This window comes from Mucilaginibacter jinjuensis, from assembly GCF_028596025.1.
In the GTDB taxonomy this organism is placed as follows: domain Bacteria; phylum Bacteroidota; class Bacteroidia; order Sphingobacteriales; family Sphingobacteriaceae; genus Mucilaginibacter; species Mucilaginibacter jinjuensis.
This window is the reverse complement of the sequence record NZ_CP117167.1, coordinates 5,013,905-5,936,650: the sequence shown is the minus strand read 5'-3', so window position 1 is coordinate 5,936,650 and position 922,746 is coordinate 5,013,905. Positions and strand designations below refer to the sequence as shown.

Annotated in this window: 795 protein-coding genes, 14 tRNA genes and 9 rRNA genes (2 of these 818 only partly in view); 444 read left to right on the top strand and 374 right to left on the bottom strand. The window is 42.3% G+C overall.

Annotated elements, in window-relative coordinates; translation table 11 throughout:
* The 3 genes from PQO05_RS25685 to gcvH form a co-directional block, all read right to left on the bottom strand.
* Window positions 1–2,359: the 5' portion of a TonB-dependent receptor gene (locus tag PQO05_RS25685; RefSeq protein WP_273630366.1), read on the bottom strand. Its footprint begins 467 nt before the window's first position; 2,359 of the gene's 2,826 nt are visible here — the first part of the coding sequence; it begins with the start codon at window positions 2,357–2,359; its stop codon lies off the left edge, out of view.
* Between the two features lie 243 nt (window positions 2,360–2,602).
* Window positions 2,603–2,917, bottom strand: a complete 315-nt coding sequence (locus tag PQO05_RS25680; RefSeq protein ID WP_273630365.1) for a VanZ family protein — start codon at window positions 2,915–2,917, stop codon at window positions 2,603–2,605.
* Between the two features lie 74 nt (window positions 2,918–2,991).
* The gene (gene gcvH / locus PQO05_RS25675) at window positions 2,992–3,372 is read right to left on the bottom strand and encodes a glycine cleavage system protein GcvH (protein WP_273630364.1); all 381 of its coding nucleotides are present in this window, start codon (window positions 3,370–3,372) and stop codon (window positions 2,992–2,994) included.
* A 229-nt stretch (window positions 3,373–3,601) separates the two neighbouring features.
* On the opposite strand from gcvH, the gene PQO05_RS25670 reads away from it, so the two are divergent.
* The 5 genes from PQO05_RS25670 (at window position 3,602) to PQO05_RS25650 (ending at window position 9,797) form a co-directional block, all read left to right on the top strand.
* On the top strand, window positions 3,602–4,618 hold the full coding sequence (locus PQO05_RS25670; protein ID WP_273630363.1) for a Gfo/Idh/MocA family oxidoreductase: 1,017 nt from the start codon (window positions 3,602–3,604) through the stop codon (window positions 4,616–4,618).
* Between the two features lie 6 nt (window positions 4,619–4,624).
* Window positions 4,625–5,185: a TlpA family protein disulfide reductase gene (locus tag PQO05_RS25665; RefSeq protein ID WP_273630362.1), complete on the top strand. Its 561-nt coding sequence runs from the start codon at window positions 4,625–4,627 to the stop codon at window positions 5,183–5,185.
* A gap of 245 nt (window positions 5,186–5,430) precedes the next feature.
* On the top strand, window positions 5,431–6,243 hold the full coding sequence (locus tag PQO05_RS25660) for an oxidoreductase (protein ID WP_273630361.1): 813 nt from the start codon (window positions 5,431–5,433) through the stop codon (window positions 6,241–6,243).
* 8 nt (window positions 6,244–6,251) lie between these two features.
* Window positions 6,252–7,061: a helix-turn-helix domain-containing protein gene (locus tag PQO05_RS25655; RefSeq protein ID WP_273630360.1), complete on the top strand. Its 810-nt coding sequence runs from the start codon at window positions 6,252–6,254 to the stop codon at window positions 7,059–7,061.
* A 189-nt stretch (window positions 7,062–7,250) separates the two neighbouring features.
* On the top strand, window positions 7,251–9,797 hold the full coding sequence (locus PQO05_RS25650; protein ID WP_273630359.1) for a TonB-dependent receptor: 2,547 nt from the start codon (window positions 7,251–7,253) through the stop codon (window positions 9,795–9,797).
* A gap of 275 nt (window positions 9,798–10,072) precedes the next feature.
* Here the strand turns inward: PQO05_RS25650 and PQO05_RS25645 are convergent, their stop codons facing one another.
* The 7 genes from PQO05_RS25645 to gltX form a co-directional block, all read right to left on the bottom strand.
* On the bottom strand, window positions 10,073–10,867 hold the full coding sequence (locus PQO05_RS25645; RefSeq protein ID WP_273630358.1) for a succinate dehydrogenase/fumarate reductase iron-sulfur subunit: 795 nt from the start codon (window positions 10,865–10,867) through the stop codon (window positions 10,073–10,075).
* A gap of 110 nt (window positions 10,868–10,977) precedes the next feature.
* Complete coding sequence (locus PQO05_RS25640; RefSeq protein WP_273630357.1) at window positions 10,978–12,912, bottom strand: fumarate reductase/succinate dehydrogenase flavoprotein subunit; 1,935 nt, start codon at window positions 12,910–12,912, stop codon at window positions 10,978–10,980.
* A 96-nt stretch (window positions 12,913–13,008) separates the two neighbouring features.
* Window positions 13,009–13,785: a succinate dehydrogenase cytochrome b subunit gene (locus PQO05_RS25635; RefSeq protein ID WP_273630356.1), complete on the bottom strand. Its 777-nt coding sequence runs from the start codon at window positions 13,783–13,785 to the stop codon at window positions 13,009–13,011.
* A 354-nt stretch (window positions 13,786–14,139) separates the two neighbouring features.
* Window positions 14,140–14,703, bottom strand: a complete 564-nt coding sequence (locus PQO05_RS25630) for a hypothetical protein (protein WP_273630355.1) — start codon at window positions 14,701–14,703, stop codon at window positions 14,140–14,142.
* Window positions 14,704–14,878: 175 nt separating this feature from the next.
* On the bottom strand, window positions 14,879–16,420 hold the full coding sequence (locus PQO05_RS25625; RefSeq protein WP_273630354.1) for a YifB family Mg chelatase-like AAA ATPase: 1,542 nt from the start codon (window positions 16,418–16,420) through the stop codon (window positions 14,879–14,881).
* Window positions 16,421–16,621: 201 nt separating this feature from the next.
* Window positions 16,622–18,031: an MORN repeat-containing protein gene (locus PQO05_RS25620; protein ID WP_273630353.1), complete on the bottom strand. Its 1,410-nt coding sequence runs from the start codon at window positions 18,029–18,031 to the stop codon at window positions 16,622–16,624.
* Between the two features lie 282 nt (window positions 18,032–18,313).
* Window positions 18,314–19,834, bottom strand: coding sequence for a glutamate--tRNA ligase (gene gltX, locus PQO05_RS25615; RefSeq protein ID WP_273630352.1), 1,521 nt, complete (start codon window positions 19,832–19,834; stop codon window positions 18,314–18,316).
* A gap of 158 nt (window positions 19,835–19,992) precedes the next feature.
* Here gltX and PQO05_RS25610 point away from each other — a divergent pair, with 158 nt between their 5' ends.
* Window positions 19,993–21,231 (top strand): sensor histidine kinase, encoded by a 1,239-nt coding sequence (locus PQO05_RS25610; protein WP_273633554.1) that lies wholly within the window; start codon window positions 19,993–19,995, stop codon window positions 21,229–21,231.
* A 268-nt stretch (window positions 21,232–21,499) separates the two neighbouring features.
* Here the strand turns inward: PQO05_RS25610 and dcp are convergent, their stop codons facing one another.
* A complete protein-coding gene (dcp, locus tag PQO05_RS25605; RefSeq protein WP_273630351.1) occupies window positions 21,500–23,641 on the bottom strand; it encodes a peptidyl-dipeptidase Dcp in 2,142 nt (713 codons plus the stop codon).
* A 130-nt stretch (window positions 23,642–23,771) separates the two neighbouring features.
* Here dcp and PQO05_RS25600 point away from each other — a divergent pair, with 130 nt between their 5' ends.
* Together PQO05_RS25600 and PQO05_RS25595 are read left to right on the top strand one after the other, a co-directional pair.
* On the top strand, window positions 23,772–24,284 hold the full coding sequence (locus PQO05_RS25600) for a DinB family protein (protein WP_273630350.1): 513 nt from the start codon (window positions 23,772–23,774) through the stop codon (window positions 24,282–24,284).
* A gap of 220 nt (window positions 24,285–24,504) precedes the next feature.
* Window positions 24,505–25,017 (top strand): DinB family protein, encoded by a 513-nt coding sequence (locus PQO05_RS25595; RefSeq protein WP_273630348.1) that lies wholly within the window; start codon window positions 24,505–24,507, stop codon window positions 25,015–25,017.
* A 144-nt stretch (window positions 25,018–25,161) separates the two neighbouring features.
* On the opposite strand, the gene PQO05_RS25590 is transcribed toward PQO05_RS25595, so the two are convergent.
* Together PQO05_RS25590 and pdxA are read right to left on the bottom strand one after the other, a co-directional pair.
* Window positions 25,162–26,343: a DUF5009 domain-containing protein gene (locus tag PQO05_RS25590; RefSeq protein ID WP_273630347.1), complete on the bottom strand. Its 1,182-nt coding sequence runs from the start codon at window positions 26,341–26,343 to the stop codon at window positions 25,162–25,164.
* 95 nt (window positions 26,344–26,438) lie between these two features.
* Complete coding sequence (gene pdxA, locus PQO05_RS25585) at window positions 26,439–27,494, bottom strand: 4-hydroxythreonine-4-phosphate dehydrogenase PdxA (RefSeq protein ID WP_273630346.1); 1,056 nt, start codon at window positions 27,492–27,494, stop codon at window positions 26,439–26,441.
* A 144-nt stretch (window positions 27,495–27,638) separates the two neighbouring features.
* Here pdxA and rsmA point away from each other — a divergent pair, with 144 nt between their 5' ends.
* The 6 genes from rsmA to PQO05_RS25555 all read left to right on the top strand — a co-directional run bounded on the left by rsmA (window position 27,639) and on the right by PQO05_RS25555 (window position 32,063).
* Window positions 27,639–28,418, top strand: a complete 780-nt coding sequence (gene rsmA / locus PQO05_RS25580; protein WP_273630345.1) for a 16S rRNA (adenine(1518)-N(6)/adenine(1519)-N(6))-dimethyltransferase RsmA — start codon at window positions 27,639–27,641, stop codon at window positions 28,416–28,418.
* Window positions 28,419–28,704: 286 nt separating this feature from the next.
* Window positions 28,705–29,439 carry a hypothetical protein gene (locus tag PQO05_RS25575; RefSeq protein ID WP_273630343.1) on the top strand — a complete coding sequence of 245 codons (735 nt, stop codon included), beginning with the start codon at window positions 28,705–28,707 and terminating at the stop codon, window positions 29,437–29,439.
* A gap of 58 nt (window positions 29,440–29,497) precedes the next feature.
* Complete coding sequence (locus PQO05_RS25570) at window positions 29,498–29,743, top strand: hypothetical protein (protein WP_273630342.1); 246 nt, start codon at window positions 29,498–29,500, stop codon at window positions 29,741–29,743.
* Between the two features lie 228 nt (window positions 29,744–29,971).
* A complete protein-coding gene (locus PQO05_RS25565; RefSeq protein WP_273633553.1) occupies window positions 29,972–30,859 on the top strand; it encodes an NAD(P)-dependent oxidoreductase in 888 nt (295 codons plus the stop codon).
* A gap of 206 nt (window positions 30,860–31,065) precedes the next feature.
* Entirely contained in the window at window positions 31,066–31,539 is a 474-nt protein-coding gene (greA, locus tag PQO05_RS25560; protein WP_273630341.1) for a transcription elongation factor GreA, read from the top strand.
* A gap of 101 nt (window positions 31,540–31,640) precedes the next feature.
* Complete coding sequence (locus PQO05_RS25555) at window positions 31,641–32,063, top strand: HIT family protein (protein ID WP_273630340.1); 423 nt, start codon at window positions 31,641–31,643, stop codon at window positions 32,061–32,063.
* Between the two features lie 99 nt (window positions 32,064–32,162).
* Here PQO05_RS25555 and ruvC read toward each other — a convergent pair whose 3' ends face one another.
* Both ruvC and PQO05_RS25545 read right to left on the bottom strand, forming a co-directional pair.
* The gene (gene ruvC, locus PQO05_RS25550; RefSeq protein WP_273630339.1) at window positions 32,163–32,753 is read right to left on the bottom strand and encodes a crossover junction endodeoxyribonuclease RuvC; all 591 of its coding nucleotides are present in this window, start codon (window positions 32,751–32,753) and stop codon (window positions 32,163–32,165) included.
* Between the two features lie 117 nt (window positions 32,754–32,870).
* A complete protein-coding gene (locus tag PQO05_RS25545; protein ID WP_273630338.1) occupies window positions 32,871–33,749 on the bottom strand; it encodes an ATP-grasp domain-containing protein in 879 nt (292 codons plus the stop codon).
* A gap of 223 nt (window positions 33,750–33,972) precedes the next feature.
* Between PQO05_RS25545 and PQO05_RS25540 the strand changes: the two genes are divergently transcribed.
* Genes PQO05_RS25540 through PQO05_RS25525 form a run of 4 tightly spaced genes read left to right on the top strand, consistent with a single transcriptional unit; the run spans window position 33,973 to window position 41,069 of the window.
* Entirely contained in the window at window positions 33,973–34,722 is a 750-nt protein-coding gene (locus PQO05_RS25540) for a hypothetical protein (protein ID WP_273630337.1), read from the top strand.
* A 1-nt stretch (window position 34,723) separates the two neighbouring features.
* On the top strand, window positions 34,724–37,492 hold the full coding sequence (locus tag PQO05_RS25535) for a TonB-dependent receptor (protein ID WP_273630335.1): 2,769 nt from the start codon (window positions 34,724–34,726) through the stop codon (window positions 37,490–37,492).
* Window positions 37,493–37,497: 5 nt separating this feature from the next.
* Window positions 37,498–38,688 carry a DUF4249 domain-containing protein gene (locus PQO05_RS25530; RefSeq protein WP_273630334.1) on the top strand — a complete coding sequence of 397 codons (1,191 nt, stop codon included), beginning with the start codon at window positions 37,498–37,500 and terminating at the stop codon, window positions 38,686–38,688.
* 5 nt (window positions 38,689–38,693) lie between these two features.
* Window positions 38,694–41,069, top strand: coding sequence for a hypothetical protein (locus PQO05_RS25525; protein ID WP_273630333.1), 2,376 nt, complete (start codon window positions 38,694–38,696; stop codon window positions 41,067–41,069).
* A gap of 74 nt (window positions 41,070–41,143) precedes the next feature.
* Here the strand turns inward: PQO05_RS25525 and PQO05_RS25520 are convergent, their stop codons facing one another.
* The 3 genes from PQO05_RS25520 to PQO05_RS25510 all read right to left on the bottom strand — a co-directional run bounded on the left by PQO05_RS25520 (window position 41,144) and on the right by PQO05_RS25510 (window position 43,814).
* Window positions 41,144–41,695 carry a uracil-DNA glycosylase family protein gene (locus PQO05_RS25520; RefSeq protein WP_273630332.1) on the bottom strand — a complete coding sequence of 184 codons (552 nt, stop codon included), beginning with the start codon at window positions 41,693–41,695 and terminating at the stop codon, window positions 41,144–41,146.
* 139 nt (window positions 41,696–41,834) lie between these two features.
* On the bottom strand, window positions 41,835–42,932 hold the full coding sequence (dinB, locus tag PQO05_RS25515; protein WP_273630331.1) for a DNA polymerase IV: 1,098 nt from the start codon (window positions 42,930–42,932) through the stop codon (window positions 41,835–41,837).
* A gap of 168 nt (window positions 42,933–43,100) precedes the next feature.
* Window positions 43,101–43,814: a DUF92 domain-containing protein gene (locus PQO05_RS25510; RefSeq protein ID WP_273630330.1), complete on the bottom strand. Its 714-nt coding sequence runs from the start codon at window positions 43,812–43,814 to the stop codon at window positions 43,101–43,103.
* Between the two features lie 58 nt (window positions 43,815–43,872).
* Between PQO05_RS25510 and PQO05_RS25505 the strand changes: the two genes are divergently transcribed.
* The 4 genes from PQO05_RS25505 to PQO05_RS25490 all read left to right on the top strand — a co-directional run bounded on the left by PQO05_RS25505 (window position 43,873) and on the right by PQO05_RS25490 (window position 47,143).
* Window positions 43,873–44,559, top strand: a complete 687-nt coding sequence (locus PQO05_RS25505) for a class I SAM-dependent methyltransferase (protein WP_273630329.1) — start codon at window positions 43,873–43,875, stop codon at window positions 44,557–44,559.
* Window positions 44,560–44,561: 2 nt separating this feature from the next.
* Window positions 44,562–44,930, top strand: a complete 369-nt coding sequence (locus PQO05_RS25500) for a helix-turn-helix domain-containing protein (protein ID WP_273630327.1) — start codon at window positions 44,562–44,564, stop codon at window positions 44,928–44,930.
* A gap of 54 nt (window positions 44,931–44,984) precedes the next feature.
* Window positions 44,985–45,725 (top strand): SDR family oxidoreductase, encoded by a 741-nt coding sequence (locus tag PQO05_RS25495; protein WP_273630325.1) that lies wholly within the window; start codon window positions 44,985–44,987, stop codon window positions 45,723–45,725.
* A gap of 113 nt (window positions 45,726–45,838) precedes the next feature.
* The gene (locus PQO05_RS25490; RefSeq protein ID WP_273630324.1) at window positions 45,839–47,143 is read left to right on the top strand and encodes a DEAD/DEAH box helicase; all 1,305 of its coding nucleotides are present in this window, start codon (window positions 45,839–45,841) and stop codon (window positions 47,141–47,143) included.
* A gap of 97 nt (window positions 47,144–47,240) precedes the next feature.
* Here PQO05_RS25490 and PQO05_RS25485 read toward each other — a convergent pair whose 3' ends face one another.
* Window positions 47,241–47,459 carry a VF530 family protein gene (locus PQO05_RS25485; RefSeq protein ID WP_273630323.1) on the bottom strand — a complete coding sequence of 73 codons (219 nt, stop codon included), beginning with the start codon at window positions 47,457–47,459 and terminating at the stop codon, window positions 47,241–47,243.
* A 961-nt stretch (window positions 47,460–48,420) separates the two neighbouring features.
* Between PQO05_RS25485 and PQO05_RS25480 the strand changes: the two genes are divergently transcribed.
* The 5 genes from PQO05_RS25480 (at window position 48,421) to rrf (PQO05_RS25460) (ending at window position 53,908) form a co-directional block, all read left to right on the top strand.
* Window positions 48,421–49,942 (top strand): 16S ribosomal RNA (locus tag PQO05_RS25480).
* 239 nt (window positions 49,943–50,181) lie between these two features.
* Window positions 50,182–50,256: transfer RNA gene (locus tag PQO05_RS25475), tRNA-Ile, on the top strand.
* A gap of 94 nt (window positions 50,257–50,350) precedes the next feature.
* A tRNA-Ala gene (locus tag PQO05_RS25470) sits at window positions 50,351–50,427 on the top strand.
* A 249-nt stretch (window positions 50,428–50,676) separates the two neighbouring features.
* A 23S ribosomal RNA gene (locus PQO05_RS25465) occupies window positions 50,677–53,557 on the top strand.
* A 239-nt stretch (window positions 53,558–53,796) separates the two neighbouring features.
* Window positions 53,797–53,908, top strand: a 5S ribosomal RNA gene (gene rrf / locus PQO05_RS25460).
* The 16S, 23S and 5S rRNA genes sit together here with 2 tRNA genes alongside, the layout of an rRNA operon.
* 497 nt (window positions 53,909–54,405) lie before the next feature.
* On the opposite strand, the gene PQO05_RS25455 is transcribed toward rrf (PQO05_RS25460), so the two are convergent.
* The 3 genes from PQO05_RS25455 to PQO05_RS25445 all read right to left on the bottom strand — a co-directional run bounded on the left by PQO05_RS25455 (window position 54,406) and on the right by PQO05_RS25445 (window position 58,328).
* Entirely contained in the window at window positions 54,406–54,957 is a 552-nt protein-coding gene (locus PQO05_RS25455) for a carboxymuconolactone decarboxylase family protein (protein ID WP_273630322.1), read from the bottom strand.
* Between the two features lie 136 nt (window positions 54,958–55,093).
* Entirely contained in the window at window positions 55,094–58,090 is a 2,997-nt protein-coding gene (locus PQO05_RS25450) for a lantibiotic dehydratase (RefSeq protein ID WP_273630321.1), read from the bottom strand.
* Between the two features lie 88 nt (window positions 58,091–58,178).
* Window positions 58,179–58,328, bottom strand: coding sequence for a hypothetical protein (locus tag PQO05_RS25445; protein WP_273630319.1), 150 nt, complete (start codon window positions 58,326–58,328; stop codon window positions 58,179–58,181).
* A 62-nt stretch (window positions 58,329–58,390) separates the two neighbouring features.
* Between PQO05_RS25445 and PQO05_RS25440 the strand changes: the two genes are divergently transcribed.
* The 5 genes from PQO05_RS25440 to PQO05_RS25420 all read left to right on the top strand — a co-directional run bounded on the left by PQO05_RS25440 (window position 58,391) and on the right by PQO05_RS25420 (window position 66,617).
* A complete protein-coding gene (locus tag PQO05_RS25440; protein ID WP_273630317.1) occupies window positions 58,391–59,494 on the top strand; it encodes a sensor histidine kinase in 1,104 nt (367 codons plus the stop codon).
* Window positions 59,488–60,222: a LytR/AlgR family response regulator transcription factor gene (locus PQO05_RS25435; RefSeq protein WP_273630315.1), complete on the top strand. Its 735-nt coding sequence runs from the start codon at window positions 59,488–59,490 to the stop codon at window positions 60,220–60,222. The genes PQO05_RS25440 and PQO05_RS25435 overlap by 7 nt, the downstream gene beginning before the upstream one ends.
* Before the next feature lie 287 nt (window positions 60,223–60,509).
* Window positions 60,510–61,487, top strand: a complete 978-nt coding sequence (locus PQO05_RS25430; protein WP_273630313.1) for a FecR family protein — start codon at window positions 60,510–60,512, stop codon at window positions 61,485–61,487.
* A gap of 136 nt (window positions 61,488–61,623) precedes the next feature.
* Window positions 61,624–64,977: a SusC/RagA family TonB-linked outer membrane protein gene (locus tag PQO05_RS25425; RefSeq protein ID WP_273630311.1), complete on the top strand. Its 3,354-nt coding sequence runs from the start codon at window positions 61,624–61,626 to the stop codon at window positions 64,975–64,977.
* 26 nt (window positions 64,978–65,003) lie between these two features.
* Entirely contained in the window at window positions 65,004–66,617 is a 1,614-nt protein-coding gene (locus tag PQO05_RS25420) for a SusD/RagB family nutrient-binding outer membrane lipoprotein (protein WP_273630309.1), read from the top strand.
* Window positions 66,618–66,740: 123 nt separating this feature from the next.
* Here the strand turns inward: PQO05_RS25420 and PQO05_RS25415 are convergent, their stop codons facing one another.
* Window positions 66,741–67,469, bottom strand: a complete 729-nt coding sequence (locus PQO05_RS25415) for a hypothetical protein (protein ID WP_273630307.1) — start codon at window positions 67,467–67,469, stop codon at window positions 66,741–66,743.
* Window positions 67,470–67,591: 122 nt separating this feature from the next.
* On the opposite strand from PQO05_RS25415, the gene PQO05_RS25410 reads away from it, so the two are divergent.
* Both PQO05_RS25410 and PQO05_RS25405 read left to right on the top strand, forming a co-directional pair.
* Window positions 67,592–68,176 (top strand): Crp/Fnr family transcriptional regulator, encoded by a 585-nt coding sequence (locus PQO05_RS25410; protein WP_273630304.1) that lies wholly within the window; start codon window positions 67,592–67,594, stop codon window positions 68,174–68,176.
* A gap of 86 nt (window positions 68,177–68,262) precedes the next feature.
* The gene (locus tag PQO05_RS25405) at window positions 68,263–69,015 is read left to right on the top strand and encodes an SDR family oxidoreductase (RefSeq protein ID WP_273630302.1); all 753 of its coding nucleotides are present in this window, start codon (window positions 68,263–68,265) and stop codon (window positions 69,013–69,015) included.
* Between the two features lie 85 nt (window positions 69,016–69,100).
* On the opposite strand, the gene PQO05_RS25400 is transcribed toward PQO05_RS25405, so the two are convergent.
* The 3 genes from PQO05_RS25400 to PQO05_RS25390 are packed head-to-tail and all read right to left on the bottom strand — an operon-like array spanning window position 69,101 to window position 71,284.
* On the bottom strand, window positions 69,101–69,493 hold the full coding sequence (locus PQO05_RS25400) for a hypothetical protein (protein WP_273630299.1): 393 nt from the start codon (window positions 69,491–69,493) through the stop codon (window positions 69,101–69,103).
* Between the two features lie 10 nt (window positions 69,494–69,503).
* Window positions 69,504–70,415, bottom strand: a complete 912-nt coding sequence (locus tag PQO05_RS25395) for a helix-turn-helix domain-containing protein (RefSeq protein WP_273630298.1) — start codon at window positions 70,413–70,415, stop codon at window positions 69,504–69,506.
* Between the two features lie 56 nt (window positions 70,416–70,471).
* A complete protein-coding gene (locus PQO05_RS25390; RefSeq protein WP_273630297.1) occupies window positions 70,472–71,284 on the bottom strand; it encodes an SDR family oxidoreductase in 813 nt (270 codons plus the stop codon).
* A 191-nt stretch (window positions 71,285–71,475) separates the two neighbouring features.
* Between PQO05_RS25390 and PQO05_RS25385 the strand changes: the two genes are divergently transcribed.
* The 11 genes from PQO05_RS25385 to PQO05_RS25335 all read left to right on the top strand — a co-directional run bounded on the left by PQO05_RS25385 (window position 71,476) and on the right by PQO05_RS25335 (window position 81,205).
* Window positions 71,476–73,110: an ABC-F family ATP-binding cassette domain-containing protein gene (locus PQO05_RS25385; protein ID WP_273630296.1), complete on the top strand. Its 1,635-nt coding sequence runs from the start codon at window positions 71,476–71,478 to the stop codon at window positions 73,108–73,110.
* Between the two features lie 402 nt (window positions 73,111–73,512).
* Window positions 73,513–74,088: a TerD family protein gene (locus PQO05_RS25380; RefSeq protein WP_273630295.1), complete on the top strand. Its 576-nt coding sequence runs from the start codon at window positions 73,513–73,515 to the stop codon at window positions 74,086–74,088.
* Window positions 74,089–74,106: 18 nt separating this feature from the next.
* The gene (locus PQO05_RS25375; RefSeq protein ID WP_273630294.1) at window positions 74,107–74,772 is read left to right on the top strand and encodes a TerD family protein; all 666 of its coding nucleotides are present in this window, start codon (window positions 74,107–74,109) and stop codon (window positions 74,770–74,772) included.
* The gene (locus tag PQO05_RS25370; RefSeq protein WP_273630293.1) at window positions 74,772–75,500 is read left to right on the top strand and encodes an HAD family hydrolase; all 729 of its coding nucleotides are present in this window, start codon (window positions 74,772–74,774) and stop codon (window positions 75,498–75,500) included. Before PQO05_RS25375 ends, PQO05_RS25370 begins: the two co-directional genes overlap by 1 nt.
* Window positions 75,472–76,320 (top strand): phosphoribosyltransferase family protein, encoded by an 849-nt coding sequence (locus PQO05_RS25365; protein ID WP_273630292.1) that lies wholly within the window; start codon window positions 75,472–75,474, stop codon window positions 76,318–76,320. Before PQO05_RS25370 ends, PQO05_RS25365 begins: the two co-directional genes overlap by 29 nt.
* Window positions 76,310–76,864: a TerD family protein gene (locus tag PQO05_RS25360; protein WP_273630290.1), complete on the top strand. Its 555-nt coding sequence runs from the start codon at window positions 76,310–76,312 to the stop codon at window positions 76,862–76,864. The genes PQO05_RS25365 and PQO05_RS25360 overlap by 11 nt, the downstream gene beginning before the upstream one ends.
* 3 nt (window positions 76,865–76,867) lie before the next feature.
* Window positions 76,868–77,482, top strand: a complete 615-nt coding sequence (locus PQO05_RS25355) for a TerD family protein (protein ID WP_273630287.1) — start codon at window positions 76,868–76,870, stop codon at window positions 77,480–77,482.
* 88 nt (window positions 77,483–77,570) lie between these two features.
* Complete coding sequence (locus tag PQO05_RS25350) at window positions 77,571–78,698, top strand: toxic anion resistance protein (RefSeq protein WP_273630286.1); 1,128 nt, start codon at window positions 77,571–77,573, stop codon at window positions 78,696–78,698.
* Window positions 78,699–78,707: 9 nt separating this feature from the next.
* Window positions 78,708–79,670: a hypothetical protein gene (locus PQO05_RS25345; protein ID WP_273630285.1), complete on the top strand. Its 963-nt coding sequence runs from the start codon at window positions 78,708–78,710 to the stop codon at window positions 79,668–79,670.
* 40 nt (window positions 79,671–79,710) lie between these two features.
* Window positions 79,711–80,529 carry a TerC family protein gene (locus PQO05_RS25340; RefSeq protein ID WP_273630284.1) on the top strand — a complete coding sequence of 273 codons (819 nt, stop codon included), beginning with the start codon at window positions 79,711–79,713 and terminating at the stop codon, window positions 80,527–80,529.
* Between the two features lie 202 nt (window positions 80,530–80,731).
* Window positions 80,732–81,205: a hypothetical protein gene (locus tag PQO05_RS25335; protein WP_273630283.1), complete on the top strand. Its 474-nt coding sequence runs from the start codon at window positions 80,732–80,734 to the stop codon at window positions 81,203–81,205.
* 218 nt (window positions 81,206–81,423) lie between these two features.
* Here the strand turns inward: PQO05_RS25335 and PQO05_RS25330 are convergent, their stop codons facing one another.
* From PQO05_RS25330 to mqnB, 6 genes are all read right to left on the bottom strand, one after another.
* Complete coding sequence (locus PQO05_RS25330; protein ID WP_273630282.1) at window positions 81,424–82,560, bottom strand: hypothetical protein; 1,137 nt, start codon at window positions 82,558–82,560, stop codon at window positions 81,424–81,426.
* Window positions 82,561–82,721: 161 nt separating this feature from the next.
* Window positions 82,722–82,795 (bottom strand) — tRNA-Asp (locus tag PQO05_RS25325).
* 61 nt (window positions 82,796–82,856) lie between these two features.
* Complete coding sequence (gene prfA, locus PQO05_RS25320; protein WP_273630281.1) at window positions 82,857–83,930, bottom strand: peptide chain release factor 1; 1,074 nt, start codon at window positions 83,928–83,930, stop codon at window positions 82,857–82,859.
* A 108-nt stretch (window positions 83,931–84,038) separates the two neighbouring features.
* The gene (locus PQO05_RS25315; RefSeq protein WP_273630280.1) at window positions 84,039–84,800 is read right to left on the bottom strand and encodes a UDP-2,3-diacylglucosamine diphosphatase; all 762 of its coding nucleotides are present in this window, start codon (window positions 84,798–84,800) and stop codon (window positions 84,039–84,041) included.
* 63 nt (window positions 84,801–84,863) lie between these two features.
* Entirely contained in the window at window positions 84,864–85,712 is an 849-nt protein-coding gene (locus PQO05_RS25310) for a menaquinone biosynthesis family protein (protein WP_273630279.1), read from the bottom strand.
* Between the two features lie 42 nt (window positions 85,713–85,754).
* The gene (gene mqnB, locus PQO05_RS25305) at window positions 85,755–86,435 is read right to left on the bottom strand and encodes a futalosine hydrolase (protein WP_273630277.1); all 681 of its coding nucleotides are present in this window, start codon (window positions 86,433–86,435) and stop codon (window positions 85,755–85,757) included.
* 79 nt (window positions 86,436–86,514) lie between these two features.
* Between mqnB and PQO05_RS25300 the strand changes: the two genes are divergently transcribed.
* The 7 genes from PQO05_RS25300 to PQO05_RS25270 all read left to right on the top strand — a co-directional run bounded on the left by PQO05_RS25300 (window position 86,515) and on the right by PQO05_RS25270 (window position 95,067).
* Window positions 86,515–86,931: a 6-pyruvoyl trahydropterin synthase family protein gene (locus PQO05_RS25300; protein WP_273633552.1), complete on the top strand. Its 417-nt coding sequence runs from the start codon at window positions 86,515–86,517 to the stop codon at window positions 86,929–86,931.
* Window positions 86,932–86,939: 8 nt separating this feature from the next.
* Complete coding sequence (folE, locus tag PQO05_RS25295; RefSeq protein ID WP_273630275.1) at window positions 86,940–87,587, top strand: GTP cyclohydrolase I FolE; 648 nt, start codon at window positions 86,940–86,942, stop codon at window positions 87,585–87,587.
* A 194-nt stretch (window positions 87,588–87,781) separates the two neighbouring features.
* Window positions 87,782–88,669, top strand: coding sequence for an ACP S-malonyltransferase (fabD, locus tag PQO05_RS25290; RefSeq protein WP_273630273.1), 888 nt, complete (start codon window positions 87,782–87,784; stop codon window positions 88,667–88,669).
* 73 nt (window positions 88,670–88,742) lie between these two features.
* Window positions 88,743–92,477 (top strand): sensor histidine kinase, encoded by a 3,735-nt coding sequence (locus PQO05_RS25285; RefSeq protein ID WP_273630271.1) that lies wholly within the window; start codon window positions 88,743–88,745, stop codon window positions 92,475–92,477.
* Window positions 92,478–92,617: 140 nt separating this feature from the next.
* Window positions 92,618–94,138 (top strand): sensor histidine kinase, encoded by a 1,521-nt coding sequence (locus PQO05_RS25280; protein ID WP_273630269.1) that lies wholly within the window; start codon window positions 92,618–92,620, stop codon window positions 94,136–94,138.
* On the top strand, window positions 94,110–94,790 hold the full coding sequence (locus tag PQO05_RS25275; RefSeq protein WP_273630268.1) for a response regulator transcription factor: 681 nt from the start codon (window positions 94,110–94,112) through the stop codon (window positions 94,788–94,790). Before PQO05_RS25280 ends, PQO05_RS25275 begins: the two co-directional genes overlap by 29 nt.
* Window positions 94,791–94,896: 106 nt before the next feature.
* On the top strand, window positions 94,897–95,067 hold the full coding sequence (locus PQO05_RS25270) for a hypothetical protein (RefSeq protein ID WP_273630267.1): 171 nt from the start codon (window positions 94,897–94,899) through the stop codon (window positions 95,065–95,067).
* A gap of 71 nt (window positions 95,068–95,138) precedes the next feature.
* Here the strand turns inward: PQO05_RS25270 and PQO05_RS25265 are convergent, their stop codons facing one another.
* Window positions 95,139–96,056: a hypothetical protein gene (locus PQO05_RS25265; protein ID WP_273630266.1), complete on the bottom strand. Its 918-nt coding sequence runs from the start codon at window positions 96,054–96,056 to the stop codon at window positions 95,139–95,141.
* 266 nt (window positions 96,057–96,322) lie between these two features.
* Here PQO05_RS25265 and PQO05_RS25260 point away from each other — a divergent pair, with 266 nt between their 5' ends.
* Window positions 96,323–97,879, top strand: coding sequence for a glycoside hydrolase family 10-like protein (locus tag PQO05_RS25260; RefSeq protein WP_273630265.1), 1,557 nt, complete (start codon window positions 96,323–96,325; stop codon window positions 97,877–97,879).
* On the opposite strand, the gene PQO05_RS25255 is transcribed toward PQO05_RS25260, so the two are convergent.
* From PQO05_RS25255 to acpS, 3 genes are all read right to left on the bottom strand, one after another.
* Window positions 97,876–98,625 carry an SDR family NAD(P)-dependent oxidoreductase gene (locus PQO05_RS25255; protein ID WP_273630263.1) on the bottom strand — a complete coding sequence of 250 codons (750 nt, stop codon included), beginning with the start codon at window positions 98,623–98,625 and terminating at the stop codon, window positions 97,876–97,878. The two genes, PQO05_RS25260 and PQO05_RS25255, sit on opposite strands and share 4 nt — an antisense overlap.
* Before the next feature lie 293 nt (window positions 98,626–98,918).
* The gene (gene flxY / locus PQO05_RS25250; RefSeq protein WP_273630262.1) at window positions 98,919–100,196 is read right to left on the bottom strand and encodes a flexirubin biosynthesis putative acyl-CoA ligase FlxY; all 1,278 of its coding nucleotides are present in this window, start codon (window positions 100,194–100,196) and stop codon (window positions 98,919–98,921) included.
* Window positions 100,197–100,198: 2 nt separating this feature from the next.
* The gene (gene acpS, locus PQO05_RS25245) at window positions 100,199–100,573 is read right to left on the bottom strand and encodes a holo-ACP synthase (protein ID WP_273630261.1); all 375 of its coding nucleotides are present in this window, start codon (window positions 100,571–100,573) and stop codon (window positions 100,199–100,201) included.
* Between the two features lie 126 nt (window positions 100,574–100,699).
* On the opposite strand from acpS, the gene PQO05_RS25240 reads away from it, so the two are divergent.
* A complete protein-coding gene (locus tag PQO05_RS25240) occupies window positions 100,700–101,845 on the top strand; it encodes an alpha/beta hydrolase (protein WP_273630260.1) in 1,146 nt (381 codons plus the stop codon).
* Between the two features lie 221 nt (window positions 101,846–102,066).
* Window positions 102,067–102,318 (top strand): hypothetical protein, encoded by a 252-nt coding sequence (locus PQO05_RS25235; protein WP_273630259.1) that lies wholly within the window; start codon window positions 102,067–102,069, stop codon window positions 102,316–102,318.
* A gap of 182 nt (window positions 102,319–102,500) precedes the next feature.
* Here PQO05_RS25235 and hflX read toward each other — a convergent pair whose 3' ends face one another.
* From hflX to PQO05_RS25210, 5 genes are all read right to left on the bottom strand, one after another.
* Window positions 102,501–103,685: a GTPase HflX gene (gene hflX / locus PQO05_RS25230; protein WP_273630258.1), complete on the bottom strand. Its 1,185-nt coding sequence runs from the start codon at window positions 103,683–103,685 to the stop codon at window positions 102,501–102,503.
* A gap of 130 nt (window positions 103,686–103,815) precedes the next feature.
* Entirely contained in the window at window positions 103,816–104,598 is a 783-nt protein-coding gene (gene trpC / locus PQO05_RS25225; RefSeq protein ID WP_273630257.1) for an indole-3-glycerol phosphate synthase TrpC, read from the bottom strand.
* A 108-nt stretch (window positions 104,599–104,706) separates the two neighbouring features.
* On the bottom strand, window positions 104,707–105,324 hold the full coding sequence (locus tag PQO05_RS25220) for an anthranilate synthase component II (protein WP_273630256.1): 618 nt from the start codon (window positions 105,322–105,324) through the stop codon (window positions 104,707–104,709).
* 45 nt (window positions 105,325–105,369) lie between these two features.
* A complete protein-coding gene (locus tag PQO05_RS25215) occupies window positions 105,370–106,779 on the bottom strand; it encodes an anthranilate synthase component I family protein (protein WP_273630255.1) in 1,410 nt (469 codons plus the stop codon).
* Between the two features lie 233 nt (window positions 106,780–107,012).
* The gene (locus PQO05_RS25210; protein ID WP_273630254.1) at window positions 107,013–107,459 is read right to left on the bottom strand and encodes a cytochrome B; all 447 of its coding nucleotides are present in this window, start codon (window positions 107,457–107,459) and stop codon (window positions 107,013–107,015) included.
* Between the two features lie 159 nt (window positions 107,460–107,618).
* On the opposite strand from PQO05_RS25210, the gene PQO05_RS25205 reads away from it, so the two are divergent.
* The 6 genes from PQO05_RS25205 to PQO05_RS25180 all read left to right on the top strand — a co-directional run bounded on the left by PQO05_RS25205 (window position 107,619) and on the right by PQO05_RS25180 (window position 119,852).
* Window positions 107,619–110,738 carry an amidohydrolase family protein gene (locus tag PQO05_RS25205; protein ID WP_273630250.1) on the top strand — a complete coding sequence of 1,040 codons (3,120 nt, stop codon included), beginning with the start codon at window positions 107,619–107,621 and terminating at the stop codon, window positions 110,736–110,738.
* Window positions 110,739–110,759: 21 nt separating this feature from the next.
* Window positions 110,760–112,079 (top strand): amidohydrolase family protein, encoded by a 1,320-nt coding sequence (locus PQO05_RS25200; RefSeq protein WP_273630249.1) that lies wholly within the window; start codon window positions 110,760–110,762, stop codon window positions 112,077–112,079.
* A 144-nt stretch (window positions 112,080–112,223) separates the two neighbouring features.
* Window positions 112,224–113,420 carry an ROK family protein gene (locus PQO05_RS25195; protein WP_273630248.1) on the top strand — a complete coding sequence of 399 codons (1,197 nt, stop codon included), beginning with the start codon at window positions 112,224–112,226 and terminating at the stop codon, window positions 113,418–113,420.
* 65 nt (window positions 113,421–113,485) lie between these two features.
* Window positions 113,486–115,411, top strand: coding sequence for a glucosamine-6-phosphate deaminase (gene nagB / locus PQO05_RS25190; protein ID WP_273630246.1), 1,926 nt, complete (start codon window positions 113,486–113,488; stop codon window positions 115,409–115,411).
* A gap of 332 nt (window positions 115,412–115,743) precedes the next feature.
* Window positions 115,744–116,877 carry an acyltransferase family protein gene (locus PQO05_RS25185; protein ID WP_273630245.1) on the top strand — a complete coding sequence of 378 codons (1,134 nt, stop codon included), beginning with the start codon at window positions 115,744–115,746 and terminating at the stop codon, window positions 116,875–116,877.
* Between the two features lie 95 nt (window positions 116,878–116,972).
* The gene (locus PQO05_RS25180) at window positions 116,973–119,852 is read left to right on the top strand and encodes a M16 family metallopeptidase (RefSeq protein ID WP_273630242.1); all 2,880 of its coding nucleotides are present in this window, start codon (window positions 116,973–116,975) and stop codon (window positions 119,850–119,852) included.
* A gap of 181 nt (window positions 119,853–120,033) precedes the next feature.
* Here the strand turns inward: PQO05_RS25180 and PQO05_RS25175 are convergent, their stop codons facing one another.
* Window positions 120,034–120,657, bottom strand: a complete 624-nt coding sequence (locus tag PQO05_RS25175; protein WP_273630241.1) for a hypothetical protein — start codon at window positions 120,655–120,657, stop codon at window positions 120,034–120,036.
* A gap of 45 nt (window positions 120,658–120,702) precedes the next feature.
* On the opposite strand from PQO05_RS25175, the gene PQO05_RS25170 reads away from it, so the two are divergent.
* Complete coding sequence (locus tag PQO05_RS25170; RefSeq protein WP_273630240.1) at window positions 120,703–123,306, top strand: ligase-associated DNA damage response DEXH box helicase; 2,604 nt, start codon at window positions 120,703–120,705, stop codon at window positions 123,304–123,306.
* Window positions 123,307–123,523: 217 nt separating this feature from the next.
* Here the strand turns inward: PQO05_RS25170 and PQO05_RS25165 are convergent, their stop codons facing one another.
* The 3 genes from PQO05_RS25165 to PQO05_RS25155 form a co-directional block, all read right to left on the bottom strand.
* The gene (locus tag PQO05_RS25165; RefSeq protein ID WP_273630239.1) at window positions 123,524–123,982 is read right to left on the bottom strand and encodes a hypothetical protein; all 459 of its coding nucleotides are present in this window, start codon (window positions 123,980–123,982) and stop codon (window positions 123,524–123,526) included.
* A gap of 208 nt (window positions 123,983–124,190) precedes the next feature.
* Window positions 124,191–124,757, bottom strand: coding sequence for a DUF922 domain-containing protein (locus PQO05_RS25160; RefSeq protein WP_273630238.1), 567 nt, complete (start codon window positions 124,755–124,757; stop codon window positions 124,191–124,193).
* A 24-nt stretch (window positions 124,758–124,781) separates the two neighbouring features.
* Window positions 124,782–125,726 (bottom strand): SPFH domain-containing protein, encoded by a 945-nt coding sequence (locus PQO05_RS25155; RefSeq protein WP_273630237.1) that lies wholly within the window; start codon window positions 125,724–125,726, stop codon window positions 124,782–124,784.
* Window positions 125,727–125,790: 64 nt separating this feature from the next.
* On the opposite strand from PQO05_RS25155, the gene PQO05_RS25150 reads away from it, so the two are divergent.
* Window positions 125,791–125,979, top strand: coding sequence for a hypothetical protein (locus tag PQO05_RS25150; RefSeq protein WP_273630236.1), 189 nt, complete (start codon window positions 125,791–125,793; stop codon window positions 125,977–125,979).
* 85 nt (window positions 125,980–126,064) lie between these two features.
* Here PQO05_RS25150 and PQO05_RS25145 read toward each other — a convergent pair whose 3' ends face one another.
* A complete protein-coding gene (locus PQO05_RS25145; RefSeq protein WP_273630235.1) occupies window positions 126,065–126,634 on the bottom strand; it encodes a C40 family peptidase in 570 nt (189 codons plus the stop codon).
* Window positions 126,635–126,906: 272 nt separating this feature from the next.
* Between PQO05_RS25145 and pdhA the strand changes: the two genes are divergently transcribed.
* Together pdhA and PQO05_RS25135 are read left to right on the top strand one after the other, a co-directional pair.
* Entirely contained in the window at window positions 126,907–127,902 is a 996-nt protein-coding gene (pdhA, locus tag PQO05_RS25140; protein WP_273630234.1) for a pyruvate dehydrogenase (acetyl-transferring) E1 component subunit alpha, read from the top strand.
* Window positions 127,903–127,933: 31 nt separating this feature from the next.
* Window positions 127,934–129,607, top strand: a complete 1,674-nt coding sequence (locus PQO05_RS25135; protein WP_273630233.1) for a pyruvate dehydrogenase complex dihydrolipoamide acetyltransferase — start codon at window positions 127,934–127,936, stop codon at window positions 129,605–129,607.
* A 217-nt stretch (window positions 129,608–129,824) separates the two neighbouring features.
* Here the strand turns inward: PQO05_RS25135 and PQO05_RS25130 are convergent, their stop codons facing one another.
* Window positions 129,825–131,777: a vWA domain-containing protein gene (locus tag PQO05_RS25130; protein WP_273630232.1), complete on the bottom strand. Its 1,953-nt coding sequence runs from the start codon at window positions 131,775–131,777 to the stop codon at window positions 129,825–129,827.
* A gap of 86 nt (window positions 131,778–131,863) precedes the next feature.
* Here PQO05_RS25130 and PQO05_RS25125 point away from each other — a divergent pair, with 86 nt between their 5' ends.
* The 3 genes from PQO05_RS25125 (at window position 131,864) to PQO05_RS25115 (ending at window position 135,559) form a co-directional block, all read left to right on the top strand.
* Complete coding sequence (locus PQO05_RS25125; RefSeq protein WP_273630230.1) at window positions 131,864–132,436, top strand: RNA polymerase sigma factor; 573 nt, start codon at window positions 131,864–131,866, stop codon at window positions 132,434–132,436.
* Entirely contained in the window at window positions 132,426–133,703 is a 1,278-nt protein-coding gene (locus tag PQO05_RS25120; protein WP_273630229.1) for an energy transducer TonB family protein, read from the top strand. The genes PQO05_RS25125 and PQO05_RS25120 overlap by 11 nt, the downstream gene beginning before the upstream one ends.
* A 65-nt stretch (window positions 133,704–133,768) precedes the next feature.
* A complete protein-coding gene (locus PQO05_RS25115) occupies window positions 133,769–135,559 on the top strand; it encodes a DUF885 domain-containing protein (RefSeq protein ID WP_273630228.1) in 1,791 nt (596 codons plus the stop codon).
* Between the two features lie 230 nt (window positions 135,560–135,789).
* Here the strand turns inward: PQO05_RS25115 and PQO05_RS25110 are convergent, their stop codons facing one another.
* From PQO05_RS25110 to PQO05_RS25075, 8 genes are read right to left on the bottom strand one after another with little or no spacing between them, the layout of a single operon-like run.
* Window positions 135,790–136,515 carry a DUF4197 domain-containing protein gene (locus PQO05_RS25110; protein ID WP_273630227.1) on the bottom strand — a complete coding sequence of 242 codons (726 nt, stop codon included), beginning with the start codon at window positions 136,513–136,515 and terminating at the stop codon, window positions 135,790–135,792.
* 42 nt (window positions 136,516–136,557) lie between these two features.
* On the bottom strand, window positions 136,558–137,565 hold the full coding sequence (locus PQO05_RS25105; RefSeq protein WP_273630226.1) for an inorganic phosphate transporter: 1,008 nt from the start codon (window positions 137,563–137,565) through the stop codon (window positions 136,558–136,560).
* Between the two features lie 18 nt (window positions 137,566–137,583).
* A complete protein-coding gene (locus tag PQO05_RS25100) occupies window positions 137,584–138,234 on the bottom strand; it encodes a DUF47 domain-containing protein (protein ID WP_273630224.1) in 651 nt (216 codons plus the stop codon).
* Window positions 138,235–138,279: 45 nt separating this feature from the next.
* Window positions 138,280–139,344: a sensor histidine kinase gene (locus tag PQO05_RS25095; RefSeq protein ID WP_273630222.1), complete on the bottom strand. Its 1,065-nt coding sequence runs from the start codon at window positions 139,342–139,344 to the stop codon at window positions 138,280–138,282.
* 9 nt (window positions 139,345–139,353) lie between these two features.
* Window positions 139,354–140,052 (bottom strand): methyltransferase domain-containing protein, encoded by a 699-nt coding sequence (locus PQO05_RS25090; protein ID WP_273630219.1) that lies wholly within the window; start codon window positions 140,050–140,052, stop codon window positions 139,354–139,356.
* Window positions 140,053–140,069: 17 nt separating this feature from the next.
* Window positions 140,070–141,194 (bottom strand): NAD(P)/FAD-dependent oxidoreductase, encoded by a 1,125-nt coding sequence (locus PQO05_RS25085; RefSeq protein WP_273630217.1) that lies wholly within the window; start codon window positions 141,192–141,194, stop codon window positions 140,070–140,072.
* A 6-nt stretch (window positions 141,195–141,200) separates the two neighbouring features.
* Complete coding sequence (locus PQO05_RS25080) at window positions 141,201–142,307, bottom strand: type III polyketide synthase (RefSeq protein WP_273630215.1); 1,107 nt, start codon at window positions 142,305–142,307, stop codon at window positions 141,201–141,203.
* A gap of 18 nt (window positions 142,308–142,325) precedes the next feature.
* Window positions 142,326–142,856: a YceI family protein gene (locus PQO05_RS25075; protein ID WP_273630213.1), complete on the bottom strand. Its 531-nt coding sequence runs from the start codon at window positions 142,854–142,856 to the stop codon at window positions 142,326–142,328.
* Between the two features lie 142 nt (window positions 142,857–142,998).
* Here PQO05_RS25075 and PQO05_RS25070 point away from each other — a divergent pair, with 142 nt between their 5' ends.
* The 3 genes from PQO05_RS25070 to PQO05_RS25060 all read left to right on the top strand — a co-directional run bounded on the left by PQO05_RS25070 (window position 142,999) and on the right by PQO05_RS25060 (window position 144,808).
* Window positions 142,999–144,024 (top strand): UbiA family prenyltransferase, encoded by a 1,026-nt coding sequence (locus PQO05_RS25070; protein ID WP_273630212.1) that lies wholly within the window; start codon window positions 142,999–143,001, stop codon window positions 144,022–144,024.
* 58 nt (window positions 144,025–144,082) lie between these two features.
* Window positions 144,083–144,337 carry a hypothetical protein gene (locus PQO05_RS25065; protein ID WP_273630211.1) on the top strand — a complete coding sequence of 85 codons (255 nt, stop codon included), beginning with the start codon at window positions 144,083–144,085 and terminating at the stop codon, window positions 144,335–144,337.
* A gap of 270 nt (window positions 144,338–144,607) precedes the next feature.
* Window positions 144,608–144,808: a DUF308 domain-containing protein gene (locus PQO05_RS25060; protein WP_273630210.1), complete on the top strand. Its 201-nt coding sequence runs from the start codon at window positions 144,608–144,610 to the stop codon at window positions 144,806–144,808.
* Between the two features lie 139 nt (window positions 144,809–144,947).
* Here the strand turns inward: PQO05_RS25060 and PQO05_RS25055 are convergent, their stop codons facing one another.
* The 3 genes from PQO05_RS25055 to PQO05_RS25045 all read right to left on the bottom strand — a co-directional run bounded on the left by PQO05_RS25055 (window position 144,948) and on the right by PQO05_RS25045 (window position 147,345).
* Window positions 144,948–146,258 (bottom strand): carbohydrate porin, encoded by a 1,311-nt coding sequence (locus tag PQO05_RS25055; RefSeq protein WP_273630209.1) that lies wholly within the window; start codon window positions 146,256–146,258, stop codon window positions 144,948–144,950.
* A 129-nt stretch (window positions 146,259–146,387) separates the two neighbouring features.
* Entirely contained in the window at window positions 146,388–147,041 is a 654-nt protein-coding gene (locus PQO05_RS25050) for an HD domain-containing protein (protein WP_273630208.1), read from the bottom strand.
* A 37-nt stretch (window positions 147,042–147,078) separates the two neighbouring features.
* Window positions 147,079–147,345, bottom strand: coding sequence for a helix-turn-helix domain-containing protein (locus PQO05_RS25045; protein WP_273630207.1), 267 nt, complete (start codon window positions 147,343–147,345; stop codon window positions 147,079–147,081).
* A gap of 316 nt (window positions 147,346–147,661) precedes the next feature.
* Here PQO05_RS25045 and PQO05_RS25040 point away from each other — a divergent pair, with 316 nt between their 5' ends.
* From PQO05_RS25040 to PQO05_RS24995, 10 genes are all read left to right on the top strand, one after another.
* A complete protein-coding gene (locus tag PQO05_RS25040; protein ID WP_273630206.1) occupies window positions 147,662–147,943 on the top strand; it encodes a DUF427 domain-containing protein in 282 nt (93 codons plus the stop codon).
* Between the two features lie 3 nt (window positions 147,944–147,946).
* On the top strand, window positions 147,947–149,329 hold the full coding sequence (locus tag PQO05_RS25035; RefSeq protein WP_273630205.1) for a mercuric reductase: 1,383 nt from the start codon (window positions 147,947–147,949) through the stop codon (window positions 149,327–149,329).
* A 5-nt stretch (window positions 149,330–149,334) separates the two neighbouring features.
* Window positions 149,335–150,291 (top strand): ABC transporter ATP-binding protein, encoded by a 957-nt coding sequence (locus PQO05_RS25030; RefSeq protein WP_273630204.1) that lies wholly within the window; start codon window positions 149,335–149,337, stop codon window positions 150,289–150,291.
* A complete protein-coding gene (locus tag PQO05_RS25025) occupies window positions 150,288–151,859 on the top strand; it encodes an ABC transporter permease/substrate-binding protein (protein ID WP_273630203.1) in 1,572 nt (523 codons plus the stop codon). Before PQO05_RS25030 ends, PQO05_RS25025 begins: the two co-directional genes overlap by 4 nt.
* 5 nt (window positions 151,860–151,864) lie before the next feature.
* Window positions 151,865–153,016, top strand: coding sequence for an ergothioneine biosynthesis protein EgtB (egtB, locus tag PQO05_RS25020; protein ID WP_273630202.1), 1,152 nt, complete (start codon window positions 151,865–151,867; stop codon window positions 153,014–153,016).
* A 10-nt stretch (window positions 153,017–153,026) separates the two neighbouring features.
* Window positions 153,027–154,019, top strand: a complete 993-nt coding sequence (locus PQO05_RS25015; RefSeq protein WP_273630201.1) for an L-histidine N(alpha)-methyltransferase — start codon at window positions 153,027–153,029, stop codon at window positions 154,017–154,019.
* Between the two features lie 190 nt (window positions 154,020–154,209).
* Window positions 154,210–154,281: transfer RNA gene (locus tag PQO05_RS25010), tRNA-Glu, on the top strand.
* A 107-nt stretch (window positions 154,282–154,388) separates the two neighbouring features.
* Window positions 154,389–154,460 (top strand) — tRNA-Glu (locus PQO05_RS25005).
* A gap of 228 nt (window positions 154,461–154,688) precedes the next feature.
* A complete protein-coding gene (locus PQO05_RS25000; protein WP_273630200.1) occupies window positions 154,689–155,939 on the top strand; it encodes a PIN domain-containing protein in 1,251 nt (416 codons plus the stop codon).
* Between the two features lie 230 nt (window positions 155,940–156,169).
* Window positions 156,170–156,772 (top strand): peroxiredoxin, encoded by a 603-nt coding sequence (locus PQO05_RS24995; protein WP_273630199.1) that lies wholly within the window; start codon window positions 156,170–156,172, stop codon window positions 156,770–156,772.
* A gap of 139 nt (window positions 156,773–156,911) precedes the next feature.
* Here the strand turns inward: PQO05_RS24995 and yiaA are convergent, their stop codons facing one another.
* Window positions 156,912–157,379, bottom strand: coding sequence for an inner membrane protein YiaA (yiaA, locus tag PQO05_RS24990; RefSeq protein ID WP_273630198.1), 468 nt, complete (start codon window positions 157,377–157,379; stop codon window positions 156,912–156,914).
* A 131-nt stretch (window positions 157,380–157,510) separates the two neighbouring features.
* On the opposite strand from yiaA, the gene PQO05_RS24985 reads away from it, so the two are divergent.
* Together PQO05_RS24985 and PQO05_RS24980 are read left to right on the top strand one after the other, a co-directional pair.
* Window positions 157,511–159,013 carry a hypothetical protein gene (locus PQO05_RS24985; protein ID WP_273630197.1) on the top strand — a complete coding sequence of 501 codons (1,503 nt, stop codon included), beginning with the start codon at window positions 157,511–157,513 and terminating at the stop codon, window positions 159,011–159,013.
* A gap of 941 nt (window positions 159,014–159,954) precedes the next feature.
* Complete coding sequence (locus PQO05_RS24980) at window positions 159,955–161,169, top strand: dipeptidase (protein ID WP_273630196.1); 1,215 nt, start codon at window positions 159,955–159,957, stop codon at window positions 161,167–161,169.
* 59 nt (window positions 161,170–161,228) lie between these two features.
* On the opposite strand, the gene PQO05_RS24975 is transcribed toward PQO05_RS24980, so the two are convergent.
* Both PQO05_RS24975 and PQO05_RS24970 read right to left on the bottom strand, forming a co-directional pair.
* Window positions 161,229–162,011 (bottom strand): class I SAM-dependent methyltransferase, encoded by a 783-nt coding sequence (locus tag PQO05_RS24975; RefSeq protein WP_273630195.1) that lies wholly within the window; start codon window positions 162,009–162,011, stop codon window positions 161,229–161,231.
* 60 nt (window positions 162,012–162,071) lie between these two features.
* Window positions 162,072–162,560, bottom strand: coding sequence for a DUF2165 family protein (locus tag PQO05_RS24970; RefSeq protein ID WP_273630194.1), 489 nt, complete (start codon window positions 162,558–162,560; stop codon window positions 162,072–162,074).
* A gap of 109 nt (window positions 162,561–162,669) precedes the next feature.
* Between PQO05_RS24970 and PQO05_RS24965 the strand changes: the two genes are divergently transcribed.
* Window positions 162,670–163,149 (top strand): nuclear transport factor 2-like protein, encoded by a 480-nt coding sequence (locus PQO05_RS24965; protein WP_273630193.1) that lies wholly within the window; start codon window positions 162,670–162,672, stop codon window positions 163,147–163,149.
* Window positions 163,150–163,330: 181 nt separating this feature from the next.
* Here the strand turns inward: PQO05_RS24965 and PQO05_RS24960 are convergent, their stop codons facing one another.
* The 3 genes from PQO05_RS24960 to PQO05_RS24950 form a co-directional block, all read right to left on the bottom strand.
* Window positions 163,331–163,822 (bottom strand): SRPBCC family protein, encoded by a 492-nt coding sequence (locus tag PQO05_RS24960; protein WP_273630192.1) that lies wholly within the window; start codon window positions 163,820–163,822, stop codon window positions 163,331–163,333.
* Window positions 163,823–164,173: 351 nt separating this feature from the next.
* On the bottom strand, window positions 164,174–164,614 hold the full coding sequence (locus tag PQO05_RS24955) for a PIN domain-containing protein (RefSeq protein ID WP_273630191.1): 441 nt from the start codon (window positions 164,612–164,614) through the stop codon (window positions 164,174–164,176).
* The gene (locus tag PQO05_RS24950) at window positions 164,598–164,825 is read right to left on the bottom strand and encodes a UPF0175 family protein (RefSeq protein WP_273630190.1); all 228 of its coding nucleotides are present in this window, start codon (window positions 164,823–164,825) and stop codon (window positions 164,598–164,600) included. The genes PQO05_RS24955 and PQO05_RS24950 overlap by 17 nt, the downstream gene beginning before the upstream one ends.
* Window positions 164,826–165,184: 359 nt before the next feature.
* Here PQO05_RS24950 and PQO05_RS24945 point away from each other — a divergent pair, with 359 nt between their 5' ends.
* Window positions 165,185–166,468 carry an NRAMP family divalent metal transporter gene (locus PQO05_RS24945; protein WP_273630189.1) on the top strand — a complete coding sequence of 428 codons (1,284 nt, stop codon included), beginning with the start codon at window positions 165,185–165,187 and terminating at the stop codon, window positions 166,466–166,468.
* A gap of 188 nt (window positions 166,469–166,656) precedes the next feature.
* Here PQO05_RS24945 and PQO05_RS24940 read toward each other — a convergent pair whose 3' ends face one another.
* Complete coding sequence (locus tag PQO05_RS24940; RefSeq protein ID WP_273630188.1) at window positions 166,657–166,956, bottom strand: Dabb family protein; 300 nt, start codon at window positions 166,954–166,956, stop codon at window positions 166,657–166,659.
* Between the two features lie 303 nt (window positions 166,957–167,259).
* On the opposite strand from PQO05_RS24940, the gene PQO05_RS24935 reads away from it, so the two are divergent.
* Window positions 167,260–167,748 carry a hypothetical protein gene (locus PQO05_RS24935; RefSeq protein WP_273630187.1) on the top strand — a complete coding sequence of 163 codons (489 nt, stop codon included), beginning with the start codon at window positions 167,260–167,262 and terminating at the stop codon, window positions 167,746–167,748.
* A gap of 307 nt (window positions 167,749–168,055) precedes the next feature.
* Window positions 168,056–168,433, top strand: a complete 378-nt coding sequence (locus PQO05_RS24930; RefSeq protein WP_273630186.1) for a hypothetical protein — start codon at window positions 168,056–168,058, stop codon at window positions 168,431–168,433.
* 55 nt (window positions 168,434–168,488) lie between these two features.
* Here the strand turns inward: PQO05_RS24930 and PQO05_RS24925 are convergent, their stop codons facing one another.
* The 5 genes from PQO05_RS24925 to PQO05_RS24905 all read right to left on the bottom strand — a co-directional run bounded on the left by PQO05_RS24925 (window position 168,489) and on the right by PQO05_RS24905 (window position 174,303).
* Window positions 168,489–169,031: a YciE/YciF ferroxidase family protein gene (locus PQO05_RS24925; RefSeq protein ID WP_273630185.1), complete on the bottom strand. Its 543-nt coding sequence runs from the start codon at window positions 169,029–169,031 to the stop codon at window positions 168,489–168,491.
* Between the two features lie 109 nt (window positions 169,032–169,140).
* Entirely contained in the window at window positions 169,141–169,908 is a 768-nt protein-coding gene (gene ku, locus PQO05_RS24920) for a non-homologous end joining protein Ku (RefSeq protein WP_273630184.1), read from the bottom strand.
* 302 nt (window positions 169,909–170,210) lie between these two features.
* The gene (locus tag PQO05_RS24915) at window positions 170,211–171,611 is read right to left on the bottom strand and encodes a glycosyl hydrolase 53 family protein (RefSeq protein ID WP_273630183.1); all 1,401 of its coding nucleotides are present in this window, start codon (window positions 171,609–171,611) and stop codon (window positions 170,211–170,213) included.
* Window positions 171,612–171,651: 40 nt separating this feature from the next.
* On the bottom strand, window positions 171,652–172,977 hold the full coding sequence (locus PQO05_RS24910) for an APC family permease (protein WP_273630182.1): 1,326 nt from the start codon (window positions 172,975–172,977) through the stop codon (window positions 171,652–171,654).
* 216 nt (window positions 172,978–173,193) lie between these two features.
* Complete coding sequence (locus tag PQO05_RS24905; protein WP_273630181.1) at window positions 173,194–174,303, bottom strand: DUF3810 domain-containing protein; 1,110 nt, start codon at window positions 174,301–174,303, stop codon at window positions 173,194–173,196.
* A gap of 155 nt (window positions 174,304–174,458) precedes the next feature.
* Here PQO05_RS24905 and PQO05_RS24900 point away from each other — a divergent pair, with 155 nt between their 5' ends.
* The 3 genes from PQO05_RS24900 (at window position 174,459) to PQO05_RS24890 (ending at window position 177,027) form a co-directional block, all read left to right on the top strand.
* Window positions 174,459–175,427 (top strand): bifunctional helix-turn-helix transcriptional regulator/GNAT family N-acetyltransferase, encoded by a 969-nt coding sequence (locus PQO05_RS24900; protein WP_273630180.1) that lies wholly within the window; start codon window positions 174,459–174,461, stop codon window positions 175,425–175,427.
* Window positions 175,409–175,819, top strand: coding sequence for a DUF2000 domain-containing protein (locus tag PQO05_RS24895; protein WP_273630179.1), 411 nt, complete (start codon window positions 175,409–175,411; stop codon window positions 175,817–175,819). The genes PQO05_RS24900 and PQO05_RS24895 overlap by 19 nt, the downstream gene beginning before the upstream one ends.
* Window positions 175,820–175,890: 71 nt before the next feature.
* On the top strand, window positions 175,891–177,027 hold the full coding sequence (locus PQO05_RS24890; RefSeq protein ID WP_273630178.1) for a glycosyltransferase family 2 protein: 1,137 nt from the start codon (window positions 175,891–175,893) through the stop codon (window positions 177,025–177,027).
* Here PQO05_RS24890 and PQO05_RS24885 read toward each other — a convergent pair.
* From PQO05_RS24885 to PQO05_RS24845, 9 genes are all read right to left on the bottom strand, one after another.
* Window positions 177,024–178,229: a glycoside hydrolase family 88 protein gene (locus tag PQO05_RS24885; protein ID WP_273630177.1), complete on the bottom strand. Its 1,206-nt coding sequence runs from the start codon at window positions 178,227–178,229 to the stop codon at window positions 177,024–177,026. The genes PQO05_RS24890 and PQO05_RS24885 overlap by 4 nt on opposite strands.
* 110 nt (window positions 178,230–178,339) lie before the next feature.
* The gene (locus tag PQO05_RS24880) at window positions 178,340–179,056 is read right to left on the bottom strand and encodes a ferredoxin reductase domain-containing protein (protein ID WP_273630176.1); all 717 of its coding nucleotides are present in this window, start codon (window positions 179,054–179,056) and stop codon (window positions 178,340–178,342) included.
* A gap of 75 nt (window positions 179,057–179,131) precedes the next feature.
* Window positions 179,132–179,986: a helix-turn-helix domain-containing protein gene (locus PQO05_RS24875; protein WP_273630175.1), complete on the bottom strand. Its 855-nt coding sequence runs from the start codon at window positions 179,984–179,986 to the stop codon at window positions 179,132–179,134.
* A gap of 48 nt (window positions 179,987–180,034) precedes the next feature.
* Window positions 180,035–181,270, bottom strand: coding sequence for a DUF2252 domain-containing protein (locus PQO05_RS24870; RefSeq protein ID WP_273630174.1), 1,236 nt, complete (start codon window positions 181,268–181,270; stop codon window positions 180,035–180,037).
* A 112-nt stretch (window positions 181,271–181,382) separates the two neighbouring features.
* Window positions 181,383–181,691, bottom strand: a complete 309-nt coding sequence (locus tag PQO05_RS24865) for a hypothetical protein (protein WP_273630173.1) — start codon at window positions 181,689–181,691, stop codon at window positions 181,383–181,385.
* Window positions 181,692–181,761: 70 nt separating this feature from the next.
* Entirely contained in the window at window positions 181,762–182,313 is a 552-nt protein-coding gene (locus PQO05_RS24860; protein ID WP_273630172.1) for a hypothetical protein, read from the bottom strand.
* 58 nt (window positions 182,314–182,371) lie between these two features.
* On the bottom strand, window positions 182,372–183,622 hold the full coding sequence (locus tag PQO05_RS24855) for a BamA/TamA family outer membrane protein (protein WP_273630171.1): 1,251 nt from the start codon (window positions 183,620–183,622) through the stop codon (window positions 182,372–182,374).
* Window positions 183,623–183,677: 55 nt separating this feature from the next.
* Window positions 183,678–184,520, bottom strand: a complete 843-nt coding sequence (locus tag PQO05_RS24850; protein WP_273630170.1) for a transglutaminase-like domain-containing protein — start codon at window positions 184,518–184,520, stop codon at window positions 183,678–183,680.
* Window positions 184,517–185,272, bottom strand: coding sequence for a proteasome-type protease (locus PQO05_RS24845; RefSeq protein ID WP_273630169.1), 756 nt, complete (start codon window positions 185,270–185,272; stop codon window positions 184,517–184,519). Before PQO05_RS24845 ends, PQO05_RS24850 begins: the two co-directional genes overlap by 4 nt.
* 175 nt (window positions 185,273–185,447) lie before the next feature.
* Here PQO05_RS24845 and PQO05_RS24840 point away from each other — a divergent pair, with 175 nt between their 5' ends.
* Together PQO05_RS24840 and PQO05_RS24835 are read left to right on the top strand one after the other, a co-directional pair.
* Window positions 185,448–186,335: an oxidoreductase gene (locus PQO05_RS24840; protein WP_273630168.1), complete on the top strand. Its 888-nt coding sequence runs from the start codon at window positions 185,448–185,450 to the stop codon at window positions 186,333–186,335.
* Window positions 186,336–186,424: 89 nt separating this feature from the next.
* Window positions 186,425–187,234, top strand: a complete 810-nt coding sequence (locus tag PQO05_RS24835; RefSeq protein ID WP_273630166.1) for a helix-turn-helix domain-containing protein — start codon at window positions 186,425–186,427, stop codon at window positions 187,232–187,234.
* Window positions 187,235–187,700: 466 nt separating this feature from the next.
* Here the strand turns inward: PQO05_RS24835 and PQO05_RS24830 are convergent, their stop codons facing one another.
* A complete protein-coding gene (locus PQO05_RS24830) occupies window positions 187,701–188,624 on the bottom strand; it encodes an NADP-dependent oxidoreductase (RefSeq protein WP_273630165.1) in 924 nt (307 codons plus the stop codon).
* Between the two features lie 790 nt (window positions 188,625–189,414).
* Between PQO05_RS24830 and PQO05_RS24825 the strand changes: the two genes are divergently transcribed.
* Both PQO05_RS24825 and PQO05_RS24820 read left to right on the top strand, forming a co-directional pair.
* Window positions 189,415–191,976 (top strand): DUF5686 and carboxypeptidase-like regulatory domain-containing protein, encoded by a 2,562-nt coding sequence (locus PQO05_RS24825; RefSeq protein WP_273630164.1) that lies wholly within the window; start codon window positions 189,415–189,417, stop codon window positions 191,974–191,976.
* Between the two features lie 146 nt (window positions 191,977–192,122).
* Window positions 192,123–193,319, top strand: coding sequence for an aminotransferase class V-fold PLP-dependent enzyme (locus PQO05_RS24820; protein ID WP_273630163.1), 1,197 nt, complete (start codon window positions 192,123–192,125; stop codon window positions 193,317–193,319).
* Between the two features lie 818 nt (window positions 193,320–194,137).
* Here PQO05_RS24820 and PQO05_RS24815 read toward each other — a convergent pair.
* Window positions 194,138–196,018: a gamma-glutamyltransferase family protein gene (locus PQO05_RS24815; protein ID WP_273630162.1), complete on the bottom strand. Its 1,881-nt coding sequence runs from the start codon at window positions 196,016–196,018 to the stop codon at window positions 194,138–194,140.
* Window positions 196,019–196,133: 115 nt separating this feature from the next.
* Between PQO05_RS24815 and PQO05_RS24810 the strand changes: the two genes are divergently transcribed.
* Window positions 196,134–197,270: a TlpA disulfide reductase family protein gene (locus PQO05_RS24810; protein ID WP_273630161.1), complete on the top strand. Its 1,137-nt coding sequence runs from the start codon at window positions 196,134–196,136 to the stop codon at window positions 197,268–197,270.
* A gap of 57 nt (window positions 197,271–197,327) precedes the next feature.
* Here PQO05_RS24810 and PQO05_RS24805 read toward each other — a convergent pair whose 3' ends face one another.
* The gene (locus PQO05_RS24805) at window positions 197,328–197,483 is read right to left on the bottom strand and encodes a lmo0937 family membrane protein (protein ID WP_273630160.1); all 156 of its coding nucleotides are present in this window, start codon (window positions 197,481–197,483) and stop codon (window positions 197,328–197,330) included.
* Window positions 197,484–197,737: 254 nt separating this feature from the next.
* On the bottom strand, window positions 197,738–199,534 hold the full coding sequence (locus tag PQO05_RS24800; RefSeq protein WP_273630159.1) for a M61 family metallopeptidase: 1,797 nt from the start codon (window positions 199,532–199,534) through the stop codon (window positions 197,738–197,740).
* Window positions 199,535–199,805: 271 nt separating this feature from the next.
* Between PQO05_RS24800 and PQO05_RS24795 the strand changes: the two genes are divergently transcribed.
* Genes PQO05_RS24795 through PQO05_RS24775 form a run of 5 tightly spaced genes read left to right on the top strand, consistent with a single transcriptional unit; the run spans window position 199,806 to window position 206,631 of the window.
* Complete coding sequence (locus tag PQO05_RS24795) at window positions 199,806–200,885, top strand: efflux RND transporter periplasmic adaptor subunit (RefSeq protein WP_273630158.1); 1,080 nt, start codon at window positions 199,806–199,808, stop codon at window positions 200,883–200,885.
* Window positions 200,886–200,890: 5 nt separating this feature from the next.
* Window positions 200,891–204,025: an efflux RND transporter permease subunit gene (locus PQO05_RS24790; protein WP_273630157.1), complete on the top strand. Its 3,135-nt coding sequence runs from the start codon at window positions 200,891–200,893 to the stop codon at window positions 204,023–204,025.
* 4 nt (window positions 204,026–204,029) lie between these two features.
* Window positions 204,030–205,349: a TolC family protein gene (locus PQO05_RS24785; protein WP_273630156.1), complete on the top strand. Its 1,320-nt coding sequence runs from the start codon at window positions 204,030–204,032 to the stop codon at window positions 205,347–205,349.
* Between the two features lie 50 nt (window positions 205,350–205,399).
* Window positions 205,400–205,783: a response regulator gene (locus tag PQO05_RS24780; protein WP_174314849.1), complete on the top strand. Its 384-nt coding sequence runs from the start codon at window positions 205,400–205,402 to the stop codon at window positions 205,781–205,783.
* Window positions 205,780–206,631 carry an N-acetylglucosamine kinase gene (locus tag PQO05_RS24775; RefSeq protein ID WP_273630155.1) on the top strand — a complete coding sequence of 284 codons (852 nt, stop codon included), beginning with the start codon at window positions 205,780–205,782 and terminating at the stop codon, window positions 206,629–206,631. Before PQO05_RS24780 ends, PQO05_RS24775 begins: the two co-directional genes overlap by 4 nt.
* A gap of 69 nt (window positions 206,632–206,700) precedes the next feature.
* Here PQO05_RS24775 and lnt read toward each other — a convergent pair whose 3' ends face one another.
* Entirely contained in the window at window positions 206,701–208,302 is a 1,602-nt protein-coding gene (lnt, locus tag PQO05_RS24770) for an apolipoprotein N-acyltransferase (RefSeq protein WP_273630154.1), read from the bottom strand.
* Window positions 208,303–208,361: 59 nt separating this feature from the next.
* Here lnt and vapB point away from each other — a divergent pair, with 59 nt between their 5' ends.
* The gene (gene vapB, locus PQO05_RS24765; RefSeq protein WP_273630153.1) at window positions 208,362–208,565 is read left to right on the top strand and encodes a type II toxin-antitoxin system VapB family antitoxin; all 204 of its coding nucleotides are present in this window, start codon (window positions 208,362–208,364) and stop codon (window positions 208,563–208,565) included.
* A complete protein-coding gene (locus PQO05_RS24760; RefSeq protein WP_273630152.1) occupies window positions 208,565–208,948 on the top strand; it encodes a type II toxin-antitoxin system VapC family toxin in 384 nt (127 codons plus the stop codon). The genes vapB and PQO05_RS24760 overlap by 1 nt, the downstream gene beginning before the upstream one ends.
* Here PQO05_RS24760 and rsmI read toward each other — a convergent pair whose 3' ends face one another.
* Window positions 208,949–209,623: a 16S rRNA (cytidine(1402)-2'-O)-methyltransferase gene (gene rsmI, locus PQO05_RS24755; protein ID WP_273630151.1), complete on the bottom strand. Its 675-nt coding sequence runs from the start codon at window positions 209,621–209,623 to the stop codon at window positions 208,949–208,951.
* 127 nt (window positions 209,624–209,750) lie between these two features.
* Here rsmI and serS point away from each other — a divergent pair, with 127 nt between their 5' ends.
* Entirely contained in the window at window positions 209,751–211,022 is a 1,272-nt protein-coding gene (gene serS, locus PQO05_RS24750; RefSeq protein ID WP_273630150.1) for a serine--tRNA ligase, read from the top strand.
* 154 nt (window positions 211,023–211,176) lie between these two features.
* Here serS and PQO05_RS24745 read toward each other — a convergent pair whose 3' ends face one another.
* A complete protein-coding gene (locus PQO05_RS24745; RefSeq protein WP_273630149.1) occupies window positions 211,177–211,593 on the bottom strand; it encodes a hypothetical protein in 417 nt (138 codons plus the stop codon).
* A gap of 131 nt (window positions 211,594–211,724) precedes the next feature.
* Entirely contained in the window at window positions 211,725–211,961 is a 237-nt protein-coding gene (locus tag PQO05_RS24740; protein WP_273630148.1) for a hypothetical protein, read from the bottom strand.
* Between the two features lie 141 nt (window positions 211,962–212,102).
* On the opposite strand from PQO05_RS24740, the gene PQO05_RS24735 reads away from it, so the two are divergent.
* Window positions 212,103–213,794 carry an ArnT family glycosyltransferase gene (locus tag PQO05_RS24735; protein WP_273630147.1) on the top strand — a complete coding sequence of 564 codons (1,692 nt, stop codon included), beginning with the start codon at window positions 212,103–212,105 and terminating at the stop codon, window positions 213,792–213,794.
* A gap of 143 nt (window positions 213,795–213,937) precedes the next feature.
* On the opposite strand, the gene PQO05_RS24730 is transcribed toward PQO05_RS24735, so the two are convergent.
* Window positions 213,938–214,639, bottom strand: a complete 702-nt coding sequence (locus tag PQO05_RS24730; protein ID WP_273630146.1) for an SIMPL domain-containing protein — start codon at window positions 214,637–214,639, stop codon at window positions 213,938–213,940.
* Between the two features lie 339 nt (window positions 214,640–214,978).
* Here PQO05_RS24730 and PQO05_RS24725 point away from each other — a divergent pair, with 339 nt between their 5' ends.
* The 5 genes from PQO05_RS24725 to PQO05_RS24705 all read left to right on the top strand — a co-directional run bounded on the left by PQO05_RS24725 (window position 214,979) and on the right by PQO05_RS24705 (window position 217,957).
* Window positions 214,979–215,554, top strand: coding sequence for a phage tail protein (locus PQO05_RS24725; protein WP_273630145.1), 576 nt, complete (start codon window positions 214,979–214,981; stop codon window positions 215,552–215,554).
* 45 nt (window positions 215,555–215,599) lie between these two features.
* Entirely contained in the window at window positions 215,600–216,157 is a 558-nt protein-coding gene (locus tag PQO05_RS24720; protein WP_273630144.1) for a phage tail protein, read from the top strand.
* A gap of 38 nt (window positions 216,158–216,195) precedes the next feature.
* Window positions 216,196–216,750, top strand: coding sequence for a phage tail protein (locus PQO05_RS24715; protein WP_273630143.1), 555 nt, complete (start codon window positions 216,196–216,198; stop codon window positions 216,748–216,750).
* 35 nt (window positions 216,751–216,785) lie between these two features.
* Complete coding sequence (locus PQO05_RS24710; RefSeq protein WP_273630142.1) at window positions 216,786–217,709, top strand: methionyl-tRNA formyltransferase; 924 nt, start codon at window positions 216,786–216,788, stop codon at window positions 217,707–217,709.
* 101 nt (window positions 217,710–217,810) lie between these two features.
* Entirely contained in the window at window positions 217,811–217,957 is a 147-nt protein-coding gene (locus PQO05_RS24705) for a hypothetical protein (protein ID WP_273630141.1), read from the top strand.
* Window positions 217,958–218,036: 79 nt separating this feature from the next.
* Here the strand turns inward: PQO05_RS24705 and PQO05_RS24700 are convergent, their stop codons facing one another.
* From PQO05_RS24700 to PQO05_RS24665, 8 genes are all read right to left on the bottom strand, one after another.
* On the bottom strand, window positions 218,037–220,187 hold the full coding sequence (locus PQO05_RS24700) for a S9 family peptidase (RefSeq protein ID WP_273630140.1): 2,151 nt from the start codon (window positions 220,185–220,187) through the stop codon (window positions 218,037–218,039).
* Between the two features lie 751 nt (window positions 220,188–220,938).
* Window positions 220,939–221,544: a lipoprotein signal peptidase gene (locus tag PQO05_RS24695; RefSeq protein ID WP_273630139.1), complete on the bottom strand. Its 606-nt coding sequence runs from the start codon at window positions 221,542–221,544 to the stop codon at window positions 220,939–220,941.
* A complete protein-coding gene (locus tag PQO05_RS24690) occupies window positions 221,545–221,931 on the bottom strand; it encodes a TraR/DksA family transcriptional regulator (RefSeq protein ID WP_273630138.1) in 387 nt (128 codons plus the stop codon). It abuts the gene before it with no gap.
* Entirely contained in the window at window positions 221,931–225,548 is a 3,618-nt protein-coding gene (gene ileS / locus PQO05_RS24685; protein WP_273630137.1) for an isoleucine--tRNA ligase, read from the bottom strand. Before ileS ends, PQO05_RS24690 begins: the two co-directional genes overlap by 1 nt.
* A 121-nt stretch (window positions 225,549–225,669) precedes the next feature.
* Entirely contained in the window at window positions 225,670–226,236 is a 567-nt protein-coding gene (locus PQO05_RS24680) for an ACT domain-containing protein (protein WP_273630134.1), read from the bottom strand.
* A 249-nt stretch (window positions 226,237–226,485) separates the two neighbouring features.
* Complete coding sequence (locus PQO05_RS24675; protein ID WP_273630133.1) at window positions 226,486–227,025, bottom strand: glycosyl-4,4'-diaponeurosporenoate acyltransferase CrtO family protein; 540 nt, start codon at window positions 227,023–227,025, stop codon at window positions 226,486–226,488.
* 136 nt (window positions 227,026–227,161) lie between these two features.
* Window positions 227,162–227,938: an SDR family oxidoreductase gene (locus tag PQO05_RS24670; protein ID WP_273630132.1), complete on the bottom strand. Its 777-nt coding sequence runs from the start codon at window positions 227,936–227,938 to the stop codon at window positions 227,162–227,164.
* Window positions 227,939–227,983: 45 nt separating this feature from the next.
* Window positions 227,984–230,347, bottom strand: coding sequence for an efflux RND transporter permease subunit (locus PQO05_RS24665; RefSeq protein ID WP_273630131.1), 2,364 nt, complete (start codon window positions 230,345–230,347; stop codon window positions 227,984–227,986).
* Window positions 230,348–230,516: 169 nt separating this feature from the next.
* On the opposite strand from PQO05_RS24665, the gene PQO05_RS24660 reads away from it, so the two are divergent.
* Together PQO05_RS24660 and recO are read left to right on the top strand one after the other, a co-directional pair.
* Complete coding sequence (locus PQO05_RS24660; protein ID WP_273630130.1) at window positions 230,517–230,861, top strand: diacylglycerol kinase family protein; 345 nt, start codon at window positions 230,517–230,519, stop codon at window positions 230,859–230,861.
* Window positions 230,862–230,864: 3 nt separating this feature from the next.
* On the top strand, window positions 230,865–231,590 hold the full coding sequence (gene recO, locus PQO05_RS24655; RefSeq protein ID WP_273630129.1) for a DNA repair protein RecO: 726 nt from the start codon (window positions 230,865–230,867) through the stop codon (window positions 231,588–231,590).
* A 179-nt stretch (window positions 231,591–231,769) separates the two neighbouring features.
* Here recO and PQO05_RS24650 read toward each other — a convergent pair.
* A tRNA-Val gene (locus PQO05_RS24650) sits at window positions 231,770–231,844 on the bottom strand.
* 166 nt (window positions 231,845–232,010) lie between these two features.
* Here PQO05_RS24650 and PQO05_RS24645 point away from each other — a divergent pair.
* Window positions 232,011–232,283 (top strand): hypothetical protein, encoded by a 273-nt coding sequence (locus PQO05_RS24645; RefSeq protein ID WP_273630128.1) that lies wholly within the window; start codon window positions 232,011–232,013, stop codon window positions 232,281–232,283.
* Between the two features lie 115 nt (window positions 232,284–232,398).
* Here the strand turns inward: PQO05_RS24645 and PQO05_RS24640 are convergent, their stop codons facing one another.
* The gene (locus PQO05_RS24640) at window positions 232,399–233,121 is read right to left on the bottom strand and encodes a hypothetical protein (protein WP_273630127.1); all 723 of its coding nucleotides are present in this window, start codon (window positions 233,119–233,121) and stop codon (window positions 232,399–232,401) included.
* A gap of 340 nt (window positions 233,122–233,461) precedes the next feature.
* On the opposite strand from PQO05_RS24640, the gene PQO05_RS24635 reads away from it, so the two are divergent.
* Complete coding sequence (locus tag PQO05_RS24635; protein WP_273630126.1) at window positions 233,462–234,874, top strand: PAS domain-containing protein; 1,413 nt, start codon at window positions 233,462–233,464, stop codon at window positions 234,872–234,874.
* Between the two features lie 5 nt (window positions 234,875–234,879).
* Here the strand turns inward: PQO05_RS24635 and PQO05_RS24630 are convergent, their stop codons facing one another.
* Complete coding sequence (locus PQO05_RS24630) at window positions 234,880–235,908, bottom strand: LacI family DNA-binding transcriptional regulator (RefSeq protein WP_273630125.1); 1,029 nt, start codon at window positions 235,906–235,908, stop codon at window positions 234,880–234,882.
* Window positions 235,909–236,313: 405 nt separating this feature from the next.
* Here PQO05_RS24630 and PQO05_RS24625 point away from each other — a divergent pair, with 405 nt between their 5' ends.
* The 10 genes from PQO05_RS24625 (at window position 236,314) to PQO05_RS24580 (ending at window position 252,483) form a co-directional block, all read left to right on the top strand.
* Window positions 236,314–239,556, top strand: a complete 3,243-nt coding sequence (locus tag PQO05_RS24625) for a SusC/RagA family TonB-linked outer membrane protein (protein ID WP_273630124.1) — start codon at window positions 236,314–236,316, stop codon at window positions 239,554–239,556.
* Window positions 239,557–239,575: 19 nt separating this feature from the next.
* Window positions 239,576–241,354 (top strand): RagB/SusD family nutrient uptake outer membrane protein, encoded by a 1,779-nt coding sequence (locus PQO05_RS24620; RefSeq protein WP_273630123.1) that lies wholly within the window; start codon window positions 239,576–239,578, stop codon window positions 241,352–241,354.
* Window positions 241,355–241,420: 66 nt separating this feature from the next.
* Window positions 241,421–242,767, top strand: coding sequence for a pectate lyase (locus PQO05_RS24615; protein ID WP_273630122.1), 1,347 nt, complete (start codon window positions 241,421–241,423; stop codon window positions 242,765–242,767).
* Window positions 242,764–243,540: a rhamnogalacturonan acetylesterase gene (locus tag PQO05_RS24610; RefSeq protein WP_273630120.1), complete on the top strand. Its 777-nt coding sequence runs from the start codon at window positions 242,764–242,766 to the stop codon at window positions 243,538–243,540. The genes PQO05_RS24615 and PQO05_RS24610 overlap by 4 nt, the downstream gene beginning before the upstream one ends.
* Window positions 243,537–244,505, top strand: coding sequence for a pectinesterase family protein (locus PQO05_RS24605; RefSeq protein WP_273630119.1), 969 nt, complete (start codon window positions 243,537–243,539; stop codon window positions 244,503–244,505). Before PQO05_RS24610 ends, PQO05_RS24605 begins: the two co-directional genes overlap by 4 nt.
* Window positions 244,506–244,507: 2 nt before the next feature.
* Window positions 244,508–245,500, top strand: a complete 993-nt coding sequence (locus PQO05_RS24600; RefSeq protein ID WP_273630118.1) for a pectinesterase family protein — start codon at window positions 244,508–244,510, stop codon at window positions 245,498–245,500.
* A 174-nt stretch (window positions 245,501–245,674) separates the two neighbouring features.
* Window positions 245,675–247,369, top strand: a complete 1,695-nt coding sequence (locus PQO05_RS24595; RefSeq protein WP_273630117.1) for a glycoside hydrolase family 28 protein — start codon at window positions 245,675–245,677, stop codon at window positions 247,367–247,369.
* Window positions 247,370–247,372: 3 nt separating this feature from the next.
* Window positions 247,373–249,277 carry a glycoside hydrolase family 88 protein gene (locus PQO05_RS24590; protein WP_273630116.1) on the top strand — a complete coding sequence of 635 codons (1,905 nt, stop codon included), beginning with the start codon at window positions 247,373–247,375 and terminating at the stop codon, window positions 249,275–249,277.
* A 40-nt stretch (window positions 249,278–249,317) separates the two neighbouring features.
* Window positions 249,318–250,826: a tagaturonate reductase gene (locus PQO05_RS24585; RefSeq protein ID WP_273630115.1), complete on the top strand. Its 1,509-nt coding sequence runs from the start codon at window positions 249,318–249,320 to the stop codon at window positions 250,824–250,826.
* Window positions 250,827–250,830: 4 nt separating this feature from the next.
* Complete coding sequence (locus PQO05_RS24580) at window positions 250,831–252,483, top strand: UxaA family hydrolase (protein WP_273630114.1); 1,653 nt, start codon at window positions 250,831–250,833, stop codon at window positions 252,481–252,483.
* A 74-nt stretch (window positions 252,484–252,557) separates the two neighbouring features.
* Here PQO05_RS24580 and uxaC (PQO05_RS24575) read toward each other — a convergent pair whose 3' ends face one another.
* The gene (gene uxaC, locus PQO05_RS24575; protein WP_273630113.1) at window positions 252,558–253,958 is read right to left on the bottom strand and encodes a glucuronate isomerase; all 1,401 of its coding nucleotides are present in this window, start codon (window positions 253,956–253,958) and stop codon (window positions 252,558–252,560) included.
* Between the two features lie 415 nt (window positions 253,959–254,373).
* Between uxaC (PQO05_RS24575) and PQO05_RS24570 the strand changes: the two genes are divergently transcribed.
* Together PQO05_RS24570 and PQO05_RS24565 are read left to right on the top strand one after the other, a co-directional pair.
* Window positions 254,374–255,639 carry an Hsp70 family protein gene (locus tag PQO05_RS24570; RefSeq protein ID WP_273630112.1) on the top strand — a complete coding sequence of 422 codons (1,266 nt, stop codon included), beginning with the start codon at window positions 254,374–254,376 and terminating at the stop codon, window positions 255,637–255,639.
* A 92-nt stretch (window positions 255,640–255,731) separates the two neighbouring features.
* Entirely contained in the window at window positions 255,732–255,926 is a 195-nt protein-coding gene (locus PQO05_RS24565; RefSeq protein WP_273630110.1) for a hypothetical protein, read from the top strand.
* Between the two features lie 324 nt (window positions 255,927–256,250).
* Here the strand turns inward: PQO05_RS24565 and PQO05_RS24560 are convergent.
* Window positions 256,251–256,325 (bottom strand) — tRNA-Val (locus PQO05_RS24560).
* Between the two features lie 344 nt (window positions 256,326–256,669).
* Here PQO05_RS24560 and PQO05_RS24555 point away from each other — a divergent pair.
* Window positions 256,670–257,740, top strand: coding sequence for a BamA/TamA family outer membrane protein (locus PQO05_RS24555; RefSeq protein WP_273630109.1), 1,071 nt, complete (start codon window positions 256,670–256,672; stop codon window positions 257,738–257,740).
* A gap of 6 nt (window positions 257,741–257,746) precedes the next feature.
* Here the strand turns inward: PQO05_RS24555 and PQO05_RS24550 are convergent, their stop codons facing one another.
* Window positions 257,747–258,127 (bottom strand): VOC family protein, encoded by a 381-nt coding sequence (locus PQO05_RS24550; protein ID WP_273630108.1) that lies wholly within the window; start codon window positions 258,125–258,127, stop codon window positions 257,747–257,749.
* 105 nt (window positions 258,128–258,232) lie between these two features.
* Here PQO05_RS24550 and PQO05_RS24545 point away from each other — a divergent pair, with 105 nt between their 5' ends.
* The 3 genes from PQO05_RS24545 (at window position 258,233) to PQO05_RS24535 (ending at window position 260,753) form a co-directional block, all read left to right on the top strand.
* Window positions 258,233–258,811, top strand: a complete 579-nt coding sequence (locus tag PQO05_RS24545) for a Crp/Fnr family transcriptional regulator (protein WP_273630107.1) — start codon at window positions 258,233–258,235, stop codon at window positions 258,809–258,811.
* A 71-nt stretch (window positions 258,812–258,882) separates the two neighbouring features.
* Window positions 258,883–259,776 carry an SDR family oxidoreductase gene (locus PQO05_RS24540; protein ID WP_273630106.1) on the top strand — a complete coding sequence of 298 codons (894 nt, stop codon included), beginning with the start codon at window positions 258,883–258,885 and terminating at the stop codon, window positions 259,774–259,776.
* A gap of 173 nt (window positions 259,777–259,949) precedes the next feature.
* A complete protein-coding gene (locus PQO05_RS24535; protein ID WP_273630105.1) occupies window positions 259,950–260,753 on the top strand; it encodes a DUF5672 family protein in 804 nt (267 codons plus the stop codon).
* A 196-nt stretch (window positions 260,754–260,949) separates the two neighbouring features.
* Here PQO05_RS24535 and PQO05_RS24530 read toward each other — a convergent pair whose 3' ends face one another.
* Window positions 260,950–262,056: a glycosyltransferase family 4 protein gene (locus PQO05_RS24530; RefSeq protein ID WP_273630104.1), complete on the bottom strand. Its 1,107-nt coding sequence runs from the start codon at window positions 262,054–262,056 to the stop codon at window positions 260,950–260,952.
* Window positions 262,056–262,802, bottom strand: coding sequence for a glycosyltransferase (locus PQO05_RS24525; protein ID WP_273630103.1), 747 nt, complete (start codon window positions 262,800–262,802; stop codon window positions 262,056–262,058). Before PQO05_RS24525 ends, PQO05_RS24530 begins: the two co-directional genes overlap by 1 nt.
* Window positions 262,803–263,009: 207 nt before the next feature.
* Here PQO05_RS24525 and PQO05_RS24520 point away from each other — a divergent pair, with 207 nt between their 5' ends.
* On the top strand, window positions 263,010–264,236 hold the full coding sequence (locus PQO05_RS24520) for a dicarboxylate/amino acid:cation symporter (RefSeq protein WP_273630102.1): 1,227 nt from the start codon (window positions 263,010–263,012) through the stop codon (window positions 264,234–264,236).
* 39 nt (window positions 264,237–264,275) lie between these two features.
* A complete protein-coding gene (locus PQO05_RS24515) occupies window positions 264,276–264,776 on the top strand; it encodes a hypothetical protein (protein WP_273630101.1) in 501 nt (166 codons plus the stop codon).
* A gap of 6 nt (window positions 264,777–264,782) precedes the next feature.
* On the opposite strand, the gene PQO05_RS24510 is transcribed toward PQO05_RS24515, so the two are convergent.
* Window positions 264,783–265,397, bottom strand: coding sequence for a LuxR C-terminal-related transcriptional regulator (locus PQO05_RS24510; RefSeq protein WP_273630099.1), 615 nt, complete (start codon window positions 265,395–265,397; stop codon window positions 264,783–264,785).
* Between the two features lie 308 nt (window positions 265,398–265,705).
* On the opposite strand from PQO05_RS24510, the gene PQO05_RS24505 reads away from it, so the two are divergent.
* Window positions 265,706–267,748 (top strand): tetratricopeptide repeat-containing sensor histidine kinase, encoded by a 2,043-nt coding sequence (locus PQO05_RS24505; protein WP_273630098.1) that lies wholly within the window; start codon window positions 265,706–265,708, stop codon window positions 267,746–267,748.
* Window positions 267,749–267,756: 8 nt separating this feature from the next.
* Here PQO05_RS24505 and PQO05_RS24500 read toward each other — a convergent pair whose 3' ends face one another.
* The 8 genes from PQO05_RS24500 to PQO05_RS24465 form a co-directional block, all read right to left on the bottom strand.
* Window positions 267,757–268,620: a beta-1,6-N-acetylglucosaminyltransferase gene (locus tag PQO05_RS24500; protein WP_273630096.1), complete on the bottom strand. Its 864-nt coding sequence runs from the start codon at window positions 268,618–268,620 to the stop codon at window positions 267,757–267,759.
* A 222-nt stretch (window positions 268,621–268,842) separates the two neighbouring features.
* Window positions 268,843–269,751, bottom strand: coding sequence for a Nif3-like dinuclear metal center hexameric protein (locus PQO05_RS24495; protein WP_273630095.1), 909 nt, complete (start codon window positions 269,749–269,751; stop codon window positions 268,843–268,845).
* A 574-nt stretch (window positions 269,752–270,325) separates the two neighbouring features.
* Window positions 270,326–271,180 carry a TIGR01459 family HAD-type hydrolase gene (locus PQO05_RS24490; RefSeq protein WP_273630094.1) on the bottom strand — a complete coding sequence of 285 codons (855 nt, stop codon included), beginning with the start codon at window positions 271,178–271,180 and terminating at the stop codon, window positions 270,326–270,328.
* A gap of 33 nt (window positions 271,181–271,213) precedes the next feature.
* Entirely contained in the window at window positions 271,214–272,263 is a 1,050-nt protein-coding gene (locus PQO05_RS24485; protein WP_273630093.1) for a hypothetical protein, read from the bottom strand.
* A 24-nt stretch (window positions 272,264–272,287) separates the two neighbouring features.
* Window positions 272,288–273,643, bottom strand: coding sequence for a glutamine synthetase family protein (locus tag PQO05_RS24480; protein ID WP_273630092.1), 1,356 nt, complete (start codon window positions 273,641–273,643; stop codon window positions 272,288–272,290).
* 513 nt (window positions 273,644–274,156) lie between these two features.
* Entirely contained in the window at window positions 274,157–276,760 is a 2,604-nt protein-coding gene (locus PQO05_RS24475; protein ID WP_273630091.1) for a hypothetical protein, read from the bottom strand.
* Between the two features lie 148 nt (window positions 276,761–276,908).
* Complete coding sequence (locus PQO05_RS24470; protein ID WP_273630090.1) at window positions 276,909–277,298, bottom strand: hypothetical protein; 390 nt, start codon at window positions 277,296–277,298, stop codon at window positions 276,909–276,911.
* 441 nt (window positions 277,299–277,739) lie between these two features.
* Window positions 277,740–278,705, bottom strand: a complete 966-nt coding sequence (locus PQO05_RS24465) for a glycosyltransferase family 2 protein (RefSeq protein ID WP_273630089.1) — start codon at window positions 278,703–278,705, stop codon at window positions 277,740–277,742.
* Window positions 278,706–278,813: 108 nt separating this feature from the next.
* On the opposite strand from PQO05_RS24465, the gene PQO05_RS24460 reads away from it, so the two are divergent.
* Window positions 278,814–280,013: a nucleotidyltransferase domain-containing protein gene (locus PQO05_RS24460; RefSeq protein ID WP_273630088.1), complete on the top strand. Its 1,200-nt coding sequence runs from the start codon at window positions 278,814–278,816 to the stop codon at window positions 280,011–280,013.
* On the opposite strand, the gene PQO05_RS24455 is transcribed toward PQO05_RS24460, so the two are convergent.
* Genes PQO05_RS24455 through PQO05_RS24445 form a run of 3 tightly spaced genes read right to left on the bottom strand, consistent with a single transcriptional unit; the run spans window position 280,014 to window position 282,543 of the window.
* Window positions 280,014–281,789 carry an ABC transporter ATP-binding protein gene (locus PQO05_RS24455; protein WP_273630087.1) on the bottom strand — a complete coding sequence of 592 codons (1,776 nt, stop codon included), beginning with the start codon at window positions 281,787–281,789 and terminating at the stop codon, window positions 280,014–280,016.
* A gap of 15 nt (window positions 281,790–281,804) precedes the next feature.
* Window positions 281,805–282,260, bottom strand: coding sequence for a lasso peptide biosynthesis B2 protein (locus PQO05_RS24450; RefSeq protein ID WP_273630086.1), 456 nt, complete (start codon window positions 282,258–282,260; stop codon window positions 281,805–281,807).
* A 4-nt stretch (window positions 282,261–282,264) separates the two neighbouring features.
* Window positions 282,265–282,543 (bottom strand): PqqD family protein, encoded by a 279-nt coding sequence (locus tag PQO05_RS24445; protein WP_273630085.1) that lies wholly within the window; start codon window positions 282,541–282,543, stop codon window positions 282,265–282,267.
* Between the two features lie 217 nt (window positions 282,544–282,760).
* On the opposite strand from PQO05_RS24445, the gene PQO05_RS24440 reads away from it, so the two are divergent.
* Window positions 282,761–283,672, top strand: a complete 912-nt coding sequence (locus PQO05_RS24440) for a phosphoenolpyruvate carboxykinase (ATP) (protein WP_273630083.1) — start codon at window positions 282,761–282,763, stop codon at window positions 283,670–283,672.
* Window positions 283,665–284,546: a sulfotransferase domain-containing protein gene (locus PQO05_RS24435; RefSeq protein ID WP_273630081.1), complete on the top strand. Its 882-nt coding sequence runs from the start codon at window positions 283,665–283,667 to the stop codon at window positions 284,544–284,546. Before PQO05_RS24440 ends, PQO05_RS24435 begins: the two co-directional genes overlap by 8 nt.
* A gap of 20 nt (window positions 284,547–284,566) precedes the next feature.
* Here PQO05_RS24435 and PQO05_RS24430 read toward each other — a convergent pair whose 3' ends face one another.
* On the bottom strand, window positions 284,567–285,205 hold the full coding sequence (locus tag PQO05_RS24430) for an SET domain-containing protein-lysine N-methyltransferase (RefSeq protein WP_273630080.1): 639 nt from the start codon (window positions 285,203–285,205) through the stop codon (window positions 284,567–284,569).
* Between the two features lie 41 nt (window positions 285,206–285,246).
* Window positions 285,247–287,148, bottom strand: a complete 1,902-nt coding sequence (locus PQO05_RS24425) for an asparagine synthase-related protein (RefSeq protein WP_273630079.1) — start codon at window positions 287,146–287,148, stop codon at window positions 285,247–285,249.
* Between the two features lie 142 nt (window positions 287,149–287,290).
* Here PQO05_RS24425 and cysC point away from each other — a divergent pair, with 142 nt between their 5' ends.
* From cysC to PQO05_RS24345, 16 genes are all read left to right on the top strand, one after another.
* Window positions 287,291–288,193, top strand: coding sequence for an adenylyl-sulfate kinase (cysC, locus tag PQO05_RS24420; protein WP_273630078.1), 903 nt, complete (start codon window positions 287,291–287,293; stop codon window positions 288,191–288,193).
* Between the two features lie 176 nt (window positions 288,194–288,369).
* The gene (locus PQO05_RS24415) at window positions 288,370–290,802 is read left to right on the top strand and encodes an SLBB domain-containing protein (RefSeq protein WP_273630077.1); all 2,433 of its coding nucleotides are present in this window, start codon (window positions 288,370–288,372) and stop codon (window positions 290,800–290,802) included.
* Between the two features lies 1 nt (window position 290,803).
* A complete protein-coding gene (locus PQO05_RS24410; protein WP_273630076.1) occupies window positions 290,804–291,838 on the top strand; it encodes a GumC domain-containing protein in 1,035 nt (344 codons plus the stop codon).
* Entirely contained in the window at window positions 291,838–293,142 is a 1,305-nt protein-coding gene (locus PQO05_RS24405; RefSeq protein WP_273630074.1) for a nucleotide sugar dehydrogenase, read from the top strand. The genes PQO05_RS24410 and PQO05_RS24405 overlap by 1 nt, the downstream gene beginning before the upstream one ends.
* A gap of 89 nt (window positions 293,143–293,231) precedes the next feature.
* Window positions 293,232–294,008: a glucose-1-phosphate cytidylyltransferase gene (gene rfbF, locus PQO05_RS24400; protein WP_273630073.1), complete on the top strand. Its 777-nt coding sequence runs from the start codon at window positions 293,232–293,234 to the stop codon at window positions 294,006–294,008.
* Between the two features lie 33 nt (window positions 294,009–294,041).
* Complete coding sequence (locus tag PQO05_RS24395; protein ID WP_273630072.1) at window positions 294,042–295,553, top strand: lipopolysaccharide biosynthesis protein; 1,512 nt, start codon at window positions 294,042–294,044, stop codon at window positions 295,551–295,553.
* Entirely contained in the window at window positions 295,550–296,566 is a 1,017-nt protein-coding gene (locus PQO05_RS24390) for a glycosyltransferase (protein WP_273630071.1), read from the top strand. Before PQO05_RS24395 ends, PQO05_RS24390 begins: the two co-directional genes overlap by 4 nt.
* 11 nt (window positions 296,567–296,577) lie before the next feature.
* Window positions 296,578–297,138, top strand: a complete 561-nt coding sequence (locus PQO05_RS24385) for an acyltransferase (protein ID WP_273630070.1) — start codon at window positions 296,578–296,580, stop codon at window positions 297,136–297,138.
* 24 nt (window positions 297,139–297,162) lie between these two features.
* Window positions 297,163–298,269, top strand: coding sequence for a glycosyltransferase family 4 protein (locus PQO05_RS24380; protein WP_273630069.1), 1,107 nt, complete (start codon window positions 297,163–297,165; stop codon window positions 298,267–298,269).
* 77 nt (window positions 298,270–298,346) lie between these two features.
* Entirely contained in the window at window positions 298,347–299,228 is an 882-nt protein-coding gene (locus PQO05_RS24375; RefSeq protein WP_273630068.1) for a glycosyltransferase family 2 protein, read from the top strand.
* Between the two features lie 84 nt (window positions 299,229–299,312).
* Window positions 299,313–300,164: an FkbM family methyltransferase gene (locus PQO05_RS24370; protein ID WP_273630067.1), complete on the top strand. Its 852-nt coding sequence runs from the start codon at window positions 299,313–299,315 to the stop codon at window positions 300,162–300,164.
* A complete protein-coding gene (locus tag PQO05_RS24365) occupies window positions 300,154–301,110 on the top strand; it encodes a hypothetical protein (RefSeq protein WP_273630066.1) in 957 nt (318 codons plus the stop codon). The genes PQO05_RS24370 and PQO05_RS24365 overlap by 11 nt, the downstream gene beginning before the upstream one ends.
* Before the next feature lie 83 nt (window positions 301,111–301,193).
* Window positions 301,194–303,035, top strand: a complete 1,842-nt coding sequence (asnB, locus tag PQO05_RS24360) for an asparagine synthase (glutamine-hydrolyzing) (RefSeq protein ID WP_273630065.1) — start codon at window positions 301,194–301,196, stop codon at window positions 303,033–303,035.
* A gap of 16 nt (window positions 303,036–303,051) precedes the next feature.
* On the top strand, window positions 303,052–304,275 hold the full coding sequence (locus PQO05_RS24355) for a glycosyltransferase (protein WP_273630063.1): 1,224 nt from the start codon (window positions 303,052–303,054) through the stop codon (window positions 304,273–304,275).
* A complete protein-coding gene (locus PQO05_RS24350; RefSeq protein ID WP_273630061.1) occupies window positions 304,275–305,231 on the top strand; it encodes a glycosyltransferase family 61 protein in 957 nt (318 codons plus the stop codon). The genes PQO05_RS24355 and PQO05_RS24350 overlap by 1 nt, the downstream gene beginning before the upstream one ends.
* A gap of 70 nt (window positions 305,232–305,301) precedes the next feature.
* A complete protein-coding gene (locus PQO05_RS24345) occupies window positions 305,302–306,393 on the top strand; it encodes a glycosyltransferase family 4 protein (protein ID WP_273630060.1) in 1,092 nt (363 codons plus the stop codon).
* On the opposite strand, the gene PQO05_RS24340 is transcribed toward PQO05_RS24345, so the two are convergent.
* Window positions 306,390–307,760 carry a hypothetical protein gene (locus tag PQO05_RS24340; protein ID WP_273630059.1) on the bottom strand — a complete coding sequence of 457 codons (1,371 nt, stop codon included), beginning with the start codon at window positions 307,758–307,760 and terminating at the stop codon, window positions 306,390–306,392. The genes PQO05_RS24345 and PQO05_RS24340 overlap by 4 nt on opposite strands.
* Before the next feature lie 299 nt (window positions 307,761–308,059).
* Between PQO05_RS24340 and PQO05_RS24335 the strand changes: the two genes are divergently transcribed.
* The 3 genes from PQO05_RS24335 to PQO05_RS24325 are packed head-to-tail and all read left to right on the top strand — an operon-like array spanning window position 308,060 to window position 312,090.
* Window positions 308,060–309,250 carry a glycosyltransferase gene (locus PQO05_RS24335; protein WP_273630058.1) on the top strand — a complete coding sequence of 397 codons (1,191 nt, stop codon included), beginning with the start codon at window positions 308,060–308,062 and terminating at the stop codon, window positions 309,248–309,250.
* Window positions 309,251–309,303: 53 nt separating this feature from the next.
* Window positions 309,304–310,242 carry an NAD-dependent epimerase/dehydratase family protein gene (locus tag PQO05_RS24330; protein WP_273630057.1) on the top strand — a complete coding sequence of 313 codons (939 nt, stop codon included), beginning with the start codon at window positions 309,304–309,306 and terminating at the stop codon, window positions 310,240–310,242.
* 9 nt (window positions 310,243–310,251) lie between these two features.
* Complete coding sequence (locus PQO05_RS24325) at window positions 310,252–312,090, top strand: hypothetical protein (RefSeq protein WP_273630056.1); 1,839 nt, start codon at window positions 310,252–310,254, stop codon at window positions 312,088–312,090.
* On the opposite strand, the gene PQO05_RS24320 is transcribed toward PQO05_RS24325, so the two are convergent.
* The 7 genes from PQO05_RS24320 to PQO05_RS24290 form a co-directional block, all read right to left on the bottom strand.
* The gene (locus tag PQO05_RS24320) at window positions 312,052–312,249 is read right to left on the bottom strand and encodes a hypothetical protein (protein WP_273630055.1); all 198 of its coding nucleotides are present in this window, start codon (window positions 312,247–312,249) and stop codon (window positions 312,052–312,054) included. The two genes, PQO05_RS24325 and PQO05_RS24320, sit on opposite strands and share 39 nt — an antisense overlap.
* A 32-nt stretch (window positions 312,250–312,281) precedes the next feature.
* On the bottom strand, window positions 312,282–312,710 hold the full coding sequence (locus PQO05_RS24315; protein WP_273630054.1) for a hypothetical protein: 429 nt from the start codon (window positions 312,708–312,710) through the stop codon (window positions 312,282–312,284).
* A 219-nt stretch (window positions 312,711–312,929) separates the two neighbouring features.
* A complete protein-coding gene (locus PQO05_RS24310) occupies window positions 312,930–315,041 on the bottom strand; it encodes a glycoside hydrolase family 97 protein (RefSeq protein WP_273630053.1) in 2,112 nt (703 codons plus the stop codon).
* A 47-nt stretch (window positions 315,042–315,088) separates the two neighbouring features.
* The gene (locus PQO05_RS24305; protein WP_273630052.1) at window positions 315,089–316,711 is read right to left on the bottom strand and encodes an endo-1,3-alpha-glucanase family glycosylhydrolase; all 1,623 of its coding nucleotides are present in this window, start codon (window positions 316,709–316,711) and stop codon (window positions 315,089–315,091) included.
* Between the two features lie 84 nt (window positions 316,712–316,795).
* Complete coding sequence (locus PQO05_RS24300; RefSeq protein WP_273630051.1) at window positions 316,796–318,604, bottom strand: RagB/SusD family nutrient uptake outer membrane protein; 1,809 nt, start codon at window positions 318,602–318,604, stop codon at window positions 316,796–316,798.
* A gap of 11 nt (window positions 318,605–318,615) precedes the next feature.
* A complete protein-coding gene (locus PQO05_RS24295; RefSeq protein WP_273630049.1) occupies window positions 318,616–321,768 on the bottom strand; it encodes a SusC/RagA family TonB-linked outer membrane protein in 3,153 nt (1,050 codons plus the stop codon).
* 417 nt (window positions 321,769–322,185) lie between these two features.
* Window positions 322,186–323,787, bottom strand: a complete 1,602-nt coding sequence (locus PQO05_RS24290; RefSeq protein WP_273630048.1) for a DUF6377 domain-containing protein — start codon at window positions 323,785–323,787, stop codon at window positions 322,186–322,188.
* A 175-nt stretch (window positions 323,788–323,962) separates the two neighbouring features.
* Between PQO05_RS24290 and PQO05_RS24285 the strand changes: the two genes are divergently transcribed.
* The 3 genes from PQO05_RS24285 to PQO05_RS24275 all read left to right on the top strand — a co-directional run bounded on the left by PQO05_RS24285 (window position 323,963) and on the right by PQO05_RS24275 (window position 328,623).
* Entirely contained in the window at window positions 323,963–324,706 is a 744-nt protein-coding gene (locus PQO05_RS24285; RefSeq protein WP_273630047.1) for an NIPSNAP family protein, read from the top strand.
* Window positions 324,707–324,979: 273 nt separating this feature from the next.
* The gene (locus PQO05_RS24280; RefSeq protein WP_273630044.1) at window positions 324,980–326,860 is read left to right on the top strand and encodes an SPFH domain-containing protein; all 1,881 of its coding nucleotides are present in this window, start codon (window positions 324,980–324,982) and stop codon (window positions 326,858–326,860) included.
* Window positions 326,861–327,144: 284 nt separating this feature from the next.
* Window positions 327,145–328,623, top strand: coding sequence for a rhomboid family intramembrane serine protease (locus tag PQO05_RS24275; protein ID WP_273630043.1), 1,479 nt, complete (start codon window positions 327,145–327,147; stop codon window positions 328,621–328,623).
* A 165-nt stretch (window positions 328,624–328,788) separates the two neighbouring features.
* Here PQO05_RS24275 and PQO05_RS24270 read toward each other — a convergent pair whose 3' ends face one another.
* Window positions 328,789–329,292, bottom strand: coding sequence for a hypothetical protein (locus PQO05_RS24270; RefSeq protein ID WP_273630042.1), 504 nt, complete (start codon window positions 329,290–329,292; stop codon window positions 328,789–328,791).
* Window positions 329,289–329,756, bottom strand: coding sequence for a sigma factor-like helix-turn-helix DNA-binding protein (locus tag PQO05_RS24265; protein ID WP_273630041.1), 468 nt, complete (start codon window positions 329,754–329,756; stop codon window positions 329,289–329,291). The genes PQO05_RS24270 and PQO05_RS24265 overlap by 4 nt, the downstream gene beginning before the upstream one ends.
* 314 nt (window positions 329,757–330,070) lie before the next feature.
* Here PQO05_RS24265 and PQO05_RS24260 point away from each other — a divergent pair, with 314 nt between their 5' ends.
* The 5 genes from PQO05_RS24260 (at window position 330,071) to PQO05_RS24240 (ending at window position 335,047) form a co-directional block, all read left to right on the top strand.
* Window positions 330,071–331,774 carry an immunoglobulin domain-containing protein gene (locus tag PQO05_RS24260; RefSeq protein WP_273630040.1) on the top strand — a complete coding sequence of 568 codons (1,704 nt, stop codon included), beginning with the start codon at window positions 330,071–330,073 and terminating at the stop codon, window positions 331,772–331,774.
* Between the two features lie 35 nt (window positions 331,775–331,809).
* Window positions 331,810–332,496, top strand: a complete 687-nt coding sequence (locus PQO05_RS24255) for a hypothetical protein (RefSeq protein ID WP_273630039.1) — start codon at window positions 331,810–331,812, stop codon at window positions 332,494–332,496.
* Window positions 332,497–332,536: 40 nt separating this feature from the next.
* Window positions 332,537–333,499 carry a T9SS type B sorting domain-containing protein gene (locus PQO05_RS24250; protein ID WP_273630038.1) on the top strand — a complete coding sequence of 321 codons (963 nt, stop codon included), beginning with the start codon at window positions 332,537–332,539 and terminating at the stop codon, window positions 333,497–333,499.
* 8 nt (window positions 333,500–333,507) lie between these two features.
* The gene (locus PQO05_RS24245; RefSeq protein ID WP_273630037.1) at window positions 333,508–334,506 is read left to right on the top strand and encodes a PorP/SprF family type IX secretion system membrane protein; all 999 of its coding nucleotides are present in this window, start codon (window positions 333,508–333,510) and stop codon (window positions 334,504–334,506) included.
* Window positions 334,507–334,867: 361 nt separating this feature from the next.
* Window positions 334,868–335,047 carry a hypothetical protein gene (locus tag PQO05_RS24240; protein WP_273630036.1) on the top strand — a complete coding sequence of 60 codons (180 nt, stop codon included), beginning with the start codon at window positions 334,868–334,870 and terminating at the stop codon, window positions 335,045–335,047.
* A 461-nt stretch (window positions 335,048–335,508) separates the two neighbouring features.
* Here PQO05_RS24240 and uxaC (PQO05_RS24235) read toward each other — a convergent pair whose 3' ends face one another.
* Window positions 335,509–336,909 (bottom strand): glucuronate isomerase, encoded by a 1,401-nt coding sequence (gene uxaC, locus PQO05_RS24235; RefSeq protein WP_273630035.1) that lies wholly within the window; start codon window positions 336,907–336,909, stop codon window positions 335,509–335,511.
* Window positions 336,910–337,096: 187 nt separating this feature from the next.
* On the opposite strand from uxaC (PQO05_RS24235), the gene PQO05_RS24230 reads away from it, so the two are divergent.
* The 6 genes from PQO05_RS24230 to PQO05_RS24205 all read left to right on the top strand — a co-directional run bounded on the left by PQO05_RS24230 (window position 337,097) and on the right by PQO05_RS24205 (window position 348,643).
* Entirely contained in the window at window positions 337,097–337,990 is an 894-nt protein-coding gene (locus PQO05_RS24230) for an SdiA-regulated domain-containing protein (protein ID WP_273630034.1), read from the top strand.
* A gap of 18 nt (window positions 337,991–338,008) precedes the next feature.
* Window positions 338,009–341,608 carry a BamA/TamA family outer membrane protein gene (locus tag PQO05_RS24225; protein WP_273630033.1) on the top strand — a complete coding sequence of 1,200 codons (3,600 nt, stop codon included), beginning with the start codon at window positions 338,009–338,011 and terminating at the stop codon, window positions 341,606–341,608.
* A gap of 34 nt (window positions 341,609–341,642) precedes the next feature.
* Window positions 341,643–343,985, top strand: a complete 2,343-nt coding sequence (locus PQO05_RS24220; RefSeq protein ID WP_273630032.1) for a hypothetical protein — start codon at window positions 341,643–341,645, stop codon at window positions 343,983–343,985.
* 351 nt (window positions 343,986–344,336) lie between these two features.
* Window positions 344,337–346,922, top strand: a complete 2,586-nt coding sequence (locus PQO05_RS24215) for a BamA/TamA family outer membrane protein (protein ID WP_273630031.1) — start codon at window positions 344,337–344,339, stop codon at window positions 346,920–346,922.
* Between the two features lie 202 nt (window positions 346,923–347,124).
* Entirely contained in the window at window positions 347,125–348,069 is a 945-nt protein-coding gene (locus PQO05_RS24210; protein ID WP_273630030.1) for a helix-turn-helix transcriptional regulator, read from the top strand.
* 73 nt (window positions 348,070–348,142) lie between these two features.
* The gene (locus PQO05_RS24205; protein WP_273630029.1) at window positions 348,143–348,643 is read left to right on the top strand and encodes a DinB family protein; all 501 of its coding nucleotides are present in this window, start codon (window positions 348,143–348,145) and stop codon (window positions 348,641–348,643) included.
* A 319-nt stretch (window positions 348,644–348,962) separates the two neighbouring features.
* Here the strand turns inward: PQO05_RS24205 and PQO05_RS24200 are convergent, their stop codons facing one another.
* The 4 genes from PQO05_RS24200 to PQO05_RS24185 form a co-directional block, all read right to left on the bottom strand.
* Window positions 348,963–349,415, bottom strand: coding sequence for a 3-oxoacyl-ACP synthase (locus PQO05_RS24200; RefSeq protein ID WP_273630028.1), 453 nt, complete (start codon window positions 349,413–349,415; stop codon window positions 348,963–348,965).
* Between the two features lie 35 nt (window positions 349,416–349,450).
* Entirely contained in the window at window positions 349,451–349,762 is a 312-nt protein-coding gene (locus PQO05_RS24195; protein WP_273630027.1) for a hypothetical protein, read from the bottom strand.
* 103 nt (window positions 349,763–349,865) lie between these two features.
* Window positions 349,866–350,342: a thioredoxin family protein gene (locus PQO05_RS24190; protein WP_273630026.1), complete on the bottom strand. Its 477-nt coding sequence runs from the start codon at window positions 350,340–350,342 to the stop codon at window positions 349,866–349,868.
* Between the two features lie 78 nt (window positions 350,343–350,420).
* Window positions 350,421–352,256, bottom strand: a complete 1,836-nt coding sequence (locus PQO05_RS24185; protein WP_273630025.1) for a DUF6600 domain-containing protein — start codon at window positions 352,254–352,256, stop codon at window positions 350,421–350,423.
* A 188-nt stretch (window positions 352,257–352,444) separates the two neighbouring features.
* On the opposite strand from PQO05_RS24185, the gene PQO05_RS24180 reads away from it, so the two are divergent.
* Both PQO05_RS24180 and PQO05_RS24175 read left to right on the top strand, forming a co-directional pair.
* Window positions 352,445–353,407, top strand: coding sequence for an isopenicillin N synthase family dioxygenase (locus PQO05_RS24180; protein WP_273630024.1), 963 nt, complete (start codon window positions 352,445–352,447; stop codon window positions 353,405–353,407).
* A 232-nt stretch (window positions 353,408–353,639) separates the two neighbouring features.
* Window positions 353,640–354,296 (top strand): phosphatase PAP2 family protein, encoded by a 657-nt coding sequence (locus PQO05_RS24175; RefSeq protein ID WP_273630023.1) that lies wholly within the window; start codon window positions 353,640–353,642, stop codon window positions 354,294–354,296.
* A gap of 289 nt (window positions 354,297–354,585) precedes the next feature.
* On the opposite strand, the gene PQO05_RS24170 is transcribed toward PQO05_RS24175, so the two are convergent.
* The gene (locus tag PQO05_RS24170; RefSeq protein ID WP_273630022.1) at window positions 354,586–355,554 is read right to left on the bottom strand and encodes an AAA family ATPase; all 969 of its coding nucleotides are present in this window, start codon (window positions 355,552–355,554) and stop codon (window positions 354,586–354,588) included.
* 1 nt (window position 355,555) lies between these two features.
* Entirely contained in the window at window positions 355,556–356,929 is a 1,374-nt protein-coding gene (locus PQO05_RS24165; RefSeq protein ID WP_273630021.1) for a peptidylprolyl isomerase, read from the bottom strand.
* Window positions 356,930–357,104: 175 nt separating this feature from the next.
* Between PQO05_RS24165 and PQO05_RS24160 the strand changes: the two genes are divergently transcribed.
* Together PQO05_RS24160 and PQO05_RS24155 are read left to right on the top strand one after the other, a co-directional pair.
* On the top strand, window positions 357,105–357,674 hold the full coding sequence (locus PQO05_RS24160; protein WP_273630020.1) for a hypothetical protein: 570 nt from the start codon (window positions 357,105–357,107) through the stop codon (window positions 357,672–357,674).
* 1 nt (window position 357,675) lies between these two features.
* Complete coding sequence (locus tag PQO05_RS24155) at window positions 357,676–358,260, top strand: non-canonical purine NTP diphosphatase (protein WP_273630019.1); 585 nt, start codon at window positions 357,676–357,678, stop codon at window positions 358,258–358,260.
* Between the two features lie 278 nt (window positions 358,261–358,538).
* Here PQO05_RS24155 and PQO05_RS24150 read toward each other — a convergent pair whose 3' ends face one another.
* Together PQO05_RS24150 and PQO05_RS24145 are read right to left on the bottom strand one after the other, a co-directional pair.
* Window positions 358,539–359,570: an IS110 family RNA-guided transposase gene (locus tag PQO05_RS24150; RefSeq protein WP_273629386.1), complete on the bottom strand. Its 1,032-nt coding sequence runs from the start codon at window positions 359,568–359,570 to the stop codon at window positions 358,539–358,541.
* A 727-nt stretch (window positions 359,571–360,297) separates the two neighbouring features.
* Window positions 360,298–362,937 carry an OstA-like protein gene (locus tag PQO05_RS24145; protein ID WP_273630018.1) on the bottom strand — a complete coding sequence of 880 codons (2,640 nt, stop codon included), beginning with the start codon at window positions 362,935–362,937 and terminating at the stop codon, window positions 360,298–360,300.
* Window positions 362,938–362,988: 51 nt separating this feature from the next.
* Here PQO05_RS24145 and tilS point away from each other — a divergent pair, with 51 nt between their 5' ends.
* Together tilS and PQO05_RS24135 are read left to right on the top strand one after the other, a co-directional pair.
* The gene (gene tilS, locus PQO05_RS24140) at window positions 362,989–364,323 is read left to right on the top strand and encodes a tRNA lysidine(34) synthetase TilS (RefSeq protein WP_273630017.1); all 1,335 of its coding nucleotides are present in this window, start codon (window positions 362,989–362,991) and stop codon (window positions 364,321–364,323) included.
* On the top strand, window positions 364,323–364,805 hold the full coding sequence (locus tag PQO05_RS24135; protein ID WP_174314920.1) for a hypothetical protein: 483 nt from the start codon (window positions 364,323–364,325) through the stop codon (window positions 364,803–364,805). Before tilS ends, PQO05_RS24135 begins: the two co-directional genes overlap by 1 nt.
* Before the next feature lie 215 nt (window positions 364,806–365,020).
* On the opposite strand, the gene PQO05_RS24130 is transcribed toward PQO05_RS24135, so the two are convergent.
* On the bottom strand, window positions 365,021–365,893 hold the full coding sequence (locus tag PQO05_RS24130; RefSeq protein WP_273630016.1) for a Cif family virulence factor: 873 nt from the start codon (window positions 365,891–365,893) through the stop codon (window positions 365,021–365,023).
* 303 nt (window positions 365,894–366,196) lie between these two features.
* Here PQO05_RS24130 and PQO05_RS24125 point away from each other — a divergent pair, with 303 nt between their 5' ends.
* Window positions 366,197–366,874, top strand: coding sequence for a hypothetical protein (locus PQO05_RS24125; protein WP_273630015.1), 678 nt, complete (start codon window positions 366,197–366,199; stop codon window positions 366,872–366,874).
* Between the two features lie 2 nt (window positions 366,875–366,876).
* On the opposite strand, the gene cysS is transcribed toward PQO05_RS24125, so the two are convergent.
* From cysS to mutL, 5 genes are all read right to left on the bottom strand, one after another.
* Complete coding sequence (cysS, locus tag PQO05_RS24120; protein WP_273630014.1) at window positions 366,877–368,337, bottom strand: cysteine--tRNA ligase; 1,461 nt, start codon at window positions 368,335–368,337, stop codon at window positions 366,877–366,879.
* A 518-nt stretch (window positions 368,338–368,855) separates the two neighbouring features.
* Window positions 368,856–369,968, bottom strand: a complete 1,113-nt coding sequence (locus PQO05_RS24115) for an endonuclease/exonuclease/phosphatase family protein (RefSeq protein WP_273630013.1) — start codon at window positions 369,966–369,968, stop codon at window positions 368,856–368,858.
* Entirely contained in the window at window positions 369,969–370,862 is an 894-nt protein-coding gene (locus PQO05_RS24110) for a rhomboid family intramembrane serine protease (protein WP_273630012.1), read from the bottom strand. It abuts the gene before it with no gap.
* Between the two features lie 45 nt (window positions 370,863–370,907).
* Window positions 370,908–371,624: a rhomboid family intramembrane serine protease gene (locus PQO05_RS24105; protein ID WP_273630011.1), complete on the bottom strand. Its 717-nt coding sequence runs from the start codon at window positions 371,622–371,624 to the stop codon at window positions 370,908–370,910.
* A 24-nt stretch (window positions 371,625–371,648) separates the two neighbouring features.
* Window positions 371,649–373,517 carry a DNA mismatch repair endonuclease MutL gene (mutL, locus tag PQO05_RS24100; RefSeq protein ID WP_273630010.1) on the bottom strand — a complete coding sequence of 623 codons (1,869 nt, stop codon included), beginning with the start codon at window positions 373,515–373,517 and terminating at the stop codon, window positions 371,649–371,651.
* A 114-nt stretch (window positions 373,518–373,631) separates the two neighbouring features.
* Between mutL and PQO05_RS24095 the strand changes: the two genes are divergently transcribed.
* From PQO05_RS24095 to PQO05_RS24070, 6 genes are all read left to right on the top strand, one after another.
* Complete coding sequence (locus tag PQO05_RS24095; RefSeq protein ID WP_273630009.1) at window positions 373,632–375,281, top strand: amidohydrolase; 1,650 nt, start codon at window positions 373,632–373,634, stop codon at window positions 375,279–375,281.
* Window positions 375,268–377,091 carry a serine hydrolase domain-containing protein gene (locus PQO05_RS24090; protein WP_273630008.1) on the top strand — a complete coding sequence of 608 codons (1,824 nt, stop codon included), beginning with the start codon at window positions 375,268–375,270 and terminating at the stop codon, window positions 377,089–377,091. The genes PQO05_RS24095 and PQO05_RS24090 overlap by 14 nt, the downstream gene beginning before the upstream one ends.
* 301 nt (window positions 377,092–377,392) lie before the next feature.
* Window positions 377,393–377,863, top strand: coding sequence for a hypothetical protein (locus tag PQO05_RS24085; protein WP_273630007.1), 471 nt, complete (start codon window positions 377,393–377,395; stop codon window positions 377,861–377,863).
* A 202-nt stretch (window positions 377,864–378,065) separates the two neighbouring features.
* Window positions 378,066–378,236, top strand: coding sequence for a DUF6597 domain-containing transcriptional factor (locus PQO05_RS24080; protein WP_273630006.1), 171 nt, complete (start codon window positions 378,066–378,068; stop codon window positions 378,234–378,236).
* Window positions 378,188–378,874 (top strand): AraC family transcriptional regulator, encoded by a 687-nt coding sequence (locus PQO05_RS24075; RefSeq protein WP_273630005.1) that lies wholly within the window; start codon window positions 378,188–378,190, stop codon window positions 378,872–378,874. Before PQO05_RS24080 ends, PQO05_RS24075 begins: the two co-directional genes overlap by 49 nt.
* A gap of 63 nt (window positions 378,875–378,937) precedes the next feature.
* The gene (locus PQO05_RS24070; RefSeq protein WP_273630004.1) at window positions 378,938–379,315 is read left to right on the top strand and encodes a VOC family protein; all 378 of its coding nucleotides are present in this window, start codon (window positions 378,938–378,940) and stop codon (window positions 379,313–379,315) included.
* Between the two features lie 189 nt (window positions 379,316–379,504).
* On the opposite strand, the gene PQO05_RS24065 is transcribed toward PQO05_RS24070, so the two are convergent.
* A complete protein-coding gene (locus tag PQO05_RS24065; RefSeq protein WP_273630003.1) occupies window positions 379,505–380,032 on the bottom strand; it encodes a GNAT family N-acetyltransferase in 528 nt (175 codons plus the stop codon).
* A gap of 482 nt (window positions 380,033–380,514) precedes the next feature.
* Here PQO05_RS24065 and bshA point away from each other — a divergent pair, with 482 nt between their 5' ends.
* Entirely contained in the window at window positions 380,515–381,663 is a 1,149-nt protein-coding gene (gene bshA, locus PQO05_RS24060) for an N-acetyl-alpha-D-glucosaminyl L-malate synthase BshA (protein ID WP_273630002.1), read from the top strand.
* Window positions 381,664–381,737: 74 nt separating this feature from the next.
* A complete protein-coding gene (locus PQO05_RS24055) occupies window positions 381,738–382,208 on the top strand; it encodes a hypothetical protein (RefSeq protein WP_273630001.1) in 471 nt (156 codons plus the stop codon).
* Window positions 382,209–382,387: 179 nt separating this feature from the next.
* On the opposite strand, the gene PQO05_RS24050 is transcribed toward PQO05_RS24055, so the two are convergent.
* From PQO05_RS24050 to PQO05_RS24040, 3 genes are all read right to left on the bottom strand, one after another.
* Window positions 382,388–383,515, bottom strand: coding sequence for a lactonase family protein (locus PQO05_RS24050; RefSeq protein WP_273630000.1), 1,128 nt, complete (start codon window positions 383,513–383,515; stop codon window positions 382,388–382,390).
* Window positions 383,516–383,790: 275 nt separating this feature from the next.
* Window positions 383,791–383,955, bottom strand: coding sequence for a hypothetical protein (locus PQO05_RS24045; RefSeq protein WP_273629999.1), 165 nt, complete (start codon window positions 383,953–383,955; stop codon window positions 383,791–383,793).
* A 185-nt stretch (window positions 383,956–384,140) separates the two neighbouring features.
* Window positions 384,141–385,646: a pseudouridine synthase gene (locus PQO05_RS24040; RefSeq protein WP_273629998.1), complete on the bottom strand. Its 1,506-nt coding sequence runs from the start codon at window positions 385,644–385,646 to the stop codon at window positions 384,141–384,143.
* 230 nt (window positions 385,647–385,876) lie between these two features.
* Here PQO05_RS24040 and PQO05_RS24035 point away from each other — a divergent pair, with 230 nt between their 5' ends.
* The 6 genes from PQO05_RS24035 to PQO05_RS24010 all read left to right on the top strand — a co-directional run bounded on the left by PQO05_RS24035 (window position 385,877) and on the right by PQO05_RS24010 (window position 393,068).
* Window positions 385,877–386,638, top strand: a complete 762-nt coding sequence (locus PQO05_RS24035; protein ID WP_273629997.1) for a lytic transglycosylase domain-containing protein — start codon at window positions 385,877–385,879, stop codon at window positions 386,636–386,638.
* Between the two features lie 153 nt (window positions 386,639–386,791).
* Window positions 386,792–389,635, top strand: a complete 2,844-nt coding sequence (gene uvrA / locus PQO05_RS24030; RefSeq protein WP_273629996.1) for an excinuclease ABC subunit UvrA — start codon at window positions 386,792–386,794, stop codon at window positions 389,633–389,635.
* Between the two features lie 183 nt (window positions 389,636–389,818).
* On the top strand, window positions 389,819–390,802 hold the full coding sequence (locus PQO05_RS24025; protein ID WP_273629995.1) for a DUF6624 domain-containing protein: 984 nt from the start codon (window positions 389,819–389,821) through the stop codon (window positions 390,800–390,802).
* Window positions 390,803–390,862: 60 nt separating this feature from the next.
* On the top strand, window positions 390,863–391,099 hold the full coding sequence (locus PQO05_RS24020) for a hypothetical protein (protein WP_273629993.1): 237 nt from the start codon (window positions 390,863–390,865) through the stop codon (window positions 391,097–391,099).
* Window positions 391,099–391,509, top strand: coding sequence for a putative toxin-antitoxin system toxin component, PIN family (locus tag PQO05_RS24015; protein WP_273629992.1), 411 nt, complete (start codon window positions 391,099–391,101; stop codon window positions 391,507–391,509). The genes PQO05_RS24020 and PQO05_RS24015 overlap by 1 nt, the downstream gene beginning before the upstream one ends.
* 53 nt (window positions 391,510–391,562) lie before the next feature.
* Complete coding sequence (locus PQO05_RS24010; protein ID WP_273629991.1) at window positions 391,563–393,068, top strand: NAD(P)H-hydrate dehydratase; 1,506 nt, start codon at window positions 391,563–391,565, stop codon at window positions 393,066–393,068.
* Window positions 393,069–393,667: 599 nt separating this feature from the next.
* Here PQO05_RS24010 and PQO05_RS24005 read toward each other — a convergent pair.
* From PQO05_RS24005 to PQO05_RS23970, 8 genes are all read right to left on the bottom strand, one after another.
* Complete coding sequence (locus PQO05_RS24005) at window positions 393,668–394,495, bottom strand: anti-sigma factor (RefSeq protein WP_273629990.1); 828 nt, start codon at window positions 394,493–394,495, stop codon at window positions 393,668–393,670.
* Window position 394,496: 1 nt separating this feature from the next.
* On the bottom strand, window positions 394,497–394,979 hold the full coding sequence (locus PQO05_RS24000) for an RNA polymerase sigma factor (RefSeq protein ID WP_337942000.1): 483 nt from the start codon (window positions 394,977–394,979) through the stop codon (window positions 394,497–394,499).
* Window positions 394,980–395,072: 93 nt separating this feature from the next.
* A complete protein-coding gene (gene lipA / locus PQO05_RS23995) occupies window positions 395,073–395,951 on the bottom strand; it encodes a lipoyl synthase (RefSeq protein WP_273629988.1) in 879 nt (292 codons plus the stop codon).
* 102 nt (window positions 395,952–396,053) lie between these two features.
* Complete coding sequence (locus tag PQO05_RS23990; RefSeq protein WP_273629987.1) at window positions 396,054–396,512, bottom strand: hypothetical protein; 459 nt, start codon at window positions 396,510–396,512, stop codon at window positions 396,054–396,056.
* A 99-nt stretch (window positions 396,513–396,611) separates the two neighbouring features.
* The gene (gene ytxJ, locus PQO05_RS23985; RefSeq protein WP_273629986.1) at window positions 396,612–396,941 is read right to left on the bottom strand and encodes a bacillithiol system redox-active protein YtxJ; all 330 of its coding nucleotides are present in this window, start codon (window positions 396,939–396,941) and stop codon (window positions 396,612–396,614) included.
* A 296-nt stretch (window positions 396,942–397,237) separates the two neighbouring features.
* A complete protein-coding gene (gene ribH / locus PQO05_RS23980) occupies window positions 397,238–397,735 on the bottom strand; it encodes a 6,7-dimethyl-8-ribityllumazine synthase (RefSeq protein ID WP_273629985.1) in 498 nt (165 codons plus the stop codon).
* Window positions 397,735–398,412 (bottom strand): tetratricopeptide repeat protein, encoded by a 678-nt coding sequence (locus PQO05_RS23975; RefSeq protein WP_273629984.1) that lies wholly within the window; start codon window positions 398,410–398,412, stop codon window positions 397,735–397,737. The genes ribH and PQO05_RS23975 overlap by 1 nt, the downstream gene beginning before the upstream one ends.
* A gap of 285 nt (window positions 398,413–398,697) precedes the next feature.
* Window positions 398,698–399,522, bottom strand: coding sequence for a hypothetical protein (locus tag PQO05_RS23970; RefSeq protein ID WP_273629983.1), 825 nt, complete (start codon window positions 399,520–399,522; stop codon window positions 398,698–398,700).
* 186 nt (window positions 399,523–399,708) lie between these two features.
* Between PQO05_RS23970 and recF the strand changes: the two genes are divergently transcribed.
* Together recF and PQO05_RS23960 are read left to right on the top strand one after the other, a co-directional pair.
* Entirely contained in the window at window positions 399,709–400,815 is a 1,107-nt protein-coding gene (gene recF / locus PQO05_RS23965) for a DNA replication/repair protein RecF (RefSeq protein ID WP_273629982.1), read from the top strand.
* Window positions 400,802–401,092: a DciA family protein gene (locus PQO05_RS23960; RefSeq protein ID WP_273629981.1), complete on the top strand. Its 291-nt coding sequence runs from the start codon at window positions 400,802–400,804 to the stop codon at window positions 401,090–401,092. The genes recF and PQO05_RS23960 overlap by 14 nt, the downstream gene beginning before the upstream one ends.
* On the opposite strand, the gene PQO05_RS23955 is transcribed toward PQO05_RS23960, so the two are convergent.
* Together PQO05_RS23955 and PQO05_RS23950 are read right to left on the bottom strand one after the other, a co-directional pair.
* Complete coding sequence (locus PQO05_RS23955) at window positions 401,079–401,276, bottom strand: hypothetical protein (protein WP_273629980.1); 198 nt, start codon at window positions 401,274–401,276, stop codon at window positions 401,079–401,081. The genes PQO05_RS23960 and PQO05_RS23955 overlap by 14 nt on opposite strands.
* Before the next feature lie 187 nt (window positions 401,277–401,463).
* Complete coding sequence (locus PQO05_RS23950; RefSeq protein ID WP_273629979.1) at window positions 401,464–401,883, bottom strand: nucleoside-diphosphate kinase; 420 nt, start codon at window positions 401,881–401,883, stop codon at window positions 401,464–401,466.
* Window positions 401,884–402,002: 119 nt separating this feature from the next.
* Here PQO05_RS23950 and PQO05_RS23945 point away from each other — a divergent pair, with 119 nt between their 5' ends.
* The 5 genes from PQO05_RS23945 to PQO05_RS23925 are packed head-to-tail and all read left to right on the top strand — an operon-like array spanning window position 402,003 to window position 406,957.
* Window positions 402,003–403,013 (top strand): DHH family phosphoesterase, encoded by a 1,011-nt coding sequence (locus tag PQO05_RS23945; protein WP_273629978.1) that lies wholly within the window; start codon window positions 402,003–402,005, stop codon window positions 403,011–403,013.
* A gap of 9 nt (window positions 403,014–403,022) precedes the next feature.
* Window positions 403,023–403,997: an FKBP-type peptidyl-prolyl cis-trans isomerase gene (locus PQO05_RS23940; protein WP_273629977.1), complete on the top strand. Its 975-nt coding sequence runs from the start codon at window positions 403,023–403,025 to the stop codon at window positions 403,995–403,997.
* Between the two features lie 59 nt (window positions 403,998–404,056).
* The gene (locus PQO05_RS23935; RefSeq protein WP_273629975.1) at window positions 404,057–405,055 is read left to right on the top strand and encodes an FKBP-type peptidyl-prolyl cis-trans isomerase; all 999 of its coding nucleotides are present in this window, start codon (window positions 404,057–404,059) and stop codon (window positions 405,053–405,055) included.
* 59 nt (window positions 405,056–405,114) lie between these two features.
* Window positions 405,115–405,882: a TatD family hydrolase gene (locus PQO05_RS23930; protein WP_273629974.1), complete on the top strand. Its 768-nt coding sequence runs from the start codon at window positions 405,115–405,117 to the stop codon at window positions 405,880–405,882.
* Window positions 405,883–405,934: 52 nt separating this feature from the next.
* The gene (locus PQO05_RS23925; protein ID WP_273629973.1) at window positions 405,935–406,957 is read left to right on the top strand and encodes an asparaginase; all 1,023 of its coding nucleotides are present in this window, start codon (window positions 405,935–405,937) and stop codon (window positions 406,955–406,957) included.
* 516 nt (window positions 406,958–407,473) lie between these two features.
* On the opposite strand, the gene PQO05_RS23920 is transcribed toward PQO05_RS23925, so the two are convergent.
* From PQO05_RS23920 to PQO05_RS23885, 8 genes are all read right to left on the bottom strand, one after another.
* Entirely contained in the window at window positions 407,474–407,896 is a 423-nt protein-coding gene (locus PQO05_RS23920) for an SRPBCC domain-containing protein (protein ID WP_273629972.1), read from the bottom strand.
* Window positions 407,897–408,112: 216 nt separating this feature from the next.
* Complete coding sequence (locus PQO05_RS23915; protein WP_273629971.1) at window positions 408,113–409,051, bottom strand: proline iminopeptidase-family hydrolase; 939 nt, start codon at window positions 409,049–409,051, stop codon at window positions 408,113–408,115.
* A gap of 118 nt (window positions 409,052–409,169) precedes the next feature.
* Window positions 409,170–409,913 (bottom strand): hypothetical protein, encoded by a 744-nt coding sequence (locus tag PQO05_RS23910; protein WP_273629970.1) that lies wholly within the window; start codon window positions 409,911–409,913, stop codon window positions 409,170–409,172.
* Window positions 409,914–409,916: 3 nt separating this feature from the next.
* Window positions 409,917–410,294: a GntR family transcriptional regulator gene (locus tag PQO05_RS23905; RefSeq protein ID WP_273629969.1), complete on the bottom strand. Its 378-nt coding sequence runs from the start codon at window positions 410,292–410,294 to the stop codon at window positions 409,917–409,919.
* 1 nt (window position 410,295) lies between these two features.
* Window positions 410,296–411,090: a hypothetical protein gene (locus PQO05_RS23900; protein WP_273629968.1), complete on the bottom strand. Its 795-nt coding sequence runs from the start codon at window positions 411,088–411,090 to the stop codon at window positions 410,296–410,298.
* A 12-nt stretch (window positions 411,091–411,102) separates the two neighbouring features.
* On the bottom strand, window positions 411,103–411,942 hold the full coding sequence (locus PQO05_RS23895; protein WP_273629967.1) for an ABC transporter ATP-binding protein: 840 nt from the start codon (window positions 411,940–411,942) through the stop codon (window positions 411,103–411,105).
* A 569-nt stretch (window positions 411,943–412,511) separates the two neighbouring features.
* The gene (locus PQO05_RS23890; protein ID WP_273629966.1) at window positions 412,512–413,402 is read right to left on the bottom strand and encodes a helix-turn-helix domain-containing protein; all 891 of its coding nucleotides are present in this window, start codon (window positions 413,400–413,402) and stop codon (window positions 412,512–412,514) included.
* Between the two features lie 94 nt (window positions 413,403–413,496).
* Window positions 413,497–414,318, bottom strand: coding sequence for an SDR family NAD(P)-dependent oxidoreductase (locus tag PQO05_RS23885; RefSeq protein ID WP_273629965.1), 822 nt, complete (start codon window positions 414,316–414,318; stop codon window positions 413,497–413,499).
* A gap of 358 nt (window positions 414,319–414,676) precedes the next feature.
* Between PQO05_RS23885 and PQO05_RS23880 the strand changes: the two genes are divergently transcribed.
* The 4 genes from PQO05_RS23880 (at window position 414,677) to PQO05_RS23865 (ending at window position 418,961) form a co-directional block, all read left to right on the top strand.
* A complete protein-coding gene (locus tag PQO05_RS23880; RefSeq protein WP_273629964.1) occupies window positions 414,677–415,027 on the top strand; it encodes a TfoX/Sxy family protein in 351 nt (116 codons plus the stop codon).
* Window positions 415,028–415,435: 408 nt separating this feature from the next.
* Window positions 415,436–416,884 carry a circularly permuted type 2 ATP-grasp protein gene (locus tag PQO05_RS23875; protein WP_273629963.1) on the top strand — a complete coding sequence of 483 codons (1,449 nt, stop codon included), beginning with the start codon at window positions 415,436–415,438 and terminating at the stop codon, window positions 416,882–416,884.
* Between the two features lie 122 nt (window positions 416,885–417,006).
* Complete coding sequence (locus tag PQO05_RS23870; protein ID WP_273629962.1) at window positions 417,007–417,942, top strand: alpha-E domain-containing protein; 936 nt, start codon at window positions 417,007–417,009, stop codon at window positions 417,940–417,942.
* Window positions 417,943–417,971: 29 nt separating this feature from the next.
* Window positions 417,972–418,961, top strand: coding sequence for a transglutaminase family protein (locus PQO05_RS23865; protein WP_273629961.1), 990 nt, complete (start codon window positions 417,972–417,974; stop codon window positions 418,959–418,961).
* A gap of 127 nt (window positions 418,962–419,088) precedes the next feature.
* Here the strand turns inward: PQO05_RS23865 and PQO05_RS23860 are convergent, their stop codons facing one another.
* On the bottom strand, window positions 419,089–420,060 hold the full coding sequence (locus tag PQO05_RS23860; protein WP_273629960.1) for a quinone oxidoreductase family protein: 972 nt from the start codon (window positions 420,058–420,060) through the stop codon (window positions 419,089–419,091).
* 318 nt (window positions 420,061–420,378) lie between these two features.
* Here PQO05_RS23860 and PQO05_RS23855 point away from each other — a divergent pair.
* The 6 genes from PQO05_RS23855 (at window position 420,379) to PQO05_RS23830 (ending at window position 423,279) form a co-directional block, all read left to right on the top strand.
* Window positions 420,379–420,466: transfer RNA gene (locus PQO05_RS23855), tRNA-Ser, on the top strand.
* A gap of 120 nt (window positions 420,467–420,586) precedes the next feature.
* Complete coding sequence (locus PQO05_RS23850) at window positions 420,587–421,033, top strand: AAA family ATPase (RefSeq protein ID WP_273629959.1); 447 nt, start codon at window positions 420,587–420,589, stop codon at window positions 421,031–421,033.
* Window positions 421,023–421,811, top strand: coding sequence for a tRNA(His) guanylyltransferase Thg1 family protein (locus PQO05_RS23845; RefSeq protein ID WP_273629958.1), 789 nt, complete (start codon window positions 421,023–421,025; stop codon window positions 421,809–421,811). The genes PQO05_RS23850 and PQO05_RS23845 overlap by 11 nt, the downstream gene beginning before the upstream one ends.
* Window positions 421,812–421,976: 165 nt before the next feature.
* Window positions 421,977–422,294, top strand: coding sequence for an ArsR/SmtB family transcription factor (locus PQO05_RS23840; protein ID WP_273629957.1), 318 nt, complete (start codon window positions 421,977–421,979; stop codon window positions 422,292–422,294).
* Window positions 422,294–422,785, top strand: coding sequence for an SRPBCC family protein (locus PQO05_RS23835; RefSeq protein ID WP_273629956.1), 492 nt, complete (start codon window positions 422,294–422,296; stop codon window positions 422,783–422,785). The genes PQO05_RS23840 and PQO05_RS23835 overlap by 1 nt, the downstream gene beginning before the upstream one ends.
* Window positions 422,786–422,850: 65 nt before the next feature.
* Window positions 422,851–423,279, top strand: a complete 429-nt coding sequence (locus PQO05_RS23830; RefSeq protein ID WP_273629955.1) for a VOC family protein — start codon at window positions 422,851–422,853, stop codon at window positions 423,277–423,279.
* Between the two features lie 151 nt (window positions 423,280–423,430).
* On the opposite strand, the gene PQO05_RS23825 is transcribed toward PQO05_RS23830, so the two are convergent.
* The 5 genes from PQO05_RS23825 to PQO05_RS23805 are packed head-to-tail and all read right to left on the bottom strand — an operon-like array spanning window position 423,431 to window position 427,095.
* Window positions 423,431–424,216, bottom strand: a complete 786-nt coding sequence (locus tag PQO05_RS23825; RefSeq protein WP_273629954.1) for a fatty acid desaturase family protein — start codon at window positions 424,214–424,216, stop codon at window positions 423,431–423,433.
* 34 nt (window positions 424,217–424,250) lie between these two features.
* On the bottom strand, window positions 424,251–425,222 hold the full coding sequence (locus PQO05_RS23820) for an MBOAT family protein (protein ID WP_273629953.1): 972 nt from the start codon (window positions 425,220–425,222) through the stop codon (window positions 424,251–424,253).
* 8 nt (window positions 425,223–425,230) lie between these two features.
* On the bottom strand, window positions 425,231–425,665 hold the full coding sequence (locus PQO05_RS23815) for a hypothetical protein (RefSeq protein ID WP_273629952.1): 435 nt from the start codon (window positions 425,663–425,665) through the stop codon (window positions 425,231–425,233).
* A 56-nt stretch (window positions 425,666–425,721) separates the two neighbouring features.
* Entirely contained in the window at window positions 425,722–426,540 is an 819-nt protein-coding gene (locus PQO05_RS23810) for a DUF393 domain-containing protein (RefSeq protein WP_273629951.1), read from the bottom strand.
* A gap of 48 nt (window positions 426,541–426,588) precedes the next feature.
* Window positions 426,589–427,095, bottom strand: a complete 507-nt coding sequence (locus PQO05_RS23805; protein WP_273629950.1) for a GbsR/MarR family transcriptional regulator — start codon at window positions 427,093–427,095, stop codon at window positions 426,589–426,591.
* A gap of 109 nt (window positions 427,096–427,204) precedes the next feature.
* On the opposite strand from PQO05_RS23805, the gene PQO05_RS23800 reads away from it, so the two are divergent.
* From PQO05_RS23800 to PQO05_RS23775, 6 genes are all read left to right on the top strand, one after another.
* Window positions 427,205–428,104, top strand: a complete 900-nt coding sequence (locus PQO05_RS23800) for a helix-turn-helix domain-containing protein (protein ID WP_273629949.1) — start codon at window positions 427,205–427,207, stop codon at window positions 428,102–428,104.
* 97 nt (window positions 428,105–428,201) lie between these two features.
* A complete protein-coding gene (locus tag PQO05_RS23795; RefSeq protein WP_273629948.1) occupies window positions 428,202–428,816 on the top strand; it encodes a YdeI/OmpD-associated family protein in 615 nt (204 codons plus the stop codon).
* Window positions 428,817–428,964: 148 nt separating this feature from the next.
* Window positions 428,965–429,339 (top strand): hypothetical protein, encoded by a 375-nt coding sequence (locus PQO05_RS23790; protein ID WP_273629947.1) that lies wholly within the window; start codon window positions 428,965–428,967, stop codon window positions 429,337–429,339.
* 85 nt (window positions 429,340–429,424) lie between these two features.
* Complete coding sequence (locus tag PQO05_RS23785; RefSeq protein ID WP_273629946.1) at window positions 429,425–430,810, top strand: TolC family protein; 1,386 nt, start codon at window positions 429,425–429,427, stop codon at window positions 430,808–430,810.
* A 7-nt stretch (window positions 430,811–430,817) separates the two neighbouring features.
* On the top strand, window positions 430,818–434,060 hold the full coding sequence (locus PQO05_RS23780; protein ID WP_273629945.1) for an efflux RND transporter permease subunit: 3,243 nt from the start codon (window positions 430,818–430,820) through the stop codon (window positions 434,058–434,060).
* Between the two features lie 6 nt (window positions 434,061–434,066).
* The gene (locus PQO05_RS23775) at window positions 434,067–435,155 is read left to right on the top strand and encodes an efflux RND transporter periplasmic adaptor subunit (RefSeq protein WP_273629943.1); all 1,089 of its coding nucleotides are present in this window, start codon (window positions 434,067–434,069) and stop codon (window positions 435,153–435,155) included.
* A gap of 50 nt (window positions 435,156–435,205) precedes the next feature.
* On the opposite strand, the gene PQO05_RS23770 is transcribed toward PQO05_RS23775, so the two are convergent.
* Complete coding sequence (locus tag PQO05_RS23770) at window positions 435,206–435,871, bottom strand: Type 1 glutamine amidotransferase-like domain-containing protein (RefSeq protein WP_273629942.1); 666 nt, start codon at window positions 435,869–435,871, stop codon at window positions 435,206–435,208.
* A gap of 201 nt (window positions 435,872–436,072) precedes the next feature.
* Here PQO05_RS23770 and PQO05_RS23765 point away from each other — a divergent pair, with 201 nt between their 5' ends.
* On the top strand, window positions 436,073–437,686 hold the full coding sequence (locus PQO05_RS23765; protein WP_273629941.1) for a hypothetical protein: 1,614 nt from the start codon (window positions 436,073–436,075) through the stop codon (window positions 437,684–437,686).
* Between the two features lie 39 nt (window positions 437,687–437,725).
* On the opposite strand, the gene PQO05_RS23760 is transcribed toward PQO05_RS23765, so the two are convergent.
* The 4 genes from PQO05_RS23760 to PQO05_RS23745 all read right to left on the bottom strand — a co-directional run bounded on the left by PQO05_RS23760 (window position 437,726) and on the right by PQO05_RS23745 (window position 442,047).
* Window positions 437,726–438,796, bottom strand: a complete 1,071-nt coding sequence (locus PQO05_RS23760; RefSeq protein WP_273629940.1) for a PAS domain-containing sensor histidine kinase — start codon at window positions 438,794–438,796, stop codon at window positions 437,726–437,728.
* A gap of 460 nt (window positions 438,797–439,256) precedes the next feature.
* Entirely contained in the window at window positions 439,257–440,492 is a 1,236-nt protein-coding gene (locus tag PQO05_RS23755; protein WP_273629939.1) for an MFS transporter, read from the bottom strand.
* 42 nt (window positions 440,493–440,534) lie between these two features.
* Window positions 440,535–441,191, bottom strand: a complete 657-nt coding sequence (locus PQO05_RS23750; protein ID WP_273629938.1) for a FadR/GntR family transcriptional regulator — start codon at window positions 441,189–441,191, stop codon at window positions 440,535–440,537.
* 94 nt (window positions 441,192–441,285) lie between these two features.
* A complete protein-coding gene (locus PQO05_RS23745; RefSeq protein ID WP_273629937.1) occupies window positions 441,286–442,047 on the bottom strand; it encodes a restriction endonuclease in 762 nt (253 codons plus the stop codon).
* Window positions 442,048–442,840: 793 nt separating this feature from the next.
* On the opposite strand from PQO05_RS23745, the gene PQO05_RS23740 reads away from it, so the two are divergent.
* From PQO05_RS23740 to PQO05_RS23730, 3 genes are all read left to right on the top strand, one after another.
* Complete coding sequence (locus tag PQO05_RS23740) at window positions 442,841–444,031, top strand: PAS domain-containing sensor histidine kinase (RefSeq protein WP_273629936.1); 1,191 nt, start codon at window positions 442,841–442,843, stop codon at window positions 444,029–444,031.
* Entirely contained in the window at window positions 444,028–445,080 is a 1,053-nt protein-coding gene (locus PQO05_RS23735; protein WP_273629935.1) for a response regulator, read from the top strand. The genes PQO05_RS23740 and PQO05_RS23735 overlap by 4 nt, the downstream gene beginning before the upstream one ends.
* A 90-nt stretch (window positions 445,081–445,170) precedes the next feature.
* The gene (locus PQO05_RS23730) at window positions 445,171–445,635 is read left to right on the top strand and encodes a Rossmann-fold NAD(P)-binding domain-containing protein (RefSeq protein WP_273629934.1); all 465 of its coding nucleotides are present in this window, start codon (window positions 445,171–445,173) and stop codon (window positions 445,633–445,635) included.
* 131 nt (window positions 445,636–445,766) lie between these two features.
* Here PQO05_RS23730 and PQO05_RS23725 read toward each other — a convergent pair whose 3' ends face one another.
* From PQO05_RS23725 to PQO05_RS23715, 3 genes are all read right to left on the bottom strand, one after another.
* Window positions 445,767–447,557, bottom strand: coding sequence for a hypothetical protein (locus PQO05_RS23725; RefSeq protein ID WP_273629933.1), 1,791 nt, complete (start codon window positions 447,555–447,557; stop codon window positions 445,767–445,769).
* An 86-nt stretch (window positions 447,558–447,643) separates the two neighbouring features.
* Window positions 447,644–448,006 carry a hypothetical protein gene (locus PQO05_RS23720; RefSeq protein WP_273629932.1) on the bottom strand — a complete coding sequence of 121 codons (363 nt, stop codon included), beginning with the start codon at window positions 448,004–448,006 and terminating at the stop codon, window positions 447,644–447,646.
* A gap of 198 nt (window positions 448,007–448,204) precedes the next feature.
* The gene (locus PQO05_RS23715; RefSeq protein ID WP_273629931.1) at window positions 448,205–448,774 is read right to left on the bottom strand and encodes a fasciclin domain-containing protein; all 570 of its coding nucleotides are present in this window, start codon (window positions 448,772–448,774) and stop codon (window positions 448,205–448,207) included.
* Between the two features lie 330 nt (window positions 448,775–449,104).
* Between PQO05_RS23715 and PQO05_RS23710 the strand changes: the two genes are divergently transcribed.
* Window positions 449,105–452,011 carry a tetratricopeptide repeat protein gene (locus PQO05_RS23710; RefSeq protein WP_273629930.1) on the top strand — a complete coding sequence of 969 codons (2,907 nt, stop codon included), beginning with the start codon at window positions 449,105–449,107 and terminating at the stop codon, window positions 452,009–452,011.
* 71 nt (window positions 452,012–452,082) lie between these two features.
* Here the strand turns inward: PQO05_RS23710 and PQO05_RS23705 are convergent, their stop codons facing one another.
* Complete coding sequence (locus PQO05_RS23705) at window positions 452,083–453,060, bottom strand: YeiH family protein (protein WP_273629929.1); 978 nt, start codon at window positions 453,058–453,060, stop codon at window positions 452,083–452,085.
* 171 nt (window positions 453,061–453,231) lie between these two features.
* Between PQO05_RS23705 and PQO05_RS23700 the strand changes: the two genes are divergently transcribed.
* Window positions 453,232–453,630, top strand: a complete 399-nt coding sequence (locus tag PQO05_RS23700; RefSeq protein ID WP_273629928.1) for an OsmC family protein — start codon at window positions 453,232–453,234, stop codon at window positions 453,628–453,630.
* A 4-nt stretch (window positions 453,631–453,634) separates the two neighbouring features.
* Here PQO05_RS23700 and PQO05_RS23695 read toward each other — a convergent pair whose 3' ends face one another.
* From PQO05_RS23695 to PQO05_RS23685, 3 genes are read right to left on the bottom strand one after another with little or no spacing between them, the layout of a single operon-like run.
* A complete protein-coding gene (locus PQO05_RS23695; RefSeq protein ID WP_273629927.1) occupies window positions 453,635–454,045 on the bottom strand; it encodes a DUF6691 family protein in 411 nt (136 codons plus the stop codon).
* Window positions 454,046–454,049: 4 nt separating this feature from the next.
* Window positions 454,050–454,613, bottom strand: coding sequence for a YeeE/YedE family protein (locus PQO05_RS23690; protein WP_273629926.1), 564 nt, complete (start codon window positions 454,611–454,613; stop codon window positions 454,050–454,052).
* Between the two features lie 2 nt (window positions 454,614–454,615).
* Complete coding sequence (locus tag PQO05_RS23685; RefSeq protein WP_273629925.1) at window positions 454,616–455,512, bottom strand: LysR substrate-binding domain-containing protein; 897 nt, start codon at window positions 455,510–455,512, stop codon at window positions 454,616–454,618.
* A gap of 201 nt (window positions 455,513–455,713) precedes the next feature.
* On the opposite strand from PQO05_RS23685, the gene PQO05_RS23680 reads away from it, so the two are divergent.
* The 3 genes from PQO05_RS23680 (at window position 455,714) to PQO05_RS23670 (ending at window position 458,266) form a co-directional block, all read left to right on the top strand.
* Window positions 455,714–456,385, top strand: coding sequence for a hypothetical protein (locus tag PQO05_RS23680; RefSeq protein WP_273629924.1), 672 nt, complete (start codon window positions 455,714–455,716; stop codon window positions 456,383–456,385).
* A gap of 146 nt (window positions 456,386–456,531) precedes the next feature.
* Entirely contained in the window at window positions 456,532–457,563 is a 1,032-nt protein-coding gene (locus PQO05_RS23675) for an aldo/keto reductase (protein ID WP_273629923.1), read from the top strand.
* 130 nt (window positions 457,564–457,693) lie between these two features.
* Window positions 457,694–458,266: a hypothetical protein gene (locus PQO05_RS23670; protein ID WP_273629922.1), complete on the top strand. Its 573-nt coding sequence runs from the start codon at window positions 457,694–457,696 to the stop codon at window positions 458,264–458,266.
* A gap of 4 nt (window positions 458,267–458,270) precedes the next feature.
* Here PQO05_RS23670 and PQO05_RS23665 read toward each other — a convergent pair whose 3' ends face one another.
* The 5 genes from PQO05_RS23665 to PQO05_RS23645 all read right to left on the bottom strand — a co-directional run bounded on the left by PQO05_RS23665 (window position 458,271) and on the right by PQO05_RS23645 (window position 463,089).
* Window positions 458,271–458,828 carry a hypothetical protein gene (locus tag PQO05_RS23665; RefSeq protein WP_273629921.1) on the bottom strand — a complete coding sequence of 186 codons (558 nt, stop codon included), beginning with the start codon at window positions 458,826–458,828 and terminating at the stop codon, window positions 458,271–458,273.
* Window positions 458,829–459,076: 248 nt separating this feature from the next.
* Complete coding sequence (locus PQO05_RS23660; protein ID WP_273629920.1) at window positions 459,077–460,294, bottom strand: IS4 family transposase; 1,218 nt, start codon at window positions 460,292–460,294, stop codon at window positions 459,077–459,079.
* Between the two features lie 133 nt (window positions 460,295–460,427).
* Window positions 460,428–461,003, bottom strand: coding sequence for a DUF1572 domain-containing protein (locus PQO05_RS23655; protein WP_273629919.1), 576 nt, complete (start codon window positions 461,001–461,003; stop codon window positions 460,428–460,430).
* A 127-nt stretch (window positions 461,004–461,130) separates the two neighbouring features.
* Window positions 461,131–462,048: an SMP-30/gluconolactonase/LRE family protein gene (locus PQO05_RS23650; protein WP_273629918.1), complete on the bottom strand. Its 918-nt coding sequence runs from the start codon at window positions 462,046–462,048 to the stop codon at window positions 461,131–461,133.
* A 57-nt stretch (window positions 462,049–462,105) separates the two neighbouring features.
* Window positions 462,106–463,089, bottom strand: coding sequence for a polysaccharide deacetylase family protein (locus tag PQO05_RS23645; protein ID WP_273629917.1), 984 nt, complete (start codon window positions 463,087–463,089; stop codon window positions 462,106–462,108).
* Between the two features lie 101 nt (window positions 463,090–463,190).
* Here PQO05_RS23645 and PQO05_RS23640 point away from each other — a divergent pair, with 101 nt between their 5' ends.
* Both PQO05_RS23640 and gcvP read left to right on the top strand, forming a co-directional pair.
* Complete coding sequence (locus tag PQO05_RS23640; protein WP_273629916.1) at window positions 463,191–463,952, top strand: pyridoxine 5'-phosphate synthase; 762 nt, start codon at window positions 463,191–463,193, stop codon at window positions 463,950–463,952.
* 151 nt (window positions 463,953–464,103) lie between these two features.
* Window positions 464,104–467,013, top strand: coding sequence for an aminomethyl-transferring glycine dehydrogenase (gene gcvP, locus PQO05_RS23635; RefSeq protein WP_273629915.1), 2,910 nt, complete (start codon window positions 464,104–464,106; stop codon window positions 467,011–467,013).
* 184 nt (window positions 467,014–467,197) lie between these two features.
* On the opposite strand, the gene treF is transcribed toward gcvP, so the two are convergent.
* Entirely contained in the window at window positions 467,198–468,766 is a 1,569-nt protein-coding gene (gene treF, locus PQO05_RS23630) for an alpha,alpha-trehalase TreF (RefSeq protein ID WP_273629914.1), read from the bottom strand.
* A 130-nt stretch (window positions 468,767–468,896) separates the two neighbouring features.
* Between treF and PQO05_RS23625 the strand changes: the two genes are divergently transcribed.
* The 5 genes from PQO05_RS23625 to PQO05_RS23605 all read left to right on the top strand — a co-directional run bounded on the left by PQO05_RS23625 (window position 468,897) and on the right by PQO05_RS23605 (window position 471,618).
* On the top strand, window positions 468,897–469,493 hold the full coding sequence (locus PQO05_RS23625) for a YceI family protein (RefSeq protein WP_273629913.1): 597 nt from the start codon (window positions 468,897–468,899) through the stop codon (window positions 469,491–469,493).
* A gap of 116 nt (window positions 469,494–469,609) precedes the next feature.
* Window positions 469,610–470,029 (top strand): response regulator, encoded by a 420-nt coding sequence (locus tag PQO05_RS23620; RefSeq protein WP_273629912.1) that lies wholly within the window; start codon window positions 469,610–469,612, stop codon window positions 470,027–470,029.
* Between the two features lie 91 nt (window positions 470,030–470,120).
* On the top strand, window positions 470,121–470,450 hold the full coding sequence (locus tag PQO05_RS23615; RefSeq protein ID WP_273629910.1) for an ArsR/SmtB family transcription factor: 330 nt from the start codon (window positions 470,121–470,123) through the stop codon (window positions 470,448–470,450).
* 46 nt (window positions 470,451–470,496) lie between these two features.
* Entirely contained in the window at window positions 470,497–471,066 is a 570-nt protein-coding gene (locus PQO05_RS23610; protein ID WP_273629909.1) for a DUF6428 family protein, read from the top strand.
* Between the two features lie 135 nt (window positions 471,067–471,201).
* Window positions 471,202–471,618, top strand: coding sequence for an arsenate reductase ArsC (locus PQO05_RS23605; RefSeq protein WP_273629908.1), 417 nt, complete (start codon window positions 471,202–471,204; stop codon window positions 471,616–471,618).
* Between the two features lie 430 nt (window positions 471,619–472,048).
* On the opposite strand, the gene PQO05_RS23600 is transcribed toward PQO05_RS23605, so the two are convergent.
* The gene (locus PQO05_RS23600; RefSeq protein ID WP_273629907.1) at window positions 472,049–472,822 is read right to left on the bottom strand and encodes an MBL fold metallo-hydrolase; all 774 of its coding nucleotides are present in this window, start codon (window positions 472,820–472,822) and stop codon (window positions 472,049–472,051) included.
* An 87-nt stretch (window positions 472,823–472,909) separates the two neighbouring features.
* Between PQO05_RS23600 and recJ the strand changes: the two genes are divergently transcribed.
* From recJ to PQO05_RS23575, 5 genes are all read left to right on the top strand, one after another.
* On the top strand, window positions 472,910–474,616 hold the full coding sequence (recJ, locus tag PQO05_RS23595; RefSeq protein ID WP_273629906.1) for a single-stranded-DNA-specific exonuclease RecJ: 1,707 nt from the start codon (window positions 472,910–472,912) through the stop codon (window positions 474,614–474,616).
* Between the two features lie 52 nt (window positions 474,617–474,668).
* Complete coding sequence (lptB, locus tag PQO05_RS23590) at window positions 474,669–475,406, top strand: LPS export ABC transporter ATP-binding protein (protein WP_273629905.1); 738 nt, start codon at window positions 474,669–474,671, stop codon at window positions 475,404–475,406.
* A 19-nt stretch (window positions 475,407–475,425) separates the two neighbouring features.
* The gene (locus PQO05_RS23585; protein WP_273629904.1) at window positions 475,426–476,937 is read left to right on the top strand and encodes a GH3 auxin-responsive promoter family protein; all 1,512 of its coding nucleotides are present in this window, start codon (window positions 475,426–475,428) and stop codon (window positions 476,935–476,937) included.
* A 78-nt stretch (window positions 476,938–477,015) separates the two neighbouring features.
* Complete coding sequence (locus PQO05_RS23580) at window positions 477,016–478,047, top strand: acyltransferase family protein (RefSeq protein WP_273629903.1); 1,032 nt, start codon at window positions 477,016–477,018, stop codon at window positions 478,045–478,047.
* A gap of 66 nt (window positions 478,048–478,113) precedes the next feature.
* Entirely contained in the window at window positions 478,114–478,707 is a 594-nt protein-coding gene (locus PQO05_RS23575) for a hypothetical protein (RefSeq protein ID WP_273629902.1), read from the top strand.
* Between the two features lie 6 nt (window positions 478,708–478,713).
* On the opposite strand, the gene folP is transcribed toward PQO05_RS23575, so the two are convergent.
* Window positions 478,714–479,568 carry a dihydropteroate synthase gene (gene folP, locus PQO05_RS23570; protein WP_273629901.1) on the bottom strand — a complete coding sequence of 285 codons (855 nt, stop codon included), beginning with the start codon at window positions 479,566–479,568 and terminating at the stop codon, window positions 478,714–478,716.
* Between the two features lie 221 nt (window positions 479,569–479,789).
* Here folP and PQO05_RS23565 point away from each other — a divergent pair, with 221 nt between their 5' ends.
* The 3 genes from PQO05_RS23565 to PQO05_RS23555 are packed head-to-tail and all read left to right on the top strand — an operon-like array spanning window position 479,790 to window position 481,920.
* The gene (locus PQO05_RS23565; RefSeq protein ID WP_273629900.1) at window positions 479,790–480,272 is read left to right on the top strand and encodes a DUF1599 domain-containing protein; all 483 of its coding nucleotides are present in this window, start codon (window positions 479,790–479,792) and stop codon (window positions 480,270–480,272) included.
* Window positions 480,269–481,420, top strand: coding sequence for a BT_3928 family protein (locus PQO05_RS23560; RefSeq protein WP_273629899.1), 1,152 nt, complete (start codon window positions 480,269–480,271; stop codon window positions 481,418–481,420). Before PQO05_RS23565 ends, PQO05_RS23560 begins: the two co-directional genes overlap by 4 nt.
* Window positions 481,417–481,920: a shikimate kinase gene (locus PQO05_RS23555; RefSeq protein ID WP_273629898.1), complete on the top strand. Its 504-nt coding sequence runs from the start codon at window positions 481,417–481,419 to the stop codon at window positions 481,918–481,920. Before PQO05_RS23560 ends, PQO05_RS23555 begins: the two co-directional genes overlap by 4 nt.
* Window positions 481,921–482,163: 243 nt before the next feature.
* On the opposite strand, the gene PQO05_RS23550 is transcribed toward PQO05_RS23555, so the two are convergent.
* The 9 genes from PQO05_RS23550 to kbl form a co-directional block, all read right to left on the bottom strand.
* Entirely contained in the window at window positions 482,164–482,673 is a 510-nt protein-coding gene (locus PQO05_RS23550; RefSeq protein WP_273629897.1) for a phosphoribosyltransferase family protein, read from the bottom strand.
* 29 nt (window positions 482,674–482,702) lie between these two features.
* The gene (locus tag PQO05_RS23545) at window positions 482,703–483,092 is read right to left on the bottom strand and encodes a hypothetical protein (RefSeq protein WP_273629896.1); all 390 of its coding nucleotides are present in this window, start codon (window positions 483,090–483,092) and stop codon (window positions 482,703–482,705) included.
* A gap of 181 nt (window positions 483,093–483,273) precedes the next feature.
* Window positions 483,274–484,680, bottom strand: coding sequence for a 23S rRNA (uracil(1939)-C(5))-methyltransferase RlmD (gene rlmD, locus PQO05_RS23540; RefSeq protein ID WP_273629895.1), 1,407 nt, complete (start codon window positions 484,678–484,680; stop codon window positions 483,274–483,276).
* Between the two features lie 427 nt (window positions 484,681–485,107).
* A complete protein-coding gene (locus tag PQO05_RS23535; protein WP_273629894.1) occupies window positions 485,108–485,368 on the bottom strand; it encodes a hypothetical protein in 261 nt (86 codons plus the stop codon).
* A 98-nt stretch (window positions 485,369–485,466) separates the two neighbouring features.
* A complete protein-coding gene (locus PQO05_RS23530) occupies window positions 485,467–486,048 on the bottom strand; it encodes a TetR/AcrR family transcriptional regulator (protein ID WP_174314413.1) in 582 nt (193 codons plus the stop codon).
* Between the two features lie 3 nt (window positions 486,049–486,051).
* The gene (locus PQO05_RS23525) at window positions 486,052–486,471 is read right to left on the bottom strand and encodes a Rieske (2Fe-2S) protein (protein ID WP_273629893.1); all 420 of its coding nucleotides are present in this window, start codon (window positions 486,469–486,471) and stop codon (window positions 486,052–486,054) included.
* Window positions 486,468–487,505, bottom strand: coding sequence for a phenylalanine--tRNA ligase subunit alpha (gene pheS / locus PQO05_RS23520; protein WP_273629892.1), 1,038 nt, complete (start codon window positions 487,503–487,505; stop codon window positions 486,468–486,470). The genes PQO05_RS23525 and pheS overlap by 4 nt, the downstream gene beginning before the upstream one ends.
* Window positions 487,506–487,626: 121 nt before the next feature.
* Window positions 487,627–487,797 carry a DUF6364 family protein gene (locus PQO05_RS23515; protein WP_273629891.1) on the bottom strand — a complete coding sequence of 57 codons (171 nt, stop codon included), beginning with the start codon at window positions 487,795–487,797 and terminating at the stop codon, window positions 487,627–487,629.
* A 42-nt stretch (window positions 487,798–487,839) separates the two neighbouring features.
* Window positions 487,840–489,030 (bottom strand): glycine C-acetyltransferase, encoded by a 1,191-nt coding sequence (gene kbl, locus PQO05_RS23510; RefSeq protein WP_273633551.1) that lies wholly within the window; start codon window positions 489,028–489,030, stop codon window positions 487,840–487,842.
* A 217-nt stretch (window positions 489,031–489,247) separates the two neighbouring features.
* On the opposite strand from kbl, the gene trhO reads away from it, so the two are divergent.
* From trhO to PQO05_RS23480, 6 genes are all read left to right on the top strand, one after another.
* The gene (trhO, locus tag PQO05_RS23505; protein WP_273629890.1) at window positions 489,248–490,204 is read left to right on the top strand and encodes an oxygen-dependent tRNA uridine(34) hydroxylase TrhO; all 957 of its coding nucleotides are present in this window, start codon (window positions 489,248–489,250) and stop codon (window positions 490,202–490,204) included.
* A gap of 1,426 nt (window positions 490,205–491,630) precedes the next feature.
* Window positions 491,631–494,690 (top strand): SusC/RagA family TonB-linked outer membrane protein, encoded by a 3,060-nt coding sequence (locus PQO05_RS23500; RefSeq protein WP_273629889.1) that lies wholly within the window; start codon window positions 491,631–491,633, stop codon window positions 494,688–494,690.
* Window positions 494,691–494,701: 11 nt separating this feature from the next.
* Window positions 494,702–496,249, top strand: a complete 1,548-nt coding sequence (locus PQO05_RS23495; protein ID WP_273629888.1) for a RagB/SusD family nutrient uptake outer membrane protein — start codon at window positions 494,702–494,704, stop codon at window positions 496,247–496,249.
* An 81-nt stretch (window positions 496,250–496,330) separates the two neighbouring features.
* Window positions 496,331–497,686, top strand: a complete 1,356-nt coding sequence (locus PQO05_RS23490; protein ID WP_273629887.1) for a glucoamylase family protein — start codon at window positions 496,331–496,333, stop codon at window positions 497,684–497,686.
* Complete coding sequence (gene bglX / locus PQO05_RS23485; RefSeq protein WP_273629886.1) at window positions 497,687–499,990, top strand: beta-glucosidase BglX; 2,304 nt, start codon at window positions 497,687–497,689, stop codon at window positions 499,988–499,990.
* A complete protein-coding gene (locus PQO05_RS23480; RefSeq protein WP_273629885.1) occupies window positions 499,987–500,790 on the top strand; it encodes a carboxylesterase family protein in 804 nt (267 codons plus the stop codon). Before bglX ends, PQO05_RS23480 begins: the two co-directional genes overlap by 4 nt.
* Window positions 500,791–500,984: 194 nt before the next feature.
* Here the strand turns inward: PQO05_RS23480 and crtD are convergent, their stop codons facing one another.
* From crtD to PQO05_RS23450, 7 genes are all read right to left on the bottom strand, one after another.
* Window positions 500,985–502,457 carry a 1-hydroxycarotenoid 3,4-desaturase CrtD gene (gene crtD / locus PQO05_RS23475; protein ID WP_273629884.1) on the bottom strand — a complete coding sequence of 491 codons (1,473 nt, stop codon included), beginning with the start codon at window positions 502,455–502,457 and terminating at the stop codon, window positions 500,985–500,987.
* 161 nt (window positions 502,458–502,618) lie between these two features.
* Window positions 502,619–503,167, bottom strand: a complete 549-nt coding sequence (locus tag PQO05_RS23470; protein ID WP_273629883.1) for a type 1 glutamine amidotransferase domain-containing protein — start codon at window positions 503,165–503,167, stop codon at window positions 502,619–502,621.
* Window positions 503,168–503,217: 50 nt separating this feature from the next.
* Entirely contained in the window at window positions 503,218–504,123 is a 906-nt protein-coding gene (locus PQO05_RS23465) for a LysR substrate-binding domain-containing protein (RefSeq protein WP_273629882.1), read from the bottom strand.
* Between the two features lie 34 nt (window positions 504,124–504,157).
* Complete coding sequence (locus PQO05_RS26775; protein WP_420490375.1) at window positions 504,158–504,367, bottom strand: type II toxin-antitoxin system HicA family toxin; 210 nt, start codon at window positions 504,365–504,367, stop codon at window positions 504,158–504,160.
* A gap of 10 nt (window positions 504,368–504,377) precedes the next feature.
* Entirely contained in the window at window positions 504,378–504,584 is a 207-nt protein-coding gene (locus PQO05_RS23460; RefSeq protein ID WP_273629881.1) for a 2-oxoisovalerate dehydrogenase, read from the bottom strand.
* A 62-nt stretch (window positions 504,585–504,646) separates the two neighbouring features.
* A complete protein-coding gene (locus tag PQO05_RS23455) occupies window positions 504,647–505,429 on the bottom strand; it encodes a hypothetical protein (RefSeq protein WP_273629880.1) in 783 nt (260 codons plus the stop codon).
* 98 nt (window positions 505,430–505,527) lie between these two features.
* On the bottom strand, window positions 505,528–506,535 hold the full coding sequence (locus PQO05_RS23450; RefSeq protein ID WP_273629879.1) for an aspartate-semialdehyde dehydrogenase: 1,008 nt from the start codon (window positions 506,533–506,535) through the stop codon (window positions 505,528–505,530).
* A gap of 155 nt (window positions 506,536–506,690) precedes the next feature.
* On the opposite strand from PQO05_RS23450, the gene PQO05_RS23445 reads away from it, so the two are divergent.
* The 10 genes from PQO05_RS23445 to hemH all read left to right on the top strand — a co-directional run bounded on the left by PQO05_RS23445 (window position 506,691) and on the right by hemH (window position 515,719).
* Window positions 506,691–507,632, top strand: coding sequence for an NAD-dependent epimerase/dehydratase family protein (locus tag PQO05_RS23445; RefSeq protein WP_273629878.1), 942 nt, complete (start codon window positions 506,691–506,693; stop codon window positions 507,630–507,632).
* A gap of 160 nt (window positions 507,633–507,792) precedes the next feature.
* Entirely contained in the window at window positions 507,793–508,518 is a 726-nt protein-coding gene (locus PQO05_RS23440; RefSeq protein ID WP_273629877.1) for a YebC/PmpR family DNA-binding transcriptional regulator, read from the top strand.
* A 150-nt stretch (window positions 508,519–508,668) separates the two neighbouring features.
* A complete protein-coding gene (locus tag PQO05_RS23435) occupies window positions 508,669–508,887 on the top strand; it encodes a DUF2442 domain-containing protein (protein ID WP_273629876.1) in 219 nt (72 codons plus the stop codon).
* A gap of 151 nt (window positions 508,888–509,038) precedes the next feature.
* Window positions 509,039–510,019, top strand: coding sequence for a hypothetical protein (locus PQO05_RS23430; RefSeq protein ID WP_273629875.1), 981 nt, complete (start codon window positions 509,039–509,041; stop codon window positions 510,017–510,019).
* 353 nt (window positions 510,020–510,372) lie between these two features.
* Window positions 510,373–510,993 carry a 1-acyl-sn-glycerol-3-phosphate acyltransferase gene (locus PQO05_RS23425; protein ID WP_273629874.1) on the top strand — a complete coding sequence of 207 codons (621 nt, stop codon included), beginning with the start codon at window positions 510,373–510,375 and terminating at the stop codon, window positions 510,991–510,993.
* Between the two features lie 2 nt (window positions 510,994–510,995).
* Window positions 510,996–512,084, top strand: a complete 1,089-nt coding sequence (locus PQO05_RS23420) for a glycosyltransferase family 2 protein (RefSeq protein ID WP_273629873.1) — start codon at window positions 510,996–510,998, stop codon at window positions 512,082–512,084.
* A complete protein-coding gene (locus tag PQO05_RS23415) occupies window positions 512,063–512,704 on the top strand; it encodes a carotenoid biosynthesis protein (protein WP_273629872.1) in 642 nt (213 codons plus the stop codon). The genes PQO05_RS23420 and PQO05_RS23415 overlap by 22 nt, the downstream gene beginning before the upstream one ends.
* Window positions 512,705–512,947: 243 nt before the next feature.
* Entirely contained in the window at window positions 512,948–513,799 is an 852-nt protein-coding gene (locus tag PQO05_RS23410; RefSeq protein ID WP_273629871.1) for a 4-hydroxy-3-methylbut-2-enyl diphosphate reductase, read from the top strand.
* Between the two features lie 73 nt (window positions 513,800–513,872).
* On the top strand, window positions 513,873–514,601 hold the full coding sequence (locus tag PQO05_RS23405) for a fatty acid desaturase (RefSeq protein WP_273629870.1): 729 nt from the start codon (window positions 513,873–513,875) through the stop codon (window positions 514,599–514,601).
* 98 nt (window positions 514,602–514,699) lie between these two features.
* On the top strand, window positions 514,700–515,719 hold the full coding sequence (hemH, locus tag PQO05_RS23400; protein WP_273629869.1) for a ferrochelatase: 1,020 nt from the start codon (window positions 514,700–514,702) through the stop codon (window positions 515,717–515,719).
* A 122-nt stretch (window positions 515,720–515,841) separates the two neighbouring features.
* Here the strand turns inward: hemH and PQO05_RS23395 are convergent, their stop codons facing one another.
* Window positions 515,842–517,056 (bottom strand): 3-deoxy-D-manno-octulosonic acid transferase, encoded by a 1,215-nt coding sequence (locus PQO05_RS23395; protein ID WP_273629868.1) that lies wholly within the window; start codon window positions 517,054–517,056, stop codon window positions 515,842–515,844.
* Window positions 517,057–517,274: 218 nt separating this feature from the next.
* Here PQO05_RS23395 and galE point away from each other — a divergent pair, with 218 nt between their 5' ends.
* The 3 genes from galE to PQO05_RS23380 are packed head-to-tail and all read left to right on the top strand — an operon-like array spanning window position 517,275 to window position 520,124.
* The gene (gene galE, locus PQO05_RS23390) at window positions 517,275–518,297 is read left to right on the top strand and encodes a UDP-glucose 4-epimerase GalE (RefSeq protein ID WP_273629867.1); all 1,023 of its coding nucleotides are present in this window, start codon (window positions 517,275–517,277) and stop codon (window positions 518,295–518,297) included.
* A 16-nt stretch (window positions 518,298–518,313) separates the two neighbouring features.
* Complete coding sequence (rfbB, locus tag PQO05_RS23385; protein ID WP_273629866.1) at window positions 518,314–519,366, top strand: dTDP-glucose 4,6-dehydratase; 1,053 nt, start codon at window positions 518,314–518,316, stop codon at window positions 519,364–519,366.
* Window positions 519,367–519,368: 2 nt separating this feature from the next.
* Entirely contained in the window at window positions 519,369–520,124 is a 756-nt protein-coding gene (locus tag PQO05_RS23380) for a tyrosine-protein phosphatase (RefSeq protein WP_273629865.1), read from the top strand.
* Window positions 520,125–520,805: 681 nt separating this feature from the next.
* On the opposite strand, the gene PQO05_RS23375 is transcribed toward PQO05_RS23380, so the two are convergent.
* Together PQO05_RS23375 and PQO05_RS23370 are read right to left on the bottom strand one after the other, a co-directional pair.
* Entirely contained in the window at window positions 520,806–522,047 is a 1,242-nt protein-coding gene (locus PQO05_RS23375; protein ID WP_273629864.1) for an ABC transporter permease, read from the bottom strand.
* Window positions 522,048–522,114: 67 nt separating this feature from the next.
* Entirely contained in the window at window positions 522,115–523,206 is a 1,092-nt protein-coding gene (locus tag PQO05_RS23370) for a lipase family protein (protein ID WP_273629863.1), read from the bottom strand.
* An 82-nt stretch (window positions 523,207–523,288) separates the two neighbouring features.
* On the opposite strand from PQO05_RS23370, the gene PQO05_RS23365 reads away from it, so the two are divergent.
* On the top strand, window positions 523,289–524,053 hold the full coding sequence (locus tag PQO05_RS23365; protein ID WP_273629862.1) for a TlpA family protein disulfide reductase: 765 nt from the start codon (window positions 523,289–523,291) through the stop codon (window positions 524,051–524,053).
* A gap of 52 nt (window positions 524,054–524,105) precedes the next feature.
* Here the strand turns inward: PQO05_RS23365 and PQO05_RS23360 are convergent, their stop codons facing one another.
* Window positions 524,106–524,459 carry a HesB/IscA family protein gene (locus PQO05_RS23360; protein ID WP_273629861.1) on the bottom strand — a complete coding sequence of 118 codons (354 nt, stop codon included), beginning with the start codon at window positions 524,457–524,459 and terminating at the stop codon, window positions 524,106–524,108.
* A gap of 99 nt (window positions 524,460–524,558) precedes the next feature.
* On the opposite strand from PQO05_RS23360, the gene PQO05_RS23355 reads away from it, so the two are divergent.
* The 3 genes from PQO05_RS23355 to dnaA all read left to right on the top strand — a co-directional run bounded on the left by PQO05_RS23355 (window position 524,559) and on the right by dnaA (window position 528,462).
* Entirely contained in the window at window positions 524,559–525,089 is a 531-nt protein-coding gene (locus PQO05_RS23355; protein WP_273629860.1) for a DUF7935 family protein, read from the top strand.
* A gap of 2 nt (window positions 525,090–525,091) precedes the next feature.
* Window positions 525,092–526,630 (top strand): acyl-CoA mutase large subunit family protein, encoded by a 1,539-nt coding sequence (locus tag PQO05_RS23350; protein ID WP_273629859.1) that lies wholly within the window; start codon window positions 525,092–525,094, stop codon window positions 526,628–526,630.
* Between the two features lie 404 nt (window positions 526,631–527,034).
* The gene (gene dnaA, locus PQO05_RS23345; protein ID WP_273629858.1) at window positions 527,035–528,462 is read left to right on the top strand and encodes a chromosomal replication initiator protein DnaA; all 1,428 of its coding nucleotides are present in this window, start codon (window positions 527,035–527,037) and stop codon (window positions 528,460–528,462) included.
* A gap of 227 nt (window positions 528,463–528,689) precedes the next feature.
* Here dnaA and PQO05_RS23340 read toward each other — a convergent pair whose 3' ends face one another.
* From PQO05_RS23340 to PQO05_RS23325, 4 genes are all read right to left on the bottom strand, one after another.
* Entirely contained in the window at window positions 528,690–529,241 is a 552-nt protein-coding gene (locus tag PQO05_RS23340) for an NUDIX hydrolase (RefSeq protein WP_273629857.1), read from the bottom strand.
* A gap of 192 nt (window positions 529,242–529,433) precedes the next feature.
* The gene (locus tag PQO05_RS23335; RefSeq protein WP_273629856.1) at window positions 529,434–530,237 is read right to left on the bottom strand and encodes a TPM domain-containing protein; all 804 of its coding nucleotides are present in this window, start codon (window positions 530,235–530,237) and stop codon (window positions 529,434–529,436) included.
* 11 nt (window positions 530,238–530,248) lie between these two features.
* A complete protein-coding gene (locus tag PQO05_RS23330) occupies window positions 530,249–530,683 on the bottom strand; it encodes a TPM domain-containing protein (RefSeq protein ID WP_273629855.1) in 435 nt (144 codons plus the stop codon).
* Between the two features lie 126 nt (window positions 530,684–530,809).
* Entirely contained in the window at window positions 530,810–531,388 is a 579-nt protein-coding gene (locus tag PQO05_RS23325; protein ID WP_273629854.1) for a LemA family protein, read from the bottom strand.
* 147 nt (window positions 531,389–531,535) lie between these two features.
* Here PQO05_RS23325 and PQO05_RS23320 point away from each other — a divergent pair, with 147 nt between their 5' ends.
* Window positions 531,536–533,833 carry a GH92 family glycosyl hydrolase gene (locus PQO05_RS23320; RefSeq protein ID WP_273629853.1) on the top strand — a complete coding sequence of 766 codons (2,298 nt, stop codon included), beginning with the start codon at window positions 531,536–531,538 and terminating at the stop codon, window positions 533,831–533,833.
* Between the two features lie 153 nt (window positions 533,834–533,986).
* On the top strand, window positions 533,987–534,325 hold the full coding sequence (locus PQO05_RS23315; RefSeq protein WP_273629852.1) for a hypothetical protein: 339 nt from the start codon (window positions 533,987–533,989) through the stop codon (window positions 534,323–534,325).
* A 49-nt stretch (window positions 534,326–534,374) separates the two neighbouring features.
* On the opposite strand, the gene PQO05_RS23310 is transcribed toward PQO05_RS23315, so the two are convergent.
* Window positions 534,375–534,926, bottom strand: coding sequence for an RNA polymerase sigma factor (locus PQO05_RS23310; protein ID WP_273629851.1), 552 nt, complete (start codon window positions 534,924–534,926; stop codon window positions 534,375–534,377).
* Window positions 534,927–535,128: 202 nt separating this feature from the next.
* Here PQO05_RS23310 and PQO05_RS23305 point away from each other — a divergent pair, with 202 nt between their 5' ends.
* Window positions 535,129–536,679 carry an NAD(P)/FAD-dependent oxidoreductase gene (locus PQO05_RS23305; protein ID WP_273629850.1) on the top strand — a complete coding sequence of 517 codons (1,551 nt, stop codon included), beginning with the start codon at window positions 535,129–535,131 and terminating at the stop codon, window positions 536,677–536,679.
* Window positions 536,679–537,161: a DinB family protein gene (locus PQO05_RS23300; protein WP_273629849.1), complete on the top strand. Its 483-nt coding sequence runs from the start codon at window positions 536,679–536,681 to the stop codon at window positions 537,159–537,161. Before PQO05_RS23305 ends, PQO05_RS23300 begins: the two co-directional genes overlap by 1 nt.
* Window positions 537,162–537,182: 21 nt before the next feature.
* Here the strand turns inward: PQO05_RS23300 and PQO05_RS23295 are convergent, their stop codons facing one another.
* On the bottom strand, window positions 537,183–538,460 hold the full coding sequence (locus tag PQO05_RS23295) for an aminotransferase class V-fold PLP-dependent enzyme (RefSeq protein WP_273629848.1): 1,278 nt from the start codon (window positions 538,458–538,460) through the stop codon (window positions 537,183–537,185).
* A gap of 114 nt (window positions 538,461–538,574) precedes the next feature.
* Here PQO05_RS23295 and PQO05_RS23290 point away from each other — a divergent pair, with 114 nt between their 5' ends.
* On the top strand, window positions 538,575–539,036 hold the full coding sequence (locus PQO05_RS23290) for an Lrp/AsnC family transcriptional regulator (RefSeq protein WP_273629847.1): 462 nt from the start codon (window positions 538,575–538,577) through the stop codon (window positions 539,034–539,036).
* Between the two features lie 22 nt (window positions 539,037–539,058).
* Window positions 539,059–539,481 (top strand): EVE domain-containing protein, encoded by a 423-nt coding sequence (locus PQO05_RS23285; RefSeq protein WP_273629846.1) that lies wholly within the window; start codon window positions 539,059–539,061, stop codon window positions 539,479–539,481.
* Here PQO05_RS23285 and PQO05_RS23280 read toward each other — a convergent pair.
* Genes PQO05_RS23280 through PQO05_RS23270 form a run of 3 tightly spaced genes read right to left on the bottom strand, consistent with a single transcriptional unit; the run spans window position 539,478 to window position 540,685 of the window.
* The gene (locus PQO05_RS23280) at window positions 539,478–539,693 is read right to left on the bottom strand and encodes a hypothetical protein (RefSeq protein WP_273629845.1); all 216 of its coding nucleotides are present in this window, start codon (window positions 539,691–539,693) and stop codon (window positions 539,478–539,480) included. The genes PQO05_RS23285 and PQO05_RS23280 overlap by 4 nt on opposite strands.
* A gap of 18 nt (window positions 539,694–539,711) precedes the next feature.
* Window positions 539,712–540,113 carry a hypothetical protein gene (locus PQO05_RS23275; protein ID WP_273629844.1) on the bottom strand — a complete coding sequence of 134 codons (402 nt, stop codon included), beginning with the start codon at window positions 540,111–540,113 and terminating at the stop codon, window positions 539,712–539,714.
* A gap of 11 nt (window positions 540,114–540,124) precedes the next feature.
* On the bottom strand, window positions 540,125–540,685 hold the full coding sequence (locus tag PQO05_RS23270) for an RNA polymerase sigma factor (RefSeq protein WP_273629843.1): 561 nt from the start codon (window positions 540,683–540,685) through the stop codon (window positions 540,125–540,127).
* A gap of 180 nt (window positions 540,686–540,865) precedes the next feature.
* Here PQO05_RS23270 and PQO05_RS23265 point away from each other — a divergent pair, with 180 nt between their 5' ends.
* Both PQO05_RS23265 and PQO05_RS23260 read left to right on the top strand, forming a co-directional pair.
* Complete coding sequence (locus PQO05_RS23265) at window positions 540,866–541,231, top strand: CoA-binding protein (RefSeq protein ID WP_273629842.1); 366 nt, start codon at window positions 540,866–540,868, stop codon at window positions 541,229–541,231.
* Window positions 541,232–541,287: 56 nt separating this feature from the next.
* Window positions 541,288–541,785 (top strand): hypothetical protein, encoded by a 498-nt coding sequence (locus PQO05_RS23260; RefSeq protein WP_273629841.1) that lies wholly within the window; start codon window positions 541,288–541,290, stop codon window positions 541,783–541,785.
* Window positions 541,786–541,807: 22 nt separating this feature from the next.
* Here PQO05_RS23260 and PQO05_RS23255 read toward each other — a convergent pair whose 3' ends face one another.
* Complete coding sequence (locus tag PQO05_RS23255) at window positions 541,808–543,208, bottom strand: methyltransferase RsmF C-terminal domain-like protein (RefSeq protein ID WP_273629840.1); 1,401 nt, start codon at window positions 543,206–543,208, stop codon at window positions 541,808–541,810.
* 829 nt (window positions 543,209–544,037) lie between these two features.
* On the opposite strand from PQO05_RS23255, the gene PQO05_RS23250 reads away from it, so the two are divergent.
* From PQO05_RS23250 to rrf (PQO05_RS23230), 5 genes are all read left to right on the top strand, one after another.
* Window positions 544,038–545,559 (top strand): 16S ribosomal RNA (locus PQO05_RS23250).
* A 322-nt stretch (window positions 545,560–545,881) separates the two neighbouring features.
* Window positions 545,882–545,956 (top strand) — tRNA-Ile (locus tag PQO05_RS23245).
* 94 nt (window positions 545,957–546,050) lie between these two features.
* A tRNA-Ala gene (locus PQO05_RS23240) sits at window positions 546,051–546,124 on the top strand.
* A 238-nt stretch (window positions 546,125–546,362) separates the two neighbouring features.
* Window positions 546,363–549,243 (top strand): 23S ribosomal RNA (locus tag PQO05_RS23235).
* A gap of 239 nt (window positions 549,244–549,482) precedes the next feature.
* A 5S ribosomal RNA gene (gene rrf, locus PQO05_RS23230) occupies window positions 549,483–549,594 on the top strand.
* A gap of 597 nt (window positions 549,595–550,191) precedes the next feature.
* Here rrf (PQO05_RS23230) and PQO05_RS23225 read toward each other — a convergent pair.
* From PQO05_RS23225 to PQO05_RS23210, 4 genes are read right to left on the bottom strand one after another with little or no spacing between them, the layout of a single operon-like run.
* A complete protein-coding gene (locus PQO05_RS23225) occupies window positions 550,192–551,751 on the bottom strand; it encodes a hypothetical protein (protein ID WP_273629839.1) in 1,560 nt (519 codons plus the stop codon).
* Window positions 551,748–553,664, bottom strand: coding sequence for a glycosyltransferase (locus PQO05_RS23220; protein ID WP_273629838.1), 1,917 nt, complete (start codon window positions 553,662–553,664; stop codon window positions 551,748–551,750). The genes PQO05_RS23225 and PQO05_RS23220 overlap by 4 nt, the downstream gene beginning before the upstream one ends.
* Window positions 553,665–553,720: 56 nt before the next feature.
* The gene (locus PQO05_RS23215) at window positions 553,721–555,814 is read right to left on the bottom strand and encodes a cellulose biosynthesis cyclic di-GMP-binding regulatory protein BcsB (RefSeq protein WP_273629837.1); all 2,094 of its coding nucleotides are present in this window, start codon (window positions 555,812–555,814) and stop codon (window positions 553,721–553,723) included.
* A 22-nt stretch (window positions 555,815–555,836) separates the two neighbouring features.
* The gene (locus PQO05_RS23210; RefSeq protein ID WP_273629836.1) at window positions 555,837–557,189 is read right to left on the bottom strand and encodes a sensor histidine kinase; all 1,353 of its coding nucleotides are present in this window, start codon (window positions 557,187–557,189) and stop codon (window positions 555,837–555,839) included.
* A gap of 44 nt (window positions 557,190–557,233) precedes the next feature.
* Here PQO05_RS23210 and PQO05_RS23205 point away from each other — a divergent pair, with 44 nt between their 5' ends.
* Both PQO05_RS23205 and PQO05_RS23200 read left to right on the top strand, forming a co-directional pair.
* Window positions 557,234–558,397, top strand: coding sequence for a glycoside hydrolase family 5 protein (locus tag PQO05_RS23205; RefSeq protein WP_273629835.1), 1,164 nt, complete (start codon window positions 557,234–557,236; stop codon window positions 558,395–558,397).
* A 66-nt stretch (window positions 558,398–558,463) separates the two neighbouring features.
* The gene (locus tag PQO05_RS23200; RefSeq protein ID WP_273629834.1) at window positions 558,464–559,444 is read left to right on the top strand and encodes an acyl-ACP desaturase; all 981 of its coding nucleotides are present in this window, start codon (window positions 558,464–558,466) and stop codon (window positions 559,442–559,444) included.
* Here PQO05_RS23200 and PQO05_RS23195 read toward each other — a convergent pair.
* A complete protein-coding gene (locus PQO05_RS23195; protein ID WP_273629833.1) occupies window positions 559,441–559,770 on the bottom strand; it encodes a hypothetical protein in 330 nt (109 codons plus the stop codon). The two genes, PQO05_RS23200 and PQO05_RS23195, sit on opposite strands and share 4 nt — an antisense overlap.
* Before the next feature lie 97 nt (window positions 559,771–559,867).
* Here PQO05_RS23195 and PQO05_RS23190 point away from each other — a divergent pair, with 97 nt between their 5' ends.
* The 7 genes from PQO05_RS23190 to PQO05_RS23160 all read left to right on the top strand — a co-directional run bounded on the left by PQO05_RS23190 (window position 559,868) and on the right by PQO05_RS23160 (window position 568,727).
* Window positions 559,868–560,893 carry an aldo/keto reductase gene (locus PQO05_RS23190; RefSeq protein WP_273629832.1) on the top strand — a complete coding sequence of 342 codons (1,026 nt, stop codon included), beginning with the start codon at window positions 559,868–559,870 and terminating at the stop codon, window positions 560,891–560,893.
* Between the two features lie 130 nt (window positions 560,894–561,023).
* Window positions 561,024–562,775: an eCIS core domain-containing protein gene (locus PQO05_RS23185; RefSeq protein WP_273629830.1), complete on the top strand. Its 1,752-nt coding sequence runs from the start codon at window positions 561,024–561,026 to the stop codon at window positions 562,773–562,775.
* An 87-nt stretch (window positions 562,776–562,862) separates the two neighbouring features.
* On the top strand, window positions 562,863–563,816 hold the full coding sequence (mnmL, locus tag PQO05_RS23180; RefSeq protein WP_273629829.1) for a tRNA modification radical SAM protein MnmL/YtqA: 954 nt from the start codon (window positions 562,863–562,865) through the stop codon (window positions 563,814–563,816).
* An 83-nt stretch (window positions 563,817–563,899) separates the two neighbouring features.
* Window positions 563,900–565,105, top strand: a complete 1,206-nt coding sequence (locus PQO05_RS23175; RefSeq protein ID WP_273629828.1) for an acyltransferase family protein — start codon at window positions 563,900–563,902, stop codon at window positions 565,103–565,105.
* A 45-nt stretch (window positions 565,106–565,150) separates the two neighbouring features.
* On the top strand, window positions 565,151–566,020 hold the full coding sequence (locus tag PQO05_RS23170) for a hypothetical protein (protein ID WP_273629827.1): 870 nt from the start codon (window positions 565,151–565,153) through the stop codon (window positions 566,018–566,020).
* Between the two features lie 63 nt (window positions 566,021–566,083).
* Window positions 566,084–567,352 (top strand): acetylxylan esterase, encoded by a 1,269-nt coding sequence (locus tag PQO05_RS23165; RefSeq protein ID WP_273629826.1) that lies wholly within the window; start codon window positions 566,084–566,086, stop codon window positions 567,350–567,352.
* A 34-nt stretch (window positions 567,353–567,386) separates the two neighbouring features.
* The gene (locus PQO05_RS23160) at window positions 567,387–568,727 is read left to right on the top strand and encodes an acetylxylan esterase (protein ID WP_273629825.1); all 1,341 of its coding nucleotides are present in this window, start codon (window positions 567,387–567,389) and stop codon (window positions 568,725–568,727) included.
* On the opposite strand, the gene PQO05_RS23155 is transcribed toward PQO05_RS23160, so the two are convergent.
* The 3 genes from PQO05_RS23155 to PQO05_RS23145 are packed head-to-tail and all read right to left on the bottom strand — an operon-like array spanning window position 568,724 to window position 570,282.
* Entirely contained in the window at window positions 568,724–569,206 is a 483-nt protein-coding gene (locus PQO05_RS23155; RefSeq protein ID WP_273629824.1) for an SRPBCC family protein, read from the bottom strand. The two genes, PQO05_RS23160 and PQO05_RS23155, sit on opposite strands and share 4 nt — an antisense overlap.
* An 18-nt stretch (window positions 569,207–569,224) precedes the next feature.
* Window positions 569,225–569,755: a TlpA family protein disulfide reductase gene (locus PQO05_RS23150; RefSeq protein ID WP_273629823.1), complete on the bottom strand. Its 531-nt coding sequence runs from the start codon at window positions 569,753–569,755 to the stop codon at window positions 569,225–569,227.
* Window positions 569,756–569,808: 53 nt separating this feature from the next.
* Window positions 569,809–570,282: a ribonuclease H-like YkuK family protein gene (locus PQO05_RS23145; RefSeq protein WP_174313471.1), complete on the bottom strand. Its 474-nt coding sequence runs from the start codon at window positions 570,280–570,282 to the stop codon at window positions 569,809–569,811.
* 200 nt (window positions 570,283–570,482) lie between these two features.
* On the opposite strand from PQO05_RS23145, the gene PQO05_RS23140 reads away from it, so the two are divergent.
* Window positions 570,483–572,528 carry a M13 family metallopeptidase gene (locus PQO05_RS23140; protein ID WP_273629822.1) on the top strand — a complete coding sequence of 682 codons (2,046 nt, stop codon included), beginning with the start codon at window positions 570,483–570,485 and terminating at the stop codon, window positions 572,526–572,528.
* Window positions 572,529–572,643: 115 nt separating this feature from the next.
* Here the strand turns inward: PQO05_RS23140 and PQO05_RS23135 are convergent, their stop codons facing one another.
* Together PQO05_RS23135 and ettA are read right to left on the bottom strand one after the other, a co-directional pair.
* Window positions 572,644–573,174, bottom strand: a complete 531-nt coding sequence (locus PQO05_RS23135; RefSeq protein WP_273629821.1) for an REP-associated tyrosine transposase — start codon at window positions 573,172–573,174, stop codon at window positions 572,644–572,646.
* Between the two features lie 231 nt (window positions 573,175–573,405).
* Window positions 573,406–575,088: an energy-dependent translational throttle protein EttA gene (gene ettA / locus PQO05_RS23130; RefSeq protein ID WP_273629820.1), complete on the bottom strand. Its 1,683-nt coding sequence runs from the start codon at window positions 575,086–575,088 to the stop codon at window positions 573,406–573,408.
* Between the two features lie 1,129 nt (window positions 575,089–576,217).
* Here ettA and PQO05_RS23125 point away from each other — a divergent pair.
* Entirely contained in the window at window positions 576,218–577,216 is a 999-nt protein-coding gene (locus tag PQO05_RS23125) for a phosphotransferase (RefSeq protein ID WP_273629819.1), read from the top strand.
* A gap of 84 nt (window positions 577,217–577,300) precedes the next feature.
* Here PQO05_RS23125 and PQO05_RS23120 read toward each other — a convergent pair whose 3' ends face one another.
* From PQO05_RS23120 to PQO05_RS23100, 5 genes are read right to left on the bottom strand one after another with little or no spacing between them, the layout of a single operon-like run.
* Entirely contained in the window at window positions 577,301–577,879 is a 579-nt protein-coding gene (locus PQO05_RS23120) for a YdeI/OmpD-associated family protein (protein WP_273629818.1), read from the bottom strand.
* 30 nt (window positions 577,880–577,909) lie between these two features.
* On the bottom strand, window positions 577,910–578,464 hold the full coding sequence (locus tag PQO05_RS23115) for a DUF4256 domain-containing protein (RefSeq protein ID WP_273629817.1): 555 nt from the start codon (window positions 578,462–578,464) through the stop codon (window positions 577,910–577,912).
* 14 nt (window positions 578,465–578,478) lie between these two features.
* Window positions 578,479–578,868, bottom strand: a complete 390-nt coding sequence (locus PQO05_RS23110; RefSeq protein WP_273629816.1) for a DoxX family protein — start codon at window positions 578,866–578,868, stop codon at window positions 578,479–578,481.
* Between the two features lie 7 nt (window positions 578,869–578,875).
* On the bottom strand, window positions 578,876–579,340 hold the full coding sequence (locus PQO05_RS23105; RefSeq protein WP_273629815.1) for an SRPBCC domain-containing protein: 465 nt from the start codon (window positions 579,338–579,340) through the stop codon (window positions 578,876–578,878).
* 5 nt (window positions 579,341–579,345) lie between these two features.
* Window positions 579,346–579,669 (bottom strand): ArsR/SmtB family transcription factor, encoded by a 324-nt coding sequence (locus tag PQO05_RS23100; RefSeq protein WP_273633550.1) that lies wholly within the window; start codon window positions 579,667–579,669, stop codon window positions 579,346–579,348.
* Window positions 579,670–580,142: 473 nt separating this feature from the next.
* Between PQO05_RS23100 and aqpZ the strand changes: the two genes are divergently transcribed.
* Together aqpZ and PQO05_RS23090 are read left to right on the top strand one after the other, a co-directional pair.
* Window positions 580,143–580,874 carry an aquaporin Z gene (gene aqpZ, locus PQO05_RS23095; protein ID WP_273629814.1) on the top strand — a complete coding sequence of 244 codons (732 nt, stop codon included), beginning with the start codon at window positions 580,143–580,145 and terminating at the stop codon, window positions 580,872–580,874.
* A gap of 20 nt (window positions 580,875–580,894) precedes the next feature.
* Window positions 580,895–581,812, top strand: coding sequence for a DUF3078 domain-containing protein (locus PQO05_RS23090; protein WP_273629813.1), 918 nt, complete (start codon window positions 580,895–580,897; stop codon window positions 581,810–581,812).
* Between the two features lie 150 nt (window positions 581,813–581,962).
* On the opposite strand, the gene PQO05_RS23085 is transcribed toward PQO05_RS23090, so the two are convergent.
* Window positions 581,963–582,466, bottom strand: coding sequence for an Mpo1 family 2-hydroxy fatty acid dioxygenase (locus PQO05_RS23085; RefSeq protein ID WP_273629812.1), 504 nt, complete (start codon window positions 582,464–582,466; stop codon window positions 581,963–581,965).
* 583 nt (window positions 582,467–583,049) lie between these two features.
* On the opposite strand from PQO05_RS23085, the gene PQO05_RS23080 reads away from it, so the two are divergent.
* The gene (locus PQO05_RS23080) at window positions 583,050–585,587 is read left to right on the top strand and encodes an ATP-dependent Clp protease ATP-binding subunit (RefSeq protein WP_273629811.1); all 2,538 of its coding nucleotides are present in this window, start codon (window positions 583,050–583,052) and stop codon (window positions 585,585–585,587) included.
* A 214-nt stretch (window positions 585,588–585,801) separates the two neighbouring features.
* Here the strand turns inward: PQO05_RS23080 and PQO05_RS23075 are convergent, their stop codons facing one another.
* Window positions 585,802–586,953, bottom strand: a complete 1,152-nt coding sequence (locus PQO05_RS23075; protein ID WP_273629810.1) for an IS110 family RNA-guided transposase — start codon at window positions 586,951–586,953, stop codon at window positions 585,802–585,804.
* 583 nt (window positions 586,954–587,536) lie between these two features.
* On the opposite strand from PQO05_RS23075, the gene PQO05_RS23070 reads away from it, so the two are divergent.
* Entirely contained in the window at window positions 587,537–587,824 is a 288-nt protein-coding gene (locus PQO05_RS23070) for a GIY-YIG nuclease family protein (protein WP_273629809.1), read from the top strand.
* A 115-nt stretch (window positions 587,825–587,939) separates the two neighbouring features.
* Here PQO05_RS23070 and PQO05_RS23065 read toward each other — a convergent pair whose 3' ends face one another.
* Both PQO05_RS23065 and PQO05_RS23060 read right to left on the bottom strand, forming a co-directional pair.
* Window positions 587,940–589,112 (bottom strand): carboxypeptidase-like regulatory domain-containing protein, encoded by a 1,173-nt coding sequence (locus tag PQO05_RS23065; protein ID WP_273629808.1) that lies wholly within the window; start codon window positions 589,110–589,112, stop codon window positions 587,940–587,942.
* 150 nt (window positions 589,113–589,262) lie between these two features.
* Entirely contained in the window at window positions 589,263–590,477 is a 1,215-nt protein-coding gene (locus PQO05_RS23060) for a carboxypeptidase-like regulatory domain-containing protein (protein ID WP_273629807.1), read from the bottom strand.
* Window positions 590,478–590,648: 171 nt separating this feature from the next.
* Here PQO05_RS23060 and PQO05_RS23055 point away from each other — a divergent pair, with 171 nt between their 5' ends.
* Entirely contained in the window at window positions 590,649–591,098 is a 450-nt protein-coding gene (locus PQO05_RS23055; protein ID WP_273629806.1) for a hypothetical protein, read from the top strand.
* 98 nt (window positions 591,099–591,196) lie between these two features.
* Here the strand turns inward: PQO05_RS23055 and PQO05_RS23050 are convergent, their stop codons facing one another.
* The 11 genes from PQO05_RS23050 to PQO05_RS23000 form a co-directional block, all read right to left on the bottom strand.
* The gene (locus tag PQO05_RS23050; protein ID WP_273629805.1) at window positions 591,197–592,009 is read right to left on the bottom strand and encodes an enoyl-ACP reductase FabI; all 813 of its coding nucleotides are present in this window, start codon (window positions 592,007–592,009) and stop codon (window positions 591,197–591,199) included.
* 293 nt (window positions 592,010–592,302) lie between these two features.
* The gene (locus tag PQO05_RS23045; protein WP_273629804.1) at window positions 592,303–593,055 is read right to left on the bottom strand and encodes an energy transducer TonB; all 753 of its coding nucleotides are present in this window, start codon (window positions 593,053–593,055) and stop codon (window positions 592,303–592,305) included.
* A 13-nt stretch (window positions 593,056–593,068) separates the two neighbouring features.
* A complete protein-coding gene (locus PQO05_RS23040; protein ID WP_273629803.1) occupies window positions 593,069–593,848 on the bottom strand; it encodes an energy transducer TonB in 780 nt (259 codons plus the stop codon).
* 6 nt (window positions 593,849–593,854) lie between these two features.
* Window positions 593,855–595,513, bottom strand: a complete 1,659-nt coding sequence (gene recN / locus PQO05_RS23035; RefSeq protein WP_273629802.1) for a DNA repair protein RecN — start codon at window positions 595,511–595,513, stop codon at window positions 593,855–593,857.
* Window positions 595,514–595,669: 156 nt separating this feature from the next.
* Window positions 595,670–597,790, bottom strand: a complete 2,121-nt coding sequence (locus PQO05_RS23030) for a M56 family metallopeptidase (RefSeq protein ID WP_273629801.1) — start codon at window positions 597,788–597,790, stop codon at window positions 595,670–595,672.
* A 5-nt stretch (window positions 597,791–597,795) separates the two neighbouring features.
* Entirely contained in the window at window positions 597,796–598,179 is a 384-nt protein-coding gene (locus PQO05_RS23025; RefSeq protein ID WP_273629800.1) for a BlaI/MecI/CopY family transcriptional regulator, read from the bottom strand.
* A gap of 116 nt (window positions 598,180–598,295) precedes the next feature.
* Window positions 598,296–598,829 carry a DUF6886 family protein gene (locus PQO05_RS23020; RefSeq protein ID WP_273629799.1) on the bottom strand — a complete coding sequence of 178 codons (534 nt, stop codon included), beginning with the start codon at window positions 598,827–598,829 and terminating at the stop codon, window positions 598,296–598,298.
* A 16-nt stretch (window positions 598,830–598,845) separates the two neighbouring features.
* Window positions 598,846–599,745, bottom strand: a complete 900-nt coding sequence (gene porD / locus PQO05_RS23015) for a type IX secretion system protein PorD (RefSeq protein WP_273629798.1) — start codon at window positions 599,743–599,745, stop codon at window positions 598,846–598,848.
* Window positions 599,742–600,944, bottom strand: a complete 1,203-nt coding sequence (coaBC, locus tag PQO05_RS23010; protein ID WP_273633549.1) for a bifunctional phosphopantothenoylcysteine decarboxylase/phosphopantothenate--cysteine ligase CoaBC — start codon at window positions 600,942–600,944, stop codon at window positions 599,742–599,744. The genes porD and coaBC overlap by 4 nt, the downstream gene beginning before the upstream one ends.
* Window positions 600,945–601,415: 471 nt before the next feature.
* Window positions 601,416–601,769, bottom strand: a complete 354-nt coding sequence (locus PQO05_RS23005; RefSeq protein ID WP_273629797.1) for a DNA-directed RNA polymerase subunit omega — start codon at window positions 601,767–601,769, stop codon at window positions 601,416–601,418.
* 30 nt (window positions 601,770–601,799) lie between these two features.
* On the bottom strand, window positions 601,800–602,726 hold the full coding sequence (locus PQO05_RS23000; RefSeq protein ID WP_273629796.1) for an outer membrane protein assembly factor BamD: 927 nt from the start codon (window positions 602,724–602,726) through the stop codon (window positions 601,800–601,802).
* Window positions 602,727–603,153: 427 nt separating this feature from the next.
* Here PQO05_RS23000 and PQO05_RS22995 point away from each other — a divergent pair, with 427 nt between their 5' ends.
* The 7 genes from PQO05_RS22995 (at window position 603,154) to PQO05_RS22965 (ending at window position 610,959) form a co-directional block, all read left to right on the top strand.
* Window positions 603,154–603,366 carry a hypothetical protein gene (locus PQO05_RS22995; protein WP_273629795.1) on the top strand — a complete coding sequence of 71 codons (213 nt, stop codon included), beginning with the start codon at window positions 603,154–603,156 and terminating at the stop codon, window positions 603,364–603,366.
* 498 nt (window positions 603,367–603,864) lie between these two features.
* Window positions 603,865–605,386 (top strand): 16S ribosomal RNA (locus PQO05_RS22990).
* A gap of 322 nt (window positions 605,387–605,708) precedes the next feature.
* Window positions 605,709–605,783, top strand: a tRNA-Ile gene (locus tag PQO05_RS22985).
* Between the two features lie 94 nt (window positions 605,784–605,877).
* Window positions 605,878–605,951: transfer RNA gene (locus PQO05_RS22980), tRNA-Ala, on the top strand.
* A 238-nt stretch (window positions 605,952–606,189) separates the two neighbouring features.
* A 23S ribosomal RNA gene (locus tag PQO05_RS22975) occupies window positions 606,190–609,070 on the top strand.
* Window positions 609,071–609,313: 243 nt separating this feature from the next.
* Window positions 609,314–609,425: ribosomal RNA gene (rrf, locus tag PQO05_RS22970) — 5S ribosomal RNA — on the top strand.
* A 541-nt stretch (window positions 609,426–609,966) separates the two neighbouring features.
* Entirely contained in the window at window positions 609,967–610,959 is a 993-nt protein-coding gene (locus tag PQO05_RS22965; protein WP_273629794.1) for a glycoside hydrolase family 43 protein, read from the top strand.
* A gap of 48 nt (window positions 610,960–611,007) precedes the next feature.
* On the opposite strand, the gene PQO05_RS22960 is transcribed toward PQO05_RS22965, so the two are convergent.
* The 5 genes from PQO05_RS22960 to PQO05_RS22940 all read right to left on the bottom strand — a co-directional run bounded on the left by PQO05_RS22960 (window position 611,008) and on the right by PQO05_RS22940 (window position 617,806).
* Window positions 611,008–611,391 carry an acyl-CoA thioesterase gene (locus PQO05_RS22960; RefSeq protein WP_273633548.1) on the bottom strand — a complete coding sequence of 128 codons (384 nt, stop codon included), beginning with the start codon at window positions 611,389–611,391 and terminating at the stop codon, window positions 611,008–611,010.
* 115 nt (window positions 611,392–611,506) lie between these two features.
* The gene (locus tag PQO05_RS22955; protein ID WP_273629793.1) at window positions 611,507–614,818 is read right to left on the bottom strand and encodes a TonB-dependent receptor; all 3,312 of its coding nucleotides are present in this window, start codon (window positions 614,816–614,818) and stop codon (window positions 611,507–611,509) included.
* Window positions 614,819–615,265: 447 nt separating this feature from the next.
* Window positions 615,266–616,018, bottom strand: a complete 753-nt coding sequence (locus PQO05_RS22950) for an SDR family NAD(P)-dependent oxidoreductase (RefSeq protein WP_273629792.1) — start codon at window positions 616,016–616,018, stop codon at window positions 615,266–615,268.
* Between the two features lie 119 nt (window positions 616,019–616,137).
* Entirely contained in the window at window positions 616,138–616,959 is an 822-nt protein-coding gene (locus tag PQO05_RS22945; protein ID WP_273629791.1) for a helix-turn-helix domain-containing protein, read from the bottom strand.
* 52 nt (window positions 616,960–617,011) lie between these two features.
* Window positions 617,012–617,806, bottom strand: a complete 795-nt coding sequence (locus tag PQO05_RS22940) for an adenylate/guanylate cyclase domain-containing protein (RefSeq protein WP_273629790.1) — start codon at window positions 617,804–617,806, stop codon at window positions 617,012–617,014.
* Between the two features lie 210 nt (window positions 617,807–618,016).
* Here PQO05_RS22940 and PQO05_RS22935 point away from each other — a divergent pair, with 210 nt between their 5' ends.
* Entirely contained in the window at window positions 618,017–618,934 is a 918-nt protein-coding gene (locus PQO05_RS22935; RefSeq protein ID WP_273629789.1) for a bestrophin family protein, read from the top strand.
* Here PQO05_RS22935 and PQO05_RS22930 read toward each other — a convergent pair.
* Window positions 618,931–619,272 carry a hypothetical protein gene (locus tag PQO05_RS22930; RefSeq protein ID WP_273629788.1) on the bottom strand — a complete coding sequence of 114 codons (342 nt, stop codon included), beginning with the start codon at window positions 619,270–619,272 and terminating at the stop codon, window positions 618,931–618,933. The genes PQO05_RS22935 and PQO05_RS22930 overlap by 4 nt on opposite strands.
* 84 nt (window positions 619,273–619,356) lie before the next feature.
* Between PQO05_RS22930 and PQO05_RS22925 the strand changes: the two genes are divergently transcribed.
* The 5 genes from PQO05_RS22925 to PQO05_RS22905 all read left to right on the top strand — a co-directional run bounded on the left by PQO05_RS22925 (window position 619,357) and on the right by PQO05_RS22905 (window position 624,727).
* Window positions 619,357–620,265: a helix-turn-helix domain-containing protein gene (locus tag PQO05_RS22925; RefSeq protein WP_273629787.1), complete on the top strand. Its 909-nt coding sequence runs from the start codon at window positions 619,357–619,359 to the stop codon at window positions 620,263–620,265.
* A gap of 85 nt (window positions 620,266–620,350) precedes the next feature.
* Window positions 620,351–621,070 (top strand): SDR family oxidoreductase, encoded by a 720-nt coding sequence (locus PQO05_RS22920; RefSeq protein WP_273629786.1) that lies wholly within the window; start codon window positions 620,351–620,353, stop codon window positions 621,068–621,070.
* A gap of 162 nt (window positions 621,071–621,232) precedes the next feature.
* Window positions 621,233–621,793: a hypothetical protein gene (locus tag PQO05_RS22915; RefSeq protein ID WP_273629785.1), complete on the top strand. Its 561-nt coding sequence runs from the start codon at window positions 621,233–621,235 to the stop codon at window positions 621,791–621,793.
* Window positions 621,794–622,040: 247 nt separating this feature from the next.
* Window positions 622,041–624,275: a CRTAC1 family protein gene (locus tag PQO05_RS22910; protein ID WP_273629784.1), complete on the top strand. Its 2,235-nt coding sequence runs from the start codon at window positions 622,041–622,043 to the stop codon at window positions 624,273–624,275.
* A 74-nt stretch (window positions 624,276–624,349) separates the two neighbouring features.
* Complete coding sequence (locus PQO05_RS22905) at window positions 624,350–624,727, top strand: hypothetical protein (RefSeq protein ID WP_273629783.1); 378 nt, start codon at window positions 624,350–624,352, stop codon at window positions 624,725–624,727.
* 320 nt (window positions 624,728–625,047) lie between these two features.
* Here the strand turns inward: PQO05_RS22905 and PQO05_RS22900 are convergent, their stop codons facing one another.
* From PQO05_RS22900 to PQO05_RS22885, 4 genes are all read right to left on the bottom strand, one after another.
* On the bottom strand, window positions 625,048–625,590 hold the full coding sequence (locus tag PQO05_RS22900; RefSeq protein WP_273629782.1) for a lipocalin family protein: 543 nt from the start codon (window positions 625,588–625,590) through the stop codon (window positions 625,048–625,050).
* A 100-nt stretch (window positions 625,591–625,690) separates the two neighbouring features.
* Window positions 625,691–626,428 carry an SDR family oxidoreductase gene (locus PQO05_RS22895; RefSeq protein WP_273629781.1) on the bottom strand — a complete coding sequence of 246 codons (738 nt, stop codon included), beginning with the start codon at window positions 626,426–626,428 and terminating at the stop codon, window positions 625,691–625,693.
* A 70-nt stretch (window positions 626,429–626,498) separates the two neighbouring features.
* The gene (locus PQO05_RS22890) at window positions 626,499–627,392 is read right to left on the bottom strand and encodes an AraC family transcriptional regulator (RefSeq protein WP_273629780.1); all 894 of its coding nucleotides are present in this window, start codon (window positions 627,390–627,392) and stop codon (window positions 626,499–626,501) included.
* A gap of 53 nt (window positions 627,393–627,445) precedes the next feature.
* Window positions 627,446–627,808 (bottom strand): nuclear transport factor 2 family protein, encoded by a 363-nt coding sequence (locus PQO05_RS22885; RefSeq protein WP_273629779.1) that lies wholly within the window; start codon window positions 627,806–627,808, stop codon window positions 627,446–627,448.
* Between the two features lie 377 nt (window positions 627,809–628,185).
* Between PQO05_RS22885 and PQO05_RS22880 the strand changes: the two genes are divergently transcribed.
* Entirely contained in the window at window positions 628,186–629,007 is an 822-nt protein-coding gene (locus tag PQO05_RS22880; protein WP_273629778.1) for an alpha/beta fold hydrolase, read from the top strand.
* A gap of 58 nt (window positions 629,008–629,065) precedes the next feature.
* On the opposite strand, the gene PQO05_RS22875 is transcribed toward PQO05_RS22880, so the two are convergent.
* Entirely contained in the window at window positions 629,066–629,749 is a 684-nt protein-coding gene (locus PQO05_RS22875) for a hypothetical protein (RefSeq protein WP_273629777.1), read from the bottom strand.
* A 195-nt stretch (window positions 629,750–629,944) separates the two neighbouring features.
* Here PQO05_RS22875 and PQO05_RS22870 point away from each other — a divergent pair, with 195 nt between their 5' ends.
* Entirely contained in the window at window positions 629,945–630,124 is a 180-nt protein-coding gene (locus PQO05_RS22870) for a hypothetical protein (protein WP_273629776.1), read from the top strand.
* 42 nt (window positions 630,125–630,166) lie between these two features.
* Window positions 630,167–630,358, top strand: coding sequence for a hypothetical protein (locus PQO05_RS22865; protein WP_273629775.1), 192 nt, complete (start codon window positions 630,167–630,169; stop codon window positions 630,356–630,358).
* A 22-nt stretch (window positions 630,359–630,380) separates the two neighbouring features.
* On the opposite strand, the gene PQO05_RS22860 is transcribed toward PQO05_RS22865, so the two are convergent.
* From PQO05_RS22860 to PQO05_RS22845, 4 genes are all read right to left on the bottom strand, one after another.
* On the bottom strand, window positions 630,381–631,304 hold the full coding sequence (locus PQO05_RS22860) for a helix-turn-helix domain-containing protein (protein WP_273629774.1): 924 nt from the start codon (window positions 631,302–631,304) through the stop codon (window positions 630,381–630,383).
* A 63-nt stretch (window positions 631,305–631,367) separates the two neighbouring features.
* Window positions 631,368–632,219 (bottom strand): SDR family NAD(P)-dependent oxidoreductase, encoded by an 852-nt coding sequence (locus PQO05_RS22855; protein ID WP_273629773.1) that lies wholly within the window; start codon window positions 632,217–632,219, stop codon window positions 631,368–631,370.
* Between the two features lie 90 nt (window positions 632,220–632,309).
* A complete protein-coding gene (locus PQO05_RS22850) occupies window positions 632,310–633,122 on the bottom strand; it encodes a helix-turn-helix domain-containing protein (protein ID WP_273629772.1) in 813 nt (270 codons plus the stop codon).
* A 143-nt stretch (window positions 633,123–633,265) separates the two neighbouring features.
* The gene (locus PQO05_RS22845) at window positions 633,266–634,237 is read right to left on the bottom strand and encodes an aldo/keto reductase (protein ID WP_273629771.1); all 972 of its coding nucleotides are present in this window, start codon (window positions 634,235–634,237) and stop codon (window positions 633,266–633,268) included.
* A 213-nt stretch (window positions 634,238–634,450) separates the two neighbouring features.
* Between PQO05_RS22845 and PQO05_RS22840 the strand changes: the two genes are divergently transcribed.
* Together PQO05_RS22840 and PQO05_RS22835 are read left to right on the top strand one after the other, a co-directional pair.
* Window positions 634,451–635,257, top strand: a complete 807-nt coding sequence (locus PQO05_RS22840) for an SDR family oxidoreductase (protein WP_273629770.1) — start codon at window positions 634,451–634,453, stop codon at window positions 635,255–635,257.
* A 55-nt stretch (window positions 635,258–635,312) separates the two neighbouring features.
* Window positions 635,313–636,218 (top strand): helix-turn-helix domain-containing protein, encoded by a 906-nt coding sequence (locus tag PQO05_RS22835; protein ID WP_273629769.1) that lies wholly within the window; start codon window positions 635,313–635,315, stop codon window positions 636,216–636,218.
* 10 nt (window positions 636,219–636,228) lie between these two features.
* Here PQO05_RS22835 and PQO05_RS22830 read toward each other — a convergent pair whose 3' ends face one another.
* From PQO05_RS22830 to PQO05_RS22820, 3 genes are all read right to left on the bottom strand, one after another.
* Complete coding sequence (locus tag PQO05_RS22830; protein ID WP_273629768.1) at window positions 636,229–637,773, bottom strand: FAD-dependent monooxygenase; 1,545 nt, start codon at window positions 637,771–637,773, stop codon at window positions 636,229–636,231.
* 43 nt (window positions 637,774–637,816) lie between these two features.
* Window positions 637,817–638,635, bottom strand: coding sequence for an AraC family transcriptional regulator (locus PQO05_RS22825; RefSeq protein ID WP_273629767.1), 819 nt, complete (start codon window positions 638,633–638,635; stop codon window positions 637,817–637,819).
* Between the two features lie 77 nt (window positions 638,636–638,712).
* Window positions 638,713–639,090: a hypothetical protein gene (locus PQO05_RS22820; protein ID WP_273629766.1), complete on the bottom strand. Its 378-nt coding sequence runs from the start codon at window positions 639,088–639,090 to the stop codon at window positions 638,713–638,715.
* A gap of 220 nt (window positions 639,091–639,310) precedes the next feature.
* Here PQO05_RS22820 and PQO05_RS22815 point away from each other — a divergent pair, with 220 nt between their 5' ends.
* Window positions 639,311–639,652 carry a YciI family protein gene (locus tag PQO05_RS22815; protein WP_273629765.1) on the top strand — a complete coding sequence of 114 codons (342 nt, stop codon included), beginning with the start codon at window positions 639,311–639,313 and terminating at the stop codon, window positions 639,650–639,652.
* Between the two features lie 44 nt (window positions 639,653–639,696).
* On the top strand, window positions 639,697–640,950 hold the full coding sequence (locus PQO05_RS22810) for an RNA polymerase sigma factor (RefSeq protein WP_273629764.1): 1,254 nt from the start codon (window positions 639,697–639,699) through the stop codon (window positions 640,948–640,950).
* On the opposite strand, the gene PQO05_RS22805 is transcribed toward PQO05_RS22810, so the two are convergent.
* Together PQO05_RS22805 and PQO05_RS22800 are read right to left on the bottom strand one after the other, a co-directional pair.
* Window positions 640,915–641,937 carry an LLM class flavin-dependent oxidoreductase gene (locus PQO05_RS22805; RefSeq protein WP_273629763.1) on the bottom strand — a complete coding sequence of 341 codons (1,023 nt, stop codon included), beginning with the start codon at window positions 641,935–641,937 and terminating at the stop codon, window positions 640,915–640,917. The genes PQO05_RS22810 and PQO05_RS22805 overlap by 36 nt on opposite strands.
* Before the next feature lie 170 nt (window positions 641,938–642,107).
* Entirely contained in the window at window positions 642,108–643,295 is a 1,188-nt protein-coding gene (locus PQO05_RS22800; protein ID WP_273629762.1) for a clostripain-related cysteine peptidase, read from the bottom strand.
* Between the two features lie 375 nt (window positions 643,296–643,670).
* On the opposite strand from PQO05_RS22800, the gene PQO05_RS22795 reads away from it, so the two are divergent.
* The 4 genes from PQO05_RS22795 (at window position 643,671) to PQO05_RS22780 (ending at window position 648,845) form a co-directional block, all read left to right on the top strand.
* A complete protein-coding gene (locus tag PQO05_RS22795; protein WP_273629761.1) occupies window positions 643,671–645,311 on the top strand; it encodes a fimbrillin family protein in 1,641 nt (546 codons plus the stop codon).
* A gap of 33 nt (window positions 645,312–645,344) precedes the next feature.
* Window positions 645,345–646,775, top strand: coding sequence for a fimbrillin family protein (locus tag PQO05_RS22790; protein WP_273629760.1), 1,431 nt, complete (start codon window positions 645,345–645,347; stop codon window positions 646,773–646,775).
* 159 nt (window positions 646,776–646,934) lie between these two features.
* Window positions 646,935–647,915: an NmrA family NAD(P)-binding protein gene (locus PQO05_RS22785; protein WP_273629759.1), complete on the top strand. Its 981-nt coding sequence runs from the start codon at window positions 646,935–646,937 to the stop codon at window positions 647,913–647,915.
* An 18-nt stretch (window positions 647,916–647,933) separates the two neighbouring features.
* Complete coding sequence (locus PQO05_RS22780) at window positions 647,934–648,845, top strand: helix-turn-helix domain-containing protein (RefSeq protein WP_273629758.1); 912 nt, start codon at window positions 647,934–647,936, stop codon at window positions 648,843–648,845.
* Between the two features lie 212 nt (window positions 648,846–649,057).
* Here the strand turns inward: PQO05_RS22780 and PQO05_RS22775 are convergent, their stop codons facing one another.
* The 4 genes from PQO05_RS22775 to PQO05_RS22760 all read right to left on the bottom strand — a co-directional run bounded on the left by PQO05_RS22775 (window position 649,058) and on the right by PQO05_RS22760 (window position 658,466).
* Entirely contained in the window at window positions 649,058–652,042 is a 2,985-nt protein-coding gene (locus tag PQO05_RS22775) for a DEAD/DEAH box helicase (protein ID WP_273629757.1), read from the bottom strand.
* A gap of 492 nt (window positions 652,043–652,534) precedes the next feature.
* Window positions 652,535–654,718 carry a CHAT domain-containing protein gene (locus PQO05_RS22770; protein ID WP_273629756.1) on the bottom strand — a complete coding sequence of 728 codons (2,184 nt, stop codon included), beginning with the start codon at window positions 654,716–654,718 and terminating at the stop codon, window positions 652,535–652,537.
* A gap of 834 nt (window positions 654,719–655,552) precedes the next feature.
* Window positions 655,553–656,386: an HNH endonuclease gene (locus PQO05_RS22765; protein ID WP_273629755.1), complete on the bottom strand. Its 834-nt coding sequence runs from the start codon at window positions 656,384–656,386 to the stop codon at window positions 655,553–655,555.
* On the bottom strand, window positions 656,373–658,466 hold the full coding sequence (locus PQO05_RS22760; protein ID WP_273629754.1) for an AAA family ATPase: 2,094 nt from the start codon (window positions 658,464–658,466) through the stop codon (window positions 656,373–656,375). The genes PQO05_RS22765 and PQO05_RS22760 overlap by 14 nt, the downstream gene beginning before the upstream one ends.
* On the opposite strand from PQO05_RS22760, the gene PQO05_RS22755 reads away from it, so the two are divergent.
* Together PQO05_RS22755 and PQO05_RS22750 are read left to right on the top strand one after the other, a co-directional pair.
* Complete coding sequence (locus PQO05_RS22755; RefSeq protein ID WP_273629753.1) at window positions 658,441–658,977, top strand: hypothetical protein; 537 nt, start codon at window positions 658,441–658,443, stop codon at window positions 658,975–658,977. The two genes, PQO05_RS22760 and PQO05_RS22755, sit on opposite strands and share 26 nt — an antisense overlap.
* A gap of 39 nt (window positions 658,978–659,016) precedes the next feature.
* Window positions 659,017–659,601: a sce7726 family protein gene (locus tag PQO05_RS22750; RefSeq protein ID WP_273629751.1), complete on the top strand. Its 585-nt coding sequence runs from the start codon at window positions 659,017–659,019 to the stop codon at window positions 659,599–659,601.
* Here PQO05_RS22750 and PQO05_RS22745 read toward each other — a convergent pair.
* The 3 genes from PQO05_RS22745 to PQO05_RS22735 are packed head-to-tail and all read right to left on the bottom strand — an operon-like array spanning window position 659,555 to window position 662,377.
* Window positions 659,555–660,640: a beta family protein gene (locus tag PQO05_RS22745; RefSeq protein ID WP_273629750.1), complete on the bottom strand. Its 1,086-nt coding sequence runs from the start codon at window positions 660,638–660,640 to the stop codon at window positions 659,555–659,557. The genes PQO05_RS22750 and PQO05_RS22745 overlap by 47 nt on opposite strands.
* A 4-nt stretch (window positions 660,641–660,644) precedes the next feature.
* The gene (locus tag PQO05_RS22740; protein WP_273629749.1) at window positions 660,645–661,916 is read right to left on the bottom strand and encodes an XRE family transcriptional regulator; all 1,272 of its coding nucleotides are present in this window, start codon (window positions 661,914–661,916) and stop codon (window positions 660,645–660,647) included.
* Window positions 661,917–661,927: 11 nt separating this feature from the next.
* On the bottom strand, window positions 661,928–662,377 hold the full coding sequence (locus PQO05_RS22735) for a DUF6932 family protein (RefSeq protein ID WP_273629748.1): 450 nt from the start codon (window positions 662,375–662,377) through the stop codon (window positions 661,928–661,930).
* 884 nt (window positions 662,378–663,261) lie between these two features.
* On the opposite strand from PQO05_RS22735, the gene PQO05_RS22730 reads away from it, so the two are divergent.
* Together PQO05_RS22730 and PQO05_RS22725 are read left to right on the top strand one after the other, a co-directional pair.
* The gene (locus tag PQO05_RS22730) at window positions 663,262–667,143 is read left to right on the top strand and encodes a type IIG restriction enzyme/methyltransferase (RefSeq protein ID WP_273629747.1); all 3,882 of its coding nucleotides are present in this window, start codon (window positions 663,262–663,264) and stop codon (window positions 667,141–667,143) included.
* Window positions 667,144–667,507: 364 nt separating this feature from the next.
* Window positions 667,508–668,104: a master DNA invertase Mpi family serine-type recombinase gene (locus PQO05_RS22725; protein WP_273629746.1), complete on the top strand. Its 597-nt coding sequence runs from the start codon at window positions 667,508–667,510 to the stop codon at window positions 668,102–668,104.
* 238 nt (window positions 668,105–668,342) lie between these two features.
* Here the strand turns inward: PQO05_RS22725 and PQO05_RS22720 are convergent, their stop codons facing one another.
* From PQO05_RS22720 to PQO05_RS22695, 6 genes are read right to left on the bottom strand one after another with little or no spacing between them, the layout of a single operon-like run.
* Window positions 668,343–669,263 (bottom strand): hypothetical protein, encoded by a 921-nt coding sequence (locus PQO05_RS22720; protein WP_273629745.1) that lies wholly within the window; start codon window positions 669,261–669,263, stop codon window positions 668,343–668,345.
* Window positions 669,264–669,265: 2 nt separating this feature from the next.
* A complete protein-coding gene (locus PQO05_RS22715) occupies window positions 669,266–671,059 on the bottom strand; it encodes an ORC-CDC6 family AAA ATPase (protein ID WP_273629744.1) in 1,794 nt (597 codons plus the stop codon).
* Entirely contained in the window at window positions 671,046–672,245 is a 1,200-nt protein-coding gene (locus PQO05_RS22710) for a metallophosphoesterase family protein (protein ID WP_273629743.1), read from the bottom strand. Before PQO05_RS22710 ends, PQO05_RS22715 begins: the two co-directional genes overlap by 14 nt.
* A 1-nt stretch (window position 672,246) precedes the next feature.
* Window positions 672,247–673,092 (bottom strand): DNA adenine methylase, encoded by an 846-nt coding sequence (locus PQO05_RS22705; RefSeq protein ID WP_273629742.1) that lies wholly within the window; start codon window positions 673,090–673,092, stop codon window positions 672,247–672,249.
* Window positions 673,089–673,784, bottom strand: coding sequence for a hypothetical protein (locus tag PQO05_RS22700; protein WP_273629741.1), 696 nt, complete (start codon window positions 673,782–673,784; stop codon window positions 673,089–673,091). The genes PQO05_RS22705 and PQO05_RS22700 overlap by 4 nt, the downstream gene beginning before the upstream one ends.
* Window positions 673,777–674,709 carry a hypothetical protein gene (locus PQO05_RS22695; RefSeq protein WP_273629740.1) on the bottom strand — a complete coding sequence of 311 codons (933 nt, stop codon included), beginning with the start codon at window positions 674,707–674,709 and terminating at the stop codon, window positions 673,777–673,779. Before PQO05_RS22695 ends, PQO05_RS22700 begins: the two co-directional genes overlap by 8 nt.
* Window positions 674,710–674,988: 279 nt before the next feature.
* Between PQO05_RS22695 and PQO05_RS22690 the strand changes: the two genes are divergently transcribed.
* Both PQO05_RS22690 and PQO05_RS22685 read left to right on the top strand, forming a co-directional pair.
* Window positions 674,989–675,144 (top strand): hypothetical protein, encoded by a 156-nt coding sequence (locus PQO05_RS22690; protein WP_273629739.1) that lies wholly within the window; start codon window positions 674,989–674,991, stop codon window positions 675,142–675,144.
* Entirely contained in the window at window positions 675,141–676,598 is a 1,458-nt protein-coding gene (locus PQO05_RS22685) for a recombinase family protein (RefSeq protein WP_273629738.1), read from the top strand. Before PQO05_RS22690 ends, PQO05_RS22685 begins: the two co-directional genes overlap by 4 nt.
* Before the next feature lie 548 nt (window positions 676,599–677,146).
* Here the strand turns inward: PQO05_RS22685 and PQO05_RS22680 are convergent.
* Both PQO05_RS22680 and PQO05_RS22675 read right to left on the bottom strand, forming a co-directional pair.
* The gene (locus PQO05_RS22680) at window positions 677,147–677,413 is read right to left on the bottom strand and encodes a GIY-YIG nuclease family protein (protein ID WP_273629737.1); all 267 of its coding nucleotides are present in this window, start codon (window positions 677,411–677,413) and stop codon (window positions 677,147–677,149) included.
* 51 nt (window positions 677,414–677,464) lie between these two features.
* Window positions 677,465–677,538 (bottom strand) — tRNA-Met (locus PQO05_RS22675).
* Between the two features lie 332 nt (window positions 677,539–677,870).
* Between PQO05_RS22675 and PQO05_RS22670 the strand changes: the two genes are divergently transcribed.
* The 3 genes from PQO05_RS22670 to PQO05_RS22660 all read left to right on the top strand — a co-directional run bounded on the left by PQO05_RS22670 (window position 677,871) and on the right by PQO05_RS22660 (window position 681,008).
* Window positions 677,871–678,251 (top strand): START-like domain-containing protein, encoded by a 381-nt coding sequence (locus PQO05_RS22670; protein WP_273629736.1) that lies wholly within the window; start codon window positions 677,871–677,873, stop codon window positions 678,249–678,251.
* A gap of 30 nt (window positions 678,252–678,281) precedes the next feature.
* Complete coding sequence (locus PQO05_RS22665) at window positions 678,282–679,700, top strand: LptF/LptG family permease (protein ID WP_273629735.1); 1,419 nt, start codon at window positions 678,282–678,284, stop codon at window positions 679,698–679,700.
* 102 nt (window positions 679,701–679,802) lie between these two features.
* Window positions 679,803–681,008, top strand: coding sequence for a bifunctional 3,4-dihydroxy-2-butanone-4-phosphate synthase/GTP cyclohydrolase II (locus tag PQO05_RS22660; protein ID WP_273629734.1), 1,206 nt, complete (start codon window positions 679,803–679,805; stop codon window positions 681,006–681,008).
* Here the strand turns inward: PQO05_RS22660 and PQO05_RS22655 are convergent.
* A complete protein-coding gene (locus tag PQO05_RS22655) occupies window positions 681,005–685,444 on the bottom strand; it encodes a translocation/assembly module TamB domain-containing protein (RefSeq protein ID WP_273629733.1) in 4,440 nt (1,479 codons plus the stop codon). The genes PQO05_RS22660 and PQO05_RS22655 overlap by 4 nt on opposite strands.
* A gap of 75 nt (window positions 685,445–685,519) precedes the next feature.
* Between PQO05_RS22655 and tsaD the strand changes: the two genes are divergently transcribed.
* Window positions 685,520–686,521 carry a tRNA (adenosine(37)-N6)-threonylcarbamoyltransferase complex transferase subunit TsaD gene (tsaD, locus tag PQO05_RS22650; RefSeq protein ID WP_273629732.1) on the top strand — a complete coding sequence of 334 codons (1,002 nt, stop codon included), beginning with the start codon at window positions 685,520–685,522 and terminating at the stop codon, window positions 686,519–686,521.
* 204 nt (window positions 686,522–686,725) lie between these two features.
* Window positions 686,726–686,896: a hypothetical protein gene (locus tag PQO05_RS22645; RefSeq protein ID WP_273629731.1), complete on the top strand. Its 171-nt coding sequence runs from the start codon at window positions 686,726–686,728 to the stop codon at window positions 686,894–686,896.
* 36 nt (window positions 686,897–686,932) lie between these two features.
* On the opposite strand, the gene PQO05_RS22640 is transcribed toward PQO05_RS22645, so the two are convergent.
* Entirely contained in the window at window positions 686,933–687,775 is an 843-nt protein-coding gene (locus PQO05_RS22640) for an oxidoreductase (RefSeq protein ID WP_273629730.1), read from the bottom strand.
* A gap of 191 nt (window positions 687,776–687,966) precedes the next feature.
* Here PQO05_RS22640 and PQO05_RS22635 point away from each other — a divergent pair, with 191 nt between their 5' ends.
* On the top strand, window positions 687,967–688,119 hold the full coding sequence (locus PQO05_RS22635) for a hypothetical protein (protein ID WP_273629729.1): 153 nt from the start codon (window positions 687,967–687,969) through the stop codon (window positions 688,117–688,119).
* Window positions 688,120–688,288: 169 nt separating this feature from the next.
* On the opposite strand, the gene recA is transcribed toward PQO05_RS22635, so the two are convergent.
* Window positions 688,289–689,296 (bottom strand): recombinase RecA, encoded by a 1,008-nt coding sequence (gene recA, locus PQO05_RS22630; protein ID WP_273629728.1) that lies wholly within the window; start codon window positions 689,294–689,296, stop codon window positions 688,289–688,291.
* A 225-nt stretch (window positions 689,297–689,521) separates the two neighbouring features.
* Between recA and PQO05_RS22625 the strand changes: the two genes are divergently transcribed.
* Both PQO05_RS22625 and PQO05_RS22620 read left to right on the top strand, forming a co-directional pair.
* Window positions 689,522–689,842 (top strand): hypothetical protein, encoded by a 321-nt coding sequence (locus PQO05_RS22625; RefSeq protein WP_273629726.1) that lies wholly within the window; start codon window positions 689,522–689,524, stop codon window positions 689,840–689,842.
* Window positions 689,843–689,976: 134 nt separating this feature from the next.
* Complete coding sequence (locus PQO05_RS22620; protein WP_273629725.1) at window positions 689,977–690,504, top strand: hypothetical protein; 528 nt, start codon at window positions 689,977–689,979, stop codon at window positions 690,502–690,504.
* Window positions 690,505–690,509: 5 nt separating this feature from the next.
* Here the strand turns inward: PQO05_RS22620 and nth are convergent, their stop codons facing one another.
* The 3 genes from nth to PQO05_RS22605 all read right to left on the bottom strand — a co-directional run bounded on the left by nth (window position 690,510) and on the right by PQO05_RS22605 (window position 692,188).
* Window positions 690,510–691,271 carry an endonuclease III gene (gene nth, locus PQO05_RS22615; protein ID WP_273629724.1) on the bottom strand — a complete coding sequence of 254 codons (762 nt, stop codon included), beginning with the start codon at window positions 691,269–691,271 and terminating at the stop codon, window positions 690,510–690,512.
* 60 nt (window positions 691,272–691,331) lie between these two features.
* Window positions 691,332–691,532 carry a hypothetical protein gene (locus PQO05_RS22610; protein ID WP_174313830.1) on the bottom strand — a complete coding sequence of 67 codons (201 nt, stop codon included), beginning with the start codon at window positions 691,530–691,532 and terminating at the stop codon, window positions 691,332–691,334.
* A 71-nt stretch (window positions 691,533–691,603) separates the two neighbouring features.
* Window positions 691,604–692,188 (bottom strand): RNA polymerase sigma factor, encoded by a 585-nt coding sequence (locus PQO05_RS22605; protein ID WP_273629723.1) that lies wholly within the window; start codon window positions 692,186–692,188, stop codon window positions 691,604–691,606.
* 251 nt (window positions 692,189–692,439) lie between these two features.
* Here PQO05_RS22605 and uvrA (PQO05_RS22600) point away from each other — a divergent pair, with 251 nt between their 5' ends.
* Window positions 692,440–695,259, top strand: coding sequence for an excinuclease ABC subunit UvrA (uvrA, locus tag PQO05_RS22600; protein ID WP_273629721.1), 2,820 nt, complete (start codon window positions 692,440–692,442; stop codon window positions 695,257–695,259).
* A gap of 842 nt (window positions 695,260–696,101) precedes the next feature.
* Here uvrA (PQO05_RS22600) and PQO05_RS22595 read toward each other — a convergent pair.
* The 6 genes from PQO05_RS22595 to PQO05_RS22570 form a co-directional block, all read right to left on the bottom strand.
* Window positions 696,102–696,662 carry an REP-associated tyrosine transposase gene (locus PQO05_RS22595; RefSeq protein ID WP_273629720.1) on the bottom strand — a complete coding sequence of 187 codons (561 nt, stop codon included), beginning with the start codon at window positions 696,660–696,662 and terminating at the stop codon, window positions 696,102–696,104.
* A gap of 256 nt (window positions 696,663–696,918) precedes the next feature.
* Window positions 696,919–699,183 (bottom strand): aconitate hydratase, encoded by a 2,265-nt coding sequence (locus PQO05_RS22590; protein WP_273629719.1) that lies wholly within the window; start codon window positions 699,181–699,183, stop codon window positions 696,919–696,921.
* Between the two features lie 215 nt (window positions 699,184–699,398).
* On the bottom strand, window positions 699,399–700,160 hold the full coding sequence (gene map / locus PQO05_RS22585; RefSeq protein ID WP_273629718.1) for a type I methionyl aminopeptidase: 762 nt from the start codon (window positions 700,158–700,160) through the stop codon (window positions 699,399–699,401).
* A gap of 198 nt (window positions 700,161–700,358) precedes the next feature.
* Window positions 700,359–700,484, bottom strand: a complete 126-nt coding sequence (locus PQO05_RS22580) for a hypothetical protein (RefSeq protein ID WP_273629717.1) — start codon at window positions 700,482–700,484, stop codon at window positions 700,359–700,361.
* Window positions 700,485–700,493: 9 nt separating this feature from the next.
* On the bottom strand, window positions 700,494–701,099 hold the full coding sequence (locus tag PQO05_RS22575; protein ID WP_273629716.1) for a hypothetical protein: 606 nt from the start codon (window positions 701,097–701,099) through the stop codon (window positions 700,494–700,496).
* A 75-nt stretch (window positions 701,100–701,174) separates the two neighbouring features.
* Window positions 701,175–701,795, bottom strand: coding sequence for a polysaccharide deacetylase family protein (locus PQO05_RS22570; protein WP_273629715.1), 621 nt, complete (start codon window positions 701,793–701,795; stop codon window positions 701,175–701,177).
* 90 nt (window positions 701,796–701,885) lie between these two features.
* Between PQO05_RS22570 and PQO05_RS22565 the strand changes: the two genes are divergently transcribed.
* The 5 genes from PQO05_RS22565 to PQO05_RS22545 all read left to right on the top strand — a co-directional run bounded on the left by PQO05_RS22565 (window position 701,886) and on the right by PQO05_RS22545 (window position 706,487).
* Window positions 701,886–703,325 (top strand): TolC family protein, encoded by a 1,440-nt coding sequence (locus PQO05_RS22565; protein ID WP_273629714.1) that lies wholly within the window; start codon window positions 701,886–701,888, stop codon window positions 703,323–703,325.
* A gap of 24 nt (window positions 703,326–703,349) precedes the next feature.
* Window positions 703,350–704,702 (top strand): efflux RND transporter periplasmic adaptor subunit, encoded by a 1,353-nt coding sequence (locus tag PQO05_RS22560; protein ID WP_273629713.1) that lies wholly within the window; start codon window positions 703,350–703,352, stop codon window positions 704,700–704,702.
* A 67-nt stretch (window positions 704,703–704,769) separates the two neighbouring features.
* Complete coding sequence (locus PQO05_RS22555; RefSeq protein WP_273629712.1) at window positions 704,770–705,774, top strand: NAD(P)H-dependent glycerol-3-phosphate dehydrogenase; 1,005 nt, start codon at window positions 704,770–704,772, stop codon at window positions 705,772–705,774.
* A 25-nt stretch (window positions 705,775–705,799) separates the two neighbouring features.
* Window positions 705,800–706,123: a hypothetical protein gene (locus tag PQO05_RS22550; RefSeq protein ID WP_273629711.1), complete on the top strand. Its 324-nt coding sequence runs from the start codon at window positions 705,800–705,802 to the stop codon at window positions 706,121–706,123.
* Window positions 706,124–706,172: 49 nt separating this feature from the next.
* The gene (locus PQO05_RS22545; protein WP_273629710.1) at window positions 706,173–706,487 is read left to right on the top strand and encodes a hypothetical protein; all 315 of its coding nucleotides are present in this window, start codon (window positions 706,173–706,175) and stop codon (window positions 706,485–706,487) included.
* A 79-nt stretch (window positions 706,488–706,566) separates the two neighbouring features.
* Here PQO05_RS22545 and PQO05_RS22540 read toward each other — a convergent pair whose 3' ends face one another.
* Window positions 706,567–708,408, bottom strand: a complete 1,842-nt coding sequence (locus PQO05_RS22540; RefSeq protein WP_273629709.1) for a DEAD/DEAH box helicase — start codon at window positions 708,406–708,408, stop codon at window positions 706,567–706,569.
* 126 nt (window positions 708,409–708,534) lie between these two features.
* Window positions 708,535–708,990, bottom strand: a complete 456-nt coding sequence (locus tag PQO05_RS22535; RefSeq protein WP_273629708.1) for a DUF4293 domain-containing protein — start codon at window positions 708,988–708,990, stop codon at window positions 708,535–708,537.
* 94 nt (window positions 708,991–709,084) lie between these two features.
* On the opposite strand from PQO05_RS22535, the gene truA reads away from it, so the two are divergent.
* The gene (gene truA, locus PQO05_RS22530) at window positions 709,085–709,879 is read left to right on the top strand and encodes a tRNA pseudouridine(38-40) synthase TruA (protein ID WP_273629707.1); all 795 of its coding nucleotides are present in this window, start codon (window positions 709,085–709,087) and stop codon (window positions 709,877–709,879) included.
* A 114-nt stretch (window positions 709,880–709,993) separates the two neighbouring features.
* Complete coding sequence (locus tag PQO05_RS22525; RefSeq protein WP_273629706.1) at window positions 709,994–711,793, top strand: ABC transporter ATP-binding protein; 1,800 nt, start codon at window positions 709,994–709,996, stop codon at window positions 711,791–711,793.
* Between the two features lie 85 nt (window positions 711,794–711,878).
* On the opposite strand, the gene PQO05_RS22520 is transcribed toward PQO05_RS22525, so the two are convergent.
* On the bottom strand, window positions 711,879–712,115 hold the full coding sequence (locus PQO05_RS22520) for a hypothetical protein (RefSeq protein WP_273629705.1): 237 nt from the start codon (window positions 712,113–712,115) through the stop codon (window positions 711,879–711,881).
* A gap of 157 nt (window positions 712,116–712,272) precedes the next feature.
* Here PQO05_RS22520 and PQO05_RS22515 point away from each other — a divergent pair, with 157 nt between their 5' ends.
* From PQO05_RS22515 to PQO05_RS22475, 9 genes are all read left to right on the top strand, one after another.
* Window positions 712,273–712,605: a hypothetical protein gene (locus PQO05_RS22515; RefSeq protein ID WP_273629704.1), complete on the top strand. Its 333-nt coding sequence runs from the start codon at window positions 712,273–712,275 to the stop codon at window positions 712,603–712,605.
* Window positions 712,606–712,622: 17 nt separating this feature from the next.
* Window positions 712,623–712,958 (top strand): hypothetical protein, encoded by a 336-nt coding sequence (locus tag PQO05_RS22510; RefSeq protein WP_273629703.1) that lies wholly within the window; start codon window positions 712,623–712,625, stop codon window positions 712,956–712,958.
* An 83-nt stretch (window positions 712,959–713,041) separates the two neighbouring features.
* Complete coding sequence (locus tag PQO05_RS22505; protein WP_273629702.1) at window positions 713,042–713,350, top strand: hypothetical protein; 309 nt, start codon at window positions 713,042–713,044, stop codon at window positions 713,348–713,350.
* Window positions 713,351–713,510: 160 nt separating this feature from the next.
* Window positions 713,511–714,389: a cell division protein FtsX gene (locus PQO05_RS22500; RefSeq protein ID WP_273629701.1), complete on the top strand. Its 879-nt coding sequence runs from the start codon at window positions 713,511–713,513 to the stop codon at window positions 714,387–714,389.
* A 6-nt stretch (window positions 714,390–714,395) separates the two neighbouring features.
* On the top strand, window positions 714,396–714,665 hold the full coding sequence (locus PQO05_RS22495; RefSeq protein WP_273629700.1) for a DUF3098 domain-containing protein: 270 nt from the start codon (window positions 714,396–714,398) through the stop codon (window positions 714,663–714,665).
* Window positions 714,666–714,668: 3 nt separating this feature from the next.
* Window positions 714,669–715,460 carry an undecaprenyl-diphosphate phosphatase gene (locus PQO05_RS22490; RefSeq protein ID WP_273629699.1) on the top strand — a complete coding sequence of 264 codons (792 nt, stop codon included), beginning with the start codon at window positions 714,669–714,671 and terminating at the stop codon, window positions 715,458–715,460.
* Window positions 715,461–715,715: 255 nt separating this feature from the next.
* Window positions 715,716–716,438: a tRNA pseudouridine(55) synthase TruB gene (gene truB / locus PQO05_RS22485; RefSeq protein ID WP_273629698.1), complete on the top strand. Its 723-nt coding sequence runs from the start codon at window positions 715,716–715,718 to the stop codon at window positions 716,436–716,438.
* A gap of 17 nt (window positions 716,439–716,455) precedes the next feature.
* On the top strand, window positions 716,456–717,382 hold the full coding sequence (locus PQO05_RS22480) for a bifunctional riboflavin kinase/FAD synthetase (RefSeq protein WP_273629697.1): 927 nt from the start codon (window positions 716,456–716,458) through the stop codon (window positions 717,380–717,382).
* Between the two features lie 111 nt (window positions 717,383–717,493).
* Window positions 717,494–718,549, top strand: coding sequence for a DUF2157 domain-containing protein (locus PQO05_RS22475; RefSeq protein ID WP_273629696.1), 1,056 nt, complete (start codon window positions 717,494–717,496; stop codon window positions 718,547–718,549).
* On the opposite strand, the gene PQO05_RS22470 is transcribed toward PQO05_RS22475, so the two are convergent.
* The gene (locus tag PQO05_RS22470) at window positions 718,546–719,175 is read right to left on the bottom strand and encodes a LysE family transporter (protein ID WP_273629695.1); all 630 of its coding nucleotides are present in this window, start codon (window positions 719,173–719,175) and stop codon (window positions 718,546–718,548) included. The genes PQO05_RS22475 and PQO05_RS22470 overlap by 4 nt on opposite strands.
* A gap of 93 nt (window positions 719,176–719,268) precedes the next feature.
* Here PQO05_RS22470 and PQO05_RS22465 point away from each other — a divergent pair, with 93 nt between their 5' ends.
* Window positions 719,269–720,198, top strand: coding sequence for a cobalamin-binding protein (locus tag PQO05_RS22465; protein ID WP_273629694.1), 930 nt, complete (start codon window positions 719,269–719,271; stop codon window positions 720,196–720,198).
* 271 nt (window positions 720,199–720,469) lie between these two features.
* On the opposite strand, the gene PQO05_RS22460 is transcribed toward PQO05_RS22465, so the two are convergent.
* The 4 genes from PQO05_RS22460 to PQO05_RS22445 form a co-directional block, all read right to left on the bottom strand.
* Complete coding sequence (locus PQO05_RS22460; RefSeq protein ID WP_273629693.1) at window positions 720,470–722,554, bottom strand: TonB-dependent receptor; 2,085 nt, start codon at window positions 722,552–722,554, stop codon at window positions 720,470–720,472.
* 84 nt (window positions 722,555–722,638) lie between these two features.
* The gene (locus tag PQO05_RS22455; protein WP_273629692.1) at window positions 722,639–723,301 is read right to left on the bottom strand and encodes a hypothetical protein; all 663 of its coding nucleotides are present in this window, start codon (window positions 723,299–723,301) and stop codon (window positions 722,639–722,641) included.
* A 110-nt stretch (window positions 723,302–723,411) separates the two neighbouring features.
* Window positions 723,412–724,734 carry a PQQ-dependent sugar dehydrogenase gene (locus PQO05_RS22450; RefSeq protein WP_273629691.1) on the bottom strand — a complete coding sequence of 441 codons (1,323 nt, stop codon included), beginning with the start codon at window positions 724,732–724,734 and terminating at the stop codon, window positions 723,412–723,414.
* 79 nt (window positions 724,735–724,813) lie between these two features.
* Entirely contained in the window at window positions 724,814–725,335 is a 522-nt protein-coding gene (locus PQO05_RS22445; RefSeq protein ID WP_273629690.1) for an NADPH-dependent FMN reductase, read from the bottom strand.
* A gap of 159 nt (window positions 725,336–725,494) precedes the next feature.
* Between PQO05_RS22445 and PQO05_RS22440 the strand changes: the two genes are divergently transcribed.
* The 5 genes from PQO05_RS22440 to lepB are packed head-to-tail and all read left to right on the top strand — an operon-like array spanning window position 725,495 to window position 729,812.
* A complete protein-coding gene (locus tag PQO05_RS22440; RefSeq protein WP_273629689.1) occupies window positions 725,495–726,298 on the top strand; it encodes a ParA family protein in 804 nt (267 codons plus the stop codon).
* 6 nt (window positions 726,299–726,304) lie between these two features.
* Window positions 726,305–727,243: a ParB/RepB/Spo0J family partition protein gene (locus tag PQO05_RS22435; RefSeq protein WP_273629688.1), complete on the top strand. Its 939-nt coding sequence runs from the start codon at window positions 726,305–726,307 to the stop codon at window positions 727,241–727,243.
* 2 nt (window positions 727,244–727,245) lie between these two features.
* On the top strand, window positions 727,246–727,899 hold the full coding sequence (locus PQO05_RS22430) for a DUF5683 domain-containing protein (RefSeq protein WP_273629687.1): 654 nt from the start codon (window positions 727,246–727,248) through the stop codon (window positions 727,897–727,899).
* Between the two features lie 18 nt (window positions 727,900–727,917).
* Window positions 727,918–728,673: a 4-hydroxy-tetrahydrodipicolinate reductase gene (gene dapB, locus PQO05_RS22425; RefSeq protein WP_273629686.1), complete on the top strand. Its 756-nt coding sequence runs from the start codon at window positions 727,918–727,920 to the stop codon at window positions 728,671–728,673.
* A gap of 29 nt (window positions 728,674–728,702) precedes the next feature.
* Window positions 728,703–729,812: a signal peptidase I gene (gene lepB / locus PQO05_RS22420; RefSeq protein ID WP_273629685.1), complete on the top strand. Its 1,110-nt coding sequence runs from the start codon at window positions 728,703–728,705 to the stop codon at window positions 729,810–729,812.
* Between the two features lie 197 nt (window positions 729,813–730,009).
* On the opposite strand, the gene PQO05_RS22415 is transcribed toward lepB, so the two are convergent.
* The 6 genes from PQO05_RS22415 to PQO05_RS22390 form a co-directional block, all read right to left on the bottom strand.
* Window positions 730,010–730,630: a class I SAM-dependent methyltransferase gene (locus tag PQO05_RS22415; protein ID WP_273629684.1), complete on the bottom strand. Its 621-nt coding sequence runs from the start codon at window positions 730,628–730,630 to the stop codon at window positions 730,010–730,012.
* A gap of 3 nt (window positions 730,631–730,633) precedes the next feature.
* A complete protein-coding gene (locus PQO05_RS22410) occupies window positions 730,634–731,521 on the bottom strand; it encodes a UbiA prenyltransferase family protein (protein ID WP_273629683.1) in 888 nt (295 codons plus the stop codon).
* Between the two features lie 28 nt (window positions 731,522–731,549).
* Complete coding sequence (locus PQO05_RS22405; RefSeq protein WP_273629682.1) at window positions 731,550–732,836, bottom strand: metallophosphoesterase; 1,287 nt, start codon at window positions 732,834–732,836, stop codon at window positions 731,550–731,552.
* Window positions 732,837–732,845: 9 nt separating this feature from the next.
* A complete protein-coding gene (locus PQO05_RS22400) occupies window positions 732,846–734,345 on the bottom strand; it encodes a sigma 54-interacting transcriptional regulator (protein WP_273629681.1) in 1,500 nt (499 codons plus the stop codon).
* Between the two features lie 156 nt (window positions 734,346–734,501).
* Window positions 734,502–735,599 (bottom strand): vWA domain-containing protein, encoded by a 1,098-nt coding sequence (locus PQO05_RS22395; protein ID WP_273629680.1) that lies wholly within the window; start codon window positions 735,597–735,599, stop codon window positions 734,502–734,504.
* A 153-nt stretch (window positions 735,600–735,752) separates the two neighbouring features.
* Complete coding sequence (locus PQO05_RS22390) at window positions 735,753–736,622, bottom strand: carbohydrate kinase family protein (RefSeq protein WP_273629679.1); 870 nt, start codon at window positions 736,620–736,622, stop codon at window positions 735,753–735,755.
* Between the two features lie 70 nt (window positions 736,623–736,692).
* Between PQO05_RS22390 and PQO05_RS22385 the strand changes: the two genes are divergently transcribed.
* The gene (locus tag PQO05_RS22385; RefSeq protein ID WP_273629678.1) at window positions 736,693–737,112 is read left to right on the top strand and encodes a YybH family protein; all 420 of its coding nucleotides are present in this window, start codon (window positions 736,693–736,695) and stop codon (window positions 737,110–737,112) included.
* A 496-nt stretch (window positions 737,113–737,608) separates the two neighbouring features.
* On the opposite strand, the gene PQO05_RS22380 is transcribed toward PQO05_RS22385, so the two are convergent.
* The 8 genes from PQO05_RS22380 to PQO05_RS22345 form a co-directional block, all read right to left on the bottom strand.
* Window positions 737,609–738,016, bottom strand: coding sequence for a DMP19 family protein (locus tag PQO05_RS22380; RefSeq protein ID WP_273629677.1), 408 nt, complete (start codon window positions 738,014–738,016; stop codon window positions 737,609–737,611).
* 167 nt (window positions 738,017–738,183) lie between these two features.
* Window positions 738,184–739,065 (bottom strand): cupin-like domain-containing protein, encoded by an 882-nt coding sequence (locus PQO05_RS22375; RefSeq protein WP_273629676.1) that lies wholly within the window; start codon window positions 739,063–739,065, stop codon window positions 738,184–738,186.
* 146 nt (window positions 739,066–739,211) lie between these two features.
* Window positions 739,212–740,093 carry a cupin-like domain-containing protein gene (locus tag PQO05_RS22370; RefSeq protein ID WP_273629675.1) on the bottom strand — a complete coding sequence of 294 codons (882 nt, stop codon included), beginning with the start codon at window positions 740,091–740,093 and terminating at the stop codon, window positions 739,212–739,214.
* Between the two features lie 241 nt (window positions 740,094–740,334).
* Window positions 740,335–740,883 (bottom strand): fasciclin domain-containing protein, encoded by a 549-nt coding sequence (locus PQO05_RS22365; RefSeq protein WP_273629674.1) that lies wholly within the window; start codon window positions 740,881–740,883, stop codon window positions 740,335–740,337.
* Between the two features lie 311 nt (window positions 740,884–741,194).
* Window positions 741,195–742,316 carry a radical SAM family heme chaperone HemW gene (gene hemW, locus PQO05_RS22360; protein WP_273629673.1) on the bottom strand — a complete coding sequence of 374 codons (1,122 nt, stop codon included), beginning with the start codon at window positions 742,314–742,316 and terminating at the stop codon, window positions 741,195–741,197.
* Window positions 742,317–742,900: 584 nt separating this feature from the next.
* Entirely contained in the window at window positions 742,901–743,560 is a 660-nt protein-coding gene (locus PQO05_RS22355; RefSeq protein WP_273629672.1) for an HAD family hydrolase, read from the bottom strand.
* A 56-nt stretch (window positions 743,561–743,616) separates the two neighbouring features.
* A complete protein-coding gene (locus tag PQO05_RS22350) occupies window positions 743,617–744,276 on the bottom strand; it encodes an HAD family hydrolase (protein WP_273629671.1) in 660 nt (219 codons plus the stop codon).
* Between the two features lie 214 nt (window positions 744,277–744,490).
* The gene (locus PQO05_RS22345) at window positions 744,491–744,832 is read right to left on the bottom strand and encodes a winged helix-turn-helix transcriptional regulator (RefSeq protein WP_273629670.1); all 342 of its coding nucleotides are present in this window, start codon (window positions 744,830–744,832) and stop codon (window positions 744,491–744,493) included.
* Between the two features lie 334 nt (window positions 744,833–745,166).
* On the opposite strand from PQO05_RS22345, the gene PQO05_RS22340 reads away from it, so the two are divergent.
* Complete coding sequence (locus PQO05_RS22340; protein ID WP_273629669.1) at window positions 745,167–746,051, top strand: PhzF family phenazine biosynthesis protein; 885 nt, start codon at window positions 745,167–745,169, stop codon at window positions 746,049–746,051.
* A 19-nt stretch (window positions 746,052–746,070) separates the two neighbouring features.
* On the opposite strand, the gene PQO05_RS22335 is transcribed toward PQO05_RS22340, so the two are convergent.
* A complete protein-coding gene (locus PQO05_RS22335; protein ID WP_273629668.1) occupies window positions 746,071–747,369 on the bottom strand; it encodes a hypothetical protein in 1,299 nt (432 codons plus the stop codon).
* A gap of 147 nt (window positions 747,370–747,516) precedes the next feature.
* Between PQO05_RS22335 and PQO05_RS22330 the strand changes: the two genes are divergently transcribed.
* The 6 genes from PQO05_RS22330 (at window position 747,517) to porN (ending at window position 754,280) form a co-directional block, all read left to right on the top strand.
* Window positions 747,517–748,503: a DUF4271 domain-containing protein gene (locus PQO05_RS22330; RefSeq protein WP_273629667.1), complete on the top strand. Its 987-nt coding sequence runs from the start codon at window positions 747,517–747,519 to the stop codon at window positions 748,501–748,503.
* Between the two features lie 19 nt (window positions 748,504–748,522).
* A complete protein-coding gene (locus tag PQO05_RS22325) occupies window positions 748,523–749,281 on the top strand; it encodes a uroporphyrinogen-III synthase (RefSeq protein ID WP_273629666.1) in 759 nt (252 codons plus the stop codon).
* Between the two features lie 259 nt (window positions 749,282–749,540).
* Window positions 749,541–750,857: a T9SS ring complex lipoprotein PorK/GldK gene (gene porK, locus PQO05_RS22320; protein ID WP_273633547.1), complete on the top strand. Its 1,317-nt coding sequence runs from the start codon at window positions 749,541–749,543 to the stop codon at window positions 750,855–750,857.
* 56 nt (window positions 750,858–750,913) lie between these two features.
* Complete coding sequence (gene porL, locus PQO05_RS22315; RefSeq protein WP_273629665.1) at window positions 750,914–751,711, top strand: type IX secretion system motor protein PorL/GldL; 798 nt, start codon at window positions 750,914–750,916, stop codon at window positions 751,709–751,711.
* A 43-nt stretch (window positions 751,712–751,754) separates the two neighbouring features.
* Window positions 751,755–753,290 carry a type IX secretion system motor protein PorM/GldM gene (porM, locus tag PQO05_RS22310; RefSeq protein WP_273629664.1) on the top strand — a complete coding sequence of 512 codons (1,536 nt, stop codon included), beginning with the start codon at window positions 751,755–751,757 and terminating at the stop codon, window positions 753,288–753,290.
* 6 nt (window positions 753,291–753,296) lie between these two features.
* Window positions 753,297–754,280: a type IX secretion system ring subunit PorN/GldN gene (gene porN / locus PQO05_RS22305; RefSeq protein WP_273629663.1), complete on the top strand. Its 984-nt coding sequence runs from the start codon at window positions 753,297–753,299 to the stop codon at window positions 754,278–754,280.
* Window positions 754,281–754,320: 40 nt separating this feature from the next.
* Here porN and uvrC read toward each other — a convergent pair whose 3' ends face one another.
* The 3 genes from uvrC to porW all read right to left on the bottom strand — a co-directional run bounded on the left by uvrC (window position 754,321) and on the right by porW (window position 761,330).
* Window positions 754,321–756,129, bottom strand: a complete 1,809-nt coding sequence (uvrC, locus tag PQO05_RS22300; RefSeq protein WP_273629662.1) for an excinuclease ABC subunit UvrC — start codon at window positions 756,127–756,129, stop codon at window positions 754,321–754,323.
* Between the two features lie 189 nt (window positions 756,130–756,318).
* The gene (locus PQO05_RS22295) at window positions 756,319–758,574 is read right to left on the bottom strand and encodes a penicillin-binding protein 1A (protein WP_273629661.1); all 2,256 of its coding nucleotides are present in this window, start codon (window positions 758,572–758,574) and stop codon (window positions 756,319–756,321) included.
* Between the two features lie 5 nt (window positions 758,575–758,579).
* Window positions 758,580–761,330, bottom strand: a complete 2,751-nt coding sequence (gene porW / locus PQO05_RS22290) for a type IX secretion system periplasmic lipoprotein PorW/SprE (RefSeq protein WP_273629660.1) — start codon at window positions 761,328–761,330, stop codon at window positions 758,580–758,582.
* Between the two features lie 72 nt (window positions 761,331–761,402).
* On the opposite strand from porW, the gene PQO05_RS22285 reads away from it, so the two are divergent.
* From PQO05_RS22285 to PQO05_RS22240, 10 genes are all read left to right on the top strand, one after another.
* Window positions 761,403–761,633, top strand: coding sequence for an AtpZ/AtpI family protein (locus PQO05_RS22285; protein WP_273629659.1), 231 nt, complete (start codon window positions 761,403–761,405; stop codon window positions 761,631–761,633).
* A 409-nt stretch (window positions 761,634–762,042) separates the two neighbouring features.
* Complete coding sequence (gene atpB / locus PQO05_RS22280; RefSeq protein ID WP_337941875.1) at window positions 762,043–763,101, top strand: F0F1 ATP synthase subunit A; 1,059 nt, start codon at window positions 762,043–762,045, stop codon at window positions 763,099–763,101.
* 46 nt (window positions 763,102–763,147) lie between these two features.
* A complete protein-coding gene (gene atpE / locus PQO05_RS22275) occupies window positions 763,148–763,354 on the top strand; it encodes an ATP synthase F0 subunit C (protein ID WP_074490499.1) in 207 nt (68 codons plus the stop codon).
* Between the two features lie 80 nt (window positions 763,355–763,434).
* Entirely contained in the window at window positions 763,435–763,944 is a 510-nt protein-coding gene (locus PQO05_RS22270; protein ID WP_273629657.1) for a F0F1 ATP synthase subunit B, read from the top strand.
* 132 nt (window positions 763,945–764,076) lie between these two features.
* Entirely contained in the window at window positions 764,077–764,625 is a 549-nt protein-coding gene (gene atpH, locus PQO05_RS22265; RefSeq protein ID WP_273629656.1) for an ATP synthase F1 subunit delta, read from the top strand.
* 38 nt (window positions 764,626–764,663) lie between these two features.
* Window positions 764,664–766,238 carry a F0F1 ATP synthase subunit alpha gene (atpA, locus tag PQO05_RS22260; protein WP_273629655.1) on the top strand — a complete coding sequence of 525 codons (1,575 nt, stop codon included), beginning with the start codon at window positions 764,664–764,666 and terminating at the stop codon, window positions 766,236–766,238.
* Between the two features lie 81 nt (window positions 766,239–766,319).
* Window positions 766,320–767,207 (top strand): ATP synthase F1 subunit gamma, encoded by an 888-nt coding sequence (atpG, locus tag PQO05_RS22255; protein WP_273629654.1) that lies wholly within the window; start codon window positions 766,320–766,322, stop codon window positions 767,205–767,207.
* A 101-nt stretch (window positions 767,208–767,308) separates the two neighbouring features.
* Complete coding sequence (locus PQO05_RS22250) at window positions 767,309–767,497, top strand: hypothetical protein (protein WP_273629653.1); 189 nt, start codon at window positions 767,309–767,311, stop codon at window positions 767,495–767,497.
* Between the two features lie 73 nt (window positions 767,498–767,570).
* Window positions 767,571–768,446, top strand: coding sequence for a DUF4349 domain-containing protein (locus PQO05_RS22245; protein WP_273629652.1), 876 nt, complete (start codon window positions 767,571–767,573; stop codon window positions 768,444–768,446).
* Between the two features lie 9 nt (window positions 768,447–768,455).
* Window positions 768,456–768,701: a hypothetical protein gene (locus PQO05_RS22240; protein WP_273629651.1), complete on the top strand. Its 246-nt coding sequence runs from the start codon at window positions 768,456–768,458 to the stop codon at window positions 768,699–768,701.
* Window positions 768,702–768,935: 234 nt separating this feature from the next.
* Here the strand turns inward: PQO05_RS22240 and gldB are convergent, their stop codons facing one another.
* Complete coding sequence (gldB, locus tag PQO05_RS22235; RefSeq protein WP_475582066.1) at window positions 768,936–769,976, bottom strand: gliding motility lipoprotein GldB; 1,041 nt, start codon at window positions 769,974–769,976, stop codon at window positions 768,936–768,938.
* A 70-nt stretch (window positions 769,977–770,046) separates the two neighbouring features.
* Between gldB and PQO05_RS22230 the strand changes: the two genes are divergently transcribed.
* Together PQO05_RS22230 and PQO05_RS22225 are read left to right on the top strand one after the other, a co-directional pair.
* Entirely contained in the window at window positions 770,047–771,696 is a 1,650-nt protein-coding gene (locus PQO05_RS22230; protein ID WP_273629649.1) for an NAD+ synthase, read from the top strand.
* Between the two features lie 78 nt (window positions 771,697–771,774).
* Window positions 771,775–772,452: a DUF4136 domain-containing protein gene (locus tag PQO05_RS22225; protein WP_273629648.1), complete on the top strand. Its 678-nt coding sequence runs from the start codon at window positions 771,775–771,777 to the stop codon at window positions 772,450–772,452.
* A 711-nt stretch (window positions 772,453–773,163) separates the two neighbouring features.
* On the opposite strand, the gene PQO05_RS22220 is transcribed toward PQO05_RS22225, so the two are convergent.
* A complete protein-coding gene (locus tag PQO05_RS22220; protein WP_273629647.1) occupies window positions 773,164–773,679 on the bottom strand; it encodes a DinB family protein in 516 nt (171 codons plus the stop codon).
* Window positions 773,680–773,697: 18 nt separating this feature from the next.
* Window positions 773,698–774,141 carry a hypothetical protein gene (locus tag PQO05_RS22215; RefSeq protein WP_273629646.1) on the bottom strand — a complete coding sequence of 148 codons (444 nt, stop codon included), beginning with the start codon at window positions 774,139–774,141 and terminating at the stop codon, window positions 773,698–773,700.
* Between the two features lie 109 nt (window positions 774,142–774,250).
* Here PQO05_RS22215 and PQO05_RS22210 point away from each other — a divergent pair, with 109 nt between their 5' ends.
* Window positions 774,251–778,000: a S8 family serine peptidase gene (locus PQO05_RS22210; protein WP_273629645.1), complete on the top strand. Its 3,750-nt coding sequence runs from the start codon at window positions 774,251–774,253 to the stop codon at window positions 777,998–778,000.
* Between the two features lie 2 nt (window positions 778,001–778,002).
* On the opposite strand, the gene PQO05_RS22205 is transcribed toward PQO05_RS22210, so the two are convergent.
* The gene (locus tag PQO05_RS22205; RefSeq protein ID WP_273629644.1) at window positions 778,003–778,494 is read right to left on the bottom strand and encodes a hypothetical protein; all 492 of its coding nucleotides are present in this window, start codon (window positions 778,492–778,494) and stop codon (window positions 778,003–778,005) included.
* An 850-nt stretch (window positions 778,495–779,344) separates the two neighbouring features.
* Between PQO05_RS22205 and ggt the strand changes: the two genes are divergently transcribed.
* From ggt to PQO05_RS22185, 4 genes are all read left to right on the top strand, one after another.
* A complete protein-coding gene (gene ggt / locus PQO05_RS22200; protein WP_273629643.1) occupies window positions 779,345–781,039 on the top strand; it encodes a gamma-glutamyltransferase in 1,695 nt (564 codons plus the stop codon).
* Between the two features lie 49 nt (window positions 781,040–781,088).
* Window positions 781,089–781,532 carry a MarR family winged helix-turn-helix transcriptional regulator gene (locus tag PQO05_RS22195; protein ID WP_273629642.1) on the top strand — a complete coding sequence of 148 codons (444 nt, stop codon included), beginning with the start codon at window positions 781,089–781,091 and terminating at the stop codon, window positions 781,530–781,532.
* A gap of 135 nt (window positions 781,533–781,667) precedes the next feature.
* Entirely contained in the window at window positions 781,668–782,216 is a 549-nt protein-coding gene (locus tag PQO05_RS22190; RefSeq protein ID WP_273629641.1) for an FKBP-type peptidyl-prolyl cis-trans isomerase, read from the top strand.
* A 3-nt stretch (window positions 782,217–782,219) separates the two neighbouring features.
* Window positions 782,220–783,179, top strand: coding sequence for an FKBP-type peptidyl-prolyl cis-trans isomerase (locus PQO05_RS22185; RefSeq protein WP_273629640.1), 960 nt, complete (start codon window positions 782,220–782,222; stop codon window positions 783,177–783,179).
* Window positions 783,180–783,321: 142 nt separating this feature from the next.
* Here the strand turns inward: PQO05_RS22185 and PQO05_RS22180 are convergent, their stop codons facing one another.
* From PQO05_RS22180 to PQO05_RS22155, 6 genes are all read right to left on the bottom strand, one after another.
* On the bottom strand, window positions 783,322–784,629 hold the full coding sequence (locus tag PQO05_RS22180; RefSeq protein WP_273629639.1) for a cryptochrome/photolyase family protein: 1,308 nt from the start codon (window positions 784,627–784,629) through the stop codon (window positions 783,322–783,324).
* Entirely contained in the window at window positions 784,619–785,530 is a 912-nt protein-coding gene (locus PQO05_RS22175) for a TIGR01777 family oxidoreductase (protein WP_273629638.1), read from the bottom strand. Before PQO05_RS22175 ends, PQO05_RS22180 begins: the two co-directional genes overlap by 11 nt.
* Before the next feature lie 22 nt (window positions 785,531–785,552).
* The gene (locus tag PQO05_RS22170) at window positions 785,553–786,431 is read right to left on the bottom strand and encodes an NAD(P)H-binding protein (RefSeq protein ID WP_273629637.1); all 879 of its coding nucleotides are present in this window, start codon (window positions 786,429–786,431) and stop codon (window positions 785,553–785,555) included.
* Between the two features lie 801 nt (window positions 786,432–787,232).
* Complete coding sequence (locus PQO05_RS22165) at window positions 787,233–788,552, bottom strand: ABC1 kinase family protein (RefSeq protein ID WP_273629636.1); 1,320 nt, start codon at window positions 788,550–788,552, stop codon at window positions 787,233–787,235.
* 5 nt (window positions 788,553–788,557) lie between these two features.
* Window positions 788,558–789,217, bottom strand: coding sequence for an HAD family hydrolase (locus tag PQO05_RS22160; RefSeq protein ID WP_273629635.1), 660 nt, complete (start codon window positions 789,215–789,217; stop codon window positions 788,558–788,560).
* Window positions 789,218–789,323: 106 nt separating this feature from the next.
* Window positions 789,324–789,971, bottom strand: coding sequence for a TetR family transcriptional regulator C-terminal domain-containing protein (locus tag PQO05_RS22155; protein ID WP_273629634.1), 648 nt, complete (start codon window positions 789,969–789,971; stop codon window positions 789,324–789,326).
* 314 nt (window positions 789,972–790,285) lie between these two features.
* On the opposite strand from PQO05_RS22155, the gene PQO05_RS22150 reads away from it, so the two are divergent.
* The 9 genes from PQO05_RS22150 (at window position 790,286) to lpxB (ending at window position 802,793) form a co-directional block, all read left to right on the top strand.
* Window positions 790,286–791,578 carry a DASH family cryptochrome gene (locus PQO05_RS22150; RefSeq protein ID WP_273629633.1) on the top strand — a complete coding sequence of 431 codons (1,293 nt, stop codon included), beginning with the start codon at window positions 790,286–790,288 and terminating at the stop codon, window positions 791,576–791,578.
* Window positions 791,579–791,874: 296 nt separating this feature from the next.
* Window positions 791,875–792,048, top strand: a complete 174-nt coding sequence (locus tag PQO05_RS22145) for a hypothetical protein (RefSeq protein ID WP_273629632.1) — start codon at window positions 791,875–791,877, stop codon at window positions 792,046–792,048.
* Window positions 792,049–792,237: 189 nt separating this feature from the next.
* On the top strand, window positions 792,238–793,773 hold the full coding sequence (locus tag PQO05_RS22140) for a cryptochrome/photolyase family protein (protein WP_273629630.1): 1,536 nt from the start codon (window positions 792,238–792,240) through the stop codon (window positions 793,771–793,773).
* A gap of 490 nt (window positions 793,774–794,263) precedes the next feature.
* Window positions 794,264–797,074, top strand: coding sequence for a 2-oxoglutarate dehydrogenase E1 component (locus tag PQO05_RS22135; RefSeq protein WP_273629629.1), 2,811 nt, complete (start codon window positions 794,264–794,266; stop codon window positions 797,072–797,074).
* A 99-nt stretch (window positions 797,075–797,173) separates the two neighbouring features.
* Window positions 797,174–798,808: a 2-oxoglutarate dehydrogenase complex dihydrolipoyllysine-residue succinyltransferase gene (gene odhB / locus PQO05_RS22130; protein ID WP_273629628.1), complete on the top strand. Its 1,635-nt coding sequence runs from the start codon at window positions 797,174–797,176 to the stop codon at window positions 798,806–798,808.
* Between the two features lie 277 nt (window positions 798,809–799,085).
* Complete coding sequence (surE, locus tag PQO05_RS22125) at window positions 799,086–799,853, top strand: 5'/3'-nucleotidase SurE (protein WP_273629627.1); 768 nt, start codon at window positions 799,086–799,088, stop codon at window positions 799,851–799,853.
* A 25-nt stretch (window positions 799,854–799,878) separates the two neighbouring features.
* Window positions 799,879–801,387 (top strand): carboxylesterase/lipase family protein, encoded by a 1,509-nt coding sequence (locus PQO05_RS22120; RefSeq protein WP_273629626.1) that lies wholly within the window; start codon window positions 799,879–799,881, stop codon window positions 801,385–801,387.
* A gap of 34 nt (window positions 801,388–801,421) precedes the next feature.
* Window positions 801,422–801,679, top strand: coding sequence for a hypothetical protein (locus PQO05_RS22115; RefSeq protein ID WP_273629625.1), 258 nt, complete (start codon window positions 801,422–801,424; stop codon window positions 801,677–801,679).
* 1 nt (window position 801,680) lies between these two features.
* Window positions 801,681–802,793, top strand: a complete 1,113-nt coding sequence (gene lpxB / locus PQO05_RS22110; protein WP_273629624.1) for a lipid-A-disaccharide synthase — start codon at window positions 801,681–801,683, stop codon at window positions 802,791–802,793.
* Window positions 802,794–802,871: 78 nt separating this feature from the next.
* On the opposite strand, the gene PQO05_RS22105 is transcribed toward lpxB, so the two are convergent.
* The 3 genes from PQO05_RS22105 to PQO05_RS22095 all read right to left on the bottom strand — a co-directional run bounded on the left by PQO05_RS22105 (window position 802,872) and on the right by PQO05_RS22095 (window position 804,641).
* The gene (locus PQO05_RS22105; RefSeq protein WP_273629623.1) at window positions 802,872–803,036 is read right to left on the bottom strand and encodes a hypothetical protein; all 165 of its coding nucleotides are present in this window, start codon (window positions 803,034–803,036) and stop codon (window positions 802,872–802,874) included.
* A 35-nt stretch (window positions 803,037–803,071) separates the two neighbouring features.
* Window positions 803,072–803,251 carry a hypothetical protein gene (locus PQO05_RS22100; protein WP_273629622.1) on the bottom strand — a complete coding sequence of 60 codons (180 nt, stop codon included), beginning with the start codon at window positions 803,249–803,251 and terminating at the stop codon, window positions 803,072–803,074.
* A 193-nt stretch (window positions 803,252–803,444) separates the two neighbouring features.
* Window positions 803,445–804,641 (bottom strand): MFS transporter, encoded by a 1,197-nt coding sequence (locus PQO05_RS22095; RefSeq protein WP_273629621.1) that lies wholly within the window; start codon window positions 804,639–804,641, stop codon window positions 803,445–803,447.
* A 551-nt stretch (window positions 804,642–805,192) separates the two neighbouring features.
* On the opposite strand from PQO05_RS22095, the gene PQO05_RS22090 reads away from it, so the two are divergent.
* From PQO05_RS22090 to PQO05_RS22080, 3 genes are all read left to right on the top strand, one after another.
* Complete coding sequence (locus tag PQO05_RS22090; protein ID WP_273629620.1) at window positions 805,193–806,278, top strand: hypothetical protein; 1,086 nt, start codon at window positions 805,193–805,195, stop codon at window positions 806,276–806,278.
* A gap of 613 nt (window positions 806,279–806,891) precedes the next feature.
* Window positions 806,892–807,659, top strand: coding sequence for a hypothetical protein (locus PQO05_RS22085; RefSeq protein WP_273629619.1), 768 nt, complete (start codon window positions 806,892–806,894; stop codon window positions 807,657–807,659).
* Window positions 807,660–807,727: 68 nt separating this feature from the next.
* Window positions 807,728–807,801, top strand: a tRNA-Ala gene (locus PQO05_RS22080).
* Window positions 807,802–807,843: 42 nt separating this feature from the next.
* Here the strand turns inward: PQO05_RS22080 and PQO05_RS22075 are convergent.
* Window positions 807,844–810,831, bottom strand: coding sequence for a glycoside hydrolase domain-containing protein (locus PQO05_RS22075; protein ID WP_273629618.1), 2,988 nt, complete (start codon window positions 810,829–810,831; stop codon window positions 807,844–807,846).
* Window positions 810,832–811,200: 369 nt separating this feature from the next.
* Between PQO05_RS22075 and PQO05_RS22070 the strand changes: the two genes are divergently transcribed.
* The 6 genes from PQO05_RS22070 to PQO05_RS22045 all read left to right on the top strand — a co-directional run bounded on the left by PQO05_RS22070 (window position 811,201) and on the right by PQO05_RS22045 (window position 822,083).
* Window positions 811,201–811,782, top strand: coding sequence for an RNA polymerase sigma-70 factor (locus tag PQO05_RS22070; protein WP_273629616.1), 582 nt, complete (start codon window positions 811,201–811,203; stop codon window positions 811,780–811,782).
* Window positions 811,783–811,868: 86 nt separating this feature from the next.
* Window positions 811,869–812,891, top strand: a complete 1,023-nt coding sequence (locus PQO05_RS22065; RefSeq protein WP_273629615.1) for a FecR family protein — start codon at window positions 811,869–811,871, stop codon at window positions 812,889–812,891.
* 242 nt (window positions 812,892–813,133) lie between these two features.
* Entirely contained in the window at window positions 813,134–816,562 is a 3,429-nt protein-coding gene (locus PQO05_RS22060; RefSeq protein WP_273629614.1) for a TonB-dependent receptor, read from the top strand.
* Window positions 816,563–816,583: 21 nt separating this feature from the next.
* The gene (locus PQO05_RS22055; RefSeq protein WP_273629613.1) at window positions 816,584–818,110 is read left to right on the top strand and encodes a RagB/SusD family nutrient uptake outer membrane protein; all 1,527 of its coding nucleotides are present in this window, start codon (window positions 816,584–816,586) and stop codon (window positions 818,108–818,110) included.
* A gap of 152 nt (window positions 818,111–818,262) precedes the next feature.
* Complete coding sequence (locus PQO05_RS22050; RefSeq protein WP_273629612.1) at window positions 818,263–819,504, top strand: multiheme c-type cytochrome; 1,242 nt, start codon at window positions 818,263–818,265, stop codon at window positions 819,502–819,504.
* 347 nt (window positions 819,505–819,851) lie between these two features.
* Window positions 819,852–822,083, top strand: a complete 2,232-nt coding sequence (locus tag PQO05_RS22045; RefSeq protein ID WP_273629611.1) for an ATP-binding protein — start codon at window positions 819,852–819,854, stop codon at window positions 822,081–822,083.
* A 58-nt stretch (window positions 822,084–822,141) separates the two neighbouring features.
* Here PQO05_RS22045 and PQO05_RS22040 read toward each other — a convergent pair whose 3' ends face one another.
* The 6 genes from PQO05_RS22040 to PQO05_RS22015 all read right to left on the bottom strand — a co-directional run bounded on the left by PQO05_RS22040 (window position 822,142) and on the right by PQO05_RS22015 (window position 829,745).
* Complete coding sequence (locus tag PQO05_RS22040) at window positions 822,142–823,803, bottom strand: NAD(P)/FAD-dependent oxidoreductase (RefSeq protein ID WP_273629610.1); 1,662 nt, start codon at window positions 823,801–823,803, stop codon at window positions 822,142–822,144.
* A 25-nt stretch (window positions 823,804–823,828) separates the two neighbouring features.
* Window positions 823,829–825,229 (bottom strand): sensor histidine kinase, encoded by a 1,401-nt coding sequence (locus PQO05_RS22035; RefSeq protein ID WP_273629609.1) that lies wholly within the window; start codon window positions 825,227–825,229, stop codon window positions 823,829–823,831.
* 341 nt (window positions 825,230–825,570) lie between these two features.
* Window positions 825,571–826,005: a hypothetical protein gene (locus tag PQO05_RS22030; RefSeq protein WP_273629608.1), complete on the bottom strand. Its 435-nt coding sequence runs from the start codon at window positions 826,003–826,005 to the stop codon at window positions 825,571–825,573.
* Window positions 826,006–826,206: 201 nt separating this feature from the next.
* Window positions 826,207–826,662, bottom strand: a complete 456-nt coding sequence (locus PQO05_RS22025; RefSeq protein WP_273629607.1) for a MarR family transcriptional regulator — start codon at window positions 826,660–826,662, stop codon at window positions 826,207–826,209.
* A gap of 103 nt (window positions 826,663–826,765) precedes the next feature.
* Window positions 826,766–829,363 carry a DUF5686 and carboxypeptidase-like regulatory domain-containing protein gene (locus PQO05_RS22020; protein WP_273629606.1) on the bottom strand — a complete coding sequence of 866 codons (2,598 nt, stop codon included), beginning with the start codon at window positions 829,361–829,363 and terminating at the stop codon, window positions 826,766–826,768.
* A gap of 19 nt (window positions 829,364–829,382) precedes the next feature.
* Window positions 829,383–829,745: a hypothetical protein gene (locus PQO05_RS22015; protein ID WP_273629605.1), complete on the bottom strand. Its 363-nt coding sequence runs from the start codon at window positions 829,743–829,745 to the stop codon at window positions 829,383–829,385.
* 365 nt (window positions 829,746–830,110) lie between these two features.
* On the opposite strand from PQO05_RS22015, the gene PQO05_RS22010 reads away from it, so the two are divergent.
* A complete protein-coding gene (locus PQO05_RS22010; RefSeq protein ID WP_273629604.1) occupies window positions 830,111–832,693 on the top strand; it encodes a BamA/TamA family outer membrane protein in 2,583 nt (860 codons plus the stop codon).
* On the opposite strand, the gene PQO05_RS22005 is transcribed toward PQO05_RS22010, so the two are convergent.
* A complete protein-coding gene (locus PQO05_RS22005) occupies window positions 832,690–835,068 on the bottom strand; it encodes a GAF domain-containing protein (RefSeq protein ID WP_273629603.1) in 2,379 nt (792 codons plus the stop codon). The genes PQO05_RS22010 and PQO05_RS22005 overlap by 4 nt on opposite strands.
* 154 nt (window positions 835,069–835,222) lie before the next feature.
* Window positions 835,223–835,831 carry a phosphatase PAP2 family protein gene (locus tag PQO05_RS22000; protein WP_273629602.1) on the bottom strand — a complete coding sequence of 203 codons (609 nt, stop codon included), beginning with the start codon at window positions 835,829–835,831 and terminating at the stop codon, window positions 835,223–835,225.
* 135 nt (window positions 835,832–835,966) lie between these two features.
* Here PQO05_RS22000 and PQO05_RS21995 point away from each other — a divergent pair, with 135 nt between their 5' ends.
* The 4 genes from PQO05_RS21995 to PQO05_RS21980 all read left to right on the top strand — a co-directional run bounded on the left by PQO05_RS21995 (window position 835,967) and on the right by PQO05_RS21980 (window position 840,563).
* Complete coding sequence (locus PQO05_RS21995) at window positions 835,967–837,220, top strand: Pycsar system effector family protein (RefSeq protein WP_273629601.1); 1,254 nt, start codon at window positions 835,967–835,969, stop codon at window positions 837,218–837,220.
* Window positions 837,221–837,224: 4 nt separating this feature from the next.
* The gene (ppk1, locus tag PQO05_RS21990; RefSeq protein WP_273629600.1) at window positions 837,225–839,264 is read left to right on the top strand and encodes a polyphosphate kinase 1; all 2,040 of its coding nucleotides are present in this window, start codon (window positions 837,225–837,227) and stop codon (window positions 839,262–839,264) included.
* A gap of 475 nt (window positions 839,265–839,739) precedes the next feature.
* On the top strand, window positions 839,740–840,048 hold the full coding sequence (locus tag PQO05_RS21985; protein WP_273629599.1) for a phosphoribosylpyrophosphate synthetase: 309 nt from the start codon (window positions 839,740–839,742) through the stop codon (window positions 840,046–840,048).
* Between the two features lie 38 nt (window positions 840,049–840,086).
* Window positions 840,087–840,563, top strand: coding sequence for a Dps family protein (locus PQO05_RS21980; protein ID WP_273629598.1), 477 nt, complete (start codon window positions 840,087–840,089; stop codon window positions 840,561–840,563).
* Window positions 840,564–840,628: 65 nt separating this feature from the next.
* On the opposite strand, the gene PQO05_RS21975 is transcribed toward PQO05_RS21980, so the two are convergent.
* Window positions 840,629–841,420: a M90 family metallopeptidase gene (locus PQO05_RS21975; RefSeq protein WP_273629597.1), complete on the bottom strand. Its 792-nt coding sequence runs from the start codon at window positions 841,418–841,420 to the stop codon at window positions 840,629–840,631.
* Window positions 841,421–841,576: 156 nt separating this feature from the next.
* A complete protein-coding gene (locus tag PQO05_RS21970; protein WP_273629596.1) occupies window positions 841,577–842,086 on the bottom strand; it encodes a hypothetical protein in 510 nt (169 codons plus the stop codon).
* A gap of 222 nt (window positions 842,087–842,308) precedes the next feature.
* On the opposite strand from PQO05_RS21970, the gene PQO05_RS21965 reads away from it, so the two are divergent.
* From PQO05_RS21965 to PQO05_RS21955, 3 genes are read left to right on the top strand one after another with little or no spacing between them, the layout of a single operon-like run.
* Window positions 842,309–843,226, top strand: a complete 918-nt coding sequence (locus tag PQO05_RS21965; protein ID WP_273629595.1) for a TIM barrel protein — start codon at window positions 842,309–842,311, stop codon at window positions 843,224–843,226.
* A 48-nt stretch (window positions 843,227–843,274) separates the two neighbouring features.
* Window positions 843,275–843,982: a ThuA domain-containing protein gene (locus PQO05_RS21960; protein ID WP_273629594.1), complete on the top strand. Its 708-nt coding sequence runs from the start codon at window positions 843,275–843,277 to the stop codon at window positions 843,980–843,982.
* 4 nt (window positions 843,983–843,986) lie between these two features.
* Entirely contained in the window at window positions 843,987–846,137 is a 2,151-nt protein-coding gene (locus tag PQO05_RS21955) for an outer membrane protein assembly factor BamB family protein (protein WP_273629593.1), read from the top strand.
* Window positions 846,138–846,475: 338 nt separating this feature from the next.
* Here PQO05_RS21955 and PQO05_RS21950 read toward each other — a convergent pair whose 3' ends face one another.
* From PQO05_RS21950 to PQO05_RS21940, 3 genes are all read right to left on the bottom strand, one after another.
* Entirely contained in the window at window positions 846,476–846,916 is a 441-nt protein-coding gene (locus tag PQO05_RS21950; RefSeq protein ID WP_273629592.1) for a DUF983 domain-containing protein, read from the bottom strand.
* A 4-nt stretch (window positions 846,917–846,920) separates the two neighbouring features.
* The gene (locus PQO05_RS21945; protein ID WP_273629591.1) at window positions 846,921–847,796 is read right to left on the bottom strand and encodes an AraC family transcriptional regulator; all 876 of its coding nucleotides are present in this window, start codon (window positions 847,794–847,796) and stop codon (window positions 846,921–846,923) included.
* A 129-nt stretch (window positions 847,797–847,925) separates the two neighbouring features.
* Entirely contained in the window at window positions 847,926–850,268 is a 2,343-nt protein-coding gene (locus PQO05_RS21940; protein ID WP_273629590.1) for a tetratricopeptide repeat protein, read from the bottom strand.
* A 772-nt stretch (window positions 850,269–851,040) separates the two neighbouring features.
* On the opposite strand from PQO05_RS21940, the gene PQO05_RS21935 reads away from it, so the two are divergent.
* The 3 genes from PQO05_RS21935 (at window position 851,041) to PQO05_RS21925 (ending at window position 854,141) form a co-directional block, all read left to right on the top strand.
* The gene (locus PQO05_RS21935) at window positions 851,041–851,637 is read left to right on the top strand and encodes a hypothetical protein (RefSeq protein ID WP_273629589.1); all 597 of its coding nucleotides are present in this window, start codon (window positions 851,041–851,043) and stop codon (window positions 851,635–851,637) included.
* Between the two features lie 257 nt (window positions 851,638–851,894).
* Entirely contained in the window at window positions 851,895–853,781 is a 1,887-nt protein-coding gene (locus PQO05_RS21930; protein ID WP_273629588.1) for a DNA topoisomerase IV subunit B, read from the top strand.
* Window positions 853,782–853,961: 180 nt separating this feature from the next.
* Window positions 853,962–854,141 carry a hypothetical protein gene (locus PQO05_RS21925; RefSeq protein WP_273629587.1) on the top strand — a complete coding sequence of 60 codons (180 nt, stop codon included), beginning with the start codon at window positions 853,962–853,964 and terminating at the stop codon, window positions 854,139–854,141.
* A 25-nt stretch (window positions 854,142–854,166) separates the two neighbouring features.
* Here PQO05_RS21925 and PQO05_RS21920 read toward each other — a convergent pair whose 3' ends face one another.
* Entirely contained in the window at window positions 854,167–855,021 is an 855-nt protein-coding gene (locus PQO05_RS21920) for an alpha/beta hydrolase (RefSeq protein ID WP_273629586.1), read from the bottom strand.
* 157 nt (window positions 855,022–855,178) lie between these two features.
* Between PQO05_RS21920 and PQO05_RS21915 the strand changes: the two genes are divergently transcribed.
* Both PQO05_RS21915 and PQO05_RS21910 read left to right on the top strand, forming a co-directional pair.
* The gene (locus tag PQO05_RS21915) at window positions 855,179–855,667 is read left to right on the top strand and encodes a cytidine deaminase (protein WP_273629585.1); all 489 of its coding nucleotides are present in this window, start codon (window positions 855,179–855,181) and stop codon (window positions 855,665–855,667) included.
* Window positions 855,668–855,687: 20 nt separating this feature from the next.
* The gene (locus PQO05_RS21910) at window positions 855,688–856,350 is read left to right on the top strand and encodes a GDSL-type esterase/lipase family protein (protein ID WP_273629584.1); all 663 of its coding nucleotides are present in this window, start codon (window positions 855,688–855,690) and stop codon (window positions 856,348–856,350) included.
* A gap of 57 nt (window positions 856,351–856,407) precedes the next feature.
* On the opposite strand, the gene PQO05_RS21905 is transcribed toward PQO05_RS21910, so the two are convergent.
* Together PQO05_RS21905 and PQO05_RS21900 are read right to left on the bottom strand one after the other, a co-directional pair.
* Window positions 856,408–856,839, bottom strand: a complete 432-nt coding sequence (locus tag PQO05_RS21905; protein WP_273629583.1) for a nuclear transport factor 2 family protein — start codon at window positions 856,837–856,839, stop codon at window positions 856,408–856,410.
* A gap of 297 nt (window positions 856,840–857,136) precedes the next feature.
* A complete protein-coding gene (locus PQO05_RS21900; RefSeq protein ID WP_273629582.1) occupies window positions 857,137–857,571 on the bottom strand; it encodes a nuclear transport factor 2 family protein in 435 nt (144 codons plus the stop codon).
* 126 nt (window positions 857,572–857,697) lie between these two features.
* On the opposite strand from PQO05_RS21900, the gene PQO05_RS21895 reads away from it, so the two are divergent.
* Window positions 857,698–858,216 carry a YdeI/OmpD-associated family protein gene (locus PQO05_RS21895; RefSeq protein WP_273629581.1) on the top strand — a complete coding sequence of 173 codons (519 nt, stop codon included), beginning with the start codon at window positions 857,698–857,700 and terminating at the stop codon, window positions 858,214–858,216.
* 146 nt (window positions 858,217–858,362) lie between these two features.
* On the opposite strand, the gene PQO05_RS21890 is transcribed toward PQO05_RS21895, so the two are convergent.
* Window positions 858,363–858,770 carry a Dabb family protein gene (locus tag PQO05_RS21890; RefSeq protein ID WP_273629580.1) on the bottom strand — a complete coding sequence of 136 codons (408 nt, stop codon included), beginning with the start codon at window positions 858,768–858,770 and terminating at the stop codon, window positions 858,363–858,365.
* 95 nt (window positions 858,771–858,865) lie between these two features.
* On the opposite strand from PQO05_RS21890, the gene PQO05_RS21885 reads away from it, so the two are divergent.
* Both PQO05_RS21885 and PQO05_RS21880 read left to right on the top strand, forming a co-directional pair.
* Window positions 858,866–860,026 carry an aspartyl protease family protein gene (locus tag PQO05_RS21885; protein WP_273629579.1) on the top strand — a complete coding sequence of 387 codons (1,161 nt, stop codon included), beginning with the start codon at window positions 858,866–858,868 and terminating at the stop codon, window positions 860,024–860,026.
* Between the two features lie 236 nt (window positions 860,027–860,262).
* Window positions 860,263–863,040 (top strand): DNA gyrase/topoisomerase IV subunit A, encoded by a 2,778-nt coding sequence (locus PQO05_RS21880; protein WP_420490369.1) that lies wholly within the window; start codon window positions 860,263–860,265, stop codon window positions 863,038–863,040.
* 117 nt (window positions 863,041–863,157) lie between these two features.
* Here the strand turns inward: PQO05_RS21880 and PQO05_RS21875 are convergent, their stop codons facing one another.
* The 7 genes from PQO05_RS21875 to PQO05_RS21845 all read right to left on the bottom strand — a co-directional run bounded on the left by PQO05_RS21875 (window position 863,158) and on the right by PQO05_RS21845 (window position 867,860).
* Window positions 863,158–863,937: a class I SAM-dependent methyltransferase gene (locus PQO05_RS21875; protein WP_273629578.1), complete on the bottom strand. Its 780-nt coding sequence runs from the start codon at window positions 863,935–863,937 to the stop codon at window positions 863,158–863,160.
* A 16-nt stretch (window positions 863,938–863,953) separates the two neighbouring features.
* The gene (locus tag PQO05_RS21870; protein WP_273629577.1) at window positions 863,954–864,829 is read right to left on the bottom strand and encodes an aldose 1-epimerase family protein; all 876 of its coding nucleotides are present in this window, start codon (window positions 864,827–864,829) and stop codon (window positions 863,954–863,956) included.
* A 259-nt stretch (window positions 864,830–865,088) separates the two neighbouring features.
* Window positions 865,089–865,901 (bottom strand): 5'-nucleotidase, lipoprotein e(P4) family, encoded by an 813-nt coding sequence (locus PQO05_RS21865; RefSeq protein WP_273629576.1) that lies wholly within the window; start codon window positions 865,899–865,901, stop codon window positions 865,089–865,091.
* Between the two features lie 7 nt (window positions 865,902–865,908).
* A complete protein-coding gene (locus tag PQO05_RS21860) occupies window positions 865,909–866,370 on the bottom strand; it encodes a PIN domain-containing protein (RefSeq protein WP_273629575.1) in 462 nt (153 codons plus the stop codon).
* Entirely contained in the window at window positions 866,348–866,587 is a 240-nt protein-coding gene (locus PQO05_RS21855) for a UPF0175 family protein (protein ID WP_273629574.1), read from the bottom strand. Before PQO05_RS21855 ends, PQO05_RS21860 begins: the two co-directional genes overlap by 23 nt.
* A gap of 29 nt (window positions 866,588–866,616) precedes the next feature.
* The gene (gene msrA / locus PQO05_RS21850) at window positions 866,617–867,162 is read right to left on the bottom strand and encodes a peptide-methionine (S)-S-oxide reductase MsrA (RefSeq protein ID WP_273629573.1); all 546 of its coding nucleotides are present in this window, start codon (window positions 867,160–867,162) and stop codon (window positions 866,617–866,619) included.
* 71 nt (window positions 867,163–867,233) lie between these two features.
* Window positions 867,234–867,860, bottom strand: a complete 627-nt coding sequence (locus PQO05_RS21845) for a DUF4159 domain-containing protein (protein WP_273629572.1) — start codon at window positions 867,858–867,860, stop codon at window positions 867,234–867,236.
* Between the two features lie 180 nt (window positions 867,861–868,040).
* On the opposite strand from PQO05_RS21845, the gene PQO05_RS21840 reads away from it, so the two are divergent.
* The 8 genes from PQO05_RS21840 to PQO05_RS21805 all read left to right on the top strand — a co-directional run bounded on the left by PQO05_RS21840 (window position 868,041) and on the right by PQO05_RS21805 (window position 879,549).
* Window positions 868,041–869,036 (top strand): AAA family ATPase, encoded by a 996-nt coding sequence (locus PQO05_RS21840; protein ID WP_273629571.1) that lies wholly within the window; start codon window positions 868,041–868,043, stop codon window positions 869,034–869,036.
* Between the two features lie 86 nt (window positions 869,037–869,122).
* Window positions 869,123–870,001: a DUF58 domain-containing protein gene (locus tag PQO05_RS21835; protein ID WP_273629570.1), complete on the top strand. Its 879-nt coding sequence runs from the start codon at window positions 869,123–869,125 to the stop codon at window positions 869,999–870,001.
* Between the two features lie 138 nt (window positions 870,002–870,139).
* A complete protein-coding gene (locus tag PQO05_RS21830; RefSeq protein WP_273629569.1) occupies window positions 870,140–871,666 on the top strand; it encodes a BatA domain-containing protein in 1,527 nt (508 codons plus the stop codon).
* On the top strand, window positions 871,659–873,788 hold the full coding sequence (locus PQO05_RS21825) for a hypothetical protein (protein WP_273629568.1): 2,130 nt from the start codon (window positions 871,659–871,661) through the stop codon (window positions 873,786–873,788). The genes PQO05_RS21830 and PQO05_RS21825 overlap by 8 nt, the downstream gene beginning before the upstream one ends.
* 3 nt (window positions 873,789–873,791) lie before the next feature.
* The gene (locus PQO05_RS21820; RefSeq protein WP_273629567.1) at window positions 873,792–875,582 is read left to right on the top strand and encodes a hypothetical protein; all 1,791 of its coding nucleotides are present in this window, start codon (window positions 873,792–873,794) and stop codon (window positions 875,580–875,582) included.
* A 62-nt stretch (window positions 875,583–875,644) separates the two neighbouring features.
* Window positions 875,645–877,279 carry a TldD/PmbA family protein gene (locus PQO05_RS21815; RefSeq protein WP_273629566.1) on the top strand — a complete coding sequence of 545 codons (1,635 nt, stop codon included), beginning with the start codon at window positions 875,645–875,647 and terminating at the stop codon, window positions 877,277–877,279.
* A 5-nt stretch (window positions 877,280–877,284) separates the two neighbouring features.
* The gene (locus tag PQO05_RS21810; protein ID WP_273629565.1) at window positions 877,285–878,616 is read left to right on the top strand and encodes a TldD/PmbA family protein; all 1,332 of its coding nucleotides are present in this window, start codon (window positions 877,285–877,287) and stop codon (window positions 878,614–878,616) included.
* A 192-nt stretch (window positions 878,617–878,808) separates the two neighbouring features.
* Window positions 878,809–879,549, top strand: coding sequence for a peptidase associated/transthyretin-like domain-containing protein (locus PQO05_RS21805; RefSeq protein WP_273629564.1), 741 nt, complete (start codon window positions 878,809–878,811; stop codon window positions 879,547–879,549).
* Window positions 879,550–879,658: 109 nt separating this feature from the next.
* Here the strand turns inward: PQO05_RS21805 and PQO05_RS21800 are convergent, their stop codons facing one another.
* Window positions 879,659–880,441, bottom strand: coding sequence for a DUF4261 domain-containing protein (locus PQO05_RS21800; protein WP_273629563.1), 783 nt, complete (start codon window positions 880,439–880,441; stop codon window positions 879,659–879,661).
* A 234-nt stretch (window positions 880,442–880,675) separates the two neighbouring features.
* On the opposite strand from PQO05_RS21800, the gene PQO05_RS21795 reads away from it, so the two are divergent.
* The 3 genes from PQO05_RS21795 (at window position 880,676) to PQO05_RS21785 (ending at window position 885,460) form a co-directional block, all read left to right on the top strand.
* Window positions 880,676–882,310 carry a TldD/PmbA family protein gene (locus PQO05_RS21795; protein WP_273629562.1) on the top strand — a complete coding sequence of 545 codons (1,635 nt, stop codon included), beginning with the start codon at window positions 880,676–880,678 and terminating at the stop codon, window positions 882,308–882,310.
* Window positions 882,311–882,469: 159 nt separating this feature from the next.
* Entirely contained in the window at window positions 882,470–884,110 is a 1,641-nt protein-coding gene (locus PQO05_RS21790; RefSeq protein WP_273629561.1) for a TldD/PmbA family protein, read from the top strand.
* A 9-nt stretch (window positions 884,111–884,119) separates the two neighbouring features.
* The gene (locus PQO05_RS21785; RefSeq protein ID WP_273629560.1) at window positions 884,120–885,460 is read left to right on the top strand and encodes a TldD/PmbA family protein; all 1,341 of its coding nucleotides are present in this window, start codon (window positions 884,120–884,122) and stop codon (window positions 885,458–885,460) included.
* A gap of 184 nt (window positions 885,461–885,644) precedes the next feature.
* Here the strand turns inward: PQO05_RS21785 and PQO05_RS21780 are convergent, their stop codons facing one another.
* The 4 genes from PQO05_RS21780 to PQO05_RS21765 form a co-directional block, all read right to left on the bottom strand.
* A complete protein-coding gene (locus PQO05_RS21780) occupies window positions 885,645–886,253 on the bottom strand; it encodes an RDD family protein (RefSeq protein WP_273629559.1) in 609 nt (202 codons plus the stop codon).
* A gap of 222 nt (window positions 886,254–886,475) precedes the next feature.
* Entirely contained in the window at window positions 886,476–887,495 is a 1,020-nt protein-coding gene (locus PQO05_RS21775) for a LiaI-LiaF-like domain-containing protein (protein WP_273629558.1), read from the bottom strand.
* Window positions 887,495–888,070, bottom strand: coding sequence for a PspC domain-containing protein (locus tag PQO05_RS21770; protein ID WP_273629557.1), 576 nt, complete (start codon window positions 888,068–888,070; stop codon window positions 887,495–887,497). The genes PQO05_RS21775 and PQO05_RS21770 overlap by 1 nt, the downstream gene beginning before the upstream one ends.
* Window positions 888,071–888,096: 26 nt before the next feature.
* On the bottom strand, window positions 888,097–888,801 hold the full coding sequence (locus tag PQO05_RS21765; protein WP_273629556.1) for an SDR family oxidoreductase: 705 nt from the start codon (window positions 888,799–888,801) through the stop codon (window positions 888,097–888,099).
* An 84-nt stretch (window positions 888,802–888,885) separates the two neighbouring features.
* On the opposite strand from PQO05_RS21765, the gene PQO05_RS21760 reads away from it, so the two are divergent.
* The 7 genes from PQO05_RS21760 (at window position 888,886) to PQO05_RS21730 (ending at window position 895,685) form a co-directional block, all read left to right on the top strand.
* A complete protein-coding gene (locus PQO05_RS21760; protein WP_273629555.1) occupies window positions 888,886–889,617 on the top strand; it encodes an MlaE family ABC transporter permease in 732 nt (243 codons plus the stop codon).
* Window positions 889,614–890,366: an ABC transporter ATP-binding protein gene (locus PQO05_RS21755; RefSeq protein ID WP_273629554.1), complete on the top strand. Its 753-nt coding sequence runs from the start codon at window positions 889,614–889,616 to the stop codon at window positions 890,364–890,366. The genes PQO05_RS21760 and PQO05_RS21755 overlap by 4 nt, the downstream gene beginning before the upstream one ends.
* Before the next feature lie 152 nt (window positions 890,367–890,518).
* Window positions 890,519–891,406, top strand: coding sequence for a class I SAM-dependent methyltransferase (locus PQO05_RS21750; RefSeq protein WP_273629553.1), 888 nt, complete (start codon window positions 890,519–890,521; stop codon window positions 891,404–891,406).
* Window positions 891,407–891,524: 118 nt separating this feature from the next.
* Entirely contained in the window at window positions 891,525–892,601 is a 1,077-nt protein-coding gene (locus PQO05_RS21745; RefSeq protein WP_273629552.1) for a hypothetical protein, read from the top strand.
* Between the two features lie 7 nt (window positions 892,602–892,608).
* Window positions 892,609–893,574: a Gfo/Idh/MocA family protein gene (locus tag PQO05_RS21740; protein ID WP_273629551.1), complete on the top strand. Its 966-nt coding sequence runs from the start codon at window positions 892,609–892,611 to the stop codon at window positions 893,572–893,574.
* A gap of 412 nt (window positions 893,575–893,986) precedes the next feature.
* Window positions 893,987–895,096, top strand: a complete 1,110-nt coding sequence (locus PQO05_RS21735) for a serine hydrolase domain-containing protein (protein ID WP_273629550.1) — start codon at window positions 893,987–893,989, stop codon at window positions 895,094–895,096.
* A gap of 118 nt (window positions 895,097–895,214) precedes the next feature.
* Window positions 895,215–895,685, top strand: a complete 471-nt coding sequence (locus PQO05_RS21730) for a DUF6252 domain-containing protein (protein ID WP_273629549.1) — start codon at window positions 895,215–895,217, stop codon at window positions 895,683–895,685.
* A 102-nt stretch (window positions 895,686–895,787) separates the two neighbouring features.
* Here PQO05_RS21730 and galB read toward each other — a convergent pair whose 3' ends face one another.
* A complete protein-coding gene (gene galB, locus PQO05_RS21725) occupies window positions 895,788–898,223 on the bottom strand; it encodes a beta-galactosidase GalB (RefSeq protein WP_273629548.1) in 2,436 nt (811 codons plus the stop codon).
* Between the two features lie 57 nt (window positions 898,224–898,280).
* On the bottom strand, window positions 898,281–898,763 hold the full coding sequence (locus PQO05_RS21720; RefSeq protein ID WP_273629547.1) for a DUF6702 family protein: 483 nt from the start codon (window positions 898,761–898,763) through the stop codon (window positions 898,281–898,283).
* Window positions 898,764–898,823: 60 nt separating this feature from the next.
* Here PQO05_RS21720 and PQO05_RS21715 point away from each other — a divergent pair, with 60 nt between their 5' ends.
* From PQO05_RS21715 to PQO05_RS21695, 5 genes are all read left to right on the top strand, one after another.
* The gene (locus tag PQO05_RS21715) at window positions 898,824–899,414 is read left to right on the top strand and encodes a HupE/UreJ family protein (RefSeq protein WP_273629546.1); all 591 of its coding nucleotides are present in this window, start codon (window positions 898,824–898,826) and stop codon (window positions 899,412–899,414) included.
* Window positions 899,411–901,747, top strand: a complete 2,337-nt coding sequence (locus PQO05_RS21710; RefSeq protein WP_273629545.1) for a M1 family metallopeptidase — start codon at window positions 899,411–899,413, stop codon at window positions 901,745–901,747. Before PQO05_RS21715 ends, PQO05_RS21710 begins: the two co-directional genes overlap by 4 nt.
* 279 nt (window positions 901,748–902,026) lie before the next feature.
* Complete coding sequence (gene ispG, locus PQO05_RS21705) at window positions 902,027–904,117, top strand: (E)-4-hydroxy-3-methylbut-2-enyl-diphosphate synthase (RefSeq protein WP_273629544.1); 2,091 nt, start codon at window positions 902,027–902,029, stop codon at window positions 904,115–904,117.
* Window positions 904,118–904,157: 40 nt separating this feature from the next.
* The gene (locus PQO05_RS21700) at window positions 904,158–905,171 is read left to right on the top strand and encodes a hypothetical protein (RefSeq protein WP_273629543.1); all 1,014 of its coding nucleotides are present in this window, start codon (window positions 904,158–904,160) and stop codon (window positions 905,169–905,171) included.
* 141 nt (window positions 905,172–905,312) lie between these two features.
* A complete protein-coding gene (locus PQO05_RS21695; protein WP_273629542.1) occupies window positions 905,313–907,052 on the top strand; it encodes a thiamine pyrophosphate-dependent enzyme in 1,740 nt (579 codons plus the stop codon).
* A 105-nt stretch (window positions 907,053–907,157) separates the two neighbouring features.
* On the opposite strand, the gene PQO05_RS21690 is transcribed toward PQO05_RS21695, so the two are convergent.
* Together PQO05_RS21690 and PQO05_RS21685 are read right to left on the bottom strand one after the other, a co-directional pair.
* Window positions 907,158–908,162, bottom strand: a complete 1,005-nt coding sequence (locus PQO05_RS21690) for an MBL fold metallo-hydrolase (RefSeq protein ID WP_273629541.1) — start codon at window positions 908,160–908,162, stop codon at window positions 907,158–907,160.
* A gap of 168 nt (window positions 908,163–908,330) precedes the next feature.
* Window positions 908,331–909,206 (bottom strand): alpha/beta hydrolase family protein, encoded by an 876-nt coding sequence (locus PQO05_RS21685; protein ID WP_273629540.1) that lies wholly within the window; start codon window positions 909,204–909,206, stop codon window positions 908,331–908,333.
* Between the two features lie 63 nt (window positions 909,207–909,269).
* On the opposite strand from PQO05_RS21685, the gene PQO05_RS21680 reads away from it, so the two are divergent.
* Complete coding sequence (locus PQO05_RS21680) at window positions 909,270–909,467, top strand: DUF2683 family protein (RefSeq protein ID WP_273629539.1); 198 nt, start codon at window positions 909,270–909,272, stop codon at window positions 909,465–909,467.
* Window positions 909,458–909,691: a Txe/YoeB family addiction module toxin gene (locus PQO05_RS21675; protein ID WP_273629538.1), complete on the top strand. Its 234-nt coding sequence runs from the start codon at window positions 909,458–909,460 to the stop codon at window positions 909,689–909,691. Before PQO05_RS21680 ends, PQO05_RS21675 begins: the two co-directional genes overlap by 10 nt.
* Before the next feature lie 56 nt (window positions 909,692–909,747).
* Here PQO05_RS21675 and PQO05_RS21670 read toward each other — a convergent pair whose 3' ends face one another.
* On the bottom strand, window positions 909,748–910,122 hold the full coding sequence (locus tag PQO05_RS21670) for a DoxX family protein (RefSeq protein WP_337941843.1): 375 nt from the start codon (window positions 910,120–910,122) through the stop codon (window positions 909,748–909,750).
* A gap of 160 nt (window positions 910,123–910,282) precedes the next feature.
* On the opposite strand from PQO05_RS21670, the gene hemA reads away from it, so the two are divergent.
* The 9 genes from hemA to PQO05_RS21625 all read left to right on the top strand — a co-directional run bounded on the left by hemA (window position 910,283) and on the right by PQO05_RS21625 (window position 919,694).
* Complete coding sequence (gene hemA, locus PQO05_RS21665; protein WP_273629536.1) at window positions 910,283–911,509, top strand: glutamyl-tRNA reductase; 1,227 nt, start codon at window positions 910,283–910,285, stop codon at window positions 911,507–911,509.
* 277 nt (window positions 911,510–911,786) lie between these two features.
* Window positions 911,787–913,361, top strand: coding sequence for a hydroxymethylbilane synthase (gene hemC, locus PQO05_RS21660; protein WP_273629535.1), 1,575 nt, complete (start codon window positions 911,787–911,789; stop codon window positions 913,359–913,361).
* Between the two features lie 110 nt (window positions 913,362–913,471).
* Window positions 913,472–914,443: a porphobilinogen synthase gene (hemB, locus tag PQO05_RS21655; RefSeq protein ID WP_273629534.1), complete on the top strand. Its 972-nt coding sequence runs from the start codon at window positions 913,472–913,474 to the stop codon at window positions 914,441–914,443.
* 86 nt (window positions 914,444–914,529) lie between these two features.
* A complete protein-coding gene (hemL, locus tag PQO05_RS21650) occupies window positions 914,530–915,903 on the top strand; it encodes a glutamate-1-semialdehyde 2,1-aminomutase (protein WP_273629533.1) in 1,374 nt (457 codons plus the stop codon).
* Window positions 915,904–915,906: 3 nt separating this feature from the next.
* A complete protein-coding gene (locus tag PQO05_RS21645; protein WP_273629532.1) occupies window positions 915,907–916,776 on the top strand; it encodes a sensor histidine kinase in 870 nt (289 codons plus the stop codon).
* 12 nt (window positions 916,777–916,788) lie between these two features.
* Window positions 916,789–917,490 carry a response regulator transcription factor gene (locus PQO05_RS21640; RefSeq protein WP_273629531.1) on the top strand — a complete coding sequence of 234 codons (702 nt, stop codon included), beginning with the start codon at window positions 916,789–916,791 and terminating at the stop codon, window positions 917,488–917,490.
* A gap of 47 nt (window positions 917,491–917,537) precedes the next feature.
* Entirely contained in the window at window positions 917,538–918,020 is a 483-nt protein-coding gene (locus PQO05_RS21635) for a tetratricopeptide repeat protein (protein WP_273629530.1), read from the top strand.
* A 35-nt stretch (window positions 918,021–918,055) separates the two neighbouring features.
* On the top strand, window positions 918,056–919,081 hold the full coding sequence (gene hemE / locus PQO05_RS21630; RefSeq protein ID WP_273629529.1) for a uroporphyrinogen decarboxylase: 1,026 nt from the start codon (window positions 918,056–918,058) through the stop codon (window positions 919,079–919,081).
* 127 nt (window positions 919,082–919,208) lie between these two features.
* Window positions 919,209–919,694 carry a CopD family protein gene (locus tag PQO05_RS21625; RefSeq protein ID WP_273629528.1) on the top strand — a complete coding sequence of 162 codons (486 nt, stop codon included), beginning with the start codon at window positions 919,209–919,211 and terminating at the stop codon, window positions 919,692–919,694.
* Window positions 919,695–919,869: 175 nt separating this feature from the next.
* Here PQO05_RS21625 and PQO05_RS21620 read toward each other — a convergent pair whose 3' ends face one another.
* The gene (locus PQO05_RS21620) at window positions 919,870–920,388 is read right to left on the bottom strand and encodes a GNAT family N-acetyltransferase (RefSeq protein ID WP_273629527.1); all 519 of its coding nucleotides are present in this window, start codon (window positions 920,386–920,388) and stop codon (window positions 919,870–919,872) included.
* A 185-nt stretch (window positions 920,389–920,573) separates the two neighbouring features.
* On the bottom strand, window positions 920,574–921,836 hold the full coding sequence (locus PQO05_RS21615; RefSeq protein ID WP_273629526.1) for a metal-dependent hydrolase family protein: 1,263 nt from the start codon (window positions 921,834–921,836) through the stop codon (window positions 920,574–920,576).
* Between the two features lie 115 nt (window positions 921,837–921,951).
* Between PQO05_RS21615 and PQO05_RS21610 the strand changes: the two genes are divergently transcribed.
* Both PQO05_RS21610 and PQO05_RS21605 read left to right on the top strand, forming a co-directional pair.
* The gene (locus PQO05_RS21610; protein ID WP_273629525.1) at window positions 921,952–922,521 is read left to right on the top strand and encodes an RNA polymerase sigma factor; all 570 of its coding nucleotides are present in this window, start codon (window positions 921,952–921,954) and stop codon (window positions 922,519–922,521) included.
* Window positions 922,505–922,746, top strand: partial view of a hypothetical protein gene (locus PQO05_RS21605; RefSeq protein ID WP_273629524.1) — the 5' end (the start) only. The gene runs 649 nt beyond the window's last position; only the first 242 of its 891 coding nucleotides appear in the window; the start codon lies at window positions 922,505–922,507; the stop codon falls past the right edge of the window. The genes PQO05_RS21610 and PQO05_RS21605 overlap by 17 nt, the downstream gene beginning before the upstream one ends.

Here is a 922,746-nt window from a genome sequence, read left to right as displayed (position 1 = left end):
CCAAACTTAAGCCAGGAGCCACGCGCAATACCGCATTTTTATTATTGTTGATGTAGTTTACATTACGGTTAATATTGCCGTTGAAGCCCAAATTAAAACGCAACCCTTTTATTTTACTTGGCATGCCCGAATTGATACCGAAGTTAGAAGTAAAGTTGCCATCAGTATTCACCGGGCGCGATGTGGTAATGCCTGTGTTGTCATAATAACTCTCGGTCGAAAACCCTTTCCAGGTTTCTACAAAATTGGCGTATATGTTAAAATAGTTATTGGTTTTAGGATCATAACTATTCATGTTACCATTAAAGCTTAACGAGCGCGACATCCGCAGATCGGGATTGCCTATCTTTTTATACGTAGTGCTGGTGGTATTAATAATAGGCAACAAGTCGGTAACCGAAGGCATGGTTACATCGCTTCGTAAACTCATATAAACATTAGTGCCTGGTTTAGGTCTGTATGAAAAACTGGCATTGGGCACCAAAGCCCAACCCTGGCGATCTACATTGCTGGCTTGTGCACCGGTAAAATCACCTTTCAGGCCCAAGTCGGCCAGCTCTGCATTTATAGTCAGGTTTGATTTGGGGCTGTTCTTATTTAACCCCACGGTTGATGAGTAACGATAATTGGTATTATCATATACACCGCTAAGGTTTGGAGCCAGTATCTCATATCGACCGGTTACCTGATTATAATCCACTGTGGTTTGGTTGGCATTATCATTACGATATTGCAGACCCTGACTAACCGTTAAATTAAGCTTGTGCACTTTACTCAATTGCCTGATGAACGATAGGGTAGTATTGCTGATAGTCCCATGATCAGTTTGCCCGGTTTGCAGGTTAGCTGTACTATCGGGCAGGGTGCTGTTGGTAGGGTAGTGTAAGTTGAAGATGTTGGTGGAGTTGTTCTTATAAGGCGAATAACTATCTGTAGTAAACAAATTGACAGAACCTTTGCCATGCTGAAACTTATGGTTAGCGGTAAATTGAGCACCGACAACAGGGGTATGGATAACCTGATCTAACGACTGATTAGCCTGGTTAAGCAAAGCGTTGTTTAAATCGCTGCTGGTAATACCGGTTACGTCATTATTGTGTGTATAACTGCTTGACAGGTTGGGTTTAAGCGTCAATGTATTTAAGGTATCCGGCTTATACTCCAGTTTCATGTTAAGGCGATAGCTGTTATAAGTATTGTTGCCGATGATGTTTTTATTAGTGAGTAGGTTTTGAACAGGATCTTGTATATTATCTGTCTCGGTTAAATTGTTGGATGATAGTACCGTAATAAAGTTGGCGTTAAACTTTAGCTGGTTCTTTTTACCCCACATATCCGAGTAGTTTAAACCGCCGGTATGGTTAGTAATTAAGCCACCGTTTATACCTGCAAAAGCACCATTGATGTTAGCCCTGCCATTGCTGTTGATATTTATGTTGATAGAACCATTATTACCAAACGCATCGAATATATTGCCGTTGGTAAAGGCGTTTAAATCTTCCATCGTAAATCCCGATTCATTCACATTATTACTAAGGAACAAGGCCGAGAACTGGCGCTTTTTATCAAAATGATTAATGTTAAACTGACCGAGATAACGATCATCTGTGCCGCCGGCAGCAGTGGCATTACCAAACCAGCCGCTCTTTTTATCGTCCTTTAAAGTAAGGTTCATTACCTTATCGCGCTGGCCATCATCAATACCTGTATTTTTGGCTTTCTCGGTTTTATCATTAATGAACTGCACTTTATCAATCGCGTCTGCAGGCAGGTTCTTAGTGGCGGCTTTGGGGTCGTTGCCGAAAAATTCTTTACCATCAACCAAAACTTTGGTTACCTGCTGGCCTTGTGCGGTTACTTTACCATCCTTATCTACATCAACCCCTGGTATCTTTTTTATCAGCTGTTCTACATTATCATTTGGTTGGGTTTTAAATGCAGCGGCATTAAATTCGGTGGTGTCGCCTTTAATGGCAGCAGTTGCTTTAACACCTTTTACGGCAACTTCATCCAGAGTTTTTACATCGGGTACCATAATTAGAATGCCCAGCTGAACTGATGGGTTTTGATTGCTTATGCTAAAAGGGTGTACCAGCTTTTTAAAGCCAAGCTGTGAAACCACAAGTTTATAGTTCCCGGTTTTCAACCCATGGATATCGATATTACCTTCTTTGCCGGATGCGATGCTCTTTACTGCTGACGAATCGGCTGCATTTACCACCGTAGCGGTAGCATATTCTATAGCTTGTTTCTTTTGATCTATTATTGTGGCGTGTACACTACCACCCGGTTTTTGTGCAAATACAATTGATGCTGATAGAAGGCAGAAAATAGGGATGAGGTAAAGTTTTGCTTTCATTATGCGTTGTTAAAGGTTAAGTCAAATTTAAACTAAGAATTTAGTTGAAAAAATAATTTAACATTTTTTAACTAAATTCTTAGTTTAATAAAACTAACCAACAGACGCTATTAAGCGGCTAACGTTGCACGTGAAGATGATTTTTTAACAGTATTGCTAAAATGAGGGCAATTACAGCTTTTATGAAATAAGCCGCATGAAGGGGCAGTCATTGAAATAACGACCAGTAGAAGCAGAAGTATTTTAAGCCTTGGCATAGCTGAAAGCAGATTTTAGCACTAAGATACTAAATGTAGCCATACCCACGCCAACGGTATCGGCAAAAAGATCGCCCCAGTTACCATCGCGCCAGGTAAAAACATAGAGTTGGAGTATTTCGATCAGTGCACCGAAAAATACGCCTAAGAAAGCAATGAGGAAGATAACGGGAATGGAGATACCTTTATTTTGCCTGATTAAACCATTGCTGGCCAGCAGTACAAACATAAAGAAGAAACCACAGTGCACCATTTTGTCAAAGCCGGGGAAAAACAAATGTGATTCCCCGACCTTGCCCATGGAAATGCTGCACATAATCAATATAAAAAGCGACCACAGGATTGTGAATCGCTGATACTTGAAAAATTGCAGCATTAAGCGCCTATGATCGATTGATAGTCTTCAGCAGAAAGCAGTGCGTTAACATCATCTGCATTTTTAAGCGTAACTTTTACCATCCAACCATCACCGTAAGGGTCAGTATTTACCAGTTCTGGCTGGCTCTCCAGTAAAGGATTGGTTTCTTCGATGGTTGCTGTTACCGGTATAAACAGGTCTGATACAGTTTTCACTGCTTCAACGGTACCAAAAACATCATTTTCTTCAATTTCTTTACCTACAGATGGTACGTCGATGTAAACGATGTCGCCTAATTCGCGCTGTGCAAATTCGGTAATGCCAATGTATGCGGTGTTACCTTCAACACGGATCCATTCGTGGTCTTTGGTGTATTTTAGTTCGGCTGGAAATTCCATATCTTTTGTTTATTTGAGCCCAAAAATAAAAACTTTTAGCGTACTGTCGTACGAATTTGTCAATTAGTTAATTTGTCGATTTGTCAATGATGTAAAGTTTGAGATTGCTAATTTTCGAATTACTTAATTGACTTAAAAATATTCTCGTTAATTTGTTCTATTCGCAAAATCATTGTCTAATAGCGAATGGCATTGACAAATTACCGAATTGACAAATTATCTAATTAAAATGGAAAACCCCATAGTTACAGGATTATTGGCTTATGGCATGTCGGGCAAATTGTTCCATGCACCGTTTCTGAGCACTAATCCGCATTTTAAATTTAAGGCTATTGTAGAACGCCACGAGAAAAAGGCGGCCGAACGCTATCCCGATCTCATCAGCTACGATCATACCTTCGAATTGCTGAACGACAAAGAAATAGAACTCGTTGTTATTAACACACCAAGTTATACCCACTACCAACTGGCTAAAGAAGCGATGGAAGCAGGCAAGCACGTTTTGCTGGAAAAACCTGCCGCTGCAACCTTAGAAGAAGTAAAGCGCCTGTTTGATATCAGCCGCGAAACGGGCAAGAAACTAATGATCTACCAAAACCGCCGTTACGATAGCGAGTTTCAATCGGTAAAAGAAGTGATAGAAAGCGGCAGATTGGGCGAACTGGTAGAGGTACATTTCCGCTATGATCGTTATCGCCTCAGCATCGGCCCCAAAGCATTTAAGGAAAGCAGTGGTTTCCCGGCCAATGGCTTAATGTATGATCTTGGTCCGCACATGCTCGATCAGGCTTTTGTATTGTTTGGCAAACCGCTGAGTTATGATAAAGTAACCTCAACCCATCGCCCTAATTCGCAGGTGCCCGATTACTTTCATTTCAGGCTGAGCTATCCTAACGGCTTGAATGTGTTTTTAACCGGAAGTTTACTGGTGGCCGAGCGTTTGGAATCGTCTGTAGTACATGGTACAATCGGCAGCTATATTAAAGGCCGAACTGATGTGCAGGAAGCCCAGTTAATCGCGGAGATGCTACCAACAGACCCAGCCTACGGCATTGAAGCGCCTGGCAGCGAAGGTAAACTGGTAATTATGGGAGCAGATAACGAGAAAGAAACCTTTATGATCCCTTCAGCGCGGGCAAATTATAATGATATATTTGAAGCTGTATATCATACTGTAAGGGATAATGCGTTATTCCCTGTAAGCGAAGAGCAAATTGCATGGCAAATAGAAATGCTGGAAGCCTGATAAATCATGACCAAAAAATTAAAATCGACAACCAACTATAATCCCCTGACTATAATGAAGCAATTCTTTCTTTCCCTGTTAGCTATCGTAGCTATTACAGGCTGTACATGGGCACAGAACCAATCAACGTTCACCCAAACCCAACCACAGCGCATCCAGAACCTGCCGATGTACCATATTTTAAATACCGACAGTGTTAATGTGACCACCACTAAACTGAAAAAAGATAAGTCGGTAATGATCATTTATTTTTCGCCCGATTGCAGCCATTGTCAGCACCTGATGTATGAGCTGAAACCAAAATTGAAAGAGTTATCCGGCATACAGATTGTAATGATCAGCTTTGTGCAATACAAAATGATTAAAGAATTTTACCGCGATTTCGGTTTATCAGCTTATCCTAACATTACTGTTGGTACCGAGGGTTATACTTACGAAATGCAAAAATACTTCGAAATAAAAACCACACCATATATTGCCATTTATGATAAACATGGCAAACTGGTTAAGGCTTACGAGAAAGCACCAGATGTAAAAGAATTGGTTGATGTTGCTAAGAAAGCATAGTATTTAAACATTCTCCATCTTGTCATTTCGACCGTAGGGAGAAATCGTCTGCGTCTCGTTAATCAAGAGATACAAGATTTCTCCTCGTACCTCGTTCGAAATGACAAAAAGAAAAAGGCCGGTGTTATTCAATTAACACCGGCCTTTTTTGTGAACCATACACCAAAGTAAAATTGAGCTCCACAGCAAACCTGTTCGTCTATTTATCGCCGACCTTTGGTTTAACAAATTAAAGATCAGAACTAATGAAAAAAGTAATATTGATAACCGGTGCCTCAGCTGGTATGGGTAAAGATTTTGCACGCGAACTATTAAAAGATGGCCACACTGTTTACGGTGCTGCCCGCCGGTTAGACAAGATGGATGACATTAAAGCGCTTGGCGTAAAAATTATAAGTATGGATGTAACCGATGAAACCTCGATGGTTAACGGGGTAGATGCTATAATAAAATTAGAAGGCCGTTTAGATGTGCTGATTAACAACGCTGGCTTCGGTTCTTACGGCGCTATTGAAGATGTACCGATTGAAGATGCTAAGTACCAGTTGGATGTTAACGTATTTGGTGCGGCGCGCCTTTCGCAATTGGTAATACCGCAAATGCGTAAACAGCATTTCGGGCGCATTATTAATATCTCATCCATAGGTGGTAAACTTGCTATGCCCTTAGGTGGTTGGTATCATGCCAGTAAATTTGCGTTAGAAGGCCTGAGTGATGCCCTGCGTAATGAAGTTAAGCCTTTCGGTATCGATGTAGTGGTGATTGAACCCGGTGGTGTAAAATCTGAGTGGGCTGATATTGCGATGGATAACCTGGTAAAAATTTCGGGCAACGGCGAGTATGAAAAGATGGCTAAAAAGTTTGCCGCCATGTCTAAAGAGCGAGGCCATAGTGTTGCTGAACCTGATGTAATTACCAAATTGGTGAAAAAGGCCATTGAATCCCAAAACCCTAAAACAAGATATTCGGGTGGTTTTATGGCTGGGCCTTTATTGTTTCTGCGGAAAATACTGTCAGACCGCATGATGGATAAGTTATTTATGAGCCAGTTAAAGTAAATTTGGTTATGGTACAGGATAAGGATCATATACTGTTGAATAACCTGCTATACTCATGCGTTGACGAAACCAAGCGGAGTAACGAACAGTTTGTGCACGAGCATTCGCTGGGTTACATTATATCCGGCTCTGTACTCTGCGCAACAACCGAGGGTGAGGCTATTGTTAACGAAGGTATAGTAGGCCTGGTTAGGCGAAATCAATTATTAAAGACAATTAAGATCCCGCCGGTAGGCGGCGGCGATTTTAAGTCGATCAACATATTTTTTAATCAGGACATTCTGCGCAGGTATAGCCTGGAGAATAATATAAAAGCAGTAGGGCCTTATACCGGCGATAAGTATAGGATGTTGCCCGATGACCCCTTTATTAAAGGATATTTTGAATCACTGCTGCCTTATTTTAACCAACCCGACAGGCTTAATAATGCATTGATCGAACTGAAAACAAAAGAAGCTTTAGAGCTGGTATTAAAAATTGACCCATCGCTCAAAGATCTACTGTTTGACTTTGCCGAGCCCTACAAAATAGACCTTGAGGCCTTTATGAACAAGCATTACATGTATAATGTGCCGGTTGATAATTTCGCCAAATTAACCGGGCGCAGCCTGGCAAGCTTTAAACGCGATTTCGGGAAAATCTTCAGTACCTCGCCGGGGCAATGGCTTCAGCAGAAAAGATTATCTGAAGCCTATTATCTGATTAAAGAAAAAGGCGCCAAACCTTCGGCGGTTTATCTGGATGTTGGGTTCGAAAACCTGTCGCATTTTTCATTTGCTTTTAAGAAGGCCTTTGGGGTGGCTCCCTCGCTTTTATGAGCAATTAATTCGGCATATTTTTCAGGGTATTATTGTCAAAATTTACTTATGAGGTTATTATATATTCTTATTAAAAGGATATAACTACGCATTTAGGTAATAGAAATTTTACCTGAAATTAACCCTGAAATATCAACAAAGTTACACGCTTTATGGCTTATCGATGTTAAAAACGTTGATTTTTGCAGCATGAATTCACGTGTACTATTAAAATTACTTTTTATAACCGGCTTACTGTTTGTTGCTTTTAATACCCGGGCGCAAACAACCGGTGGTTCTATTTCCGGAAAGCTGGTTGATGCTTCTACCGGCAAAATACTCGACTTTGCCACTGTAGCTGTTGTGCGCAAGTCAGATAATCAGCCTGTTAAAAGCATGCAGACTGATTTACAAGGTAACTTCAAACTAAGCGGGATACCAGATGGCTATTACTTATTCCGCGCTACATTTGTTGGATATATTTCTTTTACAAAAGATAGTTTAAATATTAAGGGCAACGCCGTAAACCTGGGCAATATTAAAATGCATGGGTCAAAGGGGGTATTAAAAGAAGTGACTGTAACCGCACAACGCAGCCAGATCCAGTTAAGCACCGATAAAAAAGTTTTTAGTGTTGACCAAAGCTTAGTAAGTCAGGGCGGTTCTGCTACCGACTTATTGAGCAACGTACCATCTGTACAGGTGGATGTTGACGGTAACATTAACCTGCGTGGATCGAGCAGTGTGCGCGTGTTAATCAACGGTAAACCATCGGCCTTAACAGGTGCCAACCTAAGCGACATCTTGCAATCAATCCCGGCAAGTTCAATCGAGAACATCGAGGTGATAACCAACCCATCATCTAAATACGATGCAGAGGGGCAATCTGGTATTATTAATATCGTGCTGAAAAGAAATGCGCAGGTAGGTTTCAACGGTTCGGTTACGGCTACTGCAGGTACGCAGCATACTTATAATGGTTCGGTAAACTTAACCTATCAAAATAAGCTGATTAATATTTATACCAACTATAGCTACCGTAAAGGTACCCGTATTGGTAACGGTGTAACCAATACTACAACCTTAGATAGCTTACGCCGCACCATTCAGCAAAATGCGATCAACGATCAGGAATTTAAAATCACTTCTAACAACATTCGTAGTGGTATCGATTTTAACCTGGATCGTAAAACCACGTTGAGCTTCTCGAACAACATCAACATCCGGGATAATAACCGTTACCAAACCGGTACAACAAGCATTATGGGTGGTGGCATAAACCAACAGCAAACCCAAAACAACGTAAGTTCTGGTAATGGTAATAACCTGGATTTTAACCTGGATTTTGATCATAAATACAAAAAGCCACAACAGGAGTTTACGGCTAACATTGGCTACTCAACCAGTAAAAATAACAGTACTGATAATTTAAATACAGGTTACAATACCATCCAAAACGGCATCGATTCTATCTCATCATTATTGCAAAACAACTTAACCATTGGCCGCCAGCACAACTGGAACATCCAGGCCGATTATGTATTGCCGCTAAACCACAATAATCGTTTAGAGATGGGTTACCGCAGTACCTTCAACAAAAACGATAATAACTATTTGGTTGATACGCTTAATAACTTAAGTAACCAATATGTATTTGCTGATACATTGAGTAACCATTTTATCTATAATGAGCAGATCCACTCGGTATATACTAATTATCAGCAGCAATTTGGCAAGTTTGGTATTCAAGGTGGTTTACGTTTGGAAGATGCCCGTATCAACACTACTACCTATTCGGCTGGTGTTACCGAGCAGCATAAGCAAGATTACTTTAGGGTTTACCCAAGTTTGTTCTTAACAGATAAGATCACAGAAAACCAAACTTTGCAGTTAAGCTATAGCCGCCGTGTAAGCCGCCCGCGTGATAGGCAGATCTCTCCGTTTTTGGATAGAAGTAACCGCCAGAACTACCAGCAAGGTAACCCGGATTTGAAACCGGAGGATACGCACTCAATTGAATTAAGCTATATTAACTATTGGAAAAGCCTGACGCTGACCTCATCGCTATACTACCGCTTAACCAATGATAATATTCAGCAGATCCGTACGCTGTATGATAATAGCAGCACGGTAACCTTAACCAAGTTTGAAAATCTGAAAAGCGCATCTAACGCAGGTTACGAGTTAATTGCCAAAGTAAACGTAGGCAGCATGGTTGATTTAACCGGTAACGTAAACGTTTACTACCGCAACATACAGGGCGACCCAGAACTGGGTGTTCAATCAACCTCTGGTTATGCATGGAATGCCAACTTAACCGGTAACATTAAGCCGTTCAAAAAATTCGGAATCCAGTTACGCGGCGATTACCAGGGACCGCAAGTAATTGCACAGGGTAACATGAAAGCCATGTACGGTATGGATGGCGGCTTAAAGTATGATATTACTAAAACCTTAAACTTTAGCGCCAATGCTCGCGACATCTTCAATACCCGGAAGTTTACTTCGGTAGTGGTGAGCGATAATGGTGCTTTAAACCAGTACTCAGAGCGCCGCTTTGCTACTCGTATAGTGTTGTTTACACTGGCTTACCGTTTTGGGGCTAACACACCGGCAGGCCGTCAGCGTCAGCAAAAGAAACAGGATCAACAGCCAGATCAACAGGATACTAACCCTGATGATGTGCCTCAAAATGGCGGTGGAGCCGGTCCGGGCGCTGGCAAAGGTGGCCAGCCGGGCGGTCAGATTAAAATGTAAATAGGGTTTAATAAATTAATATATGTGTAAGCCCTCAAACGAAAGTTTGAGGGCTTTTTTTGTTCCAATCTTCGCATTGTAATTATCCACCCGTCATGCCGAACTTGTTTCGGCACCCCACAGGACAGGTAGTAGACTTTAATAAAGCGTGCTCGGCGAACTTGATACTTAGCGTGTGGGGTGCCGAAATAAATTCGGCATGACGTGCGGAAAGGCAAACAAAAAAGGCGGTTCTTAAATAAAGAACCGCCTTTTCAATATCATAAAGCTATTGCTTATGCACCTTCATGTTTAACTTCATGCACTTCTTCCTGGCGGAATAGTTTAGCGCTTAAGAAATCGTTGTTCATGAACGAGATGTTGGTAAGCGAAATCTCTTTAGGGCATTCTGCTTCGCAGGCACCGGTGTTAGTACAGTTACCAAAGCCTTCTTCGTCCATCTGTGCTACCATGGTTTGCACACGGCGGTAACGCTCTGGCTGGCCTTGTGGCAACATACCCAGCTGAGATACCTTAGCTGATACGAATAACATGGCAGAAGCGTTTTTACAAGCTGCTACGCAGGCACCGCAACCGATACAGGTAGCAGAGTTGAAAGCCTCATCTGCAATGGTTTTTGGGATTGGGATGGCGTTAGCATCTGGCACACCACCGGTGTTGATAGAGATATAACCACCAGCCTGCTGGATACGGTCGAAAGCAGAACGATCAACAGCCAGATCCTTAATTACAGGGAATGGCGCAGCGCGCCAGGGCTCAATGGTAATAGTTTCACCATCGTGGAAACTGCGCATGTGCAGCTGACAAGTGGTAATGGCTCGTTTAGGGCCATGCGGGTGGCCATTGATATACAATGAACACATACCGCAAATACCTTCACGGCAGTCGTGATCAAAATGGATCGGCTCCTGTTTGGCATGTGTAAGGCTTTCGTTAACCACATCAAGCATTTCAAGGAATGACATGTCTGGCGAAATATTTTCAGCTTTGTAAGTTTCAAACTTACCAGCGGTTTTTGCATCTTTTTGACGCCATACTTTAAGCGTCAGATTCATATTTGCGTTATCCATCTTTTTGTAAGATTAGAATATTGTTAATTAAGTTGATTGAGTTGGATTAAGTTGATTATGTTATGAAAGCAGAACTACTCACCTAATCAACCTTAAACTAATCAACCCCCTTATTTATAGTTCCTTTGTGCTAAATGTACGTTTTCAAATACCAGCTCTTCTTTGTTAAGTTCTTCTGGTTGGTTTTCGCCCATAAATTTCCAGGCAGCAACAAATGCGAAGTTTTCATCATCGCGTAAAGCTTCACCTTCTGGTGTTTGTGATTCTAAACGGAAGTGGCCACCGCATGATTCTCTGCGCATTAAAGCATCATCAACCATCAGTTCACCCAGTTCGATAAAGTCGGCAACACGGCCGGCGCGCTCCAGAGCTGCGTTGATCTCGTCATTTTCGCCGGTAACAATGGCGTTTTTCCAGAAATCAGCTTTCAGCGCAGCAATCAGGCCTTTAGCTTTGGTTAAGCCTTCGGCTGTACGGGCCATACCACAATATTCCCACATAATTAAGCCCAGTTCGCGGTGATACTCAACCACGGTTTTGGTACCTTTTAATGCAAGAAGTTTGTTTACATGAGCAACAACATCAGCTTTTGTTTGAGCAAAAGCAGGGTGGTTAGCATCAATCGGTTTCGGGCCAATGGTAGCCAGGTAATCACCCAAAGTGTAAGGGATAACAAAGTAACCGTCAGACAAACCTTGCATCAAGGCCGAAGCACCAAGGCGGTTAGCGCCGTGGTCAGAGAAGTTAGCCTCACCCAGGCAATATAAACCAGGTACGGTAGTTTGCAAGTTATAATCAACCCAAAGGCCACCCATTGTATAGTGTACCGCAGGGTAAATGCGCATTGGTTGCTGGTAAGGGTTCTCGTCAGTAATCTGGATGTACATATCAAACAGGTTACCATATTTAGCCCTAACGGTTTCTTCGCCTAAACGTTTAATCGCGTCAGCAAAATCAAGATATACCGCTAAACCTGTTGTACCAACACCACGGCCTTCGTCGCTCATTTCTTTGGCGTTACGTGAAGCCACGTCGCGCGGAACTAGGTTACCGAAAGCTGGGTATTTTCTTTCCAGGAAGTAATCGCGATCGTCATCTTTAACGTCGCTTGCCTTAATCTGTCCTTTTTGCAGTTTTTCTGCTATCTCAACAGTTTTAGGCGCCCAAACACGGCCATCGTTACGTAACGACTCCGACATTAGGGTTAACTTACTCTGGTGTGTACCCGTTACCGGGATACAAGTTGGGTGAATTTGTGTATAGCAAGGGTTAGCAAAGTAAGCACCGCGTTTGTGTGCACGCCATGCTGCAGTAACGTTTGAACCGATTGCATTGGTAGATAAATAGAATACGTTACCATAACCACCTGTACATAACAATACAGCGTGGCCGGTGTGCGTATCAATTTCGCCTGTTTTTAAGTTACGGGTGATGATACCTTGTGCTTTGCCGTCAACAACAACAACATCAAGCATTTCGGTACGGGTATACATTTTTACTTTACCCTCGTGGATCTGGCGGTTTAGGGCAGAGTATGCACCTAATAATAATTGCTGTCCTGTTTGGCCACGTGCGTAGAAAGTACGTGATACCTGTGCACCACCGAATGAACGGTTATCTAATAAACCTCCGTATTCGCGGGCAAAAGGGACACCTTGTGCAACGCACTGGTCGATAATATTTACCGATACTTCAGCCAAACGGTGTACGTTAGCTTCGCGTGCGCGGTAATCGCCACCTTTAATGGTGTCGTAAAATAAACGGTAAACACTGTCACCATCGTTACGATAGTTTTTAGCAGCATTTATACCACCTTGCGCAGCAATAGAGTGCGCACGGCGTGGACTATCCTGAAAGCAGAATGCTTTTACATTATAACCTAATTCGGCCAGTGAAGCTGCTGCCGATGCGCCTGCCAAACCTGTACCTACAATAATTACATCGTATTTACGCTTGTTGGCCGGGTTAACCAGCTTTAAGTTAAACTTATGCTTGCTCCATTTTTCGGCCAATGGACCCTGAGGAACTTTTGCATCTAAACCCATTTCTTTTCTAATTTATTTTAGTGAGTGGTTGATTGTGTTGATTAAGTGAGTAGTTCTGCTTAAGAACCATTTGCTTAAGAACCTTTTCAACTAATTCTACTTCATGAAAAAATAATAAACCGGCATTGCGGCAAAACCAAGCGGGATAATAGCCCCGAAAAACCAGGTGCCGATAAACTCAACAATTGGAGTGTATTTGCGGTGTACCCAGCCCATAGTTCTGAACGCGCTTTGGAAACCATGTACCAGGTGAAAGGTTAATGACCCCATTGCAATTACATAGATAGCTACATACCACCATAAGCTAAAGCTTGCCTGCACACGTGCATGTAAATCTTTAACACGGATAACTTCGGTATTGCCATCAAATGATTGTGAGTGCTCAAAATCAGCTTTCTCTGGTGTGTAGGCTGCTTCGGTTCTTTCGCCTGTAGCCAGGTTGGTGCGGTACTCTTTAAAAGCTACCGTGTTGGTAAACTTGTACTTGTACCAGAAATCGCCCATGTGGATTACGATGAACAAAAACAGGATTGAACCCAGAAGGCCCATGTTTTTTGACGACCATGTTGCAGGCGCTTTGGTTGCTACTGCATAACCAATTGGCCTGGCCTTGCGGTTTTTGGTGGTTAAGATAATTGCATACAAAGCGTGTACCAGTATACTGGCATACAAAATGTAAGCGACAACCTCAATCGGTGGAAAGTGTGTCAGGAAATTGGCATACATGTTAAAGCTGTAACCGCCATCATTACAAAAAAGTAACAGGTTACCGCCAAGGTGTACAATTAAAAATGTACACAAAAACAAGCCCGTTAAAGCCATAATCAGCTTTTTTCCCAGTGACGAGTTAAAGGTTTGTTTAGTTTCGCTCATTATTAACAGATTTATTGGGGCAAAATTATTTATTTATGCCGGGAAAGATATAAACGCTTTACACTTATTATAGCGGAATTGGCTATTTAGAAACGTTCTAAGTATTTTACAGTTGGATGACAGGGTGTTTTGAGAATTATAAGCCCCGGAACGTCATTGCGAGGAACGAAGCAATCTTCGTCCTACAAAGAAGATGCTGAAATATAGCAGGATACGAGCAAAATTTATTGAGTAATATTGTTTGTAAAGCAATGCCAGTACTCATCGGTTACAGCAGCCCCGTGTTCCGCTCATACTGCACAGGCATTAGCCACATGGCCGGTATCCGCTTCACCCAGGTTTAGGGATTGAAGGTTATTGCAACTCCAGATCATAAAAGGTTACAAAATCATAGCCCAATGCGCCATGCCTTACGCCGCCTTTCACGTTGTCGCCAAGTTTTAATGTTTGGTAAACCCACTTGTTAATGTTAATATGCTTATCTATCTGATCGTAATGAAGAAATACATGATAGTATGACCTGCCTTTTGAGGTACTGATATTTTTATTCTCAACCTTAAAGATGTGATAGATAACTGCCGGGTCAGCATATTTATAATTGACATAACAAGCAACCGAAGGTACAAGTAAGCCAAGCCCAATTATTAAGTAACCACAAACTCCATTTTTAAGGGAGGGAATGGTAAACACATCAGGCTGCTTAGATCTTATTATTAAAATAAGAAGCAGTGCCAGCAATAAGCCCGCAGAGGCATAAAGTAACAGAAACTGAATGTTGTTTACAATTCCATGAGCGTAATAAGTGCCATACGATGCAAGAGAAATAATGCCAGCACCCATAACAACCATACAGGAAATGTAGATACGCTTGTTAACCGGGCTTGTTTCTGATACTGTTTTGTAAAGCGATTGTGCCATTATTTTAGGGGTATTTATGGAATGAAGTAACTAAATTTTTTTGTCATTCTGAACACAGTGAAGAGCCTTCGCGCTCTATATAGCCGCTTGCTACCATCCGCACCACACTTCGAGTGCCTCAGTGTGACAGCCAAGATATGATCTTGTCTCTTGTTTCTCGCCTCTTGTCTCTCTTCTACCCGGCCCATCCCTCTCTATCTAAACTCCTGAATTGTATTGCCTCGGCCAAATGTTCTATTTGAATATCTTCGCTTGCAGCAAGGTCGGCAATGGTGCGGGCTACTTTCAGGATGCGGTCGTAGGCACGGGCAGAGAGGCCCAGTTTTTCCATCGCTTTCTTAAGTAGGTTCTGCCCGGCGGTACTGATCTTACACAATTCGCGTACCATTTGCGGGCTCATTTGTGCATTGGCATGCAGGTCTGGCCTATCCACAAAACGTTCTATCTGGACTTCTCTTGCTTTAATTACCCGCTCGCGGATCAATTCGCTTTCTTCCGCCTTGCGTTCGGATGATAGTTCATTAAAATTTACCGGGGTAACTTCTACATGCAGGTCGATACGATCTAATAACGGGCCGGAGATTTTACTCAAATATTTCTGCACCACACCCGGCGGACAAACACATTCTTTCTCGGGGTGATTATAATAACCGCACGGGCATGGGTTCATACTGGCCACCAGCATAAAGCTCGATGGATAGTCAACAGTAAACTTGGCGCGCGAGATGGTAACCCGGCGTTCTTCCAATGGTTGGCGCATTACTTCCAGTACGCTGCGCTTAAATTCGGGCAACTCGTCCAGAAACAAAACGCCATTATGGGCCAGCGAAATTTCGCCCGGTTGCGGGTTGCCACCACCGCCAACTAAGGCTACGTCCGAAATAGTATGATGCGGCGAACGGAATGGCCTAACCGTAACCAAGGCATCTGCTGCCGAAAGCTTCCCGGCAACTGAATGGATCTTGGTGGTTTCCAGTGCTTCCATCAAACTCAATGGCGGCAGGATAGAAGGCAACCTCCGCGCCAGCATGGTTTTACCCGCGCCCGGCGGGCCTATCAGTATCACATTGTGCCCACCAGCTGCGGCAATTTCCAAGGCGCGTTTAATATTTTCCTGGCCTTTTACCTCACTAAAATCGCTGTCGTAGTTGCAGAGGCTGTTGTAAAACTCATCTCGGGTATTTACAATTTCGGGTTCCAGCTTCAGGTCGCCATCGAAGAAACCTACAAGCTCTTTAATATTATCAACCCCATAAACTTCCAGGTCGTTTACAATGGCAGCTTCGCGGGCGTTTTGTTTGGGAAGGATGAAACCTTTAAACCCTTCTTTACGTGCTTGTATCGCAATAGGCAAAGCACCTTTAATCGGTTGCAGGCTACCATCAAGAGATAGTTCCCCCATGATGATATACTTATCCAGTTCTTCAGTAACCACCTGGCCCGATGCCGCAAGTATGGCGGTAGCGATAGTTAAATCATAAGCCGAACCTTCTTTGCGGATATCAGCCGGGGCCATATTAACCACAATTTTTTGCCGCGGCATCCTAAAGCCGGATGTGCTTAAGGCGCTCTCAACCCTTTGCATTGATTCGCGCACGGCATTATCGGGCAGGCCAACTATAAAATATAAAGGTTTGCCGCCGCTAATATTAACTTCTATGGTAATGGTTGTAGCATCGATACCGTAAACAGCGCTGCCAAAGGTTTTAACTAACAAGGTGATAAGAATTTATGAATTGCTAATATAATTGGTTTGAGGGAGAATTAGCAAATGGAAAATAGTGTTTTCCTATTTTGTCATTGCGAGGTACGAAGCAATCTCGTAGCTGTGTAAATCGAATAAGCACTGGCGACGAGATTGCCACGCTAACGCTCTCAATGACAAGAGGGGGGGATCGATATGTAATATAATCAAAAATTAATCAACCAACTCTCCAATCCAATCAACCAAACCTTCCGCATCAACAATCGACCAGGAGTGCGGGTGTCTTGTACCATCAAGCCTGTAACCTTTACCAAGCGCCGGTATAAATGATGCATTCTTATTACCGATTATATTCAGAAAGTTAATCATGGCCGATTGGTCAACGGCATTCATGTCGTAATAATCACGGTTGCGTTCTTTCATTTGCCATAATATATCGGGGTCGCAGTAAATTCTTACCGGCACATCTGTAAGATACTTGGCATTACCTCCGTCCACCTGCGACCGGGAATACATAGAATGTTTGATATACTCATCAGGAAATTGGTCGGGCGAACCGCCATAAATTTTATTAAATGAATTAGCAAGCCATTTGGCTTCTGCCAGTCCGTTCATCATTCCCTGACTTAAGTTGGCCCGGCCATCGTTCATGGTTATAAAACGTTTCGAAGTATTATACAGCCCAGCCATATCAACAGGAGGATCGGCACCAAATACGGCTTTAGGGATAATATAAGTTTTGTTGCCGCCTGCTTTTGCAATTTCGGTATACCTTAATGCAAGCATGCCGCCGCCTGATAATCCACCAATTATAAATTTATCTTTAGGCAAATGATAACGATCTGTTACTTGTTGAAATGTGTTGTTTAAAAATTTAAGGGTTAGATTATCTTCATCAATAGCAGCGTTATTAATAGATAACAATATGGTAATGATATGCTGATCTGATGCCTGTTCAACTAACTTTTTATTGTTGCAAATAACACTTTCTACCGATTCGCCGCTGCTAGGTAGCAAAACCAATACGCCTTTAATACTGCCCTCAGGTAATACGGTGTAGTAAAATAACGAGTCAGTCTTTTTAACATCGCTATAAATATGTTCTGTATTCTGAAGGTTTGATTTAACCTTCGCAAGGCGATTCAAATACTGATTATCCAGGTTGATAAACTGCCCGTCGAGAAAATGTCCTTTCATTGATAGTCTGGTTTTAAAGGTCATAGTTCCCGGACCTTGTAAAGTATTATTTACAAATTGAGCTTTCATTACATTCCCATCATCATTGATCAGGCCTTTACCTTGTAACCGGCCATTTTTAAATGTGCCTTGCAAGGTATAATTATCGCCATATGCTAATTTACCCCGGCCTTCGGGTTTGCCGGCTTTTAGATAGCCGGTGTATTTGCATGAATCTTGTCCGTTCTTTTTCCAGGTAGCAATGCCATAACCATCGGCATAATTGCTCAGGCAGGTTCCTGTCCAGGTAACGGTGTCTTTAGTAGTGTAATTATAATCGAAAATCAGGCAATTGGAATTGTTGATTTGAATGTATTTTCCGGGAGGGCTTTGTGCGAATACGGTAAGTGAAAGAAGTGAAATAAGGAAAGTAAAAATTAATTTCATACAGGTTTAAGCATAAAGCTTAAATGTCTGTAATTTTAAGAAGCGAGCGGATTATTTAACGCTTTTTAACTTTTCAAAAATGGACCTTGCAATAACGAGATGTATTTATCCAATTTGTCATTGCGAGGTACGAAGCAATCTCGTAGCTGTACAGATCGAATAAGCATTGGCGACGAGATTGCCACGCTATCGCTCGCAATGACAAAATGGGAAGTATCAAACAAAAAAAGCGGCTCATCGCCGCTTTTCAAAATATTGTTTCCTGATTCTTGCTTCTGAAGCCTAAGCTGTAAACGCTTCTAAAGCCAATCCAATCCTTTTCACAGTTTCATCCTGGCCAAGTAGTGCAGCAATATCAAACACATGCGGACCGAATTTACCACCAACCAGCATAATGCGGAAAGGTAGCATTACATCACCAATCTTCAATGCTTTTTCTTCGGCTAATGCTTTAAAGGTAGCTTCCAGTTCGGCAGGTTGCCAAACGGGGGCGGCTTTGTAAGTTGCTATTAATGCGTTAAAGAAATCGGTTTTAGCGTCAGTCCATTTTGGTTTTACGGCAGCCAAATCATACTCGGCAGGCACTGCAAAAAAGTAGGCCGATTGCTGATAAAAATCCGGCAGTAAAACCACACGGTCTTTAATGGTATCTATTACTTTTAACAGGTAGGCATCATCGCTAATAACAATACCCTTATCTGCAAGTATCCCTTTAACTTCGTCCTTTATCTTTTCTCCTTTTTCCTTTTTGATCCACTCGGCATTGAACCATTTTGCTTTTTCGAAATCGAATTTTGCACCGGCTTTGCTTACGCGGTCAATCGAGAATTTTTGGATCAGTTCTCCAATCGTAAATAACTCCTGGTCGGTACCATCGTTCCAGCCTAAAGTTGCCAGCAGGTTAATAAATGCTTCGGGTAAAAAGCCTAACTCGCGGAAACCCGGGGTTAACTCGTCGGTTTTAGCATCAAACCAGTTCATGGCATAAACCGGGAAACCCAGACGTGCACCATCACGTTTGCTTAGTTTGCCGTGGCCGTCTGGTTTTAATATTAATGGCAAGTGTGCCCATTGCGGCATTTGCTCCTGCCAGCCCAGGTATTTCCAAAGCAGCAGGTGTACAGGGGCGCTTGGCAGCCACTCTTCGCCACGGAAAGCATGGGTAATCTTCATCAAAAAATCGTCTACCACCACCGCAAGGTGATAAGTGGGCATGCCATCAGCTTTCAACAGCACTTTATCGTCAACCAAATTGGTATCAAAACTTACCGCGCCGCGAATCATATCGGTAAAACCAATCTGTTCGTCTTCCGGCATTTTAATGCGGATCACGTGCGGGGCATGTGCATCTAATAAGGCATCAACCTCATGTTGGCTTAATGAAATGGAATTGCACATCTCGTTACGATGTGCCTGGCCATATTGAAAGTTAGGGATCTCTTTACGTTTTTGCTCCAGCTCGGCCGGGGTATCAAAGGCGTAGTAAGCATGGCCTTGTGCAACCAGGCGTTCGGCATACTCGCGATAAAGCGGTTTACGTTCGCTCTGGCGGTACGGCGCATAAGGGCCGCCAACCACAGGGCTTTCATCGGCTTGTAAACCGCACCATTTAAGGCAGTCTAAAATATATTGTTCGGCACCCTCAACATAGCGGGTTTGGTCGGTATCCTCAATCCGTAAAACAAAAGTACCATTGTGCTGCTTTGCAAAAAGGTAGTTAAACAATACGGTACGTACGCCGCCGAGGTGTAAACCACCGGTTGGGCTTGGTGCAAAACGCACCCTTACTTTCTGGTCACTCATATCGGGTGCAAAGATAGGTTTATAGTTGATTAGGTTGAAATGTTGATTAAGTTGAGTGGTTGCCTAAAACTTAATCAACCCAATCAACAACTCAACTAAATGAACCCTCGTATACTAACTGAAAAAAAATTACGTAATTTGAGAAGTACCACAACATGATGAACCCTTACGAACAAAGAAAACGCTGGAAATATTTGCTGCTTGCTTTTGCTGTAGTTATAGCCAGCGGATCATTGTTATACACCAAATACCTTGTTAATAACCTGGTTAGGGCCGAGCGTACCCGTGCGCAGGTGTGGGCGTTGAGTATGAAACAATTGCTCTCGTCTGATGATAATGATAATGTAAATTATGTTTTGTCTGTACGCGACAGCTTGTCGGTACCTGCCATTGTTGTTGACGAAAAAGGAGATTTAAAATTTTCGAAAGGACTGGATACCACTAAAACATTTATACCCGAAGTAGTATCTGCCGGGTTAAAGGATAGAAACTTACCCAAATACGACCTGCAATATTTTAAAGATGAGTTGGCCAGCATGAAAAAACAACATGAGCCTATTAGGGTTGATGTTTTTCGCGGAAGCTATTGGCTGGTATACTATAAAGATTCACCGTTGCTTACCCAGTTAAGGGTATTTCCTTATATCCAGCTTTCTGTTATTGCCGTGTTTTTAATGGTTGCTTATACTGCATTTAACTCTTCACGAAAATCTGAACAGAACCAGGTTTGGGTAGGGTTGGCTAAAGAAACCGCCCACCAGTTGGGTACGCCAATATCTTCATTAATGGCCTGGATTGAGTTGATGAAAGAGAAATTTAATGCCGAGGACGACCCGCTGATTGCCGAAATGGAGAACGACGTGCACCGTTTAGAAATTGTTGCCGACCGTTTCTCGAAAATAGGTTCGAAGCCGGTACTGGAGCCACAATATGTTTATGATGTGGTGAAAGATTATGTTGATTATTTCCGGGTACGTGTAAGTAATAAAATAACCTTCGAGGTAACCGGTAACCGCAACTTAAAGGCCGGCCTCAATATCCCGTTGTTTGATTGGGTGATTGAAAATTTACTTAAAAATGCCGTTAACGCCATTGATGGCACCGGAAGCATCAGGGTAGACATATCTGGCAGCAAGGCCGAAAAGAAAATTTATATAGATGTAACTGATACCGGTAAAGGCATCCCGCGTAATAAGTTCGAAACCGTATTTAAGCCAGGTTACACTACCCGTAAGCGAGGTTGGGGCCTGGGCCTCTCACTCACCCGCCGTATGGTGGTTAACTACCACAACGGGCAAATATTTGTAAAAGATTCTGAACTGGGTAAAGGCACCACCTTCCGCATTGCGCTGAAAAGTATGATGAAGGAAGTGGCAGAACCTGCTGTGGTGGCGTAAGGTTTTTTCTCACTATGCATTTAATCCATCCCGCCATGCTTCGAGTGCCTCAACATGACATCCTTTCCTTTATTTAATTTATGAAGATGCAAAAAGAGCGCTGTTATGCTGTCCCGACTCCGTTGGGACGAAGCATAAGCGTTGGCCTCTACGATATGTTAATAAAAAAGGGTGTCATCCTAAAGCCCGAAGCGCAGGGAGCAGAGACCCTGCCCACCATGCTTCGAGTGCCTCAGCATGACACCCTTTCTTTTATTCTCTTTTTTCCTTACTTCACCAATCCCCTGCTCTTCAACATCGGGTTAATATCCGGGTTGTGGCCGCGGAAGGCTTTGAACATATCTGCGTAGCTTTCGGTATTACCTTTAGACAAGATCATATCGCGGAAACGCTGACCATTAGCGCGGGTTAAACCACCGTTTTCTTCAAACCAGGAGAAGGCATCATCATCCAACATTTCAGTCCATGCGTAAGCATAGTAACCGGCGGCATAGCCATTAGACCAGATGTGCAGAAAATAACTTGAGCGGTAACGCGGCGGTACCTGCGATAAATTCAATCCGGCTTTTGCCAGAGATGCTGCTTCAAATTTATCTACATCCTGTTTGGCATTATCGGCGCTAAGGGTGTTCCATGCCATATCAATAGCATCACCACCCAAAGCTTCGGTTAAGGCATAGCCCTGGTTAAAGGTGCCTGCTTTTTTAATTTTATCAACTAAAGCTTGTGGCATTGGCGCACCAGTTTGGTAATGTACAGCGAAGTGGGCAAATACTTTAGGATCCATCATCCAGTGCTCATTAAATTGCGATGGGAATTCTACATAATCACGCGCAGTATTCGGGCTGGCCAGGGTTGGGTACTGCTCATTAGCGAACAAACCATGCAACCCATGACCAAATTCGTGGAACATGGTTTTAGCATCATCGGCGCTAATTAAAGCCGGTTTACCTGGTGCTGGTTTGGTAAAGTTGCACACGTTATAAATTACCGGTTTCTGGTTCAGTAATTTAGATTGTCCTACAATGTTGCTCATCCAGGCACCACCGTTTTTATTATCGCGTTTAAAGTAATCGCAATAGAAGATACCTAGCTGGCTGCCGTCTTTGTCAAATACATCAAATACACGTACATCAGGTTGGTATACAGGTAAATCTTTACGCTCTTTAAACGTTAATCCGTACAGTTGGTTGGCTGCATAAAATACACCATCCTTTAAAACCTTATCCAGTTCAAAATATGGTTTAATCTGGTTCTCATCCAGGTCATATTTTGCTTTGCGCACCTGCTCTGCATAAAAATTCCAATCCCAGGGCTCCAGTTTAAAGCCACCTTTTTGTTGATCTATCACAGCCTGAATATCGGCAGCCTCAGCTTTTGCTTTTGCAGTAGCGGCTGGTACCAGTTTACCCAGAAATTGCTCAACAGCTTCTGGTGTTTGGGCCATTTGATCGCGCAGTTTCCAGTCGGCATAGTTTCTAAAGCCTAACAACTTAGCTTCTAAAGCGTGCAGTTCGGCAATACGTGCAATGGTTTTGCGGGTATCGTTGGCATCGCCTTTGTCGGCACGCGTGTATGATGCTTCAAATAATTTCTGACGGGTTGCCCGGTTACTCAGCGACTGCAGTAATGGTTGCTGGGTAGTATTTTGTAATGATAATAACCATTTACCATCCTGCTTAGCGGCTTTTGAATTCTCGGCAGCAGCCTGGATTTCGGCATCTGATAAGCCGGCTAATTCGCTTTTGTCGGTAATTAATAATGCACCGGCTTTGTTAGCTGCCAGTACCATGTTGGTGAATTTGGCGCTCAGTCCGGCTTCTTCCTGGTTGTATTTCTTAAGCGTATCTTTTGCACTTTCAGATAGGTTAGCCCCGGCCAGCTCGAACCGTTGTTCGTAATATTCAACCAATCGTTTCGATTCGGCATCCAGTTTTAAATCGTTGCGTTTTTGGTAGATGGCCTGTACACGTTTAAACAATTTGGTATTTAAGAAAATGGCATCGGTGTTTGCAGCCAGTTTAGATGCTTCATCTTCCTGTACCTTTTGCAAGGTGGGGTTGGTATTGGCACTGGTTACGAGGTTAAAAACGCCGTTTACACGGTTAAGCAATTGTCCGCTTTTTTCCAGGGCCACTAAAGTGTTTTCGAAAGTAGGCGCTTCTGTATTATCTGCAATTTTGCTGATCTCGGCTTGCTGCTGCTTCATGCCTTCTTCAAGGGCAGGCTGGTAGTCGCTATCTTTTATCTTGGTAAAATCTGGTGCCTGCAAGGGTAGCTTGCTTGCCTCGAAAAACGGATTAGTGGCTTCGCCATTATCTGCGCCTGCGGTGCTTAAACGTTTGCAGGATACACCCGCAACAGCGAGCAGTGCCAGTGCCGACAGACCGGAAATTTTTTTCAGGTTCATATTTTATAGTTAGTTGTTTGTTAGTAAATTATGAGACGTTTCTATTTGCGCAATATTGCATCTAAAAAAATAGAAGCGGGTAAAATTATAATTTATATTTGATGCTATAAAGCTATTGTTACAAGCCCTTATGAGTACACCTTTACCAAATGAATATGCCCCCTTGCAGGCCAACTATGTACAAATTGCCAGTAACCGCGGTGATATTGTTAAACTGTTAAACAAGTTAAAAGACGATACCTACGAGTTTTTAACCCAGATACCCCGCGGTAAAGCAAGCTTTGCCTACGCCGAAGGTAAGTGGACTGTTAAACAGGTAATAAGCCATTTGATTGATAGCGAACGGATATTCGCCTACCGCTTGCTCTGCTTTTCGCGCGGAGAAAGGACGGAACTGCCAAGCTTTGACCAGGACCAGTATGTATTTGCGATAGATGCTGAGAGCAGAAGCATAAAAAGCCTTGCAGACGAATTTAAAGCAACGCGCGAGGCCAACATGTATCTTTATGAAAGCCTAACCCCCGAGCAGCTAACCCTTACCGGCAGCGCCAATGGTTATTTTATGACCGTTAACGGTTTGCTTTATGTAATAGCCGGGCACGAAATACATCACCTGGGTATTTTAAGAGATAGATATTTGTAGAGGAAGAGGAGAGGACAAAAGAGAAAGGAAGAAAAAGAAACGAAAGTTTTGCAGTCGCTCGGCTCTTGCCGAGTGACGACTATCAACAGGCCTCAGGCCTATTTTAATAACGGCCGGAGGCCGCGCAATACAGGTCACCCGGCAAGAGCCGAGCGACTGCGGAGGAGAGTAGGGCTATTCAAATTATTTTATATTTGATGGTACACCAATACCACAATTTATGAATGCACCCCAACCCGATGAATACTCGCCGATGCAGGCCGGTTATGTACAACTGGCCAGTGAACACGGTGATGTTATTGAATTACTCACTGAGCTAAAAGACAGCACCTATAATTTCTTTATGCAACTGCCTCCCGAGAAAGGAGACTATGCCTACGCCGAAGATAAGTGGACGGTAAAGCAATGCCTGAACCATATAATTGATACCGAAAAAATCTTTGCGTATCGCCTGCTCTGCTTCGCCCGTGGCGAAAAGCAAATCATGCCGGGATTTAGTCAGAATGATTATGAGGCAGCAGCGCACTCTAATACCCGCACATTACCCAGTTTGGCCGAGGAGTTTAAAACCGTGCGTGCCGGTAATCTATTTTTCATCAATAGTTTAACGCCTGAAGAATTGGCCATCAGAGGAAATGCCACCGGTTATACCATTACTGTTAAAGCATTACTGTATGCTATGGCTGGGCATGAACTGCACCATTTGAATATTTTGAGAGAAAGATATTTGTAGGGGATGGACGGAAAGATTTGTTAACTTTCTTTTGTCATCCAGAGCGATAGCGAAGGATCTTCTTCGTAATGCATTGCTGCTGTACAGGGCGCAGAAGATTCCTCGTACCTCGGAATGACAAAAGGGGTACAACCACTCACCAAATTAAATCTTCAACCTAATCCCAATCTTATTTAACAATCCGGCCAGCCAGATCATCAGGAATGAAAACACCAGGCATTTAATTAAGCCGCCTGTGCCTTCGCTCAGGTATTCGGGATAACCCAAATCGGTCATTTGATAGATAGGGTAGAAGAGGAAGGGCACCAGGTAGCAGGTAAAAGTTTGCTTGCCTGCGGGTTCTATAATTTTAACCCAGTTGTACTTGTGTTTAAAATCGACCACAAAGGCAAAGAAAGCATATACCACTAAACTGATACCGGTACAGATAAATACCCACGATGGCGTGTCGTGCGCTTTAGAAATACCACCGCTAAAGTAGCGTACAATAAAGCCGAGGTTGAAAAGGATAATGGCCAACAGGATCATCCCTGCCCAAAGCAATTTGACTTCCTGGCTTTGTTTAAGGCGCATATACATTACAGATACAAATATGCCTGCCATGGTAAAGGCTTGCATAGCGCCATTACCGGCTATCCAGGCATATTTTTGCACACCGCTCAAAAAGTTAAGCATGCCGAAATGAAAATCAAGGTTGAAGAACAGGAAGAAGATCCATGCTGCGGCCTGGATCCACAACAACCCACCAGAATAGTAATAAATAAGGCTGCACAACAAATACGACCAGCCAATTAAACCCAATATACCCCACCAGGTTAAGTGTAACCATGATTGACCGGGATCGCTGGTTTTGTAGAGGAGTGACATTACGATCAGCAAACCAATTCCAAAACCTTGTAGTATATATCGTTTTGCCTTTGTGATCTGGCTGTAATCGAGAAATATGAAGAAGAAACTAAAGGTGAGCAGGCTTTCCCAAACGGGTTGAGGGAGTAGGGCAGCATGTTCATCGTAGGTTTCCATATTGGCATGATAAAAACCAATGAGTATCAGGGCAAATGAGCGGGTAAAGATCCGCATCGGGATTTTGGTATCACCCTGTTTCATCCGCTTTTCGAAAGCGAAGGGTATAGAAAGGCCTACTATAAATAAAAAGGCCGGGAAAATAGTATCGGCAAGGCCAAGGGCATCTGCATTAACTCCGGCGTGCTTAAGCCACGTTGGTACTTTGGGAATCCCGTCCAGATCATTTACAAAGATCATCAGGAACATGGTAACCGCGCGGAACGCATCTATTGACCTTACCCGGTTGTAAACATTATTCATTAGGTAGATAGATGTTAACGGGCATGATTTTGTTTTAATGTAAACGCAGTTTTACATTAAACTGTATGTTGTAAGTTAAAAAACAATCGGGGTAGTTAATCCCGGTCGCGGCTTAACTTGGTAAACTTCAATGGATTTTCGTTCAGTTCGGCTGTCTCGCGTCTGTGTTTTACAATATGGATAGCTGTAAACAAAGCTTCGCGGAATGAAATTTCTGAGGCCTGGTTTTTACCTGCAATATCATACGCCGTGCCATGATCGGGCGATGTGCGTACAAATTTTAATCCCGCAGTGTAGTTAACACCCGATTCAAAAGCGATGGTTTTAAACGGAATTAATCCTTGGTCGTGGTACATGGCCAGCACTGCATCAAACTGCATGTAAGTGCCGTTGGCAAAAAAGCCATCAGCCGGGTAAGGGCCAAATGCCATAATATCATTGGCACGGGCTTCTTCAATAGCCGGAATGATTGTAGTTTGTTCTTCGGTGCCAATTAAACCGTTATCACCTGCATGCGGGTTTAAGCCCAGCACGGCAATACGTGGTTTCCGGATCCAGAAATCGGTTTGCAATGAAGCGTTCATCAGCTTCAGCTTACCCAGTATTTTCTCAACGGTAATACTCTCTGCTATTTTAGTAACAGGTATGTGGCCGGTAACTACGCCAACACGCAGGGTATCGCTTACTAAAAACATTAATGACTCGGGCGCATTATCACGCTCCTGCAAATATTCGGTATGTCCCGGAAATTTAAACTCGTCGTTCTGGATGTTTTCTTTGTTGATGGGGGCGGTAACCAACGCATCAATATCGCCGTTCACTAAATCATCAGTGGCTTTCTGCAAAGAAAGGAACGCGTATTTGCCGCCGGTTTCGTTGTTAACGCCAACTTCTATCTTCACGTCCTCTTCCCAGCAATTAATCATGTTGGCTTTTTTGTGTACAGCCTGCGATGCATGGCTGATAACGTTAAAGTTGAGGTCGTGTACGTTGCTTAAACGGCGGTGAAATGATGCAACTTTAGTATGCCCGTAAACAATAGGTGTACAATAATCAAAAACGCGCGCATCGGCCAAAGTTTTTATAATTACTTCGAGCCCAATGCCGTTTACATCACCAATACTAATACCTACTTTAATTTTTTCGCTCATACTTACAGAATTACACCGATAGAAAATTGATTGCACCGATATCGTGTCGAATCAACATAATCGCTGCAAATAAAAGATTTTAACACCAATATTCATGACAAAAGCGTAAATATCACGTAATTTGCTGCAAATAAACTCACGAATATGTCATTGGTCAGAGCGAAAAAGCACCTGGGTCAGCACTTTCTGACTGATAAAAACATTGCTGCCCGTATTGTAAACGGACTAAATCCGGAACGAGGCTATACCCAGGTACTTGAAGTTGGGCCGGGTATGGGAATCCTGTCGGACGTGCTGTTACAGAAGACCGAATACGAAACTTACCTCATCGATATAGATACCGAATCGTATGAGTTTCTGCTGAAACAATACCCCACTGCTGCTCCGCGCATAATCAATGCTGATTTCCTGGAGATGGATTTCAACACCATATTTAAAAAGGACTTCGCCATCATCGGCAACTTCCCCTACAATATTTCTTCGCAGATCTTATTTAAAGTATTGGATAACCGCCACCAGGTTGTTGAGGTGGTTGGTATGTTCCAGAAAGAAGTGGCCGAACGCTGCGCTGCCAAAGCCGGAAGCAAAGAGTATGGCATATTAAGCGTTTTTCTGCAAGCCTATTATAAGGTAGAATATTTGTTTACCGTAAAAGCCGGTGCGTTTAACCCGCCACCAAAGGTTTTATCGGGCGTAATCAGATTAACCCGTAATGAGGTATTTACTTTAGATTGTGATGAAAAACTATTTTGGCAGGTGGTAAAAGCAGGCTTTAACCAGCGCAGAAAAACTTTGCGTAACGCGCTATCGTCACTCATCAATAAAGAAAAAATGGGCGAGGAGGCATTACTTGAATTACGAGCAGAACGTTTAACCGTTGCTGATTTTGTGAACTTGACTAATAAAATAAGCGAAACGAGGTAAACCCCTCCTAAATCCTCCCTGGTATAGAAGGCTTTTCTACCCCTTGTTAATGTTAGGAGTGGTAGCACAGTCATTGCATTCCCCTAAATTAGGGGAACACTACTGTCAGTGCAACTTGCCCAAATGTTAAAAAGGGGTATAACGTTAGGCCGACCAAACTTGTGAATGCACCATAGTACCGGAGGAGACTTAGAGGGAGCTAATAATGAAAATCGCAATACTGATTAAGCTCGGTAATAATTAAAGGCAGCCTATTCCGTTACAGCTAATAAAATCATAAGCTTAGATGAAATATTGCTTGTTAGCTATTCTGTTTCTAATGGCCTACCAAACTACTTATGCCCAAACCAAGCCGGGCAGCGATATTATAATTTCAACCAAAACGGTTTTTATCCATTACCAGGGGCAAAAGGATAGCCTGATGTTTCCGGAAGTTTCAACTAAGTATCCGGCACTAACAGAGGCCCTATCCCCAAAGAATTTATTGCAGGGCGACAAGCTTGAAGATGTTGTGGCTAATTATCAAAAATGCGGCTGTGGTATAACGGGTGTAACTTATAGCGTTGGGTTTGTAAATGCCGATGTAATATCGATCGAAATATATTATAACCGGATGGACGACCACCCAACATCATTCGGTGAGTGGCTAACGCTTGATGTGCATACCGGGAAACCATTTACACTCGATAACGAAATTACCCAGGCTGGTGTTGATTATTTAACAGCGCGTTATAAAAAATGGCTAACGCAGAACATCAACGATGAAAAAATAGTAAAGGAGGATGAAGACGCGCAGAAAGATGTTTATGATGATTTGCTTAATTCGACAGAAGCATTAACCCCCAAAGTGATTACGAGCGACTACATTTTTGCCGACAAGGGCATACTGCTAAAAACAGATACCGTATTACCGCAGGAAGCACAGGACCACGAGCCTAACCGTGTTTTGCTGATTACTTATGCACAGCTTAAACCATATATAAAATCAACTTCGGTAGTGTTAAAGAACATACATAAATAGCATTAATTATCAGGTAGTTAATTGTGTTTGTGAGGTATATTTTTATGTATATTTGATTATGGACCTGCAAACCGAAAAATTAGAGTTGATAAAACAGCTGCTGGAGGTAAATGATCCCGATGTGCTGTGTGAGATTAAAGCCGTGCTGAAGCGTAACAGTACAGACTTTTACCATTACCTGCCCGATGCCGTTAAGCAAAGCATTGAAGCCGGGTTACGGGATATTGAAAACGGAAACTTCCACTCGCATCGCCACGTGCCGCATGAGCTCGAAACCCACTATGGTGTTCATGAACATCATTGATCCTAAACGGGCTTTTACCAAATAGCTAAATCTTTTGCCGGGGAGTTGAACGGCCCGTTGTTGTGTGCTTATACCGATTGGAGGGCACATTCTGTCAGTTGATTTGCATCTTTTTTGCTATCTACACTAATTATCAGGGTTTACATTATTTTTGCGCCTCAATATTAGCATAATAAGGCCTTGGATAATAAAAACATACTCATTGTTGATGATTTGCACCCCGCCTTTATGGAAGGTGCCGAAGCTTTAGGTTTCAATTGCAACTATCAGCCTAAAATAACAGTACAGGAAGCACTGGCCATTTTGCCGGAGTACGCAGGTTTGGCTATCCGCTCTAAATTTCAGGTGAGTAAAGAGGTGATAGACCTGGCCACTAATTTAAAGTTTGTAGCCCGTGCCGGTGCCGGTATGGATAATATTGACGAGGCTTACGCACTTGAGAAAGGCATAACCCTGCTTAACGCACCCGAAGGAAACCGCGATGCCGTTGGCGAACATGCCATTGGTATGCTGCTATCACTCATGAATAATTTTAACCGTGCCGATGATGAAGTGCGTGCAGGCGAATGGCGTAGAGAGGCCAACCGTGGTTATGAGTTACGCGGTAAAACCGTAGGTATAATTGGTTATGGCTTTATGGGCAGCAGTTTGGCCAAAAAGCTTTCGGGTTTTGGGGTTGATGTAATTGCTTATGATAAGTATAAAACCGGCTTTAGCGATGGTTATGCCCGTGAAGTAAGCATGGAGCAAATTGTAAAGCTTAGCGATGTGCTGAGCTTGCATATCCCCCTCACCAAAGAAACCAAAGGCATGGTTGATGACGAATATTTATTCCATTTCCGCAAGCCTATCTTCTTTTTAAATACAGCCCGTGGCCCGATTGTAAAAACTCAAGCGGTGCTAAACGCCATTAAAGATGGTAAGATTCTGGGAGCAGGGCTGGATGTGCTGGAGGTAGAGAAGTTTCCGGGTTTGGGTGAACAGGCCTGGTATGAAGAGTTGCGCACTTCGGGCAAGGTATTACTAACCCCGCACGTAGCTGGCTGGACATTCGACTCGTATCGCCGGATAAGCGAGGTTTTGGCCGATAAATTAAAAACAATTGCACAGCCGTAGCTGTACTTATAAACACACGTGAACATTAGGCGGTTAAAAAATTTGGATTTTAAAATTTAAATCGCTTATCTTCGTTTTACACCAAACAAGACTATGCCGGTATGCCGTTATAGTCTTGTTTGTTTTTAAAGCCCTTGCGTAACGTAAAATCGGAAGGGCGGTTTTATTTAATGACATTAAGAGAAGTTTTAATATAATATTGAGTTATGGCAGATGTTGCATACTACACCAAAGAAGGTTTAGAAAATTTAAAGGAAGAATTACAGCAGTTAAAAACTACAGGGAGGGCTAATATTGCTAAAGCAATAGCAGAGGCACGTGATAAGGGTGATCTTTCTGAAAATGCAGAATATGATGCAGCTAAAGAAGCACAGGGTTTGCACGAAGCCAAAATTGCCAAACTGGGCGAATTGCTGGCCAATGCCCGCTTACTGGATGAGTCGAAACTGGATACATCAAAAGTTTTGGCTTTATCGGTAGTTAAAATCAAAAACGTAAAAAACGGCGCTACCATGAGCTATCAGCTGGTATCAGAAAATGAGGCCGATCTTAAAACCGGTAAAATTTCTGTAGCATCACCAATAGCCAAAGGTTTGTTAGGTAAAAAAGTAGGAGAAAAAATAGAAATCACCGTACCTGCCGGTAAAATGGAATTTGAGATACTGGAAATCAGTAGATAGATTTTAGTTATTGAGTGTATTAAGTTATTGGTTGTTAAAACAAATTATTACAACTGCGCTTAGTACACTCATTAACCCAATAACAAATAACTTAATAACCAATGCCCACCATCTTCTCCAAAATCATAGCAGGCGAAATACCCGCACACAAAGTTGCCGAGAGTAACGAGTTTCTGGCTTTTATGGATATTAGTCCGCTGGCTGAGGGCCACGTACTGGTGATCCCCAAAAAGGAAGTTGATAACCTGTTCGATCTGGATGATGAGACTTATACCGGCCTGCAAATGTTTGCCAAAATTGTGGCAGGTGGTATTAAGCGTGCCATCCCTTGCCTTAAGGTTGGCGTTGCAGTAATCGGGCTCGAAGTACCGCATGCACACATCCATTTAATCCCGATTAACAAGGTGAGCGATATCGATTTTTCGCGTCCGAAATTATCGTTCAGCAGCGAAGAGTTAGCTGCAACAGCAGCTAAAATTAAGACGACGATTCACAACGAAATTAGGGAAGAAGACGGCGAGTAACTGCAGTTAGTTATTAAGTTACTGGTAGGATGTATAGTTTCGTACCATTTATTACGCTCACAAATAATAACTCAATAACCTAATAACAAATAACTACAATTACTTCTTAAACTTAATCGGCGCGTTTACCCGTGATTTATTCTCTTTCGCGAACGATTCCCAACCCGAATAGCTGATCTTACTACCCCTGCCTGTGGTTATTTTCTGGAAGCTGTGGCAAACGGCAACAGCCAAGCCATCGGTGGCATCTAAAAACTCAGGCGTTTCTTTAAATTGAAGTAATTGCTGTAGCATAGCGGCTACCTGCTCTTTGGTGGCATTACCATTGCCGGTTATAGCCTGCTTAATTTTCCGCGGCGAATACTCATTCACCGGGATATTGCGAGATAACGCCGCCGCTATACAAACCCCCTGCGCCCGGCCCAATTTTAACATTACCTGGATGTTTTTGCCGTAAAAAGGAGCTTCAATGGCCAGGCAATCAGGATGATACATGTTGATTAGTTCAACCGTTTTTTCGAAAATGCGCTGCAGCTTAATCATGTGGTCATCGCCCGCCGGTATTTTCACAATGCCGAGGCTTATCATTTCGGTTTTAGAGCCCAGCTCCTTAACCACCCCATAACCCATAACCTGTGTACCGGGGTCAATCCCTAAAATAATGCGCTCTTTGCTGCCTGGCAATCCCATAGGGCGTAAAGATACGGGTTGTCAGTTGTCAGTTGTCAGTTGTCGGGACCTTTTTATTCGTTATTTCTTGTAGAATGCGATTATTATTTTCCCGACAACCGATAACTGACAACCGAATCACACCACCGCAACATCATCCGTCAGTCTCACCATTTCGTGTTCCAGGAAATCAATTAATTTTTCAGTTGGGTTAAAGCCGGGACCATTCTCTGCATTATTAACAAAGTTCGATGTTGTATTTACTGCGGTGTAAAGCACTTCTTCGGTGCGTTCGTCAATAATATATTCTACACCGCCAACATCAATGCCTGCATTTTGCACAATGGTTTCCACACACCTGATGATGCTCGCCGATGGTGTGCAGGTTTCCGTTTCCGACTTATGAATATGATTTTTTGTGGCGTATAAATATTTGCCGCCAATGGTTTCTACCCGGGTAATATAACCACCGGCGGGTTCAATAAATTCCTGCACTAGGGCGCTATGGTCGGCACCAAGGTCAATGCGGTTATTAATAACGGCATCGTTTATTTCATCGGTCGAATTAAAATATTGGGCCAGAGTATTGTTGCCATCCACATTAGGTTTAATTACGATGGGGAAACGCAACCCATCGCAAGCTGCCTTCAATTCAGATACATGGTTTATTACATGCGTTTTAAGGTGTTTTATGCCCAGTTGCTGCAATAAAATTAATTGAAGTGCCTGAGATACATCGTGCGAGAAGGCCCTCGAACCATTAATAACCCGCACGCCATGCTCTTCCAGGTGCCTTAAATAGCCAAACATATAGAATACGCTATGCATGCCGTGGTGCAGGTAAGCAGAGAGCCCCATCAGGTTATAAAATACACCGAAGCGGGGCGCCTTTTCTTCAATACAAAAATGATGTTTAAGCTGGTTACTGGTTTGGTAAGGTATCACTCGTATTTCCAGTTCTTGCAGAAATGACCGGAGCTTTTCGGGTTGCTGGTGAGCTATAATGAAGGGCCGCATAGTAGTATGGATTTAGTGAATAAACCGGTTTAATAACATACAGCGCAGTACAAATACAGGTATTGCAGGTTTATAACAATTAATACATCGATGTTGTTACAAATGATAAATACTAAAAAGTCATTTTTTTACAAATAAACTTAACTCTTTATAGTATTAATTATAGATTTGGTTTTGAGACGATAACGTCTCGGGATATTGCATCTTTCTCCTCTTTTTTGCAATGAAGAAACCAATTATAAGCGCACTGGCCCTTGGCCTGTTGCCTCTTTTTTTTATGACCAGCAGCTATGCCCAAAAAGCAAGCGCCGACAGTACTGCAAGCAGTTATGTTGAAAGTTATATCGTAAGTAATTACAATAAAGCCGTTGGTGAGCAATCGCGGTTATATAATGGGATTGAATATACGGCCTATAGCCCGCTGATAAAAAGCAATGCCAATTTTCACGATTTGAAAGACCTGGTTGCGGGCACGGTAATGTTTGATGGCTATACTTTTACCAAGGTACCCATGCTTTATGATTTAAATAAAGATTTACTGGTAGTACAACTTTACAATAAAGTTTCGAATTATATTTTGGCGAGTGACAGGGTTTCGAGTTTTGATATTGACGGCCAGCATTTTGTATACATATCTGCCGATACGGTTAACAATAAGACTTTTTCATCTGGTTTTTACGGTCAGTTTTACAGTGGTAAAACCGAAGCCACTGCGCGGTATAGCAAATCAATCCAAAACCTAACCTCGGGTAATGATATTGAAACCTATTTTACAACAACAAAAAAGCAATTCTATATTAAACGCGGGGCAGATTATGAGGCAGTAAGCAGCGAAGGTGATATTTTAAAACTGCTTAAAGACCATAAAAAGGAATTGCAGCAATACATTAAAGCCAACGATCTGAATTTCAAAAAAGCACCAGAAAAGTCAATAGCCGCTATCACTTCTTATTATGACCATCTAAACCATTAATATGAAGAAAATCTACCTGTCACTTTTGTATTTATTGTTTAGCTGTACTTTATTAATGGCGCAAAGTACAAAACCAATCAGTGTTGATTTTAAACAGGCAACTATTGATGAAGTAGCGGCCGATCTGCAAGCAAAAACCGGCCTTCATTTTTATTACGATGCCGCCCAGTTTGATAGCCTGCGCGTTACCCTGCAACTAGCAGATAAACCACTGGCTACCATTCTTACCCTGGCATTTGCCAATACCAATTATCATTTTGCTATCAGTAATGAGCACGACGTTTTCCTGACCCGCGAGCGCCAGCTACAGCCACAGCTTGCCGCAGGATTTTATAACAAAGCCACAACAGCAAACGGAGGTGCGGCAGCTGTGGCTATAACCGATTATACCGCAGATATTGCTGAGAAAAAAGTTACCGAGGCTACAACAGAAAACAAGCTTTACGAGGTTGGTATAAAAACCAATAATATCAAAGGTGGCAGTGTTACCCTGGCGGGCTATATCCGTGATATTAAAACCGGTGAGGCCGTTATTGGTGCGAGTGTGATGATAGCAGGTTCTAAGAATGGGATCGCTACCAACCAGTTTGGCTATTATTCTATTGTATTGCCACGGGGCCGCAATATCATTAATATTAAAGCTTTGGGCATGAGCGATACGCACCGCCAGGTTGTAATGTACTCTAACGGAAGCCTTAATATTGATGTGCGCGAGCAGGTTACCACGCTGAAAGAAGTGAAAGTATCTGCCGATAAAGTAGCTAACGTGCGCAGCGTTGAACTGGGTGCTACCCGGCTCGATATAAAAAGTATTAAGCAAGTACCCGCCGTTTTTGGCGAGGCTGACGTGCTGCGGATTGTGTTAACATTACCGGGAGTAACCTCGGTAGGCGAGGCTACCACAGGTTTTAACGTACGCGGCGGCGCGGCCGATCAGAATTTGATTTTGCTGAACGAATCGACCGTTTATAACCCTGCTCACTTCTTCGGTTTCTTCTCGGCCTTTAACCCGGATATTGTTAAAGATATCGAACTGTACAAAAGCAGTATCCCCGAAAATTATGGAGGCCGGCTTTCGTCAGTATTACAGGTAACAGACCGCGAGGGAAATAAAAAGAAATTTACAGGTTCGGCCGGTATTGGTTTGCTCACCAGCAGGCTAAATGTGGAAGGCCCGATAGATAAGGATAAGACATCCTTTATTTTTGGAGGAAGGACTACCTATTCGGATTGGTTGCTGCATTTATTGCCTGATGCTTATAAACATAGCAGCGCATCTTTTTATGATCTTAACCTGGGCATTAGTCACCAGATTGATGAGAAAAATAACCTGTACTTTACCGGCTACATGAGCCACGATGCGTTTAAATTAAACAGCGATACCACTTATAGTTACAGTAATAAAAACGCAGCTATAAAATGGAAGCATACTTATAGTAACAAACTGTTCAGCCTTATTTCTACCGGGGTTGATGATTACCAGTACAGCGTAAGCAGCGATGCCAACCCGGTTGATGGGTATAAGTTGAACTTCGACATCAGGCAAATCTACCTTAAAACAGATTTTACCTATTACCTGAGCCGCAAACACACACTCGATTTCGGCCTAAGCTCATTGTTGTATCATGTAGAAGGCGGCAATTATACACCGGAAGGAAGCGGATCATTAGTGGTACCCCAAATGCTGGAGCCCGAGCATGCACTGGAAAGCGCCCTTTACCTCGGCGATAAATTTGATGTAACCAACAGGCTGTCTTTTACCGCAGGGATCCGTTATTCATTATATAATTATCTGGGCCCGCATACGGTTTATGATTATGCACCCGGACAGCCTAAAACAGAAAATACCTTAATTGATAGCACGGCCTACGGCAAAGGCAAAAATATCAAGACTTACGGCGGGCCCGAGATCAGGCTATCAGGCCGGTATAACTTTACCGACGATTTTTCGGTGAAGGCCGGTTATAATACCTTGCGCCAGTACATCCACCTGTTATCAAACACTACGGCTATTTCGCCAACGGATGTTTATAAACTGAGCGACCCTAACATTAAACCACAATATGGCGACCAAGTATCACTGGGTTTATACAAAAACTTTAAATCGAACACCATCGAAACTTCGGTAGAGGTTTATTATAAACGATTAAGGGATTACCTCGATTACAAGAGCGGCGCTGTATTGGTAATGAATCCGCATATTGAAACCGATGTGCTGAACACTCAGGGCAAAGCTTATGGTATAGAATTTCTGATCCGCAAAAATGTAGGTAAGCTGAACGGTTGGACCAGCTATACCTATTCACGCACCTTCCTTCGGCAGGACGATCCGAATGCAGGCGAGCTGATTAATGAGGGGAATTACTACCCGGCAAATTATGATAAGCCACACAACTTCAACTTTACCGGTAATTATCGTTTTACCCACAGGTACAGCATGTCGTTAAACCTGGTATATAGCACCGGTCGGCCAATTACGTTGCCAATTGCCAAATATGAATATGCTGGTGCCGAGCGGGTTTACTATTCCGACCGTAACGAGTACCGCATCCCAGATTATTTCCGTTCCGATTTTTCGATCAATATAGAAGGTAACCATCGCGTGCATCAGCTTACACACAACTCGTGGACTATCGGTGTTTACAACTTAACCGGCCGAAAGAATGCTTATTCAACCTATTTCACATCAAGTGGCGGCACTATCAATGGCTATCAGCTATCCATATTTGCCACAGCCATACCATTTATAAACTATAATATCAGATTTTAAGGACGATGAAAAATTGCTGGAAGATATTATTTGTACTACTTATAACAAGTGCGATAGGGGCTTGTAAAAAACCATATTCGCCCACTATTATAACCCAGGCACCTAATTACCTGGTGGTAGAAGGCTTTATTAACAATGGCGACTCAACTACGATTAAGTTAAGCCGCACCGTACAACTCTCTGACACGGCCAAATCAAAGCCCGAGCTTGGGGCTGTTATTTTAGTAGAAGATAATTTAAATAATCACTACCAGCTTGCAGAGATAGGCAATGGGGTGTATAAAAGCGCTGTTATTAATTTAAGTAATGCACAAACCTGTAGGCTGCATATTATTACGACAGATAAAAAAGAGTATGCATCAGACATGGTGGAGATTGATAAAACCCCGCCAATTGATACCATTACGCATGCTGTTATTAACAACGGCATACAAATGATGGTATCTACCCACGATGCTGCCAATAAAGTGAAATATTTTAGGTGGGACTTTACCGAAACCTGGGAATACGGCTCATATTATAACAGCCGCTACAAATATGTAAATGGCGCTATAACTTATATGACCCCGGACGACTACGACAATATTTGCTGGATCAATGGTAACGGCAATCAGATTCTGGTGGGTTCGGCCGAGAATTTGAGCCAGTCTGTTATCAATAACCAGATCATCACTTTTGTAGATGAATCGACCGGTAAGCTTGCCCTGGGTTACAGTATATTGATAAAACAATATGCACTAACCAAAGAGGCTTTTGAGTACTGGCAAAAACTGAAAAAGAACACCGAGCAATTGGGCAGCATATTTGATGCCCAGCCAAGTGATTTAAAAGGTAACCTGCATAACCTTAACGATGCCAATGAGCCGGTAATGGGCTACATCAGCGCCTCAAACACAACTAACAAAAGGTTTATAATTGGGCATAACAGTATACCGTTATATACACCTAACTATTATCCACCGCCCAATGAATATGGTTGTGTGGTTGGCCATTTACCATTCGACCCAGCCGATACTTATAATGATCGTTTAAACAGGCTATACACACAAACCGACTCTATTATTTATACAACATATGGATCGGGGCCGGTTACGCTGGGGTATCAGTATGCTTATGGCGGTTGTGTGGATTGCCGGTTAAAAATACAAGGCGGATATAATAAAAAGCCAGCTTATTGGCCGGATGTTTTACCATAATAGCTATGAGAAACAGGATACTTCATATCGCCGTAGTTTGTGCATGCCTTAATTTAACAGGTATGTTAAATGCAAGCGCGCAGGTAAATACTATTGAAACCAGTTTTAACCAGTATCAGCAAAAAAACCTGCACGAGAAGTTGTTTGTGCATACCGATAAAAGCTTTTACCTAACCGGCGAAATATTATGGGTTAAAGTGTACGATGTAGACGGTGCAACTAACAAGCCCTTAAAAATTAGCAAAACAGCTTATGTTGATGTGTTGGATAAAGCCAACAATCCGGTAATGCAGGCCAAAATTGCGCTGAACAATGCAAGCGGCAATGGATCGGTATACATACCTGTTAACCTGGAAAATGGCAATTACAAACTGCGGGCTTATACCAGCTGGATGAAAAATTATAGCCCTGATTATTACTTTGAAAAGCAGATCAGTATTATAAACCCGCTAAAATCGCCCGAACAATCAATCGCGGAAGCACCGGTTATTAATTATGATGTTCAGTTTTTCCCGGAAGGGGGGAATTTATTAAGTGGCGTGGCCAATAAAGTAGCGATAAGGATAGTAGGTAGCAATGGTAAAGGCGCAAATTTAAAAGGAGCAGTAATTAATCAGCGTAATGATACCGTGGCCCGTTTTCAGCCTGCTAAATTCGGCCTGGGTAGTTTTATGCTTTCGCCGGTTAAGGGTGATACCTATCGTGCCGTAATTAAACCGGGTAATAAGAACATAGTTAAAGATTTCCCAGCAGTTGCAGACGAAGGCTATGCCATGCAATTGAGCGATGATGGTGCGGGCAAGTTGACTATTAAGGTAAATACTAATGCTACGGGACAGATTTACTTATTCGCCCATGCTGCCCGGACGGTTAAAGTGGCAGAGAATGTTTATTTAAATAATGGATCAGCAACATTTACCATAGATAAAAGTAAGCTGGATGCCGGTATTACCCACTTCACTATATTTAATAGTAACAAGCAACCGGTTTGCGAACGCTTATATTTTACAAGGCCGAGGCAGAAGTTAACGGTAAAAGCCAATGCCAATCAGCTATCCTACGGTATCCGCAAAAAAGTAAGCATTGCCTATAATTCCCAAACACAGGATGGTAAGCCGGTAACGGCCGATTTATCGATGGCTGTTTTCAGGATTGATTCTTTGCAGAAGCCGGAGCAGTTAGATATTCAAAGCTATTTATGGCTAACGTCTGAGTTACGGGGAAACATCGAATCGCCTTCTTATTATTTTGCTAACGCGACTGCCGAAACTGATGCTGCCTTAGATAACCTGATGCTCACCCAGGGTTGGCGGCAATTTGATTGGAATAACGTATTAAGTAATACTGCACCATCTTTTAAATTCTTGCCTGAGTATAATGGGCACATAATTGTAGGCAGGATGACAAATATTGCCGATAACACACCGGCGGTAGGGGTAATTGCTTATCTCGGTATTCCGGGCAAACGGGTGCAAATGTATCCTGCCGTAAGTGATTCAACAGGGCACCTCTTGTTTAATACCCGCGATATGTACGGGCCGGGCGAAATTATTGTGCAAACCAACACGCAGAAAGATAGTACTTACCATATCGAAATACTCAGCCCTTTTTCGGAGCAATTCTCAAACACAACTTATCCAGCCCTGCAACTAAATACTGCTACACAGCCATTGCTAGAAAACTACAGCGTGGCTATGCAGGTACAAAATCTGTATTCGTCAGCTAAAATTAAGCAGTTTTATGCCCCGGCTATTGATACCAGCGCGTTTTACTTTAGGCCCTATAAAACTTATATGCTCGATGACTTTACCCGCTTTACCACTATGGAAGAGGTGTTGCGCGAGTATGTATCAGAAGTGAATATTGTGAAGCCGAAGAACCAATATCATATTAAAACGTTAGCAGAAACCAGCTTCTTAGGCAGCGACCCGATGGTATTGGTTGATGGCATCCCGATTTTTAATACCAACAAAGTAATAGCAATGGACCCGCTGAAGGTGCGTAAACTGGAAGATGTACGTTCCCGTTACTTTTATGGCCCAACTGCATTAGATGGTATTTTTAGCTTTACCACCTACAAAGGTGACATGGGCGGCGTAGAAATTGACCCGCGCGCCGTAGTACTTGATTATGAAGGCATGCAAATGCAGCGCAAATTTTACTCACCGGTATACGATACCGATGCCCAAACCAACAGCCACCTGCCCGATTTTAGAAATGTACTTTACTGGCTGCCTACCGCCGGCACAGGTATCAACGGTAAAAATGAGGCATCGTTCTATACTTCAGATCAGCCGGGTAAGTATATCGCTGTTATACAGGGCATTACTGTCAATGGTGAAGCCGGGATGGGGTATGTGAGTTTTGAAGTCTCTAAATAGTAGCAGTGGCGAGTGGCAGTAGCAGTTTCCTTTGTTCAACAACTGCCACTGCCACTAAAAAACTGCTACTAACCTTACGGTCTTAAGCAAGTTTTCTGCAATACAATGGTATCAATCCATTGCTGTTGTTTCTCTTCGCTGAAAAATTTGGCAGGAGTTTCAAGTTTACACATCCTGATATCTTTGGCATGGCAATGTTTGGCAATGGTAACAACCTGGCCGCGCATGTTGGCAATGCCGTTAAAGGTTTTGCGGGTAAAGTAAACTGCTTTTAATTTGGGCAGGGTATCAATGAGGGTAATAATATCTTTCCACTCGTGTACGTGAGTGTCTTCAAAAGCATCGTCTACATTGCCATCTTCACCTTCGGGGATTTCTAATGAATGTATAATATCGGCAAAGTCTATTTTGTGCTCAGCCATAAAAGCTTGCTTGTCGGCAAGCGGCGCATCTTTAAGCGAATCGAGTTTCCAGCAAATGGGCAGTAAATGCCACAAGAAGTTGCGGGGACGGCCATGAAAGAAATCCGTCTTATCATCAGTATCCGGACTAAATGTACCCAGGATCAAAATCTCTGTATCTGCACTAACCTTGTGATCCCTGAACTTGTGTAATATAACCGGCATAATTTCTCTGATTTACTGAAAGGCGCAAATTACGAAAGATATATTATAAAGGAGGGTTGTCGGTTTTCAGTTGTCGGTTGCCTGGATTTAACGGTGTTTGAATGTCATTATCAAATTGCCGAATCAACAAATCGACAAATTAAAACAACCTTAACTGCCCGTTATTCTCCTTAAATGCAGGCGATACCTCATTAAAGTTAGATAAGGAAATCCCCAACAGGCGGATCTTCTTATCTTGATCTGTCTGTGCCAGCAGTTGTTTGACAGTTTGCACAATCGTTTCCAGGTCAGCAATTGGGGTAGTGAATGATTGGTTGCGGGTGATCTGTTTAAAATCGCTGTATTTAATTTTGAGCGTAATGGTTCGGCCTTTCAATTCATAGCGCTGCAGGCGCTCGACTACTTTAATAGCCAGTTTATCCAGTTCGGCGTGCATTTCATCAATGTCGGCAAGGTCATAAGCAAAGGTATCTTCGGCACCCATCGATTTGGTTTCGCGGTGTGGTTGCACAGGGCGGTTATCAATACCACGCACTATTTGATAATAGAATCGTCCGGCTTTGCCAAAGTGGCGTGTCATCTCAGCCTCGCTTAATTGTTTCAGGTCAAAACCCGTGTGCAGGTTCATGCCTTTCATTTTTTGCGCGGTTACTTTACCAACGCCATGAAATTTCTCTACCGGCAGTTTCTCCATAAAACTTTCGATAGAGGAGGGGCCGATAAACTTCAGCCCATCAGGCTTATTAATATCCGAGGCAATTTTGGCCACAAACTTATTGATAGATACCCCTGCCGATGCGGTAAGGTTTAACTCATCTTTAATGGCCTGTTTAATTTGCTGGGCAATTTCAATCGCCGAACCAATGTTTAGTTTATCCTCCGTAACATCCAGATAAGCCTCATCCAATGAAAGTGGTTCAATCAGATCGGTATACCTCGAAAATATTTCGCGGATGTGGCGTGATACTTCTTTATACTCTGCAAACCTCGGCCTTACAAATATGGCGTGGGGACAAAGTTTCTTAGCCACTCTCGCCGACATGGCAGAGTGGATCCCATACTTCCGCGCCTCGTAACTGGCAGTAGCCACAACACCCCGCCCATCCGGCGAACCGCCAACAACCAAAGCCTTGCCGCGCAATTCAGGATTATCCCGTTGCTCAACCGAAGCATAAAATGCATCCATATCAATGTGGATGATTTTGCGGTGGGTGGTATGTTCGGGTTGCTCGGTCATTAATTGTTATAAACTCAGTTTTTTTCTCTCTGCTTACGTTTTACCCCTTATTAACATTGCTGCAAATTGCAGGAACAGTAGTATTCCCCTAATTTAGGGGAAAGCAGAGGCAGTGCTTTAGCAATAACTTTCATAAGGGGTAAAAATCTTGAATGATTACAAATTCTGTTACATCATCTTCCACAACAATAAACACACCACAGCACCAATCAAGGTATTTAAAAAATTAACTACATTATTACCTATCAAATTTTTGCGTTCCAACGTTGCACCTAAAACAGAATCGGCCAGGTTGCCAATGGCGCCGCCAATCATAATCCACAAAAAACTAATACCCCACCCAAAGCCGATAGAATAAACTAAGGCAATTAGTGCTGCACCAATAATACCTATTAAGGTGCCTTCCAAACTTACAACGCCGTCCAGCCCGCGCTGGTCTTTCTTAAAAGTAATAATGTTGTAAAACCGTTTGCCGTAAACAGTACCCAACTCAGAAGCCAAAGTATCTGCAGTTGCGGCGGCTAAACTGCCGGCCATCATAATGCGGTGGCTGACTGCAGCTTCTGGCATACGCCAGATAATAGCGCCAATGAGTGCAGCTACACCTCCGTTGGCAATAACCTGTCCGGCGGTTCTGCGGCCTTTGTCTTTCTCGGCAGCGCCAATTTGTTGTTTGCTGCGTATTTGCCAGCCGGTAGCGCCCGATCCTAATATAAAGAATAGTGTAAGCATGGCTATGCCGGTTAATCCTGCGCCCTGGTAAATAAGCAGACCGGTTATTCCACCGGTTATGGCTGCTGGTATGGTGAGCTTTTTAAAATATATGCTCAATAGCATTCCAGCTATCAGAAAAGTATACACGGCGTAATTTTGAATGGGCATATTTTAAATTATATCCAAATATAAAAATTGAATGCCCTATGCTTATACCTTTGTATTAATGAGCGACATTTTAGGCCAGGCACTGCACGGCTACCATCATCAAAAAGCTAAACATAAACTTTGGATCCACAACCAATACGGCCCCAAAGAGGAAATGCCCATTGCTATCTATTTTAGGGAAGAAGATGACATGCCCGATTTAGAATGGCTTGCCGTTGAGCAATGCCGCGGCAAGGTGCTCGATATTGGCGGCGGTGCCGGGAGCCACGCCTTGTTGCTGCAGGAAGAAGATATTGATGTAACTGCGATAGATATTTCACCGCTTTCGGTAGAAGTAATGAAGACCCGCGGCGTAAAACAAGCCCTCGTAGCAGATATTTATACCTATAACCAGGGTAAATACGACACGTTGTTATTGTTGATGAATGGTATCGGCCTGGCTGGGAACATCGAAGGTCTGAAACGCTTACTTGCACACCTTAAAACCCTGATGAACGAAGATGCCCAGCTGCTATTCGATTCGTCCGACATTACCTATTTATATGAAGGCAACCTGCCCGCAGAAGGTTACTATGGCGAAATAACTTATCAATACGAATACAATCAACAAAAAACAGATTGGTTTAATTGGCTTTATATAGACGAGCACACCATGCAGGCTATTGCCGAAGAAATGGGTTTTACCATGGAGGTGTTAATTGAAGATGAGCACGGACAGTATTTGGCGAGGCTGACGGTTAATTAATAATGGCACCTGTTCTGCAACATACCCGTCCCGAAGAAATCACCCGTGATTTTTTGTACGAAGTGGATAAACACCTGCAGGATATTGTTACGGGTAAGGCAATCGAAATGTATGAGATAGAAACCTTTGCCGATTTGCTGCATATACACCCTACTCATGTGAGCAATACCATTAAACAATATACAGGTAAATCGCCCTGCCACTTCTATCAGGAAAAAATTATGGAAGTGGCAAAGCAGTTGTTGACTACTACAGATCAATCGATCAGGGATATTGCTTTTTTGATGACTTACGATCCGTCAAACTTTAGCAAAGTATTTAAACGTTTTGTTGGCGTTACGCCTAAGCAGTACAGGACTGCAAATACTTAAATCATCACCATTTTAAAGAATTACTGGTGCCGAGCTTTGTAAAAAAGTTAGTTAATGAAAAATTCGACAGTAAAAACCGCCATTGTAACCGGCGCATCAAGGGGTATAGGCAAAGCTATCGCCATAAAACTGGCAGCAAATGGCTACCAGGTAGTTGTTAATTATGCCAATAGCGAAGCCGAGGCACAGCGGGTTGTAGCGCAAATTGAACAAGCCGGAGGCATAGCCATTGCTGTACAAGCTGATGTATCAAAAATTCAGCAATTTGAGAATCTCTTCGATATGGCCGAAAAGACCTATGGCCCGGTTGATGTGCTCATCAATAATGCAGGTGTGTCTAAATTAAGCCCGATTGCTGATAGCGATGATGATTTGTTCGACTATCTCTTCAATATCAACGTTCGCGGCACGGTTAACGGGTTAAAACTCGCTGCGAAAAGATTAAGCCAGGGAGGTCGTATCGTTAATTTTTCGAGCACCGCTGTCGCTACATCAACACCAGGTATGGGGCTATATGTAGGTACAAAAGCTGCGGTTGAAGCTATTACCAAAGTATTTGTGAAAGAATTACGGGGCCGGCAAATCACTGTAAATATGATTGCGCCGGGATTAATTCAGTCCGAAATGTTTTTCGAGGGTAAAACGGCAGCACAAATTGCACAAATGGAAAAACTATCACCATTAGAACGTTTCGGTAGTGTTGATGAGGTTGCCGATGCTGTAGCTTATCTTGTGAGTGAAGATGCAGGTTGGGTAAACGGACTGCTAATTAGGGTTAATGGTGGGGTTGCTTAACGGCTAACCTCTTGATATTAAGCCACTATTTTAAACCAATTTCAGTCAAAAGCTAAAAATGCGCCTTAAAAAGGGTAAATTTGTCGCCCCTCCGGGATTTTAAAATACAAGATATGGCGTGGTTAGATAAATTGAAGCTGAAAAAAGGATTAATACAATCATTAAACGAAGTAGGTTTCGTAGCTCCTAAAGAAATACAACAAAAAACACTGGCCCGCATTATGGGCGGGCAGGATGTAATTGGCGTTGGCCCCGAAGGATGCGGAAAAACCACCACCTATATACTGGCTGCACTCAATAAGTTTAATTATACGCCCGATGGCGTACCGAGAGTTTTGATTTTGGTGCCCGATAAAGAAAAGGTTGAAGAGGTTATTGCCCAGATCAATCAGATCAATAAAAACAAATCGCTCAGGATAGTCGCCCTGTTTGCAACTCCGGGTATAGAAGCCCAGATGGATGCCATGGCCGAAGGGGCCGATATTGTAGTGGCAACACCCGATCGTGCACGTGCCATTTACCTAAAGTTGGGGCTCGATGTAAATAAGATAGAACTACTGATTATCGATGATGCCGAACTTGTTGTTAAGCAGGGCCTGCAATTGCCGGTGGTTGAACTGGCAAACAGTATCCCTAAATGCCAGCATCTTGTTTTTACAGAGGTAATCCATGATCGTTTAAACAAAATGACTGCGCCTTTTATGAAACAGCCCGCCATTGTTGAGGTTGAAGAAGTAGGAGAGCCCCTGTTTGATACGCATCCGCAGCTGTTATACCTGGTACCCAACTTCGGCACCAAAGTAAACTTGCTCAACCTGTTTATGCAGGATGAAGACCTGTTTACCAAAATAGTGCTGTTTGTAAATACCCGCCCAACAGCCGAGAAATTATACAAAAGCCTGCACGACCGTAAAACTACAGTTGGTTTATTAAATCCGTGGTTTTTCGAGATGAATGGTTTTGAATCAATCTATGATTTCAAGAGTGTTGATACCCGGGTGTTAATTGTGGTGAATGATGCAGAACAGAAACTCGATCTGGATGATATTCCCTTCCTGATCCATTTTGAACTGCCGGTTGAAAAGGAAACTTACATCGATCGTATGATCAATGATTCGCCCGAGGTTGAAGATGAAATCATGGCCATTACCTTCGCGACTGATCTGGAATTAACGGCAGTTAAAAAGATCGAGCAAGCCACTGGTCAGAAGATCCCTTTGGCAGACCTGCCCGAAAACCTGATTATCGAAAAAGAACGAAAAAGCGGAGACGCTGCCGAAAAGAAAGCAGCCAAAGCTAAAGCCGATGAAGATGCCCCGGGCGCAGCCTTTCACGAAAAGAAAGCCAGCAATGCTAAAACCTATAACTACCGTGCAGGCTTAAAGGCTAAAATGAATAATAAGAAAAAGCATTCGTAGGTTATAGTTGATGGTTTATAGATTATAGATCAAAGAAATGATTTATAGTTTCGGTTCGTCTATGGACTATCAACTATGATCTATGAACTAAATAATATTAAAACGAGGTGGAAACGTAAAGGTCTTCCACCTTTTTTCTTGCCCAATCTGTTTTGCGGAGAAACTTCAGGCTCAATTTAACGCTCGGATCGTCATTAAAACAATTGATGCGGATGCGGGATCCCAACTCAGGCCAGCCATAATGGGCTACCAATTCATTTAAAATCATTTCTAAAGTTTTACCATGGAGTGGATTATTGGCTTGCTGTTGCATCATTTACAAAAGTACTATAAATAAAGAAGAGTGGTTTTTGGGCAATATGTTAATTAGTTGCTGCCTTTTGCACTCAATATATGATAGCTTTTATACCACTTAACATTTAATAAAGCGCCCTTCTATATATACAGTAACGTACTATTTATGTTGGATACAAAATTGGGAATGTAGTTGTTTGGATAATCTGTTGATTTTTTAGAGCTGATAAACAGCGCATTGCAACTATAGTGTGTTATTATTATACGAATGGTTTGCAAAAACAAAAAAGGTTCATACCTTTGCAGCCCGCAAACGAGATAGCGGGATGTTCATTGAAAGGGTAAAGAGGGGTTGAAAAAGAGGTTAAGAAAATGTTAAAAAACATTTCCGGATACCAAAAAAGATTCTCATCTTTGCAGCCGCTTCGGAAACGAGGCGAAGTTCTTAAAAAGGCAGATGAAAATGAGGTTAAGCAAAAGCGATAAGCGGATGGGAAACTGAAGAGAAAAGCAAATGAAAATGCGCTGATCATCATCGAAAAGAAAGCTAAAAAATTCTTCAAATAAAATTTGGAAAAAACAAAAAGCTTCTTACCTTTGCACTCCCGAAACGGGGAAAGAAAACGGAGAAAAGCTGGTGATAACCAGGGAAGTAAACGGAAAGAAAAAGCGAAGCGCAATGCCTAGCGAATGACAAATGAAAGGTTAACAATCGCAATGATTGTAAAACATAAAGCTGAACCGTGAGGGGAAGTGAAAAGTTCTTTTTTTAAGATATAACATGTAGCGAAGCGGAATGGAGATCGAAAGATTGAAGTTCAGTTTTAAGAAAACAAATCTGATAAGCTCGTAGGATACTGTATAAAGATACGAAGATGATAAGGGAAGCAGAGTTCTGGTAACGGAGCTCGGATTACCGGCCTCATCAGATTAATACAGATTTCTATTTTGAGTAATAGGGTCTGGACAAACAAAAACATTTTACAATGGAGAGTTTGATCCTGGCTCAGGATGAACGCTAGCGGCAGGCCTAATACATGCAAGTCGGACGGGATTTTGGAGCTTGCTCCAGATGAGAGTGGCGCACGGGTGCGTAACACGTATGTAACCTACCATTGTCAGGGGGATAGCCTCTCGAAAGAGAGATTAACACCGCATAAAATCACGGAACGGCATCGTTTTTTGATCAAATATTTATAGGACAATGATGGGCATGCGGGACATTAGCTAGATGGTGAGGTAACGGCTCACCATGGCGACGATGTCTAGGGGATCTGAGAGGATGACCCCCCACACTGGTACTGAGACACGGACCAGACTCCTACGGGAGGCAGCAGTAAGGAATATTGGTCAATGGAGGCAACTCTGAACCAGCCATGCCGCGTGCAGGAAGACGGCCCTACGGGTTGTAAACTGCTTTTGTACTGGAATAAACCTTTTCACGTGTGAGAAGCTGAATGTACAGTAAGAATAAGGATCGGCTAACTCCGTGCCAGCAGCCGCGGTAATACGGAGGATCCAAGCGTTATCCGGATTTATTGGGTTTAAAGGGTGCGTAGGCGGCTTATTAAGTCAGGGGTGAAAGGCGGTAGCTTAACTATCGGAGTGCCCTTGATACTGATGAGCTTGAATGCAGCTGAGGTAGGCGGAATGTGACAAGTAGCGGTGAAATGCATAGATATGTCACAGAACACCGATTGCGAAGGCAGCTTACTAAAGTGCGATTGACGCTGAGGCACGAAAGCGTGGGGATCAAACAGGATTAGATACCCTGGTAGTCCACGCCCTAAACGATGAATACTCGATGTTGGCGATATACGGTCAGCGTCTAAGCGAAAGCGTTAAGTATTCCACCTGGGGAGTACGCCCGCAAGGGTGAAACTCAAAGGAATTGACGGGGGCCCGCACAAGCGGAGGAGCATGTGGTTTAATTCGATGATACGCGAGGAACCTTACCCGGGCTTGAAAGTTAGTGAATGATACAGAGACGTATCAGTCCTTCGGGACACGAAACTAGGTGCTGCATGGCTGTCGTCAGCTCGTGCCGTGAGGTGTTGGGTTAAGTCCCGCAACGAGCGCAACCCCTGTGTTTAGTTGCCAGCACGTAATGGTGGGGACTCTAAACAGACTGCCTATGCAAATAGAGAGGAAGGAGGGGACGACGTCAAGTCATCATGGCCCTTACGTCCGGGGCTACACACGTGCTACAATGGGCAGTACAGAGGGCAGCTACCTGGCAACAGGATGCCAATCTCAAAAAGCTGTTCACAGTTCGGATCGGGGTCTGCAACTCGACCCCGTGAAGTTGGATTCGCTAGTAATCGCGTATCAGCAATGACGCGGTGAATACGTTCCCGGGCCTTGTACACACCGCCCGTCAAGCCATGGAAGTTGGGGGTGCCTGAAGTGCGTAACCGCAAGGAGCGTCCTAGGGTAAAACCGATAACTGGGGCTAAGTCGTAACAAGGTAGCCGTACCGGAAGGTGTGGCTGGAATACCTCCTTTCTGGAGCAGTATCCAAGATTACGGGTCAGATAGCAAAGCTAAAACGCGCTTTGCAACATGTTATACTTAAAAGATATTCAGATTTAGTGGTGAGTTTGAATGAGTGAGTGGTGAGTAGTTAATACTCGAAACTCAAAGCTCAAGACTCGCAACTAGATTAAAGGAAACCCAGAAGATGAAGCCATCAGGTTGGTTGGCTTTAACCAGGCATCTGGCTTACGGATGCTATTGAATAGAATAGTCTCGTAGCTCAGTTTGGTTAGAGCACTACACTGATAATGTAGGGGTCAGCAGTTCAAATCTGCTCGAGACTACAGGGGGCAAATGATAGAAGGAAGGAATGATAGAATGATAGAGTAGTAATATTCACTCATTCACTCATTAAAACATTCACTCATTAGATTTTCCGGGGGATTAGCTCAGCTGGCTAGAGCACCTGCCTTGCACGCAGGGGGTCAACGGTTCGAATCCGTTATTCTCCACCAAACCCTCCATAACCCTACCAAGGGATGGATATTGACAAAAGCCCCTTTAGGGGTTGGGGTGAAAGTTCTTTGACATATTGGAAGAAGTAATTGAATAAACTGAAACAACAGTAAGGACAGTTACGAAGTTAGAAGTTATTAAGTTAATAGTTACTCTCGCAAGAGAGCTACGAATAACTCAATAACCCAATAACTGAATAACTATCTTAATATAAAGACATACCATATCGAGCAAAAGCGATAATGGTAGAAGAAAGTAAATAAGGGTACACGGGGGATGCCTTGGCTCTCAGAGGCGATGAAGGACGTGATAAGCTGCGATAAGCTGCGGGGATTAGCAAATATGAATTGATCCGCAGATTTCCGAATGGGGAAACCTATCCATTTGAAGAATGGATGCAAATGCGCAAACCTGTTGAACTGAAACATCTAAGTAAACAGAGGAAGAGAAAACAATAGTGATTTCCTGAGTAGTGGCGAGCGAAAGGGAAACAGCCCAAACCGGCTTTGTTACGGCAAAGCCGGGGTTGTAGGACCACAATATACGATAACTTAGTGAAGCTGAATGGGGTGGGAAACCCAGTCATAGAGCATGAGAACTGCGTAAGCGTAAGCGAAGTTAGGTTAGTGGAATCCTGAGTACCGCGAGGTCGGAGACGCCTTGTGGGAACCAGCCGGCACCATCCGGTAAGGCTAAATACTACTGAGAGACCGATAGTGAACCAGTACCGTGAGGGAAAGGTGAAAAGAACCCCGAACAGGGGAGTGAAATAGAACCTGAAACCGTGTACTTACAAGCGGTCGGAGCAGACTAGATCTGTGACGGCGTGCCTTTTGCATAATGAGCCTACGAGTTACTCTTCTCTGGCAAGGTTAAGTGTTGAAGACACGAAGCCGAAGCGAAAGCGAGTCTGAATAGGGCGTGCAGTCAGAGGAGGTAGACGCGAAACCTTGTGATCTACCCATGACCAGGTTGAAGGTGCGGTAACACGTACTGGAGGACCGAACCGATAAACGTTGAAAAGTTTCCGGATGAGTTGTGGGTAGGGGTGAAAGGCTAATCAAACTGGGAAATAGCTCGTACTCCCCGAAATGTTTTTAGGAACAGCCTGGCGGTTGAGTTATTCAGAGGTAGAGCTACTAATTGGGTGCGGGGGAGTCAAATCCTACCAAATCCAGATAAACTCCGAATGCTGAATAACATACGCTGGAGTGAGGCTCTGGGTGCTAAGGTCCAGGGCCGAGAGGGAAAGAACCCAGACCATCAGCTAAGGTCCCCAAATTACTGTTAAGTTGAACTAACGAGGTCCGACTGCACAGACAGCTAGGATGTTGGCTTGGAAGCAGCCATTCATTTAAAGAGTGCGTAACAGCTCACTAGTCGAGCGGTCGGGCATGGATAATAATCGGGCATTAAACAGTATACCGAAGCTATGGATTTGCAGTAATGCATCTGGTAGGGGAGCATTCTATCGCCGGTGAAGCGTAAGGCGACAAGCTAACGTGGAGGTTATAGAAAAGCAAATGTAGGCATAAGTAACGATAAGGCGGGAGAGAAACCCGCCCACCGAAAGACTAAGGTTTCCTGATCAACGCTAATCGGATCAGGGTTAGTCGGGGCCTAAGGATAATCCGGGTGGAGATTCCGATGGACAACTGGTTAATATTCCAGTACTTTTTACAACTGCGATGCAGTGACGGAGTAGTGACACATCCGCGTTCTGACGGAATAGAACGTTAAAGGCCGTAGGTATAGGACGAGTAGTAAAGTACGCTTGTTTTGCTGAAAGCTGATAGTACAGCGAGCCTTCGGGTAAGTTGATAGTGATGGTAATCAGACTTCCAAGAAAACCTGCTAAGCTTCAGGTTGTAAAAACCCGTACCGTAAACCGACACAGGTAGTCGAGGAGAGAATCCTAAGGTGCTCGAGTGAATCATGGCTAAGGAACTCGGCAAAATGGCCCTGTAACTTCGGGAGAAGGGGCGCTGGCAGCAATGTCAGCCGCAGTGAAAAGGCCCAGGCGACTGTTTAACAAAAACACATGGCTTTGCAAAATCGAAAGATGACGTATAAGGCCTGACACCTGCCCGGTGCCGGAAGGTTAAGAGGGGATGTTAGTCGCAAGGCGAAGCATTGAATCGAAGCCCCGGTAAACGGCGGCCGTAACTATAACGGTCCTAAGGTAGCGAAATTCCTTGTCGGGTAAGTTCCGACCTGCACGAATGGTGTAACGATCTGGGCGCTGTCTCAGCCATGAGCTCGGTGAAATTGTGGTATCGGTGAAGACGCCGGTTACCCGCAACGGGACGGAAAGACCCCATGCACCTTCACTACAACTTAACATTGATATCGGCTACAGGATGTGTAGGATAGGTGGGAGACTGTGATCTGGCTTCGCTAGGAGTCAGTTAGTCAACGTTGAAATACCACCCTTTCTGTATTTGGTGTCTAACTCTATACAATGGAGGACATTGTTTGGCGGGTAGTTTGACTGGGGTGGTCGCCTCCAAAAAGGTAACGGAGGCTTTCAAAGGTAAGCTCAGTACGCTTGGTAACCGTACGCGGAGTGCAATAGCAAAAGCTTGCTTGACAGTGAGACAGACAAGTCGAGCTGGGTCGAAAGACGGATATAGTGATCCGGTGGTTCTGCATGGAAGGGCCATCGCTCAAAGGATAAAAGGTACGCTGGGGATAACAGGCTGATCTCCCCCAAGAGCTCATATCGACGGGGAGGTTTGGCACCTCGATGTCGGCTCGTCACATCCTGGGGCTGGAGAAGGTCCCAAGGGTTGAGCTGTTCGCTCATTAAAGTGGCACGCGAGCTGGGTTCAGAACGTCGCGAGACAGTTCGGTCCCTATCTGTTGTGGGCGTTGGAAGTTTGAGTGGGGCTGACCTTAGTACGAGAGGACCGGGTTGGACTAACCTCTGGTGAATCTGTTATGCCGCCAGGTGTACTGCAGAGTAGCTACGTTGGGAATAGATAAGCGCTGAAAGCATCTAAGTGCGAAACTAGCCACAAGATGAGACTTCCATTGAGGGTCGTAGCAGACTACTACGTTGATAGGTTACAGGTGTAAAGGTGGTGACATCATAGCCGAGTAATACTAATTGCCCGAAGCTTTCTTCGACAACGGATAATGTGGTTATTGAGTTAATAGTTACAGGTTAGCAATAACTAATAACCGAATAACTTAATAACCACAGAAAACCAAAACAATAAGCTGTTTAACAGTGAAAATCAATACTTCTTTCAATAATATGTCATTGTTCTTAGTGAATAGAGAATGGTTGACTAAGTGAGTAGTTACAAATGGAACTACTTAACCACTTAACTCAATCAATTACTCACTACTAACATTAAAGATATTCAGGTGCCTATATCGGCGGTGTCCACCTCTTCCCATTCCGAACAGAGAAGTTAAGCCCGCCAGAGCCGATGGTACTGCAGTAACATGTGGAAGAGTAGGTCGGCGCCAAACCTTATCAAGAAGCCTTTGCTATACAGCAAGGGCTTTCTTGTTTTATGGGGATTGGTGAGTGGTGAGCAGTTGATTAAGTGAGTAGTTCTGCTTTTAGAACCTATCAACATAGGCAACCAATCAACCATAACCAACAAACAGAACAACCAGTTATGCCCCAGATGGGAAGGGATGCGGGCGCTTAACTAACCACCATAATATAATACCAAAGGCAGCATGGGAAACCACGCTGCCTTTTTTGCTTAATGCTATGGCAAATTACCTGTACTACAATAGCTAAGACCAATGAACTATTGAACCAATAAACCAATAAACCAGTGAACCTTCACCCTAAACCTGATAGCAGCGGATACCGGCCTGGTGAATAAGGCCGGTGCAGTATGAGTGGATAGCGGGACTGTAGCTGCCTATGAAATGCTGACAGATCGTTTACTAATAAAAACCACACAAAAAGGCAGCCTTAATTGAGACTGCCCGTATATCTAACAGAAATAATATTAAGCTCCTTCCAGCACTTTAATATAGCCTTGGTGGGCAAGGCGTTCGCCCATTTCGGCGTAGGCTTCATTAGGGCCGGGCGCCCAGGTGCCTAAGTCATCTACATAACGGTTATACATACAAAAGGCTGCAGCAATTAACACGGTATCGTGTATCTCCAGGTCTGTTGCGCCTTCGTTACGTGCTGCAGTTATATCTGCTTCGGTAACGTTTTTGCCATTGCCCTGTACCTGGTGGGCTATGTGTAGCAGCGCCCTTAATTTATCTGAAACGGGGGTGTTAGGTAAACCCGCTTTAATGTCGTCGATAAGTGGCAGGCCACTATTTAAATGGGCAACGGCTGCCGCTGCGTGCGAGGTATGGCAGAAATGGCATTGATTCCAATAGGAAACGGAAGCTGCAATAATTTCACGTTCGCCACTGCTCAGGCTTGATGGGCCGCGTAGTAGAACTTCGGCAAGCGCCGACATAGGTTGTGCTGTTTCTGTTCTGTAGTCGAACAACCCGACTATACCCGGTAACTCTTCATTATGCAATTTTATGTGCGCCATAAGTTTATTATTAAAGGTTATATATAATTGGTAATTATAATTTACTGCTGATATGGTTAGGGCAGTATGGGTTATATCATCAATATATAAATGAAACATGTATTCTCAAAGTTCGGCACAGTATTTAGTATGATGCTTAAATAGCATAAGTTGTTTCTTTTTGCCTGGCTTTAGCTTTTTGGGCAGTATAATATTTGTGCAGTATATGATAAATGCAAAGTTCCTGTTTACGCTGTTGCTCAAAAAATATCCGGTTTAAATGCATGTGGATGATATCGGCCACCAGGCTTATCTTTTGATCGTTGTTTATATTTAAAGCTTTATTTTTTAAGATAATGCATGCATCTGTAAACTCATCGAATTCTTTATCCAGCTTTAACTGGTTATATAAAGTGTTATTGTTTAAAAGCTGCTCTATCTCAAGCTTCATTCCCCGGTACTTTTGATCGAGTGAGATCTGTAAATTTTTAGTGTTCGAAAATTCGCTGTACAAACTCTTTGCTATGGCGTTTGTAAAAGTTATTTCATCAGGTATAAAGTCGCTAAACAGGTTAATGATATCATAGAAGCTTACTAAGGCTAAGCTATAATAGCTGAAAGTGTTGGGTACGGTGTTTAGTTGCTTAATGTATCGGCATATCAGTTTGCTGCTGTAGTAAAACACGGTTTCAACCTCATCCATTAATAATGAACTGTAACGTTCTACTTCACGGCGATATATATCGGCCTGGTATCCCTGTATTATATTGTATTCAATATTCTCTTTTAAGGCGTCATTAAGTTTTTTTAAGATAAGGCCCAGGTGTTTGGTTTCTGCCTGGATACGCAGCCTGATATGTGGCTTAGGATCTGTATAACGTATAAAGAACCATTTTTTAATGATATGGAGATCAGGCCTGTTTAAGAAATTAAGCAATTCATTACCAAATAAATTATTGGCAGAGTGCTCATGGCAGTAAATTTTTAGGTAGATCCATTCGCTGCCTAAGCTAAAGTTACGTTCGATATCTGGCTGATTGTTGGTAACACCAGGTAAAAGAGGGTTATATGATGGTTTATTATTAAGGTAAAAAGCTATAAACTGGTTAATAACCGGTTTATTGTAATGGCTTTTTACCGTTTTATCGCTTAAAAAATACTCCTGTATTTGTAAGTTTTTTAGGGTATGAATGCAGGATTGAAACAAGCTTATATCGGCATCGATAGATAAATTGAAAACCAGTTGCTGGTCGTTCTGCGTAAGGGCGATGTATTGTGGCCAACATTTTTGTTGGCGGATCTCATTAAAATCCCCCATCGATTTACCTATCTTTTGTATCTCAGGCTCAGTTAAGAACCATTTGGCCGGGCTGATAATAACATTGCCTATTTTTACACGCGGATAGGCGCTGAGACCAGGGAAAAAACTATCGATACTGAACCCTAAATTACTTTGTACTCCCTGGTATTGCATATCGCACAAGAAACGAAATAGTGCAAGATCGGTGTGTGTGTAGTTATAGGCCGATGTTAATCGTGGGATAATTTCTTTTCCTAATTTTTTATTCCTGATAACAAGCCGGTTTCCCTTAACGGATAAATAAAGATCCTTTAACTGTATTTGATTTTTGGCAGGGAGGGATGAAATGGTATTAACCGGGATTTCATAATCGTACAAATGCGGGCGTTTATTGATATTATCTACATGCATACCAGAAAGCTGACCAATCTCCGCAAAAACTACATTTGGATTGATGGCCTGTTCGGCAGAGGTTATTTTGCGTGCAATACTTTTTAATTCCAGGTCAAAATTGGCGAAACGGCCGATAAGCGAACACCCCGTTACCCCACCGGCAGATTCGAGCAGGATTTGATCGCCCAACACCCTAAACATAACTGCCACAGAGGGGGGCATATTAATTGTGGTCTTATTTTGCTCACGTATTTCGGGTTCATCGAGGTCTAAAATAATTTCGGGGATACTTGCTGTTTGTTTGTTCCACTTTCTAAGTAACAGTTGGTGCATAGCTACCCAGCTAATGTTATTGCTTACAGGTTCGGCTGATGAAAAATCAAGATCGGCCAATAGCTCATTAGTTGTACTTTTTATGGCAAGGTTTGCATAATCTATCCCGCTTTCGGGATCCAATGCATTTAATAAAGGAACTTCTTCCTGATCGTACCGGGCTTTAAATGCTTCTATAAATAATTTTAATGCAGAAGGTATTTGTGGTGTTTGCATTTTGCTCAATACTTCGAGTACCGGCGACAGCTGGTTTTGAATAGCCGGATTTAATCCGCCGCTAACAAGCCTTTGAGTATTAACATAAAATGTATGCTGTGGGGCTGTAAGATGGTTTTTTTCAAAAACATGATTAAGCATATTTTGAGCAGCTTTCGCTTTCTTCAGATCTGGCAGATCAAGAGCGGGTTTGTTGATAATGCCCGGCGCTGTAGTGCTCGCCCCCAAAACCTTCGGATGCGAATCTGGTAAAAGCAGCTGTGTTTCTAATAAAAAAAGTACATAATCATAGGCCTCGTCGGGTCTAAAATTAAGTTGTTCGCAAAGTGTTGCTAATAATTGCCGCGTAGTTTTTGTTGGTTCAACAAGGCTAAGTACTTCTTTAATTAAAGGATCTGCATAAAGCGCTTCGAGTGAGAAGTTGATGATCCGCGTTTCGAAGTTAAAATGAGTACGCATGTACCGGTATTCATCTTTTATTTCATAAAGCGTATGGTTAACGTATAGCAATTCATCTTCCCATTTTTCAATATTATGGGCAGATGAAAGCTTTAGTGAAATCTCATGATCCCATTCTACGTGAAATTTTAAATCGGTTAAGCCGGCTAATTGGATTTGATTGCATTCATCCCATTGTGTAACAGAAAAAGCAGAAAAGCTGCCGAATGGAGTGGGGCGATAATGCATCCGGTTGGCGTATTTTAAGAGGCTTAATTGCTGGCTTTTGTTTAAGAATTGAATATCATAGTTTGCATCTTCTACAATTTTATGCAGTTGGGGCGATGCCAGGTAAATAGCTGCGATAAAAAATGGGTCTTTTAATAATGAAGGTAGTTTTTCGGGCCTGTAATCGCAAAAACTGTAGATGGGGGTGCGTAATATTAAACCGGGTAAGCAAGTAAAGTTTTGCACAATAAATGAAAGCTAATAGTTTAAGAAGGCTAACAAGAAAGATAGAAAACGCCCCGGCTAAGTGATTTTAGCCGGGGCGTTAAAAAAATTAGTTGATATTGTAGGCTACCGAACTAATTGAGACAGTAGTAGCAACAGTGTTAGTGTTTCCACTTGGGGCTACGTTGTTACCTGGTTTTGATTTCGCGAAATGAAATAATGTTTTCACTTTCGGAGCTAATTTGTTATTGGTTTTCATTTCCATGTTTTTTTTATCAATTTTAGGGGTATAAGCGATAGCACACAAAAACATTACGTGAAATGGGGACAGGGGTAGGTAAACTTAAAAATGGGAGAGGTGTATATTCTCGAACGAAAATAATATATGCTCATATTATAGTTTGGGCAATATTTATAGCCTATGAATTATCAGCCCTTTACTATATTATACCTCATTTTACTTCGCCTTTGGATATTGCTATCCACTACTTACTAAATATTGGGCTGTTTTATTGTAACTCGCTTTTTTTATTTCCAAAGGCCTATAAAAGTAAATCAATATTACAGCTACCGTTACTTGCCGGTATTATACTTGAAATAGTTTTATATCTCGTTTTACTTTACTCGCTCGACCATTTCCTGGCTTTATTGAAGATCAGCACCCTGCCAGTCAGAAGTACCAATTCTTTCATAGTTACAAGTACGTACAGAGCCTTTTACATGATACTAATAAGCACCGGTTACTGGCTTGGGGGATATTTACTGAAATCGAGAATAGAGATTGATGTGTTAATTCAAAAACAATTAGAGGATAAGAACGAACAACTCGAGCTTCAAAAGAAAATAATTGTTTCTGAAAACGCTTTTTTAAAGGCGCAGATTAATCCGCATTTTTTATTCAATTCATTAAATTTCGTTTATAATACTATTCATAAAGTATCGGCCAGCGCCGCAGAGGCAGTTATGTTACTTTCTGATATCACCAGGTATTCTCTCCGTAAATCTGATGCAAACGGCCAAATGCCTATTCATGAAGAAATTGAACAGATCAGCAATTTGATTGAGCTTAACCAGTTACGGTTTAACGGAGAACTTCAAATAAAATTCGAATTAGGCCTTATTACGCCATCTTTTACTATACCGCCATTATTATTAGTTAGTTTTGTTGAAAATATATTTAAATATGGTAAATTGAATGACCCCGAAACACCTGCTGTTGTAAGCATAAAAGAGGCGGATGGGGTTCTGCAATTCCGTAGTAAAAATGTAATTCAAAAACGTAAGGGAACAGAAGGTTATGGCGTTGGCTTGGAAAATACGAAATTGAGACTTAATAATATTTTTGCTGATAGACACAGGCTTGATATTGCCACTACAGAGAATATTTATACTGTAGAACTTGACATACAAATGTCCCCATGCTGAAAAGCTTTATACTGGATGATGAGGCACATGCGATTGAATTATTAACAGACTACATTGAACGGACATCTGGGATTGAATTAGCCGGATCGGAAACTAATCCTTTGGAAGCACTGAGGAAAATAACCGAGCTAACTCCTGATGTCTTGTTCCTGGATATTGATATGCCCGAAATATCCGGTCTGGAATTTATGAAATTGCTTGGCCAAAAAATACATATTGTTTTTACCACCGGCCATGCAGAATATGCTGTAGAGGGCTATAACCGGGATATTGCCGATTATTTGCTTAAGCCGATCTCTTATTCGCGGTTTGTTACCTGCTGCGATCGGGTGGCGCAAAAAGTAGCCGATGCTGCCGGAAAGAAAAAGGACGCCTCAAAAAATTTCTTTTACATACAGGGAGATAATAAAAAGATGATTAAGATTAACATGGAAGAGCTATTCTATGTGCAAAGTCTTAACAACTATGTTATTATTTATCACCAGAGCGATAAGCTTGTTACTTATTTAACCATGAAAGAGGTTGAGCAGTTTTTGCCAGCCGATAAATTCTCGCGCATTCATAAATCATATCTGGTAAATGATGCCAAGATCAAAACCATCGAATCTGGCCATGTGATACTCCATAGCCAACCCGTTACGGCCTTACCTATAGGGCTAAAATATCGCGATCAATTTTTTTCAAAAATCAGAAAAGTTACCCTAAAGCGAGGTGATTGGGAAAAGTAGACGGATAAATTGTCAATCACGTGAAAGTAATCACGGCTTTTAGTTTACTATTTAAGGTTGCTTTTGTTGAATAAATATGAAATTATCGATGATTTACTTTTGTTTGTTCAATTTTCATAAGTATTTCTATGTTTTTTAATGCTATTTTTAATCAATAGTTGCTTTTATTGAGTGTTTTGTACTTGTAGGTTACTCCTGTTAGAAGTATTTGAAAAAATATCGGGTAATATTAAGGGTATTTGCTGTAAAGTATACTCTATATGCTAAATAGGGTACAAATACTTTCGATGGGACTTAACGAACTGAAGTTATTAGCAAAAAAGTATCTAAATGGTACAGCATCTGCCGAAGAAAAGGAGCGGATTAACCAATGGTATGAAGCCATTTATGCCGGCGATGCTGAAGAAGTAGATACAAATGAAACAGAAGCCGAAATAAAGCGGCGGATATTTGAAAATATCCGGCAAAGAATGCAGGAAAGTGCGGCGCCTGCGGCAGTTATCAACCCAAAGTATAATGTGAAGCAACTATGGCTGCGTGTTGCTTATGTTGCTGCGGTTTTAGCCATCGTTTGTTATTGTATATGGCCTGCCGGTAAAGTAGCCGTTAAAGAGGTTGAAAAGCAAGTAGTAAATGTACCCGCTAACCGGGTACTGCATGTCACACTACCAGATGGGTCGCGGGTATGGCTTAACGTGGGATCTATTTTTAAATACCCTAAAAGCTTTTCGGGTAAAACCCGCATGGTAGAACTGGTAGATGGCCGGGCGTTTTTTGATATCCGCCATGATGATAAACATCCTTTTATTGTAAAAACCCGCCGTGTAAACATTACCGTGCTAGGTACATCATTTGATGTAAGCAATTATAAGAAGGATGGCCAAACACGGGTAAGTGTGGTTACAGGCAAAGTTGGGGTTTCATTAACTAACAGAAGTAAAGATGTGCTGATGTTACTGCCCCAACAGCAGATAGTATTAAGCAACATCACCAATCAGTTAATTAAGGAGCCTGTGCATGAGGCTATGGTAAATGCGTGGTGTAAAAACAGTTTCGTATTTGAGCAGGAGAGCCTGGCCAATGTATTTAATGCGCTCGAGAAAGAATACAATACCAAAATAACAGTAGAAAATAAAGAATTACTGAATGAACGGATATCTATCAAATTAGGTAACCAGCATTTAGATACAATAATGGAAATACTAAGCTTCACCAAACACTTTAAATATCAGATTGCCAATGATAGTACAGTAGTAGTAAAATAATTATCCTGTTTTAGCAGCTAAGGCAGGAGGTAGGGGATACTGCGAATATTCCCGGCAATAAGATTAGCCATTGCAAAATGCTTGAGACCCATAATGCATCCGGCTTAGTTAAACTATGACATTAAACCCATTAAACATGAATAATTTTTACGGCAAAACACTGCCTATAGTCCGAAAATGCATGCGCATTTCTACAATAATTATTGGCATACAAATGTGTTGTACTTCACTGCTGATGGCTACCGGAACCCGTGCCCAGGAGATGAATTTAAACGTTACAAAAGCGAGTGTAAAACAAGTTTTTAAACGTATTGAACAACAGGCAAAGGTGACATTTGTTTACGATGAACAAGTGATCAATACACTGCCAGCATTAACTCTTCATATTAAAAATGAGCAGCTTCCGGCTGTATTAACCCAATTACAAAATAAAACCCAGCTACAGTTTAAAGTAGTAGGCAATTACATCGGCGTAGCACAAAACTTGGCCGATATTCCTCAACTAGCGCCAACTGCTACTGCAAATACCAGCAGTGCTGCCCTTAAAATTGGCGGTATGGTAAGAGATGCCAATGGCCAGGTGCTTATTGGCGTAACCGTTACGGTAAAGGGTACATCAAAAGGTACCCAAACAGATGTGAACGGAAAGTTTGCTATTGATGCCAACGTTGGCGATGTATTGGTTTTTAGCTATTTAGGTTATTTGCCTAAAGAAGTAACCATTGCTTCACCGGCATCATTAACAATATTGCTGAATGAAAATTCGAAAGAGCTTGGCGAAGTTGTTGTAACCGCGCTGGGTGTTAAAAAAGAAAGAAAAGCTTTAGGTTATTCTGTTACCGAAGTAAAAGGCGACGAGTTAACCCAGGCCCGCGAACCTAACGTAATTAACTCGTTAGAGGGTAAAGTAGCCGGTTTAAACGTTACCCCAACAGCGGGTGGGCCGGGTTCGTCATCAAATGTTATTATACGTGGTATTTCAAGCTTATCGCAAACCAACCAGCCATTATATGTGGTTAACGGCGTGCCGATGGAAAACAACCCCAACTCTGCAATGGGTAACCAGTATGATAACCAACCAGATTTGGGTGATGCCATCGGTAACATTAACCCTGATGATATTGAAACCATGTCTGTACTAAAAGGTGCTGCGGCATCTGCATTATATGGTTACCGTGGTAAAGCCGGTGTAATTTTAATTACTACCAAAAGCGGTAAAGACAGTGGTATCGAATTTAACTCAAACTATGTAGCCGAAACCGTTATAGACCAAACCAACTGGCAATACGTTTACGGTAACGGTGCTAACGGGGTTAAGCCTGCCAGTTTAAACGATGCATTTCAATCTGGCCAGTCAAGCTGGGGTGGACGTTTAGATGGCTCGAGCGTAGTTCAGTTTGATGGCGTAGCCCGACCGTATATCGCTCAAAAAAATAACATTAGTAACTTTTACCGTACAGGTGGTACAGCAACCAATACCTTAGCTTTCAATAAAAGCTTCGATGGTGGTTCGGTACGTTTTTCGGCAAGTGATTTACATAATGATGCAATTACACCAAACTCTGGTTTAAACCGCCAAACATTTAACCTTGCAGCAAATTATAACGTTACCAAAAACCTGACCCTGGATGTAAGAAACAACTACATTTTAGAGCAGGCGCACAACAGGCCGTTTTTAAGTGATGGTCCGGGTAACTCTAACTACAACGTAACCCTGTTACCTACCAGTGTTGATGTACGCACTTTAGCAAAAGCAACCAATGCCGATGGCAGCGAATATGCTTATTCTGCAAATGCTTACGCTACAAACCCATACTTTGCGGCCAACAATTTTGTTAACAATACCAACCGCGAGCGTTTAATTTCATCAGCAACTTTACGCTATAACTTTAACAGCGGTTACTTTATACAAGGCCGTGCTGGCCGCGATGCTTATAACGATCGCTATACCGGCGTTGTGCCAACAGGTACTGCTTACCGCCCATTGGGTTCGATAACAGAAAATACCACCAATTTTTCTGACATCAACACAGACGTATTGTTCGGAAAAACTTTTAAAATAAGTGATTTTGCTATCACACCTAATATTGGCGGTAGCTACAGAAGAACCAAGCAGGAGTTTTTTGGTATGGCCGGCAGCAACTTTATTGTGCCTTACGTATACAATATTGCCAACGTTGGTCAGGAAGCTACTACGCAATATCTTCCATCTGATCAGGAGGTTGAATCTGCTTACGGTACTTTAGAGGCTGATTACAAAAGCTATTTATATTTAACAGGTTCATTCCGTACCGACTGGTACTCTACACTTGCAACGCCGGGTACTAAAAATGCATTAGATAAATCTTACGGTGGTGTAAACGGCTCGTTCGTTTTCTCTGAACTGTGGCACCCAACCTGGTTAAGCTTCGGTAAATTACGTGCGGGTTATGCACAGGTTGGCCAGGCTACTACGCCATACCAAACCCAATTAGCTTATAACTTTAATAATGCATCGCTTAATGGTTCGCCGCTGGGCTTAATTGCAAACCTTAACGTGCCAAACAGCAGTTTAATTGCTTCAATAGCAACAGAGCTTGAAATTGGTACAGAGCTGCGTTTCTTTAAAGACCGTTTAAGTTTAGACCTTACCTGGTACGATAAAAAATCAAAAGACGAGATCCTGAGCGCACCTGCATCTGTAACATCTGGTTACGGTGGCGCTATCCTTAACATCGGCCAGTTACAAAACCGTGGTTTGGAGATGTTGATATCAGGTACTCCTTTTAAAACTACTAATTTCCGCTGGACTACTTCCCTAAACGGATCAATGAATAACAACAAAGTTGTTTCATTAGCTGCCGGCCAAACTTCATTGCCGGGTGGTACCTCACGTACAGGGAATGGTTTTACCGAAGATATTGTAGGCTTACCTGCAAACCAGATCATGGCGTTTGATTATAAACGCGATGCATCAGGTAAAATAGTTGTTGATGCCAACAACATCCCGGTTCAGGGCGACCTTAAGCCTTACGGTTCTGCTTATGGCAAATGGACTGCGGGCTGGAGCAACGAATTCGCTTACAAAAGATTCTCTTTAACAACTTTAATCGATGGTAAATTTGGTGGCAAGATCTTCTCTGCAACAGATTACTATGGTTATGTATTAGGTTTACACCAGGCCACTTTAGTTAACCGCGATGCTTTAGGGCAGGGCGCTGCTAACTACTACACTACTTTGGCCAATAACGTTTCGAGCTTGTTTGTGCAGGATGCCAGCTTCATCAAATTCCGTCAGATCACTTTCGGATATAGCTTCCCTGCTAAAATGTTTAACAATGTAATTAAAGGCGCTACACTTAGTTTAGTTGGCCGCAACTTGTTTTACATCCACAAGAAAACAGACAACATTGATCCTGAAGCAGATTACAGCCCTAATGCAGCTGGTTTAGAATTGGGCGGCGTGCCCCCAACCAGAACTTACGGCTTAAACCTGAGTGTTAAATTATAATTCTATTAACGATTAATCTTACTAAGATGAAAAAGACATACAAATATGCCGCTGCAGTTATGCTGGCGGGATTGTTTATAAGTTCGGGCTGCAGAAAGGATTTTGATACCATTAATACTAACCCGGCTACCTATAACCAGGCCAACTTCGATCCAAATTATTTATTAACCAGTGCACAGTTAGGTTACTCGGGCAGTATGGATTTTGCCTATGATACCTGGCGCGGAAACCTGATCTATTGCTCAACCATGATGCAGGGTTTATCTACCGTAATTGGCTATTGGGCAGGTGATAAGTATATACTGAATGCCGGTTATACCGCAGCTTACTGGGGCTTTGCCACCAGTACTCCAACCGGTGGAGACGGTGCATACCCAGAGCAGGTAAGGCCAATTGTTGATGTGGTACAATCAACCACAGGCAAGGCGCAATACAAAAACCTGCACAATATTGCCCGTATTATGAAAGCCCTGATCTTTGAGCGTATTACCGACCTGTATGGCGATTGCCCTTACTCTGAAGCTGGTTTAGGCTATTACGATAAAAACTACTTCCCTAAATACGATAAGCAACAGGATATTTATACCGACCTGTTAAAAGAAGTAAGCGACGCAACTTCGCAATTAGACCCTGCCGGTGATAAACCGACTGGCGATAGCTACTACAAAGGCGATATCACTAAATGGAAACGTTTTGGTAATACTTTGCTGTTACGTATAGCTATGCGTTTAAGTAAAGTTGATCCTGCTACCGCACAAACTTATGTGCAAAAGGCGGTAGGCAATACCATGGCAAGCAATGCTGATAATGCTTACTTATTAGGTGATATTACAGGTGGCCGTACTACTCAAAACCGCAATAGCCAGATTTTATTAGGCGATGGTGGCCAGGAGAATTTTTATGTACGTTGGTCAAAAACCTTTATCGATCAGCTTAAAGCTACTAACGACCCTCGTTTAGGCGCGGTTGCCGTTACGCAATTATACCTTACAGACGGTACCAAAACCCAGAACCCTGCAGCAAATGCAAGCCCTGCGGTACAAAAAGGTATGCCTAACGGTAAGGATCTGAGTGCAACAGCTGGTATCTCGATCTATAGCGACCCAAGCTTTACCACGTTTACAGATTACTCATCACCGGCTCCGGCCTTGATTAAACGTAATGGCCCAACCTTCGTATTAACTTATGCCGAGTCTGAGTTATTACTGGCAGATGCTGCACAGCGTTTTGGCGTTGCAGGTAGCGCATCACAACACTACCATGATGGTGTAAAGGCGGCTATTACCTACTTAAGCCAGTATGACCCAACAGCTACCGTGAGTGATGCTACCGCAGAAACTTATGTAACCGCACACCCATACAATGCGGCTGATGGTTTAAACCAAATTAACACCCAATACTGGTTGTTAACCAACACCATGTTAGATTTTTATGAATCATGGGCTAACTGGCGCCGCTCTGGTTACCCGGCTTTAACACCGGTTGTTTACCCGGGTAACTCAACCAATGGTACTATACCACGCAGGTTCCCATATCCAATTATTGAGGCCGGTACTAATACGGCCAACTATAACGCAGCGCACAATGCTGTACCAGGCGGCGATGTACTTACTTCGCGCGTATGGTGGGATAAGCAATAGTTAGTGTTTGTTAGATTGTTTAGTTAAGAAGTCCCCCGCGCAAGCGGGGGCTTTTTACGTTTATACAACAAAAGGCTTAGATTTTTGATCTAAGCCTTTTATGTTTTGGGAGATGCCTGTAAATCAGGATATATGATATTCAGTTTTTAAAAGCTTAATTAATTCGATGCATGATTTATTCACCTGTTTCAAATCGTTCAATACATAAAACTGTTCGGCAATTTTCATTTGCGTTAGTTTATTAATGTATTTAACCATGGTATCGTGGTCGCGGGTTATTAATTGCTTGTTGGGTGTTTTAGGTTTTAGCCCATACTGAAATATAAAAAGGTTTTGTGCGTACTGAAAGCAATCGTCGGCCGAGGTATTGTTTAAGGCCACCTGGGTACCGGCATCTTTTACCCTATCGTAATAGTCAGAAATTTTATTGGCTACTTCCTGCTTTTCAATCAACCTTAAATTACCCGTACTCAATAATTGCGACATGGTGCGGTCAGTCGAATTAAATACCGCTATAGAAGTACCGTATTTGAAGAAAAGCCGGTAAGCATTATCAGTAAAATTGGGGGAAGACGTACTGTCAGAAAGTACGGCGATCAGCGAATCTTTGCCTTTATCTAATAGCTTCTGTTCCGCAATTACTTCACTAAGTTTAATTGAATCTTGCTGTAAGTCCCTAACCAAACTGGCGGCATACTCTTTCTCTTTTATGCGGTCGGTAATATGTTCGCGAATGTTTTCGGCAATAAAGCCCATAAATACGGCAACAAAGATCATTAGGCCTTCTTTCAGGTATTCTTTAAATTTTTTTCTGTGTTTATGATGTTCTTCGGGGTGATAATGCACTTCCATTTGTGTAAGGATTTGGAAACCAAGATAATAAAATGAATGGTTATTTTTAGAATGTTGTACAACAGGTTAATTTTCGCCCTGATTTTGAAAACGTTTATATTGCAGCCGATAATTTATCCGGAATGACGCCTGCAGAACTTCTCATCAACCATATACAACAAAGAGTAAGGCTTAACCCGGAAGAGGCCGAATTACTGCTGCCCTATTTTACACTCAAAAAGTACAAGAAAAAGCAATTTGTAGTACAACCCGATTTTGTGGCGAAATACCGCAGTTACGTTATTGAAGGAGCTTTCCGTGCCTATGTAATTGGCGAAGACGGGGAGGAGCACACGATACAGTTTGGTATAGAAGACTGGTGGATCTCTGATTATAACAGCTACATATTTCAACAACCGGCTACCATGTTTGTGGTGGCTCTGGAGGATAGCATTGTGCTACAGATTGATCATGAAAGCGAAACCAGGCTTAAAGGAGTTTTACCCAAATACGCAGAGTTTTGCCTCATCACAGCCGAGCGCACGGCAGCCTTTCAACAACGGCGGGTTATCAATAACCTTACATTAAGCGCCGGGCAGCGGTACGATAAATTTATGCAGCAATACCCCAAAGTATCGCAGCGTATTCCGCAATATGCACTGGCTTCCTACCTCGGCATGACCACCCAATTCCTTTCTCGCCTGCGCAAAAAACAGGCAAAAAGTTAAACTGGTTTCACTTGATTTTGTAAACCAGGTCAACTTTTTTTGGCTGAAGTTAGCCCAACTTTGAGGTATCAAAATTTAAGAAAATCATGAACTCAAAATTAGCAAACAAAGTTGCCGTTATTACCGGCGGCAGTGCAGGTATAGGATTAGCAACAGCAAAATTATTTGCCGCCCAGGGCGCAAAAGTGGCCATTACCGGCCGTAATGCCGAAAACTTAAATAAGGCAGTTGAAGAAATTGGCAACGGTGCCATCGGCGTACACAGTGATTCGGCTAGCCTTACAGATCTTGAACGCTTATACACAACCGTGCAGGAAAAACTGGGTAAGGTAGATATCCTGGTTGCCAATGCGGCAATCTATGTATTGGCCCCGTTAGCAGATTTTACCGAAGAAATGTTCGACAGGCAAAACAATGTAAACTTTAAAGGTACTTTCTTCACCGTACAAAAAGCTTTACCTTATTTAAATGATGGCGCTTCTGTTATCCTGCTATCATCAGTAGTGAATGAGAAAGGTGTGCCTAACCACGCTTCGTATGCAGCAACTAAAGCAGCCATCCGCTCATTGGGCAGAAGCTTTGCTACCGAATTATTGCCAAGAGGTATCCGTGTAAACGTATTAACTCCCGGCCCTATTGATACTGATGTGTTTAAGCAGGTAGTTTCAACCAAAGAAGAAGCCGATGCTTTTAAAGCCAATATGGCCAACTTTACCCCGATTAAAAGATTGGGCAGCGTAGATGAAATTGCCGCAGGTGCACTATATCTCGCTTCGGAAGAATCTGCCTACATGGTAGGTGCAGAGCTGTTATTAGATGGCGGATTGCGCTCTTTGTAATAGGTAAACTATTGGCTTAATGCCTTTTTATTTTTAAACACGTGCCTCCATATAGGAAGGCGCGTGTTTAATTATTTGTATCTGATTATGAATCTAAGTTTAATCTGGTAAATTGAGCGGCCTTCTTCGTCGCTTTTCCAATCCTTTTGTCTCTTTGCGAAATCAGTTCACAGATCTGGATTGCGGCTTCCTCGAAATCATCATGCCCGTCGCGAAGCTGCAACCAGGCGGGTTCAAAATTTTCGCCTTCATCAAACACAAAATCGGTAATAGCCAGGATGGCTGCTTTAAGGCTGGCGTGATGTTCCTTTACCGTGGCAATCCATAAACCATTATGCTGCGGGTTTTTGTTGACCTTCCGGAAGATCAGCACGATCTTGCCTTCAAAATAAATATAATACATACCGATAGCCGATTTAATGAATACCGTTGCAGGCAGGTAATCCAGTAAAAAATCGTAGGGCATTGGCTTTTTCATCACGATATATTTAATTCATGTTTCTAAACTCAATGGGCGTTTTCCCGGTTTTTTGTTTAAACAGTTTGTTGAAGTACTGGGGATATTCAAAACCCAGGGAATAAGCAATTTCGCCAACGGAACGGTTACTGCTCAGTAATATATTTTTAGCCTCTTCAATCAGATAATAATGGATATGATCCTGCGCGCTTTTACCTGTTTCTTTCTTCAACAAATCGCTTAAATAATTAGGCGATAAGTATACATGTTCGGCCAGGTATTTTACACTCGGCAAGCCGCGTTCACTGATGTCGCTTGTTCTAAAATACTCAGTCAGCAGTTTTTCAATTTGTACAACAACGGTATTGTTGGAGTTTTTGCGGGTTATAAACTGCCGGCCATAAAAACGGGAGCAGTAATTAAGAAGCATTTCTACACCAGATACAATGATAGACTGGCTATGCACATCAATATTTTCCTGCAGTTCGGTGTGAATGTTTTGCACACAGTCTGTTAAAATCTGTCTTTCTTTTTCGGATAGATGGAGCGCTTCCGAGATTTCGTAGCTGAGAAAGCTGTAATCCTTCATCTTATCATTCAGCGAAGTGCTACGGATCAGGTCCGGATGAAAGAAAAGCCCCCAGCCCGACATCTGAGGGGATGATTCTGTATCGTTATCCATTTCCAGCACCTGGTTGGGCGACATGCAAATTAAACTGCCATCGGTAAAATCAACCAGCTTACGGCCGTACTTAATATTATTACGGTTATAATTCTTAAAAATTAGCGTGTAGAAATCAGCCGATACTTTTGTGTCCTCTGTGATCTCTTCTTTTACCTGGCTAAAATCAACCACGGCAATGAGCGGGTGCAGCACAGGCTGATCGAGCTTGAAAAACCTGAACAGGTCTGGAATGGTACGCATGTGAATGAATGTGCTCATACAGAAACAAATATAGCCTCATTGCAGGGCAATGAGGCTTAAAATAATCAGTAAAATTATAATCCGAATTGTGCTTTCATGCCACCGATAAAGTTGGCATCATCTAACTGCTGGCGTTGCGCTATAACTGCTTTCGCATCCTCACCAGCTGTGTAACGTAATTGATTTTTGCCGTCGGTTGCAGCCTCATAAATTACACCTGCCACAACACTGGCCGGAGACGCCTGGCTAAACATAGTTTCTACAGCTGCCAATACTTTACCAACAATCGGCTGGTATTCTGCTATACTTTCATCGTTGCTAAAGTCCATCGAACGGCCTGTAAACTCGGTAGCTATAGCACCTGGTTCAACTATCTTTACCTGTCCGCCAAATTGTTCTACCTCGTAGCTCAATGATTCTGAAATACCCTCTACCGCAAATTTGGTCCCATGATACAGTGTTCCTAAAGGGAAGGCCATTTTGCCGCCAATAGAAGAAACATTAATAATAATACCGCTTTTGTTATTACGGAAATGCGGTAGTAAAGCTTTGGTTACATCCAACAAACCAATTACGTTGGTATCAAACTGGCGGATGATTTGTTCCCTCGAAAAAGATTCGAGGATGCCGTAAGCGCCGTAACCGGCATTGTTCAGTAAAACATCTATACTGCCAAATTTGGCAATGCCTTCATTTACTGCATTATTGATAGATACCGGGTCGAGCACATCAATTTTGGTAACCAACACATTATCCAGTCCCTTTAATTCTGTTTCGGTATCTGGGTTACGCATGGTTGCAATAACGTTCCAGTTTTTAGATTGAAATAATTTGGCGGTTTCTTTACCTATGCCGCTACTGGCTCCTGTTATTAAAATGGTTTTCATTGTTTTTGATTTTAAATGATAACCAAAGGTGCGCCTAAAAATGAGGCAGCAGTTAACACGAATTCAGGGATGTTGTATACTTTTTACTGATGTGGTTATTAAATGAGATGTGGCTTGCAGCATCTCGTTATACGCCTGCCATAATTCTACGTCTTTCCCGTATCTTTGCGGCAATTCAATATTAGCATACAGTGATTAATGTAAATAACATTTCCGTTTCATTTGGCGGAACTACCTTGTTCAGTGACGTAACCTTCTCTATAAACGAGAACGATAAGATCGCTCTGATGGGTAAAAATGGTGCAGGTAAATCGACCATCCTTAAAATTATTGCCGGGGCGGCCAAACCGACTACAGGTAACGTAACCGGACCAAAGGATGCGGTAATAGCTTACCTGCCACAACATTTGCTTACCCAGGATAACGTTACCGTTTTTGAAGAAACGATGAAAGCTTTCCACGAGGCCAACCAAATGCAAAAGGAGCTCGAAGAGGTGAATGAGCAACTCAATACCCGCACCGATTACGATAGCGATGATTACATGAAGCTGATTGAGCGTGTGTCGGAATTAAGCGAAAAGTTTTACTCACAGGAGGAAGTTAATTACGATGCAGAAGTAGAAAAAGTGCTGAAAGGCTTAGGTTTTGAGCGCACAGATTTTAACCGCCAAACTTCCGAGTTTTCGGGCGGCTGGCGCATGCGGATCGAGTTGGCTAAAATTTTGTTAAAGAAACCGGATCTGATCTTATTAGATGAGCCTACCAACCACATGGATATCGAGAGTATCCAATGGCTGGAAGACTTCCTGATCAACTCGGCAAAGGCAGTTATGGTGATCTCGCACGACCGTACTTTTGTGGATAATATTACAAACCGTACCATTGAGGTTACCATGGGCCGGATCTACGATTATAAAGCAAAATACACCCATTACCTACAGTTGCGTGCTGAGCGCAGGGTACACCAGTTAAAAGCCTACGAAGAACAACAGCGTTTTATTGCCGATAACCAGGAATTTATAGACCGTTTTAGAGGTACATACTCTAAAACATTGCAGGTACAATCGCGTGTAAAAATGCTCGAAAAGCTCGAGGTTATTGAGATCGATGAAGTGGATACTTCGGCATTACGCTTGAAATTTCCGCCATCACCACGTTCTGGTCAATACCCGGTAATGGTTGAAGACCTGACAAAAACGTATGGTGACCATGTGGTGTTCGAAAAAGCTGCGATGGTGATTGAGCGTGGTGAAAAAGTTGCCTTTGTTGGTAAAAACGGCGAAGGTAAATCAACCATGATCAAAGCCATAATGGGTGAGATTGATTTTGAAGGGACTTTAAAGGTAGGCCACAATGCCAAAATAGGGTACTTTGCCCAAAACCAAGCGGCTTTGTTAGATGAAAATTTAACTGTATTTGATACCATTGACCAGATCCCTTTAACTGACGGCACCGTAAAAATTAAGGATCTTCTGGGTGCATTTATGTTCAGTGGTGATGATACTACTAAAAAGGTAAAAGTGCTTTCGGGGGGCGAGAAAACGCGCTTGGCTATGATCAAACTGCTGTTGGAGCCTGTAAACGTATTGATCCTCGATGAGCCAACCAATCATTTGGATATGAAAACTAAGGATATTATCAAAGATGCCCTGAGGGATTTTGATGGAACATTGATTTTAGTATCGCACGACCGGGACTTCCTGGATGGCCTGGTGCAAAAAGTATTTGAGTTTGGTAATAAACGCGTCCGCGAACATTTTGAGGATATCAAAGGATTTTTGGCCTACAAAAAAATGGACAGCTTAAAGCAGATTGAGCAAAGCTAAATCTGTAATATAAATAAAAACAAGCCGCACATGCGGCTTGTTTTTTTACAGCCTGTCGGTAGCAATAGCCAACAGGTAGTTTGCTTTTAGAATGCACGTCTAGTGATACAAGAGGATTTTCCCATTAATTCTCTACCGGGGCAATCCACATACAACGTTGTGTAGTGTCTAACACCTTCTATTGTCCCCGCACAATTCTATAATAGCTTACCACATCTTTACCTTCAACATTTTATAGCTTAATATTATTATTTGGCCCAGGTTGTTCGTAATAAAAAAATCGCTTACCTTTCAATCAATAAATCTTGTCTTTCAGTAATTAAAAATGTTGATTTCTGTAATAATTATCCAGAATATTACTCTAATTAGCGTTTTAATTAAAAGAATAAATAGCAAAACAACATGGCTATAAATTTGCAAAAAGGCCAACGCATTGACATCGGTCTTTCTAAAATAAGCGTTGGACTTGGCTGGAACCCCAATGAGGGCACCGGCTATGACTTTGACCTGGACGCATCGGCATTTATGATTGATGCAAACCGGGTAATACCCGCCGAAGAATTCTTCATTTTTTATGGTAATACAGACTCTCCGGATACCGCACTGCACCATACAGGTGATGACCCAACAGGCGGAAACAGCGATGGCGGCGATGACGAAACCATTACGGTTGACCTTACCAAGGTTGATAACCGCATTACAGAAATTTTATTTGTAGTTACCATTCACGAAGCTAACACGCGCCGCCAAAATTACGGACAGGTGAGGGACTCTTACATCCGTTTAGTTGATGATAACACCGGAACTGAAATTGCCAAGTATGAACTGGGCGAAGATTTCTCTATCGAAACCGGAGTGGAGTTTGGGCGTTTATACAAACGTGACGGTAAATGGAAATTTGAAGCATCGGGAGTAGGGTATCGCGAAGACCTGGCTTTCTTTCTTTCAAAGTACTTTAAAGGACAGATTATTAAATAATAAATAAAAGCATACGTTATGGCAATTAACCTGGTAAAAGGGCAAACCATCGACCTTCGTAAAAATGATAAAGGCGAAAGCTACGATCTTTCATCTGTTACAATTGGGCTGGGTTGGGATGTAAAGCAACAAAGCGGCGGTTTTTTAGGTAAACTGTTCGGCGGCGGCAAAGAAGAAGAATATGACCTGGACGCTATTGCGTTTTTGTTGGACAACAACGGCAAAGTAGCTAACCTGGGGCGCTCTGTAAATAACAATGGCCGTCACATCAACTTCTTTGAGGGCGATATCATTTTCTTTAATTCATTAAAACATCCATCGGGCAATATATGGCTTACAGGCGATAACCGTACCGGCGAAGGTGACGGTGATGATGAGCAAATTATCGTAAAACTGGATGCGCTGGATCCTAAATATGATAAAATCCTTTTTATCGTATCTATTTACCAGGGACGCCAAAAAAACCAACACTTTGGTATGGTTGATAATGCGTTTATACGGGCTGTAGATAGCAAGGGGCACGAGATAGCGCGTTATAGTTTATCGGGTAATTCATCATACAATGGTATGTGCGCCATGACTTTTGCCGAAGCTTACCGTAAGGATGGTACCTGGAAATTCCGTGCCATTGGCGATCCGCACCATACCGATAGCTTTGTTGATATACTGGAGAAGTATAAATAATGCTTAACCCCATGCATGCCTATAAGCATTATTCGTTCGATCTGTGGTTAACGCTCATTAAATCAAATCCTTCATACAAAAAACAAAGGAGCCGGTATTTTTTTGATCATTATAACCAGGCGAACAAACCATTGGCCGAAGTTGAAGCCGTTTTTAGGCAGGTTGATTTGATGTGCAATGCCATCAACGAAAAAACAGGCAAAAACATTGATGCCGATGAACTGTGTTTAATGGTAATCAGCCTTATGAACGATAACCAGTTCCCGTTGCATGAGGTGGATATTAACGCCCTTTGTGCCGAAATGGATCAACTGGTATTTGAACATCTACCGGTTTTATACAGTGATAATACAGCCAGTACGCTTGCTTATATAAAAGACGATCTGGGTAGCTCTGTAAGTTTGTTGAGTAACACCGGTTTTATAAAAGGTGAAACATTACGCCAGGTACTGAAAGAGTTGGATATTGATCAGTATATCGATTTTCAGCTTTACTCTGATGAAGCCGGTATGTCGAAGCCTAACCCCGATTTTTTTAAGCTGATGATCGACCGTGTTTTCGAACTTAAAAATGTTCAGTTAACCGACATTATCCACATAGGCGACAACCCTAAAGCAGATGTTGATGGAGCAAACGCTGTTGGTATAAACAGTTTGCTGATTAACTCCAATCATTTATCAATTACAAATTTGATACCCAATGCAACACAACACCTATTCTCTGCATAAAATTAAAAGCAGTACCAGCTTTGGTTTTAGTGCCGGTGATTACAGCCGCTTTAAATTTGGCGATGATGTGGTTTCCGCTGCATTTGGTACCGATTTGGCTAATGGCTTTATTGAGGAGGTATTGGCGCATCAGCCCATCCATCAGCAAATTGTGGTGATATCAAGCCCTTATGCTTTTATACCAACCGCCACCTTTGCCATGAAAAACTATTTTGTTTTTCAGCTCAATAAATGGCTGGCCGGGCATGGCTACCCCGTAGTGCAGGAAACCAAAGTACACCGCACCATCACTTATAAAGAAGATTACGGCGAGCTCAATGCAGAGCAGCGCATGAGTTTGATCGGCAATGATTCATTTCATATCGATGCCAACTTCCTGGAAGATAAAACACTGCTTTTTCTGGATGATATTAAAATTACGGGCAGTCACGAAAGGATGATCTCGAAAATGATAGCGCAGTATGGCATGGATAATGATATCCACATGCTTTACTTTGCCGAGCTGGTTAATACCGACATCCACCCTAATATCGAAAACTACCTTAATTACCACGATGTAAAATCGATATTCGATCTGGATGCTATTGTTAACAGCGGGCACTTCTGCATCAATACCCGTATCGTAAAATACATCTTAAATTACGAGCATAACAGCTTCCGCATTTTTATGCAAAACCAAACCGAAGGTTTCATTAATCATTTATACAATATGGCTTTAGGCAATAGTTACCATACCATGGATAGCTATGCCCTGAACCTTAATTATATCAAAGAATTATTATTTTCTAACAAGCAAAAAATAAAACAACATGGCAATTAATTTGCAAAAAGGCCAGCGCGAGGCTATAGATGCCCCTAAATTTGTGATTGGCTTAGGCTGGGATACCAACAGTTCATCAACAGGTTCGGCTTTCGATCTGGATGCATCGGTATTCATTTTGGGCGAAAATAAGAAGATGCTGTCAGATGAGCATTTCGTTTTTTATAACAACTTAACATCGCCTGATGGCGCTGTAGAACATACTGGTGATAACCTTACCGGTGCAGGCGATGGCGATGACGAGCAAATCAAAGTGGACCTGTCTAAAATAGACAGCCGCGCAACTGAGATCTGTATCGTAGTAACCATTCACGAAGCCGAAGCCCGCCGCCAGAATTTTGGTCAGGTACGCAATTCATTCATCCGTATTTTTGATGCTGCTACCAATGCAGACATATTGAAATATGAGCTGGAAGAAGATTTTTCGATCGAAACAGCTGTCGAATTCGGCCGTATCTACAAACGTAATAACGAGTGGAAATTTGAAGCCGTTGGCGCAGGTATGAAAGGCGGACTGAAAGATTATTTAACCAAATACAACTAAGCCATGGCTATTAACCTGGAAAAAGGGCAGCGCATCAGCCTCGAAAAATCAAACGGCAGTAAGCTGCAAAACATTTGTGTAGGCATAAACTGGGGCGCTATTGAGAAGAAAGGCTTATTCGGTCTAAGTTCTGGCAAAGAAGCTGTTGACCTTGATGCCAGCTGTGCATTGTACAGTGCCGATAAACAGTTAGAAGAAGTGATTTACTTCGGTAACCTGAAATCAAAAAATGCTGCTGTAAAACACAGTGGTGATGATTTGACCGGTGACTTGGATGGCGATGATGGTTTGGATAACGAAGTGATCACTGTAGATTTTTCTAAATTGAGCGACAGTACCAATTATGTGGCATTTGTGCTTAACAGTTTCCGTGGGCAGGATTTCGGTAAAATACCATTTGCATCTATCCGTATTTATGAAGGCACACCCACACAAGTAAACGAGGTGTTTGCCAAGTATGATATTGCACATGGTGCAGGTTTTGCCGGCCACGTATCAATGGTAATGGGTGTTTTCTATAAGCGTAATGGCGAGTGGAAATTTAATGCCATTGGCGAACCTACCAAAGACAGAGAACTGAAAGGCACAGTTGCAACAGTAACCCAACAATATTTATAATCTGTATATTTAAATCATTAATCTGCAGTATGCTTAATTAAAGCAGTGTTGCAGATCATCAAACAATACCTTTAAAACTTACCCAATTATGGATATTACACCAGTTGATACTAACGAATTAACCCCGGTGCCGGAGAATAATAATACCCCGTCGCAATTAAAGTTAGATAAAGACGGTAACGTTAATCTAAACCTGATTACACCCGAGGATGAAAAGAAATATACCGAGTTGAGCAAAAACCTCAACCCATCGGATGTTAACTCGATCCTGAATTACGGAACCGAGGTACAAAACTCGATGGAGAAGTATAGTAACCAGTTTTTAACATCGGTGCGTACCTATAATTCGGGCGAGGTAGGAGGTCTAATTACCGATTTGCTTACAGAGCTTAACTACATCGATGTTGACGAGCTTAACCAAACCGGTATTAAAGGCTTTTTAGCACACATCCCTTTTATTAAAAAACTGATGTTTGATGCCGAAAAACTTTTCGCCAAGTACGATACGGTTGTAAATAACATTGACAAGATCACCAATAAAATAAAAGCGGGCAGGGTAAACTCTATCAAAGATAATAGCTCGCTGCAAACCATGTTTGATAGCAATGTAAGCTACATTAAACAAATGGAGGAGCTGATTATCTCGGGCCAGTTAAAGTTTAACGAGCTAAGCGCAAAGCTGGCCGAAATGGAAGGCCGCCCGGCAGACTATAACGACTATGAAATTGCCGACCTGCGCGATTTTGTGAATCGCCTTGATAAACGTATGGCCGATTTAAAAGTGGTACGTTTTATTATGATGCAATCGCTGGCGCAAATTAGGGTTGTGCAAAACAATAACACTTCTATTGCAGAAAAAGCGCAGTCAATTATTTCAACCACTATCCCGGTTTGGAAAAATCAGCTTACTATTGCAGTTGCATTGCAAAGGCAAAAAGCCAATGTGGAGATGCAGAAGAAGATCTCTGATACAACTAATACCATTTTGCAAAAAAATGCCGAGCTGCTTAAACAAAACAGTATCGATGTTGCCCGCGAAAATGAGAAAACCGTTGTGTCCATTGATACCTTAAAGAGAACAACCCAGTCATTGATCGAAACCCTGAGTGAGGTAAAACGTATCCATGACGAGGGTACTCAAAATAGAAAAGTGTTAAATACAGAGTTACAGAATTTAGAAACAGAGCTAAAGAAAAATGTAACCAATATTGCGTAAATTAAGTAGATGGATGAAAATCGGATAGCGATATTAAATGACTCAGGCAGGCTTATAAGTAAACTGCAACTACTTTCGGTTTTTTTTGAAGAGGAGATCATCTATAAGATCTATCTGCGCAGCCAGGTTATCCATCAACTATTTGCAAACAATCCCGAAATTGATATTAATAAACTGGAGCTGTTTCATCTCCAGTTTACCACCAGTTTAATTGATCTGTTAAAAAAAATAAAAAAGAACAACGAAAAAAGCATCAGCCTGCTGCTTGATGAGATTGAGCTGAACAAAAATCTGGTTGAACAGATCCATAGTTCTGCATATACCATGCAGGATTATAAGATAGAGCAGCAGCGGCAAGCACTCAAAATAAATACATCCTTACGCAACTTGTACAAGGTACTGTCTGATGACACGGCCGATTACCCATTCTCAAAAAATATCAACCTGTTTAGTACCCGGTTTTCGCACGACTTTTATTACGAGGTTTCACCGGCAATGATCAACGATATTGTTAAGTATGATGCCGCTGCAGTATACAGTAACGCTTATGCCATCATCCAGAAAAAGCTGATGGGGGTATTATGCAAATACGATTTCCGCACCAGTTTTTATTGCGGTATAAGGGCCGATGAACAGATAGCGGAGATCTATAAGTTTAATGAAGAGGATCGCTACTTTTTGTATTATCCTTTAAAAAACTTGTTTCTGTTTATGGATATTTCTTTGCTCAACAATATGGAGTTAACTACCGAATTGTCGAAAAAGGAGAGCTTTGTGCAGGAGATTATTGATAAGAATAATCAGTTGCAAAACACTATTAGCAGCGTAAAAAAAACTATCCCCTCAGAAATTAAGAGTTTGTTGGTGGATAACTATAAAAAGCTGAACGATATTAACTTTTTAACCAGTATAAGCGATATTGATGTACAGGCTAATATTTTAAAGAGTATGCTTAACACCGATATTATTTAAACAACAAATAGATTAAACAACATCCAAAACTTTACACGATATGGATTTTTTACACACGCTTTTAGGAAGCGACATTAAAGCAGGCTTACTTATTATATTAAACCTGATAGTAATAGAAAGCTTGCTTTCTGTTGATAATGCAGCCGTGCTGGCAACCATGGTAATTGATTTGCCTGCCAAACAAAGGAGTAAGGCACTTAGATACGGTATTATTGGCGCGTATGTATTACGGGGCACCTGCTTGTTTCTGGCGGCCTGGCTGGTTAAAATATGGTGGTTAAAACCACTAGGTGGTTTATACCTGTTATACCTGGCCTTTGATTATTTTAAAGGCAAAGCATCGGCAGGTGATGAAGGTGAAGACGAAAGCGTTGACAAAAGTAAGAACTGGGTTTATAAATCAACCGTGGGCTTAATCGGCACCTTTTGGGCAACCGTGGCTTTGGTTGAGGTGATGGACCTGGCGTTCTCAATCGATAACGTTTTTGCCGCAGTAGCCTTTACCGATCACGTTTTTCTGATTTATACCGGCGTATTTATCGGTATACTGGCCATGCGTTTCGTAGCCCAGGGCTTTGTTAAACTGATGGAGAAATTCAGTTTCCTGGAAACCGTTGCCTTTATTGTAATTGGTTTACTGGGCGTAAAGCTCGCCGCCTCATTATATACTCACTTTTACCCGGATGCATCTTTCTCTAAATTATTAGAGGGAGAAAAGGCCGATATTTTTGTATCGGTATTTACGGTAGGCATATTTATTATCCCGGTAATAACGTCGTTATTGTTCAACTTCCCTAAAAAGCGATTAATAAAGCCTGAAATTGCTGAACAAGCTGAAGGGGTGTTAGATAAGAGTTAATGGCTCTCAGTCTTTGGCATTAGGTAGGGCAAGAGATGTAAAGGCTCATTGCCCTCCTTATCAAATTCTGGCATAGTTATGCAGTGTTGAATTATGACGTAGAGGTACTTGTTCTTTACAGATTCTATAATGCATAAACAAAAAAGCTCATCATATAATGATGGGCTTTTTGCGTCATTAACTTCTCGATAACTTCTAAATAATGAAATGGTTAGTATATATTATCATCTTGATTAATGTTTTTGCCTGCAATCAAGGCTCCGGTAAAAAAGTTGATGATTTTTATACTAATAAAGGAGGATTTGACTTGGCCCGAATACCTTTAGTTAAACCATATGAAGCCACTACACCATCAACGAAACCTAACTGGATTATTACTTCGATAGATACTAATGATATTCCTGCTCCTGTTAATGGCATAGAAGATATTAGAGTAATAAAAGGAATAATATTAGCTCATGGTAAAAACACGACTGTTAATTATAAGCCAGCAAAGGACGCCTGGTTTATAATTGTACCCACAAAAAGGCTTGTTGCGGGTTTTAGGAAGCATGGTGATTACGTTGGTTCTTTAAAAAATTTAGGATTTGAGAAAGAGCCGGACTTATTTAAAATAATCAAGGTCTTTAAATATTTTGATTGTAATGATCACATAAATTGGGAGCTGATAAAGTAGCAAGATCAATTTCTGAGTTAGCTTAAGTTGCCACAATGTGATTTATTGATAAAGCACCGCCATACTGGTTGATCTATTTCTTAGCTTTTAGAATCCCCTGCTTTGGCTCCTTCAATTCTGGCGCAAGTATGTAGCATCGGAATATGAAATTGAAGTATTCGTCTATAGTCATAAACAAAAAAGCTCATCACTACCCGATGAACTTTTCGTGGAAAACTTTAATGTACCATCACCCGAGGCCGTTTGGTTAGCTGGACCACGAATAGGGTGACAAAGATTAGATAATATCCTATATAAAAGCGATCTGCTATAACAGGCTGTAATAAGAACCGGGCTGCTATCGCAAACAGCAGAGAAATTATAATCAAAATGGCCATGTTGCTCTTCAATTCGTAAAGGCGGTATTGCAGTAATGTTAGTGTCGCGATCAATAACAGCCAAACGAAATGGGAGTGATACAGCGCTGTCATAACCTGCGCCTTTAATAATTCCCAATAATCATGCATCGAGAAGGCAGACCGCACCTCATGCTTTGGGTTGAGGGTATGGAAGAATGACGGAAAATATAACATGTTCCATCCGTATCCCAAGGCATTGCTGGCAATCAGTAAATAAACAACCACAGCAATGCTCATGAATGCAATAAGTTTTCCTACGGAAAGTTCTTTAGCCAGAAACGTTAAGGCCGGTAGTAAGATCAATAGAGGTAAAATAAAGTCTATCCGGCTCAAAACAGCAAGGATGCCGAATATAAAAAAAGCAGTTACCGATGCTTTCTCTACCATAAAATAAACGCCGTAAAACAACAGCATTCCTGCTAAAAAGTCTGGTGTTGAAAGTTTAGCTGCTTCCAGTACCGGCGGCAGCAACATGATCATCGAACAAGTGATGGTCGCGTGAACGGGCTTCAGATATTTATTCAGCCAGATCAGTAATAATATCCCAGTCATGATATAGGCAATAACTGAAGGCACCACCGTTGCCTTGAATATAGGTATCCCCAATTTATAAAAGCCGTATGCCATCATGGTGTATAACGGCTTAATTACATAAACGGGGAGTTTTTGGTGAAATGCTGCGTCATTTTCCTTCCAGTTTTTTCTTTCAGGATTTGAAGCTCCTGCCAATTGATCATAAGTATCCGCTGGCAGCTGCCTTGATGCTAATTGATAAACCATTTGATGTACATCTTTCGTCTGAGCGTCATATTGAAGTATGACAGCTGTATATGCCAACATATCCCAGTTGTAACTTGGTTTCTTAAAAGACAATACACCTACGCCCAATAACAAGCATAAATAAAACAAGCAGGGTGTAATAGAACGTGAAAAAACATTGCTAGGAAAGGCCTTCATGATATTGAAAATCAAAGTTTAGGATATATCAGAAGATACGTTTCAACAAGCTTAATGGTTGCCGGGCTCCCAGCGTAGTATTGTGAAGTGAAGTACTTGCGCCGTTGCTATAACAAAAGGCATAAACAAAAAAAGCCCATCATTATCTGATGAGCTTTTTGCGGAATGGACGGGACTCGAACCCGCGACCCCATGCGTGACAGGCATGTATTCTAACCAGCTGAACTACCACTCCTCCCGTTTGGGATTGCAAATATAGGAATTGGATTTGCAATCCCAAAAAATATTTGAAAAAATTAGGCTACGGTGCCTTCTTTCAGTTTTTCTGCGTTTTCGGCGAACTGTAATGATTCCATAATCTCCTGTAAATCACCGTTCATAACGTTTGGTAGGTTATAAATGGTTAGGCCGATACGGTGTTCGGTAACACGGCCCTGAGGGTAATTATAGGTACGAACTTTGGCCGAACGATCGCCGGTTGATACCATGGTTTTGCGTTTTTTAGAAACTTCTTCCAAATGTTTCTGCAATTCCATTTCGTAAACGCGCGAACGTAGTACCTGTAAAGCCTTATCGTAGTTCTTTAATTGCGATTTCTGATCCTGGCATTGTGCCACAATACCGGTAGGGATGTGGGTTAAACGCACAGCAGAATAAGTAGTATTAACCGACTGTCCGCCCGGGCCCGAAGCACAGAACAGATCTTTGCGAATATCACTCACCTGCAGGTCAATATCAAATTCATCAACCTCTGGCAATACTACCACGGTTGCTGCCGAGGTATGCACACGGCCCTGGGTTTCGGTATCAGGTACACGTTGTACACGGTGTACGCCCGATTCGTATTTTAAAGTACCATAAGCATCATCAGCCAAGATGTTTAATACAACCTCTTTGTAACCGCCGGATGTACCTTCGGTATAATCAACCAATTCGGTTTTCCAGCCACGGCGTTCGCAATAACGCATGTACATACGGTAAAGGTCGCCGGCAAATAGGGCAGCCTCGTCGCCACCTGTACCACCACGGATCTCGATGATAGCGTGTTTCGCATCTTCTGGATCTTTAGGGATCAGCATCAGGCGGATAAACTCTTCCTTCTCATCACGCTGCACCAAAAGCTCATCTAATTCAGATTTAGCCATCTCGCGAAACTCTTCGTCCTTCTCAGTAGCCAGAATCTCTTTGTTAGCATCAATATTGCTCATGATGTTTTTGTAGATATTATATTCTTCTACAACACTGGTGAGGTCTTTATATTCTTTGCTCAGCTGGGCAAAACGTTTCATGTCGCTCATTGCATCAGGGCTGCTAAGCTCGCCTTCAACTGTTTGCCAACGCTGTTTTATCGCTTCTAATTTATCTAACATATTATTATGGATCTTATTGGCAGTGCCTGCCAAAGGATTTGCAAAAGTACGGCTTTTAGCTTAGATATTAAACAGATACATCGCATCGCTGGTAAGCCTGAAGTAAAATTATTGAGGAATAGGCTGTGTGTACGTATGCAGGGTAACATCCGTACCGTCAAACATTGCATAGGTGCAGGCCTTTACCCACTCGCCAAGGTTTATATAGCGGCTTTTTTCTCCAACTTTAACATCCATTGCCAAGTGGCGGTGACCAAATATCAGGTAGTCGTAAAACTGGGTTTGTAAAACCTCTTTGCTGTAAACTATCAGCCATTCCTGTTCATCTATGCGGCGTTGTTTATCATTATCACCGGTATCGCGGCTATGCTGTGACCATCTGTTTGCAATACCCACACCAAAGTTAGGATGGATACGCTCGAACAACCACTGGCAAAGCGGACTGCGGAAAATCTTTTTCAGAAACTTATACTTGGCGTCCCCCGGGCCAAGTCCATCGCCGTGGTGCAGGTAGAATTTTTTACCGTTGCGCTCAATCACCAGTTCGTTGCTGATGATGGTTGCGCCTAGTTCTTTCTCAAAGTAACCGAACATCCACATATCGTGGTTGCCTTTAAACAGGGTGAGCTTAATACCCATGTCAGCCAGTTCGGCCAGTTTACCCAAAAAGCGGATATAGCCACGCGGAACAACAGTTTTATACTCGAACCAAAAGTCGAAGATGTCGCCCATTAAATATAGCTCGCTGGCGTCGGCTTTGATCATGTCGAGCCAGCTCACAATCTTCTGCTCTTTCTCGCGGTGGGTAGTATAGCTGCCTGAGCCCAGATGAAAATCGGACGCAAAGTATATTTTGTTACGGATGGACATACCCCGCTAAATTACGAGTATCTGTTGAAAAGCAGAAAAGTCATTTTGGGTCATAATCCTCGCTTAAGTCAAAAATATTTCCTTACTTATTTGAGGTATAATTTCTTTCCGTTTTGCGGTATCAAATAGCAGATTAATTGCTTTTCTGCCTTCTTCGCCAAGGTCAACCGAGTACTTATTTACATACAGTTCGATGTGCTTGTACATCACCTCTTCGCTCATTTCCTGGGCATGAGATTTGATAAACTCCAAACCCGATTTTGGATCGGCAAAAGCAAACTCAACAGATTTTCTGATCAAGCGGTTCACCTTAAGCTGAACATCCAATGGCAAATTCCGGTTCACTACAATACCTCCCAACGGAATGGCGCAGCCGGTTTCTTTTTCCCAGTAATCGCCCAGGTCCATGATCTTTTTCAGGCCTTTATCCTGGTAAGTAAAACGGTTTTCATGGATAATCAAGCCCACATCTATTTTACCGGTTAACACGGCATCTTCAATTTCAGAGAAAACTAATTCTTGCTTGTTGGTAGCTTCGGGGAAAGCTAAGCCTAAAAGGAAATTGGCCGTAGTATATTTACCCGGTATACCGATTTTTACACTTGCTCCATCGGTTTTAAGTTTTTCGCGTAATTCATCCGGGTCGCCTTTACAAATCAGCATTGGGCCAACGCCGAAACCTAAGGCACTGCCAGCATCCAGCAAAGCATATTGGTCTACCATATAGGCAAAGGCATGGTAGCTTAGCTTTGTAATATCCAGTTCGCCGCGGAAGGCTTTTTGGTTCAGGGTTTCCACATCATCATAAAATACTTCGAAGTCTAATCCTTCGGTATCAATTTTATGGTGAATAAGGGCATCAAAAATAAAAGTATCGTTAGGGCATGGCGAAAAGCCGAGTGTTAGTTTCATAGTAGTCGGTTGTTGCGTGTGTTCAGTTGCGAGTTGCGTGATTCAGGCATCAGGCAACTGGGAGCCCATAACACGCAACATCTCTCCGGCAAATGTATTCAGATTTTTAACGGCTAAACCTATCTTCCAGGCATCGCGGTTACGTTTTTCTACATAATTTGACACAGCCCTGATTTGCACACAAGCCACACCCGCCTGGCGGCAGGCATAAAATACAGCAGCGCCTTCCATGCTTTCCAGTTGGGGGTTAAGGCGTTCCACTATTTTATCTATCGAAGCCTCGTTGCCGTGCACCTTATTTACCGTGATGGCTTTAACCTGTTTAATATTTAAAAAGGGATGTCCATTGGGCTTATAAGTAATTTCACCAAAGCCAAGTGTGGTTAGGGAGAGAAAGCAATCATCATCCTCGGCACCCAGTTCAGAGAAGGTATCTTCTATTATTTCAACCACATCGCCCAGGGCAATACTGCGGTCAAAGCTACCTGCAATGCCCAGGTTAATTACCAGATCATATTTATTGGTTACCAGATGAGTGCCTAACGCATAAGCCGTGGCTGTCATACCAACGCCGGTAATTAGGAAGTCCAGTTGTCGGTTGTCAGTTGTCCGTTTTCGGTCCTCGTCTTGATTCTTGCTTCTCGATTCTTGACTCTCTTTCAGATGGCTCTCTCTCAACAAACTGATCTCTGCTTCTGTGGCGGCTACTATTAATATGTGCATGGCTTGGCTTTTTTGTTATGCTAAGATAAAACAACCTGCCTGTTTTTGTTTTGTATATTTGCACCAATTATTAGTTATGATGATACATATTACGCGCAAAGAGCATTTCAATGCTGCTCACCGCATGTACCGCGAGGAGTGGAGCGCCGAGAAAAATCAGGAAGTGTTTGGCAAATGCGCCAATCCTAACTGGCACGGGCATAATTACAACCTGTTTGTAACTGTAAAAGGCGAAGTAACACATGCTACAGGGTACCTGATAGACCTGAAAGAGCTGAAGGAAATTATCCACGAGTATGTGATCGAAAAACTCGATCATAAAAATATTAACCTGGATGTACCTTTTATGGCAGGCAAAATGGCTTCGACCGAATTGCTGACCATCGGGATATTCAACCAACTGAAAGGCCCTATCGAAGCTTATCCTGGCGTGTTTTTACACTCTGTTAGATTATTTGAAACCGAAAACAACTCTGCCGAATACTTCGGCGATTAATTATACCTATGCACCAGCACGACGATGATGACAACCTTCCGGACCGCGATGCGGGCATTGAAGGATACCAGAAAATAGACCGTTATAACCCTGAACTGATTGAAAGCCTGAGCGGCCACTATCATGAGGTGTTAAAACAAATAGGCGAGAACCCCGAGCGCGAAGGCTTATTAAAAACCCCTGAACGCGTTGCCAAGGCACTGATGTACCTTACGCATGGTTACGATTTGGATGCACAACAGATCCTGAAATCGGCCATGTTTAAAGAGGAGTACAGCCAGATGGTGGTGGTGAAAGACATTGAAGTTTACTCGATGTGCGAGCACCACATGCTGCCATTTTTCGGTAAAGCACACGTAGCGTACATCCCTAACGGGCATGTAGTGGGCTTAAGCAAAATACCACGCATTGTTGATGTTTTCGCCCGCCGATTGCAAGTTCAGGAACGTTTAACCAACGAAATCCGCGATTGTATCCAGGATACGCTTAACCCTATCGGGGTAGGTGTGGTAATAGAGTGCCGCCACCTGTGTATGAGCATGCGCGGCGTACAAAAACAAAACTCGGTAACTACTACATCGGCTTTTACCGGTGCGTTTTTGATGGATAAAACCAGAACGGAGTTTTTAAATTTGATATCGTCAAAGTTGTCATAACCACAAACGTCATTGCGAGGTACGAAGCAATCCCCTCCCGATAGCTATCGGGACTACAGAGCCGCTCCGTACAGTTCGCGATTGCTTCGTACCTCGAAATGACGAGCTTAAATAAATTCGAAATCGAACATTCGAAATCGAACATTCGAAATCCGAAATATAAATCAATCACTAACTCAAAATTCACAACTAAATTGAAAGCATACATATTCCCCGGTCAGGGTGCCCAGTTTATTGGGATGGGAAAAGACCTTTACGATCAGTCTGAGCAAGCACGTTCATTATTTGAGCAGGCAAACGAAATTTTAGGTTTCCGCATTACCGACATTATGTTTAACGGCACGGATGAGGAACTGAAACAAACCAACGTTACCCAACCCGCTATATTTTTACACTCTGTAATACTGGCTACTGTTTTGGGTGATGACTTTAAACCAGAAATGGTTGCTGGCCACTCGCTTGGCGAATTTTCGGCACTGGTAGCAGCAGGTGCATTATCGTTCGAAGATGGTTTACGTTTGGTAGCAGCACGTGCCAATGCGATGCAAAAAGCCTGCGAAATTCAGCCATCAACCATGGCCGCAGTTTTAGGTCTGGATGATTTTACGGTTGAAGATATTTGCCACCGTGTAAGCGACATCGTTGTTCCGGCTAACTACAACTGCCCGGGCCAGTTGGTAATATCTGGTACGATAGCTGGTGTAGATAAAGCCTGCGAACTGTTACTGGCTGCCGGTGCAAAACGCGCATTAAAATTAAATGTAGGTGGCGCATTCCACTCTCCTTTAATGGAATCGGCACGTGTGGAACTGGAGGCCGCTATTTTGGCTACCGAAATTAAAGCGCCGGTATGCCCCATCTATCAAAACATCGATGCTAAACCATATACAGATCCTGAGCATATTAAACGTAACTTGATTTTGCAGTTAACAGGAGCTGTAAGATGGACCCAAATTGTTAAACATACATTAGAGGACGGAGCCACCTCATATACCGAAGTTGGCCCGGGTAATGTACTGCAAGGCCTGGTAAAAAAGGTAGACCGCGCCATACCAACCAGCAGCGCAACCATAGCACAATAAAAAATTTAAAAGCCACAAACTAAAGTGGCTTTTATTTTTTATACTAAATTTACCAATCAACATTGCTCCTTTTTTGACCGCGATAGCCAAAATACGTTTATTACTGGCCCTTATTTGTGCCAGCCTTTTGCTTACAGCTATAGTTGTACAGAAAACCTATACCCCGCAAAATAACCTGGAGCAACCTGCGCAGGCGCTCGAGCGCTCATTGCATACCAAAGAGGCTTACGTAAATAGCATTATCAATAACAAGGCAAACTTTGATAGTTTACGCACACTGCCCAATAATGAAAACGCTGCCCTAAATTTTATTGATGATTTAACAAGCCAAAAAAGAGTGTGGTTAACCACCATGGTTAATAACCGCTTAACATTTTGGACGGGGGTTAAAATATTGCCAGATACTTCGAGGCCTGTTAAGGAGGGGCGTTCATTCATTAAGGTAGCCAATGGTTATTATGAGGCTATCCGCAAAACGTCAGGCAATTTTACGGCTATATTTTATATCCCGGTTAAATGGAGCTATAGCTTGCAAAACAAGTACCTGCAAAACACTTTTGACGAAGGACTTAACAGCGATACCAGTTTAGCCCTGGCCGATATTACAGATAAAGATGTTTATTACATACACAGCATAGATCATCAGTACCTTTTTTCGGTAAAAATTAAGCCTAACCATACCAACCATAATTTTTACCTGTTTGTCACCATTTTATGGGTTCTCAGTTTTGCCACACTATGCATGCTGATCCATATTTTGTGCAACTATATAGCGCAAAAGGGCTATCTGCTGCTTTCATTTACAACACTGGCGGTGTTTATCATACTGCTCAGAACGGTAAACCAGGCACTGCACTGGCCTGGTTATGTATCACAGTTTGATTTGTTCGATCCAAAGTATTATTCTGATGGGCCACTGTTTCCGTCCCTGGGCGATTTCTGTGTTAACCTGCTCATGGTTTTCTGGCTGGCAAGTTTTATATATAAGTACAGGTTTAAATTGCTTAAGCCTATTCAAAATAAGGCTATTGGCTATGGCATTATTGCAGGCTGTACTATTTTTATGTTGTTGGGGCTGGGCACGTTTGTAAACCTGTTTTACCACATGATTATTACATCGAAGATAAATTTTGATGTAAGTAATGTACTCAACCTTTCTGTTTATAGCCTGGTGGGTATTATCATGGTATGTTTCTGCTTCCTGATATTTAACCTCATAGACGAGATACTGTTGGTAATGATAATGCGGGTTAAAATACCGGTTATGCATAAAGCGCTGATATTCTTTACCGGTGTTTTAATAGCAACTATTATTAACAGCATTACGGCACCATTTACCTTATTCTATATACTTGCCGGGTTTGTTGTTGCCATACGGGCTTATATTGTTTGGTATAAGAACGGGCAGCTAACTGCTACCTCATTTTTGTGTGTGCTGATATTGAGTGCCCTTATAGCATCCGTTAAACTCAATGCTTTCCAAAACCAGCGCGAACATGAAACCCGCAAATTGCTGATTAAAAAATTGGAGGCCGCCGACGATAAAAGCGCCGACTATATTTTTAAGCATATTGAAAAGCAGATGATTAACGATAAGTTTCTCATTGAGTATTTCGAAGATACTGCCCATAACAGTAATTACCTGCGCACGCATTTCCAGAAAACGTATTTTGATGGATACCTCTCTAAATACGATTTCAAGATTTATGAGTTCGATAACGAAGGTAAATCGATCTCGACCGATAAAAGTTACATACTGGATAACTTTAAGGATATGGTTGTTTTTAGCGCCTTTAAAGTATCCAATTACTTTTATCGCGAAAATGATTCGTTCGGTTTTCAAAGTTATTTTGCCCTGCTGCCTGTACAGGTAAACAATAAAAGCCTGGGCACTTTTGTAATTGCCTTAAAATCAAAACCGCTGCAATACACCAACGCATTTCCCGAATTGCTGGTAGATGAGCAGCTGAAACTTACTAACGAGTTTAAAGGCTACTCGTACGCATTTTATAGTGATAACCACCTGTTAAGCCAAAGCGGGCAGTATACCTATTCTCTGTTAAATAACGAGTTTAGTGCACAGCCGCATCAGTATGCGTTTAAAAACACATCGTCGAGCGGGCAGCCATGGTATAAGGCTTTTACCAATTACAATCACCTTATTTATAAGCCGAGTGCCCGCAAAATGATCATCATCAGTAAGCTGGAGTACCCTGTACTGTATGGTATAACCTCGCTTACCTTCTTTTTTGTGCTGATGCTTATTTTCAATTCTATTGTAATGGGCACCCGTTGGCTTTGGCGGCGTGTGCGGTTTATCCGGATAGATGAGAATGAGATTATCTGGGATTTTCATATCAACTTCGATAGGATTCTCTATAAAACCCGCATCCAGTTTTCGATGATATTTGCAGTGGTGGTTACCCTGATGCTGGTAGGTATTATCACCTGTTTCTCTATTATTGCCCAGTACCACGAGCAGCAGGTAAACTCTATTACAGACCGTATTACCCGCATAGCATCGGCTTTTGAAAATCATATCGATAACCAGTCTTCGCCGTTTAACCTCGAAACGCAGGTTAGTTTTAACGCTTTTGCCGATGCCTACTCTACCGACCTTACGCTTTACGATAAAGACGGCGTTTTGCTTTACACCACGCAGCCTAAAATATACAACCTGGGCTTGTTGCAACCACGCATGAACGGCCGGGCATTTGTTTATTTAAGCAAGCTGCAAAAATCTGAACTGGTAAATAAAGAAAAGATAGGCGGGCTTGATTATGCAGCCGGTTATGCACCTATCCGCAATGCCAATAACGAGACCGTTGCCTTTTTACAGTTGCCGTTTTTCTCTAACGAGGCAGAGTTAACTGAGCGCATTGGGTCATTGCTTAACGCCATGATTAATATTTACGCGTTGATATTTATTGCCATTGGTTTGTTTGCCATATTGGTGGCCAGGCAAATTACCAACCCGCTTAGCTTCATTCAGCATAGTTTGAGTAAAACCATTTACGGCCGTAAAAACGAACCTATTGTTTGGCGCCGTAATGATGAGATTGGCTCGCTGGTGAAAGAATATAATAATATGATTGCCGCGCTCGAATATAGCGCGAGCAGGCTGGCACAGTCTGAACGTGAAAGCGCATGGCGCGAAATGGCCAAGCAGGTAGCCCATGAGATTAAGAACCCGCTTACGCCGCTTAAATTGGGCTTACAGCTGCTCGAAAAATCATGGAAGGACAAAGATCCTAAGTTTGATGCCAAGTTCGAGCGTTTCAGCAAATCATTTGTTGAGCAGATAGAAAGCCTGTCATCCATTGCTTCCGAATTTTCGGCCTTTGCCAAAATGCCCGATACCCGGATGGAGAAACTGGACATTATTGAATTGCTGAGCCAGGCGGTTACCATTTTTAAGCAAATGGATAACGTGACCATCAACTTTAATGCACCCGAAGAGCCTTTCCTTATTATTGCCGACCGCGACCAGCTTTTACGCTGCTTTAATAACCTGTTGAAGAATGCGATTGAAGCCATGCCGCCGGGCCGCCCGGGACTTATAGATATTGACTACAGTATTGAAGGAAGATCTATCTTAATCAACCTGCGCGACAATGGTAACGGTATCCCCGAAAGCTTGCGTACCAAAATTTTTGAACCCAATTTTACCACCAAAAGTTCGGGTACTGGTTTGGGGCTTGCATTCGTGAAAAACTCTATCGAGAATGCCGGAGGTAAAGTGTGGTTCGAAACCGTGATTAACGAGGGTACGGTATTTCATTTAAACCTGCCGCAAGCGCAGGGATAAGAGAGGCAAGAACCGGGGATCAGGAATCAGGAATTAAGACTCGCCCGTGCTAATACTTTTTTATTCGTGTTTCCACATCAACGTTAATTAGTGTTAACGTTTTGATTATTTGCCGTTCCCTATGATTATTTTGCAGCATCATGAATAAAAGGATTAACCTTGTAATTGGCCTGATGACTTTATGTACAGGCTTTTTGCTGGGTTTGCAATTTTATTGGAACTATGCGGCCTACCAAAGCAGTGTACGTGTTTTTAAGAGTGATATTAATGATGCGCTTGATAAAGCTGTAAACCACCTGATGGATCTTAGGCGCGATGAATTTGCCGCACAGTATAAAACATGGCTTGCCGATACCAACTTGGTTGTGGTTACTGCCCATTACGATGCCCGTTCGGCAAGTACCCAGTTTATTCTTCAGGATAAACACCCTGTTGAAGAACGCAGCCCGTTTTACATTGGGTTCGATTACAAAAAACGTATTACGGCTATTACGCCTGATGCCAAAGCATTCTTTATAGATAAATTCATCGAAAGCCTTTTAGCCAACGATCTTAAAAACGGCTCGTCATATTATTACACCGAAAAATTAGGTGATCTTTTATCAACCGTTTATAAAAATGACCGGCTTAATATTAAAAGATTAGAAAGTATTTACCGGCAGGAGTTACGCAAACGGGATATATACGACAATTTCGACCTTAAATTTACCCGGTACGTTTTTAAAAAGTGGAGTACACCCAATGAGCCGCTCTCTGGTTACAACTATAGCACCCGGCGGTTTAAATATGGATTCCATCACCCATTAATAGGTATCAACGCTTATTTTATCAACCCCAATCTTATCTTTTTCAGGAAGATGAAATGGGTGATCATCAGTTCGCTGCTACTTGTAGCTATTACCATCGGCTGTTATACCTACACGGTTAAAACTATGCTGTCGCAAAAAAAGCTGGCCCGGCTTAAAGATGATTTTGTGAACAACATGACCCACGAATTGAAGACACCCGTAGCCACCATCAGTGTCGCTGCGGAAGCTATTCAGGATTTTAACCTGAGTAAAACTTCGGCAGATGAATACTTGGGTATTATCCGTTACCAGGCATCTAACCTCACCAATTTGATTGACCAGATTTTGAAAAGTATCCTGAACGATCAGGGTATTGCCAGCTTTAACCGGCAGCAGATCTGCTTAACAGACGCAATTAAAAACTGCATTCACCAATACCAGCCGCAATTGCAGGCTAAAACTGCAACCCTTAATGTAGTCTTACCTACCGAAGAACTTTATATTACAGGCGACACTATACACATTGGCAATGTATTGGCCAACTTGCTTGATAATGCCATTAAATATGGGAGCGAACAACCTGTAATTAGTATCGAAGTAAATGTTATAAATGATTGGGTGCATATCAATTTTTGCAACGACGGGCCTGGTATCCCGGCAGAGTATGCGGATAAGGTTTTCGAGAAATTTTTCAGGGTTTCAACAGGTAATACACACAATGTAAAAGGTTACGGCCTGGGGCTAAGTTATGCCCGCACTGTGGTGCAGCAACATGGTGGCAGCCTCACCTTAACAAGTGCAAATAAGGCAACTATATTTACTATAAAACTTCCTTTAGCTACTCATGAAATCGGCCAGCGTATTGTTTCTTGAAGATGAGCTGCAACTTGCCAAAATTGTAACAGAAACGCTGCAAAGTCGCGGGTTTGGTGTTACTCATTTAAATAATGGCCAAATGGGATTGCAGGCTATCTATAAAACCAATTTTGATATTTGCATTGTAGATGTAATGATGCCCTTTATGGATGGTTTTACCTTTGTAAAGGAGTTTCGTAAAATAAACCAAACAACCCCCGTTTTATTTTTAACCGCCCGTTCGCAGGATAAAGATGTGGTTGAAGGCTACGGCAACGGCGGTAATGATTACCTGAAAAAGCCTTTCAGCCTGGAAGAATTGATTTTGCGTGTTAATGAATTACTGCGGCGAAACACCACTACCGATACAAAGGAAACATCGGTTAACATCGGTGCATTTTGTTTCTATCCTAAACGGCAGGAACTGATAAGCAAGGGGTCAATCATTAAGTTATCGCACAAAGAGAGTGAACTTTTATACTTATTGGCGCAACACAAAAATCAGTTGCTCGACCGCAAGGCCACTCTATTAAAATTATGGGGAGATGATACCCCGTTTAACGTTCGTACCATGGATGTGTTTATTACCAAACTACGTAAACATTTACATACCGATACAACAATCCAAATTATCAATATACGGGGCTTAGGGTATAAATTGATAGTATAAGTACCACACATCAACCCATCTGCCATTAATTAGGAGTGAAAAAAAATTACGATTTTTTTTGCGAATGTAATTTTTTCATTACATTGTGTTACCTAATTATAAACTAATGAATAAGCAATTAATTGTGCTCGTTTACGTATTTGTTGCGTTAACGGGGCTCTCTGTTTTTATCCATCGGCACTTGCCCGATGCTGCGGTGAATAGCCACCTAACCTTTAAAAAAAATCTGCACGTCACGGCACATGAGTCGAGGCAAATATTAAGTGCCAGGCTTTAATAAGCTAAAGTTATAAATAAGAAAGCCCTGCTGTAATTACAGCAGGGCTTTCTTATTTATATAATATTAAATTATTTTAATGTTACAGTGGTTTTACCCATAGTAAAGCCATCGGCATATAAAATTACGGTATAAGCTCCTTTTTGGAAAGGTGTTGGATTTACCCAGTCAATTGTATAACTGGTATCGTCATTTTTATACTCGATAGAAGTTTTGTAGGTAAACTGCAGATCCTGTCCATCAGAACTAAAAGTACCCGAATCATCCTGTGTTATTAAATTGCCGGCCGGGTCAATTACACGTACATAAATATCGTGCATGCCCTGCGTTGCAATTGTATTATTAACAACAGTGAAAGTGAGCTTTAATTTCTTAACGTTTTTAGCTTTTTCATTGGTTGATTCTTTGCCATTGTCTTTTACTTTATAAGATACAGCACTTAAGCTCGAAGTTTTTAATGCCGAACCTACCTGTACTTTTGTACTCAGGTCTTTGTTCTCTGTTTCCAGCGTAGTCGCCTTTGTACTTACGGTAGCCAGGTTAGTTTTAAGTGTATCTCTTTCTGATGTCAGGCTGGCATTTTGTTTTTTCAGCTCTTCCAGGTCGGCGGTGTATTTGGTTACAAAATAGCGTAACTGTTTTACATCTTCCTGTGCTTTGGCTAATTCTGCCGCGGTTAGCTTGCCTTTTGCCAGTTGTACGCGCAGATATTTAATTTTGGTTTGCAACGAATCGTTTTTAGCGATCATCTCTGCATTCATTTTGGTTTTGCTTGAGTTTACCTGTTGTATCTGTGCTTCCAGACTGTCAAGCTCGGTTTGTAAGCGTGTTTTCTCATCGTTTTGGTATACAACTTTTTCGTCGGTACCTCTTTTTTGGTAGTAGAGGTATACATCCGTGCCGAGTAAAGCCACTACAACCACAATTAAAAAGTAAATAACGTTTGAGTTTTTTCTGGAATTTGAATTTTGTCCCGATTGGTTCTCCATAAGTATCTCTTTAAGTGATAAATGTGTTAATGCCGTTTATAAAATTGGTTTATCAGCATCGCAAACTGCGCATCAACGTTTTGCGATAATACAAAAATTATATTAACTGAAGCCTTGTTAACTATAACAGAAACCCCATTTGCCGTATTTAGTTTAAAATAAATACTATATCATAAAACACAAAATACATCAAATTATTGCATTTAATACTAAAACCCCATTGTATAAAGTTTCTATATCTTTGCAGCTCTTAAAAAAATAGGATAATGTTTACAGGCAAACGATTGATTTTTATACTACTTACAGCGGTGCTTTTTACGCAGGCACAAGCGCAGGTAGATACAGCAAAAGTGAGACAAAAAGCACCCAAGCGCGAATTTAGAGGCGTATGGGTTGCCACTGTAATGAACATTGACTGGCCCAGCAGCGTAAACCTTACCAGCGATAAGCAGAAAGAACAGCTGATCCGGATCCTTGATTTTCACCAGCAAAGCAATATGAATGCGGTAATGTTCCAGGTGAGGCCTGCTGCCGATGCCTTTTACGCCAAGAGCCGCGAACCCTGGTCGAGGTGGTTAACGGGTAAGCAGGGGCAAGCGCCAAATCCATTTTACGATCCCTTAGAGTTTGCCATTACCGAAGCCCACAAACGTGGCATGGAACTGCATGCCTGGGTTAACCCATACCGTGCCACTGCCGATGCCAACTATAGCAACATAGCAGCCAATCATCCCACTAAAACGCACCCGGAGTGGTTCTTTATTTATGGAGGACAAAAACTGTTTAATCCAGGATTGCCTGAAGTGCGTGAGTACATAGTGCAGGTGATACTGGACATTGTGAAGAATTACGATGTAGACGGCATTCACATGGACGACTATTTTTACCCATACCTCATAGCCGGGCAAACTATCCATGATGCTGATGCCTTTAAAGAATACGGTGCTGATTTTACCGACATCCGTGCCTGGCGCCGTGATAACGTAGATAAGCTGATTAAAATGGTTGGCGATAGTATCCACAAGTATAAGCCAAACCTTAAATGGGGTATAAGCCCGCGTGGTGTGTGGCGTAATAAAGATGAGGATGTAGAAGGTTCTGACACACACGGAGGCCCATCATACTCAGAAAACTATGCTGATACCCGTAAGTGGATCCGTGAGGGATGGATTGATTATATTAACCCGCAGGTGTACTGGCAAATTGGTAATCGTGCAGCAGCATTTGATAAACTGGTTGACTGGTGGGGTAATAATGCGAACGGGCACCATGTATACATAGGTCAGGCGCCATACCGCATGGCCGAAGCACATTCGCCCGCATTTAAAAATCCGCGAGAACTGCCTAACCAGGTACGGTATGTACGCGGCAACCCCCGTGTACAGGGGAGCGTGTATTTTAGTTCGAACTCGCTAACCAGTAATTTTATAGGTTTTACAGATTCGCTCCGTCAAAACTTTTATAAATATCCTGCCTTGCCGCCTATTATGCTGTGGCGCGATTCTATCGCCCCAAATACGCCGCAACAATTAACCGCAACCAGCGGGCCGAAAGGTGTATTATTAACCTGGCAGGCTCCTGCACCGGCTAAAGATCTGGAGCCTACCTTCGGCTACGTGGTTTACCGCTTTAATGGCGATGAGAAAATCGACATCGATGATCCATCACATATCCTGCTGATCAAATACAATACAGACCCTGCGCTGTTAGATAATACTGTCGAAAAAGGTAAAAAATATATCTACGTAGTAACGGCCATTGATCGAATTAAAAATGAAAGTGAGCATTCCGAACCGTTTAGTATAACGGTGCCGCTGCTCTAACTGTTCATTACAGCGCCACCGTTGATATCAAAAGCCTGCCCGGTTACCGAGCGTTGGTTAACGAGGTAATTTACAAGGTCAGCCACTTCTTCAGGGTCGCTCATGCGGCGTAGGGGTACGCTTTGCATGGCTATGTCATAAAACTCCTGTTTGGTAACACCAATGCTGTCGGCAATACTTTGCAAGCCGCTTTGGGCCATGTCTGTATCAACCCAGCCCGGGCAAATGGCATTCACCAAAATGTTTTCTTTGGCATATTGGGCGGCCCATACACGCATCAGCCCCAATAAGCCAGCCTTAGAAGCACAGTAGGCCGAATAATCAGGCACGCCTAAACGTGCCAGTACCGATGAAGTAATTACAATATATTTTTCTGCATCTGCATTGCGCAGATTGGGTAAAAAGGTATTTACAAAGTTATATGTACCGGTAAGGTTGGTATCAATAATAGCATCCCAGCGATCATCATCGCCCCAGTAGTTTTCGCCTCCGATGCCTGAGTTGGCAATTAATCCGTTAACGGCAACATCGCCCAGTTGTGTGGCTGCATTAGCCAAACTTGCTTTATCGCGAATATCGGCCACCAAAACCTGGTGATTGGTACCTTCGAGCGTAGTTAGCGTCTGTAATAATTTATCGAGGCTGCGACCCAATAATACACAACGATTACCTGCCGATGCCAGATTTTGAGCGATAGCACGGCCAATACCAGTGCCCGCACCGCTAATGATATATGTTTTAGACATGAAGCGAAGTTGGGGAAAAGAGAAGCAAGAATCAAGAGGCAGGTAAGAGAATCAAGAATCTAGAGACAAGAAACAAGACTTATGTAACTCCCGTCATTGCGAGGTACGAAGCAATCTCCGACTTGCAGAGCCACCTTGTATAGTTCGCGATTGCTTCGTACCTCGCAATGACGGGCGCGGGATAAAGGCGTTACAAACGCTTAGAAGTGTTAAGCACGCGTTGCAAACGCGCGCAAGTTAAAAATTCGCAAATAATCTTCCGTACTTCCTGTCTTTCCGACTCCCGGACTCTCCTATATCCTCCTGTCAATAAACTTAACCGCTTTCCTAACCGTTTCCGGAAACTGCATTTTCTGAATCTCTTCGGCAGTAATATATTTAATATGCGGGCTCACTCTTAAGCGGGCTTGCAAATAAGCACGGATTTGGTGGTCGCACTCTTCACTGATTACGGAAGGGACGATGTGTAATAGCACTTCATCCAGCCCAACTTCATTAGGGTAAACTTCTACCACATAGTCCACAATTTCCTCACGCTCGTTCAATAAATCAAACAAGGCGGGTGGATAAAGGGTAGTTCCTTTAAACTTAATCATTTGTTTTTTGCGGCCAAGAATAGGAGATAACCTCCAGCTTGATCGTCCGCAGGCGCAGGGCTCATCAAAGTACATGCAGATATCGCCTGTTTTGTAGCGGAGCAGCGGCATCCCTTCTACACCAAGTGTGGTAATGGTTAACTCTCCGGCAGTGTACGGACCAACCGGGTTTTCGTCATCATCCAAAATTTCGGCAATCATTAAATCGGACTGATAGTGCCCTCCGTGACCTTCGCCGCATTCAGTAAAGGCGGTTTGCATTTCGGTTGATGCGTAGGTTGAATACAATTTGATGTTCCAGGAATCGGTGATCTTCTTCCCTAAAATATTCAGCGAAGAATCTGTATTCCGGATATTTTCGCCTATACAAATTGCCTTTTTAACAGATGATGCATTCACATCAATGTTATTCTCGTTGGCGTATTTAATCAGCTTTAAAATAAAGGATGGTACGGCTACAATTGCCGTAGGCTTTAAACGCTTAATGGTTTCCCATTGCAATGATGGTACACCTGGCCCCAGGCGGATAGCGCCAGCCCCCAGTTTGCGTAAACCTAAATAGTAGGCCATGCCTGCCATAAACTGCCTATCCAGCGTGAGCATAAGCTGGAACAAATCATCTTTGGTAGCACCGGCGCTTAAAAATGAGTTGTACTCGTTTAAGGCCAGGCGATCAAGATCTTTATCTGTTAAGGCAACGGTAACAGGGCCGCCTAATGTGCCCGATGTTGATGTATACTCAATCACCTTCTCGGCAGGTACGCATAAAAAATCGTGGTTGCGCTGTTGCAGGTCTTCCTTGGTGGTGGTGGGTATGCGGGTTAAATCGGCAACGGTTTTTATATCGTTAATATCGATTTCGTTCTGAGCAAACAGATCTTTATAAAACGGCGAATGCTGCGAAAGGTAAACTAATAACTCGCGTAATTTCTGTTCCTGTACAAGGGTGGCTTCGTCGGCCTGCTGTTGTATCATCCTTATTTTTCTATAATTACCACTGCCGATGCCATTGCCTTTACATGTGTAAGTGATACCATGATGTTGGTAATACGCATGGGGTTTAGGGTATCGGCCGTTTCGCCCGAGATAAATATTTCGGGTTTCCCGTCCTCATTATTAACTATTTCAATCTCATTAAACACTGTTCCGGTAAGCCAGCCTGTACCAAGCGCTTTAAAAAAAGCTTCTTTGGCGGCAAAACGGGCAGCATAATGTTCGTATTTGTTTGTTTTTGATTCGCAATAAGCAATTTCGGTGGCCGAGAATATCATTTCACGAAAACCCGCCTGCTTTTCCATCGCTGCAGCAATTCGTTCCACTTCTACCAAATCTGTCCCTAATCCTGCAATCATTTTTTATTATCTTGCATCTTCAAAATTCAAATGTAGTAAAAAAGCCAAAAGCTGTATTATTGGCCGATACTGCAACAACTACGAAGCAATTTTGTAACGTATATATTCTATTTTTTTACAGGAATTATGTTGATCAGAAAATTTTTAACCGGTGCTGCATTTCTACTTACCATGAGTACCTATGCCCAAACCACACAGCACAGGTATAAAGATATGCTGTTTAAAGACGTAACTATCGACGAGAATATTAACTACGCCAACAGCTCTGATAAAAAAGCACACCTGTTTGATATTTACCAGCCACATGATGATAATGCCAAAAAACGCCCGTTGATTATATGGATGCACGGCGGCGGTTTCAGAACAGGTTCTAAGAACGACAAAGGCATTAAATTGTGGAGCAAAGAATTTGCACAGCGTGGCTACGTATCTGCAGCTATTAATTATACGCTGAGTAAAAAGACTATCATCTTCGGTATCAGCGCCAGCGAACTGCAAAAAAGCTCATACTATGCCATTCAGGATTTAAAAGAAGCCATCGCCTATTTTAAACTCAATGCCGATAAATACCGGATTGATACCTCGAAAATAATTTTAGCCGGAAATTCGGCAGGCGCTATTATGGCTTTGCAAACCGCATATACCAATAATGTGCAGCTGGGCGAACAGGTTGGTCTCTCGAAAAGCGATGCAGATCTGCACTCGACCGAGTTTACCAAAGTAGCTGCGGTTGTTAACTTTTGGGGGGCGATATTTGATATCCATTGGCTCGAAAATGCTAAAACACCTATTGTAAGCGTGTATGGCAGTACTGATGGCATTATTGATCCCGATCATAAAGGAACACCAATGTATGGTTCGATAGCGATTAAGCGTAAGGCTGATGAGCAGAAGATCCCGAACGCTATAAAATCATTCGAAGGTTATTCGCACGAATTGCAAAAACATTTTAATCCGATTTTTTCCGCCGATAAAGAAACACAGGAACGCTGGACCCAGGCCAGCCAATTTGCTGCCGATTTTTTATATGCCCAGCTATTTGAAGAAAAAACCAAAACCAAAGCCAAAACCGGCACTACTTTAGATTACCGCACCATAGGCGCGCCCTACGAAACCAAAACGGTAAAAAAGAAGAAAGAGACAACCGCTACTGCCGCCAAACCTAAAACCACAGTTACGCCAACAACAAGTACAGATACAGGCGGTACATCGTTAGATTATCGTACGATGTGGCAAGGCACTGAGCCAAAGACCAAAAAGAAAAACAAATAATTAGGGACGGAAGGATTTTAGGAGAAAAGAGAAAAGACTTGAAAAGGACAGAACGACGAAAAGTAGTCTGTTGCTCAGCAATCTTTATTCCTTTGTCCCCAAATCCTTAATCTTTATAAAGTGTCCTTTGTCCTTCCGTCCATTATCTTTTCTCCGCAACGCAAAACCAAAACTTCGAAATAACGTTATAGTACTAAATACATATAGTATTAGTACAGATCATGAAGTTCAATAAAATAATTATAGCCACCGCCTTAACCGCCATGAGCATTAGCTTTGCGGAGGCTGCTTCTGTTAAGGAAGTATCGGCAAGCACTGCAGCAACTTTTCAGTTGCCCCCACCGCCGCCAAGGCCGCCGGCGCCACGTTTTCATCGTCGTTATGTGAGGCATCATTACGCACCTCGCCACCATAGTACATTACGCATACACTTGCCACCGCCGCCGCCTCATCCGCCAGGCCCACGCTTGTAAAAGATAATTGTGATTTATTTTTTTAACGCAGTACCGATTTTTTGGTGCTGCGTTTTTTGTTAGAAGAGTTTATAAAACAGAGAAAGGCGATCGTATCACAATCGCCTTTCTCCTTTTAAATTGTCTTGATTCCCGATTCTCGACTCTTGATTCTCCTACTCCCCCTTTAGGGGGCCGGGGGGCTAATAGAGCAAGTGATCGTAAGGATACCTCACGCTATGTATCGCCAGGATATGATCGTACAATAATTTTCTGAATTCATCTACATTTTCTTTTTTCAAAGCCGAGATAAATATAGCCGGGCTGTTATTATTAGCCATCCAGCTGTTTTTAAACTCTTCGAGTGTTAACACATGTGCATCATCCTCTGGGTGGACTTGGATGGGTTGATAAGCATCTATCTTGTTGAAAACGGTGATCATCTGCTTATCTATCGCGCCAAGCTCTTTCAAAGTTTCGTTTACCGTGCGGATCTGGTCTTCAAAGTTAGGATGCGAAACATCCACCACGTGCACTAAAATATCAGCTTCGCGAACTTCATCCAGGGTAGATTTAAAGCACTCTACCAAATGGTGAGGTAATTTGCGAATAAATCCAACCGTGTCTGAAAGCAGGAAAGGTAAATTCTCAATTACCACTTTACGCACTGTAGTATCCAATGTTGCGAACAGCTTATTCTCGGCAAACACATCAGATTTGGAGATCATGTTCATGATGGTTGATTTACCAACGTTGGTATAACCTACCAATGCCACACGCACCATCTGGTTACGGTTTTTACGCTGCGTTTCGTTCTGCCGGTCTATCAACTTCAGTTTATCCTTCAACAAAGAGATCTTGTTCAGGATCAAACGTCTGTCCGTCTCAATCTGCGACTCACCCGGTCCACGCATACCGATACCACCTTTTTGGCGCTCCAAGTGGGTCCATAAACGGGTTAATCGTGGCAGTAAATATTGTAGCTGGGCCAGTTCCACCTGCGATTTTGCCTGCGCCGTTTGTGCGCGACCTGCAAATATGTCGAGGATTAAGTTATTACGATCCAGTATTTTAACACCGAGTTCGCGTTCAATATTACGCAGCTGCGATGGCGAAAGCTCGTCATCAAAAACCACCATATCAATCTCTTCGGCAACAACGTATTCTTTTATTTCTTCCAGCTTACCGGTACCTACAAATGTGGCACGCTCTGGCCTTTGCAGTTTTTGGGTAAACCACTTCACGGTCTCTCCACCGGCGGTCTCCACCAAAAATTGCAGCTCTTCTAAGTATTCTTTCTGCTGCTCGTCGGTTACATTGGGTGTAACTACACCCACCAACACAGCTTTTTCCTGCTTCACAGCAGTATCATAAAATTTTTGCTTCATTAATATAAATATAACAATAGAAATGCCAAAAAGCCTAACTATGCCCCCTAACCCCCTAAAGGGGGAATAAAATCAGTACGGCGGCAACTTTGTCATGTTCCTGCTCCCCCTTTAGGGGGCTGGGGGGCTTTTATAGTCCTTTCACAAACTCAGCCATTGCCTCGCCCGGATTTTCTTGCTTCATGAAATTCTCGCCAATTAAAAAACCATTATATCCGGCCTGTTTTAATTCTTTAATCACCTGTGTGTTGCTGATGGCGCTTTCAGATACCTTGGTAAATTCTTCCGGGATATGCTCGGCTAGTTGAAACGAGGTTTCTACCGAAACTGTAAAATCGGCCAGGTTGCGGTTGTTTACACCTATTGCGCTCAGGTTAGGATCAATACTGCGCTGCAATTCTTCGAGGTTATGTACCTCGAGTAACACGCTTAATCCTAAGCTTTTGGCCAATTCGGCATATTGCTTAATCTGCACCGGCGTTAATATCGCGGCAATCAGCAAAATAATATCTGCACCGATAGCTTTGGCTTCGATGATCTGGTATTCATCGATCATAAAATCCTTGCGCAATAACGGGATGCTATTTACCTGGCGTGCAGCCATCAGATCATCCTCATGACCCATAAAGAAATCATGATCGGTTAAGATGGATAGAGCAGATGCGCCCGCAGTGTTATAGCCGGTAGTTACATCTTCAACTTTTACCTTATCGTTAATAACCCCTTTTGAGGGCGATTTGCGTTTAAACTCAGCAATAATACCCGTCCGCATAGGGTCGAGCAGAAACTGGTTTAATGAATAGGGCTGGCGTGTAAACAACGACGACTCTTCCAGTTCTTTATAAGAGCGTAGTGCCTTAGCAACTTCTACCTCAGTTTTTTTATGAGCGACTATTTTATCAAGTATGGTCATAACTAATTAGCTTGTCATTGCGAGCGATAGCGTGGCAATCTCGTCGCAAGTATATTCGATTTGCATAGCTACGAGATTGCTTCGTACCTCGCAATGACATAATTGGGGTTATCCTTTTAACCAGTTCTTCATCATCTCCTTACCGTATTCCGTCAATACAGACTCCGGGTGAAACTGTACGCCGCGAACATCATAATCCTTATGGCGCAGTGCCATAATAGATTGATCTTTCTCGTCGATTGCAGTAACTACCAGATCCGAAGGCAAATCTTTTGGCGCAACAACCCACGAGTGGTAACGGCCAACGTTGATGTGTTCGGGCAGGTCGATGAATAATTCTTCGTTTGCATCAACCACCTTAATTGGTGTGGCAATGCCATGCATCGGTCGGCTCAGATTGTGCAGCGTACCGCCAAAAGCCTCGGCAATGGCCTGCTGGCCCAAGCACACGCCAAAGATACTTTTCTTCGATGCATATTCTTTAATCACATCCAGCAGTAAACCAGCTTCCGAGGGTATACCCGGCCCCGGCGACAGGATGATCTTATCAAACTGTGCTACGTCTTCCAGCTTAAACTGGTCGTTTCTCCAAACCTCGCACTCCAGGCCAAGTTCGTTAACCAAATGCACCAGGTTGTAGGTGAAAGAATCGTAGTTATCTATTATTAGAATTTTACCCCCCGACCCCCTGAAGGGGGAGTTGGTAGTTGTATTTTGAGTTTCCATTTTCTTAATGTCTTTTGTCCTTTATCCTAAAGTCTTTTGTCCGTCCTATAGTTCTTCTGCCAGTAACAACGCTTTGTGCAGTGCAGCTATTTTATTACCTACTTCGTTTAACTCCATTTGCGGTACCGAATCTGCTACGATGCCTGCACCAGCCTGGTAATGCAACGTGTTGTTTTTGCTTAAGAACGAGCGGATCATGATGGCATGGTTAAAGTCGCCGTTAAAACCGATAAAGCCAATCGCACCGCTGTAAAAACTGCGTTTGATGTTTTCGTTGGCATCAATAATTTCCATCGCGCGGAACTTTGGCGCACCGCTCAACGTGCCTGCCGGGAAAGTATCGGCCACAATTTTGAAGGATGATACGCCATCATGCAATCTGCCGGTAACGTGCGAAACCAGGTGAATTACGTGCGAATAATACTGCACTTCTTTAAACGCCTTAACAGATACCTGCGTACAATGGCGACTTAAATCGTTACGGGCTAAATCAACCAGCATAACGTGCTCCGCCGATTCTTTAGGATCGTTCTCCAGGTTGCGGGCCAGGGCTGCATCTTTTTCGTCATCGCCTGTACGTTTAAAAGTGCCGGCAATTGGGTAGATGCTGGCTACGCGATTTTTAATAGTGATCTGCGCCTCGGGCGATGAACCGAAGATGCGGAAATCGCCATAATCAAAATAGAATAAGTAAGGTGATGGGTTGATAGAACGCAATGCGCGGTACACGTTAAATTCATCACCCAAAAACTGACGGGAGAATGCTCTTGATGGTACAATCTGGAACACATCGCCGCGGAAGATATGCTGCTTCATCTTATCAACCGTATCCATAAACTGCTGGTCGGTTAGGTTCGATTCTTCTTCACCGTTCAGTTGGAAATGGTATTCGGGGAAGTTTTTATTCTTGATCAGATATTCCAGTTTTTCTAAACCATCGGTTGTAGTATCATCCGCAGTTTGGTTGTTGAAGATATACAGCTCATTCTTAAAGTGATCAATCGCGATAATGTACTTATAGATATGATACTGCATGGTCGGGATCTTCCGGTAATCATCCGCATCCTTTTTTAGTTTGATGGTTTCGAAGTGCTCTACTACCTCATGGGTAAAGTAACCGAATAAACCGTTCGAGATAATCTTCAACCCCGGATCGTTCACTTCAAAATCTTTCAGAAACTGATCCACCTCGGTCACCAGGTCAAACTGCCCGGCTTCTAGGTTAACGTGTGTACCGTTGGGGTATTTCTTTTTAAGTTGGCCGTCGGTTAAAACGAGGCCTGCAATGGGTTCGCAGCAAACATAGCTCATGCTGTTCTCGCGGCTGTGGTAGTCAGAGCTTTCCAGCAGTAACGAGTTGGGGAAAACATCGCGCAATCTTAAAAAGATGCTTACAGGCGTCGTCGTATCGGCCAGTAGCTTTTTGTAAGTTGTTTGTATGGTGTGCTTGTTCATTTTTATGTTTTTCGTAATATTTTAAAATAAAAAACCCGGCAGAGGTTGCTGCCGGGCTAATATCAGGTTTACAATTGTTTAGTAAAGTCTAATCAATAATCTCCTCCGGCTATCGTAGTTTTACGGTGCCACCAGCTTTTGGTTATGAAGGTGATTTTGATCATGTTGGGAAAACAAATATTATATATTTATTTGAATGTGCAAATTATTTTGTTAAAATAATGTTAAATTCTTTAGGCCGACATTCCCAGCAAAGGTACGTGCCCGGCAGAAAGTGCCACTACAACAATAATAACCGCTATTATATAGAAAATTGCAATCGTTTTGTGCTTAGCCTCAGGGGTGTTAGCTCGTTTCGATTTAGCATGGCCGATGGTAATAACCACCAAAGCGATGATCATCATACTGATGTGTTCAACCGTCCAGTAACGGGTGGTGGCATCTTTCATAGTGTTGGCACCAAACTGTACAAACGGGCTTAAAAAATAAAGCACGATACCGAACAACAATTGAGTGTGTGCCGAGATCATAGCAAATAAATTAACCTTGCGGTTGCCTTCTGTGTAACTTTTTTTACCAAACCAACCAGCTAACGACTGGATGATGGCCCATAATAACAGGATTACAACGATAAACCTTAACCCAGAGTGGATATACTTAAAAATAGTATAGGCGTTCATGCTTTTTAAATTAGTTTTTGCGAAGATACAATAAAATTGAAGGGCTAAAATCTAAAATTAGCGTGTAACAAATGTATTATCAAGGTAATATTATGATAGTTTGAGCGAAATGTTAAATAATTTAGAGCGATTAAACTTAACTAAACAAACAAATTGCAAATGAAAAAAATTTTACTTTTCTGTTTTGCTCTTTTGGTCGTTCAACTCACCCGCGCGCAAGAAACCTTTCCGGTTAATGGTGCATGGGATGTTAGGCCGGGGCAATACGCTTTTACCAATGCCACTATTGTGGTTAATGGAGAGCAAACATTAACCAACGCTACCTTGCTGGTAAAAGACAGGGTGATTGAGGCCGTTGGTGCAGGTATAGCCGTACCTAAAGGCTACGTAACAGTAGATTTGAAAGGCAAATACATTTATCCCGGTCTGGTTGATGCTTACAGCAGCTACGGTATGCCCGAAGCCCCCCGCCAAACTGCTGCCTTTAACTTTGGCGGCCCGCGTGTATCGGTTCCGGTATCTACCAAACCAGGCGCTTTCGGCTGGAACGAAGCCATCCGCCCGGATGTAAACGCTAAAACTATTTTCCACGTTAACGCTACAGCTGCCGAAGAATTAAAACGTAATGGTTTTGCTGCGGTTAACGCATTAATTCGCGATGGTATTGCCCGTGGTACATCGGCTGTTGTTGCACTGAGCGACGAGCGCGACAACCTCGTTTTTATTAACGATCAGGCAACAGCTAACTACTCTTTCAGCAAGGGTACTGCTGCTACCAACTACCCATCATCACTAATGGGTACTATTGCTTTAATCCGCCAAACTTACCTGGATGCTGCATGGTACAAAACTCAAAAAACAGAGTATAACATCTCTTTAAATGAGTTTAACCGTACACAGGCATTACCTCAGGTTTTTGAGGTAACAGATATGCAGAGTGTTTTGCGTGCCGATAAAATTGCTAAAGAATTCGGTAAACAATACATCATTAAATCTGATGGTAAAGAATACCAGAACATTGCTGCTATAAAAGCAACAGGCAGCAGCTTTATTATCCCGCTTACTTTTGCCCAGCCTTTTGATGTGGAAGATCCATTGGATGCCCGCAGCATTTCTTACGAGCAATTGAAAGACTGGGAGCTGGCCCCAACCAACCCGGCAGCTCTGGAAAAAGCAGGCATTAAATTCGCTATTACTTCTTACGGCTTAACCAGCTCTAAAGATTTCTGGACTAACCTGCGTACTGCAATCACCAACGGTTTAACCGAGAAACAAGCTTTAGTTGCTTTAACCGAAACCCCTGCCGAAATGCTGGGTGTATCTGATAAAGTGGGTACGCTTGCAAAAGGCAAACAGGCTAACTTCATTATTACTTCTGATAACCTGTTTAAGGCAGATAACGTAATTTACGAAACATGGTCTGAAGGCCGCCAGTTTGTAGTAAGCAAAATGGATGTGACAGATCTGCGTGGTACTTATGCTTTCAAAAGCGATGTATCAAACGGCAGCCTGGCTATCAGCGGTACCCCTGGTACTTATACTGTAGCTTTTGGTCCGGATAGCACACGTACCCCAGGTACAATTACCCGTACAGGTGATCTGGTAGGTATCTACTTTAACTCTCGCCAGCCTAACGGTACTGTTCGCTTAAGCGGATATATCGCTTCTGTATCGCCTATTACTTTAAGCGGTACAGGTACAGCACCAGATGGCACAGAATTTAAATGGACTGCTGCTTACACAGGCCCGGCTCCGGCTGCACCTGCCGGTGGTGGTTTTGCTCGTGGTGGACAAGGTGGCGGTCAGCAAGGCGGCCCTCGTCAGCCTGCAACACCTTCGCCAGTTGGCCCGGTTGTTTATCCTTTTGCTGCTTACGGTTATGTTGAAGTACCTAAAGCAGAAGCAACCTTATTTAAAAACGCTACCGTTTGGACTAACGAGAAAGACGGTATCCTTAAAAATACCGACGTATTAATTGAAGGTGGTAAAATTAAAGCGATTGGTAAAAACCTGCCAGCGGGTACAGCTAAAGTTATTGATGCTACCGGCAAGCACTTAGCGCCAGGTATTATTGATGAGCACTCGCACATTGCAGCAACCGGTGGTATTAACGAAGGTACACAAGCTGTAACTTCAGAAGTACGTATCGGCGACGTGTTAGATGCTACCGATGTTAACTTATACCGTCAGTTGGCTGGTGGTGTTACTATCTCACACATCCTGCATGGTTCGGCTAACCCAATTGGTGGCCAAACCTATATCATCAAACACCGCTGGGGCGTTACGCCAGAGCAAATGAAGTTTGAAGGCGCTCCGCAGTTCATCAAATTTGCATTGGGCGAAAACGTAAAACAAAGTAACTCTCAGCAGCAATTCGGTAACCCTAACGTGCGTTTCCCGCAAACCCGTATGGGCGTTGAGCAGGTTTATGTTGATGCCTTTACCCGTGCTAAAGAATACAAAGCTGCACGCGCTGTAAAAGGGAACAACGTTCGCCGCGATTTAGAATTAGAGGCTTTGGCTGAAATTCTGGACGATACCCGCCACATTACCTGCCACTCTTACGTACAATCAGAAATTAACATGCTGATGCACGTGGCAGATAGCCTGGGCTTCAAGATCAACACTTTTACCCACATTCTGGAGGGTTACAAAGTTGCCGACAAGATGAAAGCTCGCGGTATTGCTGCTTCTACCTTCTCTGACTGGTGGGCTTACAAAATGGAGGTACAAGATGCTATCCCTTACAATGCCAACATCATGAATTCTGAAGGTTTAACAGTTGCCATCAACTCTGATGATGCTGAAATGGCCCGCCGCTTAAACCAGGAAGCCGGTAAATCGGTAACTTATGGTAAAATGAGTGAAGAAGAAGCATTGAAACTGGTTACCCTTAACCCTGCTAAAATGCTGCACATTGATGGCCGTGTAGGCAGTATCAAAGCCGGTAAAGATGCCGATTTAGTATTATGGTCAGCAGATCCGCTTTCAATTTACGCAGTAGCCGAAAAAACTTATGTTGACGGTGTGCCTTACTGGGATTACGAAAAAGATGCAGCCCGCCAAAAAGAAATGAAGGCAGAAGAAGGCCGCATTATCCAAAAAATGCTGCAGGCTAAAAATGCAGGTTCTGCAACACAACGTGCAGGTGCTCCACGCCGTCGCCAGTTATATACTTGCGATGATATTGAGGATGCAGCTTACGTAGTTGCCGATTCGTACAACAACATGGTACAAGATCAAACTGCAACCCAGCAATCAGCTCAAAATAAAAAGTAATCCTTTAAGACAGTTTCAATCATGAAAAAGAAAATATTATTAGGTTTTGGAGGATTGCTGCTCTCAACGGTCCTCGCATTCGGACAGGAGACCATGTCGCCTGCCAAACCGCAAAGCGGCCCTATTGTAATTACCGGTGCAACTATCCACGTGGGTAACGGCAAGGTAATTAACAATGGTTATGTTGCCTTTGATAAAGGAAAAATAACCGCCATTGGCGAAGGTGCTGCCCCTGCAAGCGCAGGCGCTACCGTAGTTGATGCAACCGGTAAACAAATATATCCGGGCTTTATTTGCCCTATTACCACTTTAGGTTTAGTAGAAATTGAAGAAGGTGCACGCGGTACCGTTGATGATACCGAAACCGGCGAATTAAACCCGCACGTTCGTTCATTAATCGCTTTCAATACCGATTCTAAAGTTATTCCTACTGTGCGTTCAAACGGTGTTTTATTGGCGCAGCCAACCCCAGAGGGTGGTACCATCTCTGGCCAGTCATCAGTAATGATGTTAGATGGCTGGAACTGGGAAGATGCTGCTTACAAAAAGGACATCGGTATCCACTTAACCTGGCCGGTTGCCCGTGCAGCCCGTGGCCGCAGAGGTGCAGGTGCGCAAACTCCGGGTCAGGAAACTCCTGCCGAGCGTGCTCAAAAACAAATCGATGCGATCTATAATCTGTTTGGCCAGGCACAAGGCTACGCCGCCGGTGGTAAACCTACCGTACACAACCTGCGCTTAGATGCAATGGTTGGTGTATTCAATGGCACTAAAAAAGTATTTATTAATGCTGATGGTGCTAAAGAGATTGAACAGGCCGTGGCATTTGCTAAAAAGTTCAACCTGTCTGCGGTTATTGTAGGCGGTAAAGAATCTTATCTGGTGGCCGATCTGTTGAAACAAAACAGCATCCCGGTTATCATCAAAGAAACCCAGACTTTGCCTGATAAAGACGAAGATGATGTTTACCTGCCCTACAAATTGCCGCACCTGTTACAGGATGCCGGTGTATTGTACGGTTTAACAGGTATCGGTTTCTGGCGTCAGCGCAACTTGCCTTTCGAAGCTGGTGAGGCTGTAGGCTACGGCTTAACTAAAGAGCAGGCCTTATCGATGATCACCATCAACAACGCCAAAATTTTAGGTATCGATAAAACTACAGGTACCTTGGAAATTGGTAAAGATGCAAACCTATTTGTATCAAACGGTGATGCTTTAGATATGCTGGGTTTAGATGTTACCAATGAGTACATCCAGGGCCGCACCATCGACCTTAATAACAAGCATAAACAACTTTACAAGAAGTTTAGCGACAAGCTAGGTCTTCCTACCAAATTGTAAAGATTAGAGCAATTAGTTGTGAATATTAACCCCGGCAATAAGTTTGCCGGGGTTTTTTTATGTTTAATTGAATTTATTAATACTTTTTAAATTTTTTTAAAAAGTATTTTGTTGTTATTAAAAATTTAATTTAAGTTTGTGTAAATGGAAATCAAGACAAAAAACGATAGGCAAAGTGGGTTGACTGATAAAGTCTTGAAGCATTTCTATTTCAATGATGAACTTTCGTGTGCCGAGGTAAGCGAGCATTTGGATAGAAGTATACCTTTGGTAGCTAAATCTATCAGCGAACTGGTGGTAGATGGTTTTGTTGTTGAGCAAGGCTATGCACAATCGAGCGGTGGCCGCAGGCCGTTAAAGTATAGCATCAAAGCCGATGCACTTTATATTGTAGCCGTGGCTATGGATCAGCTGTCGGTGCGTATTGGTTTATTTAACCTGTTGAACGAGCCGGTTGTGCCCGTACAATCGCACGAATTGAGATTACTCAATAATGATGTGGCGCTTAAAACGCTCATCAAATACATCAATAAATTCATTGATTCATCTGGCATTGCAAAAGAGAAAATTGCAGGTATAGGTATTGGTATGCCGGGCTTTATCAATATCAGCGAAGGTATTAATTACACCTATCTTGATGCCGGGGGTAAAAACCTGCGCGAGTATATTGGCGAAGCTACAGACCTGCCCGTTTTTATCGATAACGACTCGAGCTTAATTGCCCTGGCCGAACAACGTTTTGGTGCTGCCAAAGCTCAGAAAGAAGTTATGGTAATTAACCTGGGCTGGGGTATAGGTTTGGGCATGATCATCAATGGAAAACTTTTCCGCGGTCACGATGGCTTCGCGGGTGAGTTAAGCCACATTCCGTTATCGGAAGATGGCGCATTATGTAGCTGCGGTAAGCAAGGTTGTTTGGAAGCAGAAGCTTCGATGCTGGCAGTTGCAGAGAAAGCTATTGCAGGTATTAAAGAAGGTAAGATCTCGAGCCTGCAACACATTGTTGAAGACCATGATAAACTGGCCGGTGATGCCATTATGGATGCCGCCAATAACGGCGATCATTTTGCGATAGACCTGCTTTCGGAAGCAGGGTATAAGATCGGTAAAGCACTGGCTATCCTCACCCACATCATGAACCCACAGACTATTGTATTGAGCGGTCGTGGTGCAAGGGTAGGGAAAATTTTACTGGCACCCATTCAGCAGGCCATGAATAAATATTGCATTCCGCGTTTGGTGAGCAATACAAGGCTTAAAGTTTCCGAACTCGGTTTCGATGCCGAACTGGTTGGTGCAGCGGTGCTGGTTATGGAAAATTACAATAAAGAAAAAGTATAAGTGCTCCGTTTTAACGGAGTTTTTTATGCAGATAATTTTAAGATACAAATACTAAAAAGCTAAATATGGCACGTTTAAATCTTCTGGAAGAAACCCGGTACGAGAAATTACCGGTAACGGTATACCCTAACCAGCAAATTGCTTCGGTACAGGTAGCCAAACGTATTGCTGACCTGATTAAAAGCCGCCAGGCAAGCGGTGGTAAAACAGTTCTGGGCTTAGCAACCGGTGTTACCCCAATAAAGGTGTATGCCGAACTGATACGTTTACACAAAGAAGAAGGCCTGAGCTTTAAAAACGTAATCACCTTTAACCTGGACGAGTACTACCCTATGCAGCCAACTGCCGCACAGAGCTACGTAACGTTCATGAACGAAAACCTGTTCGATCATATCGATATCGAGAAAGCTAACGTACACATCCCCGATGGTACATTAGGTACTACCGAAGAGGTTGCCGCTTTTTGCTTAAACTACGAAAAGCAAATTACCGATCTGGGCGGTTTGGATATGCAAATTCTGGGTATCGGTCGTACCGGCCACATCGGTTTTAACGAGCCGGGTTCGGCACCAAACTCGGGTACCCGTCTGGTAACGCTGGATGACCTGACCCGCAGTGATGCTGCCCGCGATTTTGGTGGTAAACAAAACGTGCCAACCAAAGCCATTACCATGGGTGTGGGTACTATCTTCAAAGCCCGCGAAATTATCCTGATGGCCTGGAGCCAAAAGAAAGCGCCGATTATCAAAAAAGCAGTTGAAGGCGAAATCTCTGGCGAAGTACCTGCTACGTACCTGCAATTGTCTGACCACGTAGAATTTGTGCTTGATGAAGGTGCTGCATCAGAATTAACCCGTTTTGATACGCCGTGGTTGGTTAAAGATTGCGTGTGGACCAATACCCTGAAAAAGAAAGCAGTGATCTGGCTGGCCACAACCGTTAAAAAACCAATCCTGAAGTTAACTGAAGATGATTATAACAATAACGGCATGGCGCAACTGGCAGTAGAGCAAGGCCCGGTTTATAACATCAACATCGATATTTTTAACCAGATCCAACACACCATTACCGGCTGGCCGGGTGGTAAGCCCAATGCGGACGACTCACAACGCCCGGAAAGAGCTAACCCAGCCAAAAAACGTTCGATCGTATTTTCTCCGCATCCTGATGATGATGTGATCTCAATGGGTGGTACATTCATTCGTTTGGTAGATCAGGGGCATGATGTGCACGTAGCCTACCAAACATCTGGTAACACTGCTGTTTGGGATGATGATGTTTTACGTTATGTAGAATTTGCCATCGATTTTGAAGAGAGCCGCGGCGGTGACAGTACTGAACTGAAAAAGACTTACGATGATATGCGCACCTTCCTGGAGTCTAAACAACCGAACCAGATTGATACGCAGGAGATTCGCAACGTAAAAGGTTTCATCCGTAAATCTGAGGCTATCTCTGGTGCCCGTTACGCCGGTGTGCCTGATGAGAATATCCACTTTATGGCCTTGCCTTTCTACGAAACCGGCAAAACCCAGAAGAACTCAGTTGGTGAAGAAGATATCCTGCTAACGATGGAATTACTGCAAAAAGTAAAACCTCACCAGGTATTTGCCGCAGGCGATTTTGCCGACCCGCATGGAACACACTTAGTTTGCTTTAACATTATCCTGGCTGCATTACAACGTTTGGCTAAGACCGAAGATTGGGTTAAAGATTGCTGGATGTGGTTATACCGCGGTGCCTGGTTTGAGTTTGAAACCTATGAAATTGAAATGGCGGTGCCGCTTTCTCCACAGGAAGTATTGCGCAAACGTAACGCTATTTTCAAACACCAATCACAAAAAGACAGGCCGGTTTTCCCTGGCGACGATGCCCGCGAATTTTGGGTACGTGCCGAAGACCGTAACGCAGAAACAGCACGTTGCTACAACGAACTTGGCTTAGCCGAATACGCTGCAATGGAAGCATTTGTGCGGTATAAATTCTTGTAATAACGATAGGGGGCTTAGCAATAGAATACCCTTATCAGCACAACTGCAAATTGCACAGGCTGGAGCATTCCCCTTTAAAGGGGAAAACAATGGTAGTGCTATAGCAATGACTTAAATAAGGGGTAAATCGAAAATGATTCATATCCCTAAAGATCTCTCACTCGGATCAGGGTTGGGTTCGGATTTATCATCCGGACCTGACTATGGCCCGAATACCAAAAAGGCTTCTTGTTAACATTCAGGAAGCCTTTTTACATCAACCTAAAATTTGATTAATACCACAAAAACCTTAAATTACATCCCAGTTTATAAACCAGATTAACCCCAACCTAATGACTTCAGAAATTACCGGAAAACCGCCGAGGCTGCTTTCACTTGATATTTTTCGTGGCTTTACTATGGCCTGCATGATATTGGTTAATGATCCCGGCGATTGGGGGCATATTTACCCGCCGCTGGAGCATTCGGTATGGAATGGTTGTACACCTACTGATCTGATTTTCCCTTCATTCCTGTTTATGGCAGGTGTATCTATCGTATACGCCATGCAAAGCAAAAAGGCTGATACCAGTGGGCATACTAAGTTATTGTTGCATGCTTTTCGCCGTATGGTTACGCTGATCATCATTAGCTTAATGATCCAGTTTTTTTATCACCCAAGCTTAAGTCACCTGCGTTTCCCGGGTGTATTGCAGCGTATTGCAGTGGTTTACTTTATTGCGACATGGTTGTATTTAAAAAGCACCCAAAAGACACTCGACTGGATCTTCGCTATATGCCTGATTGGCTACTATATTATTATGGCGTTTATTCCAACACCTGATGGGCATCCCGCTAATCTTGATCCCGAAACTAATTTCGGTGCCTGGTTAGATCGAACTGTGTTTACCACCAACCACCTTTGGCGCTCATCAAAAACCTGGGACCCGGAAGGTTTGCTGGGTTTAATTCCATCCATAGGTACAGGCTTGTTCGGGATGCGTGTGGGCGCATGGCTGAAAAGAACTGATCGCGATAGCAATACCAAAACAGCCTGGTTATTTGTTTACGGTATACTAGCTATTGTAGTAGGTATGCTTTGGGATTTGTTTTTCCCTATCAACAAAGCTTTATGGTCGAGCTCGTTTGTGTTATACGCCGGTGGTATTTCTACCGTAGGCTTAACACTGGCTTACTGGTTTATTGATGTACTGGGGCATAAAAAATTATTCTGGCCGTTCTTGGTGTTCGGTACCAATTCAATCAGCGCCTATATCCTGGCAGATATTGTACCGGGGCTCATCAATCTTATTAAAGTTACCTACAACGGTAAAAAAACGGTTGGTATGGAGTATATCTATCAAACTGTGTTTGCACCACATTTTTCGCCGGTTAATGCCTCACTGGTTGATGCCCTTGCGTTTGTATTATTAATATGGCTGCTGATGTACCCGTTATATGTTAAAAAGATCATCATCAAGGTTTAAATAAAGCGCAATAAAGCTTCGTTATTATTCATTTAATTATATTTTTGGGTTTAAGCGTTCTATAAAAAACACGTAACAAACCCTATCCATTTTTTATGAATTTTAATAAGAGGTACATATATGCAGCAATGGTGCTGTTTGTGGCTGCCAACAGCTCATTTGCCCAGGTAAAACACAAACCCGTTGTATCGCCGAAAGAGAAACCGGCGGCGGCAGCTTTAAAAGAAAAAGGTGAACCTATCCCGGTTGATAAGGCAGTAATAATCGGTCATTTACCTAATGGCTTAACCTATTACATCCGCAAAAATACGGAGCCTAAGAACCGTGCCGAGCTTTACCTGGTAAACAAGGTGGGTTCTGTATTGGAGAACGACCCGCAGCAAGGCCTTGCGCACTTTACCGAGCACATGGCCTTTAACGGTACCCGCGATTTTCCTAAGAATCAGTTGGTAGATTATCTGCAAAAATCGGGTGTGAAATTTGGAGCCGATTTAAATGCTTATACCTCTTTCGATGAAACGGTATTTCAATTGCCATTGCCTACAGATAGTGTTAAACTGTTCGAAAAAGGGTTTGCCATTTTGGCTAACTGGGCTGGTTACGTAAGTTTTGATACTGACGAAATTAATAGCGAACGTGGCGTGGTTCTGGAAGAAGAACGCCTGCGGGGTAAAAATGCCCAGCAGCGTTTACAGCAACAATGGTTGCCTGTTGTATTAAACAATTCGCGCTATGCACAGCGTTTACCGATTGGTAAGGTAGATATCCTCAACAACTTTAAGCCCGAAACCATTAAGAGCTTTTACCACGACTGGTACCGCCCTGATTTGCAGGCAGTAGTTGTTGTGGGCGATTTCGACCCAAAACGTGTTGAGCAACTGATAAAAGATAATTTCTCAGCCCTGAAAAATCCGGCTAACGAGCGTGCACGCACCAAGTACACTGTACCTTATGAGGCTGGTACCAAAGTGAAAATTGCTACCGATAAGGAGTTTCCTTATACCATGGCGCAGATCTTCATCAAACATCCAAAAGATAACGATAAAACCACAGCCGGTTATATGCAGGGCATCCGCACCGAGATATTTAACCAGATGCTGAATAACCGCTTGGGCGAATTAACCCAAAAGGCCGATCCGCCGTTCTTGTTCGGTCAGGTGAGTTATAGTGGTTTTTTGGGTAACCAGGATGCATTGACCGAGCTTGCTGTAGCCAAATCAGGCGACCAATTAAAAACTGCTATCGATGCTGTGTTAAATGAAACTGAACGTGCCCGCAAATTCGGCTTTACCGAAAGCGAGTTTACCCGTGCTAAAGAAGCTACTATGGTAGCCATGGAAAACGCCTGGAAAGAACGTGATAAAACTAAATCTTCGTCTTTTGTAGGTGAGTATCAGCGTAACTTCCTCGAGGCTGAGCCAATTCCGGGTATCGACTGGGAGTATAACTTCTATAAAGACAACATCGATAAAATTAAGCTGAGCGATATTAACGCATTGGCCGGTAAGTTTATCAGCGACCAGAACCGTGATATTATCATCATGGCCCCTGAGAAAGAGAAAGCCAATTTACCAAGCGAAGCTACCGTATTAAGCTGGGTGAATACTGCCGGTAAAGGTGTTACTGCTTATGTTGATAATGTAAGCAACAAACCATTGTTGGCTACACCTCCTGTTGCCGGTAAAGTTACAGATGAGCGAAAAGATGCGCTGATTAATGCTACTACGTTAACCCTGTCAAACGGTGTTAAGGTGATTTTGAAGCCTACCGATTTTAAGAACGACGAGATTCTGATTACCGGTTACAGCATGGGTGGAACATCATTGGCGCCTGATGCTGATTTTATTTCGGACAACATGGCTGATAATATTGTAGGCAGCAGCGGTATTGCCGATTTTAACCAGATCCAGTTAGGTAAAATGCTGGCAGGTAAAAATGTAAGCGTATCGCCATATATTAATGAAACTACACAGGGTATTTCGGGCAGTGCATCGCCAAAAGATTTTGAGACGGCCTTGCAATTAATCTACCTGTACTTTACCCAACCACGTAAGGATGCTGATATCTGGGCTTCTACCATAACACAAACTAAATCGGTATTAGCTAACCGCAGCCTCGATCCGCAGAGTGTTTTTGCCGATACCGTTGCAGCTACTTTGAGCAGAGGTAACTTTAGAAGGATTACACCTACTGCAGCACAATTGGATAAAGCCAGCCTTGATAAAGCTTATGCTTTTTACAAAAGCCGTTTTGCCGATGCCAGCGGGTTTACCTTTACCCTGGTAGGTAATTTTGATGTACAGCAGATTAAACCTTTGTTAGAGCAATATCTGGGCGGCCTGCCATCAACCAATAGCCACGAAACATTTAAAGATCTGGGCATCCGCGCACCGGAAGGTTTGGTTACCAAAACCGTACATAAAGGCATTGGCGATAAAAGCGTAGTGCAGCTGGTATTTAGCGGCAACTATGATTATAACGAAAGCAATAACCTGCAGGTAGATGCACTTGAAGAAGTGCTGAACATAAAACTGATTGAACGCCTGCGCGAGAAAGAAAGTGGTGTATACTCACCACGTGTTAGTGCAGCTTACAGCAAAATACCGGTTGGCCGTTACAACTTTACAGTGAGTTTTAGCTGCGCACCGGTTAATGTGGATAAGCTGATTGCGGCAACAATGGAAGAGATTGCCAAAATTAAAAGTGATGGCGCTCAAAAGGTTGACGTTGAGAAATTTGCTGCCGAAGAAAAACGCTCGACCGAAGTGCAGTTAAAAGAGAACAGCTTCTGGATCGGTCATTTAAGTGGTTCATCAGAAACAGGCACCAACCCCGATCTGGTTTTAGATCACATTAAAAACCTGGACCAGGTAACCCCACAAACGGTTAAAGATGCCGCTAACAAATACCTGAGCGGTACCAATTTGATTAAATTGATTTTATATCCTGAGAAAAATAGTCAGGCTGGAAAATAATTTAACATGTAGAGACACACATAAAGAGAGACACAAAATATTGTGTCTCTACAAGAAACCGCCCTCAACAGAGGGCGGTTTTGTTTTTTATATCAACCGTAGAGACACAATATTTTGTGTCTCTCTAAAATATTTTATATGATGTACAGAGACACAAAGTATTGTGTCTCTACGGAGATGTTTATTTCTTCACCCTCAAATACTGACTTCCCGGATGCAGCGACAAATACCCTGTAGAAGCATCATTAGGTTTATGCACAGATACGCCGGTACACTTACCGCTCTTATCAATTTCGAACGAGATCCCCTCCTTGGTATCGTCATAAACCATTAAGGTGTCGGTTGCTTTAATGTAGTCTGCAATGTGTTCTACTTTAAAATGTTTACCGATTTCGGCAAGCGATAATCCTGTACCCACACCCTGCACCGTTTTAAAATAAGGCGAAGTAACGCGGATCAGTTTTACATGATTAATATTCTCATCTGGTCCACCCATTGTGCGGTGCGAGTAGATATCGGTTTCGTGCCCCAGGGTATCGTGTTGAGCAAACCAGGTGGTAAAGGCAGCACCCATAGCAGCATCGCCACGGTCGGGTTTACCGAGGTGGAGGATGACGGAGTCGAGGCTTTCATTGAGGTGAGTTAAGCCGATACTTTTACCGGGATCTATCAGTTGGGCTGCACTTATCTGCGGCAGTTTTGTAGTATCTTTAGTACTGGTTACAGCGTGTAAATTGGTCACAGTTTTCTGTTTGCAGGCAAAAGCAAGGCAAAGCAGCGGCAGTATAAAATATTTTTTATGCATACCAATGGTAAACAACTATTGTACCGTTAATGTATTAGTAGGTAGATGGATAAAGGTCAGCAGGTAATAAAAGAATGGTTTAAGTACAAAAAGTGGAAGCAGTTCCCGTTTCAGCTCGAAATGATGGATGCTTACCTCTCCGGCTATTCGGGCCTGCTGAATGCACCTACGGGTAGCGGTAAAACATTTGCGCTGTTTCTGCCTTTCCTGGCCGGGTATATTAATAAATATCCCGATACCTATCAAAAGCAAACCAGCAATGGCCTGCGCATGCTCTGGATTACGCCATTACGAGCCTTAACCAACGATATTCGCAAAGCCATGCAAGAGGTATGCGACGACCTCGACATCCCCTGGACTATTGCCACCCGAACAGGAGACACCCCCGCCGCCGAGAAGCAAGCCCTTAAACGTAAACTCCCCGAAGTACTACTCACCACTCCCGAAAGCCTGCACCTGATGCTGGCCCAAAAGGAATATCCCAAGATGTTCCAAAACTTAGAAGTGGTAGTGATTGATGAGTGGCATGAGTTGTTGGGCACGAAGCGGGGAGTACAGGTGGAGCTGGGATTATCTAAGTTGCGAGTATTGAGTAGCGAGTTGCGAATTGAAAATGACGGAGCAAACTACTCACCACTCACTACTCACCACTCACTACTAAAGTTGTGGGGCATCAGCGCAACCATCGGTAACCTTGAACAAGCGGCCGAAGTTCTTCTCGGTAATAATTTCCCTACGGATCGCATTAAAATGGTTCGTGCCAATGTGGATAAGAAGATTGTGATTAAATCGGTGATTCCGCAAAGCGTGGAGAACTATTCGTGGACGGGGCATATTGGTTTGGCTTTATTGCCCGAGGTGATGAAGATTGTGGCTAAGAGTAATACCACGCTGATATTTACCAATACAAGGGCACAGTCGGAGATTTGGTATCATGCCATTTTAGATAACTACCCTGAGTATGCTGGTATAATGGCTATGCATCATGGTTCGTTGGATAATGAACTGCGGAATTGGGTAGAACAGGCTTTACATAATGAGGCATTAAAACTGGTGGTTTGTACCTCGAGTTTAGATCTGGGTGTCGATTTTCGCCCGGTAGATACGGTGATTCAGGTGGGTAGCCCCAAGGGTGTTGCCCGGTTTATGCAGCGTGCAGGTAGGAGTGGTCACCATCCTGGAGCGACATCCAAGATCTGGTTTATCCCCACGCACTCCATGGAATTACTGGAAGGTGCGGCCCTTAAACAAGCCATGATCAACGGCAATTACGAAAGCCGTGACCCGGTTCTGCTGGCTATGGATGTGTTGATCCAGTACATGGTTACGCTGGCCGTGTCGGATGGGTTTCGGGCTGAAGAATTGTTTAACGAAGTGAAATCTACCTATGCCTTTGCAGATATTCGCCGGACTGAGTTTAACCAGTTGCTCGATTTTATTACAACCGGCGGCGCTACGCTTTCGCAATACGACGAGTTTTTAAAAGTAGAAATTGAGAACGGTTTATATAAAGTAAACAACCGCCGTGTAGCCATGCGCCACCGGCTAAGTATCGGTACTATTACCAGCGAGGTAAGTTTGCGGGTTAAGTTACTGCATGGTGGCGGACTGGGTTCTATCGAAGAATATTTTATATCCCGCCTAAAATCGGGAGATACTTTTTGGTTTGCCGGCCGCAGCCTGGAATTTATAAGGGTGAAGGAAATGACGGCCTATGTCAAAAAATCCAACGCTAAAAAAGGCTTGATCCCAAGCTGGTTGGGTGGGCGGATGCCGCTTTCATCGCAACTGGCAGCTGTGTTCCGCGATAAACTGGATGAAGTAGCGAGAGGTATTGAGCAGGATGAGGAGGTGATTGCGCTTAAACCACTTTTCAACCTGCAGTCAAAGCTTTCACATTTACCACAAAGCCATGAGTTTTTAATCGAATCATTTCGTTCGAGAGATGGGCACCATTTGCTGTTTTATCCGTTCGAGGGTAGGTTAGTGCATGAGGGGATGGCTTCGTTGATTGCGTTCCGCCTATCTAAATTGAAAAATGCCACCTTCTCTATCGCCATGAATGATTATGGCTTTGAGCTGCTGACCGATGATGATGTATTGTTAAAACAAGCGCTTGAACAAGATTTGTTTTCGATCAATAACCTATTGGATGATATTCAGCATAGCTTAAATGCTAATGAAATGGCACGCCGTAGATTCAGGGATATTGCACATATTGGCGGGTTGGTATTTACAGGGTACCCCGGTCAGCCGGTTAAGAACAGGCACTTGCAGGCATCAACCTCGTTGCTGTTCGAAGTGTTTAGTGAGTACGAACCAGATAACCTGTTGGTACGCCAGGCATATAATGAAGCGTTGGCTTTTCAGTTAGAGGAGTTTCGTTTGCGTGAGGCCTTGCAACGCATTAGCAAGCAGCAGGTTATTATCAAAGAAATTGATCGCCCTACACCATTTGCTTTCCCGATAATGGTTGATAGCCTCCGTGAGAAACTAACCACCGAAAGCCTTGAAGAACGCGTAAGCAAAATGGCCCGAGATTATGATGTGGAAGTGAAAACCAAGAAACAAGCGCAAGAGGATGCACCAGCTGAACCCAAGCGACAAAGCTTTTTTATTGGGTATCCGGGTAGAGGGAAGAAGAAGTAACCCCTCCAAACCTCCCCGAAGGGGAGGCTTAAAAACCTTTGTCATTCAGAACGTAGTGAAGAATCTTCTGCGATTAGCATAGAAGAAATACAGGGCGAAGAAGATTCCTCGTTCCTCGGAATGACAAAGGAGGCTGTCACACTGAGGGTCTTGAAGTGTCGCGCGCAGAGGCCAACCCACCATACTTCGACGGGGCTCAGTATGACACCCTATAGTTCTAATTCGCCATCTTTACCTTATGCGTCTTAATCATCACGCCATAAGTTTTATTAGTGAAGCCGTAAAGCTTATGTAGGGTGGCCTGGTCAATGATTTTTATGCTGTCGAAATTCTCATCATTGATGCCAAAAAGGGTCATTTCGTAACCGGTATTGAGCATGTTACCGTTAAGGAAGTAAATTACATTGCTATCGTCGTCGGCATTGGGTACGGCTTTGCTGTAGTCGGGTGATTTGGCGCTGAGGTAGCTCCAGTATTTTTTACGCACAACGGGTTTGGTATAATAATGTGCCCCGTCGTTATCCATTTGTACGGATGCAATATCGTCCTGCTTTAGCTTGGTGGTTTCGCGTTCTGTTGCTTTTACGCCATCTATATAATAAGCCTTGGGCGATTTTTGTGCAAAAGCCGCCGAGCTTATCAATATAAATGCATAAAATACAACAAAGTGTTTCATTCGCGAACGGTTATCGTAAAATTTGCCCGGTATGAAACCGGTAGAGGATATTACTGCAAGGTTGAGGTGCAGTTTCTAAGCAAATATACTTCGCCGAAGGGCAGAATCAATGAAACAATTTCTAAAAAATGCTTTTAAGGGGATGGTTTGCGCTTAATATTAAAATTATTTCGCAGCTGTTTTGTGGGTTTAATTATTAAGCACGGGTTTAACGGCTATTACTGGCAAGCGCTGTATTATTATACTGATTTCCTAATTGCGCTTTAAAATACAAATCCCAGCTGTTTTGTTGTGTGCGGTTAAGCATGTGGTTGGTATCGTCGTCGTAATCGAGGTTTAGCTGGCTGTATTTCTTTTTGATGCTGTTGAATACAGTGCTTACTTCCTGGTCGTAATTACTATCGAAACGCATGTTGTTTAAAGTGCGCTGCAACTCCTGCTGCATCAGGTAGGCAAAAATATAATGGCCTTGCTCGTGTTTTAAAACTTCGGCTACCATACCGGGCGAGTTAACCTTGGTACGATCTATCCACGAGCGATCTTTATTCATCTTCATTTTAATATAAAAAGTAAGATGATAATAGCCGCGGGTATAAACCGGCTGATAACTAAAATCTACCATGCAATTGGTATAGGCAATATCGCCGGTATTGCGCTGTGGTGTGCCCTGAAAATCGTTGATACTTAATTGATGATAGCTTTGCGCCTTTACGGAGTGTGCACCGATAAAACTTGAGGCCACAACACAAATTACCCACACAAATCTCAGGTTCATAAAATTAATCAGGTGTAAAAGTTTTTATTGCCTTTTGGACTGCTGATCGTGTAAAAGGTTTAAGCTCATCATCTCTTTCATGGTGTGCTGCATGCTATCGGCCGAGCCATCCAGGAAGATCACGTTGCCTTTAGAGTTTTCAGAAAAATGCTTGATGGCCTCAGTCCACATCGTGAACAAAATTACCGAAGTATCCATATTGGCATGCTGCATTTCTTTGGCGGCAACCGTCATACCCTTAGCCACTTCCTCGCGGAATAAAGCCACACCTTGCCCGCGTAATTGCGATGCCTGTCGCTCTGCTTCGGCGGCAATTTTAATGGCGTTACCTTCAGCTTCAGCGGCTTTGGTTTTGGTGATGAGTAATGCCTGACCCTCGTTTTCGGCAGCAGCTTTTAAGTTGCTTGATGCTACTACCTGGCTCATCGATTTCATAATCACGTCGTCGAAAGTAATATCGTTCAGTTGCAGATCTTGCAAGTGATAACCCCAACCTTCCAGAATAGTATCGATCTGATCTTTTACGTGTTCAACAATATCCTTACGTAGTATCAATACGTCCGACTGGCGTTTGGTGGCCACAAATGCACGGATCGAACCTTCAATAGTACGCACCAGGGCCTGCATCAGGTTGCGGTCGTCAATAAATTTAAAGGCTACGTTTTTAATAGTTTCCTCGTTCTGGTCCATTACCGAGTAAAGGAGCATGGCTTTGAAGTATACGTTAGCCTGATCTATAGTCACGGCCTGAAATTCCAGTTCTACCGAACGGTTCTGTATCGAAATACGGGTGTAAAGCTGCTCAACCAACGGGATCTTGAAGTTTAAACCCGGCAGCATAATACGGCGGTACTTGCCAAAAACAGTTACCACACCTATAGTACCCTGTTTAATAGTTACGGCTGTTGAAAACAGTACAACTATTACAATTATTATTAAAAGATAAAACAATATCGCTGTTGGTGCCATTATAAGCTAATAATTAAAAGGATCAATAATTTCAGTTAATATACTCAATTTTAAATATTTACCAATGAACTTAAAACGTACTTTCGGAGCCATTTTAACCATTTTAGGTATCGTAGGGCTAATTTATACCGGCATAGGCATTATACAACACAGCGGCGGGGTTACTACGCTGGTAGTTGTGGGCATTATATCATTGCTGTTCTTTTTCTCAGGCATTGGTTTAGTACGCGATACTACGGATAATGCTAAATAGTATTACAATTTTTGGTTCAAAAAAAAATCCTTTCTGTTACGAAAGGATTTTCTTTTTAGTACTGTTGTGATTTCAATTAGAGGTTTTATTGTACGTCGCTCGATTTTTCGAGTTGCTCTTTAAACACATCTAACAAACGGCCGCCTTTATAAAAGTAGCGGTTATAATAAGGATCGTCGAGGTTGCTGATGGCCACACCTTTCATAGAGGCATGAGCAAACCTGCCGTCGCCAAGGTAAATACCTACGTGCGAAATGCTGCGGCTATGTATTTTGAAGAAAACCAGATCGCCTTCTTTCAGCTCGTCTTTACCCACCGGGCTAACCATGCTGAAAATATCGCGTGAGTTTCTTTTGATAGTTAAATTAAAAACGTTGGTGTAAAGTTCTTTAGTAAAGGCCGAACAATCGATGCCTTTTTTAGAGTTTCCGCCGAAACGGTAAGGGGTACCAATCCAATCGTAAACAAATTGAAATAACTTTACGTTTGAAGTTGCTGATAAAGCTACACCCATCACCTGTGAAAAATAATCTTTTGCTAAGCTTTGCTCTTCGTCAGCAGGTTTATCTGCTGTAGGGGTTGGAACAGTTTTTGTTTGAGCCTGAGAACCGAATACGCTCAAAATCAACGCAATAACAAGGACGTATTTCTTCATTTAAATCAGTTAATCTTATAGTTTAAACTTAAGTTGTACTTTAAACGAGACACAGGTGTCTATTGTTTCATACAAAGGTATATTTATTTCTAAAGAAACAAAATCTGAAATGAAATAAACTTTAAGTTAATTACCAACACTTCTGGATTAACAATAGTCATCCAATTGTCGGCCAATAATAATAATTCATAACAAATGTGTTGTAGTTTCCTTTTTTTAACAGATATAATTAGATTTGCGCTTTCTCTAAAAAGAAACGGATCGTTTAACAGATGAGTTCAATCGAAATAACTAAGGACACCTACCTATATTGGTACGAGTCAATGCTGCTGATGCGCAAGTTCGAAGAAAAAACCGGACAACTATACGGACAGCAAAAAATCAGAGGTTTTTGTCACTTATATATAGGTCAGGAAGCAGTGCTTGCTGGTGCTATGTCTGTGCTTAAACACGAGGATAGTTTGATAACCGCATACCGCGATCACGCACATGCTATTGCAAAAGGTACACATCCAAATGCTGTAATGGCCGAGATGTATGGTAAAATAACCGGTTGCTCAAGAGGCAAAGGCGGTTCAATGCACATGTTCGACAAAGAAAACAAATTCTTTGGTGGTCATGGTATCGTTGGCGGCCAGATCCCATTGGGTGCAGGTATTGCAATGGCCGAGCAGTACACAGGTACTGATGCTGTATGTGTTACCTACATGGGCGACGGTGCCGTACGCCAGGGTGCATTAAATGAAACCTTCAATATGGCTGCATTATGGAAACTGCCTGTAATTTTTGTTTGCGAAAACAATGGTTACGCAATGGGTACTTCTGTAGCGCGTACCACTATCGAAACTGATATTTACAAACTGGGTATCCCTTACGGTATCCCTTCATCACCAGTTGATGGTATGGACCCGGTTGCTGTTCACAATGCGATGAACGAAGCGGTTGACCGTGCACGTGCCGGCGAAGGACCAACCTTTTTGGAAATGCGTACCTATCGTTACAAAGGACACTCAATGAGTGACCCTCAAAAGTACCGTACCAAAGAAGAGGTTGAAAGCTACAAAGCGAAAGACCCGATCGAGATCGTTAAGCAAGCTATCGAAGCTAATAAATATGCTGACGAGAAATGGTTTGAGGAAATCGAAGCTAAAATTAAAGGACAGGTTGACGAGGCAGTTCAATTTGCTGAAGAATCACCTTGGCCGGAAGCTTCTGAACTTTACACAGATGTGTACGTACAGAAAGATTATCCTTACATCAAAGACTAATTTTACATAACAAAATATTTATCTATAAACTATGGCCGAAGTAGTAAAGATGCCTAAAATGAGCGACACCATGACCGAAGGTGTTGTTGCAAAGTGGCATAAAAAAGTTGGCGATAAAGTTAAATCGGGCGACGTTTTAGCCGAGATTGAAACTGATAAAGCCACCATGGATTTTGAATCATACCAGGATGGTACTTTATTATACATCGGTGTGCAGGAAGGCAGCGCTGTACCTGTAGACCAGGTTATCGCTGTTTTAGGTAAAGAGGGCGAAGATTACAAAACTGCCCTTAATGCAGAAAGTACAGTAGCAGCACCAAGTGGCAGCAGCAGCGAAAGCGCACCTGCCGCTACTAAAGAGACTGCTCCTGCAACTGCCGCTGCTCCTTCGGCTCCTGCTGTTGATCTTTCAAGCATCCCTGCAACTGTTATCCGTATGCCGCTTTTAAGCGATACCATGACAGAAGGTACCATTGAAAAATGGAACTTTAAAGTTGGTGATAAAGTAAAAGCTGATGATTCACTGGCTGACGTAGCAACCGATAAGGCTACTATGGAAGTTGTGGGTTACGAAGCCGGAACCTTACTTTACATTGGTGTAAAAGAAGGCGAAGCTGCCCAGGTAAACGATATCATCGCTATTGTAGGTAAAGAAGGTACCGACATTACTCCGTTATTAAATGCTCCGGCAGCAGGATCAAGTAGCAGTAGCAGCGAAAGTACACCTGCCGCTACACAAGAGACTGCTCCTGCAACTGCCACTGCTACCGAGTCTGACTCAACTGGTTCGCCGGAAGATGACAGCCGTGTTAAAGCATCGCCGCTTGCCCGCAAAATAGCTAAAGATAAAGGCATCAACTTAAACGATGTTAAAGGCAGCGCAGAAGGCGGCCGTATTGTTAAGAAAGATGTTGAAGAGTATACGCCATCAGCTAAACCGGCTGCTGCCCCTGCAGAATCTGCAAGTGCTGCGCCTGCTGCTAAAGCTGCTGCGCCAATTACTTTACCAACCGTTTTGGGCGAAGAGAAATTTACTGAAAGACCGGTTACCCAAATGCGTAAAACCATTGGTAAACGTTTATCAGAAAGTTTATTTACCGCTCCGCATTTCTATGTAACCATGTCAATCGATATGGATGCAGCTATTGCAGCACGTGGTAAAATAAACGAAGTAGCCCCGGTTAAAATATCATTCAACGATTTCGTAGTTAAAGCTTGTGCTGTTGCCTTAAAACAACACCCTGCTATTAACTCAGCATGGTTGGGCGATAAAATCCGTACCAACGAGCACGTAAGCATCGGTGTTGCCGTTGCGGTTGACGAAGGTTTGCTGGTACCGGTTATTAAATTTGCTGATAGTAAATCATTAAGCCACTTATCTGTTGAAGTAAAAGAATTTGCTAAAAAAGCGAAAGACAAAAAACTTCAGCCGGCTGAAATGGAAGGTTCAACCTTTACCATCTCTAACTTAGGTATGTTTGGTGTTGATGAGTTTACAGCTATTATTAACACGCCAAATGCAGCTATCCTTGCGGTTAGCGGTATCCAACAAGTGCCTGTTGTTAAAAACGGTGCAGTTGTACCAGGTAACGTAATGAAAGTAACCCTAAGCAGCGATCACCGCGTAATTGATGGTGCTTCTGCAGCAGCTTTCTTAGGTACCCTTAAATCATTACTGGAAGAGCCGGTTAGGTTATTAATCTAATCACAGCATTTCATATAAATATTAAAGCCCTTTGGATATTTTCCAAAGGGCTCTTTTTGTGTTTTGTCATTCAGAGCGATAGCGAAGAATCTTTGATTTTTGGAGCTGTCATGCTGAGGCACTCGAAGCATGGTGCAGAGGGGCCTACGCTTATCCTTCGACGTAGTTCAGGTTGACAACGCTCTTTTTCGCCAAGCTAAGGAATGTTTAGAGCCAATCATTCTTTCGCAGCCAATCCACTTTGTGCCATTAGCTTGGCACTCTCGGCCAATTTTACAAACTCTGCACGGTAGCCTTCATGGTCGGTTCCTTTGGCGGCGCGGGCCATTTCAATAGCTTGCTCGAAGGTTGAGTTTTGTTTATAGTCAGAGCCACGCAGCAGCATCCCGAACTCGGCCACAGCAGCAGCAAAACGGAAATCAACAGAAGTATTGGCCGAGGCTATCGGTTTATCCATTACCACAACCTGGCTAAGTTTGCTCTTATCAGACTCCGGTTCTTTGTAGCGGAACTTAATAGTTACCATATCTTCAGAGGTATAAACACTTGGTGTTTTCTGCACTTTCTGATATTTGAGCGGATCAACACTATTGGTAAAATTATCTTTTACGCCAACGGGGATAATCTCATAAAGCGCAGTAACCGTATGTCCTACGCCCATGTCGCCGGCATCTTTCAGGTCGTTGTTAAAATCTTCTTTGTTCAGCATGCGGTTCTCGTAACCAATCAGGCGATAGGCTTGTACTTTGCCGGGGTTAAATTCCAATTGCAGTTTAACGTCTTTTGCTACGGTAAACAAGGTGCCCCCAAACTCGCTTACCAGGGTTTTGCGGGCTTCGGTAATATTATCAATATAGGCGTAGTTGCCGTTGCCTTTGTCGGCCAGGGTTTCCATTTTGCTGTCCTTGTAATTACCCATGCCGAAACCTAAGGCAGATAGAAATACACCGCTCTTGCGCTCGTTTTCAATCAACTGTTCCATGTCTGCATCTGATAATGCACCTACGTTAAAATCACCGTCGGTGGCCAGTATTACCCGGTTGTTGCCGCCTTTAATATAGTTTTCTATCGCGGTTTTATAAGCCAGTTTAATACCTGCACCTCCCGCGGTTGATCCCCCTGCAGTCAGGCGGTCAATAGCATCTTTAATGGTCGTTTTTTGATCGCCCGAAGTAGGCGGCAATACTAACCCCGCAGCACCGGCATAAACCACAATGGCTACCTTATCTTTAGCACGCAGCTGGTCAACCAGTAATTTTAATGAGGATTGTACCAGCGGTAATTTATTAGGCTCCCACATCGAGCCCGAAACATCGATCAGGAATACCATGTTAGATGCGGGGAGTTTAGCGCTATCCACAGCTTTGGCTTTCAATCCAATACGCAGTAAACGGTGTTGCGCATTCCAGGGCGCAGCACTAAGTTCAGTATGGATAGCTACAGGCGAATTACCGGTAGGTGCAGGCAGATCGTAGTTGAAGTAGTTAATCATTTCCTCAATCCGTACGGCATCTTTTGGTGGCAGTTGCCCGCCATTAATAAAACGGCGAACGTTGGTATAAGATGCTGCATCCACATCAACAGAAAAAGTAGAGAGCGGGTTATCGAGTGGATTTTGAAAACCATTTTCGGTTACGCCCTTATATGATTCATCGGCAGGAGTAGCTACATTAGATGGCGGTGCAGGGAAAATCATCATAGCGGTAGCCTGCTGTTTCCTTCTGGATGTTTTCGTAACCTGCGCACTTGTAACACGACTTGCAGAAGGTTCAACTATGGCTTTTGAATCGCTTCTGCCCACGGGTTCATCAATCCGTACTTCGGCATTCGCATCTGCGCTGTAACCCATTGCGGTAACTTCAAGCAGTGCCTGCTGGCTTGGTTTTAAATACACAGTCACACGGTCTACCGTACTTAAACGCACTTTTTTTGCAGCATAACCTATATAGCTAAAAGTAAGCATTTCCTTACCCTGTGGCACGGTGAGGGTAAATTGCCCCTGAACATTGGTTGTTGTGCCCTGTTTGGTTCCATCGATAGTTACCGCCACGCCTACCAGGGGGTTTTTATCTGTTGCATCATACACAGTTCCGGTAATGATGCGGTTGCTGCTTTGGCTAAACCCGGTTAAGCTGATTAGCAGCAAAAAAAGTAATGCAAGTTTTTTCATGATTATTATTGGTTGGTTTATCATAAGGATGCAGGCATATTATCATTTCCATAAATCATTTTAAAAAATTATTTTACAGCCAATAAATGAGTTGGTTTAACAAAAAAAGCAAGCCGGATGAAACAGGGGACGAAAGCCTGTTAGCAAGCTATCGCAACACCGGCGACCTGGCCTTGTTGGGCAAACTCTATGAAAAATATATGCCCCTGGTTTACGGCGTATGCCTCAAATATTTGCAGGATGATGAGCAGAGCAAAGATGCCGTAATGCAGATATTTGAAGAACTGGTTGAGAAGGTTACCAAACACGATATTAAACAATTCAGGAGCTGGCTTTACGTATTAAGCCGTAATTATTGCCTGATGCAGCTACGATCATCAAAAAAGATGGAGGTGGTTAATGTGGATGATGTTATGGAATCGGCCTTTGTTTTGCATCCAGAAAGTGGTGATAAAGAAGAATACCTGCAAAGCCTGGAGCGTTGTATGCAAAAACTGATAGCTACACAACGCGAAAGTATCGACCTGTTTTATTTGCAGGAAAAATGCTACAAAGATATTGCCGAGCAAACCGGCTTTAGTATGAACGAGGTGAAAAGCTTTATCCAGAACGGCAAGCGGAACCTGAAAATTTGCATGGAGAAAAATAGTGAGCACTAAAAAGACCGACATATCGCAAATCAGGAAGTATCTCAACGGAGAGCTTGATGCCCGCGCCATGCATAAACTGGAGCGCGAGGCACAAGACGATCCGTTTTTGATGGATGCCCTGGAAGGATATGCCGGTAAAAAAGATCAGCAAGCTAACCTTAATGAACTCCAGAAACGCCTTAATCACCGTATTGGCCGAGGCAATAAAAAGATTGTGGCTTTATGGCCTCTAATTTCAATAGCTGCCACAGTTTTGGTGATGTTGGGTATCGGTACATGGTGGCTCATAGCGTATCAACCTTCGGCTAATAAAACGCTCCCGTCTGTGGCCGACAAAACAGTTGTTGCCATGGTTCCTGCGCCTCCTCAACAATCAAAATCAGCCCCGGCAATACAAGCTCCGGTTCCGCAGCATCATGAATTAGTAAAACAAGCCCCGTTAACAAGCATGGCTACGGTTGCTTCGGCCCCGGCATCGGTTGAAAGTGATGCCAATGCTGAAATAAGGATAGATGAACCTGTGGCCAAATCGGATGTAAAAGCGGTTACAGAAGATAGCGCAACCAAAGATGCGATGCTGAAAGAGGTGATTATAACAGGTTATGCAACCCAGCGCAAAAAAGATGTTACGGGGGCTGTATCTGCTGTTCAATCAACCACTATCGATACACAATTACAAAACCGGGTTGCCGGTGTAGAAGTTAAAACGCCAAATGCAAAAGACCGTTTTTATAACCAACTGATTACCGGTCGGGTTATAAGCGCTGATGATAGCCAGCCCTTACCTGGGGTATCCGTAAGCGTTTTAGGCAAAAACAGAGCGACGATGACAGATGCAAACGGCTATTTTAAAATGGAGGCCGGGAAAAATGATAATCTTAAATTAGGTTACGTTGGATACGAAAGTAAAGAGGTTAAGGTAAAGGGTGATAGCATTAATGTGGCGTTGAAGCCAAGTTCGCGCTCACTATCCGAAGTTGTGGTAACCGGTTACGGAGCCGCTAAAGATATAATCGAAGAAGCACATCCACGTAATGGCTGGGATAGTTTTAAAAAATACCTGGCCGATGCCAGTTCGCCTGATCATAAAATCGGTAAAGTACGTGTACGCTTTGTGGTGAATACAGATAATACGCTCACTGATTTTAAAGTTACCAAAAGCCTAAGCCCCGATGCTGATGCTGAAGCCATACGCCTCATTAAAGAAGGCCCGGCCTGGATCCATAATGTAAATGGCGAACCGGAAACTGTAACCGTAACTATAAAGTTTAAATAATACCGGCTTTGGTCGCTATTGGTTTATTACCTACTTTTAAGCATTAACTCCCAACAACCAACACCATGAAGAAAATTTATATGCTGCTATGCGTAGCCGCTTTGTTTACAGCATGTAAGCAGAAGCCCGATGCAGGCACATCTGCACCAACAGAAGGCAATAAGGATATTGCCAAACTGTTTAATGACTATTACGAAGACCGCCTGAAGCTTTACCCGCTGGAGGCTACATTTGCAGGAGATAACCGCTATAATGATGAGCTACCTAATGATGGCTCGGCTGAATTTATTAAACGGTCGCACGATTTTTATATCAGCTACCTTAACAAACTTAAAAACTTTAAGCGCGAAGAACTGAACGAAGAAGATCAGCTATCGTACGATATTTTCAATTACGAAATGGGTATTAACATTGCCGGGTACGATTATCATTTCGAATATCTGCCGATGAACCAGTTTTTTTCATTGCCGCTTAGTTTCGGTCAGCTAGGCTCTGGTACCGGTGCACAGCCTTTTAAAACAGTTAAAGATTATGATAACTGGTTAAAAAGAGTTGCAGCATTTAAAGTTTGGGCTGATACAGCCAAAGCAAACTTTGATAAAGGTGTTAATGCTGGCGATGTGCTGCCTAAAGCATTGGTGGTAAAAATGATCCCGCAGATGGAGAGCTTTGTAGTTGCATCGCCAGAGAAAAGCTTATTCTACGGGCCGATTGACAGCCTGCCAAAAAGTTTTTCTGACGCTGATAAAAAGCGCCTGACTGATGCTTACAAAACAGCCATCATGACCCAGATCGTCCCTACCTACAAAGGCCTGGCAGACTATCTGAAAACTACTTACCTGCCAAACGCACGCACTACATCGGGCTACTCGGCCATGAAAGATGGGGCAGGTATGTACAAGTATTTAGTGAAGCAACAGACCACTACTGATAAAACTCCAGAAGAGATCTATCAGCTGGGCTTAAGCGAGGTTAAACGTATCCGTGGGGAAATGGATAGCATTAAAACTAAAGTTGGCTTTAAGGGCGATTTAAAAGCGTTTTTCGAATACATGAAAACCGACCGTAAGTTTATGCCATACAAAACGCCTAAACAGGTGCTTGATGCTTTCGAAAATATCCACAAACGTATGGAGCCAAACTTGAAGAAGATGTTTAACCATGTGCCTAAAACACCATTCGAAATCCGCCAGACTGAGGCTTTCCGTGCTGCATCTGCCAGTGCCGAATACAACCAGGGTAGCGCAGACGGTAGCCGTCCGGGTATATTCTATGTGCCAATTTTGGATGCGACTAAATTCAACACTACGTCGGGTATGGAGTCGTTGTTTTTGCACGAAGCTATCCCTGGTCACCATTACCAGATCTCTCTAACTCAGGAAAATACTTCATTACCTAAGTTCCGTCGTTTTGGTGGCGATAACGCTTATGTAGAAGGCTGGGCGCTGTATTGCGAATCGTTGGGTAAAGAACTGGGTTTATACACCGATCCATACCAGCACATGGGCGCACTGGGTGATGAAATTCACCGCGCTATCCGTTTGGTGGTTGACGTAGCCATCCACACCAAAGGCATGACCCGCGAAGAAGCCATTAAATACATGATGGATAACGAAGCCATCAACGAGCAAGGCGCAACTGCCGAAATTGAGCGCTACATGGCCATCCCTGGTCAGGCATTGGGTTACAAAATTGGCGCACTTAAAATCCGCGAACTGCGTACTAAAGCAGAAAAAGAATTGGGTGCTAAATTTGATCTGGCCGAGTTCCACAATCAAATCTTAAAAGACGGTTCAATGCCACTGGCAGTACTGGAAAGTAAGATTGATGCCTGGATTGCAAAGCAAAAAAATTAGAAGCAAGAGACAAGAATCAAGAAACAAGACTTGAACAAGAAAGGCCGATGCACGCATCGGCCTTTCTTGTTTTCCTTTAACCTTAACCGTCATTGCGAGGAACGAAGCAATCCCCGACGTGCAGAGCCGCTCTGTACAGTCCGCGATTGCTTCGTTCCTCGCAATGACGTGATGGGTGGTTGCAGCGTTTATAAATCCGAAATCGAAAATCCGACCTCCGAAATCAAATCTTACTTTTTATCCAGCGCCCCAAACACCTTCTGTAATATCGGCGTAGTACGTGCAGTTAAATTTTGGCGGATGTTTAACTCTTCTAAAGCGATCTGGTAAAATAAACCATCGATGGCTTTCTGGGTAACATAATCGTCCAGATCTGGATTCAGTTTGCTGAAGTTAAGCGGAATTTTGTTGTATTGGGTAGCCATTTGGGTATACAGATTGGTTGCGCCAACTTTACCCAGGCTTGTATGAATAACCGGTTTAAACTGTGCAGAAAGTGCAGTGGTAGTAGTGCGTTTAAAGTATTGCGTAGCTGCATCATTACTGCCGGTTAATATATTGGCCGCATCCTGTACGCTCATTTGTTTAACGGCATCCACAAAAATAGGAGCAGCTTGTTTGGCGGCATCTTCGGCAGCGCGGTTAAGGGAAAGTACTACATCATCACAAAGCTTGTTTAAACCAAGTTTGCGTAAAGCCTTCTCAGCCTTTTGAGCTTCGGGCGGCATTAATATTTTGATGGCAGCGTTGCCGAAATAACCATTAAGTGCAGATAGTTGGGTGGCACTTTTGGTGGTGCCTTGTTCAAGTGCTTGTTTTAAGCCGCTAATAATTTCGGTATTAGTAGGCAGGGGTAAACCTGTAACTGTAGCCAAATTATGGCTTGGTGCATAATCAAAACTGGTAAGCGGCAGGCAGGCTGCTGCAAGCAATAAAGTAACTATTCCTTTCTTCATAAGTTAAAGAAACAAATAAATTTCGTCTTGTTTGAGTACTGATTAAAAGAAGCGGATAATGCTGTAAACAATTGCAGCAAAAACAGCTGATATTGGAATGGTGATTATCCATGCCCATACCAGGTTAATGGTTACTCCCCATCTAACAGCTGATGCACGTTTGGTTAAACCAACACCGATGATAGAACCTGTAATAGTATGCGTGGTTGAAACCGGGATACCTAAACGCTCAGTCAGAAACAAGGTAATTGCACCTGCAGTTTCGGCACTCACACCTTCTAACGGTGTAACCTTGGTAATTTTGGTACCCATGGTTTTAACGATTTTCCAACCGCCAGACATGGTGCCTAATGCGATAGCACTGTAACAAGCCAAGGGAATCCACTCTGGCATGTGTGCGCCGTTAGTAATAACCTTTTGCGATACTAAAGCTACATATATAATACCCATAACTTTTTGCGCATCGTTACCACCGTGTGCAAAGCTTAATGCGCCAGATGATACCAGTTGAAGGCGTTTAAACCAACGCTCGGCCGTGGATGGCTTGGCGTTTTTACAGATATGAAGTATAAAAATATTGATAACAACCCCGATGACTAAACCGATAATTGGGGCCAGGAAAATAAAGGCCATAATTTGCAGCGTTGGGCCAAGGTTTACAGCCTCGATGGGGTTAACGTGCATGTAGAGCGCATTGGTCATACCAGCGCCTGCAAAACCACCTATAAGCGTATGCGACGAACTTGATGGGATGCCAAACCACCAGGTAATTAAGTTCCAGGTAATAGCGGCTATTAAACCGGCCAGGATCACATGGATGGTAATAAAATGCTCGGGAACGGTTTTGGCTATGGTATTAGCTACCTTATGATCTTTAATTAAGAAAAAGGCCAGGAAGTTAAAGGCTGCTGCCCAAATTACGGCCTGGAAAGGTGTTAACACCTTTGTTGATACAATGGTTGCAATAGAGTTGGCCGCATCGTGAAATCCGTTTATAAAATCGAATGCCAGTGCCAGGCAAATTACCGCAACGAGTAGTGTAGTAACCATGTATTTGGTGGTATGTGGTTATGCGTTTTTAACTAAGATAGATTCCATAACATTGGCTGCATCCTCGCACATATCAGTGGCTGTTTCCAAAGCAGCCAGTATCTCTTTATGTTTTATCACCTTCAAAGCGTCTTTTTCATATAAAAACAGATCAGCAACTGCACGGTCGAATACGTAATCGGCCTGGTTTTCGATGCTGTTGATACGGATACATGAATCGGCAATAGCGCGTACGTTGCGCAGGTCTTTCAACTCGCGTACTGCTTTTTCCAGGTCGATGCTGGCTTGCAGGATCAGGTCTGACAGCTTGCGGATCGGTTCTGTAATTTCATCAACATGATACAACAGCATCCGGTTGGCCGAACCCTGGATATTATCAGCCACATCATCAATTGCTGATGCCAGTGCGTGGATATCTTCACGATCAAAAGGTGTGATGAAATTTTTACCCAGCTCAAGGTAAACCTGGTGGGTAATATCATCGCCTTTGTTCTCTAATTTGTCAATTTGTTTAAACAGTTCTTCGCGGGTTGCAGAATTGTTATTGTTCACAGCCTCAACCAATACCGTAGCCATTGCTACTACATTGCTGGATGCTTGTTCAAATAACGGGAAAAATACTTTCTTGTCTTTTGGTACAAAGTATTGGAATATACTGTTTAATGACATATTAAAAATTTTAGCAAAGGTAAGTTCTGCAATGTTAATTTAGTGTTAACTCTTTAACGTGGGTATGCCCGGAAAAGGTATCTGTTGTTTCACCTTTTTAAGCGTGAAACCAAAGGTTGAACCTATGCCCTCGGTGCTGCGTACGTTAATGGTTTGTTCGTGTGCTTCAATAATGTGTTTTACAATGGCCAGCCCAAGTCCCGAACCGCCAATATCGCGCGAACGGCTCGAATCGGTACGGAAAAATCGTTCGAACAGGCGGGGTAAATATTTTTCTTCAATACCGTTGCCATCATCGGTAACTTCAACCAAAACCTGGTCATGCAGTTCAAAGAGACTTACCGAGGTTGTGCCGTTTTCGCGGCCATACTTAAAGGAGTTATCCATTAAGTTAACCAGCACCTGGCTAATTTTATCGCGATCGGCAGTTACCAATATCGGCTCATCATATTTTTGTTTGAAAACCATTTTGCTGTTATGCTTTTGGGCTTTCAGTTCCACCGTTTCAAAAACTTCTTTTATCAGGTCGTTAATCTTAAACTTGGTATAATTGATCGGCATCTCGCCAGATTCCAGTTTTGAAATTTCGTCGAGGTCCTTAATCAGATAAGTTAAGCGTTCCACATTGCGCGATGCCTTGCGGAGAAATTGACGTGCCATATCGGTATCATCGAAATCATCATCAGTAATGGCATCGATATAGCCTTGTATGGCAAAAAGTGGGGTTTTGAATTCGTGGGAGATGTTAGACAGAAACTCGCGTCTGAATTTTTCCTGGTTGCGGAGGATTTCAATTTCGCTTTTCTTTTCGCGAGCCCATTCTTTTACTTCTTTCTCTACATCATTAATGGGGTCGGCGCTCATACTTTCGCCAAGGGCTTCACGCAGGTCGCGCCCCAGTTTAAGGTTGTGGATCAGTTTGTAGATGAGCTTGATCTTAGAGTAAACGTACTTTTCGATGAGGTAATAAAAAACTACGAAGCTGGTTACAAAGCTTACCCCAAATGTGATACTCAGATCAAATAAGTTATGCCTAAAGTAGTAGTTAACACATGATATGGTAATGGCTACTGCCAGGGCATTGATTAATATGAGTACGCGTAGTTTCATGCTATAAATTTAAGTTTTATAAATTACGATTTGCCATCTGAAGGCCCACATCCATTGTAATTTATAGTTTTTGATACCGGCTTTAGCCAGTAAAGCCATTAGTTCGTGCTTTTTAAAGCTGCGCTGCACCGAAAGCGGGCCATCATTTTGCGCCATTTTGTTACTGGTGAACAACCGTGTGATCATCTTCACGGCGTAATACAATACCCAGTGGCGGTGCAGATCGGTAATAATAACACCGCGACTGGCTGTGTTATTCATTTTGCCTATCAGCGCAATCCATTCCTCATCCGCAAAGTGGTGGGTGAACAGGCTCGAAAGAATGATGTCGAAACTGCCCGGCTCAAAATCGTCCAGCAATACATCAGCCTTTACATAGCTGATGTGCGTAAACGCTTTAGATTGCTGACGGGCAAAGTTAATAGCCGCGGGCGCAGCATCTACACCGTTCAACTTTAAATTTATGTTATTTTTTTGCGCCCATTTGGCAATGGCTATCAGTGCATCGCCGCCGCCACAACCCCAGTCGCTAATGGTATTGCCGCTTTTAACGGGGAATAATTTAAGTGCTTTAATGAGTGATTTATGCCCGCCAAACAGTGCGTTCATTTTACCCAATCCATCCAAAACCGGGTCAATCTCTGCCGAAGGCAAATCAAAATCGTCCATAATTTCGGCTGTTACCGAACGTGTAGATAAATCAATCATAATAATATAAGCAGGTGTTAAGCAAAAGGTTTGCCGTGTGTTTTGCCAATCAGGTAACGGGTTAGGGGAGGTATACCGTTCAATAAATTTAAAGTGAGCGCGGTAGTGTTGTTATTGCCGAATAGTTTCTGCAATTGCCTGCCTGTCCACAAACGTTGGGCAAATTGCTTGTTCCATTCGGTGGTGTATTCCTGTTCGATGATAGCTCGTTTAGCCGGACTAAATGTATCGGCCTTATAATTTCTGGCGATAATTCCCGAGAGTATTTTTGCCGAATGAATAGCCATCGTCATCCCGTTACCGCAAAGCGGAGCTATCATGCCGGCGGTATCGCCACTCATCAGGATATGGTTATCTACGGGCTCTTTTTTCTCAAAAGAGATTTCGTTGATTACCTCAGGTTTATCTAAAAGAAATTCGGCTTTCTCGAAAATCTCTTTGAGGTAAGGATTTTTGAGAATCACGTTTTCTTCCAGCCCTTGTAAATTACCGTATTTGCGCAGATCATCACGATGTGCCAGGTAGCACATACAATGTTTATCGCCCTCAATCTTACTGATACCGCAATAACCGTTATGGTAATTATTAAGCTGGATGAGATCATAAGGAAAATCGACCCGGACATGAAACTTAACAGCCAGATACGGACTGCGGCGATAAAAGAATTTACGCTTGAGCTTTTGATCGAGGTTAGATCGTTTACCGAAAGAGCCGATAACCAATGGTGCCGTCAGCGTTTGATTAGGGATAGTTACCTCGAACTGATTGTTGATGAACTGCACATCCTCTACCCGTGTTCCCAATAAAAAGTTTACACCCTCAGAGGCTGCTTTTTGATAAAGATAATTATCAAATGTATAACGGCTTAGCCCGAAGCCTCCTAAATCCAGTTGCTGACTGAGTTTAGTGCCAGATACTGCTGTAACCTGTAACCGATTGATGCTTGATGCACCGAGCTGATGCACATCAATATCCAGAGCTTCTAAAAAAGGCAATACTTCGTTACTGATATATTCGCCGCAAACGCGATGGAATGGATATGTTTTTCGTTCGATGAGGGTAACACGTAAACCGGCACGATTTAAAAGGATGGCATTAAATAAGCCCGCCAACCCGCCGCCGATGATAATTACGTCGTTCATGGGCTGTTAGTGCATTTGCAAAACCATACCCTCAACCGTTAAACCCGGACCGAATGCAAAGCTCAGGATGCGTTGATCGATGAGTTTGCCAGCCTTCAGCATTTTATCCAGCACAAATAATATCGTGGCTGACGACATGTTGCCGTATTGCTGTAAAACCTCGTAGGCTACGGCATTGCTTTCTTCGGGCAGTTCCAGGGCATCTTCAACAGCCTCCAGAATCTTTTTACCACCGGGATGGATGGCATAAGCGCTAATCTGGCTATAATCTAAACCCGCATGTGCCAGCAAATTGTTGGTAATCGGTTTAATGTATTTTTTAATCTGACGCGATACTTTTGACGTCAGTCGCATTTCGAAACCGGTATTGCCCACATACCAACCCATTTCGTCACGGGCTTCGGGCAAAAATTCGGTGTAAAAACTTTCCAATTCGATGACGGTAGAGTCGGAGGTCAGAGGCCCGTTGGTTATGAGTGCTGCAGCTGCACCATCCGAAAATAAGGAGTTAGCCACCCAGTTATCCAGTGTATTTTCTTTTTGAAAATGCAACGTACAAAGTTCAACGCTAACTACCAGTACTTTGGCTTGGGGGTTCGAGCGGCAAATGTAATCGGCCGTTTTTAGCCCGTTTACAGCACCATAGCAGCCCATAAAGTTAATGCAGGTGCGTTCGGTGTTGCGGTTGAGGCCGAGTTGCTCCACTAAGTCGATATCCAATCCCGGCGCATACATGCCGGTGCAACTTACGGTGATGAGGTGGGTAATTTCTTGATAGATCCCTTCGCCCAGATCTTTCAAACAGGCTTTAACTGCATCGGCCGCAACCGTAGCTGCTTTTTGCTGATAAAGTTGCAGTCGTTTTTGAGTAGAAATAAAAGGTTCGAGTGCGGCGTTTTGCTCAAAAAAGGTAAAATAATCACTATCGGCAAAGCCAAAATCTGGGATTACCGAGTAACGCTGACTAATGCCTGCATGATCGTATATGCTTTTTAAACGGGCGCGATTGGTATCATCAAGCGCGAAGGCATTGGCCATAAAGCGGAATATATTTTCCTGCGGAATTTTATGCTCCGGATTTGCTGTGCCTAAAGCGCTTATGCAACTGCCCATTTATTTTTTCGTGTTTATTTATTTTGTGGTTTCTACCTCCACCGTAATTGTAGCGTCCTTAGCCAGCACCATACTGCGGCCTCCAACACCAAAATCCTGACGGTTGATGGTAAAATTACCTTTAAACGATGCTGTGCTTCCGCTCTCGGTATAAGTAAAAGGCACTTCAACAGTTTTTGTTTTGTCTTTAATAGTTACGTTAAAAATGCCTGTATAGTTGCCGCCGCTCTTATGTTTAAATGAAACAGATTTCATGGTAATCTTCGGGTACTTAGCGATATCGAAATAATCCTCGCTTTTAAGGTGCTTATCGCGCATCTCATTATCCGAGTTTAGGGTAGCTGTTTCAATATTTGCTTCGATACTGCTGGCAGCCAGGTTTTGGGCATCGAACTTTATATCGGCAGTTAGGCCGCTGAAAGTACCGTGGGTACCAATGCCCATATTTTTAATCTCGTACGTAACGGCCGACTTTGTTACTGTGTGTTTAATCTGTGCAAAGGCGTTTGTGATGGTGAGCAGGGCGATAAATAAAAAAAATCTTTTCATGTAGTCTTTTGTCTGTTTTGGAACGTATCTATTGTAATTACGTTGCAAACGGTGAAACGTTGTATGGGTTTTTAGTTTAAATTGAACCGGTGCAGCCCAAACTTAATAAATTTATTGACCTTAATATGGCTACTTTAGTTTAATGATGCTGAAACATTTAGTCCCCACCAAATCGGCCATTGCGCACCTGCGCTTTGTGTTTTCGATTTTCCTGCTGCCTGTATTTTGCTTCGCTTACAGCCAGGCACCGCAGGTGGATCTATTGAAAGCAATTATCATATTTATAGTCTGGCATTTGCTTGCTTTCCCGGCCAGTAACGGTTATAACAGTTATTTTGATAAAGATGAAGACAGCATCGGCCTGCTCGAAAAACCACCCGAGGTAGATCTTAGCCTTTATTATTTTTCGATACTGCTGGAAGTGCTGGCTTTTGGGCTGGGTTTTATTGTGAGCTGGCAGTTTGCCTGTGCGGTTTTGCTGTACGGTATTATGTCTAAAATGTACAGCCACCCGTCAACCCGCTTAAAGCGTTTCCCGATCATTAGCTTTTTAACTGTATTTATTTTCCAGGGCTGTTTTATTTACTGGACTACCTTTTCGGCTCTATCCGGTGAAAGCTTATTCAGGCATTGGGATGGCAGCTTTATTATTGCCGGGGCAATTTGCTCTTGCCTCATCGGTGCATCGTACCCACTAACCCAGGTTTACCAGCACGAAGAAGACGGCCGCCGTGGCGACCGTACCATTAGCCTGTTACTGGGTTATAAAGGCTCATTCATTTTTTCGGGGTCGTTATTTGCCAGTGCCATTATCCTCACGTTTATTTACTGGCAACCTATTTCGCTAAAGCCGTTTTATAGCTTTTTAATCTGCTCATTACCTGTGTTTCTTTATTTTAATTACTGGTTTTACCTGGTGGGGAAATCAACCGCCAATGCCAATTTTAAGAATGCCATGCGCATGAATTTTATCAGCGCTACTTTTATGTTGATTTATTTTGCAGGATTGATGGTGATACCGAAAGCAAGTTTCTTGCCTCCTGAAAGTGTATTAAAAGCTACAGTAACTTTCGTTCCTCGCAATGACGTTCATGTGGGTAAATCCGAAATCGAACATCCGAATTCCGAAATCAATCTTCGCTTTCTAATCTCAAAGTCACATCCCTAATTAATTTAACACTATTTACAAAAGCTGCCGTTGTATTAATAAACAATAAAATACCACTATGAAAAAGGCAAGCTATATTCTGTTAGTAGCAGGAGTTGTGATTATGATTGCGGGGTTATTTGTATTTGGTCACATAAACCAGGATAACGCTGTGGATTCGCATGTAAGAGGGGTTTATATTAATGGGATCCGCTCGTTTCCATGGCCGGTGTTTGCCGGGTTTGTGTTGTTTATGATTGGTGTAACCTTTAATATATCTGATGAAAAGCGCGTTGGCCAAAGATTTGTAAATGACCATGCAAGACACGCTTAGTTTATAGAGCCAAGAAACTAGAGCCAAGAGACAAGTTGGAAATCAAAACGTTATTGCGAGGAACGAAGCAATCCCCGACCTACAGAGCAGCTCTGTAAAGTTCGCGATTGCTTCGGTCCTCGCAATGACGTGCGTGTAGAGTAAATTCGAAATCGAACATCCGACATCCGAAATGTAAATCCTTTCTACTCTCAAAGTCATAATATAATCCGTACATTACATTTGTGTTAATAAAGCGTTTAACATATAAACATCAACGAAATTGATATTATGAAGAAATCAAATTATATCCTGTTACCAATAGGAGTTGTTATCATACTAATCGGGATATTCATATTTAACCAGGTGAATATCGCAACGATGCTATTATCTGTATCTACCGGGCTTTTATTCTTAGCCGGTGGTGTGGGCGTAATTATGGCTAATAAAAAGAAGCGCGAGCAGAAGCTTGCTTATGTACGTGTAAAATAGAATCAAGAGACAAGAGCCAGGAAACAAGATGCTTTGCGTGTTGGATTGAGCTTTAATAAAATAGGAAAGGCTGCAATTTATTGCAGCCTTTCCTATTTTATATGTCTTGATTCTTGTCTCTTGTTTCTTGCCTCTGAGCTTAAAACTCTATGTGTGCCCTAACCGAAAATACATTCACCGGTCCGCGGTCTTTGTTATAGGCCGGGTTCATGATAAACTGGTAATCGGGGGTGATGAAAAACTTCTGCTGAAAAGCATCGATCTTGTAATAAAGTTCGGCAATCATCTCGGTGCTGTAGTTTAGTTTACCATCACCGATGATGAAACCGTACCCGCCTGCTGCCAGATAATCGCGGTGATCTTTCGATATGCCGTTGCCTACAAAGGCCAGGCCTATCTCATCGTTTTTGCGTTTCCACGACTGGCCGTTTAATATACCACCGAAGCTGATCGATCTGTCGATCTCAGTAAAAAACCATGTTTCAGTTTTACCATCGTTATAACTTGCTTTGGCAAACACGCCAAAATCTTTGGTGATGTTTTGTTCGGCATTTAAACCGAAACCATATTTGTGGCGGCCGTAACGTTGGGTGGTATCTACAACCGGGTTAACGGGCGAGAGCGCTAATGCATCTTTGTAGCTTCCCATTTTGCCATTGTTTAAAAAGCCTAACACGCGGAAAGTGCCTTTTTTGTCGCCATCGCCATAGCGTTTTTCATATTCTAAGGTTTGTGAATTGGCTTTGCCGATCTTGGCATCCCATACTGCGCCGTTGGCGGTGGTGGTTACCATGGTGTAAGCAAAACGGAGGCTCCACGTCGGCTGGCCTAATTCGGCATACAAACCAATTACATAACCACGGGTATTGGCTGGGTAATCCCAGGCGCCATTGCTCATCAGCGACCAGTTCATGAACTGCGTACGCGGATCGTGGCTAAAGGCATTACCATCAAAATAATCGGCCATACCGAATTTACCTGCGGTTAACGATAGGTAACGTTTACTTTTTAAGCCGGCCAGTTGGTTCTGATCGTCCTTTATAGTGTCCTTTTCTTTACCCCATTCAAAATTCTGGGTGAGGTATAAGCGGGCAATATAGATCTTAGGCTCAGCTTGTCCAACACGGAAAGTTTCACCATTTGGGAAACCGGCCACGCCCAAAGTTTTACTTAAACCCGCACCGCCCGACATTTCGGGATTAAAAAAGGCCTCGGCGCCTTTCCATAACCGTGCACCGCCAAAGAGGGTAGTGGTTAATGACGTTTGGGTTTCTTTAGCGGTTGATAAACTGTTTTGTCCGCTATAATCAGCGCTAAAACCCGGTTTACTTTGTGTAATAACCGTTTGCTGGAAGTGAAAGTTAAAGCGTTGTTGCTTCAGTGTATCCTGTGCATTAGCATACTTTAAAACTGCAAAGCAAAATATCAATAAGAGTATTTTTTTAATCATAAGCTTCTGTTGCGTGAAATTAATACAAATGTTTGGCGTAAGGATGTAACCTTATCTATACAAAGATAGATAAATTAAATTAATCTAAAATAATTTTTAGACTTATCTAAAATTACAATGTTGCATTCATTACAACTTACCATCCCACTCGTTATAAAACTGTTGCAGGTACAGTTCCATAAAATCGTGCCGGTTTTGAGCCAGTTGTTTACCGGTGCTGGTATTCATTTTATCTTTCAGCAGTAACAACTTTTCGTAAAAATGGTTGATGGTAGGTGCGGTACTATTTTTATAAGCCTCTTTGGTAAGGTTTAAATCGGGCTTGATTTCTGGGTTGTACATTTCGCGGTTTTTGTAACCGCCGTAAGTAAACGCACGGGCAATGCCAATAGCGCCAATGGCATCCAGGCGGTCGGCATCCTGTACCACGGCAAGTTCGTTCGAAAAGTAAGTTTGTCCATCGAAACTGGCCTTGAACGATAAATGTTTGATGATTAAAGCTACCTGCTCAATCACAGTTTCTTCCGCACCAATTTCGCGCAAAAATTTTGCTGCTGTTTGGGGGCCAATTTCTTCGTCGCCATTGTTAAACTTACTGTCAGCAATATCGTGCAGCAAAGCAGCCAGTTCAACAATGGTCATATTCACGTCTTCAGTCTGGGCAATCAGCTTTGCATTGTTCCAAACGCGTAAAATATGCCACCAGTCGTGCCCCGATTCGGCGCCGGCTAAAGTTTTTTTAACGAAATTTTCGGTTGATGTAATTAAGAATTCGTGAGTCATATTTGCAGCTGTTAAGGCTGCAAATATACTACGCTATTTATAAGGAAACGGCACGCGGTTGCTCTATCGATAAAGATGATTTAACATCACCCATCAAGGTAATCACTTCTACTTCTATTATTTTGGCAATCTGGAAAAGGCGTTCGAGCGTAATTTTGGTATAACCCAACTCTATTTTACTATAGGCGTTTTGCGAAATACCCAACTTCATGGCCAGATACTCTTGCGTATAGCCCTTACCCTCTCTGATGCGGCGAATGTTGCCCGCTATGTTTTTAACTTTATAAGCTACGTCTACAGTCATAACTACACAGAATATATTTCTATTAAATACGGGATAGAACTAAGCTTGGATTTAACTCAAGCCTAATTTTATTAAATACTAAATTAAATTACTTGGAAATGATAGATGGATCGGCGTTCGAACACGTAACGTTAATTATTAAAAACGAATAAGTGAAGAATAACAACCTGCCGTTGTAAAGAACTACAAACCAGCTATAATTCGAACTTTTATATAGTTTAAATGTTAAAAAAAGCAGCTTTCCTAAAATCATATTATGTCATAAAAAGAAAGTGTACCTTTATAAATCAACCATCCAACCCTAAGAATAAAAAACATGAAAGCAACCTGGAATAATGAAGTTATTGCCGAAAGTAATGACACCATAGTTGTAGAAAACAACCACTACTTCCCATTAGAAAGCGTAAAAAAAGAATACCTGCAAAGCTCGGAAACGCATACCACCTGCCCGTGGAAAGGCCTGGCATCGTACTATACCTTAAACGTAAATGGCGAGCAAAATAAGGATGCCGCCTGGTATTACCCCGAACCTAAAGAGGCCGCCAGCCAGATTAAAGATTATGTTGCCTTTTGGAAAGGCGTTAAAGTAACCGAATAAGTTATGAAGCATTATGATGCTATTGTAATTGGTGCCGGGCAGGCAGGTTCACCGCTGTGCCGCAAACTCGCCAATGCCGGTAAAAAAACCTTAATTATAGAGAAGCGCTGGATAGGCGGCACATGCGTTAACGATGGTTGCACGCCAACCAAAGCAATGGTGGCCTCGGCGAAAGCAGCTTACCTGGCTAAACGCTGTACCGATCTGGGCGTTACTATCGATAGCTTTCATATCAACATGAAGCAGGTTAAAAAGCGCAAGGACGAGATCGTATTAAAATCACGTAATGGCGGGTTAAATGCAATTGAAAAAACCGAAAACCTTGACCTGCTGTTTGGCGAAGCATCTTTCACCGGACCTAAAACCATCAAAGTAAAACTAAATGATGGGGGCGAAGAAGAAGTACAAGCTGATCTGATTTTCCTGGATGCCGGTGCAACGCCTGTGATCCCTGAGATTGATGGGTTGAAAGATATTGATTACCTGACATCAACCAGCATTCTTGATCTGGAAGAAGTGCCGGAACATATCCTCATCATCGGTGGTAATTATGTGGCTTTGGAGTTTGCGCAGATGTTCCACCGTTTTGGCAGTAAGATCTCCGTGCTGGAACGCAGTGAGCGCATTATGGCTAAAGAAGACGAAGATGTATCAGACGGATTGAAAGATATATTGGTTGAAGAAGGCCTCGGTATTTATGTTAAAGCCGAGGTGCATCGTTTCGAAAAAACAGCTGATGGGATAAAAGCCTCGACAATTGTAGGTGGTGAGCAAAAGGAATTTACCTGTTCGCACATACTACTGGCAGCAGGCCGTAAGCCATTGACCGAAGCATTACAACTGGATAAAACAGGTGTTGAACTTGATGAAAAAGGCTTTATTAAAGTAAACGAAAAACTGGAAACCAATGTGCCCGGTATTTATGCTTTGGGTGATGTAAATGGCGGGCCTGCTTTTACGCATATTGCCTATAATGATTATACCATTGTATACCGCAACCTGGTAGAAGGTACTAACTATAATACAACCGACAGGCCATTGCCTTATTGCATGTTTACCGACCCGCAACTGGGCCGTGTAGGCCTGACAGAAAAGCAAGCCCGTGAACAGGGTTATGATATTAAGGTAGCCGTGCTGCCCATGAAACACGTGGCTCGTGCTATTGAGGTGAGCGATACCCGCGGTTTTATGAAAGCTGTTGTTAATGCCAAAACCAAAGAAATTTTAGGCGCGGCTGTTTTAGCTGAAGAAGGCGGCGAAATTATGTCGGTACTGCAAATGGCTATGGAGGGCGGCATTACCTACGATAGGATAAGATACTGTGTATTTGCGCACCCAACCTATTCAGAGTCGCTCAATAATTTGTTCATGAAGATTGAGGACTAACGGGTATGATTTCGGTACGGCAACTCAGTAAGCACTATGGCGATGTTAAAGCTGTAGATAATATCTCATTTGAGGTTAATGAACACGAGAACCTTATTTTATTGGGCACCAGTGGTTGCGGCAAAACCACCACGCTTAAAATGCTCAATTGGCTGATAGAGCCCACATCGGGCGAAATATTTTTCGATGGGAAAAACATCAAAGAACAATCGCCCGAAAGTTTGCGCCGCGGTATAGGCTACGTGCTGCAAAATACAGGCCTGTTTCCACATTATACCATTGCCGAAAATATTGCCGTTGTACCCCGTCTACTCAAATGGGACAAAGCCAAAATAGAAAGCCGCACTAACGAGCTTCTGGAGAAGTTGCATCTGCCGGCAGATAGCCTGCATAAATATCCATCGCAGTTAAGTGGTGGGCAGCAGCAGCGGGTGGGCCTGGCGAGAGCCTTGATTGCCGATCCACCGGTTTTATTAATGGATGAACCTTTTGGTGCTTTAGATAATATTACCCGCACTAAGGTACAAGCTGAGTTTAAAGACCTGGATGAGCTTACCCGCAAAACCATCATCATGGTTACCCACGATGTGCAGGAAGCCTTTGAACTGGCAGATCGCATTTGTTTAATGGATCAGGGGCATATCGTGCAAATCGGCACCCCGCAGGAATTATTGTTTAGCCCTGCTAATGATTTTGTGAAGCAATTTTTAGATGCGCAGCGTGTTCAGTTGGAGTTTAAAACGGTAACTATCGGCAATTTGTGGGATCGGTTGCCCGAAGGCGGACTGGCATCCATATCATCAAGCTTAAACCAAAACACCAGTGTATGGGCAAGTTTGGCCGCGTTCGAAAATCAAACCCAGCAACAGTTAACCATTCAAAATGCCGACGCTATTAAAACAGTAACGTTCGAGCAGTTGATGTCGGCTTTTCATCAATATCAACAACGCCCGCAGGTATGAACGAACATCAACAAACCCTGTGGGAGTTTATGCAGCAGCAGTCGGACAAACTGCTAACGCAAACTATGGAGCATATCGGGCTCACGTTTATAGCTCTCTTGTTAGCAATAATTATTGGCTTACCATTGGGCATTTTCATCGCCCGCAGGCAAAAATTCTCTGGCATTGTTCTGGGCATTGCAGGGGTGCTGCAAACCATTCCAAGTATTGCCTTATTAGGTTTTATGATCCCGGTTCTGGGTATCGGTCCCAAACCCGCAATTGCAGCTTTGCTGATCTATGCACTATTGCCTGTTATCCGCAATACCTTCACTGGTATAACCGGGGTTGATCCTACCATTAAGGAAGCTGCCCAAGCCATGGGCATGAGCAAGCAACAGATATTGTCACGAGTAGAGCTGCCTTTGGCAATGCCGGTAATACTGGCAGGTATCCGCACCGCTGCGGTAATTAATGTGGGCGTGGCAACATTGGCTTCGCTAATAGCAGCCGGTGGTTTAGGTGAGTTTATTTTCGGCGGCATCTCGCTTAATAATACCAATATGATTTTGGCCGGAGCTATTCCTGCTGCATTACTGGCAATCATATTCGATTTTCTGCTATCATTGGTGCAAAAGTTAAATGCGAAGAAATTGAAAGTGGCAGTGCAGGTGTTGCCTGTAATTATTGTTCTTTTATCCTTCATCTATCTTGTTCCATCGGCTTATGGTAGCAAACTCAAAGCGGGGTTTACGCCTGAGTTTATGGGTAGGCAGGATGGCGATCTCGGCCTTAAACAGAAATATGGCCTGAAAATCCATACACTGGTAATTAGCGATGCGGTGATGTATAAGGCGGCCTATCAAAAGGAGTTGGATGTGATAAGCGGCTATTCAACCGACGGTAGGTTGATGGCTTTTAACCTGGTGGTGCTAAATGATGATAAAGCGATCTTTCCACCGTATTATGCCGCGCCTGTAGTTCGTGAAGATGCTTTAAAACACTTTCCTGAACTGGAAAAAACATTGAACCTTCTGGCTGGCCATATCAATGATTCGATCATGACGACGCTGAATTACCGTACCGATTATCTGCACGAAACTCCCGAAAAAGTGGCTAAAGATTTCCTGGTCGCGCAGCATCTGTACAAAGCAGATCGTAATGGATCAGGAGATATCGTACGTATCGGTTCTAAAATTTTTGGTGAGCAATATATCCTCGGCGAGATGTACAGTATGCTGATTAAGGGCTATACTGATTATCGGGTATCAACTAAAACAGGTTTAGGCGGTACCAAGATTTGCTTTGATGCACTGACTAATAACCAAATCGACCTCTATCCTGAATACACCGGGACAGGTTTGCTGGTGATGCTTCAACCCAAACAAAAAGTGATTGATTCCTTATCAATCGATAAAAATAAAACCTACCAATACGTAAAAGATGAGTTTGAAAAAAGGTATCAGCTAAAGTGGCTGAAACCCATTGGCTTTAATAACGCCTACGCTTTAATGATGCGAAAACAACAAGCGGATGACTTAAAGATTAAAACAATTTCAGACCTTAAACGATATTTGGATAGCAAGTAAAAGCAATGAGCGTATTAGGCGACCGTTACAAAAAAATAAGGCAGCGAAGCGAAACTATCTGTAGCCCGCTGCAAACCGAAGACTACGTGGTGCAACCCATTGTGGATGTGAGCCCGCCTAAATGGCATTTGGGGCACACCACCTGGTTTTTTGAAACCTTTATCCTGAAGCCCTATTTTATGGGTTACCAGGAGTTCAATCCCGAGTACAATTACGTTTTTAATAGTTATTACGAAACCGTAGGTGCACGTGTAATCCGTACAGATCGTGGCAATTTGAGCCGCCCAACCGTGCAGGATGTTTACAAATACCGCGCTTATGTTGATGAAGCGATGTTCCGCTTTTTGGCTACTGAACCATTTGCCGAAATTAAAGAACTGCTAATACTGGGTTTTAACCACGAAGAGCAGCACCAGGAATTGCTTTATTACGATATCAAATATATCCTCGGGCATAACCCATTATTTCCGGCTTACGATTTAAACTATGCTTCGCCCAAAACGGAGCGTGTTGATGGCGATTTTATCAGCATGCCCGAAGGGATTTACGAAGCTGGTTTTGAGGGCGAAGGTTTTAGTTTCGACAATGAGTTAAACCGCCATAAGGTTTACCTCAATGCTTACGAGATCAGCCCTAATCAGGTAACTAACGAAGAATATTTAGCATTTATTAACGATGGCGGTTACCATGATTTCCGCTACTGGCATGCCGAAGCCTGGGATTGGGTTAAAACCAACAAAATTGAAGCGCCGCTTTACTGGCACTTAATAGATGAACAATGGCATAACTATACCTTCCGTGGGTTGGAGCCATTGAACCTGGATGAGCCGGTAACACACATCAGTTATTACGAAGCCTACGCTTATGCTTCGTGGAAAGGCCTGCGCCTGCCAACCGAGTTTGAGTGGGAGGCTGCTGCCGCTCAATTTAAATGGGGTAAAAGCTGGGAGTGGACCGAGAGTTCCTACCTGCCTTATCCCGGTTTTGCCAAAGCACCTGGTGCCATTGGCGAGTATAATGGTAAGTTTATGGTGAGCCAAAAGGTACTCCGCGGCGCATCAGAAGGTACGCCGCCGGGGCACAGTCGCCCAACTTACCGCAATTTCTTTCATCCAAGTATGCGCTGGCTTTTTAATGGTATCCGTTTAGCCAGATAATTTAATCACAATGCAAGCTACCCAATTGAAAAATCAAGAACCTATAACCGCTGTGGATACCGCAACCAGTCAGTTTTATGACGATGTAATCGGCGGCCTTACTTCTACGCCCAAACATCTCGATGCCAAGTATTTTTATGATACCCGTGGCGACGAGCTGTTTCAGGACATTATGAACTGCGACGAATATTATCCAACCGATTGCGAGATGGAAATATTTAAAGAGCAGACCACAGGGCTGGTAAAAGCGCTTAAGGCTGATGGCTCGCCGTTTAACCTGATTGAACTGGGGGCTGGCGATGCTACCAAATCAATCCACCTGTTGAGAGGTTTGCTGGATGCAGGTGTTGACTTTACTTACCTGCCGATAGATATATCCGGCCACGTAATTGATTCTTTAAATGAAACGCTGCCTGCCCAGCTTCCCGGTTTGCAGATTAAAGGCCTGCAGGGCGAATACTTTAAAATGTTGAAACAAGCCGCCGCCGGATCTGATAAACGTAATGTGGTGCTTTTCCTGGGCTCTAATATTGGTAATATGCCGGTGCATGAGGCTGAAGATTTTTGCAAGGTGCTGCACATGCATCTTTCAAAAGGCGATATGGCGCTGATTGGTATCGACCTGAAAAAGAACCCGAAGATTATTTTGGATGCTTATAACGATAAGCAAGGCATTACTAAACAGTTTAACCTTAATTTGTTAGATCGCATTAACCGTGAGCTGGAGGCCGATTTTGACACCACCCAGTTTGATCATTACCCAACCTACGATCCTGAAACCGGTGCCTGCAAAAGTTACCTGATTAGTTTAAAAGACCAGCGGGTTAACGTTGGCGGGCAGGAAATCAGCTTTGTTAAGGATGAATATATCTACATGGAGGTATCGCAAAAATACACCCTCGCACAAACCCGAAAAATGGCTGCCGCCGCCTGTTTTAAACCAATGAAAGATTTTTATGATAGTAAAAAGTGGTTTTTAGATACAATTTGGGTAGCTATTTAGGCCTTTTTTATAGTTATAAAGTAAGTTTGAAATTTTTTTTCAATTCGATTATTAATTTTTGATTCAAACTTATATCTTTGCAATCCCAAAATAAGGGAAACAGTTCTTTAAAAGCGTAGTCATTAGTCAATATTCATCAGTCATTAAGGCTGCCGAATAAAACACTAAAGCCTTTTAAATTAAAATAAAAGGCCCGTTCGTCTAGGGGTTAGGACGTTAGATTTTCATTCTAGAAACAGGGGTTCGATTCCCCTACGGGCTACTATAACAGTTTTGAGGTGTGAGTACTGAGTTTTGAATTATCTTGTGTAATTTGAAATGAAATCATTCACTAATCCGCAGCTTTAAAACTTACAACTACAAAAATGCGGCCCGTTCGTCTAGGGGTTAGGACGTTAGATTTTCATTCTAGAAACAGGGGTTCGATTCCCCTACGGGCTACTAAGCCGCTTTACGAAAGTAAAGCGGCTTTTTTGTTGGGATATAATATGGTACGAGTGCGCCATACTCGCACGAGATCAGAGGTTTAATGTATATGTAAAAACTCTAGGAACATCATCAATAACAATTATTTATAGTTTCTTAGCCGCATAGTAATTAAATGCCCAAACCTGATTTAGGAAATTAACCTATATTTATAATCTAAACTTTATCTATCACAATAACGCAATGCCAGAAGAGAAAAACTATTTCCTTTATAAGAAGCAATATCCCGATCACTTATCGATATTATCCGGTCACAAGCTTGACCTTAATAAGTTTATCAAAAGCGCGATATTCGTGATCGATGCGAATTCTCTTTTAGTTCCTTATAATTTAGGACAGGAAAGTCTGAAAGAGATCCGCCGCATTTATTTGGACGTGCTGAAGCCCGAGCGGCTAATAGTCCCGGCACACGCCCTGCGTGAATTTGCGAAACACAGGTCAATAAAGATCAGTGAGCTTTTCACCGAAGTAGACAAAGCATTATCGACCATCCCTGTAATTAAAGACCTAAATTACCCGATATTAGAGGACTTGAAGCCCTATAAAGATTTATTAGCCTTTAAAAAAGAATTCGCGGAGCATATTAAACCATATAAAACCATCTTAAAAGACTTACAGGCCAGTGTTAATGAATGGAACTGGTTTGATCCCGTTACCCAACTCTACCACGATGTCTTTACCGCATCGAATATTATTGAAACTACCTTAGATGAAGTCAACCTGATCAAAGAGTTTGAAGACCGCATGAACAATAACATTCCTCCCGGAAACCAGGATAAAGCTAAGGATGTAAACTCAATAGGCGATTTTCTGATTTGGAAATCAATTTTGGAGTATGCGAAAGCCAAAAAGGTTGACATTGTATTGGTTACTAATGATGAGAAAAATGATTGGATGCTAAAAGGCAACAAAAAGTCCATCTCCACACGGTTCGAACTGGTCGACGAATTTTGCAGATACACCGATGGGCAGCAATTTATCTGCCTGAATTTCGAGGATTTTCTGAAGATACAGGGAGCACAAGAATCTGTTGTAATTGAAGTGGCCACAGCTGTTGTACAAAGCAATCAGGTGAACGATTATTATAACCGCCTTGGAAATGGACTGAATGCCGTAAATACCATCATCACTAGTTTTTTAAACAACCCTACTGGCCCTGATGACAATTATATGAATAGTGACACTTTCAGTTCGCTATCTAAAAATTTAATTGAGCTTTTGAGGAATGAAGAAATTAATGTTTTTTTAGGAAAAAGGGCGGAATTGGCTGATAAAGTGATTTATAACTTAACGATTATGAATAGTCTCAACTACGAGATACATTACCAAGCCATTCGCATGAAACGAAACACGTTTAATCAACAATCAGATCTACGTAAGTTATGTCAACTTACCCTGCCTTTAATTGAAGAAATTGAATTTTACCTAATCTGATATCTATTTTCAGTATTTAAAAAAATCCAACGGCTGATACTCTTAATCATCAATTATGAAGGTCACATTTAGTCGGCTTATTGCCGACTAAGCTGCTTTACAAAAGTAGAGCGGCTTTTTTGTTCTGTGATTAAGGAGCCCCCCAGTAAAATTTTAATGACAGGCAACCTGATGGCCCAGACTATCGTAAATTAGATGACAACATCATTAACAAATCAAAACAATCCATCATGATCAAGAAATATTATTCCCTGTCTTTTTTATTTTTCAGCTTTTTACTCTTGACAACCCGCTCTGGCTTTGCCCAAACGAAAATGTTAACCAAAGGAGATGCAGCACCAGCATTTACCGCCCCAGCCAGCCTGGCGGGTAAGGAATTTGATTTCTCGTTGAAAAAATCTTTGGCTAAAGGGCCTGTTGTAGTTTATTTCTATCCTTCTGCCTATACCGGCGGTTGCGATGCGGAGGCACATGCTTTTGCCGAAATGAAGGATAAATTTACAGCGGCAGGAGCTACCATTATCGGTGTTTCTGGCGACGATATACAACGACTGAATACCTTTTCTGCTGATCCTAATTACTGTGCAGGCAAATTTGCGGTTGCATCAGACGCTGATGGTAAAATTGCAGCAACATACGGGCTTGTTATCAATCCGCCAAAGCTTGGCATGAAAGACGTGCGTGGTATGGAGGTTAACCACGGGTTTATTCCGCGAACCACTTATGTTATTGGTAAAGACGGTAAAATTGTAGCTGTTTTTTCATCACAAACTGATCATATTTCACCTACCGACCATGTTGAGAAATCGTTGGAGGTTGTAAAGGCACTTTAATGCTATATATATGAGCTAAAAGCTGCTTTGCGAAAGTAGAGCGGCTTTTTTATTGATAGGAGGTTTAAGAATCTAATGATATAAATAAAAACCCCGCAGGTTTGCTAAGCAAGGCGCTGCGGGGGAAGCAACCGCTACGTTACAGTTCTTTGTCCTCAAACATTTTTGCGTCGCGGGTATTTTTTTGTACGGCAATGGCCGAGAACATGCTTAGGCAAAATGCCATGGCGTAAAATCCTTTCTCACTTAAGGTGATACCGGCATTCCAAAGGCCAACAGTTAATAAAACCATTGCCGCAATAGTGGCAAACCAACTGATGCCGTAGTAGAGGTCTGTAACGGCAAGCCCTTCAGATCTGTCCCTCACGCTTTTTTGTACAGATATTACAGCGAATAAGCCAAATAATAGGATGGTGAAATAATAGCCTTTTTCGTTCAGGGCCATGCTTGCGTTCCATAAGCCAATGCAATATCCGGCTGTACCTGTTAATAAAGCAAACCATGAAGCGCCAATAAATGCGCCGGTTGGTTTAAACGGGTTTCTAACATTTTCACCAAATTTTACGGTGTTTAAATTTTCTTCTGTTTTGTGTTGTAGCGGTTCCATTTTAATTTGTTTTTGTGATTAGTATGGAAGCAAATGTCGGGTACGGAACAGACCCAGGAAAGTCAGATTTTGTAAATTACTGACGATATATCTTTATATTTAATGTAATTTAAATGCATAATATATTCACTATGGATTCACTTTCGAAACTGCTTAATTTGCTCAATAACGCCGATAAAAAGCTATTCAGGCAATTTTTACAACAAAAAAACAAAAGAAGTGATGTAAAAAATTTGCAGTTACTCGATTTAATAGAAACTGACGATATAGATAATCTAAGCAAGCTCTACGATTCGAAAAAAAATAATGATGCCTATCATGCTTTATATAAAAGGTTGCAGGATAATTTACTGCTGTTTTTATCGCAGAAAACCTTTGAAAGTAGCCATTCTGATACCTATGATGCCTTGCGCCTGGTTGTGGTGGGGCGTTTTTTGTTAGAGAATGATGTAATTAAAATAGCCTTTAAATGTTTGGATAAAGCCGAACGCCTGGCCGGGCATTTAGAACAGTTTAATTTGCTGAATGAGCTTTTGCTATTGAAATTACAGTACGCCCATTTGCCGGGTGCAGAAAACTTCGAGACACTGAGTGAACGCTTTCTGCATAACCAATTGCACATGCAACGTGAGGCCAAGCTCAATATGGCTTATGCCTTTCTGAGGTTGGAATTACAGGAGATCCACCTGAAAGGGAAGATCGTTAATTTGACTGACCTGATGATAACCACGATCAGGAAATACAAGATTTCTGAACAGGATCTGATGACCTATAAATCCATCTACCAAATTCTTTTCATCGCTAATGAATATGCAGCTATCCAACAAAACTATGGATTGATAGAACGTTACATCAACCGAACGGATCAGTTTATGCAAGGCCAGTCGCATATAAAACAGTCCTATCTTTTTTATCATATATCCATTTTGTATTTCTTGGCGAACTTTCATCTGCGGCAGAAAAACTTCGCAAAGAGTGCACGGTATCTCAGGGAAATGATGGGCTTAATGGAAACGGATAGCCGTTATTACACACTATTTTATTTGCGACATCAGCTGCTTGCCGGGCTCAACCTGTTTTATACAGGCTTTGCTAATGAGGCGATCGCACTGTTACAAAAATCGCTCGCTAATGCAAAACATCGGTCTAAACCAGAAGATGTTGAAGATCTACGAATATGCCTGGCCATGTTTTTAGCACTGTGCGATGACCGCGGAAGTTTGAAACAGCTGACTTTATTAACACGCACTGATGCCTGGTACGAAAAAAAGATGGGAATGTTATGGACCATCCGGAAAAACCTGATGGAGATATTGGTACAGGCGCAGTTCTCCAATATCGAACTGGCTATGTCGAGGCTAAGCAGTTTCCGTCGTCGGTATAAAAAATATCTGCTGAAAACTTCGGAAGAACGCGTGCTGGTGTTTCTGAGGCTGGTTGAAAAATACCTGCTTAAACCTGATGTCGTTTTTGATGCGACGTATAAAAGGACAGTTTTAAACCTGCTGGCAGGTACAGAGAATAACGATATTTTCACCCTGAGCTTTATTGCCTGGTTGATGGCACGATGGGAGAAAAAAACAGCTTATACAGTAGTGCTCACACTTATGCAGGATAACAGCAATACGAAATAGTAAAAATTTATTTAATAATTTAATAACATCAGGATGTTGTTTAGTAAATAGCTGACAGGTATTTTGGTGTCAATTGTGTTGAAAGTGTTGCCAATTATAAAAAAGATAACTATTAAGCCATTTGCAATGTGTACTGCATTGCTGTATCTGCTTTTTGCATGCTTTTATGTAATTGCCTGCCCCGACAATATCCACACATATAAAGGCAATCAACAAAGTATTTCTATAAAAAGCGGTAAGTCTGTTGGAACGGATTGTGCTCATCAGTTTAAATTTCTGAGCAGGCCTCGCCTTATCCTCAGCAAAAAAATACCGTTCTCAATTACGCAATTTACCCGGGATGGGTTCGGCAGAAATTCAATTTCAATACCAGCCATAACATCAGGGGCTTTCTCAAATTCAGCCAACAAAGCACAAGTTTTTGTTGCCTCTAATTTGCTTTTTTGCCGCTGGCAGGTATAGCTCTTTTTACTCCCATTAATTCGGGCTTGTGCATTACAAGCCTTGTTAAAGTACAACTCAACTAATCTTTCCTGAAAATATTTGAATCTCCGGATTCACGGTTTCCGCGTTTGCCGGAAACCATTAAGGCTAATACCCGCGAGGGGTGTTTTATGTATATACTTTTTTTAACCAGTTATTCCAGATTTGGGGTAGCTGGTTTTTTTATGGCCTTTGGATAACGAGACTATTTGAGGGTGATAAAACTTATTTATATGTTAATATTGCTGTGCGTTTTGCTCAAGAATTCGTCATCAACTTTCGTTTTACCTTTGACTTTATCTGCGCAAAATCTATTGTTGCAATTTGTACAAATACGATTAAGTATCACGCATCTTATCCTCTTCGTCGGTAAAAAACACCTGAACGCCGATTATTGTATTCGCGGTTTAGGATGCCGGTTATATTTGGATAAGTTGCATTTACTTATTTAAAACAGGATGAAGTTTCAGGAAAATTGGTCGAGACGAAAATTTCTCGCGGCGCTTGCCATTGGAGGAGCTGGCTCAGCAATACTAATGGATCCGCTGGCAGCGTGGGCTTTAGTTGATATTGACCCACGGGTGGCTAAAATTGTTGCTGATACTATTGGTATCGATACACATAACCATATTGATGTACCGCTTACTGCGGGCGACATACCTGGCCCAAATATCGATCTGGCTGGCGAAATGAAAAAGTCGGGCCTATCCGCCATCTGCATGACCTTTGCACTAGACTATCAGAAAATGCAAAACCCCGGTGATGCTTACGAAAAGTTCAAAAACGGCTTTGCAGCCATTGATCTGCAGCTTAAAAATAACGGCATGAAGCGTTCGATCAATCTGGCAGATCTTCGCGAAGCTCATAAAAAACATCAGCCTACGGTTATCCAATCTATAGAAGGTGCACATTTCCTGGAAGGGCATTTAGAACGTGTTAGCGAAGCTTATGATAAAGGTTTGCGCCATCTAGGTTTACTGCACGATAGTGATGCATCTGTGCCCCTTGGCGATGTTTATACCAACCCTGCCGTGTTTGGCGGCTTAACAGCCTTTGGTGCCGATGTTGTGAAAGAATGTAACCGTTTAGGTATTCTCATCGACCTGGCGCATGCCAATCAGCAAACAGTAGCTGCTGCCTTAAAAATTACAAAACACCCGGTGCTGATTTCACACACCGGCCTCGATACCCAATTGGGGCAAAACCCCAACATGGCACGCATGATGAAGCCGAGACTAATCAGCAAAGAGCAAGCGAAAATAGTTGCCGATGTCGGTGGTGTAATTGGCGTTTGGACGCACTTGTCTGATACACCACTGGAGTATGCCCAAAATGTGCGTGCACTGGTTGATGTGGTAGGTATTGATCATGTTTGTATTGGTACCGATACCAAGTTAACACCGTCATATAGGCCTGCGGGTGCAGGCGGTTTCGGTGGCCCGCCTCCGGGTGGTGGTCAAGATAAAGGTCCGGGTGGCCCCTCTCCGGGTAATGGTCCTGTTCGCCCGAGAGTAGGTGAGCGTACCAATGAAGCATGGGCAGATCAGAAAGCCGGGTTCTATTACGCCGTGGTTGATGCCATGTTAAAAACCGGCTTTAATGCTGATGAAATTGGCAAGTTTGGTGGCGGTAATTTCTGCAGGGTGTTTGATGCGGCTACGGCAGGGCATTAATAAATAAAGAAGCCGCTCTACAAAAGTAAAGCGGCTTCTTTTTTTATAGATCGAAATGTTTACTGCTTTTTACAAAGTACAATACGGTCGTAAGGATTAAATCCGAAGCGTTGGATATCGTGTTCCATAAAGTTCTCGGCGTAACGGTCGGCAGTTACTTCAAAACCGGCAGAACGCAGTCGATCTAAATAATCGCGACCGTATCGTCGTACATGGTCATATTGCCCAAAAGCTTTTCGGCGCTCTGAGGGTTTGGTGATCGAAGGATCTTCATACGTTTCTTCGTTTCTGAATATTAGCGGTACCATAAAAATACCCCATCCTCCCGGGGCCATTACCCGGTACAATTCACGCATGGCTTGCCTGTCATCAGTAATATGTTCCAGTACATGGTTACATAATATCACATCAAAACTATTATCAGCGAAAGAGAGTTGAGTTATGTCGGCCTTTTTTATATCCTTCACTTCACGGAAGTCGGGCGATTTTGGAGAGAGATCGCAAGTTGTATATTCAAGATCGGGTTGCTTTGCAAGCAGGGTATAAAATTGAAACTCCGGCGCAAAGTGCAGTACCCGCAGTTTTTGGCCGCGGTTAAAAATATTGGTGCGTTGCTGTAAATAAAAATACAGTAGCCGGTGTCTTGGTAACGACCGGCAATTGATACAGCGTGTGTTTTTCCTGCCCGATGGCCGGTATGTGGCAAATTTTTCGAACCGTGAATTACAGATAGGGCAAAGCACTTTATCGCCTTTCAACTTCCGGCTTTCCCAACGCCTCAAAACATTTCTGTGTGCTTTTATCAGCGGGTATGGAATATACTGCTTAAGTAATTCGATCATGTTTTGAAGATAATTAAAGCCTGATCAATCGGGTAATTTTAACTTATAATTCTTCCTCTTTTAGATGCAGAATAGCAACACTAACACCAAAAAGCTCACAATCCTTTCGGCGCTGCCCAAGCCATTCCATGTTTGGCTTTGCCACATGGCAAACCATTCGCCGCCTATAACCTCAAACCCCAGAAACCAGATGGTGATACCGGTAATAATGCCGGCTATTGCCCAGTTTTTGGAAGCATGAAACTGAACAGCACTGCTGTTACGGTTTTTGAAAAGTAACCAGCTCCCTTTGATGCAGCAAAAAGTCATGGCTGCTTCCATTAAAATAATGAAGATATAGGCTGCGTGAAAAATGAATATGCTGTGTATGCTCCGGTATAAGATATGGCTATTGGGAAATATGGTATCCATCTTCAGTACATGTTCTACAAAAACATAATTGGTAAAATAATCTGTGGTATTGCCAATAACAATCAATAAAGCCATTAAACCAATGGTGGCAACGGCAATAAATTTGGCTATACGTAACAAGAGCGGGGTGGTGTACATGTTGTGATGGTTTGTTGATCTAAATTAGTTGTAAATTTCTAATTGTCAGGTAATTAATTATTATATTCAATAAAAATAAACCTTCAATTTAACCTTTAAATCTAAAAACATGAAAAAGCTCCTTGTTATGTTATTTATGCTGGTTACATGCAGCGTTTTTGCCCAGGTAGAAAAAAATGGCACTATCTACAAAAAGCACCCTTACATTACTATTGTTACCAACAGTACTGCCTTGTTTGTAAAACAAGATTGGGTTGGTTTGGCTAAAGTTTATGCCGATACTGCCAAATTTTACGACCCATCGAGTCCCAGGAAGCAAACCCTTGCCGATGAAAAAAAAGCCTGGGCAGATATTGCCGCCAGGTGGACTAATATAAAAGTAGTGCAGGTGGGCTACCCCGATGGTTTGGCTTATGATAAAGACCCCTTCACCGTACAATCATGGTGGAAGGTAACTGCGGTAAATAAAAAAACAAAGAAAACTGCCACCTTCGAAATGGTGCAATTTGATATGTTTAATAAAGCAGGAAAAATAGGCACAGAGGTTAGCTATTACGACCTTACCCCACTGATGAATGCTGCGAAGTAGATATTAGTTTTGAATGAGTGAGTTAGCGAGTTAGTGATAAGTAAGCAGTTTTGAATGAGTGAGTCTTGAGTTAATGATAAAGAAGCAGTTTTGAATTAGTGAATTTTGAGTTAGTGATAAAGAACTTTTAGCCACTCACTAACTCAAAACTCACTAATTCGCTAATTCACAACTCACTAACTCAAAACTGATTCAACAGTTCATCAAGGTTACCCAAGCCCATCGTAAAGCCTGCCTCGAAGCCTATGGCTACTATTTTTTCCAGGTCTTCATCTTTATCGAAACTGATAACTACGTCAACTTTCGATCCTGTATCGGTTGATTTAAACTCGAGTACCCAATGCATGGTAGGAAAGCTTTCATCAATGTTGCCGTCTTCATCACAAAAATTAGCAGAGTAGGTGAAGCCATGTTGTAGGTTAACTGTTTTAAAATCGACCCGGCAATATGATTTTTCGCCATTAGGGCCAGCCATGTAGTAAAGCCATAAGCCCCCGTCTGTAAAATCCATAATTTTTGTTATGGCTTTCCATGGCTTGGGTGCCCACCATTGGTCTAACAAGGTTTTATCGGTCCATGCTTTCCAAACCTTTTCTACAGATGCGTTAAACTGGCGTGTAACGTTAAGTTTTTTGTTCGCCAGATCTTTGGTGATCGTTGTTTCGTTCTTCATGATTTTTTATTGATTTATAAGTTCTTTAATACATCGTCTAACTGGTCGAAAAGGGTTGCCCACAATTTACGGAAGCGGATAACCCATAAATCTATCTTTTTCATTTTTTTAAGATTAATTGAAAATATGCAACTATTTGATTGCAAATATAATGCAACCATTTGATTGCGCAAGTGTTTTTGAAGAAAAATAAGGAGGATAATTAACTTACAGATTATTAGTTATAGATGTCTGGGTTTCGGGTTGGTTGCCCGCTCACTCGCTTATTCATAACTCGAAACTAAGTTCCTGTCCGTCCATTTCCCCAATCGTACACGATGTTACAGAACGGACATTATTCGCCGGCAATTGTTAAAATTTCCTGCAATACTGTTTGTGAATACCTGAAATTGGTTGTTGTATTTTTTCTACGATAGGTTTTATAGAGGATATATTTCCGGCTTTTTTTGCTTTTAAAAATATGCCGAGGCTTCCGGTGATATTTAAATTTAGCCTTCTTGCTGCTTTCCTTCCTTTATTATCATCAATAATAAGCAGCGAAGGTTCTGATTCTAATGCGAGCGCAATGGCGCTTGCTTCTCCGGCATCAACATCTAATGTGTTCTGAAAATGTAGATCTTTAACCGATCTGATTTCTACCCACTCTGGTAAATCAGAACCAAATTCGCGGGCAATTACTGTGGTGGTAATTACATTGCCGAATAGAGATTTCAGTATTTCCAGTTCGCCAATCTTGTCCAACAAAATAAAGCAACTGGTATCCGCAATAACAATTTTATATGCTATCTGCATCGCTCAGCATCTCAGACACCGGGTAGTTTAATAAAGAAACCCCATAATCTCCCAGCAACTCAGCGAAAGTTCGTTTTGATAATCCAACCATATCGGCAGCTTGCCCTAATGATAACTTGCCAGATTCATACAGCTTGGCAGCAATAAATCTAACGGTATCATTTTGATACTCACCCAGGCTATCAGGAACTTGAAGTGTGATCGTTGTCATAATGTAAATATACAAATAATGTGAAAGATAGTTGTGAGGGAGTGAGTTGTGGATTTTGATTTGATAGCACTCATTGCCCCCCCAATAATTTCCTGTCCGTCCATTTTCCCTTCCGTACAGGATGCGACAGGGCGGACATCATTGAAACTTAATCATTTCTACCCCTTATTAATGTTAGGAGTAATAGCACTGCCATTGCATTCCCCTAAATTAGGGGAACACTAAGCCGGTGCAATTTGCAACAGCGTTAATAAGGGGTAGAAATTGGGTAGATCAGACTTAAAACTCAGTACTCAAAACTAAATTTTGCTATAGCTCTGCTTATTAGCTAACTTACTCCAATACTACAGTTTGTTATTATGCCCCTAAAAACAACAACCGAAAAACCGGCTAAAAAATCGATCTGGAAATGGTTTACTGTGCTGGGACCCGGCCTTACCACCGGTGCTGCCGATGATGACCCATCGGGCATAGCCACCTATTCGCAAACAGGGGCCCAGTTTGGCTACGGGCAATTGTGGACCGCCCTTTACATGCTACCCTTTATGATGGCCGTACAGGAAGCCTGCGCACGTATTGGCCTGGTTACAGGCAAAGGTATAGCTGCCGTGGTTAAAGAGCATTACAGCAAGCCTGTGTTGTATATAGTGGTAAGCCTGGTGGTAATTGCCAACACCATTAACATTGGTGCCGATATTGGCGCTATGGCTGCCGCAGCACAACTATTGGTACCTGTACATTTTGTGGTGCTTACCATGCTGTTTACGGTTATTATTTTATTGCTCGAAATATTTACTAACTACAAAATTTACTCGGGTATATTGAAATGGCTGGCTATAACATTACTTGCCTATCCCATTACAGTATTTATTATTCACCAGGATTGGCCCACTGTATTAAAGGCAACCGTAACACCACATATTGAGTTCAGCTTTGCTTTCCTGTTTATTATTACCGGTGTATTTGGCACTACCATTACGCCTTATATGTTTTTCTGGGAAGCATCGCAGGAGGTAGAGGAAGAAAAAGCCAAAGGGAAGCACAGTGTTAGCTGGCCTAAAATACATGCCATGCGGAAAGATAATACTTTTGGTATGGTTGTTTCTGAAATTACAACCTGGTGCATTTTACTGGTTGGTGCTACCGTTTTGCACAACAGTGGTATAAAAGATATTAAAACAGCAGCCGATGCTGCTAAGGCACTGGAGCCGCTGGTGCACTCGTTTCCGCATGCGGGGTATCTGTCGAAGCTGGTATTTTCTATTGGTATTATTGGTTTGGGCTTACTGGCGGTGCCGGTATTGTCAGGCTCAGCTGCCTACGCCGTTGCCGAAGCTTTTGATTGGAAGGCGAGCCTCAACCTTAAATTCAGAAAAGCAAAAGGGTTTTACGGGGTTATAATTGTAGCCATGCTTATTGGCCTTGCCATTAATTTTATAGGGATAGATCCGGTTAAAGCCCTGGTATATACCGCCGTATTAAATGGTGTGGCTGCAGTGCCGCTGCTATTCCTCATCATTAAAATTATGTGCCGGGATGATATCATGGGCGAATACAAAAGCCGCCTGACATCTAAAATTTTGCTCTGGGTGACCTTTATTGTAATGGGCGGTGCTGCCGTGGCTATGTTTTTCACAATATAGTTAGGAGAGAGGCAAGAGACGAGAAACAAGTAATTTCGGATGTCGGATGTTCGATTTCGGATTTAGCTATCCATTTTGTCATTGCGAGCGATAGCGTGGCAATCTCGTCGCCAATGCTTCTTCGATCTGCATAGCTACGAGATTGCTTCGTCGTACCTCCTCGCAATGACAAAAATATAAGTCAAACCTTACTCTGCATCATAAATAACAACCCTGTCGAAATAAACACGGTTCTCATCTAAGAAAGCTTTGTGTACCGGATGTACCTGGTAAACATCGTGCGCAGCCAGATCCTCGAAAAACAGTACCAGGCTAAAAGTGTAAGTGGTATCAACCACGGCACGGTCGATAGACGGAACCGGTGTGCCGATGTGCAGGGTTTTAATAACTTCAATATCTTGTAACGATTGCAGGCCTTTGCGGAAAGAGGCTTTCTGTTCGTCGGTAGTGTCGGCTTTAAGCCAGAATAATACGTGGTGGGCTATCATGGTAATTTAAATTTGAGGGCAAAGATATGGGAGGAGAGGCAAGAAACAAGAGACGAGAATCAAGACTGGAATAAATCTGGAAAGAAAATCAAGATGCACCTTGTCATTTCGACGATAGGAGAAATCTTATAGGATAGATGAGCAAATAGTACAAGATCTCTCACTATCGTTCGAGATGACAAAACGGTTAGTACTCCTTTTATCACTTCCGAAATAATTTCCCTCATCAAAACTCATTTCATAACTGATTGTTGGTATGCGGAGGCTAAATGGGCCTCAACCATTTTAACGCATATAAACCAAATGAAAAAGATATCCCTTATAATCTTAGCAGCCCTATTTTCAATTCAGCTTTACGCACAGGATACTAAAAAAGACAGTACCTACCCAACCAGCATTACAGATCTTGTGGATTGCTTTAATAACGTTAACTCGGCACATCCCGATCCTTATTTTATACAAAAAGGGTACAAATATACCGGGGGTAAAGTAACACGCGATACGGTTGCGAGGGTGTATACATCCACAACTTCTACCGATAAAATTAGCTTTGATAAAGTAAGGGGCAAAGCTTACGCGCTTGCTTTTTTTACAACCAGCAAAGCCGAAGCCAGAAAAATAGTGTTGACCTTTGCACCCAACGGATACGGCATCGTAAAATCGAACCTCAACGATACTATTGCCGTTTATCGGTATAATGGGCCAGAGTATAGCGTGTATTATGGTTTCCGTAAAACAAAGAAAGAAAACGGGAATACAGAGTATAGCTTTAATTTGTATAAGAATAAGTAGGTTTTATTTCGGAATTCGAATGTTCGATTTGCAATTCCCCTCTTGAGAGGGGGTGCGGAAGATGGTGTGATGGCAGGGGTGTGTTTATACGTGAGTTAACCTAAGGACACACCCCTGACCCCTCTCGAGAGGGGAAGCATATTCATAACTATACAAATCGAATAAGTATTGGCGACGAGATTGCCACGTCGTACCTCCTCGCAATGACAAAATGGGGCCGAGCATCTCTCCAACCCTGTATTCCTCACAAATATTTTATTGATATAAAATAGAATTTATATCTTTATTTTTTAATTAGAAATAAACTATGTCAATTATAAGGAAAATTGAAGAAGAGGGCCCCGCATTCAATTTTACTCAAAGACTCGAAAATACCTTATTCCATTTGCTTGATGACGACGACCCGGTCAACATCTATATGCTTACCGAAATTTGTAAATTATTGGGTGTTGATATAGCAAAATACTTCCCTGTTTTATATAAATCTGGCGCTTACCAGCTTACTATATTAACTAATGGCGATTTTGAAACCGCGCTTAAGGTAACCGAAGCTTTGTATGAAACCTGTATCCGTTTCCAGAAATTCGATTTGGCGATAATTGTTAACTCAGAAGTAACCCGCGGCCTCTTAGATACCGGGTTGCCGCTTGTTTGGGTTGATGGCAGGTTTATAAACAAAAGTTAAACAACAAGGGCCCTGTTAAAGGGCCCTTTGCTGCATTAAAAGAAATAACGTCGCCTTACTTCTTCTCGCTTTTTGCAGATGTGTTGATGCTGCTTTCGGCAATGCGGGTAAGCAGGGCATCTGCATTTTTCTCTTCTTCCAGGGTTTGGCCTAAAAGTTCGGCAGCTTCGGTATAACCTAAAGTTGCAGCCAGGGTTCTTAATGTACCGTAAGAGGCAATCTCATAATGCTCAGATTTTTGAGCTGCCGAAATAATACCGGCATCGCGGGTAATGCTGCCATCTTCGGTATCTTCCATAATTTCTTCCGATTCTTTAATCAGGCCGTTCATAGCTTCGCATTTTTTGGCAACAGCTTTTTCGCCAATTGACTCAAATACTGATTCCAATCGGGTAATTTGTCCTTCGGTCTCAGTCTGGTGGTTTTGCAATGCCTGGCGTAATTCGTCTGAAGTTGCGTTTTTAGCCATTTTGGCTAAAGCCTTGGTCAGGTGTTTTTCGGCCCAGTAAATATCTTTAAGCTCGTCTATAAATAATTCGTTCAATGCCGACTCTTCTACTTCTGTAGTGGTTTCCGGGGTCTTGGTTTTAGTTGCCATGATGATGTTTTGTTTTAGTTATTATTTATAACATTAAACTAAAACGAAAGTTTCGTGGCGAATAAATTAAATATGCAATTGAAATTTAGCCCGGTATGATGTTTATGATTTATGCACCTTTCTTGCTCAGGCTTGCCATTAACTGGTCGTAAAGGTCATCACTGGATGTTTTAACCACCTTCATTTTCTTAACAGTTGGGTGCTTGCCTTTGGCTTTTGCTTTAATGATTTTCAGCAAGTCATCGCTGTACTGATCTTTGAATTTCGATACATCAAATTTCTCAGCATACTGGTTAATCAAGGCTAAGCCCATATCCAGTTCTTTTTTGCTGATTGCGCCTTCTTTCGGGATGTTCAGATCTTCCGTATCCCTGATCTCCTGTCCAAACCGAATGCGTGTAACCACCAGCACATTATTTTCGGGGTGAATGATGCATAGGTTTTCGGTATTACGCAATACAAAGCGTGCCAGGCCTGCTTTCTTGCTTTTTTTGAGGGCTTCAACCAACAGGGTATAGGCTTTACTGTTTTTTTGCTCGGGCTCGGCATAGTACGATGTTTCGTAGAACATGGGGTTTACCTCGCTCATTTCCACAAAGCTTTCTATCTCTATGAGTCTTGTTTTTTCGGGGCTGGCGGCTTCAAAATCGGCTTCTTCAACTACTACGTAATCATCGTCGAGTTTATAGGCACGCACAATCTTATCATAAGGCACTTCTTTTTTGGTGTGCTCGTTAACCCGCATGAAATGGATTTTCGCATGGTCGCGGCCATCCAGCATGTCCAGATCGAGCGAGCTGTTTTGTACTGCCGAATATAATTTAATGGGAATATTTACCAGCCCAAACCCGATGGAGCCCTTCCATATCGATCTCATAATTAGCTTGTTTTAATGCAACCTAATTATAACTGATAAAGAGCTTTTGTGTTTGGGATCAGAATTTACTGAATTAAAGAATTTTCAGAATATTTCGTCTTGGATCAGAATTTACTGAATTAAAGAATTTTCAGAATATTTCGTCTTGGATCAGAATTTACTGAATTAAAGAATTTTCAGAATATTTAATCTTGGATCAGAATTTATGGAATTAAAGAATTTTCAGGATTAAAAATCAAATCATTCTGTTAATTCCTAAATTCTGAGAATTCTGGTTCAAGACAATTCAGTAAATTCTGATCCTACTTGGTGATGTATTTCTTCGCAATGCCATCATACAAATCAATGTATGCGTTGGATTTACCATCCTTATCAAAAATCTGCTCCCAGGTACTCAATGGCTCCCATATAAAAGTACCTAAAGCCTTGTTGTTGGGTATACTGAAGGCTATGTCATTTACTTCAGTTTTAAGCTGCGTGTATTCGGCAACCATCACCTGGCGGTTGTAACGGGTAGATAGATCAATCATGTTAGCTTTCAGGTCATCTAGAGTACCATGCCATTTAGGGTAGTATGATAAGCCGATCACATCAAAAGGCACATTACGGTCGAGCATCTGATCAAGGAAGTAGCGCGATTCTAAATTTTGCCCTCCCAGGGCAATGTGCAGCATCACCGGCGTAGATGGGTCAACCGCCTTTACGCCTTGTACCCCCATGTAAAGCAGTTCGGCTAAGCTATCCAGGTTATTGATCTCGCCCTCGGGCCATATCATACCATGGTTAATTTCGTTACCAACCTGCACCATATCTGGCAGCGTACCTTGTGATTTTAGCTGTTGCAGCACATCAACAGTGTAGGCATATACGGAGTGTTTAAGGGCGTTAAAATCCTGACCACGCCATGCCGCAGGTTTGTATTGCTGCTGTGGGTCGGCCCAGTAATCGCTGTAATGAAAATCGAGCAATAGCTTAAGCCCCGCAGCTTTAACACGCTTAGCCATTTGTTTGGTATGTTCCAGATCACAAAATCCTTTTTGGGGCGAATAGCCACTATCGCGCGCCGGGTTATTAAATATACGGAGGCGGATGTAGTTAAAGCCGTGATCTTTCAGTATTTCAATGGCATCTTTTTGCACGCCTTTATCAGAGAATTTAACACCTTTGGCTTCCAGTTCGGGCAGGAAAGAAATATCTGCCCCTAAGATTTTACCTTCTACTTTTTTGGGTGTATAACCTACTGTGGTAACCTTGTGTGCAGCGCTGGGCTGTATCATCCTGATTTCTGTTGAGCCCGGGTACAGGCTATCTGCTTTAGCCTCGAATTTTACAACCCCCTTTTGATGGCCCGAACGTAGCGTAACCCACAAAATGCCATTGTGTAAATGTCCCTGGGTTATAACATGGTTAGGCAAACCTATTTCATTGTATTTTTGATGATCGCTTAGTTTGCTGATCATCGCATCGCCGGTAATGGTAAACTTGATAAGCTGACCGGCATCAGGGACATCTTTCCCGCTTTTATTAATAACAACAACTTTTATTTGGGCTTCATCCTTGCCATCGGCCAGCATAGTGGTTTTGTAAGGCGTTATTACTACTTCGCTTGGTTTAGTTGCAGCAGATTGCGCCACCGAATTATAATTCAGCCCGAATAAATTTAATGCAATGATAGAAAGGGCGGTTAATGCCTTAATTTTCATAGGGTTGTAGATATAGGGTTAGGGGGTATGCCAAAGATACCTATCTTTTTAACGCAAAACGGCGCTTTAAGTTGATGATTTGCCAAAATAATTCTGCGGTAGATAAGGCCAGAAGTGCAAATATGGCTGGCTTTATGGCTTGTTCTGTCGAATCAAATGCACCTGCCATAGCTATAAAATAAACCGCTGTTGGCAATACCAGGAATACTAACAAGCCACCAACGCCTAATGGTATTTTAAATGGACGATGTGTATCGGGCTGTTTAATGCGCATTACAATCAAGGTTGCATACTCTAAAAATAGGCCTGCTCCGTATACAGTAACATCAATAATCAGCAATTCATCAAACGACCACAGGATCATTAAACTAACCACCAGTGAGCAAATGATAATAGATAAATAAGGCGTATTGTATTTAGGGTGAAGCCTGGTTAATGCCTGAGGTAATAATTTATCATCGGCCATTACTTTAGGGATGCGCGATACCGAAAGCAGCACCGCCGTGTAAATACCCAATGCGCTTGCCATACCGCCAATGGCAATTAAGGCACCCAGCCAATGCCCGCCAATTAGTTCGCCCAAAGCGGGGAAACGGTTATCACTTAATACCTTTGGGTTAATTCCCGATTGCTGAGCCACCAATATAACCACAAAATAAATTACAATAACCAGGGCAAACGCGCTGAACACAGAGATGAGATAAGAGCGAACGGGCTTTTCTACCTCGCCGGCATACGTGGTTACATTATCCCAGCCAAGGCAGTTCCACATTACGGTATACAAAGCCATGGCAAGTGCCGGGAATTTTAAATGGCTTACCGATGGTGCAGGCATGTGAGGGCTTAATGAATGATGCATCAGCGCAGCGATCAGCAATATTACAAAAGGCCCAAGTACAGCCACGCTAAGTATCATTGAAGCCCTGCCAACCTGCACAATACCCAGAATATTAATTAATGCCGATAGCCAAACAAATACCAAACAAACCGGCACCTGGTAAGTAACCATCCAGGGGAAAAAGAAAGTGGCATATTGAATAAACATTACCGGGTATATCGCCAGATCGATAAAGGTATACAGCCAGGTCCACCAACCCTCGTAAAACCCGAAGCGCATACCTAAAGCATTTTTAACCCATTGGTAATAGCCGCCTTCAATCGGCATCATACTGTTTAATTCGGCAACGGTAAGTATGGCCGGTACATCCCAAAGGATAGGGGTAATTAAAAGCAAAAGTAACGTAGCATGCGATTCCGCATAACTAATCAGCGACTCCAACCCATACGGCCCACCCGATACCGTAAAAAAGATAATAACGATGAGTTGAAGCGGTCTTATTTTTTTGGAAATGGGTTTGGCGGGCATGGTTTAAAAATAGTATAAAATTGCATTTTCTCCACCCGGCATGCTAAGTTATAAGCATAGAACAATGACAAATTTAAAATAAGACCGTCATTGCGAGGAACGAAGCAATCGCGAACTGTACAGAGCCGCTCTGCTAATCGGGGATTGCTTCGTTCCTCGCAATGACGGTGAAGTTTGAATATCCATTGGTTATTAACATTCATAGGGGTGTGCCTTCTACTTTCGGACTTCCATACTCACCGACTTCCGGACTCTCTTTCTATACCAGGCCATCGTCAGCCTAATCATCCGGTTATAAGTGCGCAATCCCGCAGGTTGGTTATTCGCCTTTAAAAAACTATCATAAAATTTGCCGCTGATTAAGCCGATTTGCCCGGCATATCCTTCCCAATAAGCGCTGTCTGTTTTCAGATCTTGCCTAACGGAGGCATTGAGCATAGCCTTTAATTCATGATGTGCAATGGTATCCCTGCGGTGCAGGTAATGCAGAAATTCGGTAGCGCCTTCGTAGTAGGCAGAATATTTCAATAAGCGATCTGACGAATGGATACCTGCCAGGTAACCCACAAAATTAGCTTCATCCTCGCGCCCAAAACCCATCTGGTGCGACATTTCATGACAGGCTGTAAACGGACGATCGAATACCGGCATTTGCCAGTTAATTTGCGCTTCGCCGGTAAAGGGGTTGTAATAGCCCGAGGTGCTGAGGTAATTCAACAGCGGACTAATTAACGACGGTTTAACACCCGGCATAAAGGTTTTAAACTGGGGTGATGTTTTTGATAAACTATCAATCGCATTAACTGCCGTTGTATAAATGGCTTTATTTTGTTGACTGAGGTCGGCTTGTGTTAATGTATTGCGGCTTTCATTTACACTGTCAACCAGCATGCGGGTTACGGCTTTTACATCATTGAGGGTATAAGACGTGTCCTGAAGATCGAGTCGCTCAGCAGCAGAAGGACGGAAATAATTTAAGCCCCAGCACATATAAAACAGCACAATGCCGATCTGAAAACCAATGATGAGTTGCAATAGGTAAATGCCGGCAGGTTTAAACCGTTTTTTAAATAACAAGATCAGTAGGTGCGCTGTAGCATAAAGCAGATAAGCAATTACTGCCATGTACAGTACATCGCCAAAGCTAAAGGGCAACCAGCCTACAAGTAGATGAAGTACAAAACAGATTGCACGGTATAAGCCTTCTGAATAAAATTGATTTACAAAACGCGGAAATGCATCCAGGTTAACCAGCAATATAATTAACACACTGAGCGCACCTGCAGTGAGCAATTTGTTTTTAAAATGTAGGCGGTATTGAGGCATTGGTTTGTAAATATAGCAGAAAAGCAATAAGTGCTTTGTTTGCGCACATTGCAAATCGGCTTAGAGATCAATTCAGCAGAAATTAAAAATAACTATTGGCATAATAATCCATAAAATATAAATTTGCGTAATTGATTACGTAATTTACTATTTCGATGGAGTTTTATAACAAAGTCGGCCGCCTGGCATTAGGCAGCCGGATGCGCAGGTTAACAGAATTGCACATGGACCAAGCCAGTAAAGTGTACGCACTTTACAATGTAGAAATGCAGCCCAAATGGTTCCCGGTGTATTATTCGTTATGTAACGGCGAAGAAAAAACAATTACACTCATAGCGCAGGAAATTGGCCATTCGCACCCATCGGTGAGTACTATTGTTAAGGAAATGACCAAGAAAGGCATCGTAAAAGAAAGCCCTTACAAAGGCGACGGCCGCAAAAACTACGTAATGCTAACCGAAAAAGGCTTGAGCTTTGACGAGCGTTTGCAGGAACAGTTTATGGATGTAAACACCGCCATTGAAGAAGCCCTGGCCGAAACCCAGCACAACCTTTGGAAAGCCATTGAAGAATGGGAATATATACTGGAACAACGTAGCCTCGACAAGCGCGTAATTGATGCCAAAAAGCAACGCGAAAGCCGCGATGTAACCATTGTTGAGTACGACCCTAAATACCAAGCCGACTTTAGGCGCTTGAATGAAGAATGGATAACCACCTATTTTAAAATGGAGCCTGCCGATTACCAATCGCTCGACCATGCTAAAGAATACATTCTGGATAAAGGCGGTTACATTTATCTCGCACTGCTTAAAGGCGAGCCCATTGGCACCTGTGCTTTAATTAAGATGAACGATGATACCTACGAGCTGGCTAAAATGGCAGTATCGCCTCTGGCTAAAGGTAAAGGAGTCGGTAATTTGCTGGGTAATACCGTTGTGGAGAAGGCAAAATCATTAGGGGCGAAAAAAATATACCTCGAGAGTAACATGATCTTGAAGCCGGCTATCAACCTCTATCAAAAACTGGGTTTCAAAAAAGTATTGGGCAACCCCTCGCCTTACGAAAGATGCAATATACAGATGGAATTAAACCTGGCTTACCTATGCACGGAAATAAGATAGCCATCGTTTTACGCGATGATTTAAAGAGCTGGCAAAAGCTAAATGTAACCGCATTTCTGGCCAGTGCCATAGCCATTGAGTTTCCCGAATTGCATGGCAGGCATTTGATAACGGCATCGGGCAATACCTATCTGCCGTTTTTAAAGCAGCCGATGCTGATTTACAAAGCGGTTGACGGCGAACAAATTAAACGGGCATTTAACCGCGCTAAAGAACGGGAACTACAAATCGGCATTTACTCCGAACCCTTGTTTAGTACCATGACCGAGGAAGATAACCTGAAAGAAACCGCCAACCATACCGATGATGAGCAGGACCTGGTAGGCATTATTGTTTATGGCGAAAATAAGAAGGTGAATAAAGCGCTGGATGGCCTGAAGTTTCACGACTAAACATCCGATATAAAACGGGCTGATTAATAGGGCAAATTTGTTCATCTTTATGGCAGATTGAACCCGCTCTGATGGCCTTTTTTTATTACAGTTTATTTGCAACCTTATGTTGGGTTGGCGTTATTATTTACCTGCTCATTAACGGTAGAAAAATGGCTCCCCTTGACCTGCAGGCAGCGGCAGAAGTTGAACCGTCTGTGGCCATTATCATTGCTGTAAGAAACGAGGAAGCCGACCTGGAAAAAGCATTGCAAAGTGTATGCAAGCTCAATTATGCTAATTATCGCATTGTTGTGTTGAATGATCGTTCGACCGATGGTACCGCGGCTATTCTGGAAACCTTTACAGGCAAATATCAGAACCTCTCGGTAACCCATATTACCGAACTGCCTTATGGCTGGCTGGGTAAAAATCATGCTTTGTACCAAGGCTATTTAAATAGTACCGAAGAGTGGCTGCTTTTTACCGATGCCGATGTGGAGTTTCATCCCGATGCTTTGAGTAAAGCGGTTGGGTACGCTACCAGAAACAGAATAGATCACCTCTGTATTTTGCCGGAAGTTATATCGAGGTCAGAAATGCTGAACGCTATGCTGGGCACTTTCACCATGCTGTTTACACTGCAATTCAGGCCATGGGCATCAAGTAATCCAAAATCAAAGGCTTCTATCGGTATCGGTGCGTTTAACCTCGTTCGCCGCGAGGCTTATGAGCAGGCGGGCACACATCAGCAAATTAAATTAAGGCCGGATGATGACTTGAAGCTGGGGCAAATGATTAAAGCTGCCGGCCTGAAACAGCATGTATTGATTGGTAAAGGATACATTGGTTTAGAATGGTATCATAACGTACAGCAGTTTGTTAACGGCTTAATGAAAAACTCCTTCGCCGTAGCTGATTATAGTGTTCTGAAAACTATAGGAGGTATTATCCTAATTCTTATCCTAATAGCCTTACCTGTACCATTGATGCTATTGTTCGGTACAAAGACAGAGCAGGGGATGGCCTGCCTGATCCTGATATTCCAGTCTATTTATATGACTTCGCCTGTATTACCCAATAAATGGTGGCATGCTTTGATGATTCCATTTGCCGGGCTTTTAATGGCGTATATCTCTGCCAGATCAGCTTTTATAACCCTAAAGCAAGGCGGCATTTACTGGCGTGATAGTTTTTATTCGCTCGATATGCTGAAAGGAAAAGTTTAGTTTTTAGCAAAGGACTGGTAGCGCATCATGGCTTCTACAAAATAATAATCGGCATAGGTTAAAGGCTGATCTATTTCTGTACCGCCGGGGATATTGCCTACGCTATGCGCTAACAAATAACCACCGTTTGTACCATTAGCCGCTTTATATGGCGAATCAGATAATGATTTGATAAGTGTTTGCGCCACATTAAAATATTCGCGGCCGCTTTTAGCATCAGAGTATTTGCAAAGTTCCAGCAATGCCGAAGCCATTACCGCACCGGCTGATGCATCGCGCAAAGCATCAGGGATATTGGGTGCGTTGAAATCCCAGTAAGGAACTTTGTCTTTAGGTAGATTTGGGTTATGCAATATGAAATGGGCAATATGCTCTGCCTGCTCCAGGTACTTTTTGTCATGAGTTTCACGATACATTAAGGTATAACCGTATAATCCCCAGGTTTGGCCCCGTGCCCAAGCCGATTCATTGGCATAGCCCTGTGCGGTACGTTTCTGTATTACGGCACCTGTTTGCGGGTCGTAGTTAATCACATGGTATGAACTATAATCGGGCCTGAAATGGTTTTTCATGGTGGTATTGGCATGGGTTACCGCTATTTTATAATAGCTCGAATCGCCGGTTACTTTGGTGGCCCAGAACAGCAGTTCGAGGTTCATCATGTTATCGATGATGACCAAAAATTCCGGTTTCTTAGAGTCCCACGATTTAATACAGCCTACCTTAGGGTTAAACCGGGTAGATAATGATTTGGCACTGTTAATCAGGATCTGCTTGTATTTAGCATCGGGTGCTATCTTTTCGGCAGTGCCAAAACTGCAATACATCATAAAGCCCAGATCGTGCGTGTTTTTATTGTATTGCTCGTTACTGAGCAGGCCTAACATACGTTTGGCCTCGCTTAACAAAACGGTGTCTTTAGTTTCCTTATAGATGTTTAACAGAGTTCCGGGATAGAAGCCACTGCACCACCAGTCAGATCCGCTGGTTTCCAGTACACCTGTTTTAGGATTAAATGTTTTGGGGAACTGGCCGGGTTTCAGGCTTTCCTTCATCAGCTTATACTGTACATCAGCATCCTTAAAATTTTGATTGATGGTTTGCAGAAGCGATTGATCTGTTTTAAAAGTATTTTGAGCTGAGGCAAAATTGATAGCAATACTGCACACAGCTACAAGGCAGGTTTTTAACGTATTCTTCATTGATATAGGTTCACCCGGAGGGAGATGCACTGCATAAATAGTACTTTTATGTCAATAAAAAAAGCCTGCCACAATTAAGTAGCAAGCTTAATACATTTAGCAAGCTGTTTTTAGGACCAAAATCCCTGTACCCTGATCTGTCCCGAAGCATAACCCTGCTTGCGTAACAGTTTCCGCAACTGATCAACCATAATGTTATTACCGGCCAGGTAAAACATGGTATTCTCAAGACTATAGTGCTGGTTAACCAGCCATTCGTTTAAGCTGTGGTAGCCATAAGTATCATGCCTTGCAATAGCTTTTAATGGCGATTTAAAATATTGACCGAATAAATTGCGATGTTCTTCATTACCCATTACAATGGCTCCGCTAAATCTGCCGCCTGGGATAACGGTTTGCTGTAATGCCAGCAGGTGCCCCAGGCTGCTTTCATCTCCCAAACCAATTATGGATGATGTACCAATGGGGCAGTGGCGGGTTTCGCCAACTTTAAGGTAGCTTATGGCGTTCCCTTTTTGCAGGCTGCGTGCCCATAAGCTGCCGGGGCCGTTGTGTGCTGCATCAACAAAAATGGTGCAGGTGCTTGTCTCGGCATCCCAGCCCGATGGGGTATAATCGCGATAGGTAAGATCGGCTACTTTAAATTTGATGTAGGGTATGTTTTCTACCCAGGCTGTCATATCTGTAGTGGGTAAATGCAGGTCGATCTCTATGATAGTGCAAGGCTCCCATTGGCGTACTTCAAGCACGGTTCCGGCTTGTAACATGCGGCCTTCGAATAACTTTGCGGCTTTGCTCTTAATTTTGTTTAAAGTGGATGTTTCCATGCTCTTTGCTTTGATGATACAAATAAACATGCATTTTTAGCCCTAAAAAATGGAATTTTTAAGGTATTGATTGGACTATTTGCGGTGCTGTGTACGAAAGCCTAATGGTGTTTCGTCAGTGCTTTTCTTAAACAGGCGTGAAAAATAGGTGTGATCGTCATAACCCAAATTATGGGCAATTTGCTTTACATTAAGTTCACTGTAGTATAAAAGCCGCTTGGCTTCCATCACCACTTCCTGCGTTATCCAATAGCTTACAGAGAAACCCGTTGCTTTTTTTAACGCCTCATTGAGGTATGATTCTGACACATTTAACTTAGCCGCATACGCCGAAGGGCTTTTAACAGTATGGATGTTTTCGCTCAACAGTTTTTTAAATTGCTGCGATAACTGTAAAGGGCGTGTGAGTTGGATACCACCGGTTTGCTGTTGATTATAGCAGCAGGCCACCATACCAACAAATGATTGTAACAGCGAATGGAGAATTTGAATCTGAAAGGTGCTTTGCTGATCTTCCTTATGTTTTTGAGAAAGCAGGTTGAGCAGGCTTTGGCATTGCTGCATGTGCTTTTCGTCCAGTACGTAAGGCTGTTGCAGTATCAACTGGGTTTCAAATACGTTGCGGTATTCGGGCGATATCAACATCGGGTCAACAGCAATATACCATCCATGGGCAATATCACCTTTTATACGGTGATGAACCTGGCCGGGGAGTATGTAATAGAGTGAATTGGGATAAAAATCCATTTTATGAAAATCGATCATCAGTTCGGCATGGCCATCTTCTAACAGGAAAAACAAATAATGATCGTCGCGATGGGCACCGAGGTCGCCAACTTTTGCAGGCAGCTCCCCCGGTACAAAATGATGCATATCTATCCCCGATGGAACGCCCCTGTCTTTTAACTGATGTACCGGAATAGTTTTCATTCGCCCCAAATGTAAAAATTCTTAGGTGTTAAAAGAATGTAATGGGGTTTAACTTGCTTTCTGCTCTTCTATCTCAGGTTCGGTATTAAAAACGCCGTTCTCAAAATCTTTCAAAAATTCCTGGTAGTAAGTTTTAATCTGCCCGGCGTATTTCTGTGCATAAGTAACCAGGTAATCCTGCCAGTCGGGTTCTTTGGCAAAGGCAATCAGATCGTCAATTGGGGCAGTGCCATCCATCCCGGCACTACGTAACTGGGACGATGCCGTAAGCATGGCCATATCATCAATTACCCGGTAAATATCACGGTAGCGGTCTTTAATCAGCTTAAATTTAATACTGTCTTTTACGGGCTGAAGCTCCTGCAATACAAAAGGCTGCTCCCTGAAAACCGTGGTGCTTAACAGGGATGAAGAAATATATTGCATGCGCTGCTGCACGGTAACAATGCGATCGGCCTGGGTTGTCCATTCGGGTTGGGGTATATCAGTATAGGGAGCCAATGCCGAAGTGGTAGATTGTTTCATATCCAGCAGCAAATATTTGCCTTTGGTGTTGGTACTCTTCAACAAAAATAAATACCGTTTAAGGCCGATACTGCCCGTGCCTGCCAACCTGAACACAGCATCTTTCACCTTAAAATTGTAAGGGCCATCGCTGCTGTTGGTAATCCAGTCTTCAATATGATTTACCAGTTCGGCACGCAGTTTCTTTTTTATTTTGATGTGACGCTCATCAGTTAGCGACAGCACAATTTTGTGTTTCTTCTCTTCGGTGCGCTTACGCAGAATAACTTTCTGGTTGTTATTCTCGGCTGCAGTTAAAAAGTCGCATACAATGCCCTGTGCAGTACGTGGGTCTATGCTGTAAGCCTTTCCTTTTGTTAAAGTTTCGGCATAAGTTTTTAAGAAAAGCTTGGCCATACTTAAAGCTTTCTCCTGCTCGATATCTAAAGAATCAAAAGCTATAAAAATACTGGTGATCAGTCGCACTACCTCCCAGGTGGCAGGGGCTTTAGTACTCTCGTCGAAATCATTTAAGTCGAAATATACCAGTTTATTATCAGCTGTGTAACTGCCAAAGTTTTCGAGATGTAAGTCGCCGCAAATCCATGCCACAGGCGATTTTGGAAATTTCTTAACCTTTGCCAGGTCTTCGTAAAACAGGTTACAAGTGCCCCGGTAAAAACGATATTCGTTTTCGGCCATGGCCTCATATTTGAGTTTAACCATGTCGGGCAATAAGGGTTGATTGTATGCGATCAGGCGTTCGGAAAGTTTTAACATATAGGGGTATAATTTCAAATATAATACAGCAACAGACTGTGATTATGTATGAACCCCGATGTCGGCTTTTCGTTTTAACTTTCTTATTAAATTAATAAATAAATTAAAACGATTATTCTTTGTCTTTGCTCTGAAAACGGATACTTAGCATTATACCCATTGCCGCAATACCGATAAAGCAGGTAATTAAAGCAGCCGGGTGCTCGTTATTGATATTTCCTTTACCCAACAGCAGATATCCGATTACCAAATTTGCCAGCGCCCAGATTACATTGGTAGTAGGAGATGAAAGCCCTTTACCCGGCGGTTTGGCAAAAGGCGTAGGGAACTTATCGCCACAAATGCCTTTTACAAAATGCGGCACAGTGTTAGCTAAAAATGCGCCTGCGAAAAACGCGGCCAGGTATTGATACCATTCCATAATAGGGGGTTTTAAATGACTGTAAGTTCTGCTAAAAGTAATAAACAATGGCCGAACTGATTGTCACAATTTAATTGTCCAAGCGATGCAGCAGCAAGCTAAAGCCATGATAGATCTGCCTTAAGGTTTCATAATCATCATAGGCCTCATCACTGCTAAACTCCAGCCACGGGTGGTCAATATCGCTGTTTTCGGCATGGTGGTTATGGATGCCAAGCGTAAAGTTTTCCAGCTTCGAGAATATGTCGCGTACATCGGCATCGGCAAATAGTTCATGTACCCATGTTTCGTTATTAGTACTTACTATAACCTTTTTATCAAATTCGGGATAGCCGGTTATTACATCCTGCATACCAAAAAACTTACCCACGGTATCAATAACCCCCTGGTGATGTATAGCAAATTTAAATACGGTGCTCACAGGTAATGGGGCTTTTATTTGAGTAAGCTCAGATCCGCCCTCGAAACCGCCTCCGGGGTCAATATCAATATATAATTGGATCCGTTTGCCGCCCTGCTCAATCAGCACGTCGTAAGTGTACTCATCTGTGGTAAGATTTGCCTCAATCAGCGGCCAAACTTCCTGTTCGTTTCTGCCTGATATAATTTTTTGATCTTCCATAATATTAGATAGTTAACAAAAACAGTACCATTGAAAAATTAAAATGTTAGGCCGTTTGTTAAAAAACTTCGCCGACGCAAACAAATAAACCGCTGGAACCTCCAGTACCGAAGCCATAATCGAGCCCGATATTGGTTTTGGATACCTTGTTGAGTTTAAGCCTTAACCCCGGGCCAAAAGCCGGCTGGATAGATTGCAAGCCCGAACCCGGTGCGGCCGAGAAACTTTCGGCATTAGCGAAAATTACGCCGCCCAACAGGCCGTTTTTTGTGAGTCGAAAACGATATTCTGATTCGAGGTAGATCATTTGGGCGCCTCTGAAACGCCCCTGCACGTATCCCCGGCCGGTGGTTGAGTAAGAATCCCAGGCGTTGGCGGGTAAATTAAGGTAGGGTGGTTTGCCGCTGATCACTACCCAATCGTAATTCCAGAAAGCCAGTACGTTTTTACTGCCGGCCGGGAAGTTAAAATACTTGCGGGCATCTATAATTAAAGATTGCCAGCCCGAATTACTGCCCAGAAACTCGAAATTAGTACGGAGTTGCATAGAAGCATAAGCACCTTTTGATGCATTGATAGCATTATCACGGCTATCAAACAGCGCATTTAAAGTTAAGCCCGATGATACCGTATGCGGCAACATACCATATAGCTCATAAGCCGATGGCGCACCGCTTTTGGTTCCTTTTTCAGAAATGTTGGCGTAGTAGTCGATAATATACCCTGCGCCGAGATAAAAATTGCCCGTGATTTTTCTGAGCAGTGTTTCATAAAACCTGATGTAATTAAAGTTCATCGGGTTTTCGTCTTCCGGTTTTGAATTGGTACCGAGGCCGTACGTGCTTTGCGGATATTTATAAAAGCGGTAATCGCCAATTAAAACATAATTGCTGTTTTTTAGCCAGATGGTTGATTGTACAGGTATAATGAGCTGCTTATTTGTTGATACCGCAGCGCTGGCCGTTACTGTTGAAACACGTGCAGTAGAATCCAGCCTGAACTGCATATTGCCTGATAAACTAAGTGCAAAACCGGTTGTAAGGGTATAGCCCACTGCAGGGATGAGGGAAATATTAGGTTTGGAGGTAATGGTGTCTTTATGCGGAACCGTTGGTTTGGGTTTACCCATCCAACTCTTTAAAACATCATAAAGATCTTTTTGAGGTACAGGCTCTTTGGAGGCCAGGCTATCTCTTTCTCTTTGTAAATCGCGGACAATCGGGATGCCCCTGTTTCCCTGGGCCCATAACTGAGCAGAAAAACAAAAAAATGCAGATAAAGCAAAAATGAATTTGATAAGCTTACTCATTTATCAGTTAAGAACCCAAGATACGGTTAACTGTTTAACGATGTATGTTATCATTTTATAAATAAGTAAGCCCTATAGGGTTATTGCTATCGTAATAAATAGGCTCGAAGCTATCGGCAGCCAATTGGCACGAGGCCGATATAAAGGTGCTGGTAACATCGCCAAAAATACTGGCAATGGCAGCTTCTGCGGCATCGCGGCCGGTTGCTATTTTTACCAGGCCGTTAAGCGGCACCAGTTTAGTGGCATCAAATATTACCCATTGGCCACCCATAAAGGCTTCGAAACAGGCATGAAAATCGGGCGGGTTTAGTTGATAGGCGTAGCCGGTAAAATAACGTGCCGGGATATCCAGCGCACGGCAAAGGGCGATACCAAGGTGCGCAAAATCGCGGCAAACACCGGCCTGCTCGGTAACAGTATCATACGCCGAAGTTTGTGAAGTGGTAGAGCCGCTCAAGTATTCCACATTATCGTGGATCCAATCCGTAAGCGCGCATACCTTCTCAAAGGCGTTATCAATTTTGCCAAACTTGTTATGTGCAAAGCGGAAAAGCTTGTCGGACTGGCAATACCTGCTGGGGAAAAAATAGGGTATCACAGTGTTGTCCATCTGCATTACCGGTACATCTGTTAGCAGGTGCCCGGCAGTTTGTTTATACGAGGTATCGATAACTGCATGATAGTTAACGTTTACATAGGCGGATTCGGTTACCTCGAACCGTACAAAACGATTTTCGGTTTGGGCAACCAGCTCTTCCGAATTGCTATGCGGGTCTACAGTAAAAGTTTCTTTTAGCACAGACTGGTCCGGCGTGCGGAGGGCATGTATATTTAAAATAAATGTTGCGGCCGATTTGACCTGATAACTTAATGCCCCCGAAACGCTGAACTTCATGCTTTTTTACTCTTTTTCTTTTTAGTCTTTGTTATATCATTAAACGTCGCATCCATCCATTGGTTTGAGATGTTTTTTAGCGCTTTTTTTAGTTCCATATCCCATTGTGCCGAAACTTTACCGAGGTCATCCTGATCATAATGGTGCTCAATCATTTTAAAACTGTTGGTCTCATACACCGCCACATCAATCGGGAAATCAACATCTGCAGCACTGATACGGGTAGAGTCGAATGATAGAAAACCGGCCTTTAAACAAAGTTTCAGGCTCGATTCCCGGTTTAAGCTGCGGTTTAGTATTGCTTTACCCTGTGCAGCGTTGCCAATAATTACATAAGGTGCGCCCTCGCCCAACTCAACCCAGTTACCTTCGGGATAAAGGAGGAAGAGTTTGTGCTCTTCATCATTCTTCATCTGTCCGCCAATAATGGTATTCAAGTTAAATTTAAACCCAGCCTTTTCGAGCGACTCGCGGTCTTCCTCGCCAACACGTTTCACCTGCTCGCCAAAGGCATTTACGGCTTTGTATAGTTTATCGTAATCGGCAAGGTTACTATCCAGCAGTTCTTCAAAATAAACCATGGCTTTGTCGCGTACAGAACGTAGTCCGCTGGTCATGATAAACATCGAGCATTGCTCTTTCTGCAATACAAAAAGCTTCTTTTTAATGGTTACATCGCTACCCGAAGTAATGCGTGTATCGGCAATGGCAACCAGCCCTTGTTTTACTTTAATGCCTAAACAATAGGTCATAACTCAATTAGAAAATGTTACGCTGCAAAGTAGCTCTTATTAATTGTCATTATCAAGCATAATCATCTATTCTTTTAATGAGCTTTTTAACAAAATAGATTGAGCTTTCTAACAAAACGGCGGGTTGTTATTCACCCTACCTTTGATTCAACAAAAACATAAAAAATCTACAACAATGGCAAATACATGGTTTATAACCGGCAGCTCCCGCGGATTGGGACGTAGCCTTACCGAGGCAGTACTGGCAAAAGGCGATAACGTAGCCGCAACAGCCCGTAACCCCGAACAATTAAATGACCTGGTTGAAAAATACCCCAACCAGATACTCCCCATAAAGCTCGATGTAACTAATTACGATGCCGTTTACGATGCCGTAGCCCAAGCTGTTAAACACTTTGGCCGTATCGATGTATTGGTAAATAACGCTGGTTTCGGTATAGTTGGCGCCGCAGAAGCTTTTACCGACGAACAGGTGCGAAGCCAACTGGAAACCAACTTATATGCACCTATTGAAATTACACGCGCGGTATTGCCTTACATGCGTAAACAGCGCGCAGGCCGCATTTTGCAGATCAGCTCCATTGGTGGCCGTGTAGGTAACGCGGGCGTGAGCATTTACCAGGCTGCTAAGTTTGGTTTGAGCGGATTCACCGAATCATTGGCTAAAGAAGTTGCACCGCTGGGCATACTGGTTACCAGTGTTGAGCCTGGTGGTTTCCGTACCGATTGGGCAGGTGCTTCTATGACTTACGCGCCTGCAATTGAAGGCTACGAAGACACTGTTGAAAAACGTACCGAGCTATTTAAGAGCGGTGCATTTGTACCCATGGGTGACCCGGACAAAGCCGCAAAAGTGATGATCGACTTAGTAGAAAATCCTGAGCCACCAATGCACCTGGTATTAGGTAGCGAAGCCATCGGCATGTTGAAAAATGCGGATGCCCAACGAACAGCCGAAATGGAAAAATGGTTGCCGGTAAGTATTTCTACCGACCATGACGAGGCCGAAAACTTCCTGGAAACCGATGCAGGTAAGTTTTTTTTGAAGGAAAGAAGCAAATAAGCATTACTTAAATAAGGTATAAAAATTTAACCATAAAATGCAGAAATGTGGGCTAAACCCTGCATTTCTGTTTACTTTTATAATACATTATGCCAGCAAAAACAAGCCACCAAACAGACGACCGGATTTTGTATTCCTGCTACTCCAACACCAGCCGGGAGGGTGAACAATTTGTGGCCGAACACATTTTTAGCTACGGTATTGAGGGCTGCAACGACCTGTTTATTAACGGCAAAAATTACGTGTTTAAGGCGGGCGATTTTCGGTATATCCGCCGTAACCAACTCGCCAAATTTACCAAGCACCCCGTGCCGGGCGGAGAGTATAGGGCACTATCAATTCGGTTGGATCAGGCAACTCTGCACAGCCTGAGCGAGGAGTTTAATCTGCATCCATCCAAACCCTATAATGGCGAAGCTGCCCTGATTTTAGAGCCGAATAAAAAGCTGTTAAACTTTGTTGAGTCGCTGCAACCCTACGTTGATGGCACCGGTGAGCTGAACCAAATGATGGTAAGCCTGAAAGTAAAAGAGGCCATCATGATTTTGCTCGAAACCAACCCCGACCTTAAAGATGCCCTCTTCGATTTTAACGAACCCGGCAAAATAGACCTGGAGGCCTACATGACCGAGCACTACAAGTTTAATGTAGACATCAGCCGCTTTGCTTACCTCACCGGCCGCAGCCTGGCCACTTTTAAACGCGATTTTGAGAAGATCTTTAAAACCTCGCCCAACCGCTGGCTGCAGCAAAAACGTCTCGAAGATGCCCACTACCTCCTCAAAGAGAAAGGCTGGAAAACCTCTGATGTGTACATGGAAGTCGGGTTTAAAGATTTTTCGCACTTTTCATTCGCCTTTAAAAAGGCTTATGGAGTTGCGCCATCGAGGTTGGTGTGAGGAAGATTCGTAGGCTGCCGTTCCCTCTCTCACGTCATTGCGAGGTACGAAGCAATCTCAGACCGATTAGCGCTGCCAATACTAACGCATAAGCCGTTTTTCATTAGGAAGGGTAGTGGCTGGGATTGTCGTCAGTGGATGTACTTCTTTCTTTCCGCAAGAAAGAACTACCAAGAAACTTAGCGTAGCGATCTCATGAACACCAATAAAAACAAACACTACGTGAAAAACAAACTCGTGGCTGCTCAATTTTCTATTAAAGGGTGTAGTGCTGCCCGAAAATTAAAATGCCACAATTGTTAGGTTATTTACGGTTAGTGAGAGCATTTCTTATCGGTACAATTAAATTTTGTCATTGCGAGCGATAGCGTGGCAATCTCGTAACTAATGCTAATTCGATCTGCATAGTCACGAGATTGCAGCATCGTTCCTTCTCGCAATGACAAAATTTTATGAACAGTTAACTTTACTCCCCAACCGTCAACACAATCTTACCTCTTGTATGCCCTTCTTCGCTCAGTTTATGCGCCTGGATAATATTTTTTAGTGGTAATACTTTGGCTATGATGGCCTTTACTTTGCCGGCATCAACCAGTTCGCCGATTTGTTTTAAGTCATTGGGGGTAGACTGTGCCATGTATGCTACACCTTCAATATTTTTAGGTTTAAGGGCTTCTTTATCTTTTATGCCAACGGTGCTTACCAGTATACCGTTCTGTTTTAGTACTTCGATAGATTTGATCTGGGTATCGCCGCCGCGGGTATCAAACACTACGTCGATGTCTTTTAGCTTTTCTTCAAATTTTTCTTTCTTGTAGTCTATCACCTCGTCTGCGCCAAGTTCTTTCAAAAAGTCGATGTTATCGCCAGAGGCGGTACCGATTACATAAGCACCTTTCCATTTGGCAAACTGTACGGCAAAGGTACCCACTCCGCCAGATGCACCGTGGATCAGGATCTTTTGCCCGGCTTGTAACTTACCATGATCAAAAATTCCCTGCCATGCGGTTAAGCTCGCCAGAGGAATGGCCGCGGCGGTAGTATGATCTACAGATTTTGGTTTGAAGTAAATTTCGCTTGCCTTAACAGCTACATATTCGGCATAAGTACCGTTGCGTTTTAAATCGGGGCGGGCGTAAACTTCGTCGCCCACTTTGTAATCGTGTACATCGCTGCCCACTTTTGTAATCACTCCCGAAACATCCCAACCCAATATAGCCGGGAATTTAATGTCGCCATGTTCGCCTTTGCGTATTTTCCAGTCTACCGGGTTTACGCTGGTGGCTATTACTTTTATTAAAACGTCATTCGGGTTAATGATTGGCTCGGGGGCATCTTCGTATTTTAATTCTTCGGGGCCGCCGAATTTGTAGATCAAAACAGCTTTCATAGGTAGTATTGTTTAAATTTTTTAATTCGAATGGAATACTGCAAAAACCTATCCAATAAAAATGGGCATGCAGACTTTCACTCCTCACTCACGTCATTGCGAGGAATGAAGACAACCGACCGTTGAGTGCTCACTAATACCTATAAAAACAAACACTACATTAATAATCCCGACCTACAGAGCCGTTGCTTAATAGCGCAATCAGTTTTTCATTAGGAATGGTAGTGTGAAGCATTGTCGTTAGTGGATGTCACTTTCTTTTTTGAGAGAAAAAGAAAGTACATCCATAGGCTAAACATGCACCAGGCACCCTTCCTAATGAAAAATGGATTGTGCGAAATTTAAACAAGCGTCCATAATATCTTCCTCCACATCAGGGTAATCCCTTCTTTCCGTGTCCTATTCAAGATGATATATTAAAAACATCACCATAATGTCAGGTTTAATATATGATGATATTTTTTGGTAACTATCTTTGCAATCTTTCATCTAAATAATAACGTTTATACAGTGAACTGTTTCATATCGACAGTTTAGTGTAAAAAAACGGTATTCCGTTAATTTATGATATAAGTATTATTGATAAATAATTAATAATAAGTATGTTGTGTTAATGGCATGATCTTGGTCGGCTGAACAAGAAATTACTATAGTGAATTGGGATTATAACTGTGTTTGGGATAGTAATATTAAAAGGCTAAGGTCATTAAGTTTTAACTTTATGCATAAAATTATACCAACACATTCAAAAAAATCTCCGTTTATATATAGCCGGATTATTTTTCTCGTAATGGCCGTGCTTTTTGCACTTCCATTAAAAATATACGCACAGGATGCCACTCCACCACCGGCTGCAACAGCTCCAACTGTAATCAAGGGTGTTATTACCGATGCCAAAACCAAAGAGACGTTACCTGCTGTAACCGTAACCTTTGTGGGTACAACCATAGGCGTAAGTGCCGATGCTAACGGTAATTACACGCTAAAAGGCACCGGGCCATATACCCAGGTTAAGTTTTCGTTCATTGGCTATAAGTCGGTATACGTAACGGTTACCCCAGGGCAGGAACTGGTTAAGAACATTGTAATGGGCGAGGATACCCACCTGCTTAATGAGGTGGTGATCAAATCGGGCAAAAAAGTTCGTTACCGTAATAAAGATAACCCGGCTGTTGAGCTGATCCGCAAGGTTATCGAGCACAAAAAACAAAACAGGTTGGAGAGTTATGATTATGCCGAATATCACCAATATGAAAAAATGATATTTGCGCTGAGCAACTTATCTGATAAGTTCCGCGATAAAAAAATGTTTAAGAACTACCAGTTCTTATTCCGCGAACAGGATTCGACCCAAATTGGCGGTAAAACACTGCTGCCTTTGTATATGGAGGAGAAGCTTTCGCACAACTTTTTCCGCAAGCAGCCCTATACTAAAAAGCAATTTATTGAGGCCAACAAACAGGTTAAGTACGACGAAAGCTTTGTAGATAACCAGGGTTTAACAGCCTATTTTAACCGCATGTACCAGGATATTGATATTTACGATAACAATGTCTCACTGTTGGGTAACCAGCTGCTAAGCCCAATTGCCGATGCCGCGCCTTCGGTTTACAAATTCTTTATTACAGATACGCTGAAAGATGTAAGTCCGAACCTGATTGAGTTAAGCTTTACGCCACGCAGTACTACCGATTTATTGTTCGAAGGAAAGATCTACATCACCATGGATGGTAACTATGTCGTTGAACGTGCTGCCTTATCTGTCAACAAAAACATCAACCTTAACTTTGTAAGGCAAATGCAGGCCGTGCTTGCCTTTGATAAAAATACCGATGGCCGTTACCATTTAAGCCAGAGCGATTTAAAAATAGACTTCGGCCTGAGTAAAAATAAAGGTGGTGGTATTTTGGGCGAACGTGTGGTAATGTTAAGCGATTTTGCCACCAACGTACCACGCCCTGCGAAAACTTACGAAGGCCCGGCCGAGGTAATAGCCCCAACGGCTGCAGATAGGGGTGATGATTATTGGAATAAAAACCGTCCGGATACGCTGAAGGCATCTGAAGCAAGCATCTATAAAGATATTGATAGTTTACAAACCATCCCATCCTTTAAACGCACGATGGATATTGTGACGCTGGTATTGGCCGGTTATAAAAACTACGGCCCGTTTGAGGTTGGCCCGGTAAATACATTCTATAACTTTAATCCGATAGAAGGTTTTAGGTTGAGGCTCGGTGGGCGTACCACCACAACTTTAAGCAAACGGTACTATTTTGAAACCTATGGAGCTTATGGTTTTAAGGACGAAAAATTTAAATACTTTTTAAGCGGCACGTATTCGCTCAACAATAAATCAATCTACTCGTTCCCGCAAAGTTATTTACGTGCCAGCTATCAGAAAGATACCCAGATACCCGGGCAGGAGTTGCAGTTTGTGCAGGAAGATAACTTTTTGCTTTCCTTTAAACGTGGGTATAACGACATTTTAACCTATAACAATATTTTCAGGTTAGATTATGTGCACGAGTTTCTGAACCATTTTTCTTACAAATTTGAGTTAAAGAATTGGAAGCAAAACCCGGCAGGCCCGGATGTAGGCGGCGCTTTGTATTATCAAAATACAGTAAACGGCCAGCCTAATAACATTAACTGGCTAACCACAACAGAGCTATCAACCGAGCTACGTTACGCCCCTCATGAGAAATTTTACCAGGGAAAACTATATCGTACACCTATTCCTGATAAGTACCCTATTTTCACACTTCGTTACCAACAAGGTATTAAAGTACTTGGCGGCGATTACCATTACGAAAACTTTACGGGCAATATCAGCAAACGCTTTTATTTATCGCAGTTAGGTTTTGCCGATGTAAGTACCGAGGGTGGCTACGTAGTCGGTAAGTTGCCGTTCCCGTTGCTGGATATCCACCATGCCAACCAGACTTACGCTTTGCAGCTACAATCGTACAACTTAATGAACTTCCTGGAGTTTGTGAGCGATCACTATGCAGCCATTAACATTGACCAAAATTTTAACGGGTACTTCTTTAACAAAATCCCGTTGCTTAAGAAGTTGAAATGGCGCGAAGTAGTATCGTACAAAGTGCTTTGGGGCGGATTGCGGGCAGAGAATAACCCGGCTAACGATCCATCATTAATACAATTTCCTGAAAGAAACGGGCACCCGTTTGTTTATACCTTAAACAATGGGCCTTATCAGGAGGGCAGTATTGGTATTGCCAATATATTTAAGATCCTGCGGATTGATTATGTAGAACGTTTCAGCTACCTCGATCACCCGGATACTTCTAAACATGGTATCAGGTTCTTTGTGGTGTTGCAGTTCTAAATATATTATTTAAGATATTTAAACCGTTCCGAAATATCGGGACGGCTTTTTTGTGGATGTAAATCTGTTATAATTATATTTATATAATCTGCATCTGTTTTACTTATTGGTTTAATACTTACTTTGTTTAAAAGGACTTATACAATATGGCAAATACAATATTCAGCGAAGAGGAGATACAACAGTTCAGGGCCGAAACTAAGGGTGCTGCTCATAAAATCCATTTCAACAATGCAGGCTCGGCATTGCCACCAGATGTGGTAGTTGATACCGTAATTAATTATTTGCAGGAAGAAGCCATGAACGGTGGCTACGAAACCGAGTTTAAATACAAGGATGAGCTGGAAAATACCTATAACCTGATTGCCCGCCTGGTTAACGCCAACCCTGATGAAATTGCCATTTTAGAAAATGCCAGCACAGCCTGGAGTGCCGCTTTCTACGCCATTAATTTTAAACCGGGAGATGAGATCATCACTTCTGAAATGGAGTATGTAACCAACCTGATTGCTTTTGCCAACGCCGAAAAAAAGTCGGGCATCAGCGTTAAGGTTATCCCAAATGATGAGCAGGGCAATTTCCCCCTGGCCGAATTAGAGAAAGCCGTTACACCTAAAACCAAACTAATTGCCGTAACCCAGATCCCGTCTACCGCAGGTGGTATGGTGCCGATTGTGGAGATTGGTAAAATAGCCCGTAAGCACAACATTTTGTATTTGGTTGATGCCTGCCAGTCAGCCGGGCAGTTACCGCTGGATGTAGCCGAAATTGGCTGCGATATGTTTTCTGTAACGGGGCGCAAATATTTACGCGCACCACGGGGCACCGGGTTTTTATACGTGCGAAAAGAAATTCAAAGCCAGTTGAACCCCATTTTTATGGATGGGTTTACAGCAGAACTGGTTGGTCAGCACGAGTTTAAGATAAGAAATGATGCCCGCCGTTTCGAACTGTATGAAAACAACCGTGCCCTGGTTTTGGGCTTGGGTAAAGCTGTTGAATATGCCCTTAATATCGGTATAGATAAGATTTGGCAACGCATCCAATTTTTAGCCAATAAGTTGCGCCAACAATTAAAAGCTATTGATGGAATAACCATTCACGATTTTGGCGACGAGCAATGTGGTATTATAACCTTCTCTGTAAAAGGTATCGACAGCACCGAGGTAAAAACCAAACTGTTTGAAAAGAACATTAATGTATCAGTAGGTAAAGCATCATCCACTTTAATCTATATGGATAAAAATCAGCTGAGCAGTATTGTAAGGGCTTCGGTGCATTATTATAATACAGAAGAAGAGGTTGGGGTTTTGTGTAGAGAATTGAAAGAGATGATGCAATAGAAGACGTTAACCCACACGCACGTCATTGCGAGGAACGAAGCAATCTCAGACATACAAGGCACTTACTTGAATGGCACACAATCCGTTTTTCATTAGGAAGGGCAGCAGAGGTTTATGCTAAGCCTGTGGATGTTACTTTTCTTTTCTCTCAAAAGAAAAGTAACCAAAAGAAAAGTCGCAGCCGGGCCCTGTTGCTATGAACTTGTAGTGGTTAGGCAGGCACAGTGGTTGCCGCAACATTGCCAATGCTGCCTTGAGGAGAGGTTATGTTAAGGTAGTGGTGGGTTGTGGCAATTATAAAATTTGTCATTGCGAGGAGGAACGACGTGGCAATCTCGTAACTATACAGGGCGAATTAGTCCTACGACGAGATTGCGTCGTACCTCGCAATGACAAATTTTTAAATAAAGGTCTTTCCAGCGTCGTGCAAACAGCTTCGGCCAAGAGCGGGCAGAACAATTATGGCCTTGTGCGAAGGAAGAGGCATTGGAGATTTTGCAGAAGGGTAAAGGCCAGTGCGAGCGTTAGCCGGGCAAAAGATCCCGGCCTGTGGTTCTGACTGCTTGTGCGGCATGGCTTTGTGTGTAAAGAAGCCTTTTGCCGACAGGCGCTTTGGTTACTTTAGCGCCCCAAAGTAACAGCCCAACCCGCGGCGATTGAGCGGGACTGAAGAGAATAGTGGCACAGCCCACTCATAGTAGCTTCTGATTTATTTAAGCTACTGCGAATAGGTCTGAGATTGCTTCGTACCTCGCAATGACGGTAAGAAGCAAATGAAGTTCCCTCACAACTCACCATTCACTCCCTCACAACTAAACTTACCATCCAATCCCATAATCCTCACCATGATTACTAGATCCACCCCAAAGGCTGCCATGTTTCCAGTCGAAGTAAACGGCGTTGATGGGGCCGCTGGTACGTTCGGTAAAGCTGAGGGTGTAACCCATTTTCTGGAGCTGATCACGCACTTCCTGTTTGGTGTTGGTGTTCAATAATATCTGGCCGGGTTTAGGTTCACGGTCGGCAGTTTTGGTGCCGCCCAGTGAGAGCCAAAGCTGGTTGGTGTTAAAGTTAGGTGCTTCGGTGGCGCGTTGTACGGTCATGCCGAACTCGGCCACATCCAGGAAAAACTGGATGAGGTTTTGATCTTGCGTATCGCCGCCTTGTACGGCTGCAGAGAGGTAAGGCTTGCCATCTTTCAGGAACATGGATGGTGATAAAGTTACCCTCGCCCTTTTACCCGGTGCAACCACGTTGAAAGGGTTCAGGGTAGAATCGAGCACAAAACTTTGCATCCGCTGGCTCATGCCTATACCCGTGTTACCCGCAATGCAAGCCGGTAGCCAGCCACCGCTTGGGGTTACAGAAACCACCCAGCCATCTTTATCGGCTGCTTCTATCGAGGTGGTGCCGCGCCATAGGCGGTCTTCATAAAGTTCTTTTGGTGTGTTGTTCCCTAAGTCATGTTTAGGGGCGAAGTTGCGTTTGGTGGTATCCAGTTCAAAGCCGCGGTTCTTCAATAAATTGATAAAAGGGTTCACCTTACCTTCGAACGGATAGGGGTTACCCGGACCAATCTTCGCATCATTCTTATCATACTGAATTAAGGCCGCGCGTTGTTTCGCATATTCTTTACTCAACAAACCTTTCATCGGCTCATTAGGGTTGGCATAAGGGTCGCCATAATAAAAATCACGATCGGCAAAAGCCAGGTTCATAGCCTGGTAAACGGTGTGGATATATTTAGCGCTATTGAACCCCATCCCTTTCAGGTCAAAATTTTCGAGGATATTTAAAGCCTGTAACATAACCGGGCCTTGTGTCCATTGCTGTAGTTTGTAAACATCGATGCCCTTGTAGTTTACCATTAGTGGCGCTTCTTCAACAGGTTTCCACTTAGCCAGATCCTGCATGGTTATTAAACCGCCTTGCTCTTTACTGCCGCGAACAAACTCTTCAGCAATGTCACCTTTGTAAAAGCGATCGTAAGCAGCCATTAACGCTTCTTTACGGCTTTTGCCTTTTTTAAGGGCCGCAGTTTCGGCTTCTACCATTTTGGTAAGTGTGTTTAGCAGATCTTTCTGCACAAATATTTCGCCCGGTTCAGGTGCCTCGCGTTTTTCGCCCGGGGGGGTCAGGAAAACCTTTTTGCTGTAAGGCCAGGTTTTCAGCATTTCTTTATCTTTTTCGATGGTGTTGGCTGCCTGTGCTTCAATGGCATAACCTGCAGCCATGTGCATGGCAGGTGCCAATACCTGTTTAAGGCTCATGGTGCCATAGTTCATCAGCATATAAATTAATCCGCCCGGTGTGCCCGGCGTGGTTGCTGCCAGCGGACCGTATTCCGGAGGGAAATTGTAGCCTTTGCTTTTGAAGAATTCAACGGTAGCGCCGGTAGGTGCAACGCCCATCGCGTTAATGGCAATTACCTTCCCGGTTTTAGGGTTATAAATAAGCGCCTGGGTTTCGCCGCCCCAACTTAAAGTATCCCACATGGTGCAGGTAGCAGCAAGCATGGCACAAGCCGCATCAACCGCGTTACCGCCCTGCTGAAATATCATCGAACCCGCCGTAGCTGCCATCGGTTTTCCGGTAACGGCCATCCAGCTGGTGCCATACAACATGGGTTTCTGGGTTTGCTGCCCAAATGTGGTTAACGCAAAACTGGCAAGGATAATTAATGCTGATAAACGCTTCATAAGAACTAAGATAAGGAATTTGGAAGGTTGCGGATTGTAAATATTTAGTGAGGTAGTTATTCTGTTATCGAAAAGATATTCTTAATTTCAATCACCAAAGCTCTAAACCTATTTCATGAAGAACCTTTTCTTATCGTTTCTTTTCGCTATGTTCATTTCTAATAGCTATGCTCAGCAAGTTAATATATCCGGCAAGGCTGATTTTTTAAAGAATGGAGATACAATCAAATTAACTCAACAACATTTGAGCCGGATGCCTGCCGGTGTTGCTTTATCCACCGCAGTTAAAAACGGGCGTTTCTCGTTCTCATTTAATCAACCCGCGGCAGAATTATATGCGTTAAGCTACCACCATAACAGTAAAAATGTTTTTCTCGATGCGGGTAACCTGGAGATTGATTTAGTAGATAGTTCTCTGCAAAAAGCAACGCTTAAAGGCAATACGGTTACCAATGATGAGTACGAAGCTTTTTCGGAAATTATAAATGAAGACGAAGCAGGGGCCAAATTTTATGCCACTCGCAAAAAGTTCTTTTTAGCTACTGGTGGTCACATGGATACAGCCCTATATGCCAAAATAAAACCCCAAATGGATTCTTTACTGGCGATAGCCAAACAAGATAAGGTAAATAACACACTGGCCTGGATAAAGGCACATTCTACATCGCAAATAAACAGTTATATCTTGATCCAAAATACAATGGGCAGGGTGCATATAGATGGGGTTTTGCCTGGCGATCAATTAAGAACAATTTTTAATGCTTTGCCAGATACCGTTAAAAAAAATAGCTGGGGAAAAGAACTACAAGAAGAGCTCAATGGACTGGTTGTTGGCGGCACCGCACCTGATTTTGCAGAAGTAAATCCTAATGGTAAACTGATCAAACTGTCCGACTTTAAAGGCAAATATGTGTTACTCGATTTCTGGGCTTCGTGGTGTGTGCCTTGCCGTGCCGAAAATCCTAATGTGGTTGCTGCTTACCAGAAATATAAAGCTAAGAATTTCGACATACTGAGTGTATCGCTTGATGTTAATAAAGCGGATTGGATTAAGGCAATTAAACACGACGGCATGCCCTGGAACCATGTTTGCGACCCGCATCACTCCAACCACTGGGATAGCCGGGTTGCAAAATTGTACAATGTGGGCCTTGTCCCCTCCAATTTTTTGATAGACCCGAATGGGGTTATCATCGCTAAAAATTTACAAGGCGAAGAATTGCAGCAAACGCTTAAAAAACTATTTGAATAAGATAAAACAAAAAAGCCCGGCATTGGCCGGGCTTTTAAATAATATTAAAAGCAATTATTAAACAGTACTTGGGCTTCTGATAAATCCCAGTAATAAAGAAATAATAGCGATTACAAGCAATACGTGGATTAATCCCGTTGCTGAGTATAAAAACACGCCTAATGCCCATCCTATAATCAGGATCACGGCAATGATATACAATAATGATCTCATGGTAGACTCCTTTTAGTTAATTAATAAATAATTACTATAATATATAAGTTAACTAAATGAAAAAGGTTTTCAATTTTTTACGATTGAAAACCTTTTGGGTATACAGGTGGCTTACCTGCCTTGAATATCCAAAGTCTACCCCTTATTAATGTTAGAGGTATTAGCACTGTCACTGCATTCCCCTAAATTAGGGGAACACTAAGCCAGTGCGACTTGCCCAAACGTTAATAAGGGGTAGAACAAGCTATCTCGATCTACAAGCTCAGCCATTTTTTGCGCACGGCCAGTTGCTCTGCCGATGGCGCATCAATGCTTACTATCTTGTATTTAAATTCGTTGTTGCGTAACAGGGTAACCGGTAATTGCAAGGTTTGGCCATCGCGGGTTACGGTTACAGTGATTTTGTCGCCTACCTTTTTGCCTGCTACCAGGTTTTTAGGGTCGGCAATGGGTTGTCCGTCAATGGCGGTAATTTCATCGTTAACGTTAATGCCGTCAACCCAGCCTGCGCTGCCACGGCTCACTGACGTTACTTTTAACGGACCGGTGGTAGCTGTTTTAACGCCCAGGGTTGGGATGTTGCTATCAGCATATTCATCGCTTAATTTATAACCGGCGTAGCCTAAATATTTGTTATAATCGATGGCATCTAAGCCGTTAACGTATTTCTTGTAGAAATCGTCCAGGTTTTTACCGGCAAATTTCTCGAGGCCTTGTTTAAACTCGGCATCAGTGTAGCCACGTTTTTTGGTTTTGTAATACTCGGTGTACATGTATTTCATTACATCATCCAGGCTGTACTTGGTTTTGCTGTCTTTAATGATCTCCAGATCCAGCAAAAATGCAGCTACTGAACCTTTGTTGTAGTAAGAAATGGTGGTGTTGGCCGAATTCTCATCCGGGCGGTAGGCTTTAATCCAGGCATCATAGCTTGATTGCGATAGTGGCTGAATTTTAGCACCCTGAGAATTCTCAACAATATTAATATCTGCCGCCAATACACCCAGATAGTTTTCTGTGCTGTAAAGCTTGGTGCGGTTTACGATGATGTTATCGTAGTAAGCGGTAAAGCCTTCGGCAATCCACAGATCAGTAGTGTAATTTTCGTTATCATAATCGAATGGACCTAAAGCGATAGGACGCAAACGCTTCACATTCCACAGGTGGAAGTGCTCGTGCGATACTAAAGCTAAGAAGTTCTGATATCCGGTTTCAGTATTATAGTTATTACGCGATGCTCCTAAAACAGTAGAGCTTAAATGCTCCAGACCGCCGCCGCCTTTGCTATAGTTGTGTACAATAAAGGTATAGTGCTTGTTAGGGTTCTCGCCATAAACGGCAGTTTCCAGCTCCACAATGTGGGCCATATCTTTTTTCAGACGCTCTTTATCGTAGTTGCCGCCGCCATACATAGCCACCTCGTAATCAACACCGGCTGCTTTAAAGCCAAATACATCCTGGTTACCCACCTCAATCGGCGAATCAAACAGAATATCGTAGTTAGGCGCAGTGCGTGTAAACGGATCGTTATTTACCATCTCTAAACTGGTAGAAACCTTATCCCAGTTTTTGTAAGGCACAATGTGGATGGTTGACGGGTGCATCAGCATACCATCGGGATACAAAAACATACCCGAGGTTGACAGGAACGCATGTGTAACATCAATAAACGCAGTACGTACCGAAATTTCGAAACTGTACATGCGGTACTTCACCTTAACGGCACTAATGCCTGTAGTGTTAATATGCCAGATGTTTTTGCGGGTCTTTACAAACGGGATGTTTTTGCCATTGGCCTCTACACCAAACGATTCGAGATTTTTGGCAAACTCGCGCACCAGGTACGAGCCCGGCGTCCAAACGGGCATTTTCAGGTCCAGCGAATTTTGCGCCAGTCCGGTTATATTCATTTCAATATCAGCGTAATGTGCCTGCGCTTCGGGGAAGGTAACCTCGTAGCTGATCTTCACATTACCGGCTGCGTGGGTGTCGGTAAAATCAGTCATTATAATAGTTAACAGTGCAATAGTAAATAAAGCAAATTTTTTCATGAGGCCAATTTATAAAAAACTACGTAGGGGTGATTTATTGTGGCGATAATTTATGTTGTAAAATGGTTGATACAAGTAACTATTTAAAATTGTAACCATTATTTTAGCCCCGCACTATTTATGGCTATAACTCAAAGTAATCGCATAAAATACATCTACCCCGGGTGTATTGCTGTACCCGTATTAGCCGCAGATGAGCAACAAAATGTAGCTGCAAACCGCAGTTAAAAACCCAATAAAATAAATCATAAAAGCGAGACCAAACCCATACATGAAAACCCGCTACATTGTATACGCAGCACTGGCCTTAGTTGTAGGCTTTTTAATATTTAACAAGCTGCATGGCGGCAAAGGCAAAGAAGCTCAGGGCCAGGCATCAGGGAGCAAAGACGGCAAAAAGAAAAACGGCCCTGTACCGGTTAAGGTAATGATTGTGAAGGATACTGCCGTAACCAACAACATTGACCTGACAGGCACCATCGACCCTAACGAAAAAGTAAACCTGGTAAGCCAGACCGCAGGCAACATTACCGGTATTTATTTTGAAGAAGGCAGCCACGTGAGCAAAGGCCAGGTACTGGTTAAAGTTTACAACGCCGATTTGACTGCCTCGCTAAAGCAAACCCAATACCAGCTTACACTGGCGCAACAGATAGAATACCGTAACAAAATATTGTTGCAAAAAGAAGCGATAAGCCAGCAGGAGTACGATACTTCGCTTTCGGCCTATAACTCATTAAAGGCGCAGGGCGATGTGATTAAGGCGCAGATTGCCAAAACTGAGATCCGCGCGCCTTTTTCGGGTGTTATCGGATTAAGGAATGTAAGCCCGGGCGGGTACTTATCGCCGCTAACTTCTATCGCAGTTTTGGTGAATACCGACCCGATGAAATTGACTTTTTCAGTACCTGAGCGTTACCAGCAGTTAATTAAAACGGGCAGTAAGGTAAGTTTCAGTATTGCCAGTTCGCGCGAAACTTTTACGGCTGTGGTTTATGCTATCGAGCCATCTATCGATCAAACTTCGCGCTCGATAACCGTGCGTGCTAAAGCAGCTAACCCTAAAAATCTAATCACCGCCGGAGGTTTCGCCAAGATCAATTTAACGCTCGACCAGATCCCGAAAACCATTATGGTGCCGACAGAGTGCGTGATCCCCGATCTGAAAGCCAGCAAGGTATACATTGCCCACAACGGTACTGCTGTTGCGGTGCCAGTGAAAACAGATATGCGTACCGATACTAAAATAGAAGTGGTGGATGGTTTAAAAGCGGGCGATAGTTTAATCGTATCGGGTTTAATCCAAATGCGACCGAAGGTTCCTTTGAAAATTACTAAAGTTATTCAGTAAGCAGCATGAGTTTATCCTCAACCAGTATAAAACGGCCGGTATTGGCAACGGTGCTCTCGGTAGTCATCGTTGTGTTCGGTATTATCGGCTACAAATTTTTGGGCACGCGGGATTTTCCCTCGGTCGATCCGCCTATTATTACTGTGCAAACCAGTTACTCGGGTGCCAATGCCGAAGTAATTGAATCGCAGATTACCGAGCCTTTAGAGAAAGCCATTAACGGCGTACAGGGCATCCGTAATATTTCTTCAACCAGTTCAGTAGGTTCGAGCACCATTACGGTTGAATTTACCTTGGATGCCGACCTGGAAACTGCCGCCAACGACGTGCGCGATAAGGTATCGCAGGCCCAGCGCCAGTTACCGCAGGATATTGATGCCCCGCCGGTTGTTACCAAGGCCGATGCCAACTCTGATAACATTATCACCCTTACCGTGAGCAGTAACACCCGCAACATTACGCAGGTTGATGATTATGCCGAAAACGTGTTGCAGGAAGGTTTACAAACCATCCCCGGAGTAAGCCAGATCAACATCCAGGGCCAACGCCAGTATGCGATGCGTCTGTGGATCGATCCTGCTAAACTCTCGTCATACAAACTTGCTGCTACCGATGTGCGCGATGCTTTGAATGCAGAAAACGTTGAGCTGCCAGCCGGTAAAATAGAGGGTAACAATACCGAGTTAACCATCCGTGCGCTGGGTAAGCTTACTACTGAAAAAGAATTTAACAACCTCATTATCCGTGCCGATAGTAACCGGGTGATTCACCTGCGTGATATTGGTTATGCCGTAATGGGTTCGGCCAATGAGGAAACTGCGCTGAAAGAATCGGGCGTGCCCGAGGTTGGTTTGGCCATTGTGCCGCAACCGGGTGCCAACTACGTGCAAATTGCCAAAGATTTTTACAAACGTTTAGAACAGATTAAGAAAGATTTGCCGCCCGATATTAGTGTGAAGGTTGCTTTGGATAATACAAGGTTCATCAACCAGTCGATAGAGGAGGTAGAGGAAACTTTGGTGATCTCTTTTATCCTCGTAGTAATTATTATCTACCTGTTCTTTAGGGATTGGCTGATCGCATTCCGTCCACTGATTGATATCCCGGTATCGCTTATCGGTACGTTTTTTATCATGTACATCTTTGGCTTCTCTATCAATATTTTAACCCTGCTGGGTATTGTACTCGCTACGGGTTTGGTGGTGGATGATGGTATTGTGGTAACCGAGAACATCTACAAAAAAGTAGAAGAAGGTATGCCGATCCGCAAGGCAGCGTTCGAGGGTTCGGCAGAGATTTTCTTTGCGGTAATCTCCACCTCGGTTACGCTGGCGGCTGTGTTTTTACCAATTGTATTCCTCGAAGGATTTACGGGGCGATTGTTCCGCGAGTTTGCCATTGTGGTAGCAGGTTCGGTATTGATCTCGGCTTTTGTGTCACTGTCGCTTACGCCAATGCTAAACGTGAAGCTGATCCGTAAGAATCAGAAGAAATCAAACTTCTATTTAAAGACAGAGCCTTTCTTCCAACGGATGAATAATGCTTACACCGAAACATTGGTGAGCTTTATGAAACGCCGCTGGGTCTCTATCGTAATTATTGTGATTTCGCTGGGGCTGATCGGCATCCTGGCAAAAACTACCAAATCTGAACTGGCCCCGCTGGACGATCGCAGTTTGCTGCGTTATTCCGTAACCGGGTCTGAAGGTGCCAGCTACGAGTTCATGACCAAGTACATGAACAACATTTCGCAATTGGTTGAGGATTCGATCCCTGAGGCTAACGTAAATATCTCGGTAATTTCACCGGGAAGTGGTGGCGGTGGTTCTGCCAACTCTGGCTTTGGCCGTATTGGTTTGGTTGCGCCCGATAAACGTAAACGCAGCCAGCAGGAAATTGCCGATTGGTTATCTAAAAAATTAAGTAAATATTCTGATGCCCGTGCGCTGGTAATCCAGGAGCAAACCATAAGCGGTGGCGGTAGCGGTTCGCGTACCTCGTTGCCGGTGCAGTTTGTAATCCAGAACCAGGATTTCGAGAAGATCCGTAAAGCACTGCCAACTTTCTTCGCCGAGGTATCTAAAGACCCAGTTTTTGCTGGCACCGACGTAAACCTCAAATTCACCAAACCCGAACTAACCGTAGTTACCGACCGCGACCGTGCCCGTGATTTGGGTGTGAGCGTTAGTGATATTGCCAGCACTTTGCAGTTGTATTATAGCGCAGGGCGTATCAACTACTTTTTAATGAGCGGTAAGCAGTACCAGGTAATTGCACAGGTAGACCGTGCTAATCGTGATGCCCCGCTCGACCTGAAATCTATTTATGTACGCAGCAACCGTGGCAACCTGGTGCAGCTGGATAACGTGGTGCATATTTCAGAAGATGCTACGCCGCCATCTATCTATCACTTTAACCGTTATAAATCGGCCACCGTACAGGCAGGTTTAGCACCGGGTTACACCGTGGGCGATGGTATTGCCGAAATGCAGAAAATTGCTAACCAGACTTTTGATTCCTCATTCAGTACCGCCCTAAGCGGACCGTCTCGGGATTATGCAGAGAGTTCATCTAATATTTTATTTGCATTCGGTTTTGCTTTATTACTGATCTATCTGGTATTGGCAGCCCAATTCGAAAGCTTTATCGATCCATTTATCGTGATGTTTACCGTGCCGCTGGCTATTGCGGGGGCGTTTGTGTCGCTCTGGTTGTTTGATCAAACGTTGAATATTTTCAGCGAGATCGGGATGATCACGCTTGTGGGTTTGGTTACTAAGAACGGTATCCTTATCGTGGAGTTCGCCAATCAGCGCATGGAACATGATGGCCTTAGTAAATACGATGCAGTTGTTGAAGCTGCGGGGGCTCGTCTTCGCCCAATTTTGATGACCAGTTTGGCCGTTGTTTTGGGTTCGGTGCCAATTGCCTTTGCTTTGGGTGCAGGGGCAAAAAGCCGTGTATCGCTGGGTATAGTAATTATGGGCGGCATGCTGTTCTCATTGATTCTTACCCTATACGTTATCCCGGTAATGTATATGATGTTTGGCTCTAAAACACGCCGCGATCCGGATAAAGAACCGCTGGAAACTACTGACGAGTTAGCACATGTTGAACCTAAACTGATAGAAAATTTATAAGGTTATGAAAATAAGACTAAGCCTTTGCTTGATGACGGCGTGCCTTGTTTTAACGGGTAACCTGTACGCGCAGGATGCGCCCATGCTGAGCATTAAAGATGCCATTGAAATAGCGCTGAAGAACAACTATAATATTAAGCTGTCGCAGAATAATGCTGCGATAGCTAAAAATAACGTAACGCCGGGTGCGGCGGGGATGCTGCCGGTGGTAACCGGCCAGTTTACATCGAGTAACAGTATCCAGAACACCACGCAAACCCGTGCCGATAATACGGTGAATGTGATTAACCACGCCAACAACACCGGTACCAATTACGGGGCAGATTTAAACTGGACCATTTTCGACGGCTTTAACATGTTTGCCAATTACAAAGGTTTAAAACAACGTAACGAGCTGGGCCAGGTTTTACTGCGCGATACCATACAGGCTACTTTGGCTAACGTGCTGGCCAGTTATTATGACCTGGTAAACCAAAATGAGCAGATCAATGCGTTAAAAGGCGCTATGGCTATTTCTCACTTACAGCTGCGCTATGCTAATGATAAGTTTAAAGTAGGCCGTGTATCGCGCCTGGATGTGTTGAATGCGGAGGTAAACTACAATACCGATACGGCCACTTACATTACCCAGCTACAGCAATACAAAACCGCGCAGATCAGGCTCAACCAATTATTGATCCGCGATTTGCAAACCGATTTTAAGGTGGCCGATACCATTGTGGTTGACCAGAAATTGGTATTGGGCGATATTTTAACCCAGGCGCAAAACGAAAACCCGGCCATCCTGGCTTCGCAGATTAACCAGCGTTTGGCTGAGATTAGTTTAAAACAGGTACAATCAACCCGATACCCGCAGGTTGCTGTTAACACGGGCTACACGGTGAGTAATAACAATACGCCTGCCGGTTTCGCCCGGGTGCAGCAAAGTAATGGCATTAGTTATGGCTTTACGGCTACCATCAATATTTTTGATGGCTTTAATCAGTGGCGCAGGGAACGCAATGCTAAACTGCAAATGAATAATGCAGGGATTAACTATGATCAAACCAAATTGGGCATTAATTCGCAGGTGAGTACGTTGTATGTGAGTTATTTAACCGGGTTGGATTTGATTAAGTTGGGCGAAAGCAATGTGCGGATTGCCAAACGGAACCTGGATATCTCGTTAGAAAAATACAAGATCGGGAACATTACACCATTGGAGATCAGGGAAGCACAGCGTAATTATCTGGATGCCCAGTCGAAGTTTTTTTCGGCTCAATATCAGTCTAAAATCGCTGAAATCACATTAAAACAAATTACGGCGACTGTTAACATACAGTAAGTTTTATAAAAATAGATTATTAATACTAAAAATAACTATTTTTGAATTTAATGCCCGTGACCTACAAAAAGTGTTTATTAATTGACGATAACTATATCGACAATTTTGTTACCCGCCGGATTTTGGAGAGTAGCAATTTTGCCGAAGAAATTGCTGTACGTCAATCTGCCACTGAAGCTATCAGCGCATTGAAGGATGGCTCTGTAAAACCGGATGTAATTTTCCTGGATTTACGTATGCCGTTAATGAATGGTTTTGAGTTTTTGACTGAATTTGAAAAAATTGAGATTGAAGGCAAAGACAGCATTAAAATTTTTATGCTTTCATCATCGCTCGACCCCACCGATGTAAAGCGCTCTACCGAGAACAAGTACGTGGTACAATTTATTCACAAGCCCCTTACCCATAAAATACTGGAAGAACTTGGTTCATGATCTTAGTTGCAGATAGCGGTTCGTCAAAAACAGATTGGTTACTATCTCTCCCGGATCAGGAGCCATTAAAATTTAAATCCAGCGGATTAAATCCCTACTTTTTAACAGAGAAACAGATTGTAAAGATATTGCAGGATCAGGTTGCTGATCTGATATCGGGATACGGTCAGGCTATAACCGAAATTTATTTTTTCGGTGCAGGCTGCTCCAGTCCGGACAGGCACGAGATTGTATCTAACGCCCTGAGCGCATTATTTACTAAAGCCTATATTAGTGTGGATAGTGATCTGTTGGGATCAGCCTACGCCACATGTGGTAACGAGAAAGGCCTATGCTGTGTGCTGGGCACAGGCTCCAATATTTCGTTTTTCGATGGTGAAGATATCCACGCCGGTAAACATGGTTTAGGTTTTGTTTTGGGCGATGAAGGTTCTGGTACGTGGTTCGGCAAATCACTGGTTACCGATTTTTTGTACGGTAAAATGCCTGCTGATATTTACACCCAGTTTAAAGAGGAGTACAACCTCGACCGGGATATCGTGATGACTCACGTGTACATGAAGTCGAACGCAAATACTTACCTTGCTTCATTTACCAAATTTTTAGGCCACATTAAAGATACCCAATACGCCAAAGCCATGGTAACAAAGGGCCTGAATGAGTTCATTGAAACCAACATTAAATCGTACCCCGAATACCATAAGTATAAAAGCCACTTTGTAGGCTCTATTGCCGATACATTCGGTGCAGAGTTAATAGCCCTTTGCGCTGCTCAGAATATTGAGGTTGGTAAGATTATTAAGCATCCTATTAATGATCTTTTACAATTTATATTGAGCCGCAATTAGTTCTGAGTTTTGAATGAGTGAGTTAGCGAGTGTTCTAAATTCACTAAATCACTCCCTCACAATTCACAACTACCTAAAACGAATCCTTACCAAAATCCACATCATTCCCAACAACGCCAAAAAGGTTCCAATCTTGGCAATATAATCGCCGTGTTTGGTGTAGAAAGTTAGGTCAGAATTTAAATTAATATCTTGTTTGATTGCTGTGCGTACCCACCAGCCGGTATGTTTGACAATATCGCCGCGCTGATTAATAAATGCTGAAATCCCCGTATTGGCCGAACGGCAAACCCATCTACGTGTTTCAATAGCACGAAGTTTAGCATAATCCAGATGTTGGTCTTTGCCTGATGTGTTTTCCCACCAGCCATCGTTGGTAATAATGGCAATGAATTGCGCACCTTTTAATACGGCCTGGCCAACATACTCGCCCCAGATAGATTCATAACAGATCACCGGGTCGCTGCCTATGCCGCTTTGGCTATAAAATACACTCGGTTCTGCCTGTCGGCCATAACTACCTGCTGCGCCACCCAAATGGGCAAATACCGGCTTTAAAAAGGATAACGAAGCAAAGGGGATACTCTCGGCACCCGGTACCAGTTTCGATTTGTGGTAGAACTGCACGTTCTCCGAATTTTCGATACTTAAGGCCGAGTTGAAGGCATCGTAAAATTGCCCGCCATCCATTGGGCTGGCTGTTTCTGTTTGCTGGCTGTTGTAAATCTTATACGTTTCGGCGCCTGTAATTACGTTGGCGTTCTTGTACTTATTCAGAAAGCTTTTAACCTGCTGGTACGAATTATTGCTGCGGATGCTTTCTTCTGCAAAAGGGGTAGGGATGGCAGTTTCTGGCCAGATAAAGTACTCAGTGTTTTTCTGCGCCAGCGAATCCGACTCATGGGTAAGGATACTCAATTGCTGATAAACCGGTATTTCAGCCGCCTTAGCGTAAGGATCAATATTGGGCTGGGCAACCACCACGTTTGATGGGTTAACTTGTTCCTGGTAACTATAATATCGCGTTAGTGAAAAGCCAAGCGGAAGAACAAGAATAGCAAAGAAAGCAATCACAATTTTTGTGCGATAAGCCTTCGTTTTGGCCTCGCTCAAACTCATGTAGAATAAGAAGATCAGGATATTAATCACCCAGATCCAAATTGTGCCGCCGTATACTCCCGTGTATTCGTACCATTGTACGTACTGGTGGCTTACTGCAAAACCGTTGCCCAAAGTCATCCAAGGGAAGGCCAGGGGCCAGGTTTGGTGCAGGTATTCGTAAGCAATCCAGAAGCAAACCAAGCCAACTAAGCTAATTGAGCGGTTGGTTGCTACCCGTAATCTGAAGTAAAGCCAACAAGCCGATGCCATCAACAAAGGCCCCAGCGAATATGGGATTAAGCTGATAGGAATAGCTACAATTTCGCCCACCATTTTTACCGAATTGTACACCCAGTAAATAGAAAGCGTGTTCCAGATAAAGAAACCGAGGAAGGTTGCGGCAAAAATTTGCTTGCCTTTATTTTTGGCTGTGGATAGGATAATATTCTCTATCGCCAGCAGCATAGGCACCAAACCAACAAATAATAAAAAGCTTAAATATTGGGTAGGCGGCCAGGCCAGCCAAAGCAACAGGCCAGAAAATATAGCGAGTATCAGATTCTTTTTCATAGGTAAACTATTGGCTAAAATTATGCTTTTATTATAAATGATTCGTAAATTAGATTACAATGAGCGATTTAGATTTATATAATAGCATCATAGCGCTGCCCGAAAACCTAAAGGAAGAGGTTTCTGACTTTGTGGAGTTTTTAAAGCAAAAAGCTGAAAAGAAAGCCGAGAAGAAAGAGCGTGTATATGGATATGCAAAAGGTTTTTTTATAATTCCTCCTGATTTTGATGAGCCATTAGATGTTTTTAAAGACTATATGTAATGGATTATCTTTTAGATACTCATATACTGTTGTGGTTCATTAATGGCGAAGAATTAGATCAGGATTTAATTAACAAAATTAAAGACCCTGATAATAAGATTTTTTTAAGCATTGCAAGTTTGTGGGAAATTGCGATTAAACACAGTTTAGGAAAATTACCGCTCCAATCTGAATTTAGTGAGCTAAAAGAGATTTTGCGTAATACAAATATTGAAATTCTACCAATTGAGTTCTCTCATCTTCAAGCATTATTAGCACTGCCTGATATTCATAATGACCCTTTTGATCGTATTATAATAGCTCAGGCTATTCATGAGAAATTAAAACTAATCACACGAGATAGCAAGTTTAAGAATTATCCCGCTGATATAACTTGGGTATAATTATTCTTTCCCCTTCACACAAATCACAAATTCACCTTTAATAGGGTGGCTTTCAAAATAGGTTTTTACTTCTTCTACCGTACCGCGTACGGTTTCTTCGAACATTTTGGTGAGTTCGCGCGAAACGGAGATCTGGCGATCGGCACCCCAGTACGTGATCATTTCTTCGAGTGATTTCATTAACCGGTGTGGTGATTCGTAGAATATAATGGTGCGTTCTTCTTCAGCCAAAACCTTGTAACGGGTTTGGCGGCCTTTTTTCAACGGTAAAAATCCTTCGAAACAAAAGCGATCGGTAGGGAAACCCGAGTTTACCAGTGCGGGCACAAATGCCGTAGCGCCGGGCAGACATTCTACATCAATCTCATTTTTTATGGCTTCGCGGACAAGAAAGAAACCCGGGTCGGAAATAGCAGGTGTGCCCGCATCAGAGATGAGCGCAATATTTTTGCCTTCCTTCAAAAAACGGACAATCTCGGCAGATGCCTGGTGCTCGTTATGCTGATGGTGGGCGAATACTCGTTTCTCAATCCCCAAATGTTTAAGCAGCGGGGCAGAGGTGCGGGTATCTTCGGCCAAAATAATATCGGCCTCCTTTAATATGCGGATGGCACGGAGGGTAATGTCCTCCAGGTTGCCTATGGGCGTGGGTACTAAGTAAAGTTTACCGGTCATTGTTCAGTTGCGTGTTTTTTTGTGCGAGTGTCTGAGGTGTGTTGGTTATTTAACTTAAAAAACTGGCAACAGACAACACGCAACAGACCTCTGATTATTATATCTTTGTTGTTCAAAAAATAAAATAATGCTGCAAGTTAGTTATATCCGCGATAACAGGGAACAGGTTTTAGAACGTTTGGCTGTAAAAAATTTCAAGCAAACGGACCTGGTTGATGAAGTAATTAGATTAGATGATAACCGTCGCCAGACTCAGAACCGTTTAGATAATGTATCCGCCGAGGCTAATGCAGCAGCAAAGCAGATTGGCGAGTTAATGCGTACCGGCAAAAAAGAAGAGGCCGAAGCTATTAAAGCTAACTCTGGCGCATGGAAAGAAGAGATTAAACAACTGGGCGAAGAGCTAAGCCAGATAGAAGCAGAACTGCAACAAAAAATTGTATTGTTGCCTAACCTGCCGCATAGCTCTGTGCCTAAAGGTATCACTCCCGAAGAAAATGAAGTTGTTTTAGAGAACGGTGATAAGCCAACTTTACCGGAAGGTGCATTGCCACACTGGGAGCTGGCCGCAAAATATAACCTGATTGATTTTGAATTAGGCGTTAAAATTACCGGAGCAGGTTTCCCGGTTTATAAAGGTAAAGGCTCAAAATTGCAACGCGCTTTAATTGCTTTCTTTTTAGATGAAGCCGAAAAAGCGGGTTACGATGAGCGTATGCTGCCATTACTGGTTAATGAAGCATCTGGCTTTGGTACAGGGCAGCTACCTGATAAAGAAGGCCAGATGTACTACGTAGGCGTAGATAACCTGTACCTGATACCTACTGCCGAGGTGCCGATCACTAACCTTTACCGCGATGTAATTTTAAAGGCCGATGAGCTGCCGGTAATGAACTGTGGTTATACACCATGTTTCCGTCGCGAAGCGGGATCTTACGGTGCTCACGTGCGTGGTTTAAACCGCTTACATCAGTTTGATAAGGTAGAAATTGTACAGGTTGTAAACCCCGAAACATCTTATGATGTGCTGGAACAAATGAGCTTACACGTGCAAAGTTTATTACAAAAGCTTGGCCTGCCTTACCGTGTATTACGTTTATGCGGTGGCGATATGGGCTTTACATCGGCCTTAACTTACGATATGGAAACCTACAGCGCCGCACAATGCCGCTGGTTAGAGGTATCATCAGTATCAAACTTCGAAACCTTCCAGTCAAACCGCTTAAAATTACGTTTCCGTAATGCGGAAGGTAAAACACAATTGCCGCACACCTTAAATGGCAGTGCATTGGCTTTACCGCGTATTGTGGCTACACTATTAGAAAACAACCAAACACCGGAAGGTATTAAGATCCCTGAAGTGCTGGTGCCTTATACTAAGTTTGAGTGGATTAATTAGGATTTCGGATGTCGGAATTTCGATTTTTCAGGTTTCAAGCTGTTTTTTAGAGGCCTTCAAGAGGGCTGTGCCGTTTCGGATTTACATGTAATAAAAAGAAAGGCTGCTATGTAATTACATAGCAGCCTTTCTTTTTATTATTTTATATGCCGATTTACGACATCGAGATATTCAGCACTGCCGATTTAAACAGCATGCTGATGCTTTCGGGCAGGGTGAAATTACTGGTGTAATAGTCGGTATAGGCAGGGGTAACAGTTTCGTGCAAGAAATAGTTAACACCTAAGGCAGATAACAAGCTGTCCGTTTTACGTTCTGCTTTGGGTTTATAACAGCAAATTTTTGTTTTGTCATAGAAAGAATTTGTTCTGATGCGTCTCAGTACTCTCTCAAAATCGGGGCCTAAATGCTCGTAATCAAACACGATCAAATCGGGGTTCATATCATACATCACCGGGAAAATCTGACTGGCATGGGTTACATGCTTCACTTCATTTTTGGTATTTAGCAGCGGCTTCGAAAAAATCTCCGGCGCAACCAATAGTATCTTCTTGGCCTTAATACGGATCATCGCAAATAAACAAATTAGGAGTGATAAAGGTAACGTGCAAAAACCAGTTTGTCAAGCACTTATCTTTAATTTAATTAAAAACTTTCCTCTCTACGTAAAATAATAACAATAAGTTATGTTATTGTTAAACATTATTTACGTTTTGTTGTATCACCACCCATTTGCCCTGTTGGGTTAGCGTTTCCATGTACAGTTGAGTCGGTACCTGAGCTTTTGGCGGTATCATGAGATGAGGTTTCAGAACCACCTTTTTCTACGTTAGTAGTATCGGTACTATTGCCTAATGTGGCCGAATTGCGGTTTTCGTTACACGCCGCTATGCTAAATGTAAGCACTGAGGCAAGCGCGATATATTTGATTTTGCTCATAGTGTTTCGTCATTAGATAAAATATTAACGTAGGATATAAGTTAATGTTTTGTTAAGGCCAAGAGGCAATACTGATTATTTGCTTAATTTTGCACCTTAACACGGGTAACGGTATAGAGCTGTGGCCGTTATATTTTAAGCATGACTCATCAAAAAATTAACGTTTCTGTTTATTTCTGGTTATTTGCAGCGCTGTTTGTGGCTTATGTGTTCGGGTTATTTGTGCCCTTGATGGACGAAGATGCCTCGCACCACGCCAACATTGCCCTGCACATGTTTCAGCACCACGACTATGTGAATTTGGTTGACGACCTCGGGAAAGACTACCTCGATAAACCTCATCTGCATTTCTGGTTGGTGGCCTTATCGTACAACATATTCGGTGTAACTGATATGGCTTACAAGATCCCATCATTTCTGATGAGCATTTTGGCCGTATACTCAACCTTTCGTTTAGCCAAGTTGCTTTACAACCAGGAAACGGGTTTGCTGGCAGCTTTAATAGTAGCTGCTGCACAAGCCGAATTTTTAGCCAATAACGATGTACGTATGGATGCCCTGCTAATGAGTGGCATTGTGCTGGCAACCTGGCAACTGGTAGAAGCTGTGTATTTGAACAAATGGTATAATTACATACTGGCTGCTTTGGGCCTTGCCATTGGCTTTTGTACTAAGGGAATGATAGGCTTTGTGATGCCTTGTGTAGCCCTGTTCTTTTTACTGCTGTACCAACGTAACTGGAAACGTATGTTCGACTGGCAGTGGATTGTGGTGCTGTTGCTTTGGGGCGTATTTATTTCGCCTTGTGTGTACTGCTATTATCTACAGTACGATTTGCACCCCGAAAAGATAGTGCGCGGAATGAACCATGTGTCGGGTGTAAAGTTCATTATGTGGTCGCAAAACTTTGAACGCCTGGAAGGTAAGAAATGGGGTAAGGGGCATAAGGATTACTTTTTCTTTTTCCATACCACACTTTGGGCGTTTTTGCCCTGGTGTCTGCTGACCTATTATGCATTTTTCGATAAAGTCGCTTTCTTTATCAAAACCAAGTTCGCCTACATTAAAAAAGCAGAGCTGCTTACTGTGGGTACCATCGTAATCATCTTCGCTATTATATCGTCATCGGGCTACCAGTTGCCGCATTATTTAAATGTGCTGTTCCCCATTTTTGCGGTGTTAACGGCAGGCATGCTGGTGCAAAAGGCCGATGAAAATAAAGTAACCACTTTAAAATACAGCTTGTACGTGCAATACTTTGTAATGGGCGCAGTGTTGTTTCTGTTGATATTATTGAACCTGTGGTGTTTCCCGGTGCAATCTGTATTAGTAGGTATTGTATCGGTTGCATTGTTGGGTATTATGGTTTATGTGATTATTAAGCCTAATGTACCGTTTAACAAAATTGTTATTGTATCAACCCTGCTGGCTTCGCTTACCAATGTGTTGCTTAATGGTAACGTTTACATGCAATTGCTAAATGATTATCAATCGGGTGTTTCATTGGGTAAAATAGCTTATGAGAAAAATATCCCGCAAGGCTCTATTTATAACTTCAATATCCATAGCTCTTCGTTTAACTTTCATTCGCAGCATTTAACACCAGCCATGAATGGCATTGATACGGTTAAGGCTTACGCCGATACCACCAAAAAGCAATTCTGGATTTACACCACCGAGCAGGGTAAAGATCAGCTAGAGCAGGTAGGTTTAACCACTACAACCGCTTTCGGGCACGATGATTATGGTATTACCCGCCTAACCGCTAAGTTTTTAAACCCGGCTACAAGGCCGCAGGTTTTAGAGAAGCATTATTTGTTGAAGATAAAGTAGATTTAATAGTAGAGACACAATACTTTTTGTCTCTGATGAGAGGGTTTACAGGAGACACAAAGTATTGTGCCTCTACGGAAATAAACAACAAAGCCCATCAGCGTAAACTGATGGGCTTTCTTCGTAAAAATATTATTCGACCGTTACTTCACAATCTCGAAAGTAACATTCATCTGTGAACTTAATTTAATCTTCTTAACGTCGATATCATCTGGTTGTACGGTATCTGCTGCTAAGGCATTACTTTTCATCATCATTACATTAGTACGATAAACCGGCTGAGGATAAACATCATTTGACACTTCCTGGATATCCAGCGCACTACCTAAATGATCGCCAATGGCGGTTAACAGATAGGTAGCTTTTTCTTTGGCAGCTAACAGGGCTTTAACTTTCAGGTCTTTTTTTAACGACTCAATTTTCGAGTAATCGTAGCTGTCGATGTTAGTGCTTTGAACACCTTTGGCATCAACAGAAGCCATAATCTGGTTAAAAGCATTCAGGTCGTGAAACTTAATGCGGTATTGTTTGCTGGCCAGAAAGTCGGGGTTCTTTTTCTTCTGAACGGTGTAGTTGTAAGAAGACAGGTTATTGATGGTAAAATCTTCCTTAGGTACACCGGCATCGGCAACAGCTTTTTGCAACTGACGCTCCAGCGCATCAATAGTGGTTTTGTTTTTACCATCGATATATTCTTTCAGGGAAATGGATACATAGATAATATCTGGGGTAACCTCCTGTTCGGCGGTACCAGATACTTCAATTTTGCGGCGAAGGTCGGGTGTTTGTGCAAACGCAGCGAATGTAAATGTAGTTAAAGCTGCAATTAATAGTAATCGTTTCATTTGTAAAGTTTGTTTAAAGTTTTAGACGGGGTTAACCTTTGAAGTGTAACTCGTCAACATAAATTATCGTGTTAATGTTTGATAATATGACTCACTTTAATGGTGAAGGATTAATATGAAAACTTATCAACTTCGGTTAGTAATTCACTATAAAAAAGTTTGTAATTTTTAAGATATGCTATTTGAATATTGAAATATGTATTCTAAATTGCTATAAATCTAACCAAAACCCAATACTAACCTAAATCAATAGAAATCAAATACTGACCCATCCCGAGTTAGTAAACTAATCTTTAAACAATCTTTAAACATATTTTTTAACACTTAATTTTTAATTGTATGGCAGACTGTTATACCGGCGAAATCAGAGCATTCGCATTTTCGTACCCACCCACTCAGTGGGCTCAATGTAATGGGCAACTCGTGTCAATAACACAAAATCCGGCGCTTTACTCTATCCTGGGCACCATGTATGGCGGAGATGGAAAAAACACTTTTGGCTTACCTAATCTTAATGGCAGGGTAGTAGTAGGTACAGGAACATCGCCCACCAGCGGCACTGTTTACACGTCCGGTGGTGTTGGTGGGGTAGAAAACGTTACCTTGAATAATCAGCAAACCAACCATAGCCACACGTTTAATGCTGCAGTAGCAAGTAGCCCGGTAACTAAGGTAACTAATGTGCCTGCCACAACGGCTCCTGGATCTTTTTTATCTAATATGTACGAACCGCACTCTCCTAACCCTCTTGTTGTAAGAACATATTTGCCGGTTCCGCAGGCAGATATCCAGCAATTGAATGGAGCTGCAATTTCGCCTCTGGGCGGTAACGGCGCACATTCTAATATGCAACCATCTGTTGCTATAAATTATTGTATTTGCCTTTACGGAGAAGAGTATCCTGTTAAACCGTAGTTTTAGTTAAACAACCAATCACAAACATCTCTTAAATTTAATATTATGGAACCTTTTGTAGGCGAAATACGTGCATTTGCATTTAATAAAATACCTAATGGCTGGGCCGCATGTAACGGGCAGCTTCTGCAACTTAATCAATACCAGGCCTTATATGCGTTGATAGGTACAACCTATGGAGGTACGCCAGGTACAAATTTTAATTTACCTAATTTAAATGGTGTAACCATGGTTAATTATGGTAATGCCCAAACTGGTACCAGTTATGTGTATGGTAAAACAGTTGGCACCTCAACAGTACAATTAACTATAGCTCAAACGCCATTACATACCCATAATTATAACGTGGCTAATGGTTCTGGTACAGCTACCCTTTCAACCACAGTTGCTGGAAACGAATTAAGTGCTACCCAACCTAATATACTTAACCAAACAACAGATACAATTAATTTATTTGTACCGCCGGCTCCTGTACCAACACTGGTGCCCCTGACAGCAACTACTATTACTGGTGGCGGCAATGGTGCACATAACAATATGATGCCTTATTTGCCTGTAACGTTATGTATTGCATTAACCGGAATATTCCCAATGCGTAATTAATAATAGGAAGAAATTGTAAACTTAAAAAACTTAAAAACATGGATACGTTAGGAGAAATAAGGGTTTTTGGTGGAAATTATGCGCCAAACAATTATGTAATATGTGATGGCAGGTTATTACAAATTAGCCAGTACCAAGGGTTATATGCATTGTTAGGTACACTGTACGGAGGTAATGGTTCAACAACTTTTGGTGTACCAGACTTAAGAGGCCGGGTTATGGTAAACGGTTTCAATGCCACAGGCTATCCTGTGGCGCAGCCCGGAGGTTCAGAAACTGTTGTATTAACACAGGCAGATATCCCAACACACTCGCACTCATTTAATGTAGCAATTGGGGCTGCAACAGTAAATGTTGCAACGGGTAACTTTATAGGTGCCCCGTCCGATCCTGGCACAGGGCAGCAAGATTTGATGTACTTGCCTAACAATGCATCAGATACAACGCAGGAATTAGTGGCATTGAATGATACAGCTATCTCGAATAATATGGGTTACACGGGGGGGGCAAGTACAGCCCATGAAAACAGACAACCATTTATGGGGCTTACTTATATGATATGTGTTATTGGGCTTTACCCCGACTTTAACTAAAGCTAAATTTTACCAGCCAATTGAATTAAGAATACATGAAAGTAGGGGTAATTTCGAGCGTTGAATTATGTATACCTTTATTACAGCTTCTGCAGGCCAATAAAATTGCAAGCCTGCTTTTTGCAGATGTGGAAGATAGAGCCGATTTTACCGGTGTAGCCTATTTTTGCAAAGCGGCAGGCATCAATGTGCAGGAGAGCGGTGGATCAGACAACGCTGTTTACCAATGGCTTGATATGTATGAACCCGATGTTGTATTTGTTTTAGGTTATAAACACCGGATAGATGTTAAACAGCTGCCATTAAAGCTTAATGGCAGGCTGTTTAATATTCATTTTGGTTCGTTGCCGGCCTACCGTGGCCCTAACCCTGTGTTTTGGCAAATTAAAAACGGAGAAGCCGAAATAACAGCCACCATACACCAGGTTACTGCTAAATTTGATGCCGGCCCGATAGTTTGGACTAAAGCGATAACAAGGGAAGATTATTTTACGTATGCACAGGTAAACCGTATACTGAGTTATGCTTGTGTTGAAGGTGTCGGCATCATATTGCAGCACATTATACAGGGTAAAAGTATTAATGGGTATGCACAGCCTGTCGCCGGGATAAGTTATCACCAGCGGCCGGGTATTGCAGAGGTAAGTATTGATTGGAGCAAAATGACTGCGCGTGAGATCGTGTTGCTTATTAATGCCTGCAGTTCATGGAATAAGGGGGCTATTACCTATTATAACGGGCAGGAATTAAAAATTATGGATGCATTTGAGGCAGATGCCGGGATAAAAGAAGAGAATAACTACAATCCGGGTACCATTATTGAATGTGCCGATAGTTTTAAAATTGCGTGCATTAATGGTAGGATTTTACAAATAACTATGCTAAATTTATCAGGCATATTTATCCCTGCACGAAATGCTCAGAGATTTGGATTTGTTGAATTGCAGCAGTTGGATTAAAAGGCTGAATATTAAATATTAAGTTGAAAATATTGCAATGATGTTAAAACAATTTTCTCATATATTATTTTAATTATAGACGATACTTTAAACACTAAATTATGGAACAAGAAAAACAAAAAAAACAGTGGATCGCCCCTGAAATTGAAGTGATAAGCTCATATTCTATTGAAGGCGGGTCTGTTCCAGGACCATCAGAGGGTGCAGTAGGACCGAAAAGTAGTAAAACAGGGAATGGCCTTTCTTAAATGAGCGCCATCTCTATTAATGATTTGATCATTATGCATTAAATAAGAAATCCCCGCCATGCCGGCGGGGATTTCTTATTTAATGGGTTATGTATCGTTCAAAAAACTCATAGATCCTCAGCATCTGGTCTATGCGCTGGCGCACATTGCCCGATCGGCTTAGCTCATGTGTACCTCCGGGGTGCTGGATATATTCCACCGGACGGTTTAAAACCTTTAATGCTTTATACATCATTTCGCCCTGTACAATACCCGTGCGCAAATCTGTTTCGCCGTGTATGATCAGGTATGGTGTTGTAATTTGATTTACATAAGTAAACGGCGATTCGCGTGCCAGTATCGGGCGGATATTCTCTTCCCAGGGGTAGCCTCCAAAATACATCGGTACTAATTGCCAGGCATTGCCTTCACCGAAGAAAGTGGTTAAATCATATACGCCGCGTTGCGATGATATAGCTGCGAAGCGTTTTGTATGGCCGGCGAGCCACCCGGTTAAATACCCTGCGTACGAGCCGCCTGTAGCTACCGTTTTGTCTTTATCGCCCCATCCTTCGGCTAATGCGCCATCAAGGGCTGCCAGTACATCTTCGGTTGGGCCGTTACCCCAATCCTGGTAATTGCCTTTCAGGAAGTCGATACCGTAACCGCCCGAACCACGAGGGTTAGAGTATACTACGCCATAACCCTGTGCGCAGAAGAATTGATACTCATGCCACATGGTGTTTTCGCCCGGTCCCCACATGGCGCTTGGCCCACCGTGGATTTGCAGCATAATCGGGTATTTCTTATTAGGGTCGAAATTGGTGGGTTTCATCACCCAGTACTCCACTTTCATGCCCTTGCTATTGGTATAGTATTTCTTTTCGGGAAAGCTCAGTTTCTTATCCTTCAGCCACTCGTAGTTGAATGAGGTAATGCGCTTGGCCGATTTATTATTCAGGTCGGCAGTATACAATTCATAAGGATTGGCTACCTCTGTTTTTACATAAGCAATCTGTGTTGCGCTTACATCGAGGCTACCGTCGCCTTCATCAAAAGTGCTGATCAATTCCGGTTTCAGCGTAGCCATATTTACTTTATAAATAGGCACGCCACCGTTTGATTGTGCGGTAAAGTAAAGCACCTTGCTATCCTTAGACCATGCGAAACCTGTAATACTGCGATCAACCGGAATGATGATCTTTTTGCCTGGGTTCTGGAAATCATAGATAGCCAGCTGTGGGATATTGATCTGCATTTCCTTACCGATCTGGTAAACCAAATATCTGCCCGATGGCGAAATAGAGCTGTTGCCTATAGACATGCCATCCTCACTGATTAATACTTTAGGCGCACCGCCACTAACCGGCATGGTATAAACAGCAGATAATCGGCTGCGATCAGGATTTACCAAAGTATCTGGAGCGGCGCTCAGGATAATGCTTTTTCCATCTGGCGTAAAAGTAGCACCGTTGTAATTCTGGAAGCCGAATGTAAGTGGTTTTGCTTTTGCGCCGGCTTTGGCCTCAATAATCATATAATGATTAAAGTTGAAGTCTGGCTCTGTCGAAGCTTCGCCTTCGAAATTCAGCTTGGTGAAAACTTTTACTTTGTTATCAGCCTCATCTTGTTTTAAGTAAGCACGTACTTCATCTAAGCTGCCATCGGCATTTTGTTTGGCTTTCGATACAGGTTGGTTTGCCTTAAAACCAGGCTCTTCGATACTCCAATAAGGTACTTTTTTCCCTGGGTTTAAAATCGAGTCCTTCAACATCTCGGGGTAGGAGAGGTTAACCGAATACATGATCTTACTACCATCCGGCGACCACTGCGGCATGCTTGCGCCATAACTATCATTCGTTAACTGAATAGGTTCGCCGCCGTTTAACGACATCAGGAATATCTGTGTGTGCCCTTTAACTACACGTGTAAAAGCCAGCTTGCTATCATCCGGCGACCAGGTGGGCTGTCCGCTACTGGAAGCTATAGCTGTTATCGCCCTTGCCGGTGCGCTGCCATCGGCAGGTACCAGGCATATTTGGTTGCGGTAAGCATATTCGGCTTTTTTTTCTTCATCGGGCACAATAGATGTTACCCTGAAGGCAATCTGCTTGCCATTATGCGAAAATGAAACGCTGTTAATTTGTTTAATCTTAGCCATATCGGTAACCGTAATAGCCTGCTTGCCCTGCTGGGCCTTGAGACTAAACAAGCTGCCGCTAAGTAAAAAGAGGAGTAGAGTTTTTTTCATGCTGAAGGATTGTTGCCTAAAGATAGGATTCTTTAATTTGATAATTTATTGATTTGGCAATTTGTTAATGATGCGCAGATGTGAGGATATCTTGAAATACAAAAAGTAATAACCTTAAACGATGTCATTAAATGATTATATTTCTACGGCTTTTAGTTAATATGAGAAAGAGATTGTATCGTTCAATACCAATATGGTGTGTGCTATGTAGTTGTTTGGTATCATGCAATTCTAAACAAGCCGTGTTTAGCAAGAAAGATACCCTGGAGGTATTTAGAACAGCCATATCCTCCGGATATTTATAAAAAATTTTGATGGCTTAATTCCAACAGCGGATACTTTGTATTTTGTTAAATCAAAGATTGATTATAACGTAGACTGGCCTGTTTACATTGCGCCATTTCATATTCAATATATTAAGAACTTACCCGAAAACAGATTGCCAATTACATCACCCAATGGTAATCATAAACAACGTTTAGAAATTTCAAAACTGACTTTTAATGGGGATTCTGCACATCTGATCATCTTTAATTTAAGTTCTAACAGGGATGATCATTTTAAACTTGTAAAGGATAATGGTAATTGGCGTATTACAAAAACCTTTTACGGTGTAAATTGATTTGCCGCGAAATTCAAAACTACCATCAAGAATTACTAACAAAAAAGCCGCCTCGTTTTACGAGGCGGCTCAAATATTCTATAAGTTACATTAACAAATTGCCAAATCGACAAATTAGCTAATTGAAGATTATTCTTCCAGTATTTCGCTGTGTGGACTGCTTATTTCAATTTCCTGGTGTTTGAAATATCGTTTCTGATAAATCAGGATCATAATTACACCGATAGAAATGGCAGAGTCGGCAACGTTAAATATCGGGCGGAAAAACTCGAAATCCTGCCCACCCCATACCGGCACCCAGGTTGGGAATATACCGCGGATAATAGGGAAGTAAAACATATCAACCACACGGCCCTGAAATACGGGTGCATAGCCGTAAACCATGCCGTAAACGGTTGAGTCGATAATATTACCAACAGCGCCGGCAAATATGAGCGACATGTTCATGATCAGCCCACGATGGTATTTGTGTTTAATTAAGTATACCAGGCCATAACCTATACCTACCACAGCGCCAATGCGGAACAGGGTAAGTGCAAGCTTGCCTAACTGGCCGCCCAGTTCCCAGCCGAAGGCCATGCCGTTGTTTTCGGTATATAAAAGCATACCACGGCTGCCTAAAAACTCAATACGTTCGCCAAGGTACATGTGGGAGTGAACCCATATTTTAACGATCTGATCTACCAGGATAACAAGTAGGGCAGTAAAAAACGGTTTAGTATAAACGGGCTTCATTTATTGCCTTAATTTTGCTTCCATACTTAAGGTAGTATGTGGCACTGCGCGTAAACGCTCTTTTTGAATTAGTTTACCCGTTTCGCGGCAAATACCGTAAGTTTTATTTTCAATACGTACTAAAGCAGCTTCTAACTGGTCGATAAATTTTTTCTGACGTGCAGCCAACTGGTTGATAGATTCTTTCTCTAACGTAGCCGATCCGTCTTCTAATGTTTTATAAGTACCTGCAGTATCATCAGTACCGTTTAAGTTAGGGTTACTTAATGATGATGCAAGGGCATTTAATTCTTCGCGGGCACCGCGCACTTTGTCTAAAAGCAGTTCTTTAAACTCCTGTAATTCTGAGTCAGAATATCTGGTTTTTTCTGGTTGTTCTGGTTTCATTATATTTTACTTATAGCAATCAATATTTCAATGTCATCAATAACTACGGTCTCAGCACCAGTTAAGTTGCTGTCGAACTGAATGTTATCAGCTAAAATTTCGGCGCAAATATATGACAAATTGTTTTTTACCGCTCCGCTGATCAACGGATGCTCGCTTAGGCGGACGTTTATCTTGTCAGTAACTTCAAAATCTTTGCTCTTACGCAGGTTCTGTATACGATTTATCAGTTCCCTTGATATGCCTTCTTGTTTTAGCTCGTCGGTAATGGTAACATCTAAAGCAACGGTTAGTTTTCCTAAACTCGCAACTTGCCATCCCGGTACGTCTTCGGCAGATATTTCTACTTCAGATACCAATATAGTGTATTTTCCATCAAGTATTGCAATCTCACCCTCATTTTCCAATAAGGCAATGTCCGCATCAGTTAAGGCAATAATGGCATCGCCAACCGGTTTCATGTCCTTACCCACTTTTTTGCCTAAGGCTTTAAAGTTAGGTTTGATTTTCTTCTTGATGAACCCTGCTGTATCGGTAATGTATTCGATGTCCTTGATGTTGGTTTCAGTCAGGATCAGATCCTTAACGCCATCAACCTGGTGCTGGAAGTTGGCATCCAGTACCGGTAACAAGATTTTGCTTAAAGGCTGACGAACATTGATACCCACTTTTTTACGCAGCGATAATACCAGCGATGAGATATCCTGTGCCATTTGCATACGTTGCTCCAGTTCGGCATCAACCAAATCTGCATGGTAAACAGGGAAATCGGCCAGGTGGACTGATTCGAAATTCTCTTTACCTGTAGTGCTGTTTAAATCGTTATACAAACGTTCGGCAAAGAACGGTGCAATTGGCGACATCAGTTTAGAGATGGTAACCAAGCAGGTATATAAAGTTTGGTAAGCCGAAAGCTTATCGTTTGAGTTATCTGATTTCCAGAAACGGCGACGGCTTAAACGTACGTACCAGTTGCTCAAATGCTCATCAACAAACGACTGGATAGAACGTGCGGCTTTAGTCGGCTCGAAATCGGCATAAAATGCATCAACCTCCAGGGTTAAGGTATTTAATAACGAAATGATCCAGCGGTCAATCTCCGGTCGGTCTGCAAATGCAATTTCGGCTTCGCTATAGTTGAAGTTATCGATATTGGCATAAAGTGAGAAAAATGAATAAGTGTTGTAAAGCGTACCGAAGAATTTACGGCGCACTTCATCTATACCTTCCACATTAAATTTCAGGTTATCCCATGGTGATGCATTGCTGATCATGTACCAGCGGGCAGCATCGGCACCATAATGCTCAATAGTTTCGAACGGATCAACACCATTGCCTAAACGTTTAGACATTTTGTTGCCGTTTTTATCCAGCACCAATCCGTTTGATACCACGTTTTTAAACGCCACACCGGGGTTGTTAACTACGGCGTTAACCGCTTTAATTTCCGGGCTGCACTCGCTCAGCATTACTGATATAGCATGCAGGGTAAAGAACCAACCGCGGGTTTGATCCACACCTTCGGCAATAAAATCGGCAGGGTAGGCGTTGGCAAATTGTTCTTTATTTTCGAATGGGAAATGCCATTGCGCATAAGGCATAGCGCCCGAATCAAACCAAACGTCGATCAGATCCGGCTCGCGATAATAATAATATGTTTTACCCTCGTAGGTTTTGGACAAAACAATATTGTCAACATAAGGTCTATGAAGATCAAATGGGATGCCTCTTTCTTTAAAGTATTCTTCAATTGGAGTTGAGAATTTTTCAAAAAGCACATCTCTGTTTGGGCAAAAATCAATAAGGTTTTTTAACGAAATCGATTTATCTTCAATATCATAGATAAACTGTTCTATGATAGTCCAGTCTTCCTGGCTATCTTCGTTATATGGAATTCCAAGAAACTCTAATATTTCATCTGCATGATGAAATCTAAAGTATTCTATAGCCTTTTCATAATGGAAATATCTTCCTTGTTCCTTTAATTCCTCAATGTTACCAACGCAAATTTCGTTTTCTTCAATATTGAGATTATCACAACGCCAGATAGGCAGTGGTGTACCCCAATAGCGCGAACGCGAAAGGTTCCAGTCAACCAAATTTTCCAACCAGTTACCAAAACGGCCGGTTCCGGTTGCTTCCGGTTTCCAGTTGATGGTTTTGTTCAATTCGATCAGTTTATCCTTAACGGCAGTGGTTTTAATAAACCAGCTATCCAGCGGATAATATAAAATAGGCTCATCAGTACGCCACGAGTGTGGGTAGCTGTGCTCATATTTTTTAACGTCGAATGCTTTATTATCTTCTTTCAGTTTGATAGAGATCAGCACGTCAGTAGGTTTAAAACCTTCTACCGCGCGCTCTTCTGCACTGTAATATTCTTCTTTAACGTAACGGCCTGCAAAGTCGGTAACCTCGTCAACAAAACGGCCTTGCTTGTTCACCAATGGAACTTCTTTGCCATTTTCGTCCAGCACCATTACAGATGGTACGTTATTTTCTTTACAAGCTCTAAAGTCATCCGCACCAAAAACAGATGCGGTGTGTACTATACCTGTACCGTCTTCGGTAGTCACAAAGTCGGCCGGGATAACACGGAAAGCGTTTTCTTCCAGGTCGGCATTGGTTACATAATCCATCAGTTGGTGGTAGTGTAAACCAATTAAGTCTGTACCTTTAAATTCGGCTTTGGTAACCCATGGGATCACTTTATCGCCGCCTTTGTAATCTTCAAAAGATGCGTTTTCGCCTTCGGCTTTAAAATATTTGCTCACCAGTACTTTAGCCAATACTACGCTTACCGGTTGGTAGGTGTAAGGGTTAAAGGTGCTGATTTTAACATAGTCGATTTTCTCGCCAACAGCAAGCGCACAGTTTGATGGCAGGGTCCACGGGGTAGTGGTCCATGCTAAAATTACGGTGTCTTCATCGGCGTTATCAAACAATACTGGCATCAATGGATGCTGCTGGTCATTCTTTAAGTGAAATTGGGCAACAATGGTCGTATCTTTCACCATCTTGTAAGTACCCGGCTGGTTCAGCTCGTGCGAACTTAAGCCTGTGCCCGATTTTGGTGAGTAAGGCTGCACGGTATAACCTTTGTACAGGTAACCGGCTTTATAAAACTCTTTCAGGATCCACCAAAGCGATTCGATGTATTCGTTTTTGTAAGTGATATACGGATCATCAAGATCAACCCAGTAACCCATCTTTTCGGTCAGGTCGTTCCACACATCGGTAAATTTCATTACCTCTTTACGGCAGGCTTCATTATAATCTTCGATCGAGATCTTTTTGCCGATATCATCCTTAGTGATGCCTAAGGTTTTTTCAACGCCAAGCTCAATCGGCAGGCCGTGGGTATCCCAACCGCCTTTCCGTTTTACCTGGTAACCTTTAAGGGTTTTATAACGGCAAAAAATATCTTTAATAGAGCGTGCCATAGCATGGTGGATGCCGGGCATACCATTGGCACTCGGTGGCCCTTCGTAAAAAGTGTAAGGGTTATCGGCAGGGCGGCTGCTTATACTTTTTTCAAATATGTTGTGCTGTTTCCAGAACTCTAATACCTCTTTGCCAATCTGGGGTAAGTTAAGTTGCTTATATTCCTTGTACATCAATGTGTTCGCCTCAATTTTAAGAGGTGCAAAAATACGGAAATTATATATTAAAAAGGAATTACCCCGCCTAATTCCCTATAAAGCGGGGCATTCTGTATGTTATGTTTCTATTAATAAATTAGCAGGGCACACAGGCTAAATCATTAGCCAACAGCGTTTCATCAGGCTGACTAAAAAACTGATCGAGCTGCAGCATGCTCTGCTCGGCAATGAGAGCGCTTTTGCAGAAACCGAGCAGGTGTTTACCATCCAGCTGATTATACAAATCAGTTAAACTCTCATCAGTGCCGATTTTTTGGATCATCAGCGATTCATCAAAGATCTTGGTGATCGTTGCGCCTTGCTTTTGCAGTAAAGCCCACAAACTATCGCCAAGCAGCTGTAATGAAACACGATAAAAACCAATCTTATTTAAGCTTACAGTTTGGGCATCCCAGGCCAGTGCGCGGTACACCTCGATAATGTTTTCAATTTTGCGTAAAATGGTTTTAAGCTCATTGTCGGGGATACTAACTTCAACCGTAATCAGAATAATATCCTGAATATCGGTACGCGAAACGTTTAAACAGCCCAGGCTGTAGTCGCGTTTGTTAAAAATGTTGAGGATTAGTGCAAGTAACCCTTTTTTATCATCGGCATAAATGGTAATGATGTTTGGTGTACCCGTTATCGTTCGTGCTTTCATGTTTTGATTGGTTTTTTGATCAAAAAAAAAGCCCTCCGGGTTTCGGAGGGCTTTTTCTATATCGTTGATTTTATATAGTTATAACACCCTCCATTTGTTGTAAATGACAGTAATAATAATTACAATAATGCTTGCAACAGGCCGAACAAAAGCTGGCATGGCAGTAATTATTGATAAACTATTATTGTGCTGTTTCATATTTACGTTGGCAAGGTAGCCATTGACAGAGATTTCTGCAAATAAATATTGCTACGCTTTAAGTTTAAGGCGGATGTATTGTTGTAACAGAATGGGATAAACATTATAAGCTATGTTGATAATAAACAACGCGGCAGCCCAGCCCCTGTAGGCTTTTATTAAAGCATAAACCATAAGCAAAGCAAAAAACACCAGCATGCTGTAATGGAATTTCTCGTTGATATAAGTTTGCGCCAGTAGCTTGTTGATAGAAGAACGTTGATAGAGTACAGCTTTATATTGCGGATACTTTCTTCTGATGAGCTTATTAACAAAACCCCCATTCTGCGCCAGTTTATTAACTGATATTACACCCAGTTTCTTGTAAATAACCGGCGTGCTACCTAACTGAATTTTATTGAAAAATGCATTCGGCAGAAAGATTGGCACAATACCGATAAGCATAAAAGTATAAAGCAGGTTACCCGCAAGCAATGTATAGCAAAAGCAAAATACAGGTACAAATGCCAATGCCGACCAGATTACATTGAGCGCCATATTGTATACAGCAAGCAGTCTTTTTATTTTAGAAAGATTGTTGTCGACACGCATAGTACTAATATACTCTACGAATATCGAATAATGAATATCGAATGTTGAATCATGAAGTGTGATGAATATCGAATAATAAAATGAGCTCCTTCATTATTCGATATTCAACATTCAGTGTTCATGATTCTAAGAGGGCTTAATATATCGCCCTGCTTCCACCTCCATCAACCTGTAAAGTTACGCCGCTGATGTATGATGCCTGCTCTGATGCCAAAAACGCCACAGCCGCAGCAAACTCCTCGGGCTGACCAATACGGCCGAGCGGAATATTCTTTGCTTTCTCTTTAATGGCCTGATCCGGGTCTTTGCCTTCGGGGATGGTATGCTTAATTCTATCGGTTAAAATAAAGCCGGGAGCAACGTTGTTTACAGTGATGTTGTAAGGCCCAAATTCATCGGCCATCATTTTGGCCATGCCAACCACGCCCATACGCATAGCAGTTGAAAGTACCGAATTTTCGAGCACAGCCTTAACCGAACCGCTTACAATATTGATAATCCGCCCGCTGTCTGATTTTTTGAGATAGGGTAGTGCCAGTCTGCTATTACGTGCAAAGGCCAGCAAAATATCATCAAAGGCTTTTTTCCATGCAGCATCGTCAAAGTTTTCGAATTTGTCAAATGGTGGGCCGCCGGTGTTGTTAATGAGGATATCTATTGCGCCGAATTTATCAGCAACTTGTTTAATGAGCGATTCAATAGCTGCCGGGTTAGATACATCGGCAGCTATGGCCGTTACGCTTCTGCGGGTCTCTTTTTTAATTTCTTCGGCAGTGGCATCCAATTGTTCCTGGCTGCGCGAACTGATGATTACGGTTGCGCCTTCATCTGCCAGGATAGTGGCAATGGCTTTGCCCAGCCCTTTACTTGCGGCCAGTACAATGGCTATTTTATTGCTTAGTTTTAAGTCCATAGGTTGATAAAATCTAACGCAATAACAACAAACTTAGGGCCTTGTTTACAAAACAGGCGCTTCCATATCGGCAAGCGGCTCTGTAATGGCTTCTGCCTTTTTATTGCGTTTCTCTAAACTAAGTAAAAAAGCCGGTAGTAAAGTAAGGTTTGTGATCATGGCGATAAGCAAAGTTATCGACAATAAAATACCCAATGCCACAGTACCGCCAAAAGTAGATGCAGCAAAAATTCCGAAACCGAAGAACAACACCGTTGCAATGTAGATCATACTGATGCCGGTTTCCTTTATCGTGTCAGATACCACCTGCGAAATGCTTTTGTTGCTGTTACGGATTTCCTGGCGGTAGCGGGTTAAGAAATATATCGTTTGATCGGATGAAATGCCCATCGCAATGCTAAAGATCAAAATAGTAGATGGCTTTAACGGAATGCCGAAGAAGCCCATAATGCCAGCTGTAATAATCAGCGGAATAATATTCGGCAACAAGGAGATCAATACCATTTTAAGGCCACGGAACAAGATCCACATGATAATACCGATCAGGAAAATAGCTAAAGCTAAACTCTCGTAAAGGTTTTTAATGAGGTAGTTATTGCCCTTTACAAAAATCACGCTCGAGCCTGTTAGTTCTACGTGAAAGTTTTTAGGATTGAAAATAGAATCGATACGTGGCTGTAGCTCAGTAAAAATGCTGTTCAGTTTTTTAGAACCAGCATCCACCATCTGAAAGCTAATGCGGGTAGTTTGTTTGGTGCTGTCGATATAGTTTTTCAGCGCACCACCAGCATTGATGCCGTTTTTACCAGAGTTTGCAGCATAGCTTAAAATAAAGTTTTGCTCCAGTCCATCAGGCAAACGGTAAAATTCGGGATTGCCGCCATAAAAGCCCTGGGTACTAAATTTAAGCACCTGGATTAGCGATAATGATTTGCTGAATTCTGGGTATGACGAGATCAGTGTTTCCAACTTCTCTATCTTGCGCATGGTAGCCAGGTTCATCAATCCATTTTTATGTTTCGACTCAACACTAACTTCCAGCGGAAGCACACCTTTAAAGCTGCTTTCGAAGAAACGCAGATCGCTTAGTATCGAGCTGCTTTTAGGCAAATCATCAACAATATATCCATTTACATTAATGCGGCTCATGCCATATAAACATACCACCACTAATGCTGCGGTACCTATATAAATAGCAGGGCGCGAATGTTGAACAATGTAATCTGTTTTCGATAAAAAGTACTGAATAAACTTTTGATCCTTAATACCGCTTTGGCGTGGTTTAGGATTAGGCAGATAGCTGAAAATAACCGGAATTAACACCAAACTTAAAGCAAATGTTGCCATAATGCTGAGTGAAGCCACCAAACCAAACTCCATCAGAATCTGGCTGTTGGTAAAGCATAATACGCCAAAGCCAATAGCAGTAGTAACATTGGCGATGAAAGTTGTGATACCCACTTTCTCAATAACGATGTACAACGATTTCATTTTATCGCCGGTAACGCCAAACTCGTGGTAGTATTTATTGAGGATGAAAATACTGTTTGGGATACCAATAACCACCACCAACGGCGGGATGATGCCGGTAAGCAGAGTGATGTTAAAGTGGTTTAATACCAGCAAACCCAGGCTCCAAAGCACACCCAATATCACCACGAATACCGGGAATATAACCGCATAACCTGTGCGGAAAAACAGCAAAAGAATGATGGCTGTAATCAACAAAGATAAACCCAGGAACAAAGCAAATTCATGCGAAACCAAATCACTCACCACAGTGCGAATCAGTGGTAAGCCAGATGCATGTACCTGTATATTATGCTTGTCGCCAAAGGCTTTAGCCTGGCGCATAATCTCGTTAATAACCGGAATACGGGCAGGCGAGTTAACTGTTTTGTTATCGAAAGAGATAGCCATTAAGGTAGACTTATGGTCTTCGCTTAAAACCAGGCCATCGTAAAATGGTAAGCCTAAAATTTGTTTGCGCACACTGTCAACTTCCTGATCTGAGGTTAATTTGTGGGTAATCAGCGGCTTCAACACAAAACGATGCTGAACAGTGTCTTTTTTAAGGTTATAAATGTTGGCGTATGATATAACAGCTGTAATACCTTTAAAATGCTGGATGTTGTTACCCAGTTGGTACCAATCATTAAAAATATCTTTCTGGAAAAGGTTGTCAGCTTTAATACCCAAAACCAGAGCTGTACCATCCTGGCCAAATTTGCTTTGAAATTGTTTGAACCTGATGTATGCAGAATCGGTAACCGGTAAAACTTTGCCTGCGTTATAAGTCAGTTTAACCTGGCTGGCTTTCCAGCCCATAAATGTACTTAACAGGGCAACTATAATGATAACCGCTAAACGGTTTTTGAGGATGAGATCAGCAATCTTTTTCCAGATCATGCTTTATAAAATACTAATGAACAATGAGTCGGCAAAACTACAAAAATATTCAACGTGGGTATTTGCTGAACGATAATGTGACAAAGCATTGGCATAGAGGGTTGTTGGCGATAGTTGTCTGTTATCGGTTATCTGTTGTCAGTAAGTAAGAATGCGTACTTTTGGGTTGATGAAGAAATTAATTAAAGGTTTTGGATATGCTTTTAAGGGTGTAGCGTATGCTTCGCGAACCCAGCTTAATTTCAGGGTTCACCTATTAGCGATGATTGTGGCAATTGGATTAGGCCTTTATCTTCATATCTCAACTGCCGAGTGGTGCTGGATTGTGGCCTGCATTGCATCGGTATTAACTACAGAGTTGCTAAATACGGCTATCGAAATCCTGGTCGACCTGGTTTCGCCGGGTTACAATGAAAAGGCCGGACATATTAAGGATGTTTCGGCAGCAGCTGTTTTAATCACCGCTATTTTTGCGGCCATTGTAGGTGCTATTATTTTTATCCCCAAGTTTTAACCCATGCTGCACAAAACCCGCGGAATAGTTTTTAAGGTGACCGACTACCAGGAGAGCAGCGTAATTGTACAGATGTTTACCGAAAAATTCGGTATGCAATCATACATTATCAACGGTATTAAAAAGCCAAAGGCTAAAATATCGCGCAATATGCTGCAGCCCCTGCACCTGTTGGATATGGTAGTTTATCATAAAGGATACGATACGGTGCAGCGCATTAAAGAATTAAAGAGTGTGCCCGTTCTGCAAAGCATCCCTTATGATGTGGTGAAAAGCAGTATGGTAATGTTTTTGAATGAAGTGGTATATAAGTCGGTGAAAATGCAATCGCCCGATGAGCAGTTGTTCGATTATATATTTCATTCTATCGAATGGTTGGATCACCGCTCAAGTCAGTTGGTGAACTTTCATCTTGTATTCCTGATTGGCCTAACCCGTTACCTTGGTTTCTACCCGGACGATACTAATACAATAGATTGCGATTATTTCGACATGAAAGACGGTGTGTTTATCCGTTACAAGCCCGAAGGCAGGCAATATCTGTCGCAACCGCATACGCAGCATTTCAGTGAACTTTTAAAATATGGCTATGATGATATGCATGAACTCAAACTCTCGAACGATGAGCGAAGGTATTTGATCAATAAACTAATGGATTATTATGCCCAGCATGTAGAAGGCTTTGGCAATATCCGTTCGGCCGAGATATTGGAAGAGGTGCTGAGCTGATTATAAATAAAAAGCCTCTCAGATTTCTCTGAAAGGCTTTCTCAAAAGTGGGAACTACTGGGTTCGTCCCGATAGCTATCGGGACAGTGACCACTCCCGATGTAAAATCGGGATGCTCTGAACAGCTGAGCTAAAAATATCTTAAACCAAAAAAGCCTAACATTTCTGTTAGACTTTCGTGGGAACTACTGGGTTCGAACCAGTGACCCTCTGCTTGTAAGGCAGATGCTCTGAACCAGCTGAGCTAAGCTCCCTTTTGGGACTGCAAATATAGGAGCCTTGATTTATTATTCAAAATAAAATTTCATTTTTATTTAACGGTATTTTAATGTGTTGATTTGCTGTTATTTATTCTGCTTTAGTATTGCACAAATAAAACATCGGCACATTATTAGTGTTATTCAGATAAACATCAACACTATGACTGATAACACAAATAACACGCCTGATGGAATACAGAAGTTTTCCATGAATTACTCTGAGCGCGAATTAGAATGCACAGTAGAGAAAGAGGGCAATATTTTACACCTGCATATTGACAATAACATTAATGCAGACCTTGAAATACAACAGGATGGTTCGTTGATACAAACCTCTGGACCAGAACTGCCACCATCAAATATTGATTTTATACGCAAGCACGTACTTGGCCAGGATGCTAAGGGTAGCGTGGTTGCTACATCTGGCGAATAATTTATAGTAGGTAATTTTTGGACCTTAGTCGGTTATATGATTTTCAATAGGGTTCAAAATATCCCACTTTTGAAAAAGCCTTTCAGAGAAATCTGAAAGGCTTTTTAGTTTTTAGTTAATTGCCGGTCGAAGTAATAAAGTAGTCGCCCCGGCCACCCCGAAATGCTTCGAAACTTTCGGGGGCAACGGATGATCTGGTAATTTGCGAAATATAAAAATCATGCGTGTAGGCTTTAAACTTAGGTGTATTACCATCAAGCGTATAAACGGTCAAATAGCTTTTAAACAGGTATGGGCTGTTATCTTTATCAAACTTGGCAATCTTTACATTCTCATCGCCAAGGCCATAACCCGGCACTTTGGTTTTTACAAAACTGTCGCCTGCAATATACTTAAGCTTGTTTTTATCAAGTTTTGAAACGTTTTTGGTGATTTGTGTATGCGGTGGTATAAACACCACATTTTGAGGCAGTGTAGCCTGTGCATTAACACTCGAACTCGAGTAAGCAATACCACGGCCTACCGAAACACCGGATATATCGCCATTAATCTGCACAGCATCATCGGCATAACTATAACTTTGATTGTCGCTAATCAATGCAGAGCGTTTCCAGTCTACATAAACAGGTTCGTTAAGCTTATTATAAATGGTAACATGGATAGGCATATCCTGCCCGGCAAAAGCATAAGTAATTTTTAAAGAATCATTCTCAAATTTAAATCCACCGGCTTTTTCGTCCAAAAATGTATTAGTACTGCTAACGGTGTTCATCTGGTATGTACTGCAGGCCGACAGCAATCCTATTGCTGCCAGTGATATGATAAGTAGCTTTTTCATAGGTTTTATTTTGTAATACTAATATAAACCTAAAGCCACCATGTTGCTTCATATTAGTGCAACATATACGTTATACTTTAGCGTAAGCGCATTATACTTTAGTTAAGTTTTGTTGGCGAGATGTTAATAATGCGCAAATATTTAACATTCGGTTAATAGATTAGCCCGATATTCGTTGCTATTTAACAAAATGATTGGTAGCTTTAATTGCACCTAATCCGGAATGTTGCCCCTAAAAACATTTCCTTATCATAATTGCTTCTACCATGGCTACAATGCTGCTTACATGTTTGTACACCAAGTTTATAGCTGTTTTTTCACTGTCTATAATTGCAACTAAATGAGACAGAAAATTATCGATAGCGATCTGCTATTTAGTAAACTGATGGAAAACAGCCAGGCAGGCATAGCTCTGCTTGATCCGAACTTTAACATTATTTACAGAAGTTCATCGGTAAGGCTTATTAATGGTTCGAAAGATGAAATGCGGTCAAAGCATTTGATGGATTTAGTCCACCCCTCAGACCGCCAAATGCTGCATATATTTCTGAATGAAATTTTAGCGGAAGAGAACCTATCTAAAACATGCACATTTAGGGCATTACATGCTGATGGGCATTACATCTGGCTGGAATGCGTTTGCACCAACATGCTTCACGAACCTCTTATCGAGGCTATCGCACTCAATTTCATCGACATAACCCATAAAAAGCAAGTTGAAGAAAGCCTGCACCAAACCATCAATGAGCTTTATGCTTACAAATACGCGCTCGATCAATCTGCTATTATAGCGATAACCGACCAGAAAGGAATAATACAACATGTTAATGATAATTTTTGCCAAATCTCTAAATATACAGCCGAAGAACTGTTAGGGCAAGACCACCGCATTATTAACTCCGACTATCACGACAAAGCCTTTATAAAAAACCTCTGGCATACCATAGCCAATGGAAAAACCTGGCGCGGCGAAATAAAAAACAAAGCCAAAGACGGGAGCTTTTATTGGGTTGATACCACCATTGTGCCCTTTTTAAACGAGCAAGGCAAGCCATACCAATACCTGGCCATACGGTCGGACATTACAGAACGTAAACTATCAGAAGAACGCCTGATGGCACTGAACCAGGATCTGCAAAATCATGCACGGGAACTATCTGTTTCAGAGAGAAGATATAGCGAATTGTTTCATTTAAGCCCGCTGCCGATGTGGGTTTTTGATCTTAACACCCTGATGTTTCTGGATGTGAACTTGGCCGCTATAAACCATTATGGTTATAGCAAAGAGGAGTTTTTATCTATGAACATTAAACAAATAAGGCCTGTCGGCGAAGAAGAGAAAGTTGATATTGCCCTTTCTGCAGCAAAACATAAAGGAGAATTTTATGCACATGATTATTTTAAACATCAAAAGAAAAATGGTGAAATAATTAGTGTAGATATTCAAAACACAGCGATTGAATACAAGGGTATGCCCGCACAGTTGATTTTAGCTATCGACGTAACAGAGCGCCTGAACTATACCAGGGCAATAGAAGAACAAAACAAAAAACTCACAGAAATTTCCTGGATCCAATCGCACGTGATCCGGGCGCCATTGGCAAAAATAATGGGGCTGATACCTTTAATTCTGGAGATGAAAGATAACGATGAAGAGAAGGAAAAGCTACTCCGGTTTCTGAAACTTTCTGCAGACGAACTTGATGATGTAATTAAGAACATTACCTCAATTACAAAATTGAGCTCCGAATAAAATTCTTATACCTTTTCAGACGAAGCCCTCTTAATCAATACCGTATCCAGCGTTTCGGTCACAAACTCGGTTACGGGGTACTTGCTTTCTATCACCTTAATCAGCATCTCGGTAGCAATTTGCCCGATCTGAAATGCCGGCTGGCGCACCACGGTCAGTGGTGGGTCAAACAGTTCGGCCACGTCCGAATTTGTAAAACCCGATATGGCAATATCTTCGGGCACCTTAACCTTAAATTTCTTTAAAATAGCCATGCAGCTGGTAGTAAGGCGATCGCTGGCTATAAATATAGCATCGGGGCGCTCATCTAAATTCAGGAGTTCTTTAATGGCTTCTTCTACCTCTTCCTGTATCATACCGCCGTGGTTGCAATGCTTAATCAGCTCGGGGCGATAGCAAACATTATGTTTCTCCAGCGCATCTTTATAACCCTCTAACCTTTTTTGGCTGATCATTAAATTGGCCGAATTGGTAAGATGCGCTATTTGCATAAAGCCAGAGTTTATTAAATGCTCAGTGGCTTCGAATGATCCTTTATAGTTATCTGCTGTTACTTTATGCGTATCAATATCAGCAGCAACCCGGTCGAAAAACACAATGGGGAAGCCTTTTTCGTGCAGGTATTTATATTGGGTAAGATCTGTTGTTTCTGATGATAGTGATACCAGCAAACCATCTACATGTCGCGACAATAAGTGCTGCACATTCGCGCTTTCGCGCGCGGCCGATTCATGCGTTTGCGTAATAATTACGTGGTAGCCACGGTTGTAGGCAATAGATTCGATCCCATTAATGGCTTGCGAAAAATAAGTATTGGCAACTTCGGCAACTACCACACCCAGCGAATGGCTTTTCTGATCTTTTAAACTAAGCGCAATAGGGTTTGGGCGGTAGTTAATTTTCTCGGCATACTCTAAAACCAGCTTCTTGGTTTCATTGCCAATTTCATAACTCCCGTTTAATGCCCTGGATACCGTTGAAGTTGATAACCCAAGCGCCTTCGCAATATCTTTAATAGTATAAGCCTGAAACATAATCAAGAGCTAATGTAGGCTTTTGGCCATACATAAACCATAAGTTATGCATGTTTATAATACAATTAATAATTTGCCCCGGGTACATTAAACGATTTCGCTTAACGAAAAACGTAAAATAAATAGTGTACTTTTTACATGCAATCGTTTCCGGGAACGATTGCACAGTTTTTATCTCCGATATTCTTTTTTTATTTAATTGGAGTAGTTAACCTTGTTTTAATTAAACCAAAATACAGGCAATTTTTAGGGCTCCATACGGGGGCTGTTGTCTCGAAACCAATTATAAAAAATTAACACCTTTTCGTTTTTGACGGCTGTATCATCCGATGTCAATTCGTTGGGAATGTTATATGTATTTGTGTAAAAACCAGAACCGAATTAAACGCACATATAAACCGAATTATGACTAAAACTTTACTTCACATTTGCTTATTGCTGATCCTATCGGTACCGGCGTGGGCGCAAAACCGGCAAATAACCGGGCAAGTTTTTGATAATGACACCAACGACCCCATTATTGGTGCCAGCGTAATTATCAAAGGCACTGCACAAGGTGGCCAAACAGATGTACATGGCGGGTTTAAACTTAGCATACCATCAAACGGTAACACCGTATTAATTATCCGTTACCTGGGTTACAAAACCGAAGAGGTTACCGTGGGCGATAAAACAACCCTCAGCGTAAAACTGAGCAGCAACTCACAACAACTTAATGAGGTTGTTGCCGTGGGTTTTGCCACCGTTAAACGCCGCGACCTTACCGGTGCTGTATCATCAGTAACCGCTAAACAGTTGAAAGATATCCCGGTTGCTTCGGCAGGCCAGGCACTGGCAGGCCGTTTGGCCGGTGTGCAGATCACCCAGTCAGAAGGTTCGCCTGATGCCGATATCCGGATCCGCGTACGTGGCGGCGGTTCTATTACCCAGGATAACTCACCGCTTTATATTATAGATGGTGTGCAGGTTGAAAATGGACTTAACAACATTGCTCCACAGGATATTGAATCGATCGATGTTTTAAAAGATGCTGCATCAACCGCTATTTATGGTGCGCGTGGTGCTAATGGTGTTGTAATTATCACCACCAAAGGCGGGCACGAACAGCGTACAACTGTAAGCTATAACGGCTATGTGGGTGTAAGCAATTTGGCGAAAGAATTAAAAGTAATGAGCCCTTATGATTTTGTGGTTTATCAATACGAGCGTAACCGTTTCAGCCCAAGTTCAGACAGTACAACCTATATTAAAGATTATGGCCGCAGTTTCGATTCGCTTTCGAGATATAAAAATGTACCTGCTGTAGATTGGCAAAAGGAAGCTTTAGGCCGTAGCGCATTGCAACAACAACACAACGTAAGCATCACTGGTGGTACCAAAACCACCCAGTTTAATATAAGCTTTACCAATGATCAGCACCAGGGAACAGTGCTGAACTCTAATTATACCCGTAACTTAATCAACTTTAGGTTTGATCATACCGCTTCAGATCATTTCAGGGTTGGTTTTAATGCCCGTTACAGCGCACAGGATGTTGATGGCGCGGGTACCTCAAACTCAGGTAGTTCGCCATATAACAACCTGCGTAATAGTGTTAAATACAGACCATTCAGCGTGCCCGGAGTACCAGACGACAGTATTGACCCTGCATATTTTGATGAAACCAACCAGGCAGGTAATAATATTGGTGTAATTAACCCTGTTGCCAACTCTAATGCGCAGTATCGTAAAAACTATCAAAACGTATTAGACCTTAACGGTTATGCAAATTATACCTTTAACAAATATTTTGCTTTCAAAACAACATTAGGGGTTGATATTAATACCCAAAAGCAAAACGCATTTGATGATGCCATTACCTTTAACGCCCGCATTAATGGCGGTGGCCAGCCTATGGCAGGTACCGTTAACAGCAGTACCAATACGCTCGATGTTTCGAACGTATTAACTTTTAATAACGCTGCCGCCAACTCAAAACACCACGATATTAATGTGATATTGGGTAATGAGTTTTATAACCTGCATACAGAGAGCACATCAAATCAATTTAAATTATTCCCGATAGGTATTGATCCGGTGACAGCCTTAAACCAGCTTAACCTGGGTACAATTATACCTACCTATCCATTGCAAACGTATGCTACCAGCCACCTGCTCTCTTTCTTCGGCAGGGCTAACTATGCGTACGATAAAAAGTACCTGGCATCATTTACCCTCCGTGCAGATGGTTCATCGAAATTTGCACCTGGCCGCCAGTGGGGATACTTCCCTTCAGGTTCATTCGCATGGAAACTGTCTGATGAGAACTTCATGAAAGATTTCCGGGCCTTAACCAACATCAAAGTAAGGTTAAGCTATGGTACATCGGGTAATAACCGTATTGCCGATTATCTGTACCAACCAGCCTTTAATGCCAATGCTTTATATGGACTGAATGAAAGCACTACAAGCATCGGCTTTAGTCCGGCATATCTTTTCAATCCATTATTGAAATGGGAAACTACCGTATCAAAAAACTTAGGTCTTGATTTCGGTATCCTGAAAGACCGAATCCAAATCTCCCTGGATGCTTATAACAATATCACCAAAAACCTGCTGATTAACGTACCGGTGCCTACCAGCTCTGGTTACGCAACCCAGTTACAGAATGTGGGTAAAACCGGCAACAAAGGGGTAGAGGCACAGATTAACGCAACCATTATCCAGAAGAAAAACTTTAGCTGGTCGGCCAACTTTAATATTTCTTACAACAGCAACAAAGTGTTGGCATTGGCTCCCGGCCAAACCTCTTACTTACAAAATTCAGGATGGGGCGTATCTGGCCAGCCTGCAGATTTTATCGTAAAAGTAGGTTCGCCGGTGGGTAGCGTATATGGTTACCAAAGCGATGGTTTCTACAAAACATCAGATTTTAACTATAATGCCGCAACACAAACATATACCCTTAAAGCAGGCGTTGCAGATCCATCTAAAGTTATCGGTACGGCGCAGCCCGGTTTAATAAAGTATAAAGACTTAAATGGCGATGGTGTAATTACCGATGCCGATAAAACTATACTGGGCACAACCAACCCACAAATTACAGGTGGTTTAAACCAATCGTTTACCTTCTGGAATTTCGACATGAGCGTGTTTGTAAACTTCCAGGCCAAAGCCAAGGTGCTTAACGCCAACGAAATTGAGTTTACCAACGGTTATACCTCAAATACCAACTTACTTGCCCAGGAAACAAGCCGCTGGAAAACTATCGACGCCAACGGTAACCAGGTTGAAAAAGTGGCAAACGGTGTAGTAACAGGTGCAGCACCTGGCGTACTTGATGCCTTAAATGCTAACGCTAAATATCCAATCCCGGTTACAGGAAGCGCGGCTTTCTACCCAACCTCATCGGCGGTTGAAAATGCAGCATTCCTGCGCATCAACAATATTACTTTGGGTTACTCTTTCAGAGGTGCATTCTTAACCCGGTTAAAAATAAGCAGGCTAAGAGTATACGCAACAGGCAACAACCTGGGCATTATTACCAGCTATTCTGGTTATGATCCCGATGTAAATACCCGCCGTGGTACGCCGGTTACACCGGGTGTTGATTATGCTGCTTATCCGCGCAGCCGCAGCTATTTATTTGGTGTCAACCTTACTTTATAATATTTGATTTATTACGATCATGAAAAAATATTCGCATAATTTACTGGCAGTGGTACTGGGTGTAACCCTTACCATGCTTGCCTCTTGTAAAAAGTATCTCGAAGAAAACCCTGTTGCATCATTCTCAACAGAATCAGCCTTTAGCAATGTAAACACAGCTACTGATGCTGTACTGGGCGTATACGCAAGGCTGGCCGGCGATAATGGTTATGGCATCAGGCTTAGCATGTATTATACAGTTGATGCCGATGATTTTGTTGGCCCCACAAGCAACGCAGCTCCCGACAATGACCGCCGCGATATTGCACGTTATGTTGCTACGCCATCTAACGGACAATTAGAGTTGCCGTTCGAAAATCTGTATACCGGTATCGAAAGAGCCAATATCTGTATAAAGTATATTCCGCTGATGTCGGCTTATACCAATGGCAGCGCTTCAGACCAAACTGCTTTAAAAAGATTATATGGTGAGGCTTTAACCCTGCGTGCACAATTCTATTTCGAACTGATCAGGAACTGGGGCGATGTGCCTGCGTCTTATATCCCATCTGCCGATCAGCCCACTTTAAAGATAGCCAAAACCAGTCAGAACGATATTTATGATCATATTATAGCCGACCTGTTAACCGCAGAAGGTCTGGTGCCTTGGCGTACCGAAATTGCTGCACGCGATGAGCGTATTACCAAAGGTGCTGTAAAAGGCTTACGTGCCCGTATTGCTTTATTTGCCGGTGGCTATTCATTAAAAAGCAACGGTACAGTCGACCGCCGCAGCGATTACTTAAAATACTACCAGATTTGCCACGACGAATGTGCTGATTTAATGGCCCGCCGCGATGCCCATAATTTGAACAGCAGTTTCCAAACCCTGTTTAAAAACTATGTTGATGCCCACACGCTCGACCCTACTTATGAGATTATGTTCGAAGTAGCAATGGCCGGTGGCTCGGGTGTTGCCGATAGTAAACTGGGTTATTACGATGGCCCGCGCAGTGTTAACGGAAGCACCAGTTATGGTAACTCGAGCTTAACAGCTACACCAACTTATTTCTATGCTTTCGACCAAAATGATACCCGCAGAGATGTAACCATTTGCCCGTATTTTACCAATATTGATGGGACCAAGGCATTACAAAAATTTACTACCATTACACTTGGTAAATTTAGAAGAGACTGGATTACCAACCCTGCAATAGCCCCAACATCGGCAGCGCAGTATTTTGGTATCAACTGGCCGATCCTTCGCTTTGCAGACATCCTTTTAATGTTTGCCGAAACAGAGAACGAAATTAATGGCGGTGCAACTGCCGCTGCTGTAAACGCTTTAAAAGAAGTTAGGACCCGTGGCTTTGGTGGTAATGCGACCTTAATTGGCACCATCCCTACTGATAAAGCGGGTTTCTTTAATGCCATTAACAACGAACGTTTATTTGAGTTTGGCGGCGAGGGTATCCGTAAGTATGATCTGATCCGTTGGAACATCTTCCTGCCAACAATAACAACTGCACGTAATAACATGACGTTAATGCTGAACAAGCAAGCGCCTTATGCCAACCTGCCGCAATCAATGTATTATCAAAATGCATCACAAACTTTGGTTTATGGCAATTCCTTATATGCGCCAACACCATCGGCAACGCCAACCGGTTATACCAAAGTTGCCTGGATAAGCAATATTACTGCGGCATACATTACCAGTGATGCACAGGCTTATAAAACAGGGCATAGCGAGTTGCTGCCGATACCACAGCAATCTATCGATGCCAACCCGTTACTAACTCAAAACCCAGGATACTAATTATTGATTTATTATTTAAGGCTGCCCCAATTTGCGGGGCAGCTTTTACTATTTTAAACATCGCCCATGAAAAAGCTACCTATCATACTTACCCTGCTTCTTTTTATCCAGCTGCATCACGCCTACCCGGCAGATCGGGACAGCACGCTGGCTTTCCCCGGTGCCGAAGGTTACGGTAAATATACCACCGGTGGCCGCGGCGGTAAGGTGTACGTAGTTACCAATTTAAATGATAGCGGCGAAGGCAGCTTACGCGATGCCATCCAGCAAAAAGGCCCGCGCATTGTGGTATTTGCCGTGTCTGGTACTATTGCGTTGGAGTCGAAACTCACTATCAGCAATAATAATATTACCATAGCCGGACAAACCGCACCTGGCGATGGTATTTGTTTAAGAAACTACACTACAACTATTAACGCAGATAACGTAATTGTACGCTATATGCGTTTTCGTATGGGCGATGAACGTAAGTATGAGGATGATTCTTTCAACGGGCGAAGCCATAAAAATATCATTATTGATCATTGCTCTATGAGCTGGTCGATAGATGAAACGGCTTCGTTTTACTACAATAAAAACTTCACCATGCAGTGGTGTATCATTGCCGAAAGTTTAGATCATTCATTTCACTCTAAAGGCCCGCACGGCTATGGCGGTATTTGGGGTGGCGAACGCGCAACCTTTCATCATAACTTACTGGCCAGCCATACCAGTCGTAACCCTCGCTTCAGCGGTTCTGAAACCGTACCTAACCCAGCTGATGAACTGGTTGATTTTATCAACAACGCCATCTACAACTGGGGTGGCAACAGCACTTATGGTGGCGAGCGGGGCAAATACAACATGATTAACAATTATTACAAACCTGGCCCGGCTACTACTAAAACATTCAATCGCATTTTAAATCCCTGGGCGCCATTCGGCAAATATTATTTAACCGGAAATGTGTTAGTAGGGAATGCAAAAGTAACAGCCGATAACTGGCAGGGTGTGCAAGGCCAAAAGGACGAATCTGTTGGGATTGCCAAAGCAGATACAGCATTGAAGACGGCGTTGATAGATCATATCCAATCTGCCGAAGATGCTTATCATTCCATCCTACAAAAAGCAGGCGCAAACCTGCACCGCGATCCGGTTGATTTACGCACTTTACAGGATGTTGCCACCGGCACAGCCAAAGAAGGTAAAGACCGAAATGGTATTATCGATTCGCAAAAAGATGTTGGCGGCTGGCCCGAGCTAAAATCGTTACCAGCACCTGTGGATACCGACCACGACGGCATACCCGATGCCTGGGAAAAACAACACGGCCTTAACCCGAATGATGCTGCCGATGGCGCGGCTTATAAACTTGACAAGCAATACACTAACCTCGAAGTTTACCTAAACAGCTTAGTAAAAGACGTAATATGAATACCCCTATATTAAAGAAATATCTCGCTTATAGTCTTGTTATTGTTGGATTAGCTTTTGCCGCTTTTAAGCTGCCGCAAAAGCATATTACCGTCTACATGATCGGCGATTCTACCATGTCTATCAAAGAAAAACGTGCCTACCCCGAAACCGGCTGGGGTATGCCTTTTGCCAATTTCTTCGATACCACAGTTACCATTGATAACCGCGCCAAAAACGGCCGCAGTACCAAATCATTTATTGCCGAAGGTTTATGGCAGCCTGTTGCTGATAATTTGAAAGAAGGTGATTACCTGTTTATCCAATTCGGGCACAATGATGAAGTAAAAACCAAGGCCACCTATACTTCTGAAGAAGATTATAAAAAATATCTATTACAGTTTGTAACTGTTGCCCGCAGCAAAAAGGCGATCCCGATTTTGATTACCCCGGTAACCCGCAGGCAGTTTGATGCGAATGGAAAAGTAATCGCCACACATCCTATCTACACCCCACTGGTAAAACAGGTAGCGCAAGAAAATCATGTGTTACTAATAGACCTCGACCAAAAAAGCCAGGATCTATTACAGGAATTAGGCCCTGACAAATCACAGCTACTTTACAATTATTTAGTAGCCGGCGAACATCCTAACTATCCCGATGGTAAGCAAGACAACACCCATTTCAGCGAACTCGGCGCCCGCCGTATAGCCGAGTTGGTATTGGCCGAAGTACGTACAGTAGCACCTGAATTAGCCGAACGCATTATCAAACCAAAACCAGTTACCAAATGAGATTCGGGTTATTAATGCTGTTTTGCGTTTGTCTGTCTGCAACCTTCGCCCAAACCAAACGGTTTGTTGTTGCTGCGGATGGCAGTGGTAATTATAAAACCGTACAACAGGCTATTAATGCCGTGCCCGATAGCAGTAAACAGACTACCGTTATCTATATTAAAAAAGGAATCTATAAAGAAAAACTGGTATTGCCTGCTACCAAGCTACATGTGCAAATGATTGGTGAAGACAAGGATAAAACCATCCTTACTTACGATGATTACCACGCCCGTAAAGACAGTACCGGCAAAGAGATTGGCACCAGCGGTTCGGCCAGTTTTTTTATTTATGGCTCTGATTTTAGTGCCGAGAATTTAACTTTCGAAAACTCTGCCGGGCTTACGGCTGGTCAGGCTGTGGCGGTTTGGGTGGCGGGCGATCAGTCGTTTTTTAAGAACTGCCGCTTTCTTGGCTTTCAGGATACATTGTACACCTTCGGGCCAGGCAGCCGCCAATTTTATTTGGACTGTTATATCGAAGGTACGGTCGACTTTATTTTCGGGGCTGCTACGGCTTGGTTTCAAAACTGCACTATCTATTGCAAAAAGGGCGGTGGTTATGTTACCGCGGCATCAACTCCTAATGGTGCAGCTTACGGCTATGTATTTAAAAACTGCAAGATAACCGGCGATGCGCCTGATGAAAGTTTTTACCTCGGCCGGCCGTGGCGGCCATACGCCAAAGTGGTTTATATCAATTGCGATTTAGGCCCACAGATCAAAGCCGTAGGCTGGGATTTCTGGAGAAATGAAGCCAATAAAGCAACTGCCTATTATGCCGAATACAAGAATACAGGTGCAGGTTTTAAACCTAACGGGCGGGTTAGCTGGTCGCATCAATTGACTGATGACGAAGTAAATCAATACACCGCTAAAAAAGTTTTAGGCGGCACAGATAACTGGAACCCTTTAAAAGATAAATAGGTATGCGAAAAATACTATTTATTTTCTGTTGTTTCTTTGCCTTGCAAGTAAAGGCGCAAACCATCACTTACCCTGCCGAACTAACCGTATCTGCCGATGGTAGCGGCAGTTATAAAACTATACAGGAAGCTGTGAATTCGGTACGTGACCTTTCGCAGAAACAGGTGATCATTCATATTAAAAAAGGGATTTACCACGAAAAACTGATGATCCCATCGTGGAAAACCCATATCTCATTAATTGGAGAAGACGCGGTTAATACCATCATCACTAATAACGATTATTCGGGCAAGGCTTACCCGGATGGTAGGGATGCTTTTGGGAAAGATAAGTTCAGTACCTATACTTCATACACTGTGTTGGTGCAGGGCAATGATTGTGTGCTCGAAAACCTGACCATCGAAAACGCCGCAGGCCGGGTTGGGCAGGCCGTTGCTTTACATGTAGAAGGTGACAGATGTGTAATTAAAAACTGCCGTTTACTGGGCAATCAGGACACCTTGTATGCAGCTACGAGTAACAGTCGACAGTTATACCAGAACTGTTATATCGAAGGCACCACCGATTTTATTTTCGGCGAAGCCATAGTGGTATTCCAGGATTGCACCATTAAAAGTTTAATCAATTCGTACATCACGGCAGCAGCAACTTCACCCCAACAGCAGTTTGGTTTTGTGTTTTTGAGTTGCAAGCTGATAGCTGATACATCGGCTACCAAAGTATATCTCGGCAGGCCCTGGCGGCCTTATGCCCAAACGGTATTTATCCATTGCGAACAGGGTAGCCATATTTTACCTGAAGGCTGGAACCCATGGAAAGGCGATGTCATGTTCCCCGATAAAGAGAAGACCACCTTTTATGCAGAGTATGGAAATACAGGTGCAGGCTCATCTACTAAAGACCGTGTAAAATGGTCAAGACAACTAAGCGCAAAAGAAGCACAACGTTATACCATTAAAAATGTATTGAGCGGCTCAGACCATTGGGAACCATGAGCCAGATAAATGATAAAACGATAGTTAACCGTGCAATCGTTTCCGGGAACGATTGCATAAATAATTATACCCGATTAATATTTTAACCGTAAAAAACTAATTAGAATTGCTTGAAATGAGCTTTTTCGAAGGCCATCCAACCAATCAGAAACCAAATTATCTGAAGAGATATTTATGAAGATATTTAATAAAACCGGCAGCTGTTTGCTGTTGGCCGTACTACTTTTTACTGGCGCAGAAGCACAAAATACATCTCCCAAAAAACAAGTGCAATCTGCTGCCTTTGGTGGTATGGTTTTGCCCAAAGTGCAGCAACCTATGTTTAAAAAAGATACGATCAATATTATACGTTTTGGTGCCAAAGCCGATGGTATCACATTAAATACCTCGGCTATTAATAGTGCTATTAACGCTTGCAATAAAGCAGGCGGCGGCGTGGTGGTAGTACCAACAGGGATTTGGTTAAGCGGGCCAATTGTATTGAAAAGCAATGTAAACCTGCACATCAACCGCGATGCTATTTTGCTCTTCACCAAAGATTTCGATCAATACCCATTGGTAGCCGGTAACTGGGAAGGCTTGCCATCAGCACGTAACCAGTCGCCTATCTCGGGTAAGAACCTGGAGAACGTGGCTATCACCGGTTCGGGCATTATAGATGGCAATGGCGATGCCTGGCGCATGGTTAAAAAAGATAAATTAACCGATACGCAATGGAAAAACCTGGTGGCATCTGGCGGTTTAGTGAGCGAAGATAAAAAGACCTGGTACCCATCAGAAAAAACGGTTAAAGGCACACAAACCAAACAGCCGGGGGTATTGCTGAATGGCAAAACGGTTAAAGATTTTGAGGATATTAAAGACTTTCTTCGCCCTAATTTGATTGTACTGGAAAGTTGTAAAAAAGTATTGCTGGAAGGCGTTACTTTCCAAAACTCACCGGCATGGAACCTGCACCCTTTATTATGTACCGATATTACCGTGCGCAATGTACAAGTTAAGAATCCCTGGTATGCACAAAATGGCGACGGCATAGATCTGGAATCGTGCAAAAATGCTCTGATCGAAAACAGCACTTTTGATGTTGGCGACGATGGCATCTGCATCAAATCGGGCCGTGATGAGGAAGGCCGCAAACGCGGTATCCCAACTGAAAATGTGATTGTGCGTAACTGCATTGTTTACCATGCACATGGTGGTTTTGTAATCGGCAGCGAAATGTCGGGTGGGGTGAAGAATATGATTGTATCTAATTGCTCTTTCATCGGCACAGATATTGGCCTGCGTTTTAAAACTACCCGCGGTCGCGGTGGTGTGGTGGAAAAGATCTATATCTCAGACATTAATATGAAAGATATTGTAGGCGAAGCCCTGCTGTTCGACATGTATTACGAAGCTAAAGACCCGGTGCCCCTGGCTGGCGAACAGCGTGCTGCACCAGTGGTAGAAACGTTCCCGGTTACTGACGCTACACCTTTGTTTAAAGATTTTCATGTGCGAAACGTAGTTTGCAACGGTGCAGCCAAAGCCATTTTTGTGCGCGGCTTACCCGAAATGAACATCGCTGATATTTACCTCGATAACATGGTGATCAAAGCTAAAAAAGGTATGGAATGTACCGAAGCGACAGGCATCCATTTAAAAAATGTGCAGTTATTAACAGATAATACCAACCCGGTTATCAGCATCAATAACAGCAATAACATTACGTTCGATGTTTTGAAATATCCCATTGGAGGCGACCTTTTATTTAAAATAGGTGGAGAAAAAACTAAAGGGATCAGTGTAAAAAACACATGGGCAGGTGGTGTCAAAAACAATGTTGAGTTTACTGATGGCGCCACCGAACAATCATTTATAATGAATTAACGGATGAAGAAGATCATTTATATATTACTACTTCTTGGCTGTGTGAAATTATCCAATGCACAGGAAAAGCCATTGTCACAACGCATGGCTGCTACGGCTATGACTTTGTGGAAAGATACCCTGCCATCGGGCAAGTGGACTTACGACCATGGTGTAATATTGAAAGGTGTTGAAGGCGTTTGGATGCAAACCGGCGACGGCATGTACTTTAAATACATGCAGCATTGTATGGATCAGTTTGTGACGGCTGATGGAAACATTAAAACCTACAAACTTGAAGATTATAACCTGGATAATATTTTATGCGGCCGTATCCTGCTTACCCTCTACAAAGTAACCGGCAGCGAAAAATACTATAAAGCTGCCACCCAATTACGGGAGCAATTAAAAGGGCAGCCCCGCGTACCCGAAGGTGGTTTCTGGCATAAAAAGCGTTATCCTAACCAAATGTGGCTGGATGGGCTTTACATGGGCGAACCGTTTTATGCTGAATATGTAGCTACCTTTCATGATGATGCTGCATTTGATGATATAGCCAATCAGTTTATCCTGATGGAAAAACAGGCGCGTGATGCAAAGACTGGGTTGCTTTTCCATGCCTGGGATCAAAGTCACCAGGAAAAATGGTCTAACCCGAAAACCGGTGTTTCGCCAAATTTTTGGGGGCGTGCCGATGGCTGGTATGCGATGGCATTAGTTGATGTGCTGGATTATTTCCCGGCTCAAAACCCAAAACGTGCTGAGTTGATTGCTATCCTGAACCGCTTATCCATCGCCATTAAAAAATACCAGGACCCGCAATCAGGATTATGGTATCAGATCCTGGATAAAGCCGGTGTAAAAGGCAATTATCCCGAAGCTTCTGTATCCAGCATGTTTGTGTATGCTTTAGCTAAAGGCACGCGCAAAGGTTATTTGCCAGCCACAGATATGGTTGTTGCACAAAAAGGATATAAGGCCACAGTGAGCAAATTTATTGAGACAGATGCCAACGGCTTGGTTAATTTGAACGGCACGGTTAGCGTTGGCGGCTTGGGTGGTAAACCTTACCGCGATGGCAGCTATGAATATTATCTGAGCGAAAAGGTAGTACAAAACGACCCGAAAGGCGTTGGCGCTTTTATATTGGCCAGTGTAGAGATTGAACGATTAGCCCACCTGAATGAAGGCAAAGGAAAAATTGCCTTATTAGATAGCTATTTTAATAATGAGCACAAAAATGATGTAACCGGCAAAAGCATGCCTTTCCATTACAAATGGGATGAGGTGTCGAATAGCGGTTTTTCATTTATGGCTCATTTGTTTAATAACGAGGGTGTAAGTACGCAAACGCTCTATGATGCCCCGGATGCCGATAATCTTAAAAAGGCTAACATCTACATCATTGTAGACCCCGACATTCCGAAGGAAAACCCTGATACCAAATACATCGAAACGCCACACATTAAAGCCATCAGCGAATGGGTAAAAGCGGGTGGCGTATTATTGGTGTTGAACAATGATACCGGAAATGCTGAGTTTAAACATTTGAACCAGTTGATGGCCAAATTCGGCATCCAGTTTAATGAGGATAGCCGTAACCATGTGCAGGGTACACAGTTTGAGCAGGCTGCTATTACCATCCCGGCAGGTAACGCCATATTCCCCAATGTGCAGAAGGTTTATATCAAGGAGATTAGCACGCTGAAAGTTACCGCGCCTGCACAATCTGCTTTGACGGATAAAGGTGATATAATTATCGCGACGGCAAAATATGGCAAGGGTACCGTGTTTGCCGTGGGCGACCCCTGGTTTTATAATGAGTATGTAGATGGCCGCAAACTGCCTGCCGAGTACCAGAATTACGAGGCTGCAAAAGAACTGGTGCAATGGGCGGTGAAACAAATACCAACCGCTAACAAAAAGTAAAGCCGGCAGAAAGAACGATACCCCGAATAGAAAAAACGATATGATTTTAACCCGATATAATCTTAAAAAAATTGATGTCCCGGATCTGGTGGTGCCCGATGAAGAACTTTTCGATTTGCCCGAAAAGGTATTGCAATTTGGCACAGGTGTGCTTTTAAGAGGCTTACCGGATTATTTTATAGATAAAGCTAACCGCGAAGGCATTTTCAATGGCCGTATTATGGTTGTTAAATCGACTGACACTGGTTCGGCATCCGATTTTGAGCGCCAGGACGGGTTGTATACTTTATACATTAAAGGCATACAGAACGGTGTAGAGATTGATGAGCAGATCATCAATTCATCCATAAGTCGGGTGCTTTCGGCTACTAAAGATTGGGAAACTATTTTAAGGGCTGCTCATAACCCACATCTGCAGGTCATCATCTCTAACACAACAGAAATTGGCATCCAACTGGTGCAGGATGATATTACGCGCCACCCTCCGGTATCATTCCCGGGTAAGTTGCTGGCTTTACTTTACGAGCGATACAAAGCTTTCGGTGCAAGCAGTAAAAGCGGTTTGATTATCATTCCTACAGAATTGATTGTAGATAATGGCAAAAAACTGGAGTCGATCGTACTGGAACTGGCCCACCTCAATAAGCTTGAACCTGCATTTATGGATTGGCTGGAAAGCCACAATCATTTCTGTAACTCGTTGGTAGACCGCATTGTGCCAGGCAAACCACAGTCAGAACAAAATGATGCTTACGAGCAGGAATCGGGCTACGAAGATGGCCTGCGAACCATTGCCGAGCCTTATTGCTTATGGGCTATTGAGGGTGATGAAAAGGTTAAAGCTATATTGTCATTCGCGCAAGCGCACAAGGGTGTTATTGTTACTCCTGATATTGGCATTTACCGCGAATTGAAATTGCGCTTGCTGAACGGTACACATACGTTAAGCTGCGCCATCGCTTTCTTATCAGGATTTAAAACGGTGAAAGAAGCGATGGATAACCCGGAATTTTTGCAATTCATCAATCAATTAATGGTGAACGAAATTGCTCCGGCTATTCCTTATGCAATTGATGAACAAGATAAAACGGAGTTTATCCAAACGGTAATAGATCGTTTCCGTAACCCGAATATTGAACACCAATGGTTGAGCATTTCGGCACAATATTCGTCGAAAATTAAGATGCGGGTATTGCCTTTGCTGCTTAATCATTATCAAAACAGTAATGCCGTGCCCGAAAGTTTTGCGTTTGGATTTGCTGCCTTTCTGAGATTTGTGAAAGTTACAGCTGATGCAGATGGTAATTATACGGGCAGTATTAACGGTAATGGCTATACCGTAACTGATAGTAATGCAGCATTTTTTGCCAAAGCCTGGGCTAATGCATCTACCAAAACCGTAGTAAACCAAATATTAAAAGATACCATCCTTTGGGGAACCGACCTTACCCGTTTAAAAGGATTTAAAGAAGCTGTGAGCCAAAAACTGGAAACAATACTGGAGTTGGGCACATTACAAATACTAGCAGATATTGAACTAAAAAAATAGCCCGATGAGACAATGGATATTAAAGGTGCATCCGGCAGATAACGTACTGGTTGCCCTGACAGATTTGAAAGCCGGGGAAGAAGTAAGTTACGAAGACAACACCTATAAGCCTGCGGAGTTTATACCCGCCAAACATAAATTCGCCATTAATGCTATCCCTGCAGGGGCGAGCATTACCATGTATGGCGTGCTGGTTGGCAAGGCACAATCTGACATTGCAGCAGGTGGTTTGTTGAGTACTGCCAATGTAAAACATGCGGCCAATAGTTTTTTAACAGAACAACATCAATACAGCTGGCACAAGCCAGATAACAACAAATTTGCTAACCGCACTTTCAACGGGTTTCATCGCGAAGACGGCAGCGTTGGCACGGCCAATTACTGGCTTATTGTGCCGATGGTATTTTGCGAGAACCGTAATGTAGAGGTTTTGCAGGAAGCATTGATTAAGCCTTTGGGCTATGGCCGAAAAAAATCGTATGAATTAAAGGCGCAAAACCTGATTAACAAAATTAAATCGGGCGTAAGCGTTGATGAAGTATTATACACTGAGATTGAGCCCGACATTGAGGTGGTGGGGAGCAGCAGGTTATTTCCGAATGTAGATGGTATAAAATTTTTGAATCACAGTGGAGGATGCGGGGGTATTCGCCAGGATTCTATTACCCTTTGCGGATTGCTGGCCGGCTACATAACCCACCCCAATGTTGCGGGGGCAACTGTTCTTAGCCTGGGTTGCCAGAACGCGCAGGTAAGCATTTTGGAAGAAGAAATTAAAAAACGCTCTCCCGATTTTAACAAGCCGATTTACGTGCTTGATCAACAAAAAACCGGAACAGAGACTGATTTATTGGATAAGGCCATTCGGCAAACCTTGGCCGGTTTAATGCTGGCTAACCAAAACACACGTAAACCTGCGCCATTGAGTAAACTGACTATTGGATTGGAATGTGGTGGTTCTGATGGCTTCTCTGGCATCTCAGCAAATCCGGCCATTGGTTATACGTCAGATTTGCTGGTGAGTTTGGGCGGTTCAGTGATCCTGTCCGAATTCCCGGAACTTTGTGGTGTAGAGCAGAACATTGTTGACCGCTGTGTAGATACGGATAAGGCAGAACGTTTTACCAATCTGATCCGCACATACAGTCAGCGCGCTGAGGAAGCAGGTTCGGGCTTCGACATGAACCCTTCGCCGGGTAATATTAAAGATGGCTTGATCACCGATGCTATCAAATCGGCAGGGGCGGCAAAAAAAGGCGGCACTTCGCCGGTTGTGGATGTGTTGGATTATCCCGAAAAAGTAACCAAACCGGGGCTTAATTTATTGTGTACACCGGGCAACGATGTAGAGTCAACAACGGCCGAAGTAGGCTCCGGGGCTAACATTGTTTTGTTTACTACCGGCCTCGGTACGCCAACAGGTAACCCGATTGCGCCAGTGGTTAAAATTGCCAGTAATACCACACTTTACAAACGCATGAGCGATATCATCGACATTAATACCGGCACCATTATAGAGGGCGAGGAAACCATTGAGCAGGCTGGCGAACGCATCTTGGATTATGTAATTAAAGTTGCCAGCGGCGATATTGAGGTAAGCGCTGTAAAACACGGTCAGGATGATTTTATCCCCTGGAAACGCGGGGTATCTTTATAAAAGAGATTTGTTATAAAACAAAAGGTCTGCTATAAAATAATAGCAGACCTTTTTATTGGGAGCGTTTTTGTTTATTAAAATTTAAAGTACGACTCTGCATTAAAGTAGCAGATGTCTTTGATGATCTTGCCTATCCATTCGGGATTATCGGGCAGTTCACCATTTTCTACATCAGTACCTAACAGGTTACATAGTAAACGTCTGAAATACTCGTGGCGTGGGTACGATAAAAAGCTGCGCGAATCGGTAAGCATGCCAACCAAACGGCTTAGTAAACCCATTGATGATAGCGCGTTCAGTTGACGGGTCATACCATCCTTTTGGTCTAAAAACCACCATGCCGAACCAAACTGTATTTTTCCGGCAACTGATCCATCATTATAATTGCCAATCATGGTGGCCATTAATTCGTTATCAGATGGGTTTAAATTATAGAGGATAGTTTTGGCCAGCTGATCTGTGCTGTCTAATCGGTTCATAAATTTGGCGATAGATTGTGCCTGTTTAAAATCGCCGATAGAATCGTAACCGGTATCTGGTCCGCTTAACTGGTAGGCACGTACATTGTTATTGCGTAAAGCGCCGAGGTGATATTGCTGAACCCATCCTTTCTCATGGTCCCACATCGCAAACTCGTACAGCATGGCCGATTTAAACTTCAGGATTTCGCCCGGCATTAATACTTTGCCTGTACGGATCTTATCAAAAATTATGCGGATCTCATCCTGTGTATAGTCCTCAGCATAAATCTGTTCAAGCCCATGATCAGATACACAACATCCATTGGCTGCAAAATAATCGTGGCGTTTTTTTAATGCTTTCAGGTAATCGTTATAATCAAAAATTGCGATGTCGCTAACAGCTTCCAGCTGATTGATATAATTATTCAGCGCTGTTAAATCATCGGCATTCATAGCTTTATCCGGCCTGAAGGCCGGGAATACTTTAGTGCCCCAGCCGCTACTTGCTATCTGTTGATGGTGTTCTAAATTATCAATAGGATCATCAGTTGTACAAATCACCCTCACATTCATTTTGCTAACCAGGTTGCGCACGCTGTATTCGGGAGTTGCCAGCTTTTCATTACAACGCTCGTATATGCTTTTAGCCGTTTCGGGCGAAAGCAGGTCGTGAATATCAAAGTATCTTTGCAGTTCAAGGTGGGTCCAATGATATAAAGGGTTACGCAGCGTATAAGGTACTGTTGCAGCCCATTTTTCAAATTTCTCCCAGTCAGTACGCTTGCCGGTAACAAATTCTTCGGCAACGCCATTGGTACGCATAGCACGCCATTTATAATGATCGCCACGCAGCCATACATCGGTTAAGTTGCTAAACTGTATATCGGCTGCAAGCTGTGCCGGATCCAGATGGCAGTGGTAATCTATAATGGGCATTGCCGCAGCATAAGTATGGTACAAATGTTCGGCAGTTTTATTCTCAAGCAGAAAGTTTTGATCTAAAAAAGATTTCATAAAAGGCATTACGTCAATACCGGCATCCATCAAAATATAGCCGGATAAATACTTGGTTTATACTTTGTAAACAGTAAATGTAATGCGGGGGCAATGGTTTAGCAAGCTTAGCGGAGGGATAATTTACGCAAACGTTTCCGTAGTAATGAATTGTCTGCCAAGTCTCATATTTCTGAAATAATTCAGTTTTTATTAAATAAATTTTGGAGTTAATAAACTTAGTGTTACTTTTACACTAAGTATTAAAAACGTCTTCTCATAATTTTAGGTTTATAATTGGTTAGTAAAAGCTCCTGCCCATCAGGAGCTTTACTTATTTTATAGGGTTTGATAAAGTATCTTGAATTTCACTTCTCTTTAATTTTTTTAATACATTCGCCGCCCTTTAATTTTTTTTATCTTATTTTCTGCTGATATGAGTTTTCTATACGGAATTGATTTTGGAACAACCAACTCTGCGCTCGCTATTTATAATGAGGAAACCAAAGAGATCCAGGAGACCATCATTATCCCTTCGCTTATCTATTTTTACCGCCAACCAGATCCAGCAAGCGATAAAAATTATGTAGTAGGCGAAGAAGCAATTTCGGCATACCTTAACGATGATATGAAAGGGCGTTTCATTAAATCGGTTAAGCAAGTTTTATCAAGAAGCAGTTTTACAGAAACGCGGATCCACAATAAACGCTATAATGCTGCCGACCTGGTGGCTATTATTCTAAAAGAGCTTAAAGAAAGAGCCGACCAATTAATTGGTGAAGATTGCCGGAAAGCAGTAATTGGGCGCCCTGTTTTTTTTGATGACGATGACGTACAAAAAGACACCTTAGCACAAACCCGCCTGAGTAAAGCAGCCGAACTTGCAGGCTTTAACCAGGTACGCTTCCAATTTGAACCTATTGGGGCTGCTTTTGCCTATGAAAAAACACTGGCACAAAAAGAAAATGTATTAGTAGCCGATTTGGGTGGCGGTACCACAGATTTTACTTATTTAATCCTCGATCCGCAGAAAACAGGGAGCAAAGACCGGAAGAACGACATGATGGCTACAGGTGGTATTTACATCGGCGGCGATAGTTTTGATTCTGCCTTTATGTGGGAGAAGGGCACACCATATTTCGGCAAGCACACACAATACGAGGCCACGCCCGGCAAAGTGCTAATTGTACCTAAATCGCTTTTTGCCAACATCTGCTCATGGGAGCAAATGAACTTTTTTAACGGACCGCGCATTAAAAAGGATATTGAGGATTACTATTATTACTCGGGTAACGACCGCAAATTTAAAAATCTGATCACCCTTATTGATAACAATCTGGGTTATTCTGTATTTCAATCTATCGAGAAAACGAAGGTTACCCTTACCAGCGCTGATAGCGCCACATTTAGTTATCATAATATGGATATTGAGATCGAAGAGGAAATTACTCTGCCGGTTTATGAGCAGATTATAGCCAAAGATGTAGAGCGGATTGAAAATTACCTGAATGAGTTTATGATGCAGAATAATATAAAAGCTGAAAATATCGACAGTCTTTTTTTAACAGGGGGTACATCAATGGTTGGCAGTATCCAAACATTATTTCAAACTAAATTCCCGAATGTTAAACTAAATTCGGGCGATAACTTTAAAAGTGTGGCTAAGGGTTTGGCTTATAGTGGCTACTTGTTTCAGGAGTGATATTTATATACTCCTAAACAGAGTGAGTAAACGTCCAAGAATCTACAGGTTAATGTTATCTTTATGCTCTGCACAAACCTCAGGAACCCAGCATGGAAGCTCAACAAAAAAGACTTTGGCAAAAACCAGAGGTGATCATTATATCTGCAAACCGCGAAATTAATGGGGGTGCGAGCTCAAGATATCATGAAGCAGGCCACTATGGAGGTCACTTTTATATATCAACCACTGTAGTGGGTGGCATGAAAGATACTGGTAGTATGGCTTTTAACAACGCCCATTCGTAATTATTGAGATGCTGTTTACTCAATCATGATTGGTTAAATATTTAACAGAATATTTGGCTAAATTGATCTCGCGCTAAACCAATCATGAAAACATTTTTTACGCTGCTTATCGGGCTTTGATCGCTTCCGATGTAAAATCGGGATGTTCTGAACCAACTGAGTTAAATATCTTAAACCAAAAAAGCCTAACATTTCTGTTAGGCTTTCGTGGAAACTACTGGGTTCGAACCAGTGACCACTCCCGATGTAAAATCGGGATGCCCTGAACCAATTGAGTTATAAGTAAAAAGCCTCTCAGATTTCTCTGAAAAGCTTTCTCAAAAGTGGGAACTACTGGGTTCGAACCAGTGACCCTCTGCTTGTAAGGCAGATGCTCTGAACCAGCTGAGCTAAGCTCCCATTGGTGGATTACACTTCGCGTTCCCGGTGATCACTTCCGATTTAAATCGGAATGCTCTGAACCAGCTGAGCTAAGCTCCCTCCTTATATATTTGAATTGCTTTTCAAATCAGTCCCGATTAATCGACGGGGATGCTCTGCTTTACTCTGCAACGTTCCCAAATGTTTTGGGACTGCAAATATAGGATGTATAATTTATTTTGCAAGTACGCTCGTCAGAATTATTGCATTTATTTGTTTCAGCACACCATTAGCTTCACTACAATTTAGGTTCAAATAAAAATATGCACCCACTTAGGGTAGCACAACAGCCTCTTTCTAAGCAGGCGGCAGTAAATTTAAATATGAAACAAATGCTGTGGTTGCTGTGCTTTACTTTTTGCTATACCTGTGTATTTTGCCAAACTCGCACAGATAGCTTACCGAACCCAAAGAAAGAAGAAAAAAAGGTAGAGTTACGGGTGATGCCTTATCTGAGCTACAACAGAAACCTGAAGGCGATGGTTGGGGCTATCCCCATGATGATGTATAAGCTTAATGGTAAGGATACTGTTTCCCCTAAATCATTGTCGGGCATGACGGGGATTTATACCACCAATAATTCTTATTTTGTTTCCCTTTTTAATAAATGGTATTTCGCCGAAGACAGGTGGCGTTTAAAGTTATTTGCACTAACCGGCAATAAAAACTCACAGTTTTTTGTTGATGATATTGATGTGCCCGACTTTTATAATTACGGTACCAAAACCACTGTAATTAGTGTAGGTGTGCAGCGCAAAATTATAAAGGCTCTTTATGGTGGCTTATCTTATACCTATGCACATTACAATACAGTTTACCAGGATAGTATAGCGCCGGCCAGTACATCGCACACCAATGGCTTGGTATTAAATTTATTATATGATACCCGGAATACGGTGTATTATCCAACTAAAGGCGACAAAATAAACGTAGGCTGGACAACCTATCCCACTTGGTTCGGTAATGCGGTTGAGGCGAATAAAGTTTCGTTAGAATATGATAAATATTTCCCCGCCCGTGCCAACCACGATGTTTTTGCCGCCCGCCTGCTTGGCAAATTTGGGTTGGGAAATATATCATTTGAGCAACAGGTTACGCTGGGTAATAATGATATAAGGGGCTACTCAGAAGGTAAGTACCGGGGCGATGGTTTAATGGATATACAGGGCGAATACCGTTTTAACTTTGGCAAAAAGATGGGATTGGTGGGCTTTGCCGGTTTGGCTACCATTTATGGTTCTGATACGCCAAGCTTTAACTGGAAGCTTTACCCCGGCGTTGGGGTTGGGTACCGGTATAATGCCTTTAAAAGCTCTAAATTTAACGTGGGGCTTGATGGTGCCGTGGGGAAGGGTGATTACGGTATTTATTTTAGAATCGGAGAAGCATTTTAGTGTTTATCAACTCTTTGGCCTGCCAAAAAACAAAATATAACCATCTGTATCACTAAGCTCAAATCCCCGCAAACCATCGGTATCATCCTGAAGGGTTTGGCTGAAAACAACGCCGGCAGCACGGTACTCCTCATACAAAGCATCCGGATCGGAAACAGAAATAAAAGCATCCCAGCGCGCCCAGTTATACCTGGTATGGTTGGGCAGTGGTTCGCCACTTGATTTGAGCATAAGCGATATCGGGCCGCGGCCAATCATGGCAAAATATGGTTCCTCTTCAGGGCCTATATACAGAATCTTGAACTTTAGCTTATCTATATAAAATGACACCGATTCGCGCAGGTTGGCGACGATAAGGAAAGGTGAAACAAATGCAAAATCAGACATAAGATCTAATATTTATAATCTAAATCTACAATAAAAACAAATTGAACATGACCAGATGCTGACAAGACTTTTTTTCGCTGTCGGAAATGTTTGGTAATTTAGGTTATGCATAGTGAATTTGAAACATACCTCAGAACGTATGGGTTGCCTGATGAATCGGTGTGCCGCATCAGCAGCCTTGCCATGAGCCGTACTTTGCGACGCAATGAGTTTTTGATGAGTACAGGAGATGTATGCAGGCACAAAGTTTTTGTAATGAGTGGGATGCTGCGCATCTTTAATATCACTGCCGATGGTAATGAACACATTCTGCAATTCTCACCCGAACATAGCTGGGTGCTGGATGTAGAAAGTTATGACATGCAGATCCCATCAAAGGTTAACATTGGTGCGGTTGAACCCAGTGAAATACTGTACTGGCATAAAGCCGATTTTGAAAAATTGCGGATTGAAGTGCCGGAGTTAAGATTATACGCCGAACAATTGATCTCCAGAAATATTCACCACAGCAGGGACCGTATCCTTAGTGCCCTGGGTGCCACGCCAGAAGAAAAATATGAGGACTTTGTACAGAAGTTTCCCAATCTGTTAAATCGCTTGCCGCTTCGGATGATTGCCTCTTATCTGGGCGTTTCATTAAAAACGCTCAATCGGGTTCGTCACGATCAGCTGCAGCGTATTTGAAAATAGCGTCAAATGACCTCTTTTTCTAAACCGCATACCCGCAATTTTGTAGTAAATAAAATTACTATCCTATGCGAGTATTTGTAACAGGGGCCTCTGGATTTGTAGGTTCCGCAGTAGTAAAAGAATTATTAGATAATGGCCACGAAGTACTTGGCCTGGTGCGGTCTGACAAGGGCGAAGAGCAATTGGCAGCCACAGGTGCTGAAATATATCGTGGCGATGTAAATGATCTGCCATTTATCCAAAAAGGGGCTGCGGCCTGTGATGCCGTTATCCATACAGCTTTTAATCACGATTTTTCGAGATTTAAAGATAACTGTGAGGACGATCGTAAAGTGATCGAAGCACTCGGTGATGCATTAGCTGGTACAGGCAAGCCGTTGGTCGTTACTTCCGGAATTGGCTTGCTTAACAATTTAGGTCGCCTGGGTACCGAAGATGATACAGTGCCGGGTTCTGACGCAATACCAAGAGCGGCATCAGAAGAAGCTGCTTTTGCAACGGCAGCTAAAGGTGTAAATGCTTATGCGGTGCGCCTCCCGCCAAGCGTACATGGTGCCGGCGACCACGGTTTTGTGCCAATGATTATTGATATGGACCGCGAAAAAAATGAATCGGCCTACCTGGGCGAGGGCAATAACAAATGGCCGGCGGTTCAGCGTTTTGATGCGGCTGCGCTTTACCGCTTAATTGTTGAGAAACAACCAGAGCTTAAAATTTTACATGCCGTTGCCGAAGAGGGTGTTGCCTTCAAAGAAATTGCAACCGCTATTGGTGAGGGCTTAAATATCCCCGTGGTTAGCAAAACCGGCGATGCCGCCGCTGCACACTTTACCTGGTTTGCGCACTTTGCTGCGATGGACTGTGCTGCCTCGAGTGCAAAAACAAAAGCAGCACTAGGCTGGGAGCCAAAAGGTACCGGGCTTATTGATGATATTAAGAATGCCGGTTATTTGGCATAAGCTAAGCTTGTCGTCATTTTATTATAGCCCCGAAGACTAAAACCTTCGGGGCTTTTTTGTGCGGTATGCAGCTAATCAGCTCATACTTCTTAACCTGATTAAAACTTTATACTTTTGCCGGGTGTCCGGGATAATTTCGAACTTGTGACGCTTTATAAAAGAGGCTAAATAATATGTTGAAGCAGGTTGCCGTTGTTATTCCATTTTATCGTGATACCATACCGGCTTACGAGCAAGTGGCTTTGCAACAGTGCGAACGTATATTATCGGCTTATCCTAAAATTGCAGTAAAACCGGTAAGCCTAACACTGCCTGACACGGCTGGCATTATAACCTTTGCCGATACCATCAGCTTTAACGACGATTATTTTAAAAGCATTGCAGGTTATAACCGCTTAATGCTTTCGGCTGAATTTTACGAAAGATTCTCTGATTACGAATATCTCCTGATCTACCAGGCGGATGCATTCGTTTTTCGCGATGAGCTTGGCCATTGGTGCAGCCAGGACTGGGATTATATTGGTGCACCCTGGATCAGAAAGTCGGAAGTAAAGAATCCGGTTAAATCGCTTATTTTAAAAATTCAGCAAGAGCTGTCTACAAGCTTTAATTTAAAGAAAGACGGTGTGCCCAATAAATACCAGTTCGAAAACAAAGTGGGTAATGGCGGCTTATCGCTGCGCAGGGTAAAGAAGTTTTACGAAGTGTGTATAGCGATGCAGCCACAGATTGAAGCTTACCTTGCCGAAACGGCTCATCAGTATAATGAAGATGCTTTTTGGAGTATCGAAGTAAACAGGAAGAAAAAGTTCTTAAACATCCCCGGTTGGAAAACCGGATTAAAGTTTGCTTTTGAAACTTACCCTCAGCACGCTTACTATCTCAATGGCCAGCAACTACCATTCGGTTGCCACGACTGGGACCGGTATGCCGATTACTGGCGGCCTGTTTTTAAGAGCTTCGGTTACGAGATTTAGAGAATCTTAAAAATTTGTCATTTCGAACGAACGTATGATGGGGATTGTGCGCCGGAGTGAGGAGAAATCTTCTGCGCATTGCTTAGACAGCAGTGCATATCGTATAAGATTTCTCACCCTTGCAGGCCGCTATTCCCTACGCCTCAAGGGTTCAAAATGACAAATTCTTTATTAGAAAAATATAAGAAGTTACCTTCTAAGCCAATGCCTTGTACAAATTCACAGTTTGATCCATGCTGTCTTGCAAGGAAAATTGCAAAACTCGTTTCTTTCCTGCTTCAATCAATCGCGTCCGTAAACTATCATCGGCCAGAATCTGAAGTATAGCTTTGCTCATTTCATTTGTGTGAGTTGGATCGAAATACAATGCCGCATCGCCGCCAACTTCGGGGAAACTACTGGTGTTGCTGCAAACTACCGGGCAGCCATTCTGAAATGCTTCAAGGATAGGCAAACCAAAACCCTCGTACAGTGATGGGTAAATAAACGCCCTGGCACGTTGGTATAGTTCAGCCAGTTCATCGTCATTAACATCAAGCCTGATGCAACGTTGGATAATGTTAAGCTCAGTTAAATACTTCAACTCATTATCGTTAAAACGGCTTCCTCCGGCACAGATCAGGAATAAGTTTTTATGTTGCTGCATTACGCTTACCATTGCCCGTGCAAAGCGATCGAAGTTTTTATACGAGTTGCGGTTGCCTACATATAGTATAAATTCTTCGGGTAAGCTTAATTGCTGTGGGATATTGATTGATGAATTAGCAGGTGCTATGCCGTGGTAAATCAATTCTATCTTTTCTTCGGGTACATTTAAAAGCTCGATCAGGTCGCGTTTGGTGGAGTGGGAGATGGCGATAATTTTATCGGCTTTAGCCACAACCTCGCGTTTATAAGCAGCGATGGGTGCATCGTGCCGGGTATTAAAGTCGGCAGCAAACTTTTCATGGATCATGTCATGAACCGTAATTACAAAAGGCTTTTTGTTATACTTTAAAAAGTAGGGGTGGTAGTATGTTGGATGAAAAACATCGTAATGCCCGGCTTGTAACAGGTATTGGCTGTAACGGCGGTTCCATTTTATCCGGCGTTTAAGTTTGCGTTCAAAAAGGAAATCGCCCGCAGGGTTATTTAAAGGAAATTTTAGATGATTGAGGTAATAATTGCGTGTATACAATGCAGCAACCTGGTAATCAACATCAGCACGGTTCTCTATGTCGTTAATCAGGTTAGCAAAATAGCGTGTTATACCACCGTGTTGTTGCTCGGTAAAGTGCTGGTAATCGAAGAGTACTTTTAACATTATTGCACGCGTTTTTTGCCCCGGTGTTTCATCCTCCTGAAACGGTATCGCAAATATATCCACCAGCCCAGTTGCCTGCGCAAATTATGGTGATAATCTTGTTCAAAGGCAAGGTCTTTCGTAGTTGAAGAGTATCCCCGCGGATCAAACACGGCCATCAGTTCATCTATAAACTGCCACAGGTAGCGTTTATCGGTAAAACAACACATGTTTAAATAATGATCGGCAAAAACCTTGTACGCAGTATTATATTGGTAATGCGTAAATACCGATGCGGGGTAAAATATACTTTGATGGCAAATGTTGATCTTGGCAAAATCGTACCGCTTAAACTGCTTATCAAAAACCTCGCCCCTAAAAATCACCTTGCCGTAATAAACAGTGTTTGATTTTGTGAGATAGGTAAGCGCTTTATTGAAGCCGGGCAACAATCTATCGTCGGCGCCTATAAAGTAAAGCCATTGGCCGCGGGCATATTGGGTGGCATGGTTCATGGCATCGTAAATACCTTGGTCGGGTTCGCTTCGCCAATAATCAATCTGGTTGTTATATTGCTGTAAGATGTCGCGGGTGCCATCTGTACTGTTGCCATCCAGTATAATCAGTTCTACATCGGGCGAGCGATAAGGGAGTACGTTTTTAAGAAAATCCTCAAAAAACAAGGCTACGTTGTAAGTTACCGTAATAATGGTGACCTTCGGCCTTGCCTGTTCAGCCTTATTGATGCGTATACCGCCCTCTGCCATTTGGGTGAAATAATTTATCCTGTACTCTTTTGAGGGGTTAAGATGTGCTAGCTTAATCTATAAAAGATGAATGAGCATGCAAATATAATGTTAGGTTATGATCATAAAATGAAGATTACCTATAAATACCGGCAAACAATAAATTTTTACATTATATCTTTATCTTTTTACGCATATACTGGTTTCATAACCATATAACAGGTACAAATGGCACATTGGATTAAAAATTATACGGGGATGATATGGCTCATAACCGGTATTGTTGTTGGCAGCATAGCCGGGATAGTACTGGGTAAAAGTGCTGAAGTAATTAAACCCATTGGCGATATATTTTTAAACCTGTTGTTTGTTGCCGTAATTCCGTTGGTTTTCTTCGCCATATCATCGGCAATAGCCAATTTGCATGGGGCGCAAAAGCTAAGCCGTATTATGGGCATTATGACGGCCGTATTTGTAGGTACTGTAATTGTAGCGGCCATTATAACCATTATAGCCATGTGGATGTTCCCGGTACATCAAACAATAGTATCAGCTACAGATGCGGCATCGCAGGTGGTCGGCAAAAAGCTTTCAGGCGATGACATAACCCAGCTGTTTACCACCAGCGAATTTTTCCAGCTCCTCTCGCGTAAAAATATGCTGGCCCTCATCATTTTTGCTATACTGGTTGGTTTCGGCACTTTACGCGCCGGCGAAAAGGGGCTGGTTTTTGCCAAAGCCTTAAACTCGGGTAACGAGGTTTTTAAGAATGTGTTCGTTATTATTATGAAGCCTGCACCAATTGGTTTAGGGGCTTATTTCGCTTACCAGGTGGCTGTGTTCGGGCCTTCATTGTTTGGTACCTATGCCCATACTTTAGGGGTAGGTTATGGAGTTAGTATTTTTATTTACGCGATAATTTATAGTGTTTATGCCTTTATTGCAGGCGGTGTAAAGGGCATTAAAAGATATTGGGAAAACAACATTATCCCATCGGCCACAGCTATTGGTACATGCAGCAGCATAGCCACCATACCTGCCAACCTGGATGCGGCCAAAAAGATGGGTATAACAGATGTTATTGCCGGTATAACCATACCATTGGGCGGTACGTTGCATAAAGATGGTTCGAGCGTGTCATCCATCCTTAAAATGGCTGTTGTGTTTGCCATGTTCGGTAAAGGTTTCGATAGCCCCGGAGTGATCCTTATAGCCCTGGGGATGACCATACTGGTAAGCATTGTTGAAGGCGGTATACCTAACGGTGGTTATGTAGGCGAACTGCTTTTTATCTCTGCTTATGGTTTCCCGCCAGAGGCGCTTCCTCCGGCCATTATTATCGGCACCCTGATTGATCCTATCGCTACTTTGTTAAATGCCACCGGCGATACTGTTGCCGCTATGATGATTAACCGCTTTGCAGAAGGCAAACTGGTTGATGTTGCGGATGATTGATGGATAAAACCTTTCGCATCTTCAAACGTCTTTTAGGGTATGAAAGCTATTATTCTATGTTGCGCTGCCTCGCTGGCCATTGTTTCGTGCTCATCTAACCAGGATAAACAATCTAAAACGGATAGTGTAGTGGTAAGCGATACGGTGATTAAAACCCAGTCGACCGTGCAAACCAATAATGTACAGGCAGCAAGTTCATTATGTTTTTTGCGTACCGATGGCAAAAGCAACCAGGATAGTACAAGCATCGAGCTGGTAATAAAAGGCAATGAAGTAAGCGGGCAAATGAACTGGCTGCCCTACCAGAAAGATAGCCGAAAAGGCAAGCTTGATGGCATAATTGCAGGCGATAGTATCAAAGCCACCTGGACATTTATGCAGGAAGGTATGACAGATACCCTGGGCCTGAAGTTTAAGCTGGATAAAGATCAATTAACACAAAAGCCGCTAAAGCTAAATATCAAAACAGGCCGCGAGCAAACGGATGAGTCTGCCGGATATCGCCTTACTTATCAATCGAGCAATAAGCTTAAAAAATAAGCACGTTTACTTATTCAGATACCAGGAAATCAGCTCGGATTTGGAGTTGATTCCCAGTTTCTTATAAATATTCTTCAGATGCTGGTTGATGGTAAAGTAGGTGACGTTTAAACGGTCGGCCGCAGTTTTATTGGCCAGGCCCTCGCTTAACAGTTTAACCAGTTCTAATTCTCTTTTGGTAAGCTCGCTTATTTCGGTTCGCGATTCGCGCTGGGTAGTCTGCACTACATGGCTAATAGTAGCCGGCGAAAACGGGATTCCGCCTTCATCCAACTTCAACAATGATTCAGTAATATAAGCCAGGCTGCTCGATTTTAGCATGTAGCCAGTAGCGCCGTTCTCAATAGCCAGCCGGGTTAAACGTGCATCTTCCATGCTGGAAAGGATAACAATTTTGCTATTAGGGAAACGTGACGATAGTACTTTAATGCCATCGATGCCCGAACCAGAGCGCAGGTTAACATCCAGTAAAATAATATCAGGGTGTAAAGTGCCGGGGCTTAACGCATCGGCAATATCAGGAACTGAAAAAACAACTTTAAAGGTTTGAGTGATTTTAAAGTACTTAGCGTAAGCATTCCTTAAAATGTTATCATCTTCTATTAAACCAATCTCCTTCATTCGCTTGTGTTAAACATTAAATTATAATACGATGCCCGGCTAAAAAATTATTAGGAAAATACAGAGGATTTACAGCGGCTGTAAAAGCTTTTCAGGTTAAATTAAAGTTTTTTGTGGCAAGGTATTTTAATCATTAGATTACAAATATGATTAATTAAACAGAAGTTGCGTATTACTTAAATAAGTAACAACGAAATCTATTTTAAGTAATTAAGCAACAGTGTTTAAATTTTTCGTAAAATTAGTAATTGTGTCTGCGTCACAAAATATAGACTCAAATTACTAATAAAAATTGCGCTAAACCGTATATGTCTAAGTATTTCTTACGCCCTGTGCTGCTATTGCTGCTCGCTAATTTATTGGCAGGTTGTAAGAAAGATACTGAACAAAAAATAATAACCCACCCTGAGGCCACCGAGCTTATTGCCAAACTAACCAATGTGGGCGTAAACCATACTGAAGAAAGGCTTTATGCTATCGATTCGGTTTACACCCAATTTAAACAACCCGGAGTTGGTGATTTATGGGAAAAATATAATTTTTTAGCCCTTTGCAGTAAACACGACAGAAAGTTTCACCAGGCTGTGGTTTATGCAGATAGTGCTATCTGGGTGATAAGAAACTATACCCATGACCCCGAGTATAGCATATTGTTTACAAGGGCAAATATTACAAAAGGCGGCATTTTGCTGCGTATAAACAGTTACGATGAGGCTTCGCAGGTGTTTTATAAGGCTAAGACCGTTATATCTGCCGACCTAAGTACTTGTAAACACCGTTACCTTCTGGCCTTGGTTAACAATAGTTTGGCCGACGTAAATTACCGGCAGCAACATTATAAAGAAGCTATAAAGCTTTACAAACGCACTGTAGAAAGCCTGCCGGATTGTGGAAATGGCATAGATTATTTTGCAACAATGCAGGGCAACCTGGATAATGTTGGCTTAAGCTTTATGGGTAATAACCAGCCCGATAGTGCCATTGTATATTATAATAAAGCTTTAGCTTTTATTGAAAAAAACGCAGCACATCACATAGAAAAGAATGGATATGTAGAAGGGGCGAAAGGGGTTGTTTTAGGTAACCGTGCAAAAGCGTACAGGCAAGAAAATATGTACGATAATGCTGCCCGGGATTATAAGGAAAGTATCAGGATAAACTCGAGAAAAGGTTATGAAAACGGAGATGCCATTTATGCGAAAATTGGCCTGGGTGGCTTGTATCTCGAAACGCATAAGACAGATAGTACTAAAATAATTTTAAATGAATTGGAGCCAGATGTTAAGACGGATACCGTTGCCCTGCTCAGGTATTTAAAGTTAAAATCGGACTATTTAAAGGCCACGGGTGATTTTAAACTGGCTACCCGGCAACTGGAAACGTATGTGCAGGTAAAAGAGGAAGATGACCTTAGGATGCATGATTTAAATAAACTCGACCTTAATAAGGAATTTAAATTGTTAGATCAGAAATACAAGCTGGAGAGCCTGGAGAAAGAAAACCGTCTTAAAACTACCTACCTGATAAATGCCATTGTGTTTTGTTTTATGTGCATGGTGGTTATTGTGTTTTTTATAAGAACACGCAACCGTGCCTGGACTATGATGGATAACATGGAACAGGTTAAAATTCAGCTTAGGCTTGCTGCGCATGCCATAGAACAAAAAAGCCGCGACTTTGGCCAGGTATTAAATGCTTTAGAACATGATCTGAAAAACCCCTTAACTGCTATTAGCAGCATGGCCGAAATATTATTATTAGAATATGGCAGGCCCGAGGATGAAAGTGAGATGATTGACCTGATAAGATTAACAAGTGTAGACCTGGTTGAAAATATTAACAGCTTACTGGAAATAGGCAATAGCCCAGATGTAACTGATGCAGAGCAGGAAATAATTAACGTTGAAGAATTACTCTTCAGCAGTGTATCAATTATGAAGTACAGGGCCCGTGAAAAGGATCAAACCATTTATCTGAGCACGCCCGGTGAGGTTTATGTGAAAATTAACCACGTGAAACTTTGGAGAGTAATTAATAACCTGCTGGTAAATGCCATCAAATTCAGCAAAAGCCATTCTGAAATTTATGTTGATATGCAGCGTAAGCAGGATACGGTAGAAATAAGTGTTAAGGATACCGGGATAGGCATACCACAAAAGTTTAAAAACAAGCTGTTTACTATGTTTACAGAAGCCAAACGTACAGGCACGGCAGGCGAACAATCTTTTGGGCTGGGGTTATACACATCTAAACAGATACTGGATGGGTATGGAGGTAAAATATGGTTTGAAAGCGTCGAAAACTCGGGCTCTATATTTTATTTCTCGTTGCCTGTTCAGAAGATGTTTTAAAAGCAGTGTTATTTTTGCTGGCTCCGGTATGAAATCTTGATCTGGTTGGCTTTGTCAATCATGTCCAGAATCTCGGCATCTACCTCAATGTCAAATTTGCCGGCAAAAATACTGTCAGCAAAAATGATCTTGTTGAAATCTTTAGCTGTCAGTGTTTTAACTCCCTTACCATCCTCCGTCTGATCCCGGTAACGGTAATTATTATTAATAACCTCTTCGTGGTAAGGCGAATTCATGATAATGGATTGGAATATAAATTCATCGCTCCCCAGGGTGTATTTTAAGAAACTATCCAGTTCAAGCCGTTCAATATAGGCTAAAATGTAGGTTGCGCAATTAGGCGTAATGGTCCAGTAAGCTGATTTGCCTGCAAATTTCAGCATTTTGGGAATCTCCGGCTTACCCAAAAACTTGTTAAATAATTTCTCGAAAAATTGCTTACCGTTAAAATTATAATCGGCCAGGTAATACTTATTAATTTTTTCTGGGATCGAGGTGCTCCAGTCTTCATCAAAGGCAATCAGTTGCTTGCCTTTATTGATGTTCAGGAAATCGCAAATTTCATCAGCCCGTTTGGTAGGGTAGTCGCTACCGTTAACAAGGCTGATGGAATGGTATTTAATTTCAGATTTAATGATTTGGGAGAGGCCTGTCATAGTGGCTTTAAGCGCACTGTAACCGCCCGGATGTACATTAACTCTTTTATTGATAAAAAATACGTTGCGGATATCTTTTAATTTCTCGTAGGGCTTAGCGTCAGTCTTTTTATCAAGCTGTATGTAAAAGTCGAAATAGTCGTTATTTAGGCGTTCAATTAATCGCTGGGTTTGTTTGGGTGAAACATGGTTAATAATCAGGAGTGCATATCTCATAAAACCTTCAGCTTAATAATTAAATAACGATCAATAAATTTGTTGTATTTAAAAAGCACGGTTGAGACAAAGCTATTGCAGGTACCATCGAGCTACTTTCTTGTAAATTAATAGAATTAGGGCTATTTAACTAATATCAAAGGTGGCTTTTCGGAAGGTAAAAGTCAATTACTTGTTTAAGTAAGATTTAAAGTGCTGAATAGTATCAAATTAGCTGGATATTTACATAAAAGATAAAGAATTGCCCGAAGGTATATGTGTTGTTTTAACACCCGGAAATTTATCCCTAAGCCATTGTGCCATAAACTCAGAACCCGGCTCTTCGCTTGCAATGTGACCCATTACTACAAGCGAAAGTTGCTTGCCTTTGGCGCGTGCATCGCGTACATATTCCGCAGTTTCCCATTCAGATATTTCGCCGCATACCATCACATCGGGCTGGTATTTTATGAGCGCCTCAATTTGCCGTGTACCCCCGGCCGCACCTGCAAATAGCAGCACTTTTTTACAAGATTGATTAACATCCCCAACATAGCGGACCTGCGGTATATTAAGCTTGGATTTAACGTATGCTATCAATGCTTTTAAGGTAACAGCTGGTTCCAAATTATATACACGGCCACCCGGTTCGCCAAATTTTTGCCAGCCCAATTGCTCGGCTAAGGCTTTAAATACGCCATCAACCTTCAGGCTGTGAATATCATCGTGGTTGCGCCATACGGTAATATTGTGCTGTTTTAACAGGTCGGCTTTGTAGTTGTAAACGTCGTCGTTCTCCAGCCATTTGGTTGCATCCTGGTGATTATAAAAGGTAGGCTCGTGGGCGATAATGAAGTTGGCACCCAATGCTATCGCTTTGCGGATCACATCAATCGTAGCAAACATCGTGGTAACTATACCGGTGACTACGATATCGCGACTGCCACTTTTCAAAGTATCAACGGTGCCCGGGAATGGTGCGCCGGGTACTTCCTTAATAAATAGGTCCATGATCTGGCCTACCGTAACGGGTTCTGTCGTTAGTAAATTTGATGCTGACGTTATTAAAGGTGTTGTTAGCAGTATTGCCGAGCCAAGTGCTGTTGTGCTGATGAATTTTCTTCTGTTGAATTCAGGGGTATGGTTTGTCATGGTATGATGGTTATAGTATCAAATATAGGGAATAGGTAGAAACAAGAGACAATAACGGAGGCGAATGATCCTGCACGTCATTGCGAGGAGGTACGACGAAGCAATCCCCGACCGATTCGTAATAGCTTTCATATAGCAGAAACAATTATGAGTCGGTTATACTCCTATTAATGTCAGTCCCGCTCAATCGCCGCGGGTTGGGCTATTACTTTTTAGCCAAAAAGTAATCAAAAGGCTCATTGGCAAAAGGCTTCTTTACGCACATGGCCATACCGCACAGCGTTCAGAACAACACAGGCCGGGATCTTTTGCCCCACTACGTTCGCACAAGCCTCGCTTCTGCAAAATCTCCAATGCCTCTTCCCGACGCGCAAGGCCACCATTGTTCTGCCCGCTTTTGGCCGAAGCTGTTTGCCGATGGGAAAAGGAATAATAAAAAATTGTCATTGCGAGGTACGAAGCAATCTCGTCGCTGGCAGATCGAATGGGATAGCTTAGGTCGGTTGTCCATGCTATCGCTCGGAATGGCATGTTGCGGAAACGGCCTGTTTGTCTCGATTCTTGATTCCCTAACTTAACCTATCACTGCTTTCTCACAAATATAAGTAGGCACAATACCTGTTGATGTAATACGTGTTTCGGCGTCGGTAGCGAGGGTGTTGCCGCTTAATACCAACATAGTATCTAATCCGAATTTGTTGCCGCCAAGGATATCAGTTTGCAGGGTATCGCCAATCATCAGGATTTCTTTTTTTGTTATTTCGGGATTGGTTTTGCGCACCTGGTCGTAAGCGAAGGTAAACATCAGCGAATCGGGTTTGCCGAAGTTGATGAAGCGTTTGCCTACAATCTGATGGATCATACTGGCAATACCGCCGATAGCAATGTTAACATCGTGCATATTAAGCGGGTAGGCATAATCTGTATTGGCCACAATGGTTGGGATATTGCGACGGCGGAGGATGTTTACTGTTTTATTGAGATCCCGGAACCAATCGAAGCCCTCATCGTCCAAAAATACAAGGGCGTTTACCTGGTCGATGTTGCTTTCGTCGATGGCACTAACAGGTAGGGTGTGCAGCCCTGAATTATCAATATAATGTGCCGAATTTGCCGTGCCGAGGTAAGCTACAATGCCATCATTAACTTTCAGGTCGAGATATTCTTTGGCCAGCATGCCCGATGAGATGATCCGCTCGGGCGTAATCATTTTCAAACCCAGTTTTTTGAATGATGCTGCCAGTTGTAGCGGACTGCGTGAAGCATCGTTAGTAACAATGTAATATTCTTTCTGGGTGGCTTTAAGATAGGCAAAGGTCTCGTCCATACCCGGCACCAAACCCTTGTAGTTTTTAATAACCCCGAAGGCATCAAAAAATATAACCTTGTACTGGTCTATTATGGTTTTAAAGTCTTCTGTCTGGATCATCTTACTAAGGGGTTGGGAGCTGCAAATAGGTTGTTAATATTTAATCTTTAAAGCATCTAAAATTATCTTGGCATCAAAGTCACGATCTACCGATGGCAGATAAATATCGTAGGCTTCCTGCTGCAATTTTTTGGCGTACTGTTCATGAAAAAAGTGTTTGCCGTCCTTAATCACATAATTGAGGATAAAGAAACGATAGGCTTCTTTCATAAAATAAACCTCGTTAGCAGTAAGCGGATTTAGCTTATGGTATTCCTGCAAGAAGAGGATAAAGCGGTCTTCTGTCAATGTGGTGATGTAATAGCTGAAAACGGTACGGTCGCCCACGTCTGATGCTACACGGCTAAAGAAGTAGAAATCCATAATGCGGTTACTCATCCTAAACCAGTCGTAATCCCAGCGCGAGTAAAATTCCTGCTTATTGGTTACCGAGAAATTACCAATGTTCCAATCGATAAAAACCGGAATGGTTTCGAAAGTGTTGGCAGCGTATTTGGCACGGCCTTTCAGATACAAATCGCAATGATATTTCAGCATATCAACCTGGCTGCGGGTACCAAAGGCGCTTTCGTCTTTTTGGATTTGTTCCAGCAGCGAGTTAATATCCTTCCGCATGGTTTTGGATGATTTAGGCAAAATTTTACTGGCCCGCGAACAAGCCTTGTGAAATTTTGCTGCCTGTTGTGCCAGCTTGCGGATATGGCTTTCTTCCAACCTACGCGGCATGCGCTCCATAATACGGGTAGGATTATAAAAAACAACCCATGCATCTGTTTTACCGTGGCGGTAGCGATACATATAAACCCGGTTGTTTTTCAGGAGCGACCGGGCCAGAAAATTTTCGAAAGGATAAAGCAGGTTGTTAGACAGGCTTTGTATAATGCGGTGGTCTTCTTTAAAATAATCATAATGGCCAAAGCTCGATAGTTTGGCTATAATAATATCATCATCCTCAAACGTAATGCGGAAAACCTGGTTGGTTGATACGTTGGCGCTAATATCTTCAATACTACGTATTGTGCGCGACGCATCATACCCTTCCCATGCTTTTCTGATGATAAGCGTGCTTAATTCGTGTTCCATAATTGGTGTTTAATCCCTTGGGGATTAAATAATTTCAAAATATCTTTTTAGTTCCCAGTCGCTTACATGTTTAGCAAACTGGCGCCATTCCCATATCCGGGTACGGCAAAAATGTTCTGTAAAGGTATCACCAAATAATTCTTTTGCAACACTCGAATTTGCCATAGTTGTAGCCGCATCCAATAAATTACCTGCAATGCTGCCGTTGCCTTTCTCGGTATAACCATTGCCTACAACCGGCGGGATAGTTAGTGGTAGTTTATGTTTGATGCCATATAGACCCGAAGCCAATGCGGCAGACAATGCTAGATAAGGGTTAGTATCAGACCCCGGGATACGGGTTTCAAGCCTGGTATATTTAGGCGAGGGGTTTAAAACGCGGAAAGCAGTGGTACGGTTCTCAACGCCCCAGGTAATGGTGGTTGGCGCCCAGGCACCCTCAACCAAACGTTTGTAGCTATTAATAGTAGGAGCATACATAGGCACAATATGTGGCAAACAATAAAGCTGACCGGCCAGGTAATGCTTCATCAGGTCGCTCATTTTGTGCTCGGCGGTTTCTTCGTAAAAAAAGTTAGTGCTTTTATCCTTGCTCCACAAACTCTGGTGCACGTGGCCGCTGCAACCCGGCAGGTTCTCGTTCCATTTGGCCATAAAAGTGGCGGTGATGCCGTGTTTGGATGCAATTTCTTTCACTGCGTTTTTAAACAATGCGGCTTTATCGGCGGCGGCCAAAACATGGTCGTGAATAATTGCTGCTTCATACACACCCGGGCCGGTTTCGGTATGCAAGCCTTCGAGCGGAATGCCGAATTGCTCTAACAGGTTAACCAGATCAAAATAAAAATCGCTTTGCTGTGATGGGCGGATGATGGAATAGCCAAACATACCCGGCGTAAGCGGCTCCAGATTGTTGAAGGATTTCTGTTCGAGCGATTGTGGTGTCTCTTTAAAGTTGAACCATTCAAACTCTTGTGCAAACTCCGGGTGGTAGCCCATGTCTTCACATTCTTTGGTTATGCTTTTTAATAAAGTACGCGGACAAGGCACGGTTTCATTTCCCTCACCACTAAAATCGCCCAGAAAAAAGGGAATATTATTTTGCCATGGGATAGTACGGAATGTTGATAAATCGATGCGGCAAGGCTTATCAGGGTAGCCTGTGTGCCAGCCAGTAACGTTCACGTTATCGTAGCAGGCATCGGTACTGTCCCAGCCAAAAACCACATCGCAAAAACCATAACCAATGTCCAGCCCATCGGTAAACTTTTGGGTGTGAATTACCTTTCCGCGCAGTACGCCGTCAATATCTGCAAAGGCAAATTTGATGTGCTTTATATCGTGCTCTTTTAAATAATCGAGTATTTGCTGTTTATTCATTGGTGATTGCGCTATGAGTAAGGACAAGTTAGGAAAATAGAAGCAAGTTTAGAGAAACAAGATACAAGAATCAAGCCTTCCTTAATATAGCACGTCATTGCGAGGAACGAAGCAATCCCCGACCTACAGAGCGCTGATTTCAATGTCGCACAATCCGCTTTCCATTAGGAATGGTAGGGTGAGTTATGAATCGTCAGTGGATGTACTTTTTCTTTTTCCCCAAAAGAAAAAGTACCAAAAAGAAACTTAGCGTAGCGATCTCATGAACACCTTAAAAAAAACAATAACATGTGAATAAACTCGTGGCTGCTCAATTTTCTTTGAAAGGGTGTGCTGTGGCCAATGTTGTGCTGTCCGAAAATTAAGATGCCACAATTGTTAGGATATTTATGGGTAGCGAGAGCACATTAACTTTCTTAAAGCCATCCCCCTCGGGGAGGTTGGGATGGGTACAAAAAAAGGCAGGTGTTTTACCACCTGCCATCACTTCAATGGAGCGCCTTGCTTTTAAATTCAAAGCGTTTGCCGGATAATGGTACTGGTAAAATTATCCTGGGGGTTTAGTTCATCATAATAGTGCACAAAGCTTTTGGGGTTAAACCCGTTAGAGCGCATAATTTTTATAAACTTAAAGTACAAGGTTTTGTACGCTGACGAGCCCTGATCGTTTTTATCAGCCACTAAATAATAAGCCAGTGTATTTACCTGCATCAGTTTGTAGTTTGATGGCTCAATGGTATTTGCCATTCGTTCTACCACATTTGAAATATGTTGCTGATCAGCCGTAAACCTGATGAGATGGGCGGCCAGGTTATCAAGGCAGGCACGCATATAAGGGGTAAACTTGTTTTCATCGTCGCGATAATCCATCATCAGGAGCTCGTAAATGCTCGATGCTTCGGCAATTTTACCCAGATCAACGTAGATATGGGCTTTGTTAATGAGCAGGAAGAAATGGTATTCGGGCACAAAATGATCGTTCTGGTGATGGATGTTATGCAGCACCCTGATAAAGCGCAACACCTTTTGCGGGCTACCTGCAACCGAAAGTGTATGCAATGCCAACAGGTTTAATACATAGTTGGAGCCCAGCTGATTGAGTTGCTTGCGGTTGGTTGGCGGGTTAAAGCAAAAATGGGTGATCTCGGCCAGGGCTTCTTTTTTAACCACGTTGTATTTTAAATAGAAATACAGGGTTTCAATACAATTAAGCGGGTTAATATGGAAGGTGGAGAACGCTTCGGCCGGGAACCTTTTTAGTGAAGCAATGCTGCTTTCTAAGCCTTCGGCGTTTAATGAAATCACATGGTTAATGGCCACACTGGTGTGGATCCATATTTTGCTGCTATCCTGCAGGTTTAATTTGAGCAGGCTTTGCAGCGCTTCGCTATATTCGGGTGATATAAATTCGATACCCAGAAAGTAATTAAACAAGCCAGGGCGGGTAATATCAAATGGCGTTTCATCGGCTTCATCTGTATTGGTGTTAAAGAAACCCTGTTCAATAACCTTGCTCAAAAATTTAATAAGCCTTGCTTTTTCTGATGCCACCAGTTCTATGCGTGGCAGTGCATCAAATATGCTGTATTGCTTGTTTTTGAGAGCAATAAAAATACACCACTTTAATATCCGCAGCCTGATTTTGCTTTCGAAGGTAAGGCTGATCCTGTCGATCAGTTTCTCGTCAAATGCATCCTCATTATCATAAATCAGCTTGGCTGCTATGCAATAGGTTAATATACGTTCGTGCACAAATTCAATGCATTCGGTATAACCGCTTTCGTCACTAAAATTTATTTCGCGGATAATGCCAATGCTAATCATATCCTGGTAAGCGGCATTGTAATTTTTCAGCTCCTCATAAACCTTTATTTTATCAACACAGAAATTGCCTTTTTTAAAACGGCCCTGTTCTATCAACAGATGGATCAGTAAAACCTTTTCTGTGCAGTAACGGCCGGTATATATTTTATCGAGGATGAAATTATAGATCACCTCATAAGTACTAAATACATCCAGCTCATTTAAAGCAAAGTTTTTAGGGTGCTTTTGATAGTAGTATTGAAAAAATAACGGGTAGCCAAAAAGCGATACAATTTCAGAGTCGAGTGTTGGCGATAGTTTAACGCCAGGTTTTATTTTATTGCTGATGAGCTGTATTTCGTGCCCGGTAAACAGGCTTACATTACTTTCCTCATTCTGATCGCTCATAAAGCCCACAAAGCAATCGTCGAGTTTGTTTTGCAGCTGCAGCCCGCGTTTAAAGTTAAGCCACGAGGGTGAGCGCATGGTTAAAATGATCTTAAAATTGGGGTTACCCTGGTAAATAGAGATCACATCAGTAAGCATGCTGAACAGCGTATCCAGTTGCTCCTCGTTAAAGGAAGTATTATCAAAACTATCAATAATGAGATAAAACTTGTGCTCCTTTATCTGCTGCTGAAAGTTATCGGCCAGCATGATATTGCCCATCGGTATGCCCAGCAAGGCAAGCAGCCAATGGTGCAGATCTTCCTGGTTACTAATACGGTTTAAAACCTTGCCACTTAAAAAAAGTATAATATTACCATTGTTTTCCTTCCTGTTAAAGTTAAGTTGTTCTTCTACCCAATGGCAAAGACCAATGGTTTTACCGTAGCCTGCAGGGGCGGTAAGTATAGTAACCGGGTACTCGGTATGCGAAAATATCTCGAGGTGCTCATCCAGAAAATCCCGGGGGATGGTTAATGAAAAAGGTATGCCCGATTTGTTTTTTAATGCCTGTAGGGTATGGTGTGAAATTTCGGAGGCTTTGTACAGTACATCGCTTTCGGTTGGCAGTTCGTTAGTTCTGCCTGATGCTAAGGCAGTTTGTTTGTTCTTTGCACAAAACTCGCCCCAGCTTGCAAAACCGCAAAACTCGGCCAGTACATTTAAGGTGTACAGTGACGGCTGGAAGGTATAAGCGGCAAAACCAAAGATGCGCTTCAGTGTAGAGTCGCTCACCTGTTTTTTGGTCGATTTATAGATCAGGAAAGAAAGGTCCCTGAAAATTGCCGGGGTAACCGAGTGAATACCGGCAGTGTCTAATAGGCACTGCTTTAAGTTTTCGAGATCATGTTGCAATACTATTTTCATCTTCTATTGTATTGATCATGGTTATGGCTCTCTATCAGAAGCCTTTTACTACCCATGAAGGTTAGGTTATTAGGTTATTACAGCGCTTGGTTTAAGATGAATCCGGTAGGGGGGGCAGGGGACCGAATTATTGATTAAGGTTTGGCCATTAATTGCTCCAGTGTTTTTGTGTGAATAAAAATTTAACAAACAGCACCATAAATTCCAATGCCGAATACATAAACCTGAATACCGCCCATATAAAAAATACGGTGCTTTTAGTGAACGACCAGATGCGCAGTAAAATGCGCTTCATCATCATGAGGGTTGTATTAAAAATACTGGTACGCATGGTTAATAAAGCATCGTCTTTCTTAACATCCTGTTGCAGTTCCTGTCGATATTGTACCTGTAATGCCCGGGGATAGTTAATACTATCGTAAATGTTGTCCGAAATTGTTTTGTTCAGTTGGTTGGGATAATTATCAACCAATCTTAATGAACGTGGGCCTCTGTTATGATTAATCAGCGGCATACCTGTAATCTGTTTAACTCTCATATCTCTCTCTAATTAATTTGGGTTTACATTGGTGTTCAGGTAAATGTAACGTGATAGTGCTGAAAAGGGTTCAAACACTTTGTTCACGTATCATTCATTTTATCCAAATTGTACAAGTACAACTTTTCGAAAACCGGGCATAAATTTATTTCGTACGTATTGATTTTTTGCGTTTTTTGATGCTGAAATTGCATGTAAAAACAGTCTTTAGGTTCTTTAAACGGCATATTTGAACCGCATACACTATGGTAGGTATTTTATGAAAGATTTGAAAGTTTTTTACACGTACGTGGCCTGTACCTTGTTTATCTGCCTGTAAAATGACTTAAAATGAACAGCCATCGTAGCAAGATTAAAACTTTTAGTTGTGATAGCTTAGTGTATCGAGATGTTAATATGTGATGAAATTTAAAGCGACAGGCTTAGTTTGTTAATGCAAATTTAACTACGGTGGGCCTGCTTGTTTTTGCGGCGTTGTGAAAACGAGATCAGTAAATGATATAAAGAGAGGTACAGCATGGGGCTAAGGCTTACCAGTTTATATTTTAATTTAAAAGGTAAGCCGGGCGTTTTGTTGAAGTCTTTTTTTAGTGTTTTTACCATTTCGGCATAAGGGGCATTGCTCATACCGAAGCATTTGCGCCAAATGTATACCCCTTCGGCATAGTCATAAATTTCATTGTCAGCGGTTTGGCCCCAGCGGGCAATTAAACGGTGCTTAAAATCATAGCTGATTAAGTGCTGAGACGACATCCGGGTTTCGGGGTGCAGGTTGATCTGTACCAGCGGTAAAGGGATCGATCTTACTTTTAAGCCTTTCTCAATTATTTTGCGGCACAGATCGTAATCTTCCATTCGGCTTAATTGCTCGTCGAAATGGAGGTTGTTGCGATCAAAAATTTCCCGGTTGATCATGATGGATGAACATGACATCATCATCAGCTTGTGCTGGTGTAACTGCTTGCTATAATGATAATACCGGTACATTTTAAACGGATAAGGGTACACTTTCGAATAACCTGCGCAGTATAGCAAAGCGAGACCGGCATCAGCACTCATTTCATGCATGCGCAGTTTAATGCTGTTGGACAGTAGTTCGTCATCATCATCTAAAAAGATAATGTACTTTCCCTGTGTTGCGGCAATGCCATCGTTACGTGTACCGGCGGCGTATGGCTTGTTACTATGGATGTATAGCCATTTTATCTGTGGGTATTGGTTTTCGAAATGGCTTACCGTAGCCTTTACCTGCCTGCTTATTTCGGCATCGGTATTATTATCAGCAATGCATACTTCAAAGCCTGGATAATTTTGCAGGGCAACAGAGGCCATTGCACGTTGCAATAGGTGTGGGCGGTTTTTGGTAGGGATGATAACAGATAAATTAATATTATCAAGTTCACTCATGTCATCAACGTTTATTAGCTTTGGTTCTATAACAGGCACGAATATAGTATACTTACTGATTTACCTGATTAATGGTGTAAAATTTGAACACCCTGCCTAAATTATAAAATGTTAGATACACAGCAACTAAAATCAACTTACAATAACGAACAGATTTTGCTGGTGCTTTTATCCCGTCTCTATTTTTCGACGGGCGAGCGTGCTGACGTTGAAAGTTTTATAGTCAATCACACCATCAACTGGCAAATTTTTCAACAGATATTAAGGGCACATGGGCTGAGATCATTTGTTTACGGAATAATTGTAAACCACCAGATTAAACTTAATGAGCAGGCTGAACAAAACCTTAAAAAGCGTTATAGCAACAACCGCCTTAAAAACTTTAAACAAATTAAGGCTGCTGCCGAAATCGTGGCTGTTTTGAAGCAACAAGGCATTGTTGTAATATCTTACAAAGGGGCCATTTTTGCACAAGGCTATTATTCCGATATGGCGCTGCGCGAAAGCAGTGATATTGATTTCCTGATTTCGAAACGGGATATCAAAGCCATTGAAGATTATTTCATCAACCAGCAGTATGAAGCCCGCACTACTGTGCCCCGCCCTTATCTTAACTATTACAGCAGTTTTTTTAAAGACATTGTTTATTATAAAGAAGCCGTTGTGCCGGCAAGTATTGAAATGCATTGGCGATTGGTTGACCGCTATGCAGGCAATTATCCCGGATACGATTTTTTTGAGCCCCACTTAGTTACCGCATCAATTGGGGGGTTGACTATAGATAAACTATCGCCCACTTATGATTTTCTGGCTGTGGCCTCCAACCATTTTGTAAAAGATATGGGTATTAAGTTTAAATACATGGTGGATATGGCCTGCATGATTACCCGCGAAAGGGAAGCGCTTGACCTGGACGTGATTATTGGATGCGCCCGGCAGTACGGTTTTGAAAAAAAGCTGGGTGTTGGCTTACAATTGGTTGATGATTTATTAGGGATTGAATTAATAGGGCACAGGCAACAACCATTATCAACCCAATTATTAAGAACCCCACTCCAATACCCTATTCATTTAACACGGCTTTATATTAATGAGCCTGCGTTTATAAAACGATCATTGTTATTGCAGGATAACGCATGGAATAAATGCAAATTTTTACTGAGATGCTTTTTGTATGCATTTTTGCCTACGTATGCTGATATTAATGAACTGAAGCTGCCGGTTTATTTGTTGCCGGTGCTGATTATTATTCGTCCGTTCAGGTTGTTGTACCAGATGATACGGCCAAAGAAAAGAGCAGAATTCTGATTATAACTTTTGGGTTTCGTACAGTTTTTTAAACTGGCCTTCGGCGTTAATTAAGGCCTCGAAATTTCCTTCCTGGTCAATTTTGCCATCTTTTAAAACATAAATGTAATCGGCCATTTTAAGGTTGTAAAGGCGGTGGGTAATTAATATTACCATCTGGTCTTTCATGTGTAGTTTCACATTCTCAAACACATCCGATTCGGCCGAGGCATCCAGTGCGCTGGTGGGCTCGTCTAAAATAACCAGTTTGGCCTGGCGGTAAAAGGCACGGGAGAGCGCCAGTTTTTGCCACTGGCCGCCGCTTAACTGTTCGCTGCCCCTAAACATGCGGCCCATACGGGTTTTGTAACCATTGCTCAGGTTTTTGATAAAAGCATGTGCTCCCGATAATTTGGCTGCTGCCTCGATATTTGTATCATTTTTGTTTTCGCGAAAGTCGCCAAGGGTAATGTTTTCTTCCACAGTTAAAAAATACTTTTCAAAATCCTGAAACAGGAATACTGTGTTTTCGCGGAACGCAGGCATATCAATGTCTGATAGCAGGTCATCATCTACCCGGATATCGCCCGTCTGTATTTCGTATAGCCGGGCCAGCAATTTTACCAATGTTGATTTACCCGAACCATTTTCGCCTACAATGGCTATAATACTGCCGGGCTTACAGGTCATAGAAATATGGCTAAGCACTTGTTTATGGGTGCCAGGATAGGTAAACGATACATCATTTACTGTAATACCTTTTACAACCGGAGGGAAAGGTTTACTGTCAGTTATGTTTTTATCGGTCTTCAGATCAAGAAATGCAAAGAGATCTTTCAAAAACAACCGCTGCTGAAAAATTTGAACCAGTGCCTGCAGAAAACCCTTCGATGTACTTTGCAGGCGTTGAAAGCCTTGTATATAAATTACAAACGCCCCAACCGTTATTGCTTTTTGCCACGTGTATTTAGCCAGCAGCCCGAAAATAAAGGCCATCACAATAATTTCGCCGGCTTCGGCAAAAAGGCTGTACCACGTAAGCCTGGCGTTGAGTTTTAGTTTCTCTTTTTGTACCAGGTGCCGTATGGCTTTAAATTTTTGAATAAAGTAATCGCCAAAGCCAAACACCCGTACTTCTTTGGCCGATGTAATGCCGGTTAACGTTTGATGCAGGTAATTAGCTTCGCGCTCTAAGGGGGCAAACTTTTTCTCGAGCTTTAAAAGTGCAAAGCCCGAATACCATTTAATAGCAGCCAGCGGGATAGATAAAGCAATAAACAGAAGGGCGAATAAAGAATGGAGGGTGAAAAAGAAACCCACCAGGAATACTAAAGACAAGCAATTAAGTAATATGCTGTTAAAATTACTTAACAACTGCGAGGCCTTAAAAATGGCTTGTTGCTGCGCCAGGTGCAAACTGTCGTGATAGGCCGGGTTTTCGTAATACTCATAATCAACCGCAATGGCTTTCTCCAATACCTCGGCAGATAGGTTGTCGGTTAATTTGTGCTGATGGATGGTGCTGATGTAGGATGCGTATTGCCCAACCATAGCTAATAGCAGCTGTATTAAACCATAAGCAATTATAAGCGGGATAACTTCATTAAAGGGTTTATTGGCATGTACCACAGCCTCTATCATCTTCTTCATAAAATATAAAGAGAGGATGGGTAACAGGGCCTGCACCGCCTGTATTGCAATGTTAATGGTAGCAATAGCTTTGTCGGCTTTCCAAAGCAAGGCCGAAGCCCTCGCCAGATCTTTAAAAAAGGAACCGATACTGTCTTTAAATTTCAAATCAGATAGTTTCTGTTAGCTAAACCTAAAATTAACTGTAAATCCCTTCGATTCTTTAAACCCCGAAATATAAATGTCATTTGCCCTTAACCAGGCGTGGCCTTTGTATTTTCCTGCTTCATCTTTCATAAAGCCTACATACAGGGTGCTGGGGAGTTTACGGCGTTTAAGCATAAGGCGCCCGGTAAGCGACATGGTGTAACACTCGGTTCGCCAGGGGGCATATTTACGGCAAAGGTCAATAGCGGTTTTTATCTGGCGGCGTAAAACAAGGCTTTCTACATCAACTTCTGTGCTGCTTTCTGTATTGGTTGTACCCAGCCAATGCATAACCCGGTTAAAGGGAAAAATGGTGAGGCAAAACTTAACCCAACCCGAAGTAAAAAAGGCTTCGATAAATAACAGTTTAGTTTTAAAGGGCAACGCAGTTAATGTATTTATTTTACTGCCCAGCTTTTTTAAAACCTTCATTACTTTACAAAACTACAATAATACCCTGTTTTTCCATTTTTTCGAGGCATTCCACGGTTTGTGGCTCACAGTTTTCGCGGCTAACATCATAATCGTTTAACAGCAGATCGATAATTTCGCCCACTGTTCGTTCGTTTTCGAGATAGTTCCAGATGTTACTGCTCACTTCATTGAGGCCAATATAAGTGCCGTTGGTTGTGTTCATCATTACAATTTCATTGCCGAGGCTGCTGGATAAAAATTTATCGCTGTTTCGGATAATCTTTGACGTAATGTTTAACATGTGCAGGTAATAAATTTAATGAACAGATCTATTAGTTATTAGTATAAAATTGGTGATAAATAAGATAAAGATATCTTAAGCCGTACTGACCCCGCTGAGCGCAATACTGAGCTAAAGTAAAGATTAAGTTGAAAATTGTTGAATAACTAACAAAATATTTGCGATACTTATATCCGGCAAGGCACCAATTTTTTACTATCTAATAATTATCCGTCTTATGTATACCTACTGGGGTTTTGGGTTGAACATCAAATCTGATATACCTTTTCCTGAATTATTAGCTGCAGAGTTTGAGAATGCAGACATTAATATAATCACAAAAGAAGTGCCCAAACAGTTGGATGGCGCCGATGTAGTTAAGAAAGTAAATGTTTCTATGAACCTTACCGAATATCTGCATTCTGTACCCAATATTGCTGATTATTATGTTGCCAATGGCAACGAAATTTGCATACAGCAACAGCCGGGCGCCGATGAAAAAAGTATCCGCCTTTTTTTACTGAGTAATGCCATGGCTGCCATTTTGCACCAGCGAAGCATGATCCCGCTGCACGCATCGGCTGTGTATCATGATGATGGTATTATACTATTTTGCGGGCGATCAGGCGCCGGTAAATCAACTACGGCAACTGCCTTGCAACAAAAGGGGTATACTGTTTTTTCTGACGATGTATGCGTGCTGCAGAACAATGCCAATAATGAATTAGTTGCCCTGCCTTCGTACCCGATGATAAAACTATGGGAAGACAGCTTTATTAAGATAGGCCTGGATGCGGCTGTAGAAGAGGATAAAATACGCCCCGAAATGAACAAGTATGCGCGCTTTTACCACGATGAGTTTAACATTGCAGCTCAAAAAGTAAAGCGTGTATTTATTTTAGAATCGGGGAATTTGAATGAGACTATCGAAATAAAAAAGCTGGGGCCTATTGCAGCTTTTAAAAACTTACAGCAAAATACTTACCGCCATGTACAAATGAACGGCATGAAAAAGCGCGATGTACATTTTTCCATGATCTCTAAGTTGGCAGGAGAGGTATCGGTATATAAAATTAACAGGCCGCCCATTGGAAATACGATAGAAGAATTAATTACCATCGTTGAATCTAATTTAGCGGGGAATGACTGAGCCGGTAACAGATCATAAAAAAATTATATGGCTGGCCTCGTATCCTAAAAGCGGCAATACCTGGTTCAGGGCGTTTTTAACCGCATTGCTGGGCGATGGCGACCTGAATATTAACGAGATGAAAACCGATGGCATATTTTCATCGCGCGCCATTTTTGATAATTGTACAGACATGGATTCGACAGAGCTGTACGATGTAGAAGTTAAAAACCTGTTGCCCGAAATATTTAAGCACCAGGCCGAATTGTACAAGAAAGACAAGCTATTTATAAAAATACACGATGCCTATACTTTAAATAATAACGGAGTGCCCATTGTACCGGCCGAACCAACTTTGTGTGCCTTATATTTTATACGTAACCCGTTAGATGTAGTAGGTTCATTTGCCAACCACAATGGCAGCACGCTGGATGAGGCTATCCAATTAATGAACAGCCCGCGCGGAACGTTGGCCAAACAACCTAAAAACCGCAATGTAAATAATCAGTTTGCGCAATTAATGTTAAGCTGGAGCGGCCATGCCAGCAGTTGGACCAATGATTTACCTTTCCCTGTTTTAGTGATAAGATACGAAGATATGCTGGCCGATACGTTTAACACCTTTAGCCGTGCGGTAGAATTTATGAAGATAGATGTGCCCGCAAGCCAGATTGAAAAAGCAATAGAGGACACCAAATTTGAGAAACTGCAAAAACAAGAGAGCGAGGGTGGGTTTATGGAAAAAAATAAACGCAGTGATAAGTTTTTCAGAAAAGGTATTGCCGGTAATTGGGTGAACGAGTTAAACCCCGAACAAATTAAATTAATTATTGATAACCACGCCGAGGTAATGAGGTTATATAATTACCCTGTCGACGTAATTACAAGCGCTTAAAATAATAACGGTTGGTACGTTTAATCTGCTTTTTGCTGCTTGGTTATAAAATTTTCGAGCTCGTTATTTTTGTGGACGTTTTTCCAGAAATTACGGATCATAAAATACTTTTTGCCATAGGTAACAAATATCTCCTCTCCTTTTTGAATAGGTTGCCGGGCTTTTATGGTCATTACCTCTGTATCGAAATCGAGGTTTTGTATCGTATTGGGTTGATCAGAATGGTTATATATAACTCCTAAACCTAAAGCCAGGTACTGGTTAAGCCCATGAAGTTTGGTTTGCTCACCATCATCCCTGCCTGCCCATACGTAATCTTTTAATACCGGGTCGTGATTGTAATTTGCACGGTAGCCTAATTTTAACAGGCGGCATTCCTCAATTAATTCTCCGGCTTCAATCAGTTCTTTAGCAAAAACGCCATACCCATGCACCGGCGATTTCCTAACCTCAACCTTTGCCGTGTGTCCGGCAATAATATCAACCAGGTACCCAGGTTTGTTAACAGTATCGCTATGATCTGCTTTTTCTACAGCTAGGCTTGTTTCTTCAGCAGCATTCAATGTTATCTGGCCATCAGCAAAGCTTATGTTGCCGTTGTTGAGTTCAGGATGTTGCTCCAACAGTAATTGTAACTGCTTTTTAAGTGCGTCGTTCACCGTTAATTTTTTATAGGTTAATTGGGATATGATAAAATTAATTATAAATCAGCTATTTTATCTTTGTTTTTTATCAGCCATAGTAATACTTCTACCGGCGGGTATGGTTTATCTTTTTTAGAATTCCCCGGCGTATAGGGACTGTCAAAACCGTCAAATCTCTCCTTACTTAAAAAAGCAACCTCCGGGCTTTGTTTTATCAGGTTCTTAACTTCGTCGGTTGTTATTCTCTTGTTTACTGATAAAAAAGGTGCAATGCTTCCGTATTTGTCATTGCGTTTCATAAGCATATCCGGTAAATATTTACTAACTGTATTACGGTAAAATGTACGGGTTAACTCACCTTCGTATTTATACTCATTAGGCATCGATAAATAAAACTGGGTGAGCCTGATATCAGCCATCGGGAAACGGGGCTCGGTTTTAAAATAGATGCCGAAGCGGGTTTCGGCCTCTAAGCGGTGGTTTACCTGCGGTTTTAAGAGCCTGTAACGCTGTAAATGCCGGTAGCTTTTAAATTGTTGCTGATAAACAGGATCGAGCCAGATACAATCTCTTAAATGCTTTCTATAATGATCTGGTACATTAAAAGTTTCGAATGATTGTTTAACCCGTTCATGGGTACCCACATTAAGTGAACGCTTAAGTTTGCTGTATTGGTATTTGATACCATGCGGGATAAATGGCTCAACCTTATTAAAGCCTGGGTATTTCTTTTTCGCTAAAAAGTATTTGAGGTATTGGCCCTTATCAAGGTAATCCATAAAATAGTACTTACCCCGGTACGTTACCAGTTCGTCGCCGGGGAAGCCGGATAACAGCGTGCGTACCCCATGCTCCATCGCCGACTTTTTGAGCGGGAGTTGCCACAGCGGATTCCACCTTTCTAAACCATCGTTTACTTCTATGGCAAAGTTTAGTTCGTCTATAAGGTTATCAAATGCGGTTTGGGTAACGTAAACAAAATCTTTGATGTTATTAAACTCCAGTACGGCATCAATATAACGGCGTTCATCCAGTTTGGTGATCTCAGGGTTGTCAACATCGTCTGATAAGGTGTTTGAAAACGTAATGAGATTTTTTTCCTGCGTTTTAAGATAATTATTGGCCACACCTGTAATAGCCGACGAATCCATCCCCCCACTTAACTCAACACCAACGTTATAATGCGATAGCGAACGGCACTGTACCGCTTGTTCAAAATGGTACAGCAAACCTTCATGATATTCGGCTTTAGTGGCAAACCTGGTTTCGGTTTCTGCATCTAGATCCCAATACCGCTGTAGTTTTCGGTGTCCGTTGGTTAAATTTAAAACAAGGGTATATGCGGGTGGTAATTTTTTAATATGCTCATATAAAGTAGTGTCGGTAGCCTGCTCTGGCGGGAATACAAGCTGGTTAAATAAAAACTGCTTATTAATAGCCAAATCAACACCCTCAATGGCCATAATTCCTTTTTTCTCTGATGCGAAGGCAAAAAAATCGGCACCGGTATAATAGAAGAAAGGCTTTACACCCATTTGGTCGCGGGCGCAAAAAAGTTGTTGTTTATTACTGTCCCAAATAGCAAAGGCAAAATCGCCGATCAGATGCTCGGTACATCGTTCGCCAAATTTTTCATAAGCTTTTAATATCAGGATGCTATCTGGTATGGTGGTCTTTTCTATAGCAGGGATACCTAATTTACCAAATAATTCGTCGCGGTTATCAATACGTGCATCGGCAGTAATGGTTAGTTTAGGGCCATCATGGTGGTAAGGTAAAACTTCGGTTAATGATGGTGTGGTATTATATAGCATTAAGTGGCCCAGTCCAACGTTGTTGTTAATCCAGATGCCTTTATTATCGGCCTGCCAATGGTTAAGCCGGGTTTGCATAACCGACAACTCATCATTAGCAATTGGTTTATTATTAAAATGGCACTTGCCAAAAATAACGCTCATAAACAGGTTGTATATTAGGTCTTGTTATCGCAATATACAAACTTGCGGGTATTTGCATTATGATTAAATATTGTAAGAATTGATATTGTTAATTAATAAGTATTTTAGATTTGAATAAATAAGTTTTCAATACATTAGCTTTATGATCACCGATATACTATTAAAGGTATTAAAGAAAGATCCGCTGATTAAACGAAATGTAATAAAAACCGTTTCGTGGCGGATAGTGGGCTCGGTGGATACTGTTATACTGGGCTGGCTCATAACCGGGCAGTTTAGTTTAGGGGCTAAAATTGGCTTAACAGAATTGTTAACCAAAATGCTTTTATACTATGCGCATGAAAGGGCCTGGCAGAAAATAAAATTCGGGCTGCCCTCAAAACGCAGGCAAACACAGATTTTGCAAAAAGAAATTAAACCTAACTTATTTAAACAAACCGGTAAAATAACCAGGGGCGACCGCGAGAGGTTAAACAACAACAGATCCTTTACACTTTGGTTAACGGGCTTGTCGGGCTCGGGCAAGTCAACATTGGCAACAGAAACAGAGGCCTGGTTGCACGGGCAAAATGCGAGGGTATATATTTTAGATGGTGATAACACCAGGTTGGGGATCAATAAGGATCTGTCTTTCTCTGATGAAGACCGGGCCGAAAATATAAGGCGTGTGGCCGAAATGTGCAGGCTGTTTAACGATGCCGGTATTATTGTAATTGCATCTTTTATATCACCTTTTGAGCAGGACAGGGCAATTGCTGAAAAGTTAATTGGCGATGAAAGTTTTGTAGAAGTGTATATTGACGCAAGTATTGATACCTGCCAGAAGCGCGATACCAAGGGCTTGTATAAATTGGCATTGGCCGGTAAAATCAAAAATTTTACAGGTATTAGCAGCCCTTATGAAACACCGGCCAACCCCGATGTGCATTTAAATACCGAAAGCCAAACGGTAGGGGCTTGTTTGGATGTGTTAAAAAAATATTTAATTACAAACAAAAACATAGGAATAAGCTTACCCACTACAGTATCATCTTTTACTGATTAATTGGTTAGTTTATTAAAAGTGAATAAAATGCCTGTTTTAAGGCACTAAATAATAGTTATGTTTAAAAGCAATGATAAGGCGTACTGAATTATTTGTAATATTGAAATAATTATAAACAGCCGGGAGCTAAAGCCGGCTAATCATTATTTAATAGTGTGTTTTCGGATTTTTATAAAATGTATATCGATAAAAAATTTATACTCTTTCTTGCCTTTTTTGTTTATATAAGTATTTCTAATACTATAGCCCAAACCTCAACCAGTACTGATTGGAGCCAGGTGAAGGTAGACCAGTTATCTGACTCAGATCTGGCCAAAATGCAGGGTCAGTTACAGGGAAGCGGCATGACGCCTGAGCAGGCAAAGCAAATGGCGCTATCCAAAGGCTTGCCAGAATCTGAATGGGGTAAATTAAAAACGCGTTTATCCAAATCGGGCGGGGCAAATGCAGGGAAGCAAGGAGATAATAACACTACAGTTATGCCGGCTGTAGAACGGGAAACAACGCCGAGCGATTATAAATCTACCCCAAAAACTTCAACATCAAATATTTTCGGGGCTTCATTTTTTGACAGCGAATCATTATCGTTCGAACCTAATCTGCGTATTGCAACACCCGTTAATTACGTGCTCGGCCCTGATGACCAGGTAGAAATTAGTGTTTCGGGCTACCAGGAAACAAATCTGGAAACTACAATTGGGCCCGAGGGCACAATTGCTATACCACAAGTGGGTACAATTAGTTTAAGTGGTTTAACGGTTGAGCAGGCTACGGCACGTATCCGCGCTAAAATGTCGTCTACGGCTTATGGCTCGTTAAGAAATGGCACCTCTAACCTTATTGTTTCCTTAGGCAAAATCAGGAGTATCCATATTACTATTGTGGGGGCTTCAAAACCGGGTAACTATACGGTTTCTTCATTGTCAACTGTATTTAACTCACTTTATCTATGCGGCGGCCCGGGCGATATTAACACCTATCGTAATATAGAGCTCATCAGAAACAATAAAGTATACCAGCGAATTGATCTCTACCAGTTTTTAACCAAAGGCGATCAAAGCGGTAATATTTTGTTGAAAGAGAACGATGTAATTAATTTTCCGGTATACAAAAAACATGTTACCATTAATGGTGAGGTTAAAAGGCCGGGTGTGTTTGAATTAAAAGAAGGCGAATCGTTTGAGAACTTGTTGTTTTTTGCGGGTGGTTATACAGATAAAGCCTTTAGGGCAAGTGTAAAAGTTAAACAGATTACAGATACCCAAAGGCAAATAAAAGATATTTTAAAAGCAGGCTTTGCAACCTACATACCATCAAATGGGGATATTTTTCAGGTTGACGCCGTGTTGGAGCGTTTTGAGAATGCCGTTAGCATAAACGGTGCAGTATACAGGCCGGGCCAATTTGAATTAACGCCAGGTATAACGATAAGCGGGTTAATAAAAAAGGCGGGCGGGTTAATGGAAAATGTGTTTACAGACCGGGCGATTTTGAGCCGAAGCTACCCGAACGGTATTAAAGAAAATATCACCTTTAATGTAACTAATGTGATTAATGGCGGTGCGGCAGATATCCCATTGATTAAGCGCGACTCTATAACCATTGCTACTGCCACACAGTTTATAAGTAATTATAAAGTGCAAATTTTGGGCGAGGTAAAAAAGCCGGGCCAATTTGATTACCGTGAGAACCTGACGCTGAAAGACTTGTTTTTTATGGCTAATGGTTTTACCGACGCCGCGTCATCATACCACGTAGAAATTAGCCGCCGGTTTGTGAGCGAACGATCAAATAAGAGTGCTGATACAATTGCCAAGGTCTATGACATCAGCACGGCAAAGACACTGACGATTGAGAATGATAAATTTGTTCTTAAACCTTATGATGTAGTTACAGTTAGGCGTAACCCGGGTTATGTAGAACAAGAAAGAGTTACCATAAGCGGTGAGGTAAATTACCCCGGCAGCTATACCATCCAATCTAAAAAAGAGCACATCAGTGACCTTATCAGGCGATCAGGTGGCTTAACCTCACAGGCTTATCCAGGAGGGATATTCTTGGTAAGAAAAGATATTGATACCACCGGGCAAAGGCAAACTGTAAGAAATATACAGAACAGTATTAAAGATACCAGTGCAAAAGTTATTCAGGATGTTGCAAGAACTAATGACAGGATAGCAATAAACTTAAAGCAGGTTTTAGAAGCCCCGGGTTCGATACAGGATTATATACTTGAGAATGGCGATTCTGTACAGGTATTAAAACTCGATCCTTTAGTAAAGGTAAGCGGTGAAGTATTGGCATCAACTAAAACCGGTTATATCGATGGGAAATCACTGAAATATTATATTACCCAGGCTGGCGGAACTACCGATAATGCCCGGAGACGTAAAATTTATGTGTTATATCCCAATGGGCTTGTCGGCCGCACGCACAATGGTTTATTCGGCTTATTCCGCTCTTATCCCAAAGTGGTAACCGGTTCAGAAATTGTGGTACCACGTAAGCTGGATACGCAGGGTATGTCTGTTGCCGAAACAGTGGCATTAACCTCAACCGTAGTGTCATTAGTAACATTAATTATAGTTGCCATTTCTAACCTCAAGTAATATGCCAGGGGATAAAGACCAAAATGCAATCAAAGACTGGCGGGCAATAGCAGTAAATACGCTTAAGTATTTGCTTAAATACTGGTATTTGATAATACTGGGGGCTGTGTTGGGCGGAGCAATTGGATTTATAAAAGTTTATAAGAAAAAGCCGGTTTATATATCAACCTTTAATTTTGTATTATCTACAGATCAGAAGGATAGAAATGCTTTTGCAGGCCTTGCTTCACAACTTGGTTTCGATGGGATAACATCGAGCCCGGATAATATATTTTCTGGTGATAACATTATCGAACTGTTTAAATCACGCAAGCTTATAGGCAGTGCGTTGCAATCTGTAGTGGATAGTGCATCCCACCAAACCTTGTTAAATTATATTGTCCAGAATGAGTACCCGAGGATATATAAAAATTTAGGGCCGTTTAGCCAAAATCCGGCTACATACAGCCCAATTAAAACTAAGCTTTACAGACGGATTATTACAGAAGTAGGCCTCTCATTTACAGTGTTTAAAAAAGATAAAAAATTAATTTTTTACTTAATAAGTGCCAGCTCAACTAACCCCAATATAGCTTACTATGTATCTAAATACATGCTTGGTGAAACATCCGACTATTTTATTGATACCAAAACCAAGGTAGCAGCAACCACTGTTAAATTGTTGCAGCACGAAGCCGATAGTTTGGCAGGCGTACTAAGCGGCACGGCTATTAATACAGCTGCCACTATAGATCGTACATATAATTTAAACCCTTCGCTTAGTATACAACGCTCGGGCCTGATGTTTAGCCAAGCCAAAGTGACCGCCTTTAGTGGTGCATACGCTGAAGTAATGCGTAATTTGGAAGTTGCGAAAATAAACCTGCAAAAAGAAACCCCATTATACAGAATTATTGATGAGCCCGAACTACCCCTAATTGCCGAACCAACCGGTAAAACAAAGCATGTTTTAATAACTACGATTATTGGGTTTATTTTAATAACGCTATTACTTGGGGGGGATTATTTGTACAAAAACCTTAACGCACACAATTAATGACAAATACATACGATAATTCGTTTACCCCGGCTATTGCCATAATTGGCCTGGGTTATGTTGGCTTGCCGCTGGCAGTTGAGTTTGGAAAAAAATACAAGGTTGTAGGGTTTGATATTAACAACCACCGGATTAATGAATTACAACAGGGGGAAGACCATACACTTGAAGCCAACCCCGAAGAGTTAAAAAAAATAACGCGATTGAAAGACGGCGTAGGCGGAGTGTATTTTACCTCAGATAAAAATGAGCTAAACACTTGTAATGTATTTATTGTAACAGTGCCCACACCGGTTGATCAATACAACAATCCCGATCTCACCCCGCTTCTTAAAGCCACAGAAACCGTGTCTGGAGCATTAAAAAAAGGAGATATTGTAATTTATGAATCTACAGTATATCCGGGATGCACGGAAGAAGCCTGTATCCCTATTTTAGAAAAACATACAGGGCTACTATTTAATACCGATTTCTTTTGCGGTTACTCGCCCGAGCGCATAAACCCGGGCGATAAGGCACGCACCTTACCCAACATTAAAAAAGTAACCTCGGGTTCTACGCCGGCTTCGGCCCAGGTTATTAATGAACTGTATAAATCCATTATACCGGCAGGTACGCACCTGGCACCATCTATTAAGGTAGCAGAAGCGGCTAAGGTTATTGAAAATGCACAGCGCGATATTAATATTGCCTTTGTAAACGAGCTGTCGAAAATATTTTCACTTTTAGATATTGATACCAATGAGGTATTAGAGGCAGCCGCAACCAAGTGGAATTTTTTACCCTTTAAACCAGGCCTTGTTGGGGGCCATTGTATTGGTGTCGACCCTTATTATCTGGCACAAAAAGCAATTTCGGCAGGGTACTATCCCGAGATTATATTATCAGGCCGACGTATCAATGATGGGATGGGTGCTTATATCGCCGATGCGGTTACCAAACTAATGATTAAGAAAGAAATTAAGGTTTGGGAAGCTGATATTTTAGTTTTGGGTATCACATTTAAAGAAAATTGCCCCGATGTACGCAACACCAAGGTAGTTGATATCATCAAAGAGCTCGAACATTATAAAGCCAATATTACCGTTTATGACCCATGGGCAAGCTGTGCGCAGGTAAAACACGAATATAATATAACATGTGTGGATAAATTGCCCGAAGGTAAAACCTACCATGCTGTTATTTTAGCCGTATGCCACCAGGATTTTATCGCGCTCGATTTTAAAGCATTGCTAAAAAAACCGGGTGTACTTTACGATGTAAAAGGCATATTAGCCCCGGCAATGGTTGATGGCCGGTTATAAGCAGAGAAGATTAGCCGATCTACCCTATCACAATAAAACCTATATGTACATACTTTAAAAGGTGTTTACCAATTATAACCTTTGAATAAATGAAAGTAGTATTACTTGCCGGTGGCTTAGGTACCAGGCTGGCAGAAGAAACATCAATAAGGCCTAAACCTATGGTAGAAATAGGTGGCAAGCCCATTTTATGGCATATCATGAAAATTTACTCGCATTACGGCTTTAATGAGTTTGTGATATGCCTGGGCTATAAGGGCAATATGATTAAAGAGTATTTTATCAATTACTTTTTATACAATTCAGACATTACGGTTGAGTTACACAACAATCAACTGGATGTGCATTACTCTAATTCAGAATCATTTAAGGTAACACTTGTTGATACCGGAATAGATACGAATACTGCAGGCCGTATAAAAAAAATAAAAAAATACATCACAGAAGATACTTTTATGCTGAGCTATGGCGATGGGGTATCTAATGTAAATATTGAACAATTATTGGCTTTTCATAAAAAGCATGGCAAATTAGCTACGCTCACTACTATACAACACCCTGGCCGTTTTGGTAATGTAAGCCTTAACGATGATGGAATTGTAACTGAATTTGCCGAAAAGCCCGATGATGAAGGCTTCTGGATTAATGGAGGATATTTTGTACTTAGCAATAAGATATTTGATTACCTGGAAGGTGATGTTGAATTAGTACAATGGGAGCGCGAGCCATTGGCCAGTATTGCCAACGACGGCCAGTTAGCAGCATTTAAGCACAAAGGCTATTGGAAGGCAATGGATGCCATGCGCGATAAAATTGAACTGGAAGCAGAGTGGAGTTCGGGTAGCCCAAGGTGGAAAATATGGTAATAGTATATTGCTTAAATAATTATCACCACTAACTTGAAGTTATCAACAAACATAATTGCCAATTTAATAGGCCGTATCTGGATAGCTGGCTTGGGGATGATTATGGTTCCTTTATATATTAAATTTTTAGGGATCGAATCATACGGCTTAGTTGGTTTTTATGGAACCCTTATAGGCTCATTGTCTATACTTGATTTAGGGCTTAGTATCACATTAAACAGAGAGCTTACCAAAGCTATAGTTGAAAAAAGAGATGCGACCGATATAAGAAGCCTTGTTTTAACTGTCGAATGTATTTATTGGCTAATTGGTTTGGTGGCAGCAGCAGTTATTATTTTACTGGCACCTGTAATAGCAACTCACTGGCTCCATGCGCAAAAAATAGATACAGGAGTGGTAACACATGCTGTTATGTTGATGGGATTGGTTGTGGCTTTTCAATGGCCAATTAGTTTATATAACGGTGGTTTAACAGGCTTAGAACGCCAGGTTACAGATAATATCATAATGGTTACCATGACAACCATTAGGTCGGCAGGTGTTATACTTATCTTATGGTTTGTGTCGCCAACAATCAACGCTTTTTTTATATGGCAAGCTGTAACCAGCTTTTTGTACGTATTTAGCATGCGTGTAGGCTTGTGGTATTATTTACCTAAAAGTGCCGTAATAGCTAAATTCTCTAGGCAGTATTTAATACAAATATGGAAGTTTGCTGCCGGTGTTACAGGTATAGGTGTTGTTTCATTTTTTCTTACTCAAATTGATAAGATCGTTTTGAGTAAAATGCTCCCTTTATCAGATTTTGCATATTATACCTTAGCGTTTACCATAGCTAATTGCTTTGCCATGTTTGTGGTGCCTATAAACATAGCAGTTTTTCCGCGGCTTACTGCTTTTGTAACAGCCGGAGACAAAGCAGGTTTAACTATTGAATATCATAGAGGTTGCAGAATTGTGGCATCAATAATTTTCCCTGTTGGTTTGGTGTTAATTGTTTTTGCTAAAGAGGTTTTGTTGCTGTGGGTTAAAGATCCTGTAACTGTAGCTCATAGCAGTTTATTAGTTCAGATAGTTGTTGCTGGGGCAGTTCTTAATAGTTTAATGGTAATGCCTTTTTTTTTAATGCTGGCATACGGGCAAACTAAATTTACAATATATCAAAATACCATAGCATCAATTATATTGGTTCCATTACTTTTTTGGTGGGTACACCTGTATGGTTCGATAGGTGGTGCTTTAGTTTGGTTCTCTGTTAATGTTGGATACATACTTTTCAGTATCCCACTCATACATGCCGGCTGGATGAAAGGTGGATTAATAACCTGGTATATAAAAGATACTTTAATACCCTTGTTACCGCCGTTAATTACTGTTTCATTTCTAAAAATAATGCTATATAATTATATGCCCCATTTTAAAATGAACATTATTTCGCTGATGTTTTTAAGCTTGTTAGTACTAACATCTGCACTGATTTTTATGCCCGAATGCAGAGCGTTGATAAAAGAAGTAATGGGAAAATTTAAGAAACAATCTGTATGAGTGACTTACCTTTAGTTAGTATTGTTATACCTACTTATAACCAAAAACCCGATTTTTTACGGGCTTGTATCGCTTCTGCTGTAAATCAAACTTATAGTAATTTAGAAATTATTATTTCTGATAATTGGAGCACTAATGTAAATGTGCAGGCAGTATTAGATGAGTTTATTAATGTTAAGAACCTGTCTGTAGCAAAGCCGGCCGAGCACGTTTCTATGATACAAAACTTTTCTTTTGCAGCTGGTTGTGCAAAAGGAGAATATATTAGTTTTTTAAGTTCGGATGATACGTTAGAACCTGATTGCATATCACTTTTGGTAGAACTGGTTTTGTTAAATCCCGCGATCACTTTTGCTTTTGGGAATATTGAATTTATTGAGTCTGTTACCGAAGAACATATCTCCTATCAGCGAACTGATGCGTTCCGCGAAGGTGTTTACACTACAAAAGAATTTCTGGACTTTTTCATCCATCTAAAAAATAGTGTATGGATGAACGGTAACCTCATTAATGCCCGTGACTATAATGCTATTGGGGGTGTTGAATATGAGCCGATATTATACTCCCACGATAATGCGCTTGCGCTTAGGTTATTAGCAGCCGGCGCCACGGTTGGGTATGTTAATAAACCATTAGGCCGGGTAAGGATCTGGAGAGCTAAAGAATTAGAAGAAAAGATAGTGAAACTTAATCTTTTAACTGAGGTTAATGACATTATAGAGTGCTTTAATATTGTTTTAAATAGCCCGCTGCTATTAAAACTTACTGATGGCGGTAAGCAAAAAGTACTTGATATCAGAAACGGATTATTAGAGGAGAAAGTTGAATATGCCTGTATCAGTTATATCAAAAAGTATATAGATGAGGATACATTTCTTGAGATTAAGAAAAAAACGCTAGACAATATGCATTCCAATAAAATACAGCTATACTTTTTGGCGTGCAAGCCACCGGTAAAACAGATTTTATCCGGGATAATTAAAGCGAAAAATTACTTCAACCCACGGAGGTAACACCAAAATATATGGTTAAGATTCTTAGACTTATAGTTCGTATCTGTTTTTATATTGCCAATGCGTACAGGAAATTTTTCCTGCGGATGATGTATCCCGGCCTTAAAATAGACGGGCAAAGTATCATAGAGAAGAACTGTAAGATTGTTTGTGTTGATGGTGGTAAAATGATAATTAAAAACACCCATATCAGTATAGGTGTACACTTGTTTGCAGATGTAGGTGCTACAATAAGTATCGAAAATAGTTCTGTCGGCAGATATTCAGTTATTGCATCAAAACAAAGTATTACAATAGAGAAGGGCGTGGCTATTGCAGAAATGGTGGTAATTAGAGACCAGGACCATGCCATTGATGTTAATAACGCTGAGGCAGGTTTTAGTCAATATACTACCGGGCCGGTGCACATCGAAAAAAATGTATGGATCGCATCAAAAGCTACCATTTTAAAAGGCGTTACTATAGGAAATGATTCTATTATTGCGGCCTCGGCAGTGGTTACAAAGCCTGTACCGGCAAATGAAGTTTGGGGCGGTGTACCTGCCAGGTTTATTAAAAAGGTGCGTATTTAAATAATTATTTATTTCAAAAAGAAATTGAAGGTCGTATTCATTCTGCATAATATTAAAAAATCATTTGGCATCGAATGGCTTACGAGCGGGTTATTAGATAATGGCTTCGACCTATATTTTATACTGATAAATAAAGAACATAGTGAAATGGAGGCTTTTCTCGAAGCAAGAGGTATTCTGGTTAAACGCCTTACTTACGAAAGCAAAAAACAAGCACCTCTATTTCTCTATAAATTATACCGCGAACTTTCGCGCATTAGCCCCGATGCTGTACATACCCACCTGCGCAATGCAGATTTGTACGGCCAGGTTGCCGCATTTTTATGCAGGATTAAAAAACGTGTTTATACCAGGCATAGCTCTACATTTAATCATCTGTATCATAAAAGATCGGTACTTATAGATCGGGTTATCAATTCACTGGCAACAAATATTATTGCTATTTCGGAAGTAACCAAAAAGGTATTGATAGAAATGGAAGGTGTGAGCGAAGATAAAATTTCACTTATTCATCACGGCTTTGATATAGGTAGTTTTACAAACGTAAACCAAGGCCGGGTTAATATGATCAGAAATAGGTACGCTATCCCTGCCGGTGTTAAAATTGTAGGTGTTTTTGCAAGATATACCGAATGGAAAGGCTATCAATACATAATACCTGCCTTTGGAAGGCTCAAACAAAAATATCCTGATCTGTATTTTGTTTTTGCTAATACCACAGGCGAATATCAAGCCACTATTAAAACCTTGCTCAACGAGCACCTGCCTGCAGAAAGTTATACCGAGATAAGATTTGAAAGTGATGTGCAGGCCTTTTACCAGGTTTTGGATATTTATGTGCACACGCCTATAGATAGTATGGTTGAAGCATTTGGCCAAACGTATGTAGAGGCACTTGCCGCCGGCATCCCTTCTGTATTCACACTATCAGGTGTGGCCAATGAGTTTATCGTTAATGAAAGAAACGCTTTGGTTGTGGATTATAAAAGCAGTGAACAGATTTATCAATCTGTTGAAAAACTGTTGATGGACGGAGCATTGCGGGCCCGGTTAATTAAAAATGGTAAAGAAGATGTTAAACAATTTAACCTCGATAGTTTTATCAAAAAATCTATAGCAGTATATCAGTAAATGAAATCTGCTTATTCTATTTCATGAAATAATATACTATTTATATATTGCTTTTTATCAATACGTAACTACAAAAAATGCCCATCAAGTTTTCAATTATAATACCAACATATAACCGGGCTGCATTGCTTAAGGTAACACTGCAATCTTTATTGGCGCAGCGTTACCCGCATTTCGAAATATTGGTAATTGATGATGGGGGCAATGATAATACAAAAGCAACGGTAGAGGCCTTTGCTGATGAACGGCTAAGCTACCATTGGAAAACAAATGCAGAGCGGGGCGCTGCACGAAATTATGGCGCTGCATTGGCCAAAGGCAGTTACCTTAATTTTTTTGACAGCGATGATCTTGCTTATGATAATCACCTGGAAACAGCGGCAGATTATATAACAGCTAATCCGCAGGTAATCGCATTTCACTCCAGTTATGATTGGAAAAGCCCGGAGCAGGAAGTAATCCGGCCGTCGGGAATTTATGAGGGCGAGCTTAATAACCGTGTTTTTAAAAACAATATATTAAGCTGTAATAATGTGTTTGTACGTAAAGCAGAATTTGATGCATTAAAGTTTTCGGAAGACAGGGCACTTTCTGGTACCGAAGACTGGATGCTTTGGCTAAGCATTTGCTGCAGGTATCCGCTTATGGGTGTTAAGACAATAACATCAGCCATTATACAGCACGATACCCGTAGTATGACCACTGCAACCGGCGATAGCACGCTAAAACGCACACAGGCATTTCAAACCAATCTTAACAAAGATGCCTGCATTGTAAATAAACCGGCGGTATATCATTCGGCCATGGCCGAGATGTATTATTTATCAGCACTTTATTATGCAATAGAAGGCAAGAAACGAAAATGTATGGAGTTTGCTTTTAAAGCTTTGAAGATAAAACCAGGCGTTATCTATACAAAAAGAACCCTGGGTATTATTAAGCACTTGTTGATAAAATAAATAGTATCTTTTGTTGGGATTTGGTTACCGATTTTAAATATTAACATTTTGCAATTAAATAGCAGTTACACAAAAACTAAATAAATGGCTTCAGTTAAATCACCTATAAGGACATTGGTAAAACCTTTTTTATTTAGGCTGCTTGGAAAACGAGGTTACAAATACGCCCAGTTTTATGGCAAAAAGCGCGACATACAGCACCGTTTGGTAGAAGAGAAAGAAATGGAGCTGCTGCCGTATTTTGTAAAACCGGGTGATTGTGCAATAGATGTTGGCGCAAATTATGCATACTATACAGATCGTTTATCGGGCTTGGCCGGTAACGAGGGTAAAGTATTTGCATTTGAGCCCATACCCTTTACTTATATGGTTTGCGCCATGATTGTTAAGTCAAACAAACTGGGTAATGTTAGCCTGTTTAATTTAGGGGTATCAGATAAAAACCAAACGTTAAAATTTAGTGTGCCTAAATTGTCGTATGGCCCAATCAGCGCAGGGCAGGCGCATATCGCTACAAGAACAAATGCCGAAGAAGACAAACAGAAGTATTATAATTTTGAGCAGGAAGAAGAGGTTACATGCGATGTTGTAGCCCTAGATACCTTTAATTTAGAACTATCAGGCAAAAATGTATCTTTTATAAAAATTGATATTGAAGGGGCCGAATATTTTGCTTTAAAGGGCATGGAGCAACTAATTAAAAAACACCTGCCGGTTATTTTAATTGAAGTACAGCCTTATTTCTTAAATGGCTTTAATATCGAGGCCTCTGACCTCGAAAGTTATATCAGCCAAACACTCGGCTACAACATTTACTATTATGACGAGGAGTTAAAAAAATTAAAGCCGCTTAAAACCGAACTTTTTGACGCTAATTTCATTTTAATCCCTGTCAGCAAAATTGATTCATACCAACAAATTATATATGATAAATAATGAGTGGCTTAATGAATTGAGGCAGATCGTAAAGAACGAGCCCGACAGGTATGCGGTGCATGCTAAATGTAAGCCTCTGTTAGAAAAGATGAGCATTTCTAAAGAGTTTTTGTATGATATTATCAGGCAAAATTTAAGCACGCCGGAGTATCTGCTCCGCAAGCGTACTTACCCAACCCTGTCAATGGTTATTGAAGAGAATAATGACTTTAGTTTCGTAGTTAATATTTTCCCCTCCCTGCCAGATAAAAAGGCGGATGTTTCTTTTCAAAGCATCCACCATCATGGATCGTTATTGTTAAGTACAGTTGGTGCTTTTGGGCCGGGATATCAATCTATCCTTTTTAAGAAAGGGTACAGTATTAATAAAGAAACAGGCGATGCCAAAATGGAAATTGCCAAACAGTATCAGAATAAGATTGGAGTAGTTGAATTTGTGGACTGCTATCAACCCCATATTGTGTTTTATCCTGTGGATATTACAGCAACTTATGCGTTTTGGTGCGATGATAAAAAGAAAGCTAAAGAAGCAATTAAAAAAATAGGGCTGTTAAAAAGGATCAGGAAACCTGCTGCGAAATTAATTAACAGCCTGGGCTTATCTAAAATACTTGGCTTAAACAAAATTGAGTATTTCGATTTTTATGTTGATCAAAATAAAGTAATAGCCCTAAAAGACAGGCTTGCTTATGATGTAGTGGGTAGTAATGATAATTTTTTAAAAAATATATTTTTCTTTATCCAGCAAACAGGCTTTGCTGATAAAGATTTTCTTGCGCAACTATCCCAGGCAGAACATGTACCCGCCGGTGCCAGAATTTACATTGATAAATTGATAAAAGGTGAGCGCATAGAAGACGAGTTCTTTTCGGGCCATCTGGATATACCCAAGGTAAATTTGAAACAGCAGGATGTTTTAAAAGCTGTTGCGAACAATCAAGTATGAACCTAATATATAAAGCTTAGATGTGTGGAATAGCGGGTTTTATTGATTTCAATAATAAAAGTAGCAGAGAAACATTAGCGGCCATGACCGCTGCTATGGGCCATAGAGGGCCTGATGGCCAGGGGGTGGAAATGTATCAGAAAGATAATTTGTTGGTGGGCTTCGGTCATCGCCGGCTTTCTATTATCGATTTGAGCGCTGTTGCCGGTCAGCCCATGTCCTATAATGGTTTACATCTTGTATTTAATGGCGAAATTTATAATTACCAGGAGATCCGCGATCAGCTGACAGAACTGGGGCATGAATTTAAAACCCATTCAGATACCGAAGTTATTTTACATGCCTGGCGCCAGTGGGGCGAAAGTTGTATTGAACAATGGCGCGGAATGTTTGCCATTGTGTTATATGATGAATACACCAACGAGATTATTTGCATTAGGGACAGGGCAGGTGTAAAACCTTTGTATTATTATTTTTCGGATGGTTTGTTCTTGTTTGCCTCCGAGCTAAAGGCCATATTACAGCACCCCGATTTCAAAAAGCAGATCAACCCGGAAGCTGTGGCCTCTTATTTACAATATGGTTATGTTTCCTGGCCGCATTGTATTTACAACTATACGCATAAGCTATCGCCGGGGCATATCTTAAAAATGAACCTGGGGACCAGGGTTCTTGATATTAAACAGTACTGGAATGTTTATGATTATTATGATAAGCCTAAACTATCCATTACCCTGCCCGATGCCATAGGTGAAACAGAGCGTATCCTGCAGCAATCGTTCCAATACCGGATGGTGGCCGATGTGCCCGTAGGCGTTTTTCTGAGCGGCGGTTATGATAGTGCCTGTGTTACCGCATTGCTTCAAAAAAACAGCACCGAAAAAATTAAAACCTTCACAATTGGTGCCGCAGACAGCAAATTAGATGAGGCGCCTTTTGCCAAAGAAATAGCAGCCCATTTGGGTACCGACCATACAGAATATTACTGTACTGCCCAGGAAGCCTTGGATATTATACCAGATTTGCCATACCATTATGACGAGCCTTTTGCCGATAGTAGCGCTATACCAACAATATTGGTTAGCCGCATGGCGCGAAAAAGTGTAACAGTAGCCTTATCGGCCGATGCAGGCGATGAGATTTTTGCAGGCTATTACCGGTACGATTATATTGCCCGCTATGGCGATAAAATAAAATCTGTTCCGAAGGTTTTGCGTACGGCATTATCTGCTGTTATGGGTAATATTTCGTCAGAAAGCATCCCTGTTTTGCGTAATAAATATAATTTTCACGGCCGATACAACAAGTTTAGAAATTTGCTGGAAGATCCCTCGCCTGCCGAAATGATGCGTAACCTTACACAAACATTTACGCAATCAGAGATCAATAGCTTGTTTGCTACTCCCGTACAGGAGCAGTTTACAGCCCATCGCACTAATAAACTGGTAGAGGGTTATGATGCACTATCATACATGATGGCGGTTGATTACCAGACTTATATGGTTGATGATATTTTGCAAAAGGTTGATAGGGCTACCATGGCTGCAAGTTTAGAAGGCCGCGAACCTTTTTTAGATCAGCACATTATTGAATGGGCGGCACAGTTACCCACAGAATATAAATACTACAATCGCCAAAAGAAGTACATACTGAAGCAGATTGTACATAAATATATCCCGCAGCAAATGATGGACAGGCCCAAAATGGGGTTCGCCATCCCGATAGAACATTGGTTAAATCATGAGTTGAAAAACCTTGTTCAAACCTATCTCAGTAGCGAAAAATTAAAAGAACACGGCTTGTTTAACATCCCGGTTGTGGAGGGGATAATAAATCAATTTTATGGCGGCCGCACAGAAAAGCATTTGCAGGTATGGTATCTGCTCATGTTTCAAATGTGGTACGAGAAATGGATCGGCAATTAATTACTAACCTGTACTTGTGAGCAGCAATAAACAAATACTCTATATTTCTTATGATGGGATGACTGACCCGCTGGGCCAGAGCCAGGTTATTTCGTATATGCGGGGTTTAAGCAAGCAGGGGTATTTATTTACGATTATAAGTTTTGAAAAGCCTGATAAGTTTAGGCAAAAAGGCGATGAAATACGCGCTTTGCTTACCCGGCATAATATTACCTGGCACCCTTTAATATATACCAAAAAACCGCCGGTGGTATCAACCTTGTATGATTTTTGGCGGATGAATAAGTTGGCTTTTAAATTACAAAAGGCCAATAATTACGCTATTGTGCATTGCCGCAGTTACTTATCGGCATTAGTGGGGCTTAATCTTAAGAACAGGTACGGGCAAGCTATTAAATTTATTTTTGATATGCGCGGCTTTTGGATTGAGGAACGTGTTGATGGGAAAATGTGGAACCTTAACAACGCATTATACAAACGGGTTTACCAGTTTTTTAAAGCCAAAGAGCAGCAATTTTGGAAGCATGCCGACCGGATTGTAATACTCACCAACGCCGGCAAGCAACACATGGTTGATCAGGAAAATATCCCCGCCGAAAAAATTGGCGTTATACCAACTTGTGTCGATTTTGATATTTTTAAATTAACCACACCAACCGAACAGCTTCAATTGAAAAAACAGTTAGGTATTGCAGAGCAAGCAAAAATATTTATATATGCAGGGGCTGTAGGTGGGAGCTATAGTATTGATGTGGTGTTTAAGGCTTTCGCTTTATACCGGCATTACTTTAAGCAGGCACATTTGTTGTTGCTTACCAAAGATGCCGTTGCGATAAATACAAGCCCGCTATTGCAGCAATACCAAATTAATGCTAATGAATTATCGGTTGTAGAAGCGCCTTTTACCTCGGTATACCAATATTTAAATATAGGCCACTTAGGGTTTGTGTTTTATAACCAAGGCTGGTCTAACATTGCACGCAGCCCTACTAAAATGGGCGAATACCTGGCCTGCGGTTTACCGGTATTGGTTTATGGCAGCATTGGCGATATTGACGACCTGCAAAACAAGCTTAACATAGCCATTGTAAATGAACTTACAGAGAAAGAATGTTTTACAGCTTTTGATAAAATTAATGTAGATAAAGATGTGCAAAGCATTAGGGCTGCTGCATTTGATTATTGCAGTTTAGAAAGCGGTGTGGCATTTTATTCGGGTATTTATCAGGAAATTCAATAATGAATACTGAGCAGCTATCGGCACATTTAAAAGAACTTGGAATTGTTTGCGAGAACAACGACAGGGCTGCTCACAAACTTAAAATTACCCCGCATAGCAATTTTTACCTTACTTCAACAGGTGTAGGGTTTAAAAACCTAAAGCTCATCCCCGACTTGTTATTTGGCAACTTTAACAAGCTTTACTTCCGTTTGTATGCAGCGAAAAATAAGCTCCGTTCACCTAAAATAAAGCTGAAGGATAGTGATTATTTAGTTATACATAATTTCTGGTCGGGCGGGTACCATCATTGGGTATGTGAAGCTTTGTTAAAATTGGTGGTTTCTGATCTGGATTACAGCCAATACACGCTGCTGCTACCAGAAGATTATCCATCGTTTGCCTGGCAGTCACTCAAGAAATTTCAGTTTAAAGACATTGTACTTTTAAAAAAAAATCACACTTATAAAATAGCCGGTGCGCTGGTTATCAGTAACCCGGTTTCGGGATATTACGATAGAGGGCAGATCAGGAAGATGAAGGAGCTGTATGCGCAGCCTGTTGAGGTGCCTTTCCGTAAAATATATATCAGCAGGCGAAAAGAGAAATTACGGGTTATTGAAAATGAAGAACAATTATACCCGGTTTTGCTCGCAAACGGGTTCGAAATTGTAGAAACCCAATTGTTAAGTTTTACAGAGCAGGTTGCATTATTTGCAGAGGCGGCTATAGTTATTTCAATTCACGGGGCGGCTCTTACTAACATGGTTTTTATGCAGCCAGGCACAAAAGTGATTGAATTGTATCGCGAGTTATCTGTTAACGACCAGATGAACCTTTGTTATTGCAGGTTAGCCGAAGCAGCCATGCTCAATTATAATTGTTATTTTTTTAAATTAGGAAGGAAAGATAATGATATTGACCGCTCTAATATTGTGGTTGATGAAAGGGAGTTTAAAGCAATCCTCGAAGTTTAATGTGTGCGGCCCTGTTTTATAAAAAAAGCTATTATACCATTGTATTAGTAAGTGAGGGTAGATACCAAAAATGAGTTCAAAAATACTTTTCATTGTTCCGTATCCATACGGCTGTGCGCCAAGCCAACGATTAAAATTCGAGCAATATTATAGTGCTTTTGAAAATAGTGGCTATGAAATAGTTCACGCACCTTTTATGGATAAACCCATGTGGGACGTAGTTTATAAAAAAGGGTACACGTTATCTAAAATACTTTTTACCTTAAAGCGATATGTAAAAAGGATTGGTTTGCTATTTACAATCCACCGGTATGATATAGTTTATGTGCATCTGTGGTGTACACCTTTTGGTTTGCCCCTTTACGAATGGTTGGTAAAAAAGCTTTCTGCCAGGTTAATCTATGATATTGATGATCTTGTTTTTCTAAAGAACATCAATCACGAGAATAAATTTCTGGCGCTTTTGAAAGGTAAAAACAAGCCGGTTTATTTGATGAAACATGCAAACCATGTAATAACCTGTACACCATATCTGGATGCTATTGCCCAAAAGTATAATATCAATACTACTGATATATCTTCAACAATTAACACAGATACCTATGTGCCGGTTAATAATTATAGCAATGATCACCAATTGGTTATTGGCTGGAGTGGGAGCCACACCACTTCGCAATATCTGTATTTGTTAAAAGATGTTTTACTTGAGTTACAAAAAGAGATACCATTTAAGTTATTGGTAATGGGCGATGCAAACTTTAACATACCCGGCCTAAATATTGAAGCGCTTGCCTGGAAAGAAGAATATGAAATTGCTACGCTGCAAAAAATGGATGTCGGCGTTTATCCCCTCCCGCTTAATGAGCAATGGGTTTTAGGAAAAAGCGGTTTAAAGGCATTGCAATATATGGCATTGGGTATACCTACTATAGCAACAGATGTGGGCTGTAATAACAGGGTTATTGAAAATGGGGTAAGCGGTTTTTTAATACTTAACGATAGTGAATGGCTTAATACCCTTAAATTACTATGCCTTGATGCCAATCTGCGTAAAACGATTGGAAAGGAGGCCCGGCTGAAGGTAGAAAGGCAGTTTTCGATAAAACATACAGCACCCGTATATCTTGATGTTTTAAACAAAACCGCTTTATCTGTGGATTAAGTTAGGGGATGGTTTAATGCAGGTTCTTCAAGCGTTTCAAGTGTTTTGGCCTCGGGCTTGTCTTTAAAAATAAGGATCATTAAAAAAAGCATATAAAAAGGTGTACAAGGTATTTTGTACCTGGATAATGAACCGAAATTATAAGTGGATACCCCTACAATAAATGCGAACAATAGTGTAAAGGTTAAACACATGATAAGGTTAGGATCTGTATAGATATTTTTCAGCGTTTTAAAAGGATTTCGTGTAAAAAGCAAATATAATGTTAGTAATAATACACCTGTTGATTCGCTGGAATTGAAAAGCTGAATCAAGCTTTTTGATTCCCATGGATATGGCCTGAATAAAGTTACATTAACCGCCGGGATAAACATTTTAAGAATCCCATTTATTGATGGATCAAAATCGCCAAGATTGTAGGCAGAGCCATCCTGGGCAAGAGAAACGCGGAGTAAATAATCTTTTTGATGTTGAATGGTCTCTATTACGTCTTCGGGCGTAATTGTTATGCTGGAGATTATCTTTTTGGCAGCAAAAACAGCACCGATGCTCATGATACCTAACAAAATATAAAACTTCACCCTCCCGCCAAATCTGGCAGATGTCTTCTTTTTGTATACTAAAATTATTTTCAAAATCATTGCAGGCAATAACATAGCAATGATGTAAGCTTTGATGAAAACTAATAGAAGAATCGAGATGATTAAAAGAACTATCAATATAAATCTGAAATTCTTTTTTTCGAAAAGTATATAGGCGCTATAACATAAACAGCCTATAGCGAACATACAAAGGCTATCTTTATACAAGCCGGAACCCCACACTGTTGGCCCGGGCATAAATAATATGGCAATAGCTATCTTTTTTATGAGGTGCGTGTACTGCTGTGCAAAACATATAAATAACAGCCATATACCATTGAATGAAATAACAGCGACCAGTACATTAATTATTAAGTATTGAGTAAAACAAAATAAGCCTAAAAAGGCACCAACGCGTGCCACTGTATAAGAGGCGACATCGTTATACCAATACATCTGCGACAATGCCATGCTATCTGTTAAATTTTGGTCATCGGCCTGGTGGGTCATTAGTCTTAGCCAGGTATCGGGTGCGCTAAGAAAAGTTGAATTGATAACCCTGGAATGAACGAAAAAAGTATATGAGTCGCCACCTCCGTAGTAGTACCAATAGAACATTGAAATAAATATGGCACCGAAAATTTTTGCAGTTAACCCTGGGATAAAATAAGGGCGATAGGCGTGCCCTTCCGGATAAAATTTATCACGATAATAATAGGCAACCCTATAAATAAGCCACAAATAAAAAGGTAATAAAATGTAATCAAGTGCAGTAATGCCCTCCATGTTATCTGATAAAGTTAGTGCCTATCTATAAATGGTAAAATAACAAATATAATCTGTATCAAATTCCATAAAAACTAAAAAACAAATTTTGAATAGTAACGGCAGGTATGTTTTATAGTTATATACAGAAGCAAGCATATCCTTGCCATAATTTTAGAAATTAAGGCCAGTTAATATGAATAAAATGAATGTTTATTTTAATTGTGAAAATTGAAAATATATTGTTCAATTTGGTTAAACCTAAATTATTTACAATAGCCGGTTACAACCCTAAATACATAAGTCAATATTAATAACGTATGCCTAAAATTTTAAGGGTGCTAAACAGGTTAAATGTTGGCGGCCCCACTTACAATGTAGCCTATTTATCAAGGTATATTGATACGCAATATCAAACTACCGTATTGGCTGGCATAAAGGAGAGTCATGAAGGCAGTTCTGAATACATATTAAAGGATTTAGGTATTGATTATGAGTTTGTGCCCGATATGTTCAGGAGCATTAATCCGTTGAAAGATTTCCGGGCATTTAAACACATACAAGATAAAGTGAACGAATACAGGCCCGATATTGTACACACGCATGCAGCAAAAGCAGGGGTACTGGGCCGACTGGCTGCTTATCATAGTGCACACAGGCCTAAAGCCATATTGCATACCTATCACGGCAATGTATTTGATGGTTATTTTTCTCCTTTAAAAACAAAGGTTTTTTTAGCTATAGAGCGTTACCTGGCTGGTATTAGCAATGCTATTATCGCAATTAGCGATCAGCAGAAATACGACCTCGTAAATAAATACAATATTGCACCGGCTGATAAAGTTCACGTGATAAAGCTTGGGTTCGATCTGGATAAATTTACAGAGGGAAATACCGAAAAAAGGCAGCGCTTCAGGCAGTTTTATAACCTTGCTGATGATGTAACTGTAATAACCATTACAGGCCGCCTGGCACCCATTAAAAACCATTTTTTATTTATTGATGCATTAGCAATATTGAAAAAGGATAATCCTACCCTTAAATTTAAGGCTTTTATAGTAGGTGATGGAGAGTTGATGAATCCTATCTTGCAGAGAATCAGGGAGTATGAACTGACATTTTCTCGTGCAAATGAAAACAATTACGACGCAGATGTAGTATTTACATCATGGCGTAAGGATATCGATGTAATCAATGCCGGCTCAGACATTATTGCGCTTACCTCCTTAAATGAGGGTACCCCCGTAAGCATTATAGAGGCCCTGGCATCAGAAAAGGGGGTTATATGTACCGATGTAGGCGGTGTTGGGGATGTAGTTAAGGATGGATATAATGGGTTTTTATGCGAACAATCGGCTGAAAGCTATGCAGGCAAGCTTGAAGAGTTGATCGTGAATAAAGAGCTTAAAAACAGGATGGCTGCAAACGGAAAAAAAATTGCGCTACAGAATTATTCTTATAAACGATTAGTAGCTGAAACTCAGGACTTATATAAATTTTTGTTAGATTAGACATTATTAATTTCAGGTTAATATTTCTACCATTATAACTATAAACGTATACCATGATTAAAATTTTAATAACAGGGGGTGCCGGTAATGTTGGAGGGGCGCTTGCATGCCATCTTGTTCAAAAAAAACAATACCATATTGTTGTGGCAGACAATCTGATTACAGGGTCTTTAAAAAATTTACCGAAAGAACAAGACAACTTTACCTTTATAAAGTGCGACGTAAATAATTTCAGTGATTTATCGGCTGTTATGCTGGCCTTTAAGTTCGACTATGTATTCCATTATGCAGCCCTTGTAGGCGTAAAACGAACGCTGAGCCATCCGATAGCCGTTTTAGAAGATATTGAAGGGATAAAAAATATACTCAATTTATCAAAAAATACAGGTGTAAAACGCGTATTCTACTCTTCGTCGTCAGAAGTTTATGGCGAACCTGTTGAATTTCCGCAGAATGAGCATACAACCCCTTTAAACTCGAGGTTGCCTTATGCCATAGTAAAAAATGTGGGCGAAGCATTTTTTAAATCGTACCATAAAGAGTTTGGGCTCGATTTTACAATCTTCAGGTTCTTTAATACTTATGGGCCTAAACAAAGTTGTGATTTTGTTGTCTCGAAGTTTATCGAATTAGCTATGAATAACCAGGATATTACCATTTATGGTGATGGCTTGCAAACCCGCACATTTTGTTATATAGATGATAATATTGAAGCTACAACTAAAATATTTGAAGAAGAGCTGCATTTAAATGAGGTGATTAATATTGGCAATTCGAAAGAAATTAGTGTAGCAGGCCTTGCCGAGAAAGTAATTAGAATTACAGAGTCATCATCATCAATAATACACCTTGATCCATTAAAAGAAGGTGACATGACCCGCCGGCAGCCCGACAACTCAAAAATGCTGAGCGTTTTAAATCGTGATTTATTAACCGTAGAAGAAGGTATAGCCAAGATACTGCAACTTAAATATAGTTTAATGAGCAAATAATCTACCAACATGTCTTTTTTGTTAAAGCCGGTTATTACAGGCATTGTATCATTAATTGCTTGTTTGGCAATTACTCCGCTAATTATAAAATTGGCAACTTATAAAGGCTGGGTTGTTTACCCCAGAAATGATCGCTGGCATAAAAAGCCAACAGCGTTAATGGGGGGCATTGGTATTTTCGCAGCCTTTAGTATTGCCATATTTAGTACCGATTTTGCTCATATCCCATGGTTACTTTACGGGGCTGCAACAGGCATGTTTTTAATTGGCCTTGTTGATGATATCTGGGAATTAAAGCCCGTTATTAAGCTTTTGGGCCAAATAGCCTGTTCTTTTGTGCTGGTATATAATGGTTTAATGTTTGGCGGGGGCTTGCTTGGCTGGGCTGCAATCCCCTTAACTTTTATATGGGTAATAGGCATTACCAATGCTATTAACCTATTAGATAATATGGACGGGCTGGCATCGGGTATATCTGGCATTGTGGCCTTTATATCAGGCGTGTTAGGTATTATAAACGGGCAATATGCGCTGGCAGGCATGGCTTTTGCCATTACCGGCGCTACAGTAGGTTTTCTGTTTTACAATTTTAAACCGGCCCGCATATTTATGGGCGATTCGGGAAGCTTGTTCCTGGGTTATTCTTTATCATTTCTAAGTGTGGCCGTACAAACTAAGTTAGGGTCGTCATCGGCTATATTGGTACTGCTTATCCCTATTAGCTTAATGGCCATCCCAATCATGGATACCACACTGGTTACCATCAAGCGCCTTGCAGCCGGCCGGCGTATTGATCAGGGTGGGCGCGACCACACCTCGCACCGCCTGGTAGCTTTGGGCTTAAGTGAAAAGAAAGCGGTTTTAACACTTTATTTTATTAGCGGCATTTGGGGCCTGCTATGTGTTTTAATGTATAAAGTGCAAATTAACAACCTGTTTTTCTGTGTACTGCTGCTGGCCGTTTTTTCGGTTATATTTTCTGTATTGTTATCTAAGGTAAAAGTATATAACGAGTCGGAGGAGAAACTAAGCTATTTGCTTATGCGCGGGCAAAAGGGCGGCAACAATTTAATGCTGCGTTTTTTCCTCTTCCATAAAAAACTCATTATAGGTGTATGTACCGATATCCTGATTATTTATAGCGCCTTTTTAATAGCAACCAAAGCTATCCATATTGATGTAGAGAACGATTATATTATACTGGCTACATTTATTTGCGTTAAAATATCCATGTTTTATATCACCAATCTGTATTATCGGATGTGGCGGTATATGGAAGTTTTAGAGGCCGCGGGTTACTTCATAACTATTGCTTTATCAACAATGGTGTTAGTGGCCATTTTGTTTTATAAAGGCAAAACAGATTATAATATCTATTTCTTTCTGATCGATTTCTTAATCACCTACACCGGCGTAATGTTTACCCGCTTATTTTACCGCTGGCTCAGTGATTTAATAAACAGAAACAGGCATATCGAAAAAAAGGTACTGATATATGGTGCAGGTGATAGTGGATATTTATTGATTAAAGAACTTTTGCAGAATCACCGTCATGAATTAAGGCCGGTTGGCTGGATAGATGATGACGAAACCAAGCATAATATGTTTTTGCATGGTTATAAAATATACTGCGGTAAGGAAAAACTACTTGCCGTTTGCCGCAGGCTTAAAGTTGATATGGTTTTAATATCAACAAAATCAATTGATGCCGAATGTGAAGAAGAAATAAAGGAAATGCTGGATGAGCATAATATTGGCCTGGGGCGTTTCAGCCTTACTTTAACATATACTGCCAGGGCAAATGTAAAATTACCTGATAACGTGACCCTCGACCTGCCAATAGATTAACTCTACATACAGATTGTTTTTAATGGCCAGCTCGGCACGTTTCTTTTGCAGTTTTGTAGCCAGTTCTCTTTCAGACGTATCGGTTGGTACAGTAAGGTAACAGATCACGTTACCGGTTTGAGAGTTAATAAATTCATAATGATCTAATTGCTTTTCCATGGCTTTAAGAATTAAATCACAGCAAGCTATTGTTATTCCATACTTTCAATGGCTGTTGTAATGGCCTTTAATAATGTTTTGTCAATATTGTTTCCCAGTAGCACATCCCAATTTTGCTCGTTTTGCTGCAACCAGCAAAGTTTGGCTTCACCATTACTTAAACGGCTGTTAAGCACAACTTTGTACATATAAACAGGTCTTTTATAGCCCGAACCTATTCTAAGTACTTTGGTGCGGTGTAATTGCTGCGCATAGCTAAAAGTTATAGTGAAATTATCAGCACGTTGCTGCGTTTCAACTACCTGCAAAGCCGGTTCTGATTTACCTGCCGATGGTTTATTTACGGCCTCAGCCTTACGGGCAATGGCAAGCAATAATTGTTCATCGCTTATGGCGTTATTAGCATCAGTTACAACTTTTAATGGATGTTGTTCAGGTTTTTGAAATGCAGACACTAACATATTGATACACTATTTATAATCAGGCTTTTTATTAAGCGCTGTTGATATATAAACCAGTGAGATGAGGGTTTGGTTTTGTGTCGTGTTAATTAAATTATTTAATTGTGTTGATTTTCTGTCATAAAAGAGTGGTTCCTCAAGGCTGCAAAAAGGCAAGCAAATAAAAACCCCTTTGGTGTTGGCCAAAGGGGTTGTGGTTAAAGTTTAAGGTTTCGACAATTATTTCGATACAGGCTTAATGCTGATAGCAGCTCCGCCGCCTGCTGCAAGCTTTAAGTTTAGTTTGCTATTACTTGTTACAGTTATCTTTTTAATCTGGTAGGCTTCGGGATTAGCCTTCCAGTTGGCATTGTCAGCATCGGCATAAATAGTAGCTTCGTATTTTTTGCCTTTATCTAAGAAGGTGAGCGACAGGGTGGTGCTTCGGCCATTCTCGTCAGTAATAGCACCTATAAACCAATTGTCTGTACCTTTTGCTTTACGGGCAGTAGTAATATAATCGCCCGGTTCGGCTTCCAGTACTTTAGTGTCGTCCCAATCGGTAGCTACATCTTTAATGAACTGAAAAGCATCCGGATGGGCCTCATAATTCTCTGGCAGATCTGCTGCCATTTGCAGCGGACTATATAGTGTTACATATAATGCTAATTGCTTAGCCAAAGTGGTGTGTACCTGGCGCGTTGGGTCGGCCGAATAACCTTTTAGTTTAAAGATTCCCGGGGTATAGTCCATCGGGCCACCCATTAGGCGGGTAAAGGGCATGATGGTTTCGTGCTCAGGCGGGTTGCCATTGCTAAAGGCATTGTACTCATTACCACGGCCAGCCTCACAAGCCATCCAGTTAGGGTAGGTGCGTTGTAAGCCGGTTGGGCGCATAGGTTCGTGCGCATCAAGCATAATATGGTGTTCTGCTGCTTTTTGGGCTACGCGCAGGTAATGTTGCACCATCCACTGCCCATCGTGATGCTCGCCACGCGGGATGATCTTGCCCACATAACCCGTTTTAACCGATGGATAACCATACTTATTCATAAAGCGATAAGCGGTATCCAACTGGCGTTCATAGTTAGTGGCCGAGCCCGAAGTTTCGTTATGCATAATCATACTTACACCCTTTGATTTAGCATAGCTGGTAATTTCGGCCACATCAAAATCGGGGTAGGGGGTTACAAAGTCAAAAACCTTCTCTTTCCAATTGCCAAACCAATCTTCCCAACCCACATTCCAGCCTTCAACCAATACCGCCTGGATACCGTTTTTGGCAGCAAAGTCGATATACCGTTTTACATTAGCTGTATTAGCACCATGCAGGCCGCTTGGCTTTAGTTTACCGTTGGCATCCACATCGTCCATACTTTTGGCATAGCTCCATGTGCTTTTGGCTATCTGCATTTCCCACCAAACACCTACAAATTTCATAGGTTTAATCCAGCCGGTGTTTTCAAGCACCGATGGATCATTCAGGTTCAGGATCAGTTTCGATTCTAAAATATCTGTTGCTTTATTGCTGATGATGATGGTTCTCCACGGCGTATGATCCGGCGCGTGCAGATAAGCTTTGTTACCTACTGCATCGGGAACGAGGCTGCTGGTTAGTTTGTAAGTGCTGTTATCTACATGCAGCTGCATCGATGAGTAGTTCATCAAACCCGCCTCGTGGATGTTGATGTAGGTGCCGTCATCAGTTTTCAGCATTAAAGGTGTTTGTACAGCTTTACGATCAGGGGCAACACGCACAGCAATATCAGTAGCTTCGGTAACCTGTTTGCGGTTATCAACCTGGCTGATTTTGGTAGTATTATACAGGTACTCATTACTGTCATAATCACCCGGGATCCAGAATGCTTTATCGTCTCCAGCTAAAGCAAACTCGGTGCGCTCGTCAGAAACTATAAAGTAATTTAAATTAGGCTGTTTGGGGAATTCATACCTGAAACCCACACCATCGGCAAACACACGGAAAACAATATCGAGTAACCTTTGCTGACCGGCCGCTTGCTGCAAATGCACAGTTACCTGGTCGTAATGATTGCGGATTTTGCTTACCTCGCCCCAAACGGGAGTCCAGGTTTCATCAACCTGTTTACTGTCGGTACCTATCCATTTAAAACCTTTGTAAAAGGTGCTGTCATCAGCCAAAGCAAAACCGAGGTGTGATGTTTTGATGACGGCCTTGCCATCATAATCCACCTTGTAATCGGGGCGGCCTTGTTCATCAAGCATAAATTCAAGCTTAACTTTGTTCATGCTTGCGCTGATGCTTTTATTCTGCTGGGCAAAGGCGTTATTAAATATGGCCATGCCGAATAAACAGATAAATACTTTTTTCATCAGAATAAATTGTTTTTAGTTCTTAAATAGTTTAATCCGTGGTGTTATCATTTAGCGGTAAACTGCGGATTGTATTCGTGCGAGTATTGTGGCTTAAAGCCGGGATATAAGTTGTTATAAAAGTTATCGAACTCGCTGCTGAAGGTATAGGTGATCCGGTCGGCGCGGTAAGGCTTGCCGGTAATACCCTCGGGCGTTTTAAAGTGTAATGTTGTGCTATTGTTTCGGGATACAGATACATCTACAGGCCCGTTTTGCATTTGAAATTTGTTAACTGAAAACCCGGCAACGGCATTGGCCTTATGGCCGTTTACTACAACCTGCGCGGGCGATTTAAGCAGGCTCACCACTTCGATAGAATCTTCCCACGATGGCGGGATCACTTCTTTCTGAAACGGTACTACCGGGATATTATAAGGTGACGGCTTAACATCGTGCTTATACTTTTTAAAGAATACCACGGCTACATCCCTATCAGCATAAGGCGAAGGCACGCCCTGCCATTTGCTTTTATAATAATTGAGCAGGATAGAGAAGCCCTCGTTATGATTAATTTCTGGTGCCAGGTGATGGCCTTCGGGATAATCATTCCAGGTAATTACATTGGTAATGGGTACATTATTGGCGATGTTAAACTCCCAGAGCTTGCGGAAGTTGTACGATAAGCCACAGGTAATATACTTGCGGTCCATTTTATCGATGCCCGCAGCCACAGCCTCATTGACACTGCGAAACATATCCCAGGTGCCTTTGTGCTGAGTTTTAGAAGTATAAAAATCATTAAATACCGAGCCGGTAAATGTGCGGTGGCGCTTGCGGCATTCATCGGCTACCATGTAACCTAAATAATCTTTACCTCCATAAGGCAAAGTCCAGATCCAGGTGGCGGGGAAATAATCCAGAAACTCGTTTAATTTTTTACGGTCTATTTCTTCATTAATGGTGAACAGACAAGCAAATTTCTCGTGTACAGCATCGGCCAAATGTTTGTAGGCACGTGCCACGTAGTAAGCATCAGGTAAACCCTTTTTATCCTGCGGGATATCTGCCAGCGGTTCGCCCAGCCATTGATATACAATTAACCGACCATCCGGCGTACGCAGCCAGTGTGAGTTGTTGTGACCAACCTCGTCCATAATGCCGTTAATACGACGGGCAAACTCGGCAACTTTTATAGCTTCGGTGCGGCCTTTTGGGTGAGAGATACAGAAAGTAAATTTAAAATTGATATGTTTCTGATCAGCCACGCGGAAATAGGCTTTAATAATATTGTCCCAATCGGTAGCGCCAAGCACATAGTAAAACTGGAAACCATCGATACCCGATCTGATGGCGGCGCGCATTTCAAACTCTACTGTTTCATCAAGTGTAGCGTTTGCAAGCAGGCTGTCTTCCATTGGTTTTACCTGGTTCATGCCGCCAATAGGGGCCGATATATTGCCGGTAGGCGGGTAATAATCAGGGTTGCAAACATCCTCAAACGGGTGCCCTTTAAAGCGGATAATATTAGTCATGCAGTGCGCAATAACCAGCTTTTTGCTGGTAAGCGGCAAACTGTACTCGGGCAGGTTCTTTAACGAATCCTGCGCAAAGCCGGTGCTGCAGTTTAGTAAAAGCAAAAAGATACCAGGCAGTAAACTAATGTTTACCCTCAAAGCTTTAAATGGCATGTATCGGATAGTTTTGGATGTGTGTGTTAAATAAATGCAAGGCCCCCTGGGGGGCCTTACATTCATCTCAATCAACTATATTTATTAATAACCCGGGTTCTGTTTAATTTTACTGTTGCTGTTAAGCTCGGTAAGCGGAATAGGCCATACATAAGACTTGCTATCGCTCCATGCAGGTTTAGCACCATGGAGGTTCAATGCAGTTACATAGTAAGTGGCTTCAGATTGTCCTATCCTCCAGCGGCAAACATCAAACCACCAGTGGCCTTCGTTAAATAACTCGGCAAAACGCTCGTAGTATAATGGGTTGTTCCCCAGTACAGGATCATTAATGGCCGAAGTTTGATCGGTTAATGATTTATAATCAATAGCTGATGCTGCGTTGATCGGTAAATCATAAGCGCGGCGTTTAACCTTGTTCAGGTACTCTAAAGCGTTTACGTTATCGCCAGAGTTTTTGCAGGCTTCAGCATATAACAAGTACACATCGGCTAAACGTAGCAGGTAATAATTCCATGCATCGGCAGGGCCATTGTTGTTGATGTTATAATTAACCGGTGAATATTTACGGAAACTGAAACCATAAGTATTAACCTGACCCGAAAAATAGTTTGGTTTAGCGGCCGGGTATTGGGTTACACCATCCGGTTTAACCACATCGATCCAGGGCTGAACTGTATTTACAAACAAACGCGGATCGGCTGTTTTATTGGTCCGTACAGCTAAAGCCTGTGCACGGTAGGCCGGATCCATGATTTTTTGCGGGTTTTTATAACTTGGGTTTGAGCCTGTGTAGGCAGGGTTATTAACCAGGTTATAATAGCCAATGCTGTAACCAAAACGGGTAATGTTTTTATCGTGTACAGCCTCATTGCCATAACCCAGCGGGCTTGCAGCATTTTCTGTACCATCGGCTCCTAAAGCCCAGGCAGGCCAAACTAAACCATCAATGGTAGTTGAGTTGGCGGCTTTTGCACCATAGATACCATAATCATTACCTTTGGCATCGGCATCAACGTTAAGCTCAAATAATGATTCTTCATTAAACTCATTAGCGCTGTTGCCATCAAATGCATCAGAATATTTGGCAAACGGCATCAGGGTTTTACCGCTGTTTTGGATTACATCGATCAACGTAGTTTTAGCGTTTGTCCAATCCTGGGTATATACATAAGCCTTGCCTAATAAGCCTTTGGCTGCCCATTCTGTAACGCGGCCAATATCATTGCCGGTCCATTGTTTGCCTTTTAGCAGGGTTGCAGATTGTTTAAGGTCACTTTCGATAAAAGCCCAAACATCTTTAACGGACGAACGTGCAACCTGTGTTTCGGCCAGGCTGGTAGGTACGCTGCTGTAAATAGGCACGCCCATTTTATCGCCGCCGCCGGCGCTGCTGATATAGCTTTCGCCAAATAAGCATTCCAGCCACATATAATAGTAAGCACGTAAAAAGTAAGCCTGGCCACGGATATAGTTTACAGATTCTTTATCATTGGCCGATAGGGTACCAGCCGAAAGTTTATCGGCAGCGGCAAGGGTTACGTTGCAGTTTTTAACACCGGTAAAAAGTGATGTATATGCACCGGTAGAGTAGGCATTGGTGATACTTAAGTTAGTATTGGCCATCTCGTTCCAAGAGGCATCGCCATCATATTGCGCATCGGCAGTGTGCGTAGCGTTTGATAAAGCCTTTGGCAACAGGAAAAAGCCGAACAGGTTTTGATCGCGTAGGTTTGAATAACCGGCTGCCAACACGCTTTGCAGATCGCTTACCGTAGCAGGATAGCTATTTGCAGAATAAGTGGACGGATCGCTGGTTGTGAGCGGGCTCTTTTTGCAACCTGCAAATATCGAGACCGCCAGTAATGCTGATATATAGAATTTCTTTGTCATGTTTTTACAGATTAAAAGTTAACATCAAGGCCTATAGAATAAATTCTGGTCTGTGGGTATTGCGATACCGCATCAACACCACGGGTAGTTGCACCAGTATAGCCTGATGGAGAGGCAGCGCTGCCCAACTCTGGGTCGAGGCCTTTGTAGCTGGTAATGGTGAACAGGTTGTTAGCCATCACGAAAACCCTTGCGCTTCTGATTTTTGCTTTTTGCAATAAGCTTGCACCAAATGTGTAGCCTAATTGTGCATTTTTCAATTTCAGGTAGTTGCCGCTTTCAACAAAGTAGCTGCTCACCGTCTGGTAGTTTTTGTTCGGGTCCATAGTGAAAGAACCATCAGGGTTTTTAACACCCAAACGTGGCTGGTTAGTTAAGCCATTTGAGCCCAGGAACGAATCGTTAAATACCTGGCTGGTAGTGTTACCATCAGAGAAAGGGAATTGCTCGTAAGCTTTAACGCCGTTAAACAGATCAACACCTGCAACACCATTAAATAATAAGGCCAGATCTACACCTTTGTAGTTAAACTTGGCGTTGATACCGTAAACCAGTTTAGGGTTAGGGTTACCAATTACTTGGCGGTCGTTGTTATCAATTTTGCCGTCGTGGTTGTAATCTTCATAAATTAAATCGCCGGCATGTGCAGTTGCTTTTTGCGGGCTGGCTGCTGCCTGTGCATCAGTCTGGAAAATACCTGTTGATTTAAGACCGTAGAATGAACCGAACGGTAAACCTGCTTTAGTGATGGTTAAGTTTTGGTTCGGCATCATGTTAAAGCCGGCATCGCCAATGCTGTAGTAGTTGTAACCATCATAAATAGCATCTGTTGCTAAACCACTCAGGCTAACTACGTTGTTTTTGTTGAAACCACCGTTAACGCTTACATCATAGCTAAAATCTTTACCGGTATGGCGGTAGCCTAATAAAATATCCCAGCCTTTGTTGTTTACCTTACCAATGTTGGAGATAAACGGAGCGGTAAAACCAGAGCTTAAAGGCAATGAGATGTTATAAAGCATACCATTGGTGTTTTTGTTATAATACTCCACAGTGTAGTAGATGCTGCCATGTAATGCCTCGCCATCGATACCTATACTGGTTTCTTTAACAGTTTCCCAATGTAGGTCTGGATTGGCAATACCATTGGCCGATGTTGCAATAATGAGCGGACCACCTGGTGAGAAGTTTTGCGCACCTGATGCAATACCGTTGGTAGCCATAAACTGGCTGTAAGTTAAGTTATACAGGTATTGGTTAATGCTGCTGTTACCCAGTTCGCCATAGCTACCGCGCAGTTTCAGGTTGTTGATAACAGGTAATAATGGTTTAAAGAAACCTTCTTCGCTGATGTTCCAGCCTGCTGATGCAGCACCGAAAGTACCTTTTTGTTTATCGGGACCGAATACAGTGTAGTTAGCATCTTCACGAACCGAACCTGATAAATAGTAACGGCTGTTGAAGTTGTAGTTTAACCTTGCAAATTTTGATTTGATTAAACCGTTAGGGTCGTTTTTACCCTGGATAGATAAGTTGGAAGCCGAAGTCTGGATAAATGAATAGCCTGGTAAACCGATAGATGTTTCGGCTGCAATGCTATTGTTAAAGTGGTTCTGAATTTCTTCGTAACCTGCAATTGCACTGATGTTGTGTTTGCCATAGCTATGGTTCCAGCTTAAAACCTCGTTAGTTAAAAATTGAGTGCTTTGGATAAAGGTTTTGGTTAATGAATTGGTTGCCGAACTGGTTTGCCCGATAACGAATGCATTCTGATAATAATCCTGGTTTTCAAGGTAGTAGTTATAGCTTACGTTAGTTCTTAAATCGAAGCCATAAGGCAGGATAATGTCTACATAAGCGTTTGATTGCAGGTTGTTTTTGTAATCGAGCGAATTGGCATTCGCTGCGCTACCAACCGGGTTAGGCCCGCCAAATTGCGATACGCTGCCATAACCCTGTGCTACAGTACCATAGTTGCCAAAGCGGTCAATTACCGGGATGATAGGCAAGGTACGAAAAGGCGCATTGTGCAATTGTGCTTCTGTACCTACCGGAGGCGCAGTTTTGCGTTGCGAAATAGCTAACTGCTCGCCAAATTTTAACCATTTAGCCAGTTTGTAATCGGTGTTAACACGTGCACCGCCAATGTTTGAAAAGTTGTTGATGTAAATACCTTTTTGCTTGTTGTAAAAACCCGATACCAGGTAATTTACAGCAGGTGTAGCGCCAGAGATTGATACATTATAATTTTGCTCGTAAGCGTTACCATACAATGCTTTAACCCAATCTGTATTAGCCAGGGTATCGATACCTGCTTTAGGTACACCCGGAGAGGTTTGGAAAGCAGTTGGGTTAACAATGTTTTCCAGTTTAATGTAATCGGTTTTATTAAGCAGCTTAACCAATTCTGGTTTGGTAATACCGTAACGGGCGCTTAAGCTAACCTGTGGTGTGCCTGTAGTGCCGGTTCCTTTTTTCGTGGTAATTAAAATTACACCACCCGCCGCCGCAGCACCATAAATGGCTGCTGAGCTGGCATCTTTCAATACATCTATCGTGGCAATATCCTGTACGTTGATGTTGTTGCCATCCGGTACACGCACACCATCAACAATGTAAAGCGGTGCAGGTTGGTTTAACGAAGCTACACCACGGATGATGATAGTTGGCGTAGCATCTGGTGCACCCGAGTTTTTAACTACGTTTACACCGGCAATACGGCCTTGCAGGGCTTCGGTGGGGTTGGTAATTGGCTGGTCTTTAAATGCTTCGCCTTTTACAGATCCTACAGAGCTGGTGAGGTCTTTACGTCTTTGCGTACCGTAACCCACTACAACAACCTCGTTTAATGATTGCTGCTCTGCGGTTAATGATAGGTTGATAACGGTACGTGCGCCCACAAGTTCTTCTTGTTTGCCGTAGCCAATCATCGAGAATACTAATGTTTCTTTGCTGCCGGCATTAATGGAAAATGTACCATTTGTGCCTGTATTGGTGCCTCTTGTGGTACCTTTTACCACAACGGTTACGCCCGGTAGCGGCAGCCCTCTCTCGTCGGTAACTTTACCGGTGACTGCTGTACCCTGCGCCATGGCTGCTGTACAGTACAGCAACAGGAGCAAAGGGCATAAGAACAATTTTTTAAGTAACAGTTTTTTATACATAATTCTTGGTTTTTTTAGGTTCTTTCTTTAGAGATTGATTGGTTTGATTTGAAAAAGCAGAAGAACTATGCCGACGACCAGTAACTTCTGCGAACCACGTGGTGATGCAGCAAAAGTTTAGACGGCAAAATTTTAAACGCAGGCCCGCAAAGCAGGTGCTGTACGCCTTTAGTAATGCTCATGAATAATTAATTTAAAATTGGTTTATAATGATGAAGACAGGCTGATATGGCACCAGTTGTTTATCACCACTCAAAGAGAAAATTTTATTGGGGTTGAAGCAAGGGCTGAAAACAGAATATAAATCATATCGGTTAAAATATAAAATTATATTATTGAATATCAGATATTTAATATCTTGTTGGGATGTAGAAAATATAAACGAAATACAAGCCTATCTAACAGAAAAGTGACAAATTAGATGGCTTTTATGCCCATAATGGCAGCCTCAAACCCATCCGGATCGTTCGATTTATTCTTAATTCGTGTACGGTAGTTGTAAATTGTGCTTAAAGAATACTCCAGAATGCGTGCAACTTTGTCTGTGTCATTGATTCCCAGGCGGATAAGTGCAAAAATGCGCAGGTCGGTATTCAGTAACTGATTGGGTAGCAGGTGGGTTTGATGTTCGGGCGGGAAAAGTGCATTAAACTCGTGTACAAAGTTGGGGAACAGCTTTAAAAAGGCTTTGTCAAAATTGATGAACAGCTCTTCGCGTTCTTTTTTAAGGTTGATGTTTCCAACCAGGATCTTAATATCATCAAACCGCTTCGTGGTCAACCTTTGCTCGATAGAACATTTAAACTTCTCGAGCTTATTCATATAATCGGATATGATGTTGAGATAATACCCGATATATTCTTCCTTAATTTTTTCGGCCTCGTTTAGCTTGTCAATGGTATGCAGCAAGTTGGTATTGGCTTCAACAACCAGTTTATCAGCAGCTTTAATACGTTTAAGCTGTTTATAAATGATGATGGCGAAGATGATAATGGTAGCAGAGAGGATGGTTAACAATGAAGCATAAAATATCAACGCACGCTTTTGTTCCTGCTCATACAAGATTCTCGCCCCGGCAACCACAGGTAAAATTGCGCTTACCTGTACCTTGCGCTGGCGTGCGCCGTAATAAACGGCATCATCCATAGCCTGCTTAATAAACAGGTAGGCATCCTGGGTATTCCCCTTTTTATCGAGCAGCTGCGCCAGGTTTAGCATGGCCGCTGCTTCTTTGGTGGATGATTTAATATCGGCAATAGCTGCTTTAATCAGCAAGGTTACGGCACTATCAGGATTATTATGCTGGATGTAAATATCACTTAATGTAGAAGCCGTAACCGCGTATTGATGGTACGAGAGTTTTTGATTATTAATAAGATACTGCAAATTGGATACAGCCTTTTTCAAATCCCCGCCTTTTAAATAACGAAGCCCATCATAATAAATATATTCAAATGATTGCTTGGGGCATAGTTGCAATGCCGAGTCTATATAAGTAGCAGCCCGTTTATTATAAATGCGCGTATAATAATCGTCCTTATCAAAATCAGCCAGATCGTAATAGGTTCGGGCTGTCAGAAAGTAGTATTCTTTTTTTACCGAATCGGGGAGGAGTTTAACCTTAACGGTATTCAGCGTATCAAAAGTTTCCTTAAACATCCCCGACGATAGCAGGATAAATCCCAGTTTAATTTTACCATAAGCAATTTTGGCGGGATCTTTTAACTGCTCGCCCACACGCTGTAACTGATGTGCATAGTGGAAAGCTCGGTCGTATTTAAAGGTTTTGTATTCGTTGTAGAGGTTGAGGTAGATGTTATATTGTTGGGCGAGGCTAATTTGCTCGTCTTTATCCAGCTGGGCTTTCAGGTTATCAATTTTTTTGATCTTCTGAATGTCGTAATTAGCTTTATCATTCAATACTGTCTTTAGCGAGGCAATTTCCTGCTCATGTGGCTGAGCTGCAAAAGCAAAATAACCGATAAATAATAACGACAAATTAAGTATCAGGTATTTCATACCGGGCTAATAGTATTGATTGTTAGGTAATATAATTTGGTTGCATTTGGCCACAAGGCGGGCGCAAATAAAAAGCTAATATAGTTAAATCCTCAATTTGCGTTTAAGGAAATTTGACGATTAAAATTTCCAGCCTGAATAACTAATCCTTAACTTGTTTCGCAATTAAACCGTCATGAAAAATCCCCTTATTAAATTAATCGCGGTGTTGTTTATTGTAAGCAGCACGCTCACGGCCTTCGCCCAAAACAGTAATAAATCATACGGTGATTATTACCAGATCAGCATTTACCATACCACAAGTAAAGCACAGGCAGATTCATTAAGTCAATATTTCGAAAAGGTTTACCTGCCGCAACTGCATCAAGCTGGCTTTAGTAAGGTAGGTGTGTTTACGCCTTTAGCTAATGATACAAGTGCTGATAAAAGAATAGTGATCTGGCTTCCGCTGAAAGCATTGAACGATCTGCAAAAGATCAGCCTCAATAATGATTGCCCTAAATACAAACGACTCGAAAATATCATCCTCACAGCTTTCGAAAAGGCGCCGCATTATAAAATACTAGGTTTAAATGGTAATTCATCCGACCATATCTATGAACTCAGAAGCTACGAAGGCCCAACCGAAGAACGCTATCTACAAAAAGTAAAAATGTTTAATGTAGGCGATGAAGTAGGCTTGTTTGCACGCCTCGGTTTTAACGCCGTTTTCTACGCCCATGTATTGGCCGGCTCCCGCATGCCTAATTTGATGTACATGACCAGCTTCGATAACCAAACCACCCATGATGCCCATTGGAAAGCTTTTGGCGATGATGCTTACTGGAAGAAATTGTCGGCTTTGCCTGAGTATCAGAATACGGTATCGAAAGCGGATATTATTTTGATGCACCCGGCGGGATATTCTGATCTAAAGTAATCCTTTTCTCTTTTCCCCTCCACCGCGTCATTGCGAGGAACGAAGCAATCGCGAACTTTACAGAGCCGCTCTGTAGATCGGGGATTGCTTCGTTCCTCGCAATGACGCGTTGGTGAACCCTCACAAAAAATAATTTTCAAAAATTCTGTAACAACCGTAGTGTTCGGTGCTCCAATGTATCGTTAATAGCTAAGGTACTACAAAAGCTATTCGATTTTGTGAGGAGTCCGCACCTTAAGGGCCCCGTTTAAGCAAAGAAAAGAATCAAATAAAATGGCTGATTTAATTTTTAAACTCTGGTGGGTGCTGCCCCTTGTTGTGGCGCTCCTTTTGTACAAATCTGTACTTCGTATGTTTTTTGGTATGATCATCGTGCCTGATGACCGTATTGGTTTGGTGGTTAAAAAGTTTGCCCTTTACGGCAACGATATGCGCCTGCCCGATGGCCGTATCATAGCCACCCGTGGCGAGGCCGGTATGCAGGCCAAACCGCTTGCCCCGGGTTTATACTGGCGCATGTGGCCGTGGCAGTATGCTATAACTATGGCGCCTTTTACTATTATTGAGCAGGGGAGCCTGGGGCTGGTAAAGGCCAAAGACGGTGCTTCGCTGGATACCGGCCGTGTACTGGGTAAACCGGTAGAGTGTGACAAGTTTCAGGATGCGCAGGCTTTTCTTGAAAATAATGGTCAGAAAGGTCCGCAGGCTGCGTTTTTAACACCGGGTAGCTATCGTATCAACAACTTTTTGTTCGAGATAGAAAAGGTCCCGATTACGCAGGTACACGAAAACAAAGTGGGGATTATTACCACGCTGGATGGTGAACCTTTAGAAAAAGGTGACATTGCCGGCGGATCAGTTGAAGGGCACCGTAACTTCCAGGATCCTATTGCCTTTATTAATGCAGGAGGTAAAAAAGGTTTGCAGGAAGACGTGATCCTGGCAGGTACTTACTACCTGAACCCCTGGTTTGTACTGGTAGAGCAGGTAGAAATGATGCACATCCCGATTGGTTACGTGGGCGTGGTGAACTCCTTCGTTGGGCCTGAGGGTAAAGACACCAGCGGCGATAACTTTAAACACGGTAACATTGTGATTAAAGGCGAAAAAGGTGTTTGGGAAGAGCCACTGGACCCAGGTAAGCACCCGGTAAATATCTATACCCACGGTGTAGAAGTTGTGCCAACCACCAACATTGTACTCAACTGGGCCAATGCCCGTAGCGAAGCACATGAGCTGGATAAAAATCTGAATACCATCAGCGTGCGGTCATTCGATGGGTTTACATTTAATTTGGATGTATCACAGATTATCCACATCCCGCGAAACGAAGCGCCTAAGGTGATAGCCCGTTTCGGTAAAATGCAGAACCTGGTTTCGCAGGTACTGGAGCCTACTATTGCCAACTACTTCCGTAACGCAGCGCAAAAAAGTGATGTTATCGGTTTCTTAACCAACCGTTCGCAAAGGCAGGATGATGCCAAGAGCCACATCAGCAAAGTACTGGCCGATTATAACGTAGTTGGTGTAGATACGCTGATTGGTGATATCATTCCGCCAGAAGCCCTGATGAAAACGATGACCGACCGTAAGCTGGCTGAGGAAGAGCGCCACACCTACGAGATCCAGAAAAGTGCGCAAATTGAGCGTAAGGAATTTGAAAGCGCCAAAGCAGGTGCCGATATGCAACCAGAGATTGTTAAATCGACCCGCCAGGTTGAGATCAACACCCAGATGGCTGCAGCCAAAGTTGCCGGTGCGAAGGGTGATGCCGAATCGCGCGTGATCAACGCCAAAGCCGATGCAGAGAACCGCACCATTAATGCGAAGGCTGATGCAGAAGCCCAAACTATTATAGCCAAAGCCAATGCCGCAGCTACCGAAGTAAACGGTGCCGCCGAAGCCGGTAAAATTAAAGCCGTAGGTTTGGCCGAAGCCGAGGTTACTAAACAAAAAACCGAAGCTATGGGTACAGAGCAATACGCCATTGTACGCGTAGCTGAAGCCCTGGCCAGCAACGGCATTAAACTGGTGCCGGATGTACTGGTGAGCGGTAAAGACGGCGGCAACAACGGTATGGTTGATGCCCTGATAGGTACCGAGCTGTTTAAAAAGCTGCAAAAAGATAACAGCAAAGAGAGCGAAGAAGCATAAGTTTCTCTATGATGTTTTGATGAAAGAGCGCCCGGAGGGGCGCTCTTTTTTGACTAATAAACACGTCATGCCGAATTTATTCGGCACCCCACATGCCTAGTAAATAAGATGCAAAGATTGTGCTGGTCTGCGACTATCAGCACTGATCTGCCAAACCGTTCTGTACAATCCGAGATTGTCTCGTACCTCGCAATAACGATAATGTTCATTCTTTCAGTTTTTTATCACCCTGATCAATATTCCAACTATCTTAGAGCTACCTAATAATTAACATATTACAATTTATGGCCTTTGGATTACCCCCTAAATACATCCAGACTATTCCGCTGGATAATATTACCCCACACGAATTTTTAGTTATTGCTGTAGAAGCCGCCAAAAAACTTGGCTGGGAAATTAGCATCACCAACGAGGTTGGCTTTATAGCTTACACAGGTTTCTCCATGAGCTCGTGGAGCGAAGAGGTTCGTGTTAAAATTGATGCTGATACCGCAACATTAAAAAGCGAATGCCTGGGCAGCCAGGTGGCCGACTGGGGTAAAAATAGAAGCAACGTAAATGAGCTGATCAACACAATTGAAGAATTAAAAACGGTTTATACCCCGGAAGAACTGGCAGGCAAATATGAAGAGCTTCAATCAGAATTTGTTTCGAAAGAAGAGCACCCTATTAGCCAGGAGCCATTAACAGGCAGGGAAAAACTCAAAAACTTCTTTTCAATCTTTGCACCAACTACGGGCTATTTTGTTACCCCAATTTTAGTGAATCTTAACATTGCCATATTTATTGCGATGGTAGCTACGGGCGTAAACTTTTTACTACCCGATACCGAAAGCCTGATCAAGTGGGGATGCGATTTTGGCCCGGCAACCTTAAACGGGCAATGGTGGCGGCTGCTAACTAATTGTTTTATACATATCGGCATTATGCACTTGTTGCTAAACATGTATGCATTGATTTATATCGGCTTGTTGCTGGAGCCTTATTTAGGGCGTGTGAGGTTTATTGTGGCCTATCTGCTCACCGGCATTAGTGGAAGTCTGGCCAGTTTATACTGGCACCCATTTACCCTAAGCGCAGGCGCATCTGGTGCTATATTTGGCTTGTATGGTGTGTTTTTAGCGATGCTTACTACCAACCTTATACATAAAGCGGCACGCAAGGCATTGTTAACCAGTATTGTTGTTTTTGTGTTGTATAATTTGGCTAACGGGTTAAAAGCGGGAATAGATAACGCCGCCCATATAGGTGGCCTGGTAAGCGGGGTTATAATCGGGTATGCGTTTATCCCGGCTCTGAGATCTGGGGATGATGCCAATGTTAACTTTACCGTAAGCAGCCTTTTAACAGGCGTATTTTTGATCGTTTTTGCGCTTGTGTTTAGAAGATTGCCGAATGATTTTGGGAAGTACGATGCCTACATGACGCAATTTGCCACAACAGAATCTATGGCATTAGAGGTTTACAAGATGCCGCGCAACACAGTTAAGGAGCGGGTGTTGGCCGAGATAAAGGAACGCGGGCTTTATTACTGGAACGAGGATATTAAAATAGTTAAATCTGCCGATAGTTTAAATATACCGGATGAACTGCACCAAAAAGATTATAAGCTGCTAAAGTACTGCGACCTGAGGATACAAAGCTATAAGCTGATCTACAAAGCCGTAAGCGAAGACTCGAAGCAATACCAGGTACAATTGACTGATTATAATAAACAAATCCAGGAAATAATTGATGATCTGGGAGCGAAGAAAGGGAAGTAATAGCAAAATAAATGGCCTGTCACACTGAGCTCCGTCGAAGTGTCGCGCATAGAGACCTGCCCACCATGCTTCGACGGGGCTCAGCATGACAGCCATCTTATACCCCCAAAACAAAAGCGGCATTCCATCAAAGAATGCCGCTTTCTAATATCTAATTATTGAAGTCTACTTAGTATGCTGCAGTTGTTTTATCTCTAACCGCATATCATCAATCTCGCGGCTGAGCTGGCGGTTTTCTAAGTAAAAGTAAATGGCGCAGCCTAAAAATATCTTGCCCAAAACAAATATCGCTGCCAGTACCCAGCGCCATGATTTATGTACGCGTATATGGCTCGATTCTGATTCTACTTCGATGTATTGCTGATCGCGTTTGCGTTGATAAGGCTCTTGTGGTGGAGGCAGTTCTTTTAAACGAAGCGGCTCGGGCTCGGGCATTTCAATCAGCTCATTCAGGTTTTCCTGAATTTTTAACCAGGCAGTTGGCGGCGGTTTAATAGCCATTTGCTCGGCAATACGCTCCATATCTGTCTCCAGTTCAAAAAGGGCTTGCTTTACCTCAGGGAACTTTTCCTTATAGGTAAGCAGTTCGCGTTCCTCTTCTTCAGAGACCGAGCCCAGCACATATAGTTCAAGTATGCCGCTTTCTATGTATTCCTGAATATCGTTCACGTCCCCTTTCTGATTATGGCAAACGCCTCTCTCAAAGCCTTGCGTATTAACTCCTCTGGTTTATTTAACTCATCAGCCAACTGCATTATTGTTTTGTGGTTGTAATAAACGGCACAAAATACGGTTTGCTGCTCATTGCTCATCTGGTCAAGAAATTTATTCCTGCCTTTTTCAATGATTATGCCATTGCCAACCTCATGCCCACCGGTCTCCTTAACAGATGAACCAGTTAAGTGTTTTTTAGCTAAACGCTGAAGCTGGCACCATGTGTTGGTATCAGCAGTATTCAGCTCATCTAAATGCTGCGGAATGATGTTAAAAATATTCACCAAATGTTGTTCGGCCAGCTTCCTGTCTTTCACTGCTTCTGAAAGATAGCCTAACAACATGCCTGCATACCTGTCGTAAAGGTCATGTAAACTGTAGGGCGCTTGTTTCAGTATAATTTGCCTTTGCGGTTCCAAATAAATTAATCTAAGTATTCTAATCCAACTCTCCTTAAGCCTATAAAATATTTAGGTTGATGCGTGCTTTATGGTTAAGTAAATATTTATCAAAGTAAAAATAACTAAAATCTGTTAAAAACAACAAGCTTATTTCTACCCCAATTAAGAGTGCACAGGCTGAACAGAATGGGGGTTAATGAACAAAATGAATCGTCGTAACGGCCTGTTTCTTAGGTAATTTTAGTGGATAGTTCCCCGATTTAATGCGTTTCGTCAGGTTTTTTTGACGAGATTTTGAGGCATCGGGGATAGCCAAACTGTTATCACCCGTTGTGCCCGGATTTGTAAAATTGACCACCCTGTACCGCTGCCTGACTTTGCTATTCTGCATCGTCAGCCTGCATGGTATTGTGCGTGGGCAGTGTACTGTTTCCACACGGAATTATGCCAATAGTACACAAACTAATTTTACGCCGCTGCTGGCTTCGGTTACAAATCCAAACTATGCGATAGATACTGATCCTTCAACTGCTTCAGTATTATCGAGTGTAATAACCATAGGGCAGGTTATTACAGTAACTCAATTCATTTCGTTCCAAACTCAAATTACTGCAGGTACGCCGGTCACCGTTAAATTGGGTGTTCCAGCTTCCCTTGTATCGTTGCTTGGTGGTGTGACTATACAGCCATTTACCGGTTTACAAAATAACATATTTACGGGTTGGCAGGCTACAGCTGCTGGCGATCCTTTAACTAACACTTCATTACTTGGCCTTATTGGCGGGGGAGGGGACGTAGAGATTACTTTTACCCCTAAATCGGGCTCAACCAATGTAGCCTATAATGGGGTGTGGGTAACCTTGTCGGGTGTGGCAATAGGGCAAAGTTTAAAAGTGTACGATGCCTACGTAATGCAAACTACACCAACCGCTAACGCTTGCGGCCCGGCGATTGATGTGTTGTCTGGTGTACGGGCGGGTGGTATTAGCCTGGCTAATGCAACAGGGACAGTTACTACCCCAACAAATGCTATTGACAATGACCTTACAACCGCAGCCACACTAAACGTAGGGGCACAGGTTTTAAGCGATGTTTTTTTAACAGCTGTTTTTAATTCCCCATCGCAGCCGGGTGATGTGGTGCGGATATTAATGACCAACCCGGCAGGTAACAACCTGCTCAGTTTGGGCGCATTGGCAAACTTTACCGTACAACTCTATAATGGCAGCACTGCCGTAGGCTCGCCCATTACGAGTAGCAGTTCAGGTTTGCTTTCGTTAAGCCTGCTTACCCCCCCTTCTGCTTCCACCCAAATGTATCTTGATATTAAATCGTTACCGACAGATCCTCCTTTCGATAGGGTTGATATTCAATTAGGTGGTTTATTATCGGCTGGTACATCGCTTTCTATTTATGATATAAAACGCATACCTGCTACGCCTATAACTTCAATGGACGGAACGGTGTCTTCTTCAAAGTCTGTTTGTCAAGGTAATACTTCGGCGTTATCAGTAAGTAATCCGCAAAGCTCATGTACCACTTATAACTGGTATAGTACCGCAACCGGGGGCACTTCTCTGGCAACCGGTACTTCATATACTCCACCAGCAGCAAACCTTACCGGTACAGCTAATACTTATTATGTAGAAGCCAGCCGTACAGGCTGTGGCGAGGTAAGCGAACGCACACCGGTAACCATCAACATAAACCCATTACCGGGAATCACATATTCGGGCACACCCAGAACCTGTAAGGGCACAACGGCCGCAAGCATAGCCTACACGCCATCAAATTCGCCAACTACCTACAGTATTGTTTGGGATGCCCCGGCTATAACTGCAGGTTTTACCAACGTAACCAATGCAACATTACCGCCGGGCACACTTACAGTAACCGTACCCGCCGGCGCAGCCCCCAATACTTATACGGGTACTATTACGGTAAAAAATGGCAATGGCTGCTTAAGCACAGGCGCGCCCTTTAGTGTAATTGTGGACGATAAGCCAACATCGCCGGTACTCACATTAGCAAATTAAAAATTAAGAAAATAATCCCTCAAAAATCCAAAAACATGAAAAAGTCGACTCTATTCAGAACCCTGCTCCCTATCATAATCGTGATGGCGGGCATTACAGCAAAAGCTCAAATCACTACTTTGGCTGGCTTGCCTGGTGCGGCAGCAGTTTATTGCGCAGCCGAGGCCGTTAAATTACAAGGTAACTCAACCGGTACCACCTATGTATGGAAAAGGTACCCGGGTAAAGATTTAACGGGTACACCGGTAACTTTAACCGAAACCACGAACAACCTAAGTGATGTGCCGCCGGCACCGGGCTACTATACCTATGTATCAACAGCATCGAATACGAATTGTACGTCTGACGTATCTGCACCAACTACCATTTACGCTTTACCAACTATTAATGCTGCTGTAACCGGCCCGGCAACTGTCTGCGTCAGCGCTGTAGGATCAACCATTTTAACTGCAACCGGCAGTAATGTGGAAACTACAGATACCGATATATTTGGCTATACCTACAAATGGTTTAAAAACGGCACCGCGATTACAGGAGCTACAGGCAGCACTTACACACTAAGCGCAACTAACGACGCTACAGTGGGGACCCAGGCATTTACAGTGCAGATAAGTTATGTAATTACCAGCCACGGTGGTAGTAATTGTGGTGTAACCTCATCTGCAGCCAATGTTGATGTACAGGCTAACCCAACCACACCAACTGTAACTATTATGCCCTAATTAATAATTATATAAGCCGACTAATTGACCGACTATATAAATGGTTAACCTAAAAGTAATTACTGCTTTTATGGTTTTACTGATGCTTGCTTTAGCGGGGAGTGGCGTAAATGCAGCTCCCCCTCCTGCAAGTCAGACGGTAACCATTACCCAGGGCCAAACGGTAACCTTAAAGGCTACTGCAAGCGCTGGGTTGGCATTTCAGTGGCTAAAAAATGGTGTGCCCATTAGTGGTGCTACCAGCAATACGTACACGATTAGTACTGCCGGCACTTACCAGGTACAGAGTGTTAACAGTAGTTGCGCGTCAGATTTATCTGATCCGGTTATTGTGGTAATTGGGACTAAATCGGCAGAGGCTGCGGACATGGCTATCAGTTTAACCTCGGTGGTATCATCCATGAACCTCGAGAGCCCTGTTAATTATACTATTATGATTAAAAATAACGGCCCATCAACCGCAACGGGTATTAATGTGCAAAACATGCTGCCTATTGAAGTGGCTTTTCAGCAGGTAACGTCGCCCGAGATGGGGAGTGTGGTTTATACTGATTACAACAAGAAAATAACCTGGACAATGGACCAGTTACTAAGCGGACAGTCGACCTCGCTTAATTATACCGTAAAGGCGCTTCAATATGGCAGCATCACCAATACGGCCAGTGTAAGCGCCACGCAAACTGATCCGGATTTGAGTAATAACGTAGCAAGCAACACCATACAACTGTTAGGCTTAACCATACCGAATGTATTTACGCCCAATGGCGATGGTGTAAACGACACGTTCGAGATCCCCGGCCTTAACAACTATACAGCCAATGAACTAACAGTGATGAACAGGTGGGGATCTACCGTGTATCTGAAGAAAGGGTATCATAACGAATGGAATGGAGAGGGACTAAATGAGGGTACTTATTTCTACCTGCTGAAAGTGCAGGAACCCGGTGGGCATTGGGATGTGTATAAAGGGTATATCACCCTATTGAGGGCTAAGACTAATTGAATTGAGTGATGAAAAAGACCATTTTGCTAATCGGGTTTATGCTGGCTGCTTTTTGTGTAAAGGCACAGCAGGATACGCAGGTTAGCCAGTATGTATTTAATGGGCTTTATATTAACCCGGCGTATGCGGGGTATAAGGACGATCTGTTTATCCAATCGTACTACCGCTCGCAGTGGGTGGGGGTTACCGGCGCGCCTAAAAGTTTTGCCGTAGCCGGCGATGGTTCTTTTGCCAATGGGAGTGTAGGTTTGGGCGTGATAATAACCAGCGACCAGATCGGTGCGCAAAGTGTGGTAACGGGCTATCTTAATTACGCCTACCGCATCCGTTTGGGAGAGAATGAAAACTCAAAACTGGCTTTCGGGCTGGCAGCAGGCATGATGCAGCTGGGTATCGACGGCTCTAAATTAAATGCCGTAACCCCCGGCGACCAGGCCGTGCCGGTAGGCTCGCAAAGCAGGTTAACGCCCGATGCCAACTTCGGGATCTACTATAGTAATGAGAACTATTTCGCAGGTATTTCGGCCACCAACATTCTCGGGCATTTTATACTGCAAAAAACCGAGTCGAACATCCTGGTGCCTATCCCACAACCACACTTTTATTTAACTGCCGGTGCATTAATAAGTATGAACGACCAGATGAAATTTAAACCGGTAATATTATTGAAAGACGATGTGAAAGGCCCTACATCTTTAGATATAGATGGTTTTGTGCTGATGAATGAACGCCTGTCTATCGGCGCTTTCTACCGCACATCGGTTAAGTTATACCAAAAAAATAACCTGCAAAGCGATCTGCCGAGTCAGAATGCTTTCGGTGGCATTGTTGAATTTTTTGCCACACCCAACCTGCGCATCGGCTACTCGTATGATCATGCGCTGAACGCCCTCAGTAACTACAATTACGGCAGCCATGAAATATCGATAGGTTTATATTTGGATAAAGGATCGTCGAGCACATCGAAGTATAGTGGTAGTGATGGTTCGAGGTGTTATAAGTTCTAAAAGCACGTCATTGCGAGGAACGAAGCAATCCCCGACCTACAGAGACAGTGCTTTAATTAACGCAATAATTTTGATTATGCCCCTGTGCTACTATTAATGCCAGTCCCGCTCAATCGCCGCGGGTAGGCTGTTACTTTGGGGCGCCAAAGTAACCAAAGCACCTGTTGGCAAAAGGCTTCTTTACGCACAGGCCATGCCGCACAAGCGGTCAGAACACACATCCCGATAGCTATCGGGACGGGATCTTTTGCCCCACTAACGTTCGCACAGGCCAGCCCTTCTGAAAAATCTCCAATGCCTCTTTCCGGTGCTCAAGGCCAGCATTGTTCTGCCCGCTTTTGGCCGAAGCTGTTTGCCGACTTTGAAAGAGAAACAAGAACCGAGAGCCAGGAAACAAGATAAAAATAAGGAAAAGAAAGCCGTAGGACAATCAAAAAAAGCGGTGGCCCGGACGCAAAAGCGTGGCCGTGTAGTGGAATTGTGCGGTGGAGCTTTTTTGCGTCTTGATCTTTTGGTTACTTTTGGATCAAGCCAAAAGTAACAGCCTACCCGCGGCGATTGAGCGGGACTGACATTGATAAATGCACTAACCATTGCTATGAGTAATAGCGTTAATAAACGCACTAACTCTGTAAAATCATATAGTTGCCATGCTATCCCTATTTATGCCAAATCCTCGTCACTAAAATGACTTTTAAGTCCAATTAAAACTAACTTATAAGTCATAAAAGTGGAACATAGGTGTCAATCAAAAATAACCGAAATTTGGCTTTAAATAATTGATTATAAAATAATTATAAATATACTAAATGGTATAATAATACTTTTAAGTCTGTAACATGGAACAGGTGGAACATGTGGAAGTTCCACTAATTTGTCATTGTGTGGCACAGCCTGTCCCGAATTTACTTCGGGGAAGCAATCTCGTCGTAAGTAAATCCGATCTGCATAGTTACGAGATTGCCACGTCGTTACACTCCTCGCAATGACAAAAAGAACTATTTAAAAACTAAAATACCCTTTCGCATTATTGTAACAGATATCCTGTACAATCTTACCCGTCCATTCAAAATCGGCGGGTAATTCACCTTTCTCCATATCGTCCCCTAAAATGCTGCAAAGCAACCTGCGGAAATACTCGTGGCGCGGGAACGACATAAAGCTGCGCGAATCAGTCAACATACCTACCATGCGGCTGAGTAAGCCCATGTTAGAGAGCGCGTTGATCTGTCGGGTCATGCCGTCTTTCTGATCATTAAACCACCAGGCCGAACCGAACTGTACCTTACCTGCAACCGAGCCATCATTAAAATTGCCAATCATGGCGGCCATCATTTCGTTATCAACCGGGTTAAGGTTATAAACGATGGTTTTGGCTAAGCGGTCTTCACTATCGAGCTTATTCAAGAAACGTGATAAGGCTTTGGCCTGACTAAAGTCGCCGATAGAATCAAAACCGGTATCGGGGCCAATGGTACGGAAAGCACGGGCGTTGTTGTTTCGCAAAGCACCCAGGTGATATTGCTGCACCCAGCCTTTTTCATGATCCCACAAAGCAAACTCAAACAGCATAGCCGATTTAAATTTCAGGATCTCGAGTGGCAATAACGGGTGGTTAGTTCTTATCTTTTTAAAGATGCTTCTGATCTCTTCTTCCGTATAATCTTCGGCATAAATATGTTCGAGGCCATGATCTGATAGGCAGCATCCATTCTCCGCAAAGTAATCGTGGCGGCTTTTTAGGGCTTGCAGGTAGGTGTCGTAATCTTCAATAGAATTATTAACAACCTGCTCCAGCTTATTGATGTAAACGTTTAGCGCTTCAATATCATCGGCATTCATCGCCTTATCCGGGCGGTAGGCAGGCAATGTTTTTACGCTGAAACCATCCTGCTTAATTTGCTGGTGGTATTCAAGGTTATCCAGCGGATCATCTGTAGTGCCTACAGTCTCTACATTCATTTTGGTGAGCAGGCTGCGTACGCTGAACTCCGGCGTTTGCAGTTGGGCGGTGCAATCGTCATAAATTCTTTTGGCCGATGATGGGTTTAGTATATCGTGAACGCCGAAGTAGCGCTGCAATTCAAGGTGCGTCCAATGATAAAGTGGGTTACGCAGGGTGTAGGGCACGGTATCGGCCCATTTTTCAAACTTCTCAAAGTCACTCTTGTCGCCGGTTATGTAGGCTTCGTTTACGCCGTTGGCACGCAGGGCACGCCATTTATAATGATCGCCGTAAAGCCAGATTTGGGTCAGGTTTTCAAAACGAATATCCTGTGCAATCTGGTCGGGCGGCAGGTGGCAATGGTAATCGATGATCGGCATTTGCCTGGCATAATCATGATACAAGCGTTCTGCCGATTTATTGGGCAGTAAGAAATTGTCGTCTAAGAAGTTTTTCATAATTGGTTTGCGTACGCAACACAAATAAATGGGATTATGGGGAATGACACGAATGTGAGTTGAAATTTTTACGAAAACGTTTGAAATCTCCCATCCATGTAAACATTGAAGCCCGATGCGTGTATATATTTAACTATTCTTTAATATAAACTGAATGAAAGAAATTTACCCCTTAGCAATAAATAACATGTTATCGAAAAATAGTACTACTAAAATAAGTAAGAGAATAAAATATGTCAGCGTAGCGATGGGAGTGTTTGCAGTATTCGCGCTGCTGTCGTGTGTAGAAAAGGTTAATTATGAAAGCCCGCAAGGATATAACCTTAATAAACCGAAGAAATTCTTTATGCCCGATAACCTCGAAGAAATTTCGGGGCTTGCATTCAACAAAGGCGACGCTAACAGGATGTATGTAGAAGAGGATGAAAACGGCCGCGTTTACTACATGAAGCCCGGCGAAAAGGAAGCTAAATTCTCGACCTTTAAACAAACCGGCGATTTCGAAGATATAGCCATTGCCAACGGACAGGTAATTATGCTGCAAAGCAAAGGCAAGCTGTACACCTTTCCGCTAAGTGAAGTGAACGGGCAAAAAATCACCAACGCCCAGGAGTTTAAAGACCTGCTGCCCAAAGGCGAATTTGAAGGTTTATACGCCAATGAAGAAGGCAAGGTATATGTAATGTGTAAACATTGCGAAATGGATAAAACCAGCAAGCAAACCACCGGCTTTATATTCAATCTATCGAATGATGGTAAGTTGGCTGCCGCCGATACCTTTAAAATCAACGTAAAGCATATTGCCCAGCAGTTGAATAGTAATCAGAAGGTTACGTTCCACCCGTCTGCACTGGCGCAAAACCCGAGGAGCAAACAATGGTATGTGCTATCGTCTGTCAATAAATTACTGGTGATTTTGAATGAGGATTTCAAGGTAATGCAGGTATTTAAACTGAACCCTTCTGTGTTTCTTCAACCCGAAGGTATTGCGTTCGACAGCCAGAACAACCTCTACATCTCTAACGAAGGCGATAAAATTGACCCCGGAACGGTATTAAAATTTACTTACTCGGGTAAATAAGCGCTCTAAAATATATCTATGAAGAAACTGTTGTACTGCTTATTGCTTTTAATCCCTATTGCTGTACAGGCACAGGATAATGTAGTACAACGTATTATTTATATAGGCGATGCCGGCGAAGCTGACAAGCAGCAGGGCGGCGTACTTACCCACGCACAAAGCAAAATCCTCAGCGGTAAAACCACAGTAGTTTATCTCGGTGATAACATTTACCCAACAGGTATGGGCTTGCCCGGTAGCAAGGAGGAAAAAGAAACCGAAGAGATCCTGCAATCGCAATATCAACCTATGCGCAGTAAAGGTGCGCCTGTTTACTTCATCCCCGGCAACCATGATTGGGACAGGATGGGTCCGCAAGGGTTGGCCAAAATGAAACGCCAGTGGGAGTATATTAAAGAGCAAAAAGATTCGCTGCTGAAAGTGGTGCCTGAGAACGGCTGCCCCGGTCCTTACGAAATTAAGATCAATGATAACCTCGTAGTTGTTGCTTTTGATTCTGAGTGGTGGGTTTATATCTACAGTAAAGAAAACCCCGATGCCGATTGCGATTGCAAAACTACCGATGAGGTTACCGCCCGTTTCCGTGAGATCCTGAACCGTAACCGAGACAAGGTAATTATGCTGGCCGATCACCATCCGTTCTGGTCGTATGGGCACCATGGTGGATATTATGATATTATGGATTACTTTTTTCCATTGACTTCGGTTCAGCAAAATCTGTACGTGCCATTGCCTGGATTAGGTGCTCTTTACCCATTATTACGCGGTACGTTTTCGGTAACTGAAGATCAGGGTCACCCGCTGTACCGCAACATGATCGAAAAGATCGACGGCGTGTTTAAAGATTTCCCCAATGTAATCCATGTATCCGGCCACGAGCATGGTTTGCAGTTTATTAAAGATCATGAACAGATCCAGGTGGTAAGCGGCTCTGGAGCTAAAGAAGCTTTTGTAAAAAAAGGTAAATATGCCCTCTATGCCCAAACCAAACCCGGTTTTGTAACTGCGGATTTGCTGACCGATAAAAGCATTAAGTTTACTTACTACGCCGGTGCCGATACTGTTTTCAATGAAGTATTCTCGTACACCAAACCTTATAAACCTGTTGCTCCGCCGGTAATAAGTACCAATAAACCGATAACAGCCGATAGCATCACTGTAAAAGCCAAGCCCGAATACGACCAGGTGAGCAGTTTGCATCGCAAATTATATGGCGAAAATTACCGTAAAGAATGGGCTGCGCCTGTGAAGTTACCGGTGATAAAAGTGAGTAGCTTTAAAGGTGGTTTAACACCAATACAGTTCGGTAGCGTGCATCAAACCAAATCATTGTTGTTAAAGGATGCCAATGGTAAACAATGGATTCTAAGCAGCATCGAAAAATATCCTGAAATACTATTACCCGAAGCCAGGCGCGAAACTTTCGCCAAATCGTGGGTTGATGATGCCATGTCGGGCCAGCACCCTTATGCCTCGTTAATGGTACCGGTTTTGGCCGATGCGGTTAAGGTAGCGCATACTAAACCGATAATCGGCTGGGTATCGCCGGATAGGAAACTGGGCTTTTACGAGAAAGATTTTGCCGGAACAATTTGCCTGCTCGAGGAAAGCGACCCCGGTCATAAATCAGACAATACCGGTTTAATGATGCGCAAGCTAAACCGGGATAATGCCAACCGGGTTGACACTTTAGAGTTTTATCGCGCAAGGCTGCTCGACTGGTTTATTGGCGATTGGGACCAGCAGCAGGACCAGTGGCGCTGGGTTGATAAACAACGCGGCAAAAATAAATACTACAGTGCTGAGCCCCGCAACCGCGAAGCCGCATTCTTTATCAACGAAGGCGCTGTGCATCAGCTGGCATCTGCCTCGTGGATGTCGCCTTACCTGCGGGGATATAAGGCTAAGAAAGATAACATCAACGATTTTTACTACAATGGCCGCGAGCTGGATGCGCGCTTCTTATCAGGCATCAGCTATGATACCTGGATGCAGACTGCTAAAGAATTTGCAGCAGCCATGACGGATTCTGTATTGAACAGATCATTAAACCAATTACCCAAAGCAGCTTACGACCTCCGACACCGTGAACTATTAAAACTCATGCAGCGCCGTCGCGATAACCTGGTAGCTGCTGCCGATAGGTATTACAGGTTCTTTAACCGTATTGTTGATATTAAGGCTACCGATGTGGATGAACTGTTTATCATTAAAGATACAACTGACAATAACGTGCGCGTCTCAGTTTATAAGCGAACTCCCGATGGCGGTATCAGCTATGCGCTGTTCTCTAAAGTATTCGACCATACCATTACACAAGAGCTTCGAATATATGCCAGTAAGGGGAACGATAGTATTTCTGTCGACGATCAATCGACCAACATTAAAGTGAGGCTGATAGGAGGGCAGGGGACGAAAAGTTATCATGTCATCAGCTCAAATCAACATACCAAAGTTTATGGAAAAGGAGCAAATGCCGTGTTTAGCGGCCCGGCGGCAAATCAGATTACTAAGCATTTTTCAAACGACTCAACTACGGTAGGCTATGTGCCGGTTAATTTGTTTAATAATACCATTCCGCTGGCTTCAATAGGCTACAATCCCGATGATGGTTTTTGGCTTGAAGGTGGGGTGAAGTTCATCAGGCAGGGTTTCCGCAAAGCGCCCGGCAGTACGCAGCAGGTTACTTTAATGCATGGCTTTGGTAATGATGCCACTCGTCTGCGCTATACCGGCGAGTGGTTCAACGCCATGGGCAAAGCCGACCTCGAATTACAAGCCAGGGTTTACACGCCTAATGTGATCAACTATTTCGGCCAGGGTAATAATACACAGTTCAACAAAACAGGCGATTACCAAACCTATTATCGGGCAAGGTTCGATCTCATTGGGTTCGATGCCAATGCACGTTTCCATAACGCAACAGGGTCTGAAAATGTGCGCATCGGGCCAACGGTGCAATACTACCATTACCTCGGCGATGATAATATCCGCCTCATCGATAATCCATCTCTCATCCATAATTATGATAGCGAAACCATCAATAAAGACAAAGTTTACGCCGGTATTAATGCTACTTATATTGATGATAAACGTAATAAGCAAATACTGGCCGACTGGGGCCTATACCTCAGCCTCAAATTGCAAAGCATGATCGGTTTAAATACTTATTCTAACGCTTATACTCAGTTGATACCAGAATTGCAGTTGTATAAAAGTGTAACTACCAAATCAACCTTCGTGATCAGTGATAAAATGGGCGGTGGCTTAACTTTTGGCAAAACGCCTTTTTATCAGTCCATGTTTTTGGGCGGGCCCGATAATATGCCGGGTTTCAGGCAATACCGCTTTGCGGGGCAGCAAATGTTTTATAATAACTTGTCGGCAAGGGTAAAAATCAATAATTTGTCGCCTTACATTTTACCGGGTCAGTATGGCGTAACTGCCACTTACGGTTTGGGTAGGGTTTGGGGGAATGATCAGCCGTCGCATGTATGGCATAACAGTGTGGCAGGTGGCTTGTATTTTGCGCCGGCCGATTTAATGTTGTTGCAATTACAAACCGGTTACTCTAAAGATGGCTGGTATCCGTATATCATCTTAAAACTTAATATTTAAAGCAGAAAAGCCTAAGGCTTGTTATTAATAAACGATGCAGATCAACGTATATAATATCGACGAAAAATTAAAATCGACAGAGATTGTTGATGCTGCATTTTCTTTTCATGTATTTACTGAGGAGATTAAACGGAGGATAGTTACAGAACAAACCGTTAAATCAGAATTCTACAAATTTGTACTGTCTAAGATAGAAGAGCATCCCGAACTGCAAGAACCTATACCTATATCTGATGCTGCTAAATATAAAACCATACTGGAGTTGGTATATGCTGTGCTATCGCCCCCCATGGCAAACGAAACAGACTTTTACTGGGGCTTAGGTATGCCTGTGCCCGGCGATGTAGTTTACGGTACAGATGCGTTTCAGCAGTTTATCAGTATATATAATACAGACCCTAAAACCATCACCAACCAGGGCTCAGAAGCTTTTACCAAAAGGGTTAAAGAGTATATCTACCGCCTGATACTGGCCAAAGTGTACCATATATCGTCACAGGTAAATAGTAATAACCTTTATACCAAAAGCGATACCGAAAATGGTTTAGAGCAATACTATAACATTAACCTGGATACCACTTACGTAGATATTAAAGTTAAAGGGGAGCTGCCCAAACTTAAACCCGAACTGATAGAACTCTTTTTACAGGAATCTACAGGTGCTGAAGTGTTGGAAGAAACCTTACCGCTGAGCATGTTCAGGTTCGAGGGTTTCGCCATAATTACGGTTAAGGATATTACCGAAAAGCAATCGATAGAAAACATCAGGTTGGCGTTGAGTAATGACAATACCGATCAGGCCGCGCTGTTTGAGCAGGTTACCCGTTCTTTGCAAACACTTACCGGTAATAATAATATTGAATTTGGCCTGTTGCCGCTTATAAAGGTGAACGGGAAATTTGTGTATGATACCGAGGAGTGCTATAACAGCGTGCTTGTTAAAGCGTACACACAACAAAACGTATCGGAAGAGATTTACAATACCTTAACCGAAAACTATGTTAAAAAGCCCATATCTACATTTTACAACGAAATTACCGGCGATAATGTAAGGAACCATTTCTACCTTAAATCATTGCACAAAGCTGGTATTGTATCTTACGCCGTGTTGCCCGTTTTTTATAACAGGAAACTGGCCGGAGTAATGGAGATCTATTCAAAAAAAGCACCTATTATTTTCGATAAGCTGCTTTCTAAACTGGAAGCTGCTGCGCCTTTCCTGGCGCAATTACTGCACAATAGCATTGAGCAATTTAATGAGCGGATAGAAGAGGTGATCAAAGATAAATTTACCACGCTGCAGCAGTCTGTCGAATGGAAGTTTAATGAGGTGGCCTGGAACTATATCCGTCAGCAAAAAGAAAACCCCGAACAGCGGGAAATGAAAACGGTATCATTTAAAGATGTAAACCCGCTTTATGGTGCTATTGATATCCGGAGTTCTACCGCTAAACGCAATATTGCGCTGCAGCAGGATCTGAGCACTCTATTAAATCGCTTATCTACCGTATTTGTCGAGATAGAAAAAATTGAAGGGGCATCTATTGAACAGGAACTGATTAAACAATGCGAGGCCTGGCTTGTACGTATTGGCAAACAAATAACGGATAGCGATGAGCTGAACATCAAAGAGTTTTTGGAGATCAGGATTTACCCGGTATTGGATAAGTTGAAAGTAGAGTTTCCACAAACAAAACCTTTAATTGATGCCTATTTTGAAGCTTCGGACGAATTAAAGGGCGAGGGTTTTGCCGGCCGCCGCGAATTGGAGGAATCGATGCAGATGATTAACACCGCGCTCAATAATTACTTTGAGCGGGCACAAGCTAAGCTACAACAGATCTATCCCTGCTATTTCGAAAAATTCAGGACTGATGGGGTAGAGTATGATATTTACACGGGGCAATCCCTTGCGCCTGATCTGCCTTTTGATGAAAGCCATTTAAATGAATTTCGCCGCTGGCAACTGAAAGCGATGATCAAGATCACCAGGATCACCAATAAGCTTACCGCCCTGATGAAATGTAAGCTCGAAACCACCCAGCTGATCTTTGTGCACTCGGCACCTATTGATATCTGCTTCCGTAAAGACGAACGCCGTTTCGATGTGGAAGGAACTTATAACATCCGTTACGAAGTAATTAAAAAACGCATTGATAAAGTACTGATCAAAGATACCGACGAGCGTTTAACCCAGCCCGGCAAAATAGCATTGATCTACTCGAGCGAAAGTGAGGCCGATGAGTTTATGAATTACATCAAAGAGTTTCAGGATAAAGGCTCGTTATCGCCAGTTATAGAACGTTATGATCTGGAAGAGTTGCAGGGGGTTACAGGCCTAAAGGCTATCAGGCTGGCGGTGATAATGGAAGAATAACTATTGCTCATATTTAGCGTTTTATTTGCTCTAGGTTATCTTTCCTCCACAAAACAACCATCCTATATCCGCAAGTTGATCTGCCTAAATTCTACCCCTTATTAACGTTACTGCAAATTGTATAGACATTAGTGTTCCCCTAATTTAGGGAAATGCAATGACAGTGCTACTGCTTCTAACATTAATAAGGGGTAGAATTTTGGTATAGGACTGTATTGTGTATTCTTATTGGTTGCTATATTCAATTAATCTACATTAAACCCCGCACAAATGTTAAGTATTTGTGTTAATGTATTAATTTGCTGCAAGCAAAGTGTTAAACCTATAAAAACAACATCGATATAGCCGTACATGTACCTCAATAAAACCCTCAGAATTTTCAGCGTATGTTTCGCTCTTTTAATCTATTGCGGCATTATAACAGCCTCGGCACAGGTTATTAAAGGCGATAGTATAAAAGTTGCCGTAGCTCCAGAATACGATAGCGTAAGCAATTTTCATCGCACCTTGTTCGGCGAAAATTACCGTAAACTTTGGGCTACGCCGGTAACCATGAAGGTTTTTTATCTCGAGAAAGAAAAAGGCGGCTTAACCGTTGTTGGCAAAGGCGGTGGTAAACAAACCCAATCACTGCAATTAAAAGATAAACAAGGTAACGAGTGGCGCTTGCGTACTGTGCAAAAATATCCCGACCGTGCATTACCGCCTGATTTGCGCAAAACCATTGTTAAAGATATTTTGCAGGATGAGGTATCAACCTCGCATCCATTTTCAGCCTTGATAGTCCCACCACTGGCGCAGGCCTTGGGTATCCCGCACTCAGAACCACAGATTGTTTACGTGGCCGACGACCCGGGACTGGGTAAATACCGAAAGGATTACGCCAATAAAGTTTTCCTTTTTGAAGACCGTGACCCACTCGATGTGGACAAAAGTGATAATACCGAAAAGGCCGAAAAGAAACTGGAAGCTGATAATGATAACCGTGTTGAACAAAAACTGGTGTTACGTGCGCGTCTCTTAGATATTGTAATTGGCGACTGGGACCGCCACGAAGACCAATGGCGCTGGGTGCATGATAAAGGCGATACAGGTATTGTTTACACCCCAATCCCCCGCGATCGTGATAAGGTATTTTATACTACCTCAGGTATTTTCCCCTGGGTTTTGGCTCACCAATATTTAAAATCTCAGCTACAACCTTATGCAGGCGATATCCGCGATGTACCGGGATGGAATTTTAATGCCCGTTACTTCGACCGTTATTTTTTAACCTCTTTAAGTGAGGATGACTGGAAAGAGCAAATTGCCGATGTGCAACGCCTGCTGACCGATAGCCTGATAGCAAGTGCGATGAAACGGATGCCCGATAATATCTATCGTATGTCGGCCCCTCAATTGATCCCGGCGCTGGAGGCGAGAAGAAATAATTTGCTGAAGATTGGTTTAACCTATTATAATTTCCTGGCCGACCATGTGGACATCCCCGCCACTAATAAAATGGAACGCTTTGATGTGGATGAGCAGGCAGGTGGCAAGGTAGAAGTAACCATCCATAAAATTAAGAAGAGCGGCGATACGGCGCAGGTAATTTACCATCGCATATTCGACCCATCGGTTACCAAAGAGATTCGATTATATGGCTTGGGTGGTAAAGATGTTTTCAATGTAACCGGTACCGAACCATCACCCATTAAAGTACGCATGATAGGCGGCGATGGCGTAGATAGTTTTTATGTAGATAAAAAGCTGAACAACCGGAATGATCTGTATGTGTATGACCGGTCGGACGAAAAAAATAGCCTGCCCCCACGCGCTTATGCCAAGATTCGCACGGCGAAGGATACACTGGTCAACTCCTTTGATCGCACTGCTTTTAAATATAATAATACATCGCCCATTGTACTGGCCAATTACAGTACAGACGAAGGCATTATCCTGATAGGCGGTATGTTGTTTGAGAAGCAAGGCTTCCGCAAAGAACCTTATGCGTATAGGCAAACCGTAGTATTGGGTTATTCGCTCGGCAGGCAATCGTTTATGATCAATTATAATGGGGACTTTAAAAAGGCCATCGGTAACAGCGATTTAAATGTGGCTATCAGTTCAAAAGGCCCGCATAATATTGCCAACTTTTTCGGCATCGGTAATAATACTGTATTTAATAAGGATGATAACCACGGCATAGAATACTATCGCAACCATTACAACTATATTAATATAGATACCCGTTTGTTCCACACCTACAATAACTGGCAGGTAAGCGGGGGTATAGCCGGGCAAATCTATTATGCATCAGAGTCTGATAACGTAAACCATTTCCTGGGTACCTACAGCCAGCAAAACCCCGATCAAAATAATTATAGCTCCAAGCTTTTTGCAGGTGCAGTAGTTGGGCTTAGGTATGATACCCGTAACAGCATTACTAATCCCAGTAGCGGCGTGTATTGGAATACCAACGTTACTACCTTAACAGGTGTGGCTAATGCAAATAATACGTTTTCCTCTGTGCTGTCGGAGTTTAACACTTATTTTACACCATTCGGCGATTCCACATTTATAGTTGCTAACCGTGTTGGCGGGGGTACTATTATCGGTCATGCACTGTTCTTTCAGGATATGCGCTTGGGCGGTCCGCAAAACTTACGTGGTTTACACACTAACCGTTACACCGGCCGTACGATGGCTTATGATAACTTCGAGATCAGGATGAAGCTGTTTAACTTCAACTCTTACCTTTTACCGGGTACAGTTGGCTTGTTAGGCTTCAACGATATTGGCCGTGTATGGGAACCCGGCGAAAAATCGGACGAGTGGCATGATGGCTATGGCGGCGGTATATTTATTATCCCGGCACGGGCCTTTACTTTCTCGGCTGTAATGGGCTTCTCTAAAGATGGCGCATTGCCTTATCTGAATTTTGGATTTAGGTTTTAATCGCTTTAATTCCCCTCTTGAGAGGGGTTAGGGGTGTGTTCTTTATGCGCATAAACACACCCCTGCCACTGCACATCCCTTCGCGCCCCCTCTCAAGAGGGGAAGTAAAAAAGTTTCAAAAAGGCCTCTCCTTTGGAGAGGGCTGGGGTGAGGTTATTTCAATTCTTTTGCTACTTTTGTTAGCAATCTACCTCTGTCCGCCATGAACCGTATTGACCGTATCTCTGCTATATTAATTCAACTGCAATCGCGCCGAACGGTAAAGGCCGGCGATATTGCTTCGCGGTTTAATATCAGTTTGCGCACGGTTTATCGGGATGTTAAAACTTTGGAAGAGGCCGGGATCCCCATCATTGGCGAAGCTGGTATAGGATACTCTTTAGTCGACGGATACCGCCTGCCCCCGGTAATGTTTACCCGCGACGAAGCTGCCGCTTTTTTAACCGCCGAAAAGCTGGTAGCCCAGTTAACAGACGATGCCAATGGAGCCAGTTACAGTTCGGCGATGTATAAGATTAAAGCTGTGTTGAAAAGTGTAGACAAAGATTACCTGGAGGTTATCGATAATCATATCGAGGTTTTAAGATCCCGCAATCACCGGGAACTGAAGGAAGATGTTAACCCGCTGCAAATTATATTAGAAGCGATAGCCGAAAAAAAGATCTTATCTATCACCTATACTGCAGCCTATAAACAAACGCCAACCAGTCGCGAAATAGAACCTGTTGGCGTGTTTTACCTCGATAATCATTGGCACCTGATTGCGTATTGCCGGTTGAGAAATGATTACCGTGATTTCAGGTTCGACAGGCTGGATTATATTTCGGTTACCGGCGAAAGTTTCACAAAAGCTCATCCGCCGTTGAAGGAGCATTTGAAGAGTTTGTACAAGGCCAATGACCTGATCACAATTGTAATCCGCATTAAAAGAGATACTGCGCCTTATATGAGTGAGCAGCGTTATTACCATGGTTTTGTATCAGAAACTATTGATGGCGATATTGTTGAAATGCAATTTTTAACCCCTTACCTCGAAGGTTTTTCGCGCTGGTATATCACCTTTGCCGATCATTGTACCATAGTTGAACCGGCTGCCTTGAAAGAGCGGATTAAGGCCATGGTAGAAAAAATTTCAATTAATTTATAGCAGCAAAAACATGCTGACATAGGGCTGTCACTATGGTGTGGTTACTTTGAATATAAATCAAACACACCATCACATGACACTATTAAAAATCTTCTCTGAAGAACTGGCAAGCGAAGCCCAAATCACACGTAAAATGCTGGAGCGCATCCCCGATGATAAATTCGGCTGGCAGCCCCATCCTAAAAGCATGACCATTAAACGGCTGGCTACCCATATCTCTGACCTACCCAACTGGATTGCCATGGCATTGACCACCGAAGAACTCGATTTCCAAAATAACAATTGGGAAGAACCTGATCTGAATACCACTGCCGAACTATTAGCCAATTTAGAAAAAGCAGTTGTTAACGGAGAAAATGCGCTGGCCAATGGCAAAGAAGAAATCCTGGATGAGCCATGGGTACTCCGCTCTGGCGACCAAATTTTTCTTACCACCAAAAAGCGCGAAATGATCCGTACATCGCTTAACCAGATTACGCATCACCGTGCACAGTTAGGTGTATTTTTAAGATTGTTAGACATCCCAATCCCCGGCAGTTACGGGCCAAGTGCAGATGAGAATGGCTTCGCATAAACATTTAATAATACAGGCAGTAGTTTTCTGCCTGTATTACCTCTACGAAATATTGTGTACGTTTAGGGGATTGACAACATGAGAAGCATACTTGCACGTCATCCCGAATTTATTTCTGGATCCCATCTGCTAAGCTTAATATGCAAAGTCTGCGACCTGTCCTGTGGGGTGCTGAAATAAATTCAGCATGACGAAACGTTTATGATAATTTTGTCATTCAGAGCGATAGCGAAGAATCTTCTGCGCTAAATGCATTCAAGATCTACAGGGCGAAGAAGATTCCTCGTACCTCGGAATGACAAAAAGATATTATAGAAACTTACAACACCTCTACCACCTCATACCCCATCCCATTAACTTCAAATTTATCCCCGGCTTTTTTGCCTTTAAGTTTGGTGCCGATGGGTGATGCAGGCGAAACGGCAAAATAATTATCGCCATTAAGGGTTAGTGTGCCTGCGCTTATGGCCAGGTAAAAGCGACCTTTATTGGTGATAACAATGCTGCCGGTATCGGCAATGGGCGATGAGCCTGCGGTGCTTACCGCATTGAGGGCCACCATTAACTTTTTAGCTTCGTTAAGTGTGCCGAGGTTGCGGTTTATTTCCTGCTGCATCATGGCGCGGCCTGTTTCGTATTTATCGCCGGCACTGCTTTTGGTTTCCTGCTGCTGGCCCTGTTGGGCTTCGTCAATAGCATGCTGTGCATTGTTGATGCGCGTGTTAATATGGTCGGCGCATAGTTGATGCAGCAGAAGCTTGGTGTTATTCATGCTGCTAAGTTAGGAAAGAAAAAAGTTAAGATTAATTACATCGCCAGGTGATGGCCCTCGCGAGGGTCTTCGGGCAAAATTTCCATATCCGGAAAATGGATATAGTTGGCGTACCATTGTATGGCTGCAACTACATCAAGCGCATCATCGGGCGTAATATTAATAGTTTCAAATGCGTATAATTTATCCTGTGCATAGCCGTATAGTTGAATTTCATTCGTATCTGGCGAGAAATTCTCATTGCTTACGCAAAACACTTTCACCTTCAAATCTGTGTCGCGCGAGTGAATAACATCCCTGCATGGATCCTTCGGATCGGTGGCTAATAAAAATACGTTATGATCCATAATAATACCTAACAATATATGTATGAGAAAGTTTAGTTTAAGTGTATAACGGGTTGTAGTAGACTTTGATTAATACACCACAATACCGTTTTCAGGCAGGTTATTAGTGTGCAGGCACAGGTTTTTTGCTTAATGCTTTCTGTCCAAATTTAATCAGATCATTAGCGCCGATATAGCCAACCGTACCCAATACCGGGTTACCTGCCGAATCAAAGATAATTAAAGTTGGATAAGCCTGCATTCCCCACGCCGAAGCCAGTTCAGGCCCCTGGCCTTTTTCCATGTCAATGGCTACGTTCACAAAGTTTTTGTTGAAAAAATCGGCAGCTTTGGCATTTTTAAAAGTGGTTGCTTTTAGCATTTTACATGGGCCGCACCAGGTAGCGTAGGCATCAACAAAAATATATTTATGTTGGGCTGCCGCTTGCTTAAGTGCTTCGCCCCAGGAGTCTTCTATAAAATTGATCTGCGTAGCCGGAGCTGTATCTATGCGGACTGCTTCGGGTTTCTTAACCGAGAAAAATAAGATAGCCAATCCCATAAGGACAGCCACAGAAAGTAAAGCAGATAATTTACGCATCAGGAAATAATTTGGATATAAAAATAGCACATATCTGCTATTAAACAGATATGTGCTTTATAATAATATCAACAATGGTTAGCGCTGGTGGTGTTCCTGCGGCTGTTGCTGCGGTGGGCGTTGTTGCCTTTGCTGTTGCTGCATCTGCTGTTGCTGACGTTGCTGTTGTTGTTGCATTTGCTGTTGTTGGCGCTGCTGCTGTTGCATTTGTTGCTGCTGACGTTGCTGTTGTTGAGCCTGCTGCTGTGCTTGTTGCTGTTGACGTTGGGCTTGCTGCTGTGCCTGTTGTTGCTGGCGTTGCTGCTGTTGAGCTTGTTGCTGTTGACGCTGTGCTTGCTGTTGCTGACGCTGCTGTTGTTGAGCTTGCTGCTGTGCTTGCTGTTGCTGACGCTGCTGTTGTTGAGCTTGCTGCTGCGCTTGTTGTTGCTGACGCTGTTGTTGTTGAGCTTGTTGCTGTTGACGCTGAGCCTGCTGCTGCGCTTGTTGTTGAGCCTGTTGTTGCTGCGCCTGCTGCTGTTGGCGTTGTTGCTCTTGTTGCTGCTGATGTTGTTGCTCTTGTTGAGCATCACGGGTTGGGCGGGCACCAGGCTGATTAGGCTGTGCCCCCGGCTGACCCGGTTGTTGATGCCCTTCCTGACCGTGTTGGTTAGGATTATTATGTTGCCCAGGCTGGTTAGGCTGTACACCCGGCTGACCCGGTTGCTGGTGACCTTCCTGACCGTGTGGGTTAGGATTATTATGTTGCCCCGGCTGATTAGGCTGTACACCCGGCTGACCCGGTTGTTGATGGCCTTCCTGACCATGTTGGTTAGGATTATTATGTTGCCCCGGCTGGTTAGGCTGTACACCCGGCTGAACAGGTTGTTGATGGCCTTCCTGACCATGTTGGTTAGGGTTATTATGCTGAGCAGGCTGCCCTGGCTGATTAGGTACATTCGGACGACCCTGTTGCCCCGGCTGATTAGGCTGTGGATGGTTACCGCCTGGTTGGTTGGGCCTATTATTTACCCGTACCATATTATGGTTAGCTGCATCATTACTACGGGCTACGGCAGCCAGTTGCGCAGCATTATTATGGTTAATGTTGCCAGTGTTGTGGTTGCCAATGTTTGCAGCAGGATGTGCATTACGATATGCATTAGCATCAACCACACGGGCCGGGCGGGCTGTAGTTACGTGGGTAACCGATGGCCTGTAAATGTTAACGGCATGGTTATTTATACCCGGTCTGCCCGGTCTTTCGGCATTGTTAATACGGTAAACCGGTGGCGCAGTGTGGGTATAACGCTGTATATCCTCGCGGCGCGGGCCTGCATAATACCTGCGGTTGTTGTTTACATAAACGTTGGTGATGTAGGTTGTTTGATGTATATAAGTATTTACCCGTGCGCGCGGTACGTAGTAATTGTAAATACGCGGACTGTTAATATAGGCTGCGGCTGCAAATACCCAATAACTTTCGGGCACGTCATAGCCACTGCCGAATGATACGCTTACACTCAGTCCGGGGCTTAAGGGTGCCCAGCCATAATAGCCGCCGCCACTACGCCAGTTAACCCAGGCTGGTCCCCACTCGTAACCGGGTACCCATTCCCAACCGTAATAATCGTCGAAACGCCAGCGGCCGTAGTGGAAAGGTGCCCAACCCCAGTCGTAGTCAGATACCCAGGTATTGCCATAGTCGGTTAACACCCAGTGGCCATCGCTGGCATAGGGCCTGAAATCGGGTCCTGCATCGGGCACCCATACGTTGCCGTAATTGGGATCATCTATCCAGGTACCGTAAGGTGATAGTTCATCATAAAATGTTTGGAAAGATATAGCGTCTCCTTGTGCGCTACTCTTATTGGGCATTGCCAATATGATGGCAAATAGCATTAAGCCGTGCCAGATATATTTTTTAAGGGTTTTCATAGTTGTTGTTATTATTAAGCCTGATTGGTTGAGGTATATAACTTATCCGACTGTAATTAGTGACAAGCGTTTAATCTTAAAAATTGTTTGTGCTTTTTTAAGATGATTATATTGTCAAATAAAACTTATTAACATTCTTTATCATTGTGTTAATAAGTTTTATTTTTATCCGCGATAAAATATTTTATATGAGTACAGTAAATATCCCAAGATTAGATCTTAACGATTATATTAATGGTACCGAAGGACAGCGTAAACGCTTTTCGGACGAAATAGGTAAGGCTTTCAACGAAACCGGATTTGTGACCATCACTAATCATGGTTTAAGCAAAGAGCTTATTGATAAACTTTACGAGCAGGTTAAAGAATTATTTGCCCTGCCCGAAGATGTAAAATTGAAATACGAAAAGGCAGAATTGGCCGGCCAGCGTGGTTATACCAGTAAGGGCAAAGAAACTGCTAAAGGGTTTAAAGTACCCGATCTGAAAGAGTTTTGGCAAATTGGCCAAACCGTTACCGATAACGACCCGGTTAAATTTGAATATCCTGAAAACGTACACGTGGAAGAACTGCCTGAATTTAACGCCGTAACAGGCGAAGTTTACCAACGCCTTGAAGCAGCCGGCAAGCATTTATTACAGGCAATAGCTGTTTATTTAGGTTTAAACGAACATTATTTCGATGCAAACGTACATAACGGAAATTCAATTCTGCGTACGTTGCATTACTTCCCAATCACAGACCCGGATGCATTACCAGATGACGCTGTACGTGCAGGTGCCCACGAAGATATTAACCTGATTACCCTGTTAATTGGTGCAAGTGCGGATGGACTTGAACTATTAACCCGCGAAAATACCTGGTTCCCGGTTAAAGCACATGGCGAAGACGTGGTAGTAAACGTTGGCGATATGTTACAGCGTTTAACCAACGGTAAACTGAAATCAACTACACACCGTGTGGTTAATCCACCACGCGAAATGATGAAGTTTTCACGTTTCTCAGTACCGTTCTTCCTGCACCCAAAATCGAGCATGGATTTAACAAGCTTACCTGAAACCATCAGCGAAGAGCACCCAAAACAATTTAGCGACATGACTGCCGGCGAGTACCTCGACGAGCGTTTACGCGAAATTGGCTTGAAGAAATAAGAGCCCCTGGCCCCCTAAAGGGGGAGAAGGAAAAATAAAGAAAGCCATTCATCACTGAATGGCTTTCTTTGCTTTTATAAATTTGTCATTGCGAGGAACGAAGCAATCTCGTCGCCAATACTTATTCGCCCTGTATAGCTACGAGATTGCCACGTCGTTCCTCCTCGCAATGACAAAAAGTGGTAACTTCATTCATCCAAAACATTAATAATTAGCAAGCTGTTCAATAAAAATGATCCCTGAAAGAAGAAAGAAACTTATAGCCATTGTAATTATCATCATTAGCATTGGTTTTTTAGGATTGAGTGCTTTTATCGCTCATTTCCCTACCACGCTTCTGGACGAGCATTTTTCGAGAAAAGTACAATCCTACCAAAGCCCAACCTTGAGTATTGTAATGGAGCAGATCAGCTGGTTTGGTTACTTTCCGGGTTCTATTATTATGGTAGTGCTTGCAACACTGGCGTTTTTGGTGTTTAAATACAAACGTGAAGCCTTGTTTATGTTACTTACGGCTTTAGCAGGCTTAGTAAGTACTATTTTTAAAGTTATGGTTAACCGACCAAGGCCATCTGAGCCATTGGTACATGTTTTTAAGAAAGCGGCACAACAAAGTTTCCCAAGTGGGCACGTGTTGTTTTATGTGGTTTATTTTGGGATGCTCACTTTGCTGATGATCCAGCTGAAGGAAGTTTCAAAAATTATCAGGGTTGTAGTTTCGGCTATATCCCTGTTCTTAATATTTACTATCCCTTTCTCGCGTATTTATTTAGGTGCACACTGGTTTACAGATGTGGTAGGAGGGGCATTGTTAGGGATTGTATGCCTATATACTTTAAGCTATTTCTACGAGCGCAAGGCAACAAAGGCTTATGAGAATGAGGCGTAAAGGGGATTGCAAATCCCCTGAAGTATTAAGCACTCGTTGCAAACGAGCGCAAGGTTAAGCAAGTATCCACTTCACCGTCATTGCGAGGAACGAAGCAATCGCGAACTACACAGAGCGGCTCTGCATATCGGGGGCTTCGACGGGGCTCAGCATGACAAAGCTTCGTTCCTCGCAATGACGCGTGGTGTTACAGGCCATAAAAACAAAAAAGCATCCTGTTCTGCGGATGCTTTTCTATAAATCTTTCGTCTTTTCTTAACTCACTCCCTCACTCATTCACAACTCGAAACTAAAACAGCTGCTCAATAATCTGGTCTGTGCTCATGCCCTCGGCTTCGGCCTGGTAGCTGCGTACAATGCGGTGCCTCAGAATGGCTTTGGCTACGGCCTGTACATCTTCAATATCGGGCGAATATTTACCGCTGATTACAGCGTGGCACTTGGCGCCCAGTATTAAGAATTGTGACGCACGCGGTCCAGCACCCCAGCTTAGTAGGCGCTTAACCATTGGTGTAGCCAGTTCGCCTTGCGGGCGGGTTTTTGCAACCAGTTTAACGGCATATTCCAATACATGATCAGTAACAGGGATATTGCGTACCAGTTGCTGAAAGTACATGATTTGTTGTCCGTTCAGTATTTTATTAACCTCGGCAACAGATGTACCAGTGGTGTTTTTCACCACCTGCAATTCTTCTGCAAAGGTTGGGTAGTTTAAGGCTACGTTAAACATAAACCTATCCAGTTGTGCTTCGGGCAGGGGGTAAGTACCTTCCTGCTCAATAGGGTTCTGGGTAGCCAGTACAAAAAATGGCTGAGCCAGTTTATAGGTAACACCCGATGCCGTTACAGATTTTTCCTGCATGGCTTCGAGCAGCGCTGCCTGAGTTTTAGGTGGCGTACGGTTTATTTCATCGGCCAAAATAATGTTCGAGAACACCGGGCCGTGGATGAATTTAAAGTTGCGGTCTTCACCCAAAATCTCCGAACCGATAATGTCTGACGGCATTAAATCTGGGGTAAATTGGATGCGCTTAAAATCGAGGTCGAGCACGCGGGCTACGGTTTGTACCAGCAGGGTTTTAGCCAGACCGGGTACACCTACCAGCAAGCAATGCCCGTTGCTGAATACGGCGATCAAAACAGATTTAACAACCTCATCCTGCCCAACAATAACTTTCGCTATTTCGGCACGTGTAAGTTCATAGGCCCGCTTTAAGGCGTCGGCCGCTTCTACTTCTGATCTGTATTCTGCTTGCATATTAAGGTTTAGCTGCGGCTACGGCAGGCGTTGCTGCCCATGATTTTAATTGCGGACAAGTTTGATACTCAGGGTCGATACGGATAAATGTTTCCTTGCGTTTTTTCTCAAACCAGGCACTTACCGTACGGTTAAGTTTATCAGAGTAAGCAACCTCTTTCAGCTTAGGGAAATCCTGTGCCAGGTTGGCTTTATGCGCATCGGTAACAGAGCGCAATAAAAATAATTTGTAGCTTTTTTTAGTGTCCTGGCCGGTAAATAAGATAGGTTTCGATATTTCGCCTACTTTCATGGTATCAACCACTAAAGCAATTTGCGGGTCTAATTTATCAGTAGGGATAAAGGTAGTACGTGTTTGCACGTTATCGGCATTCAGCATCATACCGCCATTGTATTTGGTTTCTTTATCGTCAGAATAATAAGCAGCTGCGCTCGAAAAATCAACCTGCTTGTTTTTGGTTAACAGGGTATATACGCTATCTGCTTTTAATTTGGCGCGGTCTAAACTGCCTTGGGTAATTTGTGGCATAATCAGGATGTGGCGCACGTGTACCTGCTCGCCGCGGCGCTCAATTACCTGTAAAAAGTGGAAACCGAAATCGGTTTCAAACACTGGTGAAATTTCGCCGGCTTTTAGCTTAAAGGCCATTGCGCTAAATTCTTTCACAAATGTACTACGATCGGCAAAGCCTAAATCGCCACCCTCAACTGCCGAACCCGGATCCTGAGAATACAGACGTGCCAGCGTACCAAAGTCTTCACCTTTCTTTACACGGTCATGCAATTCCTGTGCTTTTTGGCGGTATACTTCTTTTTCTTCTTTACTTAAAGTTGGGTTAAAGGCAATTTCGCCCACCTCAACTTCTTTATTATATGACGGCAAACTGTCGGCAGGGATTTTTTTATAAAAAGTCTCTACTTCTAACGGTGTAACACTAATTTTTTCGGTGATTTTACCACGCATACGGTCGGCTACCATACTTTCGCGGATCTCGTTACGGATCTCATCTTTATACTGGATTACCGAACGCCCCAGAAATTGTTCCAACCTGTCTTGTCCGCCGGCGCGTTGCAGCATGCTGCGCATTTTACGGTCAATCTCATTGTCAACCTCGTCTTCTTTAACGGTAACGCTATCAATAACGGCTTGCTGGGCTAATATTTTTTGGGTTAGTAAGTTTTGCATTACCTGGCATTTAATGCTGGGGTTTGGCGCGCCACCTTGTGCAAGGTACTGGGCATATTGCATTTCGATGTCCGACTGTAAAATAATACCACTGCCTACAACACCCGCAATTTTATCCATCGAACGTTGTGCCTTTGAAACTGACACGATCAGTAAAAAGCCTAATATGGCTATTCCGAATTTTCTCATTTATAATTTTAATAATCCCTAATCAATCCCTATGGGACGATTAACCTTCAAATTTCGCAAAATTTATTGAACTGCAGCCCCTTAAAAGTTATTTTACTCCTAAATACTGATATTTTACGAATATGCAGATAATGGCTCGCTTGCTTTAACTATTTTTGGTTAAATTTTGTTAAATATGGCACCCGATAATCCGGCTTTACTACACTACTTTTTACAGGATGATCTGTACCTGCTTAATGAAGATAAAAACGCCTACAACGGTGAATCAAAGCAAGTATTTACCTCACCGGCTGAAGCAGAAATTTTACCTGTAACGCAAGCCCCGGCAGTGCCTGTAACCACACCTGTACCTGAAACGCCGAAACCTAACTTTAAGTACTTAGGCGGCAATAAAAAGCAGTTTTTAATACTGGTGAATTACATAGCCGATGAGCACATGGCCGAAGCACATTTAAAAGCACTGGAAAGCACCCTCGGTCGGAAAACCCTTGCTATTGATGATGTGGCTATTTTAAATACTGCCACATACACAGCTAACAACCACCATGATTTTATTGCTTTCTTTTCACCTGCGAAACTATTGATTCTGGGTACACCTGCTATACCCGCTGGATTGGTTTCGCCGCAACTCAATGTGATTCAGCAAGTAGAAAACCGACTGCAATTATTTACCCATAGTTTTGATGAAATGCTGGCCGACCGCGACAAAGCCAAAGCGTTTTGGGAACAAATGAAAAACCTGTAATATGCCTTACCAATTAGTATTTGCCACCAATAACCGCCACAAACTTGATGAGGTTGCTGCCAAAACAGGCGATAAGTTTAAACTGCTAACCCTTGATGATATTGGATGCACCGATGATATTGAAGAAACCGGCAGCACTTTCCATGAAAACGCATCGATTAAAAGCCATTATATTTTCGATCATTATCAACTCGATTGTTTTGGCGATGATAGCGGCCTGGAGATAAATGCCCTTAACGGCGAGCCAGGTATATATTCGGCCCGTTATGCCGGTACACATGGCAACCATGATGCTAATATCAAAAAGGTATTAGCTAAGCTTGGCGATAATCCCAACCGCACAGCCCGTTTCCGCACTGTAATTTCTTTAATATGGAAAGGTGAAGAGCATTTTTTTGAAGGCACAGTAGAAGGTACCATCCGCCACGAACGTTCTGGCGCCGAAGGTTTTGGTTACGATCCGATCTTTCAGCCTGATGGTTACGAAATTACTTTTGCCGAAATGGAGATGGAGGAGAAAAATGCGATTAGTCACAGGGCCATTGCTATGGAGAAATTGTTGGCGTTTTTGAAGTTACAAGAATAAGAGATTCAGGAATAGCCTTTCATAAGAGCCCGTCATTGCGAGGTACGAAGCAATCTCAGACCGATTAGCACTGTCCCTGAATAAAGCAGAAACTCTTATGAATGGGTTGTGATTTAATCAATGTTAGTCCCGCTCAATCACCGCGGGTTGGCTCATTACTTTGTAGCCACAAAGATTCTGTGTTAAGTATCAAATATATTTTACATTTGTTTTATTAAAGGCGGCTTATGTCAGCTTGTTTAGGGCGGTCAACTTTTTAGTTGTATCGCCCTAACTCTTTAAAATGGTATTTCAATTGCTTTGTGCAGGTATCCAATGTCATAAATTTGACCAGTCTTTGCAATGATATAAGTTAGCTCCAGCAGCTTTCTCTGTATGGCTACTATGGCTTTCATTTTGATCCCATGCTTAGCTATTAACCTGGCGAATACAGCCCTAAAGCGTTCATCGTTTCTTATAGCAGCCAATGCGGGCAAATGCATGGCCTTTCGCAAATGTTTGTTCCCTTTTTTAGATATCCTTGGTTTGCCCTTTACAGAAGTTCCGGATTGCTTTTCCTGGACATCGAGCCCGGCGTAACTGACCAATTGTTTTTTACTTCGGATGAGTTCAAAACCATTCGTTTCAGCAAGTACGGTTACTGCTGTGAGGGTTCCTATGCCGGGTATGGAGGTAATGGTCTTAACCTGCTTAACCAATTGCGGATCATTTTTTATTAATTCTGCCAGTTCTGCTTTGATGTCTTTCTCCTGTCTGTTGAGTAATGTTATCCGCTCATTAACCCTGCTAATACTTCTTTCATTAGGAAAAGCTTCTGCCAGTTCAGCGTGTAGCTGATTTTTAAGCATAGTACGTTCGCCTATCAATTGGTCCCGCTCACGGGTCAGCTGCCTTAAGTCTTTGAATACTTTTTTGGGCCGCTGCCAAATCTCCAGCTTCCTTTCCAGGCCAAACCTGGTTATCGCCTGAGACGCGCTTTTGTCCGTGATCGTCTTAACATCAAGTGTTCTTACATAATTACTGATCTTGTTCGGCAATATAATACTTACCAAGTCTCCCCGATCTGAAAGATAATAAGCCAGGGCTTCATGATAAACCCCGGTGGCTTCCATCGCATAAAGTATCTTTACCTGATCTGAAAATAGCTTCTCTGTCCATTGTATAAGTTGGGAAAAGCCTTTCTTATTGTTACTAAATGTTTTGCCGGCGATCAGTTCGATATTGGTATCCTGGTCCATTTGACCAAGTGATACAACTAATTCATCCTTTGCCACGTCGATTCCGACTGTTTGTTTGAGTAGATTGATCATGTGTTCGCTAAGTTTAAACCTTAAGTGATAACCTTCCTTCGTCTTTTCTCCTGGTGGATATACTGGCTGTATAGATATACCATACGCCTTACATTCTGTTCAGACGCTAAAAGGCAAAAAAGAGGAGGCAGTATCTTTGTGTGAACATGCTTGTAATTGCTGTTTGTAACCAAACCTGCTCTCACTCTTCTTCACTTAATTAGAATACAAACATAGGAGTAACCAAAAGGCTCATCGGCAAAAGGCTTCTTTACGCACATACCCATGCCGCACAAGCGTACAGAACAACACAGGCCGGGATCTTTTGCCCCACTAACGTTCGCTCAGGCCAGCTCTTCTGCAAATCTCCAATGCCTCTTTCCGGCGCTCTGGCCGTCATTGTTCTGCCCGCTTTTGGCCGAAGCTGTTTGCCGACGTTAGAAGAGAAGCAAGAATCGAGAGCCAAGAAACAAGAACAAAGACCGTATTAAGTAGTACAATCAAAAGAAGCGGTGGCCCAGACGCAAAAGCGGGGCCGTGTAGTGGATATGTGCGGTGGAGCTTTTTTGCGTCTTGATCTTTTGGTTACTTTTGGATCAAGCCAAAAGTAACAGCCAACCCGCGGCGATTGAGCGGGACTGACTTTAATAATAGCACAATACATTCATAATGACTTCTGCGTTATTAAAGTCTGTAACCTGTCGGTCTGAGATTGCTTCGCTATCGCTCGCAATGCCTCTCTTCTCCACTAATGCTTTACCGTATCAACCTTAGCCGGAATCTTCTTCAGAACAGAATCCTTAGCCGATTTAATAGCCGGTTGCTTCAACAACAAGGTAGTATCCTTTAAATTAACCTTTCCCGATTGTTTAATCGCTTTGTTAATAAGCGTATCCTTTATGGCTTTGCTGCCGGGTTGCTTCATCAGGTTATTCAGGCTATCTTTTACACCTTTGGCTCCGGGTTGGGTCATTAGTTTATTTAACAGCGAATCTTTCCCGGCAAGGCTCCCTGGCAATCCTTTCACAGGCGGCGGGCCTGTGGTTTTGCCTTTTGCTGGTGGCTTAGCTGTTGGGTGCTTGTATTTACCTGTTTTATCCAGTTCGGGGATAATCTGTTCTTTAGATAACGGCCGTTCTTTTGGCTTCCAGATAAAGCCTTTTAATATTTTTTCATCCTCGGTAAACTTAGCTGGCGGGCCGTACCGGTGCTCTGTTTTTACAATATCAAGCACGTTAGAGATCTTGTTATCCTTAAAGTTAGCACGTATTCGACTGGATAACGAGCGGTACATGCCATCCACTTTTTTAAGGCTATCCCTCGAAAAATAGATGCGCTCAGCATTACCGTCTACAAACATGCGGCTTAGCTTATCATTAGTGAAAAAGCCCCGCATTTTTTTACCGGCAACCTGGTTAAAGTGGGTGGTATCGTTATCCTCCACATTCACAATAAATGAATTATAGAAGATGTCCATATTGTCCAGCTTCTTATTCTTCATCTGCAGATACAGTGTATCCCCGCTCATCTGCGAACCTTCGGCCCAAATGATGGGGTTTACATAGCAGCGAATAGTGGAGTCGCTGGAACTATAGAAGATAGAATCGGCCTTGGCCTGCAAATCCGACTTGTAAATTTTGGCATTATGGTGCCCGAACAGGATCCGGATGCGTGAAGTGTCACTCAATACCAATGGTTTGACCGCCAGGTTAACCGAATCGACTGTCGCTTTCACTGCTGCTTTTTTATCGTTTGGCGACGGCTCTTTACCACCAGATTTAGGCGGTGTCTTTTTTACAACCCGTACAGGGGTTTTTCTCGGCGGACCAAAGAAATCGCTATGCCTGTAGCTGGTATCGGGCATCAACTTAGGCGGTGTAATTTCTAAAAATTTAGATGGCTTTTTATTTCTTGCTGCCCGCTTGGCCAGCCCCGCTGCCGATGTATCGATAATAGATGCCAGGCGATGGGCCTCCTGCATTTCTTTTAAAGCCTTGAAGGTCATTACGCGGGTTTCCAGCGTATCGGCCACCATGTAAATGGTATCGCGCTTGGTACGGGCTGCAATAGTATCTTTAGTAGCAGGTTTTACTTCAGCAGTTTTGGTGTCTTTATTTTTCTTGTTATCTTTTTTTGTAGCAACCACACTGTCTTTCCCTGTAACAGGTTTAGCGGGTTCAACTTTCGGCTTATTATTGGCCTTAATACTTGCCGTATCTTTAACGGGAGAAGTAACGGTACTTACCTTAATTGTAGTATCTTTTTTGGTAGGCGGTTTTATGGACGAAGTATCTGCAACAGTTTTGGGTATATCCCCTTTAAGTGGCGTGCCGGGTGGTACAGCGTTTTTAGTATCGGTACTTTTAACCTGGGTAACATCCGCTACCGGTTTTGTATTAGCTGCGAGCTTTAGCGTTGGTTTATCTTTATCGCCTTTAACTTTCGCCGCGGGTTTGGATGCCGCACTATCTGTTTTCGTCGTGTCTTTTTCTTCGGTTACAATGGTTACCCAGGGGTTTTGTGTTACTACGGTTCGCTCTGGGTTCTGATAATAAGTGCCGAGCTGACCGTGTAAGGTTATTTTTTGCTCGTTATCATTAAATACCACATTTTTTACTGCACGGCCGTAGCCTTTCAGCCTGTCGTAAAATAAACTGTCGCCTTTTAATGATTTGGTGTTTTGAGTATATAAATTGTTTTTGCCGAAGGCTGCCTGCTCTGTAACCGTGTTGTACGTTCCGTTTTCGGTATACAGGGTATCTTTGTTCTTTTTACCATAAATATGTGTGGGGCCATAGAAGTAAGCGATACGGCTACCGGTATTATAGCGTAGCGTATCGGTTTTAATAATGGCATCAACCGTGGTTAATACGGCATTGTACCTAAAATATGAATCGCGCGAGTAAGCGAAGTAATAGCCATTAATGCTGGTAAGTGTATTCTCCTTATTAACCAGTTTACCGCCGCCTGTATAGGTGCCAATGCGGGTTGCAGTATTATAGGTAAGGTAATTGGTGGTAAGCGTAGCATCTTTATCCACCATTTTAACATTATCTGTAAGCAGGGCAACATGGGTATTACCGTTGTAGTTCAGCTTGTCCGAATAGATATTCAGCGTATCGCCCTGGTTGATGTTCACATGGCCAAAGGCATCGAAAGAGTTGATGGCCGGGTAAAAGTAAGCACTGTCTGACCGCAGGATCGAATAATCCTGCTTAAAAACACCGTGGTATACTTTAATTACATCGGCGCCATTGCGTTTAATACCCTGGCTCCGTTCAGAAGAAATAAGGTTCACTACCGAGGCTTTTTTAGGCTGGGGCTTAGGTTGGCATATTCCATCAAGCCCAACAAACAGTAATAAACAGATTAACACGTATCTTATCACAGTACAAAATTACTTTTTTGGTTGCGGTTATTAAATTAAATAATTTTGAGCATGCTACCACTTGCCCTTTTTAATGCCTTTGCCCAACAAAACAGCTTGTTTGCACGGCAAACAAAAATAATTGCGGCCGTAAGCGGTGGCATGGATTCGGTATTAATGGCCCGTTTGCTGCATGCAGCAAGGCACGATTTTGTTATTGCCCATTGCAATTTTCAACTCCGGGGCGATGAAGCCCTGCGCGACCAAGCCTTTTGCCAACAACTGGCCGCCGATCTTAACGTACCTTTCCATACCATTAACTTCGATACTACAACTTATGCCACCACACACAAAATATCTATACAAATGGCTGCGCGCGATATGCGTTATACGTGGTTCGAAGAATTAAGGCTACAGTTGGGGTTTGATGTGATTGCATTGGCTCACCATCAGAACGATACGATTGAGACGATATTGTTGAACCTTACCCGCGGTACCGGGATTGCCGGCCTGCATGGCATCAGGCCGAAGGTTGGAAATTTGGTGAGGCCGCTGTTGTTTTTATCGCGCGAGGAGGTGATTGCAATAGTTAAGGCTGAAAAAATTGACTATGTGGAAGACAGCTCTAACGCATCGGTTAAATATGCACGAAACAAAATCCGGCATGAAGTGGTGCCGAAACTCAAAGAACTAAACCCCAATCTCGAAAATACTTTCCAGGAGCATCTGCAGCATTTTGCCGAGCTGGAAGAATTATTCGAAATGCAACTGGAAGATTTAAGGTCGAAGCTATTCGTTAAACATCTGCAGGAAATCCAGATCCCGATTAGCGAACTTCAAAAATTAAAGCCACAACAGTTGCTCATTTTTGGCCTGCTGAAACCATTCGGCTTTAATGTAACGAGTGTGAATGACCTGATTGATTCGCTTGGTAAACATGCGGGGCGAAAATTTGAGGCTACAGACTGGAACCTGATTTTAGACAGGGACAAGGTGATTATCAGTCCGGCACAAACAGAACAAAATCTTACCGCTACGATAGATGAACAAACTGACCGGAGCCAATTTGGTAACAGCCAGTTTACCATAACGCATACCATACCGCCTTACGAGATCGTTAATAACCTTAATATTGCTGCTGTTGATGCGGCGCTGTTGAACTATCCCCTAAGCATCCGTACCTGGCAGCTGGGGGATTATTTTTACCCGCTGGGGATGAAAACGCGCAAAAAGCTAAGTGACTTTTTCATCGGGCAAAAAGTGCCGGTGCATCGTAAAAGCCAGGTCCCGGTGCTGGTTAATGGTAATGGTGATATTATTTGGGTGGCAGGCTTTAGGGTTGATAACAGGTATAAAATAACTCCGGGAACTAAAAAAATTTCTATCTTCGAACTAACAGAATTATAATGGCCGATAAACCCGTTTTTACCGAAAAGCAATATCTTGGACGCGAGTGGATACCAGTTACCATAAGGCTGATGCTGGCCCTCATTTGTTTTGCGGTTTACTTTTTTACCGACGAACGCGAACGTAACGGCGATCTGCTGGTAGTGGTGGGCTTCGGTATTGTGATCATCTCTATCATCATGGGGTTTATGCTGCATTTCCGCACCCGGGTAATTAATAAAAGCATTTTGTTGGATGGCCTTTGGACCAGCCGCCTGGTTAAAATAGACCTGAACAGTATTGTAAAAGTAGAAACCGGCACCTATAGCCGTTACCTGTTTAACAACCCGGTTTATAACCTGCATAAAAAAGGTACTATCCGCTTTTTTACTGCTGGGAATGATGCCATCCATCTTACCGACCGTGATGGTTTGCTTTACATTATCGGCTCACAACACTGTAATGAATTTTTGCGGGCGATTAAGGAAGAGATGAAGAAATAAGCCCCCCAGCCCCCTGAAGGGGAGTAGAAGAGGGGCAAGAAACAAGAGACAAGAACCAAGAGTTGGATCCGAAGAAGGGAATCAGGAATAGAGAGCCAGGAATCGGGACATCAACAACGCTAAAATAAAAAGGCCTCAGCAAATTTTGCTGAGGCCTTTTTATTTTATTGAGGTGTTTTAAAATCTGCACATCTGCATATTCACACATCAGCACATTATTCGTTCTCTATGGCCGAAAATATTTCGAGTACAATGTTCCAGCGGTGGTTGGCGTCTGGTTGCCAGATGCGTACATAGCTGTAGTTACTTACAATGTTGCCTTTTTTAATGCGGGCTTTGCCATAGCTGTAAGCCAGGTCGCCACTGCTTGACCGGCCTGCGTTTACGGTTTCGGCAGTAATGCTGATACCTTCGTTGTTTAAAAACTTCATGGTTTTATCAACCCCAACAATGGGCTGAAAACCAGGGAAATAAAAGCGACCTTCTGAGCTAAAAAACTCTTTGTAAGTAGCCAGGGCCGAAATATCGAGCGTATGGTTAAAGGTTTTATCGGTGTTTACAATAATGCCTTTTCCTAAAAACGGGTCTTTACTCGGTGTTGATTTAGGGGCTTCCGGTTCTTTAAAATCGGTTGTAGCCTCGTGGTCAGGCTCCGGGTGTTGTACGCCAAGATCAACCAATAACTTTAATTTATTATCGGCATCAGTACGCCAGATAGATACATAATCGCCATATACCTTATCCTCGTCGTTTTTACCATTCTGATAAACGTAAGGGCCGGCTGTAAAGGCCAGGTCGCCGGCAGATGATATACGGGCATATTTAGGTACCCATGTTAGCGTGCCCGGCTGTCTGTCAACCTTGCTGTAAAACTCATTAATATTAACGGCTTCTGGTTTAAATACAATACCTTCTACATCTGCAACAGCTAAAAAGCCGTCTTTGATGCCTTTTTTGGCTACCAGTTTATTAAAGTTGTCTTCGGCAGTTATAACCGTTTGTACCTGGGCTGTTTTTTGTTGTGCCAGTACGGTAAGCCCGTAACAGCTAAATGCTATAATAAGTGTGGGTAGTTTATTAAATTTCATATCTGATTGAGAAGTGATATTAGATATAGTTGTATTATGTAATGCAATGATAGTAAAGTGATAAACTTAAAACCTAATTAATTATTATATATTTTGAATGTTTTATATATAAAGAGTTGATTATTAAGCGTATCGTGAGTTTTATGTAATCCGGGGTAATTTTTACATGCCACCTCAATTAAATTGTATGGTTTATACAAGTGGTTTGCAATTTTGGTTTTTAAAATTAGTGCCTTATATTAGGATACCACTACAGCGAGCCTGTAACACAGGGCTATAAATTTTATTTTACACCCATCTTATATGCAACAATACGTATCAAAATTCATTATACTGATTTGCTTCATTTTTAGTTTTACAGCTGCCCATTCGCAAGATTTAGGCCTGGATGTTTACACGGATTCGCACGGTATTGCATTTTACAAAAAAGCACTTGAGGATATAGATGGTGATCCCTATATTTTTAAAAACTGGTTACCCGGGGTAGTAGAAACAACTGATGGCAAGCGTTTCGATAAGCTGAAGTTAAAATATGATGCTTACACTAATAACCTGCTGTTTGTTTACGATGAAAACGATGAACCGCAGTTGTTTAAGGATAATATTAAGACATTCACCCTCATGTCTACCAGTTCAATTGTGTTTGCAAAGGGTTTCCCGGCAACGGGCGATTTAACACCACAGTCTTATTACCAGGTTTTAAGCAAAGGGAAGGTAACTTTGCTTAAACATTATCAAAAAATAATTCACGAAAAAACAGAGTATAACAACCCTGTTGTATATAAAAACTTTCAGGATGCAAACGGGTACTATGTTTACACTAATAACAGTGTTGTCCCGCTAAAGCGAAATAAAGAAGCTATACTCGAATTATTTGCCGATAAAAAAGAAGCGGTATCCTCTTATATTAACAGTAATGCTATTAATATAAAAGATGATACCGCTTTGGTTAAGGTGTTTAATTATTATAACACGCTTTAGGGTTATATTTTAGTCCAGGTGGTGCCTTCCTTGCTGTCTTTAAGCTGGATGCCTATTTTCTGCAGGCCATCACGTATTTTATCAGATGTGGCATAATCACGATTTGTTTTAGCCTCGTTGCGCAGGTTTACAATAAAGTCAACCACTTTTGGAAGCTCATCTGTCGAGGCCTGTTCGTTTTTAAGGCCTAGTATTTCGGTCACAAAAACATTCATCAGGTCTTTTAATTGTTGCAGGTTATCTGCATCAATCGCCATTTTGCCATCATGTACCGAGTTGATGATACGCGATGCCTCAAACAGTTCGGCGATTAGAACCGGGCTGTTAAAATCATCGTTCAGTGCTTCGTAGCAACGATCGCGCAATGGGGCAATCTCCACTTCTGTTGTGGCCGATGCTTTTAATCCATCCAATAAGCTAAAGGCATTCATCAGGCGTTTAAAGCCTTTTTCTGATGCCTCCATAGCTTCATTACCAAAATCTAAAGTACTGCGGTAATGTGCCTGCAGCATAAAGAAACGCACCGTCATCGGGCTGTAGCCTTTATTGAGGATGTGGTTATCGCCTGTAAACAACTCATGAGGCAAGAAACTATTACCTAACGATTTCGACATTTTCTGGCCGTTAACCGTTAGCATATTAGTATGGATCCAGTAACGCGCAGGCGTTCTGTTAAAGCATGCTTCGTTCTGGGCAATTTCGTTGGTATGGTGCGTAGGCACCAGATCTAAACCGCCGCCATGAATATCAAACTGGTCGCCCAAATATTTATGGCTCATCGCCGAGCACTCCAAATGCCATCCCGGGAAACCCAGCCCCCAGGGCGAAGGCCATTTCATTAGGTGCTCTGGTTTGGCTTTAATCCAAAGCGCGAAATCAAGCTTGCCGTGCTTCTCATCCTGTCCGCCGAGGCTTCTGGTATTGTTCAGCATATCCTCCAGGTTACGGCCGCTTAGTATGCCGTAATCGTGATTCTGATTGTACTTTTCAACGTCGAAGTAGATCGACCCATCAACCTCATAGGCAGAACCGTTGGCCAGCATGGCTTTCACCAGTTCAATCTGCTCAATAATATGTCCAGTAGCAGTAGGCTCAATACTTGGCGGCAGGGTATTAAAAATACCCAATACCTCACGGAAACCCACAGTATATTTCTGGGCAATTTCCATCGGCTCTACTTTGGCAATTTTTGCTTTTTTAGAGATTTTGTCCTCGCCGGTATCAGAGTCGTCTTCCAAATGGCCTGCATCGGTAATATTACGCACATAACGCACCTTGTAACCCAGGTGGTTAAGGTAACGAAATATCAAATCGAACGAGATATAGGTACGGCAATTGCCCAGGTGCACATCGCTGTAAACCGTTGGTCCGCAAACATACATACCCACGTGTGGGGCGTTTAGCGGTATAAACTCTTCTTTTTTACGTGTTAAAGTGTTGTAAACAAATAGGCTTTGTTTCATAAGCCGCAAACTTACGATTTTTTCGATGTGTGTGTGAAGTTAAGGGTGTGGGTATTTTATTTTGATGAAGAAATGATGATTGTTCATTCTTTCGTAATTGCGAGGAACGAAGCAATCTCGGTACTACATGTTTAAATAGCGTAGATGCCACTATGAAAGGTTTGTGTTTTAAATCAATGTCAGTCCCGCTCAATCGCCGCGGGTAGGCTGTTACTTTGGGGCGCCAAAGTAACCAAAGCGCTCATCGGCAAAAGGCTTCTTTACACACAAAGCCATACCGCACAAGCGTTCAGAATACACAGGCTGGGATATTTTGCCCAGCTAACGCATCGCGCAGCCCGCCCTTCTGCAAAATCTCCAATGCCTTTTCCGTCGCACAAGGCCAGCATTATTCTGCCCGCTTTTGGCCGAAGCTGTTTGCCGATTTTAAAAAAGAAGCAAGATTTCAAATTTGTCATTGCGAGGTACAGCTTGTCCCGAAGTAAAATCGGGACAAGCTGTACCTCAATGAAAAAATTTTACTTCAACACCAAATCACTATAAACCGGATAATGATCAGACAACCGTTTCTCAATCACCCTATAATCTTCTACATTAAACCTCGGGCTGGTTAATATATAATCAATTTGATAATTCGGGAAATCGCCATTATAAGTCCGGCCGAGGCCGTTGCCTTTTTCGCGGAAGGCGTTTTTCAGGCCTGTCGACATTTCGTGGACGGCATAAGATGATGGCGTATCATTAAAATCGCCGGCTATGATGTAAGGGTAGGGGCATTGCTTAATCTGTTCCTTAATTAAATGCACTTGCTTGCTGCGGGCAATAAAGGCTTGCTTTAACTTGCTGCCAATGCGGCGGAAAGAGTGCATATCGGTTTTGCCCTTTTTAGATACGCTGTCGAGGTACTGATAATCTTCTTTCTCAAAGCCAATCGATCTAAGGTGTACGCAGTAGTAGCGGAAGATCTGCTCTTTATTTTTTACATCAATAAAAATGCACTGGTTACCGTTGCCTTTTTCCGAAATCTGGATAAAGCCTTTATTAATGATAGGATATTTAGAAAAAACAGCTACACCCTGGGCATCACGGCTATTATCGTAATTAACGGCTTCGAAATAGAGGTTCGCTTTATTGAGGATGCTTTTGATGGAATCCGTCATATCGTACTCTCCCTTTTTTCGGGTATAATACTCCTGGAAACCTAAAATATCGGGTTGATGTTCGCGAATGATATCGAGGATCTCGTGCTTGGTCCAGATGTCGTTTTTTGAACCGTATTTTTTGAACGAATGCACGTTATAGGTCATGATGCGGATGGCATCGGGGCTTTCTTTCCGGGTATAAGTACGTGCCGAATTAAAGCCGAAGCTGTTTTGCATTACACGGTAACCAGCCAGGATGCTTAATAATGAAATAAACGCGAACCAGCTTCGCTTAAACATCCAGAAAATGATGATCAACACATTAATTAACAAAAGCGGGGGATAGGCCAGGCCAAAGAATGCCACAAGCCAGATATTGGCAGGGTCGGTTACCGGTGCAAGGTAGCTGATAAGCAATGCAAGCGCAAAGCCAACATTAATGCCAACAAGAAGTTTTGTGATAAAACCCAGCCTTTTTTTAGCCTTCATTTAATCGTTGTTACTGGCGCGGAACAGCGTTTCTTTTTCGCTCTTGTTCAGGCTGTCGTACCCGGTTTGGGAAATTTTATCCAGGATGCGGTCTATTTCATCCTGCTGTGGCGCGCTGTTGGTGTTTCTGCCCGATTTCTGATAGCTGGCATTTTTACTTACCACTTTAATTTTAGGGCTGGCTTTAAACACATTGGTGATGTTCTCGCCCCAGTTATTACCTCGCTGTATTTGTTTAATGTAGATAAAGCCCAGCAAAGCGCCACCCAGGTGTGCAATTTCGCCACCTGCATTTGGGCCTGCAATGCTCAAAAAATCAAACACTACATAAAACAGGGCAATCCATTTCAGTTTAACCGGACCTAAAAACATCAGGAACAGGGTATAGTTAGGCACCAGCGTAGCTGTAGCCACCACAATAGCCATTACACTGGCCGATGCACCCGCAACGGTAGTTAAAGGCAATACTTCTGAATGTGAGAAAGCTGGTATTAAATTAAAACTTACCACATAAGCCAAAGCACCCGCCAGGCCGCCAGCAATGTATAAACCAACTGTTTTTTTTGTGCCCAAATATTCTTCGAAAAGTTGACCCAGCCAGTACAGCCAAAGCATGTTAAACAGGATATGGAAAATACCTTGGTGCAAAAACATATAGGTCAATGGCGTCCAGAAACGGATGGCCAGTTTGGGCAGATAGGCAGGCATAGCCAGGTAATCATAAGCATAAGCCAAAATGCTGCTAGGCTGACTAAGGCCGGTAACAAAAAGCTGCTCCAGGATTGCCGGGACATTGATAAGCAAAAATACGATGACGTTAATGCCGATAAGCAAATTTAATTTGCTGCCCGAGTGCAATAATTTATAGCGTATATCCTGCCAGGTGGTATTCATTTCGATGTTTTTTAGGATAGTGTGTATCTATATAACTTACATTTTTTAGAAAAAATTGTTTGGTCTTTGTACACGCCACAATTTAAGTAAAAGAAATCCAAAAAGTGCGCCCCCAAGGTGTGCAAAATGCGCTATCGAATCTCCGGCAAACTGGCCGACTCCCAGGGTTAATTCGATTAAAATATAAACCGGGATAATGTATTTGGCTTTAACAGGTACAGGTATAAACATGATCATCAATTCGGCATTAGGGAACAACATCCCGAAAGCGATCAGTAAACCGAAAATTGCTCCGGATGCACCTACCATCGGCCCGAAATAAATCTCCTGCAGTTTTTTCATACCTGCTGCATCAACAGGTACATCGGCATTAAGATTTAATGTAAAGTGGCCGGTTAACGCGTGTACTTCGTAAGCCTGTATAGCCATTTGTAAGGCAATAGCACCCAAACCGCAAATGAAGTAGAAGTTGAAAAAACGTTTAGACCCCAAGGTATACTCTATGGCCTGGCCGAAAGAGTAAAGGGCAAACATGTTAAAAATAATGTGCATCCACCCGCCATGTAAAAACATATAGGTGATAGGCTGCCATGCTTTAAAAAACGGCGAGTTAAAATAAAATACGCCAAAAAGCTGAACGTACTTATCGTACATATCTGCGCCAAAGATTAAAAAGGGTATAAAACAGATCACGTTAATGATCAGTAAGTTTTTAACTACCGGTGGTAAATTGGCTAAGGGGTTTTGCCTAAGTGCGCTCATATATAATGTTAAGCTTGGTTAAAGCTATTTTTCAAATCTTTCTGCTAATTCATTTAACGTAAAAGTACTGATCACCGGTTTTCCGTTCAGGGCTTGGTTAGGGCTTTGGCAGGCAAATAATTGGTCAATCAGTAAATTCATTTCCTCGAGCGATAACTTGGTGCCTGCTTTGGTGGCCGCATTACGCGCCAATGTGCGGGCAAGGGTATCGCGCTTGTCTAACTTTAATATCGCGGTATTGTTCTTAAACCCTTCCAGCAGGCTTTCCAGTAATTCGTGCTCGCTGTTGTGGTTTATATCTGCCGGGATACCTTCAACAATAACGGTGTTGGGCCCAAATTCGCGTATATCGAAACCAAGATTACGTATATCTGGCAAAAGTTCCTTCAATAATTCAAAATCGCTGCTGTTGAGGCTCACCGTTTCAGGAAATAAACTTTGCTGACTCAGTCCAGAATGATTCTGCAATTGCGTTAAAAAACGTTCATACAAAATCCGCTCGTGTGCCGATTGCTGATTGATCAACATAAATCCCGACTTAATTTGCGACAGGATAAACTTATTATGGATCTGGAACAGTTGTCGCTCACTGGTTTTGCTTACCTGCTCTTCTTCTAATTTTACATTGGGCGAATCCTGGTGCAGATCGATGGTTTGCTGCTCTTCCGTATCATCCCGTTTACTGATCTGGTACAATGTGTCCCAGTTTTGCGGGATGCCTTTCTTCTCAAAATAAGCAGATTCATTGCTATAGCTGCGCTCGCTCTTTTTCTCGCCCGGTACGCTAAATGGATTAAAATCGGGGTTGAAACTGATGCTCGGCTGCACAATTTCCTCGAATGGTTTCGGGGTTATTAAGTGCTCGATGCTGTTCTCCTGGTCAAAATCCAAGCTCGGCGTAATGTTATATCTACCCAAAGAACGCTTAACCGCCGAACGGATAATTGCATAGATTGATTTCTCGTCCTGGTACTTAATCTCAGTCTTGGTAGGGTGTACGTTAATGTCAATCTTCGACGGATCGATCTCGATAAACAGCACATACAGCGGAAAGGTATCATCGGGCAATAATTCCTCAAAAGCCGTCACTACTGCATGGTTCAGGTAAGCATCCTTAATAAAACGGTTGTTTACAAAAAAGAACTGCTCGCCACGGGTTTTACGGGCAAATTCGGGCTTGCCTACAAAGCCTGTCAGTTTTATGATAGAGGTATCTTCCTCAACAGGCACCAACCGCTGGTTATAATTGTTGCCCAGCAGGTGCACAATGCGTTGTTTTAAGGTTGTACCCGGCAGGTGATAAACCTCCTGACCTTCGTGATGCAGGGTGAAAAATATCCTGGGGTTGGCCAAAGCCACGCGTTGAAACTCGTCGAGAATATGGCGCATTTCAACCGGGTTACTTTTTAAAAAGTTACGGCGTGCTGGCGTATTGTAAAATAAATTTTTTACTGAGATAGAAGTACCGGCCGCAGTAGCACAAGGGTCCTGGCTAATTACTTCGCTTCCTTCTATACAAATGCAGGTACCCAGCTCATCTTCATGGCGGCGGGTTTTCATTTCAACCTGCGCAATAGCGGCGATGGAAGCCATTGCTTCGCCGCGGAAACCCATCGTACGGATGGCGAACAAATCATCAGCCTTGCGGATCTTGGATGTAGCATGGCGTTCGAAGCACATACGCGCATCGGTAATGCTCATACCTGCGCCATTATCAATAACCTGTATCAGCGCTTTGCCTGCATCTTTAAGTATCAGTTGGATCTTATCTGCACCGGCATCAATGGCATTTTCAACCAGTTCTTTTACCGCCGAGGCCGGGCGTTGCACCACCTCACCGGCTGCTATCTGGTTGGCAACCGCGTCTGGTAAAAGCTGTATGATATCAAACATTTATATAATTTCCCTTCAATTTCAATTCCGGATGCTAAATTAAATATTTGATAGCATAACTTTAGCTTCTGATAGTTGTATATACTTTTGTAAGTACTCTGTTAACTGACCTCTATGCGTGAAAAACTGAAACAAATATGCCCCCTGTTGCTTGGTATAGCCTTTGCATCGTGCCAACAAAAAAAAGAATATAATGCCGATCTGCTAATTAAAGATGCAGTTGTTTATACGGTTGACAGTAATTTTACCATCGCCAATACCATTGTAGTGAATGGCGGCAAAATTGTAGCTGTTGGCGATGCCGACTCTCTCGAAAATAAATATAAAGCCCGTAAAGTGGTTGATGCAGGCGGTAAAGCGGTTTACCCCGGCTTTATTGATGCACATGCCCACTTTTACGAATATGGAATGAGCCTGCAGGAAGTGCACCTGGAAGGCACCCAAAGCTGGAAAGAAATTACCGACTCGGTGCAAAACTTCGCCAAGCGCAACACCGAAGGCTGGATCATTGGCCGCGGCTGGGACCAAAACGATTGGAAAGACAAGCAATTCCCAAATAAAGCAAAGCTGGATTCACTGTTCCCGGTGAGGCCGGTGATATTATCGCGGGTGGATGGGCATGCAGTTATTGTGAACCAGGCTGCGCTAAACATTGCAGGCATTAAACCCGGACAAACCATTGCCGGTGGGCAAATTGAAACCATCAATGGCAAACTAACCGGTATTTTGGTTGATAACGCCACGCATCTGGTTCAGCATAAAATCCCGGAGCCAACGGATGCTTTGGTACAGGAGGCTTTTACTGATGCCCAGCGCAATTGCTTTGCCGTAGGTTTAACCACGGTTGATGATTGCGGTTTACCCTACACCATGATTAATACCATTACGCAACTGCAGCATAAAGGTGCGTTGAAAATGCGCATGTACGTAATGCTGTCAGACAACCCGGATAATTTCGAATACCTGTTTAAACATGGCGTATATAAAACCCCCGGCCTGGATGTACGCGCGTTTAAAGTTTATGCCGATGGCGCTTTAGGTTCACGCGGTGCCTGTTTGCTAAAACCTTATGCTGATAAACCGGGCTGGAATGGATTTTTGTTAAGCAGCCAAAAACACTTCGAAGAGGTTGCCACCAAACTTGCCGCTAAAGGTTTCCAGATGTGTACGCATGCCATTGGCGATTCGGCCAACCGGGTGATGCTGAAAATTTATGCCAAGGCGCTAAAAGGTAAAAATGACCGCCGCTGGAGGATCGAGCATTCGCAAATTGTATCGCCCGAGGATGTTAAACTTTTTGGTGAGTATAATATTATCCCATCGGTACAGCCTACCCATGCTACCTCTGATATGTACTGGGCTGGGCAGCGTTTAGGTGCGCAACGTTTAAAAACTGCTTATGCCTACAAAGATTTGTTAAAGCAAAATGGATGGATCCCATTGGGTACCGACTTCCCGGTGGAGAATATTAACCCCATGTTTACGTTTTATGCAGCAACCGAGCGGATGGACCAAAAAGGTTTCCCTGCCGGAGGTTTCCAGAAAGAGAATGCATTGAGTCGCGTTGAAGCCCTGAAAGGTATGACCATCTGGGCTGCTAAAGCCAATTTTGAAGAGAAAGAAAAGGGCAGTATTGAGCCCGGAAAGTATGCCGATTTTGTAATCCTCGATCAGGATATTATGAAAGCCGCAGGTACCCAATTACCAAAAGTGAAAGTGCTGAAGACCTATGTTAATGGTGAAAAAGTTTATGAAAAGAAATAGGCATCGCATTGCCGTATTGCTGCTGAATATATTTATTGGTACGCTAACAGCTTGCGCGCAACCGCCACAGGCTAAAAATTTGACCAACCAACAGTTTTTGGCCGAAACCAAAGCTGCTGCAAAAACTACCGTACTGCTTAACAACCAGTATAACCTGGTGCCCTTAAAAAATCTGGAGCAAATTAAGGTAGCGAGTATCCATTTCAACTACTCGTATTCGGCAGCTTTTGATAGCATCCTGACTAAGTATACCGCTATTAAGCTCATCAATGGTAATACCTACGGTAACAAAATAGCAGCTTTGGGCGAAGACCTAAAGTTGTATAATACGCTTGTTTTTCAACTGACTGAGGCCGATGTGAATAATAGCCAATTAATGGCCTTTATCACATCCACCCAAAAAATCAAAAATGTAGTGATCGCATTTTATGGTCCGGGTAGGGCATTAACTATGCTGAATGATGTGATGGCGCCTATCATCTGGTGCGAAACTGTTTCGGCAGTTACAGCCCAGTATGTACCGCAGATCATCTTTGGCGGTGTGGCTGCCACGCAGAAATTGGCAAACAGCTTCTCATCAAAATATACTTCGGGCGAAGGCTTTGAAACCACTAAGATACGCTTAGGTTATAGCTTGCCCGAAGATGTGGGGATCAACTCACTCAATCTATTGGGCATCGATCAGATTGCGCAGGAAGCCATTCGTAACCATGCTACACCGGGCTGCGTGGTACTGGTAGCTAAGGATGGTAAGGTGATCTTCAATAAAGCTTATGGTAACCATACTTATGATACCAGCCAGTTACCCGATAAAGTGACTGATATTTTCGATATGGCATCGGTAACCAAAGTTTCGGCTACAACACCTGCCGTAATGCAATTGGTAGAGCAGGGCAAACTCAACCTCGATTCAACAATGGGTAGTTACCTGCCCGAAGCCCGTCATACCAATAAAAACGATATCCACCTGCGCGAACTGATGCTGCACCAGGCAGGCTTGGTACCCTACATCCCGTTCTACGAAACATTAAAGCCGGACGATCATAGCAGTGATTCATCAGCAGCCTACCCAACCAAAGTTGCCGATGGTTATTATGTGCGTAAGGATTTTTACAAGAATGTAATGCTGCCACGTATGCTGAACACCGCTTTGCGAACCCGCGGCCAATATGTGTACAGCGACCTGAGCATGTATTTTACCAAAGAAATTGTGGAAACGGTTACAGCCCAGCCTTTGAACGAATATGCGCAGCAGCATTTCTATAATCCGCTCGGTATGCAAACCGCAGGCTTCTTACCACGTAATCGCTTTACCCGCGATCAGATTATCCCTACTGAAGAGGATACTTATTTCCGCCATACTCTATTAATTGGCTATGTACACGATCAGGGCGCTGCGTTGGTTGGAGGTGTATCTGGCCATGCAGGTTATTTCTGCAGTGCGAATGATGAGGCCATCTTGTTCCAGATGTTACTGAACAAAGGAACTTATGGCGGTGTACAATATATGAAGCCCGAAACGGTAGACCAGTTCACCTCGCGCCAGTCAAATGTAAGCCGTCGTGGTTTGGGTTTTGATGGCTGGGGGCCTATTGCAGATAGTCATTATCCTTCATATAATGCTAACCCTGGTACTTACGGCCACACCGGCTACACTGGTACCTGCGTTTGGGTTGATCCAAAAGATAACCTGATCTATATTTTCCTGTCCAACCGCGTTTATCCTAAGGTGACGGATAAGCTTTCGAGCTTGAATATCCGTCCACGCATTATGGATACAATTTATGAGGCGATAGCGAAGGGATTGTAATTTGTTGATTTGGCAATTTGCTAATTTGTCAATGATCCAACAGCATTTTGTCATTCAGAGCGATAGCGAAGAACTGACCGTAGGGAGCTCATTAATATCGATAAAAACAAATATCTTATTAATAATCTTCTGCTACTTGATTGGAGGGCTGTCACACTGAGCTGCGTCGAAGTGTAGTGTGCAGAGGCTATCTGCACCATGCTTCGAGTGCCTCAGCATGACAGCCCTTCCAGCCAGCAAATTGCTAACCAAGGGTAAATTCCTTAAATTACCCTCTGTATATCAAACCAATTAGCTCGAAATGAAACCTTACAACTTACTTGCAATTTTTGCGCTTGGCTTTGCTGCGTGTAATCAGCCTAAAGCCACAGAAACCAAAACCGCCGGACAATCACCAATTATCGGTACCTGGCAATTGATCTCTGACAAGGTAATCACCAATGGTGATACCGCCGTTACCTACCCGGTAAAAGGCAAACCAGATGAGATGATCAAAATGTATAACGACACGCACTTTGCCTTCACCCAGCACGATCTAAGTAAAGGCAAAATCGATACACCATTCTTTAGCTCAGGCGCAGGTACGTATACCTTAAAAGGCGACGACTACACCGAGCACCTGCAATATTGTACCGACCGCGTATGGGAAGGCCACGACTTTAATTTTAAACTCACCATCCATAATGATACACTTGTGCAAAAAGGCATTGAGCGTTTGGATAGCCTGAAGATCAATCGGGAGATAGTGGAGACTTACGTGCGTAAAAAATAGTTTTAAGAGAATCAGGAATCGGGAGCCAGGACAGGAAAAAGGTTGTCATACTGAGCCCCGTCGAAGTATGGTGCAGAGGGCCTACGCTTATGCTTCGACTGAGCTCAGCATGACACCGCTCTTTTCACAATCGTAGAGGCACAATACTTTGTGTCTCTTTTTATTAATGGCAATTCATTAACTTGCAATAAGCCAAGTAAGTATGAATTACTACACCATCCCACCACCCGAAAACCTGAAACCTTACGTAAGGTGTTTCTGGGTATTAACGCATGATTTGGAGGCGAATGAACCTGCCTATGTGTACCGTTCTGTAGCCGATGGTTGTGTGGAAATGGTTTTCATTACCAGGGTGATTTTGCTGAAATTATAAACGAGCAGCATGAAGGTGGCTGGAAAGCAGGATTGCACTTTCAATCGGGAGTGTACAGGCGGTTTATCACCACGCAAAACTTTGGCATTTTTGGGGCTTATGTGTATCCTTACGCCATTCCGCAATTGTTGAATATGCCATCAAGTGAGGTAACCGGCGAAATGCTGGATGTCAAAGAACTGTTTGGATCTGATGGTCATCGGCTCGAGGAAGAAATGATGCTGGCGGCAGATAATACAAACAGAGCTAAAATTCTCAGCGCGTTTTTAGAGCGGCGTTTATTGTTCTCGTTCACAAAGGATACTCATATTATTACCGCCATTCACCAGGTAATTAATCATACGCAAAGTGTGGGTACTGTAAATGCGTTGGCCGATAGGTATGCGCTTTCAACCCGGCAGTTCAACCGTAAGTTTAAAGAGTATGCAGGTTTCAGCCCTAAAATGTATTTGAGGCTGATGCGTTTGCGGAGTGCCCTCAATGATTATGGCAGCACTAAATCGCTCACCCAGATTGCCTTAGATTGCGGTTATTACGATCAATCGCATTTTATACATGATGTAAAAACTTTTACTGGTTACCATCCCGGCCATTATTTTTCGGGCAGGGCCGAAGGGCAGGAGTATAGAAATGTGTAAGATGTCCGTTTTTTACAATTTTGAAGATCAGTGCCCTGTTAAATTTGATTAAAAATAAACGATATGAAACCAGTAAACATTCCCGAAGGCTCTCAGCAGGTAATGCCCTATTTAGTTGTACCTGGCGCCACTAAATTCTTCGAATTTATGCATCAAGTTTTCGATGCCGAAGAAGTGTACAAAGCCATGCGCGATGAAACCACTATTCAACACGCCGAGCTGATGATAGGGAACCACAAAGTAATGTTTTGCGACAGTACCGATACCTATTTGCCCCAACCCGCAGGTATGTTTGTTTATGTAGATGATTGCGATGCGGTTTACCAGAAAGCCCTCGCTGCCGGCGCCACTTCGGTTATGCCGCCATCTGATATGGATTATGGTAGATCAGGCGGAGTGAAGGATCCGTTTAATAATATTTGGTGGGTAACGGCGGTTTAGTGAATGAATGAGTTTTGAATGAGTGAATGATAGAATACTCCGGCACGTCATTGCGAGGAACGAAGCTTTGTCATGCTGAGCTCCGTCGAAGCATCCGATAAGCAGAGCGGCTCTGTATAGTTCGCGATTGCTTCGTACCTCACAATGACGCGCTTAATGATTTGTCCCGATTCTTGATTCCTGATTCTCTTACAAGAGCTCTTTTCTCATTTTTACAATTTCCAGTATTTCACCATCAGGCATCGGTACGTCAACATCCTCAATGGCATCGTATCCCATCGCTTTATAAAGCGGTACGCCGGGCAGGGTTGCGCCTAACTCTATACTGCGGAAACCATCGGCCAGCGCGGCATCTTCACATACTTTTATAATTTGCCTGCCTATCCCTTGCCGGGCGTAGCCCGGGTTTACAAAAAATGCCCTGATACGTGCTGCGTCTTTAGCTGGATCGAGTAAGGGGTCTTCAATATTTTTATGCTGATCGCCTCCGAAAAGCGTTTGGCGTTTGCTCCAGCCACCGCAACCAACAAGTATATCGTCTTTTTGGGCTACGTAATAAGTGCCATCTGTAATTAATTGGCTATCAATTCCGAAAATATAATTAAGTGCGCTTTCTATCTGGTGGCTTGTATAAAAATCGGTACTAAGGCTCCGTACCGAAAGGTTAATTAGTTGCTGTAAAGCAGGGTAGTCTTCAAATTTAGCAAGGCGGATCATTGATTTATTAACTGGTTGTTTTGAACTATAAATTTAAAGTTAATGATAATTATCATTACAGCTATATAACGCTACAATGACGTGAATTAGTTTTGCCGCAGTTAACCTGGTTAAAATGCATTGGCAATAAGAGTTTGTTGATTTATTAGTTAATGCATGGGGTTCCTTTCTGATCTTGCTGACGAAGTGATCAGCATACCCTCCCGGATATTAATCCTGAATAGACGCAACTAAGATCGAAAGCAGTTTTGACATTTTTCGTGGCGTAAGTGTGTCAGTAAATAATTTGTCAATTTGCTGAATAAAGTGGCAAACTGCTACTGCCACTCGCTACTGCTACTTTTTTGCTTCCAGACTCTATCATAATCTTTACATCCGCATAACACTTTTGCCGTAAATTGCTGTTAAACTTGCAGCGATATATCAAATCCATGTTTTGTGTGGGATTGCGTTATCACAATTTAAAAACGTATCCAGATTAAATGAAAATCGGAATTGTATGTTACCCAACGTTTGGCGGCAGCGGCGTTGTGGCTACAGAGTTGGGTAAAGCACTGGCTGACCGCGGTCACCAGGTGCATTTTGTTACTTATAACCAACCTGCCCGTCTCGACCTGTTTTCAGAGAACCTTTTTTACCACGAAGTTACCGTAAGCAAATATCCGCTGTTTGATTTTCCGCCGTATGAACTGGCCCTGGCCAGCCGTTTGGTTGATGTAGTGCGTTTCGAAAAGCTGGATGTACTACACGTGCATTACGCTATTCCGCATGCCTCAGCAGCGTTTATGGCTAAGCAGATATTGGCTACTTATGGCATCAGCATCCCGGTGGTTACCACACTGCACGGTACCGATATTACTTTAGTGGGTAATGACCGTACTTACAAGCCGGTGGTTGAATTTTCGATCAATAAAAGCGATGGCGTTACCGCTGTTTCTGAGCATTTGAAGAAAGATACTTACCGCTTCTTCGATATTCAGAAAGATATCAGGGTGATCACCAACTTCATCGACCTGAGCCGTTTTAGCCTGAAACCGAAAGATCATTTCAAAAAAGCAATAGCTCCCGAAGGAGAAAAAATACTGGTGCATACCTCCAACTTCCGCCGCGTAAAACATGCGCAGGATGTGGTAAGGATTTTTGCTAAGGTGAATGCCGTTATCCCCTCAAAATTACTGATGGTGGGTGATGGGCAGGATCGCCCGGAATGTGAGCAACTGGCCCGCGATTTAGGTGTAAGCGGTAATGTGCGCTTTTTAGGTAAACAAGATGCGGTAGAAGAAATCCTGTCGGTATCGGATCTGTTCCTGATGCCATCGCAATCAGAAAGCTTTGGTTTGGCAGCGCTGGAAGCAATGGCCTGCAAGGTGCCTGTTATAAGCTCAAACACAGGCGGCTTGCCTGAATTGAACGTGGAGGGTGTTACCGGATTTTTACGTGATGTTGGCGATGTTGATGGTATGGCCGAGCGCGCTATCTATATTCTGGAAGATGAAGAAAGACTGGCAAAATTCAAAGAAAATGCTTTGGAGCATGCCCGCACTTTCGAGCTTTCGAATATATTGCCGCAATATGAAGCCATGTACCAGGAGGTTATTGATAACCTGCAACCTGTTACCACAGCACCTTGATTGGGCAAATAGTTAATAGTTAAAACTTCTTAGCAATTGTTTTGTATTATAGTTGATACAAAAACCATATTACTATGAAAAGAATTATTACGCTGGCACTCGTTATGTCTGCCTTTGCTTTGCTGATCTCATCGTGCTCTGCCACTAAAAGCGTTGTTAACGGAGGTTCAACCCGGTCTAAATTTGTGGGTAAGTGGACATTGACCGATGTTGGGTATGAGCGCCTGGTAGAGGCTGCCGTGCAAACCGTGTTCGATCAGGGCCCTCCAGCTTCATTTGTAAACAGCACCTGGGAATTTACCAATAGTGGTAACGGATCTTATACTATAAGTGACGGCACAGCGCAAAAAATATACTGGTCGCTTAACGGTGATGCTTTTCAGTTTAAGAAAATATTTGAGGGCGATAAAGCCAAAAATGTAGCCGAAGGTTATAGCCTGCAAGTGGTTTCAAACGATGGCACAAACATGAAATTGAAAGCGCCTATTACAATCAGCGGCAACAGCACAGGTTACGTAGTTTATACCTTTAGTAAGAATAAATAATCACAATAGTGAGCATGTACAAGAAAGGCTTTCCAATTTGGAAAGCCTTTCTTGTTTAAATCTGTGCCGTCATCCCGAACTTGTTTCGGGACCCCACGTGCTAAGCGACCTTGCTAAGTCTACGACCTGTTCTGTGGGGTGCCGAAACAAGTTCGGCATGACGACTCGTGGAATATAATCTACTGCGCCGGTGTAAACTTCAGACAAACCGGGTTACCAATGGTTAGCGTAACGCCTGCATGCATAAGTTTTCCGGTAGTTTTATCTATCTTATAAGTAATTACACTGTCGCTATTCTGATTGGCAACCAGCAGGAACGAACCGGTTGGGTCGATTACAAAGTTACGCGGGCCTTTACCCAGGGTTGATACGCGATCAACATAAGTCAACTGACCATTCTCCTGATTAATGGAATAAGTTACAATATCATTTGCCGAGCCACGGTTTGAAGCATAAAGGAAACGACCATCAGGCGAAACATGAATATCAGCAGCACCCACATCACCGGTAAAGCCATCAGGCAACATGGTGATAGATTGAATCTGTTTTAATTTACCGCCATGGTACTCAAAGCCAAAAACATTACCTGCCAATTCAGTGATCAGGTATACGTATTTATGATCAGGAGTGAAATCGATATGACGCGGGCCACTGCCTGCAGGTATGGTAATCAGATTTTCTGGCAGTGGTGTTAATGGCTGTGCATCTGATGCTTTGTAGCGTGTAGCATTCAGCTTATCGGTACCCAGATCGCTGTAGAATACATATTTCTCATCGGGCGACAATACAGCCGTATGTACGTGTGGGCCTTCCTGGCGTGAAGCGTTTGCACCTTTGCCTTCATCTTTAATGTTCTGCTTAACCGCACCCAGCGAGCCATCGGCATTAACAGGTAATACAGACAGGTTACCGCTTGAGTAGTTAGCCACAAAAACGTTTTTCTGCGCTTTATCAACCGAAATATAGCAAGGATCTGCTCCTTGTGAAGGCTGATTGTTGATGGGCTGCATTACCCCGGTTTTAGCATCAAAAGTAAATGAGCTAACGCCGCCATCTTTGCCATCTTCATTAACAGCATAAACAAACTTGTTGTTGCTGCTTACTGTAAGGTACGATGGGTTGCTGGTAGCCACCTGGCTCAAATAAGCCAGCTTGCCACTTTCGGTATAAAAACGGTATACATAAATACCCTTGCTGGTGCCTTTGGTATACGTGCCGATAACAAGATCTAATGTTTTTGGGGCAGGCTTCTGGGCATAAGTTAAGCCCGAAGCCAGGAGCATTACTATAAGCAGTAATTTTTTCATCGTCATAATTGTTTTTTTTAAGGTGATGAAGCTATCATTAGCAATTAATGTTTTTTTGAAATAGCTAATGGTGGTTTCATAAGAGTAGCTTTTAATTGATTTGGCTGCAAATTAGTAAAAAAAATACTTGTCATTCTGAGCGATAGCGAAGAATCTTCTGCAATGTGTCTTGAACCAGAATTTACTGAATTAAAGAATTAACAGAAAGTAACTACATCTCTTATGCTGTCGAAAGTTTAGCGAAGTTTAACTTATGACTTGGATGTTGTAAGCCTTCAGTTTATGCGAGTAGAATCATCTTTCGCCAGAAACAGCTGTAGAATTTCCTCGTGGCTTTCTTCTTCACTAATCATAGCTACTTGGTTACCCTTGTAGTCTTCATAGCGCTTATCAAGTATGTATTTAACTTCATCATTATATTGAAGTTCTGATTTTTCCATAAATCAAATATAATAATAACCATTTGTTATTCAGATCGATAGAGAAGAGTTTTCTGCTGTAGACATGCGGCTATACAGTGCGAAGAAGATTTCTCGTACCTCGGAATGACAAAATGATTGTAAGAGAATGACAAAACATCGTAAAGCAAAAAATGCCCGGCATTTGCCGGGCATTTTCAATATGATTAAACCAAATGTTTCAGTTGGATCACCTCTTTTTCGTCAAGGTATCTCCAGCGTCCGCGGGGTAGGTCTTTTTTGGTAAGGTTGGCGTAAACAGAGCGGTCGAGTTTTACAACTTCGTAGCCCAGGTGTTCAAATATACGGCGAACAATACGGTTGCGGCCGCTATGGATCTGGATGCCCACTTCTTTTTTGGTGCCACCGGCTACATACGAAACAGAATCCGGTTTAATAAAACCATCTTCCAGCTCAACTCCGAAGCCTATTTTATTTAAATCGCCTTGAGTTAAACCTTTGTCAAGTTCAACCATGTATAATTTAGAGATGTTATTTTTTGGATGCGAAAGTTTATCGGCTAAATCACCGTCGTTGGTCATCAGCAATAAACCTGTGGTGTTACGGTCTAAACGGCCAACCGGATAAATGCGTTCTTTGCTGGCTTTGTCAACCAGTTGCATAACGGTACGGCGCTCCATCGGGTCATCAGTAGTGGTGATGTAGTCCTTCGGTTTGTTTAACAGTACATAAACCATTTTTTCGCGTTTCAGGGTTTCGCCGTTGTATTTGATTACATCCTTGTATGGATCAACTTTGTGGCCCAACTCAGAAATAACTTCGCCGTTAACAGAAACCACACCTGCAATAATCAGCTCATCAGCTTTACGGCGAGAGCAGATCCCTGCGTTAGAGATATAACGGTTCAGGCGCATCAAGCCGTCATCTTTCGGCGTTGCTGTGCTTGGTTTTTTAGCTCTTAACGTACGCTCTGGTTTATTACCGTTGGCATCATAATCGCCCGGGCGTGATCGCTCACGTCTGTCGATAGTTTTGGTATAGCCACGGTTATTTTTATCACCTTGCTCTGATGCAGGGCGTTGGGTTGAAGGCGGACGGCGCGAAAAGCTTTTTTCGCCTAATGATGGTTTGCGGAACGGGCGGTCGCCTGCCGGTTTGTCAAAGCCACCGCGTGATGGGCGGCCTCCGGTTGGCCTGTCGCCACCTTCGCTGCGCTCTGGGCGGCCGCTGTATGGCCTGTCAGAACCGCCGCGTGACGGGCGGTCAGAAGAACCACTGCGTTCAGGTCGGCCACTGTATGGTCTGTCTGATGAACCGCGTGATGGTCTGTCGCCAAAAGAAGGCTTGTCAGATCCACTGCGTTCTGCACGTGGGCTGTAAGGCCTGTCTGATGAAGTGCGTTTTGGACGGTCGCCAAACGGTTTGTCGGAAGCACCACGCTCTGGGCGGCCGCTGTATGGACGCTCTGATGATGTGCCTCTTGACGGGCGATCTCCGTAAGGTTTGTCTGTATTACTTGCACGGTCTGCTGCACCTGCATTTGGCCTGCGGCCTGCACGTGGAGAATCTTTACTGTTTCTGTCGTTTGATTTTGGAGCGGATGATCTGGAATCTGAAGGTTTGTTCCAATCTTTCTTTCCGTCTCTGGCATTTCTACCGGTAGATCCTGAAGGCCTGTCGTCGCGACTATTGCCTGGTTTTCTAAAAGCCATACTTTTTGGGTTTAACGCTATCTCAGCGGGAGGGTAAAGGTACGAAAAACAATTAAAATTGAAAGAAAATTTTTAACAAAAAATCTGTGTTTAAACTGCTTTAAACCGTTGTTTTTAAAAGTTTTCAACAGGTTGTTTACACTAAGCAAAAGCCAAATGCTTGATATTGTGCTCAATATACGTATCTTTGCAGCCACATCTAACCTCAATGTTGAATTAAAATAGATTGAATGATTAAAAAACACTTATTTACGTGCTCCGTAATATTGGTGTCGGTTGTCATTTTAAAACTGTTTGTCTGCAGTACAACTGAAAGTAAGAACGTAAAAACAAATGCCCGCTTTGCAGGCTATTTGGCAGTACGTCCGGAAGTAAACGAAGGCTATAATTTTGCCCATGAGGCTATTCCTGTTACCAATAAAAAGGTTGGGAAAAAGTTCAAAGTATCCCTTTGGCGCCATAGCTACAACACCGTGGGTTCTATAGTACTTCACAAAAAAGCCAGTAAATTATTTCCAATAATTGAACCCATACTATTAGCGTATGGGATTCCCGAAGATTTTAAGTACATCCCATTAGTGGAGTCGGGTTTAAAATCAGGCACATCTCCGAAAGGAGCGGCAGGTTTGTGGCAATTTATGCCCCAAACAGCGCGCGACTACGGCCTGAAGGTTGGCAAAGGTGTTGACGAGCGTTTAAACGTTCGTAAATCAACCATTGCCGCTTGTAAATACCTGCGCGAGCTTTATGGCGAGTTTAACAGTTGGACGCTTACGGCCGCCGCATACAACGGTGGTTCGCCGCGTGTGGCGCGTGCTATTAATAAGCATAACCAGGGTAATTATTACCTGATGGCGTTAAACCCCGAAACAGCGAGTTATGTTTACAAGCTGATTGCCATGAAAGCGGTAATCCAAAAACCAAAAGACTACGGCTACCATAACGTGTATGCCTCTTATTTACAGCCTGCTGAACTGCTGGCGGTAAACTAAAAGTAAAATTATTACGGAGCATCTGAAGGTGGCCCTGCACAACTGCAAGGCCACCTTTTTTTTGTATATTTGTGCCTCTTTTTCTGCCATTTACAGCAAGGGTAAAAACCAAGTTGTAAAGGCAGGGTTACTAATGTTTCCTGACATAAACTTATGAATGAAAATACGGTAGATCTGGGTGAGCAAAGTGCAGTTGAAGTTTTTGGAGCCCGGGTACACAACCTTAAAAATATAGATGTTTCCTTTCCGCGCAATAAGCTGGTTGTTATAACCGGGTTGAGCGGCAGCGGCAAGTCATCGCTGGCATTTGATACCATTTATGCCGAAGGGCAGCGCCGTTATATGGAAACATTTTCGGCCTACTCGCGCCAGTTTATGGGCGGTATGGAGCGGCCTGATGTAGACAAGGTATCTGGCCTGAGCCCGGTTATTGCTATTGAGCAAAAAACCACCAGTAAAAACCCACGCTCAACTGTGGGTACTATTACCGAGATCTATGATTTTATGCGTTTGCTTTTTGCACGTGCCGGCGAAGCTTATTCGTATGTAACGGGCGAGAAGATGGAACGTATGTCTGAAGACCAGATTTATAATACTATCCTGACACGATTCGATGGGCAGCCAGTTAATATACTTGCACCGGTGGTTAAAGGTCGTAAAGGGCATTACCGCGAGTTGTTTGAGCAGATCCGGAAGCAGGGTTTCCTGAAGGTTTGGGTTGATGGCGCTATTATAGATGTTGAACCCAAAATGCAGGTAGACCGCTACAAGATCCACGATATTGATATTGTGGTTGATCGATTAGTGGTTACCGATAAGGATAGCAAACGTTTATATACTTCCATCCAGTCAGCCTTAAAAACGGCTAAAGGTATTATCCGCGTAAGCGATAAAGATGGTAATGTATCTTACTTCAGTAAGTATTTGATGGACCCGGTTTCGGGTATTTCTTACGATGAGCCTCAGCCTAATACATTCTCTTTCAACTCACCTTATGGTGCTTGCGAAAAATGTGATGGTTTGGGTTATATCTTCGAGGTAGATGAAAATTCGGTAATCCCTAATCCCAAACTAAGCATCATTAATGGCGGTTTGGCTCCGATAGGCGAGTACAAAGAAACCTGGATTTTCCAGGTGCTGAAAGCTCTGGCCAAGAAATACGAGTTCTCGTTATCTGTGCCGATTGAGAAGATTCCGCGTGAAAAACTGGATATCATCCTCAATGGTTCGCACGAAATTATTACTGTGGCTGTTGAGTACAACAAATGGAATGTACAAAGCTACCAGGTTACCTTCGATGGTATTATCCGCATGCTCGAAGAGCAGCAGGAAAAACGGAGCGAAGAAATTTCTGACGATATGGAGGCTTACCGGGTGCTTAAAACCTGCCCGGTTTGCGAAGGTGCAAGGTTGAAGAAAGAGTCGCTGCACTTTAAAGTCGATAATAAAAATATTTTCGAACTGGCTACGATGGACATTACCACCCTGCAACAATGGTTTGTAGGTTTGGAAGATAGGTTCAGTGATCGCCAGAATATCATCGGTAAAGAAATTCTGAAAGAGATCCGTTCACGTATCGGTTTCTTGCTCGATGTGGGTTTAAGTTACTTAACGCTCGATCGTACTGCACGTACTTTATCAGGCGGTGAAGCACAGCGGATCCGTTTAGCTACGCAAATCGGTTCGCAGCTGATGAATGTAATGTACATTCTGGATGAGCCAAGCATCGGCCTGCACCAGCGCGACAACGACCGTTTAATAAACGCACTCAAAAACCTGCGCGACCTTGGCAACACCGTATTAGTTGTTGAACACGATAAGGACATGATACTCGAGGCCGACTATGTAATTGACATGGGCCCGGCAGCCGGTGTACACGGCGGGCAGATTGTTGCCGAAGGCACACCTGCCGAGTTGATGAATACCCACACGCTTACCACCCAATACTTAAACGGAGAGCGTGAAATAGCCATCCCTAAAAAACGCAGGGAAGGCAATGGCAAAACCTTGTCGCTTAAAAATGCAACCGGGCATAATTTAAAGAACGTATCGGTTAATTTTCCATTAGGTAAACTGATTGGTGTAACCGGCGTATCGGGAAGCGGTAAATCAAGCTTAATTACCGAAACTTTATACCCGGTATTAAACCACCATTTCTTCCGTGCTAAAAAACATCCGCTGCCTTACAAAAAGATTGAAGGGCTAGAGGATATTGACAAGGTAATCGAGATCGATCAAACACCTATCGGTCGTACACCACGTTCAAACCCGGCTACGTATACAGGTGTATTCTCAGATATCCGTAATCTGTATGTGGCATTGCCAGAGTCTAAGATCCGCGGGTATAAACCCGGTCGTTTCTCATTCAATGTAAAAGGCGGAAGGTGCGAAACTTGCCAGGGTGCAGGTATGAAGCTGATAGAAATGAACTTTTTGCCTGATGTACATGTACCTTGCGAAGAGTGCGGTGGTAAACGCTACAACCGCGAAACGCTGGAGGTGCGTTACCGTGGTAAATCAATCAGTGATGTGCTGGATATGAGTATTGAGGATGCTACCACTTTCTTCGAGCACATCCCATCTATCTACCGCAAGGTTAAAACATTGAACGATGTGGGTTTGGGCTATATTACATTAGGGCAATCGTCATTAACCCTCTCGGGTGGTGAGGCACAGCGTGTAAAACTGGCTACTGAGCTATCTAAAAAAGATACCGGTAATACCTTTTATATCCTCGATGAACCAACAACCGGTTTGCATTTCGAAGATATTAACGTACTGCTTGGCGTATTGCAGCAACTGGTTGATAAAGGCAATACCGTGCTGGTTATTGAGCACAATCTCGATGTAATTAAAGTGGTTGACCACGTGATTGATCTTGGCCCAGAAGGCGGATCTGGCGGTGGTACTATCTTGTACTCAGGCACACCAGAAGGTTTGTGCAAGGTGAAAGAAAGCTTTACAGGTAAGTTTTTGAAGAAAGAAATGAAGCTCTGAGTTTAGAGGTCAGAAACAAGAGCCAAGTGTATCATGCAGTCGCTCGGCTCTTGCCGAGTGACGACTATTTCGTGGCCTCTGGCCGTGGCTAATAAAAGAATAAAATATTTTCAAATAGTAACTAACTGTTTAGTTAAAAGGTATTAGATTTATAAATCTAATACCTTTATTTTTTTATAGACTATGAGACCCAATTGTACAAAACTTATTATCGCTTGTGTAAGCTTTTTAGCGTTATCATTTACAGCCAAAGCGCAGGGGCTGCCGGTGCAATATTTTAGATATATCCACAAAGGCGATTCTTTATACCAGGCTAAAAATTACCAGGCATCGGGTATGGCTTATGCCAGTGCCTTTAAAGTTGCCAAAGGCAAAGGCACAGCTAACGACCGATATGATGCGGCCTGTTCATGGGCAGCAGCTAATGTACCGGATAGCGCTTTTGCAAGCTTGGATTACCTGGTGAAGAAATTAGACTATAGCAATAGTAAACAGCTTTTCCAGGAAAGGGACCTGATGTCGCTTTTTAACGATAAGCGATGGCTGCCGCTATTACAGCGGGTAAGCGGGAACCGGATAGTAGCCGAAGCCGGATACAATATGCCTTTGGTAAAAGATTTGGACACTATCCATTACGACGATCAATTCTATCGGTTGCAGATAGACTCGGTTCAGAAGAAATATGGCAGTAGTTCAAAAGAAATGGATGCGTTGTGGAAAGTGATGGCGGATAAGGATTCTGTTAACCTGATAAAAGTTAAAGCCATATTAGATAATTATGGCTGGCTTGGTGCAGATGCGGTTGGCCCTGTTGGTAACATGACTTTGTATTTGGTGATACAGCATGCTGATAAAGATACTCGTGTAAAATACCTGCCCATGATGCGCGATGCAGTAAAAGAAGGCCGTGCCGAAGCATCAGACCTTGCACTAATGGAAGATCGTGTTGCCCTGGAAGCTGGTAAGAAACAACTTTATGGAAGCCAGCTGGCACAGGATACCAAAACCGGCAAGTATTATTTCAGGCCGATTGAAGATGAACCTAACGTAGATATCCGCCGCGCCTCAATGGGTTTAGAGCCTCTTGAGTATTATGCACAGCAATGGGGGATGGTTTATAAATTACCGAAGGCTGCGGTGTCAGAGGTGCATAAGGCGAAGAAATAGCTTAGCAAACTAATTGGCCTCTCTTGTCGTTTTGTAATTAGTAATGTTTAAATTTGATATATGAAGGGTAATGAAGCACTTATGGAATCATTAAATGAACAACAGGTAATGATGTTGCGTTTGTTCAAAAATCCTTTATCAGATGAGGACTTTACTCAAATTCGTAGGCTTGCAGTAAAACTGCTTGCCAAAAATATGGATGAAACACTTGATCAATGGGAGCAGGAGAATAATATTGATGAGCATACTTACGATCAATTAAGTAAGGGTCACTTCCGTAGTTCTAATAATAAATAATGAAGGTTGTATTGGATTCAAATGTTCTATTGGTTGCGATAGGACGAAAAAGTCAATACAGACCTATTTGGAACACCTTTATTGAAGGGCAATACCAACTCATTATCTCTGAGGATATTATTCATGAATATGAAGAAATTCTTATTCAACATTCTGCCCCGGGCATTTCTGATTATGTAAAAGAAATTTTTATCGAATCTCCCGATGTAATCGTTCAGAATATCTTTTATAAATGGGGTGCTATTGAAGCCGACCCGGATGATAACAAATTTTTTGATGTCGCTGTAGCTGCTAATGCCGATTATTTAGTAACCAATGATGCCCACTTTAATATCATCAAAAATTTGCCATTCCCCAGGATAAAAGTTATTACAGCAAAAGATTTTTTAGATATTGTTACCTTCCTGTAATTAGGACGATAGCATTATCAAACAAAATTCCATAATTCTTACTTTTAAGAATTATGCAACCTCTACTCAACGCCCAGCAAATCCACGACGCAGATACCTATACTATTGCTCACGAACCGATCTCATCGGTCGATTTGATGGAACGTGCAGCCAAAGCTTTTGAACAGGCTTTTACAGCACGTTATGGCGATACAGAAAAATCAATCGCCATCTATTGCGGTACAGGTAATAATGGTGGCGACGGATTGGCTATTGCCCGCTTGCTAACCGATTATGGTTTTGAAAAGGTTGATGTTAAGATTGCCCGGTTTGCAAATAAATTTTCGGATGATTTTAAAAGCAACCTGCAGAGGTTATCACAAACGCGCATCCCTATAACCAATTTTACAAGCGTCGCAGAATTAAAAACCGAACCTGCCGACATTATCATCGATGCTTTGCTGGGTAATGGGCTTAATAAACCATTAGCCGGCGAGTACGCACAACTGGTTCAGCAAATCAATAACTGGCATAAGACTGTAGTTGTCGTTGATGTACCCACTGGTTTTTATAGCGAAGGTGAGATAAATCCCGATGCCATTGTAATTAAGGCTGACTTGGCAATTACGTTTCAACAACCAAAAATTAATTTTTTACTACCCGATTCTAAGCACGCCATCAAAAATTGGGTTGCGGTTGATATTGGCATCGACCGAAATTTTACACAGCAGCTTAACTCACCTTATCAATACCTGGAAGAATCTGATATTAAAAAGATCCTGAGGCCCCGTGAACGTTTTAGTAATAAAGGCACTTATGGGCACGCGTTGATTGTGGCGGGGCAACCCGAAACGATGGGGGCGGCGTTGTTATGTTCATCGGCCTGTGTGCAGGCAGGGGCGGGTTTGGTTACAGCTTGCATCCCACAAAGCGGCCTGGTTGCTTTAAATAGCTATATGCCCGAAATTATGGCCATTGTGCGCGAAGGTGATTTACAGCCAACGATAGATTGGACAAAGTTTAGCACCATGGGTATTGGCCCGGGTTTAGGTAAAGATGATAATGCCCTTGCCCTGCTTACTGATATATTGACTAATTATACAAAGCCGGTTGTAATTGATGCCGATGCACTGAACTTACTTGCAACGCATAAGCAATTGTGGGCATGTTTACCTAAAGGGAGCGTACTTACCCCGCACATGAAAGAGTTTGATCGTTTGTTTGGCGAGCATAAAAACTGGTGGCAACGCCTGCAGACTGCAATGCAGAAAGCAAAGGAGCTTCAAATACACATTGTATTGAAAAACGACTATACCATTATTGCTTCGCCTGATGAAAAGCTATATTTCAACTCAACCAGTAATGCGGCAATGGCAAGCGGTGGCATGGGCGATGTGTTAACAGGAATTATTACGGCTTTGCTGGCTCAGAAATATTCGCCGTTGGAGGCCTGTTTGGCCGGCGTATATCTGCACGGAAAAGCAGGTGATGACTTGGCTTTGCCTGGGAAATTATGGGTGGTGCTACCAGATAAAGTAGCGGCTCAGGTACCTGTGAGTATGGCTGCACTTATGGTTTAAAAAGAAGCGGTTTTAGTATTATCAACCGCTCGTCTAACTAACTGACCATAAAGAACAAATACTATCTATAAGATGTCACAACTTAATAAATAGTTACAGAAAAAATTAAAAATATTAAAACTATCTTCTAAGTAGTCTTTGTGCGCATAAAAACATGCCTATATGTGCAGTATGGGGCGTTTTTTAATTACCTGTTTTTGCGACATTTTACCTCCAAAGGCTTGTTTTAGGGCGAAATATTGCTGTTTGTGCTGATAATCAGAGGTTAATAAATGATAAATTCTGCGTAAAATGACTAAAGTTATGTGATTATTGTCATAGTTATGTATGCTTCCGATCCCAATCTCGGGCACTTGCCTGTTCATTAATCGCTTAGTTAATTGCGGTCGCTCGGCTCTTGCCGAGTGACGATTATCAAACGGCCTCGGGCCGTAATTCAATAAGTTATCGATTAAGATAGGCCAGAGGCCTAATAACAGGTCGTCACTCGGCAAGAGCCGGGCGACTGTATCTGGAGGGGCTAATCAAATTAGATCTCAACAAAAAACGCCTGAAGTTTTACCTCCAGGCGTTTTTCCTCTATGTTGTTTTTGTATTATCTATTCTGTTTTACCAACCAGTACCAAGTTAGCCATTGTTGGTGACGGAACACCGCCACGTTGCTCAAGTGTTACTGCGAATGCTTGTGCACGGGCTATCGATTTCATTTCGAGTAATCCTGTACTATCATCTGCAGCGTTGAATACACCCAGGTCAACCGGTTTACCATCAACCAATGCCCATAATTGGTAACTGTGCTGATCGTCATTGGCTGGCAGCCTCATACGGCCCAGATCAATCATTACTTTTTGTTTAGCAGGGCTCCAGGCAACAGCCAACTTAGCGTTAGGTGTTTTAGCTGTACCATCCAGTTTGATGATCTTGAACGATGGATCGCGGAATATATCCAGCTGATGATCCATCAGGTTAACCTTATTGCTAAACTTTTGGGTTTGCAGTTGCATGGTTACCAACTGGCCGTTCGCGCTTTTTAACTTGTTGTATACCGCAAACAGCGTTGCAATACTCAATATTAATAATGTTAAACATGCCGCAAAAGCATATTTAAAAAAGTTAACAGATTTTTGCTGCGATAATTCCACCACTTTTGCTCTTTGGTTTGATGAATGGCTTGGTTTAAAACTTCTATCGTCGCCCAGGTTGGTTATTAAAGAGTTGAGCACCTGGCCTCGGATATCTTCTGAAGGTTCTATAGCATATATTTCCGCATATAACTCCATCGATTTTTCGATCGACTCCAGCTCAGCTTTAATAACCGGATGTTGCAAAGCCATTGCTTCAACCTGGTGCTTCTCATCCTGGTTTACATCGCCCAGAACGTATAGCTCAAGTATCCCCGATTCCATATATGCTTTTACGTCTTCCACTTTAATTAAAACTTTTTCTTAACTGCTGAATAGCCATTCTTAATCGTGTTTTAATAGTCCCCAAGGGCACGCCAAGTTCATCGGCGGCTTCCACATGGGTATAACCTTTAAAATACACCAGGTCAAGAATCGACTTTTGTTCAGGCTTCAGCTTTTGCACTAAATCCCTTATACCGAGCAACTCAGGTTTGTAAACCGTGTTTTTTTGCTCGTCTATAAAAGTTACGTTATTTTCAAGTTCCTGGTTTTTCGTTTGGTTCTTAAAGTCTTTGGAGCGGATCTTGTCTATAGATAGATTACGGGCAATATTGACCATCCAGGTAAACAGACGGCCTTTTTCGGCGCTATAGCTGGAAAAGGATTGCCAAATTTTGACAAAACTTTCCTGCAAAACGTCTTCGGCAACGGCAGTATCAATTACGATTCTTACGATAACACCATATAATGAAGCAGAGTACATATCGTATAATGCTTCGGCCGCCATTTTTTCACGGTGGCGTAATGCATTTATAAGCTCCTCTTCAGTTAATGATATTTTAGTTCTTCGGCTCAATGATGTGAATGTAATAAGGATTTCTCAGATTTCAAACAAATGTTTTTCTGCATGATAAGATGAACGAACCAGCGGCCCGCTTTCTACATACTTAAATCCTTTTTCTTCACCTATTTCTTTGTAACGTTTAAACTGATCAGGGTGTATCCAATCAACAACCGGGTGGTGGTTGCGGGTTGGTTGTAAGTATTGTCCTAATGTTAATATATGTACGCCTGCTTTTAACAAGTCGTCCATAGCTTCAAATACATCTTCTTCTGTTTCGCCAAGGCCCAGCATAATGCCAGACTTGGTGCGTAAACCTGCTGCCGAAATATGGCTCAGGCACTCTAAACTACGATCGTATTTAGCCTGGATACGTACTTCGCGGGTTAAGCGGCGCACGGTTTCCAGGTTATGCGATACAACCTCTGGCCTTACATCGGTAACACGCTTAAGGTTATCCCAGTTGCCTCTAAAATCGGGCAATAAAGTTTCTAATGTAGTCTCAGGGCTTTCGCGACGGATGGCATTGATGGTTTCTGCCCAGATGATAGAGCCGCCATCTTTTAAATCGTCACGGTCAACAGATGTAATTACGCAATGTTTAACCTGCATCAATTTTACTGAATTAGCTACGCGGTTAGGCTCGTCTGTATCAACAGCCAAGGGCCTGCCGGTTGCCACCGCGCAAAACGAACATGAACGGGTACAAATATTACCCAGTATCATAAAGGTAGCCGTACCGGCTCCCCAGCACTCGCCCATATTAGGGCAATTACCACTCTCGCAGATGGTGTGCAGCTTGTGTGTATCAACCAAACTGCGTACATGAGCGTATTCTTTTCCAACCGGTAACTTCACTCTTAGCCAATCTGGCTTACGTTGAACCTGGTTGGCTGGTATTACGGGTAAATCAATCATTACACAAAAGTAATTAAAAGAATTAATGCAAAGTATATCCTGAAGTGCTATTACATCACGACTAAATGTAATGCTTGCAATTGGATGATAATAACACTGGTGTTAGGCAAGCAGCCGTTCTATCATTTTAATAGCCGCATCTCTCGACCGGCTATACATAACAGATAAGAGCAGGCGGAATAGAACGATCATGATAACAAAAGAGATAATCATACTCAAAGCCGGCCTGCCTTGCGAAATTATAGCATATACAAAAGCGCCGCTTGTAAATATCGACCAAACAACAAACAACACAATAAATGCTTTAGGTAGTTTGGTTTCAATCCGGATTTCTGTTGATGCGTCGTCGGCACTTGTAATAATACCACTGATGGCACAGCTTATGCCAATGGGTGAGGATGATATGATGTAGAAAGAATCTGAGCCAACTTTCCCAATAAACAGTTTGTTCGTTTTTTCCCTTCTCAGTGTTTCCCTGTCCAATGTGTTGTTATCCAGAATTTGGCTTATCCCTGAAATGGTTCTGGGGGTTTTTAAAACGTAGTTGTTTTTATTGAACATGATCGATGCCCTAATTTAATGCGCTGAATTTATAATATAAAAGCAAAAAAGCCCGTAAATATTATTTACAGGCTTTTCAAATATCTTGATGTGGTATACTTATTGAACCATTACCAATGCTTCTTCAACCGAAATGCCGCCGTGCGACTGGTCTAAAATGCATTCGCCTTCTTTGATTAGCAATAACTGCGGTGATTCGTGGTGAACCTGGAAATCTGTAGCCACCTTGCCTGAGATTTCGCGGAATTTAATCAGATCTAAGAAATAAAGCGGGATACTGTCTGGCATCTGGTCCCAGTCCATCTCGAACTTTCTGCGGGCCATCATGCTGATAGAGCAACGGGTGCTATGCTTAAAAATAATGCTGTAACCTTCGTGCTGCTTTATCTCACTTATCTGTTCAGCACTCTCCAACGGTATCCATTTCATAATAAATCTGCGTATTAACTATTATGCAAAAGTACTTGCAAAACAGCGAAATTGTTTGGTTGGATTGTAAAAAGATGGTAAAAAGAGTAGGGAGAAGCAAGAGACAAGAGCCAAGAATCGAGACGCTTAGTTAAAGTGCTCATTGATTAACTTATACCTTGGGGTTATTTTTTAGAATGGTAAGAACCGTAAGCAGGGCACAACTTGTTTGAGCAAGATGTAAACACGCAACCTAAAGCCACAGTAACCAGCGCTAAGTAAATCAACTTTTTCATGTTGTTTATATAAGAGTGTTATTAGAGTTTAAAACTATTTGCCAAATCAGCCATTTTAATAGCTGTTATAGCACCTTCATCACCTTTATTGCCGTGTTTGCCGCCAGAGCGGTCAACAGCTTGTTGCTGGTTATCGGTAGTAAGCACCCCAAAAATTACGGGCTTGTTATATTTTAAACCAACATTGCTTAAACCATTGGCTACAGCATTGCAAATAAAGTCAAAGTGCCTTGTTTCACCTTGTATTACACAACCAAGGCAAATTACTGCATCTAAGTTAACGATATTTTTTAATAAAATATCTGCTCCCGAAATTAATTCGAAACTGCCGGGTACGGCGTAGGTGTAAATATGATCAGGTTCGGCACCATGATTTATCAGGCTCTGGTATGCACCTTCGTAAAGGGCGCTGGTGATGGCCGCATTCCATTCGGCTGTTACAATACCAAAGCGGTACGGAGCAGCCGAAGGGACTGTGGTGTCAGAAAAATCTGATAGGTTCTTGAGTTGTGTAGCCATTATTTTTTTGCTTCGGCACGAGCAATATACTCGTCGATGTTCTGTGCTTCAGGGCTTTCGCTATAATCAGATTTGATTTTTTTGTAAGTATCAGCAGCATCAGAGTTGTTCTTTTGCTCTTCGTACACTAAACCAAGTTTCTTTAAGTATATAGGCGATAAAAATTTGTTATTGGCTTTATCAGCAGCTTTTTTGAAATAGCTTGCTGCTTTGTCAAGGTCTTTTAACTCCACATAAGCATCACCGGTACCACCCAGAGCTTCGGCAGCAACCATGCTATCGTCGCCACGGTAGTTGCTTAAGTTGTCAATTGCTTTTTGGTACTCGCCTTTGTTAAGGTAAGCAATACCAAGGTAGTAGTAAGCTAAGTTAGCAGCTTTGGTATTGCTGTAATCAGCAACAATTTTTTCGAACCCAGGGTAACCGGCATCGCCTTTAATAGCTTTATCCCAGTCTTTTTTCGCCCAGTTTTCTTGCGCTACGTGCATTTGGTCAGCAGCTTGTGTTTCGCGTGGACGCAGGTATACATTCTGATAAACAAAATAAATTACAACCAATGCAACAATGGCTGAAAGAATAAATGTTAGGCTTTTTTGGTTCTCGCGCACAAACTTTCCGGTTTGCCCAGCATCTTTTGTTTGGTTCTCTACCTTAGTATTCACCTGAGTATTCGACATTTTTATTTTAAAATTAGGAGTGCAAAAATACGTTTTTATAATTTTTATACAATAGCTTTTAAGTTAAATAGTTATACTTAGTTTGCTAATGCACGCAGAAAGCAGTATAATATTGTTTTTAAGGTGGAAAAAGATAGTTGTATAAAGGCGTTTGTGAATAAAATTGAATTTTTCGCTTTAGAAGTGCTAACCTAACTCCAATAAATAATATAATTATAAAATCGATAACAATGCAAACAAGAAGCTGACTGTATTAAAAGCTTAGCGTATTATTGCATTTGTTAATTAAAACGCGACCGAATATTGTTTTGTCTTGTCGTCTAAATCGCCAAAAGTTATAACCTTTGGTAGCTTATTATGATAAGTAATATAGAATGATTGTTGTGGAGTGCATGGGCCGGCCACACTTCTAACTACCATTTTAATTATTTGTCCATCTTTAAGTCTAAGACTTCCTGATGACCACTTTTCGCCCATTATTACACCGCTTGAACTATTTAAGCCAATTTTAGTTGTGGGGTCATCTTCGTCGGGATAGGAAATGAAAACTCGTCCCCAACTACCGTGCAATGGATTTATTTTCAATGCAGGAAATCCCCGAAAAGTTGTGTCTATAACAGAGAAATTATTTTCAAGTGGTATTTCTTTGTCTTCTGGTACAATTACAGTATGTGCTGTAATGCCACCAGATTGATTTTTCGATATAACAACATCGCCTGTAACATGGTTAACGTTAATGGAGGAGTCTATGGTTGGCTTGATTTTCTTGAACATCGGTGACGATTTATGAGTTGATACAGGTCTCGATGGTTGTTTTTTAGTAGTATCGTTAAGAGACGAAATTATTATTGATTTATTATTTGGCTTCAAAGGGGCTTCAATTTTGTTGTTTTTGTATTGATAACCAAAGAATCCAAGTATAGTAAGTACAGAAGAAATGAGTCCTATTATCCACCAAATGCGCCATTCTGTAAATGATGATTTTGACTTGACTGGGTGATCATTATGTGTTGAAATATCATGCGCTGTTGTTCCGCCGCTTTGATTTGAGGATATAATAACATTTCCTTTAATATTTGTAATTTTAACTTTACGCGGCTGCTTGTTCATTATGCAGTAAATCAATAGTTTATCAAATATACCAATTGGCTGCTGCGTTTTGAAAGAAGGTAGCAAATAATTTAAAGGTGAGATTGCATATAATGCTACATTCTCCAATAAATGCTTTCCCCCTCACTATAAAATCTTCACATTGCCTAAAACCCTACGGCTAATTGCTAACTTTGAAACCTTATTATGTACCTGCAGCAATTATCTGTTATCAACTTTAAAAATTATGCCGAAGCCAGGCTCGAGCTTAGCCCCGGTGTAAATGCTTTTACGGGCAATAACGGCGCAGGTAAAACCAATTTGCTGGATGCCATTCATTACCTGTCGCTCTGCAAGAGTTATTTTAATCCGATAGATACCCAACAGATTAAACAAGGCACCGATTTTTTCATCGTAAACGGCACCTTTATTAAAGGCGAACACCCGGATACCGTAGCCTGCTCGGTAAAGCGCAACCAGAAAAAACAGTTTAAGCGTAATAAGAAAGATTACCAGCGCCTGGCCGATCATATCGGACTTTTTCCGCTGGTGATGGTTTCGCCGTATGATGTATCCATTATTATAGAAGGAAGCGAGGAGCGCCGCCGTTTTGTAGATAATGTGATTTCGCAAACCGATAACCAGTATCTTGATGAACTGATTGCCTATAATAAGCTGCTGGTAAACCGTAATGCCGTTTTAAAACGGATGAATGAAAGTGGCCGGTTTGATATCAGCCTGCTCGAAGTTTTCGATGAGCAGTTGGTTGTACTCGGCACGCGCATCTTCGAAAAGCGTAAGGCTTTTATGGATGTGTTTACACCTATATTTAACGAGCATTACCGTTTTATAAGTGGCGAAGCCGAGCAGGTAGAGCTGATCTACGAATCGCAATTATTACAAGATAGCTTGGCTAACCTGCTATTAAAGTATGCAGATCGCGACCGGGTACTGCAACGCACCAATGCAGGCATCCATCGGGATGATCTGTTGTTTAGTATTCACGGCATGCCAATGAAAAAGTTTGGATCGCAGGGGCAGCAGAAATCTTTTTTAATTGCGTTGAAACTGGCACAGTATACTTTTCTGTATCAGCAAAAAGGATTTAAGCCGCTGTTGTTGCTGGATGATATTTTTGATAAGCTTGATGAATTACGTGTTACCAAGTTGATGCAAATGGTATCAGACCATAACTTTGGGCAGGTTTTTATTACCGATACCAGCGAGCAGCGCGTGGCAGGGGTGCTTAACGGCATTGATGTAAATTATAAATTATTTAAAGTAACCGGAGGAGAAGCAGATGCGCAAGACTAACGATAAAACCCTGAAAGATGCCATTGAGCAAATGATGCAGGTGTACAAGATAAAACGCAAGTTTGATGAAACCGGTATTGCTGCGCTTTGGCCCGAGCTGGTGGGCAAGTCTGTAGCTAACAGAACAAAAGAGCTTTTCATCAGGGATAAAAAGCTCTTTTTGAGATTAGAATCTTCGGTTATTAAGAATGAATTGATGTTGGTTCGTACGCAAATTGTTGCGAACATCAATGAACGGTCGGGCTCAGATCTGGTTGAGGATATTATCTTCCTTTAACCAAACGCAGGCGTTGGTATAAATCATCGCGGATAAAAGAGTAAGCGATAAGTACCAAACCCGGTACCCAAAACGCCAACTGCACCTCAGGGTGATTTACGAACAAATCGAAACTCCCCATAACGATCAACGGGATCGAAACTATATAGAGGAGATATCTTAGTATTAATTTAAGATTATTCATTGTAGTACTTTTTGGAGGTTATTATTAGTTAATAGGGGCTTTATCAGTTGGTTATCAGCTTATAAATATACTTTATTTGCCGATTAATGTAAAGCTACCAATAACATTTTTTAAAAACTACAACATACAAAAATAACGAATAGTTTTTCGCTATTCGTTATTTATATTTCTTATAAAGAAATTAAAGTTAAACTCTTTCGAAAGCCGAAAAGAAGAAGCTGCCTTCAATAGCTGCATTCTCGTCTGAGTCAGAACCGTGTACTGCGTTTGCTTCGATTGACTCTGCAAAACGGTTACGGATTGTACCTTCTTCTGCTTTTTTAGGGTCAGTTGCACCAATCAGCTTACGGAACTCTTCAACAGCGTTATCTTTTTCTAAGATAGCAGCTACAATTGGTCCGCTCGACATAAATTTAACCAGGTCGCCATAAAAAGGGCGCTCTTTGTGCACTGCATAAAATTCACCTGCTTTTTCAGCGCTAAGTGAAGTTAATTTCATGGCTTTTATACTGAATCCGGCTTTGATGATCTGATCTAATATACCTCCGATATGTCCGTTAGCAACGGCATCGGGTTTAATCATTGTGAATGTTTTGTTACTTTCCATTGTGTTGCAAAATTGGCGCAAAAGTAGGGTTTTATACTGATAACTAAAGACTTTAACTCAAATAAAGCTAATGGCTATTTAATTTATTTAATTAGCTTTGCACTTCGTTTTTTTGATTAATGTTAGATATTGCTTCGCTTGCGGCCCTTTTAGAGCAGCCTAAAAAAATAGTTATTACCACCCATCATAAACCCGATGGTGATGCTTTAGGCTCGTCTTTGGGCTTATATAATTATTTAATACAACGTGGCCACCACGCAAAAGTTATCACCCCTACAGATTATCCGCAATATTTTGACTGGATGCCTGGTAACGAGGAAGTGATTATTTACACCGATACTGTTGAACAATCGAACCAATTAATTGCCGAAGCCGAACTTATTTTTTGCCTTGATTTTAACGCCCTCGGTCGTATCAACGAAATGGGCGAGCAGGTACAAAACAGCGGCGCTTATAAAATAATGATCGATCATCACCTGGAACCACAGGATTTTGATGATTACCGTTACTGGAATATCAATGCCTGCGCTACCGCACAATTAGTATACGATTTTATCGCCACAGAGCTTAATGATAAAGCACTGGTGAATAAAGATGTGGCCACTTGCCTGTATACAGGTATCATGACAGATTCGGGCTCGTTCCGCCTGCCTAATACCACAGCCGCAGTACACCGCGTAGTTGCCGATCTGATTGATGCAGGTGCCGTAAACTGGAGAATCCACGAACTGGTATACGATAGCGCGACCGAAAACCGTTTACGCTTTCTGGGCCATTGTTTAGCTAATAAACTGGTAGTTTTGCCAGAGTTTAACACGGCTTATATTTCTGTTACACAGGATGAGCTAAAAAAATACGATATTAACACCGGCGATACAGAAGGTATTGTTAACTATGCACTATCCATTTCGGGCATAAAATTAGCAGCCTTTATGGTGCAGCGTAAAGATAAGGTAAAGCTTTCTTTACGGTCGCGCGGCGAGTTTCCGGCCAATGAGATCTGTAAAAAGTATTTCAACGGAGGAGGCCACCGTAACGCGGCAGGTGGGGCAAGTGATGAACCTTTAGAAACGGTTATTGAACAATTTAAAGCACTATTACCAAATTATAAAACACTTTTAATACAATAAGAAATAGAAATGAAAAAAAACCTAATGCTTTTCGCGGTTGCAGCTATTGGCCTGGCCAGCTGTAACGGTGGATTTAAACAAGGAGACGGCGGATTACTTTATAATATAGTGGATGACAAAACCACTCCTGTTATTAAAGGTGGCGACTTTATCAGCGCTAACATTATCACCAAAACCGATGGCGATTCTGTATTATACAGCAGCTACGATGCCGGTAAACCGGTAGCTTTTGCAATGCCGGCTAAATTACCTTACAAAGGTGATGTGTACTCGGCTTTATTAATGATGAGCGAGGGCGATAGCGCGGTTATCAAAATTAACGCCGACTCATTATTTAAAAAGAATTTACCTAAGCCCCCAGGCTTTAAAGGTAAATACATTATTTACGAGGTTAAGGTAAACAAGGTAATTCAAAAAGGTAATTTAACAGATCAGCTGTTCTCTGCCAAAGTTGAGGATTACTTTAAGGCAGAAGCTGCTAAGGTAAAAGATCTGGAGCCTGGTAAAATCACTAAATACATTGCCGATAACAAGCTGAATGTTACCAAAACAGATTCTGGCTTATACTACCAAATCACTACCCCGGGTAGCGGCCCTGTGCCTGCCAAAGGCGATACTGTTGTAGTTAACTACACCGGTAAATTCTTAAACGGTAAAGTATTTGATACCAGCTTTAAAGAAGTAGCACAACAGGCTAAAATATTTAACCCAATGCAACCGTACAAACCAATCCACATCCCTGTTGGTGTAGGTGGTGTTATCCCGGGCTGGGACCAGGGTTTACGTTTGTTAAACAAAGGTTCAAAAGCAACATTTGTAGTACCATCAAGCCTGGCTTATGGCGAACGTGGTATGCAGGCAATTGGCCCATACACGCCGCTTGCGTTTAACGTAGAGATTCTGGATATCATCCATCCAAATCCAAACGCACCAAAAGCGCAATTGCCACCGGTGCAAATGCCAACACAACCGGCTACAAAATAATTTGAAAATAATTAAAAGGCTGTACATTTAGGTGTGCAGCCTTTTTTCTGTACTATACCATGAAAAGATTTTTCTTATACGTATTAGGCCTTAGCCTTTTAGGCACAGCGGCAAGTGCACAGGTTACCACTATAACCCCTAAAGGCGCGCAGTACCAGATTTTTGCGCACGGTACCGGGCCTAAAATTAAGCAGGACGATATTATAACGTTTAATGTAATTGAAAGGACAGACAGGGATTCTGTACTGTTTAATACTTATACAGCCGGCCACCCTATCCAGATTAAAATACAGCCATCGCAAAACGTTGCCGATATGATGGATATTTTCCCATTGCTATCAGCTAAAGACAGTGCTATGGTAAAGGTGCCCATTGATTCTGTTTTTAAGGGACATGAAACCGAACGCCCGGCTTACCTAAGTGCAAAAGGCTACATTACTTTTGCTATTAAGATAGAGAAAGTACAATCACTTGCCGAAGCCATTGCCGAACGTAATGCCGGTATTGCTAAAATGCAGCAAGATGAGTTGGTTATTGCTAATAAATATATTGCTGATAACAAGCTGGCTGTAAAAGCTACCCCTTCGGGTTTAAAGTATGTAATTACACAGCCATCAACCGGCCGCAAACCGGTAGCCGGCGATACCTTACTGGTAAATTACACAGGCCGTACATTAAACGGTAAAGTTTTTGATTCGAGCATACAATCTGTAGCACAAGCCTCGGGCTTGCAGCAACCCGGCCGTAACTACGAGCCAATTAAAGTAATTGTTGGCCAGGGCCAGGTTATACCAGGTTGGGACGAAGGCTTGTTGTTACTTAACCAGGGTTCAAAAGCCACCTTTGTAATCCCGTCTACGCTGGCCTACGGGGCACAAGGTGCGGGCGAGGATATTGCTCCTTTCAGCACGCTGATATTTGATGTAGATGTAGTAAAAGTTAGCCCGGCACCGCATAAGGCCCCGGCAGCGAAACCGGCCACAACTGCGAAAAGCACCACGGCAAAAAAATCGACAACAACTACGAAAAAGTCGACTACCGCAAAAAAGACAAACTAATAACAAAAATAAGTTGAAAAGCCTTCTGCCAATAACAGAAGGCTTTTTACATTTGCAGCATGGTATACACCGATACGCATACCCACTTCTATTACGAAACCGATGAAGGCAAGCAGGCCGAAATGCTGCAGCGCTGCCTTGATAACAATATCTCCCGCTTATTTTTGCCAAATGTTGATGTTAGTTCTGTTGGGCTGATGTTTGATATTGTTGATCGCTGGCCTGATAACTTTTTCCCGATGCTGGGCCTGCATCCATGCGATGTAAAAGCCAACTGGCAGCAAGAAATAGAAAAGATTAAGCAAGCCGGAGCAGGAAGAAAGATCTACGCCATTGGCGAAATCGGTATCGACCTGTACTGGGACAAAACCTTACTGGACGAACAGCTACAGGCCTTTGAGCAGCAGATCAACTGGGCGAAGGAATTGGATTTGCCGATTGTGATCCATTGCCGTGATGCTTTCGACGAAACTTACGAAGTATTGCAACGTTTAAACGACGATAAGCTGCGTGGTATTTTCCATTGCTTTTCGGGCACGGTAGAGCAGGCGCAGAAAGTAATTGACCTTGGTTTTTATCTGGGCATAGGCGGTGTGGTTACCTACAAAAATGCAGGATTGGATAAAGTAGTGGCCCAGATTGATCTGAAACATTTGGTTTTGGAAACAGATTCGCCTTACTTAACGCCGGTGCCTTTCAGAGGGAAGCCCAATGAAAGTTCGTACCTCAAATACATAGCCGAAAAAATTGCCGACCTGCACCAGGTCGATGTAGCCGAGGTTGCGCGCATCACAACAGAGAATTCGAAAACGATATTTGCAATATGACCCTGCAATATTGACTTATTTTTATATTTTTATCAATAAACCATAATAATACATGTGCCAGATACTGATCATTTATACCGGAGGGACAATAGGTATGATGAGCGATCCAAAAACGAAGGTGCTAAAGCCCATTAACTTTGAGCAGATCATGGATAATGTGCCCGAACTTGAAAGGCTGAACTGCCGTATCAAGGTGCATTCTTTCGATGAGGTTATCGACTCATCCAACATGAACCCAGCAATCTGGAGCAAGTTAGCCGGATTAATACAAGAACATTATGACGATGTGGATGGCTTTGTGATCCTTCACGGATCTGATACCATGGCCTTCTCTGCAGCTGCCTTGAGCTTTATGCTCGAAAACCTGGGCAAACCCGTAATTTTCACCGGTTCACAACTGCCGATCAGCGCCATCCGTACTGATGCCAAGGAAAACCTGATGACCGCCATCGAGATTGCCAAAGCCAAAAAGAACGGCGTTGCACGTGTACCAGAGGTTTGTATCTATTTCGATTATAAATTATTCCGCGGTAACCGCGCGTTTAAATACAATTCATCTAAGTTCGAAGCATTCCGCTCACCTAATTATCCAATACTGGCCGAGTCGGGCGTGCATTTGCGTTTCAGCATCAATGATATCCGCCATCCACAAAACGATGAGAAACTCATCATCCACCAAAAACTAACCAGCGATGTAGCGGTATTGAAACTTTACCCCGGCATTAGCGCCAAGGTGGTTGAAAATATCCTTTCGGCCGATGTTAGAGGCGTGGTAATGGAAGCCTTCGGTGCCGGTAACACCAGCACCGATCAGTGGTTTATTGACCTGCTTAAACAGGCGATAGACAGCGGTAAGGTAATCATCGATATTTCGCAATGTAAAGTAGGCACTGTTGAGCTTGGCCGCTACGAAACCAGCAAGCAACTCAAAGACATCGGCGTAACCAACGGCTACGACATGACCTACGAAGCCGCCATAACCAAAGCCATGTACCTCTTAGGCAACTACGACGACCCTAAACAGGTTAAAGAGTATATGGAAATGGATTTGCGGGGTGAGTTAACGGTATCGTGAATACTCAGCACACACAACAAGCGTAAATAAAGCACGTCATTGCGAGGAGGTACGACGAAGCAATCTCAGACCGATTAGCACTGGCTTCAAGAACACACAATCCGTTTTCCATTAGGAAGGGTAGTGTAAGTTATGAGTCGTCAGTGGATGTACTTTTTCTTTTTCCGCAAAAGAAAAAGTACCAAAAAGAAAACTCGTGGCTGCTCGATTTTCTATGAAAGGGTGTGCTGTGGCCAATGTTGTGCTATCCGAAAATCAAGAGGCCACATTAGTTAGTTTATTAAGGGTTTGTGGGTGCAGCTTTCTCAATGACGTGTAAGGTATAACAGGAAAGGCAATTCAATTTGAATTGCCTTTCCTGTTATGTTCAAAGCAGTCGCTCGGCTCTTGCCGAGTGACGACTATCACCCGGCCTCCGGCCTTAATTAATTTGATCTACTGCTTACTATAAACGGCCAGAGGCCGCTGGATATCCGTCACTCGGCAAGAGCCGAGCGACTGCGTAGAATAGGTTTTTTATTCCCTTTCGGCATACCTCTTAAAATTATCCAGCACTGCCTGGCAAAAACGCTGCTGCATTTCAATAGGCTCGTTATTATCCGGGTCGAAAGTTTCTGATATGGTAACCGGATTGTTTGATGAAAATACAGTAGTGTTTTTTCGGCCGTCACTAAGGGTGCATGTAATTAACTCGTGAGGTATCACCTCGTCATAAGTACCCGTATAATCAAAGCTGAAACTGCCATCTTTAAGCCCCATTACAAACAGAAATTTGCCGCCAGGCCGCAAATCAATTTCTACTTTACTGGTGTGCCAGTCTTCCGACATGTTATTCCACTGCTTAATATGTTCAGGGCCTGTCCATAATTCCCAAACCTTTTCTATCGGAGCATTGACAGTAGTTGTTGTGCGAAGCGTTGCTGGGTTCGAAGTTTCCATAAATTTAGCTATCTGGTTGATACAAAGCTCGTTTATGATGTGCCAATCCTGGATGGTTATAGCAGACAATTGATGGGGTGATTCGGGACAATATGGATTGTGTCATTCTAAATCTGCGGGTGTCATGTTGAGGCACTCGAAACATGCGGGCGAGGCCTCTACACCATCCTTCGAGTACCTCAGGATGACATCCTCATTTTGGAGCAAAAAAGCTTCTTATTTCCCCTTCAAAAACTTCCTGATCTCCCCAATATAAGCCTCCGGGTTATCCTGTAATTTATGGTGCCCGGCATTAGGCACAATGGCCACTTTTGAGCCCTTTATCATTTTCTGAAACTCGTACATCGTTGCTGGACGGGCTTCGTCGTACTGGCCGGCTATGAAAAGCACGGGCTGGGTTATGCGGTGTAGGTCGGGGATGCGGGTCCAGGTTTGGAGGGTACCGATGCAGTTAAACTCGGTTGGCCCCCACATGTAGTTGTATACCTCGGTGTTGAAGCCTTTAGCGCCTTCGCAAAGTGGTGATTTAGGTGCGGGATATTGCTTATGCTCCAGGTAACGGGCATAGAATGAATCTGTTGCAGCTACATAAGCCGGGGCGTTGTATTGTTTCAGATCTTCGTACTTATGGATGGTATCCTGCAACTTTTTAGGCATCTGGCCGAGCAGGATCTGCGCATCCTTAATCCACCGCGCTGTACCCAGCAGCGGGCCGGCAAATATCACCGATTTAACACCTGTAGGTTTCCTTGTAATCATATACTCGATGACCACGGCTGCGCCCCATGAGCTGCCGAGGATGTTGATCTCTTTCAAGTTCAAAGCTTTGCGCAGTGCTGTAACCTCATCAACAAAACGGGGGAGAACCCATAAAGTGGTATCAGTAGGACGGTCGGAAAAGCCTGAGCCCAGTTGATCGTACAAAATCACCGGACGGTCATTGCCCAAAGCAGAGTAGCCTGCTATGTCGCCGCAACTACGACTGCCCGGCCCGCCATGTAAAATGAGCAGGGGAGTGCCTTTGCCAGTACCCACTATCTTGTACCAGATGCGGCCGCCTTTTACCTGCACGTAACCCTCGTGCGGTTTGAGTTGGCCGCGGCTGTCGAAGAATAAAATAGCGAACAGTGCAAGTAAAAAGAGGCGTAATTTCATACTTAAAATTTGTGCTTTAAGATAGCAACAAAAAGACGGTCTTGTTTACATCTACATACTACAAAACACAAAAAAGCCGGTAAAAACCGGCTTAAATTTATTACTTAAATAAGGTATACTATTTGTGCAGTTTACTTACCGATTTTCCTGATAAAATGATCGAACTGCTATCGGCCATGTTTAGTTTCAGATCGTTGGTGTAGCTTCGGCCGGCATCAAGAAAAGAACCGTCGTTTAAGTTGGCGTTGATGTGCTGGAAGTCGATTACGTTGGGGCCTTTAAAATTGTCGGTAACATTAATATGCACTTCGGCGTTGTTATGTTCTACCACATTGAGCGAATCAAATTTATTGTTGAGGCTCTTTACCCAAATTTTTGATCTGCCGGCTACGTTTAGGTTAAGCTTATTCTGTTTGAGGTTTTCTATAGCCAGCTGCACATTATTAACCTCTACAGATAAAAGTTCGGACGTGCTGATCCTAACTGCTTCCGTGTTCTCTAACCACTCTTTGTTACTGTCTTTCTGCGGATGGTAAACCATGCTGATGTGCAGGGTATCATTACTTACATAGGTTTTAAAACCACCCTCCATTTTGTAATCAGACCAAAATTTGGCTATGCGTACGGTTGAGGTTGGAGCTTGCTCAAAAATAATACGGGTTACGTTGCCGCCATCAATTTTCAGGTACTTAAATGGCTGATTTAGCACGGTGGTATAATTCCAGTACTTGTCATTTTTATCGAGCTTGGTGTACTCGGTTTTAAGCGCCATGTTTGATGCAAACAGGCCAATTGTAACTAATACCAGCGAAACAAGCAGTATCATCGTGCTCATTTTCAGGGCTGTCCTTTTAAATATCATGATCTATTTTTCTTTAAAATTGTCGTCAATAAATTGATTATAGCGCTTTTGGATCTCATCAAGCGGCATTTTAAGCAGGTATACGTTCCTGAAAAATACAGGCAGCTCCTGCTCAATAAATTGCTCTTTGCGCAGGGCTATTACTTTATCAATTGCGCTTTCTTCTACAAAATAACCTACGCCGCGTTTGTTCACGATGATTTCGCGCTGCTGCAAAAAATCATAGGCGCGTTGTACGGTGTTGGGGTTAACTTCCATCATAACGGCCAGATCGCGGATGCTTAACACTTTGGCGTTTAACGGCCATTGTTTCAATAATATCTGTTCGCACACATACTCGGCTATTTGCAGGTATATGGCTTGTTGTTCTCTAAATTCCATGTTAAATTTCTTTTTCGCGCAGGCGGATGTAAGCAGTAAGCCAAAGTATAGCCGGTACTACATATTTAAGGCACGTTGTAAACCTTTTTTCGGCCTCGGAAGATACGTTGATCATGCGGTAATCGTTTCCAACCTGCAAGCCTACGCTCAGGTAAGGGAACGCCGAATCAAGATTGGAGAAAAACATGCGGGCAATCAAATAATTAACACCCATCATAAATAATATTACCGCAATAATAACAAGTGTTGTTTTGATAAAATTGGCCTTGTTAAAGTATAACGAACCCAACAGCGCAGCCCCTGCAAAGTTTAGAAAAACGTAATAAGCAAATTGGATTTTTCTATCGTTGAACTCAAAGATATGCGCCTCGTTGTACAAAAATTGATAATTGGCTATTGTTTTATCTAGGCTGCTGTGATAAACAATTACGGCAGATGCATCCATGATACGGTAAAACAGCAGGAAGATAAGGGTAAATAAAACACCCGAAATAAGCACCCCGCAAAGCCACTTCTCGAAAGAGGAAGCGGGGAGGGTTAAGTAAGCCGAACCGCTGGCATTGGTATTAAAATAATTAAAAACCACAGAAGCCAGGATAATGCCACCACCCAGATATCCCCAGGTAAAGGCCATAATATGTCCATCGTGCCAGTGATTAAAATAAATACAGAAAGAAAAAATGGTTAACGTAGCGATAAGGGTAAGCGCCATAATACCTACTAACTGCATAGGGCGTTCTAAAATGGTTTTCTTAAACAGGAAACCAAATCGTTGTAAGTTAAAAGTGTCGTTCATGATTGATAAGGTTTAGGCAGTTTCAAATATTTTTTTGCTGAGTGCAGGGTTTTCGATAATACCATTGAACAAATGCTCAAGGTTTAGTTTCGAATCCTCGCCCGTTGTATTTTCTATTACAATGGCACTTCCCTGCAAGCTGCGTTCCTGGTATAGTACTTTGGCACCTGGCGGTATTTCGCTCACGGTTTTAAAGCAAAGCTTGCCTGTAATATTACCTACAGGCTCGTGCAACAGCACATTGCCATTATCAACGATGATGATATTATCGATCATATTTTCCAAATCGCGCACCTGGTGGGTGGAGATGAGGATAATCCTGTCCTCATTCATTACCGAAGCAATCAGTTTCCTGAACTGCGATTTGGATGGGATATCCAGCCCGTTGGTAGGCTCGTCCATCAACAAAACCGGCGTATTGCAAGCCAGTGCAAAGGCTATCACAAATTTTTTCTGCTGGCCGAATGATAGCTTGTTCAATTTGCTATCCACGTTTACTTCAAACTCTTTTAAATACTGGTAAAAGCTGTCTGAATTAAATTTAGGATAGAAGGGCGCAAACAAATTCTTGTACCTCCGCACGGTTAAATGTGGCACATACACATCCTCGGGGATGTAATAAATACTTTCTAAAAACGAGGGCTTGCGCTTTTGCGGTTGCATACCATTAATGGTAATACTGCCCTCGACAGGGAAGAGCGTGCCTGCCATGTTTTTGAGCAGGGTTGACTTGCCCGCGCCGTTTTTGCCGAGCAGCCCATAAATGCTGCCGCTTTGGATGGATAGGTTTAGGTTTCTGTACAGCAATTTATTGCGACTATAACCAAAGGATAAATTATCAAATTGTATCATTAGTGTATTAGTTTAGTAGTACACTACAAATGTATGTGTAAAATTTAATGTTGCAAGTGTTTTGTGAAATATTTTTATCTAAAGATTTGTCATTTCGAACCCTTGGAGGGCGGCAATAGTAAAGCAAGGGTGAGAAATCTTATACGATATGCTTATTTTAAAGCTCCTTCTCCTGGCGCAAGTATGCAGCGTAGGTTTGTGCAGTGGCGTACTTGTGCCTAGCCAAACTGTATAGGCACAAGTACTCAGCCCGCATTCCTATCGCTGCATACTTGCGCCAGGATAGGGGCCAGAGCCAGGGAGAGACCCTGCTGGGACGGAAGATATTTTTACTTACACCAACTTGTCATTTCGAACCCTTGGAGGGCGGCAATAGTAAAGCAAGGGTGAGAAATCTTATACGATATGCTTATTTAAGCGAGGCGCAGAAGATTTCTCCTTCACCACTTACGCGCAATTCCCTCGCTTGGTTCGTCGAAATGACAAAATTTAATGTGATAATCAGACTTATATAAAACAACAAAAGCCGGCGTAAAGCCAGCTTTCACTATATATTGAAATGGTAAATATCAATTCAAAATCTGTTTCCTAAACTGCAGCGGACTAACCCCCACTTCTTTTTTAAACAACCTTGAAAAATAAGGCAGGTTATCAAAGCCCAAAGAATAGGCGGTTTCGGCAATGTTATTATCCGAGCCTTTTAAAATATTTTTAGCTTCAGAGATCAGGAAAATATGGATCAGTTCCATGGCGGTTTTGCCGGTTTCCTGTTTCAGCAAATCACTGAGGTAGCGTGGCGAAAGATTTAATTCCTCGGCCATAAAATTAACCGTTGGCAGGCCTTGCTCCAGCAGTTTTCCTTTTTCGAAGTAAGCCGAAAGCGCATCATTAAATTTAGAAGCCATTTTGCCCGATGCCACCGTGCGGTTCATAAACTGACGTTTATAAAAGCGTTGCGAATACTTGAGTATAGAATCGATGTGGCCGAGAATAATATCGCGGCTGTACTCATCCTGGTTATTATAATACTCAGTTTCAATTTTATCCTGAAGTTCTTTGATGGTTTTTTCTTCACTTGGCGATAAGTTTAAGGCCTCGTTGGTTTCATACTCAAAATAACCATACTTCTTAATTTCGGTATGAAGCGGGTGGCCGTTTAAAAAATCCTCATGAAAGAAAATTAAAAAGCCATCTTCTTCAAACTCCAGGTTCTTCATTTCAATGATCTGACGCGGTTTCACAAACGACATATAACCCGAATCATGATCGTACTTGGTTCGGCCGTACAAGAAAGTCCCGCTGATCAGCTTTTTAAACCCGATCATATAAAAATCGGAAGTAAACTCCCTGTCGCCAATGGTGCAGGTTTTATTGCAACGATAAAGGCTCAGTAAAGGATTTTCGGGTGGCGGAAACCCGTTCCACCGGTTCATCTCTGTCAGCGTTTTAAAATGTTTCATGCCTCTTAGCTATTTAAAATAAAGCAGTATCAGTAATATAAAGTTACTGATACTGCTGCGGTACTTAGTCGTACCCTTGTCAATTTATTTGGGCTTATTTACCGTGTGCAGCTGCAGCTACATCAGCCCATGATTCCCACTCGGCTATACGGCCTTCGTAAACTTGTTTAGCCCAAGGTAAAGCAACTTTACCCAGGAATAAACGTAACGGAGGGTTCTCTGCATCTACCAGTTTCAATACAGCTTCTGTGGTTGCTTCCGGGATACCAAAAATATCAGCATCGCTCATGCCCGCCTGGAAAGCATCTCTAACTGGTTGGTAAACATCCATAGGCGTAGTTTGAATGGCTGACGGACCAGCCCAATCAGTAGCAAAACCGTTAGGTTCAATTAAACTGATGTTGATGCCGAAACCTTTAACCTCTGTAGCCAAAGTTTCGCTCAAACCTTCAACCGCAAATTTTGAAGCGTTGTATATACCTAATACCGGCAGGGTAGCAATACCCAATACGCTCGATACCTGGATAATGTGGCCGTGGCCTTGCTCGCGCATTACCGGTAATACTGCTTGTGTAGCCCATAATAAACCAAATACGTTGGTTTCAAACTGGTCACGTGCTTCTTGCTCGGTAGTTTCTTCTATGGTACCGAACAGGCCATAACCAGCATTGTTAATTAAGGTATCGATAGTACCGAAGTGTGCTTTAGCTTTAGCTACTGCTGCAAATACAGCGTCGCGTTTGTTTACATCCAGTTGGATAGGCAATATGCTATCACCGTAGCTTTGTACCAAATCGTTTAATGTTTCTATGTTTCTGGCTGTTGCGATAACTTTATCGCCGCGTTTTAAAAATGCTTCTGCCCATATTTTACCAAATCCGCGTGAAGCGCCTGTAATGAAAATTGTTTTTGACATTGTCTTATTTGTTAATTGTTGATAACAAAGGTAAAGCGGATACTCCGGGAGAATTTATACAGAAGTGGGAAGTACTGATACAAAATAACCTTGTAGGAATAGAGTCAAGAATCGAGAGTCAGGAATCAAGACAAGTCTTAACAGACACGTCATTGCGAGGAACAAAAATAGAATCAGGAATCGAGAGCCAGGAATCAAGACAAGCTCCAACACGCCGTCATTGCGAGGAACGAAGCAATCCCCGACTTACAAAGCGAGCATGCAGATTCGATCTGCACAGTTCGCGATTGCTTCGTTCCTCGCAATGACGTGACTTTTTATTCTCTCTTTCCTTATCTTTAACCAAAAGCAAACCTCAATGCCTTACGACGAATACCTTGCCGAGCGCCTCCGCAATGCACTGAGCCGCGCACCCAATGTGGTAGAGCAAAAGCACATGGGCGGTATCACATTCCTGGTGAACGATGTGTTGTGTACCCGCGCTCACCGAAGCGGCAGTATTATGCAGCGCTGCCTGCCCGAACTTACGGATGAGCTATGCCAAAAGCCCGGTGTAAAAGCAATGGAAATGAAAGGTAAAGATTTAAAAGGCTGGCTGCTGATAAGCCCCGAAGCTGTAGATAGCGAAGATGATTTTGATTTCTGGATGAAAGTTGCGCTTGATGCAGCCAAAGTTGCTACGCCTGCCAAACGAAGGGTTAAAAAGTAAAGCGCATTGCGGGAAATAGAATCAAGAATCGAGAGTCAAGAATCAAGACAAGCTCTAATAATGCACGTCATTGCGAGGAACGAAGCAATCGCGAACTTTACAGAGCGGCTCTGTATACCGGGGATTGCTTCGTTCCTCGCAATGACCTGCACGGTGTCCTATAAATTCATTAATTCTTTTACTTCTGCCTAAAACATTCTACCATTTTAACTATTAAACTTATAACCGGCGTGTATTTCCTGCCGGATACCTCCAAATTTTTAAATTAACTTTTTGCAAAAAATATTAAATAATGCTTCATTTTTAATGAATTTATCAGTTATTTAATTGTTAAATTTAAAAGGTGTAATAAAAATTGATATTTTAACACAAATTTAAATTCAATTTAAAATAAACTGATAAAATTATATGTATAAGGCTGCGCATTTCGATGGTTATCATTCAATTCCAGGTGTTTGGGACGAAATGTATCTTCAAAATTCCGACATCAGGGCTCATTATCAGAAGGTAATAGAGTATCTGTCGCAGGAATCGCCCGATGATTTGGGTAAAAAAGAGGAACTGGCCCAGCGTTTGTTCATGAAACAGGGGATCACCTTTACCGTGTATAACAGCGGTGAGGGGATCGAGAAAATATTTCCTTTTGATATTATTCCCCGCATTATTACCGGTGCGGAGTGGGATCTGGTAGAGAAAGGGATTAAGCAGCGCTTAACCGCACTTAATTTATTTTTGAAAGATATTTACCACAACCAGTTTATTATTAAAGATGGCATTATACCCATTGATGCCATTTACTCGTGCCCGCACTTTTTGCGTGAAATGTACCAGGTTGATGTGCCTTACGATATTTATGTACACATAGCAGGTATCGACCTTATCCGGGACGAGGAAGGTACCTTCTATGTGCTGGAGGATAACCTGCGCACACCTTCGGGCGTGAGCTATATGCTGGAGAACCGCGAGATAACCAAACGCTTGTTCCCGGATCTGCTGCCCAATTGCGGCGTGCGCAGTGTTACCGAGTACCCTAACATTTTGTATAAGAACCTGCAGTCGCTTTCGCCGCGGCGGGTAAGTAACCCTACCATCGTGTTGCTTAGTCCGGGTATTTACAACTCGGCTTATTTTGAACATACCACACTTGCCCGCTTAATGGGCGTGGAATTGGTTGAGGGGCGCGACCTGGTGGTAAACAACCAAAAGGTTTACATGAAAACCACCACAGGTTTACAGCAGGTAGATGTAATTTATCGCCGGGTTGATGACGAGTACCTCGACCCGCTGGTGTTTAACCCTAACAGCATTTTGGGTGTTGCCGGTATTATGGGCGCTTACCGTAAAGGAAACGTGGCCATTGTAAATGCCATTGGTAATGGCGTAGCCGATGATAAGGCCATCTATATTTACGTGCCCGATATGATTAAGTATTACCTTAACGAAGAGCCAATACTTAAAAACGTGCCTACTTACCGCCTCAATAACCCCGATGAGCAGAAGTTTGTGTTTGATAACATCGATAAAATGGTGGTAAAAAAAACCAACGGAAGCGGCGGTTACGGCATGCTGATGGGCCATGCAGCCAGTCAGCAGGAAATTGACGAATACAAGCTGGAAATACTGAAAGAGCCCCGCGATTTTATTGCGCAGCCAACCATCAGCCTATCAGCCGCACCATGTTATATCCAGGGCGCATTGCGCCCAAGGCGGATCGACTTGCGCCCTTATGCCCTTTGCGGCCCGGATGGTATTGAAATTGTACCCGGCGGCCTGACCCGCGTAGCGCTAAAAGAAGGTTCGCTGGTGGTAAACAGTTCGCAGGGTGGGGGGAGTAAGGATACCTGGGTGCTGACATAGGAAAAAGAGAGCCAAGAGTCGAGAATCAAGAACCAAGACAATGGGCGTAGAATCCCAATCCAGACAAAAAATAGTCGGTAAATAAATCCGAAATCGAAAATCCCAATTCCGAAATATAGAAGATGTTAAGCAGAGTAGCAGCAAGTTTTTATTGGTTAAGCAGATACATAGAGCGTAGCGACGGTATTTTAAGAATGCTGAAAATTAATTATGCTTCATCGCAGGATGCTATACAGGGTTTTACCTGGGAGCCTGTGGTACGTATTTTTGCAGGGTATGATGAAGAAGTTATGGCGCGTTTAAACAACGAGAGCCGTACCGTAATTAATTTTATGGTGACGGATAAAACTAACCCGAACTCGATCATCAGCATTATTACCCACAGCCGCGAGAATGCACGTGGCGTGCAGGAACACATTAATACCGATTTATGGCAATGCCTTAATGAGTATTATCACTGTGTAAAAGACAGCAGCTTGGCATCGAAACTAAGAAAGGATGACCCCATTAGCGTGCTCGATGTGCTGATTAAACAGGTGATGCTCTACTACGGTACTGCCGAAGTAACCATGGAGCGCGGCCCCGGCCGCAGTTTTATGAATATCGGTAAGTACCTGGAGCGGGCCATCCAGTCGATAGATATTTTGGATATTAAGTTTGGATCGATCAACAACAATCCCGATTTGCTGACCGATACTACCTACTGGAAGCATTTATTACAATCACTGGGCGGCTATGAGCTTTATCTGAAAACCTATCGTGATGGCCTTGAAGCCCACAATGTTCTGGAACAGGTAATTTTAAACAATGATTTTCCGCGTTCGGTTATTTATTCGGTAAACAACATCCAGCGGTATTTCGACCGTTTGAAACTGGACAGCAGCATGACCGATTACCAGGAGCTGTCATTCTTTATTGGCAAGTTACAGAGCCATATCAAATACAGTTCGGTAAAAGGCATCCAGAATGATGGCCTGCACCTGTATTTAACCCAATTGAAAGATCAGCTTTACCAGATCGGGAACTTGTTGAACGAGCGTTATTTCGCCAATTCCTGATCAACCAAAAGCATTAAAATATTTGAGCCATGCCAGAATTTAAAATTCAACATATTACCCGTTATACTTACGATGGCGCGGTGCGCGATAGCGCCAACCAGATTATCCTGTTCCCGATAGTGGATGTTTGCCAGAATGTATTAAAGCACGATCTGCAGATTTCGGGCAACCCCATTGTGGATACGCATATCGATTATTACGGTAACGAGGTGGGCAGCTTTACTTATTCAGTACCGCACAACCAGATGATCATTAACTCGCAACTGGTGGTTAATACGCATCACAAGGCCTTGCCGGTTGATGATATTTTCCCGGCACAACAATGGGAAACGCTTACCAGTTTGCAGTACACCGTACCCTATATCGATTTTTTAAAGCACGAATATTTTGACGGCCTGCCCGAACTGCAAGCCATTGTAGCTGTTGAAAAAGGTAAAGATGACACCCCTTACCAGATAGCCCTGCGCTTTTGCCAGTATGTGTATAAAAATTTCGAATACATAAAAGGTGTAACCACGGTTGAATCGAAACTGGATGAGATCTGGAAACTGAAAGCCGGCGTTTGCCAGGATTTTGCACACATGCTTACGCAGATGCTTCGCCTGGTAAATATCCCTGCCCGGTATGTGAGCGGCTACATTTGCCCTAACCACAGCGGTATGCGTGGCGAAGGCGCAACCCATGCCTGGGCCGAAGCCTACATCCCTAACTATGGCTGGCTGGGTTTAGATCCTACCAATAACTGTGTGGCCAATGAAACCCACGTGCGCCTGGCCGTAGGCCGTAACTTCCTGGATTGCTCGCCGGTGAAAGGGGTTTACAAAGGTTCATCGGGCCATCATTTGGAGGTTGCCGTATCCGTAGGTTACCAGGACCATGAGCCTGAACCAGCTATCGATCAGTTTGTAGACCGTGTAACAAAGCCCGGCTTATTTGCAGGGAACAGTAGCGATACTTCTAAAAACAGCTACCAGCGCTATATGGAGATGATCCAACAGCAGCAGCAACAACAGCAGTAGCTTGGGAGGAAGGACTTTTGGACAAAAAAAAAGACTTTTGGATTAAGGACTTTTTGGAAAAGGACTTTTTGGGAAAAGATAAAGGATAAAATAAAACGCCGCTCATTATTTGGGCGGCGTTTTTATTTTAGATAGTTACAACGAGGCGTTTGCCTCCGTCTACATCGAGATCCCAGAGTTCGGCAATATCCTCGAGTTTAACATTGATAGTTTCTACTTGCAGTTTGCCTTTTGCCGCTAATTCAAACATTTCGGGGAGGATTTCTGTGAAGAACTGACCGACCTGTTTCTTAGACCAGGCACCCAATCCCGAGCCGCTTAGCTGCAGATCAACGCTGCGCAGGTTGGCAGCTGATAGCTGGATCGAATCACCTGCCATAGCACCTACTGATACATATCTTATCCTGTTGGTAAATGAACCATCGCCTTTAATGCAGGCCAGTATCATTTCGGCAGTGTGGCCCCACAGGTAATCCATAATTACATCGATGGGCGTTTGGGTATGGATGGCGTTGATCTGCGCCTTAAATGCTTCGTCATCCTGCAGTACAGAAATTGCTTCATCGGCCCCAAGCGTCAGCAAATCATCGAGCGATTGCTGGTTTCTGCCGGTTACTATTACTTTACCGGCGCCGTAATGTTTGGCAATTTGCACGGCTACCCGTCCGGTAAAGCCGGTAGCGCCATTAATAAGCACCACATCACCCGGCTGAATATCGGCCTTAAACTTAAAACCCATTGCCGAACCAATTACAGCATTGGGTAAGGCTGCCGCTGTGGCATCATCCAGTGTGGCAGGTATGGGTACTATGCGGCTTTTATAAATGGTTGCCTTTTCGGCCAGCATGCCACTTACACCCATGCCGTAAACCCGGGTATCGTCATCGAGCAGGCAAACGCCATCGCCGCCAATTACGCGGCCGCTCTGTTGCGGTGCATCACTCGAATAGTGGCTGCCATTTGCACGCCCTTTATCGAAATGTTTAATGGCTACTGCTTTTACACTCACCAATACTTCATCATCGTTTTGGATAGTTGGTTCGGCAAAATCAACATATTGAGGCAATTCGCCTTTTTGATATATTACTGCTGCTTTCATTTTCTTCTAATTTGTTAATACAAAATTAGAATGGCCGCAGCCCCCGCACGATAACATTTGTTATCAAATGCAGAAGCATAATTTATCTCCGGCAACTATCACTCAAGCTTGTAAACGGCTTGTCTCCTAAATATTTTCAATCGAATTAAACTAATTGGATAAAAAATAATCTATTAATATATAAGAGCTATGATAGTAAAATAAGATACTGACTATTGATTGATGAGTGTGATTGAATGAAGGCGGGGCTGTAAAAGGCTTCGCCTTTTTTGTTGTTATCCCTGCGGATTATTATACTTTTGCAAACTTGTTAAAATCGGAGAGGTGTCTGAGTGGTCGAAAGAGCACGCCTGGAAAGTGTGTATGCGCCAAAAGCGTATCGAGGGTTCGAATCCCTCCCTCTCCGCAACATAATAGGTCGCAACTTGCGAGCCTATTATGTTGATATAGCTATCCAAATTAAACAAGTACCGGAGTAACCAATTTCTGTTTTACTTAAATCCATTAAACACTTACATTAGTAAAAATGGAAGCAGTAATATTTTGCGGAATTCAGGCAACCGGAAAAACCACTTTTTTTAAAGAGAAGTTTTTTAAAACACATGTGCGTATTTCCTTAGATCAGCTAAACACAAGAAATAAAGAACTCAGGTTTATTGAAACTTGTATCCATACGTCCCATCCATTTGTAATAGATAACACTAATCCATCCTTAGAGGAAAGAGCTAAATATATTGCCATTGCAAAAGCAAATAAATTTAAAGTGATCGGGTATTATTTTCAATCCAAAGTGGCTGTTGCCTTAGAACGTAATAGCCAACGGACTGGTAAAGAAAAGATTCCGGAAATTGGCATAAAAGGAACTTTTAAACGAATGAGCCTGCCAAAAATGGATGAAGGTTTCGACGAATTATACTATGTAACAGCGGAGGGTAACACCTTCACAGTAAATAAATGGTCGGATGAAATTTGATGATTTAGATGTAAAAATGAGGGTTTATGAAACCTCGCAAGACCGTTGTGTGCTACCTGATATGTACATTGTGGCCAGAATTGATGGACGAGGTTTTACCCGACTGACTAAGGAAGTTCATAAATTTGAAGCCCCTTTTGATGAAAAATTTCGGGATTTAATGGTTGAAACAGTAAGGCATTTAATGAACTGCGGTTTTAACATCATATACGGTTATACAGAAAGTGATGAAATATCATTACTGTTTCATCCTAACGAAAATGCTTTTGGTAGAAAAACGAGAAAGTATATTTCTATACTGGCAGGCGAAGCCAGCGCAAAATTTTCTGCACTACTTGGAAGTGTTGGAGCTTTTGACTGTCGCCTTTCTGAACTTCCCAACAAAAATCTGGTAAGTGATTATTTTAGATGGCGTAATGAAGATGCGCACAGAAATGCACTGAATGCGCACTGCTACTGGCGTTTGAGGCAAGATAATTTAAACGTTAGAGAGGCTACTTCTAAAATTGAAGGAATGAGCGTTGCCGAAAAAAATGAATTATTATTTCAGTATGGCATTAATTTCAATAACGTTCCCACTTGGCAAAAAAGAGGAATTGGCAATTATTGGAAAGAGGCAAAAAAAGAAGGCTTTAACCCCAAAAGCAATGAGCCTGTGTTAGTAAACAGACGAATTTTGCACACTGACTTTGAGTTACCCATGAGGGCGGACTATAACAAATTTATACATGATCTTATAAGTAGATATGAAGGCAGTGTTGCTTTGCCATTATTATAATGTGTTCCCTTAATCAGTATCTCTAAAGTCCATCTGCGTGTTCTAATAGATTCCGATACACCAAACTTCCCATTATTTATTATATCAAAAAGTGTAAATTTATTTGCGCAACTCAGAAGTTGCGTATATATTTGCAACTCCAAGGTTGCTAATTGATAAACAAAGATGAAACAAGATATATTTCAGGCTATATCAGATCCAACACGCAGGGCTATTTTAACGTTGATTGCTATCCAGGCATTAACACCTAATGCCATGGCCGAAAAATTTGATATGACCCGCCAGGCTGTATCAAAACATATTAAAGTATTGCACGAATGTGAATTGATTAAAGCCGAGCATAGCGGCAGGGAAATCTATTATCACTTTAATGCCAAAAAGATGCAGGAGTTTGACCATTGGCTAGCCCAATTCAGGCAAAACTGGGAAACTCAATTTAACCAACTCGACCAATTATTAACAACAATTAAAGAACAGAAGTAATGAACAACCATTTGCTATTTGATTTTAACGTTGACAAAGCCGCGAAGACGGTTTACATAACCAGGGAGTTTAACGCCGGGCAATCATTAGTATGGGATGCCTTTACCAAAGCCGAACTGCTGGACCAATGGGGGGCGCCCGCGCCAATGCGCGCCCAAACCAAGTATATGGATTTTAAAGTAGGCGGGCGCAGGTTTTACGCAATGATCAGTCCGGATGGGCAGGAGCGCTGGTCGGTGCAGGAATATACGTCCATCACCCCGAAAACAAATTTTAAGATGTACAACGCGTTTGCCGATAAGGACGAAAACCGGGAACTGCCGGGATCGGAGTGGGATCACAACTTCAGCGAGCATAATGGCATCACAAGGGTTGATATAACGATCTACAATGAATCGTTCGAGCGGTTAGAAAAATTATTGGAGGGCTTCAAAATAGGCTTCACCATAACCTTGAAAAACCTGGAGGAACTGTTAGGTACCTTATCGTAACCATCACACATTAATGTCGAAATACGGAAAGTTTGACTATAAATTAATCATCTAACAAAAAAATCATGAGAACAATTAATCCCTGGATCAACTTCAACGGTAATGCCGAAGAAGCATTCACTTTTTACAAATCGGTTTTTGGCGGCGAGTTTACTAAGATCATTCGTTTCAAAGACCTGTCAGGTCCTGAATTTTCGATACCGGAAAGCGAAGCAAATAAAATAATGACCATTGTTTTGCCTATCGGGAAGCACAATGAATTAAGAGCCAACGATGTTCCTGAATTTATGGGACGGGTGAATGAAAACGAAAACAGGTCTAAAATATCAGTTAGTGCAGAAAGCCGGGAAGAAGCAGACCAGATTTTTAACGGATTATCAGCAGGCGGAGATATCGAAGGCCCGATAGGCGACAGCCCATGGGATACGTATGCCGGAATGTTTAGGGACAAATATGGTATTGAATGGATCGTTGAATTTGACCCCAATTATTAACAGGTAAGCTTTTAATGCCGAAATCGCATACAGATATCAGATTATTAATGTATTGATAATCTGATATCTGTATATTTTATGTTAGAATTAAACCTGTCAACCTTAGAAGAAGTCCGGGATTATTTGTCTGAATGAATCAAGCCCATCTTATCTAGAATGTCTGTTTCTTCTGTATATCAGGCAATGCCTGGTCAATTCTTTTAGCCAGTTCGGGCAGTTTAATGGTGGGTACTCCGGGAAACAGGTGATGTTCCAGGTGATAAAACATACTAAACGTGATCTTATTTTTCCACTTGCTTCTTTGGGTCCGTGCCAGTTCGGGGCTTTCATGCGTGTCATGGTGCACGGTCCACACGGCAAAAAAGGCCATCAAAAATTCGCCGAAGATCATCACTATAATATGATAGATTAAAAAATGAACGTCGAAGTAAAAAACGAGAAATAAAAACACACTGATCGAGATGAGCTCGGCAACCAGGTTCCCTACATATTTTTTATCGCCAAGCTGCAGGGTGATTTTATGGATTAAAAACATGTGTACCGGCCCGTATAAAATTGCACCATACCAGCTCATTCGGGCAGATTTTCCTTCATAATCATCTTCGGTTAAACAGTATTTGTGATGCCTGATGTGATTAAATTTAACCGCATGGATAGATACTATCATCAATATACTGTTACTGTAAAGTGTAAACCAGGTAAGAAACTTGTTGGTGCCTAATGAGTTGTGAAAGCCGTTATGTACCTGCCTTAAACCGGTAAGAAAGAAAAAGGCAGAGAACGGTAACGCTAAAATATAATAACCATTATAGGCCAGCAGCCATGAGAGCAACACCCAGGGGATGGTAAGGTTATTCTCGATCAGCATTTCGCGGGCGCTTAAGTTTTTAAGGTCCTTCCATTCAACTTTCTTTACAATTTCGGCATGTGTCATCATGTGGTGGTTTTAAGGTTGGTGATATTGGGTTCTGTTAAAAATTATAATGCAAGCCGGCCAATGGCCAAACAATTTGTTTAATAAACTGCGGGTGAAACAGCAAAGGAGCCGGTACAACCAGCCAAAAGAAGAGCCATATTTTGGCAACAACTTTATGCTGTAAAAACGTATTTTTTCTGATGGTTAAAAACTTCTCAAATAATACCAAAGCTCCCTGAATTATAAAGTAAAGCATAGGCAGGCCGTAGCCGCTGTTTACAGGTACGCTTAATGCCAGCTCATGCAGTAAACCTGAGAAAGCAAAGGCCAGCAGTAATGCTACCGGGCTGCCTGTTTTGGCTTTTAAGGGACGAAATATGGCAACCGAGGTCATTTCGCTAAAGGCGATGTTCCAGCGTTTGCTCCAAAATTCGGTAAGGCTTATTGCTTTGGCCGGTTGCCTGAAAAGCAGGTAGGTATTAGCTCCACTAAACCGCCACATCCCCGCACTAATGCTAAGCATGCCGAAGTGTAGTATCAGGCTTAAGCCTATTAATAAAATGGCGCTTACCAATATTATGGTTGCTGTGCTATGAGAAAAATGGAGTAGCAGGTGTGCTAAAAGTATAAATAATGCCCCTGCAATAACCCGGCTAACCCCTTGCCAAACCAGTGGCCAAGCATTGGGCAAGGCGGCTTGCCCTAAAGTTTCGAAAGGTTGTGCCCGCATACCGGCCCAACCGCCTGCAAAGGCAAGCCATTGCTTGAAACTAAGGTTTAGTTTTTGATGCTTATAACTTTCGGCTACGGCAATTACTTTCATGGCGGTAAAGGTTGTTGCTATAATGGCCAGCATCCTGATGATGGGATGATCGTGCATAAATAGGAGGTGCACCGTAAGAATAGCGAATACAAACATAAACCAGCTTGCGGCAATCAGCCTTTTTTTGATGATGAGATAGCCCAGCAACAGAACCAGCAGGTTGATGCAGGCAAAGTAAAACAGATGAAATAATAAGATATACATGATGAGGTTTAGGTGTTATGAAAGTTAAAATAAAATGCCAGGCTGTAAACAATACTCAGAAAGACAAAGAGCGTAACTAATACCGTTTCTCCAATTTTATTCCAGATCCCCGCAGGGAAGTTAGTTCTGTCGAAGTATAAAAACTGAATTAATACTCTCGAAATCCAATATACAGCAATAAATGCATCAACCAGTATAGCAAGCTTTGAGCCGTTGCTTAATTCCCCGGTAGCAAACACAGAAAGCAGCCCGAAGCATAAATTGATAACCACGATATATCCGGCATAGGTCCAAAACATTTGTTTAATTAAGGGCTGAACCTTAGCCAGCTCTGCACGCCAGTTTAGTATTCGGGGGATGGCCAGGCTTCCTGTTACCAAAGCAATCTGGGCCAAGCCTGCCAGGTAAATTAATTGTTGTAAATGTGTGCGGAGTATCTCCATAGCGTTTAGCTCAAAATATTGTTGATAGCTGCTACTTCTTCTTTTTATAAGGCATGTTATTTGGCTAAAAAGATGAACAGTAAAACCAACAGGCGATAGCAAGCCCAGCTAACAGTAAGTGTCCAGCCCAGACTGAGTAGTTTGGTGCGGCGGATGTGTTCCAGAAACATTAAACCGGCCATAGCCATAAAGTAGCACACATAAAAAACAGGAGGGAGGCTAAACCAGGTGGCTAAGAGTAAGCCCGGCAATAACAACAGTGCACCTGCGAAAGAAATAGTCATCATATTACCCAGGTAGGCCCACTTTTTATCGCTGGCAAACAGGCTGATTATTATTCCCTGGAAGAAGATCTGCCCACCGCAGATCAAATACTCGCGATAGCTGGTTCCCACCGGCAGCAAGCCATACATCAAATGCACATAAGCAGTTAAAATATAAGCGGTAATTGCCCATGTAAATAATAAATAGGCTACGCGATAGTGCAGTTTAAACGTGGGCTGATAGGCGTATTGCTCAGTTGCAGCCGGGATAATTACCCTTCTGTTATAAGAAATAAATGCATAAACTTTACTCATTAGCCATACAAAGGGCGCAAACTCAAACAGCGGTTTAAGTGCAGGTATGGCTACCGAAAATACTTTAAATAAACTTTTAACACCGTAAGTAACTTCGCCGGTTTCCTGGTTTACCAGGGCAATTTCATTAACGGCGCGTTGCCTGTCAACCAGGGGGCAGGTTTCAACAGCGGTTTCCTGGTAAGCAGCCCTGCCATCTTGCTCCAGCAGGCCGGTACTTACAAATGCTTTAGTATACAGGCTGCACATGGGGCATTCTGCATCGAAAAGGATCAGGTGATTTTTTAAAGTATTCATAATATTGAAATTTCAGTAATTAATGAAAGTTTAAGTGCAAAAAAAATCTTACTTGAAGATTTTAAAAATTGAACCCCAAAACCAATTTTCCTCAGCCTTGAGCATGGTTTCTAAAGTTTTATCAACGTTTTTAGCTAGTTTATTAATATCTGTTACCGATTTATGAAAGGTTTGATAAGCAGGATCTTTTTTATCGCCCTCAACTTTCGTCAGCTCATCCAGTACTTTTAAAACCGGGTCCAATTCTCTTTTGCGGCGTTCTTTGGCAACCTGGCGGGCAATATTCCAGGTGTTTTTATCAGCATAAAAATATTCTTTGCGCTCACCTGCTTTGTGTTGTTTTTCTACCAGGCCCCAGCTCATTAAATCGCGCAGGGTCATGTTGGCGTTACCTCTCGAAATGCTTAGCGCCTCCATGATATCTTCGGTAGTTAGCGTTTCGGGGGTTACCAGTAGTAGGGCATGTACCTGTGCCATGGTGCGGTTAATGCCCCACTCAGAACCCAACTTGCCCCATGCCTCAATAAATTTCTGTTTTGCTTCAGGTAATTCCATGTACAAAAGTATATATAATATTGAATTTTCAAAATTTATTGAAAGTTTATTTTTATGAAATAATGAAATTTCTTTTTCTATTTTAGGATCAGGCCTTGCGGCTAACGCTATGGGGACAATAAAAAATGCGCTGCCTTATTATACAGAAATTAATGATTTTTTGGCCTCGATCCCTTGGCCGGGACAAACTACAGATCCCGATTTTTATTGTTTGCGATTAAAGCCTCTCGAGCAAAACCGGGCAGTATACAGGCCGCCTTTTAAACGTTCATTTTACTTTTTTGCCCTGCTGATAAATTCAGGGAAGATAGAGGTTAACTATGGTGCCCAAACCGTTCATGATCCGGATTCTTACCTTGTTTTTCATTCGCCAAACCTGGTGTATAGCTTTGCGCATAATAATGCCCTCGAAGGGTATGTGATTTATTTTAAGCCCGAATGTTTCTTATTCTTCAAGCCCGACTTTCACCAGCAATTTCCGCTGTTTGATATATTGCATACCAACCTGTTTAAGTTTGATCATGCTACCTTTAAACAACTGGCGCCACATTTCGAAACGGTGTTTCGCGCTTATGAAAGGTCGGCTAAAGGGCAGCATATAGAAGCAAGGGCAAAGTTGCTTGGCCTGCTCTATTATTTGGAAGATTTTTGGTTAGCAAGGAAAAAGGATACTCCCACGGTTTCAACGCAGCAAATATTGTTACGCAAATTTATTCAGTTGATCGATAATCATTATATCAACAAACATACTGTGCAAGAGTATGCAGATATGCTTTCGGTTACTGCCAATTATCTCTCCCAAACTGTTAAACAGGTTTCGGGCAAAAATGCGCTTTCATTTATTGCCGAACGTTTGGCCGCCGAAGCCAGATCGCTCATTCAATACACCGATTTTGAAGTAGCCGAGATTGCCTGGCAGCTCAATTTTTCAGACCCTGCCAATTTTGGTAAATTCTTCAAAAAGCAGGTAGGTATGTCGCCATCAGCATTTCGTAAACAAAACAGGTAATTAAATTAACCAGTATCCCCAATTTTTTAACCAGATCTTCTGCCTTAGTTTAGTTTTTTTTGCTGCAACAATTGTAATTACTAAAAAACCACATATCATGAACTATAACCCGGCTGTAGATGATTATATAACCAATGCAGAAGATTTTGCAAAACCTATTCTTGCGCACTGGCGCACGCTGATTCATCAAAATTGCCCTGGGGTAGAAGAGGCCATAAAATGGAGCCTGCCCCATTTTGAATTTAACGGCGATAATATGTGTGTGATGGCATCCTATAAAAATCATTGCGCTTTCACGTTCCTGAAGGCCGACCTGATGACCGACCCGCGCCTGAAGGTAAATAAAGACTTAAAACCGATCCAAAGGTTTTTAGGGAAGATTACCAAGCCAACCGACCTGCCGGCAAATGACGAATTTGTTGCCATGCTTAAAGAAGCCATGCAGTTAAATGAAAAAGGCATTAAGGTAAAAAGGGATAAGCCGCAAACTGATAAGCCCAAAGTGTTGGAAACTCCCGATTATTTGTTGGCTGCATTAACAGCTAATGGCAAAGCAAAGGAGGTTTTTGAAAGCAAGTCCAACTCTTTCCGCAAGGAGTACATTATTTGGATTACCGATGCCAAGACCGACGAAACGCGACAAAAAAGAATAAATGAAGCCTTAGAATGGATAGCCGAAGGGAAAGGCAGGTTTTGGAAACACCAGAAATAGATATGAAGGATGACTGCTTATTGAGTGTAAGAAATAGTTTATAGCTAATTCATCGTCTAAAATAGCCGGAACCCCTCCATTGCAACATTCCCGTTACCCTTAAAACAATATGCAATTAATATTCATTTTTGCACGTATATAACTATATATGTCGAGGTTAAAGGTGATAAAATTCATATTAGTGTTTGCAGCATTGCTTTTTGTTGCCAAACCTTTTTTGGGTTTTAGCGGACTTAAACTTTTAAAGGAAAGCAAAGACAATACGATTATACTGGTAAAAGCATTTACCAAACGTGTACCCGAATACCTGGAAGAGGCCGAAATTAAAAAGGCCACGATACAAAAATTGCTTATCAACCCGCCGGCTAATTTAGTGCTGGCTATTACTGCATTATTATCCTTATTATTTCCGCTGATTTATAAGATCAGAGAAAATATTACAGGTCAGTTTATTGACCAACTCTCTTTTAATAGTTTACAGGATGAGCGTACTTACTTGCTCACCGGTAAATTAACCATCTGATTATCGGCTTAAAATAACATGCTCCTGGGCGTTCTGCCGGGGCTGTTCGATAATCAATCCAATATTTATTTTATACAAATTCAGCATGTCAGGCTTTAAAAAAGTCGTGGGCGTTGCGGTATGTTTATTTATAATAATACATGCGCAGGCCCAGCAAATACCTCCAGCTATTTCATTAAAGCAACTGCTCAATCAGGTTGAGCAAAAAGCGCCAACCTTAATTACAGATTCGGCAGCCATATTAATAAAGCGGGCGCAAGCCACAGAAACTAAAAGTAACTGGTTGCCCAACCTCAGGCTAAATTACCAGGCCGATATAGGTACCAATAACAACGTTGCCGGCCCGTATTTTGGTTTCGGCATTATCCCGTCAAATTCGCGCGGTGTACGTACCGAAAGCAATGCCACAGCTACAGGCGCTAACTTAGGTATTGCCGCTTTAGATTGGGAGGTTTACAATTTTGGCTCTTATGGCGCCCAAAACAAGGTAGCCAGTTCTGATATTAAGGTTGAGCAAAACCAGTTTGCGCAATCCAAATATCAATTGCAGGCTTATACTATCGGCAGCTATTTACAGCTAACCCGTTTGCAGGATTACCTAGCTATACAGCAGCGTAACATTAAGCGTAACGAAGAAATCAACCGCTCTATCCGCTCACTGGCTAAAAGCGGCGTAAGGCCTGGTGTAGATACCAGTATTGCAGAAGCCGAGCTCTCTAAAGCGCGCTTAAATTATATCGAATTAAATAACCAGTTAAAGCAGGTTCAATTACAACTATCGGCCATAAGTGGCTTGCCTTATGCTACCATTATACCGGATACTTCGGCCGAGACTAACCTTATCAGCCAGAATGCGCCATCAGCTGTTGCCGATACCGTTAACCATCCGCTTATTAATTATTATCGCTCTGTTTACCAGAACAGTTTACAGCGGGAGGATATGGTGCGTAAGCAATACAACCCCAAGATTTTGTTAGAGGCCGCTGCCTGGGGCAGGGGTTCGAGCGTTGATGCTAACGATAATTTCAACAGCGTAGGCAGTGGTTTCGATTTTCAGCGGGGGAACTACCTTGTAGGCGTAGGTATCTCTTACAACCTGTTCGACCTGCGGCGTAAACAACTCAAACTTCGCACCCAAAAAACGGAGACTGATTACGCTCAAAAGAAACTGGATGAGCAAAAGCAAATGCTTGCCATTAGTGCCAACCAGGCTTCGGTGGAGCTGACCACCGCACAACAACGTTTGCAGGAAATACCGAACCAGTTAAAGGCGGCTAATGCCGGGTATCGCCAAAAGCTTTCACTTTATCGCAGCGGCTTAACTGATATTATCGAATTAAATGCGGCTCTCAGCATCCTTTACCGTGCCGAAACTGATTATGCACAGGCGCGCTATGCTTACGTTAATGCGCTTTTCCAAAAGGCCATTACAGAGAACCAGGTAACCGCTTTATTGAACACCTTAAAATAGAATAATTATGTCAATGGTCACGTCTGCATTAAAAAGGCCGATAACTACGATGGTTATCACCATGAGCCTTTTGATATTTGCAGTGCTTAGTGCAATAAAAATACCGATAGATATATTTCCGCAGTTAAACCTGCCCACTATCTATGTCATCGAGTCGTACGGTGGTATGTCGGCCCAGCAAATGGAGGGCTTCTTTTCTACCGGCTTGCAAAACCAGTTTTTGTACATCAACGGGGTAAAAAGTATCACCAGTAAAAATATCCAGGGCTTAACACTTATTAAGCTGTCCTTTTACGAAAGCACCAACATGGCCGAAGCTTCGGCGCAGGTAGCTTTGCAGGTAAACAGGGCAACAAGCTTTTTCCCACAGGGTGCATTGCCGCCGCAGGTAATCAGGTTCGATGCTTCTTCGCTGCCGGTTGGTCAGCTGGTATTTTCGAGCCCAACCAAAAGTTTGAAAGATATTTATGACCTGGCCGCAACCCGTATCAGGCCGATGTTTTCAACCATTCCGGGTTTATCTGCCCCGCCACCGTTTGGTGCTAATGCAAGGTCGATCACCATTAATGTTGATCCTGATAAATTACGTAGCTATAACCTAACAGCCGATGAGGTGGTTGATGCCTTGTCGAAATTTAACGTAATGGCGCCTTCGGGCAATTTAAGGTTGGATAATACCATGTACCTAACCACCATGAACTCGTTGATCAAGAGCTCCGATAACTTTGGCAGTATCCCGGTTAAAACGCAAAATGGTGTGCCCATTTTTGTTAAAGATTTTGCCCGTGTTGCGGATGCCGCCGATATTACAGTTGATTATGCTTTGATTAACGGCAAACGTTCGGTGTACATTCCCGTAGTTAAAACGGCCGATGCTTCTACCTGGTCGGTGGTGCAAAGTTTGAAACAGAAACTGCCCGAAATGCAATCGCTGCTGCCCGATGATGTGAAACTATCTTACGAGTTCGATCAATCGGTATTCGTGGTAAACGCAGTAAAAAGTCTAATGACCGAAGGTGGACTGGGTGCCTTGCTTACCGGCTTAATGGTACTCCTCTTTCTGCGCGACTGGCGAAGCAGTTTAATTGTGGTAATTACTATCCCGGTTTCTATTTTAATAGGGGTGTTGCTGCTCAGTTTATTCGGCCAAACCATCAACATCATGACCCTAAGCGGACTGGCATTGGCTATCGGTATCCTTGTGGATCAGGCAACGGTTACGATTGAAAATATCCACCAACACCTCGAGATGGGTAAATCGAAACGGAAAGCAATTTATGATGCCTGTGAGGAGATTTCGTTCCCGCTGCTGCTTATTTTGCTTTGTATCCTCGCTGTATTTGCGCCATCGTTTATGATGAGTGGTGTACCGAAAGCGATGTTCTTGCCGCTATCGATGTCCATCGGGTTAACCATGATCGTGTCTTACATTTTGGCGCAAACGGTAGTGCCTATTTTAAGTAACTGGTTAATTAAGGCAGAGCGTTACCAAAACTATCATCACCGCCACGTTCATGCGCATGCAGGCGAATCGTTAGATAACCCGGAAGAAACGCAGGTTCACAATCATTTACAACACGAAAATGAAGAGCCCGAGCAAAATGATTTCTTCGAAAAAGTAAAACTCCGCTTCATGAACATCCTGAAAAAATGGATGCCGAATAAAAAGGTTATCGTGCCGGTTTACCTTGTAGCCGTAATTGTGCTGGCTGGGTTATGCTTTGTTTTTATCGGTAAAGATATGATGCCGAAGATCAATAATGGCCAGTTTCAGATCCGTATGAAAGAGCCGCAGGGTACACGACTTGAACGTACCGAAGATAAGTTTAAACAGGTGCTGGCCATCATCAATAAAACGGTGAATAACCATGTGGAGATTACCTCCGGCTATATCGGGCTAATTCCAAGCAGTTACGGTAGCAGTAACCTTTACATCTTTAACACAGGTACGCACGAAGCCATTTTACAGGTAAACCTTGATGAAAGTTACCATGTTAATATGGATGAGCTAAAGGATGCCCTGCGCAAAAACATTCATTACGCCCTGCCCGAAATGCAGATCACCTTTGAGCCGATTGACATGACCGAGAAAATCATGAGCCAGGGTGCATCAACCCCAATTGAGGTGCAGGTTGCCGGTAAAGATATGGTGCAGATTGAAGGTTACGCCAATAAGGTAATGGCCCGGCTGAAAAACATCAAATACCTGCGCGATGTGCAGATTGAGCAGCCACTAAGGTTCCCGGTAATTTCAATTACTGTTGATAGATTGAAGACTGCACAGCTGGGTTTAAATATGAAGGATATTGCCCGTACGGTTGCGGCAAGTACAATCTCAAGCCGTTTTACAGAGAAGAATTTGTGGCTCGATGAAAAAGGCGCATATACCTACCAGGTACAAGTACAGGTGCCCGAGTATTCGATGAACAGTATGGATCAGCTGAAAGAGATCCCGCTGGTAAAAGGCCAGAGTAGCCCGGTACTGGGCGATGTTGCCGAATTTAAAACCGTATACGTACCGGGAGAATATGACCGCGACGGCCCACGGCGCTACCTAACAGTAAGCGCCAATATTTATAAAATGGATTTGGCACAGGCAACATCAGATGTGCAAAAAGCAGTGGCAGCCGTAGGCACACCACCTAAAGGATTGATTGCCACAATAGGAGGAATGTCGGGCTTGTTGACGGATACTTTAACCAGCTTGCAGAATGGTTTAGGCTTTGCCGTATTGGTGATCTTTTTATTGCTGGCTGCCAATTATCAATCGTTTAAAGTTTCGTTAACGGTATTATCAACTGTGCCTGCTGTAATTTTGGGTTCGCTCACGGCATTGTTGATTACGGGGTCAACGCTTAATCTGCAATCGTACATGGGGATGATCATGTCCACCGGGGTATCGGTAGCCAATGCCATCCTGATTGTTACCAATGCAGAAAACCTGCGATTGGATTACCGTAATGCCACCCGTGCCGCGGTAACCAGTGCATCCATCCGTTTAAGGCCAATTTTAATGACCAGTTTGGCCATGATTGCCGGGATGATCCCAATGGCATCGGGTATGGGCGAGGCCGGCGAACAATCGGCTCCGCTTGGTCGCGCTGTAATTGGCGGCCTGTTTGCCTCAACATTGGCAGCCCTGTTTATTTTACCGCTGGTGTTTGCCTGGGTACAGGATAAAACCACTTACACATCGCCTGCGCTGATGCCCGAGGACGAAATTTTAACCGAAGAACCTATTAATGCTTAATCTATCATGAAATACAATAAATTAATATTATGTGCTGCCATCAGCACCTCGCTATATGCCTGCTCTGGCAACCAAAAACCGGTTGATCTGACTGAAAGTAAAACTGCATCATCTGCTGTATCCGCCAATCAATTTGGTAATGTGGCAGAAAAGGCGCTATCAAGCTCGGCGCGTTTGCCCGGTCAGCTGAAACCCTTTAATGAGGTTAACCTGTTCCCCAAAGTGAACGGGTTTGTAAAGCAGCTTTATGTAGATCGTGGCTCTATCGTAAAAAAAGGCCAGCTCCTGATCACGCTCGAAGCCCCCGAAATGGAATCTCAATACCAGGCTGCTAACTCGCGCTACTTACAGGCGCAGGAAACCGCCTTGGCCAGTAAAGAGAAATACCAGCGTTTAAAAGAAGCTGCCGCCGAACCCGGTTCGGTATCGCCATTGGAATTGGATAATGCATCGGCCAAAATGAAAGCCGATGAAGCCATTGCCAATTCAGAACGCTCAAATGTGGCATCGGTGCGTACCATGCAGGGTTATTTAAATATTTATGCCCCTTTTGATGGCATGATCGTTCAGCGTAATGTATCACCAGGTGCATTGGTAGCGCCGGGTAAGGCTACAGATCAACCCATGCTGGTATTGCAGGATATTCGCAAAATGCGTTTGGAAGTTTATATCCCCGAAGATTATGTGGATAAAGTTGACCTGACCCAGCCGGTAACTTTTATCTTTAATGCCATGCCGGGCAATGAGTATACGGCTAAGATCAGCCGCTCGGCAAATGCCCTGGGCAGCATGCGATCAGAAGCTATTGAGATTGATGTGGATAATGCCAAACAATCATTAAAGCCGGGTATGTATGCCGAAGTGAAGATCCCTATGCTGTCGGGCGCAAAATCATTACTGGTGCCGAATAGTGCTATTGTGCGTTCAACAGAACAAGAGTATGTGATTGCTGCACGCGATGGCAAAGCAGAACTGGTGAGTGTAAAAGAGGGCTTAGCCACACATGATTCTACCGAAGTATTCGGCAGCCTTAAAGCCAATGATCGCGTTTTGCTGCATGCCAGCGACGAGATTAAAAACGGCGATAAACTTTAATCAACAACCAAACCCACTGCCCGGCTTAGCGTTGGGTAGTGGGTTTAAATTCAGGGAGTAATCAGCTTCCAGTTTCCCTCAGAAATCACTTCGACTACACCGTCGACCACTTTAATGGCGGTTTGGTCATCAATGGCATACGATGGCATCGGTAGGGTAGCGGCCAGCTTCTCAATATTAGCCATAGAATTTTGCGGAAACGTTGGGTAGTCCAAGTGTGGGTGAATTGCAAAATCAATCAGTCCTAATGATTTAGCACTTTCTGCCGGCAGCGTGTGGTTACCGAAGGTGCTTCCATGACTGGTCATGATCATGCTCCCGGCGCTTAGTCCTACATACACCACTTTTTGCAGCAGCGAAGGTAACAGATCTGCCACTCCAGATTGCTTCATCCAATAGGTGAGATACTGGCAATCGCCGCCGCCAACCAGCAAAGCGTCCGTCTCATTTAGCGTGGATAGCCAGAATTCTTTTTTGAGGCTGGGCAGCGTTGTAAGCTCGAATAAGCTCAACGATTTCCAGCCCAATTCGCAGAAAGGGTCGCCCAATGTCCCGCAAATCACCCGCCGTAATATATCACCGCCATTGGGTATACCATAAACTGCAGTTGGGATAAAAAGAGCGTTGGCTTCGGCAATCGGTTTACCCAAAAGCACGATCAATGCATTACGGATGCTTTGGTTGCTGATACCGGCTGAAGTGAGCAGAAGTTTCATGGTTTCTTCGATTAGCCTATTTCGTTAATTATCAATAACTAATATTAGTTTAAGAGTGAAAATTAATCATAAATTTCAATATTCAAATTAATGCTCAATGCAAATTACTTTGAGCGATTTACCGTTTAATAGTATGGTGAACTAAAACTAAAAAATACATCATGGCGTTATAAAATAATTACCCCTTGAAATAGCATCATAATGAATACCTCGTCGTTATTAGCATCAATTTTAGTATTAAAAAAAATACTTACAGTTTCATCCCCGAACATAAAAACGATAGTAAGTTTAATTGCCATAGTGTTTATTGGGCAACCATTATTGGCTAATGCAGAAAGCTTTAAGTTTAAAGTAAAAAATACTGATAAAACTAATGTGGTTGTATTTTATAAAATTAATAAAAAGTCGGGTGGCTATAAACTGAAAAGTTTGTTGAGTTTGAAACCGGGCGAAGAGAAAATCAAAGAGATTTCGCTGAATAAGGCAGATACTATTGCCTTTTACGGACAGGATCCGGAAGAACAAACTTCTGTAATTGTTAAGAAGGATTTTGCAACCCTTATTCAAAATAAAAATCAGGTTGTTTACATCCCAATCATTATTCCTGAAAAACAGGCTACTAATTTCGAATCGCTTGAAGGCTTGAGTGTAAAACTGGAACATAATAAGGTGCTTAACTTTCTACTGAAGATTGATTCGGCTTCTATGAGCAGCTTATCGATGCTTGAAAATAATTTTCAGAATATTTATCCACTGGGTACTTTCATTTTTGTGGATACTAAAAATAACCGCTTGCTGCTGCCTCCTTTAGAACCATCATTCTGGAATACGAATGAAACTTATCTCACCATTCAGGATAGCCTGTATGCGATGGTTAACAAAGATAAAAGAGGCATGGCTAATGCACAAGTTGCTTATTTTGTTGCCAAAATGTTCGACTCATTAAGGGTCAATAATTCGGCTGAACTGGAGTTTAAAGCGAAGCTTTCTTTACTAAGGTGGAAGCCTGCGCCTAATGCCAACATTTATCAGATATTTAACGATAAAGCGGTACAGGATTTCTTGCAAAACTGCTATGCGCAAATCGATAACCCTGATCAGGAATATCAGCGTTACCGGCTCTATTTCCTTTCATCGTATGAAAGAATAGATGATTTGGAAATTTACGGTAAACAGTTTTATAATTTCGGTAACGAGGCAGATTTATCAATAAGTTCGCCCGCACAGGTTTTTAGTACTAATATGGGCGTAATGTATACCAAAAATAAAACCCTGAGTAATTATTATTCGGTACAAGGTGCAGTGTTGCGAACTAAAGCTTATGATTTTACTTCATTATTATTCAATAGCTTTAAAAATAATGTCAGAAATAAAATAATTGCTGATTCTTATTCTAATCAGCATAAAACTACGGTAGCCATAATTGATGAATATAAAAGTTTGGTTGCCTATAATCCCGATCCGGTTAGGCTTAGTTTGCAAGCTTTAGATCCTAAGGATGCTGATCCGTCATTGATACCCATTGAAACTACAGTAAGTAATTTATCCGCCTATAGTTACATGCCTTCTGATACTTCGAAGCAAGCTGCCGCAATAGCCAATAACTATAAGGCTGATACCTATAACAACAAAGTGAAAATGTTTAATTCGCATTTAAGTAAAATAAACAGCTTAATAAAACAGCTCGATCAAACCAGTATAGATATAGACCGGATATCGCAAACCAATCCCGACAAAAGTTTTAGTAGTACAGTTAGTGCGCAGTCGCTTTTGAAAGAAGTTGAAGTTAATAGCCAAATTGTGCGAAAGGAGTGAGATTCAGACCGAATATGACTAAATTTAATAAAAACGGTATTAATCTTTAAAGGAGATTATAAACTTAGCGCCTTCATCTGGCTTGCTTTCTATGGCAATGTGGCCGCCCAGGCTGGTAACGTGGTTGTAAACAAGGTACAGGCCGATGCCCTTACTATCGGCATGGTTATGAAATTTTTGATTGAAGCCGAAGATGCGGTCCTTCACCTTATCCAGATCAAAACCAATGCCTTCATCACAAAATACTAACTGTTTGGTGCCATCCACCATGCACGATTTAATGCTGATTACCGGAGCCAGCTCGGGTTTGGTATATTTGATAGCGTTGGTGAGCAGGTTTAGAAATATACTTTCGAGGTAGGCTTTGTTGAAATTGATCTGGGGCAGATCGGTAAAATCGATATTGATGGTTACTTTGGCATCATGCAGCAACGAGCGGATTGATTGTAGCACGGTTTGCAGGCATTGGTCGAGATCAATAGCTTCGATCGAAACATTTAGTACATGTTTTTGGCTTAAGGCATCAACATAATTGTTGAGTGTGGTTTTAAGGGTTTCGGCGGTTGATTTTAAGATGCCGATATATTCAAGTGTGTCTTCATCACTTATTTTAGATATATCCATCATATCAAAAGCCAGCAGCAGGTTATTCACCGGCGAGCGCAAGTCGTGCGAAGTAGTGTAGTTAAGCTGCTTAAGGTCGTGGTTGGTTTTGGTTAAATCGGCCAGCAGGATATTGCGGTCGTCTTCCAGTTTCTTTTTATGGGTGATGTTTTTGGCGATGGCAAACACCAGTCCTTCGCTTTTAATGGGCATTGATGTCCACGAAAGCCAAACTATCTCACCTGTTTTGGTTACATACCTGTTTTCGAAATTTAACAGTGGCGTGTTTTTGGTAAGGTTGTTCCGCTTTTTGGCAGTAATATCCTGATCGTCGGGATAAACAAAAGAGTTGATTGGACTGGCGAAAAGCTCCTCGTTAGTATAGCCCAATATTTTAGAAACCGTTGGGTTAATGCGCTTAAAGTAACCATCGAAACCTGCAATGCAGATCAAATCTTGTGATAGCTCGAAAAAGAGTTCTAAGTTGAATTGGTTATTAGTAGTCACGCTAAAATATACTTTGGTCTACAATTAGGGGACACGGCAATTGGTTCTTCCAATATACGTAATTGATAACCGGAATAGTATTTAAAAAACGTGTAACAATGTCTTTAAGGTAATTTATTTTCTGAAAATATAAATGTTTGTAATTGAATAGAAAATAGATGAATCTTTACAACTATTGGGAGTGGTTTTTTTATTGGGAAAGCACCTGTAATCACCCATTGTCGCAAATGCGACAAATGTTGATAGATAAGTCTTATTTAAATTTAGCAGCTTTTTGAGAGACGTTCCAAGGTAGAGTCACATTAGATATAAGGGGCCTAAATTAGGCCCCTTATTAACGTTAGTGCAAATTGCACTGACAGTCGTGTTCCCCTAAATTAGGGGAATGCAATGACTGTGCTGCCACTTCTAACGTTAATAAGGGGTATAAAATGAAGGGTGTAATATCCCCTGTTAATTTTTATTTAGCTAAAGCTTTCTTCCCTTCAATATTGGGCAGTAAGCCGGTGAAAATACCGATGAGCGGTAAAAATGCACATACTTTAAATACATAATCTATACTGGTTTGGTCGGCCAGTTTACCCAGTACAGCCGAGCCGAGGCCGCCCATACCGAAGGCAAAACCGAAGAACAAGCCCGCTATCATACCTACCTTACCGGGTACTAGTTCTGTAGCATAAACCAGTATGGCTGAGAATGCCGATGAAATGATAATACCAATGATGACAGATAAAACACCGGTCCAGAATAAACCTACATAAGGCAGCAGCAAGGTGAACGGTGCTACACCTAAAATAGAGATCCAAATAATGTATTTACGGCCAAAGCGATCGCCCAACGGGCCGCCTATTAACGTACCTGCGGCTACAGCGCCCAAAAAGGCGAAGAGATAGATCTGTGATTCCTGTATCGATACATGAAATTTATTGATGAGGTAAAAGGTGTAGTAGCTTGTCATACTGGCCATGTAGAAGTACTTGGAGAAGATGAGGATCAGCAGAATACTCAGAGAGAAGTAAACCCTTTTTTTAGATAACGAATGATGTACCTCATCGGCAACAACAACCTTATTAAGCGAACGCTGATATAAATGCGCTTTGTACCATTTGCCGATATTGAGCAAAACAATGATGGCCAAAATTGCACCGAGACAAAACCAGGCAATATTTTGCTGACCGAACGGCACCACAATAATGGCCGCCAACAGCGGACCGATTGCACTACCCGCGTTACCACCCAGCTGAAATATAGATTGCGCCAATCCCTTTTTTCCGCCCGATGCCAGGTGCGCCACACGCGATGATTCGGGGTGAAAAATAGAAGAACCGATACCGATTAAGCTAACGGCCCAAATCAGGTTTACAAAACTATTGGCAAAAGCCACCGCCAGTAAACCCAGTAAAGTAAACCCCATACCAATGGCCAGCGAATAGGGGCGTGGCTTTTTATCGGTATACATACCCACAAACGGCTGTAGCAGCGATGCGGTAAGTTGGTAGGTAAGCGTAATTAAACCAATTTGCGAAAATGTAAGGTGAAACCTGTCTTTAAACACCGGGTATACTGCCGGTATTACAGCCTGCAATAAATCATTAAGCAGGTGCGTAAAACTGATAGTGAACAGGATAGAATAAACCGTTTGCTGTGCAACCTTTTTTACATCAACGGTGGGTGGATTGAGTTCTGCTGTTTTCATAATATTAGATCAGATCATCTGATGAATTTGGGTAAAAAATTTTTATTGACGGATGATTTTTGCAGCAATATTCCAGGCTTTTTTGGCATCGCCTGCAATGATGCTTTTATAAAGTTGTTCGTGTATAGCGGTGGTTTCAATAAAAATACCGGTATCGGGATAAATTTGGATGAACCACTTTTTTAAGTGCACAGAAGTAGCCTTATACAAATCGGCCAGGATCTCGTTTTTCGATGCCTCAGCAATAGAAACGTGGAATTGGATATCGGCATCAACACAAGCTTCGAGCAAACCGGCTTCTGCCGCAATTTTACGGGCAGCAAGGTGGCCTTTCATGGCGGCAATATCTTTATCAGTACGGTTTAGGGCGGCTTTTTCGGCAATCTTCATTTCCAATAGCTGTCTCACCTCGTCCAGGTCATGCATACTGGCGCGCTTCAGGCGCTGGTCCATCGGCTCGCGGCTCGCGGTTATTTGCTGCACAAAAGTGCCCACGCCCTGCTGTACACGCAGTAAACCCGAGTTGGTGAGTATTTTAATCGCTTCGCGGATGGTTGAACGCCCAACCCCAAAATTTTTCATCAGTTCGGGCTCAATAGGCAATTTATCATTTACCTTATAATGCCCCAGCGAAATTTGCTCCTGTAATTTAGCAGCAACCTCGTCGGCCAGTGATTTTTTTTGGATAATGGTGTTCATTGTTATTCATCATATCATCAGATGAATTACGAAGGTAAGAGGTTTGTTTTGAAAATGCAAATTGTTTGAGTGAGTTGGAATATAATATTATCTATTAAATATAGTAATACTCTTTTTTTAAATCTTCAGGTGAGATATCGAAGCCAATGAAATTAGTTTCGGTATCTCCTGGAAGAATAATAATCGAAAACATGGCCTTCAGACGAGTGGCCATTAAAATTACATGATCATAAGATTCTTGTTTCAATGCTCTTGGCTGTAAGTCTTCTATCTTTTTATGCGAAAGATATTTTTCAGCATGTTTTTTAGATAAAAATAAGAAAATGAAGTTTTTATGATTTCGTTCAATTATTTCATAGCTTCCAGTTAGATTATTGTATTGATCAATTTCCATTAAGATATAGAAAGGCTCTCCGCGCTGTTTAGGATTGGGTAAAAATACGTTAGTAAGTCTAATACTTATTAATTGCATAAAATTAGGAAGATCGCTTGCTAATAAAGTTATTATGCCTTTTTCGTCAGCAAACATTTTTGCCCCATCTTGGAAACCTGATAATGAAATAATTGCGCCAATGATATTATTTAAGTCTCTAAGCTTAGATTCAAATTCTTGTACACGTCCTTTATTTATTGGAACATTAGTGTTTTTACATTCTATTGCAACCCGATGTGTAATACCTGCTTTCTTAAATTCATAGTATATATCAAATTCATGAGTGTAATTGCTTTTCCTGATCTTAGCATTTTTCGTAACTATGATTTCTTCAGTTTGATCAGTGTCAATATTTAGCAGGAAATCATATATATAATGAACATACTCTTCAAACTCACGTCCTTTATTTTCAATATTGAGCATTTTGTTATTTTAATAGAATATTTAAAAAAACGAATAATAATCAATAGTGAAAAATGAGTTGTGCTATATTTTAGTTTGCATCTTTGTAGGTCGGGGATTGCTTCGTTCCTCGCAATGACGCGCTTGATAGGAAAGTCTACACCCACAACCCCTCAATACCCTAACCATTGTGGCATCTTAATTTTCGGATAGCACAATACCTGCCTCCACACACCCATTAATAGAAAATTGAGCAGCCACGACTTTTCTTTTTGGTTCATTTTCTTTTGAGAGAAAAGAAAAAGAACATCCAATGACGATTCATAATTCACACTTCCATCCCTAATGAAAAACAGATTGTGCGTTATTGTGGGGTAGTAATAATCGGTCTGAGATTGCTTCGTACCTCGCAATGACGTGTTCTGTGGAAAGGATACTGCCATCACAACCCCTTAATACCCTAACTCCTGTGGCCTCTTAATTTTCGGATAGCACAACATTGGCCTTCGCACACCCATTAATAGAAAATTGAGCAGCCACGAGTTCTATTGGTTACTTTTTCTTGCGGAAAGAAAAAGTGACATCCACTGACGATTCATATCACTCACACGTCCACTCCTAATAGAAAACGGATTGTGCGTTAACTAAGTCGGTGGTAATCGGTCGGGGATTGCCACACTATTGCTCGCAATGACGTGTTGGGGGGGCGGATGACAAGAAAAAATGACCGTCATCATTTTTCCCTCAAACCTTTATCACTTTTAATTCGCCGGGTATTTCGATATTTGTGATAAGCCTCACTATTTAGGATTTTATGGAGAATGCCGCCCTGCTACAAGCTATTATCGAGAATGCCATCGACGGTATTATTACCATTGATGACAGAGGGCATATCGAATCTATTAATCCCTCGGGATGTAGGTTATTTGGTTATTCGCCCGATGAAGTAGTGGGTAAAAACATTGCCATGTTGATGCCACCGCCCGACCGCGACCGCCACGACCAGTACATTAGCCGATACCAGCACACCGGCGAAGCGCATATTATAGGCAAAGGCCGCGAGGTACAAGGCTTGCGTAAAGATGGTTCTACATTTCCGTTCCGCCTGGCGGTAAGTGAGGTGCAGTATTCGGGGCGAAAAATTTATACCGGTTTTATCCACGATCTGAGCAAAGAAAAAGAAGCCGAAGACCGCCTGAAAGATTATGCAACCCATCTCGAAGATTTGGTGCACGAGCGTACACAATCGCTCAAAATGTCGGTAGAGGCTTTGCAGCATGCGAAAGAAGAAGTGAGCCAGTCGCTGGAGAAAGAGAAGGAATTAGGCCAGATGAAGAGCCGTTTTGTATCGATGGCCTCGCACGAATTCCGTACGCCGCTCAGCTCTATCCAGCTTTCGGCGGTACTGATCGAGAAGTACGCGCAGGATTTTAACAACCCCAATATCACCAAACATATTGGCCGCATTAAAAATTCGGTAGGGAATTTAACCGGGATCTTGAATGATTTCCTGTCCCTCGAAAAACTCGAAGCCGGTAAGGTGGAAGCGGTGATTGATGCCTTTGATATTGTAAAATTTAGTGAAGAAATTACCGAAGAAATGCAGCTCACAGCCAAACAGGCGCAGCATATTATTTACCAGCATACGGGCACGGCCAGCATGGTTAAGCTCGATCAGGCGCTGTTGAAAAATTGTATCATCAACCTCATCAGCAATGCCATCAAATATTCGGGCGGGGATAGCTTTATCGAATTTAATACCGAATTGAACGATAAGCAGCTGATTGTGGTGATAAAGGATAACGGTATCGGTATCCCCGAAAGCGATCAGAAACATTTATTCGAAGCATTTTTCCGGGCACATAACACAGGTAATATTCCTGGTACCGGCCTGGGTTTAAATATTGTTACCCGATATGCCCGGCTCATGAATGGCACCATCGATTTCAAAAGCCAGGTTAACCGGGGCACATCGTTCACCCTTACATTCCCCATCGTACAATGACTAAATGTATACTCATTATAGAAGATAATAACGACATCCGCGAAGACACAGCAGAAATTCTGGAATTGAGCAGATACAAAGTTTTGCAGGCCGAAAATGGTAAGATCGGCGTAGAAATGGCCGTGACCCACAAACCCGACCTGATACTTTGCGATATTATGATGCCCGAACTGGATGGCTACGGCGTGTTATACCTGCTCTCTAAAAACCCGGAAACGGATGCTATCCCCTTTATATTCCTAACCGCCAAGGCCGAACGGCCAGATTTTAGAAAAGGCATGGAAATGGGAGCCGATGATTATCTTACTAAACCCTTCGACGATGTGGAACTACTGAATGCGATTGAAAGCCGGTTCAGTAAAAAGCAAAAGCAGGAGAACTTTTACAGCAAATCATTACAAAGCATAGAGAGCCTGGCAACCGGTACAGGCAATGGTTCGGCAGAGTTAAAGGCATTGATAGCCGGGCGAAAAATTAGGCATATTAAAAAGAAACAGGTTTTATATTACGATGGCGATACGCCGCAGGGAATTTACCTGGTACTGGAAGGCGGTATTAAAACCACCAAGCTTGCCGAAGATGGCCGCGAGCTGATGACCGGCCTGCACCGCCCCGAAGATTATCTCGGCGTAAATACGATTTTACTGGATAAACCTTTTACAGAATCGGCAGAAGCTGTTGAAGATTCAGCAGTTTGCCTGCTCCCTAAAGATACCGTGTTGGAGCTGTTGAACCGTTACCCGGATATCGGCAGGCAGTTTTTAAAGATCCTGTCTAATAATTTAAAAGACAGGGAAGAGCAATTGATAGAAATGGCTTATCACTCGGTGCGCAAACGTTTGGCGGGTGTTTTGATCAGACTTAGCAAACTATCGGCGGATCAAAACCAATTTAAAATTTCGCGCGAGGAACTGGCTGCAATGGCCGGCATAGCCACAGAAACCGTGAGCCGTACCCTTACCGATTTTAAGGATGAAAAGCTGATTGAAAAGAAAGGATCCACCATCAGTATTTTGAATATTGATAAGCTGTCGAAAATGAAAAACTGATCAGCGTCACTTTTTTGGATGACGCTGCGCATAGTTTAAGCAGGTTGCTAAGGGTAGTTTTGATCTGATTAAAACAGCCTTTAACCCCAAATGAAAGTAGTAGCTTATAGTATTAAAGATTTCGAAAAGGTATTTCTGGCCATGGCCAATTGCCGTAAACACGAAATTACCCTCATCTCTAATCAGTTAAACCCAGAAACCGCCATTTACGCCGAAGGCAAAGACGCTGTAATTGTTTGCAGCAATGATGATGTATCGGCCCCGGTTATTAACCTTCTGGCCGATATGGGCATCCGGTATATTACCACCCGCACCTCTGCTACAGATCATATCGATAAGCAAGCTGCTGCCCTAAGAGGTATTAAACTGGCGAATGTGCCCCCTGTTTCACCGCTAACCATTACAGAACATACCACCATTCCACATCATCTGCTCACCAGTGATGCCCTGCAACAAATAGCCAACCAAACCATCAAAAACCTCGACCTATGGCAACAAAACAAATGCGTAGGTAAGGCCTGTATTTGTGCTAATGGGTGTTCTGTTGGTCATTAGTTCACTGGTTCATTTGTTCAATAGTTCATTAGTTTATTTGACATAATTTGAATGATAGAGCATATTCTATCATTCAAAACTCTATCATTCACTCATTGATTCTTTATTCTATCATTCACTCATTGCTTTACTCACTCCTTCACAACTAAAATAAGATTTAGCTCAGCTTCTGATAAACTAAGCAGGCGATACATATCCTGTATGCTTTCCTGGGTTTCATTAGTAATTTGCGGGATGAGTTGTTTGTAATAATCAATGCCCTGCTGTAGCTGCTCTTTAAACTTGCTGAAGTATTTCTCCTTTTTATCTGTAAGGGTTTTCAGATGCATGGCGATGTCTTTCTTCAGGTAATCGATATAAAGGTTCAGCTCGTTGATAAACAGGTTGGGCCTGCTTACATTTTGCAGCAGGTTAATACCTCCGTAAATGTGTTTCGCCATCTGGTCTAACGAGTAGGTACTTTTAAAGTAGGCGAGATTTGGTCCGGGGCAAATGGCTACAGCATTGTTTTCGCGGGGTTTAAGCATATCGTTTTTAATATATGCCGATGCGCACAGGCCTTCGCATAAACAGATCTTCTCTGTAATGGCATCGTATTGCTGCTGATAATCTGCCGCTGGTAATTGCTGTGCCTCCAACTCCTGTATTTTCAGATGCTGATATTGGCGAGATGCCGTGCAGATAGCCATTTCGGTAAACTCGGTGTTGTTACACAAAAATTTTTTGGTGCATGGGCTTCCTGGTCGGTTATGCTCAATGCGGTTTAATCTTTGCTGTTCTATACTGCTCTTCTTGAAATTATTAAACAGAACCCCAAGCGGCGATGAGGCGCTGAGGTAGAAATCATCAGTATTGGCAGTGGTTAAATTGGTTAAAGTATCATCATCAACATTAGTAGCTTCGGGTACCAATAAAAACGGACTACCCCAGCCGGTAGCATCCAGCTGATAATAGTTAAGTAAAAAACTATTCTCATTGCCGGTGCCAATTCCGCCCTGTACGCTTATACGTTGGTTTGGTATGGTTTGGGCAAAATAACTCTTATGCTCAAGTACAGGTTGGCAGATAGCCCACAATTCGGCCAGCATTTCCTGGCGCTTTTGTTTAAACTCTTCGAGTATCGGGCCTAACAATAAACCATCGGTGGCAAAGGCATGGCCACCGCAATTTAAGCCCGATTCGATCCTGAACTCAGATACCCAAATACCTTTCTTCGCCAAAAATTTAGCCTGTATTAAAGCCGACCGGAAATCACTTACTTTAAGGATTACCTTTTTACGCAGCCTGCCCGTTGCGTCTGGAAAAAAGTCGTCGAAATGCTCAATATAGCTATAAAGCTTAGGGTTCATCCCTGCCGACATGATTACTGATGACTGCAATTTACTCATGGCGAAACCACGCAGGGCAGCCAGGGCGTCTGTATTTTCGTCGCCCAAAAACTCGTCATCACTATTGTAATTCAGCTTATCCACTTTCGCCATAATATTTACATCGGTAGCGCCCTGCTGCATGCGCCAGCGCAAATGATATTTCATCATTTCCTGCTCATGTAGATTGGCGCAAGCCATCATGCGCAGGTAATCTTGTTTTAAAGCCGATGTATCAGGCAGGAGGTCGAAGTACCGGGTAATATCATTACCTGGTTCAAAAGGTTGGTTCTTTAGTTTATCAAATTGTTGGTTTACAAGATCGTGCATCAGATTCAAGTAGGCGGATATCCTGCGTGCGCGGCTATCGGGTTCGTGACTGTTAATTGGGAGATACTCCATATTGTTTTGTGAGGTATGATATTGGCGCATCCGCTCTATCAGTTCGTCATCAACAATAGAGGCTACTGATGAAATACCATAACGGGCAACTTTTAAAGGGGTATCGATAGAAAAACCAAGTCCTAAAACCGGGATATGGAAGGTATGGGGCATGTATATTTTATTAGAGAGGTTTATAGAAATAAAAAAAGCGGCATTGCACCGCTTCTTTCATTAAATTGATATTACGAAAACACTATTTATAAAACTACGGCCAACACCATTGCAATGTGTATCAACACGCTGGCTGTTAATAAGGTTAAAGTTGTACGGATGCCTTCGCCACCCATGTTGGCAATAATGGTAGTAAAGAAACACACCATGGTAATGGCCAGTACCGCTATATTGGCATCATAATAATACATTAATACGGCAGGTATCGGTAAAAACAGTACACCCTGGCCAATTAGCGTAATAAAGAACCAAAGTGTTTTATTTGGTTTCTGGCTATCGGCATAGGCCATAAATTTGGCCCATAAGTTAGTGTGAGTAGTATGGTTTGTACTTGTTGTATGATTTTCGGCCATCCAGCTTACTTGATCAATTGCTTTTAGAGTTGCCATATCGTTGTTGTTTTGATATAACAAAGGTGCCCATAAAGCACTACCTGTACCATGATGGGTGTCAGCTTAAAATATGATCTTAGTCACTTTTTAGAAGCATTATAATGCAGTAATTTGCTGGTGTTGTGTGGGATAAAATGCAAAACCCCAATAGCTTTAGGGCTATTGGGGTTTTTGCTGTTGGTTAAAAAGGGTGTATTATTTCAATACACCGTTAATGCCGTTTACAACGCCGTTGGTACCAACCATGTCATATAAAACAACTTCGGCACTTCTGCCTGCTGCATTGGTTAATTGCAAAGTTTTATTAGGGCTAACAGAAAGGGTTAACACCTGGCCATCCAGCGTGGTTAAGGTAGCTTTACCTTTACCTGCGGTTAATGCTTTAATAATTTCGGCTTTGGTATAGTGGCCGGTTACTACGTGGCCTTTTAACAAGGTGGCCAATTTGGTTGGGTCTTTCATTAAGTTGTCCAGATCACCGGCGGGCAGTTTGCTAAATGCTACGTTGTTTGGGGCGAAAACCGTATACGGGCCAACGCCTTTTAAGGTAACATCCAGTCCTGCTGTTTTAACTGCAGTGGCTGCTGTAGAGTAATCGGGATTGGCAGTTAGTATGGTTGCAACATCCAGCGCAGGGGTAGTGGTGGTTGTTGTAGTGGTAGTAGTTGTGGTTTTGTGTACGGTATCTTGTGTTTGTGCAAAAACAGTACCGGCAGTAAAGCACGTGAATAAAGATGCGGCTACTATTAAAAAGGACTTTTTCATGGTTGTAAGTATTTAAAAATGATAGTTTCTGTTAATAAATAAGTAATGTTTATTCGATATGCTGCACGTTAAAATAAATACTTTCTCGATTTTTTATTAACTGTAACTTAAATAATGACAGGATTGTTTAACCTTAATCTACATCAATGCTTTATCGGCTTGATAATCAACAGAAAAAAATCGATCTTAATATACTATATTTTGGTGTGAAGGATGCTCAATTTTCCGTCATTTAGGCCACTTTGTAATTAAAATATTATAGGTAAATGGCAGGTGTTTTTTAGCATTGCTGAAATTCATGCTTTATATTGTAGCAAAAATCAGATCCGTATGAAGCGCTTGCTTATTTATGTTGTGTTGCTGTTACCGGTTACGGCTAACGTTGTAAAAGCCCAGTCCCTTAACCCCGATAGTGCGGTATTGGCACTCCGTGATCTCAAAACTATTCAGGCACAATTGGTACAGCAGCCAACCGTAAAAGGCCCCGCACAAATTGCATTGATTAGCAATATGCTGAAACTTGGCGTATGGGATAAAGCGCTGCAACTGATTAATGCGGGTAACCTCTCATCAGCCGATTACAAATTATTAAGGGCCGACTACCTCATCTTAAATAACGATTTTAAAAACGCCGAACTTTTAGTGAATAGCGTTTTAGCCACAAAAGGTACTAACGAAAAAGCTATCCGGCTGAAAGCATATTTACAGATCCAGGCCTGGCGTTTACCGCAAGCCATTGCTACGTGCAAAAAATCGCTGGCACGCAACCATAACCAGGAAGAAACTGAACTATTGATGGGCCGTGCCTTATTGCTGCAGAAAAAATATCCGCAGGCTTTAGATATCGCCAAAAAACTGGAAGCTAAAAATGCCCAAAACGCAGGTGCTTATTTATTAGAGGCCGATGTTTATTTCTGGAACCAGCACGCCGATCAGGCAGAGGCTCCCTTGAAAAAATCATTAGCCATCGACCCGTATAATGCCGATGCCCGCTTTAGCTATGGTTATGCCATTTGGCGCCGCATTGATGCCACTCAGTTAAATGCAATGGCTGCACAATGGGAAATCGCCTTGGCTGTAAATCCGCTGCATTTTTCTACCAACTGGCATTGGGGTAATGGGCATACCAACTTAACCTATGCCGATTATGCCGAAAAAAATGATGAAGAAGTAAGAAAAGCTTTAGCGCCTGCCGATTCTTTGTTCAGTGCCAATAAAATTAACGAAGCCATTGCCTTCACCCATGTTATCCAAAAAAAATATCCGAATTCGGTGTTACCGTTGATGCACCGCGGCTCGCTGTATTACAGCGCTTTTGATACTAACAGGAAGCTGAGGCTGGATTCGGCAGAGAAAATATTCCGCCAGATTTTGGCTCGCAAAAAGCATTATGGTCCGGCTCATAATGGTTTGGCAGCGGTTATTAAATCAAAACGTATTCCATACCTGTACCTTTACGATTCTGTAACCCATGTGCTGAATACGCTGAAGATAGCCGATGAAAAAAACTTCCTTAAAGTATTTCCTGATGTATCGTACTACCCCGGCCATTTGGCTAAGGCTATGGTTTATAACCAGCTGTATGCGGCTAAGGTTTATTTTCCGTTTTTGGCTAAAGAGGGCAATGCTTTTAGGGTTTCGCCCTTGCATATCGATTTGGCGATAACCATGAAATCGCCAAGTTTCCGGTATTCAACCACGTTTGATAACCGTCAGTGGATGGATATTCGCGGTGTGGGTAGCGGCGCAGCCGATATTGAGTATGTAGAACGCGGCGCCTACGAGGAGCGTAATGTTATTTTGCACGAATACACCCACTTGTATGACGGGAGAGTGTTTACCGACGAGGAGACCCGTGCGGTAAGGGCGCATTATTACAAAGCCATGGCCGAGCATCGTACATTAGATTACTACTCACAAAATAATGAATCGGAGTACCTGGCGCAAACTTACCCTGCTTATTTTGAACCGGTAAAGGTGCATCCACTTGATTTTAAATCGATGAATACCCGCGCCGACCTGATTGCTAAAGACCCCGGCATGTACGAGTTTATCGACAAACTGGTTAAACGCCAGCGTGCTTACCTGGCAGGCGATAAAAGCGCTATGGCCAGTAACTGGGCCGAGGTTTATCTGAACTTAAGCAACCGTTCGGCCAGGAGAAAGGATTCAACAAAAACCGCAGCTTATCTGGATACCGCGCTTACTTATGATAGTAAGTACCTGCCGGTTTACCTGGCCTACTCGCATTTAAAAACCAAACGAAAAGACTTTGCATCGGCTGCACAATGGTTGCAAAAGGCCGAAGCGGTTAACCCAAATTACGCCCCGATTTATGTAGCCCATGCTGATTTAGCAGAGGCGCAGTATAATGCCGGGTTGATAGATCAGCCCACTGCCGTAAGCCAGCAGGCAGATTATTTAAATAAAGCCGCCAAAATAGAAGACGATTATATGGAGCAGGCTGGCATTAACAGGCAACTGCGCGAAATGTACCGCGATAACGGTTTGATTGCCGAGGCAATTGATGCAGCGGCTTATTATGCAAAAAACGGCGCATCGGTATCAACCTATTTAAGAGACCAGCGCGATGATGCGGCTGCATTTGTGGATGTTAATAAGTCGGAACTGGGTTACCCCGAACCGATTGCAGAGTTACAACATCTGGTAGAACAGAAACCGCAAAACTTCGAGTTCCGCAGTATGTATGCCGAAGCTTTGGCTGCCAATAAGCAATACCCTAAAGCCATAGAAACTTTGCAACAGGCCCAACGTATTTTAAAAGCCGGGGGCGAGGGCAGCGCATGGTTTAACCTGCAAATCGCAACTTATTATAACGAGCTGGGCCAAAAAGATTCGGTAACCAAATATTTACCGGTCGCTACTAAATTTAAAAATTCTAAAGATGAAAACGGCTTGTATTATATCCGTTTACTTAACGCTACCGGCAAAGCCGCTGAAGCTACAGAAATACTGAAAGCTTTCCCGCTTACCGGTAGTCAGGCTTATTTGAGCGATTATGCTTACACCCAGGGTAAAATACTGGAGGCTGCCCAGCCCGAACTGGCAGCCGTGAGTTATGAAAAGGCCATTAAATACAATCCTTATATTTTTAAGGTCTATCCATGGTTAATTACCTACTACAACAAGAACGGGCAAGCTGTTAAAGCCGATGCATTAAAGAACAATTTAAAGCTGTTGAAAATTCAACCCGGCAGTAGCTTAAGCATGATGTAAGCACCAAACTAACATAAATAGAGAAGCCCTAAATGTTTAGCATTTAGGGCTTCTTGTTTATATAGAATTTATTAAGCCAGGTGCATAACCGCATATAAGGCTGTGGTTGATATTAAGATCCAAAGGGCAACGCCCTGCGCCAGTGGTTTAACACCAACTGATGCCAGCACCTTGCGTGATAAACCTGCGCCAATTAAAAATAAGGTCAAGGTTAAACCCGCCTTGGCAATCATAATTAAATAAGGGCTTATCATACTTACCGCCGGGATGTAAGTATTAACCACCATCGCTAATATAAACAGGCCGATGAAATAAGGTATCTTGATCTTTTTTGATTTATTCTTGAAAATAAAGGTCGACATAAAGGCTACGGGGATAATCCACAATGCCCTGGCCAGTTTAACGGTAGTGGCTACTTCTAAAGCATGCGGGCCATATTTGGCAGCTGCGCCGACTACAGAGCTGGTATCATGTATTGCGATAGCACACCATAAACCAAACTGGGTTTGTGACAGGTTGAAGTGATGGCCGATAACCGGAAACACAAACAGTGCTATAGAATTGAGGATAAACACACAGCCTAGTGCAACCGAGATCTGCTTTTCTTCAGCCTTAATTACCGGTGAAATTGCTGCAATGGCACTACCGCCGCAAATGGCAGTCCCGGCTGAGATAAGATATGATGTTTTTTTCTCGATGTTTAACCAGCGACCCATCAGGTAACCGAAAACTAAAGTGCCGCTGATAGAGGCGATGGTAAATAGTATACCTTCTTTACCGGCCTGCATGGCGCTATGCACATTCATCCCAAAGCCTAAACCCACCACAGAAACCTGTAATAGAATATGGGTGGCCTTATGATTAAGATGCAAATAAGGGTGACCGATAAATTGAGCAACTACCAAGCCCATTAAAAGCGCAACCGCCGGACTAATAAACGGCGTTAAACACAGCGCAATGCCGAAAATGAAAATCACTTTACGTGTATTATCATTCATATTAAACAGCAATGCGCTGCTTGTTTTGCCGATTTGATTTGAAGTATCCATAACCTTGTTTTGTTTTGATACTTCAAATGTCTATCAATTTACGATTGTATTTTTATCATTAAATCCTATGTTTGATAACTTAAAGTAATAGATATTTACTTCTTGTAATTATTTTTTATACTTAATTGCCTATTAATAAATTTGTTAATCATAAACCATTGATCACCAATCATGAAAATTTCGGCAAGTATAGATAGCAAGTTAAATCAGCATAAAATCTCGGTTCAAACCAATGATGCGGCAAAAGAAGTACACATAGAACCCAAAGTTACAGGCTATGGCTCGTCCATTAATGGAGCCGAATTGTTATTGCTTTCTCTGGCTACCTGTTTCTGTAATGATATTTATCGCGAAGCCGCAAAAAGAGATATTAAGGTAACAGGTGTAGGAGTTGATTTTACAGGCGAGTTTGGCGCAGATGGTGAACCCGGCTCAAATTTTAGTTACAAGGCAAACGTTATTTCGGATGCACCCGCAGAAGTAATTAATGAATTAATAGATCATACCGATAGGATAGCCGAAATTCATAACACTTTACGTAAAGGCCTGGCTATTACTTTGAATAAATAGCTAATTAATGCGGCAATTTATCCCTCAACAAACCATAAACCCAGGTGCCGGTAATAGCGCTTAGTAACGTTACACTAATTACCAGAAAGCCGCTGCCAATTTGCGCAAACAGCGGACCGGGGCATGCGCCGGTAATTGCCCAGCCGAGGCCGAAGATTAAGCCGCCCCATACATTACCCCAGTGAAATTTTTTGTCGTGGATAACAACGGTTTCGTGGTTGATGGTTTTGATGTGGAAACGTTTGATGATCTGAATGGAGATCATGGCAACCACAATGGCACTACCAATAATACCATACATGTGAAAAGCTTGCAGCCTGAACATTTCCTGGATACGGAACCAGGATACCACCTGCGATTTAATGAGTATAATGCCGAATAGCATGCCGATGATAAGATATTTAATGTTGCGCATACTGTTACAATTGAAGTAAATAAGGTAAAATAAACCAGGTGCATACAAAGCCACCAACCATAAAGCAAATAGTTGCCATCAGCGACGGCCACTGCAAAGACGAGATGCCCATAATGGCATGCCCGGAAGTACAGCCACCTGCGTACCGCGTACCAAAGCCCACCAGAAAACCGCCAACTACCATAAATACCAACCCGCGCAGCGTAAATAATTGGCCGAAGCTGAAAATATCAGCAGGCAATAATCCGCTGAAATCTTTAACACCCTCGTGTTGCAGGATTGTGATGGTAGCTGGGTTTATCCCAACCTGGCCGGGATTCGACAGAAAGTAAGTGGCAATGAAGCCGCCCAGCGCAATTCCCAGTACAAAGAAGAGGTTCCAGCTTTCTTTCTTCCAGTCGTATTTAAAAAACGAAATATTAGCCGGGATACAGGCTGCACAGATATGTCGCAGTGAAGACGATATGCCAAAAGTCTTATTGCCCAGCAAAAGTAAAGCAGGCACTACCAGCCCAATCAGCGGACCGGCTACGTACCAGGGCCAGGGTTGTTTTATCAATTCAATCATAATTAGTTCGGTTTATAAGTGCGTGCAAAGCGCATAAACAGTTCGGCCAGCGAATGCGGTTGCCCGTGTTGCTGGATAAAATGAAAAGGCCGTTCGATACTCAACCCTTTTACATCCACTATCCGGCATTCGTTATTCCTTAGTTCATTTAAAATACTGTGTACCGATAAAAACGCCAGGCAATTGCTATGCAGCAGATACGATTTTATGCTTTCGGTATCACTCAGCTGCATTTCTATTTGCAGATCGGCCAGTTTAATATTGTGCTTTTTCAGGGCGTGGGTTATTACGTCTAAAGTACCCGAGCCATGTTCGCGCAATAACAATGCATAGTTCTTTAATTCTTCGGGTTTTAATACATCCTTTTTTAGCATAGTATTATTAGTCGCGCTCACCAGTACCAGTTCGTCCTCCAAATATTCTTCGTATTTAATTTGCGGGTTGCGCGATATGCCTTCTATAATGCCAATTTCAATCTCCTTATTTAATAATGCCTGCTCTACCTCTTCGGTATTACCGGTAATGAGTTGAACCTGTATATCTTTAAACTTTTTGTGAAACTGAGCCAGTACCGGTGGTATTACATATTGCGCTACCGTTGTGCTTGCGCCAATACGCAGATGGCCGCCGTGCTGTTTTACCAGCAGGTTCATATCATATTCCAGTTCCCGGTAAACGTTGAGGATTTGTAGCACATGCTGTAATAAGATTTCACCGGCAGGAGTGAGGCTGATCTTCTTGTTGCCGCTTCGCTCGAAAAGGGAAACCTTAAACTGACTCTCCAGCTCTTTAATGTGCTTGGTTACCGCGGGCTGCGTAATAAATAACTCGGCAGCAGCTTTGGTAAAGTTAAGCCGCCGGGCTACGGTATAAAACACTTGCAAACGGAAATCGAGCATGAGAGCAAAGATTGTTATTAAGATCGAAATTAAGTATTTGTGAGAGGATATTGATGATATGCTCTTTATTCATGTAATTGCATTATCAAATCAATTGAAATGCTTAACCGGATAATTATTATCCTAATCTGTGTTATAAATCTGGAATCGTGCTCAACACAAACGGATACAGCATTGGTAGCCAATTGGCATACTTATCCCGTGCCTACTAATAAAGATTCAATTTATAAATTAGGCTTTGCATCCGTCAAGTGGAATGTGTTCTTACAAAATAATGAAGTGCATGTAATTAACCATGACCTTATTACAGATAGTGGCCTGATTCCCTTTAAGATCAAATTACCTAAAGATGAAATAAAAAACGCGCATGGAGAACGCTCTGTTTTGAAAGTAGATGATGGCTATTTGGTAGGGTTCTTTGCAGGAGAATGGGGTGGATGTTTATATTGGTTTTCAAATGATGGTAAACAGCAGTATAAAATATCGGATGATGAGATTGTGCAATTTGTAAAAAGAAATAATAAAAATTACGCTATCCAGGGCGTTGCTCACATGGGTATGTCAGAGGGTAGCATTATTGATATTGAAAGGATTAATGGCAAATGGCAAGCAAGCCAATATCTAAAATTACCAACAGCCGCTGCCGCAATTGCAGTAGATGCTCAGGATAATTTTGTTATTGTTACATCTAAAAGCCTTTTAAAGATTGACACTGCAAAAAGCATCATTCCGTTAGTTGAAAAAGGCATTTGGAACGCACTCTATCCAACATCAATTGTAATTAAAAATAATCTTGCTTATGTCGGTATGTCTAAAGGTATTTTTAAATACGATCTGAATACCGGTAAACAAGAGTGGCTGCTTAAAGATTAAGACACGTTCTTATGCCCCCATCCTCCTAATTTCATTTCTTTTCATTACCGTGACACACAAGTTAACACAAGGCTGTTAAATTTGAGATATACGCTTGGTTATGTACGGACCGGGCGTATAATTTTTTCATCTTTTAACCACACACTATGGAATACAGACAATTAGGTGCCTCGGGACTGCATGTGCCGGTACTAAGTTTCGGCACGGCTACCTTTGGCGGCGGTAACGAATTTTTTAAAGCCTGGGGCAACACCCAGCTCGATGATGCCAAAAAACTGATTCACCTTTGCCTTGATGCCGGGGTTACTTTGTTCGACACTGCCGATGTTTACTCGAGCGGGATCTCTGAAGAAATTTTAGGTCAGGCTTTGGAAGGGTTGCGTAACCGCGTATTAATTTCGACCAAAGCAACTTTCAGAATGGGTGAAGGGCCGAATGATTATGGTTCATCACGCTTTCACCTCATCGAATCGGTAAACAACAGTTTAAAACGTTTACAAACCGACCATATTGATATTTACCACCTGCACGGTTTCGACGGGAATACCCCGGTTGAAGAAACCCTGCGCGCATTAGACGACCTGGTAACCAGCGGTAAAGTACGTTACATTGCCTGCTCTAATTTTTCGGGCTGGCATTTAATGAAATCGCTTTCGATATCAGAGCGTTATGGCTGGGCACGTTATGTAGGCCACCAGGCGTACTATTCATTATTAGATCGCGAGTTTGAGTGGGAATTGATGTCATTGGGTATCGACCAAAAAGTAGGAACCATCGTATGGAGCCCGTTGGCAAGTGGACAATTGGGCGGTAAATTCCGCAGAGGCCAACCGATCCCCCAGGATAACCGCCGCAGTCAGGGTGGTAGCCATGGTCCGGAAACAGATTTTGAACATCTATACAAAATTGTTGATGCTTTAGACGAAGTAGCCGAAGAAGTTGGCAAAAGCGTAGCGCAGGTAGCACTAAACTGGTTGCTGCAACGCCCAACAGTAGCCAACCTGGTAATAGGTGCACGTAACGAAGAGCAACTGAAACAAAACCTTGCCGCAGTAGGATGGAACCTTACTACCGAGCAGGTAAAAAAACTGGATGACGCCAGCTATAAAGATCCGATTTATCCGTACTGGCACCAACGCCAGGATACGAGATTGAATCCGCTACCGAAATTCTATTAAAAACTACCCCTCCCTAACCCTCCCCAAAGGGGCGGGTTAGGGAGGGGTTTTAACCTTCTTTAACATTAAATAACATATTTTTACAACTGATAGGAGTAGCTTAGATGGTGCAACCTTAAACACCATCATTATGCGTATCAAGTTGTTTTTCATGTTCCTGTTTTTCCTGCTGTCGAAGTGTAACGATGGCTTTTGCCAAACTGTATACTTACTAAATGCACCACCGGATTGGACGGTAGAACGCTTTGCCCTGCCGCCTGTATTTGCGCCTGGTTTGCCGATTAAAGGGATTGAGGATATCCGTTTTTCGCCCGGCTGGAGCAAAAAGAAAGGTGACGGTTACTGGACTTACTGTTACCTGTGGACTTTAGAAAGTAATGAACCACTTACGCAGGCAGATATTGAAACCTGTTTAAAGTATTACTATACAGGATTGGTGAAAAGTAATTTAAAGGACGCCAAAATAGATAGTACCCATACCATCCCCGTAACGGTAAACCTACATAGCATCCCCAATGTTGCTGCCGGGAAAAAAGCTTTTGAAGGCGAGTTGCACATGCTCGATTATATGACGCAAACTCCAATAACATTGAACTTCAAAATTCACCAGAGAGGTAACTATATCTTTTTTGAAGCTTCGCCTTTACCTTATTCAAATAAAATATGGGCGGTTATGGATTCGGCGCTGAAAGAAGTAAGGTAATAGCTTAGCTTAATTGATATTGGATGAGGTAAAAAGCCTCATCTCCATCATCTGTTATTTCATTTATAACTTGCGTATCCGCCTCCGTGTATTCATCGGGCGATAGGTACATGGGGATTGATGTAGTATTTTCGTTATGCAAAATCTTGTTTTGCGGAATAGTAACTTTAACAATTTGCTGTGGAATAACTTTAACTTCTTCCACACCCATGTTATAGGGATATTCGCCCAGGGTTAAGCGTCCTTTTCCCTTTACAAACTTGCCGAAATAGCCGTTGTTAATCACGCCTTCAGAAGCCCGGCCATTTTCGATATAAAACTGCATTTCACGGGCATCAACAACCAATACCAGTGTGCCGTTAATGGTCATTTCAGAAATTACCTTGCCGCCAAACTCATACTCTGCCGATACTATATTGGTTAAATAGCTATCACCAATTTCGCGAACCTGTAACCTGCCTTCGGCTATCATCCAAAACTTAACATATTTAGCCTTGCCGTTTTTAACCGGCAGATGCTCGTTTACACTATAACCCGCAAGGTGCGCCCAAATGGTAGCCATATTTCTGTGTTATTATTAAGCTGCAAAGTAAAGGGAAAATTGGGAAGGGGAAAGAATGGATTGGGTTTGTTTACAATTGAGTGGTGATATTTCAAATCACGTCATCCCGAACTTGTTTCAGCACCCCACTTGCTAAGCGGATATGCAAAGTTTGCTACTTGTTCTGTGGGATCCCGAAATAAATTCACTGTTGTCCGGTAAAAAATGAAGGAGATAGTAAAAGAGGCATTGAGTGGGTTTTAGAGGGATTAAGTTTTAAAACCAAATTGTGAGCCCCCTAATTTTAATTGCTTTTCCCCGGTGATTGTAGTGGACAGCCTTTCAGGATCGTTCAGAAAATTGAATAGATGTATATAACTCATCAGATGTAACCTGATAATAGCACTCAAATTGGAGAAAGCCCATTTCCTTTTAAGTTGAACCTGTACAAGTTTAATGAGCAGGTCGGCAATAAAAGCACCCCATATTTGGATCTTGATCGCATTTTCATTGTCTCCCAGGAAGTATTTGAGGGGGAAGTTTTGTTTGATCCTTTTAAACAGGATCTCGATTTGCCAGCGTTTTCTATAAAGATCAGCTATCTGTAGTGGTGATAATGAAAAGTTATTAGTGAGGAATTCAAATTTTCTGGCTTTTTGCTTATCGAAAAAGGTAATTTGACGGCTTTTAAGCTTGATTTTTTTACGATGGGTGCGTGTGCCGAGGGTGATCAAACGGTCAGCAATTATACCAGATGCCTTGTCTTCAGGGCTAACTTCATTTGAACCAGTAACCACATACCGGGCATCTTTTTTCTGGCGGGTGACAAAAAATACCCCTTCATTAGTTAAACGTTCATATTGACTGTAATCTACATAGCCTTTATCAAAAACGATAAATGAACCGGCTTCCAGGTTGATCTCCTTTAGAAAGGTCATATCATTTGCACTCGCTGCCGTGAAACTAACCTGAATGGCAACGTCATCGGTTGCATCGATCAGCGTATGTACTTTAATACCGCCTTTCCTTTTACCGTTGAGCTTACCCGGACTGGGGGCTTTGAGTATTTGTTGAAACAAAGTGATGGTAGAGGCATCCGCTATAAAAAGTTTGAGGTTATTTACCGACCGGCTGTCCGGTAAAAGTTGCTTATGCCTGCGATAAATCTGCTCATATAATAACTCGAAAACCTTATAGGAACGTTTCATATTGGCATCGCATAGTGTGCTCCTTCCCGGCGCCTTTTGTATACCTGCATGTTCGAGTTTATTACTACAGGCTTTCATCCCGCTAACCACTTCCCGGCTGCTTGTACACTTGTTTAACACACAATAAAGCATGGTGACTAAATGTGTATGCGTATCAAAATAACGATAATAACGGTCATATTGTCCCGCTCTTGCCAATGCCTTTACTGAATTGCGGTCAATCAAATTCAGCAGCTGATTCAATACCGGCTGTCCGGTAAAAAAAGTACTTTTGCCCATGTTGAATATTGAAGTGTGGTAACTCTAATATCAACACAAAAAAGGGGTAGCCGAAAAGCTACCCCTTATCTTTTTCAAAAAAATCGTTTACCGGACAACAGTGAAATAAATTCGGGATGACGTTAGTGAAGTATTATTCCTCCTTCTCCTCACCCAAAAATTCATCCGTAAAATGTTCTTTATGCTTTGGCTGAGCAAATTTGCTTGCATTATATGCTGCCGAATTGCCACGTGGAATAGATAGCGATTTCCACTGCTCGTTCATCACCATTTTACCGATAAAAACAATTTGGCCAACGTGATACGGGTAATGCGCCAGTTGCCGGTTAATGGCTTCGGTAACCGTATGCCCCATGTTGCGGATATAGATGGTAGTGTCGATATTCTCCGCATTGATAGAATCGATCGCATTGAGTAAACATTGCCAGCCTTCGTTCCATTTTTGCAGAAGTTCGGCTCGGTCTTTAATATCGTTATCAAATTCAGTTTCGCGGTCGCGATTGGGTTTCTCGCCATCGGTGGTTAAGAAGTCAGTCCATCGCGAAAGCATATTGCCCCATAAGTGCTTTACAATAGTGGCAATGCTGTTACTTTCGGGATTGTACTGCCAGAAAAGCTGCTCATCACTAAGTTGCTCGAACGTTTTTTCGCCCAGCATTTTGTAGTATTCAAATTGCTTGCGGGCGCTGGTTAGGTAATCGGGTTGCATAGGTATTATTGATTTGATATTATACAAAGAGCGCTGTCATCCTGAGCCCCGTCGAAGGATAAGCGTAGGCCATTTGCACCATGCTTCGACGGGGCTCAGCATGACATCCCTCCATTTATCGGGTAGATTACTCTACCCCCTTCACCTTCATCTTCAAAGTATAAATCGCTTTCGAAGCGGTCATAAACAATACATCCTTATTCTTCCCGGCAAAGCAGATGTTAGCTGTCCAGGGTTCTGGTATATCAATATGAGCTATTTTAACACCAGCCGGACTATAAACCGTTACGCCTTTACCGCACAGGTAAATATTACCCAGAGCATCAATCGTCATCCCGTCCGATCCCTGGTTTACAAAGACTTGTTGGTCTGTTAATGAGCCATCAGCCTGGCGGGTAAAACGATAGGTCTTATTGCCGTTAATATCGGCTACGTATAAATATTTGCCGTCGGGCGTACCGGTAATGCCATTAGGCTTTTTTAGCTGATCGTTTACAATGATAGCTTCTTTAGCGCCTTTGGGTAGATAGTAAACCTTCATGCCATCTAAGTCAGAAGTTTGGCGGGTCCAGTAATCGCGCTGATAGTAGGGGTCGGTAAAATAAATGCCGCCGGTGTTACGGTCAACCCACACATCATTAGGACCATTCAATAATTTGCCGCCGAATGACTTTACCAGTACAGTCACCTTTTTATCGGGTGCGATAGACCATAGTTCGTCATGCTCATCGGCACACGAAATCAGGTTGCCTTTTTTATCAAAATACATCCCGTTACTTCGGCCGGCACTATCCATAAACAGGGTAAGCTTGCCATTGGTATCGTATTCCCAAATCTTATTATTAGGCTGATCGGTAAAAAACACATTGCCTTTTTTATCAGTAGCCGGCCCTTCGGTAAAGCTGAACTGGTTAGAGAGCATTTGAGCCCTGGTAGTGGTATCGTACAGTGAATTGGCGTTGCCTGGTTCTGTATGATGAACGGCGGCTTGGGCGGTTATAAAAATAGCGAGTGCGCTTAAGGGGAGTATGGTTCTGAATTTCATTTATAGAGGTTTGTTGGATGCAAATGTAGTAGGTGAGGGGGAAAAAGAAGAATGGTGTTAATTGCCTCCCTCAAACTCCTCATCAACACTCTCCCGCAGATCATATAATAACCACTGCTTATTGGCGATAGATTTTGTTTCTGATTGCAGCAGTTTGATAAAGTCATTTACACCTACAGGTTCATTTCCGTTACCATGGATCAGTACAATGCTTCCGGCCTGTGGTTTCTGCCCTTTGGCCAGCCAGGCATCGGTACCGATTGGGATCAGCCCAAAATCGGTGATGCTGAAAACCAGTTTCTGATCAGACACTAATCCCGGGAACCGGAAGAAAACAGATGGTAACAGACCGTTTGACAACATATCTTTTTCGGTTTCTAAAACTTCGTAGTTAATGTTGGTGCCTGGTTCTAATAGAAAATTTTCTTTCAATGGTGCGCTTTTGCTTACGCGATGGTTGTAGGAGTGATTGATCCAGGTGATATAAATTTCATGCTTAGCCTGCATTTCTTTGAGCCAGGCCAGGTCTGCATGGTGCGTGTTCATCCAGAGTCCGGTTACAGATAAGGCAACCGGTACAGGTTGTTCTACTTTTTTAAACTCGTTGAAGATATCGGTAAAAATGCGGCGGTCTAAAGGTTTGTGCGATGGGCAAAGATCTGCGGTTAAACTGATGCCGGTTTCTTTAGGCAGGCCGCGTTCTATCCCGGCATCCTGGATCATAATGGATGCGCTTTCGGCCTTGCGTAATGCTTTTTGGTAAGGAGTGGTGCGGAAGTAATTTTTGGCTTCATCCACACTCATTGGTTTTACCTGGTAAAAACTGCTGTCGTCAATCTTGGTTTCAAGCGTTTGGGGGTTTACCAGCAGGTAATAGCTTTTGTTGCGGTCGGTAAACTTGCGGATCACCATCCAATCCTGCGGGGCGTGGTGTGCCCAGCCGAAGTAAACTTTATAGTCTTTGATCTGCGTGTAACGGGCTTGCGCACCGGCCTGCAAAGTGTATAACAATAAGAAGAGGGTGAGTAATCTGAATTTCATAAATAGCGGATCAGCAATATTTCAAAATAAAATAATCAGAAAAATGTTTGCGTTGTTAAACTGTTGTGAGATATTTACCTCCGTACTTCAATATTACAACAATGACCCGATTATCTGTTAATATCAATAAAATAGCTACGCTGCGTAATTCAAGAGGCGGCAACAATCCCGATCTGATCCAGGTTGCTAAAGATTGTGAAGCTTTCGGCGCACAGGGCATCACCGTACACCCTCGTCCTGATGAGCGCCACATCCGTTATGCTGATGTTTACGCACTGAAACAGATTTTAACTACCGAGTTTAATATTGAAGGCAATTGCGACGAAGATAAATTTGTGGAACTGGTACTGGCCAACAAACCCCACCAGGTAACCTTAGTGCCCGATGCTTTAGGCCAGCTAACCTCAAACCACGGTTGGGATACCATTACCAATAAAGCTTACCTAACCGATATGGTGAAACGCTTTAAAGATGCCGGGATCCGTGTATCTTTATTTGTTGACCCTATTGCCGAAATGGTTGAAGCCGCTGCTGAAACCGGTACCGACAGGGTAGAGCTTTACACCGAAGGGTATGCCATCCATTATGCACAAGGGCATGAACTGGCTGCTGCTCCTTACATCCTTGCTGCCAAAAAAGCGCAGGAAGTAGGATTAGGCTTAAATGCAGGCCACGACCTCGACCTGAATAACCTGAAATACTTTGCCGAAAATGTACCCGGCCTACTGGAAGTAAGCATAGGCCACGCACTCATCAGCGATGCTTTATATTTTGGTTTGGAGAATACAATACAGATGTATTTGCAGCGATTATCAAGTATCCCGTCTGATGGGGAAGAGGTTGGTACCGTAGGGACGATCTAAATATGGGCTAAAATGGCCCATACTCTACAAAATCTGTCGTTTTTGGGGTCTAATATTAATGTCAATTCTATTGTAAGTATTGCTTTACCTCATTGTTACTCAAGTGTTAAAATCTTACCTTTGCGGCATTAAAACGTGAGGGGTTCTGTACATGAGTATCAATATCAATTACCAGGAAAAATTTCAAGCCAGACACATCGCGCCTAACGAAACAGACACAGCTAAAATGCTGAAAACTGTAAAGGCCGATTCATTAGACCAGCTCATTGAGCAAACCGTGCCTGCCAAGATCAGGTTAAAGAAACCGCTTAACCTGCCCGCAGCAAAAAGTGAGTTTGATTACCTGAACACCCTAAAGCAAACCGCTTCAAAAAACAAGGTGTTTAAATCGTACATCGGCCAGGGTTATTATGATGTAATTGTACCGGGCGTTATTCAGCGCAATATCTTGGAGAATCCAGGATGGTACACCCAATACACGCCATACCAGGCCGAAATTGCACAAGGCCGTTTACAGGCTTTGTTAAACTTCCAAACGATGGTTATTGATTTAACCGGAATGGAAATTGCCAATGCATCTTTACTGGATGAAGGTACTGCAGCCGCCGAGGCTATGTTTATGCAATACAGCTTGCGTAAAAATTCGGCAGCCAACATTTTCTTCGTTTCTGAAGATGTGTTCCCGCAAACTATCGATATTTTAAAAACACGTTCTGAGCCTTACGGTATCCAATTACAAATTGGAGATCACCGCACGGTTGAACTAACCGACCAAATGTTTGGTGCCATAGTTCAATACCCTGCAGGTGACGGACAAGTTTACAACTACACTGATTTCGCCAACGCAGCACATCAAAAAAATATAAAACTTACAGTAGTAGCCGACTTAATGAGTTTGGTACTATTAACGCCACCGGGACAATGGGGTGCTGATATTGTGGTTGGTACTTCGCAACGCTTTGGCGTGCCAATGGGCTTTGGCGGCCCGCACGCTGCGTTTTTTGCTACCAAGGAAGAATACAAACGCTCTATCCCAGGCCGTATTATCGGCGTAACTATCGATAGTGCGGGCAACTACGCATTGCGTATGGCTTTGCAAACCCGCGAGCAGCACATCCGCCGCGATAAGGCAACTTCAAATATTTGTACCGCGCAGGCATTATTGGCTATTATGGCTGGTATGTATGCCGTGTATCATGGCCCGCAAGGCATTAAGTTAATTGCCGAGCGTATCCACGGTTTAAGCGTTTTACTGGCCGAGTCATTAAAACAATTGGGTTATGAGCAGTTAAACGATACTTACTTCGATACCCTTAAATTTGAGTTAGGTCATTTAGCTGGTCCACTGCATGGCGAGGCGTTGAACAACGAAATGAACCTGCACTACAAAGGTTCAGTAGTAACCATCTCTTTAGATGAAACTACCAGCGTGCAGGATATCGAAACCATTGTTCGTTTCTTTGCTAAGGTTAAAGGCAAAACCATTAACGATGTAACTTTCGACGAACTGAAAGGCAGCATCGAAACTGTGATCCCAACTGAACTGCAACGTACAGGCGAGATCTTAACCCACCCAATCTTCAACTCGCATCATTCAGAACATGAAATGCTGCGTTATATTAAATCGCTGGAGGCAAAAGATCTTTCATTATGCCACTCGATGATTGCCTTGGGTTCATGTACTATGAAACTGAATGCTACTACCGAAATGGTGCCTGTTACCTGGGCCGAGTTCAGCAAAATGCACCCCTTTGCACCAACTGACCAGGTTGGCGGCTACATGCAGATCTTTAGCGAACTGAACGATTGGTTAAGTGAAATTACCGGCTTTGCAGCCATGAGCTTACAGCCAAATGCTGGTGCACAAGGCGAGTACGCAGGTTTAATGGTTATCCGTGCTTATCATAACGATAAGGGCGATAGCCACCGTAACATTGCGCTGATCCCTTCATCTGCACACGGTACTAACCCGGCTTCGGCAGCAATGGCTGGTATGAAGATCGTGGTTGTTAAATGTGATGAGTTAGGTAATATCGACGTGGCTGATTTAAAAGCCCGCGCTGAGCAATACAAAAACGAACTATCATGTTTGATGGTAACTTACCCATCAACCCACGGTGTGTTCGAAGAATCTATCATCGAGATCTGCGAAATTATCCACGCTAACGGTGGTCAGGTTTATATGGATGGTGCCAACATGAACGCACAGGTAGGCCTAACCAGTCCTGCCAATATCGGTGCCGACGTTTGCCACTTAAATTTGCACAAAACCTTCTGTATCCCTCACGGTGGCGGTGGCCCAGGCATGGGCCCAATTGGCGTAGCAGCTCACTTAGTGCCTTACTTACCAGGCCATGCTGTGGTTGATATTGATAAAGGAAAATCTATCCCAGCTGTATCTGCAGCGCCTTGGGGTTCTGCATCTATCCTCATCATCTCTCATGCTTACATAGCCATGATGGGCAGCGAAGGTTTAACCAACGCTACCAAATATGCTATCCTGAATGCTAACTATATTAAATCGCGTCTGGAGGCTCATTATCCTGTGCTTTACACCGGCGCTAACGGCCGTTGTGCACACGAGATGATCTTAGATTGCCGTTCATTTAAAAACTTTGGCGTTGAGGTTACTGATATCGCCAAACGTTTAATGGATTATGGTTTCCACGCACCAACAGTTTCATTCCCGGTTGCGGGTACGGTAATGGTTGAGCCAACCGAATCTGAGCCTAAACACGAGCTTGACCGTTTCTGCGATGCCATGATTGCCATCCGTTACGAGATTGACAGTGTAGAAAAAGGTATTTCTGATAAAACAGATAACCCATTAAAAAATGCACCGCACACCGCAGCTGTAATTACAGCCAACGAGTGGGAGCACCCATATACCCGCCAAAAAGCAGCTTTCCCGCTGCCTTATGTGGCGCAATACAAATTCTGGCCGTCAGTTGGTCGTGTAAACGATACTTATGGCGATCGTACCTTAATTTGCTCATGCCCTCCGTTAACGGATTATGAGTTTGAAGAAAGTGAAATTACTACACCAGAATTTGGTACTTGAGAATAGAATTTTCTTGAACCAGAATTTATAGAATTCAGGAATTGCCGGAATGTTAAAAGCATTCCGGCTTTTTGTTTTTGAACCAGAATTTACTGAATTATAGAATTTTCGGAATGCCTGCGTACCTATTTCAATAACCTACATTCTGTTAATTCCTTAATTCAGTAAATTCTGATTCAAGACTTTATCTTTTTTCTCCCTCCACCCCATAATCATTCATCAGCTTCAGCAAAACGCCATTAGTCCAGCCGAAGCCATCTTGTAACGGATACTCTCCGCCGCCGGCAATAGCACCGTGGCTTTCCAGATCATATTTCTCCAATAGTTTGCCAGTTTGTTTAAAGCCGGTAGTGTTTACCTTGATCCATCGCAGGGCAATAACATTGGCGAGGCTATCCTGGTGATAATTCTTTAAGCCCATAATGGTAATGTACTGTAAAGGCGCCCAGCCATTTGGTCGGTCCCATTGCTGGCCGGTTTTAAGGAGAGTTGTTGACACGCCGCCTGCCTGCAAAAATTTATTATTGACCAGCGCTGTAACTTTTAGTGCCTGATCCATATCTGCCATAGCAAAATACAGCGGGAAAGTAGTCGAAATATTAATTAATGGTGATTGGGCTTTGCGTTTCCAGTTATAATCTACATAACAATTTGTGGTGTTATCCCAACAGTATTTGTTAAGCGCAGCCTTACGTTTATAAGCTTTAGCCATATATAGTGCAGCCGACTTTTTATTACCCTTTAACTGGTACGATTTGGCAATTACAGTTTCGAGGTGGTACATCAAACAGTTTAAATCAACAGGGACTAAATTGGTAGTTTGAATAGTGTACAGGTTCTTTCCATCGGCCAGCCACCTGCTGCTAAAATCCCAGCCCGACTCGGCCGCTGCACGCATGTTACGGTAAAGGTCGGCCGGTTTCTGCTCGCTTTTTTTAGATTCCAGTACATCTTCACGATAAGATTCCTCACGGGGTTGATCGCTTGCATCGTAGTAACGGTTAAGTAAGCTGCCATCATCGAGGCGTACAATGTGCTCGGTTGCATTGCCGGGTTTTAATGCATCGCCTCCATGCATAAAATATTGGTATTCTTTTAATAATTCGGGCTGATAAGTAACCAGTGCTTTCTGGTCTTTAATTTTTGCCAGCAATTCCACCATTAACGCAAAAAACGGAGGTTGAGAACGGCTGAGGTAATAAGTACGGTTACCGTTAGGGATGTGCCCGTAAGTATCAATTAAGTAAGCGAAGTTTTTAACCTCATCTTCAACTACCTTGTACCGATGGCTTTGTGCCAATCCCAGCATGGTAAAGTATGAGTCCCAGTAATAAACTTCACGGAAACGCCCGCCAGGTACCACATACGAGTGGGGCAGGGGGATTAATGAAGTTCCTTTAACGGTGTCGGCTACGCGCTGCAAAACAGTCCACAGCGTATCTATATGTTTGCGAATGCCAGCGTTAACGTCGCTTTTAAAAGGTGTGCTGTTGGTAGCAGGTGCATTGAAATTTTGCTTTACAAAGGCATCAAGGTTAAAGTCAGGCTTATCCTTTTGAGCCATATAATCCTTCATGATCTTTTCGGGTGCCCGGCGCGGTGAGGCATCGGGGAAGGTTTTGCCGTCAGGATATATTTTCTGCATTTGCACGGCATTAAATAATTCGCCGTATAATTGTGCAGGTGTTTTGGGTTGCGCGTGTGCAAAATAAACACCGCAATTTAATATCAGTAATACCAGTATCTTTCTCATAAGTATTTTTCTCCCTGGTAATAACCAATCTTCCGGCCAATTGTCAGCAAAAAGCAAAAAATAATAATACATGTTGTAACATCTATTTTTTGAATTACCTTTGTGTCACAATTTTGAAACAGAAGAAAAAATGAAAGCACTTAAATCAATCGCTGCAGCCTTAGTAGTAACAAGCATGTTTGCTTTTACAGCAGCTAAAAACGAAACTTATAAAGTAGACACTCAAAAAAGCAAAATCGAGTGGACAGGTAAAAAAATCGGTGGCGAGCATCACGGTACCATCAAAGTATCAGACGGTAACGTTGTAACCAATGGTAAAGCACCAGTAAGCGGTACTTTTACTATCGATATGAAAACCATTGCTAACACCGACTTAACTGACGCTGATTACAATGCAAAACTGGTTGGCCACTTAAAATCTGACGATTTCTTTGGTGTAGATAAATATCCAACTGCAACATTTGTAGCTACTAAAATTACCCCTGCTGGTAACGGTGTTGCAAACGTAACCGGTAACTTAACTATCAAAGGCACAACTAACCCGGTAACTTTCCCTGTTAATTATACTATCAGCGGTAACACTTTAACTGCAACTGCTAAAGGTGTAGCTATCGACCGTGCTAAATACAATGTTAAATACGGTTCTAAAAGCTTCTTCGAAAGCATTGGTGACAAAGCTATTGAAGACAACTTCATCTTAGACATTACCCTTGTAGCTCAAAAATAATTAGCTAAAAAATAAGATTTTATGCAAAAACCCGGAATAAAAATTTGTTCCGGGTTTTTTATTTATCACATTTGATAATAAAACCTTTTATTTGCTATTGGCGTATAAACATCTATATGAGTAATAATCCCCGTTCCGTTAGTATTTTGCTTGTTGACGATGATGAGATAAACAACTTTATCTCTATTAAACTGATTAAGAAGGCATTAGTCAGCAGCGAAATAAAGGCTTGCCTTAATGGGAAGTTTGCTATTGATGAACTGCTGAAGATGCAGGCAAGTGGAGCAGATAATCTACCAGATTATATCCTGCTTGACATTAATATGCCCTTAATGAACGGCTGGGAGTTTTTGGATGAGTACAAAAGATTAAACATTGATCCTGAAGGTAAATCGAAGATCTTTATCATCTCTTCATCGGTATTCAGCAACGATATTAATAAGGCAAAATCATATAGCCTGGTAAAAGATTTTATTTCGAAGCCGTTGAACATCGATAAGATCCGCGAGCTGTTCGAAGCAGAAAAGCACGCTTAATAAACACAGCTAAACTGCATAAAATATAGTACCTCAATATTTATTGAGGTTTTTTTGTTTAATAATTTATTAATCGTAATATTGCGATACAATGGGAGCTACCAAAACAGAAATATTCTCTGACGAGCAAAATAGGCTGGCCTTGTTGCTGAAGGCTATTGCCCATCCGGCCCGCATTGCCATTCTGCAGCATATTATTGCAGCCAATGCCTGTATTTGTGGGGATTTGGTAGAAGAGCTCGGCCTGGCGCAGGCAACCATCTCACAACACTTAAAAGAGTTGAAGAACGCAGGCATTATACAAGGCACAATTGAAGGCGTAAAAGTCTGTTACTGTATAGAACCTAGAACATGGAAGCTGTTGCAGGCACAGTTAGGCGAATTCTTCGGATCGTATAAAGGCGAAACAGGCTGTTGTTAAAATTTTTTGATTAAATCAATCGTAATATTGCAATAAATAAAAGACTATGAATACAGGCGAATTAATGAACTGGCAGACTTTTAAAGAAAAGCTACTGCAACACCCGGGGCTTACATTACAATTTCAATACGCATCTGATACCTGGGTAGATGCTTCGTATCATATCACCGAGATTAAGCAGGCGCCAATTACCTCGGTAGATTGCGGCGGTAAAATGAATAGCTGGACCGAGATCATCGTACAACTATGGGAACCTGCCGAGAGTGATGGTAGCCGTGCTATGCAGGTTAATAAAGCATTGTCGATCATCCAGCTGGTAGAAAAAGCACTGCCCTTAAATCCATTGGCAACGGTAAAGATAGAATTTGGGAATTCGCAATTTGATACCCGCCAGATGTACCCTGGTGATGTGATTGTTGATGGTGAAAACCTGATCATCGATCTCAATCCCGATTTTACACAATGCAAAGCCATAAGCAGGGGAGGCAGTTGCGGCACCAATGATAAGGGTGAAGAGTGTTGTGCGCCTGCTACCGCTGAGGCTAAGCCTAAAGTGGCTTTAGTAAACCTGGCCGCAAACAGTAGTTCTTGTACACCGGGTTCAGGTTGTTGTTAAATGCGGGCAAAGCTAATCAGATACAAAAAGCCGGTTATAATTACCTCATCGGTACTGGTATTGCAGCTCATATTTGGCTGGGATGCCAAGTTTTGTATCATCAACATTATATGGTTATTCGTTTAAATAAATAAGATGAAAAAAGTATTGGTACTATGTACCGGCAACAGTTGCCGAAGCCAGATTGCCGAAGGCTACCTGAGAGCCTTTACTGGTGATAAGGCAGAGATATACAGCGCCGGCATAGAAACCCACGGGGTAAACCCACGCGCTATTGAAATTATGAAAAGGGACGGGATTGATATATCAGCTCATACCTCAAACAATATCAATGAGTATATGGATAATGATTTCGATTATGTAATAACCGTGTGCGATAATGCCAAAGAAAGCTGCCCGTATTTCCCCACGAAGGCAGTGAAGCTACACTATAACTTTCCTGATCCGGCTAAGGCCACAGGCAATGAAGAGCAGGTAATGGAAGCTTTTCGTGAAGTGCGTGAGCAGATCAGAAGCTATACCAGGAATTTTGTGAATGAGAATTTTAGATAATGTAGGGACTTATATTTTGATCGACATAAATCTACCCCTTATGAATGGTTGTGCAAATTGCACAGGCTTAGTGTTCCCCTAAATTAGGGGAATGCAGTGACAGTGCTAATACTTCTAACGTTTAATAAGGGGTATATTTAGGCAGATCAGCTTTGCAACATCCCTCCTTTTTTCCCGCGCAGGGTCTCTTGTAAAGGACCCTGCGATGCGTAGTTCGATCTGCATTAAGTGCTCAGGGTACTCTACGAGAGACCCTGTGGAAACAAAAAAATCTTCTGCGCTATGCTTCAATGACATAGCGTATAAGATTTCTCACCCTTCTTCTGCAATTCCCTGCCCTTCAAGGGTTCGAAATGACAAGTTGACTAATAGAGGGCTTATTTAGGACAAATCGCAACTACTCACCTAATCAACCCAATAAACCATTCACCTAAACCGGCGTTACCGTAAACGCATCCTGCGCCGATAACTGCACATTACCAATAGGCATACTCTTGGCATGGTAAAATAAGCAAGTCCAACCTTCGGCAGCAGCTTTGTGGCCATAAATATCGCGCAGTTCCATCGCCTTACGGCCATCAAAGTCGTATTTAGCAATAAACTTGCGTAATAATTGCTCAGGTTCTGGCAGCTCATCTCCACCAAAAAACACTTTCTTACCTTCTATATCAAACCAGAAAACCTGGTGAAAAGGGCAGTGCCCGCCTGATAATTCGTAATTAATGCCTGGCATAAATTCGCCCGAACCTTCGAGAAAAGTAACCTCAGCAGATCGTTGTAGCGATTCAAATATCTCCGGTCGGTATGAGTATGATTTACCCGCAAAAGCAGTTTCCCACTCGCTGCGTTGTATCACGTGCTCTGCCTGTGGGAAGCTGGGATGCAGGCGGCCGTTCTCTTCATAAACCAAACCGCTGGCATGGTCGTAATGCAGATGCGACATTAATACCTTGGTAACATCATGCGGGTCGAAACCATGCTTGCGGATATTTTTGTGGAGAATTAATTCGCCATCCTCGGCTTTCATGCCTAAACCGGTATCCAGCACCATCAAGTCTTTCTCGGTTTTAATTAAAAAAGGATTAACATGGATAAATATAGAGCCGGGGCGCGATTTGGCGTCGTCCTTAGCGGGGTCGAAGGGGATAAACTTTTTTGTAGAATCAACCGAATACGAACCTTCTCCCAATGCAAAAACTTCCATGTTGTGTTATATATGCTTTTTTGACCTTACCTTTGTTTGTTAAATTAACCGGATAATTATATCATTACGGTTTAAACACACAAAGATATGCAAAAACGGTGGTCGGTGCGCGAAATGCCGGATCAGGGAAATGTAGAAAAGCTGGCGTCCGAACTAAACATCGATCCGGTACTGAGTGCTATACTGCTGCAACGCGGTATTGCCGATTTTGAAGAGGCACGCTTCTTTTTCCGTCCCGATATCCGCCACCTGCACGATCCGTTCCTGATGGCCGATATGGAAAAAGCCATCAACCGGATAGAAACTGCCCTTGCCAACAACGAAAAGATCATGATCTACGGCGATTACGACGTAGATGGAACCACCGCCGTAGCTATCGTATACAGCTTCTTTAAAAAGCTAACCGATAACATCGAATACTATATTCCTAACCGCTATACCGAAGGTTACGGAATTTCGACCCAGGGTATCGATTACGCTGCCGAAAATAATTTCGACCTGATCGTAGCCTTAGACTGCGGCATTAAATCGGTTGATAAAATTGCCCATGCCAATGACCTTGGTGTAGATTTTATTATCTGCGACCACCACTTACCCGGCGATGAACTACCGGCTGCAGTAGCCGTGCTCGATCCCAAACGTAGTGACTGCGAATACCCATACAAAGAACTTTCCGGCTGCGGCATTGGCTTTAAGCTGATCCAGGCCTATGCCGAAAAGAACGGCATCCCATTCGAAGAGATCAGCTGCTACCTCGACCTGGTAGCCATTAGCATAGCCTGCGATATTGTACACGTTACCGGCGAAAACCGTACGCTGGCTCATTATGGCTTGCAGCAGTTAAATACCAACCCTTGTACAGGCGTGAAGGTGTTGATGGAGGTAGCAGGCCGCAAAGAGAAAGTAAATATCTCTGATGTGGTATTTCTCATCGGTCCACGTATTAATGCTGCTGGCAGAATTGATGATGCCAAGCATGCCGTTGCCTTGTTAATTGCCGATTCTATTGAAGATGCACGGGAGAAAGGTGCGCTAATCAACATTCAAAATACCGAACGTAAGGGACACGATCTTTCTATTACCGATGAAGCCTTGAGTATTATTAAGCAGGATGAGGTATTGATAAATCGCAAATCGACCGTGGTTTTTAATGAAACCTGGCATAAAGGGGTTATCGGTATTGTGGCGTCCCGCCTTACCGAAAAATACTATCGCCCAACGGTAGTGCTTACGCGCTCTAACGGGCACGTGGCAGGCTCGGCAAGGTCTGTGGTAGGGTTCGATCTTTACGAAGCGCTGAGTGGCTGTAGCGATCTGTTAACACAATACGGCGGCCATAAGTATGCGGCAGGTTTAACCATGCCGCCCGAGAATGTACCAGCCTTTATGGATAGGTTTGAAGAAGTGGTGGGCATGACCATTACCCCAGAGCAATTGATCCAGGAAATAAAGATCGATGCCGAGATAAAGCTGGATCAAATCGACAGTAAATTTTTTCGTGTACTGAACCAGTATGGACCATTCGGGCCGGAGAATATGACGCCTGTATTTTTATCGCGCGGCGTAAGCTTGCACGGTCAGCCATCTGTTGTAGGTGCCGATCATTTAAAAATGTGTGTAATGCAGCAAGGTTCGGCTATATTTGATTGCATTGCCTTTGGGCAGGCCGGTTGGCTGATGGATTTAAAAAGAGGCCTGCCTTTTGATATTTGTTATTGCATTGAAGAACATGTTTGGCGCGATAAGCGTTCAATCCAATTAAACATTAAAGGGATTAGATTAAGCGAACAATAATTCCGTTTATAAACCTGGCCGCTATTTTGTGTAAAAGGCCTAAATTTAAGATATGATATTACGTGCAGAGCACCTGGTAAAAAAGTATAAACAACGTACCGTTGTTAATGATGTATCATTTGATGTTGCACAGGGCGAAATTGTAGGTTTGCTTGGCCCCAACGGTGCTGGTAAAACCACTTCGTTTTACATGATTGTAGGTTTGATTAAACCTAATGAGGGCCGCATATTTCTGGATGAGAAAGATATTACCGGCGACCCAATGTACCGCCGTGCCCAAAAGGGTATTGGTTACCTGGCGCAGGAGGCTTCTGTTTTCCGTAAGTTATCGGTAGAAGATAATATCAAGGCTGTGTTGGAAATGGGCACTATGCCTAAAGATAAACAGCAGGAAAAGCTGGAAGAACTGATTGACGAGTTTAGCTTGCATAAAGTACGCCGTAACCGTGGCGACCTGCTTTCGGGGGGTGAGCGCCGCCGTACCGAGATTGCACGCGCGTTGGCTGCCGAACCTAATTTTATTTTACTGGATGAGCCCTTTGCCGGGGTTGACCCAATTGCGGTAGAAGAGATCCAGGCGATGGTAGCCAAATTAAGGCACCGCAACATCGGCATCTTAATTACCGACCACAACGTGCAGGAAACTTTGTCTATTACCGACAGGGCGTACTTGTTGTTTGAAGGCAAGATCCTGGAATCGGGCGTACCCGAGGTATTAGCTAATAACGAAATGGTACGTAAAGTGTATCTTGGAGCAAACTTTGTTTTAAAGAGAAAGACCTTTTTATAAGCCTGACTAGTAATTATATATGACACTCATTAACTCCGTTGCTACCTGGCTCATGAAGAAACGCATGCACCAGATAGAGCTTTTTATGAAGTACCCTAACGAGGTGCAGGAGGAGTGGTTTGAAAAATTAATATCGGCAGCAGAGAATACAGAATGGGGGAAAGCCCATCATTATAAAAGCATCAGCACTTTACAAGAGTTTAAAGAACGGGTGCCGCTGCAAAATTATGATACCCTGAAGCCCTACATTGAGCGCATGCTTAAAGGCGAGCAAAATGTGCTTTGGCCTTCAGAAATTAAATGGTTTGCCAAATCATCGGGTACCACTAACGACAGAAGCAAGTTTATTCCCGTAAGCGAAGAAGCGCTGGAGGAGTGCCATTTTAAAGGCGGCAAAGACATGCTTACCATGTACTTTAATAACCGGCCTGATTCTAAGCTTTTTACAGGGAAGATCCTGACGCTTGGCGGCAGCCACCAGGTAAGCCAGCTTAATGCAGATACCTTTTTTGGTGACCTATCGGCGGTGATTATGAAAAACCTGCCGCTTTGGGCGCAGTTTTACCGTACCCCGCATCTGGATATTGCCCTGCTGGAGAATTTTGAGGAGAAGATCGAAAAAATGGCCCGTGCCACTATCGATTCTAACATGACAGGCATCAGCGGTGTACCTACCTGGAACATCCTGTTGTTTAAACGGATTTTAGAAATTACGGGGAAGGACAATCTTTTAGAAGTTTGGCCCAATCTTGAATTATACTTTCACGGTGCGGTTAATTTTACGCCTTACCGTGAACAGTTTAAAAAACTGATCCCCGACCGTGAAATGTATTACCTCGAAACCTATAATGCTACAGAAGGTTTCTTCGGAATACAGGACCTTGAAGAGCCGGGCGAAATGCTGTTAATGCTGGATTACGGCATCTTCTACGAATTTTTGCCGGTAGAAGACCTGGGTAAAGAAAACCCGCAGACTTTAACATTGGATGAAGTACAGCTGGGCGAAAATTATGCGCTCATCATCAGCACCAATGCCGGTTTATGGCGATATATGATTGGCGATACTGTGCGGTTTACATCGCTGGCGCCATTCCGCATCCAGATAACCGGGCGTACCAAGCACTACATTAATGCTTTTGGCGAAGAAGTGATTGTTGACAATGCTGACCGTGCCCTGGAAGAAGCCTGCCGCCAAACAGGTGCCATTGTACAGGAATATACAGCTGGCCCTGTTTATTTTTCTGATAATAAGGCAGGTAGCCACGAGTGGATCATCGAGTTTGAGAAAAAACCCGCAGAGTTTGAACGTTTTGTTGATCTGCTGGATGAAAGCCTGCGTAAACTTAACTCAGACTATGATGCCAAGCGCTTTAAGGACATGGCCCTGCACCGCCCGCTGGTGCATGTGGCCCCGCGCGATACCTTTTTTAAATGGATGAAGGAGAAGGGTAAACTGGGCGGCCAGCACAAAGTGCCACGCCTGGCTAATAACCGCGAATACATCGAGAGCATTTTAAAGTATTTGAATTAATCTTTAAGTGGGCCCGGTTTTTTGAATGACCTGGTTATTTTAATATATATTTGATAATACCTTGTACCTGAATCATTGATGAAAGACAGGCTTCATGAACTGGATATTCTTCGTTTTATTGCAGCATTTTCTGTAATGATGTTTCATTACTATGCCGGCTTTTATAACAGCCAACATGTGCTTCTGGTTAATAATAATATTTTTAATAGTATTTGGGCTTATGGTAACCAGGGTGTATCCTTGTTTTTTGTGATCAGTGGTTTTGTTATTTTGCTTACTGCAAATAAGCAATCACCTAAGCAATTTGTTATAGCCCGGTTTATACGGCTATATCCGGTTTTTTTACCTTTATGTATTTTCTCGTTCCTGGTGGGTAAAATATTTACGCCGTCAATATATCATGTAAGCGTAAGCGAATTCTTGATCAATACCACATTGATAGGATCTTTTTTTACCAAACACATGGTTAGTGATGTGTACTGGACACTGCGAGTAGAAATATTCTTTTACGCCATGATTTACGGCCTGCTTTATTTCGATCAACTCAAATATATCAGGAAGTATCTCAATCTTTGGCTAATCCTGTCATTGATTACTTACATAGGCGCTCTATACTTTAATTACTTCAAAATATTCTCGGCGGTTAGGTACGTTTTTCTGACCCAATATTCGTATTTCTTTATCGCGGGCTGTTATTTCTATTTCATAAAATACGACCGCAAAAAATATGATATTTTATATCCCGTTGTTTGTGCCATTGGTGCAATGCTTGCTACTCGTTACTTTACCGGGCAAAGCAGGGTAGTAGGAAGTATAATCATCAGCTGCATATTTATACTTTTTTACTATCTATGCCTCAAAAAAGCGTCAGTAAAAAATAATTCTTCTTTTTACTATTATCTGGGCGAGATCACCTACCCTTTATACCTGGTACATGATATTACAGGTACGGTTTTACTGATTTTTTTCTCTAAATACATACCGGGGTGGTTAGCACTTATTTTGGTAAGTTTTTTAATCATCTTATTTGTGCTCCTCGTATATCTGTATATTGAAAAGCCGGTACGAAGAATATTGCGGGAGCGATTATTAATTAAAACAACAACGTAAAGTATTTAATACCTCAACTAATTAAAAACCTTGATTTTTTGGGCTGCAATGCGTATTTTCATGCCCATGAAAAAAATATTTCTGCTACTGATATTGTCATTATGCAGCTATACTGTTTTTTCACAAACCGTTATCCCCGATTTTGTACCCAATCTGCGGTACGTAGGCCACGTTGATACCCTGTTACGAAACCACGTTAAACAATTTGATCTCATTATAGCCTTCAGGGTACACTATGGTTGGAAATATGATTCTGAATATCATTTACTGGTGCTGAACAACGGCCACTGGCAAAAAATGAACTTTCATAACAAACAGGGTAGCCTGGCTAAATATGATCCTCCTGTTCCTGTTCGGGATAGGTATAAAGGCGAGGCGGATTCTTTATACTCCAGGATGTTCGCCAACAATGTGCTTACCATTGATGATGACGATGTTTATCCCACCTGCGCAGAAGCAGATACGGTGATAAACGGCAGGCACCGTAAATTTAAGGTTGGTATTGATAATGCAGCAGCCTATTCTTTCTGGTTTATTAGGGCAGATAAAACGCGTCAGTTATATTTTTATGCTCCGGAGTATTTTATCCAGTACTGTTCGCCCTATTGGGACAGGCGAAATGCTATCGACATTATTACACTCTTCACCCGTAACTGGTAAGCAAGGTTATTGTTGTAACATGTTGTAAATTTTTATAGCTTCTACAACTTCTTTTACATCATGTACCCGCAAAATGTTGGCGCCTTTTGTTAAAGCTATGGTATTTACCACGGTAGTACCGTTTAAAGCATCGGTAGCAGTACCGCCGGTAATGTTATAGATCATCCGCTTGCGCGAAACGCCAACCAGTATAGGTAAGCCCAGTATATCAAAATCATGCATACGGTTAAGCAACTCGTAGCTTTGCTCACTCTTTTTTGCAAAACCAAATCCCGGATCAAGGATCACATCTTCTACGCCAAGCTTTTTCAGTTCCGCATATTTTTGCTGCAGGTAGTCGAATACATCGGTAAAAATATCATCGTAATCAGTTAGCTGCGTCATGGTTTGCGGGGTACCGCGTGTATGCATCAGGATATAGGGTACCTGCAAGCGGGCAACGGTTTCAAACATTTGCTCATCCAGTTGTCCACCCGAAATATCATTGATAATATGTGCGCCGCCCTTAATGGCAGCTTCGGCAACAGAGGCGCGGAAAGTATCGATTGATAAAATAGCCTCCGGGAATGCGCCTGAAATAGCCTCAACAGCGGGTAATAAACGATCCATTTCTTCCTGTACCGAAATATCAATAGCGCCGGGGCGCGATGAGTAAGCGCCGAGGTCTAAAAACGCAGCGCCATCAGCCAACATTTTTTCAGCCTGCATTAGTGCATCGGTAGCGTGAGGTTTGCGGCTTTGGTCGTAAAAAGAATCGGGGGTGAGGTTAATGATGCCCATTACTTTTGGTGTACTCAGGTCGATGAGTGTTCCGCGTGCATTCAGGGTTGTCTTTTTGCGAAAATATGTATCTTTAGCCACGATGATTTTATATGCTTTTTAATAGATGCCTGCAAAGGTAAATCAATATTTTAAGATAGCTTAGAATCAAAGAAATGCGACCCCTTTCTCAAAGGAGCAAAATGGAACTGTAATGTTCTTGCAATCGCATCGACCGTAATTCAGAAAATTTTAACACTACCGTTTTGAGTAAAACAACAACAGAATACGACGCAGTTATTAATGTATGCAAGGGTTTATTTATGAAAAAAACCCGCGATTACGGCACTGCATGGCGTATTTTAAGGCTACCATCTATAACCGACCAGATTTTTATTAAAGCCCAGCGCATCCGCACGCTCGAAGAAAAAAAGATTTCAAAAGTAGGGGATGATATTACGGGCGAGTATATCGGCATTGTTAATTATTGCGTTATAGCCATGATGCAATTAGAATGCGGTAACGAAACTTCGACAGAATTGGCACCCGACCACGTGGAGCACATGTTTGATGCCAAGGTAAAAGAAACACAGGAACTGATGTTTGCCAAAAACCACGATTACGGCGAGGCCTGGCGCGATATGCGCATCAGCTCACTGACTGATCTGATATTGCAAAAGATTTTCCGTGTTAAACAAATAGAAGACAACAAAGGCCTAACCGAAGCTTCTGAAGGTGTAAAAGCCAACTACCAGGATATGTTAAACTATGCTGTTTTTGCATTAATAAAATTGGATGTAAAATGAAAGCATTAGTTTGGATCTGCCGCATAGCCGTGGGCTTGCTGTTTATATTTTCGGGTTTAATAAAGGCCAATGACCCGCTTGGGTTCTCTTATAAATTACAGGAATACTTCGAAGTATTCCATATCATGTTTTTAAACCCGCTGGCATTAACCGCGGCTATCACTCTGTGTGCCCTGGAAATATTGTTGGGCTTTGCCTTGCTGATTGGCATCCGAGCCAACGCTGTAGCATGGGGATTGTTGCTGTTGATTATCTTCTTCGGCTTTTTAACTTTCTACTCAGCCTTTTTTAAAGTAGTGCAAACCTGCGGCTGTTTTGGTGATGCTATCCCGCTTACGCCCTGGCAGTCATTCAGTAAGGATATGGTGTTACTGGCTTTGGTGCTGGTGATATTTGCTAAACGTACTACCATTCAACCTTTGTTTAACCCATCGGTAAGCAATGGTTTGTTTGTAGCTGCCGTGGTGTTCGCATTCGGTTTTGGGTTATATACTTATAACTTTTTACCGGTGATGGATTTTCTGCCGTATAAAGTAGGTGCTAACTTATTGGATGAAATGAAAACGCCACCTGGAGCCAAGCCTGATGAGTTTGAAATCACCTATCAGCTTAAAAACAAACAGACTGGCGGCACCAAAACCATGACCGATAGGGAGTACATGAAAACCGGGATTTGGAAGGATGCCAACTGGCAGGTAGTAGGTAACCCCGAATCGCGTTTGGTGAAGGCGGGCTTCGCGCCTAAGATACGTGATTTGGCTATACAAGACGCACAGGGAGTTAACTATACACAAGAGTTGTTGGGTAACCCATTTTATAATCTGGTTATTGTAGCGTATGATCTGGGCCATACCGACGAGCAGGCTATCCGTCGTATTAATGCGCTGGCTGTGAACCTGACGGATAATTATAACATCCGTACCATATTACTGACTTCAAATTCTGCACCGGATGCTATGGCATTTGCTAAAAAGAATCACCTAATCTCAGAGATCTACTATGCTGATGGTGTGCCGTTGAAAACCATTGTACGCTCTAACCCCGGTATTTTACTGATGAAGGGCGGAACTGTAATTGCCAAATGGCATTACCATAGCCTGCCTAAGTATGATGATATTGTTAAACAATACCTACGCCAGCAGCCATGAAAATCTTTTTAGTAGGCTTCATGGGCTGCGGTAAATCGACTTTAGGTCGCAGGTTGGCAGCACGGTTAAACTATCAGTTTGTTGACCTGGATGAGCTTTTTGAGCAGCGTGAAGGCACTACCATTGCCAAATACTTTGTAAGTCACGGCGAAGACGCTTTCCGACAGGAGGAATCAAAAATATTAAAGGAGACGGGGTTTACTGATAATACCATTATCTCGACTGGCGGCGGCTTGCCCTGTTATTTCGACCACATGGAGTGGATGAATGCCAATGGCAAGGTGATCTATATCCAGATGTCGCCCAAAGCCTTGACCAGCAGGTTGGAGCATGGCAAAGAGGAGCGGCCTTTACTGCACGGTAAACATGGCGATGACCTGGTTACTTTTATTGCTGAGAAATTGGCCGAGCGGGAAGTGCATTACCTGAAATCGGGTATTGTAGCTGATGGCATAAGCCTTACTGCCGAAAAATTGGAGGAGATATTGGCGAATAGCTAACCAGATAAGAGCTATGTATTAATATCGAACATCGAATCCTGAATTTCGAATAATGAAGTGAAATACTTCGGTGTTGGATAATTGAATAATATCGAACATCGAATCCTGAATTTCGAATAACGAAGTGAAATGCTTCGATGTTAGATAATTGGATAATATCGAATAATGAATTCTGAATCTCCAATGTCGAAGTTTCCTTCATTATTCAACATTGGATATTCAGTGTTCGATATTTTCTTCTAACTACCCCAGCCAAACTGCATCACCTTCGCCGGTTTCGGTTAGCTGTACATCTACGTGCTCATTTAACAGCGTTGATAGCGCTATGCCCGAATAATCTGTAGTAACCGGGAAGCTTTTGTGGTTACGATCTACCAGTACCACTGTGCGCAGTTTTTTAAGCGGTACATCCAGAAATACGCCGAAGCCGTAAGCCAGGGTTTTGCCGCTGTTCATTACGTCATCAACCAAAATAATTACTTTGTTGCTACACTCTTCAATCGGGGTATCCAGTTTAAAGTGCAGGCTGCTCACATGTTTTTCTAGTTCGATGTTGATGAGCTTGCTCTTAAAAGGGGCAATCTCATCTAAAATATTTTTTATCCTGATGGCAATATTGCTGCCTTGCGGTAAAATACCGGCAATAACAATCTCCTGTTCCTCAAAATTATCTTCGAGGATCTGGTAAGCAATACGATCTATCTTTTGCTGAATTTGCTTTGGGTCGAGTATAAGCAGCCTTTTTTCTGACATAGCTATTTTAGATAAAACCGAAACTACTATTATTCTTTTGAATATGGAAAAAATACAAAATTGGCACCCTCGGGTACAATTACAAACACGCACATAAAGTCCTCAGGGCTTTTGTAGGTATCTATAAAACGTTGTTTTAACTCCTTTTTAATGATACCGCGCTCTACAAATTCTTCGAGGGTAGATGCGTTGATGTTCCACTCAGTATTCAACTCGTCTTTATTGAAGATCTCTTCGCCCAGTTTTACCTCGTGCTGGTGTGCAATAAAAATAGGGTAAAGCGAAAGTCCCTCTACCATAATTTCGACCGCAACCTCACGCAACGATTCACTGAATAATTTCAGATCAACCCGAAGGCTGGCTAATGGGCTATCTTTTTGGGGTTGGTTACCCTCGTTTAATAATTCTTCCGGATCCATTTGATCAATGTTTTTATTTTTCACCGTCATCCCGAACTTGTTTCGGGATCCCACATGCTAAGCAACCTGCTTGGTATGCCGTATACCTGTCTTGTGGGGTGCCGATCCCAACAATAGTCGGGACGGCATGACGGGTGGTGAGAGTCTGTTGTCTTTTTTCCTTAATCCTTTGTCTTTCTTCTTACTTTCTCAATTGCAACAACATCACATTCTCCACGTGCTGGGTATGCGGAAACATATCCACCGGTTGAATTTTAACGCTGTCGTATTTTTCTTTCAGTACCAGCATATCGCGTGCCTGTGTGGCGGGGTTGCAGCTTACGTACACAATTTTTTCTGCTTCAATTTCCATTAGGCGGGCTACCACATCCGGGTGCATGCCGGCACGTGGCGGGTCGGTGATAATAACATCCGGCTTACCGTGTGTTAGCACAAATTCGGCATCCAGTACATCTTTCATATCACCAGCGTAAAAATCGGTATTGGTAATGTTGTTAATTTGCGAATTGATCTTGGCATCTTCAATAGCCGAAGGCACGTACTCAACCCCAACTACTTTGTTTACATGCTTGGCCACAAAGTTGGCAATGGTGCCTGCACCGGTATATAGATCATAAACCAGTTCGCTGCCGGTAAAGCCTGCAAAATCGCGGGCTATTTCGTATAGTTTTTTAGCTTGAATTGCGTTTGTTTGATAGAATGATTTAGGCCCGATGCGGAACTTAATTTCATCCATACCTTCATGAATATATTGCGGACCTTTCCAGCTGATCACATCCTGATCAAAGAAGGTATCGTTTTTCTTTTGGTTGATGATGTATAACAGCGAAGTAATTTCGGGGAAACTTGCCTCTACAAAATCCATCACCATTTTAACCTGTTCTTCAGTTGGGTAAGCAAAAATGACAATCACCATCAGTTCACCTGTTGATGAGGTGCGAATCACGAGGTTACGCAGCGCACCTTCGTGGTTCTTTAAATTATAAAAGCTGATGTTGTTTTGCTTGGCAAAATCGCGCAGACTTAAACGCAATTCGTTCGATGGATCGGCCTGTAAATAGCAATGATTAATATCTAATATTTTATCAAAGCGACCGGGAATATGGAAGCCAAGGGCGTTCAGATCCAGTGTTTCGTTTTCGCGGTTCTCACCGTCGTTAAGCCAGCGTTTATCAGAGAAAGTATATTCCAGTTTATTGCGATAATACCTGTCTTCAGGAGAGCCTACAATCGGCATAATATCGCTTACGTCGAGTTTGGCTAAACGGCCTAAGGCATCAGCAACGGTTTTTTGTTTAAACTGTAGCTGGGCAGGGTAGGTCATGTGTTGCCATTTGCAACCGCCGCAGGTGCCAAAGTGTTCGCAAAATGGCGTGGTGCGGTGCTCAGATTGTTTTACAAGGGTTTTAATGCGGGCTTCGCCAAAGTTTTTCTTTTTGCGGTAAACCTCTACATCGGCAACATCGCCGGGCACAGCTTTCTCAATAAAAAGCACCAGATCATCGGCCTTACCAACGCCCTTACCTTCTTCGGCAATATCAATTACAGTAACGCCTTCAATCAGTGTATAATTCGCAGTCTTTCTCATCAGGTTGCAAAGTTAACCCAATTATTTAAAACCTTAAATGTAAAACCAATCTGCCTGCGTGGTAATTAGCGGGAGAAGAGTGATACCAAAAGAAACCAGAAGCTATTAGTGTCAGCGTACGCCAAATCGAACTGTTCATCAATCTGTGCTGAAAAATCGTTTAATTCTCGGCTCATGATGTAAAAATTTATTATGCTAACATAGTAATTTTATACCGAAAACCAAAACGGTATTTTGAATTTTTGATAGAAGGATTTTGGGATGAAGGAATAAGGACGAGTTACAACTAAGGTGTCATGCTGAGGCACTCGAAGCATGTGCGTGGGGCATCTGAATTATTAATTAACGATAGACAGGGCGAAGGCTTGCCCGCATGCTTCGAGTGTCTCAGCATGACACCCGGCATGTATTAATGAATAAACAGAAATTACTTCATACAAAAGTACATGACAATAACAGCTAATATTTGCACACAAACTGCAACTGCAAGCCTTTTAATTCCCTGAAATTTAGAAAGTAAAAATGTATAAGCAGCTAAGGACAAAAGATATATAGCTATTGCCAACCCTATAACCACAACAAGATTTGGACCTTCAGGATCATTAAAAAAGAAGAACAATGTTCTGGAACAAAGGATAGCCGTTGCGCCCAGAAGCACCAGCGAAGTCTTTTTTGATTGGAAATTCATTTTCGTGACGTTATTGTTAGATTTTAGGAATTGAATAAAAGTACTTTGTTTTACAAAGTAAATTAATCTGATTGATTAATGCAAGGGAATAATAAAAATTAAACTGTTATGGCTGCTTTTACCAAATAAGGAAGGATCTCTTTTTGGAAGGATACGAAGTTTTTACGTACGTCGGCATCGCTAACCGAGGTAAATGCGAAGCTGAAAACGATGCTCTTGCTGCACTTGATCAAAAAGCGTAAGCGCTGGTGGTAGCTTTCCATTTTGCGCATACCGCTTAGTTTGGTGAATGAGCTAAGCAGTAATTCTTCGAGTTCGTTAGAGAGGTTTTTGAGGAACTCCTGTGAGTTGGTTGATTCGCGGATAAAATCCCACCCGATAAATTCGTTACAGATGGTGTACGATAAGCGGCTGGTTTTAAGGATAAGATTGGTGAGGTGCGCTTCCTCATCCATCTGGTGGCTGTCGCTGTTAATCAGTTCATCCACACTCACTTTAATATAGTCCATTAGCAAGGCGTGAAGAATTTCTTCCTTGCTGTCGAAGTACTTATAAATAGTGGCTTTGGCTATTTTAGCGCGCTTGGCAATCTCGTTAACGCTGGTTTTGTGATAACCGAATTTGCGGAACAACTCCTGCGCGGCCCGCTTAATGCTTTCTTTTATTTTATCGGCTTCCATGTATCAATTAGACACAAATATAGTATTATTAGATACTTGAATGTAGTACGATTTTAACGACACGCTTGCCGGACCCTTTACAGGGGTGCCATCGGCTAAAGAAAATTTAGAACCGCTGCAAGGGTCAACCACCTGAAACCCCGTATCATCGATATTAACAGCGCACTTGGCACCGGGATTATAGCTGCTGCAGCGATCAAAAGCTTCGAAGGCACCATTGGGGTTATGGTAAAGCACTAAACCTGCTACACCATAACCACTTACGGTAACGGCACCGCCAATAATATTCAGCTTGCTGTAACGCGGATCTGACAGGGGAGCCTGGAAGTTAACCGAAATATTAGGAATGCCCGAAGAGTTATCCTTACCGCACGAAACCAACGTCATTAAACTAATCAGCAACAAACCTAAACGGTACCTCATATCATTTCTGTTTTAAATTGTTTTAAGAAACGAACATCGTTCTCAGAGAATAAGCGCAGATCGCGGATCACATATTTTAAGTTAGTGATACGCTCTACACCCATACCGAACGCAAAGCCGGTATATTTCTTACTATCGATGCCACAATTTTCTAAAACGTTAGGATCAACCATGCCGCAACCCAAAATTTCAACCCATCCAGAGTATTTACACATATTACAGCCCGAACCTTTACAGATGGTACATGAAATATCCATCTCGGCAGATGGCTCGGTGAACGGGAAGTATGAAGGGCGGAAACGTACCTTTGTACCTTCGCCATATAATTCCTGTACGAAATGGTAAAGCGTTTGCTTTAAATCTGCAAATGATACGTTCTCGTCGATGTATAAACCCTCTATCTGGTGGAAAAAGCAGTGTGCACGGGCAGAAATTGCCTCGTTACGGTAAACACGACCAGGCATAATAGCGCGGAACGGTGGTTTGCCGTTCTCCATCATACGTACCTGCACCGATGAGGTGTGGGTACGCAAAGCGATATCATCTTTACCACTGTTTTTCTTGATAAAGAAAGTATCCTGCATATCACGTGCAGGGTGCTCATCAGGGAAGTTGAGGGCAGAGAAGTTATGCCAATCGTCCTCAATCTCCGGTCCTTCGGCAACAATAAAACCTAAGCGTTTGAAGATATCTACAATCTCGCTTTGTACTAATGACAGTGGGTGGCGTGAGCCAACCTCAAAACCATTACCCGGCAGCGTTAAATCTTGTTGTTGTCGGTTGTCGGTTGTCAGTTGTCCGTCTAAGCCTTCTTTCAGTTCGGCATATTTAGCTTCGGCCATTTGCTTAAACTGGTTAAGCACTTTACCAAACACCCGTTTTTCTTCCGGGCCAACGCTTTTAAACTGCTCAAAAAGGTCTTTAATAAGCCCCTTGGTACCTAAGTATTTAATCCGGAAAGCTTCCAGTTCATCTGCATTAGCAGGGTTGAAAGCCTCAATCTCGGCGGTATATTGATTGATCTGATCTTGCATATCAGTTATAATGTATTTAAAAATTGTTCGGCCGTTAAAACAGGTATGGCCGAATGTTTATAGTCTTAATATTTCGGGTGATAATATATTCTGCTTTGATATTTGAAGCTATTTGAGAAACTTAATGACCAGGATTAGAATTTGGGTCGATGTTAAAAGGTTCCTCCCCCTTTGCAATCATCTCTTTAAAGAAATTTTCTACAACCTGAGACATAGTTTGCTGTTTTTTCACAGCAATTTTATTTATAATATCGATAACATCCTGTTCGAGGTACAATACCAGCTTTGCCATAATACTTGCCTCCCTTATACAAAGATAAGTAATTTACATGTATTACTTAATCACCTCCAATGCCTTGCCCACCTTGGTAAATGCCGCAATAGCTTTATCCAAATGCTCCACATCGTGCGCAGCAGAAATCTGTACGCGGATGCGTGCCTTACCTTGCGGAACAACCGGGTAGTAAAAACCGATTACATAAATGCCTTCTTCCAGCATTTTGGCGGCAAACTCCTGGGCCAGTTTGGCATCGTATAACATAACCGGTACAATAGGGTGTATACCCGGTTTAATATCGAAACCGGCTTCGGTCATTTTTTCGCGGAAGTATTTGGTATTGCTTTCCAGCTTGTCGCGCAGGTCGGTGGTTTCGCTCAGCATATTTAATACGCCGATTGATGCGCCTGTAATTGCCGGGGCCAACGTATTAGAAAACAAATACGGACGAGAGCGCTGACGCAGCATATCGATGATCTCCTTACGGCCAGATGTAAAACCACCTGATGCACCACCCAATGCTTTACCCAATGTGCCGGTAATAATATCAATACGGCCCATTACATTATGGTGCTCATGCGTACCACGGCCTGTTTTGCCCATAAAGCCCGAGCAATGGCTTTCGTCAATCATCACCAAAGCTTTGTATTTATCGGCCAGGTCGCAAATTTTATCCAGTTGAGCAATGGTGCCATCCATAGAGAAAGCGCCATCTGTAACGATGATCCGGTGGCGAAGGTTCTGCGTTGAAATTAGCTTTTCTTCCAGATCGACCATGTCATCATGTTTGTAACGCTGGCGCTGAGCTTTGCATAAACGTACACCATCTATAATAGAAGCGTGGTTCAGTTCGTCTGAGATAATCGCGTCTTGCTCGTTGAACAAAGGTTCGAATACACCTCCATTGGCATCAAAAGCAGCCGCGTAAAGTATGGTATCTTCTGTCCCTAAAAAATCAGCAATTTTAGCTTCCAGTTCTTTATGGATATCCTGCGTGCCGCAAATAAACCGAACAGACGATAAGCCATAACCGTGTGTATCCATCACCTTTTTAGCCGCCTCGATCACTTTTGGGTGACCCGAAAGGCCCAGGTAATTGTTAGCACAGAAGTTTATTACTTCTTGCCCGCCTTGTACCGTAATATCGGCACCCTGCGGCGAAGTAATAATGCGTTCTCTTTTATATAATCCGGCTTCTTCTATTTGGGCAAGTTCCTGTTGCAGCACAGGTTTCAGCGTATCATACATAGCGTTGTAAATTAAGGTGGCAAAATTAAGCATTACCAAATTATTTAACGGGTTAATATGATTTATTAGTGCCCACAAAAATTCAATAACTAAAGACTGCCACTGCCACTCGCCACTGCTACTTAAAACTTCCCGACTTTCGGTCTTTCTGACTTCCGGACTTTTTGCTAAATTTGCGCCTCATTTAACGCTGTTTGCAGCAGCATCAATGTACGTAATGACACAATATCAAACACTACTGTACTATTGTTATTCAACAATAGCCGAGGCGGAGCAATTTGCCGCCGATCATCTTAAATTTTGTAAAAGCCTGGGTTTAACCGGCCGTATTATTGTTGCCGACGAAGGCCTTAACGGCACAGTATCGGGCACCGCAGCAGCTTGTGAAGCTTACATGGCTGCCATACATGCCGAAGAGCGTTTTGCAAAAACAGAGTTTAAAATTGATGATGTAGATCAGCCTTCGTTTGTAAAAATGCATGTGCGCTACAAAAGCGAAATTGTACACTCCGGCCTGCGCGACCCGAATATCATCAACCCACAGATTCAAACCGGTAAACACCTCGAGCCTAAAGACTTTTTGGCGATGAAGGATGATGAGGATGTAATTATCCTCGATGTACGCTCTAACTACGAGCATTCATTAGGTCGTTTTAAAAATGCGATCACGCTTGATATTGATAACTTTCGCGATTTCCCGGCGCAGATCAATGAGCTGGCCAAATACAAGGATAAAAAGGTATTAACCTATTGCACCGGCGGTATTAAATGCGAAAAGGCATCGGCCCTGTTACTGCATGAAGGTTTTACAGATGTTTACCAGCTGCACGGTGGTATTATTAAATATGGTAAAGAAGCAGGAGGTGAGGACTTTGAAGGTAAATGTTATGTGTTTGATAACCGTTTAGCTGTTGATGTAAACTCTGTTAACCCAGTTACCATTTCAGTTTGCTGGAATTGCGGTAAACACACCGAGAAAATGATTAACTGCGCCAACCCGGAGTGCAACGAACACTTTACCCAGTGCGACGAATGCGGCACCTCAATGGAAGGTTGCTGCAGTAATACCTGCAAAGAGCATCCACGCAAACGCGTTTATGATGGTACGGGCTACTATGTAAAAGTGCCGCAACCTGTTGCCCCTAAAAAAGCAAAAGTTCAGTTAGCTGAATAAGTATAAAGAGAAAATATAATGGAGCCTGTTAGTTAAAGCTGACGGGCTTTTTTATGGCATTTTGCCGCTTACTGTAGAATGGGTGTCATACTGAGGTTACTCGAAGTATGGTGTGGTGGGATTTCTGCATTATATCATGGCGTAGCGGCCTGCCCCTATCCTTCGACGGAGCTCAGGATGACAACGCTCAAATCAAACTGCTCGCCGTTGTTGGTGTTGTCACCAACAAACTTTTCTAAATTAGTTATTCAATTTAGCAGCGATGATTTTAACAATAAAGAACAATGGAGCTGCCTGTGCTACGATACCTGCGATTACGATTGAAGTGTTCATGATTTCTAAGATTTATTGGTTCTCGCCGTTGTTGGTGTTGTCACCAACAACCTTTCTAAAATTAGTTATTGAACTTTGCTGCGATAGTTTTTACTACTAAGAATAATGGGGCTGCCTGTGCTACAATGCCTGCGATTACGATTGAAGTGTTCATGGGTTCTAAGATTTATTGGTTAGTAAAAGTGTTGACCGATTAGTTATTGAATTTAGCAGCGATAGTTTTTACTACTAAGAACAATGGTGCTGCTTGTGCTACGATACCTGCGATTACGATTGAAGTGTTCATGATTTTTATATTTTAAATGTTTTAATTAATGTTTGATGTATAGGTTAAGGCAACATCAATGCCGATTGGCAATAAAACTTAAAAATTGGCTTTACATAGTCATAAAGGCCATTTTTATTAAGTGTGGAATATTTCCCCAAAATAAAAACCGGGGAAAATATTGTGGAAATGGGGAATTTGTTACTTGCATACGGTGTGGCGTTGCAAACGCCGGAAAGTATTGCGCACGCGATGCAATCGCGCGCGAGGTTATACCACTTGTCATTCAGAGCGATAGCGAAGAATCTTCTGCGCTGCACACGGTTTAAGGTTACAAGTCCTACTTCCGTGCACAATGAAGAAGATTCTTCGCTATCGCTCTGAATGACAAAATAAGCGTAAAAATTTGCTTGCCATGCTACTTCTTGCGCGCGATTGCATCGCGTGCTTAACACTTCTTCGTGTTTGCAACGCCTCTGCGCAATATTATTATTATCGCGGAATAGGGATGAATAAGGGTGCCTCAGCGCGACATCCCTTGTATCTTGCGCGTGATTGTATCGCGTGCTTAAAACTTCATAGCGTTTGTAATGCCTCTACGCACTGCCATTGGCTATCGCGATTCTAAAGACTTTCTTTAAATGTAAAGCCTGCCAAATTCTGACAGGCTTTTGTTTCGTGTAGGTAAATTAAAAATTTCGTAAAAAATAACCTAAACATTCCCTTTAAATTGCTGTTTCTCTAATTACTGTCAGCTATTCGTAGCATTTAAACGCCCCGTTTTCTACTTTTTTAACCGTTAGGTTTTACTTAAACGAAACTGTAACTATGAAACAATCTTTTACTTTTCTATTTCTTGCGCTTTTTATGTGTTGGGGATTAAGTACCCATGCCCAAAACACTACCATAAAAGGCAAGGTAACCGACGCCACCAACGGCGAAGCGCTTATTGGGGTATCCGTGAGCATTAAAGGCACAACAAGCGGTACACAAACAGATGTTAACGGCGCATTTTCGCTCAGCGCCCCCGCTACTGCAACATTGGTTTTTAGCTACATTGGCTACGCCTCGCAAGAGGCACCGGCGGGTAATGGCCAGGCGCCGCTCGAAATTAAGTTAGGCGCGCAGGCACGCGAACTACAGCAGGTTGTTGTTGTAGGTTACGGCGTGCAGCGTAAGCGTGATGTTACCGGTTCAATCGGTAACGTTAGCGGATCTACCATTACACGACAAGTGGTAAATACACCAACACAGGCTTTGCAAGGCCAGGTTGCCGGTGTGCAGGTTATCTCATCCGGTCAGCCTAACTCTACGCCGCAATTGAGGATCCGTGGTACGGGGTCATTATTGGCTGGTGTTAACCCGCTTTATGTGGTTGATGGGGTTTTAACCAATGATATCCGTAACATCAACAATAATGATATTGTGAGCGTGGATGTTTTGAAGGATGCATCTGCCGCCATTTATGGCGTACGTGGTGCAAACGGTGTGGTTATCATCACCACTAAAAAAGGTAAAAAAGGCCCGCCTGTTATTGCGTATGATGCCAACCTGGGATTCCATGAAGCTGCCAAGACTATCCAGATGGCAGATCGCCAACAATATACATCCTACCAAACTGATGTTAATGCAGGTGCACTTACGGCAGATAAATCGCCATTAACCTATCCGGGCAGTACCAACTGGTATGATGCTGTTTTACGCAAAAGCTTCGAGATGGATCATAATATTTCCGTATCAGGCGGTGGCGATAACAATACCTATTTTTTGAGTGCCAGCTATTTGGACGATGATGGTATCGTAAAAACAAACGGTTACAAACGCTTTACCTTACGTGCCAATAATGAAGTGCAGCTCACTAAAAAGCTGAAATTCAGCGAGCAGTTATCCTTAAGCCGATCGGCAGAAAATCCTATCGATGCAGTAAGCATTTTTAGCAACGTATACCGGGCAGCGCCATTAGTAATCCCGCAGGATGATAATGGTTTGTATGGTAACACTTCGGCCTGGGGTAACGTGGGTAACCCTTTGCTGCAACTTAATAAGATCAATAATTTTACCAGTACCAACAGGGTGCAGGGTAATGTGGCTTTAGATTATGATATTATCCCCGAACTGCGTTTCCATACCGCGTTTAACGTGGATGGCACCTGGGATAACCAGCGTAACTACTTAACCCAGTTTGCGGCCGATGGCAGCACCTTTACTACCGGCGGCGGTAACCAGTATCAGAACAATAGCTCATTGTTTATCCAGCAGGATAACATGTATAATTTTAACTGGGATAATACATTAACCTACGATAAGCATTTTGATAAACACCACGTAACCGGGCTGGTAGGTTACACCAGCGAAAAAAACAGGTTTAGCTTTATTAATGGTACACGTTTAAATGTACCCAATAATTCCGACCAATGGTACCTCGACCTGGGCGATCCAAGTTTAGCTACATCATTAAATAATAATGGCGATAAATATACCCGCCAATCTGTACTGGCCCGCGTTAATTATGATTATGCAGGTAAGTATTTAATTACAGGATCATTCCGCCGGGATGGCAGCTCTAAGTTTGCGCAGAAATGGGGAAACTTTTATACCGTAGGCGGTGGCTGGGTAATATCCGAAGAGGATTTTATGAAAGATCAGAAGATCTTCAATTATCTGAAACTGCGCGCCAGTTACGGTCAGCTGGGTAATGATAACATTGCATCAAGCTTATACATTGTAACTGGTACACCTAACCTGCCTTACTATTATAATGGTCAGCTGGTAGAGGGTACGGCCATTCAGCAAATTAAAGACCCTAATTTAAAATGGGAGGTTACCAACCAGCTGGATATTGGCTTTGAATATGCTTTCTTAAACAACCGCTTAACCGGTGAGGCCGATTACTATAAAAAGAAGGTAAACGACGCGCTGATCAACGTAAGCATCCCGGCTATTTTGGGTTCAAGTTCTACTACTTACACCACCAATGCGGCATCATTCCAAAATCAGGGTTTTGAGTTTGCTTTAAAATGGGCTGATAAAATTGGCACCAAGTTTTCATACTACGCCAGTGCCAATATCAATATTAACCATAATAAACTGCTTGGGTTAAACGGGGGCCAATACCTGCCGGGTGGTGGTATTAACGGGCAGTACGTTACCCGTACAGATAACGGCCAGCCTATTGCCAGTTACTATGTGCTGCAGGCCATTGGCGTTTTCCAGAACCAGGCCGAAGTTAATTCTGCCCCACCAAATTCATTGGGCGAAGCCAACCACGTAGGTGGCCTAAGATATGCCGATACCAATGGCGACGGCAAAATTGACGGTAACGACCGTATTTACGCAGGCTCTTATCAACCTAAATATTATGGTGGTTTTAACCTGGGTGTTAAGTACAGCGCATTTGATCTCAGTACCGATTTTTACTACAACTGGGGCAACAAGATCTACAACGGTAATAAAAATGTGAAGAGCGATTTGCGCGATAATATAGATGCCGATTTTGCCGATAACCGTTTCACAGCAGCCAATCCATCGAGCTCTGTACCTAACGTAATTACATCAAATACACCACCATCAACCTATTTTATTGAATCAGGCGCCTTCTTGAGGTTAAACAACTTAACCTTCGGTTATACCCTGCCTGCCGATGTATTAAAGAAAATTGCAATCAGTAAACTGAGGGTGTTCCTAACCGCACAAAACCTGTTTACCATTACGGGCTACAGCGGTATCTCGCCAGAGCTTACCCCGGCTAATACCAACGTAACCGCAGTAAATGCATCAACTGCAGCAGGTGTGGCAGCCTCTTCGGCCAGTATCTTGTCGTCGGGGATCGATCAGGCAGTGTACCCGGTTGTGCGCACGTTTTCATTTGGTGTTAATGTTACATTCTAATCAGAAAGTATATGAAAAAGATCTTCAACATAAAGTTTATGGCATTGGTTGCAGTGTTTACCGTAATTATAATTGCTGTTAATGCCTGCAAAAATTACCTCGATGTGCCACCGCAAGGGCAAATAACGGCATCACAAATTATCACAGATCCGGTACAGGCTGCTAACCTGGTAACCGGTATTTATAACATATTTTACATCGGTGGTTTCGACCCGGATATTGAGAGTTTTCAATATGTGATCATGACTGATATAGCGTCAGACGATGCGGATAAAGGCAGTTCGCCCACAGATTATGGCGATGCCCTACAGATTGATAACCTGACCACTACGCCTACAAACGCCAATATTAACCTAATCTGGACAGGCTACTACCAAGGTATAGGTCGTGCTAATCAGGCTTTGGGTGTTTTGCAAAATGCCCAGTTTGATGCCACTACTAAAAACAAACTGATAGGCGAAGCCCGTTTTCTGCGTGCCTGGTTTTACTTTAACATGGTAAGGTTTTTTGGTGGAGTACCACTGTTAGATCACGTGCCTACAGCTGCCGAAGCCAATCAGGACCAGTACCAAACCCGCGCTTCGGTTGATGACATTTATAAATTGATTACCGGCGATCTTGACTTCGCAGTAGCCAACCTGCCAGAAAAAGGCTCAACAGACGTAGGCCGTGCCACCAAAGGCGCCGCTGAAGCATTGGAGGCTAAAGTTTATCTGTACCTGAAGAATTACCAAAAAGCTTATGACCTATCTGAAGCCGTAATTACCGGCGGCAAGTACAGCCTAGTGAAAGATTACTCACTGATATGGCGCGAAAACGCTGTTAATGGCGATGGCGGTATCAACAATGCCGAATCTATCTTCGAAATTCAGGCCGGTATCAACCAAGATTGTTCATCGGGTGTAAACCTGTACGTGGTTTCACAAGGACCAAGGGCTGGGGGCAAATTTGGCTGGTCGGATCTGGGTTTCGGTTTCAACAACCCATCGCAAAGCCTGATTAATGACTATGAAGCTGCCGATGTTCGTAAGAACGGAACCATTATATTTATTAAGCCTGGTGGTACGGTGCTGTTCGATGGTTTCCGCATTCCCGGTCAGGATTCGGTGCAGAACTCAACCTATAGTTACAAAGCCTACCATAGCCGCACAGCAGAAAGAAATTGCGGGGGCAACACTGATCACCTGCCGAAGCAACTGCGTTTGCTACGTTATGGCGAAGTTTTGCTGATTAATGCCGAAGCTGCTTTCCAATTAGGTAAAACCGGTGACGCAGCTACCGATATTGGTTTACTGCGTACCCGTGCCGGTTTATCGGCCACACCACCGGCAGGTATCAGCCTTACTTCTATCTGGCACGAGCACCGTATGGAGATGGCCGAAGAGCACGATCGCTTCTTCGACCTGGTTCGTCAGGATGGGGTACAATCCGGCCGGGCAGCTGCTGCTTTTGCTGCCGATGGTGGTAAAGTCTGGAAGTCGACCAACGCGCTGTTCCCAATTCCGCAACAGCAAATTGACCTGAGCGGTGGCCGCTTAAAACAGAACCCCGGCTATTAATTTTATTGCATTTATCAGCATTTAATCATCGCTTGTATATTACTTATTTAAGGTATATAAGCGATGCTCATTTTTATCAAAATGAAGAAGATATTCACAATTATCGCTCTGCTTTGCATTGGGTTTTATGCCAGTGCGCAGAAGAAAAGTAGTACCCCCACAGATGGTATCAAACCGGTCGGCACCATCAAAAATTTATCGGATAGTGCACTGCTCGATGTGGTGCAACGGCAAACTTTCCGGTACTTCTGGGACTTTGGCCACCCCGTTAGTGGATTGGCCCGCGAGCGTAGTAATGTAGCTTACGACTATGGAAACGAAGTGGTAACCACCGGCGGCTCGGGCTTCGGGATTATGGCCATGCTGGTTGCCGACAAGCGCAAATGGATCACCCACGACCAAGCAGTTGAGCGCATGACTAAGATCGTAGAGTTTCTTTACAAGGCCGATTCTTACCACGGTGTGTTCCCGCACTGGATGGATGGCAAAACCGGTAAAACCATCCGATTTAGCCGCAAGGATGACGGGGCCGATCTGGTAGAAACCTCATTTCTGTTTCAGGGCTTGCTGTGTGCCCGCCAGTACTTTAATGCCAACAATGACCAGGAACGCCACATCCGCGATGTAATTAACTGGATGTGGGGTGAGGTGGAGTGGAACTGGTTTACCCGCGATGGGAGGGATGTGCTATACTGGCACTGGTCGCCTAACAATGGCTGGGCGATGAACTTTCCGCTGCGTGGATTTAATGAGTGCCTGATCACCTATGTGCTGGCAGCATCGGGTGAACGTTACCCGGTATCGCCTGAAGTTTACCACCGGGGCTGGGCGCAAAGCGATTTCTTTAAAAATGGGAAAACGTTTTATGGCCATGTACTGCCACTGGGCTTTGACTATGGCGGCCCGCTGTTCTACACGCATTATTCATTTTTAGGATTGAACCCTAAAGGCTTGAAAGACCGCTACGCCGACTACTGGGAGCAAAATCTCAACCATACGCTCATCAACCATGACTACTGTGTAGATAACCCCAAAAAGTTTAAAGGTTATGGCCCCGACTGCTGGGGACTAACTGCGAGCGATAACCATGAGGGCTATAATGCCCATTCGCCAACTAATGACCTGGGGGTAATTACGCCGACTGCTGCGCTATCGGCATTCCCTTACACACCCGAATATTCGATGAAAGCATTGCGCCATTTTTATTATGATCTGGGGGATAAGATCTGGGGCGAATATGGTTTTACGGATGCTTTTAACGAGAGTAAAAATTGGTACGCAAAATCGTATCTTGCCATCGATGAGGGGCCGATTGTGGTAATGATTGAGAATTACCGCAGTGGCCTGATCTGGAACTTGTTTATGAGCTGCCCCGAAGTACAACAGGGTTTGAAGAAACTGGACTTTCAAAGCAGTACGTACCATATAAACCAATAAATGCCTTCAAAAATTAAGATGATGTACTACAGAAAAATCAGCTGTGCAGTTATTGCCACGGCGATTACTATGAGCGGATATGCGCAGACTAAAAAAACTGCACCGCAAAGCAAAATGGATCAGTTTGTAAGCAACCTGATGGGTAAAATGACCTTGGATGAAAAGATCGGTCAGCTTACGCAATACACCAGCGATATGGCCTTAACCGGGCCGAGTATCCGCGCAGGTTATAAAGAAGATATTCAAAAAGGTATGGTGGGCTCAATATTTAATGCCTATACCCCGGCCTATACCCGCCAATTACAGGAAATGGCGGTAAAGAACACCCGCCTGCACATTCCGCTGATTTTTGGGTACGATGTTATCCACGGACATAAAACGATATTCCCTATTCCGCTGGGTGAAAGCTCGAGCTGGGATTTGGCAGCGATGGAAAAAAGTGCACATATAGCCGCGGCAGAAGCATCGGCAGATGGCTTGCACTGGACATTTGCCCCAATGGTTGATATAGCCCGCGACCCACGCTGGGGCCGTGTTGCCGAAGGTGCTGGTGAAGATGTTTGGCTGGGCAGCCAGATTGCCAAAGCCCGTGTAAAAGGTTTCCAGGGCGCAAGCTTTGATGGTACAACCGTTATGGCTTGTACCAAACACTACGCCGGTTACGGTTTTATACAAGGCGGCCGCGATTACAACGTGGTTGATGTAAGTAACCGTACCTTATGGGAAACCATCTTGCCTCCGTTTAAAGCAACGGTTGATGCAGGCGTGGGCAGTTTCATGACCTCGTTTAATGAAATTGCAGGCGTACCATCTACCGCTAACAAATGGCTGGTTGATGATGTGCTGAAAAAGCAATGGAATTACAAAGGTTTTGTGGTGACAGACTATACTGCCATTAACGAAATGGTGAACCACGGCAACGTAGCCAACGAAAAAGAAGCCGGTGAAGCTGCTATTAACGCAGGCATCGATATGGATATGCAGGGTTCTGTTTTCGCGCATTACCTGAAACAATCAGTTAGTGAAGGCAAGGTAAAAGTGCAGACTATTGATGAGGCTGTTCGCCGCGTACTGGAGGCTAAATATAAACTGGGCTTATTTGCCGATCCTTACAAATACTGTAACGAAGAGCGTGCCAAGACCGAAATTATGAGCGCCGCTAATCTGAATGATGCACGCGATATCGCCCGCAAATCATTCGTATTGTTGAAGAATTATCAGCAGGTGTTACCTTTGAAAAAATCAGGGTCAATAGCCCTGATTGGTCCGCTGGGTGATGATAAAAGGGATATGATCGGTAACTGGTCGGGCGCTGGCGACTGGCATAAAGCCGTTGGCCTGTTAGAAGGTATGAAAGCCGTTGCAGGCCCGGGTGTTGAAATTACTTACGCTAAGGGTGCTAACATTGCCGACAATAAATCTATCGTAGACCAGATGAACAGCCAAGGCGGCGAACTGGTAAATGATGACCCCGACGCGCTATTGAAACAAGCTATGGATGTTGCCCGCAAAGCGGATGTTATTGTAATGGCTGTAGGCGAATCGCAGGGGATGACCGGTGAGGCTGCCAGTCGATCAGATATCAGCATCCCCGAAAGTCAGCAACGTTTAATGCGTGAAATTTATACTTTGGGTAAACCTGTAGTATTAGTGTTGATGAACGGCCGCCCGCTTACCTTAACCTGGGAAGATGCCCATTTCCCGGCCATTTTAGAAACCTGGTTTGCAGGTACCGAGGCCGGTAATGCCATTGCTGATGTATTGTTCGGTAACTATAATCCGGCAGGAAAATTGACTGTCAGCTTTCCGCGCAGCTTAGGTCAGATCCCGGTTTATTATGATATGAAGAAAACCGGTCGACCGGCTGATCCTAATAACAAATACTCATCTAAGTATCTGGATATTGCTAACGACCCGTTGTATCCATTTGGTTATGGTTTGAGCTATACCAGTTTTACTTACACCCAACCGGTATTGGATAAAAAGACCATTAAAACAACCGACAAGCTGAACGTAAGTGTAACGGTTACCAATAATGGTAATTATGACGGCGAAGAAGTGGTACAACTTTACATTCGCGATGTGGTAGGTTCTGTAACCCGCCCAATGAAGCAGTTACGTAACTTCCAGAAAGTATTTTTGCGCAAAGGCGAATCAAAAGAGATCAAGTTTACGTTAACAAACGACGACCTGAAATTCTACGATGCTAATATGAAATATACCAGTGAACCTGGCGATTTCAAGGTGTTTGTAGGCACAAACTCGCGCGATACACAAGAAGCAGACTTTAAACTGACCCTATGATAATTGTAAAAAAGTATTTTTTAGTTGTAATGCTGGGCTTAGGCCTGGCATTACCTGTTTTAAGCCATGCCCAAAGCACCGGCAAGTTTGAAAAAGGTTTGTATGCCGAAAAAAAGGATACACTGCCTTACCAGATTTTAATGCCCGAAAATTTCGATCCGCAGAAAAAATACCCGCTGGTTATTGTATTGCACGGAGCTGGTGAACGTGGTAATGATAACCAGGCGCAAATGAAATACGGAACCGGCTTGTTTTTAAATGCAACTTCGAGAGAAAAATACCCGGCCATTGTTATTTATCCGCAATGTCCTGCAAACGGTTTCTGGTCAAACGTGAAGTATAAAAGAGATACCGTGGCCAATAAAAACGTATTTGATTTTCAGGAAGGTGGTGCGCCAACCAAAGCGATGACTGCATTGATGGGATTGATAGATAACTTTTTGGATAAGCCTTATGTGAACAAACACCAGGTTTATATCGGTGGTTTATCAATGGGAGGTATGGGCACGTTCGAGATCATCCGTCGCGAGCCGAAGATATTTGCCGCAGCATTTGCTATTTGTGGCGGCGACAATACCAACAACGCGAAGATCTACGCCAAAAAAGTGCCGCTTTGGATTTTCCATGGCGCTAAAGATGATACCGTTTCGCCAGATCATTCTATCGTAATGGTTGAAGCCATTAAAGCCGCCGGTGGCGATCCGAAGTTTACCCTTTATCCAAATGATGGCCACAATAGCTGGGATGATGCTTTTGCAGAACCTGATTTATTGCCGTGGTTGTTTGGGCATGTGAAGTGACCTCTCCCAAACCCTCTCCAAAGGAGAGGGCTTTAAAAAATAATCGCTGTCGCAAGTTTAGCATAGCGTAACTTGTGACTTATCTATTGTAAGCTTTCAGCTTACGCAAGGTGAAACCTTACATAAGTATTACCACAAGTTAGAAACTTGCGGTAGCGGATTATTTTTTGTCTTGATTCCTGGCTCTCGATTCTTTATTTCACCCATTCCCCTACAATCTTCGCCGATAGCAAAGCCAACGGAATCCCTCCGCCAGGATGCACGCTTCCTCCGCAGAAATATAGATTCTTAATTCTGGCAGACCGGTTAGCATGCCTTAAAAACGCAGCGAATTGTGTGTTAGAGCTATTGCCGTATAAAGAACCCTGATAAGATGAAGTTTTACTTTCGATACTTCGGGGATCAAGAATGCTTTCAGAAGTAATCAACTGTTTAACATCTGCGCCCAAAATGCGGAATAGTTTTTTACGAATGTTTTCCCGCGCTTCATCGATCAGTTTATCCCAATCCTGCCCGGTATTGTTGGGTACATTGATCATTACAAACCAATTCTCGTGCCCGGCAGGTGCATCATCAGGTTTATATTTAGAGCTGATATTGAGGTAAATGGTAGGATCATCGCTGATATTTTTTTCCTGCCAGATGTGATTGAACTCGGCCTCGTAATCGGCGCTGAAAAATATATTGTGCAGGTCGAGTTGTTTAAACAGCTTTTTAATTCCCCAATAAAATATCAGGGCAGAGCTGCTGCGTTCTTGCTGTAGTATTTTTTTAGGTTGAAGTGCAGGATACTTGCTGAGTAATTTTTGATAAGTAAACCACACATCCATATTAGAGACCACAACATCAGCCGGAAGAAAAGCATCCTTTATCTTTATCCCTTTCGTCCTTTTGTCTTCAATAACTATTTCCTCAACAGGCGAGTTATAGTGAAATTTTACCCCTACAGATTCGGCCAACTTTACAAGGCTGTCGGTTATAGCCTGCATACCCCCTTCGGGAAACCAAGCGCCGTAATGCTGCTCGAGGTGAGGGATCACATTTAAGGTTGCAGGTGCACTATATGGGTTCGATCCGTTATAAGTGGCATATCTGTCGAAATACTGCACCATGCGGCTATCCTTAAAAAAGTTCTGATTGGCTTTATGCATAGTGCGCATAGCATCAATCTGCAATAACCTTAAAATAGATTTGAGGGTATTAAACCGCAGGTAAGTTTTTATTTGATGCAGGGATCGCTCTAAAAAAACATGATTGGTGATTTGGTAAATTCTTTTACTATTGGCAGCAAATTTCTGCATCGCCTCGGCAGCTTCACCGGTTTTGGCAGCTATTTCATTAGCCAGTTTTTGCTCATCAGCGTAAGCCGTTAGTTGCGTGCCATCCTCGTAAAAGTATTGGCAAACTACTTCCAGTTTTTGATAGTTAAAATAATCGCGCGGGTTTTTACCGGTCAGTGTAAACAGCTCATCCACATACTGCGGCATGGTAAATAGACTGGGGCCTGCATCGAAACGGTAACCGTCTTTTTGTATCGAAGTAAGCTTACCACCCGGATAACTATTGACCTCGAAAACTTCAACCTCGTACCATTTTACTGCCAAACGTATGGCAGTAGCAATTCCGGCAATTCCGGCTCCGATAATGAGGGCTTTTTTAGTGGGCACGTGCAAATATATAATAACTCAAAAAAGAACGTCATTGCGAGGTACGAAGCAATCGCGAACAATACAGAGCGGTTCTGTAGGTCGGGGATTGCTTCGTACCTCGCAATGACGTGTATAGTTTGTGCAAGAAGGGTCTTGATTCTTGTTTCTTGACTCTCTCCTTACGCGTGTACGCCCTCTGCAATTTCTTCAATCGCTTTGCGGTTAAAGGCTGGTAAATCGGCAGGCGTACGGCTGGTTACGAGGCCGTTGTCTACAACAACTTCTTCATCGACCCAATTGGCACCGGCATTAACTAAATCGGTGTGGAGTGATGGATATGATGTTAATTTTCTGCCTTTGATTAAGCCGGTCTCGATTAGCATTTGCGGGCCGTGACAGATAGCGGCCAGTGGCTTACCTTCTTTTAAAAATGCAGCTACAAAGGCAACAGCATCTTTATTTTGGCGAAGCTTGTCGGGGTTTAACACGCCGCCGGGTAGTACCAGGGCATCATAATCCTCGGGATGCACTTCGCTTAGTTGTTTATCAACTTCTACTTCAATACCCCAGTGGTCGTGGTCCCAGGCTTTAATTTTGCCGCTTTTGGGCGATATAATATGTACGGTAGCACCGGCTTCTTCCAACGCTTCTTTAGGGCTGGTTAACTCTACCTGCTCAAATCCTTCTTCGGTAAGGATGGCTACGTTTTTGTTATTTAATTGTCCCATGGTTGTTTATTGTTTAGTATTAATAACAACCGGGGGAACGGGGCAAGGTTTTAGATTTTTGTACTTTGATTTTGCATAGCGTAATCGATAAAATTACTGGTGAGGCCGTAATCTTCGGTACCTTTTCTACGGATAAAATAGAAGTCGCGGGTAATTTTCAAACCCTCAATCGGAACCTCTACCAGATCGCCTTCGGTAAGTTGGCGCACTATCGATGGCCTCGGCATAAAGCCCAGGCATTGATCGGCCAGCAAGAAGTTCTTCAAAGCCTCGGTACCACCTAAACGAATTTTTACCGAAAGATCGGCCGGGGTAATCTGATGACCTGCCAGAGCTTTCAACAGCGCATTCAGCGTACCCGAGCCACGCTCGCGCAGGGCAAGCGGTGTTTTTAGTAATTGTTTAAGCGTCAATTTCTTACCCGCCAAGGGGCTGTTTGCCGAACAAACCGGGATCACCTCATCGCTCATAAAAGGCTTGTAAGAAACAGTGGTAAGCTTGTTATCTACCTCAATAATACCCACATCAACCTCGTGGGTAAGCAGGGCGTTTAAAATATATTCGGAGTTACGGTTTACCAGCTGAATATCCACATTGCTGTATTCGCGCTGAAAGCCTGACAATATCGACGGCAAAATATATAGCGCAATGGTAGTACTGGCCCCCAAACGCAAATGCCCCGCCGCGTGCGACAGGTTGCTGAGAATCGACAAATCGTATTCTATCTTTCGCTCAATCTCGGTAGCCTGCAAAAGGTATTCGTTCATCTTTTTACCGGCCTCGGTCAGGATGATACTGTTACCCTTGCGCTCGAAGAAAGGTACTTTGTAACGGTCTTCCATCGCCTTAATATGTTTGCTGATGGCTGGCTGGGTTACAAAGAGTACCTGTGCCGCCTTAGAGAAACTCAGGTTGGCAGCAACTTCTAAAAATACGCGGTGGCTAAAGGAGATCATTATAAGTTCTTTAAAAGTTATTCGCGGGTTATTTCTAAATATTGACAGACCTCATTAAGTATTCCAGAAAGTGTCCGAGCTTTAAAGGATCGTGGTCGGGAATTGTTATATGATGAGTTGTTGACTTTGAAGAATTAGTTAAACGAATATGACTGCCCTTTTGCCTTGTGCTTTCATATCCATATTTCTGAAGAACTTTAATTAACTGCTTACCCGATATATTTCGGGGTGTTTTTGGAGACATGTATTAGAAGCTATACAGTAATTATTTCTTCTTTAACTAAATGTAAACGAATAATTTTAGGAGCCATACCTTCATCGTAATGAGCTAAAACGGCTTCTTTAATGTTATTCTTTAACTCTTCAATGGTTTCGCCGTCTGTAAATATAGATTCGCCCATTGCTTTTGCGGTAAAGCCTCCCTCCAAAGCCTCCTCAACTAAAAAAAACACTTCGTTCATATATCAAATTTACTTATAAAAAACGAATTATTAATTTGCTTTAAGGATTATCAAATTAGATGTCAATTTTTTACACGCTCAAAATACTGACCGGTAAATTTATATATAATTCTGTTGCGGGTTACTTTTCCTTTGGCAACAACTACAGGTAAGGTAAATGTTTGGGTGGCATCGTTGTACTCAATATCGGGGTTGGGCGGGTTGCTTTCTTCCGAACCTCCGTTATAGGCATAATTTATTGAATTATGCAAGCCTGATGTTGTTTTGATGATCTTTACCTTATCGTCCAGCACGACATTATTAATGGCGAACATTTTTATGGCTTCCTCATTTCCAGAATCTCCAAGTGCCCGCGATACAAGCGCCACATAGTAATTTTGCCCATTAATATTTAACGAGTGGAGTTCAAAAAAATAGTTCTGGTTAAATTCATCCATAGTACCAATATCAAGTATCGATTTAACGACCGGGCCCGCTTTATACTGAATAACATTGCCACAGTTACCGATAGTGCCACTCATGCCGGTACTCCATGAATAGATCCTGAATTGCTGATCTGCAGAGGTCAGTATCTTAACATCCGGAGACAAACTTTTTAACGACATTGTAAGTATCGCAGGGTAAGCGGTGGCATAATTTTTCAGCTTTGCAGCAAATACCTGGTTCGCTTTGTTTAAAGAATCCATTGATGTGTCGCTTTTCATTCGGTTTTCGTCAAGCTCCCAATAATTTATTTTATTAAAGCATTTACGAAGGTCTGCTTCAACAGCTTTTTCTTTTACCGGTTGGGCAAATGCATTTAAAAATGAAAATGTAATTAGTAGTGATAAGATTAGGGGTTTCATGCAGCTAATATAATTAAAGCCAATAAAAAAGGGATAGCTTTCGCTATCCCTCAAATATTATAAATCCGAAATCGAAAATCCGACTTCCGAAATCAAGCTTACGCTTCTACAGCCTGCCCAACCAGATGATTGGCAACCAGGTACTCTGCAATTTGCACGGCATTGGTAGCAGCACCTTTACGCAGGTTATCTGATACGATCCAGCAGTTCAGCGTGTTCGGCTGGGTTTCATCACGGCGGATGCGGCCTACAAATACTTCGTCTTTATCGTGTGCCTCAAGCGGGGTAGGGTATTGCAGGTTAGCAACATCGTCAACCACAATAACGCCAGGGGCTTTGCTCAAAATATCGCGAACTTCTGCCAGGTCGAAATCGTTGGCAAATTCAATGTTAACAGACTCAGAGTGGCCGCCCATTACCGGGATACGCACGGTGGTAGCTGTAACACGGATGCTATCGTCGCCCATAATTTTCTTGGTTTCCAGCACCATTTTCATTTCTTCTTTGGTGTAACCATTTTCTTGGAAAACATCGATATGCGGCAATACGTTCAAATCAATTTTGTACGGATAAGCCATCGGGCCTTCAATACCGGCGCGCTCGTTCATTAACTGGTCAACCGCTTTTACACCAGTACCGGTTACAGACTGGTAGGTTGATACTACCACGCGTTTAATTTTATATTTATCGTGCAGTGGTTTTAAAGCCACTACCATTTGGATTGTAGAACAGTTAGGGTTAGCGATGATCTTATCTTCGGCAGTTAAAACATCAGCATTAACTTCTGGCACAACCAGTTTTTTGGTTGGGTCCATACGCCATGCAGATGAGTTATCGATAACGGTGATACCTGCAGCTGCAAATAATGGGGCTTGCTCTAAAGAAGTGCTTCCGCCGGCAGAGAAAATAGCAATTTCAGGCTTTTGCTTTATCGCATCCTCAGCAGAAACAATCTTATATTGCTTACCCTTATAAGTAACTTCTTTACCTACACTTTTTGCCGAAGCAACCGGGATTAATTCTGTGATTGGGAAGTTGCGTTCTGCAAGAACCTGCAACATTTTGGTGCCTACTAAACCAGTAGCACCTACTACTGCGACTTTCATTTTTGTTGTTAAATATAATTTTTAAATAAAACCTGAATCCAAATATGCGACTTTTTTCTGAAATATGCTACCAAACAGGTCGTTAATGATTGTGACAGCATTATTATAAAGGCATTTGATGCATTTTTTTACCTTTGCGCTTTATTAGATTTTGCATGAGCGAGAAGATTTTAGTGATAGGCGCAAACGGCCAGATAGGGACAGAACTGGTGTTGGCTTTGCGCGGTATTTACGGTGCAGAACAGGTTATCGCCTCTGACATAAACAACGCAGCAGACGTTATTAAAGACGGCCCTTTTGAATTTGTAAACGTACTGGATAAAGATAACCTGCGTAACGTTTTCGAAAAATATAAACCTACGCAAGTATACTTGCTGGCAGCCATGTTATCGGCCGTAGGCGAACAAAAACCCAAACTGGCCTGGGATTTAAACATGAACGGCCTGTTATCTGTTTTAGACCTTGCTGTTGAATTTAAAACGGCTAAAGTTTTCTGGCCAAGCTCAATCGCGGTGTTCGGTCCGCATTCTCCTCAATATAATACACCACAATATTGTGTGATGGACCCTAATACGGTTTACGGTTTCAGCAAACTGGCCGGTGAGCGCTGGTGCGAATATTACCACGCCAAACATGGTTTAGATGTGCGCAGCATCCGTTACCCGGGGTTAATCAGCTGGAAGGCTGCACCGGGCGGCGGTACTACAGATTATGCTATCCACATTTTCCACGAAGCTTTAAAAACTAAAACTTATACCAGCTTTTTATCGGCACACACAGCTTTGCCGATGATGTATATGGACGATGCCATCCGCGCTACCATCAGCTTAATGGATGCACCTGCCGAAAACATCAGCATCCGCTCGAGTTATAATTTGGGCGGTATCAGCTTTACTCCCGAGATTTTATCGGCCGAGATTAAAAAACATATCCCGGAATTTGAGATCAGTTATGCAGATAACGACCCACGCCAGGCCATTGCGGATAGTTGGCCAAAATCAATTGACGACAGCCAGGCTCAGCAAGATTGGGGTTGGAAGCTCGAATTCGGATTGGAGAAAATGACCGAAGAAATGCTGGGTAATCTTAGTAAATAGTTATTCAGTTATTTGTTATTGAGTTATTAACTTTGTTGTTCGTACAATTCGCTATAATTTGTGAAATTCGTACCATCAATTAAATCAGTCACTATAAATTAATGGAATCACTGACAAATCGGTGAAATCATAAGGTATCGGTGAATTCATAAAAAATACTATGGGAAGAGCATTCGAATTCCGTAAAGAAAGAAAGTTTAAGCGTTGGGCCAAAATGGCCATCCAGTTTACCCGTTTAGGGAAAGAGATTGTAATGGCGGTTAAAGAAGGTGGCGGCAGCCCCGAAACCAACTCGCGCTTACGTACTGCTATACAAAATGCCAAGGCGGTAAACATGCCTAAAGACCGTGTTGAGGCTGCTATTAAACGTGCAACCGATAAAGACGCATCAAACTACGAAGAATTTGTATACGAAGGTTATGCGCCACATGGTGTAGCCATATTGGTTGAAACCGCTACTGATAACACCAACCGTACCGTTGCCAACGTACGCAGCTACTTCACCAAAGTGGGTGGTACTATGGGTAAAACAGGCTCGCTGGATTTTATTTTCAGCCGTAAATCGATCTTCCGTTTTGTACCCGGCGACCGTGACCTGGAAGAACTGGAGTTTGAATTGATCGACGCCGGACTGGAAGACCTACACGTTGAATCTGACGAAGAAGGAAACGATATTGGCGTAATTACTGCTGCCTTTGAAGATTTTGGTAAAATGCAAAAAGCTTTAGAGGAGCAAGGTTTCGAAGTAAAATCGGCAAAGCTGGAGCGTATCCCGTTATCAACCACCGAAGTTACCGAAGAGCAAGCCGCAGATGCCCTTAAACTAATTGATAAACTGGACGAAGACGATGACGTACTTGCCGTTTATCATAATATGGCAGAATAATTTGGCAATTAGCTAATTCGATAATTTGTCAATGATTTTTTTCAATTGGATAAGAATCATTGACGATTATTAAATTCGATAAATTAGCTAATAATTTAGTTAGCAAAGCCATTGCCGAATTAGCTAATTGACAAATCAACAAATTGAGATATGGCCGTATTCACCTCACGTAAGCAACAGCAAAACCTCAAAATTACTTTTGAGAACGATATGCTTTTTGTTGAAATGCCTGATGGTAAACAGCAGGTGTTCCCGCTGGCGTTTTTCCCTGCCCTGCGTGATGCCAGCGAAGAAGATCGTGCCGATTGGACGCATGCCGGAAATGGTATCCGTTGGAATAAGCTGGGAATCAATTTGGCAATTAGCTAATTTGTTAATTAGCCAATTTGCTAATTCGGCAATTTGTCAATGTCTTTCAAATTGATAAGAATAATTAGCCAATTCAGTAATTTGTCAATGTCCTTCAAAATGATAGGAATAATTGACAAATTAACAAATCGACAAATTAGCACATTACAGAATGTCTTTCGAAGAGTTTTTTAAGAAGAAAAAGATCAACCTAACTACCTTACAACAGGCGGAGGGAACTCTTTTTGCTGAATTTAAAGAGCACTTCGAACTGATGGGCGAAAAAAGCTTCGACCATACCAAAAAGTATTGGTTCAATAAACTACGTCGGCAATTCCCTGTGCCGGTTGAGGTTAAGACTGAAAAGGTAGTGATTGAAAACCCACTTGCGGAGCAAACTATTACCGAAACGCTTACCGAACCTGTTATTGAAGAAAAGCCTAAAGTTGGGTTTACGCCACGCTTTAAGGCTGGTGCAACCGCTGTAAAACCTACTGAGCCTGTAGAAAAACCAACGCCTGAGATTAGTGAAGAGAACACTAATACCGATAAATCTGCGACCATTGCTAAGCCCGGGTTTACACCGCGTTTCAAAGCAGGTGTAACGGCCAAGACACAAGAGCCGGCAACTGAACCCAAAGCCGAGGATGCAAAACCTGCAGAAGAACCGCCTAAAACCACTCCGCCAGCCAAAGTTGGTTTTACACCACGTTTTAAGGCTGGAGTAACTAAGCCTGTAACGGAGATACCGGTTGAAGAGCCGAAGGTTGAAGAAGAGAAACCTGTTGAACCCGCCCCACCAGCCAAGGTTGGTTTTACACCGCGGTTTAAAGCCGGAGTAACCAAGCCCGCGACAGAAGCACCTGCTGAGCAACCAAAAGTTGAAGAAGAGAAAGTCGAGCAGTCTGCTCCATCAACCAAAGTTGGCTTCACGCCACGTTTTAAAGCAGGAGTAACCAAAGCTGTACCTACTGTTGATACGCCGATAAAACAGCCTAAAGCAGAGGATATTGATGTTCCTTCAAAAGAAACTCAACAAACAGAGGGCGTTGCTATAATACCTCCTATAGAAGAAAAAGCTGAAGAAAAGCCCGAAGCTACTACACCTCCCAAAATTGGGTTTAAGCCACGCTTTAAACCTCCGCAGCAATAATTTGTATATTTCTTTTAATTTTTGTCATTGCGAGCGATAGCGTGGCAATCTCGTCGCATGCATATCAAATAAGCATTGGCTACGAGATTGCCACGTCGTTCCTCCTCGCAATGACAATTTTGATTAAGCTATTTGTAGGACTTGTCACATTGAGCGCTGTTGAAGTGTCGCGCGCAGAGGCCTACCCACCATACTTCGACGGAGCTCAGCATGACACCCGCGTTTTTTACTCATCGCTCTTGCGCGCGTTTGCAACGCGTGCTTAAAACTTCCGGGCATTTGTAATGCCCGATAATCTTGTTTCTTTGTCTCTCGGTTCTTGCTTCTCTTTTTTCCCTATCTTGGCTGGCAGCATGATCCGCCCTCAAAAAAATATTTTTATCAGAGGCTTTTTTACCCGGTATATATCTTATATCATCGGTCGGCACTTTCATGCTTTTAATTTTAATAGGGTAGATATTGATCCGCATAAGTCTATCTTATTGCTGCCGAATCATTATAGCTGGTGGGACGGTTTCCTAATGTTTCAGCTCAATAAACTGTTGTTTAAAAAGAAGTTTCATGTAATGATATTGGAAGAGACAGGTAGGAAAAATTCGTTCATGAAGTACCTGGGGGCCTACACGGTGCAAAAGGGAACGAGGGATATTATCGCTTCATTAGATTATACGGCCAGTCTGTTGGCCGAGCCTGATAACCTGGTGCTGATCTTTCCGCAGGGTACTTTATATTCTAACTTTGTGGATCAAATCCAGTTTCAAAACGGCTTATCGCGGGTAATTAAACAAGTAGCCGGGCAATTTCAATCCGTTTTTGCAGTTAGTTTTATAGAGCATCTGCAAAATAAAAAAGCTACCGTTAATGTAAATTTGCAGGTGCACACAGAAAGCTTTGCAGACATTAACGAACTGCAACAAACCTTTCAATCTTATTATCAAACTGCTAAACAGGAGCAAAGCAAAAACGTTGTATAAAGGTGATCATCATTCTCTCGGTAATATTCTTCTTCCTGATCCTGCGGTTTGTGGTAACCCTGTTCAATTTTATATCTAACCCCAAATTAAGGCGGGTTGGTAAGCGATATCACGATAAGGTATCGATATTAATCCCCGTTCGGAACGAGGAAAAAAATATTCTCTTTTTACTCGAGTCTATCGTCGAGCAGGAATATGATAATTACGAAGTGATTATCCTCGATGATGATTCGACAGATAATACCTTCCAGGTCTGCGAAGCGTTCATCGCACAAAACCCCAAATTCAGTATTGTAAAAGGTAAACCCCTGCCTGCCGATTGGCTGGGTAAAAATTATGCCTGCCATCAGTTGGCGCAACTGGCAACCGGCCGTTACCTGCTTTACCTGGATGCAGATGAACAAATAGCACGCGGCTTAATTAACAGTTCTGTACACCGGATGGAAACCAATAACCTGGCTCTGCTCAGCTTATTTACCGACCAGGAAATGCTGACCCTGGGTGAAAAAATAGTAGTGCCACTGATGCATTATATTCTCATTAATTTATTGCCCATTCGCTTGGTTTATCTGTCTAAAAATCCTGCGTTTGCGGCAGCTAGCGGTCAGTTTATGCTGTTCGACGCTGCCGTATACCGTCAGCAAAGATGGCACCAGCAGGTGCAGCATAAAATAGTGGAGGATGTAGAGATTATGCGGTTAGTGAAATCAAATGGATTAAAGGGCGAAGCATTGCTGGCCAACGGGATGATTAGCTGCCGCATGTACAACGGCTATAACGATGCTATTGATGGCTTCAGCAAAAACTTTTTGGCGGCTTTTAATTATAGCATAATAGGCTTTTTGCTTTATTTAGTGGTAATTATTGGCGGTCCGCTTATTGTAATTTCAACCCTTAATTTGCAGCTCATAGTTTTTATGTGCGGCATTATTATGCTTACCCGCAGTATGGTTTCCTTACTCTCTAACCAAAGCAACGGGCAAAATACTTTTTTACATCCGCTGCAAATGGGCAGCATGGCTATTATTGGCTTTTTCGCCATTCAAAAACACTTAACAAAAACAACACTATGGAAAGGCCGCCGTGTTTAAGCGCAAAAGCAGCAAAGGTTATTATTGTGTTGTTTCACACAGTGGGGCTAATCGGACTGATGCTCCCCGCTACACATGTCCTGTTTTTAAAAATTGTTCCGTTTCATTTATTGTTGATGTTGCTGGTAGTTTTCTTTAACCACAAGTATATCGACGAGCGTTTTTTAGGCTTTGTTATCCTGATCTATGTATTAGGCTTTTTTGCCGAATGGATAGGTGTACACAAAGGCTGGCTTTTTGGCGATTATGTTTATGGCGAAACATTAGGTATAAATGTTTTCGAGATCCCGTTAACCATCGGCATCAATTGGTTCCTGCTTATTTATTCAGCAGGGGTAACCATGCAGCGTTTGCGGATTAAAAGCAACTGGGCACGAATTATTTTAGGTGCATTGGTACTGGTACTGCTCGATATGCAGATTGAACCCGTTGCCGTAAGGTTTGATTACTGGCATTGGGCTGACAGCATTGTGCCAATGAAAAATTACGTCAGCTGGTTTTTGGTGAGTGGTTTAATGCTTTGGATCTTCGAACAATTTAAATTTAAGAAACAAAGCTGGGTAGGGCCGATACTGTTGGGTGTGCAGTTTGTGTTTTTTGGGGTATTGAATTTGATGTAAGGATATTTTAATCTCTGCGCCGCTGTTGGTGTTGTCACCAACAGCCTGCTTGGTAACATGTCCTATAATTGTTGGTGACAACACCAAAAATGGCGAATCTTTAACAAAAGTTTTGTCATTTCGAAGGAGGTACGACTGAGAAATCTTCTGCTCCATACATTTGCGATTTGGATTAACGCATAAGATTTCTCCTATCGTCGAAATGACAAAAAATAAGAAAAATTTTAGCGTAAATTTGCAGGCATGGGCGAGTACAATCTTCAGGTAACTATCGATCAGGATTCGGGCTTTTGTTTCGGGGTGGTTTATGCCATTGACATGGCCGAAGAAATTCTGGAAGAGCAAGGCTATTTATATTGCCTGGGCGATATTGTACACAATGATGAAGAGGTTGAACGCCTGAAAGCCAAAGGCCTTCGCATTATAGATCATGACGATCTAAAAATGCTGCACAACGAGAAAGTGCTGATTCGCGCGCATGGCGAGGCTCCGGATACTTATCGTACCGCGCTCGAAAATAATATTATGCTGATTGATGCTTCATGCCCGGTAGTGTTAAAACTCCAGCACCGCATCAAAACCTCGCACGACTCAAAAGAGAACATCATCATCTTCGGTAAACATGGCCATGCCGAAGTAATCGGTCTACAGGGCCAAACCAATGGCGATGCCCTGGTATTTCAGGATATAGCCGAGCTGGATAATGTTGATCTACCTAAACAAATTACCCTTTATAGCCAAACCACCAAAAGCACCGAGAAATTTTACGCCATTAAAGACGAACTGATTAACCGCGGCTATGAGTTAAAGGCTAACGATACCATTTGCCGACAGGTATCAAACCGCGACAAAGACCTGCACACTTTTGTAACCAAGTTTAACAAGATTGTGTTTGTATCGGGCAAGAAATCATCAAACGGTAAGGTACTGTTCGAGGTGTGTAAAAAATATAACCCGGATACTTACTTCGTTTCTTCGGTAGATGAACTTCATCCCGAAATGTTTGCCACTGGTGATACCATCGGTATTGCAGGCGCAACATCAACCCCAATGTGGTTGATGCAGGATGTGAAGGTCGCGCTGGAAAAGTTTTAACCCCCTAACCCCCTAAATGGGGAACAATAAAAAGATTACGGAACAAATGATAAACAGATAAGTTAATCTTACAATGGATACACCCAAGAAGATCGACTTATCAACTTCTACTTCTCCGCCTATCGGCGGAGGCTGGGGAGCTTTCTTTGCCATTCTCATCATCGGCGGCTGGGCCTTATCTACCATCCTGTTAATGCAATGGCATTTCAGCTTTACCAATCCTTTAGTTTATCTTTTTGTGTTGCTGCAAATGCATTTGTATACCGGCTTGTTTATTACCGCGCACGATGCGATGCATGGTACAGTATCATCAAACAAAAGCATTAATAATGCAGCTGGTTTTATAGCCACTTTTGTTTATGCTGCTTTCTGGTATCCAAAGTTGTATACCAAGCACCATCAGCATCATCAGCATGTGCATACGGAGTTAGATCCCGATTATCACCAAGGCAATTTCATCAGTTGGTATATCCGTTTTATTAGAAACTATTTATCTATATGGCAGGTGGTGTGGATGGCAATATTGTTTAATATCCTAAAGATCTGGCTCCCTCAGCCCAACCTCATTATGTTTTGGGTAGTGCCATCGTTACTAAGCACTTTACAGTTATTTTATTTTGGTACTTATCAACCACATAAGGGTGAGCACAATAACCAATACCATTCGAGTACGCAAAAACGCAATCATGTACTGGCATTCCTGTCGTGCTATTTTTTCGGTTATCATTATGAGCACCATGCTTCGCCGGGTACGCCCTGGTGGATGCTTTGGAAAACGACGCCTCCAATTGACAAACAATAGAATTTCTCTATAGGGTATGAAAAAAAGTGATCTCCATCATCTACAGGGAGTATTACAAATAGTTGACAAAAAATATTCGATATTTGCGGCACTCAATTATGTCGAAAAAAGGAATACTGTTAGTCAATTTAGGTACACCGGATAGCCCGCAAACGGCGGATGTTCGCAAATATTTAAACGAGTTTTTAATGGATGGGAGGGTTATTGATGTTAACCCTGTGCTGCGCACCTTTTTGGTACGAGGCGTAATTACGCCTTTCCGCAGCCCTAAGTCGGCTAAGTTGTACCAGGAGATCTGGTCGAAAGAAACCGGTTCCCCGTTATTGTACTACAGTATTATTCAGCAAAAATTATTGCAGGAACGCCTGGGCGATGAGTACCAGGTTGAGCTGGCTATGCGCTACCAAAGTCCATCAATTGAAGAAGCTTTAGGCCGACTGAAAGCTAACCTGGTAGAAAGCATCCGCGTAATTCCGATGTTTCCGCAGTATGCCTCGGCAAGTACAGGTTCGGTTATCGATAAGGTGATGGAGCTGGTGCGCACCTGGCAAACTATCCCTAATATTTCGTTTGTTAACTCGTTCCATAACGAGCCATCAATGATCAAGGCTTTTGCGGAGAATAGCAAAAAGCATGGTGTCGAAAACTTTGATCACGTATTGTTTAGTTTCCACGGCTTACCGCAACGCCAGCTGATTAAGTGCGACCATACCGGTAACTATTGCCTTAAAAAAGATAGCTGCTGCGAAACCCTTAACGACGTTAATAAATTCTGCTATTCGGCACAGTCGCATGATACCGCCCGTTTAATTGCCGAAGAACTGGGTATCCCGAGAGAAAAATATACCATCTGTTTTCAATCGCGCCTGGGTAATGATCCCTGGGTGCAGCCTTACACCAGTGAGGTAATTAAAGAACTTGCTGCACAGGGTAAAAAACGTATGCTGGTATTTTGCCCGGCGTTTGTGGCCGACTGCCTGGAAACTGTTTACGAAGTATCTGAAGAGTACAATACCGAGTTTAAAAACCTCGGCGGCGAGCATATTCAACTGGTAGAAAGTTTGAATGATAACCCGCTGTTTATTGATACGCTGGAAGGTTTGGCAAAGGGTAAGTAAGATTGTTTTTTCTTTAAAATAAACGGTTTGTCATCTCGACGATAGAAGAGATCTTGTACGACTATAAGTCCTGTTGCATAAGATTTCTCCTGTCGTCGAAATGACAACCTGGAATAAGCGGATTACCCAATCGCCTCTAAAATCTTATCTGTAGCCCCAACATTCTGCTGTACATAAGCTTTAATTTTCTGCGATGCAAAACCACGATACTCCGTATCCAGCATCAATAAATCTGTAGCTTCAATTAACTGCCCGGCATTGCTAATACTGATCCCTGCTTTCAAATGTACAATATCCCGCGCTTCTTTAAACGCCGAGTAATTAGGCCCGAAAATTACAGGTAAGCCAAAGGCCGCCGCTTCTAAAGTGTTATGTATCCCCCGGCCAAAGCCGCCGCCTATATAGGCTACTTCGCCATATTGATAGAGGGATGAGAGCATGCCGATATTATCAATAATGAGTATTCGGTTGTCGGTTATCGGTTGTCGGTTGTCGGTGATTTGCGAAAATCTTATGGTGCTCTCGGATGGTAAAATATCCAATAATTTCACAATACGCTCTTCGCCAATTTCGTGTGGGGCGATTATCCATTTCCAATCCGGGTGGCGGGTAATGATGGTTGAGAGCAATTCCTCATCCTGCGGCCAGGTACTGCCGGCTATAAATACTTTTTGGTTGTTTTTAAATTCGGCTATAATTGGCAGTTCTTTTGGCGAGTTGGCATTAGCCCAAACACGATCGAAACGGGTATCGCCACTTACGGTTGCGGTGTTAATGTTTATTAATTTAAGCAAATTAACAGAGGCCTCATCCTGCACAAAAAAGTGGGTTGCCATTTTTAGCATGCTGCGATGCAAACCGCCATACCATTTAAAAAATATTTGTTTCGGCCTAAAAATTCCGGATACAATGTAAAGCGGGGTGTGCTGCTGGTGAAGTTGGTTAAAATAATGATACCAGTATTCGTACTTGGTAAATATGGCAGCCTTGGGTTTTATAGTATTAATGAAATTGCGGGCATTAGTAGCAGTATCCAGCGGCAGGTAATAAACGGCATCGGCCAAAGGCGTGTTCTTCCTGATCTCATATCCCGAAGGAGAAAAAAAAGTAATAACTATTTTGGTACCAGGATCTTTGGCTCTGAGTGCTTCTAAAACCGGCCGGCCTTGTTCAAACTCACCTAATGAGGCAAAATGAAACCAAATACAACCTTCTGTTGTTGCAATGTGTTGGTTACTGCGCCCTTTTATCCAGAGCTTAGCCTTTGCATTAAAAAATGAAGCCGCGTATACAGCTAAAAAGTAAAGGCGTATGCCAATGTTATATAACAGCAACATTAAAAAATGAAATTCCTTATATTCGTCCGGGGGTAAAAATAGTTGTTTTAGTTCATTCCCAATGTATGTCATCCTGAACTTGTTTCAGGAACCCACAGGACAGGTTTAAGCCTTGCTAATTGTATACTTAGCATGTGGGGTGCCGAAACAAGTTCGGCATGACGGGAGGGATAATTAATTGACAAATTACTTCATCAACAAATCGACAAATTAAAAAAATGAGCAAAATATTAGTTACCGGCGGCCTGGGTTTCATAGGTTCGCACACAGTTGTAGAGTTAGTAAACGCGGGTTACGAGCCGATTATCGTAGACGATCTATCGAACTCTAATATTAAAATATTAGACCAGCTGACCACCATCCTGGGTTTCAGGCCAGTATTTCACCAATTAGATCTGTGCGATGAAGCTTCTGTGCAAACACTGGCTACTGCTGTTCCCGATTTATCTGGTATTATCCATTTTGCTGCATTTAAGGCAGTAGGCGAGTCGGTTAAATTGCCGTTGAAATATTATCGCAATAACTTTTATTCCTTAATTAATTTGTTGAATGCTTACTACGGTAAGCCCTTAAATTTTGTATTTTCATCAAGCTGTACCGTATACGGCCAGCCCGATCAGTTACCTGTTACAGAAGATGCGCCTGTAAAACCGGCACAATCCCCTTATGGTAATACCAAACAAATAGCCGAAGAAATACTGACCGATATGGTAGCTTCGGGAACTAATTATAAAGTGATCTCATTGCGTTACTTCAACCCGGTGGGGGCACATGAGTCGGCCTTGATTGGCGAATTACCAATTGGTGTGCCACAAAACCTGGTGCCGTTTATTACCCAAACGGCTATTGGTAAACGCGAAAAATTAACCGTACACGGCGACCAGTATAATACACCCGATGGTAGCGCCGTTAGGGATTATATCCACGTGGTAGATTTGGCTAAAGCACATGTTATCGCCCTTAAATTAATGGAGAAAGATAGCTTTAAAGGGTATGATATGTTTAACCTGGGTACCGGTAATGGCAGCTCGGTGTTAGAGGTTATTAATGCCTTTGAAAAAGCTACCGGCGTTAAATTACCTTATGAAATTGGCCCTGCCCGTGCGGGTGATGTTGAGCAGGTTTGGGGCGATGTAACCAAATCGGCCAATGTACTGGGCTGGCGTGCCGAATTGAGTTTAGATACCATGATGGCATCGGCCTGGGCATGGGAGAAGTACCTGAACCAAAATCCTTTATAATACGTATTAACTATATATGAAAAAAATTATCATCACAGGAGGCGCTGGTTTTATTGGCTCGCACGTTGTGCGCCGTTTTGTTAAAAACCACCCGGAATATCATATTATCAATCTAGATAAATTGACCTATGCCGGTAACCTGGCCAACTTAAAGGATATTGAGAACGAACCTAACTACAGTTTTGTTAAAGGCGATATTGTTGATGCTGCTTTTATTCAAAACCTGTTTGAGCAGGAACAACCTTATGCAGTAATTCACCTGGCTGCAGAGTCGCATGTAGATCGTTCTATCGTTAACCCACTGGAGTTTGTGATGACTAATGTGATCGGTACCGTTAACTTATTAAACGCTGCCCGCCACATCTGGAAAGATAAATATAACGAACACCGTTTTTACCATGTATCAACCGACGAGGTTTACGGTACACTGGGCGAAACCGGTATGTTTACAGAGACTACAGCTTACGATCCGCATTCGCCTTATTCGGCATCAAAAGCAGGTTCAGATCATTTTGTGCGTGCTTACCATGATACTTATGGTATGGATGTGGTGATCTCAAATTGCTCTAACAACTATGGTTCATTCCATTTTCCGGAAAAACTGATCCCGTTGGCAATTCATAACATCAAGCAAAATAAAGCCGTTCCTGTTTACGGTAAAGGCGAAAATATCCGCGACTGGTTATGGGTGGAAGACCATGCCCGTGCCATCGAATTAATTTTTCACGAAGCTAAAGCCGGCGCTACTTATAATATTGGCGGCCATAATGAGTGGAAAAATATTGACCTGATCCACACCCTATGCGCTATTTTGGATAAGAAATTAGGTAGGGAAGAAGGTGAATCGGCCAAGCTGATCACTTTTGTAACCGACCGTGCGGGGCACGACTTACGTTATGCCATCGACGCTACTAAACTTAAAAACGAATTAGGCTGGACCCCAAGCGTAACTTTTGAAGAAGGTTTGGAAAAAACAGTTGATTGGTTTTTAGAGAATGAAGAGTGGCTTAATGATGTAACTTCTGGTAATTACCAGCAATACTATCAAAGCCAGTACGCAAACAGATAAATATGTTCGGGCTTTTTAAGCGAAAGAGAAAAGAAGAGGTTGATACCCGCATAATTGAGTTTTATTACGACACTATAGCCGTTGATATGCACTCGCATGTGCTGCCGGGTATAGATGATGGCGCGCAAACGGTAGAAGAATCTATCGTCCTCATCCAAAAGATGATGGATTTGGGGATTAAAAAGATCATCGCCACGCCGCACATCATGGCCGATCTGTATAAGAATACGCCCGAAACGATTAGCGCTTCGCTCGATTTGCTAAAAGCTAAACTGGTAGAAGAGCGGATGGATATTGACATCAGCGCTGCCGCCGAACATTTGTTTGATGAATTGTTCGAACAACGCATAGATGAAGGCTCATTGCTAACAATGGGCGATAACTATGTATTGTTCGAGCTTTCTTTTGTAAGCAAGCCACTCCACTTAATTGATACTATTAAAAAAATGCGTGCAAAAGGCTATCAGCCTATTCTGGCGCATCCGGAACGGTATCCCTATTTAACGATGAAAGAATATGTGGAGATAAGGGAGTGGGGGAGCTTATTACAGATTAACACAAATTCACTTTGCGGCTATTACGGCCATGCAGCCAGGCAGGCAGCCGAAGAGCTGATAGATGCCCAAATGATTGATTTTATATCGAGCGATATGCACCACCCACGCCATGCAGACGCTTTTGAGCAAACCTTAAAAGAACCCTATTTGAAAAAGTTAATTTTTGAACAGGAGACGTTGAAGAATAAGTTGTTGCTGTAAACTTTATTTCCTTTTGTCATTGCGAGGAGGAACGAAGCAATCTCGTCGCAGAAAGTGCATCTTGCAGAAATCCGTTTTTCATTAGGAATGGTAGTGTGAGTAATATGATCGTCAGTGGATGTCACTTTTCTTTGACCGCCAAAGAAAAGTAACCAAAAGAAAGCTCGCAGCCGGGCCCTGTTGCTATGAACTTGCAGTGGTTGGGCAATACCTGTGGTTGCCGCAACATTGCCAATGCTGCGTGAAAAGAGGTTATGTTAAGGTAGTGATGGGCTCGGCATAAAATTCCTTCTATTTTTTTGTCTTGATTCTTGACTCTCGATTCTTGTTTCTCTTCTCCGGCAAACAGCTTCGGCCAAAAGCGGGCAGAACAATGGCGGCCTCGTGTAGTGGAAAGAGGCATTGGAGATTTTGCAGAAGGGCCGACTTTGCGCGCGCGTAGCGGGGCAAAAGATCCCGGCCTGTGTGTTCTGACCGATTGTGCGACATGGCCCGTGCGTAAAGAAGCCTTTTGCCGGTGAGCCTTTTGATTACTTTTTGGCTAAAAAGTAATAGCCCTCCCCGCGGCGATTGAGCGGGACTAACGTTGATTGTAGCACAATCGATTCATATTTACATCTAAGTATTTAAGTCAGCGCTAATCGGTCTTGGGGTTGTTTCGTACCCCACAACAAATTTTATCTACTCATACCTCAACGCCTCTACAGGGTCAAGCTTCGAAGCCTTTTTCGCAGGATAATACCCTGAACCCAGGCCAATACCGGTACAGATCACCAAAGCCATAAATAACCACATCCAGGGTATTACAAAGTGGCCGCTTATCTGGATGGCTATCAGGTTACCAACGCCCATACCCAATACTATGCCGCCGGCGCAACCCATCAGGCAAATTACAATGGCTTCAATTAAAAACTGCTTACGGATAATAGATGGCGTTGCGCCGATAGCCTTACGTACACCAATTTCGCGCGTGCGTTCTGTTACCGATACCAGCATAATATTCATGAGGCCGATGGCGGCACCCAATAAAGTAATAATACCCACAGCAAACCCTGCCAGTTGTATCCCCGCCAGCTGACCGGCAAGTTGTTGCTGTATGGAGTCGCTTCGGGTAATTTCGAAGTTGTTGTCTTTGTCTATCGTTAGGCCACGGATATTGCGGAAGGCTGATGTAGCTTCACCAATGGTTGCCTCCAAAGCTCCGGGGTTATTTACCATTACACTCACGGTAAACGAAGGGTTAGTACTGGTAGTTATCTGCTTGGCTTTAAATACGGGAATAATACAAACTTTATCGCCACCCAAACCCGCACTAGATCCTTTGGATTGCAATAGGCCGATAACCCTGAATTTATTGGCGCCGATTAACATCAGTTTATTGATAGGGTCGCCGGATTTAAACAAGCGTTTACGAATATCATCGCCAATAATTACAACATTGCTACCATGCTCTAGTTCAGACGATGAAAAATTACGGCCTGAAGCCAGTTTATAACCGCCCGTTAACAGGTAATTTTCATCAGCCCCCAGAATCACAATATTGGGGTTCGTTTTCAGGTCGCCATATTTTGCAGTGGCAGCTTGTGAGGCGTAAGTGTTAATGGAAATCTGTACAGGCAGTTTGAAATTTTTCTTAAACCGTACAGCCTCGTCATAACGGATAGCTTTATAATATTTACGGTTACCGCCATTGCCAAAGCTAATGCCCGAGCCCCGGTTACGGATGGTAAAAGAGTTGGCCCCCATACTCGAGAAAGCCTCGTTAGTCCATTGGCTAATACCTTCAATAGCGGTTAAAATGCCAACCAGCGCCATAATACCAATGGCAATAATAAGGGCGGTAAGGGAGGTGCGCAGCCTGTTGCCACTGATGGATTGCAGGGCTATAGCCACATTCTCTTTAAAGCTGGTTTGTACAGGCATGCTATAAAATTAATGAATTTATATGGGGGTTAGACCGCGTGCCTGTATGCTTTGTTACAGTAGTTTATCAGTTATGTAAATAATTTTGTTCGGTAAGGTAATAATAAGGGTAAAACAGGTGATGCAATACCAGGTTTTTAGGATCAGCCGGGAAAACTGTACCGTAGTTAGCATCGGGTTTTAAGATAATAGGCGTGCCGCAGCGCATGTAATTGTTGGTGGCTGCATATTCGGGCTCAACATATTGCGGCATCTCTTTTTTAATAAAGCCGTAAACCTTATGCCCGAGATATTTCTCGTAGTTTTTTTGTGCTTTGTATGAGGGCTTTTTGAGCCGGTTATAAACATGGTTTAAATACAAGCGTACAAAAAACTTTTGCTTGCCTACAATCTTGCTCACATCTTTAAAAGGGTTTACCTCGTTAAAATCGCTAAGGGTTTGTACCGAGAACGGTGTTTCGGGCACCCAATCTAAAGTATTTTCAACAGCCAGCCCCCAGCCACCGTGGGTTAGGTATTCATAATCGTAAGCATAATAAAGGTTGCCCGGTTTGGGCGGTGCGCTGCTATATGTTTTAAAGATGATGTCGGCAGGAATAATCTTACGGCTTTGGAGATCGGCCAGATAAGATCGCAGCAGGTAAGCAATAGCCCCGCCCTGGCTATGCCCGAAAATGATAAAGTCTTTAATATGCTGCTCAGTATAAAGCTTATTGATTTGTGGAACGATGGTTTTTGACAGATAAGCCATCCCCAACAGCCAGCCTATATGCACAGCTGCTTTAGGGTTGTCAGCCAGGTGATATTTAAAAGTAGTGCTATCGTCAATATGCAATTGTCCGCTGGCGGGAACCATAGCTGCATAGAAGTTCTCCATCCAACTGCTTGCATCAGCAGTAGTTCCACGGATTACGATGGCGGCAGTTTGTCCGTCGGTAAATAAATCCCAGCGGTTTTTAAGCGGACCTGCAGGCGAGTGGTAGCGTTGTTTGAAATGTAATGGAAGAGGCGTTTTATCATGCTTTAATGCGGTATCGCTTTGTTGTTTAGAAGCACGGAGCATTTCCAGATATTCCTGTGCATCAAAACCGGGTTTTAACTGGGCGTATGCGCCTGTATATATCAGTAATAAAATAATAAAGCTCAACAATGTTTTCATACGGGTATTATAGCAGCAGATTAATGATTTGTTTGAGAGCAATAATATAAATATATTAGATGTAACCCTATTACAATGTTTTATGAAAAAACTAACCCTATTGCTTTCAATATTATTCTGTTGTTTGCTTGATGTAAACGCACAGGAGATAAGCCCGAATACATCTGATCCATCACTTACTAAACGCAAGGCACTTGGCCCGGAGGCCATAGTTAAAGACTCGAGCGGAATGGTATATCCTTATATAGCGTGGACTAAATTGATGGCATCTGGTGAGTATATGTTAAAATCTACCGGTCCAAGAACAGACTCGACCGTGTACTTTTTAGTTAAAAGATCACGGAGGGAAAAGGATGCCAGTATGGCCCGGATACCCAAGCCTGAAGAAAGCAAACAGTTTGTCAGTGGCACAAGCTTTAGCCCTTTCAAAGAAAAAGATATGAATGGCGAAAAGCTCGATCTGAGGAAAATGCCGGGAAAGGTGTTGGTTCTCAATTTCTGGTTTATAGGCTGCCCGCCTTGCCGTGCCGAAATACCCGAATTGACTGAAATGGCAAACAAGTATAAAAATAACCCCGATGTTGTGTTTATTGCTGTGGCTTTAGATGAGTCGTACGACTTGAAGGATTTTCTGAAAGATCACCCCTTAAGCTACCATGTGATAGATAATGGCCGCTATATTGCCCAAAGGTACGGTGTGCATTTATACCCGACCAATGTGGTTATCGACAGGGATAGCAAAGTAGCCTACTCGAGCGAAGGCGGCCATCGTAATAATATATACTGGATGGAAAAAACGATAGATGCTGCTTTGGCATCGGCACAAAAAACAACAGCAGCGCAATAGTAATTACGCTGCTGTTGTCCGTCTAAGAATTATTGGTAAACTCTTTTATCTTTTATACCGAGAATGAAGTACCGCAACCGCAGGTGCTTGCTGCATTAGGGTTGTTAAAGGTAAAACCACGTGCATTTAAACCATCCTGAAAATCGATTTGCATACCGGCAAGGTACATGCCATGTGCTTTGTGCATGTAAACTTTTACACCTTCAATATAGTAAGTGTTGTCGCCGTCTTTAGTTTGGTCGAAACCCAGTATGTAGTTCATACCTGCGCAACCGCCACCTTCAACGCCAACACGCAGACCAAAATCGTCGCCGATTTCTTGCTGGTCTTTTAATTTTTTTATCTCTTTTACAGCACCATCGGTAAAAGTAACAGGCGCCACTAGGTTTTCAACAACAGTACTCATCTTATATTTTTATTTAGCTATACAAATATAAGCTAAAATGCAGATTTTTGTTCGAGTAACCTTTTATTTGACCGTTACCTAACATTTTTAAATTTACCCATGATTTCAATCAGTTTACTGCTGGACGTATTAAAGTATCTTATTGCCGGTTTAGGCGTTGTTGGTATTTCCTTCTATTTCATTAAACCTTACATTATGCGCAGCGAGCGGATCCAGATCCTGGAAATGAAACGCGCTATCAGCAACCAGGTTTTACCATTGCGTTTACAGGCTTACGAGCGTATGGTATTGTTTATCGAACGCCTTAATCCATCTAACCTGTTACTCCGCGTAAATGCACCCGATTATACTCCGCACGAATTATATAGCATGATACTGGCCGATGTACGTAATGAATATCAGCATAACATTACCCAGCAAATTTATGTAAGCAACGAAGCCTGGCAGGTGGTAAAAAAAGTTAAAGACGATACGCTTAACCTGGTAAATAATGTAGTAAGAAGCCTGCCGCCAAATGCAACAGGTATTGATGCCAGCAGATTGATACTCGCACACATGAGCCAGATGGAAGAAGACCCTTATGAGATTGCTGCAACTTTAGTAAAAAAAGACCTGGATCTTATATTTTAATTATGGCTGATAAAAAGTTCACCTCATCGGGTATAGAAATTAAGCCTATATATAAAGGTGAGGGGAGCGAAGCGCCCGGAGAATTTCCATACACGCGCGGCATCCAAGCCGATATGTACCGCGGCAAGCTGTGGACCATGCGCCAGTACGCAGGTTTCTCTACCGCCGAGGAATCGAACAAGCGTTATCATTACTTATTAAAGCAAGGCACAAACGGTTTATCAGTAGCGTTTGATCTGCCCACTCAAATCGGTTACGACTCTGACCACGAACTGTCCGAAGGTGAAGTAGGTAAAGTAGGCGTAGCTATCGATTCGTTAGAAGATATGGAGATTTTGTTTGATGGCATTACGCTGCAAGACATTACCACTTCCATGACCATTAACGCCACAGCCTCTATACTGCTGGCTATGTATATTGCCCTGGCGAAAAAGCAGGGGGCGGATCTGAAACAGATCTCGGGCACCATCCAAAACGATATATTAAAGGAGTACGCTGCACGCGGTACCTATATATACCCGCCTGCACCATCCATGCGTTTAATTACCGATGTATTTGCTTATTGCAGTACGGAGGTGCCTAAATGGAACACCATCTCGATATCCGGCTACCACATCCGCGAAGCAGGCTCGACAGCAGTGCAAGAACTAGCCTTTACACTCGCTAATGGTAAGGCTTATTTGCAAGCCGCCCAAAGCAAAGGTTTAGATATTAATGTATTTGCCAAGCGACTCTCCTTTTTCTTTAATTGCCACAATAACTTTTTTGAGGAGATAGCCAAGTTTAGGGCTGCACGAAGGATGTGGGCAAATATTACCAAAGAACTGGGCGCAACAGATCCATCGGCCCAGAAGCTGAGGTTTCATAGTCAGACTGGTGGCTCTACATTAACAGCCCAGCAACCGTTAAATAATATAGTACGGGTAAGCAACCAGGCTATGGCTGCAGTACTGGGCGGTACGCAATCGCTCCATACCAATGGTTATGACGAAGCCTTGTCGCTACCTACAGAACAGGCTGCTAAAATTGCTTTACGTACCCAACAGATCATTGCTTTTGAAAGCGGCGTTGCCGATACGGTTGATCCTCTGGCAGGTTCATACTTTATAGAAGCACTTACTGATGAGATGGAAGCCGCCGCGCAGATCTACATCGATAAGATTGATGCGATGGGCGGTTCTGTTAAAGCCATTGAGCAGGATTATATGCAGCAGGAAATTGCAGCGGCAGCCTATCAGTACCAGGCCGAAATAGAAAATGGTGATCGAATTTTGGTAGGTGTTAACCGGTTTACAGAAGAAGCCGCGCCGCTTGCTGATGTGTTTAGGGTTGATGATTCAATTCGTGAAAAACAGATAAAAAAGTTAAAACATTTAAAAGCCAAACGCGTTCAAAGGGAGGTTGATCTTTTGTTGGATCAGCTCAAGGCAGCGGCCGCAGGAAATGAGAATTTAATGCCTTATATATTAAGAGCGGTTGAAGCTTATGCCACCCTGGGCGAGATAGCAGATGTGCTGCGGACTGTGTTTGGTGAGTATTAGATAGGTCGGTTATTTCAGATGCTTTTACCCCTGCATCAGTTGGCCAAAAATGTATTTACCGCCATTACAGACACTTGTAATTTTGTGTGTAAAAACAACTAAAATTGGAGCAAAAGTTGCTACTCAAAGTTGTTAACATTTGTTAGTTATTCGTCTGGTTGTATATTTTTCTTAAGACGAAAATCGTGAAACATAGAATTAAGGAGAAAATTGAGGATTCTTAGAAATGTTTGTTTTTGAGGTCTTTAGGCCATTTTTTGACATTATTATAACATAAATTTAATGTTAGAAAAATTTAAAATTTAATTTTTTAATCCGATTTTTTTCTGAATATTCGATGTTCCGTAGCGGGCACTAACAGAGTTTTGTTGTAGGTTACTAATCAGTGTTTTATTAAAATATTTATGGAAAAAACTTGTACTAACGTTTGGAATAACTGTCTTCAGATCATTAAAGATAATATCCCGGCCCAGAGTTTTAAAACCTGGTTCGAGCCGATCAAAGCTTTAAGGGTTGATGGGAGTGTCCTTACAATACAGGTACCAAGTTTATTCTTTTACGAATGGCTGGAAGAACATTATGTAGGCCTGCTTCGTAAAACAATTAAAAAACAATTGGGCGACGAAGGGCGTTTGGAATACAATATTGTTGTAGAACAGTCGTCATCAAGCAAACCATACACCACCAATATGCCGTCTAACGGTAATGGTGCCGAAGCGAAAAATCAGTCAATGCCAATCCCCATCTCTATCAATAAGGATATTAAAAATCCGTTTGTAATACCGGGGCTTAAAAAGCTGCACGTAGACCCGCAACTTAATCAGAATTATACCTTCGAGAATTTTGTTGAAGGAGATTGCAACCGTTTAGCACGCTCTGCAGGTTATGCCGTAGCAGCCAAACCAGGCGGTACTTCTTTTAACCCTTTAATGATATACGGTGGTGTTGGTTTGGGTAAAACCCACCTGGCACAAGCCATAGGTAACGAGATTAAACGTACACTGCCAGATAAGCTGGTACTATATGTATCGTGCGAGAAATTTACCCAGCAGTTTGTTGATGCCTTAAAGCATAACAACATTAATGATTTCGTTAATTTTTACCAGGCTATTGATGTGTTGATCATGGATGATGTGCACAATTTTGCCGGTAAAGAGAAAACTCAGGATTTCTTCTTCCATATCTTTAACCACCTGCACCAATCTGGCAAGCAACTGATTATCACATCAGATAAAGCGCCTAAAGATCTGGCCGGTTTAGAAGAGCGTTTGTTATCGCGTTTCAAATGGGGCCTTTCGGCAGATTTACAGATCCCTGATCTGGAAACCCGTATGGCTATCCTTAAAAATAAGATCTATCAGGATGGTATCGAACTATCAAATGATGTAATCGAGTATGTAGCCCACAACATTGACAACAACGTACGTGAGCTGGAAGGTGCCATGGTATCTTTGTTAGCGCAATCAACCCTTAACCGTAAGGAAATTGATTTGGCTCTGGCTAAGCAAATGCTGAAAAACTTCGTTAAAAACTCAACTAAGGAGATCTCGATGGAATACATCCAGAGCCTGGTTTGCGAGTACTTCGAGGTACCTATCGAAATGCTGAAATCACAGACCCGTAAGCGCGAAATTGTACAGGCCCGTCAAATCTCGATGTACCTGGCAAAAGCCCATACCAAAAGTTCGCTTAAAACTATCGGTCATTTCTTCGGCGGTCGCGATCACTCAACCGTAATCTATGCCTGCCAAACTGTAGAAGATCTGATTGATACCGACAAGAAATTTAAAGGCTACGTAGCCGATATTCAGAAAAAGCTAAAAATGTCCTAATCAATTATAAACCCAAAAACGAGAGGCCTTGCAATTTTGCAGGGCTTTTTTGTTTTGTGGAGATAAAGCGCAAGGCCTTATAAAAGGTAAGGCCTTGCGCTTTATCTCCAATTTTGTCATTGCGAGGAGGAACGACGTGGCAATCTCGTCGCCAATGTTTATTCGATCTGTATGGCTACGAGATTGCTTCGTACCTCGCAATGACAAAATTAGAAGATTGTGGGATATTACTTCAATTCACCCAACCTCACCAATGCCTGAAACAAAGCAGTACAATGCAAGGCCTGTGGGATTTTAAAATCAAGCAATAGCTGTTTTACTTCTTGAATGGTATATTCTTCGATGATAATTTCTTCGTGTTCATCTAACGATTGTCCGCTTACCTTTTTGCCGCCGGTTGCCAGGAAAGCGTAGGTAATGTTGTTGGCAGTTGCCGGGTTGGCAAATACGGAGCCCATTAATTCTACATTATCAAACTGGTAACCCGTCTCTTCCAATAGTTCGCGTTTAACGGCATGTTCTGGTGATTCGTCGCCGTCAATTACTCCGCCAGGGATTTCGAGCGAAACAATATTGCCCGCATGGCGGTACTGGCGAACCATAATTACTTTATTATCTTCAGAAATGGCTACTGCGTTTACCCAGTTTGGGTACTCGAGCACAAAGTAATCTTCAACTATGCGGCCATCAGGCATTTCACATTTGTCCTGACGAAGGGTAGCCCAAGGGCCCTTATGTACGTAGGTGGATGATAATTTTTTCCAGGTAAGGTCTCTCATTAAAATATATAGTAAGTATGAGCAAATGTGTGAATAAAAAATAAAAGGTGCCTGTTAAATACAGGCACCTTCTTAATAATTACAAGTATGTAAATTTGAGTCTCATTTTCTGACTCTTTATTGTAAACGTTTTAATTATTGAGGATAAGGAGCTAAGTCTCGATTCTTGGTTCTCGATTCTTGACTCTGAGCTTACCAGCTCCCGCTGCTGCCGCCACCGCCGAAGCTGCCGCCGCCAAAGCCGCCGAAACCACCACCGCCTCCGCCGCCAGAACTACCGCCACCAGAGAAACCTCCCCAGTCGCTGCCGCCACGGCCGCTATTGCCCAGCATATTGCCGGCCAGGAACCACCAGAATGGATTAGCACCACCACGACGACCAATAATTTGACCGCCACCACCGCCGCCCCGGTTTTTGAATACGATGATCAGGATCACAACCACAATAATGATAATAAAACCGGCACTGCCCCCACCACTATCTTTATCCTTTTTCTTCCGGTTAGGGTCAGCTTTGTATTCGCCTTTGGTGTATTTGATAATGTGATCTGTTGCCACGTCGAGACCGCCAAAGTAATCACCCTGTTTAAAGTGCGGCTTAATATCCTGCTGGATAATCTGGTTTGTTATGGCATCGGGCAATGCACCTTCTGCACCATAACCGGTTTGTATGGTAACTTTATGATCGTCAATGGCTACCAGTACCAGTACGCCATTGTTTTTTCCTTGTTGGCCGATACCCCACTTGCGGCCCAGCATGGTGCCGTATTCGTTGATATCGTAGTCGCCTACCGATTTAATTAATACCACGGCTACCTGTGTAGACGTAGAATCATCAAAGGCGACAAGTTTTATTTCCAGAATGCGCTTTTGACTTTCGGTAAGTGTATTGGTATAATCGGTAACTAAAGTGTTTGGTTTTGGCGGAAATTCCTGTGCCCAACTGAGGCCGCAGGTTAATACCAGGCTAAAAACCAGTAATATTTTCTTAAACATTATAATAGGGGTTAATTGCCATCCATAAAGGCGATATCATCAGGCAGTTCGTTTTTATCGTCTAACTGATGCGGGAAATATTTTTGCAATTGCAGGCCTGCACGGTTTAAGCCCGTTAGGATACCCTCAACCATATTGCCTTGTTTAAACTGCTCCAGCATGGCATGTTTGGTCTCATCCCAAAAATCAGCCGGAACAACTGAGTTAATACCCGCATCACCGATAATGGCAAACTTACGGTCGACAGTGGCCAGATAAATGAGTACACCATTGCGCAGCCTTGTTTTCTCCATATCCAACTGATAAAAGTACTTGGCCGCACGGTCGAGCACTTCATCGCTGCAATTTTTTTCGATACACACCCTTATTTCGCCTGATGTGTTTTTCTCGGCAGCTTCAATCGCCTTGCGTATCTGCTGTTGTTCGTCGTCGTTAAATACGGGCATGGAGATTAGTTTTGAGTTATGATTTGTGAATGAGTGAGTAAGTTTAGTTATGAGTTTTAATTTTTGAATTAGTGAGTTATATCTCGTTTCGATAACTCACTAATTCAAAACTCACTCCCTCACTAATTAAAAGCTTACTTTCGGCGCTGCTTGTGAAGCTGCATCTGCCTGGAAGTAGCCTTTGGTTGTAAAGCCAAACATTTTAGCTGTTAAGTTAGCCGGAAATTCGCGGATAGCGCTATTGTAGGCCTGTACTGAAGTGTTAAAATCCATACGGGCAACGCTAATGCGGTTTTCTGTACCTTCTAACTGTGCCTGTAAAGCGGTAAAGTTATCGTTAGCTTTCAGGTTAGGATAGTTTTCTGATGCTACCAGTAAGCGGCCCAAAGCAGTACTTAACTGGCCTTGTGCTGCCTGGTATTTCTGGATAGTTTCCGGAGTTAACTTAGTTGGGTCAACCTGTATAGAAGTTGCTTTGGCACGAGCCTCAGTCACTGCTGTTAGTGTGCTTTTCTCAAAATTGGCTACACCTTTAACAGTTGCAACCAGGTTAGGGATTAAATCGGCGCGGCGCTGATACTGGCTTTGTACAGTACCCCACTTGGCTTTGGTATCTTCATCCATTTTAACAATACTGTTGTAACTGCATGAACTTAAAGACATTACTGCTACTAAGGCAAATATTGCTGTGAATAATCTTTTCATCTTAGATCGATTTTTATTTTGTTGAATTTAGTGATTAGATACAAATTATATACCGTTGTTACATTGCTTAAATGTAATGACATAATGGCAATATACATACATTAATACTTAACGCTAAGTTTTATATTTGGCCAATAACTGATCTGCATGAAAAAAAAGCTGCTTCTATTAGCGTTGGTGCTGGGTAATATAACCGTAAACGCCCAGTCTGTTAAAAACGAAAACCTCATTCAATATGTAAAGCCCATTATCGGTACCCAGCGCATGGGGCATACCTATCCGGGTGCAACGGTTCCGTTCGGAATGGTGCAGTTAAGCCCCGAAACTGATACCGCAAGCTATGTGCTCAATGGTAAATACAATCCCGATGTATATAAATACTGCGCGGGTTACCAATATGATGATAAAACCATTGTAGGCTTTAGCCACACGCACTTCAGCGGAACGGGGCACTCTGATTTGGGCGATATATTAATTATGCCAACCACCGGTAAACTGCAATTAAACCCCGGCACGGCAGATAAACCAATGAGCGGTTACCGTTCGGCTTTCTCGCACCAAAATGAAGTGAGTGAAGCTAATTATTATAAAGTTAAACTGGACGATCATCATATTACTGCCGAATTAACTACCACCACGCGTGTTGGTGTTCATCAATATACTTTCCCCAAAGCCGATGATGCCCACATTATTGTGGATATGACGGCCAACCTGTACAATTACCCCGGCAAAAATGTGTGGACTTATCTGCGTGTGATTAACGATAGCACGGTTGTAGGTTACAGACAAACCAATGGCTGGGCACGCACCCGTACGTTATATTTTGCGATGTCGTTCTCGAAAGCATTCATTGGCCATGGTTTTAAAAAATACGATGCCAAAAGCGTTTACGGTGGTTTCTGGGGAAAATTCAATTCGAACAAAAACTTCCCGGAGATAGCTGGTCGTGAAATTAAAACCTGGTTCGATTTCAAGACTGAAGAAGGGGAGAAGATCAAAATTAAAGTAGCCTTATCTCCTGTAAGCATGGACGGTGCCTTAGCCAATATGAAAGCCGAAGCACCGGGATGGGATTTTAACCAGATTAAAGAAGCCGGCCAGCAGCAATGGGAAACCGAACTGCATAAAATTGTGATCCAATCGCCGAGTGTAGCCGAGAAGCAGAATTTTTATACCGCCATGTACCACGCCATGATAAACCCTACCATTTATATGGATGTGGATGGTAATTACAAAGGCATGGATCAGAATGTACATAATGCTAAAGGTTTTACTAATTATACCACCTTCTCATTGTGGGATACTTACCGTGCATTGCACCCGCTGTTCAACATCATTGAGCCGAAGCGTAATACCGATATGATTAACTCAATGCTAATGCACTACGATCAAAGCCCGGAACACATGCTGCCGGTATGGTCGAACTCGGGCAACGAGAACTGGTGTATGAGCGGTTATCATAGTGTTGCCGTAATTGCCGATGCTGTGGCAAAAGGCAATGTTGATTTTGATGCCAATAAAGCATTGGATGCCTGCGTGGCAACAGCCCGTCACCGCGATTACGAAGGTATTGGCGAGTATATGGACAAGGGTTATATCCCGGATGAAAGAAGTGCTGTATCTGTTTCATCAACCTTAGAATATGCTTTTGATGATTGGGCGATTGCGCAAATGGCTAAAAAACTGAATCGTAACGATATTTACGAAGAGTTTATTAAACGCTCGCAAAACTATAAAAACGTGTACGACCCGAAAGTTGGGTTTATGCGCCCTAAACTGGCAGATGGAACCTTCCGCAAAAACTTTGATGCGTTGACAACCATTAATCAGGGTTTTATCGAAGGTAACTCATGGAACTATACGCTGTTTGCCCCGCAAGATCCAAAAGGATTGATTGAACTGCTGGGTGGTAATAAGCGTGTGGTTAGATATCTCGACTCATTATTCACCATGCAATTACCGGATAAGTTTTTTGCTGAGACTGAGGATATTACCCGCGATGGTATTATTGGTAATTATGTACACGGTAACGAACCAAGCCACCACGTAGCCTATTTATATAACTGGACTGATAAGCCCTGGAAAACGCAGGAGCGCATCCGTATGATCCTGAAAAAAATGTACGGACCAGCTCCGGATGGCTTGGGTGGTAATGATGATACCGGCCAAATGAGTGCCTGGTATATTTTCAGCACCATCGGTTTTTACCCTGTAGCGCCAGGATCGGATGAATACTCGATAGGTAGCCCGGCTATTAACAATGCGGTTATTAAGTTGGACAATGGCAAAACATTTACCATCAGCGTAAAAAACCAAAGCGATAAAAACGTTTACATCCAAAAGATGACTTTAAACGGGCAGCCGCTTACCGGCTTAACCATAAAACACAGCGATATTACCAATGGTGGTGAGTTGGTGTTTTATATGGGTAGCAGCCATAAATAATTTTAGAAAATAAAGAATCTTTAACCCCTTATGGCAATAGTTTATAAGGGGTTATTTGCTTAAATGGACATGAGCGGCACGTTTGCGCCGGCACGGGGCACTGCTTCTTCACTATACCAGAGTTTGTTCATTTCTATCTAAAGATGTATTTCAATGAAAGAAAATTATCAACTGAAAAAAAAGGAAACAATCGCCTTTATTATTTTGATTATTGTTGCAATCAGCTTTTTTGAATTTTACGGGATTAAAGAAGATCATGAAGCTGACCGTAAAAATATAAATTTGGAATTCGCTGGGAGAGTAGAACGGATCGAATATAATATTAAGCAATTTCCGACTGTCACTGTCGGAGATAGTGCATATCATATTGGTAGTGGTTATAACACAGATCACCAGATAGGTATTGGTGACTCTATAATTAAGAGAAAAGGGTCAGAGGTGTACACATTGATAAAATACAACACCAATAAAGTAATTGAATTTAGAAAATAGCCTCCATGCTGGCGCGAGCGTGCAGCTCGTGTCCATTTAGGCATCACAATTAATTAGCCTGATAAGCTTCCAACTGTAAAACTTTCTTTTTCAAAATACCACGGGCACGGTGCAGGGTAGTGCGCGATAATAGTTCTGTAATACCCAGCATGGTGCCTATTTCCTGGTGGCTGTATCCTTCAATGGCATATAAGTTAAAAACAGAACGGTAGTTGCCCGGCAATTGCTGAATAATGGTCATCAGTTCCTGCGCTTCCATTTTATTGTTTTGGTTTGATGCGTAGCAAGGCACGCTGTTTTCAGAAATTTCTTCGCTCAGCATCATTGGTTTTAATTTGCGGTAACGAGATATAGCAGTATGCGCCATTATCCTGCGGATCCATCCTTCAAGGCTGCCTTCGCCACGGTAGTTGTGTAAATTTTTGAAGATTTTGATAAAGCCTTCCTGTAAAACATCCTGTGCTTCATCACGGTCGGTAGTGTAGCGCATGCACACGGCCAACATTTTTGGGGCTAACACTTTATATAATAATTCTTGTTGTTTACGGTCGTTAACTTTGCAGCCTTCCCAAATCCGTAATAATGTATTTTCAGCGATCATGACATTGTTTGTTTGATATATACCCTATGCCAATTTTAACACCATTTAGTTAAGTATTTGAAAATCAATTACTTTATTTTGAAATGACAATTAAAACCGTACGTTACCGTACACCAAGCGTACATGCCCGAACACTTTTGCAGCAATAAAACTGATTTTGCTAACTTTGCATCATCCGGGATAAAAACCCGGCAATAGCATTATGATAAAAGAAACAGAAATCGTTTGTTCGCCCGAACAACATGAAGATATGGAGGCGCTAAAGCTCATTACAGCTACAGCGCTTAAAACACCCGCCCAACAAATTACCGGCATTAAAATATTAAAGCGTTCTATTGATGCGCGTGGCCGTAAAGTGGTTTACCGTATGCAGGTTCGTGCTTATATCAATGAGCCTGTACCACAGGAGCACCAGGTAGTAAATTACCCCAATGTGAAAGAAGCCCGCCCGGTTATTATTATAGGTGCAGGCCCTGCCGGGTTATTCGCCGCTTTGCAATGTATAAAGCAGGGGATGAAACCCATTGTGCTGGAGCGTGGTAAAGATGTAAAACAACGCCGCCGCGATTTGGCCAATATCAATAAACAAGGCTTGGTTAACCCCGACTCCAACTATTGTTTTGGTGAAGGTGGTGCGGGAACTTATTCGGACGGCAAGCTCTACACCCGCTCAACTAAACGTGGCGATGTAAATGAAGTACTCAAAGTATTTACCGACCACGGTGCTACCGAAGATATTTTGGTAGATGCCCGTCCGCACATCGGTACCAACAAACTGCCGCAAATTATCACTGCCATGCGCGAAACCATCGAAAATGCCGGTGGTGAAGTGAGGTTTGATGCAAGGGTAGTAAACCTGTTGGTCAACTTCAGTAAAATAGAAGGCGTAGAACTTTCATCAGGCGAAAAGCTCGAAGCAAAAGCGGTGATCCTGGCAACAGGGCACTCGGCACGCGATGTATTCGAAATGTTGCACCGCCAAAATATATTGATAGAAGCCAAAGCATTTGCACTGGGTGTCCGCATAGAACATCCGCAGCAGATTATAGATCAGGCGCAATATCATTGTGCCGATAGGGGTGAATACCTGCCGCCATCTTATTATAGTTTGGTAGAGCAGGTTGATAACCGCGGGGTTTTCTCGTTTTGTATGTGTCCGGGCGGCATCATCGCGCCTTGCGCAACAGATCATAACGAAATTGTGGTTAATGGTTGGAGCCCATCAAAGCGTAACAATCCTTTTGCCAACTCAGGTACAGTAGTGCAGGTTAACCTCGAAGATGTACCGGGAAGGGATGATGATCCTTTCCGACTGTTGAATTTTCAACACGATATAGAAAAACTGGCTTTTACAGCGGGCGGTGGCAATTTAGTTGCTCCCGCGCAGCGGATGATTGATTTTGTGGAAGGCCGTATATCCCGCGATCTGCCAACAAATTCTTATTTGCCGGGTTGTAAAAGTGTTGATCTGGTAAACGTATTGCCAGATTGGATCCATCAGCGTTTGCAAAAAGCTTTACCGGTGTTTGGTAAAAAGATGAAAGGTTATTATACAAATGAGGCTATATTGGTAGGGGTAGAGTCGCGCACCTCATCGCCGGTAAAAGTGCCGCGCGATAAGGAAACTTTGCAGCACCCGCAGGTTGCAGGATTATTTCCATGCGGTGAGGGGGCAGGTTATGCCGGTGGCATTATTTCTGCTGCAATAGATGGGATTAACTGTGCCGATGCGGCATTTAAATTTTTAAACTAATGAGCACCACGGCCGAAATTTTAGAGAAAAAACTGGACAACGTATTATATGGCGAGCCCTGGTACGGTACACCGATATATGAGATTATAGAAAATGTAAGTTTTGAAGCTGCGTTTGAACGACCGGCTAAAGCTGCGCATACCATTGCCGAAATTGTGCTCCACATGTTCAGTTGGACAGAAGAAGTGCTGGACCGACTGAACGGCAAAACAGCGGGTAACCCGGTTAGTGGAGATTGGCCCCCGCCCGGAACTCCCGATGAAGAAACCTGGAAGCTCTGGGTATCGGACTTGAAACTGGTTAACGTAAACCTGGTAAAAGCGATCCGCAACCTGCCTGCCGACCAATGGGACGAGCCCATTAACGACGAGCGCGGCGGTGAACCGGTTACCACCCATGCCGAATTGGTGGATGGTTTTATCCAGCATCAAATTTACCACGCAGGGCAAATAGCTATCTTAACTAAGATCATCAACGGATAATCTTAGTTAAGATGGGCTGTATTAATTAGCAACGATCTCTTTTATAGCCTCGATAAACTGATCGATTTCTGATAGCGTGTTATAATAATGTGGAGAAGCTCGGATAGCCCATTCAACCTGCTTGTTGTCAAAATCGATCACGGCAAACCTTTTATAACTGGGTACCACATTAATATGCTTTTCTTTAAGGGCATCTAAAATAGTTGCCGGTTTAAAACCTTTGATATGGAAGGTAACCAATGCGCCTTGTTCCAATCCCCGGTCTAAAACGCGTACGCCATTTATGGCCGCCAATTCGCGTCGTGTATAGTCCGATAAGTATTTAACTTGTTGCCAAATTTTATCTTCGCCAATATTTAAATAGTATATAATGGCCTCGCTCATGCCTAATATCAGGGCATAAGCAAATTCCCAATCTTCGTAACGTTTGGCATCTGGTTGGGGTAGGTACTCATCCTTCGCTACCCAATCGGCACCGCGCATGTCGATAAATAAAGGTTCGAGCCCGGCTTGCAATGCTTTGTCGGAGATATACAGGAAACCTGTTCCGCGAGGACCTCTTAAAAATTTTCTACCCGTAAGGCTCAGAAAGTCACACTTCAATTCCTCTACATCCAATTTCATTTGCCCGGCCGACTGGCAGGCATCTAAAATGTACCAGGTTTGGCCGGGATTTGTGCTGATGTATAGCTCATATATTGCTGCAATTTGTTTAACCGGCTGAATGAGGCCTGAATTGGTAGGAATATGCGTTATGGCCAACAAACGGGGTTTTAGTTTTATTAGTTGATATTCGAGATCTGCTAAATCTACACCACCTTCTGGAGCGTCCTTTATCCTTACAATTTCTACATTGAACCTTTTCTTGCAGGATAAAAACTGGATTTGGTTAGAAATGAAATCATCTGTATCGGTCAAAATAATATCGCCCACCTCAAATGGGATAGATGATAAAGCCCTGGTGTATGAGTCAGTTGCGCTGGCGGTAAAGGCGATGTTAGTTGGTTTGCAATTGAGCAGCTTACCGGCTTGTATATAAAACTGCTGCACAGCATCGGCTCTTAATGCAGAAGCTTCGTAACCGCCGATTTGCGATTCGAGAGTAATATGTTCTAATACTGCTTGTGTTACTACATTTGGCATTAAACCTGCTCCGGCATTATTTAAATGATTTACATTGGCCGTGCCGGGTGTGTCGTTTCTGAAAGCTGCAACTTCTTCATCAGAAAAAGCGGGCGTAGAATCCAGTGAGTGCGATCCCAAAGGTTGTAATGTTTTGTCGGAATTAAATTTGTTCATTTGTTTTATTGTTATTGATGAACAAAGCTATTGCCGGGTGCCTGCTTAATTTATGCAAATACGATATGGAGCACGCAGCATTCGGGCAAATTTTAATATAAAAGCGGGTAAAAGATGCATCAACCAGATGACTATGATAAAAAGCTGCTGAACCATTTGCAGCGAAACAATAAACTATCGGCCGAAGAACTGGGCGAGGCCGTTAGCCTGAGTGCCAGTGCTGTGCAGCGCCGACTCAAGAAACTGCGCGATGAAAAAATTATTGAGGCTGATGTATCCATCATTTCGCCACAGGCTGCGGGCTTAACCATAACCTGCGTGGTAGATGTGATATTACAGGATGGCAACTCCAAAGCATTAGAGAAATTTAAAGCTACCCTACGCGATTGTGCAGAAGTAATGCAGTGTTATTTTGTAACAGGTGCTTATGATTTTGTTCTAATAGTAAACACCAGGGATATGCAGCACTACGAGGCTTTTTCTAAAAAATGGCTGATGGATAACCCCAATGTTAAGCATTTTTATACCCACGTGGTAATGGATAAGGTTAAAGTTGGTTATAGCATCCCGATATAAGTTGAATTAATATTTCTTAGCTATGGAAAGTAAATATTGGATAACTGTTGTATCAAAAGATCATGCTTTGCGTGCTGCTGCCGGTGGCTTTATTCAGATTAACCACGGCAAAGAAGTTCCACTTAAACGAATGATGCCGGGCGATTGGCTCCTTATTTACTCATCCAAACAATTTTTAGATGGTGATGTGAAAGTGCAGGCATTTACAGCCATTGGGCAGGTTACTGACGATGAGATCTATCAGCATAAAATGTCTGAAACTTTTATCCCTTTTCGCAGGAATATCAGGTTTTGCGATTGTGTAGAAACCCCGATAGCGCCGCTTATTCCAGACCTTGATTTTATCAAGAATAAGCAGTCCTGGGGTTATCCTTTCCGTTTCGGTTTTTTTGAAATAGATAAGGCTGATTTTGAATTAATCAGAAAGCAAATGCTTCCTGATTAATCCTCCAGTTCCTGGCAGCTGATGCCGGCGGTTTGCAATACAGATTCAACCTGTCTTGGAGAGAGCTGATCGGCAATAACCCGTAGAATATTCTCCGGATCATCCAGATCAAAATTCCATTTAATAATATTGGGGATAGAAGTTAGTAAGGTTTTTACCTTACTAACTTGTTGTGCTTGCGTAACACTTGTTTTAAACACCAGTATATTCATAACGTGGCTAATATTTTGTTAAACATTCGGGGTTGATTCGTGGGCAGCACTCTCATCATCCCAATCAAAATCTCTCCAACCGCGCGGGCCGCACATGCGTTTTTTCATTTGTTCTTTAAAGCGTGCCTTTTCTTCGGGGCTCATGTTTTTAAAGCGCTCTTCCATACGTTTGCGCATCCACGGTGCACCACCGCCCGGCCTGCCGAAACGGCCTCCGCCTTTACCAAAGCCAAACAGTATTTTGCTTAAAATAAACAAGCCCATGGCCTGCCAAAAGGTAATTACGCCTACGTGGAAAATATCGGGCAGTAAATGGTTCCATAACTGCATAACCACTAAGCTGATGAGCGACAGAAAAGCTGCCACTGCTATCGGGATAAATATGAACCTTGCTGGTCCTTCAAAAAATACTCTTTTCATGTTTTTAATCTTTAATATTTTGTAATGTCTTCATACAATTGTTTCAACCGTTTGCGCAGGTGTAAAACCGCATAGCGTTTGCGCGATACCAGGGTTTGCACAGGCTCGCCGGTCAGTTCGGCAATTTCCTGGAAAGATAGATCGTCTAGTTCGTGCCATACAAAGGCTTGCTTTTGTTCTTCGGGCAGTTCGTCCAGGGCTATAAATAACTCGTCCCAAAAAAGGTTGCGCATATATTCTGTTTCGGGCGTGCTGGTTTCGGGCATTAAAATCGCGGTAAAATCTGTGCCTTCATCACTGTCTTCATCATTATCAATAAACAGATCTTCAATTAATGACTCCGACCGCTTTTTGTGCTTGTCCGTAATTTTATTGCGCGCTACCTTATAAAGCCATGCACCTGTTTGCGCTATTGGCTCGGCATTTACTACAGAACTAAACTGGTACCATACATCCTGCAGAATGTCTTCGGCATCGGCATCGTTCTTAACCCGCCTGCGGATAAAAGCCAACAGACTTTTACCATACGCTTTGATGGTATTAAGTGTATGACTGTTTTTATCTTCGGGCATTAGGGCTGTTGTAACCAATTGTATTCTCTTTTAATAGAGAAGACGATTGTGGTTTGAGAACATTTTAAATAAATTGAAATTGTTTTTGATAGACTAAAATTAAGCTTTTCTGTTACATGGTTTTACATCCGGCCGACATCTATATAAACCCACGGCGCGATATTTGAGTATATTAATATTATGGCCGATAAAAAAACATTAGTATTAGGGGCGACACCCGACCCAAGCCGTTATGCTTACTTAGCATCTAACCGTTTGGTACGAACCGGACACACTATAGTTAACGTGGGCATTAAAACCGGCGAGGCCGCCGGCGTAGAAATTGAAAAGCCCGAAACTATCCACGATGATATAGATACCATCACTTTATATGTTGGCCCCCAAAACCAACCTGCACTGTACGATTATATATTGGCGACAAACCCTAAACGCATCATCTTTAACCCCGGTACCGAAAACGGAGAGCTGCGCAGAATGGCGAGAGAGAAAGGTATAGAGACTTTATCTGCTTGCACGCTGGTGATGCTGAGTACGGGGGAGTATTAAGGCTCGAAGTTTATTAACTAAAATTCTATATTAGCTATGATCACATTATAGTTAATATGACTGAAGCCGATGCTCTTCTTATCCATCAAATAATCTATTCAATTGCGGGTATTATTTGGATTATTTTGATTGCTGGGATATTATACAATATCATCAAGAATGCGAGCCAGAAAATAAAGCTTAATGTTTTATACCTTATTAATTCGCTCGTTTTCCTTGTTGGGATAGAATTTTATTTTCGATTGGCGCTTATAACGCAAGGGCCTAAGCAAGCCACAAGGGAAGCGTCCATCAAAATACTTCAGGCTCAATGTTTAGAAGAAATGTTAAGATTTTTATTAATATCTCTCCTTATTAGTGTCGGGTTGATTGGTATTAATATATTTTATCAAAGAATTGTAACTAAAGTTATAGACCGAAAGCTTTTGGTTAGATTAGCTTCGATTGATTTTTTAGTCCTTTTGGTCTTATCTCTCAATTCCATCTTGGGCTATTATATTGGGATGATAAGGGAAATAAATAGTTATCATCACCATTATTTATTAATGAGATAAAAATTCCTCTCCTTGAAAGTGCTTATCTTGTTTCCTGTTTCTTGTCTCTTGCTTCTAAAGTAGACATAATCCTCAACTCCTTCGGGTAATAATTATTAATCCTGTTCGGCAATAACTTAGCCCATCCCAAAGGTTCACCTTTATAAGTCATCAAACTCCAGCCTTTTTGTGTGATTTCCATATCTATATTATCCCGGCGTAAATAAGCTATAGCCTGATCTTCGGTCAACTCGGTTTCCTGAAATTCATCTTTATTAATAATAAGGCTTAATGCCAGCTCGTGATCGGGGATTAAATCCCGGCCTGCCAGTTTACCAATTCGCACGCCCGATTTTTTGATGTACAGTTTATCCTGCAAGGCCAGCATACTGTCGCGATGTATATCCGGGATCACCATCCAATCGTCAGCTACTTTAAAAAAATGATAGTTTTCGCTGTCCTTTATATATGGTCTCAGTGGATCGATCTCTTTAGCATTCAGTTTCTGGAATTTGTTTTTATGGGTTGATGCCTTGGGCGCTTCCTGTCGTTTAATCAAACATGATGCAAACAAACCTTCGCCTTTAACTTTGTCAGGATAAAAACGATAACCCCAGGCTTTATGCCCAACACTCTGGGTTTCTACAATATCCCAATTGCTATCTATATTAATACGTACGCTTTCCATCCCGAAGGCTTCGCAAAGCCAATCGAGGATATTTTCATTTTCTTCAACCGAATAAGAACAGGTACTATATATAAGGTAGCCGTTTTCTTTAAGCGCCGGGTAAACATCGGCCAATATCCGTTCCTGGCGCTGGTGACAAAGTTTTACATTCCCTTCCGACCACTCATCCATTGCAGCAGGGTCTTTCCTAAACATGCCCGAACCCGAGCATGGCGCATCAATTAATATAGTATCGAAAAAACCGGGCAAGCGGGCAAAGTCTTTTGCATCATTATTAGTGACGATTATGTTGGCATTTCCCCAGCGTGTTAAATTATCAGTAAGCACAGGTACACGCGTTTTGATGATCTCATTGGCAACTAACAGATCATCTTTGGTCATGGTAGATGCCAATAAAGTACTTTTACCACCAGGCGCCGCACATAGATCGAGGATTTTGAAAGATTCTTCAGGATCATTTTTTCTGATCTGGCGCATAATCGTATCTATAAACATAGACGATGCTTCCTGCACATAATAGCTTCCCGCATGAAATAATGGATCGAAGGTAAAGGATGGGCGCTCATTTAAATAGTAAGCATCCTGGCACCAGGGTACAGGTTGTGCATTGATAAATGAAGTTTTTTTATTCGGATTGATGCGAACCGAGGTAGGAGCGGCAACTAATTCGTGAGCTTTTACAAAGTTTTCGCGATCAAAACCGGGCGCTTGCGCCAGGTCATCCAGAAAATTTTCGGGGAAATGCAGGTTATCCATATACATTTCAAAGATACAAATTACTTATAATGGATAGTCGGTAGCATGTCAAAGCAAAAATCGAGCTGTAATACTTGCTAATTTTCAGCTACTTACATTTGCTTACAAAAAAATGGAAAATTTGTTTTGGCAGATGTGCAAAACCGGTGTATATTTGTAACCCGCAAATGAGAAAGCGGGACGTTCATTGAAGAAGTAAAGAGAGAAAAAGAGTTTCAAAAAAAGCGAAATAAAATTTGCGGGAAACTAAAATAATCCTCATCTTTGCAGCCCGCCAGGAAGGAAAAGCGGGATCGTTCATTAAAGAGTTAGAGAAGTTAAGCAGATGGTTGAAAGACTTGATGCTGAGGTTTGAGAAGAAGATAAGTGATATAGAAAACCTCAAAAAAACCTTCCAAATTAAATGAAAATAAAATTTGGAAAAAACAAAAAGCTTCTTACCTTTGCACTCCCGAAACGGGGAAAGAAAACGGAGAAAAGCTGGTGATAACCAGGGAAGTAAACGGAAAGAAAAAGCGAAGCGCAATGCCTAGCGAATGACAAATGAAAGGTTAACAATCGCAATGATTGTAAAACATAAAGCTGAACCGTGAGGGGAAGTGAAAAGTTCTTTTTTTAAGATATAACATGTAGCGAAGCGGAATGGAGATCGAAAGATTGAAGTTCAGTTTTAAGAAAACAAATCTGATAAGCTCGTAGGATACTGTATAAAGATACGAAGATGATAAGGGAAGCAGAGTTCTGGTAACGGAGCTCGGATTACCGGCCTCATCAGATTAATACAGATTTCTATTTTGAGTAATAGGGTCTGGACAAACAAAAACATTTTACAATGGAGAGTTTGATCCTGGCTCAGGATGAACGCTAGCGGCAGGCCTAATACATGCAAGTCGGACGGGATTGAGGAGCTTGCTTCTCATGAGAGTGGCGCACGGGTGCGTAACACGTATGTAACCTACCATTGTCAGGGGGATAGCCTCTCGAAAGAGAGATTAACACCGCATAAAATCACGGAACGGCATCGTTTTTTGATCAAATATTTATAGGACAATGATGGGCATGCGGGACATTAGCTAGATGGTGAGGTAACGGCTCACCATGGCGACGATGTCTAGGGGATCTGAGAGGATGACCCCCCACACTGGTACTGAGACACGGACCAGACTCCTACGGGAGGCAGCAGTAAGGAATATTGGTCAATGGAGGCAACTCTGAACCAGCCATGCCGCGTGCAGGAAGACGGCCCTACGGGTTGTAAACTGCTTTTGTACTGGAATAAACCTTTTCACGTGTGAGAAGCTGAATGTACAGTAAGAATAAGGATCGGCTAACTCCGTGCCAGCAGCCGCGGTAATACGGAGGATCCAAGCGTTATCCGGATTTATTGGGTTTAAAGGGTGCGTAGGCGGCTTATTAAGTCAGGGGTGAAAGGCGGTAGCTTAACTATCGGAGTGCCCTTGATACTGATGAGCTTGAATGCAGCTGAGGTAGGCGGAATGTGACAAGTAGCGGTGAAATGCATAGATATGTCACAGAACACCGATTGCGAAGGCAGCTTACTAAAGTGCGATTGACGCTGAGGCACGAAAGCGTGGGGATCAAACAGGATTAGATACCCTGGTAGTCCACGCCCTAAACGATGAATACTCGATGTTGGCGATATACGGTCAGCGTCTAAGCGAAAGCGTTAAGTATTCCACCTGGGGAGTACGCCCGCAAGGGTGAAACTCAAAGGAATTGACGGGGGCCCGCACAAGCGGAGGAGCATGTGGTTTAATTCGATGATACGCGAGGAACCTTACCCGGGCTTGAAAGTTAGTGAATGATACAGAGACGTATCAGTCCTTCGGGACACGAAACTAGGTGCTGCATGGCTGTCGTCAGCTCGTGCCGTGAGGTGTTGGGTTAAGTCCCGCAACGAGCGCAACCCCTGTGTTTAGTTGCCAGCACGTAATGGTGGGGACTCTAAACAGACTGCCTATGCAAATAGAGAGGAAGGAGGGGACGACGTCAAGTCATCATGGCCCTTACGTCCGGGGCTACACACGTGCTACAATGGGCAGTACAGAGGGCAGCTACCTGGCAACAGGATGCCAATCTCAAAAAGCTGTTCACAGTTCGGATCGGGGTCTGCAACTCGACCCCGTGAAGTTGGATTCGCTAGTAATCGCGTATCAGCAATGACGCGGTGAATACGTTCCCGGGCCTTGTACACACCGCCCGTCAAGCCATGGAAGTTGGGGGTGCCTGAAGTGCGTAACCGCAAGGAGCGTCCTAGGGTAAAACCGATAACTGGGGCTAAGTCGTAACAAGGTAGCCGTACCGGAAGGTGTGGCTGGAATACCTCCTTTCTGGAGCAGTATCCAAGATTACGGGTCAGATAGCAAAGCTAAAACGCGCTTTGCAACATGTTATACTTAAAAGATATTAAGATTTAGTGGTGAGTAGAGAATGGGTGAGTGGTGAGTAGTTAATACTCGGAACTCGGAACTCAAGACTCGCAACTAGATTAAAGGAAACCCAGAAGATGAAGCCATCAGGGTGACTGTAACTTTAACAGGGCACAGACACATAACTGGCAGTTAAGTCAAGAGTAAAAGGAAAAAGAGTTAGCAGTTAGCAAAAGCGACTAACTCAGAACTCGGAACTCAAAACTCAAGACTGCAAAAGAATAGTCTCGTAGCTCAGTTTGGTTAGAGCACTACACTGATAATGTAGGGGTCAGCAGTTCAAATCTGCTCGAGACTACAGGGGGCAAATGATAGAAGGAAGGAATGATAGAATGATAGAATAGCAATATTCACTCATTCACTCATTAAAACATTCACTCATTAGATTTTCCGGGGGATTAGCTCAGCTGGCTAGAGCACCTGCCTTGCACGCAGGGGGTCAACGGTTCGAATCCGTTATTCTCCACGACGTTTGCTACAGATACTATTATATAGGTGTCGTTATAGATGCGAACATAAGTTCTTTGACATATTGGAAGAAGTAATTGAATAAACTGAAACAACAGTAAGGACAGTTACGAAGTTAGAAGTTATTAAGTTAATAGTTACTCTCGCAAGGGAGCTACGAATAACTGAATAACCCAACAACTGAATAACTATCTTAATATAAAGACATACCGTATCGAGCAAAAGCGATAATGGTAGAAGAAAGTAAATAAGGGTACACGGGGGATGCCTTGGCTCTCAGAGGCGATGAAGGACGTGATAAGCTGCGATAAGCTGCGGGGATTAGCAAATATGAATTGATCCGCAGATTTCCGAATGGGGAAACCTATCCATTTGAAGAATGGATGCAAATGCGCAAACCTGTTGAACTGAAACATCTAAGTAAACAGAGGAAGAGAAAACAATAGTGATTTCCTGAGTAGTGGCGAGCGAAAGGGAAACAGCCCAAACCGGTTTTGTTACGGCAAAACCGGGGTTGTAGGACCACAATATACGATAACTTAGTGAAGCTGAATGGGGTGGGAAACCCAGTCATAGAGCATGAGAACTGCGTAAGCGTAAGCGAAGTTAGGTTAGTGGGATCCTGAGTACCGCGAGGTCGGAGACGCCTTGTGGGAACCAGCCGGCACCATCCGGTAAGGCTAAATACTACTGAGAGACCGATAGTGAACCAGTACCGTGAGGGAAAGGTGAAAAGAACCCCGAACAGGGGAGTGAAATAGAACCTGAAACCGTGTACTTACAAGCGGTCGGAGCAGACTTGATCTGTGACGGCGTGCCTTTTGCATAATGAGCCTACGAGTTACTCTTCTCTGGCAAGGTTAAGTGTTGAAGACACGAAGCCGAAGCGAAAGCGAGTCTGAATAGGGCGTGCAGTCAGAGGAGGTAGACGCGAAACCTTGTGATCTACCCATGACCAGGTTGAAGGTGCGGTAACACGTACTGGAGGACCGAACCGATAAACGTTGAAAAGTTTCCGGATGAGTTGTGGGTAGGGGTGAAAGGCTAATCAAACTGGGAAATAGCTCGTACTCCCCGAAATGTTTTTAGGAACAGCCTGGCGGTTGAGTTATTCAGAGGTAGAGCTACTAATTGGGTGCGGGGGAGTCAAATCCTACCAAATCCAGATAAACTCCGAATGCTGAATAACATACGCTGGAGTGAGGCTCTGGGTGCTAAGGTCCAGGGCCGAGAGGGAAAGAACCCAGACCATCAGCTAAGGTCCCCAAATTACTGTTAAGTTGAACTAACGAGGTCCGACTGCACAGACAGCTAGGATGTTGGCTTGGAAGCAGCCATTCATTTAAAGAGTGCGTAACAGCTCACTAGTCGAGCGGTCGGGCATGGATAATAATCGGGCATTAAACAGTATACCGAAGCTATGGATTTGCAGTAATGCATCTGGTAGGGGAGCATTCTATCGCCGGTGAAGCGTAAGGCGACAAGCTAACGTGGAGGTTATAGAAAAGCAAATGTAGGCATAAGTAACGATAAGGCGGGAGAGAAACCCGCCCACCGAAAGACTAAGGTTTCCTGATCAACGCTAATCGGATCAGGGTTAGTCGGGGCCTAAGGATAATCCGGGTGGAGATTCCGATGGACAACTGGTTAATATTCCAGTACTTTTTACAACTGCGATGCAGTGACGGAGTAGTGACACATCCGCGTTCTGACGGAATAGAACGTTAAAGGCCGTAGGTATAGGACGAGTAGTAAAGTACGCTTGTTTTGCTGAAAGCTGATAGTACAGCGAGCCTTCGGGTAAGTTGATAGTGATGGTAATCAGACTTCCAAGAAAACCTGCTAAGCTTCAGGTTGTAAAAACCCGTACCGTAAACCGACACAGGTAGTCGAGGAGAGAATCCTAAGGTGCTCGAGTGAATCATGGCTAAGGAACTCGGCAAAATGGCCCTGTAACTTCGGGAGAAGGGGCGCTGGCAGCAATGTCAGCCGCAGTGAAAAGGCCCAGGCGACTGTTTAACAAAAACACATGGCTTTGCAAAATCGAAAGATGACGTATAAGGCCTGACACCTGCCCGGTGCCGGAAGGTTAAGAGGGGATGTTAGTCGCAAGGCGAAGCATTGAATCGAAGCCCCGGTAAACGGCGGCCGTAACTATAACGGTCCTAAGGTAGCGAAATTCCTTGTCGGGTAAGTTCCGACCTGCACGAATGGTGTAACGATCTGGGCGCTGTCTCAGCCATGAGCTCGGTGAAATTGTGGTATCGGTGAAGACGCCGGTTACCCGCAACGGGACGGAAAGACCCCATGCACCTTCACTACAACTTAACATTGATATCGGCTACAGGATGTGTAGGATAGGTGGGAGACTGTGATCTGGCTTCGCTAGGAGTCAGTTAGTCAACGTTGAAATACCACCCTTTCTGTATTTGGTGTCTAACTCTATACAATGGAGGACATTGTTTGGCGGGTAGTTTGACTGGGGTGGTCGCCTCCAAAAAGGTAACGGAGGCTTTCAAAGGTAAGCTCAGTACGCTTGGTAACCGTACGCGGAGTGCAATAGCAAAAGCTTGCTTGACAGTGAGACAGACAAGTCGAGCTGGGTCGAAAGACGGATATAGTGATCCGGTGGTTCTGCATGGAAGGGCCATCGCTCAAAGGATAAAAGGTACGCTGGGGATAACAGGCTGATCTCCCCCAAGAGCTCATATCGACGGGGAGGTTTGGCACCTCGATGTCGGCTCGTCACATCCTGGGGCTGGAGAAGGTCCCAAGGGTTGAGCTGTTCGCTCATTAAAGTGGCACGCGAGCTGGGTTCAGAACGTCGCGAGACAGTTCGGTCCCTATCTGTTGTGGGCGTTGGAAGTTTGAGTGGGGCTGACCTTAGTACGAGAGGACCGGGTTGGACTAACCTCTGGTGAATCTGTTATGCCGCCAGGTGTACTGCAGAGTAGCTACGTTGGGAATAGATAAGCGCTGAAAGCATCTAAGTGCGAAACTAGCCACAAGATGAGACTTCCATTGAGGGTCGTAGCAGACTACTACGTTGATAGGTTACAGGTGTAAAGGTGGTGACATCATAGCCGAGTAATACTAATTGCCCGAAGCTTTCTTCGACAACGGATAATGTGGTTATTGAGTTAATAGTTACAGGTTAGCAATAACTAATAACCGAATAACTTAATAACCACAGAAAACCAAAACAATAAGCTGTTTAACAGTGAAAATCAATACTTCTTTCAATAATATGTCATTGTTCTTAGTGAATAGAGAATGGTTGACTAAGTGAGTAGTTACAAATGGAACTACTTAACCACTTAACTCAATCAATTACTCACTACTAACATTAAAGATATTCAGGTGCCTATATCGGCGGTGTCCACCTCTTCCCATTCCGAACAGAGAAGTTAAGCCCGCCAGAGCCGATGGTACTGCAGTAACATGTGGAAGAGTAGGTCGGCGCCAAACCTTATCAAGAAGCCTTTGCTATACAGCAAGGGCTTTCTTGTTTTTATGGGGGTTGGTGAGTGGTGAGCAGTTGATTAAGTGAGTAGTTCTGCTTCAAAAACCTATCAACTCAATCAACATAGTCAACCAATCAGCCATAACCAACAAACAGAACAACCAGTTATGCCCCAGATGGGAAGGGATGCGGGCGCTTAACTAACCACCATAATATATAATACCAAAGGCAGCAGGGGAAACCACGCTGCCTTTTTTGCTTAATGCCATGGCAAATTACCTGTACTACAATAGCTAAGACCAATGAACTATTGAACCAATAAACCAGTGAACCTTCACCCCTAAACCCGATAGCAGCGGATACCGGCCTGGTGGCTAAGGCCGGTGCAGTATGAGCGGATAGCGGGACTATTGTAACCTATGGAACACTGACCTACATTTATAAAAATTTCACATCAATCCGATAACGTGTAAATTAGATTTCGGATTAAAGAAAACTGTTTAGATTAAACTGCTTACTAGCAAAAAAGCAACCAGGTTATCCTGGTTGCTTTTTAATTTAATACTCCGGACAACTTATTAAATCGCCCTAAATAAGTTTAATTATAGGATTTGGTACAGTATCCAATTCTCGGTCTCGAATACCTTACGTAAGCTTACGTTACTATTTGCCGATTTATATAAAGTAACATACTTTAAATTAAGCTCCGTGTAGCTGTTAGCATCGTTTTTGTTGCTGGCTATCAGAACATACCTGTCGTACTTTTGTGGCGCTTCTATGGCGCTTAAATACTCATCCTGATAGGGTAAAGTAAGTGAGCGTATATCTCTCGAGAAACTGGCTATCGGATATGCAATAGCATCATCTAATAACACGTGCGACGTTTCGGGTAAATTATTGATGTAATTAGCTACGCTTTTAACTTCTTCCTGGCTATCTATCACTTTTTTGTGCAGCAGGGAAGATATAAAATTACGTTCTTCTGAAATGGCCGATGTATTGATAATGGCATAACCTGTATAAACAGAAAGGGCCACCATTATAATTAACGTCACCTTAAAAACACCTTCGTTACGCACTGTACGAATTTTGGTAACTATGCACAGCAATGCAAGTATCAGAAATATGATGTAGTACTGTTGTGGGATAAATACTTTAGCGTATTTGATTTTAAGGAATTCGATAAAGAAAAATGGCGTTAACAGGGTCAGCATCTGGTAGGTGTTATCCCTGAAAAGATAAAAAGCCAGCAATATCAAGGGGAAAAATATAACTACCCGTGCAGATACCAGGATCGAAATTTCCGGCAGTTTATGGGTTACCGTATCCTGAAGTGTGCTGTAATCTATTTTTTCGGCCAGTACGCTCCAGTTCGAGTAAGGGCTATCAATAAAGTAGTTCAGATCGTTGGCGTGGGTAAGATTAAGCATCTTATAGATTAATACAGACGCCAGCGGAAGTATGAACAGGATTACAAATATGGCCATCGACTTACTGATAAGTTTACGCCTTAACGAAGGGTTATTGAAACTGAGGAAGAGCCTAAAGATTGATTCTTTCTCGCCCAGATTTAAGGTATGGATGGATATTGATAATACCAGCGGAATAAAAAACAGGGTAAGCCACACAAACTTGTAATCGCAAAATATCAGGATTACCAAGCAAATACTTGATATAGATACGTGGAATGTGGTGTTAGAATTGTAGAATTTAAAGATGTTGAGATAAAACAGGTAAAAGAAAATCAATACCATATAGATTGATTTCCCTGAGCTGCCAACATATAAAAGCCCCGGATGAAACAGGAATAATAACAGGATTACCAGGATATAAAATTCATCACCTGTACGTTTAAGCAGGGTACTACAGATAAGATAGAACAATATGCCCGTACCAAATGCCGAGGCCATAATTGGGGCTACCGTATAACTAATTGTTGTGAAGATAAATGTACCGTAAAAAGGAAGCAGGGGTGATGTTAAACCCATTACTTTTAACCGGTTACCTATGCCTTCGAAAACAATTTTGGCTTTCTCGATCAGGAACAGCTCTTCTTTATTAAAGTAGCCAAGTTTGGCTAAGTAAATTCCCCACACCAGGTAATAAACGGCAAGTATGAGGGCAAGTATAGCAATGTATAAGGTTTTATTCTGCTGTTTCATTTAACTACGTTAACGGCATTATTAACCTTACTTAAACCATGGTTGGTTTTTTCCCAGTAAAATGGTTTAACAATTAATTGATATAAGCCTTTGTAAGCTGCTATAGAGTGCATTAACCAGTAAACAGGGTTAGCGATGGCAAACAAAATAAGTTCGTAATAGCGCCTTTTAAATACGGCCATCATGTTTACATAGATCATGAGGATGTTACCGATAAGCAGGTTAAAGATCGAAATAAATAATACCCAGTCTGGGAACAATAAACGTATAGTACGTAAATCGAATACCAGGTAAGCAATGAAAACGCTGAGCAGGAAAGGGTACAATAAAAACGTTATTGGTGTTGCACCGATAAAGAAATTAAAACCTAAAAAGCCTTTCCAGCCAATTTTACGCCATAGGGCTACCGGGTTGCGCATGTGTACCAGCCAGGTTTGCATGTAGCCTTTAATCCAGCGCGAGCGTTGGCGGATCCAGTTAAAAGGCTCGTTATTGGCTTCCTCATAAGTGGTTGAATTTACGATGGCTATTTTATAACCTTTTGCATAAGCACGCACACCTAAGTCGGCATCTTCGGTAACGTTGAATGGATCCCAGGCACCTAAATCAATCAGGGCATCCAGTTTAAAGTGATTGCTGGTACCACCTAACGGGATAGGAATATCCAGTGTATCGAGGCCGGGCAGCATATAGTCAAACCAGTAAGAGTACTCCAGGGTAAACATACGGGTAAGGAAATTCTCATTACGGTTAAAGTAGTTCAACGCGCATTGCACGCAAATAAAGTGCGTAGGGAGCTTATTAAACAGTTTAACTACTTTTTTAAGCTGATCGGTATCCGGGATATCTTCCGCATCGTAAATAGTTAAATACTCGCCACGGGCAAAGTGCAGGCCATAGTTACAAGCTTTAGGCTTGGTTTTAGGCATGTGGTAAGGCACAACAATTACCTCAAAAACTGCAGGGAAATCGAGGTTACGAACCGCATTCAGGGTTTTATCGTCATCTTCTTCTATCAGCAGTTTAATATCCAGCTGTTCGCGCGGATAATCCAAACTTTGCAGGTTCCATACCAGCTTTTTAATCAGTTTATCTTCGCGGTATACCGGTAACAAGATAGTGTAAATGGGCAGATCATCATTCTCTACCTGTTTTACTTCTTCTTTGGTTACTGCCTGGTGCAACTCAAACCGCGAACCAACCAGCGCCAGGAATAATTTAAATGTAATAGCCACCAGGAATATAACACTGATGAATACATTAATGATAATGGATGTTAACGTGAAACTGAGTACCAGGAAAATACAAGTTACCGCAATTAACGAAAACATGGCGATAAGCTGCGGGTTGGTAAACGTAATTAGGGCCGAGCTTTTAGGATCGTGATTAAGCAGTTCAAACACAGCCGATTTTACGTAAGGCGTACCTATAAGCTTATGGCTTAACCAGGTAATATCCAGATCGGCAGCCAATATAATTTCCGGCTCACAATCGTAGGTTGATTTAATGAAATCAATAAATGGCTGATCGCTAGGATCGGCCATTAGTACAATTATTTTACCGTTTTCTTTACGGATAGGGAGGGCCACGTGCTCGTCGGCAAATTTCAGTTCAATTTGCTCCAGTATCTCCATATCATATTCTTCTTCCCTTATCTGGTGAAAAACATGGCCGGCATTGGTTAACGAACGCTCGTAATTTTTGCGCGAAACGTAACCAAAGTTCAGGATGATCTTGATCATAGACAGGCCGGAGCGTTCTGAGAATGCTTTAATTTTGATCAGATCGGCCACAGACATAAAGCCATCCTTAACCAGCAGATCTGGTATGGGCATGCTTTTATAGTTTGTGGAAGCGCCGGTATACCCAGCGCCCTGATCCATAGCACTTAACTCGTTAATATCTTCCGGCATGTATGTTACGTTACAAAAAATTATTAAATGCTCGCTTACAGTGTGTGTTGTTATGCTTATTCGTTGATGATCTCTTGCGATTTCTGAACCTTAAACCTTACATAAAGGAATGAAACCAGGATCAGGATCAGGATACCCAACAGGATAAACAGGTTGTAATTTTCCCAGAAACGTGACAGTGCACTCTTGGTATCTACATACTCTAAGTTTTCGCTCGATTTGCTGATGTTAAACAGGTATTTGTTATTGTTAACATCGGCAATACAAACGTTGCTCGATAGGGTCGACAACTGCTCGGTGATAGAACGTGAGGCTGCCAGGAAGGCATTGCTCAGGTTTTTACCGGTTGCGGTAAGTACTAAACAGGCGTTGTTGCTTCGCCCATAAAATATCTGTGCCAAACCGTTGGATACGGAATCGGATACGGTGTAGACGACCTCGTTGTTATTGTTGTTGTAAAGCCTGAAATCATGGTCGAACTTGATCGGCGCATCCGGAAATTCTTCGATCAAGGGGTCGTTTCGCGACAGGAGTGCTACTATGTTATATTTCTTCAGATCGCCTTTGTTGTTTTTCAGGTCATCAGAATAAATAAACTCAGGGAAGTTATTAGCGTTGATGTTGTTGTTCAACTCATAGATAATCTCGCCCATTGCACCTGCTGCATATTTAGCATAGTCGCGGCTTACCACGATACGGGTGGTACCTGCGTTAAATGCTTCAGGATATTGGTAGAAACTTAAGTCGTTAGAGATAAATGGATTTTTTGACTCCAGGTACGATTTATCAACGTCAATCTCGGCAAAGAAATTGGTGAAGCTGCTGGTACAGTTACCACTGGTTGGGTGGAACCTGAACTCCGCAATCAGCGTATTGTATTTATGGTGCTGGTAACGGTTAATGGTTACCGATGTATTTAACTTGCCCGATGCATCCAGTTTTTCACTGCTGATGAGCATACCGTTAAGGTAAACGTTAAAGTAACCACGGTCGTTTAATGCCAGCGCACTATAGTTAGCCACAAAACGGATCTCAACTTCTTTTGGTGTAAAGCTGAAATCACTGTTTTTAAAGTTATAAACTGTTTTTAATGAACCCACACCCGATGCAAAGTTGGTTAAACCACCCAGCTGACGTAGTGTTAATTTAGAACGGTTTTCATCAATAGTTTTAAAGAAGTTGTTGGTAGCGTTGTTAATTAACAGGTAATCGCCAAAGGTTGAGTTAAGGATGTTCATATTACCCAATGCGGTAATTGTTTTCTCATAACCCGGTTCGTCGCCACCGGTAACAAATAAAATTTCTTCTGGTACCTGGTGCGTTTCTACAGAACGAGCAGGCATAATTTGTCCGTTAACGGTAACCAGGTTAGTAACAGTATCAGTTACGCTGATAACCGCTTTATGCAGATAAAACAAACCCTGGCCGCTGCCCGGATTAATTTTAATGAGGTTGCGTTTGTCGGCAGCTATCTGGCCTATCGAACCCACCATAATGTAATTGTGGATGGTATCTGGCAGGTGACCGGCTTCAACTACCTGAACGTTTTTAATGTCTGATTTCTTTAAACGTGCGTAAGCCCAAGCCACAGCCTTTAAATCGTGCAGGGTTGGGTTGGCTGGATAAACAATAGCAGTTTTTGACTCGAATGAATTGGAGATATTAACGTTATTGAAGAAGTTGGTATTACTTTTATTAAGCGCCAGGTAAGAGTTACCTTTTACCTTTAACCACATGGCAGGGTTATCCAAATCGTGGCAAATATCGTCTGTAATGGTTAACAGCGTGCGGATCTGTATTTTAACGTAGCGACGGTCGGGCGATAAATCGGCACGGCTTAAGCCCAGTGTTACTTTCTGGATAGAGTCTTTACTTAAACGGGCACTGTAAACAGGCTTATCATTAATTAATACGTTGATGTACGATTTATCTTTGATAAGTGCTTGTGATGGCTCAAAAAACAGAACCAGCTTGCTGCCGTTCATTTCCATAAACGGATCAATTTTTACATAGTAAGCGCTCGAGCCGCTCATGCCGGTAATAGCATCATCATCGCGTCCAAGTGATTTGAACGTTATAATGCTTTGCTGGGCCGAGGCTGCATTGCCAAAAAGGACAATAAAAAACAGGAGTGATAAAAATTTATTCATCGGGTTGTGTGCTATTCTTCTATTAATTGATCACGTTAAATTCTACTCTGAAATAGTTGCCGTTATAATCGCTACGGTAGCTTAGTTCGCCGCCCATTTCCTGGGCCATTAATTTGGCTATTGATAAACCAAGGCCTAAACGGCTGCCGGTGGCATTGCCGCTGTTGGCATCGTTTAAAGTTTTTAGTTTATTAAACATAGTATCCAGCTCTTCCTGGCCAATGGCTATGCCTTCGTCAATAATCTCGAATACAAATTTTTGGCGTTGCAGGCTGGTAGCCACTTTAATATTATTGTTGGTTTGCGAAAACTTAATGGCGTTTGAAAGCAGGTTTTGGAAAACCTGTCCGGTAAATACTTTATCCAGTCTTACATTAAGCGGCAGTTTCAATATATTATCAACCAGGGTGATGTTTTTCATCTGGGCAGTTTCCTGCAACCCCTTAAATACATATTGTACTTCTGAATTGATATCGAAAATCTCGGCGTTGAATTTAATCTCAGGCGATTCGATCTCTTTTACATCCATCAGCATATTTAACATGTACTGCATTTTCTCTGCCGATTCCTGGATGTATTGCAAAAATTCTTTCTGATCTGTACTCAGACGGTATTCCTCGTCCTTAATCATGTTATTACTCATAATAACCGAGCCGATCAGGTTTTTAAGGTCGTGGCCTGCAATGTTAATGAAGCTGTTTTTTTGCTCATCAAGCTTACGCAGTTTCTCATACTGCATATCAATAATGTTGTTTTTCTCAACAATATCCTTGTTTTGCTGCTTCAGTTGCTCGTTCGATTTCTCGATCATGATCTGCGATTTCACATCACGTTCAGTCACTTTATAACGGGCGCTTACAATAAGGCATGATATTACGCTGATGATAAAAAAGTATTGACCGCCGTTGCTGATATACAAATCTAACGAGTACTGGTTAAGTGTATTAAAAAATACTGTTAACAAAACCAATGCAATAATTACCTGTATTACTGAGTTAATAGGCTCCCAAAATACTTGTAGATTAAAAAACAGGATGATGGCAGAATATATTAGGAAGAAAACAGTTAACTCTTGTATGTTTACCACATTACAAAGTACTGCCGAGGGGATGGATAAAAGCAGGAAGGCAATGTGGAGCAATATGCGATAGTCGTACTTGCGGGTTTGGAAAAAAGTATAAAGCCCCAGTATAACTAAAACCAGGATTATCCTTACAATTAAAAATTGGATCCAGACGTCGGTTGCATAAATAAAATCAACAATGCTTAAAAGCGGGTACAGAAATATAATTGTCCAAATGATATTATTAGTCTGGTACCAGGCCTTTTTGTTGCTTTCTTTAGCAAATTCTTCTTTACTTATTTGAACAAACATTATCTAATATCGTAAATTAATCAGTCTAAGCAATGAGTTTGGGTGTGAAGATAAACCGAAAAAACCAGTTTTTGAAGCAATTAGCAGGTTTATTTAAACCTGCCTTACACCTTTATATGGTTTTATTGGTATTAATGTTTCACCTAAATGCGCACTGTCAAACTGCAAAAACTAAACCAATTGATAATAGTCAGCGCAATGTCTTGTTTGCTAAAGCAGCAGGATTAAACAATGGGGTAAGCATATCATGGCTCGAACAGACCTGGAATACCAGTGCCCTGTACCACAAACCCTTCGGCGATGCAGATTTCGTATTACTTAAAAAACTGGGCTTTAAAAGCATCCGCCTACCCGTTGCCTTTGAAGATTATAACCGCAAAAACATTTCAACAGCCCGCATTTTAAGATACATTAATGCGGTATTTAAACAATGTAAACGTTATGGATTTAAGCTGGTTATTGACTACCACGATGGTGAAATAAACGACAATAACTATGCTGACGCTACAAAAAAGGCGATTACTAACTGGTTGCAAATAAGCAGGCATTATAAAAAAGAAAGCCCCGATTATCTTTTTTTCGAGATTTATAACGAGCCGCCGCACATGGATCCGCAGAAATGGAAAGATGCTGCTTACAATATAGTAACGGCTATTCGTACGGTTGATAAGCAACGGATATTATTAGTAGGGGCCTCAAATTTTAATAGTATTTATGAGCTAAGCCGCTTTGTAAGGCTGAGCGATGAGCATATAATTTACACCTTTCATTTTTATGAACCTTTTTTCTTTACCCACCAGGGAGCAGCGTGGGGAGGCGACCAGGTGAGTACAACCGGGGTGCGTTTTCCTTACGATGGGAAAAATTTTCCCCAATTGAATCCGAAAGCTAAAGGTACCTGGGGCGAAACCAATTATTACCAATACCAACGCGATGGTAATGAGCAATCTGTAAAAGATAAACTGCAGATAGTGAAAAACTGGAGTATAAAATATGATGTGCCCATACTATGCAGCGAGTATGGCGTTTATAATAAGTATGCCGATGCAGATAGCCGCGCCCGTTACATTAAAGCGGTGAGGAAAACGCTTGCAACATTGCATATACCGGGCATGTTGTGGGATTATAATACAAACTTTTCTATTTTTGCTGGCAAGCCGTCTCCGGAGCATCTATCCCCTGATTTTAAGGATGCACTTGGCTATTGATTTAAACTAATATAAAATAGGTATAAGTAGTTAAAACCACTAACTTTACCACCTGTTATAAAGATTATGAAGTTTTTTGCTGAACAGCGTAGAGAAGTAATGATGCATATTGAAAAATATATGCTCGAAAAAATGTGGGATTTCTTGAAACCCATCGACGAGAACTGGCAACCGTCTGATCTGCTGCCGGATTCAACCCGCGACTCTTTCTTCACTGAGATCAAAGAACTTCAGGAAAGCGCCAAAGGTTTATCTTATGACCTGGTTGCCGTGCTTATCGGTGATACCATTACCGAAGAAGCTTTGCCAACTTATGAATCGTGGTTAACCATGGTTGATGGTGTGGATATGAGCGAAGACAATGGCTGGATGAAATGGACCCGCCACTGGACTGCCGAAGAAAACCGCCACGGCGATTTATTAAACAAATACTTATACCTGAGCGGCCGTGTTGATATGCGTGCCATGGAGGTATCAACCCAATACCTGATTGCTGATGGTTTTGATATTGGCACAGGAACAGACCCTTACCGTAACTTTATATACACCTCTTTCCAGGAACTGGCTACCAATGTATCGCACAGGCGTGTAGCTGCTTTGTGTAAAAAAGAAGGTGATAATTTGCTGGCTAAAATGTGCGGTGTTATTGCTGCCGATGAAGCCCGCCACGCTAAAGCCTATAAACACTTTATGACCAAAATTTTTGAAGTTGACCCTAACGAAGCTATGGTTGCCTTTGAAGATATGATGCGTCAGAAAATTGTAATGCCGGCACACTTCCTGCGTGAGGTTGGCTTAAAGATTGGCCAAACATTCGGTCACTTTACAGATGCTGCACAACGTTTGGGCGTTTATACCGCTTTGGATTATGTAGACATTATGAAAAGCCTGATTGAGGAATGGCACATCGAAAGTATGCCAGACCTGAATGAAGCCGGTGAAAAAGCACGCGATTACATTATGGCCCTGCCAGATCGTTTGGTGCGTGTAGCCGAGCGGATGAAAAACCCAGGTTTAGAGTACAAATTCAGCTGGATAGCAGTTTAAGAAGCATCCTCAATATTCTTAATTTTCTTTCTGCCCGGATATTCCAGGAACAAACCGTTTAGGATTTCTTCGAGGGTTAATGAGTTAACATCATCTGTATAATGTTCAGATTTGATGATGTGCATCTCTGTACCCTGTATTTCTATGCGGTACAAAAAGCTGTCATATAACTCGGGGTTAGTGATCTCGATTGCACCATCGTTATTTACAATGCTAAAGCTGATATCGGCATGGCGTTGCTCCTGAAACAGCGGGTTAAGCTCCTCGTTCAGGAAATGCTCTAATTCATCGGCATGCACCGGTTGGGTTGTTTTAATGATTTTCATGGTAATATAATTACAAGCAGTTGAGAGATATTGTTTTGCCGCTTTATTTAGGTTTTAAAGTTTAAAACAGATATAATTGGCAAAACGTTCTATCACTATGCAATACAAATTATTGGGCCGCTCGGGCCTTAAAGTTTCTGAACTGTGCCTGGGCACAATGGGTTTTGGTACCGAAGGCGGCTGGGGTGCTGATAAAGAAACCAGCTTTGCCATTATGGATGAGTTTGCCAACGCCGGGGGGAATTTCCTGGATACGGCCAATGTATACAAGCTCGGCACCAGCGAAAAGATAATCGGCGAATACATCAGCAACCACGATCGCGATTATTTTGTACTGGCTACTAAGTACACGCTAAAGGATAATATGACCAACCCCAACGCATCGGGCAATAACCGCAAAAACATGATGCGCAGCGTGGAGGAAAGCTTAAAACGCTTAAATACCGAATTTTTGGATGTGCTATACCTGCACATTTGGGATAACATTACGCCTATTGATGAAGTGCTGAGGGGATTGGATGATCTGATCCGCCAGGGTAAAATTAATTACGCTGCCATTAGTGATACCCCGGCATGGGTAGTAGCTAAAGGAAATACGCTGGCCGAACTAATGGGTTGGAGCCAGTTCATTGCTTTACAAGTGGAGTACAGCCTGATACAACGCACGCCAGAACGTGAGTTGATCCCTATGGCTAAACATTTTGGGATGACGGTTACGCCCTGGGCCCCACTGGCTGGCGGCGCATTAACCGGTAAATATCTGCGTGGCGAACAAGGCCGCATTAAAGCCGAAAGCAACCGCCGCGACGATAACAGCGAACGCATAACCAAAGTAGTAATGGCCATTGCCGATGAAGTTGGTGTATCACCGGCCCACGTAGCCTTAAAGTGGACTATGCAGCAAGGCTTCTCCTGCACACCAATTGTTGGTGCCACTAAGGTTGATCAGCTCAAAGATAATTTGAAGACTATCGATTTAACCTTAACTGCCGATCACCTGAAACGCCTGGATGAAGCCAGTGCCATTAAACTTGGTTTCCCCGGCGACTTTTTTAACGAAGATGCTGTGAAGGTAAATTCGTTTGGCGGGTTTTATGACAGGGTGGAAAAAAGAGGAAGGTAGTTTCTGTTAAACAGGGACTTAGGTTTTGAAACTGGTATATTATTATTTATCTTGTAGTTAATTGTATATCTGATAATTGATAATCAATTACTGGCTGTAAAATTTGTGATATTACCAAACCTAAGCTTTTATGAAATCTCACGACAATAAAATCAAAGAGAGTAAAACGTATAGCCCTGTGCAAACCCAGCAAAAACCGGTATCGGGGCTGGCGCTTAAAGATAACCGGCAAGGTGCTACTGCTCAGGCTAAATTTTCACATCATACTTCGGTGCAAATGACTGGCAAGAGCAGTTTGATGGATAATAGACCGGTGCAGATGAAGGGCAACAATACAGGGTTACCTGATCAGCTAAAAGCAGGAGTTGAAAACATTTCAGGGCATTCGCTCGATGATGTTAAAGTTCATTACAATTCAGCAGAACCTGCAAAGATGCAGGCGCATGCGTATGCACAAGGCAATCAAATTCATATAGCGCCCGGCCAGGAGAAACACTTGCCGCACGAAGCCTGGCACGTGGTTCAGCAAAAACAGGGGAGAGTGAGGCCAACAATTCAAATGAAAGGTGGGCTGCATGTAAATGATGACTATGGTTTAGAGCATGAAGCTGACACCATGGGGGTATTGGCCCTAAAAGCAGATTCGCAAAATAGTTCACAATCAGTTAAAAATACGGATACGCCGAATAATGTCATTCAGCAATCGCATATAAAAACAGCTGGTTTAGAGTTAGAATTAAAAGGCGCGGCTTTGGTAAAAGAAGATGAAACAGGGAAAAAAATAGGATGGGGAGCGCATGAAAAAATTATAGATAAAAATAAGTGGTGGATTGAGATAGACTCTAATAACGCTGAACTGGTAACTAAGCCAACTAATTCATCAGCATTGTTGTTTGAATGGCTAACAGAAGGACTAAAAACCTTGAATGATATTCAATTGTATGCAGCACAATCTGATTTTGTTAATAAATTATCGGATGTAATCCCACCTAATGAAGAGGAAGATGCTGAAGTAAAAAAATTCATAGCAACAGGCCAAAAATTGGGCCTCGGCATAAATGTGTTAGTAGCAACTAATAAAGGCTTAGAGCACCATGCTAAACCACAAATAACCTTTGGTATTCATAAAGGAGAATTGTTTGGCTTTACATCTAAAATTAGAGGTGGCAAAATAAAATACTCTAAAGGGAAAAATAAAGATAATACCAAAACTCATATTCATGAAGAATGGCCAAGGGTACATTTAAATGTAGATTGGATTAAAGAAGATAGCCCTCTTTTTGCGACTGAAAAGGGCAAAGAATTTGGTGCTGCTTTAAACAGCTCGACCCCTGCCGCAAGCGGCCTTTGCTTGATGACCATAATTGCCATACTGTTTGCAACCCGGCAACAGGATGAAAAAAATGACTGGGAATATTATAAAGCACGTTTTAGTGTTATGCCACGCGTGCCACTAAGTGTGTTATATGACGAAATGGAGCTGGCAGATCAGGGGAAATATGATGCACTTGTTGTTTTATGGCATAATGCCGTTAAGGATTATAATGCTAAAGGGCCGGAAAATGCACATCCAACAAGAATGCAAAATGCTACAAAGGATAACACTGCTTCTTACACCGCAGAATTAGCTTCTGTAATTGACCCTACAAAACGACATAAAAAAACTTTAGAGGGTGGAGATAAACAGGTTGATGCAATTTCATCAGATGCTATGGCATCTACCAGTAATGTTGGCGCCTCAGTTGGTGCTCTCGATTTGCCTGCCGGTACTGATGGTGTTTTCGAAATAAGGACAATGCCATATATATCTATTAATGTTCCGGCGGAAGTTTTAACAATATACAGAGAGGTAATAAATGCTTATGGTGGAATGGAAGAATGATAGGTTTTCTTCCAAAATTGACAACCTCTTAACACACCTCCCTGAGCCTAAGCCCAATTAGCTGTTATAATTTGTATCTTTGCGCCGATGGAAGTTAAAGAGGCTGCAGTTGCGCAAGGTTTTAAGGGTTACAATAATTACGGTGCCTGGTTACGTGAAAAATACGATGGCCAGCGTGTATTTAAGGTTATTGTTGATGGCGGGTTTACCTGCCCCAATCGTGATGGCTCTAAAGGTTATGGCGGTTGTACCTATTGCAATGTAGACTCGTTCACGCCATCGGTTTCGCGCCAGGCACCTTCGCTGCGCGAGCAGGTGATACAGGGAATGGAACGTGCCCGCAAGGGTAACAAGGCCGATAAATTTATTATCTATTTTCAGCCTAATACCAACACCTACGCACCTACGCATTACCTCAAAATGCTTTATGACGAAGCATTAAGTATCGATACCGAAAATATTGTAGGCCTATCTGTAGGTACCCGACCGGATTGTATTGATGCGGAGAAGATAGCATTATTGGAAAGTTATACCGACCGCTTTGATGTGGACCTGGAAATGGGCATGGAATCGATCTATAACGAAACGCTGGATCAGATTAACCGTGGTTGCAGCCACGAAGATTTATTGAAGGCTTTGGCTTTGGTTGAGAATAGCAAACTGGATATCTGTGTACATACCATTTTCGGTTTCCCATGGGAAAGTAAGGAGATGATGCTGAAATATGCCGATGAAATTAACCGCCACAAGCAAATCAAATTTGTGAAGTTTCACCACCTGCATATTGTAGAAGGATCGGTAATGGGCGTAAAATACAAACGCGAACCATTTAAGTTGTTTACCCTGGATGAGTACGCCAACTTTTTGTGCGAGCTGTTGCCACTGGTGAGGCCTGATGTTGTTGTGCAGCGCCTGTTCGGCCTTTCAGATCGTGAGCTATTAATCGCACCAAACTGGCAGCTCAAAAAATCTGAGATCCAATATTATATCGACCAAAAAATCATCAATAACGGTATTATACAAGGTTCGGCTTTGTTATAGCAGCGTAAGCTGGTTTGTGGTATCGTAATTGCATTTGTAGTTCAATAAATTTAATGGCCTATTAATAAATAATACAAGATACTTTGTCACAAAAAACGCTGCAAAATTATGTACCTGCCCTAACAGGTGTGCGCGCTTTAGCTGCATACCTGGTTTTTATTTCCCATTATGAGTATGCTTTTGACGAATCTTTTCCCCAGGGTGTGAAAAGATTTCTACAAGAGTTCCATTTTGGGGTAACCATTTTCTTCGTTTTATCGGGCTTTTTAATTGCTTATCGTTATTATGATAATTTTTATTTAACCAAAGACTGGTTTAAGCAGTACTTCAAAAACAGGGTGGCGCGTATCTATCCCATGTACTTTTTCCTCACTATCGGGGCCTTTATTTATTATTACTTTTCCGGCGATCCGCAGGTCACAGCAGGTTTCAAGCAGCCATTTGTATTGCTGCTCATGAATATCACCTTTCTGCGTGGTTTTTTCCAAGATCTTAAGTTTACGGGGATCGCACAAGGCTGGTCGTTAACGGTGGAGGAATGTTTTTACTTCTCGGCACCGTTCATCTTTCTCGTCGCTAAAAAGTACAATAAATTCTATATACAACCTTTGGTTTTAACCGGTCTGGGTGCTTTACTGGTATTGATTTTCAGCCATTTCAATTGGTATGGTTTCTTCGGCAGCTTTACCTTTATGATGGTTTACACGTTCCTGGGCCGTTGTTTCGAGTTTTTTGTGGGGATACAACTGGCGCTTATCATCCATAAAAAAGGAATTGGACGTACTAATAATTTGTGGTATACCTATATCGGTATCGTGATGGTGTTTATCTGCCCGTTTATCATGTCGAGGTTAAGCATTCCGCAAGGGTGGACTGCTGGTTTGCACAACCCTTGGGGCATTGTAACCAACAACTATTTGCTGGCTATTTCTATCGCTATTTTCTTTTACGGACTGTTGACTGAAAGTACCATTTTAAAGAAGATCTTATCCAACAAGTTTGTAGAGCTTTTAGGTAAAAGTTCGTACATATTTTACCTTATCCATTTGGGTTATATGTACAAGTATTTACACGAAGGTGTGAACTGGCTGAACGATAAGGTATTTGTGTGGTACGATAAATGGGGTGTTGAATGGCACTCACCATTCGAATACGATTGGTTGAATCTGATCTACATATTCATTATATTGAATGGCATATCCATTTTGTTATTTAAAACGATAGAGGAGCCGCTTAATCACTACATCCGCAAGTCGGACTTTTTGATTAAAGCCAAGAAGGCAGATTAGTTGAACCGTAACGGTTGTGTTTATAATATTAATTGAAGAAATAATATGTATCAAAAGCTTACGCTGAAAAATTACCGGGCTATATTTTTAAACTTACTTACAGCCATAGTACTGCTTGGTGTATTCGGCATTCAAAAAGCCGAAGCCGGAGCATGGCCTGTGCGCCCTGGTAAAGTTTTGGTTTCATTAACCGGTAGTTATTTTAACGCCAACCAGATCTGGGATAAATACGGCAAAAAGACTGATTATCCTGATGGTGGTTACTATCGCTCGTACGGTTTAAGTTTATATGCCGAAATTGGCGTTAGCCGTAACCTTACCATTGTAACGTCTATCCCTTATATCTCAAACACATTTACCAACAATACCTATAAATCTACAGGTTCTGGTTTGGGCGATGCCGAGATTGGGGGCCGTATTTATATCACCAACATTAAGTTTAAGTTTTACCTGGCAGCACAGGGTACTATCATTGTGCCTATGTATACCAACAATACCAATGGCCGTAACTTAGGCTACCAGGCTTTCGGTACCGATGCCAAGATCATCGGTTCGGGCAGTGGTAAAATGGGCGGCACCAAATCATTCTACTATACGGTAGAGCTGGGTGGCAGGCAATACTCATCGGGCGAAGGTCCGCTGCAGTTAAGAGGTACAGCATCCTTCGGTTTAAACCTCGATCCTAAAAATCAGATTGCATTAAGCGGAAACGGTGTATACTCGAGCAGTGATGATAAAAACTTTACCGGCAACATTGCCCAGGTAAAAGATTTCTCTTACGTGCAGGCATCCATCAACGGAGGCCACTCTTTCACTAAAGATTTCTCAATGTTTGTAGGTTACAGCCAGTTTTTTGTAGGCCGTAACACTGGTGTCGGCAGCAATTTTACAGTATCTCTCGTTAATAAATTTTAAGACCCCTTCGTTATGTTCCGCTACTTCAAAAGTTTAAGTTTAGTTTTTACAGTTGTATTGCTAATGTCATTTAGCGATACTTTCGCTTTTAATCGAAATGTTAAAGCTTTTGAAGATGAAATCACTTTTACAGCCAAACCATCGCGTAAGGATGCTATTTATGATGCCAAGGAGAAAATAGCTTATGATGTAGACCTTAAAAATAATACAGGTGCAGAGCAGAGCGGTAAAGTTGGTATAACTGTTTTATCATTAAAGGATGAAGTATTAAGCCAAAGCTCTGTTGATGTAAAGATGAGCAAGGGCGATACCAAATCTGTAACGGTAAAAGCACCCGGGCAAAAAAGTGGTTTCTACAAAATAAACATCACCATCAACGTTACCGATTACGATGATACCATCCGTAGAATGGTGGGCGTTGATCCGAAGAAAATAAAATCGGCCACACCTAAGCCAGATAATTTTGATGGTTTCTGGCAAAGCACCAGAGATACCCTGGCAACCGTACCGATGGATGCCAAAGTTACCCTGCAACCCAGCATGGAGCGTGATGGTATTAGCTGTTACCTGGTAGAAATGCATTCGTACCAAAATGTGATAATCCGTGGTTGGCTTACCATTCCCAAAAAACATAATCCCAATCATAAACTGGCCGTGTGGTATGTTTTGCCGGGTTATGGGCCCAAAGGCACCAAGCCGATATACGGTACAGAAGATTTAGCCGTATTTGCCTTAAACGTGCGTGGTGTAGGTAATAGCCGCGATAAAATAAGCCCTACAGAAGAAGCCTACGTTACCGTTGGCATAGAAAGCCGTTACAAATACATTTACCGTGGTGTAATAATGGATTGTTTAAGGGGGATAGATTATATCTGCTCGCGCAAGGATATGGATACCGAAAATATCCTGTGTTCTGGTGCAAGTATGGGTGGTTATTTATCTATCGCGGTGAGCAGTTTGGATAAACGTGTTAAGCTGTGCTCGGCCAACAACCCTGTTTTTTGCGATTACCGCTCACTGGTAGGCAGCAAAGAATGGCCAATGAAGAGCTTTGTAAAGTATACCAGCCAAAGGCATATTGCCATGGATAAGGTGCTTAACAACCTTGATTACTACGATCTGAAAAACTTTGCGCCAAACCTGCAGTGCAAAACTTTAATAGGGATAGGCTTGTTAGATAACCTGGCACCGGCCTATAATGAATATGTAATGCTGGGTAATTTAAAAAATCAGTATAAATTATTTGTTTATCCTAACTTAGCGCACGAAGTACCGCCTGAAATATATGCGTACTTGAGCAACTGGATGATGGATGAGTTTGCACTTTTTTAGGCCAATTAGTATACCGAAGATATAGGGTTTTAGCGTGATAAGGTTTTTATTGAAATGGATAGCTCCGTTTGCAATTGCTATGCTGGCAACTGTGAGTCAGCAATCATTTGCGTTTGTTAAGGCCACCCGGGTTGTGGCACATCAGCAGGATGATGAATTTGGCTTTACCGCACAGGCGCGTAAAAAGGATGCGCTTTTTAACTTGAATGAGAAGGTAGAGTATTCGGTTGATATTAAAAATACCGAAGACGCCCAGAAGGGGACACTTGGCTATGCTATCCTTTCGAGGGATAATAAGGTTTTAAGTCAGGATTCGAAACCTATCGAACTCAAAAAAGACGAGTCGACAACACAGACTTTAAAAATGCCGGGGCAATCTACCCCTGGTTTGTATACACTTTATATTATTATACACCTTACCGATTATGACGATACCATTCGCCGTGCTTTTGCGGTAGATGTTAAAAATATAAAGTCGGACACGCCAAAGCCTGAAGACTTTGATGAGTTTTGGGCTTCTACCCGCGAGGAGTTGAGAAAGGTTGATCCCCAGTGGAAAATGACCATTCAGCCCAACATGGAGAAGGATAATACCAGCGTCTATCTAATCGAAGGCCGGTCGTTAGGTAACCTGTTGGTGCGTGGCTGGCTTACTATTAAAAAGAACCGCAAGCCACACGAGAAATTTCCGGTCTGGCTTGTTGTACCCGGTTACGGCGGTATAGGGGTTAAGCCAATATATGGATCGACCGAAATTGCCGTGCTCTCATTCAATGTACGTGGTCAGGGTAATAGCCGCGATGTAGTGCATCCCACAAAAGAAGCTTATCTCACAACTGATATCGAGAATAAAACAAAATATGTTTACCGGGGCGCCATTATGGACTGCATCCGCGCGATGGACTTTATCAGCACCCGGCCAGAGTTGGATTCGACCAATGTAATTATCTCGGGTGGAAGTATGGGCGGTTACCTGGCCATAGCAGCGGCCAGTCTGGATAAACGGATTAAATTATGTTCGGCCAACAACCCGGTGTTCTCGGATTATCGTGCATTAGTTGGCAGCAAAGATTGGCCTATGAGCGATTTTGTGAAGTATATTAAAGCCAGACATGTGCCGCTTGATAAATTGCTGAATGTACTGGATTATTACGATCTGAAAAACTTTGCACCTAACCTGAAATGTCCATCGCTTATAGGGATCAGCCTGATGGATAATCTGGCGCCACCTTATAATCAATACGTGATGCTCAACAGCATCAATAAAAATACCAAGTACAAATTGTTTGTATATCCCGAATTGGGGCACGAGGTACCGCCATCGCTTTTCGCCTACCTGAGTAACTGGATGATGGACCAGTTCGCTATATTTTAAGCTTCCTTATTATAGTAAGGGCCGAACAATTCAATCACTGCCTTTTCCCTGTATTTAAAAATATCATTAACTTTTTTGGCTACCAAAGCGCTGTTAGCTATTGAGCCGATAGGGCCGTAACCAATGGCGTAGGTGAGCAGATCTGTCATGTGCACACCGCCGTTAATTTCTTTAAAATGATGTTCGTGGTGCCACAAGGCGTAAGGGCCGAAGCGCTGCTCATCGATAAAATATTCCTTGTCTTTTACGTGAGTGATCTCGGTAACCCAATCGAGTTTAATGCCCATTAGTGGCGAAACCTTGTAAGTGATAAGCATGCCGGGATACATCACCGTTTGATCGGTATAGCTGGAGGTAACAACAAAATTCATCTCGGCCGGCGTAATTTTACCGAGGTTTAAGGGCGACGAAAAAAAGTCCCAGGCTTTATCCAGGCTGATGGGCATGGATTGTTCCCATTTTAATTGGTATGTTTTCACAAACTACTTAACCCGGTATTAAGGTAAAAGTTTGTTGATGTGGGTATCCAATACCTTAAGCAATTCGGCAAAATCCTTTTCGCTGTAACCTATGGATTGATAAATGATCTTACCATTTTCATCCAACACTACATTTCGCGGTATTGACTGGGTTGCAAACAAACTGAAGATCTTACGGCCTTCATCAGGCAAAATTGGGAATGTGTAGTTATTGGTTTCTTTAAAAGGCAGTACCTTATCCCAACCCTGCTCACGGCCAAATACAAAAAGGGCAAACTTGGGGTTGTCTTTATACTTTTCCCAGATCTCTTTTTGTACCCGTGGCAGCTCTAAGCGGCACGGCGGGCACCAGGTAGCAAAAAAGTTAAGTAGTACAATTTTGCCTTTATAGCTTTCTATGGTAGCTGTTTTGTCTTTATCGGTATAAAATTCAAAAGCAGGCGTTTGCTGACCCACCTTGGTAAGGGTAGTTTTATCATCGGCGGGTGCTTGCGCTTTTAGGGTTATTGCACTAACTAAAAGTGCAAAAAACAGGGCGTACTTTTTCATGGCAGATCAAAATGTTTAAGCCAATATAGCTAAACAAATAGATCTAAACGTAATTACTGTACCATTTTATTGGCGCAGTACGAGCTTGCAAACGCTTCGGGCTTAGCCTTAAACACAAAGCCCATACTTAAAATGTACCCCATAGCCTCATGCAAAGCCTGGTTTGATTTAAACATTGGATTAGTGTTAATGTCGGCATGCACCTCCAGGTCAACTTCATACACATCCAGTAGGTCGCAAAGTTTGTAGGCAATATCAATTGACTTTTGCACTTCGGTAAGCATTCTTTCTTTGATGCTCATTTTTTGCGATGTACGCTCCTGATGGATAAACATAAAGCCGCCACGTTGCTCGCGTAAAAAAACAATAACAGTTGCAAAATCGGTAACAGATCCCTTCACTTGCGAATCTGTACCAATGCAAACTTTAAGCTTGTTACCCAACAGGGTTTCACGCTCAATTGTTCTTTCAACTTCTTCAATAATGGGGGTTTGCAGTATTTCACCGCTAAATTTTCTCCAGGTCATAAAAATTGTATTTAGTATAAATTTTCAGAAACCTTGCCAGTGGTTTATAAAAGTAAGTAATTAGTTTTCAGAATAATATTCGCTGCGTATTATTTATTTGTTAACATGGAGCTAATTATCAACAGTTTATGGCCGTTTAATATGTAATTAACGTTTGCTTAATTGAGTGCGGTTATGCATCTTTAAAAAAACATTTACTTATGAAATTAAAACCTTTGATATGGCTTGCTGTGCCTGCCGTACTTGCGGCTTGTAATAACAAGCCAACGCAATCGGCAGATGCCCCCCCTCAACGCACAGTATTTTTTGATAAGTCGGGAATGGATACCACCGTTAAGCCCGGCGATGACTTTTTTAGTTATGCTAACGGCACATGGATTAAAAACACCAAGATTCCGCCATCAGAAAGCGGATGGGGGTCTTTCTATATCCTGTATAACGATAATATTAAAAACCTGCATCAAATATTAGAGGCCACCGCCAAGCAGGATAACAGCAAAGGCAGTAAGGAGCAAAAAGTGAGCGACCTGTACCTAAGCGGTATGGATACTGTTACCATTGATAAATTGGGTTACGAGCCGGTTAAGCCTTTACTTGGGCAGATAGATTCGTTGAAAGACAATAAGCAATTATTGCAATTTTCGGCCGATAAATTTAAGAACGGAGGTGGATTTTTATTAGGCTTTTATGTTGGCCCCGACGATAAAAACAGCAACAAAAATATGGCTCAGTTTGGCCAGGCCGGTATTACCTTGCCGAATCGTGATTATTACTTTAAAACAGATTCGGCCAGTGTTAAGATCAGGGCTGCGTTTGTAAAGTATATCACCACTTTATTTACACTTACGGGTACTGATGCTGCAACTGCTGCTAAAAATGCAGATGTGGTTTTGAAACTGGAGACTGAGATTGCAAAATCACATTCGACCCCGGTTGAACTGCGCGACCCGGTAAAGAATTACAACAAATTTGCTGTAAGCGAGATGCAGAAACAAGTGCCTGATATGGACCTTAATGATCTGTTTAACCGTATGGGCTTTAAAACCGATACCATTTTGGTTGGTCAGCCTAAATATTATGTGGCGCTTGATAATCTGTTAAAATCGCAGCCGGTAGATGTATGGAAAACCGAATTGAAGTTTGCATCGTTGGATAAGTCTGCCGGGTATTTATCTAAACCTTTCAGACAGGCTCGTTTCGACTTTTATAATAAAACCCTTTACGGACAAAAGCAACAAAAAGAACGCTGGAAAAACATGGTTGCTACTGTGGATGGCGGCTTAGGCGAATTGTTAGGGCAACTGTATGTAGAAAAATATTTTACCCCTGAGGCCAAAAAGCGTATGCTTGACCTGGTGAATAACTTACAGGATGTTTATGGCGAGCGTATTAAAAAGCTGGATTGGATGAGCGATGCCACCAAGCAAAAAGCGATTGAAAAACTACATGCTTTCACCAAAAAGATAGGATATCCGGATAAATGGAAAAACTACGATGATGTTGATATAGATAAGGGCGCCTTTTATAAAAATATGAAAGCCATCGGTAAACATGATTATAACGAGGAGCTGAAAAGAATTAATAAGAAAGTTGATAAAACAGAATGGGGTATGACACCACCGACTGTTAACGCTTATTATAATCCAAGCTTTAACGAGATCGTTTTCCCTGCCGGTATTTTACAGTTTCCATTCTTTGATAAGGATGCCGATGATGCAATTAATTACGGTGGCATTGGTATGGTTATAGGCCACGAAATGACACATGGTTTTGATGATCAGGGCAGCCAGTACGATAAAGAAGGCAACCTGAAAATGTGGTGGATCAAAGAAGATGACACCAAGTTTAAAGCTAAAACAGCAGCCATTGCAACGCAATATGATGCCTATACCGTATTTAACGGAGTACATGTAAATGGCAAGCTTACTTTAGGCGAAAATATTGCCGATAACGGCGGACTAGCCATTGCATACGAAGCCTTTAAAAGAACCAAACAAGGAAAAAGTAATGATAAGATTGATGGCTTTACCCCAGATCAGCGTTTCTTTTTAGGTTTTGCACAAGTATGGCGCGAGAAGGTGAGCGATGAGTCACTTCGCTCACAAGTGAGCGGCGACCCGCACTCGCCCGATATGTACCGTGTAAACGGGCCGCTTGCCAATACCGATGCCTGGTATAAAGCATTTAATATTAAGCTGGGTGACAAATTATACAAACCGGATAACCAGAGAACCAAGATCTGGTAAGATCAAAAATTACATAAACGACGAAAGCCGCTCATTGAGCGGCTTTCGTCGTTTAAAAGTATTGCAGTCGCTCGGCTCTTGCCGAGTGACGACTATCCGCGGCCTCCGGCCGCAATTAACTTTCATCAACAACCAATGGTGAATCTGGATTAGCACTACTATAAACATAACCAGCTTCGTCATTTACCATCATGGCTTTTACTGGATTTTGATGAATGTAATCTTTTTTCTGATCGAATACATCTACAGTTAAAAGCTCAATAGGATGCGATGTCTTTTGCCAGAACATGTACTCGCTATTTTGCTTATAAGATTTTGCGAAATATTTAAACAGATGTAACATCCATTCCTTACGGCTTTCTTGTGGGTTATTAGTAATCAGCTCAATGATTCTTTTCGAAGTATAACTTTTAAGGTCTCTTAAAAGATCGGAAAGAGATCCATCTGATCGGGATATAATCAAATGGATATGATTACTCATGATGCAGTACTCATAAACTTTTAATCCTTTGTATTTGCGGCAATATTCGAGATTACTAATTATTTCATCGCAATATTCATGTCGAGTAAATACATCAATCCAACCAACTACGGTAAGGGTAATGAAATAAGCGTGATCGGTATTGGCTTTTCTGAGTTCGGACATTAGGTTTAAAACTAACGTATATCGTTTTATTAAGCAAATACGTAATTAAGCAAGGCCAGAGGCCTCAGGATAGTCGTCACTCGGCAAGAGCCGAGCGACTGCGGGGTCTGTAACACAAAAAGCCTGCAAGTGCAGGCTTTTTGTGTTTGTATAATTATAAAATGAAAAAGATATGCAGTCGCTCGGCTCTTGCCGAGTGACGACTATCCTGCGGCCTCCGGCCGCAACTATTTATCCAACTAACTTTTTATACCTCAACCTTTTTGGTGCAATATCACCTAAACGTTTCTTGCGGTTTTCTTCGTAATCAGAGTAATTACCCTCGAAGAAGTAAACCTGCGAATCACCCTCGAATGCCAGGATGTGCGTACAGATCCGGTCAAGGAACCAACGGTCGTGACTGATCACTACGGCGCAACCGGCAAAGTTTTCTAAACCTTCTTCGAGTGCGCGCAAGGTGTTTACATCGATATCATTGGTAGGCTCATCCAGTAATAATACGTTCGAGCTTTTCTTTAAGGTAATAGCCAGGTGAACTCGGTTACGCTCACCACCTGATAGCACACCCACTTTTTTCTGCTGATCGGCTCCGTTGAAGTTAAACTTCGATACATAAGCACGTGAGTTAATGGTGCGGTTACCCAGCATCATGTTGTCCAACCCGTCGGTTACGTTTTCCCATACCGATTTCTCTGGGTCAAGGTCGTCATGGTTTTGATCCACATAACCCAGTGCTACAGTTTCACCCACGCGGAAAGTACCTGCATCAGGCTCTTCCTGACCGGTGATTAACCTGAATAGCGTAGTTTTACCAGCACCATTCGGGCCAATAATACCTACGATACCATTTGGTGGTAGCGAGAAAGTAAGGTTATCAAACAAGATCTTATCGCCATAAGCCTTGGTTACGTTGTTGGCCTCAATAACGATATTACCCAAACGTGGACCAGGCGGAATAAATAGCTCCAGTTTGTCTTCTCTTTCCTTAGTTTCTTCCGAAGCCAGTTTCTCATAGTTTGATAAACGGGCTTTACCCTTAGCATGGCGTGCTTTTGGCGCCATACGTACCCACTCCAGCTCACGCTCCAAAGTTTTCTGGCGTTTGCTTTCGGTTTTCTCTTCCTGAGCCAGGCGTTTCGATTTTTGATCTAACCATGATGAGTAGTTACCCTTCCATGGGATACCCTCCCCGCGGTCAAGTTCAAGGATCCAGCCGGCCACGTTATCCAGGAAGTAACGGTCGTGGGTTACGGCAATAACTGTTCCCTTATATTGTTTTAAGTGTTGCTCCAGCCAGTCGATAGATTCTGCATCCAGGTGGTTGGTAGGCTCATCCAGCAATAATACATCCGGCTCTTGCAGTAATAATCGGCATAAAGCCACACGACGGCGCTCACCACCCGATAGTACGCCGATTTTAGCATCTGGATCAGGGCAGCGCAGGGCATCCATCGCACGCTCCAGTTTGGTATCCAGTTCCCAGGCATTTACGGCATCAATTTTATCCTGCAACACACCCTGGCGGGCCATCAGTTTATCCATGGCGTCAGCATCTTCGTACACCTCGGGTAAGCCGAATTTTTCGTTGATGTCTTCGTACTCTTTCAGGATAGCGGTAATTTCGGCAACACCTTCTTCAACCACTTCACGTACGGTTTTTTCAGGATCAAGGATAGGCTCTTGTGCTAGGTAACCTACGGTATAACCCGGTGAAAACACCACTTCGCCCTGGTAAGCTTTATCTAAACCGGCAATAATTTTTAATACCGATGATTTACCCGAACCATTTAAACCGATAACGCCAATTTTAGCGCCGTAGAAAAACGATAGGTATATGTTTTTTAATACTTGTTTTTGAGGCGGGTAAATTTTGCTTACGCCGGCCATCGAGAAGATTATTTTTTCGTCTGCCATTTTTAGATTTATGTAGAGAGGCTCAAATATCCGTTTTAAAATTTTGGATTACAAGCAAAACCGGGCGATTTGCAGGTTGCACATTTTTACACAAAAAATTGGAACGTTCCACTTCAGCTATATTTATTTTATGACCATCCGCACCCAGCATGAAATAAGCCATCCGATGTGGTTTATCACTTTTACCTGTTACAACTGGCTGCCATTGTTTGACATTTCACAATCGTATGATCTGTTGTACAATTGGTTTAAGCTTATCGCACATAAATACAATATCCATACTTGCGGATTTGTGATTATGCCTAATCATGTGCATTGCCTGCTTTATTTAGAAGATGACAAAGTGAATCTAAATACAGTAATAAGTAACGGGAAACGATTTAGACTATATTCATCATAATCCGGTTAGTGGTAAATGGAATTTGTGTGCAGAATATACTGGTTATCCACATAGTAGCGCAATGTTTTATGTAGATGGTACATTACATCAAGATGTAGCAATTGCTGATTATCGGGGACTGGAATGGTAATCGCAGACTTGTCCTACGGCGCAGGGGGCCTCTGCGAGAGACCCTACGGAGACTGAAAAACTTAGATTCTATTCCGGTGGGTTCTAAAAATCATTATTATACATGCGACGAGATTGCCACGCTATTGCTCGCAATGACACATTGGGTATTTATGGGATTAACTGCACTCACAACCCGTGAACACCCTAACCATTGTGGCCTCTTGATTTTCGGGCAGCACAACATTGGCCTACGCACTAACTTTAATAGAAAATAAAGCAGCCACGAGTTCTGTTATTCACCTGTGTTTGTTTTTTATTGGTGTTCATGAGATCGCTCCGCTAAGTTTGATTACTTTTTCTTGCGGAAAGAAAAAATGACATCCACTGACGGTGAATGACGCGCACTGTCATTCCTAATGAAAAACGGATATGCAAGCGATTCCCACCGCACATACTTCGAGATCCTCAGTATGACACCCGACACGTTAATAAAAAGGATTGTTAAGTGGCTCTGTACAATTCGCGATTGCTTCGTACCTCGCAATGACGTGGTAAGAGAGTAGATTTTTTTGGATTTTAAAAGGCCAACCATTTCATCTTTTTAAAGTAATTTGCTGTATGAAAACCTTTCCGGCGCAATACTCAACTTTAGCAGCATCAGCATTAAAAGAGCATATCGAAGAAGTTTATGGGTTTAGAGGCCTCACATGCCGTTTGCTGGTACACAATGTAAGCGATACTTATATTTTGGAGAGCGAACAAGCTAAATATATCTTTAAAGTATACCGGAAAGATTACAGGACCTTGAATGAAATTAAGGGTGAGGTTGAGTTGCTGAATATTTTAAAGGATAACAGCATCCCTGTTTCGTACCCGTTAACCGATTTGGCCGGCAAACAGATTCAGTATTTTAAGGCAATTGAAGGTATGCGCTATGGCGTACTATTCACCTTCGCTACAGGCAAGGTGGTGCTTAACCCCGATGATGAGCAGTTGAAAATTATTGGCCGGACTATGGCCTTGATGCATCATGCTACTTCAACATGTAAACTGAAACACGAAAGGATTATTTATGATATTTATTCGACGGTTAGAGGTCCGTTGAAACTAATTCGTTCACGTTTTGAAGATTTGTCCCAGGAGTATACGTATTTGCAGGATCTGGGTGCTAAAGTAGTTGCAAAACTCGACGAGTACGACCTGACTAGGTTTAGTTACGGCTATTGCCATTACGATTTGTTACCTAAGAATTTTCATTTCGATGATGATAATAACATCACCATTTTTGATTTCGACTGGGCTGGCAAAGCTTTGCTGGTGAATGATGTGATGACTTTTATGGTGCAACTATTTTTTATGGCCCGCCACCAAATGATAACCAAAGAAGAAGCAGATCATAAACTAAAGATCCTTATTGAAGCTTACCGCGAAAACCGAAGTTTATCAGATCCCGAAATTGAGCTGATCCCATACCTGGGTATTATGTACTGGATCCACGCTTTCGGGTTTTATGAAGCAAACTATGATGATTTTGCCATCACCTTCTTCACGCCGCGATTTATAAAAGAGCGGGTAGAGTTAATTAAGGTTTGGGTAGAGTGGTATTGTAAGTTTTAGAGAGGTTTCCAGGGTTGTATTATTCGCTCGAATAACTGCTACTGCCACCTGCCACTGCTACTATCGCCACTGCCACTAAAAAAACTAATCATCCAAGCCCTTGCCATCCAAAATTTGCGGAATAGCTTTTTCAACCCTGGCCTCGCGGGTTTTGGCTTGTTTGGCTGCCGAGAAATAAAGTTTATAAGCCCGTTGTCTGCCGGGTGTTAAAGCTTCAAAAGCTGTTTTAAGAGATGGCATTTCATCCAGTTTGGTTTGAAACTCTTCGCAGGTAACGAAATCTTCTGTTTTCTTAAGTTCTACTTTTAGACCTGCTTTTTCAACTTCAATGGCTTCGTAGATATAGGCTTTCAGGATAGCTTTCCGATCAACAATCTCCTTAACGTTGGTGAACCTGATTTGCCTTGCTGCCTGCACATTCTTGGTTTGCTGAATTAAAATGCCTTCGGCATCATTTAACAAAGCGCCTTTAAAAAATAGGAACGCGCAATATTCCTTAAAATCATGTATCAATACAATGTTGTTATCATTATAAGTGTAGCAAGGGCAGCCCCATTTTACTTCTTCGGTTAAATTGCAATCAAGGGCAATTAGTCTTAATTGTTTTAGTTCTTCATGCCACTTTTTGTCTTCTTTAAAAAAGAAATCAACCTTCGTATTCATACTGATTTTATAATACTGTTATAAGCAAATTTAAACTTTTAATGAACCACGGAAACCTCTGGCAGCATAATATGATTCGGCCCCGTTGTGGTATAAGAAAACGGTATTATATCGACGGTCGCAAAATACAGCGCCACCCAGTTTCCTGATATCCACAGGTGTTTTTATCCAACTCGATGTTTTGGTGTCGAAGCTGCCGAGTTTCTGTAATTCGCGGTATTGCTCTTCTGTCAGTATTTCAATACCCATTTCGGTTGCCATATTAACAGCGCTATTGCCGGGCTTATGTTCTTTACGGGCTTCCAGCGCTTCATGGTCGTAACAGATGCTTCGGCGGCCTTTTGGGCTTTCGACAGCACAATCATAAAAAATGTATTCGCCGGTGCTGTTATCAAAACCAACTACATCGGGTTCACCGCCAGTGGCTTCCATCTCATCAAGCGACCAAAGCTTTTCGGCATTGGCTTCCAACCGGGCTTGTACCTTAGTCCAGTCCAGATCTTTATGGCGGTTTTTATTTTTCTCAAAACGGATTTTCAATACCGCGATTAATTCTTCTGTCTGCTGTGATGATAATTTGTTCATCTTGCTTAGCATTATTAATTAACCGAAAGAACTTTCCTATCCGCGGGCCTGAAATACCAGGATACGATTGTTAGCACCAATAATAATACTGAAGGCAAAATCTCACCCACTGCACTGCCCGATGCTAAATGCGAAAATATAGCCCCCGACATGGCGAAGAAGAAACCTGCATAAGCCCACTCCTTCAGTAACGGAAATTTAGGGATCAGTATAGCTACAACGCCCAGAATTTTCCAGATACCTAATATAGTTAGAAAATAGGTGGGGTAACCTAACCGGCTTACGCTATCAACACCGCCAGCACCCGCTTTGGCTTTTAGTAATTGCACTGCCCCGGTTGATACCATGCCCAATGCCAGCCATAAGGTGGCTATCCAGTAGATAATTTTATTTCGTTTGCTCATGATATGGTTATTTTAATTGTTTTAAAATTTCCTCCATACGGTTGTGTGCCATATTAATGCCCTTGGCAAATGGCAGCTGCATCACCTGGTCGCGCAGGGCGGCCGATTCATAGATGACATGCATGATGAGCTTGCTGGTATCATCTGTCAGTTTTTCAAATTCATAAAACTCCAACTGGATGCCGAAGGGGGTATTCTCCATCTCGAACGTGCGGGTAATTTTACGTTCCGGTATAAACTCATGGATCACACCGTTGAAACCATGCTTGTTACCCTTAGGGTCAGTGGTTTCAAACTGATAACTGCCGTGCTTTTTGCTTTCCAGTTTCAGCACTCTAGTACCCATCCATTGCTCTACAATTTCGGGCTCAACGTAGGCTTTGAAGAGTAATTCCAGTGGCAAATCAAATTCACGGGTAATCACTAAATCCTGCTCGCCGTTGCGGGCATCTATTTTGGTTTTCAGTTCCATGTGGCTTATGCTTTAGGTTTATAATTTTTCATGATACTCTCCAGTTTATTGAAACGCTCATCCCACATCTGGCGGAATGGCTCGATAAAATCGGCTACTTCTTTCATTTTTTTTGCGTTAATGTTATAGTAAATCTCCCGGCCGTTTTGCTTTTGCTCCAGCAATTCGCACTCGGTGAGTATTTGCAGGTGTTTAGAAACCGTAGGCCTCGCGGTATCGAAATTAGAAGCTATCGAACCTGCGGTCATGGCTTGCGTGGCAACCAAAAGTAGTATTGCCCTACGGGTAGGGTCGGCTATGGCCTGGAATACATCTCGTCTTAAATTCATCATGTAGTTATTTGACTACAAATATATATGTAGCTATTTAACTACGCAAATTATTTTTTCATTTATTTGAATTAAGTGACTTGTTTTAATATTCGGTATTTTGAAAACCACCTGACAATGCTACTATTATCGCCAGCCCCGTGTTGCGCCAATACTACACGAGGCCTTAAGCGTAGGCCGGTATCCGCTTCACCCGGGTTTAGAGAAGCAAGGCAAATTACTCACTCATTCACAACTCACTCATTCACTCATTAGCTTAAATCAGATTCAGATTAAAATGTGAAACACGTATACCATCGCATAATCATCCTTGCCTTATAAAAATCCTTAATTTTATTTCAGGCGTTATTTACGCTTACCCTATCCTGTTTAATGTAAGCGGCATGCAGTTCTGGCCCCCCATTAATTCTGCATGCTTAAATCAAAAACCTTTTATAAACACATTAATATCTTCACTTAAAAACAATTAAAAAATGGAAAAGAACAATTACCACAAACTGGTAGCCGAGTTTTTAGGAACCATGGTACTGGTATTAATGGGTTGCGGTAGCGCTGTAATCAGTAGCACCAGCGGGGTAATAGCCGGAGTTGGGCTTTTGGGTATTTCGTTTGCTTTCGGGCTATCGGTGGTGGCTATGGCCTATGCTATAGGGCACATCTCGGGCTGCCATATTAACCCGGCTATTAGTATTGGTATGGTGGCTGCAGGCCGCATGCGCGCGTCTGAATGTATAGGTTATGTTATTGTACAAATTTTAGGCGCTATTGCCGGTGCGGGTATCCTTTATTTAATTGCAAGCGGCAGGCCCGACTGGAATATAGCCACATCTGTAGCCGGGTTAGGCCAAAACGGTTACGGACCAGGTTCGCCACGGCATTACGACCTCACATCGTGCTTTATTGCCGAATTTGTTTTCACTGCCATATTTTTATTAGTTATTTTCGGTTCAACATCATCTAAAAACATACATGGTGGTTTTGCCGGTTTAGCTATTGGTTTAAGCCTGGTGCTTATCCACATTGTGGGTATCCCGATTACCGGTGTTTCGGTAAATCCTGCACGCAGCATTGGTCCGGCTGTATTTGTGGGCGGGCAGGCACTCGAACAAGTATGGCTTTTTGTTGTTGCGCCAATTGCAGGTGCCATAGTTGCGGCTATTATATGGCGTTATTTTGTAGAACGAACTGATAATCTTTCAGCATAAAAACTAAAATCTATTTATATATGATCAGCAAATTTATACACCGGTTAAAGTACACTTTATTATTATCAGGGTTCGGCATTGCGGCTTATGCGCAAACACCAGCGCCTGCCCCACCGCCCGATACTGCCAAGGTTTGGATCATTCATGGCCAAAACACTATATTAATAAACCAAAGCTCATTTTCTAACTGGGCTGCCGGTGGTATAAATTCGCTTGCTGCCAATGCAGTGCTCGATTACGATTTTAACTACAAACGCGATAAATGGAGCTGGGACAATAAAGTTATTATGGCCTACGGACTAAGCCGCCAACCCGACATCGGCTGGCGTAAAAATGATGACCGCGCCATATTAAATAGCTTACTGGGTTACAAGGCTGCCAAATATTGGTTGTATACCTTTCTGGTAAACTTCCAAACCCAGTTTGCAAACGGTTATAACTACGATAGTAATAATTTACGAACTCTAATATCTGCACCGTTTGCGCCCGCATATTTAACCTTCGGGCCGGGTTTTGCCTACAAACGGTCTGACAGTTTGCGGATCAATATTTCGCCCCTGGCTTCGAGGTTTACGTTTGTGAGCAACAGCTACCTTTCGGCGCTCGGTTCTTACGGGGTTGATCCTGGTAAGAAAAACCTGTACCAGTTAGGTGCTTCGTTGGATGCTTATTATAAAGTAGGTATCGCCAAAAACATCACCCTCGAAAACATCCTGAAACTATATTCAGACTACCTGAAGAAACCACAGAATATTTATGCCGATTATGCAGCCAACTTGTATATGAAAGTAAATAAAGTAGTAACGGTAAATTTAGGGGTAGAATTAATTAACGATCCGCTTGCCCGCATCGCCCAGCAAAAAGATGGCGTAACCGAATACCATTCGCTTTTACAGGTGAAACAGATTTTTGGGGCAGGGTTAACGTATAAGTTTTAATCTCCATGTGTGATGTTGAACTTGTTTCAACATCACACATGCTAAGCTGCGACATATAAGTATCAGACATGGCTTGTGAGGTGCCGAAACAAGTTCGGTATGACGTAGTTTGTTAAGTTCCCTCCCCGAAAGGGAGGATTAGGGAAGGGGTTAATACTTAATCCCCGCCTTTATCAGCACAAAATGTAAAAGCCATATCGGCCCGATGAGTAAGAATTTAATGTCATCAAAAAACGAAGGCTTCTTCCCCTCAATTTTGTGCCCGATAAACTGCCCCACCCACGAGAGTACAAATATAGCCAGGCAACTCTGCCAGAGCATTGGCCCGCCATTATGCTGCCAGTTTAGCAGCGCGATAATGGCACATATAAACACCACGATAAGCAGCAACATAAAACCCGCCAGCACAGGCGACAGCTTAAAATAATAGTAAACTGCAAACGCGATCAGCAACCATGCCCAGCTTACATAGCCGTTTAACCTACCTAAAAAGCTGAGGTACGGAAAGGGTATCGACCAGATGAGCCCCACCAAACTAAACACAATCAAAGGCACACAGATCCAATGGATCAGCTCGTTTTTGGGGTTCTGATGGCTTTCGGCATATTTGTCAAAATAAACATCAACCAGTTTTGGGTGCATGTTTTGTTCCATGAAGTTTATAATTGGTTGTATGAAGTTAACAATTTTCAGTCAATGTCGAGTGGCTTATCTTTCTTATACAATCAACTACTTTCAGTCACTTTATTCATTCCATAGTAGTCTGTAACATAATCAAAACATGGCACGTCAACATATTGTAGAAATGTATATACGGTATGGCTACATACTTGCCCGGTGTGGCAACTATATAAACAGATATATCGTATATTAATTTAAAGGGTGTTCTTTGATAATAATGTTAACTAAATGTGGAAATGTATAAAACTTGCATGCCTTAATGTCATATTTAATGCCGAAATTGCTTGTATAAACAGATCTACTAATGGTTTATGTCATTAACGAATAAACCATTTCGCAAATAATTAATCAAACAAGTAGTTAAAAGGTAAAAAACTGCTAATTGATTAATAATAATTATCGTTTTAAAGCAATATTTAATAGATTGCCTGTCATTAAAGCGAAGTATCAGGAGCGGTAAAAAAGTTGGCAATATTGTTGTAATCACTAATTATCCGCACCTGGTAGAACAAACTATATCAACAGGGCGTTTAACAATTAATTTGAAAGGTATTTTATGGAAGCTAAATTTTCGCCACGTGTAAAAGACGTTATCTCGTATAGCAGGGAAGAGGCTTTACGCTTAGGCCATGACTATATAGGTACAGAACATCTTTTGCTCGGGCTTATCCGCGACGGAGACGGGATAGCTATCAAATTGCTGAAAGGCTTAAATGTTGATACATCCAGACTACGCCGTGCCGTTGAGGATGCAGTGAAAGGCACATCAGGAACTAATGTGCACATTGGCAGCATTCCGTTAACCAAACAAGCAGAAAAAGTATTAAAGATCACTTATCTTGAAGCTAAAATATTTAAGAGCGATGTAATTGGTACAGAGCATTTGCTGCTGTCAATCCTTCGCGATGAAGATAATATAGCATCACAGTTATTGATGCAGTTCCACGTTAACTACGAGATATTTAAAAGTGAGGTGGAAGCCCACAAAAACAATATCACAGACGAAATGCCAGGTTCATCAACCGGCGGCGATGATGACTTTAAAGAAGAAGAATCATTCAGCCAGCCTAAAAAGGTGTCTGACATTAAATCAAAAACCCCTGTTCTTGACAACTTTGGCCGTGATTTAACCAAAGCTGCCGAAGAAGGTAAACTTGACCCGATTGTAGGCCGCGAAAAAGAAATTGAACGTGTGTCACAAATCCTGTCACGTCGTAAAAAGAACAACCCTATTTTAATCGGTGAGCCGGGTGTTGGTAAATCTGCCATTGCAGAAGGACTGGCATTGCGCATCGTTCAGCGTAAAGTATCAAGGGTATTATTTAACAAACGCGTTGTTACGCTCGATTTAGCTTCGTTAGTGGCAGGTACCAAATACCGTGGCCAGTTCGAAGAACGTATGAAAGCCGTAATGAACGAATTGGAAAAATCACCAGACGTAATTTTATTTATCGACGAGATACATACAATTGTTGGTGCCGGTGGCGCTTCGGGCTCGTTAGATGCTTCGAACATGTTTAAACCTGCATTAGCCAGGGGCGAAATCCAGTGCATCGGTGCTACTACATTAGATGAGTACCGCCAGTACATTGAGAAAGATGGTGCGTTAGACCGCCGTTTCCAAAAGGTAATGGTTGAGCCTGCTACACCAGATGAAACCATCGAAATATTAACCCGTATTAAGGATAAATATGAAGAACACCACGGTGTAACTTATACAGACGAAGCTATTAAAGCTTGCGTTGCCTTAACTGCACGTTATATTACAGACCGCTTTTTGCCAGACAAAGCTATTGATGCTTTGGACGAATCGGGCTCACGCGTTCACTTAACCAATATCCATGTGCCTCAAAACATTTTGGATATCGAATCTAAAATTGAGCAGATTAAGGTTGAAAAAAACCGTGTAGTTCGCAGCCAGAAATATGAAGAGGCAGCAAAACTACGCGATACCGAAAAACACTTATTAGAAGAATTAGAACAAGCTAAGGGTGTTTGGGAAGCCGAAACAAAATCTAAACGTTACACCGTAACCGAAGATAATGTGGCCGAAGTTGTAGCCATGATGACAGGTATCCCGGTTCAGAAAGTTGGACAGGGTGACAGCCAGAAATTACTACAAATGGGCGAAAGCATCCAGGCAAAAATTATTGGTCAGGATGATGCGGTTAAAAAATTAACCAAAGCTATCCAACGTACCCGTGCTGGATTAAAAGATCCTAAAAAACCAATTGGTTCATTTATATTCCTGGGCCCAACCGGTGTTGGTAAAACAGAGCTTGCCAAAGAGCTTGCCCGGTTTATGTTTGATACCGAGGATGCGCTGATCCAGATTGATATGAGCGAGTACATGGAAAAATTTGCTGTGTCTCGTTTAGTTGGAGCGCCTCCGGGCTACGTAGGTTACGAAGAAGGCGGACAATTAACCGAAAAAGTACGCCGCAAACCTTATGCTGTTGTATTGCTGGATGAGATTGAAAAAGCTCACCCGGATGTATTCAACATTCTGTTACAAGTGTTAGATGAAGGCCAATTAACTGATTCATTAGGCCGCAAGGTTGATTTCAGGAATACCATCATCATCATGACATCAAATATTGGTGCCCGTCAGTTAAAAGATTTTGGTCAGGGTGTTGGTTTCAGCACTTCGGCAAAAACTACACAGGCTGATGCACACTCACGTGGTGTAATTGAAAACGCTTTACGCCGTGCATTTGCACCAGAGTTTTTAAACCGTATTGATGATGTGATTGTGTTTAACTCTTTAACCAAAGAAGACATCTTCAAAATTATCGATATCGAGTTAGCTGGTTTATTCGGTCGTATCAATAGCTTAGGTTACAAAATTGAACTTACGCTTAACGCCAAAGAAGCCATTGCCGAAAAAGGATATGATTCGCAATTTGGTGCACGCCCACTAAAACGTGCCATCCAAAAATACCTGGAAGATCCAATTGCCGAGGAAATACTGAAAGGCGAAATGGCCGAAGGTGATACCATGGAAATCGACTTCGACAAGGAAACCGAAGCCATTAAGATTGTTGCCAAAACAACTAATGACGAAGGTAAACCTACTGAAGAAGAGCAAAAGTAACCTCTCCAAACCCTCTCCAAAGGAGAGGGCTTAAAATACAAAAGCCCGTTGCCAAAAGCAGCGGGCTTTTTTTTTCTGAAAGTAAATAGCAAATCATATAATCCACCATGGTTAAAAGAATTTTTTCTACGTGCTCTTAGGCAACAACCGTTGGTTCCTGATGGATTAAATCAGTTTTGTTTCCGACCTCTAAGGGATCAATAAAAGCTCGATTTCAGGATGTTATTCTAAGTACAGGTTCTTTGAAGGGTGAATGGGTTGAAAGAACATGATACACAGCTAACAGTATTTTGTGCGCGACGGCCATTAAAGCCCGTTTCTTACCCCGCCTGACAGACAGCGCGTAATATTTATTTCGGAGCCATCCCTTTTTCATTTTTACAGCAGACCATGCTGCCTCAACGAGCGCTGTTTTGAGCGATCTGTTACCCTGCGTGACCCGGCTGCTCATCTTCTTGCCTGCGCTTTCATTATTACCAGGGCATACACCAGCCCATGAGGCTAAGTGATTAGCAGTAGGAAAAACGCTCATATCGAAACCAATCTCTGCTACAATACCTTTAACTGTTTCGTGACTGATACCCGGAATGGTTTCCAACAATTCCACCTCGGTGGTATGATGGCTGAGGTATTCGTTCAGCCTGCGATCTATGCGATCAATCTGTTGTTGGATATTTTCCAGTGCCAGTCTGCTGGTCTGTAGCATAAAGCGATGGTGCTCTGTTATTCTGCCGTTTAAGGCACAGATAAGTTGAGGTATCTTCTTCCGTAAACTTCCTTTTGCAAGTGATGATAGCGAAACAGCATCTGTCTGCCCATCAATCAGTGCACAGATAACCGCCCAGCCGGTCTTTCCGAAAACATCACTAACTACGTTTCCCAGTTTAAGATTGGCATCTTCCAACACCTTCTGCAAACGGTTTCGCTCGGCCACCCGTTGACTGATCAGTTTCTTCTTATATCGATAAAGTTCACGCATTTCCCTGATCTGCTGCGGCGGAATGAAACTTCCTTTCAACAAACCGCTCATTAACAATTTGCCGATCCATGCGCTGTCCTTGCAATCGGTTTTGTGACCCGGAACATATTTGATATGGCGGGCATTAACCAGCATGATCTCAAAATCTTCTTCCAGAATATTAAACACAGGCTTCCAGTAAACACCGGTGCTTTCCATCGCAATATGACCCACCTTAAGCATTAACAACCAGTCTTTAAGGTCGATAAGGTCTTCCGTGAATGTACCGAATGTGCGCGTTTCATCCGAAGATTTATTAACTTTAACTGTTACTACGACGCTTTCCTTGTGCACATCTATTCCTGCGCAACGATCAAATAATAAAGGGAATTCTACCTGGGTTGACATGTTAATTGAAGTTTGGTACCTACAATTTAACACTTTCATGCCCGTTGGTGAATTCCCCTTTCATGAATGTTTTGTTTTCAAATATGGTGGTTGGGTGTCATACTGAGTCCCGTCGAAGTATGGTGCAAAGGGCCAACGCTTATGTTTCGACGGAGCTCAACATGACAACGCTCTTTTGCAAATCCGCGTTCGGGGCTGTCATACTGAGCTCCGTCGAAGTATGGTGCAAAGGGCTAACGCTTATGTTTCGACGGAGCGCAACATGACAACGCTCTTTTGCAAATCCGGGTTCGGGGCTGTCATACTGAGCTCCGTCGAAGTATGGTGTAGAGGGCCAACGCTTATGTTTCGACGGAACTTAACATGACAACGCTCTTTTGCAAATCCGGGTTCGGGGCTGTCATACTGAGCCCCGTCGAAGTATGGTGTAGAGGGCCAACGCTTATGTTTCGACGGAACTTAACATGACAACGCTCTTTTGCAATCCGGGTTCAAGGCTGTCATACTGAACCCCGTCGAAGTATGGTGGGATGGGCTTCTGCACCCTGTTTTAAATATTATCCAGTTTTTTTATATTAGAATAATGAACCAATACTTTGTCTATATTCTTCTTTGTTCGGATATGTCTTACTATACAGGTATAACCAATAATTTAGAAAGAAGAATATATGAACACGATACAGGAGTGAATCTGCAATGCTATACATATAAGAGACGACCAATAAAATTAGTTTTCAATAAAAATTTTCCGGATGTGAATCAAGCCATCGCTTTTGAAAAACAGGTTAAAGGATGGAGCAGGGCAAAGAAGGAAGCTATAATTAATGATAAGTGGGTGTTATTACCTCAATTGTCTAAAAAGAGAAATTAAGAAAAATGTGTCCTTAAGGTATGATGTATAGGCCAACGCTTATGCTTCGACGGGGCTCAGCATGACAAACGCTCTTTTCTCAAATTTTTGATCTCCTACGTCCTTTTTCCTTCCTCTATTTTCTTTTCTCCACCGGCTCCGGTTCATAATCAACAGGCAACATTCCGGCTACGCGGCTTTTACCCCAATTACCTTCAAACATCAATGATGATGGGTTAATGACCGAACCATTCTCATCAAACAAAGTTTTAGTTTCGCTAAAGCTTACAATGGTTATGGCGTAATTAGGAATATTTAAGGGATGAAAACTGAGGTTGTTCGAGCTGTCATCATGTGCTTTGGTATACATTACGTATAGATAGTCGGGATAGCTAAGCGTGTAAATTCCCGGCTGTTCTGTTTTGGCAATAAGGTTGCCTGGGTTTACCGGTGGGTTTTGTACTAAGTAAGAAACGGTTTTTGGCATCTGATTAAACTTTGCCCATTTACTAATCGAATCATTTGCCATGCGATTGTTGGTAAATATCAATTTACGGAAGTAATTGATCTTAGATTTGATCAAGTCTTCAGGTGGGCGCTCTGGATTAGGCTTCCTGATCAATTGCAGAACCCTAAAACCTTCCTCTGTGGTTTGGTTGCGTAGAGTTGCCCTTAAAAAATGCTGAAGGGAACCATAATATGCTTTCTCACGTGCCTTTTTCCACTTCTTTTTTTGCCCTGAGGAGTTGGTCTTAATATCTTCAAATAACATAAAGCCCTCGTAATAGAGCATATTATTGGCATAGTCTTTAATAAAATTGGTGAGTTGATATTTGATGTGATAACCTAAAGCCGGGTTCTCGATCTCCATAAAATCGTAACTGGATGCTGTGAGCTTTCGTTCGGTATTATCATAGTTTAGTTGAACTACATCGGGGTTTAATATTTTACATTGTTTCCCTTCGGGGCCATCACCTAAAAGTTCGGCTTTAAAAATATCGTAATTACGTGCCCAGTTGGCATCGGGCTTAACAACCACCTCGTTAAGGGTAATGCTTTTAGGCAGCAACTCTACAAGCGGAATGGTAATGTTGCTGTTGCTCACAGTAAGGTTCAGATGAAAGGTTTCGTAACCAACAATAGAAACAACCATGTCATACTGCCCGGCTTTAACAGCCTTTAAAGTGAATGAGCCATCAGCTGCGGTTCTGTTACCTATAGTGGAGTTACTTAAAATAACACTTGCATTTTCGATAGGCTTATGCGTTGTGAGGTCGTTTACTGTACCTGTAACATTAACCTGTGCCATTAAGCAGGCTGGTAGTAAAAGCAGCAGAACAAAAGTAAATCTAAACATACCGCCAATTAACTAAATATTTAGTTAATTGGCGGTATGTTTAAGAAAAATTTTGCGCGAAAGTTTTATCTTGTTTACTGTCTCTCAGCTTTTGCTTCTCTATTATTGCGCCGGCGGCCCCGAAGGCTCGTAATCAATAGGCAGCATACCCGATACCCGGTTTTTACCCCAGGCACCTTCGGTAATAACAGATAATGGATTCATGATATGCCCGTTATCATCAAAAAATACATGAGGCTCAGAGAAAGTCATGATACTGGTAGAATAATTTGGCGTATTAGTAGGGCGGTATACCAATTGGTTTGAACTATTGTCGAGCGTTTTGGTATACATCACATATAGGTAATCAGTATAAGTCATCACATACACCCCAGGTTGATTGGTGCGCTTAACCAGCATAGACGGGTATACAGGCGGATCTTTAACTACCGAAAAAATAGTTTTAGGCAAACGTTTTAAACGCTCCCAATTATATAATGAATCTTCTGACGAACGGCTGAAATTACCAATAGTGTTAAAATAAGCCATCTTAGATTTAATCTCCTCGTCGCTCGGGCGTTTCGGATTCGGGATCTTCACCATTTGCAGTACCTTAAAGCCATCATCTTCGCTGGTATTATGCAAGGCGGCTTTCAGAAAATGCTGCATCGATCCGTAGTATGCTTTCTCGCGCATCTTCTTATAATGCTCGGCCTGCTCGGGCGAACTTACCGGCAGGTCTTCAAATAATACCGAACCTTCATAAAAGATCATGCTTTTGCCGTAGTCTTTGTTAAAGGTATTCAGTAAATATTTTACCCGATAGCCAAGCGCCCGGTTTTCAATCTCAATAAAATCTGTACTGGAGCCAATCAACTGGTTTTTATTTTCGTCGAAATGGAGTTTTACCACATCCGGGTTCAAAATTTTGCAAAGTTTAGCCTCGGGGCCTTCGCCTAAAAGCTCAGTCTTAAAAATTTCGTAATTGCGGAACCATTCTGCATCCGGCTTAATTACAACCTCCTGCAGGTTAATGCTTTTGGGTAGTAATTCTATATTAGGTATAGTAATATTGGCATTGCTCACCATAATGGTAACCTGGTAGGTTTCGTAACCCACAATAGAGGCAACCAGATCATATTGCCCTGGCTTAACATTACGCAATACGAAAGTGCCGGTTGTATCGGTGCGGTTACCCACACTCGAATTACTTAAAAGCACCGTTGCATATCCGATACCTTTATGAGTAGTAATATCGGTTACCTTACCGGTAATTGATACCTGTGCAAACACAGTAAACGGAAAAATGATAAGCAGGAACAGGGTATACTTAAACATACTGCAAAATAACTGCAATATTAGATAGTTAGTATGAAGAGGTTATGAGTTTTGATGAATTTATTGTAACGGTAATGATAGAATGGCTCACCTCCCTGATCGTCATTGCGAGGTATGAAGCAATCCCCGACCTACAGAGTACTGACTTAAATGGGGCAGAAACTATTATGAATGGGTTCTGTAACTATTAATGGCAGTCTGCTCATTGCCGCAGGGGCTACCTACTTTTGGCTTGATCCAAAAGTAGGCAAAAGATCAAGAAAGAAAAATGCTTCCCCGCTCAAGGCCAACGCATGGCCCGCTTTTCTTTCAGGCCACCGCTCTTTTGATTGTCCTAATGTTTACTTTTTTGATTTTTTATCTTGTTTCGTGGCTCTCGATTCTTATTTCTCTTTCCTGTTGCAAACAGCTTCGGCCAAAAGAGGACAGAACAATGATGGCCTTCGTGAGGGAAGAGGCATTGGAGATTTTGCAGAAGGGTGGGCCTGTGAACGCAAGTGGGCCAAAGATCCCGTCCCGATAGCTATCGGGATGTGTGTTCTGGACGCTGTGCGGCATGGCCCGTGCGTAAAGAAGCCTTTTGCCAACAGGCGCTTTGGTTACTTTGGCGCCCCAAAGTAACAGCCAACCCGCGGCGATTGAGCGGGACTAACATTGATAAAAGCACAAGACTCAAAACTTGCAGATACTCCGTATTGAGTCTTGGCTCTTTAATTCTATTACTTCTCCATTTGCTCAATCACATCCTTAGTAACACCGGTAAAGGAGAAACCACCATCATGAAACAAATTCTGCATGGTAACCATACGGGTAAGATCAGAGAATAGCGAGATCACATAATCGGCACACTGATCTGCTGAAGCATTACCCAGCGGACTCATTTTCTCGGCATAATTAATAAAGCCATCAAAGCCTTTTACACCCGTGCCGGCCGTTGTGCGGGTAGGCGATTGCGAAACTGTATTTACGCGTACCTTGTTCTCAACAGCATAGTAGTACCCAAAATTACGGGCAATACTTTCCAGCATGGCTTTGTTATCGGCCATATCATTATAATCAGGGAACACGCGTTGGGCGGCAATGTAAGTAAGCGCAACAACAGAGCCCCATTCGTTAATAGCTTTGTTTTTCATGGCGTATTGCAGCACACGGTGTAAACTCAGTGCAGATATATCTAAACCTTTGTGGGTAAATTCATAATTGTTTTCGGGATAGGGAATGCCTTTACGTACGTTAACACTCATGGCTGGGGCATGCAAAATAAAATCGATGCCGCCGTTAAAGTGCTCCATTGTTTTGCTGAACAGGTTTTGTACATCATCATTACTGGTAACATCGGCAGCAATAACCGGGGCATTACATTGCTCGGCCAGTTTGTTAAGTTCGCCCATGCGCAGGGCAATGGGGGCGTTGGTTAATACAATCTCGGCACCTTCTTCGACAGAACGTTGTGCCACCTTCCACGCAATCGACTGCTCGTTAAGGGCACCAAAAATGATCCCTTTTTTACCTTTCAATAAATTATAAGCCATAAAGTAAATATTAAATTGGAATAATAAAGGTAGAAATTATTTAGGTTTAGTTATTGGTTATTGAGTTATTAGGTAAGTTGGCCTGTCATGCTGAGCTCCGTCGAAGCATGGTGGGTAGGGCTTACACGCGACACTTCGAGTATCAGTGTGACAGCAATTCCAAATATTTGAAAACGGGTAGACACTGCTCATCGGTTACTATAGCCCCGTTTTCCGCTCATACTGCGCAGGCCTTAATCACATGGCCGGTATCCGCTTCAACCGGGTTTAGTTGCAAACGCGCGCAATTGTGTTTATTTATCAGTCAAAATAAATTCAACATTTACCGAACTTTGCATTCTTAAGGGCCTTCCGTTTGAGAATCCTGGTTTCCATCTGGGGCTTGTTTTAACTGCATTTAAAACCTCTTCGTCGCATCCATAACCAATTCCGCGTAAAACTTTTAAATCAATTAATGAGCCATCTCGTTCTATGGTAAAGCCAATTTCAACATTGCCTTCAATGTTTTTATCAATAGCTTTTTGTGGGTACGTAATTTTAGAATTGATAAATTTCACGAAGTTTTTAACACCTCCGGGAAATTCCGGTTGTTGATTAGCGAACGGAAGTATACAGTCAAATTGATATTCAATGATCTTGAATGAAGGCGTTTTAGGTTTATATTTTCTGACAGCGGTTACTTTAATGGTATCAGCAATTGTAACCTTTGGTTCAGGAGGCAGCGTTATTACCATATAGCGTGCACCCCTGTTTGGCATTTTTAAATTATAAGTGGCTGATTGTAGTGCTAAAGTATCGTTTAAACGTGCACCATTAAGTGTAAAGCATCCATCTTCATCGGTCATCGCCACCTGGTTATATGTATCGTAAGTAAGATCTTTATTTCGCGATGTAATATATATACCTCGTGCCGCAGATGTGCCATCATATTTCAGAACATAACCTGTAATATTAATAGTATCTTTTTTAATAGTCTTTATAACCTTTTGAGCTTTGCTGATATGGGATATAATTAACAATGAAAATATCAGGATAATATATTTCATAACGCTATTAAGTCTATTTATCAGTTAATTTAAAATTGATAGTTACCGAAGACTGGGATTTGACGGGGCGTCCATTATTAATTCCGGGGTGCCGTTTAGGTCCGTTTTTAATGGCGGTAATTACTGCTTCATCGCAATCATATCCTATTCCACGGATGATTTTAAAATTGTCGAATTGCTCATCTTTTAATATATCAAATCCGATGATTACGGTGCCTTCGATGTTGTTTTTAATGGCTTTCTCCGGATAGTGAACTAATAATTTAATGCTGTCAAGATATTTAGGATAATCTACAAGTTGATCTGAATTCACGATCATATCTCCCGCTACTCCATAGTAGTCAGATATATCCGAGTTGGTGATCACATTGAATGTCGGAATTGTTCGTTTTTTTACTCTTTTGGCAGTTACCTCCGCCGACGGTTTTCTACTGGTATCAGTTGTTAGTAAAGGGAGATGAATTTCTAAATAACGACTACCATTATTAATAACACTCATCTTCTTAAGCCGAAAGCAATCGAGTGTATCGTTAATCAGCGCCCCACGCAATTCAAATCTGCCTTGTTTGTCTGTATAAGTATATGGATTAAGGCCTTCATAGAAATAGTGCTTATTCTTCGATCTGATTTGTAATTCAGTAACAGGATTATTTAGTATATCTAATACAATGCCCCTGATGTTAATTGTGTCCTGCTTTACAATTTTATACTTAGGTTTATAAGGAGGAATAAATTGTGCATGACATGCAGATAGGATAAACAGCAGTAAAACAAATACTAAAATAGTTTTCATAGCATCTTAAATATTCAACAATTCCCTCGCATTTTGCAATGCACTTTCACCAGGTTTATCGCCGCTTAGCATTTTGGCAATTTCGGTTATGCGCTCCTGCTCGGTTAGTTGTTTAATGCGGGTTTTGGTAACGTCGGCTTCGTCATCTTTGTAAACAAAGTAGTGGCTGCTGCCTTTGCTGGCAATTTGCGGCAAGTGAGTAATAGTTATTACCTGTAAATTTTGCGCCAGTTGTTCCATAATTTGACCTACTTTGTTGGCCACCTCGCCAGATACACCTGTGTCGATCTCATCAAAAATGATAGTCGGCAAGGCGGTGTAGCGTGCTATCAGCGATTTAATGCTGAGCATCAACCTTGATAACTCACCCCCAGATGCTACCTTACTCATTTCGGATAAAGCATGACCTTTATTCGCCGTAAACATAAAACGGATCTGGTCGGTACCTGTATTGCTTAATTCGGTTAATGTTTTATGCTCAATGCTCAATACGGCATTACCCATGCCCATTTCGGCCAGGGTTTGCATTACCTGTTTTTCAATATCTGGGATAGCTGTTACACGGTGGGTAGATAACTGGGTAGCCAGTTCTTCCAACTCCTGTTTTTGTTCAGTTATTTCTTTTTGCAGTTTATCGATGGCATCATCGCTAAATAAAGCCTGCTGTATTTTCTCCGAAAGCTCGTTTTGCAACTGCAGCAGTTCGGCATTAGTATTTACGCGGTGCTTTTTTTGCAGGTTATAAATCATGCTTAGGCGGGTGTTCACCTCCTCGGCGCGGGCTTCGTTGGTTTGGGTATGCTGCTCCAGCAGATCTGTTTCTGCCGAAATATCTTTCAGCTCAATGATCACGCTGTTCAGCCTTTCTTTCAACTCACCTATTGCCGAATTAAATTTCTCGAGCGCACCTAATTGCTGGGCGGCTTCCTTCAACTGTAACAATGCAGCGCTTTCGCCATCCTGCATCAGGTAATTAGCGCCTAATAAATTGCGTTTTATTTCTTCGGCGTTGTTAAGCGTGTACAGTTCCTGCTCCAAGGGCTCTTGCTCATCAGCATCAAGGTTAGCTTTTTCCAGCTCATCAAACTGAAACTGGTAATAATCCAGGTCAGCTTTGGCTTTGTCGCTTTCAGCAATCAGTTGTTGTAATTGGGTATTGGCTTTTTTGTACTGACGATATTTGGTTTGATAATCACCCAGCAACGCTTCGTGTTTGGCAACCGAATCAACTACCAGTAATTGAAATATCGGATCATTAATTTCCGCAGTTGCATGCTGCGAATGGATGTCGATCAGTTTCTCGCCAACCTGTTTTAGCAACGTAAGATTTACCGGGCTGTCATTAATAAAAGCTCGCGATTTACCATCTGCCGAAATTTCGCGGCGTAGGATGGTTTCATCATCGTAATCCAGGTCATTTTCTTCAAAGAAGCTTTTGAGGTGCAAGAATCCGCCAATAGCAAACTGGCCTTCTATCACACATTTTTTTTGCTGATTGAAGAAGTATCGGCTTTCGGCCCGCTGACCCAGAATGAGCGACAACGCACCCAGGATGATGGATTTACCTGCTCCGGTTTCGCCGGTTAGGATGTTTAAGCCCTTGTCAAAACCAATCTGCAGGTTATCAATTAAAGCGTAATTATTTATACTGAGCTGTTTAAGCATAAAAAAGTATCCCCGTTGTGAGGATACTAAATTACAAAATCAATATTGAAGGAAAGGGATTTGTTTTACTATTATTTTTAGTAAAAATTAATTTGTTGATTTGATAATGTACTATACAGGTTCATCTTCATATTTTCAAATTAACATATTTTCAAATTAAAAAGGTTTTGCAGGTACTGCGGGTACTGGTGGTACAACAACTGTAACAGGAGCCGGTGCCGGAGCTATTTTGATTGAAGGTAATACATCTATAGCAGGAACCGGGGGTATAGGTGGCACGTCCACATTAATCTGATTGTCCATGTCGAATTTAAAATCATAATTCCAGTTCATGGCTTTCATGTTCTTTTTCCATTCTTCCATGCGTTTTTTAAAATCGGGGCTGTTGGTGTAAGCACGCATTTGTTCGCCCAGTACTTTCATTTGCTGTTGCAGCTTTTTAATTTCGGGGTTGCTATTATAGGCACGCATTTGTTCACCCATTTTGCGCATTTGTTCTTGTTGCAGTTTTATTTGTGGGTTGTTAAATGCTAAACGCATGCTATCGCCCATTAAACGCATTTTTTCTTGCGCTGCTTTACGCTCTGGTGCGTTAAAATGATCGCGCATTTGTTGGCCCAAAGTTCTCATTTGGTCGCTATAGGCAGTTACTTCGGCAGGGATATTTTTCTTTAATTCTGCCTGGTACTTTCTATAATTATCATCTTTACTGTCGTTAAAATAATTTTGATCCTGCGGGATGTTGTATTTCTTTCGCAAGCGGGCATCCATCTCTTTAAACTCAGCACTATTATAATAGGTTTCCATCTTTTTGCCGATGGCCTCCATTTGCTTACCTAATTTATCTGCTTCGCTGTTGTCGCCATACGCTGCTTCAAAATCGCGACCTAATTTTTCCTGGTTTATTTCAAGCTGTTTTAATCCGGGGTTATTATAATAATCCTCTATGTCTTTGCCGCTTTGTTCCATTTGCTCTGTCAGCTTTTTATAATCGGCACTATTATAATAGGCTTCTATCTGTTTGCCGTAAGCTTCCATTTGCTTGCCCATAGCCTCCAGTTTAGGATCTTCCATACCGGGGCTATAGTAATAGGTATTGCCGTCTTTATGGTAAACTTTTGCAGATTTTGGAGGTGGAGGCAGGTTGCTTTTTTTAGCAACAGAAGCTTTTGGTGCTGCTTTCGCCGCTTTTTTAGTACTATCGGTAAGTATATTCAGACTGTTAATAATGCCCGAAAATTTGGTTGTTTTTACAGACAGTTTGCCATTACCTATGGCGGGGTTAAACCAGGCTATGCTGGTAATGCTACCCATGAGTATAGTAAATGCTAACACCACGTGACGGATGTTGGCCATTGGTTTTTTAGTTTTCATGATACGTTCAATTCGGTTAAGTAAATGATATTTCTTACCCGTAGCGGCCAAGGCCAGCGGCAGGTAGCGCACATTGTTTTGTTCTATTTTTAAAAGCGCTTGTGCATATACCAGGGGTTGGCCGGTTAGGGCAACAACCACGTCATCGCAGCTGTTTTCGCGTTCCTGGTTTACAATGCGGTTCATCAATAAAACAAAAGGATTAAAGAAAAGGATCACTGACATCACCTGCTGCAGCAGGTTAATTAAGTAATCGTTACGTTTTACATGGGCAAGTTCGTGCAGTAAAATGGCCTCCACCTCATTGGCCGAAAGATAGGTAGAGAGCGACAGTGGCAACAGTATTAATGGTTTTAAATAACCTGTAACACAAGGCACATCAATACGGTCGGCATAGCTTACAATTACTGCGCGTTTATTGTTTAACAGGGCCGAAAGCTCGTTTAACCGCTTTTGCAATTGGCTATCGGGCACGGCGCCTTGTTTTATTTGTTGCATTTGCACCCAGGCCGATAGTAAACGAAGCGAATGGAACAGCAAGCCCGCTATATATATGGTAGTAATATAAGGCAGGTAGTGCTCGATGGTTAGTTCGTAGCGCTCATCGGCATGGGTAATTTGTTTAAGTGTAGTTATGAGCGGTAAATGCTGCGGCGCACCTGTAATTGCCTGATTGGTTAATTGCCAGCTATAATGCGAGGCTTCATCAAACAAGGTATAAATGAACCAGCCGGTAGCGGCAAAAAGCGCAGTAACTGTGATATTATATTTTACTGCTGATGATAGCCTGACGATATCGGCCAGGAAAATGCGCAGCAGTAGATAAATAATAAAGCACTGCCATAACGAATGGATAATGCTTACCGCAAAAACTTCACTTAAATTATGCAACAACGTTTCCATAAAAATTACTTTTCAGGGTTTTCAAATTGGTTAAGGTAGTTCTTAATAGCTTCAATTTCGCTTTGCGATGCCCGGTGTGTACCCAATGCCTGGATCACCAGGTCGGCCGTTGAACCGGTGAACACAGTATTCAGTATTTTATCGAGCGCGCTTTTCTGGGCATCCTTACGGGTTACCAATGCTTTATAGACGTGTGTTTTGGTTGATGTGTTACGCTCAACCAAACCTTTTTCGTGCATAATCTGCATCAGCTTTAAGGTGGTGGTATAACCCGAATCTTTGCTTTTGGCTATTTCTTCATGTACTTCGCGTACGGTACAAAGGCCTTTGTCCCATAACACTTGTAAAATCTCAAGCTCTCCTTCGGTTGGTTTAATCTCACTGCTCATGTTTATACGAATTTCTTCGTACAAATATCTACGATAGATTTCGTATATGCAATAGGCTGATGAAATATTTTTTATTTTTTTCTGAAAGATATGTCTAATCGACTATGATAATGAGCCTATTGAAGCTTAGGTGCAGCATTTCTTAACCTGATGATCGAAAAATTTAAAGTCGATTTGGCTACTTCATTTGCCAAATGATGGAGATTCGGCAACAGGCGCAGCTCAATATTTCTTTTAAATAATTCATCCAAAGTATTATCAATAAGTTTTACAGTAGTTGGAATCACCTGTTGATAAGATACATAATAACCGGCGCATTCATCCAATAATGAAAATGTCTCAGCCGGAAATTCATAACAGTAAAGTTTGATGTGCTGGATAGCAGGAAGCCATTTTTGCTCGACGGCTATTATATAGTTGGCATCAGATGAGCTTAAGAATCGTTCTTTATCCGCCGATGAAGTATTCTTACCAGCGTAAAAGGTAACCCGCGGGCAATCGCGCGGTAAAAGGTAGTTATGCAGCAATTCGCCGGTAATGGCAAATACTACATCTCTCGTTATTTGATCATAATGCGAGGGAGAAGGCTTGGGGATAAACCTTTGAATGTTGCCCTCTTCACTGATATGGAAAAGTGTACCGGGTTTCATATCAGATTTAGCAAGTTTAGTTTTTCTGCAGTATTTGATACTTAGGCCCATTAGCAGGATCAGCCTTCATTAACAGATTATAGGCGGCCAACTTTTCAGCTGGTGGGGCTCCTGTAAAAACACCAACCAGTTCATCACTTTTAGCGGTAAAAAATAGCGTTGGCAGGGTTGCGCCCAAACGCTGACGATCTAACTGGGTTAGCACGGGTAAAACAGCATCAATGTTTCTGCGGCCCATTTCGGCATTGTCAACCATCAGGTCGAGGCCTTTGCGGTGGTAATCGTAATAAAAGCTGCGTAGCGGAATATAGGTTTTGTTCACCAGGTTTTCTGATAACCAGTAACGGTTAAAGTTATTACTGTCGAAAGCTTTCCAGCCGTTATAACCCGAACTTTGGGCATTAACCACTACCGTTTGCGCATTGGCAAAATAAGGTGTACCGCCATAGCGCGAAAAGCTATCGTAATCGAAACCTAAAATAGTATAGGCATAATAGGCCATGATTGAGCTTAGGTTGCTTTGAAAATTCTGAGCATTAAAGTCGATAGTCTGGCCTTCGGTATAAGTAAAATCAACATCCTTATCATTAATGCTGAACAGGGTAGAGGTGTAGGATGAGTTAAACACCGGCCTGCTCGATTGTACCTGCAATTCACCACTGAAAGTGCTGTTGCCATCCCATGAGGTAATGTTGAGTACGAAATTGCAGTCTATTTTCTCTGCCGGGGCAATTTCGTCGGCGCTCCATTTGCGGCCATTTAAAAAATCTTTCATGGCTGTTTCCAGCACCTGGAAGATACGCTTATTGGTAGTCTGAATTTTGGGTGATAGTACTTGCACCCGTGCGTTCAGATCTTGGGCGTATAAACTGCCCGTTAAGCAAATTAAAATGGCTAATGCAAACATCTTTCTCATGCCAGTATCAGTTCGGTTAGTTTGGCGCAAATATCCTGCGCTACCTGTGTTTTACTTTTTAGGCTATACGTGGTTTTATTGAGTTTGTTATCAATAATGGTGATTTTATTGGTATCGGTTTTAAAACCCGCACCGCTATCGTTTAACGAATTCAGCACAATAAAGTCGAGGTTCTTTTTATTCAGTTTACCGATGGCATATTCTTCCTCATGCTCGGTTTCCAGTGCAAAACCTGCCAGTATCTGGTCGGGGCGTTTTTGGCTGCCCAGGGTTTTTAATATATCAACCGTTTTTTTAAGTTCGATGTGCAGGTTAGCATCCTGCTTTTTAATTTTCTGCGGTTCGGCATAAACAGGCGTGTAATCAGCCACTGCAGCACTCATTACACAGGCTTTAGCAGTTTTAAAATGCTTTAAGCAAGCATCCAGCATTTCTTGTGCCGATGTAACATCAATGCGTTTAATATTACGATGATGAATTACCTGTGATGTTGGCCCCGAAACCAGCGTTACATTAGCGCCCATCTCGGCCAGTTCGTTTGCAATAGCAAACCCCATTTTGCCTGATGAATGGTTACCGATAAACCGCACCGGGTCAATGGCCTCATAAGTAGGGCCTGCGGTTACCAGTATGCTTTGGTTAACTAACAGAAACTTTTTACTAAGCGATGCCGTCAGAAAATCAACAATATGTTCTGGCTCGGCCATGCGGCCTGCGCCATGTAAACCGCTTGCCAGTTCGCCGCTCTCGGGCGCAATCATGATATTACCGAATGATTGTAAGCGGGTAACGTTATCCTGCGTGGCAGGATGTGCCCACATATCCAAATCCATAGCAGGGGCAAAATATACCGGGCATTTGGCCGATAGATAAACAGCAGTAAGCAGGTTATCACATTGCCCATTGGCTATTTTGGCTATCGTATCGGCACTTGCCGGGGCAATAAGCATCATATCAGCCCAGAGGCCTAATTCTACGTGGTTATTCCACACACCGGTTTCGGGAGCAAAGTAGTTAACCAATACCGGTTTTTTAGACAGGGTTGAGAGCGTGAGCGGGGTAATAAAATCTGTGGCGCTGTTGGTCATTACTACTTGTACCTCGGCACCGGCTTTAATTAAGTCACGTACCAATGTGGCCGATTTATATGCTGCGATACTGCCGCAAACGCCTAACAGTATTTTTTTGCCCTCAAGCATATCGCTGTTTGTGTATTTCATTTCCATGTGCTTTTAATAAAGCGCGGTTTAAAGATACTTAACATGGATGATACCAGCAAAAGAGGAAGACAATGAGTGAAGGAGTGAGTTGCGAATGAGTGAATATTTTGCGTTAGGGATAGAAGCGGATACCGGCCTGTGTGTAATGCCTGTGCCACGGGCATCCCTTTGGGGCAGGCGTATGAGCGGATAGGCCGGCCCGCCGATAGGCTGGAACGCCCGTTAAGAGAATCAAGAATCGAAAGATAAGAATCAAGATCTTCCTTTAGTATGTCATTGCGAGGTACGAAGCAATCGCGAACTGTACAGTTCAGATATACAGGACGGCTCTGCAAGTTGGGGATTGCCACGCTATCGCTCGCAATGACGTTCTTAGTGGCTACCCCAATCTCTTTAAACAAAGAAAGCCCCGCCGCATTAACGGAGAGGCTATATATCATTTAACTGAACTTACAATAGTTCTTTTAAAGCTTCTTTCTGAGGGTTACGGTAGTAAACTTTCTCCTCTAAAAACTCGTTGATTGCAACTAAGGTTGGCTTAGGCATTTTTTCGTAATGCTTAGAAATTTCAATCTGCTCACGGTTTTCGAAAACCTCTTCCAGGTTATCATTTGATGAAGCAAATTCAGATAATTTCTGGTGCAGCTCTTCCTTGATGTTGTTAGAGATCTGGTTAGCACGTTTCGACATAATTACGATCGACTCGTAAAGGTTGTCGGTAGTTCTGTCCAGTTCGCGTAAATCGCGGGTTACTGTACTGCTTGCTACAGTATGCTTTGGTGTAGTATTGCTGGTATTGCTCATATTCTTCCTTTATTATCTTGTATTAACCTGTTACGGCATTTTTTGATTATCGTTACCTTTTTCTGAAGGTGGCTGTGTTTTGGTGGTATCCTTCTTAGCTAATTTTTTGGCCAGTTTAGGGTCGTAAGCTGCTTCTGCAATTTGGGCTTTAGCATGTTTTATACCATACTCGCTGTCTGATTTAATGCCCTGTGCTTCGTGCAGGAACTTACTTTGCGGATATTTTTCGGCAAACTGATCATAAAAACTGATTGTTTGTCCAAAACGCTCTTCCTGGCGATAGTCGGTACTGGCTTTAGCGTATTTATATTGGGCCCTGATGGTAAGGAACTCCATTTCCTCTGCAAACTTAGTATCCGGGTAATCGCGCAGTGCATTACCGAAAGCAATTACTGCCGATTGATAGTCGCCAATTGTTAAATATAACTTAGCGTTGGCGTAAGCTTTTTCTTCCAGTTTATCGCGCAGGTTTTGGATCAGTTTACTGGCCTCAGCAACACGCTCGCTTTTTGGATACAAGTTAATGAACAACTGTAGGGTCTCGATAGCTTTTAAAGTATTTTCCTGATCTAACGAAAATATCGGCGAATCAAGGTAGTAGCAATAAGCGGCCATAAAGCGGCATTCCTCTGCACGGCTACTGTTTGGATAGGTATCGGCAAAGTTTTTAAAGTGGTACCTGGCCGATGTATAATCCTTTAACTTGTAGTTGGTATAAGCATTATAGTAAAAAAGGTCCTCAGCCTCGGTTTGTCCACGGTAACGCTGGGTCAAGCCGTCAAACAGGTCAAGCGCTTTAGAATACTCCTTTTTATTGTAGTACTTCATGGCCTCCTGATACTTTTTAGCGTTATCATTACTGGCCTTCAGTTTTTCAAATTTGCTTTTGCAACTGCCCAATGCAAGTAAACTGCATATAATTAAGCCTGATATAAGTGAGCGTTGTTGTTTAAACATCCTGCAAAGATAGTTGATTATTGTAAATGAGTCAATTATTTATTTGGGTACTAATATAGCTATGCTATTTTATGGCAATCTACAAACACAGTTTTATTTAACATCTTTTAACTAATGACTGCTATTTCTGATTAGGCTATACTATATAGTATATATAAGCAAGCTCTTGTTATATAGTATAGGCTGTATAACGGTTAAGCTGTGATTGTATTTTATAGTGTATTCTATATAGTGTAGTATATAAGATGTAATTCCTTAAAGCTGGTATGCTATATATATTGTAGTGTTTTGAGGTTTGAAAAATAGAGGAATGCGCCCCGAAATGTTAATAACCCACCATGCCTGTTGGTGATACCACATTTTTAGAAATTTTCAGATTGAAAAACAGACTGTTATAAACAAATAATGTTTATAACTTCAGAAATGTTTGGAAAATCAAAATCCTTGGCTACCTTTGCAGCCCGCAAACGAGGAAGCGGGGATGTTCATTGAAAGGGTAAAGAGGGTTGAAAAGGAGGTTAAGAAAATGTTAAAAAACATTTCCGGATACCAAAAAAGATTCTCATCTTTGCAGCCGCTTCGGAAACGAGGCGAGGTTCTTAAAAAGGCGGATGAAAATGAGGTTAAGCAAAAGCGATAAGCGGATGGGGAAACCGAAGAGAAAAGCAAATGAAAATGCGCTGATCATCATCGAAAAGAAAGCTAGAAAATTCTTCAAATAAAATTTGGAAAAAACAAAAAGCTTCTTACCTTTGCACTCCCGAAACGGGGGAAAGAAAACGGGGAAAAGCTGGTGATAACCAGGGAAGTAAACGGAAAGAAAAAGCGAAGCGCAATGCCTAGCGAATGACAAATGAAAGGTTAACAATCGCAATGATTGTAAAACATAAAGCTGAACCGAGAGGGGAAGTGAAAAGTTCTTTTTTTAAGATATAACATGTAGCGAAGCGGAATGGAGATCGAAAGATTGAAGTTCAGTTTTAAGAAAACAAATCTGATAAGCTCGTAGGATACTGTATAAAGATACGAAGATGATAAGGTAAGCAGAGTTCTGGTAACGGAGCTCGGATTACCGGCCTCATCAAATAATACAGATTTCTATTTTGAGTAATAGGGTCTGGACAAACAAAAACATTTTACAATGGAGAGTTTGATCCTGGCTCAGGATGAACGCTAGCGGCAGGCCTAATACATGCAAGTCGGACGGGATTTTGGAGCTTGCTCCAGATGAGAGTGGCGCACGGGTGCGTAACACGTATGTAACCTACCATTGTCAGGGGGATAGCCTCTCGAAAGAGAGATTAACACCGCATAAAATCACGGAACGGCATCGTTTTTTGATCAAATATTTATAGGACAATGATGGGCATGCGGGACATTAGCTAGATGGTGAGGTAACGGCTCACCATGGCGACGATGTCTAGGGGATCTGAGAGGATGACCCCCCACACTGGTACTGAGACACGGACCAGACTCCTACGGGAGGCAGCAGTAAGGAATATTGGTCAATGGAGGCAACTCTGAACCAGCCATGCCGCGTGCAGGAAGACGGCCCTACGGGTTGTAAACTGCTTTTGTACTGGAATAAACCTTTTCACGTGTGAGAAGCTGAATGTACAGTAAGAATAAGGATCGGCTAACTCCGTGCCAGCAGCCGCGGTAATACGGAGGATCCAAGCGTTATCCGGATTTATTGGGTTTAAAGGGTGCGTAGGCGGCTTATTAAGTCAGGGGTGAAAGGCGGTAGCTTAACTATCGGAGTGCCCTTGATACTGATGAGCTTGAATGCAGCTGAGGTAGGCGGAATGTGACAAGTAGCGGTGAAATGCATAGATATGTCACAGAACACCGATTGCGAAGGCAGCTTACTAAAGTGCGATTGACGCTGAGGCACGAAAGCGTGGGGATCAAACAGGATTAGATACCCTGGTAGTCCACGCCCTAAACGATGAATACTCGATGTTGGCGATATACGGTCAGCGTCTAAGCGAAAGCGTTAAGTATTCCACCTGGGGAGTACGCCCGCAAGGGTGAAACTCAAAGGAATTGACGGGGGCCCGCACAAGCGGAGGAGCATGTGGTTTAATTCGATGATACGCGAGGAACCTTACCCGGGCTTGAAAGTTAGTGAATGATACAGAGACGTATCAGTCCTTCGGGACACGAAACTAGGTGCTGCATGGCTGTCGTCAGCTCGTGCCGTGAGGTGTTGGGTTAAGTCCCGCAACGAGCGCAACCCCTGTGTTTAGTTGCCAGCACGTAATGGTGGGGACTCTAAACAGACTGCCTATGCAAATAGAGAGGAAGGAGGGGACGACGTCAAGTCATCATGGCCCTTACGTCCGGGGCTACACACGTGCTACAATGGGCAGTACAGAGGGCAGCTACCTGGCAACAGGATGCCAATCTCAAAAAGCTGTTCACAGTTCGGATCGGGGTCTGCAACTCGACCCCGTGAAGTTGGATTCGCTAGTAATCGCGTATCAGCAATGACGCGGTGAATACGTTCCCGGGCCTTGTACACACCGCCCGTCAAGCCATGGAAGTTGGGGGTGCCTGAAGTGCGTAACCGCAAGGAGCGTCCTAGGGTAAAACCGATAACTGGGGCTAAGTCGTAACAAGGTAGCCGTACCGGAAGGTGTGGCTGGAATACCTCCTTTCTGGAGCAGTATCCAAGATTACGGGTCAGATAGCAAAGCTAAAACGCGCTTTGCAACATGTTATACTTAAAAGATATTAAGATTTAGTGGTGAGTAGAGAATGGGTGAGTGGTGAGTAGTTAATACTCGGAACTCGGAACTCAAGACTCGCAACTAGATTAAAGGAAACCCAGAAGATGAAGCCATCAGGGTGACTGTAACTTTAACAGGGCACAGACACATAACTGGCAGTTAAGTCAAGAGTAAAAGGAAAAAGAGTTAGCAGTTAGCAAAAGCGACTAACTCAGAACTCGGAACTCAAAACTCAAGACTGCAAAAGAATAGTCTCGTAGCTCAGTTTGGTTAGAGCACTACACTGATAATGTAGGGGTCAGCAGTTCAAATCTGCTCGAGACTACAGGGGGCAAATGATAGAAGGAAGGAATGATAGAATGATAGAATAGCAATATTCACTCATTCACTCATTAAAACATTCACTCATTAGATTTTCCGGGGGATTAGCTCAGCTGGCTAGAGCACCTGCCTTGCACGCAGGGGGTCAACGGTTCGAATCCGTTATTCTCCACGACGTTTGCTACAGATACTATTATATAGGTGTCGTTATAGATGCGAACATAAGTTCTTTGACATATTGGAAGAAGTAATTGAATAAACTGAAACAACAGTAAGGACAGTTACGAAGTTAGAAGTTATTAAGTTAATAGTTACTCTCGCAAGGGAGCTACGAATAACTGAATAACCCAACAACTGAATAACTATCTTAATATAAAGACATACCGTATCGAGCAAAAGCGATAATGGTAGAAGAAAGTAAATAAGGGTACACGGGGGATGCCTTGGCTCTCAGAGGCGATGAAGGACGTGATAAGCTGCGATAAGCTGCGGGGATTAGCAAATATGAATTGATCCGCAGATTTCCGAATGGGGAAACCTATCCATTTGAAGAATGGATGCAAATGCGCAAACCTGTTGAACTGAAACATCTAAGTAAACAGAGGAAGAGAAAACAATAGTGATTTCCTGAGTAGTGGCGAGCGAAAGGGAAACAGCCCAAACCGGTTTTGTTACGGCAAAACCGGGGTTGTAGGACCACAATATACGATAACTTAGTGAAGCTGAATGGGGTGGGAAACCCAGTCATAGAGCATGAGAACTGCGTAAGCGTAAGCGAAGTTAGGTTAGTGGGATCCTGAGTACCGCGAGGTCGGAGACGCCTTGTGGGAACCAGCCGGCACCATCCGGTAAGGCTAAATACTACTGAGAGACCGATAGTGAACCAGTACCGTGAGGGAAAGGTGAAAAGAACCCCGAACAGGGGAGTGAAATAGAACCTGAAACCGTGTACTTACAAGCGGTCGGAGCAGACTTGATCTGTGACGGCGTGCCTTTTGCATAATGAGCCTACGAGTTACTCTTCTCTGGCAAGGTTAAGTGTTGAAGACACGAAGCCGAAGCGAAAGCGAGTCTGAATAGGGCGTGCAGTCAGAGGAGGTAGACGCGAAACCTTGTGATCTACCCATGACCAGGTTGAAGGTGCGGTAACACGTACTGGAGGACCGAACCGATAAACGTTGAAAAGTTTCCGGATGAGTTGTGGGTAGGGGTGAAAGGCTAATCAAACTGGGAAATAGCTCGTACTCCCCGAAATGTTTTTAGGAACAGCCTGGCGGTTGAGTTATTCAGAGGTAGAGCTACTAATTGGGTGCGGGGGAGTCAAATCCTACCAAATCCAGATAAACTCCGAATGCTGAATAACATACGCTGGAGTGAGGCTCTGGGTGCTAAGGTCCAGGGCCGAGAGGGAAAGAACCCAGACCATCAGCTAAGGTCCCCAAATTACTGTTAAGTTGAACTAACGAGGTCCGACTGCACAGACAGCTAGGATGTTGGCTTGGAAGCAGCCATTCATTTAAAGAGTGCGTAACAGCTCACTAGTCGAGCGGTCGGGCATGGATAATAATCGGGCATTAAACAGTATACCGAAGCTATGGATTTGCAGTAATGCATCTGGTAGGGGAGCATTCTATCGCCGGTGAAGCGTAAGGCGACAAGCTAACGTGGAGGTTATAGAAAAGCAAATGTAGGCATAAGTAACGATAAGGCGGGAGAGAAACCCGCCCACCGAAAGACTAAGGTTTCCTGATCAACGCTAATCGGATCAGGGTTAGTCGGGGCCTAAGGATAATCCGGGTGGAGATTCCGATGGACAACTGGTTAATATTCCAGTACTTTTTACAACTGCGATGCAGTGACGGAGTAGTGACACATCCGCGTTCTGACGGAATAGAACGTTAAAGGCCGTAGGTATAGGACGAGTAGTAAAGTACGCTTGTTTTGCTGAAAGCTGATAGTACAGCGAGCCTTCGGGTAAGTTGATAGTGATGGTAATCAGACTTCCAAGAAAACCTGCTAAGCTTCAGGTTGTAAAAACCCGTACCGTAAACCGACACAGGTAGTCGAGGAGAGAATCCTAAGGTGCTCGAGTGAATCATGGCTAAGGAACTCGGCAAAATGGCCCTGTAACTTCGGGAGAAGGGGCGCTGGCAGCAATGTCAGCCGCAGTGAAAAGGCCCAGGCGACTGTTTAACAAAAACACATGGCTTTGCAAAATCGAAAGATGACGTATAAGGCCTGACACCTGCCCGGTGCCGGAAGGTTAAGAGGGGATGTTAGTCGCAAGGCGAAGCATTGAATCGAAGCCCCGGTAAACGGCGGCCGTAACTATAACGGTCCTAAGGTAGCGAAATTCCTTGTCGGGTAAGTTCCGACCTGCACGAATGGTGTAACGATCTGGGCGCTGTCTCAGCCATGAGCTCGGTGAAATTGTGGTATCGGTGAAGACGCCGGTTACCCGCAACGGGACGGAAAGACCCCATGCACCTTCACTACAACTTAACATTGATATCGGCTACAGGATGTGTAGGATAGGTGGGAGACTGTGATCTGGCTTCGCTAGGAGTCAGTTAGTCAACGTTGAAATACCACCCTTTCTGTATTTGGTGTCTAACTCTATACAATGGAGGACATTGTTTGGCGGGTAGTTTGACTGGGGTGGTCGCCTCCAAAAAGGTAACGGAGGCTTTCAAAGGTAAGCTCAGTACGCTTGGTAACCGTACGCGGAGTGCAATAGCAAAAGCTTGCTTGACAGTGAGACAGACAAGTCGAGCTGGGTCGAAAGACGGATATAGTGATCCGGTGGTTCTGCATGGAAGGGCCATCGCTCAAAGGATAAAAGGTACGCTGGGGATAACAGGCTGATCTCCCCCAAGAGCTCATATCGACGGGGAGGTTTGGCACCTCGATGTCGGCTCGTCACATCCTGGGGCTGGAGAAGGTCCCAAGGGTTGAGCTGTTCGCTCATTAAAGTGGCACGCGAGCTGGGTTCAGAACGTCGCGAGACAGTTCGGTCCCTATCTGTTGTGGGCGTTGGAAGTTTGAGTGGGGCTGACCTTAGTACGAGAGGACCGGGTTGGACTAACCTCTGGTGAATCTGTTATGCCGCCAGGTGTACTGCAGAGTAGCTACGTTGGGAATAGATAAGCGCTGAAAGCATCTAAGTGCGAAACTAGCCACAAGATGAGACTTCCATTGAGGGTCGTAGCAGACTACTACGTTGATAGGTTACAGGTGTAAAGGTGGTGACATCATAGCCGAGTAATACTAATTGCCCGAAGCTTTCTTCGACAACGGATAATGTGGTTATTGAGTTAATAGTTACAGGTTAGCAATAACTAATAACCGAATAACTTAATAACCACAGAAAACCAAAACAATAAGCTGTTTAACAGTGAAAATCAATACTTCTTTCAATAATATGTCATTGTTAATGGTGAGTGAGCAGTGAGCGGTTGATTAAGTGAGTAGTTATTAAACTATTCAAGAACCTAATCAACACAATCAACCACTTAACCAGTAACTAAAAAATATTCAGGTGCCTATATCGGCGGTGTCCACCTCTTCCCATTCCGAACAGAGAAGTTAAGCCCGCCAGAGCCGATGGTACTGCAGTAACATGTGGAAGAGTAGGTCGGCGCCAAACCTTATCAAGAAGCCTTTGCTATACAGCAAGGGCTTTCTTGTTTTTATGGGGGTTGGTGAGTGGTGAGCAGTTGATTAAGTGAGTAGTTCTGCTTCAAAAACCTATCAACTCAATCAACATAGTCAACCAATCAGCCATAACCAACAAACAGAACAACCAGTTATGCCCCAGATGGGAAGGGATGCGGGCGCTTAACTAACCACCATAATATATAATACCAAAGGCAGCAGGGGAAACCTCGCTGCCTTTTTTTGCTTAATGCCATGGCAAATTACCTGTACTACAATAGCTAAGACCAATGAACTATTGAACCAATAAACCAGTGAACCTTCACCCCTAAACCCGATAGCAGCGGATACCGGCCACGCGGCTAAGGCCTGAAGGCGTATGAGCGGATAGCGGGGCTACTGTAACCTATGAGATGCAGCCCACTCGTTTACTAAAAAACTATATTGTTCTGTTTACCACTAATCTATAATTCACTACAAACTTGCCCTATTACATTAAACTGTTATTTTTACGGTTCATCTATTAACATTGAATGAGAACGAAAATACTTTTAGGGTTAATGTTGTGCGGTGGCATTAATGTTTACGCGCAGCAGGCAACAAAGAATAGTAATAATCAGCAAACTTCTGGCAACCCGATATTCCCAGGGTGGTATGCAGACCCAGATGCTGCAATTTTTGGGGATAGTTATTGGGTTTATCCAACTTATTCGGCAAAGTATAATGAGCAGGTTTTTCTGGATGCATTTTCGTCAAAAGATCTTGTGCATTGGACTAAGCACCACGATATATTAGATACGGCTAACTTTAAGTGGGCGCATAAAGCGATATGGGCACCGGCTATTGTGCAGAAAGATAAGAAATATTACCTGTTTTTTGGCGCTAATGATATGCACCAGGGCGAAGAAGGCGGCATAGGAGTAGGCGTTGCTGATAACCCGGCAGGCCCGTATAAAGATCATATTGGCCATGCATTGATTGATACGGTGGCTAACGGTGCGCAACCGATAGATCAGTTTGTGTTTAAGGATAAAGACGACAAGTATTACATTTTTTATGGTGGCTGGGGGCATGCCAATATTGCTCGTTTAAATGATGATTTTAAATCGCTGGGTAAATGGCCCGATGGTAAGACATTTAAGGAAATAACGCCAGAGGGTTTTGTTGAAGGTATCTACATGATCCGTAAGGATAATAAGTATTATCTGATGTGGTCTGAGGGTGGGTGGACTGGTCCTGATTATTCTGTAGCCTATGCGATTGCAGATTCTCCTTTTGGGCCATTTAAACGGATCGGGAAAATCTTACAACAAGATATGGCTGTAGCCAGGGGTGCAGGCCATCATTCATTAATACATAACACTAAAACAGGTGATTGGTATATTGTATATCATCGCAGGCCGCTTACCGAAACAGATGGTAACCATCGCGAGGTTTGCATCGACAGGTTATATTTTAATAAAGACGGATTAATTGAGCCTGTAAAAATCACTACTACCGGTGTACCGGCGCAAACCGTAAAATAACGTGATTATAATAAGGTTGTATACCATTTAAGTATACAACCTTATTATCTAAATTACCCGTATAGGGTTCTTATGCTCGTCTACAGCTACGAAGGTAAATGTGCCTGTAATGGCTTTATCGCGCACGTCTGAATACATTTCTTCAATAAATATCTCTACCGATACTTTAAGGCTGGTATTACCAATGTAGCTTATACTGCCTACCAGTTCAATGATTGTACCGGCGGGGATGGGTTTGGTAAAATCAATCCTGTCTGATGATACGGTAACCATTCTTTTGCGCGAAAAGCGGGTGGCGGTTATAAAAGCAACTTCGTCCATCAACTGCATGGCCATGCCGCCAAACAGGGTATCGTAATGGTTGGTAGTGTTAGGAAAAACGGCTTTGAAAATACGTGTTTCTGAAAGCTGTTTTCTTTCCTCAATGGTCATTTCTGGTAAGTGCATTTGCAAGGTTACGTTTTTTGTAGTTATTAAATAATACGGTTGTAATAAAAAAGCCGTCCCGGGTATCCGGGACGGCTTTTTTATTAATTGATGGATAATCTTAGTTAAAGATGTATCTAACACCAATTTGTGCTTGCCAGCGTGAAAGTTGGCTAATATCGGGTTTGTAAGAGTTAACCAATGGTACCTGATTAGTTGCATCAGCAAACGGGAAAGTATAAGTAGCTTTTCCGTTAACAGCACCCATGTACTTTAACACGGTAGATGTACCGTTGTTAAACCCACTGAATGAGTTTTGGTAAATACCCCAGTTGCGGTTTAAGAAGTTACCAAGGTTAATGATGTTAAACTCTAAACGGATAGTGTTTCTAACTTTACCAGATTTAACATAAAAATCTTGAGTGAAGTTAAAATCAGCTCTTTTAAAGTAAGGTAAAATAGCACCGTTTCTTTGTGCATACTCACCTCTGTGCTGGCTTAAGTATTTATCCTGGCTAATGAAAGCGTTTAACTGGTTCCAAAGTTGATCTGGAGTACGGTTATCACCTGCACCGCTTGAAACTAAGGTAATGTCACCTTTGTTTTTAGGGATGTACATTAAATCGTTGGTAGCACCGTCATTGTTAGGGTCGCCACTGGTGATGTAAGATACTGCACCGTTGTTAGCCTCTTCGAAAGTGATACCGAATGAAGATGCGAAGTTTTTAGCATATTCTTTGCGGTAAGCAAACGTTGCAATAAGGCGGCTTGGTGTAATGTAAGTACTGTTTGATAAGTTATCAGCATTTGGATTGCCAGATACAGGACGGCTGCTCCAGATAGTACTTGCGGTTGAACCACCGTCGTTTACGTCTTTAGAGTTGCTGTAGGTATAAGCGATGTTAGCATAAAACCCACTTGCAAAACTTTTCTGTAATTGAGCAGTAGCAAAGTATGAATAACCTTTGTTGGTGTTAGTCATGTAATAAACACCGGTAATTGAAGGGTTACTTGCAGTTGGAGCAGATTGCAGATAAGCATTTTTACTATCGTAACGGATTTGACCTTCAGGACCACCTAATGTAGTGTAAGTGTTAGAAAGAACTAAGTTTTGGTGATAGATAGCGTTGATATCTTTAGTGTAAGCACCTTCTAACGTACCTACGATACCGAATGGTAATTTTTGGTCGATAGCTAAGTTACCTCTTAATACTTTTGGATATTTTAAGTTCGGATCAGCAACGTCAAGCTCGTAAGACGCGTTAGCTGCAGCAACTGCAGGGCGGTTAGCGTTAACGTTAGGGTTGAAAATTAACTGAGAGTTAGTTGGAGTAGCTGCTTTGGTAACAGTGTATGAACCAAATAATAAACCGTTGTTAGATGCCTGGTTAGAGATCCATACAAATGGAACTGTACCTGCAAATAAACCGGCGCCACCACGTACCTGGGTCATTTGATCGCCGTTTACATCCCAGTTAAAACCTACACGAGGAGATAATTGAACACGGTTTTTAGGCAATTTTCCTGGATCAACATGGATACCTTGTTGAAACGTAATACCCGCAGCAACAGGGTTTGGTGCTAAACTTGTAGGGAAAGCATCATAATCTGCACGTAAGCCGTAAGTTAAACGGAAGTTATCAGTTAAATGAACTTTATCCTGTACATAAGCGCTGTAGATAGACGCTTTGATTTTTGCATAAGGGAATTCGCCTGAAGGTAATGCTGAATAACGGGTTGTATAAGCTTGCGCAGGTAAACCGTTAATGAAATCAGAAGCTGAGTTATAAGTATATAAACCATTATAATCAGGAGCAAAACCGTTAGTATAGCTTTGGATCTGGTCGTTAGTACCGATGGTGATCTCATGTTTTCCAGCGTAGATGGTATAATCATCAGAGAACTGGAAAATGTTTGTGTTTAATAAGTTACCGGCAGTGTAAAGCTCGTAACCAAAGCTGGTTGCAGTAGCAGAAGCACCGGTAACAATATTGCCGTTAGCATCAGATGTACCGTTACCAATATCAACCATTGGTATAGCGTTGCCACCTAATGAAGCACGGTAATCGCGCAGGGCAGAGTAACCAACAGTTAATTTGTTGTTCATGGTGTTGCTTACACGGGTATCTAACTCAATAATACCGATATTGAAGTTGTTGTTGATACGGTAACCAGAGCCATAAAAAGGTAGAGTAGTTGAACTTGGTGCACGTGTTGTTCCATAACCTACACCATTGTTGGCAATACCAGAGTTACTTGCTGGTTGATCTTTGTACGATTTCAGATAAAAATATTTAGCACTTAAAGTGTTGTTTTTATCAATGTTCCAGTCCAATTTGGCTGTTACCTTGTTACTGTAAGTATCGTAGTTGTAGCCTTGGTATGCTCCTGGATCGTAACCATATTTAGTTTTCAAAGTGTTCGCAATAGCGTCAAGCGTAGAAGCCTGTACTTGCGAAACGTTAGCACCACTTACACCTGGCGCACCTGCAATGTAGTTTGATGACGGCGGTTGGCTGATTCTTTCTTCTTCACCAGAAATAAATAAGAATACTTTGTTTTTGATGATTGGGAAACCAACTGCAGCACCTAAAGAGTGGTAGTTGAAAGGAGTTTCAGGAACACGGGTTGTACCTGCTTTGTAGCCGGTTAAACCCGGGCCACGGATGTAATCATAAACAGTACCTTTTACTTCGTTAGTACCAGATTTAACTACGGTATTAACACCGGCACCGGTAAAGTTGCCCTGGCGAACGTCGTAAGGTGCAATATCAACCTGGATCTGGTCAATCGCATCTAACGAAATTGGCTGTGAGCTGGTTTGGCCACCCAAAGTACCAGATAAACCGAATGAGTTGTTAAACAAAGCACCATCAACAGTAATGTTGTTGTACAAGTTACTACGGCCGGCAAAGCTGTTTGACTGGCTACCGCTTGCAGATGGTGTTAGTTTAGTGTAGTCGCTCAATGAACGGTTAATGGTAGGTAAGGCTTCAATTTGCTGACGGTTGATAGTCTCTCTTGCACCTGTGCGCGAAGAGTTGATTACTTTACCGGCAGTACCAGAAACGGTTACCTCTTTAAGCGTTGTGTTGTTTTCCTGAAGTTTTGCATCAATTCTTTGATCCTGACCGATAGACAGGGTGATGTTTTCCTGGATAAACGGATTGTAACCAATAAAAGACACTTTAAAAGTGTACGGGCCACCTACCCTTAAGTTGGGTATGTTGAAACGGCCATCGCCACGGCTTACAGTTGAGTACGTTGTACCTGTAGGCAAGTGGGTAATAGTAATGGTTGCACCCGGGATAGCACCTTTACTGTCGGAAACGATACCGTTTACGCTGGCGGTGGTTACACCCTGTGCATTAGCATTATTATTAAATAATACTACGCCAAGAAATAATGAAAAAATAAGTAAGATTTTTCGCATACTTTGTTGATTAAACGTTTATTAATTATGTTTCCGGCAAAGTTAGTATTATTATAGTACTAAATCTTTAAAGTTGTATTAAGTATTTTTGAATGTTGTTAACATTGAATTAACATCGCGCTAATTTTATATAATAAGTGTTTTTATATGTGGAAAACTTCATACACAACCTTAAGAAAGTGCTATTTTAAGCAAAAAGGGAAGTTTTTGCCTTTTTAAAGTCTATAATATTGGTAGATTATGCTTTTTTATTAACATATATATTATTAAAAATCATTTTATTCATTTTCTTCCTCATTAACGATATGGTAATTATATGTTATATATCATAAAAAAATCCCCCGCGCTGTTAAGCCACGGAGGATCATCAAAATTGAAAACAAAGAAAAACTTTTAGGCCTGCATACCACCGTCAATTATACGGACGCGTTTATCATGTCTGCTTTATTAACGGGCTAGGTAGCCACCATCAACATTATAATAAGAGCCGGTAACAAATGAGGCCTTGTCTGAGCTTAACCACAATACCAGTTCGGCAACTTCAGCTGATTCGCCTAAACGGCCTATTGGGTGCAGGGCAACTAATGCATTGCGTGATGCTTCGTCCATCGATTTTTCTACCAGTGGAGTTTTAATAAAACCAGGGCCAACTGCATTGATGCGGATACCTTTCGATGCATATTCAATAGCAGCAGTTTCTGTTAAGCCAATTACCCCATGTTTAGATGCTACATAAGCAACAGAGTTGGCGAAACCTACCTTGCCAAGTATAGAAGCCATGTTAACAATATTACCACCGCCCGATTTTAGGATGGCCGGTATCTGATAGCGCATGCCATAAAACACACCCGATAAGTTTATGCTGATTACTTTTTCCCAGGCATCAATAGCGTATTCACCGGTTGGGGCAGCGGGGCCACCGATACCTGCATTGTTGCAGGCAATATGCAGTGCGCCATATTTTGCAATAGCTTGTTGTACCAGGTATTCATTGTCTTCGGCTTTGCCGGTATCGGCCATTACAAAAAATGCTTGGCCGCCTGCGGCTATAATTTCGTCAACGGTTTCTTTGCCGCCTTTTTCAACAATATCGCTCACTATAACTTTGGCACCTTCGGCTGCATATTTTAACGCAACGTGTTTACCAATACCAGAACCAGCCCCGGTTACAAGGGCAACTTTATCTTTTAAAATAGACATGACATTTATGTTTTAATTGTATGTCTATATAACGCCCGGAACCGCGAAATGGGTTAAATAATCGATCCCACAATTGTCTACTCTGTTAGCACAATCTGGAAACGGTTTATATTAAAAGTTTAAATGTTTTCCTGGCGGAATTGCTCGGGGCTGAGGCCGGTTTGTTTTTTGAAGAACCTGCTGAAATACGACTGCCCGTTGAAACCAAGCTCAATGGCTATTTCTTTCATGGATTTGGTACTATGGCTAATCTCGCGCTTGGCCTCAATCAGGGTGTAATTATAAATAAGCTGGCTTACGGATAGGTCAAGCTTTTCTTTCACTATTTGGTTGAGGCGTTTGGCGGTGAGGCCAATTTTATCGGCATAAAAATCAACCAGCTTTTGGGTTTTATAATTAGTGCTGATGAGGTCGAAAAGTTTTCGAAGGCGCTCATCATGATACGCAGAACGCGCTAAAGAATTATTGCTGAACCTGTATAAGTGCAGCAATAAAGCATTGAGATAATAATGTAACAGGCGGGGCTCATTACTACCAGAGTTCTCTAAAATAATAAAATTGAAGAGTTCGGCAAGCGGTTGCTCCATTTCATCAGGAATAGTTATGCCTTCATTATTAAAAGGAACAAAGAGGAAACGAAGATCATCATCCTCAATGCTATCAAAAAAAGTTTTAGAGAGTATGATAACCCGCGACTGTGGCCGGTTGCCGGGCAGTGCGTGTACCTGGTTGCGGGCCAGCAGGTATACCGTGTTCTTTTTTACGGGGTAGGGGTTAAAATCGATATAATGTAAACCCTCGTCAGACCCAAACCATATCAAGGCAAAAAAGTCGATCCGGTGGCTGATACTGAAATCGCCCAGATTAATACCGTCAGTATGCGAAGCATAAAAATCGGTATCATCCAGGCGATGTACAGGTATTTCGGTTGTCTTTTTCAATGGTTATACAGCAAGCTGATGTTCAAATATACAAAGGCAGGCTGTATATGGTTTATCCCGCCATTGCGATATAGTAATCAAAGTTATCGGGCAGTGAAGGTTTATTAGTAACCTTGTGGCCGTAAGGTATACCCATCAGGCGAACATCAACAGGTTCGGTAACACCTTTCAGATGCACCGTTTTTTGTTGATGCTCATCGCTTTGGTTATTTAATAAGCTGTAAGCTTCTTCAGAGATCAGCATATTATTGTTCAACTCTTTGGTTTCTGATTGCAGGCGAGAGGCGATATTTACCGGCAGACCCATTACTGTTGTATGCTCGTTAAATTCCATATCGTACTCGCCAACTATTACATTGCCTTTGTGCAGGCCAACACCTATTTCGAAATTAAGGTTGAAATAAGGCTGGGCATAAGTGGCATTAAAGATTTCAAGATCATGAAATATGGCTGATGATGCATCAACTGCCGATTGTACAGCTTTTTTGATACTGCTCTCTAACCCAAACACCGCATAAATGCTGTCGCCTGCAGTTTCAATGATGCGGCCGCCTGCTTCTTTAATTGAGTCGCTAAACAAAACGAATAACTGGCGGATTACATAAATCACATCATAAGCAGAGCGTGATTCCATAAACGCAGTAAAATTGCGGATATCTAAGAATAACAAGCCCAATTCTTTCTCAATCCCTAATGAGGTATGCGGAACAGAGCGATTATTTGAATGATCCCTGCACAAAATGTTATTATCAGCCATCTTAATACAAGGATTTGGATTACTTTCTGTTGATGGCGCAAAGCGGGCCAGGGTGTTTATATTTTTATATGCTGGAGTACAAATTTTCATAGTGTTTTATTTTGATGATATAAACGTAAACTGAGTTGACTATTTATTACTTACGAAATTCAAACATTTTATGTCGATTTCATGAGTGTGAAGCTTTATAACATTTGGCTGACTTTCGCCGGAAACTGGGATGACAATTGTACACATCTACCCCAAACAATTTTAAACTTGATGAACATGTTTAATAATTAATACTGATTTTTGATCTGTATGATCCAGCGAAAAAATGAGAATTGGTTCAGGATGCTTTTTATATGGAGAGGCTCCGTTTTACCCAAAGTGCTGCCCAGGCTTATCTTGTTGCTAATCCTTTCCATCAGCATTGTTTATTTTAAGGGAAAACTGTTCGAATATAAAATCCCGCTTAACCCGGCACCTTTCACATTGTTCGGTATTGCGCTGGCACTGTTTCTCGGTTTTAGAAACAACGCCAGCTACGATCGCTTTTGGGAAGCCCGCAAAATATGGGGCGCTTTATTAAATGATACACGCTCATTGGCCCGGCAGGCATTAACCATGAGCGGTTATGCAGAGGATAGTAAAGAAGTATCAACGTTTATTAATTATTTGATAGCATTTACTTACGCGCTGAAACATCAGTTAAGACATACAGATGCGAGTGTTGATCTTACGCAAAGGCTAGACCCCGTATTGGCACAACAACTAGATACGGCAAAATACAAACCCATTATGCTGATGAAAGCAATGGGCAACTGGGTACAGCAAGCAAAAGAAGCCGGTAAAATAGATACTATTGTACAATCGGCATTTGATGATAACCTCAATAAGCTCTCAGAAATTGTAGGTGGCTGCGAGCGTATTGCCTCAACACCCATACCGTATTCATACCGGGTGCTTTTGCATCGTACCGTATATATCTATTGTTTTTTGCTGCCCTTTGGTTTTGTAGATAGCCTGGGCTGGATGACGCCCATCATCGTAACCTTTATTGCCTACACCTTTGTAGCCCTCGAAGCCATTGCCGATGAAATAGAAGAACCCTTCGGCACAGAGCCCAATGATATGGCCCTGAATGGCATGTGCAGTATGATAGAAAATACGTTATTAGAAATGGCCGGAAAACCAATAATAGATAGTCCACCTGTTAAGGGTTACACGATTGATTAATCCAAACCCGGCGCTAATAATTCAGGATCAACAGCGCCATCATTTGCACGGGTAATTTTGCTGAGGTTGTAGGTGGTGGTATCGCCTACCGTTGAACCTTTAATTAATCCTTTCTCGTACAGGATGTGTAGAACAGATGCCGCTTTGGTTTTAAAATATTCGAGATCAACAGCCGAATCGTGTTTTGAAATTTCTGTGGCAACATCGTCCGGTGTACCTTCTTCAATTTGTGCCAGTGCGTAAATAATTTTATCCTCATCGCTATCAGCCGGCATATAATGCGCGGGGATGTGCAAAGGCTTAAACTCGTCGCGAAAATCCTGATCGGTGCTGCTCATATTGATATAAAGCTTTTGGGCTGAAAATGTTTTGATGCCGCGTTATACTTTACAATAACAAAATAGTAGGCTATCTTAGTTTACGTGAAAAAGAAATCCGTCCCACAATATTCGTTCGAAAGCTATCGTCCGGTTCACCGCCAAATAACCCAGCAGGGCGAGTTTGGCTATGCTGCGGTTGATCCCTCAAAATATATTGCGGGTTTCGAGGCATATTCAAAGAATGGGATCCGCCCGGCGTTCGGTCCGGTAAAGGTGAATGCCTACCGCGTAGGTTTTACCACCTGTGGCTCGGTTGAGGTTGATCTGGGATTAGATACCTTTATTCACCACAAGGGCATTATTACCATTACGGCACCCGGCTCTATTTTCTCGTACCGGAATGCAAGCGCCGATTATGCCGGGTATTATTGCCTGTTCGAAGGGACTTTCTTAGAACCCTTGCTGCGCAACCTGGATACAGCTTTTCCTTTCTTTAATGCAGAAGGTATCTCGTCTTTTCAACTTTCGGATACCGAGCTGGATAAGTTTGTAAAACTGATGTGGGAAATTGACGGAGAGATAAAAACCGATCAGTCGGATAAACGGCAGGCCGTGCAGCATTATTTATACCTGATGCTCATTGAAGCTAAACGATGTTATGAGCGACAAATTCCCCAGCCCCTAACTGCCGAACCTCATCATTTAGTAGCTGTTTACAATAAATTGGTTAGTCAGCATTTTTTGGAAAAGAGAAATGTGGCCGACTATGCCGATATGATGAACGTAACACCGAACCATTTAAACAAGGTAATTAAAGAGCATACCAGCCAAACAGCTTCCTCCAAAATCAGCGAGATGTTGCTGCTTGAAGCAAAAGTGCGTTTAAACTATACCAAATTAAGCGTTGCCGAATTGGCTTATGATTTAGGCTTCAGCGAGCCGTCGGCCTTTAACCGGTTCTTTAAGAAACATACCAGTATTACCCCGCTTGAATACCGCACATCGGCATAAATGGGTATATACAAAGCATAATCGGGTCAGTAGGCTGGCCTGCAATTGCCGGTAGTTTTGCTTTACAATATTTATTAAAAGCAAAATGAAAAATCTACAGAACAAAAGAATTGTAATTGTTGGCGGCACATCAGGCATCGGCTTAACTACAGCAACCATGCTTGCAGCCGAAGGAGCCGAAGTGATCATAAGCGGAAGGGACGAAGCCAAACTTCGGCAAGCCATTAAAGAAAGCGGGGCATCTCCACTTTCACAATCAGTAAATGCATCCGATCGAAATCAATTAGACTCGTTTTTTAAAAGCATCGGTAATTTCGATCACCTTATAATTACCGTTAGCGGCGGCAAAGGAGCCGGGGCGTTTAAAGATTTAAACCTCGGCGATTTGCACGATGGTTTTGAAGATAAATTCTGGCCGCAGCTAAATACGCTGCAATCTGCCCTTCCTTATTTAAGTAATACGGGTAGCGCTACTTTAATTACTGCAGTTTCTGCAACTTCTGGCAAGCCCGGCTTTTCGGGTTTGGCGGCTATTAATGGGGCGATAGAAATTATGATCCCGGTTTGGGCTAAAGAATTGCAGCCGCTGCGCATTAATGCTATTTCGCCCGGAGTAATTGATACCTCCTGGTGGAATGCTTTCCCGGCTGATGTGAAAAATAACTTGTTTGAACAATTTGCTGCCGAAACACCGGCAGGCCGGAACGGCAAGCCCGAAGATATTGCCAAAGCCATTATGTTTATGATTGAACAAAGCTTTATAACCGGCCGTGTTTTACAGGTTGATGGCGGGTTTGGGCTGTAAATAGTATTAAATATCTGGTGCGGATGTGCGGTTGATACAGCTAACCACGCATCCGCATTTTTGTTTTTTTATTTATTAATAATTTACCTATGTTTACTTATATAATAATGCTGCTATAAATCTGAGTTAGAAGCATTAATACCAATTATATAGAACCACGTATTGAAAAAGCTATTTGCGATAATATTGCTTAGTATACACCTGCTAAATATTGGCGGGCAGCTGGCTGTGTATCAATATTTGCGTTTTAAATCAGATTTGTTTTATAATGAGCAGGTTGGTAAAAATAAGTACAACATTAAAGATGTAACTGAAATTAGCATCCCTGTAAACTTACCCAATATTACAGAATGGGCAGCGTATGAAAATATATCGGGGCAGATTAAGTTTAATAACGTAAGTTACAACTACGTAAAAATGCGGATGACCCGGCACGCTATGTATTTAATATGTGTACCTAATTACTCCACAACGCATTTATCAAACAATAATATTATTGATGCCAGGCAAGCCAAACAGGTACCGCCAGTTTCTAAAAAAGAACACGTGCCTGCGGGCAAAATGCTTTTAATTGCCGCAGTTAACCATCAATTACAACATTACAGGGTTACATTGCCCACTATAGTATTTCAAAGAGCTGTACATGGCAATCCGCCTAATGTGCCAACCTGCATGATTACCGGCCCCGGGCAACCACCCGATGCTATCGCCATCCTTTCTTAATTCCGGAAGTGTTTAAATGTATCGGATGTGCATTTATGCATGGCTGATCGTATTCATCCGGTATCAAAATCCAAATAACGTTTTATTTAATTATTGCCAATAACGGTGTGTTATTGTTTAGCCTGATTGCATTATAGCATTGCGAACATCGGGGCTAACAATACCATAAAGGCAATAATTCAACATTAAGAATTAATGGCTAATGTATGCGCAGTTTAATCGCTTGCGCTGCATCAATTAACCAATCATGATTATCAAGATCAAATCTATAGCGATAGTATTAAGTATATCAATACTATTTTCGGCGTGCCAGCAATCATCACATGAGCAAATGGTAACCCTGCTGCAACAATTAAGCAAGCGAAACCATTCGGCTTTAAATCCTTTCCACCCCGAAGTAAAAGTGGCTTTTTATGATTCTATCATCAAAGCTAATTCGGGCAATGTTAGTCTGAAGTTATTAACCTCTAAAGCTGCGCTGGGCTTACAAACCGGTCAGGAGCAGCAATCTGTTAATACCTACGACTCGATAGTCAAAAAATCGGATTATATGTCGATAGGCGAAATGATGCCCGATGTTGGCATAGCTTACATGCGCCTGGGCGAACGCAGCAATTGTATGCTTAACCACACTAGTGCCTCATGCGTGTTCCCCATTAAAAATGAAGGTGTACACCGCCTGCAAACAGGTTCGCAAAAGGCGATTGAAACTTACAAGGCTATCTTAAAGGCTAACCCGAAAGATGTAGAATCTAAGTGGCTGCTTAATATTGCTTACATGACTTTGGGCGAATATCCCGAGAGCGTGCCTGCCGAATTTTTAATCCCCGGCTTAAACAAGCAGGATGCTAATCCGATGAAGCCTTTTAAAGACGTTGCATCTGACCTTGGCCTCGATATTAACAGCCGTGCGGGGGGCGTTATAGCTGATGATTTTAATAATGATGGATATATTGATATTATAACTTCGGGCTGGGACCTGGATGATCCGATGCATTATTTCCAGAACAATAAAGACGGCACGTTTACCGATATGACCAAAACCAGCGGTTTAACCGGCATAACCGGCGGGTTAAACATCCAGCAAACCGATTATAACAATGATGGCAATATCGATATTTTTGTTTTGCGCGGTGCCTGGAACATGGGCGGTTTTGGTAACCAGCCAAGCTCGCTGCTGCGCAATAACGGCGATGGTACATTTACAGATGTAACCACGTCGGCCGGTTTGCTTTTCTTTCATCCAACGCAGGCTGCTGTATGGGCCGATTTTAATAACGACGGCTGGCTGGATGTATTTATCGGCACAGAAAATAACAACATGATGGATGCGGGTGGTACCCACGCTTGCATGTTATACATGAACAACCACGATGGTACATTTACCAATGTTGCAGCAAAAGCCCATTGCGAAATTACGTCGTTTGTAAAAGGAGTAACCTCTGCCGATTATAACCACGACGGCTGGGCTGATATTTTTGTTTCGACCATGGATGGCCGAAAATATCTATTGAAAAACAAAGGTAAAAGCGGGAAGGGCGTTGATTTTGAAGATGTAACTGTACAGGCGGGCATTGACAAGAACCGCGAAAAAACCTTTACCACTTTCTTTTACGATTATAACAATGATGGCTGGCCGGATATTTTGGTTAGCAACTATCACTTTCAGCAAAGTCTGGCTTATTATGCAGGTGCCGAAGCTACAGGATATCCGATACCAGAAGCCGGTCACGTTTATTTATACCGCAATAACCACGATGGCACCTTTACCGAAATGAGTAAAGAGGTAGGCTTGGATAAAGTGGTGTACAGCATGGGCGGTAATTTTGGCGATTTTGATAACGATGGCTGGCTGGATATGTATTTCGGTACAGGCTCGCCCGATTTTAAATCGTTGGTGCCTAACCGTATGTTTCATAATATTGGTGGTAAACGCTTTGATGATGTAACCAATTCATCGCGCACGGGCAATCTGCAAAAAGGCCACGGTGTAGCCATTGCCGATTTCAGGAATACAGGGATCCAGGATATTTATGAAGAGATTGGCGGCGCTTACGCAGGCGATTCATACAACAGTGCCTTATACATGAACCCCGGCCAGAATAATAATAATTGGATAAGCTTAAAATTGCATGGTGTAAAAGCCAATGCTTCGGCAATTGGCAGCCACATTAAGGTAAGCTTTACCGAAAACGGCGTTAAGCGAAGTGTTTATAAAGATGTAAACTCGGGCGGCAGTTTCGGTTCATCACCTTTACAGCAGGAAATTGGAATAGGCCAGGCTAAAATGATTGATGAAATTGAGATTACCTGGGCAGGCAGCAACGCCGTTCAGAAGTTTACACACATCGCACCCGATCAGTTTTTGAGGATAACCGAAGGCGATAACCAGGTATATGTAAACCATTTGGCCAAACTGGTGTTTAAAACCAAGAGTGCCAAAGCAATTTGCATACCTATGGTAGCCAATTTAAATAATTGATGTTTAATGTATTGCTTTATTAGAAACGCTACGTAAATTAGAATTAATAAACTCAATTAAATAAACTCAAAAACATGATGCGTAAAATTTTATTACTGTGCGGCCTTATTATTGGCTTAAGCACAGCAGGTTTTAGCCAGGCTAACACAACAGATCCGGCTGTGAAAGCTAAACAATTGCAAAAGCAACTGAAATTGAGCGACAGCCAGACTAAAAAGGTGACCGATATTTATGAAGAGTCGGCTAAAAAGTACAGTAAAATTAAAGCCGATAACCACGGCGATACCAACAAGATGCTCGTTGATATAAAGCCATTACGCGCATCTACCATCACTAAAATTAAAGCGGTATTGACCCCTAAACAATCTGCCGAATACGATGAACTGCTGAAAAGCAAAAAAGGTGAAGACGGCAACGGCTGGGGCGACGGTTGGAGCTCGACCTCAAACTAAGCAATAAGATATGTATAAAAAGAGCCGCTCAAAATGAGCGGCTCTTTTAGTTTTTATAGTGTATAAAGTTGTTCAAAGGAGTTCACTAATCCACTACGGGGTCATACTGAGGCACTCGAAGCATGTGCGTGAGGCATCGTGAACTATTAATTGACGGATAGCAAGGGAGTAAAGGCTTGCCCACATGCTTCGAGTGCCTCAGCATGACCCTGCCTTTCAATCTCCTAGACATATTAAAGTGTCTTGATTCCTGATTCTCGATTCTTGACTCTCTTCTAAGAAGCGTGTCTTGTTTCTTGGCTCTTGTCTCTTGCTTCTCCTCAAGAGTGTTTCGTCCAAACCAATTTATCGGTATCATATCCCAGTTGCCTGGCCTTATGTAGGTAGCTTGTTTTTATTGTTTCTGGGATAGTTGTTTTGCGCGATAGGATCCACATATAATCTAAATCGTTACCCACAACCAAAGCATACTGATAATTTTTATCAATAGCTATTACATTATAACCCGCATAAAACGGCCCGAAGAATGAAACCTTTAAACGGCCCACGTGCGGTTCGGCAACAAATTTGGCTTTCCCTATGCTTTGTTCCCATTGTTGCTTAATATAGTTGTGTCCACGGTTATCAACCTTAATGCTGCCATTGTTATTGAGCGAATAATTGGCGGTTACATTATCAAGGTCTTTTTCATATTTAAAATCGAGCCTTGCAATTTCATACCACTGGCCCAGGTATTTGTCTTTATCAAACGGCTGTACGGGTTTAGCGCCTTTAGGTATGCTAACGCGCGAAGTATAAGTTGCCGCCAGTGCTGCTGCCCCGGCGCCTAAAGCCAGTGCCAAGTACCATTTGTTTGCTTTCATAACCAATGAACTGCCAGAAGAGGAAGATTGTTTGGTTGGCCAGTATCACTCCAAAAAAAGAAAGCCACCCAAAGGGTGGCTTTTCAATAGCTATAATATATTACCAGGGAATTTCACCCGTTTGTGCGTTATTCTCATAACTGATGAATCGCCCTGTAGGGCCGTCCTCGCCAAAGGTGGCGCATCTAACAACATACTCTGCCGCAACAGAAACATCGGTAGGGCCGCGATGGTTGTTAAAATCCGTTTTTGTATATCCGGGATCAACCGCATTTACTTTAAAATTGGTATCCCTTAACTCGTAAGCCAATACGGTAGTGTAAGCGTTTAATGCAGTTTTTGAGGGGCCATAAGCCACTCCTTTTATATTATAATATTGCCAGCTTGGGTCGCTATGCAAGGTAAGTGAACCGAGACCAGAGGTTACATTAACTATACGTGGTGCGTCTGATTTTTTAAGCAGATCTAAAAATACCTGGGTAACATCGATCACGCCGAAAAAGTTGGTGTTAAAAACTTCGCGAACGGTATCTGTACTTGTTCCCTCAATAGTTTGCGGAAAACCGCCACTTATGCCTGCATTATTAATCAATACATCAAGCGAGCTGAGTTTTTGACTTAAGGTATTTTTCGCGCTTTCTATCGATGCCTTATCGGTTACATCAATCTGTATGGCTTCAATGTTGGTTAAACCTTCGGCTTTGAATTGCTTTACAGCCTCTTCGCCTTTATCAAGTGTGCGGCTGCCGAGGTAAACAAAATATCCTTGTTGTGCCAGTTGTCTTGCCGTTTCGAAGCCGATACTTTTGTTGGCTCCTGTTATTAATACTGTTTTCATTTGGTTCTTTTAAATTATACAGTACAAAAGTATGGCCACGGTTAAAAGTAATACGGCACTCCTAACGGTTTCAATGGTACATTTCGCGGATGGCGTTTCTGAAGTTAACCGGCGTAGTATCTGTAAGCCGTTTAAAGAATCGGTTAAAGTACGATGCCTCCTCAAAGCCAAGATAAAAAGCAATCTCTTTCACCGCAAAATCGGTATGGAATAACAGTCGCTTGGCTTCAACAATCAACCGTTCGTGGATATGGGTAATGGCGGGTTTACCGCTTTGCTCCTTCACCAGCTCGCTTAAATGACCGGGCGAAATATTCAACATATCGGCATAGTCAGCCACCTCGTGGTTATTGGTGTAAGCCTCGTCTATTTTAGCCAGGTACTTTTTTAGCAATAATCTGCCAGGAGATTGTTCCTGATAAGTGAACTGCTCGGTATACAAACGGCTTAAATAAATCAACAATACTTTCATGTAAGCCAGCAGCATGTTATGCTGCCAATCGTTTTTGCTATGGTACTCGGCGAAGATTTTTTCGGTCAGATCGTCAACGAATTTAAAATCTTCATCGCTCAGCAACAGCTCGTGTCCGTTATCAGGATTTTGGATGATGGGTAAGTTTTTGAGCGAATTGCTTTCATCCATTGCCAGAAAATCATCTGTAAAACTGATACTTACACCAGTAAAGGGCTCGCTCACTTCTTTCAGATGCACCTGGTGCGGAACGGTAAAATAAAAGGCTTTTGATTTGATGGTGTATGGCGTGGTATCTATCCAGTGGCGGTTACGGCCATCTTTCACAAAGGCCATAAAATAATAATTCTTACGGTGCGGCACCAAAAAGTCCGACTTGCGGTAGTTAACCACACAATCGTTCTGCGTAATACGGAACATGGTATTGCCCGTCTGTTGATCAGGCTCAAAGGGATATTTGGGAATTACCTCGTCGGTGATAAATGCATCCATTGATACAAATCTAAATAATCAGGGTATCAGATATGTTGATGTAATGCCACCTTTCACTTGCTGCTATAGTGCGCCCGCACCTCGGTAACCTTCCCCTCATCATTCAGCTGCATAAACTCAGCACTCATGGTATTATTGATACTTTCATAATATAATACCACCGAACCCAGTCCCGAAAGCACATACTGCAAATTAAAATGAAGATCTGGGTAAGCAGAAAGGCCTTTCAGAAAATACGCTTTCAAATCTTCCTTATTACTGATCTTGCCTTCCGCATTAATATTTAACCTGATAATCACCGGCGAATAAAATTCAATATCATCGGCGTAATGGCTCATAATGGCATCAATATTATGGCTATTCCAGGCCGAAATCCATTCATTGGCAAAGGCTTTATTAAATTCTTCGGTTGGCATGATTGAAAATTGGCTTGCTTTAATTAAAGATAGTTCAAATAGCGAGCTTTTCATCCATGCAGTACTGGTATTAATTTTTGCTGCCTTTTAATAGGCCTTCGTGCCAGTAAATCATATATCGGGCATCATGTGATTTATGAAACGAAATATTTAGAAAATTATTAACAAACCTTGAGTTATTTTGAGTAATTTGATTTATAACTCAACTTTAATTTATTAATTTCGATTATCAGCCGGTGCGATGCTGGATAAATCAGCATAAAGGGGAGTGCCCCGATATTTGTAATGGAGTAAACGTGGTTTTACATCTAACCTATTTTTGAAAAACAAATAACAGCTACATTTTCTATAATCACACATATCCAAATCAAACACACATGAGCACAATTAAAGCAAAAGACGGAACCGAACTTTATTACAAAGATTGGGGAACCGGGAAGCCACTTTTTTTTCATCACGGATGGCCATTATCAAGTGATGACTGGGATGCACAACTGATGTTTTTCCTTAAGGAAGGATACAGGGTTATTGCTTACGACCGTCGCGGCCATGGCAGATCGGGCCAGGCTTCTGAAGGGCATAACATGGATACTTATGCATCAGATGTTGCTACAATTACCGAAGCGCTTGATCTGCGTGATGCAGTACACATCGGCCACTCAACAGGTGGTGGCGAGGCTATCCATTACGCTGCAGGTTTGGGTAAAGACCGTGTTGCTAAGGTGGTATTAATTAGCGCTGTTACCCCAATAATGATACAAAGCGAAAGCAACCCGGATGGTGTGCCGGTATCAGTATTTGATGAAATCCGTGAAGGTACAGCTTATAACAGGGCGCAATATTTCCAGGACTTTACCATTCCGTTTTACGGTTACAACCGTGAAGGTGCAAAAATATCAGAAGGGATCAGACACAACTGGTGGCGCCAGGGTATGATGGGCGGTGTTAAAGCACACGTTGAAGGTATTAAAGCATTTTCTGAAACAGACTTTACCGAAGACCTGAAAAGTGTTGACATCCCTGTATTGGTATTACATGGCGAAGACGATCAAATTGTTCCGTTCGCGCTTTCTGGTGCAAAAGCTGTTAAGCTTGTTAAAAACGGTAAGCTGATTTCATATCCGGGTTTCCCGCATGGTATGCCTGCTACCGAAGCAGCAACGATTAATAAAGACCTGCTGGAATTTATTAAATCATAAACAAAGCTCCTTTACAATTATAATAAAAGCCCTGAAAGGTAATCTTTCAGGGCTTTTATTATTTCTTTACCGGTCTTAACCGCGAAATTTCATCGGCCAGTAATTGGGTATACTGCTGGCTCGCTTTCTTGATACCCGAAGGATTGGCTGCTTTTGATTCGATAGAAATAATCAGCTTCTCGGTTTTGGCATCGTAGATGTTGGCTTCTAAGGCATACTTTTTATCTACCGAGTAATAACCCGGATCGTAGTAAATCGCGCTGTAGGCATAGTATCCGCCAAAGCTCCCATAATAGGGATAAGTAGGATAGCTGCCATTATAATATCCGCCGCCTCCATAATACCCTCCTCCAACCACGGTGGTTGAAGCCGGGCGATAAGTAGTTGTGATTTCTTTATCAACCAATGCCACGGTAAAAATAGCCTCACAGCCAAGCTCGGCCACTTTTTTAGAAACAATATCTTTTGCTGGTATGCTCGACTTGCCCGAGAACGGGCCGAAAACTACAATGCTTTTATAAACTTTCAAGCCCCTTGCTTCGGCAGCAGTGGCGAGGTCGTTTTCAATAGCCCTTTTGGCTTCGAGGTTGCCGGTGAGCGCAATAATGAAAACGCTTTTATAAGGCTCGGGCTTTATTTCTTCGGTGTTTACCCACGAGGCAACAATTTTCATGGGGCTGCTGCACGAGCCGAGGCATATAGTTACAGCAAGGGCAGATAATAAGTATAAGTTTTTGATCATCCTGATTTGATTATCTGCTAAAATTCAGGCTTTATAATCAAAGAATGGACTCTTGTTAAAGTTTAGAAGTTGCAAGTTGCAATTTGAAACAAGTATACATGCTTTTAAAAAATAAAAGGCTGTATTCTCTTTTGCAGAAATTATTGTAAATTAAAATTAATTATATGGGTTTAAGTCATTGGTTAATAAAGCGCTATGGCTATAAAGAAAGCATGGCATACGCCAGAGGTGATAATAATTGCCACAAATAATGTTAATGGAGGCGGCCCTAACCCCACTTTTCATGAGGGGGCATCTCAGCATATTACAAAGGTAAATGCTCCTCATTCCGTAATTGCCGTCAGCCCCGCTACTTTTAACAGCTACGTATCCTGAAGAATTAATATTTTTAGAACTCGATTAATAAGTTGATTAATAATGGAGAATAAAAACACTACTGCAATTAAAAAGATGTGGCAAATGCCAGAGGTGATCATCATTGGTAGAAATGATATTAAGGGAGGTGCTGTAACTTCATTTTATGAAGGGGGAAGCAGCCACATAACCGCGAAAACTCCGAATCATCATCGTTTTACTATTGGTCCTTCATCGAAAAACTTTGTTTCCTAAAAAAACGGATTGTAGCCCTATCTTAATTAAACGACTGCCTGAACTCCAATGGCGATAAACTCGTTTTGCTTTTAAACAGCTTACTGAACGATTGTGAATGTTCGAACCCTAACTGGTAAGCAACTTCACTTACCGATAAGCTGGTGGTTGATAGTTTTTCTTTCGCTTTCTCTATCAGTTTATGGTGAATGTGTTGCTGCGCATTTTGCCCGGTTAGCGAACGCAGCATATCACTCAAATAACTTGGCGATATATTGAGCTCGGCGGAAAGGTACTGAACGGTTGGGATACCTTCGCTTAATGATTTTTCACTGTTGAAGTATTCGTCCAGCGTTTCCTCCATCTTCTCTAAAAGATTATGGCTTACGGCCTTGCGGGTAATAAACTGGCGTTTGTAAAAGCGGTTGGCATAATTGAGCAGCAATTCAATTTGGGAGATAATTACGTCCTGACTAAAATCGTCTATCCGGCTGTTTAACTCTTCTTCAATATTTTTGAAAATGGCGATGATGGTCGTTTTTTCCTTATCAGATAAATGCAGTGCCTCGTTAGCAGAATAAGAAAAGAACCCGTACTGCTTGATCTTTTTAGCCAGCGGATAATTCCACAAAAAATCGGGGTGGATAAGTAGGGTATATAACGAACACGCCCGAGTAGGGTCATCTTCGTGCCCGCCAACTATTTGGTTGGGGGCGGCAAATAATAAGCCTGCTTCGTCAAAATCATAATAATCCTGCCCGTATTTCAGTTTTCCAGTTGATCGGGGCCGATACGAGATCTTATAAAAACTCAACACATGCGAACCCGATGGCCGGGTTACCACCAACTCCTGATCAGCTCCATTAAGCAGACTGATTAGCGGATGCAACGGCTTTGGCAAACCAAAAGCGCGGTGAACCTCTGACAGCGAACCATATTTGGGCGGGGTGTTTTCTTCCTTCTTCATGCCGAAAAATTTAAAGCAATATAACCGATAACGTTTTAATTACCGGTTATATTGGCTACTGTTTTATTTGGGTTCGCCCTGTGCCGAGTTTGATACCTCTTGCCATGCTTCCCAGGTTGCCAAACGCTCGTTGTACGCATCGCGCACCCAGCCTAAATTGTGACTACCGAGGTTAAATCGTAAAGGTGGGTTTTCTGCATCAACAATCTGGAAAAGTGCTTGCGGCGTAGCTTCCGGGTCGCCACGCTCTAAAGTTCTTAACCGGTCTACAAACTGTGTTTTAAAATCGGTGTAGATCTCCATACCGGCTGCAAACTTTAAAGAATCCTGGCTGCCGAACTCAGTGGCATAAGCACCCGGCTCTATAATAGTAACCTTAATGCCAAAAGGTGCAACCTCTGCCGCCAGACTTTCGTGAATGGCCTCGAACGCCCATTTCGAAGAGGCATAATAGCCGATAACCGGCATAGTTACATGCCCAAGCCCGCTTGAAGTGCCGAGGATATGGCCGCCACCCTGCGTACGCAGTAAAGGCAATGCCGCCTGTATAACCGCAAGCGTACCGAAAATATTGGTTTCGTACAATGCCCTTACATCATCTGCACTGGCTTCCTCAATGGTACCCACTAAAGAGTAGCCGGCATTATTAAGCACAATGTCCAGCCTGCCGAAATGTGCGTGGGCTTGTGTTACGGCAGCTTTTGCCTGGTCTGCATTGGTAACGTCGAGCTCAAGGGTTAGTACGTTTTCGCCATACTTCTCTTTTAAATCAGCAATGCTTTCCAGTTTGCGTGCAGTGGCAGCAACCTTATCACCACGTTTTAAGGCAGCATCGGCCCAAACGCGGCCAAAGCCACGTGATGCACCTGTTATAAACCAAACCTTAGCAGTCGAATTTTCATTTTGATGTGTCATGTTGTCTTTCAATTAATGATACATCAAAGGTGGTTAGATACAAGTTTTGGGATGTAGCCTAATTGAGGGATTTTGTAGGCGAAATGAGAGTTACTGTAGCCACTCAGTTGGAGCCTTTCCAAACTTTTTCTTAAAAGCGTGCGAGAAATGAGAGAGGCTTTCAAACCCCAGGTCGAGGTAAATGGCAGATGGTTTCTTGTGCCTGGTTTCTATAATATGTCGGGCTTCGGTCAGGCGTTTTTCCTGTAACCAATGACGGGGTGCCATGTTGAATATTTTCTGAAAATCGCGCTTAAAGCCCGCAAGGCTTCTACCAGTAAGTTGTGCAAATTTCTCGACAGGGATATTGAAATGGAAATTGCTGAGCATAAACTTTTCCAGATCAATTTTATAAGGCTCAGAAAAATCGAATAAGAACGCTTTGAGTTCGGGCATGCTATGCAGCAATAGCTTTACGCCTTCGTGCACTTTTAAAATGCCCATTTCGGTTGTTAACTTTTCTGAAGCGTTCCGCACATAAGGTATTACAGATTGAAAGTAGCCCTGCAAAAAATCGTTCCCGGGGATTAAAATATTTGACGGACCGGTGTATTTCTGCGGTAATTCAATGTGTTCATCGTGCGCAATTTTTCTGAGCAGATCTTCCTGCAAGGAAATAACGATAGTTTCGTAATCCTCATCAGGCAGTGGGGTTTTGGTAATTTGCGCCAGTTGGTTTTTACCGATCAGCAACATTTGACCACCTCTCATCGAAATTTTCTGACCAGATGTTTCCAACGTAAACTGCCCCGAAACCTGCATTACCAGGGTGTTATGCGACAGAAACCCAACCTTATCCTTTCGCGCGGTGGAGAGGTAAGAGTAAAAGATCACGCCCGGTATTATTTCGGTTGGGTTAGTCATGGATATAAAGATATAAAATAGGAGGGGTACACATGAGTTGTATAATATCGAATAATAAATTTTGAATATTCAATATCGAAGCATTCCTTCATTATTCAATATTGGATATTCAGTGTTCGATATTGTGTAACCCCTCCTAATATTTATCGTTGTAAATAAGTGCTGCCAACTATGGCACCCGGTGCAAACTGGGTGTTTAAAGTATTCATTTCTTCAGGCGTGAATTCAATTTCCATAGCTTGCATGTTTTCAGGCAAACGTGTTCTGCGGCTCATGCTCACCAATGGCATAATATCATTGCATTGTGCATTTACCCAGGCAATAGCTAGTTGTGTTGGCGTAAAGCCTTTGTCTGCTGCCATTTGCTTTAGCACTTCCACTTTTTCGAGGTTCTTAACCAGGTTCTCACCCTGAAAACGCGAGAAATGATTATGATAGCTATTAGCAGGCAGTGGTGCTTTCATTTCGCCTGTTAACAAACCTTCGGCTGTGTTGGCAAAGGCTACTACACCTATGCCCAGTTCTTTGGCTGTGGGTAACAGGTCTTTTTCTATTTGGCGGTCTGCCAATGAATAACCTATTTCCAATGCGCTTACAGGATATACACTGTTAGCCTGGCGCAATTGATCGGCTGTTATTTCAGATACGCCGAGGTGGCGTACTTTGCCTTCTTTAATCAGGTCGGCTACTGTGCCAATCACATCTTCTACAGGTACGCTATTATCTAATCGGCATGGTTGGTACAGGTCGATGGTATCGATACCCAAACGTACCAATGAGTAATTGATAAAGTTTTTGATAGCGATAGGGCGAAGATCCAAACCCAGCCATTGGCCATTGTGAAATATAGCGCCAAATTTAACGCTGATAAAAGCATCGTCCCTACGGCCTTTAATGGCTTTGCCTACCAGCAGTTCGTTATGGCCTGCACCATAAAAATCGCCGGTGTTTAAAAAATTGATGCCGTTATCTAAAGCTGATTGAATAGTAGCGATGCTTTCATTTTCATCATTAGTTGGTCCTCCCCAAACAGACGACATGCGCATGCAGCCCAAACCCAGTTTAGAAACAAGGGGGCCATTTTTGCCCAGTTGTATTTTTGTTATGTTTTTCATTGTTGACTATGTTTATTAACAGCACAAAGATCAGTCGTTTAGTTTATCGGCTGTTTCCTGTACAGCTCAAATTACTTGCTTGTATGGCTCGGTTTCTTTCGAATCCGACTAAAAATAATATCCGCAGTTTGGATACAATTATACCCGATCTGGAAACACCCGTCATTAGCATTTGTTGGATTTTTGCGGTGTGAATTTTAAACACGTAGAAAAATGCAAAAAACAATATTTATAACAGGGGCTTCAACAGGTTTAGGAAAAGCTACTGCTAAACTATTTCAATCAAAAGGCTGGAATGTAATTGCCACCATGCGAAACCCTGAAAAGGAAACCGAGCTAAGCCAATTAGAAAATGTAACCTTATTGCCGCTGGATGTAACCAATACCGAGCAAATTAAAAACGCGGTTACTACATCTATTGCCCTGCACCCAATAGATGTAGTGTTTAACAACGCAGGATATGGGTTAATGGGTGCTTTGGAGGCCTTGAGCGATGAGCAGATTTTAAAGCAGGTTAATACTAACCTTTTGGGTGTAATAAGGGTTACGCATGCTTTTATCCCACATTTTAGGGAAAAGAAAAGCGGGTTGTTTATCAGTACAACCTCTATGGGTGGTTTATTGGGTTTTCCCTTAAATTCTATTTATCATGCTACCAAATTTGGTATAGAAGGCTGGTCAGAAAGTATGTCGTTCGAATTGGGTTTGCATAACATAGGTATCAAAACAGTAGCGCCCGGCGGTATTGCAACCGATTTTTTAGACAGATCTCTCGACCGAAGCTCGCACCCCGCCTATAAAGATTTAGATGATAAGTTGTTTGGCCTTGTTGAAGCCATGATGCAGAATGCTGCAACAGCCGAACAAATTGCAGGGGTTGTTTACGAAGCCGCCACTGATGGTAAAGACCAGGTCCGTTATGTTGCAGGCGATGATGCAAAGGCCATGTATGCCAGACGCCTGGAAATAGGAAGTGAGGAATCGAGAAAAGAGATCAGAAAGCAAATTTTAGGAGAATAAAAAACAAAGAGCAGGCCTGTAATGCTTTATCGTGTAAATTTGAAGAAAAAGAAAGATGCATCTCATTAATTCTATATCAGAAAACCATCGTTTATTATCACTGCCCGAGCCGCTGCACCCTTTAGTGAGTGTAGTACGGGTAGGGGATATTAAGTTTACGGATGAATTGATATGGGAGCGTTTTGCAATGAATTTTTATTGTATCTCTTTGAAAAAGAATATTAACGCCAAAACTAAATATGGGCAGCAATATTATGATTACGATAAAGGCCTCATGACTTTTGTTGCGCCTAAACAGGTGCTCTCGTTAGATAGCCCCTTTGCCGATGCGCTGAGCCCTTCATCCGGGTATGCTTTGTTTGTGCATCCCGATTTTTTGTACAAGCACCCCCTTGCCACCACCATTAAAGGTTATGGTTTTTTCTCATATAAGGTTAATGAAGCACTGCATCTTTCGGAAAAAGAAGAGAAGAATATTGTAGAGATTTTTCAAAAAATTGAAGAAGAATACCAGCATATCGACAGGCACACGCAGGATATTATTCTTTCACAGATCGATCTGTTACTAAACTACAGTAACCGGTTTTATGAAAGGCAGTTTATTACCCGCAAAGCCGTAAATCACGATATACTAACCAGGGTGGAAACACTTTTGAATGAATATCTTGACAACAAGAGCAGTTTGGAAAAAGGGCTCCCTTCGGTTGAAGCACTGGCCGATCAACTGCATCTGTCGCCTCATTATTTGAGCGATGTATTACGGTCGCTTACCGGGCAAAGTGCCCAACAGCATATTCAGGAAAAGTTGATTGAGAAAGCAAAAGAATACCTTTCTGTAACCAACTTTTCCGTTGCTGAAATTGCTTACCAGCTGGGGTTCGAACATCCGCAATCATTTAATAAGCTCTTTAAAAAGAAAATGAATGTTTCCCCGCTGGAGTTTCGGCAAACATTTAATTAGTATTCACAGGCTATTGCTTAAACCAATGCGCAATAGCCTGTTTTATCGATTGCTGATCCACTTCATCTTCAGCAAGCCAGGCAACAATACCATCGGGCCTTATCAATACGGCGCTTAAGCCCAGTTGCTCTTTGGCATGGCCTGTAACATATTTTAGCTGATCACCATACTGCCCGGCTAAAGTTTTGAGTGAATCACTCGCTCTAAAATCAAGCAAAATGCCCAGCCCATTGTGCATTAAATCGCCTATAGTTGTGCCATCCTCCAGCTCAAAATTGGGTGTACTGCGACCAATAAGCGGATGGTTACCACCGAGGTTGTATTGTGTGTTAATGCCCCATACGCGGCCTGCAAAATAGGTGGCACCATCGGGAGTATTCATTAAATCACGAATGACGGCATGCATGGCCTGTGCTTGCGGGGTTGGCTCCATGATGTAAACCTGTGCACGCGACCAATCCAGTACCTGTACACCAATAGGGTGGCGTTCAGTAAAATAAGTATCCAGTAAACCTTCAGGGGCTTTATTATGGATCGTTGCGGCAAGTTTCCAACCCAGGTTCATGGCATCACCCAGGCCGAGGTTAAGGCCTTGCCCGCCCAATGGTGCGTGGATGTGTGCAGCATCGCCTGCTAAAATTGTCCGTCCGTCCAGGTAGGCGGTAGCTTGTCGCGCCCTGTCCGTCCAGGTGGTAGCGGCATGCAGGGCGGTGAGGGTAACGTCGGTGCTGGAAATACGGCGTAGCACCTCCTGCAGATGTTGAAGCGTTATCTGCTCATCCGAACTATGAAATGCCCCGGCATCAAAATCCTGGATCATCAGGTAGCCCGGTTGCGATTGCATGTACATACCATTCGGCGTAACGTTTCTACCGGGTTTAAGCTTCTCGGGGTCGGCAATATCAACCTTGGCGGTATAGCCGGTAAATTGCGGCTCGGTACCGGCAAATTCAAAATTGCCTAGCTTGCGTACAGCGCTTCGGGCACCATCGCAACCTACCAGCCATTTGGCTCGGAAAGATTGATCGCCTGCTTGAACCGTTACCTCTTCCTCCGTTTGCTCGTAGCCGGTAATAGCCATTCCGCGTTTGATAACCACACCCAGAGCTTCGGCACGATGGGCGAAAATGGATTCGAGCTCCTGCATTTCAGACATTAAGCTGGTAGGGGTAGCGCTGGGTAAACGGTATTGCCAGTGTGAAGCATCGATATCACCCTCATGGAATGGGATACCCGCGAAATGCCCAACCTGCCTGCGTGAGCCTTCACCAGCGTTTTGGTGCGGGCTTTTAAGGCGTTTATAGAGTTGGAGCTCGTTGAACATATTGCGGCGGTAAAGCGTTTCGATAGAAAGGGAGGATAGCCCCCGGATACCGAAAGGCATTTGCTTGAGGGGCGAGTGCGGGTCTGCCGCCTTTTCAAGTACCAGTACCGAGCATTTGGCCAGAGCCAGTTCGCAAGCCAGGAATAAGCCTACAGGACCTGCGCCGGAGATGATAACGTCGTAAATAGATTGAGTTTGTATTGATTTATGATGTTGATGTGTTGTGTTCATGGTTATGAATTATTACAACACAAAGGTGAGGAACCTTACAGCCTTAGGATTGTACAAACGCGACAAAATCATCGCCCAGTTCCTGCTTATCTTTCTTTGCTTTGCGTGCAAATGCTGCGGGTGTGCTGCCGCTGTAGCGTTTAAATTCCCTGCTGAGATGTGATTGATCGGTGTAACCAAACTCATGCGCCAGGGCAGAGAGGCTGGCACCCGGCTGTTGCCATAAACGGTTGCGCACCTGCTCAAAGCGCATTAATGCCGAAACATCTTTAACCGTATAGCCGGATGATTGCTTGAAATTCCGTTCCAGTGTGCGCACGGTGGCATGTGCTGCGGCTGCTACTTCGCTTACCGGTATAGTACCGTTGGCATTGCGCATGGCAACACCAGCTTTAAACAACATGCTGCTATTGGCAATAGCCGACCGTGCATTCAGCAAAAATTGTTTAATCTCGGTTAGGGATTCCTCTATTTGGCCAGCCTTAATCCACTTGCTTAATGTAGGTTGCAACTGGGCTATAGGATGCTCAAATATATGCACGCTACCTTTATCAGAAGGCAGGCCGAGCAAGTCGAACACCGTCCAGGGGAAACATCTAATGCCGATAATCTCTAAACGGTTTTGGGCGTAAAATAGGGCAGGCTGGTTAAGTAGCCCCATCATAAATGGCGAAGGCAAGGGCTGCAAGTCGCCATTATGAACGTAGCTGATAGTACTCCCGAAGTAAAAAATAATTTCGGCATAGCCATCGGGCTGAACTTCGAAAGCAGCTTGTTGTTGGGCACCGTCTCTTCTGTTATACCAAAAGCAGTTAATGGTATCGCGGAGTTCTTCGGGAGGGGCAAATTCCTGGTGGTGCATTTTTAAAGATAGGATATTGGTTTGATCACATGCGAATATAGTGGAACAAGAACCCGCATAGAGGGTGTAGATATTTATTATTGCCCGTAATATTTAAGATAATGATGTACAAATTCATTTTGCATTATTTCCGATGAAATACCACTAAATTGAATTTCAAAACCATCCGCTTCCGTGCCGTTTATTGCTCCGCCCCAACCCATTAGTTCTTCTCCACTTGGTAAAAAAACTTTTAACCGGGGAATTATAACCGTATCTATAAAACGATGATTAGGATCGTCTGAATTTATTTGAACATTATATTTAACACAATGATCTTTGAGAAAATCATAAGGAAATTTGATCCCATTAAATAATATTTTTCCATATACAACACCCATTGGAGGATCTGCATATTCAAATTCAGTATGCCCGATTCTTTTTTTATCAACTTCTAAGTAATAAACTTTTTTCATTCGAGCCAAAGTTTTGTTTAGCTGCCTTCATGATACATCGAACACAATTTAGTAAACAAATTGATGATTCAGAACAAAGGCTATAGTTTTAGACTATATTGTCAGGTCAGTACTCTTTCTTAACTTAACGGCAGAATCATCGTTCAATAAAAATATATCATAGTTTGTCCCCATCCTGGTATAAGGATCGTCATCAGGGCAAAACTTAAATAAATAAAACATGAAAGACTTCTTATTAATCTTCAGAGCAGATTACAAAGCGATGCCACAGCTATCGCCAGAAGAAATGCAGGCCTTAACTCAAACATGGATGAACTGGGTAGCCGGTATTGCAGCCAAAGGAAACCTGGCCGACCGGGGCAACCGCTTAATGCCAGCCGGTAAAGTAGTAAACGCTGACAACGTTATTTCTGACGGGCCTTATGCCGAGATCAAAGAATCAATTTTAGGCTACATAGTGGTAAAGGCTGAATCATTGGATGAGGCGGCAGAACTGGCCAATGGTTGCCCGGTATTATTGCAGGGCGGTAATGTTGAGGTAAGAGAAATTAACCCCTTATAACAATTACCCAGGCCTTTGCGTAAAGGCAAAGGCCTTAATCTGTTATGCAGCAACATGAAATAACCCCGCACCTGTTTAGAACCGAGTATAGTAAAATTGTAGCTGTACTCTGTAAGAAATTTGATTTAAGGGATATTGAAATTGCCGAGGATATTGCTGCCGATACTTTTTTAAAGGCATCAGAAAGTTGGCCCATTAAGGGCATGCCCGAAAACCCCACAGCCTGGCTTTATACCGTTGCAAAAAATAAAGCCAAGGATTACTTTAAACACATTGCTGTTTTTGAAAGCAAGGTTAAGCAGCATATTGCTACCGATGAGCAGGAAAGTGTTAACGATCTTGAATTTGATAGCAAGGATATTGCAGATAGCCAGCTGGCTATGATTTTTGCGGTTTGCAACCCCGTTAACTCGGCCGAAGCGCAGGTTTGCCTGGCGCTTCAAATCCTTTGCGGTTTCAGCATACAGGAAATAGCCAATGCGTTTGTGGCAAAAACGGAGACCATTAAAAAGCGGTTGCTAAGAGCGCGGGAGGTATTACGTAAAGATAGATTGCATGTTAAGGTGCCGCCCGCGGCAGAAATTACATCGAGATTAAGCACAGTGCTTACCACGCTTTACCTGCTGTTTAACGAAGGTTATTTTTCTAAAACAGCCGATCTGTTTATCCGCAAGGATCTTTGTTCTGAAGCCATGAGGCTGTTACTGGTGCTTACAGAAAACCCGTTGACCAATACCTCGCAAACCAATGCGCTGCTGGCATTAATGTGTTTTCAAAGTTCGAGGATAGGCTCGCGTATTGACGATAACCACGAGGTTGTTTTGCTGGAAAACCAGGACAAAAACCTGTGGGACCAAAGCCTTATTGAAAAAGGTAACTTCTACCTCATTAATGCCTTCGAAAGTAATGATGTGTCTAAATACCACCTCGAAGCTGCCATTGCCTATTGGCACACCACCCCGGTAGCCGAAAACAAATGGCAGAACATTTTACAGCTTTACGATAATCTCTTAACCATTGCTTACTCGCCTATGGCAGCACTTAACCGTGTCTTCGCCTTAGCTAAGGTACAGGGGAATGAGTGCGCCATTACAGAGGCCGAACACTTGAACCTGACGAACAACCACCAGTACCATTCGCTGTTAGGGTATCTTTATACTTCGGTTGATGCACAACACGCCATCAGCCATTATCAGCTCGCCATTCAATTATCGGCATCGAAAACAGAGAAGCAAATGCTTCAGCTTAAGATTGCACAATTACTATCGCCAGCCGAGACCAGGGGCAACGTGCTCTAAAATTGCAGATAGCACATGGATATTGTAATCAACCCCTAAAGTATTGGGTATGGTTAAAAGTACGGTATCTGCTTCCTGTATTGCTTCGTCATTAGCCAGTTCTTTGATAAGCTGGTCGGGTTCGGCAGCGTAGCTTTTTCCAAAAACTGCACGTTTATCGGCTTCAATGTAACCAAAGCTATCAGCCCCTTTGCCTTGCTGACCGAAGTAATATCTATCCTGCTCGCTCACCAATGCAAAAATAGACCGGCTTACAGAAACCCTCGCCTCACGCTGGTGACCTGCTTTTTGCCAGGCTTCTTTGTACAACCTGATCTGTTCGGCCTGCTGGATGTGGAATGGTTTACCGCTTTCATCAAACTTAAGGGTTGAGCTTTGCAAGTGCATGCCTTGCTCGGCTGCCCAAATTGCGGTTGCGTTTGAGCCCGCTCCCCACCAGATGCGTTCGCGCAAACCCTCAGAATGTGGCTCCAGCGATAACAACCCCGGCGGATTGGGGAACATCGGGTTAGGGTTGGGTTGGGCAAAGCCCTCACCGCTTAATTTATCTAAAAATTCTAAAGCTTTTTTGCGCCCCATATCGGCATCGGTTTCGCCCTTGGCAGGTTCGTAACCAAAATAGCGCCAGCCGTCGATCACCTGCTCTGGCGACCCTCTGCTGATGCCCAGTTGTAGTCGGCCTCCCGAAATAAGATCGGCAGCGCCGGCATCTTCTACCATATACATTGGGTTTTCGTAGCGCATATCAATTACACCTGTGCCAATCTCTATTTTGCTGGTTTTAGCCCCAATAGCCGAAAGCAGTGGAAATGGCGAAGCCAGCTGGCGTGCAAAGTGATGCACACGGAAATAGGCGCCATCCAAACCAATTTCTTCGGCAGCAACAGCCAGATCAATAGATTGCAACAGGGTATCGCCTGCGGTACGGGTTTGGTAGGCAGCATGGTTTGCCCAATGCCCGAACGATAAAAATCCAATTTTCTTCATCAGCAGCTTTATTAGATCAACAAATGTAAGGATACGGGCGGTGGGTGCAAGTCATGTATTGGTAATAATGACCTTCCGGGCGTTTGTATCAGGAGGTTAATATATGAGAAAACTTTAACCGCGTTAGTTATGAAAATTCTTTAATCGAATAAAAGCGTGGCGACACCAGGTTAATTTCTGAACAATAGATCAAGACCCGCACCTGTGTACCATTGTAGCTTTTGATAGTAACTCAAATTTGCATCACCGGTGTAAGGTATAGCGCAGGTTAGGCCAGAGAATTTTTTAATAGGCACACCAATGAAGTTAGCCGTGGCGGCTTTGTAGAGAATTGTTTTATTTAATTGCAAGTTGATGCTGCTTAAATCAGCTATGGTAAAATTGTGATCCAGATAATCTCCGAAATCATAGTTAGCCACCGGAAAGTTTGCGGTATAATCCAAACGCTGAACGCCGGTGCTAATCAACTGATCTCCGTATTTTTTTTGCTTGTGCATTAGCGTATTCAACCCGGTAGCCAGAGGTGTCAGTTCACTTGTTTTAACCAATACAACTGTTGCCGATTGCCGGTCATCTGTATAGGCATTATAGTAGTTAAAATATGCTTTGGCAACCGAACTCAGATTCTCGTCGTCCTGAAAAAGCAATGGAACGATCTTCTGATAAGGGAAACTTTCGGAAAGCGTTTCGGTGGGTGATGCAATGATGTACTTTGCCTTATCCTTAAACTCGTATAGCACCTCTACACCGCCCATAGAGCAGGCATCAAAAACAATGAAACTTAAATTGTCTGGTAAAGCATTTTTAAGATCAATAATATCCATTTCCTTGCCCGAGTCTGACCCGAAAGATTGAACTTTAACTTTTGTACTGGCCGGTGCCCATGATGTGGCATGCGACCAAAGTATCAGTCCATAACTCTGCGCCGGAAATTCGGATTGCGCATAAAGCATTACTTGCTTAACTACATTAGGATCGGAAGGCGCCGTATAGCCGAACGTTTTAACGGTATCGCTCACAATCCTGTTGCCATCTTCGTCGTGTTTTATTTTAAGCAGATAAGAGTTACTGCTATTCGTTTTAATATAAACCAATAATGTGCCGTCTAAATTTGCAGCACCTTTCTCCATGCTGTTAATGCTGTTCAGTGCATCATACCTTAAATCGTTATTGGCTTCCATATAAACCAGCACCATCTTTTTGCTCACCGGTTTCACGTCAGTACTTTTTTTACAAGATACACCGAGAGAAATGATCGCCAAAAGAAACAGTAACTGGCAGTACCGTTTAATGAATATTATTGCAGCGGCACCAACACTCGTTTGGTAATTGATTTTAGAAAGATTTGATGGCCTCACCAGATTAAATGATTTATAATCAAAACAGGTGACGAAATTAAGCTTACCTACGCAAGCTCTCTGTTAATACGTTATTAAGTTTTTTGCATCTTGAGCCGCTCTAATCACCCATAATTGCCCTGCCAACACCTGGTTCAATTACCTCTTGGTAAAGCCAATTTTAATAATGGTTATGTCACATAACTAAATCTAACGAAATGCTATTGCGGGGTTGACCCAAAGCCTATATCGCCACCCTTTCTTTGAACCCGGAACTTTTAAACTTTTTCATGGTCGCTCAACTCAACAAAATATTAAGCTATAAAAGCCCTTTTAACCTCTCATTATATCCTGCCTGCAACAGGTTTTAACACGCAAAACTTTACAAAAACATATATGAAAATTAGAAATCTACAATTTACAGTCCTTGCTGTGTCCATTTTTATGGCTTCCTGCCGGAAGGATAACACAAGGGATGTGATCAAACAATCCGGCACCGAGGTGAAGTTCTCATCAACCATCAACGGCCAGATTAAGACCAAAGCCGTTAATGATGCCTGGGAAACTAATGATGCTATCGGTGTTTACATGAAAACCGGTACAGGATTAAACCAAATCTTAGCTAACAATAAATCTTATTTTACTATCGGTGATGGTACATTCAAGTCATCTTCAACAGACCAAACCATTTACTATCCGGAAGATGGTTCGCAGGTAGACTTTGTTGCTTACTATCCCTACAAGCAAACGCTTACTTCTAATACTTACCCGGTAGATGTAACCAACCAAAGCAGCCAGGGTGCTATAGATTTAATGTATGCTAACGCGACAGGTTTAAGCAAAACCAGCTCTAACGCGCAGTTAGTTTTTTCGCACCAATTGTCTAAAATCGAAATCACGGTTACCAATGGCCTGGGGGTTGCCAGTTTAACTGGTTTAACCACCAATATTTCGGGTTTAAAAACAGTTGCGGCATTCGATTTAGCAACCGGTACATTAAGCGCCCAAAGCACGCCTGCCAACATACTTGCAAAAACCAACATCGGTAGCGCAACAGTTGCCGAAGCTATTGTGATACCAACTACAGATGAAACCGGTATTAAAGTAGTTTTTGCCATTGGTTCAAAAACCTACACCTGGACGCTGCCTGCAGATACCAAATTTGAAGCCGGAAAGAAATACAGCTACCAGGTTGAGCTAAGAGGTTCGGGTGTTGTTGACAGCGGGGTTGCTGCTTCACTAAAAGCAACTGTAAATAACTGGACAGATGTTCCGGCAGGTTCTTATCCGCTGGATATGGAAGATGTGGTTAAAAACCCACCAACAGTATCGGGTTATATGGAAACACCTGTAATTACCACAGATGCAAACATGTCTTATGTTTTCCACAATTTCCCTGGTAAAACCAATGTAAGAAACTATGCGATGCTGTACGACAAGAAATATAAAGTGGCGTACTGGGTGGCTTATCCACTGCATGCATCTTATATCGGCAGTACAAGCCGTACTGATGCATGGGCTTTTGATCCTTCAATCCCATCAGGTGATCAGGTTGATCTGAGCAGCTCTTTCGGTAATGGATATGACCGTGGGCACCAGATCCCAAGCGGCGACCGTACTGCTTCTACAGACCTGAACAGAACTACTTTTTACTACAGTAACATGACTGCCCAAACTTCTTCAATGAACCAGGGAATCTGGAACAACCTGGAGCAACAAGTAAGAACCTGGATGGCTAAAGGAGATACTTTATATGTAGTAACCGGTGCATCTATCAAATCATCAACAGATCAAACCATTACTTACGCAAAAGGATCAGCAATACCAAAATACTACTACAAAGCATTAGCATTGAAAAAAGGCGATACTTATTATACCATCGGCTTTAAAATTGCTAACCAGGTTATTCCATCACCCAACACTTACAACAGTTTCCGCATATCTGTAAGCGACCTGGAAAAAGAAACCGGCTTTACTTTCTTCCCTAAGCTTACCGCCGAAACCAAGGGAACTATCGATAGCACCATCTGGAACTAACTCATACTAATAAACTTTACAACAATTACAAAAATGAAAACTCAAAACATCCTCATTGCTTCAGCAATGACGTTACTTGCCCTTGGCAGTTCTTGCAAAAAGGACAACAAACACGACACGGTTACCCCAAATCCAACCTTGGTTAAATTTACCGCAGCTATCAATGGCCAGATTAAAACAAAGGCTACAAATGACAAGTGGGATACTAATGATGCTATCGGTGTATTTATGAAAATCGGTACCGGTTTAACTAACATCCTGGCTGCCAATAAATCTTATGCAACAACTGGCGACGGCGCGTTTGCACCCACTAATACAGATCAAAACATCAACTACCCGGAAGATGGCACTGTTGATTTCATTGCATACTATCCGTATAAACAAACTTTAACTAACAATAAATACCCGGTTGATGTAGCAACACAAACCAACCAGGCTGCAATTGATCTGTTATATGCTAACAATGCAACCGGCTTAAGCAAAACCAGCACTGTTGCTAACCTTGTTTTTTCTCATCAGTTATCAAAAATCGAGTTTACTGTTAAAGCCGGAACAGGCGTAACAGATTTAACCGGTTTAACCGCAAGCCTTGCAGGCTTAAATACTAAGGCTGATTTTGATTTAGCTACCGGCGTGCTTTCAAACGCGTCTCAGTCTGCCGATGTTAGCGCGAAAACAACTGCTCAAACTGGTTCAGTCTTAGCAGAAGCCATTGTATTACCTGTAGCTGATGCCAGCGGTAAAGTAGTAACTTTCACACTTCCGGCCGGTCAGTTTAAACTAACCTTACCAGCAAACACCAAATTTGAAGCTGGTAAAAAATACACTTACGAAATTTCATTAACCACGGGCTCTACTCCTCAGCCAACTGCAGTTGCATTAAGTGCTACCATCACCAACTGGACCAGCGTACCTTCTGGCAGCTATACCGTAGGCGAAGACCAGGGCAGCACAACACCACCAACAGGTGTAGAAACAGTATTATTCACTGAAACTTTCGGAACCGGTACAGCAAGTACTAAACCAAAAGTAAGTGCTTACACTGCCTGGGATAATGCATCTTTCACTTTTACCGATACTTACGGTAACGCAGATTTACGTACCATTAGCACCTATCCAAATGATATCCACGTATGGTTACCTGCAACTAAAGATGCTTCTTTAAAAATTGCGGGTATTCCGGTAACCGGCTACACTAAGCTTAAACTTAAATACGACTTAGCACCTAACGCACCATCTGCAAGTTCAACTTCAGATTTTAATGTAATTACGGTGAAAGTTAATGGTGTAAGCATTGCGGTTCCAAGCAGCCCTGTAACTAACGCTAATAACAATAAATTTACTACTATTGAACTGAGTGATATTACACCTCAGGCAACCAATACAATTGAATTTATGGGCTCTGCAACCACCAATACTTTAGGCATGCGACTAGATAACGTTGTTATTATCGGTATAAAATAAAATATAAATCTGCCTTAAATAACTTGACAGATTTTATAAAAAGTCCCAGCTATGAAAGTAGCCGGGACTTTTTACTTTAAACAAAACGGCTAAGACAATCACAGGTTTAGCTACGTTCATCTTCATGATTACGGGGACATTTGTTAAAAATTAAAACAAATGAAAATAGTTATAACAGGGTCTTTAGGCCACATTAGTAAGCCACTTGCAGTGGAGTTAGTTCAAAAGGGGTATACTGTAACAATTATCAGCAGTAACCATACCAGGGAAAAGGATATTGAAGCTATTGGTGCAAAAGCAGCCATTGGCTCAATAGAGGATGTTAGTTTTTTAGCAAAAACTTTTACAGGCGCCGATGCGGTTTACACGATGTTGCCGCCCTTTAAATTTGAAGAAAACCCCAACCTTGATGCAAGGGAAGAAGCACGTCGGCTCGCAACCAATTATGTCGAGGCCATCCGCCAGGCAGGTGTAAAAAGGGTAGTTCACCTCAGCAGTATTGGGGCTCATACAGAAAAAGGAAACGGGTTGCTTGCCTTTCATTTTGTTGCCGAGCAAATTTTGAAGCAATTACCTGCCCATGTCGCAATTACCTTTATGAGACCTGTTGGTTTCTACTATAATTTATACCAGTTTATGGATATTATTAAAGGGGAAGGCTTTTTAAAAGGTTTTATAGGTGTGATTTTAACCATTCGTCATTATGGTTTGACTGGATTTCTGCAGGGGAAAAAGGGGCTTATCGTATCTAATTATGGTGCTGATGATAAAATGCCCTGGGTTTCGCCCATTGATATTGCAGCTGCAATTGCCGAAGAACTGACACTACCATTAAATGGCCGTAAGGTGCGTTATGTAGCCAGCGAAGAGTTAACTTGTAATGAAATTGCTAACACCCTTGGAGCAGCGGTTGGTAAACCTTATCTGAAATGGATAACTATTGACGACAAACAAATGCTGGATGCGTTAATAAAGTTTAAATTGCCGTTGAGCCTTGCGAAAGATATTGTTGAAATGAACGCCAGCCAGCGTAATGGGGGGATATTATTTGAAGATTATTACAAAAACAAACCAACTCTGGGTAAAGTAAAAATGAAAGATTTTGCTAAGGAATTTGCGGCGGTTTACCAATCGAAATAAATTAAATTAGTAAAAAACATGGAGCCCTATAAAATTAAAACCATTGGCCAATACCACCAGGCATTGGGGCTTACTAAGCCGGAACATCCTTTGGTGAGTGTTATTAGCCTGGATGAATTCAAACCACCGGAAGGTAACACCCGGATAAGCGTTGTATTTGATTTTTATATCATTTCTTTGAAGAAAAATTTAGGAGGTACGATAAATTACACCTACGGCCAGCAGACCTACGATTTTGATGAGGGTGTCATGTTTTTTATTTCTCCTAAACAGGTATTTTCATTTGATGCTGATCATGATTTTAAAAGCTCAGGCTGGATGTTGCTCGTACACCCTGATTTTCTCTGGGGTACACCACTTGCAAAAACAATCAGGCAATATGAATTCTTCAACTATTCAACAAATGAGGCGCTGTTTTTGTCAGAGAAAGAAGAGGCAACAATTGGAGGCATTGCTCAGCTGATCAAGCAGGAATATCATGCCAATATCGATAAATTCAGTCAAGGTTTGATCGTAGCGCAGATTGAACTATTGCTTCAGTATTGCGACCGGTTTTACAATCGCCAGTTTTTGACCAGGAAAATAAGCAGCCACCAGGTACTTAACCGTGTGGAAGAAACGCTCGACACGTATTTTAACAATGATGATCTGGTTAAAAAAGGATTACCAACAGTTAACTTCATAGCTGAGACTTTAAATATTTCGCCAACCTATTTAAGCGCATTGCTAAAAACACTGACCGGCCTAAGTACGCAACAACACATTCACGAAAAACTGATAGAAAAGGCAAAAGAAAAGTTATCCGTTACGGGTTTGTCAATCAGCGAGATTGCTTATGAATTGGGTTTTGAACATCCGCAATCATTCAGCAAATTATTCAAAAGCAAAACCAATCTTTCGCCATTGGAGTTCCGTGCGTCTTTCAATTGATGTGTGAAAGAAAGCGATTGTTTAAATCGGATGTATAACTGATATAGATTTGGCTCTGCTTTTGAGAAAAGAGCACATAGACAGTAAACATGAGATAATATAAACAAGAAAAGCCACTCTTTCGAGTGGCTTTCTTTCAAAGTAGAGTCGAGCGGCAAAAGTTCTAACTTTCATGGTGATATTGAAGCTATTGTAGATGCAAAAGACCTGTATCAAAATAATTTCTCTTCTAACAAGTCTTTCCAAACGATAAACCCTTTATGATCATTTGTATAATCATGTACGATGCGACTAAATTGTTGAGGATTAGTTTCAAGATATCGCTGTCTGCCATTTGTTCGTATCTGTCCAAGCAGTCCATCTATCCGCTTTGTACTTCTTTCAAGTTCATAAATTGATTTATCAATATGCCATATATAAGTAGCCTCTTCGGTATCCAAAGTTTCCCAAACCAAGTGGTACTGATTATTCCCCGACAGCAAGAACACAAATGAAAAGGGCTCTAATACAAAACGGAGCTTTAATATAGATCGTTCATGTTTTTGGGAAAGGTAACGGAGATGACGATGATGCTTATACTGCTTAAGAGCCAGTATGTTTTCCAATAGATCATCCTCGTTTGTGTAAATCAATTGTTCACTGCCGCCTTGCACTTGCCCGACATCCAATAGATTTTCTTCACCTACCGGGGTACCTTTAATAATTTCTTTATTTAAGAACCGGAACTTTACACTTTCAATGACTTCGCGGTTTATTTTATCAAGATCACTGGAGGATGCTGATTTAAATACCAATCTGTTGTGCTGGAATGTAGCCCGTATGTTTACCAATACCGTAGTACTTTTCAGGAACCGAATAAAGTAGGGCTTAAGCACGGTAAACTCCGGCCTGACATTTAAATTCTCTATCTCAAATTCAACTTCCTTACCGTTAAAGTCAGCAATGATATGTTTAAACGCAATACTGCCAAACCTGAATTCTAATTGTTCTATTGATACCTCAATATTCTCATTTTTTTGACCACTTACCGTTTCACTTTCATCTACCGGATTCGTTAGGCCACTTTGATCAAGCTTTTTATAATACACGTTCCTTTTCTGAAACAGTCTTTCCAGGTAGCTGATCTTATGGTCACGGTAATCATAAATAACAGGTGACACTTCTGATCGTTGTACCCTGCCAATGTATTGAATCAGCTTACCCTCAAAAGCAAATGGGTAAACTAAAAATACGCACTCTATATTCTGGATGTCGGTTCCTTCGCCAAAATACTGTCCTGTTGTGATCAGCACTTGGAAATCACCTCTATTTATGGCTGCCCATTTAGATTTTTTAGATAAGTCGGAATCTTCGCCACTTAACGCAATGGTATCGTAATGTTGTTTTAGATATTGTTGGAGAGAAGTAATATGCTCTTTTCGTTCTGTGATGATAACAGCTTTTCTACTGGCATTTAGTTGTGATACCACATCATTTAAAATGAGTTGATTTCTTGCTGAATCATGGATCAAGATTTTAAATAGCGTTTCGAACTTGTCTGTTTGGGTATTAAAGGGAACAAACAAATCGGTATCCCTAATGATAATCTGCGTACCAGTTTGATTTTGCATCTCTGGTGCTTTAACCTCATGGATTATTTCACCTAAATGAATAAATATTAACTTGCCATCGTTGTATTTCCTAAATGGGGTTGCGGTAAGCCCGTACATATAGTAACTGTTCAATTTTCCAATAACTCTTTGGTATGTTTCCGCAGGCACATGGTGGCATTCATCAATGATAACGGTACCAAAAGCATTTATTAGTTCTGTGGATTCCGTAGATTCCAAAGCTTTTTCCATACTTTGGATCATTGCTACAGTAATGTGTTTACCGGGCTTGTTCTTTCCTTGCCCGATACGTCCAATATCCTTATTAGGAATCCCCAGGAACGATTCTATACGTTCCTTCCATTGATCTGCCAGTTGCTTGCGGTGAACTAAAATGAGGGCTGGTTGCTGCTTGTCTTTTATAATAGCCAAACTCAATACCGTTTTACCAGAGCCAGGCGGAGCGACAATAATTCCAAAATCTTTTTTTGTAGCTGCTTGCTGCGCGGGTAATTGATATTCCCTTAATGCAATAGAACCTTTGAAATTGATTAACTCTGCTTTCTTTCTTTGATCTTCGAGCACATATTCAATTTGCTGCTCTTTACAAAACCGTAATAACCTACCAATAAATCCACGAGGAACTGAAATAGAATCCGGTGTTTCGTGCAGCAATTTAAAGTAACGTTTTACGCCAAAGGTATTTTTATTGATATTCTTTTTTACCTGGTATTCATTGTTGGCGAAGTTTAATTCTTCCTTTAAAAAACTAACAAGTGAAACAGGCAATCTTATGCGGCTAATATGAATTTTATTGTTTAAGATAATTTCTAACTTATCTGTTATAAACCGTTCTTTTTGAAATAATCCAGTTGAAAGTTCGTTGTGATCAGTTTGTTCTTTGTAGATGTAATTGAGCTGGTTTATCGTAATCCGCTTAATCGTTTTTAAAAACACCCACTGGTCATCAAAGGGCTGTAAGGTTTCAGGATCAATGAAACAGCTATTGCCATCATTTAAGCTCGTTTTGTTTAAGGGTAAAGCAATAAGATTCCCCAAGCCTTTTTTTGAATGGTAATCCTGATTGGGAAATAACCTGTCAAAACTTGAGTTTTTATCGAATACTGAAATTAAACCTGCTTTCTGTAGCAATGCCGTCATTATTTTTCTGCTTCTGAATGCCTCATAAGGTTCTTCAAAAAATATCCATACATGGCCGCCTTTACCGGAACGAGAACGCTCCAAATAAGCACGTATATCATACTCCTCGCAAATTTTAATAAATGTCCGGCATTCCTCAATCCAATCAGCTTCGTCAAAATCAGCTGCAATGAACCAGGATGTGTTATCCTGTAATAGAGGGTAGAGACCTACAATCTGCTCACCTTTGAGATGTTTAATTAAATGCTCATTTGTTAAGGGTTGGTATGTTTTATCAGTGAAGGTTTGAAAAGTGCCACCTTTCATTTGATGCAGCCGATATCGGTGAGGGTCAAAACTGTAAGCAGGAATATAACTGCTTTTGCCACTTTTCTCCCATCTTAATGCAAATACATCTTCTCTACCTTTGAATAGGGATTTGTATAGATTTAATCGGTTATCTTTCATTAAAGTAGAAACTTTAGCCTGTTTCAAATTTAGGAAACAAACTATCCCTTTTATAATCGATTTAATTTGCCATAACTTGGGTAGTATCCAACTTTTTTTAATACAGCCTCTATTTTTGTGAGCGACAAATCCACAGCAGTTTGTGGGAAAGATTGTTGATAAGCAATGATAAGGACAGCGTATTGGCTGTGGCTCGTAACGAAAAGCAACCATCTGATGCTAAAGAAATCATTAAAGACACCATGTACCTTGAGTTTTTAGGATTGCATGATCGGTTTTGTCATCAATTCCGATACGAATTCAATAGCGTCAAACTTGAAAACTAGAGGAACTGGCCATTATTCTTTGACTAGTCCCTTCAGTGCGGCAAACTTTAGCGGGACAGCTTATAATTTCAAAGCTCCCATGAACACGCAGATGCCTCTGCAATAAACGTGTATCATCTTTTTTTTGATTTTAAAGACATTGTCGAAAATTCTGTAAAAAGTTAACTTACATAGGGTTAGCCTTTTGAAACTCTTCCTCCCAGTTTTCGAATTTTATTAAATCAGCCCTGCCCAGGATGCTGTAAAACAAAAATTCAGGTATTGAGGCTGCCAAGTTTGGACCAATTCCTTTAGTCATTTTAGTAAATATTTGCCGGCGGTGATAGAAGGAAAGTAAATAAGTATAGTCATTACTTTGTGCATCAGGTGAACCTAAGGGATCTCCTGTATTTTTTTGATAATGGTGCCGGTAGGCCGCTCCCACCGCCGAAGTGCGTAGCATATGAGAAATAAAGGCCAGCCAATTTTGATGCATAGGTTTTTGCGAGGCAGTAATCAGATTATTTAATATTCGGATATATAATATGGAACCTGTATCGACACCGATTGGCAGGTAGGTCGTGGTGACAGATAATGCACCTCTCTCAAAAAAAGCATTAGCAATTGTATTGATCGTCCCGTAAGTTGGCGCTGTACTGCAAGCTGAGAGAAAAACCAATGGCGCGGAAATCCCTAACTCGATTACCATGTCACCTGTTAAACGTTCCTTCCCAAAAAACAATACAGATGATTTGCTTTCCTTATCATAGCTACCATGGCTATCAATAATTAAAAAATCCGGACTTACTTCGTCTACAGCCTTTTTTAAAGCCGCAAGCGAATAACATTCTCTCATAATCACGCCGTTCTTTTCTCCAACCATACAAACGCCTGGATACCATTTTCTGAAAGCTGGCTCATCACTACCGAACACCACCAATGTTTTCTTCAGTATATCCTTCGGCACCAAGTATTGCCATTGTTCATGACTGACAAAATTTGCCATCAGGCCGTGAAGGGCGGTTTCCGGTAACCTGCAAATATCATGGGTGAAAGCCATCGGAATCCCCTCTATATCCATCCATTCGACGGGGAGGTCGCTTATTGCGACGATTTGTCTGTTTTCATCCCGTAGCTTTTCTGTTAATTCTTTGGATAAGGTCCTGTGGCGGAGTTGCTGGCCGAATGATTGAATCGTTTTGAAGATTTTATTCCTGCTGCCAGGTGCAGTAATTCTACCAGCCGCCTCATTACGAAAAAAGGAAAGGTTTCGGTACATAGTTTTGCCTTGAGTGGGAAGACGTACGATAGGCGATGAATAAAACGAACTATGAAGAAATGCAATATCATCCAAAAATTGGGTTTTTAGTCCCATTAAACGAGAGCTAATTAAAAATGCTTCTGCACTTTTTGGTGGGCGTATGGAGTTGATGTAATTTTCGGTTTGCTCAAAATCCAATTCTGATAAATATTCTTTGTATTCAGATTTGACGCCCTCACTTAGAAAGTCCCTCATATCGGGGTTCTGAAATGGAGCAACCAATATCAACGGAACCAAAAAAGGTTCAATTTCATGAACGGGTTTTATCAGGCCCTCATCAAAACAGGTTTCAGCGAAAAAATCTATTTTGTCGATTTCCTCAATGATTTGTAGTTGCCTGGAGAAACTGTTGGGGTTTTTGTGCCCCTCGTTCGAAGCTTTTCTATGCGCCAGAATTTTCTCTTCAGTAATTTTACCATCATCCCTGCTGTCCTCATAGGTAAAGTTTCCGGTGATGGTATTTGCAATTCGATAATTTGTTTGAGCGGGAATGAAAGAAGGGAAATGATAAAATCCATTCCACCCGATTGCGGTCTCTGGAGAAAGCCATTTGTCTGGCATGCCCATTAGATTAAATAAATCCTGCTGTTTAGTATAAAGCTCTCGCATAAAATGCCCTGGCCCGGAAATTTGGTTTGGTAATATGGTTGTTTTATTTCCCTTATCATTGAAGAAATAATAAAACCGGCCAACGGTATGGTACTTTGCAAAGAGGGTGACATTTTGTTTAATTAGCGATGATTTTGAATCAATGAAAAATAGATATATCCTATTGATCGGCATAAGTTTTAAGTATTCTTCCAGATTTACACTATACTTAATGTGAAAGCGGTACGGATCGTCCAAGCTATTGCGCTTAACGAGTTCATAATATGTGAGAGACTCACTGATTTGCAGAATATCTTTAGGCAGATAACTAATGAAACGGATTATCTCATTTTGAAACTCAGTTGGAGGTACAAAAGAATATGTTTTAGGCTGCTCATCTATTACCAAAACGTAATTTATAGAACTTCTTTGCCCGTGTCGGTACAGTAGGTTTTGATGCATGCCTGATAAAGTATTAGGGTTAATTTATATGCTAAGATAAATATTCAACGTTATAAAAACCTGTCGGGAAGGTGATGCAAATTATGATATTTTAGTCCGAGCCTAACCTGATTTATCCGGCTACGTTTATTGCTGCTAAACCTTTAAATTAGCACTTCCGGCCTAAATGCCTTAACTTGATCTATGGTGTGCAGTTAAATTGGTATAATAAGCACTGGCAGCTTTGAAAACCGTTAACAAAATGAAAAAGTCTGAAATTTTTTCATGTAGTAGGTTGATTTACAAGCATATTCAAGTGTCAAGAGTTCTAACTTTCATGCCGATAGAGGCAGTAATGGATGCCAAGAATATAGATCAATACAATTTCTATTCTAACAAGTCTTTCCAAACAATAAACCCTTCATGATCATTTGTGTAATCATGTACGATGCGACTCAATTGTTCAGGCTCTCGAAACGCCAGATAGAACTATTCCGCCAGTTTTACCGCACATTGCCAATACACTGTATTCGCAATTGGCAATGTGCAAAATATGAGATCGTATCATAATCAGGCTCGGTGACCAAAAATCACAGAAGAGCACATTATTCCACGTTGAGTCTTTGCAAAGGACTCCAAGGCATTTTCAAGGTTACTCTTAGCGAGTTGGGTCAAACTTACAACAAAACGGCCATATCAACCTGTCAACCGTGTAATTCTGACTTGCTGAATGACCAGGAACGGCTACTTCAACAATTATTTACGAGTCCTATTGTTAGTAAGGGCCGGTTCTACTGGGTAAGATACAGAAGATTATCAGATGGCTGGGACTCATCAGGAAAATCGTGTTAAAGCTTACAAATGTCGAACGACTGGCAGCGAACTGGCAATAGCCGGATAGACCAGGCTTTCCCAATAGTTCGGGCCGTATTGTCTTACCGAGCTCCGATACCGGATCGTTAAGTCCTCTATAATACTGGCATTAGTCCGTCCGGCAGCCATAAAGTCTTTGATACTTTGAATTTCTGCTGTCAGCCGGTTGTTTGATTTCTTGGCATATTTCACCAAAAGTTCAAGGGCCACGAAATGACGGTTGATCAATGCAAATTGGTCATTGGTAATCTGCGCAGGTTGCGATAGTCTGAATTGCAAGCTCGGTACCCCCGCATTTATCATCAGGTCGGCAAAAAGAAACCTATGTTGCAGGAAACGATCATCGTAAAAATTAATAAACGTTTTAACGCTATTGGTGCGCCAGCCCTTGTTTTTCTCATTATTACACCGAAGGCAGCACGGCACCAAGTTCTTGGTTAGGATCGAATATTCAGGAAATTCAGTCTGACCGACATAGTGATCAAGTGAATACGGAGTGTCAATCATACAATATGGGCATAGTTCTACGATAGCTGCTGGTTGATTGTCATAGTAGTCACTTTTAAATTGCTTAAAGCTTAGGGTGGGGCTACCATAGCATTTTTGCAGGACATCTCTTACTTCCGGCAGATCTGCGACGAACAATGAAGCCGGTTGTAAGCACAGTGCCGCAAAGTTGTTCAGGTAAGTTTGGTAGGCATTGGTCACACGGGGAACCAATGGATTCAATGCGCGCTGTGATGCCTGTTGCTTTTCTCCGACTACTGTAATAAAAAACTGATATTCGTCGATGGCGGCGTAATTACAATTGATCATTGCCTTGGTTGATTATCGTTTGCAAATAAACCCTGGCGTTGAGGCTGAGTTGGTCGTTAAATATCCGGTGGATCTGGTCCAAAGTAAAGCGCTTAGAAAGTTCTTCTAGCAACGTCTTATACAGCGCGCTATCCTGATCGACGTGAAAAATATCGTTATTGATATTGGTCAAATTTTCTCCCAGCACTTCTATGAGGGGGCCACGAATCAGTGGGATATCGTCCTGTCGTTCGATGATGCGAATAAAACGGGACGGGATTTCCTGTACTATTACCGGGGAGTGGGTGGCCAGTACGCATACAGAACTAAAGTTGCGCAATAAATAACGTAATGCTGATATTTGTTTGCTGACGATATTGGGGTGCAAATGTGTTTCCGGCTCGTCGAAGATCACGATAGAATTCTCCTCGATCACTGCTACCAAGCGCGTTATAAAATGAAAAATGATGTGCTGCCCCGAACTTAGAGCACTGTTCAACTGTTGTTCGAATTGTTGTTTGGTTCGTAATGTTTCCAATTGGGTGATATCGATGCGCATGAAATCTACGTCCAGGTAATTCCGGATGCAGTTGAGCCAGATCGCTTTCCGGGTACGGCTTTTTAATAATTGGTTATATGCCTGCCATAATACCTGTGAAGTTTCGTCTACATTTACTAGGCCCTTTTTATCCTTGAAACTTATAAGTTCATAACTAATCAATTCAGCGCTTGGCGTATCGAAGTTGTCAAACAAGCTAAAGCTTACGGCGATGACCTTCGTAAACAATGGGCGTTCGGGAATAAATTTACCTTGTTCGCTACTGTTGCAAAGCTTCTTTGCCAACTGCGTGAGTACCTGTGTCTTTCCTGTGCCATTTTTTCCGACCAAGCAAAAAAAACTGTTGGGTATCTCCGAATCATTATTAAACGAAAAATCAATTTTGTGGGGAAGAGCAGCCCCTGGTACCGTATAATGAAAGGTAAATTGAAATGATGGCTCAGGGTTTGCGAGGCCACTTTGCAACAGATCACCGGTCTCGTAGAGCACACGTTGGGCTTCGCTCGTGCGAATCAAGGACTCGCGAAATGCCGGCTCGTGCTCGAAAGGGGCGCGGATTTCAGGAAAAAATACGCAATCTTGCAAGGCCCTGCCGATCTCCATATATTCTGAGGGAAAGAACTCCTTGAGATCTTTATAAAAGGCCAATGTTTGACCCAAGGAGCAATATTGCGGTCCAAGCTCGGTAAAATGCTTATCGAGCCTAGTAATATTAGTACCTAATTGCATGATCTTAATCTCACCAAAGCCCTGTCGGTTCTCTCGGTCAGTGTAAAAGAAGAGATCAAAACAGGTCTTAAATTCATAATCCTTCCATTTATTGGGGATCAGTACGAGACAGGGATATCGCCACCCGTCGTCATATTTTTCATTGGATTCTTTAACGTAAAAGTTGACCTGGTTGTAAGTTAATCCGCGGTTTTCCCAAATATCGAGTACTCGGTGTACTACATCTTGCTTGCTAACTTGCCTAATCCCTTGCCGTAACTTATATAGAAACATTTGGGATTCAGTCAGGTCATACCATTCCACTTCACCAAACAACAACCAGCTTTCGAAAGGAACGAGCCTGTTTTCCAATGCATCCTGAAGTTCCGGCCGCTCCGTAATCGGCCTGAGTTTCGTTTTAACCTTGCCCAATGCGACGACGGTAAATCCCTCTGTGATCAAGACGATATCACCTTCGCCGTAGGGGAACTTATCTACGGTGATTACAATACTATACTCATGAATTAGATCAAAAAAACTTGGTGAACCTGAGTCCCAGTTACAACCTAATTTCCAGAGTTTGATCTTTCGCTCTACCGGGAAACCGAGATTACTAAGGATACGATTCACCTGCTCCCCGCCATACAATGTGCCCGGCTCTTCACCAGTTGCTATGCGGTAGGCATACCGAATGATTTCCTTTGGAGGATATCGTTTCTGATTGATAACTACTTCATAGCCGGTCGAGGGATGCAATACAAGACTACTAAGCTGGATATCAGCAACGGCATCGTATACGTTTTGCTCCGTGATTGAAGATAATTGGATAGCCATGACAAGGTTTTGGGTTAAAAATAGGACTTTAATTTCGATGTGTCAAATAGCTTCACCCGCTGCTAATTGGTTAAGAAAAGATCTCGTTTTAGACAAATTTCGCACTGAGTTATCTGCAGCTTTAGGAAAAATGACAGAATTAAACTTATCGCTTCAGATTAAACGTAAGAGAATTCATTTGAGCCCAAATTTGGCAGTAGTACCTTCAATATCGGCTACTGAAATGTTTCATTTATGCATGCTTTATAATAACGAAGCGACATTCCCGTATAGCGCCAATGGGAACTTTTCAAGAAACTTTGACATTAGGTCTCACTTTGCAGTGAGCATTCTACAGCGTACAAAAGATGCAGGTTGGTTCGGGAATAACGGACACGCCGGTTCTACCACGGGTGCCATTGCAGAAATAGGACACGGGATGCGAATACTTCCTGAATTAAAACGAAAACGATTGGAAGATTTAAAAAAGAATGTTTTGTTAGTTCCTGTAACAGAATTTGTGATTTTATAATGGATTGATGGTGTAAAACTCTATTTTTGAAACCCAGCTATGCGCGACCACATCATTAGAGCAATATTTCATCAAACTGTATTGTCCAAGGAACATCTGGACGATAATACGATTGTTATAGATGAATTGGGCTTGCAAAACGGTCTTGTCAGAGCTGACATCGCCGTGTTAAATGGCTGTATGGTGGGTTACGAGATAAAGACTCAAAATGATAACCTGAATCGGCTACCTGCACAAGTAGCAGCATATAGTGCCATTTTCGATAAAGCTTATATTATCGTAGCTGCTAAACATTTAACTAAAGCACTAACTATTTTGCCGGAATGGTGGGGGGTATATGTCATTACCGGGGATGAAAATGCCGGTTATGCGTTTGAAGATTACAGGATTGCAAGCAGGAATGATCAACGAGATATTATTTCAATTGCCAGATTACTTTGGAAAGATGAGGTTAACGAAATTCTTATCTGTCATAGCGGAAAATCTATTCCCAAAGGCAGGAATAAGCAACAACTTTACGAGCTAGTTGCTGAAAGATATACATCGGAACAGTTTGGCCCCATTGCACTTGCTTATATTAAGCAACGGAGCGGCTGGCGAAAAGGTCATTCACTACTTTCGTAATATGGTGATTATTGCCGACCCAGTTCCAGGTGGTTGCAGTGCCAGTGTTTTTTTGATCGGTACAACAGCGTTTTAATTGCCAGTCACCAGCGGAAAATTGTTCACCCAAATAATAATCGGCGTTTACGATTTCAGAGGCTTGATCGATATATTGTCGAAATCCTTTATTTTTCAATGATTTACCTTTAAGGAATATATAATTTTCTGTAGTAGTGTAGATCATCTTGGCGGCTGTGGTCATTCTGATGGGATCGAAATCAAAATGACCAGGCGCAACGATACTGTAGTCACCATAATTGATTTCTCTGTAAAAGGATTTTCCGTGCATTTCCTCGGCAATTTGTCCATATAATACCCATTCATGTCTGGGAAAGTAATTGATTTCTTTTTTGACCAGCTTAGGATCAGGGTATGCGCTGCTGCAGACGGAGACAGAGGCCCAGTTCTGAAAGTAGGGGAAGACTTCCATTCTGGAGACAATGGCATCGCTTAACGCATCCAAGTCTTCAAAATTTTCCGGTGCTGCCAGATCGATAACTAAATGAATATCTGATATGGACGCCGATTGGCCTGCAATAGCCTTGTCCAAATTAGATTTTAACTGGGGAGAGGATAGGTCTGTTAGCGTAATGCGAATTCCGGCTCCAGTGATACTGTATTTTTTCTGAATCTTGGCAATTCCCTCTAATAATAACTCAGGACTATTTATCCGAAAGACGGGCAACGGCGTCAATCCCTTTTCAAAGAGACGCTTATAGAAATATTCGATCGTGCTGTTACCATCAGCCTGTAGGTGCGCAATTTGTGTCATATCGATAAACGCACGACTGCGTGGCCAGTGTTCAATAAGTTTTTTGGCGGTTTTGTTCAGATGTTCTTCTATCGTCAGTGGCGTTTTTTTCTCCTGGTGGTCATAGGCGACCTTCGTCAGTTCGATCAAAGGACAAACATGAGGGGTGACATGAATACTTAGCTTCCCTAAAGCCTGGAACTCGCCGTATTTTGCTTTGAGTATCGGTACATAAAATTGATTATTCATATGCTTAATGATAATAGTCGTTTTCAAATGCCTTTCTGACTTCCCCGCTGCCTACCAAATTCGTTAACAAGTGATATTTGCCCGTTTCCCGTCTTATCCGCCCAGCCACCAACGCAGGACTGATTCCTAGTTCAGCTGCCTGATTCTGCACAGTCTCCTCAGATGGGCTAAACCTAACAAGTGATTTTCGCCATACATCGTTCGGTATCAATAGATTTAAAGCAAACTTGTCGGCTTCTTCTTCGATTCCTTTAGCATCAGTATCCAGATCGTCAAAAATTACCGGTGCGTGCTGAGACAGGTGTAAGCGCACGTGTGCCAATTCGTGAAACAAGACGAACCAGAAATTATCCAGGCGATCATAACGCAGCGTTAATGCCACAACAGGCGATTGGTTGGCGACAAGCAACGCGGCGCCATCCAGCTTGGTGCCGGGGAGCTGTTCTTCAATGATCAGCCGAATACCAACCTCGTTAACGTAGTCTGTCACTCGTTGAAGCCCATCAACAAAGCTGCTTAATTTAACCAGGCCTGAAAACCAGTCTTCTGTCATAGACTCCTGGTTAAATGGCGGTATATCATTTTGATGTACCGCTTTGATCAACACCCTGGCGTACCAGGCTTTTAGCGCGAAAGAATCAATTTCTTTATTAGTGCGGAGTGTTTGCCGGTTTAAATTCAATTGCAGGCTGTCCAGATTAGCCTGGTCAAAAAGCCAATGAAGTAACGTCGCTGAATTTTTTAGTGCTGCATTTAGGTCTCCTGTAAAATCCGTAAACCATTTTCGCTTAAACATTTCTTTGAATGGATACTTGCTGACGTCTAATGACTCTTTATTGTTCGTCGCAGCCAATTGTACATCTCCATGTAATACTATCCCAAGTTGAGATGCTATTTTCTCTAATGTTTTTAAACTGGCCGTTTCATAACGTTCTGATTCATAGCGCTGGATCTGCTGCATTTTTAAGCCTAATTTTTCTGCCAGTTCAGCTTGGGTTAAGCCATTGACAATACGTGCTTTGATTAACGCCAATGGCAATTCTGTCAAACTATTTATTGGAGTGACCAGCACTTCACCGGATTTCAAGCTTTCGTATTCAGTGACCATTTCGTTTAGCTGCCTAAGCTGTGAAATGATTGCATTACGGCTCGCTTCAAAAATTTTCGGATGTACATTTGAAGCCCCTTCTGTATTTTTCAAAAGCTCGTCTAACGACTGCTGAAATTGCTCGATCTGAGATTTTACAATTTTATATTGCCTGTCATTTGTAATCATAGCCTTAACTTTTAATATGTATGTAATAACCGAATGATGCCTTTTCGTGCCCCGGTATCTTTTTCGGTTTGGAAAAACTCAACGAATGGTTTACCAGAGAACCCCTCTGTCATAATAGTGGGAAAAAATTCACCACCATATTTTTCTTTTTGCGCGGCCCTCATATCATCGAAGTCCAGGAAGATGGTATCCAAAATGTCCGGGCTGACAAATGCCGGATCCCAACAAAGCTCATAATCATTGGGAAGCGGTTTGGCTGTAATAAAACTGCCGTCCAAAAAACATTGCCGGCAACCGGCATCGAACAAATTTTGCAATGCTTCCTCCAAGCCCCGAAAAAGAAACTGCCGCCGCTCATTGTAAGCGAAGCGTAGTTGCACTTGGCCGATACTCGTTGTATGAATACCGGCAGGCAATACTGCCCAAGGAGCATCTTTAATATTTATAAAATCTGGTATCATAGACACAATAAAATTGTTGTGTTGTTCAAAGGTGAGTATTTATTTTAAAATAATGAAGCATATTTAAAAATATTTTTATTTATTAAGCTGAATTTGTGTGTTTTATCAAAAGAGTTGATTTGAACCCGCCTCATTACCACTAATCAATACCTACACGGCATTACGATACCTTTGCTGATATGCCCAATAAAATGATAGGGGCCATCATGGTCCTTGTTTAAAGTGAAAATCCAAATCCGCAAGATGTTGAAGATGTAACCGTAATGCTAATTGATACAGAAAGGCAAGAACCATTAAGAACAGTTGTTGACCCGATCATAGACAAATATATCGATGCGGCAAATCAAGCTGTTGCTGAACAATTCGCAAAAGGGCTGACCATATTTGGCATATGAGAATTGAGTTAATTCCGACCTGATCTAAAAGGGAAGTAGTAGCCTAGGTTAAAGAATTTTTCTGCTATTGCCTTTTTTGAACATTCAAAAATCCAGCTTCGGTGCCGCCACGCTTTAACTGCAGATTTGATTAGATTTGAAAATCAGCCTATTAAGAAATTAACTAAAGTAGGGACGAACTTTTGTTAAATTATGTTTTGGTATTAATAAATTGATTTATAGTATGTTATAATATATTTTTACACCCGAAAGTGAAAGATTTTCAACCCGTTTTGTGGAAGATTTGGAGCGTTTAAGCCGAATTGATAAACTTTGAGTGATTTTGAAAATCTATTGCTTTGGTATTTTAAATCAAGGTGCGTAAAGCCTTGCAAAGCATGTTTTGCTATAATTGGTATAACGTTCCTGCCTTTTTCTCCTGGACTTTAATTTCTTGAAGTATATAATTAATATCTTTATTTATTCATCAACCATCGCATTAGCCTAATAATGATAAATCTGATAATACAATCACCTAAAAAGGCTGTTAAGGCTTTCGTTAAACAAAAGCCATTAAGAAGTGAAGTAGATCTTTTTAAATTGAATTTAGCCGCTTTGCTTGATAAAATCAGTGTAATCGAGAACCGGCCAAAGGATGAGACTGAGGAACATTTGAAGAATGACATTCGTGATTTCCTACGCGACACCTATTACCGAGATCATTATGCAATTAATACCAAAGACAAAAAGGACTTGGTTATCCATACTGGTAAGTCTACCGTTAGCGATGTTGGTGTTATTATCGAGGCTAAGCGACCGAACAACGGTCACGAAATGATTACGTCAACGAGTCTCAATAAAAAGGCTATGTATGAATTAATCCTATATTATCTTGATGAGCGAAACCGAGCAGGAAACAACCAGCTTAAAAAACTGGTAATAACAAATATCTATGAGTGGTATATTATTGATGCTAACTATTTCGATAAACACATTTACCGAAATATAGCTATTAAACGTTTATATGATACCTATATTAATGACCGTAAGGATAACCCCTTCTTTTATGAGGAAATTCGCAAAATATTGGCAAATATGGAAATTGATATTCCCTGTGTTCATTTTGATATTAGGTCGTATGCTAAAATAATAAAGGAAAACAAAAAGGAGGATGATAAGCAATTGAATGCTCTGCTTAGAGTTTTGTCACCACAATATCTATTAAAAATTGCTGCCCCAAATGATGGTAACACGCTAAATGAAAAGTTCTATAAAGAACTTTTGCACATCATTGGTCTTGAAGAAGCTAAGGAGAATAACAAGGCTGTTATAAGAAGAAAAAAGCAAGATCGACATGCTGCTTCGTTAATAGAAGCAACAATTGATGCCCTAAAGACAGAAGACGTTTTGCACCATGTTACCGACATTTCCAGTTATGGTTCAGATTCGGAACAGCGAACCTTCGCCATCGCCTTAGAGTTATGTATCACTTGGATCAATCGTATTTTATTTTTGAAACTACTTGAAGGGCAACTTAAAACATATCATGACGGTGATGAAGCCTATAACTTCCTCAACAGCCAGATGATACCCAATTTTAAGGAACTATACAAGTTGTTTCATAAAGTATTAGCGGTACCTGTGGACGAGCGAACGGACAACGTGAAAACCAAATATTCATTAGTTCCATATTTAAATAGTTCTCTTTTTGATATAAACGAACTTGAAGATCAAACTATCAGAGTACAGGCGCTTGAGCAAGCCGAGCAAATTTTACTTTATTCTCAGACCATATTAAAAGACACAAAAAAAAATAAAGGAACACTACCTACCCTGGATTACATTTTTCAATTTTTGGATGCTTATGATTTTGCGAGTGAGGGGAATGATGAAGTACAAGAAGAGAATAAAACAATTATCAGTGCTTCGGTATTAGGGACGGTATTTGAAAAGATAAATGGTTATAAAGACGGCTCTATATTTACGCCCGCTTTTATTACCATGTATATGTGTAAACGCATAATTCGGGAAGCTGTGGTCTCTAAATTTAATGATGCGTTAGCAAGTTCTGGGGAAAAGCTTTTTGACAATTTTAAAGACCTTCGAAATTATACCCGACGCCTATTCAAAGTAGGTGAAGTTTTAGAAGCTAACCAAATCATTAATTCAATTAAGATTTGTGATCCAGCGGTTGGGTCTGGCCACTTTTTGGTTTCTGCTCTGAACGAAATCATCCATATCAAAGCAGAGCTAGGCATATTGGCTGATCATGAAGGTAATAGTATTAGTAATTATGAGTTTGATGTGATTAATGACGAACTTATTATCACGGATCCTAAAGGTAATCTGCTTGGCTATAAACTTAAGGACTGTAAGCCAGCTTCAAAAGACATCCAACATTTGCAAAAAACACTTTTTCATGAAAAACAGTTAATAATCGAAAATTGTCTTTTTGGTGTAGATATCAATCCGAACTCGGTTAAAATCTGTCGTTTGCGTTTATGGATCGAATTATTGAAAAACGCATACTATAGAGAAGAATCAATGTATACGGAACTGGAAACTCTCCCAAACATTGACATTAATATTAAATCAGGTAATAGCTTGTTAAGCCGCTTCAAACTCGATTCCGACCTAACTAAGGCGTTAAAAAGTGTCAAATATGACATCAAAACATATCGAAACTATGTTCATCAGTATAAAAATGCAAAGAACCGGGAGGTAAAGCGCGATCTACAGGCTATTATCAATAGTATCAAGTCGGATTTTAAAACTGAGATACACAAAAGCAGTAAAGACTATACGAACTGGTATAACGCTAAAAGCGAATTGGGAAAAATGACTGCTCAGCTCGGAATTTTTGAACTAACTACCAAGGAAAATAAAAAATACAATGACAGCATTAATGTACTAACAACAAAGGTTAAGAAATTTGGCCAGGTAGTAGAAGATATAAAGAATAACGCGGTTTATAAAAACGCCTTTGAGTGGCGGTTCGAATTTCCAGAAGTGTTGCACAATAGTGGTGAATTTGAAGGCTTTGATTTAATTATCGGCAACCCTCCCTACATACAATTGCAAAAATTGAATGAGACCGTAAAAAAAGGACTTGAGCAACAAGATTTCAAAACATTTTCTAAAACAGGTGACATCTATCAATTATTTTATGAGCATGGCTTAAACCTACTTAAACCCAATGGCCATTTGGCATTCATAACGAGCAATAAATGGATGCGAACTGATTATGGTGAAGGCACTAGGGATTATCTTGCCACTAATAGTCAACCATTACTTGTAGTTGACTTCGGCATGAAGCAAATTTTTGATTCTGCTACGACTTATACCAATATGCTGTTCCTTCAGAATACGGGCGCTCCTTCTACCATAAAAATGTGCAGGGTTAACGACTCTTTTGATATGAATACTATACTGGAGGATTACATAGAGTATTTCTCAGTTGATGTCGAAAACCCAGGCAAAAAAAGTTGGGTCTGTTATCAAAAAGATGAATATGAATTGATAAAAAAGATAGTTGCACAAGGGAAACCATTGAAAGATTGGGACGTAAAGATCAATCGCGGGATACTCACCGGCTGTAACGAAGCTTTTATAATACGTACTAATATAAAAGAGGCAATTATTGCCAAAGACCCAACAAGCGCTCATCTAATTAAACCTCTTCTAAGGGGAGAGGATATTAAAGCATATATTCCTGAATGGAATGATCTATGGTTAATTGGAACATTCCCGGCACTCAATATCGATATAGATCAATATCCAGGTGTAAAAGAGCACCTAATGCAGTTCAAAGAGCGCATTGAGCCTAAGCCCAAAAATTATGACGAAAGATTAGGCAAATGGAAAGGACGTAAATCTGGCTCGTATAAGTGGTTCGAAACTCAGGATAGTATCGCGTATTATGAGGACTTTTTAAAGCCTAAGATCATTTATCCTAACATGACGAAATACTTGCCTTTTGTATATGATAAACACCAGTTTTTTACCAACCAAAAATGTTTTGTTATAACGGGTAACCAGCTTAGTTACTTAACTGCCTTTTTAAGCTCCTCCCTATTTCGTTTTGCCTTTAAAGAATATTTCCCAGAGCTTCTGGGAGACACCCGTGAATTGAGCAAGGTTTTCTTTGAGACCGTCGCCGTGAAGAACATAGATAATGAGACTGATTTCTTATTCGAAAATTACTTGTTGGAATTGGTTAATGCAAAGGCGTCAGGTTTGAAAACTCTATCAATTCAGCATAAAATAGACAGAAAATTAGCAGATATCTATACACTTACAGATTCCGAAATTAAACTTGTCGATTTTTCCGAAAAGACTGATACAGAGAACGAATCTTCAATAATTGAAATTTCAGAAGTCGTTAAATCATAATGCTCAAATATTAACTTGTTTATTTCTTGCTCATCATTAAGTGTGGAGAGACGTTCCGCTTTTTTTCGCTCTATTGCTACAACTTTTAAATCAAATATTTCTGTGTTGACATAGGGCTTGATGGTGATAGTTTCGAAGAAAACTTTTCGTATTTCTCTTGCATCGCCCAACAATTCAGGGAAATATTCCTTGAATGTAAATTTGAAAAGTTTAGAGTTTAAAAAGGCCGTCAAATAGCCTGGAGTCGCACTACTAAGTATAAATGATTTATCGTTGGTAAAAAACTGGTGTTTATTATCAACAAATACTTATTGCTCTACGGTCGATAAAAAACTGGTGTTTTGTTTATACATTAAAGCCAAAAATGATATACGCATATCTTAGAGTAAGCACGGATAAACAGACAGTAGAAAACCAACGATTTGAAATCCTAAAGTTTGCCCAGCAAAGAAATCTTGATATTTCTAGATGGGTGGAAGAAACAATTAGCTCCAGAAAGGAACTTTCTGTAAGATCCTTTGGGAAATTATTGAATAAGCTTAATAATGATGATATACTAATTGTCTCAGAAATATCACGTATGGGGCGTAACTTGATGCAAATCATGAGTATTCTAAATCAATGTATGGAAAAGCAAGTGAGGGTATTTGCCATAAAGGAAGGCTATGAGTTAGGCGACAACATCAACTCCAAAGTACTAGCATTTGCATTTGGTCTTTCAGCGGAAATTGAACGTTCATTGATTTCTCAAAGAATTAAGGAGGCCTTGGCTAGAAAAAAATCGGAAGGTATAATTCTGGGACGTCCCAGGGGTAGCAAAAAAAGCAATCCAATTTTGGCAATCCATACAAATTTCATTAAAGAACAGATTGCTTCAGGAGTGAAGCAAGTAGAAATTGCCAGAAAGTTAAAGGTGCATAGACATACGGTCAAAAAATGGATAGAGCTACAAAATGTTTAAATGGTCGGTGTAACGAAAGTTTGTACCTTGTTATTCAGATAAACATAAGTCTTCATTGTGATTAATAATTTGTGCTTGGGAGAAAAGATTTTCAATCCGTTTTGTGGAGGATTTAGAGTGTTTAAACTGATTGACAAACTTTGAGTGATTTTGAAAATCTTTCGCTTTGTTATTTTGATAAATGTAAACCAGTTTTTTTAACTGGTTTACATCCTTGAAAGTCGGGAAGCTAGGAATATCAGTTTACTTCTTCAGTTGCTTGGAAAACAACTTCGTGAATTAAAAACAAGTCGTCAGAAATAGGTTCGCGTTTGTATCTATTAATATCACTGCCTGAGCCTACGCGCCAAATGTCAATATCCGGAAAGCGAACTGATAATAGCATTGCGATAAATGTAAATGGTTTAGGGCCGAGTGGCGCAATAATAACGCTGTAGTCATCCTTCAGTAGATAGTAAAGAGATGTTAGTTGTCTTTCAAGGAATAATAAATCATTGAAAGGAAACGTCACTACGTTTGAATAGTAATCTAAAACATCTTTATTGTTGTCTTCAATAGTCGCAACAAAGAGGGGGTCAAATGTGGGCTTGGTGTAAAATAAATAACATACCTTAGGATCTAGGTGGTCAATAATTCCCTCTGCTTTCTTTTGCTCGTAACCCAAGCAAACGATTAACGCTTTAGGTTTGTTAGTAGGAACAACATACTTGCCAGGAAGTGGGGCTATGTCAGTATTATACTTCGGTTTATGAGGTTTTGAAAATTTTGAAGGTGTATAAATAAAATATGCAACCAGTAGTTTCAAACTAGTATCCCGTTTACTTAAATATAAAATGATCGAATAATACCAGGACTTCGTCATACAAGAATAATCAACTAAGATATTCACCTCATCGCCTGTTGCCTTTGATAGTTCCTTATCGAGTAAATTGTAAATTTCTGTATGGTTCTTTATTGCAATAAGATTAATACCTTGAGAAACTGCTTTAGACGGAGACTTGTAACATAAGCCAACAGCTTTGGTGATGTTATTCTTTTGTGCGATATTATTATAAACTGAGTATACCCTTTTCTCGTGATTACATGCGAATAGAAATAAATGGATTGTTTTTGATTCGATCTCATTTAACTCTATCTGTCTACCGTATTTTAGTTCCATAGTTAAAATAATGAGGTTTGACCACTTTCGGTGAGTTGCAGCCCTCTAAGGCATTCACTCATTTTTAATGCTGTATATTTTCTAACAGGCAGATCATATAGAGGAAAAAACAAATAGGCGAGCTTCAATCTTTTGCCACGTATTACAAAATCAAAGGTTTCTGCATTGTTTTCAACCAATATTAACGCTCCTTGTGATATTCCTTTCTCTAATAACTTTACAACTTCGTCAGAAATGTCATGCTCATTTTCATCTACAATAAATGTCCCTTTGGGATCAAGATTAAATGTTGGACCTAAAACTTGCTGTTTAAAGTAGCTCCCTAACCTATCTATAATATCAGTTAACGGCACCTTCAATGAAGGCCCGGTTGGAATATTTGCTATGACATTTTTAAAGCGTTTAGAAGTATTAATAATTTCATCATATTGAACTTTTTCTGGTACCGGATAGTTGGGTGATTTTGTTATAATTGCAGTAATTAGGGCTATTAACCACCTGGGATTACCGTCACAAATTTTAGTAAGGATTTCAATCCCGTAATATAATTCACCTGTTTTACGCCCTCTATATCCTGTCTTGTATTTGCCATTAATTCGTTTGTTTTCAGACAAATAGTAATTTCTAAAACTTACGACAGGTTTTATTTTTCTAAACAATACGTCTTTTTGACTGTCCGTTGGTTCTGCCGTTTTTATATCAACGTCTTTCTTCTCAAGAAATTGAGCAAAAGATTCATCCTTTTTAAGTAATGCAAGCATCTCGTTGTAGAACTTGCTTCCATGTTCATAACTATCTGAACTTTTATTATAAATTTCGTTAGAACCGAAGAATGCTTTAGAATCAATGTTGCCGATGTTTTTTTCTAGACAGGCATCAATAATCTTTCTGGAAAATTCATCCGTATCACCAGTTCCCCACATTTTGATTATTGTAACATCATTTCCAGATGTTGGACTGTACTCGCTTTTTAAAGATTTTTCAAGTTCTAATGGTAAAATAGGGCTTGCACTTAATTTATATAAGATATATTGAGTACGACTACGAAGTGACTTAAATAATTTTTCTTGAAGCCATAGTGGTGCAAACTCTAATTCGTCGAAGCACAATGCCCATTTTCTTTGTCCACTAATTGAATAAATGCGTTCAAAAATCGGAATGACATACTCTAACGATGTTTCAAAGGATAAATTGAAAAAATCTGGAGTTTTTATGGCTTCGCCTTCCTTGTGGTTAAATATTATATCCTGTATAAACTGATTTACCATATCCACCCTTTCATTTAGGGCTTCCTTTACATATTCTAATTTAGGCGCTGTAGAGTCTAATTTCCATGCTTTTATCAAGTAACGACATAATTCAATCTCTTTGGCTTCATCGTCCGTGTGTAGGTGAAACTCCAAAATGTTGCAAAACGTGTCGCATAGCGAATTAAAAACATTACTGGTTACAGAAAATAGAGATATCCTATCTGAAAGATTTCCAAATGCACTAAGTTCCGAGCTATATGTTTGATTTTTTACATCCCAATAAATATCGGTAGAAACATAAATTGCAAAGAATGGCAGATTTTGGCGAATATCAGTTGCATTTTCATGTTGCCAGTTATTTAAAGCGGGCAAAGTAAGCATCTTCATCAAAGTGGTTTTACCGCAACCTCGTGCTCCTAAAATTATGGCATGATCATTAGTAATTAACTTTTGAAATGCACCTGAATAAATAAAGCTTCTAGCGACCTCTGCTGGATTTAGATGCCTGGCATTATATGAGTTGTAATAATTATCAAGCTCCTTCATAGTAGAAATGTTTAGGTTTGATGCCAATTTTGCCTGTAGTCAATATGTTTTCTTTGCTAAGAAGTTCCTCTAACTCATCCAATTTATCCGGGGTTAGGAATTTGATCTGCGGAATTTGTGCGATGATTACCTCCCATTTAACCATTACTGTGTTTTCCGTAACAAGCTTTTTTAGTTCTTCGACAATAGATGTTAAACTTTCTTTGTAACCGAATCCAGAATATGGATAAAATCCATCGTCCCGGCCTTTGGCCCAACCAATAAGCTTTTTAAAAGTATATGTTTCAATTGTGCCATTTGCCGGGTGGTTGTCAGTTTTAACAATTTCTATGACATGAAAATAATTAAACTTATTGATCCAAAGAGTTTGATTTGTAGCAGAAAAACTCCCGGATGAAAGAACCGGCATAGCAAAGCCATTTTCGCTAGGGATATATCTAAGCCACGGATCGTGTTTGTGTCCGTGCACTACAAGATCAAAACGATGTTTACCTAAAACGTTCATAAATGAATCTCCGTTTTCAATAACATCTTCTTCACCCAATTTAAGGCGGGAGTGTTGAATTGGGTGGTGATGGACTAAGACAATTTTAATTTTTGTATCAACTGAATTCTCGGACAAATATTTATCGATCTGTTCAATCTGACTAAGATCCATTTTTCCTTTTACAGCAGGGTTCTCAACTGGATTATCTTTATTATAGTGAGTGTGGAAGTGTGTGCTATTTACCACTAGAATCAGGTATTCTGATTCATCTATAAAAGTAAATCCAGTGTCCCAAAAAGATTTAAGCTTGTCTTTGTGGAGTGGGAAGCTTTGACTTACCTTTTTAGGGATTTCAAAACTATAATTTGAATAGGTATGCCTTGAATCTATATCATGATTGCCAATGGTGGCTATAACGTCGTCGGCTTTTAACGCCCTTGCAATTTCATTAACATAAGACCATCCTGAGAATAAACCTTGCCGGTTAGATTGGTGTGTAAAATCACCTGGGCTTAGGACTAAATCGACTTTTATTTTTTCTTTCTCGATGATTTCAAGCAGATTTTCTACAGGATGCTCGGTCGTAGGGAGCCTTAGGCCATCACTAAACAAGAGCGTATTGTTTTTGTTAAAATCCTTTTCCAATGGGTGACAGTGCAAGTCACTGATTACAGCAATTTTAAGCGTGTTGACTGCCATTCTAAATTATATTTGTGATAATAAGTTCATTATACATGCCCCTGGTCTTATTTCTTCCGCCTACTTGACTTATTCTAGATACTTTTTCTATCTGGCCAATGCCATCATATAGATCAACAATAGATTTATGGCTAGCATTCGTTAATAAGAAATAGGCGCCGAGATTTTGAATTTCAACAACAAAATCGCGCAATTTTACTTGATCTTCCCAAGCAAATAACTGTTGATTATATTCTATAAAGCCATTGTTCTCGTGTGCTACAGTATATGGGGGATCAAGAAAAACAAGGTCATTTGCTTTGATGTTAAAAAGTGCTTTTTCAAAGGTCTGTTTGATCAAGTTAACCCCTTGTAATTGGTCACTTACGTCCAATAATAATTGTTCAGTTACATAATCTACCCGCTGTCTTTTTCCATAGGGAACATTGTACTCTCCGTGGCTATTTACCCTATATATGCCATTAAAAGATGTTCTGTTTAAATAAATAAACCTTGCAGCTTGTTGTGCCGGCAAATCTGGTCTGGAGCTTCTGACTTTATAATAATCTATCTCATTGTTATTGTAATTTTTGAGAAATGCTACTACTAAGGAAGGATTATCTCTGATCTGTAGATAGGCATTGATTAATTCTTCATTTGTATCAGATAGATAATACCTTATTGCTTGGTTATTTTTACCTTGTAAATGAAAGAAAACCGCGCCACCGCCGAGAAAGGGCTCGTGATATGAATTAAAAGTTGGGGGCAAAAATTTATCTATATGATTTTTAGTAAACCAGCGCTTAGAACCAGTCCACCGAAGGAATGGTAAACTATTCTTATTTATAACGCTGGATTCATTTATCATTTTTTCGTCTGAAGATTCTTAGCTGTAAAAGTCGCATTTATTTCATGATTAACGCCTAATAGCAATTGATAACAAATATCATTACTGACAGGTTGAAGATTATACATCAAAGTGTCTGGTAAATCTTTACGCCCAAATACTAAAGGAGGTCGGTCCAGCGGTTGCTCCGTATAAACCAATGTCGCCGCAATTTTATGGTCAACTGATCCACCAGAATGAACTTCGTCATGTTCAATCGTATAAATCTCACCCATACAATAAGTTTCATATTTATTAGCTATAACTTCATACTCCTTTGTTGTTTTAATAAGTTCCCTGTCACCGCTTTTACTATAACCCCCTTCAAATAAATTCATTTCCGAATTATTAGCGGTTTCGTTTACCTGGTAAAGCTGATTGATTATACAACCGCAAATAACAAAACTATTGACTTTGTAATAATGGTCGTGAATATCTAGCGGTGGCTTGATGTCATATATTTGTGTATTCCAAATATGCAAACGTATCGTTTCATTGTTAGGAAACTTATGGAGTACACTGTAACAAAAACTAAGAGGATGGTAGTACATCTTCTGTTGCAGGCAATTTGATTCTAAAGCCAGTAATATGATTTTTTTAGCGTTATTCGTTAAGTTTTTTATATCTCGAACTTTGTAAAAGCCTCGAATAAGGTCAAAATCTACATCATGCATAAGGATTTTTATTGTCTTTAATCGTTTTACAGATTGCTTTATAGTCAGTCGAACTTAATCCGTTATTAAGATTTAAATCAATCAAAATTCGCTCAACTGTTGTTTCACTAAGCGAGGAAATATCGAGATCGAAATTTGATAGTTTCAAAGGTTGCTGGGATTTATATGACTGCACAAGTTCCTCCTTGTACGCCTTATATAAGAAAGATCCATCACGACAAACGATGGCAGGTTCATTCTTATCTTCTTTTGTTATTATCGCTACTGAAGAACTCATGTCGATTCTTAAAGTTGAAAAACTATTTTTTAACCGGACTTCTATATCTAATAATTGATTCATCGACCGATAAACGACTGCAATGATGATAGTGGTTAGCAATTCCCTACGAACAAAATTTGCAGTCCAAGCATGCTCACTTCCCTGTGCGGACCGCAGACTTTTTCTATAGTTAGCGTAGGTTTGACATAATTCAACATCTGCAGGGTCAATCAATTGGATTTTGATTGTTTTTTGCTGGTTAGAAGATTTTGAACCTTTATGGAAGTAAGGAATTGTTTTTGCTCTTGTATGTCTTCCCATCCCGCCACTAAAATGCCAGCTATCTGTTTGTGAGAGACTCCGGTCAAATAACTCACCAAGCCGTAAAGATTCTACTATATCAAATTTTTTATCCTCATCTGGAACTTCAATGTAAAACATAAATATTCCTATAAAGACGGTAACAAATAGAGAAACAAAAATACTATCCAATAATCTGGTAGCAAGTGCATGCCACATAGGTTCCTCTGTCGTAACGCCATTCAGAGTTTGCGCATGAAAATTGATTAAAACAAAGCTTCTAAGTAAAAATATCGCTATCAAGAGAACAGCAATTAATAACAAAAAGATTCTTCGTGATTTTTGATGTTGTAATAAGGTTTTCAAATGCAAATATTATTGTTAAGACCTATAAAGATATTTATTTATTTCGACCAAATTCAATAAGCCTCAAAAAGCTCATTTAAAACCTTTCGCCTGCTTTTACCTAAGTATGATCTAACAACAAAATATTAATCTTTATGCCCGTAAGGCCTGCCGAGATTTTCGGCGATTTTCAAAGTTGATTGAAGTATAACAAATCCGATACTAATTTCAGAGGTAAAACCTATATAAAGTAAACTAAATATAGATAGGTCATTTTTGTCACTTACTAACAAAGTAAAAATGATAAAAACAGAAACTCAAAGAACGATGCCCGAAAAGGCCATTATTATCTTAAACAGACAACGTATTACGGTAAGCCCTGAAGAAGCAACAGCAATCCTCAATTTTATGTATCTATTAGCAGATATTTACCTTGATCGCGATAACGAGGTATGAAAACAGCAGTGTTATACATCCGAGTTAGTACAGATGAACAGGCAGATAAAGGTTATTCGCAGCGATATCAGGAAGAGGTTCTGCTTCAATATTGCCAAATAAATCTGCTAAACGTGAAAGAAGTGGTCTTTGAAGATCACTCAGCAAAGTCTTTTAACAGGCCGGCCTGGAAAATAATGCTCTCAGATTTTAAAAGAAAGAAAGCTCAGCGACCCGATTTTCTTCTTTTCATCAAATGGGATCGTTTTAGTCGCAATGCAGCAGATTCATATCAAATGATCCGTTTACTAAATGAATATGGGATTGATCCCCAAGCTATAGAACAACCGCTTGATTTATCGATACCTGAAAATAAAATGATGCTCGCCTTTTACTTAGCAATACCCGAAGTTGAAAATGATCGAAGGGCATTAAATATATTTCATGGGATGCGACGGGCAAGAAAAGAAGGACGTTTCATGGGAGTTGCACCACTTGGTTACGTCAATAAAACAGATGAAGATGGGCGAAAGTATATTTGCCCAACAACCCCCGATTCTGAATTAATAAAATGGGCCTTTTTAGAAATTGCGGATGGGAAATATAACACTGAGCAAATTTGGAAAGAAGCCAAAAAGAAAGGATTGGTTTGTTCAAGCAGTAATTTCAGAGAGTTGGTTCGCAATCCGGTTTATTGTGGAAAAATAGTCGTCGCTAAGTATAAAGATGAGCCTATGCATTGGGTTAATGGACAACATGAAGCAATTATGAGTGAAGCTATATTTCTTCGAGTGCAGCAAATTTTGGATGACCGGAAGAAGGGTCAGATTAAAAAGAAATTTATAGAGCATCCGCAGTTGATATTGCGAGGCTTTTTAACATGCCCAGATTGCGGCCGAATGCTCACAGGTAGCGCCTCTACCGGATCTTATGCCCGGTATTACTATTACCACTGTCGTACCTCGTGTAGGTATCGGAAAAGAGCGGATTCGATTAACGAGATATTTGCAGAAGAACTAATCAAATGGAGGCCTAATGAAGAGTTTTTGCCGCTTTTTAAATCAATACTTAAAGAATGTTACGAAATCAAAATGTGCTTAAAAATAGAGAAACGGTCTGCCGCAATTAAGCAATTGGATATAGAATATTCCAAGCTTAATCGTGCTCGGGAACTTTTGTTAAACGAAAATTTAAGCTTGGTCGAGTTCGAAACTATCAAAACAGATTATATAACGAAACTGCAAGACCTCCAGGAAATTGTTGATAATAACCCTGATTGCGTAGAGAAATTCGGATTATCTGTACATAATCAAGGAAGTTCAATACTTAGATTATATGATTTTTTTAAGATGGCAAATACAACAGATCAACGAAGACTAATAGGATTAATTTCTCCGGCAAATCTCACTTTTAAAGGAACCGGTTTTGATATAAAGCAATATGGATTGGCGATGAAACTTATTTACCATTCATAATTAGTGGTCTAAACACTATAATGAAACAATTCAAATTAAAAGATATAAAGCAGAAGAACCTTTAAGTAGAAATGTCGCACTATGTAAGTAACCCTAAATAAGATACTGACTTGCTTTTTAAATTATAATAGCATTTATAATCACTAAAAAAGTTCGAACTTGTAACTGTCTGGTTTGTAGCAAGTTGTTTTGGTCTTGAACTTGCTCGGGTAACCGGAGCAGGATCGAACATTTATTTATTTGATTGTCAATACTTTATCTAAATATCCTGTAAGGCAATCAATCTTATAAGAAAAAGGAAAAGCCTTGTAAGTTCTTGATTCTCAATAGAGAAGTTCGAACTTCAAGGCTTTTGCCGGTTCAAGTAGCGGGGAGCAGGATCGAACTGCCGTCCGCCGGTAGGCGGATATGAATTCTATGCTCTAATTATTTGAGCTATCAAATTTTTAAAAACAAGAAAAGCCACTCTTTCGAGTAGCTTTCTGCCAGTGTAGCGGGGAGCAGGATCGAACTGCCGTCCGCCGGTGGGCGGATATGAATTCTACGCTCTAATTATTTGAGCTATCAAATTTTTCGTGAATCAGATTCCATATAAAATTTCGTCCCGTAGCATTTTTTAATTGCTTTTCCCGTTTCATCGCATCTGATTTTGTTTTAAATTCTTCGGTATAAGCCATTACCCACGGCCGGTATCTGATGGTGTATCCTTTAGTTGCCAGCTCGTTGTGTGAAAGAAAGCGATTGTTTAAATCGGATGTATAGCCGATATAGATTTGGTTATATTTTGGGGAAAAGAGCACATAGACAGTAAACATACCGTAATATAAACAAGAAAAGCCACTCTTTCGAGTGGCTTTCTGCCAAAGTAGCGGGGAGCAGGATCGAACTGCCGACCTTAGGGTTATGAATCCTACGCTCTAACCATCTGAGCTACCCCGCCATATTTATTTTAGAACAACGTTCTAAGGACTGCCGTCCGCCGGTAGGCGGATATGAATCCTACGCTCTAACCATCTGAGCTACCCCGCCATATTTATTTTAGAACAACGTTCTAAGGACTTCCGTCCGCCGGTAGGCGGATATGAATCCTACGCTCTAACCATCTGAGCTACCCCGCCGTGCTTTTAAGTATCAGGGGCCAATATGTTGATAATTAATTGTTCAACTGTGCCCCCTTTCTTAAAAAGGTTTGCAAATATAGCAGAAAATACTTTTCTTTAGAAAAAATGTTCAAATTTATCCCCTAAGCAATTTTAAACTACTGCCCCGCTTATGTCTGAGAAGAAGAAATTTCATATAGAGTATGAGATAAGATCGTCACCCCGAATACTTTATAGTTTTATTAGTGAGGCTAACGGGCTAATGCAATGGTTTGCTGATAGTGTAACTGTGCGCGATCAAATTTATACTTTTACCTGGGATGATGAGGAGCAAAAGGCCAAAATGCTGCTCAATAAAGAGAATAAACTGGTAAGGTTTAAGTGGATTGATGACGACCCGCAGTTTTACTTCGAAATGGAAGTGGTGCAGGATGAACTGACCAATGATGTGGCTTTAGCCATTACCGATTTTGCTACCGAGGATGCCATTGCCGAGCGCAAGCTGATATGGGATAACCAGATCGACTATCTTATTAGCGTGTTGGGTGCTTAAGGGCAACCAAAAATTCGCTAAATTTGCATTGTGAAGAAGATACACCTGTTAATACTTAAGTCCTTCATCCGGCCTTTTATCGTTACCTTTTTCATCGTAATGTTTGTGTTGCTGATGCTATTTTTATTTAAATACATCGACGACCTGATAGGCAAAGGATTTGAGTGGTATATAATTTTAGAGCTGATGATGTATGCATCGGCTACCAATGTGGCTATGGCGCTGCCTTTATCGGTACTGCTATCTTCCATCATGACGTATGGTAGCCTTGGCGAAAACTATGAGCTGGTGGCTATTAAATCAGCAGGAATCTCTCTGCGCCGTGCCATGTACCCCATGATTATTGTGGTAACCATCCTGGCCGTATCAGCCTTTATTTTCTCGGATTATATGCTGCCGGTTGCTAACCTTAAATATTATTCGCTTTTATGGGATGCACGCCAGCAAAAATCAGGTTTCTTAATTAAAGAAGGCGTTTTCAATAACAGTTTCCCCGGATATTCTATTCGTGTAGATCATAAGGGTGAAGATGGACAAACCCTGCATGGCGTTATGATCTATGAGCGAAATGCCGCGCAGAACAACAATAGTGTGCTTTTTGCTAAACAAGGGGTAATGTATCGTACGCCTAACGACCAATATTTGGTATTGAAACTAAAAGATGGTATCCGGTATGAGGAGTCGGCAGGCGACAACGGCAATGCACGCCAGCGTTTTACCCGTTTTAGGTTTGAACAAACAGAACAGAAGTTTGATCTGTCGGGCTTTAAGTTAAAACGCACTAACGAGAGCGAATTTTCGCGGGCTTATCAAATGATGAACCTTAAACAATTACGGTTTTTCAGAGATTCGACTCAAAACGCGGTCGATAGTGGGTTACGTTCAAACTTCAGGCTCATGTCGGCCTATTATAAATATTTTAACTTTTCGCACAAGCCGGTAAAAGGCAAAACCTACGAGCCTGTAAACCCTGACTATTTAAAGAAGATGGATATTTACGCGAAATTATCTGTGGTAAATAATGCAGCTAACGAAGCACGATCCATTAAGGATCTGGTTAAGGGCCGTAACGACAGATATAAGGAGGTTTCGAAAGATATTCGTAAATCTATAATCGAGTATCAGAAAAAGTTCACCTTATCGGCAGCCTGTTTAGCTTTATTTCTTATAGGTGCGCCGCTGGGGGCTATTATCCGTAAAGGCGGCCTTGGTTTGCCGGTGGTAGTGGCAGTAATATTTTTCCTCATCTATTATATTATCTCAACCATAGGCGAAAAGTCTGTTAAGGAAGGTAGCCTTTCTCCGGCTATTGGTATGTGGATAGCCATTGCGGTGCTTACACCAATAGGTATGTTTTTATCATATAAGGCAGCTACCGATTCTGTATTGTTTGATATGGACTCGTACAAGAAATTTTTTAACAAGGTATTTAAACGAAAAGCCGCTTAGCTACGTATTCATTTTACACAGTGCAGACGTGCTGTAACACAATTTGAAGTAAGTTTGTATAACACAGGGCTTTTGTATAACCCTAGTAAAGATTTAAATAGTATGCTTAATACCATTCCTGAAGCTATTGAAGCCATTAAAGCCGGCAAAACAATTATAGTAGTTGACGATGAAGATCGCGAAAATGAGGGCGACTTTTTAACAGCTGCACGTAACGCTACCCCCGAAACCATTAATTTTATGGTTACCCACGGCCGTGGCTTAGTTTGCGCACCAATCACCGTTCAGCGCGCTAAAGAATTAGATCTGCACCCGATGGTGAACAGAAATACCACATCGCACGAAACTAATTTTACCGTTTCTGTTGATTTGCTGGGTTACGGTTGTACCACAGGCATTTCGGCAACAGATCGTTCTAAAACCACACTGGCCTTAATTAACCCGGCTATTCAACCCGAAGAGTTAGGTCGCCCGGGTCATATATTTCCGTTGATTGCTAAAGATGGCGGCGTATTGCGCCGTGCAGGCCATACTGAGGCGGCTGTTGATCTGGCCGTTTTAGCAGGCTTTGAACCGGCAGGTGTAATTTGCGAAATTATGGACGAAGCCGGTGAAATGGCGCGTTTGCCAGAATTACTGGAGATTGCTAAGAAATTCGATCTTAAAATTATCTCGATCAAAGATCTGATCGAATATCGCTTAAATACCGAGTCATCTATCCGTAAAGAGGTTTCAGTAAAAATGCCTACCCAATGGGGCGATTTTGATATGATTGCCTATACGCAGATCGATACTAACGAAAACCATATTGCCTTAATTAAAGGCAGCTGGGAACCGGGAGAACCTATTTTAGTACGTGTGCATAGCTCGTGCGTTACCGGCGATATCTTTGGCTCGTGCCGTTGCGATTGTGGGCCACAGTTGCACAAAGCGATGGAAATTATCCAGAAAGAAGGCAAAGGTGTAATTGTTTACATGAACCAGGAAGGCCGCGGTATAGGCCTGGTTAACAAGCTGAAAGCTTACCAACTACAGGAAAATGGTTTTGATACCGTTGATGCCAACCTGCAATTGGGTTTTCCAATGGATCAACGTGATTATGGTATTGGGGCACAGATACTGCGCGATTTAGGTATTTCTAAAATGCGTTTATTGAGCAACAATCCTAAAAAGCGTGCTGGTTTGGTTGGCTATGGTTTGGAGGTTGTTGAAACGTTGCCTATCGAAATTGCACCAAACCCGCATAACGAATCGTATCTGAGAACCAAACGCGACAGGATGGATCATACCATTTTGTTGAACCACTAATCGTGTTTTTCTTCTTCAGGTTTGTCTGAAGCATCATTATCCGTACCGGCAGGAGTTGCAGTATTGTTTGAATTGCTGCCGGTGCGTTTACGCCTCGAGAATATACTTCTCAAAAACTCACCAAACGTATCAAAATCGCGTTGGTAAATTAAACCCACTCCGTTTACATATTGTACATCCAAATTGCTGATACTGTTTAGCGTGGTACTATTGAGTACCCGGTAAGAGTAACGCGCGCGCAGGCGGCCGTCCGGGCGTATCAGGTAATCGGCCTCAAAATCTTTGGTGAAGCTGTTAAGGTTCGAATTAAACAGCGTTTGAGTGTTGCCTGTATTGCCAAATAAAGTACTGTTTGCATTGGTATTGTAAAGGCTCCCGTTTAGTAACAACCTGTCTTTAAACAAATGTAAAGAGGCACTTGCATCACTTGCCGAACGGAAGTTAATATCCAGGTTCTTAATATTCGATTGCGAAATAATGTTGTTTAATTTGTTAAAAGCAAACTCGCTCACGGCATCCTGGGCAGTTTGTTTAACCTGGTCGCCAATGTTGTTACCATAGCCCGATGCAAACTGACGGCGTACAATTAAGCTCAAGGCCTGCTGGCTGCGGTTATTATAATCTGTTAAATAAGTCCCCAGATCATCTTTAACAGAAGGGTCAGTAGGAAAGTTAAAGTCGAAATCGATATTTGGTGCCGCCAGCGTTTTAGTTAATATCAATTGGGCTTGTACAAGCTCCTGTAGCTGACCGCGTGGTGATTGCTGCCCTGCTGCCGAGTAGAGGTTAGATATGTCGGTACGTACCTCATAAATGGCCTGCATATTAATATCTGCATTGCTTGGGTCGCCCGTCCATCGTATAGTACCACCCTGGTTTACCTGGAATACCTTACTGATGAAATTCTTGGCTGTAAACTCAAACTTACCCGATGAGATCAGGAAGTCACCAAACATCTGGAAATCGCCCAGGCTGTTAATATTCAATTGCAGGTTATTGGTAGTACCGCGGCCTTGCAGTTGCCCGTAATCGGTTCCGATTACCACCAGGGTTTTCTCATCAACCGTAAGGTCGAAATTAAGTGTCACACCGTTAAACGCATTTACTGTTGGCACAACCTTAGCCGAGTCTTTATGGCTTACAAAGCGTATAAAATCATAATCACCTGCTGTTAACGAAGTATTGAGGGGGATATTAAATACCGTACTATCTTCCGTTTTGGCTTTAATATCAATCTTCATATTATCAACCGGGCCGCTAAAATTGAATTTACCGGTTGCAATTGCTTTACCGAAATAAAGTTTGTTGTCTTTAAAAGTGGTATTAAGGGCTAATAATTTCTGGGCATTTAAAGCAACCTCAATGTCGGGATTGGATAAATTGGTAAGGTCAACTTTTCCATTTGCTGTTCCTTTACCACCACGGGTGTCGGCCAGTTTCATGTCAGAAATCTCGATTACACTGTTTTTTACAGTAAGCTTGTCATTAATGATGTAAGAAGTTTTTAGGTAATCAACAGTGACACCTGTATTAGCCAATGTAATGTCTCCATTAAGCGAAGGTTTACTTGGGGTGCCCGTTAGCTTGAGATTGGTTGATATGGTGCCCTTAAGGTTCGATACCAATCCTTTTACAAACGGATCAAATATAACGGCCTCGGTCTGGTTCATATTGACATCGAAATCCAGGTTATCAAGATCCTGACCTAAATGATAAACGCCATCAATTTTCATGGTCTGCAGGCCGCGGTTCATGATGTTTAAATTAACCAGCGCTTCTTTACGGCCATTATCCAGTGTCGATTCAATTTTAACATTTCCCACCTGGGTACCATTCATGCTCAGTGAATCTATACCCAGATTGGCGGAAATGCCGGGGTTTTTAAGGATAGAGCTAAACTGTACATCCCCGTTCATCGATCCTTTAAGCAGCACACCCCCGGCTTTTGTAAGCTGGTTGAAAGTTGCCATGCTAAAATGGTCGAAATCCAGTTTCAGCTTATCGGTGGGATTATCTGAAATAAAGCCGTTAATATTTACCTTTTGCTCACCATTGGTTAAAGTGAAGCCCGAAACCTGCGTTTTGCCATCCAGAAAACGGATACGCACCTGGTCGCTCAACCGCCATTTCTCATGCTCCAAAACAACGTCTGATGGTAAGAGCATTAACTTGGCCGTAGTGTCGCGCCCAAACTGTACCAGGCCGTAAAGGTCCAACTGATTTGTTGCATCTTTATCAGAAAGCTTGATGTTAAAATTAAGGCTGTCCTTTTTCAGGAAATTGGTAACGGTTATATTTTTAATAAACAAGCTGTCAGTTAAATCAACGCGGCTTAATGATACGTTTAAACCCAGAAACTGATCGTTGGTGTTTTCATCAATAATAAAATCGTGGAAAACAGTACTGCCATATTTAAAGGTTTTAATATACCCGTTGAGTGTTGCCGTATGTGTTTCCGAATTAAACTTGCCGTTGAAGGTACCCTGCTCGGGTATTTTTAAATCTGGCGCAAACATGGCCGTAACCGGGTCGAGGTTTTTTAGCTGAAGGCTGAACTCAAAATCCTGCCGGCCAGGTTTTACAATTGATGTTTTTAATGATGGAATATATTGCTTAACAATAGTTTTAAAATAGGATGGCAGGGTAGCCAGATCTGAATTTCCTTTCAGGCTGCCATCAACCAGATCAGACCTTAAAGCAATTACCCTAGCATCGCCAATACCGATAGAAGTAAGGTTGATAGAGTCAATTAAATAATTGTGCCTTGGGTCAACAATACGGATAGGGGTAAGCAACACAGTACCTTGCAGGTTTTTAAGATCGTTGCCAGAGAAACGGGTTTTAATCTGTGTACTTAAAGTAATGGTATCATCCAATAGTTTAAGCGCATGTAACCTCGCATCACCAATAGAAGCATCGAATTGGTAAACAGGCAAATTGGGTTTAAAATCTACACTGCCTTGCAGGTTAAGCTTAAGATTACGGTCGTTAATGTTAACCTTGCCATTAATGAGGTTATTAATAAATGAACCATTTACTGCCAGGTTGCTGTAATGGTATTTGTTAAAATCAATATAGGCAATTTTTGCATCTGTTTTAATCTTCAGGTTCTTGAGGTCATCGCCGCTGCCATCAATATTGGCAGTAAGTGATGACCGGCCTAAAGATTCAATATCCAGCATCTTACCCAAATCAAAATCAAACAGGGTAACCTTACCTACATAGCCCGGCACTTTGTTAAAGGTAAGTCTCACATCTGGGTCGAAACGACCAAGCTGGGTTTTGAAAGTTCCCTTGGTTATAAAATTGTCTGAGAGACCGTTCAGTTCGCCGTTAAAGTTAATGTTGCCAAATTTGCTCAGGAAATCGGGCAGGGTAAATTTTGGGTCGCCTGCAAAACGTCGTAATAAATAATCAAGATCTTTTTTATTACTCGCCAACTGGTCGAATTTCAAGTTGAGGTAGGTTTTATCCCAGTTGGGCAGTCCTTTCAAACTAAAATCGCCCCTGATGTATGTTGCCTGGCCACCGGTTACGGTTAAGTGTTTAGCGGTAAGGTGGTTTACCTTGCCTTTAATGCGCCCATCAACCCCCAGGTCGAATTGGGTTTTATCGAGCGAGCTGGTAAAATAAGCCACATCTTTCGATGAGATGAATGATTGCTTAAAGTCACCGTCCATGTAAACCGTATTTTCGAAGTTGTCGAAATCATTAAATGATTTAAATTTCATCCTGAAATAATCCTTCAGGCGGGAGTGTGGGGTTACGATATAAAAGTTTTGTACCAGTATCTGGTTGGTATCAACCGTGGCATTACCACTCAGGCTTTTTACATAGAACCCACTTTTTTCTTTTAAAGTTAAATGCGATAAACGAGCCTTGAACAAGTGGTTTTGCACATCCATATTGCGGATTACAGCGCTGAATTTGCTTACGTCGATATCCTCAAAGTTTACCTCGTTTTTTAAAATGGTAGTATCCAGTTGATTTTTATAGCGAAAGTGCAGGTTGTTTACCGTGATTTGCCCGAAGTTCAGCGTCCATGGCTTGCTTACTTTTTTAGTGGTATCAGGTGGGCCCGAATTAAAGTAATCAATAATGAACTGCACGTTGGTTGTGCTATCTTTTAACTTTTTCAGATACACATTACCATTATCCAACCGTATGGAGTCAAAATTGATAGTGCGGGCAGGTATGCTGTTAAACAGCGAAAATTTGCTGAGAACGACCGTAAGCTTAGATGTACTTAAAAGAGTATCATGTTGTTTATCCAAAACCAGTAAGTCTTCCAACACCACAGATGAAAATGGCTTAATATATAAGCTCTTAATATCAACCGTGGTATGCAATTCTTTCGACAGGTAAGCCGTAGCCTTGCGTGCCGCCCAGGTTTGTACCGGTTTGTATTGAAATATGAGTAATAGTATGCTGATCATCAACAAAATGATCAATACTATACTTATCGCTATTTTGAGTACTTTTTTAATAACTTTGCCTTTTAAAACACTGCTGTGCCTGTAATATTAGGAATCGAATCTTCTTGCGATGAAACCTCTGCCGCCATTTGTGCAGACGGCGTAATGCTGAGCAATATTATTGCCAATCAAACAATTCACGAAGCTTACGGCGGCGTAGTGCCTGAGCTTGCTTCGCGGGTTCATCAACAAAATATTATTCCTGCTGTACAACAAGCTATAATAAACGCAAAAGTAAGCAAAAATGATATTGATGCAGTAGCTTTTACGCGCGGACCAGGCCTTTTAGGGTCATTATTAGTAGGCGTATCTTTTGCCAAGGCGTTTGCCCTTGCTCAAAATATTCCGCTTATTGATATTAACCACATGCAGGCCCATATTTTAGCTCATTTCATTGCTGATGATAAACCCCAATTCCCCTTCTTATGTTTGACCGTTTCGGGCGGCCACACACAAATAGTTTTAGTAAAAAACTATTTCGATATGGAAATTGTGGGGCAAACCCAGGATGATGCCGCCGGCGAGGCGCTGGATAAGACCAGTAAAGTGCTTGGTTTACCTTACCCGGGTGGACCACTTATTGATAAGTATGCGCGTTTGGGTAATCCTGACGCTTTTAAATTTCCAGAGCCGCAGATCCCAAATTACGATTTCAGCTTTAGCGGGTTGAAGACTTCGATCTTGTATTTTATCCGTGATAACGAGATAAAGAACCCCAACTTTGTTCAGGAGAATATGCCGGATATTTGTGCTTCGGTAGAAAAACGGATTGTAACCATTTTACTTAATAAACTGGAGAAAGCTGCTATTGCTTATGGCGTAAAACACATTGCCCTGGCAGGTGGAGTATCGGCCAATACAGGCTTGCGTTTAGGCATACAACAACTGGCTGATAAGCATAACTGGAAAAGCTTTATCCCTGCATTTCAATATTGTACCGACAATGCCGCCATGATTGCCATTGCAGGCCACTATAAGTTTTTGCAAGGCGAATTTGTTGGTCAGCAGGTTGCGCCATTGGCGAGAATGCCATTTTGAGCAATGAGTGAAGGAGTGAGTTGTGAATGAGTGAATGAAACTTGCTACCTTTAAATTTTTAATGATGATTGGTATTCACTTTTAAGCAATGAGTGAATGAGTGAGTTTTGAGGGAGTGAATGATAGCCAACTTCTGAATAATCCTTACTTTTGCCACCGTGTAGTGACTCACTCATTCAAAATTCACTCACTCACAACTGATTTATGAACGGACCTTCATTAATTTTCTGGATAGTTTTTGCGATACCTCTTTTTGCTTTTTTAATATGGCTAATGCGCCAGGACAAAAAGAAAGGTATTACCGGCCTGGTAGTAGTGTTAATAACCATTGTTGTGGCCGTTGTTTATATGTACGTTAAAACCGGCGGAAAATAAAAGAGACGCAATATATTGCGTCTCTTCGATATGTTCTTATTGCTCGTCTTTCGGAAAGTCGGCACCTGCGCTGGTTTCGGCCCAGGTATCAAAATCTTTCTTCAATTGTTCCAGTTTATTGCGGGCACCTTTAAGGGCAGCTTCGCCTAAAAGTAACCTCAATGGAGGGTTTGCCGATTCAACAACTGCAACCATTGCTTTTGCTGCACGAACTGGGTCGCCGGGTTGTTTGCCGCTGTAGCCGCGGATGTTGTTCTTGTTGGTTTCGGCAGTTTCTTTATAATCATCAATCACAATCTTGCTGTTATTAGCAGAACGGCCAGCCCAATCGGTACGGAAACCGCTTGGTGCAATAACGGTAACTTTAATACCAAGTGGAGCAGTTTCTTTCGATAATGCTTCAGAGAAACCATCAACCGCGAATTTAGTAGCGTTATAAAAACCTACAGCCGGGAAGCCAACCAAGCCACCGATAGAAGCTATATTTAAGATATGGCCGCTGCGTTGTTTACGCATAATAGGTAATACTGCTTTGGTTACGTTAGCCAAGCCAAAGAAGTTGATCTCGAACATACGTCGGATCTCATCTTCTTCGCTTTCTTCAATAGCGCCAAAATAGCCGATGCCTGCATTGTTAACCAATACATCTATAGAGCCGAACTTTTGGGTGATCTGTTCTATCGCCGCTTTAATTTCTTCGGGCTTGGTAACATCCAGTTTTACCGGAATAGCAGTTTCGGGATAATCTGCTACGATATCTTTAACATCATCTGTATTGCGCGAAGCCACTGCCGCTTTATAGCCGCTTCCCAGTACTTCTTTGGCCAACTCCCTGCCAAAGCCGGTGGAGCAGCCTGTAATGAACCATACTTTACTCATTGTTTCTCAAATTGATTTATGTACTACGAATTAACAATTTGGGCAGGATTTGTTTGTCATTTTGAGGTTGAATTGTTGATTGAGTTGGATTAAGTTGATTGGCTAATTTATCCACCCGATGACTGTTGCATCGATACTCACCATTAAACCTTCCAATTTTCAGCAAGTCATATTTTAAAATGAAAACAACCATGAAAACGATAAAATATTTTATGCTACTAATAGTTGCAGCAGCAAGTTTCAGTTCGTGCGTAGTACGTGAGCGTAGAGGGGGTTATGTTGAAGGGCATTATAATTATGGCCCTTATGGTGGCCGTCATTGGGTGCCGGCACATTATAATTGATAAGTAGTAAATGAAAATTTGTCATTGCGAGGTACGAAGCAATCCCGTCGCCAATGCTTATTTGATTTGCACGGCTACGAGATTGCTTCGTACCTCGCAATGACAAATTTGATATAAACAGAAAAGGCAGCCTATTGGCTGCCTTTTCTGTTTATATATTTTAATAATACTATGCTTCTGCCAGTTTATCGGCAGTAACAGATGCTTTGATTTTTTCTTCCAGTTCCTCGGCTAATTCAGGGTTATCCAGGATGAGTTGTTTAACCGCATCACGGCCCTGGCCCAAGCGGGTATCGCCATAGCTAAACCATGAACCTGCTTTTTTAATGATGTTATAATCAACACCCAGGTCAATGATTTCACCTGCTTTAGAAATACCTTCGCCAAACATAATGTCGAACTCGGCAATACGGAAAGGAGGGGCAATTTTATTTTTAACGATCTTAACTTTTACGCGGTTACCAGAAACCTCGTCGGTATCTTTAATTTGAGAGATACGGCGTACATCCAAACGTACCGAAGCGTAGAATTTAAGGGCATTACCACCGGTGGTAGTCTCAGGGTTACCAAACATTACACCGATCTTATCACGTAATTGATTGATGAAGATACAGCAACATCCGGTTTTGCTGATGGTACCGGTAAGCTTACGTAAGGCTTGCGACATTAAACGGGCATGTAAACCCATTTTAGAATCGCCCATTTCCCCTTCAATTTCGCTTTTGGGAACCAGGGCTGCCACAGAGTCAATTACGATAATATCGATAGCGCCAGAGCGGATCAGGTTATCAGCAATTTCCAATGCTTGCTCTCCGTTATCTGGTTGTGAGATTAAAAGGTTCTCAACATCTACGCCCAGTTTCTTAGCGTAGAAACGGTCGAAAGCATGCTCCGCATCAATAAACGCTGCGATGCCGCCTTTTTTCTGACATTCTGCAATTGCATGAATAGCCAAAGTTGTTTTACCAGATGACTCTGGTCCATATATTTCAATAATACGGCCTTTAGGCAAACCGCCAATGCCGAGTGCAATATCCAAACTAATAGAACCGGTTGAAATGGCCTCCATTGGTTCAATGGTATTGTCGCCTAATTTCATGATGGTTCCTTTGCCATACGACTTTTCCAGCTTATCTAAGGTAAGCTGCAATGCTTTCAATTTATCCGGGTTGCTCATTTTCGTTGTTTCTTGAACAAATGTAATAATAAAAATATTAAATGCTAATAAAATTAGTAAATTATTTTTTTAGCGTATTTTGTTAGTGCGAAATTGTAGTAAACTTACCTAAGTTAATAAGGAGTATCAAATATTCTTTATCCACATTGTTTCCTTATTAATATATTGGCCTCTAGTTTCAATTCCATGAATAGACGAATTCTAATCTTTTTAATTCTTTTTGTAATGCAAATTGCAGGCTGTCAACCCAATTTAAAATTTAATAAAAGTGAATGGAGTTACAAAGAAGATTGGGATTATCCCTACCGTGATGAAATGTTAAACGACTTGACTAAGAATCATAAGTTAAAGGGTTTGACATTTCATCAATTAATTGATTCATTAGGGCAACCACAAGCAGATGGAACAGATAATAGCTTTTTTTACGAGACCTTAATTGATTTTGGATCTGATATCGATCCTGTTCATACCAAGTCTTTAGTGATTCATTTAAACAAAGATTCTGTTGTATCAGGATTTGAAATTAAAGAATGGAGAAAACGCTAATCAAATTTCTTTATCCACAGTCTATACATGTGAGTATATTGGCTGGCATATTTAAACCCTATGACTGTTAATATCGAATTACCTGAAGAACTAAATGTCGCATTAGATAGTGATGAGTTTGATGATAAGCGGGTATGCTAATTGATGCAGTAGAATTTGTAAATGAAGATTTGTATCTGACGTTCTCTATTCGGTTTTATGGTAACGTTCGTGGGCCGGTGTGGAAAGTTACTGTGAGTGGAGTAGAAGAAGAGTTGATAAAAAGAAGCTGGAGCCAAAATATTGGGCTTTATACAGAACATCCTTTGCTGTTAGAGTATACGGATCCATATAGAGAACTTTATTTGAATGGAACGACAGAGGATGCGTTGGATTTATTTATTGATATCAACAGGGCTGTAAGCCAACTTTCCAACGATAGCGAAGACATATCCCGATATTTGTTTTCTTACTCAAGTATAGCACAATTAAGCAAACAAGGTCATGGATTATTTGCAAGCGGCCCTAAAACTATATTAACGCTTCATGCAGAATGCTTATCCCGCTACGGAATCAAACCTATATTTATAGGAGATAAGGATCGTGGCTCTAATGAATTGAAATTATTTAAATTGGGCTATAGTTATGTAATAGGCCGGGACTTTTTGTTTGAAAAGCTATAGCCATATCAAACATTCTTATCCACACTAATCTTCTTCAATGCCTTATGTGTAGCTGCATTTTGCTTTTTCTTTTTGGCGGCTTCCAGTTTCTTTTGTTTAGCAGCTTCTGCTTTTAATAGGGCGCTTTCTGTATTATTTTTCTCGTAGTATTTGCAAAAATAGGTGAGGGGGCATATTTCGCATTTAGGTTTACGTGCTACACAAATATAGCGGCCATGTAGTATCAACCAGTGGTGAGCTACGCTTAGCGTTGATTTTGGCAGATGCTCTATCAGCTGCTTTTCTACCGCCAGTGGTGTGCGTGCATTAGTAGTTAAACCTATTCGATTAGATACGCGAAAAACGTGAGTGTCTACCGCAATTGCCGGAACGTCAAAGATAACAGAGACAATAACGTTAGCCGTTTTGCGGCCAACACCCGGAAGCTTTTGCAGATCTTCCATATTATTAGGGACCTCGCTGTTGAATTTCTCTACCAGCATCTGGCCCATACCCGATAGGTGCTTGGCCTTGTTATTAGGATAGCTTACACTGCGGATGTAAGAGAAAATTTCTTCAACGGTCGATTCGGCCAGTGACTCTGGCGTGGGGTAACGTTCAAAAAGGGAAGGGGTGATCTGGTTAATGCGTTTATCGGTGCATTGTGCCGACAGGATTACCGCTATCAGCAGTTCGAAAGGGTTCGAGTAGTGCAGTTCTGTAACTGCATTGGGCTGGTTCTTCGAAAAATAATCAACAAAGTGGCGGTAACGTTCTTGTTTAAGCATCGCACAAATATAATAAGAGCCCCGATGAAAATCGCGGCTCTTATTAAAGATCGTTTTAACCTAACGCATCCGTTTAGAGTAGTTCAAGATGTTATGAATAGTTTGCAGATTTGGTTTCAGTTGTAACTGGTCCAGATCGGTGCGGAGCGAGTGATAAAATAACATTTCATCAGCATCCATGTTCTCGATAACATTTGACTTATCCATAGCATCCTGGTTATTGATTACATTTAAAAAAGTTGTTGTAAAAAGTTCACCCATAAGCTTGTAAAGTTTGTATATGATAACAAACGCAAGCTTATATGGATTATTTTAATTAATTAAAAAATTAATTAGTTTTTTAAACTCAACTCTTTTGTCTGCATCATTTTACGCAGGTTATTAAGTGCATAACGCATACGGCCCAAGGCTGTATTTATGCTTACATCAGTTATATCGGCTATTTCTTTAAAGCTTAAATCGCCGTAATGGCGCATAATCAACACTTCTTTCTGCTCGGCAGGTAACAGGTGGATTAATGTTTTTAAGTCTTTATGAGTTTGCTCACGCACCATTTTATCTTCGGTACTTTCATCGTAATGGCCCAATACTTCAAAAATGTCAAAGTCTTCGCCATTGCTAACTAAAGGTGTGCGTTTTTCTCGGCGGAAATGGTCAATCACCAGGTTATGGCCAATGCGGGTAACCCAGGGTAAAAATTTACCTTCTTCGTTGTATTTCCCAGCCTTAAGGGTATTAATTACCTTAATAAACGTATCCTGAAAGATATCTTCGGCCAGATATTGATCTTTTACCAGTAAATAAATGGAAGTGTATATTTTGGATTGATAGCGGCGAATTAATTCAACCAGCCCACTCTCATCACCCGCAACATATAGATGGATTAATTCCTGATCACTTTTCAATTGAAAATCCATAGAACTACTACTTTAAACGTAATTAATTTAAAAAATACTTGTTTAAGTAAAGTTCTAATCTATAGGGGTTCCTCTTTCTTTTTTAGAATTGTTATACCAAATAAAACAATAATTTCGTTAACAAACAAATTAAATTGAAAAACTGTTATAGGTGGTTTATCTCTAATATGTAGTTTTTTAAGTGTCTATTTGGAATATGCTAAATCTTTTAGGATTTTTGCAACCTCTTAAAAGACAGGATATCCGTACCTATGATTAACGCAACAGAAGCAGATCCACAACATCATATTATTATAAAAGGTGCCCGGGTGCACAACCTCAAAAATATTGATGTTGCCATCCCTAAAAACAAGTTGGTTGTTATAACCGGCATGTCGGGTTCGGGTAAATCGTCACTGGCTTTTGATACCCTTTATGCCGAAGGCCAGCGCCGTTATGTGGAGAGTTTATCCTCGTACGCCCGCCAGTTTTTAGGCCGGATGAATAAACCCGATGTAGATTATATCCGTGGTATTGCCCCGGCTATTGCTATTGAGCAAAAGGTGATCACATCAAATCCACGTTCTACAGTAGGTACTTCTACAGAGATCTATGATTATCTGAAATTACTGTTCTCGCGTATTGGACATACGCTTTCGCCAATATCTGGCAAAAGAGTAAAAAGGGATAGCACTACAGATGTTATTAATTTTTTAACTACCCTGCCTGCCGAAACACAGGTTACTATATTATGCCCGCTGCATCCGCATAACGACCGCTCTTTGAAAGAAGAGCTGGCTGTATTGATGCAAAAGGGTTTTGTACGTATTGAATATAATGGCGTACTAAACCGTATTGAAAGTATACTGGAAGATGAGAGTGTAGTAAACAATTCACTCGAAGAAAACCAGGTGAGGATTGTGGTCGACCGCCTTTCTGTTAATACTGATGACGAAACCATCAGTCGTATGGGTGATTCAATCCAGACTGCCTTTTTTGAAGGCCGTGGCGATTGCTACGTACGCTACCCGCATCCCGATACCGAGCACGAAACTGAAGCTTTCTTTTGTGACCGTTTCGAGCTGGATGGCATCCGTTTCGAAGAACCTTCGCCAAACTTCTTTAGCTTTAATAATCCTTACGGTGCTTGTAAGCGTTGCGAAGGCTATGGCAAGATTATCGGTATTGATGAGGACCTCGTTATCCCTGATAAAAGTAAAACCATATACGAAGGTGCAATTGCCCCATGGCGTAGTGAAAAAATGCGCGAGTGGAATGATGCATTGGTGAAACATGCATTAAAGTTTGATTTTCCAATCCATCGTCAGTATAACCAATTAACAGAAGCTGAGAAAGCTGTTCTGTGGACTGGTAACCAATATTTCCGCGGGCTGGATGAGTTTTTCAAAGAACTCGAAGAGCAAACCTACAAAATACAATACCGCGTTATTTTATCGCGTTACCGTGGTAAAACCGTTTGCCCTGAATGTAAGGGAAGCCGTTTGCGTAAGGATGCATCGTATGTAAAAATATCGGGCAAATCAATTACCGATATTGTATTGATGCCTTTAGATAAAGCACGCGAGTTTTTCGATGGGTTGGAATTAAATGCCCACGACGAAAAAATTGCCAAGCGCTTATTAATGGAGATAACCAATCGCCTTACTTTCTTAAATGATGTGGGTTTGAGTTATTTAACACTTAACCGTTTATCAAATACGCTATCGGGGGGGGAATCGCAGCGGATTAACCTCGCTACTTCACTGGGTAGTAGTTTGGTGGGGTCGGTATATGTGCTGGATGAGCCAAGTATCGGTTTGCACCCGCGCGATACCCAGAGATTAATTACTGTGCTCAAATTACTGCGCGATGCCGGTAACACGGTATTGGTGGTTGAGCACGAAGAAGAAATTATGCAGGCTGCAGATTACCTGATTGATATTGGCCCCGAAGCCGGTACACATGGCGGTGAACTGATTTTTGCAGGTACGTATGATGAGATCATTGCTGATGCAGATAGTTTGACCGGACGATATTTGAGTCGCCGTGAGGAGATCGAAATCCCGGCACATCGCCGTAAGTGGAGCGACTCTATTGTTATAAAAGGAGCAAGGGAAAATAATCTCCAGAATATTACTGCGAAATTTCCATTGGGTGTGCTTACCGTAGTTACCGGTGTATCTGGCTCTGGTAAAACCAGTTTGGTGAAACGTATTTTAGCCCCTGCTTTACAAAAAGTATTGGGTAACTATAATGGCGAACAAACCGGTGCTTACGATACTATTGAAGGAGATTACAGCCAGATAGAACAGGTTGAATTGGTAGATCAAAACCCGATCGGTCGTTCGTCACGCTCAAACCCGGTAACGTATGTAAAGGCCTGGGACGAGATCCGTAACCTGTATGCCTCTCAGCCTGCAGCCAAAGGCTCTGGCTTGAAACCTTCTGCATTCTCTTTTAACGTAGAGGGCGGCCGTTGCGATGTTTGTCAGGGCGAGGGTGAGGTTAAAATTGAAATGCAGTTTATGGCCGACATATTTTTGCCTTGCGAAGCCTGCAACGGCAAACGCTTTAAGCAAAATGTGTTGGATGTAACTTACCAGGATAAAAACGTATCAGAAGTATTGGAGATGACCATCGACAATGCTTTGGAATTCTTCAAAAAAGAAGCGAAAATCATCAATAAGCTGAAACCGTTGGTTGATGTTGGTTTGGGTTACGTGCAGTTAGGGCAATCGTCAAATACCTTGTCAGGTGGAGAGGCTCAGCGGATCAAATTAGCATCGTTCCTTATCAAGGGTAATAACACGAGCAAAACGCTATTCATATTTGATGAGCCGACCACAGGCTTGCACTTTGCAGATATTAAGAAATTATTGAAATCGTTTGATGCGCTGTTAGATCAGGGTAATACCATTATTGTTATTGAACACAATATGGATGTGATTAAAAGTGCAGACTGGGTAATTGATATTGGCCCCGAAGGTGGCGATAAAGGTGGTAAGCTGGTATTTGAAGGTTTACCCGAAGACTTGGTGAATGATCCGGATTCTTATACCGGTAAGTTCCTGAAGGAGCGTTTGGCTGAGTAATTTAGCCTTTTAGATATTAGATGATGTACGCCCGTACATCTTTTAGCAGCAGTTTTTAAGTTAGATAATTGCTAAGTACGATTTATAAAAGGTTACTTATCAATTATCAATGCTGCTGTTCATTTTCATATTATTTATTGTTGATAGTTAATGCAATGCTTTTTACGATAAAGTAAAGTGGAGCTGCTGTTGCTATGCCTGAGATGATGATTGAAGTATTCATGATATGCTAAGATTGTAATTGAATAATATATGTTGGCTGTCCCGGTGGATTAGTTGTTGAATTTAGCTGCGATAGTTTTTACTACTAAGAATAATGGAGCTGCCTGTGCTACGATGCCTGCGATAACGATTGAAGTATTCATGGTTTCTAAAATTTATAATGTATAGAGTGGTTGATAATTGAAATGGTTTAACGCTTAGTTATTGAATTTAGCTGCGATAGTTTTAACTACTAAAAACAATGGAGCTGCTTGTGCTACGATACCTGCGATGATGATTGAGTTGTTCATGATTTTATGTTTTAAAGTTTTAATTAATGTTTGATGTATAGGTTAAGGCAAAACCTGTACCGATGCTGAACGATTATTAAAAAGTGCCTTTAATGGCTATTATAGGCGGTTTTTAAGTACTGTGGAATATTTCCCCAAAAGATAAATTGGGGAAAAGGTTGTGGAAATGGGGAATTTGTTACTTGCATGCGATGGCGTTGCAAACGCCGTAAAGTGTGCGCACGCGATGCAATCGCGCGCGAGAGGAGCGGGAGAAGAGCCTTAGTTTGCAAAGAATCCTTGCGCGCGATTGCATCGCGTGCTTAAAACTTCTTCGCGTTTGCAACGCATCTACATCACGCCTAAATCTAAGATGGATATATCCATTAACCCCGGTAACCCTGCATAGCTGCTTGCCGAACTATATAAATAATGTTCCTGCTCGGCCACAATTTCAGCCCTTACCGGATTATCGTGAATATATTCAAGCTTCTGTCTAAGTATTTCTATCCGGTCACACGCAATACCATGGTAACCATCCTGCCATACTTTATAATCCTGTATGCGCTGGATGTATTTACCGTTATAAGCAAACCGGAAAAGCAACCAGTTTCTGCGGCTTTCGTTTTCCTGCTCAATTAATTTGATGATTTGCTTACTGGTATGCTTTTTAAAGTCGCGAATAATATCCGCAAGCTTGGCGGGTTGATCTCCTGATACCAATAAGTGAATATGATTTGTCATTAAGCAGTAAGCATGTACTTCTAATTTTTTATGCTGCTGACAATAAATCAGGGATTCAATAACGAGTTGCTTATAAGGTTGTCGTGTAAATATATCAACCCAATCAACTATAGTAAAAGTTACGAAGTAAATATCATTGGGGTTACGAACTTTGTATTGGTGCGACATATAGGCGGTTAGGTTAGCCTAAGATAACTGTCCACGCGTATAGTTGCAAGTTTAAGCGTTGCAAACGCTATGAAGTTTTAAGCACGCGATGCAATCGCGCGCAAGATATAAGAGAGAAAAGTAAAAGGAAAAAAAGAAAACTCGCGCGCGATTGCATCGCGTGCGCAACACTTCACGGCGTTTGCAACGCCACTATAAAACCAAAAAAGGGACGCTCATCGCGTCCCTTTTTCATATTCACTAACCGAAAGGTTAATTAGTTCATCTGTCTGCGGATGATGTTTAATGCACCACCAGCTTTAAACCACTCAATTTGCTGAGCGTTGTAAGTATGGTTAACAGGGAATGATTCTGTTGAACCATCTTTGTGATGTAATACCACGGTTAACTGTTTGCCTGGGGCAAATTCAGTTAAGCCAACGATATCGATTGTGTCATCCTCAAGGATTTTATCATAATCGGCAGTATCTGCAAATGTGATACCCAGCATACCTTGTTTTTTAAGGTTGGTTTCGTGGATACGGGCAAATGATTTTACCAGGATAGCACGAACGCCTAAGTGACGTGGTTCCATAGCTGCGTGCTCACGTGATGAACCTTCGCCATAGTTTTCGTCGCCTACTACGATTGAACCGATACCGTGCGCTTTGTAATCGCGTTGGGTAGCCGGAACAGGACCGTATTCACCGGTTAATTCGTTTTTAACTGAATCTGGGCTGTTATTGAAATAGTTGATCGCACCGATCAGCATGTTATTTGAAATGTTATCCAGGTGACCACGGAATTTCAACCATGGGCCAGCCATAGAGATATGATCCGTAGTACATTTACCTTTAGCTTTAATCAAAAGTTTTAAGCCGGTAATGTCTGTACCTTCCCAAGCTGCAAATGGCTCAAGCAATTGTAAACGTGATGATTTTGGATCAACTTTTACTTCAACTGCGCTACCATCTTCGGCTGGTGCCTGGTAACCTGCATCTTCAACAGCATAACCTTTAATAGGCATTTCAATACCAACCGGTTCGTCAAACTTAACCTGCTCACCAGCTTCGTTGGTTACAGTATCAGTTAACGGGTTAAAGCTTAAATCACCCACAATCGCAAATACAGTAACGATCTCTGGAGATGCTACGAAAGCGTGGGTGTTAGGGTTACCATCCTGGCGTTTAGCGAAGTTACGATTAAACGATGTGATGATAGAGTTTTTGCGGGTTGGATCATCAGTATGGCGTGACCACTGACCGATACACGGACCGCAGGCATTTGCCAATACTACACCACCAATTTGCTCAAATGTATTTAAGTAACCATCGCGCTCTACAGTGTAACGTACAAGCTCAGAGCCTGGGGTTACAGTGTATTCTGCTTTAGCTTTTAAGTTTTTATCGATAGCCTGTTGTGCGATAGATGCTGCACGGGTAATATCCTCGTAAGATGAGTTTGTACAAGAACCAATTAAACCAACTTCTAATTTTACCGGCCAATTGTTTTCTTTAACAGCGGCAGCAAATTTAGAGATAGGCCAAGCCAAATCCGGAGTGAATGGTCCGTTTACATGTGGCTCCAGTTCGCTCAGGTTAATTTCGATAACCTGATCAAAATATTGCTCTGGGTTAGCGTAAACATCAGCATCACCTGTTAAGTGTTCTTTAATAGCGTTTGCTGCATCAGCAATTTCGCCACGTTTAGTACCACGCAGGTAATCTTCTGCTTTTTCATCGTAACCGAAGATTGAAGTTGTTGCACCAATCTCGGCACCCATGTTACAGATAGTACCTTTACCTGTTGCAGATAATGAACGTGCGCCTTCGCCGAAGTATTCAACGATAGCACCAGTACCACCTTTTACGGTTAGGATACCAGCCACTTTAAGGATAACGTCTTTTGCAGAAGTCCAGCCAGAAAGTTTACCGGTTAAATGTACACCAATCAGTTTAGGGAATTTAAGCTCCCAAGGTAAGCCGGCCATAACGTCGCAGGCATCAGCGCCACCAACGCCAATAGCAACCATACCCAAACCACCAGCATTAGGTGTGTGTGAATCAGTACCGATCATCATACCACCCGGGAAAGCGTAGTTCTCTAATACTACCTGGTGGATAATACCTGCACCTGGTTTCCAGAAGCCGATACCATATTTATCAGAAACAGACGATAAGAAATCGTATACCTCTTTGTTAATGTCTTTTGCAGTAGAAAGATCCTGATCAGCACCAATTTTAGCCTGGATCAGGTGATCGCAATGCACAGTAGAAGGCACAGCCACTTGCGGGCGGCCAGCTTGCATAAACTGCAATAAAGCCATTTGTGCAGTAGCATCCTGCATCGCTACACGGTCTGGTGCAAAGTCAACGTAGTCAACACCACGTGCAAATGCAGTTTTAGCATCACCTTCAGAAAGGTGAGCGTACAAAATTTTCTCTGTAAGCGTTAAAGATTTTCCGGTCGCTTTACGGGCAGCGTCAATACGCGTGCTGTAGCGGTCGTAAACCTTTTTGATCATGTCTAAATCAAAAGCCATTTGTATTTGATTTTATAAGTAAAAAGTAAAGTCCAATGTTTTAACCCTTTAACAGGCCTAACGCGGCGAATGTACAAAATTTAACACCCAATTGGTAACGTAGGTTTGGGCAAATGTTATTTGGATATATTCTAAATAAAGTGTCCCCCCAGCCCCCTAAAGGGGGAGCTTAGTAAAATTAACTTCTGTTCCCCCTTTAGGGGGTTAGGGGGCTTTTAATATATTCCGTTCTCTTTCGTCAATATCACAGGCGCACCATCTGTAACCATAATGGTATGCTCGTGCTGTGCTACAAATCCGCCCTTGTTGCCGGTTAAGGTCCACTTGTCTTCGCCTTCGTTGGCATAGGTAGAGTGGGTAGCAATAAAAGTTTCGATAGCCACAATCGAATTTTTGCGGAAACGGCTTTTATTCTCCGGATCGCGGTAATTCAATATTTCGTGTGGTTCTTCATGCAAACTACGGCCTACACCATGGCCTGCCAGGTTTTTAATTACTTTAAAGCCATGTTTGGCTGCTTGTTTTTCAATCAACAAGCCAATGTCGGCTATTTTAACGCCGCCTTTAATCTGGCTGATGGCCGATTGTAAGATCTGCTTTGATGCTTCGATTAATGGTGTGTGGTTATTAATGTCTTCGCCCAAAACGAAAGAACCTCCGTTATCGGCCCAAAAGCCATTCAATTCTGCCGATACATCAATGTTGATGAGGTCGCCTTCTTTCAAAATTTTATCTGCTGAAGGCACGCCATGCGCAGCCTCATGATTTGTAGATATACAGGTATAGCCCGGGAAGTTATAAGTAAGCTTTGGAGCCGATTTTGCACCTGAGGCTTCCAGTAAAGCGCCACCAAAGTCATCAAGCTCTTTAGTGCTCATGCCCGGTTTGCAATGCTCGCGCATGGCTTTAAGTACCTGCGCCACCACATCACTTATTTGCTGCATCCCCGAAAGTTCTTCGTTTGAAGTTATAGACATTGTAGTATATATAATGGTATGTGCAAAGATACCAATTAATGATTAGGCATCATATTGTTGCAATGGTAGATGATACTGATGTGGCAATAATATTACTTTGGAGAGAAGTATAAAATATTAAATGCCCAATACAATTATGTATTGAGCATTTAATTCTAATGTATTGCTACTTTATTAAAATAGCATAAAGTGCCAGTACTATTTTTTTGTGTTTTGGGGCTTAGGTGGTGGTGGTGGACCTGCCTGTGTACCACCTGTTCCTGGTTTAGAGTGCCCTTTTGTTCCACCATTCTGAGCACTACTTCCTGTTGGTCTCTTTTGCATGATATTTAATTAAATTGGTACTTCTATAAAGATAGTGTTTTTTGGACGAGATAGAAAAACTCTTGGCATTGTATACAATAAATTTGAACTTTGATAGTCGTAAACTTTGACATCCCTCAAAGATATTTCAGATATTTCTTCTGTTTCGGAAAATGAATCGACTTCGCCATGAAATGTTAAATTATTAATGATATCTCTGACGTAGACTTCTGTGACTTTGGGGTCATTTAGAAAATATGAATATAGATTTTCTTCACCATACTTATCCGCTATAGTTAGGAGTCGAGCAAAACGTGTAATCCACTTTTTATTCTCTATCAAAGCGGCTAAAAAACCAATCGATATTGAGACAGCTGTCGCTCTAAATATTTCAAAAAAGGGAATGCTTGTTGCTACAACAAATGTTTTCCAAAATTCTTTTATCTCACCCTCTAAGAAAATATAGAAGAGAGCATCAGACAGAATATAACAAGCTCCTCCGAAAAAAATTGAGTTTACAATGAATTTGAATGGCGACCATTTTTGATAAGTTGTAAGTTTTTCAAAGATTAATGTTGCAATACCACCAGGTACAAGTAATAATATCAACTTTAATGCCAAGGCCGAAATGTCCATAAGTAAGTATATTGTGAGAAGGTTTAATTGACAAGTAAGGTAAAACTTAAAAGAGAATTTACAAAGTAATATTCATTATAATAATATCTTGAATTGATACCCTTCCTTACTCCAATACTCCATTGCCCTCGGCAATACATATTCCAGCCTATTAAATGCTTTCAAGCTATCATGAAACACTACGATTGATCCATTCTCCGTATGCTTAACCACATTCTTCAAACATCTCTCAGGTTCCAAGCTCATATCGAAGTCGCCGCTGAGTACATCCCACATGATGATCTTTAAATTTGGATATAGGTTTTGCAATGTCTTTGCCTGCGATTTCTTAATCCGTCCATAAGGTGGGCGAAAGAGGTTTGATTGCGTTAACTCCTGGCAAGCCTGCATATCTTTTATATAAATATTATCTTCTGTCTTCCAGCCTTTAAGGTGATGGAATGTATGGTTGCCAATGGCGTGGCCATCTGCTTTTACCTGCTCAAAAACATCGGGATGTTTGCGTATATTATCGCCAATGCAAAAGAAAGTGGCTTTGGCCTGGTACTGTTTTAAAATTTTTAATACAAACGGTGTAACAACAGGTATAGGGCCGTCGTCAAACGTTAAATAAATGATTCGCTTATCACGATCTTCATTCCACAATAAGCCGGAATAAAATTGCTTAAGCAGCCAGGGTGTTTTTACCAGGTACATTTACAAATTAATTAAATTAGTTCCACCTTCTAATAAATAAAATTCGGGGATACAATGTAAGCACTTGTGCAAAATTGTAAATACAACATTATGAAACACCTGTTTACTATAAAAAATTTAAAACCTATTGCCGCTGCAATCCTGCTGTTCTCGGGCGGTAGCGCAATGGCGCAAGAGAAAATCTCACTCGAGAAAGCCATCCAAAACGCGCTCGACCGTAACCTGCAAATTAAGCAATCGCAGTTTACAGAGGCTTTGGCTAACGAAGATTATAAACAGGCAAAATATAATATGTTGCCCAATGTAAATGCAAGCGGGCAGGGGTCGTACAATTTTGGTCGTAGCCCTAACTTAACTACGTATGCTTACACCAACCAAACATTTTACTATGTTAACGGCCAGGCACAGGCATCACTTATCTTGTTTCAGGGCAGGCAATTGCATGAGCAGATTGTATCCAATAAGCTTATGCTCGAAGCCGACAAAAACAGCACTGCCAAAGTAAAAAATGATTTGGTGCTTAATGTGGTAACCACCTTTTTATCGGTATTAACCAATCAGGATTTGGTTACGGCAGCTAAGCAGCAAATTGATATTGCCCAGTTAACATTAGACCGTACAGGTAAAAGCCTGAAGGTTGGAAATTCTACAATGGCCGATCTGTCGCAAGCTAAGGCACAGGTAGCTACTGCCGAGCTTAATTTAACCAATGCACAAAACGCGTTCGAGTCATCTATCCTTACACTGAAACAGTATATGGAAATGGATCCTAACACTGCCATTGAGATTGACAGGCCGGATGTTAGCAAAATTGCAGACTTAAAAACGGCTTATGATGCCAACTATGTAATTAAAACTGCGCTTAAAATAAACCCCGATATTAAACTTGCCGAAAGCCAGGAACGCACTTATGCTGAGCAGATAAAAGTTGCCAGAACCAGCTACTATCCTACACTGTCATTATTCGGTAGCTTTGGGTCTAACTACTCAAGTATCTCGCAAAACATTATAGGCGGGCAAACCATCAGCCAGCAAATTGGTGTGGTGCAGGGTACTAACCAGCCGGTTTTTGCGCAGGTTACCGCGCCTATAGTTGCAAACTCTTATCCATTTGCAAGTCAGTTTGGTAATAATTATAATGGTTCGGTTGGGCTTAATTTGCAGATTCCTATTTTCGGTAAGTTTCAAGTACGTACCACGGTTCGTAAAGCTAAGCTGAGTTATGAGAACGCTGCGGTTACTACTCAACTGGCAAAAAACACCTTGACGAAAACAATCAGTCAGGCGGTGCTGGATGCACAGGCTGCCGATAAAAAATACCAGTCGGCACTGCAAACTTATCTGGCTAATAAAGATGCTTATAATGTAGTGCAGCAACGCTATAATGTAGGTTTGGTAAACTCGCTGGATTATAATACGTCGTTAACAAACCTTAATAAATCGCAGTTTGATATGATTGCTGCGCAATACGAATCAATTTTTAGAAGCAAGGTAATTGATTATTATCTTGGTAACCCTATAACACTTTAAACAATACAAAATCCTTAATTAATAATGGGAAAGACTACAAAATACGTTTTAATTACTCTGGGAGTACTTATTGTATTATTCATTGTTGGTAAAGCAACAGGTATTATCGGTAAACCAGATAAAACGCAGGTTGCAACCGAAAAAGCTGCCGCCCGTGATATTAACGAGGTGGTATCGGCAAGCGGTAAGATTAAACCTGAGGTTGAGGTTAAGATCAGCTCTGAGGTTTCGGGCGAGATTGTGGAGTTGCCGATTAAAGAAGGCGATATTGTTAAAAAAGGCCAGCTGCTTTGCCGTGTTCGCCCGGACATTTTAAAATCTGGTTACGAGCGTGCAGTGGCATCATACAACAGCCAAAAAGCAAGTGTTGGTAATGCAAGCCAAATGCTGGCACAGGCACAGGCTAACTACGCCAACTCAGAATCTAAATATAAACGTACCAAAGAACTTTACGATAATAAAGTGGTAACTGCATCCGAGTTTGATGCTGCCAAGGCCGAATATCAAGGCGCCAAAGCAAACATCGAAGCTTTAAAACAAAGCGTAGTGGGTTCGCAATATGGCTTGGCACAGTCACAGGCTTCGGTAAAAGAAGCACAGGATAATCTGGCTAAAACCAGTATTTATTCGCCTGTTGATGGTGTGGTATCAAAACTATCTGTTGAAAAAGGCGAGCGCGTGGTAGGTACAGCGCAAATGACGGGTACCGACATTATGACCATATCTGACCTGAGCAAAATGGACGTGAACGTTGATGTGAACGAAAATGACATTAACCGTGTGCACCTGGGCGATTCATCAAAAATTGAGATCGATGCTTTTAACGATAAAACTTTCTCGGGTGTGGTTTATGAAATTGGTAGCTCGGCAAACGTTGTGGGCACCAACGCCGACCAGGTAACTAACTTTACCGTTAAGGTGCGGATCAACCCAGAATCTTATAAAGATCTGATCAACAAAAGTGTTAATGGTCACTCGCCATTCCGCCCGGGGCTAACCGCTACTGTGGATATTCAAACCAATCATACACATGCACTATCTGTTCCAATCCAATCGGTTACTACACGCGAAGAAAAGAAAGATGATGGTATGAAGAAAAAGGACGACAGTGATAACAGTACCGATAAGAAAAAGATAGGTGCCGTTACCAAAGAATATGTATTTATTTACAAAGCAGGCAAAGTATCACAGGTTGCGGTTACTACCGGCATTCAGGATGATACCAATATCCAGATCTTAACCGGCCTTAAAGAAGGCGATGAGGTAGTTTCAGGGCCGTACTCAGCGATCTCTAAAACGTTGAAAGACAAGATGGACGTAGAGAAAGTGGATAAATCGAAGCTATTTAGTTCGGATAATAAGCAGAAGGATAACTAATAACTGATTAATATTTTTTTATTTTGTCCTGCAAGAACAAATTGGTTCTTGCAGGACTTTTTATTTAATGGATACCCAAAACAAAATAGCAATTATTGGTGGTGGCAGCTGGGCCACAGCAAACATCAAAATGCTGGCTGATAACACAGCCGAAAAACAGATTTTTTGGTGGATGCGCAATGCAGACGCCGTAGCACACTTACGCGAATTTAAACACAACCCTAATTACCTGAGCTCGATTGAAATTAAACTACCGAAGCATCATATATCCACCGACATCAAGCACATCATAGGCGAGGCTAACTTTATATTGCTTAATGTGCCTGCGGCCTTCTTAAAAGAAGCTTTAACAGACATTACCGCCGAAGACCTGAAAGGTAAATACATCGTATCGGCAATTAAAGGTATTGTGCCCGATGAAAACCAGATCATTGGTGAGTTTCTTAATCAACATTACAATATCCCCTTCGATCACTTTTTGGTGCTGAGTGGCCCATGCCATGCCGAAGAGGTAGCACTTGAGAAACTATCATACCTAACCATTGCCTCCGGCGACCCGGAACTGGCTGCGCATTTTGCCGGCTTAATTAACACACGTTATATCCAAACCATTGTATCAGATGATATTTATGGTACCGAATGGGGCGCAGTGCTTAAAAATATTTATGCAGTAGCCAGTGGTATTTGCCACGGTATAGGTTATGGCGATAATTTTCAGGCGGTATTAATTTCAAATGCCATCCGTGAGCTGGAACGTTTTGTTGATGTTGTGCATCCGATAGATCGCGATATTAAAGAGTCGGCTTACCTGGGCGATTTGTTGGTGACCGCTTACTCGCAGTTTAGCCGCAACCGTACTTTTGGTAATATGATAGGTAAAGGCTATACGGTAACCTCGGCCCAATTAGAAATGAATATGATTGCCGAGGGTTATTATGCAGTAAATTGCCTACACCAGGTGAATAAACAGTACAAAGTAGCTATGCCTATTTGTGAGGCTGTTTATGCTATTTTATACAAGAAAAAGGCACCTGTGCCGCAAATGCAACATTTGGCAGGACAATTGAGTTAGTATCTGAAATACAAATTCAGAAACTATGAAAACTTCCTTCAAATCACTATTAGTAGCCGGTGCTATGTTTTGTGCAGCACAATCTTATGCGCAAAGCGATGTTAAAAAAGCAGAGCATGGCGTTGGCCACGCTGCTACCGATGTTGGCCATAAAACTTCAGAAGTTGCCTCAAAAGGATCATCTGCCGTTATCGATAAAAAATATGAAGGCAAATGCGGCCCGCGTGGCGAAACTATCTATATCAATAAAAAATCGCAGTACTACTACGTAGATAAGAAAGGCCATCGTGTTTATCAAAAGAAATCTCAATTGATGGACAAGAAAGATATGGAACATCACAAAATGTAATATCAAAGCCGGGCTTTACGGCCCGGCTTCTTTTATCTACCCTTCACCCATGAAAAACGCGGCTTTAATTATTGTTCATTTTGTTTGTGCTGTTGTATTGTTTGGCGTTGCCTGTGCAGGTAATACGCAAAGCAAGCTTAAAGGTAACTGGCACTCTAAACAAGGTTCGGTTTTAAAAATAACCGATGATGAGTTTATGGCAGATAACAATTCGCCGGCTGAGGATTATATTTTAAAAGGCGATACCATTTATACTTCATTTCAGGGCAATCAGCCTTATACCCGTTTTGTTATTGAGCATCTGGACGATCATCAGCTTAGGCTGCAATACCCGGATTCTACCAAAATAGAATTTGCCAAATAACACAAAAGCCCTCCGGATTGCTCCGAAAGGCTTTAACTAACTAAACTAAAACTAAATTTTTATTGTGAACGTAAACGTATTAGCTACGGTTACGGCGTTCTGAACGTTCTTCGCGGCGTTTGCCAGAGAAATCTCTGAAACCACCACCGTTACTTCTGTCGCCACCTTCACGGCGTTGGTAACCACCACCACCGTTTCCGCCTTCGCGACGGTTGCCTCTGAAGCCGCCGCCACCATTGCCGCCTTCGCGACGTTGGTAACCACCACCAGAACGGCCACCTTCCTGACGGTCGTCGCCAGATATTTCTATCCTTACATCACGACCTTTGTATTGGATCGATTTGAAAGCGTTCATTACAGTGTCCTTATCAGCATTGGCAACCTCGAAGAAAGAGTAAACACCCTTAACATCAATTTTACCTACTGTACGGCCAACAATACCGGTGTTGTTGCAGATGTAACCCAGCATTTCGCCACGGCCAAATCCATCAACAGAACCTAAGTTGATAAACAACCTGGTAAATTCACCGTTGTTACCACGAACAAAACGTTCGCCTGTTGCACCATCTCTGTCTCTGAAACGAGCCTCTTCAGGAGCGTTCAAATCAGGAGCGTTTTTGTAATAATCTAAGAAGCGGTTAAACTCTAAAGATGCAAAACGTTTAATTAAATCTTCTTTGCTCAGGTCGGCAAACTCATCCATAATACGTGGGATGTATTGTTCAATCTGGCTTTCGTTCACAGTTACGTTATGTACTTTGTGAATTAAAGAGAACAATTGTTTTTCGCAAACATCAAAGCCATTCGGTACTTCAGCTTTAACAAAAGCTTTACCAATAACTCTTTCAATCTGGCGAATTTTACCTAATTCTTTCGAGTTGATGATAGCGATAGATACACCGGTTTTACCTGCACGGGCTGTACGGCCGCTACGGTGGGTGTAGTTTTCGATCTCATCAGGTAAAGAGTAGTTAATAACGTGTGTAACGTCGTTAACATCAATACCACGTGCAGCTACGTCTGTTGCAATTAACAGTTGTAAGCTACGCTCGCGGTAACGTTTCATTACCTTATCGCGTTGTTGCTGTGATAAGTCACCGTGTAAAGAATCGGCGTTGTAGCCATCTTTAATCAGTGCTTCAGCAATTTCCTGAGTCTCAATTTTGGTACGGCAAAATACAATACCGAAGATATCAGGGTTAAAATCAACAATACGTTTAAAAGCAGCGTATTTGTCGCGGGCACGCACAATATAGTACTCGTGCTCAATGTTGGCATTCCCGGTGTTTTGCTTACCCATGGTAAGTTCATGCGGGTCTGTCATGTATTTTTTAGCTATGCGTCTAACTTCGTTAGGCATAGTGGCAGAGAATAACCAGGTTTTTTTCTCTTCCGGAGTAGTTGACAATATCTCGTCGATATCATCCTGGAACCCCATGTTAAGCATCTCGTCTGCTTCGTCTAATACAACATAACGTATATCAGAGAAATCAATCGCTTTACGGCCAAGTATGTCAAGCATACGCCCAGGCGTAGCTACCACAATTTGCACACCGCGTTTAATACTACGAAGCTGATCCATAATGCTTGCGCCACCATACACTGCCACAACTTTAGCGTTGGGTATGTTTTTAGCAAACTTTGTTAAGTCACTTGCAATTTGCAAACACAACTCGCGTGTTGGGCAAAGTACCAGTGCCTGAGGATGATTTTCTTCGAAATCGATTAATTCTAATAGAGGCAGTCCGAATGCAGCCGTTTTTCCGGTTCCCGTTTGGGCTAATCCGACAAAATCGTTGCTGCCAGACAATAGTACAGGGATAGAAGCTTCCTGTATTGGAGTAGGTTTTTCAAAGCCTAACTCGCTAATGGCATTAACAATGTCATGACGGATTCCCAGTTCAATAAATGGGTTGTTCATGAATTTAAATAACGAACTTGGCAACATCGCCAAATCGAGTGCAAAGGTACGCTATTTAAATTTTAAATCAAACAGTTATTTGTAAATGGCATTATTTAGCATAACTGTTTGATTATTTGAATGGTATTATCGTAATCTGTCGGCAGAGCGCACCAGTTTCTCATCGCGCTGAATAGCTTTGGCTGCAAAAATCAGCATCACAATGCTAAGGCTTGATAGTAATAAACCAATGCCCATATTGTTGGTGCCGATAGTAATGCCGCCGGTAACGCTTTTAACAGTTTGCGCCATCCAGAAGCTAAAACCGATAACAACCAGTATGGCGCTGTAGCAGAACGTAACCTGCTTTTTGCGGTTTTTGTAAAGGAAAATGATGATGATGGGGAGCAGGCCTATTATTGCTGTAACCGCAGTTAGGGCTACAAAAACTTCGGTATGGGTTTCCTGTCCGTTTACTATTTGGTATAAGCCGGTAGCTTTAATCGTAGTGGGTATGCCATTAATATCAACATTATGTGCTAACGGGAACAGATAAAGCGCGAAAATTAAAAGGCCTGCCAAAAACAGGTATATAGATTGCATTCTTTGTATCATAGTTGTATTAAGAGTCACAAAGATAATATTTGTTTCACTAAAACATAAGTATGCATAAGCCACGGTTTATTAACTTTGCGCCGTGGCCGAACAACAACGTTATTTTATAGAACTCGCCTATGACGGTACCAATTACCACGGCTGGCAAACCCAGCCTAATGCAGTAACGGTACAGGAAATGCTGAACAAGGCCTTAAGTACTTTATTAAGGCAACCCATTGAAACCTTAGGTTGCGGTCGTACGGATACAGGGGTGCATGCGAAGCAGTTTTATGCGCACGTAGACGTTGCCCCCCAACCCCCTAAAGGGGGAGTAGAAGAGGGTAGCGGCTCCCCCTTTAAGGGGCTGGGGGACGTTAGTTTGGCAGGCCTTAATGCTTTGTTGCCTTATGACATTGCGGTGTCGCGTATTATCCCGGTTGATGCAGAAGCTCATGCCCGTTTCGATGCCACGCTTCGCTCTTATGAATACCATGTCCATTTTCAGAAGGATCCTTTTAAAACCAAATATTCGTGGTTGTTGAGGGATAGGCCAGATATTGAGCTGATGAATGCAGGTGCACGTATAATGATGGAGTATATCGATTTCAGCTGTTTCAGTAAATCAAATACCCAGGTGTTTACCAATAATTGCAAAATTAGCCGTGCTGAGTGGGTAGAGAACTCCGATGGCAGTTTAACCTTTCACATCTCGGCCGATCGCTTTTTACGTAATATGGTAAGGGCGATAGTTGGAACGATGATGATGATCGGCAAAAAGGAAATAACGCCCGAGGCTATCAGGCAAATAATAGAAAGCAAAAACCGCAGCAAAGCCGGTACATCTGTGCCTGCCTGCGGCTTATATTTAACAGAAGTAGTTTATCCATATTTGTAGGGATTTCGGATTTCGGATGTTCGATTTCGGATTTTAATATTTCTGAGTAAGAATATCAAAATTTGAAAAAGCATAAATCCGAAATCGAACATTCGAAATCCGAAATAAAAAAGAATGAGTAATGTAACCGGAAATGCCATCGACTGGCGATTAATGCGGCGGGTAATGCACTATGTAAAGCCATATAGGCTTACGTTCGGTATTGCTGCTTTCCTCACTATATTTTTAGCGGTAATTGCGCTGGTGCAACCAATATTGATTCAGCGTACGCTGGATAAGTACATTGTGGTGGGCGATTATAATGGATTGGTGTTTATGGTTGGTTTGATGATTAGTCAGTTGGCTATACAAACCGTGGCGCAGTACTGGCAAACGTATATGACCAATGCGCTGGGCCAATCGGTAATTAAAGATTTGCGGATGGATGTGTTTAACCATATCATCAGCCTGCGTTTAAAATATTTCGATAAAACCCCTATTGGGATGTTGATTACCCGTACGGTATCGGATCTGGAAACTATTGCCGATATTTTCTCGGAAGGCCTGATCTCCATAGCCGGTGACTTACTGCTGGTAATTGCCATCGTAATTTATATGCTGATTGAGGATTGGAAGCTGACGCTGATTACCCTTATCCCAATGCCTTTTCTCTTTTTGGCTACGTATGTGTTTAAAGAAGCTATAAAATCATCGTTCCAGGAAGTGCGTACGCAGGTTTCGCATTTAAATACCTTTTTGCAGGAGCATATCTCTGGTGTTAGTATTATCCAATACTTTGCCCGCGAAGACCAGGAGATGCGCAAGTTTGTGGATGTGAATCGCAAATATCGCGATGCCAACATCCGCTCTAACTGGTATTACTCTATCTTTTTCCCGGTGGTCGAGATTCTGTTTGCCGTGTGCATGGGCTTATTGGTTTGGTACGGTTGCAAACGAATTTTATCTGACGGTGAACTGGCTAATTTCTCAGCCTCCAAACACGGCGTTACACCGGGACTAATCGTTGCTTTTATTTCATTATTGAACTTATTATTCCGCCCCATCCGCCAATTGGCTGATAAATTTAATACCCTGCAAATGGGTATGGTGGGGGCTGATAGGATCTTTAAGGTTTTGGATACCGACGAAGTTGCCGTTAATACAGGCCGCATCAAATCGGGTGAAATTATTGGCGATATAGAGTTTAACAAAGTTTGGTTTGCCTATAACGATGAAAACTGGGTATTGAAAGATATCAGCTTCCATATTAAACCGGGCGAAACACTGGCGCTGGTTGGTGCTACCGGCGCGGGTAAATCATCAACCATCAATATCTTGAACCGTTTTTATGAAATAGGCAAAGGCGAGGTAAAAGTAGATGGCATTAACCTGCAGGAATATGAAACCGGCTTTCTGCGTTCGAAGATTGCCACGGTGATCCAGGATGTTTTCCTGTTTTCTGATACCATTGCTAATAACATCAGCCTAAATAATCCTGACATTACTTTAGATCAGATTATTAAAGCCGCCAAAGATGTTGGCGCGCATGAGTTTATTGAACGCTTACCCGGCGGTTATCAGTACAACGTGATGGAACGTGGCGCAACTTTATCGGCAGGGCAGGCGCAATTGATCTCTTTCATCCGCGCGCTGGTTTATAACCCGGCTATTCTGGTTTTGGACGAAGCAACATCATCAGTAGATACTGAAACAGAATTGCTGATTCAAAACGCAATTGATAAACTGATGGAAGGCCGTACCGCTATCGTTATTGCGCACCGCCTATCCACCATCCAAAAAGCAGACAAGATCATCGTGCTCGATCACGGTGAGATCAAAGAAATTGGTACCCATCAAGAGTTATTACGCATCCCCAACGGTTTCTACCGCAAATTGTACGATCTGCAATTTAATTCGGCGGGGATAAGTAGATAAGCAGTTGTGAGTAGTGAATTAGTGAGTTGTGATAATGCAGGGCATATAACTCACTAATTCACACATTCAAAACTCATAACTAAACCTACGGCTGTACTTTCCCTTCTTTCATGCCTTCATCTTCTGTCGGCGGGGTTTTGATGGGGTTTACAGGTTCCTCGTCGTTGCGGCGCTGCTTATCTACGTTGCCGAAGTTGGCATTTTCTTCATGGTATTGTTTATCCTCTTTTTTCACCACGCTTTTGTGCCCGTTATCCACCGGTCTTTCGGTAGGGGTATCTGATGGTGATGGTTTATTAGGATCGTTCGCTGGCTTTGTCATGATGTAAGTGTTATTGTTGATAGATTAACTCATGCGGCGATTTTTTGTTTAAATCCGCCTCAATCTGTATTCACAAATACAACAACTTTATTACAAAAACGGGATGTTACTTTTTACGGCGTTACACGTCTATACATTAAACACAATTTAAAACCTTATGAAAAAGTTATTATTCCTCCTGCTATTTGTAGCACCTATGTACTGCTTCGCCCAAGCAGATTCATTAAAGTATAAGCCCAAAGAAGAGTTTTGTGAGGTAGAGGCCGAACATTATTACTTCGGGTACGAATTAAAAATAAATAATAAGGATGAAAAGTCTGGTAAGCTAACCTGGCTTAAAGATGCCAACAACAAAACCAGGCAGTTTAACTCGATGGCGGGCGTGCTTAATTATATGGCACAATACGGCTGGGTAATGGTATCATCATTTGCCGAAGTAGACCGAGGCAGCACAGGCCAGATTCATTTAATTTTTAAACGTCCACTTTAAAATTCAATCTAAAACCCATGAAAAAGTTATTTTTACTGCTGCTATTTGTCGCGCCAGCATATTGTTTTGCCCAAACAGATTCATTAAAGTATAAGCCCAAAGAAGAATTTTGTGAGGCTGAAACCGAAGGATTTTCCTATGGATATAGATTAAAAATAAGTAAGACAGATCAAAACTTTGATAAAGTTCCCTATATTAAAAATACCAATAATAAGCCGAGGGAATTTAATTCTATGATAGGTATAATGAACTATATGGCTCAGGATGGTTGGGTGTTGGTAACATCATATCCGGAAGCTTTAAATAACGGACTCACACAAAGGCTACATCTCATTTATAAGCGTCCACTTTAAATTGCTATAAACTTGTTACAATAAGCCTGTTTAACTTTTTGCGGTAAGGTTAGTCATACAGCAAATCACAGTTTAATACCCCTATGAAAAAGGTGCTTAATTTATTGCTGCTTGCTTCGCCGTTTTATGCTTTTGCGCAAACAGATTTTACGGCGAACCGGTATAAAGAGAAAACCTGCCTGGTTTATGTGTATCCGCATGGCGCAAAATATGAAGTGGCTATAGATGATGGTGGCAGGAACAAAGAAACCATTCAGTTTGATTCCGTTGACGCTATATTTAACTATATGGCGCAGAACGGATGGGTGTTAAGCACTTCGGCATCAAATATTATGCAGCGCGGAACCTCATCTAATTTTGTATTAATTTACAAGCAGCTTCTGGCTAATTAATGTTTATCGTCTCAACAAAGCATTTTTAACGCAAAACAAATGCGTTAATTTTTGTTAAATCGTGTTAAAACGGTTTACATAATCAACTGCAAAAGCAATAAATAGGGATAAAATTTTACCTTTATACCCGGAATTGTAATTTTGCAAATCAAGCACATTTATGGAAGAATTTGAAGCAAGCTCGTCGGCCAAGAAAACAAAAGCCATTTACATATCTACTGTATTTGGTATAGCCATGGTATTATTAATGGTTGGCCTGTTGGGTTTGATACTTGTTCATGCCAATAACCTTTCGCGTTATGTGAAAGAGAACATCGTAGTAAACGTATATGTTGATGAAACTACCCGCGAAACCGATGTATTGCAATTGCAAAAACAACTGGACAGCCACCCATTTGTAAAACAAACCCAATACGTAAGTAAAGAGCTTGCTGCACGCAAAATGCAGAAAGACCTGGGTGAAGATTTTATCAAATTCCTGGGTGTTAACCCGCTATCAGAATCAATAGACGTTTACCTGAAGGCCGAACACGCCAACAATGCAGATATCGCAGCTTTTAAAGCCGAGTTATTGAAAAACCCACTGGTAAAAGAAGTAAACTACCAGGCGCCATTGGTTGACAAAATGAACCAGAACCTGGCCTCGATAACTTTAATTATTTTGGTTTTTGCCGGCATATTTGTGGTGGTATCGGTAGCGCTGATTAATAATACAATCCGTTTAGCTATCTATTCGCAACGCTTTTTAATTAAATCGATGCAGTTGGTAGGGGCAACCAAATCATTTATCCGTAAGCCGTTTTTGCTTTATGGGATATGGCATGGTTTGCTGGGTGCGCTGATTGCCATTATTATACTGGTGGGTACGCTGTTTTTGGCAATCAAACAAATCCCTGACCTGGTGATCCTGCAAAACTATACCGAGTTTGGTATTGTGTTTTTGGGTGTAGTTGGCCTTGGAGTATTGATCTCAGGGTTGAGCACTTTCCTTGCAGTAAACCGTTTCCTTCGTTTAAAAATATACGACTTATACAGATAAGATATTATGGCACAAAAGTATACACCGTCTGCACGTACAGCAGGCACATCATCAACCAAAACCACTGAAAATATTCAGCCGGTACAATTCATCTTCGAAAAAAGCAACTACATTTTACTGGCTGTAAGCGCAGTTGTAGTAGCCTTAGGTTTCGTATTAATGAGCGGCACTACCGACATTTACAGCTCAACCAAAATTGTACTTGCACCGCTTGTTGTGTTAGCTGGTTTTGGCTTAGGTTTTTATGCTATCCTTAAAAAGCCTGCTGCTAAATAAACAATGAATTTAATCCACGTTATTATTCTGGCAATTATTGAAGGATTGACAGAATTTCTACCAATCTCCTCAACAGGCCACATGATTATTGCCGAATCTATCATGGGCGATAAAGGTGATTTTGTTAAGCTATTTACCGTAGCCATCCAACTGGGCGCAATATTATCGGTAGTGGTTTTATACTACAAACGATTTTTAAAATCGTTAGATTTCTATGTAAAACTATTGGTGGCTTTTATCCCGGCAGCAATTTTCGGCTTACTATTCGCCAAAAAAATTGACGCTTTATTAGATAGTGCTTTAACCGTTGGCATAACCCTGTTTGTAGGTGGTATCATTTTATTGTTTGTTGACAAATGGTTCAATAAAGCAACGGTGACCGAAGAAAGCCAGATTGATAAACCAACTGCTTTAAAAATCGGGTTCTTCCAGTGTTTGGCTATGATTCCGGGGGTGTCACGTTCGGCTGCAAGTATCGTAGGCGGTATGTCGCAAAAGCTAAGCCGTACCGCAGCTGCCGAATTTTCATTCTTCCTGGCCGTACCAACCATGTTTGCAGCAACAGCTAAAAAGCTTTGGGATTTCCACAAAGAAGGCCACATTTTCAGCGGTGAAGAAATTAAGTTATTAGCAGTAGGTAACGTAATTGCCTTTATTGTTGCTATGCTGGCTATTAAAACTTTCATCACTTTTCTGGAGAAAAGAGGTTTCAAATTATTCGGTTTCTACCGCATTATTGTAGGCGGTATTATTATAGCAGTATACCTATCGGGGCATACATTGGAAGTGATTTAATTTAAGAGAATCAGGAATCGAGAGTCAAGAATCGAGATTGAAGATATTACGTAGAGGCACAAAATTTTGTGCCTCTTTTTTATGCTTTAAATTCCGTAGAGGCACAATACCTTGTGTCTCCCTACAGATCGGAAATGCCTTTTTGAATTGCAAACGAGACACAAGGTATTGTGTCTCTACGATGAATGATGATGTCTTGCCTCCTGATTCTCGATTCTTGCCTCTAATAACTACCTTTGCATTTTATATAAAATATTGGAGAATAATTTCAACATAACCCTCGACGAGTTTGCCCAGGGACAATTGCTTCTCATTAACAAACCCTACAGCTGGACCAGTTTTGATGTAGTTGGCAAAATCCGCAACTCATTTAAACCGCTTAAACTGAAGGTTGGTCACGCAGGTACGCTTGATCCGTTGGCGACTGGTTTGCTTATTGTTTGCACCGGCAAAATGACCAAACAGATAGATACCTTCCAGGCTGAGGAAAAAGAATATACAGGTACACTGGTGCTGGGAGCAACTACACCATCGTACGATATGGAGACTGAGGTTGACGAGACTTTCGACATCAGCCATATTACAGAAGAAGACATCTATAGTGCCACCAAACAATTCACCGGCGAAATACAGCAGTATCCTCCGGCTCACTCAGCTATTAAAGTAGATGGTGAACGCCTTTACGAAAAAGCGCGGAGGGGTGAAGAAGTGGAATTAAAATCGCGTACGGTAACTATCAGTGAATTTGAGATCACAGCTATTAACTTGCCAGAGGTTGAATTCAGGGTGGTTTGCAGTAAGGGAACCTATATCCGTTCGCTGGTTTATGATTTTGGCAGGGCTTTGAATAATGGCGCTTACATGTCGAAATTACGCCGTACCCGCAGCGGCAATTTTAAGATTGAAGATGCGTTTGAGGTGATGGAATTGGTTAACAATATTCGCAGCCTTAAAGTACAGCCCGAAGCTGCTAAATAATATCTTTGCTACTATCTATGAAAGTATATCATCACATTGATGAATTTGAGCCGGTAAAAAATGCAGTAGTAACCATCGGTACATTTGATGGGGTACACCTGGGGCACCGCAAAATAATCAACCGAATAAAAGAGTTGGCCGCAGAGGTTGGAGGGGAAACGGTTATCCTTACCTTCTTCCCGCATCCGCGTATGATTCTCCATCCCGAAGATCAAAACCTGAAGCTGATCACCACCATTGCAGAGAAAGCAAATCTTTTGGAAGAGTTGGGTGTAGGTCATCTGATCATCACGCCATTCTCCCGCGATTTTTCTAACCAAACCGCCGAAGAATATATCCGCGAAGTGTTGGTGAAACAAATTGGCACCAAAGAAATTGTGATCGGTTACGATCATCGCTTCGGTAAAGACCGCCAGGGCGGATTGGCCGATTTGCAACGTTTGGCCCCCGATTATGGTTATGAAGTGGTAGAAATCTCTGAACAGGATATTAACGACGTGGCCGTAAGCTCAACCCGTATCCGTGAAGCTTTGCTGAACGATAAGATAGAACTAGCTAATACCTTTTTGGGTTATCCATTCTATATCACAGGTAAAGTAATTAAAGGCGATCAGTTGGGCAGGCAATTGGGTTACCCAACAGCTAATCTGTTAATCGAAGAAAAATACAAACTCATCCCGAGTGATGGTATTTTTGCTGTAAAAGTGCATATCAACGGCATTGTTTATAAAGGTATGGCGTATATAGGCCAGCGCCCTACCATTAACGGCATGACGCGCAATATCGAAGTGAACATCTTCGACTTCAACGAGGATATCTACAACCAAACCATCCGCATGGACTTTTTATACTTTGTTCGCGGTGATATTAAGTTTGCTTCGCTCGATGAACTGGTAGTGCAGTTAGGCAAGGATAAGGTTGATGTGTTGGAGTTATTGAGTTAATAGTTATTAGGTCACTAAAACGAAACCTTAGGCATTATGTTAATATAATATGAAGAATGTTATATTTGATAAGCACCAATAACTCAATAACCTAATAACCACTCACCACACATGCCCAAACTAAACCTCGATAAACAGGAAAGTGAATTTCTGAACCGGGCTATTGATGTTTGGGAAAAAGATCATCTGATTGATGGTTCAACTGCCGAAAAACTCCGCCATTCTTACGAGGTAAAAGGTTTTGATTGGATGCGGCTGGCCAAGTATTCGTTTTGGATAGCACTGGTTTGTGGTGGGGCATCGTTCTGCTACCTCATTGTTAATGATGCCGTAATTAACCTGCTCAAAAATCTTTATTATACGCCCGATATTATCATCAGTATTTTATCTGGTGTTATAGCTGCTTTTTTCTTTATCTGGGGCCGCAGGCTCGAGAAACGCAACCCTGAACGTATATTCAGTAACGAGGCCGTAGTTTTTACCGGTATTTTATTTACGGCCTGTTGTATTGCCTATCTGGGCAAAACATTCGATAACGGCTCGGGGCACTATTCGCTTTTATTTCTGGTATCCATTTTTGTATACGGCTTTCTGGGTTGGCGGATGGATTCGAGGTTGATCTGGCTGTTTGCCCTGGTTTCAATGGGGAGCTGGTTCGGCACAGAAACCGGTTATCAAACCCGATGGAGCGATTATTTCCTGGGGATGAATTATCCGCTACGTTTCGTTGTATTTGGTGGCTTGCTGGTTTTGGCCTGCCATCTTTTAAAGAAACAAAAATGGTTTTACCGGTTTAACGAACTTACCTATGTGGCCGGTTTATTATACCTGTTTTTATCACTTTGGTTGCTGAGCATCTTCGGCAATTATGGCAATATAGACAGCTGGTGGCATGTAAAACAGATCAGTTTATTTTACTGGGGGATAATTTCTGCTGTTGTTGCCGGAGGGTTTTTATTGTACGGACTGAAAGTAAAAGACGTAATAGCCCGCGAGTTTGGCATTACCTTTCTGCTCATATTTATCTACACCAAATACTTCGAGTACTTTTGGGAGCACACCAATAAAACACTGTTCTTCGCCATACTGGCGGGCTCGTTCTGGCTCATTGGTCGTAAGGCAGAGAAGATCTGGAACCTGAAAAGTAAAGAAGCATCTATCGACTAAAATTTGTGCTTAAAGCCCAGCAGGTAAACCTGTTTTACAATATGGTAACCTGCAAAAGCAAAAAATAGAACTGCGATACTCACATTGATAAGCTTGGTACTTAAGGCGAATTTTTCCTGAATATACTTGGCAAAATGGGCGTATATAAACAAGCACGAAAATGCGCCGCATGCCGAACCCAAGCTAAAAATAAATAAACCCAATCTGCCGTCTACAATCCATTCGTGGGTAATAACATAAGTTCCGGCTATTAACCAGAAAGGGATCTGCATAGGATTTAAGAACCCTAACAATATGCCGTATTTAATACTTTCTTTATCAGAGTAAGTGGTTTTGGCCGGTTGGTTTCGGTGGATCCACGTAATAGTACCCATGGTGCCGAACAAAACGATCATCACAAAATCTATAATCGTATCCAGATGAATTTGCTGATGCAGCCAGTCGGCCGCGTGCATAATAAAGTAAGTGAAGAAAAATTCAACGCACGAAAATGCGGTTATAAACTGCAATGCCTGCTTAATACCACGGTTAATGGTAAGCTGTACCAGCGTAAGGTTAATGTTGCCCGGAGGTATGTAACCGATAAAGTTTGCTATCAGTCCGATAAAGAAGGTTAGAAAAATCATTCGGTCAAAGTTATAACACGTTTTTGAACTTTATGTAAACAATATTTTATATCAATTGATTTTGCACTTTCTTTGCAAACTTGTTTTTATATCATGGCTAATCAAAGAATTATATCCCTACTACCTGCCGCAACAGAAATTGTTTGCGCACTTGACCTGCAGCAAAACCTGGTTGGGCGCTCGCACGAGTGCGATTTTCCGGAAGGTGTGGCAGAACTACCCGTTTGTTCTGATGCCAATATGGATCATAATTTAACCAGCCTGGAAATTGATAAACGTGTAAAAGAAATTTTAAGCGATGCCTTATCTGTTTACACCGTTAACCGCGAAAAGATAAAAGGACTGCAGCCCGATGTGGTAATCACACAAGCCCAGTGCGAAGTTTGTGCAGTATCATTAACCGAAGTGGAGCAGGCCTTAGAAAATTATCTCGATAAACCGGCACAGATCATTTCCCTCGAGCCGCAAAAACTAAACGATATTTTTACTGATATAGAAAACGTAGCTGCTGCCTTAGGTGTTGCCGAACGAGGTACCCTTGTGGTTGAAGAATTGCAGGAGCGTTTAGACATTATCAAACACAAGCTCAAATTTATTGAGAATAAGCCTACGGTGGCCTGCATTGAGTGGCTGGAGCCTATGATGGTTTCGGGCAATTGGATACCTGAATTGGTAGATATTGCAGGAGGAGCCGCTATATTGGCCGAGGTTGGCAAACATTCGCCTTATGTAGAGTGGATGGATATCAGATTAGCCGATCCTGATATAATTGTACTGATGCCGTGCGGATTTCCGATCGAGCGCACGATGAAGGAAATCAACATCCTGTTAGAGCAACCCGGCTTTGCCGAATTGAAAGCTGTAAAAAATAACCGCATTTACATGGCCGATGGCAACCAATACTTTAACCGTCCCGGTCCACGCATTGTTGATTCTATCGAAATCCTGGCCGAGATCATCAACCCTAAACAATTTATTTTTGGGTATGAGGGGAGTGGGTGGATTAAGTTTGATATGCAGTAGATTTAGTTGCGAGTTTTAAGTAGTGAGTTGCGAGTGAACTCCCAAACATTTTTTCTAATACAATATTCGTCACCTATATAATTTGATTGGTTTAGAAAGGTGGGCGGTGGCCTGACAGAAAAGCGGGCCATGCGTTGGCATGAGCGGGGAAGCTTTTTTCTGTCTTGATCTTTTGGTTACTTTTGGATCAAGCCAAAAGTAACAGCCAACTCGCGGCGATTGAGCGAGACTAACGTTCATTTAATAGCAGAAGCCATTCATCAATGAACCCCTACATCACCAAATTCACCCCTGCATAATAATTCCTCAAAGGCGCTGCATTATAATAACGATTCCCTACAGCATTTAAATCATTACCCAAACTATATTTTTGATTGAGGATATTATCTGCCCCTGCATAAATTTCCAGTTTGGTTTTGGCAGATACCAACCAGGTCCATGAAGCTTTAGCTTGCATTAGGTTGTAGTGACCAGCGTAAACGGTATTGCCATCATTAAGCGGCAGGCGCGAAGTATAGTTATGCTGGATAAAGAGGTTGAATCGCTCAGGGAGCAATACCTGCAGACTGGTAACACTTACTTGCGCAGGTACACCTGTCAGTTTATTACCGCTATAATCGGCACCGGCGGTATGGTAATCGCTGAAGGTAAATTTGCTTAAAGTAAGCGCTTCATTTAGTTGTAAGCCCCTTATAAAACTGCTTGTATTTTGTTTGATGATCCATGCCGAACCCAGTAATTCCAGTCCTGGTTGCTTGGTGCCACCGGCGTTGATGTAGTATTCGGTTTCGTCGGGGTGAAGTTCGCGTATAATGGCATTGTGCAGGTGATAGTAAAACACCGAAGCATCTAACGAAAACCGGTCATAACTATCGCGAATGCGGAAACCGGTTTCATAATTAATACCATCCTGAGCATTTAGAGAAGTGTTGATTACATTATCAGTCGGCCTAACCTCGGCAGTAGTCGGTGTAGAATACCCGCGACTCACTGATGCCCGCCAGATAAAATTATTAGTGATCTGGTAAGATAGTGCCAGCCTCGGCATCCACTCCGGCGTAAAATCGCGATCGGTGAAACCGGTTTGATGCAGTGGGTAGTTGTTTTTAAAGCTATAACTGTAATAATTGAGGCTTAGCGCGCCTTCAATGTGTAACCGTTTAAAGAGGTCGGCTGTATATCGTGCAAAAAAGAAATGCTGATTGGTGTTAATACGATCTAAGGTTTGGGCGGTGTCCTTTACACCTTTGTTATTGCCATAGTTATTAATATCGCTATTGGTTTGCTGCCATTCGAGACCGAGGTTAATCTTCCAGTCGTAATTGGGTTTGGATGTGCCGCTGAGTTCAAAATAACTGCGCAGGCCAAAAGTGTTTTCGTTACGCTGCTCGTAGTTGGTAATAAAGGGATTTGCAAAATCAACATGGTTACCGTAGATCGAAGTCACGTTGCGTAAGTGATCTGTAATGCGTGCATCATTTACTAAGCCACCTAACAACATTTTTGTAGTAATACCAATATTGGCCCCGATTGCACTGGGTAAAGTAGCCGTTGCAGGCCGTGAAGCCTGCGGATTGGCGTTAAACTGCGCCAGCGTTAACCCACCTGGTGTTTGATAATTTAGATCACTGTAAAAAGCTACCGCCCTAAGTTCGTTATGCGGTGAGTATTTCCATTGATCAGTAGCCTGAATATAATGGCGATCCATGTAGCTGTGATCGCGGTAACCATCATAAGTTTGATAAGCTTGGCTCAGGGTAAAACGATTTACATTATTGCTCTCATCAACAGCCACGTGTTCGTGAAATAAACCGTACGAACCTGCATTTAAGCCTACCTCAACATGATTACTATCGGCATAACGGTTAATAGGATTAATAATAACCACCCCGCCAGAGTTAGCGCCGAATAAACTACCGTCGGGACCTTTCAGCACTTCAATATTTTTAACAATGTTGAAATCGAGGGCGTTGAGATAAGTATTGCCGCCTGCATCGGTTAATGGGATTTCATCAAAATAAACCTTTACGTCCCGCACCCCAAAAGGCGAGCGCAGCAAACTACCGCGAATTGATAAACGGTAACTTCCCGGCGTACGCTCTTCCATCCTTACACCGGGCACGGTGTTCATAGTGCTTACCAATGAATTATCAGCCTGTAGTTTTAATTGCTCTGGAGTAATTACCGCAACAGAAGCAGGTACGCTTATTACATTTTGTTGAGATAAATAACCACGCACCACAACAGGTTGCAGTAAATGCGTACTATCACGTTTGGGCTTTTGTGGTTTGTTCTGCGCGTTAACACTTAAGGCACAAATAGTGAACAGGGACAGGGCTAAGTAAAATTTATTCATAGGTATGAACAAAAATAGCCCTTTATTTTAAGAGTGGGGTGGGTATTTTATGTCAACACGATTGTTTTACAGAAGGTATTTTATTTAGCATTCAGAATGTACAGAAAAAACGGCTATAGGCAATTCATTAATAATCTCAGTATGTTCATTATGTAAGAGGCTTTGCTGTTCCTGATATTTGAATTTTACAGGCAAAATATGGCCTGATATCATATAATGTGATGAGAAGAATATAGAGACTGTAACCCATATTGCCATGTAGGTTACAAATAATAGGTTATCAACCCAGGTTGGTTTTCTTACTTCAAACAGATCTTTGCCTTCACCCTTTGTTGGCAAAATGAATTCTTTATGTTGTATAATTATACTTAAATACCTAAGTAACTGAAAAAGCAACAAGGCCATAATGGTATTAAAAAATATCAACGGTGGCTTGCCATCGAATTCGTGTAGTTGAGGTTTGCTTTCAAAGGCGAAGAAGAGTATTATATGAAATACCGCAAACCCAATCCAGATTAAGTATGATTTAAAGTTTCTTAAAGATTTGTGAAAAAAGAAATATAAAAACAATGATGGAGATGAAATGTAAATTATGATCAATTCCTGCTTGTCGTCAGTATAATTACCTAAAAATGAAGATAATGTAATAATCAATGTCGCTATTCCATAGAGTGCAATAGCGATAATTTCATAAGGTTTAAGGTTCTCATAATAGATGAACGGTTTTTTCTTCGCAGCTTTCCTCATTAATGTGATGCGGTCAATTTATCAAAAGTATTGATTTTGACTGGCATATCTAAAAGCTACAAATGTGAAATAAGCAATCACCCAAAAAGAGGCAGGCGACTGCTTATATTTTATTTCCCCACACTCACCTTCCAAATCTTATTCCCCGAATCATCAGCCACTAAAATAGATCCATCTTTCATTACCGCAATACCAACCGGGCGACCGTAAACTTCTTTTTTAGCTTCATTGGCAATAAAGCCGGTTAAAAAATCTTCGGGCTTGCCGGGTTTGTTGTTGGTAAACGGCACAAAGGCAACTTTATAACCTACCAGTTTAGAGCTGTTCCACGAACCATGCATGCCTATGAAAGCGCCATTTATATAATGCTGCGGGAATGCTTTGCCATCATAAAACTTCAATCCTAATGAGGCCGTGTGTGATCCTAATGATACATCGGGTACAATGGCTTGCTTAATTAAATCAGGGCGTTCACCTTTGTGGCGCGGGTCTTCGTGCTGGCCCCAGTATGCGTATGGCCAACCGTAAAAGCCGCCTTGTTTAACGCTGGTGAGATAGTCAGGCACTAATTCACCACCCAGTTCATCGCGTTCGTTTACAGATGCATATAGTACACCTGTGCCCGGTTGAAAATCTATCCCGGCAGGGTTGCGCAGGCCGGATGCATAAACTTGTTCACCTGTACCATCCAAATTAACCACCAAAACATTGGCGCGTCGTTTTTCAACAGCCGGGCCCTGCTCGCCCACATTGGTACCCGAGCCTACCGAAATGTAGATCTTAGAACTATCTTTATTAGTGCGGATGTTGCGCGTCCAGTGGTTGTTGTAGCCGCCTGCCGGTAACGAAACAATCATCGTTCCCGGGTCAGTTATTTTAGTTTGGCCAACATTATAAGGGAAGCGTAACAATCCATCGGTATTGGCAACATAAAAGTAGTGACCGATAATCAGCATGCCGAATGGTTGGTGCAAGTGGCTTAACAAAACAGTCCGGCTATCAGGAATGCCATCACCATTGGTGTCCCTAAACAGGGTAATGCGGTTGGCGCTTTTACCCATATTTTGTGATTTATCTTTACCCGAAATTATATTTTCGGCTTTATCCTTTAGCGTTTTAGGTTCGGTATTGGCCTCCGCAACAAAAATATCTCCATTCTTCGCTACATAAATATTACGGGGGTTATCCAGTTTATCGGCAAATAAGCTTGCCTTAAATCCCGCCGGGGCTGTAGGCGTTTTACCTTTTGGCCAGCCAATAACTTTACAAAATGTATAAGCCGATTTAGTTTCGTACGGCGCAGCCAGCTTTACGTCTTGTCCGCTTGTATTGGCAACCGTATCAGCCTTGGTCGGGTCGGGTTTCTTTTGAGAGCAAGCTGCGAGCAGACTTAGGGCTATGATACCGCTTAATGATATGGCTATGTTTTTCATGGTTATTCATTCTACTTTAAGTAAAGTAAATTAACCCTGATAGGGTGTTTATGTTTGGTAGGCTATAGAACTTGCCTATTTAAAAAGCAATAAACTTATCTATTTGCTCATTGGTAAATTTTAGCGTATCGGCCTGGTGCAGGTTGCCATCTTCATTAATTTCCTGGCGGATGGCCGGGATGTGGATACGTAAAGGATAAACGTGCAGGTGCATATAATTGCACACGCCCACAAAATGATCAACCCCACGAATGTTGCCGTATTTGCCGGATGATATGCCAACTAATGCTGCTTTTTTCTCGTAAAAACTCTCCGGAAAAGCGCAGGCATCCATAAAAACTTTCAGCACGCCGGGGAAACTTCCGTTGTACTCGGGGATGACGAATAAAAATTTATCAGTTTGGGTAATTAATTGTTGTATAGGTTCAAAGGCGGTGCTGCGCTTGCCGTATAAATCGCTTACAATAATATCGTCGGGCAAATCCATTAATGATAAAATACCGGCCTCAACCCCTTTCTGAGCCAATAGGCGCTGATAATAGTTCGCCAGTTTAAGCGTTGAACTTCCGGGCCGGTTGGTTGATGCAACAATAGTTATCATTTGTGGATTTTGTTTGTAAGTTAACGGAACGGGATTGCCTGCCTAATTGTTTAAATTTGTATCTTTAACCCCGGTTAAAACAGTGCGAAATTATAAATTATTTAATTCTATTCTGTTGATAGCCCGGATGCTTTTAATTATAAACTTTGAGTATTAATAATGAGTAAAATAATTGCGTTAGCCAATCAAAAGGGTGGTGTAGGTAAAACCACTTCATCTATTAACCTTGCAGCAAGTTTGGCTGTGTTGGAATATAGAACCTTACTTGTAGATGCCGATCCGCAGGCCAACTCAACATCCGGTATTGGTTTTGATCCGCGTACTATCAAAAATAGTATATATGAGTGCATCATCAATGATATTGATCCGCATGATGCCATACAAAAAACAGATACCCCTAACCTCGACTTATTACCAGCCCATATTGACCTGGTAGGTGCCGAAATTGAGATGATCAATCTTGATGGCCGCGAGTACAAAATGAAAGAGGTACTGGGTAAAGTTGCCGATGAATATGATTTTATTATCATCGACTGCTCTCCTTCACTGGGTTTAATTACCATTAATGCTTTAACTGCTGCCAACTCGGTAATCATCCCGGTACAGTGCGAGTATTTTGCATTAGAGGGATTAGGTAAGTTATTGAACACAATTAAAATTGTACAAAACCGCTTAAACACCCAGCTTGATATTGAAGGTATTTTGTTGACCATGTACGATGTTCGTCTGCGCCTTTCTAACCAGGTGGTTGAAGAGGTTCGCACACACTTCGAGAACCTGGTTTTCGATACCATCATCCAGCGTAACACCCGTTTAAGCGAAGCCCCAAGCTTTGGTGTATCTGTAATTATGCACGATGCAACCTGTAAAGGCGCTATTAACTATTTAAACCTGGCACGCGAAATCATTAAAAAGAATGGTATTGCCGAAAGAACAAGCTCGGTAACTTCAGAAACTGTATAACAAAACATGAGCGCAGATAAAAAAAGAGCATTAGGAAGAGGATTAAGCGCCCTGCTGGATGATACATCTGATAATTCGACCGCCACAGCTGCCGTAGCCGGCAGGCCGCAACAGCCGCATAATGTAGTTTCTGACAGCGACCTGGCTGGTGCCGGTTCGGTGAACGAGATCAACATTAATGAGATTGAAGTAAATCCGTTTCAGCCACGTACCGAATTTGAGCCCGAAGCTTTACAAGAGCTTTCGGATTCAATTAAATTACAGGGACTGATACAGCCTATAACAGTACGCCGTGTTAGCGCACACCACTATCAGCTCATTTCGGGCGAACGCCGTTTACGTGCCTCTAAACTGGCAGGCTTAAAACATATCCCGGCTTACGTACGCTCGGCCAACGATCAGCAAATGCTGGAGATGGCACTGATCGAAAATATCCAGCGCGAAAACCTGAATGCCATTGAGGTGGCCCTAAGCTTTCAGCGCATGCTCGATGAGTGTAACTTGAAACAAGAAGAGCTTGGCGAGCGTGTAAGCAAAAATCGCTCTACCGTAACCAATTACCTGCGTTTATTAAGGTTACCGCCTGCAATACAGGCTGCCATCCGTGATGGGCAGGTAACAATGGGCCACGCTAAAGCATTGATAACAATAAATGACCCTACAAGGCAGTTATATATCAACCAGCAAATTATTGAGCAGGGTTTATCTGTACGTAAGGTAGAGGAGATGGTTCGTGCAATGCAAAAAGCGCCTGAGAAAAAGGAGAGCAGACCGGCAGCCGCAGAAGGATTATCATTCCAGATGAAAAAGATACAGGACGATCTGGCCTCGAAATTTAGTACCCGCGTACAGCTTAAAGTTGACCAGAAAGGTAAAGGAGCAATTGAGATCCCTTTCCTATCGGCCGACGACTTGCATCGTATACTCGAAATGCTGGATTGGTAAATATGCGCAATTGGTTTATTTCTTTGGCTTTTGCCGCCTGCAGCCTTAATGCAATGGCCCAGAAGCCCGATTTAGGTACTACAAGAAATGCGAAGGATAGCCTAAACCGTGTTCGCGATTCTATTTCTTCAAAGCCATTTGTGCCGAAAGCTTCTAATGATAAAATATATCATCCCGATAGCTTGCACAGCCCGCATAAGGCTTTTATCCGTTCGGCTATTATACCGGGCTGGGGGCAGGTATATAACCACCGCTATTGGAAAGTGCCTATAATTTATGGTGGTTTCACTTTACTGGGCATTGCCCTGGTTTGGAACCAGCAACAATATCATATCCTGATCAAAGAAGCTAAATACCGCCAAAATGGGGCTTCTACGCCCAGTGGTGGACAATACCAATATGTGCCGGGCGGGTATCAGCAATTTTTTGATGCCGCAGCGGCAGATCAGCGTAACTTCCAGTTATGTATATTTGGTACAGTGCTTTTGTGGGGTGTAAATTGTATCGATGCCTATATCGATGCTAAATTTATCCATTCGTACTCGGTAGATAATAACCTTACTTTTAAAGTAGCCCCTACATTGGTAAACCCTCCTGTTTACGCTTTAAATAATAATGGATATATTCCCGGCGTAAAACTTACTTTAGCGTTTTAATAAAGAACCTCATTAAAAATGAAAATCGCATTATCTGGTTATGGCAAAATGGGCAAGATCATCGAGAAAATTGCCCTCGACCGTAAACATGAAGTGGTACTGATCATAGACCACAATAACCTGGACGACATGACTGCCGAAAAACTGAAAGAAGTAGAGGCAGAAGTGGTGATCGAGTTTAGTACACCGCACTCGGTATTAGATAATATCCAGGTTTGTTTTGAGGCTGGTGTGCCCGTTGTTGTAGGCACTACAGGTTGGTACGAACATATTGATGAGTTGAAAGAGATTTGCGAAGACACCGACAATGCCATGCTTTATGCATCTAACTTTAGCGTTGGGGTAAATATATTTTTCCATGTAAATAAGGTGCTGGCCAAACTGATGAATAACTATCCGTACTATGAGGTGCAGGTAGAAGAAATTCATCACACCCAGAAACTGGATTCGCCAAGCGGAACGGCCATCACTATTGCCGAAGGTATTATTGATAACCTGGAAACCAAAAGCGAATGGAAAAACGTGTTAACCGATGGCCATGATGTAGCAGGTGAGGTGGTAAAGAATAATCAACTGCTGATCGAATCTTTACGTGTTGAAAACGTACCCGGCACGCATACCGTAATGTATGATTCTGAAGTAGATAGCATTGAGTTTAAGCACACCGCACACAACCGTAATGGTTTTGCTTTAGGAGCAGTATTGGCGGCAGAATGGCTGCAAAATAAAAATGGTTTTTATTCGGCACAAGATATGTTCCGTTTTGATATATAAATAATTAACTTGTTGGCCAATATTTGAACATGAACTGGAAATTCTGGAATAAAAAAGATAAAACAGCGCCTAAGAAAAAAAAGAGTGCAGCCCGTGAGTGGACTGATGCTATTATTTTTGCTGTAATTGCTGCTACGTTAATCCGCACGCTTTTTATCGAAGCTTATACAATCCCCACACCATCAATGGAAAGTTCGCTTTTGGTGGGCGACTTTTTGTTTGTAAGTAAGGTTAACTACGGTGCCCGCACACCGATGACGCCCATTGCGTTCCCGTTTGCGCACCACACTATGCCGGTTATCGGTACCAAAGCTTATTGGGATGGTATTAAATTGCCTTACTACCGTTTGCCGGGTTTAAGTGAGGTTAAAAAGGGTGATGTAGTGGTATTTAACTACCCGATGGAAGCCGATTCGCCATTTTTACGTCCGGTTGATAAACGCGAAAACTATATTAAACGTTGCCAGGGTACTCCCGGCGATACTTTGAGTTTGGTTGATGCACAAGTTTATGTAAACGGCAAAGCGGCCATTACACCTGTAAACGGCGAAACTTCGTACATGGTACAAACTGATGGTAATGAGCTTAACCCGCAAATTATTGAGGATCTGCACCTGTCGGATATTCAGCAAATGACCAATACCGATTATATGATGAATATGACCACGCAGTCGGCCGCAACCTTGCGTACTTATTCAAATATTAAAGCGGTTAAGGCCAATAACTCATTGAAGGGTGTTTATGACCCGGAGGTTTATCCGCACGATCCACATTATAAATGGAATGTAGATAACTACGGCCCGATCATTATCCCTAAAAAGGGCTGGACTGTAAAATTGGATAGCCTTACGCTGCCAATTTACAAACGTGCAATTACGGTTTACGAAAACAATAAACTGGAGCTGAAAGGTAACGACATCTTCATCAACGGACAAAAAACAACTGAGTATACCTTCAAAATGAACTACTACTGGATGATGGGGGATAACCGCCACAATTCACTGGATTCTCGTTTCTGGGGTTTTGTTCCCGAAGACCACATTGTAGGTAAAGCCCTGTTTGTTTGGATGAGTTGGGATGATAATGCCTCATTTGCCCACAAGATCCGCTGGAGCAGGTTGTTTAGAGGGATACATTAAGAGAATCAGGAATCGAGATACAAGAATCAAGACATTGAAATATCGAGAGGCACAAAGTTTTGTGCCTCTTTTTTTGCGTCTTTTTTAGCTATTTTAAAAGTTTGTCATTGCGAGGTACGAAGCAATCTCGTCGCATGCATTGTTCGATCTGTATAGCTACGAGATTGCTTCGTACCTCGCAATGACAGAATAGAAAATCAGGTTTTCTGCCAAACTTGTGAAGTAATAAAGCTACCGTAGAAAGTTTGTCGACTTATCTCCCGGTAGCTTTTCTGTTTAAATAGAATAGGTATCTCGGGCATGGTTGTAGTTTCTACCGCGCCAAATACTTTAAAGAAGGTATACATGGTTTGCAGCAGTAATTTATGCCACCACTTACCCGCCACCTGGAAATCGGTATTTAACCATAAGCCACCCGGCTTTAATTGCTGATGAATGTGGGTGAAGATATTCAGTAGGTTTTCCGAGGTGAAATTATCGAACAAGAAGGGAGTGATAATAACATCAACCTGTTGTGCAAGTTTTACCTCTTCAACAGGTTTATTAATAAAAGTTACCAGATTATTGCCGTAGTTTCTTTTCTGAGATAAAGCCGTCATCTGTGCCGAAATCTCCACGTAGGTAATCAATAAGCCATGAGGATGTATTTTGGCAATTTCTTCGAGTATCCAGCCGGTACCGCCGCCAACTATCAATATGTTAGAACCAGCAGGGATATGCTTTAATAAAGCTACCTGAGATTTAATAATGCTTCGCCCGAAAACCAGTTTCGAAACCGGGTCATAAAACCACGCCGTATGGTCGTAGTTCGAGGCCATGTGTTAGAGGTATTTGGGGATAAGATCGAAAGCAAGGAGCACTATATATTGTAATATCAGCACACCATCCATATAAAAGAAATAGTAGTACTCGTTCTTCTCCCATTTAGATTTAAAGATGAGCCAGCCTGTTAAAAATACGGTAAGCGATAATCCCCAGAAATCATTACTGAAACCATTATTCCTGAAAATAAACAGCAACACAATATATCCGGCCAACAATACCTGGCAAAACAGGTAGGCATTCTTTTCGCCCCAGGCTACGGGGATGGTTTTAAGATTGGTTACACGATCATCAAACAGGTCACGAATGTCAAATGGTATAGTTAGTGCACCGATAAACAAAAATCGTTTTGCAATGAGGATAGTGGTATCGCGCATCGAAATGCTGGTCATGTGTAAGTCGAGCGATTCCAGAACTGGGAGCAGTACACAGCTTAATGTCCACACCAGGGTAATTAGGAAGGGTTTTAAGCCGGGGATATGCCTTAGTCCGTACTTTTTATCGCCGATGGTAAACAATGGCATACCATAGCCGAATGACAAGATGGCCATAAAGACGAGCAGGATTTTGGATTCGAACGATACAAAGAAGAATAACGGTATCAGCATCAGCAACGATATAATAGTAAATGTTACCATTAACCTGTAATGCCCGTAAAACCAGCGCACACGAAAATACTTTGATTTTTGAGGATACTTAGGTTTTGAAATAAGGATGCTGAAATTATACAAACCCAATGTAGATGCAAACAGCAATACCAGCACCGGATAAACAGGCTTGGAGCTTATTAAATGAAAAGTAACCAGGGCCTGCGCCACGGCACACAGCGACATGAAAATGTTGCTGAACAACAAGAAATCAAAAATAGACTTTAAAAATCGCTTCATTTAATGAAGTAAGGTTGTTGCCGCCGTTTTAGGTAGTAACCGGTTGCGGTGCGGCTTTAAGTTCAAATATCGTAATCTCCGGCAATATTCCAACGCGACCGGGGTATCCTAAAAATCCGTAGCCCACGTTTACATATAATTGCTGCTGGCCATGGTGGTATAAACCTGCCCATTCTTTGTACACATACTCAATCGGGCTCCATTGAAATTCATTGGTACGTACCCCAAATTGCATACCGTGGGTATGGCCAGAGAACATCACATCTATTTGTTTATAATGCGGTACTACCTGCGCCTGCCAATGCGAAGGATCATGCGAGAGCAGTAGTTTTACCGGCAAATCATCCGTGTTTTTGGTAGCCAGGTCCATGCGGCCATATTTAGGGAAACGGCTGTATAAACCCCAGTTTCCAATTCCCAGAATACCTATTTCTTCACCATCAACTTTTAAGCGGCGGTTTTCATCAACCAATAAATCCCAACCCATGCGCTTATGCGTGTCTATCAAATCCTGATGGTTCTTTTTTTTATCGGCAGGGGTATAATACCATGAATAATCGCCATAATCGTGATTACCGAGACAGGAGTACACTCCCAGTGGCGCTTTTACCTTGCTGAAAATATCCTGGTAGTTGCGCATTTCATAGGCCATATCATTAACCAGATCGCCGGTAAAGAAAATGAGGTCGGCTTTCTCCCGCATCAGCATTTCTACGCCACCGGTTACTGCTTTTTTATTGTAAAAGCTGCCGGAATGTATATCTGAGATTTGACCTAACCTGATACCATCAAACTTTTTAGGCAAACTAGGCAGATATAAAGTTTGGCGATGGATGCGATAATCATAAACACCGGTGGCAATACCGAAGCCCAACCCGGCTAAAGGTATTGAGGTAGCCAATAGCCCGGCTTTAACCAAAAACTCGGAACGGGGGATGGCGTTTTGATCAGTAGCAGTATTATGAGTAGCAGTGGCAGTTTCTTGTACAACTTCAGATTTTTTATTGCGATTTGAACGAATAAAAAACCGCCTGATATCATCTGCAAACAAAAAGGGCAGCATGCATACCCGGGCTACCAGCAGCAGGAAGAATACCATTAATATGGCTGCGCGCTGGCCTGTGCCTATTTTAATATATACGCTTACAAAGAAACCGGCGAGCAGTAAAACAGAAAGCGTCCAGTAAGCTATTGTAAACCATTTTTTATGTAAAAAGCGCCATTTTAAGGCGCTTTTTAAGCTTTTTATAATGTATCTATCAGCAAGTATTAAGCCGATAGCAATTAGGATAACGATTATGTTTTGTCCCGTCATTGATTGAGTTTAGTAACGATCATCTTCCAGATCCTCGTCGTCGGCCTGCAGGTTAAACAAGCTGTCGAACATATCTGCAAAGGTAAAACCTTTGTTCAGGAATCCTTTATTCAGTTGCGAAAACTCAGCCAGGCCATGCAGCACAAATTCCATTAATAGTAACTGCTGATTTTCGGCCAAACGTGGGTGAAACTGTTTTACCAGCTCTTTTAAGCCGGTAACCGAGTTTAAGGCTTTTTTGTATTCCGGTAATGAAAGATCGTCTATCAACTCCAGTGTATTGCCTTCGCTAAACCAGCTTACTATTTCGGTATAAGGGTTGCCTTTTTTAGATTTTTTAGCTTTCTCCGGATCAGGGAAAAATTGCAGCATCATGGTTTTAATGGCTTTGCCAACCAAAATATTAGCCACCTTAGCCGGGCCTTCCAATTCGCCTTCGTAAACCAATTCTATTTTGCCGGTAATGGCCGGGATAACACCCAGGAAATCGGAGATGCGTACAAAGGTGTTTTTCTCACCATTAATCAGCATACGGCGTTCTGCGTTACTAATCAGGTTTTCGTAAGCCGAAATGGTTAAGCGTGCAGATACACCCGATTTTTTGTCGATGTATTCTGAATCGCGTGCTTCGAAAGCAATTTGCTCAACCAGGTCTTTAACCAGGCCGTCTGATTCTACATTGGCAATCTGATCTGCCGTTAGGTTGGCTTCCTGTTGCGTAATACGGCGCGAAATATCCAGTGTGCGTGGGTAGTGGGTTAAGATCTGGCTTTCGATACGGTCTTTCAACGGCGTAACGATTGATCCACGATTGGTATAATCTTCTGGATTAGCAGTAAACACAAACTGGATATCCAACGGTAAACGCAGTTTAAAACCACGGATCTGGATATCTTTTTCCTGCAGAATATTGAACAACGATACCTGGATACGGGCTTGCAGATCGGGCAATTCGTTAATTACAAATATACCACGGTGCGCACGCGGGATTAAGCCGAAGTGAATTACGCGTTCATCGGCATAAGTTAATTTCAGGGTGGCTGCCTTAATTGGGTCAACATCGCCAATTAAATCGGCAACGGTAACATCGGGCGTAGCCAGTTTTTCTGTATAACGGTCGCTGCGGTGAACCCAGGCAATAGGGGTATCATCGCCTTTGGTGGCAATTTCATTGCGGCCAAACCACGAGATAGGGGCTAAAGGATCATCATATAATTCAGATCCTTCTATATAAGGCACGTACTCATCCAGCAAACTTACCAGTAAACGCGCAATACGGGTTTTAGCCTGGCCGCGTAAACCTAATAGTAAGGTGTTATGACGAGATAAAATCGCAGTATGTAAATCGGGGATAACGGTATCCTCGTAACCAATAATACCTTCAAAACCTTCGCTTTTGTTTTTGAGCTGGGTGATAAGGTTGGCTCTTAATTCTTCTTTAACCGACCGGCTTTTGTAGCTGGTTTTTTTTAACTGACCGAGGGTCTTTATATTTAGTAATTCGCTCATTCTGTTTTAGTTCAATTGTTCAATGGTTCACTCGTTCATTAGTACCGAGCATCATTAGTCAATGGTTGTTATCTAGCAGTGAAAAATTCATTTGTTCACTGATTCATTAGTCATTTCATTGACAAATTGCCGAATCAGCAAATTGCCAAATTAATATTATCTAACTGTTTTCCTTCTGTTACGGATATAGTCTTCAAAAATGTATTCGCCTAAACCGTTTAACGAGCTGTAGAAAGCTTTGCCGCCGTTGGTTTCAGTAAATTTACGTACAAACTGCTGTAAGTAAGGGTCTTTGGCAATCATAAACGTGGTGATTGGTATTTTTAAACGTTTACATTGTGCCGCCATATTCAGGGTTTTGTTAACCACTTTACGGTCGAGACCTATACTGTTTTTATAATACTTGGTACCTTCCTTTAAGCAGGTAGGTTTACCATCGGTAATCATAAAAATCTGTTTGTTGTGGGTTTTACGTCGGCGAAGCAGGTCAGTAGCCAGTTCCAATCCTGCATAGGTATTGGTGTGGTAAGGGCCAACCTGCAAATAAGGCAGGTCCTTTAGGCTGATAGGCCAGGCATCGTTACCAAACACCACAATATCTAAAGTGTCTTTCGGGTATTTAGTGCGGATCAATTCGGCCAGTGCCATCGCTACTTTTTTGGCCGGGGTAATCCGGTCTTCACCATACAGAATCATCGAGTGTGATATGTCGATCATCAGCACGGTAGAGGTAAGGGTTTTGTAATCCATTTCCTCTACTTCCAGGTCTCGTTCGGTCATCTTAAAATCGCCGATCCCGTGGTTGATCTGCGCATTGTGGATAGATTGTGTAATATCAATCTGATCCAGACTATCGCCAAACTCAAATTCGCGGCGTTCGGCATTCTTTTCATCACCCTGTCCCGATTGTGGTGTACGGTGATTGCCCTTGCCCGATTTTTTAAGTTTGCCGAAAATATCTTCCAGAGCCGATTGCCTGATGCTTTGCTCGGCCTTGGCGGTAATGTTAAACTCGCCGTTTTGGTTGTCTTCCGTTAGATAGCCTTTTTGCTTCAACTCATCAATGAAATCGCCCATGCCATATTCATCGTTGGTGATGTTGTATTGCTTGTCCAACTCATTGAGCCATTGCAAAGCTTCGCCCGCATCACCAGACGTATAGTTCAGTAATTCCAGAAATAATTTCAGTAACTCATCAAACCCACCTTTCGGAATTTCACTGGGTATATATTTGGAGAATCCAAATCCTCGCATGTTTTTGCCTTTCTTCTAAAGTAAATTAACGGATTATTTCCCGGAAAAGTTTACCTGCTCCGGCTCATAAGCAGCCGTATTGGATTTAATGACGGTTGAATGATTATGCGGACCAATAATTAATATCCAATTAACATGATGTAACCGGATAATTTAAAACGGAACGATTTCCTCGATCTTATAACTCGGTGTAGCGCCTTGCTTGCTGGTTACAAAAGCGCCAACGCAACAAGCCCTTGCTACTATTTGCTGCATAGGTTCATTATTTAACAAACCGGTGGTTAATGTAGCCAGGAATGAATCGCCTGCGCCAACGGTATCAACCACATCAACCTTGAAGCCCGGGTGTTCAAAAAACTCGTCGTCGTGCCATAAAATAGCGCCTTTATCGCCACGGGTTACGCAGATAGTTTGCGGGTGGTAGGTGCGTTGAAACTCGATGATCTTATCTTTTAATGTGCCACTGCCCCTGCCAATCAGCAGGTCTGCTTCTTCTTCGTTCATTTTAATGACCTTGGCTTTTGCAGCCAGGGTTTGTATGGTATCCAATTGGTAATGTGGTGCACGCAGGTTAACATCAAATACAGTTAAAGCCGATGTTTCATCCAATAATTCATACAATGTATTGCGCGTAACCGTTTCACGACAAGCCAGCGTACCGAATACAATAGCTGATGAATTGCGTGCCTGTGCAAGCAGTTCGGGAGTTACGATGATATTATCCCATGATACCGGCTCTGGTATGGTATAAGTGGCTTGTTGCTTTTCATCCAACTGCACGGTAACTACACAGGTGGGCAAATCTTTATCCTGCTGAATTAAGGGCGAGTACAGTCCGTTCTTTTGCAGAAAGTTAATCAGCTCATCGCCCAGTGCATCACTACCCACGCTGCTGGCAAACACTACGTTTTTGCCTTGTTGTTTGAGGTTCCAGGCCACATTCATTGGTGCGCCGCCCGCTTTGCGGGTTTTGCCGAAAGTGTCCCATAAAACTTCGCCGTAGCATAATACCTGGTTGTTCATGTTGTAATGTTTTTAAGCAGAATAATGTAAAGCTACAAGATTTTAAAATGTAAAATACCTACATTTAGTCATGAAGAAGTCTATTCTCTCTTTTATCCTTATTCTTTTGTCCATTATCTGCTTCGCGCAGGACAAGCAAGCCATTATAAAAGTAATGGCCAAGCAACAGCAGGATTGGAACCGCGGTGATATTGACGCCTTTATGCAAAGCTACTGGAAATCGGATTCGTTGATGTTTCTCGGTAAAAAAGGCCCCAACTATGGCTGGCAAATCACCCTCGACCATTATAAAAAAGCCTATCCCGATAAAGCCGCGATGGGCCAGCTAAGCTTTAAAATAATTAAGGTTGATGTGCTGGATAAAACCAATGCCTTTGTACTGGGCGCCTGGAATTTAAAGCGCGAAAAAGATGCGCCGGGAGGTTATTTTACCTTGTGGTTTAAGAAGTTTAATGGGGTGTGGAAGATTGTAGCGGATCATACCTCTTAGTGCAGAAGCAAGAGACAAGAGCCAGGAAATAAGACCTTTGATAACGCTCGTCATTGCGAGGAGGTACGACGAAGCAATCTCAGACCTATTAGCACATACTTCGTTAACGCGGTGATCCTGTTTTCATTAGGGATGGCAGAGCGAATTATGATCGTCAGTGGATGTCACTTTCTTTTTCCGCAAAAGAAAGTAACCAAAGAAAACTCGTGGCTGCTCAATTTTCTATTAGAGGGTGTGGTAGGGCAGGTATAGTGCTATCCGAAAATTAAGATGCCACGATTATTAGGGTATTAGAGGTTCGTCGGGCAGTTTTTATAGCTGACACATTCCAAATGAAATTCTTTTGCCAAATGTTTTTCATTAGTATACGGGCTGTCATGCTGAGGTACTCGAAGCATGTTGGGGAGTCTTAGCGCGCGACGCTCGAGGGTGTCAGTGTGACAGCAAAATTCTGGCGCAAATATGCAGCGGTGGGATGGGCTGTGTACAGAAGGCTTTATAAATCCGACTTATTAATAAACGCTAAAAGTGTTTTTTCTAAATTTTCACATTTTTCCCAGAATTTTTCATCGATGAAATCCATTTGCTTTTCTTGATCCATTGTCCATTTTTGGATTACTTCATTTCGTTTGTCAATATCTTTTGGGGGTGTCTCATCCGGAAAAAGCATGTTCATTTGACGTATTAATTCTGCAATATCATCTAAACCCAAATAAACCAAATCTTCAATAGTTTTTTCTATATGTTCAGCGCCATAGTTCATATACTGGTCAAAGAGTCCTCCGGTTGTAAGTGGTTCCAGGTTAAACCAAACCCGCTCTGCTCGCGATAGTGACTCATAGTTTCTGAAACCTTTATCTACTATTTCCTCCCATTTACTTTGAAGTTCTTCCCTTGTTTTCATTATGCAGTTTGGTTTTGCGATGTTACCGGTATTTCCATTATTTATTAATAATAGAGGTTGTGCTAAGGTACTCGAAGCATCGTGGTTAGGCCTCTGCGCGCGACACTTCGAGTGCCTCAGTGTGACAGCCCCGACTGCTACTTCTACTAAAAAAAACTGCAACTAACTTACCTCGGCTTCCCCGCAGCCAAGGCCTTCTCTGCCCATTTAATGGCTGTCTTTTCGCGAAACTTAGCGTAATCGCCTTTGAATGCCATTTTGAGCAGGCTGTCTAAACCACCCTTCATGGCCAGGTTGTAAACGCTTGCGGCTTTGCGGCTTAGGGATGCATCCCAGGCGCGGAGACTTAACGAGTATGAACCTTCGAGGTATTTCATCCAGTGCCAGTAACCGGTTGGCATAAACAGGGTATCGCCATGTTCGAGGATTACTTGTTGGCCTTCTACACCTTCAAGTGCAGGGAAAGCTTTGATGTCGGGGTTTAACACATCGTAATCCTCGAGGGCATACGTGGCATTGGGTAGGCAGTATAAACGGCGTTTCCATTTGTTTTCGAATAGAATAACGTGTTTGGTGCCCCCAAAATGGGTATGAAATATATGAGGAAGATCGATATCGTAATGTAAAAATGTAACCGAATTTGAGCCTCCAAAAAACATGGCTGGCATGCTTTCTATAAAACCACCCATCAGATCCTTCGGTAAAATAATATCATTTAAAAGCTCGGGAGCCTGTTTAAAAATATTGAAGAAGAAAATGCGGAGTTCGGTAGGCTGTGAGCGAATCAGGTCGATGTATTCATCGAAAGGCATTTCGGCAGCCGATGAATTGATGGGTTTTGATGGATCGGCTTTTGAGTTATCGTACAGCGGCACTACTTTGTTGCCAACCGTTTGTTTCATAAACTCGGGAGTCCACTTTTCGCGCGCCGGCCAATCTTTGGTCAACCCTTTAATAACTAAAGGACGGCGTGGCTTCAGGTACTTCGCAGTAAATTCGGCCTGGTCAATGGTTTCGACCGTATCAACGGGACTAAGGATAAAACTCATATTAATATAGGGGTCCGTAAATGAGTATCTACCCAGCGTCCGGATTTTAACTCGTTAAAGGTAACGCTTTATGTTAAAAAATAGTGCAGTTAATGATTATTTGACATTAAGCGAAATAAACTGCAACCGCCACTAAATTACTGCTACTATACCGGTTCCCCGTCGGCCAAAGCTTTGTTGGCGCGTTTTACGGCCAGTTCTTCTTTCCAGTCCATGTATTTCTTCTTGAAGTTCTTTTTCATAAAGTCGTCGAACTTGCGTTGAACCGTTAAGTTATACAGGCTTTTAGCTTTAACACCCCACGATTTATCCCATGCGCGCAGTGAGATAGAGAACGATCCATCGAGGTATTTCATCCAGTGCCAGTAACCGGTTGGCATAAACAGGGTATCGCCATGCTCCAGGATGGTTTCTTGTCCTTCAATACCATCCAAAGCAGGGAATTTATCGAAGTCAGGGTATTCAATATCATAATCTTCCAGCGCGTAGGTAGCGAAGGGGATGCAGTATAATCTTTCGCGCCATTTATAATCAAACAGCATTACATGTTTACGGCCGTGGAAATGGGTATGGAAGATATGGGCCAGATCGATGTCATAGTGCAAAAATGTAACAGAACCTGCACCACCGAAAAACATGTTGGGGTATTTATCCAGAAAGCCACCCATTAAATCTTTGGGCGAGCGGTAATCTTCCAATAAGCCGGGTGCATGTTTAATGGGGTCGAAAAGGAAAATGCGCAAGTCTGTCGGCTCACGTTGTATGAGATCTATATAGTCGGCAAACTTCATTTCTGCGGCCGAGGCATTGATGGGTTTGGTAGGGTCGGCCTTGGCACTATTGTAAAGCGGAACGGTTTGGTCGCCCACAACTTCTTTCAAATATTCGAAGGTCCATTTTTGCAGGGCAGGCCAGGTTTCGGTTGCCTTACGTATTACCAGTGGTTTACGAGGAATTAAGTAATTGTTAACAAAATCTTCCTTGCTGATCTGGTCAACGCGGTCGATCTGCGATAAATTCAAACCCATGTTTACAATAATTTAACGTGCAAAAGTATGCAAACAAGACATTTGACGACAAATTGTTTTTGATTTTCTGACTATAATTTAACAAAAAAGCCCGGCGCTTAAATGCACCGGGCCATTGTTAATTATAAATGTATCTGCTAAGTAATTTGCTATGTTATAATATAAATTACGGAAACAAATGAGCGATGGATTTTAAAGAATGTAAAAATTACTAAACTATTTATAATCCTGCCTCAACAAATTAATTTGGCATTAAAACGGTGTTCACTACATGTATCACGCCATTTTTCTGGAAAACATCGGCAATGGTAATCCATGATTTTCCACCTTTTTCGTCAACCAGGTAAAGTTTTTTGCCATCCTGCATCACCCATAATTTGCCACCGCTCACAGTAGTTAATTCGGCTTTGCCCATGCCTGCTTTTACTTTGGCCATCAGGTCGGCGGCGCTTAGGCGGCCTGCAACAACGTGATAGGTTAATACTTTGGTTAGCATAGCTTTATTTTCTGGTTTCAGCAGGGTTGGTACGGTGCCGGCAGGTAGTTTATCAAATGCTTCGTTGGTTGGTGCAAATACGGTAAATGGTCCGTCGCCTTCCAGGGTTTCAACCAAGCCGGCAGCTTTAACGGCGGCAACAAGGGTAGTATGGTCTTTAGAGTTTACGGCGTTTTCGATAATATTTTTTGTTGGGTACATGGCTGCACCGCCTACCATTTTAGTTTGTGCAAAAGTGTTGGGCGCAAATGCAATAGCTGCTAAAGCAAAGGCCGCAAAAATTAGTTTTTTCATTGGTTATAATTAATGTTTTATAACAGCAATTACGGCGGCTGGTGGGGTACGGATTGCGGGAGAGGGGTATTTCGCAGTCGGTGTAGTTGTGTTAATTATGAAAACCGAATGGTGGTTTTTGGAGTAAGTACGCGGGGGCGATAAGAGGTGTTTTTAGTTTAATGTATTGTTATATAGTGTTTTATTAAATAGTAGTTGTAGAGTCTTAATTCTTATTTCTTATTCTGGGCGTTGCCTTCGGCCCGGGCTATCCGTTGCAAGTCCTCGCTACGCTCCGGGCTTTCCACTTCTATCCCTAACGCGGAGGAGTCCTAAAAAAACAACTCTGCCGCAATCGTATCTGCATACAATTGCCCTTCGCGGGTAAGGAGTAATTTGTTATCAATCTGCTTTATCCACTCGCGCTCTAAAAACTCGTTGGCTGATTTTAGTAACTCGGTTTTGGCACCGGCGGCTATGGTTTCTAAATGGTCGAGATCCAGACCCCATATCGTGCGGAGGGAGGTCATTACGTACTCGTTGAGGCGGTTGCTTTCGGTTAATAATTCAACCTCGGCAGGGATTTCTTTTCTTAATATCGAAGCAATGTATTTGGTGTTGTTGGCCACGTTCCATTGACGGGCTTCGCCGTTGTAGGAGTGGGCAGACGGGCCAAGCCCAAGGTACTTTACACCACGCCAGTAATTGGTGTTGTGGCGCGAGTAATGACCTGGTTTGGCATAGTTAGAAATTTCGTAATGCTCGAAACCTTTGGCTTGCATGGCATCGGCCAGTACCAAAAATTGCTCGGCGCTTTGCTGCTCATTGAGCGGGGCGTATACCTTCTTTTTGATGAAGGAAGCGAGGGCAGTCTGCGGTTCAACCGTCATGGAGTAGGCCGAAACATGTGGCACATTTAGTGCGAATACTTTATCGATATTTTGTTTCCACTTGGTATCAGTAAGCAGGGGATAGCCGAATATCAGGTCGACAGTAATATTTTCGAAACCTGCATCCTGTGCACGTTTTACCGATGCTTCGGCTTCGGTGCTGCGGTGGGCGCGGTTCATCCAAAACAAATCCTCATCATAAAATGACTGGATACCGATACTGAAACGATTGATAGGCGTAGCGCGTAATGCCTGTACCTTTTGCTGGTCCAGGTCATCCGGGTTGGCTTCGAGCGTAATTTCGGCATCAGAGCTAATGCTGTAATATTGGCCGAGTGTATCGATGATCTGGTTAATTTCGCCAGATTCTAACAATGATGGCGTGCCGCCGCCAAAATAAATGGTTTCGATACTATCGCCGCCCAGGTAAGTTTTTTGCAGGGCAATTTCGCGGATAATGGCATCCAGCATATCGGCCTTATACTTTAGCGAAGTGCTGAAATGGAAATCGCAGTAGTAACAAGCTTGCTTGCAAAAAGGGATGTGGATGTAAATACCGGCCATGGTGCAAAGGTATTCATATCGGCGGGAATAGTAGGGCTATGGCTGCACACTTGTGTCAGATTTTGAACCGTCGGGGCTGTGGAACTGGATTGGAAAGTTCCACATGTTCCATGTTACAGACTTAAAAGTAATTATTATGCCGATTGGTATATTTTTATCTATTTGATTATTAAATAGTTGAAACTATTTTTGTTTGTTTTGGATTGATGCCCTGTTCCACTTTTACCGACTTAAAAGTATTTTTTTGCGACAGGAACTTGGCAGTAAAAGGACTTTTAGGTATTGCGTGTATTTGTGGCCTGTCATGTTGAGGCACTCGAAACATGGTACAGATGGCCGGCGCTTATCCTTCGACGGAGCTCAGGATGACAGCCCTCATTCTCTGCTCGGGCAGGATCTCTTGTAAAGTACCCTGCATTGCTTATAGATTTGCCTTCGTGCTCAGGGTCTTCTGCGGGGGCACAGGAGACTCGCAGAGACAAAAATAAGACCGTCATTGCGAGGAACGAAGCAATCGCGAACTATACATGGCGGCTCTGTAGGTCGGGGATTGCTTCGTTCCTCGCAATGACGGTGATAGTTTTTTAAACAAACAATTGCTTTAACGCCTCATCATTATAATCATTAACTGCGCACAAAACATTGTCATTGGCTAATTCTTCTGCGGTATGGAAGGATGTAATGGCAACGGCTTTCATCCCCGCTCGGCGGGCGGCTTCAATGCCTTTGGGCGAATCTTCAAATACTACACAATTTTCGGGCGCTATGCCAAGGGCTTCGGCTGCTTTTAAAAATACATCGGGGTTGGGTTTGCTGATGGCCACATCTTCGGCGCTGATTATAACCGGGAAAAGGTCCCTTATCTTCAGGTTATCCAGCACGTAATCAACATTAAGGGTAATAGCTGCTGTGCCAATGGCCAATTTAATATCGTTTGCTTTAGCTTTTTCTAAAAAGGTATCGAGACCGTCAATCAGTTTTAAGTGGGGGAGGAAGTCTTCCTGATATTTGAGTGTTTTCCTTAAAATAATGGCATTGATCTCTTCTAAATTAAACTTGTCTGCACCGAAAACACGTTTAATAAGCTCTTCGTTTTTGCCATACAACTGCAGTTTTATCTGTTCTTGCGTAAGCGGTGTGTTTAATTCGCCCACCAATATGTTGTACCAGGCCTGTTCATGAAAGTGCATATCGTTGATCATGGTGCCATTCATGTCGAAGATAAAAGCTATTTGTTTTGACATTCTAACTGTTTACTGATAAAGTAAGCTCAATCCTAATTTATTGTTGGATATTATCCCTAAGCAAACAAAGCTTTCAAAGCCGGATCGTTATAATCATTAACCGCGCACAATACATTCTCATTAGCTAATTCTTCTGCGGTGTGGAATGAGGTAATGGCAACGGCCTTCATACCGGCGCGGCGGGCGGCTTCAATGCCTTTGGGCGAATCTTCAAACACTACACAATTTTCGGGCGCTATGCCGAGGGCTTCGGCGGCTTTTAAAAATACATCGGGGTTGGGTTTGCTGATGGCTACATCTTCGGCACCGATAATAACCGGAAAAAGGTCCCTTATCTTCAGGTTATCCAGCACGTAATCAACATTAATGGTAATAGCGGCTGTGCCAATAGCCAGTTTAATGTCGTTTGCTTTAGCTTGTTGTAAAAAGGTGTCGAGGCCGTCAATCAGTTTTAGGTGGGGAAGGAAATCTTCCTGGTATTTTAGCTCTTTCCGTACCGCAATAGCATGTACTTCTTCATCGGTGAATTTACCTGGCCCGAAAACGCGCTCAAAAAGCTCTTCGTTTTTGCCGTACATCTGCAATTTTACCTGCTCCTGGGTAAGCGGGGCGTTTAATTCGTCAACTAAAATATTGTACCAGGCCAGTTCATGGAAATGCATATCGTTAATCATGGTGCCATTCATGTCGAAGAGAAAAGCTGTGTATTTTGACATCTGTAGTGTTTATTAATAAAGCGCAAAAGTGGGAAATATTTATTAGTTGAAGAGTTGATTGAGTTGAGTAGTTGATTAAGTTGAATGAGTTAATTAAGTTGGGTGGTTTATTAAGTGCCCAATCTTCGCTAAGAACTAATCAACTCATTCAACCGCTTAACTTAATCAACCGCTTAACTCATTCAACAGTTTAACTCAATCAACTTTTCTCCAATCAACTACTCACTTTTCTCCGATGATTTAAGCCCCATTGCACTAATGTTTCTGTGACGGGAAAAACGCTTTTGCCATATTCGGTTATGGCGTAGCTTACGGTAACGGGGCGGGTGTTTTGTACTGTCCTTGTTAAAAGCAGGTTGGTTTCCAGGTCCTGTAATTCTTTCGAAAGCATTTTGGCTGATATACCCTCTACTTCGCGTTGGATCTTTTTGAACGTGTTTGTTTCGTTGATATGATTATTCAGATGGCGCATGATCCTCAGCTTCCATTTGCCACCTAAAATTTCGAGGCTGTCACGTATGGCATTTAACTCTTGTTCGCAGGTTGGTTCTTGCATGGTTGTAATGTTTTTAAATCAAGTGTAAGCTTGTGTGTTTGGCCTCCCCGATCGAGAGCTACCATGTACCCACAAGTTCGCTCAGCCTAAATTTATACCCCTTATTAACGTTTGGCAAGTTGGACTGACAGTAATGTTCCCCTAAATTTAGGGGAATGCAATGACTATGCTGCCACTTCTAACATTAATAAGGGGTAGAATTGATGTTTTAAAATCGGTGCTTATATCCCCAATTTAAAACTCCAATAGTTACCAAATGGTAACCGGTTACCTTTAGTTAACTGATAGTAAATGTAAACCATTGCCTTCTAATTTTGAGCATAAATATTAGAAAATGAAAACATTAGATTATTACGTAGTAGATGTATTTACCGATACCCGGTATAAAGGCAACCAGCTTTCGGTTGTGTATGCTGATGAGGAATTGGAACTTAACCAATACCATGATATTTCCCGTGAGTTCGGGTATTCAGAAACCTCATTTGTACATTATTCATCAGCAGAAAATGTTTTTAAAGTGCGCTCATTTACCCAGGCTAAACACGAGGTTGTAGGGGCAGGCCACAACCTGCTGGGGGCTGTGTGTCTTGCTTTGCTTAAAGGCTGGGATATTTTTAAGGGGCATGGTAGCGAGCCCTATGTTTTGATAAAGGACGATAAAATCCCTTTACAAATTACCGATCAAGCTGGCCTGCCCTATGTTGGCATGAAGCAAAGCCCGGCCGAAGTTGTGAAAACAGTAGATGCTGAAATTATTGCCGAAGCGATAGGATTAACTGCTGCCGATCTTAACCTCAATGGCTGGAACATCAACATCGTGAAAACCGAAGTTGCACATTTGATGGTGCCAATAAAGAATAAAACGTTGTTAGAAAAAGCTGTTTCCCATAAAAATTTGCTGAAAGCAGCATCGGCAGAATTTGGCTTTGAAGGCTGTTATTTATTTACTACTAATGATATTGATGCTGAATATATTGCTGAAGCCCGTTTTTTTAACCCCAGTATCGGTATTGATGAAGACCCGGCCACGGGCACAGCAGCCGGTCCGCTGGCGGGCTATTTAGAGCAATTGGGTTATATCTGCAAAGATCATGATTGCCGGATATTGCAGGGCGAATATGTAAATCAGCCATCGGTTATTCACGTAAATGTAACGGATGGTGGCGTTTGGGTAAGCGGTTCATCGGTAATTGTAATGGAAGGGAAACTTTATTTATAAAAGTACAGGGTTAATTCTCCTAGGAAGCCGCGCCCAGGTTTGCGGTTGTTTTAACGAGAGCAGAACTGATTTCGGTGTAATATGAATCGGCAGCTTTGTTTAGTAGCTTAACCTTGGGTAGTAAGGATAAAAACATTTCACGTGTACCAATAAATTGTTTCTCTCTTGGGAAAACGGCCACCAGTTGTGGCCATAGCTCATACATCATTGTAAACGTATCCAGATCATCCTTAATTGGTTTAATTGCGAGAGAGGCCCTTTGTAAAGATTGATGAAATTTGGTATAATTTTCTTTTGAAGGCTGATCCTGCAATAGTTTTGCTGCCTCGCTCATATCTTTATCGGTTACAGCTCTCTGGTTTTTAAATAAAGATAGCTTTTGGGTGTATTTGTCCAAATCTTGCTGATCTACAATGCGCGAAGTAGAAATGTTTTTGTTTTTTCCTTCCAGCTCTAATTGCCTGATGATATCGAGAGATTTGCTGTACATTTCTTCATAAAATTTATTTTCACCCAATGCCATCTCGCTATGCTGTTGATCAAAGTGTGCATGATGTCCCAGTTCGGCAGCAGCATCTTTAGATTTTGGCCCCTGCCCCAAGCGAATCTTTTTAAATACCGTATAAAAAGGCTGTGCATGTACAGCAAACTCATGTAACAGCGTGTAAAAATGTTTTGAATGGTCTTTATCAAGCCCTTCTCCTGTGTAATATATATGGAGCTCGATACGTAATTCTGCTGTGTGCGGAAGTGTGTTCCAGTCTTCATTGCTAATGTTGGGGTTTAGCTTCCAGTCGTCTCCAATTTTAATGGCAGGTATTGTACGTCCCTCGAGCCCATTTTCACCTTTTGGCAATGGAAGCGCATAAAAATACAGGTGCATTTTTGGATCTGTATCAAAAGCATTTATCATTTCTACAATTTCTCCACCTGCGGCCCTCGCTACCTTCAAAAATAGCGATGTTAATTCTTTAAACCCTGCCGGCGAACCAGGCCCAAGGCCAATTGTTCGCTGTACGGTATCAGACTTTAGTTGCCTGCTATCTGCTAATGGTGTTTCAGAAACAGTTTGCATTTGTAAAGCTTTGCCTCCCATTACATCCGCTTCTTTCTCTAAATCCTTATCGTCGTTTATTTTTACCTTGCTTTTGAGTTGGGTAACGGCTTTAATATTATCCTGAAGTTTACGTTGGGCGATACTTGCCGGGCGGTTATCTGTGAGGTAATTGCTATGAGCATTGTCTTTTTTTTCTTGTACATGCTCGTGGCCAGCAGCACTCGTTTTGTTTTGGTGGGTTTGCTCTGCATGGGTGTTCATAGCTTACATTTTTAAATTGTGATATGCGGATAAGAAAAATAGAGGTGTTACAGGTATCTTAATTTAGTGTTTTTGTAGCATAAAATAAATATACCATTTTTTAGCCTTTATTAATTTAAATTTGTGCCGCTTAACTACGGGTATTGTATGCGTGTTGTACTGTTTTGTTTACTATTTATCGGTTTTTATAATGTTGGCTTTGCCCAGCAGGATAGCACCGCTACAGATATTAAACCAGATTCTGTTTACCGCAGGCGTGCACCGAGCGCTGCCCAGCTATTACTCGATTCTGTTGCCACCGCCCAGCGTGCCCGCGATGCTTTTGTGGCCGATTCTGTGGCCATGCAATATGTTAAGCAAGCAGATAGCGGCCGCCGTAACCAGTTTGTAGAACTGATGCTGAAAACCCAAACTTATAAAGGCTACGGGTTTTTATCAATGCCGGCCACAACCAAGCAAAGCATAGTACGCGAGGGGCATTACCGCCGCACGCGCGATAGGGGTATTATACTCATCATCGTATCATTAATTACTTATGCGGCATTGCTTAACCGGGCCGTGAGTAAGGATATTATGAACGTGGTACAATCTTTTTATAGCAAAAGGGTTTTATCGCAGGTGAGTAAAGAAGATGGTTTGCTCAGCTCATGGGCATTTTTGGGTTTGCTTTTACTTTTTGGTTTAACATTCGGCCTGTTTTTGTACCAGATCTCCAGTTATTACGAGATATTTTACCGCATAAGCGGCATCCAGTTATTTATCGCCCTGTCGCTGCTTATTATTGCATTGTTTGTGGTTAAGTTGCTGATACTTAAATTTATAGGTTTTATATTTAACATCAGCAAAATTGTAAGCGAGTACATTACCACGCTGTATTTAACCTATTTTAACATCACGTTCGTTTTCTTGCCTGTGGCATTGTGTTTTAGCTTACTTTCGGCAAATTTTATTCCGTATATGCTCGTTTTAGCACTCATTATTGTGGTAATTATCTTTATCTGGCAATATCTGCGAAGCAGTGTTAATATTATTTCTTCGTTTCAATTTCCTAAATTTTATTTATTTATCTATCTTTGTGCCCTCGAAATTTGCCCGATTTTAATACTAATAAAGGCATTGAATATTAGGACTTAGGTAGTTAGACTAACGACAATTGGAAGACAGAAAGAAAAAGGTAAAAAGTATACTGGTTACTTTGCCCAAACCTGAAAACGACAAAAACCCCTATGCCGAGCTTGCTAAAAAGCATGGCTTAAAGATCGATTTTCGCTCTTTTATCCATGTGGAGGGTGTGCCTGCTAAAGATTTTCGTAAAGAGAAAATTAACCTTTCTGACTTTACGGCTGTGATCTTTACGAGCCGTAATTCTGCCGATCACTTTTTCCGCATCTGCGAAGAAATGCGTTTTGAGGTGCCGGTTGAGATGAAATATTTCTGCCTTTCTGAAACCATTGCGCTCTATCTCCAAAAATATATTCAATACCGTAAGCGTAAAATATTTTTCGGCAAACAAACCGCAGCCGACCTGGCTGAGGTGTTAAAAAAGCATTCTGGCGAGAAATTCCTGTACCCATGCTCAGACGTGGCGGCAGAAGAAACTCAAAAGTTTTTGCTTGATAACGGCTACAACTTTACTCCTGCAGTACTGTTCCGTACGGTATGCAGCGATCTTTCTGATTTGGCTGAGGTGTTCTATGACGTAATTGCTTTCTTTAGCCCGTCGAGCATCCAGTCGCTCTACAAAAACTTTCCTGATTTTAAGCAAAATAATACGCGTTTGGCTGCGTTTGGAGCTACAACGCATAAAGCTTTGCTTGATGCCGGGTTAATACTTGATATACCTGCCCCAACGCCAAGTGCACCATCAATGACTATGGCCATAGAGCAGTACGTTAAGCAAGTTAACAAATAAAAATATTTTTAGAAACCTTTACAGGGGTATAACCGTAGAAGCGGGTAGTTCTGAATTTTGGTGTGTTTGATTTACACTTTGGGGTACTTTGTATCAAAAAAGTTACAATCAATTTTGCTAAAGTTTTACTAAAAACAGGCTTTTGATATTCATATCAAAAAGTTTTTGTATTTTAGTTACCGAAATTACTTGATTGAGGAATATAATGTTACCCCTAAGTTAAGTACTTGAGAATTTAGATACGTTACATTGACTAATGATGAAAAAACTATACTATTTATTTGTCTTACTGATCGTTGGAATTTTAAGCAGTTGTGGCCGCGGCAATGACAGGGGCGAGGTTAAAGGCGTTCCGCAACGCTCCTTCAGGGCAGAAATACCTTACGGCATGGTTTACATACCGGGCGGGTCTTTCCTGATGGGCCAAACAGATCAGGATGTAACGTTTGCACAAATTGCGCAAAACAAACAGGTTACTATTCCTCCATTTTTCATGGATCAAACAGAATTGAGCAACAGCCAGTATAAACAATTTGTTAACTGGGTGCGCGACTCAATTGCAATCACCAGCTATGCAGGTGACGAAAAATATTATCTGAAACCGGTTAAAGGCGCTGCTGCCAATAGCAATGGTAAAAAGATCATCAACTGGGATTATGTTCGTCAGCACCCGGTTTTTGCATCTGGCAAAGGTGTTAAAACCAACAACGCTTCAAAATTACAGGGCATGTACTACCAGGGTGATGACCGTATTTTTGACCGTAACGAGATTGACGTTCGTTTATTAAAATACAACTACGCTTTAGTAGTATTACGTGAGGCTGCAAACTATCATAATGATAAGAGCAAAAAACGTTCTGACTTTATTTTCCGTGATACCGTTCCTGTTTATCCGGATACGCTGGTTTGGTTGTCTGATTTCTCTTATGCAGCCAACGAGCCAATGGTTGAGGGTTATTTCTCTCACCCTGCTTATAGAAACTACCCGGTAGTTGGTGTAAACTGGCGCCAGGCACGTGCTTTCACCGTATGGCGCACACGTTATAACGATTCATACAAAGATTCTCATAAATTACCTCACCGTTTACCATACAGCTTACCAAGCGAATCTGAATTTGAGTACGCTGCACGCGGTGGCAGGTTAGGTACTGATTATCCATGGGGTGGCCCTTACATCAAAAATGCTAAAGGCTGTTTACTGGCTAACTTTAAACCGGGCCGTGGTAACTATACAGATGATGGCGGCGCTTACACAGTAAACGTACGTTCATATTTCCCTAATGATTACGGTTTGTACAATATGGCAGGTAACGTTGCCGAGTGGACTTCATCTGCTTATGACGAATCTGCTGCTACGTTTGTACATGATATGGCACCAACTTACACTTACGAAGCCAAAGCAAGCGATCCTGAATCGTTAAAACGTAAAGTGGTAAAAGGCGGTTCATGGAAGGATATCGGTTACTTCCTTCAAAACTCAACCCGTACTTATGAGTACCAGGATACTGCAAAATCATATATCGGTTTCAGATGTGTAAGCCGTTACATGGGCCGTGATATCCGCGACAAGCGCTAATTACGAAAAACAATTAAATCATAAAACAAAACAATCATCTTCACTACAAATTACTTATGGCTGGTAAAAAAAAACCTTACGGAATTGGTAACATCGTATCTTGGGGGGCAACGGTAGTAATCATCGGACTAATGTTCAAGATTCTGCACTTACCTGGAAGTACCTATTTCATCACAATCGGATTGTCTATGGAGGCGTTCCTGTTCTTCTTGCTTGGATTTCAACGTGAAGAGTATGAAGTTGACTGGACTAAAGCATATCCTGAAATTGCACCGGATTATACAGGCCAACCTGTTGTACGTGCAGCGGCTCAACCATTGTCAACCGGCAACACTGCAGCTTTAGATAAAATGCTGACTGACGCTAAAATCGGTCCTGAATTAATTACCAGCCTTGGTGATGGTTTAAGAACTTTTGGCGATAAAGTAAAAACTATTTCAAACGTTGCCGACGCAGGTGCTGCAACTTCAGAATTTGCATCAAAAGTAAAATCAGCAGGCGCAAGCTACGATAACCTGAGCGCAGCGTTCTCAAAAGCATCAGCTAACTTAACCGAAATGGCTAATACTGATGTTGATTCAAAAGCATACCATGAGCAAGTAAGCAACCTTGCTAAAAATTTATCATCATTAAATGCTGTGTACGAATTAGAATTGCAAGATTCAAGCGCACACTTAAAAGCCATGAACAAATTCTACGGAAGCCTTGCATCAACCATGCAAAACTTCAATGAATCATTAGATGATAGCAGACAGTTTAAAGAAGAGGTGGGTCGTTTGTCTAAAAACCTGGCATCATTAAATGCTATTTATGGCAACATGTTATCGGCCATGAACCAGCCACGTGCTAACTAATCTTATTTTAAACTTTCTACTCACTCATACTCAATAGAAAACAATGGCTGGAGGTAAAGAAACCCCAAGGCAGCGAATGATGGGTATCCTGTACCTGGTACTGTTAGGCTTAGTGGCCTTACAAATACCAGATAGCTTACTGGATGCCTTTAAAAACATCACGGACAGTCTTTCGCAATCTCAAACAAACGTACAAACAGGTATTAATAATACGTTTGATGCATTTGAGAAAACAAAACTAAAGGAACAACCTGAAAGGGCTAAACCTATATATGATAAGGCAAAAGAAGTAAGTAAAGTAGCTTCTGACTTCAATACTTATGTAGAAGGCCTTAAAAAACAACTGATCGATATCGGCGGTGGTTATGATGAAACTATCCATGATTATAAAGGCCGCGGAGATATGGATATCTCTGATCACTTTATGATCACTCAAAAACATGGTTTAGAATTACGCCAAAAAGTTGATGAAACCCGCGAGAAACTGTTAAGTTTCTTAGATCCTAAAGATCGTGCTGGTGTAAACATCAGTTTAAGTGTATCAGACCCTCCTAAAAATGGTGAGTTAACCCGTAAAACATGGCAGGAAGCAACCTTCGGCGAAGGTATCCCAATGGGTGCATCTATCACTGCAATGACTAAATTACAGGTTGATGCTAAAAATGCTGAAAACGAAATTGTTAAAAAGATCTTAGGTAAAGTTGATCAGGCTGTTGTTAACTTAGATAAGTTCAGCGCTGTTGCAGTTGCTCCAAGCAGCTACGTAATTGCCGGTCAGCCTTATACTGCACAAGTATTTTTAACTGCTTCTGATTCAAAATCTAACCCTAACATCAGCGTAAACGGATCACCGCTTTCTGTAAAAGAAGGACAAGGAACTTACACTGTAGGTACCGGTAAAGAAGGTACTTATACCTGGGTTGGTACAATTAAAGTAAAACAAAACGATGGTACTGTTAAGGAATACAAAACTGCACCTCAAACTTACCAGGTTGCTAAGCCATCGGCTGTAGTATCTCCTGATAAAATGAACGTGTTGTATATCGGTGTACCAAATCCATTATCGGTTTCTGCTCCGGGTTTACCTAAAGATAAACTGAAACTAAGCATTACCGAAGGTTCTATCAGCGGTTCAAATGGTGCATTTGTTGCTAACGTTAAAAACCCGGGTACTGTAAAAGTAACTGTATCTGGCGAAGCAAGCCCTGGTAAATCACAAATGTTAGGTACCAGCGAGTTCCGTGTTAAACGTATCCCTGATCCTAAAGCAGTATTTGCAGGTAAGAGCAGTGGTTCTGTTGCAGCAGGAAACATTAAAGCACAAGACAAAGTATTTGCTAAATTGGAAAACTTTGAATTTGATGCTAAATTTACAGTAACACGTTTTACACTTTGGATTATTAAACCTCGCCAGGATGCGATCCAGATCACCAGCCAGGGTGCAGACCTTAGCGGTGCAATGAAATCGGCAATGGCTACAGTTACTCCGGGTACACGTGTTATATTTGCCAACATAGTTGCAGTTGGCCCCGATGGTACGCAACGCGGACTTGAGGATATATCATTATTAGCAAATTAAAAGGATATGAAGAAGATTATAGTTGTTGTATTGTGCCTTTTATCAGTAGGTGTTATGGCGCAAAAGCGTACCACCAAAAAGAAAACTACTGCTAAAAAAAAACCAGCTACAACCAAAACTATGGCGCCTGCGTCTGTACAACCAAGTACAACAATGGCAACACAGCCTGTAGTTGACACCTCTAAAAAGGCAGCAGTTAAGCCTTTCGATCGCCCGTTAGATGGTTATTACAAAAAGAATAACCTGAACAATGCTAAAGTAACACCGCTGCCAAACCTGCGCGAGTCGGACGTTATGTTTGCAAAACGTGTTTGGAGGGAAATTGATACCAGGGACAAGATGAACAGGTATATCTCTTCGCCTAAATCGCGCCTGATCGATATTTTGATGGACGCAATTGCTAATGGCGAGCTTACCGCTTACGACCCAACACCGAGCAAAGAAGACCCAAGCGGCGATACCTTTGCAAGACCATTAACCCCGGGCCAGGCTAAAAGCCGTGTTGCGGATAGCGTTATGGTTGATAAGTTTGATAAAAACACCGGTGATAAAATTGGTTCTGTAATGCAGGCTGGTGAGTTTAACCCTGATAGCGTTGTTAGGTTCCGTATTAAAGAGGATTGGATATTTGATAAACAACGTTCCGTTTTTGAACCACGTATTATCGGTATCGCGCCTTTAATGAAACCGAAGATCAGTGCAGCTGCAGGTGGTGCAGACATTGATTACACGCCAATCTTCTGGGTTTACTTCCCTGAAGCACGCCCGATACTGGCTACTAAAGAAGTTGTAAACCGTAATAACGACGCCACCGGCTTAAGCTACGACGACGTATTTATGAAAAGACTTTTTGCAAGCTATATTGTAAAAGTATCAAACGAGAAAGACGAACGTATTAAGGATTATGCTCAAGGCATTGATCGTTTATACGAATCAGAGAAAGTGAAAAAATCTTTATTGGATTGGGAACTTAACCTGTGGTCTTACTAAGCAATACGCTTTATAATGCATAAAAAATAACCCCGGAAGCTTAGCTTACCGGGGTATTTTTTTGATTAAAATAATTGAAAATATTATTGGCTTGTTTAAGGTTTACTACCTCCTGCAAATCTGTAAGTGAGGCTTCTTTGATCTTTTTTACCGATTTAAAGTACTTCAGTAATTTATCGGCAGTGGTTTTACCAATACCGTCAATCAGTTCCAGCTCGGTGGCCAGGGTGCCTTTATCACGTTTTTTACGGTGAGCAGTGATACCAAAGCGGTGGGCTTCATCACGCAGCTGCTGGATGATCTTTAATGTTTCTGATTTCTTATCCAGGTATAACGGGTACTGATCTCCGGGATAATAAAGTTCCTCGAGTCGTTTGGCAATGCCTATAACCGTCATCTGCTTTTCGATACCCAATAAGCGCAAGCTTTTTAATGCTGATGATAACTGGCCTTTGCCACCGTCGATAATGACCAGTTGTGGTAGCTCGGTACCTTCATCCAGCATACGGCGGTAACGGCGGTGTACAGCCTCTTCCATGGTGGCAAAATCATTGGGGCCTTCAACGGTTTTTACGTTGAAGAAACGGTAGTCTTTTTTAGAGGGCTTGGCATCCTTAAACACCACAATGGCCGATACCGGGTACTTGCCCTGGAAGTTAGAGTTATCGAAACACTCGATATGCTTAGGCAGCTGGTTCATGCGCAGGTCCTTCATCATTTGGGTTAGCAAACGCTCCGTCCTGATGTCGGGGTTCAGCCTTTCGTACTGGTCTATCTTTTCAGTTTTAAAGAAAATTACGTTTTTGGCCGATAGGTCTAACAGTTTCTTTTTCTCGCCCAGTTTAGGTACCGTGAACTTTATTTTATCATCATCAAGGTCTATATCAAACGGTACGATGATCTCCTTAGATGTACTGTTATACCGCGTGCGGAACTCGGATATGGCCAGTGTAAGCAGTTCTTCATCGCTCTCATCCAGCCGCTTTTTAAGCTCTATGGTTTGCGTTTGAATGATGGTACCATTCATTACCTTCAAGTAGTTTACAAAGGCGTATTTCTCTTCTGATGCAATATTAAATACATCAACATCGGTAATAGAAGAGTTAACTACGGTTGATTTATGCTGATATTTATCCAGCAGATCAAACTTGTACTTCAGCTTATGCGCCAGCTCAAAATCGAGGTTCATGGCGGCATTGTCCATATCGGCTTTGAGGTTACGGATTACCGCACCTGTTTTACCATTCAGGATATCAGTTATCTCGCTGATGCTGTTTTCGTAATCTTCAAAGGTCTGGTAGTTCTGGCAAGGGCCTTTGCAATTGCCCAATTGATATTCTAAACAAACCTTAAACTTACCTGCATCAATATTCTCTTTAGTGAGGTTAAGATTACAGGTACGCAGGGGATAGGTTTCCTTTATCAGTCCCAGAATGGTATGCATCATACTTACCGATGCATAAGGACCGAGGTATTTGGAGCCATCTTTTACAATACGACGTGTCCAGTAAATGCGTGGGAAACGTTCGTTTTTAATGATGATCCATGGATAGGTTTTGTCATCCTTCAGCATCACATTGTAGCGGGGCTGATGCTTTTTAATCATGCTGTTCTCCAGCAGCCAGGCATCAACCTCGGTATCAACAATGGTAAAAGTTATCTTACGGATCTTGGATACCAACACCCGTGTTTTAGCATTTACATTATGATCTTTAACAAAGTAAGATGATACGCGATTGCGCAGATCTTTAGCCTTGCCGATATAAATCAGCTCATTATCGGTGTCCCAATACTGATACACACCGGGTTTGTGTGGTATTTTTTTTAGCTCTTCTCGGTAATCAAACATAAATCACGCCCTAACCCCCCGACCTCCGCCTAATGGCGGAGGAGGAAAAGTACAATTCCTCTTCACTTTTAGGTAAAGAGGAATTGCATTAAATTTTATTTACAAATATATATTGCCCAGTTATGATTAACGGCGGATTGGCCATTATGCTAATCAAAAACTTCTCCGCCATTAGGCGGAGGCTGGGGGCTAAAACCCTAACTTCTTATCCACCTCATCCGTTCCCGGCTGGCTCTGTTGCTGCTGATTATACTGGCCGCAGTCGAGCACGGTGGTTACGCCACTTTTAGGTGGTGCAAAATCTACGTTCTTTTTAATGCCTAATTCCGTATTGGCATAAACTTGTTTCATGTACAAAGCGAAAATAGGGAGTGCTGTGTTAGCGCCCTCACCCAGTCGGGTACTGCGGAAGTGGATGTCGCGGTCTTCGCAGCCAGTCCAAACACCGGTAACCAGTTGTGGTGTAATACCGATAAACCAACCGTCTGAGTTATCATTTGTTGTACCTGTTTTACCACCTATTGGGTTGGTAAGGTTATACTTCCATCTCAGGCGCGTACCGGTTCCTTCTTCAATAACACCTTTTAGCATATAGGTCATTACATATGCTGCCTGCTCTTCCATCGCTTGTACTACACGTGGTTTATTATCGTAAAGCACGTTTCCGTTTTTATCCTCAATACGTACTATGTAGGTGGGCTCTGTCCATAAACCATGGTTTACGAAGGCCGAGTAAGCGCCCGTCATATCAAATACAGAAGCATCAAACGAGCCAATACAAATAGAAGGCAAAGCTGGAACCGGCGAGGTTACTCCCATTTTTTTAATCAGCGTAGCAACCGGTTGTGCGGTAACTTCTTTCATAACATGGGCCGTTATCCAGTTTTGTGAATAGGCCAACGCCGTTCTGAGCGTTAACATACCGGGTTTTGTTTCGCTTGGCGACGAATTTGGTGCCCAGGGTTTACTACCCGGGATGGTTATAGAATCGGGCACATTATTTACCTGCATACATGGCGAAAAACCATTAGAAATAGCCACAGCATAAGTAAATGGTTTAGCGGTTGAACCTACCTGGCGCGTACCCATTTTTACCTGGTCGTACTTGTAATGCTTAAAGTCTATACCGCCAACCCAAGCCTTAATATTACCTGTTGTTGGGTCCATGCTCATCATAGCGTTGCGCAGCGTCAATTTACTGTATACGATCGAGTCGATAGGTTTCATCGTGGTATCAATATCGCCGCGCCAGGTAAAAATATTCATGGCTGCCGGGGTATTGAAATCTTCCATAATCTCCTCGTCGGTTTTGCCCTGCTGTTTCAAGGCGATGTAACGGTCTGAGCGGTGCATGCCTTGCTTAATCAACAGATCATAATTATTGATGGCTTTCCGCAGGTTATACCCATGCCAGTGATCATTAAACTGTGCCTGCAGTTCGCGCATGTATTTATGCTGCGCTTCCTCGGCATACTGCTGCATGTCGTAGTTAATGGTGGTGTAAATCTTTAAACCGTCGCGATCCAGGTCGTACTGGGTACCATCGGGCTTAACAATCGATTTTTCTTCCAGTATCTTTTGCACATCCTTTTTAAGCACAGCGCGGAAATAAGTAGCCATCCCCTCAGTATGATCTGTAGGGTGGAAGTTAAGGCCCAGTGGACGGGCTTTAAATTCCTGGTACTGGCCATCGGTAATATAATTCTCCTGCGACATGCGGTACAGCACAAAATTACGACCTTCCAACGCCTTATCCGGGTGACGGATAGGGTTGTACAAAGTAGGTGCGTTTACCATACGCACCAGCAAGGCGGCCTGCTCTGGCGTTAAGTTTGCCGGCGTAGTATGAAAATAAGTAGCCGCTGCCGAACTGATACCGAAAGTGTTATAAGAACCAAAATCAACCGTATTAAGATACATGGTGATGATCTCTTCTTTGGTATAGTTACGCTCGATACGTACAGCGATGATCCACTCCTGTAATTTCTGGATAATTCGTTTTACCGGGTTATGCGCACCCTGTGCTCCATTAAATAAGTTTTTTGCCAACTGCTGCGTAATGGTACTACCACCTTGCTTATGGCCAATCATATTATAAAGCACAATAGTAAATGTGCGGCCAAAATCAATACCCGAATGTTTGTAGAAACGGTTATCCTCAGTAGCAATTAAGGCGTTAATAACATTAGGTGATATTTGGCTGAAGGTTACATTAGAGCGGTTTTGCACAAAGTACTTGCCCAGTACCTGTTTATCCTCGGTAATAACTTCTGATGCCAGGTTGCTTTTCGGGTTTTCCAGATCACGGAATGAAGGCAGCGCGCCAAACAAACCAAAGTTTACACATAGCAGCAACAGCACTACAAAGCTGAAACCACCTATTACAATACCCCATAAAGTCCGGTTATAACGTTGAATTTCCTGGGGAGTAAGTTTTATGATCATTGTTTTTAATAGTTCTTTTGATAAAAATCGATATAGCTATCCAGCGTTTTTTTGTCGGCTAATTTATCCAGATTTTCCTGGGTGATAACAAAAAAGCTGTATTTATCCGCAGGCACCTTCATAATCTGGGGCATTAGCGGGATAATGGCACGGGCGTATTCCTTAACAGCTGCCAAACTGTGGAAAACGCCCACAAAGATAAGCTGATTATTGTCACCCGCATCTTTTAACTGGTGTTTTATGCCAGCCTCGGGGGCAAAGTTGGCCCGGTTAAACTGCCCGATACCAAAACGCGAAGACGACAAATTAGTTGTACCTGTAGCCACATTAACCACAAAATAATAACGGCTGCTATCGCGAAGTGAGTATAATGTATTTGTTGGTGCTGCATTTTGTGGCGTTGCTGTTTGCTTAGCAGGTGCGGCAGCTTGCTTAGTGACAGGCTTTGGCGGTTCTACCACGGCCAGCTTAGGTACAATTAATGATTGTGCAAATGGCGAATCGTAAATATCATTACCCACCAGCACAACAGGGCGTGCGGCAAGCTCTTCCTGGTTGGCATCGATATAGGTTAAGTGCTGGTTGATTAACGGTGCTATGAGCAGATCATTCGGGTACTGATTCAATATGTTATACAGATCGGCACGGAATGGCAGCAGTTTCTCATTGTGACCGGCTGCCATTGCTCTTAAGTAGGCTATCTGTGCAGCCAGTTTATTATTAGGGTACTGCTGTAGTAACTGATCGGCATTGGTAATTACATCTGTATATTTCTTCTGCGCGTACAGGTCGTATATATTATTATATAGCGAATTGAGTTCGGCATCCTTATCATTCATCTTCCGGCCATAATCAGGGTCGAGGATTACTTTGGCGAAAGGTGTTTCGGGGTAGGTTTTCAACAACAAGTCTTTGTAATAATCAGATTTTGTCTGATCTATATCACTGTATAAACGGTACAGGTTATAATAGATAGCCGGTTTCTCGCTGCCATCGGGGAAACGCTTTAATAAGGTTTCGTAAGTAAGGATAGCTTCTTTAGGGTCTTCCAATATATCGCGATAAAAATTGGCGATAGTAAAATAAGCATTATAAACCCGCACGTTTGACTGTGCAATGGTTTGCGGCGTAAGCGGCAGGCTTTGTACCAACTGTTGTTTATAGGTGGCCGCTATCAGATCATCGGTTGATTTTTGATCCTTCTTAGGCAGTACACTTGGATCAATCTGATTGGTGATGTTCTGGCTGTTATTGGTAATATCGCTGTTTGCCCGGTTGGCCCGGCGCCAGTTATCTTCCAGCTTACGGTTACCCCACTTGCGCTTAAAATCAGAAAAACCCGCACTTAAAGAGTTTACATTATAGAAATAGAATGTACTGGCATTAGGTGTTGATGCCGTAGACACCGACGATGTTGGCGAATTGGCATTAGTAAACGCCGATTGTGTTGACAGCAAAGCGGCGGCTTTTACATCAGCTACGTGTTGTTTGGCTAATACATCGAGTTTGGCGGCGCGGGCAGTTTCATGCAGGCCTGCCAATTGTTGCAGAGTATCTTCGTGACCGATAATGCGTAATTGCTCGGCCAGTAATTGCAGGTTATTAGCTTTAAGTTGGATAGCGCGATAACCCGGATAAGTAGGGGCGAGGTTAAGCAGTGTACTATCATATAATTTCTTGGCCCCGGCATAATCACCTTTGTTTTTAAAGCTGATGTCGGCCAGGCGCAAATAATCCAGCGCTTTTTGATTTTGGTTCCTTTTACTGTTTTTGATAGAGAGGCGATAGTTTTTAACGGCATCATCCAGTTTACCATCGGCCAGGTACAATTCGCCGATCTGGAAATAGATCTGATCGATGAAATCTTTATTAATATCGTTCTTCAATAAACCCCTCAGCCTATCGATGCGGCTTACATGGCGGCCATTCTGTGTATCCTGAATCCTGATGCGGTTAAGTTCGGCATTAAAAGCCATTTCGAAAACCGCATTACTCGATACTACACGACTGTAACTGGCAGCAGCTTCTGTAGGTTTATGGTTTTGCTCTTGTAACTGCGCCAGTATAAACGTAAGCCTGCGGCGAAGTTTGTTATCGTCAATGGTTTTAATAGCACGCTGGGCCATATCTTCTGCATGCTTGTAATCGCCTGCATCCAGGTCGTATTGTAAACGGGCGGCATAAACGCTGCCTTCATCGTATTTCTTTTTGGCGTAAAATATTACGGTGAGGTTGGTATCAGAAACCAGTTTAGCCAAAGGCAGCTGGTGCAGGTTTAGTAAAGTACGTACACGCCAGTTACGTGCCTGTTGCTGTAATTCGGGTTTATCGGTATAGTTTTTTATAACGTAGTTGGCAAACTCATCGGCCACAAAATAATTACCGTATAAATAATTGGCTTTGGCCAAAAGCATGTAGGCATCGCCCACGTAATGGCTTTGCTCTTTAACGCTAATGATGGTATTGGCTTTGGCAATTACGGCATCCAGTTCTTTATCGGGGGTAGGGGTGTGGAAAATGGTATCCTGGTATACCCGTAAAAACTGGTTATAATTATCTATGAAAGATGCCGCATAAATATCCTGTTTTTGTTGCAGCAGGTTGTTGGCATTAAATATAATGTTGTAATGCGCAGTAACGTTTTGCATGTAACGGTTAAAGCCGGTCTGTTTTTCGAGCGAACAGCCGGCAAGCAGGCAACACAGCAGTAATATGGTTACAGGATGTTTGATATTAATAGCCCGGTAATACTTCAAAGCTTAACAATGTTTATAAAAAAGCCTCGCTAATTTACTAAATACTATCCAACAGGATTAATAAATTTGCGTATGCCCAAAAATGAACAAAAAGACGGAGATAGCGGCAGCAAGCCTGTTAACAATTATATAAAGTTTAGCGGTATTGCTTTTCAGATGGTTGCCATTATTGGCGTAATGACCTTTATTGGGTATAAGATTGATGGGCATGCCCAGCACAGCACACAATGGGTAACAGCGGTAATGGCGCTCGCCGGGGTTTTTATATCTTTGTACCTCGTAATTAAATCACTAAAAGATTGATCCGCTTAACTGTTAGTTTTCTTGTATTTTCTTTGCTGCTGGCCGTAGTGCCTTTCTGGGCGGGCTACACGCATTATGCATCGTTACTAGTACCCAAGTTTTGGGTGATATACCTGTTTTATTTTATGATCACCTACATTGTGTGCAGCGTGGTAGTGCTTGGGCAGAAACAAGGCGATAAACCGGGGGCACAATTATTCCTGATAGCGACTACTATAAAACTATTAGCGTGTATGATTTTTGCGTTAATATATGTGCGATATATGCCCATAAACGCATCCAGATTTATACTTAGCTTTTTTTATCTATATTTCTTAAATACAGCCTTTGAAATATACACGTTATTAAGTAACTTGCGCATCCAAAATAAAAAGTAAAAATCTCCGCGTAAATGGATTTTAGCCACATTTTGAACTCAAAAAAAATTACTTTAAACGTTGTTTTAAGCGTTTTTCTGAGTTTGTTAGCATGTAAAAGTTTCGCTATACAAAGCGAAAAAGATTCGGTAAACGTAAAAAACGCCAAAGAAGAGGCGTTTAACCCTACGACTGCCATATTAGAGCATATTGGTGATTCGCACTACTGGCATGTAGGTGGCGAAGTATCAATTCCGCTGCCGGTAATTATTTTTACTGAAAAAGGTATGGAGTCGTTCTCGGCTTCTAAATTTAACGGCGAAGGTGTTGCTCAGGGTAAATATCATAACTATAAATTAGTTGATGATAAGATCCGTGTGGTTGATACCGATGGCAACGTTGATAAAGAGGCTTCGCATCATATCTACGACTTCTCGATCACTAAAAACGTGCTTGCGTTATGGTTTGCAGGTATCCTGTTGCTGATCATCTTCTTCAGCGTGGCATCTGCCTACAAAAAACGTGAAGGTAAAGCACCAAAAGGTTTGCAATCATTTATCGAGCCTATCATCATGTTTGTGCGTGATGAGATTGCCCGCCCTAACATCGGTTATAAATACCAAAAATATATGCCGGTATTATTAACCATATTCTTTTTTATATGGATGAATAATATGTTAGGCTTAGTTCCACTATTTCCGGGTGGTGCTAACGTAACTGGTAACATATTATTAACATTTGTACTATCAACTGTAGTATTATTGATTGTTAACTTTAGCGCTAATAAGTACTACTGGAAACACATCTTTATGCCTGATGTACCACTTTGGTTATACCCGATCATGATCCCGGTTGAATTGATCGGTATTATATCTAAGCCTTTCGCTTTAATGATCCGTTTGTATGCTAACATATCAGCAGGTCACATTATCGTGTTAAGCTTAATATCATTGATCTTTATTTTTAAATCACTGTACATAGCGCCGGTATCAGTAGCATTCGTATTGTTTATGGATGTGTTGGAATTACTGGTTGCGTTTTTACAAGCGTTTATTTTCACGATGCTTACTGCGCTGTTTATCGGCACCGCTGTTGAGGAGCATCACCATTAATACGTAAATAATTATACACTATATTTAACTTTTAAATTTAACAAACATGACTGGAAGTATTGCTGCATTAGGTGCAGGTTTAGCAGTTATCGGTGCTGGTATCGGTATCGGTCAAATCGGTGGTAAAGCAATGGAAGGTATTGCTCGCCAGCCTGAGGCTTCATCAAAAATCCAAACTGCCATGATCATCGCTGCAGCCCTTGTAGAAGGTGTTGCTTTATTCGGTGTGGTAGTAGCATTATTAGGCAAGTAATTGCCGATTAAAGAGTAAAGCCTGTAGCGATTGGCGACGGGCTTTACTTATTAAAAGTTGACAAAGATTTTAAATACATAATGGAAGAATTATTTGACGGTTTATTAAATGATCACTTAGGCTTTGTAGTTTGGTCTACAGTTGCTTTTGTGGTATTGTTAATCTTGCTGGGTAAATTTGCCTGGAAACCTATCATGGGCGCAATCAACGACAGAGAGCGTTCTATCGAAGAAGCGCTTTTAAAAGCTGAAGCTGCTAAAGAAGAAATGGCCCGTTTAACAAGCGAAAACCAAAGCCTGTTAAAAGAAGCCCGTGCCGAGCGCGACCTTATTTTGAAGGAAGCACGCCACATGAAAGACCAGATCATTGCTGATGCCAAAGAAGCTGCACAAACAGAAGGCGCCCGCATGATTGAGAAAGCAAGCATCGAAATTAACAACCAGAAAGCAATTGCTTTGGCTGATGTTAAAAACCAGGTGGCAAACCTTTCTATAGATATTGCTGAGAAATTATTGCGCAAGCAATTTGAAAATCAAAGAGAGCAGGACCAACTTGTTGCCGACCTGTTAAAAGAAGTTAAAGTTAATTAGATATCGGATTTCGGATGTTCGATTTCGGATTTGAAATCGAAAGAAAGGAATCCATAGGACATAGGTAATAAAATTTCAGATCGACTTAAATCAATCCGAAATCGAAAATCCGAAATCCGAAATAAAAAAGACATGTCTGAAACAACAGTTGCAACCAGGTACGCCAAATCACTGATAGACTTAGCCAAAGAGCAAAACTCGCTGGAAGCAGTGAGAGCAGATATGGCTTTGTTTGTACAAACCATAAAAGCTAACTCACAGCTGGAAGCCGTATTGCGCAACCCAATTATCCAACAGGATAAAAAGGCTGGTGTATTGGTAGGTATTTTTGGCGATAAGGTTAACAATATTACCATTGCATTTTTTAAACTGGTAGTAAGCAAAGGCCGTGCAGAACTTTTATACCCAACCGCACAGGAGTTTGTAAACCAGTATGATGTATTTAAACATATCGTAAGGGCTACGGTGGTATCAGCAGCCCCACTATCGGCAGATAACCGTAAACAGGTTATTGATGAAGTGAATAAAATAAGCGCAGGTGAAGTTGTATTGACCGAGAAGGTTGATGCTTCATTAATTGGCGGGTTTATATTAACCGTTGGCGATAAGCAAATTGATACAAGTGTAGCAAACAGCTTAACGAAATTGAGAAGTGATTTCGGCCAACCGGTAGTTCAATAATTAAATAGAAAAGCAAACGCTAAAACAGATAAATTAAAATGGCAGAGGTTAGACCAGACGAAGTATCAGCCATATTGCGCCAGCAATTGTCAGGCTTCAAGTCAGAAACTGAATTAGAAGAAGTGGGTACTGTACTCCAGGTGGGTGACGGTATTGCACGCGTTTATGGATTAACGCAAGTACAATCAGGCGAGCTGGTTGAATTTGATAATGGCCTGCAAGGCATCGTACTTAACCTTGAAGAGGATAACGTGGGTGTGGTATTGTTAGGTCAGTCTGACGGTGTAAAAGAAGGCGATACCATTAAACGTACCAAAAAAATCGCTTCACTACGTGTAGGTGAAGGTATGTTGGGCCGTGTGGTTAACACCCTGGGTGAGCCTATCGACGGTAAAGGACCAATTAAAGGCGAAACTTACGAGATGCCATTGGAGCGTAAAGCACCAGGTGTAATCTATCGTCAGCCGGTAACTGAGCCTCTGCAAACAGGTATCAAAGCTATCGATGCCATGATCCCTATCGGTCGTGGTCAGCGTGAGTTGGTAATCGGTGACCGCCAGATTGGTAAAACTGCGGTTTGTATCGATACCATCATCAACCAAAAAGAATTTTATGAAGCCGGCCAGCCGGTAATTTGTATATATGTTGCCTGCGGCCAAAAAGCTTCAACTGTTGCGAACATCGTTCGTACTCTGGAAGAAAAAGGTGCAATGGCATACTCAATCGTAGTTGCTTCAAACGCGTCAGATCCTGCAGCAATGCAGTTCTTTGCTCCGTTTGCAGGTGCTGCAGTAGGTGAGTACTTCCGCGATACAGGCCGCCCTGCATTGATCGTTTATGATGATCTTTCTAAACAGGCAGTTGCTTACCGTGAGGTATCATTATTATTACGCCGCCCACCGGGCCGTGAGGCTTACCCGGGTGACGTGTTTTACCTGCACAGCCGTTTGTTAGAGCGTGCTGCAAAAATTAACGCTAACGATGATATCGCTGCCGCGATGAACGATTTGCCGGAGTCAATCCGTCACTTAGTTAAAGGTGGTGGTTCATTAACCGCATTGCCGATCATCGAAACTCAAGCGGGTGACGTATCAGCATATATCCCAACCAACGTAATTTCGATTACCGATGGTCAGATCTTCCTGGAGTCTAACTTGTTTAACGCAGGTGTTCGTCCGGCTATCAACGTAGGTATTTCGGTATCACGTGTGGGTGGTAACGCGCAGATCAAATCAATGAAAAAAGTTGCCGGTACTTTAAAACTGGATCAGGCTCAATACCGCGAGTTAGAGGCTTTCTCTAAATTCGGTTCTGACCTTGATGCTTCAACCAAACTGGTACTTGATAAAGGTGCACGTAACGTTGAAATGTTAAAGCAAGCTCAATACTCACCGGTATCTGTTGAAAAGCAAGTTGCTATTATCTACTTAGGTACTAAAAACCTGATGCGTAGCGTACCTGTAAACAAGGTTAGAGAGTTTGAAGTTGAGTTTACCAGCCAGTTAGAACTGCGCCATCCTGAAACTTTAGCTGCCCTTAAAGCAGGTAAGTTTGATGACCAGATCACCGGCGTACTGGAAACTGTAGCTAAAGAGCTGACAGGGAAATATTAATAAGTTGTGTGTTTAAAGTTGCGAGTTACGAGTAAGATATAACTCGAAACTCATAATTCGCTACTGGAAACTAAAAAATAGATGGCTAATTTAAAGGAAGTAAGAAATCGTATTGCATCTGTAAACTCAACGCAGCAGATCACCAAGGCCATGAAAATGGTTTCGGCTGCTAAGTTAAAGCGTGCAACCAATGCCATAGTGCAGCTGCGCCCGTATGCTACCAAGCTGCAGGAAATGCTGTCTAACCTTTCGGCAAGCTTGGAGGATGGTTCATCACCATACCTGCAAGAGCGCGAGCCGGTACGTGTACTGGTAGTTGTTGTTACCTCTAACCGTGGTTTGGCCGGTGCCTTTAACGCTAACGCGATTAAAACCGCTAATAACCTCATTGCAGAGAAATACCCCGAGCAAATGAAAGCCGGTAAAGTATCAATCGTAGCAATTGGTAAAAAAGCACAGGAGTTTTATCAGCGCCGTGGTTATAACGTAATTGGTAATAACAACGAGTTGTACAATAACCTTAACTTTGTTGAAGCTTCTAAAATAACTGAAGCCATTATGCAGGGTTTTGTGAATGGCGATTACGACCGTGTTGAACTGGTTTACAACCACTTTAGAAATGCTGCAGTGCAGATTTTAATGGCCGAGCAATTATTGCCGGTTCCTAAAACTGAAACTAAGGCTGAGACTAAAGCAGCTGCACAGGTTGATTATATCCTGGAGCCTTCGCAGGAAGAAATTGTTGAACAATTGATCCCTAAGAATATTAAGATCCAGTTGTACCGTGCGGTGTTAGATTCTAACGCATCTGAGCATGGTGCACGTATGACAGCGATGGATAAGGCTACCGACAACGCCGGTGACCTGTTACGTAGCTTAAAACTATCATACAACCAGGCACGCCAGGCAGCTATTACCACCGAGCTTACCGAGATTGTGAGTGGTGCAGCAGCATTATCAAACGGATAATTATATTCGACATAGATATTAAAAGCGCCGTTCCGGGTTTCCCTGAACGGCGCTTTTGTTTTTAACGGACAATGCATAATTTATTAGCAAATGTTTGTTAAATGAATAAGCCATCACAAACAACAAATCAAAACGCAGATAATATTAATAAGAAGCAATGGGTACTTCCAACTGTAGAAGTTATAGGCGCTGATATTATTAAAAGCGGAAACGAATTTCCTAACTATACAGAGGCTTCTTTAGCGGCTAAGGGTAAGACACATGCCGTTACACAATATTTTGTGAGCTAATACATTTGTAACGAAATCATAGCAGCAGGTTACTTATTTCTGATAGCAGGTATTAAATATAAAACCTACGATCATGATAAGACAAACCTTAAACACTATGCTGGTAACCGGCATAGCACTCTTCGCCGCCTGTAAAGGCAAATCATCATACAGAGAAAATCTTAAAGTTAGTACAGCCGACTCGGCATCGGTTGGTATTGCAAAAGACTCATCCTTTGAAGCTAAACTCGTAAAAACGGGATCAATCAATTTCAAAGTAAAAGACGCAGAGCGCACCAGCGAAGCCATTAGCGATTTAACAAATAAATATAACGGTATGGTGATGCATCACAACGTAACATCCACCGTTGAGCAAACCAAGGATTTCCATTTAAGTAATGATTCTATTTTGCGGGTATCGTCTATAACAGCTGTTGCCGATATTACGGTAAAGATACCGCCTGCTAAAGTGGAGGATTTTATGAATGAAGTAAGCCATCTGGGTGTTTACGTAACCGAACGCAAAATGGATATCACAGATAAAACTTTCGATTACATTACAGAAAAGCTCAAAGCTAAAAACCGCGCTGAGATTGTAACCCAGCAAAAAACGGGTGAGGTTAAGATCAAAGACAGCGGCATATTATTGAACATGAAGGATGATATGGTTGATCAGAAAGTAAATAACCTGCGTACCGATGATGCAGTTAAATACAGTGTGATTGAGTTGCATTGTTTCCAGAATACTAAAATCAATAAAGAAGTTATTGCTGATGATGATCCTTCGGCTTACCAGAGTTCTTATTCAAGTAGGTTTGAGACTGCGTTACAAAATGGATTTGAAGTATTTGCCGAACTGGCATTGGGCGTAGCAAATCTGTGGTCACTTGTAGTAATTGCGGCTTTATGCTGGTTGGGTTATCGCTATTACAAACGCAAACATTCAAAACCGATTCTAAATAATATTTAAAAGCAAAAAATGCTTCTGCTTTTAGTAAACATTTCTATTTTTGTGCAATTAAAAATACAAGGTATCATGAATTCAATGCAAAACGCAAACGACGAACGTCATTATATGGTTTTAACAGCTTCTATAGTTATCGGCTTTGCAGGTATATTTCTGCGTTTTGCCGGTGAAGCACCTTACTGGTCATGGATTTCAAACGTGGTTTTAGTGCTGGGTATTATCGTAGCATTAAAAGGCGTGTTTGCTATCTTAAAATAAGCAGAACATTTTCACAACATACAAAGGCCCCGGTGTTTCACATCGGGGTTTTTTTGTTACCCCTTCCAACCCTCCCCGAGTGGGAGGGCAAAGAAAATTGTCATTGCGAGGAGGTACGACGTGGCAATCTCGTTGCATGCATTATACGATCTGTATAGCTACGAGATTGCCACGCTATCGCTCGCAATGACAAATTGGAATGGTGTCTTGATTCTTGTCTCTCGATTCTTGATTCTAATTCTTCGGTCTATACTTCGAATCATTCAAGATCTTCTGCGCATCCTGGTTGGCCATTAACTGCGGGATGGTAACCTCCGGGTGTTTCTCCATGTACAGGCGAACAATTTGCCAGCCGGTCCAAACGCCTAATTTAGGGGCCGATTCATTTTTTTCGCCTAAGCCGGGAGTGAAGGGTGCATCGTTAAAGTATTGCTGGGTTTTTAACTGGTCGCTGTCGTAAAGCAGGTTTTCTTCCAGAAAGTAACCCCAGATCTGCGGCTGGAAATCGGTACACCATTTTAATTGAGCTGTAGTGTAGCGGATTTTGGTAGTATCGCCAACATCGGGCAATAGCTGATCCATCAAGTACATGATTTTGCCATTATAAACCATTTTTTGCAGAAATGATTTGTCGGCTTCCTGCTCGGGGAACATATCTTCACGTAGCATCCCTTCTACCACACGCGGTGTAATATTTTCTGGCGTGAAGTAACGGGCAATATAATGCGGGAAGTTATCGATCAATGCCGGGTAGAATTTGGAGTTAGCACCGAGGAAAAGATCGAGCCCGATACCGAAGTAACCATTACCAATAGAAGTTTGCGCCTGGAAGCCCGAAATGTAGCCATATACTTTAGGCAGTTGTTTAGCCGGGAAGTAATATTTAATGCGACGGAAAGCATCAGTCAGTTCGGCGTTCTGTTTATCGAGGTTGGGGAAAACAGAATCAACATCATGCTTCAGGATGTTATAATCTTTACTGGCGAAGATCTTTTTAAGCGTACCCAGATAGGCCGTGTCCCTTATACTACCGGCCTGTAAAACGCGTTCCATAAAATCCTGGTAAAAGGGGCCATATTTTTTTTGCAGGGCAGCAATTTGTGGTTCTACGGGAGGGTTCCGCATTTTGTCGAGGTCATGGTCGAAACGTTGTACCGTAACATCAACCGGAATATTGCTTACATCAACTTTTTTGCGTCCATTGCACGCACTGAACAATATTAACGTTATAAAAATTAAGTAAATTTGTATTGCTTTGCCAGGGGTAGAAATCATATTTTAGCCTTTGTACAAAATTAATGCTTTTGAGTTGCAATTATAGCGCAACGTCACTCAATCTACAAACATGAAGATCGCACTTGCCCAGCTTAACTATCATATTGGAAATTTTGAAGCTAATACCGCTAAAATAATCGATGCCATAAACCAGGCGAAAGCCAAAGGTACCGATTTGGTTGTTTTTAGCGAACTATGCATTTGCGGCTATCCATCGCGCGATTTCCTGGAGTTTAAAGAATTTATCGGCTTGTGCGAAGAAGCTGCACAAAAAGTGGCTGCTGCCTGTACCGAGATTGCTTGTATTATCGGCATACCTACATTTAATAATAAACCACAAGGTAAAGAACTCAATAACTCAGCCTATTTTATTGCCGATGGCAAGGTACAGGCTGTTGTAAACAAAGCCCTGTTACCTAATTACGATGTGTTTGATGAGTACCGCTACTTTGAGCCGGAAACCGAGTTTAAATGTATCGATTTTAAAGGCCACCGCATTGCCTTAACTATTTGCGAGGATTTGTGGAACACGATAGAAAACCCGCTGTACATAACCCGCCCGATGGATAAGCTGATTGAGGAAAAGCCTGATGTAATGATTAATATTGCCGCTTCGCCTTTTGCTTATACACATGATGAGGAGCGTATCGGCATTTTAAAAGATAACACTACCCGCTATAACCTGCCGCTGTTTTACGTAAACCACGTAGGTGCACATACTGAATTGATTTTCGATGGTGGATCATTGGTATTTGATAATGCTGGTAATACAGTAGATGAACTACCATACTTTGAAGAAAAGATTGCTTACTATACCCTAAACGATGATTCGAGCATCACACCCGAGCAACCGGTAACCACAATGATCGAACGCCAGAGCAATATCGAACAGATTTATCTGGCGGTTAAACTGGGTATAAAAGATTACTTTACCAAATCGGGATTCAGCCGTGCGATACTGGGTTTATCTGGAGGGATAGATTCAGCGGTAGTTTGTGCCCTGGCTGCTGAAGCTTTAGGCCCCGAAAATGTAATGGCCGTAATGCTGCCATCGCGCTTCTCAACCGACCACTCTATTAAAGATGCGCAGGATCTGGTTGATAACCTTGGCTGCAAGTCAGAATTGATCGCTATAAAAAGTATTACCGAGGCTTTTGAAACAGCTTTATCGCCACAGTTCCAAAACCTGCCCTTTAATATTGCCGAAGAAAATATCCAGGCGCGTAGCCGTGCCGTGTTGCTGATGGCGATGAGCAACAAGTTTGGCTATATCTTACTAAACACCTCTAACAAAAGCGAAGCTGCCGTAGGTTACGGCACTTTATATGGTGATATGTGCGGAGGTATTTCGGTATTGGGCGATGTTTATAAATCGCAGGTGTTTCAGCTGGCGCGATATATTAACCGCGAGCGCGAGATCATCCCTGAGAATACAATTGTTAAACCACCATCGGCAGAATTAAGACCAGATCAGAAAGACAGCGATTCATTGCCCGATTATGACATTCTTGATAAAATACTGAAAGAATATGTGGAGCACCGCTGCTCATCAACGGAAATTATTAAGATGGGCTACGAAGAAGCGCTGGTGAAAAGGGTGATCCGTTTGGTGAATATTTCGGAACATAAAAGATATCAGACACCACCCATACTAAGGGTATCTCCCAAAGCGTTTGGTATGGGCCGAAGGATGCCTTTGGTGGGTAAATATCTTTCTTAAAAAAACTCACAAAATATTCATGTTGCGGTTAAACCTTTGTAAACGTATTAGTCTAACAAAGTACATTCAAATAAACTTATGAAAAGGGTAGTCAATGCAACGCTGATGCTGCTCAGCGTGGTGCTAATTTCAGCATGTTCATCGTATAATTATTACAAGGCAGGTACTACTCAGTTGAGTACCTCGAAATACAAATCATTTGCCTGGGTACAAGACCCCGACCAAAGCAACCCAAAGCCGCCGGTTAGAGGTAAAACGTACGCAGGTAATGCTTATTACAATAACCAAAGCGCTTCGCAAAGCATAAAGCAGTCTACTATATTAGCCCTGCAAAGCAAAGGCTTACGCATGCAGGATGAAAATCCCGACCTGTTAGTACACTATACATCATCAGTAGGTCGCGGTACCCGTATCGATTATTATACCGCTTATCCATTTTATTGGGGTGGTGGCTTCTATCGTCCATACTGGGGCGGCAGATGGGGTTACGGCGGCTGGGGCGTTGGCTACGGTTGGGGCTGGGGTGGTTACGGCTGGGGCGGTGGCTGGGGCTACGGCGGTTGGGGACCAACTTACGCTGTGCCTGAAAACTACAAAGAAGGTACCATCATCATCGACCTGATCGACCGTAAAACCAAACAAATTGTATGGCGCGGCTTCGGCGTAGGCGAGTTGCACCACAACCCTCAAAAAACTATCGACGAATTACCAAAAGTGGTTGACGGTATATTTAAACAATTACCGGTTACTATGTAAGCAATTTGCTTACGGTTCATTATATCAAAGCCCGTTCTGTTTCAGAGCGGGCTTGTTTGTAAAAAAGATCGTCATTGCGAGGTACGAAGCAATCTCAGACCTATTAGCGGTAACTTGGTTCACGCAGAAACTATTATGAGAGTGCTGTGCTACTATCAACTTCAGTCCCGCTCAATCGCCGCGGGAAGGGCTGTTACTTTGGGGCGCCAAAGTAACCAAAGCGCCTGTTGGCAAAAGGCTTCTTTATGCACAAGCCAGCCGCACAGTGTTCAGAACAACACAGGCCGGGATCTTTTGCCCAACTTTGTTCGCACAATCCCCTCCCTTCTGCAAAATCTCCAATGCCTCTTTCCAACACACAAGGCCACCATTGTTCTGCCCGCTCTTGGCCGAAGCTGTTTGCCGACGAAGAGAAGTAAAAGTTTAGAACCAAGAAACAAGATAAAAAATCAGAAAAGGAGAACATTTAGGACAATCAAAAGAAGCGGTGGCCTGAAAGAAAAGCGGGCCATGCGTCGGCCCTGTGAGTGGAAGCTTTTTTCTTTCTTGATTTTTGGTTACTTTTTATCAAGAAAAAGTAACAGCCAACCCGCGGCGATTGAGCGGGACTGGCAATAGCTAAGCACAAACAAATAATTAGTGTTGCTGCATTAATTAAAGCACTGTTTCTGTAATTAGGTGCTTCTACGGAGGTCAGCATGACAAAGCCTCTTACAAATACCTTTCCCTCACCAACCTGGAATGATGCTCATTATGCCCTACTGCAAACCAACCCAAGCTCCTTGCAGTATAAGGATTTTCATCAGGAAATTTAAAATCAAGCATCTCTAAATTCATGGTACTTAGCAGACTGATGGTCGCATTCCGAACGGTGATAAACTCCCATGCTATATCTTTCAAACTCCGGCCGCTTACGTTAAAATTTTTGGTGTAATTTTCACTCATCGGTATTTCGAGTAGTACATTAGTTTGGCGCGACAAGCAAAAGGCCTTGTAGGCGTAATAACGTTCCTCATCGCAGAGATGAATGAATACCTGTTTGATATTCCACTTACCTTCGGCGTAGCTGTGATCTTCTAAATTAAAAGGGATAGAAGCGATCAGATCGAGTGTATCTTGCTTGTTCTTTTCTAAAGCCTCGATCAGGTCGTCACCCTGAGCTAAATCAAAGAAATATTTATACCACGATGGCGCATCATTTAAATTGGGTCTGCCGATTTTAATCATAGCGTTTTCTGAAAGACACTAATATACAGCGCCCAATCTTAAAGTAAAGTTTCGGGCGGTAACTTTATCTGCGATAACTTCTGCCGGGTTTAATGTGCCGCTGCCATCACTTTCATCGGCAAAAAAGCTTTTTTTATCGGTGCTTATAAATACAGAATACCTGCCTGCGGGTAACTTCACTATATAATAACCTGTACTGTCGCTATGCACAATTGTAACCAGTTTACTATTCACACTTGTAAAAACCGGATTGCTGCCCACTGTTTGTTGAAGGGTTGTGGGCTGATAAATATACAGATCGCATTTAAGGCCTTTAGGTTTCCGGGTTTTTCGATTGGGTGATGGCATTTGGTTGCCGCTTTCCCGGTACACATACCCGCTTAAGCCTTGTGTTATTGCTGGTGGTTTCATGGTATGGCAGGCCATCAACATAAATGCAGAAATGACTAAAAATATTTTCATTGGCTTATGCTAAAATCATTTAATTTTTAACGTAATAATATACCTTTAACAAAATAAAATTACCTATCGTATAAATATACTGCATAAGCTGGTTTGCAATTATTTATAGATGACCTTGTTTGAATTGCTGACCATGAATAAAACCCGTTTTGCTTTACTAATCTGTTTCCTTTCAGGCCTGTTCCTCACCGCCCAAGCCCAGCAGCCTTTGGTAAGCGATGCTAAAAAAGCAGAACTAAGCACCTTATCACAACAATACAACCAGCAATACGAAACACGTAAACTGCAGCTACAAAATTTTGCAGCCAAATATAATTGGAAACTTACGCGCAAACGTAAAGGCGGTGGCTTAACATCATTGCATGGTGTCAATAGCCTGGGTTTCCCAATTTACGTAAAAACAGATAACAATACCATTGCCGCTGCCAGTACACATACTAACCTGGTACAGCCGGGTGGAAGTTTAAACCTGAATTTAAGCGGATCGAGCACTTTCTTAAACGGTAAACTGGCCATTTGGGATGCAGGATCTGTATTAACCACCCACCAGGAATTTGCCGGTAAAAACATTACGCTAAAAGACGCTTCAACAGCTGTAAACGAACACAGCACCCACGTGTCCGGGACCATGATTGCTAAGGGAGCTTATGCACCTGCGAAGGGTATGTCATTCGGTGCTAACACGTTGCTATCATACGATTACGATAATGATGTTGCCGAAATGAGCGCTGCTGCACCAAATCTGCTCTTATCAAACCACTCGTACGGTACAATTGCCGGTTGGGATTATGATGATGATAACAGTCGCTGGGATTGGTACGGCTTACCCGGCGATTCGGTAGATTATAACTTCGGTTTTTATGACGAACAGGCGCAGGCATGGGACAAGATCGCTTATACCGCGCCCTATTATTTAATTGTAGAATCGGCAGGTAATAACCGTGGCTATCCCGGCCCGGCGGTGGGCGATGACTACTGGGGATTTAAAAGCCGTACCGATCAAACTTTTGTAGATAAAGGCCCGCGCCCGGCAGGCATCAGCAGTAACACGGGTTACGATGTTTTGCCCGATTATGCCAATGCCAAAAATATACTCACGGTGGGGGCGGTAAATCCGCTGCCATTTGGGCCAAGTACGAGGAGCGATCTGTCAATTGCCTATTTCAGCAGCTGGGGACCCACGGACGACGGGCGTGTTAAGCCCGATATATGCGGTATGGGGGTAAACGTACTGTCGTCCAGCAGCACAAGTAATACTAGTTATGTAACCCTGTCGGGTACCTCAATGGCCGCGCCGAATGTAACCGGCTCGCTGTATTTATTGCAGGAATACTATGCCAAGCAAAATGCAGGCGCTTTTATGAAATCGGCCACGCTGAAAGGTTTGGCTTGCCATACAGCCTTTGATGGCGGCAATGTTGGCCCCGATTATGTTTACGGTTGGGGACTGCTGGATATGCAGAAAGCTGCACAAGCCATTACTGATAACGGCACCAAAAGCATGATCAGCGAAAACACGCTGACGCAGGGCCAAACTAAAACTTTCACGGTAACAGCATCAGGCGATGGGCCGCTGATTGCTTCGATCACATGGACAGATCCGCAGGGAACGCTCTCGGCCGATGGTACTATTAATGACCGTACACCTAAGCTGGTTAACGATCTTGATATCCGCGTAAGCGACGGTACTAATACCTTTATGCCCTGGGTACTTAACCCTGCCACACCTGCTGCGGCAGCCACAACAGGTGATAACATTCGAGATAACATCGAACAGATTTATATTGCCAATGCAGTACCCGGGAAACAATATACCATTACGGTGAGCCACAAAAAAACGCTGTCGTCGGGCAGTCAGGCTTATTCGTTAATTGTTACCGGTATTGGTGGTAATGCTTATTGTGCTTCAGCCCCAACATCAAGCGCAGATTCACGTGTGAACAATTTTACCCTCGCCAATATCAACAACACACCGGCTGCGGGTTGCACCACTTATTCTGATTATACTTCGCTTACCGCACAACTGGAGCCTGGTAAAACCTATCCGCTAAGCTTAACGGTAGGTACCTGTGGAAGCAACTTTAACAAAATTGCCAAAATATTTGCCGACTGGAACGGCGACGGTGATTTTGATGATACCGGCGAGTTAGTATCCACTACGGGCGTAATAGCTGCAACGGGTACGTTTAACACCAACATCACCATACCAACCAATGTAAGTATCGGTTATTATTCGCGCCTGCGTATTGTGCTCACAGAAACCACCGACCCAAATGCTGTTATCGCCTGCGGAACTTACGCCAAAGGCGAAACACAGGATTACCGTATCCAGTTTATACAGCCTGCTACCGATGCTGGTATTGTTGGGGTTAGCGCCAGTACAGCTGCGGGCGTTTGTGCGGGCAAAACAAACCTTACGGTTACCATTCGCAATTATGGTACGGTAACTTTAACCAATATCCCGGTTACCGTATCTATTACAGATGCCAATAATACAGTAACTACATTTAACGAAACATACACAGGCTCTCTAGCACCAGGTACGCAGGAAGATTATACATTTAGCAACACGTTTACTACTATCGCAGGCGCTACTTATACCATTACAGGTGCTACTAATTTAGCCGGAGATCTGGTAACGGCTAATAATTCAACATCGGCTACAATTGTAATTAGCGCAACACCAGTTGCCAGCAATTTATCGGCGTATTATTGTACCAATACCAAAGGCTATCAATTGTCGGGTTCGGCAGATGGGGGCTTATTCTGGTATCAGAATATTAATGACACTATTCCATTAGCCGCAGGTGCTACAGTTGTTACCAATACACCGCCGGTAAATAATACCTACTATGCCGGTATCAATGATTTTAGTGGTACAGTTGGCTCAACTACTAAAGGCGCATTTAGCGGGGGAGGATACAACCAGTTTACACCTGCCATCATTGTAAGTACGCAGGTGCCAATGGTAATTGAGAGCGCAAGGCTATACGTCGGTAATTCGGGCCAGATCACATTTAGCGTGGCCGATGCATCGGGCCAGATTGTATCAACCACAACTATTGATGCTACAGCTACCCGCACTACACCTGCCGCAGGTGCCACTAATGATGACCCTGCCGACCAGGGCAAGATATACGAGTTGAACCTCATATTGCCTTCGGCTGGTACTTATACCATCAATATAAGTTATGATGCCAATGCAACCATATTTAGAAGTAATGTAGGTGTAAGTGGATACCCCTTCACTATTGGTGGGGTATTTAGCATTACAGGTAATACAGCCACGCCAGGGTCAACCGGGTACTATTATTACTTGTACAATATGCATGTACATAGTTATGGCTGTGCCTCAACAAGCAGGCAGGCGGTAACTTTAACTAAGCCAACTATAACACAAAATGGCAATGTGCTAACATCTAATTATACAGCGGGTAACCAGTGGTTTTATAATGGCAACCCGATAAGCGGCGCAACCGGACAAACCTATACCGCAACCGAAAGTGGTAATTACCAGGTAGCAATAGCGGTAAGCAGCGGTTGCACAGCAATATCAGACAATTATGCTTTTGCCCTGGTTGCCCTGCACCCGGATAACAGTACAGATATCGGGCTTACTATTTACCCGGTGCCGGCATCAACCACATTAAATGTGTTGTTTGTGGCCAAGGCAGCCGGTAATGCACAACTATCATTTGTTAACAGTGTGGGGCAGGTAATGTATACCGACAAGCGTACTGTTGATGCGGGTAATTTCAGCACGGCGCTTAATGTATCGGGCCTGGCACCGGGTACTTACTTTTTAAAGATTGTATTGGGTGATAAACTCTACGCCAAAAAAGTAATTATACTACGCTGATTTTAGAAAGCATATTTTAGTCCCAGCGCAGGTGCCAGGTCGAAGGTTGAACCTGTGGCCAGTTCGAGGCGTGGATCAAGGTCTACACTAATAGCTATTGGTGTGTTAGGGATAGTATATTCGGCACCTATAACAGCATCGAAACCCACTAACACGCGCCTGCTGGTATAAACATGGCGGCCATCGTCGTAAGTACCCTTATCGATACCACCCAAATGGAGGCCGCCGCCATAAAATAAATTCAGCTTGTCGACATTAAATATAGGCACGTGCATTTCATAAAGTCCGGTAACTACAGCACCACCACTACGAAGCCCGAATACACCTTCCAAAGCCTGGTTGTTATCATAAAACCATTTGATAGACGGCCCGATTTCGTATCCGCCAAACTTTAAGCCCACGGCAGTTTTATAGCTATTGTCCTGCGCCTGAGCTTGTTTGCCAGTTATTACAAATGCTGCTATTGCAATAATAAAGTAGAATATCTTTTTCATAAGTATGCGATTTTATACAATTAACGGTGATTATTGCATTTTATGACAAGTATTGTAATAGAAAAGTTACTCTTTCTAAAGGGAATCAAGAATCGAGAGTCAGGAATCGGGAAAGGAAAATGGGTTGCGCTTATCGCAAACTTGATAGGAGAGATCTTATGCGAATGATAATTTGGCAGTACAAGATTTCTCCTATCGTCGAAATGACAAAACTGTATTTTTGAATTTGGTTAAGATCGTATTGCCATAAATTATTTGAAAATGAACGATAGTGGCGTTTCGGTTCCGGTAGCCCCGCTTTCTGCTCTACTACGTGCCGCGCCAATCGGGTTTAGATTGAAGGTGTTTTGCTTTGTAATTACGAGTCCCAATAAGCTGTCGTTCCTCCTCACAATGACAAAAGGAAAGTGAGCTTCTCTCCCCGTCGGCAAACAGCTTTGGCCAAAAGCGTGCAGAACAATGCTGGCCTTGTGTGGTGGAAAGAGGCATTGGAGATTTTGCAGAAGGGCTGGCTTGTGCGAACGTTAGTAGGGCAAAAGATCCCGTCCCGATAGCTATCGGGATGTGTTGTTCTGAACGCTGTGCGGCATGGCATGTGCGTAGAGAAGCCTTTTGCCGATGAGCCTTTTGATTACTTTTTGGCTAAAAAGTAATAGCCAACCCGCGGCGATTGAGCGGGACTGACATTGATAAAGCACAACGCTTTCATAGCAGTCTATGCTTTATTAAAGGAACTGCTAATCGGCCTGAGATTGCTTCGTTCCTCGCAATGACGTTCTAAGGTATTTTAAAGTAATCCATCAAAATCCCCTATAAAAACCCTTAATTAGTAAATTCAATTCTGCAATACATGAACCCTTTCTTAAAAACTTCAACCCGGATAATTTTCAGTGCGCTGATCTTATCAGCAACAGTGGGCTATAGTCAATCGGCAACAACACAATACCATAACGGTATGGTAGTTTGCGCTTACCCGGATGCATCGCAGGTGGGGCTGGATATTTTAAAAAAGGGTGGTAACGCGGTTGATGCTGCCGTGGCAGTGCAGTTTGCCCTGGCCGTAACTTTACCCGAAGCCGGTAACATCGGCGGGGGAGGCTTTATGGTTTTTCGCCCGGCTAAGGGTTTACCCAATACTTTAGATTTTAGGGAGAAAGCTCCGGCCGCGGCCAGCAAAAATATGTTTCTGGATGCCAATGGAAATGTGGTGCCCAATATGAGTATTGCTACCCATCAGGCTTCGGGTGTACCGGGCTCGGTTGATGGGATGATTACTGCGCACGCTAAATATGGCAAATTGAAATGGGCCGACCTGGTTCAGCCAGCAGTTGATTTGGCCCGTAAGGGATTTAAAATTACCCCGCATCTGGCCGGCGATTTAAACCGCAACCAGGAAGCCTTTAAAAAGCTGAACCCCGGTAAAACTTATTTCCTGAAAGATGCCCCTTGGCAGACTGGCGATATATTGGTGCAGGAGGATCTTGCTAAAACCCTGGAGCAAATCCGTGATAAAGGCCGTGCCGGGTTTTATGAAGGCAAGGTGGCTGCCCAGCTAACCGCCGAAATGAAAAGCGGTAACGGGATGATCAGCGCTGAGGATTTAAAAAACTATCATTCGGTGTGGCGTAAACCGATTATCGGGAAGTATAAAGACTACAAGATCATCACCATGCCGCCGCCATCGAGTGGAGGGATAGCTTTGCTGCAACTACTGCATTCGGTAGAAAATTACCCGTTGCACCGCTGGGGGTATAACCAGGATAGCACAGTGCAGGTAGTGGTAGAGGCCGAACGCAGGGTGTATGCAGACCGTTCGAAATATTTAGGCGACCCTGATTTTTTCAAGGTGCCTGTTGATAGTTTGCTGAGGCCGAATTATATCACTTCGCGTATGCAAAATTTTAACTGGGATAAAGCAACACCAAGCAACGAAATTAAACCGGGCAGTTTTGCCGGTTACGAGAGCGACCAGACTACGCACTATTCCATCGTAGATAAAGAAGGGAATTCGGTATCCATCACCACAACACTGAATGGCGGCTTTGGCTCCAAAATATTTGTTGCGGGTGCAGGCTTTTTGCTGAACAATGAGATGGACGATTTTAGCGCTAAAGCGGGTGTGCCCAATATGTTTGGTTTAACGGGTGGTACAGCCAATAGCATACAGCCGGGTAAACGAATGCTGTCATCCATGACACCAACTATTGTAGAGAAAGACGGCAAGCTATTTATGGTAGTGGGTACTCCTGGTGGATCAACCATTATTACGTCTGTTTTCCAAACAATATTGAATGTAATCGAATTTGATCAGGATATGCAGCAGGCGGTAAATTCTAAACGTTTCCATCACCAATGGCTGCCCGATGAGGTTGCTATAGAAACCGATGCTACTTTAACCGATGCTGTGAAAAGTAAATTGCAGCAAAAAGGCTATAAAATAATTGTACGCGGTGCCAGTGGCCGGGTTGATGCCATATTGATAAAAAATGGTGTATTGCAAGGTGGCGCTGACCCGCGTGGCGACGATACCTCTATGGGCTGGTAAATTAAATTATACTTGCTTAGTAGATAATATCAACTTACATTTGGTTTGCATGCATAACAAGGCGAAAAACCACGAAACGATAGATTATTTATTGAAGGTTGTTTGGCAAACCATGGCCAACCGCTATAATAATATTGTGTCCGATTTTGGTATTACCCAATCTATCGGCTACCTGTTAATTAATATTGACGAGGAAGACGGTACAACGGTTTCGCAGGTGGCTGCACTGGTGGGTGCAAAATCTACCAGCTTATCGCGCATGCTGAGCCAGGTAGAAAAGATGGGCTTAATTTACCGCGAATTAAACAAAGGGGATAAGCGCTCGGTAAAAATATACCTTACCGATTTAGGTAAAGAAAAAAGGCGCATGGCCCGTGGCGTGGTAAAAGAATTTAACAGCTACCTTAACGACCATATTACCGAAAAAGAAAAAGATTCGCTGACCGATATCCTCAAAAAACTCAACAAGCTTACCCTTAATTATAAGCCTTAATTATAAAAATGATCTCTGCTTTAGGCTTCCTTATAATTTCTGCACAAGTGTTTCCGTTACAGGTAAATGTTAAAATATGTTAACCTGCCGTTTTTGAATTTTAAAACAATAAATTTGCCGTTTGAAAAAAGCTGTATGAACAGGTGGTTGGGTATAATATTATGCCTGGTAATTTTTGCCGGCTGTAAAAAAACAGATGATGTTGCCGCAAGTGTAAAAGCACAGGCTGAGGCTGATGATAAAGCGTTGGTAACGTTTATAAATGCAAACAATTTATCAAAAGTTGCTGTACAGGTAGGCGCACCAAAAACTGATACGATAGGTGTTTATTACATTGTTGAAGATCCGGGTACTATACCGGCTTTATACACTTCTTCAACATCTATAACAGTTAACTATACCGCCAGTGTAATTACGGGCACAACAGAACAGCCGCCGTTTACCAGCACAGGCAGTACTGGCTTTACGCCTTCGTATGTGTTGGGGGCAACAATAAAAGGCTGGCAGTTAGGCCTGCAAGCTGCAAAAATTAATAAAGGGGGTAAAATACGATTGCTAATGTCATCACGTTATGCATACGGCCCTTACCCTCAGTCCCAGTATGTAGATGCTAAAGGCAATGTTTTATTGCCGGCAAACTCATTACTGGATTTTGAGATAACAATACTTGATGTAACTAATTAATAAATGAAACAAACGCTTACTACGCTTCTGCTACTTTGTACCATAGGGCTGATGTCTTTAGGATTAATATCTTGCCACAAAGACAACAACAACGTTGATATTAAAACATACGATCAGCAGCAGATTCAAAATTATATTTCTGCCAACGGCCTTACCGGCATGAAACGCGACCTGGATGGTGGTGATACAACAGGTATTTATTACCAGATATTAAGACCAGGTAAGGGTAAAGTACTTCAATATTCTGATGCGGTATCTATTGTGTTTACTTATAAAACTTTAGATGGCCAGTATGTATCTGCAGATACTGTTTTAAACCATGCGTATAGCTATGTAGGCCATTTTACCCCTCCTGCGGGTTTAATGCTGGCACTAAAAACTATTCTGGTGAACGATGGTGCACAAGCCAGGATACTAATCCCATCGCATTTGGCTTATGGTACATCTGGTACAGGTACAGGCAGTACCAGGTTACCGGGTAACGAAAGCTTAGATTATTATATCAATATGATAAATAGCGAGCCTAATTTACCTAACAGCGAGCCTATTTATGATGATATGGTTATCCAGAACTACATGAAAACTAACGGCCTAACCGGTTACACCAAAACAGCCGATGGTTTATACTACAAAATAGTACAAGTAGGTACAGGTACAGTGCCGGTTACAGAAAACTCTGTTGTTGGCCTGCAATATACCGGCAAACTATTTAACGGAACTATATTTGATGGACAAAACTTTGCAGATACAAGTTCCTTTCCTGTAAATTATAAAAATATGATACCGGGTTGGCAGGAAGGCTTAAAACTGGTAACCAAAGGTGCTAAGCTATCACTGATCATCCCATCGGGCCTTGCTTACGGTAAAAACCCGGCAACTTTTGGAGCTTCATTTACTGTACAGGCTCCTCCGGCAAACAGCTGTCTGTATTATGACTTTAACATTATGTCTGTAACGAATTAAGATTAGATATTAGATTTTAGATGTGAGATATGAGACAGGAAAAGACTGAGAAAATATCTCACATTTAATTATCGGTACTAAAGTTAGATATGAGATATGATACAAGAAAAATCTGAGAAAGCATCTATTATCTCACATCTAATTACCGGCCAAGCGCTTGCTTATATGCTTTGAGGCAACGCGCACGTGCTTCGGTGTTATCAACAATGGGTTCTGGATATTGGTTTGTGCCATACTCCGGAACCCATTTTTTTATGTATTCCATTTTAGGGTCGAACTTTTTGAGCTGCGACTCGGGATTGAAAATCCTGAAATATGGCATCGTATCCGTACCCGAACCTGCCACCCATTGCCAGTTGCCTACATTGGCCGATGCATCATAATCCAGCAGTTTTCGTGCAAAATAATGTTCGCCCCATCGCCAGTCAATCAGTAAGTGTTTAACCAGTAAGCTTGCTGTTACCATGCGTACACGGTTATGCATAAAGCCTGTGGTATTTAACTCGCGCATGCCGGCATCAACCAAAGGGTAGCCTGTTTTGCCCTGGCACCAGGCTTTAAACTCATGCTCATTGTTACGCCATTGGATACGGTCAAATTCCGGGCGATAGGCGCTATCAATAGTTTGCGGAAAAAAGTCTAACGACATCATATAGAACTCGCGCCATATCAACTCATTGAGCCAGGTACGTTCGTGATACTGGGTGGCTTCGCGAGCGAGGTCGCGAATGCTTACTGTACCGAAGCGCAGATGTAATGCAATATGTGACGTGCCTTTGATCGCCGGGTAATCGCGCTTCTTCGCATAGTCCTCAATAACACTCTTGTATTCAATCGGCGGAAATTCTGCTTTGCTTTCAGTAAAACCAAGATGTTTCAGGGTAATATCTTTAAGTGGCTTGGTTTGATAGAAGTTCTTAAAATACTTTTCTGTCGGATACGATTTGAGGTGGAAAGAGGTAAGATTATTTAACCATCGCTTTTTGTAAGGCGTAAAAACTGTGTAAGGCGTTTTATCATCCTTTACTACTTCCTGTTTTTCCAGTATTACCTGATCTTTAAAAGTTTTAAAGTCAATCTTATGTTTGGCAAAGAAATGAGCCAGATCACCATCCCGTTTTTTAGCGTAGGGTTCGTAGTCGTGATTGGTATAAACTGCAGCTACTTCGTATTCTTTGATGATCTCCTGCCATGCATGATGAGGTTTATCATACTTCAACAATAAACTGCTGCCATGTTTTTGCAGTTGCTTATCAAGTTCTTCAATTTGGTTGTAGATGAAAGTTACCCGTGCATCATCCTTATCTTCCAGATCATCCAGAATTTCCTTATCGAAAATAAAAAGGCATAAAACCGGGTTGCCACTTTTAAGGGCGCGGTACAAGCCGGCGTTATCATGCAATCGTAAATCGCGGCGAAACCAAAAGATAGTAAGCGGTTTATTTTCCATAGAGTTGTTTAAGCGTATCGGCTAATAAAGGGTATTTGAATGTGAAACCGGTGCTTTCAATTTTGTCCGCAGATACTTTAGTGCTGGCTAACACCACCTTGCTCATTTCGCCCAGTAAGGCACGTAATATAAATGCCGGTACATTGGGTAGCCAGTAAGGGCGGCGTAATTGTTTAGCTACAGCTTTAGTAAGCTGTTTGTTGGTAACCGGGTTAGGCGCTACCATGTTGAATACGCCTTGTATTGCGTTATTCTCGAGCACATGCAAATACATATCAACCGCATCCTGGATATGGATCCACGGAATCCATTGTTTACCGCTGCCCAACGCTGTGCCCACCCCAAATTTTACCGGCAATGCCAGCGGTGGCAATGCGCCACCACGTCGGCTTAGTACCACACCTGTACGCAGTTTCACAATGCGCAGGTTTAGCTCTTTGCCCGCATCTACAGCCTGTTCCCACACGGTGCAGCAGTAGCCCAGAAAATCTTTGGCAGGTGTACTGTCCTCGGTTAGTAATTCATCACCCCGGTTACTATAATAACCCGTTGCCGATGCCGAGATGATATTTTTAACCAGGTTGGGTTTTCGTTTAATCAAATCGTACAACAATGCAATAGATTGCGTACGGCTATCTATCAATATTTTTTTGCGTTTTTTAGTCCAGCGCTTATCGGCAATACCGGCACCGGCCAGGTGTACAATGGTGTCTACACCACTGAGGCAATTTTCGTCAATCTGGCCACGGTCTACATTCCACTGGTAAGTTTTAACCCGGCTGTCTTTACCTTCGCCGCGGCTTAGGTGGCTAACTGTGTAGCCTTGTTTAAGCAATTCTTCAGTTAAACATTTACCAATAAGGCCGCTACCACCTGTAATTAAAATGTGTTGTTTCTGCATCGCAACAAAGTATCAGCTAATATCATGCCTGTTGTAAGGCCTCCTTAAAGGTAAGCCTTTGCATGGGCACAATATCCAGGATGGCGTCATCGCGCGAAATTAAGTCGTATTTTAAATTCTCAACCAGCGTTTTGGCATGCGAATAACTGATAGGCGTTAAGAAATTAAGCCAATACGATGACAGTGCTGCCGACACCTGAGGCACCGTAACTATCTTGGTAACCGTGTTACGGCATATTTCGCCATAAATCATCAGCATTTGTTTAAACGTAATAACATCAGGTCCACTAATGTGGAACTCGCTGTTGTACGAGGCTTCGTTAAGTAAGCAACCCACCAGGTATTTAATCACATCGCAAACGGCTATGGGTTGCTCCTGCGCCTTGGCCCAATTTTTGGCTATAATTACCGGCATTTTACGGGTAAGCCCATCCAGTAGCTCGGTAGCTATACTGCCCGAGCCTACCATCATGGTAGTCTTTAATATCGTAATGGCAGCATCGGCCTTAACCAAAATATCTTCCACATGCTGGCGCGAAAGGCCAACGGTGCTTAAATGATCGTCGATATCGCTCAGTGAAATAATTTGTTTGCAGTAAGTTTTGTCAATAGCATCCACAAAATTTTGGGCAACAATGGCCTCCAAACCGGCAAAGCCCGATGTTTGTACCATGGCGTTAACCAGGTAATAAGCCACGTCAATATCTGTAGGCAGGGGCTCCATACTATGGCTGCGCAGCAAATCGCCGGTGATGATGGTCACCCGGTCGGCATAAACACTTTGTTTAGTAAATAAATTTTTGTCGCGAACAAGGCATACCACTTCGTGGCCTTTATCTAATAAGGCAGGTATCAATTTTGTACCTATATAACCATTTGCTCCGGTAAGCAGCACCTTCATATCAGAAGTGCAACAATAAAAACCGCCGGGAGTTTTTACAATAGTTGTTTAAAAGTTTTTTGGGGTGTGAGAGGAAATTTGGAGAGGGGTTGGAATGGGTGTTTATTTTATTTATGAGAATGATATATCTATAAGTGTTTTGTCATTCTGAATGTAATGAAGAATCTTCTTCGCCGCTCTGTTTGAACCAGAATTTATTGAATTAAAGAATTAGCAGAATGTTTGGAGGCTTGCGGTAGAGAGGGAAATTATTCACTCATTCAAAAACTCACTCATTCACTCATTAAATTGGGGCGTTGCCTTCGGCCCGGGCTATCCGTTGCAAGTCCTCGCTACGCTCCGGGCTTTCCACTACTATCCCTAACGCGGAATGATGTAAAGGTATAGCTAAGAAGATCCTTCGCTATCGCTCTGAATGACAAAAGATAGTGGGGGAAATAAAAGATAAATGCTGTGATGAACCATCAATACTCTAATAATTGTGGCATCTTAATTTTCGGATAGCACAACACCTGCCACATCACTACTTTCAACAGAAAATTGAGCAGCCACGACTTTTTCTTTGGTTCGTTTCTTTTTGAGAGAAAAAGAAATGAACATCCACTGACGATTCATAACGCACACTACCATTCCTAATGAAAAACAGATATGCAAGTGAAATGCCCACCGCACCATACTTCGAGTGCCTCAGCATGACAGATCCCGCTCTATGTGGTATTGAAGTTTCTGCAAATTGGTCTGAGATTGCTTCGTCGTACCTCCTCGCAATGACGTGTGGTATGACGTGCTGGTATTAAATACTTACACCGCCATTAAATGCGGCTTAAACGTATCCGTCTTAACCTCTGCCTTTAACTCATGCAAAATATTGTACAGCCCGAAATTGGTGCGGTTTACATAAATAAAATGCTTAACACCGCGGGCTTGCTTAAATTCGGGCATTTTGGAAATTTGCTCGCCGAAAGCATATAGGTCATCAAAAAAGGCAGTTTCGCCAAAATCGAAGGTACTGCTCATGTAGGGCTTGGCGAAGAGGCCAATCATTTGCTTATACTGCGTATAGTAAAACTCAATTTGCTGTGGCGAATCTTTAGGATGGATCATTTCCAGCTCACGGAAAGCTTTGATGGTTTCTTCTTTATCATCCAGCATATTGGTTGAGGTGAGGGAAAAGAAAGGGTAGTAAAAATCTTCGGGCATTTCTTTAATGCAGCCAAAGTCTATTACACCCAACTTGTCATCAGCGGTAATCATAAAATTACCCGGATGCGGGTCGGCATGTACGGCACGGAGCTCGTGCTGTTGAAAATTATAGAAATTCCAAAGTGCCTGGCCTATTTTATTCCTTAATTCCTGTGATGGGTTAGTGGCTAAAAACTCTTTCAGATGCTGCCCTTCAATCCAACTCATAGTAATGATACGTTTGCTGGAAAGCGACGGAAAATATTCAGGGAAAACAATGTTTTGCAAATTGGCGCAGGCGGTAGAAAACTCGATAGATCTGCGCACTTCCAGTTCGTAATCAGTTTCTTCGAGCAGGCGTTCTTCAACCTCGCGCATGTAAACATCCAGTTCTTTTTCACTCATGCCCAGCAGGCGGAAAGCAAATGGCTTTACCAACTTTAAATCGCTCGAAATTGAATCACCTACACCGGGGTATTGAATTTTTACTGCCAGTTTACGTCCATCCAATTCGGCCTCATGAACTTGACCGATTGATGCGGCATTGGTAGATCGTAGATTAAATTTATCATAGATCTGTTCGGGCGATTTGCCGAAATATTTCTTAAAAGTCTGCACAATCAGCGGCCCGGATAGAGGAGGCGCATTGTATTGCGACTGCGAAAACTTATCGACATAAGCCGTAGGCAGCAGGTTTTTATCCATGCTCAGCATTTGCGCTACTTTCAGGGCGCTGCCTTTCAGTTCGCTTAATGAGGCATAGATGTCAGTTGCATTATCCTCGTTTAACTGGCTTTTATCCAGATCAGGATTAAAAAGCTTTTTAGAATAATGCTTAATATAATTACCGCCAACCTGGAAACCGGTTTTTACAAACCGGGCAGATCGCTCCACTTTGGAGGTTGGCATACTGTTTTGTTCTTTACTTTGCTCACTCATCTTTATCAATCAAATAATGCAGCCAGTTTATTAAGGTCGATATTGGTATAATCGTCAATTAAAATATTAACGGGTTTCAACTCGCCGCCTTTGTGGGTGGTTGTAATGGCCACCACTTTCATCCCGGCGCTGTTGGCTGCCTTAACGCCCGAGATCGAATCTTCAAAAACCACACAATCGGCAGGCTGCATGTTTAATGCTTTGGCCGCCTTCAAAAATATTTCAGGATCAGGTTTACCACGTGTAAGACCTGTATTATCAACAATGGCATCAAAATATTGCCTGATGTTTAAATGCCCGAACACAAAATCAACATTGCCATGCGATGCCGATGTGGCCACGGCCATGCTTACGCCTGCCTGTTTTAATGATGCCAAAAATCGCTCCAAACCTGTAATGGGTTTTACATACGGCGCGTAAACTGTTTTATAGTTCTCATTTTTTTCCTCAAACATGGCTTTCAGTTCATCATCGTTAAACTGGCCGTCGAGTATTTTGTGCAAGCCCATTAAGCCGGGTACGCCGCTCAGATACTCATTAAATGTTTGTTGCGAAAGCTGGGGCAAACCGTGGCTTGCAAATAATTGCTGGTAAGCTTTGAAATGGTAAACGTTGTTGTCAATTAAAGTTCCGTCCATATCAAATATGGCAGCAAAATTTTTCATTACCCCTCCAACCTCCCCTAAGGGGAGGCTTTGTTAAGTTTTATACTTTATTAATTGCGATTGCTGATTTTTTAAAGCCCTCCCCTCTGGGGAGGGTTGGGAGGGGTTACACCCGTTCCGCAAACCTGCTATTCTTTGCCAAAAACTTGCCGTACTCCAGCAAATTATCAATTGGCGAACGTTGGAAAAGATCAAACGTTACGTTTACACCTTTCTCAATGGCTTCATCAGTTTTCTCGAACCCGGCCGAATTATCGTTGATCCAGAAATTAAGCACAAAGCCAAACTGCATCCAAAGGCCGTCTTTATAACGTTTGGAAAGGAAACGGCGATCAGCCAGTTCGTTCGACTCGAGGCCTTGCTTAATTATCTCATCGGCAAAGTTTTCTACTATCACCTTTAAAGTATCCAGCACACGCGGATGCGATAACCCTTTGGGCTGTCTGTTAAAGCTGTAGATGGCAAAGCTGCGGCTGCTTTTTAATAATTCGAAAAAGCTGTAGAAGAACGACAATGCTTTCTCCCGCGATGAATATTGCGGCCAAATCTCCTGAGTTTTAATTTCAGCAATGGTTTTGGTAGCTGTTTCAGCCCAGATGTTTTGCTCCAGTGCCTCAAACGATCCGAAGAAACGATAGAACTCTTCTTCGGTAATTTCATTCTGTTTCGCAAATACGTATACCGACTTAGGCTGCTCGCCCTGCGTAAGTACATAATCTATATAAGCGGATTGTATGCTCTCTATAGTGGCCATAATGCTCCTGTGTTTTATTTAAAGTTACAATTTAATAGCCAAGCAAATGTCATGCTTGTATGATAATAAAAACAGGAAAATAATATGAAATAGTGTGTATTATTCATTTTTTCTCTAAAAATGAACAGGCAAAAATTGTGTTACGCTTTTATTTATCAATCAATATTGTATTATCTTTATGCCATAATCTGTAAATGCGCCTATTTACCCCGGGCGAAGATGAAATGTTGGGATGATGTCAAAAATTGACTGATTGTGTGAAAATGACGCGAATATTTGCAATTTTTACAAACCCGGTAGGCTAAAGCGATAGAATGAGCGATAAAACGATATTGGTTTGGTTCAGAAATGATTTACGTGTAAACGATAATGAAATATTGTTAGAAGCTACGCGTAAAGCCGATAAAGTACTGCCCGTTTATATTTTCGATCCCTATTATTTCGAGACCACCGAAGCCGGTGTACCTAAAACAGGTAACATTCGTGCAAAGTTTCTGATAGAATCTGTAGCTAACCTTCGTCAGAACTTACAGTCATTGGGTGGCGACCTGATCGTCCGCATTGGCGACCCTGCCGAACTGATCCCACAACTGGCACAAGAATATCATGTTAACGAGGTTTATCACCACCGCGAGGTATCATTCGAAGAAACTGCCATTTCTGAAAAACTGGAAGCCGCCTTATGGAAAATTAAGCTGAACCTTAAACACTTTATAGGCCACACGCTTTACCATAAAGAAGATCTGCCTTTCCCGATAAAAGATATCCCGGATAGCTTTGCCGTATTTAAAAAGAAAGTAGAGCGCGACAGCGATGTACGCCCAAGCGTACAAGCGCCCGAAAATATAATACTGCCCGAAAATGCAGAACCCGGCGAAATACCAACCCTGCAACAATTAGGATTGGAAGAGCCAATTGCCGACACCCGCGCCAAGTTTAGTTTTATAGGCGGCGAAACAGCAGGTAACGAGCAACTGCAACGCTATATTAATAATGCCCTTGCCGCAATGGGGTCAAAGCCTGCGCGTAATGGCATGCATACTTCTATTTCAGGTATTTCGCCCTGGTTGGCTATGGGGTGTTTATCGCCTCGCCAGGTATATTGGAGTGTGATGCAGCATTTTCATCATAACAACAACCCGCTGGTGCTCGAGCTTTTATGGCGCGATTACTTTAGGTTTATGTTTAAAAAACACGGCAGCACCAAGTTTTTCAAAGCCGAAGGTTTTAAAACCGAAGCTCCCGAAACAGCCACCAAGCAAGGCGAACTTTTCGAAAACTGGAAACAAGGTGCAACCGGCAACGCAGCAGTAGATGCCGCAATGACCGAATTAAACAATACCGGTTTCATCAATAACTATAGCCGCCAAACCCTGGCCGCTTACCTCATCAAAGAATTAAAAGTAGACTGGACACAAGGCGCGTTATACTTCGAAAGTGTGCTGATAGATTACTCACCCGCCAGCAATTGGGGTAACTGGATCTTTGTTGCCGGTGTAGGTAACGATCCACGCGAAAATAAATACTTTGATACCTCTAAATTAGGTACCGAGTATAAAGATGATTACCTGGCGCTTTGGTTATCGCATACTAAGGACGTAGCGTAACTTGCCGACACGTCTTTTTCCCCTTTGTCATTCAGAGCGGCAGAGAAGAACCGACCGTAGGGAGCTCATTAATACCTATAATACTAATAATACTAACACTTCATTAATAATCTTCTTCGATTTGCATGAAGAAGATGTATGGTGAATAAGATTCCTCGTTCCTCGGAATGACAAAAAAACTATTGAAATAAATTTGATGACACTCGCCCGACACCAACCCTGTAACATTTTCTTTTTGAAAGCGTTCAATATAATATAAATAAATACGAACTTAGTATTATTAAATACTTAAAAATATGGGAGCTGGCTTAGCATTGCTTGGACCGCCAATTATGACGGCTTTATTTATCGGGTGGATTTTATATCATCTGATTATTAAAAAGGATGCTAAAAAGTACCGCAATGATATTTTAGGCGGATTGATGTTTATCTCAGTCTGGGCAGTAATATATTTCGTATTTATAAAGTAAGTTAATAAACCACAAAATGAACTCCTTCGAAGAATTTACCGTCATCATCGGCGTCCTCGCCGTAGCTTTCGAAGGCTTTGACTATCTCAAAGACTTCGTGAAGAAGTTATTTCATAAAGCACATTAAGAGAGTTTATAGCGCCCGGTTTTATATGTTAAACTATCAACGTTTAGATGCGTTGTAACAACATGGCAAAAACACTCCGGCTTATTCTTGGCGATCAATTAAACAGTAAGCACAGTTGGTTTGCCAAACAAGATCCCGAAGTTTATTATGTGCTGATGGAAGTGATGCAAGAACAGGAATATGTGACGCATCATTTACAAAAAATCCTCGCCTTTTTTGCCGCCATGCGCAACTTTGCTCATCAGCTTGGTAAGGCTGGTCACCAGGTAATTTATATAAAATTGGATGATACAGATAACCAGCAGCACATCGATAAAAATTTGCAACAGCTTATTGCAAAGCACCATATCAAACGTTTTGAATATCAATTGCCCGACGAATACCGTTTAGACGAACAGCTTAAATCATTTTGCCTGTCACTCAATATTGAAACCGGCGTAGCCGATACCGAACATTTCCTGACCACCCGCTACGAGGTGCGTGATTTTTTTGGCGACCGTAAAAGTTACCTGATGGAGAACTTTTATCGAAGCATGCGCACACGCCTTAGCATATTGATGAAAGGTGATCAGCCATTAGGCGACAGATGGAACTTCGATCATGATAATCGAAAGAAATACGATAACAAAGTGCCGCTGCAAGAGCCTATCCTGTTTAACCATGATGTATCGGCATTGAAAGTAATGATTGATAAAATGGGAGTGAAGTATTTTGGCAGGGTAGATGCTGAAAAGTTCGGCTGGCCATTATCTCGTAAGGAAGCTTTACAATCGCTTAACTATTTTTGTGAAAATTTGTTGCCGCATTTTGGTACTTATGAAGATGCTATGCTGAACGGGCATATCAGCCTTTTCCATTCGCGGTTGTCATTCGCCCAAAACACGAAGATGATTTCACCGGTCGAAATTATTACTGCAGTACTTAGCCAGTGGGATAAGAATAAAGAAGATATTACACTTGCACAGGTAGAGGGATTTGTGAGGCAGGTAATTGGCTGGCGCGAATTTATGCGCGGCGTATACTGGGCCAAAATGCCCGAGTATGCAACCCTTAACTTCTTTAATCATAAAAGCCAGCTACCTAAATGGTTTTGGGATGGTAATACCAAAATGAATTGCCTCAGCAAATGCATCGGACAGTCATTGAATAACGCTTGGGCACACCACATTCAAAGGCTAATGGTAATCGGCAACTTTGCTTTACTATCGGGCTCAAATCCAGATGAGGTAGACGAATGGTATCTGGGCGTTTACATTGATGCCCTGCAATGGGTAGAAATTACCAATACCCGTGGCATGAGCCAGTTTGCAGATGGCGGCATTATTGCTTCTAAGCCTTACGTAGCCTCAGCTGCCTATATCAACAAAATGAGTGATTACTGCAAAGCCTGCCATTACGATTATAAAAAGAAATACGGCGACCGCGCCTGCCCGTTCAATAGCCTTTACTGGAATTTCTTTGACCGTAATGCTGAAACCCTCGAACCTAACCCACGCGTTGGCATGATGTATAATATTATGCGTAAGTTTCCAGCTGATGAATTAAGAAAAATCAATGAACAGGCCGAGGTTTATTTGGGGATGGTAGATGAGTTATAGGGGGAAAGAGAATCAAGAATCGAGAGTCAAGAATCGAGACCAAATCCGATTAGTCATTGCAATGACTAATAAATAATGCCGATGGTAACTGCCCTGATAAACCCTTAATAACCTAACAATTGTGGCATCTTGATTTTCGGATAGCACAAAATTAGCTACACCACACTCTTTCATAGAAAATTGAGCAGCCACGACTTTTTCTTTGGTTCGTTTCTTTTTGAGAGAAAAAGAAATGAACATCCACTGACGTTGAATTATCACACATCCGTTCCTAATGAAAAACGGATTTCTGCTACACGAAAGCCACTACAAATCGGTCTAAGTTTGCTTCGTACCTCGCAATGACGTGGTAGTGTTCACGGGTAGGCACGAGGTTGTTATCAAAAAGTTACTAATTCTCCTATATATTACCTCAATATGAATTTATTTTAAAAGGAAATCTAAGGTAATTGTCTTAGTTTTGCACTGTTTTACAGATTGATTTCTACAGATGGATCGTTTCACATATCTAAATAACGAAAACACAGCCTATATCGACTCTCTATATGAAGCCTACCAGCAGGACCCAGCCTCGGTAGATTATGGTTGGCAAAAGTTTTTCGAAGGGTTTGACTTTGGTAAAGGTTCGGATGGTAAGCCTGCTGTTGCAGGTGGTACCGATACGCCGCCCAACCATGTGTTAAAAGAAATAAACGTTTTAAATATGATAAACGGGTACCGCTCACGTGGCCACCTGTTTACGCATACTAACCCCGTACGCGAGCGCCGCCAGTATTTTCCGGGCAAAGAACTGGAAACTTTTGGCTTAAGTGATGCCGACCTGGATACCGTATTTAATGCCGGTGTTGAAGTAGGCTTGGGCAAAGCAACCCTGCGCGACATTCGCCAGTTGCTGGAAGATACTTACTGCCAAACTATCGGTGCCGAGTACAAATACATCCGCAACCCGATAAAAACCAAGTGGTTTGAAGACCGCATGGAGAAAACCCGCAATCAGCCTTCGTTCTCGGCAGATGAGAAAAAACGTATCCTGAATAAATTAAACCAGGCGGTAGTTTTCGAAAACTTCCTGGGTACCAAATTCCTGGGTCAGAAACGTTTTTCGCTGGAAGGTGCTGAGGCATTAATCCCGGCGCTGGATTCGGTTATCGAAAAAGGCTCTAAACTGGGTATCGAAGAGTTTACCATTGGTATGGCTCACCGTGGCCGTTTAAACGTGCTGGCTAACATCATGGGCAAATCATACAAAGAGATCTTCTCTGAGTTTGAAGGCAAAAACTACGATGTGGATACCGTTTACGGTGGCGACGTAAAATACCACTTAGGTTTCTCTACAGATATCGAAACCTCTAACGGCAAAAGCGTTCACTTAAGCTTATGCCCTAACCCTTCGCACCTGGAAACTGTTGACCCGGTTGTTGAAGGCCAGACAAGATCAAAAATCGACTTTAAATATAACGGCGATTATAACCGTATTGCACCAATATTAATACACGGCGACGCTTCTGTAGCAGCACAAGGTATTATTTATGAAGTGCTGCAAATGGAAAAACTGGAAGGTTACCGCACTGGTGGTACCGTTCACCTGGTGATCAACAACCAGATTGGTTTTACCACCAACTATAAAGACGCACGTTCAAGTACTTATTGTACTGATATTGCTAAAACCGTTTTATCTCCGGTTTTCCACGTAAATGGCGACGATGCCGAGGCATTGGCTTATACCATTAACCTGGCTATGGAGTATCGCCAAACATTTAATGAAGATGTATTTATCGACATTTTATGTTACAGACGTTACGGCCATAATGAGAGCGATGAGCCTAAATTTACCCAGCCGGTATTGTACAAGGCTATTGAAGCTCACGCTAACCCACGCGAAATTTACCTGCAAAAATTATTGGCGCAGGGCGATATATCTGCCGATGCAGCTAAGGAAATGGAAAAAACTTTCCGCGACCTGTTGCAGGCTCAATTAAACGAAAGCAAATCTGAAGACCGCTTCACCGAAAGCAAACCAATGTTTGCCGGTGCATGGCAGGGCTTACACATCGGTTCTGAAAAAGAAGCTGTTGCACCTACAGCCACAGCTGTTGCAGAAGCTGAGTTATTGGCTATCGGTAATAAATTAACGGAACTGCCTAAAGGCAAACCACTGTTCAAGAAAATAGAAAAACTGTTTGAAGACCGCCGCAAGATGGTTAACGAAACCAAAGTTTTTGATTGGGCAATGGGCGAGTTATTTGCTTACGGTTCATTATTAAAAGAAGGCCACCCGGTACGTTTAAGCGGCGAGGACGTTAAACGTGGTACTTTCTCTCACCGCCACGCAGTAATTACACTGCCTGATACGGATGAAGAGTACACACCGATGGATCATATCGGTGCCGAAGAAAAATTCAGTATCTATAACTCATTATTATCTGAGTATGGTGTTTTAGGTTTTGAGTACGGTTATGCTTTAGCTAACCCACACGCCCTAACCATCTGGGAAGCACAGTTTGGCGACTTTGTTAACGGTGCGCAAATTATTGTTGACCAATACATAGCCAGTGCCGAAACTAAATGGCAACGTGGTAACGGTTTGGTAATGTTATTACCTCACGGTTACGAAGGCCAGGGCCCAGAGCACTCATCAGCACGTATAGAGCGCTTTATGGAGCTTTGTGCCGATAGCAATATCCAGGTAGCAAACTGTACTACACCTGCAAATTTCTTCCACATATTACGCCGCCAGTTAAACCGCGATTTCCGCAAGCCACTGGTTGTGTTTACACCGAAGAGCTTACTGCGCCACCCGGCATGTGTATCGCCGTTGGTTGATTTTACCGAAGGCCAGTTCCAGGAGTTAATTGACGATAGTTTTGTTGATACCAAAAAAGTAAAACGTGTGTTGTTCTGCTCTGGAAAGATCTATTACGATTTGTTAGAGAAACAACAAGCCGATAAACGTAAAGATGTTGCCATTGTACGTGTTGAGCAGCTTTACCCTACACCTAAAGATCAAATGGAGAAGCTGAAAGCTAAATACAGCCACGCTACCGAATTTATCTGGGTACAGGAAGAGCCTGAGAACATGGGTGCATGGCCATACATGCTGCGTAAGTTCCGCAAGAGCGAATTGCAGCTGGATGTTATTTCACGTAAAGAAAGTGCAAGTACAGCTACAGGTTATTCGAAACAACATAACTCACAGCAATTGTACATTGTTGGTAAAGCTTTTGAAGCACCTGCAGGCAGCCCCGTGAAAGAAACGATAAAAGAGACAACCAAAAAAATGGCTGAAACCAGCGCGGACTGAGTTCAGTTTGAGTAGTGAGTTTTGAATTGCGAGTATTGAAGGCAATCAAAACTCACCACTCACTCAATCACAACTAATAACCTACAATACATAGATAGTATGAGTTTAGAAATAAAAGTTCCGCCGGTAGGCGAATCAATTACCGAAGTTACCTTGTCGCGCTGGATTAAGAAAGACGGCGACGCTGTGGAGATGGATGAAGTGATCGCTGAGTTAGAGTCAGATAAAGCAACATTTGAACTAACTGCCGAAAAAGCAGGGACTTTAAAAACAATAGCTGCCGAAGGTGATACTTTAGCCATTGGCGCTCCTGTAGCAAGTATTGAAGATGGGGGATCAGTAGCAGCAGCGAGTAGCAGTAGCACTCCTGCCGAAGCTGCACCGGCTCCTGCTCCTGCACCGGTTGCCGAGACTGCTCCTGTAACTGCCACTGCTACTCAATCAACTGGTTCAATCGAAATCAAAGTTCCACCGGTAGGTGAGTCTATTACTGAGGTTACTTTATCACGCTGGATTAAAAAAGACGGCGATGAAGTAGCGATGGATGAAGCCATTGCCGAACTGGAATCAGACAAAGCAACATTTGAATTAACTGCCGAAAGCGCTGGTGTTTTAAAAACCATTGCTAAAGAAGGCGATACATTAGAAATTGGCGCTGTTGTTTGCAGCATCGTAACTGGTGGATCGGTAGCAGCAGCAAGTGGCAGTAATACTCCTGCTCCGGCAATTGAAGCTACCCCTGCAACTGCCGCTGCTACTAAAGAACTTACTTACGCATCAGGCACGCCATCACCTGCTGCAGCTAAAATATTAGCTGAGAAAGGTGTTGACCCAGCATCAGTAACCGGCAACGGTGTTGGTGGCCGCATCACTAAAGAAGATGCGCTGAACGCACAAGGCACTGCTCAGCCAGCTGCAGCAAGTGCACCTGCAACATCAGCTCCTGCTCCGGCAGCAGCACCTGCGGCTAAACCAGCTGCGCCTGCTGCTCCAAAAGCTCCGGCACCGGCGGCTGCTCCTGCGGTAGCGGGTTCAAGAGTTGAGCGTCGCGAAAAAATGACTTCATTACGTAAAACTATTGCTAAACGCTTAGTTGCCGTTAAAAATGAGACTGCAATGTTAACCACTTTCAACGAGGTTGATATGGCACCTATCATGGAGTTACGCGGTAAATACAAAGATAAATTTAAAGAGAAACATGGCGTAGGCTTAGGCTTTATGTCGTTCTTCACTAAGGCAGTTTGCGAGGCATTGAAAGAATGGCCTGCCGTAGGTGCCCGTATAGAGAATGATGAGATCGTGTACAGCGATTTCGTTGACGTATCAATCGCAGTATCTGCACCACGTGGTCTGGTTGTTCCGGTTATCCGTAACGCAGATCAAATGGGCCTGGCTGATATCGAGAAAGCAGTTGTTGCTTTAGCCGGTAAAGCCCGCGAAAACAAGTTGACTATCGAAGAAATGACTGGCGGTACCTTCACCATCACCAACGGTGGTGTGTTTGGTTCAATGTTATCAACCCCGATTATCAATTCGCCACAATCAGCTATTTTAGGTATGCACAATATCATTGAGCGCCCTGTGGCAGTTAACGGTCAGGTGGTAATTCGCCCAATGATGTATCTGGCATTATCTTATGATCACCGTGTAATTGACGGCCGCGAGTCGGTTAGCTTCCTGGTAAGGGTAAAACAATTACTGGAAGACCCTGCAAGGTTATTATTAGGCGTTTAATACGCAACTCAATAAAGCAAAGCCTTTCAGATTTTCTGGAAGGCTTTGTTGTTTAGTTTGAGGAAGAAAGACTGAAAGAGTAAGGACAAAAGACAGAAGAAAGACTAAAAGAGCAAGGATAAAAGACAAAAGACAGAAGGACACACCCCTCTGAGAGGTACTGCATTTTGTAGTGTCTGTGCGTCCCCTCTCGAGAGGGGAATTGTAGTGCAATACATCTAGCACCACCGATAATAAGGGGTGTGTCACTAAATAAGATTATAATAAATAATACAACATGAAAAAAGATAAGCCCACCATCCTCATTGTAAACGACGACGGCATCACAGCTCCCGGTATTAAAGCCTTAATGGAAACCATGGCCGAAATTGGTCGCGTGGTGGTGGTAGCGCCGGATAGCCCGCAATCGGGAATGGGGCACGCCATTACTATTGGCAAGCCCTTGCGTTTAGATAAAGTAGAATTGTATGATGGCTTCGAAACCTATAGTTGCTCAGGTACACCGGTTGATTGTGTAAAGCTGGCTGTGAATATCATCTTCAAAGGTAAAAAGCCAGATCTGTGTGTATCGGGTATTAATCATGGTTTGAATAATTCCATCAACGTATTGTATTCGGGTACCATGTCGGCAGCGGTTGAGGGGGCTATTGAAGGTATCCCTTCAATCGGTTACTCACTGGATGATTTTACGTTGCAGGCTAACTTTAGCCATGCGCTTAAATATGTGAAGGAAATTGCGTTGCAGGTATTAGAAAATGGTTTGCCAACGGCGACCTTACTGAATGTAAACTTCCCGAATACTGCCGATCTGAAAGGGATCAAAATTTGCCGCCAGGCACGCGCTAAATGGGCTGAAGAGTTTGATGAGCGCGTTGATCCGCATAAGCGCCCTTATTACTGGTTAACCGGTGTATTTCAATTGGACGATCAGGGCGAGGATACCGACGTTTGGGCATTAGAACATAATTATGTATCGGTAGTACCCGTACAATTTGATATGACGGCACACCATGCTATCGCGGTTTTAAACGGTTGGAAGTTTTAAGTATTTTTAGCTGATCAATCTACCTATGAAATTTACATCCCCACATTTTACCCGCATAGCCGGTCTGTTTTTGCTGATTATTGCTACCGCTGCATCCGCACAGAATATAGTAGTAAAAACCACAAAAGGCTATATTAAAGGCATTCAGGAAAATCAATCCATCATATTTAGAGGCGTGCCTTATGCTCAGCCACCGGTTGCCGAGCTAAGATTTAAAGCACCTCAGCCCCATTTTGCATGGAAGGATACTCTGCTATGCGAAAAGTTCGGCAATACCGCTGTGCAAGGCGGCGATGGTGGTAAAGTGAGGGGGAATGAAGATTGTTTATCATTAAATATATATACACCGGCAATTCAGCCCAAAACTAAAATGCCGGTAGTGGTTTGGGTACATGGCGGCAGCTTAACGGTGGGTTCGGGCATTGGAATGAACGGCCATGCCTTCGCCGATCGTGATAGTGTGATAGCCGTTACCATTAATTATCGTTTGGGCATATTCGGGTTTATGTACCTGGGCGATGTTGATAAATCGCTGCGTACATCAGGCAACAACGGTTTGCTTGATCTGATGATGGCTTTAAAATGGATCAAAGAAAATATCAACTCATTCGGCGGCGATCCATCACGTGTAACCGTAATGGGCGAATCGGCAGGGGCTAAGCTGACCAGCACTTTATTACTTACACCACAATCAAAAGGCTTGTTTAGCCAGTTGGTTTTAGAAAGCGGCGGTGTGCAATGCGTACGCGATTCGGTTACCGCCAAAGCTATTCGCCAGCGTGTGATGAATGAATTACATGTAAGTAAAGCTTCAGAACTATTAACACTGCCGGCAGAACAACTAATGATAGCCCAGGCCAAAGTATGTAAAGGTGCACAGGGTACCAATTATTTCGGCCCGGTTGATGATGGGGATATTATATCAGGCGATCCTTATCAGTGCATCGCTAAAAAAACTAATAAAAACATTAAGCTGTTGATAGGTACCAATAAAGTAGAAAGCCGGTTGTTTATGAACATGGACAAGCGCCTCTACACCCCCGATTCTACATCGTTGTATGATTGGTTTGGTAATAACTATAAGTATTCACTGGCTGCTTACCAATCAGAGGCTAAACGCATTGATCCCGATTCGGCAGCTGCTACGGTCCTTACCGAGTATATGTACAAAATGCATTCGTACCGTTTGGCGGATGCCTTGGCTAAAGCCGGCAATCAACTTTGGATATACCGTTTCGATTATAATAAGGATGGTAAAGGAGCCACCCATGCCGATGAATTACCTTACGTATGGTATTTGCCCGATGCTAAACATAACGATGGCTTCAATACCGAATTGGCCGTACAAATGCACACAGCCTGGGTTAACTTTATAAAAGGGGATAAGCCCGGCAAAATTAACTACGCCGACTGGCCGCCTTACCAGGGAGTTGTACGGTCGATCATGGTATTCGATAAGATATCCGGCCCTACTACTTTGAAAGATGTATTTAACGATCCGAACCATCCATCAGGTAGTTTGGTGCTTAATTAAGCACATCAATATAAATTGTACATTTGGCTTAATCATGCTAAAAAATAATAATCTGTTTTGGGGGATAGCTTTAGGGCTGGTATTTCCTGTTATATCCTGGTTGCTGTTCGGGTATTTTTATAAGGGCGTTGTAATTATGCACAAGCCTGCTATACCTTATTTGGTAGCTATTGCATTGAATCTGGCTATCATGAAATTTATCGGCCAGCAACGTAATAAAACAGCGCAGGGCATTATGCTATCGACCTTTGCGTTCATGATCATTATATTTTTACTGGTACTCAAATTCTGATATGAAGTATTACCTGGTTGCCGGCGAAGCTTCGGGCGATTTGCACGGGGCTAACCTGATGAAGGAATTGAAGAAACTTGATCAGCAGGCCGAATTCCGTTTCTATGGCGGCGACCTGATGCAGGCCGAGGGCGGCAAGCTGGTAAAGCACTATGCGGATATGGCTTTTATGGGTTTTGTGGAAGTGGTGGCTAACCTGCGCACCATCCTCAAAAATATGAAGGCTTGTAAGGCTGATATCAGCGCTTATCAGCCAGAAGTATTGATCCTAATCGATTTCCCGGGCTTTAACCTCAAAATTGCCGAATACGCTAAAAAGCAAGGCTTCCCGGTTTACTACTATATCTCGCCCAAAGTTTGGGCCTGGAACCAGAAACGTGTACTAAAAATTAAACGGGTGGTTGATCACCTGTTTTGCATCCTGCCGTTCGAGGTAGAGTTTTATAAAAGCTGGGGTATGGATGTTGATTATGTAGGCAACCCGTTGCTCGATGCCATATCTGCCTTTAAACCGAATGAGAATTTCCTTCAGGAGAATAATCTTACCGGCAAAAAAATAGTAGCCCTGTTACCCGGCAGCCGCAAGCAGGAAATTAATTTTTTACTGCCCGATATGCTGGCCGCTGCTAAGCAGTTTCCGGATTACCAGTTTGTGATTGCAGGCGCTCCATCATTTAACGCTGAATATTACGATCAGTACCTGGCGGGAGAATTCATCCCAATCGTATTTAACGCCACTTACGATCTGTTAAGTAATGCCGAAGCTGCCATAGTAGCATCGGGCACAGCAACGCTGGAGACGGCTTTATTTCACGTGCCACAAGCGGTGGTGTATAAAGGGGGAAAGATTACTATTGCCATAGCACGTGCATTAATTAAGATCCGTTTTATATCGTTGGTAAACTTAATTGTAGACCGGGGTATTGTGAAGGAATTAATACAGCAGGATTGCAACCCTCAAACCATTGCTGCTGAATTAGAACTGATATTAAACGATGCTACTTACCGCCAGCAAATGCTTGCTGACTACAGCAAACTGGATGAGCGAATGGGCGAGCCCGGTGCTTCGGCCAAAACAGCGGGGCTGATTGTAAAATATGCGCAAAAAAAATAGAGACCTGGCGTGAGCCAAATCTCTATCGTTTTCATAGGTGTTGATGTGTATTTTTATAGGTAGATGATGTGCGTGTTGTTATGCAGCAGACAAACGATTGCCCTGCACAGTTTGAGCTATTTTATCTAAAACTTCATTTTTAGCGCGTTTTACAGCGATTAAATCAGCTTGTAAAATTGCTCTTAACTCATTATCGAAACGGTTAACTAATTTGGTAACGGTTGATGCTTTCTCGATTTTCATAACTGTAATGTTTTTCAGGTTAAAATATTTATTAACTAATTCTTTTTTACTTTATCGATGTGACCTTTTTCGGTCAGGTTATTCTTTAAGCGCTTAGCTTCTTTATATTGCCTAACCACTTGCTCTTTATCACGCTCATCGGTAGGCTTTTCGGGGTTGATTGGGTTTTCCCATTCTTTCTCCGTGTTTTCCATATTATTTTTATCAATAACCATATCAGCGTATTTGATAGAGGTTATTCCAATACAGTGCCAAAAATTTAAAGTACCTAAGAAAAAGTTGTAGTCTGAAACCTGTTTTAGTTCAGAAATGTCTTGCTAATGTCATTGAGGGGCGATTTTAGTTCGATAAAAATTTTCAAAAAAAATAGAATCAGCTTAAAATAATCCCCATTGCGTCAAATAGACGCTATTTAATCTGCATTTTTTTGTGATTAGCCATGTGTACAATTAGCACGATAACAGACAGTATTGTACCAATTGCGCACACGCCGTTCCATTGAAACTGGTCCCATAAGCGGCTGGCTAAAAATGTACCTGCCGAGCCGCCCACAAAGTAAGACACCATGTAAACCGTATTAACCCGGTTACGCGCTTCTTCGGTTAGTGAGAATATAATGGCCTGGTTTGAGATATGCGTAGCCTGTACACCCATATCCATAATGATAACGCCGATTACCAAACCTATAATGCTGCTGCTCGAAAAGTAAAAGATAATAAATGATATAACCACCAATGAGATAGTGAAGGTAGAAAGCTTGTAGGCGTCTACCTTATCAGTCAGCCTGCCCATTAAGCCTACGGCAATTGCTCCAAAGGCACCCACCAACCCAAATGCGCCTGCTACATCACTGCCTTTGTTAAATTGCGGTAGTTTTAACAAAAATATGAGCGTAGACCAAAATGCACTGAAAGCAGCAAATAACAACGCACCGCGAAAAGCAGCCAAACGCAATTTAGGCTCACTCATAAATAAATGGTAAAGCGATTTCATCAGGTCGCTGTATTTGCCGGTGTATGAAGGTTCGATCTCCGGCAACAGGAAATAGATGAGCGCCCATAAAGCAAACATCATAACTGCCGCTGCATAAAATATGGCATGCCAGCCAAAATGTGCACCTACGAAGCCACTGATGGTACGTGATAGTAGGATACCTATCAACAATCCGCTCATTACAAAGCCAATCTTTTTACCACGTTCTTTTGGGTCTGCAAGATGCGCCGCCATTGGTATTAATAACTGGGGGATGATAGATGAAAGGCCTACCAGGAAACTGGCTATATATAATAGTGGTAATGTAGGGGCAAGGGCAACGCCTAAAAGCGAAATTATAACCAGTGCAAAATCAATCAGCATTAATTTTTTGCGCTTAAACATATCGCCAAGGGGCACAATAAATAGCAGGCCGGCTGCGTATCCTATTTGTGTAAACATAGAAACCTGCCCGGCTTTGCTGTTGCTTACGTGGAAAGTATCGGCAATATCGGTAAGTAATGGCTGGTTATAATAAATGTTGGCCACTACTAAACCGGTAGTAATTGTCATCACCCACAATGTTAGCGGGCTTAGTTCGTTATTAGCTTCGGTGGGTGTAGAATTACGCATTTGCAATATTAAAAATACTATTTGCTGAAATTTTATTTTTTGAACATAACAGCGTAATTTTTATGTAAATTTTAGATGTGTAACATACATTTGTTGAATATATAATAATGATTTAACAGAAACGTTTATATATTTGTAACAGTTAATCGAAATAAATAAAAATAATTTTTTAAAATATTTTGTCGTTTCGAAACTTAGTGTTACTTTTACACCATCGGAAACGATAACAAAAATGTCTTCTCATAATTTAGGTTTATAATTGGTTAGTAAAGGCCTCCTGCCCATCAGGAGGCTTTACTGTTTTTAAGCCTTTTGTGTTTTCAGCTTACATCTTTAATATGGATACTTAGCTAATCACCCAAACGCTTTACCGGATGACCTGTGTTCCTTTTAAAATGGAGTGGTTAATTTGAGCTTAATAGTACTTTATCCCTCATAAAATGAGCGAATTGCTTTGAAATATTACCCGAAGATAAACTCTGTATTATCATTGTTTCATCCGATAATATCCATCTGAAAATTAAGTTTTGTAAGTATAATTTCAACCTAAAATGAAACAACCTTACACGCGCCTTAGCAGGCTACTGGCTTTAGGCCTTAGCTTTCTTTTGTTTTTAACATCCTGCAAAAAAGATAATACACAGCAGCCCGAAACAAGTTATGCTACGCTCGGCCTATACGAGCTGCAATTAAGCGACGCAGATCATTTACTTTTAATGCACATTACACAAGTAGGCAATCAGCCAATTGATGATTATAGTCGTTTTGATACGGGTTCAACAGGCCTGGTACTGGATGCCGATGGGATGCTGCCGGCATCTATGTTTAATGCCAGTGGGTTTACCATTTCGGGCGATTCCTTAGTTTATAGTGGTATTACCGTTACAAATAAGCGAGATACAGTAAGCTACGGCATTGCGGGGCTTAGTACGGTACATTTGTACGGTAACATTGCTTATGCTACGGTTAAGCTGGGAGACGATAACGGCCATGTAACCACTACACGGCTGCCCTTTCTGATTTACTACAAATGTGTTAGCGGAGAATCTGGAGAAACATTACCCCCGCATTCTTTTGATGTGTTTGGGGTTAGTGTACTCGATGGTCCTGGTGTGATACTTAACAGTCCGCTTCGCCATTTTAAGTTGCCTGCGTATCTGGCTTCCGGGTTTAAATTAGGCTCGCTCAATTTTAAGGCCCTTATTACAGATAAGGTAACCTATGTGCCTGGATTGCTCACTATTGGGTTGACTAAGCAGCAGCTCTTTTCTTCGGGTTTCATCAGTCACCCTATTGCTTCAGAAACCAATGCGCTGATAGAAGCAACAGTACAATATGATGGCAACCCTGCGGCCAGTTATGCTACCTTTGATACCGGTAGTTCAGGTTTTAGTAACTTAGAAACCGGGATAAAAGGTAACAATAATACCATCCTTTCTGGTGATGATAAAATAACCCTTTCTACCCGGCATGGCTTTAATTATAATTATATGGCAGGTGTAAATTCAAACCCTACCGCTGTTCAAACTACACCTTATCCTAACTCTGATGTTAATATTTTCAGTATTAATTTTTTCGATCATCATGAATACTTGCTGAACTATGAGAATTATTCAGTGGGGCTAAAAAATAACTAAAGGAAGATGGGCTGTTGGGGTAAGTTAAAATTATATTGAATTGCACTGGTAAGATATTCTTCGGCCTACCGCGAATTGTCCAATCCTTTCCTTTAATGTTCTCTTTTTATCGTTTTTTAAATGCCGTTGCTTTGTGGTATCAAAAACTGGAAAAGAAAATCAAACAATTGATATATAATATCAAAAATTTAAAATGTAAAGGCTTGTGGTTCGTCTTACAGATTAGACAAGGGATAGAAAGTCTTTATTTCGATAGCTTGCCCGTTAAATAACGATATAAAGCGGGCGTATAATGAATGATTAACTGGTTATTTGCTGATAATCAATGTGTTGATTGTTTGGCTTTGTTGTTGAATTTCTCTTTCCATGTTGAGTTATTAAATCATTTAAAAATTTAAGATCATGGAAAATTTCGTTTACCTTTTTACACGCTTCGTATTAGTAGTTTGTCTACTTGCAATTATTTACATAATTGTTAAACCAGAGAAAGAATTATCAGAACATTCGGACATTTTTTAGTGTTGAACGGTTAAATACGGGTATTAACAAATTTTAACTACTATTTAAGATAAAATTTGCCGATATTAGTATACACACCTAATCATCCTTGAAAATGCATGTAAATTATCGATTGTTATGCGTTTTGGTATTTATGGTACTATCTCATCAGCTTTCAGCGCAATCTGTAACCGGTTTAGTAGTAGAAAGAAGCACCCGGCTTCCCATTGCAAGTGCTATTATAACAACAGCAGGTGGCAAGGTATACACCAGCTCTACCGGTATTTTCAGGATTTCGCATATTAGTGCAGGTGATAGTATTAATATTGTACATGCGGGTTATAAAACCTACCGGCTAAGTTACAGGCCAAAGAACAAGCCCGACACGTTAAAAATTATCATGGAACCCGTTTCACTAATGTTGAACGAGGTATCTGTTAGGGGGCACAGGAACTTAAACGTAGACTCCATTAATAACCGGGAGCAATTCTCATACGTGTTTAATCATAAAGCGATAGGCGTTCAGGACATTTTTATTAATAACGCCAAAATAAATAATTACATCCCGTACGATAATGTAACCGCACCCAATAGTACCACTACCATACTAAGTGTAAACCTGTTGCAGGTTGTAAATAAAATTGGCGATAAAAAATCTAAAACAACTAAACTGCAGAAAGAACTGATAGCCAACGAACAATACAACTATGCAGGCCAAAGATTCTCAAGACAGAAAATAAATGCGTTGACAGGTTTAAAGGGCGATTCGCTGCGTCGGTTCACTGAAAAATACCAACTGGGTTTGGGCGATACCCAGAAAATGACAGACTACGATATGATGATGTACATCAAACGCAGCTATGCCGACTTTGTAAAAAGGTAGTGTTAAAATAAAATCAATTATCAGTTTCATTTTATTGCTTATTGTAATATATTTGCCACCCAATCCACGGGGGATTAGCTCAGCTGGCTAGAGCGCTTGCATGGCATGCAAGAGGTCATCGGTTCGACTCCGATATTCTCCACATTATAAAAAGCCTCAATTTAATTGAGGCTTTTGTGTTACGCTACTGCACTATTAACAACCATCCTTTACCTTTCGATACAGGTATCTCGTCATTAACTCCAAACTTGACAGCCGGTTGAAAATTCTTGATTTCTGGTGCAGTGATAATGGCTTTGGCAGGATCTATGCCTAAAGCCTTCCAGTCAATCTGAAGTTTTACTTTGATGTCATCACTTGCCCAGCTGGCTATCGAAATCATAGCTTTGTTATTCTTTTTGTAAACGGTTGCCAATACTTTGTTGTCGCTTGTTTTAACCGGATTGCTATCTACCCAGTAACCAATCATTTTGGTGCCTTGCATACCAAAATCGTCCCAGGCCTTCCATATTGGTCGTGGGTCGGCATTATCGCTCCAGGGCATACGGTTTGTCATGCCGAATATCATGCCACGCCACGGGTTGCCGCCGCCTTGCAGCATTTCGCCCATCAGGCCAAACGGTATGCCCGATACTTCGGTTAAAAAGAAATCGGCGTCATTTTTCTCGTAATCAAAATACTCGCCAAACCATAAGCGGTTAAGGTAGGGGAAGTGCTCCATATACAAGTTGGCGCTGTTGTTAAATCCATCACTCTTGTTGTATTGATTGGCCGAATGCAGATCGATAATACCCGGGTGCCCATCCTGCGTTAATACCCGTTTAATCCGCTTCATGGTAATCCGGTCGAAGGCCACATCATCCAGATAAATGCCATCAATACCTACGTTTTGCACCAGCCAGTTCATGCCCTCCACGTAATAATTATGCCAGCGGCTCATACCACTGTTTACGATGGCTGCATCTTTAATTTCGGGCACGTACCAGGCAGCAATATAATCGTTGCCCAGATGTTCCTGCAGCCAGGAGTAACCGCCACCTTTGCCGGTAGAGTAAATTTCGTGGCCGAGGCTACGCATGGGGAAAGTTTCGTAAGCACTGTTAGATAGTTCGCGAACGGTGTTATAGATCTTCACTTTTAAACCCAGCTGGTGTGCCGAATCGATATAACTCTTCATGGCTTTATGGGCGATGAATGGATAGTTGATATAAGGATTTATCGGCGTGGCATGATGAATGTTGATCACCGTAGTACCGGTTGCCTTAATGGAATCGAGGTTGTTGTATTTATGATAAAAACGGGTAGCCCATTGAAAATCGGTATCGATGGTGTGAAAAGGAGTAATCAACAAAGTGAAATTATAGTGGAGTACGTCGCCTTTTTTCATGCTTCGGGCGCCGCTGTAATTTTCAGATAGCATTGATTTTCCTTTGATACCCATCCAAATACCTCCCTTGCCGTTATTACCCCAAGATGTTGGCAGTATCAGTGGTTTTTGCAGATAGAAATTGGTGTTGAGCGGGCGCACATAATTTTCGTCACGTAATGAATATTGCAGACCTGCATTTACTTCACCAACCCAGGCGCCGTCCTGATTTTTGGAGGCTACGTCCCATTTCCATTTTACGGTATCGGGTCGTAAGCCACCTTTTTGGCCAAGGCCGATGAGGTATTTCGACGAAGCATTATCGAAGGGGATATGCAGTTTAATATCGTCAAGGTCCACATCCTGTAGTGCAGTTATCTTAACGGTGTAAAACAGATAACCATCAAATTCTATTGAAGCATCTACATCCATCTTTACTAAGTCCGACGTGTTGCTGGCCTGCCATTTTACTGTGCCGGGTTGCTTTTCGGTAAAGGTTATGCCCTCGTTTTTTAAGGCAATATCTTTATGTGTTGCCGAATTGATGATGTGAAAATGGATTCCCTCGGTCAAAAGGTTTTTAGGCGTGGTTGTTGTTCCGGTCATCTCCTGTGTGAAGAAAGTTTGGATCTGATCGGGAAAACCGTTGCTGTTCAATATTAATTTACGGCCCAGCAGGCTGATCGTTTTATCATCTACCTGTAACGGTGTGTAAGGTTTTATAACATCGTTTTTCTGTGCCAGGGTTGAGTTAAGCCATGTTAAACGTGTCTGTTTCCAAGGTTCATTCACACCGTTTTTTATAGCTGTTTGATTTTTTACGATGAGGCTGATTTTAATATTGGTTGATGCCGCATTGGCCGCTTTTACCGTTACAATGCCAGTATATGTACCGGCAATAGTTTGAGTCGGGATATTTACCAGGCACCACAAAGTTTGTACATCACCTTTGTTTATATTAACTACGTTGCTCAATGGTGTGCCATCGTATTTAGTGCCATCGGTATTTAAACAGCTCATTACAGATGATGGGATACGGTGGCCGGCGGCATCTTTCAGGTCGCTGAAAATTAATTTTACTTGTTGCAGGTTTTGATTAACCGGGTACAGGCCCAGTTGGTAACTGTAATTTTCGCCTTTTAAAGTTTCTCCGGTAAATTTATTGGTGATGCCTTTTTGCACCCATCGTTGTGGTAAATCGTGTGACATCTTTGTGGGGTGCTCGCGATCTTCGGTAAAAACGAGGTAGGGCTTGTTGGCGTTGGTTTTTATTAAATTACTTATTTCATGTTGCGTTGCAATTACCTCCATTGGGTAAAAACTGTTCATGGCGTTAACAGATTCGAGGTATAATAACGCAGCTTGTGTAGCTTTCGCAGTACTTGTAGCCAGCCAGGTTGCAGATGCGGTATTGATCATCTTATTATAAACCGCTTTCGGATAGTTAGACCGCGCAGTTACCTTGTAAGGCATATAATAAATATAGTATTTGCCAGGACCTGATGTTGGCTCAAAATAAACCGTTCCCTTTTCGCGCGAGATCTCTTCAGCTTTTACATTTAATATCCGTTTGTTGCTTTTGGCATCTACTACAATAATCTCCTTATCGGTTGGGTCGTCTCGTCGGCGCCATTCAATTATCGCTTTACTAACCTTGCCTGCAGTAAGTACATTAACAACTGCACGATGATTGCCTAATGAATCGGGATCCCATGAATTATTACCCGAAACATATTTTACAGGTTGTGCCGAAACAGTAAAGCATAAAATAAACAGGGCAACGAAAAGGAAGGCATTTTTAAGCATATAAAAGCAGATGAAAAATGAAATTAAATTAAAGCTACAGGTTTCAGATAATTTGCTGAACTAAGAAATATAAAATTTAATGGTTTTACACCACAACCATCGCAAATATGTTACAACATTTAAATTTTTATTTAAAGTGTCCGTTTGTACAGGTTAATGTAAAGTTAGTGTAGTAAATACACCATTTTAAGTGCAGAATGATACTTTTGTAACAAAAACAAGTACAATATCAACATTGCATAATCGTTAAAAAATGACCGGGATTGTCAAATTATTACATTCAATAGATTGTTAATCCCCTGATTTTTTTTGAGTTTTGCAAACTGTTTTAATTTTTTGTTAACATAACATCCTGTTGCTATCTACGAAATGACCGATTTTACTAAGCTGTCTGAAGATGAATTGATGGGATTGCTACGGCAAGACAGGCTTAATGCGTTCAGGGAGATTTATGCACGCCACTGGAAAAGACTATACAGTGACGCTTATAAGCGTTTAAAAAGTAAAGAACTGGCCGAAGAAATTGTACAGGAGGTTTTTACCAACCTGTGGATTAAAAGAAGCCAGTTGCAAATTAATACTACAGTTGGGGGGTATTTACACACCGCTATTACCCATCGTATTATTGATCAGTTCCGTAAAGAAACTATCCGTACAAAATACCAGGAAGCTTTTAAAATTTTGCATTCGGAGGTAGATAACTCTACCGAAAACGAGATTATGCTGAAAGAGCTTACCTACACTATAGAAAACGAAGTAAGCCAGTTGCCCGATAAATGCCGCTCTGTATATGAACTGAGCCGTAAAGAGCATAAAAGCAACAAAGAGATTGCACTGCAATTAAGCATCTCAGAAAAAACAGTAGAAAACCACTTAACCAATGCGCTTAAAAGATTGCGTCACGGCCTTAGCCATTACCTTGTAATTGTGGTTGCATTACTGCTCAGATAAAAAATCTAAAAATATTTAATTTTCTTTTGGGGGGTACGTTGTTTTGAAACGTCATCTCTTTATTATAACCGAATTATTTTCTTTTCATGAAGAAACCTGTACCCGTAGAATTACTGGAGAAGTATATTAAGGGCGAATGCACACAAGCGGAGCAAACATTGGTAAAACAATGGTATGCCTCTTTTGAACATGAGCCTGATGGTATTTCTGACATGAGTTTCGCTGAAGAGCAAGAGCTGGAAGAACATCTGTACCAAAAAATACTTTTCGATATAGCCAGGGCAGAAGGCGAAACCGAAGCCCCTATACAGCCAATAACGCGTAATGTTGGCATATGGTATAAACTTGCCGGTGCGGCTGCTGTAATTTTTGTATTGGGTGCAGTTGCGATGCTTTATACTGCTAAAATAAAAAACGCATCTGATGGGCCCGATCCTGAAAAGCACATCATTGTTGTAACCAACAATTCTAATCAGATATACAAATCAAACCTGCCCGATCATAGTTCGGTTTGGTTAAGCCCGCATTCGCAATTACGATTCCCTGAAAAGTTTGCTGCCGCATCAAGAAACGTTTCGATGCAAGGCGAATGTTTTTTCGAAATATCTAAAAACCCTAAACGCCCATTTATTATCAATAGCAACGCTATGATAACCAAAGTTTGGGGCACCAGTTTTTTGGTACGCGATAATGCATTAAGTAACCAGGCCGATGTATCTGTATTAACGGGTAAGGTTTCTGTAGCTATTAAATCAAACCATGTTGCTTCATTAAAATTAGAGAAAGGTGAGGTGATGCTTTACCCGCACCAGAAAGTGATTTGCCTGGTAGCTCAGCATGTATTAAAAATGCAGGAAGCTGTTAACGAGCCAGCTTTACAGATCTGGAACAGGGTTAACCTCTCATTCGATAATAAGCCGTTAAATGAAATTATACCTGTGCTTAATGCTACCTACCATGTACACATTAAAGCAGGCAGTGCTAAAATAAACCATTATGTTTTAACGGCTGATTTGGCTGGCTTTAACATGGCCGATGTATTGGAAGCGCTTAAAAAGACGCTCAATGTAAATTACCAGATCAAAAAAGATAGTATAGAACTTATATAACCAATTAGTTTACCCAAATAATAAACGCTTATGAAGAATAAACTACAAACCTGAAGGGAAATCCAACTCCAATAAAACAAAAAAACTTAGAAGTGTTGCGAGCACTCCTAAGCTTTAAGTAAGCCCCGTTGCGAACGACACCATTAGATGGTGTATGGGCTTTAATTGTCTCATTTTTAACATAGAAACATAACAAATATATGCAATTAAGTTTACGAAGGCCAATTCCGTGGTGTAAAATCATGAAGATTACTTTAAGCCAAATAGTGATAACCGCGATGGTTAGCGGCATTACTTATGCCAGCCCTTTAAAGGCTCAAAACATGCTGGAGAAAACAGTAACTGTATCTCTGGAAAATACCAATTTACTGGATGTTTTAAATTATCTGCAAAAAACAGATAACGTTAAATTTATATACAGCAAAAACTCAATAGACGTTACTAAAAGGGTATCGGTTAATTTCAAAAACCAGCCGCTTAAAGAAGTGCTGGACCAGGTGTTAACTACAAACGGTATCCAGTACAGCGTAATGAAAGACAGGATTGTTCTTGGCAAAGCCGATGAGAGTGCTGCCCCTGCAACTACTGGTGTTGTAACTACAACAGAAACAACTGCTACAGAAACTCAAAACGCTGCAGCTAATACCGTAACAGGTAAAATTACAGACGATGCAGGTTTACCTATCATTGGTGCAACTGTTACCGAAAAAGGTACAACCAATGGTGTAAGCGCAGGTGTTGATGGTACATTCAAATTAAATGTTAGCGGCCCTAACGCTGTATTAGTAGTACAATTTTTAGGTTATACTCCTAAAGAAATTACTGTTGGTACGCAAACCGTTATCAATGTTGTATTAGCTGCTGATGTTAAAGCCCTTAACGAGGTTGTTGTTATTGGTTACGGTACACAAAAGAAAAGTGTAGTAACCGGTGCTATCAGCCACGTAGGTGCAAAAGACATCCAGGATCAGCAAGTAACCCGTATCGATCAGGCTTTACAAGGCCGTACCTCTGGTGTTAATGTTGTACAAAGCAGCGGTGCACCGGGTTCGTCTCCAACAATCCGTATCCGTGGTATTACATCTATCAACAACAGTAACCCATTATATGTAATTGATGGTGTTGTTGTATTAAACGGTGGTTTAGATAACGTTAACCCTAACGATGTTGAATCAATCGAGGTATTGAAAGATGCATCTGCAGCTATTTATGGTTCACGTGCATCATCGGGCGTTGTATTGGTTACTACCAAAAAAGGTAAATCTGGTGCGCCTCAATTAAGCTACAGCGGTTATGTCGGTGTACAAGGCCCTGTTAGCAAAGTTAAACTTGCTGATGCAAGCCAGTATGCTACTTTAAGAAACCAGTCTGTTACTAATGATGGCGGTGCAGCTCCTTTTGGTAACCCGGCTCAATACGGTACAGGTACAAACTGGCAAAACGAAATATTTAGCAACAATGCTTTAATTCAAAGCCATAACCTAAATATTTCTGGTGGTACAGATAAATCAACTTACTACGTATCTTTTGGTTATTTAGATCAGGACGGTATCGTTTTAAAAGATCAATCTAACTACAAACGTTACAACTTTGCAGTAAACACCAATTCAAAAATTAAAAAATGGCTTACTGTAGGTGAAAGCTTTACTTATACTTACACTAACAGCCAGGGTTCATTCAATACAAACAGTGAGTTTGGTGGTCCGTTAAGTTCATCATTAAACCTTGATCCAATTACTCCTGTTTTACAAACCAACCAATCAATTGCTGCCGGTTATAACCAGTATGCAGTTAAAAATGGTGCAGGCATACCTTACGGTATTTCTCCTTATGTAGGTAACGAGATAACCAACCCAATGGCTTATGCTCAAACTATCCAGGGTAACTACAATTGGTCGCACAACTTGTTAGGTAATGCATTTGTGGAAATTGAACCCATCAAAGGTTTAAAAATTAAAACGCAGATTAATGGTAAGCAAGCCTTTTTTGGTAGCGAATCATATACTCCGCTTTACTACTTAAACTCAAACAACAGCAATACAACCAACCAGTCTGAATACAGAGGCAGCAACCGTAACTTAACCTGGAATTGGGATAACACAGCTACTTACAGTAAAACAATAGGTTTACATAACTTCAGCGTATTAGTGGGTACAAGTGCCCAGGAGCAAAGCGAAGTTGGTTTGGGTGGCACTTACAATAACATCCCTGCAACTTCTTATGATCAGGCTTCATTTAACTTCTCATTACCGGCAGCTAACAGAGTTGCTTCAGGTTACGAGAACCAGCCTTACCATACAGCTTCAACTTTTGGCCGTGTTACTTACGATTATGATGAGCGTTACTTATTTACAGGTATCATCCGTCGCGATGGTTCTTCTAAATTTGGTAGTAACAACATTTATGGTACATTCCCTGGTGCTGAAGTTGGATGGGTTGTTACAAGAGAAAGTTTCTTTCCGAAAGATACATTTGTTGACTTCCTGAAACTAAGAGGTTCTTATGGTTCTGTAGGTAATGAGCAATCATTAGGTACTTTCCAATATACTTCAATTGTAGGCAGTGGTCATAACTATGTATTTGGTCAGGATCAGTTAGGTATTGGTTACAGTACCAGCAGCCCTTCAAATCCAGATTTGCGTTGGGAGTCTGTACACACCACTGATATCGGTTTGGATGCGGTATTAGCACACAACCTGAATGTTACAATTGATGTTTATCGTAAATTAACCAAAGGTATGCTTGAGGCAGTTCCTGTACCAGGTTATACTGGCTATACTGCTTCACCAACTGCAAACGTAGGTAACCTTGAAAATAAGGGTATTGAGTTAGAGTTAAATTACAAAAACAACGTAGGTGCATTTAACTATAATGTTGGTGGTAACATCTCTTATAACAAAAACAACGTAAGCTACCTGGGTACAATTCCTTTTTATGATAATGGAAACTTCCAGGGATCAGCTTATCCTTTGCAACGTACAATAGTTGGTCAGCCGGTTAATTCTTTCTACGGATTTAATGAGTTAGGTACTTTTAAATCTCAGGCAGAAATTAACGCTTACACCCACAATGGTACAATGATACAGCCAAATGCAAAACCAGGCGACTTTAAATGGGAAGACATTAATGGTGATGGTAAAATTGATAACAACGACCGTAAATTCTTAGGAAGCCCGCTTCCTACCTGGACTTATGGTGTAAACTTCAATGCTGATTACAAAGGTTTCGATATCAAAATCTTTGGTCAGGGTGTTTGGGGTAACAAAATATTCCAGGCTTACCGTCGTTTAGATTTGCCAACCGCTAACTACGAAATCGCAGCATTAAATGCATGGAGCCCGGCTAACCCATCAAGCAATTACCCACGTTTATCAGATTCAGATCCTAACGGCAACTTAAAAAACCCGTCAAATTTCTATCTGCAAAGCGGTGCTTATTTCCGCATCAAAACTGCTCAAATTGGTTACAACCTGCCTAAAGCATGGTTAACTAAAGCAGATATTAAACGCGTAAGGGTTTATTTAAGCAGCAACAACCTGGTAACTATTACCGGTTACAAAGGATTTGATCCTGAAGTTGGTGATGTTAACGGTAACGGAATATTTGGTGTAGATAGAGGTATCTATCCACAATCACGTTCATTCTTAGTAGGTCTTGACATTACACTGTAAATCAATTAATAATTGGACAAAATGAAAAAAAGATATATACAGTACGGCGCATTAGCTTTAATAAGCACAGTAAGTGTTTTGGCGTCATGTAAAAAATCGTTCCTGGAGTTAACCCCTAAAGGTCAATCTCTTGAATCAAACTATTACCAAACTGCAGATCAGGTTTACGCTGGTTTAGTAGCAGCTTACGATCCGTTGAATACACAAACCGGTGGTTCTGATAATACTTATTCAGACCCGCTTGGCCCGCTTAACGCAGCATCTGATGATTGCGTTGCAGGTGGTGGCTCGTCTTCAGATCAAAACACCTGGCAGGCCATGAATGATATGCGCCTGTTAACCCCGGCAGTTGGCCCGCAAGGCGAATTCTGGAACATTAACTTTACAGGTGTAAACCACGCCAATTTAATTTTAAGCAAAATTGTAGGTAACAACTCAATAACCGGCTTAACAACTGCTTTACAAAGCCGTTATATTGCTGAAGCTAAGTTTTTACGTGGTCACTATTATTTCGATCTGGTACGTATTTTTCAAAATGTACCTTTAATTCTGGCACCACTTACAAGCTCTGAGTTATATACCCAGAAACAAGCAACCCCTGATGCAGTTTATGCACAGGTAGAAGCCGACCTTACTGCTGCTATCCCTAACCTGCCGACTACAGTTGTACCTGCAGAGTATGGTCGCGTAACACAAGGTGCTGCAAAAGCATTGCTTGGTAAAGTTTATTTGTACGAGAAAAAATACGCCCAGGCTGCTGCCATGTTTGCTGATGTAAATGGTACACCTGGCGGTACAAGCACTTACGGTTACCGCTTAATGGCTAACTACGGTGATATTTTCAGCCCGGATCATAAATTTAACAGCGAGTCTATTTTCGAGATTGAGCGCACAGGTACCCAAAGCTACAGCTGGGGTAACTGGAACCAGTTTAAATCGAGCGTTTATTCACAAATGATAGGCGCAAGAAGCTATACTGGCCCTATTTATTGGGCAGGTTGGGGCTTTAACCCGGTAACTGCCGATTTAGCTACCGCTATGAAAGGCGACCCACGTTATGGTTATACCATTGTTAATATTGATAGTTTAGCTAAAGCTAACAATGCTACTTACCAGGCAAGTTACCAGAACACTGGTTACTTTATCCAAAAGTATGCACCGTTGTTGAAATATAAAGCAGCAACAGGTACCACAGAGCTTAACTTCCCTAACGATTACATTGAGATCCGTTTAGCGGATACTTACCTGATGGAAGCCGAAGCATTAGTACAAGGTGCGGGTGATGCAGGCCGTGCAGCAGCTTTATTAAACGCTGTACGTGCACGTGTTGGTTTACCTGCTGTAGCAGCTACTTTAGCTAATATCCAAAACGAACGCCGTTTAGAGTTAGCTACTGAAGGCCACCGTTGGTTCGACTTAGTTAGATGGGGCCTTGCTCCAACTGTATTGGGTACATCTAAGCACTTTACTGCTGGTAAAAACGAAATTTTACCAATCCCGCTTAATGAGCTTAATAACACTGTATTAGTACAAAACAAAGGATATTAATCCATCATAAATGAAAAACTGCCGGTTTTATCCGGCAGTTTTTTTATTTATATAACCGTAATGTGTCGTATAAACACATTGAAAGTTTCTTCAAATGATTTTTTCTGCATCAGTCAGAAAATCAATAATTTAGTGTCTTGTATTTATCTACCATGAGCAAAAAAAGAGTATTACGTATTGCGGCTGTATTTCTGCTTCCGCTTACACTCATTTTTTCTCAATGTTTTAATAATTCTGATAAGAAAGCTACCGATCCGCGTGGAGAATTATATGCAGGCTCTGCAAGTTGTGTAAAATGCCATAAAGATATTTCACACTCGTTTTTAGGCACAGCTCATTACTTTAGTTCGAGGCCGGCTTCATTAAAAAATATTCAGGGTAGTTTTAATAAAGATTCAAACACTGTTGTTTATAACGACAGTTTGAAAGTGGTAATGGAGAAGCTTCACGCCGGCTTATACCAAACTGCTTATTTAAAAGGTAAGCAGATAGAGTCGCAGCCATTTGATATTGTGTTTGGTAGCTCAAAGGCACAAACATACATTTTTTGGAAAGGTAATGAACCTCACGAACTGCCCATATCTTATTTCAATGGCCTGCATAACTGGACTATCAGCCCCGGTTATGATGGGGATGTGGCAGATTACAGCAGACCCATTATATCGCGTTGTTTTCAATGCCACAGTTCTTACATCAATGATGCACCGCAGCAAACTCAAAGCCTTCATCACGTAGCGGCTTTTGATAAATCATCACTCATTATGGGTATTGATTGTGAGCGCTGCCATGGTCCAGGAGCCAATCATGTTAACTTCCATACCGAATTCCCGGAGCAGAAGGTAGCAAAGTATATTACTAAATTTTCGGCATTAACCCGGTCACAAAAACTGGATGCATGCGGGGTATGCCACTCCAGCAGCAGGGAGCAATTTCAGACCTCGGCATTTAAATTTAAGATGGGCGATACCCTTGCTAAATTTAAAGAGCCAAATTTTTTACCTGAAGATCCCAACCCGCCAACACTTGATGTGCACGGCAACCAAAATGGCCTGCTGGCAACCAGTCAATGCTTCATAAAAAGCAATATGGATTGTAGCAATTGCCATAATACGCACGTTAATGAAAGTGCTAACATGGCTGTTTATTCGCAACGCTGCATGGTTTGCCATAGCGAAGCCAAACATAATTTCTGCACTATGGCGCCAAAATTAGGTGCTGTAATTAAAAATAATTGCATTGATTGCCACATGCCTTTAAAGCCATCAAACCTTATTACGGTTGCAGGCTCGGGGGGTAAAATGATTGTGCCTTATATGGTACGCACACATCATATTGCCGTTTATCCCCAGGAATCGCAGAAAATTGCGGCTTTTATAAAGGAACAAGAAAAATAAAACTAAATCGCTTATAAGTGATTGTACATAAGATCTTTAGCGCCTGAGAAACGCTTGAGTAAGGACTGAGTGAGATTGGTCCGGATTTTAGTTGATTATCATTTAATTGGTAATTGTTGCGTCCCGGGTTGAGAGCCGGGACGCTTTTTTTATGCCCTTCCTAATTTGTTGTTTCTGTTGCTGATTCATCACCTTAACAACTTACGGCTATAAGCCTGTAAAAACCAAACGATTTAAAATCCTGTTGCCCTACTGTTTGCCTTGATGAATAAATATAGTGCCGCTGGGGGGGCGTAATTGATCTTCGGCGGAGCTTTGATCCCATTAATTACCCAGGCATTATGATAATGATTAAAAACTCAAAGAAGATACCTGTATTGCGTTATGGCCTGATTGTATTGCTGGTAACTATTCTTTTTTCGGGAGCTTTTTACCTTTACATGCGTTACGACAGTGCGCGGCAATTGCGTTACAAAATTGGTAAGTTACTTACCGCCCGTGCCAATTCGGATATTGTTGACAGTTGCCTGCTAAACCTTTACAGTGCTGATAATAACAGCAGGCTCTATGCAATTACCGGCGATAAAAAGTACGCCAATCTTTTTTCGGCACAGCTTAGTAAATTAAGTACCCAATTGGCTGAAATTAAATTTGATGATAATAAAATACCAGCCTTAAAGGCCGATAGACTCAATGGTTTGATAAGCCAAAAAAAGGAAAAAACAAGTAACTATATCAGGCTAACATCATTAACTGACAGCCTGATTAAATCGACCCTGAAGATTGATAGCATGCTGAGTTATACACCTGCTAAACAATCGGCACCGGTAATCAGAACTACAAAAACTATCGTACATATTGATACGATTAAACCGGCTGTAGTTACAGTTACTACACCTAAGAAAAGAAAGTTTTTTGGGCGGATATTCTCTGCAATCTCAGGCAAAAACAAAAAAGCTGAACAGGTAACAACCAATGCACCGGTTATTGTAAAGCGGGATACCCTGACCAAAACTATCGTACAATCGGGTATTACTTATAATGCTATTGCTAAAAAAACATACAGAAACCATCATAAGCTTAATATTGCCAATACAGATCTCCGGAAAGATGAGCGCGACATATTGCTGATCAACAATAACCTGATTATTGATATTGTATCTGAGCTGAACAAGTATAAGGCACTGGAGATAAAATATGCTGCAGATAGTAAGGCCGAGCTTGCCGATAAGGTGAGCAGTGTTTTTAAAGAGTACAACTACCTTTCGAAGTTTACCATAGTGGCTCTCATATTGTTGCTGATCGCGGTGTTTTATAACATCTGGAAAATATTTAATAACGAGGTTGCTATCATCGCTCATTCAGAAAAGGCCGAACAATATGCCAACAATAAAAGCATGTTTATGGCCAGTATGAGTCATGAAATTCGTACGCCACTTAATTCGGTAATCGGATTTTCTGAGCAGCTGGCATCGGGTAAGCTTAATCCCGATCAAACGTTGCAGATCAACGCCATCAGGAGCTCATCGCAGATGTTACTGGAGGTTGTTAACGAAATCCTGGATTTCTCGAAATACGAAACCGGGAAGATGACTTTCGAGCAGCAGCCTTTTATGCTTAATAACGTTTTAAATGATGTTTTGAATGCGGTAGAGATCCAGGCTGCAAAAAAAGGGCTGATCTTAAAGCAGGATATTTTATTGGATGAAGATTTGTGTATTAGCGGCGATATGTTGCGGTTAAAACAAGTAGTGATGAACTTGTTGGTTAACGCCATAAAATTTACACCCAAAGGGCAAGTGTTATTGCAAGCCAAACTAATGCACAAAAGGCATGATAAGGCGGTATTAAAAGTGCGGATAAAAGACACAGGCATCGGTATCAAAAAGCATGATCTGCCTACCATATTCGATGAATTTTCGCAGGTGGATGAAGCACAAAAAGTAACCCGCCATAAAGGAACGGGTTTGGGACTGGCTATCTGTAAAAAGATCATTGAGTTGCAAGGCGGCCGTATTAAAGTAATCAGCGAGCTAAATAAAGGCTCGGTATTTAGTTTTGAGTTACCTGTTACCATAGCCGACAAGGCAGATTGTGTTGAAGCACAACAAATAAGTACGGAAGATTTAGCCAACCTTGTAACCGGTGCCCACGTGTTATTGGTTGAAGATAATGAGCTAAACGTATTACTGGCCAAAACCATATTGAAGAAATGGAAAATAACCTGCGATATTGCTTACAATGGCCAGGAAGCTTTCAATTTATTTGAGGAGTATACTTACGATTTGGTGCTTACCGATATACAAATGCCGGTAATGGGCGGGTTAGAATTATTATCGTTAATCAGGCAATCGCCTAATTCATTAAAGGCAGAAATGCCGGTCATCGCGTTTACAGCTAATGTATTGAAAGAGGCTCGGGATGCTTATTTCAAAGCAGGTATTGATGACATTGTATTAAAACCATTTAATGAACGGGACCTTATTGAGAAGATAAGCCAGGGCTTAAAGAACAAATACACACAAACCGATAAGTTTCTGAGCCAGAACACAACTAATGGGGATGTGCTGGAAGGATAAAAAAAACGATCCCCACTGTTGTTAAACAATGGGGACCGTTCTAATTAAAATTTGCAATTTAAATCTCGGCCAAATATTTATGTACAAAGCTGATGGCCATTGAGCCTTCACCTACGGCAGATGCTACACGGTTCATGGCTCCGGCACGCACATCGCCTGCGGCAAATATGCCTGGGCAGCTGGTCTCCAGCGAATATGGATCACGTTTTGATTTCCATAGTTTGCTGAACTTCTCGTTGCGTTTCAGTTCCGAGCCTGTTTCTACAAAGCCACGGTTATCAGTGATAATGGCATCACAAAGCCAGTCTGTATAAGGTTTGGCACCGATGAAGATGTAAAGTGCTGCCGCTTCTTCTGTAGAGGTAGTGCCATTGTTCAGGTCTTCAATAACTAATTCTTCCAGTCTTTCTGCCGAGCCTTTGGCTTCCTTAATTTCAGAGCAGCCACGGATGGTGATGTTATCTACCTGTTTAATCTGGTCAATTAAATAAGATGACATGGTTGATGACAGATCAGGCTTGCGGATAATGATGTAAACGTGCTTGGCAAATTTAGACAGGTACATAGCACCCTGGCCGGCAGAATTGCCGCCACCCACCACATAAACCATTTTATCACAGCAGGCCGATGCTTCTGTAGTAGCAGCACCATAGTAAACGCCGGCTCCCGTAAAGTTTGAGATGCCCGGTGTATCCAGTTTGCGGTAATCAACGCCGGTGGTTATTACAATGGCTTTTGTGGTAATAGTTGAATCATCATCCATTGTTATCATCTTATAACCATCTTTAAAGCTGATGTCTTTTACAGATTGTGGCGTTAAAAACTCAGTACCAAAGCGTGACGCCTGTGTTAAGGCACGACGAGTAAGGTCTGAACCACTTAATCCCGTAGGGAAACCTAAATAGTTCTCAATCCTCGAACTGGTTCCGGCTTGGCCGCCGGGTGATTTACGTTCGATCAACAAAGTCTTCAAGCCTTCTGATGCGCCATATACCGAAGCAGCTAAACCCGCAGGGCCTGCGCCGATAATGGCTACATCATAAACCTCGCTCTTAGCTTTAGAGTTAAGGCCGATGGTTTCTGCAATTTCCTGTATAGTAGGGCAGGTTTTTACCTTGCCATCAGCATAAATAATGGCAGGCAGGGTTTTAGGGTCAATATTATTGATGGATAGCATTTGCTTGCCCTCATCAGTATCTACATCTATCCACAGGTAGGGTATAAGGTAGCCTGTTAAAAACGATTTAACATCGTGCGTTTTAGGCGAAAAGTTATAACCTATTAACTTAATACCGCTAAAATCGGGGCGGTAGTGGCTTTGCCAGTCATCAAGTAAATCATCAACAACAGGGTACAATTTTTCCTGTGGCGGGTCCCATGGTTTGCTCAGGTAATAATCAAGCTTAACCTCGTTGATGGCTTTTATGGCGGCATCGGTATCAGAATATGCCGTAAGCAATATGCGTTTGGCATCAGGGTAAAACTCAATGGTTTTGGTGAGAAAGTCTACGCCTTCCATCTCCGGCATACGTTGGTCTGATATAAACATGGCTACCACTTCGCCTTTGTTTTTCAGTTCTACCAAACTGGCTAAAGCTTCGTTGGCAGATGTGGTGCTTAATATGCGGTATTCGTTATGATATTGAACTCTTAAATCGCGACTAATTGCCCTTAATACGCTGTTATCGTCATCTATAGAAAATATAATGGGTTGTTTCATGGTAAGGGATTGTTTTAGATAGGTACTACTTTTCGTTAATTGGGATACATACTATAAAGGATGTATTGCCCGGCTCGGATTTTAATTTAACCGAACCATGGTGCTGATCGATGATGCGCATTACAACATCGAGCCCAAGGCCGGTTCCTTTGCCTATTTCTTTTGTTGTAAAAAATGGGTCGAATATCATGGAGCTGATCTCCTCTGGGATACCCGGGCCATTGTCTGTAATGGTTACTACTACACTGTTGCGTTCTTTTTTGGTGTTGATGGTTAATGTGCCTTTTCCGTTTGTAGCCATGGCATCAATGGCGTTATCTATAATGTTCGTCCAAACCTGGTTTAGCTCGCCTGCCAGGGCTTTGGCCAATGGCAGGTCGGTAGCAAAATCGCGTACCACTTCTATGCTGGCTTTTTTAATTTTATAATTGAGCATGGTTAACGTGCTCTCTAAACCCGTGTGGATGTTGATGTATTGCTTATCGCCACCTCGATCCATGTGGCTGAAGTTTTTAACCGCGCCAACCAGTTCAGAGATGCGGCTTGATGCTTCTGCAATTTCCTTTACAATTTTGCTCGTAGTGAGGTGATAGCTCAGCCATTTAAATACAGGCACCAAAGCATAATCCGGTGGAATTTCGGCCAGGTAATCCAGGTCGGCAATGGTAAAGCCATAGTCTACCAGTATTTCGGCAAAGGTATAATCATCAATCTGGTGATCCATTAGCCAGTCAGTTAGTTCATCTTCGAGGGATGATTTCTCGAGCATGCTTAATTCCTCAACCTGCTCCCGGTCGATGATCTCATGCAGCCTTTCCTGGAAAATTTCCATCTGTGCATTGTCGAGTTTCAGCCCGGCGGTCTGCTTAAAGATCTTCGGTATATTCTTCAACAGTTCCGAAAGTGACGAAGCATTACGGCCAATAGCTGCAGCAGGGTTATTCAACTCATGCGCTAAACCGGCCGATAGCTTGCCCAGGGCAAACATTTTTTCATATTGCTGCTGGCGTGTGGTTGCAAAACGTACACGGGTTATCATGGTGTGTACGAGCGCCTCAGTTAATTCGAAGTACAGGTGGGTGGCCTTTTTAATATCTTCTATAGACACCGACAGTACAATGGCATCCTGCACGCAGGTAACACGTACTATTGATGATGTACCGCGCGAGTACGGCAAGTAACCGCTAATGGTACCCGGTTCTGAAATGCCGATCTCATTAATTTGCTTGCCTTGTTGTATACACACATTGAATTTGCCGTACAACAGGAAATTGGTGGCCGTAAAAGTATCGCCAATTTCATAAATGTTTTCGCCTACGGTAAATTCATGGCAGGTGCCAACATCCAATAACCATTGTAATTGATCGGTTGGTACGCCGGAAAGAGGCTCAAAACTTTGTAATAATTCAATAGTACAGGGCTGCATAATAGAATATTTTATGTTTAAAATGCCACAACAGGCATTTATGGTAGATTAGTTATAGTTTTACTGCAAGATAAGCAGAGTATTAGAAAAATAATTCAATAATAAATTTCAATAGTTTTATAGACACACAAGTTTACCGCATTGTTACATCTGGCTATATTAAATTGTCGTTAATTTATATTTTGATGAGCCAGGGCTGGCGAAATATAAATATAATACCGGGTGTGGGGGCTTGCTGGGTATTATATGATGATATATAATGCAGGCACAATGGGCGTGTGCGCAGGGCAAATGTATAAAGAATATTATAAAAAAGAAATATTGAAAAATATACTTGTGCTTCAACCCACATTCGGTTGCACGCGCTCTATTCCTTTATTGATACCGGCTTTAAGCATGTTGCCAAAACCATCATCGGGCAAATATTGGGTAAAGTTTGATGCTGATAGGTAATTCTCAAACGCTTTAGCAAAGTTGCCCAGATCCTCATGACATTTGCCGATGTTTAAATATAGCGAAGGAAACACGCTTTTAATTTCTTCGCCGGATATGCTCAATGCAAAACTTAATGCTATTTCATCCCATTTTAATTTATCGGCCACATTATTTTGGTGCCGGGCGAGATAATGGGCAGCGGTGAGTTTTTCTACAGCTTCGGTAGCTTCATGCCAGGCCTGCTGAAACAGGTTTGCCGCTTTCTCCGGATCCGCTTCTCCTTCGGCCATCATTCCTTCTGCACAAAGTTTGTTGATTGGGTTTTCAGGGTCGAAGAGCATAATGGTGAATATTAACGCGATTAAATTATCAGAATAATTACTTAAAATCTCTTTGCGTAGATTCTACCCCTTATTAACGTTTTGGCAAGTTGCACTGATAGTAGTGTTCCCCTAATTTAGGGGAATGCAGTGACAGTGCTACCACTTCTAACATTAATAAGGGGTATTTAGGTAGATGAAATTTATGTCCTAAATAAAAAGTTATCCGCAATTAAAGTTCTGTGTTTCGTGGAAGCTGATGAGTTTCAGCATTACATCAATCGCAATTTCGTAGTTCTTAGCGCCAACCAGTTTCTTGTATTGTTCTTCCAACGTTAATATTTGCGATTTAATGTGGTTGTAAAAACCTTCACCCTCGGGTGTTAGTCTGATAATCATTGAGCGGGCATCGGTTTCGCTTTTATCACTTTTAACCATATTAATGGCCTCCAGTTCTTTAATTATTTTACTGGTGGCCTGCTTGGTCACATTTAGCCGCTCGGCAAGGGCGCTGTTTGATATGCCTTCGGTGCCCACACTCATAAATAGCGGCAGGTGCGAATAGTTAAAGCAGGGCTGATCTCCGCAGCAAAGCTGTTTATTGATCCACTCGTCGGTCAGTCGCTTTAGTATATATACAAGCTTTGCAGCAATTCTGTCTGTGCTTTTCGTTTCCATACTTGATGTTATTGGGGCCTTAGCTTTACAACAAAATAGCAGAGTTGTTTTGGCTGCGGCCTTTTATACGATGGTTAGTCAACTTAGTTTACCAAGTTAAGCATTAAAAATCGAATTTAACAAATGCTCTTAAACCCCATTTTGGTGCATCCGGGTCATCCAGGTAAGTAAAACGCCTAACCATATCTAAACGCAATACTTTAAATATGTTACCCACACCAACGCTACCCTCTAAATACGGGCCATTGCTCAAAGCACGAGTAGTGGCAACGCCTTCGCTGTTAACCGGGTATTGCAGTAAATTGGGGTTATTAGCCGGGTTATTCTCGTTTCGCACACCACCCCAAAGGCCTTTAAAGTCTACAATTTCACGCAGTTTCAATTTTTTAAGCAAAGGCACTTTGTTGAAGAAGAAACCATTAAAACAGTGGTCTATATTGATGCTGGCATAGTGGTCGCTCACAAACTCCAGGAAGTTCATTAAGTTGTACGATTGCAGTTGCAAAGCATAAGTCTGGTTGGCATGGTGAATATCCAGCAATGGGAAAGGCAGCTGACCGAAAATATAACCACCTTCGGCAGTAACATCAGTATAACCCAATTGTGATACATAGAAACGTTTGTTAACGTTACCTGTAAAGTTAGAGTATTTATACTGACCGCCCAGAAAGCCATCAAAGCCCTGGTTGTAACGTAATGTAAAAATCGGGTATTTATCGATGATTGGGATACGATACAGTTTACCCTGATAAAAACGCTCGTGTGGTGCGTAGCGCAGTTCGAGGTTAAGCTCGGTAATGTTTATTCTGTCAACGTTGCTGATGCTACTGTTTATATCATCCGGGTTTGAAGGCAGGTGACCATAACCGTTCAGGAAGTACAATGAACCGGCAGAAGTTTGTCCCCATTTTTTAAAGCCAACTTTATACGAGAAGTGGTTTAAATACTCATGCACATAATCTAAACGGAAAATATCGTTGTACAGCCACATATCGTTCTCACCTCGTTTAAAGGATAGTAAAAAGTTATCTTCCTGTACAAACTGCAGCTCTTGTCCCGGTATTTTGGTATCATGCTGAAAACTTGCCCGCACATAATTTTGGGGGAAAGAGTAGATCGATTTGTTATTGATAGAGTAGGTGCTGCTTAAAAAGTATTTAAACTTTTCATCCTTGGTACCATAAGCCACATAAGTTTCTAAATAATAACGTTTGCTGAAAGTAGGCGTAGTACGGCCACCAATACGGGGACGGAAACCCTCGACCGGGTTAAAGCTATAAAATGTATTAACCGGACCAACTTCAAACGGGCCATAGTTTTTATAACCCGCAACAAACAACGTTACCAAATCCATTGTGCGTTTAAACGATGGGATGGTTTGCAGGCTATCAATGTTTTTGTAGATATTGGCTTGGGCAGCCGGTATGGTGTCCGGGCGGCTTTCTTTCCAATAGGCATCATCTTTCTCGTCAGATTTTGCTGCTATAACTTGCGCCGGACCATCATAGGTTTGTTTTGGGCGAGGCGTGTTTATCGCAAACTTATTCAGGATCACTTTACGCTCGCCGTATACACCACCGCCTTTATTTTTGCTGAGGCCGAAGTCCATTTTCAAATCACTTTGACTTAAGTGGTAACGGCCATCACTATTTTTCTCAAATGCCAGGGTAGCCTGCATCTGGCGAACAAAGTTTAAGTTGATGTTTTTATTAACGGTTAGCACGGCGTTTTCTACCGCGTAGTTGCCATCCATCGTAACATACAGCTTACCTTCAAACAATAAATCGTTAGTGTTGCGCGGGGTAAAGCTCAGCTCGATCAACATCGGCGACTGGTCTTTCAGCGTATCGGTAATAAAGAATTTATAAAAATCGGGAGAGTGATCGGCAATGGGGCTCAGTATCTGGTTGGTTAACAGCGATACGTTGTTATCGTAAATGTTAATATCCTGATAAATGCGGTTAAAGTATGAAGATAAACCCTGGTTATCTATAAAATTCTCATCGTACTTAACCTGTTTGGTAGCCTCTACAATTTGCTTTTTGGCGAAAGGGGCTTTGCGGTAATAGTTTTGCGAAAGCTTTTCTTCCATATAAATAGGCAACAGGGTTTTACCACCAATGGCTGTAGAATCTTGCTCCTGGAATAAGAACTGGTAGTTTTTGAATAAACGCTTGTTTCTGAATTTATCCGATAGGTTGCTCAGGTAAAAGTTCATCCGCTCATACTGCTGGTACTCGGTATAATCGTAGCTCTCGAGACGGTTCTGGTTTTTATGCGCAATAACCTTGCGAATTAGTTCAACAGCTGGGTTATCCTTGTTACGGTACTTGGCTTTTTTGCCGCCTTTTACTACCACCTCGTTCAGCAGACGTTGGTCTACACCCATAGCAACATTAATAGTTTGTTCTTTGCCGGGTTCGATAGTGCGAACAACGGTTTTGTAACCAACAAATGATATTTTGATTTGTGTATAAGTGGCGTTAGAAGTAGATATGCTAAACTTACCGTTATTGTCTGTACTGATACCCTGCGTGCTGCCTGCAAAAACTACAGTTACATAAGGCAGGGTTTCTTTGGTTTTAGCATCGGTCACGGTACCTTTTACTACCGTATTTTGGGCGAAAGACAGTGTGGTACTTAAAAGAAAAAGCACTGTTAAAGTGCCGCGATAGAAATTTTTAGTAAAAATAGAACTCATTATAGAGGGAGAAACGTGTTTAGTTAAAAAGAGCAGTATTGCTAGAATTGCTGTATGCTTGGCTGCTTTCTGTATGCATAGGTAGTTGTTTAACCGGATTTGGCTGGCTGGCCATGTTTAGTAAAACACTACCATAAGTACGGATAGACAGTACAACAAATTCCATATCGATTTCAGCACCCAGCAGGTTTTGTTTAAGGCCTTCTTTAACGGCATCCATTAAATAAGTTTTGATCTGTTGGGTTGATTTTGCATTGAAATGAAAATTCACTTTTGGCAAATGCAATTGTACCGATGCTTTCTCGGCAAGCTTATGGCGTAATGCCTGAACTTTGGCCGGGAAATCGTGTAGTGCATTGTGGTGTAAGTCGAGTGTTTTCATTATCCTGCTGATTGATGATACAAAGGTAAACTAAGTTGACTAATATAGTCAACTTAGTTTACGATTTTGATTGTTTTTAACAGTGATATGACACTTACATTTAGAAGCAAGAATCAAGAGACAAGAATCAAGACCGGAAAGTTGGCTGAATCAAGAATTAAGACTGAAAAAAACTATCAACCGTATATCGATTGACGAACCATTTAGGGGACAAGGATATTCGGTTCGATTGTTAGTTGTGACAAATGTTGTTGAAATTAAGCTGAGTTGACTTAACTTAGTAATGGCGTGTTACTGATGAGCAACTAAAAATTAAGCGATAGAAAAACAAAATGTGCCTGTGCTACCTTTTATCGTCAACATTTATGCATTTGAATAATATACGTTTACGTAAACTCTACATATCCATTATTTTAACCGGGACTTTTTGCACGGCCTTTGGGCAGTCGCATATAATTGGTGATAGCATAAAAGTTGCCATAAAACCTGGTTATGATAGTGTGAGCAAATCTCAGCGTTTCTTTTTTGGCGAAAACTACCGCAGCCTATGGGCTACGCCGGTTAAGATGAAAGTTTTTAGGCTGGAGAACGAAAAAGGCGGCCTGAAGATTTTGCAAAAAGGCGGGGGGATGCAAACCAAATCCCTGCGGCTGCAAGATTCGACCGGGCAGGAGTGGGTGATCCGTACTATTCAGAAATATCCTGATGCGGTGCTTCCACCAACACTGCGTCCTACTGTAGCAGCGGCCATTATACAGGATCAGATCTCGGCCGAACACCCGTTTGCGGCATTAACAGTACCAACAATGGCTACAGCACTGGGTGTGCCACACGCCAATCCGCAGGTAGTTTATGTGCCTGATGATCCGGCTCTTGGGCAGTTTCGAAAAGATTTTGCCAACCAGGTTTTCTTGTTTGAAGAGCGTGAACCGGGCGATGAGAAAACCGATAATACACCCAAAGCACAAAAGAAATTAAAAGACGATAATGATAACCGGGTAGACCAGAAACTGGTACTGCGTGCCCGTTTGCTGGATATGTTGCTGGGCGATTGGGACCGCCACGAAGACCAATGGCGCTGGGAGCGCAACAAGGATGATGACGGCAACATTACCTACAGACCTGTACCCCGCGACCGCGACCAGGTTTATAACAGCGCGAACGGTTTATTCCCATGGCTGGTATCACGTCATTTGTTGATGGCTAAATTTCAGGATTACCGCGACCATATCCGCTCTATCAATCGCTGGAATTTGAATGCGCGGTATTTCGACCGGTACTTTTTGAATGGACTGGATGAGAAAGACTGGCGCGAGCAAATTGCTTATGTGCAAAGCAAACTCACCGATGAGGTAATTACCAGGGCCATTAAGCAAATGCCCGATACCATTTATAAACTGAGCGGGCCAAAGTTGATTAAAAACTTAATTGCCCGCCGGAGTATTTTGGATAAACAGGCTATTAAATATTACAAGTTTATCTCTACCGTGGTTGAAATCCCTGCATCTGATAAGCGGGAGAAGTTTGAGATTACCAACCAACCCGATGGGCAGTTAAATGTAACCATTCATAAATATAAGGACGAGAAGGAAGGTAAGATCACCTACCAGCGAACCTTCGATCCAAAGGTTACAGACGAGATCAGGCTGTATGGCTTTGATGGTAAGGATTTGTTTGCCGTGCATGGTGAGCACTCCTCATCAATAAAAGTGCGGATGATAGGTGGTGATGATGAGGATACTTTTGCCATTGATAGTAATGTACATGATAAGGGAAACTTGTATGTGTATGACAGGTCGGACGAGAAGAATAACCTGCCTAAATCGTCACAGGCACACATCCGTACTTCAAAAGATACGTCGGTTAATCAATACAACAGTAAAAGCTTTAAATACAATTTCCTGCAACCATTGATACTGGGCAGTTATAATAAAGATTACGGCGTACAATTTATCGGCGATTTCATTTACGAGAAACAGGGCTTCCGTAAAGATCCTTACGCGTTTAAACAAAGCCTGATCGTTAATTATGGTTTCGGCACCAACTCACTGATGCTGAATTATAATGGCGAGTTTAAACAGGTAACCGGTAAATCTGATCTGATTGTAAACGTACTCTCTAAAGGCCCTAACTATACCAGTAACTTTTTTGGGGTAGGTAATAACAGCCAGTTTATAGATGAAGGCGACAAAAAGATCCACTATTATCGTGGCGTGTACGATTATCTGGCAGCCGATGTAAGGTTAAGGCATACCTACGGCAAGTGGACAGTGAGCGGGGGCTTACTGGGCATGCTATATAATGGTTCAGAAGACAAAAACGATGATCGGTTCCTGTATACCTATAACCAGCAACATCCTGATGAGCAGGTTTTCGGTACGCATGCCTATGCCGGTTTGGTGGGTACGGTTGCTGTTGATACAAGAGATAAAGTATCTGATCCCCATAAGGGAATCTACTGGCTCACCACAATAAACGATATGCAGGGGGTGAATAATGGCGAGCATAATTATAGCCAGGTTCAAACCGAGTTTAGCTTTTATCTAAACCCCGATAAGGATTCGACTTTTGTTATTGCTAACCGTATAGGCGGAGGTACCACATTTGGTAATGCCGAGTATTTTCAACAATTAAAACTGGGTGGAAGCCAGAACCTGCGTGGGTTTTACCTGTGGCGTTTTACGGGCAAAACAATGGTTTTTAATAATTTCGAACTGCGGTTAAAACTGTTCTACATTAAATCTTACGTATTGCCGGGGACCATTGGTATAGTTGGGTTTAATGATGTAGGCCGTGTATGGTCGCCGGGCGAATCATCGGATGTATGGCACGATGGTTATGGCGGCGGTATCTGGTTTAGCCCCGCAAGACTGGTAATGATCCAGGCAGTTGTTGGTGCTTCTAAAGAAGGTACTTACCCTTATATCTCGGCCGGGTTCAGATTTTAAGCCTTTACCTCGTTCAGCAGTTCATAAAGGTCGTCGTAACAATAAGCATTATCGGCACAAGGAGCGTGCTCGTATAGTACGGTAACCCTTAATGCTTTTAAGCCCGATACGGCCTGTAAATCTTCAATTTCAAACTCCTCAATAGTTTCGGCCAGTATGCGTTTGGCCTGCAGCATGGCAATATATTTTTTGTACTCCTCGGCTTCTTCGTGTTTGGAGTATACAATTACAATTTTGCCTTGCTGGGTAATCCGTTCTATCGAGTCTTTAACGTGCGCTTTATCTATCCGTTTTTTAATTACTTCATAGCGGGCATTATAGGTTCCATCCACATCAAAGTGCTTTTCATCCATCCTGAACCTGATAGAAATAGGGGTGCTGAATACCAACAGCAAACCGGTTACACCCAATGGGTATGGCAGTTTATCTTTAAGATAATATTCTTCAATAGCCATTTCGCAAAGTACCTGTAATTGCCATAAGCGCAGGTGTTGCAGGTGTGTTTCATCAAAGCCTTTGCCTGGGGTTATAGAGTTGCCGATGTACAGGTTATGTTCTACACCATCTGTTTTAAACCGTTCGAAATAGTGCGGGAAGTAATGTTGAATTTCAATTTGCCGCTTATCCAGTATAGTAGCCAGCTTATCATTAATTAATAATAGCGTATTATCATAATCGCGGCGGCTACTGTGAAACTTGCCGTTGAGCGGATCTGTATTAGTATGGCAGTTATCAATAGCAGCTTTAATAGCAGGACTAAATTGAGCAGCCTGTTCGAAAATTGGATGAACGTTCGCTTGTAAATAGCTTTGTACCTGCTGTTCTGTATCTGCCTTAATACTGATGTTAATATCCTCGATAAAATCCTTCAGGTCGAAGAATAATTGGCCGTCGATGTTAGCCAGATTCTCACGGCTCAAATCTTCCAGTATGGTTAACACGTTTTTTAACTGGGTGGTCAAATCGTTTTTAACGCTGATGTTACGGGTAACAGATGAGTCTTTAATATCAATCTGCCCATACAAAGGATACACCTCTTTAAACCTGATTTCTTTAAGCGTATAATCAATTCCCGAATTTCTGCTGAGGATATAGTTTTTGGCTTCCCGCTTAAATTTCCAGTTTACGCTGGGGTGCAGGGTGGTGTAATTGTTTTGGATAACAGCCTGGATCTCGTTTTGTAGCTCATTGATCTTGCGGTCTATCGTATCTACGATAAAAGGCATTACAATATCCAGTTTCTTTGCACGCACACTATTAAAGTCATTTACCCGGCACGAAACGGCTTCCATTAAGCCCAATAAATTGCCATTTTTAACAACTGGCGCCAATATAAAGCTTTTAATATCCTGATCCTGAAAATGCTTTAGCAAATTACTTTCGGGTACCTCTTTCAGTAATTTACAAACATCAGATACAACGAGGTATCTGTGCTCATCAATCAGCATTTCGTACGAATCGTTGCGTAAAATTTCGCGGCAATCACGCTCAAACTCATCTGGTAAAATATAGCTAGGCAGCTTATTAATTAAGCCGGTATGTGTAAACTTAGCTTCTTCACGCTCGTAAGCAGTAAAGCCGATACGCATATCGGGGATGTTAAAAATAGAGCGGAAGATAGATTGCAGGTTTTTATGCAGATCGGGCTCAGTTGCACTACCCAACAATGTACCTTTTAAAATAGAAAGCGCGTTTTCTGTTGTGGCATCATACAAAGTCATGATGGCAAAGCCCTTCAGATCCCAGCTAAACGGCGGGAATTTTTCCTTCCATAAATCCAGGTCATCATAGTTATCCATGAGCCGGGTTATGTCTTCATCCGTTAATTTAACAGATCTTTCAGTCGGCGTAATCTCCAGAAAATCGGCATTATATAAAATGCGATAATGCCTTAAAATGCCATCTGCTGTGGGTATATCGTAAAATAGCGGTTTGCTAAAATCGAGGTTGGTGCCGTAATGCTGGTTCAAAATAATACAGCAGCTCATCACATAAAACTGGTGATAATCAAAATCGCGGATATTGATCTCGAAATCTGGTCCGGCTGCCTTCAATATATTTTGGAAGCGTTGGGTATAATTAAACAACATCCCCGAGAATGGGATGCTAACGGCCTTGATCTCATTAAGAGATAACATCGGCGGAAATAATTCATCCAGTAAATGATGAATCAGGTCTTTATTAGCTTCTACTTGGGCCGCCTCTGTAATGCCGTCTCTCAGTTCGGGGTGCGGGGCTACTTTTTTTAACAGCATATCTGCCTTGCGGGCATGGAAACTGCCGTCGCTTGCCGCAATCTCTTCCAGGCTTTCAACTATTTTATGAAATGAAAGCTTAATCAGAAACGGGTTATCCTGAAACTGCGGAAGTATCATAATACGCTGTAGATTAAATCAAAAGCAAATTTATTAAAATTATACGCTTGCACAGCCTGTGGCATAGTTTTTACAAAAAGGTGCGTTTTTTATACCACTTATGTGACATTTGGGTCATTTTGGAAAGTAGAAAAACATCCTTCCAAAATTCTATCTACCTTTTCATAAACGAAAAAGCAGCTGCTGTACCTGCGCCTAATACGGCGCCTGTTGCAACATCGGTAGGGTAGTGAACGCCTAAATACATGCGCGAATAACTGATGGTACCGGCCCATAAAAACGATGGTGCAATTACGTACCATTTAGGATAAGCGATAGATAGGGCAGTGGCCGTGGAGAAAGCAGTTGAAGCATGCCCCGATGGAAATGAAGTACTGCCAGCCCGATATACAGGTACAAACTCGATGTTTTTAACAAAGGGGCGTGGCCGTTTAACAAAGTGTTTAATAAGAAGCGTAAATGCATAACTTACTGCGGTGCTACTGGCCACATAAAATGAGTTTTGGCGCATCTCTTTATTATTGCTGATGATGCCGCCAACCAACAGACCTGCCGGTACCCCCACATCAACATAATGGATGGAGTGGGTGATGGCCAGCATTACTTCGGTTTGTTCGGGCGTGCGGCTTTTGGCCAGATCGACCATAACACTATTGTCGAACTGTTGGACGCCGGATTGGGCAGATACTTTAGTACAACAAAGTAACAGTATATTGGTTATGAAGAATAAATTGATTAAAAGGCTCTTCGGTGATATACTCATCGGTGTCGGCTAAAAGATTTAATATTATATTTATACCAGTCCGGGTAAATTGCGGGCCGGTTGAATCCAAAATTGTTATTATAAGGGATCTGCACTAAGATATTAAACAAGGTTCAGCTACCCAAAACATAAACTATGAATTATCAGCAGCTATTAGATCAGGTTTGCGATTATGTGTTAAACTATTTTAAAACGCATAATACCGACAACTTTATATATCATAATAAAAAACATACAGAAGATGTTGCCCGTGCCGTTACCCAGATAGCTAACCACTACCAGTTAAACGACCGCGACTTTTTTTGCGTTTCGGCCGCTGCATGGTTTCATGATCTGGGTTATATGGTTAGTATCCTTAACCACGAAGAGCACAGCATAGCCATTGCCCGTGCTTTTTTAATAGAACACGCTGCCGATGCCGAAGATATTAAAACGATAGAGACTTGTATCCAGGCTACCAAAATGCCCCAGGCCCCGGTAAGCTTGTTAGATAAAATTATTTGCGATGCCGATCTGTTCCACCTTGGTACGGATGATTTCGCCAAAAAGGACCAGCAATTGCTGGAAGAATACAATATATTGAACCATGCAGATTTGAGTAAGCTGGTATGGCGGCAAAAAAGCATCAAATTTTTAGAGGCACACCAATACCATACAGATTATTGCCGATTGTTACTCGATTCGCAGAAACAAAAGAATTTGGACGAGTTAAAAGAAAAAGTAGCTAACGCCGTGATTAAGTTAGAAGACAAACCCGAAAAAAAGAAAGAAGAGAAAGCGGCCCAGGATATAGACGCATCGTTCCCGGTTCCGGAAATTACATCCATCAAAAAGAAGGACAAAAAAGAGAAGCCCGAGAAAGGTATTGAAACCATGTTCAGGATCAGCTCGAGCAACCACCAACGTTTGAGCGATATGGCCGATAATAAAGCGCATATCATGATCACGGTAAACTCTATTATACTATCAGCCATTATTAGTTTACTGTTGCGCCGTTTGAGCGAGTATGGCTACCTCATTGTACCAACCATTATTTTACTTACGGTGAGTTTGCTGGCCATGACGTTCTCCATCCTGTCAACCCGCCCATCTATTCCGCCGGGCACGTTTACCAAGGCCGATGTTGATGATAAAACGGTGAACCTGCTTTTCTTCGGTAACTTTTATAAAATGCCTTTAGAAGACTACAAATACGGCATGGAGAAGGTGATGGAGGATAAAGATTTTCTGTACGGTAGCTTAATTAAAGACGTTTATACCCAGGGCGTTGTGCTAGGGAAAAAATACCGGCTACTGCGGATTGCTTACAATATTTTTATGTTCGGATTGATTATTGCTGTTTTTGCATTTGTTATAGCTTCTGCATTTTATGGTAACAAAGCAGCATAATTAAATGGAACCACATCGTTACTTTAACCGCGACTTGAGCTGGCTTGGCTTTAACCAGCGCGTGATGGAGGAGGCCGCCAATGAGCAGGTGCCTTTGCTGGAGAGAATTAAATTCCTGAGTATTTTTTCATCCAACCTTGATGAGTTTTACCGGGTGCGCATGCCGGTGTTAAGAGCTTTAAAAAAGATTGGCGAGAAAGATGATACGGATATCGACGGCGACATACAGGCCGATATTTTGCACCAGGCTATTAATGCCATTAATGCACAACAAGGCCGTTTTGGTGAGATCTTAACGCAACAGTTATTGCCTGCTTTTAAGGCGCAGCATATCCATTTGCTGTATAACGAGGCTTTCCCCGATTCTATCAAACCCAAAACAACCGAATACTTTTTGGCAGAGGTATTGGCCTTTTTGCAACCGGTATTTTTGGATGATAAGACAGATTTTTTCCCCGAAAATAATAAGCTGTATTTTATTGTACAGCTAAAAAATAATGACGGAGCAGAGCAAGTTGCACTGCTCAATATCCCTTCGGATGAGTTACCGAGGTTTTTATCCATAAAAACCGATGGCACTCAATTCATTGCCTTTTTGGATGATATTGTAAGAAATAATCTGGAGAAGGTTTTTCCTGATTCAACCATTGAAGGCTGCTATACCTTTAAAGTAACCCGCGATGCAGAGCTGGATCTGACGGATGATTACTCGGGCAGCCTCTCGGAGCAAATTGAAAAGCAATTAAGCAAACGCGATTTTGGTTTAGCGACCCGCTTTTTGCACCAGGCGGGCATCCCGCTGCGTATTTTGCAGTTTGTAAAGCAGCAGCTTAATTTATTAAACGCTACAAATATTGAGGGCGGCGCTTACCATAATCTGAAAGACTTTTTCGGGCTGCCGGTTGGTGGTCCGGGTATGTCGTATGAATCCTGGCCGGCTATTAATTCAGACGAGATTAAAGCTAATGAAACCCTGATAGCGCAAATTGCCAAAAAGGATTTTGTGGTGCATACGCCTTACCAGAATTACGATACCATTCTGCGGTTTTTTAATGAGGCTGCGGTTAATCCTAATGTTAAGGAAATTTACATTACCCTTTACCGGGTGGCCAGTAACTCGCGCATTGTGCATGCCTTAATCAGCGCAGCTAAAAACGGCAAAAAGGTACATGTAATGGTGGAACTTAAAGCCCGTTTTGATGAAGCCAACAACCTGAAATGGGCCAAGGTAATGAAAGATGCCGGGGTAAAGATCACTTACAGTGTTACTGCCCTAAAGGTACATGCCAAAGTAGGCCTGGTTAAAATGGAGCAGGATGGCCGCATGGTTTACTCAGGCTTAATGGCTACGGGTAATTTTAACGAAAGCACTGCCAAATTTTACACCGACCATATCCTGTTTACCAGTAACCCAGACTTGTTAAGCGAGGTAGAACTGTTGTTTATGTTTTTGGCCAAACGCGAAAAGCCATCTAAATCAACCCCAATAAATTTTAAACACTTACTGGTAGCCCAGTTTAACCTGCAAACCAAATTTATTGAACTGATTGATCGCGAAATTGAATTTGCCAAACAAGGCTTACCGGCAGCGCTTACCTTGAAAATGAATAACCTCGAAGAGCAGGTGCTCATCAGCAAACTTTACGAAGCATCGCAGGCAGGGGTAAGGGTATCATTGATCATCCGCAGTATTTGCTGCTTAATTCCCGGTGTTAAGGGCATGAGCGAAAATATTACCATTAAACGTATTGTAGACCGTTACCTGGAACATGGCCGCATCTTCATATTCAACAATGACGGTAACAAAGAAGTATTTATGGGATCAGCCGATTGGATGAACCGTAATATTTATCACCGTATAGAAGTTTGTTTCCCGGTTTACGATGAAACCATTAAACAATCTATGATCAACATCCTTGATCTGCAGGTGAATGATAATGTAAACGCTGTAATGCTCGATCAAAATCTTCATAACATCCCAATAAAAGCAAAAGAACCAATTATTCGTTCGCAGGAAGCTATTTATAAATTGCTGGCGGGGTAAGTGATATTCACTAAAGGATTTTGTCATTTCGACGATAGGAGAAATATTCTGCGCCCTGCTTCATGCATGTAGCATAAGATTTCTCACCCTTTCTCTACTATTGGCCCCCTCCAAGGATTCGAAATGACAATCTTTTAAGAAAGATGTATAAAAACAATGGTTGTTCTCTCCCCAACAATCATTTTATTCATTTACTATCCCCGCTACAAACTTTTGATCTATAATAATTTACTTTGCTAAGTATCTTTATTTCGTTAACTGTCTGTGATTTAACGAAATATCATATCCAGGCCCCGGGTGTTTTTGGTTTAAGTATCTGATAATAAGATATTTAATAAATTGGCATGTGTTTTGAATTGTATGTGTCACTAGATCAGTTAATTGTGGTTATATAAATTCGATGCTTATCCTTTCGCTGTATTTAAACTGATCTGCTGATACATCTCATATTAACGGGCTATTAAAAACTGATGTTATGGTGAATTACAATACTAAAACTGAGGCTATTATTGATTTGCAGGAACGTGGCTACGATCAGGATTTTACTTTGAAGGATGAGTACTTGTTTTACGTACAACAAAACGAGCTGATTGAACCTGATGATTTCGAGATAACAGAAACCTACCGGTTTGAAGGCAAGCGCCGCTCGTGCGATAACTATGTGATTTACGGCATCAGAGGAATTAATAAAGACATTAGGGGTATACTGATGACGCCCTACAGCGCCTATAGCAAAGGAATCTCAATCCATTTGTGGAGTAAATTGGCAAATAACCTTAAATAGCTGTATCTTCAACATACATTTATAAGATCACAGTTAAAATGAAAAACTACATCGGAATCAGCGACGAGAACCGTCAGGCAGTAGCCGTACAATTAACTAAATTACTGGCAGATGAGTACGTGTTATACACCAAAACACGTAACGCCCACTGGAATGTTGAAGGCCCGGATTTTCACTCCATGCACCTGTTTTTTGAATCGCAATACGAACAACTCGACGAAATTATGGATGGCGTTGCAGAGCGTGTCCGTTCTATCGGCCATTTTGCACCGGCTACCTTAAAAAGCTTTTTAAACCTTACCCACTTAACAGAGGTGGTTGACAGCAAAAACGATAGCCTTACCTTTTTGAAAGAATTACTGGAAGACCATACCAGCATCATCGAATTTATCAGGGGTAACATAGAGCCTTTTGCCAGCAAATACGGCGATTATGGCAGCAGCGATTACATTACCGGCCTGATGGAACAACACGAAAAATTAGCCTGGATGTTAAAGGCACACCTGCCTAAATAAGCAAGGGTTTACAATTAGTATATAGCAGAGGCGGCTTAAGGTTTTACTTTAAGCCGCCTCATTTTTTATAGGGAACTCTTGGCAGGGTCTTGAGCGAAAATCAGGCTCAGTAAATCGTAAAGTTCAGGATGTTTGTGCTGAAGTTGTTCCGGCTTCTCAAAAAAGTATTCAGAAACCACCGCCAGAAACTCGGCCTCATTGGTCAACGCATAGGGATTAATATCCGATTTGCCTGCCTCAATCTTATGCATTTCCTGGTGTATCAGTTTAAGCCAGGGGATAGTGTACTGATGCTGCATCAGTAATTCAGGTACTCCGTCGGTAGCGCCGTCTGCTTTATCTAACAAGTGCACAAACTCGTGGATGGCCGTATTCTCTCTCCCGGCCGAAGCAGAGAAGCCTTTGGTCAAGGCGGCCCGTGAAAGCAGCATCTGTCCGTTCATATAGCCCGAGCCTACCATGCCCATAATGTTGCGGTCTTCACCGCCTTCAAACTGAAAATCATTGTCGAAGGTATCTGGGTAAAGGATCACGTTAGTGAGGTTTTTGTACTTCCAGTCCTCACTAAATCCAAAAATGGGGATCACTGCGCTCGAGGCAATCATGATCCGGTCGAGGTCGCTGATTTCAGTCCCCACGCCTTCAATGCGCACATAGCCTAAAAATTCGTTAACCAGCCTTTCAAATTTGGCTTTGCCGGCATCATCAAGTTTAGTGTAATAGGCTATATGTTGTTGTAGCAAGTTTTCATGTATTTGTGGCGATTCATTAAAAATTTCGACAACTGGCGAAGATTTTTTTCGAACGAAAAAATAAATGATCACAATTAAAAGCAGTGCAGCAAGGGCTATATTCATAGGGCAAAAGGTAAGAAATTTTGGCAGGATTAATATTGCACCGATTGATTAGTTATCCATAACCCCTAGATATATAAGCTAAGATGCAACTATTTCATATTGATATACTTATAAGATTGTTGTTCCCAAATTTAAAATGTTTATTCCTGCGAGTAATTAAATGTTTTTGGATTGAGTATGTTCGAATTTTATTATAGGAGTTGGAAATAAAACAGGGTCAGCAAAAGTTAAATCTACATCCCCTGATTTCTGCGGCCATTCCTGAAATTGTTTTAAGTATATCATCATAAAATCTTTTGGCTCGTCGAAAGGCATCCAGGAAAAAGACATTCGTCCATTGTATGACAGGTTATTGGACTTAATAAATTCAAAAATATTAGTGTAGCATTCATTGAAGTAACTAATCAGGGTTTGTAAATCTATTGCTTCATTTTCTAGTACAAAATCAAATCTCGCTATAGCATAATAGTCAATAAATGGTTTAGCTGTCTCTTGATCACGATAAAATGAAGAGAAATATATAGTGGAGGTACCAGTCTCTAGCCCAGACTTCTTTATAGCAAGTTTATACGTACTTTGATTAATTGTATGCTTATGCATCGATTCCAAGTAGTCTAAATGTACTTTATAATGAGTGATATTAAAGCTCTGGTTAGTGACTTTCATAATAATTAAGAAATAAAGTGTTCAATATTTTTACGAAATATATGCTTGCGATTAGTATATTTATTATTATCATAAGTTACTAAATCAGTTTCTTTAGCTAAAAATAAGATATCAAAATTATAGTACATTTATTACTTATATTGATGGTATCTGAAAAATAAATCATTGTGTTTAACTGACGCAATATTTTAATATCTTTAGTTATTCCAAACCTAAAAAACCATGATAAACAGAAGAAATTTCCTGAAAAGCACCGGGGCTCTTGGCTTAAGCGCGCTCTTTTTATCCGAAGCGCATGCTACGTTTTTTAATGCCGCCAATCACCCGTTAGGTGTACAGCTTTTTACCTTGTTCAATACCATTGACGAAGATGTGGAAGGTTCGCTCAGAAAAGTGGCGGGTATTGGCTATACCGAAATAGAATCGGCTTTTAGTAAACAGCCCGGTTATTACGGAATGACACCCAAACAATTTGCCGCTTTATGTCATAAAGTTGGTTTATCATGGAAATCGCATCATGTTTTGGGTGCGCCATTTAAGTTACCCAAAGGCGCTGTGATGCCTAAAGGTGCTGATGGTAAAGCTCTGGATATATCGGCACTTAAAAACCTGAAGGATAATATGCAGGAGCTGGTAGACCAGGTGGCCGAAGGTAAAGTACCATACCTGGTATGCGCCAACATACCAACCGGCACACTTGATGAAGTTAAAAGCTCGATAGATATTTTAAATAAAACTGGCGCGGCTTGTAAAAAGGTTGGCATACAATTTTGTTACCATAACCACGATATGGAATTTAATAAAATTGATGATAAGACACCTTACTACATGTTGTTGGACGAAACAGACAGCAACCTGGTAAAAATGGAACTCGATGTTGCATGGGCAACCAAAGCGCGTGTTAACATCCCTAAATTATTTGCCAAATATCCGGGCCGTTTCCCTTTACTGCACATGAAAGATATTAGCGGCGACTCTAACCTAGGCCCGGTTGGTAGTGGTGTGGTAGATTTTAAATCTATCTTGGCACATACCGATACAGCAGGTGTAAAGCATTATTTTGTTGAGCATGATATGCCGAAAGATGCCTACGCCAGTCTGAAACAAAGCTACAAAGCCTTAAGGGACTTAGGTTTGTAATAAAACTTGCTATATTGCCGGTCAATTATTAACCTAAGAAAAACCAATATGCGTCGTTTGTTTTTAACAGCCTTAATAGGGCTTGTTACGGTATCTGCTTTTGCAAAATCTGTACTCGTATTCAGTAAAACTGCAGGCTTTCATCATGCATCAATTGCCGCGGGCATACCGGCTATTATTAAACTGGGCCAAGAGAATGGCTTTAATGTTGATACCACAACCAATTCTGCTTTGTTTACTGAAAGTAACCTGAAAAAATATGATGCCGTAATTTTTCTGAGCACTACTGGTGATGTGCTGAACGATGAACAACAGGAGGCTTTTAAAAAGTACATCGAATCGGGCAAAGGTTTTGTGGGTATCCATGCAGCTACAGATACCGAGTTCGACTGGCCCTGGTATGGTGATTTGGCCGGGGCTTATTTCTCCAGACATCCCAAACCACAGCAAGCTACACTACACATTATAGACCACTCTTTTATTGCCACCAAGAGCCTGCCTGATACCTGGAGTAAGTTTGATGAGTGGTATAACTTTAAATACATAGCCAAAGATTTGCATGTGCTCATCACTATTGATGAAAAGAGCTATACCGGGGGCGAAAACGGTGACAACCACCCAATAAGCTGGTACCACGAATATGATGGCGGCCGTGCATTTACAACAGTACTTGGACATACCGATGAATCATATACTGATCCGCTTTTTCTAAAGCATATTTTGGGCGGAATTAAGTATGCTGCTAAAATTAAATAGCGGTATGAGCGTACCGAATAAATTATGGATAGGGGTACTTGCTGCATTGCTGGCATCATCATGTAAAAATAAAAATGCAGACAACGATGGCTGGCGCGTTTATGGGGGTAACAAAGAAAATACCCGCTACTCGTCGCTAAACCAGATCGACACCAATAATGTTAAAGATTTAAAAATTGCCTGGGTGCATCATACCAATGATGCTGATACCGTTGCGCATTCGCAGATCCAATGTAATCCAATTATTGTTGATGGTGTACTGTATGCTACCACGCCCCATTTAAAACTGGTTGCCCTCAATGCGGCCACCGGCGAGCAGAAATGGGTTTTCGATCCCGATCAGAAAGATATTAATGCCATAACTTCTATCAGGTTTATCCTCAACAATAATCGTGGGGTAACCTATTGGGAAGATGGCGATGATAAGCGAATCATTTTCTGTGCGGGTTCATATATTTATGCTATTAACGCGGTAAACGGTCGGCCGATAAAAAGTTTTGGTGATCATGGCAAAATTGATCTGCACGATCATCTCGACCGCCCATCGAAAGATGCTTATGTTACCGTCACTACGCCCGGCATTATCTATAAAGATCTATACATTGTAGGTAGCCGGGTTAACGAAACATCAGACGCGGCTCCCGGCCATATACGTGCTTATGATGTACGCACAGGACAGTTTAAATGGATTTTTCACACCATCCCGCATCCCGGCGAAAAGGGTTACGAAACCTGGGAAGACCCCAACGCCTGGAAACATATTGGCGCTGCCAATAGCTGGAGCGGCTTTAGCCTGGATGAAGCACGAGGTTTACTTTTTGCACCAACAGGTTCGGCCGCATTTGATTTTTATGGCGGTAAACGAAAAGGAGCGGGGTTGTATGCCAATAGCCTGCTGGCTTTAGATGCAGCAACAGGTAAGCTGGTTTGGCATTACCAGGTGATCCATCACGATGTTTGGGATAAAGATTTGCCGACCGCACCATCATTAGTCATCATTAAAAAGGATGGCAAAAATGTTGATGCCGTTGCCCAACCTACCAAGCACGGATTTATTTTTGTATTGGATAGGGCGACAGGCAAGCCGTTATTCCCGATTGATGAGAAACCGGTTGATACGCACTCAGAATTAGTAGGAGAGAAGCTGTGGCCTACTCAGCCGATCCCGCGGTTACCTGAACCGTTTACACGGCAGTCGATCTCCGAAAAAGACATTAACCCATACCTTTCTGCGGATGATAAAGCGGATGCCTTGAACCAGTTGAAAGGCTATAGGCATGGCAGTATGTTTATCCCGCCAGGGAAACAGCCTTCGCTTATCTTCCCTGGTTTTGATGGTGGTGCCGAATGGGGCGGCCCGGCGGTTGACCCATTTACGGGCTGGATCTATATCAATGCGAATGAAATGGCCTGGATATTAACGATGATTGATGCGCCAAAGCAGTCAGCAGGGGCAGAAGATTTCGGTCAGGCCGGACAACGCTTGTTTGCCCAAAATTGTATGGGCTGCCATGGACAGGATCGTAAGGGTTCGGGTAATTATCCTTCGCTCATCAACATCAATAAAAAATACCATGATGAGGAGATTATTAATCTGATTGCCACCGGTCGGCGCATGATGCCATCTTTCAAACAATTGACTTTGCAGGATCGGCAGGCGATAGTATCATTCATCACCAATAACACTGCTAATCAATCTAAGAAGTTTACTGAGACAAAAGCCCCGGTTGATACCTTCCTGAACCTTCCTTACCAGATGACGGGTTACAATAAGTTTTTAGCGAAAGATGGACAACCCGCCATAGCGCCACCCTGGGGAACGTTAAATGCTATCAACCTAAACACGGGTAAGCGCGAATGGCGTGTACCGCTGGGCGATGATCCAAAAATAAAAAATGCAGGCACAGAAAACTACGGCGGCCCTGCTGTAACTGCAGGCGGCTTGGTTTTTATAGCCGCTACTAAAGACAATAAAATAAGAGCTTTCAATAAGATCACCGGCAAGCTACTCTGGCAAGCCGATTTGCCTGCTTCAGGCTTCGCAACGCCAAGTGTTTATGAAGTTGATGGTAAGCAGTATGTGGTGATTGCCTGTGGTGGCGGGAAGCTGAAAACTAAATCGGGCGATGCTTATGTGGCGTTTGCGTTACCGTAAGCGAGAATCAAGAAACAAGAGTCAAGATACCTCCTTTCAAATTTTGTCATCGCGAGCGATAGCGTGGCAATCTCGTCGCCAATGTTCTTCGTTCTGTATAGCTACGAGATTGCTTCGTACCTCGCAATGACGGTAATAGTTCTTATGGTTAGGCTTTTTTTAATTCCCCTCTTGAGAGGGGGCGCGAAAGCCTGTGAAATAGGAGGGGTGTGTTTCTGCGACAAAACATTCAGCAGAGACACACCCCTAACCCCTCTCAAGAGGGGAATAAGACATCATCTGGCGCAAGCGTTATTATATTGTCTTGTTTCTTGATTCTCGTCTCTTATTTCTAATTATTATCCCTCCGGGTGATTAGGATCGTAATCAGGAGCTGATCTTTTTGGATCATAGTGCACGCCTGGGGTTAACCAGTATAATAAAGCCACCCTTGCATATCTGAAGTTAAACGGAGATAATATAAAGGCTACACCTAATAATATGGCAGCATAAATCCATGGGTTTTCGCTGTGGGTTAAGATGTAGGTACCTACGGCAAGGGTAACCATTTCGGCAACGTTAAGGGCGTAGCTTACAAACATGGCTACGTAAAAGTAACCCGGTTCAATCTCGAAATGAAAATTACAGTGCGGGCAGTACTGGTTCATCTTTTGTCCGCTTAGGGTATACATTGGGGTCGAAAACATGTTGCCTACCCGGCATTTTGGGCATTTGGCATGTAGGGCTGCGTATGATTGTGAAATAGCCATGGCTTCTTTATCTAAAGTTAGGGTTTTCATATTGTTATTGAGTTATAATTTGTTTCCTGAATTCTTCGGGTGTTAGCCCGGTTTGTTTCTTAAAGTATTTGGTAAAGTAGGAGTAGTCGCCAAAGTTGAGCTGGTCGGCTACTTCAGAAATCGTTAAACCGGGGTTTACTAATAACCTTTTTGCTTCCAATACAATCCGGTTACGGATTACTTCGCCTGCTGAAATATTCAGCACATCATTACACAGGGCATTGAGATGATTGGGGGTGATGTATAGCAGGGCCGCATAATCCTTCGGCAGTTTTAGCGTGGTGTAATTTTTATCAATCAGTTTCTGAAAGTTGCGCAACAGCGTATAATTATAAGGTGTGGTATTTTTGCTGTGCAGCGGAAATGTTAAACGGCTAAGGCTTATAAACAATTGCAGCATTAAAGCACGTACCATATCCAAAGCCAAACGGCCCGGTGTTTCACTTTCAATTATAATCTGTTCAAAAAGTTGCAATGTTTCTTTGTGCAGGTTTTCTGGAATATCAATCACCTCGTCTGCTGATGCGCCGCTGAAGAACGGGAACTGCTCCAGGTAGTCAGACTGCAACAGGAAGGACTGAAAAAACGGTACAGAGAAATTGATCACATAGCCATCTACCTCGCCCTCAAAATCCCAACTGTGTACCTGACCGGGGATCATGAAGTAAATCTGATATGGCCTAACCGGGAAACTTTGAAAATCGATAGCGTGGCTACCGCCGCCTTTGGTAAAAAACACCAAATGATAAAAAGTATGCTTATGCGCCAAATGTAATTTATGGTGCGATTTAAGATAGGGTGCAAACCTGCTGATGAGGATGTCATCCTGCTTAAATTCAGAAAGGTTGCATATATCGTAAACCGGGAAGCTCTTTTTCATGATACTCAAAGGTACCACGAAATCTGTTTAGCTTATGGTAATAAACATTCGGTTTATGGTACTTTTTACTTATCGTTGAAAAATACTAAAGAAAAAATGCCAGAATACTGACCCCGGCATTGTGTGTTATTAATAGCAGTATTTTCTGATAGCCTCGTAGGCTTCTTTCATACCCAGTTCGCCGGCTTTGCTCAGGTCAAGGCAACCGCTGTTTTTGTCGGTTACATTATTGATTTTAAGCATACCGCGGTCAAAGTAAGTTTGCTTGTCCTTTGGATCGAGGCTAATGGCCGATGTATAATCTGCCACGGCACCATTATAATCTTTAATGAGGGCTTTGGCTTCACCACGCCTGATATATGCTTTTTTGTTTGATGGCATGGTTTCGATAGCCATGTTGTAATCAAGCAGGGCACCGCGCACATCTTTCAGTTTGTATTTGGCGATACCACGGTTGGTATAGGCTTCTGAATTCTGCGGATTAATTTCGATAGCCGAATTGTAATCCAATATAGCGCTGATCGAATCTTTGAGCAGTATATAAGCATCACCGCGTTTAACATATATGTCTTCGTTATGCGGTTGCAGCTCCAGGGCTTTGGCAAAATCCTGCATAGCTCCTGCCGAATCTGGCACCATACTTTTGGCAGTAGCACGCGTTAATAAGGCTTTAACGCTTTTAGGGTATTGGTCAACCACACGGTCGTAGCTGTCTAGTGCACCTGCATAGTCTTTTAAACCTAAACGGGCATTGCCTAAAAACAACATATTGTCTTCGGTACCGCGCAGGTTAATGGCCTTGTTGAGGTCTTCTATTGCACCTTCGTAATCTTTTAGCTCGTTCTTAGTATTACCGCGAAAGGTGTATGCGTTGAACGATGCAGAATCTATCGCGATAGCCTTATTAAAATCGAGCATAGCTTCGCGGGTATTTTGCATGGCATCCCACAATATACCACGCTGTACGTACAGGTCGGCATCTTTAGGGTTGAGTTTTAAACCTTCGTTAACCAGTTTAATAGCTTCGGGGTAATTTTTAGAAAGCGTATAAACGTTACTCAGTTTTGCATAAGCTTCCGCATTTCTCGGGTCCATTTGCAAAACTTTTTGGTAGTCTTGTATGGCCCCGGCATAATCGCGCAATTGTATCTTATCGTTAGCACGTTTACTATAACCTTCGGTATTGCCGGGTTTTAATTCTATTGATTTGCTGAAATCTGCTATAGCCCCGCGATAATCGGCCTGTTGTTCCTTCATTTTACCACGCTCAATGTACGAGCGGTCGTTATTGGGGTTTAACTCAATGGCTTTGGTGTAATCGGCAATGGCACCCAAACTATCTTTAAGCGAATACTTGGCTGATCCACGGATCAGATAAGCCACCTCCGATTTAGGGTTGAAAGCCAGTATCGTATCAGCATCAGCGAAAGCGCCATCGTAATTTTTAGCCGCAATGCTTACGCCTGCGCGGTTTTCATAAGCCTGTATATACTGTGGTTTAAGTTCAATGGCTTTGTTGAAATCGGCCATGGCACCGGTGGTATCTTTAATATTGCGTTTGGCAATACCACGGTAAAGATAAAGTTCGGGGTTGTTGGCGTTAAGCTCAATCGCCTTATCGAAATCTAAAATAGCACCCTGATTGTCTTTGGCGTTAGTATGGGCATTACCGAGGTAGTGGTATAATTCGGCAATATTAGGTTTTAGTGCGATGGCTTTTTTGTAATCATCAATAGCGCCCACATTGTCATGGATATTGCTGCGTGCGTTACCCCGGTAATAGTAGGCTTCGGCACGGTTAGCATCATATTGAAGTGATTTGGTATAATCTGTAATAGCAGCCGTATAATTGGCTATTGTTGCTTCTGAGTTGGCACGGTAATAATACAGGTCGCCATTATTTGGGTTTAATTTAACAGCGGTGTTAAAATCCAGTATTGCACCCTTGCTGTTATTAACATTGGCTTTGGCTAAACCACGGTACTCATATAAATCGGGATTCTTAGGGGTAAGTGTTATTGCTTTTGTAAAGTCGGCAATAGCACCCATGTAATCACGGGTGTTGGTTTTAGCATTGGCCCTGTAATGATAAAGGTTAGCATCGGGCTTTGGTTTCATGCTGATGGCCTTGGTATAATCGTCAATGGCATTAACATAAGCCCTTAAATTACTATTGGCATTTCCGCGGTAGTAATAAGCATCAGCCTTTTTAGGATTAAGCTCTATCGTTTTGGTGAAATCGGCAACGGCTTCTTCGTTTTTCTGAAGATTGCTATAGGCGTTTGCCCGGTAAAAATAAGCGTCAGCAATTTTAGAATTGAGTTCTATAGCTTTGGTGAAATCATCGATGGCTCCCTGATAGTCTTTTTGGTTTGCTTTGTTGTTACCGCTCTGTATTAACTGCTCGGCTGTTTGGGTTTGTGCTAAACACCAAAAAGGTAACAGTAAAAATAACACAGAAAGTATCTTCATAACACGGGAGTGGTTGTCAATATTAAAATAAGGCTCCGACGTTGTTTTATAAGCAATGGGTGTCATTAATAATTTGTATTGCTTGTAAAACTAACATGAGTAAAAATAATGCTTATATACAGTTTATGGTATTAAAATACATATAAACCTGTAAAAAATGTAATTATAGCACTTTAAGTATCCCACACCAATTCAAAGTGACACTTTAAGCAGTTTGTATGTGCATAGATTATGCCAAGTAAAAGCAGAAAGTGATACGCTGTTTGTGAGAAGAGAGCCAGATTAATGCTTACGCCCTTAAATTGTCATTAAGGATAAAATATGAGGCTAAAAGCCGATAACTGTAGGGATAATGCCTGTTAAAATTTGTTAATATAAATTATATTAGAGATAAAGCCGGGACGAATTTCTACAAATGAGGATTCTGTTGGACATTTATACTGATTAAACCGGGGAAATATGAGGAAAAAAATACCCAATCATGAATATGTTATTTTACGGTAAAATTACCATCACCAGTTTTTTAGGTTAAACCTTTATTGTTCCGTTTCGTTAAAGAGGTTGCATTTTATAATGTGTGACAATGTTAACTGTATAAAATGGTATTAATGTTTTAACTCTGTGTTATGGATAAAAAGCAGGAGAGGTAGAATCCGGCTTATATTAATATTCGTAATTTGTTTAAAGTTTGAAAAGGACCTTATATGGGTATATAATTTATACACTATATTAGTTCGGATTTAAAATCTACCTATTACCTTTGTTATAATTGATGAAAGCTCTCCTAAGGCAATTTAAACAATTCTGTGTAGTGGTATGCCTGCTTGTTTGCAGCCATTCGGCTAATGCACAGAATAAATATTCGCAGGTCGACCGGCAGATGAAAGAGTTTAACCGCCTTGTTACCGAAGCTAATATTAATTTTACCCTGCCCGAAGGCTTTAAAGAAGTTACCCCCGTTAACAACGAAGATGTATCTTACGATTATGGCATTGCGTTGCCTGGCCAGGAGTTTGAGATCTGGTTTGAAGTTAAGCCTTATAAACAAATAAGTAAATATTACGCCAATGCCGACTCGGCTTATATTAATATTGGAAAAGAACAGGTTTCTGTTTTTAGTGCCGATAATGCTTATTTTGCCCGAAACTTAAACGACAGAATTTTAGCCCAGTACAATGCCGACGAAGGCAAATCATACCTGGTGAACCTGAGCGATTCGCCGGTAACACGCCATTATAAGTATGCCCTGATTATTACCCTTCAAAAAGACCATACGGGTACTATACTGGCTATTTGTTTAGCCAATGACAAAGGCCCCGAGTTTTTTAAATATATAGACAAGGCCCGAAGCTGCATTAAGTTTAAGTAATGTTATACGTTTGACGTTGTACGTTTGACGTTTCTTGCCCGGGGCGTAGATCATATTTCTTCTCTTTTTATTTTCAGATATAAACGTATTACGTACAACGTCAAACGTATAACGTTTAGCCTAATCCGTTTGACTTAATCCCTTTAACATCGTACATTTGGGATGGTAGGTTTAAACCATGCATCTGCATCAGAACAGATACGTAAAACGTCTAACGTACAACGTTTAACCTCTCCGCCATAAAAAGCATAACCATCATGGAAGAAGTAAATTATAGTGAGGATAGTATACGGTCGCTCGATTGGAAAGAGCATATTCGACTGCGCCCCGGTATGTATATCGGTAAGCTTGGCGATGGTTCTGCCTATGACGATGGTGTATATGTATTGTTGAAAGAGGTTGTAGATAACTCGATTGATGAGTTTGTGATGGGAGCCGGCAGAACCATCGATATTAACATGAGCGACCATAAGGTTTCTGTTCGTGATTATGGCCGGGGTATCCCATTGGGTAAGGTGATTGATTGCGTATCCAAGATCAATACAGGTGGTAAATATGATAGCAAAGCCTTCCAAAAATCTGTAGGCTTAAATGGTGTGGGTACCAAGGCAGTTAACGCGCTTTCGTCAAATTTCGTAGTACAATCGTATCGCGATGGCCGTACCAAAATTGCCGAATTTGCCAAAGGTGAACTGGTTCGTGATGAAGCCGAGAAAGAAACCACCCAGCGCAACGGTACCGCGATAAACTTTATTCCCGACGATAGTATTTTTCGTCATTATCGTTTTATCCCCGAGTTTGTGGATAACATGATCTGGAATTATGTATTCCTGAACGCCGGCCTAAGCATCAACTTTAACGGACAAAAATATTTTTCAGAAAAAGGCCTTCACGATCTTTTATTGCGTAATACCGATGCTGAGACACTGCGTTACCCAATAATTCACCTTAAAGGGAATGATATTGAAGTAGCCATGACCCACGGCCAGCAATACGGCGAAGAGTACTATTCGTTTGTGAACGGGCAAAATACCACCCAGGGCGGTACCCACCAGGCTGCTTTTCGCGAAGCGGTGGTAAAAACCATTCGCGAGTTTTACAAAAAGGAGTTTGATGCATCTGATGTGCGTGGCTCTATCGTAGCAGCAATTGCTATTAAGGTACAGGAGCCGGTATTTGAGTCGCAAACCAAAACTAAGCTGGGTTCGCAAAATGTGGGTCCGGATGGGCCTACGGTTCGTGGTTTTATCAATGACTTTGTTAAAACCGAGCTGGATAACTATCTGCACAAAAATCCGGCAACTGCCGATGCGCTTTTAAAACGGATCCTACAGTCAGAGCGTGAACGTAAAGATATTGCCGGTATTAAAAAACTGGCTAACGAACGTGCCAAAAAAGCATCGTTACACAATCGTAAACTGCGCGATTGTAAGTTACATTTTGGTGATAACCACGAGCGCCGTCGTGATACCACTTTGTTTATTACAGAGGGAGATTCGGCGAGTGGATCGATCACCAAATCGCGTGATGTGCAAACCCAGGCTGTGTTTAGCTTAAAGGGTAAGCCGCTAAACTGCTACGGATTAACCAAAAAGGTGGTTTACGAAAACGAAGAATTTAACCTGCTGCAGCACGCCTTAAATATTGAGGATGGCTTAGATGGTTTAAGCTACAACAACATTGTGATAGCAACTGATGCCGATGTGGATGGTATGCACATCCGTTTACTGTTAATGACTTTCTTTTTGCAATTTTTCCCCGATCTGGTAAAGGCCGGTCACGTATCTATTCTGCAAACACCGTTATTCCGCGTTCGTAATAAAAAAGAAACAATTTACTGCTATAGCGATGAGGAACGCCGCAATGCGATATCAAAATTAGGTAACAAACCAGAGATAACCCGATTTAAAGGTTTGGGTGAAATTTCGCCCGAAGAATTCGGACTGTTTATTGGTAAAGATATGCGCCTCGATCCGGTAATCCTTCGTGATGCCAACATCAAGGGCCTGTTAGAATATTTTATGGGTAAAAATACCCCAACCCGCCAGCAACACATTGTACAAAATCTGCGTGTTGAAAAAGATGATGAAACGGTAAATCCGTTGATTTTGGCTGAAGAGGATGAGGTTAAAGAGGTTGCCTAAAATATTATAAAGTTCTATTTCCCCTCTTGAGAGGGGTTAGGGGTGTGTCTTTATGGTTAACAATAACGCAGAAACACACCCCTGCCATTACACACCCTTTCGCACCCCCTCTCAAGAGGGGATTTGAATAGTTGTCGATAACAACACCAACAATGGCGGAAGTATTAATAACTTCAGAGTATGACAAAAGAAAAAGTAATGGAAACGGTGAAAGATTTACCAGCCAATTTCGAGTTTAACGTTTTGCTGGAGAAGCTGATTTTTATTGATGGGGTAGAAAAAGGCCTTGAGCAAATTGATAAGGGTAATACATTAACTCATAATCAAGCAAAAGAGCAGGTTAAACAATGGTCGAAATAATCTGGTCATAATTAACGCTGAAAAGCTATTTACCATATATCATTTTAAAAGCATTATACACGGCTTGGTGCAAGGCTGTAGCATGCGACTCATCCGGCAAATAATCAAAAAATAACCTAATACGATTATCAACCTTAAGCATATTATAAAGGCCCTGCGCTTCCTGGTACATTTGCTCGTCTTCTTTTCTATTTGGCGCACCTATATAAATATTAACCGGCTTATGCGTTTTGTTTTGCAGTAAGGCATTGGGTTGATGCAGTAAAGCTTCATCTCCCCACCACAAACTTGGGCTTACAATAATATAGGTATTAAATAGGGTTGGATGGTTTAATGCTATCTCGGTAAGCAGCAGCCCTGCCATTGATTCGCCAATAATTGTGCGGTTGGTACTGGCCTTATACTTTTTTTCAATGTAAGGTTGCAGTTCCTTTTGGAGAAAGGCAATATAATTTGTTGATCCGCCATAAGCCGGGAACATTTCTTTCTTAAAGCCTGTCTTTTCCAAGAAATCAAGATTCGCTACAGGGAAGGTGAAATCTTTTCTTCTGTTGATGTTTTTTATACCTACTACAATTGACTGGGGAAACCGGTTTACCCAGGATTGTGTATCGAAACGGATTATACCTGTAAGGTGGATAAAATCTTCATCTACGCCACCATCGGGAATATATATTACGGGATACTTTAGGGTGTCAGTTTGATTATATCCTTCGGGCAAATAAATATTAATCGTTCTGGTTTCATTTAAAATTTTCGAATAATATCCTTCGGTTACACCAATGGTTATGGGCTTACTATTAGCCTGGGCAAATAAATGTGTTGAATAAGCAGCTAAGAGCAATAGTAATAAAGCGAAGTGTTTTTTAGAAATAGCCATTGGGTAGATCGAATTTTGAAATGATCTGCTAAAGGTAATAAATGACAATATTAAAGGGCTCTTATTATTATAAGTGCTTAATAAATAGTGCGTATTTCTTTTTATCAAATCAAATCCCTATATTGTTTCCCCCTCTTTTTTACCCCGGGGGTTACAAATGAATAACCACGAAATAAAAATAAGTTTCGACGAATATGACCATCTAACCGATCTCAACGAAGCAGACCGGGCACTATGTCTCGAAGCCACTAAAGCGCTTGAAAAATCACACTCGCCATACTCAAAATTTAGAGTAGGGGCAGCATTAAGGCTGCAAAGCGGCCGTATAATTTATGGAAGTAACCAGGAAAACGTAGCTTACCCATCTGGCTTATGCGCCGAGCGTGTGGCTTTGTTTCACTGGGGAGCCAATCATTCTGATGATCCTATAGAAAGTATTGCTATTACCGCCCATACCGATGATTTTAAAATCAGCCAGCCGATAACACCTTGCGGATCATGCCTGCAGGTGATGGCCGAGTATGAGAAAAAGCAGGAGCAAAAGATGCGTATTTTATTATTTTGCGAAGATGGGCCCATTTGGGCAGTAGAAGGCAGCGAAAGTTTTTTGCCATTTTTGTTTTTTGAAGATAGATTAGCACATTAGTATTATCATAACCAACCCCAATGAAACCTAAATTTCTGATAATTTTCCTGCTTTTACTTGTAGCGGGCAGGCCATTGTTTGCCCAGCAAGGATTCCCTTTTGCTGATGAAGTGCGTAAATTTAAAACCGCCGATAGTTTAAACTTTCCTAAACCGGGCAGTAATTTGTTTATCGGCAGCTCGTCCATCCGTATGTGGACTGACCTGGAACAACGGTTCCCGGATAAGCGGATAGTAAGGCGTGGCGTTGGTGGCTCTACCCTCGAGCAATGGGTTAAGTACTATACGAGTTACATCCTGTTCCCTTACCAACCCGAGCGCATATTTGTTTATGCGGGTGAAAACGATATTAATGCAGGCCGTACACCCCAGCAGGTGTACCAGGATTTTGTAACGCTGTATAATATGATCCAGCAAAAACTACCGGGGAGTAAGACCTATTGGCTCTCTGTTAAAAAAAGCCCAAGCCGGGCAACACATTACGCAGCTGTTGATAGTACCAATACACTGATTAAAGATTTTATCAGTCATCACAACGCCTGTAAATACATTGATGTAAATACAGTGCTTTACGATCAGAAAACTTCTCTGCCCGATTCATCCTTATTTAAGCCCGATTATCTGCACTTGAAAAAGGAAGGCTACGACCGCTGGCAAAAAGTATTGAAAAAATATATAGAATAAACAGAAAAGGTCTCCCATTATTGGGAGGCCTTTTCTGTTATAAGGGTTTTGAATTGCTTATTTAAATACGCTGTAAACATTAGTGATTTTCCAGCCGTTACCGGTGTTGGTAAGGGTAACATAATTGCTGCGTGTAAAATCGTTATATTTCATATCAACACGGGCAACAGTTACATCAGAGTTGGTGCTTACAATTGAGGTAGTTACGGTGCAAGCTTGTTCGGTGTTAGCGTTTTCTTTAGTAAAGTTTAAAATATCGTCTTTGCTAAAGCTAAGCATGGTTTTACCGCGCAGCATGCTAAATTTTGCTGTTTTATCTACTACCAGGTCAAGGTCGGCCACTTTACCGCGGCTAACAGCGTCAACATAAGTATTGATAGCAAAATAAGGTGAAGCTAATTTATCATCATTTGAAATTGTATTAGCTTTTGCAACTGTGCCAGCTAAAAAAAGGCAAATGCCAAGAGCAAGTGATTTCAAGGTTTTCATAATATTTGTATTTAGTGTTTTAATAAATTTTATACTCATAAGACACCACTGCTACCCAATACGTTACAATCTTGCGTGTTAATTTTATGTGAAGCTTTTTCTGTTTTAGTTAAACAGGTAACAATTTGTTGGTTTTGTTGATAAAGTGATAATGTTTGGTATTATAAAGCATCGGCCCGGGTAACAAATGCTATAAAAAATTGTAAAATATTTTTTTAATAAAAAGTGTATAAAAGCAAAAAGCCACCCCATTTTACAGGGATGGCTTTTTTGCTTAATACTAACTAAACTTTTAACTTACTTTACAACGCTGTAAACGTTTGTAATTTTCCAGGTGCTACCGGTATTGGTAAGGGTAACATAGTTGGTACGGGTAAAAGCTGGGTATTTCATGTCTACTTTTACAACGGTCATGTCGTTGTTCGATTCTACAACCGAAGTGCTGGTGGTACAAGCTTGTTCAACATCTTTGTTTTCTTTAACAAAAGCCATCATATCAGCTTTGCTGAAGCTCAGGATGTTTTTACCTTGCAGGATGCTGAACTTTGCCGAATTATCGATAACCTTGCTCAGGCCTTCAGTTTTACCGTGGCTAACTGCATCAACATAAGTGTTGATGGCATTGTCGGGTGAGGCAACGGCGTTACCATCGTTTAATTTTGTGTTTGCTTTTGCAGCGCCGAATGTAACTAACAAGCAAGCAGCGGCTGCGATTGATTTTAACGTTTTCATTTTTGTTTTTCTATTAACACTCATATAGACGGTAAATACAGGCAAAAGTTGCTTTGTGCAACGCCATTGTTACCCAAATAAAAACTATTGATAAATTGGCTTTAAAACCGCATTTTGTGTGGCGAGATGATAAAATTTGATACCATAATTTATCAATTTGCAGAGCAGGGTGAGAAGACTGGCTGGTCATACATCATCATTCCGCAGGATTTGGCGCTCGAATTAAAACCCGGGAATAAGAAATCATTCCGGGTAAAGGGCTTTTTAGATCATTTTCCAATCGCAGGCGTTGCATTGATGCCCTGGGGCGATGGCAGTTTTATCATGGCCATTAATGCCGATATGCGTAAAGGTATCCATAAAAGTAAAGGTGCCACCATTGCAGTACAGCTCGAAACCCACGACGATTATGTAGTAGAAATGCCCGAAGACTTGCAGGAATGCTTCGATTGCGAACAACCCGAGGCTTTAGAATTTTTCAACTCCCTGCCCCGTGGCCATCGCGATTACTTTATTAAATGGATTAACAGCGCCAAAACAGAACCTACCCGCGCAACCCGAATTGCCAATACCATTAACGCCGCCGCCCGCAGAATGGGGTATTCTGAAATGATAAGGGATTTGAAGGCGAAGAAAGATATATGATTTCGGAATTCGGATGTTTGATTTCGGATTTACGAAAAGCCCGTCATTGCGAGGAACGAAGCAATCGCGAACTATACAGAGCCACTCTGCAAATCGGGGGTTGCTTCGTTCCTCGCGATGACGGGCATGGTGGGTAAGCTTATTACTTACGCATCCACCGCATCATACACAATAACTTTTTCCCAAAGGTGACTGCAATTTTTAACAAATTCCAGGTGGATGGGATGGGTTTGGTAAGTAGCCTGCCCGGCCAGATCGCTAAAGAACATGAGTTCTGATACCGCCCAGCTGTTGTCAACCACGTCGCGTTTTTCGGTGCTGGCAACTACACCGACACGTAGTTCGCGCACGGTTTCTATTTTCGATAATGTTTTTACACCGGCAACCAATTTGTCGCGGTCTTCAATTGATCCCGGGTTTTTAAGCCAGAAAAATACGTGGTGTATTACAGGATATTTGTTTTCCATAGTAGTTAAAGGTAATGCCGATGCTGCCACGCCTGTAGCCAGCGCAGCTGTAGTGGCTATAAATTTTCTTCTGTTCGATGTTTTCATAGATGCTGATATAGAGATCGTCAAGTTATAAAAAAAGTTAATCAGCTATTATTGATTATCGTAAAAATTATAACTTGTGCTTTTAACCCTATGCCATGAAATTCATTATCTGCGTTTTATTATTCGTATTGCCCTGTACTGTTACCCTGGCTCAGAAATTTAGCTACAACCAGGGAGAAGCTTCAACTAAAAACTACTACGAAGAAATCCCTTACGAAACCATCAACGGAAAAATGTTTGTTTACCCCGAGATAGCTGGCGTAAAGCATAAATTTTTATTCGATACCGGCGCACCTGTTGCGATAGATCAGGATTTGGGGCAGAAGTCGGGGGCCAAAGTTATCCATACAGATATAGCTGTTGATGCCTATGGCAATAAAGATTCAATCAAAGTAATGGGCATTGATTTGAAGCTGGGTTCAGTCACTTTTAATAACATCCCGGCTATTACATTAATACCGGCATTTTACAAATGCTGGGGTGTTGAAGGGGTAATAGGCAGCAATTTGCTGCATAACTCTATTGTTAGCATTAACGCTGTAAAGCATATCATTATCATAACTGATCAGGAAAGTAAATTAGCCTTATCCGGCAAAAAAAGCCTTCCACTGATACTTAATGAACAAAGCGACCCTAAAGTAAAACTAACTTTTGGCGATAAAACAGAACTGCTGTTAGGTTTTGATACTGGCGATAGCGAACTATTACGCATCAGCGAAGATGGTATGAACCGATTAAAAAAAGCTGGTGCTTGTGAGGTAATAGCCAAAGGCTATGGCGCTAACAGTTTTAGCGGTGCCGGTGCGCAAAAAGCTGCTGATAAGTACAGGTTCCAGATACCCGTTATAACTTTATGCGGATATAGGTTCGAAAATATAATTACCGAAAGTAATAAACAGGTGGTACCGGGTTTCGGCACAAAAATTCTGAACTATGGCATTATAACCCTGGATTATATAAACAAGAAGTTTTACTTCGAAGGCATTGCTTCCACAACCGATCTGTATGAAAAACAATGGCCTTTTCATCCAACATTATCCGGTGATAAGCTTGTTGTTGGCGTGGTCTGGAAAGATAGCTCAATTGGGATTAAACCAGGCGAGCAAATTACTGCTGTTAATGATGTGGATTATTCGCACATCAACCTATGCGACCTGCTGAATAATAAATCCATTTTAGATGGTAAAGAAACGGCAACGCTTACCATTAAAGATGATAAAGGCGTTGAAAGGAAAGTGCAGATTGATAAACGATAGAAGCAAGAATCGAGAGGCAAGAATCAAGACAGGGCATGCTATCCCTACCATAGTCGGGACGGCATTACAGCCTCAGTAAACTAAATCAATTCTGATAATTAATTAATTCAGAAAATTCTGGTTCAAGACAAAGTAAATTCGAAAATCAAAAACACATTCTTTATCCACACTACACCTCATATCACGCTAATGTTAAGCGTTGTGCGTATATTTACAAATCCGAATAGTTTTTAAGAATGAGTGAAGAAATAACTCCTGAAGATTTCCCGTCTTCTGGTTCTGAAGAGAATAATATGCATAACACCATCTCATTGGATGGTTTATATGAGAACTGGTTTCTGGATTATGCCTCTTATGTAATACTCGACCGTGCCGTTCCGCACATTTATGATGGCTTAAAGCCCGTACAGCGCCGCATTTTGCACTCGCTGAAGGAAATGGACGACGGGCGTTTCAACAAAGCCGCCAACGTAATTGGTAACACCATGAAGTACCACCCGCACGGTGATGCTTCTATTGGCGATGCCATGGTGCAAATAGGACAAAAAAACCTGCTGATTGATTGTCAGGGTAACTGGGGCGACCCGGTAACCGGCGATTCGGCTGCTGCACCGCGTTACATTGAGGCGCGTTTATCAAAATTTGCACTCGATGTGGTGTTTAATGCCGATACTACCATTTGGCAGGCCAGCTATGATGGTCGTAACAAAGAGCCCATTACACTGCCTGTAAAGTTCCCATTGCTACTGGCGCAGGGTGCCGAAGGTATTGCCGTTGGTTTGGCTACCAAAATTATGCCGCATAACTTTATTGAGCTGATTGATGCTGCCATTGGTGTGTTAAAAGGTATCCGCCCGGATCTGGTACCCGATTTCCCGACCGGTGGTATGGCTGATTGCAGTAACTATAATGAAGGCCAGCGTGGCGGGAAAGTACGCGTTAGGGCTAAAATTGTAGAACGCGATAAAAAGACACTGGCTATTACCGAAATCCCTTTCAGCACCACAACCGGTGGTCTGATTGATAGTGTAATCTCTGCCAATGATAAAGGTAAAATTAAGATCAAGAAGATTGAAGATAATACCGCGCAAAATGTAGAGATCGTGATCCACCTGGCGCCGGGGATTTCGCCGGATGTTACTATCGATGCACTTTATGCCTTTACAGATTGCGAAGTTTCTATCTCACCGAACACCTGCGTAATTAAAGGGGATAAGCCGCACTTTATGAGTGTGAACGATATCCTGACCGAGAGCGCACACTACACCAAAGACCTGCTGAAGCAGGAATTGGAAATCCGTTTGAAAGACTTGATGGAGAAGATATTCTTTAGCTCATTGCTGAAAATATTTATCCAGGAAGGGATGTACAAGCACCCGGATTACGAAAACTCTGGCAACTTCGAAAACGTGCTGGAGGTTTTAACCCGTTTGTTTACGCCTTTCTTCCCGCATTTTTATCGGGAGATACTGCCCGAGGATTATAAGAAGCTGATTGATAAGCCAATGAGCAGCATCACCCGCTTTGATGTTAAAAAAGCGGATGAGCAGATGAATACCCTCGAGAAAGAAATTAAAGAGGTAAAGCATCATTTAAAGCACCTGACAGATTATACCATTGCCTGGTACGAACGCCTGAAAGAGAAATACGGCAAAGGCCGCGAGCGTAAAACAGAGCTGCGTACTTTTGATAGGGTAGAAGCTGCACAGGTAGCCCTCGCTAACGTAAAACTATACGTAAACCGCGAAGATGGTTTTATCGGCAGTGGTTTAAAGAAAGATGAGTTTGTAGCCGATTGTTCGGACATTGATGAGATCATCGTTTTCCGTGAGGATGGCCGTTGCATGATTACCAAAGTACAGGATAAGGTATTTGTTGGTAAGGGCATTATTCATGTAGGGGTGTTTAAGAAAAACGACGAGCGCACCATCTACAACATGATCTACAAAGATGGCCAGAGTGGTGTTGCTTATGTAAAACGTTTTGCCGTAGCCGGTGTAACCCGAGATAAGGAATATGACCTTACCAAAGGCACCAAAGGTAGCAAAGTGCTTTACTTTACAGCCAATCCTAATGGTGAGGCCGAGGTGATTAACATTCAATTGAAACCACATTCTAAATTAAAGAAACTGCAGTTCGACGAGGATTTTGCCAATATTGCCATTAAAGGCCGCGGTAGTATGGGTAATATTGTTACCAAGTACCCGGTTAAAAAGATACTGCTGAAAAGCAAAGGTGTATCAACCCTGGCTGGTCGTAAAATTTGGTTTGATGATGTGTTGCGTCGACTCAATGCCGATGGCCGCGGGACTTATCTTGGCGAGTTTGATGGTGACGATCGCATCCTTACGGTACAGAACAACGGAACTTACGAGCTAACTAGTTTCGACCTCAACAATCACTTTGATGATAAGATGATGCTGATTGAGAAATATAACCCCGAAAAAGTATTCTCGGTTGTGCATTACGAAGGCAAGTCGAAAAACTATATGGTTAAACGTTTTCTGTTCGAGAATACGGCCATTGGTAAGCAAACCAGTATCATCAGCGAGGAAAGTGGTTCTAAACTGGTATTACTCTCTGGTGCTGCACAACCCGTTGTTAAGGTAGAGCAATTAAAGGGCAAAGCCCTTGTACCAGAACTGGTTGAACTTAACCTAACCGATTTGATTGATGTAAAAGGTATGAAAGCAATGGGTAACCGCCTCTCTGCCCATACCATCCAAACCATTGAACTGATTGCCGAGCACGACGATGAAGAAGATGTACCAGACCCGGCTCCGGATTCGGTAGAAGATACCGAGCCGGATGTTGTGGCGGAAGATAAGCCTGCACCAGATGTAGCACCATCTGCTAAGCCACAGTTTGTTTCAAAATCAGTTGTAAAACCAACGTCTGAACCTGCACCAGATAATATACCAGAGACTGATAAGCCTGTAAAAGATGTTGATTTTGAGATCACCAATCCGGATGATATTAAGATTGATGATAAAGGGCAGAGCAGTTTGTTTTAAGATTTTAAGGTAACTTGTCAATATTACACGTCATTGCGAGGTACGAAGCAATCCCCGACCTACAGAGTCGCTCTGTACAGTTCGCGATTGCTTCGTTCCTCGCAATGACGTTTTTTTTTAAACTCTCCCTATATACATCACCGTATCATACAAGAAGCGCACCTTGCCGTCAATCTGATGTTCTGCAAAAATCGCTTTCAGATCATTCAAAAATACTTTCCCTTCAGCAGTTTCAGGCAATGGCACATAAGATGATGACAGTGACCTGCCGATTAATCCTTCTTCATCAAATACCTGCTCGTTAGGGTAAGAGATAGTTTCAAATTTACCCTGATCGAAGAAACCGGCCAGACGTTCGCCGTTAAGGGTTTTGTCTTTTACTTCTTTATAGTCGCCGCTGTATTTTAATAATAATTTGTCGTAAGCTATGGCGAAGGCATCTGTATCGGCTTTGCGCACATTCCAAAGCAATACCACGGCACCGTTTGGTTTAAGTACCCGCTTAAACTCCACGCGCGATTTCTCAACATCAAACCAATGGAATGCCGTTGCGCTGGTGATCAGGTCAATGCTGTTAGCTAACAAATTGGTATGCTCTGCTGTACCTGCTACCGAGGTGAAATTTTTATAACCTTTCAAATCGCTTTCGGCAAAGGCTTTCATGGGTTCGTTGGGTTCAACGGCGTAAACCTTGTAGCCTTTATCTAACAAAAGTTTGGTGAAAATGCCGGTGCCAGAACCAATGTCGGCTATGTACGAATCTGCATTTAAGTTAAATTCCTGTTGCAAAGATTGGAGAACAGCTTCGGGATAGCCCGGACGATACTTTACATAATTTCCTACGCGGTTAGAAAACCGAACGGTTGGTTCGGCGCTTAGAGACAATGTTTGTTGCATGCGATTGCGTTATAATTTAAATACTAACGTAAAAAGCGGCTTCAAATACATGCCCCGGTACTAATTTTTGAATTCCTTCTTTTTTGCTGATGTCTGTTGCTCCGCTGGTTGAGTCCGCACAACCTAGCCATGGTTCTATACAAACAAAGTCGGCCCCGGGTTTGGCCCAGATCCCCAGGTAGTTAAAATGCGGGAATTCTACCGATAAAGTATGCTCGTGTTTATCGCTCTTGATAGTTACCTGGCGGCTATTCAATTTCTTGAAAACTAAGGCATCCTCATCAAATAAATGACGGGTTAAATGCAACTTGGGCCCATCTAATGGCACATGGCGGGTCTCGCCGGTAAAGAAACCATCGGCAGATAACATGTGGGTATCCAGTTTTTCGCCGGTTTCAAATTCAAGGTAATAATCTTCATAAGCCGAACCTTCTGTACTACTGAAAGGTACATTAAAAGCCGGGTGACCGCCTACCGAAAACCAGATAGGCTTGGTATCCATATTAACCACTTTGTAAGTAACGCGAAGTGCATTATCAATCAGATCATAAATAATCTGATAGTTAAATTTAAAAGGATAAACAGCAAGGGTAGCGTCCGAGTATGGCAACGAGAACAATGCATGTTGCTTAGTAGTTTCCGAACCCAGTTTTAATTCAGAAGGGCGGATAAAGCCATGCCTCTGCATTGGGTAGGTTTGGCCATCAACTTGTAATTCGTTATCAATTAAGCCACCTACTACCGGGAAAAGGTTTGGTGCATGCCAGCCCCAGATGTTAGGATCGCCCTGCCACAAATGCTCAATACCTGCGGCTTTATTATAGATGGATGTTAATTCGCCGCCCTGCGATCGGATGGCAACTTTGAGGTAATTGTTTTCAATGATAGTCATGTTGTGGGGGATTTATCACTAAGATAACATTCACAACAATGCAATTCGCATTCAGTTTATTTTTGTGACAAACTTTAGAAGAGAGTCAGGAATCGAGAGTTAGGAAACGGGACTTTCTTTCAAATTTGTCATTGCGAGTGATAGCGTGGCAATCTCGTCGCCAATGCTTATTCAATCTGTATAGCTACGAGATTGCTTCGTCGTTCCTCCTCGCAATGACAAATTTGTTTTTTGTTCCCCCTTTAGGGGGTTAGGGGGCTTAGTCTTTCTTTACCGTTGCCCTAATCAACGAATCCTTCTGCGCTTGTGTAAGCTTGTAATTAAATTTGTATAAAGCGCCTTCCCAATCACCATAAGATGGGTTTGGCAATACAATATACTTATTGCCAAATTTTTGTTTCAATTGCTGAGTAGTAGCTGTGCGATTATCTTCTGAAGGATGGTTGTCATACAGGGCATCGAAATCGGCCAGGTTATCTCCGCAAAGCAACACAATATTATAATTAGCCAGTACTTGCTGACGGCGGGTTTCTTTGCTCGATGATTTGCCTTTTAACAATAAATGGCTATCATCTGCAAATGGTAGGTTGTAGCGTTGCAGGTTTTTAAGCGTTCCGGCACGTTCGTCTTCATCACGGTTGGTAATGTAGAAAACCGTTACACCTTTTGATGCTGCATATTTAAAAAAATCGGGAGCGCCGGGTACGGTATCGCAGGCTGCTTGTGCAGTCCATTTTTTCCAGGCAGTGCTGCTAAATTCTTCGTTATGTAAACCTGCGCGAGCACCTTCGGGGCTGTTATCCAAAAGTGTCTCGTCAATATCTGTAACTACGGCTAATGGTTTGCCATTGGCTTGCTTAGTAGCCTCATCAATACGCAACTTAGCCACATTATAAGCCTGAAAACATAATGCTTTGTACTCAGCAGCACGTTGTTGAAATATGGCTGTCCATACTTTGCCATCGTTGGCTATTGAAGTACTTGCAGCCGGTGTGCTTGCTGTTTTGTGTGAAGTGCCACAAGCCGAAAGCAATGCTATGCAGCTGATGAGGTAGATATTGAGTTTTTTCATATTGATGCTATTCTGTTTCGCCCGACAATTTTAAGATTTTTTGTTCTAAGTCTTCAGAAATGCGAAAGTTAGTTGCCTTTATTTTTGTTAAGATATGTTTAATGTTGCTTACGTAACCTTCAACTTTGGCTTGTAATAGTATACCTATGGTTCCGGTGTAATCAATATTTAACTTCTGCGCTAATTTTCGGGCCTTTAGATCATCAATGATCAATAAACTTCTTTTATGTTCTATTGCCAAATTAATTGCGCTGGCTTCACCCGGATCTACATTTGCGCTTATGATATCGGGTGATAATACATTAATTGCATTTTTAATAGTAACCCATTCGGGTAAATGCATACCATATTCTGCTGCTATTACAGAAGTAATGGTAATTTGCCCATAAAGTGATTGAAGTAAATGGAGCTCGTCTATTTTATGGAGTAAAATTAAACAGCTGGTATCAGCTATGATAACGTCCTGCATTCTTGAAGTCGTTATCTAAGTCGTCGACAGGGTGGTTGAATATCGAAACTCCATACTCGCCCAATAAATCCATAAAGGTCGCTTTAGAATAACCCGCCACATCTGCAGCCTGGCCCAATGATAATTTTCCCACATGGTATAGCTGTGCCGCAAGAGCTGTTATCACCTCTTTTTGCGACATATCTATACTGTCAGGTAAATTGATCTCTAAAGTCATAATTTAAAGATAGGGAATTTTCGTAATGCTTACAACAACTCCGGCCTTATCTTATCTGTAAACTCCTTAGCAAACTTGTTAAGCTTCGGTTGAATTATGAATGAGCAATAAGGCTTATTGGTGTTATCGTTAAAATAGTTTTGATGATAATCTTCTGCTTTGTAGAAGACATCGGCAGGCACTACGTGCGTAACAATAGGCTTATCGAAAACCTGCTCGTCGCTAAGCCTTTTAATCATGGCTTCGGCTTGTTGTTTCTGCTCGTCGTTATGGTAAAATACGGCTGAGCGGTATTGGGTGCCCACATCATTACCCTGGCGGTTTAGCGTGGTAGGATTATGGGTTTTAAAGAAAATTAGCAATAATTCGTCGAAACTTAATACATCGGCATCAAATTCTATCTCAATGGCTTCGGCGTGGCCGGTATCGCCATTGCAGATCTCCATGTACTTCGGATTTTCTGTTTTCCCGCCTGTATAGCCCGAGGTTACAGATGTTACACCTTTTAATGTTTGAAATATAGCCTCTGTACACCAGAAGCAACCGTTTGCAAATGTTGCCTTTTGTAAGTTCATTGTTGATATATATAACTATTACAGGCTGCTTTTGATTTAAGTATCTGAAATTTTGGCAGATACCCTAAATGCTAAGAACCCAGTGCATATACTACAATATTTACGCCGAACTTGGTATTATCCTCGGCCAAGAACCTTTTGTTGCGGAAATCGTAATCCCATTCGCAGCCATAGTCTTTATTACTATAGAGTACTGCTATGCGACCGTTGATCTCGATGGCTTTTAAATAATCGTGTACCAGGTCATCACCCCAGCCATTAAGTTCGAAAGAAGTATTTGGAGGCCCTTTTTCGAAAGTGAAAAAAGAGCGGTAGATAGCATGATTATTAGGGATTTTCTTCAAAGCATTAGGCCCGAAGAGCGAACTCATTTGTGCTTCAAATGATTTGGCAAAAAGCCCGTCTATGTCATGGTTGCAGTCATCGGCAAAAACGAAGCCGCCATTTTCTACATATTTTTTAAAGTTGGCGCGTTCAACGGCATCAAATTGTACCAGTTTATGCCCGCTTATATAGGCGAAAGGATAATTAAATATTTCGTTACTGCTTAGCGCAACTACCTTCTCCTTAGGTTCAATAGGTATAGTAGTATACTCTATTAAGGAGTTAAGTATATTGGCTGGCATACGTTGGTCGGTATCCCAATCGCCAGAGTGATAACTAAAACGGGCGAACGTAAATTTTTTTCCTACAGACATTATTCTTAAAACTCTAAAATTACTACAATATTCTTGCTAAAAAACGCAATAGGTTGCGTCTGTTGTAATTTTTTGGATACTTTATTTAATTTTTTATAACAAACCATTGTATTTACCTTAAAACAGCAATATCTTGTGTCAGAAAATTAACACATCCAAATTTTTAAACGCAAAATAACTTTGGAACTTACCGAAAACAATATAAAAACGCTGTTGGCCAAGCTTCCACAGCTGAAAAACGAAATCCAGAAAGTAATAGTAGGCCAGGATGCCATATTAGACGAACTGCTGGTTGCATTTTTAGCCGGCGGACATTGTTTGCTGGAAGGTGTACCAGGGCTGGCAAAAACGCTGACTGTCAAAACCATGTCGCAGGCACTGCACCTATCGTTCCGTCGGATCCAATTTACGCCCGATTTGATGCCTACTGATATTCTGGGTACCGAAATTCTGGAAGAAGACCACGTTACCGGTAAGCGTTTCTTTAAGTTTAACAAAGGCCCTCTGTTTGCCAATATTGTTTTGGCCGATGAGATTAACCGTACCCCGCCTAAAACCCAGGCTGCCTTGTTAGAGGCGATGCAGGAGTTTGAAGTTACTTACGGCGGACAAACTTATCCGCTCGATAAACCTTTCTTTATCCTGGCTACCCAAAACCCGATTGAGCAGGCCGGTACATACCCGTTGCCGGAAGCCCAGCTCGATCGCTTTTTGTTGCTCATTAAAATGGGCTACCCAACAGATCAGGAAGAGTTTGAAGTATTGAACCGCACCACAGGTACCCGCAAGGCCGAAGTTTTGCCAGTTATAAGCGCAGAAGAAATTATGCAGGCGCAAGCCCTGGTTCGCCAGGTTACCATCAGCGAAGATCTGATCAGGTATGTAAGCACGCTAATTCGCGCTACACGCCCGGATACTACTAATATTGATTACGTAAAAGAATGGGTCCGCTGGGGAGCAGGCCCGCGTGCCGGCCAGGCTTTGATATTAACAGCTAAATCGCGCGCATTATTAAAAGGCCGTTACGCTGTATTGATGGAAGATATTCACGCCATGGCACAACCGGTACTGCGGCACCGTATATTAATGAACTTTAAAGCAGAATCTGAAGGTATTACTTCTGATGCCGCAACACTGGAGTTGATTAAACTGGTGGAGAGGCCGAAAGCACTTTAAGAGAGAGCCAGGAAACAAGAGACAGGAAACAAGACGGGGAGCTTTATAACTTGAAACTCGCTACTCATAACTCACAACTAAATTAAATGCAACTCGACCCTAAAGTATTAATGACCATTAAAACTTTGCCATTACTGGCGAAAACGGTTATTGATGGCTTTATGAATGGTTTTAATAAAAGTACCGTAAAGGGCCCGGGACTGGAGTTTAGCCAATACCGTAGCTACCAGCCGGGGGATGATCTGCGTTGGCTGGATTGGCGTATGTTTGCCCGCTCAGACAGGTATTACATCCGGGAATCAGAAGTGGAGACCAGTATTTCTGTGAAGTTTCTGGTAGATGCCAGCGCATCGATGAACCATGATGATAACGGGATTAAGAAGATCGACTATGCCCGTTTCTTAGCAGCTTCGTTAGCTTATTTGGTAAACTTACAGGGCGACGCTGCCGGTTTATATGTGTTTCAGGATGGTGGGTTATTTACGCTTTCATCAAAGGCAGATCCGCAGCATTTGCAGCGTATTTATTATCAGTTGGATCATATCAAAGCTAACGGAACCTTTACCAAGCCTGCACATTATAAAGAACTGTTTGCAGGATCGGGTCGTAAAGAATTATTGGTTTTTATAACCGATATGTACCAAACCGATGGCGAGATCTACAAAGTGCTCGATTCGCTGGCTGCCATGAAACACGAGGTAATTGTGTTTCACCTGATGGGTAAAAACGAACTGGATTTCGATTTTAAAGGCTACTCAGCACTGGAAGATCTCGAGACAGGCGAAACCATTGAGATAGATACCCAGCAAGCCCGCAAAACATATAAAGAAACGTTAGATTCACATTTAGCGTCTATTAGAATGCAACTGATTGCCAAACATATTGTATACCGCATGATTGATACCTCGCAGCCGCTTGATGAAGCTTTGAGGGCATTTTTGGTGCAACGGAAGAAAGGGATATAAGTTGAGAATGGCACAACAATATAAAAAAATTGTCATTGCGAGCGATAGCGTGGCAATCTCGTCGGTATACATCAACGAAATGCATTGGCTACGGGATTGCTTCGTACCTCGCAATGACAAAGGAGAGAACATACTATAATGCTTCAATTTTTAAATCCAATATGGTTTTTTGCTGCGGCCGCGATACTTATCCCGGTGGTTATACACTTGTGGAATATCAAGCCGGGCAAGGTTTTAAAGGTTGGCAGCACCTCGCTTATTGTATCGGCATCGCGCAAAAGCAGCCGTAGCTTTAAGTTGCTGGATATTTTGTTATTGTTGTTGCGCTGTCTGCTACTATTATTAACAGCTATTCTGTTAACGGCACCTATCTGGCAAAAAAAGATCACCGCAGCCAAAGTAAAAGGCTGGGTTTTATTACCGAAAGAGAACTTCAGCGAAGGCTATCAGCATTATAAAACCAGTATAGATTTACTGACCAAACTGGGTTACGAGTTTCATTACTTCAATCCCGGTTTCCCAAAGGCTGATCTCACTAAATTATTGGCCGAAACTAAAGACCTTAAAACTTTAGATACTGCCGCAAAACAAACTACAATCTATTGGAATTTGTTGAGCCAACTCGACAGCCAGTTACCAACTGATCGCCAGGTTTATCTGTTTACGCCAAACAGTGCCAATCATTTTGTAGGCGATAAACCTACTTCGTCTCTTAACCTCCACTGGCAAACTTATACCCCTGCCGATTCGGTAAATACCTGGGTGCAGGATGCCTGGTTTAATAATAACAATACGGTTAAGGTTGTACAGGGTACCAGCAAACCATCTGGCACTACTTATGATTATTTTAACATTCAGGCCGATAAAGGAGATGCAAGGTTTGCGGTAAACGTAAATAACGGCCAGCCCGAAGTGAGTTTGGTGAACAGCAAAGACAAAGCAGTACCTGTTGATACCACTACTTTACGCATTGCCATCTACACAGATCGTAACACTGCCGATGCCGGTTACCTCAAAGCAGCTTTAGATGCCGTGGCACAATTCACCCAGCGAAAAACCGTTATTAAACAATACACCAGTGCCAATGCAATCCCGGTAGGGCAGACTTGGATTTTCTGGCTATCTGAGCAACCATTTGCTGCTCGCTTATTACAACAGCATACTAAGATATTTGCTTACCAGGTAGGTAAGGCACAATCTGTAAATACCCGCATCAGTTCGGTAAGTGATATTGCCTTGCCGGATGGATCCGAACAAATCCCTTTATTTAAACTTATTGGTGCCACGCATCAAAAAGGAGAGATCATCTGGCACGATGGTTTCGGTCGCCCGGTTTTGGATATGGAGAAACAGGATAATGCCGAGGTATACCATTTCTACAGCCGCTTTAGCCCAACCTGGAATGATATGGCCTGGAGCAGTAGTTTCCCTAAGCTGATGTTACAATTGGTTAACGTGCCATCTAAAAATACAGTAACAGATCAGGATCGCCGTAGTCTTACTAATGAGCAGATCCAACCAATTAAAATAGAAGAAACACATGTAGTGGCCGACAAATTCACAGTGCAAAATGAATTGGGTAAATATTTCTGGTTGGCTTTAATTGTGGTATTTGTGATAGAAAGATGGCTGGCAACACGTAATAAAATGGTAAGTAATGGCTGAGCAAGCAGGACTACATAAAATAAAGGCTTTACAGCAACGCTGGATTAGCTACCAGATAGCGGCAGATGTATTATTATCGGCCTCTGTAGCCATTCTGCTGGGCAGTGCTTTGCATTATATTTTCGGTGCGTCGTTCATCTTGGCGGTGCTTATCTTCTTGGTGATTTTCGGTGTATTGTCTGCCATTCGCCGCCCTTGGAAAATTACCATTAAATCGATACTAAGTTTCTTAAACCAAAGTTATCCAGAACTGGAAGAAAGCAGCGAACTGGTACTAAAACCCGCCGGTACGCTTAATTTATTAGAAAGCCTTCAATTACAAAAAGTAGAGCAGGCATTGCACCAGGTTCCGGGTACGCCGCAGCAATTCGGTCGTCGCTTAAAGCAGGCCGGTATTTTTGTGGTAGTAGCCTTGGTGCTCAGTTTTATACTGGCTAAGCTGCCTGTTAAATGGCATGCGGCTATGGGTAAACTGGTGACAGATACGATGGGCGTAAGTGCGAAGAATTTGCCACCAGAAAAGATTCTACCCTCAATTAAAACCACCGGTTTAACCGTTACACCTCCGGCTTACACCAACCGCCCGGCTCGTAAACAGGATAGATTTACTTTGGATGTTGAAGAAGGATCGACCGTAAAATGGAATATTCAAACCAATATCGATGTAAAACAGATCTCGCTAATCTTTAACGAGCATGAGGTTTTGAAGATGCAATCGGGCTCGGGTAAATCAGACTGGCATCTTTCTAAAATAATTACTACACCGGGCTTTTACCAGGTGAGTGTAGATGGTAAACTGTCCGACCTTTATCCCGTAACCGTTATTAAAGATGCGCCGCCGGTTATCAAAATCAACACACCAAAACAATACACTCATATCGATGCGGGCGAAGCGCCGAAGGTTACCATTAATGCTTCGGTAAATGATGATTATGGGATTAGCAATGCCATCATCAATGCAACCGTAGCTAAGGGTAGCGGCGAAGCGGTTAAGTTTAAAGAATATAAACTCAATTTTAGCGAGGCTTTCGGTGCACATAGCCGTCAGTATAATCTGCAAAAACTGGTTGATCTGCCTTCGTTAAATATGGAACCGGGCGATGAGCTGTACTTCTACATCCAGGCTCAGGATACCCACCAGCAAACAAGTCGTACCGATGTTTATATAGTTTCGATACAGGATACTGCGCAGCTGTTAAGTATGGACGGATTGGTTGCAGGGGTAAACGTAAAACCAGAGTTTTTCAGAAGCGAGCGTCAGATCATCATTGATTCGCAAAGCCTCATCCACGCTAAAGATAGTTTGAGTAAGGAAGAGTTTAATAAACGTTGTAATGATTTAGGTGCCGATCAAAAAATGCTGCGCCTGCGGTACGGTAAATTTTTGGGCGAAGAAGATGAATCGAAAATTGGAGAAGAAACCAACAGCGATTTAAGCAAGGCCGAAAACTTTAGCAATACCGCCATGATTATGGATGCTTACACCGATAAGCACGATAATGCCGAAGATGCTACTTTCCTGGAGCCTGCCGTAAAAGAGCAACTAAAAGCCACGCTGACCGAAATGTGGAAAGCCGAGCTGCAATTGCGCATGTACAAACCTCAAGATGCTTTGCCGTTTGAATACAAGGCTTTACGCTTACTGAAAGATCTTCAACAGAAATCACGCTCGTACGTGGCTAAAACCGGCTACAACCCGCCGCCATTGAAACTGGAAAAACGCATGACCGGCGATTTGAGCAAAATTGCGGAGCCAATCAATCACGAAGACATTAAAAAACAAGACGACCAATTTGAGACGTTGAAAAAGGCGGTAGTCGTATTAGAACAGTTAAAAACTGATCCTAAATTAAACGCTATCGATCAGCATACTTTACAAGTGGCTTCGGCGCAGTTAAGTGTTAAGGCAACCGCACAGCCGGGTATTTATTTAACTGCTGTAAGTGCCATGAAACAGATCGTAAATTCGGGCAAAGCCACAGAAAATAATATTGCAGTGGTAGAGAAGGCTATTCAACGTGCATTGCCTTTAAACCGTGCATTGCCGCAATCATCAAGCTCCTCGGCCGATATTGGCTTGTCGCAGGGCTATTTTAAAAATCTAAACCGCATAAACAGATAGTAAATGAACTGGACTTATATCGTTTTACTTATTTGTTTAGTGGTTGCCGTATTTGCCGTTTGGCGCGAAGTTCAGCGCGAAAGCAAGCGCAATTTAATTTGGCGTTTAGTAGCAGTATTGGTAGCCATAGCCGGTTTAGCTTGTATTATTTTGCCGATTACTTATGAAGGCGATATCAGCCTGAACGAAAAGAATCAAGCTGTTTTACTGACGGAAGGATATAACGCTGATAGTATCAGTACTATCAATTCACCCCGAATTTATACGTTGAGCAAATCCATCAAAAAAAATTATCCAAAAGCTGTATTGATTAGCAGTGTTGATGATTTAACAGAAGCCAAACCCAGCATCGGCAGTTTACAAGTTTTTGGTTATGGTTTAAGCGAAGATCAATTAGTACAACTGCATAATCTCCCTGTTCAATATCATTCGCCTAAAGTACCTAATGGCATAAGTTCTGTAAGCTGGAATGCCCAATTAAAAACAGGTGAAAAATTAAACGTACAGGGCTCGTTTAACAATACTACTGATAAAGCTGTTAAAGTATCATTAAAAGGATTAGGCACTACGGTTGATTCTGCTTTTATACAGGCAAACACATCTGCAACATTCGATTTAAATACTACACCTCGTCATGCTGGCCGTGCGGTTTATCGTTTAATCAGCACTACCGATGCCGATACATCGGCAAATGAAAGTATCCCGGTTACGGTTGATGCCATTAAGCCGCTCAAGATTTTAATGTTGGCCGGTTCGCCAAATTTCGAGGATAAATTTTTGAAAAACTGGTTGACTGAAAAAGGATACGGTGTTGCCGTTCGCTCTGCCATCAGTAAAGATAAATTTAGCCAGGAGTTTGTGAATATAGAACAGCAATCGCTGGCGCATTTAACACCGGGCTTGCTCGAGAAATTCGATATTATACTGAGTGATCTTGAAGTTCTGAAAACATTAAATGCTTCTGAAAGCGCAGCCTTAAAACAGGAAGTATTACAAAAAGGTTTAGGCATTATTGTCCGCGCCGATAGTACTGCACATTCTGATTTCTGGCTACAGCAAGATTACCCGGTTACCAAAGTTTCTACAGCAGGGCAGGTGGTTACTTCGTTAAAAATACAGGGTCAGGATGTGGCAAGTGGTAAGCTATTGCTTGATCCTATTTACATTGCCGCACAAAATTATACCCAGCCGCTGGTTTTCGATCAACAAAATCATATTCTGGCCAGCAGCAGCCTGGCGGGTAGTGGTAAAGAAGTTTTTACCGTGCTGAATGCCACACACAACTGGATGCTGAGTGGCGACGAAAATGACTATACCGCACTATGGTCGCTGCTGATTACTAAAGCTGCCAAGCATACGCCAAGCACCGAACAATGGTCGGTTGTTAATAGCGTACCGGCAGTAAATAGCCACACTAAATTTCAACTCGAAACTTCGGCAAGCCAACCTGAAATCAGGATCAATCAGACTAAAATTGCAATTGAACGCCAGGCCGAGCTTCCTTTTGTATGGCATGCCACTTACTGGCCGCAACATGCAGGCTGGCAACAGGTTCAGCAAGGTACAGGTGTGGGGCAATGGCTGTTTGTTTATCCGCAAAATGAGTGGGCCAGTTTAAAGTATGCCGGTATGCTACGCGATACTAAAAAATATGCCGCTGCTTTTGATCGCGAGCAATCTGTAACAAAACAAATACACCAAAAAATACAGATTCCGGTATCTAAAATATATTTTTATATACTGCTTTTATTGGCCTGCACATACCTCTGGGCCGAGGCCAAATTTGCAGCCTGAACCAATTAGAAGAAACTATTAACTAAACTATATTAACTAAGCAAAACAAAGGAGGATTAACCTTGAGACGTAGAGACTTTATTTATCTTTCGGGATTAGGAGCCGGGTCTGCGATGATTGCTAACTCTGCCTTTGGTAAATCAATTTACCAGGAGCAGCTATTAACAACTATCGACATTCGCGCCAAAAAAGAACTTGCCGATGTTGCCCTTAACACAGCGAAAGCTAAAGGTGCATCGTATGCCGATATCCGCATTGGTCGGTATCTAAACCAAGCCATTGTAACCCGCGAAACCCGCGTGCTAAACGTTGCCAACTCCGAGTCGTTCGGTGTGGGTATCCGCGTTTTGGCCGATGGTTGCTGGGGTTTTGCGGCCGGTAACACCGTAACTAAAGAAGGTGTTGCCAAAATTGCAGAGCGTGCAGTTGCAGTAGCAAAAGCCAATGCCAAATTAGGCAGCAAACCGGTACAACTGGCCCCGCAAAAAGGCTTTGGCGAGGTAAGCTGGAAAACACCTATCGAAAAAAACGCTTTCGAGGTGCCTATTAAAGAAAAGATTGATTTATTGCTTACCGCCAACGGTGAGGCTATAAAACTGGGTGCAAACTTTGTTAACTCAACAATCTTCTCTATTAACGAGCAAAAATATTTTGCTTCTACAGATGGTTCATACATCGATCAGGATATCCACCGCTTGTACCCTAATTTCCAGGTAACCAAAATAGACCGCGATTTGGGTGCTTTTGAAACCCGTGCGGCTCTAAGCTCACCAGTGGGTATGGGTTACGAGTATTTAACCCCAAGCGAATCTGAAAAAGTACAAGGTGTGGTAACGCGTTACAAAAACCGTTACGACATGATTGAGGATATTAAAAACGCTACCAAAAATGCAACTGAAAAAGTGGCTGCCAAATCGGTAGAGCCGGGTAAATATGACCTGGTACTCGATCCGTCTCACCTTTGGTTAACCATCCACGAGTCTGTAGCCCACCCGACTGAGCTCGACCGTGTATTGGGTTACGAGGCAAACTATGCAGGTACCAGCTTCCTGTCATTAGAGAAACTGAAATCGGGCAATTTCCATTTCGGTAGCAAAAATATGAATATCGTGGCCGATAAGCTGCAAGCAGGTTCACTGGGTGCTGTAGGTTATGATGACGAGGGTGTTAAATGCGGTAAGTGGGATCTGGTTAAAGATGGTGTGCTGGTTAATTTCCAGGCCATTCGCGATCAGGCGCACATGATTGGGTTAGATCATTCGCAAGGCTGCTGCTACGCACAAAGCTGGGATGATGTACAATTCCAGCGTATGCCTAACGTATCATTACAACCGGGTAAAGAAAAACTGAGCGTTGATGACATGATTAAAAATGTAGAGAAAGGTATCTACATTGTAGGTAACGGTTCATTCTCTATCGATCAGCAGCGTTATAACTTCCAGTTTGGTGGTCAGCTGTTCTACGAGATCAAAAACGGAAAAATTGTAGGCATGTTAAACGATGTGGCTTACCAGGCAACAAACCAGGAGTTCTGGAACTCGCTTACTGCTGTTTGCGACCAGAGCGATTACCGTTTGGGTGGTGCATTTAATGATGGTAAGGGTCAGCCAAGCCAGTCTAATGCAGTATCGCACGGTTCGTCAACCGCACGTTTTAATGGAGTTAACGTAATTAATACTAAACGAAAAATCGGATAATTAATATGCCTATATATAGTAAAGAAGAAGCACAGGCTTTATTAAAGAAGGTGCTTAGTTATTCAAAAGCCGATGAGTGCGAAGTGAGCCTGAGAGGTAACGACGGTGGTAACATCCGTACAGCCTTAAATGCAGTTTCAACCGCCGGCGATATCAGTACTGTTGGTTTAGCTGTAAGCTCTGTTTTTGGTAAAAAAACAGGTACAGCAACCATCAATGAGTTTGATGATGCATCGCTGGAAAAAGTGGTTCGCCGCTCTGAAGAATTAGCACAACTGGCACCGGAAAACCCGGAAACTATGCCGATGCTCGGTCCGCAAAAGTTTGAGGATTCTATCCAGTACAATGCAAAAACTGCAGCCATGACACCAGAAAGCCGTGCCGAGATGATTGGCAAAGCTTTCGATGTTACCAAAGCTGCTAATTTGCAGGCTGCAGGTTTCCTTGAAAATACAACCCGTTTTACCGCGGTAATGAACTCTAAAGGTTTGTTTGCCTACGATAAATCAACCGATGTAATTTACTCGGTAACCACCCGTAATGCGGCAGGTACCGTATCTGGTTATGCTGCACGTGGTTTTACTGATGTAAGCAAATTGGATACTGCAAGCGCAACCAAAATTGCATCACAAAAAGCATTAAGCTCTGCCAATGCCAAAGCTATTGAGCCGGGTAAATATACTGTGATCCTTGAGCCTGTTGCCGGTGTTTATATGTTGGAAAACATGTTCCGCTTTGATGCACGTAGTGCAGAAGAAGGCCGTAGCTTCCTGAGCAAAAAGGGTGGAGGTACCCGTTTAGGCGAAAAACTGATGGACGAGAAGGTGAACATCTACTCAGATCCATTCAACACCGAACTGCCTGGCCCAACCTGGAGCAACGAAGGCCAGCGTTTAGAGCGTACCGACTGGATTAAAGAAGGTGTGGTTAAAAACCTGAGCTACTCGCGTTATTGGGCACAGAAAAAAGGTGTACAACCTGTACCCGGCCCAAGCAATATTATTATGGATGGTGGTACTACCAGCCTCGAAGAAATGATTAAGAGCACCGAGCGTGGTATCCTGGTATCGCGTTTATGGTACATCCGTATGGTTGACCCACAATCGCTGCTATTAACCGGGTTGACCCGTGATGGTACTTTCTACATCGAGAACGGTAAGATCATGTTCCCGGTTAAAAATTTCCGTTTTAACGAGAGCCCGGTAATTATGCTGAATAACGTGGAAGCCCTGGGTAAACCAGAGCGCACCATCAGCGTTGAAAGCTACCGCAGCTATCTGATCCCGCCAATGAAGATCAGGGACTTTACGTTCACTTCGTTGTCAGACGCGGTTTAAATTTTAGAATCAAGACACAAGAAACAAGAGCCAAGAAAAGCTCACCAGAATGTTGTAATATCAAGCCCTCTCACTTCGAGAGGGCTTTTTTGTGCTTGAAGGTCTTGTTTCTTGTCTCTTGGTTCTTGCCTCTCTTCCTCGGTTTAACATTTTTTAACTCCATCTTCAAGCAATTATTTTTAAATTTGAAGAATGTTTCGTTGGGGTTTTGTATTGATATTCTCGCTTTTAGCATCTTTTGCTTATGCTCAGCAGCATACCCAGGAGGGTATTGTTTATGAGAATAAAACGCATGTTGCCCTGGCAGGTATCAACATCGAAAACCTGAACGGCAAGTTTAAAACCCAGACTGATAAGCAAGGCCGGTTCATCATTCAGGCTAAAATGAGCGATATGCTGGTGTTTAACGGGTTTGGTTATAAAGCCGATACCGTTGTGGTTACCGATCTGCACGCACGCGAATTTTACCTCGATCCGTTACAGCACATGCTGAACGAAGTAGAGATCAACGGCAAAGGTGCCGCAAATTCAGCTGCATTTTTTGTACCTAAAGACCCCCAGTTTCATAACCAAACCATGAACTACCAACGCGATGTTGATCGTCCTGGTGCTTCTGGTGCAATAAAAGGTGGGATCAACCTACGCGTATGGTCTAACAAAAAGACCGAGAACGATGCCAAGAAGAAAGAGCTGGAAGCTAAAAATGATAAGATAACCGCACAAATCCAACAAGCCTTTAGTAAAGAAAGCATCGAGAAATACGTCCCCCTTAAAGACCAGGAACTGCATAGTTTTGTAATGCGCTACTCGCCCGATATAGAAACCTTCACCAGCGAAGATTTTAACCTGGCTTTGTACATTAACAAATGCTACAAAGAGTTTGTAAAGCTCCCGGCGGAGGAAAGATTGAAGACTTCGATTTTCGGGAATTAAAACCCCACCCCAGCCCTCCCCGAAGGGGAGGGAGTCAAAAAACAATCTTCCACTTTGTCATTTCGACGATAGGAGAAATCTTCTGCTCCAGGATTTTCCTCGGCAACTATTACATCTTAAGTTTAAAAGATTGGCCATCAATAAATTCTCCTTTCGAAAGCGTAACGGCAATTTTTTGATCCACAGTGTAACCAAGGGTTTCTCCACTTTTTAATGTGATATCATTACCAATTACATAAGATGTAATATTTAATAAAAAGTTATATAATTCTTCCAAATCCAGCTTTGAATCAACGATTTCCATCTCTTGTTTCTCAAACTCAGTCAAACCATAAGTATAGACGTTGTTTCCTGTCGCGGATGCTCTGAGCCCAATATACACCCATAATGGTACAGGTAAGCTATTGTGTTTTAATTCCTCAACAATGTCAAGGTATTGTTTCCGGGGTGTTAATAATGACTGAGATCCATTGTAAATTCCGATTGCATTAGAGGCTGTTAGAATTGAAGATATAACCTTACTCAAAATCTTAAACCTCTCCAACGGGCTCTTTTGCCCAGCCATTATTGTTACAATGGCATGTCCTGTATGATCTTTTAGTTCATTCATTGCATTTGGCCAGTTGTATGCATATTGTGCAGTTCCTTCAATATCTTCTTGTGGAATTTGACCATCTATATAAGCCATTGCCACGGTCTCGCCATCTATCTTAAAAGCTGCGGCATCATCGTCACCTTCAATATCTGTAGGTTCAATATCCCAGTCCGATTGTAGTGACTCTATTACCTTATTAACCTGATAACGCTCGTTATTATTAAACATTGGCATAGCAAGTAAAATCTTACTTTTTAGTTTGGGCGTATTTTTTTTGAAAAGGTTAAAGAGGCTCATTTATCGTGAATTGAGATTGAAGATAGCATAATCCTTGTGATTTAGTCAACCAAATAAAAGAGCGCTGTCATCCTGAGCTCCGTCGAAGGATAAAGGGCTGGCCTCTGCATCATCCTTCGACGGAGCTCAGGATGACACCCCAGTTGATTTCAGATTCCAACCGCACAACTCTTGTCTCCTGCTTCTTGTCTCTTGTTTCTATTTCCGCTATATTGTGTTCTTAAAACTATTGCCTTGAAAAGAAAAGACTTCCTTTATTTAAGCGGGATGGGTTTGGGTGCAGCCATGTTCGCCAATGTTCCTGTAATTGGTTCACCGCTACATATTGAAGATGCATTGGCGCCTGCTGATGTAGCCAATAAAAAGCGAATGGCCGATGTGGCCCTTAACGCTGCAAAATCAAAGGGAGCTACCTACGCCGATGTGCGGATAGGGCGATATCTTAATCAATCTGTAATAACCCGCGAAACCCGGGTGCAAAACGTAGCCAACACCGAAAGCTATGGTATGGGTATCCGCGTGCTGGCAAACGGTTGCTGGGGCTTTGCCGCTACCGATAAAATGGATAACGACAGCATTGCCAAAGCCGCAGACCTGGCTGTCCGCATCGCCAAAGAAAACTCTAAATTACTGAGCGAACCCGTGCAGTTGGCTCCGCAAAAAGGCTATGGTGAGGTGAGTTGGAAAACCCCGATTGAAAAAAACGCGTTCGAGGTACCGATAAAAGATAAGGTAGATCTGTTGCTGGCTGCCAATAACGCGGCACTATCAGCAGGAGCTAATTATGTGAACAACCAGTTGTTTATGATTAACGAGCAGAAGTATTTTGCTTCTACCGATGGCTCGTATATCGATCAGGATATCCACCGCATCTGGCCTACATTTACCATCACCAAAACAGATGCTAAGACCGGCAAGTTTGAGACCCGCAACTCGCTAAGCGCACCGATGGGCATGGGTTTTGAATACCTGATCCCTGATAAATCAACCGTATTAAATGGCTTGTTCCCCATCTACCGTACCCGTTACGATATGATTGAGGATGCCAAAACCGGCACCGCCCAGTTAGATGAAAAACTAAAGGCCAAACCGCTTGAGCCGGGTAAATATGATTTGATACTCGACCCAACCAATTTGTTCTTAACCATTCACGAATCAGTTGGCCACCCAACAGAGCTTGATCGTGTGTTAGGTTACGAAGCCAACTTTGCCGGTACCAGTTTCCTGACACTTGATAAATGGAAATCCGGCAAATTTAACTTCGGTAGTAACATTGTAAATTTTGTGGGCGATAAACAGCAACACGGTGGCCTGGCTACTGTTGGTTATGATGACGAAGGCGTTAAATGCGGTAAGTGGGATTTAATTAAAGATGGTATCCTGGTTAACTACCAAACCATCCGCGATCAGGCACATATCCTCGGCCTCAATGCTTCGCAAGGCTGCTGTTACGCCCAAAGCTGGGACGATGTGCAGTTTCAGCGGATGCCAAACGTAAGTTTACAACCGGGCAAAGCCAAGCTGTCGCCTGCCGAACTGATCAAAAACACCGAGAAAGGTTTATACATGTTCGGCCGCAACTCATACTCTATTGATCAACAACGCTATAACTTCCAGTTCAGCAGTCAGCTTTGTTATGAGATTAAAGACGGCAAAATAGCCGGCATGGTTAGCGGCGCGGCCTACCAGGCCAACACCCAGGAGTTCTGGAACTCATGCTCGGCCATTTGCGACGAAAGCGATTACCGTTTAGGCGGTTCCTTCTTCGATGGCAAAGGCCAGCCAAGCCAGGTAAGTGCCGTATCGCACGGTTGCTCTACGAGTAAGTTTGATAAGGTTAATGTGATTAATACTTCCCGTAAGATTTAATTCCTCGCAATGACGTTCCTGGTTTATATTTCCTTTTAATCTCCCGTAACAAATCGATTACAGCCAGCGTCTAAACAATGAACCAAATCACTATATTTAGCACAAGACTACTAACTGACAACCAACATAGTTTACATCACTAACTAAACTCTTACTATTTTGAACAGAAAAAATTTCCTTTATCTAACAGGCATGGGCATCGGGGGTGCTATGCTCAAAGGGATACCAGTTATCGGTTCGCCCATATCTGCCGAGGCAGCTATGCAGGGTGGTATCGATGTTGCCCTAAAAAAACGCATGGCCGATGTTGCGCTTAATGCCGCACGGTCAAAAGGCGCAACGTATACAGATGTACGTATTGGCCGCTACCTACGCCAGTTTGTGGTAACCCGCGAAGAGAAAGTACAAAACGTAGTAAATACCGAAAGCTATGGCATGGGGATCCGTGTGCTGGCCAACGGTTGCTGGGGCTTTGCTGCTACCGACAAAATGGATAACGACAGCATTGCCAAAGCAGCAGCAGCTGCGGTAGCTATTGCCAAAGAGAATGCACGCATCCAGACAGAACCTGTGCAATTAGCCCCTCAAAAGGGTTATGGCGAGGTAAACTGGAAAACACCTATCGAAAAAAATGCTTTCGAAGTACCTATTAAAGATAAAGTTGACTTGTTATTGAAGGTAAATGACACCGCCATGAAAGCCGGTGCCAATTATATTACCTCCATTATTTTTTCTGTTAACGAGCAAAAATATTTTGCATCAACCGATGGTTCATACATAGACCAGGATGTACACCGTATCTGGCCTACATTTTTTGCAACCCATGTTGATGCTAAATCTGGCAAATTTGAAACCCGTAATGCATTAAGTTCGCCGCGTGGTATGGGGTATGAATACCTGATACCTAAAGCAGCTGATAAAATTACAAACATGCCAACCACGTTATATCGTAATAGCTACGATATGATAGAGGATGCCGGTTTTGCAGGTAAACAGGGTGCCGAGAAAATGGCTGCCAAATCTGTAGAAGCAGGTAAATACGATCTGATCCTCGATCCATCAAACCTTTGGTTAACCATCCACGAATCTGTTGGTCACCCTTCAGAGCTCGACCGTGTGCTGGGTTACGAGGCCAACTTTGCCGGTACCAGTTTCCTTACTCTGGATAAATGGAAATCGGGCAAATTTAACTTCGGTAGCAAAAACGTAAACATTTTGGCTGATAAACTGCAACCGGGCTCGCTTGGTGCCGTTGGTTATGACGACGAAGGTGTTAAATGTGGCCAGTGGGATATTATTAAAGATGGTATTTTGGTTAATTACCAAACCATTCGTGATCAGGCCCACATTATCGGGCTTAATGCTTCACAAGGCTGCTGTTATGCTGATGGATGGAGCGATGTGCAGTTCCAGCGCATGCCGAATATTTCGCTGCAGCCGGGCAAAGCACCGCTTACCCCAACAGAACTGATTAAAAACGTAGAAAAAGGTATCTACATTGTTGGTGATAGCTCATTCTCTATCGATCAGCAACGTTATAACTTCCAGTTCAGCGGTCAGCTTTACTACGAGGTTAAAAACGGTAAGATAGTAGGTATGCTTAACGATGTGGCTTACCAGTCAAACACCCAGGAGTTCTGGAACTCGTGCGTGGCCGTTTGCGATAAGAGCGATTACCGTTTAGGTGGCTCATTCTTCGACGGTAAAGGCCAGCCAGAGCAGGTAAGCGCCGTATCTCACGGATCATCAACCGCACGATTTAATGGAGTTAACATCATCAACACAGCAAGAAAAATCTAAAAAAATATTATGGCTATATTAAGTGAAGAAGAAGCGCGCTCGCTCATGAAAAAAGCGCTCAGCTACTCTAAAGCCGATGAGTGTGAGATTAACCTTAACGGTTCGGATAGCGCCAATATTCGTTATGCACGTAACTCGGTATCAACCAGCGGCGCCATTGGGCAAACCAGCTTGGTGGTATCATCAGCATTCGGCAAAAAATTAGGTGTAGCAACTATCAATGAGTATGACGATGCCTCGTTAGAGAAAGTAGTACGCCGCTCTGAAGAACTGGCGCAACTGGCACCAGAGAACCCGGAGTTTATGCCGTTTTTAGGACCACAGACCTACGCGCCGCAAAACCCTAAAATGTACGATCAAAAAACGGCTGAAATGTCGCCTAAACTGCGTACAGACATGGTTGCACAAAGTTTACAGGTGGCTAAAGATAATAAGCTCACCGCAGCCGGCTTTTTGCAAAATACAGGCAGTTTTGCCGCCATGATGAATTCGCATGGTTTATTTGCCTATAACACAGCCAGCGATATTAATTTTTCGGTAACCCTGCGCAGCGAAGACGGTAAAGGTTCGGGCTATGCCTCGAGAGATTACGAGGATTATACCAAAATGGATACCTTAAACCTTACCAAAGTGGCTGCTCAAAAAGCAACTGCTTCTGTAACGGCTAAAGCAATTGAACCGGGTAAGTACACCGTAATTTTAGAACCATCTGCAGGTATTGTATTGTTAGAGCAATTATACGGCGGCCTTGATGCACGTAGTGCCGATGAAGGCCGCAGCTTTTTAAGTAAACCAGGTGGTGGCACCAAATTAGGCGATAAACTGGTTGACGAACGCGTAACCATTTACTCTGACCCGCAAAATCCCGACCTGCCAAGCAGCAGTTGGAATGGTGATGGCCGCCCACAGGAGCGTGTTAACTGGATTGAGAAAGGTGTGATTAAAAACTTATCATACTCACGTTACTGGGCACAGAAAAAAGGTGTTAAGGCAGTACCCGGCCCGGATGCTATTACAATGATGGGTGGCGACCAATCATTGGAAGACCTGATTAAAGGAACAGAAAGAGGTATCCTGGTTACCCGTTTATGGTACATTCGCCCGGTTGACCCGCAAACCTTACTGTACACTGGCTTAACCCGTGATGGTACTTTTTACATTGAGAACGGTCAGATCAAGTTCCCGGTTAAAAACTTCCGTTTCAACGAAAGCCCGATCATTATGCTCAACAACCTGGAAGCCCTTGGCCGCCCGGAACGTGCAGTAAGCGGCGAATCATTCCAAAGCGCAATGATCCCACCAATGAAGATCAGGGACTTTACATTCAGCTCTTTATCAGACGCTGTATAGGCTTTAGAAGTAAGAGGCAAGAAACAAGAATCAAGATAGGAAAGGCCCCCGGGTTTCGGGGCCTTTTTTGTTATTATGTGGTGTGTTGGCTGTCACACTGAGCCCCGTCGAAGTGTCGCGCGCAGAGGCCTGCCCACCATGCTTCGAGTGCCTCAGCATGACAGCCTTCCTTGCGATTGTGAACCTATACCAATCTATCCTTCACCACCAAAGTTCCCGCCACCATATCATGCAAGCACTGCTGCCTTTTGTTGAAGAAGTTAAGCATGTAACCTACGCATAAAGTCAATACAGAAAATACCTTAGCGAAGTTTCTGCCAATGGCCGTGCCGGTACTAATAGGATAGCCTTGCATATCCGTTACCTTAATTTTTAAGATCTGTTTGCCATGGGTAGCCTGCTTAGGGCCGCTCTCCATTACAATGTGGTAGATGAGATAAGCTACGGGAATTACAACCAATAGGCTTCCACTTAAGATCATGTTGAGCATTTTAACCGGTGATATCAGAACGATCAATAAAGTAGGTACAACAAACACGCCGGTAACAATCAGCCAGTCGATTATTGATGCTAACAAGCGCTGATCAAAACTACCAAAGTATTGCGGGATGACCGGCGGTTTGGCAAAGCCGAGGATTTCGCGAAGTTCGAGGATCTCGTGTGCTTCCTTGTAATCTATCATGGCCTCGGTTTTCACGAAGTCTGTAGGTTTAAGTCCCTTGGCTTTCAGCTCGGTGATGCTGAAAGGGCCTTCGGGTTTACCGCTGATAACCATGATGTATGTTTGTGGCATGTTTTAAATATAGCGTAATTATCGCTTCCTGATTTACCCCTTATTACAGCCAGTGCAAATTGCAGCAATTGAGTGTTCCCCTAAATTAGGGGAAATCAGAGGCAGTGCCATCGCAAAAACTTTAATAAGGGGCAAATCGTAGCGAGTGTTTTAAATATAAAAAAACCGCTTTGTAAAAATGCACAAAGCGGTTTTTAGCTTATGATAGTGTAGGGTTCGGTTTTAGTATCTGCGTACTTTAAAGTCTGATAAGCCGCCGCTTATCGTGATATAGATCTTGTTTTTAGCTGCGTCGAACCCTGGGGTTTTGTACTCGTTGTTGCCATCGCTGTTAAAGCCATCAAAGTTGTTTGATGATAGCCCGGTGCTGCTGGTAATCATACAAGCTGCATCCTTAGGTACACTCACGGTAATATCTGATACACCCGATGAAATGGTAACCTTAGTATTATCGGCTACAGGCTGCCCCAGCTTAATGCTGAATGATGCCGCACCACCACTTAATACCAATGAACGTACTTTAAATTTAGCCAGATCAAAATCCAGGCTGGTTGCGCCTGCTTTGATATTTACATCCCATAATGGCAATGTGTTTAATTTCAGCGTAGCGGTGTTGGCTTTGTTGTCGCCCCAGGTAAAGCTTCTGCGGTGTTCGTTGTTCATGTTAAAATCAACTACGCTTACAGAATCTTCGATACGGTTTTTCAAAGTGTACCTGCCAGAGAATTCTTTTACATCTGCCGTAAAAAGTTGATTAGTGGTATCGCTCAGGTTATAAGTTGTACCACCGCCGCTTAGGTTTAAGCGGGCCAGTTTTGTACCTGTTGCAAATGGTGTGCTGTAAAAGCTGTTACCATCAACCTTAACCATATTACCCAGGTGCATAGTGCTATCGCTATCATCATTGTTATCATTATCATCGTCGCTCATGTCCATATCGTCATCATCGCTGTCTTTATGGTGATGGCCGTTGAAGTAGAACATCGGGAAACGGTAGCGGTTACCAAAATCTCCGAACAACAATAAACCAAAGCCAATAATAATAACAGTGAGTTTAACTACAGTTGCCCAGATGGTGCGGTTATTGGCAAATATTAAGTTAACGCCTGCAATTACCAGGAATATAGGCCACAGGTGAAATATGTTGCTCCAGTGGAAGTGCAGGTACCCAAAATTTCTCAGCAGGACAACGGCCCCAATGAGCACCAGGATAACGCCCGGTGTGATTTTTTCTCTTCTCATTATATTTCAGTTGAAGGGTTATCGTTGCTTGGTTCTTCTTTAACCTCGGCTTGCGGTTCTTGTTTTACTTCGCCGGTTTGCTGCCAGGTTTGTACTGGTTTTGGTTTGCTGCTGCCCCTAAACATTAATGTTAAACCAATTACAACCAGTATTACAGGCCACCATTGGCTAAAATCCCAGTCGGGGATAATGTTAAATTCATCCAGTAAAAAGCCTCCGCCTAAAAGTATCAATACCAGTCCGCCAATTAAAGCAGCAGTTGATGGATGCTTTTGTGGTTGCGGCACAAAAGTAGAAGTTGGCTGGTAAGATGGGTTTGCAGCTTGATATTGCTGATAAGGCGAACCCGGAGTAGGGGGCACAGTATAATCAACCGGCGGTACATAATTAAAAGGTTTTTTAGGCAATACAATCCAAAGGATGATGTACAGCAAACCGCCGCCGCCTTTTAAAATTAGGGTTAACACAAATACCAGACGTACTATTGATACATCAATACCAAAGTAGTCGGCTAAGCCGGCACAAACACCACTAATTACTTTGTGATGTTCGTCGCGATATAATTTCTTTTCCATGATTTGTTTTTGTTTTTGAGTGATATTTAAATCTGGCCAAAAACGGGTGTTATGGTGATTTCGTTAACATTAGCTCCGGCACTCATATTGTAAATCGCAATTACGCCCGAAGCAATGTCCTCTGGCAATACCATTTTGTTAGCATCAACCGCCATGCCATCCCATGAAGAAGTTAGCGTTGAGCCCGGTATTACCGAGGTTACTTTTACACCATATTGTTGCATTTCCAGCCTCATTATATTACTAAGACTAAGTGTCGCGGCTTTTGTTACAGTGTATGTGCCTGCTTCTATAACCGGGGTTATGGCGGCTATAGAACAGATGTTAAAGATATGTCCATCTTTTGCCGCAGCCAGTTTTTTGCCGAAATAACGGTAAAGCTCATAAGCAGGGCGCAGGTTGGCATTCATTAACACATCGAAGGTATCTTCGGCATCATCCATAATAGAAGTAGGCTGGTAGATGCCCACATTGTTAACAATCACATGGATCTGCCCCAGTTCTGCTTCTGCTTTTTGGGCAAAGTTGAGGAGTTGTTCTTTTTTACTGGCATCGGCCTGTACCGTTACTATGCTGATCTGCTGGTTAATACTTTGCAGCTCTGCCTTTATTTGTTCTAAATCTTTTATATTTCGTGAACAAATTGCAAGGTTTAATCCTTGTTTAGCAAAAGCAAAAGCGATAGCCCGGCCCATGCCCTTGGTAGCACCTGTAATTAAAGCGTTTTTCATGCTTAAAATTACCCATTTGTTATTAGCTGTAAAGCCTGCTGATTAAAAAATGTATTTTTGACTCAAATTATTTAGAATAGTAGAATGTTTACCTCTTTCGGCAGATACATCTTGTTATTGCGCTTAAGCTTTAGAAAGCCTGAAAAGTTCAGTGTTTACTGGGGCGAAGTAATGCGCGAAATGGTTTCCATCGGCGTTGGCTCATTGGGTATCATCAGCATTATTTCGGTGTTTATTGGTGCGGCAACCACTATACAGGTGGCGTTTCAATTAAACAGCCCATTGGTACCGGGCAGTGTTGCGGGTAGTATTGCACGCGATAGTACCATCCTTGAATTTAGTCCGACCATCTCGGCGCTTGTATTGGCGGGTAGGGTGGGTTCCAGCATTGCATCGCAAATTGGTACTATGCGGGTTACCGAGCAGATAGATGCATTGGAAATTATGGGTGTTAATGCGCCCGGTTATCTTATCGCCCCCAAAATTATCGGAGGGCTTACTATGTTCCCCATGCTGGTTATTATATCAATATGCCTGGGTATTTCTGGTGGTTATATTGCTTGTTTAGCTTCAGGCGATGTATCTACTGTTGATTATATCAGCGGTTTACGCGATGGTTTTTTGCCATTAACCATCCAGGTAGCCATTGTTAAGTCAATCGTATTCGGATTCATTATTACTTCTATCTGTGCTTACCAGGGTTTTTATACTACGGGTGGTGCGCTTGAAGTAGGCCAGTCTGCAACCAGGGGCGTTGTATACAGTTGCGTAATGGTTTTATTTGCAGATTTAGTTATTACCCGTTTAATGTTATGATTGAGATTAAAGACATCTATAAAACGTTTGGTGATAACGAAGTACTAAAAGGCATTACTGCCGATTTTAAGCCGGGCAAAAATAATTTGATCATAGGCGGTTCGGGTTCTGGGAAAACCACTTTGCTTAAGTGTATTGTGGGTTTGCACGAACCTACCAAAGGCAACGTGATTTTCGACGGTGAAAATTTTACAGAGATGGATTTCGAACAGCGCGTACCTATCCGTAAGCAAATCGGGATGCTGTTTCAAAACTCGGCTTTGTTTGATTCGATGACAGTTGAGCAGAATATCATTTTTCCGCTGAATCTGTTCACCACCATGTCTAAAGCCGAAAAGCTGGAAAGAGCCAATTTTTGTTTAGGGCGGGTTAACCTCGAAGGAAAGAATAAACTGTACCCGTCCGAACTTTCGGGTGGTATGAAAAAGCGTGTGGGTATTGCGCGTGCCATTTCGATGGAACCTAAATATCTTTTTGTGGATGAACCCAACTCGGGCCTCGATCCGCAAACCTCTATCGTGATCGACGAGTTAATCGCAGAATTAACCCTCGAGTACAAGATAACAACCGTAATGGTTACCCACGATATGAACTCTGTAATGGGTATTGGCGACCATATTATCTTTCTACACCAGGGCCAAAAATGGTGGGAAGGATCGAACAAAGAAATTGCACACACCGATAATAAAGAACTAAACTCATTTGTATTTGCCAGCAAGTTTATGCAGGCAGCGAGGGAGAAGTTATAATATAGTTTCGAGTAGTGAGTAGCGAGTTACGAGTGCTTTGAAGAATTTAGTAGTGTATAAAAGGTAAATATTATCTTTGCAATGTAATTTATAAAGCCGGTTGTCTGGTATTCATAACTCGAAACTCACAACCCGGTACTCAAAACTAAAATATGATCCAACTCCTTACGCCCCAGCACTGGAAAGACTACGAATTAATTGATTGCGGCAATTTCGAAAAGCTGGAACGTTTTGGCGATGTTATAACCGTTAGGCCCGAGCCACAAGCTGTTTGGGCTAAAATTTTACCCGATAGCGAATGGACGCGTTTGCAAACCATCCGTTTCAGGGGCCGTTCGGCAACCTCGGGCGATTGGGTGAAGAAGAACCCTAAAACGCCTGACCGCTGGCACATCGGTTACAAAAATGATGATGCGGCCATTCAGTTCCGTTTAGCATTAACTTCATTTAAGCACGTTGGTATTTTCCCCGAACAAGCTGTAAACTGGGATTATATCTCTAAGCATGTTAAACAATTTAAGGCCAAAAGCCCTAAGGTGCTTAACCTTTTTGCTTATACCGGCGGCGCATCATTAATAGCAAGGGCTGCCGGAGCAGATACCACACACGTAGATTCTATCCGCCAGGTGGTGAGCTGGGCTAATGAAAACCAGGAATTATCGAGCCTCGAAAACATCCGCTGGGTGGTAGAAGATGCTTTGAAATTTGTAAAACGCGAATTAAAACGCGGCAAAAAATATAACGGTATCATCCTCGATCCACCTGCTTATGGCCACGGCCCTAACGGCGAAAAATGGAAACTGGAAGACCATATCAATGAAATGATGCAGGATGTTGTGCAGCTTTTAGACCCCGAAGAGCATTTCCTGATCCTGAACACCTACTCACTGGGTTTCTCATCTGTTATTGTAGAAAATTTAATCCGCAGCGCTTTCCCCAAAGTAGAAAACCTGGAAACAGGTGAGCTTTATTTACAGGCCACATCAGGTATTAAATTACCTTTGGGCGTATTCGGTAAGTTCTATAAAACAAAAGAATAGCAGGATATTACTGAAATGAGTAATCTTTTACGAAATCAAATCAACTATTAAATAATTTTAACCATCTTGGTACTGGTTAATCGAAACCTTAAGCAGCATACTTTACAACCATATTTAAATGAAATTTAAAGCTTTTTTACTAACGGGGTCCATGGCTTTGGCATCCGTATTACTGTTTACCAACTGCAGTAATGGCAGCAAAACCACCGCAAAAACAACTACTAAAACAACAACTGTAACAGACAGTACCAAAAAAACTGCTGTTGCCGATACGGATACCCTGTCTGTTGTAAAAACAACTTACCCGCCGTTGGATAAAGCTAAGTATGATTCGCTGATGAAGTATTTGGCCAATGGCGATACCACAGGGAAATGGCCGGTAAAAGGTGCACCTTATCCTTTGGATGGCGCAATCCTGCCGTTTAAAAGGGTAGTGGCTTACTATGGTAACTTGTACTCTAAAAAAATGGGTATTTTGGGCGAACTGCCACCTAATGAAATGCTTGCCAAATTAAAAGGCGAAGTAAAAACATGGGAAAAAATTGATCCAACCATCCCTGTTCAACCAGCCCTGCACTACATTGCAGTAGTAGCCAGCGGCGATCCGGGTAAAGATGGTAAATACCGCCACCGCATGCCGTTTAAGCAGATTGACAGCGTTTTGGTACTGGCTAAAAAAGCACATGCTATTGTGTTTTTAGATGTACAGGTATCATTAAGCAATATCCAGACTGAGTTGCCATTGTTAGAGAAATATCTGATTATGCCGCAGGTGCACTTCGGTATGGATCCTGAATTCTCGATGAAAGACGGAACCCACCCGGGCAAAAAAATCGGTACTTATGATGCTGCCGATGTAAATTATGTATCGGGCTACCTGGCTAACCTGGTTAACAAATACCACTTGCCTCCAAAAATTTTGATCGTTCACCGCTTTACTAAAAAGATGCTGACCAACTATCAGAACATTAAACTGCGTAAAGAAGTTCAAACTGTAATTGATATGGATGGCTGGGGCGAACCTGATTTGAAAACAGGTACTTACCGTTACTTTATCCACAATGAGCCGGTACAGTTTACAGGCTTTAAATTGTTCTACAAAAACGATATTAAGAAAGCACCTCACCACATGCTAACGCCTGCTGAGGTGATGAAAAACTATAAACCACACCCTATCTACATTCAATACCAGTAATAGGATTATGGTTCGCTGGGGTATTATAGGGACAGGCCGGATCTCGCACCGTTTTATGCAGGGCCTGGCTACGGTTAAAGATGCAAGTTTTACAGGTGCATGGAGCAGAAGGGCAGAACCGGTAAACGATTTTGTATCGAAATATGGAGGCCGGGTTTTTGCTTCGGTAGATGAACTTTTAGCCGCATCAGATATTGATGCGGTTTATATTGCTACCCTGCCCGATAGCCACAAGCATTACAGCATTGCTGCGCTTAAAGCAGGTAAGCATGTATTGTGCGAAAAGCCGTCGGCTGTAAACTTACCCCAGCTGGAAGAAATATTGGCTGTTGCCAAACAGCAAAATTTATTATTTATGGAGGCCATGAAGCCTCCATTTTTTCCTTTATACCGTGTACTTAAAAAACACCTGGAGACTGATCCCATCGGTCCGGTTGGGTATGTGCGCGCCGGTTCATCGGTTGCAGGTTTAGAGCCGGAACATCCTAATTTTAGCCATGCCGGTATCGGCGGGGGCCTAATGGCCATTGCCCCTTATGAAGTTTTCCTCGCTGCCGATTGGCTGGGTAATGCGCTTGAAGTGCAAACCATGGGGCATTTTGGCGATAAGCGGGTAGATATGTTCAGCATGTTTCAAACCCGCCATCAAAATGGTTATGCACAACTGTATTGCGGTTTCGAACTGCATGGCAAAGGCGATGCCTTAATCTGCGGAACCCTCGGCAATATCACCATCCACAAAAACTGGTGGAACCCATCAAAAGCTACTATCGATTACCTCGACGGCCACGTTGTTGAACTGGATGAACCCTTCACTGCGGGAGGCCTCAATTACGAAACAGAACATTTTTGTCAGTTGATTGAAGATGGCCTAACCGAGAGCCCGGTAATTACACACGATTTGTCGCGCGAAATGATTAGTATGTTGGATAAAGCAAGGGCGCAGATTGGGTTGAAGTTTGAGGGAGAATAACATGATAAGAGAGACACAAAATATTGTGCCTCTACGTAAAATATAGAATTGTAGAGACACAAAATTTTGTGTCTCTTTTTTTTGAACCATTCCAGAGCGCTGTCATGCTGAGCCCCGTCGAAGCATAAGCGTCGGCCCTCTGCACCATACTTCGACGGGGTTACCCATGAAAAGTTTGTTTTTTTCTTGTTCCTTTTGGTATTCAAGCTTGCCGTCATTGCGAGGAACGAAGCAATCCCCGATTTACAGAGCAGCTCTGTATAGTTCGCGATTGCTTCGTTCCTCGCAATGACGAACTTATTTAAAAATTTGTAATTACATTTTTAAAGGCTCCGGATTTTACAACTCTGTATGACAATCCTTGCTTAATTATTGTTGAAAAACGTATATTGATTTTTCAAATCATTACCCAATGAAAATCAAATGCCTGCTCCTAATCATAGCCACCTTATTTTGCCAACACAGTTTCGGACAGCTGAATTCTAAAGCGAGTGCAGTTATAAGCCTGATCGGAGATCAGATCAATAGTGACCTACAAAAAGATAACCTGCACGGTAGTATCTCGGTAGCTATTGTAAAAAATGATCAGGTGATTTGGGCCGGAGCCTTTGGCTATGCAAAAATGGAGCAGAATATTCCTGCTGATACCAATAATATTTATCGGATAGGCTCTATAACCAAGGTTTTCACTGCCGCTTTATTGATGCAAATGGTAGAAGAAGGCAAAATAAAGCCGGATGATCCGGTTGAAAACTATCTGCCTGAAATTAAGAATCTGAAAGATTATAATAAATACAGCAAGATCACTTTCAGGCAACTGGCCTCGCACACAGCCGGACTAAAACGCGAACCCGATTTGCATGGTGCAGATGTTGGACCACTCGATCAGTGGGAGCAAAAGGTTCTGGCATGTATCCCCAAAACCTCCTACAACAGTAAGCCGGGCGAACTGTTCCTGTACTCCAATATCGGCTTCGCTATGCTTGGGTTGGCCGTCTCACGGGCTGCCGGTGTGCCTTATATGCAAATGGTGCAGCAACGGATCTTAGATCCGTTACACATGACCGATACTTACTTTGCATTACCCGAGGATAAGCTACCCCGACTTGCCGAAGGTATGTCGAACGGAAATGGCGAAGTTAACATTGATTTACCAGTGCGTGAATTGAAAGGCCGGGGTTATCGTGTACCCAATGGTGGAATTTACTCAACCCCACGCGACCTGGCTAAGTTTGCCTTGTCGCTGATAGGTAAGCCTGCCTTACTCTCAACTCAAAGCCGTAAACAAATGCAGGAAGTGCCGCCAGGTGGAGAAAAATATGGACTTGGATTGATGCTTTACAAAAGTGCAGACCTGGATGTGATTGGGCACAACGGTTCGGTGCCGGGTTATACTTCAGAAATGGCTATCGATCAATCAAGCGGTTATGCCGTTATCCTGATGCGTAATTATAATATAGGCAGCACAAATTTAACAGCGATAGCCCATTTGCTTTTAAAAACTCTAAAGCAAACTGATTAAATTATAAAGATAGTTGTTGCTTGAAACTAAATTTACTGAAACACAGTCATTTGTAAATCCATGCTTTTTTATAGGGCTGTTTTTGCTTATTTTTCTACCTAACCTTATTACATAATTCATGAAACAACTAAAAGTTGCGCTATTATTAGCCGTTCTCTCAATCACATTATTTTCCTGCAAAAAAGACAGCAAAGACGATTCTCAACCAGATTCTTCTAAGCCATCTATGTCGTTTAAGTTAAATGGCACACTCGAGCAAACTTCAATTGCACCCGTAGCTCAGTGGTACACCAGCAGCGGTGCAAATAATACCCTACAGGTTTTAGGCCAGGTTAGTACCACAGAAGGCATTGGCCTTGGGCTCGAAAACCCTAAAGTGGGCACTTATGATGTAGTAAAAGACAATTTGATTGTTGCCTATACTTCAAAAACAGATACGTACCAGGCAACTTCGGGTAGTATTACCATAACGGCATTTTCTGGCTCATTTGTAACCGGCACATTCCAGTTTACCGGTACAAATTTTTCAAATTCAAAAACGGTAACAATTACCGAAGGGAAGTTTACCTCATCTGTAAGTAAGCTATAAAATAAAACGAGGCAGAAAGTCCTTAACAAAAGAGACACAAAATATTGTGTCTCTACATTAATATGATACGTAGAGGCACAATACTTTGTGCCTCTTTTTGTTTTATTTAACCTTTATAACCACACTCGCACCCTGCAAACCTTCACTCTCTGCAGTTAAATTAACTGCGCCGGCTTTTTCTTTAGCCTGAATAATGGCCAATGCCAATCCATGAAACGCTTTACGGTATGATGCTTTAAAAGGATCATGACTAACCGGGTCACCGTTATCAACGCTGGCAATGAAACCCTGACCGTTGATTTTGAAGTTAACGCGGTTCTCAGCATCAGGTACTACGTTACCGTCTTTATCCAAAATTTTAATGGTTACAAAAGATAGGTCTTTACCATCGGCTTTAATATTGTTTCGATCTGGAATCAGTTCAATTTTGGCAGCTTTACCGGCGGTGTTAATGGTACGGGTTAAGACTACTTTACCATTTAAGCGTGATACCGCTTTCAATGTTCCGGCTTCAAATGGTACACGCCACATTACGTGCAGGTCTTCGCCCTGTTTTTTTTTAACGCTCAGAGATTTTCCATTCAGGAATAGTTCAACCTCGTCTGCATGGTTATAATACGCCCAGATGTCAACCACCTTACCCGGTTTCCAGTTCCAGTGCGGGAAAATGTGGAGCACAGGTTTATCAGCCCATTCGCTTTGGTACATGTAGTAAACATCTTTCGGGAATCCTGCCAGGTCAATAATACCAAAGTAAGAGCTGCGCGATGGCCAGCTGTACGGTGTAGGTTCGCCCAGGTAATCAAAGCCGGTCCAGATATACATGCCTGAGAGATAGTTGTGTTTCTTAATCAGTTTCCAGGTTTCCTCGTGCAGTGAACCCCATGGTGCCGAAACATTATCGTAAGCCGAAACTACGTTGCCGTTACCATCGGGGTTGCTAAACGGTTTATCCCAGGCAATAGGCCATCTGCGGATACTATCCGAAGGCATATCATAAAAACCACGTGTTTCCAAAGCCGAAGTAGTTTCGGTACCGATGAATTTCATGCCGGGGAAATCGTCATGGAATTTCTCATAAAGCTGGTGATGATAATTATAACCAACCAAATCAACCGCACCCGATTTAACGATCTGGTTAAACTTAGTAGGCTGATCATTTGCGGTAGTAATTGGGCGGCTTTGGTCAAGGCTGTGTACAATACGGGCCAGTTCCGGCGCTATTCGTAAAGCAGCAGTGTCAGCCTGTTGAGGTATCTCGTTTCCAATACTCCATATAAAAACGCTCGGGTGGTTACGGTCGCGCAGGATCTGATCTTCCAGATCGCGTTTGTGCCATTGTTTAAAGTACAGGTGATAATCGTAATCAACCTTGCCCTTTTCCCAGCAATCAAAAGCCTCATCCATTACAATAAAGCCCATTTTATCGCACAGATCAAGCAATTCAGGTGCAGGTGGATTGTGGGAAGTACGAATGCCGTTACAGCCCATCTCTTTTAAAATCTGTAGCTGACGCTCCAAAGCACGGGTATTGACTGCTGCACCCAAGCTGCCCAGATCATGATGATCGCACGCACCTAAAATTTTAACAGGTTTGCCATTCAGAATAAAGCCCTTATCGGCATCAAACACAAAAGAGCGGATACCCACATTGGTGGTGTAAGTATCTAAAACTGTTTTGCCCTGCGTAATTTTGGTAACCGCTTTATACAAATAAGGCTGGTCTACCGACCATAGCACCGGCGATTTAACAGTTAAAGTTTGGTTTACAGTAGAGATAGAATCGGAAAGAGTTATATTACTTTTAATATTGCTTACTATTGCTTTGCCCTGCGCATTGTAAATAGTAGTATTTATATTAACGCTTGATGCAGGCATTTTTAGGCGAACCTTGGTACTTACCAATACATCTGCCGATTGTGCGTTTACCCTCGGTGTACTTACATAAGTTCCCCAGTTATTTACCGCAATCCTGTTGGTTTTAACCAGCCATACATTACGGTAAATACCCGAACCCGAATACCAACGCGAGTTAGGCTGAACAGAATTATCAACCTTAACAACAATAACGTTTGTGCCACCAAACTTTAGGTAGGGAGTAAGTTCGTACCTGAAAGAGATATAACCGTTAGGCCTGAAACCCAAATGATGGCCATTGATCCATACATCGCTTTTCTGATAAACGCCGCCGAAATCAATATAAATGATCTTGTTTTTATCGGTAGTTGGGATGGTAAAAGTTTTACGGTACCAGCCTAAGCCACCCGGTAGTGCACCGCCTTCGGGTTTGGCAGGGTTGTCTTTGCTGAAGGTACCTTCAATGCTCCAGTCGTGCGGCAGATCGAGTTGTCGCCATAGTTTATCGTTAAATGATGTACTTTCTACGTTTTTGTCATCGCCCAAATGAAAGCGCCAGCCCTTATCAAAATCGAGCGTTTGGCGGCCTGATTGTGCTTTAGCGGCATAAAATGGCAAGAGCATCAACACAAATAGCAATGCCACGGTGACCTTAATGGCCTGTGTTTTAACTGGAAACATGAGTATATAGGTTTTAACTGTAAGTTAGACAGTAAATATAACACTATTTAAAACATATTATAAAAAACTAAATAAAGCATCGGCCTCCGGGTTATCCAGCTTGGTGCTTTTGCGTTCGCCGTTTACGGTGGTATGGATCATGTTAATCTGTTCGGGGTGGGCAGTGTACAACAAATCATCATGCACGGTAACCTGTTTCACTTTGCTAATGCCCTTTACCTCGAAATAACTCCACGCGCCATCTTCCTGTATTTCATAACCAACAAAGCTGAGGTTAAGCGGTTTGCCATCAGCTTTAATAATGAGGTGCTTTTTTATGTAATCCGCAATCATTTGGTTTACCTGTGCTTTGTCCTTTGGTTTTACAATGTCGATACCAGGTTTTGCGGTTTTATTCAGCTCACGTTCAAGATCATCGTAAAACATGCGGCAGCTAATTTCTATCGACTGATTTTTGGCGTTATGATTAATCTCGGTAACGCTAACATAGAAGGGATGGAACAGCAAAAGCCAGCAAAAAGTTAAAAATTGTAACATCATTGTGTTAGTACATGGATTTTAGGCCAAAATACGCTATTATTATCCTTTTATTTTTACCCCGTGCAGGATTTTGGTTTATATTTCGAGTTAGGTTGGCAACATATATGTAATTGGGCGGGATATGACCATATTTTATTTGTAACTGTACTCTGCGGAACGTATTTATTGGCCGATTGGCGTAAAGTTTTAATTTTAGTAACCGCTTTTACCATCGGTCATTCCATAACATTGGCATTAAGCGTGTTAAATGTGATCCATATTAACAGTTCTTTGATCGAATTTCTGATTCCGGTTACCATTGTATTCACCAGTTTGGTCAATATTTTAAAACCACAACGCAGCGAAGCCACCATGAAACTGAATTATGTGCTGGCGATGTTCTTCGGGCTGATCCACGGCATGGGCTTCTCTAATTATTTAAAAAGTTTGCTGGGTACCAGCACCAATATAGTAGGTCAGCTTTTTGCATTTAACATCGGGCTCGAGTTTGGGCAGGTGTTAATTGTGCTCACGGCGCTGCTTATCTCTTTTTTGTGTATCAATTTTGCCAAAGTAAAACGCCGCGACTGGACGCTGTTCCTGTCGTCGGCTATCTTCGGCATTGCTTTCATCATGTGTATAGAACGTTTTCAATTAATAAAATTTAGATGAGAAAAATCTACGTTTCAGTTTTTGCTTTACTGTTAGGTTCTGGTGCTTTTGCGCAGAACGATAACAATCCAAAATCAAACCACGGCAACAAGTTTGAGCAGCTGGGCCAAATGCTGGCCGACCCGAACGAGTACCGTTCGGCATCGGGCGCACCGGGACCAAAGTACTGGCAACAAAAAGCCGATTACGATATCAGCGCTACGCTTGATGACGATAAACAGCGTTTGGATGGTGTTGAAACCATTACTTACTACAATAACTCGCCCGATCCTCTGACTTATATGTGGATCCAGCTTGATGAAAACCAGCACAAAAAAGATGGTGAAAGCTCGAAGTTTGACGAGAGCAAAATGAAGGACAAAATGACCCTGCGCGAACTGCAAGGCATTATGGGTCACAACCTCGATCTGGGCGATCATATCGTATCCATCAAAGATGAAGCAGGTAACCCGCTTACCTATATCATCAATGAAACCATGATGCGTGTGGAGTTACCACAAACGCTGAAACCGGGTGCCAAGTTTAAATTTAAAATTGCCTGGTGGTATAACATCTCAGACCGTTTAACCATTGGTGGCCGTGGCGGTTACGAGTATTTCCCGGAAGATAAAAACTACCTGTACACCATGGCGCAATGGTATCCGCGTATGGCAGTTTACAGCGATTTCCAGGGCTGGCAAAACAAGCAGTTTACTGGTCGTGGTGAGTTTGCTTTAACCTTTGGCGATTTTAAAGTACACTTAAATGTACCTGCCGATCATTTTGTAGGTGGTACCGGTGTATGCTCTAACTATGCACAAACGCTTACTGCTGCACAATTACATCGCTGGGAGCAGGCGCAAACTGCTAAAGAGCCTGTTGAAATTGTAACCCTTGCCGAAGTTAAAAAACAAATGCAAGGCCATGCCACCGCCCGTAAAACCTGGGATTTCCATGCCGAAAACGTGCGCGATTTTGCCTGGGTATCATCACGCCGTGTGGTTTGGGATGCGATGGCTACGCATATTGATGGCGGTAAAACTGTTATGGCGATGAGTATTTACGGTCCTGAGGCTTATCCATTATACCGTCGTTACTCAACCAAACTGGTTGCACACACATTGAAAGTCTATTCAAAACATACTTTCCCTTATCCTTACCCGGCTGCAACTTCGGTTGAGGCTTCAAACGGTATGGAGTATCCGATGATTTGTTTCAACAATGGCCGTGCAGATAAAGACGGTACTTACAGCGAGGCGGTTAAATATGCCATGACAGGTGTAATTATCCACGAAGTTGGCCACAACTTTTTCCCGATGATCGTTAACTCAGACGAGCGCCAGTGGACCTGGATGGATGAAGGTTTAAATACTTTCTGCCAGTTTTTGGCTGAGCAGGAGTGGGATAACAAATACCCATCGCAACGCGGCCCTGCTGCTAAGATTGTGGATTACATGAAATTGCCTGCCGATCAGCTGGAGCCGATTATGACCAATTCTGAGAACATTGTTCGCTTTGGTCCTAATGCTTATGCAAAACCGGCTACTGCGTTAAATATCCTGCGCGAAACCGTAATGGGCCGATCTTTATTTGATTACGCGTTTAAAACCTACGCACACCGCTGGGCATTTAAGCACCCAACACCAACCGACTTTTTCCGCACGATGGAAGATGCCTCGGCAGTTGATCTGGACTGGTTCTGGCGTGGTTGGTTCTACGGAATTGACCCGGTTGATATTTCGTTAGACAGCGTTAAATACTACCGTTTAGATACCAAGAACCCGGAAGTTGAAGGCAGCTACAACAAGGCTATGGCTGATAAAAACATGCAGCACATCAGCGCTACCCGTAATAAAGAAGAGGGAATTAAATTTGCTGTAGAAGGTGATACTTCCCTGCAAGATTTTTATGGCAAGTACGATAAGTTTGCAGCAACACCATTAAGCAAAAAAAGCTACCAGACTTTGTACGATGCTTTGAGCCCTGAAGAAAAGAAATTCTACGAAAACAAAAACTTCTTTTACGAACTCGATCTTAGCAATAAAGGCGGCTGTGTAATGCCGCTGATTATTGAGTGGACTTATACCGATGGCACTAAAGAAGTAGAACGCATTTCGGCCTACATCTGGCGCAAAAACGAAAAGAATATCACCAAGGTATTCGCCAAAACCAAAGAAGTAAAATCGATAAAAATAGATCCGTTTAAAGAAACGGCTGATATTGACGAGAACAACAACTCGTGGCCGCGCGAATACACACCATCGAGGTTCGAACTGTTTAAAAGCCAGGGAGGCCCAAGAGGTGCATCATCAGGCAGCAACCCGATGAAAGAATCACTGCAAAAATCAAACTAATAAGGAAAGCCCCGATGAAAATCGGGGCTTCTTTGTTTAAAGAAGCTTTGTCATTCAGAGCGCCAGCGAAGAATCTTCTTCATGCGACATTAACGCTGTACAGATATAACGCCTACTTATTAAACGCAGAAGATTCTTCGCTGGCGCTCTGAATGACAAAACCAATGTAGTGGATAGAGCTTTTTACTTTATGATATGTTTTTGACTCCCTCTCCAAAGGAGAGGGTTGGGGAGAGGTTTATAATCCTTATCTTTGCAATATCAATTGATTGCTTGTTTATGGATGCTGAAGCATTGAAATTATTACCCGGTCGTTATTGTAATTCGTTAACCGATTATTCGCGTTTTATTACCCGCGAGGTAAACATTGGTGATGTGCCGATGGGAGGGAACAACCCCATCCGCATTCAAAGCATGACGACTACTGATACCATGGATACCATTGGTACAGTAGAGCAATCGATCCGCATGATTGAGGCGGGTTGTGAGTATATTCGTATTACTGCCCCCAGCATTAAGGAAGCACAGAATCTTGCTAATATTAAGAAAGAACTACGTGGGCGTGGCTATACTGCACCTTTGGTGGCCGATATTCACTTCACCCCAAACGCTGCCGAAGTAGCTGCCCGTATTGTTGAAAAGGTGCGTGTAAACCCCGGCAACTATGCCGACAAAAAGAAATTCGATATTTTAGAATATACTGATGTCGAATACCAGGGCGAGTTAGAGCGTATCAACTCTAAATTTACGCCGCTTGTAAACATCTGTAAAGAGTACGGTACTGCCATGCGTATCGGCACCAATCATGGTTCATTAAGCGACCGTATTATGAGCCGTTATGGCGATACCCCGCAGGGAATGGTGGAATCGGCAATGGAGTTTATCCGCATGTGCGAGGCGCTTAATTATTATAATCTGTGCATATCCATGAAATCGAGCAACCCACAGGTAATGGTGCAAGCCTACCGCCTGCTGGTACAAACCATGGTTGCCGAAGGGATGAACTACCCATTGCACCTCGGTGTAACCGAAGCCGGTGATGGCGAAGATGGCCGTATCAAATCTGCCGTGGGTATCGGTACTTTACTGGAAGATGGTTTAGGCGATACCGTCCGCGTTTCGTTAACCGAAGAACCAGAGGCAGAAGCACCGGTTGCTATTGCTTTGGTGGAAAGATATAGCAAAAGAGCACAGAGGTTGGAAGCTGGAGATCAGATTTTAGATATGAAGTTCCCGGGCTCGGACCCCGCAACTCAAACACCGCAACTCGCAACTGAACACTCCCCATACGAATACAAAAAACGCGAAACCTACGAAGCCAACGCTTTCATTGGTGGCCACATGGTGCCTCGCGTGGTGGTTGATCTGTCTAAAGAAAACCTGAAAGATCCTGCGGTGCTGAATGCTGCCGGTTACCTGTATTCGGCCATGCTGGATAAGTATAATATGGCCGATCAGTCGGTTGATTTTGCTTATATGGGCGATCAGTTGCCGTCGTTTAACTTCCCCGGCAATTTAAAGCAGCTGTATAACTACAACACCTGGAAAACGCTGGCTAATAAAACAAATGCGCACCCACTGTTTACCTTACAGGAATACGTTGATGCTGACGACCGTACATCCACTCTAAACCTGGTACGCATCACCAATGCCGATTTGGATACCGATCTATTTGGACAAATTGAGTTAGATAAAAAACTGGTATTTGTACTCGAAACTACCGAACTGCACGGCATGGCCGACCAACGCGCATTCTTCTTTAAAATGGAAGAGTTCGGATTGGATGTACCGGTGATAGTGAAGAGAAGCTACGTTTTTGAGTCCGGAAGTCCGGAAGTCGGAAAGACCGAAAGTCAGGAAGAAACCAAATCCGAAATCAAAGACCCGACAACCGACAACGGACAACAGACAACCCTTCTCCAACTCTACGCCGCTACCGATATGGGTGCTTTACTGGTTGATGGTTTCGGCGATGGTATCTGGATTGATGCACCTCAGTTGCCGACTAATATTATTACTTCTACCGCTTTCGGGATTCTGCAGGCAACCCGCTCACGAATTTCAAAAACCGAATATATCTCGTGCCCAAGCTGCGGTCGAACACTATTTGATTTGCAGGAAACTACGCAGTTGATCCGCAGCCGTACCAGTCACCTTAAAGGTCTAAAGATTGGTATTATGGGCTGCATCGTAAACGGCCCCGGTGAAATGGCTGATGCCGATTATGGATATGTAGGTGCTGGCCCAGGTAAAATTACTTTGTACCGGGGTAAAGAAGTGGTTAAAAAGAATGTGAATACTGCTATCGCCGTTGATGAGCTGATTAATATTATTCAGGGTGATGGTAATTGGGTTGAACCGGCTATTTAATTAATTATAGTTCTACTTGGATTGGTTATATAATTGAAACATGACAGAAAAATTAATAACGAATCGAAAGGAGTTAGCGTCCATAATGTTAGACAAGTGGGAGGAAAACCTTCAGCCGATTAGACAGTTAGGAATTAAGCATCCTGAAGTTTTGATTGCATATACATTGTCTCAGTATTTTTTAATTCAGTTATTGGGGATCAGTTGGTGTGAAACGAATATGATGCTAAGAGAATTACCAAATATTGGAAAATTGAAGTTGAATTTTTTTGGTGAACCATGGTCTAATGATAGAGAAAAAGCAGTCCCTAATAGCTTTATGCGTACTTTCTCGAAAACGGTTGAAGATCAAGCAATTCATCAGTATAGGATTATAGAACTTGGCGAAATGCTTTACAACTCATTGTTAATTCCTAACAACGATGAGAATATTGATATGATCAGAGCGGGGCAAATTGAATCAACATTTTTTGCTTTACAAGCTGCAAGATTACTTTTAACAAGTGATACTAATTTTAAGTTTATAAAAACTTCGGGAATAAAAGGGAATGATTATGATGCTGAAATAACATTAGATGATGGCACTGAGGTTTGCTGTGAAATGAAGTGTAAAATTGAAGCTACTTTGTTGTCAGATGATACAATATTAAGAGTATTAAAAAAAGCACGTGCTCAGATAGCAAAAGGAAAATTAGGAGCTGTGTTCGTTAGTCTGCCACAGACTTGGTTAACTAATCCTGAACTTGCTCCAATTTTATCACGGACAATAACTGAATTCTTTAGAGGAACAAAGGCAATTATTTCTATTGTTTTTTATATTTCTGAAATCCAAATATTTGATTCAAAAATAGCGAGAATATACATAGCACATGAGTTTGTAAATACTAATGTTGAATATGTAAAACAATATTTTCAATCTCATTCTGGAAATAATATTTTAATAAAAGGAGATTTAATTCCTACTAAAGATTATAGACAATTTTTAAAAGTTAATTTTGAAGCAATGTCTCCAGATGGAATATTTTTAGTCCCGGTAGACGAAAGTGATTCCTAAGTAATATATCCAGCACGAGAATTTGAATTTTATTTGGGTGATATTTTCAGGCATTTGTAATAAAGATAGGTGTTTGTACAAATATCCAAAACCCGAACCACTTTTCTTAGTTATCTTGGGGAAACAACATCACCTCAACCCATGGCTAAAAACGTAGCAGAGCAATTGGTAGATATGCTGATCTCGGCAGGTATCAAAAGAATTTATGCCGTTACCGGCGACAGTTTAAACGAAGTTAATGATGCCGTTAGGCGCACCGATGGCAAGGTGCAATGGATCCACGTCCGCCACGAGGAGGCAGGTGCTTATGCAGCTGCAGCCGAATCGGAACTGAGCGGACTTGCTTGCTGTGCTGGTAGTAGTGGCCCCGGCCACGTGCATTTAATAAACGGTTTGTATGATGCGCACCGTGCAGGCACGCCGGTTATTGCCATTGCATCTACCTGCGCCACTACCGAGTTTGGTACCGAATTTTTCCAGGAGACGAATACAATAAAATTATTCGATGATTGCAGCCATTATAACCAGATAGCCACCACGCCTGCACAATTACCACGGATGCTGCAAACCGGGATACAGCATGCACTGGCCAAAAAAGGCGTGTCTGTTATTGGCCTGCCCGGCGATCTCACTAAAATGGATGCTGTTGAGATAAGCACTTCCATCATTAATTATGTGACTGCCCCGGTAATCCGCCCTGGCGATCATGAGTTACAGGAGCTGGCTGCTTTACTGAATTCTCACGAAAAGATTACCATCTTTTGCGGTATCGGCGCATCAAAAGCGCATGATGAAGTGGTCGAACTTTCTAAAAAGTTGAATGCGCCGGTAGGTTATTCGTTCCGTGGAAAGATGAGTATCCAGCATGATAATCCGAATGAAGTGGGGATGACGGGTTTGCTAGGTTTGCCATCTGCCTATCACAGTATGCACCAATCAGAAGTGTTGGTTTTACTGGGTACCGATTTCCCTTATGAACAGTTTTTACCTACCGATATTAAGATTGTACAACTGGATACCAAACCGGAGCGTATTGGCCGTCGGGCTAAAGTAAGTATGGGTTTATGCGGAACTACCGAAGATACGCTGAAAGCTTTGCTGCCTTTAATTGAGCAAAAAAACGATGATAGTTTCCTGCAAACGCAACTGAAATTCTACGATAAGGTAAAAGATAACCTGCAGACTTATGTAGACGATAAGGGCAAAAAAAATAAAATCCACCCCGAATATGTAGCGGCAACGTTGAATAAACTGGCCACTAACGATGCTATTTTTACAGTTGATACAGGGATGTGCTGTGTTTGGGGAGCAAGATATATTCACGCTACAGGCAAGCGCAGTATGCTGGGTTCGTTTAACCACGGTTCAATGGCTAATGCTATGCCGCATGCTATTGGTGCTGCATTAACCTGCCCCGACAGGCAAGTGATTGCTATGTGCGGCGATGGCGGCATTTCGATGTTGCTGGGCGATCTGGCTACTATTTCGCAATATAACCTGCCGATCAAGATTGTGGTATTTAACAATCGCTCTTTAGGGATGGTGAAACTGGAAATGGAAGTTGCCGGCCTGCCTGATTATCAAACCGATATGCATAACCCCGACTTTGCAATGGTTGCACAAGCAATGGGTATTAAAGGCGTAACCGTGAACGATCCTGATATGGTTGAACAAGCCATCCGCGAAGCGTTAATGTTTAACGGCCCTGTACTGCTTAACGTTATGACAGATCCTAACGCCCTCGCTATGCCACCAAAAGTAGAATTTGAGCAGATAAAAGGCATGGCATTATCGATGTCCAAATTAATTCTAAACGGACAGATGGATGAAGTACTGGAAACAGTAAAATCAAACATTAAGCACGTGAAGGACCTTTTGTAGTTGGTAGTTATTAGGTTACTAAGTTATTGGATCTTACGCAATAACTTAGTAACTCAATAACCCAGTAACTAATCCTCAATAACCTAATAACTCAATAACCAAAAACTACCTATACTTTCTCCACCAGCCCGAAATAAACGGCAGATCATTAACCTGCGTAGGCTGCCCAGGTTCTGGTGCGAATAAGCGGATTTGTTTTTCTTTGGCTAATTGCTGTAAGCGCTCGATGGGTTCATACCAGGCATGTAATGCCAGATTAAATGTTCCCCAGTGGATTGGCATCATCAGGCCGCCTTTGAGGGCAAGGTGGGCGTTCGATGCATGATCTGGGCCCATGTGTATATCCGGCCAGTTTTTGCCATAAGCGCCAATTTCCAGCATGGTTAAATCGAATGGGCCGTAGGCTTCGCCTATATCTGCAAAACCTTCGAACCAGCCCGAATCGGCACCGAAAAATATATTGTGCTTGTTACCCTTAATCACAAATGCCGACCACAAAGTTTCATTGCGATGCGTAATCCCACGACCCGAAAAGTGACGGGTAGGAGTGGTGGTGATTGTCATGTCGTCACCTACTTTGGCGGTGTCGCCCCAATCCATTTCGGTAATTCGATCTTTAGCTATACCCCATTTTTCGAGATAAAAACCGACACCTAATGAGGTATAAAAAGGAACTGAAAGGTTTGCGAAATATTTAATAGTCGCCTCATCGAAGTGATCATAATGATCGTGCGAAACAATGATGGCATCCAGCGGAGGCAGATCATCCAAAGCAATTGGCGCATCAAAGAAACGTTTAGGCCCAAAGCTTTTAGAGAATGATGCGCGTTGGCTCCACACCGGGTCGGTTAAAATGCGTTTACCGTCAATTTCAATCAATATGCTCGAGTGGCCTATCCAGGTAATGCGTAAACCGCTCTCTGGTGGGGTATTAAATATTTCGGGATTGGTTTTGAAAGGGCCTAATGTTTTCTTCGGAACACTTTCGGCCTTGTTAGTCATGTAATCCCATAAAATCGACGGCATTTTGCCGAAGCCAGCTTCATCAGTTAGTATGGGGTTCATATATTTGGGTCCCTCTTTACGGGAGCCTTTTAAGTTGATTGGCATTTGTATTATTATAATCTAATTCTTGTTTACTACTTGTCATTTCGACGGTAGGAGAAATCTTCTGCTATATACTTATCTCGTGAAGAAGATTTCTCACATACGTTCGAAATGACAAAAATTTGATAAGGAATGTCCTTTATCTTTTATCCTTCCTCTTTTCTCACTTCATTATTCTTTCGGATCGTTTGCTTTTAAAAATGTTACAGCCTTTTTGCACAATTCATGCAAAGCTGACGGTAAGATGTCTTTAAAATAAGGATGCGATGCATCGAATACATGATCCGCATTAGGCAATATCAATAATTCAGCGTTGGGCTGCATGCGCTTTAAATCGTATGCATGGCTTACGGCAACGGTTGTGTCTGCAGTGCCGTGTACAATTAACCAGGGCTGTTTTACACTGGCTGCTTGCGCCAGTATATTTAATCGTGCCGAATATCTATCAATATCATCCAACAGCGTTGCCTTTACCGGCATTTCCTGCCCGGTACGATGGTTGGGGAAATTAAATGTACCCATTAAGCGCCATTGCGCTTCCAGTTGTTTAGGCCATAGGTTATGAAAGTCGGCAACCGAAGCCATGGTAATTAAATGGCTTACACGTTTATCTTCCGCAGCTTTAATAATGCTGATACCGCCACCCATGCTATGCCCGAGTAATATTACCTGATCAGCAACAGGCATGGCCGAACCACCGGCAGCAAAATCGATCATATATTTCAAATCATCCAGTTCGATAGAAAATGTATTTTCGCTAAAAGCAATCAGGTCGCTAAATTCTAAAGGTGTATCGGGTGTGGTGCCATTATGTGAGAAATTGAATTTCAAAACACGGTAACCATTTTCGGCAAAGTAACGGGCTACGAGGTGATGTGTGCCCCAATCTTTAAACCCCTTAAAGCCATGCACAAAAATAATAAGCGGCGCATTAGGATTATCATCATTATAAGTAAGGTCGGCCAGCATTAAACGGCCTTTAGAACCCGGTATGGTATAAGTTTTATTCTGGATCATTTGCATGGTATAACGCATGTGAGGGTGCATTGTTGCTGAAGATGGTGACTTTGACAATAGTAAACAAAACAAAAATTAAATGTAAATTTGGATATGGAAACAATGATCATGCATCCAAAGAATAAAGAGCAATTATCTGCTTTAAAGGCAATTGCAAAAGCGCTGAAAATTGATTTTGAAACTAAGAAAAGTCCTTATGATCCAGAATTTGTAAAAAAGATCTTAGATGGGGAAGAGGATGTTAAGAATGGCAAGGGTGTTAAAATTGCCGTAGAAGATTTATGGAAGTAGTATTTACTCCACAAGCTGTACAAGATTTAAGATATTGGAAGCAGTCGGGCAATAAAGCGATTCAGAAGAAAGTCCAACAACCAATAATTGCGATTCAAGAAAATCCGTTTGAAGGTATTGGAAAACCAGAGCCGTTAAAACATGAGTTATCCGGTTTTTGGCCTCGTAGAATTGATCGGGAACATCGTATTGTCTACAAATATATGACCAGGATAAAATTGTGATCCTGCAAATTCAATCTTTAAGAGGGCATTATTAATTCGAAATAATGATCTAAAACCTACACCCTCGTACCCCACCAGACCCAATACATCAGCACCGGTTGTAATAATAATCTCGCCCATGCAATAAAAGGTGTTACTTCCAGTTTGCCAACCTTCATTGGCGCGTCATAAACCATGGTAATATGTACGGGTAAAAAAGCGGCCAACATGGCCACAATCAGCCAGCCCGCCAGCGGGCGGGTGGCCGGAAAAATCATCATCAGGCTGAATATCAGTTCACACGCACCCGATATAATGTTCATCAGAGATGGGTAGGGTATATAGTCGGGGATGATCTTAACGTATCCTCTTGGATGCCAAAAATGGTTTATGCCGGCAATTGCATAAAAAATGACAAGAATTACTATGCTAATATTTCTAAAGATTTGCATATTTGCTGGCTTTGTTTATTTACGTAAACAGCTTAAGGTACAGTTTTAATAACTATTTAAACCTAATTTAAAATCGTTCTATTTTGTTTTCCTTTGACAAAGCATTGACATAGGTAGAATATATTGAACGTAATTTTGTTGAGTCAAATTTATAACGGCATTGAAGTATTTAAAGGTTATAGCATTTACGCATAAGCAGATCGAACTGAAGGAACTGGGAAAACTGGTTATTTGTCAGGAAGATCTGACTCCCAAGCTTAAGCAGGTAAAAGAATTATTTGATATTCCAGAGATATTTTACCTTTCTACCTGTAACCGTGTTGCCTTTGTAATGGCTACCCCGCAAGTTATCGACCGCGATTTTACCCGTAAATTTTTCCACGCTTTAGATATGGGCCTTTGCCCTGGTTACACCGAAACCTTCCTGGATGCTGCTAATATCTACGAAGATCAGGATGCACTAAACCACTTGCTGCGTACCTCATGCTCTTTAGAAAGCTTAATTGTTGGCGAAAAAGAAATTTTAGCCCAGTTACGCAAAGCTTACGAAAGTTGCCGCATGGCAGGTTTAACAGACGATTACCTGCGCATGGTAATGGGCTGTGTTGTTAAAGCTGCTAAAGAAGTTTATACCCATACCAATATTTCTAAAAATCCTATTTCGGTTGTATCGTTAGCTTACCGTAAGCTTAAGGATTTGAAGCTTTCTCCAAACGCCCGTATCTTAATTATCGGCGCGGGAGAAACCAACCGTAATATTTCTAAATATCTGCAAAAGCATAAGTACTCTAACTTCTCGGTATTTAACCGTACGTTGGGTAGCGCACAAGAGTTGGCCTTAGAATTAAAAGGCGAAGCTTATGATCTGGAAGCTCTAAAAACCTATAAAAAAGGTTTCGATGTAATTATTACCTGTACTGCATCAACTCAGCCGATCATCACACCAGAAATCTACGCTTCGCTACTGAATGGCGATACTGATAAGAAAACGATCGTTGATTTAGCCATCCCTAATGATACCGATCCGGAAGTATTGGTTAATTTCCCGGTTAACTTTATCGAGGTTCACTCGCTGAACGAGATTGCTAAAAAGAATATGCAGGAGCGTTACCAGGAATTGGTACACGCAGAAAAAATCATCGCAGAAAACATCCACGACTTTATACCTCAGCTAAAGCAACGCCGCATCGAAGTGGCTATGCGCCAGGTTCCTGAGAAGATCAAAGAGATCCGTAACACTGCCATCAATTCTGTATTTGCAGAAGAGGTGCAAGGTATGGATCAGCAATCGCGCGAAATACTTGAAAAAGTAATGAATTACATGGAGAAAAAGTACATCAGTGTACCCATGGTAATGGCGAAAGAGATCTTGATCGCAAATAACTAATCAACAAAGTTTCTTATTAGAGCAATCCCTCACCTCGCACGTCATTGCGAGCGATAGCGTGGCAATCCCCGAGCGACAGGTTGTGGCTTCAATAAAGCATTGCCAATATGCTCCTGATTTATTGTTGCTTAAGCTCAAATTATCTCCCAAAATTTCTTATTTTCAACAATTAGTAGTGGGTAACAACCACACAGTCAGCTAATCTTCACATTGCAATAAAAATTGTGGCTGCAACTGTATAAAAATTAAATTTGCGCATCAAAATAATACATACTCTTTGGAAAGAAAATTACTCATAGGAACACGCGGCAGCGATCTTGCTTTATGGCAGGCTAACTTTGTTAAAAACGAACTGGCCAGCATAGGCGTTTCTGCCGAACTTAAGATTATTAAAACACAGGGCGACCGCATCCTGAACCTGAGCTTTGATAAGCTGGAGGGTAAAGGGTTTTTCACCAAAGAGATTGAAGAAGAATTATTGGCTGGCAAAATTGATATAGCTGTACACTCACACAAAGATCTGCCGACTGAGAACCCCGCGGGGCTTATCATCGCAGCAGTTTCTGAAAGGGAAGACCCATCTGAGTTGTTGTTGATTTTGAAGGATTGTGTCGATGTTCATCAAAAGCTGTCGGTAAAGTTTGGCGGCCGTGTAGGTACCTCATCAAACCGTCGCCGTGCCCAGTTATTGGCTGTACGCCCCGATCTGGAGATTGATGATTTGCGTGGCAACGTAAATACCCGTATCCAAAAACTGCGCGACGAAAAATATGATGCTATTATGCTGGCTAAAGCCGGTATATCACGTTTAGGATTAGACCTGAGCGAGTTTTTAATAGAAGAATTACCCCCAACAGAACTAATCCCTGCACCGGCGCAAGGCGTTATGGCCATACAGATCCGCGAAAATGACCACGAGTTATTTGAACGCCTGCAAGCCCTTAACCGCCCTGATGTTGCCGAGCAATTAGGCGTTGAGCGTAAGGTGTTAAACCTGTTTGGCGGTGGCTGCCATTTGCCATTGGGTGTATATTGCCGCAAGCACGAAGGTAAGTTTCAGATTTTTACTTCTAAGGCTGATGATGGCGAAGGCTTCCCTGACCGTTTATTCATCGAAACTGATGATCTGGAGGGTTTGCCTGAAAAGATAGTTGCCCGTTTCGGCAAAGACCGCAAATTCCCGTCAAAAGTATTTATATCCCGTGATTTGGGTTCGCAAAGTTATTTCCGCCGTGCGTTGGAGAAGCATGGTATCGAGATCGAGGCATGGTCGTTAATACGTACCGTACCTGTAATCAATACATTCGATTCATATATTTTACGCAGTGTGGAGTGGATCTTCTTTACCAGTAAAAATGCGGTTGAATATTTCTTCCAGTTAGAGCCTAAGTTTGCACACCCGGTTAAGTTTGGTGTAATGGGTAGTGGCTCAGAAGATATGTTGCGGAAGAATGGCCACTTTGCCGATTATGTTGGCCAAAGCAACGATACTGCCGAAGTAGCCCGCGATTTTGCGAAACTGGCTAACGGTACTACGATATTATTCCCCGGTGCAGAAAATCCAATGAGGAGTATCCACCAGGGGTTATCTGCCGATACCAAGATCATTGATCTGCCGGTTTATGAAACCGTGCTGGATGAAACCGCACCGGCATCATCTGCAGATGTATTGGTATTCACCAGCCCATCAAACGTTGAAAATTATTTCGAACATCATCTCTTGGATAATCACCAGCAAATTGTAGCCATCGGCAAATCAACCGGCCGCACGCTCGATGAACTGAATATAAAATATACATTGCCTTTTTCGCCCGATGAAATCGGTTTGGCAGAGGCGGTGTTTGGACTTTAAAGTTGATAGTTTATGGATCATAGTTCATAGACATCAGCAAAGTCAATATATATAATAAAAAAGTAGGGTTCGGCTATGAACTATGAACCATCAACTACGAACTAAATAATATGTTACAGAGACCAAGAAGGAACAGGAAAAGTGAAGTGATACGCCAAATGGTGCAGGAAACACATGTTAGCGCTGCTAACTTGATTTTCCCACTGTTTATAGTAGAAGGTACAAATCAGAAAACAGAAGTTTCATCAATGCCGGGCATTTTTCGGTATTCGATTGATAACCTGCTGCGTGAGGTTGAAAGCTGTATGAACCTGGGCTTAAAAGCCTTTGATCTTTTCCCCAATATTGATGAGGATCTGAAAGATAAATACGCAACAGAAAGCTACCGCGAAGAGAGTTTGTACCTGCGTGCCATCACCGAAGTGAAAAAACATTTCCCCGAAGCTTGCGTAGTAACAGATGTAGCGATGGACCCATACAGCAGCGATGGCCACGATGGCATTGTTGAAAATGGCGAGATATTAAACGATGAAACTTTAGAGGTTTTAGCTAAAATGTCGATAGCCCATGCACGCGCCGGTGCCGATATTATTGCACCATCTGATATGATGGATGGCCGCGTAGGTTACATCCGTGAGGCTTTGGATAATGAAGGCTTTACCAATGTATCTATCATGTCGTACACCGCTAAATATGCCAGTGCATTTTACGGTCCGTTTAGGGATGCTTTGGGTTCGGCACCAAAATTTGGTGATAAAAAAAGCTACCAGATGAACCCTGCCAACCAGCGCGAAGCCTTAATTGAGGCTCGCTTAGACGAAGCAGAAGGTGCTGACTTTTTAATGGTGAAACCAGGTTTGCCATATCTTGATGTAATTAAACTATTAAAAGATAATACTGAATTGCCAATTGCCGCGTATAATGTAAGCGGTGAGTATGCCATGATAAAGGCTGCTATACAAAACGGCTGGTTAAATGAGCAGCGCGCCATCACAGAAGTACTAACAAGCTTTAAACGTGCCGGAGCAACCTCAATTTTAACCTACCACGCTAAAGAAGTATTGTTAAATAAATGGCTATAAAAATAAGTTAAAAGTCAAAAGTTAAAAGTAAAAAGGTGCGCCTTCAACTTTTGACTTTTGACTTCTAACTTTTGACTTTAAAAAACATGTTCGATTCGTTTAAAAAAATATTTTCTGGTAATGAGGGCGATGAGCCTGTGAATACCACAGGCAAGGCAGATATCGTTCGCGAAAAGTCTGCTGAATTGTATGAGAAGGCTAAAACGTATTTCCCGGGTGGGGTAAACTCGCCGGTACGTGCGTTTAAATCTGTTTATGGTAGCCCGCTTTTTATTGAAAAAGGTGATGGTAGCTATTTATGGGATGCTGATGGTAACCAGTTTATAGACTACTGCTGCTCATGGGGGCCGCTTATCCTGGGTCATAACAATGCCAAGGTTCGGGAGAAAGTGTTGGAAGTAATTCAACACGGCATGTCGTTCGGGGCACCAACTGCATTGGAAAATGAATTGGCCGAACTAATTCTCAAGAATAACAAATACATTCAAAAAATACGTTTTGTAAGCTCGGGTACAGAGGCTGTTATGTCGGCTATCAGGCTAGCCCGTGGCGTTACCAAACGCGATAAGATTTTAAAGTTCGAGGGCTGCTATCACGGCCACTCAGACTCATTACTGGTTAAAGCCGGTAGCGGACTGGTTACTTTTGGCGAAACCTCATCAGCAGGCATCCCTAAAGCATTTGCCGAGCAAACCATTGTGGTATCATTAAATGATCGCGAAGCTTTAAAAGAAGCCTTCGCCGAATTTAAAGATCAGATTGCAGCGGTAATTATCGAACCAGTACCAGCCAACAATGGCCTGCTACTGCAAGAGAAAGAATACCTGCAATTCCTGCGTGATATTTGTACAGAGAATGGTACTTTGTTGATCTTCGATGAAGTGATCTCTGGTTTTCGTTTAGGTTTCGAAGGTGCTGCAGGTTACTATCAGATTAAGCCAGATATTTTGACCTATGGTAAAATCATCGGTGGTGGTTTACCAGTTGGCGCTTACGGTGCATCTGCCGAGATTATGGATCATATCTCACCGGTTGGTAGCGTTTACCAGGCAGGTACATTATCTGGTAACCCGGTTGCCATGGCAGCAGGTATCGGTCAGATTACCGAGCTGTTGCGCATGGGTTTCTATCGTGACCTGAATAACAAGACCGAAGAGTTTGCCGAATCAATTCAACGTTTTGCTACGGCGCGTAATTATAAATTCAAGGTGTTCCATATCGGTTCTATCTTTTGGTTTGCGTTTACCAATCAGGCAGCTATCCGCAAGGCCGAAGAGATTGATGGAAGCAGCATGGAGAAATTCAAAAAGCTGCACCGCGAATTATTAAATCGTGGTATTTATCTGGGGCCATCTGGCTATGAGGTAGGATTTATTTCATCAGCCCACACAAAAACAGATTTAGAAAGAACAAAACGCGCTATTTTTGATAGTTTAGATATTGTATTTAAAGACAAGTAAGCGATGAAAAGGCCATTTGTAATTTTTTATGCATTAATTATCTACGCCATTGCCGAGTTGTTTTGGTGGGGATACATGTTGGTTCACCTGCAACCCGGCAGGTTCGGGATGATTATGGGCGAAGGATCGGTTTTTATACTGGTTTTTACAGTAGGTGCATACAACCTGCATACATCAATTAACAAAGAACGCCGTTTACAAGAGCAGAAAAGAAACTTCCTGCTTTCGGTAACGCACGAATTGAAATCGCCGCTGGCTTCCATTAAATTATATATGGAAACCATCCAGAAAAGAAAACTCGAACATTCGCAGATCATTGATTTTGCCGGCAAGTGTTTGCTGGATGTAGACCGATTGAACGATATGGTGGAAAATATGCTGCTGGCTTCGAAAATAGAAAACCGCTCATATACTTTCCCTAAAGAGCAGTTTAACCTTTCTACGTTAGTTGATAGCGTAGTAAACCGTTTGCAAATTAATAAATGCGACTTTAGTCAGCAGTTGATCAACGCCGAGATTGAACCCAAAATTGAGATCACCGGCGATAAATTTGCTTTAACTTCTGTAGTAACCAACCTTATCGAAAATGCTGTTAAATACTCGCAGCCGTGCGCCGAGGTTAATGTAAAACTGTTCAGAAAAGATGGCCAGGTTTACTTCATGGTGGCCGACCAAGGGATAGGTATCGCAGATAATGAAAAAAGCCGTATTTTCGAGAGGTTTTACCGTGTAGGTAGTGAGGATACCCGTAACACAAAGGGGACGGGCTTAGGTTTATACATAGTGAAGCAAGTTTTAGATAAGCATGAGGCCAGCATCAGGGTTAAAGATAATATCCCGGAAGGCAGCGTGTTTGAAGTTGTTTTTGGTTAACCTAAATTAAATATGTCAAAGAAAAGAATTCTATTGGCCGAAGATGAAGAGCATTTGCTCGAGGCCATCAAATTAAACCTGGAATTAGAAGGATACAAAGTATCAACTGCTAACAATGGTAAAAAGGCGTTACAGATCTTCAAAGAAGAACGCTTTAACCTGATTATACTGGATGTAATGATGCCAGAGGTTGACGGCTTTGTTGTAGCCGAAACTATCAGATTAGAAAACTCTGAAGTGCCGATTATGTTCCTGACGGCGAAGAATACCAACGAGGATAAAATTGCAGGCCTTAAAAAAGGTGCAGATGATTATCTGACCAAACCTTTTAACCTCGAAGAGCTGATTTTACGTGTGAACAACCTGGTAAAACGCAGCCTGAAAGGTGAAGACCTGAAAGAGTTTAACAGCTATAAGATCGGTGATAAAACTATTCACTTTAACTCTTTTGAGTTAATTAACGAGGATGGATCGATCACGGCATTAACCAAAAAAGAAACCATGCTGTTGAAGCTGCTGATAGAGCGCCGTAACGAGGCTGTATCGCGCGAGCAGATTTTGGAAACCGTTTGGAACTATGATGTGTACCCATCAACCCGTACCATCGATAACTTCATTCTTACCTTCCGTAAATATTTTGAGCCGGATCCTAAGAACCCTGTTTATTTTCATTCAATCCGTGGGGTAGGCTATAAGTTTACAGATACGCATTAATGTTAACAAACAGAGCACGAATTATAATAGCCGGCATCTTTTTTTTGATGCTGGTTTTTTTTGTACAAGAGCATGTTTATGAATTGGCAGGCGTTGCGCTTATGTTCTTTTTGCTGCTGATATGGGGCTACTTTAAAGAGGGCCCAATTGTTATGGCTGCCAAAAGTTTCCATAATAAAGATTACGAGAAGGCCGAAGAATTACTGCTAAGCATCAAACGACCCGAATGGTTAAACCGTAAACGTCGCGGCTTTTACGAATTTATGCTGGGAGGGATCAGCCTGCAAAGGCAGGATTACGATGCTGCCGAAAAGCATTACGAAATAGCGATACAATATCCGTTACGCTCTCTTAATGATCACGTGGCGGCATTGGCGCATGTGGCTAACATTAGCATCAGGCAGCATAATTATGATAAAGCTGAGGCTTACATTGGACTGGCAGAAAAGCATCACGATAAAATTACGGCCAAAATGAAGGCTGTTATTGAGCGTTTGCAAACAGAAATAAAGAAACACAAAACTAAATAAAGAGGAAAGGCCGTGAGGGCCTGTCCGGGTACTATATGAAAGATTCATTATTTATAAAAGCCGCATTTTCACAAGAAACAGAACGCCCACCAGTATGGATGATGCGCCAGGCTGGCCGTTTTATGCCCGAGTATTGGGAAATTAAAAACAAATACTCTTTCCTGGAAATGTGCAAAACCCCAGAGATTGCCGCAGATGTAACCATGCTGCCGGTTGATTTACTGGGTATTGATGCTGCTATTTTATTCTCAGATATCCTGGTTACAGGCGAAGCGATGGGTGGCGACCTGAGCTTTACCCAAAACATTGGCCCTAAGTTTGCCAATCCGGTACGTACACAAGCCGATATCGACAATTTAAATGTTGATGTGTTGGATAAGCTGCAATATGTGGCCGATGCTATTAAAGTTATTCAGCAACGTTTAAACGGTAAAATCCCGTTGATCGGTTTTGCCGGTGCGCCATTCACAGTAATGAGTTATTTGGTTGAGGGTGGATCTTCAAAAGATTTTAAGCTAACCAAGCTAATGCTGCACAACGAGCCCCAAATGGCCCACCAGTTATTGGCCAAAATTGCCAAAGTTACTGCTGCTTATTTAAACTTACAGATCGAAGCCGGTGTTAATGCCGTACAAATTTTCGATAGCTGGGCACAGGCATTGGCATGGGACGATTATAAAGAATTTTCGCACCGTTACATCCAGGAAATTATTGCCAACCTTAACCGCAAGGATATTCCAGTGATTTCTTTCTGTAAAGGCAGCTCGGTTTTTGCGCCATTGATGGCAGAAGCTAAACCTGATGTTATCTCTATCGACTGGAACGTTGACCTGCTCGATATTAAAAACCGCTTACCGCAAGGCATTGCTGTACAAGGTAACCTTGATCCGCATATCTTGTACGCCGATAAACCGGTTATTAAAGAACGTATCCACCGTTTGTTTGAGCGTATGCGTGGCGAAAAAGGCTTTATTTTTAACCTTGGCCACGGTATTATGCCGGATATTCCATTTGATAACGTGAAGTATGCGGTTGAGGTAATAAAGGAATATAAATACTAAACCCCCCAACCCCTGAAGGGGGAGCAGGAGTTTCATTATAAACTAATTTAACAATTCCCCCTTTAGGGGGTTAGGGGGTATGTACTTATACTTAAAATCCATACACATCATATTTGTAGTCAGCTGGATGGCTGGGCTCTTTTATATTGTGCGGCTTTTTGTTTACCATACCGAAGCACAGGAGCGGGTAGAGGCAGAGCGTAAAGTACTGTCGGACCAGTTTGAGATTATGGAGCGCAAGTTGATGAACATCATTAGTACCCCGGCTATGCTGCTTACGCTTATTGCCGGCATCAGCATGTTATGTATCCAGCCCGAGTGGCTCAAGCAACCCTGGATGCATGTTAAACTGGCTTTTGTGGGCGGTTTGGTGGTTTACCACTTTATCTGCATCCACAAAATGAAACAAATGCGCCAGGGCATCTACACCTGGACATCAACTCAACTCCGCATCTGGAATGAGGTAGCTACGATATTTCTTTTTGCAATCGTATTTTTAGTGGTGTTAAAAAATGCCCTAAGCTGGATTTTTGGTGTACTGGGGATCATTGCTTTCTCAATGATTATCATGTCGGCAGTGAAAATCTATAAGTATTATAGATTGAAGAAATAGGTTTTAAGGGAATCAGGAATCGGGAGTCAAGAATCGGGATAAAACAATCTCTAAAAATTTCGTCATGCTGAACTTGTTTCAGCACCCCACACGCCAAGTCTAAAATATGCAGGGTCTGCTACCAGTCCTGTGGGTTCCCGAAACAAGTTCAGGATGACGTGGTGGAACTATCCAGTTATGCCCGCTTCAAAACATACACCGCATAATTATCTTCTACCGCTTCATCCAACTCAAATCTATTCCGTTTTAAAAGCTTTATAGAATTTTCATTATCCATCCGGGGAAAGGCGGTTATCGAGTTTAACTGCATCACCTCAAATCCATAGCGTATTACCTTTTCAATAGCTTCCTGCATAATGCCTTGCCCGTGGTAAACTGGGCTAAGTTCGTAGCCAATCTCTGCTACATTATTTTCTAAATCGAAATTATAATAACAGATAGTACCGATCAGTGTATCATTGGTATTAAGAGCGATAGCCCAGTAAACGCCTTGTTGATTTTGAAGTATACTTTCAATCTTCTGGATGAAATTTTTAGCGTCTTGGATGCTTGCAGCTGGCTCTCTGTCGAGATAGGCATTTACAATATTGTCAGAACGGAGACGGAATATTGCATCAGCATCTTTTTCATTAAGTTTCCTTAATGTAAGGCGTTCGGTTGTAAGGATTGGGAAAGGGTGGAGGTTAATGTTCATTGTGCTAAGTTTATCTTGATTCGAAACTTAATTAAAATAAGTATGTCATGCTGAACTTGTTTCAACATCCCAAATGCTAAGTGTACAACTAATCGGTAACCCGTCCTGTGGGTTCCCGAAATAAGTTCGGGATGACGTGATAGGCAATAAATTCGAAATCGAAAATCCGACCTCCGAAATCAATATTATTGCCTATAAATTACCCCATCCTTCATCACCAACTTCACATCCTTCACCACTTTAATATCTTCCACGGGGTTGCCATTAACTACAACAATATCTGCCAGGTAACCATTTTTAATTTGTCCTAATTTCTTTAAGCCAAAAACTTCGGCGTTGACTGATGTGGCAGATTTTAGTACGTCGATAGGTTTCATGCCATACTCGGCCATTAAAACCATCTCACGGGCGTTATCGCCGTGGGCAAATACGCCAACATCGCCACCCATACAAATCGTAACGCCCGATTTTAGGGCTTCGGTAAACATGACGTGTTTCCTTTTTACTTTATCAGTTTCAGGATCGATGCCTTTTCTCCAGCCCTTATAAATTTCGGTGGCTTCTGTAGCGGCGAGGGTAGGGCAAAGCGCTATGCCTTTATCTTTCATCAACTTAAATAATTCTGGCGTACCGCCATCGCCATGCTCAATGGTTTTAACACCGGCTGCTATCGATCGGCGCATTCCTTCTTCGGTTGATGAATGTACCACTACCATGCGCCCGCTGCTACTGGCAACCTGTACAGCCAACTTTAGCTCATCGACGGTAAAGGTGGGTTCAGATGCGCCATCCAGCCCCCAGCGATAATCAGCATATAGTTTTACTACATCAGCGCCATAGCCAATCTGTGAGCGGATTACACGGGTTAATCCGTCCATACCATCTGCTTCTTCAGCGCCTTTTGGTATGATGGCTTCGGTAACCGTACTTTTTGGTCCATAACTGCCGGTAGCTACAATGGCGCGTGTTGCCACTAAGAGCCGTGGACCGGGAATCATTCCCTTGTTAATCGCAGCCTTCAATCCTACATCGTCATAACCTGCACCCTCGGTACCCAAATCTCGCGCCGAGGTAAAGCCTGCCATTAAAGTAGCGCGGGCATGGTTTACGGCACGGGCTGTACGTTCGGCGCGGCTTTCGGTTAAAACCTGGTCGTCCCATTTCGTTTCATTATAAGGGTGGAGGAACAGGTGCGAATGGCCTTCTATAAAACCCGGCAATAGTGTAGTACCTTTTAATTCTATAATTTGAGTATTGGCAGGGGCGGTGATCGTATTGGTTTCGCCTACTGCCTCAATGCGATTGTCTTTTACTAAAACCGCCCATCCGGTGTGCATGGTTTCGCCATCGAATACACGATCAGGCTTTAAAAGGATCAGTTTATGGTCTTGCGCCAGCAGAATTGAAGCGCTTAAAATGAAAAGTAAAAGAAAGACAGTTTTTTTCATGATTCATAAAGATAAAAACATAGCCCGAACCATAGTTAAAAGTATATTTATAAATCATTAAAAAAAGATGTTACGCCTTGCAACCATTTGCCCTTGTGTATCATCTTACTATTAAATGCTGCTATTTAAACTTAAACATACCACTGAAGAACTTGTAGCCGATTGCAAAGCAGGCAAGAGAAAAGCGCAGGAGCTACTTTACAAGCAATTTGCCGGTAAAATGCTGGCGGTATGTATGCGTTACGCGGTTGATAAAATGGAAGCAGAAGATATGTTGCAGAATGGGTTTGTGCGGGTGTTTCAAAAAATAAATGATTACCGGGGCGAGGGTTCTTTTGGAGGATGGGTACGCCGCATTATGGTGCACAGCTCGATAGAGTATTACCGCAAGCACCACAAAATGATGCAGGTTGAGATTGATGATACCACGCCAGGGCAATCGGCTAATGCAGTAGCAATGGCTAATCTGGATGCAAAAGACCTGATGGGTTTAATACAAAAACTATCACCAGGTTATAGGATGGTGTTTAACTTATATGCGATAGAAGGTTATTCGCACAAAGAAATTGGGGAGATAATGGGGATTTCTGAAGGTGCGTCGAAATCGCAGTTATCAAGGGCGAGATCGATACTGAAAGAACAGGTGATTAAAATGGAAGGAAGAAACTATGAGTATGCAGGATAAAGAAATGGACGAACTTTTCCGGGCTAAACTGGATAATCTGGAAATACAACCTTCTGACAAGGTTTGGAAGGGCATTGTTGTAGAGCTCGATGGTAACAAGCGTAAACGCAGCTTGGTGCCGGTGCTACGTATTGCGGCAGGCATTACCGTGTTTATTGCAGTTGGTTTGTTTTTTATGCTGAAGGGTAATAAACCGGTTGATAACCAAATAGCTAATCAAACAGG

Bases quoted from the DNA above. Each gene is read 5' to 3' on its own strand.
- treF (WP_273629914.1), bottom strand. From the start codon at position 468,766: ATGAGAAAGATACTGGTATTACTGATATTAAATTGCGGTGTTTATTTT.
- PQO05_RS23455 (WP_273629880.1), bottom strand. From the start codon at position 505,429: ATGAAACCCCTAATCTTATCACTACTAATTACATTTTCATTTTTAAAT.
- PQO05_RS22885 (WP_273629779.1), bottom strand. From the start codon at position 627,808: ATGCCAACCGAAGAATTTAATAAAGCCTTTGCCAATGAATGGATTTCG.
- PQO05_RS23355 (WP_273629860.1), top strand. From the start codon at position 524,559: ATGATTTCAATCAGTTTACTGCTGGACGTATTAAAGTATCTTATTGCC.
- PQO05_RS23145 (WP_174313471.1), bottom strand. From the start codon at position 570,282: ATGACCTGGAGAAAATTTAGCGGTGAAATACTGCAAACCCCCATTATT.
- PQO05_RS24000 (WP_337942000.1), bottom strand. From the start codon at position 394,979: ATGGCGGCCGAAGCATTATACGATATGTACTCTGCTTCATTATATGGT.
- PQO05_RS23575 (WP_273629902.1), top strand. From the start codon at position 478,114: ATGAAAAAAATATTTCTGCTACTGATATTGTCATTATGCAGCTATACT.
- PQO05_RS23460 (WP_273629881.1), bottom strand. From the start codon at position 504,584: ATGAACGAAGTGTTTTTTTTAGTTGAGGAGGCTTTGGAGGGAGGCTTT.
- PQO05_RS22075 (WP_273629618.1), bottom strand. From the start codon at position 810,831: ATGCTTAAAAATGCCTTCCTTTTCGTTGCCCTGTTTATTTTATGCTTT.
- vapB (WP_273630153.1), top strand. From the start codon at position 208,362: ATGAGCGATTTAGATTTATATAATAGCATCATAGCGCTGCCCGAAAAC.
- PQO05_RS21875 (WP_273629578.1), bottom strand. From the start codon at position 863,937: ATGCAACAAACATTGTCTCTAAGCGCCGAACCAACCGTTCGGTTTTCT.
- lnt (WP_273630154.1), bottom strand. From the start codon at position 208,302: ATGAAAAAGAATCTGATACTCGCTATATTTTCTGGCCTGTTGCTTTGG.
- PQO05_RS21640 (WP_273629531.1), top strand. From the start codon at position 916,789: ATGTCAAAGAAAAGAATTCTATTGGCCGAAGATGAAGAGCATTTGCTC.
- PQO05_RS25310 (WP_273630279.1), bottom strand. From the start codon at position 85,712: ATGAAACTAACACTCGGCTTTTCGCCATGCCCTAACGATACTTTTATT.
- PQO05_RS22595 (WP_273629720.1), bottom strand. From the start codon at position 696,662: ATGTCGCACCAATACAAAGTTCGTAACCCCAATGATATTTACTTCGTA.
- PQO05_RS21985 (WP_273629599.1), top strand. From the start codon at position 839,740: ATGGTGAATTACAATACTAAAACTGAGGCTATTATTGATTTGCAGGAA.
- PQO05_RS24985 (WP_273630197.1), top strand. From the start codon at position 157,511: ATGGATTCACTTTCGAAACTGCTTAATTTGCTCAATAACGCCGATAAA.
- PQO05_RS22670 (WP_273629736.1), top strand. From the start codon at position 677,871: ATGTCTGAGAAGAAGAAATTTCATATAGAGTATGAGATAAGATCGTCA.
- PQO05_RS22365 (WP_273629674.1), bottom strand. From the start codon at position 740,883: ATGAAAAAACTAATTTTTGCGGCCTTTGCTTTAGCAGCTATTGCATTT.
- PQO05_RS25490 (WP_273630324.1), top strand. From the start codon at position 45,839: ATGGCGTGGTTAGATAAATTGAAGCTGAAAAAAGGATTAATACAATCA.
- PQO05_RS22220 (WP_273629647.1), bottom strand. From the start codon at position 773,679: ATGATTAAAATCGGCAGACCCAATTTAAATGATGCGCCATCGTGGTAT.
- PQO05_RS22775 (WP_273629757.1), bottom strand. From the start codon at position 652,042: ATGAAAGATAACCGATTAAATCTATACAAATCCCTATTCAAAGGTAGA.
- PQO05_RS23675 (WP_273629923.1), top strand. From the start codon at position 456,532: ATGGAATACAGACAATTAGGTGCCTCGGGACTGCATGTGCCGGTACTA.
- PQO05_RS23815 (WP_273629952.1), bottom strand. From the start codon at position 425,665: ATGGAGATACTCCGCACACATTTACAACAATTAATTTACCTGGCAGGC.
- PQO05_RS23220 (WP_273629838.1), bottom strand. From the start codon at position 553,664: ATGCCGGAAGATATTAACGAGTTAAGTGCTATGGATCAGGGCGCTGGG.
- PQO05_RS21645 (WP_273629532.1), top strand. From the start codon at position 915,907: ATGAAAAGGCCATTTGTAATTTTTTATGCATTAATTATCTACGCCATT.
- PQO05_RS25025 (WP_273630203.1), top strand. From the start codon at position 150,288: ATGAACGAACATCAACAAACCCTGTGGGAGTTTATGCAGCAGCAGTCG.
- PQO05_RS23425 (WP_273629874.1), top strand. From the start codon at position 510,373: ATGATCCGCCCTCAAAAAAATATTTTTATCAGAGGCTTTTTTACCCGG.
- cysS (WP_273630014.1), bottom strand. From the start codon at position 368,337: ATGAAACAAAGCCTATTTGTTTACAACACTTTAACACGTAAAAAAGAA.
- PQO05_RS24890 (WP_273630178.1), top strand. From the start codon at position 175,891: ATGGCCTTTTTTTATTACAGTTTATTTGCAACCTTATGTTGGGTTGGC.
- PQO05_RS22095 (WP_273629621.1), bottom strand. From the start codon at position 804,641: ATGCGTAATTCTACACCCACCGAAGCTAATAACGAACTAAGCCCGCTA.
- PQO05_RS22640 (WP_273629730.1), bottom strand. From the start codon at position 687,775: ATGAGTAAAGTATGGTTCATTACAGGCTGCTCCACCGGCTTTGGCAGG.
- PQO05_RS21890 (WP_273629580.1), bottom strand. From the start codon at position 858,770: ATGAAAACATCGAACAGAAGAAAATTTATAGCCACTACAGCTGCGCTG.
- PQO05_RS22165 (WP_273629636.1), bottom strand. From the start codon at position 788,552: ATGAGTGAGCAAAGTAAAGAACAAAACAGTATGCCAACCTCCAAAGTG.
- PQO05_RS22070 (WP_273629616.1), top strand. From the start codon at position 811,201: ATGACCGATTTTACTAAGCTGTCTGAAGATGAATTGATGGGATTGCTA.
- PQO05_RS23075 (WP_273629810.1), bottom strand. From the start codon at position 586,953: ATGTCAACCCAGGTAGAATTCCCTTTATTATTTGATCGTTGCGCAGGA.
- PQO05_RS24565 (WP_273630110.1), top strand. From the start codon at position 255,732: ATGGAAGCTCAACAAAAAAGACTTTGGCAAAAACCAGAGGTGATCATT.
- PQO05_RS24385 (WP_273630070.1), top strand. From the start codon at position 296,578: ATGGTTAAGATTCTTAGACTTATAGTTCGTATCTGTTTTTATATTGCC.
- PQO05_RS24790 (WP_273630157.1), top strand. From the start codon at position 200,891: ATGAGTTTATCCTCAACCAGTATAAAACGGCCGGTATTGGCAACGGTG.
- PQO05_RS21835 (WP_273629570.1), top strand. From the start codon at position 869,123: ATGCAACTCGACCCTAAAGTATTAATGACCATTAAAACTTTGCCATTA.
- PQO05_RS24875 (WP_273630175.1), bottom strand. From the start codon at position 179,986: ATGAAAACTATTCCGGTACATCAGTTAAAAGACAGGGGCGTTCCATCG.
- PQO05_RS23325 (WP_273629854.1), bottom strand. From the start codon at position 531,388: ATGAAAAGATTATTCACAGCAATATTTGCCTTAGTAGCAGTAATGTCT.
- PQO05_RS24800 (WP_273630159.1), bottom strand. From the start codon at position 199,534: ATGAAAAAATTTGCTTTATTTACTATTGCACTGTTAACTATTATAATG.
- PQO05_RS22330 (WP_273629667.1), top strand. From the start codon at position 747,517: ATGCGTGTTGTACTGTTTTGTTTACTATTTATCGGTTTTTATAATGTT.
- PQO05_RS24130 (WP_273630016.1), bottom strand. From the start codon at position 365,893: ATGAAATTTAATAAACTACCCACACTTATTATAGCATTTAGCTGTTAC.
- PQO05_RS24530 (WP_273630104.1), bottom strand. From the start codon at position 262,056: ATGTTAAAAGTACTCTTCGATTACCAGCACTTTACCGAGCAACAACAC.
- PQO05_RS23480 (WP_273629885.1), top strand. From the start codon at position 499,987: ATGATAATTGTAAAAAAGTATTTTTTAGTTGTAATGCTGGGCTTAGGC.
- prfA (WP_273630281.1), bottom strand. From the start codon at position 83,930: ATGTTAGATAAATTAGAAGCGATAAAACAGCGTTGGCAAACAGTTGAA.
- PQO05_RS25220 (WP_273630256.1), bottom strand. From the start codon at position 105,324: ATGGAAACTCAAAATACAACTACCAACTCCCCCTTCAGGGGGTCGGGG.
- PQO05_RS24805 (WP_273630160.1), bottom strand. From the start codon at position 197,483: ATGAGATCATTATTGTATATCATTGCCGTGATCCTGATTATAGGATGG.
- PQO05_RS22475 (WP_273629696.1), top strand. From the start codon at position 717,494: ATGCCCAAACTAAACCTCGATAAACAGGAAAGTGAATTTCTGAACCGG.
- PQO05_RS24585 (WP_273630115.1), top strand. From the start codon at position 249,318: ATGATTTTAACCCGATATAATCTTAAAAAAATTGATGTCCCGGATCTG.
- PQO05_RS22140 (WP_273629630.1), top strand. From the start codon at position 792,238: ATGGCAAAAACACTCCGGCTTATTCTTGGCGATCAATTAAACAGTAAG.
- PQO05_RS25100 (WP_273630224.1), bottom strand. From the start codon at position 138,234: ATGTCATTAAACAGTATATTCCAATACTTTGTACCAAAAGACAAGAAA.
- PQO05_RS25570 (WP_273630342.1), top strand. From the start codon at position 29,498: ATGGACCTGCAAACCGAAAAATTAGAGTTGATAAAACAGCTGCTGGAG.
- PQO05_RS24135 (WP_174314920.1), top strand. From the start codon at position 364,323: ATGGCCGATAAACCCGTTTTTACCGAAAAGCAATATCTTGGACGCGAG.
- PQO05_RS23665 (WP_273629921.1), bottom strand. From the start codon at position 458,828: ATGGCTACCATTTGGGCGCACCTTGCGGGTTATAGTGTAAACGAGCAT.
- PQO05_RS22440 (WP_273629689.1), top strand. From the start codon at position 725,495: ATGAGTAAAATAATTGCGTTAGCCAATCAAAAGGGTGGTGTAGGTAAA.
- PQO05_RS23410 (WP_273629871.1), top strand. From the start codon at position 512,948: ATGGGCGAGTACAATCTTCAGGTAACTATCGATCAGGATTCGGGCTTT.
- PQO05_RS22910 (WP_273629784.1), top strand. From the start codon at position 622,041: ATGATTATCAAGATCAAATCTATAGCGATAGTATTAAGTATATCAATA.
- PQO05_RS23170 (WP_273629827.1), top strand. From the start codon at position 565,151: ATGTATCAAAAGCTTACGCTGAAAAATTACCGGGCTATATTTTTAAAC.
- PQO05_RS24325 (WP_273630056.1), top strand. From the start codon at position 310,252: ATGTCTTTTTTGTTAAAGCCGGTTATTACAGGCATTGTATCATTAATT.
- PQO05_RS25280 (WP_273630269.1), top strand. From the start codon at position 92,618: ATGAATAAAAGGATTAACCTTGTAATTGGCCTGATGACTTTATGTACA.
- PQO05_RS24160 (WP_273630020.1), top strand. From the start codon at position 357,105: ATGGCACCCGATAATCCGGCTTTACTACACTACTTTTTACAGGATGAT.
- PQO05_RS24660 (WP_273630130.1), top strand. From the start codon at position 230,517: ATGAAGAAATTAATTAAAGGTTTTGGATATGCTTTTAAGGGTGTAGCG.
- PQO05_RS24295 (WP_273630049.1), bottom strand. From the start codon at position 321,768: ATGTATAAAAAACTGTTACTTAAAAAATTGTTCTTATGCCCTTTGCTC.
- PQO05_RS25510 (WP_273630330.1), bottom strand. From the start codon at position 43,814: ATGCCCATTCAAAATTACGCCGTGTATACTTTTCTGATAGCTGGAATG.
- PQO05_RS25095 (WP_273630222.1), bottom strand. From the start codon at position 139,344: ATGAAACTACGCGTACTCATATTAATCAATGCCCTGGCAGTAGCCATT.
- PQO05_RS23335 (WP_273629856.1), bottom strand. From the start codon at position 530,237: ATGTTTAAGAAAATATTACTGGTTTTTAGCCTGGTATTAACCTGCGGC.
- PQO05_RS22780 (WP_273629758.1), top strand. From the start codon at position 647,934: ATGGAGCCCTATAAAATTAAAACCATTGGCCAATACCACCAGGCATTG.
- PQO05_RS25080 (WP_273630215.1), bottom strand. From the start codon at position 142,307: ATGGGCAGTTGCATAAGCGCTTTAGGCACAGCAAATCCGGAGCATAAA.
- PQO05_RS22725 (WP_273629746.1), top strand. From the start codon at position 667,508: ATGATATACGCATATCTTAGAGTAAGCACGGATAAACAGACAGTAGAA.
- PQO05_RS23185 (WP_273629830.1), top strand. From the start codon at position 561,024: ATGAAATCTCACGACAATAAAATCAAAGAGAGTAAAACGTATAGCCCT.
- PQO05_RS22805 (WP_273629763.1), bottom strand. From the start codon at position 641,937: ATGAAGAAAATTGGATTTTTATCGTTCGGGCATTGGGCAAACCATGCT.
- PQO05_RS22285 (WP_273629659.1), top strand. From the start codon at position 761,403: ATGCCCAAAAATGAACAAAAAGACGGAGATAGCGGCAGCAAGCCTGTT.
- PQO05_RS24345 (WP_273630060.1), top strand. From the start codon at position 305,302: ATGAGTTCAAAAATACTTTTCATTGTTCCGTATCCATACGGCTGTGCG.
- PQO05_RS23865 (WP_273629961.1), top strand. From the start codon at position 417,972: ATGCCAGAATTTAAAATTCAACATATTACCCGTTATACTTACGATGGC.
- PQO05_RS25065 (WP_273630211.1), top strand. From the start codon at position 144,083: ATGAAAAAGGCAAGCTATATTCTGTTAGTAGCAGGAGTTGTGATTATG.
- PQO05_RS25540 (WP_273630337.1), top strand. From the start codon at position 33,973: ATGAAGAAACCAATTATAAGCGCACTGGCCCTTGGCCTGTTGCCTCTT.
- PQO05_RS23610 (WP_273629909.1), top strand. From the start codon at position 470,497: ATGAATACAGGCGAATTAATGAACTGGCAGACTTTTAAAGAAAAGCTA.
- PQO05_RS23415 (WP_273629872.1), top strand. From the start codon at position 512,063: ATGGAAAGGCCGCCGTGTTTAAGCGCAAAAGCAGCAAAGGTTATTATT.
- ppk1 (WP_273629600.1), top strand. From the start codon at position 837,225: ATGGAACCACATCGTTACTTTAACCGCGACTTGAGCTGGCTTGGCTTT.
- PQO05_RS24425 (WP_273630079.1), bottom strand. From the start codon at position 287,148: ATGAGCGTTATTTTTGGCAAGTGCCATTTTAATAATAAACCAATTGCT.
- PQO05_RS25360 (WP_273630290.1), top strand. From the start codon at position 76,310: ATGGCAATTAATTTGCAAAAAGGCCAGCGCGAGGCTATAGATGCCCCT.
- PQO05_RS25085 (WP_273630217.1), bottom strand. From the start codon at position 141,194: ATGAACGACGTAATTATCATCGGCGGCGGGTTGGCGGGCTTATTTAAT.
- PQO05_RS25505 (WP_273630329.1), top strand. From the start codon at position 43,873: ATGAGCGACATTTTAGGCCAGGCACTGCACGGCTACCATCATCAAAAA.
- coaBC (WP_273633549.1), bottom strand. From the start codon at position 600,944: ATGCTTGAGGGCAAAAAAATACTGTTAGGCGTTTGCGGCAGTATCGCA.
- PQO05_RS22170 (WP_273629637.1), bottom strand. From the start codon at position 786,431: ATGAAGGTGCTGCTTACCGGAGCAAATGGTTATATAGGTACAAAATTG.
- PQO05_RS25545 (WP_273630338.1), bottom strand. From the start codon at position 33,749: ATGCGGCCCTTCATTATAGCTCACCAGCAACCCGAAAAGCTCCGGTCA.
- PQO05_RS24415 (WP_273630077.1), top strand. From the start codon at position 288,370: ATGTATATCGATAAAAAATTTATACTCTTTCTTGCCTTTTTTGTTTAT.
- PQO05_RS24670 (WP_273630132.1), bottom strand. From the start codon at position 227,938: ATGGACTTAAAACTAAGCAATAAAATAGCCATTGTACTGGCCGCAAGT.
- PQO05_RS24045 (WP_273629999.1), bottom strand. From the start codon at position 383,955: ATGGAAAAATCAGAACTTCAATATAATGATGAAGTTAAATACATACTT.
- PQO05_RS21610 (WP_273629525.1), top strand. From the start codon at position 921,952: ATGCTGCTATTTAAACTTAAACATACCACTGAAGAACTTGTAGCCGAT.
- hemW (WP_273629673.1), bottom strand. From the start codon at position 742,316: ATGGCCGGTATTTACATCCACATCCCTTTTTGCAAGCAAGCTTGTTAC.
- PQO05_RS24435 (WP_273630081.1), top strand. From the start codon at position 283,665: ATGACTGAGCCGGTAACAGATCATAAAAAAATTATATGGCTGGCCTCG.
- PQO05_RS25425 (WP_273630311.1), top strand. From the start codon at position 61,624: ATGAATAATTTTTACGGCAAAACACTGCCTATAGTCCGAAAATGCATG.
- PQO05_RS21765 (WP_273629556.1), bottom strand. From the start codon at position 888,801: ATGAAAAACGCTTTAATTACAGGTGCTACCAAGGGCATGGGCCGGGCT.
- PQO05_RS24540 (WP_273630106.1), top strand. From the start codon at position 258,883: ATGCGAGTATTTGTAACAGGGGCCTCTGGATTTGTAGGTTCCGCAGTA.
- PQO05_RS24745 (WP_273630149.1), bottom strand. From the start codon at position 211,593: ATGATCCGTATTAAGGCCAAGAAGATACTATTGGTTGCGCCGGAGATT.
- PQO05_RS23005 (WP_273629797.1), bottom strand. From the start codon at position 601,769: ATGAGCAATACCAGCAATACTACACCAAAGCATACTGTAGCAAGCAGT.
- PQO05_RS24090 (WP_273630008.1), top strand. From the start codon at position 375,268: ATGAAAAGAAATAGGCATCGCATTGCCGTATTGCTGCTGAATATATTT.
- PQO05_RS24955 (WP_273630191.1), bottom strand. From the start codon at position 164,614: ATGCAGATAGCATATAAAATTGTTATTGCGGATACCAGTTGCTTTATT.
- PQO05_RS22880 (WP_273629778.1), top strand. From the start codon at position 628,186: ATGAGCACAATTAAAGCAAAAGACGGAACCGAACTTTATTACAAAGAT.
- PQO05_RS24610 (WP_273630120.1), top strand. From the start codon at position 242,764: ATGAATACCCCTATATTAAAGAAATATCTCGCTTATAGTCTTGTTATT.
- PQO05_RS21865 (WP_273629576.1), bottom strand. From the start codon at position 865,901: ATGAAAAAACTCAATATCTACCTCATCAGCTGCATAGCATTGCTTTCG.
- nagB (WP_273630246.1), top strand. From the start codon at position 113,486: ATGGCACGTTTAAATCTTCTGGAAGAAACCCGGTACGAGAAATTACCG.
- PQO05_RS22410 (WP_273629683.1), bottom strand. From the start codon at position 731,521: ATGAAGCGATTTTTAAAGTCTATTTTTGATTTCTTGTTGTTCAGCAAC.
- PQO05_RS21760 (WP_273629555.1), top strand. From the start codon at position 888,886: ATGTTTACCTCTTTCGGCAGATACATCTTGTTATTGCGCTTAAGCTTT.
- PQO05_RS23850 (WP_273629959.1), top strand. From the start codon at position 420,587: ATGGAAGCAGTAATATTTTGCGGAATTCAGGCAACCGGAAAAACCACT.
- PQO05_RS25445 (WP_273630319.1), bottom strand. From the start codon at position 58,328: ATGAAAACCAATAACAAATTAGCTCCGAAAGTGAAAACATTATTTCAT.
- PQO05_RS22390 (WP_273629679.1), bottom strand. From the start codon at position 736,622: ATGAACAACCAGGTATTATGCTACGGCGAAGTTTTATGGGACACTTTC.
- rsmA (WP_273630345.1), top strand. From the start codon at position 27,639: ATGTCATTGGTCAGAGCGAAAAAGCACCTGGGTCAGCACTTTCTGACT.
- PQO05_RS22345 (WP_273629670.1), bottom strand. From the start codon at position 744,832: ATGCAAGAACCAACCTGCGAACAAGAGTTAAATGCCATACGTGACAGC.
- PQO05_RS22900 (WP_273629782.1), bottom strand. From the start codon at position 625,590: ATGAAAGCAAACAAATGGTACTTGGCACTGGCTTTAGGCGCCGGGGCA.
- PQO05_RS25235 (WP_273630259.1), top strand. From the start codon at position 102,067: ATGAAGTTCAATAAAATAATTATAGCCACCGCCTTAACCGCCATGAGC.
- tilS (WP_273630017.1), top strand. From the start codon at position 362,989: ATGCTACCACTTGCCCTTTTTAATGCCTTTGCCCAACAAAACAGCTTG.
- greA (WP_273630341.1), top strand. From the start codon at position 31,066: ATGGCAGATGTTGCATACTACACCAAAGAAGGTTTAGAAAATTTAAAG.
- PQO05_RS22185 (WP_273629640.1), top strand. From the start codon at position 782,220: ATGAAACAAACGCTTACTACGCTTCTGCTACTTTGTACCATAGGGCTG.
- PQO05_RS24095 (WP_273630009.1), top strand. From the start codon at position 373,632: ATGCGTGAAAAACTGAAACAAATATGCCCCCTGTTGCTTGGTATAGCC.
- PQO05_RS24580 (WP_273630114.1), top strand. From the start codon at position 250,831: ATGAGACAATGGATATTAAAGGTGCATCCGGCAGATAACGTACTGGTT.
- atpG (WP_273629654.1), top strand. From the start codon at position 766,320: ATGGCTAATTTAAAGGAAGTAAGAAATCGTATTGCATCTGTAAACTCA.
- PQO05_RS22040 (WP_273629610.1), bottom strand. From the start codon at position 823,803: ATGAAACAACCCATTATATTTTCTATAGATGACGATAACAGCGTATTA.
- PQO05_RS21935 (WP_273629589.1), top strand. From the start codon at position 851,041: ATGAAAGCTCTCCTAAGGCAATTTAAACAATTCTGTGTAGTGGTATGC.
- PQO05_RS23780 (WP_273629945.1), top strand. From the start codon at position 430,818: ATGTCAATGGTCACGTCTGCATTAAAAAGGCCGATAACTACGATGGTT.
- PQO05_RS25165 (WP_273630239.1), bottom strand. From the start codon at position 123,982: ATGAAACACTTTGTTGTATTTTATGCATTTATATTGATAAGCTCGGCG.
- PQO05_RS21735 (WP_273629550.1), top strand. From the start codon at position 893,987: ATGAAAATCAAATGCCTGCTCCTAATCATAGCCACCTTATTTTGCCAA.
- PQO05_RS24050 (WP_273630000.1), bottom strand. From the start codon at position 383,515: ATGAAAAAATTACTGCTTATAGTAATGCTCCTGGCTTCGGGCTTAACT.
- PQO05_RS22350 (WP_273629671.1), bottom strand. From the start codon at position 744,276: ATGTCAAAATACACAGCTTTTCTCTTCGACATGAATGGCACCATGATT.
- PQO05_RS24205 (WP_273630029.1), top strand. From the start codon at position 348,143: ATGACACTATTAAAAATCTTCTCTGAAGAACTGGCAAGCGAAGCCCAA.
- PQO05_RS22575 (WP_273629716.1), bottom strand. From the start codon at position 701,099: ATGGACATTTCGGCCTTGGCATTAAAGTTGATATTATTACTTGTACCT.
- PQO05_RS23210 (WP_273629836.1), bottom strand. From the start codon at position 557,189: ATGTTTGTTCAAATAAGTAAAGAAGAATTTGCTAAAGAAAGCAACAAA.
- pheS (WP_273629892.1), bottom strand. From the start codon at position 487,505: ATGCAAGATCAGATCAATCAATATACCGCCGAGATTGAGGCTTTCAAC.
- PQO05_RS23860 (WP_273629960.1), bottom strand. From the start codon at position 420,060: ATGAAAGCAGCAGTAATATATCAAAAAGGCGAATTGCCTCAATATGTT.
- PQO05_RS22720 (WP_273629745.1), bottom strand. From the start codon at position 669,263: ATGGAACTAAAATACGGTAGACAGATAGAGTTAAATGAGATCGAATCA.
- PQO05_RS22145 (WP_273629632.1), top strand. From the start codon at position 791,875: ATGGGAGCTGGCTTAGCATTGCTTGGACCGCCAATTATGACGGCTTTA.
- PQO05_RS24590 (WP_273630116.1), top strand. From the start codon at position 247,373: ATGAAGAAGATCATTTATATATTACTACTTCTTGGCTGTGTGAAATTA.
- ribH (WP_273629985.1), bottom strand. From the start codon at position 397,735: ATGGCTACACAACTCAAGAACCTATCAGATTTTTCTGACACCACAGTC.
- PQO05_RS24700 (WP_273630140.1), bottom strand. From the start codon at position 220,187: ATGAAAAAAACTCTACTCCTCTTTTTACTTAGCGGCAGCTTGTTTAGT.
- PQO05_RS23270 (WP_273629843.1), bottom strand. From the start codon at position 540,685: ATGCCCGAAGATAAAAACAGTCATACACTTAATACCATCAAAGCGTAT.
- PQO05_RS23370 (WP_273629863.1), bottom strand. From the start codon at position 523,206: ATGAAAACATTGTTGAGCTTTATTATTTTATTACTGATATATACAGGC.
- PQO05_RS25575 (WP_273630343.1), top strand. From the start codon at position 28,705: ATGAAATATTGCTTGTTAGCTATTCTGTTTCTAATGGCCTACCAAACT.
- PQO05_RS24525 (WP_273630103.1), bottom strand. From the start codon at position 262,802: ATGGCAGAGGGCGGTATACGCATCAATAAGGCTGAACAGGCAAGGCCG.
- PQO05_RS21900 (WP_273629582.1), bottom strand. From the start codon at position 857,571: ATGAAAACGTTAAAATCAATCGCAGCCGCTGCTTGCTTGTTAGTTACA.
- PQO05_RS24870 (WP_273630174.1), bottom strand. From the start codon at position 181,270: ATGTTAAAACTTTCCGAACGCCTGATCGCATACAATCAACCCTTATTG.
- PQO05_RS24820 (WP_273630163.1), top strand. From the start codon at position 192,123: ATGGCAAATACAATATTCAGCGAAGAGGAGATACAACAGTTCAGGGCC.
- PQO05_RS25150 (WP_273630236.1), top strand. From the start codon at position 125,791: ATGAACTTAAAACGTACTTTCGGAGCCATTTTAACCATTTTAGGTATC.
- PQO05_RS23330 (WP_273629855.1), bottom strand. From the start codon at position 530,683: ATGCCCGTATTTAACGACGACGAACAACAGCAGATACGCAAGGCGATT.
- PQO05_RS25045 (WP_273630207.1), bottom strand. From the start codon at position 147,345: ATGACTGTAGACGTAGCTTATAAAGTTAAAAACATAGCGGGCAACATT.
- PQO05_RS23925 (WP_273629973.1), top strand. From the start codon at position 405,935: ATGTGCCAGATACTGATCATTTATACCGGAGGGACAATAGGTATGATG.
- PQO05_RS24570 (WP_273630112.1), top strand. From the start codon at position 254,374: ATGAGTTTTCTATACGGAATTGATTTTGGAACAACCAACTCTGCGCTC.
- PQO05_RS24840 (WP_273630168.1), top strand. From the start codon at position 185,448: ATGGCAAATACATGGTTTATAACCGGCAGCTCCCGCGGATTGGGACGT.
- PQO05_RS23585 (WP_273629904.1), top strand. From the start codon at position 475,426: ATGACACTCATTAACTCCGTTGCTACCTGGCTCATGAAGAAACGCATG.
- PQO05_RS24275 (WP_273630043.1), top strand. From the start codon at position 327,145: ATGGCCTTTGGATTACCCCCTAAATACATCCAGACTATTCCGCTGGAT.
- PQO05_RS24460 (WP_273630088.1), top strand. From the start codon at position 278,814: ATGTTAGATACACAGCAACTAAAATCAACTTACAATAACGAACAGATT.
- PQO05_RS24900 (WP_273630180.1), top strand. From the start codon at position 174,459: ATGGAGTTTTATAACAAAGTCGGCCGCCTGGCATTAGGCAGCCGGATG.
- PQO05_RS24945 (WP_273630189.1), top strand. From the start codon at position 165,185: ATGCCCCTAAAAACAACAACCGAAAAACCGGCTAAAAAATCGATCTGG.
- PQO05_RS21945 (WP_273629591.1), bottom strand. From the start codon at position 847,796: ATGAAAAAGAGCTTCCCGGTTTACGATATATGCAACCTTTCTGAATTT.
- PQO05_RS22490 (WP_273629699.1), top strand. From the start codon at position 714,669: ATGAATTTAATCCACGTTATTATTCTGGCAATTATTGAAGGATTGACA.
- PQO05_RS22840 (WP_273629770.1), top strand. From the start codon at position 634,451: ATGCAAAAAACAATATTTATAACAGGGGCTTCAACAGGTTTAGGAAAA.
- PQO05_RS22625 (WP_273629726.1), top strand. From the start codon at position 689,522: ATGCAAATTGCAGGCTGTCAACCCAATTTAAAATTTAATAAAAGTGAA.
- PQO05_RS23265 (WP_273629842.1), top strand. From the start codon at position 540,866: ATGGCCGATAAAAAAACATTAGTATTAGGGGCGACACCCGACCCAAGC.
- PQO05_RS24935 (WP_273630187.1), top strand. From the start codon at position 167,260: ATGAAAAAGATATCCCTTATAATCTTAGCAGCCCTATTTTCAATTCAG.
- lpxB (WP_273629624.1), top strand. From the start codon at position 801,681: ATGAAGTATTACCTGGTTGCCGGCGAAGCTTCGGGCGATTTGCACGGG.
- PQO05_RS25375 (WP_273630294.1), top strand. From the start codon at position 74,107: ATGGCAATTAACCTGGTAAAAGGGCAAACCATCGACCTTCGTAAAAAT.
- PQO05_RS25435 (WP_273630315.1), top strand. From the start codon at position 59,488: ATGCTGAAAAGCTTTATACTGGATGATGAGGCACATGCGATTGAATTA.
- PQO05_RS23710 (WP_273629930.1), top strand. From the start codon at position 449,105: ATGAAGCGCTTGCTTATTTATGTTGTGTTGCTGTTACCGGTTACGGCT.
- PQO05_RS23165 (WP_273629826.1), top strand. From the start codon at position 566,084: ATGTCATTTAGCGATACTTTCGCTTTTAATCGAAATGTTAAAGCTTTT.
- PQO05_RS25265 (WP_273630266.1), bottom strand. From the start codon at position 96,056: ATGGAGAACCAATCGGGACAAAATTCAAATTCCAGAAAAAACTCAAAC.
- PQO05_RS22065 (WP_273629615.1), top strand. From the start codon at position 811,869: ATGAAGAAACCTGTACCCGTAGAATTACTGGAGAAGTATATTAAGGGC.
- PQO05_RS23950 (WP_273629979.1), bottom strand. From the start codon at position 401,883: ATGGAAAGTAACAAAACATTCACAATGATTAAACCCGATGCCGTTGCT.
- PQO05_RS23695 (WP_273629927.1), bottom strand. From the start codon at position 454,045: ATGCGCAACATTAAATATCTTATCATCGGCATGCTATTCGGCATTATA.
- uvrC (WP_273629662.1), bottom strand. From the start codon at position 756,129: ATGTTTGATTACCGAGAAGAGCTAAAAAAAATACCACACAAACCCGGT.
- PQO05_RS25270 (WP_273630267.1), top strand. From the start codon at position 94,897: ATGAATAAGCAATTAATTGTGCTCGTTTACGTATTTGTTGCGTTAACG.
- PQO05_RS22005 (WP_273629603.1), bottom strand. From the start codon at position 835,068: ATGATACTTCCGCAGTTTCAGGATAACCCGTTTCTGATTAAGCTTTCA.
- PQO05_RS24980 (WP_273630196.1), top strand. From the start codon at position 159,955: ATGAAGTTTCAGGAAAATTGGTCGAGACGAAAATTTCTCGCGGCGCTT.
- mnmL (WP_273629829.1), top strand. From the start codon at position 562,863: ATGGAAGTTAAAGAGGCTGCAGTTGCGCAAGGTTTTAAGGGTTACAAT.
- PQO05_RS22715 (WP_273629744.1), bottom strand. From the start codon at position 671,059: ATGAAGGAGCTTGATAATTATTACAACTCATATAATGCCAGGCATCTA.
- PQO05_RS22920 (WP_273629786.1), top strand. From the start codon at position 620,351: ATGAAAAATCTACAGAACAAAAGAATTGTAATTGTTGGCGGCACATCA.
- PQO05_RS23405 (WP_273629870.1), top strand. From the start codon at position 513,873: ATGGATACACCCAAGAAGATCGACTTATCAACTTCTACTTCTCCGCCT.
- surE (WP_273629627.1), top strand. From the start codon at position 799,086: ATGAAAAAAGATAAGCCCACCATCCTCATTGTAAACGACGACGGCATC.
- lipA (WP_273629988.1), bottom strand. From the start codon at position 395,951: ATGATTGATTTACCCGTAATACCAGCCAACCAGGTTCAACGTAAGCCA.
- ettA (WP_273629820.1), bottom strand. From the start codon at position 575,088: ATGGCAGACGAAAAAATAATCTTCTCGATGGCCGGCGTAAGCAAAATT.
- PQO05_RS23310 (WP_273629851.1), bottom strand. From the start codon at position 534,926: ATGATCGCTGAAAATACATTATTACGGATTTGGGAAGGCTGCAAAGTT.
- trhO (WP_273629890.1), top strand. From the start codon at position 489,248: ATGACACAATATCAAACACTACTGTACTATTGTTATTCAACAATAGCC.
- PQO05_RS25170 (WP_273630240.1), top strand. From the start codon at position 120,703: ATGGATAAAGGTCAGCAGGTAATAAAAGAATGGTTTAAGTACAAAAAG.
- PQO05_RS22055 (WP_273629613.1), top strand. From the start codon at position 816,584: ATGAAAAAAAGATATATACAGTACGGCGCATTAGCTTTAATAAGCACA.
- PQO05_RS25145 (WP_273630235.1), bottom strand. From the start codon at position 126,634: ATGAAGAAATACGTCCTTGTTATTGCGTTGATTTTGAGCGTATTCGGT.
- PQO05_RS22435 (WP_273629688.1), top strand. From the start codon at position 726,305: ATGAGCGCAGATAAAAAAAGAGCATTAGGAAGAGGATTAAGCGCCCTG.
- porN (WP_273629663.1), top strand. From the start codon at position 753,297: ATGAAGAAGATTATAGTTGTTGTATTGTGCCTTTTATCAGTAGGTGTT.
- PQO05_RS24680 (WP_273630134.1), bottom strand. From the start codon at position 226,236: ATGAAAGCACGAACGATAACGGGTACACCAAACATCATTACCATTTAT.
- PQO05_RS24305 (WP_273630052.1), bottom strand. From the start codon at position 316,711: ATGCCATTTAAAGCTTTGAGGGTAAACATTAGTTTACTGCCTGGTATC.
- rsmI (WP_273630151.1), bottom strand. From the start codon at position 209,623: ATGACCGGTAAACTTTACTTAGTACCCACGCCCATAGGCAACCTGGAG.
- PQO05_RS25440 (WP_273630317.1), top strand. From the start codon at position 58,391: ATGGGGACAGGGGTAGGTAAACTTAAAAATGGGAGAGGTGTATATTCT.
- PQO05_RS24040 (WP_273629998.1), bottom strand. From the start codon at position 385,646: ATGGCTTTTAGAAAACCAGGCAATAGTCGCGACGACAGGCCTTCAGGA.
- PQO05_RS22750 (WP_273629751.1), top strand. From the start codon at position 659,017: ATGCGCGACCACATCATTAGAGCAATATTTCATCAAACTGTATTGTCC.
- mqnB (WP_273630277.1), bottom strand. From the start codon at position 86,435: ATGCACATATTAATAGTAGCCGCCACAGAAGCAGAGATCAGTTTGTTG.
- PQO05_RS21920 (WP_273629586.1), bottom strand. From the start codon at position 855,021: ATGGCTATTTCTAAAAAACACTTCGCTTTATTACTATTGCTCTTAGCT.
- PQO05_RS22525 (WP_273629706.1), top strand. From the start codon at position 709,994: ATGAGTAATGTAACCGGAAATGCCATCGACTGGCGATTAATGCGGCGG.
- PQO05_RS25255 (WP_273630263.1), bottom strand. From the start codon at position 98,625: ATGTCTAAAACATATATCATTAGCGGTGCGGGCACTGGTATTGGCCGT.
- PQO05_RS22385 (WP_273629678.1), top strand. From the start codon at position 736,693: ATGAAGAAGTCTATTCTCTCTTTTATCCTTATTCTTTTGTCCATTATC.
- PQO05_RS24515 (WP_273630101.1), top strand. From the start codon at position 264,276: ATGAAAGCTATTATTCTATGTTGCGCTGCCTCGCTGGCCATTGTTTCG.
- PQO05_RS23755 (WP_273629939.1), bottom strand. From the start codon at position 440,492: ATGAAAACAGCAGAACTCAATCCACCCACCGTTGATGTAAAAAAGGTT.
- PQO05_RS25610 (WP_273633554.1), top strand. From the start codon at position 19,993: ATGAACCCTTACGAACAAAGAAAACGCTGGAAATATTTGCTGCTTGCT.
- PQO05_RS23725 (WP_273629933.1), bottom strand. From the start codon at position 447,557: ATGCCCCATACCTTCCATATCCCGGTTTTAGGACTTGGTTTTTCTATC.
- PQO05_RS21690 (WP_273629541.1), bottom strand. From the start codon at position 908,162: ATGCCAATCAACTTAAAAGGCTCCCGTAAAGAGGGACCCAAATATATG.
- PQO05_RS25645 (WP_273630358.1), bottom strand. From the start codon at position 10,867: ATGGATAACGCAAATATGAATCTGACGCTTAAAGTATGGCGTCAAAAA.
- PQO05_RS23190 (WP_273629832.1), top strand. From the start codon at position 559,868: ATGCAATACAAATTATTGGGCCGCTCGGGCCTTAAAGTTTCTGAACTG.
- PQO05_RS24520 (WP_273630102.1), top strand. From the start codon at position 263,010: ATGGCACATTGGATTAAAAATTATACGGGGATGATATGGCTCATAACC.
- rfbF (WP_273630073.1), top strand. From the start codon at position 293,232: ATGAAAGTAGTATTACTTGCCGGTGGCTTAGGTACCAGGCTGGCAGAA.
- PQO05_RS22245 (WP_273629652.1), top strand. From the start codon at position 767,571: ATGATAAGACAAACCTTAAACACTATGCTGGTAACCGGCATAGCACTC.
- PQO05_RS23530 (WP_174314413.1), bottom strand. From the start codon at position 486,048: ATGGAAGCCGATAAAATAAAAGAAAGCATTAAGCGGGCCGCGCAGGAG.
- PQO05_RS24830 (WP_273630165.1), bottom strand. From the start codon at position 188,624: ATGAAAGCTGTTTTGATCTACAAATTCGGCGGCCCCGAAGAATTAAAA.
- hemL (WP_273629533.1), top strand. From the start codon at position 914,530: ATGTTCGATTCGTTTAAAAAAATATTTTCTGGTAATGAGGGCGATGAG.
- PQO05_RS22535 (WP_273629708.1), bottom strand. From the start codon at position 708,990: ATGCAATCTATATACCTGTTTTTGGCAGGCCTTTTAATTTTCGCGCTT.
- PQO05_RS23020 (WP_273629799.1), bottom strand. From the start codon at position 598,829: ATGAAACCCGGTACACTTTTCCATATCAGTGAAGAGGGCAACATTCAA.
- asnB (WP_273630065.1), top strand. From the start codon at position 301,194: ATGACCGCTGCTATGGGCCATAGAGGGCCTGATGGCCAGGGGGTGGAA.
- PQO05_RS23200 (WP_273629834.1), top strand. From the start codon at position 558,464: ATGAAGTTTTTTGCTGAACAGCGTAGAGAAGTAATGATGCATATTGAA.
- PQO05_RS23670 (WP_273629922.1), top strand. From the start codon at position 457,694: ATGCGTATCAAGTTGTTTTTCATGTTCCTGTTTTTCCTGCTGTCGAAG.
- PQO05_RS22050 (WP_273629612.1), top strand. From the start codon at position 818,263: ATGAGCAAAAAAAGAGTATTACGTATTGCGGCTGTATTTCTGCTTCCG.
- egtB (WP_273630202.1), top strand. From the start codon at position 151,865: ATGAGCGTATTAGGCGACCGTTACAAAAAAATAAGGCAGCGAAGCGAA.
- PQO05_RS24895 (WP_273630179.1), top strand. From the start codon at position 175,409: ATGCACGGAAATAAGATAGCCATCGTTTTACGCGATGATTTAAAGAGC.
- acpS (WP_273630261.1), bottom strand. From the start codon at position 100,573: ATGATTGCAGGATTAGGGACAGATTTGGTAGAAGTGGAACGAATTGCT.
- PQO05_RS25355 (WP_273630287.1), top strand. From the start codon at position 76,868: ATGGCTATTAACCTGGAAAAAGGGCAGCGCATCAGCCTCGAAAAATCA.
- PQO05_RS23360 (WP_273629861.1), bottom strand. From the start codon at position 524,459: ATGAGTACTGTTGTTGAAAACCTAGTGGCGCCTGTTACTTTTACCGAT.
- PQO05_RS25210 (WP_273630254.1), bottom strand. From the start codon at position 107,459: ATGAACGCCTATACTATTTTTAAGTATATCCACTCTGGGTTAAGGTTT.
- PQO05_RS23960 (WP_273629981.1), top strand. From the start codon at position 400,802: ATGCGCAAGACTAACGATAAAACCCTGAAAGATGCCATTGAGCAAATG.
- PQO05_RS25640 (WP_273630357.1), bottom strand. From the start codon at position 12,912: ATGGGTTTAGATGCAAAAGTTCCTCAGGGTCCATTGGCCGAAAAATGG.
- PQO05_RS23955 (WP_273629980.1), bottom strand. From the start codon at position 401,276: ATGAATAATCTTAAATTAATACTAAGATATCTCCTCTATATAGTTTCG.
- PQO05_RS23615 (WP_273629910.1), top strand. From the start codon at position 470,121: ATGGGAGCTACCAAAACAGAAATATTCTCTGACGAGCAAAATAGGCTG.
- PQO05_RS24725 (WP_273630145.1), top strand. From the start codon at position 214,979: ATGGCAGACTGTTATACCGGCGAAATCAGAGCATTCGCATTTTCGTAC.
- PQO05_RS24185 (WP_273630025.1), bottom strand. From the start codon at position 352,256: ATGAAAACCCTTAAAAAATATATCTGGCACGGCTTAATGCTATTTGCC.
- folE (WP_273630275.1), top strand. From the start codon at position 86,940: ATGCACCAGCACGACGATGATGACAACCTTCCGGACCGCGATGCGGGC.
- PQO05_RS23770 (WP_273629942.1), bottom strand. From the start codon at position 435,871: ATGAAACTTCTGCTCACTTCAGCCGGTATCAGCAACCAAAGCATCCGT.
- PQO05_RS25110 (WP_273630227.1), bottom strand. From the start codon at position 136,515: ATGAAGAAAGGAATAGTTACTTTATTGCTTGCAGCAGCCTGCCTGCCG.
- gcvH (WP_273630364.1), bottom strand. From the start codon at position 3,372: ATGGAATTTCCAGCCGAACTAAAATACACCAAAGACCACGAATGGATC.
- porD (WP_273629798.1), bottom strand. From the start codon at position 599,745: ATGAGAAAGATGTTTGCATTAGCCATTTTAATTTGCTTAACGGGCAGT.
- PQO05_RS22100 (WP_273629622.1), bottom strand. From the start codon at position 803,251: ATGGTTATTGATAAAAATAATATGGAAAACACGGAGAAAGAATGGGAA.
- PQO05_RS24690 (WP_273630138.1), bottom strand. From the start codon at position 221,931: ATGAAACCAGAACAACCAGAAAAAACCAGATATTCTGACTCAGAATTA.
- cysC (WP_273630078.1), top strand. From the start codon at position 287,291: ATGATCACCGATATACTATTAAAGGTATTAAAGAAAGATCCGCTGATT.
- PQO05_RS24500 (WP_273630096.1), bottom strand. From the start codon at position 268,620: ATGAGATATGCACTCCTGATTATTAACCATGTTTCACCCAAACAAACC.
- PQO05_RS22690 (WP_273629739.1), top strand. From the start codon at position 674,989: ATGATAAAAACAGAAACTCAAAGAACGATGCCCGAAAAGGCCATTATT.
- PQO05_RS22590 (WP_273629719.1), bottom strand. From the start codon at position 699,183: ATGGCTTTTGATTTAGACATGATCAAAAAGGTTTACGACCGCTACAGC.
- PQO05_RS22865 (WP_273629775.1), top strand. From the start codon at position 630,167: ATGGAGAATAAAAACACTACTGCAATTAAAAAGATGTGGCAAATGCCA.
- PQO05_RS22655 (WP_273629733.1), bottom strand. From the start codon at position 685,444: ATGATCAGCATACTATTACTCATATTTCAATACAAACCGGTACAAACC.
- PQO05_RS22115 (WP_273629625.1), top strand. From the start codon at position 801,422: ATGCTAAAAAATAATAATCTGTTTTGGGGGATAGCTTTAGGGCTGGTA.
- PQO05_RS23490 (WP_273629887.1), top strand. From the start codon at position 496,331: ATGAAGAAGATATTCACAATTATCGCTCTGCTTTGCATTGGGTTTTAT.
- PQO05_RS21885 (WP_273629579.1), top strand. From the start codon at position 858,866: ATGAAATTCATTATCTGCGTTTTATTATTCGTATTGCCCTGTACTGTT.
- PQO05_RS24965 (WP_273630193.1), top strand. From the start codon at position 162,670: ATGAAAAAGCTCCTTGTTATGTTATTTATGCTGGTTACATGCAGCGTT.
- PQO05_RS24815 (WP_273630162.1), bottom strand. From the start codon at position 196,018: ATGAAGCGTTTATCAGCATTAATTATCCTTGCCAGTTTTGCGTTAACC.
- PQO05_RS23640 (WP_273629916.1), top strand. From the start codon at position 463,191: ATGACCCGATTATCTGTTAATATCAATAAAATAGCTACGCTGCGTAAT.
- PQO05_RS21905 (WP_273629583.1), bottom strand. From the start codon at position 856,839: ATGAAAACCTTGAAATCACTTGCTCTTGGCATTTGCCTTTTTTTAGCT.
- lptB (WP_273629905.1), top strand. From the start codon at position 474,669: ATGATATTACGTGCAGAGCACCTGGTAAAAAAGTATAAACAACGTACC.
- PQO05_RS21845 (WP_273629572.1), bottom strand. From the start codon at position 867,860: ATGTCTGTAGGAAAAAAATTTACGTTCGCCCGTTTTAGTTATCACTCT.
- PQO05_RS23910 (WP_273629970.1), bottom strand. From the start codon at position 409,913: ATGATATTTAAAAGGACAGCCCTGAAAATGAGCACGATGATACTGCTT.
- PQO05_RS22940 (WP_273629790.1), bottom strand. From the start codon at position 617,806: ATGAAAATTTGTACTCCAGCATATAAAAATATAAACACCCTGGCCCGC.
- PQO05_RS25415 (WP_273630307.1), bottom strand. From the start codon at position 67,469: ATGGAAGTGCATTATCACCCCGAAGAACATCATAAACACAGAAAAAAA.
- PQO05_RS23320 (WP_273629853.1), top strand. From the start codon at position 531,536: ATGAAAAAAAAGCTGCTTCTATTAGCGTTGGTGCTGGGTAATATAACC.
- PQO05_RS24705 (WP_273630141.1), top strand. From the start codon at position 217,811: ATGGAACAAGAAAAACAAAAAAAACAGTGGATCGCCCCTGAAATTGAA.
- PQO05_RS24230 (WP_273630034.1), top strand. From the start codon at position 337,097: ATGTTATCGAAAAATAGTACTACTAAAATAAGTAAGAGAATAAAATAT.
- PQO05_RS21910 (WP_273629584.1), top strand. From the start codon at position 855,688: ATGAAACCTAAATTTCTGATAATTTTCCTGCTTTTACTTGTAGCGGGC.
- PQO05_RS24150 (WP_273629386.1), bottom strand. From the start codon at position 359,570: ATGATCAATCTACTCAAACAAACAGTCGGAATCGACGTGGCAAAGGAT.
- PQO05_RS23105 (WP_273629815.1), bottom strand. From the start codon at position 579,340: ATGGAACTGAAAACCAAAATAGATGCCCGCAACGGCGAGCAGGATTTA.
- PQO05_RS21895 (WP_273629581.1), top strand. From the start codon at position 857,698: ATGATAAAATTTGATACCATAATTTATCAATTTGCAGAGCAGGGTGAG.
- PQO05_RS24905 (WP_273630181.1), bottom strand. From the start codon at position 174,303: ATGCCTCAATACCGCCTACATTTTAAAAACAAATTGCTCACTGCAGGT.
- PQO05_RS22785 (WP_273629759.1), top strand. From the start codon at position 646,935: ATGAAAATAGTTATAACAGGGTCTTTAGGCCACATTAGTAAGCCACTT.
- gltX (WP_273630352.1), bottom strand. From the start codon at position 19,834: ATGAGTGACCAGAAAGTAAGGGTGCGTTTTGCACCAAGCCCAACCGGT.
- PQO05_RS22020 (WP_273629606.1), bottom strand. From the start codon at position 829,363: ATGAGTTCTATTTTTACTAAAAATTTCTATCGCGGCACTTTAACAGTG.
- PQO05_RS25405 (WP_273630302.1), top strand. From the start codon at position 68,263: ATGAACTCAAAATTAGCAAACAAAGTTGCCGTTATTACCGGCGGCAGT.
- PQO05_RS22905 (WP_273629783.1), top strand. From the start codon at position 624,350: ATGATGCGTAAAATTTTATTACTGTGCGGCCTTATTATTGGCTTAAGC.
- PQO05_RS25090 (WP_273630219.1), bottom strand. From the start codon at position 140,052: ATGATTGATTTATCTACACGTTCGGTAACAGCCGAAATTATGGACGAT.
- PQO05_RS23885 (WP_273629965.1), bottom strand. From the start codon at position 414,318: ATGTCAAAAACAATTTTCATTACAGGCGCTTCACGCGGATTTGGTAAA.
- PQO05_RS24880 (WP_273630176.1), bottom strand. From the start codon at position 179,056: ATGGAAACATCCACTTTAAACAAAATTAAGAGCAAAGCCGCAAAGTTA.
- PQO05_RS22450 (WP_273629691.1), bottom strand. From the start codon at position 724,734: ATGAAAAACATAGCCATATCATTAAGCGGTATCATAGCCCTAAGTCTG.
- PQO05_RS21800 (WP_273629563.1), bottom strand. From the start codon at position 880,441: ATGAGCCTCTTTAACCTTTTCAAAAAAAATACGCCCAAACTAAAAAGT.
- PQO05_RS23605 (WP_273629908.1), top strand. From the start codon at position 471,202: ATGAAAAAAGTATTGGTACTATGTACCGGCAACAGTTGCCGAAGCCAG.
- PQO05_RS23730 (WP_273629934.1), top strand. From the start codon at position 445,171: ATGAAAGTAGTAGCTTATAGTATTAAAGATTTCGAAAAGGTATTTCTG.
- PQO05_RS24115 (WP_273630013.1), bottom strand. From the start codon at position 369,968: ATGAAGGCTAAAAAAAGGCTGGGTTTTATCACAAAACTTCTTGTTGGC.
- PQO05_RS22700 (WP_273629741.1), bottom strand. From the start codon at position 673,784: ATGCATGATGTAGATTTTGACCTTATTCGAGGCTTTTACAAAGTTCGA.
- PQO05_RS23715 (WP_273629931.1), bottom strand. From the start codon at position 448,774: ATGAAAAAGTCCTTTTTAATAGTAGCCGCATCTTTATTCACGTGCTTT.
- PQO05_RS23255 (WP_273629840.1), bottom strand. From the start codon at position 543,208: ATGGATAACCTGCATTTCCCCGAAAATTTTCTGGATGACCTGGCGCAA.
- PQO05_RS21720 (WP_273629547.1), bottom strand. From the start codon at position 898,763: ATGATGTTACAATTTTTAACTTTTTGCTGGCTTTTGCTGTTCCATCCC.
- PQO05_RS21755 (WP_273629554.1), top strand. From the start codon at position 889,614: ATGATTGAGATTAAAGACATCTATAAAACGTTTGGTGATAACGAAGTA.
- PQO05_RS24285 (WP_273630047.1), top strand. From the start codon at position 323,963: ATGAAAAATCCCCTTATTAAATTAATCGCGGTGTTGTTTATTGTAAGC.
- PQO05_RS23600 (WP_273629907.1), bottom strand. From the start codon at position 472,822: ATGGAAGTTTTTGCATTGGGAGAAGGTTCGTATTCGGTTGATTCTACA.
- PQO05_RS23705 (WP_273629929.1), bottom strand. From the start codon at position 453,060: ATGGATACTTCAAATCAAATCGGCAAAACAAGCAGCGCATTGCTGTTT.
- PQO05_RS23945 (WP_273629978.1), top strand. From the start codon at position 402,003: ATGTTAGATATTGCTTCGCTTGCGGCCCTTTTAGAGCAGCCTAAAAAA.
- PQO05_RS24195 (WP_273630027.1), bottom strand. From the start codon at position 349,762: ATGGATCATAACGTATTTTTATTAGCCACCGATCCGAAGGATCCATGC.
- PQO05_RS21745 (WP_273629552.1), top strand. From the start codon at position 891,525: ATGAAATTTAAAGCTTTTTTACTAACGGGGTCCATGGCTTTGGCATCC.
- PQO05_RS21710 (WP_273629545.1), top strand. From the start codon at position 899,411: ATGAGAAAAATCTACGTTTCAGTTTTTGCTTTACTGTTAGGTTCTGGT.
- PQO05_RS24845 (WP_273630169.1), bottom strand. From the start codon at position 185,272: ATGACCTATTGTTTAGGCATTAAAGTAAAACAAGGGCTGGTTGCCATT.
- PQO05_RS24290 (WP_273630048.1), bottom strand. From the start codon at position 323,787: ATGAAATACCTGATACTTAATTTGTCGTTATTATTTATCGGTTATTTT.
- PQO05_RS24020 (WP_273629993.1), top strand. From the start codon at position 390,863: ATGAAGGGTAATGAAGCACTTATGGAATCATTAAATGAACAACAGGTA.
- PQO05_RS23735 (WP_273629935.1), top strand. From the start codon at position 444,028: ATGACTAAATGTATACTCATTATAGAAGATAATAACGACATCCGCGAA.
- PQO05_RS22230 (WP_273629649.1), top strand. From the start codon at position 770,047: ATGAAGATCGCACTTGCCCAGCTTAACTATCATATTGGAAATTTTGAA.
- PQO05_RS22875 (WP_273629777.1), bottom strand. From the start codon at position 629,749: ATGATCAAAAACTTATACTTATTATCTGCCCTTGCTGTAACTATATGC.
- PQO05_RS25300 (WP_273633552.1), top strand. From the start codon at position 86,515: ATGATACATATTACGCGCAAAGAGCATTTCAATGCTGCTCACCGCATG.
- PQO05_RS21980 (WP_273629598.1), top strand. From the start codon at position 840,087: ATGAAAAACTACATCGGAATCAGCGACGAGAACCGTCAGGCAGTAGCC.
- PQO05_RS23120 (WP_273629818.1), bottom strand. From the start codon at position 577,879: ATGAATACGAAGGTTGATTTCTTTTTTAAAGAAGACAAAAAGTGGCAT.
- PQO05_RS24550 (WP_273630108.1), bottom strand. From the start codon at position 258,127: ATGTCTGATTTTGCATTTGTTTCACCTTTCCTTATCGTCGCCAACCTG.
- uxaC (WP_273630113.1), bottom strand. From the start codon at position 253,958: ATGAAATCTTTTTTAGATCAAAACTTTCTGCTTGAGAATAAAACTGCC.
- atpE (WP_074490499.1), top strand. From the start codon at position 763,148: ATGACTGGAAGTATTGCTGCATTAGGTGCAGGTTTAGCAGTTATCGGT.
- PQO05_RS23875 (WP_273629963.1), top strand. From the start codon at position 415,436: ATGTATAAGGCTGCGCATTTCGATGGTTATCATTCAATTCCAGGTGTT.
- PQO05_RS24885 (WP_273630177.1), bottom strand. From the start codon at position 178,229: ATGAAGAATACGTTAAAAACCTGCCTTGTAGCTGTGTGCAGTATTGCT.
- PQO05_RS23290 (WP_273629847.1), top strand. From the start codon at position 538,575: ATGCATCAACCAGATGACTATGATAAAAAGCTGCTGAACCATTTGCAG.
- porM (WP_273629664.1), top strand. From the start codon at position 751,755: ATGGCTGGAGGTAAAGAAACCCCAAGGCAGCGAATGATGGGTATCCTG.
- PQO05_RS22860 (WP_273629774.1), bottom strand. From the start codon at position 631,304: ATGAAGAAGGAAGAAAACACCCCGCCCAAATATGGTTCGCTGTCAGAG.
- PQO05_RS24405 (WP_273630074.1), top strand. From the start codon at position 291,838: ATGACAAATACATACGATAATTCGTTTACCCCGGCTATTGCCATAATT.
- rfbB (WP_273629866.1), top strand. From the start codon at position 518,314: ATGAAAAAAATTATCATCACAGGAGGCGCTGGTTTTATTGGCTCGCAC.
- PQO05_RS23465 (WP_273629882.1), bottom strand. From the start codon at position 504,123: ATGATCTCCTTTAGCCACCGCGTATTTTTAGAAGTTGCTGCCAACCTG.
- PQO05_RS24695 (WP_273630139.1), bottom strand. From the start codon at position 221,544: ATGAAGCCCGTTTATACTAAACCGTTTTTTACTGCCCTACTTGTTATC.
- PQO05_RS23440 (WP_273629877.1), top strand. From the start codon at position 507,793: ATGGGAAGAGCATTCGAATTCCGTAAAGAAAGAAAGTTTAAGCGTTGG.
- PQO05_RS24595 (WP_273630117.1), top strand. From the start codon at position 245,675: ATGAAGATATTTAATAAAACCGGCAGCTGTTTGCTGTTGGCCGTACTA.
- PQO05_RS24210 (WP_273630030.1), top strand. From the start codon at position 347,125: ATGAACCGTATTGACCGTATCTCTGCTATATTAATTCAACTGCAATCG.
- bshA (WP_273630002.1), top strand. From the start codon at position 380,515: ATGAAAATCGGAATTGTATGTTACCCAACGTTTGGCGGCAGCGGCGTT.
- PQO05_RS21870 (WP_273629577.1), bottom strand. From the start codon at position 864,829: ATGACTATCATTGAAAACAATTACCTCAAAGTTGCCATCCGATCGCAG.
- PQO05_RS25420 (WP_273630309.1), top strand. From the start codon at position 65,004: ATGAAAAAGACATACAAATATGCCGCTGCAGTTATGCTGGCGGGATTG.
- PQO05_RS24495 (WP_273630095.1), bottom strand. From the start codon at position 269,751: ATGACAAACCATACCCCTGAATTCAACAGAAGAAAATTCATCAGCACA.
- PQO05_RS21730 (WP_273629549.1), top strand. From the start codon at position 895,215: ATGAAACAACTAAAAGTTGCGCTATTATTAGCCGTTCTCTCAATCACA.
- PQO05_RS25660 (WP_273630361.1), top strand. From the start codon at position 5,431: ATGAAAAAAGTAATATTGATAACCGGTGCCTCAGCTGGTATGGGTAAA.
- PQO05_RS23085 (WP_273629812.1), bottom strand. From the start codon at position 582,466: ATGGAACAAAACATGCACCCAAAACTGGTTGATGTTTATTTTGACAAA.
- PQO05_RS24155 (WP_273630019.1), top strand. From the start codon at position 357,676: ATGCCTTACCAATTAGTATTTGCCACCAATAACCGCCACAAACTTGAT.
- PQO05_RS25620 (WP_273630353.1), bottom strand. From the start codon at position 18,031: ATGAAATTAATTTTTACTTTCCTTATTTCACTTCTTTCACTTACCGTA.
- PQO05_RS25410 (WP_273630304.1), top strand. From the start codon at position 67,592: ATGACGCCTGCAGAACTTCTCATCAACCATATACAACAAAGAGTAAGG.
- PQO05_RS25635 (WP_273630356.1), bottom strand. From the start codon at position 13,785: ATGAGCGAAACTAAACAAACCTTTAACTCGTCACTGGGAAAAAAGCTG.
- PQO05_RS22850 (WP_273629772.1), bottom strand. From the start codon at position 633,122: ATGACTAACCCAACCGAAATAATACCGGGCGTGATCTTTTACTCTTAC.
- PQO05_RS24615 (WP_273630122.1), top strand. From the start codon at position 241,421: ATGAAAAAGCTACCTATCATACTTACCCTGCTTCTTTTTATCCAGCTG.
- atpH (WP_273629656.1), top strand. From the start codon at position 764,077: ATGTCTGAAACAACAGTTGCAACCAGGTACGCCAAATCACTGATAGAC.
- PQO05_RS25000 (WP_273630200.1), top strand. From the start codon at position 154,689: ATGCCAGAAGAGAAAAACTATTTCCTTTATAAGAAGCAATATCCCGAT.
- PQO05_RS24640 (WP_273630127.1), bottom strand. From the start codon at position 233,121: ATGAAAAAGCTACTTATCATATCACTGGCAGCAATAGGATTGCTGTCG.
- PQO05_RS24850 (WP_273630170.1), bottom strand. From the start codon at position 184,520: ATGAAGTTCAGCGTTTCGGGGGCATTAAGTTATCAGGTCAAATCGGCC.
- PQO05_RS23940 (WP_273629977.1), top strand. From the start codon at position 403,023: ATGAAAAAAAACCTAATGCTTTTCGCGGTTGCAGCTATTGGCCTGGCC.
- porL (WP_273629665.1), top strand. From the start codon at position 750,914: ATGGCTGGTAAAAAAAAACCTTACGGAATTGGTAACATCGTATCTTGG.
- PQO05_RS24175 (WP_273630023.1), top strand. From the start codon at position 353,640: ATGATCCCTGAAAGAAGAAAGAAACTTATAGCCATTGTAATTATCATC.
- PQO05_RS21620 (WP_273629527.1), bottom strand. From the start codon at position 920,388: ATGAACATTAACCTCCACCCTTTCCCAATCCTTACAACCGAACGCCTT.
- PQO05_RS25050 (WP_273630208.1), bottom strand. From the start codon at position 147,041: ATGACTCACGAATTCTTAATTACATCAACCGAAAATTTCGTTAAAAAA.
- bglX (WP_273629886.1), top strand. From the start codon at position 497,687: ATGCCTTCAAAAATTAAGATGATGTACTACAGAAAAATCAGCTGTGCA.
- PQO05_RS25370 (WP_273630293.1), top strand. From the start codon at position 74,772: ATGCTTAACCCCATGCATGCCTATAAGCATTATTCGTTCGATCTGTGG.
- PQO05_RS24810 (WP_273630161.1), top strand. From the start codon at position 196,134: ATGAAGAACCTTTTCTTATCGTTTCTTTTCGCTATGTTCATTTCTAAT.
- PQO05_RS22430 (WP_273629687.1), top strand. From the start codon at position 727,246: ATGCGCAATTGGTTTATTTCTTTGGCTTTTGCCGCCTGCAGCCTTAAT.
- PQO05_RS24025 (WP_273629995.1), top strand. From the start codon at position 389,819: ATGAGACCCAATTGTACAAAACTTATTATCGCTTGTGTAAGCTTTTTA.
- PQO05_RS24065 (WP_273630003.1), bottom strand. From the start codon at position 380,032: ATGATCCGCCTTGCTAAATTTGAAGACTACCCTGCTTTACAGCAACTA.
- PQO05_RS22520 (WP_273629705.1), bottom strand. From the start codon at position 712,115: ATGACAAAGCCAGCGAACGATCCTAATAAACCATCACCATCAGATACC.
- PQO05_RS23285 (WP_273629846.1), top strand. From the start codon at position 539,059: ATGGAAAGTAAATATTGGATAACTGTTGTATCAAAAGATCATGCTTTG.
- PQO05_RS23870 (WP_273629962.1), top strand. From the start codon at position 417,007: ATGTTAAGCAGAGTAGCAGCAAGTTTTTATTGGTTAAGCAGATACATA.
- PQO05_RS23990 (WP_273629987.1), bottom strand. From the start codon at position 396,512: ATGTTCAATAAAAACAACTACGTTTTAAAAACCCCCAGAACCATTTCA.
- PQO05_RS24370 (WP_273630067.1), top strand. From the start codon at position 299,313: ATGGCTTCAGTTAAATCACCTATAAGGACATTGGTAAAACCTTTTTTA.
- PQO05_RS24105 (WP_273630011.1), bottom strand. From the start codon at position 371,624: ATGAGCGCACTTAGGCAAAACCCCTTAGCCAATTTACCACCGGTAGTT.
- PQO05_RS25040 (WP_273630206.1), top strand. From the start codon at position 147,662: ATGAAAGCAACCTGGAATAATGAAGTTATTGCCGAAAGTAATGACACC.
- PQO05_RS21680 (WP_273629539.1), top strand. From the start codon at position 909,270: ATGGAAACAATGATCATGCATCCAAAGAATAAAGAGCAATTATCTGCT.
- map (WP_273629718.1), bottom strand. From the start codon at position 700,160: ATGTCTATAACTTCAAACGAAGAACTTTCGGGGATGCAGCAAATAAGT.
- PQO05_RS23280 (WP_273629845.1), bottom strand. From the start codon at position 539,693: ATGAATATACTGGTGTTTAAAACAAGTGTTACGCAAGCACAACAAGTT.
- PQO05_RS24510 (WP_273630099.1), bottom strand. From the start codon at position 265,397: ATGAAGGAGATTGGTTTAATAGAAGATGATAACATTTTAAGGAATGCT.
- PQO05_RS23550 (WP_273629897.1), bottom strand. From the start codon at position 482,673: ATGTCAGAAAAAAGGCTGCTTATACTCGACCCAAAGCAAATTCAGCAA.
- PQO05_RS22205 (WP_273629644.1), bottom strand. From the start codon at position 778,494: ATGAAAAAGATATTCTACTTTATTATTGCAATAGCAGCATTTGTAATA.
- PQO05_RS24300 (WP_273630051.1), bottom strand. From the start codon at position 318,604: ATGACAAAGAAATTCTATATATCAGCATTACTGGCGGTCTCGATATTT.
- gcvP (WP_273629915.1), top strand. From the start codon at position 464,104: ATGAGTATCAATATCAATTACCAGGAAAAATTTCAAGCCAGACACATC.
- PQO05_RS23750 (WP_273629938.1), bottom strand. From the start codon at position 441,191: ATGAACACCATTATCCAAAAAAAATCACTGGCCGACGAGGTTGCTGCT.
- PQO05_RS24245 (WP_273630037.1), top strand. From the start codon at position 333,508: ATGAAAAAGACCATTTTGCTAATCGGGTTTATGCTGGCTGCTTTTTGT.
- recA (WP_273629728.1), bottom strand. From the start codon at position 689,296: ATGAGCAACCCGGATAAATTGAAAGCATTGCAGCTTACCTTAGATAAG.
- PQO05_RS24535 (WP_273630105.1), top strand. From the start codon at position 259,950: ATGTTGAAGCAGGTTGCCGTTGTTATTCCATTTTATCGTGATACCATA.
- PQO05_RS22815 (WP_273629765.1), top strand. From the start codon at position 639,311: ATGAAAGACTTCTTATTAATCTTCAGAGCAGATTACAAAGCGATGCCA.
- PQO05_RS22660 (WP_273629734.1), top strand. From the start codon at position 679,803: ATGCTTAATACCATTCCTGAAGCTATTGAAGCCATTAAAGCCGGCAAA.
- PQO05_RS21685 (WP_273629540.1), bottom strand. From the start codon at position 909,206: ATGCACCCTCACATGCGTTATACCATGCAAATGATCCAGAATAAAACT.
- PQO05_RS25030 (WP_273630204.1), top strand. From the start codon at position 149,335: ATGATTTCGGTACGGCAACTCAGTAAGCACTATGGCGATGTTAAAGCT.
- PQO05_RS23470 (WP_273629883.1), bottom strand. From the start codon at position 503,167: ATGGGACAATTAAATAACAAAAACGTAGCCATCCTTACCGAAGAAGGA.
- PQO05_RS21970 (WP_273629596.1), bottom strand. From the start codon at position 842,086: ATGAAAGTCACTAACCAGAGCTTTAATATCACTCATTATAAAGTACAT.
- PQO05_RS25595 (WP_273630348.1), top strand. From the start codon at position 24,505: ATGAATGCACCCCAACCCGATGAATACTCGCCGATGCAGGCCGGTTAT.
- PQO05_RS24940 (WP_273630188.1), bottom strand. From the start codon at position 166,956: ATGATAGCCCACCACGTATTATTCTGGCTTAAAGCCGACACTACCGAC.
- PQO05_RS22355 (WP_273629672.1), bottom strand. From the start codon at position 743,560: ATGTCAAAACAAATAGCTTTTATCTTCGACATGAATGGCACCATGATC.
- PQO05_RS23305 (WP_273629850.1), top strand. From the start codon at position 535,129: ATGATAAAAGAAACAGAAATCGTTTGTTCGCCCGAACAACATGAAGAT.
- PQO05_RS24445 (WP_273630085.1), bottom strand. From the start codon at position 282,543: ATGTTAAACATTACGTCAAAGATTATCCGAAACAGCGATAAATTTTTA.
- PQO05_RS23690 (WP_273629926.1), bottom strand. From the start codon at position 454,613: ATGATTGAATTGATAAAACAACCCTGGCCCTGGTACGTAGCCGGTCCG.
- PQO05_RS24320 (WP_273630055.1), bottom strand. From the start codon at position 312,249: ATGGAAAAGCAATTAGATCATTATGAATTTATTAACTCTCAAACCGGT.
- PQO05_RS25205 (WP_273630250.1), top strand. From the start codon at position 107,619: ATGAAAAAAATTTTACTTTTCTGTTTTGCTCTTTTGGTCGTTCAACTC.
- PQO05_RS22380 (WP_273629677.1), bottom strand. From the start codon at position 738,016: ATGAAAACAAGGGAAGAACTTCAAAGTAAATGGGAGGAAATAGTAGAT.
- PQO05_RS25215 (WP_273630255.1), bottom strand. From the start codon at position 106,779: ATGAACAAGCACACCATACAAACAACTTACAAAAAGCTACTGGCCGAT.
- PQO05_RS22195 (WP_273629642.1), top strand. From the start codon at position 781,089: ATGCATAACAAGGCGAAAAACCACGAAACGATAGATTATTTATTGAAG.
- PQO05_RS24390 (WP_273630071.1), top strand. From the start codon at position 295,550: ATGAGTGACTTACCTTTAGTTAGTATTGTTATACCTACTTATAACCAA.
- PQO05_RS23830 (WP_273629955.1), top strand. From the start codon at position 422,851: ATGAGAACAATTAATCCCTGGATCAACTTCAACGGTAATGCCGAAGAA.
- PQO05_RS24960 (WP_273630192.1), bottom strand. From the start codon at position 163,822: ATGAAGAACGAAACAACGATCACCAAAGATCTGGCGAACAAAAAACTT.
- PQO05_RS23110 (WP_273629816.1), bottom strand. From the start codon at position 578,868: ATGAGCAAACGAAATAAAATTATCTACTGGATAGCCACCTTATGGCTG.
- PQO05_RS25525 (WP_273630333.1), top strand. From the start codon at position 38,694: ATGAGAAACAGGATACTTCATATCGCCGTAGTTTGTGCATGCCTTAAT.
- PQO05_RS24165 (WP_273630021.1), bottom strand. From the start codon at position 356,929: ATGAGAAAATTCGGAATAGCCATATTAGGCTTTTTACTGATCGTGTCA.
- PQO05_RS25430 (WP_273630313.1), top strand. From the start codon at position 60,510: ATGGGACTTAACGAACTGAAGTTATTAGCAAAAAAGTATCTAAATGGT.
- ispG (WP_273629544.1), top strand. From the start codon at position 902,027: ATGGATGCTGAAGCATTGAAATTATTACCCGGTCGTTATTGTAATTCG.
- PQO05_RS23800 (WP_273629949.1), top strand. From the start codon at position 427,205: ATGGGGACAATAAAAAATGCGCTGCCTTATTATACAGAAATTAATGAT.
- PQO05_RS22035 (WP_273629609.1), bottom strand. From the start codon at position 825,229: ATGCAGCCCTGTACTATTGAATTATTACAAAGTTTTGAGCCTCTTTCC.
- PQO05_RS21625 (WP_273629528.1), top strand. From the start codon at position 919,209: ATGGCTGGGCTCTTTTATATTGTGCGGCTTTTTGTTTACCATACCGAA.
- PQO05_RS22340 (WP_273629669.1), top strand. From the start codon at position 745,167: ATGAAAACATTAGATTATTACGTAGTAGATGTATTTACCGATACCCGG.
- PQO05_RS24730 (WP_273630146.1), bottom strand. From the start codon at position 214,639: ATGAAACGATTACTATTAATTGCAGCTTTAACTACATTTACATTCGCT.
- PQO05_RS22270 (WP_273629657.1), top strand. From the start codon at position 763,435: ATGGAAGAATTATTTGACGGTTTATTAAATGATCACTTAGGCTTTGTA.
- PQO05_RS25035 (WP_273630205.1), top strand. From the start codon at position 147,947: ATGAAGCATTATGATGCTATTGTAATTGGTGCCGGGCAGGCAGGTTCA.
- PQO05_RS22845 (WP_273629771.1), bottom strand. From the start codon at position 634,237: ATGAAAAACATAACAAAAATACAACTGGGCAAAAATGGCCCCCTTGTT.
- PQO05_RS24035 (WP_273629997.1), top strand. From the start codon at position 385,877: ATGATTAAAAAACACTTATTTACGTGCTCCGTAATATTGGTGTCGGTT.
- PQO05_RS24865 (WP_273630173.1), bottom strand. From the start codon at position 181,691: ATGGAATGGTATCAATACCTGGCCGCGTTTTTCGCAGGCGCATTTTTA.
- PQO05_RS23785 (WP_273629946.1), top strand. From the start codon at position 429,425: ATGTCAGGCTTTAAAAAAGTCGTGGGCGTTGCGGTATGTTTATTTATA.
- hflX (WP_273630258.1), bottom strand. From the start codon at position 103,685: ATGAAGCAAAAATTTTATGATACTGCTGTGAAGCAGGAAAAAGCTGTG.
- PQO05_RS21785 (WP_273629560.1), top strand. From the start codon at position 884,120: ATGGCTATATTAAGTGAAGAAGAAGCGCGCTCGCTCATGAAAAAAGCG.
- PQO05_RS22540 (WP_273629709.1), bottom strand. From the start codon at position 708,408: ATGAACAACCCATTTATTGAACTGGGAATCCGTCATGACATTGTTAAT.
- ruvC (WP_273630339.1), bottom strand. From the start codon at position 32,753: ATGGGATTGCCAGGCAGCAAAGAGCGCATTATTTTAGGGATTGACCCC.
- PQO05_RS23650 (WP_273629918.1), bottom strand. From the start codon at position 462,048: ATGAAATTCAGAACCATACTCCCCTTAAGCGCACTCGCTATTTTTATA.
- PQO05_RS22835 (WP_273629769.1), top strand. From the start codon at position 635,313: ATGCATCTCATTAATTCTATATCAGAAAACCATCGTTTATTATCACTG.
- PQO05_RS22445 (WP_273629690.1), bottom strand. From the start codon at position 725,335: ATGATAACTATTGTTGCATCAACCAACCGGCCCGGAAGTTCAACGCTT.
- ggt (WP_273629643.1), top strand. From the start codon at position 779,345: ATGAACCCTTTCTTAAAAACTTCAACCCGGATAATTTTCAGTGCGCTG.
- PQO05_RS24280 (WP_273630044.1), top strand. From the start codon at position 324,980: ATGGCTGATTTAATTTTTAAACTCTGGTGGGTGCTGCCCCTTGTTGTG.
- PQO05_RS23065 (WP_273629808.1), bottom strand. From the start codon at position 589,112: ATGGCACAGGTTAATGTTACAGGTACAGTAAACGACCTCACAACGCAT.
- PQO05_RS25240 (WP_273630260.1), top strand. From the start codon at position 100,700: ATGTTGATCAGAAAATTTTTAACCGGTGCTGCATTTCTACTTACCATG.
- PQO05_RS24860 (WP_273630172.1), bottom strand. From the start codon at position 182,313: ATGGAAGATCAAAAAATTATATCAGGCAGAAACGAACAGGAAGTTTGG.
- PQO05_RS22680 (WP_273629737.1), bottom strand. From the start codon at position 677,413: ATGTTTACTGTCTATGTGCTCTTTTCCCCAAAATATAACCAAATCTAT.
- PQO05_RS25345 (WP_273630285.1), top strand. From the start codon at position 78,708: ATGGATGAAAATCGGATAGCGATATTAAATGACTCAGGCAGGCTTATA.
- serS (WP_273630150.1), top strand. From the start codon at position 209,751: ATGCTGCAAGTTAGTTATATCCGCGATAACAGGGAACAGGTTTTAGAA.
- PQO05_RS22895 (WP_273629781.1), bottom strand. From the start codon at position 626,428: ATGAAAACAGTATTAATAACAGGAGCCAACAAAAGTATCGGCTTCGAA.
- PQO05_RS23920 (WP_273629972.1), bottom strand. From the start codon at position 407,896: ATGGAAACTTCGAACCCAGCAACGCTTCGCACAACAACTACTGTCAAT.
- PQO05_RS24250 (WP_273630038.1), top strand. From the start codon at position 332,537: ATGGTTAACCTAAAAGTAATTACTGCTTTTATGGTTTTACTGATGCTT.
- PQO05_RS24450 (WP_273630086.1), bottom strand. From the start codon at position 282,260: ATGAAGGTTTTAAAAAAGCTGGGCAGTAAAATAAATACATTAACTGCG.
- PQO05_RS22820 (WP_273629766.1), bottom strand. From the start codon at position 639,090: ATGAAAAAAGTTTATTACTTAGAAGTTGATAAAAAAAGAATCGGGCAT.
- PQO05_RS25555 (WP_273630340.1), top strand. From the start codon at position 31,641: ATGCCCACCATCTTCTCCAAAATCATAGCAGGCGAAATACCCGCACAC.
- PQO05_RS24340 (WP_273630059.1), bottom strand. From the start codon at position 307,760: ATGGAGGGCATTACTGCACTTGATTACATTTTATTACCTTTTTATTTG.
- dcp (WP_273630351.1), bottom strand. From the start codon at position 23,641: ATGAACCTGAAAAAAATTTCCGGTCTGTCGGCACTGGCACTGCTCGCT.
- PQO05_RS25330 (WP_273630282.1), bottom strand. From the start codon at position 82,560: ATGAAGGCCTTTCCTAGCAATGTTTTTTCACGTTCTATTACACCCTGC.
- PQO05_RS22045 (WP_273629611.1), top strand. From the start codon at position 819,852: ATGATTAAAAACTCAAAGAAGATACCTGTATTGCGTTATGGCCTGATT.
- PQO05_RS22470 (WP_273629695.1), bottom strand. From the start codon at position 719,175: ATGATTTTTCTAACCTTCTTTATCGGACTGATAGCAAACTTTATCGGT.
- PQO05_RS24485 (WP_273630093.1), bottom strand. From the start codon at position 272,263: ATGGAACACGAATTAAGCACGCTTATCATCAGAAAAGCATGGGAAGGG.
- PQO05_RS22765 (WP_273629755.1), bottom strand. From the start codon at position 656,386: ATGATCAATTGTAATTACGCCGCCATCGACGAATATCAGTTTTTTATT.
- PQO05_RS24605 (WP_273630119.1), top strand. From the start codon at position 243,537: ATGAGATTCGGGTTATTAATGCTGTTTTGCGTTTGTCTGTCTGCAACC.
- galB (WP_273629548.1), bottom strand. From the start codon at position 898,223: ATGTTTCCAGTTAAAACACAGGCCATTAAGGTCACCGTGGCATTGCTA.
- PQO05_RS21750 (WP_273629553.1), top strand. From the start codon at position 890,519: ATGATCCAACTCCTTACGCCCCAGCACTGGAAAGACTACGAATTAATT.
- PQO05_RS23225 (WP_273629839.1), bottom strand. From the start codon at position 551,751: ATGAAACAGCAGAATAAAACCTTATACATTGCTATACTTGCCCTCATA.
- PQO05_RS23445 (WP_273629878.1), top strand. From the start codon at position 506,691: ATGAGCGAGAAGATTTTAGTGATAGGCGCAAACGGCCAGATAGGGACA.
- PQO05_RS23935 (WP_273629975.1), top strand. From the start codon at position 404,057: ATGAAAAGATTTTTCTTATACGTATTAGGCCTTAGCCTTTTAGGCACA.
- PQO05_RS25535 (WP_273630335.1), top strand. From the start codon at position 34,724: ATGAAGAAAATCTACCTGTCACTTTTGTATTTATTGTTTAGCTGTACT.
- uvrA (WP_273629721.1), top strand. From the start codon at position 692,440: ATGATTAACGCAACAGAAGCAGATCCACAACATCATATTATTATAAAA.
- PQO05_RS22375 (WP_273629676.1), bottom strand. From the start codon at position 739,065: ATGAGTTTTATCCTTAGTCCCGTTGATACGGTCGAAACCATTGACCAG.
- PQO05_RS24630 (WP_273630125.1), bottom strand. From the start codon at position 235,908: ATGTTTCAGGCTTATACTATTAAAGATATTGCGAAGGCGCTTGGGTTA.
- PQO05_RS25115 (WP_273630228.1), top strand. From the start codon at position 133,769: ATGAAGAAAATTTATATGCTGCTATGCGTAGCCGCTTTGTTTACAGCA.
- PQO05_RS21635 (WP_273629530.1), top strand. From the start codon at position 917,538: ATGCTGGTTTTTTTTGTACAAGAGCATGTTTATGAATTGGCAGGCGTT.
- PQO05_RS21805 (WP_273629564.1), top strand. From the start codon at position 878,809: ATGTTTCGTTGGGGTTTTGTATTGATATTCTCGCTTTTAGCATCTTTT.
- PQO05_RS25395 (WP_273630298.1), bottom strand. From the start codon at position 70,415: ATGAGCACATTCATTCACATGCGTACCATTCCAGACCTGTTCAGGTTT.
- PQO05_RS23435 (WP_273629876.1), top strand. From the start codon at position 508,669: ATGGCCGTATTCACCTCACGTAAGCAACAGCAAAACCTCAAAATTACT.
- PQO05_RS22500 (WP_273629701.1), top strand. From the start codon at position 713,511: ATGGAAGAATTTGAAGCAAGCTCGTCGGCCAAGAAAACAAAAGCCATT.
- PQO05_RS23970 (WP_273629983.1), bottom strand. From the start codon at position 399,522: ATGAACAAGCAGCCGCGTAAAGTTAAAATTACAAATATTAAAGGAAAT.
- PQO05_RS24015 (WP_273629992.1), top strand. From the start codon at position 391,099: ATGAAGGTTGTATTGGATTCAAATGTTCTATTGGTTGCGATAGGACGA.
- PQO05_RS22180 (WP_273629639.1), bottom strand. From the start codon at position 784,629: ATGGAAAATAAACCGCTTACTATCTTTTGGTTTCGCCGCGATTTACGA.
- PQO05_RS23805 (WP_273629950.1), bottom strand. From the start codon at position 427,095: ATGGAATTACCTGAAGCAAAACAGAAATTTATTGAGGCATGGGGCAAG.
- PQO05_RS23535 (WP_273629894.1), bottom strand. From the start codon at position 485,368: ATGAATTTCCAATCAAAAAAGACTTCGCTGGTGCTTCTGGGCGCAACG.
- PQO05_RS23845 (WP_273629958.1), top strand. From the start codon at position 421,023: ATGAAATTTGATGATTTAGATGTAAAAATGAGGGTTTATGAAACCTCG.
- PQO05_RS23625 (WP_273629913.1), top strand. From the start codon at position 468,897: ATGAAAGCACTTAAATCAATCGCTGCAGCCTTAGTAGTAACAAGCATG.
- PQO05_RS23125 (WP_273629819.1), top strand. From the start codon at position 576,218: ATGAAAACCTTTCCGGCGCAATACTCAACTTTAGCAGCATCAGCATTA.
- PQO05_RS22010 (WP_273629604.1), top strand. From the start codon at position 830,111: ATGCATTTGAATAATATACGTTTACGTAAACTCTACATATCCATTATT.
- PQO05_RS25015 (WP_273630201.1), top strand. From the start codon at position 153,027: ATGCAAGCTACCCAATTGAAAAATCAAGAACCTATAACCGCTGTGGAT.
- PQO05_RS23810 (WP_273629951.1), bottom strand. From the start codon at position 426,540: ATGAATACTTTAAAAAATCACCTGATCCTTTTCGATGCAGAATGCCCC.
- PQO05_RS22240 (WP_273629651.1), top strand. From the start codon at position 768,456: ATGCTTCTGCTTTTAGTAAACATTTCTATTTTTGTGCAATTAAAAATA.
- PQO05_RS22960 (WP_273633548.1), bottom strand. From the start codon at position 611,391: ATGACCATTGAGGAAAGAAAACAGCTTTCAGAAACACGTATTTTCAAA.
- dinB (WP_273630331.1), bottom strand. From the start codon at position 42,932: ATGACCGAGCAACCCGAACATACCACCCACCGCAAAATCATCCACATT.
- PQO05_RS22480 (WP_273629697.1), top strand. From the start codon at position 716,456: ATGAAAGTATATCATCACATTGATGAATTTGAGCCGGTAAAAAATGCA.
- PQO05_RS23050 (WP_273629805.1), bottom strand. From the start codon at position 592,009: ATGGCTTATAATTTATTGAAAGGTAAAAAAGGGATCATTTTTGGTGCC.
- PQO05_RS24225 (WP_273630033.1), top strand. From the start codon at position 338,009: ATGAAGAAACTGTTGTACTGCTTATTGCTTTTAATCCCTATTGCTGTA.
- PQO05_RS23340 (WP_273629857.1), bottom strand. From the start codon at position 529,241: ATGAGAGACCTTACCTGGAAAAAATTATCATCCACCTACGTACATAAG.
- hemB (WP_273629534.1), top strand. From the start codon at position 913,472: ATGTTACAGAGACCAAGAAGGAACAGGAAAAGTGAAGTGATACGCCAA.
- PQO05_RS24335 (WP_273630058.1), top strand. From the start codon at position 308,060: ATGCCTAAAATTTTAAGGGTGCTAAACAGGTTAAATGTTGGCGGCCCC.
- PQO05_RS25485 (WP_273630323.1), bottom strand. From the start codon at position 47,459: ATGATGCAACAGCAAGCCAATAATCCACTCCATGGTAAAACTTTAGAA.
- PQO05_RS22120 (WP_273629626.1), top strand. From the start codon at position 799,879: ATGAAATTTACATCCCCACATTTTACCCGCATAGCCGGTCTGTTTTTG.
- recF (WP_273629982.1), top strand. From the start codon at position 399,709: ATGTACCTGCAGCAATTATCTGTTATCAACTTTAAAAATTATGCCGAA.
- PQO05_RS25495 (WP_273630325.1), top strand. From the start codon at position 44,985: ATGAAAAATTCGACAGTAAAAACCGCCATTGTAACCGGCGCATCAAGG.
- PQO05_RS24080 (WP_273630006.1), top strand. From the start codon at position 378,066: ATGAATTACTACACCATCCCACCACCCGAAAACCTGAAACCTTACGTA.
- PQO05_RS24995 (WP_273630199.1), top strand. From the start codon at position 156,170: ATGATCAAGAAATATTATTCCCTGTCTTTTTTATTTTTCAGCTTTTTA.
- PQO05_RS23135 (WP_273629821.1), bottom strand. From the start codon at position 573,174: ATGTCCGAACTCAGAAAAGCCAATACCGATCACGCTTATTTCATTACC.
- PQO05_RS24645 (WP_273630128.1), top strand. From the start codon at position 232,011: ATGACTGATAACACAAATAACACGCCTGATGGAATACAGAAGTTTTCC.
- PQO05_RS23045 (WP_273629804.1), bottom strand. From the start codon at position 593,055: ATGAAATATATTATCCTGATATTTTCATTGTTAATTATATCCCATATC.
- PQO05_RS22825 (WP_273629767.1), bottom strand. From the start codon at position 638,635: ATGCACCACCAGGAATTTGCCCCTCCCGAAGAACTCCGCGATACCATT.
- PQO05_RS22000 (WP_273629602.1), bottom strand. From the start codon at position 835,831: ATGAGTATATCACCGAAGAGCCTTTTAATCAATTTATTCTTCATAACC.
- PQO05_RS22370 (WP_273629675.1), bottom strand. From the start codon at position 740,093: ATGGGTTTGAATTTATCGCAGATCGACCGCGTTGACCAGATCAGCAAG.
- PQO05_RS25260 (WP_273630265.1), top strand. From the start codon at position 96,323: ATGTTTACAGGCAAACGATTGATTTTTATACTACTTACAGCGGTGCTT.
- PQO05_RS25195 (WP_273630248.1), top strand. From the start codon at position 112,224: ATGGAAATCAAGACAAAAAACGATAGGCAAAGTGGGTTGACTGATAAA.
- PQO05_RS23745 (WP_273629937.1), bottom strand. From the start codon at position 442,047: ATGCTCAATATTGAAAATAAAGGACGTGAGTTTGAAGAGTATGTTCAT.
- PQO05_RS24555 (WP_273630109.1), top strand. From the start codon at position 256,670: ATGAAACAAATGCTGTGGTTGCTGTGCTTTACTTTTTGCTATACCTGT.
- PQO05_RS24190 (WP_273630026.1), bottom strand. From the start codon at position 350,342: ATGCGTAAATTATCTGCTTTACTTTCTGTGGCTGTCCTTATGGGATTG.
- PQO05_RS22685 (WP_273629738.1), top strand. From the start codon at position 675,141: ATGAAAACAGCAGTGTTATACATCCGAGTTAGTACAGATGAACAGGCA.
- PQO05_RS22510 (WP_273629703.1), top strand. From the start codon at position 712,623: ATGAAAAAGTTATTTTTACTGCTGCTATTTGTCGCGCCAGCATATTGT.
- PQO05_RS23700 (WP_273629928.1), top strand. From the start codon at position 453,232: ATGAAAATTTCGGCAAGTATAGATAGCAAGTTAAATCAGCATAAAATC.
- atpA (WP_273629655.1), top strand. From the start codon at position 764,664: ATGGCAGAGGTTAGACCAGACGAAGTATCAGCCATATTGCGCCAGCAA.
- PQO05_RS24740 (WP_273630148.1), bottom strand. From the start codon at position 211,961: ATGAGCAAAATCAAATATATCGCGCTTGCCTCAGTGCTTACATTTAGC.
- PQO05_RS22570 (WP_273629715.1), bottom strand. From the start codon at position 701,795: ATGTACCTGGTAAAAACACCCTGGCTGCTTAAGCAATTTTATTCCGGC.
- PQO05_RS23825 (WP_273629954.1), bottom strand. From the start codon at position 424,216: ATGATGACACATGCCGAAATTGTAAAGAAAGTTGAATGGAAGGACCTT.
- PQO05_RS24915 (WP_273630183.1), bottom strand. From the start codon at position 171,611: ATGAAAATTAAGGCATTAACCGCCCTTTCTATCATTGCATTAAATTTA.
- PQO05_RS25155 (WP_273630237.1), bottom strand. From the start codon at position 125,726: ATGGCACCAACAGCGATATTGTTTTATCTTTTAATAATAATTGTAATA.
- PQO05_RS21950 (WP_273629592.1), bottom strand. From the start codon at position 846,916: ATGAAAACCCTAACTTTAGATAAAGAAGCCATGGCTATTTCACAATCA.
- rlmD (WP_273629895.1), bottom strand. From the start codon at position 484,680: ATGAGAAAGACTGCGAATTATACACTGATTGAAGGCGTTACTGTAATT.
- PQO05_RS24675 (WP_273630133.1), bottom strand. From the start codon at position 227,025: ATGCGTGTCGACAACAATCTTTCTAAAATAAAAAGACTGCTTGCTGTA.
- PQO05_RS24545 (WP_273630107.1), top strand. From the start codon at position 258,233: ATGCATAGTGAATTTGAAACATACCTCAGAACGTATGGGTTGCCTGAT.
- PQO05_RS24010 (WP_273629991.1), top strand. From the start codon at position 391,563: ATGCAACCTCTACTCAACGCCCAGCAAATCCACGACGCAGATACCTAT.
- PQO05_RS24440 (WP_273630083.1), top strand. From the start codon at position 282,761: ATGTATACCTACTGGGGTTTTGGGTTGAACATCAAATCTGATATACCT.
- PQO05_RS23040 (WP_273629803.1), bottom strand. From the start codon at position 593,848: ATGAAAACTATTTTAGTATTTGTTTTACTGCTGTTTATCCTATCTGCA.
- PQO05_RS25350 (WP_273630286.1), top strand. From the start codon at position 77,571: ATGGATATTACACCAGTTGATACTAACGAATTAACCCCGGTGCCGGAG.
- PQO05_RS25135 (WP_273630233.1), top strand. From the start codon at position 127,934: ATGGCCGAAGTAGTAAAGATGCCTAAAATGAGCGACACCATGACCGAA.
- PQO05_RS23365 (WP_273629862.1), top strand. From the start codon at position 523,289: ATGAAAAAACTAACCCTATTGCTTTCAATATTATTCTGTTGTTTGCTT.
- PQO05_RS23380 (WP_273629865.1), top strand. From the start codon at position 519,369: ATGTTCGGGCTTTTTAAGCGAAAGAGAAAAGAAGAGGTTGATACCCGC.
- dnaA (WP_273629858.1), top strand. From the start codon at position 527,035: ATGGAAAAAACTTGTACTAACGTTTGGAATAACTGTCTTCAGATCATT.
- PQO05_RS23720 (WP_273629932.1), bottom strand. From the start codon at position 448,006: ATGGCAACTCTAAAAGCAATTGATCAAGTAAGCTGGATGGCCGAAAAT.
- PQO05_RS24055 (WP_273630001.1), top strand. From the start codon at position 381,738: ATGAAAAGAATTATTACGCTGGCACTCGTTATGTCTGCCTTTGCTTTG.
- PQO05_RS25070 (WP_273630212.1), top strand. From the start codon at position 142,999: ATGATGCTGAAACATTTAGTCCCCACCAAATCGGCCATTGCGCACCTG.
- PQO05_RS23030 (WP_273629801.1), bottom strand. From the start codon at position 597,790: ATGGAAACGTTGTTGCATAATTTAAGTGAAGTTTTTGCGGTAAGCATT.
- PQO05_RS25455 (WP_273630322.1), bottom strand. From the start codon at position 54,957: ATGGCGCACATAAAATTGCATAATGAAGAGTTACCGGGTATAGTCGGG.
- PQO05_RS22160 (WP_273629635.1), bottom strand. From the start codon at position 789,217: ATGAAAAATTTTGCTGCCATATTTGATATGGACGGAACTTTAATTGAC.
- PQO05_RS22950 (WP_273629792.1), bottom strand. From the start codon at position 616,018: ATGTCTATTTTAAAAGATAAAGTTGCCCTTGTAACCGGGGCTGGTTCT.
- PQO05_RS24365 (WP_273630066.1), top strand. From the start codon at position 300,154: ATGATAAATAATGAGTGGCTTAATGAATTGAGGCAGATCGTAAAGAAC.
- ku (WP_273630184.1), bottom strand. From the start codon at position 169,908: ATGAGATCGATATGGAAGGGCTCCATCGGGTTTGGGCTGGTAAATATT.
- PQO05_RS23880 (WP_273629964.1), top strand. From the start codon at position 414,677: ATGCCTTACGACGAATACCTTGCCGAGCGCCTCCGCAATGCACTGAGC.
- PQO05_RS24970 (WP_273630194.1), bottom strand. From the start codon at position 162,560: ATGTACACCACCCCGCTCTTGTTACGTATAGCCAAATTTATTGCCGTT.
- PQO05_RS23430 (WP_273629875.1), top strand. From the start codon at position 509,039: ATGTCTTTCGAAGAGTTTTTTAAGAAGAAAAAGATCAACCTAACTACC.
- PQO05_RS24775 (WP_273630155.1), top strand. From the start codon at position 205,780: ATGATCTTAGTTGCAGATAGCGGTTCGTCAAAAACAGATTGGTTACTA.
- PQO05_RS24625 (WP_273630124.1), top strand. From the start codon at position 236,314: ATGACTAAAACTTTACTTCACATTTGCTTATTGCTGATCCTATCGGTA.
- PQO05_RS24950 (WP_273630190.1), bottom strand. From the start codon at position 164,825: ATGACAACGATCACACTTCAAGTTCCTGATAGCCTGGGTGAGTATCAA.
- PQO05_RS24735 (WP_273630147.1), top strand. From the start codon at position 212,103: ATGACTCATCAAAAAATTAACGTTTCTGTTTATTTCTGGTTATTTGCA.
- PQO05_RS22645 (WP_273629731.1), top strand. From the start codon at position 686,726: ATGAACGGACCTTCATTAATTTTCTGGATAGTTTTTGCGATACCTCTT.
- PQO05_RS23090 (WP_273629813.1), top strand. From the start codon at position 580,895: ATGATCAGCAAATTTATACACCGGTTAAAGTACACTTTATTATTATCA.
- PQO05_RS25075 (WP_273630213.1), bottom strand. From the start codon at position 142,856: ATGAAAAGATTTTTTTTATTTATCGCCCTGCTCACCATCACAAACGCC.
- PQO05_RS24410 (WP_273630076.1), top strand. From the start codon at position 290,804: ATGCCAGGGGATAAAGACCAAAATGCAATCAAAGACTGGCGGGCAATA.
- PQO05_RS22810 (WP_273629764.1), top strand. From the start codon at position 639,697: ATGCAGCAACATGAAATAACCCCGCACCTGTTTAGAACCGAGTATAGT.
- gldB (WP_475582066.1), bottom strand. From the start codon at position 769,976: ATGATTTCTACCCCTGGCAAAGCAATACAAATTTACTTAATTTTTATA.
- PQO05_RS22155 (WP_273629634.1), bottom strand. From the start codon at position 789,971: ATGGCCACTATAGAGAGCATACAATCCGCTTATATAGATTATGTACTT.
- PQO05_RS23450 (WP_273629879.1), bottom strand. From the start codon at position 506,535: ATGAAAGTCGCAGTAGTAGGTGCTACTGGTTTAGTAGGCACCAAAATG.
- PQO05_RS25680 (WP_273630365.1), bottom strand. From the start codon at position 2,917: ATGGGCAAGGTCGGGGAATCACATTTGTTTTTCCCCGGCTTTGACAAA.
- PQO05_RS23580 (WP_273629903.1), top strand. From the start codon at position 477,016: ATGAAAGACAGGCTTCATGAACTGGATATTCTTCGTTTTATTGCAGCA.
- PQO05_RS24180 (WP_273630024.1), top strand. From the start codon at position 352,445: ATGAGTACAGTAAATATCCCAAGATTAGATCTTAACGATTATATTAAT.
- PQO05_RS22400 (WP_273629681.1), bottom strand. From the start codon at position 734,345: ATGAGCGAATTACTAAATATAAAGACCCTCGGTCAGTTAAAAAAAACC.
- PQO05_RS22460 (WP_273629693.1), bottom strand. From the start codon at position 722,554: ATGAATAAATTTTACTTAGCCCTGTCCCTGTTCACTATTTGTGCCTTA.
- PQO05_RS25500 (WP_273630327.1), top strand. From the start codon at position 44,562: ATGGCACCTGTTCTGCAACATACCCGTCCCGAAGAAATCACCCGTGAT.
- PQO05_RS23765 (WP_273629941.1), top strand. From the start codon at position 436,073: ATGAATACCTCGTCGTTATTAGCATCAATTTTAGTATTAAAAAAAATA.
- PQO05_RS26775 (WP_420490375.1), bottom strand. From the start codon at position 504,367: ATGTCTCCAAAAACACCCCGAAATATATCGGGTAAGCAGTTAATTAAA.
- PQO05_RS23820 (WP_273629953.1), bottom strand. From the start codon at position 425,222: ATGTATATCTTATTATTTCATCTGTTTTACTTTGCCTGCATCAACCTG.
- PQO05_RS22605 (WP_273629723.1), bottom strand. From the start codon at position 692,188: ATGGATTTTCAATTGAAAAGTGATCAGGAATTAATCCATCTATATGTT.
- PQO05_RS24350 (WP_273630061.1), top strand. From the start codon at position 304,275: ATGAATACTGAGCAGCTATCGGCACATTTAAAAGAACTTGGAATTGTT.
- PQO05_RS24825 (WP_273630164.1), top strand. From the start codon at position 189,415: ATGGCCGTGCTTTTTGCACTTCCATTAAAAATATACGCACAGGATGCC.
- uvrA (WP_273629996.1), top strand. From the start codon at position 386,792: ATGAATGAAAATACGGTAGATCTGGGTGAGCAAAGTGCAGTTGAAGTT.
- PQO05_RS21825 (WP_273629568.1), top strand. From the start codon at position 871,659: ATGGCTGAGCAAGCAGGACTACATAAAATAAAGGCTTTACAGCAACGC.
- PQO05_RS22745 (WP_273629750.1), bottom strand. From the start codon at position 660,640: ATGAATAATCAATTTTATGTACCGATACTCAAAGCAAAATACGGCGAG.
- PQO05_RS22090 (WP_273629620.1), top strand. From the start codon at position 805,193: ATGAAACAACCTTACACGCGCCTTAGCAGGCTACTGGCTTTAGGCCTT.
- PQO05_RS22935 (WP_273629789.1), top strand. From the start codon at position 618,017: ATGATCCAGCGAAAAAATGAGAATTGGTTCAGGATGCTTTTTATATGG.
- PQO05_RS23905 (WP_273629969.1), bottom strand. From the start codon at position 410,294: ATGGAATTTAGAGAACAACAAGCCATATACCTGCAAATAGCCGAGTAT.
- PQO05_RS24465 (WP_273630089.1), bottom strand. From the start codon at position 278,705: ATGAGTGAACTTGATAATATTAATTTATCTGTTATCATCCCTACCAAA.
- PQO05_RS21940 (WP_273629590.1), bottom strand. From the start codon at position 850,268: ATGAAGATACTTTCTGTGTTATTTTTACTGTTACCTTTTTGGTGTTTA.
- PQO05_RS24490 (WP_273630094.1), bottom strand. From the start codon at position 271,180: ATGATCCAGACAGAAGACTTTAAAACCATAATAGACCAGTACAAGGTT.
- recJ (WP_273629906.1), top strand. From the start codon at position 472,910: ATGCAAAAACGGTGGTCGGTGCGCGAAATGCCGGATCAGGGAAATGTA.
- PQO05_RS21965 (WP_273629595.1), top strand. From the start codon at position 842,309: ATGATAAACAGAAGAAATTTCCTGAAAAGCACCGGGGCTCTTGGCTTA.
- PQO05_RS23900 (WP_273629968.1), bottom strand. From the start codon at position 411,090: ATGAACGACACTTTTAACTTACAACGATTTGGTTTCCTGTTTAAGAAA.
- PQO05_RS25670 (WP_273630363.1), top strand. From the start codon at position 3,602: ATGGAAAACCCCATAGTTACAGGATTATTGGCTTATGGCATGTCGGGC.
- PQO05_RS21775 (WP_273629558.1), bottom strand. From the start codon at position 887,495: ATGAGAAGAGAAAAAATCACACCGGGCGTTATCCTGGTGCTCATTGGG.
- PQO05_RS25335 (WP_273630283.1), top strand. From the start codon at position 80,732: ATGAAATGGTTAGTATATATTATCATCTTGATTAATGTTTTTGCCTGC.
- PQO05_RS25185 (WP_273630245.1), top strand. From the start codon at position 115,744: ATGACTTCAGAAATTACCGGAAAACCGCCGAGGCTGCTTTCACTTGAT.
- PQO05_RS23140 (WP_273629822.1), top strand. From the start codon at position 570,483: ATGAAATTAAAACCTTTGATATGGCTTGCTGTGCCTGCCGTACTTGCG.
- PQO05_RS25655 (WP_273630360.1), top strand. From the start codon at position 6,252: ATGGTACAGGATAAGGATCATATACTGTTGAATAACCTGCTATACTCA.
- PQO05_RS25130 (WP_273630232.1), bottom strand. From the start codon at position 131,777: ATGAAAAAACTTGCATTACTTTTTTTGCTGCTAATCAGCTTAACCGGG.
- PQO05_RS25565 (WP_273633553.1), top strand. From the start codon at position 29,972: ATGGAAGGTGCCGAAGCTTTAGGTTTCAATTGCAACTATCAGCCTAAA.
- PQO05_RS24600 (WP_273630118.1), top strand. From the start codon at position 244,508: ATGCGAAAAATACTATTTATTTTCTGTTGTTTCTTTGCCTTGCAAGTA.
- PQO05_RS25105 (WP_273630226.1), bottom strand. From the start codon at position 137,565: ATGGTTACTACACTACTCGTTGCGGTAATTTGCCTGGCACTGGCATTC.
- PQO05_RS25160 (WP_273630238.1), bottom strand. From the start codon at position 124,757: ATGAACCTGAGATTTGTGTGGGTAATTTGTGTTGTGGCCTCAAGTTTT.
- PQO05_RS24665 (WP_273630131.1), bottom strand. From the start codon at position 230,347: ATGATCTGGAAAAAGATTGCTGATCTCATCCTCAAAAACCGTTTAGCG.
- PQO05_RS22415 (WP_273629684.1), bottom strand. From the start codon at position 730,630: ATGGCCTCGAACTACGACCATACGGCGTGGTTTTATGACCCGGTTTCG.
- PQO05_RS24925 (WP_273630185.1), bottom strand. From the start codon at position 169,031: ATGGCAACTAAAACCAAGACCCCGGAAACCACTACAGAAGTAGAAGAG.
- PQO05_RS25665 (WP_273630362.1), top strand. From the start codon at position 4,625: ATGACCAAAAAATTAAAATCGACAACCAACTATAATCCCCTGACTATA.
- PQO05_RS22465 (WP_273629694.1), top strand. From the start codon at position 719,269: ATGGCTAATCAAAGAATTATATCCCTACTACCTGCCGCAACAGAAATT.
- PQO05_RS22025 (WP_273629607.1), bottom strand. From the start codon at position 826,662: ATGGAAACGAAAAGCACAGACAGAATTGCTGCAAAGCTTGTATATATA.
- PQO05_RS24480 (WP_273630092.1), bottom strand. From the start codon at position 273,643: ATGAATAAACAGCAAATACTCGATTATTTAAAAGAGCACGATATAAAG.
- PQO05_RS25060 (WP_273630210.1), top strand. From the start codon at position 144,608: ATGAAGAAATCAAATTATATCCTGTTACCAATAGGAGTTGTTATCATA.
- PQO05_RS23150 (WP_273629823.1), bottom strand. From the start codon at position 569,755: ATGAAAAAGTACGCCCTGTTTTTTGCACTTTTAGTTAGTGCAATAACC.
- PQO05_RS21930 (WP_273629588.1), top strand. From the start codon at position 851,895: ATGGAAGAAGTAAATTATAGTGAGGATAGTATACGGTCGCTCGATTGG.
- PQO05_RS22635 (WP_273629729.1), top strand. From the start codon at position 687,967: ATGAAAACGATAAAATATTTTATGCTACTAATAGTTGCAGCAGCAAGT.
- PQO05_RS24760 (WP_273630152.1), top strand. From the start codon at position 208,565: ATGGATTATCTTTTAGATACTCATATACTGTTGTGGTTCATTAATGGC.
- flxY (WP_273630262.1), bottom strand. From the start codon at position 100,196: ATGATACAACAGCAGGCCGACGAAGCCACCCTTGTACAGGAACAGAAA.
- PQO05_RS22225 (WP_273629648.1), top strand. From the start codon at position 771,775: ATGAAAAGGGTAGTCAATGCAACGCTGATGCTGCTCAGCGTGGTGCTA.
- PQO05_RS23515 (WP_273629891.1), bottom strand. From the start codon at position 487,797: ATGGCAAAGCTGGTATTGTACCTCGAACAGGATGTTATCGATATTATA.
- PQO05_RS25275 (WP_273630268.1), top strand. From the start codon at position 94,110: ATGAAATCGGCCAGCGTATTGTTTCTTGAAGATGAGCTGCAACTTGCC.
- dapB (WP_273629686.1), top strand. From the start codon at position 727,918: ATGAAAATCGCATTATCTGGTTATGGCAAAATGGGCAAGATCATCGAG.
- ytxJ (WP_273629986.1), bottom strand. From the start codon at position 396,941: ATGAAATGGATACCGTTGGAGAGTGCTGAACAGATAAGTGAGATAAAG.
- PQO05_RS21820 (WP_273629567.1), top strand. From the start codon at position 873,792: ATGAACTGGACTTATATCGTTTTACTTATTTGTTTAGTGGTTGCCGTA.
- PQO05_RS22335 (WP_273629668.1), bottom strand. From the start codon at position 747,369: ATGAACACCCATGCAGAGCAAACCCACCAAAACAAAACGAGTGCTGCT.
- PQO05_RS22730 (WP_273629747.1), top strand. From the start codon at position 663,262: ATGATAAATCTGATAATACAATCACCTAAAAAGGCTGTTAAGGCTTTC.
- PQO05_RS24070 (WP_273630004.1), top strand. From the start codon at position 378,938: ATGAAACCAGTAAACATTCCCGAAGGCTCTCAGCAGGTAATGCCCTAT.
- PQO05_RS22705 (WP_273629742.1), bottom strand. From the start codon at position 673,092: ATGATAAATGAATCCAGCGTTATAAATAAGAATAGTTTACCATTCCTT.
- hemH (WP_273629869.1), top strand. From the start codon at position 514,700: ATGTCGAAAAAAGGAATACTGTTAGTCAATTTAGGTACACCGGATAGC.
- PQO05_RS23895 (WP_273629967.1), bottom strand. From the start codon at position 411,942: ATGATACAATTTGATAATTTATCCTTTGGTTATAGTCGCAATAAATTG.
- PQO05_RS22795 (WP_273629761.1), top strand. From the start codon at position 643,671: ATGAAAATTAGAAATCTACAATTTACAGTCCTTGCTGTGTCCATTTTT.
- PQO05_RS21830 (WP_273629569.1), top strand. From the start codon at position 870,140: ATGCTTCAATTTTTAAATCCAATATGGTTTTTTGCTGCGGCCGCGATA.
- PQO05_RS21975 (WP_273629597.1), bottom strand. From the start codon at position 841,420: ATGAATATAGCCCTTGCTGCACTGCTTTTAATTGTGATCATTTATTTT.
- PQO05_RS22565 (WP_273629714.1), top strand. From the start codon at position 701,886: ATGAAACACCTGTTTACTATAAAAAATTTAAAACCTATTGCCGCTGCA.
- PQO05_RS22085 (WP_273629619.1), top strand. From the start codon at position 806,892: ATGCATGTAAATTATCGATTGTTATGCGTTTTGGTATTTATGGTACTA.
- PQO05_RS25125 (WP_273630230.1), top strand. From the start codon at position 131,864: ATGAGTTGGTTTAACAAAAAAAGCAAGCCGGATGAAACAGGGGACGAA.
- PQO05_RS22710 (WP_273629743.1), bottom strand. From the start codon at position 672,245: ATGGCAGTCAACACGCTTAAAATTGCTGTAATCAGTGACTTGCACTGT.
- PQO05_RS24110 (WP_273630012.1), bottom strand. From the start codon at position 370,862: ATGAATACCACCTGGCAGGATATACGCTATAAATTATTGCACTCGGGC.
- PQO05_RS24780 (WP_174314849.1), top strand. From the start codon at position 205,400: ATGCCCGTGACCTACAAAAAGTGTTTATTAATTGACGATAACTATATC.
- PQO05_RS22455 (WP_273629692.1), bottom strand. From the start codon at position 723,301: ATGAGGAAAGCTGCGAAGAAAAAACCGTTCATCTATTATGAGAACCTT.
- PQO05_RS22030 (WP_273629608.1), bottom strand. From the start codon at position 826,005: ATGCTCTTCGACCCTGAAAACCCAATCAACAAACTTTGTGCAGAAGGA.
- PQO05_RS22175 (WP_273629638.1), bottom strand. From the start codon at position 785,530: ATGCAGAAACAACACATTTTAATTACAGGTGGTAGCGGCCTTATTGGT.
- PQO05_RS23060 (WP_273629807.1), bottom strand. From the start codon at position 590,477: ATGTTTAAGTATACCCTGTTCCTGCTTATCATTTTTCCGTTTACTGTG.
- PQO05_RS23300 (WP_273629849.1), top strand. From the start codon at position 536,679: ATGAGCACCACGGCCGAAATTTTAGAGAAAAAACTGGACAACGTATTA.
- PQO05_RS24475 (WP_273630091.1), bottom strand. From the start codon at position 276,760: ATGAAAATAGTATTGCAACATGATCTCGAAAACTTAAAGCAGTGCCTA.
- PQO05_RS23685 (WP_273629925.1), bottom strand. From the start codon at position 455,512: ATGCTCGATTTCCGTTTGCAAGTGTTTTATACCGTAGCCCGGCGGCTT.
- PQO05_RS23395 (WP_273629868.1), bottom strand. From the start codon at position 517,056: ATGTTGCTGTTATATAACATTGGCATACGCCTTTACTTTTTAGCTGTA.
- PQO05_RS25200 (WP_273630249.1), top strand. From the start codon at position 110,760: ATGAAAAAGAAAATATTATTAGGTTTTGGAGGATTGCTGCTCTCAACG.
- PQO05_RS21695 (WP_273629542.1), top strand. From the start codon at position 905,313: ATGGCTAAAAACGTAGCAGAGCAATTGGTAGATATGCTGATCTCGGCA.
- yiaA (WP_273630198.1), bottom strand. From the start codon at position 157,379: ATGGAACCGCTACAACACAAAACAGAAGAAAATTTAAACACCGTAAAA.
- PQO05_RS24505 (WP_273630098.1), top strand. From the start codon at position 265,706: ATGTCTAAGTATTTCTTACGCCCTGTGCTGCTATTGCTGCTCGCTAAT.
- PQO05_RS21700 (WP_273629543.1), top strand. From the start codon at position 904,158: ATGACAGAAAAATTAATAACGAATCGAAAGGAGTTAGCGTCCATAATG.
- msrA (WP_273629573.1), bottom strand. From the start codon at position 867,162: ATGAACTTACAAAAGGCAACATTTGCAAACGGTTGCTTCTGGTGTACA.
- PQO05_RS22105 (WP_273629623.1), bottom strand. From the start codon at position 803,036: ATGAAAATCGAGAAAGCATCAACCGTTACCAAATTAGTTAACCGTTTC.
- PQO05_RS23915 (WP_273629971.1), bottom strand. From the start codon at position 409,051: ATGAAATTACGCCTCTTTTTACTTGCACTGTTCGCTATTTTATTCTTC.
- PQO05_RS22250 (WP_273629653.1), top strand. From the start codon at position 767,309: ATGAATAAGCCATCACAAACAACAAATCAAAACGCAGATAATATTAAT.
- PQO05_RS23565 (WP_273629900.1), top strand. From the start codon at position 479,790: ATGAAAAAAACCCGCGATTACGGCACTGCATGGCGTATTTTAAGGCTA.
- PQO05_RS22770 (WP_273629756.1), bottom strand. From the start codon at position 654,718: ATGCATCAAAACCTACTGTACCGACACGGGCAAAGAAGTTCTATAAAT.
- odhB (WP_273629628.1), top strand. From the start codon at position 797,174: ATGAGTTTAGAAATAAAAGTTCCGCCGGTAGGCGAATCAATTACCGAA.
- PQO05_RS22580 (WP_273629717.1), bottom strand. From the start codon at position 700,484: ATGCAAAAGAGACCAACAGGAAGTAGTGCTCAGAATGGTGGAACAAAA.
- pdhA (WP_273630234.1), top strand. From the start codon at position 126,907: ATGAGTTCAATCGAAATAACTAAGGACACCTACCTATATTGGTACGAG.
- PQO05_RS25600 (WP_273630350.1), top strand. From the start codon at position 23,772: ATGAGTACACCTTTACCAAATGAATATGCCCCCTTGCAGGCCAACTAT.
- pdxA (WP_273630346.1), bottom strand. From the start codon at position 27,494: ATGAGCGAAAAAATTAAAGTAGGTATTAGTATTGGTGATGTAAACGGC.
- PQO05_RS24375 (WP_273630068.1), top strand. From the start codon at position 298,347: ATGCCCATCAAGTTTTCAATTATAATACCAACATATAACCGGGCTGCA.
- PQO05_RS24620 (WP_273630123.1), top strand. From the start codon at position 239,576: ATGAAAAAATATTCGCATAATTTACTGGCAGTGGTACTGGGTGTAACC.
- PQO05_RS23555 (WP_273629898.1), top strand. From the start codon at position 481,417: ATGAAAATCTTTTTAGTAGGCTTCATGGGCTGCGGTAAATCGACTTTA.
- PQO05_RS24085 (WP_273630007.1), top strand. From the start codon at position 377,393: ATGAAACCTTACAACTTACTTGCAATTTTTGCGCTTGGCTTTGCTGCG.
- PQO05_RS22870 (WP_273629776.1), top strand. From the start codon at position 629,945: ATGGCTATAAAGAAAGCATGGCATACGCCAGAGGTGATAATAATTGCC.
- PQO05_RS22495 (WP_273629700.1), top strand. From the start codon at position 714,396: ATGGCACAAAAGTATACACCGTCTGCACGTACAGCAGGCACATCATCA.
- PQO05_RS22550 (WP_273629711.1), top strand. From the start codon at position 705,800: ATGAAAACTTCCTTCAAATCACTATTAGTAGCCGGTGCTATGTTTTGT.
- PQO05_RS25390 (WP_273630297.1), bottom strand. From the start codon at position 71,284: ATGAAAACCATTTTAATAACAGGAGCCAGTAGCGGCATAGGTAAAGAA.
- PQO05_RS21810 (WP_273629565.1), top strand. From the start codon at position 877,285: ATGCCTATATATAGTAAAGAAGAAGCACAGGCTTTATTAAAGAAGGTG.
- PQO05_RS21615 (WP_273629526.1), bottom strand. From the start codon at position 921,836: ATGAAAAAAACTGTCTTTCTTTTACTTTTCATTTTAAGCGCTTCAATT.
- PQO05_RS22610 (WP_174313830.1), bottom strand. From the start codon at position 691,532: ATGGGTGAACTTTTTACAACAACTTTTTTAAATGTAATCAATAACCAG.
- galE (WP_273629867.1), top strand. From the start codon at position 517,275: ATGAGCAAAATATTAGTTACCGGCGGCCTGGGTTTCATAGGTTCGCAC.
- PQO05_RS22395 (WP_273629680.1), bottom strand. From the start codon at position 735,599: ATGCGAGGATTTGGATTCTCCAAATATATACCCAGTGAAATTCCGAAA.
- PQO05_RS22190 (WP_273629641.1), top strand. From the start codon at position 781,668: ATGAACAGGTGGTTGGGTATAATATTATGCCTGGTAATTTTTGCCGGC.
- PQO05_RS25055 (WP_273630209.1), bottom strand. From the start codon at position 146,258: ATGATTAAAAAAATACTCTTATTGATATTTTGCTTTGCAGTTTTAAAG.
- PQO05_RS23315 (WP_273629852.1), top strand. From the start codon at position 533,987: ATGAAAGAAAATTATCAACTGAAAAAAAAGGAAACAATCGCCTTTATT.
- PQO05_RS21995 (WP_273629601.1), top strand. From the start codon at position 835,967: ATGAATTATCAGCAGCTATTAGATCAGGTTTGCGATTATGTGTTAAAC.
- PQO05_RS23975 (WP_273629984.1), bottom strand. From the start codon at position 398,412: ATGTCGAATACTCAGGTGAATACTAAGGTAGAGAACCAAACAAAAGAT.
- PQO05_RS22150 (WP_273629633.1), top strand. From the start codon at position 790,286: ATGAGCGATAAAACGATATTGGTTTGGTTCAGAAATGATTTACGTGTA.
- PQO05_RS23775 (WP_273629943.1), top strand. From the start codon at position 434,067: ATGAAATACAATAAATTAATATTATGTGCTGCCATCAGCACCTCGCTA.
- PQO05_RS23790 (WP_273629947.1), top strand. From the start codon at position 428,965: ATGTCGAGGTTAAAGGTGATAAAATTCATATTAGTGTTTGCAGCATTG.
- PQO05_RS24835 (WP_273630166.1), top strand. From the start codon at position 186,425: ATGCCAGCAAAAACAAGCCACCAAACAGACGACCGGATTTTGTATTCC.
- PQO05_RS24975 (WP_273630195.1), bottom strand. From the start codon at position 162,011: ATGATCGAATTACTTAAGCAGTATATTCCATACCCGCTGATAAAAGCA.
- recN (WP_273629802.1), bottom strand. From the start codon at position 595,513: ATGCTTAAACAGCTCAGTATAAATAATTACGCTTTAATTGATAACCTG.
- PQO05_RS23500 (WP_273629889.1), top strand. From the start codon at position 491,631: ATGAAACAATCTTTTACTTTTCTATTTCTTGCGCTTTTTATGTGTTGG.
- PQO05_RS24470 (WP_273630090.1), bottom strand. From the start codon at position 277,298: ATGAGAGTTAAACAGATTACAGGTATGCCGCTGATTAATCATAACAGA.
- PQO05_RS23115 (WP_273629817.1), bottom strand. From the start codon at position 578,464: ATGAACAAATTATCATCACAGCAGACAGAAGAATTAATCGCGGTATTG.
- PQO05_RS24310 (WP_273630053.1), bottom strand. From the start codon at position 315,041: ATGAAAAAAGTATTTATCTGTTTATTCGGCATGGCCATATTTAATAAC.
- PQO05_RS23275 (WP_273629844.1), bottom strand. From the start codon at position 540,113: ATGAAAAGAGTATTTTTTGAAGGACCAGCAAGGTTCATATTTATCCCG.
- PQO05_RS23055 (WP_273629806.1), top strand. From the start codon at position 590,649: ATGGGTTCTGTAACTATTAATGGCAGTCTGCTCATTGCCGCAGGGGCT.
- PQO05_RS25530 (WP_273630334.1), top strand. From the start codon at position 37,498: ATGAAAAATTGCTGGAAGATATTATTTGTACTACTTATAACAAGTGCG.
- PQO05_RS24215 (WP_273630031.1), top strand. From the start codon at position 344,337: ATGTACCTCAATAAAACCCTCAGAATTTTCAGCGTATGTTTCGCTCTT.
- PQO05_RS22560 (WP_273629713.1), top strand. From the start codon at position 703,350: ATGGGAAAGACTACAAAATACGTTTTAATTACTCTGGGAGTACTTATT.
- PQO05_RS21855 (WP_273629574.1), bottom strand. From the start codon at position 866,587: ATGACTTTAGAGATCAATTTACCTGACAGTATAGATATGTCGCAAAAA.
- PQO05_RS22060 (WP_273629614.1), top strand. From the start codon at position 813,134: ATGAAGATTACTTTAAGCCAAATAGTGATAACCGCGATGGTTAGCGGC.
- PQO05_RS22295 (WP_273629661.1), bottom strand. From the start codon at position 758,574: ATGATCATAAAACTTACTCCCCAGGAAATTCAACGTTATAACCGGACT.
- PQO05_RS23835 (WP_273629956.1), top strand. From the start codon at position 422,294: ATGAACAACCATTTGCTATTTGATTTTAACGTTGACAAAGCCGCGAAG.
- PQO05_RS25520 (WP_273630332.1), bottom strand. From the start codon at position 41,695: ATGCCGGTTATATTACACAAGTTCAGGGATCACAAGGTTAGTGCAGAT.
- PQO05_RS24855 (WP_273630171.1), bottom strand. From the start codon at position 183,622: ATGAGTAAGCTTATCAAATTCATTTTTGCTTTATCTGCATTTTTTTGT.
- kbl (WP_273633551.1), bottom strand. From the start codon at position 489,030: ATGTATGATACGCTGAAACCTGTGCTGCAACAGGAACTTGCCCAAATA.
- PQO05_RS23100 (WP_273633550.1), bottom strand. From the start codon at position 579,669: ATGAATTTAAGACGAGATGTATTCCAGGCCATAGCCGACCCTACCCGT.
- PQO05_RS22545 (WP_273629710.1), top strand. From the start codon at position 706,173: ATGAAAAACGCGGCTTTAATTATTGTTCATTTTGTTTGTGCTGTTGTA.
- PQO05_RS25650 (WP_273630359.1), top strand. From the start codon at position 7,251: ATGAATTCACGTGTACTATTAAAATTACTTTTTATAACCGGCTTACTG.
- PQO05_RS24315 (WP_273630054.1), bottom strand. From the start codon at position 312,710: ATGTTAGTGTCTGCATTTCAAAAACCTGAACAACATCCATTAAAAGTT.
- trpC (WP_273630257.1), bottom strand. From the start codon at position 104,598: ATGACCATACTTGATAAAATAGTCGCTCATAAAAAAACTGAGGTAGAA.
- PQO05_RS23350 (WP_273629859.1), top strand. From the start codon at position 525,092: ATGGCTGATAAAAAGTTCACCTCATCGGGTATAGAAATTAAGCCTATA.
- PQO05_RS24125 (WP_273630015.1), top strand. From the start codon at position 366,197: ATGCAACAATACGTATCAAAATTCATTATACTGATTTGCTTCATTTTT.
- PQO05_RS22505 (WP_273629702.1), top strand. From the start codon at position 713,042: ATGAAAAAGGTGCTTAATTTATTGCTGCTTGCTTCGCCGTTTTATGCT.
- PQO05_RS21770 (WP_273629557.1), bottom strand. From the start codon at position 888,070: ATGGAAAAGAAATTATATCGCGACGAACATCACAAAGTAATTAGTGGT.
- PQO05_RS23495 (WP_273629888.1), top strand. From the start codon at position 494,702: ATGAAAAAGATCTTCAACATAAAGTTTATGGCATTGGTTGCAGTGTTT.
- PQO05_RS22740 (WP_273629749.1), bottom strand. From the start codon at position 661,916: ATGATTACAAATGACAGGCAATATAAAATTGTAAAATCTCAGATCGAG.
- PQO05_RS21915 (WP_273629585.1), top strand. From the start codon at position 855,179: ATGAATAACCACGAAATAAAAATAAGTTTCGACGAATATGACCATCTA.
- PQO05_RS24635 (WP_273630126.1), top strand. From the start codon at position 233,462: ATGAGACAGAAAATTATCGATAGCGATCTGCTATTTAGTAAACTGATG.
- hemE (WP_273629529.1), top strand. From the start codon at position 918,056: ATGAAAGATTCATTATTTATAAAAGCCGCATTTTCACAAGAAACAGAA.
- lepB (WP_273629685.1), top strand. From the start codon at position 728,703: ATGAACTGGAAATTCTGGAATAAAAAAGATAAAACAGCGCCTAAGAAA.
- PQO05_RS22930 (WP_273629788.1), bottom strand. From the start codon at position 619,272: ATGAGCAGCACCGATCAGGATTTTCGCGACGAGTTTAAGCCTTTGCAC.
- PQO05_RS21880 (WP_420490369.1), top strand. From the start codon at position 860,263: ATGAGTGAAGAAATAACTCCTGAAGATTTCCCGTCTTCTGGTTCTGAA.
- PQO05_RS25315 (WP_273630280.1), bottom strand. From the start codon at position 84,800: ATGTCCATCCGTAACAAAATATACTTTGCGTCCGATTTTCATCTGGGC.
- PQO05_RS23080 (WP_273629811.1), top strand. From the start codon at position 583,050: ATGGAAGCTAAATTTTCGCCACGTGTAAAAGACGTTATCTCGTATAGC.
- PQO05_RS23645 (WP_273629917.1), bottom strand. From the start codon at position 463,089: ATGAAATTCAGATTACTCACCCTCTTCTTATTGTTATACACTTTGCAG.
- PQO05_RS23655 (WP_273629919.1), bottom strand. From the start codon at position 461,003: ATGCAACCCGATTACCTAACCAGCGCCCGCAAGCAATTTGAATACTAC.
- PQO05_RS23000 (WP_273629796.1), bottom strand. From the start codon at position 602,726: ATGTTTAAACAACAACGCTCACTTATATCAGGCTTAATTATATGCAGT.
- PQO05_RS22620 (WP_273629725.1), top strand. From the start codon at position 689,977: ATGCTAATTGATGCAGTAGAATTTGTAAATGAAGATTTGTATCTGACG.
- PQO05_RS24330 (WP_273630057.1), top strand. From the start codon at position 309,304: ATGATTAAAATTTTAATAACAGGGGGTGCCGGTAATGTTGGAGGGGCG.
- PQO05_RS21955 (WP_273629593.1), top strand. From the start codon at position 843,987: ATGAGCGTACCGAATAAATTATGGATAGGGGTACTTGCTGCATTGCTG.
- PQO05_RS23890 (WP_273629966.1), bottom strand. From the start codon at position 413,402: ATGAAACATTTTAAAACGCTGACAGAGATGAACCGGTGGAACGGGTTT.
- PQO05_RS22855 (WP_273629773.1), bottom strand. From the start codon at position 632,219: ATGACACATCAAAATGAAAATTCGACTGCTAAGGTTTGGTTTATAACA.
- PQO05_RS24200 (WP_273630028.1), bottom strand. From the start codon at position 349,415: ATGAATAACACCAAGCTTCTGCTGCATCAACTATGCGCCGACCATATT.
- PQO05_RS23930 (WP_273629974.1), top strand. From the start codon at position 405,115: ATGGTATACACCGATACGCATACCCACTTCTATTACGAAACCGATGAA.
- PQO05_RS23295 (WP_273629848.1), bottom strand. From the start codon at position 538,460: ATGAACAAATTTAATTCCGACAAAACATTACAACCTTTGGGATCGCAC.
- PQO05_RS23795 (WP_273629948.1), top strand. From the start codon at position 428,202: ATGAACTATAACCCGGCTGTAGATGATTATATAACCAATGCAGAAGAT.
- PQO05_RS22955 (WP_273629793.1), bottom strand. From the start codon at position 614,818: ATGCGAAAAATCTTACTTATTTTTTCATTATTTCTTGGCGTAGTATTA.
- PQO05_RS23560 (WP_273629899.1), top strand. From the start codon at position 480,269: ATGAAAGCATTAGTTTGGATCTGCCGCATAGCCGTGGGCTTGCTGTTT.
- PQO05_RS22830 (WP_273629768.1), bottom strand. From the start codon at position 637,773: ATGAACACAACACATCAACATCATAAATCAATACAAACTCAATCTATT.
- PQO05_RS23545 (WP_273629896.1), bottom strand. From the start codon at position 483,092: ATGGATCCGGAAGAATTATTAAACGAGGGTAACCAACCCCAAAAAGAT.
- PQO05_RS22405 (WP_273629682.1), bottom strand. From the start codon at position 732,836: ATGACGGGACAAAACATAATCGTTATCCTAATTGCTATCGGCTTAATA.
- PQO05_RS22515 (WP_273629704.1), top strand. From the start codon at position 712,273: ATGAAAAAGTTATTATTCCTCCTGCTATTTGTAGCACCTATGTACTGC.
- PQO05_RS24785 (WP_273630156.1), top strand. From the start codon at position 204,030: ATGAAAATAAGACTAAGCCTTTGCTTGATGACGGCGTGCCTTGTTTTA.
- PQO05_RS21740 (WP_273629551.1), top strand. From the start codon at position 892,609: ATGGTTCGCTGGGGTATTATAGGGACAGGCCGGATCTCGCACCGTTTT.
- PQO05_RS22735 (WP_273629748.1), bottom strand. From the start codon at position 662,377: ATGATACCAGATTTTATAAATATTAAAGATGCTCCTTGGGCAGTATTG.
- PQO05_RS24795 (WP_273630158.1), top strand. From the start codon at position 199,806: ATGAAAACCCGCTACATTGTATACGCAGCACTGGCCTTAGTTGTAGGC.
- PQO05_RS22760 (WP_273629754.1), bottom strand. From the start codon at position 658,466: ATGGCTATCCAATTATCTTCAATCACGGAGCAAAACGTATACGATGCC.
- PQO05_RS25180 (WP_273630242.1), top strand. From the start codon at position 116,973: ATGAATTTTAATAAGAGGTACATATATGCAGCAATGGTGCTGTTTGTG.
- PQO05_RS25590 (WP_273630347.1), bottom strand. From the start codon at position 26,343: ATGAATAATGTTTACAACCGGGTAAGGTCAATAGATGCGTTCCGCGCG.
- PQO05_RS24255 (WP_273630039.1), top strand. From the start codon at position 331,810: ATGAAAAAGTCGACTCTATTCAGAACCCTGCTCCCTATCATAATCGTG.
- aqpZ (WP_273629814.1), top strand. From the start codon at position 580,143: ATGGAAAAGAACAATTACCACAAACTGGTAGCCGAGTTTTTAGGAACC.
- PQO05_RS22555 (WP_273629712.1), top strand. From the start codon at position 704,770: ATGGATACCCAAAACAAAATAGCAATTATTGGTGGTGGCAGCTGGGCC.
- PQO05_RS22890 (WP_273629780.1), bottom strand. From the start codon at position 627,392: ATGGATGCATTTATCACCGACGAGGTAATTCCCAAATATCCCTTTGAG.
- PQO05_RS22015 (WP_273629605.1), bottom strand. From the start codon at position 829,745: ATGAAAACACTCGACTTACACCACAATGCACTACACGATTTCCCGGCC.
- PQO05_RS23215 (WP_273629837.1), bottom strand. From the start codon at position 555,814: ATGAATAAATTTTTATCACTCCTGTTTTTTATTGTCCTTTTTGGCAAT.
- PQO05_RS21780 (WP_273629559.1), bottom strand. From the start codon at position 886,253: ATGCCACAAACATACATCATGGTTATCAGCGGTAAACCCGAAGGCCCT.
- PQO05_RS22965 (WP_273629794.1), top strand. From the start codon at position 609,967: ATGAGAACGAAAATACTTTTAGGGTTAATGTTGTGCGGTGGCATTAAT.
- PQO05_RS22790 (WP_273629760.1), top strand. From the start codon at position 645,345: ATGAAAACTCAAAACATCCTCATTGCTTCAGCAATGACGTTACTTGCC.
- PQO05_RS23740 (WP_273629936.1), top strand. From the start codon at position 442,841: ATGGAGAATGCCGCCCTGCTACAAGCTATTATCGAGAATGCCATCGAC.
- PQO05_RS24220 (WP_273630032.1), top strand. From the start codon at position 341,643: ATGCAGATCAACGTATATAATATCGACGAAAAATTAAAATCGACAGAG.
- PQO05_RS22135 (WP_273629629.1), top strand. From the start codon at position 794,264: ATGGATCGTTTCACATATCTAAATAACGAAAACACAGCCTATATCGAC.
- PQO05_RS24910 (WP_273630182.1), bottom strand. From the start codon at position 172,977: ATGCCCGCCAAACCCATTTCCAAAAAAATAAGACCGCTTCAACTCATC.
- PQO05_RS23195 (WP_273629833.1), bottom strand. From the start codon at position 559,770: ATGAAAATCATTAAAACAACCCAACCGGTGCATGCCGATGAATTAGAG.
- PQO05_RS24715 (WP_273630143.1), top strand. From the start codon at position 216,196: ATGGATACGTTAGGAGAAATAAGGGTTTTTGGTGGAAATTATGCGCCA.
- uxaC (WP_273630035.1), bottom strand. From the start codon at position 336,909: ATGAAAAACTTCTTAGACGACAATTTCTTACTGCCCAATAAATCGGCA.
- recO (WP_273630129.1), top strand. From the start codon at position 230,865: ATGCTGCACAAAACCCGCGGAATAGTTTTTAAGGTGACCGACTACCAG.
- PQO05_RS23025 (WP_273629800.1), bottom strand. From the start codon at position 598,179: ATGAGCAGTGAGATTAAACCAACCGAAGGAGAGCTTGAGATTTTACAA.
- PQO05_RS21675 (WP_273629538.1), top strand. From the start codon at position 909,458: ATGGAAGTAGTATTTACTCCACAAGCTGTACAAGATTTAAGATATTGG.
- PQO05_RS23620 (WP_273629912.1), top strand. From the start codon at position 469,610: ATGAGTAATAATCCCCGTTCCGTTAGTATTTTGCTTGTTGACGATGAT.
- PQO05_RS22210 (WP_273629645.1), top strand. From the start codon at position 774,251: ATGACCTTGTTTGAATTGCTGACCATGAATAAAACCCGTTTTGCTTTA.
- PQO05_RS25365 (WP_273630292.1), top strand. From the start codon at position 75,472: ATGCAACACAACACCTATTCTCTGCATAAAATTAAAAGCAGTACCAGC.
- PQO05_RS21670 (WP_337941843.1), bottom strand. From the start codon at position 910,122: ATGCAAATCTTTAGAAATATTAGCATAGTAATTCTTGTCATTTTTTAT.
- PQO05_RS21860 (WP_273629575.1), bottom strand. From the start codon at position 866,370: ATGCAGGACGTTATCATAGCTGATACCAGCTGTTTAATTTTACTCCAT.
- mutL (WP_273630010.1), bottom strand. From the start codon at position 373,517: ATGTTTGATATCATACAGCTTTTACCAGACGCGGTTGCCAACCAGATA.
- nth (WP_273629724.1), bottom strand. From the start codon at position 691,271: ATGCTTAAACAAGAACGTTACCGCCACTTTGTTGATTATTTTTCGAAG.
- porK (WP_273633547.1), top strand. From the start codon at position 749,541: ATGAAAAAACTATACTATTTATTTGTCTTACTGATCGTTGGAATTTTA.
- PQO05_RS23070 (WP_273629809.1), top strand. From the start codon at position 587,537: ATGAACCAATACTTTGTCTATATTCTTCTTTGTTCGGATATGTCTTAC.
- PQO05_RS24720 (WP_273630144.1), top strand. From the start codon at position 215,600: ATGGAACCTTTTGTAGGCGAAATACGTGCATTTGCATTTAATAAAATA.
- PQO05_RS23840 (WP_273629957.1), top strand. From the start codon at position 421,977: ATGAAACAAGATATATTTCAGGCTATATCAGATCCAACACGCAGGGCT.
- PQO05_RS25630 (WP_273630355.1), bottom strand. From the start codon at position 14,703: ATGGCACAATCGCTTTACAAAACAGTATCAGAAACAAGCCCGGTTAAC.
- PQO05_RS22215 (WP_273629646.1), bottom strand. From the start codon at position 774,141: ATGAAAATATTTTTAGTCATTTCTGCATTTATGTTGATGGCCTGCCAT.
- PQO05_RS25175 (WP_273630241.1), bottom strand. From the start codon at position 120,657: ATGCATAAAAAATATTTTATACTGCCGCTGCTTTGCCTTGCTTTTGCC.
- PQO05_RS21960 (WP_273629594.1), top strand. From the start codon at position 843,275: ATGCGTCGTTTGTTTTTAACAGCCTTAATAGGGCTTGTTACGGTATCT.
- PQO05_RS25400 (WP_273630299.1), bottom strand. From the start codon at position 69,493: ATGAAAAAGCCAATGCCCTACGATTTTTTACTGGATTACCTGCCTGCA.
- ileS (WP_273630137.1), bottom strand. From the start codon at position 225,548: ATGTACAAGGAATATAAGCAACTTAACTTACCCCAGATTGGCAAAGAG.
- PQO05_RS24710 (WP_273630142.1), top strand. From the start codon at position 216,786: ATGAAAGTAGGGGTAATTTCGAGCGTTGAATTATGTATACCTTTATTA.
- PQO05_RS24170 (WP_273630022.1), bottom strand. From the start codon at position 355,554: ATGCAAGCAGAATACAGATCAGAAGTAGAAGCGGCCGACGCCTTAAAG.
- PQO05_RS23375 (WP_273629864.1), bottom strand. From the start codon at position 522,047: ATGCCTGTACAAACCAGCTTTAAAGAGAATGTGGCTATAGCCCTGCAA.
- PQO05_RS23260 (WP_273629841.1), top strand. From the start codon at position 541,288: ATGACTGAAGCCGATGCTCTTCTTATCCATCAAATAATCTATTCAATT.
- PQO05_RS25340 (WP_273630284.1), top strand. From the start codon at position 79,711: ATGGATTTTTTACACACGCTTTTAGGAAGCGACATTAAAGCAGGCTTA.
- PQO05_RS23660 (WP_273629920.1), bottom strand. From the start codon at position 460,294: ATGGGCAAAAGTACTTTTTTTACCGGACAGCCGGTATTGAATCAGCTG.
- PQO05_RS21925 (WP_273629587.1), top strand. From the start codon at position 853,962: ATGACAAAAGAAAAAGTAATGGAAACGGTGAAAGATTTACCAGCCAAT.
- PQO05_RS25380 (WP_273630295.1), top strand. From the start codon at position 73,513: ATGGCTATAAATTTGCAAAAAGGCCAACGCATTGACATCGGTCTTTCT.
- PQO05_RS23525 (WP_273629893.1), bottom strand. From the start codon at position 486,471: ATGAGGTACCGTTTAGGTTTGTTGCTGATTAGTTTAATGACGTTGGTT.
- PQO05_RS24930 (WP_273630186.1), top strand. From the start codon at position 168,056: ATGTCAATTATAAGGAAAATTGAAGAAGAGGGCCCCGCATTCAATTTT.